We start from the raw sequence: 692615 nt of genomic DNA, 5'->3' as shown, positions 1-692615 counted from the left end.
CGGAATTTATCTGATTAAAAGGGACAGGGCAAAGTGCGGTTTGGGACGTAGTCAAATCCGACTTGACTACGTCCCAAACCGCACTTTGCCCTGTCCCTTTTTGCAACTTACCGGATAAGCCAGCTGTAATCTTTACGGCAGTCCAGAATATAATCTATATATACTGTGTCATCCTGGATCTGATAAAGGACAAGATACCATTTTTCAATGAACATCCTGTGATATTTATTGGGCGGAATATACAATTCTTCAAAAAAAGGGAATCGCTGAGGAAGTCTGGAAAGGGAGCGCAATGCCGTCATGATCTCTTTCTTTTTTGCCGCCGCTGCTTCTTTATTAACCTGTGCCATAAAGCGGATGTGCTCGCCTAACATCCGCTTTGCTCTGTCAGAAACAATGACTTTATATTTTCTGTTTTGGTTCATATGCTATACCTCTGCAATCATATCATCGAGATAAGTGTCCAGCTCTTCCAGAGTGCAGCCGCATCTTCCTGCAATCCTGTCTTCCTCAACTGCCAGAAGTTCTTCTCGGAGCTTCAGCATCTTTTCTCTGCGGTTAAAAGTTTCGATATCCATTACGACCAGATCACCTTCGCCGTTTTTGGTAAGAAAAACAGGCTCTGCGGTTTTTCTGCACATTTCGGCAATCTCATTGTAGTTCTGTCGGATCGCTGCGGACGGACGGATATTCATAATTACACCTCCTAGTATATGGTATGTATTTGATAGCAATATTCTAATAGTATTATATTTGAATTGTGCTATTCGGTCAAGGCTTCAGCAAACATATTTTTGATGAGATAGTTTGACATTCTTTTCATTTACTATCGCATAGTGAAGTATTGTATCAATCTGCGTGTGTCCGAGCAGTTTCTGGAGCTGTTCGATAGGCATTCCTTTTTCAATGGCCATAGTAGCCATCGTTCTGCGGAACTTATGGGGATGGACGTGATGGACATGTGATGCGTCGCCAAGTTTGGTAAGAAAACGTTCAACCCCGGCGATAGAAAGGCGATTCCACGGGGAATGAAGCCCCACAAAAAGCGCGCAGTTGGTATCGTTCCGCTCAGCCAGGTACTGCTGCAGATGAATCTTTGTTTTGGCATCAAAATATACCCGGCGTTCTTTGTCTCCTTTCCCGAGAACTACACATTCTCTGCTGTTAAAATTGATATCGGACCGATTCAAATTTACAAGTTCGCCCACACGTATTCCGGTAGATATGAGCAGATCGATAATTGCCAGATCTCTGGGATGGCGGCACTGATTTCTAAGACTTTCCAGATTTTCATCAGTCAGAGTCTCCTTGACAAACTGCGTTGCCTTGACTTTATGGATCCGGCGGATGGGACTTTTGGAAATATAATCTTCATCCTCGAGCCAGATAAAAAAGGAAGACATGATCCGGCGGATATTGTCTAAGGTTACTTTGCTGGAATTCCTTTTATCCTGATATCTATATAAGTAGAAGCGAATATCATCGGTTTCGATTTCACATACATTTTTTTGGATCGAGTTGATCATCTTCAACAGCGTCGAGGAGTAATAACTTAGTGTGCTTTCAGAGCAGCCTTCAATCTTTTTGGCGGCGATGAAAAGATTCAGCAGTTTCATGTTTGTCTGCTGCGCCTGCGGGGAAAGAGCCCCGGAGTCATCGGGAATATTGAACTGACGGAATACTTTCTGGAGATTTGACCGGAGCAGTTGATTCTGTTCGTCAGTAAGGTGTTCGCGCATCAGATCACAGATTTCGTTAATCAATGTTGTTTTCATGAGTAACCTCCTTTAGCTTTTAGAAAAATAGTGTTCGGCGGGCATAAGACCCTATATTATCAAAAATACTTCAAATATATAGAATCGGCACGGGAAACCGGTTAAAAAAGGTGAGATGTGTTAAAACGATGTAAAAATCATGAATATCGTGTGAAGAAAATGCGAAAAAACTAATAAAATATAATACTTTTGTATGAGGTATTGAAACGGTGTAGTGGTATAATAATTAAGATTCCAAAAGTATGCAGTAAATTGCAAAGTTCAGTCAGATAAATTGAAATTTATCTGACAAATAGTCTGACAAAAGGAAAGAAACAGTAATGAGTAATAAGAGAAGAAGAAAGCATATACCGGGGCGTAAGAGGAAGAAAGCCCTTTCTAAGATCTGGATCATATCTGTTATTGCGGCAGCGATTCTTATTGCCGTGATAGCTATAGCAGCTGCCTGTAATACGAAAAATAAATCCTCGTCGTCAGAAGAAAACAGCTATGCAGATGGACAGAAAGATCAAGGATTGATTTTCCCATATGAATTAGAAGACGGGCGGTTATCTATAGATTCCATCTTCCAGTTTACTGGCTTCAATCCGGACAATGGAAACGCGGAAGGAGAGAACATCGCAGCCCTTACCGTGGTCAACCAGTCGAAGCAGCATCTGGCTTCCGCGCAGTTCACCGTGAAGCTGGCGGACGGCGCGAAACTTGCCTTTGAGATCACGGATCTCCCGGCAGGGCAAAAAGCCATGATATTTGAGAAAGAGAATCAGGTCTATGAGCTGGACGATGTCTGCGAGGAGATCACCGACACGGCGGAGTTTGAGGACGTCTCCCCGGTGATGGCGGACAGGCTCTCTGCCGAGGTTCAGGAGACGACCGTGACTCTGACCAACAATTCGGAAGAAGATTTAAGCAATCTGCTTCTCCACTGCCATTGTGTGATCGACGACGCATACTTTGGTGGTCTCACATATACATATCCTATCGCAAGTATTCCGGCGGGACAGAGCGCATCTGTCGACGCAGTGGACTGCTATCTGGGACAGGCGACAGTTGTCCGGGTAAGCCGGGACAGCGGAGAAGAATAGTACAGACATAAAAGTCTGGGAAAAGGAGGAGGTAGAAAAAGGATGAAGGTTTATGAAAAGCCCCGCATCACCATCGAGCAGTTTACGCTGTCTCAGCATGTGGCTGACTGCGGCTGGGAACTGCAGGCCGGTAATGAGGACAGTTGCATTGCGAATCCAGATCCGGAATGGAACCTTGGAGTGCCGGACGGAACAAAAATGTTTTTAGGTGGTCCCTGTGAGTTTATTCCGGAGAGCTACTGCTATACAGATGCCGACGGGGCATTCGGACTGTTCCGCTCCTGAAAATGAGAAACAGGAAATTAGAAATTACTTTTTCAGATATTACATTTGAGATGCTGTTTGACGGAGAAGTCCGGATCACGGATTCCTTTCTGCCGTTTGTACATAACCGGGGTGAAGTCACTTATCAGTGTATGTTTCAATGTGTGGAACAGCTTCCCGAATTGAAGGGACAGATTGTCGAACAGAATATAGAATATCAGATCATACAGGATGAGAGCGGGGAATACAGACAGTTTATCGATCATTTTAACGGAGACAGGCCATATTCCGTCACATCTTATGATTGGGAAAACAGGCGGCTTTATGTCTTTTATCTGCCGGATGTGAGACAACGCTTCAGCGATACAAGGCTTGCATTTTTTCATCTCGGCTGGGAAAAAATCCTGCTGAGAGAGGGACGTATGCTCCTTCACGCATCCTGCATAGACACGCTTTACGGCGGACTTCTTTTTTCAGGCCCGTCGGGTATGGGCAAGTCCACGCAGGCGGATCTCTGGTGCAGGTATGCTAATGCTGTGCAGATCAACGGTGACCGACCGGTACTCAGAAAAGAACAGGACGGTTGGAACGCATGGGGATCTCCCTATGCCGGGTCCTCCGGGTATCATATAGATCAGAGCTGCAGGATCCGGGCAGTGTTTGTCCTGGAACAGAGCCGGGAAAACCGTGCAGAAAGGCTGAAATCATCCGAGGCTTTTGGTGCACTGTACAGAGAGATGATCGTAAATAGCTGGGATGCGGTGTACGTGTCGGACTTAAGCGCCCTGCTCAGTGAATTTGTGAAAGAAGTTCCGGTATACCGGCTGTGGTGCACGGCGGATGAGCACGCTGTGGATTATGTAAGGAAAATGCTGGAAGAGGGAGAGGAAGATGCGGGATTTTGAACGATATGTGGAACCAAAGATTACCGACCTGCTATTTTCAAAAGCGGCAAAAAAGAAGGTGCCCTTAAGCGGGACATTTGAACTGTCTCCTCTGTGCAATTTTTCCTGTCGGATGTGTTATGTCCGCAAAACGTCTGAAGAGGTGAGAAATCAGAAGAGGCGGATGGTGTCAGCCGGGAAATGGCTGGAAATCGCGGAAGCCGCCGGAAGAGAAGGGATGCTTTACCTGTTGCTGACCGGCGGGGAACCATTCCTCTATCCGGATTTCTGGAATCTGTACGAAGCGCTGAACCGGATGGGATTTGTGATTTCCATCAATACGAATGGCTCCATGATCGATAAGGCTGTTGTGGAACGGCTGCGAGAGCGCCCGCCTATGAAGATCAATCTTACGCTTTACGGGGCAAAGGACAGCACCTATGAATCGCTCTGCGGAGTGAAAGGCGTATTTTCCAGAGTGGACCACGCCATTACCATGCTGCGGGAAGCGGGGATTGCCGTGAAACTGAACGGCGCTCTGACGCCGGACAATATCTGTGATCTGAAAGAATGTGTCCGATATGCACAGGAACGCGGGCTGATCTATGAGGTCAATACCTATATGTTCCCGCCGGTGCGCAGGGATCCGTCCATGGCTGGGGTGAACCGCAGATTTACCCCCAAGGAGGCAGCCAGGTACAATCTGGAAAGTTACCGGCTCCTGTCCGGGGAAGAACTCTACTGGAAGAGACTGGAGGCTATTGAGAGCGGCAGCGTACCGCCGCCGGGGCTGGATGAGAACTGTATCGACCCGACAGACGGGAAGGTGCGGTGCCGGGCAGGCAAGGCGTCCTTCTGGATCACCTGGGACGGCTGGATGACCCCCTGTGGCATGATGCCGGAGCCAAAGGTGGATGTTACCCGGGGAACATTTGCGGAGCAGTGGAAGGAACTGACGAAAGTCAGTGAAAAACTTCGGGTCTCCGGGATCTGCAGTAAATGCCCGAACCAGCTGCTGTGCCATTCCTGCGCCGCCATGGCGGAAGCGGAGACAGGTTCAACAGAGAAGGTGCCGGTGTATCTGTGTGAAATGGTTAATGAAATGAAAAAGTATGCAAAACTTCAATTAGAACAAAGAAAATCATAAAGAGGAGGATTGAAGGAGATGAAACGACTTAAGAAAGTCCTGTCCCTGGTGCTTTCTGTCTGCATGATCCTGGGCATGACAATGACTGTCAGCGCAGAAGGTCCGGAGCAGCAGGCGGCCGGGGCAGGCAATGACTACCGCCGGATCGTCCATCTGGACGTGGGCAGGAAGTATTTCAGTGTGGATCAGATCAAGGGCATCATAGATACTATGGCTGAGTCCAACTACAATGCGCTGGAACTGGCTGTGGGAAATGACGGTCTGAGATTCCTGCTGAATGACATGTCAGTTACTGTAGGCGAGACGACCTATAGTAGTGAGCAGGTAACAGAGGGCATCAAGCAGGGAAACAGTGCTTACAGCCATGCCGGAGAGCTGTCTCAGACTGAGATGAATACCATTATCCAGTATGCCAACGAAAAGGGCATCGAGATCATCCCGCTGCTGAACACGCCGGGACATATGGATGCCATCGTTGATGCCATGGAGTACGTAGGCATTGAGGACGCGGCATATGGCGATAATTATCAGAACTCCGCGCGTACACTGAACATCATGAATGAGGCGGCGGTTGGATTTACCCAGCAGCTGGTAAAGAAATATGTTGAGTATTTCAACGACAAGGGCTGTTCTATCTTCAACATGGGCTGCGATGAGTTTGCCAATGATATTTATGCAGGCAGAGACGGCATGGGATTCGGCGCGCTGCAGGATAACGGGCAGTACGGTGCTTACATTACCTATGTCAACAGCCTCGCCCGGATTGTGAAGGACGGCGGCATGACGCCTATGGCGTTTAACGACGGCTTCTATTACAATGGTGTAACGGGTCAGGGTACCTTTGATTCCAGCATCATGATCGCTTACTGGACCACTGGCTGGGGTGGCAATTACCTGGGCGTTCAGCCTGCATCAACACTGGCAAACATGGGGCATTCGATCATCAATACCAACAGTGCGTGGTACTATGTGCTGGGCGCCACATCCGGAAGCTTTCCGCTGTCACACGCGCAGAGCGGTGTTGCCAATACGAAGTACAATGATGTGCCTGGCGACAACGATCCGGCGGCCACAGGTTCTATGATCTGCTTCTGGTGTGATGATCCGGGGGTTGATTATAATACCTATAGTGGCAATGTGGAAGAGCTGCTCCAGAGTTTTGCTGCAAATAATCCGGAAGTCTTCGGTTCTTCCGAGGTGGATACAGATGAACCGGGTACGGTTACACCGGATGCGGAAACGGTTGAGAAAACCATCACTGTGGCAGAGGGTGAAACTGTAGAAGACATCATCAGCGACAATGATTTCTCTAATGATGTAAACAAAGACGAGCTGAATACATCGATCGCAGATGTTTCCGCAGAGTATGTGGATGTTCCCGGAGAAATGACGGCGACTCAGTGGACACAGAGCAATCTTCCGGACGGGAAATATCTGATCGAGACGAACCGTGGAAAGACGTTGCTTACAGATTCAACGGCGACAGGAAATAAACTTCAGCTTTTCGGCACAGTGTCGGAAGCAGGCGAGTCTGATCTCTGGACCATTACTCACGTAAGCGGAAACAGCTATTATGTGCAGAATGCAGACGGGCAGTATCTGAATATCGGAGATGAGAGTGCATCCCTGTCCGGGAGTCAGAATACCGTGACCATTTCAAACAGTGGTGGAATGTGGAGATTTTCAGAGACAGAAACTACATGGCATTATCCGTGGAGCGTAACATATTATCTGAATCAGTTTGGCGGGAATACAGCTACGGTAGCAGGCGGCTATGACGGTTCTGCTTCCGATGCCGGCAGCCAGTGGAATCTCTACACCCTGTCCTCCTCCGAACCGGCAGCAGGAACGAAGGTGACCTTTACAGGAAAGCAGGCAGGCTCCACTTATGTAACAGTCGGTAATGTACATTACACCATCAACGTTACCCCGAAGGATCTCTCCAATGTGGAAGATCTGAACATCAACCTTTTTATCTCCACGTCACCGGTGTGGGATGTGGATGACAGCAGCCATAACAGCGATATCGCTTTGAGCGCGAAAGATGCTTATTCCGAGCAGGGCGTGGACATCGCGGACTTGGTACCGGAGGTCGGCTGGTGGGAGTGGGCCAGCAATGAGACACAGACTGTCTTCTGGAAGGGCACGGTTCTTCCCCAGGGACTGCATCAGACAGGAGACACAACGAATGACAGAAGTATGGCCGGAACAGATTATACCTATCTTCGTTACTGGAATGACCAGTGGGAGTACTCTGCTGACGGCAGTGACTGGACGGCGATTCGGAATAGTGATGAGGTGAATGCTTACTACCTGCAGAAGACAACGGTAACCGATGAGGTAGACACTTATGTAAAAGACTGGGCATTTACTACCAGCAATTCGCAGAACCAGAGTGGTGATGTATACCAGAAAGCCCTGTCCTTTGCGGTTGTATATCCCAACGGAAATATGAACCCAACTACCGAAGATGGGATTTATGCAGACTCCACCCTGATCTACTGGGAGAACCTGGCAAACCTTGGTTTCATCCGTGTGGGGGTAAACGAGGTCTACGAGGTGGAGAAGATTACCTATACGATGGGTGAAAGAGCAAATCATAACAGTCAGAGCAACTGGGGACCCAATGACTCCATTGATTGGGAGAAGAAACGGGTGGATTACCAGAACTACTGGTATGACGAGACTATCTGCTGGGATGAGTCTTATGGCACAGAGCCGGTGATCAACGGCCAGGATCTGCAGGATGAAATTTCTGCAGGAAATGCAAATTATCAAGGCAGATATAATGGAACCTGGGGTTTTAACGATGCGGTTCTGATCCTGATCTACTTAAAACCGGTACAGTCGGAAGATTCCCTGACCGTACAGTACTGGGACGACAGCGCGGACAGTCTGATCTATGATTATCCAATCAACGTGACAAACGTGTCTACGGAGGATCCGGGAACCTTCCTGAACAGACTGATGCCGGAGGATGCTCGTCCCGAAGGACCTGGAAAATTTGAACTGCGTGATGATGCATATATTGTAAACGCAAAAAATGAAGAAGAAACCTTCCAGAAGGATCTAACCAAGATCCCGTCGTTGTTCGGCAAGTACACCAGCGGATTGTATGAGTATACGGGAGCAGATATATCCGAGGACGGAAAGACACTGACTCTCCACTATAAACTGGATGAGTCCAAGCTGTCCGCTTCCTATGTGGTGGACTTTGGGCTGCCGGTGACCATCCCTATGGATGAGATCGTGGAGAATACAGAGAATATCCAGTCTGTAATGATCGGAGCTACCCGTTACGGCGCTGCGACAGTGAATGGAACGAAGAGCATTACCTACACTCCATCCACAGTGCTGAGCGGAAGTGAGACACTTGGTGTAACGGTTACGTATGGCGGAGACGAGATGATGACCCACAGTATCGCCATCATACCGGCTACCACTACATACTATGAAGAAGGGTTCGCAGAGTATACGGATGGCGACTGGTCCGGCAATATCAGCAAGGGCAGCGGTGAACAGGCTGCGGAGGCTGCCGGCCACAAGACCAATGTCTACGGTGCGGACGACAAGTACAAAGGAGAAGCAGCGGGACCGAGCAACAGCACCCAGGCGACCAGCACCGAATATAAAGGCAACGCTACCTTTACCTTCCGCGGTACAGGCGTGGACATCTATGCGAACTGTACACCGGAGACTGGAAAGCTGAGTATCAGCGTGACTAATGCGGCGGGAAGTCTTGTGAAGTTTATGCAGGTTGACACCGCTCTGAAGAACGGTACAACAGATGCCACCAGCGGACAGGAAGTAACCGGATACAATGTCCCGGTGGCAAGCCTGGATCTGGGAACCACAGGCACCTACACGGTGAAGATTTCACACATGAAGCCTAACGCAACTGCCACAGGCGACACGGTCAACCTTGACGGATTCCGTGTATACGGTACGTTGGACGGCGGCAATGAAGCTTATGTATCAGATGGAGAGGCAAACCCGTCCTTCATCGAACTCCGCGACCAGGTGCTGAAAGGGCTGAACGTGCAGTCTGAGACCAGCGCGCAGTATGCAGAGCAGATCGCAAAGACACTTTCACAGGTATATTCCACAGCAGGAGCCGGTGAGGGTGCGGCAGTGATCACAGACGCAAATCTGAATACAACGACAGCGAACGTGCAGGATCTTCTGGACAAGGGCCCGAAGAACGAGCTGTACCTGAAAGGAAATCAGGCGGTTACCTTCAAGGTAGATCGGGATGTCCAGATCGGTCTGAAAGCGCTGAACGGCGCGGTTACATACAGCATGAACAACGGAGAGGATCAGACTCTTAGCTCCAGCACGGATATGTTCTATGAAGCCGGAAGAGGAACCATCACCATCACCAACAAGAGCACAGGAGATGCGATCCTGTCTGTGACAAAGGTGAAAGCGGCCGGTGCGGCAGCAGATGAGTCAAACGGCATACAGATGTGCAGCCTGACAGAGTCTGACTTCATGCCGGCTCTCCTGAGCCTTGGCTTTGAGGCGGAGGCAGAGGAACCGGCATATGCCGATGCTACTGTCAACATCAACTTGATTAACGCTGACGGCAGCGAGCTTGCCTCCACCGCCCTGACGGCAAACGGAGCGGCAGGCGAAACACATACCTTTGCAGCAGCCGACATTCAGGAGGCAGCCGAGGGTGTTCTGCCGGAAGGCTATGAGCTGACCGGAGAAGCTTCCGATGTGGAAGTGGCCTACGGTGAGTCCGAGACCGTGGAACTCCAGGCGGAGGAAACGGCTGTGGAAGAGCCGGATGGCGGAGACTCTGAGGATGAAGAAGGATTCTTCGATAAAATCGGAAATGCAATTAAGGATGTTGTAGATACCGTAGTCGATGCAGTGACAGGATTCTTCGGCTCCCTGTTTGGGTGGTAGGATCATCTGAAGGGCAGTCGGAAAGTAACTGAATACTGACCTTGCGCCTCCCTTCCGGACGTAGTAAAATGAAACTACATCTGGAAGGGAGGCGTTTTATATGGGCTGGATACCGCTGCCGGTTGGCGTAGAGAATTTTGAGGATTTGATACAGACAGGATATTATTTTGTTGATAAAACCCTTTTTATCAGAGAACTGATCGATATGAAAGGAAAGGTAAATCTGTTTACCCGTCCCCGCCGTTTCGGGAAGACTCTGAACATGAGTATGCTCAGGTATTTCTTTGAAATGGGCAAGGCAGACAATGCGGAACTGTTTCAGGGGATGAAGATCATGGATGCAGGAGAAGAATATCTTGCTCATATGGGAAAGTATCCTGTGATCAGCATTTCATTGAAATCTATGAAACAGCTCACATATGATGACGCTTTCTACTGTCTGCAGGAGGAGCTGGCGAGGGAGTTCAAGCGTCATGATGAACTGCTGCCCAGACTTCTGTACGAGGAAGACAGGGAAAAATATCTCCGCTTTATCGGAAGAAAAGCGGAAACGAAAGAGTACCTGGACTCTCTGAAATTTTTATCGGAATGCCTGTTCCAATGTTATGGAAGAAAAGCAATTATCCTGATCGACGAGTACAACGTGCCTCTGGAGAATGCATATTTCAGCGGATTTTATGACAAAATGGTTTCCGTCATCCGGGCTCTGTTTGAATCAGCTTTGAAGACCAATGATAATCTGGAATTTGCTGTGATAACCGGCTGCCTGCGGATCAGCAAGGAATCGATCTTTACCGGGCTGAATAACTTGAAAATCATGTCCATAACATCAAGAACTTATGCAGAACATTTCGGTTTTACACCGGAGGAAGTGGAACAGATACTGAGAGATTATGGGCTTGAAGATAACCTGAAAATAGTAAAACAATGGTATGACGGCTATCGGTTCGGAGAGAGCGAGGTATATAATCCATGGAGTGTGATTAACTATGTAGATTCCTGCTATCATGATAAAAAAGCATTTGCGAAGCCTTATTGGTCCAATACCAGCTCCAACAGTATTGTAAAAAATCTGATCGAACAGGCAGATATTTCCTTAAAGCAGGAGATCGAGCGGCTGATTGAAGGCGGCACGATCGAGAAACCGATTCACGAGGATATCACCTACGACGATATGAATTCCACCCAGGATAATCTCTGGAATTTCCTGTTCTTCACCGGCTATCTGAAAAAGATCAGCGAGCGTCAGGAGGGAGAGACCATCTATATGGAAATGGCGATCCCCAACAGTGAAGTGCGGTATGTATATAAAAACGCGGTCCTGCGCTGGTTTGAGGAGAGAACCGAGAAGAAGGAACTGAAGCCGCTCTATGAAAGTCTGCTCAATGGAAAAGCAGATGAACTGGCAGAAATATTATCTGAGAATTTGATGGAAACCATCAGCTTTTATGATTATCAGGAGAGTTATTATCACGGATTCCTTGCAGGGATGTTAAAGAATATCGGGAACTATATCGTCCAGTCCAACCGGGAATCCGGGAACGGCAGGCCGGATATCCTGGTGAGATACCCGAGTGTGAGAGGGAAAGCCGTGATCATAGAGATTAAGGTATCAAAGACGTATCAAGGGATGGAAGAAAAGTGTGATGAAGCGCTGAATCAGATCGAGGAGCAGAAGTATGAGGAAGCGCTGCGGCAGGAAGGGTATCGGGATATCCTTAAATACGGGGTGGCGTTCTATCGGAAGGAATGCATGGTAAAACTGGCAGAATAGAGACGGGAACAGCCGGGAAAGCTTCAGGAAATGGGAAGCCCCGGTTGTTTTTTTTGAAGGAAGGCAGATGGAGGGGCCAGTCAGATAAATCGGAATTTTAATCAGATAATTTCTTGGAATAAAAGCCCGGAAATGCGTCGGAAACGGCGTGTTTCCGGGCTTTTATGTGTTTTCTGGACGAGATGGCTGCTAAGAGTAAATTGCCATTGAACAAAATCGCTGCGCGATGGCCTGCGGAGGATGTGGTGTAGCGATTTTTTGTTTCTTATGATAAAAACAGTGGAAAGCAAGTCCTAAAAGTAGTATTGTTAAGTCACCACAACGAAACAATCAAACAGGATCGACCTCTCCACTGCCTATGAAAAGAATACCATCCCTCCGCTTGGTTGGCAAGCGGTTTTATGATATAAATGCACCTCCATGTAATGCAGTGTTTTTGATCACTACTGATTTTATATGGAGGATTTATTATGTACGAAAAATATTTAGAAAAACTTGAGGAAGCCGGAAAAATCCGTAACCTCAAAGAGCGTTCTATCAACTGCTATAAAAACTATGTATCTTATTTCCTGAATTATGTAGATAAGGCTCCTGAAAAACTCACCTGTCAGGATGTCAGGGATTTTCTGCTTGCTAAAAAGGACGGAGGGCTGAAAGCTACCACTCTGAATCTTTACAATTCCGCCATCCGCTTTTTTACCGGAATGTCCTGAACATCCTTTGGGATGACATTATGGTTCCACGTATGATCCAGGAACACAAGCTTCCGATTGTACTGACTGCCGATGAAATCGACCATCTGCTGGACGCTGTCGATGACATCAAATACAAAGCCATGTTCGCAATCATGTATTCCTCTGGACTCCGGGTTTCCGAAGTGATCCATCTGCATTATGATGATATCTCGCGAACAAATATGCAGATCCATGTGCGGGATGCAAAGAACCGGATGGACCGTTATACGATCCTTTCCAAACGGTGCCTGGATATCCTTGCTCAATACTGGTTTGCAAAGGGCAGGCCTCGGGGAATCCTGTTTCCCAACAAATTTACCGGTAATTATCTGACGGTCAGTACACTGGAACAGGTGATGCGCCGGGCTGTATCAGATGCTGAACTTTCTGTAAAGGCAACTCCACACAGCCTGCGCCACAGCTTTGCAACACATTTGATGGAACAGGGAGTAGACCGGCAACATATCCAGACCCTTCTTGGACATCGCGATCCGAAATCCACGGAAATATATCTACATGTCAGCAACAAATCTCTGATGGGGATCCAGAGCCCATTTGACCGGAAAGAAGGTGCCGGCTATGAATAAACCAACCGTACAGGATATTTTTCATCGCTTTTATCCGGCATATCTTGAGAAATACACCCCTTCCCCTGAACAGGCAAAAGCCGCCCGGAACATTATAAACTGCAAAACAGGGGCATATGGCGCAAATGTCAGCATCTGTGAAGACTGCGGCGCTGTCCAGATCCATTATAATTCCTGCCGTAACCGCTGCTGTCCCATGTGTCAGGCAGTTCCGAAGGAAAAATGGATGGATGCCCGCAGGGAAGATATCCTGGATGCTCCCTATTTCCATCTGGTTTTTACTGTTCCGGATCTTTTGAATCCGATCATTTACAGTAATCAGAAGCTCCTTTATGATGCTTTCTATCATACGGCATCCGCAACAATCAGGGAATTGACGGAAGACCCCAGACATCTTGGCGCAAAAGTTGGCTATATCTTCATCCTCCACACATGGGGATCTGAGATGAACTTCCATCCCCATATCCATACCATTCTGCTTGGCGGAGGCCTGACCTCTGATAATCAGTGGAAAGATAAAGGAGAAGACTTCTTCCTTCCCGTTCAGATCATTTCCAAAGTGTTCCGTGGGAAATATCTGGAGGGGCTCAAAACCCTGTGGGAAGAGGATAAGCTGATTTTTCATGGTACTTCCGAGAAGTTCCGTAATCACTATGCCTTCAAGGAACTGCTGGATGCCTGTTATGGTACAGAATGGGTTACTTATTGCAAAAAAACATTTCATGGTGCCCAATCCGTGATCAAATATCTCGGGAAATATACCCACCGCATTGCAATCAGCAACCATCGGATCATCCGCATGGACGAAGAAACCGTAACGTTTTCCGTGAAAGATTACAGGAACAAAGGACGGTGGAAAGAGCTGACTCTTTCAGGATTTGAGTTTATCCGACGCTTTTTGATGCACGTTCCTCCTAAGGGATTTGTCCGGATCCGGCATTATGGGCTGCTCTGCTCCCGCAGCAAAAATAAAAAGCTTACTTTGTGCCGGAATCTCCTCGGCTGCAAAAAATATTTTTCCAGGCTGAAAAATAAAGAAATGCCCGAGGTATTAGAACTGCTTTATGGCATCAACATCTGCGTATGTAAAGCCTGTGGCGGACGTCTGGGGAAACCTCAGATTAAAGTTCCACAAAGGTGTTAAAGATTCTATTTTTTCATATTTTTTTAAATCTCAGTATCTGAGGTTTTATTGTTGTGCCGTTTTTTCTGCAATATCCGATTATTGTGGTTTACAGGAAAGAAATCTTGTATAATCAAGGTTAAGGACAAAGAATTGAAAATCCATAGGTACTGGCTACCCGGACGCTTACTTTGTTCAATTAGGTCAAATCGAAAATGGTGTAAACGAAGGGGCAGTTCACTGGAATGCCAAAACTGCTTTTTCGTTTACCCCATCATCGATTCTAACCTAATAAATTTGAAAGGGAGATATTTTTATTTATAAGCAAAAAATGAAAAAAATCTAAGACTTTGGTATGAGGCGGTGAAAAAGGCGACTGGGTATAATTACTTACGGACATTACTCATTTTTGAGCAGTATGGCAGAATCGTTCAGGTATAGAGTTCTGTTTCAGATACAGCAATGATTTTATAAAGAATGGAAGTAAGGGCAGACATATGAAAAAGATTAAGATTTTCAGCATTATCCTGTTTTTCTTTTCAGCCGCGGTTTATGCGGGATGCAGGGTATATGACGGCGCTGTGACCGATCATACGCCTCCGGTAATTACCGGAGAAGGACTGATTCAGGCGAGTGTGGCCGATCCCGAAGAAAAGCTGCTGGAAGGGATGCGTGCGGAAGACGACAGGGGCGGAGATGTGACGGAGTCTCTGGTAGTGCAGTCAATCTCAGGATTTGATGAAGAAGGAAGACGCACTGTGAATTATGCTGCGGCGGACAGCAGCGGAAATGTGGGATATTACAGCAGACAGCTGGAGTATACGGATTATCGGATGCCGACATTTTCTCTGAGTGCGCCGCTCCGTTTCCCTATGGGCACATCTTTTAATATTTGTTCCGGAATATCCGCAGAGAGCAGTCTGGACGGAAATCTTTCCAATAATATTAAATATACTCTGGACAGAACGGTATCGGCATCTGCTCCGGGAACGTATCAGATTGAATTCCGGGTGACAGACAGCGCGGGAAATACATCTTATCTTCCGACAGAACTGGAAGTGTATGATCCGAGAGACGAGCAGCTGGAAGTAACGCTGACTTCTTATCTTGTCTACCTGAATGTGAATGACTCTTTCCGTGCTTCCGACTATTTTCAGGAGTCTGAAGCAGGAGGGGAACCTGATATCGAATCAAATGTGGATACGTCCCAGGCGGGGACATACTATGTGGATTATACAGTAACGGAAGACGGTCTTATGGGGAAGAGCAGACTGATTGTGATTGTAAGATAACTGAGGAAGGAAAGTAATGAATGATGGAACAGCGGGGAGAAAGCGTGAAAGAGAATAACAGGACAGAAGAGAATGCCGGCAGAACTGTGACAGCTGATTTTTCTGCAATATTCCACGATATTCTGAAAAATATCTGGGTGGCGGTACTTGTGGGACTGTCTGTGTCATTTCTCGCGTATACAGCTGCCTGGATTACCTATAATCCGGAATATATGTCCCAGACAACATTTGTAGTTTCAGCCCGGGAGAGCAGCACAGGCGCCTATGCCAATCTGAGCCAGACCCAGCGGCTTGCCGAGTCGTTTAAGACGGTGCTGGACAGTCAGGTGCTGAAGAAAAGAGTGGCAGATCAGCTTGGTATGGATGCGTTCGCAGGCGTGGTATCCGTATCGATTGTGCCGGAGACCAATCTTCTGACGGTGTCTGTAACAGCAGGTTCCCCGACAGATGCTTTCCGGCTCCTGAACGGAATGCTGGAGCAGTATCCGGAAGTTACGGCGAACGTTCTGGGACAGGTTGTTCTGGAGGTTTTTGAAGAACCGAATTATCCGTCATATCCGACTGCCTCTTTTCAGGGAAACGATGTGATGAAGAAAGGATTCCTGGCAGGAACGGCAGTTATGCTTGTTCTTTTCGGTCTGCTTTCTTATTTCAAAGATACAGTAAAAAATGAAAAAGAAGTTGAGACGAAGCTGGATACCACACTTTTTGCGACAGTGCCCCATGAACGAAAGTATAAAAGCATAAAAGCAGTTATCAGGCGGGACAGAAAAAAACTGTGGGTAACAGAACCTTCAGTCAGCTTCGGCTTTGGAGAGACGATGAAAAAGATCCGTACAAAGCTGATTTATCAGCAGCGAAAAACAGGGGCAAAGGTACTGGTAATCAGCAGCGCGGCGCCGGGGGAGGGGAAAACAACCCTTGCGGTAAACCTTGCGCTTATGTTCGCGGAATACCCCCGGAAAGTACTTCTCATTGAAGGAAATTTAAGAGAAAGTTCTCTTGCGGCATATCTGGGCATCAATATGAAAGAAGTAAAGAGCTGGGGCGCATGCGCCGCCGCAAAAGGTGATCCGGAGGATACGGTTTATTACAGTGAGAAGCTGGGATTTCATATTATGCTGAACGGAGAATATACCCTGCGTTCCGCTGAGATTCTTTCCTCGTCACGTATTACCGGTTTTATTGAGAAAATGAAAGAAGAGATGGACCTGATCATTGTAGATGCGCCTCCGGTAAAGGGAAGGGCGGATACAGAGGCGTGGGTGCGCAGAGCAGATTTCTGTCTGCTTGTTACGAGACAGAACAGAGTCCTTTCCAAATATATCAATGACTCTGTCGATGTGCTGGAAGGACACAGCCATAAGCTGCTGGGCTGTGTATTCAATGACGTGCCGGGAAGGCTCGGCCTGCTGTCGTATGGTTATGGCTACGGTTACGGATACGGTTATGGATACGGCAGATACGGGAAGTACGGACGGTACGGAAAATATGGCAGATACGGGAAATACTATCCGCATAAACACAGGGAAGACCATGAAAAAGATTAAGAGGGCTATGAAACGGATATGAATACACAAAACGAGGAAAAGAACCGGGAAGAGGGATTAATTGATATTGTCGGTATACTGACAGATTATCTGAGGACGCTGCGCCGTATGTGGATATGGGTTCTGATTCTGGCAGCTGCCGGAGGCATATTCTCCTATGCCAGAAGCTGGATGGCATATACGCCGGTTTATACGGCTTCTGCCACTTTTACGATTACCGCAAGTCAGGACGGCATGTCACAGACAGAAGGGTCCTACAGCTTTTACGACAATTCAACGACTGAGCAGATGGTAAATACGTTCCCATATATTCTGACCAGCGGCGTGCTTTCGCGGCGCGCTGCCGAGACGATGGGGAGACCTGCAGTAAGCGGACAAATTGCGGCGTCTTCTGAAGAAAACACTAATCTGTTCACTTTGTCCGTGACAGATACGGACGCCGAGCTGGCCTACAGGACGCTCCAGGCGGTAATTGAATGTTACCCTGAAGTGTCAGAAGTGATTCTGGGGAGGACGAATATGGAACTGCTGGATGAGACCGGAATCCCGGCATATCCGGACAATCCGAGAAACAGTTCCCGGGATGCGGTAAAAGGCGCCGCGGCGGGCTGCGCGCTTGGCCTGATCTGGACGGGCGCAGTGATGCTGAGCAGAAATACTATAAAAAGAAAAGAAGATTTCCAGAAGCGGGCAAATATGAAATGCCTCGGGGAGATTCCCCAGATTGCCATGAAAAGGAGAAGCCGGGACAACGGGCATATTATTAACATTCTGAATGAAAAAACAGATCCCGGATTTGAGGAAGCGCTGCAGATGATTCGAAGTAAAGTTGAATACAGCGTATGGAGACATCATTCAAAGACCATACTGGTAACAAGCGCTCTTGCAGGAGAAGGGAAAAGTACGCTGGCAGTGAATCTGGCGCTCTCGTTTGCCCGGAACGGAAAGCGCGCCGCGTTAATTGACTGTGATCTGCGCAACCCTTCAAACCGCCGGATATTCGGCATGGAGGAAGGACCGGGATTGTATGAAGTTCTGTCGGGTGAGGCAAAGCTTCATGATGTACTGATAACGGGAAGGGCCCTGGGGATGGATGATGAATTCAGATTTTATTTTCTCCCCGGCGGCAGGGCGGTGGAAGACGGCTCCAGACTTCTCGGCAGAGAGAGAATGCGGAAGATCATTGAGGTACTTGAGAAAAAAGTGGACATTGTGATACTGGACAGCGCTCCGGCCGGCATGCTGACAGATGCCGGCGTACTCGCGCAGTATGCAGACAGTGCATTATTCGTTATCAAAAAGGATTATGCAGGCACATCTCATATTATGGACGGTCTGGAAGAACTGGCAGAGAGCCGTGTCCACCTGATCGGAGGAATTCTGAACGGAGTATAACAGGATATGAATCTTAGAAATGTGACCATCGACAAGACTGCGCGAATAGAAGAGCTGCTGAAAGAGCATCTTGCAGTCTGCCTGATCGGCCTGCCCGGAACGGGGAAAAAAACAGCGGTACGGATTCTGCTTGAAAAGCATCCGGAAATAAATCCGGTGTATTGTTCTGTAGAAGAGATAGAAAATCTGAGCGCTCTGGAAAAAAGAAAACAGGACAGTAAAAACTGGTATCTGATCCGGAAGCCGCAGGAGAACCGGTATCCCGATTCGGGCCAGGGCTTCTGGAGATTCATACAAAGGATGCCCGGAGAGGATCGGATTTTTCTCGCTGCAGATGGAATGATGCCTGAGAGTTTCCTGGAATTTGTCTGGAACGGCATCATGGCGGCGGTCCTGCCTGAGAGTTTCTGGTTCACGGAAGCAGAGACCTACCGGTATCTGAAAGAATGCCGGAGCAGCCTGCATTACCGGGAAGTACAGTATCTGACAGGGGGATGGGCCGGCTGTATCGCCATGCTGGTGCGTCTGGAGAAGCAGCTGGGAACCCATTGGACAGCGTGGGAGCTTTGCAGCAGATATGAGATCCGAAGGTATATACGGGAAAAGATTCTGAAGAGCATGCCGGCTGAGGAACTGCGTGTACTGAAGGAGCGGGCGGCATTCTCATATCTGAACAGAGAACTGTCTGAAGTACTCTGGGAAGATCCGGAGAGAGAGCTGGAAGAACGGCTGTTCGCGCGCGGGGCGATGGTTTATGTCCCCGGCAGGGAGTCCTGGCATGTACAGCCTGCGCTTCGCATAGCGGTTGACAGATATACATCTCAGGAACTGTGTGGGAAAGCAGTGGCGTGGTACGAGGAACACGGGCGTATTCAGGACGCGCTGGCGTGCTGCTGGTACCGCCAGGATAAAGAGGAATATCGGGACTGCCTGATAAGAAATTATGACAAAATATCATTTCTGAATTATGACGATCCGGGCAGGCCGGAAGAAGACAGAGAGATACCGGAACTGTTTTATATCAGGTGGATGGATGCAGTTCTGCGGCAGGATACTGTACAGATGAAACGGTTGAGACAGCGCCTGCCGGATATCATGGAACATCCGCCGCAGGATGAAGCCGCCGGGCGCAGAATGACGGAGATCTGCCTGAATATAGCATATACTGATCCGGAGATTACCGCAAAGGAGTGGATGGAACTGCTGCGGGAAAAGACCGATCCGGAGCATACTGTGCGGCTGTATTATATGCTGGGAGAATCAGTATCTTATCTGAGTGGAATAAGAGATCTCTCAGAATTGTTTGCCTGTGAAAAAAAGGAAAGGGAAAAATATCAGAGGCTGTGGGAGGAACGTCTGGATCAGGAAAATCATATTCCATACCGGCTGGCAAGGATGGAATATGATTATCAGACAGACGCGGCCCGTGTCCGCAGCGGGAAATGGCTGGAAGATATGCCGGAAACGGCAGAGGATACACTGTGGCAGATCCGGCTGGGCGTTATGTATCTCGCCTACCTGTTCGCGGACGGGGAGGCGCCCCAGGACCATGTGCGGAAATATATCCGTGAAATGGCGACCTCTCTGGCAAATGAAGAATCACAGATCTGCCGGTGGAACGCCAGGGCGCTTTACTATCTGGCGGAAGCAAGGTGGGGAGAAAAGGAAGATCTGATGAGGTGGATCCGGGAGACCGGAGGAGACATTGGAAATGACGCGGGAAAGACAAGGTTTTATCTGACTGCCGAAGTGAAGATCAATATGTATCTGGGAAATTACAGTCAGGCCGAAAGTATTCTCCAGACGCTGATCCCTTATTTTGAAAAAAACAAGAACAGGCGGTGGCTGGCAGAGACCCTTTTTCAGAGAGCAATTGCGGAGCGGGAGCGGGGAGAAAACGGACAGGCTCTGAAAACAACAGCCGAATCCCTGGCGGCAGCCAATCCGTGCCGCTATGTAAGACTCTATACGGGATACGGCAAGAGAGGCGCGGAGCTTTTGGAGGAGCACAGAAAATGGATAGAGAGTTCGGATGTTCTGTATCATCAGAAAAAGAAAAAATATAAATACGGAAGCGTCCTGAAAATGCCCCTGGAAGACTGGATTGACTATATTATCAGAAAGGCAGGGCGGCAGAAGAAACATTATCTGGATCTTACAGAGGATCAGCAGAATATATACCGGGTGGAAAAACTGACAGTGACAGAGCTGATGGTGCTGCGATATCTTGAAAAAGGATACAGCAACGCGGCAATCGGAAAAACAATGAACATCCGGCTTTCTACTGTGAAGAGTCACATTTATAATATTTATAAAAAACTGGGAGTTACTACCCGGATACAGGCAGTGCAGAAAGCGCGGGAAACAGGGATTCTTCAGGATTAAAAAACGACGAAAAAAGGGAGGATTATCTCATGCTCAGGTATGAGGTTTCCTCCTTTTTTTGGTGATAAAATAGTTCTACTTCGAAGATGAAATGAAAATCAGTGACTGTTCAAAAAAATATTCAGACAGTTACTCTGGAAATTTCTGGAAGAAAATACTGGAAAAATATAACAATACTAGTATAAAATACCATTGAGGGCAGCGATGCCCGGACTCATGCATGCATATTACCAGAATCAGTAAAAAACAGAACAAAGAAGGTACATATAAAGATGAGTGCGATTAGTAATAAAATGCTGGAAGCGTTTCGCTGCTTCCTGAATGGTGAAAAAGTATTGTGGGAGGACAGTATGTCTGAGGAAGACTGGTCAGATCTGTTCCGGCTCAGCCAGCATCATCAGATTCTCCCGATGATATATGAAACTGTATATACCTGTCCGTCGTTCGCGTCGTGTCCGCCGGAAATGGTGCCGATGCTCAAGGGGCAGGTGATCCGCCAGGTGATGACGCAGAGCAGAAAGACAGAAGAATTCCTGGAACTGTACAGCAGGCTGACAGAAAAAGGTCTTACTCCGCTGGTAGTCAAAGGGCTGGTCTGCCGGGAACTTTATCCGGAACCGGATTACCGCTGCTCCGGAGATGAAGACGTATTGATACCGGAAGAGCAGTTTAAGCTGTGTGATCAGGTGTTCCGGCAGAACGGCATGGATATGCTGGTGCCGGATCTGGACCCGGAGGCGGAAGGAGAAGTGCCCTATTACAAAGTGGGAGGCATGCTGCACATCGAACTGCACAAGGAACTGTTTTCTTCTGAGTCAGAGGCTTACGGCGGCCTGAACGCAATGTTCGCGGAGGTATTTGACAGGAAAATACAGACTGAAATCAAAGGCGTGCCGGTTTATACAATGTGCCATACGGATCATCTCCTCTACCTGATCCTTCATGCGTTTAAACATTTTCTGCACAGCGGCTTCGGTATCCGGCAGGTATGCGACATTGTGAGATATGCGGAGGCTCACGGCTCTGAGACCGACTGGCAGTATATCCTGGAAAAGTGCAGAGAGATCCATGCAGATGTATTTGCCGCGGCTCTTTTCGATATCGGGAAGAAAGAACTGCTGTTTGACGAGACAAAAGCATGTTATCCGGAAAGCTGGGCCGCATTGGAAGAGGACAGCGCGGATATGCTGGAAGATCTGATTGACGGAGGCGTATTCGGAGATTCCAGTATGAGCAGAAAGCACAGCAGCAATATTACCCTGCAGGCAGTCAGTGAAGACAGGAAGGGAAAGAAAGCGGGCGCGCATGTATTAAGCTCCATTTTCCCGGACAGAAAATATATGGAACGTACATATCCCCGGCTGAAGAAATATCCGTTTCTTCTTCCCGCGGCGTGGGTATCCCGGATCTGGAAATATCTGCGGGAGAGCGGCAAGCAGGGGAATAATGACGCCAGAGAAAGTATAGAGATCGGCAGTCACAGAGTTGATCTGATGAAAAAATATAAAATTATACAGTGAATAAATATGCAAAAATACACCCGATGTACAGTCAGATGTAACCTGAAATTCGGGATGGAAAGAAAAAGTTTATTGAAATACTTGAATTTCAGATTTTTTTGGCGTAAAATAATTCCGTGAAGGTTTTTTGAGTTCAGGCAATAAAGCGGATGTTGTTATGAGAATGCACCATTGATCTGACAGCTCGCAGGGATTAATAATGACGATGTACGTCGCTTTGTCATAGAATTATCAAATGGACAGTGAATCATAGTTGGGAGGTACATTGATTATGAAAAGATGGGTAAAACCGAGAACGGAAGTACAGGTATTTGAGGCGAATGAGTATGTAGCGGCTTGCTGGGCGATTGCGTGTACTTATGGTATTCAGGGAGGAGAAGCAGGAATAAATAATCCTAATATGGCGCGGTATGAAGGAACTGGGGCAACACATACTTTACGAAGCGATGGAACCGGCTGCGGACATGAGGATAACCAGTACATAACAAAAAATGACAATGGTTCCTTTTCCGTTATGGAAATAAATACATCGGGGCTTGGCAATCTTAATACACGTTTGACAAAAAACTCTAATTATCACTGGCTTTCATCAAGTATCAGCGATGTAGAGCCGGGGGACACTATTTACTGGACTACGTCATCCGGGAATAGAACATGGTATCATATGGGAACAGTATCTACAGCTGATTATGGCCATCCGAATCGCTCATAATTTTCAGTTACATAGAGAAAAATAAAAGAAAGACAAGGAGTGTCACATGCGGGGTTATGTCCTGCCAGGGCACTCTTTTTTTGGAGGAATAGCGAATATGGATCCGATGCCAATGGAAACGAATACAATGGAAAAGAGGATGCTGCGCCGGGCGTCGGCAGCGCAGCGGCCCATTAACGGAAGTCTGGAACTTCTGCCCCTCTGCAATATGAACTGTGATATGTGTTATGTGCGGCTTAGCGCCAGGGAGACAGAGGCAAAAGGCGGGCTGCGTACGGCAGACGAATGGATCAGCCTTGGTCGGGAGATGCAGAAGGCCGGAGTGCTGTTCCTTCTTCTGACCGGCGGGGAACCTCTGCTTTTTCCTGATTTTCGGAAACTGTATGTAGAGCTCAGGCAGATGGGAATGATCCTGACTGTCAATACCAACGGCACACTTCTGGATGAAGGATGGGCGGATTTTTTCGGCAGATACAAACCCCGGCGGATTAACATTACCCTTTACGGGGCGGACGACAGCTCCTATGAGAAACTCTGTCATTATCCCGGAGGATTTGAGAAGGCGAAAAAAGCGATCCGGCTGCTGAAAGATCGGGGCGTGGATGTGAAAATCAATGGCAGTGTAACCAGAACCAACCGTAATGATATGGAGAAAATATATGCCATTGGCCGGGAGCTTGAGGCGCCGGTCCATATGGATACCTATATGCTGCCCGGTATTCATGAGAGAAGGAGGCCCTTTGAAGAACAGGCCAGACTGATGCCGGAGGAAGCGGCCGCGGCAGAACTGGAGACAATACGGGCTGAGATGGATCCGGAGCTGTTCCCGGTGTATGTAAAACAGAAACTGGAACAGACAGAACAGACTGTAACCGGATATCCGTCCGGTATCACCTGTATGGCAGGAAACTGTTCTTTTGCAGTGAACTGGCAGGGAGAGATGCGTCCATGCGTTACGCTGGAAGAGCCGTCTGTACCTGTATTTAAAACCGGATTTGAGGCTGCCTGGCGGGAAATATCCGAAAAGGCGAAGAAATTCAGGATTAATGATAAATGCACAGAATGCCCGCTTCGCCCCATATGTAAAACATGTGCTGCCAGCGCCTGGCTGGAGACAGGCAACTACGACGGCCTGCCGGAATATCTGTGCAGATATGCGGGAGAGTATAAAAAACTGCTTTTGAAAGAAATGGAAAAGACGACTGAAATGTAATGATTTCCTGATTTGGATGCAAATGTAATAAAATGTCAATTATATGTAATAAAGTGTAAAAACATTCAAAAATGCCCATAAATTGTGAATTTTTTATAAAAAAACTGTGTTTTTCATCATTGACAATCAAATAAGTTGTGCTATAGTAATGAGATAGATATGATAGGTAAACAGGGGAGGAATATATTGGAGAGAAAAGAAAAGTCATCCGAGATGCTCTCCGGTTCCGATTCTCAGGAGCATCTTCCGGAAAATACAAAAGAGGAAGGCGTCAGGATGTTTAAAGCAAACCCCGATTTCCTGCTGAGAAATGTGGCAGGAGAAGCCGTACTGGTGCCTGTCGGCGAAGCGGGGATATTTGAGAACAGCGTAATATCGCTGAATGATACCTGCCGGTTTTTGTGGCAGGCGTTTCAGGAGCCAAGGACAGTGGAAGATGTGATCGCTGAGGCGAGAAAAGAGTATTCTGACCCCGATGGCGAACTGGAACAGGGCGTAAAAGATTTTGTCAGAGAATATTTAAGATATGGATTGTTGAAGGAGGAGTAAGATTATGGGAAGAAAAGTGTGGAGAAGACCGCTGACCAGAGTGCAGCAGTTTGAGGCGAATGAATATGTTGCGGCTTGTGGAGACAGTGGAGTGGAATATTATTTTGAATGTAATGCGCCTAGAGGAACACTTTACTATTATCCAAATAGGGACGGCGCTGTAGATGGAGTCCATGTGGATAGGGGCCGCGAACGGCTTGGTGGGTACAAACCGTGTGAAGATAAACATGTTACCTCAGCGATAAATGATTTTTATGATGGATTTGTAGATTATAATGGAAATGGAAGGCAGGATTCTGGAGAAGGCGTAATTGTTTGGCTTGAAATGGGGTGGTCCATTTTTGGCCCATATATAGATGATTATCATGCAACTAAAAACCTCGATATGGACTCTTGGGAGACAACTAGATCATAATATTTAACTACATAATCACGATAGACCGGAACAGCCCTCCGGTCTATTTTATTTACCCCGAAAGGAGACCATCCTATGGAACAATTAGAAGGCGCAACCACAGTTGAACGCATGATTCTCGATCAGGCAAAGCGCACCCGCACCCCGGCCAACGGGAGTATTGAACTACTCCCCCTCTGTAACATGAACTGTGATATGTGTTATGTCCGGCTCAGCAGAGAGGAGATGGAACGGCAGGGAAGGCTTCGCACCGCAGACGAGTGGCTGGAGATCGGCAGGCAAATGAAGGATGCCGGAGTCTTATTTCTTCTGTTGACAGGCGGAGAACCCTTCCTGTATCCTGATTTCAGAAAGCTTTACCTTGGCTTTCGGGATATGGGCATGATTTTGACTATTAATACCAACGGTACGCTGATTGATGAAGACCTGGCCGGGTTCCTGGGAAAATATAAACCCCGCAGGGTAAATATTACTCTTTACGGGACTGATGAAGAGACTTATGCGAATTTGTGTCATTATCCCGGCGGATTTGAGAAGACACTGCGGGGTATCCGTCTGCTCCGGGAGAACGGCGTGGACGTGAAGGTGGGCGGCAGCCTTACCCGGGCGAACAGGGATGATCTTGACAAATTACTGGATGTCCAGGAAGAACTGGAGATTCCGGTTCGGGTTGATACCTACATGATGCCGGCGACAAGAGAGCGCGACCTGCCTTACAACATGCAGTCCCGTTTAAATCCGGAGGAGGCGGCGCAGGCGAGAATCCATGCGTTGAAACGAGAGATGGGGCCGGAGCTGTTCCCTCAGTATGTACAGCAGTCAATTTACAGGGCGGATCACCCGGAACCGGCAGAAACAAAACCGGGACACATGTCCTGTATGGCGGGGCAGTGTTCGTTCACTATTAACTGGCAGGGTGAAATGCGCCCCTGTGTGATTTTGAGTGAACCGGCTGTTTCTGTATTTGAGGTCGGCTTTGAGAATGCGTGGAAGTATATTGTGGAGGAGACTGGCAAGATACTGTTGAATGCGAAATGCAGCACATGTCATATGAGACATCTCTGCCGGACCTGCGCGGCCAGCGCTCTGCTGGAGACGGGAAGCTACGATGGCGTGCCGGATTATATGTGCCGGTATGCGGAAGAGTCTTTGAGATTACTGAGAGAAGAATGGGAGAAGATACAGAATGGACAGGATATTTCAGATCGGTGACTTCGTGTTCAGACTATGCTGTCCGGAGGAAGTAATGCCGCCGGAAAATTTTATGAAGTTTGAATGCGAATCAGACAGCGCTGAATACACTTATCAGATAAATGTTTCAAACACACTTCCTGATCCGGAGGGAAAGCTTATCGCGCAGCGTCCGGATCTCGCTGTATTTCGATGTGAGACAGAAAAGAGGGAGAACTTTGAGTGCCGTCTGATCGGCGTAAAAGGGCGGCCGGAGCCATATGCCTGTTACCGGGAAGTGACAGAGGACAGGGCGGAGATTGCGCTTGTAAGAGATGAGATCAAAGAACTGCATATCGATCCGATGTTCACTTCACTTCTTGCTTTAGAGCGCCGTCTTGTGAAGAAGGATAGTATGATTCTTCATTGCGCATATGTGGAATATCAGGGAGAAGCCATCCTCTTCTCCGCGCCATCGGAGACAGGTAAGACGACACAGGCAAACCTGTGGGAGAAGTACCGGGGAAGCCGAACGGTAAACGGCGACCGTTCTCTTCTCGGAAAGATTGACGGCAGATGGACGGCGCAGGGATGGCCGGTATGCGGCACGTCGGAAGTGTGTTTTAATGAGACGGTCCCGATCCGGGCGGTAGTTATGCTGAGCCAGGCGGAGGAAAACCATGTGGAGAAACTGTCTCCCGGCCGGGCCTTTCCGCTGCTGTACAGCCAGATTACAGTAAATAAGTGGAATATGGAGGATCATATCCATACAATGGATCTGATTGAAGATTTCCTGAAAAAGGTACCGGTATATCACCTGGGATGTACGATTTCTGAGGAAGCGGTAGATTGTCTGGAGAGGGTTCTGTCAATTTGACAGATTGCTTTTTTAATCAAAAATAGTATAATTGTTCGCAGAACGGGCGCGGCGCGCCTGTACGGGCAGGATTCGCCGCGGCAGATCCTGCCGGGGAAGCGTGTTAAAGTCTGAAAAAGAGGTGAATTATGGACGAAGAGAATCAGCAGAATGAAAATAAAAATCCGGCCTTCGAATCTCTGGATATACTTATTTCCAGATGGAAGGACGGAACTTTCGCAGAGATTATAGACGACTGGAAGTGGATTTTCAGCTACAGTGTCAGATACAAAGGCGCCATTGCGTTTTATCTGATCCTGGGTATTTTCAGCACCTCCATGGGACTGGTCAGCAGTGTGGCGAGCAAATACATGATTGATATTATTACCGGGCATGATTCCAGCAGGCTGTGGGTCATGGTTTCTATCATGGTAGGAAGCACAGTGTTCAGTCTTGTGTTCAGCAGCATTATCAGCCGGATCACCGCAAAACTGAGCATTGATATTAACAATGATATTCAGGCGGATATTTTTGACAAGATTGTGGATGCGGACTGGCTCTCTCTGAATCAGTATTCCAATGGAGATATTCTGAACCGTTTTAACGGAGATATCGGTACGGTCAGCAGCAATGCCATCAGCTGGCTTCCTACTATCATAATAGCAATTTACAATTTTATAGCCACGTTTTTTGTGATTCTGCATTATGACTGGATCATGGCTGTGATCGCTCTGGGAAGCGCGCCGTTTATGCTGCTCATGTCCCGGTTTATGATTAAAAAACAGAGGGACTACAGCAAGAAAGTCCGTGAGATGAGTTCGGATCTGATGACATTTGAAGTAGAGGCCATCTATAATTTTGATACGATCAAGTCTTTTGGCATCGCGCCTCACTACAGTAAGAAAATGCGCTGGTGGCAGGGAAAGTTCCGGGATATCAGTCTGAAGTACAACATGTTCAGCATCAAGACCAGTATTCTCATGTCTGTCATGGGAACTCTGGTTCAGTTTCTGGCGTTCGGATACTGTCTGTTCCGTCTGTGGACCAATGATATTACATATGGAACAATGACATTGTTCCTTCAGCAGCGGAGCAAACTGTCGTCGGCATTCAGCAATGTGGTGTCCATTATTCCGTCATTTCTGAACAGTTCCGTATCTGCCCACAGAATCCGTGAACTGGTGCAGCTCCCAAGGGAAGTTCATATCCCTGAGAGCAGCGAGATGGACCGGTATGTGGAAGACGGATTCCGGGTTCGGATGAAAGATGTGAATTTCTCTTATGTAGAGGGAACCCGTGTGATTACAGAATCTGCATTTGAGGCCAACCCCGGTGAAATTGTTGCTCTGGTAGGCCCTTCCGGTGAAGGAAAGACTACAATGATCCGTCTGATTCTGGGACTGATCCGTCCCCAGGACGGCACAGTCAGTCTTAGTGCGTCGGATGGAAAAACGATAGAGATGAACGCGGAAACCAGGCATCTTTTTGCCTATGTTCCTCAGGGAAATACAATTATTTCCGGCACAATCGCGGAAAATATGCGCATGGTGAAAGAGGACGCTACAGACGAGGAGATTATCGAAGCCCTGAAAGTGTCCTGCGCCTGGGACTTTGTAGAGAAGCTGCCGGATACGATTAACAGCAATGTAGGAGAAAGAGGCCGCGGACTTTCAGAAGGACAGGCCCAGCGTATTGCCATTGCAAGAGCTGTTCTGAGAAATTCACCGGTGCTGCTTCTGGATGAGGCAACATCGGCTCTGGATGTGACGACAGAACGGACGGTACTGCGCAACATAGTAAAGCAGCATCCGAATAAAACATGTATTGTAACTACACATCGTCCCAGTGTACTGAATCTGTGCCAGAGAGTTTACCGTGTTATGGAAACAAAAGTAACGGAACTCAGCGAAGAAGAATCCAGCCGCATGGCTATGGATTTCTGACAGAATTTCAGGGGGGAATATTTCTGCCGGGGGAAGTGCAGAGGCGAAAGGAGAGTCCGGAATGGCCGGGAAAGTTGTAGATACAAGAGAATATGTATCCGTACTTCGGGAGATCGCCGAAGAAGGAAAGGTGGTTTCCATGCTGATCGCAGGGAGCAGTATGTCGCCATTTCTCTGTCACAACCGGGATTATATTTATTTCACCAGACCGGACAGAGAGCTGCGCAGAGGAGATATGGTTTTCTATCAGAGGGACGGCGGACAGTATGTGATGCACCGCATATACAAAAAAAGGGGAGACGCCTATTATATGGCGGGCGACGCGCAGGTTCAGGTTGAGGGGCCGCTAAGGCGGGATCAGATATTTGCGCGGGTTATTAAGGTGAAGCGGAAGGGCAGGATGCTGGAGCCGGGGGACTTCTGGTGGGAGTTTTTTGAACATGTGTGGATACGGATTCTTCCGGCCAGAAGGATTATTACAGGGCTGTATGCGATATGCACAAGGCGGAGGCATCCCGGCGACAATGAATCGGCAAAGGGCTGAAATATATGGAAACCTGACGGATTATGTTCTCAGCCATGAGGAAATATGCTATAATGTCAGGATGAAATCGTCAGTCTGTCAGACAGAATTGAATTTGCAGGAAAGAAGTCAGGCAGATACCGGTGAATTATTTTGTCGTATTTTGAAGGAAAGGATAAATGATAGATATACATACACATATACTTCCGGGAATGGATGACGGCGCTGCGGATATCTATGACAGTATTGAGATGGCGGCGCTGGCTTATGAAAACGGGACGAAAGTTATTGTCGCGACGCCCCACTGCAATATTCCCGGAGAGTATAACAATTATTTTGGAAAAGAATACTGCCGGGTCTTCCGGAAAACGAAGGAGATTATACAGAGAGAGCAGCCGGGCATTACGCTTCTGGCGGGAATGGAAGTCTTTACGACAGAAGATCTTCCGCGGCTTCTGACGGAGGGCCGGATATTTCCGATTAACCGGACCAGATATGTCCTTATGGAGTTTGATTTTCAGGAGGATCCGGATTTTGCCGGCGCGATGGTACGGCAGGTAATGGAAGTCCGGGCAATCCCTCTGATTGCCCATGCAGAGCGGTATGAATTTGTGCAGGATGATCCGGAGATTATCTCTGAATGGAAAAAGAAAGGGTGCGAGATACAGATCAATAAAGGCAGTTTTATGGGAAGGTTCGGAGCCGGGGCTCAGCAGACGGCATATGAACTTCTGAATCATAATCTTGTGACAGCTGTGGCTAGCGACGCCCACAGCCCGATCCGCAGAACCACATGTATGGCGGACGCGTATGATCATCTCAGCAGAGAGTATCCGAAAGAATATCTGGATGCGCTGTTTGAGATCAATCCGAGAAATATCTGCAATGGAGTGAAACCGGTTCAGTTCCGCAGAATTCCTTTTGAAAAGACATATGGCTGGAAGGAGCATGTACGATGAGAAAACTCAGAGCCGCGGTGGTGGCCGTTTTTATTCTGTCACTGATCGCATATATCGGATATAATATCATGACCAGAATGACGCAGGATAAAGTCCCTCCTGTAATTACTGCAGAGTCGGATACCGTTTCTGTCAGTGTGGAGGATGATGAGAGCAAAATGCTTGAAGGACTGCAGGCCACTGACAATAAGGACGGTGACCTGACAGAGTCAATTCGGGTATCATCGATGTCAAACTTTACGGAGCCGGGAAAACGGACAGTAAATTATGTTGTATTTGATGAGTCAAATAATGCGGCTACACTGACAAGAAATCTGGAGTATACAGACTACACTTCGCCTCAGATCAGACTGAGTGCGCCGCTCAGATTCAGTCTGGATGATATGGAAGAGGCTGATCTGACCGGCAGCATGAGCGTACAGGACTGCCTGGACGGTGATATCAGTCAGGAGATCCGCGCGACATATAATGACAATGCCTATGTTTCCCAGGCCGGTGATTATGGGGTTACTGTACAGGTAAGCAACAGCGCGGGCGATACCTGCTCCGTAAATCTTACCGTTACAGTGACAGATCCGGAAAATGAACGGGGCAAATATTATCCGGTTCTTTCGGATTATATTGTTTATACGGATGTGGGTAAATCGGTAAATCTTTCTGATCTGCTGATCGGTCTGGAAAGCAGCGGCACAGAGTATCTGTTTGATGACGATGATTCATTTGCCCCGGGTGACAAGTCAGATGTGGATATTTCAGAAGAAATCGATTATAACACGGCCGGTACTTATAATGTGGATTACACATATACGTCGGATGACGGCGAAACGGCGACAACGAAACTGGCAGTAGTAGTGAGGTAGTACCGATGGAGAAAACAACCGGACAAACACTGGAAAATTATAAGATAGAACCATTTACTCTGATACATGATATCCTTGTAAACTGGTGGGTAATCCTTCTGGCGGCGCTTTCTGCCGCGATGATTTCTTCTGTTGTGCTGAATATAAGATATGTTCCGCAGTACACAACTTCAGCTACATTTGTTGTTTCGTACCGGAACAGTTCCGCGTCCTACTCTTCTCTGGGTACGGCGAATACAATGGCCACCACATTTCAGAAGATAGTCGAGAGTTCAGCCATGCAGGATATCCTCTGCAAAAAACTGGGTGTGGACGCGGTTGAGGCGGATATTCAGGCAAGCGTCGCGGAAGGCACCAATCTCCTGGATCTGCGGGTGACCGCGGACAATCCCAGGGATTCCTTTGACATAATGGAGGGGATTCTGGAAAATTATTCGGATATTACCCTTTATACGGTAGGAGATATTACGCTGAATATTCTGCAGAATCCTTCCGTGCCGTTTTCACCTGTTAATCCGCTGAACACGGAAAGCACGATGAAAAAAGTATTTGTGCTGGCGGCAGCGGCAATGGTCGTTCTGTTCGGGATTCTTTCTGTATTGAAGGATACATTGAAGACGGAGGATGATCTGAAAGATAAGCTGGATGCCAGAAGCCTGGGCGCGCTGACTTATGAATTCAAATATAAATCTTTGCGGGAACTGTTCCGCCGGAAGAAAAAGGCGCTTCTGATCAATGATCCGCTGGCCGGTTTTGGGTTTGTAGAAAGCTACAGAAAGTTTTCTTCCCGGGTGGAATACCGGATGGAAAAGGAAGGATATAAAACGCTGGCGGTAACCAGTGTTTCAGAGAACGAGGGGAAATCTACGGTTGCAGCCAACCTGGCCATCAGCCTGGCGGAGAAGGATTACAGGGTAATTCTGATTGACGGAGATTTAAGACGCCCGTCCCAGTTCCTTATTTTCGGCCTTCATCCGAAAGAAGAAAATGAGCTGGGAGAATTTCTCAAGAGAGAAAAACAGGATTTTAATCTGCTGATGAACACGGAAGTGTCCAAACTGTATGTAATCGGCGGAAGAAACTGCTACTCATCGTCAACCGATATTCTGCAGACGGACATTACATGGAAATTCCTGAACCGGTGCAGGGAATCGGCGGATTTTGTAATTATAGACACACCTCCCGCAGGCGTGCTGGGAGACGCAGAACTGTGGGGCCAGTATGCAGACACAGTGCTTTTTGTGGAACGGCAGAATTTCGTTCTGGCGGAAGACGTTAACACAGTGCTTGACAAGTTCCGCGCGCAGAAGTCAAAAGTGCTGGGCGTTGTTCTGAACAGTGTTCAGTCCTTCGGTACGATTGCGGGCTCAACTGTAGGCAGATACTACGGCCGTTATGGTGATTACGGCAATTATGGTAAGAAACAGAAGGAAGTCAGTGATGAGTGAGATCAGAGAAAATTCAGAGAATAATAAAAACGAAGAAATACAGAAAATAGATATTATGAATCTTGTGGCGGCCTTCTGGAACGGTTTCCGGAGACTGTGGCTTCTCATGCTGGTAATTGTAATTGTATGTACCGCGCGCTCTTACTTTTCTACAACTTTTTCCTACACACCCCAGTATGTCGCTTCTGCCACGGTGTCGGTTACCACGCCGGGCGGCTCGTATACAAATATTACTTCCGCCCAGGAAATGGCGTCCATATTTCCGTATATACTGACAAGCGGCGTGCTCCGGGATGTGATTCAGAATGATCTGGGGCTTACGTACCTGCCGGGCTCTATCAGTGTAGACGCGGAAGAAGATATGAATATGCTGACCATCTCCGTATCTTCCGATGATCCGCAGATGGCATATAATATCCTTACATCTGTTATTGAAAATTACCCGGAAGTAGCGGAATATATATTCGGTGAGACACGTCTGCAGATCCTTGATGAGACCGGAATTCCTTCTGATACACAGAGGGAAGTTGTGATACGGGGCTCATACAGGCGGGGCGCAGTTCAGGGAATTCTGATCAGCGCCGTGATTCTCTGCCTTTATGTATTTCTGAAACGTACAGTACATACAAAGGAACAGCTGAAGAAACAGATCAATATTCACGATCTCGGAAGCCTGCCTTATGTAAAGCGCAAAAAAAGGAAAAATGCAGAGAATAATAATATTAATATTCTGGATGAAAGAGTATCTCCGGCATATGAAGAAGCAATCCGCCGTCTCAGAATCCGCATGATGCGTGAGATGGATATGAAGGACGCGCAGGTCCTGATGGTTACCAGTTCCGTGCCGGGTGAAGGAAAGACGACAGTTGCCGTAAATCTTGCCATTGCTCTGGCCAAACAGAAGAGATCCGTCATTCTGATCGACTGTGATCTGAGAAATCCCTCGGTTGCGCAGGTTATGCACAACGAGAAAAAGCACTGCGGTCTGGGGGCTGTTCTCAGAGATAAGATCGCATGGCAGCATGCATTTACAGATGCGGAGATCCCGGGAGGCTCACTGAAGATCATGTACGGAGGAACTCCAAACACTGAAGACGCGGCTTTGCTGGGAACGAAGCAGATGGGAGAGCTGCTGGAAAAACTCAGGAAACAGGCGGATTACATTATCCTTGATACAGCTCCGGCTGAGCTGCTTGTAGACGCATCCCTTCTTGCAAAGCATGTGGATGCAGCATTATATGTGATCCGTGCGGATTATACCAAGATGAATAAAATCCGGAGCGGCATAGAGACATTATCCATTCGGAAAGTAGATATTCTGGGCTTTGTGTTTAACGGAGATTCCGGGGTAAAAGACGGACGATACGGATATGGATACGGTTACGGCTACGGCCGCTATGGACGGTATGGCCGCTACAGCCATTATTCCCGTTACGGGAAACTGAAAAATACCGGAAAACGCGAGGACGCATCAGGCCGTGTGATTAAGGAGTAGGAGGCTTGCCAGATGAAAGAAAATGATATAAGAACAGAAGATGTTTCTGAAGAACAGGCCGTGGAAAAAACTGAAGAACAGGCTGCGGAGGCGGCTGAGAAGAAACAAAATGTCAGACGGCGCGGCCGGAAGAGAGCAGAAAAAGCCGAACGCGAAAAGCAGAAGAAGGATGACGGCGAAAAACAGGAAATAGAAACAGGAAAGAAAAAGGGGAAAAAGAAGAAAAAGAAAAACGGCCTGCGGAAATGGATGAAGAAGCATAAAGCGGCATCGGCTATCATCATTCTCTTTCTCATCTGTATCCTGACAGTGGCCGGCCTATTCGGATCAATTGTGTGGAGTCTGAATCATGACAGTGTAGGCATCGTGGATCCGGATGACGTGGATCCTACCGCGGATGAGGTCCAGATCGCCAGGGAGGACCAGAAAGATCAGGATGTAGTAAATATTCTTCTTGTAGGTTCCGACGCCCGTGACCCGGACGCGGAGCTGGGGCGTTCAGATACGATGATGCTCGTATCGTTCAATAAAGCAGAAGGCAAAGCCACCGTTATTTCTTTCCTGAGAGATACGCTGATTGATATCGACGGATACGGCATGAGTAAGCTGGGGCATACATTTGCTTACGGCGGTGTGGGCCTTACCATTAATACGCTGAATAAGCAGTTTGATCTGGATATCCAGGATTATATTATTATTAACTTCGAAAATCTGGTAGAGATCATAGATGAACTGGGAGGCATTCAGGTAAATCTTACTGAGGAAGAGGCCGAGTATTACAGACAGACCGGAATGCCGGATATTCAGTCCGGCTGGGTAACGCTGACCGGATCTCAGGCGCTGGCACATGCAAGAAACCGAAGCCTGGACAATGACTTCGGCCGTACCAGCAGACAGAGAAGCGTGCTTTACGGAATCTATAATAAAGTAATGGAGAATAAAAATCCGGCAGATATCCTGCCGCTGATTAAGTTCTGTATGACCCAGGTATCCACAAATATGGGAGTGACAGAACTGTACAGCCTTGCTACGGATGTTATGGGAGTGGAGCACCTGAAGACCCAGCAGGCTGCTGTGCCGCGGGACGGGACTTATGAGTTTGACACATATGACAGCATGTCAGTTCTCACTATTGATCTGGAAGCAAATAAGGAGTATATAAAAGAACTGCTGTACTGATATCCGTGCTCCGGACTGGAGATCTGAGACGGGTTTAAGAAAAAAGAATTTTATGCTGCTGCCGCCATGTAATGACGGCAGCAGTTCCTGTTTCGGGAAACTTTACATCCTTTTACATATTCTTTACACGGTGACCTTCGGACAATTTTCGGATTATTACAAAAAAATGGCAAATTATGACAAAATTCAAGGAATTAGCATATATTTCATCTTTACGGCCCCTGGTTTGTGTTATAATATAAGATACGTTGAATATCAGTCATAATTGTAATAATTTGAGAGCAACAGAGGGATTATTATGGGATTTAGTATTCAGAGATTTTACAGAAACAGAGAAGCCGTCATTAAAGGTGCGGCTCTTTTTTTGCTTGATATCATCCTGATTATAGCCAGCATGACAGGCGCCTTATGGATGCGGTTTGATTTCAGTTTTGCCAACATCGAACCGGTATTCTGGGAGTCTGTGCGGGATTATATGTGGATCAATGTAGTATGCACGGTTATTATAAATGCATTCTGCCGTCTGTATACAAGCTTGTGGCGTTTCGCAAGTCTGGAGGAGCTGAAAAATGCCATCATTGCGATTTTGCTGTCGTCTTTCTTACAGTACTGCGGTATGAAACTATTTAAATATCCGGTGCCGAGAAGTTACATATTTCTGTATATAATGCTGCTGTCATTCTGCATTATTGTGCCGCGGTTTTCCTATCGCTTTATCAGAATAGCATACCACAACAGGGAAGTAATCTGGCAGTCCAAGCCTGTTGTAACTATGGTTGTGGGAGCAGGAGCGGCAGGATATATGCTGGTCCGGGAAATGAAAAACAGCAAGCATCTCAACCGGAAGGTTCCGTGCATTATCGATGACGACAAGCAGAAGATCGGTACATATCTGCAGGGTATTCCCATTGTGGGCGGTCAGAAAGACATACCTGCCATGGCGAAAAAATATAATATTGAAGAAATTATCATAGCAATCCCCACCCTGAAAGAGGAAAAAAGAAGGGAACTGCTTGAAATCTGTCAGGAGACGGCCTGCAAAATCAAAATGCTTCCCGGTATTTACCAGATGGTGAATCAGGAAGTGGACGTGTCTATGCTGCGGGACGTAAGCATTGAAGATCTGCTGGGGCGAGAACCGGTGGACCTGCGGATGGAGTCTATCGGTAATTATATTACCGGCAAGGTAATCCTTGTTACCGGAGGAGGCGGCTCTATCGGATGCGAGATCTGCCGTCAGGTAGCGCTGCATGATCCGAAACAGCTGGTTATCGTCGATATTTATGAGAACAATGCCTATAATATACAGCTTGAACTGAAGAAAAAACATCCGGAACTGAATCTGGAAACGCTGATCGCATCTGTGCGGGATAAGAAGCGTATAGAGGATATATTTGAGACATATCACCCGGATATTGTATACCATGCGGCGGCGCATAAACATGTTCCGCTGATGGAAGACAGTCCGGATGAAGCAATAAAGAATAATGTGCTTGGTACATATAATGTGGCCAGCGCCGCGAATAAGTACCATGTGAAAAAGATGGTGCTGATCTCCACAGATAAGGCAGTGCGTCCGACAAATGTAATGGGGGCGTCCAAGAGGCTCTGTGAGATGATCATACAGATCTTTTCTCAGATATCCCCAACCGAATATGCGGCGGTGCGCTTCGGAAACGTACTGGGCAGCAACGGAAGTGTGATTCCTGTTTTCCGGCAGCAGATTAAAAACGGAGGACCGGTAACGGTTACCCATCCGGATATTATCCGTTATTTTATGACCATTCCGGAAGCTGTGAATCTGGTGCTTCAGTGCGGAGCCTACGCAAAGGGCGGGGAGATCTTTATTCTGGATATGGGAGAACCGGTGAAGATACTGGATCTGGCGAAAAAGATGATCCGCCTGTCGGGACATGTTCCGGGACAGGATATCAAGATCGAGTTTACAGGGCTGAGGCCCGGAGAAAAGTTGTATGAGGAGCTGCTGATCGATGAAGACAACCTGGTGGAGACAGAGAACGACAGAATCTTTGTGGCACAGATGGGTGAGATTGATGTGGCAGAGGTGAGCCGTAAGATCGATGGGCTGATCAGGCTGGCATATGATGAGTATAAGGATATCCGGACAGAGATAAAGAAGATTGTACCGGAGTATAAGAATAAAACAGAGTAGAGGGAAAAGGAAACTGAGAAATGAAGAGAAAAGTAAAAAAGAACAGCAGTCTGTATTATCCGGTATTTTCATCGTTTCAGAAAACATATATGAAAGAACAGCGAGCAGTAAGTTTTTTCTGCGCTCTGCTTGGCGTTATTATTCTTTCTCCGGTATTTTTGATTTTATGTATCTGGATTATTGCAGACAGCGGTTTCCCTGTGCTCTTCCGTCAGAAACGTGTTGCCAGGTCTGAGGCAGACGGAACATACAGATATTTTACAATTTATAAGTTCCGGACCATGTACACGGATACACCGAAAGATATGCCGACACATATGCTCGAAAATCCGGATGCTTTTATTACAAAGGCAGGACATTTTTTAAGGAAGACTTCGCTGGATGAGCTGCCTCAGCTGTTTAACGTTCTGAAAGGGGATATGAACCTTGTGGGACCGCGCCCTGCGCTGTATAATCAGGAAGACCTGATGGCAGAGCGTGATAAGTACGGCGCTAATTTTGTACGCCCGGGAATTACGGGGCTGGCCCAGGTTATGGGGCGGGATGAACTGCCGATTGATGTGAAAGCGAGATATGACGGGATCTATACGCAGTATGTAGGCCCGGTGGTGGATCTGTACAGTCTGATCAGAACGATTGCCGTGGTGGCAACCAGCGACGGGGTTGTAGAAGGCGGAACGGGAAGTCTGGAGAAAGAAGAAACAGACAAAAATCAGTGAAATTAAAGTATTATTTTCTGTATTGTCGAGCTGACAGACAGCAGACGGAGGAATTTCGATGAAAACGGTGATGATAACCGGAGTCGATGGCTACATCGGCACAAATCTGAAAAAATGGCTTCAGAAAAAGGAATATAACGTGCTTGGGATAAACACAAGACAGATATCTCCGGAAAATATTGATATGTCCGGATGCGATGTGGTTGTCCATGTGGCCGGTATTGCCCATCAGAAAGAGACAAAAGAGAATGCGCATCTATATTATGAGATAAACAGAGATTATGCAGTGAAAACTGCTGTTAACGCGAAAAAGTCCGGCGTCGGGCAGTTCATTGTTCTTAGTACGATGAGTGTCTATGGGAAAAACGAAGGCCGCATTACAAAGGAGACAAAACCGGCTCCGAACACACACTATGGAAAGTCCAAGTACCAGGCAGATCTGCGGTTTGAGAAATTGCGGTCAGATAAATTTAAAGTATGTATTCTTCGTCCGCCGATGGTATATGGAAACGGGTGTAAGGGAAACTATCAGACACTGCGAAAGCTGGCCCTTCTAACGCCGGTATTTCCTGCCTGGAAAAACAGAAGGAGCATGATATATATTGATAATCTTTGCGGCTTTATAGAAAAACTGATTCGGGAAGAAAACTCAGGACTCTTTTTCCCGCAGAATAAAGAATACGTATGTACCGCAGATATGGTTTGCCGTATTGCGCTGGAACATGGGAAAAAAGTCAGATTGATAAAGGGATTAAACCTCTTTGTCAGAATACCGTTCCTTCCGTATAGAGCAAAAGTGTTTGGAAGCCTGATTTATGACTGCAGTGAGGACCAGTGCAGTGTGGCAGGAGATTTTGCAGAGACAATCCGGAAGACGGAAAGATAGATCATGTCCGGGAGATGTTTGGAGGCTCAGATGAAAAAACGAAAAGTGCTTTTAGTGGCTACGGTAGTAAAAATTCATGTAAATGTATTCCATATTCCCTGTCTGAAAATGTTTCAGGAACAGGGGTGGGAGACATGGGTCTGTTCAAGGAACGATTTTGATAATCCAAAAGACTGCGTGATCCCACACTGTGATCACTATATTGATATCCCCTTCGAGAGAAATCCCTTAAAACCGGGAAATGTAAAAGCATATAGAATGCTCAGGAAGATTGTAGAAAAAGAACAGTTTGATTTGATATACTGTCATACGCCGGTAGGAGCGATGCTTGCCAGACTGGCCGGTATTTCCGCCAGAAAGAAGGGAACAAAGGTCATCTATATGGCACATGGTTTCCATTTTTACAATGGTGCTCCGCTTCTGAACTGGATGATTTATTATCCGGCAGAAAAGTTCCTTTCACGGTTCACAGACGGATTAATTACAATTAATCAGGAAGACTATCGAAGAGCACAGAAGTTCCATGCAGGGAAAACTATACTGATCCCGGGAGTCGGAATCGACCTTGACAAATTTCAGAAAAAAGAACCTACACGACAGGAGATCAGAAATAAGCTCGGTATTCCCGAGAGAAAAATTATTCTTATGTCTGTGGGAGAGTTAACGAAACGTAAAAACCACATGGCCGTGATAGAAGCATTGGCATGCCTTAAAGAATATGATATTCTTTATGTGGTATGCGGAGACGGACCGATGAAAGCCCGGCTCCGTGCAAGAGCAGAAGAACTTGGTGTCAGGGAAAGAGTGAAGCTGCTAGGATTTCGCAAGGATATTGCAGAACTTCATAAAATGGCAGATATATTTGTGTTTCCGTCGCTGCAGGAGGGGCTTCCTGTAGCATTAATGGAGGCGATGGCAAGCGGACTTCCGATTGTTGCATCCAGGATCCGGGGAAACGAGGATCTGATACAGAATAATCGTGGCGGATATCTTGTGAAAGCGCAGGATTCCAAACAACTGGCGGAAGCAATATCTAAGATGATAAAGAACCCTGAGCAGCGGGATAAAATGGAAAAGCGTAATCTTGAAATAATCAAGCATTACGGACAGAACGCTGTATTGCAGAAAATGAAGGAATTCTTCGATGAAATAGTGGGTGGAATATGTTAAACATTTGGACAATCTTGATCTGGATTGCAGTGGTATCGGCAGTATATGCAATGAACGGCCAGTATCAGTATGTAACTGTGAATGGATATAAAGAAAGAAGATATGGAAAGCTTGCGGCTGTTGTTATGGTGCTGCCGATTATATATTGGGCGGGAACACGAGGGGACGTAGCGGATACGACAGCGTATCGGCAGGGGTTTTTAAGCGTGTCCTCTTCATTATCTTCCATTCCTCAGATTATAGCTGGGGATGGACAGGATAAGGGTTTTGCTGTTCTCAATGTGTTCCTGAAAGCTTTTATCGGAAACAGGGATGTAATTTATTTTATAATTATTGCAGCGCTTTGTATGCTGTGTGTGACATTCGCTTACCAGAAGTATTCGTATAGTTTTGCGCTGAGTATTTTTCTTTTTGTGATATCCACAGATGTATATCAGTGGCTGTTCAATGGAATGAGGCAGTTTATTCCGGCAGCAATTTTGTTTGCATGTATGGGATTGATTCTGAAAAAGAAATATATTCCGTTGATTATTATTATATTGATTTTATCAACGGTACATTTGTCAGCGCTGCTCCTGATTCCCTGTGTTTTTATTGTTCAGGGGAAACCATGGAATAAGAAGACAATGTTTTTTCTTGCAGCGGTTATTGTAATTATCCTTTTTATAGATCGATTTACAGATGTATTGGAAACATTATTGGCGAATACGCAGTACGATGATGTGACGGAACAGTTTCAGTATGATGACGGAACCAATCTACTGAGAGTATTGGTATACAGCGTGCCGCCGGTGCTGGCTTTAATAGGACGTAAACAAATAGAGAAGATGGACAGCCCGATTATTAATCTGAGTATTAATATGTCGATAATCTCTATGGGTATATATATTGTTTCAATGTTTACCAGTGGTATATATATAGGCAGACTGCCTATTTATTTTTCGTTATACAATTATATTCTCCTTCCATGGGAATTGGATAACTTATTTACTAAGCGATCAGCTTTAATACTAAAGATAGCGATGATTGGTTTCTACGCAGTTTATTGTTATTATCAGATGGTGGTTTCCTGGGGATACACCTGGTAAGTTGCCGAGGTTAATATGAGTAATATGATTTCTATAATAGTGCCTGTATATAATTCTGAATTATATTTGAAAAAGTGTTTGGACAGTATTATATCTCAAACATATGAAAATATTGAAATTATATGTGTTGATGATAATTCATCTGATGATTCGTTGAGAATTTTACAGGAATATGAAAAAAAGGATCACAGAATAAAAGTAATACAAAAAGCAAATGAAGGCGTATCATTAGCGAGGAATGTTGGTCTAGATGTGGCTCACGGAGATTATATCCTCTTTGTAGACAGTGATGATTGGATAGATATATCTACTTGTGAAGTAGCATTGAAGAAGATCACTGAAGAAACCGCAGATTTAGTGATGTGGTCATATATACGAGAAAGAGAAACTGAGAGCTCTAAAAAGCAGATTTTTGATTGTGATATTATTTTTGAGGGTAAAAAAGTTCAGGAGAAACTCCATAGGAGAATGATCGGAATTGTGGAGGATGAATTGACTCATCCAGAAAATGCAGATGCACTCTGCACTGTATGGGGAAAGTTATATTGTAAATCTATAATTTCTGCTAATCATATCAGATTTTATGATATTCGTAAAATAGGTACTTACGAAGATGGACTTTTTAATCTGGAGTATTTGAAATACGTTCAGAAAGCCATTTTTTTGAATCAATATTTTTACCATTACCGCAGAACAAATGTGAACTCTATCACTGGAGCATATAATGCCAATTTAGGTCGACAATGGGATACTCTTTTTCATATTATGGATAAATACATTGAGCAAAATGAGCTGAATGAAAAATATCAGGAGGCTTTACGCAACCGTATTTCTTTAAGTCTGATACCACGAGGAATTAATGAAATGACCAATGATTGTTCAGTGGGAATGAAAATGGCAAAAATAAAAGAGATCATTTCTCAGAGGAGCTATATTGCCGCTATAAAGTCATTAAAAATTCAATATATGCCGATTCATTGGAAAGTATTTTTTAGAGCAGCAAAGTGGAAAAATACATTTATCATTTTGATTATGCTCATTGCCATACAAAAAATCAGAGGAAGATAAAATGGATACTTCAAAGAAAATTTCAATATTAATGGGAATATATAACTGTGCGTCTACCTTGAATGAAGCTATAGATTCTATCATAGAACAGACATATCCAAATTGGGAATTTATTATCTGCGATGATGGATCTCAGGATAATTCCTATGAGATTGCGAAAGAATATGAAAAAGCTGATCCGGAAAGGTTCATGGTTATAAAGAACAGCGAAAATAAGGGATTAAACGCTACATTAAACAGATGTCTTAAAATAGCAACCGGAGAATATGTGGCCAGAATGGATGGGGATGATTTATGCGATCCGACTCGTTTTCAAAAGGAAGCAGATTTCTTAAATCGTCATCCGGAATATGCCATTGTAAGTACACATATGACCACGTTTGATGAAGAGGGAGACTGGGGATGTATTAAGACTCTGGAATATCCACAGGTAAAAGACTTCCCGACTCATGTCCCGATGTTTTGCCATGCACCATGTATGATCCGACGGTCTGCTTTTTTAGACGTGAAAGGATATACAGAAGATAAACGACTTTTAAGAGTAGAAGATTATCATCTGTGGTATAAATTCTATGCTAAAGGATATAAAGGATATAATATTCAGGAAGCGTTATATAAAATGCGTGATGACAGAAATGCGCTACATAGAAGAACACCGCAGGCAAGACTTAATGGAATATATGCTACATTTGTCGGATTTAAAATGGTACATATTCCAAAGTGGATGTATATATACGCGGTAAAAAACGCAGTTGTTGAGATGATAAAAATAGTAATACCAGACGCATTATACGATGCTTTTCATAAAAAGAGACTGAGTAAGTAAGTAAATGAGGATAGCATAGATGATAAAGATTTTGTTTCTGATACCGAATTTAGGACATGGAGGAGCTGAAAAAGTTCTGGTGAATTTGGTTAATCATATGGACAAGAAGAAATTTCAAATTACCTTGATGACGTTGTATGATGAAGGGGTAAATAAAGAATTTCTTTCAGAACACATTACTTATAAAGCTTGTTTCAGCAAATCCGTCAAAGGGGTTTCGCAAATATTGAAATTATGTTCGCCATCGTTTCTTTATAAGTGGCTTATAAAAGGCTCATATGATGTGGCAGTTTCATATCTGGAAGGACAAACTGCCAGAATTATCAGCGGGTGTCCTGCTAATGGGACAAAATTGATTTCATGGATCCATGTAGAACAGCATACTCAGCAGAAAGCAGCACACTGTTTTAGAAGTATAGAGGAGATGAAAAAATGTTATTTCCGTTTTGATCAGACAGTATGTGTTTCAGAATATGTAAAAAATGATTTTTGTTCTATAGTGCCTGTGAAAAATGCTGTGGTTTTATATAATACAGTAGAAAGTGATAAAATCCGCTATCTATCCAATGAAGAGGTGAAAGATATTTTTTTCTCAAAAGATGAGATTAAACTTTGCGGTATTGGTACTCTAAAAAAATCAAAAGGATTTGATCGTCTTCTTCGTGTACATAAAAGATTATTAAGAGATGGGTATCCGGTCCACACATATATTCTTGGCGAGGGAGAGGAACAACCAATATTAAAGTCATATATTGAAAATGAAAACATCGCCTCAACTGTGACGTTTCTTGGCTATAAAAAAAATCCATATAAGTATGTCAAGCAGTGTGATGTATTCGTTTGCACTTCATATGCCGAAGGATTCAGTACAGCTGCTACAGAGGCCCTTATCATAGGTGTACCTGTATGTACTATGGAAGTGTCAGGGATGAAAGAAATGCTTGGCAGTAATAATGAGTATGGTATCGTTACGAAAAATGAAGAGAACGATTTCTATACTAAACTAAGAACGCTCATAGAAAACAAAGAATTACTTTATTATTATAAAGAGCAGGCAAAGAAGCGAGGAGAAATTTTTAATACACAAAGTACAGTTGAAGCAACAGAGTCTTTGTTTGAAAATTTAGTAAAGCAGCACGATTAAATATGATTGGATTCAGGAAAGGCTAAAGCGGCATACGATATTGCCGTTAGAAGAGAAATATGAAAATAATTGACTTAGCAAAAAAGTTATGGGGGAAATACAACTTATTCGCCTATGCAAGAAGATATTCCATGAGGAAAAAGTTGCATAATCAAGATGCAACTTTTTTGTGTCCTAATTGTATTGGTGGAATTTTGTATCATGATCTGGGATTGAAATTTATGTCGCCCACGGTAAACCTTATGATGACACAGCCGGACTTTGTAAAGTTTGTTCTAAATATAGACTATTATTTAAGACAGGAATTTGAGTTTTTTGATCATCCGGAATATGAGTGCCCGTGTGCATATTTAGGAGATATTATTATTCATTTTACTCATTATCATTCAAAGCAGGAGGCTGTTACAAAATGGAAAGAGCGGGCAAAAAGAATACAGAAAGATAATATATTTGTATTTCTGGAAGAACGCGATGGCTTGACACCGGATGAAATATTAAAGTTAAGATTATTGGATGTTAAAGGGCTTGTTGTGTTTACTGCTAATGAATATGTTGATATTCCGTATACCGTACAAATAGAAAAGTATAAGAATGAGGGTGAGGTCGGAAATATTCTTACGCGCTCGTTTTGGAATGATTCAAGAGAGTATGAACATTACTTTAATTTTGTGAAGTGGTTTAATGAGGCTGATGGGGGAAATTATGATGTTTCACCATATGTTCGATAAATGGCTAAGTAAAGGGGACAATAATGGAAATAATTGATTATTCTGTTGTGATTAGAACTACAGGTAATGCACATGAGAAGTATCAGAATTTATTAAATTCTGTATCTAATCTTATACCACCACCTAAAGAAATTATTGTGGTTTTACCAGAGGGATATGACTTGCCGGAAGAAAAGCTTGGGTGGGAGACATACTATTTTTCTCCTAAGGGAATGATAATTCAACGAACAACAGGTATTAATAAGTGTTTAACTAAGTATGCGCTTGTATGTGATGATGATGTGGAGTTTGATGTTGATTTTGTCCAGAAACTATACAATCCTATAAAAAAAGGAATATGCAAACTGTCGATCGGCCCCCTTTATTCATTTTTACCTAAAAGAGGAATAAACTCATTTTTATCATTAATTATGGCAAATGCTTCTCCAACTTTGTTCCATAGAGATAGATATATTTCTGTTTTGAGATCTTCTGGATATTCTTATAATCGTAATTTGAAAATGAAGTATGCGAAATATTATGAGACACAGTCGGGTCCGTGGACCTGTTTTTTTGGAGAAGTTGAGGCTCTAAAAAGTATAAATATAGATGAAGAAATCTGGCTAGATAAACATGGTTATTCTGCTATGGATGACCAGACTATGTTTTATAAAGGCTGTCTACGTGGAATTAAAACAATGACGGTTCCGAATGCAGAATATATTCATCTTGACGCGGGAACATCTAAAAAGAACAATCGTCTGCCGGTAATGTTTTCAACTGGATTTAATAGAGTGGTGTTTTGGCATAGATTCATATATTGTAAACAGAGAAATGTTTTCCAAAAAGGGTGGGCTAGAGTCTGTGTCCATTATTATTTGATGTGGCTGTTTATGTTTGATATATATGATTTACTTCGAAAGGGAATCACGTGGAATGAGTTTTTGGTAAAGAGAAATGGTTACAAAAGTGGTTGGAAGTATACAAAAAGTGATGAATATAAAAAATTACCACCAGTATAGAATTGAGAGATTAGATATAACGGGATTTGAAAGGTTTGGCTCTTAAAATGAAAGAATTAATAAGCGTTATAGTTCCAGTGTATAATTGTGAAAAGTATATAGAAATATGTATAAGAAGTGTCTTACAGCAAACCTATACTAATCTAGAACTGATTTTAGTTGATGATGGTTCTACAGATGGAAGCGGCAAAGTATGCGACCAGTATGCAAATCAAGATACAAGAGTTAAAGTGATTCATAAAGAGAACGGTGGAGTGTCATCTGCCAGAAACAGGGGGATTGAGAATGCAGTTGGAGATTGGTATTCTTTCGTAGATGCGGATGATTTTATAGATAAAGATATGTATTCTATATTGATGATGCTTCAGGAAAAAACAAAGGCAGAAATTGTCCAGTGCGGATATCGACGAATTGAAAACGGACAAGAAGCATATTCGGCAGATTCTGGACAAGAATATGTCCTAGAGACAGAAGAGGCATTAAAATATTTGATAGAGGGTAGTTTATTTGGTAATGCGCTATGGACAAAATTATTTAGTAAAAAAGTGATTGAAGGACTTTGGTTTGATGAAAATTTGAAAATCAATGAAGACGTACTTTTTAATTTTAATGCTTTTGTTCGGAGCGAGAAAATAGTATATATAGATAAAGCAAAGTATAATTATGTTGTTCACAGTAGTTCTACCTGTTTTACTATAGAAAATGAGAAAAAGTTAGTTGATGTTTGTACAGTAAGTAAATATATGCTTCAGCATTTAGAAAACAGTAAAATTGCTGGAACAGCAAGAACACGTTATGTTCAAATGATGATTTTGTATTTCCGGTTTTGTTACAAAAGATACGGGTATAAAAATCAGACAAGAGATATAGCAAAAGAGATATGGCAGCAGGTTTTAAATAGAAACATTGGAAGCCGGAGTGTTATTTTATCATCCAAATTGATACATTGGTGTCCCCACTTATATTGCCATTTGCATGATTTTTATGCTCATATTAAGAAACCTAAATGGTCATAGGCTTATACATAAGTAGAAAATTAATGGGAAGTATTTAGTGAGATGCGAATTACAGTTTTTACACCTACCTATAATAGAGCATATATAATAGGGCAACTATATCAATCGTTGCGAATTCAGTCATTTAATGATTTTGAATGGCTGGTTATTGATGATGGCTCTACAGACAATACGAAAAGATTATTTGAAAATTGGAAATTAGATAATAATGATTTTGAAATCCGCTATTATCGATTTGATAATGTCGGAAAACAAAAAGAAATTAATAGAGCATTAGATTTGGCTCGAGGTGAGTTGTTTTTTACAGTTGATTCAGATGATTTGCTTACGGAAGATGCATTAGAAAAAATTGACAAATGGGAAAATTCGCTACCCAGAGATGGAAGTTATTGTGGTTTCGCAGGGAGTGATGGTGATATGGAAGGGAATCCTACTAATCCTTTATTCGAAGGTCCATATATTGACGCTACATTTTTAAACCGTTATCCAGAAAGTGGAATGTTCATTGGGCATGATCGCCCGTGGGTATTTTATACAGACATACATAGAAAATTTAAATATCCTGAATTTGAAGGAGAAAAATTTATAACGGAAGCAGTGGTGTGGAATAGAATGGCCGCAGCTGGATATAAAATCAGATGTTACAATGATATTGTATATTTATGGGAGCATCAAGAAATAGGACTTACAAGCGGAATACAAAAGATATTGGTTTCAAATCCACAAGGATTCGGCTTGTGGAGAAAAGAAATGATGGAAATATTCGATTATGGTTTTTTTAAGAGATTAAAGGAATACTATTCCTTTTTTTGCGATGTTAACAATGTGTGCTGTTTACGACAAGTTGCTCAATATATTGGTGCACCGTTATGGTGTATGGTTATTTCAAAAATATTTTATCGCTTGAAGCATGGGAGAGAAAAAAAATGAGGGTTGCAATAGTTATACCTTATTTTGGAAAATTTCCTAACTATTTTCCTTTCTTTTTAAAGTCATGTTCATATAATCCAGAATTTGACTGGCTTATATTTACAGATAATGAGATTTCAGAGAATCCATATTTCATACCTGAGAATGTTCATGTGCGTCAAATCACATTTGAAAAACTTAAATTGATAATTCAAAATAAATTTGATTTTGATATTGCATTAAAGGCGCCATACAAATTATGTGACTATAAGCCAGCGTATGGTTATTTGTTTCAAGAATATTTAGAGGGATATGAATATTGGGGATACTGTGATGTTGATATGATTTTTGGAAATCTTAAAAGATTTCTTCCGGATAATGTAATTGGGGAATATGATAAAATTGGTCATTTAGGGCATTTGTCGTTATATAAAAATCAAACGGAAATTAATACTTTGTTTATGCGAACTCTTTATAACCGAGCCGATTACAAAGAAGTATTTTCTACAGATCGGATTTGGATTTTTGACGAGTGGGGAGAAGTGAATATTAACGCAATTTTTCAAGCGTATGATAAAAAAGTATTTTATTGGAATGAATTTTGTGACATATATCCGTATGATGATAACTTCTGTCAGGTTGTGAGTACAGTAGATCAAAAAGGTGAACCGAGTTGTAAGAGTAAAATTGTCAGGAGACCGTTGCTTATTCTTTGGAATGGGGGTAGGGTTTATATGCTGGCTTTGAAAAAAGGGGAGATTATACAACAAGAATGTGCATACGCTCACTTTCAGAAACGAACTATAAATTGTAATTTTGATATACTTGACAAGAGGATATTATGTACACCAAATCAATTCTTGAAATTTTCCAAAGAAGCATCAGAAAGGTATTTGAGAAAAAAGCGATTTATTAATAAAAAGCGAATTCAACATACATATGGTGCGGTAAGATATTTTATAATTGAAAAAACAGGACCTATCCGTCATATGTTTCGCAGAGGTGAAAAATGAAACAAAAGCTTATTAGTGTTATTGTGCCTGTATATAATGTCGAAAAATATTTAGAAAAATGTATATTTTCTATTACGCAGCAAACTTATAACAACTTGGAAATAATTTTAGTTGATGACGGATCTTATGACAGTAGTCCTCAAATCTGTGATTTATGGGCTGCCAAAGATTATAGAATTCAGGTCTTCCATATAAAGAATTCCGGTGGGGGTCAGGCAAGAAATTGGGGGCTCAATCATGCAAATGGTGAATATATAGCCTTTGTAGATAGTGATGACTATATTTCTGAATATATGTTTGAGTATTTGGAACAGCAATTAAAAGATGGCTATGATATAGCTGAGTGTGATTACTTAACGGTACAAAAAGATAATGCTGTATTTGATAAATTTGAGGCTGAGGATTCGTTCATTGAATGTACAGCAAAAGATGCTTTGGCTTTCAATGTTAAAGATCAGATTTTCAAACAGATTATCTGGAATAAATTGTATAGGAAAGAGGTTATTGGTGAAATAAGATTTCCGGTTGGAACACAGATAGATGATGAATTTTGGACATATAAAGTGATTGGAAATGCCAAAAAATTAATTCATTCAGATAAGAAATTGTATGCATATCGCCAACAGGCAGATTCCATTATGCATAAGATAAATGCGGCGAAAAAAATAGAGGCTTTAAAGGCGGCAGTTGAAAAACAGGAGTACATTGTAAAGTATTTTCCGGAGTTGGAAAGCGAAAGTCTTGTTCATCTTTGGATGAAATGCATTTATCAAGGGCAAATTGTATTGTTGGAAAACGATAAAGCGGAGATACAAAAAGAGTTTAAGTATATAAAAGATATTATTCAGAAATATCCGATTGAAAATAAATCAAAGATTACACCAAAACAGAGAATTTGGATTGCTGCATTTGGACTTAAGCAAAAAGCTGTCTGTAGGATAAGAAACTATATGAAAATAGGATTTTAATTATAGGAGAAAAAGAATGCTTAATATGTATTTGCATGGTGGGAGTGAAAACCACGGTTGCGAGGCGATTATTCGTTCTACAATAAAGATGTTAGAGGGAAAAACCAGAGTATATTCTAATAACATTGAACAAGATACTAAATATGGACTGGATCAAATATGTGAATTGAAAGCAGATATTCCCCAATCCATTTTACGAGGAAGTAAGGAATGGTTTTTCTCGTCTCTTCAAACTAAGTTGACCGGGAAAATTAATCTTGCTATAAAATACAGATATAAAAAATTCTATGATCAAATATCAAAAGGGGATATTTTCTTATCTGTTGGAGGAGATAATTATTGTTATGCGGGAACGGATGTTTTGGCAGCAAGAAATTATAATTTGCGTAAAAAGCAATGTCATACAGTGCTCTGGGGATGCAGTGTCGAACCAGATTTGTTGAATGATCGTGTAATAAGAGAAGATATTGCAGGATTTGATTTGATTACGGCGAGAGAATCTATTTCATACGAGGCCTTGAAGAAGATAAATAAGAATACATATTTGGTTTCAGATCCTGCCTTCGCTCTTGACAGAATAGATTTGCCACTTCCTGCAGGTTGGGTGAACGGAAATATGATTGGAATTAATGCGAGCCCGCTTATAATAAGCAGTTCAAGTAATGGCAGACTTATTTTAGAAGCATATGAGCGATTGATACTGAGAATATTTAAATCTACTGATTGTGCAGTTGCCTTAATTCCACATGTTGTTTGGAAACAAAACGATGATAGAGAAATTTTAAAGCTATTATATGATAAATTTAAAGATACGGGGCGGATTCTTTTTCTTAATGATCATAATTGCATGGAGTTAAAAGGGTTTATAGCAAGATGCAGAATGTTTATAGGGGCGAGAACTCATGCTACTATAGCTGCATATTCTAACTCAGTACCGACACTTGTTTTAGGGTATTCCGTAAAATCAAGAGGAATAGCCAGAGATATTTTCGGGACAGAAGAACACTATGTTATTCCGGTACAAAACATTTCTGATGCAAATGCATTGGCTAATGGATTTATATGGCTGTTAGAAAATGAAAAAAGCGTACGCGATCATCTTCAGAGAGTTATTCCTCAGCATATAACAAGAGCAGCCAAAGCAGGATTACTATTAGAATCTATAAGAAAAAAGTAGCAAGGAGGAATATCCGTTTTGAAAAGTCAGTTACGTGCTGGTGTAGTTATATCATACATTAATTTGGCAATCAGTTCCTTGATACCATTTATATATACTCCTATTATGTTGGATATGCTTGGACAAGCAGAGTATGGACTCTATTCTCTGGCCCATTCAGCAGTAGCATATCTATCCTTACTAAGCTTTGGCTTTGGAAGTACAATAATTCGATATATTGCTAAATACAATGCAGAGGGAAATAAGGAAGCAGAAGAAAAAGTATTTGGTTTTTTTATTCTGTTATACTGCGGTTTGGCAATCTTGGTGCTGGCTGGGGGAGTGATTTTATCTAACAATGTGGAAGCTATATTTCACCGAGGGCTGACGGATGCTGAACAATCAAAGATGAAAATACTAGTACTGATAATGACAGTAAATTCAGCGCTTTCTTTTCCTGTTAGTGTGTTTTCATCGGTGATAACGGCACATGAAAGATATATTTATCGTAAATTGGTGGATATGTTGTCAACTGTGGGTGTTCCTATTGCCAATATTATAGCCTTGTATCTTGGGTATGCTTCGGTAGGAATGTCTGTAGCAGCGACTATCGTTCAATGTATTATGCTGCCATTGTATGCGGGTTATTGCTTTAAAAGCTTGCATTTAAGACCTCGTTTTTCATTATTACCTAAAAAGCTAATAAAAGAATTAATAGGTTTTTCGGCATTTATTTTTATTGGCTCTATTGTAGATATGCTATTTTGGTCTACAGATAAGGTTATTTTAGGTATGCTTGCAAGTAGTTCAGCGGTTGCAGTATATAATGTGGGAAGTTCTTTTAATAGTATGATAATGAATTTTTCCACATCAATTTCTGGAGTATTAACACCTAAAATTACTGGAATGGTTGTTAAAGATGTTTCGAAGAAACAACTGACGGAACTGTTTATACGAGTTGGTAGAGTACAGTTTATTATAGTAGCTATTATTGCATCAGGATTTTGTGTGTTTGGTCAGGCATTTATTTCCCTGTGGGCTGGGCCAGATTATATAGAGGCATATTGGGTTACTATTTTAACGATGTTTCCCTTATGTATTCCTTTAATACAAAATACAGGATTAAGTATTGTCGTTGCTCAAAATAAACATCAATTCCGTTCGATTGTATACTTAATAATTGCTATTGTAAATGTTATCTCCACATATTTATCTGTTCCATATATGGGCATTATAGGTGCGGCACTCTGTTCCTGTATTTCTTACTTGGCAGGACAAGGAGTGATAATGAATATCTATTATTACAAAGTAACAGGGATTGATATCCCGTTGTTTTGGAAAAATATAGGAAAAATGTCTGTTATTCCTGCAGCTATGATGATATGTGGTTTAATAGTAAATCATTACGTTTTTATTACAAATTGGAGGACGTTTTTAGTCGCTATAATAATATATAGCTGTGTTTATGCATTGTTGATGTATAAATTTATATTGAATGAGTATGAGAAAGATATTTTCCGAAAACCAGTATTGCAATTACTAAGAAAATTAAAGAGGTAGATATTTGGACGGACATGGGGAGTACATCAGGCGTACTTTTTGATGTTTAGTGCGCCGAGCAAAAATTAATATATGTGCTAAGTATGGCATTGATATCTATTCCTGAAGCGTTTAAACGGGAGCTGAAAATGCCCTAGACCGAATATCCTACATAAATAGGATAGAGGATATACGCTATATGTATCCTAGTGGTGAGGAGATTTTGTGATATGAATGTGAATAGAAAATTAAAAAAAGGGTTGGTATCAGTTATTATACCTGTATATAATGTGTCAGAGTATCTATCACGGTGCTTGGACAGTATTATAAATCAGTCATATAAAAATCTTGAAATTATAATTGTAGATGATGGCAGTACAGATAATAGTTACAAAATATGTAAAAAATATGAAGAAATGGACAGTAGAATTCGAGTTATCCATAAAGAGAATGGTGGGGCGGCATCTGCACGTAAAGTAGGTTTATTGAGCTCTTGTGGAGAATATATTGCAATGATTGACGCAGATGATTGGATTCATCCTCAATATTTTAGTATTCTTGTGAATATACAAAAAAGGAGTGGATCACAAATTGTCATTTGTCAGTATCAAACATGTACTGATTTATCTATGGCTTGTATAGATGTTGTCGATAATCAAAATATAGAATATAAAGTATCAAATTCACTTCATGAATGTATGGAGGACTCTTATATTCGTAGTTATATATGGGGAAGATTATATACACGAGAGGTAATTGGAAATAACCTTCCGCAGGAAGGAATTGTTATGGGAGAAGATACATTATTTAATATTCTGGTAATGTGTACTTATCCAGATATTTCTGTATCAATAGTAGAATTAAAATTGTATTATTATTATATGCGTGATACATCCGTTATTCATACGGTTCCGTATGCAGATATGATTTATGTTAGCGGATGGCTTATAGATAATATTGTATTGTTTGATTCGATCGAAGCGAAAAAGGAAATAATAAAGAGGTGCATGAAAATTATCCTTTATTACGCTTATTATCAGTCTATTGGAAGAAATAAAGATGATAAAAAGAAATTATTGACTATTTCTAATAGACAATTCAAACAGATAAAACCGTATCTAAAAAAGTGTTTAGATATAAAGATGCTTGTATTTTATACTTTACTTTACAATATTCCGCTTCTTTATCGACTATTACGTATCATAGAAGACCCAAGTCTGCTTGTATGGGAAAAAGATATTAAAAGAAAGCGAAAAATGGGAGAAAAAGATATATGAAGATAGGAATTTTGACATTTTACTGTTCAGATAATTATGGAGCAATGCTTCAGGCATATGGATTAAAAAACTTTGTGAAAAAATTTAATACAGAGGTAGAAATTGTTCCATATTCACCTTTTTATTTAGTTGGGCGACACTGGTTTATACCATATTATCCCTTTAAATCAAAAAAGGAGCGATTTATATGGACACTGACGGGAATAAAGCATAACTTACAGATGAAGGGGGATTTCATCCGGCAAAAAAGTAATATGGATAGATTTCGAAAACAGTATCTCATTGAAGATAAAAGAAGAATCCGAAGTATAAAGAGATTGGAAACGCTAGATTTTGATGTATACATTGTTGGAAGCGATCAGATTTGGAATCCTGAAATTACTTTCGGACTCCGTAAAGCGTATTTTGGAGCATTTAATAATAGCTGTAAGCATAAGGTGATTTCATATGCGGCAAGTATGGGAGGAAGTAAATTATCTCAAACATATGATGCGGAAATGAGAAATTTGCTTCAATTTATAGATGCAATTTCAGTTCGAGAAAAGTCTGCAGTTGCATACATACAATCTTTGTGCAACAAAGAAGTATCTGTTACAGCAGATCCAGTTTTCCTATTGGATTCTGATCAATGGGAAAAAATTGAAATTAGGCCGAAAATAAGCCGATATATTTTGGTTTATGATACAGAACGAAACAGCAAATTAAATTTATTTGTTAAAAATTTATCCAAAAAGAAAAAACTTAAGGTGGTTGAAATAAAGCTTCGCAAGGCGCATGATGATCCAGACTTTTATATTGATGCTTCTGCGGGTCCGGCAGAATTTTTGGGTTATATTCATCATGCAGAATATGTGGTTACAAATTCCTTCCATGCAACTGCATTTAGTATTATTTTTCATAAGTCATTTTTAGTGTTTGGCCATAGCAATTATAATGCAAGATTAGAAAATGTTCTTTTGCAATGCGGGCTGGATAATCGCATTATCAGTGTTAAAAATAATATTGATGAATCAATAGATTGGGAATGTGTTGAACAAAAAAAAGAAAAGATGATACAATCATCAAAAGAGTTTCTAAGAAAGAATCTTTTCGACTAATTACTTAAAAAATATGTATATAAGAAAAATGAAAGATAAAGATATTACTGTTGAAAAAAAAGAAAAGAAAGAATGTTGTGGTTGTTCAGCCTGCGCTGATATTTGCCCAACTCACGCCATTGAAATGATCTCGGATGAAGAAGGTTTTTTATACCCTAAAGTGAATATAAATTTGTGTGTTTCCTGTGGCAAATGTATTCATAGTTGTGGTTTTAATCCTGTGGATAAATTATTAGCACCACCTAAAGCATTTGCCGTGAAACATATAGATGATAAGGTACGAATGAGTAGCAGGTCAGGAGCAGCTTTTATTGCTTTTTCGGATGTTATTTTAAGTCATTCTGGTGTTATATATGGTGCTGGTATGCAAACAGATTTCTCAGTGAGGCATTGCAGGGCTTTAAATGAAAAGCAAAGGGATTTAATGAAAAAGGCAAAGTATGTTCAGAGTAGTACGATTGATATTTTCCCTCAGGTTGCTCAAGATCTGAATGTAGGAAAAGAAGTTCTATTTTCTGGGACACCTTGTCAAGTCGCAGGATTACATTCTTATTTATCTACATTGCATATTGATGATTCAAAATTATATTGCTGTGATCTGGTCTGTCATGGTGTTCCAAGTCCAGCAATTTGGAAAGACTATGTGTCTTACATAAGCAATAAATATGGGAAGGAAATTTTAGAGGCAAATTTTAGAGATAAAGAATTTGGTTGGAATACTCATTTTGAGTCTTTTGTTCTAAAAGATAAAAAGAGAAAAATAGTCCGTAAGGATTATACGGATTTGTTTTGTCAACATATTATGTTCAGACCATCCTGCCATAATTGTTATTTTGCAAGCATATATCGACCGGGCGATTTGACTTTAGCTGATTTCTGGGGTATTGAAAAAAATGATGCTTCATTTAACGATAATAAAGGAGTTTCCCTTGTTCTTGTGAGTACAGAAAAAGGATTGAGATTATTTGATCAGGCACAAAAATATTTTCAATGGTTTGAGTGTGAAATTGAGAATTGCCTTCAACCAATGCTTATTGAACCGAGCAGTGTTTCCCCCAGAAGAGAGAAGTTCTGGGAAGATTACAAAAAAATGGATTTCTCCAAATTTCTAAAAAAGTATACAACTCCAGAGAATCTCAAGGCGGTTTTAAAGAAAAAAATCAAAGAAATATTATATTTTATTGGACTGAGGCAATATCCCTGAAAAATTAATAGATATCTACATTTCAGATTCAAAGAAAATTATAGAAAATCTAGAATCGAGTTTTACTGAAAGGTAAGTATAATATTTATAATAAAAATATAGTGATTACAGAAAATATAGTCTCTGAACATCCAGTTATATTCCAACTGAATTGAAAAAGAGGATAAAAAAAGTTATATATTTAAGAAGGTAGTGAAAAGTGAAAGTAAGTATTATCGTTACTGCTTATAATATAGGACAGTATTTGGAAAAATGTTTGCAGAGTTTATTGAAGACAAGTCCTTACATTGCTGAAATTATCTGTGTAGATGATGGGTCTACAGATAATAGTTATGCTATTTTTTGTAAATACAAAAAAATCGATTCACGTATTATTGCAATACATAAAGAAAATGGTGGCATATCAAGTGCAAGGAATAAAGGAATTCAGAGCGCTTCCGGAGATTTTTTGATTTTTGTTGATGGGGATGACTATATAGAAGCGGATATACTTAATTCATTATTAGATAAGTACAATTGCCTCTTAAACTCAGAAGCAATGACTACTATATGGTGTGGGTATACAAGAGAAGACTGGAATGGCGAATATGGAGTAAATCCTATATTTGCTGCTGGAAGTTATGATAGAAGGGAGATTGTAGAACGTATTCTTCCATCTTTTCTGGGCATTTCGTACCAAAAACTTTATAAATGGTTTGAAGGAGAAGGCTTGCAGAAAAATCAGGAATTTCCTTCGGTCTGGAGAGCTGTTTATTCAAAAAGAATAATCGATTCAAATAATATTAGGTTTAATGAAGATGTTCAAACGGGAGAAGACCTTCTGTTTAACTGGGAATATTTTGCATATGCAGATAATATACAAATTAGCGATACAAAATATTATCATTATATTTGGCGGAAGGGCTCGTTAACACAAAATACATCGGAACATTTTTATATGTCCAAAAAAGCTATGGAAGAAAATAGAGATATTCAGAATAAAAGATTAATTGAGGTAACAGGAGATCTTTCAAATGAGTATCAGGGATCGCTGATTTTGAGTAAAATCCAGATGGCGGTCATGCTTTCTAATTGTTCCTTGAAAAGTATTATAAAACATTACAAGATGTTTGTGGATTATGCGAAGACGCGTTCGATTGTAAATGCATATAAAAAGTTGAAGTTAAAGAATGCGCCATTAAAGTATAAAGTACCATTATGTATGGCTAAGAAACAGTGCAATCTTCTTTTGTTTCTGGGGTGTTTTATCTTATCAAAATTGAAAATTCAGATATATCCGGAAAATTAGATATCTCTGGAGTCATGGCGAAGTGTTTTATGAAGAAAAACTTATAATTTCGAGGAAGGAAAAGTAAATGTTTCAAATACCTTTGGACTGTACAGGATGTCACGCCTGTGCAAATATATGTCCTGCAAAATGTATAATGATGAAGAAATCAGAAGCAGGGTTTCTGATGCCGGAGATAGATCAGTCCTCATGCATTAACTGTGGGCAGTGCGAAAAAGTTTGTCCTGTTATACATATTCCTGAAATTAGTACACAGACAGTTGCTTATGCAATGAAGAATAGAAGTCAGAATGAACGGGTGAAGAGTACATCGGGAGGCATTTTTCCGCTTTTTGCAGAATATGTGCTGGACAGAGAAGGGGTTATCTTTGGGGCAGCGTATGATTCTGATTTTTCAGTTCGCCACATCAAAGTTTGTGAAAGAAAGGATCTTTCATTACTCCAAGGAGCGAAATATGCACAAAGTGTAATCAGCACATCTTATATCGAAGTGAAAAGAGAATTAGCGTGTGGGCGTATGGTTCTATTTTCCGGAACCCCATGCCAGTGTGCAGGATTAAAATCATTCCTTGGAAAGCCATATGAGAATCTGATTACTGTGGATATAATTTGTCATGGCGTACCATCCCCTAAAGTCTGGCACGCATATGTAGATTATCGCTCTCAAAAAGAAAATGAAGGAATACGCCCACTTAGAATTAATATGCGCTCCAAAGCAAGCGGCTGGAGTCATTATGGGTATTCTACAGAATTCGACTATGGTGATGGAAAGATCAGTCAAATAGGAAATGGTCACGATTTATTCATGAAGGCATTTGTTGGTAATATTTGTCTGTGCTCTTCCTGCAGTGACTGTAAGATGAAGGGAGTAGAACGTTGTACTGATTTTACTTTGGGGGATTATTGGGGAATATGGAATCAGCATCCAGAATTTGATGACAATAAGGGGACAAGCGTTGTATTTGTTCATACTCAAAAAGGACGGGAGATACTGGAACAGTTAAGTGACAAGGTGGACTGTTTAAAAGTAGACATTGAAGATGCATATAAAGAGAATGGAAGTTTGGTGAATTCATCCCCAGCTCATTCTGGCAGAGATGAATTTCTCGAGCAGATTACAGCAGATAATTTTGAGGATTTAGTGAAAAAATATTTCCCACAGGAAAGCGTACAGAAATCAGGATTACTACAAAGAATTAAGAGGAAGCTGGGGAGAATATTTTAAACGAGGATACTTATAATGAGAAGCATGATTAAGAACGCATTAAAGAAAGTTATATATGGTCCATTGTCTCCTATCGCTGTAAATGTATTTCGACTTGTTTCCAATGTGGAATATCGTCATTTTACTAAGAAATGGGAGCGACAGGGCTGGAAGAAACCTGATCAGTCTGAAATAGATTTAGTCCGTGAGAATGTAACAATAATTTTTAAATCATTCGAACGTCAGAAAATGGCAAAGCGACTGTACAGAAATATTCAATCCTATTATCCGGGAGTTCGTGTTATTATTGCCGATGACAGCTCAAAACCGCTTGATCTGCAGGATGATTCATTGCAGGTGATTCAGCTTCCCTTTAACAGCGGACTAAGTTTCGGCCTGAACCGTGCGCTTGAGAAAGTCGAGACGCCATATATAATGCGGATGGACGACGACGAACTTCTGACAGTGAAGACGTGTCTGGGGGCTCAGGTGAAATTTCTTGAAATGCATCCGGAAGTAGATCTGGTCGGCTTCTGTACACTGACAGCGATCCGCTGTATGAATCCGGATAAAGAGGTGAGCAGGTTTACATCATTCAGTATGAAAGGCGCTCCGCAACCACTTCGTATTCCTCATATGACACAGATTGACGGCAATCATTTTGTTATGGGGAAAGTTCCGAATCTGTATGTGGCAAGGACGGACAAGGTCAGAAGTATAGGTTGGGATGAGAACATCCGGATGATGGACCATCAGGATTTCTTCTGGCGGGCGGCAGGTAATCTGGTTTCTGTGATTGCACTGGGAACAGCGGTATTTCATTATCATAATCCGTTTCAGCGGCATTATCAGAAGTACAGGCAGGATGTAGATGGGGATAGGATCTATATTGCCGGAAAGAGAAAGCAAGGACTGTAAAAGAACTATGGGAAGAAAAATCAGTTGGTGCTCAGGGTGTTATGATGAGATAGAGCTTGTTTATAATAAGGTTATTCAGAATCCGGCAGCTGCCAGTCTTTTATCAGAATTTGAGAAAAGAGCTTTTCAGGAAGCCGAAGAAAATTGTATGATGATTAATCGGGGGAATGTTCCGATTACGCGTGAAGTATTTCTGGCAATGTCGGAAGCGGATAAAGAAAGAGTGATGTATATACTCGCGGATATCGGTTTAAATGAGTTTAACCCTTCTATGAGCAGCCCTGTGATTTCGGTAACTTTTTCACAGCATATACACAAGCTCCTGTTCTGTACAATGTTTTCGGTACTGAACAGATTAGAGAAGCTGGATGGATCTTATAATTTGATCCTGCCTTCTCCGGTGACCCTTGAATTCATTATACCGACAGGAAATATTGAGGGCCTGGAGAAGTGTGAGGCGTTGCTTACACAGCTTTATCCGTGGATTTATGTGAAAAAAACATTTTTGGCGCCGGAGGTAAAAAGCAACAGTACATCGGGGGACTTAGGGGAAACAAAGGAACTTTTTCCCGGACAGCTGCGCCCGAAGGCGGAGCCGAAACCGCAAAAGGATAGTTTTTTTGCAAGACTGTTTGGTCAAAAGAAAAAGACATCCGTTAGCCAGACAATAAATAATATTTATTCGAGTGTAAGTGCGGAATACAGAAACAGGATATTTTATGGCGATATAAAAAATGCCGGCAACATTTTGCAGATGATTTCGAAGTCGGTATTTGGCAGTCTTGAACCGGATAAAATTGAATTATGTTTTCAGATATATTTCCAGACATGGATACGTTGTCATACAAGCATGACGCCTCTGTTTTTGAAACCGGAAGTAATAAAAAATGAATTATACCGCAAATTTTTATCCGTGCAGCCGGAGATTGTTAACAAATGTGTGGATAATTCACTGGCTATCGTGTATTCATATGAACCGGAGCTGAAACAGATTGTTGATATGATGAATTTGTTTGAGAGCAATGTTGCGCAAAATGCAGAAAAAAATAAAAGTATTGAGAATTTATACATAAATGATCCCGATTATGGACTGGTTCCGGAAAAGCCGGTATTTGTGAATGGCTTCGGAAGCGATGAGGGATATTTATCACATCTTGCTGCAGCTGATGGGAGCAGAATAGAGTTTCAACGTATCGGTTCTTTGGAAATAGAAGGTATAGCAGGGCCTGTTGATATATATAGTCTTTTGAGTCCGGATAAAAAGGAATATATGAAAATCTATATGTCTGTTTATGGGACCGGGGCATACTGCCGCATCCCACGGGGCCTGATTTATAAGAAATAAATGTACAGCAGCATATCCGCTATATCAGAAGAAAGGTACATAGAAGGCGCAGCAGGAATAATTCGGAGCAGTATTCAGTTATGTCAAAAGTGATGTTTACAAACAATTTTTCCAAATCTCTGGCAGCGTTATTGAGGGAGTATAATAATGCGCCTATACATTTATCTGGTAAATCTATGGCGGAGTATTTGAATAACTTCATAGAAAATGGCTCTTATATCTGTGAGAACATACATAACGATTATACACGACTTAGTGATCAGGCGTTCTGGAAAGATGTTTTCCCGGAGAAAAATCCTTTTGATGATAACCTGCAGACATCAAAAAGCGTTCAATATTTATTAAGCATATTTATGCTTGTAAATAACGGTGAATTAGTACCATCTGTACGGTCTAACTGTACCACTCTGCCGAAACAAGAGTACCGCCTTGCCGGTTGGCTGTACCGGTCGGCAACTGCACTTTGCCAACGATGCGAACCACTTTTCCGGTGAAGTGAACCATCCTTTCGGATGGTTGATCCACTCGATATTCGATTACTTTGCCTAAAGACGGTATCTGGCGAGAATGGAGCTTGCAATGGCTGTTATCGCCTCGCTGACGCAACTACGACATTGACAAGTGCCATCCTGCCAGATGAATGACAGCTAAACAAAGCAAACGCATTCCGTGCTGATGGAGCGTTGACTCCACAGCCGATGACCTGATGTTTTCAGGACATCTTACATAGAGTCATTCCAGCACATACGCTGATGACTATAGATTATTACCTTGACAACTTAATACCGGTCGTCATCCTGACCCTGGGCAATCCTTATCATGGAATCCACATGCTCCTTAAATGACATTGGATCTCCGCCATCATAGTAGATCCTCATGTACTCCTGGTACGCCAGGTTATCGTAATGCGGGGTATCCAGATCAGAAAGAATATCAGCTCCAGTGGTCCACTGATGTTCCGGATCAAGCTTCTGGCTCAATTCATATCTGGCCTTTACGGTCTCAGCTTTCAGATGCTGGATGTCTTTCACCATGGAGTCTACGAGTTCCAGGAAGGATTGGATCAGTTCGCAGTTATCAATATCGGGGCATTCGTCCCATGCGGTGTAATCATCCCGGATCATTTGCCATCACCATCCTCTCCGGATGTCTGGATCCCATGGCGTTTTCGCATGGAGACGTGGCCATCAATAAAAACGTCATAGGCGTTGTGGATGATCCTGTCCATGATCGCTTCGGAAATCGGGCTCCCTTCCGCTGATGCGGGGTCGAGCCTGCCATACCATTCGTCCGTATGATACTGGGAACAGAAGATCATGGATCCCTTCTGGCTTTTGATCCGTGCTTCCACAACCTCAAGCAGGTTATAGGATTCCTGCTGTACCAACGGGCGGATGAGCCATTCATCAAGGATGAGAAGATCCACTTTCAGGTAAGAAGCAATGGTTTTCCGGAATTCACCGGTGCCCTTAGCGACATTCAGTTCTTCCAGAAGCTCAGGAAGGCGTACGTAACGTACTTTTTTAAATTTTCTGCAGGCAGCATTGCCAAGTGCACATGCAATGTACGTCTTGCCGCTGCCGCAGGCACCACTCAGGATGATATGCCGCCCGTCATCGATATACTTGCAGGTAGAGAAGCGTGTCAGCTGCGTCTTGTCCAGCTTACGGTCCGGATGGTATTCGATCTCTTCCATACAAGCATTTGGCGCTGAAAATCCGGCATCACGGATGCATTTGGCGAGCTTATTGGCCTGGCGGCGGTTCCACTCTGCATCGACCAGGAGAGCGATCCGCTCCTCGAAGCCGAGACTGCTGTAGGTATCAGGATCGCTCAGCTGGGACTCCAGTTCTTTGGCCATGGCTGAGAACCGCATCTGCTTGAGGGTATCAATCGTTGACTGGTTGATCATATGTTTGCACCCCCTTTCCGGAAAGCATCAGCGCCTCGTGTGATCCCGTGGCGGGTGCCATTTTTCGGCACAGGTGCTTCAGCGGCTTGATTGAGGGGAATCCTATCCTGTCCGTTTTTGAGAATGGTGAGGATGCTCCTCAGCGCAGGTGTCGATGAAAAGGCTAATGCACGTTCACAGGCGGCATCCACACGAGCAAGGCCATATCTGTCTGCAGCCTTCATAAGGCTTACACAGTATTTATAGCCCTGCTCCGGCTCCTTCCCGGCTTCTAGGAATTGACGGATCACTGCGGAAACAGAGGAGCCTGCCGACTCAGCCCATGAGAGGAAAGCGTCTTTGTTGTAAGAGAGGTATCTGCGGTGTGCTTCCGGCATATGTCCCGGCACCATAACAGCATCGCGCTGGGCCTTTTTTAAGCGCACATGGGAAGCAACGCGTCCGCCACGGAAGAACACTTCCACGGTATCTCTTGTAGTGCGGATGTCTACGGTCTCGCCGATCAGGTCAAAGGGCACCGAATAACGATTGAGGCCATCGGTGATCGTATAGTCGTTGTGGATCTTCGCTGTGCTCCATGTAGCCAGCTCGTACGGTGCGGGAGGAAGCGGATGCATAAAACTGCGTTCTTCCTCTTCATATGCCGTGTGGCGGTTCCCTTTCCGGGTCTTGAAAGACTTATTGTTCAGAGCCTCAAGCTTCTCTTTTACGGTGGCATAAGCCTCTTCAAAAGAGAGGAAGTGATAATTCCTGATGGCGGCAAGGATCCAGGTCGTGGCAAACTTCACGGAACCCTCTGCATTTGGTTTGTCGTCAGGAGCCTTTGGCCGGGCCGGGACAATCGCCGTATCGTAATGATCGGCCATTTCCTGGTAGGCTCTGGGAATGACGGTTTCATAACGGGTATTCTTGGTTACTCCGGTCTTGAGGTTATCCGGCACAACCAAACGGGTTACGCCACCAAAGTACTCATAGGCATGGACATGGCAGAGGATAAAGTTCTCCGACTTCATATCCCGGCAGAGTTCCGCATATACAAGGCTGCTGCAAGACAATACTCCCACGAAGAGATAAGCCGGAGTGATTTCGCCGGTAACACTGTCGTGAATGTCAACGGTTGTACCAGCCCAGTCAACCTCGAAGGTCTCTCCAGGCTTTCGGGAAATACGCATGGTTGCCTTGCTGACTCTTGCCCATTTGCGGTAGAGGTCACCAAACTGTGTACTCATGTACGGCTGCTTCCCTGCGGCATAAGCCTGCTCGCAGTACTCTGTCCAAAGAAGTGTCATCGTAACGCCTTTCTTTGCAAGTTCCCTGTGAATCCACGGGAAGTCAATGGGCATACGGTTGGAATTCTTCTCTGCCCGGGCAGGGTACAGGAGTAACTTCAGGTCTGAGTTAGTAACATTTGCATCCAGAGGCCACTCGATCTTCAGCGCATTGGCTAAGTCGATTACTTCTTTGACAGTACTGCGGGAACTATGAACAGATGATGTGATCACCCGCTGTGAATACCCGAGATTATGAAGCCTCAGGATTTCTCGATAATCTACCATGATTATCGCCCTCCTTATAATAGTAGTCACACATTAGGTGTGCCACAATCATTATAAGGAGAACTTTAGCGGCTGGTACAGCCAACCGGTAAGATGGTACAGAATTAGCGGCAGGGTGGTACAGTTAAACCGTGCAGTGTGTCACGAGCGACCGTTATTTACATATGCTTCTGTATATGATTCATGACACGTTGCAGAAGCCCTGCTTTTATGAAGTCGAACATTCATATTCACTGTGCCGCTATATCAGTTGTGCCAATGCATTTATTTCATCTCTGGTTATGGACTTTGATTTTGGAGATCACAAAGGTCTGGACTTCAGCAGCAAATATATACCAAACAGTATGATTGGGGAATATATATTTAACATATATAAAACAGAACAGAGCCAACTGCTGATTGTTGGAAATTCTGAGCTTGATATTGATCCGGAAGAAGATCTTTCCAAGTTAGTGCATAAATTGGATCACGATACAATTATGGCTGGGGTCGCATTTATGCAGGTGCAGGCAGTACTGCTGCTTTTGAACTATTCGGCAATTTATTCAAAAAATACACAGAAAATAGCAAAAACTCTGATTATGAGTTTTAAAGACCTGTTGGCAGATGTCCGAATTCAGAAAATTGAGATTGATACGGCTATTGCTTCCGGAATTATTCGGAAGGGAGTTAGGACAACAACCGGAATAAAAATATTTTTTGCTCTGGAAAATATGGACAGATACTGCCTCAGGATAGATTTTCCGCATAAAGGAGAAGCGTTTCTGCACTATAATCTGCACGAACCGGGAAGAGAAAATGCACTGCCGCTTAACGAGAAAAAGTACCGTTTACTGGCTGGTAAATATAAACATTTGGATGAGCTTTTTTTTCATTTTAATAATTTATATTGGTTTCGGAGTAACTTCGTTTCCAAATTGGAAAGAATAGCTCCTGAAAAAGATTCGGATGAATACGCAAACTATCTGAACTTCCGGGAAGAGCTTCTGGATTTATTTTATGAACAGGGACATTATCGGATATTCGGCGATGATAAAAGAGATGACACAAGCAATGCTATAAGCGAGTCTGATATGAGGACGTTTGTTGCGGAATTTGGAACTGCTTTATCCCAGATGCCGGAAGCTGGCGTATTTTATTCAGATACAGGAATTGATAATATATCAAGTGAACTGACCCGCATTAAAATAAAAGATATTCTATATTATTTTTTGACTTTGTATCAGGAATGCATATATAAAGAGCAGCTTCTGGAAAAATCCCTCCAGCGTGAAAAGGAGAAAATAAAAACAAAACTGTTGGATATTCTGTTTTGCTCTTATAAGAAAATTGTTATACAGTATGGAGAATACAAAGATTTGGCTGAGCTGAGTTTGAAAGAAATACTGGAGCTGGTGTGGGAAGCAGTCGAAGATTTTGATTGAATTATAGAGAAGAAGATGAAAGGCCAGAGTTGTAAAAACGGATGTGCAGTAGCAACAGAGCATCTGGTTAGTCGGTGCTGTTGTCTATAGGATCAGAACCTTTCGGCCATTATGAGAAACTGCCGAATCTGGTTTTAGGTTTTCGTGTATGTGACCTTAAAACTTTTGAAAAGGTGTTATTTATCAAAAAAGGGAACGGCAAATAACTGTAAATTGTATGAAGCAATAAAACTGAAAGAAGAAATTGAAAAAGCGGAAAATATAAGGAGGTCACCATGAGGTTCTGTACAAATTGCGGAGCCAGGCTCGCCGACGACTGGAAGTTCTGTATTAAATGCGGGTACCAGCTGCCGGAAATCAGGAAACCGGAGAAACAGAAAATAAATTTACCGAAGGACGGACGTTTATTTGAAATGGAAGAAATGAACTGGGGACAGATAGACGTTACTTCTGATGTGATGGTTTCGCAGACGTGGGTCATATACCAGATAGGACTTGTGATTTCCTATGTATCTTATAGCGCTAGTGGTGATTCTGATATCCAGTCGTCCTGTTTGAGCAAAGAGGAGGTCCAGACATTATGTGATATGTTGAGCAGTGCAGATTTAAAGATTATGCGTCAGCCGGCAGGGGAGCTGATGGTACCGGTTATAATATGGTTGTATATGATGTTGAGGGAAAAGAATCATCTAAGATTACAGGATACATTTACTACAATGCGTATTTGGAGGAACTCAGAGATTTCGTAAAGGATATTCCCGGCCTTTCCTTTTCCTGTTACGGATCGGCCGCACCCCAATTTTTCATGCCATAATATTTTGGCCGATTATCTGAACATATACAAAAATATATGCAGAATTCAAAAGTGTATGAGGGGAGAAAATAGCATGTTTGAACCAAAAGATGAGTATCTGATGCTGAGAGATGAAATATTACATCTGGATACAATCGTAAGTAACACAATTACTTTTTTCTATGCGTTTATAGCCAGCTTTCTTGCATTTGCACTTACTCAAACAGATAATGTGTTATTTATATTATCCTATATTGTTATTTTTCCGGCTTATCTGATTGTGTTAAGCAGGTTGGAAGGGATTTACAGAATTGGTGCATACTTAAAGGTCTTCCATGAAGGAGAGACTTTTATGTGGGAGACAAGAAATTCAAAATTTGTAAAAGCAAGAGGTAAAAAATATTTTTCCTATTTTGTCTTTTCAAGCTTCCCTTTTATAGTTGTTAATATTGCCGTGCTGCTGCTCTTTTTCTACAAAACTGATTTTAAGGCTCTGATGGATTTTGAATTCTATGAAATTATAAAAATAGTTTTGATGGTAATATTATTTGTGGCTTTCCTTTTCGTTTTTTTCAAAAACAGAAAGGTTTCAACAGAAGATTATTTCCAGGGATGGGAGGCATTGAAGTAGAGTGGGCCGCAAGCCTTGGCTGGACCGGCAGGATGAGCAGACCGGAGAAGTTATTGTAGAGCCGCAGATTTCAAAAGGTATAAATAAGACAAAATTTCGGGTAAATCCACCCCGCACTGGAAATACTGTTTCAATAGTACAGTTTATTTTGGAGGACAGAATATGAGCAACATCCTTTTTTTGATTATAGATATGCAGAATGGTTTTATGAACCAGTATACGGAACATCTTGTGGATAAAATGGCCCGGTTCCAGAGCCGGATCAGCGGAAATGTCATTACAGCGGGAACCCGCTATGTAAATCATGAGCATACGGCGTGTTATGTGTTTGAAGGCTGGAAGAGCTGCATGGAGGGATCGGCAGAAGCTGAGATCGTGCCGGAACTTCGCGGCAGTATGACAAGAGTGTTTGACAAGGACAAATACAGCTGCTGGAACGAAGAAATGAAGCGGTTTGTCCGGGAACATGAGATTAAAAAAATATATTTCGCGGGCGTCAATACAGGCTGCTGTGTTCTGCACAGTGTTCTTGACTGCTATAATGATCTCGTAGACTGTGCGGTGATAGAAGATCTGTGCGGCTCCACATCGGGACCGAAGGAGCATGAAGCCGCGCTGACTGTTCTTCGAAGCTGTATTACGGAAGAACGGGTGATTTCAAGCTCCCGGGCATATGATGAGATCTGCGGTTCCTGACCGGGCCTGTCAGGCCTCAGATATAATACAGAACTGCAAAAATCTTTCCTTTCCTATATGTCTTCCCCGCTATTCTTTCTCCTCTTCCGATACTCCCTGGGCGACATCCGATACCTCTCTCCAAACACCCGGTTAAATGTCCGCATACTTGTAAATCCTGCCTCCATTGCCAGTTCGGTTATGGATTCTTCTGAGTTTTCCAGCAGGTTCACTGCCTGATTCAGGCGCAGGTCGTTCAGATACCCGTTGAAATTTGTATGAAAGGTATGGGAAAAGACCCGGGACAGGGCAAAGGGGCTGTATCCCAGATCCTCCGCCATCTTTGTCAGAGAGATATCTTCTTGGGTGAAATGTCCGGCCATGTAAACGACGGTATCATAGACAATATCATGCCCCGGCTGTTCTGCTCTTTTCTGAAGCGTAAGACAAGGAAGCGCCCTTGCCAGGATAATCTGGGTAAATGCCCGGCAGAGGACAGATGCTGCCGGCTGTTTCTGTGAATCGGAGCGCTGACCGGCACATTCGTACAGTCGGCGCAGGGCGTAAGGAATATCCGGGTGAACGGATCCGGCAGGTATGACCGGATTTTCCGGCTGCCATGTCAGGAGCTGATCCGTGTATGCGCCCGTAAGGGTAGGCGGCGCCAGAAAGTAGAAGGCCCGGGACTCCTCCCGGCTGAATACCTGATAGTGGTGGATGACGTTCGGGAAAACAATGCCGAAGTCTCCCGTATCCATGTGGAGAAGGGTTTCGCCGACGCCCAGCTCCAGTGTTCCTCCGGTTACATAGATGCATTCGATGGATTTGTGAATATGGGGTGGGTAATGGACGGAAACTTTTTCGTAGATTTCCATCTGGTCTTCCTTCAGTTCATAGAAAAAATGCATGGGCACCTCCTGCAAGATCTGGCTGGTTTATCTTTCCTTTTGACAAGAATTATAGCCCGTGCAGAGCTATAATGCAATCGAAAAGAAAGAGGAGGTGCCGGATATGATTAGAAGATTCAGTGATTTTTTAAGAGATTCTTTTGAGACATATATGCAGCTTTATACAAGAGATCTCTTCTAAGCGGCGTGGCAGAACAGAAAAATGAAACAGAGAAAATACAGAAAAAGCAGGAAACTGTAACGGCTGTGATTTATTAGGAATCGCGCGTACGGCGGCCTGCTTTTTGTATGTCCGGGCCTGCCGGGATTTATATTTGTTTTGCATCTTTACGCTTTTTATTTTACAATGAGTAAAAGCTGATACAGGAAGGAGACAGAAGATATGGCTGATTTCGAAGTGCTCAACGTAGGTCAGGGTGACAGCATACTGCTGAATCCCTCTTCCGGATGCAGATACGGCGGGAAAACGGTTTTTATTGATCTTGGGCCCGGCAGATATGATATTACTGAAAATATAGACAGAAACGACCGTGTACATATATTTTTAACACATCATGACAATGATCACCTGGGCGGCATGCATTTTTTCGCGGGAAAGATAGATCAGATTGAGGAGATTATTGTACCTTTATATCAGAACGAGGTTACGCTGATCGCCAGAGCCATTCTGAATCTGAAAGGAATCAGGGAGGCTGAGGACTGCGGAGAATTTGTAAAAGCCCTGGAAGAAGTCGTAAATAATCAGGCGTTTCTGGTAAAAGTTACCGGGAGAGGAAACGCGGTGCCGCAGTTAACTTTTGCCTATGAGGGCAGGGATTTCTGTAAGCATATAAAATGCCTGAATCCTCCGTGCTGCCTGGAGAATTATGACTGGCTCGGGGAAGCGGACCGGCAGAATCTGACCGGTCTGATGCAGGAACTGTTTACCGGAGAGTTTGCTGAGGAAATGGAACGGTATATTCATTCTGCGGAGCATGGTTATGTGGGCGCGGATTCTCCGGAGTTTAGGAGATTCTGGCTGAGAGACTGGCAGTACGAGGATATGGAGTCGTATCGTGCCGGCTGCAATTATGTACTGGGCTTTTTTGCGGAAAATGTATCTCTGCTCTGGCAGTTCAATGCTACAGGCAGCAGAAAGTGCATGCGGAAAATTTATAAGAATTATGTAAAATGCACCCATGATATCTGCACAGTACTGTGGATGAAGTTTGGCAGTGAGCCGTCTGTACTCCTTGCCGGGGATGCAAGTAAAAAAGTATTTGAGCGGCTGATACGGGAAGGCAAGGCGATATCCGCCGATTATCTGAAAATGCCCCACCATGGAAGCCGGCATAATATGAACCGGAAAATCCTTCGGCAGATTAATCCGGAGACAGTGATTATATCCCATGATAACCGGCGGTTCGGCAGGGCGAAGGATTCTCATCCGAATCAGGAGGTGCTGGATCTGCTGCAAAGTGAACATGTGAATATCCTGATTACAAATGATGTCGTAAAAAACGGGATAATAGTTATGCAGAAGCAGCGGCACAGTCAGGATGACTATATTATGATCCGGTAAGCGGCAGAGAGGTACGGGAGGAGGGTATGCCGGCGCAGACGCCGGCATACTTGCAAATCCTGCCTTTCTAAACTATAATATACTATCATTGACATCCCGGAGGAAGACATGGTAAAGAGGAATGAGCTGAAGAAACAAGGTCGCATATTGGTCAGACAGAATTACCTGAGGGCAATTTCTGTCTGCTTTCTTATTGCCATGCTTACAACTGCGTATCCGGTGACAACTACATTTTTCGGATTCCACTCTGTATCCGGACTGCCGGACGGGAAAGCTGTCACACCGGATCTGTCAAATTCAGACGTGGCAGTTCAGGTTATTGAGCGGTTTTTTCCTGGCGGAAATATCAGTGATAAGCTTCCTCCCTTTGTGCTTGAGGCGGGCGGGCTTATTGTTGACATCTGCACATCAGCAAGTTCGATCTTTTTTTCTGTCCTGCGGGCTGTGAACGGCTTCCTTACGGAGAATCCGGAAACCTCGGTATTATTTCTTGCGGCAGGAGCCGTTCTGGCGGTCCTGGGTCAGATATTTATCAGCAATATTCTGGAAATCGGAGAAAAACGGTTTTTCATGGAAAGCAGGAAATACAGACAGACTCAGATTTCCAAGATATTTTTTCTGTATAAGCTTCGTTGTATCTTCAATCCGGCCTGGGTTATGCTCTGCCGCTCTGTGTGCCAGACGCTTTGGAATTTTACCATCGCGGGAGGCATCATTAAACACTATGAGTACAGCCTGATTCCCTATATTCTTGCTGAAAATCCGAAGATCGGAAGGAAACGGGCGTTTTATCTGTCCAGACAGATGATGAAGCATAACAAGCGGAAACTGTTCCTTATTGATCTGTCATTTCTGGGATGGAAAATTCTTTCTCTGTTTACGCTGGGACTTCTGGACTTTTTCTATGTTAATCCTTATGTGGCCGGCTGCAAAGCGGAATTTTATTTTACACTCCGCAGAAACTACGTTCTTTCTCGCTGCGCCGGGTATGAAAATCTGAATGACTCTTATCTGGAGCATGTGCCCTCGGAAGATGAACTTCTGATCAGCAAGGCGCTGTATGACGATTCCCAGGGGCCTTATACGAAAATATCCTATTTTGCTCCGGAACAGTACCCGGTATTTCTGTTTGCTGTACAGCCGCCTCTTCGTGCGGTAAAAACACCTGTAAAAGCGGACAGGAAATACGACTGGCTTTCTTACATATTTTTGTTTTTTGCTTTTTCCGTATTTGGATGGCTTCTGGAAATTGCGGCTTCTCTTGTAAGAAACGGAGTCGTTCCGGACCAGATCATGCTGGCGGGGCCGTGGCTTCCGTTGTATGGAATCTGCGGCGTGGTTCTGCTGTTTTTTGTAAGAAGGTTTCTGAAAAATCCGGCGCTGGTGTTTGCGCTGAACTTCAGCATTTATTCTGTGGCGGGATATCTGTCCAGCTGGCTGTTTGACAGCGGCCTGGGGCTTCGGGTAAGAGATTATGACAATTATTTCCTCAACCTGAACGGAAGAATATACATGGGAGGTTCCATTGCGTTCGCGCTGCTGGGGTGCGCTTTCCTGTATTATATGGCGCCCCGCTGGACGGACTGTTTCCTGAAGCTGTCCCGGGGCAAACGTGCAGTGATCTGTCTGGCGCTGACCTGTCTGGGAATAGCGGATGTTGTCTATACGATTCTGACGAAGATTTAGACGAGAGGAACAGTTGATTTTTTATGGAAATGATAGTACACTTCTAATAAAACGAAAAGACATACTGCCGCAGCAGGCAGAGGAATGGAGACGATTATGAAAAAACGAGTTGTATTGGCTCTGGGACACCGGGCCCTGGGAACGACACTCCCTGAGCAGAAGATTGCGGTAAAACATACTGCCAAATGTATTGCTGATTTAATAGAGGAGGGATACAAGGTTGCCATCACTCACAGCAATGCGCCTCAGATTGGGATGATTCATACAGCCATGAATGAGTTCGCGAAAAATCACACAGAGTATACGCCGGCGCCTATGTCTGTCTGCTCTGCCATGAGCCAGGGATATATCGGATATGACCTTCAGAACGGGATCCGCGAGGAACTTTTAAACCGCGGCATATACCGGACCGTAAGCACGGTTCTTACTCAGGTGGTGGTCGATCCTTATGACGAGGCATTCTATACCCCCACCAAGGTACTGGGCCGGTATATGAACGCAGAAGAGGCCAACGAGGAGCGCAAAAAGGGCAATTATGTAATAGAGGAGCCGGGAAAGGGCTTTCGCCGTGTGGTATCAGCGCCGAACCCGGTCAGAATCGTGGAGCTGGATGCGGTTAACGCACTGCTGGACGCGGATCAGATCGTGATCGCCGCAGGCGGCGGCGGTATTCCGGTACTGGAGCAGGACAATCATCTGAAGGGCGCCAGCGCGGTTATCGAGAAAGATCTGGCAGCAGGAAAGCTGGCAGAGGGCATTGACGCGGATATGCTTATTATTCTGACAAATGTGGAAAAAGTATGCATCAATATGGGGCAGCCGGACGAAGCGCCGCTTGGAGAGCTTACAGTAGAACAGGCAAAGGCTTATATGGATGAGGGACATTTCGGCATTTACAATATGCTGCCGAAGTTCAGGGCATCTGTTGAATTCGTAGAAAAACGTGAGGGCCGGAGCGCATATATTACTGCATTTGATAAAGTAAAAGAAGCGTTAAAAGGAAAAACCGGAACAGTGATTCGGTAATAATAAACTGTAAATGAAACTGATTTTTAAAATATGTACAGAGGCTGTTGCAATACGGCCTCTTTTTTGTTTATTTTTCAGGTTGATTTTTTGGAATATATGATGTAATATATGCATATGCTGGATATAGTTTTAAAAACTACTTGTTGCGATTCTGACATCATGGAGGTGTGTGGTTATGGAAAAAAAGAAACATATTAAAGATCCCGGCAGTGCAATTACACATTTTATCGGCATGCTGATGGCTATTTTTGCAGCGGTGCCGCTTCTGATAAAGGCTGCGAATGAACCGAGCCAGATTTATATTATTTCACTGACAATTTATGCGGCCAGTCTGATTTTACTGTATGCGGCAAGCACAACTTACCATACATTCGATGTTTCAGAGCGGGTAAATACGATTTTGAAAAAGATTGATCATATGATGATTTCCGTACTGATTGCAGGAAGCTATACGCCGGTATGTCTGATTGTGCTCAAGGGCAGAACCGGGCTGATACTTCTTGCTGTTGTGTGGTCCATCGCAATTGCGGGCATCATGATCAAAGCTTTCTGGGTGTACTGTCCGAAGTGGGTATCATCTGTTCTGTATATCGGAATGGGATGGACCTGCGTACTGGCATTTACCCAGATCCTCAATAATATGTCGCCGGCGGCTTTCGGATGGCTTCTGGCAGGAGGAATTATCTATACAGTGGGCGGCGTGATTTACGCGCTGAAGCTTCCGATTTTCAATAACAGACATAAGAATTTCGGCAGCCACGAGATTTTCCATCTTTTTGTGATGGGTGGAAGCGCCTGCCATTTTGTAGTAATGTATGCATTTCTTCTTCCGTAATCCGGCGGATGGGAACGGGAAGCCGGAAAATCCGTTATAAAGAAAAATACACGGGGCCGTGAGCTATTTGCTCATGGCCTCATGCTCTTTCCGGATTTCCTTGAAACAGTCCGGTGCTGTCCAGGAACTGTTTGTAGGTGTAAGGATTGCCTTGTAGGGGAAGGGACCTGCTCCGGTTTTGCGCAGGGCGGCGAGCGCCTGGTTTAACCGGCTGTCGTCAAGAAAGCAGAACACAAACATTGTGCCGGGCAGTTCTTCTCCTTCATAGGCGCCTTCCGCAGGAGCCATGTCCCTGATTCCTGCAAGTACGCCCAGAGGCTGGTTATAATTTTCACGGGCAACGCGCTTCAGGCGGATATGAAGAGGAAACAGCGCCATTTCGATTTTCAGGAGCGTGTCCTTCTCCGGCGGATTAAAAAGTAAAATTGTTTCTTTCATAAAAATTGAATTCTCCTGTTTTTCATAGTTTACGATTGTATTTTAGCGCAGGTACATGGAAAAGGAAAGAGTGATTTGAGGATTGGAACCTGTTTCCTGTTTTCCGCATATAGTATCAGTGAGAAACCGTATCCTGCGTGGAGGAAGGCATATGAGGATCTGTGAGCTCAGGGACAAAGAGGTTATTAATGTCTGCAGCGGCAGAAAGCTGGGCTGCGCAATGGATGTAGAGATCAATGTATGTACAGGAGAGGTGGAGACCCTTATTGTACCCGGCCCGGGAAAGATCTGCGGCTTTTTTGGAACAGACTGTGAATATGTCATTCCCTTTTGCTGTATCCGCAAGATCGGGCCGGATATTATACTTGTGGAGATACAGGAAGAAAAGTTTTTGCAAAAAATCTAGGGGTTGTGTATAATAGAGGAAACTTATGGGAAGAAACAAAAGGCAGGGAAAGCCGGCCAAAACAGAAAGGCGGAAGAGAATATGAGATGTCCATATTGTGGAAACCCGGATACAAAAGTAATAGACTCAAGACCAGCGGAAGATAAGTCCTCTATCCGCAGACGGCGTTCATGTGATGAGTGCGGAAGACGGTTTACAACATATGAGAAAGTGGAGACGATTCCTCTGATTGTAATTAAAAAGGACAATAACCGTGAACAGTATGAGCGGGCCAAGATCGAGCACGGTGTGTTAAGCGCCTGCTACAAGCGCCCGGTTTCGGCGCAGGCCATACAGAAGACGATTGACGCCATAGAGCTGGAGGTTTTTAACAGGGAAGAAAAGGAAATTCCAAGCAGCGTAATCGGCGAGATTGTCATGGAGAAGCTCAAAGATCTGGATCCGGTGGCTTACGTCAGATTTGCTTCCGTGTACAGAGAGTTCAAAGACGCCAATACATTTATGGACGAGCTGAAGAAGTTTCTTCAGTAGCAGAGGAGCGGACGGAAAATGCGTACGTATAAGCTGACAATCGCATATGACGGCACCCGCTATCAGGGCTGGCAGCGGCAGAGCAATACGGAGAATACCATTCAGGGGATTCTGGAAGACGCTGTGATGAAAGAAACGGGCCGCAGGACTGAAGTCAACGGATCCGGCCGGACAGACGCCGGTGTGCATGCCCGGGGACAGACAGCCAGCATTGTTCTTCCGGGAAAGATCATAAGCGAAGACTTTACCGCAGCTCTGAATGAGAGACTTCCGGCAGACATCCGCGTCCTGCAGACGGAACTTGTGAAAAACGGGTTCCATGCCAGAAAGAGCGCGGTGGGAAAAGTATATGAATATCACATCGATACAGGAGAAAGGCCGGATGTATTTACCCGGCGGTTCAGCTTTCATTTCCCGCGCCGTCTTGACCTGGAAGCCATGAGAGAGGCGGCAGGGTATCTGACCGGAACCCGTGAATATGCCGGTTATACAGATAAAAAGGACGAAAAGTCCACACGACGTACAATTTATGATATAATGATCAGCGGACAGGGCAGCAGCGTTGTCATCGAATATGACGGGACAGGCTTTCTCTATCATATGGTGCGGATTCTTACAGGAACACTCCTGGAGACCGGCGCCGGAGAGCGGAAGCCGGAAGACGCGGCGGCGGCTCTGCGGACAAAGAACAGGCAGCAGGCGGGGTTCCTGGCCCCGGCGCAGGGGCTGTTTCTGCGGGAGGTTCGCTATAACTGAAACAGAGACAGGTAGCAGAGTTATCTGTCTTTCGTTTTTTTATGCGGTTCGGCATGACGTACCATATGGCAGAAAGCTTCCGGTATGTGAAAAACCGCGGAGAAGACTGCCGGACAGGCCGGCAGTGTCGGAAAAAGGAGGTCCAAAACCGGACTTTCCCGTGCGAAGGAGGGAACAGATGAAATTAATATCATGGAATGTAAACGGAATCCGGGCATGTGTTCAGAAAGGGTTCCTTGATTTTTTCAAAGAAGCGGATGCAGATATTTTCTGTATTCAGGAAACGAAGATGCAGGAGGGACAGCTGAAGCTTGACCTGGACGGATACTGTCAGTACTGGAATTACGCGGTGAGGAAAGGGTATTCCGGAACAGCGGTATTTACAAGGAAGGAACCGCTGTCCGTATCATATGGCATCGGAATTGAAAAGCACGATCAGGAAGGCAGAGTCATTACCTGTGAGTTTGAGGATTTCTATTTTGTTACAGTATATACGCCAAACTCTCAGAATGAGCTGGCAAGGCTGGATTACCGTATGGAGTGGGAGGATGATTTCCGGGCTTATCTGAAAAAACTGGAAGAAAAAAAGCCCGTGATTGTTACGGGAGACATGAATGTGGCCCATAAAGAAATTGACCTGAAAAATCCCAAGACAAACCGGAAAAACGCCGGGTTTACCGATGAGGAGAGGCAGAAGTTTACAGAACTTCTGGATGCGGGATTTATCGATACGTTCCGCTATTTCTATCCGGACGCGGAAGGCATTTATTCCTGGTGGTCATACCGCTTCAGCGCCCGGGCCAAAAACGCGGGATGGCGCATTGACTATTTCTGTGTGTCTGAGTGCCTGAAAGACAGGCTGGCAGACGCAAAGATTCTTACAGATGTAATGGGCTCAGACCACTGTCCGGTGGAACTGGACCTGAAATGACAGATAGATCAGAATGATAGAAAGAGCAGGAGGATGAGAAACATGACAAAGATTGATATTATTTCCGGCTTCCTCGGAGCCGGAAAAACAACACTGATTAAAAAACTGCTTTCTGAAGCGTTTACAGGGGAGCAGGTTGTGCTGATTGAAAACGAGTTCGGTGAAATCGGCATTGACGGCGGCTTTCTGAAAGAGTCCGGCATAGAGATCCGGGAAATGAATTCCGGCTGTATCTGCTGCTCTCTTGTAGGCGATTTTGGAAAATCGCTCCGCGAAGTGGTAGACACCTATCATCCGGACCGGATTCTTATTGAGCCTTCCGGTGTGGGCAAGCTGTCTGACGTGATCAAGGCCGTTCAGGACGTACAGAACGAAATCGATGCGGAACTCAACAGCTTTACAACCGTTGTGGATGTAACAAAATGCAGAATATACCGGAAGAACTTCGGAGAATTCTTCAGTAATCAGATCGAATATGCGGGCGCGGTAATTCTGAGCCGTACAGATAAGGCAAAACCGGAGAAAATCGAGGAAAGCGTGGCTCTTCTGCGGGAGCTGAATGACAAAGCGCCTTTTGTTACCACTCCCATCGCGCAGCTGCCGGGAGAAAAAATCCTGGAAACCATGGAATCCGGAAAATCTCTGGAAGAAGAGCTTCTGGCGGAGGCAGCCTGCCCGGTATGCGGACATGTTCACGATCATGACCACGATCATCATCACGAAGATCACGAACATCATCATCACGATGACCATGATCATGACCACGACCATCACGGCCATGACGACCACGATCATCATGACCACGACCATGATCATGACGACCACGATTATGACCACCATGATCACGATCACGGAGAATGCGGCTGCGGCCATGACCATCACCATCACGATCATGAAGGCCATCATCACGCAGATGACGTGTTTACAAGCTGGGGCCGGGAGACAATCCGTACTTTTGACAAAGAAGGAATTGAAACAATTCTGAAGCGTCTTGAAACAGAAGAGGAGTTCGGCAATGTTCTGCGCGCCAAGGGCATGGTTGCAGGCGCTGACGGAAAATGGATCTATTTCGATATGGTGCCGGGCGAGCATGAAGTGCGGGAAGGCGCGCCGGAGTATACCGGAAGGATCTGTGTGATCGGAGCGGAACTGAACGAACAGAAGCTGGCGGAGCTTTTCGGGCTGGCTTAAATGATCTGCCGCCGGGGGGAGCTTAAGCGCCCCACAGCGGATGTGAAAAGACGGGAGAGAGAAAAAAATGGAACCAAATGTAATGGTATATCTGATGACAGGATTTCTGGACAGCGGAAAAACCCAGTTTCTGAAGTTTACACTGGAGCAGGATTATTTTCAGATTGACGGAAAGACGCTCCTGATTCTCTGCGAGGAAGGGGAGGAAGAGTATAATCCTGTGGAAATGCTCAGATATGGAGTAGTGATCGAAAAGGTGGAAGATCAGGAAGAACTGACGGAAGAATATCTGGAAGAGCTGAACCGGAAGCATGAGCCGGAACGTGTTGTAATTGAGTACAACGGTATGTGGAAGGTCAGTGATTTTGAGTCTATGAAACTGCCGGAGGGGTGGGCCATCGAGCAGAAGCTGACCACGGTGGACGCCAGTACATTTCAGATGTATCTGACAAATTTAAAACCTCTGTTTGTAGAAATGGTGCGGGGAGCGGAACTGGTGCTCTTTAACCGGTGCGAGGACCTGAAGCCTCTGCCGGGCTACAGGAGAAGCGTAAAAGTCGTAAGCCCCCAGGCGGAAGTGATATTTGAGGACGAGCAGGGAGAGATTGACAATATTTTTGAAGATGAAGTGCCTTATGACCTGAAGGCGCCGGTTATTCAGATTGCCAGAGAAGACTATGGCATCTGGTATGTGGATATGATGGAGCATCCGGAGCGGTATAAGGGAAAGACGGTGGAGTTCACCGCGAAAGTCTTAAAGCCCAGATCATTTCCTTCCAAAGTCTTTCTGCCCGGCCGTATGGCTATGACCTGCTGCGCGGATGACACCACATTTCTGGGATATGTATGCAGAAGCGCCTATGCGCCGAAGCTGAAAGCGGGACAGTGGATCACCGTCCGGGCGAAAGTCAGATATGCGAATGTATCAGTGTACCAGGGAGAAGGACCTGTGCTGGAAGCGGAAAATATCGAGCCTGCTGAGCCGATTGAAGAGCTGGTATATTTTAATTAACTGAGTTTCTGTGAAATGCGTATTCCAGAAGGAAGGAGATGCTGATATGACGAAGATGCGGTTTTCCTGTCCCCTGTGCGGCGCCGGACAGGAAGCGGATAATATGAATGAAGGCGTTTTTTGCCCTTATTGCGGCGCATATATAGATATAGCACGATATTTTGGCAGACCGGGTATGGATAAAGGAAATACCTCATCAGGCATAAGGATACGCGGGAGCGCGGAAGGAGAAAATGATCGCAGCAGAATGACCGTAGTGTATGCATCGCCGGATGTAATGATGCGCAGAAGCAGGGAAAGAGAATGTGAAAAAAATCCAGTAAAGGATGAAGGGGAAAGTAAGTACTTTAAACCGGCCAGCATGTTCCCGCTGGATGGTTCTCCTTCTTCTGCGCCGCAGTCATCGGAAAACCATGAAAACCCGGAAGAAAAAATTGCCGAGAATTCAGATACAAAAGGCAGCAGGCCATATCCATTTAATTACTCAGGAGCTTCATCGTACATTGGAAACTTCGGAACAGTGGAAAATTCCTGGAAGAATCCACCGGCAACGGCGGAAGTTTATGCATCTCCGAGGATACAGGAGGACAGGAAGCCCCGGAGGAAAGGCTTTTTCTCTTTAAGGCGGAGCAGGAATAAAGATGAAAAGTAGTATGGAAAGAACAAAGTGTTTGTTTCATTTAAGATCATGTGTGTGGGAGATTACCCTGGCGTGCTGCTTTTCCTGCCGGTATTGCGGATCGAAAGGCGGAAAAGCCAGGGAAAATGAACTGACCACGCAGGAGTGTCTGCGCGTAGCGGAACAGCTGTCCAACCTGGGCTGCCAGAGAGTGTCCCTGATCGGCGGGGAAGTTTTCATGCGGCCGGACTGGCCTGCAATTGTGCGCGCGTTAACGGAGAGGCAGATCCGGGTATCTGTGATTACCAACGGCTATCTGTTTTCCGGAGGTATGATCACCCGGCTGAAAGAGGCAGGGATCGAGTCGGTGGCGGTATCGCTGGACGGTCCGGAAGAGATTCATGACAGGTTCCGTCAGTCCGGCAGTTACCGCCGGGCAGACTCTGCCATTGATGTTTTAAGCGGCAGCGGTATACCGGTTTCTGTTATTACAACGTTACACAGCGGGAATGTGCCGTATTTGGAATCTTTTTATCAGTATCTGCTGACAAAGCATATCGCGGCATGGCAGCTGCAGGCGTGTTCGCCTATGGGGAATGCCGCAAATGGCGGAATGGATTACCGTTTTGACTGCAATACAGTGATTGATTTTGTGGAAAGTAAAATGTTTGAGGCGCCGTTTATGATGGGGGTTGCCGATAATATCGGGTATTTCACCGGAGCGGAAGGATATCTGAGGGGAAATTTGAGCGGAAACGCTTACTTTCGGGGCTGCAGCGCGGGACTGGATGCGATCGGGATTGACAGTGTGGGAAATGTCCGGGGCTGCGAGGCAATGTATGACTCCCGCTTTATTGAAGGCAATCTGAGAGAGAAAAGCCTCAGGGAGATCTGGGAATCTCCGGATGCATTTGCTTATAACAGGAAGTTCCGGGCGGAAATGCTGACCGGAGCATGCGGCAGCTGTCCGTATGGATCCCGGTGCGCCGGGGGCTGCCGGTCTTATAATTATTTTACACATGGAAAATTGTATGAATCATTCAATTGTGCGAGAAATAGCCGGGAGAATGATGTATAATCAATATCAGTATGAAGAGGAGGTATCTGTTTATGGAAAAGAAGTATGATGTAATTGCGCTGGGAGAGCTTCTGATTGATTTTACAATGAACGGACAGAGCGATCAGGGCAATAATATGTTTGAGGCATGTCCGGGCGGGGCGCCCTGTAATGTTCTGGCCCTGCTTAATAAAATGGGCAAGAAGACTGCTTTTGTAGGAAAGGTGGGAGAAGATCAGTTCGGCAGACTTTTAAAAGAGACAATTACAGAAGCAGGCATAGATGCCTCCAATCTGAAAATGGACAGCGAAGTCAACACCACGCTTGCCTTTGTGCATACCTTCCCGGACGGAGACAGAGAGTTTTCTTTTTACCGCAATCCGGGAGCTGATATGATGCTTGCAGAAGATGAAGTGGATCCGGCGTTTATCGGCCAGACCAGGATCTTTCACTTCGGCACATTGTCCATGACCCATGAAGGCGTAAAGGCGGCGACAAAGAAAGCGGTGCAGGCGGCAAAGGCGGCCGGATGTCTGGTTTCCTTTGATCCGAATCTCAGACCGCCGCTCTGGAGCTCCCTGGATCTGGCAAAAGAGCAGATGGAGTATGGCTTTGGCGTATGCGATATTCTGAAGATTTCGGATAATGAGATTCAGTTTGTATCTGGAAAAGAGGATTATGATGAAGGAATTGCGTACCTGCAGGAGAAGTATCAGATTCCGCTGATCCTTCTGACCATGGGAAAGGACGGAAGCCGTGCGTACTATAAGGGAATGCGGGTTGAAAGACCGGGATTTTCCGTAAAGACCATTGAGACGACCGGAGCCGGAGACACGTTCTGCGGAAGTTCGCTTAATTATATCCTTGAGCATGACTTTGACAGTCTGACCGAAGACGAACTGGGAGAAATGCTTACATTCGCAAACGCGGCGGCGGCTATCGTAACAACCAGAAAAGGAGCAATCCGCGCAATGCCCGCGAAAGAAGAAGTGCTGGAGATGATTCAGGACTGACGGATCTGAATTTATCGGGGACATGGGGCTGAAGTAAAGAAGATCCGAAAATGTCATAATACGAAGCGAGAGTGAATCGTATTCGGAGAGCAGCTGCGGAAAATTCCAGCTCCGTTCCGCGCAATAAATAAAACTACAAAACCCTGAGCACAGGCTAAAAACAGGATTTTCAATGGAAACTTACGTTACGTTCGGACAGCTCCATTGAAAATCCTAACGCCTGTACTCAGGGTTTTAAGTTTTATTAAATCACGCTTCAAGTCGCCGGAATTTCCCGCAGCCGCTCTCCGAAAGGCGCATCCTGTCGTCCGTATTCCGCCATTTTCTGCTCTCATCCCGCCGGCACTTAGAGCGCGTCCTTTGCGCTCTTATGTACCGCTGCGCCGCGTCCGAGCGAAAGCGCGCTCTCCGGCACAATCCCCGGCCTCCCCGGCGGACATTTCTCCCCTCACAAATTCAGATTCTTAAAGGCCTCCGCAAACGCGTTGTTCAGCGGCTGGTCTGCCTCTTTGGCCTGTTTTCTCATGTATGCGGCTACGTCCCGTTTGTTTCCGCCTTTCCCTTCTTTCTTTTTGCGCTCCTGGAAGGCAGAGAGCTTTTCTTTGTGTCCGCAGGAGCAGACAAATCGCTGGGCATCGCCTTTTCCTACCAGTTCCATTTTCTTGTGGCAGACCGGGCAGCGGGCGTTGGTACGGCGGGATATGGTTTCCCGGTAACCGCATTCCCTGTCCTGGCAGACAAGCATTTTCCCGTGCTTTCCGTTTACTTCCAGCATCAGTTTTCCGCACTGGGGGCACTTGTGCCGGGTCAGGTTGTCGTGCCGGAAGGCGCCGTCTGCGTCTTTGATCTGCTGAATCAGGCGCCGGGTGTAATCCTGGATTTCTCCCATGAACTTCCGGTCCGAGTCTTTCCCACGGGAGATGGCCTGCAGGCGGAGCTCCCACTGGGCGGTCAGTTCCGGACTTTTCAGATCCGGCGGCACCAGGGACAGCAGCTGTCTGCCCTTTGATGTAATATGGATTTCGTTCCCTTTCTTTTCCATGAGAAAGCTGTTGAACAGTTTTTCTATAATATCCGCGCGGGTGGCAACCGTTCCCAGGCCGCCGGTGTCTCCCAGAGTGCGGACAATGGTTTTGTCCTTGTTTTTCAGATATTTGACAGGGTTTTCCATTGCGGCGATCAGCGTGCCCTCTGTAAAGTATGCAGGCGGTTTTGTGGCGCCTTTTGTGATGGAAAGGGCAGTAACCGGAAGCGTGGCTCCGGGTCGGAGGGAGGCGGTGTCCAGATTGCCCGGGATGCCCCGGCCCTGGCCTGCCGTAAAGTCATCTGCACCGTCCCTGCCGGAAAATTCGATGTCATCCTCGTCTTCTATGTTCTGCCAGTCTGAGTCATATACCTGACGCCAGCCGGGATTCTTTATGACGCTTCCCTTTGCCGTGAATCTTTCGGTTCCGATCATGCCGGTGACGGAGAGCTCTTCCGACTCACAGGCCGGGGAGAGAACCGCCAGGAACCGGCGGACTACCATGTCATAGATTTTGCGCTCATCAGAGGACATATTTTCCAGGCGCACATATTCCTCGGTGGGAATGATGGCGTGATGATCCGATACTTTTGCGTTGTTTACAAAAGACTTTGACGGGCGGATGTCCTGTCTGGCCAGAAGGGCCGCGGTTTTCCGGTATGGCCCGACAGCGCAGGCTTCCAGGCGCTCTTTTAATGTCCCTACAATATCCGTTGTAAGATACCGGGAATCCGTCCGCGGGTAGGTAAGAACTTTGTGGCTCTCATACAGACGCTGCATAATATTCAGCGTTTCTTTTGCTGAAAAACCGAATCTCTGATTGGCCTCCCGCTGAAGGGCAGTCAGGTCGTAGAGGGCCGGGGACCAGCTTTTTTTCGGCTTTTTTGTCACTTCTGTAATCTTCAGCCGCTTTTCCGCATTTTTATAAATGGATTCGATCCGTTCTTTGTCAAATGTCCGGGAGGACCGGGAGGAAGCGTCTGTCCAGACAAAGGAAATGCCTCCTGCGGCGGCTTTCAGTCCGTAGTACGGCTTTGGCACAAAACTGCGGATTTCCTCTTCACGGGCAGCGATCATGGCCAGGGTGGGAGTCTGGACCCGCCCGCAGGAAAGCTGGGCGTTGTATTTACAGGTCAGAGCCCGGGTGGCGTTGATGCCGACCACCCAGTCGGCCTGAGCCCGGGCAACCGCTGCATGGTACAGATTTTCATAGTCTTTTCCGGGTCTTAAGTGGGCGAAGCCTTCCCGGATGGCCTTGTCAGTGACAGAGGAAATCCAGAGACGTTTTACCGGCTTTCTGCATCCGGATTTTTCCAGGATCCAGCGGGCTACCAGTTCCCCTTCCCGGCCGGCGTCTGTGGCGATTACCACATCGGCCACATCTTTGCGGGAAAGCAGATCTTTTACCGCGTTATACTGCCGGGACGTCTGGCGGATGACAACCAGCTTCCAGTTTTTGGGCAGCATGGGAAGTGTGTCCATGCTCCATGTTTTATACTGTTCGCCGTACTGCTCCGGGTCTGCAAGGGTTACCAGATGGCCCAGAGCCCAGGTGACAATGTAGTCTTTGCCCTCCATACAGCCGGCTGATTTCTGACCGCAGTGGAGCACGCGGGCAATGTCCCGGGCAACGGAAGGCTTTTCAGCGATTACAAGATGTTTCATAAATAAAAAAGCTCCTTTCGTAGAACGATATTTTATAATATATTGCTTTTTCAGAATAATTCCGCAGCAGATACTCTGTTCTGCTGCGGAAACTGTCAGATGCTGTGGAATCCTTTTCCGATAATTTCACTTGTATTTGAGATCAGAATAAATGCGTCCGGCTCCTCGTTTTTGATAAAATTCCTCAGTTTTACGGCCTGCACCCGGTTCAGAGCGGTCAGGATCAGATATTTGTCCTTCCCGGAATACGCGCCTTTTGCAAGACATACGCTGGCGCTTCGCCCCAGAGTGTGAACGATAAAATCACAGATCGGTTCCGGATGGTCGCATACTACATTGAAATATTTTGAAAGATTGAAACTTTCGATAAAGTTGTCAATCATAAAGGAGCGGATCGCAAGGCCCAGGAATGAATAAAGGCCTGTCTCAATGTCAAATACAAAGAAGCTGGCGGTTGTAATGACCGCGTCCGAGATCATCAGTGCCCGTCCGATGTCAAAGCTGGAATATTTCTTCAGGATCATGGCAATAATATCTGTCCCGCCGCTGGAAGAGCCGATATTAAAGAGCACCGCGCTGCCAAGAGCCGGAAGAGCAATAGCAAAACAAAGTTCCAGCATGGGCTGGCTGGTCAGAGGTTCTGACAAGGGCCACAGACGTTCCATGACGGAGAGGGCAATGGAAAGAAGGATGCTGCAATAGGCTGTTCTGGCAGCAAATTCCTTTCCGAGAATAATCAGCCCTGCGATCAGAAGAATCATACTTGCCACCAGGTTGAAATCTCCTGCCGACATCAGGCCTGTTTTGGCTACAAGCACAGCCAGACCGGTAATTCCGCCAAAGGTAAAATTATTGGTAAATTTGAAAAAATATGTTCCGAATGCCATGAGAAGGGTGCTGGCAGTCAGAAGAAAAAAGTGTTTCAGATTCCATTTCATCTTATGTCTCTCCCTCGCTTTAAAATTCTATTCGAATTGTAATCTCTGGAATATAAAAAGTCAACGCATTAAGCCAATCTGACAGGGAAATACTATGTGTTACAGCTGGTACATGTGCAGCGGCAGACGCGGGCTGACATGTACAGTCGATAATATTTATGTTTCTGAAAAGGAGGCACATATGGACCGACAATTACCGATTCGGGATATATTTGCAAGAGAAATTCTTGACTCCCGGGGCAATCCCACGCTGGAGGCAGAAGTTCTGGCAGGGGAGGATATTGTAGGCAGGGCCGCGGTCCCCTCGGGCGCTTCAACAGGCAGATACGAAGCCCTGGAACTGAGAGACAGAGAGAAAAGATACGGAGGCCGGGGCGTGGAGCGGGCGGTGGAAAATGTTAACAGTATTCTGGCCCCTGTAGTGATCGGAAGAGATGTATTTGATCAGGAAGGGCTGGACCGGGCTCTGATCGAGGCGGACGGTACAAGGGACAAAAGTAATCTGGGTGCAAATGCTATTCTGGGGGTGTCCATGGCAGCCGCGCATGCCGCGGCAGAAGCGATGAAAGTCCCGTTGTACAGATATCTGGGAGGCGTGAGGGCAAAACAGATGCCGGTTCCCATGATGAATATCATAAACGGAGGCGTACATGCAGACAATTCTCTTGATATTCAGGAATTTATGATCGTACCTGCGGAGAAGGAGGGGTTTCGGGAGCAGCTGAGGGTTTGCGCAGAAGTTTATCACTCTCTGAAGTCTTTGTTAAAAGACAGGGGGCTTCACACATCTGTAGGAGATGAGGGGGGCTTTGCGCCGGACTTTAAAGATACCAGGGAAGCGCTCCGCACCCTGCGGGACGCGGTGGAAAAGGCCGGATACAGAATGGGACGGGACATCCGCATAGCGCTGGATGTGGCCGCTTCGGAACTGTACGACCCGGACAGAAAAGTATACTGCTTCCCGGGAGAAGGGAGAGAGAAAGGGGAGAAAGTAATCCGGACTACAGAAGAAATGACGGACTATTATCTGGATCTGATTTCTGAATTTCCGATCTGTTCTATTGAAGATCCGCTGGATGAGGAGGACTGGGACGGCTGGAGCGCGCTGACGGGAAAAATCGGAGACAGAGTTCAGCTTGTGGGAGATGATCTTTTTACTACAAATGCAGAACGTCTGGAAAAAGGCATCCGCCTGGGAGCCGCCAATGCGGTTTTAATAAAGGTCAATCAGATCGGTACGCTTACCGAGGCTTTTGAGACGGTGAAGCTGGCTCAGGAAGCCGGGTATAATACTGTGATTTCCCATCGGTCCGGAGAAACGGAAGACACGACAATTGCGGATATTGCCGTAGCCTTTAATGCCGGGCAGATCAAGACAGGGGCGCCCTGCCGGTCTGAGCGGGTGGCCAAATATAACCGGCTGCTGCGGATTGAGGAAGGCCTTATAAAAGAAGGAATGAAAAAGACGGTAAATTGACTGCGGACTTAGGTTCTGTTATAGCAGAACGGGATTGACAAAGGAAGGAAGGTTCTGTAATATTGTACTAAATATATAGTACAATATTCGCTCCGTAATTTCCGGGGCGCGGCAGAGCCTTTTTTGCCGCGGGGAAGTCTTTCGGCTTTCCACGGATCAGACTGTCGGTCAGATCAGGAAAAAGGGCCTGCAAGGAGGAGGAGAACATGAATACGGAACAGATGAGTTCAGAAAAGTACGGTGCCGGGAACATTTCTTATGAGAAGCTTTCCAGAAAAGCGCTGTACTGCATGTATGCATCCGGGATTGTGACAGGAGCTGTGCTGCTGTTTATTATCGGAGCGGTTAACTGGTTCTGGCTTGTGCCGGAAAAGATTGCTGTGGGACAATGGATATCAGCCGGGCTGGCAGCGCTGATTCTGCTGGATGTTCTGGTAAGTCCCTATTTCCGGTATCACCGGTATCGGTACAGCATCAATGATGAGTGTATTGATATTGTGGAGGGGTATCTTTTTGTAAAGAGAAATATTGTGCCCATTGAGCGGCTTCATAAACTGCAGACGGCAAAAGGACCCTTTGACCAGTTCTTTAAAGTAGCGAAAGTTGTAGTAACGACAGGCGGCGGCGATGTGACTATTTCTTTTCTTGAGGAAGAGAAAGCGGAGCAGATCGCGGACAGCCTGCGCAGGAGAATTAATGAGATTGTGACGGAACAGAGGGCGGAAAATGGAAACAGGTAAAAAATTCAGAAATCATATATCCGTTGTAGCCGAGGAGGTATGGGGCAGCATTCTGGCGCTGTTTATTCTTGTGTTTGTCCAGGGACTTCCCGAACTGGCGGAGACGTCCGCGGATGATCTGTCTTTTCTGGCAGATAAAGGGCTGTGGATTGCGCTGGGACTGACCGTTATTCTGGCAGTTCTGATCGGAAACCGGCTTCTTGTCTGGGCAAGGACGTACATATACCTGGAAGACAACGCGATTGTTATTGAAAAAAATACTGTAAATAAAAAGAAAAATACTATCGGAATTAAAAGCATTTCCAATATTAATCTGGAGCGGAATCTTTTCGAAATGCTGGTGGGCACCTGTAAAGTGAAGCTGGACACAAACAGCCTGTCCACGGCAGATAAGACGGATGTGAAAATTGTTCTGAAAAAAGCAGATGCGGAAAGATTCCGCCGGGAGGTTACGGCACGGATGCATGCGTCTGGTTCCGTGGAACTGTCGGCGGGAGAGACGGACGGCATTTCCGGAACCGGGGACAGCCCGGAGGAATACCGGGCGGCCGGAGCGGTCAACGGGGCTTCTTTTCAGGAGGCTTATGATGTCCGTATGGACTTCGGCGATATCATCCGGCACGGCCTGTTTTCTATTAATATATTTTCCGTACTTCTTCTGCTGGCCGGCATCGGGGCGACTGTAGGGGCGGTTGTTCAGGTTGTACAGAATCCCGGTTTTATAAAATCTCTGCTGGGAGCCGCGGCAGGGATTCTGGTGGCTGCGTCGATTGTCCTTTCCGCCCTCTGGGATACGGTAAAGGATTTCGTTAAATACTATGATTTCCGCGCGAAGCGCAGAGGAAACCGGCTGTTTATCTGTTACGGACTTCTGAAAAAAATGGAGTATACGATTCCGACAGACAAGATACAGGCGCTGCGGATTCACCAGTCGCTGGTGGCACGGATATGCGGCCGCTATATGGCTGAGATTGTGAACGTGGGCATGGGAGATGAGAAGGAAGAGAAGAATTCTTTCCTTGTGCTTTATTGTACGAAGGAAAAAATGCGGCAGCAGCTGGAATTGCTTCTGCCGGAGATGGCTCCGGCATTGGATCAGGAAGTAAAAAAACAGCCTGGAACAGCAAGGATTGTATGGGCGATTCATCTTGCCGTATATGTACTGGCTGTGCTTCTGGCGGCGGCAGCAGGCGTGATGATGACAGCCGGTATGGCCTCTTCCGACAGACTGCCGGTGCAGACCGGTATCTGCGGAGGCGCTGCTCTGCTTATAATTTCTATGCTGACGGGGATGATACTGGGGTACAGAACTGCGGGCATGAGCGCGGGAGAAACAGTTCTCAAACTGCGCAGAGGGTATTTTGGCACGCATTATACAATGGTGAAATATTCTAATATTCAGTATGCTGATTTTTCACAGAGCTTCCTCGCCAGAAGGTGCGGCATCAGAAAAGGGCAGATTCATCTCCTGGCTGCTGCGGGAAAAGCCAGCTATGATATTCCTTATTTCGCAGATGGACTGGAAGAAATAATAAAAGCGGGAATGCTTGGAGAAAAGGAATAAGAGAGCTCTTCCGTCCGGAGAATCTGAATGAAAAGGGCAGTAAAAAAACAGAATAGAGCAGCGGAAATCGGCGGCTTACCCGGGGGACAGAAGAATATTCTGTCCCCTTTTAAACTGTCCGGATTAGTGATATACTAGGTAAAGCATACACATTTCCGAATGCCCGGCCGCATCGGCGGCTTCCGTCGGAACGGGGCATTCCGGAAACAGAAAGAACAACAAAAAATAAGGAGATTTGCATATGAGTATATATGATCTGGAAGCATATCAGGTGATACAGAAAGCTGATTTATCAGATATTAAATCCCGTGGAACTCTTCTGAAACACAAAAAAAGCGGAGCCCGGATTCTTCTGATGGAAAATGAAGACGAGAATAAGGTGTTTGCCATCGGATTCCGGACGCCTCCGTCAGACAGCACGGGAGTGCCGCATATTATGGAGCATTCTGTACTCTGCGGTTCCAGGGATTTCCCGGTGAAAGATCCTTTTGTGGAGCTGGTCAAGGGATCGCTGAACACATTTTTAAATGCTATGACTTATCCGGACAAAACAGTTTATCCGGTAGCCAGCTGCAATGACACGGACTTTCAGAATCTGATGCACGTCTATATGGACGCTGTATTCTATCCGAATATTTATCAGCACGATAAGACATTCCGCCAGGAAGGGTGGAGCTATAAACTGGAGGAGCCGGACGGAGAACTGACACTTTCCGGTGTGGTTTACAATGAGATGAAGGGAGCCTTCTCCTCACCGGAAGGTGTTCTGGACCGGGTGATTCTGAATTCTCTTTTCCCGGACACTTCTTATGCAAATGAGTCCGGCGGAGATCCGGAGGTGATTCCGGAGCTTACTTACGGGCAGTTTCTGGATTTCCACAGAAAATACTATCATCCCTCCAACAGTTATATTTATCTTTACGGAGATATGGATATGGAGGAGAAACTGAGATGGCTGGATGAGAATTACCTGTCGGATTTTGACAATGATCCGGTGGATTCTGCCATCCGTTTCCAGCAGCCTTTCGACCAGATGCGGGAAGTGGTGCAGGAGTATTCCATTGCCAGCGGGGAGAGTGAGAAGGAGAATACCTATCTTTCCTACAATAAGGTCATCGGCACTTCCCTGGATGAAAAGCTGTATCTGGCGTTCCAGATTCTGGATTATGCCCTTTTGTCCGCTCCCGGCGCGCCGCTGAAAAAGGCCCTTCTGGACGCGGGGATCGGAAAGGATATTCTGGGATCCTACGACAATGGAATTTATCAGCCGATTTTTTCTGTTATATCCAAGAATGCTGAGCTGGAGCAGAAGGATGAATTTATCCGTGTAATTGAGGATACCCTGAAGAAAATCGCAGATAAGGGTATGGACAGGAAAGCTTTGAGAGCCGGAATTAACTATCATGAATTCCGGTTCCGCGAGGCGGATTTCGGCAACTATCCCCGGGGACTGATGTACGGGCTTCAGCTGTTTGACAGCTGGCTGTATGACGAAGAAAAGCCCTTTATCCACATGCAGGCCATCCCTGTTTTTGAATTTCTGAAGGAAAATGTGGAAACCGGATATTTTGAGGATCTGATCCGGAAATATCTGTTGGATAATACTCACGGGTCCATTGTAATTATCCGTCCGGAAAAGGGACGCACGGCACGTATGGACCGGGAACTGGCAGAGCGCCTCAAAGCCTATAAAGAAGGCCTTTCCGGAGAAGAGATTGAAGCTCTGGTTCAGGCGACAAAGGAACTGGAAGAGTATCAGGAAGAGGAATCGTCCCAGGAAGATCTGGCAAAGATACCGGTTCTGAAAAGAGAAGACATTTCCAGAGAGATCGCTCCTGTTTTCAATGATGAGATGGATGCGGACGGGGTAAAAGTCGTTCATCATAATGTAGAGACGAATGGAATCGGGTATGTGACCCTGATGTTCGACCTGTCCGGTATCGAGGAGGAGCTCCTTCCTTATGTGGGAATTCTGCAGAGCGTTCTGGGCATTATTGATACTGCGAACTATGAGTACGGAGAACTGTTTAATGAGATAAATATGAACACCGGAGGCATCGGCACCTCTCTTGAGCTGTACACCGATGTGACCAAGGTGAAGGAAAAAGAATTCCGCGCTACATTTGAGATAAAAGGAAAGGCCCTCTATCCGAAAATGGATGTGCTTTTCGCCATGATGCGGGAAATTCTGATGGAGTCCCGGCTGGAAGATGAGAAACGGTTAAAGGAAATCCTGGCCATGCTGAAATCCCGGCTTCAGATGTCATTCCTTTCTTCCGGACATACTACCGCTGTGCTCCGCGCTCTTTCCTATACCTCTCCTGCCGCGAAATTTAAGGATGATACAGACGGCATAGGCTTCTATGAGAAAGTAAAAGAGATTGAGGAAGATTTCGAGGGCCGTAAAGAGGAGCTGATCCGGAACTTAAAAGAGATTTCCCGGCGGATTTTCCGGGCCGACAATATGATGATGAGCTACACTTCTTCGGAAGAAGGACTGGTGCCGGCGCTGGACGCCCTTGCGTCGGTCAGAGACCGGCTGAACAACGGCGAAGAGAAGATGGATACCGCCTGCGTTATTCACTGCAGAAAACGGAATGAAGGATTCAAAACTTCTTCAAAAGTGCAGTATGTAGCCCGCTGCGGAAACTTTATCGACGGCGGCCGGGAGTATACCGGAGCGCTGCAGATCCTGAAAGTCATCTTAAGCTATGACTATCTGTGGCAGAATATCCGTGTAAAAGGCGGGGCCTACGGATGTATGAGCAGCTTTAACCGGGCGGGAGAAGGATATCTTGTTTCTTACCGGGATCCGAACCTGGAAAAGACGGTTGAAGTATTTGAAGGTGTAGTGGACTATCTGAAGAACTTCACAGTGGACGACAGAGACATGAACAAATTCATCATCGGAACCATGAGCAATCTGGACCGGCCCATGAATCCCGCCGCAAAGGGAAGCCGTTCCATGAATCTGTATATGAATCATATTACAGAAGATATGCTTCGTCAGGAACGCGCCCAGATCCTGGAAGCCGACCAGGAGGATATCCGTGCATTGGCGGATATTGTACAGGCGGTGCTGGACGCAGGACTGATCTGCGTCATCGGAAGCGAAGAAAAAATCGAACAACAGAAACAATTATTTAAAGAAGTCAGAATACTTAGCTAAAAGGGGACGGAGCCTTTTGCAAAAGGCTCCGTCCCCAATGGAGGGAAAATGTGCGACAATTTTAAATCAGGATTTGTAACACTGATCGGCAGGCCGAATGTAGGAAAATCTACATTAATGAACCATCTGATCGGACAGAAAATTGCGATTACGTCCAATAAGCCCCAGACTACCAGGAACCGGATTCAGACGGTTCTGACCACTGAAGAGGGGCAGATTGTGTTTGTGGATACGCCCGGCATCCATAAGGCAAAGAATAAGCTGGGCGAGTATATGGTGAATATTGCGGAACGTTCTTTGAATGAGGTGGACGTGGTGCTGTGGCTTGTGGAGCCGTCTACGTTTATCGGCGCAGGCGAACGCCATATTCTTGACCAGCTTAAAAGGGTGAAGACTCCGGTAATACTTGTGATCAACAAGGTGGATATGGTGAAACGAGAGGAGATTCTTCCGGCTATTGATCTGTACCGGAAGGAGTATGAGTTCGCGGATATTGTGCCGGTGTCCGCACGCACGGGAGATAATACGGACGAGCTGGTGAAGGTGATTCTGAAATATCTTCCCTATGGACCGCAGTTTTACGATGAGGATACGATTACCGATCAGCCGGAGCGCCAGATTGTGGCGGAGCTGATCCGGGAAAAGGCGCTGCACTGTCTGAATGAGGAGATCCCTCATGGGATAGCAGTGGCCATTGACCGCATGAAGATGGAAAAGAAAGTAATGCATATTGACGCAACGATCATATGTGAGCGGGATTCTCATAAAGGAATTATAATCGGAAAACAGGGCAGTATGCTGAAAAAGATCGGAAGCACCGCCCGCTACGAAATCGAGAAGATGCTGGACTGCAGGGTTAATCTGAAGCTCTGGGTTAAAGTGCAGAAAAACTGGCGGGACAGCGACTATCTGATGAAGAATTTCGGATACCGTGAAGATGAATAGAAGAAGAAAAGAAAAATAGTGTCCGGACCGAGATATTTCTTCCGTGGCTGACGGCGGCCCTGTATGCTGCGACAGATGAGGTGCATCAGCTGTTTGTGCCGGACAGGAGCGGACAGATATCGGATGTAATTCTGGACAGCGCGGGAGCGCTGGCCGGCGTGCTTGTACTGGCGGTTGTGAGAAAGCTGATAAAAAGGAAACAGAATTTCAGAAAAGCAGTGTATGTACGCAAATAAAAACAGAGTTTGCTCTGATTTTTTGTTGACAATTGGAAAAACTGCGCTATAATGAAACAGGATTAAGAAAAAAGCCAATGCGAAGAACAGGACACGACTTTGCGGAAGTTCATGTTTTCAGAGAGTTGCCGGCAGGTGCGAGGGAACAGCATGACCGCGGAAGCTATCCCCTGCGAGCAGTCGGGGTGAAAAGCCGGCAGCAGATATGAATCGGATATCTGCCCCAGGCAAAGAAGTAACCCGGACCGGAATTCCACCGTTATAAGGAAACCTGTTAATCCCGGAGAGTGAAGGACGACAGGACAGAGAGACCGGAAAAATCCGGTAAAAGAAGTGGTAACGCGGAAAAAATATTTCGTCTTCTGACAGAGTAATCTGTCAGAAGGCTTTTTTATTTTACAGGAAAGTCCTCAGGACTGTCCTGTCTTCCGTATCTGGCACTAATCCGAAGCACCCTGGTGCAGGATGCTTCATGATGCAATGCAATTATACATAGTTAAAGGAGAGTGGAGAGTTATGAACACTTTAGTAATCGTACTGATCGCTGCTGTGTGTCTGATTGCCGCATATGCGCTGTACGGACGCTGGCTGGCGAAAAAATGGGGAATTGATCCGAAGGCAAAGACGCCTGCCGTCCTTCACAATGACGGACAGGATTATGTGCCGACTGACGGATGGACCGTATTTGCCCATCAGTTTTCTTCCATCGCAGGGGCCGGCCCGGTTACCGGAGCGATCCAGGCGGCGGCGTTCGGATGGCTGCCGGTTCTGTTATGGATTATCCTGGGCGGCATTTTCTTCGGAGCTGTTACAGATTTTGGCGCGCTGTATGCCAGTGTGAAAAACGACGGAAAATCCATGGGGCTTCTGATCGAGAAATATATCGGAAAAGCAGGACGTAAACTGTTCCTCGGTTTCTGCTGGCTGTTCTGCCTGATCGTTATCGCCGCCTTTGCGGATATGGTTGCAGGTACATTTGACGCATATGTTGTAACAGACGGGGTGAAAACACTTTCAGAGAATGCTCAGATAAACGGGGCGGCGGGAAGTATTTCCCTGTTCTTTATTCTGTTTGCGGTTATATTCGGCGTTGTGCAGCATAAAATGAAATTTACCGGATGGAAAGAGGTTGTATTCGGACTTGTATGTACAGTACTGGCATTTGTATGCGGTATGAATTTCCCGGTAATTCTTGGCAAAGACATGTGGGTATACATTGCATTTGCCTATATTTTTCTTGCGGCAGTGCTGCCGATGTGGTTTGTAATGCAGCCCAGAGATTACATGTCTACTTTCATGTTTGTAGGTATGATCGCGGGCGCGGTGCTGGGTCTGATCTTTGCCCATCCGGCAATGAATCTTCCGGTATTTACAGGATTTGAGAATGAGAGCCTGGGAACCTTGTTCCCGATTCTGTTTGTAACTGTTGCATGCGGCGCAGTTTCCGGATTCCACAGCCTGGTATCTTCCGGTACTTCATCCAAGACTATATCAAATGAGAAAGATATGCTGAAAGTCGGCTACGGAGCAATGGTTCTGGAAAGCCTTCTGGCTGTAATTGCTCTTTGCGTGGCAGGAGCAGCGGCAGGCGCGGACGGAACAGCGGCAGTGGGAACTCCGTTCCAGATCTTCTCATCCGGAGTGGCGGGATTCCTTGAGATGTTCGGCATTCCGGTTTATGTGGCGCAGAGCTTTATGACAATGTGCGTATCTGCTCTGGCATTTACAACACTGGATTCTGTGGCACGTATCGGACGTATGTCCTTCCAGGAGCTTTTCAGCGTAGATGACATGAAAAAGGCAGAAGGATGGAGAAAAGTTCTGTGCAATAAGTATTTTGCAACTATAATCACCCTTGTATTCGGCTATATTCTGACACAGGTAGGATATTCTAATATCTGGCCGCTGTTTGGAAGTGCTAACCAGCTGCTGAGCGCACTGGTACTGATCACACTGTGCGTATTCCTCAAAGTGACAGGAAGAACACTGAAGACACTCGTGCCGCCGTTCGTGATTATGCTGATCGTTACATTTACGGCGCTGGTACAGAGATTTGTTGCTCTTGTCAATGCATTCACAGCCGGCACCGGCGTGTTCATGGTTGAGGGACTGCAGCTGATTGTGGCAGTGCTGCTTATGATTCTGGGAGTGACGATCGTAGTTACTTCAGGCAGAGAGCTGATCCGGAAAAAAACAGAAAACTGATAGATGAAACGGATTAAACCTGACGGCAGGTTAAAATGAAATCTGTAACAGAGATGTTCATTCAGGAAAACAGCTCTGTTATAAATTTCAGGATCTGCCGCCGGGTTTTTTAATTTTTCCGGGATCTGTTCACAGTAATTAAAACAGTGGGACAGCCGGAAGAATCCGGTGAAATTGCGAATCAGATATAAGATACAGTTGCCAGAATCCGGCGGCTAGTCTATAATCGGACTGTAAACTCCGGCATTCGCTGCAGACGCCGGACAGAAAAGAGGGGATGACGGAAATGAAACGAAAAGAGCGGGGAAGCTGTGAGACATGTGCCTTCTATATCTATGACGAGGAGTACGGAGCATATCTCTGCGATATGAATATGGACGAAGACGACTATGTGCGGATCATGTCTGATCGGTATTATCAATGCCCCTATTACCGGAACGGAGATGATTATGCGGTAGTCAGAAAGCAGATGTAGGGCGCGGGATATAAGCGTACATGAGAACAGGCAAATGAGAAAAGAGAGGCCGGCGCCCGGAGGCTGACGCCGGTTTTTCACGGGAGGAAGAGGATATGACCGGAGAGAAAGAAAAAACGGCAGTTTTATTTGATGTGGACGATACATTATATGATCAGACAGTTCCGTTTATGGAGGCGTACGCGGAATTTTTCGGACCGGATCCGGATATTCCGGCAGAAGTGATTTATCCGGTTACCAGGAAATACAGCGACCAGATGTTTTCCAGAGCCATGTCAGGAGATATGTCAATGGATGAAATGTACATTTACCGGGTACAGAAAGCATTTGAAGAGTTCGGAATTCCGATTTCTGATGAAAAAGCACTGGATTTTCAGCGCCTGTACGCCCGCAGGCAGGATTACATCCGGATGTCGCCGCTTATGGAAGACATTCTTGCATACTGTTACGGGCGGGCGCGGCTGGGCATTATTACAAACGGTCCGGCAGAGCGCCAGTGGGATAAGGTGAAGAGCCTGCAGGCAGAGCGGTGGATCCCCCATGAAAATATCTTTGTATCAGCAGATGTGGGAGCCGAGAAACCGGACAGAAAGATCTTTGACTATGTAAAGCAGTCAATGAAGCTGGAAGACGGGGAAATCTGGTTTGTCGGAGACGCCTATCCGCTGGATATTGCGGGCGCTGTAAATGCCGGCTGGAACGCAGTGTGGATGAATCGCAGAAGGAAAACGGCTCCGGATGACAGGGCGGGGCAGGAAAATGTGGTTGCTGTGGAGACAGAGGAAGAGCTTTTCCGGTTTATAAAAAAGCTTCTCGGCAATGATATGTGATACGGTTTCTTATGAGAAAGATAGTTCTGTTCATGAGAATCTGCAGTATATTTCAGGCGGGGGAATTGTCGCTTGTCCGGCGACCATTTTCCCTTTCTGGCGGGTTATACTCCTTTCAGAAAGAGAAAGGAGATATGAGATATGAATCAGAATCTGACAGAAATGATATTTATTCTGGACCGAAGCGGCTCGATGGAGTCTCTTACGGAGGAAACGATCGGGGGCTTCAATTCCCTGATCGAAAAGCAGAAAGAGGAACCGGGAGAGGCGAGAATTACCACCATATTGTTTGATGACAAGTATGAGCTGCTCCACGATCATACTCCTGTACAGGAGATTCAAAGACTTACCAGAAAAGAGTATTATGCAAGGGGATGTACGGCGCTTCTGGATGCGGTGGGCCTTACCATTGACCGGGTGGGCGGCAGGCTTGCGGAAACGCCGGAAGAGGAAAGGCCGGGCCGGGTTGTGATGGTAATTACAACAGACGGTTATGAGAATGCCAGCCGCCGGTATTCCAGGTCTCAGATTCAGGACATGATCCGGAGGCAGACCGATGTATACAAGTGGAAATTTATGTTTCTCGGAGCAAATATGGATGCGGTGAGCGAAGCGGATTCAATGGGCATCAGACCGTGTATGGCGGCAACCTATTCTCCCAGCGCTGCAGGCGTCAGATCCGTATTCAGCGCTGTGGGCCGTATGCTGGATGTGATGAAGCTGAATGACTGTGATGAGGATGAGGAAGAATTCCGGGAACAGTGTGAGGCTATCATGTCATCGGTGAGATAGCCGCGGCAGGATCACTCGCCAAAACACGGTTCAGTAAAATGAAACAGGATTTCATTTACAGCGTCAATATTATAGATCTGGTTATCAAGAAGGAATTCGATAATCAGATCATATTTTTTGTGATGACTGAAGGTGTACCCGGCAAGGCTCAGAAATTCCCTGCTTTCTTCCAGATTCAGACGCAGCGCGATACAGAGTGCGAAGACAGTCTGTTTGGACGGATGGTAGTCTTCGGAAGAAAGGATTTTGGAAATCAGCTTCCGGTCTATAAAACTGCGCTGGTATATCATGGCTGTAGTAATGTCCCGTTCTCTCAGATACAGCTGTAAGCGCTGAGAGAAGCCAAGCCGGGTATAGTTGGAATCAACGTAGCTGCGTATGCGGTCCATCTTTTCCGGGCCGGAGAGAATATGCCTGCCTCTTTCCGCTTTTGCGGGAGCGGCCTGCTGATATTCCGGGGAAGACAGGGCGGCATCCGGCCGGGGGTGGTGAAGCGGACTTCCGGCGGAAATTTGTGCGGAAGCAGGAGCTTCATCACAGAATTCATCCTCCGGGATGTCCTCGTTCAGCTTCATAATATCCAGAAAATCCCGGGAAAACGAAGCGGCAGAATGGGACGGTTCTGCAGTCAGGTTTTTGCGGATGTATTTTGATATTCTGCGAAAGAGGAAATATTTTCGGAAAGATAACATAAGGCATTCTCCCTTCTGTGCCCGGCACAGATTCATTTGTACGGTTTTATCTGTACGGTTTCTGACGTGCTATTTTAATAGTATGCATTTTGGCCTCCGGGGTCAATAGCCGGAGGAAATGTCGGCAGCCGGTCCGGGATATTTTGATTGTCTGCCTTATCAATTAAATGTATAATATTTATCTGAAAGAGGATGTGCGGAAGGAGGGAGGAAAAACTGTTGTTTCACAGAAAAAAAGAAAAGAAAGGCTTTACCGGGTATGATCCTTCCATCTGCAGTCCGGTGCTGCGCTGCAGTATCTGTACCGGCGAACAGGTCGCCGGTTTCCGGGACAATGCTACAGGAAAATTCCGGCTGTCAAGGCTTTTCCCGGAAAAAGGCCTGGTATTTTTTACGGGGTATACTGTTTTTTTAATCGGACAACCTAAATATATCAGATAAATATATCCGACACTGAAGAAGAGGTGAGCCGATGAAGGAAACGTACTGGAACCAGTTTATGACGACGGGAAAGGTTGAAGATTATCTCAATTATAAAATGAATCAGCCCGGAGAGGAAAAGGAATCTTTTCCTCCGGACGGAAAGGAACAGCGTGAATCAGATTGTAGTGACAGGGATGGTGCTGTCAACAACACCGGTGGGCGAATATGACCGGCGGGTGGTGATACTGACAAAAGAACAGGGAAAAATATCTGCATTTGCCAGGGGGGCAAGGCGTCCCAACAGTCCGCTGGTGGGGGCGGTGAATCCGCTGTCATTCGGTGAATTTACATTGTATGAAGGGCGCTCTTCCTATACGATCCATTCGGCGAATATTACAAATTATTTTGCGGAGCTGAGGACAGATATTGAAGGCGCCTACTATGGTTTTTATTTTCTGGAGATTGCAGGATATTATACAAAAGAATTTAACGATGAGCGGGAAATGCTGGGACTTCTCTACCAGTCCATGAGGGCGCTTCTCAATCCTCATATACCGAATCTGCTCATCCGTTACATATTTGAACTGAAGGCCCTGTGCATCAACGGGCAGGGACCGCAGGTATTCCAGTGCGTTCTCTGCGGGGACAAAGAACGGCCTGCCGTATTCAGCGCCCGGAAAGGCGGACTTGTCTGCAGTGAATGCGCCGGGGATGTGAAAGACGGAATTGTACTGGACAGTTCCACCTTATTCTGCATGCAGTTTATTGAGAGCAGTAAAATTGAAAAACTGTATACATTCAATGTGACGGCCCAGGTGCTGAGACAGCTGGGAAATGTGATGAAGCGGCTGATGGATATTTATGTGGATAAAAAATTCAAGTCGCTGGAAATACTGGAGACGCTGCTTCCCTGATCGGAATACGCGTTTTTGTACACTCTGCCAGACGGCGGACAAGTCTGAGACCGTAAAACAGGAAGGGTACGCTGAACGGATATAAGCTGCCGGGGAAAATAGCAAAAAAATCTTGACATGAGTGGAAGAGAGGACTATAATATTACAGCATGACTAAAGGAGAAACAGTATGCGCCATAGCCCCGGAGTATGCTGATTTCAAATATATAAGCTAAACAAGCAACGTTATCTGATGATTTTATAGGAGGAATACCCATGAAAACTTATATGGCTAACCCTGACAAGATTGAAAGAAAATGGTATGTGGTTGACGCTGCCGGCTGCACATTAGGACGTCTTGCATCTGAGGTCGCTAAAGTGCTCAGAGGAAAGAACAAACCGGAGTACACACCGCACATTGATACAGGCGATTATGTAATCGTTGTAAATGCTGAGAAAGTAAAAGTAACAGGAAAGAAACTTCAGCAGAAGATCTACTACAACCACTCTGATTATGTTGGAGGAATGAGAGAGACAACACTTGCCGAGATGATGGCAAAGAAACCGGAAAAGGTTATCGAGCTGGCTGTTAAAGGAATGCTCCCGAAAGGACCTATGGGAAGAGACATGATCAAGAAACTTCACGTATATGCCGGCCCGGATCATGCACATCAGGCACAGAAACCGGAAGTTCTGACATTTTAGGTAGAGGTTGAAAGGAGGATATAACAGTGGCTAACGCAAAATACTACGGAACAGGAAGAAGAAAAAAATCAGTAGCAAGAGTTTATCTTGTACCTGGAACAGGAAAGATCACAATTAATAAAAGAGATATCGACGAGTATCTTGGCCTTGAGACACTGAAGGTTGTCGTACGCCAGCCGCTCGTAGCTACAGATACATTAGACAAGTTTGACGTAATCGTAAACGTAAAAGGCGGCGGTTACACAGGACAGGCAGGAGCAATCCGTCACGGTATTGCAAGAGCACTCCTTGAGGCAGACGCTGATTACAGACCGGTGCTCAAGAGCGCAGGATTCCTTACACGTGACCCGAGAATGAAAGAGCGTAAGAAATACGGCCTCAAGGCTGCTCGTCGCGCGCCTCAGTTCAGCAAGCGCTGATCAACGCCCCAAAAGCATCAAAAAAGCTCGGAAAACCGCGGTTTTCCGGGCTTTTTCTATTTCAAAAGTTCTGTCTCGTTTGACGAATTTTGGAGTAGTCTGACCCGTTTTGAACCAATTTTTATGGGTTAAATAAAGGACAACCGCCCCAAAAATGAGGGCTAATGGGTTAAATCATAGGACAACTTTTTTGCCCCTTGACCCACCCCGAAGGTCATTTTTGTCTTTTGGCCTCTCTGCATTTTTATGCAAAATCGGTTTGGCATAGTTTGACCAAATCTGAACAAATGAATATGATTTTATTGCGAAAGCGCTCAGTGTTCCTGCTGGGCGCTTTTTGCATTTCCGGGGACTAATGTTCCGGGATCAGAAAAAGCCGTCACTCTTTTTTCAAGAAAGTAGTGGCGGCTTTTTCTATTTCCAGAACCAAACACGACAAACAGAAACGAGGTGAAATACGATGAACCCACAAATCATCGCCGTCGCCAACCAGAAGGGCGGCGTCGGCAAGACGACCACTTGTGCCAACTTAGGGATCGGGCTGGCGCAGGCCGGGAAGAAGGTGCTGCTGGTGGACGCCGATCCCCAGGCCAGCCTCACCATCAGCCTGGGCAACCCGCAGCCGGACAAGCTGCCCTTTACTCTGTCCGACGCGATGGGCCGCATCCTCATGGACGAGCCGCTGCACCCCGGCGAGGGCATCCTGCACCACCCGGAGGGCGTGGACCTCATGCCCGCCGACATCCAGCTGTCTGGCATGGAGGTGTCGCTGGTGAACGCCATGAGCCGCGAGACCGTTCTGCGGCAGTATCTGGACACCGTAAAGGGGCAGTATTCCCATATCCTCATCGACTGCCAGCCTTCCCTGGGAATGCTCACGGTCAACGCGCTGGCCGCTGCGGGCAGGATTATAGTCCCCGTCCAGGCGGAGTATCTGCCTGCCAAGGGCCTGGAACAGCTGCTGTCCACCATCAGCAAGGTCAAACGGCAGCTGAACCCTAAACTCCAGATCGACGGCATCCTGCTGACGATGGTGGACAGCCGAACCAATTTTGCGAAAGAGATCGCCGCCCTGCTGCGGGAGACCTACGGCAGCAAAATCAAGGTGTTCGGCACCGAGATTCCACATTCAGTCCGGGCCAAGGAGATCAGCGCCGAGGGCAAGAGCATCTTCGCCCATGACCCCGGCGGCAAGGTGGCCGAGGGCTACCGCAATCTGACAAAGGAGGTGTTGAAACTTGAAAAGCAGCGCGAAAAAAGTAGAGCTGGCATCGGTCGATGACCTGTTTTCCACCGAGGAAAGCCGCGCCGACGCCCAGCGGGAGAAGGTTCTGGAAATTCCCCTGTCGGAGCTGCACCCGTTCAAGGACCACCCCTTCAAGGTCAAGGATGACGAAGCTATGATAGAGACCGCCGACAGCATCCGGCAGTATGGCGTATTGGTTCCGGCCATTGCCCGCCCGGACCCAAACGGCGGCTATGAACTGGTTGCCGGGCACCGGCGTCACCGGGCCAGTGAGCTGGCTGGCAAGGATACCATGCCGGTCATTGTCCGCGACCTGGACGACGACCAGGCCACCATTATCATGGTTGACAGCAATTTGCAGCGGGAAAGCCTGCTCCCCAGCGAGCGAGCTTTTGCTTATAAGATGAAGCTGGAGGCCATCAAGCACCAGGGGGCCAGAACAGACCTGACTTCTGTTCAAGTTGAACAGAAGTTAAGCGCCCGTGACCGCGTGGCGAAAGATGCAGGTGAGCGCAGCGGCATACAGGTTATGCGCTACATTCGCCTTACCGAGTTAATTCCCGAACTGCTGGACATGGTGGATGAGAAGAAAATTGCCTTCAACCCGGCCTATGAGCTGTCTTTCCTCAAAAAAGAGGAACAGACGCAGCTTCTGGACGCGATGGACAGCGAACAGGCTACGCCGTCGCTCTCCCAGGCCCAGCGGCTGAAAAAGTACAGCCAGGAGGGCCACCTGACCCTCGACATGATGCGCGTCATCATGGGGGAAGAAAAGAAAAGCGACCTGGACAAGATCACCTTCACCAGCGACACCCTGCGCAAATATTTCCCCCGGAGCTATACGCCCCAGCGGATGCAGGAGACCATCATCAAGCTGCTGGAACAGTGGCAGCGCAAGCGACAGCAACAGCATGAACGCTGAGAGAGGAGTTGCCTATGAGGGATATTTCAGCCCGCGAGCTGAAAGGACATAACATTTTGGCCGTGGAACGGTTTCGGGACAATACCCGCTGGATGATCGAATTTTCCGTCCTGCGTTCCGGCTCCTACGGCAGCCCCGGCGATGAAATGCGGCTGTTTCTCACCGAGGACGGCTATCAGGCCGCCTTACTCAGCCAGCAGCGCCGGGACATCAAAATCAAGCGCCATGCCCACGTTGTCGAGGGGCACATCATAGACTTCAAGCCGAAGAAAAAGCGCCGCCACCCGTAAACCCACCACTTGCCAAGAAAGGAATGAACTATGTGTACCGTTAGAGACATTGAAGAAGCCATCCGCGAACATTGCCAATCCCAGCATGACATGGAAAGCACCGAGATCGACCAGGTGATGCAGCGCCTGCCCTTCGGCACCGCGCAGGATGTTTTTACCCGGCCCCCTGTGCCGAAGCCGCCGTATTCCTGGCACAGCCGGAACTACCGCACCTGACCGCCGCAGTCTATTTGAAGATTGCGGCTTTTTTCATGCCATGAATGCCGAGAGGAGTGATGAAATGGCCGTTTTTCGTATTGAACGGACCCGTGATTATACCGTTATGAGCAACCACCACCTGCGCGACAAGGCGCTGTCGCTGAAATCCAAGGGGCTGCTTTCCATGATGCTGTCCTTGCCGGAGGACTGGAACTACACCACACGCGGCCTCGCCAAAATCTGCAAGGAGGGCGTGGACGCCATCGGCGGGGCGCTGCGGGAGCTGGAAGCCGCCGGGTACATCGTCCGCCACCAGATGCGGGACCGGCAGGGGCGCATCAGCGACACCGAGTATGTCATCTATGAGCAGCCCCAGCCCAAAGCGCCGGATACGCCCCAGCCGGATACGGCTTCACCAGATACGGAAAACCCGTATCTGGATAGCCCGGATACGGAAAAGCCCGCAGAATTAAATATAGAGAAATCAAAGACCCAAAAATCAAATACTCAGGGATCAAGTACCGATTCCATTCCCTTCCGGGAAACTGCGGCGGCCAGGCCGCCGGAACGGAAAGGACGGGATGCGATGTCGGTGGAAGAAATGCAGAGTTATCGGGATTTGGTGTTGGAGAACATCGAGTACGACCACCTGTGCCGGGAGTTTGCCACCTACCGGGAGGATTTGGACGAGATCGTGGAGCTGATCGTGGAAACGGTCTGCGCCAGGCGTAAGACCACCCGGATCGCCGGGGCGGACTTCCCCCATGAGGTGGTGCGGTCCCGGTTCTTGAAGCTGGACAGCTCCCACATCGAGTTCGTCATGGAGTGCCTGCACAACAACACCACCGAAATCCGCAACATGAAACAGTACCTGCTGACCGTGCTGTTCAACGCGCCCACCACCATGAACAACCACTACACGGCCCAGGTCAACCACGATATGCACGCAGGCGGCTGGTAATGGCCGCCTTTTCTGCTGCACCGCCCAAGGAGGCACGATATGAACCAGATGGAAATTTTCAAAAACCCGGAGTTTGGCAGCATCCGCGTCATTGAGGAGGACGGCAAGTACCTGTTCTGCGGAACGGACGTAGCAACTGCGTTGGGATATACCAATCCCCGCAAGGCTGTCCGCGACCATACCCGCTGTGGAACGAAACGTTCCATAGGGGTCCAGACTGGCAAAAAGGCAGACGGAACCCCCGCCGTACAGATGGTAGAGATGCTCTTTATCCCCGAAGGCGACGTTTACCGCCTCATCGTCCACAGCAAACTGCCCTCGGCGGAGCGGTTTGAACGCTGGGTGTTCGATGAAGTCCTGCCCACCATCCGCCAGCACGGGGCCTACCTCACCAGAGAAAAGCTGTGGGAGGTCGCCACTTCGCCGGAGGCGTTGCTGAAGCTCTGCTCCGACCTGCTGGCTGAGCGCGAGAAGAACGCGGCGCTGCAAGCAGACAACGCCCGGCTGCAAGGCAAGGCCGTCTACTACGACCTGTTTATTGACCTGCGGCACAGCACCAACCTGCGCACCACCGCCAAGGAGCTGGACGTGCCGGAGCGGCGCTTCGTCCGCTTTCTGCTGGAACGCCGGTACGTTTACCGCGCCCCCTCCGGCTGTGTGCTGCCCTACGCCAAGAGCGCCAACGATGGGCTGTTCTGCGTGAAGGATTTCTGCCGCAACGGCCACACTGGCTCTTACACGCTGGTGACGCCCAAGGGAAAGCTGCACTTTGCGGAACTGCGGTCGCTGATTCTGGTGACGGTATGATGGGCCGCCACCTGTTACGGCGGCTGGTGGTCCCGCCTTAGTATCAAGCGCCACCCCTGCAAAATCCGTGGAAAGGAGGCGATGACCTATGCAGGAGGAAGTAGAAAACAGAACCTTGACGCTGGTTGTCAGCGGCACCAAGTTCACCGGGCGGCTGTTCAAAGCCGCCATATCCAAGTACATGGCCCACCGCAGGGAGAAAAAGCTGGAAAAGCAGCGCAGCCGAGATTCCCCCGTCACCCCCAAGGGCAAGCAGACCGTGAAGCAGCTCATCGGGCAGAACCAGGGCGTCTCCAACATCGAGATCAACGACCCGTCTATCCGGGACTTTGAGCGCATCGCCCGCAAGTACGGCGTGGACTATGCGGTGAAAAAGGACCGCAGCGCCTCGCCGCCCAAGTACCTAATCTTCTTCAAAGCCCGTGACGCCGACGCCCTGACGGCGGCATTCTCGGAGTACACCCAGAAGAAGGTCAAGAAGGCCGATCGCAGCGAGCGCCCGTCTGTGCTGGCGAAGCTGGCCCAGTTCAAGGAGTTGCTCAAAAATACCGTGGTGGACCGCAGCCGCCGGAAGGAGCTGGAACGATGAAGCAGCTGAATTTGAAAAAGCTGGTGCTGCTGAACCTGCCCTATTTCCTGCTGGGCCTGTTTGCCACCAACCTGGGGGAAGCCTGGCGGCTGGCGACCGGGGCGGACGCTTCGGCCAAAATGCTCTCATTCTTCTCCACCCTGCCGGTGGCGCTGGGTAGCTGGTGGCCCAGCCTGCACCCGCTGGACCTGGCCGTGGGGATTTGCTGCGGCGCTGGCCTGCGGCTGGCGGTGTATCTGAAAGGCAAGAACGCCAAGAAGTACCGCCACAACGTGGAGTATGGTTCGGCCCGTTGGGGCACCCATGAGGATATTGCCCCCTACATCGACCCGGTGTTCCAGAATAACGTCATTCTGACCCAGACCGAGCGGCTCACCATGTCCAGCCGCCCCAAGAACCCCAAGTATGCCCGCAACAAGAACGTGCTGGTCATTGGCGGTTCCGGCTCCGGCAAGACCCGCTTCTGGCTCAAGCCGAATTTGATGCAGATGCACAGCTCCTATGTGGTCACGGACCCGAAGGGCACCATCCTGGTGGAGTGCGGCAAAATGCTTCAGCGGGGCGCGCCAAAGCTGGGCAAGGACGGCAAGCCGGTGAAGAATAAGAACGGCAAGGTCATCTATGAGCCGTACCAGATCAAGGTGCTGAATACCATCAACTTCAAGAAGTCCATGCACTATAACCCTTTCAGCTACATCCACAGCGAAAAGGATATTTTGAAGCTGGTCACGACCTTGATTGCGAATACGAAGGGCGAGGGGAAGGCCGGGGACGATTTCTGGGTCAAGGCCGAGACGCTGCTGTACTGTGCGCTCATCGGCTACATCCACTACGAGGCCCCGGTGGAGGAACAGAACTTTTCCACACTCATCGAAATGATAAACAGCATGGAGGTCCGGGAGGACGATGAGGAGTTCAAAAATGCCGTTGACCTGATGTTTGATGAGCTGAAAGAGCGGGAACCCAACCACTTTGCGGTGCGCCAATATGCCAAATATAAATTGGCCGCAGGCAAAACTGCGAAGTCGATTTTGGTGAGCTGCGGCGCACGGCTGGCGGTGTTCGACATTGCCGAGCTGCGGGAGGTCACAGCCTATGACGAGCTGGAGCTGGACACCCTGGGAGACCGACGAACGGCCTTGTTTCTTATCATGTCGGACACTGATGATAGCTTTAACTTCCTGATTTCCATGTGCTACACGCAGTTGTTTAACTTACTATGCGAAAAGGCTGACGATGTGTACGGCGGGCGGCTGCCGGTTCATGTGCGCTGCCTCATTGATGAGTGCGCCAACATTGGCCAGATCCCCAAGCTGGAGAAGTTGGTCGCCACCATCCGCAGTCGAGAAATCTCTGCCTGTCTGGTGTTGCAGGCGCAGAGCCAGCTCAAGGCCATCTACAAGGACAACGCTGATACCATCATCGGCAACATGGATACCTCCATCTTCCTGGGCGGCAAAGAGCCGACCACGTTGAAGGAGCTGGAAGCCGTGCTTGGGAAAGAGACCATCGACACCTACAACACCGGAGAGAGCCGGGGGCGGGAGACTTCCCACTCGCTCAACTATCAAAAATTGGGGAAGGCGCTGATGAGCCAAGACGAGCTGGCCGTCATGGACGGCAGCAAGTGCATTTTGCAGCTGCGCGGTGTGCGGCCGTTCCTCTCGGACAAGTACGACATCACCCAGCACCCCAACTACAAGTACACCGCCGACGCCGACCCGAAGAACACCTTTGATATTGAAGGCTATCTCAAGGCCCGGCTGAAGCTCAAACCCAACCAGGTCTGCGACGTGTATGAGATCGACGCCGCAGCCAACGAATGATGCTCCGCTGTGAAAGGAGGGGTCCTATCTATCCGCCACAACCGCCCCGCTGGGGCCATCGGCGTACAAAGCGGACGATCTCTATCAAAATAATGAAAAAGGAGGAAGGCCGGAATCAGCCAGCCCGAAAACCGGGCGGCAGATTGTCCGGCTTTTGTATGCCTATGAACCATGACTAAAAACCAATTTCAAAACAGATTCCGGCCAACTTTATTTATGGAATTTTTTAATCAGGCAATCACCGTTCTCCAGACCCTCGTTATCGCCCTCGGTGCCGGTCTCGGCGTATGGGGCGTCATCAACCTGCTGGAAGGTTACGGCAACGACAACCCCGGCGCGAAATCGCAGGGCATGAAACAGCTCATGGCCGGCGCGGGCGTCGCCATCGTGGGCATGGTCCTTGTACCGCTGCTGTCCGGCCTGTTCACCGTCTGATCGTACCCCGCTGAAATCCTCGCCCCCTCCCGCTGTGCGCGGGAGGGGCAGAAAGGAGGCTGACACCGTATGGATTTCTTATTGGATGCCCTGACCAACTGGCTGAAAGAAATGCTGGTGGGCGGTATCATGGGAAACTTAACGGGGATGTTCGACAGCGTGAACCAGCAGGTCGGAGACATCGCCACGCAGGTGGGCCAGACCCCGCAGGGGTGGAACGGCAGCATTTTCAGTATGATCCAGAACCTTTCCAACTCCATCATGGTGCCGATTGCTGGCGTGATCCTGGCCATCGTGATGACGCTGGAGCTGATCCAGATGATTACCGACCGCAACAACCTGCATGACGTGGACACCTGGATGATCTTCAAATGGGTGTTCAAGTCTGCCGCCGCGATTTTGCTCGTCACCAACACCTGGAACCTCGTCATGGCCGTGTTCGACATGGCCCAAAGCGTGGTGGCCCAGGCGTCTGGCATCATCGGTTCGGACGCTTCCATCGACATCTCCGCTGTTATGACCGATATGGAGTCCCGGCTGATGGATATGGACCTGGGGCCGTTGTTCGGCCTGTGGTTCCAGTCGCTCTTTATCGGCATTACCATGTGGGCGCTGTATATCTGCATTTTCATCGTCATTTATGGCCGTATGATCGAAATTTACCTTGTCACGTCGGTGGCCCCCATCCCGATGGCGACCATGATGGGCAAGGAATGGGGCGGCATGGGCCAGAACTACTTGCGCAGCCTGCTGGCTCTGGGCTTCCAGGCATTTTTGATTATCGTCTGTGTGGCGATCTACGCCGTGCTGGTGCAGAATATCGCCACCGAGGAGGACATCATCATGGCAATCTGGAGCTGCGTGGGCTACACCGTGCTGCTGTGCTTTACGCTGTTCAAGACCGGCAGTCTCGCCAAAGCAGTGTTTCAGGCGCACTGAGCCAGGAAGGAGGATGCTCAAAATGGCTTATGTACCCGTACCCAAAGACCTGACGAAAGTCAAAACCAAGGTCGCGTTCAACTTAACCAAGAGGCAGCTTGTCTGCTTCGGCTGCGGGGCGCTCATCGGCGTGCCGCTTTTCTTTTTGCTCCGGGGGCCTGCTGGCAACAGCGTGGCGGCCATGTGCATGATGCTCGTCATGCTGCCCTTCTTCATGCTGGCGATGTATGAAAAACACGGCCAGCCCCTGGAAAAGATCATCGGCAACATCCTCAAGGTAGCCGTCATCCGGCCCAAGCAGCGCCCCTACCGCACCAACAACTTCTATGCCGTGTTGGAGCGGCAGGCAAATCTCGACAAGGAGGTGTATGACATTGTTCACGGCAAAGACAAAGCGGCAGGCCGAACCGGCAGAGCCGCAGACCAAACCCCGGCGTAAGCTGTCCCGCGCCGAACGCAAACAGATCGAGGCAGCGATTGCCCGCGCCAACCGCACGGGCAAAAAGGAACAGTCCGCCCAGGACAGCATCCCCTATGAGCGGATGTGGCCGGACGGCATCTGCAAGGTGGCGGATGGCCGCTACACGAAAACCATCCAGTTCCAGGACATCAACTACCAGCTGAGCCAGAACGAGGACAAGACCGCCATCTTTGAAGGCTGGTGCGATTTCCTCAACTATTTTGACAGCTCCATCCGTTTCCAGCTGTCCTTTTTGAACCTGGCAGCGTCCCAGGAGACCTTCGCCAACAGCATCACCATCCCGGCTCAGGGAGATGACTTTGACCCCATCCGGGTGGAGTACACGCAGATGCTGCAAAACCAGCTGGCGCGGGGCAACAACGGCCTCATCAAGACCAAGTACCTGACCTTTTCCATCGAGGCCGACAGCATCCGCTCCGCCAAGCCCCGTCTGGAGCGTATCGAGACCGATGTGCTGAACAACTTCAAGCGGCTGGGCGTGGCCGCCGAGGTCCTGGACGGTAAAGCTCGGCTGGCCCAGCTCCACGCCATCTTCCACATGGACGAGCAGGCGCCCTTCCAGTTCGAGTGGGACTGGCTGGCTCCCAGCGGTCTTTCCACCAAAGACTTTATTGCGCCGTCCGGCTTTGAGTTCCGCACCGGCAAGCAGTTCCGCATGGGAAAGAAGTACGGGTCCGTCAGCTTCGTGCAGATTCTGGCCCCGGAACTGAATGACCGTATGCTGGCGGATTTTCTCGATATGGAAAGTTCCCTCATTGTGAATCTGCACATCCAGTCGGTGGATCAGGTGAAGGCCATCAAGACGGTGAAGCGCAAGATCACCGACCTGGACCGCAGCAAGATCGAGGAACAGAAAAAGGCCGTCCGCGCCGGGTATGACATGGACATCATCCCCTCCGACCTTGCCACCTACGGGGCCGAGGCTAAGAAGCTGTTGCAGGACCTGCAAAGCCGCAACGAGCGGATGTTCCTGGTGACGTTCCTGGTGCTGAACACGGCGGACAATCCCCGCCAGCTGGGCAACAACATCTTCCAGGCCAGTTCCATCGCGCAGAAGTACAACTGCCAGCTGACCCGGCTGGACTTTCAGCAGGAGGAAGGCTTGATGAGTAGCCTGCCGCTGGGGCTGAACCAGGTGGAGATCCAGCGGGGTCTGACCACCAGCTCTACGGCTATTTTTGTGCCGTTCACGACACAGGAGCTTTTTCAAAATGGCAAGGAAGCGCTGTACTACGGCATCAACGCCCTGTCCAACAACCTGATTATGGTGGACCGCAAGCTGCTGAAAAACCCCAATGGCCTGATTTTGGGCACGCCGGGCAGCGGCAAATCTTTCAGCGCCAAGCGCGAGATCGCCAACTGCTTCCTGCTGACTTCGGATGATGTCATCATCTGCGACCCGGAGGCCGAGTACGCGCCGCTGGTGGAGCGGCTACACGGGCAGGTCATCAAAATCTCGCCCACCTCCACCAACTATATCAACCCGATGGACCTGAACCTGGACTATTCGGACGAGGACAGCCCGTTGTCCCTCAAATCCGATTTTATCCTCAGTCTGTGCGAGCTGATCGTAGGCGGCAAGGACGGATTGCAGCCGGTGCAGAAAACCATCATTGACCGCTGTGTGCGGCTGGTGTATCAGGACTACCTCAACGATCCGTGCCCGGAGAATATGCCCATTCTGGAGGATTTGTACGACCTGCTGCGGGCGCAGGATGAGAAAGAAGCGCAGTACATCGCCACGGCGCTGGAAATCTACGTCACCGGCTCCCTCAACGTGTTCAACCACCGCAGCAACGTGGACATCAACAACCGCATTGTCTGCTATGACATCAAGGAGCTGGGCAAGCAGCTGAAAAAGATCGGTATGTTGGTGGTCCAGGACCAGGTGTGGAACCGCGTCACCATCAACCGCGCTGCCCACAAGTCTACCCGCTACTACATCGACGAGATGCACCTGCTCTTGAAAGAGGAACAGACTGCCGCCTACACGGTGGAGATTTGGAAGCGGTTCCGCAAGTGGGGCGGCATTCCCACGGGCATCACCCAGAACGTGAAGGACCTGCTTTCTTCCCGCGAGGTGGAGAACATCTTTGAAAACTCCGACTTCGTGTATATGCTCAACCAGGCGGGCGGTGACCGGCAGATTTTGGCCCGGCAGCTGGGCATTTCCCCGCACCAGCTGTCCTATGTGACCCACTCCGGCGAGGGCGAGGGGCTGCTGTTCTACGGCTCCACCATCCTGCCCTTTGTGGACCACTTCCCCAAGAATACCGAACTGTACCGCATTATGACGACCAAACCCCAGGAAATGAAGGAGGCTGATGGACGATGAAACCCGAAATTCTGCATAACGACCACATGATGTTTCTGGACCGGGCGCTGGAAACTCAGCGCACCGCGCTGCTGACGGCGATGGCGGACGCCGTTTCCGAGTGCCGCACGGCGGCGGACCAGGCCGCTGAACTGACTGAAACCGGCGAAATTGGCCTGCTGCGGCTGGTGGAGATTCTGTGCGCCGCCAAGGTCCAGCGCGGGCAGGCCGGAGGTGCCGTGCTGGAGGGCACCGAGGTCCAGATTTTGGCCGACGTGGTGGCCCAGCTCTATGCCTGCCTGACCGAGTGCCGCTTTGTGGGTCCGCTGGGGCTGGCGGCCTATGCGGAGCTTTCCAGCATGGCGGCCTCCCTCATGCTGGGGGAATGGTTTGATTAAGGAACCGCGCCTGCGCTTTACGGAGGAAGAACGGGCGGACCCGGCGCTGGAGAAGCCCATCCGCAAGGCGGAAAAGGCCGCCGCCAAAGCGGATAAGGCGCAGGCAAAAATCCCGAAAAAGCAGGTCAAGCGGGCCGAGGTGGACCCCAAGACCGGCAAGGTCACGACCAAGCTGGTGCTGGAGGATAAGCCCCGGCCGCCCTCCAAACTGTCCCATACGGTGCGGGACGCGCCGGGCAACGCGGTGGCGGGTAAGCTCCATCAGGAGATCCGCAAGACCGAGGACGATAACGTGGGCGTGGAGAGCGCCCACAAGTCCGAGGAAGCCGTAGAGACCGGCGTGCATCTGGTCCGGGAGGGCTACCGCAGCCACAAACTGAAACCTTACCGCAAGGCCGCCCAGGCCGAGCGGAAGCTGGAAAAGGCCAACATCGAGGCGCTGTTCCAGAAATCCGTCTATGAAAACCCTGCGGCAGCCAGTAATCCACTGTCCCGCTGGCAGCAGAAACAGCAAATCAAGAAACAGTACGCCGCCGCCAAACGGGCCGCACAGTCCGGCGGGAGCGCCGCCGGTGCCGCCCAAAAGACCGGCAAGGCGGCCAAGACGGTCAAGGAGAAAGCCCAGCAGGCCGGGGCCTATGTGATGCGCCACAAAAAGGGCTTTGGCATCGTGCTGGCGATTTTCCTGCTGGTCTGCCTGCTGCTCAACACCATGTCCTCCTGTTCCATGATGGCGCAGAGCATCGGTTCGGCGATCTCCGGCACCACCTACCCCTCCGATGACCCGGAGCTGGTGGCGGTGGAGGCCGACTACGCCGCCAAGGAGGCCGCGCTGCAAGCCGAGATCGACAACATCGAGAGCAGCCACCCCGGCTACGACGAGTACCGCTATGACCTGGACATGATCGGCCACGACCCGCATGAGCTGGCGGCCTATCTGTCCGCCGTCTTGCAGGGCTACACGCGGGCAAGCGCTCAGGCGGAGTTGGAACGCATCTTCGCAGCCCAATACCAGCTGACGCTGACCGAGGAAGTGGAGGTGCGCTACCGCACCGAGACCCGGACTGACAGCGAGGGCAACGAGTATGATGTGGAAGTGCCCTATAACTATTACATCTTAAATGTGACCCTCACCAGCAAGCCCATCTCCTCCGTGGCTTCGGAGCTGCTGACGCCTGACCAGCTGGAAATGTACCAGGTGTACCGGCAGACGCTGGGCAACAAGCCCCTGATCTTCGGCGGCGGGTCCGCCGACACCAGCGATTCCGAGAGTTTGGCCGGTGTGGAGTTTGTCAACGGCACCCGGCCTGGCAATCAGGCGGTGGTGGACATCGCCAAAAGCCAGGTAGGCAACGTGGGCGGCCAGCCCTATTGGAGCTGGTACGGCTTTAATTCCCGCGTGGAATGGTGCGCCTGCTTTGTGTCCTGGTGCTACGGCCAGATGGGCCTTTCCGAGCCGCGCTTTGCCGCCTGCCAGTCCCAGGGCATTCCCTGGTTCCAGTCGCATGGACAATGGGGCGGGCGGGATTACGCCAACATCGCCCCCGGCGACGCAATCTTCTTCGATTGGGACCTGGACGGCAGCGCCGACCATGTGGGCATTGTTGTCGGCACCGATGGCAGCCGGGTTTACACCGTGGAGGGCAATTCCGGCGACGCTTGCAAGATCAAGAGTTATTCCTTGACCTACGAGTGCATCAAGGGCTACGGCTTGATGAATTGGTGATTTTTTGCGGAGGTATAAAAACTGAATATTGTATCCTTTGGGGGCGGCACGAACAGTGCCGCTCTTTTAGTTGGGCTTCATCAGCACGGGATTCCCGTTGACCTTATCACCTTTGCGGATACCGGGGCGGAACATCCCCACACCTATCAGTTCCTTGAAACTATGAACGAATGGCTTCGCGCCCACGGTATGCCGCCCATCACGGTGGTGGAAAAGATGGACCGCAACGGCAACCGCCTGACATTGGAAACAGAGTGTCTGCGATCCGGCACGCTTCCCTCCATTGCTTACGGGTTTAAGCGGTGTTCTCAGAAGCACAAGGTCGGGCCGCAGGAAAAGTTCTGTAACCACCACCCGCTGTGCCGCGCTGTGTGGCAGGCCGGGAACCGGGTCACACGGTTTATCGGCTACGATGCCGGGGAGCGGAAACGGTATGAGCAAGCATTCCAGAAAATTCAATGAAGCGGACAAAAAATATGAGAACCGCTACCCGCTGATCGAGGATTGGCACTGGACGCGGGACGATTGTATTCGGGCGATCCAGGAGGCGGGTCTGCCTCTGCCCGGCAAATCGTCCTGCTTCTTCTGTCCCAGCATGAAGCGAGAGGAAATCGAAGCCCTGAAACGGCAGCACCCCGACCTGTACCGGCGGGCGCTTGCCATCGAAGAAAACGCGATGCCCCATCTCAAAACCGTCAAAGGTTTGGGGCGCAACTACGCTTGGAAAGAGCGATATGGAATGGAGTGATTTGACTATGGCTAAAAACAAAATCGAGCGCATCGACCAGGAGATCGCCAAAACTCGCGAGAAGATCGCGGAACAGCAGGAAAAGCTGAAAGACCTGGAAGCGCAGAAAACCGAGGCGGAGAACCTGGAGATCGTCCAGATGGTGCGCGCCCTGCGCATGACCCCGGCCCAGCTGTCCGCCATGCTGTCCGGCGGCATGGTGCCCGGCCGGGCGGCGGGTCCCGCTGATTCTGAACAGGAGGAAATGACCCATGAAGAATAAGAAGATTTTCAGAACCTTTGCCGCCCTTTGCACCTGCCTGATGCTGATGGGCGGCTTTTCTGTGACCGCCTTTGCCCAGGGCGCTGACCCTGCACCGATAGCCACACTGGCTGCGGACGCCACCAATGACAGCAACGTGGTGGTGGAGGAAACTGAGGACAGCCCCGCCCTGACCCCGGAGGGCAACGCGGCCCTGGTGGATGACTTTGGCGGCAACAAGCAGCTCATCACCGTCACCACCAAGGCAGGCAACTACTTTTATATCCTCATTGACCGCGCCAACAAGGACAAGGAGACTGCCGTCCACTTCTTGAACCAGGTGGATGAGGCCGATCTGGAGGCGCTGATGGAGGACGGTGAGACGGCGCAGGAAGCCCCCGCCGTCTGCAACTGCACCGAGAAGTGTGCCGCCGGTGCGGTGAACATGGCCTGCCCGGTGTGCGCCGTGAATATGGCGGAGTGTACGGGCCAGGAGCCGGAACCCACCCCTGACCCGGAGGCAGAAACCGAGCCGGAACAGGAACCGGCAGGGCTGAACCCGGCGATGCTGCTGGTGGTGCTGGCTGTGCTGGGCGGCATCGGTGCGCTGGTCTACTTCAAATTCATCAAGCAGAAGCCCAAGACCAAGGGCAGCGATGACCTGGATGATTACGACTACGGCGAGGACGATACCGAACAGGAGGATGCGGACCCCTGGGAGACCGAGGAATCCGACGAGCCGGAGGACGCCGACGGGGGCGGCGATGAGAAAAGCGAGACCCCGGCCAAATGACCCGGTTCACCGACAACCCCTTTGAACCCATGATGACGCGCAGGCCGGAGGGCGGGAAGGCGGCTTCCCGCCCTCCCTCTTTATCTCCCGGCCACCCCTGTTATGGCTGTGGAAACTACCGCCCCGGCCAGCCCTGCGTGGGCTTTTGCCACAAAGAGCTGACTGCGTGGCTGCGTGAAAGGAGGAAGCAAAAATGAAATTGGTAATTGCCGAGAAACCCTCGGTGGCAAACTCCCTGGCCGCCGTGCTGGGGGCCGCCACCCGCAAAGATGGCTATTTAGAAGGCAACGGCTGGCTGGTGAGCTGGTGCCTGGGGCACCTGGCCGGGCTGGCGGATGCCGCCGCCTACAACCCCGACTATGCCAAGTGGCGCTATGACGATCTGCCGATTTTGCCGGAGACCTGGCGCTTTACCATCGCCAAGGACAAGCGGGAACAGTTTGACGTGCTGCGCACCCTGCTGCGGCGGGAGGACGTGACCGAGGTAGTCAACGCCTGCGATGCCGGGCGCGAAGGTGAGCTGATCTTCCGCACGGTCTACTGCCTGGCGGGCTGTACCAAACCCATGAAACGGCTGTGGATCAGCAGCATGGAGGATTCCGCCATCCGGGAGGGCTTTGCACACCTGCGCCCCGGTACGGACTATGACGGGCTGCACCAGGCGGCCCTCTGCCGGGCCAAGGCCGACTGGCTGGTGGGTATCAACGCCACCCGGCTGTTTTCGGTGCTGTACCACCGCACCCTCAATATCGGGCGGGTCATGTCCCCGACGCTGGCCCTCATCGTCCAGCGGGAGGCCGAGATCGACGCCTTCAAGCCGGTGCCGTTCTATTCTGTGGCTCTGGACCTGCCCGGTTTTACTGCTGCCAGCGCCCGCATGGACAAGAAAGCCGATGCCGAACAGTTGAAAACTGTCTGTCAGGGTGCGGCCGCCACGGTGAAACAGGTGGAGCGCAGGGACAAATCCGAGAAGCCACCCGCCCTCTATGACCTGACCACCCTCCAACGGGACGCCAACCGCCTGTTGGGCTATACGGCGCAGCAGACGCTGGACTATCTGCAAAACCTCTATGAAAAGAAGCTCTGCACCTATCCCCGGACGGACAGCCGCTACTTGACTTCTGATATGGCCGAGGGCCTGCCGGTGCTGGTGAATTTGGTCGCCAACACCATGCCGTTCCGCAAGGGCATCGCCATTTCCTGCGATGCGGCGGCGGTCATCAACGACAAGAAAGTGACCGACCACCATGCCGTGATTCCCACCCGGAACATCCGGGAGGCGGATCTGATCGCGCTGCCGGTGGGCGAACGAGCGATTTTGGAGCTGGTGGCCCTGCGGCTGCTGTGCGCTGTGGCCCAGCCCTATATCTTTGCGGAAACTGCCGTTGTTGTGGAGTGCGATGGCGCGGAGTTCACCGCCAAAGGCCGCACGGTGAAGCAACCCGGCTGGCGGGCGCTGGATGCCGCCTACCGGGCCAGCATGAAAAGTGCGCCGGAACAGGACGGCAATTCCGAAGATAAGGCGCTGCCGGAACTGGCCGAAGGCCAGGAGCTGCCGGTCGCCGGTGCCGCCGTCAAGGAGGGCAAGACTACCCCGCCCAAGCATTTCACCGAGGACACCCTGCTCTCCGCGATGGAAACTGCCGGGAAGGACGATATGCCGGAGGACGCCGAGCGCAAAGGGCTGGGCACCCCCGCCACCCGCGCCGGGATTTTGGAGAAGCTGGTGTCCACCGGCTTTCTGGAACGCAAAAAGAACAAGAAAACCGTGCAGCTTTTGCCGTCCCACGATGCCATTTCCCTGATTACCGTCCTGCCGGAGCAGCTTCAATCCCCGCTGCTGACCGCCGAGTGGGAGTACCGGCTGGGTGAGATCGAGCGCGGCGAGCTGGCCCCGGAGGACTTCATGGCCGAGATCACCGCCATGCTGAAGGAGCTGGTGGGGACCTATCAGGTCATCAAGGGCAGCGAGTACCTGTTTGCCCCGCCCCGCGAGGTGGTGGGCAAATGCCCCCGCTGCGGCGGTGAGATTGCAGAAATGCAAAAAGGCTTCTTCTGCCAGGACAAATCTTGCAATTTTGCAATCTGGAAGAATAACAACTGGTGGGCAGCGAAGCGCAAGCAGCCCACCAAAGCCCTTGTGGCGGCGCTGCTAAAAGATGGCCGCGCCCATGTGGCGGGGCTGTACTCCGAGAAAAGCGGCAAGACTTACGACGCCACCGTGGTGCTGGAGGATACCGGCCAGTACGTCAACTTCAAGCTGGACTTTGACCGGCAGAAAGGCGGCGGCAAATGAAACTGAGTTTGTATGAACAGGAAACGATTATCCTCTACAACCAGGCCGAGGCCACCGCCGAGGTCTATTCCCACGACCCGCGCCTGCTGGAAAAGCTGCGGCGGCTGGCGGAGAAGTACCCGGACCAGATCGTGAAAAAGGACCGTCAGACCTTTACGGTGCCCAAACGCTGCGTGTCGGTGCGGGAGCCGTACAGCGCCGAGCGCCGCAAGGCCGCCAGCGAACGGGCCAAGGCCGCCGGGTACAAACCACCCATCCCGAAAGCGGGCGGCAAGTGAGCATGGGCGAGAGCGTCTTTGAAGTCGTAAAACAGTCCGTCACCGTCCGGGAGGCGGCGGAGCTTTACGGCATCGCGGTGGGGCGCGGCGGCATGGCCTGCTGCCCCTTCCACGATGACCGCCACCCCAGCATGAAGGTGGACACCCGTTTCCACTGTTTTGGCTGCGGCGCAGACGGCGACGTGATCGACTTCACCGCCCGGCTCTATGACCTGTCCCCCAAGGAGGCCGCCGAAAAGCTGGCCCAGGATTTTGGCCTTTCCTATGACAGCAAGGCCCCGCCCCGGCGAAGCTATGTCCGGCAAAAATCCGAGGCGCAGGTACGGAAAGAAAAACGGGAACACGGCTGGCGCGTCCTGACGGACTACTACCACCTGCTCCGAAAATGGGAGGCCGACTATCCCCCCAAGATGCCGGACGAGGACCCGCACCCGCGCTTTTTGGAGGCCATCCAGAAAAAAGACTACATGGGCTATCTGCTGGACACCTTTCTCGACAGCAGCACCGAGGAACAGGACCAGTGGATCGCAGAACACACCGCTGAAATTTCGGCCATAGAAGGGAGAGTGAACATCATGGCTGACAAACCCACCAACCGGGAACGGTTGCAGCAAATCACGGCGGGCATCGAGCAGGGTATCAAGGAGCTGTTCGAGAGCGAAAAGTATATGCGCTACCTGTCCGTGATGTCCCGGTTCCACCGCTACTCCGTCAACAACACCATGCTCATCTATATGCAGAAGCCGGACGCCACGCTGGTGGCCGGGTACAACAAGTGGAAAAATCAGTTTGAGCGTCATGTGAAGCGCGGCGAACACGGCATTACCATCATTGCGCCCACGCCATTCAAGAAAAAGATTGAGGAACAGAAGCTGGACCCGGACACCAAGGCCCCCATCCTGGACGCAGAGGGCAAGGCGGTCATGGAGGAACGGGAAGTTGAGATCCCCATGTTCCGCCCGGTGAAGGTGTTCGATGTAAGCCAGACGGACGGCAAACCCCTGCCGGAGCTGGCGTCCACCCTGTCCGGGAACGTCCAGAACTACGAGGCTTTCATGGAGGCGCTGCGCCGGTCCGCGCCGGTGCCGCTCTCTGTGGAGCCGATGGCAGCCAACATGGACGGATATTTCTCGCCGGACCGGCAGCGCATCGCCATCCGTGCTGGCATGAGCGAGGTACAGACCGTTTCCGCCGCCGTCCATGAGATCGCCCACAGCAAGCTGCACAACTACGCTAAGGCTCAGGAGGAAGCGGTCAGGGCCGGTGACAAGGAGCCGCCCAAGAAGAAAGACCGCAACACCGAGGAGGTGGAGGCCGAGAGCATTTCCTACGCGGTTTGCCAGTATTACGGTATCCAGACCGGCGAGAACAGCTTCGGCTACATCGCCAACTGGAGCCAGGGTAAGGAGCTGCCGGAGCTGCGGGCCAGTTTGGAAACTATCAATAAGACCGCCGGTGAGCTGATTAACGACATCGACCGGCACTATAAGGTTATCTGCAAGGAGCGCGGTATTGACCTGACTGCTGCCCCGGAACCGCAGCTGGACCCTATCGAGCAGCTGGCAGCCGACATCGACCAGTTTTCTTTTGACTACGATACCTATGAATATCGGGATCAGGTGGATAATCGTGAGGATGCGCTGCGGGAACTGACCGCTACGCTCCGCAGCGGGGATGCCAGCGGTGTTCGGGACTGGCTCCAGGAATTTGCCGATGAAAATGAACCTGGAGAAGCGGTCACAAAAGCTGCCGAGCTGTTGGATCGTCTGGACCAGCTGGTGCCGGAACCTGACCCCAACCTTGTGAAAATGGCGGATGAAGCGAGGGCGATGGGCGTAGATACTGCGTGGAACTCTGATAAGGAATTCCCGGTATCCTTCGATACTGAAAGGACCCAGCCCAGCGCCGAAGCCCAGGAGGCCCTGTTGCTGGTTGATGATGCCACTTATCTTCATGTTCAGTCCTGCGACACCGGCTGGGACTACACGCTCTACGATGCAGCGACCATGAAGCAGCTGGACGGCGGCCAGCTGGATGCGCCGGAGCTGTCGCTGTCCACCGCTGCGCTGAAAATCTGTGAGATGCGCGGCATGGGCGGCCAGTCCATTCGCTATGCACCGCTGTCCATGATCGAGACCTTGCAGGAGGCGGCAATCCAACAGATGCAGGCAGCGGCCCAAGCCGCTGTGCCGGAAGTCACCCAGCTGCCGGATGCCCCGGAGCAGGCGCTGGACGAATACCCCATGCCGGACCCGGCGCTGACCCAAGACGATTTGGAAAAGTGCGGCTACCTGGACAGCGACCTTCTGCCCCTTTCCAAAGAACGCGCCTATGAGCTGATGGCGCAGGACCTAACCGTTTACATGGTCCAGCAGGGCGAAAACCCCGCGATGGCCTTTGATACTGCCGACCTGGACGCTCACGATGGCATTTTTGCCGTCACCCGTGAGGAATGGGAGGATAGTCCCTCCTTTGATGCTCAGGTCAAGGAGCGTATGGACCACCAGCAGGAACGAGAGCAGGCGTTTCTCAACCACAAGGGCGATTGTTATGCCATCTATCAGGTGAAGCACACCGACGAACTGAGGGACATTCGCTACGAGGGGCTGGAATGGATCAAGTCCATCGGGCGGACTGTGCAGCGCGATAACTACGATCTGGTCTATACTGCGCCGCTCACACCCGGCGACCTGAAAGGCAGCGTGCTGGATAATCTTGAATACCGCTTCAACAACGAACACCCTGCCGACTACCGCCACCCGTCTATGAGCGTCAGTGACATCGTTGCCATCAAGCAGGACGGCAAGGTATCCTGTCATTACTGCGACAGTTTTGGCTTTCAGCAAATCCCCGGCTTCCTGCCGGACAATCCGCTGAAAAGTGCGGAGATGACGGTTGAGGACGACTATGGCATGATCGACGGCGTTATCAACAACGGCACCAAGGAGCCGACGGTGGCCCAGCTGGAACAGCAGGCCCGCAGCGGCCAGCCCATCTCTCTCATGGATTTGGCGGCCGCCGCCCACCGGGAAGATCGGGACAAGAAGAAGTCCGTCATGGATCAGCTGAAAAGTCAGCCTAAATCCGAACACAAAAAGACAGCGCCCAAAAAGAGCGCGGAAAGGGAGATCTGATATGAACGCTATGACCTTTGAGGAAACCAATTTGCTGTGTATCTACAACCCCGGCAGTCGCCTGGGAGCCATCGAGGCGTTGTCCGAGATGCGTGGCCATCTGGAGCCGGACGAGACCGAACTGCTGGCCCTGACCGACAGCACCCTCGCCAAGCTGCGTGCCATGACTGACGTCGAGTTTGACGAGCTGGAACTGTACCCGGATTTTGACGAGTAACACCCTGTTTTGACCAGCCGGGGCGGCCACCGTGCCGCCCCTTTTCGATTCCTGAATGGAAGGGAGGACAGATAACCATGCCAACCAAAGCAGAAATGTACGCGCAGATGGCGGAGAAGGTCGCGGTCCAGCTCACCGGCAGTTGGCAGGAGTGGGCGGGCTTTCTCACCACTGCTGCCAGGCTCTACAAGTATCCATTCCATGAGCAGCTGATGATCTACGCTCAGCGCCCGGACGCTACCGCCTGCGCCGAGTACGACCTGTGGAATGACCGCATGGGCCGGTATGTGCGGCGCGGTTCCAAGGGCATCGCCCTGGTGGACGATTCCGGGGACCGGCCCCGCCTGCGCTATGTGTTCGATATTTCCGACACCGGCACGCGGGAACATTCCCGCACCCCCTGGCTGTGGCAGCTGGAGGAACGGCACATTGGGCCTTTGTCGGCTATGCTGGAACGCAACTACGATGTGAGCAGCAACGACCTGGCCCAGCAACTGGCTGATGTGGCCGCCAAGCTGGCGGAGGAATACTGGGACGAACACAGGCAGGACATTCTCTATATCGTTGACGGTTCCTTTTTGGAGGAGTACGATGAGTACAACATCGAGGTGCAATTCAAATCCGCCGCCACCGTCAGCATCACCTATGCCCTCATGTCCCGCTGCGGGCTGGAACCGGAGCAGTATTTCGGCCATGAAGATTTCATGCCGATCTTCGACTTCAACACCCCTGCGGCCATCGGGGCGCTGGGCACGGCGGTCAGCCAGGTAAACCAGCAGGTGCTGCGGCAGATCGGCGTCACCATCCAGAACTATGAACGTGAACAACTCGCAGAAAGGAGCGTCACACATGGAGAACAACCTGACTTACACGAGGAACGGAGATTACCTGATTCCCGACCTGAACCTGACCGAGCAGCCGCAGAGGCCCCTGGGCAAGTACGGCAGGATGCGCAAAGCGTACCTGAAGGAGCATCGGCCCATCCTGTACAACCAGCTGCTGATGAGCGAGAAGCTGTACCCGCACCTTCAGGAGATCGACGAGACCGCGAACAGCCGTCTGGAGCAGATGATGCCCCGGTTGGCCGAGGCGGCGGGCGCGACGGAGGAACTGAAAGCCCGCGACCCGATGCAGTGGGTGGGCCTGATGAACACCTGCAAGGCCCAGGCCGAGGAGATTCTGATGGCGGAACTTATCAACAGCTGAGCTTAAACCTGTTCCTCTCCGAAGCGGAACAAATCCAGAAAATTGATGAAGCAGAGAGTGTGAAAACGCCCTCTGCTTCTTTTTTTGCCCAGGAGCAGCCGCAGCCAGAAGCTGGCGACTATGAGGCGGAGGCGGCAAGGCTCACTCTCCGGGAGCTGCATGAGCGATACAAACCCATTGTGTTGGAGGCCGTTACCAAAGACACCAGATACCAGAACACCTGCGGTCACAGTGATTATGAAAGCGCCGTGATCGAAGGAAGATCGGCTATCCAGCGCGCTGTTTTAGCGTCTGGCAATAAGGAGCTGCTTCACCTCTATTCCTACACCCCGGAGTTCCGGCAGCGCCTTCACCGTGAAGTCATCGCTGAGACTTATCCCAAGCTCCATGAGATGCTGCGCCCACTTTCGGACAATGACATTGACCGAGCTATCCAGGACTGGAACGGCAAGATCGAAAGCAAGCACGCCGTTGTCCGCTACATGAAAGACCATGCGCGGGAAAAAGATACCGCCGAATGGCTGGCCCATGAGTTTGACGGCGGCGACGGCAAAACCCCGTTTGCAGTACGCCCGGAAAGCCCCAATGGAACGATGCTGCCCTGGCCCAAGGTGCAGCGCCGGATCGCCCAGCTTATCAAGGAAGATCGGTTCTATGCCCAAGAAGAACAGGACCGTTTTGACAGCATCGACCCCATCGCCATTCGGGAGGCCCTGGCCGAGCGCGGCATCGTGAACGGCCAGGTGGTGGACCCGGAAAAGCTGGACAATGACCCGTTTATCCAGCAGGTCATGGCCGACGTGGAACGTGCCGCCGGAGGGGATGAGCCGGAAGCCTACACCAGCCCAGGTGGCCACACCTATCACCCAGGAGATGCCATAGACGCTTTCATTGATGATAAAAGCCCCGTGGTTCGGATGGTTCTTGACCATGTTGACGAGGATTACATTTGGTACACCATGCCCAGCGTCCCTGACCAGGAGCCAGTGGAGATGCGGCGCGAAATATTTGAGAAATATCTGGACAATGGTGAGTTCCTGCCTGTACCTGTGCCGGACTTATCCGGCCAGCCCATCACCCGCGAGGGCGACACCCTCACCATCGGCAGCGGTGAACCCACCCATGAGATGGATATTACCGTATCGGATGAGGAATATGAAGCCATCCGGCAGGCTATCCCGGAGAAAAAGGTCTATGACCCTGCTGCGCCGGTCTATCATGTGGGTGATACGGTTTATCTGGACAATCAGGAATACCAGATCACCGAGCTACGGGAGGACACGGTGCAGCTGCTGCCCTCTGGCATGAGCTACCCCATCTTCCGGGCCGAGAGCCGGGAGCGGTTCGAGACGCTGCTGCGTGCGGACACCCGCAACGAAGCCATCAACGAATTTTTGCCTGTAAACCCCGACACGGCTGACCAGGACCTGCGGGACGTGCTGGTCCACGGCCTGATCGGCGCGCCGGACAAGGCGGAGCTGTCCGAGCTGTTGCACACTGGCAAGCCCAACCGCGAGATCGCCCAATGGCTGGGCCGGGCCTTCCCCGGCATCATCGAAACGATGGAGCTGGAGACCGGCGATACCGCCGACTACCGCACCACGTCCGAAGGCATCGAGTTGGAAGTGCTGGATGCTGACGAAAAGCGGCTGGCCATGCTGTATTTTCGCTGGGATGAGGTCGCGCCCCTGCTGCGCGGGCTGTATGCCCGTCAGCTGGACGGCTTTGGGCAGGAGCAGGCCGAACCGTACATGGAAGCCCCTGCTGCCGTGGAAGAACCTGCCGAAGCTGCCAAGCCCGTCGAGGAACCCGCCGCCGAGGCCCCGGCGTTCCATTCCGAACCGGTGACCGTCTATCCTGGCGAACAGAACCATTTGCCCTATGACGTAGTGGTGGAACGGCTGCACGTTGACCAGCCGGAACCCACGCCGCCCGAACCGCGTCCGCCTGAGAATTTCCGCATTCTGGACGATGACCTGGGGAAAGGCGGGCCAAAGGAAAAATTCTGGTGCAATATCAAAGCAATCGCCACACTGAAGCAGATCGAGCAGGAAAATCGCTATGCCACCCCAGAAGAACAGCATATTCTCTCGCAATATGTAGGCTGGGGCGGGCTGGCGGATGCCTTCGACCCTGACAAACCCGCGTGGGCCGCTGAGTATGCGGAGCTGAAGGAACTGCTGACCCCGGAGGAATATGAGGCGGCCAGGGCCTCCACCCTCAACGCCCACTACACCAGCCCCACCGTCATCCGCGCCGTTTATGAAGCTGTGGAGCAGATGGGCTTCCGCACCGGCAACATTCTGGAGCCGTCGATGGGCGTGGGCAATTTCTTCGGCTTACTGCCGGAGAGCATGACCGGGAGCCGTTTGTACGGTGTGGAGCTGGACAGCATTTCCGGGCGCATCGCCAGGCAGCTTTACCCCAAAGCCGACATCACCGTGGCGGGCTTCGAGACCACCGACCGGCGGGACTTCTATGACCTTGCCATCGGCAACGTCCCTTTCGGACAGTATCAGGTGAACGACAAAGCCTACAACAAGCTGGGCTTCAACATTCACAACTACTTCTTTGCCAAGGCGCTGGATCAGGTGCGGCCGGGCGGCGTGGTGGCTTTCGTCACCAGCCGCTATACAATGGACGCCAAGGATTCCACTGTGCGCCGGTATCTGGCCCAGCGGGCCGAGCTACTGGGGGCCATCCGCCTGCCTAACAACGCTTTCCGCGCCAACGCCGGGACCGATGTGGTATCCGACATCCTGTTTCTGCAAAAGCGGGACCGTCCGCTGGACATCGCCCCGGACTGGACCCAAACCGGCCGGACCGAGGAAGGCTTCACGGTCAACCAATATTTTCTGGATCACCCGGAGATGGTGCTGGGCCGCCCTACCGCCGAAAGCACCCAATACGGCAAGCAGGACTACACCGTGGCCCCCATCGAGGGGTTGGAGCTGGCCGACCAGCTGCACGATGCCGTACAGCACATCCACGGCACCTACCAGGAGGCCGCACTGCCGGAGCTGGGCGATGGCGAGGACATCGACGAATCCCTCCCGGCTGACCCCAACGTGAAGAACTACTCCTATACGGTGGTGGACGGCGCGGTGTACTTCCGGGAAAACAGCCGCATGGTGCGCCCTGACCTGAACGCCACCGCCGAGGCCCGCGTCAAAGGGATGGTGGGGCTGCGGGATTGTGTGCAACGGCTCATCGACCTGGAGATGGACGCCGCCGCGCCGGATGCCGACATCCGGGCGCAGATGGCCGAGTTGAACCGCCGCTATGACGATTTCTCTGCCAAGTACGGCCTTATCAATGACCGGGCGAACCGGCTGGCTTTTGCCGATGACAGCAGCTATTACCTGCTCTGCGCGCTGGAGGTGCTGGACGAGGACGGCCAACTGAAGCGCAAGGCAGATATGTTCACCAAGCGCACGATCAAGCCCCATGAGGCCGTCACCGCCGTAGACACGGCCAGCGAGGCGCTGGCAGTCTCCATTTCTGAAAAAGCCTGCGTGGATATGGCCTACATGGAACAGCTCACCGGCAAAACCGGCGAGGAACTGGCCGCTGAACTGCGGGGTGTGATTTTCCGCCTGCCCGGCCCGGTGCCGGAGGGCGAACGGCCCCAATACGTCACGGCGGACGAGTACCTGTCCGGCAACGTGCGCCGGAAGCTCCGCCAGGCCCAGCGGGCTGCGGAACAGGACCCGGCCTTTGCGGTCAACGTGGAGGCCCTGACCGCCGCCCAACCCAAAGACCTGGACGCTTCCGAGATCGAGGTGCGGCTGGGGGCAACGTGGATCGACAAGGAGTACATCCAGCAATTCATGTACGAGACCTTCGACACGCCTTTTTACCTCCAGCGCAGCATTGAAGTCTACTACACCCCCTTTACGGCGGAGTGGCAGATCTCCGGCAAAAATGTCGTGGGACAAAACAACGTGGCCGCCTACTCGACCTACGGGACTGGCCGTGCCAACGCCTATAAAATCCTCGAAGATTCCCTGAACCTGCGGGACGTGCGTATCTACGACACCGTGGAGGACGCGGACGGCAAGGAACGCCGGGTGCTGAACGCCAAGGAGACCACCCTGGCCGCCCAAAAGCAGCAGGCCATCCGGGAGGCGTTCAAGGACTGGATTTGGCGCGACCCGGAGCGGCGGCAGGCATTGGTGCGCCAGTACAATGAGGAAATGAACAGCACCCGCCCCCGCGAGTATGACGGCAGCCACATTGTGTTCGGCGGTATGAACCCGGCCATCACCCTGCGGGAACACCAGAAAAATGCCATCGCCCATGTGCTGTACGGCGGCAACACGCTGCTGGCCCATGAAGTGGGCGCAGGCAAGACCTTTGAAATGGTGGGGGCCGCGATGGAGGCCAAACGGCTGGGTCTTTGCCAAAAGAGCTTATTCGTGGTGCCAAACCACCTGACCGAACAGTGGGCTTCGGAGTTCCTGCGGCTGTACCCGTCCGCCAACATCCTGGTGACAACCAAAAAGGACTTCGAGAAGCATAACCGCAAGAAGTTCTGCGCCCGCATCGCCACCGGCGACTACGATGCCATCATCATAGGCCACTCCCAGTTCGAGAAAATCCCCATCAGCAAGGAACGCCAGGAGCGGCTGCTGCATGAGCAGATTTGGGAAATCACCGAGGGCATCGCTGAGGTGGAGGCCAGCGGCGGCGAGCGGTTCACGGTCAAGCAGCTGGAGCGCACGAAAAAATCTCTGGAGGCACGGCTGGAAAAGCTGCAAGCGGAAGGCCGCAAGGACGATGTGGTGACCTTTGAGCAGCTGGGCGTGGACCGGCTGTTTGTGGATGAGGCACACAACTACAAGAACCTCTTTCTCTACACAAAAATGCGCAACGTGGCGGGCCTCTCCACCACGGATGCGCAGAAATCTTCGGATATGTTCGCCAAGTGCCGCTACATGGATGAGATCACCGGCAGCCGGGGCGTTATCTTTGCCACCGGCACGCCAGTTTCCAACAGTATGACCGAGCTTTACACCATGCAGCGGTATCTCCAATATGACCGGCTGCAAGAGCTGGGCATGGCACACTTTGACTGCTGGGCCTCCCGGTTTGGCGAGACCGTGACGGCGCTGGAGCTGGCCCCGGAGGGCACCGGCTACCGGGCACGCACCCGGTTCAGTAAATTTTTCAACCTGCCGGAGCTGATGAACCTATTCAAAGAGGTGGCGGACATCAAGACCGCCGACCAGCTGCACCTGCCCACCCCGCAGGTGGAGTACCACAACATCGTGGCCCAGCCCACCGACATCCAGAAAGAGATGGTGAAGGCCCTCTCCGAGCGTGCGTCCGAAGTACACCGGGGCAGTGTGGACCCATCGGTGGACAATATGCTCAAGATCACGTCGGATGGGCGCAAGCTGGGCCTGGACCAGCGGATCATCAACCAGATGCTGCCGGACGAACCGGGCACCAAGGTCAACCAGTGCGTGGACACCATCATGCAGATCTGGCGGGACGGCGAGGCCGGCAAGCTGACCCAGCTGGTGTTCTGCGACATTTCCACGCCCCAGGCCAAGCACGCCAAAAAGGTGGCGAAGGCGCTGGACAACCCGACCCTCCACGCTTTGGAGGACGCGGTGCCGCTGGACGAGCCGGAACCGGCTTTTACCGTGTACGAGGACATCCGGCAAAAGCTCATCGCCCAGGGTGTGCCCGCCGAGCAGATTGCCTTTATCCATGAGGCCAACACCGAGGTGCGCAAAAAGGAGCTGTTCTCCAAGGTCCGCACCGGCCAGGTGCGCGTCCTGCTGGGCAGCACGGCCAAAATGGGCGCGGGCACCAACGTGCAGGACCGCCTGGTGGCGCTGCATGACCTGGACTGCCCGTGGCGGCCCGGCGACCTGGCCCAGCGAAAGGGACGCATCGAGCGCCAGGGCAACCAGAACGAAACCGTCCATGTGTACCGCTATGTCACCGAGGGGACTTTCGACGCCTACCTCTGGCAGACGGTGGAAAACAAACAGAAATTCATCAGCCAGATCATGACCTCCAAATCGCCGGTGCGAAGCTGCGACGATGTGGATGAAACGGCGCTTTCCTTTGCTGAGATCAAGGCACTGTGCGCCGGGGACCCGCGCATCAAGGAGCGCATGGACCTGGATGTGGACGTGGCGCGGTTAAAGCTGATGAAGGCCGACCACCAGAGCAAGCAGTACCGCCTGGAGGACCAGCTGCTCAAAACCTTCCCGGAGGAGATCGAGAAAAACAAGGGCTTTATCGCCGGGCTGGAAACCGATATGAAAACGCTGGCGGAACACCCGCACCCGGAGGACGGTTTTGCCGGAATGGAAGTGCGGGGCGACACCCTCACCGACAAGGAGAACGCCGGGGCGGCGCTGCTGGACGCCTGCAAGGAGGTCAAAGGGGACGACCCGGTGCCGGTGGGCAGTTACCTGGGCTTCACCATGTCGGTGTCGTTTGACGCTTTCCGGCAGGAGTATATGCTCCTGCTGAAAGGCCAGATGACCCACCGGGCGACGCTGGGCACAGACCCCCGTGGAAACCTCACCCGTATCGACAATGCGCTCAGCCAGATGCCCCAGCGGCTGGAGGCGGTGAAGAACCAGCTGGACAATCTCTACCAGCAGCAGGCCGCCGCCAAGGCGGAGGTGGGCAAGCCATTCCCCTTTGAGGATGATTTGCGGGTAAAGTCCGCCCGGCTGGCCGAGCTGGACGTACTGCTGAACATGGACGGCCGGAGCCGCCCTGCGCCGGAGACGATGCTTGCCAAGAGCAGCCGCCCCTCGGTGCTGGAGGGTCTGAAACGCCCGGTGCCGCGCAATCCCGAAAAGAAACCCAAACACCACGAACAGGAGGTGCGATAAGATGAATACCGACAAAAACACGGTCCTCTATGAGAAGATGGCCGCCGAACAGGACAAGTTCCGGGACTGGCTGAAAAGCCAGCCCCCGGAGGAAATCCTAAAGCATACCTATGAGTACACGGTCCGGGAGGACATTCTGGTGGCAATGGAGGAGTTGGACCTGCCCCAAAGCAGGGCCGCCGCGCTGCTGGCGTCGCCGTCCCCACTGGCCGATGTCTACAAGGAGTTTTCTGACCGGGAGACTTCCTACATGGATGTGGTGCGGGACAGCATCGAGCAGCGGGCCGAGGCGGCGCTGGACGCCCAGCGGGAGATTCCGCTCTACCGGCACGACGCCGCCTATGCCCGCGAACAGGGCGATCTGGATTTGTACCGGGCGTCCCGCCGCGCCAACATCGCCTGCAAGGAGGCCATCGAGGCGTCCATTTCGGAACATTACCGGGACAACCGGCTGGACAAGGATGCGGTGCCCCAGGTGATTGAGCAGTTCGGCTATACCCGCACCCTCTATGTGCTGGCAAACACCGTGCAGCAGAAAGATTGGGATGAGCGTTTCAGCCCGGCCAACAAGGCGTGGGCCAGGACGGTGGACATCCCGCCCAACCCGGACGGCTTTGGCGGCGAACGCAACCTGGACTTTGTGGTGGACAGCCACTCCGGCCTGGTCGATCTGTTCTTGAGCCAGGCGCGGCAGGACTATCTGCGGCTCCAGCCGCTGACGCCAGAGGAAATCCGCGCCGAGGCCGCCCGGCTCTTGCAGGAGCTTCGTGCGCCGGATACGCCCAACAGCCCCCACGGCACCCACTACATGGCCCGCGTTTCGCCGGACTTTCTGGCCCGCGCAGGCACCCAGGCTCATGACCGGCTGATGGCGCTGCTGCCGTTCCGCAGTCTGGCGATCACCGGCATGAAGGACCTGCCCGGCACCTATGTTACCATCCTGGCCAGTGAGGACCGCTCCAAGGAGCTGCGTCCGCCTCGCCGCTCGGTCCGCCGCCAGCTGAAACAGGAGCCGCGCCCCGCTGAAAAGAAAGCTCACATCCATAAGAAAAAGGAGCCGGAGCGGTGAGCGGCCCCAAGCGCAAACGGGAGGTGCAGCTGAACTTCCGGGTCTCGCCGGAGGAACTGGCGCTGATCGAGCAGAAGATGGCCCAGCTGGGGACAAAGAACCGGGAAGCCTATCTGCGCAAGATGGCCCTGGACGGCTATGTGGTGCGTCTGGAACTGCCGGAGCTGAAGGAGCTGGTGTCCCTGATGCGCTATTCCAGCAACAACCTGAACCAGCTGACCCGCCGCGTGCATGAAACCGGGCGCATTTACGACGCCGACCTGGAGGATATAACCCGGAGGCAGGATGCTTTGTGGGATGGGGTGCATCGGATATTGACCCAGCTGGCAAAGCTGACGTGACAGGGGCATACGCCCCAGCTGTGAGGGAGGCACGGCGCGTGCGTGCGGCTGCGCCGGGCCTCCCTCTTTTTTCTTTGCCCGTATCGTTGCACTTTTGCGGGCCGCAGGCGATAATATCATCAGAAACGGAGGTGAAGGCTGATGTTGACATTTGAAAATATCTTGGAGTTGTTTCAAGAGTATCTGCTGCGTGACCCGGAGGAAGAAGTCCTCCCCTGCAAGCGCGGCTATGTCCGATTGACCTGGAACAAGGATTCCCGCTACTGCGTGGACGGCATCCTCTGCCGGACCCCGGAGGAACTGTTTGACCTGCTGCTCACGGATTACCAGGACTTTGAATTGCTCCGCCGGACGAAAGGCCGCCGAGAGGTTACAGAGGCCGATGAAAAAGCCGTGGGAAAATTGTGCCAGCCCTACCTGGACTGGCGGAAGGAGGCGCTGAAATGAGAGCGGTGCTGTTTGTTTTGAAATTGGGGCTGAAAATCCTGGCTGCGCCGGTAGTGCTGGCGCTGATGCTGTTCACCTGGGTATGCTTTGGACTGCTGTATGTGTCCAGCTTCATCTTCGGCCTGGCCTCCACGGTGGTGGCGCTGCTGGGGATCGCGGTGCTGGTAACCTACTCGCCGCAAAACGGCGTGATCCTGTTGGTGATCGCTTTCCTGGTCAGCCCGGTGGGCCTTCCGATGGCTGCCGCCTGGCTGGTGAGCAAGGTGCAGGACCTGCGGTTTGCGATCCAGGACGCGGTGTATGGCTGAACGGGAGACGAAGAATTGCCGGGAGAAAGCGCCCGGCATTTTTGACTTTACTTTTGTGCTAATTTTGTAGATAAGATTAGAACGAAAGGAAAGTTTGGCTCTATTGTGACGGAGCAAAGCAAGTAAGACGTTGCCTCGTGTTTTTGGCGTTTTACTTTCCGCGAGAAATAGGATATACTGATAAATAAGAGCAAACCGGCAGCATGGTATGCCGATGAAATCAAGGAGGGATTCTATGGCGAACCAACTGACGCCGAACAATCCGTTGGTCCAGGAAATCCGGGAGCTGGTGAAAAACGCAAGAACCACTGTGGCACAACAGGTCAACACCCAACTTTTGTCCACTTACTGGCAGATTGGCCGTGCGATTGTGGAATACGAGCAGCAAAGCCAGCTCCGGGCTGAATACGGCAAGCAGACATTGAAGGAGTTGGCAAAGGAGCTGACGAGAGAATTGGGAAAAGGATTCTCGCGGTCAAATCTCCAAAATGATATTGTCAAGATTAGTTGACACATTTATTTCAAGGATATCACTGACTATGCTACCAGTTCCAAAGCCTCATAATACTGCCTGCGTTTTATCATGGGAGGAAGGCCGCCATTGGCAGAGCAGATCCTCCGGTTGTTCCAGTAGCTGAGGAAGTATCTCCAGATAAGTACCTTTAGTTCTTCTACTTCCATCTGCTTTGTGTCATAACGGTCATAAAGAAGCTCCGTCTTCATTCTGGCCCACATACTCTCACAGCGTGCATTATCATGGCAGCGTCCTCCTGCACTGTTCATGCTTTGGTGGATATGGTGCTCCCGGATGGTCTGGCGGTAGGACTCACTGGTATACTGTGTTCCACGGTCACTATGGATGATCGCTCCTTCCAACGTGGGATATGCAGTCAGGGCATTTTCCAGTGTTTGGATACACAGATCTGCTTTCATGTTTGTTCCCATTGACAGACCGAGGACGCTAAGATCAAAGCAGTCGAATATCGCAGATACATACAGTTTCCCATTGCACGCCGGAATCTCCGTGATATCTGTAATACATTTTTCTAATGGGGCATCTGAATGGAAATCCCGTTTCAACAGATCATCCGATTTCATGGCTTCCCGGTCTGCCTTTGTAAGCCCATTCGGCTTTCTCTTTGGCCGATGGCTCAGGCCGATCTGATCCATAACCCGGTATACGGTCCGTTCACTGGGTATATGGACGCCCTCCGGCTGCTTCAGCAACAGCGCCTGATACATCCGGATCCGTCCATAAGTATCGTTACATTCATCCTCACTGATAATTTCTTTCATTGCATCCGCCAGATCCTGGTACTTCCATGGACGGTCTTTGTTCGCGAGATATTTATAGAAGCCTTGCCGGCTGATACCAAGCATCCGGCAATAAAATGAAATTTTTCCGGTAATCCTGCCGTCCTCTGTTTTCAAAGCGAGAAATATCATTCTCTGGTTTTTACTGACTTCCGACGGCTGGCGGCGAAAAAAGCGCTGGCTTCCTCCAGGAATTCGTTTTCTTCCTTCAGGCGGCGTATTTCCTTATCCTGTTCCTTCACCCGTTTGCGCAGCATGGTAATCTCTTCTGACAGGCTCATTGCGCTGGCGGGAGTATGGGAGCCTTCCCCGATATCCAGCTTACCTGCTCTAACAGCTTTCAGCCAGGTATGGATGGTTCCTTCTGGGATTCCTAATTCTTTAGCAGCCTTAGCGCCGCCGATTTCTTTGGCAAGTTTTACTGCCTGTACTTTGTATTCATGGTCATATTTACGTGCCACTTTGAATACCTCCTTATTCTCTTGGTTTTATTATGAAATCCTTGAGAATAAGCTGTCAACTTTTTTTATACCACACCAAAAATATGAGGGCCTTTTATCTGGCGTATGAAAAATGCCAGACAGTGTCTGGCAAATTGTCCTGGTCCCACTACTGCGAACTTTTAAGCATTTCTGATGCAAATAAACGCAGCTTTTACGAAAAGGAGGCTGTCAATTCCAACTGGTCCGTCCGCGAACTGAAGCGTCAGATCGACAGCTCCCTTTATGAGCGCCTGCTGCTGTCCAACGGAGACGCCAATAAAGAAAAGGTCCTTTCTCTGGCGCAGAAAGGAATTGAGATCAACCAGCCAGCCGATATTATCCGCGATCCGTATGTATTTGAATTTTTGGGTGTGCCGGAAAACAAGCCCATGTTGGAAAGCGACTTGGAGAAGGCTCTGGTAGCGCAGATCGAAAAGTTCCTGCTGGAGCTGGGGCGCGGTTTTATGTTTGTGGGAACACAGCAGCGGGTTACATTAAACAATACCCACTATTATGTGGACATGGTGTTCTACAACAAAATCTTGCGGGCGTATGTTTTGATTGAGCTGAAAACCACAAAACTGACGCCGGAAGCTGCCGGACAGCTCAATATGTATCTGAACTACTATGCCGCCGAAGTCAACGACCCCGATGACAACCCGCCTATCGGCATCATTCTCTGCACCGAGAAAGATAGTGTGGCGGCGGAATATGCGTTGGGCGGTCTTTCCAACAACATTTTTGCATCCCGCTATGTTCTCTATATGCCGGACAAGGAGCAGCTGATCGCCCAGGTGGAAGCTGTCTTGAAAAACTGGCATGAGAAAAATGATGGTTCTGCCCATGAATGAGAAAGAGCTGATTGGGAAAGTTCATTCGTCGGTCTACCACCAATGTCAGCGGCGAGGTTACGCCGCCCCGGTAGATGTGTTGATGGACATTGGCGTCCTGCCAAAGCAAAAGTATGAGGATTGGCGGTTCGGAAAGGTAGATTACCTGGAACGGGTCTGCACGGTCAATTTGCGAAAGCTGTCTTTCATCATGCACCAGATGCGGGTGTACGCGCAGAAAACTGGCTTAAAGCCTTCTTTCTGTTACTACAAGCGATGGGGCGTGAAGAAGAAAACCGGCCAGGGGCATAAGCCGGTTATCCCGCTGCGGTTCAGCAAAAGCGGTAACCCGGAAGTTGAAAAGTGGTATGCGACCCACTTTGTAGACAGCAAGCGGATTGCAGAACTGAAAACGCAGCAGCAATCGAATATAGACCAAGTTCAATGAAACAAGGACAGCTTTTACAGAGCCGTCCTTTTTCTTTTGCCTGTTGCTATCTTAATTTTTGAGGAAGGAGGGCACCCACATGGCCACCACCCGTATCATGCCGCTGCACGCCGGCAAGGGCCGCACGGTCGGCAAGGCCATCAGCGACATCATCGACTATGTAAAAAATCCAGAAAAGACCGACCACGGCAGGCTCATCACCAGCTACCAGTGTGACAGCCGCGTGGCCGACGCTCAGTTCCTGCTGGACAAGCAGACCTACGCCGCCCGCACCGGCCGGGTGCGCGGTGCGGACGACGTGATCGCCTACCATCTGCGGCAGTCCTTTGTGCCGGGCGAGATCACGCCGGAGGAAGCCAACCGGCTGGGCGTGGAGCTGGCCCGGCGATTCACCAAGGGTAAGCACGCTTTCATCGTCTGCACCCACATTGACAAGGCCCACGTTCACAACCATATTATCTGGAACTCCACCACGCTGGAGTGCGACCGCAAGTTCCGCAACTTTTGGGGCAGCACCCGCGCCGTCCACCGCCTGAGCGACACCATCTGCATCGAAAACGGCTACTCCATTGTGGAGGCTCCCAAGCGGCGCGGCCAGAGCTACAACAAATGGCTGGGCGATGCGGCCAAGCCCTCCCACAAGGAGCAGCTGCGCCAGGCTATTGACCGGGCACTGGCGCAGAAACCGGCCAGCCTGGAGGAGCTGCTGCGCCTGTTGGAGCAGGACGGCTTTACCGTTCACCGGCGCGGCAAGACCATCTCCATCAGCGCGGAGGGCTGGGGCAACAACGTCCGCTTTGACCGGCTGGGGGGCGGCTACACGCTGGACGATTTGTTGGCGGTTCTTTCCGGCCAGAAAGAGCATACGCCCCGCAAGCAATCTGCCTCACAGGCCGCCCCGCCCAGGGTCAATCTGCTGGTGGACATCCAGGCAAAATTGCAGGCCGGGAAAGGTGCCGGGTATGCCCGCTGGGCCAAGGTGTTCAACCTCAAACAGATGGCGCAGACCCTCAACTATCTGTCCGAACACGGGCTGCTGGATTATGCCGATCTGGAAACCAAAACGACAGAGGCGACGGCCCGCTACCACGCGCTGTCCGACCAGATCAAGGCCGCCGAAAAGCGCATGGCCGAGATTGCCGTACTGCGCACCCACATCGTCAACTATGCCAAGACCCGCGACACCTATGTGGCCTACCGCAAGGCCGGATATTCAAAGAAATTCCGGCAGGAGCATGAGGAAGAAATCTTACTGCACCAGGCCGCCAAGGAAGCCTTCAACGAGCTGAATGTGAAGAAGCTGCCCGCCATCAAGGAGCTTCAGACCGAGTATGCCAAGCTGCTGACAGATAAGAAAACGGCTTACGCCGAGTACCGGCAGACCCGCGCCGCCATGCGGGAGCTGCTGACGGTCAAGAACAACGTGGATCGGGTCCTGGGCTTTGAGGATGGAAAACAGATTGAGAAAGAACGTGATCAGAAGCAGAACCGTTGATAACCTTGGTAAAGCGAAGCGCCGGGCGCGGGGGCTGTATGGCCTCTGCGTCCGGCGCTGTTTTTTTGCCTTTATGCCTGCTCCATCGGGAAATTCGGCAGGGCTTCCAACAGCTTCATAATCAAGTGCTGTTTCATATCCTCGTCCACGGCCAGCTCGTCGATCATGGGGGCATAGTGTTCAATCACCTTTTCCGTAGCCCACTTCTCGCCTGCGACGGCGGCCTTGATCGTGGCGCTGTCCAGCAACATTTCCTGTTCGGCCATTCCTTAACTACTCCTGTCATAGTTTTACTATGAGCATACCACAGAAGCACCGGGAATACCACCATCAGAAGAATTTTCCTACGCATTTAGAAGCCCTCTCTGGTGGGGATTGGAAAATCTGTCCCGCCTGCCCACCGACCATGACGGGAAAGCCTTGAAATTGTGGGCTTTTTATCGTCCTAAATGCGTAGACAGGAGGCATATTCAACCGGGCTATATCCGGCTACCACAACAAAAATAAAATCTGAAAACACAGGCGGAAATGCCTTTTCCATATCTTCACGCTTCGTCACCCCTATTCCGGCCTGTATTTTGCGTACTTCTGCAACACCATTAGTGGTATTGACAATCATCCTGTATGCGGATATAATGTGCTTGTACAATAAATACAATTTTGAGAGAGGTGGTGAAGCATGGAAATCATAATCAGCAATAATGCGAATAAGCCGATCTATGAGCAGATAACAACACAAATTAAAGCCATGATAATGAGTGGGGAATTGCAAGCGGGCGATGCTATTCCGTCAATGCGTTCATTGGCTAAATCCATCCATGTCAGTGTTATTACTGTTCAAAAAGCATACGAAGATTTACAACGGGATGGTTTTATTGAAACAACCGTCGGTAGAGGTAGCTTTGTATCGGCACGAAACAAAGAATTTTATCAAGAAGAACAACAGCGTATTGCAGAAGAACATTTGCAGGCAGCCGCTGATATTGGACGTGTAAGTAATATTCCTTTATCTAAACTAACGGAATTGCTCACGATGTTTTATATGGAGGACGAATAACATGAATTACGCATTAAAACTCGACAACGTATGTAAGACCTATGAAATGTCAGATTTTGTTTTAGAAAATGTGTCATTTGCAGTCCCTATGGGGTCTGTTATGGGGTTTGTTGGTGAAAACGGTGCTGGTAAAACTACAACCATAGGGTGTATATTAAACACGCTATCCCGAAATTCTGGTTCAATTCAGCTATTCGGCAAGGAAATGCAGGATAAAGATACGGAGTTACGAAATGAAATTGGTGTTGTCTATGATGGCGATAACTTTCCCAACTACTTGACTGCCAGACAACTTTCAAACATTATGAAAGGTATTTTTTCAAAATGGGATGATGCTCTGTTCCAAAAGTATTTACATACATTCCATTTGAACGAGAAACAAAAAATCGGCAAATACTCAAAAGGCATGACAATGAAATTAGCAATCGCAGTCGCGCTATCACATCACCCGAAATTGCTTATTTTGGATGAAGCAACCAGCGGCCTTGATCCCGTTATGAGAGATGAAATGTTAGATGTTTTTCTGGAATTTGTTGGTTCAGACGACCATTCAATTCTCCTTTCATCTCATATTACAAGTGATTTGGAAAAAATTGCAGACTACATTACTTTCATCCATCAAGGGCGTATTATTCTAACCGAGTCAAAAGATAATCTGATCTATAAATATGCTATACTGCGTTGCAAAGAGAAACAATTTGAAGGCTTAGACAAAAACGACATCCTTGCATATCGCAGACAAGATTATCAGATTGACGTGTTGGTTGATAACAAAGAAGCTGCCAAACGAAAGTATGCGGATATTGCTATTGACTGTGCCACGATTGATGAAATAATGCTGATATTGGTAAAAGGAGAACAGAAATGAAAGGTCTTTTAAGAAATAACTTCTATGGAATTGTTGAAAATGTAAAAATTGTCATTGCTGTTGTGATGATTTTTGGAATTGTACTGCTTATAACAGGAGAAGCCACATTACTTCCTGCTTTTTCTCTTATCGCTCCCCCGATTATTGCAGTTTTAATGATTTCTTGTTTGCGTAAAGAAAGTGCATCGAAATGGGAAAAATATAAACTCACCTTGCCAATTAGACGTAAAAGCATTATTGAAAGTCAATATATTAGTCATACAATATGGAGTATAGCCGGTGTTGTTGTTGTAGCCGTTTTTATGGCATTTACGGTAATTATTCATGGCGACCAGTATTTTTACTATGGTTTCCGTGATGCTATTACATTAGTGTTAGGCGGGGGAATACTGGCAATTTTGATTGGAGCAATTTCTTATCCCCTTTATTATTTATGGGGTGCGGAAAAAACAGAAGTTATTTTAGTTATTGGTGTTATCGGCTCGATAGGAATTGTATTTATCCTTACTATGCTGGTTAATACTTTTTCGGATGGAAATGTTTCAGATACATTGTATTATATTAGTTTAGTGATTGTTACGGCAGTTACAATAATTGCTTATGTGAGTTCCTATTTCATATCAAAATTTATTTTCCAGAAAAGGGAGTATTAAATCTACTCTTAAAATGCAGAAGCATCGGCGTATATAGTGCAACGAGCCGTTTTTCTGGGCTTGCAAAGATATAGCAGCAAAGTTTGTTTACACGTTTCCAGATGGACGGGAGGAAACACTGGTAATTGAATATTAAGAAAACGCCGGATGTAGGGCCAGCAGGCCGCCGCGTCCGGCGCTTTCTTATGGGTTGTTTTCTACGCATTTCAAAGCCTGTTTCGGCGGGGATTGGGTAATCTGCCCCACCTGCCTGCCGACCATGCCGGAAAAGCCTTAAAAGTTCCTCTGAAATCCATTTTCAAGTAGCTTTAATGGTGAAAGCCTTTATTTTTCAAGCAGTTGCGTTATTGTTAATCTACGTTGCTTGCCGTACGATGGCTAATGTGTTACTTTAGATTTATCAAAGCAAAGGAGTGTAACGAACAATGTTTGGAGAAAACTTAAAAACTCTCAGAAAGCAGAAAGGTTTTTCGCAGGAAGAATTGGCAACAAGGCTCCATGTAGTCCGACAGACCATTTCTAAGTGGGAGAAAAATTTATCTGTTCCTGACGCTGATACTCTTATTCGGTTGGCTGAAATATTGGAAGTGTCTGTCAGCGAATTGCTGGGGGCAAAAATTGAAAATGAAAATACCGCCAGCGATGTCGCAGAGCAGTTGTCAAGGATAAATGAGCAACTTGCAATCAAAAATCGCCGCTCACGCCGTATCTGGAAAATTGTTGCCATTATATTGGCGGCTATAATTTTAATAAACATTTTCATTGCCGTGTTTTTCAGCGTTCCAACCCTCAATGAAGGCATTCAGAGTAATCAGCCAGAGATAATCGACCAAACACAAATCATAGAGGAATGAATAGCATAGCCAGCCGAACTATTCAATGATAAAATAAACACCGCTTGCAAAATAAGCTGATCCGGGCCATCCTAAAGGACAGCCTGTGAGAAAACGCCGGGCGTGGGGCCAGCAGGCCGCGTCCGGCGCTTTCTTATGGGTTTTCCTCTACGCATTTAGAAGCCCTCTCTGGTGGGGATTGGATAATCTGTCCCGCCAGCCCGCCGACCATGCTGGGAAAGCCTTGAAATTGTGGGCTTTTTATCGCCCTAAATGCGTAGACAGGAAGGCTTATTCCGATGTCCGCAGGCGTTCCACAACAGTACCCTTGTTGAAGAAGCGCAGGACAATGACCGGGATCACCGCAGCCAAAAGCAGATACACCAGCGCGATAATCAATGCCGGAACCAAAGTGAAATGCAGCGTGAAGTACCACATCGCGGACGAGTTCAAAACGCTTTTCAGGACGGTCAAGCCAACAATGGCTGCAAAAATAGCGCCGACTATATCCGCAGCCCCCGCGTAATAAATCCCCTCATAGATCATCATACGACGGAGCTGGCGGTTTGTCATGCCAATGCTCTGCATGGTAGCAAATTCATGGCGGCGGGTGATAATGTTGGTAATCATCATATTGGTAAAGTTGATTAACCCGGCAAAAGCCATAATCACACCAATCATACCACCTACAAGCAATACGATATTCCCGATAGAGGCAAGCTGCTGTTTCATTAGTGCCGTAGAAGTATAGGAAACAGAAGAATTGTTGCTTGTAAAATCGTTCAGAAAACCGTCAATCTGCTGATCGTAACCGTCAGTAGCATCAAATCCATAGCTGAATAGAGTGGCATTGTCATAAAACTGCCCGAACATTTCATCTGTCATGTAGATAAATGGTGCGTCCCCACCTATGCGTGATGCAGCTAATGCACCAGAAGATGTTTCATATTCATAAGGAGTCATATTTGCGATTGCAAGCACAGTACAGGTTTTTACTAATTCACCATTCTTATAAAATGATATACTATCCCCCATTTGAAATTGTTCGCCAAATACCCCAAAGTCCGGCTCGCCAGTCAGCTTATCCATGTAATAGCCAATAATCACATATTCCCCGGTGTGCATCTTCTGTTTGAGCGTGTCAATATTTTTTTCTCCGTCATAAACCGTTATATCATCCCAAAATGCATCAGACACACCAAAAACATTTCCATACCATTGATTTCCCGCATCTGGCGCAATAGCTACGCGTGCATTACTACCATAAGCAAAAGTACGTCCATTCCACTCGTCAGTACCTTCAATCGTAAAGATTTCAATACCGTAATCTACGGTTACATCTGTATCATCCAAGGTATTCCGATACAAGTATCTTCCATTTTCTACACCGGCTTGTTGGTTTATCAATTCCGGCACAGCCAAAGGCAGTCCATCCTCGTGATACATAAACGGAGCAGTTTGATTGACGGCAGTGGAATTGTAGACAGTATAATCTGTTTTTGTTTGTCGGCTGATCCATTTGTTTTCATCCATACTTTGAGTAATTACAAAAGCAGAATTAAGCAAGACAATACACAAGAGCATGGAAATCACAATGAAAATTGTACGCCGCTTACTCCGGCCTAAGTTTGCAAGAGCCATACGGGGCAGCTTTGCTCCCTGTGTCCGTTTTGTTACTTTCTTCTTGATATTTTCCTGCCCGGTATAGCGGATCGCCTCTAATGGGGATACCTTTGCTGCCTTTTTTGCGGGTTTCCGGGTACTGATAAATACAGTCAGGATAGTAAACAAAGCAGCTATTACAAAAATCAACGGAGATAGCGATACTTCGGTTGCGTTCAAAGCGTTATATCTTAAAAACTCCATGACAACGGGGAGAAGCGCCCAACTCACAAGAAATCCCGCAACCAAGCCGATGGGCAGACCAATCACCGTCAGCCAAACGGCCTGACGGTTTACCAGCTTTTTGATCTGCCGGGTAGAACATCCGATTGTCCGAAGAAGCCCGTACTGCTGAACATCCTGCATGACAGAAATATCAAAAATATTATAAATCAGCAAGTACCCGCAAGCCATAAAGAGAAGCACAAACCCTACAACGGCAACCGCCATAAGCGGATCTATGGATTGTACGGTTACATCATTCTCTGCACAGAGAATATAATTGCTTGCATTCATATCATCGGTGTTCCCGCCAACGGAACGGGCAAATTCCTGTAACTGGCCCTTTACATCCGTCTTATTTTTCAAAACCACATCGGACAGATAGGTGCCAGCCATTTCTCTATCTTCCGCAAAGGTATTACGGAATAAATCGGGGTTTTCCTCAACAAACTTTTCAGACACAATCATTAGGCTGCTAACATCGTTCGCTGCTTCCCACCAGCCAGAAAGTACCATGTCAAAATGATAGGTCTGGCCCCGCAACTCAAACTCAACGGGAACCTGTGCGCCAATTTCGGCTTCAATTCCCAGGGCTTCCAAAGCAAGATCGCTGGTGGAAATCTCATTCGCTGCTTGCGGAGCCTCCCCGTGTGTCGGCATACAGAAAGTCAATTCCTGCTGAATGGCGTCAGCATAATCAATTTCAATGCTGTGTCCGGGCGAATTTGTTGCAAAACCAATAACCCGCCTGCATCCGGCCTGCTCAACAAAATCGCTGTTGATAAGCTGCTCATATTGAGCTTCGGTCATATAGCGAATATCGCCGTCTGCTTTACTGCCTTTTTGCATCTGCATGGAGAGTTGAAGCGAAGATACCATACTGAAAGCAAGGGATGTAATAGAGGTAAACAGGAACGCCGTTAAAAAGATGGCTAAAATTGCGGCGATATTCCGCACTTTGTTTTTCTTAAAATATCTCTTTGAAAGGCGTTTGATAACGGCCATGTTATTGTTGCCAAACAAAATATCATTCATCTATGGCACCCCCTCACTCCATGATTTTCCCGTCCTCAATACGGATAATCCGATCTGCAAGCTGGGCGATCTCGCTGTTATGGGTAATCGTGACAAGCGTCTGATGGAATTTCTGGCTGGTGACTTTCAACAGGCCCAGAACATCGCTGCTCGTCCGGCTGTCAAGATTGCCCGTCGGTTCGTCTGCCAGCACGATAGCCGGTTTTGAAATAAGAGCGCGGGCAATGGCGACACGCTGCTGCTGGCCGCCGGAAAGATTGTTCGGCATATTGTTCAGCTTATCTTCCAAGGCCAGCATCCGAACGACTTCCTGCATGAATTTCTTATCTACTTTGTCGCCGTCCAGTTCCACGGGCAAGGCAATATTCTCATAGACGTTGAGGACAGGGACAAGGTTGTAGTTTTGGAATATAAAGCCGATTTTCCGTCTGCGGAAAATGGTAAGCTGCTCGTCATTCAGAGTAGATAAATCTCTGCCATCCACAATGACCTTGCCGGAAGTGGGAACATCCAGACCGCCAATCATATTCAGCAGTGTGGATTTGCCGCTGCCGGATGTGCCGACAATGGCGACAAATTCTCCGAGTTCCACCGAGAGAGAAACGCCGTCCAGAGCCTTTGTAATGTTCGGCTCGTCTCCATAGTATTTTTTCAAATCTGTTGTCTGTAAAATAGTCATAAGTTCTACCACCTTTCTTTTTGATGGTTCCATTGTAAAGGTAAATCCTCGCAGAAATGTCACGATGGTTCTTGAATTTCCTATTAAAACGCCTTGAAATGTCACAATCCTGTGACATTTCAAGAATAGAGTTTGCACACTTAATTTGCAGCAATTAGTTGTCCTTCCTCCATACGATAGATGTGATTACATATTGCATCTATATCCTCTCTGTGGTGAGAAGTAATAACAATCAATTTTCCGTCTTTGCGGTATTGAAGCAATAAATTACGCACAAGTAAAACCGTATCCTCGTCCAAAGCATTAAACGGCTCGTCCAAGATCAAAATATCGGGGTTCTCCATAATCGCTTGAATAATCCCTATTTTCTGCTTCATACCAAGAGAGTATTTTTTGACAGTCTGTTTAGAATTTGGTTCCAGCGAAAACTTTGTCATCAGAGTTTTAATTTTATCATCGGCAACACGATGTCTAATTTCTGCCAACATCTTCAAGTTTTCAAAGCCCGTCAAATAATTCAGAAAATCCGGCTTTTCAATTATCAGCCCTAAGTTCGGAGGAAAAGAAATATCGTGATGCAGTGTCTTTCCGTCCACTGAAATACTGCCCTTTGTAGGGCGGATCAGCCCGGCAATTTCACGCAGCAGCATGGTTTTGCCGCTACCGTTTTTACCGACAATACCATAAATATTCCCGCTTACAAATTCACAGGAAATATCTTTAAGAACCATAGCCCCATTTATCTTTTTCGATAGTGCTTCGACCTTTATATTCATTTAGCTTCCTCCTACCTCGATACTAAAAAATATCCTCATTCTGAGTTACGACCAATAAAGTGCCTGTCAGGATAATCAGAATGACCGGCATGGCAATAACCCACATTGTTCCATTGCAGAACATCCATGAAAACACAAGGTTTATTTCAATTCCAAATTGCTGATCCAGCTCCGGGATAATCGTAAGCACTTCTAATACGAAAATCAGATATACCATAATGTAAGAAGCGGACTTCATCAGCTTATTGTTACTCTTTTTCAAGATTACAGAGCCATTTACCATAATTAGAAACCCAAGCAGGAAGCGGACATACCACGATAAAAGATAGATCGCATCCGCGCCGGAAAATACGCCCCCAAACTTAAACAGGGAAAAGAATATTATCAGGATAAACCAGACCGTTAAATATACAAATCCCAAAAAGTATTGCTGGAGCAGTTGTAAAATCAGCGCAGGTATTCTTCCCTTAGTGCGAATGATTGTGACCGGCATCATGCTTCTGTCAATTAACAGTGCCCCAAACAGAAACGGCGGCGTCAAAAGGAATACAACTAATTTGTCGAAGAAAAGGTTCGAAAACCATGTGCTTTGCCCATCAGTAAACATAGTCAGGCAGAAAAGCATTGCCGAAAATAGCGACAAGCACCCACCCGCATAAATTAAGAATTTCCGATGTAGTACAATCATAAGGCATCCCTATTCCTGCGGCATCCAATGAACGCCACTATGACATCAACAGCAAAAAGAGAAGCAAAGACCAGCACTACATCAGCCGTAGTAATACAGGTGGAAAGGGCGCTGGCTGCTCTGGGCTGGATAATGATGGACAGATTATATTGCATATAATTTGCAAGCAACAATCCCTCTGCATAGTTGACTACATAAAGGATAAGAAACGGTGCCAGAAAAGCAATTAAGCGATTTTGAAATCTGAAAATCATGTGTATTCCAAGAACTAAAACAGACATCAACGCAATCGCCAAGGCATTGAGAAAACTATATGCCAGTTCCATCATTATCGGGCTAATTTGATATAGATTTCTTGCAAGTGATCCTTCTTTGGGAACAAGGAAGTTATATTGTTCCGTCAGAGGTGCATCTGCGGAAAAACATAAGTTCGTCACAATTAAATTCACAATGAAGATCAGCAGAAAATTAAAAAGGGTCACAATAAAAACAGAGGCGATTTTTGAAATCAAATACTGTGTTCTGCTTTTTCGGACAATCAGCAGTTCATATATTGATGTTTTCCTCTCGTTAATGAAAATCAAACCTGTTGATAAAACAGGAAACACAAACAGCAAAGTCCGATATACGGTATGTCCCCAGCCGGACGAGTTCATCAGCAACCAAAATTGAAAAGGATTTGCGCCCACTTGTTCAGAAAAGCCCGGCTGCCCTCCATATACGAAACGCACAAACAGAGAATCAGATATAGCAACAATTCCCATAAGCAACAAAGTAATCTGTACTAATCGGTTTTTATATATCTTTTTTACATCTGAAACAAAGTATGACATCAAGAACTCCTTTCAGTTAATATAGGGGCAAAGAAGTATCAACTACCTTTGCCCCTACACGATAAACAATCACTTAGTTTATTAGTTTGGCGTCCAAGAGCCAGATACTTTAACCGATGTGGCTAAATCAACGGGGTTGTCTAAATTCAAGACAACATTTTCGCCAATTTGAGGCTGCTTCGTATAAGTCACACTGCTCGTCCCAATGCCAACCTGATTGTAAGGGCTGGAATAGTTGGTTCCTGTCGAATCGCCCTCTGTCCATGCACAGACCTGATCTGTACCTGAACCAATGGAATCAATCGTAATCGAAAAGTTTTTGGCATCCGTTGCTTTTCTTACCGTACTAACCTCTGTGTCGCCCTGATGAGCTGGTAGGGTTGCCGAAAAACTTGCCGATGCCGCAAAAGCAGTAATAGAAAGCCCCAGTGTAAGTACACATCCCAAAGCGATTGCCGTGATCTTTTTCCTCATAGTACCCCTCCTTTCTTTTTTATTTACATCATTATAAATGGTAATCCTCGCAGAAATGTCACAGCCGTTCGATAATTTTGCTATAAATCGCCCCGAAATGTCACAATTCTGTGACATTTCAAGAATGGGGCAGGAACACCGAAAAGGTAGAGCCAGAGCCAACTTCCGAGGCAACGCGGATAAAGCCCCCTTGCCGGGTGATAATCTCACGGGTAAGATATAGGCCGATCCCGATGCCGGGTGCGTCATGTACCCTGTCCTCACGATAGAACCGCTTGAAAATCGTTCCTTGATGTTGTTCTGGAATACCAATGCCCGTATCGGAAATATCAATCTTCACATACATTTCCCAGCACACCACAGCCACATGGATTTTCCCGCCCTCTGGCGTGTACTTCACCGCATTATCCAGAATGTTGAACATGGCTTCGGTTGTCCATTTTCGATCATGGGCTACCGTTACCGTTTCCGGGCAATCTACCGTGACCGCAATCTTTTTCTGTTCTGCGTTCAGCAGAATACCACCCAGCGCCGCAGCAAGGGTATCATAGATGGCCTGTGGCTTCGGCTCCAAAGCAATTACACCGGCTTCAAGCCGCGATGTTTTAATCATTGCCTGCATGAGAAAATCCAGCTTGTCTAACTGGCTGTCCATAGCCAGAAGAAATTCTCTCTGCTTTTCCGGCGTTACAGTTTGTTCCAACAAAGTGGCATCCAGCATTTTCAGGTTTGCAATCGGCGTTTTGACCTGATGGGAGATATCCGAAATCAATTCCTGCAAGTCGGCTCGTTCCTTTGCAATACTGCTTTTGCTTTCCCGCAGCACTTCATAGAGCCGGGAAAGCCGGTGCTGGATTTTATAAAACAGGTTTTCTTCCTCTGTGTACTGCGGCGGGGCCTGATCTGCTGACATCATATCGTCCAGCAGCTTGCACAGAGCGTCCGAAAACAGCGTCAATTTCCGACGCAAAAAGGCCAGAAAAGCAACCATGCACCCGGCGACGAAAACCGCATAAAGCAATCCACAGCATAGCGCCAATATGTTCCTTGTTAAAAAGTATATGGTACATGACATAGCGACCGAAAGCAGGAAAAGTGCTGCACACACGACCATACACACTTTGTTGACCGAGAGTTTATCCGTCCTCATTTGTTACCGCCCCCAATCCACATATAGCCCATGCCGTAGACGGTTTTGATATAGGCATGATCTGGATTTTCAATTTTGCTTCGTACCCGGCTGATTGTGGAAGTCAGCGCGTGTTCATCCACAAAATTTCCGTCAATATCCCACAGCTTTTCCAATAGCACCTGCCGGGTCAAAACAATCTGCGGATTTTTCGTCAGCACTTTCAAAAGCCGGTATTCCATCGGGGTAAAAGAGATGCTTTCCCCGCCCCGCGTTGCGGTCATTTCCGTAAAGTTGATAAACAGGTTGCCGTCATTGTAAAAGTCGCCGCCAGATTGCTTTCTGATCCGGGCCAGCAGCGCAGCCACCTTTTTCTGAAATACGCTCATGGGGAAAGGCTTTGTCACATAATCATCGGCCCCCAGCTCGTAGCCTTTGAGCATATCACTTTCCATATCATTTGCCGTCAGGAAGATTACAGCAGTGTCCGGGCGGCTTTCCTTAATATCCCGGCAAAAATCAAACCCATTGCCGTCCGGCAGGTTGATGTCAAGGACAATCAAATCATACTCTTGTTTTCTGCAAAACCGTTCGGCAACGCTTTTCGTCAGGGCAGCATCGACTTCATAACCAGCGGCAGACAGGTTATAGCAAAGGGTATTATTCAAAAGGCGGTCATCTTCAACCACTAAAATTCTCATTCGCTCACATCCTTTTCTTTATAGTGTACCAATCAAATGTCACAGAAACCTCACGATGAAGTGCTTTTTTGGAATTTCTTTTATCTTATCTTTTGTGGACAGGAACGACAAGCTATCATTCTGAAATTTTGAAATGTCACAAACTTGTGAGATTTCAAGGGGGGAATTTTGTCAAAACCTGTTTCCCTGCGAGATTTCTGCGAGAATTGGGCCTTAAAATAATATCAAAATAAAGATACCCCAATTTCTGCCGGACGACGGCAAAGAAAAAAAGCCGTCGTACAGCAGCCCTTTTCCTGCGCCTAACTAAAGCATGGCGGCTTTGAATAAATCAAGGCCGCCGTATTCTGTGCCATTACAAAGAACAACACCCTGACGTTGGCAGGATCGGCGGCCCACGGAGGGAGCCGCCATGAAGCAAAGAGCGTTTCGACAGAATACAACGGGGTATGCGCTATCAAAAAAAATCCGTCCCCATCTACGGGGAAAAGCGCCTGCCAATATGTATTATACCATGTAAATCAACTGCATATCGCTTCCGTTTTCGCCCGGTGGGTCTGCAACCTACCGGGCGAAATTTGTTGTTTCCTGCGGTTATTCGGTGCGGGCCGGGGCCGCCACATTGCTGCCAGTGAAAGGAGTGGTATCAGCAGCTTTTACTTCTCACTCTCCCGCAGATCGGGGGTGAGAAGATGAAAGAATACACTCCTAATTATGTGGAACGCTGTCAACTCGACCATTACTGCAAGCTGGTTCTGTACCATGAAGCCGTTGATTATTTGCGGGAAATGCAGCGATACCGTAACCGACAAACATCCTTAGAAGATATTTCCCCGGCGCAATGGGACAAGCTCTGTACACTGGATGAATACCCCAGCGATAGTTTTATGTTCTCGGCCTTTGGCTATGACCTGCATATCCGGGACGAGCTGGTGGCCGGAGCCTTTGCCAGCCTGCCGGAGCAGGAGCAGCAGATTTTAATTCTGCGCTTTGTCGCGGCTATGGCGGACGGCGAGATCGGCGGCCTTGTGGGGATGTCCCGCAGCGCCGTCCAGCGCCACCGCACAAAGACTTTGAACGAACTGCGGCACAGATTGGGGGACAGCGGAGGGAGGAACGCGAAATGAAGCAGCCCACATTCCACGGCAGGGTGCTTCTGCCCCTGTCAGTCTTTGCAGAGGCCCGCGCTGGTGATCCGCTGGCAATGGAGCGCATCTTGCGGTACTACGACGGCTACATAAACAAGCTGTGTACCCGGACGCTCTACGAGCTGGACGGGACGCCTCATGTGCGGTTGGACGAGTACATGAAACACCGCTTGCAAAACAAGCTGATCCGGGCCATCCTAAAGGACAGCCTATGAGAAAACGCCGGGCGCAGGGCCAGCAGGCCGCCGCGTCCGGCGCTTTCTTATGGGTTGTTTTCTACGCATTTAGAAGTCTGTTTCGGCGGGGATTGGATAAATCCTATTGCCGCCCCGTCAATCGTTCGCCAGAAGCCCGCTGCGGCGGGACTTTTAGCGGCCTAAATGCGTAGAATGCAGGCGTTATTCATCCTTGTTGTCGTCTTTTTCCTCTGTTTGCTCTGGCATGGCGGCGGCGTCCTCTACAATATCCGTTATAAGCTGCCGGAAGTCTTTGGCGTTTTGGGAAGTAATCACCGGCTTTCCTGTTGTATCTTCAATCTCTTTCCGGGTATTTCCCGCAATCGAACCGCCTTTTTGCGCCACTTTCTGATTTTCAGAAAAAGTAGCAGGCTTTACAGTTTTAGAAATCTCCGTTGTAGTAGCTTCGGCAAGCATTGTCAGAACCAGTTCCAGATCGCTCATGTTGTCCCGGAGGTTTTCTTTTTTCAAGCCTTTCAGTTTTTTGTACTGCCGGGTTGTCATGCCCGACCATGCGCGGGAAATCTCGTCAGTCAGGATTGCATATTCCTTTCCCTTTTCCACGCCGCGCTTTTGCCACTCGTCTGTCAGCTCATTGCGGATGCGGATTGCCAAAAGGCGCTGATGTACCCATTCCTCGGAATAACCTTTTTTCAGATAGGTTTCTAACGCCCGGTCAATGGCCTGTTCCGGGTCAATGGTTTCTTCAATCCGTTCCCGGCCCACCCTTGCCAGCCACGCCTTAAACGGCTCGGCTTTCGGGGAGGGGACAGACTGGATAATCCGCAATAGCTGTTCTGTATTGGCAACGTCAGTTTTATACCTTTTCCCATCGGAGGACAGCATTTTCAGTTGTACGATTTTCTCGTACAACTCAACCGCGCCCTCTTTTTTCAGCTTTCGCTTTAAGTCACTCCAATACCGGCGGGGATTTTCTGTGCCGGTCAAAACGGAAATAACGTCCACAATGGAAAAGTACCATTCTTCTTGTTCTTCGTCCCATGCAGTACGGATTTTTTTATCTTCAAATAGCTGGATCGCGTCAGTATTTATCAATTCGCCCATTGCTATGTACCTCTCTTTCGCGGGGATAATTATAGTCTATCGTATCTTTTTGAAAAAATCTACCTTTGGCGCAGCTCATTTCCCGGAAAGCTGCCAGTATTTTTGCCGCTGCCGTTCGGCCTCTTTCTTCCGACGCACCCGCGCCGCGCAATCCGGGCAGTATTTGGCCCGGTTGGACTTCGGCGTGAACACGGCCCCGCACTCGACGCAGCGTTTCACCTCGTCCCGGCTCCTGCTGATCTCGGCGCACAGGGCCGCATCCAGCGGTGAGCTGGTCGCGGTCAAAAGCGTTCGCCAGAACGCGCAGCCACAGATTGAAAATCTGTGTTCAAAGGGGGCTTGGGGGCGTGGCCCTCAACAAGCGCGTGGGGCTATCTGGATAGCCACAAGCATCGCTTGCCAGTCACTCCGCAAATCTAAATCTGTGATGCTCAGCACGAAGTTACAGCCTTGCTTTGTTCGAGCAAAAGAACTATAATGTTGTATGTGGAGGGCTGAATATGGACTATATGACTTTGAAAGAGGCAAGCGAAAAATGGGGTGTGACCCCTCGACGGGTAAACTACTATTGCGCTGCGGATCGTATTCCCGGCGCTGTGAAAATGGCCGGTGTCTGGCTAATTCCAAAGGGTGCAACTAAACCCATCGACAGACGCATTAAGAACAATAATCCCCCAAAGGAGGGTATAGTATGAGCGAGTATAAAATAATGATCGTTGACGATGAGCCAGACATCTTGGATCTGCTGGAAAAAGCATTGACGATAGAAGGCTTTCACAACATCCTAAAAGTGGACAACGGAAATAATGCCGTAAGTACCTGCAAAGAAGTAAATCCAGATGCCATCATCTTGGATGTAATGCTGCCCGATATTGATGGGTATGAGGTATGCAAACGTATTCGGCAATTTTCACATTGCCCGATCCTGTTCCTTTCATCGAAAAATGATGAAGTGGATAAAATTCTTGGGCTTGCCGTAGGAGGCGATGACTATGTGACGAAGCCATTTAGTCCCAAAGAGGTTGCTTTCCGAGTGAAAGCCCAACTGCGGCGGGCAGAATACAGGCAGAGTGCAGAACAACCCCACGCAATTACCATTGGAGAGCTAACGATTGATCCTGATGGCTGCCGCGCTTCTAAAAACGGAAAAGACTTAGAGTTGACCGCAAAGGAATTTGAGATTTTGTATGATCTGGCGCAGAACAGAGGCCGTGTTATTAGCCGGGAACGCTTATATGAAAGAATTTGGGGCGAGGACAGCTTTGGATGTGATAACACCATGATGGTACATATCCGACATCTGCGTGAAAAGATTGAAGATAATCCGGCAACCCCAAAATACATTATCACGATGAAAGGCTTAGGCTATAAGCTGGTGAACCCCTATGAAAGATAAATGGAAGTTGAATCCGCTGCTTCGGATAGTTGCATTGTTTTTTGTTTTGATAATTCTGTTTATTGGAGCTGGGATAGGACTATTCTATATCTTATTTTCTATCCCGGAGCCGGAGGGATTGAGTTTGGCTACCTGGCCGAATCGCTTTACTGACAATTTTTCGATATGGATGAAAAATGATAAAGGAACACTCCAGATAGAGGATATTGGATTGGAACGGTTGGACGAGTATGGCCTGTGGCTACAGGTTATTGATGAAACCGGGCAGGAGGTGATTTCCCATAACAAGCCAGAGAACTTTCCTACAAAATATACTGCGTCTGAATTAATGGCCTTCAGTACAAGCGATTATGAGGACGGATATACGGTTTTTGTCAGCAGTTTTGAAGAAGATGAACAGACATGGAATTATCTGATTGGCTTTCCCTATGATGTCGGCAAATATATGTTGTACTACAACGGTGAAGTTGTCGGTCGCCTTAAACCTGTATTTACCCTATCTTTGTTCGGCGTGATCTTTGCCGGGAGTGCGTTGCTTCTAATCTATGGCATTTGGCTTACACATCAAACAGGAAAAATAGCCAAGGGAATTGGAAATATTTCACGCCGAGTTTATACAACCATCCCGGAAAAAGGCACTTTCGGCAGTGTCTATATGGCGCTGAACAAGATGAATGAAGAAATCCGACATAGCGATCAGATTAAAGAAGAAACAGACCGTGTACGCCGGGAGTGGATCACGAACATCACTCATGATTTGAAAACCCCGCTTTCTCCTGTTAAGGGCTATGCGGAACTGCTTGCAGACGGAACCGATGTTGATACCAAAACGGCGCAGGAATATGGTACTATCATTTTGAAAAATGTAGATTACGCTGAAAAACTGATGAATGACTTGAAGCTGACCTATCAACTGGAATCTGGTGCTTTCCCATTTCGTCCGCAGCCGGTACGACTGGTGCGCTATCTGAAAGAATTGGTAATTGACATTGCAAATGATCCGGCATTTTCTGATAGGAACATAGAGTTTGCGTGCGACCTTCCTGAGTTTACAGTTTCGATTGATCCCGATTTGTTCCATCGGGCGATAAGCAATCTTGTTATCAATGCACTTGTTCACAATCCGCCGACCACAAAAGTGATTGTATCTGTGCTGAAAGAAAAAGAGAATATTTATATTTCTGTCCGTGATAACGGCATCGGCATAAGCGAAGCCGAGCAGGCCGAACTTTTTACCCGGTACTATCGGGGGACAAATACAAAGGAAAAAACAGAGGGCAGCGGATTGGGCCTTGCGATTGCGAAGCAGATCATTGTCCTTCATGGAGGCGAGATTGCCGTTAAGAGCAAAATTGGCGAGGGGACTGAATTTTCAATTCGTCTCCCAGTGAATTAAGGTTAAATTAAGATACAGAAAAGTCAGACCTAAGATGGGTGAGCTATGCTATAACCATAGTTCACCCATTTCTTATTGGACTAAATTCAAAACGAACAGGAGGTTTGTTATGAAGCTACAATTACAGCATTTGCGTAAGCAATACGGAGCCAAAACTGCTGTTGATGATGTGAGCGTCAATTTAGAACCTGGTGTGTACGGATTGCTTGGCGCAAATGGGGCTGGCAAAACCACATTGATGCGGATGATTTGCGGCGTTCTGAAACCTACTTCCGGCAGTATCCGTCTGGACGGAAAAACAATTCAGACATTGGGCGAGCAGTATTACACACATCTGGGCTATATGCCACAGGACTTTGGCTTCTATCCTGATTTTACGGCCCGCGAGTTTATGCTCTATATGGCCGCAGTAAAAGGGATGGATAAAAAAGCGGCAAAAGCCCGTACAGAGGAATTGTTAGAACTGGTAAACCTGCATGATGTAGCAGGCAAGAAAATTCGTTCGTATTCCGGCGGCATGAAACAGCGGTTGGGAATCGCGCAAGCAGAACTGAATGACCCCGACATCCTGATTTTGGATGAACCGACTGCGGGCCTTGACCCTAAAGAAAGGGTTCGCTTCCGCAATATTATCTCCGACTTTGCCAAAGACAAGATTGTGATCCTGTCTACCCACATCGTTTCGGATGTCTCGTATATCGCAGATACCATTCTGATAATGAAGCAGGGGGAAATTTTGCTCCAAGGGCCGATGGAAACTGTTACGGAAAGTATGCGGGGCAAAGTGTGGGAGGTCATGGTGACTGAACGGGACGCTGCAAAATACAGCAGAAATCTTCGCGTTGTCAACCTGCATCACGAGGGCAATCAAGTTCGACTGCGTATTGTAGAGGATGAGGCTCCTACGCCAGATGCCCACAACGTCGAACCGAGCCTTGAAGATTTGTTCCTGTACCATTTTAGTGAAGATATGCAGAATGAAGGGAGTGAAAGCGATGAAATCCTTGGTTAAGTTTGAATTTCTGAAAATCCTGCGAAAAAAATCCACTCTGATCGTGATGGCTGTCAGCTTGCTCATAACGGCGGTTTTCTTCGTTATGCCGATCTTGCAGTTTCAGATTTACAATCAAGATGGAGTCCTGCGGGGGCTTGAAGGGATTGCATACGAAAAAGAGCAGTACGCCGAAATCTCTGTCCCTCTGACAAATGAGTACGTTACTGAACAAATTCGGGAAGTGCAGGAGCTTTTTGCTGATCCTGATAATATAGGCTATGACGGAAATGAGGTATTTTTGATTGAAGATGCCTACTGGAACGGCATTGCCCCACGAGAAGATTTGCTCGCCTTGATTGCAAAAAATTATGCGGAGCCAAACGTAAGCGTGGGCTATAATGCGCTCCCGGACTTGGATATTTCTAACGGGACGGATTTCTATCAGGCAAGACAGGATAAAATTGAAACGATCCTGAACGATACGTCCAAAGATTTATCTGCCGAAGAAAAGGCGTATTGGCAGAATATGAACAGCCAAGTGAAAGAACCTTTTCAGTATGGCTATTTTGGAGGCTGGGAAGTCATTATTTCTGCCTTTGAGTTACTGATGTTTGCGATTTTGGCAATTTGCATTGTGATTGCACCTGTTTTCTCCGGCGAATATCAGTCTGGAACAGATGCGGTCATCCTATCCGGGAAATACGGAAAGACCAAATTAACTACCGCAAAAATTTGGGCTGCTCTTTTGTTTGGTGTGCTGGCGTTTACACTCCACGTTCTTGTCGCCCTTGCAATTCCCCTTACGGCATTTGGAGTTGACGGGTGGAACCTTCTTTTGCAGATCAATGGAACCACTGTTCCGTATCCGCTGACGTTTTTGGAAGGAACACTCATCAATTTGGGTATCATCTATCTGGTACTGATTGCAATGATCGCCCTGACGCTTTTCCTGTCGGCCAGAATGAGAAGCCCCTATCAGGTACTGATTGTAATTATGCCGGTTTTGTTTATCCCCATGTTCCTCACCCCGAATGGAACCAGCGGCCTTTACAATCTGCTTGTTTTTCTGACCCCCTACCAGTCACTGAAACCGAACTTTGGATCGTATATATCTTATCAACTCGGTTCGGTCGTTCTGGACGCCTTTACAATGAGAGCTGTTTTGTATGTTGCTTTGGCGCTGATCCTGCTCCCCTTTGCCCGGATCGGATTTAAGAAACATCAAGTTTCGTAAGGAGGCGAAAGATGAAAAGTAAAAAACATATCGCAATAGCTGTTGCTGCGGTTGCAATTATTGTTGTTGCTGCGGTTATGATAGCCAACCCCTCTGGATGGTCTAAAAAGTCATTTGAGGCGGTTGTGCAAGAAACGGTAACGCAGGCAGACGGAGAAATCCGGCTGATTGTGGAGCGGACAACGGAAATTTATAGTAACCCCATGAACTCTCTCGGCATCAGCGAGGATACCAAGCTGTTAAATGCCAGTGGAGAAGAAATTGCAATTACTGATTTCAAACCAGGGGATGCTGTCAGCGTAACGCTGAAAGACTCTTTTACCGAAGAAACTCCCTTTTATTATCCAATAGTGTACGAGATCAAACTCATCGACCAGTAAATAATTGCACCACTGCCGGACGACGGCAAAAGAAAAAAAGCCGTCGTACAGCAGGCAATCGCTATGCCCTAAACACACTTGCGGCGGCTTTGAGAAAATCAAGGCCGCCGTTCCTTATGCCCTCGACAAAGGAGTGACGCCTACACGCTGACACGGCGGCTTTAGGAGGGAGCCGCCGTGAAGCAAAGACTGCTTCGACATAATTCGGCAGGAATTTACCTGCCAAAAAAAGCCTGACCGTCAATCGGCCTCCATCTGCTTATGAACAGGCACTATCGTGGCTGGTCCATAAGCGTCATAAGTCCTCTTTTAGCAGCGCCAGCCGCCGTTCTTCGGATGCTGGCGCTTTTCCTTGTCGTTTTTTTGGGAATTTCCCCGAAAGGTGTCGCCCACCGCCTTCATTTCGGTTCACCCGTCAACCCGTGAATCGAAATGGAGGTACATAATGCAGAAGATCAATCTTCGGGAACTGTATCCCGATGTGTATAAAACCGATGTCTTTGTGGACGTGGCCGAGGAAGTCGTGGCCGCGATCCGGGGCCAGGAGCAGGACGATGCCGCCTACGAACGCCGGAAGTTCCGGCACAAGGCCCACTACTCTCTGAACCGGGAGGATGGCATTGAAAACGATGCCCTCAACCGGCCGCTCACCCCGGAGGAAATCCTGGAGCAGAAGCAGCTGCGGGAGGAAGTGTACGCCGCGCTGATGCAGCTGACCGCCGTCCAGGCCCGGCGTATCTACGCCCGGTTTTACCTGGGCATGACGGTGGCCGAGATCGCCCAGATCGAGGGCACCGACCGCCGCCGCGTGTGGGCGAGCATCCGTCGCGGACTGAAGAAGTTGGCGCGTCTGCTGGACGCGGCCCAATAACATGACCGCCGAATAGCGGCAAAAAAAGAGCCGGTGGGGGATTTTTATTCCTCCACCGGCTTATTTCTCCTCTGCTTTTTTATCTTGGTCACATTCGTCTGCCTGCGTCATCTCTTTTAGTTCATCAGCCAGCGCACGGGCCGAGTTTAACAGCGCCTTTCTGGCCGCCGGAGGGCACGAAAGGTAGAGCTGCCGCATATCGTTGGCGGATTGTTCATCTTCGGGCAGATCAAGATTCATCAGGGAGTCCAAGGACAAATTCAAAACTTTACCAAAAGCACGCAGAACCTCAAAAGAAGGGTTCTTTTCCCCTCGTTCACAACTTTGAACGTGCTTCAGCGAAACATGGCTCAAATCAGCGAGTTCCTGTTGTGTAAGTTTTTTCACCTTACGGGCTTTTTGAATACGCCGTCCCAGCTCTTTTAACATCTCCATATCCTGGTAGTAGCGTTTATCGCGGTTGCTTTTCTTGCCACGCAGAAAAGCGCCGATTACTACACGCAAATTGACAACGACTGTGTAACCGAGATCGCACCACACGGAGCGATGAATTATCGCTACACATTAAGCGCCTACGATGAAACCGGGGCCGAAAAAGAACTGAACTTTGAAACGAGCCGGATTCTCACTGACGATGCCTACTTATGCCTGAAGGTAGCCCCATTCCGTGGTGTTGTTACCTGGGCAGAAGTGCAATTTGATGAAATGCCCGCCGCCGTGCAGGAACAATACGGCGGCAATTCGTAAGCCGAAGCCTATGTAGGCGCTACTTCAAACGGAAAGGCAGGTGCAGCATGAAAAGAATAAGAAAGTTCCTAATTCGCTCCTTCGCGCTTGTGATGCTTGCGATGCTCGTTGTTGGCGGTGTTTTGGGCGGATTTGGTTATAAAATGTACCGTGATGCACTTGCCGAGCAACCTCTTGAGGAAAAAGTTGCCGAGATTCAAGCTGATCCCGATTATACGACCCTTGCTGAAATCCCAGAGATTTATTTGGACGCCGTTGTGGCAGTGGAAGATCACCGTTTTGAACAGCATTTTGGAATTGACCTGATTGCCATAGGACGAGCTGCCTGGAACAATCTGACCTCTTGGAGCCTGCGTGAGGGTGGCAGCACCATAACACAGCAACTTGCCAAAAATCTGTATTTTACGCAGGAAAAAAGTTTCATCCGCAAGATCGCTGAGATGTTTATGGCATTCCGCTTGGAAAATACCTATACAAAAGATGAGATTTTAGAGTTGTATGTCAATTCTATCTATTTTGGAGACGGCTACTACTGTATTTACGATGCAAGCCAAGGATATTTTGGGAAAGCCCCTATTGATATGACGGATTATGAATGTACTCTCTTGGCGGGGATTCCCAATGCGCCCTCAGTTTATTCGCTGACAGCCAACCCAGAGCTGGCGGAACAGCGTCAAGAGTATGTCGTACAGAGAATGGTTCAATACGGCTACATAAGCGAGGATGAGGCACGAAGCATCTTGCAAGACCAATCATAACTGATAGATATATGCGATCTATCTGCCGGACGACGGCAAAAGAAAAAAAGCCGTCGTTCAGCAGGCAATCGCCATGCCCTAAACACACTTACGGCGGCTTTGACAAAATCAAGGCCGCCGTTCCTTATGCCCAAAGAGTGACGACCCTGTTTCAATGGTGACGGCGGCTTTAGGAGGGAGCCGCCGTGAAGCAAAGACTGCTTCGACATAATTCGGCAGGAATTTACCTGTCAAAAAAAGCTTGGCCGCCAACCGGCCCATCTGCTTATCTAAACACGCTGGATTCACAAACCGGCTGTGTCGCATAGCCAGCCATTCTTATATACTGCTGACGGCGGTGTCAGTTCATACAATGCGCAGCATTACAAAAACACAGATCTGCAAAATGGCTTCGTTTGCAGGTCCATTTGTCATGCCTGCTTTTGAGCGCAAAGTGTAAAGTACGATTTTTCTCGGTTTAACTCTTGACATCTATTTGCAGGTTTGCCAGTCTTATCCCGAATCTGGACTCGTTAAAACATGAACGGGCTATTTTCTTGAATTTCGTCCAGGCGTGTGTTATTATAAAATCAGTAAGTTATGACTAACTGATTGGAGTGAGTATAATGGGAAATGCCAGTTTCAATCAAGACTGGTACGGTATGCAGGCCAAAGTTCTGACGCAAAGTGATGATTGTGTAGTCGTAGATTATGGCTGCAAAGGCCGGGGAATTGTAAAAAACTATAATCTGTTTGAGGGAATACAGCTTTGCTTCCTCGATTTTGAATCGGATGAGTCCATGAAAACACAAAAGTTTAATCCAGATATTATTCAGATTACGCACTGCCAGGCCGGTCGGTATGAATGCGAATTTGCCAATCATACTGTGTCGTATTTACCAGAGGGCTATTTTAGTGTTGCAGCAACAGAGCATTTGCCGGTTTCTTTTTCTTTTCCGCTGGGAAAATATTATGGCGTCAGTCTTGTCATAGACCGGCAGGCACTTTCGGTCGGAACGCGTCGGATGATGCAGACAATTCCCATTGATCTTGATAAGATCGGAACTACACTGGGAATAGAAACAAGATGGTATGTCAGTGAGACCCCGCCACAATTAAAGCATCTTTTTTCAGAATTGTATACTGCGGCAGAAATGGAGCCCATCGGCTATTTCAAAATTAAGGCCATCGAGCTTCTGTATCACATGGATCAGCTGACACAAGTCAACGGGTGCGATCTAAAATATTTTGATAAGAAGCAGATACAGACTACAAAAGCTATTCGAGAATACCTTATTTCTCACTTGGATGAGAAAGTTTCCCTGGAGCAGTTGGCAAAAGAGGCACACTTGAACCTCTCCGTTTTTCATCTGGTGTTTTCCCATATCTATGGGGACACACCGTATGCCTATCTCAAAAAATACAAAATGAATTTAGCAGCCCAGTGGCTTTCGGAAAATAAAATGAAAATCGGGGATATAGCTTTAGAACTTGGATACAGCAATGCCAGCAAATTTGCTAAAGCGTTTCAATCTGTGTATGGGATGCTCCCAAAAGACTACCGGAAAAAATAGATAGGAAGAACGGGCTGTTTTTCAGGTCTTTCCAGAGGAATGGAGCAGAAAAAATTTACGCAAAAAGATATAATGAGCCGGCGCGGTTAGTTTATGCTAACGCATCGGCTTTTATTTAGGAGGTGGTATCCCTGCTGACCATAGATACTCGAATCAAGTTGCTTTTATTTTTACTTATCAACTTCATGGTATTTGGCTTGAAAGATTTTGTCCTTGGCAGCGTGTGTTTTTCCTTTATCTGCATTCTTTCGTGCCTGATGGGGCAGAAAAAGATTGTATTGAAATACATCATCTTTTATGTGGTAATTGCGGCAATACAGCAGCTTTGCGCCTTCCTTCCCCAGGCCATCGAAACTATTTTGTCGATCTTCACATTGTTCATCCGGGTGATGATACCCGTGGTACTCTTTGCTTCAACTTTTATTGCTACAACGAAAGTCAGCGAATTGATTGCGGCTATGTACTCGCTAAAAATTCCTCGGAGCATTACCATTACATTCGCTATGGTATTGCGCTTTTTTCCTACTTTCAGTGAGGAGATCCACAATATTTATGACGCGATGAAGTTAAGAGGCATCGCCCTTTCGTGGAAAAATGTATTCACACGTCCCATGCTCATTCTGGAGGCAATCGCTATCCCCATCGTGATGCGCTCTGCTTCGATTGCAGAAGAATTATCTGCTTCTGCGGTGACGAGAGGCATTGATAATCCGGCGCAACGGACTTCGTTCATTCAGCTAAAAGTTCATGCTAAAGATTGGATGGTACTGTTCTTCTTTCTCGTTGCTTTTGTGGTGCTGTTTTTCTGCAAATATCAGATATATGGGAGGATATGATGATGATTGATATTGACCATGTATCTTTTCAATATTCCGGTGCTGAACGGGAGAATCTGCAAGATTTTAATTTGCAGATTGAAAAAGGGGAGTGTGTTGTTCTTACTGGCGAATCTGGATGTGGAAAGACTTGTGTGACCAGGTTGATAAATACACTTATTCCCCACTTTTACGAAGGGGAAATGTCCGGGACGGTTCTCATTGACGGAGTTGATACCCGCACGATCCAACCGCACGATTTGTCGGACAAGATAGGCTCTGTTTTCCAAAATCCACGCAGTCAGTTTTTTAGCCTGGATACGGACAGCGAGATTGTGTTTGGTATGGAAAATAAAGGGATGCCCTATCAAGTGATGCTGGACCGTTACCAACAGACTATCCGGGAATTGCATATTGAAAAATTAAAGGATCGCAACCTGTTTGACTTGTCCGGCGGACAAAAGCAGACCATAGCATTTGCCAGTGTTTACGCATTAAACCCTGATATTTTTGTTCTGGACGAGCCTTCCTCAAACCTGGACCCGGAGGCCATTCAAGAACTACGACGGCTACTTTTGCTGATTAAGGCGCAGGGAAAAACGATTATTGTATCCGAACACCGCCTTTACTTCTTGAATGGGATTGCCGACCGCATTGTCCTTATGGAGCATGGTAAGCTGAAACAATCTTGGTCCGCCAGTGATTTTGCTTTACTCAGTACCGAGCAAATCAAGGCGCTGGGACTTAGAAGCTATACGCCTACAAGGTTAGAGCTTCCCGAAACAACACCCTCTCGAAACGATTCCCCGGCTGTCGAAGTCAGAGATCTCGCGATTGGATATGAAAAGGGAGAACCCGTGGCGCAGCACCTGAACTTTTGTGTCTACCCTGGAGAAATTGTCGGCGTGGTAGGGAAAAATGGTTGTGGCAAATCAACTTTGGCCAGAACCCTATGTGGTTTGCAAAAGGAACTGCATGGAGAAGTTCTATACAAAAACAGTACGGTTCCAAGTAAACGGCGGATTAAGAAAGCGTATCTTGTCATGCAGGACCCGGACTATCAACTGTTTACTGATAGCGTTTACCAGGAACTACTGCTGGCATTGTCCGACCAAAAGGATAAAGATGAAAAACGAATAGATGATATTCTGGACGAGCTGAATTTGACAATTTATAAAGAGCGGCATCCAATGTCCCTCTCTGGCGGTCAGAAGCAGCGCACCGCTATTGGCGTTGCGGCACTCCGGGATGCAGAGGTACTTATTTTTGATGAGCCTACAAGCGGCTTGGATTACAAAAACATGGAGAGCGTTGCAGGAATTTTAAGTGCGCTGTCCAAAAGAGGGAAAGCCATCCTGGTGATTTCCCATGACAATGAACTACTGATGAAGATTTGTTCCCGTGTCATTCGCGTGGATGAAAGGACTTCATCTTAGTTATATACAAATAATAGAAAGGGGCTATCTGTATGAGTGAACAAGCAAAACCTGTCGGGGCATCCGACAAAATGAAAGCAAAGGACTTTATCACGCTGGGCATTTTTACGGTGTTATTCTTTGCTGTGGTAATGGTGTGCATCTTTGCCTCCGCAGCTACCGTGGTGACTTTCGCTTTTGGGAGCGCCATTGCTGCAATTCCCGGAGGCATTATCTATATGCTGATGCGCGCTAAAGTGCCAAAGGCTGGGAGCGTTCTCTTGAGCGGTGTGGTGATCGGCCTGATCGAGTTTCTAATTGGCGCAGGATGGGCGGTTGCCGTTGGCTTTATTGCCGGTGCCGTAATTGCGGAGCTGCTGGCCCGCGCCGGCCACTACAAGAGCTTCTGGCTGAATACCATTGGCTATTCCGTCTATATGATGTTCTTTGCACTGGGCACCTATCTTCCTATGGTCATCATGACCGGCTATGTGGATGATATGTCCACCTCTAACGGCGTGAGTGCCGAGTATCTGACGGAGCTACATAGCTTTATGAATGGAACAATGGTAGTCATCATTGCTGTTGTGACCTTCGTTGCAGGCATTGTCGGCGCTTTGATTGCAAAAGGCGTGTTCAAAAAGCACTTCCAGAAGGCGGGTATTGTCTAAGGACGATATAGTTACGGCTAACTCTCTGGTATCTTTGGGCTATTTTAGCCATCGGAACAGAGGTATGGAGTAGCAAGCAATTTCAAAGGTTGATAAAATGAATGGCGAGGTTAGAAGTTGCTAACCTCGCCATTTTCACTTTTAAGGAGGGTTCATGCTATGTCAAACGCAAAGTCGAAACAGGCAAAACCAAAGACGGGTTTGGCACGATGCATGGAATTGGCTTCTGACAGAAAGGGCCTTGTATTCTTAGCTGCGGTTCTTTCGTCACTGGCGGCCATTGCTTCGTTCATCCCGTACATAGCGGTCTATTTTATGATCCGCTCAATTATCGGTGTTTTCCCGAACCTTGACCAACTGGATATGGGAATGGTCATGAATTATGGCTGGCTGGCGCTCGCCGGGATTGTGGCGAATATCCTGTTGTATTTTCTGGCTATTTTCAGTTCCCACATGGCGGCGTTCGGTACACTGTACGAGCTGAAGGTCTTGTTCGCTGACCATATCACCAAAATTCCGTTGGGCTATCATTTGACCATCGGCAGCGGGCGTCTGCGTAAAATCATGGATGAGAATATTGAGAGCGTGGAAGGGTTCATTGCCCATCAGTTCCCGGATTTTGTGGCGTCCGTCACGGCTCCCATCGTTATGGTCATCATCTTGCTGGCTGTTGACTGGCGGTTCGGTCTTGCCTCTCTGGTCGGTATCGTTCTGGCGTTTGTTGCGGAGTTTATTGGCTTTGGCAGCGGCGAGATGAAGGAGAATATGGGCAAGTATCAAAAAGCCCTGGAGGAAATGAACAACGCTTCTGTGGAGTATGTTCGTGGAATGTCGGTTGTGAAGGCATTTAACCAGACGGCATCCTCTTTCAAAAAGCTCAAAGAAGCGATTACCGGATATACAGAGTGGGTCCTGAAATTTTCCCTGGGCTGGCAGAACTGTATGCCCGCCTTCACCACAATCATCAATAATGTTTATCTGATCCTTGTACCTGTCGGAATTTTAATCGGCTCCAGGTCGGATGATTTTGCTGGGTTTGCCATGACCTTCATTTTCTATCTGCTCTTTGTACCCGCAATTTCCGGCGTGCTGAACAAGATCATGTATATCTCCGAGTCGTTCATGCAGATTGATGGGAATGTGGCTCGGATGGATGAAATTCTGAACATCCCCGAAATGCCGGAAACGAACCATCCCAAGAAGCCCGCCAATGATGATGTTGCTTTCAAGAATGTCAGTTTTTCCTACACGGGAGATACACACGAAAAGGCGCTGGATGATGTTTCCTTTGTTTCGAAGCAGGGACAAATCACGGCTATTGTTGGGCCGTCCGGCGGTGGCAAGAGTACGATTGCCAATCTGATTTCTCGTTTTTGGGATGTATCTTCCGGCAGCATTACCATCGGCGGCGTAGATGTGCGCGATATGGCGGAGGATGACCTGATGCACCATGTCAGCTTTGTGTTCCAGGATATTTTCCTGTTCAAGCAGAGCATTTTGGATAATATCCGTATGGGCAACCCTTCGGCCAGTGAGGAACAAGTAATTGCGGCGGCGAAAGCGGCTCAATGCCACGAGTTTATCTCCAAACTTCCCAACGGGTATCACACGGTGGTCGGCTCCAAAGGCATCCATCTCTCTGGCGGCGAGCGCCAGCGGATTGCCATTGCGCGGGCTATTATCAAAGACTCGCCTATCATCGTGCTGGATGAGGCAACGGCGTTCAGCGACCCGGAGAATGAATATCTGATCCAGAAAGCCTTTGAAAAGCTGATGCAGGGTAAGACAGTTATCATCATTGCACACCGCCTCTCCACGATCCGCAATGCCGATAAGATCATTGTCATGGAGAAAGGACACTTGGTCGAAGAAGGAAAACATGACGAGTTGGTGGCCGCAGGCGGACGCTATGCACAGATGTGGAACCACTATACAGAAGCGATTGGCTGGAAAATCAGCGGAAAGGCGGTGTAACTATGAGCAGATTACAAAAAGCTCTCTTTTTATCAGACAAGGGTTACGCAGATCTGAAAAAAGCAATCTTCGCCTGCACATTGACGAACCTCGCTATGCTTCTGCCGTTCTGTGTAACTGTTATGATCTTCAGTGAAATTCTGACGCCCTTTGTCAGTGGCGGCTCCATCCAGTGGAACCATATCTGGATGCTGTGGGGCGCAGGTATTGTTTCGGCCATCCTGGTATTTCTGGCCGCCAAAAATGATTACCGCAAAACCTATATTGCCTCGTATAAGGAGTCGAACACAACCCGGCTGCGGATTGCGGAGCATCTTCGGAAACTCCCTATGAATTTCTTTAACACCAAGGACCTTTCCGAACTGACCACGAATATGATGGCAGATTGTAGCAGCATGGAGTCCCTGCTCAGCAGCACGATCCCTCCGCTGATTGCAAACGGCATCACGGTGACCCTGACCTGCATCCTGTTGGCCTTCTTTGACTGGCGGCTTGCTCTGTGCGTATTCATCACGGTTCCGATTGCCTTCCTCATTATCTGGCTCAGCCGGAACCATCAAAAGAAACTGTTTGAAAAGCAGGTTGACGCAAAACTGGCTGCCTCTGACCAGGTACAGGAATACCTGGAAGGCATGAAGATCATCAAGTCCTGCGGGCTGTCCGGCTCTCATTTCAGTGCGTTGGATAAAGCTCTGCTTGCCATGAAAAAGATCGCCATCAAGGTAGAAATGGCTGTTGGCGTGTTTATGTCCAGCGCCAGCATGATTTTGCAGGCAGGTATTGGCATTACAATCTTTGTCGGTGCTATCCTCCTGACCAGTGGACAAATTGAACTGTTGCCTTTGCTCATGTTCCTGCTGATGGTCACGCGGATTTATGGCCCTATTTTGGCAATACTGGCGAATTTGTCCTCGCTGCTGAATTTGAATGTAGTTACAAGTCGTATGCGTACCCTGCTCACCACTCCTGCAATGGACGGTGACGGGAAAACGGTCCCGAACTGTGATATTGAGCTTTCCCATGTGACTTTTGCCTACAATCAGGAAGATGTCATCAAAGATGTTTCCTGCAAAATCCCCCAAGGGAGCGTGACTGCCCTCGTTGGGCCGTCCGGTTCCGGTAAAAGCACGATTTCCAAACTGATTGCCCGCTTTTGGGATGTTCAGAAGGGCAAGATCACCGTGGGCGGCAAAGACATCAAGAGTATGGAGCCGGAAAGCCTCATGTCTTATATGTCTTTCGTATTCCAGGATGTGACCCTGTTCAATGATACAGTTATGAACAATATCCGGCTGGGCAATCCAAACGCAACGGACGATCAGGTAATTGCTGCTGCCAAAGCAGCCTATTGTGATGAATTTGTCCGGGAAATGCCGGACGGGTATCAGACGGTCCTCGGTGAAAACGGTAGCACCCTTTCCGGCGGTGAGCGCCAGCGTATTTCCATCGCCCGCGCCTTGCTGAAAAACGCTCCCATTATTCTGCTGGACGAGGCCACAGCATCCCTCGACCCGGAGAATGAAGTTCTGGTTCAAAAGGCGATTGCCAAACTGGTGGAAGGTAAGACAGTTATTATGATCGCCCACCGCCTCCGTACAGTTGTGGATGCGGACCAGATCCTCGTTCTTGACAATGGACGGTTGGTAGAGCATGGAACCCACGATGAGCTGATGAAGAAGAACGGTCTGTATCATAAACTGTTCCATATTCAGCAGGAGAGCCTTGGCTGGGCTGTGTAAATCGGAGCTGAAGGAGGGGCATAGTTGAACGGAGTAGAAATGCTTTTAGTTGCAGTTGGTCTTGCGATGGATGCTTTTGCCGTTTCTGTGGGCAAAGGATTAACTATTCAAGGACAATGTAAAAAAGCGTGTATTGTAACCGGCCTGTATTTTGGCGGCTTTCAGTTGATTATGCCTCTCCTTGGCTTTTTGTGTGGAGAAAGTTTCATTCACTATATTGCACCTATCTCTCGCGCATTATCTTTTATCCTTCTTGTATTGATTGGACTGAATATGTTGAGAGAGACTCTGAAAGAAAATTCAGAAACGAACTCAGCATCAATCGCTCCTACAGTAATGATCCCGGCTGCCATTGCAACGAGTATTGACGCATTTGCAGTAGGTGTTACTTTTGCTGCATTGCAAGTGAATATGATTGTTGCCGTTTCATTAATTGGTAGTACAGCATTTTTGCTTTCAAGCGTCGGAGTTAAGATTGGAAACATCTTTGGCAACCGCATGGAAAAGTGGGCCGGAATTTTGGGCGGATTTATTCTTATTGCAATCGGTGTAAAGATACTTGTTGCTGGATGAGGGAAAGGTTCATAAAAATGTCAAAAGAAGAAGTGACCGCAAAGATTATAGGGTGTGCAAAGGACAGCTTTCTGCACAATGGATACCACGGGACTTCTCTAAAAACGATATGTAAACAGGCAGGCATGACAACAGGAGCGTTATACCATCGTTTCCCTGGCAAAGATGCTTTATATCGTGCTGTTGTTGAACCCGCTACAAAGAAGCTATTAGAAACTCTGAATAACTGCCCTACTAATGCTGCTTGTTCTATCATGCCTGAACAGGGCCTGATATTGGTTTACCTTTACTGGGATGTGTTCAGAATAGTTGTCCAATGTAGATGTACTTCATATTACAATGAATTTTACAGCGCCATAGAAAAAAGTGTCTATCACCGCCTGTCGAAACTAAATAACAACTATGCAGAGGATATTTGCTGGTTGCTATCCAGAGCATATCTGGCAAGTTTTTTCGAGATTATTCGCTGTGATTATGATTTTGAAACGGCAAAAAAATGTATTGGCGCATTGGAAAATTTTTTTGCACCACAAGAAATCCACTGATAGGAGGTAAAGATGAAACTTCATGCGTCCGGGGAGGACTATCTGGAAAGCGTCCTAGTTCTCCAAAAGAAACTCGGTATGGTGCGCTCTGTAGATGTTGCCCGGCACATGGGTGTGTCAAAGCCAAGTGTATGCGTGGCAGTCAATACTCTGAAAGATGGCGGCTTTCTCACAATGGACGAAGATCATTTTCTTCATTTGACCGATATTGGCAGAGAGGTTGCTGAACAGATTTATGAAAAGCACTGCTTCTTTACTGAACAGCTTATCGCCGCAGGGGTTGACCCGAAAGTGGCGGAGGAAGATGCCTGCCGAATTGAACACATCATCAGTAACGAGAGCTTTATGCGGCTAAAAGAAACAGCCGCACAAGAACAGGACTAAATAAATACGCACAACTGTCCTACTCTGTCAAAAAGTGTTGTGGTACAGATGATTTTATACGCGCAATATTTTTTCACCAAAAAAGATAGAGAAAGGCACGAAAATGAATGTAGTAAACGCAATGAAAACTGCTGCTTTTAGTGCAGCGGTTACAACAGCACTTAATTATTTGGAAAAGGACCCGGAAACGAACATTCCTAAAGTTCTTGAACTAATTGACCGCGCTGCTCCCGATGGATGGTATGAAGGCCAAAGGGCAGCTTTCCGTAAGGCGATTGCAGAAAAAAGCAACTGGTATCAGTTGATTCTTAAAGCCTATGAACTGGATGCAGGTGTTCGTAAGACCTTTTTCCAGAACTTTATTATTAACGCTTCTCTCAAGGGAGGGGCAATTCAGGAAGAACTTAAGGAAAGAGAGGGATGTAATATTCCCTGGGCCATTTTGCTTGATCCTACTTCAGCCTGCAATCTTCATTGCACTGGCTGCTGGGCGGCAGAATATGGGAACCGGCTAAATCTAACCCTTGAAACGATTGACAGCATTATCCAGCAGGGTAAAAGGCTGGGAACTTATATGTATATCTACACCGGCGGAGAGCCAATGGTTCGCATGGCTGATCTTATTAAAATCTGCGAGATGCACCCGGATTGCGAGTTCCTATCTTTTACAAACGGAACTTTGATTGATGCGGCATTTTGTAAAGAAATGTTGCGTGTTAAGAACTTTGTCCCTGCTATTAGTGTAGAAGGGTTTGAAACTGCTACCGATGGACGGCGCGGCAGCGGTGTATTTCAAAAGGTGGTCAATGCCATGAAGCTTTTGAAGGAACACAAACTGCCCTTTGGTATATCTACTTGTTACACCAGTGCTAACTATGCGGATGTAAGCAGTGACGCCTACTTTGACCAGATGATTGAATGGGGAGCAATGTTTGTGTGGTTTTTCCACTATATGCCGGTAGGCAATGGAGCTGTGTCAGAACTCTTGCCGACACCAGAACAGCGTACCGAAATGTATCATCGAATTAGGCGTTATCGGGACACCAAGCCCATTTTTAGCATGGACTTCCAGAATGATGCCGAGTATGTAGGAGGCTGTATTGCCGGTGGTCGGAATTATTTACATATCAATGCAAAGGGTGATGTAGAGCCGTGTGTTTTCATTCATTACTCCAATGTAAACATTCACGACTGTTCTCTGCTGGATGCACTGAAAAGTCCTTTGTTTATGGCATATCATGACGGTCAACCGTTCAATAAAAATATGCTTCGGCCCTGTCCAATGCTGGAAAATCCAGAGTGTTTGCGAGAAATGGTAAAAAGAACAGGCGCTAAATCCACAGATTACGAAGCGCCAGAAGATGTAGATACCCTCTGTGATCGAACTACTCCCTATGCTGTAAATTGGGCACCAGTATCGGAAGCTCTTTGGGAGAAAAGCCATTAAGTAAAATACAATATTTTTAGTCTATCCTGCCCCGCTAAACGGGAAAAGAAAAAAACCGTTGCAGGGCAGATAGCTTCGTGCGCCCAAAATGGATTTTCAAGGACTGCGGCGGTTTTGAGTACATCAAGGCCGCCGTTCCTTATGCCCTCGACAAAGGAGTGACGCCTACACGCTGACACGGCGGCTTTAGGAGGGAGCCGCCGTGAAGCAAAGACTGCTTCGACATAATTCGGCAGGAATTTACCTGTCAAAAAAAGCCTGACCGTCAATCGGCCTCCATCTGCTTATGAACAGGCACTATCGTGGCTGGTCCATAAGCGTCATAAGTCCTCTTTTTACAGCGCCAGCCGCCGTTCTTCGGATGCTGGCGCTTTTGCTTGTCGTTTTTTCGGGAATTTCCCCGAAAGGTGTCGCCCACCGCCTTCATTTCGGTTCACCCGTCAATCCGTGAATCGAAATGGAGGTACATAATGCAGAAGATCAATCTTCGGGAACTGTATCCCGATGTGTATAAAACCGATGTCTTTGTGGACGTGGCCGAGGAAGTCGTGGCCGCGATCCGGGGCCAGGAGCAGGATGATGCCGCCTACGAACGCCGGAAGTTCCGGCACAAGGCCCACTACTCTCTGAACCGGGAGGATGGCATTGAAAACGATGCCCTCAACCGGCCACTCACCCCGGAGGAAATCCTGGAGCAGAAGCAGCTACGGGAGGAAGTGTACGCTGCGCTGATGCAGCTGACCGCCATCCAGGCCCGGCGTATCTACGCCCGGTTCTACCTGGGCATGACGGTGGCGGAGATTGCCCGGATCGAGGGTGCTGACCGCCGCCGTGTGTGGGAGAGCATCCGGCGCGGGCTGAAGAAGCTGGCGCGGTTGCTGGATACGGCCCGATAACCTGACCGCCGCATAGCGGCAAAAAAGTAGCCGGTGGGGGATTTTTATTCCTCCACCGGCTTACTTATCCTCTAAATGTTCATCGGGGTCAACCCCAGCCGTCTGCACCATCTCTTTCAGCTCATCAGCCAACGCACGGGTCGAGTTTAACAGCACTTTTCTGGCAGCCGGAGGGCACGAAAGGTAAAGCTGCCGCATATCGTTGGCGGCTTGCTCATCTTCTGGCAGGTCGAGATTCATCAGGGAATCTAAAGATAAATTCAAGACTTTGCAAAAAGCGCGCAGAACCTCAAAGGAAGGATTCTTCACCCCTCTTTCGCAGCCTTGAACGTGCTTTAGAGAAACGTGGCTCAGATCTGCGAGTTCCTGCTGCGTCAGTCCTTTTTCCTTACGCGCTTTTTGTATCCTTCGTCCCAGCTCTTTTATCAGTTCCATAGGCACTATCGTCTCCTTAATCATATTTTATCGTGCCCATTTCCTTGCAGGAAGAACCTTATAAAAGGCGTTTTTGAGTACGATAGTACCTATTTTATTGTGCTTGCTGTATGCTTGCCTCGCCCGCAGCTCTTATGAAGCGGCAAGGCAAAAATATTTTTCAAAAAAATCGCATTACAGGCAGGACAAATCGCCTGTTTTTGTCATGGTTATCAAGAAGGGGATTTTTCCTTCGCTGATCTTTGACAACTGAATACACGGCAGAACAGGTACATAACCCGCGTATGAGCGAGTGCAGGACGCCGCGAAGATGGAGCAGCCAGGAGGTGATGGACAAGCTGTTTCGGAGCGATCAACGGCCCTGTGACCCGGATGGTGGCATATCCGGCGCGATGACTGCGCGGGGGCTTAAAGATACTTCCTCACGGCCCGCCAAAGACTTGGGGGGAACCCTGCGGCGCACGCTATGAACGACGCTGCGGAGTTATGACAGCCGCGCCAGCGGAGACCTGTCCTGTCCCCTGCGTCAGGGGTGCGTGGCAAATGTGGCGTAACACAAAAAAGAATTTCAAAATTAGATACCATGCGCTGGCAGGCAAAACCGCCAGCGCATTCATGTGATTTTGAAAGCCACAACCATATCCTTGACAAAGAAGGGAGAGATTATATGGAAAAGTTATTTACAAGGAAAGAAGCGGCCAAAATCCTGGGAATCAGTATTGCAACACTGGACACGGCCCGCAACAATGGCCTGATTTCCTATGTTCAGTATGTGCAGAACGGCTGCGTCTATTTCACAGACGCAAGCCTTCAGGAGTACATCGCAAAATTCACGCATCGGGCGAAGCCGGTGGAAAAGTGCGCCACATACCGCAAAGTGCGAAGTGCCGAGGCGTGAGCTAATCCGTATCCTTGCTGAAATAAGTGGTGTCTGGTAAAACAAAGATACAGCGCTGAATATGATTCTTGAGAGGTAACGGTATTGGCAAAAAGAAAACGACTAATTCCAGATTATAGCACGGTCACGCTGAGTGGCTTAGAGTATTACAGGACCCGGATCGAAGATGCTGATGGCAAGCGGGTCGCCCTTTATGCAAGAACCCCCGAAGAACTGTATGACAAAGAAATGGAGGCATTGGAGCAGGTCGGCCATGCCCGGTTTCATCGAAAATCGCCAACAGTAGCAGAATACTGTGAGAAATGGCTGCTGATGCAGTCGGTCCATGTGCGGCAGACCACCTTGACAGATTACACCTCCAAGGTGAGGCGGCATATCATTAAGGAATTGGGAGAGATGCGGATGGCAGATGTAACTCTGGATGACATCCAGCTGGCTCTTGTCCCGGTTTCCAAGAAATCGGCATCGGTCTACAAGTCCGTGGTGATCCTTTATAAATCCATCTTTCGGGCAGCAAAGGAAAGCCATGTGATTGAAGTGAATCCGACGCTCCATCTAAACGCAAAAGGCGGCGGTATCCCGCAGGAGGACCGCCAGGCGTTGACGGATGAACAGGTCGAGCAACTTTTAGACGCAATCCGGGACTTGCCACCCTATGTGTTTGTAATGATTGGTTTGTATGCCGGTTTGCGGAGAGAAGAAATCCTCGCGCTCCAATGGGATTCAGTGTATTTGGACGCAGAGGCCCCTTATCTGACAGTCCGGCGGGCATGGCATACGGAGCATAATCGGCCAGTCATTCTCACCGAACTAAAGACCAAGGCGGCAGAGCGGAATATCCCGCTTCCGACCTGCCTGGCAGAGTGCTTGAGGGAGGCGAAGAAAACATCTTCATCTGATTATGTGGTGGCGAATCGGGATGGCGGCCCGCTGTCCTACACACAGTTTAAGCGGCTGTGGCAATACATTGTGACAAGGACCGCCAGACCAAGAGTGGCAAAGAAGCTGGTAGATGGGAAATATGTGAAGTATATCCTCTACCCGCAGCTGGGCGAGAAGGCCCGGAACAACGGTCACTGTGTTTACAGCCTGGATTTCGAAGTCACTCCCCACCAACTCAGACACACCTACATAACCAACCTGATCCATTCCTCGGTGGACCCCAAAACGGTGCAGTACCTGGCGGGCCATGAGAGCAGCAAAATCACGATGGATATTTACGCCAAAGTCAAATACAACCAGCCGGATCAGGTCGTAAAAGCGATGGACGGCGCATTTGCCCAATGGGATGCCATGTGGGCATAGAACAGGAAATACAGTAAGAGCGAGGCAGGAACGCCTCGCTCTTTGCTTTTCCCAATCCGTATCTTTGATTTAATCCGATCTTTCTGATAAAAAAGGAGTGAAGGAACCAATTTGATTTGCGCATAAGAAAGGAAATTATCTATGGCTAAGAAAAAAACAATTCCCCAGTACACCAGTGTAGAACGAAAAGGAATCCAGTATTACCGTACACGGATTCTGGATGCTGATGGCAAGCAGGTCAGCCTGTACGCGACAACCTGCGAGGAACTTTACGAGAAGCAATTAGCGGCGAGACGCCAAGTGCAGGAGATACTTTTTCACCGCCAGCACCCGACCGTTGCGGAGTATTGTGAGAAATGGCTGGTGATGCAGTCTGCAAAAGTTTCGGCAGCCACTTTGAAAGGATACGCCTCCAACATGAGGAACTACGTCATCAAGCCGATGGGCGATATGTATATGGAGGAAGTGACGGCGGATGACATCCGGCTGGCGCTGGTGCCGCTGTCCAAGAAGTCAGAGGGCCTGTATAACAAAGTGAATATGCTCATCAAGTGTGTTTTCTATTCGGCGGAGCGCAGCCAGCTTCTTGAAGATAACCCCTGCGCGGGAATATCGGGTAAGGGCGGGAAGCCGGCACAGAAGAAGGAGGCACTGAGCGACCAGCAGGTGACGGTACTTCTGGAGACAATCAAAGGATTACCGCCATATCTCTTTGTGATGATCGGCTTATACGCTGGCCTGCGTCGGGAAGAAGCCCTTGCCCTCCAATGGGACTGTGTGTTTCTGGATGTTCCCACCCCGTACATTTCGGTACGGCGGGCTTGGCGGGCAGAACACAACCGGCCGGTGATCTCTACGGTTCTAAAGACCAAAGCGGCCCGGAGAGACATTCCCATCCCCAAGTGTCTGGCTGACTGTCTGCGGGAAGCGAAAGCAACCTCTACGTCTGACTATGTGATTGCTGACAGCGAGGGCCAGCCCCTGTCTTACTCACAGTTCAAGCGAGTGTGGCAGTACATTGTTGTCCGTTCCACCAAGGAGCGCACCTATTATAAATATGTGAACGGACAGAGCATCAAATACACGGTAAAGCCGACGCTGGGAACCAGCCAGAAAAACAACCCCAGGATCGTCTATACCCTGGATTTTGAAGTGACGCCCCATCAGCTCCGGCATACCTATATTACAAATTTGCTTTATGCAGGCGTTGACCCCAAGACGGTCCAGTACCTTGCAGGACATGAAAACAGCAAAACAACTATGGACATTTATGCAAAGGTCAAGTACAATAAGCCCGAAGAACTTTTTGATGTAGTGAATCAGGCGCTTCACCCGTCCGGCACCGCAGATAATGCCGCCGGTTGATTGGGTTAAGGGGTAGGACAACCGGGAGCCGCCACCTCAAAAAAGCCCGTAAAATCAAGGAAAAACGGCGCTAAAACGAGAGCAGTACGGACTCAAAGCAGCGAGAAGAGCTCCGCAGTTCTCCAAACGTTAATCTCGGTTACCCAAGAGATAATCAAAAGAGAATATCGAAATGCTTACAAACCCTGGAAACTCCTTATGTTTCCGGGGTTTTTCGCTTTTCCGGAAACATTGTGGAATGTCGTGAAACGGGGTGAAAAAGAATCCAGAGAATATATTATTCAGGCGGGGCGAAGGCCATGGAGAACTATCGCAGCGGGAAATTCCCCCTGACATTTTCCGGTTATGGAAGAATATATGAAATTCCTGCAGAAGATGAAGAAAACGGAGCAGAAAATCTATGCCATGGAGCAGACAAAAATTCATGAGCGCATAGAAGAAAAGAACCGAGAAGCGACACAGCAACATTCATTGCAGTTATCAAGGAATAGCAGATATTTTGCTTGATATCGAATGCTTGTTCTGGTAAAATACAATCAGGCACTGCCAGAGAACGGTAGGCGGTTAGTCCTTCGACAGAGGGACTGAACCCTCTGATTACATAGAAATCTCTGTGAAGGGAAATCTGGGAAAGGAGGGCGAACTTATGAGTGATTATGAAATGCTCTCCATCGTTTTGATGATACTTGGTATTGTCGTTACGATCTTAATAGCATATATCAATCATACGAAAAAGTAACCGCCCCTCGACCAAAGGATTGCGGTTACTTTTCGTAACTAATATGAATTTGGACTAACCGCTTATCGGTAGTGTCTATTTCTATAATTATATTAGCAAAGATAGTAAGGATTGTCAAATTGAACTTAAAATAGAATAGTAGATAACTGTTCTAAAATTCTTTGTTGGAGATGTCAGGACATTGAGAAACATTGAATTCCCACATTGCTTCTTCAATAGCTTGAATATATTCATCCGTGTGATAAATGATGTCTTGTCCCCAAGTCAGGAAGTTTTTACAGCTTATACTGACAAAATAGGATATAACATATTTTGTCAGACTATAACGATTTATATTATGAATAGCATATTCAATGCTATTGTTAGTGAAATCGACGATGTGGAAGATAAGTCAAAAAAGGTATATTTTCCCGATACGGATGCCAAGCCTATGTATAGGGTCTATTCAGGCTTCCTTCCTCAAGAGGCTGCAATTGAAGAGCAAAATAATATTAGGATTAAAATTCAGGAGTATAAACAGGCAAAGAAAATTGATGAATATTTAAAAATGTTAATTGATGATAGTATAGGAGAGGGCGAGGTAAAATGTTAGAAAAGCAACTTGAGGCACTGACAACGATTTTGAAGGATAAAGACATTCATGAATATGCAGGGGATGCATTTTTGGGCATTATTAAAGCTGTTTCTCTAGGAGATGTAGGCGCATTGATTGACTCTGGCGGAGATATAAAGAATCTACTTTTTCATACACCAACAATTTTGTTTTGGGACAAAATGCAGAGATATATGTTTGGTACCTTTAGGGATTATGCTGAACAGGTAAAGATGGCGGGAAAATTCAGTGAGGATAACAAGGATTATGAGCGATTTGTAAAAAGACAGATTCATCTCATTAATGAAATTGATGATGATAAAAAAGTTGATTATTTTGCTCAACTTACAAGGTGTTATTTGTTGACTGAAATGGATAATGCTTTGTATTATAAACTCGCAAAGTTTCTAATAATGTGTACGCCTGAAGAATTAGATTATATCGCTTCTTTTGACTATGAAGGTACAACGCAACTAACTGCTATGGTTTCATCATTGTATCAATATGGCTTGTTTGAACAGCAAGAAAAGCAGCATGGCGGTGTGAGTTATGCGCTTTCTGGATTTGCAAAAGCATTAAAATATAATGGATTGAATTTCAATGAAAGAACTAGTGGAGAAAAGCGGATAGTCTCATATTCTCAAATAGCTCCGCTTAGCATTTCGGAACCAATGACATGGGAAGATATTAATAATATAGTTAGTGAAAATGAAACTGTAATTAATGGAAATAGATTCCCGAAATAAGCTAAAAGCTAAGGCGGGAAAGTTGATGCTTGATGAGTAAATTTTTGTGGATTAACAGAAAAAGAATAAACTCAGAAATTCGAGATGTATCGAGGAGATGTAAAGATAAAAAGATGGAAAATTTGGAAAAGATGATTACTGTTCGTATTATGCAAGAAGATGCGGAATCTATTTTTTCTCTTATGAAGACCGAAAGGGATCCTGTATTTGCAATGGAGATTATCCCGTATTATGCATTGTTTATTCAATCTTGCCAAGAATATGTGGGAGAAATTTTTATCGAGGGAACTTCTGCGGAAAAAGTAAAAGATATACGTAATTTTATTAAAGTATACGGAGAAAGCTTTGGAAAATCAAAGAAAAGAATAGAATTGGTAGATATCGAGCAAGATGAACAGTATAGAGCACAATTAAGATTTGATTTTATGAAAAGTTGGAATATCCATTTGAATCTTGGTACCTATTGGACAGAAGATTATCATGTTGTAGGAAACACTCAGATGCTTGCTGATTTTTTAGGAATTGATGATATATTTAATCCGAAAACAGGAAAATTGCAATTTGAATTGGGGCGGCAAATGGGGGCATTTGTGGCATCGATAAAAGAAGGATTTTCGCAAGCTATTGATCCACCAGAGGTAAAAAGATTGCATACAGGGGTATCAATAGATTATTTTTATGACTTGAATACAAATAAGAATGATGAGTTGTTCGTTGATAATTCATCGAAGGTCTTAAATTTGTTTTTTCTTGATTTAGTTTGTAATATGAATTTTGTGAAACATATTTTGAGACCGTTATTTGATGATAGCAATATGTGGGTTTTTCGAGTGGAATATATTGTAACATATTATACTTATCGAGCAATTCAACGGTTAAAAAATTATTGTGACAATAATATTGATCTGTGTATTGATTTGGGAGGGTTTACAGAGATGTTTAGTTCAGCAAAAAATTTATTCCAGTCTAAGTTTCGTAATTGTATGATGCATTATGGGATTGAAAATCAGGGAGTAATTTCTATAGAAAATATTGAAAAGCCGTTTTATGGTATTGTTGAAACTTGTTATAATGGAATGGATTATTATTCTTTTTTGGGCACATTAAGAAGATTATCAGATGAGATGATTGACTTGTTAGAAAAGCGTTTTAATATAGAAAAAATTACATTACAACGCTTATAAAGGATGCGGTAATGTCAACATTTTTCTTATAAAAGTAGAGGCGTAATCAATCGTGTTAAGCCGTCCAGAGTTTGTAACGCATTTGCAACAAATTTCCATATAACCCTTTGATTTTCCGTCATTTCCGGTTACCCAAGCGTTAATCGGATACAAGTATATACGATTCAAACGCCTCGAGGCGCCGCATGTTCTCTCAGGACATTTGTTCTGGGAGGCTTTTGATTTTGGTATCTTTCCGGGAAAAGATGTGATACTATAATAGAAATCGATAAAACAGATTTGGTTTTTATTAATCATGGTTGTTGTGGAGCGGATTATATGAATGAACTTATATCTCGGGCTCTTAACGGAAGATGGAAAATATAATCTGATGGCACAGTTGCTTTCTGATAATAGTCATATTCCAGTTCGTTTTTCCTTGTTTTCAGGAGAGTCAAAATCAACAACAATGTATTCTGTCAGAGAGTTTGGAAATACTTGTCTGTTGTATTCTTTGGATGATGTGCTTCGTTATGGGGAAGTACTGAATATTCCACAGGCAGATGAAAGAAACCGTATTGTTGAACGTAAGGAAGTGCCGCTGTTCCATGCTGAGGCGTATAGAGAGGCGGTAATCAATGCATTTGTGCATAATTTATGGATAGATGGTAATGCGCCGATGATTATGGGATTCCGGGACAGAATTGAAATATTGTCTCGAGGACACCTGCCGCCGAAACAGACAGTTGAAGGTTTTTTTGCCGGGGAATCAGTTCCGGTCAACCAGAAATTGTCGGATATTTTTCTTCAGCTTCATATAAGTGAACGTTCTGGACGTGGTGTACCTAAAATAACGGAACTTTATGGTGAAGACTGTATTGAACTTAGGGAGAATAGTATTGTGGTGACGATTCCTTTTGAACGGTTAGAGACAAAGGTATACGCACCAGTTAATGATGAAAATGTACCAGATGAAATAGAAATTCCCCCAGTTGGAACAGAAATTCCCCCAGTTGACACAAAAATTCCCCCAGATAGAAATGAGAATTTCATGGTTAAAGAACCAGATATGGGGGAACGCATATTAAGATTTTGTGTAGAGGCGAAAAATATACAAGAAATTATGGAACATCTTGGATATCGCGACAAAAAACTGTGCGTAAATATTTATCTCCGCTTCTTCAACAAGGCCGGATATCTATGACGATACCAGATAAGCCAAACAGCAAAAATCAGAAATATATTACGATTAAATAAAAGATTTTAGGGCATGGAAGAGCCAGATTAAAGGAGGAGACACGAAAACTTCCAAGGTAAAATGAGAAAATCCGTTGAAAATATCAGTTTACTGCAGAAGCAGATCAATGATCTGCAGCTGGAAAATCAAATACTGAAAAACATTCTGGAACGTTCTGGTATTTCATATACACATGAAATTTCCCATATCAGTGAACCCGAAAACACAGAGGAGTATGATCCGAATCAGGGGGCGCGGATTATCCATCCGGGACAGATTACGGATGAAATGGCAAATTTATTTTATGCCAGATTCTGGGGGCGGCAGGATGTCTATGCGAAGAGAAGTGAAAAGACAAGCACAGGGGAAGCAGGATACTATACACAGTGTCATAATCGCTGGGAGAATATCTGCCCTAAAATGCGCCATGAGAAAATGAACTGCAAAGACTGCCCTCATCAGGCATATAAACAGTTGACGATAAAAGATATACGGGCTCATTTACAGGGAAGATCTTATAATGGCTCAGATGTGATTGGTGTTTATCCGCTGCTAAAAAATGGAACATGCCGTTTTCTTGTATTTGATTTTGATAATCATGAAAAGGGTGCTGAAAAGAAAGATTTTGCAAATACGAATGAGGCATGGATGGAAGAAGTAGAAGCTATGCGGACCATTTGCAGTTTAAACGGGATTGATCCTCTTGTCGAACGCTCCAGATCCGGAAGAGGGGCACATTTGTGGATCTTCTTTGATAAACCGATTCCGGCAGCGCTGGCGAGAAGGTTTGGCTTTACTTTGCTGGAAAAAGGGGCGGAGCAGGTTAATTTGAAATCATTTAAATATTATGACAGAATGCTTCCGGCTCAGGATACTCTTCCGGAAGGCGGTCTGGGCAATTTGATTGCTCTTCCGTTGCAGGGACAGGCTTTACAAAAAGGAAACAGCGCTTTTATTGACAGTAACTGGAATGCTTATCCGAATCAGTGGGATGTGCTCTGGAGCAAGCCGCGTCTTTCTATTGAGTTTATAGAAGCTAAAATAAAGGAGTGGGCGGCATCGGATATCACAGAAGCGGCGGATGACAATGGAAATGCAGAAGAGCGGGAACAACCGTGGAAAAAAGAAAAGCCGTTTCGCCGTGAGGATGTGAAGGGAAAATTCAGTCTCGTTTTATCAAATGGTATTTATATAGACAGCCTGAATCTGAAAGCGGCGCTCCAAAATCAGATCAGGCGGCTGGCAGCGATAAGAAATCCGATTTTTTATAAAAATGCGGCAATCGGTATGTCGAACTTTGCTACCGCTCAGTGGATATATCTGGGAAAGGATCATCTGAGCGGGTATATTGAAATCCCGAGGGGCCTGTATGACAGACTGATTGAGAAGATAAAAGAAGCAGACATTCTCTTCGAGATAAGTGATGAACGTCAGTGTGGCAGACATATTAATGTTACATTCGCAGGAGAACTAAGGCAGGAACAAAAGCCGGCGCTGGAAGAGATGATGAAATACGATAACGGAATTCTTCAGGCGGCCACAGCCTTTGGAAAAACAGTTGTATGCAGCGCAATGATCGCAGAGAAGAAAGTGAATACTCTGATAATCCTTGAATCTTCTGCTCTGCTGGAACAGTGGAAAGATGCATTGGAGAAATTCCTTGATATAGATGAAAAACTTCCAGAGTATAAAACAAAAACCGGACGGATCAGAGTGAGGAAAAGTCTGATTGGAAAACTGCAGGGAGCACATGATTCCATGACAGGGATTGTAGATATTGCTATGGCAGGCTCATTATGTAAAAAAGGCGAATGGCATCCGCTGCTTGATCAATATGGAATGGTCATTGTTGATGAATGCCACCATGCGGCTTCAGATACGATCGCAGAAGTACTGCAAAAAGTCACTGCGAAATATGTATATGGTGTTACAGCCACACCAAAACGATCGGATGGACTGGAAAAGATCAATTATATGCTGCTTGGCCCGATCCGATACAGTTATTCTGCAAAAGAAAAAGTAAAAGCGCAGGGAATCCCTCATCTGGTGTACCCAAGATTTACAAGGACAGTACTTCCCAGAGGTGTTACAGCAGAAAAGATGCATCCCAATGAAGCCTATGAAATGCTCCGGCATAATGAAGCGAGAGATGAACAGATCCTTTCGGATGTAAAAAATTGCATTGCGGCAGGAAGAACGCCGGTAATATTATCTAAATATAAGGATCACTCAGAAAGACTGTATGACCAGATGAAAGAGTATGCGGACAATGTCTTTTTGATGACGGGAAACAATTCAAAGAAAGAACATAAGCAAATCCGTGAACAGTTACAGCAAACCGCTCCGGAGGAAACGCTGGCGCTGGTTGCCACAGGCAGTCTGATCGGAGAAGGTTTTGACTTCCCGCGCCTGGATACATTGATTATGGCGACACCGGTTTCGTTCCGAAGTGTAGTTGAACAGTATGCCGGACGTCTGAACCGGAACTATGCAGGCAAGAAAGATGTAATCGTATTTGATTACGTTGACAGTCATATTCCAATGTTTGAAAGAATGTATGGAAAAAGGCTAAAAGCATACAAGCAGATCGGATACGAAATATGTTCTGGATTGGATTATGAAAAGCAGGAAGCGAATGCTATTTTTGACGGAGAAAATTACGGAGAAGTATTCGAAAGGGATCTCCTTGAGGCAGAACACAGGATCGTGATATCCAGTAATGTCATCAGTGCGAAAAAGGTCTACGAAATTATAAATGTGTTGAAAGAAAAGCAGGCACTGGGTGTAGAAGTGACAATCGTCACTTGGGCTCCCGATGACTATGGATTTGGCGATGCTGCATTTTGGATGCAATTGCATGAGGATATGCGTCAGGCTGGGTTCTTTATTAAAACAGTGGAAGATTCCTGTGAAAATTTTGCGGTTATAGATCAGGAAATTATCTGGTATGGAAATATTCATTTGCTGGGTAAAGAAAAAGTCGAAGACAATATTATGCGGGTGAAGGATAAAAAAATTGCAGATGAGTTATTGGAACTGGCGTTTAAATAATAAGAGAGATGTCCTCAATCGCTGTGAAAAGCCATGGGTTTGTAACGTATTTGCAACAACTTTTTGTGTAACCCCTTGATTTTCCAGTATTTTCAGTTATCCAAACGTTAATCAAATCGTATACGTACGATCACAAAGAATTCTTATCCCGGAAGCTTCGGCTTCCGGGATTTTTCAAACAAATCTAAAATCATTTCAAACATATGCAAGCAGTTTCGCAGACAGATGAACTGCCGGCACGGTTCTTTAATCAGAAAAACAATTCCTAATGATAAGGTGACAAAAGAAGATTATGAACGGAGTCTGAAGGAAAATGCGATTGCACAGATACTGGAGCAGATTTTTTATAATGAGAGCATTGGGTTTCGACCAAACAGAAACTGCCATCAAGCAGTAAGGGAAATCATAGAGAAGATACAGTATCGGAAGACGAATTATGTGGTGGAAGCAGGTCACACAAATTTGAATGCCCCTTGTATTTAAAACATTTTGGCACAGTTCATCCGGATTTCACTTTTCTTTCCAGAAAGACAAAACAGGAAATCTACTGGGAACATGACGGCAGAATGGATGACCCGGTATATGTACCATAATAAACCACATTATGAATGAAACAGATAGCAAACTATGGTGCAAGTAGTGTAAATTTATAGGGGAATGAAACGCGCACAAAAACAGAAGATTATAAAAGGCAGTCCCGAGCCGCAACACTCCTTTCAGCCCGGAAACCGCCTTGTTCTGATTCTGATATTGATTTATCTGGAACAGCGGAAGAGAAGTTCTTCCCATCTTCTGTCCACTTCTTTCTGGAATGCTTCCAGAAGATACTCATTTCCCTTCTTGAACAGGTGTTTGAATCTGCCCTGTGGTCTTAAAAATTCTTCAATAGGTTTCTTGTGCTTCGGCTCATAGTTCAGGATCCATTTGCCTTCCACTACTTCAAACAGCGGCCAGTAGCAGGTTTCTACGCCGAGTTTGCAGATTTCCATAATATCGGGAGTGTTATATCTCCATCCCCTCGGACAGGGAGCCATAATGTTCAGGAAAGCTGCTCCGGGTGTGTAGATCGCTTTTTCTGCTTTGATATGCAGGTCTTTAAAGTTCTGTACAAAGGTAGTCTGAGCCACATAGGGAATGTCATGGGCTGCTATAACGGACGCCAGATCCTTCCGGTTCTGGGGCTTGCCGTTGCTCTGGGATCCTACCGGTGTGGTTGTTGTATCCGCATACATGGGAGTGGCGGATGAACGCTGGATTCCGGTGTTCATATAAGCTCCGTTGTCGTAACATACATAGACCATGTCATGGTTCCGTTCCATGGCGCCGGAAAGGGACTGGAGACCGATATCGTAGGTTCCGCCGTCGCCGCCGAAGGTGATGAATTTGTATGTCGCGTCCAGTTTGCCTTTCCGTTTCAGCGCCTTGTATGCGCCTTCCACGCCGCTTAAGGTTGAGCCTGCGTTTTCAAAGGCATTGTGTATGTAGCTGTCCTGCCAGGAAGTATAAGGATAGGTAAATGTAGACACCTCCAGACATCCGGTGGCATTTCCGATCACTGCCTTATCTCCTTCGTGAAGTCCGCGGAGCACGTTGCGCACTGCAATGGTTCCGCCGCATCCTGCACACATTCTGTGGCCCGGAGCCAGACGCTCCGGTTTATTCATTGTTTCTTTAAAATTATAAGCCATCTTCTGCGTCCCTCCTTACTCTCTGAGTCCCATGTAGCGATAAGTCTCGCCGGCGTCATTCTGATCAATCATTGTCTGCAGATCCTCAAATACCTGCTCCATATCTTCCACGCGCACATCCCGTCCGCCAAGACCGTATATGATATTGGTTGCCAGAGCTGTGCTTCTTGCACGGAAAAGGGCTGCCATCACATCGGCTCCCAGCGGGCCGCCGTGGTTGGAGTAGCCTTCCGCGCGATCCATAACAGCCACCGCTTTTACATTTTTGAGAGCTTCAGCGATTGCATCTGCCGGGAATGGACGGTAGAGACGGATTTTCAGAAGTCCGACTTTTTCTCCCTTTTCCCGCAGACGGTCAATAGCGTCCTTTGTAGTTCCCGCCGCCGAACCGATCATTACAACAGCCCGTTCCGCGTCCTCCAGCCGGTATGCCTCAAAAAGGCCGTATTCCCTGCCGGATAATTCTGCAAATTCTTTTGCTGTATCCAGGACCACCTGCTCTACATGCCGCATGCCTTCGGCCTGATTTCTTTTTGCCTCCATATAATAATCAGTTACGGAGTAGGGGCCTACTGCCATGGGGCAGTCCGGATTCAGCAGATAGTTTTCAGGCTCATATTCACCGACGAAAGACCGGACTTCCTCGTCTTCCAGAAGTTCGATATTTTCTACTGCGTGGCTGGTAATAAATCCGTCCTGGCAGATCATGATGGGCAGTTTTACATCCTTATGCTCAGAGATCCGGAATGCCTGGACCATATTGTCGTAGGCTTCCTGATTATTTTCTGCGTATATCTGAATCCAGCCGGAATCTCTGGCTCCCATACTGTCGGAGTGATCACAGTTGATATTGATCGGTCCGGACAGGGCCCGGTTTACCAGAGCCAGCGCCAAGGGCAGCCGGTTGGAAGCGGCAATGTAAAGCTCCTCCCACATAAATGCAAGTCCGCAGGATGATGTGGCGGTCAGCGCCCGGGCGCCTGCGGCCGATGCGCCGATGGCCGCGCTCATGGAACTGTGCTCGCTTTCTACGGGAATAAACTCTGTATCTACCTTCCCATTTGCCACGAAGGAGGCAAAATACTGCGGAATCTCTGTGGACGGGGTAATGGGAAACGCCGGAAATACATCCGGGTTAATCTGACGAAGCGCTTCCGCTACGGCTTCATTTCCTGATAAACGATCTCTTCTTGCCATATTAATTCACCCCTTCCATTGTAATTGCCCCGAAGGGACATGCTTTTACACAGATGCCGCATCCCTTGCAGTGGTCATAGTCAAATTCTGCTCTTTTCTTGTCCTGAACAGGAACGCAGCTGTCCGGACAAACCGGCACGCAGAGCAGACATTGTTTACAGTTTTCTTCAATAAATACCGGTTTGATACTGCTCCATTCCCCGGTCTTAAATTCCGCGGAAGTTCCCGCTCCGGCAACGATCATGCCTTCCGTCAGGTCCTGCCATTTTGCCTTTAATCCCAGTTTACTGATATCTGTCGCCATTAGTGCACCTCCTCAAACGCCATTTCAAGGGCTTTCATATTCCCTTCGATTACTTCCGGCTTATTTGCAAATTTGTGGTGAAAAGAAGCTCTCATTTCCCGGAGAAATGTATCCTTGTCCATAATCTGAGCTACCTTTACGATTGCCGCAAGAAGCGGTGTGTTCGGGAAATATTTCCCCAGAGCCGCCATGGAAATTTTCCTTGCGTCGATGGTATACACAGCACCTTTGTAGCCCTTCAGGTGCGGGATGATTTCTTCCTTCGGGCGTTCTGTATTGATCAGAATCGCTCCGTCTTCTTTCAGACCGCTGGTTACGTCTACTGTTTCCAGCAGAGACTCATCTACAACGACAACATACCGGGGATCATAGATATTGGAATGGGCGCGGATCACCGTATCGCTGATCCGGTTATAGGCGGTAATCGGCGCTCCCATACGCTCCGGACCATATTCCGGAAATCCCTGTACATATTTGCCTGTCTGAAATGCTACGTCCGCAAGGAGCAGAGCAGCAGTTTTGGCGCCCTGGCCGCCCCGGCCATGCCATCTGATTTCTGTGTGGTTACTCATGTTCCTTCATCCTTTCTTCGTTGATTCATATACCGGCTTTTTGTATTTCCCTGCGAAAAGAAAAAAGGCCTGTCCCCGAATAGGGACGGACCTTGAAAATTCCGCAACCACCCTGTTTCACAAAACAAGTATGAATACTGCGCACCAGCATACGCGGTTTCTGTAACGGGAAACGCCCGTGGAAACTTACAAATCAGTCTTCAGTTTCCATCCTCAGAGATGATTTTCAGAATCGGTCTTCCGCTGTCTCGCACCGCCGGCAGCTCTCTGCAGGTAAGATTCCGTCTCTTACTCCTTCTCATCATAGAATTTAACTTACAGAGTGCAATCTGTTTTCTGATTATAGAAATTTTATCTTATAAATTCTCAAATGTCAACACAGTAAATTTACGGATATTTACTACAGTAAAAAATAATTAACTGATTTGAGGCATGTATTTTATTATGGCGCCGGAAGAAAGTGTTGCGCGATACAGAAAAATATGGAATAATTTTCTGAAGGAAAGGGGAAACGCCAATGCAGATCATGAATTTATTATTGAAAAACTCTGCATATGTATCACATATGATGTTCAGAGCAGGGGAGCCGTTCAGTATTAGCAGTATTAATCTTATAATGGAAGCATTTCAGCTGTCTGAAATGAAAGTAGAGGAAATTGTATTCACATACGGAATTGAATGCGCCAGGCCGGAAAAACAAAGGTTTTCCGATTATGAAGAATATAACCGACAGAATGATGCAGTGATTTCTCTGGATAAAGTGAGTGTAATCGGTTTTAGCCTGTATATGCCGGAGTCGGTCAAATGTAATGTCAGGATAGAACCGGAGAAAGATTCTGTCAGCTTTATTTTTATGGGAAAAAACAGAGAAAAAATAAAATCCGGAATGCAGCAGTATACAGAAAAGTTCAGAAAGATTCTTGAGAATGCGGAAGGAATCGTATTTGACGGCAAAGCCGGAGCGGACGGAAGACGACAGGCTGATTTTATATAGCGCTTTTTGGTAAGTCTATTACTGAGAAGCGTTTTTTATTTCAGTGAATTATGAACCTGTTTTCCGGTTATTACAATATATTGATGAAGGGATAAAACAATCCCTGCTCCAAAAGACGTCTTACAGGAGAAAGTTTATGACAGATATTGAGCTGGAACAGTTTATAACAGAATATGGTGGGGATATATATTCTTTCTGCTGCTGTCTGACCGGCAGCAGGCAGGAAGCGGACGATCTGTACCAGGAAACGTTTCTGAGGGCGATTGAGAAGAAACAGATTCTTGACGCAGAGGGAAATCCAAAGAGTTATCTGCTGTCCGTGGCAATCCGGCTGTGGAAAAATCAGCGGCGGAAAAGAGCCTGGCGGAAACGGATTGCCGGTATGGATGAGACTGGAAATGAAATGGCCGGGACTGATCTGCAGGCCGGCTCAGAAACTTCACCGGAACATCAGGCGGTCAGAAAAGAAATGCAGACTGCGGTCAGAAATGCAGTGGACAGACTTCCGGATAAAATGAAAGTGACGGTGCTGCTTTATTACATGGAAGAAAGAAGCGTGGAACAGATTGCGGATATACTGCGTATTCCCTGTGGAACAGTAAAGAGCAGGCTGCATCAGGCCAGAAAGATTTTGGAAAAAGAATTGGAGTATGTGTTAAATGAGTGACGGATTTGATCAGATTTTAAAACAGGCTCTCGCTCCGGACCAGACACCAGATCTGCGGCTGAACCAGAAGATTCTGAATCAGGTAAAGGAGAGGGAAGAAATGAAGAAAAGAAGAAAATGGGTTCCCGGAATTGTGTTTTCTTTTGTACTAGTGCTGGCGGCGGGATCCGGAGTGGCCTATGCGGCTTACAGACTGCTGACGCCGGAACAGACGGCGGAAAAAATCGGGGATAAGAAGCTTGCGGAAGCATTTTCAGGGGAAGATGCCGTTGATATTAATGAAACACAGCATTTTGAAAAATTCGATGTTACACTAATGGGAATTGCATCGGGCAGGGATATTGCGGAATATGTGACGGAGAAGAACGGGGAAATTCTGAATGACCGGACGTATATTGTAACTGCTGTCAGCAGAACAGATGGAACTCCCATGCCGGAGAATACATCAGATGAAGCTTACGGGGATTTGCAGTTTTTTGTATCTCCACTGATTCAGGGCTGCAATCCGGCACTGGTCAATGTGATATCAATGGACGGTGTGTATACGGAATTCATACAGGATGATGTTCTGTACCGTCTGACGGAGTGCAGCAATATTGAAATCTTTGCGGACAGGACGGTTTACCTCTGTGTGTCTGACGGGAGCTTCTATAATGAGGAGGCATATAATTATGATGAGACGACAGGAGAGATCAGCCGGGCAGAAGACTATAAAGGCGTGAATGCGCTTTTTGAACTTCCGCTGGATTCGGCTCTGGCCGATCCGGAAGCGGCAGAAGAATATCTGGCGCCGCTGACCGGAGAAGGGGAAGATACTTCGGAAGAGGAGACTTATATTCTGGGAAGCAAAGAGGCGGATGAATTTATGGAAAAAGTGACACCGGAAAACATTGACCAGTATGCGGAGAGAATAGAAGATTCTGTTCAGACGTTCGGAGCAGATGAAGACAATCTGATGTATGAATATACAATGGAGGATGGGGAACATATCGCCAGATACATTGAGCGGGCAAGAGAGTTCCCGGATGGAAAGCCGGGTATGTCTGAACGGATTGCATATTTCCATGATGAAGGCGGCGTTGAATCACTGAAAATGACGACTCTTACGCTGAATGCAGACGGCACGGTTACCGCCGCAGTGTACATTCCGAAATAGGAGAGGGGCAGGATCACGGAAAAATTATACAGAAACAGAATGGCAAAAAAGTCCTGGAAGAAGGGGGCGCGGCAGACGCTGCGTCCCCTTCTTCTTGTCGGCCAGAGAGCTGTTTTCAAAGGAGTGACTGCTCCATAGAGGAATTCCCATCTATTTTGCAGCAGTCTTCCTGGTTTTCCTGAAAATCTTTAGAATATCTTTTGATTCTTATCAAACATCCCTTTAGATTTCCGTTTTATCATGATAACAGTTGAGGAGGTACGAAAGATGGATATACAGGAACTGACAGAATATTTCTTGAAATACGGAGCTTTTTTTATTTATCTGATCGTATTTCTTGAATATCTCAATCTGCCGGGATTCCCGGCGGGGCTAATCATGCCCCTGTCCGGAATCTGGGCGGCGAGAGGAGAGATCAGTTTTCCGCTGGTTATGCTTCTTACACTGGCAGCGGGGCTGACAGGCAGCTGGCTGCTTTACTTCCTGGGCCGGCTGGGCGGTCCGAAGGTGATGGAATTTTATTTCAGAAAATTTCCGAAGCACCAGGCGGCCGTAGAAGAAAAGATGGAATATTTAAGAAAAAAGGGGAGCATCGGAGTTTTTATAAGCAAACTCATTCCGGTAGCAAGAACACTCATTTCCATCCCTGCAGGAATGATAAAAATGGACTTCAGGAAATATACCATCAGTTCCGCCGGAGGAGTATTCTTGTGGAACCTGGCCTTTGTAGGCGCCGGATATTTCTTTGGTGAACCGGCAATCATATTTTTTACCCGGGGAATTTAGATTGAAAACAACAGCCTGAACGGGCAGGCTTGCGCAGACAGAGAAAATGCTCTACAATCGTGGAGGAAAGACAATAAAATGAATTGTCAGAAAAATCAGCGAAAAGGGGACGTAGCCTTTTCCAAAGGGGTCTGTCCCCTTTGGGGGAAATTGTCTGAAAAAGGAGAAGTTATGGAAACGAATCACGTTTTAATTGTAGAAGACGACAAGGAGATCAGAGAGGGAGTTCAGATCTACCTGCAGAGTCAGGGATATAAGGTGTTTCAGGCCGCTGACGGCGTGGAGGGACTGGAGATTATTGAAAGAGAGGAGATCCACCTGGCGATTGTGGATATTATGATGCCCCGGATGGACGGCATAAGGATGACGATGAAACTGAGAGAAACGTATGATTTCCCGGTAATTATGCTTTCTGCAAAATCAGAGGAGGTGGATAAGATTACGGGACTGAATATCGGGGCGGACGACTATGTAACCAAGCCGTTTACGCCTATGGAGCTGATGGCGCGGGTGAATTCCCAGCTGAGGCGTTACCGCAAGTTTCTGGAAAAGCTGACGCCGAAGGAAAATGTGCATGTAATCGGCGGGCTGGAAATTAATGAAGATACAGTAGAGGTCAGTGTGGACGGAGTCCCGGTGAAGATGACGCCGATTGAATATAAGATTCTTCTGCTGCTGGCAAAGAATCCCGGCCGGGTGTTCTCTTCCGAGGAGATTTACGAGAGAGTATGGCAGGAAAAGGCGATTAATACAGACACAATTATGGTTCACGTGAGAAATATCCGTGAGAAAATTGAAATTGATCCGAAAAATCCAAAATATTTGAAGGTGGTGTGGGGAGTTGGCTATAAAATTGAAAAACAGCCGTAATATCGGCAGACTGATTATTGTTCTGGTACTCGCGCTTTGTTCAGTGGGGATGATGCTGACCTACAGATGGACCAGTGATGAGCTGGATTCCTACGTGCCTGAGCGGGCGGATACAGAGGATGTGCTCTCTTCCATAAGCGATAATCTGAGCGCGGGAAATTACATTATGGATAAAGACGTATACGGAGACATTGATGTACTGGATATGCAGGAAGAATACTATGCGTTTGGGCTGCTCAGAAAGTACATGGACTGTGCGGTGTTCGATGAGGACGGAGAGCTTTTAACCAACGGCGTTGATTCTAAAAGAGTGGAACGGCTCAAGGATGAGGAGACAGAATACTATGCGTTCCGTGCGAAGTACACATTCTCGGGAGGCGGGGATATTTCCGGTATCCAGGTTTCCGGTTCAGCGCTGACGCCGGAGCAGGAGTATGATCTGGAAACCCGGTTTCTGGAAAATGCAGGCTATTATACGTATATGGATGAAAAGATACAAAACAGAATAATTATTTATGGAATGACCCAGGAATCTCTGACGGAATATATGTCCACAATCGATTATCCTGATCCGGGTTCCTGGGATATTGTATACACGAATTTTTATTCCAGATTTATGACCTTCTTTCTGATTATAGCTGCTCTGGCGCTTCTGCTTCCTTTTGTTAAAGCGGTAGGCGAGCAGAAGGGGAAAATCTTCCGGATGCCTTTTGAAGCGGCGGTCTTTGAAGTCTTTATCGCGTTTGGATGTGTGGATGCATGTGGAAACATGGTCTATCACACGATAAAAGGCGGTCTGATCCGCACCCGGATCCATGCGCTGAACACGATTGCGGATATTGCCGTGAATTTCCTGGTGTGGATGGTGGTGGCGGCGCTGATTTTCTGGGGATTTACATGTCTGCGGTGCATTTTTACAATGGGACGTTCCTACTGGCGTGAAAGAACACTTACGGTACGGGTGATCCGCTGGATCAAGGGAGACAGCAGTTTTGTCAAAGAGATGAGAGGTTTTTTTCAGAAACAGTATGACGCGCTGCTTCATCTGGACTTCCGCAGCAGAACAAACCGGAAGCTTCTGAAACTGGTAATTGTCAATTTTGTGATCCTGGTTATTATAAGCTGCTTCTGGTTCTATGGCATATTTGCCCTGATCCTGTACTCGGCGCTTCTGTTTTTATTCCTGCGGAAATATATGGGCGACCTGCAGAAAAAGTACAGCCTGCTTCTGCAGTCCACCAACCGGCTGGCAGACGGAAGGCTGGATATTCCGATCGAAGGAGATATGGGGCTGTTTAATCCGGTAAAAGAAGAACTGAAAAAGATTCAGGCCGGATTTAAAAAGGCAGTAGAAGAAGAAGTAAAAAACGAGCGCATGAAAACGGAGCTTGTAACCAATGTCTCCCACGATCTGCGCACGCCGCTTACAGCTATTATTACTTATATTGATCTGCTGAAAAATGAGAAAGATGAAGAAAGGAGAAAAGAATATATCGGGGTTCTGGAGCGAAAATCTCTCAGATTGAAAGTTCTGATAGAGGATTTGTTTGAAATCAGCAAGGCGGCCAGCAAAAGCGTGGTTATGCACTTTATGAAAGTGGATATTGTGGATCTGCTGAAACAGGTGGGGCTGGAAAACGACAGCAAGATAAAAAGCGCGAATCTGGAATTCCGCTGGAAACTGCCGGAACACAAGCTTGTCATGTGGCTGGACAGCGAGAAGACATACAGGATCTTTGAAAATCTGATTGTTAATATTACAAAATATGCAATGCCGCACACCAGAGTTTATATCGAGATGAAAGATCTGGAAAATCAGGTTCACATTTCCATGAAAAATGTATCGTCACAGGAACTGAACTTTAATGTTGATGAAATTACAGACCGTTTTGTGCGGGGAGACTCTTCAAGAAATACGGAAGGTTCCGGACTGGGCCTGGCCATTGCCAAAAGTTTTACGGAGCTGCAGCACGGTACTCTGAAAATTTCAACAGAAGCGGATCTGTTTAAAGCGGATATTATGCTTCCGAAAACAGAGCCGCCGGAAGAAGAGACAAAGCACCCGGAAGAACCCGGAAAAAAAGATGAGGGAATAACGGGTGGAATGATAGAGGCGGAAGGATAAAGGACAGCGTCCGGAAGTCCGGAGGAAAACAGCCGGAAATCAGGCTATATATGAGAAGAGGCACAAAATTACAGTTATCAGACGTCGGCGGGGAGTTTCCCTGCCGATGTTTGTATGTTATGATGAAAAAAGGAAAATTCACAGTACAGATACTGAGAATAAACAATTTGTGAGGAGGAAGAATCATGAAGTATGAGATTAAAGGTGAAACACTTCCGGTAGTGATCTGCTATCTGGAAAACGGGGAAGCGATGATTACAGAGAGGGGATCTATGAGCTGGATGTCCCCGAATATGAAGATGGAGACAACGTCAAACGGAGGAATCGGAAAAGCTTTCGGCAGGATGTTCGCGGGAGAGGCGATTTTTCAGAACCGCTATACCGCGATGGGAGGAAATGGAATGATCGCCTTTGCATCCAGTTTTCCCGGTTCCATTCTGGATTACCAGATCGCGCCGGGCCGGGAGCTGATTGTCCAGAAATCAGGCTTTCTGGCGGCGGAGGCTGGTGTAGAACTGTCTGTATTCTTTCAGAAAAAGCTGGGCGCCGGCTTCTTCGGAGGCGAGGGCTTTATTATGCAGAGACTGTCCGGCTGCGGAACCGCCTTTCTGGAGTTTGACGGTCATGTAATAGAGTACGATCTTCAGCCGGGACAGCAGATCGTAGTGGATACCGGTTATCTGGCGGCAATGGAAAATACATGCGGTATAGAAATACAGTCTGTGCCCGGCATTAAGAATATGGTGTTTGGCGGAGAAGGCTTATTCAATACTGTTATAACCGGACCGGGCCGTATATGGCTTCAGACCATGCCTATGTCAAATGTTGCGGCGGAAATTCTTAAATTCATGCCGTCCAAATAGTACCGCGGACGAAGTTGTTCTGGCAAAGCGTTTGTGTTGGTGCTATAATAGGGAAAGATCAGCGCTTGCACATGGGAAATGGAACAAAAATTTTCCGTGTGCCGCGCCCGGAGAAATAAAGCAGGAGGAACAGGAAGAATATGAGAAAAGTAATGCTTACCGGAGACCGCCCTACGGGAAAACTGCATGTGGGACATTATGTGGGTTCCCTGAGAAGGCGGGTTGAGCTTCAGAATACAGGAGATTTTGACGATATATTTATCATGATTGCGGATGCGCAGGCATTGACAGACAATGCGGATAATCCGGAAAAGGTGCGGCAGAATATTATTGAGGTGGCCCTTGATTATCTGGCCTGCGGTCTTGATCCTAAGAAATCAACTTTGTTTATTCAGTCTCAGATTCCCCAGCTGTGCGAGTTATCTTTTTACTATATGAATCTTGTTACTGTGTCCAGGCTGCAGAGGAATCCCACTGTAAAAGCGGAGATTCAGATGCGCAATTTTGAAGCCAGCATTCCGGTGGGATTTTTTACCTATCCGATCAGTCAGGCTGCGGATATCACAGCCTTTAAGGCGACTACGGTGCCGGTAGGCGAGGATCAGATGCCTATGCTGGAACAGACGAGGGAAATCGTACACAAATTTAATTCTGTCTATGGAGAGACTCTGGTTGATCCCAAGATTCTTCTTCCGGAAAACCAGGCATGCATGCGTCTGCCCGGAATAGACGGAAAGGCAAAGATGAGCAAATCTCTGAACAATTGCATTTATCTTTCCGAGGAGCCCGAAGAGATCAAAAAGAAAGTGTTCAGTATGTTTACGGATCCCACTCATATCCGTATCGAAGATCCGGGTAAACTGGAAGGCAACACGGTGTTTACTTATCTGGATGCATTCTGCAGACCGGAGTACTTCCCGGAATTTCTGCCCGAGTATAATAATCTGGATGAACTCAAAGAACATTACCAGAGAGGCGGGCTGGGCGACATGAAAGTAAAGCGTTTCCTGAACAATGTGCTCCAGGCTGAACTGGAACCGATCCGGAACCGGAGAAAAGAGTTCCAGAAAGATATTCCGGCAGTTTATGAGATGCTCAAAGAAGGAAGCGAAAAGGCTGAGGCTGTAGCGGCAGAGACACTGAAAGATGTGAAAGCAGCCATGAAAATCAATTATTTCGACGATGAAGAGCTGATTCAAGGTCAGAGCGAAAAGTTTTCTGATTAAAAGCACATTGTTGTTAAGATTATATCTTAAAATAATACCCTTCTGGCAGAAGGAATATTTCCTTGCTGCAGGAGGGTATTTTTTGAACTTTTAATTTTTTCTGGAAGGACGTGCCCGGAAGTATAGAAGGGAAGAGTTAAAAGAATAAAAAAAGATGCCGCTTTATCGGCATCTTTTTTATACTGACGTGCGATAGAAGATTCGAACTCCCGACCTTCTGGTCCGTAGCCAGACGCTCTATCCAGCTGAGCTAATCGCACATATAAGAGCTGTTTCGTTTACAGCAAAAACAAGTATAATGTATTTCTGTCGGAATGTCAACAGAAAAATAATTTTTTTGCAAAAAAACTGCAGTTGAATTTTGCCGGCTGTTCATGCTTCTGTAAATATAAATATCAGGAGGTTTATCTTAAAGAAAGGCAGGGCATCGGTAACAGCTTTGACAGGTAAAAATAATTCGCACTAAATCTATTGAAAATACACAGCTTCACTGCGAAAATAGAATTATTACAAAAAATTTTTTCGCGGTGAGGCTGAAATGGGAAGAAAAGAACAGAGAATACAAAAGAAACTTGAAAAAAATCCAATTAGAGAACTTAATAAAATCCAAAACAGATATTATAGTCAGCTGTTTTGGAAGTTTGCCCAAACAAAGGATCCCCGACATCCGAGCTATATCACATATACAAACCGGATGATGCTGGGGACTTTATATTATAAGGGAATCGCGGGGATTGACAGTATGCAGGAGATGACAGAACAGTTTAATGAAGAGACGGTTTCTAAAAATCTGTCTGCATTTATAGGGGAAAAAGCCGGGGAATACGTTCCCCATCATGTAACAGAGAATGAGTATCTGGAAAGGCTTGCTCCTATGGAGTTGGAAGAAATCAAGCAGGACCTGGTGTATCATCTGATCCGGAGACGATGCTTTGAGGATGCAAGATATAAGAAAAAATGGCTGATCATAGTGGATGGGACACAGCTATACTGCGGACAGAGAAAACTGAATGAGCATTGTCTGGAACGGTGCTGTAATAAGGGAACAGACAAAGAGATCACACTGTATCACCGGGATGTGCTGGAGGCGAAGATCTTCTTTGGAGAAAAGCTGGTAGCCAGTATAGGGAGTGAATTCATCGAGAATAACGGGGAAGACCGGAAACGCCAGGAAAAAATGAGTGCGGAGGAGATCAAACAGGATTGTGAGACCAAAGCATTTACCCGATTGGCAGGACGGATCAAGAAAAGATTTCCCCGGCTGCCGATCCTGCTGCTGGCAGACAGTCTGTATGCATCAAAACCGGTTATGGATCTGTGCAGGGAATATAAGTGGGAATTCCTGATCCGGTATAAAAAGGGAAGTATTCCGAGCATAGCGGAAGAATACGAAAAGATACCGGAAAAAGGGAAAACAGAGAAAGCCGAATTCGTGAATGATATTGATTATGATGGCAAACCGGTACACGTATTAAGATATCGGGAAGAAAAGGCTGGAGAAACAACAGAATTCCAATGGCTGAGCAGCATAAGGATTACCAAAGGGAATGCGGAAAAGATGGCGGAAACGGGAAGAAAGCGCTGGAAGATAGAGAATGAAGGATTTAACCGGCAGAAGAACTGGCAGGGAAGCATTACCCATACATGCAGCTGGGATGACCAGGCGCAGAAGAACCATTATCTAATGGCACAGATCTCGGATTTTGTGAAACAGTTGTATGAGTATTATTATCTGGAGAAGAATGGGATCAAAAAGAAGCAAAAAAATATATCTTCTGATTTGTTAGCCAGCTTTGGACGGCAACTAACAAAAGAAGATATATTCCCAGTTGATGAAAATACACAGTCATTCAACTGAGATAAGTATAGCAAAGGAAGTGGTGCCTGCCAAGAGGAAAATGAACTGAATTATCTACAAAAAGAGGAAATTCGGTCATCAGGGCCTTAAAAGTGAATAAGTTCGGAAGAAAAACCAGTGTTGTGGATAACTTATTTTTTCTTAGAAATTCATTGGCATATGGCAGGCAAATATATTTTTACCGTTTAAAACTGCATCGGTAAGAGTCTGCTTTACAAATGGAAATCCACCCGTTATAATAAGTAGCGTCAGTTTAAAAGAATGTGAGGAATTGAAACATGGTTGAAAAAACAATGGATAAAATTGTGGCACTTGCCAAATCAAGAGGATTTGTCTACCCGGGTTCCGAGATTTACGGAGGACTCGCCAACACATGGGATTATGGCAATCTGGGTGTTGAATTAAAAAATAATGTAAAAAAGGCATGGTGGAAAAAATTTGTGCAGGAGAATCCCTATAATGTGGGAGTAGACTGCGCGATTTTAATGAATCCCCAGACATGGGTTGCTTCCGGACATCTCGGCGGCTTCAGTGACCCGCTGATGGACTGTAAAGAATGCCATGAGCGTTTCCGTGCGGATAAGCTGATCGAAGATTTCTGTGAGGAGAAAGGCATTAAGCTGGAAGGCTCTGTGGACGGCTGGTCCCAGGAGCAGATGAAGGCATTCATTGATGAACACGAGATTCCCTGCCCGTCCTGCGGAAAACACAATTTTACTGATATTCGTCAGTTCAACCTGATGTTCAAGACTTTCCAGGGAGTAACAGAGGACGCGAAGAATACCGTATATCTTCGCCCGGAGACTGCCCAGGGTATATTTGTAAACTTTAAAAATGTGCAGCGTACCTCCAGAAAGAAACTGCCGTTCGGTATTGCTCAGATCGGTAAATCCTTCAGAAATGAGATTACGCCGGGTAACTTTACATTCCGTACAAGGGAGTTCGAGCAGATGGAGCTGGAGTTCTTCTGCAAACCGGATACAGATCTGGAGTGGTTTGACTACTGGAAGAGTTTCTGCCTGAACTGGCTGTCTTCTCTCGGACTGAAAGAAGATGAAGTGCGTTACCGCGACCATGATAAAGAAGAGCTGTCCTTCTACAGTAAAGCTACCACAGACGTAGAATTCCTCTTCCCGTTCGGCTGGGGCGAACTGTGGGGCATCGCTGACCGTACAGATTATGATCTGACACAGCATCAGAACGTATCCGGACAGGATCTGACTTACTTTGACGATGAGACAAAGGAGAAATACATTCCTTACGTAATTGAGCCGTCCCTTGGCGCGGACCGTATGGTTCTGGCATTTCTCTGCAGCGCTTACGACGAGGAAAATATCGGAACAGAAGAAAAACCGGATATGCGTACAGTCCTGCACTTCCATCCGGCGCTTGCACCGGTGAAAATCGGTGTGCTTCCGCTTTCCAAGAAGCTGAATGAAGGAGCAGAGAAGATATATACAGAACTCTGCAAATATTATAACTGCGAGTACGATGACCGCGGAAATATCGGAAAGCGCTACCGCCGTCAGGATGAAATCGGAACACCGTTTTGTGTGACATATGATTTCGAGTCCGAGGAAGACGGAGCAGTAACAGTCCGCGACCGTGATACAATGGAGCAGGAAAGAGTTAAGATTGAAGATCTGAAAGCATATTTTGAGAAAAAGTTTGAGTGGTAATATATTTACGGATCTGGAAGCGGTTCCGTACAGTTTCCTGCATACGGGACTGAAAAATGGGGCACAGTAATCATGCGTATTACTGTGCCCTATTTGAATACATGCAGCAGTCTGATCAGCCTGCATGGGTTCATAAGCTGCAAGCAGCGTCTTACCTCGGTTAATCTGGTGTTGCCGTCCCACCGTTCGTAATAGTCTGCATCCTGTATAACTGCATCGTATTTACTGTTTAGGTCATAGAATGCCGGAACAGGAAAAGCCAGGGTGAATTGTTGTAACATAATGTGAAAAGATGTATAATTGAAAACGGTCGGGAAAGGCCGAAAAGAAAGGTGATTTCAACATGGAAAGAAAAAATATATGGAGTACTTACACTCCGGAAGAGATTACGGAACTTGATAATATCAGTACAAGATACAAAGCATGCCTGAATGAGGGCAAGACAGAGCGGGAATGTGTGGAACTTGGCGTCCGACTGGCACAGGAGGCCGGATACCGCGACCTGAACGATGTAATGGCAGAAGGCGGGACACTGAAAACGGGAGATAAAGTTTATGCTGTGTGTATGTCCAAGATGCTGGCGCTTTTCCGTATCGGTGAAGAACCGGTTTCTGCGGGTATGAATATCCTGGGAGCGCATATCGACTCCCCGCGAATAGACGTGAAGCAGAATCCGCTTTATGAGAATGAAGGCCTGGCGTATCTGGATACGCACTATTACGGCGGCATTAAAAAATATCAGTGGGTGGCACAGCCGCTGGCTCTTCACGGCGTGGTTGTGAAAAAGGACGGCACTGTTACAAAAATAAATATCGGAGAAGAAGAAGGGGATCCGGTATTTGTAATCACAGATCTTCTCGTCCATCTGGCGCAGGAGCAGATGGAGAAAAAAGCTTCTAAAGTAATTGATGGAGAAAAACTGGATCTCCTGATCGGAAACCGTCCGGCAGAGCAAGCACTGGAGGAGCTTCAGAGCGCAGATCAGACGGACGCAAAAGAAAATGCGGCGGAAAAGAGCGGACAGATCAAAGCAAACGTGCTGCGCCTTCTGAAAGAAAAATATGATATGGATGAGGAGGACTTTACGTCTGCCGAACTGGAGATTGTGCCTGCGGGCAAGGCAAGAGACTGCGGACTGGACAGAAGCATGATTCTCTCTTACGGACAGGATGACAGGGTGTGCGCGTTCACCTCACTTTTCGCAATGCTGGATGTGACGGAGGCGAAGAAGACGGGCTGCTGTCTTCTGGTAGATAAAGAAGAGATCGGAAGCGTGGGCGCTACCGGAATGCACTCCCGGTTCTTCGAAAATACCGTGGCAGAGCTGATTGCCCTGACAGAAGGCGAATCAGAGATCAAGGTCCGCCGGGCGCTGGCAAATTCCAGAATGCTTTCTTCCGATGTAAGCGCAGCCTATGATCCCATGTATGCGGAAGCATTTGAAAAACGCAGTTCTGCATTTTTCGCAAACGGCATTACTTTTAATAAATTTACCGGAAGCCGGGGAAAATCCGGTTCCAATGATGCAAACGCGGAATATATCGCAGCGCTTCGAAAGACAATGGATGATGCAGGTGTGGCATATCAGTTCGCAGAACTTGGCCGCGTAGATCTGGGCGGCGGCGGAACCATCGCTTACATTATGGCAAATTACGGAATGGAAGTGATTGACAGCGGCGTGGCAGTACTGAATATGCATGCTCCCTACGAGGTGTCCAGCAAGGCAGATGTGTATGAGGCGGTGAAAGGATACCGGGCATTTCTGAAGATGTAATCCGCCGGCTGTTTCGGAATGGTTGTTCCATACAGCTGGATGAATAAGAAAACAGGTCATCAGTACCTGAAAACGGCCTCCTGTGCTGCAGGAGGCCGTTTTTGTGATCAAATGATCCATTATTATCTGTCAGTGAAAATAATATTTCCACTTTCATCTTCGGAAATATACTGGAATACCGGATGGCTGTTCTCATTCGGCGCATGATAAGCCACAATCTGATTCCCGTCAAAATCTTCAAAAAGCATGCAGTTAAACCGGCTGCCAGCAAAAACGCCAGGAAAAGTGACATGGCTTTTGCAGTAATTTTCTGTTTTTTCATTTCTTATTTCCTCCTGTTCTTTCAAGATTATCCGGATAATTTTTTGTTGTATTAAGTATAGCAGAAGCGGGTTCCGGAAAAATTGATTTATTCTGCAGAAAGTGTGATTTATTTTGCTGATTTGACAAATACAGGATACTGCCCGGACAAATTTGTAATATGATAAAAGAAGATAACAGAAATGCCGCGGATTATGTAAATATACGGGCGGAGAGCGCTTTTTGAGGAGGAAAAGATGGGGAAAGACAAACAACAGCCAAGAATCGGAGATATCAGAAAGATCGCAGAAGAATATTTTATCAGGCATGGCAGGAGACTGACGTTCCGACAGGCTCTTTTATATTACCGGAACAATGGGGGACAATATGTGCCTTCCGGAAGTTTCGTTAAGCCGGATGATTTTCTGCCGGATAATGCTTTTGTGAAATATATTGATAACGGAATTATTTTTCAGGCGGATCAGATTGTTCAAAGCGGATATACCGGAAAAATCTATGGGAAGGAACCTGTTCCGCTCCGCATCCGGGAAAATGATTTTATAAATAAGGAAGAGGATATCGCAGTTTATATTCATGTACCTTATATAAACGACGGACTCCATTCTCATGATCATTTTGAAATTAATTATGTATATAAAGGGACCGGATATTTTTCTTTTTCCCGGAACGGGAAAGAAAGAATGGCGGCGAAAGAGCTGCTGGAATCCACCAATATTCCCATTAGCCGGATCTGCGAGATTATCGGCTACTCTTCACCGGAACATTTTAGCCGGATCTTTAAAAGGGAGTATCAGGTATCTCCTTCGGATTATCGCAAAAGTATTGACTTTTCCGGCGGAAATGAGAAAGGTTTTGAAGAAGCGCAGAACAAAAGGCATAAAGATTGCGTATCTTTCCCTACATAACGCTTGACGCATAGCCGCAAAACCATTAAAATATTATATGCGAATTATTGCATAAATATTTGCAAATTTTTTTAGGAGGTCATTGGAACATGGCAACAAAATGGGTTTATATGTTCACAGAAGGTAACGCAACAATGAGAAACCTTCTTGGTGGAAAAGGTGCCAACCTTGCAGAGATGACAGGCCTTGGACTCCCGGTTCCGCAGGGATTCACAGTTACAACAGAGGCTTGTACTCAGTACTATGAGGATGGAAGACAGATCAACGATGAGATCATGGCGCAGATCATGGAAGCTATGACAAAACTCGAGGAGATTACAGGAAAGAAATTCGGAGACAAAGAAAATCCGCTTCTTGTTTCCGTACGTTCCGGAGCAAGAGCTTCCATGCCGGGTATGATGGACACAATCCTGAACCTTGGTCTGAACGAGGAAGTTGTTGAAGCTCTGGCTGAGGCATCAGGCAATCCGCGCTGGGCCTGGGATTGCTACAGAAGATTCATCCAGATGTACTCTGACGTAGTTATGGAAGTAGGAAAGAAATACTTCGAAGAGCTCATCGACAAGATGAAAGAAGAAAAAGGTGTTACACAGGACGTTGAACTTACAGCAGAGGATCTTAAGACTCTGGCAGGACAGTTCAAGGCTGAGTACAAAGAGAAAATCGGCTCAGACTTCCCGGCTGACGCAAAAGAGCAGCTGGTAGGCGCTGTTAAGGCTGTATTCCGTTCATGGGACAACCCGAGAGCGAACGTTTACCGCCGTGATAACGATATCCCGTATTCATGGGGAACAGCTGTCAACGTACAGATGATGGCTTTCGGTAATATGGGAGATGACTGTGGTACAGGTGTTGCATTTACACGTGACCCGGCTACAGGAGCAAAAGGACTGTTTGGTGAGTTCCTTACAAACGCACAGGGCGAGGACGTTGTTGCCGGCGTTCGTACACCGATGCACATCTCCGAGATGGAAGAGAAATTCCCGGAAGCATTCAAGCAGTTCAACGAAGTGTGCCACACACTGGAGACACACTACAGAGATATGCAGGATATGGAGTTTACTGTAGAGCACGGTAAACTGTACATGCTTCAGACACGTAACGGTAAGAGAACTGCTCAGGCTGCTCTGAAGATCGCATGCGACCTTGTTGACGAGGGCATGAGATCTGAGGAAGAAGCTGTAGCTATGATCGATCCGCGTAACCTTGACACACTGCTTCATCCGCAGTTCGACGCTGCTGCTCTGAAAGCTGCTACACCGATGGGCAAAGGTCTCGGCGCTTCACCGGGAGCTGCCTGCGGTAAAGTTGTCTTCACAGCTGATGATGCTGTGGAGTGGGCAGAGAGAGGCGAGAAAGTTATCCTTGTCCGTCTTGAGACATCACCGGAAGATATCACAGGTATGAAATCTGCTCAGGGTATCCTGACAGTCCGCGGTGGTATGACATCCCACGCAGCCGTTGTTGCACGTGGTATGGGCGAGTGCTGCGTATCCGGATGCGGCGACATCGTTATGGACGAGGCCAACAAGAAATTTACACTTGGCGGAAAAGAGTTCCATGAGGGAGATGCAATCTCTATCGATGGTACAACAGGTAACATCTACGACGGAATCATCCCGACAGTAGACGCTACGATCGCCGGTGAGTTCGGACGCATCATGGACTGGGCTGACAAGTACAGAACAATGAAAGTCCGCACAAACGCTGATACACCGGAAGACGCTAAGAAAGCTGTTGAGCTTGGCGCTGAGGGTATCGGACTCTGCCGTACAGAGCATATGTTCTTCGGCGAGGGAAGAATCGATGCATTCCGTGAGATGATCTGTGCTGAGACAGAGGAAGAGAGAGAGACAGCTCTTGAGAAAGTCCTTCCGTATCAGCAGGGAGACTTCGAGGCTCTGTACGAGGCTCTCGAGGGCAACCCGGTAACGATCCGTTTCCTTGATCCGCCGCTTCATGAGTTCGTTCCGACAGAGGAAGAGGACATCAAGAAACTGGCTGATGCTCAGGGCAAGACAGTTGAGCAGATCAAAGCGATCATCGACAGCCTGCATGAGTTCAACCCGATGATGGGTCACCGTGGATGCCGTCTGGCAGTGACATATCCGGAGATCGCCAAGATGCAGACTAAGGCTGTTATCCGTGCGGCTATCAATGTGAAGAAGGCTCATCCGGACTGGAATATCGTTCCGGAGATCATGATCCCGCTTGTAGGCGACGTGAAAGAGCTTAAATATGTTAAGAGGTTTGTTGTTGAGACAGCTGACGCTGAGATCGCAGCAGCAGGCAGCGACCTGAAGTATGAGGTTGGTACAATGATCGAGATCCCGAGAGCTGCTCTTACAGCTGACGAGATTGCAAAAGAAGCTGACTTCTTCTGCTTCGGTACAAACGACCTTACACAGATGACATACGGATTCTCCCGTGATGACGCTGGTAAGTTCCTCAACGCTTACTATGACGCTAAGATCTTTGAGAACGATCCGTTCGCAAAACTGGATCAGACAGGCGTTGGCAAGCTGATGAAGATGGCAATCGAGTTAGGAAAACCGGTTAATCCGAACCTGCATGTCGGCATCTGCGGCGAGCACGGCGGAGATCCGAGCTCTGTAGAGTTCTGCAACAGCATCGGACTTAACTATGTATCCTGCTCACCGTTCCGTGTACCGGTTGCAAGACTGGCAGCAGCACAGGCAGCAATCGCTCAGAAGAACGCTTAATTCGACAGAATAGAAGCTGGAATTAAACAGCAGTATAAAAATCCCGTCTCTGGAATAAGAGGCGGGATTTTTTGCAGCTCTGTTGAAAGAAAGAATTGCCGCAACCGCAATCGGTATAAAATTCCCGCCTCCAGGTTATGAAACAGTTAACTCGTGTTAAAGCTGTGTAAAAAATAAAAAACGGTTTTGCAGGGGTGCTATAATTTTTTACGGATCTTCAGGATCCTGTACAATTTTGATTGGAGGAGAATTAGAGATGAAGTGGAAAAAAGCAGCAATGCTGGTTTTAGCGGCAGCTTTAGTCTGTCAGCCTATGAGCGCATTTGCAGATGCGGCTCCGGACGGCATGACAGATGCGAGTCAGACTGCGGCAGCACAGGGAGGAGCCTGGGAAGCATGGACGCAGGAATGGGAAACACTGAAAGATGACTGGACACAGGTATCCATATCACCGGGAGCAGACGAGACACAGATGAACTTTGCCTGGTACAGCAAAGACGGTGAGCAGACGGGATTTGTATACGGGACAAGCAGTGACTTGAGCGACGGACAGAGCGCCCAGATTACACAGACTGCTTCTCAGGAGGGATATCTGAGCAACAAGGTTACATTGAAAAATCTGCAGCCCGGTACGACTTATTATTACCAGGTGGCGGGTAAAGAGATTGAGTCATTTACAACAGACGATGATACAAGTGATTTCAGCTTTATCTTTGTAGGAGACCCGCAGATCGGTTCTTCCAATGAAGAAAAAGCAAAGACCCCGGAAGATATCCAGAAACCTACATTTCTGACTGCGCAGTCTGAAGCAGTGCGCAACGATACATTCAACTGGAGCTATACTCTTGACAGAGCATATGCAAAGACGGGAAATAGTGCAGGTTTTATTCTTTCTTCAGGCGACCAGATCCAGACAAATGCAGAGAAAGTTGCGGATGGAACTGTCAGCGAAATGGAATATGCCGGCTATCTGAGCCCGGATGTAATGAAAAGTGTTCCGGTGGCTACCACGGTGGGAAATCATGACGCAGACAATGCAAATTATACGTATCATTTTAATACCCCGAACTTAAGCGACCTGGGCGACAACGGCTATGTAGGCGGCGACTATTACTTTACATATGGCGATGCGCTGTTCATGATCCTGAATACACAGGATACAAATGTAAGCGAGCATAAGCAGTTTATTGAGGAAACAGTAGCGGCTAACCAGGACTGTAAGTGGAGAATCGTTACTCTGCACCAGGATATCTACGGTTCGGCAGAGCACTCCAATGAGCCGGAGATTACCAACCTTCGCTACAGCCTTGTGCCGATCTTTGAGGAAAATGATGTGGACATCGTTCTGACCGGACATGACCATGCATATTCCAGAACAAAAATGCTCAAAGGCGGACAGAGCACAACAGGATTTGAATACACAGATGATGAGTTCGATGAGCAGCTGGATAAAGATATTGATGTAGGCGACAGCACAGAGACGATATATGAGGCTCCGGCGAATATCTCTGATGATACAACTGATCCGGCCGAGCAGAGATATCTGGAGTATCTGTATTCTGTAATGGATGAGAATGCGGTTCTTGAACTTACAGATAACCAGGATGTGGCAATTGATTCAGAAGGCATTATGTATCTTACTGCAGGATCTTCATCAGGAAGTAAGTATTACGACCTGGTTCCGAGACAGCAGAGCTATATTGCGAACAGATGGCAGCAGGATGTTCCGACTTATTCCGTTATCGATGTGACAGAGACAACTCTGACACTGAATACATACCGCACCGATACAGATGAGAAGATTGACTCCCAGTTCATGCTTGTGAAATCAGCAGACCACAGTCAGCTGTCAGCCCTGATTTCAGAGGCTGAGGCTCTTGCTTCGGATGATTATACAGCAGAAAGCTACGGCGTAATGCAGCAGGCTCTGGAAGCGGCAAAGACAGTAAATGACAATGCGGAGGCAACAACGGAAGAGCTGACCAATGCATATACAGCTCTTAAGAGCGCAATGGACGCGCTGGTTGAAGTTCCCGTTCAGGCTCCGTCTGATGAGAAGCCGGACGGAAATACAGATGATCCGTCTCAGAACGATAACGATTCTTTTGTGACAGATACATCGGCAGCCGGCGTAAATGCGAAACCATCCACAGTAAAACCGGTTAAAACGGGAGATTACACAAATGTGGTACTTCCGGCGGCAGTACTGGTGCTGGCAGCGGCTGCAGGCGGAACAACAATTTATATCCGGAGAAAGAGAAGCTGAGATGCAGCAGATCAGAAAGCATAAAAGACATATTATTATCCTGCTGATTACGATCGTATTTGCAGTATTTCTGTATCAATATAATCAGATTGAACGGGTCGGTCTTTATGACACCGAAGGAAAGACATTTGAGAAGGCCAGGGTCGTGGAAATCCTGCAGGATAATGAGACAGAGTCCGGCAATCAGATCGGCAATCAGGTCGTTACTCTGGAGCTTTTAAGCGGAGATTATAAAGGAAATACAGTGGAAGCAGTGAGCTCGTCAAGTTATCTTTACGGGGCGCACTGTGAACCGGGAATGAGAGTCATTGCTGAGGTAAACGAAAGTGATGACTCTCTCTATGTTACAGTCTACAGCTACGACCGTACCTGGATGCTGTATGCCATCGTACTTCTGTTCTTGATTACACTGTGCATAATCGGAGGCAAACAGGGCTTTAATTCCGCCGTGGCCCTTGTCTTTACGTTTGTATGTATTGTATTTCTGTTTCTTCCTATGATTTATCGTGGAATTTCCCCCATTTTCGCGGCTGTTCTGGTCGCGGTGCTGACTACTTTCGTGACCATGTATCTGATCGGGGGAATATCCAGCAAAAGCGTTACCGCTATGGTGGGCACAGTGGCAGGAGTGGGAATTTCCGGCATCCTTGCGGTGCTGTTCGGAAGGCTGACACAGATTTCGGGGTATAATGTTTCGGATATCGAACAGCTGGAATATGTAGGACAGATGACCAATGTAAGGATCGGAGAACTGCTCTATGCCGGTATCCTGATTTCAACGCTGGGAGCAGTAATGGATGTAGCAATGTCGGTGGCGTCTACCATCAATGAGATTCATTACCGGAATCCGGATCTGAGCAGGAAAGAACTGTTTACCTCGGGAATCCGGGTGGGCAAGGATATGATGGGAACCATGTCCAATACACTGATCCTTGCATTTACCGGAAGCTCCATAAATACACTGGTATTTATGTATGTATATAATTATTCGGCAAGACAGATTGCCAATATGTATTCCATCGGAATCGAAGTGATCCAGGGCATTGCGTCTACAATGGGGGTAATACTCACTGTGCCGCTGGTATCTGTGATCTGCGCATGGCATCTGAAACTGAAAAAAGGGAAATAAAAACGACAGAAAAGAATCACATTTTCTTTGACTTTTCTTCATAATTCCGCCACAATTCAAATCTATTTTGAGAACTGAAAAAGGAAATAAAAACCGAAAAGGTTTTGAAAGGAAAAGAGGTACAGAGTTATGGGTGAACAGTTCAATGAAAATGGAGAAAACAGATTTGAGAATGAAACGCGGTTTGAATATGAGCCGCTTAATCAGAAAGAGGAAAAGAAATCCAGGGAGAAGAAACCTGTTACTGCAGGAAAGAAATGGGCGGGCGTTGTGGCTATGGCCCTTGTGTTCGGACTGGTTGCCGGGGGCACCATGGTCGGAGTAAATGCTGCAGGAAGTTATCTGGAAGAAAGAGCAGATGCAGCAGATAAGATCAGCCAGACGCAGACAACAGGCAGTGATTCGAATACCGGCTCATCTGCCGGCAGTCAGACGGGTACGGTGGCAGAAGTGGCGAAAAACGCCATGCCGTCTGTAGTGACAATTTCCACAATGTCTGTTGAAGAGATGAGAAGTTTCTTCGGAGGAACCCAGCAGTACAAGGTTGAAGGAGCGGGAACAGGAGTTATTGTAGGAAAGAATGACTCAGAGCTTCTGATCGCTACCAACAATCATGTGGTGGAGGGCGCCACCAGTCTTTCAGTAGGCTTTATTGACGAGGAAAGCGTGGCCGGCGAGATCAAAGGTACGGATGTCGAAAATGATCTTGCCGTTGTAGCAGTAAAACTTTCCGATATTCCGGAGGATACGATGAATCAGATAAAAATTGCTACTGTAGGAGATTCCGATGAGCTTCAGCTGGGCGATCAGGTCGTGGCAATCGGAAATGCCCTGGGTTACGGACAGTCTGTGACAAGCGGATATGTCAGCGCCCTTGACCGTGATCTGACCCTGACTGACCAGAACGGTACAACAATCAATTCCACCGGACTGATCCAGACAGACGCGGCGATTAATGAAGGCAACAGCGGCGGCGCTCTTCTGAACATGAACGGGGAACTGATCGGTATAAATGAAGCCAAAACAGCTTCCAGTTCAACAGGTACATCGGTAGATAATATCGGATTTGCAATTCCGATTGATAAGGCGGAGACAAGCCTGAAGCAGCTGATGAATCTGACTACAAGAGAAAAGGTGGATGCAAGTCAGGCGTCCTATCTTGGAATCGCAGGCCAGGATGTTTCATCGGAAGTTACAGAACTGTACGGAATACCGTCGGGAGTTGTAGTTTCAGAAGTAGTGGAAAACGGACCGGCCGATGAGGCAGGCGTGAAAAAGGGTGATATTCTGACAGAGCTGGACGGACGCAGCATCAGCAATATGGAGCAGCTGCAGGATGTGCTGGAGTACTACGCGGCAGGCGAAACAGTAGATCTGACAGTTCAGCGTGCAGATAATGGAGAGTATCAGGAGCAGACCCTGAGTATAACACTCGGCTCCGCGGCAGATGCGCAGAATGAGTAAAGGCGTGAAAACAGGAAATATCCTGATGACGCAGATAATATGCGGCGGCTGTACATATGTACGGCCGCCGTATGCAGTTTCTGTGTTCTGAGAATAGAATTCCGGAAAGCTACGGACGTTTTCCGTCAATCAGTTCATCGTAAGTGACATTCAGAACTTCACAGAATGCCTTCAGTTCAATGTCGGTGACATATCTTTTATTCGTTTCAATTCTTGTGATGACATTTTTATCCATATCATAGCCCCTTAACTGAAGCTGATATGCAAGAAGCCGCTGGGAATAATTGCGCTTTTTCCTCAGCTCGATCAGGTTTGCGCTGATCAGATTTTTCTCCCCTGTATTTTTGCGTGGCTTGGGCATTTTTAATCGTCCTTTCCTTTGGTTTGTCTCAATTTCTGCACTGTTCTATAGATTTTACATAATCCGGTTATTCTGATCGGTTGTAAAAATGAGACACAATGGAAAGCTATTGACATTTTTACATCATAAATAGATAATAAGCGTATCACGGAAATTGACAGGGCATATTTGATACAGGAGGTTTTCCTGATGTTTTACAGGATGATAACAGAGGCCAGAGACAGATGGTTCGCTTCCCCGGACTGCACGGCAGGGCCTGTAATAGAGTACATTATTCAGAAGGGACAGCTGAGGGGTCCCCAGGTTGAAGCAATAAAGACATATTTATTTCTCAAAACCGGCTGTGAGAACAGATCTCTGGCCGCTCTTTTTTGCTGCGGAGCATTTAATAATCTGAATCTGGAAGAGCTTCCCCTTCCTTCGGATGTACGGAAATATATGGAATCCGATCCTGCGGCGGCGGCGCTTTATGAATATGCGTCTCTGGAAAATGACAGCGGAGAGCAGGTGTCTCCTGCTCTGAAAGAACAGTTGTCCCGCGCGCCGGAACAGGTGAACTGCCGGCAGTTTTTCCGGGATGCCTTTTACGGAGTGACTTATACAGAGTATCTTTTCAGTCTTCCCATGGGGGCGGGAAAAACCTGGCTGATGGCGGCCTTTATTTATCTGGAACTTTATTTTGCATGCAATGAACCGGAAAATCCTGCATTTGCCCATAATTTCATTATTTTTGCGCCGTCGGGTCTGAAATCGTCCGTAGTTCCCAGTCTGAAGACAATACAGAAATTCGATCCGGCCTGGGTGCTGCCGGAACCGTCGGCGGGAGAAATAAAGCGGAAGCTTATTTTTGAAGTGCTGGATCAGAGCAGGACGGGCAGAAAGTCGAATAAGACGAGAAATCCAAATGTGCAGAAAATAGCCGCCCATCAGCCTTTGTCTGATCTGTTCGGACTTGTGGCCGTGACGAATGCGGAGAAGGTGATTCTGGACCGCATACAGGAGAAGACAGGGCAGTTGTCTATTTTAGATGCGGATATGGATGAAAGAGACCGGCAGGCCAATGAACTGAGGAATCTGATCGGCAAACTCCCGGCGCTTTCTGTTTTTGTAGATGAAGTCCATCATGCTGTGAAAGAGGAAATTAAGCTGAGAGCGGTGATTAACCGCTGGGCGGACAATTGTACGTTGAACTCTGTGGTGGGTTTTTCCGGTACGCCTTATCTGGAAAAGGCGGAGAAGATACCGGCAGGGCAAGGGCTTTTTGTAGCATCCCCGGAAATTACAAATGTGGTATACTACTATCCTCTGGCTCAGGCTGTGGGGAGTTTCCTGAAAAAGCCGGCAGTAAAAATATCTGATTCTCCGGACAGTGAAGTAATTATAGAAGAAGGCGTGCGGGAGTTTTTTGACGCATATAAAGATACGGTTTATGAAAACGGCCTGACCGCGAAGCTGGGAATATACTGCGGTTCCATTGAAAAATGCGAGGAGCTGGTATATCCTCTGGTTCTGCGGATTCTGGCAGAGTATGATATCTCTGCGGACGCGGTTCTGAAATTCCATAAAGGAAACAGAAAATATCCACGGGGAACGGACAGTCAGATGAATTTTGATACACTGGATCAGACCGATTCCCGCATTCGGGTGGTACTTCTGGTACAGATCGGAAAAGAGGGATGGGACTGCCGGAGTCTGACCGGAATTATTTTGTCCCAGGAGGGAGACTGCCCGCGAAATATGGTTCTTCAGACGTCCTGCCGCTGCCTGAGACAGGTCATAAAAGACAGCCGGGAGACGGCGCTGATCTACCTCAATGAAGGAAATGCCAGAAAACTTAATGCCCAGCTTTTGCGGGAACAGCATATTTCTCTGAAGGAATTCAGCAATCTGGATAATTTCCGTCCGGAGCTGAAGCGGTACGACCGTACGGAGTACCTGAAACTGCCAGAGTTGGATTATTATCAGATGCAGGTGCATTTTAAAGAGTATACCAGAGAAAAAACTGTGGATATCGGAGAAAAAATCAGGGCGTGCGCTGTTCGGGAAAAGTACGGCAATGTGGTAAAAACCGCAGAGCTGGCAGATATGGAGTCCGTAAAGACAGAAGTTATTTATCGGGAAAGAGGGACAGAACCTGCTGTTTTTCTGCCGTGGCTTTCCTGGATTGTCAAGTCTTCGTTCGGTTTTGTGTCCATGGAGCAGCTGAGGGAGCAGGATGAGGCTTTAAAGCAGGTGTTTGAACGGATTACTTATACAGATGAGAAGGGAGTGCGGCGATTCAGTTCACTTTACGGCCGGGCAGAGGCGGAGGCGGAGATTAGGAAAGCCTTCTGCGAGGAAAAGGATTTTACTGTAGAAGAAGAGCTTGTCTATACGCAGGCGCGTCTGCTGAAGAAAGAAAAATGTACAGAAATTATCCGGACAGACAGACCGGGAAAATATTATCCCTCTCAGGAGACAGCAGAAAAGATTGTGCAGGATGATATGGGAAAGCTGGCGCTTACAGCGAAGGAACAGGAGATGCTTGAACTTGCCAGGGAGACGGGAAATACGGCTATTGAGGAGATGATTCTGAAAAAAGCGATTTCCCATCCGGGAAAAGACCGGAGCTTTCATTACCTTCCGTACCGGATGGACAGCGGGTTTGAGATTACCTTTCTGAAAGAGGCGCTGACATTTCCGGAGATGGAGAAAATGGGACTGGAAATCTATTATAACGGCGACCGTTCCATGACGGAATTTCAGATCCGGTGTTACAGAAAAGAGGAAGGCAGACAGGTATATGTGGGGATTTATACGCCGGATTTTGTGATTCTGAAGAGAAAAACCGGAAGAATATATAAAGTGCTTCTTGTAGAGACAAAAGGACAGCTGTATGCCGGCGTCCGGGACTTTCAGGACAGGAAACGGTTTATGGAAACGGAGTTTACCAGAAAGAATAATGAAAAATTCGGGTATGAGCGTTTTGCGTATCTGTACCTGGAAGACACACTGTCTGAGTCGGCAAGAATCAGGCTGACACAGGAAACAATATACGGATTTTTCGGAGAGGAGGAGACTACATGCCGGTAAAATATGTGCCTTTTGTGCCGGAACCGGTGAAGGGGCAGGCCGTTCTGCAGAACTTTAACCGGGTGCTCAGATATAAAGGAGCAGATGATACAGCCGGAATTCTGGAGAGGGGGATGCCGCTGTACGAAGTGGAAAAACAGGAAACAGCAGGAAAGGATGAGAGCGGCAATCTTATTATTCGCGGCGAGTGTGTTTCAGCCTGCGCATACCTGCAGGAACAAGGTATACAGGCTGATCTGGTCTATATAGATCCTCCTTTTGCCAGCGGCGCTGATTATGCGAAAAAAGTGTATATCCGGAGAAATGTGAAGGATACCCTGGGCAAAACAAAGCCGGGCCGGGAGCTGGATGCAGAGGATCTGCGTTCCTTTGAGGAGAAAATGTACGGGGATGTGTGGGAAAAAGAGAAGTATCTCAACTGGATGTATGAGAATCTTATGGCTGTCAAATCGATTATGAGCGAGACTGCGTCTATCTATGTGCATCTGGATTATCATATCGGCCATTATGTCAAAATCCTTCTGGATGAAATTTTCGGCGAAGAGAACTTCCGCAATGAGATTATCTGGTGCTATTCCACTCTGGGGCGTCCGGATGACCGGTTCGCGCCGAAGCATGATACAATTTTCTGTTACGGGAAAAGTAAAGACGCTTACTTTAATACAGAAGGAGCCCGGGTTCCATATACAGAGGAATATATAAAAAGCCATTTCCGGGATCGGGATGATCAGGGCAGAGTGTGCAGGAAAAGATTTGACGCCGGAAAATGGCGCACTTATTATCCGGACGCAGGCATGATCGACAATGATTACTGGCTGATTCCCTATGAGAATTCCATGGCGAAAACAAGGGTGGATTACGCCACGCAGAAACCTGAGGCTCTGCTTGAGAAAATTATAAAAGCATCTTCTGATAAAGGAATGGTTGTGGCGGACTTTTTCGGAGGAAGCGGAGTTACGGCAGCGGCGGCTTCGAAGCTTGGACGCAGGTTCATTCATTGTGATATCGGGGTAAATTCCATTCAGACGGCCCGTGACCGGCTGAAAGCGAACGGCGCATGCTTTGATGTGCTGGAGATTCAGGATGGTGTTCGCCTTTACCGTAATCCGGTTCAGACGATGGAGAAGCTCAGGTCCCTGATCCCGGGTCTGAAGACTGACCGATCCGCCGAGAAAGTTCCGGAGGAGACAGAGGATGATTCCGGTGTTGATCCCGGGAAATTCTGGGCCGGCTATATTTCAGACAGTAAACTGGGGACGGTGCCGGTTTATCTTCCGAATCTGCTGGACAGCAGCGACCGCTTTTTAAGCCGTGCATTTTTAAATCGGCTTATTTACCAGATTCTCCCGGATCTGGACAGCAGGATTAAAAAAGTAATTGTGTATTACATAGATATCATCGATGAAGGGGAAGTAAAGAAACGGATCGCAGAAAATGACAGAACTGTAGTGGAGATTGAGCTGCGGGATTTAAAAGAAGTGCTGGATGATGTAATTGTGGAGGACTATGCGGAGTTCCACATGGAGCATACAGAGGCATCGGAAGAGAACGGAGCGGCAGAGCGTTTCAGTGTGACAGTTGACCGTTTCGCAAGTGACAGAGTACAGGGAAAAATTGACATGTTTAACCGGAAGGGAGAACAGACAAAAATAAAAGCAGGGAAAAAATTTATTCCGATTCTGATCAGTGACGAAGGTCTGGAAATGATAGATTTTCTCTCTCTGGACTGCAGCGCATCCGAAGGCGTATGGCATTCTGACGCAGAAGTCAAAATAGATAAAGTGGGCCGCGTTGTCCGGGACGGCAAGATGACCGGAGTATTCTGGAATGGAAAAATTGATTCGGAACAGCGGCCGCTAAGGCTGAAGATCCGCAATATCTGCGGGGATGAGACGATCTGGAATCTTTAGAAGTCCGGCCGGGCTTCCCGTATCACGGAAAACCGGGACGGAATATCCGCCATGTCTCATTTTTTCAACCGGATATATTGATTTTGAAAGTGAAAAAATATATAATCGGTTGTAAAAATGAGACAAAATGGAGCGGATATGACGGAAGGCAATAAAATGTTTACAAAAATAGTTTTTATTACAGCCGTTATTTTGACGGCGTTTTTTATTTTTACCCGGCTGCCTGCAATCGGGGACGGGAAAGCGCAGGACAATTCCGGAGTCCCGGATGTGGTCAGCAGCAGAACTCAGAATGACGACTGTTACCTGACAGTGGTGGCAAATTCTGAAAGTATAAACGAACAGAAGGCATTTGCAGAGAGAGTAATTCATATGTACCGGGAAAATGCGTTTCATACAACAAAATTTTCAACGGACAGAGATGAGATGCCGAAGAAACTGCATATTACAATTTATCTCAATAAAAGTGATGTGAGGCGGGGAAGGGAGATCTTTGGTTTTGTATATAATGTGGACACGGACAGATATTTGTTTGAATGAAAATAATCATACAATTTCACCAAAAGAAATCTGCTCTTCTTATAAAACACTGGACGTAATGCACGGAAAGGGGTAAAATTATCCTATACGGTCAGGAAGCGGGAGAAGGTCTCCTGATCAGGATAGTATCGAGAAAAGACAGAAAGGAGATAACATTATGAAATCATTTACTTATGTTATCGCTGACAGGGCGGGCATCCACGCGAGGCCGGCCGGGATCGTAGTGAAAGAAGCGAAAAAGTATGAATCTTCCGTGCTGTTCAGAAGCGGAGACAGGGAAGCGGACGGGAAGAAGCTGGCTCCTCTGATGGCGCTGGGAATTAAGTGCGGAGATGAAGTTATTGTTGAAGTAGACGGACCGGATGAAGTTGCGGCATGTGCTGCGCTGGAGACGGTTCTGAAAGAGCATTTATAGAGCGAAAGGGGGATAAATATGGGAAGCATATGGCATGATATCAGTGAAGAGCGCATTTTTCCTACGGATTTTATTGCAGTAATTGAGATATCCAAGGGAAGCAAAAAAAAGTATGAGCTGGATAAGGAAACCGGGCTGATTATACTGGACCGGGTTCTCTATACGTCAACCCATTATCCTATGAATTATGGTTTCATACCGCGTACGCTGGGGGATGACGGAGATCCGCTTGACGTGCTGGTTATGTGTTCCGAGCCTCTTGAACCTCTGACCCTTGTCCGCTGCTATCCCATCGGAGTGATGCGGATGACAGACGGAGGCGCGGGGGATGAAAAGATTATCGCGATTCCCTGGGCAGATCCTACATATGAGATGTATACAGATATCTCGGAGCTGCCCAAGCATATTTTTGATGAAATAAAACATTTCTTCTCCGTATACAAGGATCTGGAGGGCAAGAAAACAGCGGTAAATGAGTTCGACAATGCCCTTGGCGCCGTAGAAGTAATCGAGGAGTGCATTGACCGGTATAAACAGAAATTCGGAGGCGGACAGGCCAGGGAGCAGTAAGGCTTCGGTCTGAACGACAGAGATACAGCATGTACTTGCAGCGCATGCGGATACATACAGAAGGGAGACATGACTTATGGACAGCTTTGGTGAAAATGTAAAAAAACTTCTGCTTGCAGGGATCGGAGCAGTTGCGGTGACAGCAGAGAAATCAAAAGATCTGCTGGATGAGATGGTGGAAAAAGGCGAGCTTACTGTTGAACAGGGCAAGGTGCTCAATGAGGAGCTGAAGCACAATATTAAAAAGACTGTGAAGGAGAAAACCGGTGCCGGCAAAAAAGAGACTGCGGCTGAGGACCTTTCCGATCTGCTGGATAAGATGACTCCGGAACAGCTTGCCGCATTAAAGGAGCAGATTCAGAAAAAGGAAGCAGAAGACAAGGCAGATGAGCAGTAGTATCGAACCGATAGAATACAATTCAAGACTGCGGGAGATTACTGCTGTACTCCGCAGACATAATATTACAAAAGGCGTCACGCCGGAAAAGCTGAGGCTGATTCTGGAAGATCTGGGCCCAACCTTTATTAAGCTGGGGCAGATTATGTCCATGCATTCGGATATCCTTCCAAAGCGGTACTGCGATGAGCTGATGCGGCTTCGGTCGGAAGTGACGCCTATGCCGTTTCAGGAAGTGCTGGATGTAATTGAAGAGTCCTACGGCCGCTCATGGAAGAGAGTGTTTTCGTCCATTGAAGAGAAGCCGCAGGGCTCTGCTTCCATTGCCCAGGTGCACGCAGCGGTTCTGAGAACCGGGGAGAAGGTTGTGGTAAAAGTTCAGAGAAAGGGCATTTATGAAAAGATGGCCCGGGATATTGCCCTTCTTCATAAAGCAGTAAAACTTCTTCCGCCGGTCAGTATCAAGGGAATGGCAGATCTGGATCTTGTTCTGGACGAGATGTGGTCTGTCACTAGAGACGAGATGAACTTTCTGACAGAGGCATCCAATATGGAGGAGTTTGCCCGAAGGAATAAGGATGTGGCTTTTGTGGGGACTCCGGTTCTGTACCAGCAGTACACCACCGTCCATGTACTTGTAATGGAATATATCGACGGCTGCGGGATTGACGACAAGGAGGCGCTGCTGGCTCAGGGCTATGATCTGAAGGAGATCGGAAGCAAGCTGGTAGACAACTATATTAAGCAGGTTATGGACGATGGGTTTTTCCATGCAGATCCTCATTCCGGCAACGTGAAGATCCGGGACGGGAAGATTATCTGGATCGATATGGGAATGATGGGCCGCCTGACAGAGCATGACCGGGAAATGATCGGGAAAGCCGTGCAGGGCGTGGCTCTCAGCGATGTGGGGCTCATACAGCAGGCCGTAATGGCGCTGGGTGAGTTCAAGACCCGGCCGGATCAGAGGAAGCTTTATGAGGATATCGACGGACTTCTGATGAAGTACGGCAATGTACAGATGGGTCAGATCAATGTAGCGGAAGTGATGACAGACCTGATGGAGGTTATGAAGAACAATAAAATCAAGATGCCTCACGGTCTGACCATGCTTGCCCGGGGACTTACCCACATGGAGGGAGTGCTGGCGGATATCGCGCCGGATATTAATATGGTGGAGATCGCCACAGCCCATGTGTCGGGAGAGTTTTTCCGGAATTTTGATCTGAAGAAGGAACTCAAAAGCAGCGGAAAGAGCATTGCGAAGTCCTTCCGGAAGGCGCTGGATATTCCGTCCCTTGTATCGGATATGATGCACGGCTATCTGAAGGGGCAGGCCAAAGTAAACCTGGATCTCCAGGTTACCGACGATCTGGCGCAGCTGCTGAGAAGGCTGGTGCGCAATATTGTCATGGGTCTGTGGGTCATGGCTCTGCTGATCAGCTCCAGTATCATCTGTACTACGGACATGACGCCGAAAGTGCTGGGCATTCCGGCGCTTGGCGCGTTTGGATATCTTCTTGCTTTTGTAATAGTACTGTATGTGTTTATAAAACATATGATTTCGCGGAAATAAACCTGCGGATGCCGGAACGGGCACCGTGCGGACAAAAGAGCGGAGAACCGGAGGCAGGACGGAAATTTGTGAAAAAACTGTATCCGTCCTGTAAAACTGCTTGACATCAGAAAAGTGAAGTGATAAAATCCCATCCATAAAACAGAACAGCGCATTAAACCGTTGAAGCGGAGATCAAAGCAGTCATGCGCGCACAGAGAGTCCGGGAAGGTGAGAGCCGGGTCGAGATGCAGTCTGCCAAATGGACCGCGGAGGGCACAGTCAAAGGATTTTTTATCCGAGTACTCTGTGACGTGAGGGCATACGTCAGTTGCCGGGGATATGCTGGTATCTCGCAAAGTGCACGGGCAGACCGTGAATCAAGGTGGCACCGCGGAAATAATTTTAGATTACCGTCCTTGACAGAATAGTTATATTCTGTCAGGGATTTTTTATTTTGTCAGAAAATTTTACGGAAAAGTTTTCCGGCTTCTGCGGATCGGACTCTTTGCAGGATCATCTGTTTTACAGCCGCAGTCAGAAAAGGAGGAACACAACATGGACAGGGATAAGATGCTGGATATGCTGCAGTCATATGCCGGGACAGGAGTCTACAGAAGAGTGCCTGTCAGCCGGGAGATCTATGCGGACGCATTTACTCCGATTGAAGTAATGCGCACCCTGCGGGCGGCCAGCAGGCACTGCTATCTGCTGGAAAGCGCGGAGGACCGGCAGCAGTGGGGCAGATATTCATTTCTCGGCTATGCGCCGGTCATGGAGATTACATGCACAGACGGCCATATGACGATTGCAGAAGGCAAAGAGGACGAAGAAAAGACAATACGGGAATTTGATACAGAAGATCCCGGGCAGGTGATCCGGGAAATTCTCGCCCGTTATAAAAGCCCGGTGATCGAAGGGATGCCTTCCTTTACCGGCGGACTGGTAGGGTATTTTTCTTATGACTATATGAAATATCAGGAGCCGTCTCTGAAGCCGGCGCTGGAGCAGAATGAACAGAAAGAATTCCGGGATGTGGATCTGATGCTTTTTGACCGGGTGATTGTATTTGACAACTACCGGCAGAAACTGATCCTGATTGCGGGAGTCAGTCTGGAAGGAGATCTGGAAGAAAATCTGAAATCTGCGGAGACGGAGCTTACGGAGATGGAGAAGCTGATCCGCAGCAGAGCCAAAGCGGTGTTCCCGCCCCTTTCTCTGGAAGAAGAGTTCTCATTCGGGGCGGATCAGGAAGCATACGGCGCAATGGTGGAGAAGGCAAAGGAGTATGTCCGGGAAGGGGATATTTTCCAGGTCGTACTGTCCAATCCAATGACCGCCAGAGCCAGAGGAAGCCTGTTTGATACTTACCGGGTGCTCCGTACAGCCAATCCGTCCCCATATATGTTTTATTTTTCCAGTGATGATATTGAAGTGGCAGGGGCTTCCCCGGAGACTCTGGCAAAGCTGGAAACCGGGAAAATATACACCTTTCCGCTGGCTGGAACCCGGCCCAGGGGAAAGACCAAGGAAGAAGATCTGGGCCTTGAGAAGGAACTTCTGGCTGATGAAAAAGAACTGGCGGAGCATAATATGCTGGTAGACCTGGGAAGAAATGATCTGGGAAGGATCAGTACCCCGGGAACCGTCCATGTGGAAAAGTATATGGAGATTGAACGGTTCTCTCATGTCATGCATATCGGTTCCACGGTTTCAGGAGAACTGAAGCCTGAGATGGACGCAGTGGACGCGATCAATGCAATCCTTCCGGCAGGGACGCTTTCCGGAGCGCCGAAAATCCGGGCCTGTGAAATTATCTCTCAGCTGGAAAAACGCAAGCGGGGAATTTACGGAGGAGCTGTGGGGTATCTGGATTTCGGAGGAAATATGGATACCTGCATCTCCATCCGTCTGGCATATAAAAAGAACGGAGTTGTGTGCGTACAGTCCGGGGCAGGCATTGTGGCGGACAGCGTGCCGGAGAGGGAATACGAAGAGTGCCGGAATAAGGCGGGCGCGGTGCGCAGAGCTCTTGAACTGGCGGAAGGAGGACTGGAATGATACTATTGATTGATAATTACGATAGTTTTGTGTATAACCTGTACCAGTTCATGGCCCAGACTGATCCGGATGTGCGGATTGTCAGGAATGACCGGATTACTTTGCGGGAGATTTCAGAGATGAATCCTGACCTGATCGTACTCTCGCCCGGGCCGGGCAGGCCGGAGGACGCGGGGATCTGCATCTCCCTTGTGCAGAATCTGAAGGGAAAGATCCCGATTTTCGGCGTGTGTCTGGGACATCAGGCAATCGCCGCCGCATTCGGAGGTGAGGTGACTTATGCGGAACAGCTGATGCACGGGAAGACGTCGTTCCTGACAGACACAGAGGATTCCATTTTGTTCCGCGGGATTGAGAGGCCCATCCAGGTGGCCCGGTATCATTCGCTGGCAGTCAGGGAATCTTCTCTGCCGGAGGAGCTTCGGGTTACGGCAAGGACAGACAGCGGGGAAGTGATGGCGCTGGAACACAGAGAATATCCCATCTGGGGCGTACAGTTCCATCCGGAATCGGTAATGACGCCGGAAAGCTTCCGTATGATCCGGAACCTGCTGGAAGCAGGAAAGGACAGAGCGGGCGGAAGAAAGAAACAGGAAGAGGAACGGTAGTTACAGAATAAAATCTTTTACATACAGCAGATGACAGAATATATGAAAACCAACAGGAGGTATGAATGATGATCAAAGAGGCAATTATCAGACTTTCACAGAAACAGGATCTGTCCTATGATGAGGCAGAGCAGGTAATGAATGAAATTATGGAGGGAAAAGCCACGGATGTGCAGATGTCGGCATATCTGACCGCTCTTTCCCTGAAAGGAGAAACCATTGACGAGATTACCGCTTCGGCGGCGGGGATGCGTGCCCACTGCATCAAGCTTCTCCACAATATGGATGTGCTGGAGATCGTGGGAACCGGAGGAGACGGCGCCAATTCCTTTAATATATCCACTACGGCTTCCATGGTGATCGCCGCGGCGGGAGTTCCGGTGGCAAAACACGGCAACCGGGCTGCCTCATCCAGATCCGGAGCGGCAGACGTGCTGGAGGCTCTGGGCGTTAAGATCGATCTTCCGCCGGAGCGCAGCGCACAGCTGTTAAAGAAAATTCAGATCTGCTTTCTGTTTGCCCAGAACTATCATATCGCGATGAAATATGTAGCGCCCATCCGGAAGGAGCTGGGAATCCGGACGGTATTTAATATTCTGGGTCCCTTATCCAATCCGGCAGGAGCCAATATGGAGCTGATGGGAGTTTACGAGGAGGAACTGGTGGAGCCGCTGGCCCAGGTTATGGCAAAACTGGGAGTTGTACGGGGCATGGTTGTGCACGGACAGGATAAGCTGGATGAGATATCCATGAGCGCGCCTACTTCTGTCTGCGAGATCCGGGACGGATGGTTTCAGTCCTATGAGATTACACCGGAGCAGTTCGACTACACCCGATGCACGAAAGAAGAACTGACAGGGGGCACACCGGAGGAAAATGCGGAAATAACACGGAAAATCCTTTCAGGAGAGGACCGGGGCGCAAAGCGCTGCGCTGTGTGTCTCAATGCCGGAGCAGCCATTTATATTGCGGGAAAAGCAGCGACAATGGAAGAAGGCGTCCGGATGGCGGAACGTCTCATTGACGAAGGAGCGGCAGCCGGAAAACTGGAGCAGTTTATTGAGGAGAGCAGAAAATGAATATATTGGAGACGATTACCCTGCGGACGAAGGAACGGATTGCGGAAGAAAAACAGCATCTGCCGCTGAGCGAAGTACGCAGGCAGGCAGAGGAAAAACAGAAACAGGCAGATGTTCCGGATTTTGAGGCGGCGCTGCGGGCGCCCGGACTGTCCTTTATCTGTGAGGTGAAAAAGGCGTCCCCATCAAAAGGGGTGATTGCCGAAGACTTCCCTTATCTGGAGATTGCCGGGGACTATGAAGCCGGCGGAGCTTCCGCCATCTCCTGCCTGACAGAACCCTTCTGGTTCCAGGGACAGGACCGGTATCTGGAGGAGATTGCGGCTCAGGTATCCATTCCTGTGCTGCGGAAAGATTTTACCTGTGATGAATACATGATATACCAGGCCAGAGCCATGGGAGCGTCCGCGGTACTTCTGATCTGTTCCGTTCTTGATGAAAAAGAGCTGGGGGCATATATAAGTCTGGCAGAAGAGCTGGGCCTGTCGGCTCTGGTGGAAGCCCACGGCCCGGAGGAGATTGAGCAGGCCGCGAAAGCCGGTGCCCGGATCATTGGAGTAAATAACCGGAATCTGAAAGACTTTACCGTAGATATCGGGAACAGCGCGAAGCTGCGCGGCCTGGTGGGCGGCGGTAAAGTATTTGTATCCGAGAGCGGCATCCGGGGACCGGAAGATCTGAAGGTATTGTATGAAAACGGCACGGACGCTGTTCTGATCGGAGAGATGCTGATGCGCAGCCCGGACAGAAAAGCTGCCCTGCGCGGCCTCAGGAGGGAGCTGGGGCATGACTGAGAGAGCAGAAACAAAAATAAAAATCTGCGGTCTGAGCCGGGCGGAGGATATCTGTTATGTGAACGAGGCCCGGCCGGATTACTGCGGGTTTGTGATTGGGGTTCCGAAAAGCCGGAGAAATGTAACAGAAGAACAGCTGCGCAGGCTGCGGAGAGGACTGCGGGAGGGGATCACCCCTGTGGGCGTTTTTGTCAATGCAGATCCCCGGCTGGTGGCGAAGCTTCTGGAGGAGGGGCTCATTGATGCGGCCCAGCTTCACGGCGGGGAGGATGAGGAATATATCCGGAAACTCAGGGAAATGACGGACCGGCCGCTGATTCAGGCCTTTTCCGTATCAGAGGAGAGGGATCTTGACCGGGCTTTCTCAGGAAGCGCGGACTGGATCCTTCTGGATCAGGGGAAAGGCGGAACGGGAAAACCGTTTGACTGGGAAATCCTGGAACGGTGGCTTTTCAAACACGACCCTTCAAAACCTTATTTTCTGGCAGGAGGGCTCAGCTGCGATAACATACCGGAGGTGGTGCGGAGATGCCGGCCCTGGGCGGTGGACCTGAGCAGTTCAGTGGAAACGGATGGAAAAAAAGACAGAGAGAGAATATTGGCAGCAGTAGCTGCAGTAAGGAGCAGAAGAATATGAAAAAAGGAAGATATGGCGTTCACGGCGGGCAGTATATACCGGAGACGCTGATGAATGCGGTAAATGAACTGGAGGAAGCGTATCTTTACTACCGGGAAGATGAAGCGTTCAACCGGGAGCTGAACCAGCTTCTCAATGAATATGCGGGAAGACCTTCCCGGCTGTACTATGCGGCCCGGATGACGGAAGATCTGGGCGGTGCAAAGATCTATCTGAAGCGGGAGGACTTAAATCACACCGGGGCTCATAAGATCAATAATGTGCTGGGGCAGATCCTCCTGGCAAAGAAGATGGGAAAGACCAGGGTGATCGCGGAAACCGGAGCAGGACAGCACGGCGTGGCAACGGCTACGGCGGCGGCTTTCATGGGTATGGAGTGCGAAGTATTTATGGGCGAGGAGGACACCCGGCGTCAGGCGCTGAATGTATACCGGATGCGGCTTCTGGGAGCAAAGGTGCACCCGGTCTCCATAGGTACAGCCACCCTGAAGGACTCGGTTTCCGAGACTATGCGGGAGTGGACCAGGAGAATATCGGATACCCACTATGTGCTGGGTTCCTGCATGGGACCTCATCCGTTCCCCATGATTGTCCGTGATTTTCAGGCTGTAATATCAAAAGAGATGAAAGCGCAGATTCTGGAAAAGGAAGGCAGACTGCCGGACGCGGTGCTGGCGTGCGTGGGCGGCGGCTCCAATGCCATCGGCGCATTCTATCATTTTATTCAGGACGAAGGCGTGCGGTTGATCGGATGCGAGGCGGCGGGCCGGGGAATCGATACAGCGGAGACGGCAGCCACCATTGCCACTGGAAAACCGGGAATTTTCCACGGCATGAAGTCTTATTTCTGCCAGGATGAGTACGGGCAGATCGCGCCGGTGTACTCTATCTCGGCAGGCCTGGATTATCCGGGCGTGGGCCCGGAACATGCGGATCTGTACGACAGGGGCCGGGCAGAATATGTGGCAGTGACAGACGATCAGGCGGTAGACGCTTTTGAATATCTGGCGCGCACCGAAGGAATCATTCCCGCTATTGAAAGCGCCCATGCTGTGGCATACGCCAGAGAGCTGGCGCCGAAAATGGGAAAAGATCAGATTATGATTATCAATATTTCCGGCAGAGGTGACAAAGACTGTGCCGCAATTGCAAGATACAGAGGGGAGGATATCTATGAGTAGAATACAGGAGGCATTTCAGAAAGAAAAAGCATTTATCCCGTTTATCACCTGCGGGGATCCGGATCTGGAGACGACAGAACAGCTGGTGTACGCAATGGAGCAGGCCGGCGCTTCGATCATCGAACTGGGGATCCCCTTTTCGGATCCTACGGCAGAGGGACCGGTGATCCAGGCGGCAAACATCCGGGCACTTTCCGGCGGCGTGACGACTGACCGGATTTTTGAGATGGTGGAACGAATCCGGAAAAAATCCCGGATTCCCCTCGTCTTTATGACCTATGCGAATGTGGTGTTTTCCTACGGCACAGAGCGTTTTACCAGACGCGCGGCACAGGCCGGGCTGGACGGACTGATCCTTCCGGACGTTCCCTTTGAGGAAAAAGAAGAATTTGACGTTCCCTGCAAAAAGGCAGGGCTGGATCTGATCTCCCTGATCGCCCCCACATCCCATGAGCGCATCCGCATGATCGCGCGGTCGGCTTCCGGGTTTGTCTACTGCGTATCCTCTCTGGGCGTTACCGGCACAAGAGAGACCATTTCCTCTGATGTAAAAGAAATGGTCCGGCTTGTAAAAGAAGAAAAAGATATCCCCTGCGCAGTCGGCTTCGGCATATCCACGCCGGAACAGGCAGAACAGATGAGCCGCTTCTCCGACGGAGTAATCGTAGGAAGCGCCATTGTAAAACTCTGCGCTCAGCACAAAAGAGAAGGCGTGCCATATGTGGCGGAATATACAGAAAAAATGGCAGAGGCAGTCAGAAAGTAAAAATCAGCTCGATGAAAACTATCAGAAAATTCACACAACTTGCGAAAAAGGGGACGGACCCTTTTGCAAAGGGGTCCGTCCCCTTTTCCCGGAGTTGTGTGAATTTTCTTTTGCTGAGCAGGATATTGTGATATAATAGTCCCCGGGGATGTGGTTGGAATCCAGATCCCGTGAAATGGATTTACAGGAGTAAATAATTATGAAGAAGGAAAGAAAAAATCCGCTGACAAAGAGTTTCGGATATGCTTTTGAAGGTATTCTTACCGGGATCCGGCAGGAACGGAATATGAAAATTCATTGTGTGGCAATTATCCTGGTGACTGCGGCGGGGACGCTTTTTCAGATTACAGCCGTGGAGTGGTGCATCTGTCTTCTGCTTTTTGCTCTGGTGGCCGGTTTGGAACTGGTTAATACAGCAGTGGAAGCTGTTGTTGATCTGGTGACGGAAGAGAAGAAACCGCTGGCCAAAAAAGCGAAAGATACGGCAGCAGGAGCGGTATTGTTTGCGGCGGTTATTTCTGTGTTTATCGGCTGTATTATTTTCCTTCCTTATGTATTTGAACTGGCAGAAAAAATATTCTGACCATCAGAAAAGAAATGTTTAATCAGAAAGGGACAGAACGAACATGAAAGAAAACCAGACAACAGTTACAAAACAGGAGACGCTGGCTGCGCTCCGCCATCCGGGGGAGTTATATGTTATTATGTCTGCTGCAACAAAAATGCCTTTTGTTTTCTGCGACGAAGAGACTTACGATGATGAGGTGTTTCTGTACTACAGGCTGGAAGATGCGAAGAACAAGGCGAAAGAGCTGGACGACAGAAAATATAAGACAGGAGTAGCCAAGCTGAGCGAAAACGTTCTTCTGGGATTTTATACCAGCCTGTATACAATGGGTGTAAACTGTCTGGCAGTGAACGCAGGCACAGATACAGCGATTAATATCCAGCTGCCGGATCTTGTTGTCAGAAAGAATCAGACGGAAGACGGGAAAAAGCTTCTGGAGAACCCGGAACTTCATCTGACCGCACTGTATTTTATGCAGGAGTTGAGAAGAATGCCGTCTCCGGAAATGACAGATGAATTGAAAGAGATGCAGGAAGAGCTTCTGGCTCATTATCAGAAAGGAACATATATCCTTGCGATGGAAGAGAACGGGCAGCTTCCGGTGCTTAAACAGAAAGACGGAAGTATGTTCCTGCCCATTTTTACAGACATACTGGAACTCAATAAATTTGCAAAGGGGAAAAAAATGAAAGTGACGGCGGTCCCGGCGGAGAAGATCCCCCAGGTTCTTTTCCCTGAGGCTAAAGGAGTGGTCATCAATCCTGTGGGAGCAAATGTCCAGCTCAGAGTAGCCAGGGCAAAGAAACCGACAGAACAGTAGCGGCCGCACAGGGAGGAGGCGCAGAAATGTCAATCCCATTATACATAAGAAAAGATTATTTCCGGGCAGTGATTTTATCGGATAAAAGTGCTCATATTCTTCAGTTTATATACAGCGGAGAAAATGTAGATGTATTTGAACAGGATACGCAGGTGTTTCATCTGCAGTATATACTTGAAAGCAGGACAAAGGCGGAAATTCTGGAATTCTACGTCACGGATTTCTCTCTCAGAGGGAAAGGCTACGGAAGTGTATGTCTTAATGAGATTACCGATCAGCTTGCAAAGAAGAATGTAACTTTTATTAAAGCGCCGGTAGGGTACAGACTTGCTCCTTTGGGGTATGAAGGCCCGGAACAGTATCAGAGGCTTATGGCCGGCTTTTATGAGAAGACCGGGTTCTCTATCAGCGGTGATGGAGATCTGGCAATGAAAATACTGGATCAGTACGAATAATATCTGTCAAAACTGCACAGTTTTCATCCCTGAAATTAGTTTAAAATTCTGGGTTGACGGCTGTGCGTTTTTCCGTATATACTTAGACAAGAAAAAGCGAATACATCAGGTAGTGTGTTACTGTAAGGCAGGCATAAACTATCCTTCATTCCCGCCCGGGAACCAAAGGATCAGTTTATGCTATTTTTTTGCGCGAAAGCACCAAGCCGTGCACCTTCCTGAAAATGACTGCGGAAAGCGCGCTTTCCGGCAGGCGTTTCCAGGAAGGTATAAGGCGGGAGCCCGCGACCGAGATGGAGCGAAGCGGAATCGAGGTGCGCAGCACGGCGTCCGTCAGGGAAGCGGGAGCCCGCGACCGAGATGGAGCGAAGCGGAATCGAGGTGCGCAGCCGTCGATGTATTCGCGGGGAAAAAAGTTCCTGAGAACAAGAAGGAGGAAAAACAATGAAAGACAAGATTTTCGGAGTATTGCAGAGAGTCGGCCGAAGTTTCATGCTTCCCATCGCAATTCTTCCCGTAGCGGGACTGCTGCTGGGAATCGGAAGTTCCTTTACCAATGCGGCCATGATTGAGACTTACGGACTGCAGAACATTCTGGGAGAAGGAACGATTCTGAACGGACTTCTCACAATTATGAGCAAGGCGGGAAGTGTAATATTTGATAATCTTCCCCTGATTTTTGCAGTAGGAGTTGCCATTGGAATGGCAAAGAAAGAAAAGGAGGTCGCAGCTCTGGCTGCAATGATTTCATTCTTTGTCATGCATGTCTGTATTAATGCCATGCTGGTGCTCAATGGAGATATTTTGGCAGACGGCACCCTGGCGGAACACATGCTGGACGGTACGGTTTCTACGGTCTGTGGCATCCAGTCGCTTCAGATGGGAGTATTCGGCGGTATTATCGTAGGACTGGGCGTCGCGGCGCTGCACAACAGGTTTTATAAAATCCAGCTCCCCAGCACGCTGTCCTTTTTCGGAGGTTCAAGATTTGTGCCCATCATTTCCACAGTTGTATATGTAGGAGTGGGAATTCTCATGTATTTTGTGTGGCCGGTTGTTCAGGAAGGCATCTACGCGCTGGGCGGCGTGGTTCTTGCATCGGGATACGCAGGCACATGGATTTACGGAATTATCGAAAGAGCGCTGATACCATTCGGGCTTCATCACGTATTTTATATGCCTTTCTGGCAGACAGGAGTAGGCGGAGAAATGCTTGTAGACGGCACTCTGATTCAGGGAGCTCAGAATATTTTCTTCGCGCAGCTGGCTTCCCCGAATACGACGGCATTTTCAGTTGAGGCCACCAGATTTATGGCAGGAAAGTTCCCGTTTATGATTTTCGGACTTCCGGGAGCGGCGCTTGCCATGTACAAATGTGCAAAACCGGAAAAGAAAAAGATCGTAGGCGGTCTGCTTCTCTCGGCAGCGCTTACATCCATGCTCACAGGAATTACAGAGCCGCTGGAGTTTACTTTCCTGTTTGTAGCTCCGCTTATGTATGCGGTCCACTGCGTGCTGGCAGGCCTTTCCTATATGCTGATGCATATTCTAAATGTAGGCGTGGGCATGACATTTTCCGGAGGAATTATCGACATGACTCTTTTTGGCATCCTGCAGGGAAATGAGAAGACTCACTGGATCTGGATCATAGTAGTCGGTGTTGTGTATTTTGCTCTTTACTATTTTGTATTCCGTTTTATGATTACAAAAATGAACCTGAAGACACCGGGACGGGAGGATGACAGTGAGGAGACAAAACTGTTTACAAAAGCAGACTACCAGGCAAAACAGGGCTCAGATGCTTCCGCAAAGGGAAAAGGAACAGAAGATGGAGATGAAAAAAGTATTTTGATTACCCGCGGACTTGGAGGTAAGAAAAATATTTCAGATGTAGACTGCTGCGCCACCCGGCTGCGCTGTACGGTGCATAAACCAGAGCTGGTAAATGAAAATCTGCTTAAAGCCACATCTCCATCCGGAATTATCCGTAAAGGCCAGGGGATTCAGATTATATACGGCCCCGTTGTGGCAGTAATCAAATCTAATCTGGAGGATTATCTTGAAAAAGCTCCGGATGAAGAATATATTCCGGCGGAGCAGAAAGAAGAAAACACAGCGGACACAGGCAGTGCAGAAAGTTCCGGGGCAGAAAATTCATCCGAAGCGTCTTCCGGAACTGTGAAAAAGGTGCTCTGCTCTCCTTTTACTGGAGAGGCCGCTCCTATTACAGAGGCATCTGATGAGGCGTTTGCCGGAAAGATGATGGGGGACGGGTATATTATAAGACCGGAAGAGGGTATGGCATATGCGCCGGAGGACGCGGAAGTATCTTTTGTGTTCCCGTCAAAACACGCGGTCGGGCTGAGAAGCGATGACGGCACAGAGTATCTTCTGCATATCGGCGTGGATACAGTAAATCTGAACGGAGAAGGATTTGAGACATTTGTAAAAGACGGAGACCGTGTAAAAAAGGGTGACAAACTGATTGGCTTTGATATAAAATATATAAGAGAGCATGCAAAATCCGACGAGTGCATTATTGTATTTACAAGTCTTCAGGAGGGTGAAGAAGTCCGTCTCACAAAGCCGGGCAGGGTTGCCGGACTGGATGAAACGGCGGAGATTGTATCCTTTAATTAACTCAATCGGATCGTGAATATCCGCTTGATACAGAAGGGACATTCAGATATGTATCGAATTATTAAGGTGCTGAATAATAACGGTATTCTTGTTTATCACAATGAGACCGGGCGGGAGCTGATTCTTCTGGGAAACGGGGTCGGTTTCGGAAAGCGGCCTACACAGCAGATAGAGCAGATACAGGGCGCCAGGGTATACTCCCTTGTTACCAGACAGAAGCAGCAGTCTGTGCTTAAGGTTGTTAACGGTATCCGTCCGGAATTTATAGAGGCTGCAGGCCGGATTATCGATGAAGCGGAAAAAGTATTTCCCAAGATGAACCGGGACATTCTGCTTCCCATGGCAGATCACATTGCCCTGGCTGCAAAGAGGGCGAAGGAAAACCGGCAGATGCCAAACCCTTTTACGCCGGATATCCGTGTCCTGTTTGCAAAAGAATTTTCCGTGGCGCAGAAAGGCCGGGAAATTATCCGGGAGATGACAGGCAATGAGATTACAGATGACGAGGTGGGATTTATTACCCTTCATATTCACGCCGGCCTTTCGGATGAACAGGTGTCGGTGACTCTCAATACGACACGGATTATTAATGAAGGTATCTCCATGATCGAGAAGGCCTTCGGTCAGCACTTTGATACGGATTCCCTTGCATATACCCGTCTTATGAGCCACCTGTATTATATGGTGGCAAGGACCAGAAACGAAGAGTCCACCAATGCGGATTTTAACGATTTTATATTCAGCAATTATCCCAGAACAGGCCAGGTGGCGCAGGAAGTGTGCGGTTATATGGGCAGGGAACTGAAGAAGCCGGTGGCGAAGGAGGAAATCGGATTCCTGGCCATTCATATCCAGCGGGTGATATCACCGGAGACTGTATAAAGGAAAAAGATACAGATATCAATGAGAAAATACCTGTAAAACCGAAAATAATACAGGACATAAGAAAAGGCGGGCAGCCGGGAAAATGTACCCGGCCACCCGCCTTTTTCAGAGAAATATCCGCTTCAGAAGAGAGGCATCTGACGGCAAAAATCCGTTTGCCGATTGATATATCCGGATGAAGTTGCTATGATTTACAGTATGGACATAATAATGCCGCTGATATCTGAAAATGAATGACTGATAAAGGAGGATGGCATGTACAAAATACTGATTGTTGAGGACGATCTGCTTATGGCTCAGGCCATACAGCAGGAGATGACAATGTGGGGGCATGAAGCGGAGTATGTAAAAGACTTCCGCAATGTACTGCAGGAATTTGCCGGGTATGATCCCCATCTGGTGCTTATGGATATTACGCTTCCGTTTTTCAACGGATACCACTGGTGCAGCGAGATCCGGAAGATCTCGGATGTGCCGATTATATTTATCTCTTCCGCCGCCGATAATATGAATATTATTATGGCAGTAAATATGGGCGGAGACGACTTTGTGGCGAAACCCTTTGACTTAAGCGTGCTGACGGCCAAAGTGCAGGCTGTGCTGAGACGCACATATGATCTGGCGGGAAAAGTTCCGGTGCTGGAGCACAGGGGCGCGATTCTGAATCTGTATGACACATCTCTGACCTATGACGGACAGAAGATAAGTCTGACAAAAAATGAGTTCCGGATTCTGCAGACTCTGATGGAAAATAAAGGGCGGCTTGTGAGCAGGGATACGCTGATAACAAAACTGTGGGAGACGGACAACTATATTGAAGAAAATACACTGACTGTCAATATTGCCAGGCTTCGGCGCAAGCTGGAACATGCCGGGCTGAAGGATTTTATAACGACCAAGGTGGGCGAAGGATATCTGCTGGAAAATGTTACCGCGGCAGGAGGGACAGAATCTTCCGCCCGGGGAAAAGGAGGAGAGAAATGAAACTGTTTGCTCAGTATCTGTACAGCAGAAGACATGTGTTTTTCTGCGCTCTTCTCTGCGCGGCTGCCTATGGGGTTATCTTTTTTCTGTATGGCATCGACATGCAGGCGGTCTGGTATCCGCTTCTGATCTGTCTGTTTTTTGCGGCGGTTTTTATGATGGCCGGATATTTCCGCATGAAAAAGCGGCATCTGGAACTGCAGCAGATTTCCAGGTATGACGGCGCGGCCGAGGAATGCCTGCCGCCTGCTTCCAGTCTTATTGAGAAAGACTATCAGGCAATTATTATCCGGCAGGAAGAAAAGGGCAGAAAAGAAAAGGAAAAACAGGAACTGGCAAAAAAGGACATGCAGGATTATTATGCCCGGTGGGTTCATCAGATCAAGGCGCCTATTGCAGTGATGCAGGTGCTTCTTCAGCAGGAAGATACTCAGGAAAATCAGGAGCTGCGCTCCGAATTGTTCCGGGTAGAGCAGTATGTGGATATGGCGCTCTGCTATACCCGTCTGGGGGAAGGCGGTTCTGATCTCCTTTTTCAGGAATACAATCTGGATGAGATTGTCAGAAAGGCAATCCGGAAATATGCGGGCCAGTTTGTACGAAAAAAGATCCGGCTGGTTTATAAAGGGACAGAAGAAAAGGTGGTTACGGATGAAAAGTGGCTTTCTTTTATCATTGAACAGCTTCTCTCGAATGCGGTGAAATATACGGCTCAGGGAACGGTGACCATAGAGGTGGACAAAAAGAAACGGCTTACTGTGTCCGATACGGGAATCGGCATTGCGCCGGAAGATCTGCCCCGTATCTTTGAAAAAGGATATACAGGATACAATGGAAGGCAGGATAAAAAGTCCACGGGAATCGGTCTGTACCTGTGCAGATCTGCCGCGGATAAATTAGGACATGCCATAACGGCACAGTCCGAGCCGGGGAAGGGCAGCAGGTTTACCATAGATCTGGCCTCCTATCCCTTTCAGGCAGAATGACTGACTTACGAAAATGTCACACAGGGCGCCCGGAATGTCACAAAAACAGATGTCGGCATTCCGGGCACCCTGTTATACTTTTATCGAAACATATGACAGGAGTGTCTGTCAGGCGGAAAATCTGCCGGATGTATTCGGAATAATAAAGAGGAGGTCATTGCACATGGCTGTTTTGGAAGTGAGAAATCTGAAGAAAATATACAGAACCCGTTTCGGAGGAAATCAGGTGCAGGCATTGTCCTGCGTGAATTTCTCTGTGGAAGAAGGGGAGTATGTAGCGATTATGGGAGAGAGCGGCTCCGGAAAGACAACACTGATTAATATTATGGCGGCTTTGGATCGCCCCACAGAAGGGGACGTCTATATGGACGGGAAGCCTCTGTCTGCCATAAAGGACAAAAATATTTCTGAATTCCGGAGAGATAATCTGGGATTCGTATTTCAGGACTTTAATCTGCTGGATACATTTAACCTGAAGGATAATATTCTGCTGCCCCTCGTTCTGAAAGGCGTACCTTACAGAAAGATGGAAAAGAAGCTTTATTCCACGGCAGAAGAGCTGGGCATCCGGGATCTTCTGGAAAAATATCCTTACGAAGTATCAGGCGGACAGAAGCAGAGGGCGGCTGTGGCCCGCGCCATTATAACGGATCCCCGGCTGATCTTTGCGGATGAGCCGACCGGAGCACTGGATTCCCGCTCCACAGATGAGCTGCTGTCTCTTTTTGCCAGAATCAACCGCAGGGGACAGACCATACTGATGGTAACTCATTCGGTTAAGGCTGCCAGCCGCGCCGGAAGGGTACTGTTTATCCGGGACGGTGAGGTATATCACCAGCTCTACAGAGGGGAGATGACGGACGAACAGTTCTATCAGAAAATTTCCGACACACTTACCATATTGGCGACAGGCGGTGAGAGAAGATGAGAGGAACATTTTATTTCAGACTGGCTGCCACAGGCATATCAAAGAACCGGAAAATGTATTTCCCATACCTGCTGACCTGTATCTGCATGGTCATGATGTACTATATTGTCGCGTTTCTGTGCAGAAGCAGCACGCTTCAGAGTATGCACGGCGGGGACGCCGTGCAGCAGATGCTTAATCTGGGAGTCGGAGTGATTGGAGTATTTTCAGTAATCTTTTTATATTATACAAATTCTTTCCTGATCCGCAGACGGCAGAAAGAATTCGGCCTGTATCATATTCTGGGAATGGGCAAACGGAATCTTGCAAAGATTATGATCTGCGAAACGCTGCTGACCGCAGTTATCTCAATTGCAGGCGGGCTTGTGCTGGGGGTGCTTTTTTCAAAACTGGGAGAGCTTGTGATTACAAAACTTCTGGGAGAAAATATCAGTTTTGACATGCAGATTGATCCTCAGGCAATTATGTCGACAATTGTACTTTTTGTCGTTATCTTTGCTCTGATTATGCTGCGTATGCTTGTATTTCTGTGGCGCTCCCGGCCGGTGGAGATGCTCAGAAGCGATAAGGTGGGAGAGAAACCGCCGAAAGGAAACTGGTTCTTCGCACTTGCCGGAATTATCCTTCTGGGAGGCGCATATTATCTGGCGGTAACCATTGAAGATCCGATTACCGCTCTGGTGTGGTTTTTTGTTGCGGTGATCATGGTAATTGCAGCGACTTACCTTCTATTTATTGCAGGATCTGTTACCTTCGGAAGAATGCTGCAGAAAAATAAGAGGTACTATTACCGGACGAATCATTTCGTGTCTCTGTCTTCCATGATCTACCGTATGAAGCGGAACGGAGCCGGACTTGCCTCGATCTGTATCCTTTCGACTATGGTGCTTGTTATGGTGTCGGGTGTAATGTGCCTGTGGCTTGGCATGGAAGATATGCTGCATGCCCGCTACCCGCGGGAGATTACAGCGGATATTTACACAGAGGATGATGAAGAAGCGGCGCAGGCAAAGACTATTATGGATCAGGTAGTGGAAGAGCATGGAGCCAGACAGGAGAATGTGATCGAATATACGATGCTTGACACTTCGGGCTTTCAGCGGGAAGACAGAATTTTATTTGACACATCGTCTATGAGTGACTTCTCGATAGAAGATACAAGCAGTCTTCGTGAGATATATGTGATTACGATTGATGACTATAACAGACTGAAGGGGACGAATGAGACGCTGGCAGAAGATGAAGTGATGATCTGTATGCCAAAAAATGAAAAAACGTACAGTTTCGATACGATTACGGTAGAAGGCGGATCTACATGGAAGGTTAAGCGTGTCATCGGTGAGTTTAATCTCTACGGAACAGATGCGGCTTCACTGGTTCCGTCCATGTATATATTTGTGCCGGACAATGATACACTGAAGGAAATATATGAGGCCCAGGCGAAATATTATCAGGATGCTTCCTCTGAGATTTTTCAGTATTACGGATTTGATCTGGACTGCTCCAGTGAAGAACAGGTTGAGATTACAAATGAAATATTTGACCGTTTTTCCCAGACTCAGAATGATAATGCGGATTTTTCCCAGAGAATCAGTCTGGAAGGACGGGAGCTGGAGCGGTCCTGGTTTCTGGGCATGTACGGAGGCCTTTTCTTCCTGGGAATTGTTCTTGGAATTGTATTTATCGCCGGCATGGTAATTATTATCTACTATAAGCAGATATCGGAAGGATATGAAGATCAGGACCGGTTTGATATACTGATGAAGATAGGTATGACCGGAAAGGAAGTGCGCAGAAGCGTGAATTCGCAGGTGCTGACTGTTTTCTTCCTGCCCCTTATAGCGGCAGGGCTGCACACGGGATTTGCCTTTCCGATTATACGGAGAATCCTCAACCTTCTGGGTTTTTCCAATACAACCCTGCTTATTGAAGTAACTGCGGTGTGCTATATTGTATTTGCGCTTTTCTATATTATTATTTATCTGCTTACATCGAAAAGTTATCTGACGATTATTGGCGGAAGAGGAGAAGTGAGATGACAATACATCTGCAATACAAAGAAAAGAAACAATATACAGAAAAGTGAAAGAATTGTCTGTCCGAATCCGGCCTTTGATGGTATACTGTTCCTAGAGGCAAAACAGCAGTCCGCGCTGTACTTTTCAGACAGCGCGGAAGATAAGACGCATGTTTGCAGAGAGGAGTGACAGATATGATGGAGCACACAATTATTACGATAGGCAGACAATTCGGAAGCGGAGGCCATGAGGTGGGAAACCGCCTGGCAGAAAGGCTGGATATTCCCCTCTATGATCATAATCTGCTTCACATGGCGGCACAGGAGCTGCGCATCAGCAATGAAGACGCTACAAAGGTAGACGAGACGGTACTGGGGAGATTTCTGTCCGCGTATGCGGCCAGCAGTATAGAATACCGGGCGTTTGTGACCAGTGATGAGTCCGGAAAACCTTTAAGCGACAAAGTTTTTGAAAAACAGTCCGCGATTATCCGCAAACTTGCGGAGCAGGGACCGGGCATTTTTGTCGGACGCTGCGCAGACTATGTGCTGGGTGATTACTCCAACTGCATTAATACATTTATTTACGCGTATAAAGAAGACCGTATCAGAAGAATCATGAAACTGTATGATCTGGATGAAAGACAGGCCCGGGACAAGATCAAAAAAACAGACCGGGAAAGACGGGTTTATTATGAGACGAGGACCGGCAGAGAGTGGGGCAGTATTGAGGCAAACGCTATGATGTTCAATGTCAGTCTGCTGGGAATAGACGGAACGGTGGATGCTCTGGAGGCTATTTACAGAAAGTGGAAGTCAAGAGATAAATAACAGAGTATAATGTGAAAAAGAAGTGGTTCTCCATGGCAGAAGAAACGGTTGTGGAGAACCACCGTTATTTTTAATGAGAAATGGTAAAAGACCGATGGGGGAGCCATCGGTCTTTTGAGGGGAGTATAAATAATTAATAAGGGGTTGTAGAAAGTAACCTTTCTACAAAACATAGTATAATATATCAAATTGGAAAAAGCAAGAAAAAAATAAAAAAACAGAAAAAATAAAAACATGTAAAAAAGTGAATAAAAAATGCCTGAGTAAGAGACAATAACAATGTACCAAATAAACAGGAGGGAATACTCATGGCAAAGAACTACACAAATACAAACAATTCAAACAAAAACATGAACAAAAACACAACTACAAACAGTAATTCCTATTCATCCTATGCTGACGGGCAGAGCAAGAATAAGAATACAAACAAAAATACTGTTCAGGGCAATAAGAATTGTGGGAAAACCAGAGATGCCTATGACGAAAGCGACCGTTACTAGTTTTCCGGGATATTTTATCTGCTGAAAATCAGGACGGAACATGCAGGGGCAGAGTAAAGTTAAACTTTACTCTGCCCCTGATTTATAGTAATATGAAAGAAGACGAATTGTGAGGATGGAAAAGTTTTATGGAGAAAATGGAGTGGATTGCTCCCTGTCATTTCGGACTGGAATCTGTTCTGAAAAGAGAAATTCAGAATCTGGGATATGAGATTACTCAGGTAGAAGACGGAAGGGTTACATTCCGGGGCGGAATGGATGCCGCCTGCAGGGCCAATATATTTCTGCGCACTGCGGAACGGATTCTTTTAAAAGCGGGCTGCTTTACCGCGGTTACTTTTGAAGAACTCTTTCAGAAGACGAAAGAAATTCCGTGGGAGAGATATATTCCTGAAAACGGAAAGTTCTGGGTTACGAAAGCCGCGTCTGTCAAAAGCAGGCTGTTCAGTCCCTCGGATATTCAGTCTATAATGAAAAAAGCTATGGTAGAGAGGATGAAATTCCGTTATTATACACAGTGGTTTACAGAAGACGGGGCTTCCTATCCTGTCCGTGTATTTCTGATGAAGGATGTGGTCACGGTAGGGATTGATACCACCGGAGTATCTCTTCATAAAAGAGGATACCGTCCTGCTGCCGGAAAGGCTCCTATTGCAGAAAATCTTGCCGCGGCACTGATTATGCTTACCCCATGGAAGAAGGAACGGATCCTTGTGGATCCTTTCTGCGGCAGCGGAACCATTCCCATCGAAGCGGCTATGATGGCGGCGAATATAGCTCCCGGCATGAACCGGGAGTTTACGGCAGAACAGTGGACCAACCTGATTGACAGAAAATACTGGTATGAGGCCATAGATGAGGCGCATGACCAGATGGATACAAATATTGAAACAGACATCCAGGGGTATGACATAGACAGCGATGTCCTGAAAACCGCAAGGAGAAATGCGGCAGATGCGGGAGTTGACCATCTCATTCATTTTCAGCGCCGGGAAGTCAGTCAGCTGAGCCATCCGGGGAAATATGGATTTATCATTACGAATCCTCCTTATGGCGAAAGGCTGGAAGAAAAGGCAGCGCTTCCGAAACTGTACAGAGAATTCGGAGAGAGTTTCCGAAAGCTGGATACGTGGTCTGCCTATATGATTACCAGTTATGAAGATGCAGAACGATATTTCGGAAGAAAAGCAGACAAAAACAGAAAGCTATATAATGGAATGCTGAGAACGTATTTTTACCAGTTTACCGGCCCCAGGCCGCCGAAACAGAAAAGATAGAAGGTACATAAAATGAAAAGAAGAATAGTATTTGCCACTGGTAATGAAAATAAAATGAAAGAAATCCGTATGATTCTGGCCGATCTCGGAATGGAAATCGTATCCATGAAGGAAGCCGGCGTTGATGAAGAAATTATAGAAGACGGCATGACTTTTGAGGAAAATGCGGAGATTAAGGCAAGAACCGTATCGAGAGTGCTGACAAACGATATTGTTCTCGCGGACGATTCCGGACTGGAAATTGATTACCTGGATAAAGCGCCGGGTATTTATTCTGCAAGATTTGCAGGAGAGGACACTTCTTACGATATAAAGAACCGGATTTTACTTGACCGGCTGGAGGGGGTGCCTGACGATGAGAGAACTGCCCGGTTTGTGTGTGCTGTGGCAGCAGTTTTCCCGGACGGGACATCGTGTACGGTCCGGGAAACGATTGAAGGTCAGATTGCCCATGAAATTGCCGGGGATAATGGATTCGGCTATGATCCGATTTTCTATGTCCCTGAATACGGGAGCACAACAGCGCAGATGGATCCGGAGCAGAAAAATCTGCTCAGCCATCGGGGAAAAGCACTTCGGGCAATGAAAAGAATTCTGGAGGAAAAACTGAGAGAGGAAGCGTTATGAGAGTGTTGATTGTCAGTGATACACACGGCAGACATAATGGCCTGGACCGTGCACTGCAGGAGGCCGGAGATATCGATATGCTGATTCACCTGGGGGATGTCGAGGGCGGAGAAGAGTATATTGACACAGTTGTGGACTGTGAGAAGCATATAGTCAGGGGAAATAATGACTTTTTTTCAGATCTGCCCAGAGAAGAGGAGTTTTACATCGGAAAGTATAAGATTTTTATTACACATGGACACTCCTATTATGTATCTCTGGATCCTGAATATATCCGGGAAGAAGGAAAGGCGCGGAAGGCCGATATCGTAATGTTCGGTCATACGCACAGACCTTTTTTCGAAGAGATGGACGAGATTATTGTACTGAATCCAGGAAGTCTTTCTTTCCCGAGGCAGGAGGGCAGAAAGGGCAGTTATATGATTATGGAAACAGATGGAGAGGGTCGTCCTTATTTTAAGCAGTGTTACCTGGAGTGACAGGCGGGAATGGTGAAAATATAGTTTTTAAATGAACTGAAAAAAAGGTTAAAAAAAATTAAAAAAAATGTTGACAAGATAAGGACGCTATAATATAATAATCAATGCGCTACGGGTTAGACAGGAAAACGTAGAAGGAATACCGGGGTGTGGCTCAGCTTGGCTAGAGCGCCTGGTTTGGGACCAGGAGGTCGCAGGTTCGAATCCTGTCACCCCGATCTGTGCGGGTGTAGTTCAATGGTAGAACACCAGCCTTCCAAGCTGGATACGTGGGTTCGATTCCCATCACCCGCTTTCTCATATCAGAACGAAAGGAAAGCTTTTGCTGGTATGAGGGGCCTTTGAAAAAGGGGATATTGATATGAGTCTGTAGCTCAGCTGGATAGAGCAACGGCCTTCTAAGCCGTAGGTCGAGGGTTCGAATCCCCCCAGGCTCGTTATGGTGGGTATGGTGCAGTTGGTTAGCGCGCCAGATTGTGGTTCTGGATATCGTGGGTTCGAGTCCCACTACCCACCCTTTTCTTTTATATTCGCACTGGCAGGCAGTGTCAGGTTAAGTCTTTAATGGGCTATCGCCAAGCGGTAAGGCACAGGACTTTGACTCCTGCATTCGCTGGTTCGAATCCAGCTAGCCCAGTTTTATTTACATGGGAAAGCCGGTAAAAAAAATATGGGCGTGTAGCTCAGGTGGTAGAGCACTTGACTTTTAATCAAGTTGTCCGGGGTTCGAATCCCCGCACGCTCACTGGATTTAAGATAACCGGAGAATATAATCTCCGGTTATTTTTTATTCTGAAGAAAGATTTTCCGGATTGTTCCGGAAAATAAAAAGCCTTCGGGCAGCGTGAGCGGATATGGCGGAATTGGCAGACGCGCCAGACTTAGGATCTGGTGTCTACGACGTGCAGGTTCAAGTCCTGTTATCCGCACCAGAATGTCCATACTTAAACCTGCACTAAAAAAATTAGTGGTTTGAGTAGTTTTTATAGGGTGAGCAGTTCGATTTTGCGGGTCGGACTGCTCACTTCTTTTTTGTCCGATTGCAATAAATTGTCCATACTTAAACCCTCGTCAAAAAAATTATTGTTTTGTGAAGCTATACCAAAATGAGCAGCATCATCGTGCTGCTCATTTTGCTTGACAATTTCCACTTCGCGTTCTTGTTGAGGGCTACAAATATTTTGGCAGAAGGAACGAAAACATCTTCTCAACGGTAAGCAGAAAAGGTATAATGGTGGGAACAGATTGGATTTTCGTAGGAGGTGCCATAGTGAAAATAGAAATTGGAAAAGATTTTCCGCAATATTTCAAACCTTCATATCCAGAAGAATTCGAGTTGTTTTCTCATTTTGAAGTAACATCAGGAATACCGACCGTTCTGTTTGCAATTACCACTTGGAAAGAAAACGGCAAACCGAATGTGTGCTTTCATTCTTGGAGCTGCTTTCATGGGGACAAAACTGCTTTCTTTGCTGTGATGGGAAATCTATATCAGCACACCCATACCTACACCAATATTAAAAGAGACAAGTGTTTTTGTATTAATTTTCTTCCGATCAGCTATTATGACAATTTGGTAAACACAATTCACCACAACGAAATTGACGATGATGAGTTTGTGGCCGGAGGCTTTACAATCTCTAAGGCAAAAACTATCCACGCACCCGTGATCAATGAGGCGTTTCTTAGCATGGAATGCACATTGAAAGACATGCAGGACTTGAGTGGTGCGGGAATAACAGCTATGGTGATCGGGCAGGTGCAGCATATTTCCGTGGAAGAATCCTATGCACAAGGATATAATCAGCGATATGGTAAAGATGGCTTTATGATGTTGATTCCTGCGCCACAAGACCTTGTTACTGGGGAACCGAACCAGTCTGCAATTGCAACGGTACATATTGAGAAATACGATTGATTTTGGAAAAGGGAGTGTGCAGATGGCGACCTCAAATATAAAAGCGCTGATTCCAAGTGACCTTCGCAAAGTGTGGGATTTTGTTTTGGATATCGAGAATTATGGCACCTGGAGAAGCGACCTGAGTAAAACGGAGACCATAAATGAAAAGCAATTTATCGAATACACCAATGATGGCTATCCTACAACCTTTACCGTAACACTTGTTGAACCATACAGACGCTGGGAATTCAATATGGAAAACAGCAATATGAAAGGACATTGGATCGGTGTTTTTACTGATAAAGGCAACGAAACCGAGATAGATTTTACAGAGTGCGTAGAAGCCAAGAAATTGTTGATGAAGCCCTTTGTGAAGTCATATCTGAAAAAGCAGCAGGCACAGTTTGTTGCGGACATGAGAAAAACCCTGGGAGGGATATAACTAATGAAAGAAATGATTGGATACTGCGGACTGGATTGCGAAAAGTGCGATGCATACCTTGCGACCGTCAATGACGATCAGGCATTGCGTGAGAAAACAGCGAAAATGTGGGCAGAGTTAAATAATGCTCCGATTCTGCCGGAACATATTAACTGCGAGGGCTGTCGCGCGGACGGAGCAAAAACGGTATTTTGTGAGCATATGTGCGAAACCCGGAAATGTGCTTTGAAAAAAGGCGTATCCACCTGCGGTGACTGTTCTGAAATAGAAACCTGCCCCACTGTTGGGGCAATCTTAGAAAATAATCCGTCTGCCTTAGAGAATTTGAAGGGATAGAATACATATAGTAACTGATGCAAAATACGACATGGAAAGGTTGTGGAATACCGGCGGCAAGAATTGGACGTATGAGTATAAATACCGCAGAGGGGGTAAAACGCTTTGCAGTCTATACGCGAAAAAGACCTGCGTTGGTTTTATGATTATTTTTGGGAAGGACGAAAGGGCAAAGTTTGAAGAGATACGGGATACGCTTTCCGATTCTGTTTGTAGCCAATATGACCAAGCAAAAACCTATCGTGACGGAAAATGGGTAATGTTTGAGCCGACCGACACTTCTGAATTTGAAGATTATATAAAGCTATTGGCTATTAAAAGAAAGCCCAACCGGAAATAGTGATATTTTTCTCAGGAGGCACTTGGTATGGAAATTACAAAAATTGAGAGAGCTCAAACCCACGAAGCTATTGATCTTATTTGGACAACATTTTTGCAATTTGAAGCACCTGATTATTCTGAGAAAGGTGTGCAATCGTTTAAGGATTTTATTGAAGATAAAGAGATAATCAGCACATTGGAGTTTTGGGGAGCGTATGACAATCGGGAGTTAAAAGGTGTTATTGCCACAAACAAGAACCGCAGGCATATTTGCTGCTTTTTTGTTAAAGCCCAATATCATCGGCAAGGTATCGGCAGAAAATTATGGGAGTATCTTCTGGCAAATAGCAGTAGTGAAGTTATTACTGTTAATTCTTCTCCATATGCTGTTCCAGTTTACCGCAAGCTGGGCTTTGTAGATACGGATGCCGAGCAGCTATCTGATGGTATGAGATATACACCTATGAAATACAAGAGACAATTCTGAATTACGGAGATGCAGAAAATGGATGTACGAAAAGCCATACTCTCAGAAGCGTAGACTGTCTGCTTGAAAGATTTTTAAAACCGTCTCATTGCATGAAATGTTTGACTTCTTTATAATTGCGGCAGGAGGTGTTAAAACATGGCGAACGAAGATAAAAAAGATTTTAATGCTATGCTGCATGATAGTAAAGACATGCCAAAATTTCAGATTATTACTGACCAGAAAAGCATTAAGAAATATGGGGGAAGCAGAATGTATTTTGCTCCGCCAATCGACTATGACAAAGTAATGAAACAAATTCCCTATGGGAAGGTTATTACTGTCGGGAAAATCCGTGAGTATTTTGCTATACAGAAGGGGGCTGATTTTACAGAGCCTATTACAGCCGGAATATTTGTATCTATCGCGGCATGGGCAAGTTTCCAGCGTTCTGAAGATGAAACTCCATACTGGCGAACTTTAAAAGCAAATGGCGAGCTGAACGCCAAGTACCCCGGTGGCATAGAGGCTCAAAAAGAGAAATTGGAAGCAGAAGGACACACAATTATTCAAAAAGGGCGCAAGAATATTAGATACTACGTGCAGGATTATGAGAAAGCATTGTTTTATTTAGGGTAAGCCTATGTGTTAGACAGGGCTTTCCTGTCTGATACCTACCTGTCATTAAGGCGGTTTTATTCAAGAATTGAAATCTTTATCAGCAAATACAAAAAGTAAAATTACATTTTCACAGAAACGAAGAGCCGGGGACATTATAGCGGATGCCCCGGCTTTATAGGTCTTCCGTATAATTATATCCTTCGATCTCTTCCACCCCACGATCAACCAGCCTCTGGTAATCTGCTCCGTCATATGTCACAGTGCATCCCACCGTATGATCGTCCAGCTCTTTTTCTATTTGTTCCGCACATTGCTGCGCCAGATCCGGGCATTCCATTATATCTCCGGCATTACTGAAAAACAATATTGTACGCATTCGGTATATGTGATAGTATATGGACAGGGATAACCGTGTTGCAGGGTGGTCTGGCCTCGATTCTTACATAGAATGGGGGTGGTGCTGATGGACAGAAAACCATTTGACTTTAAAGACCTGATGGCTTTTGGAATGTTCATTCTGGCATTGCTGACATTCGTATTCTCGAATTTGAAGTAATGTTTTAAGCATAGAAAAACCACCCCGAAACTTTGGCTGAGTGATGAGGTGGTAATTCTATTTTATTCCTTGTTATGAGGTCAACCCCTTGTGGGCGGTTGTTCCTTTTCTATTCACAATATAGCATATCGCCTGCAGGGATTCAAGATTTTGATGCTGAAAACTTATGTGGCTTTGCTGCACTGCAGACTGGAAATAGTATTGGAAGTCGTCCGTCTGCAGTGCAGCAGCGGGAATCCGCCTGTGGCTTCTTCCCGCTGTATGGCGTCCGCCATATATTAAAAAACACAGCAAGAAGCCATTTATAAGTTGGCTTATATGTCTTCTTGCTGTGTTTTTTACTGCACTGCAGACTGGTTAGCATATCCTCGGCAGTTGGAGGCCGGTTAGTTTGGGGAGGATGCGGCGGCCGCCGATGGATGTTTTCAGGAGGACTTTTCCGGGAAGTTCTTCTGTGACGGTGCCGATGCGGGCGGCGTCTTCTCCGCCGGGAATCTGGCGTATGGCTTCCAGGATGGCGTCTGCGCTGTCGGGGGCACAGACAACCAGCATTCTTCCTTCGCAGGCGCAGTAAAGGGGATCCAGTCCCAGCATATCGCAGGCAGCTTCCACTGCCGGATCTACTGGGATGGCCGTTTCGTCCAGTTCTATAGAAAAGGGCATGTTTTCTGTGAATTCATTCAGTGTGGTTGCAATGCCGCCTCTTGTGGGATCCCGCAGGATACGGAGGGAAGAGGAGTCTGCGGCTGCGTCTATTGCGGCTGCGGAGACCCGGTGTAAGGGCCGGCAGTCCGAGCGGAGAGGGCTGTCTTCTTTCAGGAGGCCGGAGCGGGCCATCATTACCGCGGCGCCGTGACATCCGATACTGCCGCTGACCAGTACGGCGTCACCGGGGCGGATGCCCTCTTTTCCCGGAAGATCAGCGCGCTGAAATCCGATTCCTGCCGTGTTGATATAGATACCGTCTCCTTTTCCGGCCTCCACCACTTTCGTATCTCCGGTTACAATGGACACGCCGGCGGTTTTCGCCTCTTCTGCAATAGAGGACACAATGCAGCGGAAATCTGAGAAAAGGAATCCTTCTTCTAATATAAAAGACAGACTTAAATATTGAGGAGTTCCGCCTGCCATACACAGGTCGTTGACTGTTCCGCAGACAGATAGTTTTCCAATGTCCCCTCCGGGAAATTCCCAGGGAGATACGACAAAACTGTCTGTGGAAAATATCAGTTTCCGGCTGCCGTCCAGAAGGGCGCCGTCCCCCAGCCGGGAAAGAGCCTGATTGTTAAATGCAGGCAGCAGAACGGACTCAATCAGTTCTGAGGTCTTTGCGCCTCCGCTGCCGTAATCAAGAGTGATTCTGTCATCCATGATTTTTACCTCTGTTTTTGTTTATTTATGTTATTTATTCGTACTGATACGCCGCAGCGCAGGCGCCTTCTCCGGATACCATGCAGGGACCTGCCGGATTTTCCGGGGAGCAGACTTTCCGGAAGAGGGAGCATTCCGCCGGACGCAGAACACCGCGGATTACGTCGGCACACCGGCATCCAGGGATATTTTTCTCCTTCTCCGGACTCAGGGAGAACTTTTTCACAGCATCCCATTGTGCATATTCCGGTTTTATGGCGTATCCGCTTCCTTCAATATGTCCCAGTCCTCTCCAGTCCGACGGAGCGGGACAGAATACTTTTTCTGTCAGGGCCAGGGCGGCAGGGTTGCCCTGCGGACGGACAAGACGGGTATATTCATTTTTCAGCGCAGGCTGCTTTCTGGCGATCATTTCTGTTAATTCCAGCACCGAGCAGAGCAGATCCGCCGGCTCAAACCCGCTGACGACGCCGGGAAGCCCATAGTCTTCCGGAAGAAATGCGAAACCGTCAGCGCCGATAACGGCAGCTACATGTCCCGGACAGAGAAAGCCGTTCACTGCAAAATCATCTGACTCGATCAGGGAACGGACTGCCGGTTCTGTCCGTTTGAGAAGGCATAAAACAGAAAAGTTTTTCAGCCCTCTGGACGCTGCTTCCAGGATGCAGGCGGCAGTGCCGGGGGCTGTGGTTTCAAAGCCTACGCCAAGGAAAATAACTTCTGTTTCCGGCTGCTTTCCGGCGATCTCGACGGCGTCTATGGGAGAATATACAGATTCGATTTTTCCTCCGAGCGCACGGCGTGCCAGGAGGCTGTCCCCCTGCGTGGAACCGGGAACACGGAGAAGATCGCCGTAGCTGGCGATCAGCGTGCCGGGTTTCTGAGAAAGGTCAAGGACCAGATCAATCATACTGGAAGGGGTGACACAGACCGGGCAGCCAGGGCCGGAGAGCAGTTGTACATTATCCGGAAGGATGCTCTTAAGCCCGCTGCGGGCGATAGCCATTGTGTGGGTGCCGCAGATTTCCATCAGACGGATGGGACCGGTCTGGTCGGCATATTTCCGGATTTTCTCAAGGAAGAGAGCTGCGTCTTCCGGTTTTCTGAAATAACTGTCATAAAGCATTTTTTATTTCCTCCAGAAGTTCCATATTTTCCAGAGCTTCTTTTTCTGACATCCGTTCGATGGCAAATCCGGCATGGACCATAACATAGTCGCCGGGTTTTGCGTCCGTGATAAAGTCGATGCGGATGTTCTGGGTCAGGCCTCCCGCTTCGCACTGGGCGGAAGTACCGTCGATTTTATTGATTTTCATGGGCATTGCAAGACACATGATTCATACTCCTTTTCTTTCGGGCAATTGCAAGCTGGCCGAGGCAGATGCCTTCGTCATTTGCGGATACCTGATGATGTGTGTATACAGTGAATCCATTTTCTTCCAGCAGCGCTGTGACGCCATGCAGAAGAAAACGATTCTGAAAGACGCCGCCGGAGAGAACTACCGGGAGATGGTCCGGATTCAGAGCAGTACACTGATCCAGCGCCATGCAGGCGAGTGTCGCCATAAAGCGCAGGGCGATTGTGCCCCGGTCTGTCTGCCGGCGCAGGTCTTCAATGATGCAGGATATTACAGGGCGGGTATCAAAAATTCGCAGGGAATCCTGCTCATAAAATGTCAGGGGATAAGCCAGCTCCTGAAGAGAACAATCTGCCTGGTCAGGTGTTTCCACGGGAGAAAGGGCCTCTACAAGGGCTGCGCCTTCTCCTTCATAATCTGCATGGGAGCGGCCGAGAAGCAGTGCGCCTGCTCCGTCAAAGAGCCGTCCGATACTGCTGGCAGAAGGTGAAAATCCGGAAGACAGAAGACTGGTAAGCATCCTGCATTTTTCTTCCGGCAGAGGAACCCATGAGAGATCGCTGATGCCTGCGTCATGAACAAGGGAAAGGGCAATCCTGCCGATCTCCTGAATGGCGCGGTCGCCGCCGGGCAGCAGAACCGGCCGGATGGATCCGGCTCTTGTAAAGGAGGAAAGATCTCCGGTGAAAAATTCTCCGCCCCAGATCTTTCCGTCTGTTCCCAGTCCGGTGCCGTCCCAGATAATGCCGAAACAGGGCGTATCCAGCCCGTTGTCCGCCATACAGGACGCCATGTGAGCCCAGTGGTGCTGAACTTTCAGAAGGGGAACCTGCCTTTCTCCGGCGGCACGGACCGCTTCCCGGCCTGACAGATAATCCGGATGAAGATCGCAGACATAGAGGGAAGGCTTCAGGCGAAACAGCTGCTCATAAGTCTGCAGTGTTTTTGTATAATGTTCAAAAGTTTCCGCGTTTTTCAGATCTCCGATATACGGACTGAGAAATACATGAGACCCTTTGCCCAGGGCAAAGGATGCCTTCTGCTCTGCCCCCAGGGCGAAAATACCTTCTGCATCCTGCCTGATATCCAGAGGGCGGGGGGCGTATCCCCGGCTTCTGCGCAGAAAGTAGGGCATTCCTTTCCATTCGGAGACAAGGGAATCGTCACAGCGGTTCCGGATCCGGCGGTTGTGAAGAAGAAAGCCGTCAGCCGTGTCTTTCAGGGCGCGGAGGGCTTCTTCATTTTCTGTCAGAACCGGACATCCGGGAACATTTCCGCTTGTCATGACAAGAATATCGGGGCCGCCGTACACGCCGTCAAGCAGAAGTGTATGAAGCGGAGAGTAGGGAAGCATGACGCCCAGACGGCGGCTGAAACTCAGCTCTTTCAGCGAATCCGGATCCTTTTTGGCAAGCAGTACAATGGGCCGTGCCGGGCTTGTAAGGAGCTGTTCTTCTTCCGGTGTGATCCGGCAGATCCGGCGGGCCGCATCAAGAGAACGGCACATAAGGGCAAGAGGTTTTTCGGCCCGGTGCTTTCGCTCCCGCAGCCGTCTGACTGCATCGGCATCCAGGGCGCTGCAGGCCAGGTGGATGCCCCCGATTCCTTTTACCGCCAGGATACCGCCGCCTGCCAGAAGTTTCTGGGAAGAGCGCAAAGCCTCTTCCCCTTCTTTGGCAAGCCGGTTCTGCTCCAGGCAGAAAACCTGGGGACCGCATTCGGGGCAGCAATCCGGCTGCGCGTGATAACGGCGGTCGCGGATATCGTGGTATTCGTGGCTGCAGTCTTCACACATCCGGAATTCGTTCATGACTGTCCTGTTCCTGTCATAGGGAAGAGATTCTATGATCGTGTAACGGGGGCCGCAGTTTGTACAGTTGATAAAAGGATACCGGTATCTGCGGTCTGTTTTTGTATAAAGTTCTGCCTCGCATTCCGGACACATGGCAATGTCAGGGGATATGAGAGTCGCCCCTGCGTCAGTCCGGCTTTCCAGGATTTTGAATCCGGAGAAGTCCGCAGAGCCCGGATCCTCCGGAATAGCTTCCGTTCTGACAGCTTCTACAGACGCCATGGGCGGAGGAGACGTTTTAATCTCTGAGAGAAAATCCTCCAGAGACGTAGGTGTCCCTTTCAGGACTCCTTCCAGGCCGGAAGAAGTGTTGCGGACCCAGCCGGAGACAGAATGACGGTCGGCCAGGCGATGAAGGAAGGGGCGGAAGCCTACTCCCTGAACAATCCCTTCTATTATAAGGCGGACAGTTTTTCTGCCGCCGCCGGGGCTGTTGTCTGTGCCTGCGTTATTGTAATTTGTTTTTGTTTTGTCGCTGCTGCTTTTCATGCTTTTGCTTTTCTGATATTTCCGGAAATAAAGTCTGCCAGTTCTGCAAGGCCGCCGCCGGTGCGGCTGCTGACGCGGAAGAGAGGCGCTCCGGGATTGACGGTTTCATAATTCGCGCAAACTCTTTTCTCATTAAAGTCAAAGTAAGGCAGCATATCATATTTATTCAGTACAAGGCAGTCCGTATCTGTAAACATAAGAGGATACTTTTCTACTTTGTCATCGCCTTCCGGTATACTCAGGATGGTGATGCGCAGTGATTCGCCGATCCGGAACTCCGCCGGGCATACCAGGTTTCCGATATTTTCCACAAAAATAACGTCCAGCTGATCCAGAGGCAACTCGGGAAGGATGTGCTGAATACTCATAGCTTCAATATGGCATGCGCCGTCCGTGTTGAGCTGAACAGTGGGAATGCCCAGGCCGGCGATACGCTCGGCATCTACCTGGCCGGCAATGTCTCCTTCGATTACGCCTATGCGGAAGTCCTCTTTAAGCCGGTCAATCAGAGAAGTAATCAGGCTGGTCTTTCCTGCTCCCGGACTTCCCATTATATTAATCATGCAGATCTGATGAGAGGCGAGGGACTCTTTTACCTCTTCGCTTACGTCTTCATTCCAGTCCATTACCTGATGCAGTATTTTGATCTCCATTGATATCTACCTCCATACTTTTAATATAAAATTCCTTTCCTGACAGCAGCTTAAGTCTCAGACTGCCGCAGTGGGGGCATGCAAGATGATGGGGCGTGATTTCCCCCTCCTTCCGGCAGTCTCTGCAGCGTACCCTTACGGGAGGAAACTCCGCTTCAATACGGGCTCCTTCGGCGATGGTTCCTTCAGAAAGCATATCCAGATAAATCTGAATGCAGTCCGGAACAATGCCCCGGAGCTGGCCGATACACAGGCGGATGACCCGGATTTTTGATGCGTTCTGCGCTTCCGCGTTTCTGATACAGTCTGCAAGCAGATGCTCAGTGATACTCAGTTCGTGCATATTAGACACCTCCATGTCGTAATGTCTGCCATTTTCTGTCAGAAATGATGGACAGTCATATTGCAACAACCTACATTTTAGCACATTTTTTGTGAAATAAAACAAAAAAGTCGCATTCTGATCTTGTAAAATCTGCAAATCAGGATTATAACAAATATTATAGGTTCTTTACCCTCCAGCAGAAAGCTGTTTACATAAAAAGGAGAGAGTGAAAGGAGGATTACAACATGATACCATTACTGATCGGAATACCGGCAGTGCTGGCGGTGCTATTTCAATTCGTGCGGAACGAAAAGGCAAGAGGTTACATCGTCTATGCAGGTGCCGGTATTATTATGTTTACAACAGTAATGTTTGTAGTTCAGTGGATTACCGCGGGAGCGCAGAAACAGATGTTTTACCCGGAGACAGAGCTGATCGACCATCTGATGACTGTGGGGGACATTTTCCTGATGTGCCTGATTATCTGGCTGAGTGTGAAATACGGAAAAATACTGCCGATTATTCTTTCGGTTGTTCAGACAGCTGTTGTACTGTATACAGAATTTACGTCAGAAGTAGCGGAAGCTCCTCATATGATGGTGGACTGGCTGACGATTCTGATGTGCATTATCATCGCGTTTATCGGAGGATTTATCTGTATTTACACAGTAGGATATATGAAGGGATACCATAAACATCATACAGAGGTGAAGGACAGACAGCCGTTTTTCTTCTCCATGCTGTTTCTGTTTCTGGCGGCTATGTTCGGACTGGTTCTGTCCCAGAACCTGATCTGGATCTATTTCTTCTGGGAGATTACCAGTGTGATTTCGTTCCTGATGATTGGCTATACCCGGACGGAAGAGGCGGTAAACAACAGTTTCTGTGCTTTGTGGATGAATCTGCTGGGCGGTCTGGGCTTCGCTGTGGCAATTGCCATTATGGCTCAGATAAGCGGAAGCCTTCAGCTGATACATGTAGTTGAAGTAGGAGCTCCTCTGCCGCTGATGTGTCTGGCTCTTGCAGGCATGACGAAATCAGCGCAGCTTCCGTTTTCCACATGGCTTCTGGGAGCCATGGTGGCGCCTACGCCTTCCAGCGCGCTGCTGCACAGCGCGACGATGGTCAAGGCAGGCGTATATCTGTTGATCCGTATCTCGCCTGCGCTGGAAGGAAATCTGGTAGGAATTATTGTATCCAGTATCGGCGGATTTACATTTATTATGGCAAGTATGATGGCGATTGCACAGAATGATGCCAAGAAAGTACTGGCATTTTCGACAATATCAAATCTGGGCCTGATTGTGGGATGTACCGGAATCGGTGCGGAAGAGACGGTCTGGGCGGCTGTTTTCCTGATGATCTTCCACTCAGTCAGCAAATCCATGCTGTTCCAGTCCGTAGGAGCGGCGGAAAACACACTGGGTTCCAGGGATATTGAGGATATGCACGGCCTGATCATCCGTGTGCCGAAGCTTGCATATATCATGGGCATCGGTATCGCCGGCATGTACCTGGCGCCGTTTGGAATGCTGATATCAAAGTGGGTGGCCCTGAAAGCATTTGTGGATTCGGGAAATGTTATTCTTGTGCTCTGCATCGCGTACGGAAGCGCCACAACGATGTTCTACTGGACAAAATGGCTCGCGAAGCTGATCTGTTATCATATTCCGAGAGATAAAGTAAAAGATGTGACGCGGAAAGATGAATACATATCCATGTTTTTCCATGCAGCTACAATGCTTCTGCTCTGTCTGCTGCTTCCTGCGACTGCGGAGACTGTGATCAACCCGATCGTCAGAAATCTGTTCGGAAATACGCATGACGTAATTTCCATGAGCGTCCTTACGACAATGGCGATTATGCTGGTATCTATTTTTATCGTTCCGGCGGTTATGTTTTTCGTGAGCCGCAGATCGCACAAGGAGCTTGTGCCGATCTATATGAACGGCGTAAACAATGGAGACAATCGGTTCTTTATCAACAGCTTCGGCGGGCAGGATCATCTTTATTTAAGCAACTGGTACCTGCGGTTTGAATTCGGACGCCGGCATCTGCGTATCCCGTCTATTATTGTGGCAGCGGCAGTGCTTGTAGTCGGATTCTGTCTGGTAATAGGAGGTGTGACATGGCTGTAAAAGTAGTTATTGTGCTGGCGTATCTGATTCTGGCGCCTCTTATCGGCGGTCTGCTGGACGGTCTGGACCGCATTATCAGCGCAAGGATGCAGCGCAGAAAGGGCCCCAGTATTCTGCAGCCGTTTTATGATCTGGGGAAATTGTTTTCAAAGCAGCTTATCGCGGTAAATAACGTGCAGCTTCTTCTGAATCTGAGTTATCTGGTGATTCTGATGATTGCGGGAGCCATGCTTTTTTCAGGAGCAGATCTGCTGATGGTGCTTTTCATCCTCAGTACGGCAGACATGTTTCTTATTATGGCAGCTTCGTCTGATTCATCACCTTATGCCAATATGGGAGCCAGCAGGGAGATGATGCAGATGATGGCATATGAACCGCTGACGCTGCTTGTAGCGGTTGGCTTTTATCTGACTACAGGCTCGTTTCATGTAGGAGATATTATTCAGCAGCCGGTCAGCGCGGTTCTGTGGATGCCAGGTCTTCTTGTAGGATTTATGTTTACGGCGGCAATTAAATTCCGGAAATCTCCTTTCGACCTTTCCACCAGCCATCACGCGCATCAGGAAATGGTAAAGGGAATTACCACGGAAATGTCAGGATCGGCACTGGCTATTATGAACATTGCGGAATATTATGAGATGATCGTACTTCTGGGCATCTTTTTTCTGTTCTTTGTGAACAGCACATGGTGGAGCTGGATTGTGTCGCTTGTGATCTGTCTTGTTCTCTTCTTTATGGAGACGCTGTGGGACAACATCAGCGCGCGCCTGAAATGGAAAACAGTTCTCTATGGCTGCTGGGTTATTACACTGGTGGCCGGAGGCGTAAATATACTGATTTTAATGCTGGATAAGTAGGAGGAAGACGATTATGGCAAAAGTATCAAAATCACCATGGCTGCTCCATTATGACGCCAGCAGCTGCAATGGATGTGATATTGAGGTGCTGGACTGTCTTACACCGAAATATGATATCGAAAGATTTGGAATTATTAATACGGGAGACCCGTTCCAGGCGGATATTTTCCTGATTACAGGCGGCGTAAACAGCCAGACTGAAAGTGTGGTAAAGCAGATATACAGTCAGATGCCGGAGCCGAAAGTTGTAGTTGCAGTGGGAATCTGTGCCTGTACAGGAGGTGTGTTTAAAGAGTGCTATAACATCAAGGGGGGAATAGATACAGTTATTCCCGTGGATGTCTATGTACCCGGATGCGCGGCCCGTCCTGAGGCGATTATTGACGGAGTTGTGAAAGCTCTGAAGGTGCTGGACGCAAAACAGGCGGCGCTGGAAGCGAAAGGAAGGTAACTGAAAATGGATGATTATAAGAGCGAGATCAGAAAGATATCTATGTCGGAATTCTTTCCGGCCATTGTTCATATGAAGACGGACAAATGGAGGCTGGTGCAGATATGCGCGACTACGGTAGCGGGAGGATATGAGATGAGTTATTCCTTCTGCAGAGGATATGATATGGTTACACTGCGTCTGGAACCGAAAGATGACGAAGAAGTGGCGAGTATCACGCAGATCTATCCGTGCGCGTATATACAGGAAAATGAAGCGGCCGAGCTGTTCGGCGTTAAGATCGGAAGAATCAAGCCGGACTATCAGGACAGACTGTACCGGATTGACCAGACAGCGCCGTTTAAGAATAAGGAGTAAGAAGATATGGCAAAGAGAAGTATTATACCTTTCGGCCCACAGCATCCGGTCCTGCCGGAACCGGTGCACCTGGATCTGGTGCTGGAGGATGAAACTGTTGTCGGTGTTATCCCCAGTATCGGATATATCCACAGAGGGCTGGAAAAACTGGTAGATAAAAGAGATTTCAAACAGTATACTTATGTGGCTGAGCGTATCTGCGGGATATGCAGCTGCGGACATGGTCTGGGGTACTGTCTCGCGGTTGAACAGGTTATGAATATCGAAGTGCCCGACCGGGCCAAATATCTGCGTACAATCTGGGTGGAGATGAGCCGTGTACACAGTCATCTGTTGTGGCTTGGTCTTCTGGCGGACGCAATGGGATTTGAAAGTCTGCATATGGAAAGCTGGCGGCTGCGGGAGAAGATTCTGGATATGTTCGATGAAACCACAGGCGGCCGTATTATTCATTCTGTCAATCAGGTGGGCGGTGTGCAGAGGGATATGGACAGCACAATGCTTAATGATATTCTTCACGCTATTGATGATATAGAGAAGCAGATGAAACCGATTGTAAAGACGTTTCTCCATGATTATACAGTGCAGAGCCGCCTCAAAGGCGTGGGTGTTCTGTCAAAGGATGACGCCATAGCCCAGGGTGCGGTAGGCCCCATGCTCCGTGCCAGTGGTGTGGAATATGACGCACGTCTTTTGGGATACGGAGCGTATAAAGATCTGACGGTCGAGCCGATTATCTCAAAAGACGGGGATTCTTACGGAAGATGCGAGGTGCGCCTGAAAGAATTGTTCCAGAGTTTTGATCTGATCCGTGAAGCGATTGGAAAGATCCCCCAGGGAGATATCAGCGTGCCGGTGAAAGGCAATCCGGACGGCGAGTATTTTGTACGCATTGAGCAGCCCAGAGGCGAGGCGATCTATTACGTAAAAGGCAGCGGCAAAAAGTATCTGGACCGTTTCCGTCTGCGCACGCCGACGACCAGCAATATTCCGCCCATGGTCGAGATGCTCAAAGGATGCCAGCTGGCGGATGTGCCGCTTCTGATTCTCACGATCGATCCGTGTGTAAGCTGTACGGAACGTTAATGAAGTCAGGGAAAGGAGAAGCGGTATGGAAAAAACAAAGTATTTTACATTTGCCGGAAGAATATTAAAAAATCTTTTTAAGAAACCGGCAACGACACAGTATCCGTTTGAACCTGCCGACTACCCGGCCAGGATGCGCGGACATGTGGAAATAAAAATCGAGGACTGCATTACCTGTGGCCTTTGCGCCAGGGCATGCCCTTCACTGGCTATTCAGGTGGACAGAAAAGCAGGTACATGGACCATCAGCCGGTTTGACTGCGTGCAGTGCGGCAGCTGTGTGATCGCCTGCCCGAAGAACTGTCTGACTATGGAAAAGGGATATACGGAGCCGGATATCCTGAAAAAGAGTGAGACGTTTACAAAACCGCAGGAAGAAAAGAAGGAAGACGGAGAAAACGGCGCGGGCGCGTCAGCAGGCGGAAAGCCGGTAATGGATGCGGAAAAATGTGTTTACTGTACTCTGTGCGCGAAGAAGTGTCCCCAGGAGGCTATTCAGGTGGAACGGAAAGAGAAGATCTGGAAGCTGGATGAAGAAAAATGCGTAGAGTGTGGAATCTGCGCCGGGGCATGTCCGAAGAAAGCCATAGAGATGAAAGGGTGACTTCGGATTTGTCGAAGGGAACTTAAATTAGGAAATGCTGGAAAATATTCAGGATATTCTGGATAGAACGGGACGGAGATACGGGATGTGGGATCCTTGTTCCACTCCGGAATCTGAGAAAAATAAAGGATCTGAAATCTGATTAAAAGCAAGGCCTGAGATGAAAACTCACTATGTTCGAACAGCTTCATTTCAGGCCTTAACATCAGATATCAGCTCCTTTGTTTTTCTTACAGATTCCTTCGAGTCACAAGGATCCCACATCCCGTATCTCCTGTGTATTCTGTCCGTAAGAAGTTCCTGAATGTTTGCAGATTTTTCAAATGCGGAAGTTTCTTTCGCAATTCCTCATAAAAGAAAACTCAAAGAGAGGTTTAACAGCAAAGATGGCGGTTGGACAGGAGTGAGGGCAGCCAGGGGGGAGGTCCGGCTTGGTTCTGACGGAATCCGGAATTGTGTGAGGGAGAAGTCAGCCGGGAGGGACTGGTGTGGGGATGGAGGACCGTAAAGCAGCGCCGGTTCTTAGAGCGCGTTTTTTGCGCTCTTACGTACCGCTGCGTCTGCGATCCGAACGCAAGTGTGTCCTCCGGCACCACACCAGTCTCTCCCGGCGTCCCTTCTCAATTATACAAATCCGAAGGGTACATTTGTGAGTAATTTCAGGAAAGAGTGTTTCTTCCGCTGTCCGGGATGTGTTATGATAGAGGCTCAGGAGGAAACGTATATGAACAGTATGAAAAAACTTGCAGTTATTTTTCCGGGAGTCGGCTACCATACAGACAAACCGCTCCTTTATTACAGTAAAAAAATCGCGGCTCAGAATGGATATGAGATCCGGGAAGTGCCTTACGGAAATTTCCCGAAAGGAGTAAAAGGATCAAAAGAGAAGATGGAGGAAGTCTTTTTCAGCGCGGTAAGACAGTCGGAAGAAATTCTGAAAGATGTGGATTTTTCTCTGTATGATGACATTCTGTTCCTTTCAAAAAGCGTGGGGACAGCGGTGGCGTCTGCATATGGAGGCAAGCATGGTCTGAACACAAGAAATATTTATTATACGCCGGTGGAAGCTTCCTTTCAGTTTATGACACAGCCGGGAATCGCATTTACCGGAACCGCGGATTCCTGGGTTGACTGGCATGTGGTTCAGGAGGGCTGTGAGAAAGGCGGTTTCCCGCTGTATGTGATTGACGGAGCCGACCATTCCCTGGAGACAGGAAATGTGGCGGAAGATCTGGAAAATCTGCAGGATATCATGAAAAAGACCGAGGATTATATAAAAGACTGCCGGTAAAGAATAGTCTGTGCAGAAAATTTTAAGGACAGGATAAAATGAGTTACGATTTCTATAAACGCGCGGCTATTGTCTGCCGCGCGATTCCATATGGAAAAGCCGCCACATACGGACAGATAGCCATGCTCTGCGGCCGGCCCCGGAATGCCCGCCAGGTGGGTTATGCCCTGAACCGGGGAAGAATGGGCGAGAATATTCCTGCTCACCGGGTTGTGAATTCCCGGGGGATCTTAAGCGGAGCGGCAGCATTTGAGACCCACGATCTTCAGAAACGGCTTCTGGAATCAGAAGGGGTGAAAGTGGAATATACAGAGGACGGCTGGCGGGTCGATCTGAAACGCGACGGCTGGCATAACACAATGGAGGAAGCCCTCCGGTTCCGGGAGATATTTGAGGCACAGAATATTTAGACAGAAAAGCAAGGAGATCATGCATGTGTAATCCGATGGCTGACAGGTGCCGGATTACGGGGAGGACAGATAATGGCATTATATGCGATGGGAGATTTTCATCTTTCTTTTGCGGTAAATAAACCGATGGATGTATTCGGACGCGAGTGGAAAAATCATGTCAGGAAGATTGAAAAGTACTGGAAGAAATATGTAAAAGAGACGGACACTGCTGTGATCACAGGAGACCATTCCTGGGGCAGAAACCTGGAGGAGTGCAGGGAGGATCTGGAGTTTATTGCTGCTCTTCCCGGGAGAAAGATTCTGCTGCGGGGCAATCACGACATGTTCTGGGACGCGAAAAAGACCCGGAAGCTTAACAGTCTGTATGAGGGACGGCTTTCCTTTCTGCAGAACAATTTTTATACCTATGAGGACTATGCGCTTGTGGGGACAAAAGGATACTGTTACGAAGGAAAAGATACCTATGAACATTTTGAAAAGATCAGAGACCGGGAGCTGGCAAGGCTGCAGGAGTCTTTTGAGGCCGCGGCGTCAGCAGGGTGCCGGAAGTTTCTCATGTTTCTACATTATCCCCCGACCAGTATCGGAGAGACAGAGAGCGGCTTTACAAGAATGGCCCGGAAGTACAGGGCGGAGCAGGTGGTTTACTCCCACTGCCATGGGAAAGCAAGATATGACGATAGTTTCCACGGCGAAGTGGGCGGCATTATCTATCATCTTGTGTCTTCTGATTATTTAAGATTCAGACCGGAGAGAATATTATGAAGATTATTATTTCACCAGCGAAGAAAATGAATGTTGATACGGATACCCTTGCATGCAGAAGCACGCCGGTGTTTCTTGAACAGACAGAGGAGCTTCTTGCGTGGATGCGGCAGCTTACATTTGAACAGGCAAAGGAATTGTGGAAATGCAATGACAGAATTGCAGAGCAGAACTACAGGCGTTTTCAGGAAATGAACCTGAACAGAAATCTTACGCCCGCTGTAATCGCTTACGAGGGAATTCAGTATCAGTATATGGCGCCTGCCGTGTTCGGAGGATCTGAAACGGATTATATTCAGGAACATCTGCGGATTCTTTCCGGCTTTTACGGTGTGCTGAAGCCCTTTGACGGCGTGGTTCCCTATCGTCTGGAGATGCAGGCAAAGGCATCTGAGGAGGGAGATCTGTATAAATTCTGGGGCGACAGACTGTACCGGGAAGTTGTATACGGGGGAGAACGCGCACAGGAGGGGGCCCTGAACCGGAAAGCCGGGAAAAAAGGAAGCTTTATTCTCAATCTGGCTTCCAAGGAGTATTCCAGGTGTGTGGAAAAATATCTGACTCCGGAGGACACCTTTCTGACGGTTGTATTCGGCGGACTGGCGGATGGAAAAGTGAAGCAGAAAGGAACCCTTGCAAAAATGGCAAGGGGTGAGATGGTACGGTATCTGGCGGAAAATGCAGTGGAGAATCCGGAGAAAATCAAGGAATTTGACCGGCTGGGATACCGGTTTGACCAGGGAATGTCTACAGAGACGGAATATATATTTTTAAAGCAGGAGGTTTAAAATATGGGATGTCTCGGAAATCTGCTGTGGTTTCTCTGCGGAGGACTGATCAGCGGGCTGAGCTGGTGTCTTGCCGGCTGTCTGTGGTGCATTACGATTATCGGAATACCGGTGGGGATGCAGTGCTTCAAGTTCGCGTCACTGAGTTTCTTTCCGTTTGGAAAGGAAGTTGTATATGGCGGAGGAGCAGGCTCTCTTCTGCTGAATGTGATCTGGATTATTGTTTCAGGACTGCCTCTGGCGATTGAGCATCTGGCGTTTGGCGCTGTTCTGTGTATTACGGTGATCGGGATTCCATTTGGCATGCAGCACTTCAAACTTGCAAAACTGGCGCTGATGCCTTTTGGAGCGGCAGTAGGATAGCAGGACTGTCCTTTTCAGAAAGAACCGTTATATTTTTTTCGGTTTTCATCTTGACCTTGACGCTGCGTCAACTGTTATCATTGATTCCAGAACGAGATCTGCCGTATCCGGCGCGGAAGTTTCTGCCGGGCGGCACGGAATCAGAACAGATCAGGAGGGCAGAAAAATGTACAGTATCAGAGAACTGGCGGACATGGCGGGAGTCAGTACCCGAACCCTGCGGTATTATGATCAGATCGGTCTTCTGAAGCCGGCCTTTATCAGTGACGCAGGATATCGGTTTTATGGGAAACAGGAGGTCGACATGCTGCAGCAGATCCTGTTTTACCGGGAGAGAGGATTTGATCTGAAAAGCATCCGCCGGATACTGATGGAAGAAGATTTTGACCTTATGGGCGCTCTTGAAGAGCATTTGAGGGAACTGAAGACGCAGAGAGCGCATATGGATGCTCTGATCAGTCTGGTACATCGTTCTATTATGGCAATGAAAGGAGAAGAGCGGATGGATGATACGGAGAAATTTCAGGTATTTAAGGAAGGTATAGTCAGACAGCACGAAGAAATGTACGGGGCAGAAGCCCGTGCAAAATACGGGGACGGCGAGGTGGACGAGGCACAGGGGAAAATTCTGAATATGACAGAAGAAGAGTATGAACGGTTTCAGAATCTGGGCGAAGAGATCCGTACACGTCTGGAAGAAGCAGTCAGAAACGGTATCAGTCCGGAGAGCAAAGAAGCAGGACGGATCGTGCTGCTTCACAAGGAATGGCTCGGCATGACATGGAAGAAGTATACAGAAGAAGCGCATAAGGCGGTTGCAGAGATGTATATCAGCGACGAGCGCTTTCAGGCTTATTATGACCGGGAAGTGCCTGGGTGCGCCGGATTCCTTGAGAAGGCCATAAAATATAAAATCGGGGAATGATAAAACAGACAGGGCAGACAAAGGAAGGCGTGTCTGCCCTGTCTGTTTTATGATCTGCAGAGAAAGCAAAAAATATTTTATCTGCACCTGCAGTCCGGATGTACGGAGGCAAATCGCTCGCCGGCTTTCTCCCAGTTTACTACCCGGAACCAGTCGTCAATATATGCGGCGCGCAGGTTGTAATGTTTCAGATAGTATGCGTGTTCCCAGACGTCAATGTTCAGAATATGTGCGCCGGAGCGGAATACGGGCGTATTCTGGTTGGCCGAAGTTATAATTTTAAGACGTCCGCCGTCAGATACCAGCCAGGCATAGCCGGAACCGAAGACGGACAGAGCGGCCTCTTTAAAACGGGTCTTAAAATTTTCAGGACTACCGAACTGGCGGGACATCTCCTGGAAGAGACGGAATGAGAATACAGTTTCTTCTTCAGAAAAGCAGGAGCCGGTCTCCGGGACGGCAGCATTTCCCCGGGAACAGGCTGTGCTGCGGCAGGGCTTCATGCTTTCAAAATAAAAACGATGATTATATACCCCGCCTGCATTGTTCCGGAGAGGTGCCTGGAGATGGCAGGGAAGCCGGCGCCATATGGTCAGCAGCTCTTCCAGAGAATATTTCTGCAGAGCAGGGTTTTCTGTAAGAAAATGATTCAGATTATCAATGTATGTCTGAAGATGGCGGTCATGGTGAAGGTGCATGGTTTCCTCATCAATATAAGGCTCCAGCGCGTCATAGGCGTAGGGCAGAGGTGTGTTGACAAATGGATAATAGTCGTTCATATAGGTTCCTTAAGTGGCTTTCCTGATAGTATATGAGAGTGTGCAGGCATATGTTTCCTGTCCTGCAAAAGAAATTTGCGGATATTCCAAATGAATTTGCTGGTAAACAGGGGTACTTTCTGCTATTCTGAGGAAAACAAATATGAGGAAGGAGCAGGACTTATGCTGGGAGAGAAACTTGCGATGCTCAGAAAGAAACACGGCTACAGTCAGAAGGACATCGCAGATATGCTTTCTGTGACGAGACAGACCATATCAAACTGGGAGTGCGGACAGGGCGCTCCGTCCCTCGACAAGGCTGCAGAGCTTGCCGGAATTTATCATATCAGCCTGGATGATCTTGCAGGAAATAATGTTGAGATAGCAGTCAGAGAAAAGGAACATAAAGATCTGCATGTATTGAAAAAACTTATTGGCAGGAAATGCAGCCTGGAAAGCGAGGATCTGGATATGATTCTGGAAACGCCGGCTGAAGCGAACCGTATAACGATTCTAGATGTGAACGAAGAATGGATCCGGATCCGGTATGAGCGCAGCAAGGAGGGGGCAATCTTCAGAAAAGAGACGGTAACGAAACTGGCAGATCTGTCTCTTATATCAGGCATACAGGTGGAGGTGACAGAAGAATGACAAAGACCGTCATATTTTTTTTGTTTGTCATTACAGGGCTGCTTATCTATCTGGTATACGAACACAGGCAGGATAAAAAGAAGGACAGCCCGCAGCTTCCGTGGAAGAAGCTGCTCCCCGGATATATCGGAAAAAATTGTGAGATTATTGTAAAAGAACCGATGATAAACCTTGATGTAATGTTCAGTGTCAGCGGAATTCTCAGAGATGTGGATGATGAATGGCTGGAGCTGGAGTGTACTGTGAAGAAGAAAAAAGTGCTGAAAATATTCAGAATCGACAATGTCAGCAGTGTGAACGAACTCGGTGAATTATAGAGAAAAAATTCGGATTGAACAAAATCGCTACGCGATGGCCTGTGCAAGCTGTCGCATAGCGTTTTTTGTTTTCTATACCAAAAACAGTGGAAAGTAAGTCCTGATAGTAGTATTGTTAAGTTACCACACCAAACAATCAAACAGGAGCCTCCCCACTGCCTATGAAAAGAATACCATTCCTCCGCCTGGTTGGCAAGCGGTTTTATGACACAAATGCACCTCCATATAAAGCAGCGTACCTGATTTACTACTGATTTTATATGGAGGATTCATTATGTATAAAAAATATATAGAACAGCTTGAAGAAGCCGGAAAAATCCGCAACCTCAAAGATCGTTCCATTCACTGTTATAAAAACTACGTTTCCTATTTCCTGAATTATACCAGCAAATGCCCGAAAGAACTTACCTGCCAGGACGTCAGGGATTTCCTGCTTGCCAAAAAAGACAGCGGACTCAAATCGACAACTCTGAATCTTTACAATTCTGCACTCCACTTTTTTTACCGGAATGTCCTGCACATCCTTTGGGATGATACTATTGTCCCGCGTATGATTATAGAGCGGAAACTCCCTGCTGTACTTACATCTGATGAGATTGACCGTCTGCTGGAAGCTGTTGATGACATTAAATACAGAGCAATGTTTGCAACCATGTACGCTTCCGGAATGCGGGTTTCCGAAGTGATCCATCTGCATTATAATGACATTTCCCGTACAAATATGCAGATCCATGTGAGGGATACGAAGAACCGGATGGACCGTTATACGATCCTTTCCCAACGGTGTCTGGATCTCCTCACAGAATACTGGTTTGCAAAGGGCAGGCCACGCGGCATCCTGTTCCCGAATCAGTTTACCGGCAGCTATCTGTCCGTGGGTACCCTGGAAAAGGTGATGCGCCGGGCTGTATCGGACGCCAAGATTCCTGTAAAAGCTACACCTCACAGCCTGCGTCACAGCTTTGCCACCCATCTGATGGAACAGGGAGTAGAACGTCAGTACATCCAGGCGCTGCTCGGACATCGTGACCCCAAATCCACAGAAATATACCTTCATGTCAGCAATAAATCTCTGCTGGGGATCCAGAGCCCCTTTGACCGGAAAGAAGGTGCCGGTCATGAATAAACCGACAGTACAGGATATTTTTCAGCGCTTTTATCCTGCATATCTTGAGAAATATACCCCTTCTCCCGAACAGGCAAAAGTGGCCCGGAACATCATAAACTGCAAAACAGGGGCATATGGCGCAAATGTCAGCATCTGTGAAGACTGCGGTACTGTTCATATCCATTATAATTCCTGCCGCAACCGCTGCTGTCCCATGTGTCAGGCGGTTCCGAAGGAAAAATGGATGGATGCCCGCAGGGAGGATGTCCTGGATGCTCCCTATTTCCATCTGGTTTTTACTGTCCCTGATCTTCTGAATCCGGTCATTTACAGTAACCAGAAGCTCCTTTATGACGCCTTATACTATGCAGCGTCTGCAACGCTCCGCGATCTGACGGCAGATCCGAAACATCTTGGTGCAAAGGCTGGATACATTTTCATTCTCCATACATGGGGATCTGAGATGAACTTTCATCCTCATATCCATGCCATTCTGCTTGGTGGCGGCCTGACTTCTGACAATCAGTGGAAAGACAACGGAGAAAGCTTCTTCCTTCCTGTCCAGATCATTTCCAAAGTATTTCGTGGAAAATATCTGGAAGAACTAAAAAAGCTATGGGAAGCGAGCAAGCTGGTTTTTCATGGTACTGCCGAAAAATTCCGTAACCATTATGCCTTCAGGGAACTGCTGGATGCCTGTTATGGTACAGAATGGGTTCCTTATTGTAAAAAGACATTTCATGGCGCCCAATCCGTAATCAAATATCTCGGGAAATATACCCACCGCATTGCGGTCAGCAACCATCGGATCATCCGCGTGGATGAAGAAACCGTAACTTTTTCCGTGAAGGATTACCGGAATGAAGGGAAGTGGAAAGATCTGACTCTGTCAGGAGTTGAGTTTATCCGGCGTTTTTTGATGCATGTTCCTCCAAAGGGATTTGTCCGGATCCGGCATTATGGACTGCTCTGCTCCCGCAGCAAAGGTAAAAAGCTTACTTTATGCCGAAATCTCCTCGGATGCAAGAAATATCTTTCCAGACTAAAGAATAAAGAGATGCCAGAGGTATTGGAGCTGCTTTATGGCATAAATATCTGCGTATGTAAAGTCTGCGGTGGACGCATGGGGAAACCACAGCTTAAAATTCCTCAAAGGTGTTAAGTATATCATTCTTTCATATTTTTTCAGCCTCAACGTTTGAGGTTTTGTTGTTGTGCCCATTAATCAGAAAATGGCTAATTACTGTAGATTCAGAAAAGGAATCTTTTCTAGCGCCCTGGTATAATCAGCGTCAGAAGCAAAAGATTAAAAATCCATAGAGACTGGTTGCCCGGCCGCTTACTTTGTTCAATTAGGTCAAATCGAAAATGGTGCAAACGAAGGGGCAGTTTACTGTAAAGTTTATAAACTGCTTTTTCGTTTACACCATCATCGATTCTAACCTAACGAATTTGTCGAAGGGAACTTGAATTAAGAAATACCGAAAAAAATTCAGAATTTCCTGGATAGAACGGGACGGAGATACGGGATGCGGGATCCTTGTTCCACTCCGGAATCTGAGAAAAATAAAGGATCTGAAATCTGATTAAAAGCAAGGCCTGAGATGAAAACTCACTGCGTTCGGGCAGATTCATCTCAGGCCTTAACATCAGACATCAGATCCTTTGTTTTTCTGACAGATTCCTCCGAGTCACAAGGATCCCGCATCCCGTATCTCCTGTGTATTCTATCCGCAAGAAGTTCCTGAATATTTCTGCTTTTTCCCAATGCAGAAGTACCTTTCGCAATTCCTCATAAAGGGAAGAATCAGGGGAACTTTACTGGTAAATATTGCACTGTGCTGATATTCGGAAGTGATGGCTGTTCCGACTGCAGTTGCCCGGATCTAAAGCATCACTACTGCCTGGATCACCTGCCGTCTCCGCCGTTAAAGCACCCCTTTCTTTTTTGGTTTATGAGGATTTGCGAAGGAAAATTCCGGACTGAGTAAGAGAAAAACGGAAGTCCGGAGAGTTTTTGGATGCGCCTTTCAGAAGAGGGGGACAGGAAATTCTGATGACTCTGAAATGAGTTTAGATAAATAGAAGACCGGGAATCAGCGTCAGGATCTGCGGCGGGCTTTGTCCGAGCGCATGCGAGTTAGCCCGCCGTAAATCCTGCTTTTAGCTGATTCCCGGTCTTCTATTTATCTTAACTCATGGAACGGAATCAGAATTTCCTGTCCCCCTCTTCTGAATCCGTCTTATAAAAACTTCCTTCCCTTCCGGTTTGTGTCTGCTGTCCGGAAATTCCCTTCGACAAATCCGAATCTATCTTAAGTTCACAGGATTGACATACTTTCCTGCTAGGATATAGGATAGAATAAGAATGAATGGAACAGCCGGAAAAGACTGAATATACAGCAGAAACAGAAAGTGAGGATCCGTGATGGAAAAGGTGAAAATTCTTGTTGTGGATGATGAGAGCAGGATGCGCAAGCTGGTAAAGGACTTTCTGAGCAGAGAAGGATATACTGTTCTGGAAGCGGCAGACGGCGTGGAAGCGATGGATATTTTTTACGAAGACAAAGATATTGCAATGATTATTCTGGACGTAATGATGCCCAGGATGGACGGCTGGCAGGTGTGCCGGGAGATCCGGGAATCATCAAAAGTTCCGGTAATCATGTTGACGGCCCGGTCTGAGGAACGGGATGAACTTCAGGGGTTTGAACTGGGGGTAGACGAATATATTTCAAAGCCGTTCAGTCCGAAAATCCTTGTGGCCAGAGTGAATGCGATCCTGAGAAGAACGCTTGGAACAGAGGGAGAAGACGTGATGTCTGCAGGCGGGATTGTTATTGACAAAGCAGCCCATATCGTAAAAATAGACGGGAAATCTGTTGATCTCAGCTATAAGGAATTTGAGCTTCTGGCGTATTTTATAGAGAACCAGGGAATTGCGCTGTCCAGAGAAAAAATATTGAATAATGTATGGAATTATGATTACTTCGGAGATGCACGTACCATTGATACTCATGTAAAGAAACTGAGAAGCAAACTGGGAGATAAGGGCGAGTATATAAAGACAATCTGGGGCATGGGCTATAAATTTGAGGTGGAAGAATGAAACATTCAATCCGGAGACAGATAACAGTTATTTTTATCTGTGTGCTCGTTTTTATCCTGGGAACTCTGTTTGTAGTGAATATGGGATTTCTTGAGCGGTATTATTTTTCCTATAAAACAAAAGACCTTCTGGACACTTACAAAGATGTGGATCAGGCTCTTCAAAAAGATACCTTCAGGGATGATGATGTCCAGCATAAAATTCTGTATCAGGTAGAAAAAATGAATATTGATTTAATCGTAATAGACAGCAGGGGGGAAAGCGCGTTTTCTACCATCAGTGATCAGGATCCCCGTCTTCTGCAGATGCTGGCCGATTTTCAGAATATTGTGGAAAATGATTCTGTTCCGGGATATGTAATGCAGCAGACAGATGACTATATTCTATACCGTACATCTGACTGGCAGGGCAGCACAGAATATCTGAAGATGTACGGATATTTTTCAGACAGCTCTTTCTTTATGATGCAGAGCCCTCTCGAGAGTATTCGGGAGAGCGCGGCTCTTGCAAACCGTTTTCTGATTTATCTTGGAGTGATCGGCATTATCTTTGGCGGGGCGCTTGTCTGGTTTTTCTCAAGGAAGATAACGAAGCCGATTATGGAGCTGGCAGATTTGTCAAAGGAAATGGCAAATCTGAATTTTGATGCCAGATATACCCGGGGCGGCAGTGACGAAATAGGCATTCTTGGCGAAAACTTCAATAAAATGTCCGCACAGCTTGAAAAAACGGTTTCCGAACTGAAGGGAGCCAACAATGAGCTGAAGAAGGATATTGAACAGAAGGAAAAAATGGAAGATATGAGGAATGAATTCCTCGGCAACGTTTCTCATGAACTGAAGACGCCGATTGCGCTGATTCAGGGATATGCGGAAGGCCTGAAGGAAGATGTCAATGACGATGCCGAAAGCCGGGAATTCTACTGTGATGTTATTATGGATGAGGCCGGCAAGATGAATCAGATGGTCAAAAATCTGCTGACGCTGAATCAGCTGGAATTTGGCTCGGATGAAGTGGTGTTTGAGCGGTTTGACATCGTGCGGCTTGTCCGGGGCGTAGTGGCCAGCTGCGAAATCCTGATCCAGCAGGCGGAAGCGGAAGTGAATTTTGTGTCTGATGATCTGATTCATGTATGGGCAGATGAGTTTAAAACGGAGCAGGTTGTGAGAAATTATCTGACCAACGCCATCCATCATGTGGAAAATGAAAAACGCATCGAAGTAAAAATATGCAAAGACAACGGTAAAGTAAGGGTGTCAGTGTTTAACAGCGGGAAGCCGATACCGGAAGAGGACCTGCCGAAACTCTGGGATAAGTTCTATAAGGTTGATAAAGCGCATACAAGAGAATACGGAGGAAACGGAATCGGACTTTCTATTGTAAAGGCGATCATGGAGTCTTTCCACCAGCGCTATGGTGTGAAAAATTTTGATAATGGCGTGGAATTCTGGTTTGAACTGGATGCGCAGAACATACAGGAAGACAGCGGAGAAACAAAGTTGCTTGCCGGACCCGGCACGTTGACAGAGTAAAGCGGCAAAATTATGCCAAGGTAAAGTGATGAAATTACGGCTTTACATCACACTAAAAATGCGGTAAAATAACTTTTGTTAATATAAAATATTTTGAGGCATACGGTATGCCAACTGGCAACAGTCGGTATTGCGTATGCCTCATCTGTTATAACAGTTTGCTGTGCGGAAGGCATAATAATTGCAGCAGTGGGGAAACAGTACAGCCGGCCTGCCGCGGGCTGTTATCAATGAGAGAAACAGGAGGGAAACTTAATGTATGAGCAGATTTATAATGCAGTTGCATCTGTAGACGATTTTGTCTGGGGGTGGGGAATGATTGCGCTCCTTCTGGGAACGCATGTGTTTCTTACAATCCGCACAGGTTTTATTCAACGCAAGACAATTACAAAAGGAATTCCGTTTTCCGTTTCAAAGGAAGAAGGAGCAGACGGTGAGGTCAGCCAGTTCGGCGCTCTTGCAACTGCTCTGGCATCTACAATCGGAACCGGAAATATTATTGGCGTAGGAACTGCTGTTGCGCTTGGCGGACCGGGAGCAGTTCTGTGGTGCTGGCTGACCGGTGTGTTTGGTATTGCCACAAAGTATGCGGAGTCCCTGATTGCCGTAAAATACCGTGTAAAAACTGCGGACGGCCGTATGCAGGGCGGCGCGATGTATGCGCTTGAGCGCGGCCTGAATATGAAATGGCTGGGCATGATTTTTGCAGTGTTTGCGGGATGCGCGTCTTTCGGTATCGGCTGTGCCACACAGGTAAACGCTATTGCCGAGGTGTGCAATAATAATCTGGGAATTGAACCGTGGATAGTGGGCGTAGTAATTGCCGTTCTGACGGCATTTGTTATCTTCGGCGGTATTAAGAGTATCGCAAGCGTATGTGAGAAACTGGTTCCCTTTATGGCGGCATTTTATGTGCTGGGCTGTATTATCATTCTTGCGATCAATCATGACTTTGTATTTCCGGCTATTGTCAAGATCTGTCAGTCAGCATTTTCTAATGAACAGGCGGTTATAGGCGGATTTGTAGGCGGCGGTATTCGCTATGCTATTCAGTACGGAGTAGCAAGAGGCCTGTTCTCCAATGAATCAGGGATGGGATCTGCGCCTATTGCGGCTGCAGCGGCCAAGACAAGAAACCCGGTGCGCCAGGCACTTGTATCTTCAACGGGAACTTTCTGGGACACAGTAGTGGTCTGCCTGATGACCGGTCTGGTACTTGTGTCTACTATGATGAAGAACACAGAAATTACAATGAATATGACATCAGACGGCGGAGATCTGACAACGGCAGCATTTGGGCAGATTCCCTATTTAGGACCGTTTATCCTTGTTGTCGGCATCATAACTTTTGCTTATTCTACCATCCTTGGCTGGGCTTATTACGGAGAGCGCTGTGTAGAGTATTTTTCCGGAAAAAAGGGCCTGATTCCGTACAGAGTTCTTTATATTGCGGTTGCGCTGATTGCTCCTGTGCTTGCTCTTGATCTTGTATGGAAGATTGCGGATATTCTGAATGCTCTGATGGCAATACCGAACCTGATCGCAGTGCTGCTGCTATCCCCGGTTATTGTAAAAGAGACAAGAAAATATATACATAATCTGGATGCGGTAGACGACGCTCAGGTTCCTGTTGTAGAGACCGGCGTAGGGAAGAAATAGAGGACAGATTCACATATCCGGAAAGGAGTAAAAAAATGATAGCGATCGTTGACTATGATGCAGGCAATATAAAAAGTGTGGAGAAAGCACTCCATTTTCTGGGCCGGGAAGCTCTTGTGACCGGAGACAGCGAAGAAATTCTGAGAGCGGATAAAGTCATCCTTCCCGGAGTGGGAGCATTCGGCGATGCCATGGATACAATCCGTGGCAGAGGACTGGATAAAGTGCTGCGCAAGGTGGCAGAAAACGGTACACCATTTCTGGGAATCTGTCTTGGACTTCAGCTACTTTTTGAACGGAGCGACGAGGCACCCGGCGCGGAAGGCCTTGGCATACTGAAAGGAGAAATTCTGCGTATACCGGAAAAGGAAGGACTGAAGATCCCGCATATGGGATGGAATTCACTTCATCTTGAAAATAATGGAAGACTGTTCCGGGGAATAGAAGAAAATGCATATGTGTATTTCGTACACTCCTATTACCTGAAGGCCGGAGATGAATCCATTGTAAAAGCGTCCACAGAGTACGGGGTCCATATTCATGCTTCGGTAGAGAAGGATAATGTATTTGCCTGTCAGTTCCATCCGGAAAAGAGCAGCGATGTAGGACTTCATATTCTGAAAAATTTTGTGGAACTGTAAGAGCAGCCGTGAAAGGAGACGGACAGTTATGTTTACCAAAAGAATTATCCCTTGTCTGGATGTCAATGCGGGAAGGGTTGTAAAAGGAGTAAATTTTGTTGATTTACAGGATGCCGGCGACCCGGTGGAGATAGCAAAGGCGTATGATAAGGCAGGCGCAGACGAGCTGGTTTTCCTGGATATTACTGCTTCGTCAGATAACAGGGAAACCGTGACGGATATGGTAAGAAAAGTGGCCGAATGTGTATTTATTCCATTTACTGTAGGCGGAGGAATACGAACAGTAGATGATTTCCGCGCAATATTAAGAGAAGGCGCAGATAAAGTATCTGTAAATTCTTCGGCCATAAATAATCCGCGTCTTATAAGCGATGCGGCAGATAAATTCGGCAGTCAGTGTGTAGTCGTAGCTATTGACGCAAAGCGCAGGGAGGACGGCTCGGGCTGGAACATCTACAAAAACGGCGGCCGGATTGACGTGGGGATTGACGCGGTAGAGTGGGCTGTAAAGGCAGAGGCTCTGGGAGCCGGGGAGATCCTTCTGACCAGTATGGACGGGGACGGTACAAAGGCAGGGTATGATCTGGAGCTGACCCGGGCTATTGCCGGAAGTGTTTCCATTCCGGTTATTGCTTCCGGCGGTGCCGGAACACTGGAGCATTTTAAAGAGGCGCTGACTGTGGGGAAAGCAGACGCGGCTCTGGCCGCGTCTCTGTTCCACTATAAAGAGCTGGAAATCCGGGAGGTAAAAGAATACCTTCTTCGGGAAGGCGTAAGTGTCCGTCTGTAAGTACAGCTCTGTTTAGAAAAAATATTCACACAATTTTTCCCAAAGGGGTCTGTCCCCTTTGGGGATATTATTCAGATAATTTGCGGAGGAGTAGGGATATGGCCGGCTTAAATGGCGACTGGTATGAAGCGTTAAAAGGAGAGTTCTCAAAACCATATTACAGGAAACTGTTTGAAACTGTGAAACAGGAATATAGTACACATTTGATTTTTCCACCTGCAGATGATATTTTTAATGCATTTCATCTTACGCCACTCAAGGAAGTTAAGGTGGTGATCCTGGGGCAGGATCCCTATCACAATCACAGACAGGCCCATGGTCTGTGTTTTTCTGTACAGAAAGGCGTAGAGATTCCGCCGTCACTTGTGAACATTTATCAGGAGCTGCACGATGATCTGGGCTGTACGATCCCGAATCACGGCTGCCTGACGAAATGGGCTCAGCAGGGCGTGCTTCTGCTTAATACGGTGCTTACTGTCAGGGCGCATCAGGCGAATTCCCACAGAGGAATCGGCTGGGAGGAATTTACGGATGCGGCGATTATGGCGCTGAACAGTCAGGACCGTCCGATTGTATTTATCCTCTGGGGAAGCCCGGCACAGAGAAAGCAGGCGATGTTGACTAATCCGAATCATCTGATTCTCACTGCGCCTCATCCGAGTCCCCTGTCTGCATACAGAGGATTTTTCGGGAGCAGACCTTTCAGCCGGACAAACCAGTTTTTACAGAGCCACGGCGTGGAGCCGATTGACTGGCAGATTGACTGAAAACAGTTGCATTTTTGCCGGATCAGCGTTATAATTCATACCATGGCAAGCGCAGATGTAGTTCATCGGTAGAACACCAGCTTCCCAAGCTGGGAAGGCGGGTTCGATTCCCGTCATCTGCTTAAAATCAAACCGGGAGTACTGCAGGAACAGTGTTTCCGGTTTTTTCTTTTACCGTACAGAATACGTGGAGGGAAAGATATGTTTCGTTTATGGGCAAAAGAGTTTAAGGACAACAGAATGCTCCGGGATATGGTGGTCTGCGAAGAGGCAGAGGATACCCGGACACATAAAATATTCCGCGCGCTGGATGAAGTCTGCTATGCATTTGATCTGAGCAAGCCGATCTGGCTTGACGCTACAATTGACGAATTCAAACGACATGCAAAAGCAAGATTTTATCAGGATAATTTTGTGGATATGATTGACTTTGATTATCTGGAAATACAGGTTATAGAAGAGGACTGACCGGAATTGTGATTGTTTTCAAAAATTAAAAACCTCTAAAAAAAGAGTGAACTCTGTGACAGGAGACACAAAATATGGTATACTATGGACTAACATAACAACCAATGGGGGATGTCCGCGATGAAAGGAGAACAGCAGGTTGAGGCCGCATTGAAAAGTTACGAGGATGTCGACAGCTGGAAGACTGTGATATTTCTTTATAATGCAGCCTTAAAAGAAGTAGGCACAAAGCTGGAGATTCTCAATGAAGAGTTTCAACATGTGCACAAGTATAATCCTATCGAGCATATCAAGACCAGGATTAAGACGCCGGAGAGCATTGTAAAAAAGCTGAAGCGGTATGGATATGAGACCTCGATTGAAAATATGGTCAGATATGTGAACGATATTGCAGGCGTAAGAGTGATTTGTTCTTTCACATCCGACATTTACCGGCTGGCTGAAATGATAGGAAATCAGAGCGACCTGAAAGTGCTTTCCATTAAGGATTATATCAGAAATCCGAAGGAGAGCGGCTATAAAAGTTACCATATGCTGGTGTCCGTACCGATTTTTCTGTCGGACAGCGTGGTAGATACAAAGGTTGAAATCCAGATTCGTACCATTGCAATGGATTTCTGGGCAAGCCTGGAGCATAAGATTTATTATAAATTTGAGGGAAATGCTCCGGAATATATCAGCCGTGATTTGAGAGATTGTGCAAAAATGGTATCTGAACTGGATGAAAAGATGCTTTCTCTGAATGAGGCGATACAGGAATGTATAGAGCATCAGGCCAATCGGGATAATATGAATGATGTGCTGAACAATGTGATCGGTTCAGGGCCGGAACAGAAATCTCTGAATTATGCCGGAGAAGAAAAGTGAATACGAACAAAAAGAGGCGAAAGATATTGATGCTTTCGTCTCTTTTCGTTATACTAGATATTTGAAGGGAGAAATGATACATGGAGAGAATAGAAGTCGAACATTGCGATTATATCCATGTTCACAAAGATACAGTGGATAAGGTGAAAAGCTGTCTCCCGGCAGAGGAAGAACTGACCGAGCTCGCAGGATTTTTCAAAGTGTTCGGGGATGTTACAAGAATTAAAATACTCTGCGTCCTGCTCCAGTCAGAGATGTGTGTCTGTGATCTCGCGCAGACGCTGAATATGACGCAGTCAGCCATTTCCCATCAGCTCAGAATGCTTAAGCAGATGAAGCTGGTAACAAACAGGCGGGAGGGAAAAACAGTATTTTATTCACTGGCAGACGGTCATATTAAGACCATCGTAAACCAGGGGATGGAGCACATCCGGGAATAAAAATGTGCGGGAAATAGTACGGAAGATAAAATCAGGGCGAAAAGCTCAAAAGGAAAAGCTGGGAAAAAGTTATGACGGAAAGAGCAAAGCGGAAGGGCATTGAAATCGGCTTGGGTCTGCTTACATATATTATTGTCTGGGCAGTATCTTTTTACGGGAATACGGGAAAGGCATCAACAACAGTACTGTTTCTGGTGCCGTATATTATCTTGTCCGCGACAACATATCTGGATGAAATAAAGAGATTAACAAGTTTAAAATTTTTTGACGAGAATTTATTAATTATTGTGGCTACCTGCGGAGCTTTTGCCGTGGAAAGGCCGAAAGAGGCGGGTGGGGCTATGCTGCTTTATCAGGCTGGAAAACTGGTGGAGGAGCTGTCTTTAAGTCAGACCAAAAAGTCTATAGCCAGATTTATAGATATCAGACCGGAATACGCCAACCTGAAAGAAGCCGGCAGGGAGAGAGTGGTAGAACCTCAGGATCTTAAGCCTAAACAGATTATTGTGCTGAAACCGGGGGAAAAGATTCCGGTAGACGCGGTTGTGACAATGGGAACGGGAACGATCGATATGAAGGCGCTGACCGGCGAATCTACCCCCAGAACGGTGAAAGTGGGAGACCGGATATACAGCGGAGCTATCAATTTAAATGGCGTGCTGGAAGCCAGAGTTGTAAAAGTATATAATGATTCTGTTGCTTCCAAAATAATGAGACTGGTAGAAAACGCGAATGAAAAGAAAGCGGAGAGTGTGCGGCTTGCAGACAAATTTGCCAGATATTATACGCCTGTCGCTATTCTCATTGCGCTGCTCACCTGCATTCTGCCGCCTATGATATTTATGGAGGCAAAAGAAGAATGGATATTCCGGGGAATGATTATTCTGGTGGCAGCCTGTCCTTCCGGTCTGCTTGTGTCTATTCCGATGGCATTTCTCGGCGGAATTGGAGCAGCCGCCGGACAAGGAGTCCTGATCAAAGGCAGCAGCTGTATTGAAACTCTGACCCGGGTCGATACATTTGTTTTTGATAAAACGGGAACACTGACAGAAGGTGTTTTCCATGTGCAGGAGATTGTCCCTTATAAGATGACAGAGAAAGAACTGCTGGAGCTTGCCGCACTGGCGGAAACTTACTCTTCGCATCCGATTGCGGTATCTCTTCGGAAAACATACGGAAGAGAACCGGATAAGTCCCGGGTGGGAGAAGTGACAGAGTATCCGGGGCTGGGGCTTTGCGCCGTAGTGGACGGACGGCGGATTTTTATCGGAAACAGCAGACTGATGAATCGGCAGGGCGTATTCTGCCATCTGGTTCCGGAACCGGGCGCGGCAGTCCATGTGGCTGTAGAGAAAGAATATGCCGGACACATCCTTATTTCCGATACAATAAGAAAGGATGCGGGAAGGCTGATCCGCTGGCTTCACAGAAGGCAGCTGGCGGTCGTTATGCTGACAGGAGACAATGAGGCGGTGGCCGAAAACGTGGCGGCAAAGCTGAAAATAGAAAGTGTTTATGCAGAGCTTATGCCGGAGGATAAAGTAGAGCAGCTGGAAGAGTTCCGGGAAAGTGAGATGGAGGGCGAGAAACTGGCTTTTGTTGGAGACGGGATCAATGACGCGCCGGTGCTTGCGCTCTCGGATGTGGGGATCGCCATGGGCGGCCTGGGCGCAGACGCTGCGCTGGAGGCGGCTGATATCATATTAATGGAAGACGAGCCATCCAGGATTATCAATGCGATACGGATTTCAAGGGCAACGATGCGTGCTGTAAAGCAGAATATGTTTTTGGCTGCGGCCATGAAGGTGCTTCTGATCGGGCTTGCGTTTTTTGGACTGATAACAATGCAGAATGCGATTATCGCAGAGATCTGTGTTATGCTGATTAGTATTTTGAATTCTTTCTGGATGATGAAATATCCGGAGTAGAGGAGTGATGTAATATGATGAAAAAGGGAAAAACAGCCGGTATCGGAGCGGTGATTCTGGCGGCCTGTCTGCTGGGCGGGTGCTCGAATGCGCTGAGCGACGGGATCAGAGCTCTGGAAGACGGAGAGTATGAGGAAGCGCGGGACTATTTCCAGTCCGCCGTGGAGGAAGACGGGGATAAAATCGCGGAAGCCTACAGAGGACTTGGCATGGCTTATTATGAAATGGAAGATTACAGCCCGGCTCTGGAGGCATTTCAGACCGCGCTGGACCAGGGCGGAGAACAGACGGTGCAGATTTATAACCTGATGGGAATCTGTGCGATGAATGTATCGGATTATGAAAGCGCGTTGGAATATTTTCAGTCCGGCCTTGCCCTGGCAGACACTGCATCCGGCAGTGAGACAGATACTGACCTGATCAGGGAGATGCGGTATAATGAGATTATCTGTTATGAGCGGACTGCCGACTGGGAAAGCGCAAAACAGAAAGCGGCCCAGTATCTGGAGGAGTATCCGGGGGATGAGGCTGTCGAAAAAGAGGCGGAATTTTTAGAAACACGGTAGTGTGCTCTGCACTGCCGTGTTTCATTATCTCTTTCAAGGAGGAATTATGCAGAATACAGATCAAACAGTACAGAATGAAGCGGGAAAAGAAACCGAGAAGGTGATTCTGGTAGGAGTTGCAACAGGAGGAGAGAAAACGGCGGAGCAGTCTCTGAATGAACTTGCAGATCTGGCCAGGACTGCCGGGGCCGCAGTGGCCGGAAAAATGATCCAGGTACGGGAGTCTGCTCATCCGGGCACATATATAGGAAAAGGGAAAATACTGGAATTAAAGGAACTTCTCTGGGAGACAGAGGCTTCGGGAATTATCTGTGATGATGAGCTGACCAGCGCACAGCTGGGAAATCTGGAGGAGGAACTGGACTGTAAAGTGCTGGACCGGACACTTCTGATTCTTGATATATTTGCCGGCCGGGCTGTGACCGGGGAAGGAAAACTCCAGGTAGAACTGGCACAGCTGAGGTATCGGGCGTCCCGCCTGTCAGGCCTGGGAAAAACGCTGTCCCGTCTGGGTGGCGGAATCGGCACAAGAGGACCCGGCGAAAAGAAACTGGAGGTGGACAGGAGAAGAATCCGGGAAAGGATCAGCAGGCTGAAACAGGAACTGAAGGATGTGGAAAAGCACAGAGAGCTGATCCGGAATCAGAGGATCCGATCCGGATTAAAGACAGCTGCCCTGGTCGGCTATACTTCCGCCGGAAAAAGCAGTATTGAAAATGCCCTTACCCATGCGGGAATCGCCGAGGACGCTATGCTTTTTTCTACTCTGGATACAACTACCCGGTCTCTGATACTTGACAAAACCCAGGAGATTCTGCTTACAGATACTGTGGGCTTTATCCGCAAGCTTCCCCATCACCTTGTGGAGGCATTTAAAAGCACCCTGGAAGAAGCAAAATATGCAGACATTCTTATTCATGTGGTAGATGCATCCAATCCGGATATGGACACACAGATGCATGTAGTGTATGAGACTCTGCGCGAACTGGGCGCCGAAGGCAAGCCGGTGATAACCCTTTTCAACAAGCAGGATCTTCTTGACGATCCGGCGCCCCAGAGAGATTTCAGGGCGGATTATTCCATTGGCACATCTGCCAGAACCGGGCAGGGGCTGGCAGAACTGAAAGCAGCTCTTCTGGAAATCCTGCGCAGAGATCAGATCTATATTGAACGGCTGTATTCTTTTGAAGAAGCATGGAAGCTGCAGTTGATCCGCAGCCGGGGACAGCTGATCTCAGAAGAATATCTTCCGGAAGGAGTCAGTATTAAAGCATATGTTCCCGGAGAAATTTACGGGAAACTGTGACAGATTCAAAGAAATCCGCCATCGATTCTGATAATCTGGCCGGTCATATAGGAGGGAGCTTCCGCCAGCATAAGGACGAGACGGGCTGTCTCTTCCGGAGTCCCGAATCTTCCGGCTGGAATTTCATCGGCCAGATCTCTGGCTTCTTCAGGAGAAAGGCGGGCATTCATTGCCGTGTCGATAACTCCGCAGGCCAGAGCATTGACCTGGATATTGCTGGGAGCCAGCTCTTTTGCCAGGGCTTTTGTAAGACCGTTCAGTCCGGCTTTGGAAGCGGAGTAGGCGGCTTCGCAGGAAGCCCCGGAGACGCCCCATATGGAAGAAATATTGATGATCCGCCCGGACTTTTCAGATACCATGGCCGGTATGGCGGCGCGGCAGCAGTAAAAAGCCGAAGAAAGATTGGTATTCAGAATCTTTTGCCATTCTTCATCACTCATATCGCTTAAAAGCCCGAAATGTGAAATGCCGGCGTTATTTACCAGTACATCCAGAGCCGGACAGTGAGTGCGGATTATTTCAAAAATCTGTGAGACTTGTGCGGCGCTGCTTACATCGCCGGGAACGCAGGTGCAGGATCCGCCTTGTTTCAGGATTTCTTCCCGGAGCAGGGAAAGCGCTTCGGCCGGCCGGCGGGAATTAAGAAATACATGATATCCGGCGCCGGCAAAAGCAAGGGCGCATGCCCGTCCGATGCCGCGGGAAGCTCCGGTGATCAGAACATATTTTTTTTGCATAATTACCTCTCTGTTATAATAAATGATACTGTGTCATGCTCTGCGGCTGTTTCCGGACCGCTGGCAGCGGTTCTGCCGATTAGTGCGGAGGAGACACATTTTATGTCTAATATATCATGGATTCCCGTTGGAAGGAATGAAAAAATAGGCAAAGGTTACATTGTTTTTCCATGAATTGATTGCTATAATTACAGTATCTTAATGGAAATTTTACATATTTTATACATAACCCGTACAAATTACGTGTCTCAGAGACACGGCGCAGTTGAACGGAGGTAAAACTATGCTGGATGATGCAATAGAATTTGCAACAAAGGCTCATGAAGGACAGTTCCGCAAAGGAACACGCCGTCCCTATATCGTCCATCCGATCGAGGTGGCGGATATTGTATCAACGATGACAAAAGATGAGGAAGTAATCTGTGCGGCAGTGCTTCATGATACGATTGAGGACTGCCGGGGCATTACAAAAGATGTGCTTAAGCTCAGATTCGGAGACCGGGTGGCCGATATGGTTATGCAGGAAAGCGAGGATAAGTCTCAGTCCTGGGAGGAACGGAAAGGGGCTACGATTCAGAGGCTGAAGAGTGCGTCTCTTCCGGTTCAGATGATTGGTCTGGCAGACAAGCTTTCCAATATGCGTGACATTGACCGGGACTATCCGGCGGCAGGGGAACAGCTCTGGACCAGATTCCGTATGCAGAGCAAAGAAGCGCTGGCCTGGTATTATAAGGAGATCCGTGATGTACTTGCGGAGAATTTCTCCGGTGTGCCGGCTTACGAAGAGTACTGTCGTCTTGTTGATAAGAATTTCGGCTCCGGGCCTGCTCACAGAGACTGGATGTAAACGTGACGGCCATTTGTTTCATGCATGGAACAGAGGAAGACCCGGTACGCGAAAAGTGAAGATGAAGAACAAAAGGCACATAAGGACAGCCAGACTGCGGAGAAGAATGCGGCAGCGGAAGACTTTTGCGGAGTCCCGCAGTTTCCATGCAGCGCCCCATGCAGTAAGAACTGCTGTGAAGAAAACGGCAAGATCGGCAATGAAGAAATTCTGTCCGGTTATGCCCGTGTATGTGTAAAATAGTATCGGAATGCTCAGAGTTCCCAGAAGATTTCCGAGAATGAGCGCGCCGGTCAGCGAGGGCGCGGCTTCTTTCAGACGCGTGGACGCAAAAAGCGAGAATAGCAGCATGGGGAAGAATATCAGTTTCATGTGTTCCCATGTGGATTCGTTAACCGGGGAAATAAGTGCAAGAAGAGGATTTTTCCCGGACCATTGATACAAAAAATGGGACAGTATTCCCGCAGCTGATGTAAATACAATTCCTGAAATCATATATTTCTTTATTCTTATCTCCATAAAACCCCCGATATAACTTTGATAGATTTTTCTTGTATATTGATGTATTATATGTGAATATACTGTAAATATACCCGCTGTACGTACTGTGGGAGGGAAGAACAGCACCATTTTTCTGAAAGCTCTTCCGGGAGGTGATGTGATTGGATATAAAGAAAAAACTGAAAAATAAAAAACGGACCAGACTGTATATGGAGGCGGGACTTGCCATGCTTCTCGTCCTTACCCTTACCCTGGCAGGCAGAGCCGGTCTTCTGGAATCCGGGGCGGCAGGGAGTGATCCTTCGGCGGAGAGAGTACAGACAGAAGAAAAGGACAGCCTGGAAGATGTGAGCGAAAAGGCGGCCGAGGAGAACCGTCTGGCAGAAAAAGCAGCGTCTGAAGCAGAGGAAACCTCGGCAGAAGGGCAGTATCCCATTCTGGGCGAGAGTGATGTGACTGTACAGCAGATGGTAGATTATTTTCAGTCCTCCGGGGAAACTTATCCGGAAAAAGAACTTTCCGAGGGAGGGGCAGATACCATAGAGACATTCTGCCAGATGTATTATGAGGAAGCAGAAGCCGAGGGGGTACGTGCGGAAGTGGCGTTTGCCCAGACCATGAAGGAGACGGGGTTTCTCCAGTATGGAGGCGATGCTTCAATTGAACAGTTTAATTTCGCGGGGATCGGCACAACGGGAAACGGAGTGCCGGGAAATTCCTATCCGGATGTGCGTACCGGGATTCGCGCTCAGATTCAGCATCTGAAAGCATATGCCACTGCAGACGCACTGGAGCATGAGTGTGTGGACGACAGGTATTCCTATGTAAAAAAAGGTTCGGCTCCATATGTGGAATGGCTGGGCCAGCAGGAAAATCCGGAAGGTCTGGGATGGGCTACCGGAGATAATTACGGTTATGATATTGTAGGAATGATTCAGGATATGACAGGATAAATTATTTCCGGCTTAAAATTGTAAATTTATTGAAAAGCAGAGAGTTATCAGGCTTCTCTGCTTTTTTTGCGCGATACATCCGGCAAGCAGCTGTCACGGCTGTATGAGCGGGCATTTGCCGGGCGTATCGCTCAATTCAGACAGGGGGAGCTATGTCCGTCCGATTGAACAGGACCGGAAAATAACAGAGTTTTAACATGAGCTTTATTAAAAGCTTACAAATCCTGTTTTATACTTCTACAAAGAAAGAGAGGTTCGGATCTTGAAGAAAAAATATCTGATTACAGGAATTATTATATTGATGGTTCTCTGCGCCGGAGTTGGTATAGGGACCATACTGAGCAGGAAAGGAGACCGCATTGATGATTCGCAGGGAGTAACTCTTGATAAAAGTGCGGAAGGATATGAGGAAGAGGGGGATACTCCGGAAGAACAGGAGTCCATTCGCTTCCCGGGATATCCGGAGATTACGATAGATGCAGGTCGGGAGGATATACCGATTGTACTGACAAATCCTGAAACGAATCCCTGCTATTTTCAGTTCAGCATCAGTCTGGACGGCGGCGATCCGATTTATGAAAGTGAATGGGTGAAGCCCGGAGACGCGATCAGGGGATTTGATCTGACAACGGCGATTGAACCCGGAGATTATGAGATGAGTATTGCAATTGCGACAAAATCACTTGATACTCAGGAAAACATGAATGGTGGAAATGTCAAAACGACACTTCACGTGACAGAGTAAAAGGGTATCTGTATCCAACGGGATATTGATATAAAGTAATTCGCAGAAAGGAGAAAAAAGTTATGAAACTTAGAAAAGTGATGTCACTGGCAGCAGTGGCAGTATTAGGAACTCTGATGGCAGGCCAGACAGTTATGGCGGCAACAGTAAGTGAGATAACTCCGGATCAGGAAGTTCAGCAGGAAATTGTACTTGAAAAAGAGGAAGAAGTTGTTCCGACATATACCGTAGACGTTCCGGCAACAGTAATACTTTCAAAAGACGCGCAGAATCTGTCATTTTCAATGAACCTTGAAAATCATGAAAACTTTATTCCTGACGGAAAGAAAGTATCTGTTGTAATCGAAAGCGCAGGATATCCGACAGAACTGAATAAGTTTGCTGTATGGGACAGCAGAAATCTTCAGGAGGCATCTTATGAGATTTATTATTCAGATGCCATGGCGGGTGGAAGATATGAGATCGGCGATGAGATCGTATCCTGGGAAGGCAGTAACTGGGGAACCCAGAACAGAAGAATCCGGGCTTTAAATTATGAAAGCATTGAACCGGGTAATTATTCGGGTGTGATTAATTATTCCATTTCTCTGACAGATAAATAGTTATGAAGAAATACCGGGGTATGAGAATAGCAGCCGTGTCGCTGGCTCTGATTCTTGCAGGCACCGTATCCTCCCTTCGGACAGTCCGGGCATCTGAGACGGATGCTCAGACTGCCGTTTATCTGGTTGTCGGAGAAGAAGAGCAGAATGAACATTCCGGGACAGATGCAGGAGAAGACCGAACTTCAGAACAGAAAAATGTTCAGACCGGAGATACAGGGAATGTTCTGATCTGGACCGCGGCAGCAGGGGGCTCCCTGGCTGTATGTATTGCGGCTGCAAGGAAGAAACAGCGTATCTGATTCAGGAACGGCTATTCTTAAGATTCTTTAAATTGCTTGACAAATCGGCATCTTCCGACTATAGTATTCATAGTTAATTTTTAGTTAATACTATTGTAACAATGTAAAAGGTGTCGAGAAAGAGGAGTACACTGTTACTTCCGGCAGAGAGAACTGCCCGGACGGTTTTTCGTATATGTCCGGCTGAGAGGCGGTTTCGAAAAAGGACAGTGGAAGGTAGCTTTTAAACCGGATGGCTGAAAGGTATTCTGGAAGGATGCAGATAGGCTGTCCCGTAGTGGTTCGCGTTACAGAACCAAAGGAGATATATTTTCTGCGGGAGGCATGTCCTGCCGGACCGGAAAATGTATGAAATAAGGTGGTACCGCGGAGTTTTCGCCCTTTACATTTTGTAAAGGGCGTTTCTTTTTTGTGAAAATTCCGTGAACGCCGGATCTGAGCCAGACAGGGAATGCCGGGGAAAAGTCCGCGGCAGACATGAGAGAAAAGTAAAATGAGACAATGAGGGAGACGCAAGGAGAGAAGGAAATGAGCAAAGAATTAGCAAAGACTTATGATCCGAAAGCGATCGAAGAAAAACTGTATGACAAATGGTGCGAGAATAAGTATTTCCATGCAGAAGTGGACCGCAGCAGAAAACCGTTTACCACGGTTATGCCTCCTCCGAATATTACAGGAAAGCTTCATATGGGGCATGCGCTTGATAATACGCTGCAGGATATTCTGATCCGTTACAAGAGAATGGAAGGATACAACGCCCTCTGGGTTCCGGGAACAGACCATGCGGCGATTTCTACAGAAGTTAAGGTGACAAACCAGCTGAAAGAGGAAGGCATTGACAAGAAGGAGCTGGGGCGGGAAGGATTCCTTAAGAGAACCTGGCAGTGGAAGGAAGAGTATGCAGGAACGATTGAGGGACAGCTGAAGAAGCTGGGCGTATCCTGCGACTGGGACAGAGAGCGCTTTACAATGGATGAAGGCTGCTCGAAAGCGGTTGAAGAGGTCTTTATTAACCTTTATAAGAAAGGATATATTTACAAGGGATCCAGAATTATTAACTGGTGTCCGAAATGTAATACATCTCTTTCGGATGCCGAGGTAGAGCATGAAGAACAGGAAGGACATTTCTGGCACATCAAATATCCCATCGTGGGAACAGACCGGTTCCTTGAGATTGCCACTACACGTCCGGAAACCATGCTGGGAGATACGGCGATTGCGGTGCATCCGGATGATGAGAGATACAAAGATATTGTAGGGAAAAATGTAATCCTGCCTCTGGCAGGCCGGGAAATTCCGATTGTAGCGGATTATTATGTGGATAAGGAATTCGGAACCGGAGCTGTAAAGATTACGCCGGCTCACGACCCGAATGACTTTGAAGTAGGCAAGCGCCACAATCTGGAAGAAATCAATATTATGAATGATGACGCCACAATCAATGAAAAAGGCGGAAAATACGCGGGAATGGACCGTTATGAGGCGAGAAGAGCGATTGTAAAAGATCTGGAAGAGCAGGGATATCTTGTAAAGGTTGTTCCTCACACTCATGCGGTGGGAACCCATGACCGCTGCGGCACAACAGTAGAACCGCTGATCAAACAGCAGTGGTTTGTAAAGATGGATGAACTGGCAAAGCCGGCGATCAACGCCCTGAAAACAGGAGAGCTGAAGTTTGTGCCGGACCGGTTTGACAAGATTTATCTTCACTGGCTGGAAAATATTAAAGACTGGTGTATTTCCCGTCAGATCTGGTGGGGACACAGAATTCCGGCATACTACTGCGATGAGTGCGGCGAGATTGTTGTTGACCGCCATGCGCCGGAGAAGTGCCCGAAGTGTGGCTACACGCATTTTACACAGGATGAGGATACACTGGACACATGGTTTTCATCGGCGCTGTGGCCGTTCTCTACACTGGGATGGCCGGATAAGACAGAAGATCTGGATTATTTCTATCCTACAGACGTGCTTGTGACAGGATATGATATCATTTTCTTCTGGGTTATCCGCATGGTATTCTCCGGATATGAGCACACCGGAAAATCACCGTTCCATACGGTTCTGATTCACGGTCTGGTAAGAGATTCCCAGGGACGGAAGATGAGCAAATCTCTTGGAAACGGTATTGATCCGCTGGAGATTATTGACAAGTACGGCGCGGACGCACTGCGGCTTACTCTTGTTACCGGAAACGCGCCGGGCAATGATATGCGCTTCTACAATGAGAGAGTAGAGGCAAGCAGAAATTTTGCCAATAAAGTATGGAACGCGTCCCGTTTCATTCTGATGAATATGAAAGACGATACCATAGAGGAGCCGGAAGACTCTCTGTTGCAGCCGGCTGACCGCTGGATTTTGTCCGGGGTGAACACGCTTGCAAAAGACGTGACCGAGAATATGGACAAATACGAGCTGGGCATTGCGGTACAGAAAGTATATGACTTTATATGGGATGAGTTCTGCGACTGGTATGTGGAACTGGCGAAATACCGGATTTACCATGCAGAGGAAAATCCGGAAGCGGCAAACTGCGCGCTCTGGACATTGAAGACTGTACTGGCTCAGGCCTTAAAACTTCTTCATCCCTTTATGCCGTTTATTACGGAAGAGATCTACAGCGCTCTTGTGCCGGACGAAGAGTCTCTGATGATGTCCGGCTGGCCGGTATTCCGGGAAGACAGGGTATTCCCTGCCGCGGAGAAGATTATGGAACGCGTAAAAGCGATGACAAAGGGAATCCGCAATATTCGTGCCGAAATGAATGTGCCGAATAACAGAAAAACAAAAGTATACATTGTAAGTGAGGATAATGATATCTGTACCGGCATTGAGACGTTCAAAGAATCCATCATGCCGTTGATGTCGGCAGGAGAGATCATTGTTCAGCGGACAAAACAGGATGTGGATGATAACGCAGTCTCTGTTGTAGTGCCGGACGCGGTAGTTTATCTGCCGCTTGAAGATCTGGTGGATTTTGAGCAGGAAAGAAACAGACTGGAACAGGAAGAAAAGAGACTGAACAGCGAAATCAAACGTGCTCAGGGAATGCTGGCAAACGAAAGGTTTGTAAGCCGCGCGCCTGAAGCAAAGGTTCAGGAAGAACGGGACAAACTGGAAAAATATACGCAGATGCTTGCGCAGGTGAAAGAAAGAATGGCAGGACTCAGAAAGTAGACCGTTGAACCACTGCCTGCCGTGTAGAAAGAAAAGGGGATGTAAATGAAACGCATTCAGATCAGAAAACCCGATATAAAGGGATTCTTTGTTAAGGTCAGAAATCTGAAAAAAGAAGATATAAAACGGCATTTTGAACAAAAAAGGGAACGGCGAAAGAAAATCCTGGAAGAACGGCAGAACAGTGCGTTTTCCAGGAAGATGAGGCCGGTTTACAAGTGGATGAACCGGCTGTCTCTTCCGCTTCATTTTCTGCTTGCCTGTGTGATCAATTTCTTAATTGAATTGATTTCCAGACATTCCCTTTTTCAGGCATGGGACTATCTGGCAGAGACACCGCTTGTATTTTTGTATAATTCGTTCCTTATATTTGCTACATTTACACTTGTGTATCTGGTGCGGCGCAGGGTTTTTGCGAGAATCCTTATCAGTGTGTTCTGGATCTTCCTGGGCACATGCAACGGATACCTTCTGCTAAAGAGAGTAACGCCTTTTAATGCTCAGGATCTGAAAGTGCTTTCGGACGCGCTGGAGCTGACAGGCAATTACTTCAGCCCGGTAGAACTGGTACTGCTGATTATCGGAATTGTGGCTGTTGTTCTGTGGGTTGTTTCCATGTGGAGAAGAGGCGGACAGTACACGGGAAAGATGCATCGGATTATTGCTCTTGCGGGAAGCGTGCTGTCATTTGCGCTCTGCATATTCCTGACCAACGAGGCGATTGATAAGCGAGTGATTTCCAATTATTTCGGAAATATTGCATTTGCATATGAAGATTATGGGTTTCCCTACTGTTTCTCGGCCAGTCTGTTTAATACAGGAATTAATAAGCCGGCAGGCTACAGTGAGGAAACGATGGCAGAGATCAGCAACAACGGGACAATTACTCAGAGCAGTTCCGGCAGAACGGAAGAAGAGATGCCTAATATCATCATTGTGCAGCTGGAGTCTTTCTTCGATCCTACGGAAGTAGAGTGGCTGAAATTCTCCGAAGATCCGATTCCGAACCTGCGGAAACTGTTTTCCGGATATTCATCGGGATATTTTAAGGTGCCATCTGTAGGGGCAGGAACCGCCAATACAGAATTTGAAGTGCTTACAGGAATGAGTATGCGCTTTTTCGGGCCGGGAGAATATCCGTATAAAACATATGTGAAAAATAATGTGCTGGAAAGCGCGGCTACAGCTCTGGAAGAATTCGGTTACGGAGCGGAAGCCCTTCATAATAACGGCGGAAATTTCTACAGCCGGGCACAGGTATTCAACAATATGGGATTTGACCACTATACCAGCAAGGAATTTATGAATATTCTTCAGACAACTCCGAAAGGCTGGGCGACAGATGACATTCTTGTACCGAATATTATGGAATCTATGGACACAACAGAAGGGCAGGATTTTGTATTTACCATCAGCGTGGAAGGACACGGAGAATACCCTACAGAAAAGGTACTGGATAATCCGAAGATCAAAGTCAGCGGTGTTGAAGATGAAGGTGAGCGCAATGCATGGGAATACTATGTTAATCTTGTCTATGAAATGGATCAGTTTGCCGGTGATCTGATTGAGGCTGTGGAAGAAAGAGATGAGCCTACAGTAGTTGTTTTCTACGGAGATCATCTGCCCACGATGAATCTTGAGGCAAAGGATCTTAAGAGCAGATATCTTTATAATACAAATTATGTAATCTGGGATAATATAGGTCTTGAAAAAGAAGATGGAAATATTGCCGCATATCAGCTGGTGGCAGATGTGTTTGACCGTCTGGATATTCATTCGGGAACTGTCTTTAATTATCATCAGCAGCGGCAGGAAACAAAGAATTATCTTTCAGATCTGGAACTGCTTCAGTATGACATTATGTATGGAAAGCAGTATGTATATGAGGAAAGCGGAAGCCCCATTACAGAAGGTCACATGGTAATGGGAGTGAAAGACGCAGAGATCTCGGAGGTGCTGGAGCAGCTGGACGGCACCTGCAGCATTTACGGGGAGAACTTTACGAAACAGAGTAAAGTATATATTAACGGAGAAAAACAGGACACTACGTTTATGAACAATACCAGACTGGATCTGACGGAGACGGATCTGGAAGACGGCGATACGATAATGGTGGCGCAGGTAGGGTCAAGTAATACTATATTCCGGACTTCAAAGACGTATGAATACCAGGCCGGAACTCTGACTGAGCTGCCGGAAGATGAAAACGCCGTGGAAAACGGAAGACAGGCGTTTGTGAGTGAGGACGATCAGGAAGAATGACATATGAAGAAGCAGTAACATATATTCTGGATATTCCGAAGTTTACCAGAAAAAATGACGCCGTACACACAAAAACTCTTCTTCGCCTTCTGGGTGATCCTCAGGAGGCGGTTAAAGTTATCCATGTGGCCGGTACAAACGGTAAGGGCTCCGTGTGCGCTTACCTGGATGCTATGCTCCGTTCAGAAGGAAAACGGACCGGGCTTTTTACTTCGCCCCATCTTGTGAAGATGAATGAACGCATTGTCATTGACGGCCGTTCCATCAGCGATGATGCGTTTGCCTTTATTTTTGAGAAGACACTTTCCTGTGTAAGGCGCATGGAAGAGGCGGGACTCCCTCATCCGACTTTTTTTGAGTTCCTGTTTGCTATGGCGGCAGCTGCATTTGCGGAAGCCGGGGTGGAATATGCTGTGCTGGAAACAGGAATGGGAGGCCGGCTTGACGCCACAAATACAGTAGAGCGGCCGCTGGCCTCAGTGATCACTTCTATCGGCATGGATCACATGGAATATCTGGGGCGCACGCCGGAGCAGATCGCGGGGGAGAAGGCCGGAATTATTAAGCCGGGAGTTCCTGTCCTTTTTGCGGAGACATCTCCTGATAGTGATGGTGTTATTGAAAGAACCGCGGAAAAACGCGGAAGTTTGTGTAAAAAAATCGGGAAAGATGCGTACGAAATTCTCAGAATTGAGGACAAACATATTGCATTTTCCTGTTCAAATGCTTATTATGGAAATACCACGTGGAAATTGAATAATATCGGGACTTATCAGCCGGCCAATGCCATGCTTGCCCTGGAAGTCATGCGGATTCTCTTTGGAGATTCGGGACATCCGGATATATGGAGAGAGGCGCTGTCCGGCGTAAAGTGGGCAGGCCGGATGGAAGAAGTCCTTCCGGATGTCTATGTGGACGGGGCCCATAATGTAAGCGCTGTGGAAGCGTTTGCGGCCAGTGTGCTGCCGGACGTCAGGGGCAGAGTGATTCTGTTTTCCGCGGTGAAGGACAAGGATTATGAGGATATGATATCCTGTCTGTGCCGGAACGTTCAGGCTGATTTTTATGTGGTAACGCTGATTGCGGACAGAAGGGCCGCTCAGGCAGAAGAGCTGGGCCGGCTGTTTGAAAGATACACGGATAAACCCGTTATTGTTACAGAGAATGTAAAAGACGCGCTTCATTATATACTGGCGCACCGGGGAGAACGCAGAGTTTACTGCCTTGGTTCTCTGTATCTGGCGGGGATGATAAAGGAACTGATTCAGGAGGAATACAGATGCTCAACTATGAGGAAGAACTGAAAAAATTCAAACCCAGCCTCGAAGTGGAAGAGATAGAGGAAGCTGTTTACCAGGAGGATCTGTCGGATATGACAGATCTTCTGAAACAAGTCATGGATCAGAAGAAATGACTTTTGTCAGAAAGATTGTGGTGAGTATAAATGGATTACGCGAAGAAGATCGTATACCAGTCCAATTACTGGTATAATGATGGACTGAGAAAGGCGCAGATCCGCGATATGTCAGGGGCAGCAAAGTCACTCAGGATAAGCCTGCAGTTTAACAGGGAAAATATCGCGGCGAGAAATCTTCTGGGACTTGTATATTATGGAACAGGAGAAGTCGCGGAAGCTCTGGTAGAGTGGATTATCAGTAAAAATCTGCGTCCGAGAGACAACATAGCCAATTATTTTATTAAAGAAGTACAGGCCTCCGCAAATGAGCTTGAGACGATTAATCAGGCTGTAAAAAAATATAACCAGTGCATCGGATACTGCCGCCAGAACGGAGAAGACCTGGCAATTATTCAGCTGAAACAGGTGATTACTTCTCATCCTTCATTTTTGAAGGCTCATCAGCTGCTGGCTCTGCTTTATCTTCGTACGGAGCAGTATTCCCGCGCAAGGCAGGTGCTGCGCGCGGCGCGGAGAATTGATACGGCAAACGAGACTACGTTAAGGTATATGCATGAAATGACGGCCAGAAGAGGCAGAGGCCGCAGAATTGAGAAAAAGAAAAAAGATGATGCTGTGGAATATAGTCTGGGCAATGAGACAATTATTCAGCCGAAACATTCTACGGTCAAATCAATGGCATCGCATCTTGCTGTCGCAAATATTTTTATCGGTGCGGCCATCGGCGCGGCAATTATCTGGTTCCTGGTAGCTCCGGCGGTTAATCAGTCCCGGTCAGAGCGTCTGAATAATCAGATAAGGGAATACAGTCAGCAGATTGATTCCCTGGAAGCTCAGATCAGCGCCCAGACCAGAACTCTGGATAACTATCGCGCGGAAAGTGAAAGCGCCGAGGCGGACGCCCAGAAGGCGGCCAATACTATTGACAGTTATGAGAATCTTATGGCAGTTATGGAAGAATACAGATCGGGCGCGTATGAATCCAACACTCTGGCCGATTCCCTGCTCAGTATTTCAAGAGATAATCTTGGAGATAACGGGAAAGCCCAGTATGATGACCTGACAGATACAATTTATCCCAGAGCCTGTGAAAACAGGATGTCGGAAGGCAGGAATGCTTTGGATGCCGAAAACTATGAAGATGCGATTACTGCTCTTTCCAAGGTCGTGAGAATGGATGCCGGCTATAATAACGGCGAAGCGCTCTTCCGGCTGGGAGAAGCCTATATGGGCAGCGGAGACAATGAAAATGCGGCAACCTATTTCCAGAGAGTAGTGGATGAATACGGGAATTCGCAGTATGCGGACGAAGCTTCTGACAACCTGCAGACCACTAAGGGCTCATCCGACAGCGGAGACACCGGAGACGGCAGCAGCGGACAATAAAATACTCAAATAGATCAGACAATATTAAAAAAGAGAAAAATAAAGAATAAAGACAGAAAATTACTAAAGAAGAGGATGTGCAGAATGGCACATCCTTTATTTTTGCACAATTCTGTGCGAAGGGGGCAGACCCTTATCAGATTTCATGAGGAGGAGTATGATGAAATATCAGGTTCAGGAGAACTGTCTGACAATTTATCTGCCGCGTGAAGTGGATCATCATAACGCGGAAGAGATGAAGCGGGAAGCGGATGCGGTTATCGACAGAAATCATATTAAATATATTATTTTTGATTTTGAGAAGACGGATTTTATGGACAGTTCCGGAATAGGGGTAATTATGGGAAGATATAAAACGATCTGCCTGATCGGAGGAGAGGTCTGGGCAGTGCATGCAAATGCGAGAATCAAAAAAATACTGACATTGTCAGGTGTGACGAAAATTATGCAGATATATGAGGAGGATGAGGTATGAAAAATACGAATGAAATGGAGATCAGATTTGACAGCAGATCGGAGAATGAAGGGTTTGCCCGGGTGACAGTTGCCGCATTTATGACACAGCTCAATCCTACGGTAGAGGAGGTGGCTGATGTGAAGACGGCTGTTTCGGAAGCTGTGACGAATGCCATTATTCACGGATATGACCAGGAGGTAAAGAAGATACATATCCGCTGCCGGATACGGGAAAATATTTTTTTCGTTGAGGTCAGTGATACAGGCAGGGGCATTGAAAACATAGAGGAGGCGATGCGTCCCATGTTTACTACCAGACCGGAACAGGAACGCTCCGGTATGGGGTTTGCCTTTATGGAAGCTTTTATGGATCAGGTAGAAGTGGAGTCCGAACCGGGGAAAGGAACGACAGTAAAAATGCAGAAGGCCATTGGAAAAGGAAGGGAGATATGGACCACACAATCGCTTTAATCAGGAGATCGCACGATGGAGATAAAGAAGCGAGAGAACAGCTTGTGGAAGAAAATATCGGTCTGATCTGGTGCGTTGTCAGAAGGTTCTGCGGCAGGGGAACAGAGACTGAAGATCTCTTTCAGATCGGATGTATCGGTCTTCTGAAAGCCATTGACAAGTTTGATCTGTCTTATGATGTGAAGTTTTCTACCTACGCGGTGCCCATGATATCCGGAGAGATCAAGCGTTTTTTGAGAGACGACGGTATGATCAAGGTCAGCCGGTCTCTGAAGGAACTTTCCTACAGAAGCCTTCAGGCAAGGGAAAAACTGACGGACAGACTTGGAAGAGAGCCTACGCTGGAAGAGCTGTCCTGTGAGCTGGGAATTGAGAAAGAGGAAATTGTGCAGGCAATGGAGGCCGGAAGCGAGGTGGAATCTATTTACCGGCCCATTCATCAGAAAGAGGGCAGTGAGATACAGCTTCTGGACAAAATTGAAGAAAAAGATAAAAAGGAGGACAAAATTCTTGACCGAATGCTGCTGGGACAGCTGCTTGAGACGCTGAATCCGGAAGAACGCCGGCTGATTTATCTGAGATATTTCGCAGATAAAACCCAGACTGACGTGGGAAAACTTATGGGAATCTCACAGGTGCAGGTGTCAAGGCTTGAGAAAAAAATACTTGAAAATATGCGGAAAATGAGCATCTGAGCACATATTTCCGCCGAAAATCCAGATACTATTTCCGAAATAGTATACAGCGCCCGGATGTGCCTGTGCTCTTCCGGGACGCACGGAAAGGTCGGTGAAAATATGGATGACGGACACAGAAAAATATGGTATTCCATTCTTACTGTCGTGGCAGTAGCGGCAGCCCTGGGGATTTTCTACTGGCTGACAAATCCGCAGCAGGAAAATTCCGAAGGATTTTTAATTCAGAATACGGAGGTGGAAAGCTGTGTCATCTGATACGGTTACTCTTTATATCAAAGGAAACCGGGATGTTGAAGTGACGAAAGAAGAAGTCACGCTGGGAGATATTTTATCCATGGAATGTGCGGATAAAAAGATAATTCCGAAAGTGAAATCTCTCAGAATTCTGAAGATACAGCAGCCCGGACGTCAGAGATATGTGATTTCCATTCTCCGGATTATTTCCTGTATTCATAAAAACTGCCCCGGCATAGAAGTGCAGAATCTGGGAGAAACAGATATTATCGTTACCTGTGAAAACCAGAGTACGCCGGGGAAGTGGTGGCATATGGTAAAGACAGTATTTGTGGCGGCAGTTACTTTTTTCGGAGCCGCATTTACCATTATGGCATTTAACAATGATGTAGATGTGACCCGGTTGTTCGGACAGATTCATGAGCTTGCCACCGGCGAGGAAACATCCGGTTTTACAATACTGGAGGTCACATATTCGGTGGGGCTTACGGTGGGTATTCTTCTTTTCTTTAATCATTTCGGGAAGAAGCGGTTTACTGTGGATCCTACGCCGATGGAAATTCAGATGAGGCTGTATGAAAACGATATCCAGACCACACTGGTAGAAAACGCCTCCAGGAGAGGGGATGAGATTGATGTGGACAGCTCAGATTCTTCTGGCTCTGGCCGGACTTAGCGCCGGGATTGCGGTGGCAGGCGGTCTGTTCGCGTTTATTGTAGAATTGGGTGTGGTTGCAGACTTCGCGGACAGAACGCACACAGGAGACAAAATGTTTTTTTATGAAAGCTGTGCCGCTCTGGGCGGCATAGCGGGCAATTTTGTTTATGTATTCCAGATTGATCTGCCGGCGGGGGGCTGGTTCCTTGCGGCATATGGAATACTGGCAGGAATTTTTGCCGGATGCTGGGCGATGGCGCTGGCAGAAATTTTAAATGTATTTCCCGTGTTTCTTAGGAGAGCAAGAGTAGTCCGCTATCTGACTGCTTTCATTTTAAGTATTGCGCTGGGCAAAGGGCTGGGCGCATGTCTGTTCTTTTTTAAGGGATGGTGACTATGCCACCATCCCCCATATCCAGTAAATCAGTCCAAGCACCCAGCTTGTAAAGATTCCGTACAATATGACCGGGCCGGCAATGGTAAAGATTTTACATCCTATGCCGAATACCTGGCCTTCTTTTTTATACTCGATAGCCGGAGCGGCAACAGAGTTTGCAAATCCGGTGATGGGAACCAGAGCGCCTGCGCCGCCCCATTTGGCCAGTTTCGGGTAGATGCCGGTTCCTGTCAGCAGCACGCTGATCAGTACCAGAGTCAGAGAAGTCCATCCGCTGCAGTCGTCCCGGGAAAGTTCCCGGAACTCACAGTAATGATAGATTACCTGTCCCAGAAAGCAGATTGTGCCGCCTGAGAGGAATGCTTTGAACATATTGGCCCATACGTTGTGTTTCGGTGTTTTCTGTTTGACATATTTCTCATATTGCTGTTCCTGCTTCATTTGCTGTACTCTATCCATAGAAGCGCCTCCTTTATTTCCGCAGAGACAGACCGGGATGTTTCCGTGAAAATCCGGCCTCTGCCGCGGAGTAATTGACTTTTCCGCAGCCGGCATGCCTGCAGATAATGCTGCTTTTCCGGCCGTCTCTTCTTATTATCTGGCTCCCCCTCAAAAATATACTCTGAAAAAGCGTGGAGTTTCCGGAATGTATGGGAATACAGAAGAATTCCGGATAACAGAAAAGTTACTACGATATGTATATTCCGGAAATGCCGGCAGATAATAACTGCATAAGCAGACTTAAAAACAAGCAGAGAAATGAGGAAAAACAATGAATCAGACCAAGGGAGGCCAGAGTCTTCTATTTAAAGAGCCGCCGGTAATTGTAAGCGCGGCGTCCGTAGTTGGCAGCAAGGAAGCGGAAGGACCGCTGGCGAAAATGTTCGATATGGCAAATCAGGATGATCTGTTCGGGGCTCAGACCTGGGAAGAAGCGGAGAGCAACATGCAGAAAGAAGCCTGTGTTCTGGCGCTGGGAAAGGCCCATGTAGAGCCGAAGGAGGTCCGCTGTCTGTTCGGCGGAGATCTGCTCCGTCAGGGGATTGCAACGTCGATGGGAGTGGAAGCGCTGCAGATCCCCATGTTCGGACTTTACGGGGCATGTTCCACATCAGGAGAGGCCCTTGCCCTTGCGGCCATGAGTACGGCGGCAGGGTATGGGACGTATATGCTGGCGGTAACATCCAGTCATTTCGGAAGCGCGGAAAAAGAATTCCGGTTCCCGCTGGGATACGCCAGTCAGCGCCCCCTGTCCGCCCACTGGACGGTTACGGGAAGCGGCGCTTTTCTTGTGGCCCCGAAAGATACGGACATGCAGGGGGCGGAAGAGACATGGAGTCATGTGCGGATCGCGGGAGTCACCGTAGGAAAGATCGTGGATTATGGCCTGAAAGATTCCCAGAATATGGGCGCCTGTATGGCGCCGGCGGCTATGGATACGATTGTACAGAATTTCAGGGACATGAACCGGACGGAAGAGGATTATGACAAAATTATTACGGGAGACCTGGGGTATGTGGGACAGTCCATCCTCTTTGATCTGGTCAGGGGGAAGGGCTATGACATCCGGAAAAAACATATCGACTGCGGTATGATTATTTTTGATCAGGAAACCCAGGACACTCACGCCGGGGGGAGCGGCTGCGGCTGCGCGGCGGTAACTCTTGCTTCCTTTGTACTGCCGAAAATTGAGACAGGAGAGTGGAAGCGGGTGCTTTTTGTGCCCACAGGAGCGCTGATGTCAACCGTCAGCTTCAATGAGGGGGCCAGCGTGCCGGGGATTGCCCACGGGATTGTTCTGGAGCATTTTTAAAGAAAAGAACCGGAGCAGAAAAAAAGAACAGGAAAGGCGGAAAAGGTATGGAATATTTATATTCATTTTTGATTGGAGGTCTGGTCTGCGCAGCGGTTCAGATCCTGCTGGACCGGACAAAACTGATGCCCGGGCGTGTTATGGTGCTTCTTGTGTGCGGAGGCGCGCTTCTGGGATTCTGCGGCGTATATGAACCTTTTCAGGAATTCGCGAAGTCGGGAGCCGGCGTCCCGCTTCTTGGATTTGGAAATGTACTCTGGCAGGGAGTAAAAGAGGCGGTGGATCAGCACGGTTTTATCGGTATTTTTATGGGAGGATTTACAGCCAGCGCGATCGGAATCTCCGCGGCGCTTATTTTCGGATATCTGGCGGCGCTTATTTTTGACCCGAAAATGAAAAAATAGGGCGGCTTAACCAGGTTTTAACATGAGGAGCATCAAAATGAAAGGCGGCAATATTGACAAAAACTGTTTTACAATGGTATTATAGACGACAGAGTTGGCAAAGAGGATGAAATGATGTGTCGGGTAATAGAACTTTCAATGTGGAAGGAAGATTTTATTACCTTTTTTTATTTGACAGGCAGATATTTTGAGCGCTTTGTGTGCCGGGCCGGAGATCCGGATGTACTGCTGTCTCCTTTGCCGGCTGAGAAGAGTAATAAAAGGAGTATAATGCCATGTGTGGAATTGTAGGATATGTGGGAGAGGAGCAGGCCGCTCCGATTCTGCTGTCAGGACTGGAGAAACTGGAGTACAGAGGCTATGATTCGGCGGGAATTGCAGTCCGCAATGAGGCAGACGGAAATATTGAGATTGTTAAGGCAAAGGGGCGTTTGAGAATTCTGTCTGAGAAGACAGACGGCGGCATGGCGGTTCCGGGAACCTGCGGAATCGGCCACACCCGGTGGGCGACACATGGGGAGCCTTCTGAAAATAATGCGCATCCCCATTGTTCTGCGGACCGGTCTGTCGTACTGGTACACAATGGAATCATCGAAAATTACCAGGAGCTGAAAGACAAACTTCTGAAATCCGGATATACTTTTTACTCCCAGACAGATACTGAGATTGCGGTAAAACTGGTAGATTACTATTATAAGAAGACCGGCACGCCGCTGGAGGCGCTTACCAGGACAATGCTGAGAATCCGCGGTTCTTACGCTTTTGGCGTGATGTTTCACGACTGCCCGGGGCGGATATTTGCAGCAAGAAAGGACAGTCCTCTGATTATCGGAATGAGCGGCACGGGTACGCTGATTGCTTCTGATGTACCTGCGATTCTGGATAAAACAAGAAATGTATATTATATCGGCAACCTGGAGATCGCAGAGCTGTCAAAGGATGAAGTCCACTTCTATAATATTGACCGGGAAGAGATCCGGAAAGATGTGGTGGAGATCAAATGGGACGCGGAATCCGCGGAAAAAGGCGGATATGAGCATTTCATGCTCAAAGAGATCCACGAACAGCCGAAAGCGGTTCAGGACACTGTGGGCGCATATGTGAAAGACGGACGGATTGATTTTTCCGAGGTGGGACTTGCAGAAGACTTTCTGAAAGATCTGGACCGGGTCTACATCGTGGCCTGCGGTTCCGCTTATCACGTGGGAATGGCAGGAAAATATGTAATGGAAGATCTGGCGGATACGCCGGTGGAAGTGGATCTGGCTTCCGAGTTCCGTTACAGAAATCCGAAACTTATGAAGAATTCTCTTGTAATTGTTGTTTCTCAGTCCGGAGAGACGGCAGACAGCCTGGCGGCTCTGCGTCTGGCGAAGGAGAAAGGCGTTCCGGTGCTGGGCGTGGTAAATGTGGTGGGATCCAGCATTGCCCGCGAGAGCGATTATATTCTCTATACCTATGCAGGACCGGAGATTTCGGTGGCAACGACAAAAGCATACAGTACACAGCTGATCGCAATGTATCTGCTTGCCATTGAAATGGCATATGTAAAAGGTCTGATCAGCGAGGAAAGATACAGAGAGCTGATTGAAGAACTGGGAAGACTGCCGGAGAAAATCCAGAAAACCCTGGATGACAAAGAGAGGATCCAGTGGTTCGCCAGCAAGTATGCAAATGCCCGGGATATCTTTTTTATCGGAAGAGGTCTGGACTATGCCATCAGCATGGAAGGCAGTCTGAAGATGAAGGAGATCAGCTACATTCATTCCGAGGCCTACGCAGCGGGAGAATTAAAGCACGGCACCATCAGTCTGATTGAGGACGGGACGCTGGTCGTCGGCGTAGTAACACAGAAAGCGCTGTTCGAGAAAACCCTCAGCAATATGGTGGAGGTTAAGAGCCGCGGCGCTTATCTGATGGGGCTTACCCTCTACGGCAATTACAGTATAGAGGATAATGCGGATTTCTCCGTTTACGTGCCGAAGACAGAACAGTACTTTACAACCAGTCTGGCAATTGTGCCTCTGCAGCTGATGGGATACTATGTCAGCGTGGCAAAGGGACTGGATGTGGATAAACCGAGGAATCTGGCAAAATCTGTTACAGTGGAATAAAGCACATATTATAATTGAATAAAGGAAATGCATTCAGGCGGCTGTTTCCCGGGTGAGGGAGACAGCCCCTTTTTTTGGCGCGTGATACGCCCGGCATGACTGCATGAGTGGACATTTGCCGGAAAAACAGCCTGCTTTACAAACATTTAACACTTTTTCTTTCAGGCGGAATTTTGGAGTCTGTTATAATGAAAAGCAGAAGCAGACAGAAAAAAAGAAAGGAAAATCTGTAGAAATCCTACAGTTCAGATTATGAAAAATAATATTAAAAAACAGATAGAAGCCGGCTACGGTGATCTGCGGAAGTCAGAAAAACAGGCGGCGGATTATATCCTGTCCCATATGGAGGAAGCAGCGGAGCTGCCTCTGGACCGGCTGGCTCACTGCGCCGGACGTATGGTTCAGCCCTGATTCTACCGGACAGAAAGGCCGGCCGTATCCGTATATGATCTTCCGCAATATGGAAGCGCTGGGTCTTATGGATGTGCGCCGTGTGATTAAGGTGGGAGATACAGTTTCGGATATCAGAGAGGGGAAAAATGCAGGCGTGCTGTCTGCGGGGATCGTGACAGGAAGTTCTGAGATGGGGCTTTCTCTGGAAGAATTTGAGGTCCTTTCTCCGGAAGAAAGAGAAGAACAATGCCGCAGAACGGAAGAAAAATTCCTGGCTGCGGGAGCGGACCGGGTATACCGCACACTGAATGAACTGGCGGAATCTTTATAGACCCGCCGCGGCTGTCCGGTTATGAGCGGGCAGCGGAGCGGACTGCGAAGATCCGACTGACCCGGATGAAACCGGAAAACTTAAGAAGCCTGCCGGAGGAACAGAGATATATTTTCTCTTCCTTCCGACAGGCTTTTCTGAGGTTTATTCGTCCCATCCTTCATAGAACCGGATATTTACGCAGATATTTCTTATAATATCTCCTTCTTCTGTCTCGATATCGCTGATATCTGAAACATAGGGAAGAGCCGGTTCGTCTTCTTCCAGCTCTATGCTGATCCAGTTTCTGGCTGCTTCGTTTGCGTTGTCAATGGCCTCGTCCAGTGTATCGCCGGCAGCTTCGCAGCATTCCAGATCCGGAAAAAAGGCGTTGTATCCGCCGGACTCTGATCTGCGGAAAACTGCAGGATAAATAAATTTCATTTACAGATGTCCCCTTTCTGTTATGAAGTGCGGCGGCAGTCCGGAAAAGAACCGGACAAACCGTACTCCATTAAGATATAACAGAATGACGGAGAAAACAAGGGGAATTCGCCGCCGTCTGCCGGTTATGCCGGATTCTCCGCATTTTCCGGCAAATCTTTTTTGCGTACCCCGGACAGAAGAACGCCAAGCAGCAGAACGGCCGGGAATACAATCGCGCAGAGAATTCCGAAATGAAGTCCTCTGCCTGCAGAGTCAGAGATCAGTCCGACAAAAGAGGGGCCGCCGGAGCATCCCAGGTCGCCGGCCAGGGCAAAGAAGGCGAACATCACGGTTCCGCCGCCTTTCAGGGAAGCTGCCGCCAGGCTGAAGGTGCCCGGCCACATAATTCCCACAGAAAAACCGCATATGCCGCAGCCCACAAGGCTGAGGGCGGGCACAGGGGATATGGATATAATAAGATAGGAGACAATGCAGAGAACCGCGCTGCCGCTCATGGCTTTGGGCAGGGAGAGTTTATCCCCGTAAAGGCCGTACAGGAACCGGGATGTCCCCATGCATATGGCAAACAGCATGGGGCCGGCCAGATCTCCCACCGTTTTGCTTACGCCAAGGCCCTGCTCCGCAAAGGTGGAAGCCCACTGGCTCACCGCCTGCTCGCTTGCTCCGGCGCAGGTCATGACTACAAGGAAGATCCAGAACGCGGGTCTTTTTACAAGTCCGGTAAAAGGAAGCCCTTCCTCGTCTTCAGCCACAAGCGGATAGAGCGGTACTTTTGTGAACGCAATCAGATTTACCGCCGGCACAACCGCCCACAGAAGAGCCAGGATCTTCCAGTTTTCGATTCCGAAGACAAGGAAGAACAGCGTGGATAAAAGTACCACTGCCACATGGCCCCAGCAGTAGAAGGAATGCAGCATGCTCATGGATTTTTCTTTATTTTCTGTAGGAAGCGCCTCCACAATGGGGCTGATCAGCACTTCCAGCAGTCCGCCGCCCACCGCATAGATCATGACGGAAATCAGCAGTCCGGCAAAAGGATCCGGAGTCAGATCCGGCAGAAAAGCAAGTCCCGCAAGCCCCGCAAGAGCAAAAACATGAGCCGCTATGGCAGAGGCACGGTAGCCCGCCCGGTCCACAAAGCCTGCAGAAAGCATATCCACAGTCAGCTGCGTGAGAAAATTGACGGTAATCAGTATGGTGATCCGGGATAAAGAGATCCCGTAAGTACTCTGAAAAGTCAGAAAAAGCAGAGGGACAAAATTGTTTACAACAGCCTGGACAACATATCCGGTATAACAGGCCGTAAGGGTGGATCTGTAAGAAAGTTTCATAATTTAATCTCCTGTATCTATATAATGCTGATTATACATTAGAATTTCTGAAAAAACTTGCACCATATTTGCAGAAGAGTTGTATTATACTGCTTTTTTAGCCGAATCAGAAAAGGCTCCGCCTTTATACTGCGCCAGGCAGCAGGCAGGGGAAAACCTGCCGCTGAAAAAGGACGGAAGATTTTTTTTAAAAAAAGCAAAAAAAGTGTTGACATTATTTTGGCAGTGTAGTATAGTATCAATTGTTCCGGTCAGCGGAACAGCAAAAATGCGACAGTGGCTCAGTTGGTAGAGTACGACCTTGCCAAGGTCGGGGTCGCGGGTTCGAACCCCGTCTGTCGCTCTTAACAGAAGCATCTGGATCTGGAAGATTCAGATGCTTTTTTCATATGACAGCAGGAAGAGAACCGGGCAGTAAGAAAGAATGCCTGTCAGTTTATGGATAGAAATTCTTGGTTACAGGACTTTTACGATCCGGGGATTCTGTGGTATACTGGGAACACTGAGCAGGCGGGATACGACAGGGAGGTTTTGCAATGGAAAGACGCGGACAGCCCATAGGGTTTCTGATCAAGCAGATTAATAATGTATATGAAAAGGATTTGAATGAAAAACTGAAAGGACTGGGGATTACGTCCTCCCAGTGCGCGGTGCTTGACTATCTGTTTCACACCAGCAAGGATGAAGTAAGCCAGCGGGACGTGGAACGTCATCTGTCTCTGAAAAATCCTACAGTAACCGGGATCCTGAAGCGGCTGGATGAAAAAGGTTTTATTTTCTGTGTTCCGAATGAAAATGACAGAAGAAAAAAGAAAATATATCTGACAGAAAAAGCATATGATATCCGCCGTAAAATGGAAAGCGACCGCCGCAGGATGGACCGGGAGCTGACCCGGGGGATGACCAGAAGAGAGGTGGACGCTCTCACCAAGTATCTGGAGAAACTGTTGTATAATATAGCGGAACCGTAAAACAGACGGACTGCTTGGGTGAAGTTGCCTGAAAAATTGAGAGAAAGGGGTCTGTCCCCTTCTAAGGAGGAAGAATATGAGCTATGCGGACAGAGTTTTTATAGATATGTGCCGGGATATTATGGAAAACGGCACGAGCACGGAAGGGGAAAAAGTACGCCCGGTGTGGGAGGACGGCGCTCCGGCCTACACGATCAAGAAGTTTGGTGTTGTGAACCGCTATGATCTGTCAAAGGAGTTTCCGGCCCTTACTCTCCGGCGGACGGCCATTAAGAGCTGTGTGGATGAGCTTCTGTGGATCTGGCAGAAGAAATCCAATAACGTCCATGAACTGAAAAGCCACATCTGGGACAGCTGGGCGGACGAAAGCGGTTCCATCGGCAAAGCCTATGGTTACCAGATGAGTGTAAAGCATCAATATAAGGAAGGAATGATGGATCAGGTGGACCGGGTGATTTATGACCTGAAAAACAATCCTTACAGCCGCCGGATTATGACCAATCTCTATGTACATCAGGATCTCCATGAGATGAATCTGTATCCCTGCGCTTATAGCATGACGTTTAATGTGACAAAAGAAAAGGACAGCGATGTGCTGACTCTGAACGGTATTCTCAATCAGCGCTCTCAGGATGTACTGACAGCCAATAACTGGAATGTGTGCCAGTATGCGGTTCTGATCCATATGCTGGCTCAGGTGTGCGGCATGAAAGCAGGCGAATTCGTGCATGTAATCGCGGACGCCCACATTTATGACCGGCATATTCCTATGGTAGAAGAACTGATTTCACGCGAGCCTCTTCCGGCACCGGTATTCCGGCTCAATCCGGATGTGAAAGACTTTTACGAATTTACGCCGGATGACGTACAGCTTGAGAATTATGAAACGCATCCGCAGATCCGGAATATTCCGGTTGCGGTATAGCGCGTATAAATAAATGTTAACCGGCAGGAGCACGGAATTAATTGAAAATGGAGGGATAGATTAATGAAAGCAATTCTTTCGGCAGACAGAAACTGGGGAATCGGAAACGGCAACAAACTTCTCGTAAGCATTCCCTCGGATATGAAATTTTTCCGGCAGACAACAACAGGAAAAGTTGTGGTGATGGGAAGAAAGACTCTGGAAAGTTTTCCCAACGGACAGCCTCTGAAAAACCGGACGAACATAGTACTTACATCGAATCCGGATTATAAGGTCAAAGATGCGGTGATTGTGCATTCAAAAGAGGAGCTGCTGAAGACACTGGAACAGTATGACTCAGAGAATATCTATATTATCGGAGGAGAAAGCATTTATCGTATGATGCTTCCCTACTGTGACACAGTATTTGTAACCAAAATTGACCGGGCTTTCCAGGCAGACACATTTTTCCCGAATCTGGACGAAATGGAAGAATGGCAAATGACAGAAGAAGGGGAGGAGCAGACCTGTTTTGACCTGGAGTTCCGTTTTACGAAATATGAGCGCAGACAGGAGAAGGCATGACGGGAAAAACAGGAAATAGAAGAAAGAGGACAGTGGTTCTTGCGGCCGGGCTTCTTGCGGTCTGCATTCTGGTATCAGGATGCGCCGCCCGGAGCGGGGAGAGCGCCGGCGGCAGTGCCCGGGGAGATGACGCCCGGGACAGAATCAGCGTAGTGACTACCATTTTTCCCCAGTATGATTTTGTCCGGCAGATCGCCGGAGATAAAGTGGATCTGAAAATGCTTCTGAAACCCGGGGAGGAGACCCATTCTTATGAGCCTACCCCGCAGGATATTATTGCAATACAGAACTGTGACATTTTCATTTATGTAGGCGGAGAAAATGACGCCTGGGTAGAAGATATTCTGGAATCCATGCCGGATACCGGGATGCGGACGCTCAGACTTGTTGACTGTGTGGAGACAGTAGAAGAGGAACATGTCCAGGGGATGGAAGAACAGCCGGGACACAGTCATGAGGAAGAAGAGGAAGGCCACGAAGAAGAGCATTCCGTTCATGAAATGGATGAGCATGTGTGGACTTCTCCGGAAAATGCCTCGCTTATTGTAGAGCAGATTGCCGCTCTGCTGGCTGAGACGGATCCGGATAACGGCGGTGCTTATGAAGAGAATGCATCTGCATATCAGGAGGAGCTGGATCGTCTGGATCAGGAATTCCGGGAGATTGTGGATCATGCGCAGAGAAAAGTTCTGATCTTTGGCGATCGTTTTCCCTTCCGGTATTTCGCGGACGCCTATGGACTGGAATATTACGCGGCTTTTCCCGGATGTGCTTCTGATACGGAACCCAGCGCGGCTACGATGGCATTTCTGATTAAAAAGACGAAGGAAGAAAATGTACCGGCTGTTCTGAAGATGGAGTTAAGCAACGACAATATAGCCAATGCGGTCGCGGAAGCAGCGGGAACGGATGTGAAAGTTTTTTACAGCTGCCATAATCTGTCGGCAGAACAGTTTGAAGAAGGAGAGACGTATCTGAGCATGATGGAGAAAAATGCGCAGACATTGAAGGAGGTGCTGAACTGATGGCTCTGATCAGATGTGAGAATGTGTCAATCGGCTATGAGGGCCAGATTGTGGTAAAAGACCTGAACTTTCAGATCGCTTCCGGAGACTATCTGTGTATTGTGGGGGAAAACGGTTCCGGAAAAAGTACGCTGGTAAAAAGCCTCCTGGGACTCAAATCTGTGGAAAAAGGACAGATAATTTTCGGGGACGGCCTGCGGCAGACGGAAATCGGCTATCTGCCCCAGCAGACGGATGTTCAGAAAGATTTTCCTGCCAGCGTGTATGAGGTGGTTGTCTCCGGCAGGCTGAACAGCAGAGGGATTCGTCCTTTTTACACGTCTGCGGACAAAAAGACCGCATTTGAAAAAATAAAAATGCTTGGAATCGAAGATCTGTCCGGACAATGCTTCCGGGATCTTTCCGGCGGACAAAAGCAGAGAGCGCTCCTTGCAAGAGCTCTCTGCGCTACAAAAACACTGCTTCTGCTGGACGAACCTGTGACCGGTCTGGATCCCATTGTGACTGCTGAATTTTATGAGCTGATTCAGCGGATTAATAAAGAATCCGGCATTGCGGTTGTTATGGTATCCCATGATATTGAAAGCGCAGTGAAATACGCCACACATATCCTGCATCTTCAGGAAAAAGTGTTGTTTTTCGGAACCGCTGAAGATTATCAGAAGAGCCGTGTAGGGCGAACATTTCTGGGAGGTGGCGCAGATGACTGAGACATTATTTGAAATGCTTTCTTATCCCTTTATGGTCCGCGCCTTTGTCGTAGGCATCCTTGTGGCGCTGTGCTCTGCTCTTCTGGGCGTGAGCCTGGTTCTGAAGCGCTATTCCATGATCGGCGATGGACTTTCCCATGTGGGATTCGGCGCGATGGCCGTAGCGGCTGCCGCAAACGCGGCGCCGCTGGCAGTTGCCATTCCCGTGGTGATTGTGGCGGCGGTACTTCTGCTGAGGATCAGCGGCAGCAGCCGGATCAAGGGAGACGCGGCCATTGCTTTGATTTCCACCAGTTCTCTGGCTATAGGCGTGATGGTGATTTCCATGACCACGGGAATGAATACGGATGTGTACAATTATATGTTCGGCAGCATCCTGGCAATGAGCCAGGAAGATGTTGCTCTGAGCGTGACTCTGGCGGTGGTGGTGCTGGTTCTCTATATTTTCTTTTACCAGAAAATATTTGCCATTACATTTGATGAGACTTTTGCAAGGGCTACAGGAGTAAAGTCAGGACTTTATAATACGCTCATTGCGGTGCTGACTGCGGTAACCATTGTCCTGGGCATGCGGATGATGGGCGCGCTGCTGATCTCCAGCCTGATTATCTTTCCTGCGCTTACCGCCATGCGGGCGTGCAGAACGTTCCGCAGCGTAACCATTCATGCGGCTGTTATCTCTGTCGTGTGTCTGGCGGCAGGTCTTCTGATGTCCTATCTGGGAGGCACTCCTGCGGGAGCCAGCGTGGTTATGGCAAATATAGCAGCTCTTATCCTGTATTCTCTGGCCGGTGTGCTCAGAGGAAGGATGAACCGGTAGAAAACGATGAATAGAAAAATAAGAAAAGGATGTTATGGACAGCGGCAGTATTACTGCCGCTTTTTCTGCCACCGAAGGTCGGCGGGTAAGTATTGTGATGAATAGGATAAAATAGATCAAGGAATTGACGTTGACAAAGATAAAAACACACACTATAATAAATATAAATTTTTCCTGCCGACAGTTCCCGGATTCCGGAGATGACAGAATGGCAGGCACGTAAATGCAGTGACAGGGAGGAGTACATAGTTTCCAAAGCAAAGAGAGAAGATGGCAGGTGTAAATCTTCGGGAGGGGACTATGGAAGGTAGCCTTCGAGCAGTGGACCGAATGGTATCTGCAGCGGCAGAGATCTTAGTAGGCTTCAACGTTTTCCCACGTTACAGGGATTCGGTATCGGAATCATCTCAGCTGCCTTAATGGGGACGGCGGCAGAAGACAGACTCCCGTACCGGCAGAGTGCAGAGAATTTCTCTGAAGTTAGGTGGTACCACGGATTTTAATTCGCCCTGAGCATACAGATGCTCAGGGCTTTTTTATGAAAGGGAGGTATTGAATTGAGACAGATTACAGGGAACAAATTACTTGTAAGAGCGTTAAAGGAAGAGGGTGTGGATACTGTTTTCGGTTATCCGGGAGCATGTACGATTGATATCAGCGACGAGCTTTATAAACAGGATGATATCAAGGTGATTCTGCCCCGCCATGAACAGGCTCTTGTGCATGAGGCTGATGCCTACGCCAGAACTACGGGGAAGGTCGGCGTATGTCTTGTGACAAGCGGACCGGGAGCTACAAATCTGGTCACAGGACTTGCCACGGCAAACTATGACAGTGTGCCACTGGTGTGTTTTACGGGACAGGTGGCGAAGCACCTGATCGGAAACGACGCGTTCCAGGAAGTGGATATTGTGGGAATCACCCGCAGCATTACCAAGTACGGTGTGACGGTGCGCAACAGAGAGGATCTGGGCAGAATTATTAAAGAAGCCTTTTATATTGCCCGTACGGGCCGTCCGGGTCCGGTGCTTATCGACCTCCCTAAAGATGTGATGGGAGAACTGGGAAGCGCGGAGTATCCTTCTTCTGTCAATATCCGGGGATATAAACCGAATACAAGCGTACACATGGGCCAGCTCAAGAAAGCCCTGAAGATGCTGAAAAAAGCGAAGAAACCTCTCTTTCTCGCCGGCGGAGGAGTCAATATCGCCCGTGCCAATGATGTGTTTACTGAAGTGGTAAATAAGACCGGCGTCCCTGTTGTAACCACAATTATGGGACGGGGATCCGTTCCGACCAACCATCCGCTGTTTATCGGAAATCTGGGAATGCACGGCTGTTATGCGGCAAATATGGCGGTGGGAGAATGCGATCTGCTCTTTTCCATCGGCACCCGTTTCAATGACCGTATTACCGGAAAGCTGCATTCATTCGCGCCAAATGCCCAGATCGTCCATATAGATATAGATACTTCATCCATTTCCAGAAATATTCACGTAGATATACCGATTGTGGCAGACGCTCTGGAAGCGGTTCAGAAGATGAATGAATATGTGGAGCCCTGCGATACAGAGAAATGGGTTGAGCAGATCAGAAAGTGGGATGAAGAGCATCCTCTGAAAATGAAGAGTAAACCGCAGATGACGCCGCAGGACATTATCGAAGAAATGAACCGGCAGTTTGACGATGCGATTATTGTCTCCGATGTAGGACAGCATCAGATGTTCGTATCTCAGTATACGGAAATTACAGAGAAGAAACGAATGATCATGTCCGGCGGACTGGGTACAATGGGATACGGATTTCCGGGAGCAATCGGCGCGCAGATCGGCAATCCGGACAAACGGGTAATTGCCGTGTCGGGAGACGGCGGCATGCAGATGAATATACAGGAATTTGCGACTGCTGTGCTTGAAGAACTTCCGCTGATTCTCTGTGTATTCAACAATGAATATCTGGGGATGGTGCGGCAGTGGCAGAAGCTGTTCTATGGAAAACGCTACAGTATGACAAACCTTCGTTCCGGCGCTCTTTTCCGGAGAACGAACGGCCAGGAGATGCCGGAGTATACGCCGGATTTTGTGAAGCTTGCAGAAAGCTACGGGGCAAAAGGACTCCGGGTTTCCAGGAAAGAAGAGATTGCGGCAGCGTTTGAAGAGGCGAAGAAAAATACAAAGACCCCTACGCTGATCGAGTTCCTTATAGACCCGGAAGAGATTGTCTACCCGATGGTACAGCCGGGCGGCAGTCTGGATGAAATGATTTTGGATTGTTAAGAAGGAGGCAGGATAATGGATAATAGTATAAAGAAGAGATGGATTTCCCTGTATGTTGAGAATCAGGTCGGCGTTCTTTCAAAAATATCCGGCCTGTTTTCCGCAAAATCATATAATATGGACAGCCTGACCGTAGGAACCACAGAAGATCCCACCGTGTCCAGAATGACAATTGCAACGGTAAGCGACGATGAAACATTTGAACAGATCAAAAAACAGCTCAATCGGACAATTGAAGTAATCAAGGTAATTGATTTTACGGATATATTCGTAAGGATGAAAGAAATCCTCTATGTAAAAGTATTCAAATGCACTCCGGAGGACAAAGTAGAAGTTTTCCAGATCGCGGAAACATTCAAGGCAAAAGTAATCGACTACGGCAGAGACAGTGTTCTTGTAGAATTCGTTCAGACCGCAACCAAAAACGATGCTGTTGTTAAACTGATGAAAGAAGAATTCAAAACAATCGAAGTAGTCCGCGGCGGCAGCGTAGGCATTGAATCCATCAGCATGATGGAACGCTAGTCAGCTCATGCGGAGAAAAGGCCGGAACCGAGCTGGCATGAACAGACGGCCGACCGGGGAAAGCTGGCATGAGCAGACGGACGCGGACATTATATAAAAAAGCTAACTTGAAATTTTAAATTCCAGTGCAGAGTTAAATTCCACCACACTTTGTTTTTTGCCGATTTTGCAGAAGATTTTTGAGCAAAATATCCTCTTTTCTGCTATAATTAGCTCAACTCATCGAAAAATACTTGATTTCTGGGCATAGGAAACGGACCGCTGAAAAATAGTGTGCGAGACTGAATTCCACCGGTCACATCTAAAAAATGTGAAATGTTTACTTCCAGTCTGACAGCAGATTTCGATCAGTTGATTAGTGATTAAAGCGGATCAGCTTAGGTGTCAGATTTACCTCATCCGGGGCAATCGGCCTAAGCTGAAATGCGTTTAAGACCTCTCCTCCCAGCGTTTCCAATGCAACGCTGTATGGCGTTCTTCCATCCAGGCTTTCCCTGGGAGTAGAGTTGATATGGTTCACGATCAGATTGACATCCCATTGTGTGAGAAACTCAAAGCTGGTGCCTTTCGGCAGAACCATCCGGAGCATCGTGTGTGTCTGCTCCAGTCCGCCCTTCTGCCCGCTCTGCATCGGGTCACAGTAATAAATGCTGGAACGCTGTATTCCGTTTACACCGGTCTCCAAAGCATCCGGGTCACCAAATTCAGAGCCCCGGTCCGTCAGGATATATTCAAACACGGAAGCGAATTCAAAAGTTCCCATACGCTTTTCCAGACGGTCAAAAACAAGACGGACAGCGCCTTTCGTGCATCGGTTCATCAGAAAGGCGAGGAAGAGCTTCTCTTTGGTGAAAAACATAGTCAGCAAGGTCTTTTTTGATTCCCTGGACGAATGTACGGTATCCATTTGAACATAGTCTGTTAGACCGAGGGAACAAAAGTCGCGATATAACCGGTTGGTGAAGACGGCTCTGTCCGTGATCTGTGTTTTATGGCACTTCCTTGGCTTGAAATGGACCTTCCGCTTCAGATCTATGTTACGTGCCGTAAAGAGTCCCTGATCAAGATAGGAATACATCGTACGGACGGACATATCCAGTTCTGGATGGTTTGTCAGGATATGATAAGGGGACTGTCCCTGTTCGATCAGAGGGGAAACGATCAGATCCTTTTCGTGAAGTTCCCGTTTCGTCATGTTGATCCCTGTTCTGGAATCCCGAAGTGTTTCCCGATACTTCCTGTCAGCAAACCTGGCGTTATAAGAGTATTTGTGGGCGATCGTGCAGTGACTGATTTTTTTCGTACAGCCGTTGCAGACATAGGGAGCCCGGTCAAGCCTTGAGCAGCGTTCTTTTTCGAAGTCTTTGCAGGTCTGGTTACAGGTAGGACAGGATGCGCATTTGATGCCGCACAGGACAATCTTTCCGCAGGCATTTGTCTTCCTGCAGTGATAGCGGTGGGTACAGAAGTTTTTGGCATTATAGAAAGTCCCTTTATGATACCAATCCGAGAGCCGGTGAGCCCTGACTTCTTTTGAGATTGTGGTAGGGTCCTTGCACAGGAACCTGGCAATATCTTTAAAGGATGTGCCTTTGTTCAGTTCATTTTCGATATAGATACGGTCTTCGAGGGTAAGATGTTTCTGGTTACCAGGAATATATTTACTCATCATGTGCCTCCTTCTACTGCTGTCAGAAGGAGAGATAACCATACCATGAATATATGAAAGAGTAAATATCAACTGTGCAGAAGTAAACTCTACTGTCCCTTAGAGGGGTGGAATTTAAAATTTCATTTTAGGATTATATAAAAAAACAGAGCGCACTCTTGATTTTTTTTAAGGGCAGTATTATAATGGTCACCGTAAAGAGTTGTTGACCTGCGTAATGCAGAGGAATGGAGGAGACGTAATGGAGAAAAAAAATCTTGACTGGAATAATCTTGGATTTAGCTATGTTCAGACAGATAAGCGTTATGTGTCGAATTATAAAGACGGAAAATGGGATGACGGCGCTTTGATCGATGATCCGAATATTGTAATGAATGAATGTGCAGGTGTTCTCCAGTACGCTCAGACTGTATTTGAGGGAATGAAAGCCTACACGACAGAAGACGGACATATCGTAACTTTCCGTCCGGATCTTAACGCTTCCCGTATGGTGGACTCGGCAAAACGTCTGGAGATGCCGGTATTCCCGGAGGAGCGTTTTGTGGACGCGGTGGTTCAGACTGTAAAGGCGAACGCGGCATATGTTCCTCCCTACGGATCAGGCGCTACATTATATATCAGGCCTTATATGTTCGGCATCAACCCTGTAATCGGAGTAAAGCCGGCAGATGAATATCAGTTCCGTGTATTTACAACACCGGTCGGCCCCTATTTCAAAGGCGGCGTAAAACCGATTACAATCTGCGTATCGGATTTTGACCGCGCGGCGCCCCACGGAACAGGCCATATTAAAGCCGGACTGAATTATGCGATGAGCCTTCATGCAATAGTGACTGCTCACGCAAACGGATTTGATGAAAATATGTATCTGGATTCTGCTACAAGAACAAAGGTAGAAGAGACCGGAGGAGCAAACTTCCTCTTCGTTACAAAGGATAATAAGATTGTAACGCCTCATTCTTCTACAATTCTTCCTTCTATTACAAGAAGATCACTGATGTATGTGGCAGAGCATTACCTTGGTCTGGAAGTAGAAGAGAGAGATGTATACTTTGATGAAGTAAAGGATTTCGCAGAGTGCGGTCTCTGTGGAACAGCAGCTGTAATCTCTCCGGTAGGAAAGGTTGTAAATCACGGCGAGGAGATCTGCTTCCCGAGCGGAATGGAAAAGATGGGACCGACCATTCAGAAACTGTATGATACACTGACCGGTATCCAGATGGGGCATATAGAGGCTCCGGAAGGATGGATCAAAGTAATCGAGTAAAAAATATAAAAAGAATACCGGAAATAGCCATTCCGGAAAAACGGCTGCATGAGCGCACAGAATTATTTGTGAAGGTTCATGCAGCCGTTTCTGATAATGAGAAGCGTGAAGCACTGAGAGACCGCCTCTTCTGCTATAATTGAAACAATTCGGTTGCTATACTAAAGTAAATCAGAATTGAAAAGGTATCTACAAGTGTTGTGATCAGCGGAGATGCCATCAGCGCCGGGTCCAGGCGGCATTTTTCCGCGAACAGAGGAAGCATGCAGCCGATCAGCTTGGAAATAATGACCGTAGCAATCAGAGACAGCGCAATAACCAGAGCCAGTCGGGGATCCTGATAGGTAATCAGAATACGGATCCCATTGGTAACGGCGAGAACGCTTCCGCAGATCACAGAAACACGGAATTCTTTAAATATAACCCGGAACAGATCCCGGAAATGAATCTCATCCAGGGCAAGTCCGCGGATAATCAGTGTAGCGCTCTGGGAACCGCAGTTTCCGCCGGTATCCATCAGCATGGGAATAAAGGACACAAGAAGCGGAATTGCCGCGAAGGCATTCTCATATTTTGTGATAATCGTTCCTGTAATAATTGATGTAAACATGAGCACAAGCAGCCATGGAATTCTGCTTTTGGCATGGGCCAGTACGGAGGTGGCAAAATACGGCTTCTCGCTGGGATTAATGGCCGCCATCTTCGTGATATCTTCTGTGGCTTCCTCTACCATGACGTCCATTGCGTCATCGAAGGTAACAATACCTACCATATGATCGTCTTCATCCAGAACAGGAAGGGCAATCAGATCATATTTGGTAAACAGACGGGCAACCTCTTCTTTATCCGTATGTGTTTTTACGGAAATAATCTCGGTTTCCATCAGGGTTTCAATCAGCATGTTGTCATCTTCCGTCATCAGTTCTTTGGCGGATACTGTACCAATCAGTTTTTTGCGTTCTGTCACATAACAGGTGTAAATTGTTTCCTTATGGATGCCGGTTTCCTTAATATGTGCCATGGACTGTTTTACTGTCATGCTTTTCCTCAGATCTACATATTCAGTTGTCATTATGCTGCCTGCGCTGTCGTCGGGATAGTTCAGCAGCTCATTGATTTTCATACGGTCTTCTGCAGATACGGTATCCAGTATCCGGGTAACCAGATTGGCCGGAAGTTCTTCCAGCATATCTACAGTATCATCCATATACAGATCATCCACCAGCTCCTTCAGCTCTTTTTCCGTAAAAATCTGTACAAGATATGTCTGCATGGACGCATCCATATTGGAAAATACTTCTGCCGCCTTATCCTTTGGAATCAGACGGAACGCAAGAGCCAGGGATTTGTCATCCAGTTCGGAGAGCAGCAAGGCTATGTCCACTTCGTTCATTACGTCCAGAATACTTCTTACTGCTTTGAACTGCCGCTGCTCCAGAAGTTTTGTAAAAATATCTCTGTTCATAAGTATTACCTCTCTTTATAAAATTTTTGATTGTTAGGCTGCACAAGTGACAACCGGCACCAGAGTCCATAACCTCACCTCCTTTTTGAGGGATATTTCCCTGTAAGCTTTTTGCATTTGATTATTTCGGCACAGTGTTTCCGAGACATTTACGCCGGAGAAACTTTTTGTTCCGCGCATAATAAAAGGCCCCGTCACTGCCTGAACAATGACGGAACCGCATAGAAATCTGCTGACATTTTGTGGGCTTTACATCGTCCAAGCTTTAGTATCACAGGGCATATCAACTGCATTAGGATGCGCCTTCACGACGCTTCCTGCTGACCAGCGCATTGTGTCTCCACAATCTTGCGGCAGCAGTCTTCGGGAAATTCCCAATCCCTGTGGTAACCTCACCTACCGAAATTATCTCATTTTCTTTGTCTATTGTAGCTTTTGTACGGGAAACTGTCAAGGAAAATATGACCTATATCTGTTATGCATTTAATGAAGACAGACACAAAAGCCCAGAGCGCAGGAAAAGGTGAAATTTCCAGCAGAATCTGCTATAATTATAGAAGCCTTTTCTGGCGGGATTTTCAGCATGGCCTGAATGCTTTCCGGACAGAATAAAGGAAAATGCATATAGAAAAGAGGAAGAAAAATGGAATATAAGATTACAGGCTACAAGCCGCAAAAATTATTTCAATTTTTTGAGGAGATCAGCGCAATTCCAAGAGGTTCCGGAAATGAGAAGGGAATCAGTGATTATCTTGTAAAATTTGCCGGTGACAGAGGTCTTTGGGTACATCAGGATGATGCATATAATGTAATAATAAAAAAGGGCGGCAGCAAAGGCGCGGAAGATAAACCTGCAGTTATGCTTCAGGGCCATATCGACATGGTATGCGAAAAGGTTGCCGGAGTGGAACATGATTTCGAGAAAGATGGTATTGATCTGATCGTAAAAGACGGGGTTCTTACGGCAGACGGAACAACACTTGGCGCGGACAATGGAGTTGCAGTGGCTCTGATGCTGATGGTTCTGGATGATGAGGATATTAAGCATCCGCCGGTAGAGTGCGTATTTACAACAGAAGAGGAAGTGGGATTAAACGGAGCGAAAGCTCTCGACAAGTCTCTGATCAGCGCAAGGACTATGATTAATATGGATTCGGAGGATGAAGGCATTGCTACAGTGAGCTGCGCCGGAGGCCTGAGAGTGGAGTGTGTGCGTCCGATCAGAAGAGAGACTGCGGAAGGAACCCTGATTCAGATTGAGATATCCGGTCTGCTGGGCGGACATTCCGGAATGGATATCAATAAAGAGCGGCAGAATGCAAATATTCTGATGGGCAGAATGCTTCACAGCCTGATGAAAGAGACGGATGGAAAACTGGTCAATGTGGCAGGCGGAAGCAAGGATAATGCCATCCCGAGAGAGTGTATGGCTTCTTTGCTTTATACAGAGGCTTCTGAAGCTGAAAAGGCAGAAGAGCTTTCCTGCAGACTTGCGGAAACATTTGCGGAGGAGCTTTCCTCAGACGAGCCGGATTTCTCCTGCGAGACGTCAGTGGAAGAAGGCGCATCAGCAGATGTCCTTTCTGACGAAGACGCAAAGGCTGTTGTCAGAGCATTGTATCTGGCGCCGAACGGAGTGCAGAAGAGAAACCTTAAAATGGACGGTTTTGTGGTAACCTCTATGAATATGGGAGTGATCCGCACAGAAGAAAATGAGGCGAAGCTTGTATTTGCTCCGCGTTCTTCAGTTGCCACCCTGCAGGAAGAGATGAAGGAACGTCTGCGTCTGTTTGGAGAAGTGTTCGGATTTGAAACTTCATTCAGCGGAGAATATCCGGGATGGAGCTATAAAGAAGAATCTCCGGTACGCCAGGTGCTTCAGGAGAGCTACAGAGAATTGTTCGGAGAAGAACTGAAGGTTGAGGCAATCCATGCAGGACTGGAATGCGGACTGTTTTCTGACGCACTGCCGGGACTGGATGCCATCGCCGTGGGCCCCACACTGAAAGATGTGCATACGCCGGATGAGAGCCTGCCGCTGGATTCCTTTGAGCGGTTTTACCGCTTCCTGAAAGATGCACTGAGACGACTGGCAGAACAATAATCAGGTCTGGCGGGGCAGAAGACGGGGAATGCAGATCAGAGGCAGATATGTCGCTGCAATGAAAATAAATGTGAAAAAAGAAAGAGACAGTTCCACGGAATTCCAGAATTTTAAAAGTCGGGATTTTTATGGGAATGTCTCTTTCTTATATTTTAGGGATAAATCAGTGCCGGCAGATGTTTCCGGCTATTTCAGCCGGTACACCGTACGGTTCCCCTCTTTATTTTCTGTAATCATTTTTTGCCGTACCATATAGGGCAGGATGGAATTCAGAAATTCTTTCGGGTCTGTTACGGCAATCTGCTGCCGGCTGAAGGGCTGCTTCGCGGTCAGATCTTTTACGAAAGGCTCCAGCTCTTTTAAGGTCAGTCCGCTTTTTTTGCGGAGTGCTTTTTTGACTTTTGAGACTCCTTTTGCTGCAAGCAGGTTGGAAAGGTCCTGATTCTGACGGACTGAACGCCACAATCCCCAGGCATAAATGATCATAGTGGCAAGTGCAAAAAGAAGAATATAAGGAATGTATTTCAGCATTATTTCTGCTTCTCCCCCTTCCAGTGAATCATATGATTGTCGTGCATAATCTCGAGAAATTTAATCAGGCGGGACAGCGCCTTTTCCATTTTCGGAAAATGTGCCTCCATTTCTTTGGAGATCTGGTGTACATCTTTTGCTCCGTCGATTGCCGTCCAAACAAATGTGCCGGTTTCGTCCAGAGTAATATCGCTGACCCTGGGGCGGTGGAAGAACCGTTGGGCGATTCTGTGGTAAAAGCCGTTCCATTCGATAAGGAGAACTGCTTTTCCATCTTCGTTTATGTGAGATTCAATATCCGGATTTTTTACCGGAATATAATCCAAATAATTCTGCCGGTTGTTCTTTTTCATTTTCTGATTTCTCCTTTTTACATCAATGCCAAAATACAGCGCCGGATATGGCGGAGGGACTGCGGTGTACAGCAGCTTTTCCGCGCACTCCGGCGCTGCGGAATATTATTTATTCTTCTTCATGCACAGTTTGAACAGGCCGAAGAGAAGTACAACAAAGATAATAAGGCTTCCGATCTGCGGAAGGGCGAATGGAAGCTGGATTTTTCCATCCACACCGGCAACAGCCAGAACAGCCAGAAGGATACCCATGATACCTTCTCCGGCGATCAGTCCGGAAGTAAAGAGTACGCCACGGTCCGCGCGCTCTTTCTTTTCTTCGTCAGATCCTTTGACGCGCTCTACGATCCAGCGGACAGCGCCGCCGGCCATAATGCCCGCGCTTAAGCTGAATGGCAGATACATACCTACAGCAAAAGGCATAACCGGAACCTGAAGAATCTCAACAACAATGGCGATACATACTCCGATCAGGATAAGTGCCCACGGAAGGTTTGCATCCATAATACCTTCGACGAGCATCTTCATCATTGTTGCCTGCGCAGCCGGGATCTGGTCTGTGCCGTATCCCCATGCTTCATTCAGCAGGTAGAGCACACCGCCGATAGCAGCAGCTGAGACAACAACGCCGATCATTTCACCGATCTGCTGTTTCTTCGGTGTAGCGCCTACGATAAATCCGGTCTTTAAGTCCTGTGAAGTATCGCCTGCAATTGCGGCAATGATACAGATTACACCGCCGATAGCGATGGCTCCGATCATACCTGTTGTGCCGTCTGTACCTGTAACTTTCAGAAGTACTGTGGCAATAATGATAGTTGCAATTGCCATACCGGATACCGGGTTGTTTGAAGATCCGATCAGACCTACCATTCGTGAGGATACTGACGCAAAGAAGAATCCGAAGATTACAATGATCAGTGATCCGATGGGGTTAACCGGGAAAGTAGGAATCAGCCAGATCAGGATAACAATAGCTGCGATCAGGATCAGCAGCACTGACATGGGAAGGTCCTGCTGTGTACGCAGAACACTCTTGTTCTGGTGCTTTTTTCCCATGCTGGACATGGCCTGCTTGAAGGTACGGACAATCAGAGGAAATGTCTTGATCAGGCTGATTACACCGCCGGCCGCCACTGCTCCGGCTCCGATGTATTTGATATAATTTGTCCACAGACCGCCCGGTCCCTGCTCAGGATCTGCCAGGATTGCGGAGATTGTCTCTGTACCCGGATAGATCGTTGCATCAGCTCCAAACAGAGCAATAGCAGGCATGAGGACAAACCAGCTCAGAGCGCCTCCGGCCAGCATATAGCTGGAGATTTTCGGTCCGCAGATAAATCCGACACCGGCCAGTGAAGGCAGTACCTGGATACCGATCTGGGAACCGGCATAACCTTTGAATGCGTATCCGATTTCACTGGGGAACAGTTTCAGTCCGTCTGCAACAAGCTTATAAAATGCGGCAATACCCAGACCGGAGAATACGGCGCCGGCTTTGCTGCCGCCTTCTTCTCCTGCCAGAAGAACTTCCGCGCAGGCAGTTCCTTCCGGGAACGGAAGTGTTCCGTGTTCCTCCACGATCAGCGCCTGACGGAGAGGTACCATAAAGCATACGCCAAGGATACCACCGAACAGCGCGATCAGGAAGATTGTTAAAATGCTGGGGTAGGCCATTTTCCCCTCTTTGGCCCACAGAAACAGCGCGGGCAGCGTAAAGATGGCTCCCGCTGCGAGAGACTCACCGGCGGAACCGATGGTCTGTACCAGGTTGTTCTCAAGGATGGAATCCCTGCGGAGAATGATACGGATGATTCCCATCGAAATAACAGCTGCAGGAATCGAAGCAGATACCGTCATGCCGACCAGAAGCCCCAGATATGCGTTGGCAGCGCCGAACACAACCGCAAGGATTATACCAATGAGAACAGAAGTTACCGTAAATTCCGGAACAATTTTATTTGCCGGAATATACGGTTTGAACTCATTTTTGTTGTCCATGATGTTCATTCCTTTCTACATTTTTAACGACTTCTTAACATAGTCCAGACTATTATAGCACTATGGCGTGCTAAAGGGAAGAAGAAATTTATGGCGAAAGGTTACGGACATTCCGATATGTCCGCTGCAGGACGCATTTTTGCGATACCGGCATTGCCAACAGGGGGGCTTTCAATGACAGATGCCTGCTGCCTGGCGGGAGAGGGAATAAAAATGGTTTATTATGCAGTTTTTACAGTTTATATTCCATAATATAATCGTCCATAATAAAGCCTCCGCCGATATCCGCTTCCTGGGTGTCTGTTGTCTCAAACCCAAGGTGGCGGTACACAGCCAGACTGCCGTCATTATGTTTATTGCATGTCAGCCAGATGGCGGAATAGCCTCTTTCTTTGCAGAGTACTTTTAAAAATTCAAATACTCTGGTTGCCAGATGGCGGCCCCTGAATTCTTTCCTTATATAAAGTTTGCTCAGAAACAGTTTCCCGCCTTCCGGATGGATGCCACAGTAGCCGCAAAATTCTCCGTCATCGAAAAACTGATAATATTCATATCCGTCCTGAATCTGCTGAGTCAGAGCCGGATAGGACTGGAATTTATCTACCATATAGGCAACCTGTTTTTCTCCGATAATCGGAGTGAAATGTTCTGCCCATATCACTGCGGCCAGATCGGCTATGGCCTGTACCTGGCTGTCCTCAGCTGCTTTCTGTATCTGTAATTGAGTTTCCATAATCTGTTACTTCCTTTCTCTGAATTTTTCTGTACACCCTTTATTTTATGATAAAACCACGCCCGCAAGAAAGCGTCTCTAAGGATACAGGCGGTGTCCGCAGAAATATTATACATCTTTTTCAAGTGAAAGTGTGGGAAAATCAAGGCTTGAAGCAGACGCAGAATATAAGATATTATATAGAAAAAGAAAGCGCGTCAGATCAGATGACGGCGGACAGGAGAGAAATATGTTAGAAAAATTAAAACAGGATGTTTGTAACGTAGCAAAACGTGCGCAGCAGGATGGACTTTGTAAACATAAATCAGGCAATTTCAGTACAAGAGATCCTGAAAGCGGCTGTGTGGTGATTACTCCCACCGGTGTCGACCGTGATCTGCTGACGCCGGATGATATGATCGTTATGGATATGAATGCAGATGTAATCGAAAATCTTTCGGGCCTCAGACCGACCAGTGAAGCGCTGATGCACCTGATGATTTACCGTCAGAGACCGGACGCTGCGGCTGTTGTCCACACTCATTCGCTTTATGCGACAGCATGCGCGGTTCTGAATAAACCTATTCCGGCTATTGTATATGAGATAGAACATCTGGGCGTTACAAAGGCAAGGATTCCGGTTGCCCCGTACGGACGTCCGGGGACGGCAGAGCTGGCAGACAGTGTAGTCGACAGCTGCAGAGAGGCAGACTGTTTCCTCCTTGAAAAACACGGCGCAGTAGCTTTGGACAGCCGGAATATCTATGAAGCTTTTCTGAAGGCAGCGTATGTGGAAGAGCTGGCAGAACTTTATCATCATGTTCTGACTATGAACGACTGGCGGGAGCCGGCATCCTTTACCCAGGACGAGCTTCAGAAATGGAAATATCCGTCTGAAATTAAGCTTTAAAATAGGTATTCCGGGAAATTATCAGCACTCACACCGCAAGAGTGCTGATTTTTTATTGACTTTTGGAAATTGCTGTATTAGAATATAGACTGGATGCAGAAAACAGCCTCTTTCGGACAGATAAAGTGCTTTCAGACAGCACAGTGTGTTTACGGAGGAGACTGATATGGATATTTAATTCAAAGGAGTGTTGGATATGGAAGCAAAAAAAGGCAACTTATCTATTGACAGCGAGAATATATTTCCGATTATAAAGAAATGGGTATATTCCGATCACGATATTTTCGTCCGGGAATTGATTTCCAACGGATGTGACGCAATTACAAAGCTGAAAAAGCTGGATATGATGGGTGAATATGAACTTCCGGAAGGATATAAACCAAAGATCGAAGTTATAGTAAATCCGGAAGAGAAGACCATGAAGTTTATCGATAACGGTCTTGGAATGACAGCGGATGAAGTAGAGGAGTATATTACACAGATCGCTTTTTCCGGCGCAACCCAGTTCCTGGAAAAATATAAAGACAAGACAACAGAGGACGATATGATCGGTCATTTCGGCCTGGGATTTTATTCCGCATTTATGGTTGCAGATGAGGTGCATATTGATACTCTTTCCTATAAAGAAGGCATGGCTCCGGTGCACTGGGCAAGCCAGGGCGGAACAGAATATGAGATGCAGGACGGAAACAAGACAACTGTCGGTACAGAGATTACACTTTTCCTGAATGAAGACAGTCTTGCTTTCGCAAATGAATACCGCGCAAGAGAAGTCCTTGAGAAATACTGTTCCTTTATGCCGGTAGAAATTTTCCTTTCAAAAGCCAACGCAGAGAAAGAATATGAGACCATTGATGAATCCGAGCTCCTGGATACAGATGAAGTAGTTGAGCATATTACGGAGGAGCCGAAAGAAGGTGAAGAAGGGGAACCGAAAAAGAAAGTTAAAATTGTAAAACGTCCGGTTTCCATCAGTGACACACATCCGCTCTGGGCAAAGAATCCCAGTGAATGCACGAAAGACGAATACATTGCCTTCTACCGCAAGGTATTTATGGACTACAAAGAGCCACTGTTCTGGATCCACCTGAATATGGACTATCCGTTTAATCTGAAAGGGATCCTTTATTTCCCGAAGATTAACACGGAGTATGATTCCATTGAGGGAACGATCAAACTGTACAATAACCAGGTGTTTATTGCGGACAATATTAAAGAAGTAATTCCGGAGTTCCTTATGGTATTAAAAGGTGTGATCGATTGCCCGGATCTGCCGCTGAATGTATCAAGAAGCGCACTTCAGAACGACGGATTTGTAAATAAAGTAGCAGATTATATTTCCAAAAAAGTAGCGGATAAGCTGACCGGAATGTTCAAAACAGACCGGGAGAATTATGAAAAATACTGGGACGATATCAGTCCGTTTATCAAATTCGGCTGCCTGAAGGATGAAAAATTCGGCGAGAAGATGAAAGACTCCATGCTCTATAAGAATCTGGAACACAAATATCTGACCCTCGAAGATGTTATTAATGAAAATGCTCCGGCAAAAGAAGAAAAGGCTCAGGACGGAGAATCAGAAGCAGCTGACAGCCAGGATACAGAAAACCTGAATACAGATACCGCGGATACGGACACAGCCGATTCTTCCTCTGCAGATACACAGACAGACGAGGAAAAGAAAGAAGAAGAAAAGACAAGGATCTACTATGTGACAGACGAAATTCAGCAGAGCCAGTATATCAATATGTTCAAGGCTCAGGGCCAGGATGCGATTATTCTGTCACACAACATTGACGCTGCATTTGTCACATATCTGGAAGAGAAACATTCGGATATCCAGTTCCTGCGAATTGATGCGGATGTGCATGATTCTCTGAAGGATGAGGTGGCAGAGGATGAAAAAGAATCCTTCCAGAAAACGGCAGACAGCCTTGTTGAGATATTCAGAAAAGAGCTCAATGATGACAAGCTGGATGTAAAAGTTGAGAAGCTGAAAGACGATAAAGTAGCTTCTATGGCTGTATTGTCCGAGCACAGCAGGCGTATGAGCGAAATGATGAAAATGTATGGCATGACCGGCATGGATCCGTCAATGTACGGCGGCCAGGTAACTCTGGTGCTCAATGCGAACCATCCGCTGGTTCAGTTTGTGACAGAGCACAAACGCAGCAAAAATGTGCCGATCATCTGTAAACAGCTCTATGATCTCGCCATGCTGGCGCATAAGCCGCTCAATCCGGACGAAATGACAGCATTTGTACAGAGAAGCAATGAGATCATGATGCTTCTGACAAAATAAAACCGGAAATCCCGGAAAATATTCAGGATATTCTGGATAGAATGGGACGGAGACGCAGGGTGCGGGAACCTGTCTCCGTTCCGGAATTGAAGAAAAAATAAAGGCCTCAGGATCTGATTAAAAGCAGAGCCAGAGATGAAAAAATCGCTTCGCTCAGACAATTTCATCTCTGACTCTAACATCAGCTTCTGAGGCCTTTGTTTTTTCTAACAATTCCTCCAAGTCACCAGGTTCCCGCACCCTGCGTCTGCGATCCGAACGCAAGTGTGTCCTCCGGCACCACACCGGTCTCTCCCGGCGTCCCTCCTCGAGCACACAAATCCGAATTTTAATGTTATTTTGCGGAAAATGTGTTACACTTTTGTGTACGGGGATTTACAGGAGGAGATATAAGTGGAAGCGTATACGAGTTTTGCATCAGTTTATGATACGTTTATGGATAATGTACCCTACAGCGAATGGGCACAATATATACGGGGCCTGCTTCTGGAATCCGGCACAGAGGACGGGATTGTTCTGGACCTGGGGTGCGGGACAGGCTCGCTTACGGAGCTTCTGGCCGGTTATGGATATGATATGATCGGCGTAGACAATTCAGAGGATATGCTGGAGCTGGCAATGGAAAAGCGGCTGAAGTCCGGGCATGATATTCTGTATCTTCTTCAGGATATGCGGGAATTTGAATTGTACGGCACCGTCCGGGCAGTGGTGAGCGTCTGTGATTCTTTAAATTACATTACGGATCCGGAAGATCTTGTACAGGTATTCCGCCTGGTCAATAATTATCTTGATCCCGGCGGGGTGTTTATTTTTGATTTTAATACAGACTATAAATACAGGAAGATTCTCGGGGACTGCACGATTGCGGAAGACAGAGGAACATGCAGTTTTATCTGGGACAACTATTATTATGAAGAAGAACACATCAATGAATATGATCTGACGCTCTATATACAGGACGAGGAGTATTCATCGGAAGGGAGGGAACTTTTCCGGAAGTATCAGGAAACCCATTATCAAAGAGGGTATACTCTTGAAGAGATCCGGGAACTGCTTGCCCGTTCCGGACTGGTTTTCGAACAGGCCTATGACGCCTTTACCCGCGAGCCGCCCACAGAAAAAAGCGAAAGAATCTGTGTAATCGCGGCAGAATCCGGAAAAAGCAGAAAAGAGGATAAATAAAAAGGACATATAAGGAGAATAAAAATGAATGATTCAATCATAAGAGCCACGGCAGCCGGCGCGCAGATCCGCGCATTTGCCGCAGTAACCACAAATCTGGTGGAGGAAGCACGCCAGCGACATAATACCAGCCCTGTAGCAACAGCTGCGCTGGGCCGTCTTATGACCGGAGCTGTAATGATGGGAAGCATGATGAAAAACCCGGAGGATATACTGACGGTTCAGATCAAGTGCTCCGGACCCATCGGCGGCCTGACTGTTACGGCAGACAGCCAGGGCGGCGTAAAAGGATATGCATACAATCCGGACGTTATGCTGCCGCCGAAGAACGGTAAGCTGGATGTGGGCGGAGCTCTGGGACAGGGTGTGCTGACCGTAATCCGGGATATGGGCATGAAAGAACCTTATTCCGGGCAGACCATTCTTCAGACCGGAGAAATTGCGGAAGACCTGACCTATTATTTTGCTACGTCAGAGCAGATCCCTTCTTCGGTAGGACTGGGTGTTCTGATGGAAGGGGACAATACAGTCCGCTGTGCAGGAGGATTCATTGTACAGGTGATGCCTTTTGTGGAAGATAAAGTGCTGGATAAGCTGGAAGAAAATATCGGTAAGATCCGCCCTGTAACAGCGATGCTGGATAACGGGCATACGCCGGAAGAAATGCTGCGGGAAGTGCTGGAAGGCCTGGATGTGGAGATTACCGACACTCTTCCGGCCGGATTCACCTGCAATTGTTCAAAACAGAGAATAGAAAAAGCCATTATCAGCATCGGGAAGAAAGAAATTCAGTCTTTGATCGACGAAGGAAAAGACATTGAGGTAAAATGTCATTTCTGTAACACAGCATACAGCTACAGTGTTGATGAGCTGAAAGAACTGTTGAAAAAGAGCAGATAAAGTCAGGGAGGCGGAAGAAAATGAAACATGGATTTGTAAAAGTGGCGGCGGCCACCCCGGATATCCGGGTGGCGGATGTAAAGTATAATACGGAGAAGATCTGTCAGGCCATTGAGGAGGCATCAGATAACTGTGCTAAAATTCTTGTATTTCCGGAACTCTGTGTGACCGGTTATACATGCGGGGATCTGTTTACCCAGGATATTCTTCTGAAGTCTGCGAAAGAGGCTCTTTTTGAAATTGCAAAATTTACGGCAGGGAAAGATATCCTTGTCTTCGCAGGCCTTCCACTTGAAATGGACGGCAAGCTGTATAATGTGGCTGCGGCTCTGAATGAGGGAAAGGTCATCGGACTGACAACAAAAACATTCCTTCCGAATTACGGGGAATTTTATGAAATGCGTCAGTTTACGCCGGGACCGGAAGAAGCAAGGTATATTTCTTTCGGGGGAGAAAAGGTGCCCTTCGGGCCCCGGATTCTGTTTGAGGCGAATGAAATGGATAATCTCATTGTCGCTGCAGAGATCTGTGAGGATGTATGGTCTCCGATTCCGCCCAGTATCCGGGCTGCGCTTGAGGGGGCGACGGTGATTGTAAACTGTTCGGCCAGCGACGAGACCATCGGAAAGGATACTTACCGCAGAGAACTGATTTCCGGACAGTCTGCCCGCCTGATTTCCGGATATGTGTATGCAAATGCCGGAGAAGGAGAATCGACAACGGACCTGGTTTTCGGCGGCCATAATATTATTGCGGAAAACGGAGCCATCTTAAAACAGGCCCGCCGGTATCACAATGAGATCATATATTCAGAGCTGGATATTCAGAGGATTATCAGCGAGCGCCGCAGAAACACCACATTTAAGACAGAGGGACACCGTACACTGATCAAAGTTCCTTTCCATGTCAGAAATGAGGTCACTTCTCTTACCAGACATTTCCCGAAGATGCCTTTTGTTCCGGCAGATGAGCGGGCCCGGTCAAAGCGGTGTGAGGAAATTCTTACCATACAGGCTATGGGACTGAAAAAACGGCTGGCTCATACAAAATCAAAAACGGCAGTAGTGGGAATCTCCGGAGGACTGGACTCTACGCTGGCGCTGCTTGTAACCGCCCGTGCGTTTGACATGCTGGGACGGGACAAAAAAGATATTATCGCAGTGACCATGCCCTGCTTCGGGACAACAGACCGGACCTATCAGAACGCCTGCGAGATGGCACGGAAAGTGGGCGCAACGCTGATGGAAGTGCCCATCGGGGAAGCGGTGAATATCCATTTCCGGGATATCGGCCAGGATCCGGAATGTCATGATGTAACTTATGAAAATTCACAGGCAAGAGAGAGAACGCAGGTGCTGATGGATATTGCCAACCGGACCTGGGGCATGGTGATCGGCACCGGAGATATGTCAGAACTGGCGCTGGGCTGGGCTACCTACAACGGAGATCATATGTCTATGTACGGGGTAAACGCCTCGGTTCCAAAGACGCTGGTGCGCCATCTTGTAAAATACGCGGCAGATGAGACTGCTGATCCGGAGCTTAAGAAAGTTCTTTACGATGTGCTGGACACACCGGTCAGCCCGGAGCTCCTTCCGCCGAAAGACGGAGAGATTGCCCAGCGTACGGAAGATCTTGTGGGTCCTTATGAGCTTCATGATTTCTTCCTGTATTATATGCTTCGTTTCGGGTATGAGCCGAGTAAGATATTCCGTCTTGCAGAAAGGGAATTTGAGGATGATTATGACAATGTAACCATACTGAAATGGCTGGAAACTTTCTGCCGGAGATTTTTCTCCCAGCAGTTTAAGCGTTCCTGTCTGCCGGACGGACCGAAGGTGGGTACTGTGGCGCTTTCACCCAGAGGAGACTGGAGAATGCCAAGCGACGCCTGTGTGGATGTATGGATGAAAGATCTGGGAAATATATCCCTGACCGACCGCTTCTGACAGAAAAAGGCTTCCGCCGGAAGATCAGAGAAAGTTTTTATATTAAAAGTACAAGTTAACCGAGTCAGCGAAGCGGATTGTGAATATGCGCCTGACTTCATCAGAAAAGAGAGGAGAAAGCCGTGAAACTGATTAAAACTGAAGATGCCGTAGGCAGCATACTCTGCCATGATATTACCCAGATCATTCCGGGAGTGGTAAAGGATGCGGTATTCCGGAAAGGCCATGTGGTGACAGAAGAGGATATCCCGGTGCTCCTCTCTGTAGGAAAGGAACACCTGTATGTGTGGGAACAGCAGGAGGGAATGCTCCATGAAAATGACGCGGCGGAGGTGCTGCGTCAGGTCTGTCAGGGAGAACACATGAAGGCGTCCGAACCGAAAGAGGGGAAGATTGAACTGACGGCAGAATGTGACGGTCTGTTAAAAATTGACAGAGACAAACTGAATAAAGTAAATGCCATGGGACAGATGGTTCTGGCTTCCCGGCACGGAAATTTCCCCGTGAAAAAAGGAGATAAGATTGCGGGCATGCGTGTGGTGCCTCTTGTGATTGAAGAAGAGAAGATGAATCAGGTAAAGGAAATCTGCGGGGAAGAGCCCATATTCCGTCTTCTGCCCTACCGGAAAATGAAAGTGGGAATTGTGACTACCGGAAACGAGGTCCTTTCCGGAAGAATCAACGACCAGTTTACACCTGTTGTTGGAAAGAAACTGGAAGAGGCCGGTATGGAGGTTATGGGGAATGTCCTCTCCGGAGATGACTCGGAAAGAGTTACCGAAGCCATCCGCCAGTGGCTGGACAAAGGAGCGGAGATGGTTGTGTGTACCGGCGGCATGAGTGTGGATCCGGATGACCGGACGCCCCTTGCCATACGAAACGCGGCGGACACCGTGATTACCTATGGCGCTCCGGTGCTCCCGGGAGCCATGTTTATGCTGGCTTATGCGGGAGAAGTGCCGGTTGTGGGACTTCCGGGATGTGTGATGTATGCCAGAAGAACGATTTTCGATCTTGTTCTGCCCCGGATCGCGGCCGGAGAAAGACTGACGGCAGAAGACTTTACTCTGCTGGGAGAGGGCGGCCTGTGCCTGAATTGTGATGTGTGTACGTTCCCGAACTGCGGATTCGGAAAATGAGAAAGAGGAATAAAAATGGATGATTTTTATACCAGACTTGCCAGAGAACTGAAAAAATCCGAGAAGGATATCTGGGTGGAAACGGTTCTGACCGGAGAACACGCGGGAGAGAAGCGGATACTTGCCGGCGAAGAAGCGGATGCCGGGGATGTAGCGGAAGGCGGGCCGGCCGTGCCGGCAGGACAGGCCGGGAAAGAAAAAGAACGGGTTTTCCGGGAGAGGGCGGGCCATACGCCGAAACTGATTGTCTGCGGCGCCGGCCATGTGTCCATGCCCATCATCCGGATCGGAAAGATGCTGGGATTTTCTGTTACTGTGCTGGAAGACCGGCCGAAATTTGCGGATAATGCCAGAACGGCCGGGGCGGATGAAGTGATCTGCCTGCCTTTTTCCGAAGGACTTGCCCGGATCAAAGGGGACGGGGACTCCTGGTTCGTGATCGTTACCCGGGGACATCGCTACGATACAGAATGTCTGGAAACCATTCTGAATAAGCCCAGGGCTTATGTGGGGATGATGGGCAGCAGGCGCAGAACAGCTCTGGTGAAGGAACAGCTGGAGCAGAAAGGCTGTGACCGGACGGCGCTGGAACAGGTACACACGCCCATCGGACTTAAGATTCACGCGGAGACGCCGGAGGAGATCGCGGTTTCTGTTATGGCAGAGATCATTCAGATGAAAAATACAAGGACAAGAACGGAAGGCTATCCCGAAGAGCTGTTTCAGGAGCTGACCCGGGAGGATGGAAGAGAGAAAGTGCTGGCCGTGATTGTTTCGAAGAAAGGCTCTGCTCCCCGGGGCGTGGGAACGAAAATGCTGATCCGGGAGGACGGCTCCTGTATCGGCACCATCGGAGGCGGCTGCATGGAAAGTGAAATCATACAGAAAGCTCTGCTCATGATGCGCGCAGGACAGCCGGAATTTCAGGTCTGCAAGGTGGACATGACAGCCGGTGAAGCGGAGGATGCAGGCATGGTCTGCGGAGGAACCGCAGAGGTTATGCTGGAGAGAACCGGCAGATAGCCGGAAAGTCGGGAGATGGATTTATGTCAAAATCAATATTTATACTGCAGGGAAATATCGTTTACAGCAAAAGTCCGCAGGAACTTGAAATCTGCAGAAGAGGTTATGCTGTCTGCCAGGACGGATATGTCAAAGGCGTTTATCAGACCCTTCCCTTCCGGCTTGGAGGCAATCCCATCACGGATTACGGGGATTGTCTGATTATACCGGGGCTTGTGGATCTCCATGTCCACGCCTCACAGTATGCCGTCCGCGGCACGGGTATGGACCGGGAGCTGCTGGAGTGGCTGGAGACGACTCCGTTTCCGGAAGAAGCGAAATTTACAGACCCGGAATATGCACAGAAAGCATATCAGATATTTGTGGAAGATCTGAAAAAAAGTCCGGTGACGAGAGCCTGCATTTTCGCGACCGTACACAGGAAAACGGTGCTTCTGCTTATGGATCTGCTGGAAAAGAGCGGTCTGGATACTTTCGTCGGGAAGGTAAATATGGACCGGAACTGTCCGGATTATCTGCGGGAGGACACAGAGCAGTCTGTAGCTGAGACGGAGAAATGGATCAGGGAAGCAGCAGAGAGGAATTATAAAAATACCCGCCCCATACTGACGCCCCGTTTTATCCCGTCCTGTACAAATGAGCTGCTGGATGGATTAAAACAGCTGCAGCGCGCGTATGGACTCCCGGTGCAGTCCCATCTGTCCGAAAATCCGGAAGAGATCGGCCGGGTAAAAGAGCTGCGTCCGGAGGCGGAGTTTTACGGCGACGCCTATGACCGGTCTGGTCTGTTCGGCGGAGACTGCAGAACCATCATGGCGCACTGTGTATACAGCACGGAGAAAGAGATAAAACGGATGCGGGAAAAGGGCGTATTTCTGGCCCACTGTCCGGAGTCCAATATGAATCTGGCATCAGGAATCGCGCCGGTTCGGTCGTTTCTGGACCGGGGAATGCATGTGGGACTGGGAAGTGATGTGGCTGCCGGTTCTTCGTTAAATATGTTCGCAGCTATGAGACAGGCTCTTCAGGCTTCAAAGATGAGATGGAGGATACAGGATAAAACGCAGAAACCGCTGACTTTAGAGGAGGTCTTTTATATGGCGACCCGGGGCGGCGGAGAATTCTTCGGAAAAGTGGGAAGCTTTGAGCCGGGATATGAGTTTGACGCTGTTGTTCTGGATGACAGCAGACTGCAGAGTCCGGAACCTCTGGATATAAGAAGCCGTCTGGAAAGACTGATCTGGCTGGGAGACGAAAGAGAAGTCCGGGCCAAGTACGTAAAGGGCGTCAGGCCGGAACTGTAAAAACGGGCTGAAATTTCAAGCAACCTGTCATTTTTTTCTATATCAATTCAAAAAATTCCCCTGCTATAATCGTGGTATATTCCACAACAGACCCCCGCAGCGCTTTACTGCGGGGGTCTCTTATTTAGGAGTCTTGTTTTTGTCTTTTTTGTCTGCAGCAGCCGGAAAATACGGCGCGCTGCTGAATTATATGTTTACAGAATTCATTTCAATTATTGTTTTACAGATGAATCCTCGTTCCGGTCTTTCCCAGGATACCGTCTCTGGCCTTCTCCAGAAGTGTAATCAGCGCCTGTCTGCCCGGCTTGGATTCAGCAAACTCTACCGCTGCCTGTACTTTCGGCAGCATGCTTCCCGGCGCGAAATGTCCTTCTTCTATATACTGTTTCGCTTCTTCCACAGTAATATCATCCAGCCATTTCTCGCCCGGTTTCCCGTAATTTATGGCCGCCTTTTCCACAGCGGTCAGAATAATCAGGAAATCTGCGTCCAGTTCTTTGGCCAGCAGGCAGCTTGCGAAATCTTTGTCTATTACGGCGCTGGCGCCTTTTAAGTGATTGCCCTGGCGGGTAACGGGAATACCGCCGCCTCCGCAGGCGATGACCAGGTCTCCGGAATTCACCATTGTGCGGATCGTCCCGATCTCAATGATTTCCTGAGGTTTCGGGGAAGCCACAACACGTCGGTAGCCCCGTCCGGCATCCTCTTTCATAATATAATCATACTTTTCTGCCATCAGATCGGCCTGTTCCTTTGTAAGAAAACGGCCGATAGGTTTGGATGGAGTCTGAAAAGCCGGATCATCCGGATCCACGCGGACCTGGGTGATCATGGTAGCCACAGGGATATCTTCGATTCCCCGGTTCAGCAGTTCTTCCCGGAGCGCGTTCTGCAGGTCATAGCCGATGTATGCCTGGCTCATGGCCACGCAGACGGAAAGAGGCGTGTTGGGCTGCTGGGGATCTTCGTGGGTCAGGGCGATCATGGCGTTATTGACCATGCCTACCTGGGGGCCGTTGCCGTGGGCCACAACCACCTCACAGCCTTCTTCAATCAGATCCACAATAGCCCTGGAAGTAATTTTTACGGCCTTCATCTGTTCCGGAAGGGTGTTGCCCAGGGCGTTTCCGCCCAGAGCAATGACAATACGTTTTTTCTTTTCCATAGCGGGCCTCCTGTATCAGTCCTCTTTTACAGCGGCGATTGTCTCTACCTCGCAGAGAACTCCCTTCGGAAGATCTTTTACGGCAACGCAGGAGCGGGCCGGTTTTCCGGTGAAATATTTTGCGTAAATTTCATTAAATGCGGCAAAATCACCCATATCCGCGAGGAAGCACGTTGTTTTCACAACATCAGTAAAGGAAGCACCCTGGCTTTCCAGAAGGGCTTTCACATTCTGCATAACCTGCTCGGTCTGCTCCTCAATTGTGGTGCCCACCACTTCTCCGGTTTCCGGAGAAAGGGGAATCTGTCCGGAAAAGAATGCGATTCCGTTGAGAATAATTCCCTGAGAGTAGGGACCGATAGCTGCAGGCGCGTTTTTTGTGTCTACGTATTTTAACATGTCTGTATACCTCCTGTAATTGTGTACGATAAAGCGGATTGATATAAATTATAATTATTCGAAAATTCTCGGCGTTCCTTTTTCTTCCAGTTTTTTCAGGATGTCTGCCGGATCAGCGAATTTTGCAAGGAAGATCATAGCCGCAATAATGTACGGTTTGTAGCTTGCTTCTTTGTACAGCGGATCTCTGTAGCGGTCAAATACGCTTGCGTCAACCTCGCCTTCCTCACAGCTAACGCCTGTAATGTCCGCCGGCAGGCAGTGCATATAGAGCGCCTTGCCGTCTTTGGTTGTCTTCATCAGTTCTTCTGTGCATGCCCAGTCCTTGTGCTGCGCGTTCTGTGCCAGAAGCTCTTTTTCCAGTTCCTTGATGCCCTCAAAGTCGCCGTTTCCGTACAGCTCTGTACGTTTCTCCATTGCCGCGAATGGCGCCCAGCTCTTCGGATATACGATGTCCGCGTCCTTGAATGCATCTGCCATGCTGTTTGTCTTTGTGAAGGAACCGCCGGATTTCTTCGCGTTTTCTTCTGCGACCGCCTCAACTTCCGGGAATACCTCATATCCTTCCGGATGAGCCAGCACAACATCCATGCCGAAACGTGTCATCAGCCCGATGATACCCTGGGGAACGGAGAGAGGCTTGCCGTAGGACGGAGAGTAAGCCCATGACATGGCGATCTTCTTGCCTTTCAGATTCTCCACACCGCCGAATTCGTGGATGATGTGAAGCATATCTGCCATTGCCTGTGTGGGGTGGTCAATATCACACTGCAGGTTTACAAGAGTCGGTTTCTGCTCAAGAATGCCGTCTTTATTTCCCTGTGTCACAGCGTCAACAACTTCGTGCATGTAAGCGTTTCCTTTTCCGATATACATATCGTCGCGGATTCCGATTACGTCAGCCATAAAGGAAATCATATTCGCTGTCTCACGGACTGTCTCGCCGTGAGCTACCTGGGATTTTCCTTCATCCAGATCCTGAACCTCAAGACCTAACAGATTGCAGGCAGACGCGAAAGAGAAGCGGGTACGGGTGGAGTTGTCGCGGAACAGTGAAATGCCCAGACCGCTTTCAAATACCTTTGTGGAAATGTTGTTCTCTCTCATGTAGCGGAGCGCGTCGGCAACGGTAAAGACAGCCTCCAGCTCATCGTCCGTCTTCTCCCATGTCAGGAAAAAGTCTCCGTTGTACATGTCTTTGAAGTTCAGCTTGTTCAGCTTATCAATGTAATCCTGTAAAGTTTTCATTTTTGTTTATCCTCCTTGATATTGAAATCTTATTAACGTTTACTCACAGTAGCAGTTCGGCAGTGCCGCGTACACAGCCGCGCATGTTACAAGATCCTGTTTCCATGTTTTTTCGTTCGGCGCGTGTGCCTGTGCTTCTGCGCCCGGTCCGAATCCGATGCACGGGATTCCGTTTCTTCCCATAATAGATACGCCGTTTGTGGAGAAGGTCCATTTGTCTGTCAGCGGACGGCTCTGGCGCATCTCCAGTGTTTCCTCGGCGCCGATTCTCTTGTCCCCGTAGAGGGAAGTATAGGCTTTCTCCAGGGCTTTTGTTACCTTGTGGTCCTTCGGAATTGCCCATGTGGGGAAGTAGCACTCGATTTCATATACACAGCCTGTGTAGGACGGACGGTCGTAGTTGTACATGGATACGACTACGTCGTCGCCGTATTTCTTTACGTTCGGAAGGGAACGGATCTCTTCCAGACAGCTCTCCCATGTCTCGCCGAAGGTCATGCGGCGGTCAAGAGATACTGCGCAGGAATCGGCAACCGCGCAGCGGCTGGGTGATGTATAGAAGATCTGGGATACGGTAACCGTGCCCCTGCCCAGGAACCGTGCCTCTTCCCAGTCCGGATTGTATTTCGGATTGAGCATTTTTACAAGGCCTTTGATTTCGGTATCGTCCGCATCGTCATTTTCATTAAGAGCCCGTACATCCTGGAGAATGTCGGCCATCTTGTAGATCGCGTTGTCGCCGCGCTCCGGTGCGGAACCGTGGCAGGAAACGCCTTTTACGTCGATACGGATTTCCATACGTCCCCGCTGTCCCCGATAGATACCTCCGTCAGTAGGCTCTGTGGAGACAACAAATTCCGGACGGATTTTATCTTCATTAATAATGTACTGCCAGCAGAGACCGTCGCAGTCTTCTTCCTGAACAGTTCCTACAACCATAATCTTACAGCCTTCCGGAATCAGATCCAGATCCTTCATGATTCTTGCGCCGTAAACAGCAGATACAAGACCGCCGCACTGGTCGGACACACCGCGGCCGCCGATCTCTGTCTCGTTCTCATAGCCCTCATAGGGATCGAATGTCCAGTTGTCAATATTTCCGATTCCTACGGTGTCGATATGTGCGTCATATGCGATAATTCTTTCGCCGGTTCCCATGTAGCCGATTACATTTCCCTGAGGGTCAATTACAACCTCATCAAAATTCAGCTTTTTCATCTCGGCGGCGATTGTGTCAATGTGCGCTTTTTCGTCGCAGCTCTCTCCCGGGTTTTTTACAATGGCCCGCAGAAATGCGGTCATATCTTTCTGATAACCCTGTGCAGCCTCTTTGATTTTGTTGAAATCCATAATTTTTCTCTCCTTTAATAAATGATAAATAAAAAAGTGATAAATGGTACCGATCTGATCTTGTCAGGCTTTCCGGGCGGCGGAGGGTGCCGCGCCGGAAAAGCCCGGCCAAAAAAGGTTGAAAGGTTGCTTTATGGTAAGGAAATGAGCAGATTATCTGTTATTTCCGTCCCAGACAATTGATTTGTAGCGGTCCGGATCCGTGTCTCCTTCTGTGGAGAAGAGGAGAACTCTTGAAGTTTCGTCCAGTCCCAGATGTTCTTTCAGCGGCCTGTATTCTTCCATTGTCATAATGCAGGCCAGCGCGCCGAAGGGCGCGGCTCCGGATTCGCCGGAAGTTACGGGATGATCGCCCTTGATGGGAGCGGCCAGCATGCGCATTCCTTTTGCGGCCACCCAGTCGGGAGCAGCTGTAAAGGTATCCACATGATTTTTCAGGATATCCCAGGAAATGGTATTCGGCTCGCCGCAGGCAAGGCCGGCCATGATCGTTTCCATATCTCCGTCCACAATCCGGATGTCTCCGTCTGCGGCGCAGGCTCCTTTATAAAGGCAGGCAGCAGCGTCCGCTTCTACGACGACTACCTTGGGCGGATTGTCAGGATAACGGTTAGCGAAATATCCCTGAACCGCTCCGGCAAGAGAGCCGACTCCGGCTTGGATAAATACATGAGTGGGACGCTCGCATCCGTTTTCATGAAGCTGTTCGTCCGCTTCCATTGCCATTGTTCCGTAACCCTGCATGATCCAGGAGGGGATTTCCTCATATCCGTCCCATGCGGTATCCTGCACCATAACGCCGTTTTCCGTTTTTTCTGCCATGGCGTTTGCCATGCGGACGCATTCGTCATAGTTATATTCTTCAATGGTTGCCTGAGCGCCTTCGGCAAGGATATTGTTCAGTCTTGTCTGTGTGCTTCCCTTCGGCATGAGCACGACAGCTTTCTGTCCGAGTTTATTTGCCGCCCACGCGACGCCCCGGCCGTGATTGCCGTCCGTTGCCGTGAAGAAAGTAGCCTGTCCGAACTCTTTGCGGAGTTCTTCCGAAGTGAGCACATTGTAGGGCAGCTCGGAGACGTCTTTTCCAGTCTGTTTTGCTATGTAGCGGGCCATTGCGAAGGAACCGCCCAGTACTTTAAAGGCATTCAGGCCGAAGCGGTAGGATTCGTCCTTTACATAAACTTCCTTCAGTCCAAGATATTCTGCCATTTTCTTAAGATCAGCAAGAGGGGTTACACTGTACTGAGGAAAGCTTTCGTGAAATGCTCTCGCTTTTTTGACATTTTCCAGATCCATGACCTTAAGCTGCGCGTCATCGGTTCTGGGCATTTTGTTGACAGCCCATTTTATTCCTTCCATGAAGAAACCTCCTTAATATAATAATATTGTTTTTGATTACTGATTTTTGTATTGGTTTGTTTATGCTGTTTCCGGCTTGCACGGCAGATACTGCCTCATTGGAACATGCGCCAGCTCGACTCCGCCGCGATGCGGCTCCATCTCGCTGAATGGCGTCCGCCATATGCCGGTATCGCCACCATCTGCCGTCTGCAAGCCTGCTTGCACGGCAGATACTGCCGATCCCGGGCGCATGTTCATTCTTAGTGCATGTTCATCCTTTGTCCATATAGCTGTATAATGTAAATTTTGATATTCCCAGCAGGGAAGAGACTTTATCGCCGGACTTTGTGATGAGAAATGCCCCGGCATTATTCAGGTACTGCACGACAGCGACTTTGTCATCCTTGTTCATCATTGCCACCGGCTTTCCTATTTTGGCAATTGCCTGTTCAATAAGAAGGTCCAGAAGTTCAGTAACATTATGGGTAATTTTCTGAGGCGCGTCTGAACGGTCTGCTTCCGGATTCTCTTCCGGTTCTGTACGGATCAGGCTCTGGATGCTGCTTTCCGCTGCAAGCACGGCGGTGATATCGTAATTCATTGAAAAGATATAAGCGATTCTGCCTTTCTCATTGCGGATATAGAGTGTGCTGGATTTTAAGATCCTGCCATCGTCGGTTCTTGTAAGATAAGCGAGTTTGTCTTTGATCTTTCCCGGATCCGATCTGAGAGTTTCAAGCACAATGCCTGAGGGGCCATCGCCTGTGCGGCGGTTGGAAACCTGCCCGTTTTCAATATATACGATAGATTTATCCAGATCATTCTTTGTAAGATCGTGGATAACAACCTCGCAGGAAGTTCCGAACTGAACCGCCAGTCCGTGTGCAAGCTGCTTTAGAAAATCAAGTTTCTCATCCATTGTTTCACCTGCCTTTTTCCAAACTTATATCACAGAAGAAAGTGTTTGTCTGCTGTACGTTTCTAAATCCATCATAGCATAAAAAAATATGGAGTCAATACTTTTTCTAAAAAATTTTTAGGTAATCTAAAAAATATTTAGGAATGAAGAACGGCAAGGCTCTAAAAAAAATTTAGGGCGTCTAAAAAATAGTTAGAATCCATGTTGCATTTATACAATATTGATGGTATTCTATAAGAAGTGACAGGGCTTAGTGTGCGAATTGCACAGTGGTTTGCAGGGGCGCGCTAAGAACAGTATGTGGAAAATAAATAAAAAGGAGAAGACAACATGCTGGTTTTAGGGAATGGAAAAGTTATCACAAGAGATGCCTCATGTCCCCTGATTGAGAATGGCGCGGTAGCGATTGACGGATCCGTAATCTGCAGAGTAGGGAATGAGGAAGACATCAGAAACGCATATCCGGACGCAGAGTTTATTGACGCCCGGGGCGGTCTGATCATGCCGGCCTTTATTAATGTACATGAACATATTTACAGTTCATTTGCGAGAGGACTTTCCATCAACGGTTATGATCCGAAAGGCTTTCTGGACATTCTGGACGGGATGTGGTGGACCATTGACCGGAATCTTACGCTGCATGATACATACTTAAGTGCCATGGCTACTTATATTGACTGTATCCGGAACGGCGTAACCACAATTTTTGACCATCACGCAAGTTTTGGTTCCATCGGAGGTTCTCTTTTCGAGATTGAGAAGGCGGCAAAGGAAACCGGGGTGAGGTCCTGCCTCTGCTATGAGATTTCGGACAGAGACGGGATGGATAAGGCGAAAGCCTCCGTGACGGAGAACGCTGAGTTTATCCGCCACGCGTTAAAAGACGATTCCGGAATGATCGCCGGTATGATGGGAATGCACGCGCAGTTTACGATTTCCGATGAAACGTTTGAACTGGCCGCTGCGAACAAACCGGATGAAGCAGGGTATCATATCCATGTGGCAGAGGGGATCGAAGATCTGCATCACTGCCTGAAACATTACGGAAAACGGATTGTTGACCGGCTGATGGATCACGGCATTCTGGGAGAAAAGACACTGCTGGGACACTGCATCTATATCAATCCCCATGAAATGGATCTGATTAAGGAAACGGATACAATGGTTGTCCATAATCCGGAGTCCAATATGGGCAATGCCTGCGGATGCCCGCCGACGATGGAGCTGGTGCACCGGGGAATTCTCACAGGGCTTGGCACAGACGGATATACCCATGATATGATGGAATCCTACAAAGTGGCAAATGTTCTGCACAAGCATCACCTGTGCAATCCCAATGCAGCCTGGGGAGAAGTGCCTCAGATGCTTTTTGAAAATAATGCGGAGATTGCCGGCAGATATTTCAGTCAGGAACTTGGTGTGCTCAGAGAAGGCGCGGCGGGAGATGTGATTATTGTGGATTATGATCCGCTCACTCCGCTGAACGAAAACAATATCAACAGTCACCTTGTATTCGGTGTAACCGGTCATGATGTGGTGACCACCGTGGCAAACGGCCGGGTTCTGATGAAAGACAGAATCCTGACAAAGATTGACACGGAAAAAGTTATGGCTGACTGCAGACAGGCCGCGAAAGAGCTGGCAGACCGGATTAACAGCCGATAGACAACAGCAGATGCTTCTGACACAGAAGGAATGGAGGGCAAAACAAAATGAGTGACATAAAAATGAAAAAAGACAACAGTGAACTGTTTAAATGGGACGGAAAGCCGTCATTCGGGCAGGTTCTGCCTCTGGCGGCCCAGCATGTACTGGCTGCGGTTGTAGGATGTGTAACGCCGGCAATTCTTGTGGCAAACGCCGCCAACAATGCCGGCGGAAATGTGGATATGGGGCTTCTGATCCAGGTATCCCTTGTATTCGCCGCATTGTCCACACTGCTGCAGTTATACGCGCAGAAAATCAAACTGGGAAGCGGCCTTCCTGTTATTATCGGAGTAAGCTTCGCGTACGTTCCCACAATGACGGCGATCGCTGCCCAGGCAAAGGATGTAAATACGATTTTCGGCGCCATGATTATCGGCGGTGTTGTAGCGATCCTTGTAGGACTGTTTATCCGTCAGATCCGGAAAGTATTTCCGCCGCTTGTTATCGGGACGGTTATTCTGGCGATCGGTCTTTCCCTTTACAGCACAGCTGTAAATTATATGGCAGGAAACTCTTCCAATACTTATGAAGTGATCGTAGAGCAGCAGGGGAAAACAGAGGCGCTGGTATTCGGCTCCTGGCAGAACTGGCTGGTTGCGTTCATTACACTGGCAATTGTAGTCCTTCTGAATCATTATGGTAAAGGACTGTTCAAACTGGCGTCAATCCTGATCGGTCTGCTCTGCGGCTACGTAGTGGCTCTCTGCTTCGGAATGGTGGATTTTTCCGCTCTTTCGTCTGCAGGCTGGTTTGAAGTGCCGATGCCGCTGGCTTTCGGCATAAAGTTTGATATTTCGGCGATTCTGCCCCTTGCGATCCTGTTCCTTGTAAATTCCATTCAGGCTATGGGAGACTTCTCCGCCACAACCACAGGCGGCATGGACAGACTTCCCACAGATGACGAGCTGAACGGCGGTATTATCGGATACGGCGTCAGCAACATGGTGGGCGCGCTGTTCGGATGCCCTCCCACGGCAACATACAGCCAGAATGTAGGTATTGTCGGTTCTACAAGAGTTATAGCAAGACGGGTATTTTCTGCTTCAGCGGTTATCCTGCTTATTGCCGGACTGATTCCGAAGTTTTCCGCGCTTCTGCGTACCATTCCGCAGTGTGTGCTGGGCGGCGCGGTCGCGTCTGTATTTGCTTCCATCGCGATGACCGGCATCAAGCTGCTTGTAACAGAAAAACTGACTTACAGGAATACGACAGTTGCAGGACTTTCCATTGCCATCGGCATGGGCGTATCCTTAAGCGACGGCTGTCTGAACCAGATGACGGCAAGTATCCACAACGCTCTGAATATGAGCATGAGCCTGGAAAGCTTCCAGTCAATCATCAACAATACATTCGCGTCTTCACCGGTGGTGCTGGCCACGATCTTCGCAGTAATCCTGAACTTGATACTGCCGAAAGACAAGCCGGACGCACAGTAAGAAGGCTCCGGCAAGAAGACTTTAGATCCGGAACTGGCCCGGCTGCCGGAAAATAAAACAGAAGACCGGACAGCCCGGGGAAATGGCTGCCCGGCCGGAAGGCGGGACCGGAACAACAGGAGGAGAGAATCATGAGTGATATTATGAGACCAATGTCATTTGAACAGCTGATAAACTGGACATTGACAGAACAGAAAAAGCAGGGAACCGTGTTCGGCGAGCACCATCCCTATTATGCGGACAGCCGGTTTAACAGAACGATTTTCCGGCGGACGCTGGAGACGCCGGTGGGTCCGGCGGCCGGCCCCCATACGCAGCTGGCCCAGAATATTGCCGCGGCGTACTACACAGGCAGCCGCTTCTTTGAGCTGAAGACCGTACAGATTATGGACGGGGCAGAGCTTTCCGCCTGTGTCAACAAGCCCTGTATCAAAGCGGACGACGAGTGCTATAACTGCGAGTGGTCCACGGAACTTTATGTGCCCCAGGCAATGGAAGAGTATATCAAAGCCTGGTTCCTGTGCAAGGTAATGGCAAAAGAATTCGGCCTGGGCAGCATGGACGGATTCCAGTTCAATATCAGCGTGGGATACGATCTGAAAGGGATCCAGTCGGAGAAAATTGATACCTTCTTAAATACAATGAAGCATGCCCAGGATTCTGATATTTTCAGATCCTGCAGAGATTATCTTCTGGCGCACGCGGATCTGTTTGAAAAAGTGACAAAAGAAGATATCGAGAGCATCTCCGGAGATATATGCAATTCCGTGACCATCTCAACCCTTCACGGATGTCCTCCGGAGGAGATTGAAAAAATCGCCATGTACCTGATTACCGAGAAGGGATTCCACACGTTTATCAAGTGCAATCCGACCCTGCTTGGCTATGAGTTCGCAAGAGAGATCATGGACGATATGGGATATGACTATGTCGCTTTCGGCGATTTTCATTTTAAAGATGATCTGCAGTATGAAGACGCGGTGCCCATGCTGACCAGGCTGATGAAAGTCTGTCAGGACAGAAATCTGGAATTCGGCGTAAAGATTACCAATACATTCCCTGTGGATGTGAAGCAGAATGAACTGCCCAGCGAAGAGATGTACATGTCAGGAAAATCCCTGTATCCGCTGTCGATTTCGCTGGCGGCGAAGCTGACGGAAGAGTTTGACGGAAGGCTTCGCATCTCCTATTCCGGCGGGGCGGATTATCACAATATTAAGGAGATCGTAGATGCGGGCATCTGGCCTGTGACCGTTGCCACTACGCTCCTGAAACCCGGCGGATATGACAGAATGACCCAGATGGCGTCCCTTCTGGAAAAGGAAAATGTTGTATTTATCCGTGTAAATCCTGAGGCTGTGCGAAAACTGGCGGACGACGCCAGGACAAATCCCCATCATGTGAAGGCGGTGAAACCCCTGCCCTCCAGAAAGATGAAAAAACAGGTGCCTCTTCTGGATTGTTTTGTGGCGCCGTGTAAGGAAGGATGTCCCATTCATCAGGATATTCCGGCTTACCTTAAGCTTGTAAAAGAAGAAAAGTACAGGGAAGCAATGCAGGTTATTACGGAGAAGAACCCGCTTCCGTTTATTACGGGAACGATCTGCGCGCATCCGTGTATGAACAAATGTACCCGTAATTTCTATGAGGAATCCGTCTATATCCGGGGCATGAAGCTGATTGCCGCGGAGAAAGGCTATGACGCGCTGATGGATCAGATCGCGGCTCCGCCTGTGACAAAGAGCGGGAAAGCTGCTGTAATCGGCGGCGGTCCGTCAGGAATGGCGGCGGCATATTTCCTGCGCCGGGCAGGCATGGAGACGACCCTGTTTGAAAAGACGGATTCTCTTGGCGGCGTAGTGCGCCATGTAATTCCGGAGTTCCGCATATCCGGCAGTTCTATTGATAAAGACGCCGCTCTGCTTGAAAAGATGGGCGTGAATATTTATCTGAACTCGGAAATCACGGATCTGGATATGCTTAAAAATGCCGGATACACAGCAGTTGTCCTTGCCGTAGGCGCTTCTGAGCCGGGTGTGCTCCGTCTGGAAAAAGGGGAACCGGTCAATGCTCTGCAGTTCCTTGAAGAGTTTAAAGTAAAAGACGGGGATCTTGATATCGGAAAAAACGTGGTTGTAATCGGCGGAGGCAATACGGCCATGGACACGGCAAGAGCGGCGAAACGCACAAAGGGCGTGGAGCATGTGTATCTTGTATACAGAAGAACGAAGCGCTATATGCCGGCGGACGAGGAAGAACTTGTCATGGCAGTGGACGACGGCGTGGAGTTTATGGAACTTCTTTCCCCGGTGAAGCTGGAGGACGGCAGACTTCTCTGCAAAGTGATGAAGCTGGGCGATTATGACGCTTCCGGAAGAAGAGGAGTAGTGGAAACCGGCGAAGAAAAAGAGATTCCGGCGGATACGGTTATCGCGGCAGTAGGAGAGCGGGTGCCCACGGCATTCTACCAGGCCTGCGGCATCAACGTAAACGACAGAGGCCGGGCAATCGTCAATGAAGAGACCTGTGAGACCAGCCGTCCGGGCGTATATCTTGCAGGTGACGGTCTGGGCGGACCGGCTACGGTTGTGGAAGGCATCCGCGACGGTCTCAAAGCCGCACAGGCAATAACCGGAGAAACTCTGGTAAAAGACTTTGAACCGGAGACAGTGGAGGAGACGATCTACAGCAGGAAAGGAAATCTTTCTGATCAGAAAGACGACAGCGAGGAAAGCGGAAGATGTCTTGGCTGCTCCGGTATCTGTGAGAACTGCGTGGAAGTATGTCCGAACAGAGCCAATATTTCCATCCGGGTGCCCGGCATGGAGAAGCACCAGATTATCCATGTGGACTATCTGTGCAATGAGTGCGGCAACTGCAGGAGTTTCTGCCCCTATGACAGTGCGCCGTATCTTGATAAATTTACACTGTTCGCAGATGAGAAAGATATGGAAGACAGCCGGAATCAGGGCTTTACTGTGCTGGATGCCGCATCTGTGAAGTGTAAAGTCCGTTTCTTCGGAGAAACTTATGTATGGACCAAAGGAGAGGAGACAAGAATTCCCGAGGGTCTGTTAAAGCTTATGGAAACCGTAATCCGTGATTATTCTTATCTTCTGAGATAGGGATACAAAAGCAGCATGATATATATTTACAGAGACCATAAATTATGTGAAACAGATTCCCTGCTTTCGGCTGCGGGGCTGGCCGGTTGGAAACACCCGGTAGTCTCCGCGGCCGGAGCCGGGGGAAAGTCAACCCTGCTCCGGCATCTGGCCCGGGAATACGCGGACCGGGGACCGGGAGCGGTTGTCACGACAACAACTCATATTTTAAAGGAAGACCTGCCCTGGTTTCTCACAGAGCCGTCGGAAGATGGTCTGAAAGAGAGGCTGCAGCAGTGGGGGCAGGCATGGATCGGGATTCCGGCAGCCGGAGGAAGGCTTGGAAGCGTACCGGAATCCTTTTTTTCAAAAATATACAGTCTGGGTGTGCCGGTACTGATCGAAGCGGACGGAGCCAGAATGCTCCCTCTGAAATGTCCCGGATCGGAAGAACCGGTGATTCCCGGAAAAACAACCCATGTGCTTTCCGTTTATGGACTGGACGCGGTCGGACGGCCCATCGGGGAAACCTGCTTCCGGCCGGAGCGGGCGGCACAGTTACTGAATAAGAAAATAACAGAACCGGTTGCTGCAGAAGATATCGGCAGGCTGGCCGCTTCTGCTGAAGCAGGCAGAAAAGGCTGTCCGGCACATGCAGTGTACACGGTTGTTTTAAATAAAGCGGATGACCCGCAGAGAAAAGAAATGGCAGCTTGTATCGGCGCCTTTCTGGAACATCAGGGCGTCACCCGCGTCATTGTGACATCTTTCAGGAGGCCGGAAGAACGAATATGAAAATACTGATAAAAGGGGCAGGCGATCTGGCCACGGGAATCGCGGCCCGGCTTTTCCGGGCAGGCCACCGGATTCTGATGACAGAAATCCCGGTGCCTCTGACCGTAAGACGTACCGTGGCATTTTCCCGTGCTGTGTATGAAGGAAGCGCGCTGGTGGAAGAGACTGAGGCGCGGTTTGCAGGTACAGAGAAAGAAGCAAAAGAGATTTTATCCCGGGGAGACATTGCTGTAATGGTCGATCCGGAAGCCTCCTGCAGAAACTGGTTCCGCCCGGATGTGATTGTGGATGCCATTCTTGCGAAAAAGAATCTGGGAACCCGGATATCGGACGCCCCGCTGGTAATCGGAGTGGGGCCGGGATTTACCGCCGGCGCGGACTGCAGCTGTGTAGTAGAGACAAAGAGAGGACATTTTCTTGGCCGGGTGATCTGGCGGGGAAGTGCCATTCCCAACACCGGTGTACCCGGCGACGTGGGCGGGTATACGACAGAGCGTCTGCTGCGGGCGTCGGCAGACGGGATTATGGAACCGAAGGTTCAGATCGGAGACAAAGTAGAAAAAGGTCAGATTACCGCGTTGACAGGAGGTGTGCCGGTCTATGCGCAGATGCCGGGAATTGTCCGGGGGCTGCTGCAGGAAGGCACAGAAGTGAAAAAAGGGCTGAAAATCGGTGATATAGACGCCAGAGCCCACAGCTCTTACTGCCATACCATATCCGATAAGGCCAGGGCAGTAGGGGGAGCAGTTCTGGAAGCAGTGTCCCTTTACGAAAAAATGGCAGGCCGGTATGCGTTTGTGACGCTGGCGGCAGGACTTGGAAGCCGGTTCGGCGGCAGTAAACTGGAGACAGAGATTGACGGGTTCCCTCTTTATATCCGGGCGCTGAGGCGGATGCAGGCATTTGCCGGTTTCCCCTCCTATCTGGTCGCAGGACCGGGGCATATGGCAGAAGCAGCGCCGGAATACGGGGTTACTCCGGTAGAAAACCGGGATCCCCGGAAGGGAATCTCCCATTCCCTTAAGCTGGGACTTCACAGGGCTCTGGAAGACAACCCGGATCTGAAAGGCGTGCTTTTTTCAGTCTGTGACCAGCCCTGGCTGGATTCTGCCACAATTCAGCAGATCTTTAATACGGCAGCTCTTCATCCGGGATGTATTGTCTGTGCGGGCAGAGGCGAAGAACGGGGGAATCCGGTTCTGTGGGACAGAAAATATTTTCCTGAGCTGATGAACCTGGAGGGAGACCGGGGCGGAAAACAGATTATGGAAAAATACAAAGAGAAAGTCCGTGTCGTTCAGGCCGGAGAGAAGGAGTTAAGAGATATCGACGTCAGAGAAGACCTGCCGGAGGCAGGCGGGATAAAAAAGCGGCGAGGAGATGAGAACTATGGCTCAGAAACGTAAGAAAAAAACAGCGGTTGTTCAGTGTGCCGGAGGGTGCCGTTTGGGCTCCGCTGTGCAGGAAGGGAAGGAAACGGACAGTAAAAAACTGCAGTACAGGGACTGCGCGGACGCGGCTCTGAAGCTTTCAGAAGATCTTTCGCTGTGCCGATGGGGCTGTCTGGGGCTTGGAAGCTGCGTAGAGGCATGCCGGCTGAACGCTGTTTTTATAAACAGCAGCGGGACAGCCGAGGTGGACAGAAGCAGATGCGTGGGATGCGGTCTGTGTGTGAAGGCCTGTCCCCGGCATCTGATTCGCCTGACCGGACCGGAATATCATATATACCCGGCCTGTGTCAGTGAAGCTTCCGGTCCTGAGACAAGAAAGGAATGCGCTGCCGGATGCATTGCCTGCGGAATCTGTGTGAAAAACTGTCCGGTGAATGCGATACGGCTGGAAGAGAACCATGCGGTAATCGATGAAGAAAAATGTATTTCCTGCGGTATGTGCGCGGTAAAATGTCCCAGAGGAGTGATCCGGGATTATGACGGTATCTTTGCGGCGGGCAGTTCTCTGGGAAAAAAGTGACAGGAGGCGGCGATGAAAGAGAAGTATTGTTTTAAGGTAAATGGCGTTGTATGCAGCACGGAAGAGAATAAGCCCCTGCTGCGCTACCTGAGAGACGATCTGCATCTGCATTCAGTAAAGGACGGATGCAGTGAGGGCGCCTGCGGGACCTGTACGATTGTGGTGGACGGAAAAGCGGTAAAATCCTGTGTATTGACTACAAAATTAGCCGTGGGCCGCAGCATTATTACGACAGAAGGCCTGAGTGAGGAAGAAAAGGAGGCCTTTGTATATGCCTTCGGATCCAAAGGCTCCGTCCAGTGCGGATTCTGTATTCCGGGCATGGTGATGGCAGGAAAGGCCCTGATTGACCGGGTGCCGGATCCTACGGAAGAAGAGATCAAAACGGCTCTGAAAGGAAATATCTGCCGCTGCACCGGCTATAAGAAGATTTTCGAAGGCATTCAGCTGGCCGCGGCCATACTCCGGGGCGACGCTTCCATAGAAGAAGATCTGGAAAAGGGAGAAGACTACGGCGTCGGGAAAAAGGCGTTCCGCCTGGATGTGCGGGAGAAAGTTCTGGGGTACGGCGAATACCCGGATGATGTAGAGATGGAAGGCATGGTGTATGCATCGGCAGTACGCTCCCGTTATCCACGGGCCCGGGTTCTGGATATTAATTATGAAAAGGCTCTTGCCCTTCCGGGCGTGCTGGCAGTGCTGACAGCGGAGGACGTGCCGAATAATAAAGTGGGACATCTGCAGCAGGACTGGGATGTGATGATTGCAAAGGGCAGCATTACCCGCTGTGTGGGAGACGCCATCTGTCTGGTGGTGGCCGAGACAAGAAACACACTGGAAAAGGCAAAAAAACTGGTGAAAATCGAATACGAAGAGCTGAAGCCTGTGACAAACGTTCACGAGGCAATGGCCCCGGATGCGCCGAAAGTGCATTCCGGCGGAAATCTCTGCCAGAGCCGTCATGTGACAAGAGGAGACGCGAAAAAGGCGCTTGCAGAGTCGAAATATGTGGTGACGCAGAAATATACCACGCCTTTTACCGAGCATGCGTTTCTGGAGCCCGAGTGCGCGGTGGCCTTCCCGTATAAGGATGGAGTAAAAGTGTATTCCACCGATCAGGGCGTCTACGATACCCGGCATGAGATTTCCATTATGCTGGGATGGGATCCGGAGCGGATCGTAGTGGAGAACAAGCTGGTGGGCGGCGGATTCGGAGGAAAAGAAGACGTATCTGCCCAGCATATCGCGGCGCTGGCGGCCATTAAAGTACAGCGTCCGGTAAAAGTTGTGTTTTCCCGGCAGGAGTCCATCAATTTCCATCCCAAGCGCCACGCCATGGAAGGGACATTTACCCTGGGCTGTGATGAAAACGGTATATTTACAGGGATGGACTGCGAGATTTATTTTGATACAGGGGCTTACGCCTCCCTGTGCGGACCGGTTCTGGAGCGGGCCTGCACCCATTCGGTAGGGCCCTACTGTTATCAGAATACAGATATCCGGGGCTACGGATATTATACAAATAACCCGCCGGCCGGGGCGTTCCGGGGATTCGGCGTATGCCAGAGCGAGTTCGCCCTGGAATCCAACATCAATCTTCTGGCAGAGAAGGTAGGCATCTCGCCGTGGGAAATCCGCTACCGCAATGCCATTGAACCCGGGAAAGTGCTTCCCAACGGACAGATCGCGGACTGTTCTACTGCTTTAAAGGAAGCGCTCCTGGCGGTAAAAGATGCATATGAGAGCAATCCGGGACGGGCGGGAATTGCCTGTGCCATGAAAAATGCCGGCGTGGGCGTGGGCCTTCCGGATAAAGGAAGGGCGAAACTGATCGTCCATGACGGAAAGGTGGAAGTGTACAGCGCCGCTTCCGATATCGGACAGGGCTGCGCAACTGTATTTGTTCAGATGGTGGCCGAGACCACAGGGCTTGGCAGAGCATATATTAAAAATATGGGTTCCAATTCGGAAGTGGCTCCGGATTCCGGAACAACATCCGGTTCCCGTCAGACGCTGATTACCGGAGAAGCGGTGCGGATGGCGGCGGCAGAGCTGAACGATGCCCTGAAGAAAGCTGACGGGGATCTGGAAAAACTGGAAGGAAGGGAGTTCTTTGCAGAGTTTTTCGATCCCACGGATAAGCTGGGAGCTGACGTGCCTTATCCCAAGAGTCATGTGGCATACGGATTTGCCGCCCATGTAGTGGTTCTGGATGATGAAGGGCGGGTCAGAGAAGTCTATGCGGCCCACGATTCCGGCAAAGTGGTCAACCCTATTGCCATACAGGGGCAGATTGAAGGCGGGGTGCTTATGGGGCTGGGCTATGCGCTGACAGAAGATTTTCCGCTGAAAGACGGCGTGCCCCAGGCGAAATACGGTACTCTGGGACTGATGCGCGCGCCTCAGATTCCGGACATTCATGCCATTTATGTGGAGAAGGAAAAACTGCTTCCCTTCGCCTATGGCGCTAAGGGGATCGGAGAGATCGCGACCATTCCCACAGCTCCGGCAGCGCAGGGGGCGTATTACGCAATGGATCACGTGCTTCGGACCAGCCTGCCTATGAAGGATACCTATTATTCGAAGAAACAGAAGGCGGTGAAGTAGGCGGTGAGAGTCGGCGCGGTAATTGCGGCGGCCGGTGTTCCCGGCGGTTTTGCCGCATACGAAAAAACGGACTATACGGACGGCCCGGACATGGTGAAACGGATGATACAGGTGTTTCACCAGGCCGGGGTGGAAGATATAGCTGTTGTAACTGGATATAAGGCCAGGGAGACGGAGAAAAGCCTGTCAAAGCTGGGAGCCGTATTTCTGCGGAGCCCGGATTATGCCGGAGAACAGATGCTGGATTATGCGGTCAGAGGTCTGGATTATTTCAGGAAAAGCTGTGAGCGGATCTTTTTCTGTCCTGCAGATGTACCGCTGTTTTCCGCAGAGACAGTGAAAGCCATGACAGAGGCAGAAGGTCCGGTGGTCATTCCGGTGTATGAGGGGCGGAAAGGTCATCCCATCCTTATTCATGCGGATCTGGTGCCCGGGATCTGCGCATACCGGGGAGAGAGAGGACTCAAAGGCGCGGTTGACGCCTTGGGAGCAGCGGTCTGTCTGCTTCCGGTGGATGATGCGGGAGTTGCGCTGAGGGCAGGAACAGACCATGCGTTTGAGGAGATGGCGTCCAGCAGAGAGATCCGTCAGATCTATCCCCGGGTAAAAGTACAGCTGGTCAGAAACGAGCCCTTTTTCGGGCCGGGTATGGTAACGCTTTTAAAGCAGATACAGGCGCTGGGGTCTGTCCGGGAGGCATGTGAAAAGACGGGAATGTCCTACAGTAAGGGATGGAGCCTGATCCGCACGGCGGAGCGGGAGACAGGATATACCATTGTAGACCGCAGTCCGGGCGGAAAAGGCGGCGGCGCGGCGAGGGTAAGTGAACGGGGACTGAAGCTTCTGGAACAATATGAGCGGTTTGAAAAAGAGATTGCCCGGATTGCCGGGGAAAAGTACCGGGAGATTTTTTGAATAGGATGCAGTGAATAACTGCCGGTGTTTCCGGCAGATAAAAAGGCAGAGAAAGGATGCTGCCTTTTTATCATCTCACCGATTGTTTTTTAAAAAACAATCGAATATAATATACATATTACAGCAACAGCATGTGGAGAGGAAGACGGACCCGAAACCGGCAGACGGGGGGACCATCCGGTCCCGGCAGTGAAAGATCCGGAACTGCGTAAAGCAGTTTAGAATAAAAAAGAAGAAAGAGAAACAGGATTATGAAGAAAAGAGTATTGGCGGTAATGCTTGCGGCGGCTATGGTATTTTCAACAGCGGCATGCGGCAGCGGCACGGAGGATTCCGGTGAAAAAGGAAGTCAGGGAGAGAGTTCGGGAGAAGAGGAAACAGAGATCCAGGTATTTATTGCGGCCAGCCTGAATACGGTTATGACGGAACTGGCGGAAAAGTATAATGAGGACCATCCGAATGTCAAAATAACATTTAATGCCGACAGCTCAGGAACACTTCTGACCCAGATTCAGGAAGGATATGAGTGCGATATTTTCTTCTCTGCCGCGCAGAAACAGATGGATGATCTGGAAGCGGACGGTCTTATGGTGGAAGGCACCCGCGCGGATGTAGTAAACAATCAGGTTGTTGTAGTTACACTGAAGGAGAGCGGCACAAAAGTAACAGGTCTTGAGAATCTGGGAGACGCGGAGAGCATCGCCCTGGCAGGCGGCAGCGTTCCGGTAGGCAGATATACAAGACAGGCTCTGATTAATCTTGGCGTTCTCCCCGGGACGGATGACCCGGCGGCTGTTACGACAGAGGAAGTGTCAGAGGCTCTCGGCGGTGTGGAGATCAGTGAGCAGGACAATGTAAGCAAGGTGCTGACTGCGGTTGTGGAAGGATCCTGTGAAGTCGGAACGACCTACTATTCTGATACATATGGATATGAGGATGATCTTGAAATTCTTGAGACAGTCAGCTATGATCTGACCGGAAATGTAATTTATCCTATTACGAGAGTAGTAAATGAGGAAGCTGACGATGCTCAGACTGCGGCTGCAGAGGATTTTCTTGAGTATGTGCTCTCTGATGAGGCGAAAGAAGTATTTGAAGCCTACTACTTTGACACAAATGTATAAATAAATGAAAACAGCGCTGTGGAAGCGCTCAGACTGTGCAGGGGACAGCGGTTTTGTCCCCTGTACATTAACGTAAGGAAGAAAATCAGGCAGAAAACCGGACAGACAGAAACAGTGAGCCGGCATTTTTCAGGAGGGAATACATGGAAGAGATAATGGATATTTTAAAGGAACTGGACTGGAGTCCGCTGTTTATTTCGCTGAAGACCGGAGTGGTAGCTACGGTAATCTCCTTTTTTCTGGGTATATTCGCGGCCAGAAAAGTAGTAAAGGCGTCTCCGGGGAAAAAGGCGGTGATTGACGGAATTCTGACGCTGCCCATGGTGCTTCCTCCCACGGTTGCGGGATTCTTCCTGCTGCTTCTGTTCAGCCGCAGGCGCCCGCTGGGAGAATTCCTGTTCAATGAATTCGGTTTTAAAGTGGTACAGACATGGCTGGGCTGTATTATCGCGGCTACGGTGATCGCCTTCCCTCTGATGTACCGCAATGCCAGGGCGGCCATGGAGCAGATCGATGTGAATCTGATTTATGCCGGACGTACGCTTGGCATGTCTGATATTCAGATTTTCTGGAAGGTTGTGATTCCGGCAGCCGGTCCGGGCATTGCATCAGGAACCATTCTGACGTTTGCCAGAGCACTGGGAGAATACGGCGCCACATCCATGTTGGCAGGCAATATACCGGGAAAGACCGGAACCATATCCCAGAAGATCGCAATGGTTATTCAGGACGGAGATTATCTGACTGCCGGAATCTGGGTGGCGGTAGTTATGCTCATCGCTTTTGTGGTGATCTTTCTGATGAATCTTATCTCCGGGAAAAAGATGAAGAATGTAGGGAGGTGGTAGGCTGTGGGCGTATCCGTACATATAAAGAAACAACTGGACAGCTTCCTTCTGGACATCAGTTTTGAGAGCGAGGCAAAGCGGATCGGTATTCTGGGAGCTTCCGGGTGCGGAAAGAGCATGACGCTTAAGAGTATTGCCGGAATTGTGGTCCCGGACGAAGGGAAAATCGAGGCCGGCGGAAGAGTTTTTTTTGACAGCAGTGCCCGGATTAATCTGAAGCCCCAGAAGCGCAATGCAGGATATCTGTTTCAGAATTACGCCCTGTTCCCTACTATGACAGTAGAGAAGAATATCGCGGCGGGGCTGCGGGGAAACCGGGCGGAAACAGCGGCCCGGGTGAAACAGATGGCAGAAAAGTTCCAGCTTCAGGGGCTGGAAAAGAGGCTGCCGTCAGAGCTGTCCGGAGGGCAGCAGCAGAGAGTCGCTCTTGCCCGTATTATGGCATATGAGCCGGATATCATCCTTCTGGACGAGCCATTTTCCGCGCTGGATATGTATCTGAAAGATCAGCTTCAGAGAGAATTGTCAGAAATGCTGAAAGACTATGAGGGAACCGTAATACTGGTGTCCCATAACCGGGATGAAGTGTACCGCTTCAGCGAAGAGCTGCTGGTAATAGACCAGGGAAAGATTGCTGTCAGCGGAAAGACGAAAGAGATATTTGAAAATCCGGTGAGCAAAGAGGCGGCCCGGCTGACCGGCTGCAAAAACTTTTCCCGCGCCTGCAGGCTGGACGCGCATACGGCGGAGGCTCTGGACTGGGGGATTACACTGCATACCTCCGGCGAGATCCCGGAAGACACACTGTGGATCGGATACCGTGCCCATGATTTTGTCCCTGTCTGGGGAGAGGGCGGAGAGAATATGCTGAAGTTCGACCTGGAGAGCAGCGCGGAACTTCCTTTTGAACATAATTATTACATAAAGGCCGGAGAAACAGTATGCTGGTTTATCCAGCGGGAGAAAATGAGCGTGATCGAAGAAAGGGGACTGCCGGATTATCTCAGGCTGGAAGAGGAGAAAATGCTGTTCCTGAAGTAAGAAATTCCGCTTTCAGATACCGGCCGGATGAGAGACGGATGCCGGTTCAGATGATCTGTGCAAAATTTTGAAAAAGTATATTTACATGGTGCCGCTTCTGTTATATAATCTGCATTTGGATTTTAGTAACGGGGGAAGATACTATGAAAGCAGTTCAATCTGATATGACAACAGGAAGTCCGATGAAAATTATCTTTAATTTTACTCTGCCGATTTTCATCGGAAATGTGTTTCAGCAGTTTTATAATATGGCCGATGCGGTAATTGTAGGAAAATTTGTGGGAAATAAAGCCCTGGCTGCCGTGGGAAGCACAGGGACGATTATGTTTCTGATCTATGGATTCGTGGTTGGAATGACAGCAGGATTTACCGTGCTTACCGCTCAGAAATTCGGCGCCGGAGATATGCCGGCCATGCGCAGAACCGTGGTGGGAGCTTCGTTCTTGTCGCTGGTTGTGGGACTGGTGCTTACCGCGGCATTTATGGTGTTTATGAAGCCATGGCTTGTTCTGATGCATACACCGGAAGATATTTTTGCAGACGCCTATGCGTATATTATGATTATCAGCGCCGGTATACTGGCCCAGATGCTCTATAATCTTCTGGCAAGCATCCTGCGGGCATTGGGAAACAGCAAGGTGCCTCTGTATTTTCTGATTCTGGCGGCTCTGCTGAATATTGTGCTGGATCTGGTACTCATCATTGTATTTCATATGGGAGCGGCAGGAGCAGCTGTCGCGACGGTGATTTCCCAGGGAATTTCCGGAGTACTGTGTCTGTTCTACATAATCAGAAAAGTCCCTCTTCTGCGTCTGACCCGGGATGACAGGCATCTGTCCGGAGATCTTCTGCGGACGCAGATCCGGATCGGAATTCCTATGGCTCTGCAGTATTCGATTACTGCTGTGGGAACCATGATGGTGCAGTCTGCCCTGAATATTCTGGGCTCTACTCTGGTAGCGGCATATACGGCAGCAGGCAAGATTGAACAGATCGTTACGCAGGCATACGTGGCAATGGGCACGACGATGGCGACCTATGGCGCCCAGAATATGGGAGCGGGAGATGTGTCCCGGATACGGCAGGGGTTCAAGGCGTCTACAATTATCGGAGTCATATATGCCATTGTCTCAGCGGCGCTTGTCATGACAGTAGGAAAATATATGACTTACCTGTTCGTATCAGAAGATGTGGCGTTGATTATGGATTCGGTAAATACATATCTTATCTGTGTTGGAATCTTTTTTATTCCTCTGGCGATTGTAAATATTTACCGGAACGGAATTCAGGGGCTTGGATACGGCCTGCTTCCCATGATGGCCGGTGTGGCCGAGCTGGTGGGAAGAGGCGTAGTTGCCGTGATTGCGGCCGGTCAGAAAAGTTATCTGGGCGTATGCCTTGCAAGTCCTGCGGCCTGGGTGCTGGCTTCTCTGCTTCTGATCGGAATGTACTACTATGTAGTCAAAATTGATCTGAAAAAAATATTCCCGGACAAATATGCCGGAAACAAAAAAAAGAGCGGTTTACGCTCTCGGTGATTCTATATTTAGTCGAAGTCCAATGGCCGTGCACACAAGCTGTATGAACAGCCATTGTCTTCTGTTTTCATGGTTTCAGAATAACAGGAAAATGTGAATCCGGTGTGACAATATACAGAAGAAATTTTAAAAATTATAAAAAGAAACTAAACTTTTCCGGCGATGGTATGCATAGAGTCCAGAGAGGCCTGCGTCCATCGCTTTTTCTCTGTCTCAAACCGTTCATGCAGCCAGGCCATTGCCTGATCCATGCCCTCCTCAGAGAGCGGGAAGGAAGCGCTTTCTTTCTGATCGTCCGGCGTCTCTTCAAAGCACCAGGGCTCCGGATATACGTATGCGGTAAAGGTAGTGCTGTTTTTGCCGTCATCGCCTGCAAGGTAATACCGCATTCCCTGATGGCTTCCGGAGAAAGGCTCCTTCTTCAGTCCGCTGAAGGGTACAAGTCTTTTATCAATCATGAGATATACATCCGTCCTTTCCAGAGTTATAGAAATGTACCGCCTGTCCGCTGTACACAGTGTCAGCCCGAAATTCTCTGCCGGGAGTTGTTTCGGGCTGCTGTTTTAAATCTGCTGTATCTTTATTATATCACTGGGCGGCTATGGCTGCAAATTTTGTTGTAACCAGATCATCATATGGAGCGCGCTTTTCCAGTTCCCCGGCGCTTTCCAGAATATCCTGGAGAAGATCAAAGCTGCTTTCTTCAAAGATCAGATTGCTTTTCCATGTATCCTGATCGTAATAGCGGGTTACGATGGTTGTGATGGTTTCCAGATCTGTCTCCGGGAACTGCGGTTCAATAACAACGGCAATTTCTTCCGGCGAATGAGCCTGCACATAGTCCATTCCTTTCTGAAGAGCATTTGTGAAACCCTGGATAACATCAGGATTTTCATCGATATAGCTCTGCTTTGCGCTGAAAGCGGTGTAGGGAACATAGCCGCTGTCCTCGCCCAGGGAGGCTACCACATAGCCTTTTCCCTCGGATTCAAGAGTTGTGGCGCCCGGTTCGAACTCAACCGTGAAATCCCCCTGGCCCTCTGAAAATGCGGCGGCGGTGGAGCCGAAGTCGATACTCTGATTGATTTCCAGATCTGTCTCCGGGTCAATGCCGTTTTCTTTCAGAATATATTCAAATACCATTTCAGGCATACCGCCTTTGCGTCCCCCAAGTACCAGATGGCCTTTCAGGTCTTCCCAGGAGAAATCATCCATTTCTTCCCTTGCCACAAGGAAATTGCCTGCCCGCTGCGTGAGCTGGGCAAAGTTAACGACATAGTCGGTTGCTCCCTCGTTGTAGGTATAGATGGAAGCTTCAGAGCCCATGAAGCCAATATCGGCCTCACCGGAAATTACAGCGGTCATTGTCTTGTCTGCTCCGAAACCGCAGACCAGATCCAGGTTGATCCCTTCGTCCTCAAAATATCCTTCCTCGATTGCCACATACATTGGCGCATAAAAGATGGAGTGGGCCACCTCATTTAAGGTTACTTTTGTAAGTTCTTTCTCTTCTTCCTGAACAGCAGAGCTGTTATCGTCCGGCGCAGATTTGCCGGCGTCTCCGGAGTCACCAGAGCAGGCGGTAAGAAGTCCGGCGGTCAGAACAGCGGAAAGAAGAGAGGCCAGTATACGCTTTTTCATATAATCCTCCGTGAAACTGCTTTCATTCTTTTTTACTATATGATATGTATGGAAAAATGTGATTGAGAGAGACAAGCAGGGTATTAAAAAGTAAATGCCGTTATCTCTGTATCAGAGATAACGGCACAGATTTTCAGTTATATATTTTATTGATTTTTCAGATGTCAGATTTGTGCAGTTAATTGTCGTGTTCATCTTCAAACGGATCATCATAGTCGTCATCTTCCATGCCTGAACCTCTTGAAGCAATGGCCAGAATTAATGAAATTACGGCCAGTACTCCGCCTGCGGCTGCGGAAACCAGGAGAAGTGTATCATTTCCTCTCATAAGAAATGCTGCGATGGCACCGCCAAGGTAGAACAACATAGGAAGCAGGAAAGCAAAGACAGTGTTTTTTCTCATCATGATGAAGTACAGCATAGCAGCTACAAGGAAACAGAGGGCCAGAATAATATACGTCGTACCGGAAGAACCGCTTCCGGAAGAAACACCCTGAAGGCCGTCTATAAATCCATTATATATAAAGAATGCGAAACCGAGAAGAGAGAGTACGCCCATTACAATACGCATTGCGCGGAATCTCGGCACAACGTCATCATAATCAAAATCGTCGTCGTCATAACTGTCATCAAATTCCGGCTCCGGAGCTTTGCGCGCGGCTTTTACATCGTCGCGGCGTTTGCCGGAAGAAGCTTTTAAGGTTTCTTTTTCATCATCTTTATCATCTGCCGCCTTTTTGCGCACGGCTTTATGTTTCGGGTCAGTAGAAAGCATATCTTCATAGCCTTTTCGTACTGCCTTTTCACGTTTCGCCCGGACTTTCTCAGAGGGGATGTTCGCATAACGCTTATCTTCCGCAGTTTCCGAAGAGGATGATTCTTCTGTACGTTTCTTTGCGGGACGGCTTTTGACAGAGCCTGTCCCCCCGGATTTCCCGGTACGGTCCGTGCCGTCAGAACTCTTTCTGGCGGCGGCTTTCGTCTTGTCCGTTCCTGCTTTTCTGGTTCCGGATCCTGAAGATGCCGATTCGGAATGTCTTTCCTCTTCCGATCCGGCAGCTTTTTTGCGCGGCGCGGTTCTTTTTACAGGCCTGTTTTTTTCAGAAGCTTCCTGTTCCGCAGCTTTTTTTTCAGCAGACGCCTTTTCAGCCGGGGTATTTTTTTCGGCAGCTTTCCGGAGGGCTGCTTCTTTTTCCGGAGCAGGCGCTTTTACTTTTACGGCTTCCGAAACTGGACTTTTCCTTTCTGATCCGGCCACAGGCGCTGCAGCCGCTTTGGCGGCCATTTTTTTCGCACGCTGTTTGTCAAGGTTCCACTGCTTTTTGCAATCCCGGCAGATTGCGTATTCGTTAAAGACCGGCTCCCCGTTTTCATCGGTGCCAACCTGTCTGTTCTTCAGTTCAACATCTTTCCCGCATATTGGACACTTCATATGTATACTCCTCTCTTTTGTACGCCTCTCGTTTTAATCAACAAAATTTGCAACAATAGTATTATAGCATTTAAGAAACGCGGCGACAATGGAAAAATGCAGGAAAATGTGCTATACTTTGGACGCAGAACAGAGATTTAAAGGAGGAAGGCAATTATGGAAATTCTTGTCGATACACATTCTCATACAATCGCCAGCGGTCATGCCTACAGCACACTGTCGGAGATGGCCCGGGCAGCCGCTGCAAAAGGACTGCAGGCGCTGGCAATTACAGAACATGCGCCTCAGCTGGAAAAGACATGCGGCCTGTTTTATTTTATGAATTATGATGTGATTCCAAGGCAGATGAACGGGGTGCAGCTGCTGATGGGCGCGGAGCTGAATATTATGGATTCTGACGGAACGGTGGATCTTCCGGAGGATGTCTGCAAAGGACTGGACATTGCCATTGCCAGTATTCATCCGCCGTGCTATCAGAGTGAGGCTACTGTGGAGAACAATACCCGTGCTTATGTGGAAGTAATGAAAAAGCCATATATTAATATTATCGGGCATCCGGACGACAGCAGAGTCCCTGTAGACTATGAGGTGCTGGTAAAAACGGCGAAGGAAACCGGAACGCTTCTGGAACTGAACAATTCATCCCTCCGTCCCCAGAGCAGCAGGGTAAACGCAAGGGAAAATATGCTTGTTATGTTGGATCTCTGCCGTCAGTACGGGGTTCCCATTACGACAGGAAGCGATGCGCATATAGATGTGGACGCAGGCAATTTTGAACGGGCAAAGGAACTCCTGGAGTATTGCAATTTCCCGGAAGAATTGGTGGTAACAACAGATTTTGAGAAGGTCAGACCATTTCTGAACATAGGCAGAACGCTGTAAAACGGACCGGCTGAGAACGGCCGGCCGGAAAAGTAAATGAAAATCGGCAGAAACATTATAAAAAGGTGGACTTTAAGAATTTAGTGTGCTAAAATGTAACGGTAGCTTTCCAGGCTGCCGTTTTTTATTAATCTGAATCTGAAAAGGAGATTAGATAAATATGAGCAAAAAAATACGGACAGAGGCGGTAGACTATCTGTTTAGTGCCATTCTCAGTTTGAAAAATAAAGAAGAATGTTATACCTTTTTTGAAGATATCTGTACAATTAATGAGCTTCTTTCTCTTTCCCAGAGATTTGAGGTCGCGAAAATGCTTCGTGATCAGAAAACGTATCTTGAGATTGCGGAGAAAACCGGCGCGTCAACCGCTACGATCAGCAGGGTGAACCGTTCCCTGAATTATGGAAACGACGGGTATGACATGGTATTTGAAAGAATTGATAAAGAGAAATAAAAAGTGAGGCGCTGGTTCCGATCTGGAATCAGCGCCCGGTTCTACTCATCCTTTTTGTCTTTTACAGCCAGACCATCGATAATTTTTTCAATCATTGTTTTCTTAAGATAGACGTCAAAGCTCAGATTGCAGATAAATGCAAAGAGCTGAAGCTCTTCCCGGTTCTCTTTGTCTGAAACATCAGAAAATGTTTCCATAGACCGGTCATAAGCAGCTTTGACCGCTTCCTGCAGAGGTTCGATCCGGTTTTTTTCCATACTGCAGATTTCTTCATAGAGATCTGAGAGATCTACCTCTTCTTCCCCGGAAAAATACTTTTCTTTCAAAGGTTTTAATACCGTTTCAATATCCTTTATAGACAGGATGTTTTTAAAATAATAGATAAAAATCAGCAGAAGCACATGCTCCTTGGAGTATTTTTTTTTCAGCGGCGGCGGAAGCAGATTGTTCTTCGTGTAATTGTTGATCATTGTCTTGGTCAGGATTTTGTCTTCGTCATATCTTTTTGTGGCCGCCAGCTGTGTGTCCATGAATGTCGTGACCTGATCCATGTACAGATCTATATTCGGAATCTCTTCCGGACGGATATAATCAATGCGGGAGAGACTTTCCAGAATGCTGTTCAGTATATCATTTGTATCAATTGTCATATTATCACCTCAGTACATTTATTATATAGTAATCAAAACCAGATGGCAAGTAAAATCCGGTTGACAATCGGGAAGGGGTGTTCAATAATGGTAATACTGAAGAAAAGGAGAATTCTATGAGCATATATGATAATTTGAATGAACCGCAGCGGGAAGCGGTATTTCACACAGACGGACCGCTGCTGATTCTGGCCGGCGCCGGTTCGGGAAAGACAAGAGTGCTGACGCACCGTATTGCATATCTGATTGAGGAAAGAGGAGTCAATCCCTGGAATATTCTTGCCATTACATTTACCAACAAGGCGGCCGGGGAGATGAGACAGAGAGTGGACGATCTGGTAGGATTCGGTTCAGAGAGTATCTGGGTAAGTACTTTCCATTCCGCCTGCGTCAGAATTCTGAGACGTTTTATTGACAGGCTGGGGTATGATAACCGTTTTACTATTTACGATACAGACGATCAGAAGACCCTTATGAAAGAAGTCTGCAGAAAGGCTGACATTGATACGAAAAAGTTTAAGGAGCGGATGCTCCTGTCTGTGATTTCTTCTGCAAAAAATGAAATGATACTTCCTGATGAATTTGAACTGAATGCGGGAGGCGATTTCGCGCAGCAGAAAATTGCCAGGGCCTACCGGGAGTATGAAGCCCAGCTGAAAGCAAATAATGCCCTTGATTTTGACGATCTTCTTGTAAAGACTGTCCAGCTTCTGGATACGCAGCCGGATGTAAGGGAAAACTATCAGGAACGGTTCCGCTATATTATGGTGGATGAGTATCAGGATACCAATACGGTTCAGTTTAAGCTTGTAAGCCTGCTTGCAGGGAAATACCGGAATCTCTGTGTGGTCGGCGATGACGATCAGTCTATTTATAAATTCCGGGGCGCGAACATCAGAAATATTCTGGATTTTGAGAAAGAGTTTCCGGACGCCCGGGTGATTAAGCTGGAGCAGAACTACCGCTCAACGGGGAATATATTAAGCGCGGCGAATCATGTGATCCGGAACAATAAGGGAAGGAAGGAAAAAACGCTCTGGACGGCCAATGGGGAGGGCGATAAGATTCAGCTGCGCCAGTTTGATACAGCTTATGACGAAGCGGATTATATTGCGGAGGACGTGAAAGAAGAAGTAAGGGAGGGCACGTCTTATAAGGATCATGCCGTGCTTTACCGGACAAATGCCCAGTCCCGTCTGCTGGAAGAAAAATTTGTGGCAATGAGTATTCCCTATAAAATCGTTGGCGGCATTAATTTCTATGCCCGCAGGGAAATTAAAGATATTCTTGCATATTTGAAAACCATTGACAATGGAATGGACGATCTGGCAGTGCGGAGAATTATTAATGTGCCGAAGAGAGGGATCGGGCTTACCACGATTAACCGGATCCAGGAGTCGGCGGCTCATAGAGGGATCGGATTTTACGAGGCGCTGCTGGCGCCGGATCTGATTCCGGGAGTGGGCCGGAGCGCATCCAAACTGGATTCATTTGCCGCCCTGATTGAATATTTCAAGGGACAGGCAGAGCGGGAAAGCCTGACGGATCTGCTGGGAGAAATTATTGAAAAGACAGCATATATAGAGAATCTGGACGCAGATGATCCGGAGGACGCACAGGCCCGGATTGAAAATATTGACGAACTGGTGAGCAAAGCCGCGGCATATGAAGAAGACTGCCAGGACCGGGGGGAGAAGGCCACGCTCAGCGGTTTCCTGGAAGAAGTGGCTCTGGTGGCGGACATTGACAGTCTGGATGAGAATCAGGATTATGTGGTGCTGATGACGCTCCACAGCGCCAAAGGCCTGGAATTCCCCCATGTTTATCTTGCGGGAATGGAAGACGGCCTTTTCCCCAGTTATATGACGATTACAGCAGATGATAAGGAAGAACTGGAGGAGGAGCGCAGGCTCTGTTATGTGGGAATTACACGGGCCGAAGAGAAGCTGACGCTGACCTGCGCGCGGCGGAGAATGATCCGGGGCGAGACCCAGTTTAACAAGATGTCGCGCTTTATCAGAGAAATTCCGTTTGAAATCCTGGACACAGGGGCAGTGAAGATGGAGAAGGATGAGGAGATCCCTGTTCAGAATACATACCGCAATGCAAGAGAAGCATTCCGGGCAAAACCATTTGCAGCCGGCTATGCCCGTGAACAGAAACAGAGAGCAGAGAAACAGTCGTTTTCTTCCCTGCAGAAAGGAAGCCAGCTTGCCGCAAAGGCATCGGACGGACTTCCCTACGGTGTAGGAGACAGGGTGCGGCACGTGAAATTCGGAGAAGGCACGGTGCTGGACATAAAAGAAGGCGGCAGAGACTATGAGGTAACTGTGGAATTTGACGGAGCCGGAACAAGAAAAATGTTCGCCATGTTTGCAAAACTGGTTAAACTATAAGCGGATCAGTGAAGTTTCCCATCAATTTGTAATAAATTAGTAGTAAATTGAAAATGTTAGTGTTATAATAACAGAAAGTAAACCGCTGTCGGCAGACGGGGAAAGGACGTGTATTATGAGCAAGGTAGAAGAGTTTATTGCTGAATCAAAATTAAGTGATTTGCTGAAAAGAAATGAAGATGAGAAACAGAAAAATACAGTGATCTGGGTACTGGCTATTATCGGCGCAGTGGCGGCAGTTGCGGGAATTGCATATGCAGTATACCGTTTCTTCACACCGGATTATCTGGAAGATTTCGAAGATGATTTTGACGATGACTTCGATGATTACTTCAGTGAAGAAGATCAGGTATAAAATATCAGCAGCAGAATTAATAAAGAAACGAACAGAATACAGGCGGGATGCACAACGCACCCTGCCTCTTTTATTGCGAAAACAAGAAAATTTTCTGAAAATTTGAGGAAAAGGGGACGGACCCCTTCTGTGGGAATCGTCTGACAATTTGGAGAAAAGAATGAAAAAAGGACAGATTTTTGAAGGAGTAATAGAACGAGTGGACTTTCCGAATAAAGGGATTGTCTATATCCGGGAAGAGGACAGGTATGTTACAGTGAAAAACGGAATTCCGGGACAGAAAGTCCGCTTTATAATCAACAAATTTAAGCGGGGAAATGCGGAAGGTAGACTTCTGGAAGTGCTGGAGAAATCTCCTCTTGAAACGAGAGAGCCGGTCTGCAGCATCTTTCCGGCCTGCGGGGGATGTATGTATCAGACCATGCCCTATGAAGAGCAGATGAAGATGAAGGAAGGACAGATCCGCAGACTGATGGATGAGGCGGTCAGAGGCGACTATATTTTTGAGGGCGTCAAGGCCAGTCCGAAAGAATTCGGATACCGCAATAAGATGGAGTTCTCTTTCGGGGACGAATATAAGGACGGTCCCCTTTCCCTCGGACTGCACAAAAAGGGCAGTACCTATGATGTGCTGACAGCGGGAGACTGCAGGCTGGTACATGAAGATATGAATAAGATCCTCCTCTGTGTATTGGAGTATTTCCGAGAGAGAAATGTCAGTTATTATAAAAAAATGCAGCATACAGGATATCTGCGCCATCTCCTTCTTAGAAGAGGAGATACAACAGGGGAGATTCTGGTCAATCTGGTGACCACAACCCAGGAAGAGCACGCTCTCACTTTGCTTGTAAGCAGACTGCTGGAACTGAAGCTGGAAGGAAAGATCGTGGGCATCCTCCATATCCTGAATGATTCTCTCTCAGATGTTGTAAAAAGCGATGAGACGAAGATTCTGTACGGGCAGGACTTCTTCTATGAAAAACTTCTCGGACTGGAATTCAAGATCACGCCATTTTCCTTTTTCCAGCCCAATACAAAGGGAGCGGAAGTGCTGTATGAGACAGTGCGGGAATACATTGGGGACATCCGGGATCTGACGGTATTTGATCTGTTCAGCGGTACCGGGACCATCAGCCAGGTGCTTGCTCCCGTGGCAAAAAAAGTGGTCGGTGTGGAAATTGTCGAAGAAGCGGTAGAAGCTGCTCGGGAAAATGCTGCCCGCAACGGTATTTCCAACTGTAAATTCATAGCAGGCGACGTATTTCAGGTGCTGGATGAGATCGAGGAAAAGCCGGATGTTATCGTTCTGGATCCGCCCAGGGACGGCATACACCCGAAGGCGCTGCCGAAGATACTGAATTACGGCGTGGAGCGGATTGTGTATATCTCCTGCAAAATGACAAGCCTGGCACGGGATCTGGAGATGATGCAGATCGCGGGATACAGGGTGGAGAAGATGACGGCGGTGGATCAGTTCTGTGAGACGGTGCATGTGGAGACGGTCGCTCTGCTGACACGAACTGTTGTATAAATATAATGGAAAATTAGATAAATGCCACAGGATGTAGTTGGCCGCGGAAATATATCTTTTGGCAAAAATAAGGACGAAATGTCCGGAAATAAGGGAAAACAGCGAAGATGGGGTGTGGATAAGCATCCCGTTTTTGCTGTTCAAAAGACGGATATTTTGACCGGAATAAAGGTGCGCTTAGAGATTTTCAGAATGGACATTTTGAAAATGTGGTATGTTTCTTTATTTCACGGAATGTATATTAGCTTCTACAGAGTGAAACAGAACATTTCCCAACTTATAGTGTAGTGGATTGACCTGTGGGTGCTGTTGCGGTACTTGCAGTTCTTTTTTTGTGTGCATTCTTTTGTACATGGATTTTTGTAGTCTATGAGCAGGAGGTGCAATTCAATGAGTATAAAAAGAATAAAGACAAAACAGGACGCAATCGATTTAGTAAATGAACAACATAGACTTCACCGAGGAAAGTGGTTGACGTTTGAAGGCGCAGAGCAATATCGAAAGAGAGCTTTTGCATTAAGAAATCCAACATATGAAATAAAAGGGAAAATGTATGAACTAATGTCGGAACTTATGGAAGAATATGGGGTTACCCAAGTGGAAGCTATCAATATTCTTAATGGGTATCATATTGCGGATTATGTAAATAAATATCAGCGTATTCAGAACCTGATTCCGCTTGACGTTAAGGAGAAAACTGCAAATAAGAAGAATGAGGAAGGGGAATGATTCTCAAGTAAAAAGTTGAATATGGTGAAAGAAATAAATATAATGAAACATATGAGTCAAAGGAGGCTGACTGATATGAGAAAATTAGAATCCATATATAAGGCTATGAAATGGGACAGTGTAGATTATATAAATACAACCGTGCTTACTTCAAAGAATAATAAGGATTCTCGAGCGTTTTGTTTGCTTCCGGAAGAAGATACATTAACAGCATTGAAACGTGTATTTTCTATTAAAGATTGCAATTTTGATGAAAAATTCGGGCAGGCGTGCAGCGGGTCCGGGCAAGAAGAAAGACGGATTTCCACATTGCATTCCTCTTCTCTTTGTGCGTTATTGTTCTTTTACAATGTTACTGAAAAACATCCATTAAAGATTGAAATAAAGAATGTGGGTGAAGTCGCTTTTTTTGATGTCATCTTTGAATATCAGAATTGTGTCATTGAGGATTCAAATCCTTCAAACATGGATGTCACTCTTTTGGGAAAATGTCAGAATAAGAATGTGATTTTGTTTTTAGAATCCAAATTCTCAGAATATATCACTGGTATGCAGAAATGTTTACATATCAATAGTGCCTACCTCAAAGAAGAAATAAGCAGACCTATTTACGAGAACTGGCCGTGGGACAAGAAGGATGATGAAAGTGGACAAGAATTTTCCGTCTCGGTTTCAGAGTCTCCTGCATATTTAGGAGGATTGAAGCAGATGATTTCTCATTATGTGGGGGTTCGTAAATTTGAGAGAGGAATTCAAAAACTGAAACAAGGTCGGTGTGCCGGCAAAGATTTATATAATGTAGTAAATAATGCTAAGAAGCAATTGATACAAGAGAAATTGAGAAAATTTGCATTAGAAAGAGAAACAGTAATTGTCCTTGGATCTATTTTATTTGATGTTTATGCTAACGATGTAACGCACACAGAACTACAGGAATATGAGATGTTATATAAAAAATTAATGAAACAAATATCCGAGGCTGCGGTACAAAGTGGTTCTGATTTACATATTCTTGATAATTTTTTTACCTATCAGCAACTTTTTAAGAATAAAAAAGAATGGATGACAAAACAAATTTGTGACTTCTATTACAGTGAATAAAGAGGATTGTCTTTGTATGATGAGGGATTCATGGTATTCATGGGTCTCTTTTTTTATGTACAAATGAATGTACATCAGATGAGGCATAATCAGTATAAAAGTAAGAAACGTAAGCGAAAAACATAAGGTATGAGAGCTTTCGGGGAGCGATATGTACAAACAAATGTACATATAGTAAAATAGGAGTGGATAGAGAATGGAGATAAAAAAATATCAAATATTTGCAGTTGATTTTGACGGGACTCTGAGTTTTGGACAATGGCCAGGCGTAGGTCCGGCAAATGAAGAATTATTCTGTTTTTTAAAACAGATCAAGAAACGGGGAGATAAGATTATTCTATGGACGTGCAGGGAAAATGATTGTCTTGAAGAGGCAGTCAGGTGGTGCAGGTATCTGGGACTGGAGTTTGATGCTGTAAACAGAAATCTGCCAGAGAAGATTGCAGAATATGGTGCAGACAGCCGAAAAATAAGCTGTGATTATTATATTGACGACAGAGCTGTTTCTGTGGGGAATTTCCGTGAATGGAGAGAAGCATATGTACGACAGGGAATTAGCAAAAAGAATGTTGAATTTTCTCATTCTTGATATTTTGAAAGAATATTCAGATGAAGACCACCGTTTGACACAACAGGAAATTTTGAGATTGCTGAAGTTGAATTATGATGTTGAATGTGACCGCAGATCAGTAAAGAGTAATGTGGAAGCTCTGAAAGCTTTTGGCTATGAGATTGATATGGAAGATGGATATTGCCTGCTTGAGAGGGATTTTGAAGAATCAGAATTACGTATGTTGATTGATTCTGTTTTGTTTTCTAAGAATATTAGCCAGTCAGTAGCACAGACATTGATTAACCGGCTAAAAGAACAGGGAAATCGTTATTTCCGCGCAAAAGTTCCCTATATTTATAGCTTGCCTGAAATGCGTTATGCGGATAATACACAGGTTATGTATAATTTGGACGTGCTGAATACTGCAATTGCTGAAAAGAAAAAGGTAAGTTTTGTATATAACAGCTATGGTACAGATTTTAAGCTGCATCCGAAAAGAAAAGAACGGTATGTTGTAAATCCGTATCAGCTGGTAGCAAATAATGGATGGTATTATTTGGTAGCTAACTACGATAAATATAATGATGTATCTCATTATCGAATAGATAAGATCACAAAGATTGAAATTATGCATGAGAAATGTAAGCCGACCACTATGGTAAAAGAAATGGAGAAAGGCTTCTCGCTGCCACGACATATGGCTGAGCATATTTATATGTATAGCGGGGATAGCATAGCAATAAAACTCTTGGTAGATAAAAACATCATAAATGAATTGATAGATTGGTTTGGTAAGGGTTTTCGCATTTTGGAACAGTACGATGACGCCATGAAAATTTTTGTGAAATGTAGTGAAGCGGCTATGAGATATTGGGCGTTACAATATGGTCCATATGTTGAAGTATTGGAACCAGAGCATCTAAGAGAGCGAGTAAAGGAAGATGTAAACAGTATGGCAGAAAAATACAATAAAAAGTAGAAAGGGGTTCCGGGTCCGGAACAGAGGTGGAATATATGAAAGAGGAATGTCTGATATGTAAAGCGCCCCTGGAATATCTGAATGAAGATATTGAAATGGAGTGCGAACTGTGCCATAAAAAAGAAAAGAGCAAAACCAGGTGTGTAAACGGGCATTATGTATGCAATGAATGTCATATGCAGGGAATTGACAGCCTTGTCGGAATGTGCATGGAGGAAACATCCCGGAATCCGGTTATAATTCTCAACCGGATGATGTCTCAGCCTTTCTGTCATATGCATGGACCGGAGCATCATGTCATGGCAGGAATGGCCCTCCTGACAGCTTACAAAAATTCCGGAGGAAACCTGGATCTTAGAAAAGCTCTGATTGAGATGAACAGCAGGGGAAGATCGGTGCCGGGAGGAGCATGCGGTTTCTGGGGCGCCTGCGGCGCCGGGATCAGTACGGGAATGTTTATTTCTATTGTTACCGGTTCTACGCCTTTGGGGGAAGATAATTTTGGCCTTTCCCACAAAATGACAGCCCGCGCACTGGAGGCGATCGGGGAAATCGGAGGTCCCCGGTGCTGCAAGAGAGACTCTTATCTCTCGATTCTTCAGGCCGTTGATTTTGTAAGAGAAAACCTGGGAGTCCATATGGAACAGCCAAAGATCCTCTGCTCCTACAGCAGCCGGAACAATCAGTGCATTGGAAAACGCTGCCCGTTTTGCGGAAAGAAAAAGAAAATCGCTTTTATCTGCGTCCATAATTCCTGCAGAAGCCAGATCGCCGAAGCGCTGGGCAGGAAATATTTATCTGATTTTTACGACTGTTATTCTGCAGGGACGGAGACCAGACCGCAGATCAATCAGGACGCAGTAAGGCTGATGAAGCAGGAATATAGGATTGATATGGAGATGGATCAGTATTCAAAGCTGCTCGGGGAGATACCGGAAGCAGATATTTATGTGTCTATGGGGTGCAATGTGGCCTGTCCGGTTATTCCCGGCAAAAAGATAATCAACTGGGGGCTGGAGGATCCGACAGGAAAGGATGACAACGCCTTCCTGGATGTAATCCGTCAGATAGAGAAAAATGTACAGGCTTTCAGAGAACAGGAGCAGTAACCTCAGAGTACATTTCATCACTTCGGGGCTGTGTCCGGATCTGTCCGGGACAGCCCTGAATGAAAGCCGGGGGATTTTTCACCAGTTATTTTATAATTCATGTCTGCCTTCCGGTTTCCTGTAAGTTGATTTTCTGAAATGAAAGTTAAATACAGCTCTATTGTAATCTATGCGAAAATTTCCTACAATATTTCCAGATAAAACTTCACACAATGTTACAGGCAGGTGAATTGTATGAGAGAAATACACCTTGGACGGATTCTGGCGGAACAGCGCCGCAGCCGGGGGATAACCCAGGATGAACTGGCAGAGTTTCTGGGCGTTTCCAAAGCGGCAGTTTCAAAATGGGAGACAGAAAGCACCTATCCGGATATTCTTCTCCTGCCCAGGCTTGCTTCGTATTTTGACATCAGTATAGATGAACTGATGGGATATGAACCGCAGATGGACAGCAGAGAAATCCGGAAAACATACCGGCGGCTGGCAGGAGAATTTGCGGCTCTTCCTTTCGGGCAGGCGCTGGATCACTGCAGAGAGTATGTGAGGAAATATTATTCCTGTTATCCCCTTCTGTTTCAGATCGCCTCCCTGATGATCAATCATTCCATGCTGGCCGGAGACGCTCATGCCGCAGAACAGATCCTTGAGGAAGCGGCGGAACTGTGCCGCCGTGTAAAAACGGGAAGTGATGATCCGAATCTGGGAAGAAGTGCGCTTCATCTGGAAGCATACTGTCAGCTTGTATTAAACCGGCCGGAGGAAGTGCTGGCACTTCTGGAACCAGAGGCGCCGGTGACAGGAATGCCGGAATCTCTTCTGGCAGCGGCATGGAAAATGACGGGAAACAGAAAAGAAGCGAAAAAGATTCTGCAGGCCGCAATCTATAAAAATGTTATTACTCTTCTGAATCTTCTGCCGTCTTATATGGAAATCTGTACCGATGATCCGGAGAGATTTGAAGAAAGCTGCCGGCGGTTTCAGGCAGTTACAGACGTATTTCAGGCAGACGGGCTGCATCCCGGTATCGTTCTGAACTGTTATATTACCATGGCGCAGGGCTGGATGTGCCTGGGACAAACAGAAAAAGCCCTGACGGTACTGGAAGCGTATGCAGAGCTGGCTGATGGGGATATTTATCCGCTGAGGCTTAAGGGAGACTGGTATTTTGACCTTCTGGATGACTGGTTTGAGCAGGAACTTGCTCTTGGCGACTATCCGCCCCGGAGTGAGACGGTCATCCGGCACAGTATGACGCAGGCAGTTGCAGAGAATCCGGTATTTCAATCCCTGGCAGATGAACCGCGGTTCCGCAATATCGTGGAACGGCTGAAGCGGAACGAGACAGAAACATGATAAAAATCCATAACAAGGAACCGGGGCTGATAAAGAACGAATATATCGGATATAACAAAAGGATCATGCAGGTATCAGGGAGGAGGAAACAGAAGATGCAGACAGTTACACTGCAGGATTTAAGCAAAACATATTCCGGAGGAAAGGAGGCTGTAAAGGGAATCAGTCTTTCTCTTGAGCAGGGAGAAGTATTCGGATTCCTGGGGCCGAACGGAGCGGGAAAAACGACTACGGTCAAGCTTCTGAACGGAATGCTTGCTCCGACATCAGGAAAATGCAGCGTGATGGGTTCTGACCCGGCACGGGAGCCGGAGAAAGTACATGCCGTCTCCGGTGTTCTCACGGAACATGCCCGGATGTATGATAATATGACAGGCCTTCAGAATCTTGTTTTCTATGCAGCCATATTCGGCATTCCGGAACAGGAAGGAAAAAAGCGGGCGCTGTCTTTTCTGGAGAAGCTGGAACTGAAAGATGCGGCACATCAGAGGCTGGCGGCATATTCTACGGGAATGCGGCAGAGACTGTCTCTGGCCCGGGCCCTGATTCATCACCCGGGAGTGCTGTTTCTGGACGAGCCTACTTCCGGTCTTGATCCGGAGAGCGCTCAGAATGTGAACCGGCTGATTCAGAAACTGGCGGAGGAAGAGAAGACGACGGTCTTTCTGTGTACGCATCAGCTTCGTTACGCGCAGGAAATCTGTACCAGGTACGGTCTGATTGATGAGGGGAGACTGCTGGCAGCGGGAACCCTGGGAGAACTCCGGGAAAAAGCTGGACCAGGGGCCGAACTGCGGATCCGGGCCGGAAATATACCAGAGGGGATGAAACTGCCGGGAGCTGCGGCCGGACGTATCCGGCAGAAGGAAAGAAAATACGGGAAGGAGACCGGTACAGGAGCGTCAGAACTGGAATATCCGGGAAATATACTGCGTATAAAAATCCGGTCAGAGGAAGAGATCCCCGGAATTGTGAAAAGCATCGTCGGAGCGGGCGGGGATATTTATGAAGTGGAAGTCAGACGACCTTCCCTTGAAGATATTTATTTTACGCTTACAGGAAAAGAAAAGGAGGGAGGATTATGAATCAGGCCATGGCTGCCATAATAAAAAAAGATTTCAGGGGAATCGTATCAAACAGGAGATTCTTTACCGAACTGCTGATTGTTCCTTTAATCCTTACGATTGTCCTTCCATCCATTTCGCTGGCTGCAGTCCATTTCGCGCCGGATGATCCGGATATCCTGAAACTGCTGCAGCTGCTTCCCGGGGGAATCCGCGGGAACAGTCTGGAAATGACGGTTGCCGGCCTGATATTCAACTATATTCTTCCGGTATTCTTCCTTATGATACCGGTTATGACGGCCTCCATCATGTCAGCCAGCTCCTTTGTGGGGGAAAAAGAAAAACATACGCTGGAGACTCTGTTCTACTGCCCGCTTAGTGTGAAACAGATTTTTCAGGCAAAAGTGCTTGCGTCATTTCTGCTCAGCATGATGGTTTCGCTGATTTCATTTGCGGCTATGGTGATTGTACTCGAAGTGGAAGCGATTTTCCTTATGGGAAATCTGCTGGCGCCCGCGGTGAACTGGCTTGTTATCCTTCTTCTGCTTTCTCCCGCTGTTTCGCTGATCGCAGTGACTCTGATTGTGAGAGGATCAGCCAGGGCCCGGAGCGTGGAGGAATCCCAGCAGAGCGCTGTCTTTCTCATTATTCCGATAATTCTGCTGGCGGCGGGGCAGTTCACGGGAATCATGCTGCTGAATGTGTGGATCCTGCTGGGAATAAGCCTGATCTGTGTACTGCTGGCATGGATTCTGCTGAAGAGGGCAGCAGGCAGATTTACGTATGAGATGCTTCTGAAATGAGCGCATAATAACAAAAAGAATAAAATATAATCAACAGGACAATGAACGGCATTGTGCCGCGGCGATAAATAAGCATTGAAGCGGATTGTGAATATCCGCCTGACTCTGCCGCGGCTGCCGGTTCATTGTCTTTTTTTGTCCGGTAAAATTAATTTTTTTTGGAAAATTTAAAACTTTTTCTTTCATTCCCCTGTCTAAGGAGGGAAGGAGGAAAGAAAAATCAAAAAAAATTATTTGTCAACGATTTACAATCGGCAGGCTGGAAACAGAGGATCAATAAGCGGGACGGATAATCCATATAGCCGGTCCCGCTGTATAAAATATCATTTTTTGACAGAAAGAAAGGGGAATGAAAGATGGAAAAAATAAGAGAATTTATAGGCAGCCATAAAAAAATTGTTGTTCCGGTTATAGCAGCAGCTGTTCTGCTGCTTGCGGGCGGCTTCGTTCTGGCTGCGGCAGCCCTTACAGGCGTGGACGACGGCAGTTCAGAGCAGACGGCTCAGTTCGTCAAAACAGAGGACGGGGAAACATCAGCACGCGCGGATCAGTCAGAAAAAAATACAACGTCTGCCGATCAGTCAGAGAAGAAAGAGAAAGATATGCGGCAGGCAGAAGAGGAAAATGCTGATGTGCCTGACGGGAATACTGCTGATAAAAATGATCAGGAACAGACCGACAGGGAAACAGAGCAAAGTTCCGAAACTGCCAATGTTTCCGGCTCAACGGCAAAAAGCAGCACCGACAGTAAAAGTTCAGGCGGATCACAGAACACGAATAAATCCGGCAGCGCCAGCCAGTCAGATAACGCCCATACCCACAAATGGGCAGATCATACGGCGAAAAAGCAGGTCTGGGTATCTAAGATGGTGACTGTGGATGACTATGAGACAAAGACGATTTCCGGGGCCCGCTTTTATACAATGAGCGGTGACAATACTTATGTGGCAAATGGCCCCACCTACTGGTTTGAAAACGGTTTTACCCAGGCAGATCTGAAAGCAATTCTATCTACAGGGCTGAAAAACGCGGATTCCAATGGCTTATATAATGGTGTTTATTACGGAAACTATCAGAATGTAACAAAGACCGAACAGGTAAAAGTGGGATCCCATCAGGAAGATCAGGGCCATTATGAGACACAGACTTATGTAGATTATCAATATTGTACTGTCTGCGGACAGAAAAAATAATTCTGCTGTCAGCCGGCGCCGGACTGTGGTATGATATTTCAGAGTAGAATAGATGTTATGCAAGGAGGAACAATATGTCTGATGCAATCGTAACGCTCCGAAAAGGCGCCGGACGTACTCTGAAACAGGGCGGTCCCTGGATTTATGACAATGAAATAGAAAGCATTATAGGAAGTTTTGAAGACGGCGATATCGTTATCGTCCATGATTTTGACGGTTATCCTCTTGGAAGGGGATTTATCAACCGGAAGTCAAAACTGACTGTCCGTATGATGACGAGAAACCGTGACACGGAAGTTAACGAGGATTTTATCCGTATGCGTGTACAGAATGCATGGGAGTACCGGAAAAAGGTGATGGATGATATCTCAAGCTGCCGCGTGATCTTCGGCGAGGCGGATTTCCTGCCGGGTATTGTGGTGGACAAGTTCGCGGACGTGCTTGTAGTGGAATCTCTCGCTCTGGGCATCGACCGCTTTAAAGTGATGATCGTGGATATTTTAAAAGAGCTGATGGAGAAAGACGGGATCCATATCCGGGGCGTCTATGAGCGCAGTGACGCGAAAGTCCGCGAGCAGGAAGGAATGGAACGCCGCAAGGGATTTATTGGCGCTCCTTTTGACACAAAGGTTGAGATCGTCGAAAACGGCGTGCGCTATTATGTGGACGTAAAGGACGGGCAGAAGACAGGCTTCTTCCTTGACCAGAAATACAACAGGCGGGCAGTGGCAAAACTCTGCAAAGGAGCCCGGGTACTGGACTGCTTTACCCATACCGGTTCCTTTGCCCTGAATGCGGGAATTGCAGGAGCAGAGCACGTGACCGGAGTGGACGCTTCTGAGCTGGGCATTGCCCAGGCACGGGAGAATGCCGCTCTGAACGGACTGGAAGACCGGGTGGAGTTTATCTGCGAAGACGTCTTTGATCTGCTTCCCCGGTTGGAGAAACAAGGAGAGAAATACGACGTGGTCATCCTCGATCCGCCGGCATTCACGAAATCGAGAAGCTCGATCAAAAAAGCGGTGAAGGGTTACCGGGAGATTAATCTGCGGGGAATGAAGCTGGTGAAGGACGGCGGATATCTGGCAACCTGCTCGTGTTCCCATTTTATGGATTACGAACTGTTTACCAAGACGATCGGACAGGCGGCGCAGAATGTGCATAAGAGACTGCGGCAGGTGGAATTCAGGACGCAGGCGCCGGATCATCCGATATTGTGGGGAGCGGGGGACTCTTATTATCTGAAGTTTTATGTTTTTCAGGTGTGTGAGGAGAAGTAGAGTGGAATATTTGGCACATATTGATGGTGAACGCAAGCAGTCTATAAAAAGTCATTTATATGGAACTGCGAGATTTGCAGAAAAATTTGCAGACAGTTTTGGGAAAAAGGACTGGGGATATTGCTGCGGTATACTTCATGATATTGGAAAATATTCTCTTGCATTTCAGGAGAAAATTAAGAATAACAGTGACAAGCGGGTGGATCATTCTACAGCGGGAGCAAAGGTGTGTTTTGAAAAAGGCGGTATGTACGAATTTATGAGCTACTGTGTTGCCGGACATCATTCGGGACTGCCGGATTACGGGAGTTCTTCCGATTCGGGAAATGCACCTACATTGGAGGGCAGAAAACAAAAACGGATCGAGGATTACAGTGCCTTTAAAAGTGAAATAAAGATTCCGGAAATAAATACGATCCCATTTGATCCATTAAAAGAGCCTGATCCGGATTTCTCTTTAAGTGCGTTTATCAGGATGTTGTATTCTTGTCTGGTTGATGCGGACTTCTTGGATACTGAAAGCTTCATGAAGAATGGACGGACGCTGAGAGAGGCAGGGGAGGCTATAAGTGTTCTTCTGGAAAGACTAAAGGATTATGTGGCAGACTGGCTGCAGAATGAAGATACAGACACTGTAAACGGAAGAAGGACAGAAATACTCAGGCACTGTTTCGAAAAAGGAATCAGCGAAAGAGGTATATTCCAGCTTACTGTACCGACAGGCGGCGGGAAAACAATCGCGTCTCTGGCGTTTGCGCTGCAGCACGCTGTGGAGAATCGTATGGATCGTGTAATTTATGTGATACCATATACAAGTATCATTGAACAGAATGCAGAAGTGTTCAGGAAGATACTAGGAGATCAGAATGTGCTGGAAAATCATTATAATGTGGATTATGAAAGCACGGAAGAATTAAAACCTATGCAGCTTGCAGCGGAAAATTGGGATAAGCCGGTGGTGGTGACGACGAATGTGCAGTTTTTTGAATCCTTGTTTGCAAATAAGTCCTCCAGATGCAGAAAGTTACATAATATAGCCAACAGCGTTATCATATTTGACGAAGCGCAGATGCTTCCAACAGATTATCTGAAGCCTTGCATTGCCATGATGGAGGAACTTGTGGGGAATTTCTGTTCCAGTATCGTGCTCTGCACAGCGACGCAGCCTGCTCTGACTTCACTTTTTCGGAGAAAAATGCCGGTCACTGAACTATGCCCGAGAGTGGCAGAACAATTCCGTTTTTTTGAGAGGGTCACCTTCAAAAGCATTGGAGTGGTTTCAGAAGATGAATTGATTGAAAAACTGGAGCAGGAAGATCAGGCGCTCTGCATTGTCAACACGAAGAAACGGGCACAGAGAATCTATCAGAAAATGAAAGGTGAAGGCGTGTTCCACTTGTCTACGACGATGTATCCGAAACACAGACGGCGGATTCTGGGAAAAATCAGACGGCTGGTGAAAGATGGGGAGAAATGTATCCTGATTTCGACCAGCCTTGTGGAAGCAGGGGTTGATCTGGACTTTCGCGGTGTCTATAGACAGCTGGCAGGAGTTGATTCTATGATCCAGGCAGCTGGCAGATGCAATAGGGAAGGAAAGCGGGGTGCGGATGAAAGCTTTGCTTATATTTTCCAGTTTGAGGAAAAAGAAAATGTTCCCGGGCAGCAGTTGCAGATTGATGTATCAAAGATGCTGATCTCGGAAGGTGAGGATCTCTTATCGCTTCGCGGGATTGAAAAATATTTTGAAGCGCTGTACCATTTCCGTGGTGAGAGCCTGGATAAAAAGAAGATTCTTGAAGAGTTTAAGGGAAAAAGATATAATTTTGCCAAGGTGGCAAAGAAGTTTAAGTTGATTGAGGACGATACATTGACTGTCTTTGTCGGCAGGGAGGAAGAGGCCGAAGAACTTCTTAGACAGATTAAATGTCAGGGCTATACAAAGTCAAATATGCGCAAAGCCGGACAGTATTGTGTACAGCTATATGAGGGGGATATTGAAAAACTTCAGGGCGCGGGAATGCTCCGGCCGATTTCAGAAGATATTGAGGGGTTCTTTGAGCTTGTCGACAAGGGACAATATACAGAAGAAATGGGACTGGATCTTGGCATAGAGTCAGGAATGGCGGTACTTATGTGAGAAAAGCAGGGAAGACACAAAAGAAAATGAAACTTTTGTGCCTTCCTGCTTTTTGCATTATCGCAAATTTTACTATTTCAATCCACAGGTTCCTGTCCTGACCACAGAAAAAGTATATCAGATAGATTACATTAAATCAATAATCTTTAAAAATAAATTTCAGTAAAATTTGATATAATATATTGCATTTACTGATGGAAAGTAGTATATTAACGATATGTAATTACAGATGTTCTGAAAGTGAATATGAAAGCAAGCAGTTTGCAGAGTATTCAAAAAAGAAGGAAAACTATATGGCAGAAAGAAATGAAATTGTATTGTTTACAGATAATGGTATAAAACTCGAAGTGCCTATAACGCCTGAGCAGGAAACTGTATGGCTGACCCAGGAACAAATGTCAGTGTTGTTTGAGACTGCGCGTTCTTCTATAGCTTATCATATCGGAAATATTTTTAAAGAAGGCGAATTGGATAAAAAGACTTCTGTCGAAATTTTCGACAGAAGAGAAAATAAAGCCTCGAGACCTCCAAAGTATTATAATTTGGATGTAATTATCTCAGTGGGATATCGGGTAAAATCTAAACGCGGAGTTGCTTTTAGAAAATGGGCAAACTCAGTATTGAAACAATACATAATCAAGGGGTATGCCGTGAACCATAATCGTATGAATCAGCTAAACGAGGTAATACGAGTTATGAAAAGAGTGGAGAACAGCCTTGATACAAAACAGGTATTGACAGTAGTAGAGCGGTACAGTCAGGCACTGGAACTGCTGGATGCCTATGACCATCAGAATATGGGACGACCGCCTGGGAAGAAAGCATCATATATTTTAACCTATGAAGAATGCTGCGAAGTAATCGAAGAAATGAAGTTTGGTGACAGTAGTTCCTTATTTGGAAATGAAAAAGATGACTCCTTTAAGGGAAGTATCGGCGCTATTTACCAAAGTTTTGGCGGTGTGGATTTATATCCTACTATGGAAGAAAAAGCAGCTAACTTGTTATATTTTGTTACCAAAAATCACAGCTTTTCTGATGGGAATAAGCGGATCGCGGCAACAATCTTTCTTTATTTTCTTAATAAGAATGAGGCATTGTTTAGAGATGGAGTAAAAACAATCGATGACCATACGCTGGTGGCTTTGACAATTATGATTGCAGAATCAAAACCGGAAGAAAAAGAAATGATGATAAGCGTTATTATGAACTGTATGGGTTGATTAAAGTAAGAAATAACAATATGTTATTTGATATATGGGGAGAAAGGAGTGATTTTACAAATGAAACGAAGGAAGGAGGTCGAGCGATGGGAGTAGGTGTTAAGGTCAGAGTGTGGGGAGATTACGCACTCTTCTCACGCCCGGAGATGAAAGTTGAAAGGTGCTCCTATGACGTCATGACCCCGTCGGCGGCGAGAGGAATCCTGGAGGCAGTCTACTGGCATCCGGGCATGCGTTGGGTGATCGATAAGATCCATGTGGTCAATCCGGTTCAGTTTACAAGTGTGCGCCGGAATGAAGTCAAGAGTAAAATACTTGCCAGTAATGTACTTCAGGTCTATAACGGAGCAAAGAAACCGTTGTACATAAGTACGAAAAATGATATTGTGCAAAGGGCGTCTCTTTTGCTGCGGGATGTGGAATATGTGATCGAAGCACATTTTGTGATGACAGAGCAGGCAAATGAGACAGATAATCCGGGAAAATTCAAGGATATTATCATACGGCGGTTAAGAAGAGGAGAATGCTTCCATATGCCATATTTCGGATGCAGGGAATTTCCAGCGAATTTCTGCCTGTGCGAAGAGGAAGATATCAGGACTGCGTATGATGACGTGGAAGAAAATGATCTGGGATTTATGCTTTTTGACATGGATTACTCAGACAGGAATAATATCCAGCCGCTGTTTTTCCGTGCTGTTATGAAGCGGGGCGTTCTGGATCTAAGAGACTGTGAGGTGATAAGATGATCTTACAGGCACTGGTAAATCATTATGAAAACCTGGCAGAACAGGAAAAGGTGGATCAGGAAGGATGGTGTAAAGCAAAGGTTTCCTATGCAGTCAACCTGTTAAAAGATGGGAAAATATCAGGGGTTTTTTCCTTAAAGACAGAAGAAGAAAGAGGAAAAAAGACTGTATGGATTCCTCAGCAGATCAAGGTTCCGGAGATGGTAACACGTTCATCAGGCATTTCGGCAAATTTCCTGTGTGACAACTCAAAATATATTTTGGGGATTGATGCGGATGGCACGAATCAGAGAGTTCTTGACTGCTTTGAAGCGGCGAAGGAAAAGCATCTGTCGCTGCTCCGTGAAACAGAAGGTGAGATGGCGGAGGCAGTCAGGAACTTTTTCGAAACGTGGGATCCGGAGAAGGCATCCGAATGTGCTGAGATTAAAGAAAGATGGGAAGCGCTCACAAATGGAGGAAATCTGATTTTCTGCATGGGCATAAATTATGCACAGGATGATCCATTTATACAAGAGGCATGGGAAAATGTAAGAAATAAATCTTCAGAAGACGGACAGACAGGAATCTGTCTTGTGACGGGAAAAGAAGCAGAGATTTCCAGAATCCACAAAACCATCAAAGGGGTTCCGGGAGCCCAGTCCAGCGGTGCGGCGCTGGTTTCGTTTAACGCACCGGCATTTGAATCTTACGGAAAAGAGCAGAGCTATAATGCACCTGTTGGAAAATATGCAGAATTTGCTTATACCACAGCATTAAATTATTTGCTGAATCAGAGAGAATATACATTTCAGCTTGGGGACTCCATGATCGTATTCTGGGCGGAAAGTGCGGAAGAAGAGTATCAGGCGGCATTTTTCGGAGCGGCTGATCCGAAACCCGACAATCAGGAAGAAATAAAAGGAATCTTTGACAATCTGAAAAAAGGTATGCCGGTTTCTATCGGAAATTTTACTTTAAATCCGGATCAGAGGTTTTATATTCTTTCGCTGGCCCCGAATGCGGCGAGACTTTCTGTACGGTTTTTCTATCAGGATTCTTTTGGAAACATCCTGAAGAATCTGTCTGTGCATTATACGCGGATGTCAATTGTAAAACCATCCTGGGAGAGCAGAGAATATATGGGAGTCAGGGACATGCTTTCGGAGACAGTCAACCAGAATTCAAAAGACAAATCTCCTGTTCCCAATATGGCGGCATTTGTACTTCAGGCAATCCTGTCAGACGCCAGGTATCCGGCAAGCCTTTATACAGATGTTCTTATCCGGATCCGCGCAGAGCAGGGCAATGTTACCTGGGGGAGAGCAGGGATCATCAAAGCATATCTGATACGAAATGGAAACTGGAAGGAAGGAGAGAACTATATGGGACTGAATGAAGAGAGCAGAGAGACAGCTTATGTACTTGGAAGGCTGTTTTCTGTATTAGAATCAATTCAGATGGATGCAAATCCGGGAATCAAGGCGACGATCCGTGACCGTTATTTTAATTCCGCGTGCGCGACGCCGGCATCGATCTTCCCGGTGCTTATAAAATTGAAAAACAGCCATATGAAAAAACTGGAGAGAGATAAGGGCAGTGCAAAAATATATTATGAAAAGCTGCTGACAGAACTTATGGGAAAGCTGGATGAATATCCAAAACGTCTGTCATTGGAAGAACAGGGGAAATTCATTCTCGGATATTATCATCAGGTACAGAAAAAGTACGAAAAAAGGGAGGAAAAGTAGATGAGCGAAGTGATCAAAAACAGATATGAATTTGTAGTGCTGTTTGATGTGGAAAACGGAAATCCCAATGGGGACCCAGACGCCGGCAACATGCCAAGGATCGATCCGGAGAGCGGGCTGGGGCTTGTGACGGATGTATGCCTGAAGAGGAAAATCAGAAATTATGTTGAGACAGTCAAGGAAGACGCAGCAGGATTTAAGATTTATATTAAGGAAGATGTACCTCTTAACAGAAGTGACAGAGAGGCATGTAAAAGTCTGGGGATCGCTGAGACAGAAGATAAAAAAGTGACAGAAGCGCTGAAAAAATTAAAGAAAAGCGATCCGGATGCAGATATCAAATTAAGAGATTACATGTGCAGAAATTTTTATGATATTCGTACATTTGGTGCTGTTATGACGACTTTTGTGAAGGCTTCATTAAACTGCGGGCAGGTCAGAGGTCCGGTACAGATTGGATTTGCAAGGAGTATTGATCCGGTCATCAGCCAGGAGGTCACGATTACAAGAGTAGCGATCACCACTGAGAAAGATGCGGAAAACAAAAGTACCGAGATGGGGAGAAAGAGTATTGTACCCTATGGATTGTATCGTGCAGAGGGATATGTATCTGCGAACCTTGCCAGAAGAGTGACAGGATTTTCAGAAGAGGATCTGGAGCTGCTGTGGGAAGCAATCATCAATATGTTTGAAAATGATCATTCAGCTGCAAGAGGAAAAATGGCGGTCCGTGAATTGATCGTATTCAAACATAGTAAAGAACTGGGAGACTGCCCGGCATATAAATTGTTTGATGCAGTGGAAGTTAAGAAAAAGGAAGATGTGGAATATCCGAGAAAGTACCAGGACTATACAGTGGAAGTACATGAAGAGAAGATACCGGATTCAGTTGAAGTGAAAAGGATGGTATGATGAAATATTCGGAAGATGATTATCTGATGATTTCAGGAATCCAGCACTTTAAATTCTGCCGGAGGCAGTGGGCATTAATCCATATTGAACAGCAGTGGGCGGAAAACGTTCATACTGTCACAGGAGAGCTGATGCATAAAAAGGTGCATGATCCTACTCTTAGGGAAAAGAGAAAGGACGTCATTATTGCCAGAGCTCTTCCGGTCTCTTCCAGAGAACTAGGAATCAGCGGCGAGTGCGATCTGGTGGAGTTTCATAAATGTGAGGATGGGATAAAGCTGCATGGTCACAGGGGACTTTACTCGATTTATCCGGTGGAATATAAGAAAGGAAAACCTAAACTGTCAGAGGAAGATAAGCTTCAGTTGGCGGCACAGGCGATGTGTCTGGAAGAAATGTTTTCTGCACAGGTGCCGGAAGGAGCGATTTTTTACGGCGAGACAAGAAGGCGCGAAGCTGTGGAGATTACAGAACAACTGCGTAGTGAAGTGAAAAATATGTTTCACGAGATGCATGAGTACTATGCAAGAAAGTATACGCCAAAAGTGAAATACAGCAAGTCCTGTAACGCGTGTTCTCTCAAGGATATCTGTCTGCCCAGACTCGGAAAGTCGGTTTCGGTGAAAACATATATTGCTCAGATGCTGAAGGAGGAAGAAGAATGAGGAAATTGTTGAATACATTGTATGTTACTTCTGAAAACAGCTATCTGTCTCTGGACGGGGAAAATATAGTTGTTCTTGAGGAACAGAAAGAGTTGGGCAGGATACCGCTGCACAATCTGGAAGGAATCGTTTCCTTTGGCTATCGGGGGACAAGTCCGGCATTAATGGGGGCTTGTGCGGAACGGAATATTTCTTTGTGCTACCTTTCTCCACAGGGAAAATTCCTGGCGCGGGTCTCTGGAAAAATCAAAGGAAATGTGATATTAAGAGAGCAGCAGTATGCAAGTAAAAATAATGAGAAAATCAGTCTGGAGATCGCAAAAAACTGCATATTGGGAAAGGTATATAATGCCAGATGGGTTCTGGAACGAGCCTTGAGAGACCATGCGATGCAGATTGACACGGAACGTGTAAAAGAAGCATCTATCTTTCTGAAAAATGCTTTGGAAAGGATTCGGAACGCGGAATCGAAAGAACAGCTCAGAGGATATGAAGGAGAAGCCGCAAGCATTTATTTCGGGGTGTTTGATGAACTGATTCTTCAGCAGAAAAAGGATTTTGTATTCAGAGGGAGAAATAAGCGTCCACCCCTTGATAATGTGAATGCACTGTTGTCCTTTGTATACACATTACTGACAAACAGCATTACTTCGGCTCTGGAAAGTACAGGGCTGGACCCCTATGTAGGATATCTTCATACGGATCGGCCGGGCAGAGTTTCTCTGTCTTTGGATATGGTAGAGGAATTTAGGGCAATTCTTGCTGACCGCTTTATTCTGACATTAATCAATAAGAAGGTTATCAGCGGGAAGAATTTTACAGTGAAAGAAAATGGCGCGGTGCTTATGGATGATGATCTGCGGAAAAAGGTGCTGACAGAATGGCAGAACAAGAAGAAGGAAACTATTACGCATCCTTACCTGAAAGAAAAAGTAGAATGGGGGATGGTTCCTTATGTTCAGGCGATGCTCCTTGCACGATATTTAAGAGGCGACTTGGATGGGTATCCTGTATTTCTGTGGAAGTGAGGTGGGAAAATGCTCGTGCTGATCACATATGATGTGAATACTGAGACTGCCTCAGGAAGGAAGAGACTGCGGAAAGTTGCGAAGCAATGCACTAATTATGGCAGACGAGTGCAGAATTCTGTTTTTGAATGCATTCTGGATAATGCTCAGTGTGTTACCCTGAAGGCAATATTGTCAGATATTATTGATGAGAACGTTGACAGCCTGAGATTCTATTATCTGGGAAATAAGTATCAGACAAAAGTAGAGCACATAGGTGTCGACCGAGGAATTGCAGTAGACGAGGCTTTGATTTTGTGATAATACGAAAGTGCGAATGGAAAGCGGACATGAAATCATGGAGGGATTCGCACTCTGAAATATGCACAAATAACGCAATCTTTTGGAAAAAGAGCAAATAAGAAAGGAAATATTTAGCTACAAAAAAGATAAGTTTGTGATTTTTGCTTAAAATGAAAATGGATTTTTAGCTAAAATTGCTGTCGCTCCCCTTGCGGGAGCGTGGATTGAAATACAATGACAAGAGACAACTCTATCATCTTCGATGGTCGCTCCCCTTGCGGGAGCGTGGATTGAAATAAGTCAACCGGAATCGCAAACACGTTCGGAGCGGTCGCTCCCCTTGCGGGAGCGTGGATTGAAATTGCTTTCAGATCATCCGGGATCCATTTATAGCACTCGTCGCTCCCCTTGCGGGAGCGTGGATTGAAATACCTTTTGGAATCCCCAGATTCAACAGCGGATTCTGTCGCTCCCCTTGCGGGAGCGTGGATTGAAATCTGTTGGTCCCTGCGGGCCCTGTGGGCCTGTTGGTGTCGCTCCCCTTGCGGGAGCGTGGATTGAAATCAGATCAACGCCTAATGCCTCATACTGTACTGTGTCGCTCCCCTTGCGGGAGCGTGGATTGAAATCAGATCAACGCCTAATGCCTCATACTGTACTGTGTCGCTCCCCTTGCGGGAGCGTGGATTGAAATTACTCCAAGGAGCTGATATTCCGGCGGGACAGTAGTCGCTCCCCTTGCGGGAGCGTGGATTGAAATTGAAGAAGATGCAGGGATTGATGTTACAATTCCAGTCGCTCCCCTTGCGGGAGCGTGGATTGAAATCAGAATAGACCTGATCTCATTAATAATAAGGGATGGTCGCTCCCCTTGCGGGAGCGTGGATTGAAATTCCGCTCTGTTCAACAACGTGATATACAGACTCGTCGCTCCCCTTGCGGGAGCGTGGATTGAAATGACGTGTCAGCAATCGTCTGCGCCACGTCCGCCGTCGCTCCCCTTGCGGGAGCGTGGATTGAAATCGTTTAGGTCATACGACAAATGAGCAGCATAGATGTCGCTCCCCTTGCGGGAGCGTGGATTGAAATTGAATTGTACTTGTTGCCGCATCTGCCAGTTCCGTCGCTCCCCTTGCGGGAGCGTGGATTGAAATATCCGTGTCCATCTGAGCAAGTGCATTTGATACCGTCGCTCCCCTTGCGGGAGCGTGGATTGAAATAAGTGTTGCCTTTGCTTCATCATGGGCAGTTTTTTGTCGCTCCCCTTGCGGGAGCGTGGATTGAAATAGTGTATTTACTTGCTTCGTGGCCAGTTCTACAGCCGTCGCTCCCCTTGCGGGAGCGTGGATTGAAATCCCGATGCTCCGCCGCCAGCTTTCAGCTCATCGATGTCGCTCCCCTTGCGGGAGCGTGGATTGAAATCTCCGTTCATACCGCAACCTTCACAGTCCTTTTCCGTCGCTCCCCTTGCGGGAGCGTGGATTGAAATGGCCCCGATGTTTCGGAAAAACATGTACAAAAAGTCGCTCCCCTTGCGGGAGCGTGGATTGAAATGGAAATTCAAAATATCTGTTTGCGATTGCTGCATTGTCGCTCCCCTTGCGGGAGCGTGGATTGAAATTCCGGCGGGGAACATAACGAAAACATCTTCTGGTCGCTCCCCTTGCGGGAGCGTGGATTGAAATTGCCTGATCTCTCAAACTGTGAATGAACTGAACCGTCGCTCCCCTTGCGGGAGCGTGGATTGAAATAACTGAGTTATGTTTTATTTTTGCTTTGTGCTCTGTCGCTCCCCTTGCGGGAGCGTGGATTGAAATTGATATTAGAATAACACCATTGTTATGTTATGTCGTCGCTCCCCTTGCGGGAGCGTGGATTGAAATCATTTGTAATATTTACCAATCACGTATGTAAATGGTCGCTCCCCTTGCGGGAGCGTGGATTGAAATCCTTAACTTGATTATATTATATAACATAACATTCGTCGCTCCCCTTGCGGGAGCGTGGATTGAAATTTCTGTTTCGCTCTGAATATCCCTAGCGTCAACCGTCGCTCCCCTTGCGGGAGCGTGGATTGAAATAACAAATCTCTCGAAAAGTTGCATTTCTGTAACACCGTCGCTCCCCTTGCGGGAGCGTGGATTGAAATATCTGTCTGGCATACTCATAAGGGGTAGGCTGAGGTCGCTCCCCTTGCGGGAGCGTGGATTGAAATCATTTTCTATCTGCACAAGCAGTATTCCAAGGCTGTCGCTCCCCTTGCGGGAGCGTGGATTGAAATAAATTTAACTATTGAATCCGCACTTTCCGATTTGGTCGCTCCCCTTGCGGGAGCGTGGATTGAAATCAACATCCAGCTGTTCTCCCTGCAACTGTTTGTAAAGTCGCTCCCCTTGCGGGAGCGTGGATTGAAATCTCCATTTGCATTATACTTGACTGTGTATGTAGGGTCGCTCCCCTTGCGGGAGCGTGGATTGAAATAGCTGAAGATCAAGGCCATGATTCGGGTTATCATGGTCGCTCCCCTTGCGGGAGCGTGGATTGAAATACAAAGTCAAAATCGTCCTATACTGCCCGGGTTGGTCGTCGCTCCCCTTGCGGGAGCGTGGATTGAAATACCGCAATAAAGATAAGCGTGTGATCAATGCGTTGTCGCTCCCCTTGCGGGAGCGTGGATTGAAATTATCCAACATGGGAAAGCCTGTGTGCATACGATAAGTCGCTCCCCTTGCGGGAGCGTGGATTGAAATAGTTATAACAAAAAACAGTGTATCTATTCCAAAAAGGTCGCTCCCCTTGCGGGAGCGTGGATTGAAATCGTCCGGCCTGTAATCAGTAATGTCTGCACTTGTGTCGCTCCCCTTGCGGGAGCGTGGATTGAAATCCGTCATGCTCGCTGTCGCCTGCTGTCCGGGATCAAGTCGCTCCCCTTGCGGGAGCGTGGATTGAAATTTTCTTCTGGCCCGTGTTACATGCAACTTTTTCGGTCGCTCCCCTTGCGGGAGCGTGGATTGAAATGCTTGAAAATAGCTACGAACAAATTATTGCTAATGTCGCTCCCCTTGCGGGAGCGTGGATTGAAATATGGAAAGAACCGTATTTAGCTGAGGATGGTATCGGTCGCTCCCCTTGCGGGAGCGTGGATTGAAATTTGTGTGTGCGGCTGCAGGTGCAACGCTCTCCGGGGTCGCTCCCCTTGCGGGAGCGTGGATTGAAATATTGTACCCATTCCAACTGTTGTTCCCAGCAGAGAGTCGCTCCCCTTGCGGGAGCGTGGATTGAAATACACGAAACACCAAAAGCTGGTTATGGAATATGAGTCGCTCCCCTTGCGGGAGCGTGGATTGAAATAAAAGATAATGGCTCTTTTTGTTACTCGTTATGAATGTCGCTCCCCTTGCGGGAGCGTGGATTGAAATAAGCGAAAATGCAACCATTACGCACAGCATAAGGGTCGCTCCCCTTGCGGGAGCGTGGATTGAAATTATACAATGGTTGAAATGATTTCGCCGTCCCCGTGTCGCTCCCCTTGCGGGAGCGTGGATTGAAATTCTTAAATCATCTGGAAAGACCTACCTGTTCACTGTCGCTCCCCTTGCGGGAGCGTGGATTGAAATTGAATCTCAATTTCGCGTCCATCTTTCCCGGGTGTCGCTCCCCTTGCGGGAGCGTGGATTGAAATAGGTTGAGATAATCAATAACATCCTTGTACGGGGTCGCTCCCCTTGCGGGAGCGTGGATTGAAATACTACGCAGAAGGGAGATCCAGCCTCTCTGAGCTGTCGCTCCCCTTGCGGGAGCGTGGATTGAAATCCTCCACAATAGTAAAAGACTTAAACATTAGAGCAGTCGCTCCCCTTGCGGGAGCGTGGATTGAAATCATCTCTCACCGTGAACGACGACTCCCACCATCGTCGCTCCCCTTGCGGGAGCGTGGATTGAAATCCTTATTTTCCGATTAATCTCTTCCGCCTGCCTTGTCGCTCCCCTTGCGGGAGCGTGGATTGAAATCCCGTCCCCTGATCTACTCTGTTTTCTGAACCTGGTCGCTCCCCTTGCGGGAGTGTGGATTGAAATATCTCTTTACAAATCCCTCTTTTCCGTCTAAAATGTCGCTCCCCTTGCGGGAGCGTGGATTGAAATTCCCGGTCAAGCTCACATCTTCAACCCTTGATACGGTCGCTCCCCTTGCGGGAGCGTGGATTGAAATCCCTCTCCGAAACTCTGATATATTTCCTGCTCCTCGTCGCTCCCCTTGCGGGAGCGTGGATTGAAATCAGATTATAACGCCGAATATCTGCAATAACGAAGGTCGCTCCCCTTGCGGGAGCGTGGATTGAAATATACGCAATCTGCCCGTACAAATTTGTCTGCACCGTCGCTCCCCTTGCGGGAGCGTGGATTGAAATAAAACAATACCGCTGTCTGCTGTAGATACCGAAAAGTCGCTCCCCTTGCGGGAGCGTAGATTGAAATATAGAAGAATTTCTTCTCATACCAGCACCCATCTATTCCCTCTCCCCAATATACTCTGCCATATAATTAACAAATCTCCCACGCGGCTTTTTTCCGAACAATTCTTCATCATATTGATTTGCTCCTCCGATACGGCTAACAAAAAGTAACATTTTTTTAATTACGAAAGGAATGAATGCCAGTGCCAGATTGACAGCCAGGATGAAGACGTCGCCTTTTAGTATAGCTGTATATACTCCTGCGCTGGCACAGAAAATCATCCATATAGCCATATACGGACGATATTTTACGCAATATGAAAGTATGCCTTTAATTACAGACCATATTTTTTTCAGTTTCATAATATTTCTATTTCCTCCCTGATAAATATCATACTCCTGAAGCTTCGGGAAATCTACAGGAAAGACCGGAATGCATGTGAACAGGTGTATATAACGCATTGAAAATTTATTTTAAAATTCCTGATTTCTATAAAACTTTTTTAAAGAACGCTTGTCTCGGCTAATGAATAAAGGTTTTGCAGGCATCCTTTAAAAACCTGAATTGTTATTACAAGAGGAGACCAGCTATGAACAAACAGGATGTTTTAAACTATTTAGCCGAAAAGAAAAGAGTAACAGTGCCGGTCGCAGCCGCGGAGGACTGGGCAGGGAAAGCCAGGATGTCTGAATCAGGAGATTGCAGCTGCATCAAAGGTAAATGCGGCAGCTTCTGTGATAACAGCATATAACACAGCAAAAAGAAAATAAAAGCAGCAGGAGATTTTCAGTCAGAATGTGAGCCGGATCCCGAATTGAGAACCGGCTCTTACTTTACAATCGTATTTGTCCGCAGAAATACATGAAACCGTGGTTTGGATGATTTAATTACAATGCCGGAATGACTTATCCGTTATGATTCTTGCGAAGATCAGTCCAAGCGGAAGGGCCATAATAATCAGCAGCGCAGAGGCCAGCCAGGATGCGGAAGGACTCAGGGAAAGTTCGCCCAGATTATAAACCGCGCGGTACAGATACATTCCCGGAACCATGATTACAATAGAAGGAACGGTAACCGAGATCCGGGGATAGCCCAGGCGGCGGTAAAAGAGTGATGCCAGTAGTCCTGCCGTCAGAGCTCCGATAAATGCCGCTCCTGCCGCCGGACATGAGGTGAGATCCACCAGTTCCAGGCGCAGAGTATTTGCGATGGCTCCGATGACCGCAGCGGTGGCAGCCAGGGGAATGGGGCTGTTAAACATGATCGAGAATCCGAACACTCCGCAGAAGCTGGCGATCAGCCGCAGGACAAAAAGCAGTACAGGCGGGATGCCCAGCGCCGGAAAGTCTGCCGGCTCCAGATTTAAAATCAGGGACATAACCCAGGCTGTGGCTGTGGCTACGGCTACGATCATTACTGCGTAGGCAAGCCTCTCCAGGCCGGAACGCATATCCAGTTTTGCCAGGTCGATGCCGCTTGTAATAAACGGAAATCCCGGAATGATAAAGAGCATGGCGCATATATATCCTGCCTCATGACTTACCGGGAAAGAAAAGAGCATTTCCGCCGCTCGCAGTGAAGCTACATAGGCAAGACAGGCCAGAGCAACTGAAGAAGAGATACACAGGAAGAGTGTAAAGCGCTTCTGAATCAGTTTGCATCTGAGATAATTTCCCACGCCTGCGCCGATGAAAGCACAGATCATTTCTACCAGCCCGCCGCCCAGAAGAAAGGTAAAAGCCCCGCATGCCAGAGCAGAGGCAAGACCAAGCATGGCCGGCGTATACAGGCCCTGGATCTTGTCAATTTCATCCAGGCGGGAATGAACTTCCTCAAGAGTCATATGGACGCCTTCATTAGAAAAGTTTTTAACAAAACGTTCCAGCTGATTCAGTTTGGATGTATTTACTCCCGTGTTTCCCAGCGACAATGACTGAGAGTTGGACTTTTTTCCGTCATAACTTGTATAGTCCAGAGACATCAGTCCGACCGTAATCGTACAGGTGAGTCCCAGCTGCCCGGCCACGGAATTCATGGCGCTTCTGACCCGCCAGGCTCCCGTTCCGCAGGATAAGAGCATCAGACCGATTCTGCCCACCAGAATGGATTTTTCTGTCAGTCCGGCCTCCAGAAGCGGAAGATCTTTTGACCCTCCTGTATAGTCGTGCCAGTAAACATGCATATGATTCGGACGAATCGTATTTTTTACCATAGTTAATTTCCCTCTCTTACATACATAAAATCTCTCAATATTTACATATACCTTACCCTTATTTTGCAGAATGAGAAGGGAGATGTCAAGGAAAATATGGAACCGGATTCTTAGCATAATTGTGCAAAAAACAGGAAATCATTGTACAAGATTTATGGCGGCTTCAGTAATATAATAACAGTACAGGCGGGAGGGACCTGCCGCTGTAATCATTTCAGAACGGAGGGGACGAGCCGTGAATAATATTGAGAGACGGGACAGAGAAATGGCATATATTTCAGATGATGCAGTAATGGAAGAACAGAGAAAGACGAGGAAAATTCTCAGAGAGCTTAATACGGTGGATCCGTCGGATTTTGACAGGATCGGGGAAATTGTGGAGAAGCTTCTCGGGAAGTCCCATAAGGCTTTTATCAATCCTCCGTTTTACTGTGACTATGGTTTCCATATTGAGGTGGGAGAGAACTTTTTTGCAAACTATAATTGTACGATTATTGACGTGGCAAAAGTAAAAATCGGCGACAACTGCCAGCTGGCTCCGAATGTATCTATTTATACGGCAGGCCATCCGGTTCATCCGGATTCCAGGAATTCTCTTTATGAGTACGGAATCGGCGTGACGATCGGAGATAATGTCTGGATCGGAGGGAATACGGTAATTCTTCCGGGCGTGCATATCGGCAGCAATACCGTAATCGGCGCGGGCAGTGTGGTTACAAAAGATATTCCCGACTGGGTGATTGCCGCAGGCAATCCATGTAGAGTAATTCGTAAGATTACCGAAGATGACCGGAAATACTATTATAAAGACCGGGAATTTGACGAAGAGGCGTGGGAACATATTCAGAATTATTAGAAGAGGAGCTGAATTTGCAATAGTAAAAATTTTATTAAAAGTATGAATTTTATGTCAATTCTGAAAACTATGCTTGCGGCGTGATTTTTCCCATATTATAATTTTAAGATAGTATAATGTTTCCCTGCCGCAGACGGCAAAATGGTCTGCGGCTGCTGGAAGCAGGAAGAGCGGATTCCCGGAATCCGCTTTATATATTCTGAAAACAGACGGTAAGGAGAGCGGTTTACAATGGGAAAAGTAATCGGAATAGATCTGGGAACCACAAACAGCTGTGTTTCTGTGGTGGAAAATGAAACGCCGGTGATTATTCCATGCAGTACAGGAGGACAGACAACGCCCAGCGTAGTGGCATTTACGAAAAAAGGCGAACGGCTTGTAGGGGCGGCGGCCAGAAGGCAGGCCGTAACAAATCCGGATCGAACGATCAGTTCTGTAAAACGTCACATGGGAACGGACTGGTCTGTACGTATTGATGGAAAATCCTACAACGCCCAGACTATCAGTGCCATGATTCTTATGCAGCTGAAGAAAGATGCGGAAGAATTTTTAGGAGAGCCGGTGACCGATGCGGTGATCACGGTTCCGGCTTATTTTAATGATATTCAGCGTCAGTCTACAAAAGACGCAGGCAGAATTGCGGGATTGAGTGTAAAGAGAATCATTAATGAACCGACCAGTGCGGCTATGTCTTACGGACTGGATCACGGAGAACCGCAGAAGGTCATGGTGTATGACCTGGGCGGAGGTACTTTTGACGTTTCTATTATTGAGATCGGAGAAGGAGTGATCGAAGTACTGTCTACAGCGGGAGACAATCATCTGGGCGGCGATGATTTTGACGGCCGGATTGTGGACTGGATTGTACGCAATTTCAAGGCTCAGAAAAGGGTGGACGTGTCGAAGGATTTCGCCGCTATGCAGCGGATCCGGGAAGCGGCGGAACAGACGAAGAAAGAATTATCTACGGCTTCCACTTCTAATATTAACCTTCCATATCTGACTCAGGTGAAAGGAGAACCGGTACATCTGGAAATGACGCTTACCCGGGCGGTGTTCAATGAGCTGGTGCAGGATCTGATTGAGCGTACGCAGACTCCGGTACAGAACGCGTTAAGTGATGCGGGCATTACGCCTTCTCAGCTGGGCCGGGTTCTGCTTGTAGGAGGTTCCACCCGTATCCCGGCCGTGCAGGATAAAGTGCGGGCGCTTACGGGAAAAGAACCATCCAGAAATATTAATCCGGATGAATGCGTTGCCAAAGGAGCGGCGATACTGGGCAGCGCACTTCAGGGAAATGCCCTTACGGCAGCGGGGACAGGCCAGAGTCTGCTTCTGATGGATGTGACGCCTTTAAGTCTTTCCATAGAGACAGTGGGGGGAGTGTCCACCTGCCTGATCAAGAGAAATTCTACAATTCCTACACGTTATTCCAGAGTATTTACTACAGCCGCGCCCTATCAGAGCAGTGTGGATATCCATGTTCTTCAGGGGGAACGTCCTATGGCAAGGGATAACAAAACTATCGGAAGATTCCGGCTGAAAGGAATACGCAAGGCAATGGCAGGCGTGCCTCAGATTGAGGTAACCTTCGACATTGACGTTAACGGTATTCTGAAAGTTTCAGCCAAAGATCTGGATACGGGAAAGGCCCAGTCTATTACGATCACCGCGGATGACAGAATGTCCGACATGGAAATTCAGCAGGCCATCCATGACGCTCAGGAATACGCCGGCCAGGATCAGCTGAGGCGGGATGCGCTGGAGCTGATCGGCGAAGCACAGAAAAAAGCCGCCGAAGCCCGTCAGATCCTGAAAGTTCAGGATAAACAGATGGAGAAAGGCCGGAAGAAGCAGATGAAAAAAGATGTGGCCGCACTGGAAAAAGTGCTGGCAAAAACAAGAGTTGACAAAGTTTCAGAAAACGACATGAATACTATCAGACAGACAATGGGTGTTCTGGAGGAGGACATGAATGCTGCAAATTAGACATATCCGTAAGGAGTACAGAACAGGCAGCCTGGTCCAGAAAGCGCTGGACGATGTCAGCCTGAACCTCAGAGACAATGAATTCGTGGCTATCCTGGGCCCCAGCGGCTCAGGAAAGACCACGCTTCTTAATATTATCGGAGGACTGGACCGATATGACAGCGGTGATCTGATCATTAACGGAATTTCCACGAAAAAGTATAAAGACCGGGACTGGGATTCTTACCGGAACCATACTATTGGTTTTGTATTTCAGAGTTATAATCTGATTCCTCATCAGACGGTGCTGGCCAATGTAGAGCTGGCCCTGACCATATCGGGAATCGGAAAGACCGAGCGCCGCAGACGGGCAAAAGAGGCTCTCGATAAAGTAGGGCTTGGCAATCAGATACACAAGAAGCCGAATCAGATGTCCGGCGGACAGATGCAGAGAGTGGCGATTGCCCGTGCCCTGGTTAATGATCCGGATATTCTGCTGGCAGATGAGCCTACCGGCGCCCTGGACAGCGATACAAGCATACAGGTAATGGATCTGCTGCGGGAAGTGGCGAGAGACCGGCTGGTCGTTATGGTAACCCATAATCCGGAACTGGCAGAAAAGTATGCAACCAGGATTGTGAATTTAAGAGACGGCAGAATTCGCTCAGACACAGATCCTTTCGAAATCGATGAAGACAGGATGGAAGAGCCGGAACACAGGAACATGGGAAAATCATCCATGTCCTTTCTTACGGCTCTTTCTCTGAGCTTTAATAATCTGAAAACCAAAAAAGCCAGGACCCTTCTGACTTCTTTTGCCGGGTCTATCGGAATTATCGGTATTGCGCTGATTCTGTCTCTGTCCACAGGAGTAAATGACTATATCAAGTCAATTGAGGAAGAGACAATGGCCGAATATCCCCTGCAGATTCAGAGCACGGGGCTGGATCTGAGTTCTATGATAACAGACGGAGCAGGCGGAACAGAGGAAGGCGGCGCAGCCGGAGAAGTGGAAGTGCTACAGATGCTGACCAGTATGTTTTCCACAATGGATTCCAATGACCTTGCTTCTCTGAAAAAATATCTGGACAGTCCGGACAGCGGAATCGAAAAATATACGAATGCAGTGGAGTATTCCTATAATACATCGCCGCAGATATACCGGCAGGATGCAGACGATGTACGGCAGGTTCATCCGGACGCTTCTTTTGAAGCACTGGGACTGGGTTCATCGACCTCGTCAAACAGTATTATGTCTATGATGATGAGTACAGATGTGTTTTATGAGATGCCGGAAAATGAAAATCTGTACCAGGGACAATATGATGTGAAGGCAGGCCGCTGGCCGGAAAATTATAATGAATGCGTTCTTGTCCTCACCGCCGGAGGCGGGGTCAGTGATTTTATGCTGTATACACTTGGACTTAGAGATTCTGCGGAGCTGGATAAGATGATACAGCAGTTTGCTGACGAAGAAAATGTGGATGTGCCGGAAAATATGGGTGCCTATGATTATGAAGATTTTCTCGGTATTACATTCAAACTGGTAAACAGTTCAGACTGTTATGAATATGACAGTCAGTATCAGGTCTGGAGAGATAAAACCCAGGATGATGCCTATATGAAGAATGTGGTTGAAGCGGGCGAAGATCTTAAGATCGTAGGTGTTGTACAGCCTTCCGAGGATGCAAACGGACTGGTGCTTTCTTCAGGAATCGGGTATCCGGCATCCCTGACCACATATGTGGCGCAGAAGGCGGCAGAGAGTGAGATCGTCAGACAGCAGCTTGCCAGTCCGGATATTAACGTATTTACCGGGGAACCTTTCGGAGAAGAGCACAGTGAAAATGATTTCGATATGGATTCTCTCATTACAGTGGATGAAGAGGCTCTGGCGGAAGCTTTCGGCTTTGATGAAAGTGCTTTGTCAGAAAATATGGCAGGGGCATTTGACTTTTCTTCTGCTTTCAGCCAGGCCGGAAACTCCATAGATCTTTCCGGCGTGGTGGATTTGAGCGGAATCCGGCTGACAATGCCGGATATGGGTACAGTGAATCTGGGAGATATTATGGATAATCTGGATATTTCCATATCTTCAGAAACATTCGGTGATATAGCGACCGGCCTGCTTGCAGGATATCAGGAATATGCAAAAGAACATCCGGAGGCAGACTATTCCGGTTTAGGCGACGCTTTCGCGGCCTTTCTGCGGACTCCGGAAGGGCAGGAAATTCTTTCGGAGAATATCAGAGAGCTTATTCAGTCCGGAGGGGGCGTTCAGATTACCACAGACCAGATCCGGCAGCTGTTCCGGGATATTCTGACAGGTTATGCAGAGTATGTCCAGAATATGGGATATGAGGACGCCTATCAGGATCCGGAGCAGTTTAGCAGGTATCTGGCGGAATATCTGGAAACCGATGAAGCCCGGGCAATTCTGGAACAGTGGGGATCGGATATTCTGGCAGACGTGGACTTCAGCGTTTCAGCGTCACAGCTGGAGACTCTGGCGTCAGAGCTGGCAGCAGGTTATCAGGCGTATGCCCGGAGTACAGGAGCGCCCGACCCCGGTAAAATGGGCCAGTATTTTATGGCTTATCTGAATACAGATCAGGCCCGGCAGCTGCTGGCTGAGGGCCTGGAATCCTCTGTAGATACCAGTCAGCTGGAGAGCCAGATAGCGAAAGCTCTGGAGGACTATATGGGAGGCGCAGCGTCATCTTTCGGCACACAGGTGACGGATGCTCTGGAAGAACAGATTTCTTCTGCCATGCAGCAGGCCATGAATCAGCTTTCGTCAGGCATGGAGGGAGCGATGCGGCAGGCTATGGGACAGGTGGGAGACAGTCTTCAGAATGCCGTGAATATCGATGCGGATGCTTTCGCCGGAGCATTTCAGATGAATATGAGCGGAGAAGAGCTGGCAGAGCTTATGATGTCCATGAACTCCGGACAGAATGCCACATATGAAAATAATCTTAGAACACTGGGCTATATTGACTTTTCCGAGCCCGGCGGCATTGATATTTATCCAAAGGATTTTGAAAGCAAGGAAGAAGTTGTACGGATTCTGGATGAATATAACAGCCGGATGGAAAGCGAAGGAAAAGAAGAGCAGGTGATTACTTATACAGATATAGTGGGGTCTCTGATGTCTTCTGTGACAGAGATTATAGATACGATCAGTTATGTGCTGATTGCGTTTGTGGCGATTTCGCTGATTGTATCCTCAATTATGATCGGGGTCATTACTTATATCAGTGTTCTGGAGCGGAAAAAGGAGATCGGTATTCTGCGGGCGATCGGAGCGTCGAGGCATAATATATCCCAGGTGTTTAACGCGGAGACGTTTATTATCGGCCTCTGTGCCGGCCTGATCGGTATAGGGCTGACTTTGCTGATCCTGATCCCGGGAAATATGCTGATTCATCATCTGGCGGGAACCACGGATATCAGCGCCGTACTTCCTGTTGTACCGGCCGTTGTCCTGATTCTTCTCAGTGTATTGCTGACCCTGATCGGAGGGCTGATTCCATCCAGAAAGGCAGCAAAAAGCGATCCGGTAACAGCGCTTCGGACAGAGTAGGAAAAAGCGACGTCCGGTGCATACATGAAAACAGACAGTTATAAAAAAGTCCGGGTATCCGGACTTTTTTTATGGATATTTCCGCGAATCTGTCTTGCCGTCGCGAGGGTTTTCCTGTCTGCCTGAATGTAGGTTCTGCCGTGCCCGGCACTGCTTCCGGTAACAGCTGGGAGTCATCTGTACGCAGTCCTTAAACGCATTTGTAAATTTCCCCTGTGTTTCATATCCCACTTTTGAGGCAATTGCGGAAATGCTTTCCGCTGTCTGCTCCAGCAGTTCCATTGCTTTTTGTATGCGGAATTCCTTCATATAGGCGGCAATGGGCAGGCCGTATACTTCTTTGAAAACTTTTTTTAAAGAAGCTGTGTTAATCAGATACTGCCGGGACAACTCTTCGATTGTATAGCGTCTGTCCAGATGGCTGGTGAGCTGATCGTGGATGGTGCAGATCAGTTCTTCCTGGCGGGACATGCCGGAGGAACCGGGGGGTTCTTCCTCGGCTGACGGGCAGGTGATCCGGATCATCTGCTCAATTATATGATGCAGCAATTGCGCCTGCTCTGTTTCCGCCGCTTTGTAGTAAACCTCTTTTCCGTGACGCCGGCTGACAATCAGGCCGGCAATTTTCAGCTGCCTCAGATGATGGGATACAGCGGGGCTGCTCATGTCCACCAGAGAAGAGAGATTGATGACACACTCTTCGCAGTGGCAGAGAAGCCAGAAAATGCGGATGCGACTTCCGTCTCCCAGCTGTTTAAAGATATCTGCCACTGTCTGGAAATCTTTGGTTTTTGGAATCGCTTCGGATTTATTTTCAAATATCTGATGATGGTTGTGGGGTAAATTGTCTTTTTTCATTACAAAGGCCCTCCTTTGTCCTCTATTGTATCATAAGAAGAGGAAAAAGAAGGGCCTTTTTCAGTGTGCTGGTCTATGCAGCTGACAGGGAGCTGTTTTATTTCTCCTGCCGGAAACGATTCCGCTTAACAGTCAGCCATACAACTGCGGCTGATGAAGCAAACATAAATACAATTGGTATGATCACGCTGGTGTTGTCACCGGTCTGTACGGCACTGTCAGATGAAGCGGTGACAGTATCCGCTGTGTCCGGCCCCGATGTATCTGCGGGCTCAGAGGAGTCTGTCGGTTCAGAAGGATCTGAGGGATCGGAAGGATCCGCCGGTTCAGAAGGATCTGAGGGATCGGAAGGATCCGCCGGTTCAGAAGGATCTGAGGGATCGGAAGGATCCGAGGGTTCAGAAGGATCTGAAGGGTCGGAGGGATCCGAGGGCTCAGAAGGATCTGAAGGGTCGGAGGGATCCGTAGGCTCAGAAGGATCTGAAGGGTCGGAGGGATCCGTAGGCTCAGAAGGATCTGAAGGGTCGGAGGGATCCGTAGGCTCAGAAGGATCTGAAGGGTCGGAGGGATCCGTGGGCTCAGAAGGATCCGAGGGTTCAGAAGGTTCTTCGATTGGCCCTGCATAGTTGGGAATATCCGGCTGCTCCAATGTGGCAGAGGTACTTTTATTGATTACATTCCACAGCTGGTAAATGCTGCTGTCGGATTTTTCTGTCAGAACCAGGTTGTTGCCGCTGGTCATATCATCATTTGCGATGCCAATAGCCAGTCCGGAGGCTTTGTTGATAAAGCGTGCGGATCCGTCTGCATCTTCCAGAGACCAGAGCTGCGTCTGATCCTCTTCGTTCCCGGTTACAAGCATAACTCTTGTTCCTGCGGACGTGCCGCTGTTCTGAGGAGCCAGAACCATATCCGGGTTTTCCAGGGGTGAGATACGGAAGTATCCCTCTCCGGCCGGGGTGATCTTCCAGCTGTTCCGATCACTGTCTACTGTATTCCAGATTACACCGTTATCCCAGTTTTCCCATACGCTGGCGCCGTCTGCAATGCTGATCACACGGAAGTATGTATTGGCAAAGTCATGGCCGGCTTTGGGAATCAGGGCTGTATTCCGTGTAAGATTATTGATCCGCCAGGCCGGTGCGTCCTCTTCGTCTACCAGCTGAAGCGGAGTGCCGCTTGTAACGGAGGAGGAAAATCCAAGCGCCTGACCTGTAGCAGCCTGAACCAGTTTGCCGGTAGTACTTTCAACCGGTACAAAGGCCCACAGCTGTTCCGGATCAGTGATATCTGCCTCTGTCAGAGCTACTGTGCTGCCGTTTACAGGCGCCAGAGCCTGAGCGCCGTCCAGGGTAGTAATATGGAAGCCTTCTTCTGTAAGTGTCAGCTTCCAGCTGTTAATGGTTTCATCGCCGTAATTCCACCATAACACTACTCCGTTATACTGCTCCAGATGGTATTCTGTGCCGTCTTCACCATCGTAGAGAATTTTAAAGGTGTCGGTTTCATAGTTGTGGGTACTGTCTCCGGTTTCAGAGGGAACAAATACATCATCATAATTATCCGGAATAGTGGAAGGATCCCACGGATCGTCCAGAAAATCTTCCGGGAAAATCTTATCAAAGAAAGCATAGGTCTCGGGATCATACTTTAACAGGTCTTCCCGGGTATTGACCGGACCGCGTACGCCGTCTGTCCAGTCCGGACTTTCTTCCATTACACTGAACCAGATCGTACACATGGTAGCAAAGAATTCATCTGCGTTTGAGATGGCATAGGTGTTTGGCCACATGCCAAGAGCTCTGCGGCTGTTGTACAGAGCCATAAATTCATCGTGGAGGGACTGATCTTCCAGCAGATCCATGCCCAGCGATTTTACAGAGTGACCGAACTCGTGAACAAGAATGTTTTCGTTGCGGTAGCCTGTCTGATTCTCGCCTCCCAGCACTCTAATTACGTTTTTCTCTGCAATAGAGGAAACTCCGCCGTTGTATTCATTTCCGCCGTAGCCTTCTACCTCATACATATCCGGATCCCAGGCGCTTCGATGTTCCGGAATGAAGTAGGCGTTTTCATCCGGCCCGTAGAGCGCCATAGACGCGCCGTATTCTGCCATCCGGGCCGCGATGCCGTTTTCCGTTTTGCCAAGCATGTGATCAATCTGATCTGCTGCCGCGGCCAGACTGTCCGGCTGCACATTGTCGCTGGCCTTGACAACGATGCCTGTTTCGGATGTATAGAACTGCGTGTAATAGTTCTCATAGTCTACATCATAGGTGACAGGTTCAGCGCTGTTGCCGTCGGTATCCTCGATGGTATTTCCTTCAACTATTTCCAGGGTAATCGGCTGGGATTCATCTACTGTACCATCGAAGCCGATACTGCTGAGAGCATAGCCGTCAAAATACATCGTGTTCCAGTTCCCGGTAAGAAGCTGAAATTCATTTTCCCCGTTCTTTAAGATGTAGTTGTCCGTCTCAATGGAATTCTGAACCTCCTGATCCCAGCGGATCTCCAGATAGTTGCGTTCTTTCAGAATACGCACATCTGTAATCCGGGGAGCGGTTCCGTCCGTATCGGAAGTCTCTGCATAAGCGACACCGGGCGGAACAGTGGTGATTACAAGAGAACATGCTGCAATCAGCGCAAAATGTTTTCGTCTTCTGCGCATTTTTATTGCACCTCCTTATTTGGCTTCTTATTATGAAAATCCTCTCGCATAACAGCCCTGCAGAGGATATTTCATACATAATGAATAGTGAAGATTCATAAAAAATTCACAAATATACATATATATACAATAATTTATTTGGAGAATATTGTCAAGAAAACGTTATACGTTTTACATGATCCGGGAAAAGAAGAAGAATTTACCCAAATGGAAATACTTTTTATCTGTTCGGCAGAAGAAGAGAAAAATTGCTTGACCGTACAATAAAGGAAGTATATTATATGGTCAACGGTTAAACATATGTTTAATTAATAAAAAGTAAAAGAAAGGGAAAGGATGGGAACACCGTGAAAAAATCTTATAAGATTGAAGTGGACTGTGCAAACTGTGCAAATAAAATGGAGGACGCGGCAAAGCGTACCGCAGGAGTGAAAGATGCAAGCGTTAATTTTATGATGCTGAAGATGAACGTAGAATTTGAAGAAGGACAGAATCCGAAAGAAGTAATGAAGGAGGTTCTCAGAAACTGTAAAAAAGTTGAGGATGACTGCGAGATTTATATCTGACAGAAACAGAAAAGCTTCCTGCTTCACAATGTGCGAAGCGGCTGTTCGGTCATGTGCAGGCAGCGAAGCGGATAGGGAATGTGAGGTGAATCTGCTGTGAATAAAAAACAGAAAAAAATGTTAATCCGTATTCTTATTTCCGCGGTTCTTCTGATCGGGCTGAATTTTGTCCCGGTTACGGGAATTGTAAGATTCCTTCTGTATCTGGTACCATATCTGGTGATTGGCTATGATATTCTGCTGAAGGCGCTGAAGGGAATTAAGAACAGACAGGTTTTTGATGAGAATTTTTTAATGGCCGTAGCTACGGTCGGCGCAATCGCCCTTGCTGTCTATGATCAGAGCGGGGATTATACAGAAGCGGTTGCAGTTATGCTGTTTTATCAGATCGGCGAGCTGTTCCAGAGCTATGCCGTCGGAAAAAGCCGACGCAATATCAGCGAACTGATGGATATCCGCCCGGATTACGCAAATATAGAAAAAGACGGGAAACTGGAGAAGGCAGATCCGGATGAAGTGGAGATCGGAAGTATCATTGTCGTTCAGCCGGGAGAAAAGGTGCCCATTGACGGCGTGATCACCGAGGGGCGTTCCAGTCTGAATACCAGCGCTCTGACCGGCGAGAGCCTGCCCAGGGACGCCGGGACAGGAGACGAGATTATCAGCGGCTGCATCAATATGACAGGTGTGCTGAAGATCCGGACAACGAAGGAATTCGGAGAATCTACAGTTTCAAAGATCCTGGATCTTGTGGAAAACGCAAGCTCCCGAAAGTCCCGTTCCGAGGCGTTTATATCCAGATTCGCAAGAGTCTATACGCCGGCTGTATGCTGCGCCGCGCTGGCGCTGGCATTTCTTCCGCCTCTGGTGCGGATGCTGGGCCTGGGTCTGGCGCCGGAGTGGGGGACCTGGATTTACCGGGCTCTTACTTTCCTTGTAATCAGCTGTCCGTGTGCCCTTGTGATCAGTATTCCGCTGAGTTTCTTTGCAGGGATCGGAGGAGCCAGCAAGGCAGGAGTTCTGGTAAAAGGTTCCAATTATCTGGAGACTCTGTCTCAGACAAAGATTGTCGTATTCGATAAGACCGGCACACTGACCCAGGGCGTTTTCGAAGTCAACGGAATCCATCACAATGAACTGGAAGACGAAAAACTGGTGGAATATGCGGCGCTTGCCGAGAGCGCGTCCTCCCATCCTATCAGCAGGAGTCTTCAGAAGGCATACGGCAAAGAGATTGACCGGGCCCGGGTATCTGATATCAGAGAGATCAGCGGAAACGGCGTGATCGCGAAAGTAGACGGGACAGAGGTCGCTGCGGGAAATGATAAACTGATGCGTTATCTTGGCATTCCGTATATCGGCTGCCATTCCGTGGGAACGATTATCCATATGGCGATTGATGGAAAATATGCGGGGCATATTGTGATCTCAGATGTAATCAAGCCGCATTCCGGAGAGGCTGTCCGTCAGCTGAAAAAGGCCGGGGTCCGCAGAACGGTCATGCTTACCGGCGATGCGGCGAAGGTGGCTGATCAGGTGGCAGAGACTCTGGGACTGGACGAAGTGTACAGCGAACTTCTCCCGGCAGATAAGGTGGAAAAGGTGGAGGAGCTGATCCGCAGGAAACCGGAGAATGCGAAGCTTGCCTTTGTAGGCGACGGCATCAATGACGCGCCTGTTCTGGGCCGTGCGGATATCGGAATCGCCATGGGAGCTATGGGTTCCGATGCGGCGATTGAAGCGGCTGATGTAGTCCTTATGGATGACGATCCTCTGCAGATTGCAAAAGCGATCAAGATTTCCAGAAAATGTCTGCGGATCGTTTATCAGAACATTGTTTTCGCAATCGGTATCAAACTGATCTGTCTTGCTCTGGGGGCGCTGGGATTTGCGGACATGTGGCTGGCCATCTTTGCCGATGTAGGCGTTATGATTCTGGCCGTTCTGAACGCGATCCGGGCATTGTTTGTAAAGAAGCTCTGAGAGAAAGAATTCAGAGAGCCGTTAAAAAGATAAAAGGCTCCGACAGAAGATCTGCCGGAGCGGAAGAATCATGTTCAGCGGAATATTTTTCCGCAGATCCAGTGTGTAAAAGGAGCTGCGGCAAACATATTCCAGAAGAACGCCATGGGGAAGTTTTTCAGAACTGTCCCTGCCCAGATGGCAGGCAGCCGGCTTACCGGCATGCCTGCCATTATTATATTGAATAAAATCGTCGCTACCATACTCATGGTCGGACACATAACAGCAATGGTTCCTGCCTGACGCAGAAGACGGCATATGTAAGGATTGTCTTTTTCCGGATCACAGTGCTTTGCAGCGAAAGCGGCTCCAAGGCGGTTGCCCCAGAGAGTGGAAAAAAGAATGACAAACAGTCCCATAAAAGTCATTTCTTTCAGCGCGTCCAGAAAAACAACGTTTGTCATGCTGCTGAAGCCGCCCCCGGCAAGATGATATCCGTGGTTAATTGCGGTATTATAGATTTCCATGCCGAACGCCATGGCGTAGGACATGATAATTCCAAAAATAATTCCCTGTGTTTTGTTTTTTGGCATTGATTTTCTCCTTTCAGACAATATAAAAAACGTGCAGCGTTCAACTGGATTTACGCAGTGAATGCTACACGTTACAGAATATAATCATAGACAGATCTGCAGAATTTTTCAAAGGTAATATTGCACAAAAAAGAGAGGATGAAATTATTATTTATGATGAAAAACAAATTTACAGTAGACAAATGAAATATGAACTGGTAGTATGTATACGTAGATCAAGTTTGTTATTACGTAAGGGTAAGCAAGACTGTTTATAATACTGAATGGAGGGTATTGTAGACAGTTTTTTATTTTGCAGAAAAGCCGTACTGAATTCCATTGCTTACCGGGGAGGCAGGAGCAGGTGAAAATTCTCAGAGTTCTGAATACAAATGCAGTGGTATCGACGGATCCGCATGGGCAGGAATCGGATTTAAAAAGAAAAAGGGAGAGGAACTTGATAAATCCCTTGTGGAAAAAATATACTGTCTGAAAAGCAGGGAAGATAATTACCGGCTGCAGGAAGTGGTAAGAGAAATTTCGGAAAAATATCTGGAAATTGCCGGAAAAGTTGTGGCATCTGCCCGGGAAGCCGGTCTGAAGATCCGGGATGCGCTTTATGTAACCCTGACCGACCATATTAATTCTGCTGTGGAACGATACCAGAGCGGAATCAGTCTGAAAAACATGATGCGTCATGAGATCAGAAAGTTTTACCCCCAGGAATATAAACTGGGACAGAAGGCGATCGGATGGATAGAAAATATGACAGGGATTGATCTCGGAGATGATGAAGCCGCGTTTATTGCCATGCATATTATTTCTTCCGAGTTTGAGACAAATGAAGTGTCGGATGTGCAGAAGATTACCGGGCTGATGAATGCTATCATCAAGATTGTCAAAATGCATTTTAAGATAGAATTTAATGAGGATTCGGTATCATACCAGAGATTTCTGACGCATTTGAAATTTTTCTCCGCCAGGGTTATGGACGGGGAAGTTTATCAGGACAGCATGGAAGAGATTTACCGGGCAATGGTGGCCCAGAACAGGCGGGCATACACCGGTGTGGAAAAAGTTGATCAGTTTATCAGGAAGCAGTACGGATATAAATTAAGTATTGATGAAGAACTGTATCTGTTAATACACATAAAAAGAATACTGGACGAACAGCAGAGCTAGTCCGCAGGTTTGTTATTATTCAGTTAAGCAAGACCTGATCGCGGAGGGCGCATATCCCGGGAAGATGCGCTCTCTGTGATCAGGTCTTTGTATTTCCGGGAAAATCCGGGGAAAAATATATAAATATATAAAAAATATTTTGAGAGGTGAAATCATGGATTACGAGAGTGTTGCAAAGAAAATCCTGCAGCGTGTAGGAGGCAAAGAAAATGTAGTAAGTCTGGTGCACTGTATGACGAGACTGAGATTTACACTGAAAGATGAGTCAATCGTAGATGATGAGGCGGTCAAAAAGACAAAAGGCGTTATGGGCGTTATGAAAAAGGCCGGACAGTATCAGATCATTATTGGAAATGATGTGGCCAATGTTTTTGCAGAGCTGAACAAACTGGGAAATTTCTCAAATGAGGCTCCGAAGAAACTGCCGGAAAAGAAAGAAAAGAAAAATATTCTTTCTATGCTGATGGATACGATTTCCGGTATTATGGCGCCGGTTATTCCGGCGATTATCGGGGCAGCCATGATCAAAGTGCTGCTGACACTGCTTCCGATGATCGGCGTGCTGGATACAGAGGGGTATACATACAGCCTCCTCAGTGTCATGGGCGACGGAGCCTTTTTCTTCATGCCTGTGCTGATTGCCATATCCGCATCGAAGAAATTCGGGACAAATATGTACTATGCGGCAAGTATTGCTTTGATCATGCTTCATCCGAATTTTATTTCTCTTATGGACGGGGCTCATGAAGCGGAAGAAGTGGTGAAATTCCTGGGATATATTCCGGTTACCTATGCCTCATATGCTTATTCGGTTATACCGATCATTCTGGCTGTATGGTCCCTGCAGTATGTAGAAAAGCTGGTGGATAAAATTACGCCGGTAGTGACAAAAAACTTTTTAAAGCCAATGCTCGTTGTGCTGATTGAAGCGCCGATTGCCCTGATTGTATTAGGACCTCTTGGAGCGATCTGCGGAAATGTTCTTTCAGATGTGGTTTATTTTGTTCATGATAAACTCGGGTTCCTGGCAATCGGAATTGTGGCAGGTATTTATCCCTTTGTTGTTATGGCCGGCATGCATCACGCATTTACGCCGATTAAGCTTGGCATGATCGCCACAACAGGATATGAGAATTTTATCTGTATCGGAGAGCTGTGTTCCAATATGGCACAGGGCGCGGCGGCGCTGGCAGTATCTATTAAAAGTAAAAACAAAGATTTCAAACAGGTAGCCGGTTCATCTGCATTTTCCGCATTATTCGCGGGCATTACCGAGCCTGCTCTGTATGGTGTTACACTCCGCCTGAAGCGCCCCATGCTTGGCGCCTGCATCGGAGCGGCTGTGGGAGGTCTTTTCGGAGGATTTTTCCAGATGAAATGTTTTGGAATTGCCACCCCGGCTATTGTTACTATCGTGCAGTATGTAGAAGAAGACAGAGCTGTCAGCCTGCTGATTGCGGCGCTTACGATTCTTCTTACAGTTGTAGTTACGTTTATTGCCACAATGCTGATCGGATTTGAAGATATTGTGGATGAAGACGAAGAGGAAGAACTTATCTCTGAAGCGGAGGAGACACCTGCCGCAGAACTGCTTCCGGAAGGACAGGAAATCCATATTTTCAGTCCTGTGCAGGGAGAGTGCATCCCGCTGGAACAGGTTAAAGACGCTACATTTTCACAGGGAATTCTGGGAAAAGGAACAGCAGTCATCCCGGAAAAAGGAGAAGTAGTAGCGCCGTTTGACGGGAAAATCGATGTAATGTTTGAAACCGGACATGCAGCAGGACTGACAGGTGAAAACGGAGTAGAACTTCTGATCCATGTAGGAATGGATACGGTTAATCTGGAAGGAAAATATTTCCATCCGAAAAAGGCCTCAGGAGACAAAGTGAAAAAAGGAGAAGTAATTCTGGAATTTGATAAAGATGAAATTGTAAAAGCCGGTTACGATATTACAACTCCGATTATTGTTTCCAATACGGATGCTTTTGCTGATGTCGCGGCCGCTGCGTCGGGACCGGTAAAAGAGCTGGATGAGATTTTAGTGATCAGATAACACAGAAAGAAAATGGAGGAACAGGATGGAACAGATGAAAGCAAAGGGATTTCCGGAAGGATTTCTCTGGGGAAGCGCGTCGGCAGCGTATCAGATTGAAGGCGGCTGGCAGGAAGGCGGAAAAGGTATGACCAACTGGGACGCATTTGTGCGCATCCCGGGGAAAACCTATAAAGGAACAACAGGAGACGTAGCTGTGGATCATTACCACAGATATAAAGAAGACATTGCCCTGATGGCGGAAATGGGACTGAAAACCTATCGTTTTTCCGTTTCATGGGCCAGAATTTATCCGGAAGGCACAGGAAAAGTAAATGAAGAGGGTATTGCATTTTATGAGAATATCATTGATGAGTGTCTGAAATACGGAATTGAGCCCATGGTGACGATTTATCACTGGGACCTGCCGCAGGCTCTTGTCGACGAATATCAGGGCTGGGAAAGCCGGAAGATTATTGACGATTATGTAAATTACGCAAAGACTCTGTTTGCAAGATTCGGGAGTAAGGTGAAATACTGGATTACGCTGAACGAGCAGAATATTTTTACCTCCCTGGGCTGGCTGACCGCGCAGCACCCGCCGGGGAAATTTGATGATCAGAAGACCTTTTATCAGGTGAATCATCACGCTTTTATGGCACATGCAAAAGCAGTTCTCGCCTACCGGGAAATGGGCGGTACGGGAAATATAGGGGCAAGCTTTGCCTATACACCTTCCTATGCGCTTGACTGCAGACCCATTAACGCAATGGCGAAAGCGAATTATGATGATCTGAAGAACTACTGGTGGATGGACATCTATGCATACGGCCGCTATCCTGTGGCGGCAATGACTTATTTAAAGAAAAAAGGAATTGCGCCGGAAATCGCAGAAGGAGATGAAGAAATTTTAAGAAAGGCTGCGGCTCAGATTACATTTATGGGAGTAAATTACTATCAGAGCTGCGTGTGCGAGTACAATCCTATGGACGGTGTGACGCCCTACGGCACAATGAATACAAGCGGAGTCAAAGGCTCTGCCCAGGAAGTCGGCATCCAGGGAATCTATAAGAATCCTGCAAATCCATATCTGATGACAACCGACTGGGACTGGAGCATCGATCCCTCCGGTCTTCAGTTCTGCTGCCGGGAGATTACCAGCCGTTATGCGCTTCCTGTTATTATCTCGGAAAACGGACTGGGTGCTTTTGATAAGAAGACGGATGAGAACCGTATCCATGATGAATACAGGATCTGCTATCTGAAAGAACATCTGAAAGCGCTGGGCGATGCGGTCGAAGAGGGATGCCGTGTGCTTGCCTACTGTACCTGGTCTTTTACAGATCTGCTGAGCTGGCTGAACGGATATCAGAAGAGATACGGTTTCGTTTATGTGGATCGGGATGAAGAGGAAGGCGGCACCCTGAACCGCTATAAAAAGGACAGTTTTTATTGGTACCGGAATGTGATTGAGACAAACGGAAAATCGCTTTTTGAAGAGGAAGATACAGAACAGTCCTGACAGAACGCTGGCGTCAGTTCGGATCCTGCTGTATAATGAGCTGGTAAACGAGGAGAAATCCAGACAGAAAACGATGACAGACAGGAGTATCCGGATATGACATTAACCCAGCTGAATTATATTATTACAATTGCAGAGACTAAATCAATCAACAAGGCCGCCGGGCAGCTGTATGTATCTCAGCCGTCCCTGACCAGCGCCGTCCGGGAGCTGGAAAAAGAGCTGGGGATTACGCTGTTTCACCGCAGCGGCAGAGGCGTGACTCTGACCAATGACGGCGCGGAATTCCTTCTCTATGCCAGAGCGCTTTACGGACAGTATGAGACGATTCTGGAGAAATACGGGAAAAACGGCTCGCTGAAGAAAAAGTTCGGTGTATCCACCCAGCATTACTCCTTTGCGGTGAAAGCGTTTGTGGATATGGCGAAGCAGTTTGATATGTCAAAATACGAGTTCGCTCTGAGGGAGACGAAGACTGCGGAGGTGATTCAGGATGTGAGCACAATGAAAAGTGAGATCGGCATCCTTTACCTCAGTGAATTTAACAGAAAGAGTCTGGAAAGGCTGCTGCGTCCGGCAGGGCTGGAATTTCACCATCTGATTGACTGCAAGGCATATGTATATCTGTGGAAAAACCATCCTCTGGCTGCCGAACCGTCCATCTGCTTCCGGCAGCTGGAGGAATATCCGTGCCTGGCGTTTGAACAGGGAGACAACAGCTCTTTTTATCTTGCGGAGGAGATCCTCGCCACAAATGAGTATCCGAGGATTATCCGCACAAATGACAGGGCGACCATGCTGAATCTGATGGTGGGCCTGAACGGATATACGCTCTGCTCCGGCATTATCTGCGAAGAACTGAACGGCAATGAGTTTGCGGCGGTTCCCTTTCAGGACGACGAGGAAAACCACAACAGCGTTATGGAGATCGGCTACATTGTCAGGAAAAATACGATCCTCAGCAAAATGGGAGAGATGTATCTGGATGCGCTGAAGCGGTATCTGGATATCCGGGAATAATTCTCAATTATAAAAGATCTGATTGACAGATTCTGTAAATTATTCATATTATTATTAAGCCGTGTGATCACGGCTTCTTTTTTGATCGAAGGTTAGCAAAGGATAACTCCAGACCTTAAGAGCCAGGATTCCCGTTCCGAAAAGGAATTGCTGGAGGAATATATCCGTTTTGGCGGGTTCCCCATCATTGCTTTGGGCAGGTATGACGAGCAGAGCGCCTATCAGATTGTCAATGGCATCTACCATGGAGTTCCGGTGACCGCTGTCCTCCAGGCATACAGTATCTGTCAGATCCAGCCGAATCCCGGCTTCTCAGATGACAATAACTATTTGAAAAATACATTCGCCGAAGAATCACATCTGGATCTGTTCAGGGATCTGCCGGAAACTGTCTACATTAACACATTGCGGTTATGGTGCAAAAACAGTTTTAATTTTTACTTATAATCAAGAGGAGGACTGGAAAAATCCGTTGGAAAAGGGTGTGCGTTCTGGAATAGAAGATGTCAGCATTGTGGCAACATATATCATGTTGCAGGCGATTGAACTGGGAGTATACAGTACGTGGTGCAATTATTTTTCAAATACAGAATTAGAAAAAACGTTCGCTATCCCTCAAAATGAAAAAGTGGTGTTAATCATGCCGGTTGGCTATAAGGCGGAAAATGTTCAGCCTTCGCCTGCTCACGAAAGTTCAAAAGAACAAAATGCCTTAGTGACGTACTTATAATGTGTTCCGTTGTATTTCGTGATACTGTTAATCATTGAGAAAGAAAGTGACAGTGTGAAGACATCAGACTTTAAGAGAACTTCTGGACTGGTTTGACCGGTTCGACCGCAAAGATACGCTGAAAGTACAGAGGGATCCGGACTGTGTATTCTCTACATTTACAAATGGAACTCTGATCGATGAGGCATTTGCGGATGAGATGCTGCGGGTAAAGAATTTTATGCCGGCCATCAGTATCGAGGGATTTGAAGAGGCGACAGACTCCCGCAGAGGAAACGGAACCTATCAGAAGATCATCCATGCCATGAACATTTTACAAGAAAGAAAGCTGCCCTTTGGCATTTCCTGCTGCTACACTTCCGCAAATGCCGAGGTGATCGGAAGCGAAGAATATTTTGACCAGATGATCGGCATGGGCGCGAAATTTGCCTGGTTCTTTACTTACATGCCGGTGGGAAAAGGCGCGGTGAAGGAGCTGATGGCGACGGCAGAGCAGCGTGAGATGATGTACCACAGGATCCGGGAGTACCGCCGGACAAAGCCGATTTTTACGGTGGATTTCTGGAATGACGGAGAGTATGTGGGCGGATGCATTGCCGGAGGACGCTGCTACTGCCATATCAACGCCAACGGAGACATTGAGCCCTGCGCGTTTATCCACTATTCGGATTCGAATATCCGGGAAAAAACTCTGCTGGAAGCGTATCAGTCGCCGCTGTTCATGGGATACCATGACAACCAGCCATGGAACGACAATATGCTCCGTCCATGTCCGGCCCTGGACAATCCGGGAAGGCTGACCGAGATTGTAGAAAAGAGTCATGCGAAGAGCACAGATTATCAGAATCTGGAGAGTGCAAAGGAGTTTTCTGATAAATGTGTGGAGACTGCGGGAAAATGGGCTCCGGCAGCGGGCCGGCTCTGGGAAGAATCCCGGGGCTGAATGGATGAAGGAAGAAGGAGTTTACCAGCCGGACCAGCGACTTGTTCTTTCCGATCAGCTGTGTATGGGGATTTGGCGGAGTGCTTCTGCATCTCCTTACGGTGAATAACAGATGGAACCATCCGGCCTGGATTTTCGTGAAGTGTACAGCCGCAGGCGCCGCGCTTTTGCGGATGCATGAACGGCAGCAGCAGAAACCGGCAGAGAACCATATAGAGTATATACTGGACAGGTGTTTTACAGACCAGACCCTGCAGCAGTTCTTTCCAAAAATGAAGAGTACGGTTACAGGCGAGAAAATATATATCAACAGCAATTAAAAAGAGACAGTTAATATTTTTTTAGAGTAATTTAATTGAGCCTTCCGGTTTCATGAGCTAAAATAGTACCAGAGTACAGAATCAGACAGACAGCAGATATGCTGCCGGAACGGAGGAAACAATGGAAAAAAAGAACTGGCTTCAGCTTGCCGAAGGAGCCGGAACAAATCTTATCATGGGGCAGGCAATGGATCTTCTGGACGGTGTTCTCGATTATAAAGAACTTATGATGGGATATGCCTGCGCGATCAAGGAGATCAATACAAAATTTGAGGTCCTGGATACGGAATTTGAGGTCAGATACAAGAGAAACCCGATCAGCTCGATTGAGACGCGGCTGAAGAGTCAGACAAGCATTCTTGAGAAGATGGCGAGGATGGGAATACCTCCTACAAGAGAGAACATTGAGAACAACCTGAACGACATTGCCGGGATCCGGGTGATATGTTCCTATATTGATGATATTTATCTCCTGGCAGATGCGCTGACAAAGCAGGACGATATCAGGCTGATCAGGAGAAAAGACTATATCAGCAGCCCGAAACCGAACGGCTACCGCAGCCTTCATCTGATCGTCAGTGTCCCGATCTTCTTTGCGGAGTCCATGAAAGAAGTAAAGGCGGAGGTACAGATCCGGACCATTGCCATGGATTTCTGGGCGAGTCTGGAGCATCAGATCAAATACAAGAAAAAAGTGGAACATGCGGAGAAGGTGATCGCCCGTCTGAAAGAGTGCGCAGATGAGATCGCGCACATAGATGAGACGATGCAGGAAATCCGGATAGAGATGGACAATATCAAAGAAGAAACTACGGATGCGGAAGCGCTGTATGAAAAGCTCAAGAAAATAGATATCAATTTTATGTAAGAAGAGCCCGGTTATAGGATGAACCTATAACCGGATATTTTTTTTGCGTATTAGCAGGAATACATATACTGTGATAGGATGAATCCAGCAGCAAAAAGAACTATAATACATCGATAATCGTTTTAATATACGATTGAACGAAAATGGAGGAGACTGGCATGACAGACATCAGAAATTCACAGAACTGGAGCTTTGAGACAAAACAGGTACATATCGGGCAGGAGCAGCCGGATCCGGCAACAGGGGCAAGAGCAGTTCCGATCTATGCATCAGCATCTTTCGTGTTTGATGACTGTCAGCATGCGGCGGACCGCTTCGCTCTGAAGGATTCGGGAAACATATACGGGAGACTGACGAATCCGACGGAGGATGCATTTGAGCAGAGAATTGCGGCTCTGGAGGGCGGCACGGCAGCTCTTGCAACAGCTTCGGGAGCCGCGGCCATTACCTATACATTTCAGGCACTGGCAAAGGCCGGCGAGCACATTGTTGCTTCTAAGACGATATATGGAGGATCCTACAATCTTCTGGCTCATACGCTGCCTCTTACAGGCGGGATCACGGCAACATTTGTGAATCCGGAAGAAGAGGGCGCATTTGAAAGGGCAATTCAGGAAAATACGAAAGCAATCTTTGTAGAAACGCTGGGAAATCCGAATTCCAATGTGGCGGATCTGGAAAATCTTGCAGAGCTAGCCCATAAACACAAGATTCCGCTTGTCGTGGACTCTACATTTGCCACACCGTATCTGGTGAGGCCGATTGAGCACGGAGCGGATATCGTGGTGCACTCAGCAACAAAGTTTATCGGCGGGCATGGCACGGCTCTGGGTGGTGTGATCATTGACAGCGGCAGGTTTGACTGGAAAGGTTCAGGAAAATATCCGTGGATCTCAGAGCCGAATCCCAGTTATCACGGTGTTTCATTTACAGATGCGGCTCCGGCAGCGGCATTTGTCACCTATGTACGCGCCGTGCTTCTCCGCGATACAGGAGCCACCCTTTCCCCGTTCCACGCTTTTCTTCTGCTGCAGGGACTGGAGACTCTCTCTCTTCGGGTGGAGCGCCATGTGGAAAATGCTCTGAAGGTCGTAAAATATCTGGCCAATCATCCGCAGGTGGAGGCAGTGCATCACCCGTCCCTGGAAAGCGAATCAACCCATGCACTGTATGAAAAGTATTTTCCGCAGGGCGGCGGCTCCATCTTTACCTTTGAGATCAAGGGAGACGCAGGGACTGCACAGAAATTTATTGATAACCTGCCGATCTTTTCTCTGCTGGCAAATGTGGCGGATGTAAAATCACTTGTGATCCATCCGGCCACAACAACTCACAGCCAGTGCACGGCACAGGAACTGGAAGAGCAGGGGATCAGGCCGAATACGATCCGGCTGTCTGTCGGAATCGAGAAGGCGGACGACCTGATCGCGGCGCTTGATACAGCGTTTGAAGCAGCGGAGTGATGCTGCAGACTCTCAGAAAGCAATATGTACAGGCAGAATATAAATTCAGGCTAAAAATCTGCAAGTGAATTTATATTTAGAAGGAGATAAAAACATGACTAATTACTATAAAAGCACACTTGATCTTATCGGGAATACCCCTCTGGTGGAAGTGACAAATATTGAGAATGAACAGAACCTGGAGGCTTCAGTCCTTGTCAAACTTGAATACTTCAATCCGGGCGGAAGTGTAAAGGATCGTATTGCGAAAGCGATGATCGAAGACGCGGAAAGCCGGGAAGCGTTAAAAGAAGGTTCCGTTATCATTGAGCCTACATCCGGAAATACAGGAATCGGGCTTGCGGCAATCGCTGCGGCAAAAGGCTACAGGATCATTCTGACCATGCCGGAGACTATGAGCGTGGAGCGCAGAAATATTTTAAAGGCATACGGTGCAGAGCTGGTGCTGACGGACGGGGCAAAGGGGATGAAAGGAGCCATTGCCAGGGCGCAGGAGCTGGCGGCAGAGATCCCGGACAGCTTTATCCCCGGACAGTTTGAAAATCCTGCGAATCCGGCGGCGCACAGATCAGGTACCGGTCCGGAGATCTGGCGTGATACGGACGGAAAAATCGATATTTTTGTGGCAGGAGTGGGAACCGGCGGAACGATCACAGGAGTCGGAGAATACTTAAAAGAACAGAACCCGGATATAAGCATCGTGGCTGTAGAACCGGAAGGCTCTCCGGTTCTCTCTGAAGGAAAGGCAGGAAAGCATAAGATTCAGGGAATCGGCGCAGGCTTTGTGCCGGAGACTTTGAACACGTCTGTATATGATGAGGTGATCCGGGTGACCGACGAAGATGCATTTGCCGCCGCAAGACATCTGGCGCGAAAGGAAGGAATCCTGACGGGAATATCCTCCGGAGCGGCACTGCACGCCGCTGTTGAACTGGCACAGAGATCGGAGAATAAAGGAAAAACGATCGTGGCGCTGCTGCCGGATTCGGGGGACCGGTATTACTCCACGCCGCTGTTTACGGAAGTCGATTAAGAGGTGTTGACAAAAATGCAGGGAATATGATCATAAGCGAAGAAAAACTGGATATTCCGGAAAATATAGTAGAGAGCGAAAGTAGAAAATCTGATCTTGAAGAGCAGGTTGATACGATCATTGACCAGACCGTATCTGGAGCTTAAGAGCTGTATTATGGCCGCAGTCCTGACAGCAGGCAGCTATCGATTATAATGATGCCAATCGGACATATTTCAGACTTGAAAAATAAATTTCCGGAGACAGGAAAGCCTGTTGATAATGTGGAGATGAAATTGGATGAAGCAGACAGAATCTCAGAAACCACCGAAGAAAGATTAAGCCATGATGATGTATTCCGAAATGTAAGGAGTGCGATTCATGACAAATGTAAATATTCAGAGTGTGACTCACAAAACGATCTGATATAAAATGCCGCCAGCAGTTCAAGCCGGTCCTGCACATTATCAAGGGGCAGCCCCAGTGTTTCTCTGAGAATCCGGACGCGGTAGTTGACGGTGTTTCTATGGCAGAACATTGCCCCGGCAATCTTCTGGATGCTTCCGTTGCAGATCAGGTATTGATACAGTGTTTCCAGGCAGCAGCTTTTATGTGCCTTGTCATATGCAAGAACAGGTCCCAGTTTTTCCCGCCAGTAGTTGTCCAGAACACGCTGATCGGTGACAGAGAAAAGTATTTTATAAAATCCCAGATCATCAAAAGCGCGGAAAATCTCTCCGGCGGCAGCGCATGCGGCCAGAGCAAACCGGGCCTGTGAAAAACTCCGCGGGAAATCGCTGAGCCCTGAAACAGAGCCCAGTCCGGAGCGGATATCCCAGTGAGAAAACGACCGGCTGATACGGCAGGCAAGCTCCCGGACAGCATCTTTGAGCCCGGCAGGAGCCACGGCTTCTGAGACAGTATGTTCCGGCTTGCCCGTACAGGGAAGAACGACAAGGATATCCTCCCGGAAACGGCACATATGACTGCCGGGAAAATGAATTTTCAGTTCCAGCTTTACAGCGGTTTCAAACCGCTGTTTTTCCTGCTCCGGGCCGTCAGCGCCTATACAGTATGCCAGATAACCGGAGTCTGGTGAGAAGCCGCTGCGCGTGAGGACACTTACAGCATGTTCCGGGTCGGAACCGCTGACCAGATCCAGAAATGCTTCTGTAACGGCGTCAGAGGACTGTGTATCCCGGAAAATCCGGTTATAGTAGCTGCGTGTAATATCGTAGATATGGATCTCCCACGGCATGGTAAAGAGCGGGTATGAGTGTTCCTCGCAGAAGTTCCGGATTTCCGGAGTGATGTCATCTTCAGAGAGATACATCCCCGTGTTAAGGATAAGACCGCAGGTGCCCTGGCGGAACAGTTCGCGGATAAAGTCAGAGAGCCATCCGGAGGAAGCCTGCTTTCCCATTCCGGTGGTGATGATCAGCTCGCCCCCGTGAAGAAAGTCAGTCGTAGCAATGTCTTCCGCCACATAGACCCAGTTCATGAGACGGTTCAGACCTTTTGCTCCGCAGACCAGTTCCAGCTGGAATCTGTTTTTTGTTTCAGAATAGATATCCTGCAGTAATAATGACATTATGAAACCTCCGCATAATTTTACTGCAAGAATAGCACGGAAATAGTGCGTGAGTCAATAGATTTTGTGCCAACAGCACAAATAGAGGAATGATATTCGTGCACTCAGGCTATTGGCACAGATGGCTCATTGTGCAATACTTATAGGCAAAAGAACGAGGAAGTGCTTTTGGAAGAAGGCCTTTCTCGTTCTTTTGTTTACAGAAAATTCTGAGGGATAAGAACGATACAGTGACAGGAGGATGATATTATGCTTAGAACAGATTTGCCTGAGATTATAACAGAGACGCTTCCGGGGCCGAAAGCGAAAGAGGTGATTGAGAGAAGGAAAAATGCGGTGCCTTCCGCAATCGGCTGCGTTTATCCGGTAGTGATCAGGCGCGGCGAGGGAGCCATGGTGGAAGACGTGGACGGCAACAAATTTCTTGACTGTGTCGGAGGCGTAGGCGTCCTGAATATCGGATACTCACAGCCGGAGATCATCGAGGCGGTGAAAGAACAGTCCGAACGCTATTTTCACGGGATGTTCAATATTGTAACCCATGAGGGCTATGTGGCGCTTGCGGAAAAGCTGGCGCACATCACGCCGGTAAAAGGAAAAAAGAAAAAAGTATTCTTCGCAAACAGCGGCGCAGAGGCAGATGAGAATGCGGTCAAGGTGGCGAAGGCCTATACGGGAAGACCGAACATTATCGTGTTCTCAGGAGCTTTCCACGGAAGAACACTGCTGACAATGACCATGACGTCCAAGAAGGCTTATACAACCGGACTGGGACCGCTGGCCACGGGAGTGTTCCGGGCAAGATTCCCGTACTATTACCGTAATCCGGAAGGCATGCCTCAGGAAAAAGCACTGGACTATTACATGCAGTCCATCGAGGATGTTTTCGAAGAATGCGGCGCGCCGGATACCGTTGCGGCAATCGTAGTGGAACCGCTGCAGGGTGAGGGCGGATTTATTCCGGCACCCATTGAGTGGGTAAAAGCAGTAAGAAATGTCTGTGATAAGTACGGCATTCTTCTGATCGCGGATGAAGTACAGAGCGGATTCTGCAGGACCGGACGGATGTTCGCATCGGAATACTGGAAAGAAGCAGGTGTAATGCCGGATATTCTGGCAACGGCAAAATCAATCGCGGCAGGAATTCCGCTCTCTGCAATCATTGCCGGGGAAGAAATCATGGAATCCGCCGCCCCCGGAACCATCGGCGGAACATTCTGCGGCAATCCTCTGGCATGCGCCGCGGCGCTGAAGGTCATTGAGATCATGGAACGGGATCACCTTGCTGAGAGATCCTGTCAGATCGGAGAAAAGGTTATGGCACGTTATCGTGAGATGATGGGAAAATATCCGGTGATCGGGGATGTCCGCGGACTTGGAGCTATGGTGGGTATTGAGTTTGTAAAAGATAAGACGACAAAAGAGCCGGCTCCGGAGCTGACTTCTGCCGTCGTACAGGCATGCGCGTCCATGGGACTGATCGTGGAGAGCGCCGGCACGTACCACAATGTCATCCGTTTCCTTGCGCCGCTGGTCATTACCGACGAGCAGCTGGAGGCAGGTCTTGATATCTTTGAAAAAGCCGTTGAAATGTCGATTTAGCCGATTTATAATAATCCCGGAATCTCTCGTACAGAAAGGGTTACGGCATATGGAATGTAACCGGAAAGGAGAGCAGGGATGGATTATTTATCGCACAATGTTGCCGTTAATTTAAAGAGAATACGCAGGTCGAGGGGGATGAGCCTGGATCTGGTCGCAGAGCAGACCGGTGTGAGCAAGAGTATGCTCGCGCAGATTGAAAAAGACAGAGCCAATCCCTCTCTTGGCGTGCTGGGGAAGATTTCCAGCGGACTGCGGGTAAAAGTAGAAGAACTGCTGGGACCGCCGCCGCTTAGCAGCAGCCGGGTCCGGGTTACAGATATGGTTCCCACAAAAGAGGTGGAGGGAAGGTATAAAGTCTGGACCTGTTTCCCCTATGAGGATAATCAGATCCTTGAGATCTACCGGATTGAGATCGAACCGGGACATACATATGAGAGCGGCGGGCACGGCGAGAAAACCATGGAATATATCTCTGTATCTGAAGGGGAGCTGGTCATACAGTGCGGAGACGAAAGACACTGTCTGACAAAGGAGGATATTCTGCGATTTGAGACAGACCAGATGCACAGCTATATCAACGAAGGAAACGAAAGAGTGAGTTTTCTGTGTGTGTTTGTGGATCAGCACTGAAATGTACAATATAATACACAGAAAAACTCTGAACAGCATTTTTAAATATTCGGAAATCGTTAATTAGCAACAAAAAATATCTGATGATATATTTAAAAATGTGAGTTTTCATAAAAATATAATAACTGAACAAAATCTGTTGACATAAATCAACTTCCGTGATAATGTTACAAATGTACAATATATTGAATGAAATCTGAAAGGCGAAGACGCTGCTGTTATGAGCGTCTTCGCCTTTTCTGTTTTTCAGGAAGGGAGATTGCTATGAGATTAAAAGACACAGGTTTAACAGTACAGGATATCAGGGACAAGGTAGATAAATATATGATCGAGACATATGAGCGTTTCGATTTTCTGGCGGAGACAGCAAAAGGAATGTACATCTATGATGAAAATGGAACGCCTTATCTTGATTTCTATGCAGGAATCGCTGTGAACTCGGCCGGAAACTGCAATGAGAAAGTTGTGGAGGCCGTGAAAGATCAGGTCGGCGATATCATGCATACATTCAATTATCCATACACGATTCCCCAGGCTCTTCTGGCGGAAAAAATATGCACCACGCTGGATATGGACAAGATCTTCTTCCAGAACTCAGGAACCGAGGCAAACGAGGCCATGATCAAAATGGCGAGGAAGTACGGAGTAGAGAAATACGGCCCACACAAATACAACATCGTAACAGCGAAAGAATCTTTCCATGGACGTACCTTCGGGTCCATGAGCGCTACAGGACAGCCGGACAATGCATGCCAGGCGGGATTCGGTGATATGACACCGGGATTCAGCTACGCGCCGTTCAATGATCTGAAAGCGTTTGAGGAAGCATGCACAGAAAATACCATCGCGATCATGGTAGAGCCGGTACAGGGAGAAGGCGGCGTGCACCCGGCGACACAGGAATTCCTGCAGGGACTCCGGAAACTGTGCGATGAGAGAGGCATGCTGCTGCTTCTTGACGAAGTGCAGACCGGATGGTGCAGGACCGGAGCGGTCATGTCCTACATGAATTACGGAATCAAGCCGGATATCGTATCCATGGCAAAGGCTATGGGCGGCGGAATGCCCATCGGAGCGATCTGTGCCACAGCAGAAGTGGCGGCGGCATTTACTCCGGGATCCCACGGATCCACATTCGGCGGCAGCCCGGTAAGCTGTGCGGCGTCTCTTGCAGAGATCGACGAGCTTCTGAGCAGAGATCTGGCCGGAAATGCAAAAGAGATGGGCGCTTATTTTATGGATGAGTTGAGAAATCTTCCACATGTAAAAGAGGTCAGAGGACAGGGACTTCTGGTAGGAGTTGAATTTGACGATACAGTCAATGCAGTGGACATCAAGCACGGATGCTTCGACAGAAAGCTTCTTGTAACCGCCATAGGAAGCAGCATTATCCGCATGGTGCCGCCGCTTATCCTGACCAGGGAGGACTGCGACAAGGCGTTTGCCATTCTGAAAGAAACTGTGGAAGCGCAGTAAGCAGATCCGTGAACACAGACAAGTACGTACAAGGAAGGAGAATGACAGATGAGCCATTTTGTAATAACGCTGGGCTGCGAGTACGGCAGCGGGGGACCGGACATCGGCCGGATGATCGCCGATTCTCTGGGAATTGAGTTCTATGACAGAGATCTGATCGATAAAGTGGTGGACGATCTCGGTGTAGACCGGGAGCTGGTGGAAAAAGCCGACACCGGAGACAAGGTCAGATATGAGTTTGACACAAATCTGGGGCCCAGATACGCCAACCTGACCAACCGGGTCATTGCGGCACAGTTTGATGTAATACGGAAATTCGCGGAAAAATCATCCTGCCTGATCATCGGACGATGCAGCGATTATATTCTGAGAGACCGTGATGACTGCCTGAACATTTTTGTTTATGCGCCGGAGGAGTACAGGATCCGGCACATCATGGAGCAGAAACATATAAATGAGAAAGAGGCCCGTGAGCTTGTGAAATACAATGACGACATGCTCCATGCCAGATATAAGTATCTCACCGGAACATACCGGGGCGACAGACACAGCCGTCATCTGCTGGTTGACAGCAGTGTTCTCGGACTGGAAAAGACAGCAAAGTACATCATGCAGTTTATTGATCTCAGATTTGAGGACATGTAGGCAGAAAGGGGTGGACACAGATGGAAAACAAGAAAAAGTCAGAATTTAACAAAGTGTTCAGTGCCTGGGACATCCTTGTAATCGCGTTTGGCGCTATGATCGGATGGGGCTGGGTCGTATCGACCGGCGACTGGATCAATACCGGCGGCGTGATCGGCGCGATGCTTGGATTTGTGATTGGCGGCGTTATGATTTTCTTCGTGGGACTTACCTATGCGGAGCTTACGGCTGCTCTCCCGCAGTGCGGCGGGGAACATGTCTTCAGCTTCCGTGCCATGGGGCCCATTGGTTCTTATATCTGTACCTGGGCCATTGTCCTGGGGTATGTCAGCGTTGTATGTTTTGAGGCGTGCGCGCTTCCTACGATCATTACATATATTTATCCGGATTTCCTGCAGGGGTATCTGTATACAGTGGCAGGATTTGACATTTACGCGTCATGGGTTGCCGTTGCGGTGATCGTGGCAGTATTCATTACTTATATCAATATAAGAGGCGCGAAGACTGCCGCTTTTCTGCAGACCGTTCTGACGGTCATTATCGGAGTGGTGGGAATCCTTCTGGTCGTGGCTTCCCTGTTCAGCGGCGATATGTCCAATATAGAGAGCCAGCTGTTCGTCGGAGACTCTACAGCGTCAATGGCGCGGAATGTGTTCGGGGTCGCGGCCCTGACGCCGTTCTTCTTTATCGGTTTTGACGTAATTCCCCAGGCGGCGGAAGAAATCAGCGTTCCGCTGAAAAAGATCGGCGGAATTATGATCCTTTCCATCCTTCTGGCGGTTGCCTTTTACGCCCTTGTGATTTTCGGCGTAGGCTATGTAATGAACCCGTCAGATATCGCGGCTTCACAGGCGGGGACAGGTCTGGTAACGGCCGACGCCATGGCGAAAGCCTTTGGCAGCGAGATGATGTCAAGGGTGCTGATCATCGGAGGAATGTGCGGAATCATCACAAGCTGGAACTCTTTCCTGATCGGAGGAAGCCGTGCCATGTACTCCATGGCGGAATCCTACATGATCCCGAAGGTATTTGCCACTCTTCATTCAAAGTATAAAACACCTACCGTTGCTCTTTACCTGATCGGAGCATTATCCGTACTTGCGCCTTTCTTCGGAAGACAGATGCTTGTATGGGTAGTGGATGCGGGAAACTTCGGATGCTGTCTTGCGTACTGCATGGTAGCGCTTTCCTTCATCATTCTGCGGTCAAAAGAGCCGGATCTGAAAAGACCGTACAAGGTAAAACATTATAAACTCGTCGGTACTCTTGCAGTGCTTATGTCAGGTTTTATGGTGGCTATGTATATCATCCCGAATTCCGGGTGCTCCCTGGTGCCTCAGGAATGGGTGATGGTCGGCGGATGGTCTCTCCTGGGAGTTGTGTTCTTCATTATATGTAAACTGACATATAAAGAAAAGTTTGCTATTCTTGTAAATGTTGTTGATGAGGATGAAGCAGAAGAAAAGAAAGAAGAAGAGAGCGCTGTGGCATCGGCTGTTTCTACCGCAAAAGGCAGAGAAGGGGCAGCCGAAGCGCAGGCGGATACGGCATTTTCCTATTATCTTCCGGTAAATATTGAGTTCGGATGCGGAAAAGTGGATCAGGCGGGCAGTCTGGCAAAGCCGTACGGAAAGAATGCTCTGATCGTTACAGGACGAAGCAGCGCGAAGAAGTCCGGACTTTATGACCGGGTATCTGCCAGCCTGGAGGCGGCAGGCATGACCCATCTGCTCTTTGACAAAGTAACCCAGAATCCGCTGACTACTACGGCAGAGGAAGGTGCGGCATATGCAAAGGAACATAGATGTGACGTGATCCTTGCCATCGGCGGCGGAAGCGTTATGGACTGCGCGAAAGCAATCGCCTTTCTGGCCGTAAACTCAGGAAACATCAATGATTATATTTTCAGCCGGCTGTCCAGCAATAAAGCCCTGCCGATTGTACTGATCCCCACTACATGCGGAACCGGATCGGAAGGAAACGGCTTTGCGGTTCTCACCAATCCGGAGAACGGAGACAAAAAATCCCTTCGATGCAATGCAATTGTTCCGAAGGTATCTATTGTAGATCCGGAGTGTATGATGACCATGCCGAAAAAAGTGCTGGCGTCTGTGGGATTCGACGCGCTGTGCCATTGTATGGAAGCATATACTTCAAAGGTTGCCCAGCCGTTTACAGACGCGCTCTGTGAATATGCAATGAATCTGATCGCCCATAATCTTGTAAAGGTTTACCGGGGCGAGGGCGGCAAAAGAGCGTGGGAGAAACTTACGCTTGCAAGCACCATCGGCGGTATGGTGATCAATACGGCGGGAGTTACGCTGGCTCACGGGATGGAGCATCCGGCAAGCGGACTCAAAGACATTGTTCACGGACAGGGACTGGCAGCGCTTACTCCGGCAGTGATCGAGGCTTCGCAGAAAGGAAATCATTTTAAATTTGCGAAGATTGCGAGAATCTTCGGAGGAATTACTGCAGATGACTGCGCGCCTGCCATCCGTATGCTCCTTAAAGATCTGGATCTTACCTGCACCCTGTCTGATCTGGGTCTGGAAGAGAAAGACATTCCGTGGATGGCTGAGAACTGCATGAAAGTCTCCGCGGCAGGCGTGGCGAATAACCCGGAGGTGTTCACTGAGGAAGAGATCGCAGAGATCTACCGCGCCGCAATGTAAAAGAAAATAAAAAAGAAGTAAGATCGGCGGGCCGTTATATTATATGACGGCCCGCGTTATTGCTTGAAAAACAGAATGGGAAAAGGAGAAAAAATGAAGTTCAAAACAGCAGCAATGGAAGATTTTGAAACAGTGTTCCACTATATACAGGCTCTTTGGACGTATAATACTTACGATAAGGAAGAAATTCGGACGGTTTATGAGCGGGTGATCCGGGATGAGAATTCTTTCGCGTTTTTTGTTCTGGATGAGGGAGAGTATAAAGGCTTCTGCCACGGAGATTATTTTGATACGTTCTGGATGTCCGGCAGGACATGCTATATATCCAGTCTCATAACAAATGAAAAGGATCGTGGCAAAGGATACGGCAGAGCGCTTATGGATCATGCGCTGCAGCTTGCACGCCGGGAAAGCTGTAAGGCTGTGATACTGGATTCCGGATTTCCGAGAGAGCGGGCACACAGATTTTATGAGAAATACGGTTTTGAAAAGAGCTGTTACGGATTTGAGATTGCTTTATAAAGAAAAACAGATATGATGGCGGCCCTTGCTGTGCTGATGCCGGCACAAAAAGGAAAAAGCACCTGTCCGGGGAGAAAGTATCCCCGGATTTTTTTGTTTCAGAGGAGGAAAGAACATTTGAAATAAAACCCTGGGGTATATACAGAAAAACTATCTGGCTATTCTGAATACATTGCAAATATTCTAAAATAATTCATGGAATAAGAAGAGAAACAGAGAGGAGAAAATACAATGGGAAAGTACAGAAAACTGGCAGAAGACATTATGAACAATGTGGGAGGAAATTGGTATTACAACAGGGATCCTTTTATTCAGACAAAAAAGATTCAGATATAAACTGGTGGATACCTTCTGTTTTCGGATCAGATCTCACATAAGTAAAACTAATTCATAATACCGGAAATTGAAATTGATAAACCCGGAAAAAAGATTATCCCGTTCTGTACCAATGAAGGAAGCGGCATGGGCAGCAGTGAGCGGGATCTGAAGAAGATCTGTAAAGGGGTTGAAGTGAAAAGCGGTCTGTCCATTCACGGGGCAGAAGCAGCTCAGTCACGTACAAAAGTAGAAGCATGGATAAGAAAGATGGTGTAATGATGGATATATTTGAAAATGTAAAGAAAAAATTCGGTTTCGGATGTATGAGACTGCCCATGAAAGGCAGTGAAGTAGACAAAGAAGAGTTCTCAGAAATGGTGGACACTTTTCTGGAAAACGGCTTCAACTACTTTGATACGGCACACGGATATCTGGGAGGACTCAGCGAGACGGCTCTCCGCGAATGCCTGACAAGCCGTTATCCCCGCGACAGATACATACTCACAGATAAACTGACGAATTTCTTTTTTAAAACGGAAGAGGACATCCGTCCGTTTTTTGAGAGTCAGCTGGAGGCGTGCGGCGTGGATTATTTTGACTTCTATCTGATGCACGCGCAGAGCGCGGACAATTTTGCTTTCTTTAAAAAATGCCGTGCTTATGAAACTGCGCTGGAGCTGAAAAAGGAAGGGAAGATCCGTCACTTCGGAATCTCTTTCCATGACAGGGCAGATGTGCTGGAGCAGATCCTGACCGAGTACCCCCAGATCGAAGTGGTGCAGATCCAGTTTAATTATCTGGATTATGAGGATCCGGCAGTGGAGAGCAGAAAATGCTATGAAGTCTGCTGTAAATACGGCAAGCCGGTGATCGTAATGGAGCCGGTCAAAGGAGGCAATCTTGTTAACCTTCCGGAGGACGCCGCAGCGGTACTGGATGAACTTCACGGAGGCAGCCCGGCAAGCTACGCGATCCGGTTCGCGGCAGGATTTGACGGGATCCGGATGGTACTTTCCGGTATGAGCAGCATGGAGCAGATGGAAGATAATATAAGCTATATGAAAGATTTCACGCCGCTGTCTGAGACAGAGAAAAAAGCGATCGACAGAGTCAGAGAGATCTTTCAGTCCAAGAATCTGATCCAGTGTACGGCCTGCCGCTACTGTACGGCAGGGTGTCCGAAACAGATCTCCATTCCGGATCTGTTCGCCTGCATGAATGCAAAGAAGATCTTCCATGACTGGAACACGGATTATTACTATAATAATGTACATACAGTAAATAATGGGAAGGCGTCAGACTGCATCAAATGCGGCAAGTGTGAGAAAGCCTGTCCCCAGCATCTGCCGATCAGACAGCAGCTTCAGAGAAATTACTGTGTGTTCTGGCTGAAAGACAAGACGAACTATTACATCGAAGAATTTGCGGGAATTCTCCGGAAACTTCTTTTATAACCAAAGCTGAAAGGGGACTGACATATGATTGAAGTTGAAGTAAAGCTTCCCATCCCGGATCCGGAAGGGGTAAAAAACAGGATTCTGGAGGCGGGTTTTAAAGAGCAGAGGTTTATTGAGGAGCGAGATACATATTTTGACAATGCCCGTGGAGACATTAGAGCGAACGGAGAAGCTCTCAGAGTCCGTGAGACGAAAGACTGCCGTACAGGTAAAAAACAGGCACAGATCAATTATAAAGGAAAGAAGCTGGATACGCAGACGATGACCCGGAGAGAATTAGAAACCGGGGTAGAGGACGGGGCGGTCTGCCGGGAGATTCTGCAGGCCATCGGGTACTCTCCCGCGGAACCGGAAGTAATCAAGATCCGGACAATGCTGCAGAAAGATTTCATCACAGCCTGTCTGGATAATGTGCGGGGACTGGGCGATTTTCTGGAACTGGAGATTCTGGTGGAAAGTGAAGAGAAAAAAGATGCCGCCCTGGGTCAGATCAAAGACATCCTGAACAGTCTGGGGTATCAGGTCTCCGACACAGTTCAGACCTCTTATTTATCTATGCTTCAGAGAAAGGCAGATAAAGAAGGATATCAGAATGAATGAAAGTTCTGGTATCCTTTTTTGCTGCTGTGCGGTCGCATCAGTTTTACTTATCAGAACTATTCGGAATTAAAATTGTTGATTTCGGCAGAAAGTTTACAATAAAGTTATCAGAAAGAAAGAGGTGGATGCATTATGAAAAAAGATGTAATGATTTTAACAGGCGCGGGGCAGATCGGCATGGCGATTGCCCGCCGTATGGGATATGGAAAGAAAATTGTGATCGGAGATAAGAATCCGGATAATGCGCAGGCTGTCGCAAAGATCATGAATGACGCCGGATACGATGCAGACGCCGTGGAGATGGATCTCTCTTCCCGGGAGTCCATTAAAAATCTGATCGCAAAAGCGCAGGAGTACGGGGATATTACTATGCTGGTAAATGCGGCAGGCGTTTCTCCCAGCCAGGCGCCCGTTGAGGCAATTCTGAAAGTAGATCTGTACGGCACGGCGGTACTTCTGGAGGAAGTGGGCAAGGTGATCAGAGAAGGCGGCGTGGGAGTGACAATCTCAAGCCAGTCCGGACACCGTATGCCGGCCCTTACGCCGGAGGAAGACGAACAGCTTGCCTGCACGCCTGCAGAGGACCTGCTGAAGCTGGACATTCTTCAGCCGGAGAATATAAGAGATACGCTGCACGCTTACCAGATGGCGAAACGCTGCAATGAGAAGCGGGTCATGGCAGAGTCCGTAAAGTGGGGAGAGAAGGGAGCGCGGATCAATTCCATTTCTCCGGGAATTATCGTAACGCCGCTGGCCATTGACGAATTTAACGGTTCCCGGGGAGACTTCTATAAAAACATGTTCGCGAAGTGCCCGGCAGGACGCCCGGGAACAGCGGACGAAGTTGCCAACGTGGCTTTTCAACCCTTTTTCAAATAATGAGAGCCCATACTTCAATAATGAGAACATGAGGTCTGTTTATGAGTAGCGGGGATGCAAAAGGGAGTGATCCGCTGGATGCCAGTGAAAAATTCTTATAATCCAAACCGGAAACAAGGAGAAAATGTGGAGGAAGGTCAGCGCTTGAAAAAATGAAAAAGTTCATGATACATTTGCTTGTTTATATAAGCACGGCGGCAGCGGCTGTTTTATCCATTATACAGGCAGGAAAACAGATACTGCCGTGGATTGCCGGAATAGTGGTGTATGTCCTGGCAGCTGTTCTGCTGACGCTTTCATGCGTGTTTTTTTATCACGATCTGAGGGAGAATGTTATAAAGAAAATCCTTGAAGTTATAAAAAAGAATCCTCTTGGAGAACGTTTTCTTGCCGACTATACGTTTCGTACCATCCTTACCACTCTGCCTGCATTTTTGATCAATGTGGCATATACGGTGTATAACGGTGTGATCACGATCCGCAATATAGGCGCTGCGGATGCGCTGGTATCCATGGTTACCCTGCAGGCGGCGATGTTTGCCTCATTTCAAGATAAAAATAGCTTGAATACCAATCAGATGAACGCCATTACCGGACTGGCTGTCTGTATCCTCATATCAATATTGGGAATAAGCATGATCTGGTATGCCTGGAAGAAAAAGAAAGAATCCTGAGCGCATCAGGATTCTTTCTGATATTATTCAGACAGAAGTCAGGCGCGTTTTCCATTGCGTAGCTGTAACCGCAGTAGTTCAGCATTTCGATATCGTTTCCGCCGTCCCCGAAGGCAGCGCACTGCTCCGGAGAAATTCCCCAGCGCTCTGCAAGCCGCTTCAGGCCGGACGCCTTGTGACAGCCCGGAACGATCAGATCAATGGAGCCGTGACCGCTGGTTGTGGGCTCAGCTTTCCCGCCGAGCCGCTCACGGAACATTCAGGATTTCCGGATATTCCCTGCACAGATCAATAACAGCATAAATGTTAATGCTGGTTCTGCAGCGGGTTCTGTGTTATTATCTATATAAAAATCACCTGTTTTTCATAATTTCTATACAGAAGGTATCATACAGATAATAAGGAAAGCCTGCAGATTTCTGTTCTGCCGGATGAGAAGGCTTCCCGGAAAGGACGGTCTGAATATGGAAAAATATAGGAGAATATTTGTTGTGGTTATAGACTCTCTTGGTGTGGGAGCAATGGAGGATTCCTCTGAGTTCGGAGATGTGGATGTGAATACTCTGGGGCATATCTCCCGGTCTGTGGACAGTTTTGTCATCCCGAATCTTCAGAAGATGGGCATGGCAAATCTTACACCGCTGAAGCAGGTGGAACCGGTGGAGAACAGCCTGGGATATTACGGAAAGCTCCGGGAGAAAAGCAAAGGGAAAGACACCATGACCGGACACTGGGAGATGATGGGGCTTGAGGTAAAGAAGCCCTTTAAGACATTTACGGAGCACGGATTTCCGCCGGAACTGATCCGGGAGCTGGAAGAAAAGACCGGACATAAGGTAATCGGCAACAAAAGCGCCAGCGGAACAGAGATCCTGGATGAGCTGGGAGAGGAAGAAATTGCCACAGGACATATGATCGTATATACGTCCGCGGATTCTGTCCTGCAGATCTGCGGCAACGAAGAGACTTTCGGCCTGGATGAATTGTACCGCTGCTGTGAGATCGCCCGGCAGATTACCATGAAGGATGAGTGGCGCGTGGGAAGGGTTATTGCCCGCCCCTATGTGGGAAAGAAAAAAGGAGAATTCCGGCGCACCAGCAATCGCCATGATTACGCGCTGAAGCCTTTCGGAAAAAACGCGCTGGACGCGCTGAAAAGCGCCGGTCTGGACGTGATTTCTGTGGGGAAGATCCGGGATATTTTCGACGGGGAAGGAATCACCCGGAGTTATAAATCCAAAAGCTCGGTTCACGGTATGGAGCAGACCATCGCCCTTGCGCAGGAAGATTTTCACGGGCTGTGCTTTGTCAATCTGGTGGACTTTGACGCACTGTGGGGCCACAGAAGAGACCCGGAAGGATATGCGGCTGAGATTGAGCGCTTTGATGTGAATCTTGGCAGGCTTCTGCCGCTTCTCAGGGAGGAAGACCTGCTGATAATCACCGCGGACCATGGAAATGATCCCACCTACACAGGTACAGACCACACACGGGAAAAAGTGCCGTTTCTCGCATGGTCCCCGTCCATGAAAGGAAGGGGAGAACTGCCGGAGGCGGATACATTCGCCGTCATCGGCGCTACAGCAGCGGATAATTTCGGCGTTTCCATGCCTGAGGGAACCATCGGAACATCCCTGCTGGAAAAATTACAATAGATAGACAAAAAGAAAAGGAGACCGGTCAGATGGACTTTCATACAATACTCAGATCCCGGTGTCTGATTACAGACGGAGCAATGGGAACATACTACAGGGAGAAATACGAAAACAGCCCGGGAGCCCCGGAACTTGACAACCAGACAGAGCCTCAGAAAATTGAGGCGGTTCACAGAGAATATATTGAAGCAGGGGCCGACATTATCAGAACCAACAGTTTTGCCTCAAATGTAAAGACGCTCTGCGCGGATCTCTCCGGAGAGACAACCAGAGAAGAGCAGCTGAAGCGGGTTTATGATAATGTGCAGGCGTCCTGCCGGATCGCCCGGTCCGCGGTGAGAAAAGAGCAGGAAAAAGCAGAAAAAACGGGAAAAATCCAAAAAGAGGTATATATAGCCGGAGATATCGGCCCTATACCGGAGCAGGACGACGGCAAAGAGGCGGAGGATATTCTTGAAGAATACAGAACCATGGCAAAGGCCCACCTGGATTCCGGAGTCAGGCTGATCTGGTTTGAAACCTTTTCGGATTTTGAACAGATACTGCCGGCGGCAGAGTGGATCCGGTCAGTCAGTGACGCATTTATCATGGCAAGCTTTTCTGTGAATATGTATGGCTATACAAAAACAGGAATCAGCATGAGAGAACTTCTCAGGACTGCTGAAGAAAGCAGTCTGATTGACGGAATCGGGTTTAACTGCGGTATCGGGCCATCCCATTTATGCAGGCTTCTGAGAAGGCAGAATCTGGGAAAAATGATTGTATCTGCCGTGCCGAATGCCGGTTACGCGGAACGGATTGAGAACAGAATGGTCTATCGGGACAATGCCGCATACTTCTGTGAAGCGATGGAAGAGATTGCGGATCTGGGCGTAAATATGATCGGCGGATGCTGCGGAACCAATCCGTCCTATACGAAGAAACTGGCCCAGACTGTAGGAAACCGGCCTGCCGCAAAAAGACTGGAAGACCGGCCGGAAGAGAGGGCGGAGTCGGAGATCCGCTATGACAACAACCCCTTTATCCGAAAGATTTATTCCGGAGAAAAGGCGGTTATCGCAGAGCTGGATCCGCCTTTTGACGGAAATGACAGGAAGATGACAGAAGCGGCGGCGGTTCTGAAACAGGCGGGAGTGGAGATGATTACCTTTTCCGATTCCCCTATGGGCAAAATGAGGGCGTCAGGCGTCATGTCCGCGGTCAAGATCGCCAATCAGCTGGAAGCAGAGACCATGCCCCATATTGCGTGCCGGGACAGAAACGCAATCGGAACCGGCTCTGAAATACTGGGCGCATATATGAACGGCATCCGGAACTTCCTGATTGTTACCGGGGATCCGGTTCCGTCGGGAGACCGGGGCAGCATCAAGTCTGTCTACGATTACAACTCGGTTACCCTGATGAATTATATCCGGCAGCTGAACAAAGAATATTTCTCGGAAGATCCCATTGCCTATGGCGGAGCCCTGAATTATGGGAGAGCCAATATTGACGCCGAGATCAGAAGGATGGAGAAAAAATGCCGGGCCGGAGCGTCCTTTTTCCTGACCCAGCCGATCTATTCGGATGAGGACGTAGAAAGAATCGGCTACATAAAAAGCAGAATCGATACAAAGATCATCTGCGGCATTATGCCTCTGGTCAGCTACCGCAACGCAGTATTCATGAAAAATGAAATCACGGGTATTCACGTTCCGGATGAGATTATCGCACAGTACCGTAAAGATATGAGCCGGGAAGAAGCACAGGCCGCGGGGGTCCGCATTGCAGTGGAGATCGCGGAGAAACTCCGGGATACCGCCGACGGATACTATTTCATGGTGCCCTTCAACCGGGCCCGGATGATTGCGGAAATTATGGAAGAGATTCGGATCTGACGGAGAGAATTTCCGGCAGCAAAAAAAGGAAAGCAGAGGACGAAGGAGTTTTTCGAAGACGGATTCAGAAGAAGGGGACAGGGCATCCGGATTCCGTTCCATGAGTTAAGATAAATAACGAAGACTGGGAATCAGCTAAAAGCGGGATTTACGGCGGGCTAACTCGCTGCGCTCGGACAGAGCCCGCCGCCAATCCTGACGCTGATTCTCAGTCTTCTATTTATCTAAACTCATTCCAGAGTCATCCGGATGCCCTGTCCCCTTCTTCTGAAAGGTGCATCAGAAAACTCCCCGGCCTCCCGTTTTTCCATTTCCCAGTCCGGAAAATCCCCTCGCAGTTCCTCATAAGGCAAAAAAGGCAGAGAGCTTTAGCGGCGAGGGCGGCGGATGTTCCGGGCAGGGAGTTCGGATGCTCTGAATCTTTGGAATTACCGGGGGATACTGCTGAGTGGATTTAGAGATACAAACAGTCGGCGAAGTACAGTCTTCGTTTTTCTGCCTGAATCCGGAATTGTGTGAAGGAGAAGTCAGCCGGGAGAGACTGCAACAAGCCACTGGGGGAAGTACTGCGTACTGCATAGAACGAGCAGGAAGAAGCTGAAAATGAAGCGTGAAGCCATAAAGAAATGGATATGGGAGCATATGCATGAAAGCATAGCAGAGACCAGACTTGCTGTCGGGAAATTCTGGATCAGCTGGATAAGAGAAAGATCCGGAAACTTTCCCCGTCTTTTACAGATCGTCTGCTTTTTGAACTGCTTCCTCTGCAGACAAGACCTGCCAGAGAGCTTGCAATGCGTGTGCTGGAATACGGCAGATGCGATTGGAATGAACCGGATGACAGGGGCGTGCCGCTTTATAAAGTGATAATCCAGAGCGGCAGGGCAGAGTTGGCGGCAAAGGCGGCAGCCGGACTGAGAAAAAAGGACGCGGAAAATCCGGAACTTGCTCCGGCATGGGCTGAACCGCTATACAAAGTATATTGAAATAAAGGACAATGAAAAAAATCTGTGGAATCTTTCTCTCATCTGCGAAGCGGAAGGCATGGCGGAACAGCTTTTGAAAAAGACAAAGGATTATCAGTATCTTCCCGGGCTGGCGGAGGGCAGTGATAAAATGTTCAGGCAGCTCCTTCATATCCGCTGCAGGAATATACTTGATGAAGTGAAAAAGGAAGTGCTTTACGGCGCGCTGAAAAGCGACGCCTGGAAGGAACGGTTCGAACTTCTGGCCGGAAAAGGATGGAAGAAGAGCAGTCAGAACAGGAAAGAAGAGATCTGTCTGGGCGATGAATATCTGAAAAGACTGGAGATAAAGAAATATACGTCAGGAAGGAAAGGACATCTGGAACAGATCAATGACAGGGCAAGATTAAGATTTATAAAAAATTATGAGGAATGTGCGAAAGTTCAGAAAAAACAGACCGGTGCTAGCGGTAGTGTTCGCACAGATACTCCAGTATAGTATCAATCCCCATAAGAGTAAAATTTTTATACAGATTATTCATTTCTTCCTCACTCAGCAGATTAAGGCGGCGGGCGATTCGTTCCCGCTCCTGTTTTGTTGGGGTAAATGTGGCTTCAATCCGGTTCATTATTTCTTTGTAACATATATCTTTTTCCATACTGCCACCCATTCATAAAATGTACTTTTTATTATTTCGTTTTCCGATTATACTGAAATAAATATAAAAAAGAACTGTGTCTGAAAAGTGACGGATTTATGGAAAATACAGGAAGAAACTGTGAAATGATCCGGAGAATCCGGTATACGGGTCCGGAAGACACTGAAGAAAGGAATAGAACAACGATGGAGAACACACAAAATCTGCTGCTTGATTTTTCACATGTTTATCCGGAAGGAGTCGAAAAACGGGCGAAGAATCTGAAAAGAATCGATATGAGCGATATCAGCGGAACCGATATGTACTGTTCGAAAGAAGCAGAACAGAAGATCCGGAAACGACTGAAACCATACGGTCCACAGGGAATACACTTCCTTGATAACGGAAATTATCATTATATGACAAAATTTTTTACAGAGAAAATCGGAGAACCTTTTTCGCTGGTCTTATTTGACCATCACAACGACATGCAGCAGCCGCTTATTCACGAACTGACAAGCTACGGAAGCTGGGCAGGCGAGCTGCTCAGGGAAAATTCCCGCCTGAAGCAGATGATTCTGATCGTCCCTGATCCGGAAAGTATCAGACCGGTTCCCGCGCGGCTGCGGGAAAAAATAATCTGTATCAGTGTGGAAGAGAGCGAAGAACATACGGCGGAAGCGGAAATAAAGAAAATCAATCTGAAACTTCCGGCCTATATATCTATCGACAAAGACGTATTGAACCGATATAATGCCAGAACAAACTGGAATCAGGGAAATATGTCTGTCACTACGCTGAAAAAGCTTCTCCGGGAGGTGTTCCGGCATCAGAAGGTTATCGGGGTTGATATCTGCGGAGAGTGCAGCCTGCAGGAACCGTTTCCGGAGTTCCTGGAAGACGAACGGATCAATGATGTGACAAATCAGATTCTGTATCATTTCCTTTCCGAACGCCGGTTTCTGGCGTGATAATTCCGAGAAGCGCTGATTTCCCGGGGCAGCAGACCGGGGAGCGGAAAGCGGAAGCTTTCAGTGTCAGAGCAGGCCGCGGATAAAAAGTCACCTGCGGTCCGGGTCGGAAGGCACAGGCCTTTTATTATGGCGGGGACCGCAGCATCCGGAGCAGTATCTCTGTTCCGGGTTTTTCTGTGTAATGAGCGGGGATTTATGGCTGCGAATCTGCTGTCGGGTCTTGCCTCTGCCATGTGGATCTCTTTTATGGTATTTTACACGGGAAAATTCGGAAAAGAGGATCAGCAGAGAGCCACAAGCCGGATTGTGATGTTTAATAATCTGGGCATTCTGCCTTTCTCTTCTTCTGAAAGAAGAGAAAAGAAGCGGGGTCTCAGCGGCCGGAATGGAGGCAGGGTATCTGGTTCTGGCAGGAATCGCGGCTGCGGGGATTATAATCGCGAAAGTATATTACTGCGGAAAGAGAAGTGCTGACATATAAGCAGGAATACAGAAACAGAACGATATTTTTCTTGTGTTCAGAGAAACAATCTGCTATACTACATGAAGTTTCATAAACTGGTTCGAAATCCTCCCAGTATAAAAAACTAGGCTTAAACAGACATCTTCTGAAGAAGTATGCCTTTTTGTGGAGGATTTTACCATAAAAAGCATATTTCATCAGGAGGTTTTTTTATGCCGAAAGTGATTATTGACTGTGATCCGGGAATTGACGACGCGCTTGCCCTGCTGCTTGCGCTTGCCTCGCCGGAACTGGACATTTCGGGAATAACGACTGTGTCCGGAAATGTGCCGGCAGATATGGGGGCCCGGAATGCGAAAAAGGTATTCCGCCAGGCGGACAGAGAGGGGGTTCCCATTTATATCGGAGAGATGGTTCCCCTTGTAGGAACCTATGTGGACGCCATGGATACCCATGGAAGCGACGGACTGGGCGAGAGCTTCCTGCCGGATGTCCCCGGAAAATTCCCGGAGAAGCCGGCCGTGGAGTTCCTGGAAGAGACGCTGGAAAAGGAAGAGACTGACATCCTTGCCCTGGGACCGCTGACCAACCTGGCCCGGCTCTTTCAGAAACGACCGGAGCTGATCCGAAGGGTTCCCAGGCTTGTCTCAATGGGAGGCAGCTTCAGAAGCCACGGAAACTGTTCCCCGGTGGCAGAGTATAATTACTGGTGTGATCCTGAGGCGGCAAAGATCTGCTATGAGCTGTTTGCAGAAGCAGGAAAGAAGATTGAGATGGTGGGACTGGACGTTACCAGGAAGATTGTGCTGACGCCGAATCTTATATCCTATATGGAGCGTCTGGATAAGAAGACCGGCGGATTTGTCCGGAAGATTACCGGATTTTACATGGATTTCCACTGGGAATACGAGGGAATTATCGGCTGCGTGATCAATGATCCGCTGGCCGTTGCCTATCTGATTGATCCGTCCATGTGCAGCGGATTTGACAGCTTCCTTGAAGTGGAGACAGAGGGGATCTGCCGGGGACAGACGGTGGTGGATTCCATGAATTTCTGGAAGAAAAAGCCAAACAGCCATGTGCTGACTGAGACGGACGCAAAAAGGTTCATGTCCTTTTTCCTGTCACGAATATTGAAAAAAGAGGATGGAACAGGGTGGAAACCGGAAGAGCTTACCTGTCTGGAAGAATTATAGAGCAGGTGTGCTGTGAGACAGGATACTTTTGAGAGCGAGGATGAAGATGAAGACAAAAGGAACAGGAAGAATCAATACATATCAGATCTGCCTTGTGGCAATGGCAGTTGTAATCAATATAGTGGGCGGGCAGATCGCGCTTATGCTGCGCCTGCCGGTTTATCTGGACAGTATCGGGACGATTCTGACAGGCGCCGTGCTGGGCCCCTGGTTCGGAATGCTTCCCAATCTGCTCAGCGGCATTTTTATGGGAATGACAGTGGATATTTACTCGCTTTATTTTGCTCCGGTGGGTATGATCACGGGAATAATGAGCGGAATTCTGCTGCACGGAGAGACTGCGGGAAAGTCTGTGAAAGGGAGATGGATCTTCCTCAAGGGACTGGGTGTATCCGTGCCGGGTACGATCATGAGCGCGGTAATCAACGCAGTGCTGTTCGGCGGTGTGACCTCGTCCGGATCAACGGTGATCGTACAGCTGCTTGCCCGGACGCCTCTGGGGCTTACCGGGAGCATTTTCGCCGTGCAGTTCCTGACAGACTATATCGACCGCTGTGTTTCAATTTTCGCTGTGAGCATGGTTCTTCCGATGGTATCCGGAGAACTGCGCCGCAGAATATCAGGAGGCAGGTAGAGAGATGGAACGCTACAGTGTAATTACGGAGAAAAACAGAAGGGAGATTGTGCTTCTGCGGGCGTTCCCGTGCGCCTGGGGCAAGTGTTCCTTCTGCGATTATATTGAAGACAACGGCAGAGATGAGGAAGAGATGGTACAGCAGAACCGTCAGGTGCTTTCATGCGTTACCGGAGAAACGGGCGTGCTGGAAGCGATCAATTCAGGAAGCTGTTTTGAACTCCCCCGCACCACGCTGGAAGATATACGGAAAATTGTGCGGGAGAAAAAGATCCGCAGACTGATTTTTGAAAGCCACTGGATATATCGGAAACGTCTGAATGAGATGAGAGAGTTTTTCGGAATTCCCGTTACTTACAAAATCGGCGTGGAGACATTTGACAACGATTTCCGGGAAAAGGTTCTCAATAAGCACGCGGATTTCCGGACTCCTCAGGAGGTGGCGGAGCTGTTTGACTCGATCTGTCTGATGGTGGGAATCCAGGGTCAGACCAGGGAGATGATCCGGAATGACATATCCGCCATGAAGAAATATTTTAAACATGGGACAGTCAATGTATTTAACAACAATTCCACTCCGATCCGGCGGGATGAAGAGCTGGTCAGGTGGTTTATGGAAGAATACCGCTGGCTTCTGGATGATCCGGATGTTGAAGTCCTGTATGAGATTACGGATTTTGGGGTGGGCTGATCAGATAATCATACCTCCCAGGTATACCCCACCATGTAAACTAAGCATTTGCCTATAGACTCCTCCGGTTATACAATATATACAGACAAAAAGATAATAATTGTATTTCAAACGGGAGGCGTTACACATGGATACAGAAAAAATGAAACAGGATTTAGGCGGTGGAAATGTATTTGAGATCGGCGAGCCCAACACAGCATTCGCGCAGTACTTCATCGGACAGAGCTATCTGAAAATGCTCACTACAGAGAGAGTAGGAGTCGGCAACGTGACTTTTGAGCCGGGATGCCGGAACAACTGGCATATCCATCACAAAGGCGGCCAGATCCTCCTTGTAACAGGCGGACGGGGCTATTATCAGGAATGGGGCAAAGAGGCACAGGAACTTAAGGCAGGAGACGTTGTGAATATTCCGCCGGAAGTAAAACACTGGCACGGCGCGGCTCCGGATTCCTGGTTCCAGCATCTCGCCATCGAAGTGCCGGCTGAAGGAGCGTCCAATGAGTGGCTTGAGGCGGTTTCTGATGAGGAATACGGGAAATTGAAATAGCATGCTATATATTACCGGAGAGGGCATTCCCCTCTCCGCATCCGTTTATATGGACGAAAAACTATGTGAAACAACAGAGAGCGGAAAGCGGCGGCAGACGCTGCCCTGTGTCCGGACTCGGAATCAGAAAAGGAAAGGAAGATCAGTTATGACAGAAGCAGCAGAAAAATATTTCAACAGATTATACCCGGACGGTGAATTCGGACTTGCGTTCACAGATCCGGAATTTACAGAGTTCTTTGCAAACTTTTCCTGCGATGAAACAGTGAATCAGGATGACCTGGATGACCGTACAAGAATGATGGCGATTCTTGCCGCCCTGCTTGGGTGTCAGGGGATTGATGAATTCAGAGAAGTGCTTCCGGGCGCGCTGAACCTTGGAGTAACACCTGTGGAGATAAAGGAAATCGTCTATCAGGCATGCGCTTATCTGGGAATTGGAAGAGTACGTCCGTTTTTTGACGCGGTCAATGAAGTCCTGACGGAAAAAGGCGTCGCGCTTCCGCTGGAAGGCCAGGCTACAACAACCATTGAGGACCGCGTGGAGAAGGGAGAACAGGCGCAGGTGGATATTTTCGGCGACGGCATGAAAGGATTTGCGTCTTCCGGTCCGGAGGAGAGCCGTCATATCAACCGCTGGCTGTCCGGCAACTGCTTCGGGGATTACTATACCCGCACAGGTCTGGATTACAGACAGCGTGAGATGATTACTTTTTGCTTTATCGCGGCTCAGGGAGGCTGCGAACCTCAGCTTACATCCCACGCGGCCGGCAATATGAAGGTGGGCAATGACAAAGCATTTCTTATTAAGATTATTTCTCAGTGCCTTCCCTATATCGGCTATCCGAGAAGCCTGAATGCGCTCAGATGCGTCAACGATGCGGCCGCGCAGCAGGGATAGTAACGCAGTAGGCGGGACAACAGAGCAGACAGAATAATAGAGTGATACTGCGGACATGCTTCAGAGCCCCGTCTGTACGGGAAAACAGAAATGCTTTCCCGTACAGACGGGGGTTCTGTTATATTTGCGTAAAGAACCTGTTCTTCTTAGGATTTCTCTCTGGATATTGAACCTGTAATGATGCTATAATAACTTTATCGGTTCACACAGATAAAGCAGTGGGCCGTTCGATTAAAGCAAGGATTCATCCGGAAAGGAAAGATTATGAGAAAAACAAAGATTATTTGTACACTGGGGCCGGCAACCGATAAAGAAGGGATAATGGAAGCCCTGATCCGGGAAGGCATGGATGTGGCGCGGTTCAATTTTTCCCATGGAAACCATGAGGAACAGAAGGTCCGTCTGGAAAAACTGAAAACCCTGCGCAGACAGTTTGATCGTCCCATTGCGGCGCTGCTTGATACAAAAGGACCGGAGATCCGCATCGGATGTTTTAAAGATCACAGGATTTCACTGGAAGAGGGACAGAAATTCACCCTTGTCAATGATGAGACAGAAGGAACGCAGGAACAGGTGACCATTTCCTATAAAGATCTTTATAAAGATGTTAAACCGGGAGACTCCATTCTGATTGACGACGGTCTGGTGGGGATGGAAGTTGTTGAGATTGCGGATAAGGACATTATCTGCATTGTGAAAAACGGCGGAGATATTTCAGACCACAAGGGCGTTAACGTACCGGGCGTGGAGCTGAAGATGCCTTTTATCAGTCCGAAAGACCGGGAAGACCTGCTGTTTGGCATCCAGGAAGATTTTGATTTTGTGGCGGCGTCATTTACAAGAACGGCAGAGGATGTGAAAGAGATGCGGACCCTGCTCAATGAAAATGGCGGACAGTCGATTAATATTATCGCGAAGATTGAGAACCAGCAGGGGGTGGATAATATTGACGCAATCATCGAAGAAGCCGACGGCATTATGATCGCCAGAGGCGATATGGGGGTGGAGATTCCGCTTGAACATGTGCCGATTATCCAGCAGAGGATTATCGAGAAAGTATATGAGGCGGGTAAAGTAGTCATTACGGCGACTCAGATGCTGGATTCCATGATGATTCATCCGAGACCTACCCGTGCCGAGACTACAGATGTGGCTAATGCCATTTATCAGGGGACAAGCGCGATTATGCTTTCAGGAGAGACTGCTGCGGGAAAATATCCGGTGGAAGCCCTTAAGATGATGGTGAAAATTGCGGTACATATGGAGCGGAACATTGATTATAACGGGATTTTCCGTCGGAGAGAGCGCAGCGAAGAACCGGACATTACAAATGCCATTTCCCATGCGACATGTATGACTGCCATTGACCTGAAGGCAAATGCAATTCTGGCGGTAAGCAAGACTGGAAATACGGCACGTATGATCTCCAAATTCCGACCGGAGTGTCTGATCGTAGGCTGCTCCAGCTCTGAAAAAGTATACAGACAGATCAATCTGTCCTGGGGCATTCTGCCTCTGAAAATCAGAGAGGAGTACAGTTCTGAAATTCTCTGCCTTCGCGCCATTGAAGCGGCGCAGGTTCACGGAGTCGTGGAAGAGGGAGACAAGATTGTGTTTACAGGCGGTATCCCTCTGGGAATTCCGGGCCGTACAAATCTGATTCGTGTGTGCATTGTAGGAGAATAAACTGGCAGTATTATGGAGAATCTGATTTTCAGCCTGAACGCGACTGTCCCCATATTCCTTTTGATGGTGCTGGGATTTGCGCTCAGGAGACTTGGAGTGATCGACGATATTTTTGCGTCGAAAATGAATAAATTTGTATTTCTGGTGCCGCTGCCTGTGCTGTTGTTTGAAGATCTGTCAACGGTAGATTTTTCTCAGGTATGGAATATGAAGTTTGTGCTGTTCTGCTTTTCGGTAACTCTGATCAGTATCGCACTGGCGGCAGCGGTATCATTTCTGTGGCGTGACAGGAGCATCCGGGGAGAATTTATCCAGGCTGCCTACCGGAGCAGCGCGGCGCTTCTGGGAATTGCGTTTATACAGAATATATACGGGGATGCGGGGATGGCGCCGCTGATGATTATCGGAAGCGTGCCTCTTTACAATGTTATGGCGGTTGTAGTTCTGTCCTTTTTCCGGCCGGAGCGGAAAAAGCTGGATAAGGAAGTGTGGCTTGCAACCCTGAAAGGAATCGTTACAAATCCGATTATACTGGGAATCGCAGCGGGACTCCTCTGGTCCGCCCTTCGGCTTCCCATGCCATCCATTCTGGAAAAGACCGTGTCGGATATCGGAGCAACGGCAACCCCTCTCGGGCTGATGGCAATGGGGGCAAGCTTTGACCTGAAAAAAGCCTTTGGAAAGGCAAAGCCGGCTGCTGCTGCCGCAGTGATGAAGCTGGTAGTGTTTGCGGCGCTTTTTCTCCCCCTTGCAGTCTGGCTCGGGTTCCGGAGAGAAGAACTGGTAGCAATTCTTGTCATGCTCAGCTCGGCAACGACGGTGAGCTGTTATGTGATGGCGCGGAATATGGGGCATGAAGGAGTGCTTACGTCCAGTGTTGTTATGCTGACCACACTGTTCAGCGCATTTACACTGACAGGCTGGCTGTACATACTGCGGACCACGGGAATGGTATAAAATTTCCATTTTTACCTGTGTTTCCCTGTACAATTTTGCGCTGATTATGTTGACTTTTTCCTGTGACGGTTAGTATACTCTTGCCGTGAATTGATTCTGCAAACAGGCGCCTGAGAATCTTTTCAAATTATAACCAAAACAGGAGAATATATATGAAAAGAAAATTTTTAGCTGTAGTGATAACTGCAGCTATGGTGGCAGGTGCTTTGCCGGGTGTTGCTTTTGCGGCGGCCGGGGAAGAAAATGAAGCGGAACTGCAGGTGATATCTGACATTCAGGAAACAGAGAGTCATGAAATGAGCGTACATGAAATGGCTGTACAGACAGCAGAGATGGATCAACTGCCGGAGATATCGGGAACAGAGAAAATTGCGGATGTTGAGGCGGCAGGAAATACAGAGCGCGCGGATGTAATCGATACCCAGGAAGAACTTGAGGCGGCTATTGCGCAGGGCGGGGAAATTGATCTGACCGGTCAGAGAATTGAGCTTACGAGACGGCTTTCGATAGCGAATGATGTTGTGATCAGAGGCGGAACTCTTGTGGGAACAGACAGTGTGACAGGGAATCTTGTGACATTGATGGGAAACAGTATTACGCTGGATCATGTAACGATTCAGACGTCGGCAGGCAACAAATCAGCGCTCCATGTTTATGGAACAAAACTTACAGTCAACGGGCTGTCTATTGATCACAGCAGTGCGGCGGGCGGTGCGCCGATCATTATCAATAACGGCGCGGACGCTGTGTTTACCGGGGATATCAGTCTGACTCCGGGCGGCAGTTCCTGGTATGGAATAAATGTGGACAGCGCCAGGGCGGATTTTTCCGGGGCGTCATTAAATGTAACTCCGGTTACGGATACCCAGTCTGTAATCTGCCGGGAAGGAAATAATGCGGCTGTATCCGGAGTCGGACTTACAATTGTAGTGACCGAGAGAGACGGCGGCGGAAACAATCAGCAGACTGCTTATGTGGCAGATTCTAATCTTGCACAGTTTGTTGCGGCAAAAACAGCGGCAGGAGCAGATATATCACGTATAGAACTGCAGAAAGACGTCACATTGACGGCGCCTCTTGTTCTTAGTGAAGCAATGACGGTAAGCGGTGTATCGGATGGTTTTGCGATTAATGGTTCTGACGTGCTGGGCAGAGAAAATGTGGTAACCGTAACAGCTGACGGAGTTGAACTGAGAGGGGTTGCCATCAGGACTGCGCCGGCCAACAAGTCGGCCCTTCATATCTATAAAGTAGAGACGGCTCTTAATAATATTACGCTGGATAACACACGGACAGCCGGCGGCGCCGCAATGCTTGTCAACGGAGGAACTGTAAGAATATCCGGTGACCTCAATCTGCTGCTGAGTGAAAATTCCTGGGGCGGAATTAACGTAGATACGACAAATGGCGATGCGGGTGTTGTTTTTGAAGATGGTTCGCAGGTGAGCCTGACAGGTAACGGACAGAATGCGATCTATGTGGATGAAGAGGACAGAAACAACGGGAATACCGTAACCATTACAGGTGCAGAAGAAGCAGGTCTTGTACCGGATGAAGAGGGAAATTATGTTGCATCTGATTCAGTGACAGATCCGGATCCGGAGCAGCCGGAAGATCCGGAGGGAGACAGCAGTCCGGAAGAAAATGACGGCTCCGCGGATGATGAAAACCAGCCTGAAAATGAAAATCCGGCAGAGGATGACTTTACAGAAGACAAAAAACAGGAAAACAGCGCGGATGAGAAGCTGACCAAAGCTCCGAAGACCGGAGATACGGCCGGACTGCCATATGCCGCTCTGGCTGCGCTGACCGGTTCGGCAGCGGCAGCAGGAATTGTGCTGAAAAAGAAAATCAGATTGGGTTGACTGGAAAGACTGACAGGAAGCCGATATATTAAAAAGATATATTAGAAACAAAAAAATGATATAAGAAGTAAAAACAAAGTGGAAAAGCCTGCTGATTAATGCTTTTCCACTTTGTTTGCTGTAAAAATGCTTTTTAACAATCCGGTTTCGGATTCCGGGGATTTATTCTTTAGTATTTCAGAATCCGGCAGTTCTTTTTCATGTTAAAATCCTTGTGTATGCCATCGTCATCGTAGAGGATGTATTCCGCGCCTCTGAAACCGATTAATCTGAGATCTTCTGTGTCTACCGCATCCGTATATTCGGCGGCTTCAGCAACCGGAATGCATCTGCCCGACCGGATAAAGAGAGGAACCTCGTTGAGGGCGATTTCCACGTAGTGGATTCCCTTTTCCAGTATTTCTTCCGAGACTGTGCCGTCCGGAAGGAATTTTACGAACTTCATTGTCTCCGGAAGATAGACATAACGGCCTTTTGCATTCTGTTCATATACAGGCGCGATCATTATTTCGTTTCCGATTATCAGCTGATCTTCAATGCGGACAGCCATTTTGTCATCCGGATAAACAAATGCCAGAGGTTTGAAGTACATATCGTCTGTAAGTGCTGCTTTCATATATTCGCTGTACAGGTAGGGCAGGAGGCGGTATCTTACGCCCAGTATATGTCGGAAATCCTCCATGTGTTCGAATTGATAGCACTCCTGTTCCCTTGTTCCCAGTGCAGCGTGGTTACGCATCAGTGGGGTGAACACCCCGAGGGCCGTGTGGCGCAGAACCAGATCTCTCGTTGTATCTGCTCCAAATCCGCCCAGGTCCGCGCCGATATAGAGGAAGCCGCACATGTTAAGGGATGGCATCATCTTAAGATTTAAAAGAATGTGCTGCCACCAGGAGCGGTTGTCCCCGGTCCATATGCCTCCATACCGGTGCATTCCAATGTAGGAAGAACGGGAGAACATCAGAAAACGCCTGTCAGGATCAATCCTTTCAAATGCCTCCCCCGCGGCCCGCGTCATGTTAAATCCGAACAGATTGTGGACTTTGTCATGCCGGATCATCTGTCCGTTTATATTGTGATAAAACCTGGAATAATCTGCCGGGCTGTTTGCCAGGCTCTGAAGTTTATCCCGGAGCTGCCATACGCCGATATCTTCTTTGCCGTATTCTCCGGTTTCACTTCCGTCCCAGTTGCCTGTTCCGGTTTCCGCGAACTGCCGCGCCATATCTTTTGCCTCTTCCAGACCTTCGCCGGAGTAGAAGATGGCAGGCTCGTTCATGTCATTCCAGAAGCCCTCAATTCCCTGATCTGTGAGAAAACGGTATTTGTCTCCGAACCATTTTCTGGCGTCGGGATTGAGTACATCCGGAAAGTGGGTATCTCCCGGCCACACTGCGGCAACAAAATCACTGCCGTCTTTTCTCTGGCAGAAATAACGGTTTTTTACGCCCTCCTCATAGACGTCATATCCTTTTTCAATTTTTACCCCCGCGTCAATAATCGGAACAAGGCGGATATGCTGGTCTTTCATTTCCTTTACAAAAGAAGAAAAGTCTTCAAAATCACTGTTCACGGTGAAATCTTTGTAAGAGTCCATATAGTCGATATCCATATAGATCATATCCAGAGGAAGGTGGCTGCTGCGGTAGCCCTCCGCGACTTTTTCGAAATCCTTCCGGGTTTTATAGCCCCAGCGGCTCTGTCCGAAGCCGAACGCGAATTTTGGCGGAATATAGCTTCTGCCGATGATGTGACGGAACTGTTTTACAATATCATAAGGGGAATCCCCATCGATCACATACAGGTTCAGATTAGCGTCCTGGCAGGAGATATATATCATATCCTGCTTTGTATATCCGACGTCGAATGTAAGCGCAGCCGGATAATCAATAAACAGTCCGAAGGTTTCTCTGCCGGATACAATAAGAAAATTATGGGCGCCGTACAGAGATACTTTTTCTTCTGTATGTTCCGGATCATCTGTGCAGAAACTGGTATACTTCCAGCCTCTCTTATTTATCCCTCTGTTTGCCTCACCCAGGCCAAAAACAATATCATCATCATCCATGCAGTATGAAAAGCAGAATCCCTGTTCTGTACTGATGGAACCATAAGCCGGGGTTCCTCCGGAAGCCGGAAAAGAAACCACTAAAGCCTCGGTGTCAAAAGGTGTCCCATAAACAAATTTTTGAATCATATGAAAACCTCCTTTATCCGGATTGCTGTCCGGGATTCATTATAAAGCAATTATACGGCAGAAGATGGGAAAAAGCTTGCACCATGCTTGCAGAATAATTGTACAATTCTGCTGTGTAAAGTCCCTTTAAAAAAGACTGTTCTGTTAATTCGGGGAGTCGCTGTTATTTTTTGCCGGAGGACAGGGAGCTTTTAAAAATACATTGTAACCTTTCTTATTCAATGCTATACTAATAGATAACTTGCGATTAAGAGAAAGAACGGGTGTTTGGAAATGCGGAAGAGCCGTTTTGGTGGAAAAATGAAGAACAGCAGAACAGGATTTTCCATCCGGAAAAAGATTCTGCTGCTGGCGGCAATAGTTGCGCTGCCATTTGTAGTTATGCTGGCCTACCTTCTTGCTTCTATGGCCAATTACAGCCAGGTTTACGATAAAATTGTAAGAGATATTACCGTGGCCAATAATTACAATCTTAATTTTAAAGACGATATGGATGAAAGTATGTATAAGATTGTCGTAGGCTATGTAACTTTCGATAATATTTCAGAGGATGAAAAGCTGGAAGATCCTTATATATTGATTAATGATCTGCGCAGTGAATTTACACAGCTGGTTGATGTCACTACGGACAGCGAGAGCAGAGTCTGGCTGGAAAGTCTTCTGAGAAATCTTGATACGCTGGAAAAAAGAGTGGACGATGTTATGGAGAGCACCCGGTCCGGCGGTACATATGACGACAATATTGAATATCTGGAAAATAATATTTACGTCCTTACAGAGCTGATCCAGGATGACATTCAGTATTATATCTACTATCAGACACAGAATATGGAGAAAGTAACAGATGAGCTGAATATACAGATCCGGAGTTTTATGGTTGCGTGCGTACTGGTATTTGCAGTGCTGCTTATAGGAGTCGCGATTGCGGCGCTTTTCATTACATCGGGAATTGTTCGGCCGCTGAAGGAACTGAACCGTGCGACCAAGAAACTGGCAGAAGGTGATTTCAGCGCCCGGGCGGAAGTGGACTCAAAGGACGAAATTGCCGCGCTGGCAGAGGGTTTTAATGACATGGCGGGGAATATGCAGGACATGATCAGCAAGATCAAAGATGATGAGCAGAAGATAAGGAAAGCCGATCTTCGTCTCCTGCAGGAACAGATCAACCCCCACTTCCTGTACAATACACTGGATACGATTGTCTGGCTGATTGAGGGAAATGAGCCTGAGCAGGCGGTAACCATGGTGATTACGCTTTCCAACTTTTTCCGTCAGGTGCTGAGCAAAGGAAAAGAATTTATATCGATCCGTGAGGAAGAGCAGCATATCAGCAGTTACCTTGAAATTCAGGAAATGAGATATCATGATATACTGGAATACAGTATTCAGATAGACCCGTCAATTTATAATTATCAGATTTTGAAGCTCACTCTTCAGCCTGTTGTGGAAAATGCACTTTACCACGGTATAAAAAGGAAACGGGGGAAAGGATGCATTCACATCAGGGGAGAAAAGGACGGAGACGCCCTGCGGTTCCTGATCGGAGATGACGGGGCCGGCATGGAGGCGGAGGAGCTGAAGGAGCTGAGGAGAGAAATCGGGCGGCCGTGTCAGGAAACAGAGAAAGGATTTGGCCTGGCAAATGTAAATGAAAGGATTCGGATGTACTTTGGCGAAGAATACGGTCTGTCCATTGTATCGAAGAAAGGAAAGGGGACGATTGTGGAAATCAGAATTCCGGCCCTGTTTTCTGCAGGAGAAAAATTAAAAGATGAAGAGGCCCCCCGGGAAAACAAAAATGAGCCGGAAAAAGAGGATAATCAGTAAGTATTGATATACAGAAATAAGCAGAATAGGGAGGAAAAAATGAGACGCATGAAAAAAAGATATATCAGCGCGATAGCAGTGTCGGTACTTTTTCTGTTTCTGCTTGGCGGCTGCGGCAAACAGTTCGTTGTTGACGAAGGGGACGGCGGCAGTACAGAAGATGAGCAGCTGATTGTAGTGGGCGTATCCCAGCTGGGCAGCGAATCCGTTTGGAGAACCGCTAATACCGCATCGATACAGGAAACGTTTACCAGAGAAAACGGTTATCTCCTGATTTTTGATAATGCCAGACAGAAGCAGGAAAATCAGATCAAAGCAATCCGAAGTTTTATATCCCAGCAGGTTGACTATATTGTATTTTCTCCTATCGCCGAAAGCGGATGGGATGTGGTGCTTGAAGAAGCAAAAGAAGCGGGTATCCCGGTAATTCTTATGGACCGGGAAGCGGAGATTGCGGATGAGTCCCTTTATGTAACCCGGGTTGGTTCTGACTTCAGAGCGGAAGGAGAAAATGCGGGACTCTGGCTTGCGGAACATCTGGAGCAACAGGGCCGGGCTGATGAAGAAATCAATATTGTTGTTCTTACAGGAACGGAAGGAGCTACATCCACAATCGGCCGGACTGAGGGATTTGAAGAAATTGCCCGGCAGCACAGCAACTGGAATATTCTGGAGCAGACAGGCGCTGATTATACTACATCAAAGGCGAAGGAAGAGATGCGGAGTATTCTGGAAGAACATGATGACATAGATGTGCTGGTGTCTCAGAATGATGATATGACTTTCGGGGCCCTGGATGTATTTAAAGAGGCCGGTATTACCACCGGAGTAGACGGAGATGTAACGGTTATTTCATTTGACGCGGTAAGGACGGCTCTTGAGCTGGTCCGGTCGGGTGAAATTAATGTGGATATTGAGTGTAATCCGGAGCAGGGACCATATATAGAAAATGTAATCCGGATGCTGGAAAACGGTGAAAATATAGACAAAAACTACTATGTTCCTGAGAAAATATTTACGCAGGAAAATGTAGGGATGTATATAAACGACAGAAGCTATTAAGGGACAGGTGATGAAGGTATGTTAAAGGTATTTCTTGTGGAAGATGAAGCGGTGATCCGCGATGGATTGAGAGATAAAATTCCATGGGAGCAGTACGGCTTCCGTTTTGTCGGAGAAGCGGCAGACGGAGAGATGGCTCTTCCCATGATCCGGAAGACGAGACCCGATGTGCTTATTACAGATATTAAGATGCCCTTTATGGACGGGCTGTCTTTGAGCAAAATTGTAAGCGAGGAGTTCCCGAAAACAAAAATCGTGATAATCAGCGGTTATGATGATTTCGAATACGCCAGAAAGGCAATTGAGGTCGGAGTTGATCAGTATCTTTTAAAGCCGATTACAAGACTGACGTTAAAAAAGACTTTGCTGGAACTGAAGGAAAAAATTGAACAGGATATGGTTCAGAATGACTATCAGGCTCAGTTTCAGAGCGAAATGCATGTATACGAACAATTTTCGCGCCGCCGTTTTATGGAGAGACTGCTTTCGGGAGATATGCCGGTAAATGAGATTTATGAAGAGGCATCCCGTCTGTCTCTTGAGATAACCGCGCCCTGCTATAATCTGCTGTTCTTTTATCTGCAGGAAAAGGGAGGCGTGGTCTCGGAGGAGAGAACGGAAGATTTTATGCGGAAGCAGGATGAAGTATTTCACTTTTTTCTTCGCCATCCTCAGTATATACTTTTCCGCTGGAATGCCAACTGTAATGGCGTGCTTGTAAAAGCGGAAGGAGATCAGATTGAAGAATGGACGAGAAAGGGAGTGGAACATATCCGCAGTGTATGCGATTCAGAAGAAGAACATCTGGACTGGTATGTTGCTATCGGAAGCCCGGTGGAACGTCTGAGCATGCTTCCGTCATGTTATCAGGACGTAAATCACTATCTGGCTTATCGTTTTATGATCCCGAGTCTTCACGTTCTTTCGAAGACTACATTGAGCGATTATCTGACCACCAGAGATGAAAACAGAATTGACGGCGTGGAATCTTCCGCCATGTCTCAGGAAATTATAAGAGATTTTCTGGTAAAAGGGAACAGCAGTGAAATACATGATTTTGTGGAATCCTATCTGGACAGAATAAAAGAACCGTTAAAGTCCAGAATGTTCCGCGCATATGTTGTGCTTAATATCCGGTTTACCATTCTGGCCTATATTGAATCTATCGGTGTTTCGAAAGAAGAATTTATGGAACAGGTCGGCAATCATGACCAGGATATAAATATGGAAGCATCCGAGGTGCCGGAATATTTTCTGGACATGCTCCAGACGGCGATCAATATCCGGGAGAACGAAAGCAGTAATCAGAACAGGAAAATCCTGAGAAAAGCCCTGGAATATATTGACAAGAATTATGATAAAGAATCTATGTCGCTGAATCAGGCGGCAGCCAAATTGTATGTAAGCGCAAATTATCTCAGCACAGTGTTCAGTCAGAACATGAAAAAGACATTTGTGGAATATGTTACCGGGAAGCGGATGGAGAAGGCAAAAAAACTTCTGAAGAATACAACAAAATCTGCCGGAGAGATTGCCCAGGAAGTCGGTTATAAGGATTCACATTATTTTAGTTTTGTGTTCAAAAAGACCCAGGGATGCAGCCCGAGAGAATACCGTTCCGGGAAAAAAGGACAGGCCGACCGGCAGGCGGACGGCCAGTAATGTAATTATGTCTGGAGTTTTTCTGTACTTTGCTTTTCCCTGAGCTCCCACGGAAGCTCAACCGACTGGACTGGAAGTCCTTTCAGTTTTCTGATCATCATCCGTGCGGCTTCTGTTCCGGTCTCATGGAGCCGGTGAGAGAGACTGGTGATTGTAAGCCGTTCGGAACTGCTGAGATATGTATTGTCGAAAGAAGCAACGGACATGTCTTCCGGAAGTTTCTGCCCGGCCAGGCGCAGCTCCTGAATCAGATAATATGCGATCATATCGTTATAACAGATTACGGCTGTACAGTCTCCAAGTGATTCGCGAATAATCCGGCGGAGAAAATCTGTGTTTCTTCTGTTTGCCAGTGCGTCTGCATCCCGGGAAAGGAACCAACCGATGTGCTCATCGGGAACAGACAGTCCACAGTCTCTCATGGCTTCGGTAAATCCCTGGTAACGTTCAATGCCCTGCAGTTCGTCTGCGGGAAATATGCCTCCGATAGCAGTGTGCCCCAGATCGGTCAGATGCCTGACAAGCTGCGAACTTCCGGCGAGATTATCGTCTTTAATATAAGGACAGTCGTTCAGTGCCGCATAGTAACTGTTAAGAAACAGAATCGCGGCGCCTTTTTCCTGGAGTCTGCGGTAGAGGTCTGTGTTCGGATTTGGAAGAGCGCTTCTGCATCCTTCTACGATCAGTCCCCGGACCGGTTTGTTGAGCAGCTCGGTGAGAATCCGCCGTTCTGTACGGGTGCGGCGGCCTGTTACATATATTTTTGAATGAAAGCCGTTTCTTAAAAGTTCGGTTTGTATATCGTTAATCAGACCGGGATAGATATAGTCCTGGTCATCAGAAACCAATATGCCGATGACATTGTTTTCAGGTTCGCTGAGAAGTCCTGTGATAAAGGAGCCGCTTCCCCGCTTTTTAACAATCAGTCCCTCATCCTCCAGAAGAGAGAGGGAGAGACGGACGGTCTGACGGCTTACCCGAAAACGTTCGCACAGTTCCTGCTCTGTGGGAAGCTTTTCTATCCCTTTTTCAATATTCAAGCGGATCATTTCTCTGAGGTGGCCGGCCAGCCATTTATATTTGATTGCCATACACTTCTCTCCTTCAACTGTAATAATTTATTAAAAAAATATACGTAATTTGTAATATTTGCGATACAGAGGACTTATAAAATCAAATTCAGTTAAAAAACCAACTTTTAACAGGGAAATTTTAAATTTTCACAAATACAAAATTTCTTTCCGAAAGCAGTTCATAACCGAAAAACCATAAAAATCAAACAAATTCTTCGAAAATAAAAAAGAAAATCCCCTTTATAAAGTGATTTGTAATTAATTTGTATAATAACATATAAAATTTGTATTGTAAATAACTTACAAACCTATAAATTATGAACCTTTTGTGATTGTCCGGACTGGTATAAAAAGGTTATTATATATAGGTAAAATAGCGTCGGTGTGCAGAGGGGCACGGACAGTCATCGCAGTAAAAATAGCCTGAGATGTAGCTCGGAAAGTTCCACACACGGACGCTTGTGTCGGTTACGGAAAGAGAAAAGTATCCTTCTGAACCGGCTGTACCAAATAAAATGGGAGGAGGAACTATGAATAGCAAGTTCAAAAAACCAATGGCAGCGGTTCTGGCAGGAGCCCTTGTATTTACGATGATGCCCGAGCTGGGACCGGAAACTGCGAAAGCGGCGGAACTGCCGGAAGTAACTGCCCACTATGATATGTCCCATAGCGGCGAAGCGCTTCTGGATGTATCGGGCAACGGCAGAAACGCCAAATTGTATTCCACAGAGGACAGCGACTTTAAGTCCAGCGGGGATACCAATATCCTGCAGTTTACAAAAAGACAGTATGCGGAACTGCCGCAGGGTCTGGTGACAGGTGACGACAACGATTTCACGGTTGAGATTACACTGTCCACAACAACAGGAGCAGCACAGTGGGCCTGGTGCATCGGTCAGGGAATCGGTACCTGGGCGGGCAACGACGTAGGTAATTACGTGTTCGTGAATCCGAAAGGAGCCCCGGGCGACAGAGGAGGCGAAATCCTTGCAGGCATTAAGGTTGGCTCCCCGCAGACGGATGAAGTGAGATTGCCGTCTCCTTCAAAAAATCTGGGCGCTGATTATGCCACTATTACCATGGTAGGAGAAGACAATACGCTTACACTGTATCTGGACGGCGAAGAAGTGGCGTCTGTAGAACACTCCTATTCCATGTCAGATGTTGTGCCTAAGGGAAATGTGCTGGGCTATATCGGAAAATCTCTCTGGGAGCCGGATGCTCTTCTTACAGCTAATGTAGGCGACATCAAATTTTATGATGAAGCGCTGACAGAGGATCAGGTAAAAGAAAGCATGCCTACCGATGCAGAGAAAGATGCAATGTATGCCGCAGAGACAGGAACAGAGGTGCCTGGCGGCGACAGCGGCAGCGAACTGATCGCTTCCTATGATATGTCACATACGGGAAACGTGCTTAAAGATGTATCAGGCAACGGAAACGACGCTGCTCTTTCCGGAGCGGAGGATACAGATTTCCGTTCAAACGGAGAGGGAAAAGTATGGCAGCTGGACGGTGAAAGTTATGCGGCACTTCCGTTTTCTATTGCGGAAGACCTGGGAGACAGCGAAGACTTTACTATACAGGCAACCCTGACCACACAGAAATCAGCGGCACACTGGCTGTTCGCTATCGGTGACGGAATGGGAACCTGGGGAGAGAAAAATGTTGGCGACTACATTTTCGTTAACCCCAGCGCAAGTGAAAAGAGCGGCAACTTCCTGGCAGCAATTAAGACTGGAACGGGAAGTAACTGGAAAGAGACCCGTTTCTCTGATAGCAGCACGGGTATGGGTGATGTAAACGGATATGGAACAGTTACTCTGACCGGAGAGGGAGGTAACTTAAAACTGTATCTGGACGGACAGCTGATCAGCACGGCATCCCAGGATAAAACAATCCAGGATGTGATTCCAACCGGAGAAGACGCTGTTTTCGGCTATATCGGAAAATCCCTTTATGAACCGGACGCGCTTCTGACTGCAAACCTGGCTGACTTTAAGATCTACTCCGGCGCTCTGACAGAGACGGAGATTAAAGAAGGACTTCCGACAGCAGATGAGAAGAGCGATATGCTCATGGCAGACATTCTTGAAACTGTAAAAGGCGAGAACGCGAGCCTGGATGCAGTAACGGATGATCTGAATCTTGCAGACAGCATTGATAACGTAGAAATTACCTGGGGCAGTTGGGATGAAACAGATGTGATCGCTGAAGATGGTACTGTTAATGCACCGGCTGAGGGACAGGTTGATGTAACAATTCCATTCAGCTATGAAATTGACGGTACTTCATATGAGAAAGAAATTGACGTAACGGTTCTTCCGATTGATACTGATGCGGAACTTCAGGAAGCTCTTGCTTCCCTCGATATTCCGAATAAGGACGATGTAAGAGGAAACATCACACTTCCCGAAACAAGCGAAAACGGTATTCCGATCGAGTGGAGTACGAACCATGCCGAAATCGTAAATGTAAATGTGATTCCGGGCGAGGACGGATACGATGACACTCCGGCCGGAACAGTTACCCGCCCGGAAAAAGATACAACTGTTACGATGACTGCGACTTTGACTCTGAACGATAAGACAGTAACAAAAGACATTGAAATCAATGTCAAAGCCGCTCCGGAACCGATTGAAGAATCTGATTACACAGATTACTTCTTCGCATACTTCGCAGGAGAAGGTTACTCAGACGGAGAGCAGATCTACTTCGCATCCAGCCAGGACGGCTTAAACTGGGATGACCTGAATAACAATAAACCGGTCCTTACATCAACCCTTGGCGAAAAGGGTGTGCGTGATCCGTTTATTATCCGTTCTCCGGAAGGAGATAAGTTCTATCTGATTGCTACAGATCTGAAGATCAACGGCGGCAACGGATGGGATGCGGCACAGAATAATGGAAGCCAGTCCCTGATGGTATGGGAGTCCACAGACCTGGTAAACTGGTCTGACCAGAGAATGGTAGAAGTATCAGCAGAGATCGGGGCCGGATGTACATGGGCGCCGGAAGCAACTTACGATCCGACGACAGGTGAGTACGTCGTATACTGGGCGTCAAGAACTCCGGCTGTAGATCAGAAACAGCGTTTGTATTACGCAAAGACAAGAGACTTCTACACATTTACAGAACCGCAGGTTTTCATTGATACAGAGCAGTCCAGCATAGATACAACAATTATCTATGAGGACGGCGTGTATTACAGATACACGAAGAATGAGGGCGGAAGCACAAATGAGTTTGGCGCGCCGAGCAAGACCATTTACGCACAGAAGTCAGACAGGCTTCTCGGAGGAGAATGGGAAAATATTACAACAGCATCTCTGAACAGAGAAGCTCATGTGGAAGGCCCGACGATCTTTAAACTGAACGAAGACGACCAGACAGATACGCAGAAGTACTGCCTGCTGGTAGATAACTTCGGCGGCATCGGATACTATCCGCTTGTAACAGATGATCTTTCTGACGGAGAATTCAGCAGACCGGACACGACATATAAGATGCCTACAAGAGCGCGTCACGGCACACCGATCCGCGTGACAAGCGAAGAGTATCAGGCAATTATGGCAGCATATTCTTCACCGGAAGAAGTAAATGCAGTTACTTATGAAGGCGAGACGCCGGATCTTCCGGATACCGTAACATTTAAAGCAGGAGAAAAAGTAACCGAGAAAGCTGTAACATGGAATCTTGAAGGTGTATCCTTTGCGGGAGATCCGTTTAGTGCTGTGACGGTTACCGGTACGGTAGAAGGCAGCACTATGGAAGCAACCGCAAATGTGCGGATCATTCCGAAGAACATCGAGTACATGATCGACTGCAACAATCCGGAGTCAGCTACATGGGCAGGCGCGAAAGAACTGAACAGCGGACTCCTGAACGGAGAAGCAGCAGATCAGGCAAAGACGGAAGACAATACATGGGGCTATACAAGTACAGTCGGTTCCAGTGATCCGGCGGATATCACAGGATACAGCCAGAATGATATCAACAATCCATATGCCGGCGGCTGGTGGGCACGCGGCGGCAAGGACATTACCTACCAGGTAACACTTCCTGCAGGCGAGCACACAGTGATGCTTGGATGCACCGGCTGGTGGAGCATGGGACGTCAGATGGATGTCTTCTATTCCGTAAACGGCGCAGAAGAGACAAAACTCTGCGACCTGGATGCAGTAAACAGCCAGGCGAGATACGCTTCCGGAACAATCACACTGGATGAGGAGTCCGTTGTTACACTTACGGTAAAGAAAGCTGACAATAACGATCCGATCCTGAGCTGGATCGCGGTAAGCGGAACAGCGGCAGAAGAGCCGGAACCGGAGATTGACACTACAGCGCTTCAGTCAGCAGTTGACAGTGCAAAAGCGCTTGACGCAGGCGACTATACAGAAGGAAGCTACGCAGATGTCAAAGAAGCTCTTGACGCGGCAGAAGCTATGCTTGCTGATCCGACTTCTCAGGAAGAGGTAAACGCGGCAGCGGCAGCGCTTCAGTCAGCTGTAGAGAACCTTGTTTCCATAGCTGAACTGAGAGAGTACTGTGCAGGACATGCGGATTATACAGAGGACGCATACACAGCGGAAAGCTATGCGGCATATGCAGAAGCTTTTGAGGCGGCACAGGCAGTTCTTGGAAAAGCAGATGCTTCTCAGGATGAAGTAGACGCAGCGCTTGCGGCGCTTACAGAAGCAGTAAATGGTCTGGAAGAGAAACCGGATGTGGAAGTTTCCAAAGACGCACTGCAGAACTTGTATGATCAGTACAAAGATACAGAGCAGGGAAGCTACACAGATGAAAGTTATGCAGCATTTACAGAAGCTCTGGAAAACGCGGCGGCAGTTCTCGCAGATGAAAATGCGACACAGGCAGATGTGGATCATGCATTTAACGCACTGAACAGCGCGGCAGAAGCACTGACTGAGAAAACAGAAAATCCGGATGACCAGAATCCGGATAAGCCGAATCCGGATGATCCTTCCGGCGGTGACGTTACACCGGGCGGAGACGACGGACAGACCGGAGATAACGGTAACGGAGCAAATGGGAATAATAATTCCGGCTCTAATACAAAAGATCCTGCACAGGGAGGCAGCGGTTCAGTAAATGCGCCGAAGACCGGCGACAATACAAACCCGGTAATTCCTGCGGCAGCAGCGGTACTTGCCCTTGCAGCAGCGGTAATTGTTATAGAAAGAAAACGCAGAGCATAGAGCAAAGGCAGTGAGGAGAAAGATCGGAACGGATTCTGCCCGCAAAAAGGCGGAATCCGCGGCCGGTCTTGACTCATATCTGGAACATTGCAGTTTTGGAACTGTATTTTTCCCACAGCAGGGTTATCCTTTTTCCTTCTGTGGTGAAAAGATATATAATAATGAAGAAATAGGAAAACAGCAGATATAAACTGCTGGAAAAGAGGAGAATAGTATGAAAAGCAAGAAGACAGCCGCACTGATGCTGAGCGGCGCTATGGTTATAACTATGTGCGCTCCGGCAGCAGTACAGGCAGAAGGGGTGGAAGGAATTAATAACACACTCCTTGCAGAATTCGATTTTAATACACCAGCATCAGACGGTGTTATTACCGGAACGGGAGCAGAAGCCAAGGTTAATGGCAACATTCAGCTCCAGGATAGAATTGACGGTGATACAGCGCTTTATCTTGACGGCAGCAGCGGAACTTATCTGAATGTAACAGCGGAAAACGGTTCCAGCCTGCTGACAGGAAAAGATGAGATTACAATTTCATTTGACACGAAGCGCGCACGCTCAAACACAAGCTGGATTTTTTTCGCGGCGCCGGATGCAAGTGAGCAGACATATAACAGTGAACATTATCTTGCCTGCTATTCCGCAGCAGACCCGGGAATCCGCGTAGAGCGCTACAATAACTCAGGAGAAAGATCCGAGGCAATTATCGGATCAGCAGGAGAAAACTGGGTTCACGTAGATATTCTTGTCTCAGCTGAAAATACACAGCTTTATATCGACGGAAAATCGGTAAGTACGGTTGGAAGTGAATATACACTTTCTGACATCCTCGGAGAAGAAAGCATTTTCTACATCGGAAAAGCGAACTGGACGGCAAGCGGCGAGTATGCAAACTGCTGGGTTGATAACTTCCGCATTTATGACGGCCTGCTTGATGAAAACGAGATTACCGCTCAGTATAATGTATTCGCAGACGAGATGCTCTGGGACGGCGTAAGCCTTCCTAAAGATCCGATCGCGGAAGATCTGGAACTTCCGGAAACAAACGCAGCCGGAGCTGATGTAACATGGACATCAGGCAACAAAGAGATTATCAGCGATAAAGGCGAGCTGATCTCCCAGCCTGAGAACGATACAGAAGTTACAATGACAGCCTCTATCGGAGAACAGAAAAAAGAGTTTACCGTAACAGTCGCAGGTTTAAATTCTCTCCTTCAGGAGGCGGCAGACGCTCTGACAATCGAGAATGCAGATGATGTAAGAGGCAACCTGTCCCTGGTAAAAGAAGGAAAGAACGGTGCAGACATCGACTGGACATCCCACAATACAGACGTTATTACAGACGAGCCGATGAACGAAGACAGCCTTTACGACGGAGGTGAAGTAACCCGTCCGGCAGCAGGAGAGGATGCGGTTGAGGTGAAACTGACTGCGGAGCTTTCTTTGAACGGTCAGACAACAACGAAAGACTTTACCGTAACCGTACAGCCCATGCCGGAAGACCTGGATACAGATTATACGGCAGGCTATCTGTGGACAAACTTCGATGCTTCCGGCGGTTATGAGAAAATTTTCTTCGGATACAGCGAAGACGGACTGACCTGGAGCAAACTGAACAAAGATGAATACGGCAATGCTCAGCCGGTACTGGTAAATGACGCGGAAGGAAGTGACCTTGGAGTCCGCGACCCGCACATTATCCGTTCCGCGGAGGGAGATAAGTACTGGATCCTGGGAACCGACCTTCACGCGGAAGGCGGCGGAGCAGGCGGAAGCGGCTGGGATCAGCTGAACGCCAGCCAGAATATCGTTGTATGGGAATCCAACGATCTGGTGAACTGGAGCGAGCCGAGACTGGTATACTCCGGTTTTGAGAATGCAGGCTGCGTATGGGCTCCGGAAGCTTATTACGACAATACCACAGGAGACTATCTGGTATACTGGTCGGCAAGAGACAAGTCTCTGAGCGGTACAAACGACAACGCGCTTCGCGTATACGTATGCCGCACAAGAGATTTCGTGACATTCTCCGAGCCGAAGGTATGGCTCAGCGAAGATCCGGAAAGCAGTGAGATTAATATCATTGATTCCACGATTGTACAGGGGGACGACGGCAGATACTACCGCTTCTCCACATCCGACTGGAATACAATCGTAGACGTCAGCGATACGCTTGACGCGGACGACGTATTTGACGTAAGAGTGGACGCGGACAAGAGTACGCCGGACGGCAGCTGGACCCGTCTGGTAAAACGTGACGGCCAGGCTGCTGCAGGATTTTCAAGAGGTGAAGGCCTTACCGTATACCAGCTTCCGGACGGAACCTGGTGCGCGATGGCTGATAACAGTGGATACACCGCTTATCTGACGGACGATCTGGCATCCGGTACATTTGAGAAATCAAGCGAGGCGTCTTTCGTAGACGGAAGATTCCGCCACGGTACAGTTATGAGACTGTCAGAGGCAGAGGAAGCGCGCCTCCTTGAGAAATACGGCGAGGATACACCCGATGAGCCGGACGAGCCGGAGGCAGAGGCAGAAGAGCCGGTACTGGAGTATACATTTGAAGAGGTTGCCGACAATGTAATTAAAGATACGGCGACCGGAAACGACACAGCGGATGACGGTACAATGTTCGGAAGCGCAAAAGTTGTATATGATGAAGAACGTGAAAGCAATGTGCTGCAGCTGGACGGCAGTAACGGAGGATATGCTCAGCTCCCGACAGGATTTTTTGACGGCCGGGATACAATGACAATTTCCATGGATGTAAAATCAAATCTGAGCTCCGGAAACTTCTTTACATTTACATATGGAAAAAACAGTACGTCTTATGATTTCCTTCGTGTCAGAGGAACAGAGGTACGGAACGCGATCAGTACTTCCGGATGGCAGAATGAACAGGAGGTAAAAGGAAGCGGAGCTGCTACTGGTACATGGCAGAAGATCGACATTGTAATCGATGGTACAAATATGAAGCTGTATATAGACGGCCTGCTTGTATCTGAGAACGAAAATACAGGTATTACAACATCCAATTTCGGATCAGGCGTGATCTCCTATCTTGGAAAATCATTCTATGATGATCCGTATTTCAACGGAAGTTTTGATAACGTCAAAGTTTACAACCGTGCATTGAGCGAGGAAGAGATCGTAGAAGATGCTCTGGCGGATGAAAATGTAACACTGTTAAAAGATGCTGTGATCGGAACTGTTCCGGAAGATCCGTCCACTACAATGGGTACGGATTATCACACAGCAGTAACATCCAGACTGGATGCCGACAGCAAAGTAATTACTTCTTATATAAGAAAGAACGCGGATCTGACAGCAGTTCCGGTTGAATTCAACGCTCTTGGTTCTTCCACGGAAATCAAGGTAAACGGCGAGACATTTGAGAACGGATCCAACCTGGATCTGAGCAAGGACGCGGAAGTAACGCTGACATTTGGCGACAGGACAGAAACATGGACACTGAAAACACCGGAGATCGCATACAACCCGGTACTTCCGGGACAGTACTCGGATCCGGACATTGATTTTATGGACGGCAAGTACTGGATGTACACAACAACAGACGGATATTCCGGATGGAGCGGAACCGTATTCCACGCATGGTCATCCGAGGATATGAGAAACTGGACAGATGAAGGCGTTATTCTGGATCTGGCTAATGATGATCCGGGACTCAACGACAATGATGTACAGATCGAGGCGTCCGACTGGGCGGTTGGAAGCGCCTGGGCTCCGACCATTGAGGAAAAGGATGGAAAATATTATTTCTATTACTGCGGTAAATTCTCAAATGGTGAATCAGCTATCGGTGTTGCAGTAGCAGATAATCCGGCGGGCCCGTATACCGATAAGGGTGAAGCTCTTATGACAGTTTCCATGTGCCGCGATGCAGGAGTGAACATGGGACAGGCCATCGATCCGTCCATCTTTACAGACGATGACGGCACATCCTATATCCTGTTCGGAAACGGCTCAGCGGCTATCGCAGAGCTTAACGACGATATGATGAGCATCAAGGAGGGAACGATCCGCCAGATCAACGGCGTGACAGACTTCCGTGAGTCGCCGGTCGTAATAAAGAGAGACGGAGTCTACCACTTCACATGGTCCTGCGATGATACAGGAAGCCCGAACTATCATGTAAATTACGGAACAGCTGAGAGCCTGGATGGCAGCAGCGTCAATGTGGATTACAAATATACACTGCTCCAGAAAGACGAAAGCAATGATATGCTGGGAACAGCACATCAGTCTCTCCTGTACTTCCCGGAAACAGATGAGTGCTATATCGCTTATCATAGATTCTATACACCGATCGGCGTTTATACAGATGGTCTCGGCTACCACAGAGAGACATGTATAGATGAAGTGACATTCGGAGACGACGGCCTGATGCAGCCGCTGTCACCCACAATGGAAGGTGTATACAGACCGCTGAATGAAGAACCGGAGCCGATTGATACTGCGGCGCTTCAGTCAGCAGTTGACAGTGCAAAGGCGCTTGACACAAACGACTATACAGAAGGAAGCTACGCAGATGTCAAAGAAGCTCTTGACGCGGCAGAAGCTATGCTTGCTGATCCGACTTCTCAGGAAGAGGTAAACGCGGCAGCGGCAGCGCTTCAGTCAGCTGTACAGAATCTTGTTTCCATTGCTGAACTGAGAGATTACTGTGCGGAACATGCTGAATATACAGAAGATGCATATACAGAAGAAAGCTATGCGGCATACGAGGAAGCTTTCGCGGCAGCCCAGGAAGTTCTTGGAAAAGCAGATGCTTCCCAGGATGAAGTAGACGCGGCGCTTGCGGCGCTTACAGAAGCAGTAAATGGCCTGGAAGAGAAACCGGATGTGGAAGTTTCCAAAGACGCACTGCAGAATTTGTATGATCAGTACAAAGATACAGAGCAGGGAAGTTACACAGATGAAAGTTATGCAGCATTTACAGAAGCTCTGGAAAACGCGGCGGCAGTTCTTGCCGACGAGAATGCGTCCCAGACAGATGTGGATGATGCGTTTAACACACTGAATAGTGCGGCGGAAGCGCTGACTGAGAAAACAGAAGATCCCGGAACGGAAGAACCGGGAACAGAAGATCCCGGAACAGACAAACCGGGAACAGACAGACCGTCAACAGACAAACCGTCATCCGGCAAACCGGAGGCAGAGGGCGGAAAAGATACCGCTTCAGCGGTACAGACCGGTGATACCACCAATCTGCTGGTGCCGGCAATTGTGGCAGTAATTGCTCTGGCAGCAGTAGCAGCGGTGATTATCATAAGAAAAAAAAGAAAGTAACATTTCTTTGAGAGGAGAGGATCAAAAAGCATGAAAAAGAGAATTCTTTCCCTGCTGCTTGCAGGCGGAATGATCTTGACATCGCTTACCTTACCCGGACAGGCGGCTTCCACTGCGGAAGCCGCGGCCGGGGACAGCCTTGTAGCACACTACGGGTTTGACGGCGATTTCAAGGATTCGGTCAATGGCAGTGAGGGAAAAGCAGTCAACAGTAACGCGCCTACGCTTGTTACTGATGACGAACGCGGACAGGTTATGAAGTCCGGCAGCGGCACAGGCCGTATCCAGACAGATAATCCGCTTTACGGCAAGGATCTGTCTGAAAGCGGATTCACCGTAAGCGCGTGGATTGACGCCAATGCGGTAGATCAGTGGCTTGGAGTATGGAGCTTTGCGTCCGGCGCAGGCAATTCAGACGGATTTTATGGATTATCCACCAACGGATCCGTATTTTTTAACGACAATCCGGGAGCAGCAACCTATCAAGATATGACTCAGTTTAGCGGAAACATTACAAAAGACGGTGGCTGGGAGTATATTACGGTTGTTATGGATACCGAGCAGATCCATATGTATAAGGACGGAGCGCTTGTATATGAGCTGACTCCTTCCACACAGGGAGTACATGCAGGAGAGGGAACTCCTTATATGCTTGATTTTATCGAAGGAGCACAGTATATGTGGTTCGGGACTGCCAGCCCCCACTACTGGAACTCGGGAGACTTCTATATGGATGATCTCAAGGTATACAGTAAAGCTCTGAGCACAGATGAAGTGGCTGATGAGTATCTGTCAGACAGCATCGCAGCTAAGGAAGTAATTGAGAAAGATGCGGCAGCGCTTTCCGTACCGGAGTCAACTATGGTTGATCTGCAGCTTCCCGCGACGGGAAACAGCGGATTTACAACCATCGCATGGTCATCCAACAATAAGGATGTAATTGCTGATGACGGTACAGTAACCCGTCCGGAAGATGAAGCAGCAGTAGTAACGCTGACTGCTACAATTACAGCGGGAACGGAATCCAAAGACGTGACATTTACAGTATCTGTTCCGGCTGCAGATCCGTCCGGAGATATTGAGTTCTATAAAGATCAGCTGACTCTGGACGCGGGATTTGTGGGAGAGGATCTCACGCTTCCTACAGCATCAGGGGCTGCAGCGGTTAAATGGACATCCAGCAATGAATCTGTAATCGAAAATGATGGTACAGTACACCGTCCGGATGACAACACAGACGTAACACTTACTGCTACATTAATGCTGGATGGTACAGATAATGTAACGAAAGAATTTAAGGTAACTGTTATTGCCAAAGGCGGCAATGTTGCTACATATGTAAGCAATGATCCGGGACTGAATACAGATGCACTGAGAGGCCAGAAAGGCGGTATGATGATCGCTGCCGAAGATGAAAACGGCACATATAATGTCCTTCATAAAGAACAGCCGATTATGTACACCGCACAGGGCGCGAAAGCTTATGTATCACCCCAGATTTTCCGTAAGGCTGACGGATCATTTGGTATGATTGCAGCCGACGGCGGAAACAATGGCCGGGTATTTCTGTACAATTCAGAAGATCTGATTACGTACACAGGTGAGACAGCTGTTACACTGGACGGCATCAGCAATATTTCCAAACTGCATATCCTTTATAATATGACAGAAGGAAAATATAAACTGTATGTTGAGAATAACGCGGGTACGGTTTATCTGCTGACATCAGAAGATCTGACAGAATTTTCTGCAGCTGAGCGGACAGAGTATGATTTTCCGGCTGTAGAGAACGCGCCGGAATATGCCGCATGGGCATCAGAAATTGCGCTGACCCAGGCAGAATATGACAAGGTAACAAAAAAATTCACCAATCCGTATAACACATCTCTTAATTACAATAAAGTAGAAGAGATTACGGTAGAGCCGGGTACTGATATCGAGGCTGCACTGGACGATGCTGTCGGTGAAGTTACAGCCGGCTATTCAAACGGTGAGGAGAAGACGTACTCCATCCGCTGGAACAGTGATGATCTGGCAAAGGCCGACTCTACAAGAGAAGGTATGGAGTATACCATCAGAGGGACTATCGGAGGTTCTGCATATTTTACAGAGGCTGAAGAGCCGCTGATTGAGGAACGTGCGGATCCGAGCATTACTTATGATGAAGAAAGAGACAGATATTATTTCACGGCTTCTTATCCGGTAAACGGTAAGGACGGAGCAGATGGCTATGACAGACTGGTAATCCGTGTGGCGGATACAATCGAAGGTCTGGCTGATGCCGAAGAACATGTAGTATGGGATGAAAGTGAAGTCGAGGGTTACGGACAGTTTATCTGGGCTCCGGAACTTCACAAGATCGGCGATTACTGGTATTTCATCAGTACGGCGGCTGTAGGTGAAGGCGGATACAGCTTTGACATCCGGCCGTTTATGATGAGATGCAACGATGCTGATAACATTACAGATCCGGATTCCTGGGGAGAGCCGGAGCGTGTAAAACCGGCAGCGGGAGATACATCTTGTCTGCAGGTAATGTCTCTGGATATGACTTACTTTGAAGCAGGCGGAAAATGCTATGTTTCATGGGCGGACAAGACACAGGAAAACCTGAGTAAAGTATTTATCGCAACCGTTGATCCGGAAGATCCGACACAGCTGACCAGCAAGGCGACTGTAATTACAACACCAGAATACAGCTGGGAATGTGTAAATATTGCAGTAAATGAAGGATCGGCGGCATTTGTAAAAGACGGAACCGTTTATCTTGCATTCTCAGCTGCGGCTACCGGCGCGGAATACTGCGTGGGCCTGATGACAGCAGATGCGGATGCGGATCTGACAGATGCATCCAACTGGACAAAGGTACCTTATCCGGTGCTGACCAGCGGCGACTTTAACGACGAGCTCTGCGGACCGGGACACAATTCATTTACAACAGATGAGTATGGCAATCTTGTAATCGTATATCATGCGCGTCCGGCAGAGGAACATGCGGGACACAGCGGCGATCCGCTGTATGACGCATGCCGCCACGCTTATGTAAAACCGGTACTCTTTGATTCTGAGGGAGCTCCGGTACTGAACCTTTCTGATGAAGAGTTTGCTATGGGCGGTTCTGAGATTACAGTAAAGGTGAAAGTAAGCGGCGAGTACACACAGGCAGAGCCGGTACTTGAGTACAATTTTGATGAAGACTTGACACAGGGAACTGCAGCAGATAGCGCAGGTGAAAATGACGCGTACCTGACAGACGGAGCAGCTTATGTGCAGGATGATTCCTACGGACAGGTACTTTACCTGGACGGTGACAGCAGAGACGGAATGGGAGGACATGACAGCTATCTGTCATTCCCAGAAGGTTTCTTCGACGGAAGAGACAATGTGACGATTTCTATGGACGTCAACGAAGTGTCCAGAACAGGCAACTATTTCACATTTGCCATCGGACAGGACAGAGATAAATATCTGTTCCTTAAGATAGATCCGACGAACCTGAAACTTGCCATTACAACAGGAAGCTACAGCACAGAACAGGTTGCTTCCAAGAGCGGAGCTTACCCGAACAACAGCCGTACATGGATGAATATTAAGATTGTCCTTACACCGGATAAAATGTCCCTGTACCGCGACGGAGAGCTGGTTGCTGAAGAAAATGTAACAGTCAGCATGTCTGATCTGGGCAAGAATCTGAAAGCATATCTCGGCAGATCATTCTATGAGCCGGATGACCTGTATTTCCGCGGCTTCTTTGATAATGTAAAGGTTTATGACTTCGCGATGGGAAGCGACGAGGTAGCAAGAGTTTACCAGCAGGAAGAGGCAGACCGCATCGCGATGCTGGAAGACGTACAGCGCGTGGCTGATACCTTTGAGATTCCGAATATGGACAATGTCAAAGGAAATATTACCCTTCCTTCTGAGAAGGACGGAGTAAGTATTGCATGGACATCTTCTGACGATAATATCATTACTTCAACTGAAGTAGACGGCAAACCGGCAGGAGTTGTCACAAGAGGAGAATCCGATCAGAAAGTAACACTGACGGCAGTATTCTCAAAAGACGGACAGGATTCTGTAACAAAGACATATGAAGTAACAGTAAAAGCGAAAGCCCAGGAAGTATCCGAAGACGACTATGTGGGATATCTGTTCGTACACTTTATCGGCAACGAGGCGGCAGCTTCTCATGAGCAGACATACTTCTCCATCAGTGAGGACGGACTGAACTGGTCTGAACTCAACGGGGGCAACGCAGTGCTGACAAGCGATATCGGCGAAAGCGGACTGCGTGACCACTTTATCGCGCGCGCGCCGGAAGGTGACAAATACTATATGATCGCGACAGATCTGAGTATTTATCATAATGCAGGCAACTGGGCAGGCGCAGGCGGAAGCGGAAGCCACGGCATCGTGGTTTGGGAGTCTGATGATCTTGTAAACTGGAGCGAACCGTGGATCGCGGAGATCGCGCCGGAGAATGCGGGATGTACATGGGCTCCGGAATTCATCTATGATGAATCCACAGGCGAATATGTTGTATACTGGTCTGCTACATCCATCGAGCTGGATGAAAACGGCAACGTAGCACAGGAGTATGAGAACCATACGATCTACTATGCGAAGACAAGAGATTTCCGTACATTTACGGACGCTGAGGTTTATCATTCCGGCGGTAAGATGGAAGACGGCACACCGATCAAGGTAATTGATTCTACAATGATCGAGAATGACGGCACATATTACCGTTACACAAAGAACGAGATGAACGGAACTATTATGGTTGACAAGTCAGATGCAATTCTCGGTACATTTACAGAGATTGATTCTGATACACTTTCTTCTGATGTACCTGCCACTGTGGGCGCAGTAGAAGGTCCGATCATCTTCAAGATGAACGAGAAGACGGAAGACGGAAAAGATCAGTGGTGCCTGATGGTTGACCGCTTCGCAAGAGGACAGGGATACTATCCGCTGATTACTACAGACCTTGATTCCGGCGAGTTCACAATGCTCAGTGACGATGAGTTCAGCATGCCGACAGACGTGCACAAGTACCGTCACGGTTATGTAATGCCGGTAACCGCGGCAGAATATGACGCACTGCAGAGAACATACGGCGAAGACAGCTATGTGAGCACTTACAAACTGGAGCAGACCATTGCATCTGCCGAAGAGATTGATATGAACGCGCTGACAGAGGCAAGCAAGGCAGAGCTTCAGGCAGCGATCGAAACTGCAAAGGCAGCGCTTGAAAGTGCGAAATCCACAGAAGAAGCAGATGCAGCTGCAGCAGAGCTTCAGGCAGTAATTGACGGTCTGGAGTACGCCGGAGGCGAGACAGTTACATTGACAGGAATCAGCGTAACACCTCCGACAACAACAACCTACACAGTAGGAGATAAACTGAATCTTGACGGCCTGAAAGTAACAGCATCCTATTCTGATAACAGCACAAAGGATGTAACAGAGGCAGCAAAAGTCGATACATCCGCATGTGATATGGATGCAGCCGGAACCTACACGGTAACTGTAACTTACACAGAAAACGGTGTTACAAAGACAGATGCGTTTGATATCACAGTAAAAGATGCGACTGTAGAACCGGGTGAAGCTGTTCTGACAGGAATCAGCGTAACACCTCCGACAACAACAACCTACACAGTAGGAGATGAACTGAATCTTGACGGCCTGAAAGTAACAGCATCCTATTCTGATAACAGCACAAAAGATGTAACAGAGGCAGCAAAAGTTGATACATCCGCATGTGATATGAAGACAGCCGGAACATATACGGTAACGGTAAGCTACACAGAAAATGATGTTACAAAGGCAGATGCGTTTGAGATTATAGTAAAAGACGCGGCTGTAGAGCCGGGAGACGTTACTCTGACAGGAATTGAAGTAACAGTACCGGACAACACGACGTATACAGTCGGCGATAAGCTTGATTTGACAGGACTGAAGGTTACAGCTTCCTACTCAGACAGCAGTACCAAAGATGTAACGGATTCAGAAAATCTGACAGTAGATACAGCAGAGTGCAATATGGATGCGGCTGGAACATATACAGTAAAAGTATCCTACACAGAAGATGGCATTACCATGTCAGATACGTTCCAGATCAAAGTAAATGTTAAGGATGAGCCGACTCAGCCGACAGATCCTGACGAAGAAGCTCCGGCTCCGTCCGACAGACCTGGAAATCCGGAAAATCCGGGAACATCTGATCCGTCAGCAAACGCAGGCAGCACGGCAGTACAGACAGGTGATACAACAAATGTAATGCCTGTTGCAGCTGCATGTGTACTGGCGCTTGGATGCGGCGCGGCGGTAGTTATTGCAAAGCGCAGAAAGAGATACTAAAAAGTATCGTTTAGAATCATTATAAAAGATTTCAGCGGGCGTACATGGAAGCATTTATGGCTCGGCCATGTACGCCCTTCCCACAAAGAGGAAGCGGTACACGTTTTGCGTTGTATAGCAGATGCGGAAATCTTTTTGATGAAGAAAGGGACAAAGTAAATGAAAAGTAAAAAGTTTATATCCGGCCTGCTGGCAGGCGCAATGGTGCTGACATCGGTATTTACGACCGGATGGACTGAGGCGGAGGCCGCGGAGGAAGACAGCCTGGTAGCGTCGTTTTCCTTTGAGGACGCACTGACAGACTCACAGGGCGGCGACGGCGCGGCAATGATCGTGTCCGGACTTGGCGCCTACAGAGACGGCAATCCTACATTTGAGGAAGGCTTTGAGGGAAAAGCGGTTCGTCTCGGCGACTACGGTCTGAAGCTGAATAAGACAAATATCGGCGATAATTTCACCCTGTCCATGTGGGTAAAACCGGATGGAATATTTAAAGAAAATCAGGTTGTGGCATTTCTCGGATTCCACAATCCGGAACAGTGGGCAGGCCTTTCCGGAGGAGCACTTTATGGAGGAAGTTCGGAAGAGTGCAAGTTCTGGGCCCATGATGAGTCTGTCTATACAAGCCATACCACTCTTGGAACGGTGAATATAGATACACAATGGCATAAAGTAACGATTACCGCTGACGAGGAAAACATGACGGCTTACGTAGACGGCGTCGAGATCGGAAGCGGCGCGACAAATCATCCGCTGGCACAGGAAAACGGCGACATTTACATCGGCGTAAACTACTGGGATTCTATCTTCAGCGGTCTGGTAGACGAAGTGAAGGTCTACAGTACTACATCAACGGCAGACGAGGTTCGGAAGGATTACCTGAGAGATATCGGCGATCCCGAAGGATCCAGGGTGGCTTCTTATTCATTTGAAGAAGGACTTTCCAATAGCGAAGGCGCGGACGCGGCGGATGTCATTGTGACAGGACTGGGTGCTTATGAAGGAGAAGTTGTCTATGAAGATGGTTTCAAGGGGAGCGCGGTCCGTCTGGGAGACTACGGACTGCGGCTGAACCAGGCAGACCTGGGAGAAAACTTCAGCGTATCCATGTGGCTGAAAGCAGACGGGACTTTCCCGGAAAACCAGGTGCTGATGTTCTTAGGCTACCATAGCCCGGAACAATGGCTTGCGGTATCCGGAAATAAAAGCGGTACATCGAACTGCAAATTCTGGGCACACGATGGAAGTGAGTATACAAGTCATACAACCATCAGCACCATGAATATTGCGTCCGGCGGCTGGCATCAGCTGACGCTGACCGGTTCCGCATCTGAAGTGACAGCATATCTGGACGGCCAGGCAGTGGCATATTCAGACGGTCAGGATGGTGCATCCAATCACCCGCTTGTGGGTGAGAACCAGGAGATCTATATCGGCGTCAATTACTGGGACACCGAGTTTGAAGGTCTGGTAGATGAGATAGAAGTATACAGCTGCACTCTGTCCGCTGAGGATATAGCCGCAGCTTATGCGGAGGCGACAGGAGATCCGAAGGAAGGAAAGATTGCGGAGTATACTTTTGAAGAGAGTATCGCGGACAATAACGGTGAAGAAGCGTCAGCTGTTGTCAGCGGACTTGACGATTACAGCGGCGACGTGAAATATGAGGCGGGCTTCCGCGGTGAAGCGGTTCGTCTCGGCGATTACGGCCTGCAGCTGAACAAGACAAATCTTGGCGAGGACTTCACTGTATCCATGTGGGTAAAACCGGATGGAACATTTGCGGAGAACCAGGTGCTCGCTTTACTGGGCTACCATGATCCGGAGCAGTGGCTTGCAGTATCCGGAAACAGAAGCGGCACGTCCGTATGTAAATTCTGGGCAAACGGCGGCGAATATGGCACATGGACCACGCTTGGCACTCCGTCGGTTAATGCGGACGGCTGGCATCAGCTCGTTATCACAGGTACAGAATCCACAGTTGCCATTTATCTGGACGGCGTTCAGTCGGGAAGCGGAGTGTCCAACCACCCGCTGGCTCAGGAAAACGGCGATATTTATCTTGGGGTGAATAACTGGGACGCAGAATTCTCAGGCCTTATGGATGATGTTGAGATTTACGGAGAGGCTCTTACAGCCGGAGAAATCAGCCGGATCTATACAGAGGATCTGCTTGCGGCCGATCTGGAGAATCTTACGGTTCCGGCAGAGGTGAGCTGGGATATCAGCCTGCCGGCAGCTGGAAATAGCGGACAGACGACGGTGTCATGGACTTCCGATAAACCGGAGTTCATTGACGCTGAAACCGGAAAAGTAAACCGCCCGGCGCAGGGAGAGGAACCGCAGACAGTTGTTCTGACAGCTGTAATTACGGATGGAAACGATACAGCTTCAAAGACATTTACCGTTTCCGTACTTCCGAAAAACCCGGATGAAGACATCCTAGTATATACAGATCAGCTGACGCTGAACGCGGGTTTTGTATCCGCGGACATCAGTCTGCCGGAGACAGTCGGAGAGGCGACAGTTGAATGGTCGTCCAATGACACAGAGGCAATTGCCATTGAAGGCAGTACCGCGAAGATTACAAGATTTGACAGAGAAAACAGAGAAGTGATTCTGACAGCCACTGTATCTCTGGAAGGCGCGTCAGAGCCTCAGACAAAAGAATTCCCGCTGACCGTTCTCGCGGCCGGACAGGATCTGCTGACATATATCAGCAATGCGCCGGCAACCGGACAGAACGGCGGTATGAAGATCGCGGGTGAGGGCGACGACGGGTTCTCCGTACTGCACAGCAATCAGCCGGTGCTTTACGCGTCAAAAGGAACAAAGTCCTTCGGCGCGGCACAGATCTTCCGTAAAGCAGACGGAAGCTTCGGAGTTGTAGCTACAGACGGCGGCAGCAACGGTAACCTGATCTTCTTTGCGTCAGAAGATCTGATCACATATTCAGACGAGACGCTTGTTGCCATACCGGGAGTAACCGGCATAAGCGACGCCAACTGTGTATATGACAGCGCGAATGAGGTCTACAAGATCTTCGTTAAGGACGCGGACGGCAATGTATGGACCGCAGAAAGCAGGGATCTTGTTACAGTTGGCAGTGTGTCTGCCAGCGATTACACATTCCCGTCTGTGGAAGGAACGCCCGGAGACGCGGTTCATCCATATGTAACAGCTCTGACACAGGCAGAGTACGACGCAGTGTTTACCAAATTTGCTTCAATTTCCAACACAGGAGTACAGGCCCCGGCGGATATTGAGATCAGCCAGGGCGAAGAGTATACTCTTCCGGAAATGGTTACGGCAGAGTACTCCGACGGTTCCAGCAAACAGCTGGGAGTTGAGTGGAATGCGGATGATCTGGCAAAAGTGGATACATCCGTACCCGGTGAGTATACGGTAAAAGGTACAGTACAGCGCACCATTTCCTACACCGATCCGGAGGAGCCGCTGATCGAAGAGAGGGCGGATCCGTTTATGACATATGACGATGAACGCGGTATGTATTACTTTACCGGTTCTTATCCGACAAACGGAGTTGGCGGACCGGATGGATATGACCGTCTGGTTATCCGTGAGTCATCTACGATTGAGGGCCTGGCAGATGCGCCGGAGACTGTGATCTGGGATGAATCCTGGGACGACGGATCCGGCAACAGCTACAGCCAGTGGATCTGGGCTCCGGAACTCCATAAGATTGGAGATTACTGGTATATCATCAGTACAGCGGGAACAAACGGAGGCGACCGGTTCGGGACACTTCGTCCGTTTATGATGAGATGTACAGATCCAGACAATATTACAGATCCGGCTTCCTGGGAAGCTCCTGTGAGAGTGAAACCAATGGCCGGAGATGAGAGAAACTGCCTGAATGCTATGTCTCTTGATATGACATATTTTGAGGCAAATGGCCATAGTTATCTGGCATGGGCAGATTTTACTCAGACCGGTATCTCCAGCATCTATATTGCGGAAACAGATCCGGCTAATCCGACACAGCTGATCAGTCCCTGCGCTGTGATTTCCAGACCGGAGTACAGCTGGGAGTATGTAAGAGCTACAGTAAATGAAGGACCGGCAGTATTTAAGAACAACGGAAAAATTTATCTGGCATTTTCTGCTTCAGGGACAGGTTCCGAATACTGTGTAGGCATGCTTACTGCAGATGAAGGAGCAGATCTGCTTGATCCGGCTTCCTGGGTGAAATCAAATTATCCGTTGCTGACAAGCACCGACTTTAACGATGAGGTATCCGGACCGGGACACAATTCATTTACCGTAGATAAATACGGCAATGTAATCATTGTTTACCATGCACGTCCGGCGGCACTTCATTCAAGCGGCGGCATTCATAACGGTGATCCGCTTCAGGATCCGTGCCGTTACGCATACCTGCAGCCGGTCAACATCGCAGCCGACGGTTCGCCGGTGCTCAATATGACGCCGGAGCAGGAGCTGGCAGAAGAGTACAGGAATGTATCCGTCACAATCAAGGTCAGCGGGTCCGAAGTGGAGAAAACACTGACAGGTATTACCGTGACAGGTCAGCCGTCCAGGACGGAATATGAAGTCGGCGACAAGTTTGACCCGACAGGCATCGAAGTAACCGCGGCATACAGCAACGGCGACACAGAGGTGCTGAAAGCGGATGCGGAAGGACTTGTTTTCTCGCCGGAAGAATTTACAGAAGCGGGACCGCAGACGGTAACAGTTCTTTACACCGCAGGCAACGTCACACAGACAGCCAGCGTCAATGTAACGGTCAGCGAGAAGGTGGAAGAACCGGCGGCGCTGACAGGCATTGAGATAACAACAGAGCCGGCAAAGACAGAATACGAAGTCGGCGATGCATTTGATCCGTCGGGTATGGTTGTAACAGCGTCATATGACAAGAAAGATTCTCAGCAAATCGATCTGGACAAGCTGACGTTTACACCCGATGTATTCAACGAAGCAGGAAACCAGACGGTAACTGTTTCCTACACGGAAAACGGCGTGACAAAAGAAGCGGAACTTCCGGTTACAGTAACTGAGAAAACAGTAGTGCCTGAAGTGACGCTGGAGTCCATCAAAGTAACGCCGCCTCAGAAGCTGGAGTACACAGCAGGCGAGGAACTGGATACGACAGGAATGACCGTTACAGCGGTATACAGCAACGGCGATGAGAAAGATGTAACGGCAGAGGCAGAGATTTCCGGATACAATAAAGATCTGGAAGGCGCGCAGAAGATCGAAGTATCTTACACAGAAGGTGATGTAACTGTGAAAGAGTACTTTGATGTAACTGTAACGGCAGCCGGAACGGACAAGCCGGGAACAGACGAACCCGGAACGGACAAGCCGGGAACAGACAAGCCCGGATCAGACGACCCGGGACAGAAGCCGGCAGATCCGGATCAGCAGGCTCCGGACGCTTCACAGCCGTCCTCAGACAATGACGCCGCGGTACAGACAGGCGATACGACAAATGTTGTGCCGGCGGCAGCAGCAGCGATTCTCGCGCTGTCAGCAGCAACAGCAGTTGTACTGAAAAAAAGAAAGAGAGGGTAAGAAGCGGCTTATGAAAATACATAAACGACTTCTTGCGGGCGCACTGGTAATGCTTACGGGCATTACCATGTGCGGATCTCCCGCACAGGCGGATCCGAGCGATTCGGAACCGGTAGAAAAAGTTCTGGCAAAAAGCAGCAACGGCAACCCGTTATTCGGGTTCGGACCGGACGAAATTGCCGTAAACGGCCAGAACGGATTTATATACGGCGGCGACCCGTCCATTATGGTAGATGGCGACACTGTATATGCTTATGTAGGACAGGATGTGTCTACAGGTGAATATTACACAATGCCAAGATGGCTGTGCTATTCTACCAAAGATCTGAAAGAGTGGAAATATGAAAGTACGATTATGTCCATGCAGGACGTCAGCTGGAGAAACGACGATGTATCCGCATGGGCAAGCCAGGTGGCAAAAGTAGGGGATAAATATTACTTCTTCTACTGCGCGGAAGGAAATGGAAGCGTCGGTGGCGGCAAATGTATCGGCGCGGCGGTTTCCGACTCTCCGACAGGTCCGTTTACAGATATCGGACATCCCCTTGTCAGAAATATTGACACGCCGAACGGCCCGCATACGTGGGAAGATATCGACCCCACTGTGTGGGTGGAAGGCGACGATGTATATGTAGGATGGGGAAACAACCGTTTCTTCGTATGCCAGGTGGAGTGCGGCGAGACTGTTACGATCAAGGATCAGGACGGCAATCCCAATAATCTGTCTGTAGGCTATGAGAAGGGCAACGACATCGTGGTCGGCAAGATGAACGGCATTGAGATCTTTAATGACCAGGATAAGTTTGAAGGCCACAGTTTTACAGAGGCTCCGTTCTATTACCGTCAGAAGGATGAGAACGGAAATTATTACGGACCGTATTATATGTTCTTCGCGGCAGACTGGAGAGAGCAAATGGCATATGCTACAACAGACGATCTGATGAGCAATGACTGGACATTCGGCGGTATCATTATGGAACCTTCTGCTACAGCAAATACAAACCACATGGCAGTATTTGATTTCGAGGGACAGACATATTTCGTATACCATGACGGAAGCCTGCCTCACGGAAGCGGTTACCGGAGGGTTGCATGTATCGAGAAGTTTGATATCAATGAAGACGGAAGCATTGATCCCATTGCCAAGACGGCAGTCGGCCTGAACGGCACAGTCAGCACGATCAAAGACAGCACCGGTTCCTATGTGGCCAACGTTCCTTTTGTAAATACAACAAATGACGCCGACTATCCGATGACAGACTGGAGTACGTCCAGCCTTACAGCCCGGGGAAGCAAGGAGATCATCGTTGATTTCTTCCAGCCCGGCACTGAGAAAGAGTGGGAGATCAATCCGGCCAAGATTGAAAACTTTGACAGCCTGTCAGCAGGCGTAAATACGGACGCCTATGTTTCTATTGAGTCCAACAACAAGCCGGGACTTTACATGGCGGCCGGCGATCAGGCGGCCGACGGCACGATCCGCATCGTACTTGCACAGGATGCAGGCGGCACGGAGAATGAAGCAAAACGCATGTCGTTCCGCACCCTGGAAGGATTTGCGGGAGAAGGCGTGACCTTCGAGAGCGTACAGTATCCGGGATACTATATGGTAAGCCGTGACGGCGCCCTGTATCTGGAGCAGGATCCGGACGCGGAGGCAGCGACATTCTACGTATCCACAGACAATGCCGCAGAAGCGACGTCCGTTCAGAAGACGACGAGACTGTACACTGCCGGTGAGACCCTTGATACAGACGACATCCGCGTCGTAGTTGAGACGGCAAACGGCGGTACAGAGATTATTACGGAATGTACAGTTACGAATGCCGGCGAGATCGACATGAGCACGGCAGGAGATAAGGAACTTACCGTTTCTTATGAGTACAACGGGCAGCAGATGGAAGATACCGTTACAATTCATGTTGTTGACGGCGACTACCGTTAGGATCAGGTTTGGTGAAGAAAGGAGATTAAACAATGAAAAGAAAGAATCTTTTATCCGGACTTCTCGCAGGTGCCCTGGTTCTGACATCTGTATTTGTACCCGGAGTAAAAAATGTAGTTAATGCGGAAGAGTATGATCTGAGCGAAGGCCTGGTGGCTTCCTTTTCCTTTGACGATGAGAATCTGACAGACAGCCAGGGCGGGGAAGACGCTTCGGCAATTGTTACCGGTCTTAATCCATATTCCGGCAGAATGGAGTATGTTGACGGATATGACGGCGGAAAGGGAATTCAGCTCGGTGATTACGGTCTGAAGCTCAACCGGGAGAATCTTGGAGAAAACTTTACAGTTTCGCTCTGGATTAAACCGGATAATACGATCCAGGCGGATCAGGCAACCCTGTTTCTCGGATATCACAGCCCGGAAAAATGGCTTGCAGTTGCAGGCGAGGCTGACAATAGTACCGAGTATAGGTTCTGGGGAAATGGAAACGGTTTCTCCTGGACAGGCCTTGGAACGACGGATATCAGCGCTGACTGGCATCAGCTTACACTGACCGGATCCGCTTCCGGTGTAAAAGCATACCTGGACGGCGAACAGTGGGGAGCGGGAGATACAAATTCTCCGCTGGTCGGCAGCAATCAGGATATTTATGTCGGCGTTACATTCTGGGATGTGGAGTTTACCGGAGCAGCAGATGAAGTTAAGGTATATAACCGTACGTTAAGCGAGGGTGAAGTATATCGTCTTTATGACGGCGAGACAACAGCGGAAGAACTGCTTGCAGAGGGGATTACAGTAACAGAATCCATGAGCATGGTGCTTGGCAGAACAGAGCAGATCGACGTATCTCTGCATCCGGTTGTAGCTGACTCCAATCCGGAGATCACCTACAGGAGCAGCAATGAAGAAGTAGCCACAGTATCTGAGGATGGTACAGTGACAGCAGTCGGACCGGGAGAAGCGGAGATTACGACAACGGTAACGATCGGAGAGACTTCACAGACAGGAACGACGGCAGTATCGGTCAGCGGCGCTCTGGACGACAGACTTGTAGCGTCCTATGACTTTGAAGACAGCCTGGAAAATGGAGTGGAAGGAACTCCTGAAGCGACGGCTCTTGTGACAGCCCTGAATGCTTATGCGGGCAATCCGGTCTATGACGAAGGCAGAACAGGAAATGCAGTCCGCCTTGGCGATTACGGCCTTAAGCTGAATCTGAACGATCTCGGGACTGAGTACACGGTATCCATGTGGGTGAAGTCAGATGAACCCCTTGCCGGAAACCAGGTTATGCTGTTTATGGGATATCACAATCCGGAAAAATGGATTGCCATATCCGGAGATTCCGGCGACAGGCTGAAATTCTGGGCGAACGGTGTAATCGGACAGTGGGTGACTCTTGCAAATCCGGTTGTTCCGAGCGAACAGTGGCATCAGATCACAGTAACCGGTACGGCAGGAGAAACTACCTTATATCTGGATGGAATCACCATGGGAACATCCGACAGCAACGATCCGCTGGAGGGAGAGAACGCAGATATCTATCTTGGCGTTAACTTCTGGGATCCGGAGTATGAAGGCCTGATTGATGATGTGAAGGTATATAATATCGCTATGTCCGAAGCCGAAGTACAGGCTCAGGCAGAAGATGAATTTGCGGAGTCTCTTCAGACAAAACTAGATGCCGCGGTTGAGAGAGACGATTTGATCGGCGCAAATGAAAGCGCGGATGAGATCAAGTATGATCTGGAACTTCCGGAATCTGTAGATGGACTGAATATTACCTGGTCCAGCAGCAATCCGGATGTGATTGCAGACGACGGAACAGTTGTAAGCCCGGCTGAAGAGACAGATGTAACTCTGACGGGAAATGTCGCGTACGGCGTACTTTCAGCAGAAGTTTCCTTTACTTACACAGTGATTCCTCTTGACCGGGAGGCGCTTGACGCACTGATCGAGGAAGCGGAAGCTATTGACACGGCTTATCTGTCCGATCTGTCCAAAACAAGGCTTGAGACGGCGATCGAAGCGGCGAAAGATGCAGATTCTTATACAAAAGCAGAAAAAGCTGAATCAGATCTCCGTTTTATAATGGACAATCTTGAGTACAAAGATGAAGCCGTTAATCCATTCGCGCATATTGCGGAACCGGTATATCAGGCGACGCTGGAAGCCGGAGAGACTCAGGAACTGCTCCAGATTCCGGAGGAGATCGCAGAATATGTGACAGTAGAATATACTTCGGAAAATTCAGATGTCGCTGTCTACGAAGACGGAACAGTTACTGCGGCAGCAGCCGGCAAAACTATCGTAACTGCAAAGGTAACGGCAAATTATGACGGTTTTGTAATGGAATACTCTACCGCAGTGGAAGTAGAAGGAGAGAGCGTTCAAACACCGACTCTTGAAAAAATTCAGCTCAGCGGCAATGTAAAGAAAGACTATACGCTGGGAGAGGAGCTTGATCTGAGTGACCTGGTTGTAACTGCTGTGTACAGTGACGGAACAGAAACAACAGTTCCGGCAGGTGATTACACAGTAGAAGGATATGATGCAAATACACCGGGCGAACAGACAATTATTGTAAGATACGGCGGACAGACAGCTGAATTTACGGTAGCGGTAACAGAGAAAGAAGATCCGGAACAGCCGGGAACCGACGAACCTGGAACAGAACAGCCGGGAACTGACAAACCTGGAACGGACGTGCCAGGCGGTGAGGATCAGAAGCCGTCCGGTACCAATGATCCGTCATCAAGTACACAGGGCGGAAACAATCAGAGCCAGACAGGTGATGATCCGGATAAAGCTGTTCAGACGGGAGATACGACAAACGTACTTCCGATAGCAGCGGCATGCATACTTGCATTCGCGGCTGCAGGAAAAATTACAGCAGTCAAAGTAAAACGCAGAAAAAAATAATCTGAGAAACTGACGGAAGAGTACAGCTCCTGAAAATGGGGCTGTATTCTTTTTCAAAATGATTTTTGTACTGAGAAATATCTGCATTTAATAAAAAGATAGATTTTTTTACCTGTCTGTGTTTAAAATTGCATAAAATACAGACGCCTGAAAAGCAAAAAACAGGTGAAAAAATAAAAAAAATCAACTTTCTATACATATCACTCTATTTTGCACAAATGGAAAAACAAGATAAAATACATATACAAAAAATGTAAAAAATGAAAAAAATCAACATGCACATAAATATATAGTAAAAAAATATACAAAATATACAGGTTGTAATATATATTATATGTCAACAGCAAAATTTGTATTATGAATAATTAACAAACCCGAAAATAATAAAAGAATCAGATTGAACAAAAGGCAATAAAAGTGATATTATGTAAGCACAGGAAAAAATATGTTTTCCGAAAAGATCCAACATTAGAAAAGGGAGGAACGAAAATGAAGAAAAAGAAAATTTTAGCTTTACTTGTTTCAGCCGTAATGGCAGTAGGAGTAATCGGATGCGGAAACGGCGGAAACAGCAGCAGTGGTGACAGCAATGAAGGCGGCGGCAGCGACGGCGATCTGATCAAAGTTGGTATCATCAACAATGACCCGAACGAGTCCGGATACCGTACAGCTAACGACGCTGACATGAAGGAAAAGTTTACAAAGGAAAATGGTTATGACGCTTCCTTCGCATACAGCCTGAAAAACGATGAGCAGATTTCTGCAGCACAGCAGTTCATTCAGGACGGTGTTGACTACCTTCTTATCTCTGCAGCAGATACAGCAGGATGGGATACAGTTCTTCAGGATGCACAGAATGCAGGAACACAGGTTATCCTGTTTGACCGTACAATTGACGCAGATGAGAGCCTTTATGTAGCTTCTATCGTATCAGATATGAGAGCTGAGGGTGACACAGCTGTTAACTGGCTGAAAGAGCAGAATCTTGGTGAGTACAATATTATCCACATCCAGGGTGTTATGGGTTCGGCTGCACAGGTTGGACGTACAGCAGCTATGGACGAAATGGCAAAGGCTGAAGGCTGGACAATTGTAAAACAGCAGGCAGCTGACTGGAACGCAGAGACAGCACAGCAGATTACTCAGTCCGTAATCGATTCAGGACAGGACTTCAACGTAATCTATGCTGAAAACGATGATATGGCAAGAGGAGCTGTTGCAGCACTTGACGCAGCTAACATTTCACACGGTGTTGACGGCGATGTTGTAATCATGGGATTTGATACAAACAAATGGGCACTTGAAGAAGTACTTGCAGGCAGATGGAACTATGACGGACAGTGTAATCCGTACCAGGCTTCCTACATTGACGAGATTATCCAGAAACTGGAGAACGGTGAGGAAATCACAGAGAAGACAATCGTTATGGAAGAAAAAGGCTTTGACGCAGAAACAATTACACAGGAAGATGTTGATACATACGGTATCTAATCAAAAGCCGATTGTGAGTGAATAAAAAGTACGCGGCGCAGCGGAAAAAGGTTCTTGTACGCTGCACCGCGCTTTTTAAATAAAAGGTTGAGAGGTGAATATACTGGTGAAAGAAAAATCTGTACTCGAAATGAGAGGCATTTATAAAAGCTTTCCCGGAGTGCGTGCCCTGCAGAATGTTGATTTTACATTGGAAGAAGGCGAGATTCACGCGCTGATGGGAGAAAACGGTGCCGGAAAATCTACCTTGATTAAAGTACTTACAGGCGTATATGAAAAAGACGAAGGTCAGATCTTCCTTAAAGGTCTGAATAAACCGGCAGTAATTCATTCCCCCCAGGACGCACAGAACCTGGGCATTAGTACTGTTTATCAGGAAATTACACTCTGCCCGAATCTGACGGTAGCTGAGAATATGTACATAGGTCGTACCAAAGGTTTTGGCACAAGCTGGAGAAAGATGAATGCGGGAGCAACCAAGATCCTGAAAGAACTGGACATCCCGGCTGAGGCGACACAGCAGCTGTCAAGCTATTCCATCGCGATTCAGCAGATGGTTGCCATTGCCCGTGCTGTTGATATGGACTGTAAAGTCCTGATTCTCGATGAACCTACATCTTCTTTGGATGACAGTGAAGTTGAGAAGCTGTTCAAAATGATGCGTGACCTGAAAGCAAAAGGCGTTGGAATTATCTTTGTAACCCACTTCCTTGAGCAGGTATACGCAGTCTGCGACAAGATTACAGTTCTCAGAGACGGACAGCTTGTAGGTCAGTATGAAATCGAAAATCTCCCGAGAATTCAGCTCGTTGCCAAGATGCTTGGAAAAGAGCTGGATGACGAGGAAGAAATCAAAGACGACAGCCTTGTATATCAGGGAGCAGACGCAGACCAGAATGTATTTGAGGCTGAAGGTCTTCAGAGCAACGCCGGAATCAAACCGTTTAATTTCCATATTAAGAAAGGTGAAGTTAACGGATTCGCCGGACTGCTTGGTTCCGGACGAAGCGAATGCGTACGTGCTATTTTCGGCGCTGATAAAGTAATTGCCGGAAAAGTAAAGGTTAAAGGAAAAGATGTGAAAATTTCCAAGCCGATCGATGCTATGAAACTTGGCATTGCATATCTTTCTGAAAGCCGTAAAGATGACGGCCTTGTCGGAGATCTTTCCGTACGCGACAATATTATCCTTGCACAGCAGGTACTGAGAGGATTTTTCCGTCCGTACTCAAAGAGCGAGGCATATAAGATTGCAGATGAATATATCAAGCTTCTTGAAATCAAGACAGCTTCTGCAGATACACCGATCAAATCACTTTCCGGTGGTAATCAGCAGAAATGTATCATTGCGCGGTGGCTGCTGACACATCCGGATTATCTGATTCTGGATGAGCCGACACGTGGTATCGACATTGGTACAAAAGTTGAAATTCAGAAACTGGTACTCAAGCTTGCTTCAGAAGGAATGAGCGTTACATTTATTTCTTCGGAAACAGACGAGATGCTCCGTACATGCTCACGTCTTGTCGTTATGAGAGACCGTAAGGTTGTCGGCGAGATTTCAGGCAGCGAGCTGACCCAGAGCAATATCATGGGTACTATTGCCGGAGGTGACAAGAAATAATGCAAAAGAGTGGAACAAAAAGTAAAAGCAGTGTAGGTCAGTTCTTTGTAGAGCTGACAAGAAAACCGATATTTATTCCGATTGTAGCCCTTCTTCTGCTGGCTATTTTCAATCTGATTATGGATCCCGGATTTTATGCAATTGCCCTGAATCATAACAGTGAAGGTTATCCGGTTCTTTCCGGTTCTCTTATTACGATTCTTGACAATGGATCCGAGCTGGCGATTCTGGCGATCGGTATGACTCTGGTAACAGCGGCAACCGGTGGACAGGATATCAGTGTTGGCGCGGCAGTTGCTATTGCCGGCAGTGTGATCCTTCGTGTGCTCTGCGGTACAGAGACACAGCCGGAATCACTTCAGGCTCCTGTTATTGTGGCATTCCTTCTTGCATGCGTAGTAGCTATGCTGTTCGGTGCTTTTAACGGTGTCCTGGTTGCGTTCTTCAAGATACAGCCTATGGTTGCGACCCTGATTCTTTATACAGCCGGACGTAATATTGCTGCATGGATCAACCAGAACCGTCTGCCGATCGTAAGTGAGCCGTCATTCGGTTATTTCGGAGGAACAATTCCGGGAATTCCGGTTCCGACACCGTTCTTTATTGCGGTAATCTGTGTTGTTATTATTGCGCTTGTACTTAAGTTCACAACACTGGGGCTTTATGTACAGTCTGTAGGTATTAATGAGAATTCAGCGAGACTGAATGGTCTGAATCCGAAACTGATTAAGATTCTTACTTTTGTTATTCTCGGACTCTGTGTTGCAGTTGTAGGATTAATCAAAGTAAGCCGTATTTCTACGATTAACTATTCTGTAGTTGCAAAAGACATTGAGATGGATGCCATCCTGGCTGTTGCTCTCGGCGGCAATTCACTTGCCGGTGGTAAATTTAACATGGCTGGTTCCATCATGGGTGCGTATACAATTCAGTTCCTGACAACAACATTGTATAAATACAATGTGCCTTCAGAAGCTCTTCCGGCTTATAAGGCTGTTGTCGTAATCGTGCTTGTTGTATTAAGTGCGCCTGTTGTAAAAGAGCGTCTTGGTGCCCTTGGCAAAAAGCTGAGCTCAAAGAAGAATACTGCAAAGGAGGTCGGCTAATATGGCAACATCTAGTAAAACAGCTGCAGCTGGAAAGCAGGCGAAGAAAAAAGTAAATATTTCCGATCAGAATCTGCTGTTAATCATAACAATTGTAATTTTCCTTGTTATGTATCTCGGTGCCATCATTTTCCTTGGAGGCGGTTTCCGAAACGCTCAGAACTTATTTAACATTCTGATGCAGCAGTCAGCTCTGATCATCACGGCATGCGGTATGAGCCTTGTTATGATTACCGGCGGAATCGATATTTCTGTCGGCGGTGTAGTTGCTCTGGTCTGCATGAGCTGTGCGGTATGCCTGGATTACATGGGCGGAAATGTTCCGCTGTCTATCCTGGTAGCTCTTGGCATTGGTCTTGCATATGGTGTTGTACAGGGATTCCTTGTAGCTTACCTTGAAATCCAGCCCTTTATTATTTCACTGGCTGGTATGTTCTTTGCAAGAGGTATGACCACAATTGTACATTCACAGCCGTTTAACGTAGAGAATGAAGCATTCCAGGCGCTGAAGAGTACACGTATCATCGTTCCGGGAATGGGAAATGTAAACCGTCTCGGAAATTATGTTGATGCATATATCAACATCGGTGTTATTATTGCTCTGCTTGTAGTAGTTCTTTTATTTGTAATGCTTCGCTGGACAAAACTCGGACGCGCGTTCTACGCAGTCGGCGGAAACAGCCAGAGCGCGTTGATGCTCGGTATTAACGTTAAGAGAACAAAATTTATTGCACATCTTATGTGCAGTATTCTGGCAGGTATTGCAGGATATGCATTCTTCCTGTATGTTGGTTCCGGTTCACCGTCACATGCGCAAGGTATGGAAATGGATGCGATTGCATCATCCATTATCGGAGGTACATTGCTGACAGGTGGTGTTGGTAATATTATCGGAACATTCGTTGGTGTTCTTTCACTGAGCACAATTCAGAACATTGTTTCTTCAATCGGTCTGGACGATGCATGGTGGACAGGAATTACAGTAGCGGCTATGCTGTGTCTGTTCCTTATTATCCAGAGTATAGTTACATCACGTAAAAAAGATTGATCATATCGGAAGAATATCTGATAAAATTCACCCCGTACAGCTGGGCTGTACGGGGTGAATTTTTGGGAAAAATCTTTTGCAGCAATATAGGAACAGTTCTCATAATATGGAAGTGAAAAGTTTAAAATGAATGAAATGAAGATGTAGATTTCAAAAAAATGATATTCTGAGTGAATTAGCCAAGAAAAAAACGATAAAAATGCAAGAAACCATTGACGAACTATCAAAAATTATATACAATATCAAACAGTGAAAAAAAGAGTGTATCAATGTTTAAGAAAGAGTGGAGGATTTCTGTAATGACTGCGTACAAAGATTTAACGAAAGAAGAACTGCTGGAACTGAAAAGCGGACTGGAAGCCAGGTATGAAGAAGTAAAGGCCAAGGGACTGAAGCTGGATATGTCCAGAGGAAAGCCGTCAACAGAGCAGCTTAATCTGTCAATGGGGATGATGGATGTGCTGAACAGCAGTGCGGATCTGACTTGTGCTGATGGCGTTGACTGCCGCAACTATGGCGGTCTGGATGGTATCGCCGAGGCAAAACAGCTTCTTGCCGATATGATGGAAGTTCCGAAGGATAATGTGATTATCTTTGGAAATTCCAGCCTGAACGTTATGTACGATACAGTAGCACGCGCTGTGACGCACGGTATTCTTGGAAGTACACCGTGGTGCAAGCTGGATAAAGTGAAGTTTCTCTGTCCGGTGCCGGGCTATGACAGACATTTTGGTATTACGGAACATTTCGGCATCGAGATGATAAACGTGCCTATGACGTCTACAGGACCGGATATGGATATAGTAGAAAAGCTTGTAAGTGAAGATCCTGCTGTTAAAGGAATCTGGTGTGTGCCGAAATATTCAAATCCACAGGGAATTACATACTCAGACGAAACGGTTTTCCGTTTTGCGAATCTGAAACCTGCGGCAGAAGATTTCCGTATCTACTGGGATAATGCATATTGTGTACATCATCTGTATGAAGACAAACAGGACTATCTGATCGAAATTCTCTCAGAGTGTAAGAAAGCCGGTAACCCGGATATGGTTTACAAGTTTTCTTCTACATCCAAGATCAGCTTCCCGGGCTCGGGTATCGCTGCACTTGCCGCATCTGAAGCGAACCTGAATGACATCAGAAACATGATGAAGATGCAGACAATCGGACATGATAAGGTGAATCAGCTTCGGCATGTACGTTTCTTCAAGGACGTACACGGAATTGTGGAACATATGAAGAAACATGCGGACATTATGCGCCCGAAATTTGAAGCTGTAATCGATGTACTCGAAAGAGAGCTGGGCGGTCTGGAGATTGGTTCCTGGATCAAGCCGCTGGGAGGATACTTCATCTCCTTTGATGCCATGGAAGGCTGTGCAAAGGCAATCGTTGCAAAAGCAAAAGAGGCAGGACTTGTGATGACGGGCGCAGGCGCGACTTATCCGTATGGAAAGGATCCGCATGACAGTAATATTCGTATTGCGCCGTCATATCCGACTCCGGAAGAACTGGCAGTAGCAACAGATATTTTTGTGCTCAGCGTAAAACTTGTCAGCATCGACAAATTGCTGGAGAATATGTAGATTCGGATTTGTCGGAGAGCTGTGAGTGGAGAGGCGTCCGAAAACACCTGGATACCAGGAGATTGGATAATCGGATCTGGAAATGAGGGATGTGTGCTTTTGTTTCCGTTCCGCAGATAAAGAAAAACTAAAAAACCTGACGACAGGCTAAGAGCAAAATTTACAGCAGAAAACTCGCATTCGCTCAGACAATTCTGCTGTAAATTTTAACGCCTGCCGCCAGGTTTTCTGTTTTTCTAATATCTGCTCCAAAGTCACCAAAAGCACACATCCCTCATTTCCAAAAGTCGAATCCAATCGGCGGTATCCCGCTGTTTTCTGCGCACATCCAGTCAGCAGTATCCCCGACAATTCCGAATTTCAGAAAACAGGAAAAAACCGGAGCTGTTCCGACTGCAGTTGCCCGGATCTAAAGCATCACTACTGCCTGGATCACCTGCCGTCTCCGCCGTTAAAGCTCCCCGCTGTTTTTGTCTTATGAGGATCTGCGAAGGGAATTTCCGGACTGAGGAACAGAAAAACTTCTTCGTCCTCTGTTTTCCTTTTTCAATACCGGAAGTTCACTTCGACAAATCCGAAGTTATACTTATTTCACTTCCGTCCGGCGAATGATGGCATAGGCACCCAGATAAAAGACGGCTGCCAGCAGCAATAGGGTCAGAAGGGGTAACAGGTAGTTGACTGTTCCGCCGTTCATAAAGCCCATTGCCCGGGAGGCCAGTTTCCTGATACTATCCACAAGATTTTGCGGCAGAACATATCGGAACAGTGCCACCGCCAGCAGTATTATGCCGGCGAGGATCGCAACCAGGCAGAGGGACAGAGTTTTCTCCAGTTTGTGTATCACAAGGACGGCCAGATAGGACAGGCTGCTGATTAGCATATAGAGAAGAAACAGCCAGATCCAGTTTGGAAGAATATCGCCATATCCGTAAATAACGCCGAACAGAGAGTTATAATTTGGAACAAAATAGTGCAGCAGATTACCCATAACAGTATCTACAAACGACATAATCCCTCCGATAAATGCAAACATGGAGAGTGTGGCAGCAAAAATATATTTCCGTGTAAATCCGTTCTGGATCATCATTTTAAAGTCTTCACTGTACCCTAATGCACCGAGAATACCCACATAAATAAAGGTGTTCATCTCCAGACAGCTGGTGCCTGCGGTCTCCGGATCTCCTGTTATGGCGGAGACCATAATATAGATCAGCAGAACAATCGCATACATGATTGCATAAAACAGCCAGATATACTTAAATGAAGTCATACATTCATACTGAATAAGGATACGTAATTTTTTCATCATTCATCCCCGCCTTTCTCTGTCAGTTTTATAAACAGCTTCTGCAGATTCATTCGGGTAATCTGTAAATGGCTTCCCGGTGGAAGTTTCGTCTTTTCGCCGATTATATAGGAGAGTTTCAGGCCACCCAGTTCATCGTTCCCGATCACATTTTTATCCTTACAGTAACTGTCAACTTCTTCTGCCAGACCAGAGACACAGTATCCTCTTTCCAGCAGCGTGTCCACGTTTTCCTGGAGAAGCAGTTTTCCTTTATCAATTAAAACAACTTCCTCAATAATATTGGCGACTTCTTCAATCAGATGGGTAGCGATAATAATTGTCTGGTCGTTGTCTTCAAAGTTTTTCAGCAGAAGATTATAAAATAATTCTCTGTGATTGGCGTCAAGCCCCAGCACCGGTTCGTCAAAGATCACATAGGGGACGTTCAGCGCCAGAGCCGCCGTCAGTTTGACAATGGACTGATATCCTTTTGAAAGGGCCTTGAAACGTTTGGTTACATCAAGATCAAATTTTTCTGCGGTTTGGAATGCCTTTTTCAGATCAAAGCTGTCGTAAAAGCGGTCTATCCATTTAAAGAGGTCCTTAATTTTAAGGCTTGAGGCATAAAGATCGGCTTCGCTCATACAGAAAATCTTTTCATGCACGTCCATATTTTCTCCTGCAGGAAGACCATCGATAAAAACAGTTCCTTCATCAGCAAAAATGCGGTTGGCGATAATGTTGATAAGAGTGGATTTTCCGGCGCCGTTTCTCCCGAGAAAACCATAGATCTTTCCATGTCTAAAAGAAAATGAGACATGGTCAAGAGCGGTAACGTTTTTATAGCGTTTGGTAACATTATTAATCTGAATTGCACTCATCTTCATAACCCCTTTCTAATAAAGCAATAATCTCGTCCTTTGTCATTTTAAGTTTTGATGCTTCGGCGATCATTGCGGCAATATACTGGTCATAAAACAGTCCCTGCCGTTTCCTTCGTATCTTTTCAACAGCCCCTTCTTTTACAAACATACCCAGACCTCTTTTTTTATAAATAATTCCTTCATCCACAAGCAGATTCATTCCTTTTAGAACTGTGTGGGGATTAATATTCAACAGGGCAGAGATTTCGTTGGTTGAAGGAATTTTGTTTTCCTCCGGGAATATCCCTGTGAAGATAGAGTCCTCAAGCTGTTCTGCAATCTGAATGAAAATCGGTTTTTCTGTATCCGGATTAATGTGCAAATAATTCACCACCCTTTGCTTGCTAGTTTGTTAGTTGAGTAACTAACTAGCTTTGATATCAGTATATGTGTTTTTTAGTGTCGCGTCAATATGTTTTCTGAAAAAATAAAATACCGCAGAAGATTCCGGCTTTAATTTCCCGAGATCTTTTGCGGTATCTTTGTTTTCTGGGAACTTTTTTTTACAGAATCCCCAGATGTTCCAGCAGGATTTTCAGACCCAGCAGAATCAGTATGATCCCGCCGGCCAGTTCTGCTTTTGATTTATACTTTGTGCCGAAGATATTGCCGATTTTCACTCCGGCGGCAGAAATGATAAATGTTGTAATTCCGATAAAGGAGACAGCGGCAGCAATATTGACTTTCAGAAATGCAAATGTAATGCCCACGGCCAGGGCATCAATGCTGGTGGCAACTGCCAGAAGAAACATGGTCTTTATATCCAGAGAATCGCTTTCATTTTCGCATTCGCCTGAACAGGCTTCCCGTATCATATTTCCTCCGATAATGCCAAGCAGAATAAAAGCAATCCAGTGATCAATGGCTGTGATGCTGTCTTTGAACTGAGAACCGAGCAGATATCCCAGCGCCGGCATCAGTGCCTGAAATCCTCCGAACCATATGCCTACGACAGCTGCTTTCTTAACCGTGATTTTCGGCATGGCAAGGCCCTTACAGACAGAAACAGCAAAGGCATCCATGGACAGTCCTACTGCTAAAATAAAAAGTTCCAGTAATCCCATAAAATTTCCTCCTGATATGTAAAATGTATTGTGATACGTTTCCTGCCTGAAATATCCATGTCTCTGAAGAGGTATGAATATATTTTCCGCGAAAAAAAACAGGCGCGTCTGCTGCACCTGCCGGAACAAACATGTACAGCACACAAAGAAACTGTACATGAGTCTCATTATTTAAGATAAGCCAGGCCGAATGGCCAGTATGTTGACTTACCACGTAGAAGTACGCCAATTACTCCCTCACGAACTGAGAATATATTATCAGTTCGGAGAGAAAATTGCAAGAAAAAATCCGGATTTGTCAAAGTGAACTTCCGGTATCGAAAAAGGAAAACAGAGGACAAAGAAGTTTTTATAAGACGGATTCAGAAGAGGGGGATAGGGAATTCTGTTTCCGTTCCATGAGTTAAGAAAAATAACGGAACCTGGGAATCAGCTAAAAACAGGATTTACAGCGGGCTAACTCGCATGCGCTCGGACAGAGCCCGCTGTAAATCCTGACGCTGATTCTCAGGTTCCTATTTTTCTAAACTCATTCCAAAGTCATCAGAATTCCCTGTCCCCCTCTTCTGAAAGGCGCATCCCGTATCTCCGTCCCGTTCTATCCAGGAAATTCTGAATTTTTTCCGGTATTTCTTAATTCAAGTTCATTTCGACAAATTTATTTACCAGATCCCAAGGATATGCTGGAGCCCCAGGCTTACCAGGGTGATTCCCGCCCAGCAGCAGAATCCGGTAAAGATTGGTTTGCCTCCGGTCTTTATCAGTTTAATGACGTTTGTGTTCAGACCAATGGCAGCCATTGCCATAACAATAAGAAACTTACTCAGGCCTTTCAGCGGGGCGGTTACTGCGGCGGGAAGCTGAAAGAAAGTTGTTATAACTGAAGCCAGTATAAAAAACAATACAAAGTAAGGGAATGATTTCTTAAGACTGAACGAAGAGCCTTTTGAAGATTTTTCTTTTTTCCCTCTGTAAATGGCAAGAACCAGCGTGATCGGAATGATTGCGAGGGTTCTTGTCATTTTTACGATTGCAGCTGCATCCAGTGTATTGCTGCCGTGGATGCCGTCCCAGGCAGTAGCTGCCGCGGTAACAGACGATGTATCATTGATTGCGGTTCCGGCAAAAAGTCCGAAGCCTTCATTGCTTAACCCCAGCATTCCGCCCAGTGTTGGAAAGATCAAAGCGGCCAGTACATTGAAGAGAAAAATGACAGAAATAGACTGTGCTACTTCTTCGTCAGATGCGCCGATTACCGGTGCGGTCGCCGCAATTGCGCTTCCACCGCAGATAGAGGAACCCACTCCCACAAGAACAGCATTATTCGCACGGAGTTTCAGGGCCTTGTAAAGAATAAATGCAATAACAAGGGAAGTCGTGATTGTGGAAATAATAATAGGAAGAGACTGCTTCCCTTTTGCCAGGATCTCCGTCAGATTCATGCCGAATCCAAGAAATACTACGGCAGCCTGAAGAATTTTCTTTGAAGTATAATTGATACCTTCCGCAAATATTTCCTTCCTGGTAAGAATAAGTGTCAGTATCATACCGATCAGGATTGCGAATACCGGGCCTCCGATAACAGGAAGCGCCTGACCGAGAAACCAGGACGGCACTGCTATAACCAGGCAGAGCAGAAGTCCCGGGACGTTTTTCTTTAGTAAATTCATATGTATTTTCCTCTCTTTCTCTCATCATTCCGAAAAGAAAACAGTTTTTTATGTCCGTTTTTCTTTCTACGAAACTGTAATTTTTTTCCTGCAGATACAATATCATAATCAAATCATAAAATAAAATTATATATCTTTATTTTATCATAAAAATATGTTATAGTAGATACAGGGAGTAGTTCAGTATAAAGAGGGGCGGGGACTCTGTGCAGGAGTGCTCCGCTCCTTATCTCTTTATATAAGGGGGATATTATGCTTGATTTCAGAATGGAAACGTTTCTTACGGTGTGCCGGTATATGAATTTTACCAGAGCATCAGAAAAACTGAATATTACGCAGCCGGCAGTTTCTCAGCATATCCGTTTCCTGGAAAAGCATTATAATACTAAGCTTTTCCGGTATGAAGGGAAGAAGCTCAGACTGACAGGCGCCGGGGAGATTTTGCGGAATGCGTCTCTTGCAATGATGCACGATGAACAGTCCATGCAGAATGAAATGCAGAAAACGGAGCAGGAGGCGGAGATCCGGTTCGGAGCTACCCGCACTATCGGAGACGCAGTGATGGGGCAGGTGCTGGAAAAGTATCTTGCCCGATATCCCCAGGCCAGAATTCATATGGAAGTGGAAAATACCCACGATCTTCTTGTGCGCCTGGATGAAGGCCGGATTGATTTTGCCCTTGTGGAGGGCTTTTTCAAGAAAACCGAGTATGATTTTCAGATTTTTTCCCGGGAAAAATATATAGCTGTCTGCAGTCCGGATTATACTTTTCGTGACACGCCGGACTGTATCGAGAAACTTTTTCAGGAAAGGCTTCTTCTGCGTGAAGAGGGATCCGGCACAAGAGAGGTGCTGGAGCGCTGTCTGGAGGCTCATAATCTGAGTATCCAGGATTTTGCAAAAAGGATGGAAGTGGGCAGCATGCAGACGATTAAAGAGTTGACAAAAGCCGGATGTGGTATTACATTTTTATATGAAGCCGCAGTCCGCAGAGAACTGGAAGACGGCTCTCTGCGGCAGATTCCGCTTCGGGATTTTCCTGTTGTTCATGAATTTGCATTTATCTGGAGACGGGGGAGTATTTATGCTGAATGGTACAGAGAACTGTTTCGCAGGTTCTCGGCGTAATCTGCAGGCAGATATACGGAACTGCGGGTATCTAAGGAAAAAGGAAGTGACAGATTAAAAATGTTGCAGGTAGAACATTTATCATATGATGTTTTAGAAGAAGGGAAGCAGTCGGAGATTTTAAATGACGTCAGCTTCACTGTAAATGACGGTGAGATGCTTGTAATCACCGGTCCGAACGGAGGTGGAAAATCTACTCTTGCCAAGCTCCTGATGGGAATAAACAAGCCTTCGTCCGGAAAGATTCTGCTCAACGGCGAAGATATTACGGAATATACTATAGATGAGAGGGCAAAGGCGGGGATCGGCTTTGCTTTTCAGCAGCCGCCTCGTTTTAAAGGTATGACGGTGCGCAGGCTTCTGTCGTTGGCGGCAGGTCATTCTCTGGATGAAAAAACATGCTGCAATTTGCTGAGCAGCGTAGGTCTCTGTGCCATGGAGTATATCGACAGGGAGGCGGACGCTACACTTTCCGGCGGAGAAATCAAAAGAATCGAGATCGCTACAGTGCTTGCAAAACAGCATAAACTTTGCATTTTTGACGAACCGGAGGCGGGAATTGACCTGTGGAGCTTTTCCATGCTGATCAAACGGTTTGAGCAGATTCATAAGGAAAAGCAGGAGAGTATGATCCTGATTTCTCATCAGGAGAGGATTATCCGCATGGCGGACCGGATTATGGTGATTTCTGACGGAAAAGTAGAGTCTATCGGTGCTGCAGAAGAGATCATGCCGAAACTGTTTAATCAGGAAGCGGATTCCTGTGAGTGCAGGCGACAAAAGGGAGGTGAGCTCTATGGAGCTTAATAAAGTGACAGAAGATGTGCTTAAGGTAATAGACTCTTACGGCTTCAGGCAGGAGGGCGCGTACAATCTGCGGCTGAACGGTATGGCAGTATGCCATGGAGACAGCAGACACATCAAAATTGTGCCAAAAGAAGATAAACCGGGAATTGATATTCATATCAGCGGAGAGACAAAAGAAGAGCAGGTTCATATTCCTGTGGTAATGTCTCAGGAAGGCGTGGATATTGTATATAATGATTTCTATATCGAGGACGGCGCGGATGTAACGATCGTGGCCGGATGCGGTATACACGGCGAAGGATGCAGCGAGACCCGCCATGACGGAATTCATACGTTTCATGTAGGAAAAAACGCAAATGTAAAATATGTGGAAAATCACTATGCAGAAGGAAACGGTACCGGAAGCAAGGTTCTCAATCCGGTGACAAAGATTTATGTGGGAGAAAATTCAGTATTTACTCTGGAGACTACTCAGATCAAGGGCGTGGATTCCACAGAGAGAGAGAACTATATTGAGCTTGCGGAGAACGCGAAACTGTTTGTTACAGAGAAGCTTATGACAGATGAGGAACAGACTGCAGTGTCAAATATGGAGGTGGAGCTGAATGGTGAAAACAGCTCTGCGCGGATTGTATCCCGTTCTGTTGGAAAGGGCACATCCAGACAGGTATTCCATCCCAGGGCTATCGGGAACAATCTCTGTCATGCCCATATTCAGTGTGATTCCATTATCATGGATCATGCAGAGATCAGCTCCATACCTGAAATTGACGCCAAGCATGTGGATGCTCAGATTATCCACGAGGCGGCAATTGGAAGAATCAATGACGAACAGCTTGTAAAGCTTCGGACATTCGGTCTTACAGAAGAAGAAGCAGAGTCTGTTATCATTGAAAGCTTTTTGAAATAAAACAGGCAGAGATTCGATATTGGCTGAAAAAACGACGTAAAATGGAAGCAGCAGGATACGGCTGAAAAGTCTTTCCTGCTGCTTTTGCTTTACTTTAGTTTTCTTTTGCCCATCCGAAGGAATATTTTACTGCTTTATTCCACCCTCTGATCCGGCTGTCTCTGTCTTCCGGGCAGATGGAGGGCTCAAAGGTTTGTTCAATAATCTGGTTTTTAATCACATCATTTTTATCGGCCCAGTAACCGACTGCCAGACCGGCCAGATATGCTGCGCCTGCAGCGGTTGTCTCCACACAGGCAGGGCGTCTGACCGGCGCGTTGATGATATCTGCCTGAACCTGCATCAGAAAATCATTTGCACTGGCTCCGCCGTCTGCCCTGAGCGCTGCCAGTTCAATACCGGAGTCGGCTTTCATGGCAGTCAGTACGTCGTTTACCTGGTAGGCCAGAGATTCCAGTGTTGCCCGGATAATATGATATTTGTTTACGCCCCGGGTAATTCCAACAATGGTTCCTCTTGCGTACTGATCCCAGTGGGGCGCGCCTAGTCCGGTAAACGCAGGAACTACATAGCAGCCGTTTGTGTCGGGAACTTTCTGCGCCATATAGGCGGAGTCGGCAGCGGAATCAATCAGGCGCATCTCGTCCCTCAGCCACTGGATCGCAGCTCCGGCTACAAAGATAGAACCTTCCAGCGCATAGGTTACCTTCCCGTCCAGTCCCCAGGCTATGGTAGTAACAAGCCCGTTTTTGGAAAACACAGGAGTTTCTCCGGTATTCATCAACAGGAAACAGCCTGTGCCGTATGTATTTTTTGCTTCTCCGGGAGCAAAGCAGGTCTGCCCGAACAGAGCTGCCTGCTGGTCGCCTGCGGCTCCCGCAATCGGAATGGCGCCTCCGAAAAATGAGGGATCCGTCTCTCCGTAAATGCAGCTGGACGGCCGGACTTCCGGCAGCATGCTTCCGGGAATATCAAGTTCTTTCAGAATCTCTTCGTCCCATTCCAGGGAGTTGATATTAAACAGCATCGTGCGGGACGCATTGGAGTAATCCGTTACATGAACTTTGCCTTTTGTCAGTTTCCAGATCAGCCAGGTTTCCACAGTGCCAAAGAGCAGTTCTCCTTTTTCAGCTTTTTCCCGGGCGTCGGGAACGTTATCCAGAATCCATTTTATTTTTGTGCCGGAAAAATAAGCATCAATGACAAGTCCGGTTTTATCCCGGAACTTTTCTGTCAATCCCTTCGCTTTCAGAGAGTCGCAGTAGCCGGAAGTTCTCCGGCACTGCCATACAATGGCGCGGCAGACCGGTTCGCCCGTTGCCTTGTCCCATACAATAACTGTTTCCCGCTGATTTGTAATACCGATTGCCGCAATATCTTCAGCAGATGCGCCGATTTTGTTCATAGCTTCGACTGCTACTCCAAGCTGGCTGGCCCAGATTTCATCCGCGTCATGTTCCACCCATCCCGGACGGGGAAAATACTGCGTAAATTCCCGCTGGGCCGAGCTGCATACTCTGCCCTTTTTATCAAAAAGAATACAGCGGTTGCTGGTAGTCCCGGCATCAAGTGCCATAACATATTTTGCCAAAATCAGTCCTCCTTTCGTAAAGGGTTATCCCTTCTGAGCTGAATATTTTATTTACATACATCAATCCATTCGAGTGACCGTGCGGCTTTTTCCAGTTCTTCACAGGTCATTTCCACTGCAGAGTTTCCGCTGCCGGCAGCAGGGAAAACGGTATCGAATCGTTTCATAGAAACGTCAAGATATACTTTTACAGTATCCGGATTTCCAAAGGGACATACACCGCCGATGGCGTGTCCGGTCAGGGATTCCACATCTTCCGGCGCAAGCATTTTTGCCTTCATTCCGAAGAAATGTTTGAACTTGCTGTTGTCGATTTTCATATCTCCGGCAGTGACAATCAGGATGGCCGCATCTTTTTCTTTCGTATAAAACGACAGAGTTTTTGCAATCCGTGCGGGCTCAACGCCCGCTGCCTGTGCGGCCAGTTCAACAGTTGCGCTGGAAACGGGAAATTCCAGAATTTCTTTGTTAATGTGATTCGCGTCAAAATAATTTTTTACAATTTCTACAGACATGTATTCATCTTCCTTTATCTAGTATTTGAATAAATTATAACAAGAATCAGAGGCTTATGGAATGACTTTTGTGCTTATTTGACAGTAAAGGCAAGTATATTGCATTTCTTATGCGGACGTGGTAACATTATTTTCGGATTAAAATACAGGATATTTTTCCGGGCGCCGGAGTCTGTATCCGGCGTATTAGGAGGTATAAAAATGAAAAATGTAAATGTGAGAAAGCTTGCCCTTGCAGGTATTCTTGTAGCGGTGGGAATTGTATGTTCTCCGCTGTCTGTTCCCGTTGGGGCATCCAGGTGCGCTCCGGTTCAGCATCTTATCAACATACTCGGCGGAGTATTTTTAGGGCCCGGATATGCGGTTGGCATGGCCTTTGTGACAAGTCTCCTCAGAAATATTATGGGTACAGGAACATTGCTGGCATTTCCGGGATCTATGTGCGGAGCATTTCTGTGCGGTATTTTATATAAGTACGGAAAGCGTCTTCCCCTGGCATATGCGGGAGAGTTGTTTGGTACGTCTGTGATCGGCGGATTCCTCAGCTATCCTGTCGCGGCGCTTCTTATGGGAAGTGAAAGTGCGGTATACGGGTTTGTACTCCCGTTTTTTGTGTCAAGCTTCGGCGGAACAATTATTGCGGCAGTACTGGTGACGGCTATGAAGAAGATGAAAGTATTTGATATTTATCTGGGAAATCTGGAACCGAAAGTGCAGGCGGCAGGCGCGGGAAAGAAGCAGGACTGATGCATTTGAACAAAGCCGGGGCGCGCCCTGACTTGAGGTGTTTGACTTGCTGGCAGCACATGAAAAAGGAGTATAAGAAACAAAAATGTTTAAAAATTGTCTTGAAAATGTAAGGGGCCGCATCCCGTTGATACATAATATAACCAATTATGTTACAGTAAATGACGTGGCAAATGTGATCCTCGCATGTGGGGGAAGCCCGATTATGTCTGATGAGGCGGAGGATGTGGAAGATATAACTTCTCTCTGCGGAGGACTGAATATTAATATAGGTACGCTGCACAAAACCAGTATTGAGGGTATATTCCGTGCCGGACGCCGTGCCAATGAACTGGGACATCCGATTGTACTGGATCCGGTAGGCGCAGGCGCAAGTGAATTTCGGACAGACACTGCCCTTTCCCTTATGAAGAATCTGAGGCTGAGCGCAGTCCGGGGAAATATTTCCGAGATCAGGACGCTGGCCGGGGACAGAGGAAATACCAAGGGTGTGGATGCAGATATAGCGGATGCAGTGACAGAGGATACGCTGGATGAGGCTGTGGCATTTGTGAAAGCATTTTCGCGGAAGGCCGGTTGTATCATTGCAGTTACCGGGGCGGTTGATCTGGTATCAGACGGAATCTCCTGTTTTGTAATCAGAAACGGACGTCCGGAGATGGGGAAAATTACAGGAACCGGATGTCAGCTGTCAGGAATTATGACGGCTTATCTGACAGCCAATCCTGACAGCCCTCTGGAGGCGGCTGCGGCTTCGGTGTGTATGATGGGGCTTGCCGGTGAGATCGGGTGGAGCCGGATGCAGAAAGGTGATGGCAATGCCACCTATCGGAACCGGATTATTGACGCTGTTTATAACATGACAGGAGAAGAACTTGAGAAAGGAGCAAAATATGAACTGCGATAAAAAAGATCTGCTTCTCTATGCAGTAACAGACAGAAGCTGGCTGAATGGACAGACACTCTGTGAACAGGTGGAACAGGCTTTGAAGGGGGGCGTAACATTTCTTCAGCTCAGAGAGAAAGAACTGGATGACCAGGAATTTTTCGAGGAGGCTCAGGTAATTCAGAAGTTGTGTAAAAAGCATCAGGTGCCTTTCTTAATTAACGATAATGTTGCTTTAGCTGCAAAGATCGGAGCAGACGGTGTACATGTGGGGCAAAGTGACATGGCGGCAGGCGAGGCCCGCGCAAAACTGGGACCGGACCGGATTATCGGTGTATCCGCCCGTACAGTGGAAGAAGCTCTTGAGGCGCAGAGGCAGGGAGCAGATTATCTGGGAGTGGGAGCAGTATTTCATACCGGATCCAAAGCCGACGCGGCAGAGGTGGATCATCAGGTTCTCAGAGACATCTGCAGAGCTGTTGATATTCCGGTTATTGCCATAGGCGGTATAACCCGGGATAATGTTGCGCAGCTCAAACACAGCGGGATCTGCGGAATTGCTGTTATAAGTGCGATTTTTGCCCAGAAAAATATTGAAGCCGCAGCCAGGGAACTGAGAATGCTTACTGAAGAGATGGTGAAAGAATGAGATGATTCGCGGTATTATTTTTGATGTAGACGGAGTACTTCTGAATTCTATGCCGGTATGGGAAAACCTGGGTGAGCTGTATCTGAAAAGCCGGGGAATCCCGGCGGAAAAGGGACTGGGAGAGACTCTTTTCTCCATGAGTCTGGAAGAGGGCGCCCGGTATCTGATTTCCCATTATGGTCTGGAGCTGACCTGCGAGCAGGTTGTAAAAGGCCTTGCAAGGGAAGTGCGGGATTTTTATGCAGAAAGAGTTCCCCTTAAGGAAGGGGCGCGTCAGTTTCTGGACGAGTTCCGTGAAAGAAAAATTCCAATGGTAATTGCAACTTCCGGTGACCGGAATAATACGGAGGCTGCGCTGAAACGGCTGAAAGTATTTTCTTATTTTCAGGGAATATTTACCTGTTCTGAGATCGGAAGCGGGAAAAATCAGCCGGATATTTATTACGCGGCGGCTCTGCATCTGGATACAGATGCAGAAGAAACGCTGGTGTTTGAAGACGCATATCACGCACTTCGGACAGCGGGAAAAGCAGGTTTTAAAACGGTTGCCGTCTATGACAGATCGAATGACAAACAGCTGGCTCAGATCTGGAATACAGCAGATATTTATCTGCCCGAATTTGCGGATTTTGATCTGTTCTGGAAAAGAGTCAGCCGACTTTGACAAAAATAATAATTTGCTATAGAAAGGAAAAGGTTTCTATGAAAACAGCATTGACGATTGCGGGAAGTGATTCCAGCGGCGGCGCCGGAATCCAGGCGGACATTAAAACAATGATGGCCAACGGTGTTTACGCCATGAGCGCGGTTACTGCGCTGACTGCGCAGAATACTACCGGTGTGGCGGGAATTATGGAAGCGGCGCCGGAATTTCTGGCCCGGCAGCTTGACTGCATTTTTACAGATATCCGGCCGGATGCGGTAAAGATCGGGATGGTATCCTCTCCGGATCTGATTGCAGTAATTGCAGAAAAGCTGGGGCAGTACAGTGCCGGAAATATTGTACTGGATCCGGTTATGGTTGCAACCAGCGGCGCCCGGCTTATTTGCGAGGATGCCGTGGAAGAACTTAAAGTGAAGCTTCTGCCGGCAGCGGATGTACTTACACCGAATATTCCCGAGGCAGAGGTGCTTTCCGGCAGAAAGATTACTTCAACGGAAGAAATGGAGAAGGCGGCCGAGGAGATTGGCGAATCTTACGGATGTGCAGTTCTGCTGAAAGGAGGGCATGCCCTTAATGATGCCAATGATTATCTGTTTCAGAACGGCCGGGGAAAATGGTTTTCCGGTCAGCGCATTCATAATCCGAATACGCATGGTACCGGTTGTACGCTGTCCAGCGCCATTGCGTCGAATCTGGCTAAAGGCTTCGAACTGGAGGAGGCTGTACAAAGAGCAAAAGAGTACATATCCGGCGCCCTTGCCGCAATGCTTGATCTGGGAAAGGGCAGCGGACCAATGAATCATGGCTTTGATATAAAAAGCAGATTTTTCTGAGACCTTGCATCATGCAAAATAATGGATGTTTTACTGATACCGGTACGGAGCCTGAAAGGCTCCGGAAGGTATGCTTTCTATAAACTTTCTCGGAGTCATCCCGTATTTCTTTTTGAATTCCCTGTAAAAATAAGATAAATTTGAAAATCCTGCAGACAGTGCGGTATCCAGGACAGACTGGGCTCCCTGTGCAAATTGTTCCGCGGCCTTTTCCAGGCGCAGATTTTTAATATATTCCAGGCAGGAAGTGCCTGTATATTTTTTGAAAAAGCGCATAAAATGATATTCGCTGAAATAGCAGATCCGGGCAAGCTGGGGGATTGTAAGTTCCTCGGCGTAGTGTTCTCCGATATATTCCAGTACAAGTTTCAATTTAAAGGTGTGTTCTGTTTCAAGCGGTGAATGAACAACCTGCTCATCGCTGTAAGGAAGGAGCGCGACTATGGCCTGAAGCAGGAGAGAACGCAGAAGCAGCTCATAGCCTGCTGGCGTATTGTCATAAGCCTGGTTTATTTTCAGGAAAATATCAAAAACATTTTTATATGCCGGATGTTTCTTTCTAATCAGACAGGGCAGAATCAGAGTCTGGTTTATTACAGGCGTCAGGTATTTAACCGCGCAGATATCTGCAGAATTTGCTCCTAAAAAATTCATATGAAATACATAAGTTTCCGAACGCATTCCATCCCGGGTTGAAGCAGTAATTGAGTGGAGAACGGCGGGAGGTACAAAAAGAAGATCTCCCTCTCTGACTTCATATGTATCAAGCTGTACCTGATAGGTGCAGCTTCCTTCGGTAATCAGAGTCAGCTCCGCTTCGTCATGCCAGTGGGGAGAAACGGAAGGATACAGCTCAGTCAGCGTCGTTATATATTTTTTCAGAGGAAACATGTGCTCGCCGTGGCGTGCCTGTTCCTTCTGTTCCGGAGAAAGAGAAGAATTGTGCGCCATTTTAACTCCTTTCGGACAATTTTACCCAAAGGGGACGGAGCCTTTTGCAAAGGGGTCTGACCCCTGGCAGAATTGTACAATAAATATGAAAATATTGTACAAGAATTTTCTTTGTTACAGCTATATAATAACAGTATCATACAAAAATGACAATAAGGAGCAGATGGAAATGAAAAGAAAATGGTGGCATGACAAGGTTGCGTATCAGATTTATCCGAAGAGTTTTCTGGATTCGGATGGGGACGGGATTGGCGATCTGCGGGGAATTATATCCAAACTGGACTATCTGAAAGATCTGGGAATTGATATTATATGGCTTTCACCGATTTATCAGTCGCCTTTTGTAGATCAGGGATATGATATTTCGGATTATTATAAAATTGCAGAAGAATTCGGGACAATGGAGGAATTTGACGAACTTCTTGCCGAGGCGAAAAAGCGGGGGATGTTTATTCTTATGGATCTGGTCGTAAATCACTGCTCTGATAAGCATGAATGGTTTCAGAAGGCGCTGGAAGATCCGGAGGGAGAATATGCGCAATATTTTCATTTTGTACAGGGAAAGGATGGAAAAGAGCCGAGTAATTATCGTTCATATTTTGGAGGAAGTGCCTGGGAGAAGGTGCCGGGGACGGAGAAATATTATCTTCATATGTTTGCAAAGGAACAGCCGGATCTGAACTGGGAAAACCCGAAGCTTCGTGATGAAATCTATAAAATGATGAACTGGTGGCTTGATAAAGGGCTGGCGGGATTTCGAATAGATGCAATTATCAATATTAAGAAAGATCTGAGTTTCCCGTCGTTTGAACCTGACGGAACGGACGGACTTGCTTCCTGCGTGAAAATGGTTGAGGAAGTACAAGGTGTAGGGGAATATTTTGAAGATATGAAAGCGCATACATATGGGAAATATGATGCCTTTACTGTGGCAGAAGTATTCAATATGAAGCAAGATGAGCTGCCTGAGTTTATCGGTGATAACGGACATTTTTCAACGATATTTGATTTCAGCGCACATGAACTTGTTCAGGGAAGCCATGGCTGGTATGATTCCAGACCTTTTGTTTTTACAGACTGGAGAGATGTGATTTTTGCATCGCAGAAAGAAGCGCAGGGGATAGGATTTAAAGCAAATATTATTGAAAATCACGATGAACCAAGAGGCGCAAGTCGTTTTCTTCCGGAATATGCACAGAATGAGACAGGGGTAAAGATGCTTGCGACAACTTTCATGTTTTTGTATGGGATTCCCTTTATTTATCAGGGACAGGAGATCGGTATGACCAACTGCAGGCGCAGCGACATTTCCCAGTACGATGATATCAGCACAAAAGATCAGTATCGCGAAGCTCTGCAGGCAGGTTGTACCAGAGAAAAGGCTCTGGAATGCTGCTATGAGAACAGTCGTGATAATGCCCGTACTCCTATGCAGTGGAATGGCGGTAAAAATGCAGGATTTACATCGGGAACCCCATGGCTTGCATTAAATCCCGACTATAGAAAGATTAATGTGGAAGAACAGGAAAAGAGAGATGATTCTGTTCTTTCCTATTACAGAAAACTGATTGCGTTAAAAAAGTCATCGGAATTCAAGGAAGTTCTGACTTATGGAAGATTCGTTCCTGAATACGAAGATTCTGACAGCATTTTTGCCTATCATCGGATCAGGGAAGACGGAGGACAGAATATTCTGGTTGCCGCCAATTATGGAAAAGAGACATGTGAAATTCCGCTTAAGAGAGAGTTGATTAAGGTTCTTATATCTAATATTGGTGAGGAGGATGTAATTGAAAGGGAGGCAAAAAAAAGCGGGAAAATAAAGCTGAATAGCTGTCAGGCTGTGGCCCTGGAAATAAAAGAATGAGGACTGCGGGACAACGACAGGGGAAAGATAAAATGAATAAAATTTCAAAAAACCAGGGAGGATTTCTTGCGCTTATCAGAAATCAGACCCTGGTTTTTGAATATTCAGATTAGTAAAAGCTATATAAACTGAAAAAGTTTGCAGCAGCCGAAGCATGTAGGTGGAACTAAAGAAGATGGATGCCATTTGCCAGTGCATTTTCCACTACATCGTCCGGCCAAAGGGAGGACTGTACCTCGCCGATATGAGCTTTTCTGAGATAATACATACAGATACGGGACTGTCCAATGCCTCCGCCTACCGTATAGGGCAGTTCGCCGTTCAGCAGAGATTTCTGGAAGGGCAGGTCGGCCCGTTCTTCGCATCCGGCCTCCTTCAGTTGGCTCCTGAGCGAATTTTCATCAACGCGGATACCCATGGAAGAAATTTCGAAAGCCATATCCAGAACCGGATAATATACAATGATATCACCATTTAATTCCCAGTCGTCATAATCCGGAGCCCGGCCGTCATGTCTCTGGCCGGATGCAAGTGTTTTTCCGATCTGTGAAATAAATACAGCGCCTTTTTCCCGGGCAATCCGGTTTTCCCGTTCTTTCGGAGTACAATCGGGAAACATGTCTTCCAGCTCCTGAGAGGAAATAAAGAAAATATCATCAGGCAGGAGCGGTTCGATATAATTGTATCTGCGGGAAATGAAATCTTCTGTGTCTTTTAGAGCGCTGTATACTTTTCTTACAGTATACTGCAGAGTTTCCATATTACGCTCTTCTTTTGATATGATTTTTTCCCAGTCCCACTGGTCAACGTACAGAGAATGCACATTGTCAGTATCTTCATCTCTGCGGATTGCGCTCATATCTGTATACAGGCCTTCTCCTGAGTGAAACCCGTATTTTTTCAAAGCGTATCTTTTCCATTTGGCAAGAGAGTGAACAATCTCGGCTGCGGCATCCTCCTGTTCCTTGATGCCGAAAGAAACCGGGCGTTCCACACCGTTCAGATTGTCATTCATTCCGGATTCCGGGCGGACAAAAAGCGGAGCGGATACACGTGTCAGATGCAGCGCTTTGGCCAGAGCGCGCTCGAAATGATCTTTTACTTCTTTGATGGCAACTTCGGTTTCACGGATTGTAAGGGGAGAGGAGTAGCCATCAGGTATTTTTAACTGTTCCATATCAAGACTCCTTTGCAAAATTTAGACATATCTATTTTATTTTACTGATGGATTCGGCAGAAGTCAATAGGCACAGGGTACCTCTGATTTCGGGAGAAAATAAGTCGTCGGAAACAAAATTAACAGAAAATACAGAAAAAATATTTAAAAAAACAAAATACTTATTGACAAATAAGAAATTGAATGCTAATATATAACCAAGAAATAAAACTGAATGAACAATCTGACAAGAGAGAATGACAGAGATCATAATCAAATGGATGATCGTTACAGGAAGTTTTATAGAACCTGCCGGATGTCGTGATTGGAAAAGTAACAGTCAGATATAGAGAAATATCATAATGACGAGAAAGTTATGAGAGAAGTAAAATCTATATCGGGAAGAGGGACAGTTACAAGTACCAAAGTCCAGCAGGAATTTATGAAAAGGAGGTACGGACCACCGGGAACATAAGTTAAATCTATCAATCAGAAAGATAGAAAAGAAAGAGGTAAAAAGAATGATAGAAATATCGAAATGAAAGTGGATGTTGATCAGGTAAAATGATTAGCATCCACTTTCTTTTTATTTCTGTGATATATTTTTTCTATTGTATTATAGAGAAAATATTGGTAGAATGAATGAGGGGATTGGCGCGCTCTGAATAAGACGGAAGGGAATTATACAGGCGCGCATTGTTTATTATTAAACTGAGGTGGAGTATATGAATGAATTATTTGATAATGTACATAACATAAATATTGAAGATCTGTTTTTTCTCTGGGAAGCTAAGATCGGGATACTTTCCAGGGAGGAGATTATCTGTTTTGCGGTTCTTACGGCAGCAGGGCTTCTTCTGTGTCTGCTGGGACTGAAGATTGTACGGGTATGGTCGGCAGTTCTTGGATTTTCGACTGGTTTCATCTGTGCAGCGGCCGTATTGTCTCTGACCGGGGCCGGCAGTACGACAGTCCTGATTGCAGGTGGAGCCGCCGGAATTATTCTGGGATTTCTCGGCGCATTTTTCTTCCGGTTTGGAATATTTCTGACAGTGTTTATTTCCGTAAGCGGTATTTATATGCAGGTTGTTCAGCCAAGAGAGTATCTTCCGGCAGGAATCGGCCTGGCGGCTGCGCTGCTGCTGGCAGCGCTGGCAGTACGTTTTGTAGTGGCTCTTACTATTTTTACTACTTCTGTCTGGGGCGGGATCGTAGCAGGAACATCCTTTTATCAGTTTGTGCCTGTCAGAGGCAGACTGATAAGTATACTTTTCTGTACAGTGTTTGCAGTGTTTGGCATTCTGGTACAGCTTTTGCTGGAGTCCAAAAAAAGAAAACGCAAAAGCCTTGAAAAGGCAGCAGAGATCCGTGAGACACATTCGACTGAAAATGAAATAGAAAAGGCGAGAACACTGATTGATGATCTTGATACAATGCCGGAAGGGGATACCGGTAAAAATGAAGAACAGGAAATTGAAATTATCGATCTGAGTGAGGACGATGAGGAAGAAGAATAATTATTCCGAAATGTAAGATTGAGTCCGTTTTATGACACACCTTGTCTGATAGGATACTACTGAAAGTAAAAAACTATCAGAGAAAGGTGTGTTTTTATGTATATTAGAAAATCTGTTTTGAATGGTCTTATTATTCTGACGGGTCTGTGTATTCTTATTGCAATGGCATTTATCTTCTGTTTTACCGAGACACAGATACCGCCTGCAGTATTCTGCGCGGCCTGGATTACCTGTCTGCTGTCCGTATCTTCTTTAGTGGGTAAAAACTGCCGTAATTGATAATACTTTCCGACAGATGAAAAAAGGATGTCCCCATGTTGTCAGTTTTGGGACAAAGCGGTATAATAAAGAAGAGAAAAGACTACAGATCCGGCTCTGTATCGGATGAAAAGGAGGCGTGTTTATGAAAATTGATATGCACTGCCACGTAAAAGAGGGTTCCATTGACAGTAAGGTGGGGCTTGAGGAATATATTACAATTCTAAAGAGGCATGGTTTCCAGGGGATGGTTATTACAGATCATGATACGTATAACGGATACCGCTACTGGAAAAACAATATCAAAGGGAAAAAACATACAGACTTTGTAGTTCTTAAAGGGATAGAATATGACACAAGGGATGCGGGACATATCATTGTAATTATGCCCGAAGGCGTTAAGATGAAGCTGCTGGAAATGCGAGGCATGCCGCTGGCGCTTCTGATTGATCTGGTGCACCGGAATGGCGGTGTGCTGGGGCCGGCACATCCGTGCGGTGAAAAATATATGAGCTTTACCAATGCCAGAAGATATTATCTTTCGCCGGAAATTGTAAAAAGATTTGATTTTATAGAAGGATTTAACAGCTGCGAGTCCGCGGAGTCAAACGCCGGGGCCATGAAGCTGGCAAAAAAATACGGCAAAATTACAACCGGAGGAAGTGATTCTCATAAGCCCGACTGTGTGGGAAGGGGATATACAATATTACCGGAGCCGGTAACATGTGAGACTGAATTGATTTCCATGATTCATAAGAAGACCCCGTTTAAGGCCGGAGGAGTTCTTTATGAAAAAACTACCAAGGAGAAGATAGGAAAGGTAAATAAACTGCTGGTATATTCTTTCTGGGTATATAACAAGAGCGGTGAGCTTCTGAAACGAAGAGGAAGAAATAAAAAGATGGAAGTTGAGCATCCTTTCGATCCAATTGATCCAATTGAATTGTATTATCATTCTTAATGTGCATTTATTATGCGGGCAGCTTTGCCCGGAAGCAGCAGAAGACTCTGATGTCAGTCCGAAGAGGAGAAGAGTTTTCGCTGTTTTCCGGGTGACTGCCCGTATTTTCGTTTGAACATACGGTTGAAATAGGAGAGGTTATCAAAACCGCTTTTTTCAGCAATTTCCAGAACTGTGGCGTCTGAAGTACGTAGAAGGCGTTCGGCAATAGTAAGCCGGTAATCATTCAGATATTCAATAAATCCGGTTCCCATATGAGCTTTAAAAAATTTCATAAAATGTGACTTGCTGTAAAATGTTATGGCTGCCATATCATCAATTGTAATGTGGTCGGCGTAGTGTTCTTCTACATATTTCAGGATGGTCTTGATCTTTTCCAGTGACTTTGTCTGAAGTGCCGGTGAGGTGCTTTTTTTCTGCCGATGCGACAGAAGAAGAAAGACAAGCTGGAAAAGGAAACCCTTTACCGCAAGCTGATATCCGTCCGGGCGCTTTTCGCAGAGATGGTCAATTCGACTGATACAGTCAGATATTTCCGGATATCCGGGAACAGCCGGGGTGAGAAAGGTAACGCAGCGAAGCTCTCCCTTCATCAGTGGTGTGATAAACTGTCTTGCGCACAGGTCTGCTTCACCGGAAATAAGGAGTTCCGGCTTTAGGATGATATTTTCGTACTCCATTTTCCGGGCTCCATTCTGTTCAATCGAGTGAAGCTGGCCCGGGCGGATAAATACAATATCACCGGATGAGACGGTACGTTTTTCAAAATCTACGGAAATAAGGCCGGTTCCTTTTTTGATCACCACAATTTCCAGTTCCGCATGCCAGTGAAGCGGAACAAGGGTGAAGTCCAGTGGAATAGAGCAGAGATAGGTATTATAAGGAAATTCGGAAGCTGTATGAGATTTGGTTTCGTGATAGTTCTGATATTCGCTGAGATTCATGAGGCATCCTCCTGAAAATACGGTTTACTGCTGTTTCAAAAACGGAATATAGTCTGTCCTCTGGCTGTCTTATAACAATGAAAGATTTAAGAGACAGGATAGTTGATTAATGATAGTATTGTACAATAAAATGAAAGTATTTTGCAAGAAATTCCGGGAAAAGAGTATTAGAATGCAGTATATAGAGATAAGATACAGTATCGGCTGCAAAGTTCCTCCGGCACAGTTATTGACCGTAGGGGCATATGCCGGAGATTTTTGAAAGGAGTTATACCATGAACATTCAGGAAAAAATGGAAAAGTATCTTGGAAAGACGGTATCACAGGCAGAAAATGAGGAAATTTATCACGCTCTTCTGAATATTGTTCAGGAGATGGCGGCTGAGAAGGAACGCACAGACAGCAAGAAAAAAGTTTATTATATCTCGGCAGAATTTCTTATTGGAAAGCTTCTTTCCAATAATATGATCAATCTCGGAATTTACGGAGAAGTAAAGGATATCCTGGAGAAGAACGGAAAGGATATCTGTGAAATTGAGGAAGTCGAGCCGGAGCCGTCTCTCGGAAACGGAGGACTGGGACGTCTGGCTGCATGTTTCCTTGATTCTATCGCTACACTGGGACTGGCCGGCGACGGAATCGGTCTGAACTATCATCTGGGACTGTTTAAACAGGTATTTGAGAACAATCTGCAGAAAGAGACGCCGAATCCATGGATTGAAAAGGCTTCCTGGCTGAAAAAGACGGATGTTATATATCCGGTTGAGTTTAAAGGGCTGAAAGTCAATGCAAGAATGTATGATGTTGAGGTTACAGGCTACAACAACAAGACCAACAAGCTCCATCTGTTTGATCTGGATTCTGTGGATGATACAATCGTAAAAGACGGAATTGAATTCAATAAAGAAGATATTGAAAAGAATCTGACATTGTTCCTTTATCCGGACGACAGCGATGAGCAGGGCAGACTGCTCCGGATCTATCAGCAGTACTTTATGGTAAGCAGCGGCGCTCAGCTTATTCTGGATGAGTGTACGGCCAAAGGCTGCAGCCTTTATGACCTGCCGGATTACGCAGTGATTCAGATCAATGATACTCATCCTACAATGGTAATTCCGGAGCTGATCCGCCTGCTGACAGAACGGGGCCTGGATATGGATGATGCCATTGATGTTGTATCCAGAACCTGCGCATATACGAATCATACCATTCTGGCAGAGGCTCTGGAGAAATGGCCGGTATATTATCTGAAGAAAGTTGTTCCCCAGCTTGTGCCGATTATCGAGGTGCTGGATGACAAGGTAAGAAGAAAATTTGAGGATGAGAGCGTTGCCATCATTGACAGAAATGACACGGTTCACATGGCTCACATTGATATTCATTACGGCTTCAGTGTAAACGGCGTGGCGGCTCTGCACACAGAGATTCTGAAGAATTCTGAACTGAATAATTTCTATAAGATTTATCCGGAGAAGTTCAATAATAAGACAAACGGCATTACATTCCGCCGCTGGCTTCTTCACTGCAATCCGCTTCTGGCAGAGTTTCTGGATGAGACGATCGGACAGGGATATAAAAAAGATGCTTCTGAGCTTGAAAAGTTGCTTGAATTCAAAGACGATGAGAAGGTACTTGAAAAGCTTCTGGAGATCAAACACAAAAACAAAGAAGCACTGTGCGCATATCTGAAAGAAACTCAGAATATTGAGATCAGTCCGGATACGATTTTTGATATTCAGGTAAAACGTCTCCATGAGTATAAGCGTCAGCAGCTGAACGCGCTCTACATTATTGACAAATATCTGGAGATCAAATCAGGAAAGATTCCGGCGGCTCCGGTTACGGCCATTTTCGGCGCAAAGGCGGCTCCGGCTTATGTGATCGCCAAGGATATCATTCATCTGATCCTCTGCCTGCAGGAGATCATCAACAATGATCCGGAAGTAAGTCCGTATCTGAAAGTTGTTATGGTAGAAAACTATAATGTTACAAAAGCAGGAAAATTAATTCCGGCATGCGATATTTCCGAGCAGATTTCTCTCGCATCCAAAGAGGCCAGCGGAACCGGAAACATGAAGTTCATGCTGAACGGAGCTGTAACTCTTGGCACCGAGGACGGAGCAAATGTGGAAATTCATGAGTGCGTGGGCGACGACAATATTTTCGTATTCGGGGCATCCAGCGACGAGGTTATTGAGCACTACGCAAAAGCGGATTATGTGGCAGAAGACTACTATGAGAAGAATCCGGCGATCAAAGCGGCAATTGATTTTATAACAAGCGAAGAGATGCTGGAAGTGGGATGTAAAGAAAATCTGGAGAGACTGCAGAAAGAACTGATCAATAAAGACTGGTTTATGACCCTTCTTGATTTTGATTCTTACAAGGAGACAAAGGAAAAGGCACTGGAAGCTTACGCGGACAGAAAAGAGTGGGCGAAGAAGACTCTGGTTAATATTGCAAAAGCAGGCTTCTTCTCTTCGGACAGAACCATTGAAGAGTACAACAGAGATATCTGGCACTTATAAAATGTGCGGATAAGGAGGAAGATATGAAAAGAGCAAGCGGAATCTTACTGCCGGTATTTTCACTGCCGTCAAAATACGGGATCGGATGCTTCTCAAAAGAAGCTTACAGATTTATAGACCTGCTGAAAAAAGCGGGACAGAGCTACTGGCAGATTCTGCCTCTTGGGCCGACTGGTTATGGGGATTCCCCATACCAGTCTTTCTCCACATATGCCGGCAATCCTTATTACATTGACCTGAAAACACTGGTCAAAGAGGGGCTTCTGACAAAAAAGGAGTGCAAGGCATATGATTTCGGAGATCAGGAGGAGTGTATCGATTATGAAAAAATCTACAAATCCCGTTTCAAAGCGCTGAAAAAAGCGTTTGAACGGTTCCGGGAAAATGAGGATTATGAGGCATTTGCAGAGGAAAATGCGGACTGGCTGGACGATTACAGTCTGTACATGGCGATAAAGGACAGAAACGGCGGCGTCAGCTGGAAAGAGTGGGAAACACCTCTCAGAACCAGAGATGAGGCTGCGCTGGCGGCGGCGAAAGAAGAGCTGGCAGAGGAGATTGCTTTTTATAAGTTCCAGCAGTATGAGTTTGACCGACAGTGGAAAAAACTTCATGCATACGCCAATAAACAGGGAATTAAGATCATCGGAGATATTCCGATTTATGTGGCTTTTGACAGTGCGGATACGTGGGCGTCTCCGGAACTGTTCCAGTTTGATGAAGACAACAATCCCCTCGGAGTTGCCGGGTGTCCGCCGGATGCATTTTCCGCAACGGGACAGCTCTGGGGCAATCCTCTTTATGACTGGGAATACCACAAAAAGACGGGTTATGAGTGGTGGATCAGGAGAATTGCGTACTGCCTGAAACTGTATGATGTTGTGCGGATTGATCATTTCCGGGGATTCGATGAGTATTATTCCATTCCTTACGGAGAAGATACAGCGGTAAACGGAAAATGGATGCCGGGGCCGGGAATGGATCTGTTCCGTGCCATCGAAGAGAAACTGGGCAGACCGGAAATTATCGCCGAGGATCTGGGATTTTTAACGCCAAGCGTGCTGAAACTGCTTAAGGACAGCGGCTTCCCGGGGATGAAGGTGCTTCAGTTTGCGTTTGACGCAAGAGAGTCTTCCAATTATCTGCCTCATACCTACCCCACAAACTGTGTGGTTTATACAGGAACTCACGACAACGATACAACCAGAGGCTGGTATCATACAGTGGGAAAAGAGGCAAGGGATTTTGCAAAAGAATACATGTGCAAACCAAGACTGGATGAGGATACCCTTACATCAGACTTCATTGCAATGGCCATGAGCAGTGTGGCGGATCTGTGCGTTATCCCGATGCAGGATTATCTGGGACTGGATGGCAGAGCAAGAATCAATACACCGTCCACTCTGGGAGACAACTGGGTATGGAGACTGAAAAAAGGACAGTTTAACGAAAATGTGGCAAAAGAAATAAAAAGAGTTACACGCCTGTATGGAAGACTGCCGGAGAAAGAACCGGATCTGGGGAAATAAATTCAAAAGGCCTGAGATGAAAATTTACTGTGACCAGACAGTTTCATCTCAGGCCTTGATATTTTTCCGGAATTCTCAGTTTTTTCTGTCGGATTTCAGACGGACAGACAGAAAGCAGAGATACTTAACGGAAAACTTACATTGGTTTCTGTTATTCATAAAAGGACGGGGCGGGCTCCAGTTCGTCGCCGTTGGTGGAAACTTTTGTCGCAATATTTTTCCCGTTTTCCGTATAATATTCAATTGAAACATTTATGCCGGAACGGATAATATTTTTCCTTTCGGGATTAAATTCAGAAACATTTGTCTGAATCTGCTCTGCACCGGATATGTCAAATGCCACTTTGCGGTCTTCCCCTTCTCCGGGATATGTTCTTGAACCGGGATTTTCCAGATCCACATACATGATATCATTCTCTGCAGAAAGAACAAAGCCCTCTGTTGTCTGCTCCATAGGCTGGTCGGCTGCTCCCGGCGTCAGATCTGATCCGTTGTTATTATCGGAGGCGTCCGGGGCATCTGCTGATTCGTCCGGATCTTCGGTTTCGTCTTTGGAATCTTTATTTTTCTGCTCTGGCTGTGTGACTTCTGTGCCGGATTCTGAACCGTTATTATTGTCTGCTGAAGAAGCGGCGGCTGATGAACAGCCGGTGAAAAAAGCCAGAATAAAACAGACACTGAAAAGCAGAGCTGCAGAATGTTTCTTCATAAATACTCCTCCTTTGATTATATTCTGATAATAATATAAAACTTTTGATATGTGAAAACAATAGACCGCATTGATTTAACATAAATTATTACAAAGTTTATATATAATTTAACAATACTTTTTTATAATTTCTTCCGGCAATAATTAACAATAGTTATTCAGGAGGAGTTATTTATGAAAAAAATGTGGTACAGAACTGCTGCGGCCGCGCTGGCAGCAACGATGCTCTGCACACAGGGAATGAGCGTATCAGCGCAGCCTGATACTCAGGAGGCAGGGGACGTTTCTGTTGAGTATCTGACAATCCAGCCGGGTGCGACAACAGCATCCGTTAATCTGAACTGGTATGCGCCGGACGGTACAGAGCAGGCAATGGTGAAATTTGGTGATATTACCGCGGAGGCAGTTGTCAGCGAACTGACAGCGCCTACCAAACTGGATACAGGGAAGTACACGGATACAGGAAAGATGGTATGCAAGGCGACAGTGAGCGGACTGACACCGGATACGTCCTATTCATACCAGATTTCTTATGACGGAGGCCAGACATGGTCAGAGGCATATACGTATACAACTGCAAAGGCAGATGAATTTTCCTTTGGATTTACAAGTGACCCGCAGATCAAAGAAAGCGGAGAGACAAATAACGGAGGCTGGAATCCCTCGGACGGCACAAACCAGACCGGCTGGGCTGCCATGATGGAAAAGCTTGCGGCAGAGGGCGTCAGCCTTGTAGTATCCGCAGGAGATCAGGTGGAAGACCAGAGCTGGGGAAAATCCAGTGAGTACGAGGCATTTTTTGCTCCGGAGGAGATGACATCCATCGCATATGCTCCGGCAGTGGGCAACCATGACAGACACTATATGTTCGCGGATCACTTCAATCTGCCGAATGAAATGTCTGTTGACGGCGTGGATGAGAACGGACAGCTTGAGCAGGTACAGACAACATTCCGGGGACAGAATAACGGCACAAGCCAGAGTCATGGCAACTACATTCAGGCAACAGCGGATGAGATTGCGAACAATTCCGAGTCCAACGGCGTGACTCCGAATGCGGAAGGCCAGTATGATTTTACGGAGCGCCGGGAGATGGAAACAAAAGGAAATTACTATTACCTCTATAATAATGTACTTTTTGTTACATTAAATACCGGAGCATATCCGGGAGGAAACGATGAGGAAAACGCAGACAATCCGAATGTGCCCAGCGCTTCCAAGGACAACTCCGAGGCAGAGGCAATCGTGGAAAATTTCAGAACTACGCTGAATGCGGCGACTTCTGAATATGCAGGTCAGTATCAGTGGCTGATTGTCACCCATCATAAATCCACCCAGACTGTAGCAAAGCATGCGGCAGACTCCGATATTGAGAACTATGTGGATGCAGGATTCGAAAAAGTGATGGACGAGTTTGACGTAGATTTCGTCCTGGGCGGACATGATCACGTATATTCCAGAAGTTACGTGCTCAAAGACGGACAGAGAAATGCTGAACGGCTGGATACTTTCCATGATCCGGACGGAACGATTTATCTGACCGGAAACTGCTGCTCTGATATGCAGTACTATACTCCGTTTGAAACGGTTGATAAAACGAATAATGCGGATTACCCGGTTCTTGCAAACGGCGAGACGGGATCACAGGCTTATCTTGCAGGAAATCTTCCTTACGGCAATCAGGAGTGGAATCAGGAATACAGCCCGAGCTATGCGGTCTTCGATGTGACCGGGGACAAGATTTCTGTCAATGTATATAATCTTTCCGGCGACAGTACGGCACCGGACAGTGAGCTGATTGATTCCTTCAGCGTAACGAAGAATACAGACGGCGGCACAAAGACAACAGGTGCCGAGAACGGAAATTCTTCTCTGGATCTTGTGCAGGACGCACGATATGACGCGGGCATGACAAATGCAGACGGCGGTGTTATGGAGATTGTGGATTACAATACGGTAACCGGATGGGCCTATGCGGTAAACGGACAGACAGGAAATCTGACAGCGATTGCCATAAAAGACATGGAAAATAAAGAAAATGTTGACGTGCTGGACGGCAATGATATTGATGTAAAGTCAATTATTGAAGAGAACTGTGAAGGATTTACATACGGTGATATGACTTCGGTGGCAGTCTCTGCAGATGGCACGAAACTTGCAGCGGCAATTCAGGCAGAAGGATACGCGGACAACGGACGTGTGGCGGTGTTCACCTGCAATGAGGACGGAACGCTGACATTTGAGCAGGCATATGAGACAGGAGTGCAGCCGGATATGGTAACATTTACCCCGGATGACAGCAGAATACTGACGGCAAATGAAGGCGAACCGAGAGAAGGATACGGAGAAGGTGTGACAGATCCTGCAGGAACAGTAACCGTTATCTCTCTGGCAGACGGTACAGCGGCAAATGTGGGATTTGAGGCGTATGACAGCGCAGAGGCAAGACAGACTCTTACAGACGCGGGAATTGTGCTGAAAAAGGATACGGCTCCGTCGGCAGACCTGGAACCGGAGTACATTGCGGCAGGAAACAATACGGCATATGTAACGCTGCAGGAAGCAAACGCCATTGCGGTAATTGATCTGGCCAGCCTTCAGGTTACAGGAATTTACTCCGCTGGCTATGAAGACTACAGTACAACAACGGTTGATATTGATAAAAAAGATGAAGCGTACAATCCGAAGACGTATGAGTCTCTGAAAGGAATCCGCATGCCGGACGGTATCGCTCTTTACTCTGTAGACGGCACAGATTACCTTGTGACTGCAAATGAGGGAGATTCCAGAGAATGGGGAGATTATCTCAATGAAGACGAACGGGACTTCAAGGACGGAGAGACTTCCCCGACAGGAAAGATTACAGCAGAAAACAGCGGCCTGAGCGGGAAAGTAGTATTCTTTGACAGCAGCGATTATGACGGCCTGGATGAGGGTACGGATTACCTCTTTGGCGGACGTTCCTTTACCGTGTACAAGGCAGATGAAAACGGTCTGACCGAAGTGTACGGAAGCGGCAGCGATTTTGAGGAAAAGACAGCGGAATACGTTCCGGACAATTTCAACTGTTCCAATGACGATAAAACGATCGACGACCGTTCCGGAAAGAAAGGTCCGGAGTCTGAAAGCGTGACAGTCGGAACCGTGGGTGAGAAAACTTACGCGTTTGTAGGACTTGAAAGAGTCGGCGGCGTGATGGTTTATGATATTACCGATCCGGAGAACAGTACCTTTGTAAATTATATTAACTCCAGAGATTTCAGTGAAGACATCGCAGGAGATGATTCTCCGGAGGGTCTGTGCTTTATTCCGGCTGAGGACAGCGCGGACGGCAATGCCTATCTGCTGGCTGCATGTGAAGTATCGGGAACTGTTGCGGCATACAGACTGACAGAAAATGACGTGCAGAATCCGGACGACGGACAGAATCCGGATGACGGGCAGAACCCAGATGACGGACAGAACCCGGACAACGGACAGAATCCGGACGATGGACAGAACCCGGATGACGGAAAAGATCCTGCCGGCGGAAACGGCGGAGATACGGACGGCGGAAATCAGTCCGGTTCTGGAAGCAAAGCGCCGAAAACAGGGGACAACAGTCCGGTAGGACTCTATGTGGCAGTTCTTCTGGCAGCAGCGGGTACGGCAGGCGTAACGGCTGTGCGAAGGAAAACACAGAGATAATCACTGAAGTACAGGAAAAACAGGTTTTTTCAACTTCTTCCAAATTTATATAGTGCAGCAGATGCCGGAATCGCAGCAGTATGATGTCTTATACAGCTGCAGTTCCGGCATCTGCATTTGGGAAACATTATTTCGTATAACCGGTTTTCTTTTGGGGAAAATGACAAATAGACTGCCGGAGTTATGCCGGTAATCCGCAGATGAAAAGGAAATGCCGGTTCCTGACCTGTAATTGACTTCTGGCATGTAAACATATATAATGCTTATAGATAATTATTATCAATATCATTTTGCCCGGGGTTCCCGGGCGTTCTATGTGCGCTGGCCGGAGTCAGACATGACACAGTGCTTTCCGGCAGACGCATGAAATACAGACGGAATATACGAAGGATGATGAGCTGATGAGACTGAAAGAAGGAAAAAACAACAAGGTGTATATTGTCGAGCAAATTGAACTTGAACAGAATCTGGAACGGAGGCTGGAGGCTCTCGGACTGACGGAGGGCTCCCGCATAGAAGTGCTGAACAACGATAAAAAAGGAGCGCTGACCGTCCGGTTCCGTGGGACGAGATTTGCTCTTGGAAAGCGCATTGCCGACCATATTATTGTTAGGGAGGCAGCAGCATGACAGGAAGAGTGATTAATGTCGGATTCGCGGGAAATCCGAATTGCGGAAAGACTACTTTATTTAACGCCTATACGGGAGCCAATTTGAAAGTGGCCAACTGGCCCGGCGTTACGGTAGAGAAAAAAGAAGGAAAAACAATTTATAAAGGGCAGGAATTCAAGCTGATTGACCTGCCTGGTACATACAGTCTGACTTCTTATACAATGGAAGAAAAGGTGACAAGAGAGTGCCTGATGAGCGATGAGGTAGATGTAATTGTGGATGTGGTGGATGCCTCCTGTCTGGAACGCAATCTGTATCTGACCCTGCAGCTGATCGAACTGGGGAAACCGGTTGTGCTGGCGCTTAATATGATGGACGTGGTGGAAGAAAGAGGAATGGAAATCGATCTTCACCGTCTTCCTGAGATGCTGGGAATTCCGGCAATTCCGGTTTCGGCGAGAAAGCGGAGCGGCCTTGGAATCCTGATGCACGCGGTTGCGCATCACAATGAATATGCAAAACAGGGGCCGTTTATTCATCATCATTCTGACAAGACCGGCCATCAGCATGATCATCACAGTGAATATGCCATGGTTTACAGTGATGAGATTGAAGATAAGATTGACCTGATTATTGCGGAATTCCGGCAAAAATATCCGGATATGAATAATATGCGCTGGCATGCCATCAAAATGCTGGAACAGGATGAGACAGTGCTGAAAAAATATCCGGTTGATCTGAAATGGCCGGACGGTCAGAGCTATGAAAAGGAAATTATAAATCAGAAATATGATTTTATAGAGGAAGTAATAGAGGAAACGCTTGCCAATAAGAGTGAGAAAGAGCAGCGGACAGACCGGATCGACCGGGTTATGACAGGAAAATGGACGGGGCTTCCGGTCTTCCTGGCAATTATGGCGCTTGTGTTTTTCCTTACCTTTACAATCGGCGACTGGCTGAAAGGATATTTTGAGACAGGACTTGAACTCCTTACCGGAGCCGCAGGTTCTGCCCTGGAGGCATGGGGTGTGGCGCCCGCGCTTCAGTCCCTGCTTGTGGATGGAATTATTTCCGGTGTGGGCGGTATTCTTACTTTCCTGCCGAATATTTTTATCCTGTTCCTTGCCCTGGCATTTCTGGAGGACAGCGGCTATATGTCGAGAGTCGCTTTTGTCATGGACGGAATCATGGGCAAACTGGGACTTTCCGGCAGGGCATTTCTGCCGATGCTTCTGGGATTTGGCTGTTCGGTTCCGGCAGTTATGGCGTCCCGGGCACTTGAGGATAACCGTGACAGGCTGAAAACAATCCTCATAACGCCCTTTATGTCCTGCAGCGCCAGACTCCCGATATATGTGCTGTTTTCCTCTATGTTTTTCGGAAAATATGCCATGATTGCATGCTATTCCATGTATCTTCTCGGAATCGTGGTAGCGATAGCGACAGCTTATATTCTGTCAAAAATTGACGGCAGCAGGGCGGAACATTCTCTTCTGATTGAGCTGCCGGAATATAAGACGCCGAATGCCCGGACAATTGCGGTGTATGTGTGGGAAAAGGTGAAGGATTATCTGACAAAAGCCGGAACCGTGATTTTCCTTGCTTCGATTGTTATGTGGCTGCTGCTGAACTTCGGACCGTCAGGATATGTAACGGACATTTCCGAGAGCTTCGGTTCTATAATCGGAAAGGCGGTTGTACCTGTTTTCCGGCCGCTGGGACTTGGCTACTGGCAGATTATTGTAGCGCTGATTTCCGGAATTGCGGCAAAAGAAGTAGTTGTTTCAAGCTGCAGCGTGCTTTTCGGCGTGAATAATATTACCGGCGGGGCAGGCATGGAACAGCTGGCGGCGCTGCTTGGCACCATGGGATTCGGCGCGGCAAACGCCTATGCGCTGATGGTGTTCTGTCTGCTGTATGTGCCCTGTACGGCTACCATTGCTACCATTAACCGTGAGGTGGGAAGCAAAAAAATAACATTCGGCATTATCATGTTCCAGCTTGTGACTGCATGGGTGGTAAGCTTTATTGCTTATCATATCGCAGGGCTGGTGTTATAGAAACAACGGAAAAAGATGTTCAGTATTGAATATCCTGAAGCAGGAGTCCTTTTGCATCCAGAGGGGCGCCTGCTTTTTCTGTACCTGTGAAAATATCCTGTATGCTTTCCGGTGCGCGCAGACCGCGGCCTGTTTCCAGAAGAGTACCGGCGATTACCGCAGGCATCTGACAGAGAAAATCATCTGCCGTGATGCGGATGGTTAGCAGCTCCTTTGTCTGACGGAAGGAAATGGCACAGAGATTTCTTACAGTTCCTTTTTTCTTCTTTACAGGAGTAAATGCCCGGAAGTCATGTTTCCCGGTAAGGAAATCTGCAGCCTGTTTCATAGCTTCCACGTCCGGCGCCGGAAAAATGTGGGTCTGATATCCGGCAGTGAATATATCATAAACCGGCGCTGTGCAGATGCGGCACTCATAAGTACGGCTGACTGCGTTTAAATCCGCGCGGAAGCGCTCCGGCATGGATACAGCGGCCAGAATGGCAATGTCCCGGGGGAGATATTCGTTGAGGACTTCGCGAAAGTGCCCGGGAGAATGGCCGGAGGCTGTGCGGAAGCTGGCGGTCTGTGCCAGGGCATGCACTCCGGGATCCGTTTTTGCTCCTCCGAAGAGAACAATATCTTCTCCGGTAAGTTTCTTTAAAATTTCTGTTATTTTATAGGAAACACTTTTATGCTGTCCGTTCTTTTCCGGACGGCTCCATCCCAGATACCGTGTTCCGTCGTACTGGAGAGTGAGGCGAATGTTCTGCATGCTGTTTGTTCTCCTGTTCTGCATTTTATTATTTTTTATGATACAGGATGTTTTTTGCAAAGTACAGAGTTGTTTTTGCATAGAAGACTGACTATAATACAAACTGTCAGAGAAAATATAACGGAAATTTACAGAAAATAGTTAAAGAAAAAGATTGGAGAGATATAGATTATGGAAGAAAAACATGTGCAGGATTCATTGGTTGAAACAGTCCATATGGTCAGACCGAATCATTTAAACGCGGCAGGCCGGCTGTTCGGCGGGATTCTGATGCAGTGGCTGGATGAAGTGGCGGGGCTGGTCGCGAAGCGTCATACAAAATCAAATGTGATAACCGCCTCAGTGGATAATCTGAAATTTATTCACGGCGCGTATAAAGGGGAGATGGTTGTAATCGTAGGAAAAGTCACCTATGTGGGCAATACATCTCTGGAAGTACGCACAGATACCTATGTAGAGAATCTGGAAGACGGTACCCGTCATCCCATAAACAGGGCATATTTTACAATGGTAGCGCTGGATGAAAATGACAGGCCGAAGAGAGTGCCCAGACTTGCCGTGGAAACCGAGTCCGAAAAAGCAGAATGGGAAGCGGCCGGGAAAAGAAGAGAGATGCGGATGAGAAGAAAAACAGAAGGGTTCTGAATTTGAATTTATCCGGGACATGGGGGATGAAAAGAGTCCGAAAACACCGGGATATAATGAAATGAAAAACGTATTCCGGAAAAAGTGGAGTGGGAATCCAGCTCCGTTCCATAGCCTAGTAAAACTAAAAAACCGGAAATCCGGCTAAAAACAAGATTTACAATGGAAACTTGCGTTCCGCGCGGACAGTTCCATTGTGAATCTTAACGCCGGGTTTCCGGTTTTAAGTTTTACTACGGCCATTCCAAAGTCGCCGGATTCCCACCCCACTTTTCCCGGAAAGGTGCATCCATCCGTTCGTATCCCGCTGTTTTCTGCTCTCATCCAGCCAGCACTGTCACCGAAAATCTCAAATTCGACAAAAAAGAGAAGCCAGAACTTTTTTGGCTGTGATCAACTCATTTCCAGCTGTCCGTTGTGAAAACCGGAATATATATCTGTTTCAGAGCAGCACCGGAAACTTTCTCCACCCACAAATTCAATTTTTATTATGCTTCTGGAAGATGGTGCTGGTCATTTTTACGGTTTTGTCTATCTGTTCCTGTTCTTCTCTGCTTTTCCCTTCTTTCATTATTTCAAGAATAAGGTTAACCTCATCTGGTGAAAAGCGGATTCCCTGTTTGTTTGCGTTTGTGATAAGAGCCAGCATAATGGGAGCCAGCTCACGGCCGGTTTTTCCGGAGGTTCTGGACGCGGCCATTTTAATCAGCTCCAGTTTTGCCGGATCCATCCCTTGTATCTGAGGATTGTTCATCCATTCGTTCATCCGTATCATCTCCTTTCCTGATATCGCCCGGTGGCTGAGAGAACATAGTGTTATACATGCGGAAAGTTTCCTGCTGTTCGGGAGTAAGCATTCCCGTGATCAGATCCAGAGGGGAAAAGCTTTCTTCTCCATCTGACATAGAGGCGGTCTCTTTTATTACTTCTGCTGTTTCCATGATTTCTTTCAGATTTATAATCATATCCAGCATGTCGGCGTCTCTCCGGGAAAGATAAGGTTTCAGACTGATCAGAATGTCAAAAGGTGAGGCCGGCTCTCTGTCCAGAGCCTGTGCGCAGACGTCCTGCTGTTTTTTGCTGAAAAGCTGAATGGCCTGGCGCAGTTCCTGCATTTTGACAAAAGCGGCAAGCATCTGCCGTCCGGACGCAGGAGTGTACGGAATGAGAAGTTTTACTGCCTGAAGGGCAGGGGAAGTTATAAGTTCATCAAAAGGTGTCATTGGTTCCGGCGGTTTCTTTTCCATAGCCACTCCTGAATATCACGTTGTAAATATATATGTGGCGAAGAATAGAAATATACGTTTGAGGACATAATAAGATTGCATAAAGGTGATACTGGGGAAAGGTAAAAGTTCCTTTTTGCACGGGAAATCATACTATAAAGATATAGAAAATAAAACCGGAAAGGACAGAGCAGACAATGGGAAGAAAATTAATTATTGACGGAAATGCCGTATATGAAATTGACGAAGAGTGTATGCTGAAGCGGCGTATTGATAAGGACAAAGACAACGGGAAAAAGTGTGAGAATACGCCGGAGACGAAAAACAGCAGCAATCAAAAGTAAAATGAACGGGGTGTGCGCAGAGGCACGCCCCGTTCTGTCATAATAAACTGTCAGATCAGCATCCGCATCCATTGCTGCCGAATCCGCCGCAGCAGAAGAGCAGGAGAATGATCCACAGACAGCTGTCATTGCCGCATCCGTTTCCGCTGAATGTGTTGCCGCCGCATCCGCCGCAGCAGCAAAGCAGAAGGATAATCCACAGGCAGGAAGACATTCCGTTTCCGTTGTCACATCCACATCCGCAGTTTGTAGCAGTTAAATCACTCATGTTAAATCCTCCATTTAGGTTTATTTACAGTTTATAGTATGCTGTGAAAAGGAAAGTGTGATTTGAGGAAAGGGAAATTTTTCCTTTCAGCAATATTATACAGTTATAGTCCTTATCACCTGTTGTCAGGCGGGTCAGGCTTTCATCAGCTTTTCCACATTCAGTAGGCCCCACCCGGATTCGGTTCCGGGAACTTTTGTACAGGACTCCCTGAGTTTAAGTTTTACTTCCACGTTTGTCATATCGGGATATTTTGACAGGAGACAGGCGAGAGCACCAGACACAACAGGCGTGGCCATGGAAGTTCCGGTCTTCATTATATAAGGCGGCTCACCGGGAAAAGAAAAGCGGGAGTTGCAGCTTAAAATTCCGGTTCCGGGGGCGAAAACATCCGGTTTGATGATGCATTCACTTGTAGGACCTCTGCCGGAATAGTTGACCCGCTCTTTCCGCGATCCGGGGAAGCGGGAGGAAGAGTCCGGAACGCCGACGGTGATTACTTTCCTGCTGTTTCCGGGAACAACGACAGTGCCTGAACGGGGACCGTAATTTCCCGCAGAGACAACTACAATCAGTCCCATATCCCACAGCTCTTCTACAGCTTTCTGCAGCCGGTCTTTTTGTGGCTGAGCCAGATCGGGCTGAGTGCCGACGGATATATTGACGATCCGGATTTTATAGGAAGCAGCGGATTCCATAACCCACTGTATGCCGCTGATTACATTGTCTACATTACCGTTTCCTTCCCGATCCAGCACTTTCCCGATGAGAAGTTTTGCCCGGGGAGCCATGCCGGCATATATTCCGTCGGAGGATTTTCCGTTCCCGGCCAGGATTCCGGCTACATGTGTGCCATGTCCGCTGTCATCCCGGCATTTTACACTTTTTTCAGTAAAATCCCGGAAACCGGCAATCCGATCTTTCAGGTCCGGGTGCAGGGAAATTCCGGTATCCAGAATAGCGGCACCAATACCGTTCCCCAGATGTGCGCTGTCTGTAGTATCTTTACACCAGTAATGAACGGTTTGTTTTACCCATTTCATAAAATAATCCTTTTTAATTTAAGAATATTCTTCTTTTCAGAAATTGTCCGCCGGGGTTCAGACATACAGAGTGGGAATTGCAAAAAAGGGACAGGAAAAACTGGAACAAAAATTCAGATGCTGCTGAATTATCTGCGTCTCTGTGTCTGCATTGATCTGTTCCTGAACGGGTGTAAAGAAAAAATACTTGACACACAAAAACCTTTCGTGTATGATAGCAAAGGTGACTGTGATGAATAAAATTTTAGAACAGGCGTTATTATACGATTTTTACGGTGAGCTTCTTACTCCGCACCAGAAGGATATTTATGAAAAGTTTGTTCTGGAGGATCTTTCGCTGGGAGAGATCGCGGAAGACGCCGGAATCAGCCGGCAGGGAGTCCATGATCTGGTTCGACGGTGTCAGAAATCTCTGGAGGGCTATGAAGCCAGGCTTCATCTGGTGGAACGCTTTCTTTCCGTAAAGGAAAAAGTAAGCCAGATCAATGAACTGCTAAGCGAATGGGAGAGCGGAAAGGAAGTTTCCGGAGAGATTGCAGGTCGCATCAGAAAGATTTCAGATGCGATCATTGAAGAACTGTAAAAAGAAAATATCGGAAAGAATGCAGACGAATCACGAAATAGATTGGAATTAAGAAAAATCAGAGGGATATCAGAATGGCATTTGACAGCTTAACTGAAAAACTACAGAATGTATTCCGGAATCTGCGCAGCAAGGGAAGACTTACGGAAGATGACGTGAAAACGGCATTGAAGGAAGTTAAGATGGCTCTTCTGGAGGCAGATGTTAATTTTAAGGTAGTCAAAGGATTTATCAAAGATGTCCAGGAACGCGCGGTCGGACAGGATGTTATGAACGGGCTGAATCCCGGACAGATGGTGATCAAGATCGTAAATGAAGAGCTGATAAAACTTATGGGCTCCGAGACGACGGAGATCAGACTTCAGCCCGGAAGCGCCATGACGGTTATTATGATGGCCGGTCTTCAGGGCGCGGGTAAGACAACCACTACCGCGAAGCTGGCGGGCAAGTTTAAATTAAAAGGAAAGAAACCGCTCCTTGTGGCCTGCGATGTATACCGTCCCGCGGCGATAAAACAGCTGCAGATTAACGGGGAAAAGCAGGGCGTGGAAGTGTTCTCCATGGGAGATAAGAACCGTCCGGCGGATATTGCAAAGGCCGCTGTACAGCACGCGGCGAAAAATGGAAATAACATTGTAATTCTCGATACAGCGGGCCGCCTGCATATTGACGAAGATATGATGGCAGAGCTCCAGGAGATTAAAGAGACGGTGGAGGTACACCAGACAATTCTTGTTGTGGACGCTATGACAGGACAGGACGCGGTGAACGTAGCCGGAACATTTAATGAAAAAATCGGAATAGACGGTGTAATCGTCACGAAGTTGGACGGCGATACACGAGGCGGCGCCGCGCTGTCGATCAAGGCGGTAACAGGAAGGCCGATTTTATATGTAGGTATGGGCGAGAAGCTGTCCGATCTGGAACAGTTTTATCCGGACAGAATGGCTTCCCGTATTCTCGGTATGGGCGATGTCCTGACCCTGATTGAAAAAGCAGGGGCAGAGATGGATGAAGAAAAAGCCATAAAAATGGCTGATAAGATGAAGAAAGCCCAGTTTGATTTTGATGATTATCTGGAAAGTATGGCTCAGATGCGCAAGATGGGCGGACTGTCCAGCATTATGAGCATGATGCCGGGGCTGGGCGGTTTTGGCGGAAAAGGAAAGATGCCGGATCTGGATTCGGAGGAAAATGAAAAGAGGATGGCGAGAATGGAAGCCATGATTTACTCTATGACTCCGGAAGAAAGAAGAAACCCTGATCTGCTCAATCCTTCCAGAAAACACCGGATTGCCAGAGGCGCCGGCGTGGATATCGCGGAAGTTAACCGCATGGTAAAACAGTTCAATGAGTCCAGGAAAATGATGAAAAAACTCCCAGGGATGATGGGCGGCAAAGGTGGTAAGAGGGGCAGATTCAGACTTCCCTTTTGACACATAGATCATGCCGGAGGCAGTCGGCTGCAGACGCGGCGGGGCTGACGGCAGAAGAAACAAAGAAAAAGAAAATAAATTTAAGAGGTGAAAGAAATGGCAGTAAAGATCAGATTAAGAAGAATGGGACAGAAGAAGGCTCCTTTTTATAGAATCGTAGTAGCTGATTCCAGGTCCCCGAGAGACGGCAGATTTATCGAGGAGATCGGAACATACGATCCGAACTGTGATCCGAGCGCGATCAAGGTAGACGAGGAAGCTGCTAAAAAATGGTTAAGCAACGGAGCTCAGCCGACAGAGGTTGTTGGAAAAATCTTCAAGGCAGCAGGTATTGAGAAATAAGATGACTTCGCGGAGGTGCGCGTAAGATGAAAGAATTAGTTGAAGTAATTGCAAAAGCGCTTGTTGACCATCCGGAGGAAGTCTCTGTAAACGAGAAGAAGGAAGGCCGTACAACCGTGCTGGAACTTCATGTTGCAGACGGTGACATGGGAAAGGTAATCGGCAAACAGGGCCGTATTGCAAAAGCGATCCGCTCCGTTGTAAAGGCGGCTGCGGCAAAAGAAGACAAAAGAGTCGTTGTCGATATCGTATAGCAGCGTCTGACTGCGCGGCAGGCATGGCGGCTTAGCGGATATGAGAAAGAGGGACAGTTTTCCGTTTCGGGGAGTCTGCCCCTTTCTTTTTCACATACCGGCGTATTTCAGAGAATTGAATAAATACTGAATCTGATTTCGCGGGAGAAAAAGAACAGAAAGGAAACGGGAGAAATGGAACAGTTTCTTCAGGTGGGGGTAATTTCCTCTACACATGGAATCCGGGGTGAGGTTAAAGTCTTTCCGACAACGGATGATCCGGCCCGGTTTAAAAAACTGAAAAAAGTGCTCCTGGACACAGGTAAGGAACGGCTTGAACTTGAGCTTCAGTCTGTGAAATTTTTCAAACAGTTTGTAATCCTGAAATTCAGGGGCATTGATAATATAAATGACATAGAAAAATATAAAGGAAGAAGTCTTCTGGTTCCGAGAGAAGATGCGGTAAAACTGGAGAAAGATGAATATTTTATTGCTGATCTGATTGGTATGGATGTATATACGGATGAGGAGAATGCAGACGGGCGCCGGTTCGGGGTTGTCAAAGATGTTATGGAGACGGGAGCCAATGAGGTCTATATTATTGACTCGGATAAACACGGTGAAGTACTTGTTCCTGCAATCCGGCAGTGTATTCTGGATGTGGACGTGGAAAAGCGCGTTATGAGAATTCATCTGATGAGCGGTCTTATATAAAGAAGTCAGAAGGCTCGAAACGGCCAGTTATAAGGAGAAAAAAATGAACTTTCATATACTTACATTATTTCCGGAGATGGTTATGGACGGCCTCAATACAAGTATTATCGGCCGGGCGGTCAGTGCGGGCCGTCTGTCCATTGAGGCAGTAAACATCCGGGATTATGCCTTTAACAAACATCAGAGCGTAGATGACTATCCCTATGGCGGCGGAGCCGGCATGCTTATGCAGGCAGAACCGGTGTATCTTGCATATAAGGCTGTCGCAGAGAAAATCTGCGCCGGTGGAGAAGCAGTGCTGGACGGTCAGGACGCATACGGGGAAAGAGAGCAGTTCGCCGGCCGGGAGCCGGATGACCGGCCGGCTTCCGGAAAAAAGCGCCCGCGCGTAGTTTATCTTTCGCCCCAGGGAGAAGTGTTCAATCAGAAGATGGCGGAGGAAATGGCCCGGGAAGAGGATCTGATTCTGCTCTGCGGCCATTATGAAGGAATCGATGAGCGCGTTCTGGAAGAAATCGTCACGGATTATGTTTCCATTGGAGATTATGTGCTCACGGGAGGAGAACTGCCGGCAATGGTAATGGTTGACGCGATTTCCAGACTTGTGCCCGGCGTACTCCACAATGATGTGTCTGCCGAATTTGAATCCTTTCAGGATAATCTGCTGGAATATCCTCAGTATTCCAGACCGGAAGAATGGCACGGCAAAAAAGTGCCTCCGGTGCTTATGTCCGGGCATCATGCAAATATTGAAAAGTGGAGGCGGGAGCAGTCGATTATCCGGACCTATGAGAGAAGACCGGATCTTCTGGAAAAGTGCGAGCTGACAGAGAAGGAAAAACAGTGGTTCCGGGAATGGCTTGCCGAGAAAAAACTTTGATTGGGGCTTGAAAAACCTGTAGAAATATGGTAAGCTGTAACAGTTGTGAAAAGAAGAGCGATGGTCCTCTGGCACGGAAGAGTGTTAAGAACGTCAAATATGAAGGAGGTCACACAAAATGAACGAGATCATTAAGAAGATCGAAGCAGAGCAGTTAAAAGAGAATGTACCGGAGTTTCATGTAGGTGATACTGTAAGAGTGCATGCGAAGATTAAAGAGGGAAACCGCGAAAGAATCCAGGTTTTCGAAGGAACTGTCCTTAAGAAACAGGGCGGCGGCGCAAGAGCTACTTTTACAGTAAGAAAAACATCCAATGGAATCGGCGTTGAGAAAACATGGCCGATCCACTCACCGCATGTTGAAAAAGTAGAAGTTGTTCGCAGAGGTAAAGTAAGAAGAGCGAAACTGAACTACTTAAGAAGCCGTGTAGGAAAAGCTGCAAAAGTGAAAGAATTAGTAAAATAGTAACTATGAGAGGGACAATTACAGATTTGTAGTTTGTCCCTTTTCTTATAAGAAATACTCATAAAATTCGGGGAGGAGTCATGCGGGAACTGAAGTTTAGCAGAAAGCGAAAAGGGACATCCGGAACATCGGGCAGAAGATCTTCCAGGCGTTCTGATCTTCGGTTTGAGAGTGAAAAAAGGGGAAGGCGTCATACCGGCGGATACGGACAGCCCAGACGTGTAAATATTGCCGGATTACTGTGCTGGATCGGAGAGATCATACTGGTCTGTGCCGCAGCTGTTTTTCTTGTTCTTGCCTTTGGACACAGAGTAAGCAATACAGGAGAATCAATGGAACCGGCGCTTGACAATGGGGAAGTTGTACTTGTGAACCGGCTGAGTTACCGGCTGTTTTCTCCGGCGAGAGGAGATATTGTGGCGTACAGCCAGAATGGCAGCGAACAGTATTCAATTAAAAGAATCGCAGGACTGCCGGGGGAAACAATACAAATTATAGATGGCAGTATATTTATTGACGGAGAAGAACTGACGGAAGACATTTATGCGGAAGACATTTCATATGCAGGACTCGCTTCCGCACCTGTAGAGCTGGGTGACGGAGAGTATTTTGTAATAGGCGATAATGCAGCGGCCAGTGATGACAGCAGAAGTCCGGACGCAGGCCCGGTCAGTGAAGATGAGATTTACGGAAAAGTGTGGTTTGTGGCAAGTTTCGGAGACCACTTTGGATTTATATAGGAGGGGAAGATATGCATTTTCAGTGGTATCCGGGACATATGACAAAAGCCCGGCGGATGATGCAGGAAAATATAAAGCTGATTGATCTGATTATTGAACTGGTGGATGCCCGGATTCCTTTAAGCAGCAGGAATCCGGATATCGACGACATGGGAAAAAACAAGGCCAGACTGATCGTGCTGAATAAGGCGGACCTGGCTGAAGAAAAAAGAAATGATGAGTGGGTTGAATATTTCAAAGAAAAGGGATATTCTGCTGTTAAGGTGAATTCAAAAAAGGGCGGCGGCATTAAGTCCATACAGTCTGTGATTCAGGAGGCCTGCCGGGAGAAGACAGAGAGGGACAGGCGCCGGGGAATTCTGAACCGTCCGGTACGGGCTATGGTTGCGGGAATTCCGAACGTCGGAAAGTCTACGTTTATTAATACTCTGGCCGGCAAAGCATGTACAAAAACGGGAAATAAGCCCGGAGTGACCAAAGGAAAACAGTGGATCCGCCTGAATAAAAGCGTGGAACTTCTTGATACGCCGGGAATTCTGTGGCCAAAATTTGAGGATCAGAAAGCCGCACTCAAGCTGGCCTTTATTGGTTCAATTAAGGATGAGATCCTTCAGACGGAAGAACTGGCGTCAGAGCTTATAAAATATATGGAAGAGGAATACGCGGGCGCAATCGGAGAAAAGTATTCTGTGGAAACTACGGAAGATTCCTATGAGTGCCTCAGAAGGATTGCGGAAAGCCGGCACTGCCTTGTACGGGGAAACGAACTCGACACAGAAAAAGCGGCAGCGCTTTTTCTGGATGATTTCCGCAATGGCCGGCTGGGACGGATTACACTTGAAAATCCGGAAAATGCAGCCGTAAAATGACAGAACATACAGAGCTGGCAAAAGAAAGGAAATGACCGATGAAAAGTATTGCAAAAGAGCTGGGCGCATGGTTATTATACATTCTGATAATTATAGGCATATCATATCTTGTGATCACATTTGTGGGGCAGAGAACGCAGGTGAGCGGTTCTTCCATGGAGACGACCCTTTCAGACGGGGATCAGCTTATTGTGGATAAGATATCATACCGTTTCCGTGATCCGAGCCGCTATGATATTGTTGTATTTCCATATAAATATGAGAAGAATACATATTATATAAAACGAATTATCGGACTTCCCGGAGAGACGGTTCAGATTGTAGACGGCTACGTGTACATTGACGGACAGAAGCTGGATGAGCATTACGGAAATGAGGTTATGGAAAACCCCGGAATTGCTGAGGAACCTCTGGTTCTCGGCGATGATGAATATTTTGTGCTGGGCGATAACCGGAACAACAGCCAGGACAGCAGGGCGGCCAATGTGGGAGTCATACATAAAGATGATCTGCTTGGAAGAGCCTGGGTGCGCATCTGGCCTTTGAATAAATTTGGAGTGATTAAACATGAGTAAAAGCATTTCTCAGATCAGGCAGGAATTTGACGAAGCGGATGAAGAAAGAGGAGAAGTACTCTGCCGGCTTTATGCCGGGGACGCCAGGACGGGTGTGCAGAACCTGATTGAACGGTACAGACGAAGAAAAGAAGCGCTGAAAAAAGAGCGGACGCGTCTTGCCGGGATGATGATTTATGAGAAAAAATACAGAGAATACGGGCGGCTCTGCGGCATTGATGAGGCGGGCAGAGGTCCCCTTGCAGGTCCGGTAGTTGCAGGAGCGGTTATACTTTCGGAGAATTGTGAAATACTGGGCATAAATGACTCCAAGAAGTTGACGGCGAAGAAAAGAGAAGTTTTATATGATGAAATTATGGAGAAAGCGGTTGCAGTCTCGACAGGCATTGTATCTCCGCAGAGAATTGATGAGATCAATATTCTGCAGGCCACTTATGAAGCCATGCGGGAAGCGGTTGCCGGTCTCGGAACAGAGCCGGATCTCCTGCTGAATGATGCAGTTACCATACCGGAGGTTATTATTCCTCAGGTTCCTATTGTAAAGGGAGATGCAAAAAGCGTGTCTATTGCAGCTGCCAGCATTATTGCAAAAGTTACAAGGGATCGTATTATGCTGAAATATGAAAACAGGTTTCCGGGATATGGATTTGCTTCGAATAAGGGTTATGGTTCGGCAGAGCATATTGAAGCGCTTCGCCGTCTGGGGCCTACTCCGATTCACAGGAACAGCTTTATCGGTAATTTTATCTGAGGCAGCAAAGCGTTTCGGAGGAGCCGTTTCTCTGTTCTGCGTAATTGTTGGATATGGAAACAAATAAGATAGAAAATAATAAAAGACAAACAGGAATAAAATATGAGCAGGCAGCGGGCTTTTTCCTGGAACAGATGGGATATGAGATTCTGGAGTATAATTACCGCTGCCGGTTTGGTGAAATTGATATTATTGCAAAGGACGGCGCCTGTCTGGTATTCTGTGAAGTGAAGTACCGTTCCGGCAGAGGAAAAGGCAGTCCACTGGAAGCGGTAGACTATCGGAAGCAGCAGACGATTTTCCGGTGTGCCTCTCATTATCTGGCAGGACAGGGATTCGGCGATATCCCGTGCCGGTTTGATGTGATCGGTATTGAGGGGACGGCGATTACTCATATAGAAAATGCATTTACAGGATAAAGATATCTGAAAGATCTGCTCCGGGGCAGGAAAATCAACCGGATGTTTCAGGTACGGCGGAAGTATACGGATTATTTGAGCAGAAAGGCGGTGTGTCAGTGGGACTGGGACTGAAATATAAAGATAGCCGGCATATATTCGATGAGCGTGGAGCAACTGTCCCCTATCTGGAGTTTCCTCTCCTGAGAAATTCCGGGATTGTGAATCACGGATTTTCCACCAGGCTGGGCGGAGTAAGTGAAGGCTGCTTTTCTTCTATGAATCTGAGCTTTGACCGGGGCGACCGCCCGGAGGCAGTACAGGAAAATTTCCGAAGAATGGGAAGTGCGATTGGAGTGGAATGCGGGGATATGGTGCTTTCACAGCAGACCCATACCACAAATGTGCGTCTTGTGACAGAAAAGGACAGAGGCAAAGGGATCGTTCGGGAACGGGACTATACAGATGTGGACGGTCTGATTACAGATGTACCGGCAATCTGTCTGGTTACATCCTTTGCAGACTGTGTGCCGCTGTATTTTGTGGATCCGGTAAAAAAGGCCATTGGCCTGAGCCATTCCGGATGGCGCGGAACGGTGGGACGGATTGGTCAGAAAACCATTGAAAAAATGCAGCAGTGTTTCGGATCTGAACCAGCTGATATACTGGCGGCGGTAGGCCCTTCGGTATGTATGGACTGTTATGAGGTCAGTGAAGATGTGATTCTCCGTTTCCGGGAAGCTTTTGATAAACGGGTCTGGGGAGATCTTTTTTATGAAAAATCCGGAGGAAAATATCAGTTGAATCTGTGGAAAGCAAATGAGATTATATTCCGTGAGGCGGGAATTCTTCCGGAGCATATGGCAGTTACCAATCTGTGCACGCACTGCAACAGCAGCATTCTGTATTCTCACAGGGCACAGGGGAACAGAAGGGGCAACCTGTGTGCGTTTCTTGCCCTGAAGAAAGATTAAGAAAGGAGGAGACCCTATGTTACTGGCAACAGCAAATACAACAGACGAATCAGTCACAGATATTCTGGATTCCGCAACGGAAGTTACTGCGGAAGCAACAAAAGAGGTGAATGGATTCTTTCAGTTTATAGAAGATAATATTCCTAATATTGTTTCTTTTGGAATTAAGGTCGTCCTTGCCCTTGTATTCTTTTTTATAGGCGGCAAAGTAATTAAATGGATACGTAAGATTGTACGTCGGTCTTTTGAACGCACCGGCGCTGATACAGGTGTGACGCAGTTTGTGGATTCCATGCTCAAATTCGGACTGTACGCCCTTCTTATTTTTATGATTGCCACAAATTTCGGAGTGGAATCTTCGTCTGTGGCGGCATTAATCGCGTCGGCCGGCGTGGCTGTGGGTCTTGCGCTGCAGGGGAGCCTCTCAAATTTTGCGGGCGGTATTCTGATCCTGCTTCTGAAGCCTTTTGTGGTCGGAGACTATATTGCGGTGCCTCAGGAAGGAATTGAAGGAACGGTAAAAGAGATTCAGATTTTTTATACAAAAATGGCTACGGTAGATAATCAGACAGTAGTTGTTCCGAACAGTATTCTGACCAGCAACAGTCTGACTAATGTTACGGCAAGGCCGGAGAGAAAACTGGATCTGAAGGTGGGCATCTCCTATGATGCGGATATGAAGCAGGCAAAGCATATTATAGAGGAGATCCTCCACAGAGATCTGTCTGTGATTCAGGATGAAGAAATTGTAGTATTTGTATCCGATCTGGCTGACAGCGCGGTTATGATCGGCCTCCGGGCATGGGTGAAGACAGAGGAATACTGGGCTGCCAGATGGCGTATTCTGGAACAGATCAAAACCGAATTCGATCAGGCCGGAATTGAGATTCCCTACAACCAGCTTACGGTTCATCTGTCCGGTGACGGAGACCGTCAGGAGCCACGCTGATAAAGGCGGCCGGAGGCAGAGAAGAGAAAAGCAGAGAAAAGGGAAGAAAGAGTAAAAAACAGTTGAAATTTGCCTGAAAACAGGATATAATAACAAAGTCCGCTAAAAGCGGACAATATGCCGGAATAGCTCAGTCGGTAGAGCACTTCACTCGTAATGAAGGGGTCGTCAGTTCAAGTCTGATTTCCGGCTTATAAGCAGAGCGCAATCCCAGGAACGTTGAGGGGTTGCGTTTTTCTATGTCACAGGATAAAAATATATGCTATACTGATGAAGTCGGTGTACAGGCGGGGGGTATGTATTTTATTCCGGCAGAAACGTATAAAATTCAGTCAGGAGGAATCAGATATGAAGCCATCAGAAGAAGTGAAGAAGATGTTTGAACAGGACCGTTTCGCTACGGATAACGGCGCTTATATAGAAGAAGTAGACGACCATTACGCAAAGTGCAGTCTGAATATTGAAGACAGACATAAAAATGCCATGGGCGCGGTTATGGGCGGCGTGTATTTTACGCTGGCGGATTTTGCTCTGGCTGTGGCCACAAACTGGCAGGAAATGGGCTCCGTTTCTCTGGATTCTCAGATTACCTACCTGAGCCGGGCCAAAGGAACAAAACTGACAGCAGAGGCTGTCTGTGTAAAAAACGGCAGAACCACCAGCTATTACAGGATTGACGTAAAAGACGATCTGGGCAATCTGACTGCGGCAGTGACGGCGACCAGCTTCCGCGTGGCAAAATAATATTATTTCTCAATCAGTTTTTCAGGAGGAAAAAGATGGAAAAGTCAAAAGTATATTTCTGTGATTTCAGGGCAAAACCGGGAACTAATTTACCGGAAAAGCTTCAGAGACTTATAAAAAAGGCGGGGATCGGAAACATTAATTTTGACAGAAAGATGACGGCGATAAAAATTCATTTTGGCGAGCCGGGAAACCTGTCCTATCTTCGGCCAAATTATGCAAAGGCAGTGGCAGATGTGGTAAAAGAGCTGGGCGGACGTCCGTTCCTTACAGACTGCAACACACTTTATGTGGGGCGGAGGAAGGATGCTCTTGAACATTTGAGCGCTGCATACGAAAATGGATTTAACCTGCTGTCCACCGGCTGTCATATTATTATCGGCGACGGCCTGAAGGGAACAGATGACGTGAGCGTTCCGGTGAAGGGCGGAGAACTTGTAAAAGAAGCAAAAATCGGAAAAGCGATTATGGATGCAGATATATTTATCAGTCTCAGTCACTTTAAGGGACATGAAATGGCCGGGTTCGGCGGCTGCCTGAAAAATATCGGCATGGGCTGCGGCAGCCGTGCCGGCAAGATGGAACAGCACAACAGCGGAAAGCCTTCTGTTGATCCGGATGTCTGTGTGGGATGCAGAGTCTGTTCCAGAAATTGCGCACACGGCGCGATTTCATTCCCGGACAAAAAGGCAGTGATCGACCATGAGAAATGCGCAGGCTGCGGGAGATGTCTTGGAGCATGCAATTTTGACGCGATTTACAATGAGAATTCATCGGCAGTGAAGGAACTGAATATGAAGATCGCAGAGTATTCAAAGGCAGTAGTGGACGGCCGGCCGAATTTTCACATTAATCTGGTCCTGGATGTATCTCCTTACTGCGACTGCCATGGGGAAAATGATGTTCCGATTATACCGGATGTGGGAATGTTCGCGAGCTTCGATCCGGTCGCTCTGGATCAGGCATGCGCAGATGCCTGCAACGCGCAGAAACCCATACCCGGAAGTCTTCTGGATGAGCGGATGCATGAGAAGGGATTTTGTGATCACCACGATCATTTTGTAAACACAACGCCTCAGAGCGAATGGAAGACATGTCTTGCACATGCGGAAAAGATCGGGCTTGGCAGCAGGGATTATGAACTGATTCAGGTTTGAGCAGCTTCAGTCTGAATACAGCGATGTCTGATCAAGGAAAACAGGGAAGAGAGGAAATATTTATGAAAAGGGAAAAATTCGGTTCCCGTCTGGGATTTATTCTGATCTCGGCCGGGTGCGCAATCGGACTGGGAAATGTATGGCGGTTCCCATATATTACCGGACAGTACGGCGGAGCGGCGTTTGTGCTGATCTATCTGCTGTGTCTGGTGCTTCTGGGACTGCCGATTATGGTAATGGAATTTTCTGTAGGCCGGGGCGCCGGCTGCAGTATTGCAATGGCTTTTGACAAACTGGAGCCTCTGGGAACAAAGTGGCACTGGTATAAGTGGCTCGGCATGGCAGGAAATTATCTGCTTATGATGTTTTATACTACAATCGGCGGCTGGCTTCTGATTTATCTGTATAAAATGGCCGCAGGAAGTTTTGAAGGAATGGATGCAGCGCAGATTGAAGGCGAATTCGGAAATCTGATGGGACAGCCGGTCCTTATGACAGTGTTTATGGCTGTTGTTGTAATTATGTGCTTTGGAATCGTGAGACTGGGACTTCAGAAAGGAGTCGAAGGCATTACAAAAATCATGATGGTTCTTCTTCTTATCCTTCTGATTATACTTGCCATCCGTGCCATTATGCTTCCGGGTGCAGGCGCAGGGCTGGAATTTTATCTTCTTCCGGATTTTGGCAAAATGAAAGAAGCGGGAATTCTGGAAGTTGTATCAGCGGCCATGAACCAGTCCTTCTTTACATTAAGCCTGGGAATCGGCGCAATGGCGATCTTTGGAAGCTATATCGATAAAAAGAGAAGACTGGCAGGAGAGGCTATAGCGATCACTGTGCTTGATACAAGCGTAGCTCTGATTTCCGGTCTGATTATTTTCCCGGCAAGCTTTGCTTTCGGTGTAAATCCGGACAGTGGTCCGAATCTGATCTTTATTACCCTGCCGAATATTTTTAATTCCATGGCAGGCGGCAGACTGTGGGGAGCGATCTTTTTCCTGTGCATGTTCTTTGCATCGGCATCCACAATTATTGCCGTATTTGAGAACATCATTGCATTTGCAATGGATCTGACCGGTTGCTCCAGAGGAAAGGCAGTAGCAGTAAATCTTGTGGCGATTCTTCTGCTTTCCATGCCGTGCGTGCTGGGCTACAATGTACTGAGCGGTTTCGCTCCGTTCGGGGAAGGAACGGCGATCCTGGATCTGGAAGACTTCATCGTCAGCAATAACATTCTGCCTATCGGCAGTCTGGTTTACGTACTGTTCTGTACAACCCGCTACGGCTGGGGCTGGAAAAACTTCCTCTCCGAAGCCAACGCCGGAGAAGGCCCCAAATTCCCCAAATGGGTAAGACCATACGTAACCTTCATCATACCATTAATCATAATCTTCCTTTTCATCCAAGGCTACTGGAGCAAATTTGCAGGCTAGGCTTAAGCCATGCGTCATAAAAAAGAGTGTTCACATCATGCTTGCATGAATGTGGATACTCTTTTTGTATGACATAGGGCGCAGCCCGTGAGCGAGATGGAGCGCAAAGCGCGGAATCGAGCTGCATGGCTAAAGCCGGACGGTATGGAGGCGCAGCCCGTGAGCGAGATGGAGCGCAAAGCGCGGAATCGAGCTGCATGGCTAAAGCCGGACGGTATGGAGGCGCAGCCCTCATATTCGTTTCTGATATATTTTCTCCACCACCCCGATTACCGCATACAGTACTATCGCCATAATGCACAGCAGCACAATGGACATAAGGAGCCAATCCATCTTAAAGACCTGACTTGAATAAATAATCAGATACCCCAGTCCGCTTCTGGCAGCCAGAAATTCCCCGATTACGACCCCTACCAGACAGAGTCCGATGTTTACTTTCATGTTGCTGATTACGGCGGGCACCGAACCGGGCAGAACAACCTTTGTCAGGGCGTGCCGGCGTTTTCCGTGAAGTGTATAAATGAGTTTGATTTTTTCATCATCGACAGTTGTGAAACTTGTATACAGATTCATGATGCTTCCGAATATGGCAACTGACATGCCGGCCACAATAATTGTTTTTGGCGTAGCGCCCAGCCAGACAATCAGCAGCGGGGCCAGCGCTGATTTCGGCAGACTGTTCAGGACTACAAGATAGGGTTCCAGAATATCCGAGAGTCTTTTGCTGCACCAGAGCAGTATGGCCGCCAGCAGACTGAACAGGGTAACCAGCAGAAAACTGGCAAGAGTTTCATACAGTGTAATGCTGATATGCCGGAAAATGGAACGATCCCGCACCATTTCCCGAAAACATGCGGCGATTTTCGAAGGGCTGCTGAAAATAAAAGAGTCAATGACTCCGGTATCAGCACAGAATTCCCAGAGAAAGAGAAAACCCGCCAGAATCAGAATGCGGGCGGCGTAAACAGTAATACGCCGGATCTTCAGACGTCTGATAAAAAGTTCCTGAGCCCGGGACGGTTTATTCATTGTGATTCAGCTCCTTCCAGATTTGATTGAAATATGTTTTGAATTCCGGCGCATTTCTCCGGTTCAGCGGAGTATCATTTTCCAGATCAAAAGAGACAGGTACAATACAGAGTACGGTGGCAGGTCTTTTGGAAAGTACGATAACCCGGTCTGCCAGGCTTACGGCTTCCGACAGGTCGTGAGTTACAAGCAGAGCGGTCTTTCCGGATCTGCGGATGATCTGGCCGATATCGTCGCTTACCGTCAGCCGGGTCTGGTAATCCAGCGCGGAAAAAGGTTCATCCAGAAGTAAAAGTTCCGGATCCAGAAGGAGGGTCCGGATCAGAGCGGCCCTCTGGCGCATTCCGCCGGAGAGCTGGGAAGGTTTTGCCCGGGCAAATGGTTTCAGCCCGTACTGTTCCAGGAGAGCGTCGGCTTTTTTCTTTGTTCCGGCATCCAGAGAGCGGTTGATTTCAGTGCCCAGCAGAATATTGCGGTATACGGTCCGCCATTCAAACAGATGATCATGCTGCAGCATATAGCCGATATTGGAAGCATTTTCCGTAAGAGGCTTTCCGTTCAGGCGGATGTCCCCTGATTCGGGGATCATAAGCCCCGCGATCAGAGAAAGCAGAGTGGATTTGCCGCAGCCGGACGGGCCGACTACAGCGGTAAACCCGCCGGGAGCAAGAGAGAAGGAAATGTCCGAAAGCGCAGGAGTCTCCCCTTCAGGCGTATGGTAGGAATAATTTATATTTTTCAGTTCAAGTATTGGTTTCATAGAGTCACTCCCATCTGACAGTATCTATAATTAATGTATGAAAAATCCACTTCTTTGTGCGCAAAATCAATGGCTCTTTCTTGTCCCGGCAGAGGAATGGGAGTATAATAAATACAAAGAAATGTACGGAAAACCAGCGTTCCTGGAAATGAAACGGAGAGATACATGCCGGACAAAAGTACAGGAATGTACAGGAAGGGAGGAGAAAATATGTCGGAGTATAAAATCATTACTATCGGACGCCAGTTCGGCAGCGGCGGACATGAAATCGGACAGATGCTTGCGGACAGGCTGGAAATTCCCCTTTATGACCACAGACTTGTGAGTATGGCGGCAGAGGCGCTGAATCTGAAAGAGGATACAGTAAGAAAAGTAGATGAGTCCGGACTGAAAATGTTTCTGACCAGCTATTCGGTGAGCCCGGCCTGCTATGTGGACTTTGTAAATGCCACGTCCTATATGCAGTCCCTGAACGAAAATGTATATCGGCAGCAGGCAGAGATTATCCGGACGCTGGCAGGAGAAGGCCCCTGTGTGATTATCGGCCGGTGTGCAGATTATGTGTTGCGTGATTTCCCGGGGTGTATCAATGTGTTTATCTGTGCGGATAAGAAGGAGCGGATTGCGAGAATTGCAGAGCGGTACGGTCTGTCAGAACGCAAGGCGGCAGAAAAGGTAAAGAAGACAGACCGGGAGAGAAGATATTATTATGAAATTCATACAGGTCTTGAGTGGGGAAGCATTGAGTCTCATCAGGCACTGTTAAATGTGAGCCTTCTGGGCAGAGAGAGGACAGTACGACTTCTGGAAATGATGTACAGGGCGTAAATGCCACGGTCACGGAGACCTGTTTTGAAGCGGAAAAAAGCAAAATAGAAAACGGCATCCTTTCCGGGATGCCGTTTTCTATGAGGGGGGGATAGTTGTTTTATCAACTATCTTAAAACAGTATAGAGGAAAAATGTGTAGAAATTATGTATTTTTTGTGAAATGTAAAATTCAAATTTTGTCCCTCCATGTCGCACTGGTACATATGGGAATTTATATTAGTATATAAATTCCGGAGAATGTGCTATACTGTTTCAGAATAAAGCAGGCGGTATTAAAACGGCCGGTGAAACAGTGAAATAAAATCTGCAGGAGAGATAAAAATGAACCAGCCAAAAATAAATTATCAAAAAGAACTTGACAAAATTCTGGAAAAACTGGAAAGAGAACGGCAGGTACCGGCTCTGTTTCTTCACAGTTGCTGCGCTCCCTGCAGCAGTTACGTGCTGGAATACCTTTCCCGGTATTTCCGGATTACAGTGTTTTATTATAACCCGAATATTTATCCGGAAAGCGAATATGCAATGCGCACGGCTGAGCAGCAGAAGCTGATCCGGGAAATGCATCTTAAGCACCCGGTTTCATTCCAGGAAGGACGGTACGACAGAACAGAGTTTTTCAGGGCGGCGGAAGGACTGGAAGATGAAAAAGAAGGAGGCCCCAGATGCATGAAATGTTATGCGCTCCGCCTGGAAGAAACGGCCAGAATGGCCAGAGAAGGCGGCTTTGATTATTTTACTACCACTCTTAGTATCAGCCCTATGAAAAATGCGAAGAAACTGAATGAGATCGGACAGAAGACCGGAGAAAAATATGGTGTAAAGTATCTGGTATCTGATTTTAAAAAGAAAGACGGATACAAACGCTCCATAGAACTCTCCCGGGAATTCGGTCTGTACAGACAGGATTACTGCGGGTGCGAATTCTCGCTGGCTGAAAGACAGAAAAGGGAAAATAACCAGATGCTTTTGAATAAAAAAGAGGATACTGTTTAAAGTTGGGAGTAGACACAGAACGCTTTACTGTGTTAAACTTAGTGGAAAATGCAGAACAGGGCTGCATCCCTGAAAGATAAAAGAGAAAAGAGGAAAGAGAAATGGCACAGTTATGGGGCGGCCGTTTTACAAAAGAGACGGACAAACTGGTATATGATTTCAATGCTTCGATTTCTTTTGACAAGAGGTTTTACGGGCAGGATATCCGGGGCAGTATCGCTCATGTGACGATGCTGGCTAAACAGGGAATCCTGACAGATGAAGAGAAAGGGCAGATCATAAAAGGTCTTGAGAGTATCCGCACAGACGTGGAGAACGGAACTCTTGAGATTACAGAAGAATATGAAGATATCCACAGCTTTGTGGAAGCCAATCTGATTGACCGGATCGGGGACGCCGGCAAAAAGCTCCACACCGGACGAAGCAGAAACGATCAGGTGGCGCTGGATATGAAGCTTTATACAAGAGATGAGGTTCTTGAGCTGGACAGCCTTATAAAAGAGATACTGGAAGTGCTCTTAAAGCTGATGAAGGAGAATCTCGAGACATACATGCCGGGATTTACACATCTGCAGAAAGCGCAGCCGATCACGCTGGCACATCACATGGGAGCGTATTTCGAGATGTTCAAACGCGACCGTTCCCGTATGAAAGATATTTATAAAAGGATGAATCTCTGCCCGCTGGGTTCCGGCGCGCTGGCGGGAACTACATATCCCCTTGACCGCGAATATACGGCAGAGCTTCTGGACTTTGACGGACCGACGCTTAACAGTATGGATTCCGTGTCAGACCGGGATTATCTGATCGAACTCCTGTCGGCCATGTCCACGGTGATGATGCATCTGAGCAGATTTTCCGAGGAAGTGATTATCTGGAACACCAATGAATACAAATTCGTGGAGATTGACGACGCTTACAGTACAGGCAGCAGCATTATGCCCCAGAAGAAGAATCCGGATATCGCAGAGCTGGTACGGGGTAAGACGGGAAGAGTGTACGGTGCTCTGATGTCCATGCTGACTACGATGAAAGGCCTTCCGCTGGCATATAATAAGGATATGCAGGAGGATAAGGAACTGGTCTTTGACGCCATTGATACGACGAAGGGATGCCTGGCGCTCTTTACGGGAATGTTAAAGACTATGAAGTTTAACTCAGCCCGCATGGAGGAGAGTGCAAAGCACGGATTCACCAATGCGACAGACGCGGCAGATTATCTGGTAAATCACGGGGTTCCTTTCCGCGACGCACATGGAATCGTGGGACGGCTCGTCCTCTATTGTATCGATAAAGGGATCGCGCTGGATGATATGAGCATGGAAGAGTTTAAGGCGATCTCGCCGGTATTTGAAGAGGATATTTATAACGCCATCAGTATGAAGACTTGCGTGGAGATGCGAAATACCATTGGAGCGCCGGGAAAAGCTGCGATGGAGAAAGTAATCAAGGCGGAGGAAGAATATCTGTCCGCTGAATAAGCATGGTATATAACTGAACAGGTACAATTTATAATAGAAAGGATGTAGAGAAGAAAATGGATCAGAAATTACGAGTAGGAATTTTGGGCGCAACAGGAATGGTGGGACAGAGATTTATCTCTCTGCTGGAGGATCATCCGTGGTTTGAGGTAGTGACAGTTGCTGCCAGCCCGCGTTCAGCAGGTAAGACATATGAAGAAGCAGTAGGTGACCGCTGGAAAATGGATACTCCGATGCCTGAGGCAGTGAAAAAGCTTGTAGTGCTCAATGTAAACGATGTGGAGCATGTGGCATCTACAGTTGATTTTGTGTTCAGCGCAGTGGACATGAGCAAGGAAGAAATCAAGGCGATTGAGGAAGAATATGCAAAGACAGAGACTCCGGTCGTATCAAACAACAGCGCGCACCGCTGGACGCCGGATGTTCCGATGGTAGTGCCGGAGATCAATGCCGCTCATTTTGATGTGATTCCGGATCAGAAGAAACGTCTCGGCACAACGCGCGGATTTATTGCCGTAAAACCGAACTGCTCTATCCAGAGCTATGCTCCGTGCCTTGCAGCATGGAAGGAATTCGGACCGAAGGAGCTTGTTGTTACGACATACCAGGCAATCTCCGGCGCTGGAAAAACATTTAAAGACTGGCCGGAAATGGTTGGAAACATCATCCCGTTCATTGGCGGAGAGGAAGAGAAGAGCGAGCAGGAGCCGCTCCGTGTCCTTGGAAAAGTGGAGAACGGCCAGATCGTAAAAGCAGAACTTCCGAAGATCACATGCCAGTGCGTACGTGTTCCGGTACTGAACGGTCATACTGCGGCTGTGTTCATCAATTTTGAGAAAAAACCGACGAAAGAACAGCTTATTGAGAAACTTGTAAACTTCAAAGGGTTCCCGCAGGAAGCAGAGCTTCCGAGCGCTCCGAAGCAGTTTATCCAGTATCTGGAAGAGGACAACCGTCCGCAGGTAACCTTGGATGTAGATTATGAGAACGGTATGGGAGTATCCATTGGCCGTCTGAGAGAGGATACAATGTACGACTATAAGTTCATCGGCCTTTCCCACAATACAGTAAGAGGCGCGGCAGGCGGAGCGGTTCTGTGTGCGGAGGCTCTTACAGCGAAAGGGTATATTGCAAAAAAGTAATACGTGATAAGGAGGAAGAACATTAATTTCTTCCTCTTTTTTTTCTGACTTTCCTGTGGTAAAATGTCAAAATAGACGTTTAAAGAAAGAGGAGGCTGTCATTATGGGAATGACAATGACGCAGAAAATTCTGGCAGCTCATGCAGGGCTTGACTCTGTAGAGGCGGGCCAGCTGATCGAAGCAAAGCTTGATGTGGTCATGGCAAATGACATCACGGGCCCGATGGCTCTGCCGATCATTAAGCAGATGTCAGATCACGTGTTTGACAAGGATAAAGTAGTATTTGTTCCGGATCATTTTACACCGAACAAGGATATCAAATCAGCGGAGAACTCGAAGGCAATCCGTGAATATGCAAAAGAGCAGGGGCTGACCTGGTATTTTGAACAGGGCAAATCCGGCGTGGAGCATGCGATTCTTCCGGAAGCTGGAGTTGTGACAGCGGGTGAGTGCATTATAGGAGCAGATTCCCACACCTGTACATACGGTGCTCTCGGAGCGTTTTCCACAGGAATGGGAACGACAGATGTGGCAACCGGCATGGCAACCGGGGAGATCTGGTTTAAGGTGCCCAGCGCCATCAAGTTTGTACTGACAGGAAAACCGGGAAAATATGTCAGCGGTAAAGATATTATCATTCATATTATAGGAAAGATCGGTGTTGATGGAGCGCTTTACAAATCTATGGAGTTCACCGGAGACGGCATAGCTAATCTGTCCATGGACGACCGTTTTACAATGGCAAATATGGCAATCGAGGCAGGCGCAAAGAATGGAATCTTCCCTGTGGATGATCAGGCACTTGCATATATCGAAGAGCATTCAAAGAAACCATACACGATCTATGAGGCAGACGAGGACGCCCAATATGACGAAGTGATCACGATCGATTTGTCTGAGGTCCGTCCGACAGTGGCGTTCCCGCATCTTCCGGGAAATGCAAAGACCATTGATGAGATCGAGGTAATGGAGCCGGTCAAGATCGATCAGGTTGTGATCGGATCATGTACAAACGGACGTATGGAAGATATGAGAAAAGCCGCGGCGATACTGAAAGGTCATACGGTACATCCTGATGTGCGCGTGATGATCGTACCGGCGACACAGAAGATCTATAAACAATGTATCGAAGAGGGGCTTCTGGAAATTTTCGTAGATGCCGGATGCGCGGTAAATACACCGAGCTGCGGCCCGTGTATGGGCGGTCACATGGGTGTTATGGCGGCAGGAGAGAAATGCGTTTCTACTACGAACCGAAACTTTGTCGGACGTATGGGACATGTGGATTCTTTGATCTACCTGGCATCGCCTGAGGTGGCGGCTGCAAGTGCGATCGCAGGCTGCATCGCAAATCCTGAGAAAGTGGGTGACATGTAATGAAGGCGAAAGGACATGTTTTTAAATACGGGGACAATGTGGACACGGACGTGATCATCCCGGCAAGATATCTGAATTCCTTTGACGCGCAGGAACTGGCAAGCCATGCCATGGCAGATATCGATCCGGATTTTGTGAAGAAAGTACAGCCGGGCGACCTGATCGTTGCCAACAAGAACTTCGGCTGCGGCTCTTCAAGGGAGCATGCGCCGCTCTGCTTAAAGACAGCCGGCGTGAGCTGCATAATTGCAGAGACATTCGCACGTATTTTTTACCGCAACGCAATCAATATCGGCCTTCCGATCATTGAGTGTCCGGAGGCTGCAAAAGGCATTGAGGCAGGAGATGAGGTGGAAGTAGATTTTGACAGCGGTAAGATCTACAATCTGACAAAAGGCACCGAGTTCCAGGGGCAGGCGTTCCCGGAATTTATGCAGAAACTGATCGCGGCAGGCGGGCTTGTCAACTATACAAATAATAAAAAGAATAAATAAGACAGATAAAAGGGATGCTGTGTAAGGCGAAAACGGATTCCGCCTGCGCGGCACCCCTTTTGTGGCATATCTGTGAAAGGAAAAGTTATGGAAAAGGATAAACAGGAAAACTGTGTGCTTACAGCGCCGGAAGGCGGAAAAGGAAAAGCGTCGGCCCTTCTTCCGATCGGTGTGTTCCTCGTTATTTTTCTGGGAGCGGGAATTGTATTCCGGGATTTCTATGCGATGCCGGCAATCGTCGCATTCCTGATCGCGCTGTTTGTGGCGTTTCTGCAGAACAGGAAAATAAGTTTTGATGATAAGATGAGGCTTATTGCAAAAGGCGTGGGCGAAGAGAATATCATCACAATGAGTCTTATTTTTCTCTGCGCGGGAGGCTTTTCCGGAGCTGTGAGCGCGGCGGGCGGTGTGGACAGCACAGTCAACCTCGGTCTGTCCCTGATACCGGCTCATTTTATTGTGGCAGGACTTTTTATTATCAGCTGCTTCATTTCGGTTTCCATGGGGACTTCGATGGGAACGATAGCTGCGCTTGCTCCGATAGCTGTAGGAGTCAGCGAAGGGGCAGGGTTCCCGCTGGCGGTATGCATTGCAGCTGTAGTCTGCGGGGCAATGTTTGGGGATAATCTTTCTATGATATCAGATACAACGATCGCGGCAGTTAAGACACAGGGGTGTGAGATGAAAGACAAGTTTAAAGCTAACTTTCTGATCGTACTGCCGGCAGCTGTTATTACGGTTATTTTCTTCTGGTTCATAACAAGAAATATGAGTTATGACATTGCCAGCGCTGATTATAACCTGCTTCAGGTGATACCGTATCTGGTGGTTTTGATCGGGGCTTTAATTGGGATCAATGTATTTGTTGTGCTGATCGCAGGAACCGTACTTTCGCTTGTTGTCGGCGTAGGAACAGGCACGATCGCTCTGTCGGAAATGTTTACTGTTGTCGGCGACGGTGTTGTTTCAATGTACGATATTACGGTTATTTCCATTATCGTGGCATGTATCGTATCTCTTGTCCGCGCAAATGGAGGTATCCATTTTGTCCTGAATCTGATCAAGAGCAGGATACACGGAAAGAAAGGAGCTCAGGCCGGCATAGCTGCTCTGGCACTTCTGGTAGACCTGTGTACTGCAAATAATACAGTAGCGATCGTAATGTCAGGGCCTATTGCAAAGGAGATCAGTGATGAATTCGGCGTGGATCCGAAAAGATCCGCATCGCTTCTGGATATGTTTACGTCAGTAGGGCAGGGACTGATCCCGTACGGAGCGCAGCTCCTCTCGGCAGCAACGCTTACCGGCCTGACGCCGTTTGATATGATTCCTTATCTGATCTATCCGGTGCTGATGGCAGTGTGCGGTATTGCGGCTATTATAATTTCCCGGAACTGATCCGGTCGGGCCATGTGGGGAAGCGGCGTTGCCTATGGACACGGCCCAGTTACCTGTGCTATAATTCATGGCAGTAACAAGAGGTGTTTCCGGAAATGTACATATCCGGAAGGACTTAAAAAAGAAAAAAGAGGTTGAAAGAATGAATCTACTATATAAGAGTACAAGAAGTGCAGATAAGACGGTTACCGCCTCAGAGGCTATTCTCAAAGGCCTGGCAGATGACGGCGGCCTGTTTGTTCCGGAATATATCCCGAAGCTGGATGTGACGATGGATGAGCTGAAGGCTATGTCCTATCAGGAGACAGCATATGCTGTAATGAAACAGTTCCTGACAGATTTTACAGAGGAAGAATTAAAACATTGTATTAGCAGCGCTTACGACTCCAAGTTTGATACGGAAGTAATCGCGCCTCTTGTAAAAGTAGGAGATACGTACCATCTGGAGTTGTTCCACGGCGCGACGATCGCGTTTAAGGATATGGCTCTTTCCATTCTGCCTCATCTGCTGACAACAGCAGCAAGGAAAAATCATGTGACTAATGAGATCGTGATTCTTACAGCGACTTCAGGAGATACGGGGAAAGCTGCACTGGCGGGATTTGCAGACGTGCCGGGGACGAAGATTATCGTGTTTTATCCCAAGGGAGGCGTAAGCCGTGTGCAGGAGCTGCAGATGGTGACTCAGAAAGGCGATAATACATCTGTTGTTGCAATCCACGGGAATTTTGATAACGCCCAGAGTGGTGTAAAAGCAATTTTTGAAGATAAAGAGCTGGAAAAGGAACTGGCAGATGCGGGGTATCAGTTTTCGTCCGCCAACTCAATCAATATCGGCCGTCTGGTTCCTCAGGTTGTGTATTATGTTTATGCATATGCAAAACTTCTGGAAAACGGAGAAATCAGTTCCGGTGAAGAAATCAATATAACAGTTCCTACGGGCAACTTTGGCAATATTCTTGCCGCATACTATGCGAAGCAGATGGGTGTGCCGGTCGGGAAGCTGATTTGTGCATCCAATGAGAACAAAGTACTGTTCGATTTCTTTCAGACAGGTGTATATGATAAGAATCGTGAGTTCATCCTGACATCATCTCCCTCCATGGATATTCTGATTTCCAGTAATCTGGAGAGACTGATTTATACTATCGCAGGACAGGATTCAGAGAAAAATTCCCGGCTGATGACCCGGCTTAAGGAGACAGGGGCTTATGAAATTACACCGGAAATGCGGGAGAGGCTGGCGGATTTTGCAGGAGGATTTGCAACAGAAAAGGAAACGGCAGAAACCATCCGTACAACGTATGAGCGTACAGGATATGTGATGGATACACACACGGCTGTGGCGGCAAGTGTTTGCGCGCGCTATCGTGCGGATCACAGTGACGGCAGGAAATATCTGGTGGCATCCACTGCCAGTCCATACAAATTTATTCACAGCGTTATGACGGCAATTGATAATAAATATGCCGACACAGATGAGTTTGAACTGGTTGATGAACTGAGCCGGATCTCAAATACGGAGATTCCGAAAGCTATCGAAGAGATCAGGAACGCAGATATTCGTCACAGGAAAGAATGCGATGCGGATCAGATGAAAGAAACCGTGAAAGAGATTCTCGGAGTGTAAGGAGCAGACTATGGATAGTAGTATATGGGGAATTATAAGTATTGTTGTACTCGCATGCGGGCTGTACGGCCTTCATGGATTCACTGTATTGAAGAAAGGCGGAATGCCGAATCTCTCCATGCTTATGGGGCAGGAGTATGAGAAGGCGAAACCGGAGGTGAGAGAGGAGTTTCTTCAGAAATCGGCGCCGATTCTGCTGCTCTTTTCTCTTTCATGTACAGTTTACGGAGTAGTGGACTTTGTGCACTGTTATGTATACAGCATGCCTTTGGCGGATACAGCTGCAAGTATGTTGTTTATTGTAGTGCTCATTGTGTTTGCGATATACACATCAAAAATGCGGAGGAAATATTTTTGAAAAAGCTTAATTGCTGTAAAACAGCTGCTCCGGTTCTGGATGAAGCGGGAGAGTGGGATAAACTTATTGAGGCTGCGTTTCACGCCAGGGAGAATTCCTACAGTCCATATTCGAAGTTTCGCGTAGGCGCGGCGCTTCTCTGTGAAAGTGGTGAAATATATACCGGGTGTAATATAGAAAACCGGGCTTATGGTCCGACTAACTGCGCGGAGCGGACTGCGTTTTTTAAAGCAGTATCCGAAGGAAAACGGATATTTACTGCGATTGCCATAGTGGGCGGAGAAGCAGAACCGGTGTGGTGTTATCCCTGTGGTGTATGCCGGCAGGTGATGGCAGAGTTCTGTTCGCCGGACACATTTCAGGTTATATGCGCGAAAGCAACGGATGAGTACCGCGTTTTTACACTCGGGCAGCTTCTTCCGGAAATGTTTTGACAGATGTGGAATGTGAAGCAATTAACAAGCAAATTGCATAAAACATCCTCTGATAGTGTAAAAATATATAAAATCAATAGTTAAAATTAATAAAAATGCAGGATTCAAGAAAGAATCCTGCATTTTTCCCTTGTTCATCCCGCATTTTAGAAGGAGTAGCCCGGCATAAATGAATGTGAAATATTTACAACTTTCAAGTAATGGAAAAATTTTTGTTGATTTTTTGTCAGTTATTCTGTATAATGAGGGCATATTGGAGATTGCGGCATAAATTTCCATGATACATTTTAGAAAGAGAGAGGTAGAAGAGGTATGGCAAATATTGATTTGACTCAGTATGGCATTACAGGAACTACGGAAATCGTTCACAATCCTTCCTATGAGATGTTATTCGAGGAAGAGACAAACCCGAATCTGGAAGGGTATGACAAAGGTCAGGTAAGCGAACTCGGCGCAGTTAACGTTATGACCGGTATCTACACAGGACGTTCCCCGAAAGACAAATATATCGTTATGGATGAAAATTCCAAAGACACAGTTTGGTGGACATCCGATGAGTATCCGAATGACAACCATCCGGCAACTCAGGAAGCATGGGATTCAGTAAAAGACCTTGCAATTAAGACACTCTCCAACAAGAGACTTTTCGTTGTAGATGCGTTCTGCGGAGCAAACAAAGATACACGTATGGCAATTCGTTTTATCGTGGAAGTTGCATGGCAGGCTCACTTTGTAACAAATATGTTTATCCGTCCGACTGCTGAAGAGCTGGAGAACTTTGAGCCTGATTTCGTAGTATACAACGCTTCTAAAGCAAAAGTTGAGAATTACAAGGAACTGGGACTCAGATCTGAGACAGCGGTTATGTTCAATATTACAAGCCGCGAGCAGGTGATCGCGAACACATGGTACGGCGGAGAAATGAAGAAAGGTATGTTCTCTATGATGAATTACTACCTGCCGCTTAAAGGCATCGCTTCCATGCACTGCTCTGCAAACACAGACATGAACGGCGAGAACACAGCAATTTTCTTCGGGCTTTCCGGAACAGGTAAGACAACACTTTCCACCGATCCGAAGAGACTTCTGATCGGTGATGACGAGCATGGCTGGGATGACAACGGAGTATTCAACTTCGAAGGCGGATGCTATGCAAAAGTTATCGACCTGGACAAAGAGTCTGAGCCGGACATCTACAATGCAATTAAGAGAAATGCCCTTCTTGAAAACGTTACACTTGACGCTGACGGAAAGATCGACTTTACAGACAAGAGCGTGACAGAGAATACGCGTGTATCCTACCCGATCGATCACATTGAGAAGATTGTTCGCCCGGTATCTGCAGCTCCGGCGGCAAAAGATGTAATCTTCCTTTCAGCTGACGCGTTCGGAGTACTTCCGCCGGTATCTGTACTTACACCGGAGCAGACAGAGTACTACTTCCTGTCAGGTTTCACAGCTAAGCTTGCAGGTACAGAGCGCGGTATCACAGAGCCGACACCGACATTCTCCGCATGCTTCGGACAGGCATTCCTTGAGCTGCATCCGACAAAATATGCAGAAGAACTCGTTAAGAGAATGAAAGAGAGCGGAGCGAAAGCTTACCTTGTAAATACAGGATGGAACGGAACCGGAAAACGTATCTCCATCAAAGATACACGTGGTATCATCGATGCAATCTTAAGCGGAGCTATCCTTGATGCGCCGACAAAGACAATCCCGCACTTCAACTTCGAAGTTCCGACAGAGCTTCCGGGAGTTGATCCGGCTATCCTTGATCCCCGCGACACATATGCTGACGCTTCCGAATGGGAGACAAAAGCAAAAGATCTTGCTGCAAGATTCGTTAAGAACTTCAAGAAATATGAGAGCAACGAACTTGGAAAAGCGCTTGTTGCAGCAGGCCCGCAGGAGTAAATTTCAGATTGAAATGACGGAGTTGAAAACCCGCCGCACTGTGAGAAGAGTGCGGCGGGTTTTTGGCATAAGGACTTTGCAAATTGAAATTGTCTGATATTATAATATATATTGAAACTATGTGATATTAAAAGAAAGATTACAGACAGTGCTTTATTTGAGGAAGAGAAACATGAGATTAAAAAACGTACTTATTACTGTGAAAGATATGGAAAAATCGAAAGCATTTTACAAGGAACTTTTCGGTCTGGATGTGATACTGGACAATGACGGTAAGGCGATTCTGACAGAAGGTCTGGTTCTCCAGGATGAGAATATCTGGAAAGAGGTTGTGGGCGCTGATGTTATTTTGCGGAACAATGCGTCGGAGTTGTATTTTGAAGAGACAGATATTGAGGGCTTTACGGAGAAACTGGATGCGTACCCGGAGCCGGTTCAGTATGTAAACCGGCTGATGCAGCATTCGTGGGGACAGAAAGTGATACGCTTTTATGATCCGGACGGAAATCTTATTGAAGTAGGTACGCCTCTGCACAATTAATGCGGCTCTTTGGTAAAGTGTTCTCTCAGCTTTTCTACCGCGCTTTTTTCAATCCGGGAGACGTAAGAGCGGGAAATTCCAAGTTGTCTGGCAATTTCCCGCTGTGTGTATTCTTCTCCGTTATAAAGACCATACCGCATTTTTAAAACGAGCTTTTCCCGGGAAGAAAGCTCGTTTTCCACTTTTTCATAAAGTATTTGAATATTTTCTTTGAGATGGATTTTATCCGGGATATCGTCTTCTTCGGTTTCTATTATATCGTACAGTCTGATTTCATTTCCCTCCCGGTCAGTACCGATTGGTTCATAGAGGGAAATTTCTTTGCCGGTTTTCTTCTTTGAACGCAGATACATCAGGATTTCATTCTCCACACAGCGGGATGCATATGCGGCAAGTCTGTTGCCTTTGTCGGGATTAAAGGTGACAACTGCTTTAATCAGGCCGATTGTACCTATCGAAATCAGATCTTCCGGATCTTCTTCCAGGTTCTGATATTTTTTTATCACATGCGCGACAAGACGCAGATTGCGTTCAATCAGGATATGTTTTGCCTCGAGGTCTCCTTCTGTATATTTCTGGATATAGTATTTTTCTTCCGAGGGAGATAGCGGAGCGGGAAATGATTTCAAGACGGCACCTCTTAGCGCATTTGATATAATGTATGACAGAATACCGGAAATTGTGCTTTTCCAACGTCCGGTAGGGACTGGCCGCATGGGTTCTTTACTCAGAAAATAAGTGAAATGAAGAAAGAAAAGGTTGACAGAAAAAGCATGTCAGGTATATGATGGTTTTACATTTCCGGGGCGTTCTGCCCTGGCAATCATTTCCGGCTGATTCAGCCAAAATTTTCAGATGCCGTGCTATTTTGTCTGTACGACTGGTTATTTCGCGTCCGGACAGATATACAGAAAAGGTTACTGAGAATCATTGTGGTGTTTAAAGAATGACAGGAAGCTCATGGAAAGGAGTGGACAATGAGCTTCAGTACAGTGTTGTCTGCAGCTATCGAGGGACTGTCGGCAGAGTTTGTCCATGTGGAGGCAGACGTGTCTAACGGCCTTCCGGTTTTTCATATGGTAGGCTATCTTTCATCAGAGGTAAAGGAGGCGGGAGAGCGGGTACGGACTGCTATCCGAAATGCAGGCTTTGATTATCCGCCGAAAAGAACTGTGATTAATCTTTCCCCGGCAGCTCTTCGGAAGAGAGGGGCATCTTTTGATCTCCCTATAGCGGTGTCTATTTTAATTTCCCTGGGAATTGTGAATCCCGGAAGGACCAGGGATTGTCTACTGGTAGGAGAGCTGGGCCTGGACGGGAAGGTGAGAAAAGTACCAGGTGTTTTACCTATTGTTATGGAAGCAGGCAGGAGAGGGGTACGCTGCTGTATTGTTCCCCGGGAAAATGCAGCGGAGGGAGCACTGATTCATAATGTGGAAATTATAGGTGTAACGGATTTGAGAGAAGCGGTAGAGTTTTTAAACGGAAGAAAAAAGATATTGCCTGCCGCGTCAGAAAGTACATTTAAAGAACAGCGGCCGGAGGTGGATTTTGGAGATATACAGGGGCAGGAAACAGTAAAACGGGCGGCTGAGATTGCTGTGGCAGGCGGTCATAATCTATTGCTTATCGGTCCGCCGGGAAGCGGAAAATCAATGACAGCCAGAGCAATCGCCGGAATTCTTCCGCCTCTGGAACGTGAGGAAAGTCTGGAGATTACGAAGATCTATAGTGTGATGGACATGCTGAGGTCGGATTCTCCTATGATTATGCAGCGGCCTTACCGGGAGGTACATCATACGGTTACAAGAGCAGCACTGATCGGAGGAGGCGCTGTGCCCCGTCCGGGTGAGATCAGTCTGGCTCATGGAGGTGTACTTTTTCTGGACGAACTGACAGAATACCGGAAGGAGATCCTGGAGCTGCTTCGCCAGCCTCTGGAGAGCAGAAGAATAGAAATATCAAGAACATATGGAAAATATCAGTTTCCGGCAAACTTTATACTGGTTGCTGCAATGAATCCCTGCCCGTGCGGGTGTTATCCGGATATGGAGCGGTGTAAGTGTACGCAGGCACAGATTCGTGCTTATCTGGGAAAGGTGAGTATGCCTTTCCTTGACAGGATAGATCTGTGTACAGAGGCTCCGAGAGTCAGTTACAGGGATCTGACAGGACAGCAGAAGACGGAATCTTCTGCAGAAATCAGAAAACGGGTATATCTGGCAAGGGATCGACAGAAAGAACGATACCGGGGGACGGGTATAAGAACAAATGCGATGCTGGATATAAATGATATAAAAAGCTATTGCAGACTTGGTCAGAAAGAGCAAAAGCTGATGGAACAGGCGTTTTCTGCAATGAAACTTACTGCCAGAGCATATCATAAAATTATCAGGACAGCACGGACAATTGCAGATCTTGAAGGAGAAGAACAGATTAAAGCAGTTCATTTAAAAGAAGCGCTCGGATATAGAACAGTGGACAGAAAATACTGGGGGAGGTGACAGAAGTGAAACGGATAAACGTATCCAGAAATACAGTCCCGGAGAGAATTTTACTGACAGATGAGGAAATGGAATATGAATACTGGTTTGCGGGAATTCAGGAAATTCCTTCGAAAAAGAAATATTTACTCAGAGAGCGCATGAAGACAGGCAGGGCGGTTTATTATATAGAAGAAACACAGCTGGCCAGACTGGAATTCCTTTCGGAAAAGGAGCGGCAGGTTCTTAAGGCGGCAGCAAAACAAACGATTGGAAATGCATGTTCAGAGGCGGCAAAAAAAGGAATCCGGTTTATTCCGTGGTTTTCCGGTGATTATCCGCAGCGGCTTCTGGAGCTGGCAGATTTCCCGTATGCAATTTATGCAAAAGGGAAGCTGCCTGATCTGGTATCCAGAAAAGCGGCAATTGTAGGATCCCGAAGATGTACGCCTTATGGAGAAAAATATGCAGTAGAATTTGGAAAAGTTCTGGCCGAGTACGGGATAGAGATTATCAGCGGCCTGGCCAGAGGAGTTGACGGTATGGGGCAGAGGGGTGCCCTGATGGGAGGTGGAAAGACATTTGCAGTACTGGGATCAGGACCGGATGTCTGTTATCCCAGAGAACATATCGGTCTTTATATGGATATACTGGAACAGGGCGGAGGCATTTTATCAGAATATCCACCAGGTACGCCGCCCCTTTCCTGGCATTTTCCTGCCCGCAATCGTATCATCAGCGGCCTTTCAGATGTTGTGCTTGTAATGGAGGCCGGAGAAAAAAGCGGATCGCTGATTACAGTGGATATGGCGCTGGAACAGGGACGGGACATTTATGCGCTCCCGGGACCGGTTAACAGCAGCCTGAGCAGAGGATGCAACTATCTGATCCAGCAGGGAGCAGGACTTCTGACAAGTCCGGAAATGCTGCTGAAAGAGTGGGGAATAGGGGCTTTCGACGTTTCTGAGCGTAAAGGGAAAAATAAAAAAGTTCTTGAAACTACAGAAAAATTGGTGTATAGTTGTCTCGGCTTGTATCCGAAGAACATTGAGCAGATTGCAGAAGAAACAAAATTAAGTCCCAGGGAACTTGTAGGGCTTCTTGTTTCACTGGAACTGCAGGGATACGCAAGAGAAATAACGAAAAATAATTACGTGGCGGCGGAAACGTGATCCCGTTGCTGATAAAAATATACGGCAGTAAAAGAGCCGGATGGAGGAGTATGGTTATGGCACACTATCTTGTCATTGTGGAGTCACCTGCAAAAGTAAAGACGATCAAAAAGTTTCTGGGCAGCAGTTACACGGTTGCAGCGTCTCAGGGACATGTGCGTGATCTGCCGAAAAGTACATTTGGAATTGATATAGAAAATGATTATGAACCAAAGTACATTACAATTCGCGGGAAAGGGGATATTCTGGCCGGCCTGAGAAAAGAAGTAAAAAAAGCAGACAAAGTATATCTTGCAACTGACCCGGACCGGGAAGGAGAGGCAATATCCTGGCATCTTGCGGCGGCATTGAAGCTGGACGAGAAGAAGATGCGCAGAATTACATTTAATGAGATTACGAAAAATGCTGTAAAGGCATCTTTGAAAAATCCCCGTGATATTGATATGGGGCTTGTAGATGCCCAGCAGGCTCGACGTGTCCTTGACCGTATGGTAGGATACCTGATCAGTCCCCTTTTGTGGGCAAAAGTGAAAAGAGGTCTGAGCGCCGGCAGAGTTCAGTCGGTTGCCCTTCGTCTTGTAGCAGACCGGGAGGATGAAATCAATGCATTTATTCCGGAAGAATACTGGACTCTGGATGCGGTTCTGAACGTAAAAGGGGAAAAAAGGCCTCTTACAGCCAGATTTTACGGAACAGGCAGCACAAAGATGACTATACATTCCAGGGAAGAGCTGGATGAAATTCTACGGACAGTGGAAAAAGCGGAGTTTAAAATTACTGATATCAGAACAACAGAAAGAATCCGTAAAGCGCCTCTTCCTTTTACTACAAGTACTATGCAGCAGGAGGCGGCAAAAGCGCTGAACTTCGGAACGCAGAAAACAATGCGGATTGCGCAGCAGCTTTATGAAGGAATCGATATAAAAGGAAATGGAACTGTGGGTGTTATTACCTATCTCCGTACCGATTCCACGCGAGTGGCTGAAGAGGCAGATCAGTCGGCCAGAGAGTATATTTCTTCAGTATATGGAGAAGCGTATGCTGCACCGAGGAAGGCAGCAAAGGAAAACGGGAAAAATATCCAGGATGCCCATGAAGCAATCCGGCCTACCGATATTACCAGAACGCCGGCGTCACTGAAGGATTCTCTTACAAGGGATCAGTTCCGGCTGTATCAGCTGATCTGGAGAAGATTTGCTGCCAGCCGTATGCAGCCGGCCCGCTATGAGACTACGGCTGTGAAAATAGGAGCGGATCAGTATGCTTTTTCAGTATCCACGTCCAGACAGCTTTTTGACGGATTCCGCAACGTATATACGGAGGCGGATGAAGAAAAAGAAGAGAGTAATGTGCTCGTTGGACATCTGAGTATGGATTCAGTTCTTTCAAAAGAGTCGTTTGATACAAAACAGCACTTTACACAGCCGCCTGCCCATTATACAGAGGCAACACTTGTAAAGACAATGGAAGAACTGGGGATCGGACGCCCCAGTACCTATGCGCCGACCATAGCTATTATTCTGGGCCGCAGATATGTGACAAAAGAAGGCAGAAATCTCTATATGACAGAGATCGGCGAAGTGGTAAATAACATGATGAAGCATTCTTTCCCGAGTATTGTGGATGTTCATTTTACAGCAAATATGGAAGGTCTGCTGGACATGGTTGAAGAAGGCAAAGTGCCCTGGAAGGAAGTAATCCGCAATTTCTATCCGGATCTGAAAGAAGCAGTGGATAAGGCAGAGCAGGAACTGGAAAGTGTTACCATAGAAGATGAAGTGACGGATGTAATCTGTGAGGAATGCGGACGGAATATGGTCGTTAAATACGGACCTCACGGAAAGTTCCTCGCATGTCCGGGATTCCCTGAATGTAGAAATACGAAACCGTATCTTGAGAAGATTGGCGTACCCTGTCCGAAGTGCGGAAAGGATGTGGTTATCCGCATGACAAAGAAAGGCAGACGTTTTTATGGATGTGAGAATAATCCAGAGTGTGATTTTATGTCCTGGCAGAAACCGTCCAGAGAAAAATGCCCGGAGTGCGGAGGCTATATGCTTGAAAAAGGAAGCAAGCTGGTGTGTGCTGATGAAAAATGCGGATACGTTACCAGGCTGAATAAAGAAACGAGTGAAAAAGAATGACTGAATTGCATTGATATTTTCTAAATTGTATGATAACATAGATTCATCTATTAATTTATCTGAATTTGTGTATACAATTGTCAATGTAAAAAAATGAGATGCGGAGGAAATAATGAGCGTACAACTATTGGATAAAACCAGAAAAATTAATAAACTGCTGCACAACAACAATTCCAGCAAAGTCGTTTTTAACGATATCTGTGCTGTCCTTACGGAGATTCTGGATTCAAATGTTCTGGTGGTCAGCAAAAAGGGAAAGATTCTTGGGGTGAGTAAGTGCAGTGATGTGAGAGAGATAAATGAGCTTATTACAGAATCGGTCGGCTCTCATATCGATAAGATGCTCAATGAACGTCTTTTAAGCATCCTTTCTACAAAAGAGAATGTTAATCTTGAGACACTTGGATTTTCACCGGAAGCCGTGGAAGGATGCGAGGCGATTATTACTCCCATAGATATTGCCGGAGAGAGGCTGGGAACTCTGTTTATCTATAAGCAGAATTCTTCTTACTCTATCGATGATATTATTCTCAGTGAGTACGGAACAGCGGTGGTAGGTCTGGAGATGCTCCGGTCTGTAAATGAGGAGAGCGCAGAGGAGACAAGAAAGGAACATATTGTCCAGTCGGCTATCAGTACACTTTCTTTCTCCGAACTGGAGGCAATCATACATATTTTTGATGAACTGGGCGGAACAGAAGGAATTCTGGTTGCCAGCAAGGTCGCTGACCGGGTGGGAATTACCCGTTCTGTTATCGTAAATGCTCTCAGGAAATTTGAGAGCGCGGGTGTAATTGAATCCAGATCTTCCGGAATGAAAGGAACCTATATCAAAGTATTGAATGATTATGTATTTACAGAGCTTGAAAAAATAAAAAAAGAACGGAATTAGCTGGAGGGATTTGCGATGTATGAAGGAAATCCTGTTGATTTGCAGATGGAAAAGATTATATCGGCAGATGGTATTTTTGATGACACTACCCGAAAATGCAGAGTATATAAATATGATCTGGAGGAAGATTATATTTATCTCGAATTAAAGGAAGATGATCTGACGGCTATTTCTCTGGATGCAAAATACAGGTGTTATATTTCCACCAGGACGGAACTGCTTTACTGTACAGGTGTGGTAAAAGAGAGATACTGCTGTGAAGATACGAATCTTTTGAAATTCAGAATCGAAAATGGCTTTTACAATGTATATGAAGGAAGTAAACAGATGAAGCGTGCCTGAAAAGGCGCGCTTTATTTTATCTGCTACGGCTTGAAAATTCAGAAAAAAGACAGGAAAAGGCTCCGGATCCTTTTCCTGTCTTCTTTTGAATTTATAAAAACCTTGTAAACTATGTTGACAAATCATCGGCAGAGTGCTATTTTATATTCATGGGGTTAGCACTCAAGTGAAATGAGTGCTAATAAACAAAAATCAAGGAGGAATTACAATGAAGTTAGTACCATTAGGTGACAAAATTGTTTTAAAACAGTTAGAAGCAGAAGAGACGACAAAATCCGGTATTGTTCTTACAGGACAGGCAAAAGAGAAACCCCAGGAGGCGGAAGTTATCGCTGTGGGACCGGGCGGAAATATAGATGGAAAAGAAGTTGTAATGCAGGTTAAGGCCGGCGACAAGGTAATCTACTCCAAATATGCAGGAACAGATGTTAATCTGGACGGAGAAGAGTACATTATTGTAAAGCAGAATGACATTCTGGCAATTGTAGAAGAATAAGAATGAGATACCGGGCAGGCTTTTGCCGGGGCTGGTGTACAAAATGTGCAGAGTACAGACGATGTATTTGACTGAGTTAAATTAAAATAGATTATAAGGAGATGTATTGACATGGCAAAGGAAATTAAATATGGCGCTGAAGCCAGAGCGGCACTGGAAAAAGGCGTGAATCAGCTGGCAGATACAGTAAAAGTTACACTTGGACCAAAAGGAAGAAACGTTGTTCTTGACAAATCTTTCGGCGCGCCGCTGATCACAAATGATGGTGTTACAATCGCGAAAGAGATTGAGCTGGAAGACGGATTTGAGAACATGGGAGCCCAGCTGATCAGAGAAGTTGCATCCAAGACAAATGATGTTGCCGGAGACGGTACAACAACAGCTACAGTTCTTGCGCAGGCTATGGTTCACGAAGGAATGAAGAATCTGGAAGCCGGAGCAAATCCGATTGTTCTGAGAAAAGGCATGAAGAAAGCAACAGACAAAGCTGTTGAAGCAATTCAGTCTATGAGCAGCAAAGTAAAAGGCAAAGAGCAGATCGCAAGAGTAGCTGCTGTTTCTTCAGGAGATGAGGCAGTAGGTGAGATGGTTGCCGATGCAATGGAGAAAGTCTCCAATGATGGTGTTATCACTATTGAGGAGTCAAAGACGATGCAGACAGAGCTGGACCTGGTAGAAGGTATGCAGTTCGACCGCGGATATATTTCTGCTTACATGGCAACAGATATGGAGAAAATGGAAGCTGTGCTTGATGATCCGTACATTCTGATCACAGACAAGAAGATTTCCAATATCCAGGATATCCTGCCGCTTCTTGAGCAGATCGTACAGTCTGGCGCAAGACTGCTTATCATTGCTGAGGATATTGAGGGTGAAGCTCTTACAACTCTGATCGTAAACAAACTGCGTGGTACATTTAACGTTGTCGCGGTGAAAGCACCGGGATATGGTGACAGAAGAAAAGAGATGCTGCAGGATATCGCAATTCTGACAGGCGGTCAGGTAATCTCTGAGGAACTCGGATATGATCTGAAAGAGACAACAATGGAGCAGCTTGGACGTGCGAAATCTGTTAAAGTACAGAAAGAGACCACAGTTATTGTTGACGGATGCGGCGAAAAAGAGGCAATCAACGACAGAATTGCACAGATCAAGCAGGCAATGCAGGAGACAACATCTGATTTTGATATGGAAAAACTTCAGGAGAGACTTGCAAAACTGGCTGGCGGCGTAGCAGTTATCCGTGTAGGTGCAGCTACAGAGACAGAGATGAAAGAAGCAAAACTCCGTATGGAAGATGCCCTGAACGCTACAAGAGCAGCGGTAGAGGAAGGAATCATTGCAGGCGGCGGTTCTGCATATATTCATGCGGCGAAAGAAGTTGCCAAGATGACAGAAGAGCTTGAGGGAGACGAGAAGACAGGAGCAAGAATTATTCTGAAAGCTCTTGAAGCTCCGCTGTATCAGATTGCTGCAAATGCAGGTCTGGAAGGCGCAGTTATTGTAAATAAAGTAAGAGAGTCCGAGCCGGGAATCGGTTTCGATGCTTACAAAGAAGAGTATGTAGACATGGTAGAGAACGGAATTCTTGATCCTGCAAAGGTTACAAGAAGCGCTCTGCAGAATGCAACAAGCGTTGCGTCTACACTGCTTACAACAGAATCTGTAGTATCCACAATTAAAGAGCCGCAGCCGGCTGCACCGGCAGGCGGCGCCGGAATGGGTATGATGTAATTCGGATTTGTCGGAGAGCTGTGAGTGGAGAGACGTCCGAAAACACCTGGATACCAGGAGATTGGATAATCGGATCTGGAAATGAGGGATGTGTGCTTTTGTTTCCATTCCGCAGATAAAGAAAAACTAAAAAACCTGACGACAGGCTAAGAGCAAAATTTACAGCAGAAAACTCGCATTCGCTCAGACAATTCTGCTGTAAATTTTAACGCCTGCCGCCAGGTTTTCTGTTTTTCTAATATCTGCTCCAAAGTCACCAAAAGCACACATCCCTCATTTCCAAAAGTCGCATCCAATCGGCGGTATCCCGCTGTTTTCTGCGCACATCCAGTCAGCAGCATCCCCGACAATTCCGAATTTTTATACATAAGGTGTACTTATAAGTGAGCTTTAAAATAAATCAAGTTAAATTTGGAGTGACTGCACCGGAAAACGGTTGACATATGTTCGGAATTTTTGTAGTATATCAGTTAAATATTTACATTTGCTTATAGTTGGATTCAAAAGAAAGAGAGGTCATTGTACATGGGAAAGATTATTGGCGAGGGGATTACATTTGATGACGTTCTGCTTGTTCCGGCATATTCAGAGGTAATTCCAAATGAGGTAGATCTGTCAACTTATCTGACGAAGAAGATTAGGCTTAATATTCCGATGATGAGCGCAGGCATGGATACAGTTACTGAACATCGGATGGCGATTGCCATGGCTCGTCAGGGTGGGATTGGAATTATCCATAAAAATATGACAATAGAACAGCAGGCAGAAGAAGTTGACAAGGTAAAGAGATCTGAAAACGGAGTTATTACAGATCCGTTTTTCCTTTCACCGGAAAATACACTTGAAGATGCCAACAATCTGATGGCCAAGTTCAGAATATCAGGTGTGCCTATTACAGAAGGACGCAAGCTGGTCGGTATTATTACAAACCGTGATCTGAAATTTGAGGAAGACTTCTCCAAGAAAATAAAAGAATCCATGACGTCCGAAGGTCTGATCACGGCAAAAGAGGGAATTACCCTTGAGGAAGCGAAGAAGATTCTTGCAAAAGCAAGAAAAGAAAAACTTCCGATCGTGGATGATGAAGGAAATCTGAAAGGTCTTATCACAATCAAGGATATTGAAAAACAGATTAAATACCCGTTGTCTGCGAAGGACTCCCAGGGCCGGCTGCTCTGCGGCGCGGCAATCGGTATTACTGCAAACTGCCTGGAACGCGTGGAAGAGCTTGTAAAGGCAAAAGTGGACGTTGTTGTGATGGATTCCGCTCACGGACATTCTGCAAACGTCCTCAGGACGGTCAGAATGGTAAAAGAAAAATACCCGGATCTGCAGGTGATTGCGGGCAATGTGGCTACAGGCGCGGGAACAAAGGCTCTGATTGAGGCCGGTGTGGATGCTGTAAAGGTTGGAATCGGACCGGGATCCATTTGTACGACACGTGTAGTTGCAGGTATTGGTGTTCCCCAGATTACGGCAGTTATGGACTGCTATGAGGCGGCAAAGGAATATGGTATTCCGATTATCGCCGACGGCGGTATCAAATATTCCGGCGATATGACAAAAGCGATTGCAGCCGGAGCGAATGTGTGTATGATGGGAAGTATTTTCGCGGGATGTGACGAAAGCCCGGGAACATTCGAACTGTACCAGGGAAGAAAGTACAAAGTATACCGCGGCATGGGCTCTATCGCGGCCATGGAGAACGGAAGTAAAGACCGTTACTTCCAGGAGAATGCGAAGAAGCTTGTTCCGGAAGGAGTAGAAGGCCGTGTGGCATATAAAGGAACCGTAGAGGATACAGTGTTCCAGCTTATGGGTGGTCTCCGTTCAGGTATGGGTTACTGCGGTACGCATACAGTTGAAGAACTGAAAGCCAACGGACGCTTTATCAAGATTTCCGCTGCGTCTCTGAGAGAGAGCCATCCGCATGATATTCATATTACAAAAGAAGCGCCTAACTACAGTGTAGATGAATAAAGAGAAAAGGAGCTGAATAAGCAGCTTCAGCAAAGAGGCCGCCTGCCGGAAGGAATTTTCCGGCAGGCGGCCTCTTTGCTGGAATTGCTTCTGGAAATAAGGAAATCGTCATCTGCTTCAGTGATCAGAAGAAAAATTCAGCTTTTTTGTCACTCTGACAGACTTTTTTCAGCTTGTTTTCTGTCATGCGCAGTTTCAGAGAATTAACGCTGCGGGCATTCTGCCTGCAGATACGGACACATTTCATGCAGGAGATGCACTTTTTGGAATCTGTTTTCTTCGGGTCTTTCAGAGAGATTGCACCTGCGGGACAGACCCTGGCGCAGGAGCCGCATTCTGTACACAGATTTGCGTCTGTTTTGGGAGTAAGCGGTATTGTGGCACATTTACGGTATGGCGAATTACCCGGGATTTTCACCTGGATATGATCAAAATTATCCTCGTTTTTAATTCTTCGGTTTATTTCTATGCCAAATTCTCCAATTGTTTTCAAATCAGCTTTATTTGGTCTGCGGGAACCGATAGTCGGTACAATCGAATGCTCCGTGGGGAATGCGGCAGCGCCAATCACTTTAAAGCCGTGAGATTCCACTTCTGTTTTCAGCTCCAGAAGAGCATCCTCATATTCCCTGCAGCCATATGTAACAATAAGAGCGGCGGGAGTGTTTTTCCCTGTAATACTCTGCAGATATTCTGTGAAAAGTGCAGGAACGCGGCCGCCGTATACAGGTGCGGCAAAAAGCGCAAAATCATTTTCGGCAAATTTTAATACAGGTTTTTTCGCCTTATAGACGGAAAAATCAAAAGAAACGGATTTAAGCCCTATCTGACGGGCTGTCTCCATAACAGTTTTCCGGGTAGTTCCCGTAGGGCTGAAATATACAAGTTTAAGCTCATTCATCTTCATAATACAGGCCTCCTTTATACGTAATCATATCATATCAGATGGAAAATTACTACAGCCAGGGGAAAAGGAGACTGCCCCCTTGTTTCGTTTTGCGAAAGTATTTATAATATAATAGATACTTAAAAACAACTCGGCAGGGCGGCGGATCGGCGGTTCAGCAGATTGATTTTATTTAGAGAGGAAAGAATGATATGGCTGAATATGATGTAATTATAATAGGTGCAGGTCCGGGAGGAATTTTTGCGGCATATGAACTGGCGCGGCTTGCGCCGGAGATGAAAGTCGCAGTAATGGAGGCAGGCTCTCCTCTCGAAGAACGGAAATGTCCTATTGACGGAAAAAAAGTAAAAAGCTGCATCAAATGTAAAACCTGTGCGATTATGAGCGGATTCGGAGGCGCAGGCGCTTTTTCAGACGGAAAGTATAATATTACAAATGATTTCGGCGGTACACTGTATGAGTATATCGGCCGGGAGAGAGCAGTAGAGCTGATGGAGTACGTGGATAAGATCAATGTGGAGAACGGCGGACAGGATACAAAGATGTATTCTACAGCCGGAACCCGTTTTAAAAAACTGTGTATGCAGAATAAACTGAAGCTTCTGAACGCTTCTGTGCGCCATCTGGGAACAGATATTAATTATATCGTTCTGAGAAATCTTTATCACAAAATGAAAGACAAGGTAGAATTCCGTTTCCGCTGCCGTGTGGACCGGCTGGAAAAGACCGGAGAAGGATATAAGGTATGGCAGGGGGACAACTGTGATACATGCAGAGAGTGCATTGTTTCTGTGGGAAGAAGCGGAAGTAAATGGATGGAAGAGATCTGCCGCGAAATGGATATTCCTACCCGTTCCAACCGGGTTGATATCGGAGTCAGAGTAGAACTCCCTGCCGAGATCTTTTCCCATCTTACTGATGAACTTTATGAAAGTAAAATTGTATACCGCACAGAAAAATTTGAAGACCGGGTGCGCACGTTCTGTATGAATCCGAACGGAATTGTTGTAAATGAAAATACAAACGGAATCGTAACAGTGAACGGACACAGTTATGAGGATGAGGAAAAGCAGACGGCAAACACCAATTTTGCCCTTCTGGTGGCAAAACATTTTTCTGAGCCATTTAAAGACAGTAACGGGTATGGGGAAAGTATTGCCCGCCTGTCCAATATGCTGGGCGGCGGGGTAATCGTTCAGCGGTTCGGCGATCTGATCCGGGGCAGACGAAGTACGCATAACAGGATAGAGGATGGCTTTGTTATCCCAACCCTTTCTGCCGAACCCGGAGATCTGAGTCTTGTTCTGCCAAAGCGGATACTGGACGGCATTATTGAGATGATATACGCGCTGGATAAAATTGCCCCAGGCACGGCAAATGACGACACACTGCTCTATGGAGTAGAGGTAAAATTTTACAACATGGAAGTGGAGCTGAACAGCCGTCTTGAGACAAAATATGAGGGCTTGTATGTAATCGGAGACGGAAGCGGAGTTACTCATTCTCTTTCACATGCTTCTGCCAGCGGAGTCTTTGTAGCCAGAGAGATTGCGCAGAGGTAATATGCAGCTGCCGAATCCGGCACGGCATGGGTGAACGGTTATGTGTCTTTTGAAACGGAAAAAACTATCAGTTGTAAAACAGGTATAAATGGAGTATAATACTTCTAGAAAAGTAAAGAGAGTTAACCTGAAATGTGCGACAACCCTGTAATTTTGAACCTACATTACTTTAAAAGGGATTCTTATATTTCTGTAATATGTCAGGCCTCCGACTTGCAGTGGAAGACAAAAAAGCAGATGCGGTTGCCCACCTAGCTGCGGCTAGGAGTCAAAATACAGGACCGGCATTTTGGGGGAAATACTAATGATAAAGGCGGTCGTCCTGTACGGCCGCTTTTTCCATAAGAATTTATCTCAGAAGAAAAAGCTTCCGCCGTCTTCAGGCGGCGCTGTCATTTATAAGTATGCAGGAGTGTTTTCAGAATGGGAAAAGGGAAAAAGATCCGGACACAGATATTGAGAATTATTGTCACTGTTAATTCGCATCATACCGGGGCGTATGCGGCACAGGCAGCGTATTTTTTTGTGCTTTCTCTGATTCCGATTTTTCTTCTCCTCCTTACTATGGTACAGTTTACGCCGGTTACTATGAATGATGTAATGGAGGCAGTGCTGCAGGTGTTTCCGGAATCTGTGACACCGATGATACGGTCAATTGTGATTCAGGTATACACTCAGTCGGGAACAGTAATTCCGGTTACCGTTATCGTGGCGCTCTGGTCGGCGGGAAAGGGCGTACTTTCTGTAACATCGGGACTGAACTGCATTTATGCGAAAACAGAAACGAGAAATTATTTTTACCTAAGAATCCGGGCCTCATTTTATACGGTTCTCTTTCTTCTGGCTATTATGCTATCCCTGGTTCTGTCGGTATTTGGAAACAGTATCAGTGTGATGTTGTATGAATATGTGCCTTTTTTGAGCAAAGTGGTAGACTTTATTATCCGGATCCGGACCTTCGTGACACTTATTGTGCTGACAATATTCTGGGATCTTGTGTATAAATTCCTTCCAAACAGAAAAAACCGGGCAAAGACTACTTTGCGCAGACAGCTTCCGGGAGCAGTTTTTACCGCCTGCGGATGGCTGTTTGTATCTTTTATTTTTTCTGTTTATCTGGATATTTTTACGGGATTTACAAACATGTATGGAAGTCTCACGACGATTATTCTGATTCTGCTCTGGCTTTATGTGTGTATGTATATTATCCTTCTGGGCGGAGAAGTGAATGCTCTGCTTGAAAGATTTCATGTGGGCCGGAGGGAAAGGACAGAAGAAAAAGCGGAAAAAAAGCCGGCGGAAAAAGAATGAGAAAATCTTGACAAACAGAAAAGCTGTGTTAGAATGTATAAAGAAATTTGACTATTTATCAGAGACATAAAAAGGCTATGACCGTGCAAAGTAGAGTGCTGTTTTCCGTCAGAGAGAGAAGATCACCGGCTGAAAGTCTTCTTCAGTTCAGACAGCAGTTGAATTTCCCACGTGAGCTGTATTTCTGAAATTGAGTAGGAAATGCCGTAGACTGTACGTTACACAGATTTGAGTGTCCGCATATCATATGCGGGAAACAGGGTGGTACCGCGAGTATTATGGCCTCGTCCCTTTCAGGGACGGGGCTTCTTTTTTCGCGTAAACAAGTCCTGCTTATATGAAGCATACCGAAAGGAGTAAGAGAAAATGAAAGAAAAACTGGAACAGATCAAAGCTGAGGCAGTGGCACAGATCCAGGCAGCAGATGCCCCGGAAAAATTAAATGACGTGCGTGTGAAATACCTCGGCAAAAAAGGTGAGCTCACAGCTGTGTTAAAGGGAATGAAAGATGTGGCTCCGGAAGATCGTCCGAAGGTAGGGCAGATGGTAAATGATACAAGAGCTGCCATTGAGGCACTGCTGGATGAGTCAAAGACAAAAATGGAGCGCGCCATCCGCGAGCAGAAGATGAAAGAGGAAGTGATCGATGTAACGCTTCCATCCAGGAAAAATATCATAGGTCACCGTCATCCGAACACAATTGCGCTGGAAGAAGTTGAGCGTATTTTTGTTGGGATGGGATATGAAGTCGTAGAAGGACCGGAAGTGGAGTATGACGAGTACAACTTCGAGAAACTGAATATTCCGGCGGACCACCCGGCGAAGGATGAGCAGGATACGTTCTATATTAATAAAGAAATCGTGCTGAGAACCCAGACATCACCGGTTCAGGCGCGCGTTATGGAGCAGGGCAAACTTCCGATCCGTATGATCGCACCGGGAAGAGTGTTCCGTTCTGACGAAGTGGACGCAACACATTCACCGTCCTTTCATCAGATCGAAGGTCTGGTTATCGACAAGAATATTTCTTTCGCAGATCTGAAAGGAACGCTGGAAGTATTCGCGAAAGAGCTGTTCGGGCCGGAGACAAAGACGAAGTTCCGTCCCCACCACTTCCCGTTCACGGAGCCAAGCGCAGAGGTGGACGTAAGCTGCTTTAAATGCGGCGGCAAGGGATGCCGTTTCTGCAAAGGATCCGGCTGGATCGAGATCCTCGGCTGCGGTATGGTACACCCCCATGTGCTTGAGATGTGCGGCATTGATCCGGAGGAGTACGGCGGATTCGCGTTCGGAGTAGGACTTGAGCGTATCGCGCTGCTCAAATATGAGATCGACGATATGAGACTTCTGTATGAGAACGATATCCGTTTCTTAAAGCAGTTCTAGTAAAAGGCAATGACTGGATTGTTATGAATTTGACAATATTGAGGAAGGAAAGGTTATAGAGATGAATACTTCATTATCATGGATTAAGGCATATGTTCCGGATCTTGATGTGACAGCGCAGGAGTACACCGATGCGATGACGCTCTCCGGAACGAAGGTAGAGGGATATGAGAAGATGGATGCGGATCTGGACAAGATCGTGATCGGACAGATCGAGAAAATCGAGAAGCACCCGGACGCAGACAAACTGATCATCTGTCAGGTGAACATCGGAACAGAGACGATTCAGATCGTCACAGGCGCACCGAATGTAAAAGAGGGAGACAAGATCCCGGTTGTGCTGGACGGAGGACGCGTTGCAGGCGGACATGAGCCGGGCCAAAAAGTCGAAGGCGGAGTGAAAATCAAGAAAGGAAAACTGCGCGGTGTGGAGAGCTGCGGTATGATGTGTTCCATCGAAGAGCTGGGGTCTACCCGCGAAATGTATCCGGAAGCTCCGGAGTATGGAATCTACATTTTCCCGGAGGATGCTGTTGTGGGTGAGAGCGCTGTCAAAGCACTTGGACTGGATGATGCGATCTTCGAGTATGAGATTACATCCAACCGCGTTGACTGCTTCAGTGTCATTGGCATTGCCAGAGAGGCTGCCGCTACGTTCCGCAAGGAATTCAGGCCGCCGGTTGTTACACCGACAGGAAATGATGAGGATGTTAATGATTATGTGAAGGTTACGGTAGAAAATACAGACCTCTGTCCGCGCTACTGTGCGAGAGTTGTGAAAAACATTAAGATCGGACCGTCACCGAAGTGGATGCAGAGAAGACTGGCATCCGTCGGAATCCGCCCGATCAATAATCTGGTTGATATTACAAACTATGTGATGGAGGAGTACGGACAGCCCATGCACGCATATGATCTGGACACCATCGCAGATCATCATATTGTGGTAAAGACTGCAAAAGACGGGGACAAGTTTACGACGCTGGATGGTCAGGAGAGGACAATGGATGAAAATGTCCTTATGATCTGCGACGGAGAGAAGGAGATTGGTATCGCGGGAATTATGGGAGGAGAGAACTCCATGATTACTGACGATGTAAAAACCATGCTTTTCGAGGCGGCCTGCTTTGACGGCGTGAACATCCGTAAATCCAGCAAGAGAATCGGACTTCGTACAGATGCCTCTGCAAAATTTGAGAAAGGACTTGACCCGAATAATGCGCAGGCGGCAATCGACCGCGCCTGCCAGCTTGTAGAAGAAATGGGCGCAGGAGAAGTAGTCGGCGGCATGGTTGACGTATACGGCAGGAAGAAAGAGCCTGTGAGAGTTCCTTTTGATGCGGACAAGATCAACGACCTTCTCGGAACAGACATTTCTGAAGAAGAAATGCTTGCATATTTTAAAAAGATTGATCTCGAATATGATCCGGCAACAAAAGAAATCATCGCTCCGACATTCCGTCAGGATCTCTTCCGTCTTGCCGATCTTGCGGAGGAAGTGGCGAGATTTTACGGATATGACAATATTCCAACCACACTGCCGGCCGGAGAGTCTACGACAGGAAAGCTCTCTTTCAAGCTGAGAATCGAGCAGGTAGCAAGAGATATCGCGGAGTTCTGCGGCTTCAGCCAGGGTATGACATACTCTTTCGAGAGCCCGAAAGTATTTGATAAGCTTCTGCTTCCGGCAGATTCCGGACTCAGAAACGCGATTGAGATCATGAACCCGCTGGGTGAAGATTACAGTATCATGAGAACGACTTCCTTAAACGGTATGCTTGTTTCTCTTGCTACAAACTATAACAGAAGAAATAAAGACGTCCGTCTGTATGAGCTGGGCAACATTTACATCCCGAAAGCACTTCCGCTTAACGAGCTGCCGGATGAGAGAATGCAGTTTACTCTTGGTATGTACGGCGAGGGAGATTTCTTTACAATGAAAGGCGTTGTGGAAGAATTCTTCGAGAAGATCGGCATGAGAGGAAGAGAAAAATATGATCCGAATGCAGGTAAGACATTCCTTCATCCGGGACGTCAGGCAAATATTATCTATGACGGAGAGGTTGTAGGATATCTGGGAGAGGTACATCCGGAAGTTGCCGATACTTATGGAATAGGGACAAGAGCATACATTGCCGTAATTGATATGCCGGAGATACTGCCGTATGCTACATTTGACAGAAAGTATACAGGAATCGCGAAGTATCCGTCTGTGACAAGAGATATCAGCATGGTTGTTCCGAAAGAAATTCTTGTGGGACAGATTGAAGAGATTGTTGAGAAAAAAGGCGGTGCTTATCTGGAAAGTTATCATCTGTTTGACCTGTATGAGGGCGAGCAGATCAGGGACGGATTTAAGTCGGTGGCTTATTCCATCGTATTCCGTGCAAAAGATAAAACGCTGTCTGACGCAGAAGTTACAGAGGCAATGGACCGGATCCTGAAAGGGCTTGAAGCACTGGGGATCGAACTCCGCAAATAAGCGGTTCTGTCTGTGGATTTGGAAATATAGACAGACAGACAGGTAACTGTAAAAGGAGAGACAGATGAAAAAGAAACAGATTATCGGCATTGTGGTGGCAGCCGTGATGTTTATCATAACCTGTGCGGCCAGTATGCTGACGAATGGTCTGATGGACCGGATTTTCGGCAGTGTATCTTCTGAAATTCTGACCGGAGGAGTTGAATTTTCTGCTCCTCTGGAGGATTATATTGCAATTGTTTCTGTAACCGGGACAATACAGGAACAGACAGAAACCGGGTTGTTTGATGTTGCAGAAGGATATCAGCATACTACTACAATGGAGTATATTAATGAGCTGATAGATGACAGAAGCAATAAGGGCATTCTTCTGTATGTAGATTCGCCGGGAGGAACGGTATATGAATCAGAAGAGCTCTATGACAAGCTGATCGAGTATAAAGAGGTTACTGGAAATCCGATCTGGTGTTATATGGCGCATTATGCTGCTTCAGGAGGCTATATGGCCTCCGTGGCTGCAGATGAAATCTATGCAAACCGTAATACGACTACAGGCTCCATTGGAGTAATTATGTCAGGATATGATCTGTCGGGGCTCTATGAGAAACTGGGAATTGAATATTTCAGTATAACAAGCGGGGCAAATAAGGACAGCAGCCAGATGACGCCGGATCAGATGGAAATCTATCAGAGCCAGGTGGACGAATGTTATGAACGGTTTGTACAGAAGGTTGCCGATGGCAGAAATATGTCGGAAGAAGAAGTGATCAGCCTGGCGGACGGACGCACTTACACTGCACAGCAGGCGCTGGAAAACGGTCTTATAGATCAGATCAGCTCCTATGAAGGAATGCGCGGGCAGATGGCGGAAGAGCTGGGAGTAAGCACATTTTATGAGCCTTCCGCGGAGGAAGGTCTGCTTGCATCGCTTTTTTTGAAAGCAGAGAGTATTCTTCCGAAATCGGAAGCTCAGATACTGAAAGAAACCGCAGAAGAAACGGAAAGCGGGGTGCTGATGTACTATGCAGAACAGTTGCATTGAAAAGACAGTTGTTTATGCAGGATTCTGGGTACGTTTTGCGGCTTTTCTTATTGACAGCCTGATTGTGGGCGTTCTGACATTGACGGCACGACTTGTACTGGCGGCGGGGTCTTCGTTTTTTGAATTGTTTGAAATAAATCTGCTGGACATGAAAGTCCTTTTTACCTACACGTGGAGAGACATCATTTTATATCTTCTGGGCGCGTCTTATTATATTATCTGTACCTATTGTACGGGTACAACGGCGGGAAAACGTCTGCTTAATCTCAGGGTTGTACCTTCCGGAACAGGAGAGAAGCTTCGGCTGTTCGATGTTGTGTACCGGGAAACAATCGGTAAATTTCTCAGCGGCGTGATTCTGAATATCGGATATATTATTGCCGGCATTGACAGCGAAAAAAGAGCTGTACACGATATTCTCTGCGATACCCGGGTTATCTATGCAAAACGTGTGAAGGTTATTCCTGTACAGACCGGACAGCGGCCGTATACGGCGTTCGGCGGTCCGGCATCTCAGAATCCGGTCGGCCCGCAGAATCTGCACAATATGCCGGTGCCGCCGGATAATACGCAAAACGGAACTGGGGATCAGAATACCAGCAATATAAAAGATAGAGGTTGACAGATATGAAACGTCAGGATTTTTATTATGACCTTCCGGAGGAACTGATAGCACAGGATCCTCTGGAAGACCGGTCATCTTCCAGGCTCCTTGTTCTTGATAAAAAGACAGGTGAGACACAGCATCATACATTTCGGGAAATTGTAAATTACCTGAACCCGGGAGACTGCCTTGTGATTAATGACACCAAAGTAATTCCGGCCCGTCTGATCGGAGCGAAGGAAGAAACCGGAGCAAAAATTGAAGTTCTGCTTCTGAAGCGGAAACAGAACGATGTGTGGGAAACTCTCGTCAAGCCGGGAAGAAAGGCAAAACCGGGGACGAGAATCAGTTTTGGCGACGGACTTCTGAAAGGAGAAGTCATTGACGTGGTAGATGAAGGAAACCGTCTGATCCGGTTTGAATATGACGGGATCTTTGAAGAAATTCTGGACCAGCTGGGACAGATGCCGCTTCCGCCGTATATCACCCATCAGCTGAAAGATAAAGACAGATATAATACAGTGTATGCTGCTCACGAAGGTTCTGCCGCGGCCCCTACAGCAGGACTTCATTTTACGCCGGAGCTTCTGGAGGAGATAGGCAGAAAAGGCGTGGACATTGCCAGAGTAACGCTTCATGTAGGCCTAGGCACATTCCGACCGGTGAAAGTGGAAGATGTGGAAAATCACCACATGCACTCGGAATTCTACATGATTGATGAAGAGGCGGCAGAGAAGATTAACGGGGCGAAAGCCCGGGGAGGCAGGATTATCTGTGTAGGTACGACCAGCTGCCGAACTATTGAATCAGCGGCGGATGAAAACGGACATCTGAAGGCCTGCAGTGGCTGGACGGAGATATTTATTTATCCGGGCTACACATTCAAGGCGCTGGACGGCCTGATTACAAATTTCCATCTCCCTGAATCGACATTAATTATGCTGGTGTCTGCACTGGCCGGGCGGGATCATGTGCTGGCCGCATATGAAGAGGCCGTCAGAGAAAGGTACAGATTCTTCAGTTTCGGTGATGCGATGCTGATCATATAGATTCGGATTTGTCAAAGTGAACTTCCGGTATCGAAAAAGGAAAACAGAGGACAAAGAAGTTTTTATAAGACGGATTCAGAAGAGGGGGACAGGGAATTCTGTTTCCGTTCCATGAGTTAAGAAAAATAACGGAACCTGGGAATCAGCTAAAAACAGGATTTACAGCGGGCTAACTCGCATGCGCTCGGACAGAGCCCGCTGCAAATCCTGATGCTGATTCTCAGGTTCCTATTTTTCTAAACTCATTCCAGAGTCATCAGAATTCCCTGTCCCCCTCTTCTGAAAGGCGCATCCAAAAACTCTCCGGACTTCCGTTTTTCTGTTCCTCAGTCCGGAAATTCCCTTCGCAGATCCTCATAAACCAAAAAAGAAAGGGGTGCTTTAACGGCGAAGACGGCAGGTGATCCAGACAGTAGTGATGCTTTAGATCCAACCAGCTGCAGTCGGAACAGCTCCGGTTTTTTCCTGTTTTCTGAAATTCGGAATTGTCGGGGATACTGCTGACTGGATGTGCGCAGAAAACAGCGGGATACCGCCGATTGGATGCGACTTTTGGAAATGAGGGATGTGTGCTTTTGGTGACTTTGGAGCAGATGTTAGAAAAACAGAAAACCTGGCGGCAGGCGTTAAAATTTACAGCAGAATTGTCTGAGCGAATGCGAGTTTTCTGCTGTAAATTTTGCTCTTAGCCTGTCGTCAGGTTTTTTAGTTTTTCTTTATCTGCGGAACGGAAACAAAAGCACACATCCCTCATTTCCAGATCCGATTATCCAATCTCCTGGTATCCAGGTGTTTTCGGACGCCTCTCCACTCGCAGCTCTCCGACAAATCCGAATTCATAAACCTCCGCACAGATGCATATGATTTCTGTGCGGGGGTGATTTTTTGATTTATGTAGTGGAAAAAGGCGACACGCTGGAATATATTTCGGAAGAAAACGGTGTTCCGGTGTGGAAGATTATATATGATAACCAGCTGGATCTGCCGGACCGGCTCGTTCCCGGGCAGGCTCTTCTTTTATTAAAGGAGGGTGAAAAGGGATATGAGGGGGAAGGGCTGAGAATCGGAGGCTATGCGTATCCGTTTATTGAACCGGAAATTCTGACGCAGGCCTTTCCGGCTCTTCAGGAACTTCTTGTTTTTTCTTATGGGTTTACATTTGAAGGAGATCTGGTCGCGCCTCTTCAGGATGATCTGTGGCTTGTGGAAGAGTCCTGGAAAAGAGGTGCAGAGCCGCTTCTGGTATTGACGCCGTTTTCTGGCGGCGCATTTAACAATCAGCTTATAAAAGTGCTGACAGAGAATGATGAGATTCAGAAAAAAGTAATTGACCAGCTGTACCGGACAGTGGAGGACAAAGGGTATGCAGGCGTAAATATTGATTTTGAATATATACTTCCGGAAAACAGGGTCAGATTTGCACAGTTTGTGGGCCGGGTGAGAAAAAGAATGAGCGCAGGCGGATATCGAACTTCTGTAGCCCTTGCTCCGAAAGTATCCGATACACAGAAAGGGCTTCTGGTAGAGGGACTGGATTATTATCTTTTGGGAGAAAGCGCGGACTTTGTCTTTCTGATGACCTATGAGTGGGGATATACATATGGCCCGCCCATGGCTGTGGCTCCGGCGGATAAGGTCAGACAGGTTCTGGAATATGCTGTGACAAGGATCCCGGAAGAAAAGCTGGTTATGGGAATCCCAAATTATGGATATGACTGGACGCTGCCCTACGAAAGAGGTCTGACGCGGGCCAGAACAATAGGAAATGTAGAAGCGGTGCGGATTGCGGCAGAAAATGGCGCGGAAATCCGTTATGCCCGGATTGCACAGAGCCCCTGGTTTACTTATATGGCGGCAGGCCAGAGCCATGAAGTGTGGTTTGAAGATCCCAGAAGTATTAAGGTCAAGCTTGACCTGGCAAGAGAATATGGGCTGTCGGGAATTGGTTATTGGAATCTGATGAGGCCGTTCCGGGCCAACTGGCTGCTGCTCGGCAGCGGTACGGAAAAATAAAGTCAGGCCGGTTTATGCGACCAGCTTATTCTGTTTTGCAAGATAGCAGCCGATTCCCAGAAGATCTGCGAGAAACCAGCCTATGGGTACGGACCACCATATACCCGTTACTCCGAAAAAAGGCAGGGCGGAGAGCGCATAAGCCAGCGCCACCCGGGTGCCCAGGGACATGATTGTAAGTACAACAGACATTCCGGGTTTTCCCAGGGCGCGGTACAGACCGTAGAGGAGAAATAGAATGCCGATCAGTGCATAGAATGTTCCTTCGATTCGCAGATAGCGGACACCCTCGGAAATTACGGCAGTTTCTCCGGCGTCTATGAACAGTGACATCAGCGGTTCGGCAAAAACAAAAACAGCCAGGGAGATGATCAGACTGAAGCTGACAGAAGTCAGGACAGCGGAGCGGATCCCCTTTTTGATCCGGTCTGTTTTTCCTGCGCCGAAATTCTGGGCAATGAAGATAGAAAAAGCATTGCCGAAGTCCTGGACAGGCAGATAAGCAAAGGCATCGATTTTTACTGCCGCGGCAAAAGAAGCCATGATTGTAGTGCCGAAGCTGTTGACCAGGCCCTGAACGGCAAGGATGCCCAGATTCATAATGGACTGCTGCATGCAGGTCAGTCCGGAAAAGCTTGTGATTTCTTTTATGCGGGATATGCGAAGCCGTACATTTTTGTCCCTGCGCAGCAGATGAGGGAATTTGAACCGTGTGTAAACCGCAATCCCGATACCGGAGATATACTGCGAGATGACAGTGGCTTCAGCGGCTCCGGCTACGCCACGGTTCAGCCCTGCGACGAACCACAGGTCAAGCAGGATGTTCAATCCTGCGGAAACGGCCAGAAAAGCAAGGGGAATTACAGAATTCCCCAGAGAGCGAAGCAGTGAAGCAAAGAAGTTATAGAGAAAAACACCGATCAGCCCGGCAAATATAACCAGCAGATAATCCTTCATCATGTTCACAAGCTGGTCCGGAGTGCGTAAAAACCAGATAATCCAGTCAATACCGGCAAAGATCAGGAGATTAAGAAAAATCGTAATGACACCAAGAAGAGTAAAGGAGGCGAGGATTCCTTCTTTCAGTCCCTTTTCATCCTTCTGACCGAAACGGATAGAAAAGACCGTTCCGCTTCCCATCGCAAGTCCAAGAATGATAGAAGTCAGAAACGTCATCAGAGAAAAAGCGGATCCCACGGCGGCAAGTGCGTTTTCTCCGAGAAACCGGCCGACAATCAGTGTATCCGCAATATTATAACACTGCTGTAGGAGATCTCCCAGAATCATGGGGATTGCAAAGCGGAGCATTGTTTTCATAACAGGACCGTGTGTCAGTTCTTGTTCCATTTTATTTACCACAGCTTTCTTTTCGTAAAATTATAATTAACATTCGAAATATATAATAGTTTATACGATGCAAAATGTCAATTAGCAACAGGCAAAAAGAAGAGTGCGTCTGCTTGACTACTTTTCCGGGACCATTGTATAATGGCAGGAGAGCAGCGGCAGTGTACAGCAGGAATTATTCCCGGGTACAGATATGGGAGAGGAGGTATATTCTTATGTTTTTGGATGGACTTGACGATGTGGATCAGAAAATTGTAAGTCTGCTGATTCAGAATGCCAGAATGTCCTATTCAGAGATCGGACAGCAGATCGGGCTTTCCCGTGTGGCGGTGAAGATGAGAGTACAGGCTCTGGAACAGAAAGGCATTATAGAAGAATATACAACGGTCATTAACCCTCAGAAGATCAGCGGCGCGGTTTCCTGTTATTTTGAGATTGAGACAAAACCGGATATGCTTATGGAGGTGGCCGGGATTCTGGAGAAAAATGATACTGTTACACAGATTTACCGTGTTACCGGGAAGTGCAGACTTCATGTACATGCAGTGGCTTCTTCTAATGAGGAGATGGAGGATTTGATCTGTCATACGATTGACAAGCTTCCCGGAGTTCTTGAGTGCAGCTGCCGCACGATACTTTCCAGAATTAAAGACATAAAGGGACTTCGGCTCTGAGAAAAGAGGACGGTTATGGACAACAGAATTATTATTTTCAGTTTTACCCGCACGGGAATGGAACTGAGCCGGAAATTGTGCAGAATAATGGGCAGCACGGGCAGAGAGTGCAGGGGATATACGGTGGAGAAGTATGCGGGGAAGGAGATTTCCCCGTTTCCCGAAGATAAACAGAAACTGATCGCTGATAACTGGGGCCATGCGGCTTTTATTTTTATAGGCGCCGCCGGTATTGCCGTGCGGTATATCGCTCCGTGGGTAAAGGATAAATTTGCAGACTCTCCGGTACTTGTAATGGATGAAAAAGGGCAGTACGCGATTCCTCTGCTTTCCGGACACATTGGCGGGGCAGTGTCTCTTGCTGATGAAATCGGGGAAAGAACCGGAGCGGTTCCGGTTCATACAACCGCAACGGATGTGCAGGGAAAATTTGCGGCAGATGTGTTTGCGGAGAAAAACAGCCTGCTGATTACGGACAGGAAGACGGCCAAAGAGATTTCCGCGGCTGTACTGGCGGAAGAAAAAATCGCATGCTATATAAATTTTCCTCAATATCATATAAGCGGGAAGATACCGGAAAACCTTATTATATGCAGTACCCTTTCTGAGACAGATGCATACAGATACCGTATTATAATATCGGATAATACAGGACTGGCAGAAAAGGGAAAAGCGAGCCTTCGGCCGTATGTCGAAGGAGCACGGAAGGAAGGTACCCTTCTGTTGAAACCGAAAAATATAACGGCGGGAATCGGATGCAGGAAGGGAATCAGCGAAGAAATTCTTGAAGAGGGGGTTGATCAGATTCTGAAGATCCATGGGCTTGAGATCGGACAGGTCGAGCGGATTGCAAGTATTGATCTGAAAAAAGAGGAACAGGCTCTTCTGGATTTTTCTGAAAAATATCGGATTCCATTATATATATATACAGCAGATGAACTTGGAAAGATTCAGGGTGTTACCGCGGGTTCTGAATTTGTAAAGAAAACAACAGGGGTGGACAATGTATGTGAGAGAGCCGCCCTTTTGTGCTGTGAAAACGGAAAGCTGGTGCAGGGAAAATATATCTGGAATGGAATGACTGCGGCACTGGCAAGGCGGCCGCTGGAAATCAGGTTCTGACTTCTTTTCATCCAAAATAATCTGCATTTTCCGCAGACAGAAAAAACGGAAGCTCTCTTTCTGAGAGGCTTCCGTTTTGAGTTTTGTGTCAGAATTCTGACTGAAGCGCGTCATATCCGGTTTCTTTTGTGCGGATCTTCATGGCGCTTCTGATCTCATAGCTGAAGATCTTGCCGTCTCCGACTTCGTTTGTAAATGCCGCCTCCTGAATCGCGGTAATGACTTTTTTCTCCCATTCTTCAGAAGATACAACAATTTCGAATTTGATCTTCGGCTGAAGGAAAATATCTACTTCAGATCCGCGGACAATTTCTTTGTATCCGCGCTGTGCTCCGCAGCCCATTACCTGGGATACTGTGATACCATTAACCTGTATTTTATTGAGAGCATCCTTTACTTCCTCGAATTTCTCTTCTCTGACGATTGCTTCTACTTTGATTAACATATTTCGTTCCTCCTATCCTTTCATATTATATAAATGTTACGGTTTAGTCGAAACCATTGAAGGACGGGTAAGCGTTCTCGCCATGCTGTGTGACGTCAAGTCCGATCATTTCATCCTTCTCATCAACACGAAGTTTTGTAAAGATGCGGATGATGCCGATACAGATCAGAGAACCGACAACTGCGACAGCAATCGTTACAAGAATACTTATGAGCTGTGCAGTGAAAAGTTTTGTCTCGCCAAATATAAGTCCATCCCACCGGGCAACAGAATTAATGGAGCTCTGTCCGAACAGGCCGGTTGCAATACCGCCCCAGATACCGCCGATGCCGTGGCATCCGAATGCGTCCAGCGCGTCATCGATTTTCAGTTTGTGTTTGATGAAATTCATCATAAAATAACAGATCGGACTGACCAGAGCACCGATAATAAAGGATGACCAGATCGGTACGAAACCTGCTCCTGGAGTGATTGCCACAAGTCCGACAACCAGACCGGTGGATGCGCCTACAAGTGTGGGTTTGCCGTCCTTGATTGTGTCAATCAGCATCCAGGAGAGCAGTGCTGTTGCAGCAGATATGGAGGTTGTCATAAATGCATGTGCTGCAAGTCCGTCTGCCGCAAGGGCGCTTCCTGCGTTGAATCCGTACCATCCAAACCACAGAAGAGCGGCGCCGAGAACCACGAAAGGAATATTGTGAATGCGGTAAGAAGTCTTCTCATAGCCGCGTCTTCTGCCAAGATAAATAGCAAGTACAAGTGCGCTCACACCGGAACTGATATGTACAACGTTTCCTCCGGCAAAGTCAACTGAACCGATAGAAGCGAGAAATCCGTCCTGTCCCCATACCATGTGAGCCATCGGATAATAAACAATAATTGACCAGAGAGCGATAAACGCAAACAGTGCTTTAAATTTCATTCTTCCTACAACAGCGCCTGTGATAAGGGCCGGTGTAATCATTGCAAACATCATCTGGAATGCGGCATATACAAGATGCGGAATACTGTCCGAGTAAGGACCTGCATCCCAGCCCACGCCGTTTAAGCCGAGCCATTCAAGACTTCCGATTACACCGCCGTGATCAGTGCCGAAAGCAAGTGAATAGCCGAACAGAGCCCACATAAATATGGAAAGTCCCATAATAGCCGCACAAGCCATCATTGTGTTAACTACATTTTTCCTTCTGACAAGTCCCCCGTAGAAGAAGGCAAGTCCGGGCGTCATAATAAATACAAGCGCCGCGCAGATCATTATAAATCCTGTGTTACCTGTGTCCATAAAAATACCTCCCGTTTCCTGTAGAGCTAACAAATTTTCATGATTCCCCGGGTGCTTATCACAAAAAAGAGTTAAACTGCTTTGTGATAAAAGAAAAGGACGCCTGACTGGTGAATGCGGTATTTCCGCTTCATCATCAGACGTCCTTGTCTTGTGGCTAAGTCTAGCAGATGAAAAATTAAAAATCAAGAAAAAATCCGGAAAAAATAAATTTTTGGTAAAATATAAACAAAATTAATAAAATAATTTGAAATAATCAGTTAAATTTACAGATTGTACACTTCATGATACAATACTGAAGTATTTTACGCCGAAAATACGAAAAACAGAGCGCTGGACTGGGAGGACATAATGAAAATAGACGGAAGAATTCCCGGCATTCTGATATTTGCCGGGACAACGGAAGGAAGAATGCTGGCGGAATATGTTTCCGGAATTAATCAGAAGAATAAAGGATGCACGGGAAACGCTGTGGAACATCCTGTGCGATGTTTTGTGTGCATAGCCACCGGATACGGAAAGCGTATTCTGGATAATCTGCCGGGAGTTGCGATCTGTGCCGGACGAATGGACAGTGCCGGAATACAGCATTTTATAGAAAAAAACAATATAGATCTGGTAATTGACGCCACACATCCCTTTGCAGGGGAGGTCACAGCTAATATAAAGTCTGCCTGTGCTGCAGCTAATATGAAGATTGAGGCCAATAATATACTGCAAAAGTCTGCGGTGCGTTATGTGAGGTGTTTAAGAGAACGGGGGGAGCATATATCCGGAGAGAATATCCGGGCGACAGCCGGAGGCGCGATGCAGAATGCAGGAGATTCAGCCGTATGGACGGACTCTGTCAGTCAGGCGGTTTCCTATCTGAAAAAGACCACGGGGAATATTCTGATTGCGACAGGGAGTAAAGAACTTCATCTATATACAGAGATAGAAAACTACAGGCAGCGCTGCTTTGCCCGTGTGCTTTCCACACGGGAGGCGGTAGAAAAAAGTGTGGATCTGGGATTTGAGGGCCGGCATCTTATTGCCATGCAGGGCCCCTTTTCGGTGGAGATGAATCTGGCTCTTTTAAAACAGACAGAAGCGGCCTGGTTCGTGACAAAAGAATCCGGCGCAACCGGCGGATTTGAAGAAAAACTGAAAGCCGCACGGCTGGCGCAGGCGGTTCCGGTTATAGTCGGAAGACCGTATGAGACCGGGGAAAGCCTGGAGACGGTAAAAGAGATGATAAAGCAGATCGCGGTGTGGTGAAGCAGTGGACAGGAGCAGACAGGAAAATATATACCATTCTCTCGAAGAAACTCCGCGGAAGATTCCTGAGAAAAATCCTTGCAACTCATATTTTTCTGTGATATACTACGAATGTTGCCAAAAAACACGTATGCGGATTTTTCTGACGGTGCCCAAGCCGGAAGTACCGGACGGTTTCAGAAAAGAAAACATACGGAAGAACAAAAACCAAATGGAGGAAAGAAACATGAGTGTTATTTCAATGAAACAGCTTTTAGAAGCAGGTGTTCACTTTGGACATCAGACAAGAAGATGGAACCCGAAAATGGCTCCGTATATCTACACAGAGAGAAATGGTATTTACATCATTGACCTGCAGAAATCTGTAGGAATGGTTGACGATGCATATAAAGCCGTTTCTGACATCGCTGCAGAGGGCGGCACAATTCTTTTCGTAGGAACAAAGAAACAGGCTCAGGATGCTATCAGAACAGAGGCAGAGCGCTGCGGAATGTTCTATGTAAACGAGAGATGGCTGGGCGGTATGCTTACAAACTTCAAGACGATCCAGAGCCGTGTGAAACGTCTTAAAGAGATCGAGGCTATGTCAGAGGACGGAACATTTGACGTGCTTCCGAAAAAGGAAGTTATCGCACTGAAAAAAGAGTGGGCAAAACTTGAGAAGAACCTGGGCGGAATCAAAGAAATGAAGAGACTGCCGGACGCAATCTTCATTGTAGATCCGAAGAAAGAAAGAATCTGTGTTCAGGAAGCTCACACACTGGGAATTCCGCTGATCGGTATCTGTGATACAAACTGTGATCCGGAAGAACTGGATTATGTAATTCCGGGCAACGATGATGCGATCAGAGCAGTCAAACTGATCGTTTCCAAGATGGCAGATGCTGTTATCGAAGTAAACCAGGGCGCAGCGGCTGACGAGGAATACTATGAAGAGGATGCTGCTTATGATGAAGCAGAAGCGGCAGAAGTTGAAGAGGCAGTAGAAGAGTAATATCTTGATTTAATGGAGGAATTTATCATGGCAATCACAGCAGGAATGGTAAAAGAATTAAGAGAAATGACAGGCGCAGGCATGATGGACTGCAAAAAAGCTCTTACAGAGACAAACGGCGATATGGATGCAGCTGTTGAGTTCCTGAGAAAGAACGGACAGGCAAAGGCTGAGAAGAAAGCCGGAAGAATCGCTGCAGAGGGTATTGTTAAGACTGTTGTCAGAGACGACAAAGTAGCGGCAATCGTTGAGGTTAACTCAGAGACAGACTTCGTCGCAAAGAACGAAGAGTTCCAGGGATTTGTTGATGCTGTTGTAAATCAGGTTGCTGATAATGATCCGGCTGACATGGATGCATTCATGGCAGAGGCATGGGCTGTGGATTCGTCCAAGACGGTAAAGGACGCTCTTGTTGAGAAGATCGCAGTTATCGGAGAAAACCTGAATATCAGAAGATTTGAGAGAGTAAATGCTGAGAACGGATGCGTGGTATCCTACATTCATGGCGGCGGACGTATCGGTGTTCTTGTAGTTGCTGATACAGATGTTGTAAATGATGAAATCAAGACATGCCTGAAGAACGTGGCTATGCAGGTTGCAGCTATGTCTCCGAAGTATGTATCCCGAGATGAAGTATCTCAGGAATACATGGATCATGAGAAAGAGATCCTGCTTGCTCAGGCGAAGAAAGAGAATCCGGAGAAGCCGGATAATATCATTGAGAAGATGATTATCGGACGTCTCAACAAAGAGCTGAAGGAGATCTGCCTGCTTGATCAGGTATATGTTCAGGACAGCGACCTGACAGTCGCAAAATATGTTGACAAGGTAGCGAAAGAAAACAATGCAAACCTTGCAGTTAAGAAATTTATTCGTTTTGAGACAGGCGAAGGAATCGAGAAGAAAGAAGAGAACTTTGCTGAGGAAGTTGCAAAACAGATGAACATGTAATGCAGATTTTGCATTGAAATTCTGAAAGAAAAACCCTTATGGGTGGTGATTTTGCACCGCTTGTAAGGGTTTTTTATTTTTGCAGTCCCTGATAGAATAATAAAATTGTTTTCGCACGAATGGTCAAAAATTCTTCGCCATGATTTGCTATACTATTTTGTGTAAGGAGGAGGTAAAGCCATTGGAATACAGAGAAGAGATAAAGGCGGCAATCGATTATATCGAACAGCATCTGGATCAGGAGATCAGGGTGGATAACGTGGCCGCGGCCGCCGGGTTTTCAAAATATCATTTCCAGAGGATTTTTAAAAACAAGACCGGGCTTGCGGTGTATGAATATATTCAGAAAAGAAGGCTTGCCCAGGCTGCCGCACTTCTCCTTAACAGCAGCATGCAGGTGCTTGACATTGCTGTGTGTCTGCATTTCGAATCTCAGGAGGTATTTACCCGCGCATTTAAAAAATGTTACGGACTGCCTCCGGGGCAATATCGAAAAGCGCTGTATCATGTGATTCATGGAGGTATAGATATGGAAGAGAAAAGAAGTGCAAAAATCAGACATTGGATTATAACGGGAACTGCGCCGGATAAATATGAAACAGGGATTGATCAAAAGGTTTTTCATGTGGGGACAAGATCAGCATTCATCTGCTCACTGGCTGAAGAGTATGAGGAAGATGAATACGCTACGGTCATGCAGCAGTTCAGTGCGGATCGGTTTCTGGGAAAACGGGTTCGTTTCGCGGCTTTTGTAAAGGCACAGGATGTAGAGGGCTGGGCGGGACTCTGGATGAGACTTGATGGAAGGTTCAGCGTCACACTCAAACTGGATAATATGCAAAACCGTCCGATCAGAGGTACATCGGAGTGGAATCTGTATTCCTGCGTGCTGGATGTGCCGCCTGAGACAGAGGTGATAAATATCGGCATTCTCTTATCAGGGAAAGGGAATGTCTGGATGGATAATACGTCATTTCAGGAAGTGGATCATAGTGTTCCTGTGACAGAATTTGAAATCAGAAAAGAATATCCGGAGTACCCGGAAAATATGTCATTCGAAGAGTAGAAGGGGAATGCGTTATGAGAAAATTATTATCATCAGAAACGTAATGTGTATGCGATATGTTCTGGTGAGAAGCAGCTGTTCCGGCTGCTTCTTACTGTGTTATACTGATGCAAAAGGATGGCTTGAACAGCCTGTGCAGGGCAGAAAGGAGAAAACGATGTCAGTAAAAGGTGCAGTTATGGTTCCTCATCCGCCGCTGATCGTACCTGCGGTGGGGCGAGGGGAAGAGAAAAAGATTCAGGCCACAGTGGATGCCTATCATCAGGCGGCCCGGCAGATTGCGGCATGGAAGCCGGATACTGTGGTTATTACATCTCCCCATTCCGTTATGTACGCGGATTATTTTCATATTTCGCCGGGAAAGGGCGCCAGGGGAAACTTCGCCCGGTTCCGTGCGCCGCAGGAAGAGTTTCAGGCAGAGTATGACACAGAATTTGTCCGGGTGCTGTCTCAGGAAGCAGAGGCAAGAGACATCCCGGCGGGCACGCTGGGGGAGCGGGATAAAAGTCTGGATCACGGAACTATGGTGCCTCTGTATTTTCTGAATCAGTATGATACCGATTACCGGCTGGTGCGGATCGGCCTGTCAGGACTCTCGCTTACAAAACATTATGAGCTGGGAGCGTGTATAAAAAAGACGGCAGAACTTTTGGGACGGAATACTGTAATTATCGGAAGCGGCGACCTGTCCCATAAGTTAAAGGAAGACGGACCCTATGGATTTCAGAAAGAAGGACCGGAGTACGATGCCCGCATTATGGATGTGATGGGACGGGCCGCGTTCGGAGAACTTTTTGATTTTTCCGAGGAGTTCTGCGACAGGGCGGCAGAGTGCGGCCATCGGTCCTTTACGATTATGGCCGGGGCGCTGGACGGGCTTTCGGTAAAAGCAGAGCGCCTGTCCCATGAGGGGACATTTGGCGTTGGATACGGCATCTGCACTTATGAAGTGACGGGCCGGGATCCAGAGCGGCATTTTCTGGAACAGTATTTTCAGGAGCAGAGAGAGAAGATCAGAAAGAGAAAGATGGCAGAAGATCCGTATGTTTCTCTTGCCAGACAGACGATAGAGACATATGTGAAGACGGGAGAGAAGATCAGAGTTCCGCAGAATCTGCCGGAAGAGATGTACTCCGGGCGTGCCGGCGTATTTGTATCCCTGAAAGAGGACGGCCGCCTCAGAGGCTGTATCGGAACCATTGCTCCGGTACGGGAGAATATTGCCCGGGAGATTATCGAAAATGCCATAAGCGCGGCTGTAAGGGATCCACGGTTTCATGCAGTGGAGCCGGAGGAACTGGACCGTCTGGTATACAGTGTGGATGTGCTGGGAGATACAGAAGAAATTGATTCTGCGGAAGAACTGGAAGTGAAGCGGTACGGCGTTGTTGTGAGCAGGGGACGCAGAAGAGGCCTGCTTCTTCCGAATCTGGAGGGCGTGGATACGGTGGAGGAACAGATCCGTATTGCAAAGCAGAAAGCCGGAATTCCGGATGAGGCTGAGGACGTCCGTCTGGAGCGGTTTGAGGTGGTGAGACACTTTTGACAGAATATGAGAAAAGAGCAGTATGTCCCGTCTGCCCTCATCACTGCAGCTTAAAAGAAGGCCAGTACGGCAGATGCAGGGCAAGGAAAAATGAAAAAGGAAAGATTATCTGCAGCAATTACGGGAAAATAACAGCGCTGGCGCTGGATCCTGTTGAAAAGAAGCCCCTCCGGCATTTCTTCCCGGGAAGCATGATTCTGTCAGCAGGCAGTTATGGCTGCAACCTCGCCTGTCCTTTCTGCCAGAATTATCAGATCTCCATGGCGGGATCCGAGGAGAAAGAGACGGCCCATTATGTGACAGATGAAGCAGCTGCGGGAGTTCCGGATTTCCGGGAAATAACCCCGGAGGAACTGGCAGAGCTGGCGAAGGATCTTCGCGGCAGAGGAAATATCGGTGTGGCCTTTACCTATAATGAACCTCTGGTCGGATACGAATTTGTCCGTGATACAGCGCGCCTGGTGCAGGAGCGGGGAATGAAAAATGTGCTGGTTACAAACGGAACAGCAGAGCTGCCTGTGCTGGAAGAAATTCTGCCTTATATAGACGCCATGAACATTGATTTAAAAGGATATACCCGGGATTACTACCGGAAACTGGGCGGAGATCTTGATACAGTGAAGGCTTTTATAAAGCGTGCGGCGCAGGTCTGCCATGTGGAACTTACTACTCTGATTATTCCGGGAGAAAATGATTCCATGGAGGAGATGGAGCGGCAGGCCGGATGGATTGCCGGAGTGGATCCGGATATTGTCCTTCATGTGACCCGGTTCTTCCCCAGATACCGGATGACGGACAGGAAAGCCACTGATGTGGAACTTATATACCGTCTGCGGGACGTGGCGGGGAAATATCTGAAGCATGTATATACCGGGAACTGCTGAAAGCAGATCCTGAAGCAGGAAAATTATGATTTCTGATGAAGCTGTGAGGACGATTTGTTGTCAGCACAGCTTCTTATGTTTTACAGAACTGCATTTTTACGCTATACTATACAGGCAATATCAGAAAAAGCTGCACAGGATACCGGATCGTCTGATCCGTATGGCGGGGAATCTGTGCAGAACAAAGAAATGAGAGGATAAAAGATTATGGCAGTTTTTCGTGCGGTTTACAATATACTCTGGGGAGATATTATTACGATCCCCCTGCCCGGCGGCAGTTCCCTGGGGCTTTCCCTTCTGGTGATTATTCTTGTCCCGGCAGGACTTTATTTTACAATACGGACGAGGTTTCTCCCGTTCCGGCTTTTCCCGGAGATGCTCAGAGTAACCCTTGAGAGCAATAAAAAGACAGACAAAGAAGGAATTTCCGGCCTGCAGGCCCTGATTGTCTCTACGGCCTGCCGGGTAGGCATGGGAAATCTGGTAGGCGTGGTGGCGGCCATCTCGGCCGGAGGAGCAGGAGCGGTATTCTGGATGTGGGTAATCGCGCTTCTGGGGTCTTCCACCGCATTTATTGAAGCCACACTGGCACAGATCTATAAGGAAAAAGATCCCCTTTACGGCGGATACCGGGGCGGCCCGGCATACTATATTCATCGGCTTTTTGTTAAAAAGGACAGTCTGAGGAAACATTCGGTGATAGCGGTGCTGTTTGCTCTTTCCGGACTGATCTGCTGGTGCGGCATCAGTCAGGTAATCGGCAATTCCATCTCATCTTCCTTTGAGAATGCCTTTCACGTGCCGCCGCTTTATTCTACCATTGTTCTGGTAGTAATTGCAGCGGTGATTGTGCTCCGGAAAAATGCGACCGTGAAGGTCCTGGATATTATGGTCCCCATTATGGCGGCGTGCTATTTCTTTATCACGCTTTTCATTATTGTAAAAAACGCGGGACAGCTGCCGGCTGTTTTTGAACGGATTTTTGCAGAGGCATTCGGCTTCCGTCAGGTTGTGGGCGGCGGCATCGGCGCGGTGATTATGAACGGCGCCAAGAGAGGGCTGTTTTCCAATGAAGCAGGCTCCGGTTCCGCACCCTGCGCGGCAGCGGCGGCGGACATCAGTCATCCGGCAAAGGAAGGACTTCTGCAGGCCCTGGGCGTGTTCATTGATACCCTTGTAATCTGCAGCTGCTCTGCCATGATTATGCTTCTGACGCCTGTGGGAATGACAGAGGGCCTGGAAGGCATGGATCTGCTGCAGACGGCAATGCAGTACCATTTAGGAGAGTTCGGGGTAATCTTTATCGCGGTGATTCTGTGGCTGTTCAGCTTTTCCACATTTCTCGGAATTCTGTTTTATGCAAGGCCCAATGTGGCATATCTTTTCGGAGATAACTGGCTGTCTCAGACCCTGTACAAGGTGCTGGCTCTTGTTATGCTCTTTGTAGGCGGCCTGGCTGCCTACCAGTTTGTCTGGGATCTGGGAGACGTGGGGGTAGGTCTGATGACCGTGTTTAATATGATCGCTCTTATTCCCCTTGCTCCGAAAGCTCTTGCGTCGCTGAGAGATTATGAGAAAAATGAGATGAGGAAATAAACAGTGAGGTGACTGCCGGTGAAAAAGATACTGATTATTGAGGATGACGCCACATTGCGGGAGGAACTGCGTCTTCTGCTGGAAAACGGCGGATATGCGCCCTGCGTAACCACAGATTTTGAGAATGCGGCTGACGAGGCGGCGCGGATCCGGCCGGATCTTGTTCTGCTGGATATCCTTCTGCCGGATGCCAATGGCCAGTCCATTCTCCGGGACATCCGTTCCGGATCGGATGTCCCTGTGATTATGCTGACAAGCCGCAGTACGGATGCAGATGAGATTATCAGCCGCAGCAGCGGGGCAGACGACTACGTGACGAAACCCTATAATCCCGCACTTCTTCTCCTGCGGATTGAGACTGTCCTCAGAAGGACGGGCGGGCGCGGCAGCGAGGAGGAACTTACCTACCGGGGGATGCGGCTGAATCTTCTGAGAAGTTCTGTCACATATAAGGGAGCTGAGACGGTTCTGTCCCGGAATGAAATGAATATTCTGCACTGTCTTCTGAAAAAGAGGGGAACGATTGTATCCCGGGATGAGCTGATGGATTATCTGTGGGACCGCAGTGACTTTGTAGATGACAATACGCTGACAGTCAATATCAACCGTCTGAGAAAGAGACTGGAAGGGCTGGGCTTTCCGGATGTGATCGAGACAAGACGGAAGCAGGGGTATATGCTTATATGAGACCGGGAATATATATAAAAGATCATATTTACCATATTCTGCTGTGGGCGGCAGGGATTCTTCTGGCAGACGGAACCGTATATCTGTTTGGCGGAAGCTCTGCGCTTCTTGTTTTTCTGACCGTGATTCTGGCAGGCACATGCGGGGCTGTCTTTTATTACGATTTTTCACGGAAACGGCGGTTTTATGATGATCTTCTGGGAAAACTGGAACGTCTTGAGGAAAAATATCTTGTGGCGGAGATGATGAAGGAGCCGGGATTTCTGGAAGGGAAGATTCTCTACCATTCCTATGTGGACATTCTGAAATCCATGAACGACGCCATCGGACGGCATGAACGGGTCAGCGGAGAGTTCCGCCGGTATGTGGAAACATGGATCCATCAGGTCAAGCTTCCCATTGCAAGCGCAAAGCTTATTCTTCATAATAATCCCGGTGAAACCGGGAGACGTCTGAAGGAACAGCTTTCAAGAATTGAAAATGACGTGGAGCAGGTGCTGTACTACATCCGCAGTGAAGTGCCCCAGAATGATTACAGTATCTCTTCCTGTTCGCTCCGGGAAATCGTGGAGGATACGGTGAGGGAAAATAAGGACAGTCTGATACTGAATCAGTTTTCTGTTTCCGTGGACGTGGGAGAGCAGTACGTGTATACGGACCGGAAATGGCTTGCTTTTATGCTGGGGCAGATCATCAGCAACAGCGTAAAATACTGCCGGGAGGAACAGCGGAAGATCCGGTTTTTTACAGAGGAAGATGCAGAAGGAAATGTAATTCTGTGGACAGAGGATAACGGATGGGGAATTGACAGCGCGGATCTGCCCCGGATATTTGAAAAATCCTTTACCGGGAAAAACGGCAGACGGCTCTCTTCTACCGGAATGGGACTTTATATCTGCAGCAGGCTGTGCGGGGAGCTGGGACACCGGATAACGGCCCGCTCCGAAGCAGGAGAGTATACCAGAATCGGAATTACCTTTGGAACAGGGAAAGCCGGGGAAAGCGGCTAGGAGACTGGTAGAAAATAAAGAAAATGCATGGGCATACAGAAGAGCGGAAAGGTCTTTTGTATGCTCTTTTGTTCTATAAGAAAAGCTTCCGGGCTGTCCTGCAGAAAAATGCTGCCCGGGGTGTTGCGGAAGAGGGAAACTTACGGATCTGTAAGTTTATGAAATCCATTTCAATGGCGCAGAAATGCAGGAGAAGGTATGCTGTATATAAAGAAAAACGTGTGTATGCGCGGACAGAAAGGATGGATTGTATGAGCGGACTGCTGCGAGTAGAGAATCTTGTAAAATATTACGGGAACAGGTCAAGTCTTACGAAGGCGCTGAATGATATATCCCTGAATGTGGAGGAAGGGGAATTTACGGCAATTATGGGGGCCTCCGGTTCCGGCAAAACTACGCTTCTGAACTGCATCTCCACCATTGACCGGCCTACGGCCGGGCATATCTATATTGACGGGGTGTGTACCTCAAAGCTGAAGCGCAATGCACTGGCGGACTTCCGCAGAGATCAGCTGGGATTTATCTTTCAGGAGTTTAATCTGCTGGATACACTGACAGTTTGTGACAACATTGCCATTGCCCTGCAGATTCAGAAATGCGCGCCGAGAGAAGTGCGGGGAAGGGTGCGGGAAGCGGCAGAAAAGCTGGGAATTGAAGATGTACTGGACAAATATCCCTATCAGATATCCGGCGGGCAGAAGCAGAGGACGGCGGCGGCCCGGGCAATTGTTACACACCCTTCTCTGATTCTTGCCGACGAGCCTACCGGAGCGCTGGATTCCAGAAACGCGCGGCAGCTTCTGGACAGTCTGGAAAAGCTGAACCGGGAGGAAAACGCAGCCATTCTGATGGTAACCCACGACGCATATACAGCCAGTTATTCATCAAGAGTTCTGTTTATCAAAGACGGCAGACTTTTCCATGAGCTGAGGCGGGGAAAAGAGGACAGAAAAGCATTTTTTGAACAGATTATGAATGTGACAGCCCTTATGGGAGGTGATCTGAATTATGCTGTTTAGCCTTTCATTAAAAAATATCAGAAAGAGCATAAAAGATTATTCGATTTACTTTTTTACCCTGCTTCTGGGCGTCTGCATTTTTTATGTGTTCAATGCCATCGGCGACCAGACGGCCATGATGGAATTGTCTGGAACCAAATCCCGTATTGTAAATACTATGAATACCGCGCTTTCCGGCATGAGCGTGGTTGTTTCCCTTATTCTGGGCTTCCTGATCGTCTATGCCAGCCGTTTTCTGATACGCAGGAGAAAGAAGGAACTGGGAATTTATCTCACGCTGGGTATGAGAAGAAGCGCGGTTATCCGGATCCTGCTGACAGAGACGATCCTGATCGGGCTGCTTTCTCTGGGCGCCGGCCTTCTGATCGGCATCGGGCTGTCTCAGTTTATGTCGCTGTTTGTGGCGAATATGTTCGAGGCGGATATGAGCAGGTTTGTGTTTACCATCTCTCTGGCAGCTGTCGGAAAAACGATCTGCTATTTTGTGATTATCTACCTTGTTGTGATTGTTATGAATATTGTGGTTGTGGCCAGATCCCGGCTGATCCGTCTGCTGGTGGCGGAGCGGGTGCAGGAAAAGGTACATCTGAAAAATCCGGCGGTCAGTTTTTTTCTGTTTCTGGCAGCCTGCGGCATGCTTGCTTTCGCGTACTACAATGTGACGGCCAATCAGGAGGCGATGGAGACCCAGGGCGATGTGATGCTTCAGCTTATCCTGGGAATCGCCGGGACCTTTCTGATCTTCTGGTCTGTATCCGGATTTGTCCTGGCAATTGTCAAAAAGATTCCGGGCATATACAACAGACGGCTGAATTCCTTTGTGCTGGGTGAGGTAAGCGCCCGGATCAATACCTCGGCAGCCGCAGGCTCGATTATCTGTCTGCTGCTTTTCGCGACCATCTGTATCCTGTCCGCGGCATTTACTCTGAAAGCGGACAGGGAAAGTCGGATGGAAAATCAGGTTCCTGTGGATGTGTGCATGTGGCGGTCTGTGCCGGAGGGGACAGAGTATGATACAGATGAAAGTGTAAGAGCGGTTCTTGAAGAAAAGGGATTTGATATGGAAGCGCTGGATGTGAGGGGAGAGTTCGTCATATATAAGAGAGCCGAGGCGACCAAGGGTGTGGTAATGGGAAGCTTTATGGAACGTCTGCTGGAACGGGATCCTACATTTCAGGCCATGGCGGAAAATCCGGTGGAGATCATCCGGGCAGGTGATTACAACAGAGCGGCCGGCATCTACGGCTTTGAGCCGGTAAAACTTGGCCCGGATCAGTATGCCGTAAGCTGTGACTATCCTTCCATGCAGGAATTTTTCAATCAGGGACTGATGGAAAACGATACGGTTGAAATATGCGGAAGGACACTGAAAGCGGCTTATCCGGAGTGTGTGGAAGGGTATATACAGATGAGTTATTCCGAGTCCAACATGGGACTTCTTGTAGTGCCGGACGACCTTCCTCTGACGGAACAGGACGTATTTCAGAGCTGTCTGATTTCAGACTATACGCCGGAATATGATAACCGGGATTTTTATTCCTGGATGGATGACGGCGGATTTGAAAAACAGATAAATGCCGGTCTGACAGATACAGAGTCCGGCAGCGGACAGGAAGATCAGGGCGTGGTTCAGATCAGTACCAGATCCCGCATTTATGACGACAGCATCGGCTCCAGCGCAATGGCAGTGTTTATTGCCCTGTATCTGGGATTTGTGTTTATTGTCAGCGGGGCGGCGATTCTTGCCCTGAAGGAAATGTCCGATGCCATAGACAGCAGGGGAAAATACCGGATTCTCAGGCAGCTGGGAGCGGAAGAGAAGGAAGTGAACCGGGCGCTGGTGATCCAGATGGGTATCTTTTTCGGCTTTCCGCTTCTTCTGGCAGCGGTGCATTCTATTTTCGGCATTCAGGTCAGCTATACCATGCTGGGAATCTATGCCTCTGTGGACTCCCTGCCGCCTCTGATTATTGCGGCAGTGCTGATCGGGATCCTGTATGGAGGATATTTTGCAGTATCGTATCTGTGCTGCAGGCGGGTGATCGGAGAGTAGTTTACTGCCTGCTGTTATTCTGGCAGTAGAGAAGAAGTATTCAGAAAAAGAGAAAACAGAGCTCTTTTTATAAAGTTGTATTGCTTTTTGCGGACAAAAGCAATACAACTTTTTATTTTTCTCCAAAAACTTAAAAAAAATTTTATAAATACTGCGAATTGTATTGAAAGTTGTTTTGTTATATAGTGTAATAGTAGACAGAATATCTTCTTTAATCAGAGGGGAGTGGAAAGCCGGATATGCAGAAAAAATATGAGACAGTTGTATTCTGGGTGCTTGATGAAATTGAAAGCGGAAATTTAAGCTACGGCGACCGGCTTCCTTCTGAAAAGGATCTGATGGAAAAGTTTCAGGTAAGCCGACAGACGATCCGCAGAGCGTTGGAAGTTCTGGCGGAAAAGGGAACCGTTGAGGGACGAAGGGGGAGCGGCACTTATGTAGCGGTCAACCGGAGACGGCGCGTACGGAGAGAAATCCGGATCGCGGTAATGCCTACTTATGTGGACACCTATATATTCCCGTCCATTATAAGAGGGATTGAGTCTGTGTTTTCCAGAGAGGGATGCACGCTTCAGCTTTCAGTGACCAACAATACAGTGGAGCGGGAGCGGATGTTTTTAAAAGAATTCCTTAATACTCAGTCTGTTGACGGCGTTATAGCGGAAACAGTAAAAAGCGGACTCCCAAGTCCGAATCTGGAACTATATGACAATCTTGAGAAGTCCGGAATTCCGGTTCTGTTTATTAACAGCTTTTACAGTGAGCTTAATATCCCGCATATCAGTCTGAACGACAGAAAAGCCGGATATGCTGCCACAAAACACCTTCTGGACTGCGGACATACACGGGTGGGAGGCATCTTCAAGGCGGATGACGGTCAGGGACATCTTCGTTATGCAGGGTATACAGACGCTCTGATGGAACGGGACATAAAGGTCCGGGGCGGCAAGATCATATGGATGGATTCCGAGGAAATCCGTGATATGGAAGAAGACGGAAGCCGGATTCTGAAACGGCTGAAAGGCTGCACAGCCTGCGTCTGCTACAATGACGAGATCGCAAACCATCTGGTAGATATTCTTACAAAAGCAGGACTGCGGGTTCCGAGAGATATCTCTATCGTAGGAATTGATAATTCCAGCCTGGCACAGTTCTGCAGCGTACCGCTTACTTCGGTACGCAACCCGGTGGAAGAGCTGGGGCGCGCGGCGGCGGAATGCATGGTCGCGAAGATCTGCAGGAATCAGGAGATGAAAACCGAAGAATTCGAGCCGGAACTTGTGATGCGCAATTCTGTCCGGGTGATCAGCGAGGTATCCTGACAGAGATAATCAGTTCTGATAAAAACACCGGAAAAGAAACGGTGTTTAAAAATAGAAAGGAGACAAAAATTATGCTGGAACAATTAAAAAAAGAAGTGTATGAGGCAAACATGCTGCTTCCCAGGTACAACCTGGTAACATTTACCTGGGGAAATGTCAGCGGAATCGACAGGGAGTCAGGACTCTTTGTTATCAAGCCGAGCGGTGTGGAGTACGATCTTCTCAAACCGGAGGACATGGTTGTTATGGATCTTCAGGGAAATAAGGTAGAGGGAAGATACAATCCGTCTTCTGACACACCGACTCATCTGGTGCTGTACAATCGTTTCAAAGATATCGGCGGTGTGGTTCATACACATTCAGCATGGGCTACAAGCTGGGCTCAGGCAGGCCGGGATATCCCATGCTACGGAACAACACACGCAGATTATATTTACGGCGAGATCCCCTGTGTGCGCAATCTGACAAAAGACGAGATCGAGGAAGCTTATGAGAAAAACACAGGTGTTCTGATCGCGGATGAATTTGAGGCAAGGAAGAAAGATCCCATAGCCGTACCGGCAGTACTGTGCAAAAATCACGGTGTATTTACATGGGGCAAAGACGCTCATGAAGCAGTTCACAACGCAGTTGTGGCAGAAGAAGTAGCAAAGATGGCTGCAAGATGCGAGATGATCAATCCGAATGTAACGCCGGCTCCCCAGGAGCTTCAGGATAAGCACTATTACAGAAAACACGGAGCAAATGCTTACTACGGACAGAACAACAACTAGTGCTGCGCCGCAGGTAACAGGGACAGTTTATTTGTTCCGGATTATAAAGAAGTCAAAACAGGAGGAAAACAAACATGCTGAAACAAAAAGAGTACAAATTCTGGTTCTGCACAGGTTCTCAGGACTTATACGGAGATGAGTGCCTTGCACACGTTGCCGAACATTCAAAAATTATTGTTGAAAAGCTCAATGAGTCCGGTCTGCTTCCCTATGAAGTAGTCTGGAAGCCGACACTGATTACAAATGAGCTGATCAGAAAGACATTCAACGAGGCAAATATGGATGAGAACTGCGCAGGCGTTATTACATGGATGCACACATTCTCACCGGCAAAATCCTGGATCCTCGGCCTCCAGGAATACAGAAAACCGCTGCTTCATCTGCACACTCAGTTCAATCAGGAGATTCCGTATGACACTATTGATATGGACTTTATGAACGAGAACCAGTCCGCTCACGGCGATCGTGAGTACGGCCATATCTTCAGCCGTCTTGGAATTGAGCGCAAGATTGTTGTGGGGCACTGGACAGATGAAAATGTACAGAAGAAAATTGCATCCTGGATGCGCACTGCTGTAGGTATTATCGAGAGCAGTCATGTGCGTGTCATGAGAATTGCAGACAATATGAGAAATGTTGCTGTAACAGAAGGCGACAAGGTAGAAGCTCAGATCAAATTCGGATGGGAGATCGACGCATATCCGGTTAACGAGATCGCAGAGGCAGTTGAGGCAGTCAGTGAAAGCGATGTGAAAGCGCTGGTTGACGAGTATTATGACAGCTATGAAATTCTTCTTGAAGGAAGAGATGCAGACGAGTTTAGAAAACATGTGGCAGTTCAGGCACAGATCGAGATCGGATTCGAGCGTTTCCTGGAGGAGAAAGACTACCAGGCAATCGTAACACACTTCGGTGATCTGGGCAGCTTAAAGCAGCTTCCGGGACTTGCAATCCAGAGACTGATGCAGAAAGGCTACGGCTTCGGCGGTGAGGGCGACTGGAAGACAGCAGCTATGGTCCGCATTATGAAGATCATGACACAGGGCATGAAGGATGCAAAAGGAACCTCCTTTATGGAAGATTATACATACAATCTGGTCCCGGGCAAGGAAGGAATCCTTCAGGCTCACATGCTTGAGGTGTGCCCGACAATTTCCGACGGCCCTATCAGCATTAAAGTGAATCCGCTTTCCATGGGAGACAGAGAAGACCCGGCAAGACTGGTATTTACAGCAAAAGAAGGTCCGGCAGTTGCTACATCTCTCATTGACCTTGGAGACAGATTCCGCCTGATCATCAATGACGTAAACTGCAAGAAGACAGAAAAACCGATGCCGAAGCTTCCGGTCGCGACAGCATTCTGGACACCTGAGCCGAACCTGCAGACAGGCGCAGAGGCATGGATCCTCTGCGGCGGAGCTCATCACACAGCGTTCTCCTATGACCTGACATCTGAGCAGATGGGAGACTGGGCAGCAGCTATGGGTATCGAAGCTGTTTACATTGATAAAGACACAACTATCCGCAACCTGAAGAATGAGCTGAGGTGGAACAGCATTGCATTCAGAAAATAGTTAGCGGTTTACAACCCGCCTGTCCGACTGTATAATAACAAAAGAGGCGGTGCCGGATTTTGTGGCACCGCCATACAAAACAGTCGGAAAAGGAGCAGAAATCATGAGTATAAAAATTGGTATTGCAGGCTATGGAAATCTTGGAAGAGGCGTGGAGTGCGCCATAAAGCAGAATCCGGATATGGAGCTTGCGGCAGTATTTACCCGCAGAAATCCGGAGAGTGTGCAGATTCTCACGGAGGGTGTTCCGGTGTGCCGGATAGAGGATGCAGGAGAATGGAAAGACAGGATTGATGTTATGATCCTCTGCGGGGGAAGCGCTACAGACCTTCCGGAACAGACCCCTGCCTTCGCAAAGATGTTTAACGTGATTGACAGTTTTGATACCCATGCAAAAATACCGGAGCACTATGCAAATGTTGACGCGGCGGCAAAAGAGGGCGGAAAAGTGAGCATCATTTCCGTGGGCTGGGATCCGGGAATGTTTTCCCTGAACAGACTTTATGCCAACGCGATTCTTCCGGATGGAAAAGATTACACATTCTGGGGCAAAGGAGTCAGCCAGGGACACTCTGACGCCGTGCGCCGGGTGGAAGGCGTAAAGGATGCCAGACAGTATACGATTCCTGTAGAGTCATCGCTTGAGGCGGTCCGCGAGGGAAAGAATCCGGAGCTTACCACAAGAGAAAAGCACACAAGGGAGTGCTTTGTCGTGCTGGAAGAAGGCGCAGATGCGGCAAAAGTAGAGGAAGAGATCAAGAACATGCCGAATTATTTCTCGGATTATGACACTACCGTACATTTTATCAGTGAAGAAGAACTGCAGAAAAATCACAGCGGAATTCCTCACGGCGGCTTTGTCTTAAGAAGCGGAAAAACCGGCTGGAACGGAGAAAACAGTCATCTGATCGAGTACAGCCTGAAGCTGGATTCCAATCCGGAGTTTACCTCTTCTGTTCTTGCGGCATATGCCAGAGCAGCCTACAGACTCTCCTGTGAGGGTGTATCCGGATGCAGGACAGTGTTCGACATTGCACCGGCTTATCTGAGCGAAAAGAGCGGGGAAGAATTAAGAAAGATGATGCTGTAACAGCGGCATCTCTCCCTTGCGGAACAGTCGCGGCTGTTCCGGAGGAAATAAAAGCTGTTTTTAACAGAGCGAAATAAAAGGAGGAAACAAAGATGCGCAGTATTGAAGAAATCAAAGAAGCCATCAGCACAGGAAAGGCATGTCTTGGAATCGAGTTCGGCTCAACAAGAATCAAAGCGGTGCTGATTGATGTGGACAAGGCTCCCATTGCTTCCGGAACCTATGACTGGGAAAACAGATATGAAAACCATATCTGGACATACAGCGAGGAGGATATCTGGAACGGTCTGCAGGGATGCTACCAGGATCTGACGAAAGATGTGGAAGAAAAATACGGCGAGAAGATTACAAAGCTTGCAGGTATCGGATTCAGTGCAATGATGCACGGATATCTGGCATTTGATGAGAAGGGAGATATGCTTGTGCCCTTCCGTACATGGAGAAACACAATTACAGGAGAGGCGTCTGAAAAACTTTCAGAGCTGTTCCAGTATCACATTCCGCAGCGCTGGAGCATCGCGCATCTTTATCAGGCAATCCTGAACGGCGAAGATCATGTGAAAGATGTCCGCTTCATTACGACACTGGCAGGATACATTCACTGGAAACTGACGGGCGAGAAAGTACTTGGAAACGGCGACGCTTCCGGTATATTCCCGATGGATGTGAAAGCAAAAGACTATGACAGCGCTATGATCGAGAAGTTTGACAATCTTGTGGCTGACAAGGGATATCCGTGGAAACTGAAAGACATTCTGCCGAAATCTCTTCTCGCGGGAGAAAATGCAGGATACCTGACGGAAGAAGGAGCAAAACTTCTTGATATATCAGGAGCACTGGAGGCAGGCGTTCCGCTGTGCCCGCCGGAAGGTGACGCGGGAACCGGTATGACGGCTACAAACAGTGTTGCTGTAAGAACCGGAAACGTATCTGCGGGAACCAGTGTATTTGCAATGGCAGTTCTTGAAAAAGATCTGACAAAACCGTACGAGGAAATCGACCTTGTTACAACTCCGTCAGGCGATCTGGTAGCAATGGTTCACTGCAATAACTGTACATCAGACCTGAACGCGTGGGTTGGTCTTTTCAAAGAATATACAGAGTGCCTGGGAATCGAGCCGGACATGAACAAGATCTTTTCAACCCTGTACAACAAGGCGCTTGAAGGAGACGCTGACTGCGGCGGCCTTCTGGCATACAACTACTTCTCAGGAGAGCATATTACAGGCTTTGAGGAAGGACGTCCGCTCTTCGTGCGCTCACCTGAGAGCAAATTTAACCTGGCAAACTTTATGAGAGTACATCTGTATACATCTCTCGGCGCTCTTAAGACAGGTATGGATATCCTTCTTAAGAAAGAACATATAAAACTGGACAAGATGCTGGGACATGGCGGTCTGTTCAAGACAAAAGGTGTCGGACAGAGAATCCTTGCAGGCGCTATTGACACTCCGGTTTACGTTATGGAAACAGCCGGCGAGGGCGGCGCATGGGGAATCGCTTTGCTGGCGGATTACATGGTAAATAAGGCAGACGGCGAGAGCCTGACAGACTACCTTGACAATAAGGTATTCCACGATGCAGTCGGCTCCGGTATGGATCCGGTACCGGAAGATGTGGAAGGATATGAGAAGTTCATGGAAAACTACAGAAAAGGTCTTGCAATTGAAAGAGCTGCTGTAGATGTACAGATTTAGTTTCAGAAATTTCAGGAACAGAATGCGGAGCAGAATATCATACGCTCTGTATGCTGACTGATTCAAAACAGTTGAAGGCAATGCCTGCCGGAATGATCGAACGATCCGGCGGGCATTGTTTTTGGGAAAATACTTGTACAGTAAAAGGTTTAGTGCTATGATAGTTTTGTTCAGCAGAACAGAAAAGTGAAAATCTGAAAGGAAACAAAAACGTGACCTACAAAGAAGCAAGGGTATATTTGGACGAAATGTCGAAATACGGAAGTGTACTTGGCTTGGAGGCAATTCGAGGTCTGTTGCGTGAACTTGGGAATCCCCAGGATGATCTGAAGTTCATACATATTGCAGGGACGAATGGCAAGGGATCTGTGCTTGCATACACTTCAACAATATTAAGTGAGGCAGGCTACAGGATCGGGCGATATGTTTCACCAACAGTAGTTTCCTATCTGGAGCGGATTCAGGTTGACGGAGAATGGATCTCCGAGACGGAATTCGCTGAAGTGACAGAGAACGTAAGAGATGCTGTTGCCCGACTTGAGGCGGCCGGAGAACCGGTCCCCACTGTCTTTGAGACAGAGACGGCAATGGCATTTTTATATTTCAGGAAGAAAAAATGTGATCTGGCTGTAATCGAGGCGGGCCTCGGCGGCGCTCTGGACGCCACCAATATTATACAGAACACGGTCTGCGCAGTATTTGCAAGCATCAGCAGGGATCATCTTGGCGTGATTGGAAACAGCCTGGAAGAGATTGCAGAGAACAAGGCCGGAATTATAAAGCCAGGATGCGCAGTCGTTTCCGCATTTCAGAGGGAGAATGTGGAAGCAATACTGAAAGAACAGGCGCAGAGTCTGGGATGCCCCTATATCCGGGCTGAGCAGGAAGAAACAGAGATTATCCGGGAAGATTACCGGGGAATTACTTTTTCCTATAAAGAATTCAGAAATATACATACATCCATGGCAGGACGGAATCAGACCGGAAACGCGGCGACCGCTCTGGAGACAATCCGGACACTGCGGCGGCTGGGGTATGAAATCCCGGAAGGAGCCGTAAAGACGGGCATGGATCGGACCGTCTGGCCCGGGAGATTCAGCTGTATTGGCGAGGATCCCCTTTTTATTGTGGACGGCGCACACAATGAGGATGCGGCGCTGCGGCTTCGGGAATCTGTGGAAATGTATTTCCCGGGGCGCAGACTCCTTTGTATTATGGGCGTTTTTAAAGATAAAGAATATGATAAAATAGCGCGGATTATGGGGCCGCTGGCGTCTGTGATTTACCCGGTGGCGCTGCCGGATCATCAGCGGGGACTGCCGCCGGAGAAACTGGCGGAGACACTGAAAATGTATTGCCCCTGTGTGAAGGCGCCGGACAAAACATGCACGGGAAAAGCAGGAAAATTTTTGCTTCGGACTGCACGGCCGGTCAAAGAGAAAATCAGGATTCAGACGGCACCGGCAGCACAGGAAGATATGGTGGCGCAGGCCGTGCAGGCGGCGCTGAGAGAAGCAGAAAAAGAAGATGTAATTCTTGCGTTCGGTTCTCTGTCCTATCTGCATCAGATCAAAGAGGCGTATGACAGGGCAGTATGTAAAAAGAGGGATGAGAGATGATAGATCAGAAAAAAATCGAAGAGGCGGTAAAGCTTTTCCTTGAGGGAATCGGGGAAGATGTTTCCAGAGAAGGATTAAAAGATACGCCGGGCAGAATAGCCAGAATGTGTGAGGAACTCTACGGAGGAATGGAAGAGGATGCGTCTGTGCATCTTTCAAAAACATTTTCTGTGGACAGCAGCGAGATGGTGATTGAGAAAGATATTACGTTTTATTCTACCTGTGAGCATCATATTCTGCCGTTTTACGGGAAAGCGCATATTGCTTATATTCCCGACGGGAAGGTAGTGGGCCTGAGCAAACTGGCCAGAACAGTGGAGGTATTCGCCAGAAGACTTCAGCTTCAGGAACAGCTTACCGGGCAGATTGCGGACGCGCTGATGGAATCTATGCAGCCAAAAGGCGCCCTTGTTATGATCGAGGCGGAGCATATGTGTATGACTATGCGTGGAATAAAGAAACCGGGCAGCAGAACTATAACGCTGGCAAGGCGAGGCGTCTTTGAATCGGATCCGGCGCTGGAGGAGCGGTTTTTCCGGATGTTGTCGGCAGAACGCTGAGGTAACCGAATCAGGTAAGTCCCCTGCTCCCACATTGTAAAGAGTAATAAGCGGGGGAGGAATGTACTGACAGTCTGCAGAGCGGACCTCAGGAGAGAAGGAGACAGAGAACAGTGAAAAGAGTAAACGCCATACTGGTCCATCCTTTATTTCAGAAATGTTACCAACGGCTCGAAATACTGGAGCAGGACAGAAAATTCTGCCGTCATCAGATGTCTCATCTGATGGACGTGGCCAGAATCGCATACATTACCTGTCTGGAGCAGAATCTGGGAATAGAAAAGGACGTAATTTACGGTGCGGCCATCCTTCACGATATAGGAAAGTATGCCCAGTATGAAGAGGGAATACCCCATGAGATTTCCGGTGAAAAAATCGCTTCGGAGATTCTGAATAGTCTTCCCGGAGACTGCGTATATTCTGAAGAGGAAAAAAGGATGATCCTGACAGGAATCCGCGGGCACCGGAGACTGAGAGATCATGCGGAGCCTTTGGAGCGGCTGCTCTATACAAGCGATAAAGCCTCACGGATGTGTTTTGCGTGTCCGGAACAGAGTAAGTGTGACTGGAGTGCTGAGAAAAAGAATATGGAGATCTCGGTTTAAAACGACAGGTGCGGTAATAAATAAATACAGAACATGGAGATTAGAGTATGATCATAGGCGGAAAAGAATTTGACACAGAAAATCAGACATACATAATGGGAATCTTAAACGTGACGCCGGATTCCTTTTCGGACGGCGGAAAGTACAACCGGATTGATGCTGCGCTTGCCCATGCCAGACAGATGGCAGAAGAAGGGGCGGACATGATTGATGTGGGCGGGGAATCGACACGTCCGGGACATGTGCAGATTTCCGACGAGGAGGAGATCGAAAGGGTAGTTCCGGTTATAGAGGCTCTGAAAAGTGAGCTGGATATCCCGGTATCCGTGGATACTTACAAAAGCCGGGTTGCCCGGGCCGCACTCGCTGCCGGAGCAGATCTGGTAAACGATATCTGGGGGCTGAAATATGACCCGGAGATGGCTGCGGTTATCGCGGAAAGCGGTGCGGCGTGCTGTCTGATGCATAACCGGAATAATACGGATTATGTCCGGTTCATCCCTGAATTTCTGGAGGATATGCGGGAATGTATAAGCCTGGCGGATAAGGCAGGCATTTCACGGGATAAGATTATACTGGATCCGGGCGTAGGGTTCGGAAAGACATATGAGATGAATCTTGAGATTATCAGCCGCCTGGAAGTTATGCACGAACTGGGTTTTCCGGTTCTCCTGGGAACTTCGAGGAAATCTGTAATTGGTCTCACACTGAATCTCCCGGCAGAAGAAAGGGAAGAGGGAACGCTGGTTACAACAGTTTACGGCGTCCAGAAAAGATGCGCATTTGTGAGAGTGCATGATGTCAGAAAGAACAAAAGAGCAGTACAGATGACGCGGGCGCTGATGCAGTACGATTTTTAAACCGGAAAATGACGCAAAGCCAGTGAAAGAGTTTATGGGACGGCGGGCTGTCCATTTAGCGGGAAAAGTATAATAATAGAAAGCAGAGCGGGAGTTTGATGTGATGACTACAGACAGAAATGAAAAAAACAGAGACAGAATCCGTATTGTAGATCTTGAAGTATTTGCAAATCATGGAGTATTTCCCGAGGAAAATGCTCTCGGACAAAAGTTTGTCATATCTGCGGATCTGTATACAGATACAAGGAAAGCGGGGAAAACAGATGATCTGACAGATTCTGTTCATTACGGGGAGGCCAGCGCTTTTATCAGCCTGTATCTGAAGAAGCATACGTTTAAACTGCTGGAGAGCGCGGCAGAGAATCTTGCAGAAGAACTGCTGATAAAATATCCGCTCCTTCAGGAAATAAGGCTGGAAATCAAAAAACCATGGGCTCCGATCCGGCAGTCATTAAAGACAGTAAGCGTAGAGATCAGACGAGGCAGGCATACGGCTTATATTGCCCTGGGCTCTAACCTGGGCAACCGGGAAGCGTACATAAAGGACGCGGTAAAAGCATTAAACGATATCAGAGGATGTCAGGTAAAGCAGATTTCGGATCTGATTGAAACCGAGCCTTACGGAGTGACAGATCAGGATAATTTTCTGAACGGCTGTCTGGAACTTGAGACGCTTCTGCCACCGGAGGAACTGTTAGAAGAGCTGAACCGGATTGAGAGTGAGGCGGGCCGCGAGCGAAAGGTTCACTGGGGACCGCGGACACTGGATCTGGATATTATTTTTTATGATGATCTGATTGTACAGGAGACGGAGCTTTGCATTCCGCATGTGGACATGCAAAGAAGAAGCTTTGTACTGGAACCCCTGGCACAGATCGCGCCTTATAAAAGACATCCGGTATATGGGAAAACAGTAAAAGAAATGCTGGAAGAGATGGGGGTATAAGAAAAGACAGTGTTTTGATTCTGTATTGTTGAAAAAAGGAATGAGTATCAGTGAAAAATGAAAAGTGGAAATATAAAGTCGGCGGCAGAGCCCGGGGAATTATTCCGTCTCTGTTTCTGGCGGTTCTTTTCGGTGGTGTCAGTATTTATCTTTATCTTGACAAACAGGGGATTTTTCTTTTTTCCCTGCTCTTAACAGCCATTGCTCTTGTACTTGTATTTGTCTGTATTTTTCAGGCGAAATTCGTCAAAGTCCTTATTGGAGAAAGGGGCATTTTTTATCAGACGAAACCGGGAAACGGAAGATTCGCAGCATATCGGGAAATCAGCGAGGCCTGGGAAAGCTCCGGAGAAAGTCTGAACGGGATGGAACAGCATTTCGTTAATTATCGGACGGCGGATGGCCGGGTGGTGAGATTTCCTTTTTACCCCTATGAATCGGAAGGAGTTCACTATCTGATAAAATGTGTCCGGGAGGGCGGCGCCGGTATACTTCCGCCGGATACAGACGAGGGCTGTAAAGCGTATATAATTGACGGAAAAATATATGGAAAAACAAGTATTGTAGTCTGCATTGCGCTATTGGCTCTGATGCTCGCCATAACGGTTCCTTTGATATCCGGTGTGAGGGGCAGAGGTCTTGGCGGGATTATGCTTTTGGGCGGAATCGGAACCGCGCTTATTATACTGGCGGCAGTTATTATTCGTTACCTGTGTTTTAAAGTGTGGATTGGCAAATCAGGGTTTTATTTCCGTTCCGGTCCGTTTAACGGAAGATTTTATCAGTATCGGGATATAGCAGGATGCAAAATTGAAAAGAAAGTATACAAGCACTATTCTCGTTCTTACAGCGGGCCGGGCAGGCAGCTGTACTATTACTATTTTATTTTTACTGACAAAAGCGGCAGAATACGGAAATTCCAGTTCCAGCAGCCGATTTATGGCCATGAGGTTGAGACATTGAAAAAAAGGATTGACCAGGCGGCCGGAATATCCCGGAAGAGGCGGAAAACACGGAAAAGCAGCGTATAAGAATATATTTTATTGATAATGGAGATTAAAAATATGGATGAACAGATATTACAGTTTTTTGACAGGTATCCGGATGCAATCCCATTATATGAAAAATTCGAAAAATGTGTCGAGGATCTTGTTCCGGAGGTAAGAATCAAGGTTCAGAAGACGCAGATTTCTTTTTACAACAGACATATGTTTGCCTGTGTTTCTTTTGCGAGAGTAAGGAGGAAAAAAGACTGTCCGGACTGCTACATTGTTGTGACTTTCGGGCTGGAACACAAAGCAGAGTCCCCGTGCATCGATATTGCGACCGAACCTTATCCGAACCGGTGGACCCATCATGTACTGATCTCTGAACTTGAAGAGATTGATGATGAACTTATGGGGTGGATCAGGGAGGCGGCGGAATTCTCTGACAGAAAGTAACAGAAATAAGAAGTTCAAATTCGGATTTTTGTCGGAGAGCTGTGAGTGGAGAGGCGTCCGAAAACACCTGGATACCGGGAGATTGGATAATCGGATCTGGAAATGAGGGATGTGTGCTTTTGTTTCCGTTCCGCAGATAAAGAAAAACTAAAAAACCTGACGACAGGCTAAGAGCAAAATTTACAGCAGAAAACTCGCATTCGCTCAGACAATTCTGCTGTAAATTTTAACGCCTGCCGCCAGGTTTTCTGTTTTTCTAATATCTGCTCCAAAGTCACCAAAAGCACACATCCCTCATTTCCAAAAGTCGCATCCAATCGGCGGTAACCCGCTGTTTTCTGCGCACATCCAGTCAGCAGTATCCCCAACAATTCCGAATTTCAGAAAACAGGAAAAAACCGGAGCTGTTCCGACTGCAGCTGGCTGGATCTAAAGCATCACTACTGCCTGGATCACCTGCCGTCTCCGCCGTTAAAGCTCCCCGCTGTTTTTGTCTTATGAGGATCTGCGAAGGGAATTTCCGGACTGAGGAACAGAAAAACGGAAGTCCGGAGAGTTTTTGGATGCGCCTTTCAGAAGAGGGGGACAGGGAATTCTGATGACTCTGGAATGAGTTTAGAAAAATAGGAGCCTGAGAATCAGCGTCAGGATTTACAGCGGGCTCTGTCCGAGCGCATGCGAGTTAGCCCGCTGTAAATCCTGTTTTTAGCTGATTCCCAGGTTCCGTTATTTTTCTTAACTCATGGAACGGAATCAGAATTCCCTGTCCCCCTCTTCTGAATCCGTCTTATAAAAACTTCTTCGTCCTCTGTTTTCCTTTTTCAATACCGGAAGTTCACTTCGACAAATCCGGATCTGTCTACAGCAGTTCTGTCAGCGACCGGATTGTATAACCCATTTCCTCCCACTTCTGAATCAGTTCATCCAGTATAAGGGCATTGGTATCTGATGTGCTGTGGAGAAGTACGATAGCTCCGGGGTGTATCCGTCCCAGGAGTTTTTCGAAAGCTTCTTCTCTGGAAGGCTGATTATCATCGTACCAGTCTACATATGCCAGGCTCCAGAAGAATGTCTTATATTCCAGTTCCTGCGCCATTTTGAGATTTGCTTCACTGTATTTACCCTGGGGCGGCCGATAGAATTTTGTCATTTCTTCCCCGGTCACTTCCAGATATGCATTTTCCACATCTTCCAGTTCTTTTTTAAAGGCATCCATCGCAGCAATCTGGGACATGTCCGGGTGGTGCCAGGTATGATTTCCTACAATATGCCCTTCTTCAGCCATCCGTTTTACAAGTTCCGGATCGGATTCTATGTAGGTGCCGACAACGAAAAATGTGGCAGATACATTATGCTTTTTCAGAGTATCTAAAATAGACGCAGTGTTTCCGTTTTCGTAGCCGACATCAAATGTGAGATAGATATGCTTCTCTTCTGTCTGTTCTGCATAGAAGGCATCATATTTTGCCAGCTCTTCAAATGTTGCATTGCCTACAGGTGTTTTCCCTTCTTCCTGAAAGCTAAGTCCCCAGTTCCCTTCCGCAGAGGCAGGAACAGCCGCGGCAGAGGCAGGATCCGCCTTATTATCCTGTGACAGCTTTTCGGCAGCAATTCCGGCAGAAGTTCCAAGCAGATAGGCGGCTGCCAGGATCAGGAGAATCATTCCTGCTTTTCCGGAGGAAACGGATTCTTTTAAAAGTTTTATGACTTTACGGAATAACAGTTGTTTCATAAAACACGCTCTCTTTTTGATTTTTTATCAGTATATGAACCGATCAGAGTTTATCATGCAGAAAAACGGAGAAAAGAACCGGGTGTGGAGTAGGCATTTTGACGGAATGAAAGGCATATAAAGGACACGTTCTGGCTGTACTGCCGGAAAGTAAGCCGGATTATGGACATTTATAAAAAAGGATGATACAGTGAGAAAGGACAGCGCTGAGAAAAGATTTTGCGCTGTCCTGATTTTCAGAAGAAATTGGAGTGTACATATGGAGAGATCAGTTTTATTTTTCGATATTGACGGAACCGTATTAAGTGAAATAACCAGACAGGTGCCGGAAAGCGCTGTCAGGGCATTTAAAGCAGCACAGGAGGAAGGACATCTGCTTTTTATTAATACAGGAAGAACTGCGTGCTGTGTTCCTCCAACAATTCGTAAATACAGATTTGACGGATATCTGTGCGGATGCGGAACCAATATTTCCTACAAAGAAGAAGAACTGTTTTACAGTTCCATTGACAGGAAAAGAGGAAAAGCGATTATTGATAAGCTGCTGGAATGCAGGATGACAGGCATTGCGGAAGCAAGAGATGACGTGTATTTTCCGGAAAGAGTGACACAGTATGACGGGCTGGAGGGCTTTCGCCGTTCCTTGCGGGAACGTGGAATTGGAGTGGAACAGCCTCTGGAGCGGGGAAATTTTACTTATGACAAAATGTTTATTTACGAAAATGAGAAGAGCGATCTGAAATCTTTTCTGGCATTTATAGAAGGGGATATGAATGCCATTGACCGGGGAGACGGAGCTTATGAAGTTATCCAGAAGAGATATTCCAAGGGAACTGCCTGTGAACAGGTTTTGAAACTGCTGGGGATTCCGAAGGAGAGAGCATATGTTTTTGGCGACAGCAGCAATGATCTGGATATGTTCCGGTTTGCGGACCACGCAGTCGCGATGGGAAAACACGCAGATGTGCTGGAGCCGTATACAGAGTTTGTGACAAAAACCGTAGAAGAAGACGGGCTTGCGTATGCAATGAAACACTATGGACTGATACATTAGATCTGAATTTGAATATCAGTAAATTATGACATCTCAACAGAGTGTGGCAATCGGAGAACTATGATGTAGGTGTAAATATATTATAGCAGACGGAACACTTACCTTGCTGATATAGATAAACGAGCACAGGAGCGTATAGAAAGGCGGCAGAGAAAAATCTTTGCCGCCTGAAAATTTTTAGAAAAGTCTTGCTTGTGACGTTACGTAATGATTTATAATAGGTGTCAGGAGGTAAATAATTATGGCAAAATACAGAGCAATTCCGCAAGGGTTTATGACAGTTGGAGAAGTAGCAAAGAAAATGGGGGTTACCGTCCGTACTCTGCAATACTACGATAAAAAAGGGCTGCTTTCCCCATCGGCAGAAAGCGAAGGCGGACGCAGGCTGTATACCGATAAAGATTTGATTAGACTTCATCAGATTATATCTTTGAAATCACTGGGTTTTTCTTTGGACGATATAAAAGAGCGGCTGATCTCTTTGGAAACACCGGCTGATGTTGCGAATGCTCTTACAGAGCAGGCAGATGATATACGCCAAAAAATAGAACAGCTTCAGGCTTCGTTGTCAGCAATAGAACAGTTAAAGGCAGAAGTTTTACAAATGCAGACGGTCAACTTTAAGAAGTATGCAGATATTATTGTCAATCTGCAAATGAAGAATGACTCTTATTATCTTATTAAGCGTTTCGATGATGATACGCTCGACCATATACGCAGTCAATTTGATAAGGAAAGCGGCTTAGATTTTATGGACAGATTTAACCGCTTAAGTGATGAAATCGTACAGCTTCAAAAAGAAAATGTACCGCCCGAAAGCGAAAAATGCCAACAGGTTGTAAAAGAATATTGGGGCTTGATTATGGAGTTTACAAATGGCGATATGAGTATGCTTCCGAAATTGATGGAAGTCGGTAACATCGATACTGCCACAAACGCCTGGGAAGAAAGGCAGAAAATTGTTAACGATTATTTAGAACCAGCTTTGCAGGTCTATTTTTCAGGACTTGGAATAAATCCCTTTGAGGAGGTGAAACCGTGAAAGACGCAATACAAGTTCGTGAATTAAAGAAAAACTACGGCAGCCATATGGTTCTTAAGGGTCTCGATTTTCAAATTGAAAAAGGAGAAATTTTCGCTCTGCTCGGCGTAAACGGAGCAGGAAAAACAACAACGCTTGAATGTATCGAAGGTTTGAGACAATATGACAGTGGTGCGATTACTGTAAACGGGAAGATGGGTATTCAGCTACAATCCTCTTCTTTACCAGCCCATATCAAGCCAATGGAGGCTGTAAAGCTGTTTGCAAAATGGAATAAAACAAAAATTGATGATGCCATGCTTGACGGTCTTGCTATCAAAGAAATTGAGAAGAAGCAGTATATACAATTATCCGCAGGGCAGAAAAGGCGGTTGCATCTTGCTCTTGCGCTTATCGGCAATCCCGATATTATTTTTCTCGATGAGCCGACTGCGGGACTTGATGTCGAGGGAAGACTATCGCTCCACGAACAAATCCGAAAGCTCAAATCATACGGAAAAACAATCGTCTTGGCAAGCCACGATATGGCAGAGGTAGAAACCTTATGTGACCGCATTGCTATTCTGAATAACGGAAATATTGCCTTTTGCGGTACAGCTTCGGAACTGACCGATAGGATTGGGAGAAAATATTTTATCCATATCAAGACGCAGCAAGGAGAAAACACTTTTGAAACGGACAATATCGAAGACACTTTGATTTCTTTACTGGGCGAATTAAAACAGAAAAAAGTCCATGTAGCAGATATTAAAGTTGACCGTGGCACGCTGGAACAGCATTTTATCGAAATGGCAAGGAGGGAAGCTTAAATGAACGGTTTTTTATATGGCGTGGAATTACAGTGGAAACTGGATATACGCAGTAAATCTTTGTTGGTAACCTGCTATGTCGTTCCGCTTGTTTTCTTTCTGTTTATGGGTGGTATTTTTACTTCTGTTATGCCTGAAATGAGAAGTACATTGATACAATCTATGATTGTGATGAGCGTTTCAATGGGAGCGTTTATCGGGCTGCCGCCATCGTTGATTGAAACTTATGGAAGTGATGTAAAAAAGGTTTATAAAGCAAATGGAGTACCTTTATATTTAGGGCTTGTTACAATGTCCCTTTCTGCATTTGTGCATTTGATGATCAGCTGTATTATTATATTACTCCTCGCTCCGATATTGTTTGAGGCGGCTTTGCCGGTACAGCTTCCGCTTTTCTTTCCTGCGCTTGCCATATACATTATTGTGTCGCTGAGTATTGGGAGTATATTAGGTTTGGCTGTAAAAAGTCAGGCAAAGCTGACAATGATCGCGCAGCTTGTGTTTTTACCCTCGATTATGCTTTCAGGGATTATGTTCCCTATCGATTTGCTGCCCGATTTTCTTGAAGCCATAGGGCGCATCTTTCCCGCTTCATGGGGATACCGATTGATGTTAGAGAATGGCTTTTGCCTTGAAAATCTATGGTATTTAATTTTGATATTCTGTGCAGCAGTAATTATATGTGCATTACTTTTGAACAAGCAAAAATTCGGATTTGTATAATTTGAGAAGGGACGCCGGAAGAGACTGGTGTGGTGCCGGAGGACACACTTTCGTTCGGACCGCAGACGCAGCGGTACGTAAGAGCGCAAAAAACGCGCTCTAAGTGCCGGCGCTGCTTTACGGTCCTCCATCGCCACACCAGTCTCTTCCGGCTGACTTCTCCCTTACACAATTCCGAATTCCGACAGACAAAACGAAGACAGAATTTCCCCGGCTATATTCATATCCTGAATCCAGGCAGCAGTATCCCTCACAATTCCAAATTGCAAGAAGAAAGCAGGAGCTGTTCCGACTGCAGCTGGTTGGATCTAAAGCATCACTACTGCCTGGATCACCTGCATAAAAACTTCTTTGTCCTCTGTTTTCCCTTTTCGATACCGGAAGTTCACTTCAACAAATCCAAATTGAATTCTGCCCTTCAAAGAATGTGACATCAGAAGCGCAGATATAACTGTCTCCGATGTCGTGAAGGAGAATCAGGTTCAGGTTTCCGTTCAGATTTTTTTTATCCAGGCGGATCGCTTCAGTCAGTTTGGAGACTGAAAGACCGCAGGAGGAAGGCAGTCCGTAAATATCAAGCGCTTTTTTGATTTTTTCTGCACAGCCCTTTGCGGTCAGGCCTTTGTCTTCCGCCATTTTTGTGATCTGATACATACCGATGCCGACCGCCTCGCCGTGGCTTTCTCTTTCATAGTGGTAATACTGCTCAATGGTATGGGCCAGCGTATGGCCGAAATTCAGAAGCATCCTCTCGCCGGTATCAAACTGATCTGCCTCCACTACAATCCGCTTGATGTCCACGCAGCGGGCAATGACAGAAGGCAGTTCATCCTTCAGGCCGGCAAACGAACTGTGACTGCAGAGTGTTTCAAAAAGAGAGGCGTCTTTGATGCATCCGTACTTAATTACTTCGCCCATGCCGTCATTGATGAAGCGAGGCGGAAGAGTGTCCAGAACCGATGGATCGATCAGAACCATTTTCGGCTGGAAAAAGGCGCCCACCAGATTTTTTCCCTGGGGCAGATCAACAGCGACTTTCCCACCTACGGAAGAGTCTACCTGAGCCAGGAGAGAAGTGGGAATCTGTACCAGAGAGATACCGCGCAGATAGCTTGCCGCTGCGAATCCTGCCAGATCTCCGATTACGCCTCCGCCGAGAGCGATAACCAGATCACTCCGGGAAAGTTTTGCTTCGAGAAGCGCTGAGTAGATCCGGGGCAGCGACTGAAAGTTTTTGGTAGGCTCCCCGTGAGGCAGGACAAGTGTATGGCATTCATATTCTTTCAGAGAAGAGAGAAGAGTCTCTCCGTAAATAGGAAATACATTGTCATCTGATACGATCATAATCCGTCTGCCCCGGAAAACCTGAGGAAGATAGTTTCCACATTTTGACAGAATTCCATTTTCAATATAAATGGGATAAGAGTTTTTGTCTAAATTAACTGATAATTTCATAAATCATTTCTCCTTTTAGAGGAAAGGGGAAGGCTCTTTTGAGAAGTCGCTTCCTCTTTTACAGAATTTTCCCTACAACCTGAGCAATTTCCTTTACCTGTTTCAGCAGAGTGTCGTACTTTTCCGGTTTTAGTGACTGCGCTCCGTCGCACAGCGCGCATTCCGGATTATTGTGTACTTCGATCATCAGTCCGTCAGCACCGGCTGCTACGGCCGCCTTTGCCATTGGTTCGGCCAACCACCATTTTCCGCCGGCATGGCTGGGATCTACGATGACCGGGAGATGAGTTTTCCTGTGAAGGACAGGAATGCTCTGCAGATCAAGGGTGTTCCTTGTAAATGATTCGAAGGTGCGGATGCCGCGTTCGCAGAGGATGACGTTCTCATTTCCGGATGCCATGATGTACTCGGCGGACATGATCCATTCTTCGTAAGTTGCATTCAGTCCTCGTTTTAAGAGAATGGGACGGTCCACCTGTCCCAGCTGTTTCAGCAGATCAAAGTTCTGCATATTGCGGGCTCCGATCTGGATCAGGTCTACTTTTTCGTTGAAAATATCCAGATACTGAGGGGACATAAGTTCTGTGACAATGGGAAGTCCGGTTTCTTTTTTTACCGCACGGAGAATCTCGAGGCCTTCCAATCCAAGCCCCTGGAAAGAATAGGGACTTGTTCTGGGCTTAAACGCGCCGCCCCGCAGCAGGTTTGCTCCGGATGTTTTTACAGATTTCGCGATTTCAAGAACCTGTTCAAAAGATTCTACAGAACAGGGGCCGGCGATCAGCCCCATATGGCCGTCTCCGATCTTTACGCCGGAAACATCCACGACAGAATTTTCCGGGTGAAATGCCCGGTTTGCCAGTTTGTAAGGCTCCTGTACGTGCATAACCTTATCTACCGAACTGTCGACTTCGAACAGACGGGGGTCAATGAGAGTCGTATCACCGATGCATCCGATGATTGTCATCTCTGTGCCCCTTACGATATGAGTATCCAGACCTCTGCTCTTGACAAGATTTTCTACGCGAGTTATATTTTCTTCTGTTGTATGTGGCTTTAATACAATAATCATTTCTCTTCCTCCGGGTGTCCAGACTTTATGTGTGAATGATACAAATTGATGCACTTCAACTTCACACTGTAAAATTTTATCTGTTTAAAGTGCGAAAACAATATGTATCATAAATCATTGGCAGAGGAATGTCAATATTTTAGGAAGGAATAAACAGATTTATGAAGATTATCAGACAGATTGGAATTATATTTGCTATCTGCTGGTTCAGCGAGGTAATTGAGAGCGTTCTTCCTTTTTCGTTTCCGGCAAGTGTAACGGGAATGATCCTCCTTTTTATCTGCCTGGCAGCAGGAATTCTGAAAATTGAGCATGTGCAGGAAAAAGCCGGTTTTCTTTTGGAAAACATGGCGTTTTTCTTCATTCCGGCAGGCGTCAGCATTATTAACTATTTTGGAATACTGAAGCATTCGGCCGTGCAGATTGTGATTATCTGCATCATTTCTACAATTATTACTTTTACAGTTACAGCATACAGTGTGATGCTGACTGTCAGGTGGATGAACAGGAGGAAACAGCATGAGTGAACTGACATCATCTCCTTATTTCGGAGTCGCATTGAGTGTAATTGCCTTTGCAATCGGGGTAAAACTTCAGCAGAAATTGAAAACGCCGGTGTGTAATCCGCTGATTATTGCCATCCTCCTTGTGGTTGGAGTTCTTCTTATATTTAAAATTCCCTATGAATCTTACTATGAAGGCGGCAAGGTGATCGATATGTTTCTGGCGCCGGCTACGGCCTGTCTTGCAGTGGCGATATACAGTAAATTAAAAATACTGAAGGAATACTGGTTCCCTATTCTGGTTGGCTGTACGGCCGGCTCTGCCGCGTCTATGGCGAGTGTTTACGGGCTGTGCCGCCTGTTCGGACTTGATGAGAGCCTGACCATATCACTGATTCCGAAGTCCGTAACTACACCCATTGCAGTAAGTGTGGCAGAACCGAACGGGGGCGTTGTGCCGGTAACTGTTGTGGCGGTGATCTTTACCGGGATTCTGGGCGGCATATTTGCTCCGCTTCTGATCCGACTGCTTCGGATAAAAGATCCTGTGGCGGCGGGTCTGGCCATTGGCGCGTCAAGTCATGCCGTAGGTACATCGAAGGCGGTGGAGCTGGGAGAAACGGAAGGAGCCATGAGCGGTCTCGCCATTGGAATCTGCGGAATTATTACCGTGATCTTTTCGATGTTTATATACTGATTTTTTATTCTGACGGGTTTCCGCTGCGGGAATATAGGTATATACTTGTAAATGAATACGCAGAATAGAAAAAATGCCGGACCGGGGGGAGGAAATAATGTGAAAAAGGACACAGGATATACATTAAAACGGGCGCACAGACTGCCGGTTATTCTTATAGCAGAAGGACTTCTGACAGGTGCCGCAGCCGGCCTTATTGTGCTGTTGTACCGGGTTGCTCTTACATATGCCGGCCAATGGCTGAATGATATTGTACAATTCATTGAAGGCAGCGTGTTAAAGACAGCCGGCTGGTTTCTGGTGCTTTTCCTGCTTGCCCTTCTTACGGGAAAACTGGTAAAGTGGGAACCTATGATTTCGGGAAGCGGCATTCCCCAGGTGGAAGGAGAGATCCTGGGGAAACTGAGTCAGAACTGGAAAAAGGTGCTTCCGGCCAAATTTGCAGGAGGGTTTTTGTGTCTGCTGGGCGGTCTGTCTCTGGGAAGGGAAGGCCCTTCTATTCAGCTGGGGGCCATGACTGGGCAGGGAATTTCCCGTCTGATGAACCGGGGGAAAACTGAGGAAAACTATATTATGACATGCGGAGCCAGCGCTGGCCTGGCAGCGGCCTTTCATGCGCCTCTGGCGGGAATGATGTTTGCCCTGGAGGAAATTCACAAAGGATTTTCCGTGACGCTTCTTGTATCGGTTATGACCGCATCTGTGACTGCCGACTATATTTCGTCTTATATTATCGGGCTGGATCCGGTGTTCCAGTTCCGCCTGGAACATGTGCTGCCTCAGAATTATTACTGGCTGCTGATTGTGCTGGGAATTGTGCTTGGCGTTTTCGGAGCTTTGTATAACAAAGGAATGTTAAAGGCGCAGGAACTGTATAAGAAGTGGAAATGGCTGAATGAAACAAAGCGTCTGGTAATCGCATTTATGGCAGCAGGCGTAATGGCGGTTCTGATGCCTTCGGTTCTGGGCAGCGGCGGAGATCTTATCGTATCGCTGACAAATGGCGAAATGGTATTGTCTGTGGTCATCGTTACCTTTGCGGTGAAATTCCTGTTTTCTGCGGTAAGCTTCGGCTCCGGCGCGCCGGGAGGCATTTTCTTTCCCCTTCTTATTCTGGGAGCTCTTCTTGGCGGGGCGTTTTCTATGGCATGTGTGGAATTTCTTGGGCTGGATCCGGTGTACATAAACAATTTTGTCCTTCTTGCCATGGCAGGATATTTTACAGCGATTGTGAGAGCGCCGATTACCGGAATTATCCTCTTATTTGAAATGTCCGGATCTGTCAGCCAGATGCTTTCTCTGGCTATTGTATCTGTGGCTGCCTACATTACTGCCACACTGCTGAGATCCGAGCCGATTTACGACAGTCTTCTTGCAGGAATTCTGGAAGGAAAAGAGAAAAGCAACGGGCAGGCCGCTCCGGGACGGCAGAAAGTTCTGAACGAATTTGTTATTATGAGCGGGTCTGTTCTGGAAGGGCGTACAGTGATGGAGATACACTGGCCCGGGAACTGCCTGCTGGTCGCTCTGGAACGGGGCGGAAAAGAGTTGATTCCAAAAGGCAAAACCCGGCTTGAGGCCGGCGACCGGCTGACGGTAATGACAGATGAAAGGGATGCCGGATATGTACATGACAAATTAGAAAACTTATGTTATACTTCAATTTAGAATTGACAGAAACCAAAGGAGTCAAACAATTATGAAAAGAGTATTGTTAAAGCTGAGCGGGGAGGCGCTGGCAGGAGATAAGAAAACCGGATTTGACGAGGCTACCTGTATTGGTGTCGCAAAGCAGGTAAAACAGCTGACGGATGCCGGAATCCAGGTTGCAATTGTAACCGGCGGAGGGAACTTCTGGCGGGGACGCACCAGCGAGACGATTGACCGGACGAAGGCAGATCAGATCGGGATGCTGGCGACAGTGATGAACTGTATTTATGTCTCCGACATTTTCCGGTATGAAGGAATGAAGACAGAAGTATTTACTCCCTTTGTATGCGGGTCATTTACCTCTCTGTTTTCCAAGGACGCTGCTGTAGAGGCACTGGAAGCGGGAAAGGTGATTTTCTTTGCCGGAGGAACCGGACATCCGTATTTTTCCACAGATACAGGAGCTGTTCTGCGCGCTATAGAGATTGAGGCTGATGCCATGCTTCTGGCAAAAGCCATTGACGGAATATATGACAGCGATCCGAAGGTAAATCCGGAAGCAGTCAAGTATGATGAAGTGTCTATTCAGGAAGTGATCGATAAGAAACTCGCGGCAGTGGATCTGACAGCGTCAATTCTCTGTCTTGAGAATAAAATGCCCATGCTTGTGTTCGGACTGAATGAAGAAAACAGCATTGTGGAGACAATGAGCGGAAATTTCACGGGAACAAAAGTAACAGTGTAGGAGGATTTTACCATGAATGAAAGACTGACAACATATGACAGTAAAATGACAAAGACACTCAATAATCTGGATGCCGAACTGGCGACAATCCGTGCGGGACGCGCGAATCCCCATGTGCTGGACAAGCTGGCAGTGGATTACTATGGGGTTCCAACACCAATTCAGCAGGCGGCAAATATATCGGTGCCGGAGGCACGTATGATTCAGATACAGCCCTGGGAGAAGAGTATGTTAAAGGCTATAGAAAAAGCAATTCTTACTTCAGACATCGGCATCAATCCTACCAATGACGGCTCCTGCATCCGTCTTGTATTTCCGGAACTTACAGAAGAGCGAAGAAAAGAACTGGCAAAAGATGTAAAGAAAAAAGGTGAAGGAGCAAAAGTTGCGGTGCGCAATATCCGCAGAGATGGAAACGTGGCATTCAAAAAACTGAAAGGAACAGAGGTTTCCGAGGATGAGATTAAAGACCTGGAGGATGAACTTCAGAAGCTGACAGATAAATATGTAGAAAAAATTGATAAGATGGTCGAGACAAAATCAAAAGAGATCATGACGGTGTAAAACGGAACTTATACAGAAGGGGGCTTTCAGATCAAGGCTCCCTTTTGTATGAATGTTTTATGGAAATAGTTTGAATGCAAAATGCGGATGCATATTCTGGGGATTTCCGGCATCCGATTTATGAATAGGGGAAAGAAACATGAAAGTACCGCAGCATATTGCGATTATTTTAGATGGCAACGGGCGCTGGGCCAAGGCAAAGGGAATGCCGAGAAATTACGGCCACGCTCAGGGAAGTAAAAATGTAGAGAGGATCTGTGAGGAAGCGTGGAGAATGGGCATCAAGTATCTGACAGTATACGCTTTTTCTACCGAGAACTGGAGCCGGCCGGAAAGTGAAGTTACCGCTCTGATGAAGCTGCTGCGCAATTATATGAAGACTTGTCTGAAAACAGCGGCAAAAAATGACATGAAGATCCGTGTCATCGGCGATATTGAGCCTCTGGATGACGATATAAAAAGTCGGATAAGGGAACTGGAAAGTGCAACTGTAAATAACGGCGGCCTGAATTTTACTATTGCGCTGAATTATGGAAGCAGGGATGAGATTGTCCGTGCATCCAGGCGAATGGCAAAGGACTGCGCGGAAGGAAGACTGGATCCGGACAGTATTGATGAGACGGTATTTGAATCTTATCTTGATACCCATGGTATTCCGGATCCTGATCTGATGATCCGCACAAGCGGAGAACAGAGACTTTCCAATTATCTGCTCTGGCAGCTGGCCTACTCGGAGTTTTATTTTACAGACGTTCCCTGGCCTGACTTTACAAAAGCAGAACTGGTAAAAGCAGTGGAAGAGTTTAACCACCGGCACAGACGCTTCGGCGGTGTAGAGGAGGGAAAATCAGATGTTTAAAACACGGTTGTTAAGTGGCATCCTTCTGGTAATTATTGCTCTGATTACAGTGATTACAGGAGGAAATCTTCTGTTTCTTGTTCTGCTTGCCGTAAGTCTTATCGGCATGACAGAACTTTATAAAGTGTTTGGTATAGAGAAGAAGCCCCCGGGCATAATCGGGTATTTGTTTGCTCTTCTTTATTACGGACTTCTGTATTTTGAACCTCTTCTTCCGGGAGAGAGCCTGAACTGGTTTATGATGTCATTTATGGCATTTCTGATCTGTCAGATGGCGGTTCTTGTATTTGCCTACCCCAGATATAATACGCAGCAGATTATGGCAGCGTTTTTCGGTATGTTTTATGTGGCAGTAATGCTGTCCTATATTTATCAGATAAGAATTCTTCCCGGCGGCATTTTTACAGTTTGGCTTGTGTTTGTCTGTTCCTGGGGCTGTGATACATGTGCCTACTGTGTAGGTATGCTGATCGGAAAACATAAGATGGCGCCTATATTAAGTCCGAAAAAATCTGTAGAAGGCGGCATTGGAGGAATTCTCGGAGCAGCTCTGATCGGCGTGCTTTACGGACTGGCAATTAATTACTGGGGCGATGCAGGAGCAGACGTGCTGTCCTATGCCGTGATCGGGGCGGCAGGCGGCGCGATTTCCCAGATTGGAGATCTGGCTGCGTCGGCAATTAAGCGGTATCATAATATTAAAGATTACGGAAAGCTGATTCCCGGACATGGCGGAATTCTGGATCGTTTTGACAGTGTGATTTTTACGGCTCCGATTATCTATTATCTTGCTATCATGCTCTGATGGATTTTATACAAAAAGAAGGACATATTTTATGAAAAAAATAGGAATTCTGGGGTCTACGGGATCTATCGGAACCCAGACTCTGGAAATTGTAAGAACAAATAAAGATATTGAGGTGACAGCGCTGGCTGCCGGAAGCAATATCAGCCTTCTGGAACAGCAGATCCGGGAGTTCCGGCCGTCCCTGGCAGCTGTATGGGACCCGGACAGAGCGGCGCAGTTAAAAGAAAATGTGCGTGATCTGGATGTGAAGATACTTTCCGGCATGGACGGACTTCTTGCAGCGGCGTCGGATCCCTGCTCAGAGATTCTTGTGACTGCAGTAGTGGGAATGATTGGCGTACTTCCCACTATCGAGGCAATTAAGGCCGGAAAGGATATTGCCCTGGCAAACAAGGAAACTCTGGTTACGGCAGGACATATTATTATGCCTCTTGCGCGGGAAAAACAGGTGAAAATTCTCCCTGTGGACAGTGAACACAGCGCGATTTTTCAGTCTCTTCAGGGCGGTCAGCGGAAGAGTCTTCATAAAATTCTTCTGACTGCATCAGGTGGTCCGTTCCGCGGGAAAAAGAAAGAGGAGCTGGAGAATATTCAGGTGGAAGATGCGCTGAAACATCCGAACTGGGAAATGGGGAAAAAGATTACCATAGATTCTTCTACTATGGTAAATAAGGGGCTGGAAGTTATTGAGGCAAAATGGCTTTTTGGTGTCACTGCAGATCAGATTCAGGTTGTCGTTCAGCCTCAGAGTATTATTCATTCGATGGTGGAGTATGAGGACGGCGCGGTGATCGCCCAGCTGGGTACGCCTGATATGAAGCTCCCCATACAGTATGCACTGTATTATCCGGAGCGCAGATATCTTCCGGGAGACAGGCTGGATTTTGGCGCTCTTTCGGAGATTACGTTTGAACGTCCGGATATGGAAACTTTTTATGGCCTGAAACTGGCTTATGAGGCGGGCCGCAGAGGCGGCAGCCTTCCGACGGTTTTTAATGCGGCAAATGAGCGCGCGGTAGCCATGTTCCTGGACAGAAAGATCCGGTATCTGCAGATCCCGGAGATCATTCAGGCATGTATGGAACAGCACAGGAATATTTCAGAACCGACAGTGGAAGAGATACTAAAGACTGAGCAGGAAACATATGAATTTATAAAAAGCAGGTGGTAGCGTATGGGCATAGTTATTGCGATTATAATATTCAGCCTGACTATTATATTCCATGAACTGGGACATTTTATTCTGGCTAAAATAAACAAAATCCGTGTGGATGAATTCTCTCTGGGTCTGGGACCGACTCTGATCGGAAAAAATATCGGCGGTACATTTTTCTGCCTTAAATTGCTTCCGTTTGGCGGCGCATGTATGATGGGGGAAGATGATGCGGATGATATGTCGGAGGGCAGTTTTAACAGTAAATCTGTGTGGGCAAGAATGTCTGTTATTGCGGCAGGCCCTGTTTTTAATCTGATTCTGGCGTGGATTCTGTGTTCTATTATGGTCGGATGGATCGGATACAGTTCTGCTACGGTCACAGATGTATCCGAAGGATACTCGGCGGCAGAAGAAGGTGTCCGGGCCGGAGATGTAATCAAGGAAATTAATGGAAGAAATATACACATCTGGAATGATATCAGCCTGTATAATCTGACTCATCCAAATGAAACTTCTCTGGAAGTGGTGCTGGAACGCAATGGAGAAGAGTATACGGCAGAGATTGAACCCAGACAGCTGGAAGGGGACGCATATGCAAAATTGGGAGTTGTCGGCGGAGAATATGTAAAGCCGGGATTTTTCGGTACTATGCAGTATGGAGCCTATACGGTAAAATACTGGATTAATTATTCCATTGACAGTCTGAGAATGCTTGTTACCGGTCAGCTGGGCCTTCAGGATCTGTCCGGACCGGTAGGAATTGTAAATGCAGTGGATGATGTATATGAAACATCTTCATCGGCCGGAATGGATGTGCTTGTACTGAATCTGATGAATTTTGCGGTTCTTCTGACTGCAAATCTCGGAGTACTCAATCTCCTTCCGTTGCCGGCCCTGGATGGAGGACGTCTTGTCTTTCTGATTATTGAGGCTGTACGGAGAAAGAGAATACCTCCGGAAAAGGAAGGAATAGTACATTTTGCCGGTTTTGCCGCACTGATGGTACTGATGGTTGTGGTTATGTACAATGATATAGTGAGACTGTTTTAAAATGAAAAGCTGCCGTATTCAAAAGAATGCGGCAGCTTTTACACATAAAATTATTCTTCTGCTGATATAATGAAAAAGATCATTATATGCAGGAGAAAAAAATGGGTTATATAAGAGCAATGCAGAATGAACTATCGGAGAAAGGAAAGCTTCAGATCAACGTGACTTCGTCGGTTAATTCCCGTCCGATTGGCGAAGCGGAGATATCCATATCTTATACCGGTGTTCCGGAAAATATTCTTGAGAGACTGACGACAGATTCGTCCGGACAGACGGAAGTGATTGACCTGGATGCTCCGCCGGAAGAGTGGAGCCTGAATCCGGAGAATGAACGGCAACCCTATTCGGAGTATACGTTTGATATCAGCGCTCCCGGCTTTGAGCCGGTGAGTATCGCCGGAGCGGAGATTCTTGCGAATGTAAAGGCAATTCAGAATGTCAGGATGCGGCCCAGCGACGCGTCCCGGGAAGAGGAAGAAGTATTTGTGATTCCCGCCCATACCCTGTATGGAGAATACCCGCCGAAAATCGCGGAAGACGAGATAAAGCCCGTCAATGAGTCAGGTGAGATTGTACTGAGCAGAGTGGTAATTCCGGAATATATTGTCGTTCATGACGGTTCGCCACGGGACAGTACCGCGAAAAATTATTATGTGAAATATAAGGATTATATTAAAAATGTGGCTTCCAGCGAAATCTACGCCACATGGCCGTCGAATACGATCCGCGCGAATGTACTTGCGATTATGTCATTCACCCTGAATCGGGTGTATACGGAATGGTATCGGAACAAGGGGTATGATTTTACAATCACTTCATCCACAGCTTTTGATCATAAATGGATTCCGGAGCGGAATGTCTATGATACAATCTCGGTAATTGTGGATGAACTGTTTTCCAATTATCTGTCCCGTCCGAATATACGTCAGCCGATCTTGACTCAGTATTGTGACGGAAGGCGGGTTACATGTCCGAACTGGATGACCTTTTTGCAACAACCTACAAACACCCGCAACCCCTTGATTTTACTGGGGTTGCGGCTTATAGTAATAATACACTTTCAGCTCGTCAGTGTCCCGGTTGTATACAATTTTCTCAATGACACTTTTCAGAATCTCATTCTTGGCTGTATTATCTACAGCGTCTGATCGGATGATCTCATACACATTTTTCACCTGTTCCAGAAGATTATTTTCCAGCGATTCCGGCTCCGGGCTGTCCGTAGCGGCTTCTTCCAGCTGCTTTTCAATAATTTCTTTTTCTTCCTGGACAAGCCGTTTATTCTCCCGGTATTCCTCCAGGGTGTCCACTCCGTTCCGGTATGCCTCTTTGATCCGGTCGAACTTTTCAGCGTTGCGTTTCAGCTGTTCTTTCAGGATGGCGCTCAGATCTGTCGGCGTTTCCTGCTCCGGCGGCATATACCGGAATACAATCTGGCCGGTGTCAAGAACTTCCTGGATGGAAGAGAGTACGGCCGGCTCCAGCTTCAGTGAGCTGACCGAATTCTTTGCCAGGCATTTTCCTTTTGAATACCCGTAGCATGTGAAATAGCAGTATGTCCGTTTCCCGGATTTTACGGTCTTCGCTATCATGGTTCTGCCGCATACCGGACATTTTACCAGGCCGGACAGCCAGTGTCTGTATGTAGAGGAAGGCCGGGTACCCTTTGGCCGGTATTCCTGCTCATAGCGGGCCTGAGCCTTCTCAAACAGCTCCCTGGAGATAATCGCCGGCTGCTGGCCGTCAGCTATAATCCATTCCTCTCTGGGCCGGATTTCATTGGTCTCATTGACGGTCCGGTTCCAGCGGATCATGCCGCAGTAAGTCGGATTCTGAAGGATGTATTCCACAGAACGGCGTTCAAAGGAACTGCCTCCGGATGTCTTAAATCCGCACAAATTTAGATAGCGTGCTATGTCAAATATACCATAGTGTTCGTTGACATATTTTTGGAAAATAATCCGGATCACTTCTGCCTCCTCCGGGACAATGACCGGCGGCTGGCCCCGCTCTGCAATCCGGTACCCCAGCGGCGGCCGGGCCTGATAGCCTCCCCGCTGGGCCTTCTCCCGCATTCCCCGGGCAACTTCCCCGGAGAGCCGGACGGAATAGTATTCGTCCATCCATTCAATGATGCGCTCGATCAGGCTGCCGAAGGGGCCTTCCACAAGGGGCTCGGAGACACTGATCACGTCCACATTATGCTTCTTCTTCAGCAGCGACTTGTAGACAATGCTTTCTTCCTGGTTCCGGGCAAACCGGCTGAACTTCCAGACAAGGATGCTGTCTACCGGATGTTTCGGAGACTTGGCCTGGGCGATCATCTTCTGGAACTCCGGCCGCTTCTCAGCCTTCCGGCCGGAAACCCCGATCTCATAGAAGACCTTCAGGATAATGATGCCGTTCTTGTGCGCATACTCTTTGAGGAGTTTTGCCTGGGAATCCGGTGAGAGTTCATCCTGTTTCTCCGTCGAAACTCTGACGTAGCCATAACCATATGTAGTTTCCATGACATCACCTCGGTTGATTTTATTCCGGGCACGGCCCGAAAATGAGTACAAAAATAACAGCCAGACCATGAACTGATGTTCTGGATTGTGCGGCTGTACCGAAGATGATACAATATTCCGTGGATAAGGTATCGTATATCTTCGGATATACACAGCTGCTCCGGTGCGCCAACACTGGAGCAGTTGACTTTTTCTAAGCTACGAAATAGCCGTTCCTAAACTTTGACGAGAGCAGGACGGCTATTTTTATGTGTATAATTGAACTCGTTCCTGGATATCCGGTTAAATGCATTATCTGATTGTAGATATTTCGGCAACTCTCCAAGCATCAGAAAGAGTTTTTTATTCAGCTTCAGTTTTTGGCTTAAAACAATTATCACATGTTCGTAGTCCATCAATATGTTCAAAAAGATTTGGTTTAATATTTGTATGTAATGCATCAAGGATAAAATCAATTCCTTCACGGCGTGCTAACTTTGCTGCGGAAACAAAATCACTATCACCAGAAATGAGTACAATTTGGTCTACTTGTCTTTTATATGCAAGAGATGCTATATCAAGACCTATACGCATGTCTACTCCCTTTTGCTCTACACTGAACAAGAAATCCTTTTCTGTTAAATCAGAAATGGATATTTGGCCGCGAATTAATTGATTAAGTTTATTATTTTTTAACACATAGTGTGCTTGCTGTTCTGAAAGTTCACCCATACGTAAAGCTACTTTTCGCTTCTTTTTTAATTCGTCAAAAAAGCTCATTGCCCAAGTATAAGTAGCAGATTTCGCAAAATTTACGTTTTTCTGTGTTAGTGGATGATATACTTGTCTGGTCATAGGAGGACAGTCATAATAGAATATTCTATATAATTCACTATTTTCGCCATGCGTTTTTAAATGTCTTTTACAATATGTATATAATTCATCTGCGCGTTCAGCAGGGGTCTTATCTCCATATGCCACAAAAGCTCGTCTTCGATAAAATCCCCCATCCACTAAAATTGCTGTTTTCATGTGTATTCTCCTTTATAACAAAAAATCCTAGGTTTCAGCCTTACCCTTATAATGGGGACTTACTACCTAGGACACGTTTACTTAGTAACTCTCGTTACACCTATATAATATGCCCATGGCAGTAAAAAATCAATACTTTTTTTCAAAAAATGTTTGCATTCTGTTGCGCAGAGTGATATACTACCACGCCGGACTTTATACAAAATAACAATAGTGTCGGGGCAAATATTTACAGTATAAATGCGCTGATAGTCTGCCCGATCTGTACAATATTGCTCTTTCCGGTAAACTCAAATGTCACCTTTCCCAGGCCGCTGAAATATATCTCCAGCTCGCTGTCCATATCAAGAACTCCGGCAGTTTCAATAGAGTAAGCGATGACCTTTGAGTAGGGCAGGGAAGTGAAGTCTTTCTTCTTTCCAGTCATTCCCTGGACGTTCACTGAGATCACGCGTTTATTTGTAAATATGCAGTAATCACGAATTGCCTTGTAGGCTCCGATCACCTGTTCACCGTTGATCAGAAGAGGCTGAATGTCTCTCATGAGAGATTCCGGGTCTATCTGTTTCATTTTTACGAATGAGCTGTTGTTAAAGTCAATCATGACTTTCACCTTTCTTTGTATGGCTATTCTTTTTAATTATCTTCAATGCAATCCCAAAAGTCTATTTCATTAACAATTGTGAGAAGCTGTCCGGATTTTCTCCGATTAACAGCATCCTCAATTTTCCTGCCATAACATGAGAATGCCCAGCAGGGATTACCGTCATTTCCAACAATTAAATAACGTGTTTTGTTGGTCAGATTATTATTAAACTTACCACCAAGAGAAACGATAAGATCAGCAATATCCTTCCTTTTCGCTTTCAGTGATTGACCAGTAAAGCAAAACAGGTTATCTTTAAAATCTATCTCCTGACATGCAGCGCATATACCTGAAATACTGTAATGTTCTTTTAAAGAGTTCAGTTCTGCATCGTTCAGATTATAAGATGATTTCAAATCTATAAAATTACTCAAAAAGCCTTTAAGCATGTCACGTTCATCTTCCGTTATGACACCATCATTTAAAATTGAGAGCAACAGACTCTCAATTTCATCGAAAGGATATGACCCTGCAAGAAAATCATTTGCGGTAGTCCATTTTTTGAGCATATGTATTTCTTCGTCGGTAATTTCATTATCCGCAAGTATACCGTGGATCATACCACTAAGAAACTGTAGTGAAGATGTGACGAGATTGTAGTAGTCAGCATCGGAGACGAAGTTATTACAAAGCCATACAATATCTTTCGCTTCATCCTCAGTAACAACACCATCTTCATAAATAGACTGGATCAAAGGAATGAGTTCATTAAAAGGATGCCTATCAATTAAATTGGCATGACATAAACACCAGTGACTCAGTTCGTTCACCTCATCTTCACTTATTTTACGGTCTGTAGTAATTCCTGCAACGATACCTTTTAAAGTGTTTACTGCTTTGTGAAGCTCGGCAGGAGTAGTGAATTTCCTATATTCTTCAATCTCTTTTATTTCGCTCATAAACTTTTCCTCATTTCTCTTGTACTTCCGAGAAAACACCACATATATAATCGCCAGTGCGGTTATATCTTTTCCATGACTGCCAGATTCGGGATGAAGTAAATCACATAATTATCTACTTCTGTATATATCCCGTATTTATCCCGGTAGCAATCAATGCATTCCTGTAAATACTCTTCTGTTACATCTAATAGTTCTGCAATTTCATGTCTGCTCTGGCATCCGGCACGGAATGCTGTTATAATGCCGGTCAGTCCGATCTTCTTGTTATATCCCCACAAGCGAGCCTGTCGTTCTTGTTTCCGATTACCCGCATCAGACATATCAATTATATTACCTACAGATGTGTAATGATGTCCAAGCTCTTCTGCAAGGACGCAGGATTTTTCCGTTGTTGTAGTAATAGATCTATTTATCCCGATTGTGCCGTCACAATACAGTCCCCGAATATTGTGATTTCGAAATTGATGAGAAATCACCTCTATACCGTCCCTGCAGGCTTCGTCTTCCAGACGCTCAAAAGAGTTCATAGTAAACACCTCCCGCTCAAGTATATCAAAATAGGTGTCCAATATTTAGGACTCCTTCCTTCTATTTTTTACAAATTCAGCGAACTGCCGGATTTCATTCAGTTCATCCTCAGTATATTCATCACCTTCAAAGTGGGCAGCAAGAGTAGTGGGTTCGGAATCAATTCCCAGTAATTCATCGGCAGATACATTTAATACATCAGCAATTTTTTTAATTGTCTGCACGTTTGGCTCTCGATTCCCACTTTCATATAGTGAATATGTTGATTTTGCTACCCCGATTTTTTCAGCGACATCCTTTTGGGATAGCCCTTTCTGTTCTCTTGCCCATCTTAAATTTTCATTAAAGTTTTCTCCCATAATGATGTCCTCCTTATATGTATGATTATAGGATTGATATGCAAACATGTCAACAAATAAGTTTGCAAAATGCAAAGAAAACTATTGACAAGTTTGCGTAATGCAATTATATTATAATCATAGTTTGCGAAACGCAAACATTCAAGAAAGGAGGAAGACGATTGTTCAGAAATTTAGAAGCAGAACAGGCGAGATTTGGATTGTCCAATTCGGACGTGGCAAAAAAGCTTGGCATCTCACGGAACTCATATGAAAGCAAGAAAAAAACAGGGAAATTTACCACGTTTGAAATAAAAACACTCTGCAGAATGTTTAAATGCAAATTTGATTATTTGTTTCAGACGGACGAGAAGGAGGTGGTGTAAAGATGGAATGGATAGATGTAACTTTGATTCTTGTGATATTAGCTTATGTAATAACTATTGCATGGTTCATATGGCGGCGTAAGAAAGAAAAAAATCCACAAGACTATATCGGCAAACACATACTGACGATAGAATTATGGATTATTTCAATTTTTCTTATGATTGTAATGCGAAAAGTTACTGTTCTGATTGCGTGGTAGTTGAAGTGGGTTTCTGGGGTAAGGAATTAGGTGCGGTATTCTCTTCGATTTGCTGTAATTCCTGCATGATATCTTCATGCTGTTGTTGGTCTTGATGTAGGTTCTCTTCGTGTTGTCGTTGATCCTGTTCAAGAGATTCTGTGTGTTGTTGATCAGAAATTTTAGCATTTGATTTATCTGATTGAAAAGTATATAGGGCCATGAGCAAAGAAATAATGATACTCAACACAGAGAGGATAGTATTTCGGTCTACCTTGGAAACTCGGACTACATTATTTTTATCAGCATCAGGTAATTGTACGGAAGCATCAACGTGTTTGACCATATCAGCAAGAGGTTTTGAAAGCTCCATATATTCATCTGAATTCTCGATACTATCAAATGAGTCAGAAGATTCTAATGCAGATTTAGTTGCAACTGCAACTGTTTTGACAACAGATAAAGGCTGCTCGGATAGAGACAAATGGGAAAGAGAACAATTTGCAGTTTTTGCCGCCTCAATAACGGGCGAATATGTGGACAGAACTTGACTGCATTCAGAAAGCAGAGTGGCAGAAGCGATTCCTAAGCTAGATAAAACAGATCTATATGCAACTGTGATTGATTGAACAGATGCGTTCAATGCGACAGAAGAGTAGCTTTGACTAATGCTAAGTAGCGCATCTTTCAATTGGGGTGTAAGCATGGAATCTACGGTAACAGAACTCATTTTAGGAAGAGAAGACATAAGTGAATCAAAATAGGAAGAATTATTATTCATTGTAAAACCTCTTTTTATATTTTATAAAAAGATTTTATCACTATGAGAAAAAGAAGACAAGGGAATAGGAGATATGGCTAGATCGATTCACGACAGAGCATAAAATACTGGAAACCGGGACAATCAGGGGCGCATAGATATTTAGAGAGGTGGTGCATGTGACAGTAAAAAACATTGTAGTGATTGATGGAGAAGAAGTAGAGATCAAGGATCTCGAAGACCGGGAGGCCTTTGCGGCAAGCGTGAATGCAAGGGTACTTCTGGAAAGAAATTACGTTATTGAGAAAACCGCGTAAGCGGGAACAGTTGGACAAGTAGAAAAGCAATGAATCATTGCGAAAGGAGGGAAGAACGTGCAGGAGATAACATTGAAACCACAGGAGATCAAGCTGATCGATCCCAGAAGGACAAGCCTGGTTCCAGCGGATGTACCAAAGTCGGTTGATCCGGCGCCGATCCGTCAGAAGAGAAACAAAGCGGAGAAAGGTCTAATCGGAGTCACCGCAGCGTCGTTGCTGCTGAATGCGGTCCAGGCGGTGATCATATATGTGCTGCAGGCGGGACCAATATAAAAAAGAGCGCCCATATGAGCCGGCAAGCTCGGGCACTCTGGTGATTCATACCAATTTTAACAGATTGGAGAGAAAAATGGAAGCGGAAAAAGACGGCGTATGGCAAATATGGATCATACGTTGGGATCCATACAGGTTGGAATGTAAATCTGGAACGAGAAAAGAAGTAGAAGAGTATGCAAGAAAAAAGGCAGAAGAGACGGGTCATACCTATGTGATTAACTAAATAAAAAAGGAGCATCCGCTCGAAAAGATGCTCCTTTTTACTCGACGTTTCCGTCTAAATTTAGGACATATATATTGTACTTCATACGGGCGGAAAAGTCAAGGAAATGCGGGATTTTCGCCCGTTTTACATACTCGATAAAGATATTAAATTTAGGACAAGGATATGGCAACAAGGAGAAAAACAACAAAGTTAAGAGGCGGCGATATTCTGGATGTGGCAGAGTATCATGACGGCCGATATGGAGCTCCGGGGATTCCCCGGCAGAAGAAAAAGAAACCCACGAAAGAGGATATGCAGAAAGTCAATGCCATAAATAAGGCGCGGCTCTGCCAGCATCGATTGATTCAGTACTTCACCGAGGGGGACTACTTCGCTACGCTGACATACAAGGTGAGCGAACGGCCGCCAGACATGAAGACGGCAAAGAAACACTGGGAGAAGCTGATCCGGTATATACGGAAAGAATACAAAAAGCGCGGGAGCCCTCTCTATTGGATTAGGAATATTGAGTGCGGCACAAAGGGGGCATGGCATATCCACATCGTGATCAACCGGATCCCTGATTCCGCCTGTATCGTTGAAGAGGCGTGGCCATACGGCGGAACCTATTTCACCCAGCTCAAAAAAAGTAAGTACTACAGCGAGGACTTTGCAGAGCTGGCCAGTTATATTACGAAAGGCGAGCACACACGGGAAAAGAAATCGGGCGGATCAGAAGCTGCGCCGCGGATCAGAGAGGCCAGTTACAGCACATCCCGTAATATGCCACTACCAGAGCCGCACAAGGACAAGTTGAAACGTTGGCCAAAAGAGGTAAAGCCGAAGAAAGGCTATTACATTGCACGGATCTACGAAGGCATCAATCCGAAAACAGGATACAAATATAGACGCTATACGCTGATCCGATTGAACAGGAGGATTTGATACATGGAAACAGTGAGAATCTACATAGAAACATCTTTCAGAGGTCCTGCTGTAAAGGATGGAAAATATGCGGCAGCTTTAGTAATTACTAAGCACGGCCGGGATTCTTCCAGGATTGTATCCGGAGAAGAAAGCGAGACGACATTTAATCGCTGCACACTGATGGCAATTATCAAGGCGCTGCAGAGAATGACGAGAAAATGTCACATCATCATATATACGGACAATAGTTATGTGAAAAACATGATTGAGCAGGGAAACCCGGAGAAGTGGCGCCGGTCTGAATGGAAGAAGGCAGCAGGCACGGAAGTACAGAATAAAGAGCTTTGGAAACTTTTTCTGGAAGAAAAGGACAAGCAGGAACTGGAAGTGCGATTTTGCCAGACAAATGAATATAAAGAAACTCTGCAGGCGGTGATACACGGGGAGGAGTTTGAAGGTGTTTGAGAAATTTGGAGAGATGAACAGTTACAAGGAAATTAATGAACTGGCTGAAAATCTGTTCAACGAAGGCGACACAGAAAGCCTGAAGGCTATGGCCAGGGAAAACGGGATCCAGAATGAGTTCGTGGAGATGTATCTGCAGGGAGACATCCCGGTACTCTGCGATCCGCTGACCGCAGCAATGGGAAAGATTGACGTGGAAGTGGCGGAACTGAAGCCGAAGGAAATCATGGAGGACTGGGTGGAATATCTGAGAGGCCAGTGTATGGAAAATGAGATGATCGCCCATCAGGTGCGGAAGCAGGGAAAAAACCTGAAAGGATGCATTGCGGCGCTGCTTACATGGGGATTTAATCACCAGGAACCGGTGGACAAAGACATTATGAAGGCAGCAGGCGTAAAAGCCGGCCGAGTGACGCTGGGGATGCCGGGCATGGCCAGGGCAAAACAGATTATTACGGATTACTACATGGGAAAGTAGGCGGGACAGATGAAGCAGAAAGCGATTGAAAAAATTCCATATCTGGGTCTGAAAAGAATAAGCAGAAAGAGCGGGGTGAAGTATATTGGCGTAGCTGCGGTAAAGATCGTAGGACATGAAAAACATTTGTTTGTAGAGGTATACAAAAACCATAAGGAATCGAAAGATATTCCGATGGTAAGAATTGTGCTCACCCAGAAAGATTTTGGAACATATTTTCCGAAAACCGAAGAATGGACCAGAAAGAAATGTGATGACGGATACAGCTACAGCCAGAGGCTTATATGGAGAATTGATGAAAACAGGATAGATGATTGGGAACAGCTTGAGCAGGAGAACATTCTTCAAAGCAGCGAGGACCTGGAACGAATCAAGAGATACTGCGGTACAGAAATCTGGAAAAAAGAGCGCTGGTGGGAATATATCGGAAGGAAACAGGACGATATTGCATACAAAGCACGCCGGAAAGCGCAGGAGAGAAAATATGAGAGACGGCAGCAGGCACTTAAGGACAGGGCTAAAAATACCAAAATACTTCCGGAAGGAAAAATACTGGAAATGGCAGACCGAATGTATTTCCACGAGGAGCATTATCTGTATTACAAAAAGCATGGAAACTGGGTTCAGATTGCGTGCAGCGCATGTGGCGGCGTAACGGATGCAAGATGGAAGGCAGGGGAGTTCTATGAGAGTCAGTTTGAACGCTGGACGGATGAGCCGAGGGAAAATCGGGCAGGAATCTGTCCTTTATGCGGAGCAACAGGTACGTATAAGTGCAAGGGAAAGGCGAAAAGGGAACATTCAAAAAGTATTCATGTGTTTTTAGGGCAGAAGTATAAGGAAACCGGAATGGTGCTGAGGTATATAGAAGTTACGAAATCGTGGAATCTTGGACTGATATGTACGGAAAAGGGAGATGAAATGTATAACGCAAGCGAGAAACTCTCTGGAGTGGAAATTGCAAGAGCGTATTTTGAGCCTGGAAAAAAGGAACAGATTGATTATCAGAAATATAACCCTTATAGCGGAGAGAACTTCTGGGATGACTGCAATCTGTATGGAATGAATAGTATATCGATCAAAAGCGGTCCGATTATGAATGAAACCTATGAGGAAATGAAAGGGACGATTTTTCAGTACAGTGCTTTACAGGAATATGCCCGGGAAGAAGAGGTTAATCCGATTGATTATTTCGAACGATATGAGCGGACCCCACAGATCGAAATGCTTGTCAAGTTGGGATTAACAAAGGTTGTGAGTCAGCTGGTGAACTGCAGATACGGAATTGTGGCCAATGTGGACGCACGCAGGCCGGATGAATTCCTGGGAATCCGCAAGGAGAGAGTAAAGCAGCTGATTGCCTGGAAAGGAGATATTGAATTACTGGAAGTAATGCAGATGGAAAGACGTATGCAGAAAACCTGGACATCTGAACAGATAGAACAGCTGGCGGAGGCTGGGCTGAAAAGGGGGCAGATAGAACAGGCGACGGAATATATGAGTGTACAGCAGCTTCTGAACAGGATCAGCAAATACGCAGGATGTGAGTTCGGGACAGGATGCAGCTATGCTACGGAGCGGATCCGCAGGACTGCGACGACTTACACAGACTACCTGAGCATGAGAATTGAACTGGGATATGATCTGAAAAACACAGTATATCAGCAGCCCAGGAACCTGAGAGACGCTCATACAAAAATGGTCATGGAAATGGATAAAGAGAAGGCGGACGAACGTCTGCGGGAAGTGAAAGTAAAATATTCCAATATCCACCATAATTACAGGAAGCTTAGAAAGAAATATTTTTATGAGGATGAGGATTATTTAATCAGGCCGGCGAGATCTGCAGATGAAATTGTGATGGAGGGAAGAATCCTGCATCATTGCGTAGGTGGTGATAACTACCTGAGAAAGCATAGTGACGGGACGTCATACATTCTGATGTTGAGGAAAAAAACGGAACAGGAAACACCGTATATTACCGTGGAGATCAATGGAGAACGTCCGAAGATCATGCAGTGGTATGGATTACATGACGGAAAGCCGGATCAAAAGAACATACAGAACTGGTTGGATGCATACATAGACCGGATAAAAGAAAGTACAGCAAGAACAGCACCGGTGATTGTAGCAACAATAGCATGATGGAGGCAAACAAGATGGAATATGTACAGATGACACTTGACGAGTGGATAAATATTAAACAGAAGCTCCGGCAGGAGCTGATCGGAGTTAAACGGAGCTTTGTAAGGATCGGATATATGCTCAGAAAGATCGACGATCAGAGAGGATATGAACAGGATGGGTACAGGAGCATTGCAGAATTTGCCCAGAAAGAACTGGGATTACATCCATCCACTACAACACGCTTCATGGAGATCAACAGGGAATATTCGATTGATGGATATTCAGAAAGACTCAGGGAGGAATACGAGGATCTGAGCAGGTCACAGTTAGAGGAAATGCTGAAACTTCCGGAAAATGACCGTCAGATGATCCAGCCGGAGACATCCAGAGAAGACATACGGGATCTGAAGCGTTTCAATAAGACAGAGCCGGCAGCAGGAGAAGCAGATGACCTTTCGCAGCTTATTGAACAGTTTTTCCATGATAACAGAGAAACGCTGAACATTTTGTTTCAGCGCCTGGACGCGCAAAAATCGGTAATAGAGCAGCTGCAGGCGGCGAAGGAAATCGTAAATCCATCTGGAAACCGATCGTATAGAAAAGGAATGTTCTTTCTGATGATGTACGATAATCGGATATCTGTAAAGAAATTCGGAGATACGCCCAGAGATCTGACCTGGGAACAATTCCTTCAGATGGCCTGGGAAAGGTTCCTGCCGTATGAGGCAGGAGAAAAGACATGGGAAAACTATTTTGGAGAGGAAATAGAAGAAAAAATAGAGGATGAACCGGATTTTTTGAAAGATGAAAGTGCGGAAAACCGCGAAAATACAGAAAGGGCCGAGGAAAATAAGAAAGCTGATGACCTGGAGCGAAGAGATGTAGAAAAAGGCAGCGAAAGTGGGGAAAAATACAGCAGTGCCGATAATAGAAACGCGGCAGCAGGCAATGAAAGTTCAGAGAAAGAATCAAAAAAACAGGAAGAGGCGAAACTGAATCCGGAACACGCAATTGCGCCGGCGCAAAAAAACGCGGAAACCCAGAAAATACAGAACGCAGAACCAATTTCGGAAGGCGTGAAATTAGACATGAATCCACCGGAAGAACAAACCGAAATTGTAGAAAAAAGCATAACCAGGAAAGAATATTTTGACAGCCTTACGGCCTGGGGAGTTGCTGTTGAACTGGCAAAAGCAGTTCGTACAACCTTGAAAACAGCAGATCTGGCTGTAGAAGAAAATTGGGGAGAGTGGCTGAAGCGAAAAGTGGATTATCAGGGAAGAGACCTGGAAGAGGAAATTGAGCAGGAAGGATAACTGCAAGAAGAGGAGAGAAAAGGATGTTTATTACAAGTCAGGGATTTAAAAAGCTGATCAATGAAGCGTACAAAGGAGCAATGCTTCATATCGGAAATGACGGAGAAGGATATTTTATATCCGGGGGATACTGGGTGATCTGGGTTAAAAACAAGATGATACCAAAAAAAGAGCTGGCCTCCATTATTGAACTAACAGGAGAGCTTCCGGGACCAGGAGAGGCGTTTGAGGCATCGAAGTCGGGAAATCAGTATGAATTGCCGTGGCGGGAACAATATGCAGCAATGAAAAACGCCCAGGAATGCGACGAAGAGATGGAGGTTACGCCGTTGACACTGAAATATTATTCGGGGCAGCAGGCGCGAATTTTACAGAACCGGAATAACGGAACAATCGTACTCATTAACGAGCGATTTATTGACATGATTGATAACACAGCTGTGGAATACAGCAAAGGGGAAAGTCAGTCGGAGGGCCCCATGATTTCAGGGAGAGTCCAGGGTGTATTCTGGAGAAATAATATCATGGTATTGAATGTATATCCCCGGACAGATGATGAAAACAAGGAACTGATCGGATTCCTGGAGACATTTGACATTATGGACAGGACGGAGGGAATGAACAGTGAGTATCGACTATTCGGACATGGCATTTCCGAAGCTGGGGAGAAAAAAGAAGAGGAAGAAGCATAAAAGGAGTATTTTATACACCCAGAAAGGAATCTGCTATCTCTGTGCACACTTAAATGGCGATTACCGGCAGCAGTACACAGAAGAACATCATATCCTTTATGGATCCGGCCGGAGAGAAATTTCAGAAGCTGAAGGACTGAAAGTGAATCTTTGCCCGGATCATCACAGAAACGGGCAGCAGGCGGTCCATAACAGCCGAGAAACCCGGGAACTGCTCTGCAGGATCGCACAGGAAGAGTACGAACAGACCCATACCCGCGCGCAGTGGATGCGAATTGCAGGGAAGAATTATTTATAGGCACCTCTGCCGAATGGCAATGGTACATACAGTATGTCACATGTAACCAGTAAATACAGGGCGTCCCGCCGTTTTCGGACGGCGGGAGAAAGGAGAGAAAATGGAATATCCGGAAATCTATGCAGTTGATTTTGATAAAACATTAAATTTGGCAGAAAAATATCCGGATCTCGGGCAGCCAAATATTGAACTGATAGATATATTAAAGGAACGGAGGGCAGCAGGAGACAAGATTATCCTCTGGACTTGCCGGGAAGGAGAACTTCTGAACCAGGCAGTGGAATACTGCAAAAAGCATGGCTTGGAATTTGACGCTGTTAATGATAATCTTCCGGAAAATATAGAGTTTTTCGGGAATAATTGCCGGAAAGTATGGGCGCATCATTATATAGACGATAGAAACTGGAAGCCTGAAGGGTTCTGCTATGCGGAAAGAACAAGAAGGGGAGTGGAAAAGATAATTCGCGGTATTGACTTGACCACAGGAAAGGACATGACTGGATTTGTCAGAAACGACAGAATGAAAGAGGCTGGTCCAGATGAATAAAGTCCTGGAGAAACAAACATATAATCAGGAATTAACAGAATTAACAGACAAATTTTTATCTATATCTACACCAAAAAAGCAGTGAAACAGAAAAAAAGCAGACCTTGCGGATCCAGAAAAGACAGCCAGAGAGTTGAGAAGCCTATATTCTGATATGCCACCGTACTGCGTATATCCTGATTGTTTTCATTGCCCATACGGAGATTGCGGATGGACGAAAGCGGGAAATGAGAAATCGATTCAGGAGTTAATCAGAGTATTCGCGAGGAAAGGGGAATAGATGCCATTACAGAGATAAACCGGAGATACAGAAATGGAATGGCAGCAGGCCGGAAAAAGATGTACCGGAAATGGACTAACTATTCGTAATTATGACTGTAAATCAAAAATATAGACTGAATTAGCTATAAAGAGATGAACCTTGACAATTGAATATTGATGGTTGGAATGGTATAATTATCCTGTTTTAGTTGTTATGAAATTAGGGGGGATAAACGAGTCCTATGGATATTGATATTAATAAATTGATAAGTTTTTTCGGATCAATGGGAGATGAATTAAAGGGTGCCATAATTACTGCAATGGTAACGGGTATCATATCAATAATTGGTTTCATCATTACTAATCATTCGATGAAGAAAAATTTTAAGAATGAATTGCTAAAAGAAAAAACTACAGTACATATTGAAAAAATGTCTGAGATGCCATTGTATATTTTGGAACTTATGGAAAAAATGATAAACGAACCTTCTAATCAGGAGGTATTGGAGGATTTTAAAAACATACTAAATAATGTATGCGCATATGGTTCTGTCCAAGCTATCAAAATTGCATCTACAATGCAAAGTGAAAATTATCAATATGCCAATACAGACCAATTTAATATATATAGAGCACTATCTTTTTACGCGCTATTAATTACCCAAATTAAATACGATGTAACGGGAATAATCAACAGCCCGGACATGTGGTATGAAATGAAACTAACAGATTACCTCAAAATGAAGGAAGAGATTAAAAAAGAAAACAATAAGATTGTAAGGGAATTAAACTTGAACAAGGGATTTTTGATTTAAATTATTAATATTGAGGTTACCAATCATCGATATCGGTGGTTGGTTTTTTATTGCCTAAAAACAGAACAAACGAAAGGAGAGCGGAGATGTCAAAATATATAAGAGTTCCTCTTACTGAGGTAATGGAGAATGATTATAGAGAGTGTGCAGAGATGATGGACAACGGCCAGGAAAAGGACTGCGAAGGGTGCAGCATGAACGGAGGAAGCCGATTTGAATGCATGGGAGAATATCCCTGGCGCAAGGATGAGGAGGACAGCCAATGACAAAGAAAGAAAAAGCGGACCGGAAGCGTGAGCGGAGGGAGATGGCCGAGCACACGCCGGATCAGAAGGCCCGGGACTGGTTCCGTCGTCCTGCCGGTGTGCAGGTGATGATCCAGGCCCAGGCAAAGAAGATCCATGAGACGCCGGCGGAATACCTGGCCAGAAAATACAACATAAGGGGTGATGCGGATGGACAAGAGCATACTGAGTGAATATGCTGACATGAAAGAAGAAATCAAAGATTTGCGCCGGCGCATATCCGAAGATCAGAAGCGGATTGATCAGCTGAAGCGGACAATAGTTTCTGATTCGGTGACCTGCGGGAAGAAAGGAAAGAAGCCCATCCGCACGGTGAAGATTAAGGGATTTCCGCAGGTGGAGATTAACCGACGGGTAGCGCTGATGGAAAGAAGACAGGCAAAGCTTCAGATGCTGGAGACGGATCTGATCGAGAAACAGCTGCAGGTGGAAGAGTACATACAGACGATTCAGAAGAGTGAGCTGCGGATAATGTTCCGGCTGTACTTCATTGATGATCTCTCATATCCTAAAGTGGCAATGAGAATGAATCAGATATACCCGAAGAGAAAAGTTAAGTACACAGATGAGAATGTGAAGAAAAGAATCCAGAGATATTTTGAAAATGTCCCACAATGTCCCGACCGAAAATGTTAATATGCTATAAAAGCCGAAAGGTGGAATGCTGGACGGCTTTGTTTTCCCCCGTAACAAACCATAGATGGAAGACGCTCTGCACAAATGTGTGGGGCGTTTTTCTATGTGATTTTGTAGTAATTTCCATATTGAAAATATAGAACAAATGTTCTATTATATTTTTACCACCACACAGAGCCAAAACAACAGAGATTTGTTGAATATTGTCATAATTTGGTATATTATTTAGACAAATGCGGTGTGTTTGGGAAGGTTTGTGTGGAGGAAAAAGATGGATATTCAACAAATTATTACAGCTTTACAAGCGGAGAACATAAGTGAAGGGTGTAGATTATATTTTACAAGGAAAAAGAGCAATAATTCCTATGTAAGTTTCTCTCCTATCGTTGAAGAAGATGTGGTACAAAAATTGGTGAACCTAATCATTCAATATTTAAATACTCGGAAAGATTTAACTGTGTCTATTTTTAGTCCAGTTGGATGCTATGATGAAACCATAGAATCTTGTAATATAAATGAAATTCAAAACTTCAATGAAGTTATTGAGAGTTTGTCTGAAGATAAAGTAGAGAGGGATGAAATAGATAAGAATAGTATTAATAAGTTAAATTTCTATTGTTTTTCAGTTGATTGTATATTCAATGGAAAGGAAGAGAATATTAAATTTTTTAGACGGATAACAAAATTTAAGAAATTATCTTCCAAGGGTATGTTTGGACAAATAAAAAATAATCGTTTTAATAAATTAGAAACTAATATGCTTGGTATAGACGGTGATGTAGATGCAATTATTTTAGGAGAAGAAGTTGCTGTTTTTAATCATGTAGCATTAGAACGAATTTTTTCTATGAGAGACCAATATATCGAAAAAGCTGAGGAAGCTATTGAAAAAATAAAAGCAGCACAAAGGATTGAAAATTTTGATCAATTTGAAGAAGATTGTAAAAGTGATGGAAGAATAACAAGAATATTAACAAAGTTGCTTAATGAGGATGATAAACTGGAACATTGTTTTGAAAACTTTGAAAACGTTAAAAAAGCAATTAATATTTTTGAGCTAGATATTAAGGTGAAGAGACATGGAAATAAAGAGATAATTGTATATGAAGGAAAAGATCAATTAATGAATATGGTAAGACTTGTAAGAGATTCATATTATAGAAGTATTATTGGCGAGCGACCAGGGATAGATGATTCGATATAATTTGAGGTGATGTAATGAATAAGTTTAATTTACTTATTATGAAAATTAGAATGTTTATTACATCTTATTTTCCATTGTACATTATTTTGCTGTTATTGCAAATTAGCAAATACCCAGTGAATTTACATAAGGATGAAATATATGTTCCAGCAACGGTATTAGCAATAGTATTGGTTGGATTTATGATTATCTCAATATTGACAACAATAGATTTATTTAGAACGAAAGGAAACGAACAGTATAAATATAAATCAATTAATCGGACCGGAGATGCAGTTATCTCATATTTAATGACTTATATAGTTCCATTATTATCCGGTACGATTTTAACATACGAAGTTTTTGTGGTAAATATTTCATTATTTATTATAATTGGAATAGTGTATGTCAAAATGGATTTAGTTTATTTTAATCCGATATGGATTTTGTTAGGATATGCTGTGTATACTGTGGAATGTGGAGACTTTGTTATAAGCAATATTCCGTATGGCATATTGAAACAAAATACTGGAAATTCATTAAAAAGCAGTTATTTGGTAAAAGGGGTTTATCTTATCCGTAAAAAAGATAATGTAAGCAAGTTATAGCAAATGTGATTCATGTATATATGTGTTTCTTTTGCATAAGCTATCTCCGAGGTGATAGCATGAACAAAAAACAGCAGGAGCAACAGAACAGGCAGAAGAACCTGAACAAGTTCAACAGCGTAACTGAGAAGGTAAAGCCGGAGAATCAGAACCAGGGCCACAACGTCCGATCTGAAGCGGTGGAACCGAAGAACAGGCAAGTATGAGAAGGGACAAGGAAATATGACAGAAGAAATGATTTATGAAAAAGTATCTGCATTTGTTGAAGAGAATTTAAAAGGAATTCCGTTTAATGAGGGCCTTCCTAAATTTCAGGAATATGTATGGCATTTAGGAAATGAAGTTGGAAAATCAGGAACTGAAATTGTAAAGATTTACTTCGATTACAAGGCAAAAGAAAAATAGACAGAGCATAAGAGGCACTTCGGTGTCTCTTTTCTTATACCCAGATACATAGTTCAGGGGTTCAAGGTAAGCGCCAAATAATAGTGCGGTAAAATATAAAATTACTCCATCCCTTTGCGAGTTGGAGTAATTCACTATAATTCACATGCGATTTTTGATAGATTGGAGTTTTTCATTCCAAGGTGCACTCTGCAAGCTGTTCATCGGTCATATCTTTACCAGGCCGGCCTCCGGACGTTTGGTGTGCGGCCGCGGGACATGCAGAAAACAATTGCCTATCTGCAGGAAGTATCAAAGCGGTTGAATAAAGTAGTAATTGAGAATGTCGATTTCGGGCGTCTTATAAAAACATATGACCGGGAATCGGCATTATTTTATTGTGATCCGCCGTACTATGAGGCAGAGAAATATTATCACGACAGGTTTCAGCCGGAAGATCATGTGAGGCTGAGGGATGCGCTTTCCTGGATTAAAGGGAAGTTTATCCTATCTTACAATGACTGCCCGGAGATTCGGGAACTGTATGCAGGATATCATTTGCTCGAAGTAGAACGGCAGGACAACCTTACAGCGAAAACTAACCCACGTCGTTATAAGGAACTGATTATCAAGAATTATTAGAAATATCGTGGGTATTATTTTGAGTGAGTAAAGATGAAGCATCTGGCGAGAGTTAGGTGCTTTTCTTATGCCGGAACGTAGCTCAGTAGGCAGAGCACCTGTCTTATACACAGCAAGTCGAAGGTTCGATTCCTTCCGTTCCGATTGGCCACCGGGCCATTGTGTACACATAAAGGAGGGCAGATAGCATAAACGGAAGTGCGCGAGGTGAGAGCCTTGGTGTTGTCGGGTTCGATTCCCGGCCTGCCCGCTGAACAGAAAGGAAAAGTAAAGATGCCAATCTATAAAAGATGTAGCAGGTGCGGAAAGAGAATACCATCTGGAAGCATATGCCCATGTGTCAAGCAGCGCCATAAAGAGTACGACAGGTATAGCAGGGATCAGAAGAGCAGGAACTTCTACAACAGCAAAGAGTGGGAACTGGGAAGGGCTGCTGCATTAGATGCTGATGGCGGGATTGATGTGTATCTGTTTATGACGGAAGGCACCATAGTAATAGCTGATACAGTGCATCATATCATACCGCTTAAGGATGATTGGAACAAAAGGATAGACATAGATAACATGATGAGTCTGAGTAGTGATACGCACAGCATGATCGAGCAGATGTACAGGAAAAATAAAGCTCAAATGATAAGAAAGCTGCAGGGAATGATCAAGGAATACCGAGGACGGCGTGAACCATGGGGTATCTGAAAAAGTTTTGAAAAATCCGGCCTGACCGCACGTCCTCCTCTCTTTACATAAATTTCCGAATTGAAATAAAAAGTTGGCAGCGTGAAAGGAGGGATCCGGATGGCAAGGCAGAGAAAAGTCGTTGATATGCAGACGGCACATCTGACACAGAAAGAAAAACAGAAGAAAAAAGCTGAAGAACGCGAGATTATTACAGGAAATGAAGCTCTGGACAAGCCTCCGGCCTGGCTTTTGAACGCGGATGCAAAAAAGGAATGGAAACGAATTATCGGAGAACTGAAAAAGATAGAAGTTGTAGGAAATCTGGATTATGCGAATCTGGCATGCTATTGCAATGCATATGCGAATTACATAAAGGTCACACGTCAGTTAAAAAAGGAGCCATACTGTATAGAACGAGAGACCAGGACCGGAGTGATTGTGGTGAAAAATCCTCTGATCGATATACAAACTAATTATGCTGCAGAGATGCGGAAGTTTGCGGGACTATGTGGAATGACAATTGATTCAAGGCTTAAGGCAGCTGTTCAGAAAGTGGACGAAAAAGAAGAAAAACTTGAGCAAAAATTCGGGGCGATATGATGAAACAGTATGAAGACATAAAAGCATATACGAAGAAATGCATATCAGGTGAAATAATAAGCTGCAAGAAACATAAATGGGCATGCATGCGGTTCTTGAGAGATGCGGAAAAGGCAGAATCAGATCCGGATTATCCATATTACTGGAGTGAGGAATCAGCACAGAACATTGTGGACTGGTTTTCTCTCCTCAGACATTCGAAAGGAACTTTGGCCGGAGAACCAATCATATTGACAGAGTGGCAGCGGTTCAGAATATGTCAGATTTATGGGTGGCGCAGAAAGAAGGATGGCCGGAGACGATTCAAGAAGAGCTTTACGGAAGTAGCAAGAAAGAATGCGAAGTCGCAGGAAGAGGCGGGAATTGCGCTATACGAAGCATCCGTAACAGCGGTAAAAAATAATGAAGTATGTGAAATTTATACCGCTGGGGTAAAAAGGGATCAGTCCAAGATTGTATTTAATGAGGCCGGTCTAATGTTGAGGGGGTCGCCGCTCAGAGAGAAGTTTGACGTAAGACGGGATGCAATTACACACCGGAAGAGCGGAAGCTTCATAAAGGCATTGAGCAAAGAAGATGGAAAATCTGGAGATGGAACGAATCCGGCAAATCTGATTATAGATGAGTACCACCAGCATCCGACAACAGAGTTTTATGATCTGGGCCTTGGATCAAACACGAAAGAGCCTCTACTGATGATCATTACAACGGCAGGAGTGGATCTTACCAGTCCGTGCTATACCATTGAATATGCGTATTGCTCAAAGATATTAGACCCTGATGTAGATGTGGAAGATGAGGAATACCTCGTTGATATCTGCGAACTGGATGAAGAGGATTACGCCGATCTTGAGAGGCTGGATGATGAGAACCTATGGTATAAAGCAAATCCGATTCGAATGACATATGAGGAAGGACGAGAGAAAATACGGGGAGATTATAAAATTGCCCGTGAACAGCCGGAGCATATGAACTCTTTCCTTACAAAATGCCTGGATATCTGGGTACAGGCTCGGGAAAACGGATACATGAATATGGCCAAATGGAAAGCCTGCCAGGTAGACAAGCTTCCGATCAACACAAAGGGAATGAGTGTATATGTTGGATTTGATATGTCTGCTAAAATCGATCTGACTTCGGTTGCGTTCATTATTCCATTTTTATCTGGGGAATATGATTCAACAGGGAAAGAAATTGTGAAATATATTGTGTTTTCGCATTCTTTCATCCCGAATCGGGAGAAACTGATCGAGAGAAAAAGAAAAGACAAAGTGGATTATGACGCATGGGAGAGAATGGGATGCCTTACTGTAACTGACACACCGATTGTGGATCAGAATGCTGTGATGGAATATGTAAAAAATACATGTGACAAAAATAACTGGAAGATCGAATGCCTCTGTTTTGATCCGGCAAATGCCGCAAAGCTGATGATGGATCTGGCAGAGGAAGGGTATATCGTAGAAGAGGTATTCCAAAGCCACAAATCTCTGAATGAATCCACACAGGGGTTTCGGGAGCAGGTATATAGCGGGAATATAGTATATACATACAATCCGCTTCTGAATTTCGCAATGAGTAACGCAGTGATCCGGACGAACCAGGGACTGATAAAGATTGATAAAGATGCTACGACAAAGCGCATCGACCCGGTAGATGCTGTGCTGTGTGCATTTAAACTTGCAATGTATCACGAATTCACACCAAGTTTTCTTGATGCAATTGATAAATATCTGGAGAGTGATTGGTAAATGGGAATTGGAAAAAGGATCAGAAACGCAGTAAGTGAGCTTGTACGGCCTGCAGCAGATCTGAATGATGAAAAACTCCTGGACTGGCTGGGAATAACCACAAGGGATAAAAAGCTGACAGGAGAAGTGACATATTATACGTGCTTGAAGATGCTGAGTGAAACAATCGGGAAGATGCCGCTCAAATATTTTCAGCAGACAGAGAAAGGAAGAATCAGAGCTGACCCAGACGACATTACCCAGCTGCTTACGATTCGTCCAAATAAGATCATGACTCCTACCACGTTGTGGACGGCGGTTGAGATGAATTGTCAGCACTATGGAAATGGGTATATCTGGATGCGCGGGGAGTTCGCACGGGACGGTACCTATGGCGGCTCATATAAGATCTACGATATATGGTTGATGCAGAGCTGCTATGTGACAGTTTTGATAGATGATGTGGGAGTGTTTGGCGGAAAAGGTGAGATTTATTACCAGTATTCAGATCCAATGACCGGGCAGCAGTACCTTTTTAAGAGTGATGAAGTTATGCATTTTAAGACGTGGTACAGTCTGGACGGGATTATGGGTCAGCCTGTTAGGAAAATACTTCAGGATACGGTGGGAGGAGCCCTTGAAAGCCAGCATTACATGAATAATCTCTATGAGAACGGACTAAGTGCGAGCATGGCTATGCAGTATATCGGAGATCTGGATGAAAAGAGACGAAAGCTGTTGGAGAAAAAATTTGCGAATGCTCTTAGTGGTCCGGAGAATGCCGGAAAGGTAATTCCGGTTCCGATTGGCTTGCAGCTTACTCCGTTGAATATGTCCATGGCGGATGCTCAGTTCTTTGAACTGAAGAAATATTCTGCTCTTCAGATTGCCGGCGCATTCGGAATCAAACCGAATCAGATTAACAATTATGAAAAGTCCAGCTATGCAAACAGTGAAACGCAGCAGCTGGCTTTTTTAGTTGATACAATGGCGTATCGCCTGAAAATGTATGAAGAAGAGATCAATGCGAAAGTGCTGACTCCGAAGAAACAGAGAAAAGGATATTTTTACAAGTTCAATGAAAAAGCTATTCTGAGAACGGACAGTAAGACTCAGATGCAGGTTTTAAAGGATGCGGTGGGCAATGGCCTCTATATGATAAATGAAGCAAGAGAATATCTCGATAAACCTGCGGTAGAAGGTGGAGATGTTCCTATGGTAAATGGAACTTTTATACCGCTTACGATGGTGGGACAACAGTACAAAAAAGTAGAGGGAGGTGAGAATAATGCCGGAACTACAGTTCAAAGCACAGAACCGACAGCGGGGGAAGATGGAGATCCGAAACCAGACGGAGACGAAAGCTCAGCTTAATATCTACGGAGATATTGTATCCGATGAATGGGGAAAGTGGAGTGATGATGATACTTGCCCGACGGATATTTCAAACTTTCTCAAGGATCTGGACGGGGTATCGGAGATTGAAATGCATATTAACAGCGGCGGAGGATCTGTATTCGCCGGGATTGCGATCTACAATATGCTGAAGCGGTCAAAAGCAACCGTTACAACATATATCGATGGGATTGCAGCGAGTATCGCATCTGTGATTGCCTGTGCGGGAGACCGGATCATCATTCCGAAAAACGGGACGTTTATGATTCATAAGCCGACAACCGGTTATTTTCTGGAGTCACTTAATGCGGATGATCTGAGAAAAGATGCTGAAACGCTTGATCATTGCCAGAAATCTATTGTCCAGACATATATGGAGCGGGTGAAAGACGGTGTAACAGAAGAAGAGATTAACGATCTTGTAAATGCGGAGACATGGATGAATGGCTCTGAGGCGGCAGAATACTTTGATTTTGAAGTAGAAGAGGAAGTAACCGCCGCTGCTTGCACAAGCGATTTCTTCTGCTCTTACAAAAATACCCCGGAGAATATAAAAAATCAGGAAGATTCGGTTATATCTGTGGATAAGATCGCGGATATGGTCGTGGAGAGACTCGATAGTAAAAAACGGGCCGAAGAACAGAAGAGAATGGAAGACATGAAAAAAGAGATTCTGGAAGATCTGGATATGTATGGTATCTAGGTCTTTTTATTTTGAAAGGAGAACAAGGATGAATAAAGAACTGTTAGAACTGCTTGATTCGATTAACGATAAAAAAGCAGAGGTCAAAAAGCTGGTAGCAGAGAATAAGCTGGATGAAGCAAAGAAAGCCAAGGATGAGCTGAAAGAAATGCAGGACAAATTCGATCTGCTTAAAGACCTGGATGATGAGAAAGTGGTTGATATGAAAGGCAAAGCGTCAGCGGGAACAGTGAAAAAAGTGGGCGGAGATGTGGCTACGAAAGAGTTTGCGGATGCGGCACGCCGTGGATTTCACGTAGAAAATGCGTTGTCAAGTGGTATAAGGGAAGGATCAGATCCGGATGGAGGATACATTGTGCCCGAAGATATCCAGACAAAAATCAATGATTGGAAACAGAGTGAATTTTCCCTGGAATCTTTAATTTCTGTAGAACCGGTAACAACAAACAAAGGGGGAAGAACATATGAAAAGAAATCAGATTCCCAGCCGTTTCAGGATATAGATGAAGGAGAAGCCCTGGAAGAAATGGATACTCCGGAGTTTGAACGCGTATCGTATACAATCGGAGACCGGGGAGGGTGGCTGCCACTTACGAATGATCTTTTAAACGATACAGATCAGAATATCACAAACAGAATTACGAAATGGATCGCAAGAAAAAGTAATGCTACATCGAACGCTAAGGTTATCACATTAATCAATCAGAAAGCAGCAACAGAGATTGAAATGCTGGACGATGTAAAGAAAGCGCTTATTGTCACACTGGGATCGGCGTATATGAATGCTGCGCAGATTTTGACGAACGACGATGGCCTGCTTTTCCTGTCTACATTGAAAGACAATAATGGGCGGGAACTTCTGCAGCCGAATCCGTTGGAGCCGATGAAAATGTATCTGTCTGTTGGTCCGATTAAAGTACCGCTTGTATGGGTGCCGAATAAGGTTATTCCTTCGGATGTGGCTACAAAAGGAAAAAGAAAAATACCGATTATTCCGGCAGATTTTAAAGAGGCATTTAAAAAATATGATCGTCAGAAAGTCAGCCTTTTAGCTTCGAATATTGCTGTGGCAGGAAGCTTGAATGCATTTACACAGAATCTGACACTGATTCGCGCAATCGAAAGAAATGATTTTAAGGTTCTTGATAAAGATGCGTATACAAATTTGAAGATGGTAATAGATGATGCTTCCGTAACGGGGGAATCATAAGTCCTGACATTATTACGATACCAGCCGGAAGTCAGGACTTTTACGGGAAAACGGCAGGAGAAATGGTGACAAATGTCTGGGTTGGAGAAAACGGCTATGTAACAGGTACATTTCATTACATAACCGGGTATACAGGATTCAACGAAGCAGTGCCGGCAGAGCAGGAGGGATATTACTTCCCGTTCACTCTTGCAAAGTCCGGCACGACCATGACATTTAAGAAAAATGGAGAGATATCAAAAGATTCAATTCCGTGGGAAGCAAATAATGTGTTCCGGGTGACCCAGGGCGATACATTCGAAGTGCTGGTCGATGGGAATCACATTGTGACATTTAACTTCTCTGGAGCTGTATTTGAACCGAATACTACAGTAAAATCCGCCACAAAACAGCGGGCAAAAAGTAGCGCAACGGCATCATAACCGGAGGTGAGCAAATGTTACGTTTGATTAAGAAAAGACTTGGAATCGCGGAAAATGTTACCGTATATGATGACGACATTAAAAGTTATCTGGCAGACTGCGAACAGGATATGCTCGACTCCGGAGTGCCGAAAAGGACAATTGAATCGGAGAATGACAGGGTGGTGACAGCAGCCACCCTGTATGTAAAAGCTAATCTGGGAAATGACCGGTCGGACACAGAGAAATATATGAATCTATACAGACAGAAAGTGTTCAGGCTTACATTAGATCCGGAGGAGGATGAGACATGTGGAACGGAAGCATTGTCCTGATGAAGACAATACAGACAGGGCAGAATACGAATGGATTCCCGCAGAGCAAATATGAGTGTTCAGAAGAAATACCGGCAGATATATCCGATACTACACGAACGGAGGAGGTTGTTGGAGAACAACTCGGGTACAGCGCGGATATTACAGCGGAGATTGCTGCATGCAATTATGCAGGCGAATCAACGTTCAAAGATGTGGGTACCGGAATCGTGTATGATGTGAAACGGACATATAAACCGCCGAAATCCATGAATATTATTCTGACCGGAGAGGCGAGAGAGCATGGCAAAGTTTGATATTTACGGCATTGACGATCTTATGAAAGGTCTCAGTCAGATTGATGTTGACCGGATCGCACCGAAAATGCTGGAAGAATCTGTTCCGATTCTTGAAAAAGCGGTAAAGGCGGAAGCGGCGAAACACAAAGATACCGGTGCTATGGAAGAATCCATTAAGGCTACGGGTGCGGATATAAATGCTAAAGGGCACTATATCTGCGTGCGCCCCACCGGGAGAGATGAAAAAGGCGTCCGAAACATGGAAAAGATGATTTATATGGAATACGGAACCTCAAAACAGAAGGAAACACCGGTATTATCTCCGGCTGTGAGAAAAGCAGAGGGGCCGGTTCTTGACAAAATGCAGGAGGTATTCAATAGAGAGGCTGAACATTTATGACAACTTTTGAAAGAATTATATGCGCGATAAAATCGTTCGGGTATCCATATACTCCTGGAGTGTACAAAGGGAAGGAAAAACACTGGTTTACATACAGTTATGCGGATGATTATGGTGATAATTACGCTGATGATGAGCCGCAAAGTATAATTAACCAGGTACGAGTTAATTTTTTTCTGCCGGCGGACGAAGATTATACGGAAATAAAGAACCGGATTCGGTATGCATTGTTCCGTCAGGGGTTCACATTCCCGGAAATTACTCTTTTAGATGATCCGGATCCCGCTTTGAGGCATATTGTGTTTGAATGCGAGATTGAGGAAGAAACGGAGGGGTAAGACATGGCGTATATGGGACTTGCGCATATTGTGATAGCGGCATATCGCGAAGCCGATGGAAAAGCATCATATTCTGGCGGAATTCGATTCGGGAAGGCAATTAAGCTGGAGATTGATCCGCAGTATGAGGATATGAGCGACTATGAAGACATCAATGAAACAGACGAAGCGCAGGAAATATCCTATGCAGATGTATCGCTGAATACGGATGAAATACCGGAAGAAGCTGAATATATGATGTTCGGGCATGAGACAACGTCCGGAGAGGTAATATCCGGCGAGAAAGACAGATCGGGATATGTTGGAGTAGGTGCCAGGATTCGCGGTGTAAAAGGAGGACATAGAAAATATGTGGCAATATGGATACATAAAGCGAAGTTTACGGATGGGAGTCAGGCGCACGAAACAAAAGGAGAGTCAATTTCTTATCAGACCCCTACTGTAACAGGGAAAGCAATACCTGATATTGTAGGAAACTGGAGAACAAAGAAAACATTTGATACAGCAAAGGAAGCAGATTCCTGGATTAATGAGATCGCAGGAATAGAAAGTGAGGAATAACATGGCATATGTAGGATTAAGAAAACCGATTATTGCACAACTGAAAAATGATGGAAGTTATGACGATCCCTTCGCATTCGGAAAAGCGATCGGGCTGCAGGTGACACCAAACTATGCGGAAGGATCATTGTATGCGGATGATGGACAGGCGGAATATGATAAGGAATTTTCATATGCAGAAGTCACATTGAATACAAGCACCATTCCGATCACCGCACATGAAAAGATGTTCGGTCACAAAGTAACCGAGAAGAATGTCAAGTTTAATGGAGACGACCAGAACAACGATGTAGGCGTCGGCTGGATTTCGGTGGAAAAGGTAAACGGAATAAGGTCCTTTATCGGAAACTTCCTGAATAAAGTAAAATTCTCTGAGCCGTCCGAAGACTATGCAACAAGGGGAGAATCCATTGAATACAAAACACCGTCGATCACAGGACGCGCCAGCACGGTAGACGGCGGAGACTGGAAAGAGACCGAAACTTTTGCTACAGAAGCGGAAGCAAAGAACTGGGTATATGAAAAGTTTGGCAAAACAATGGGAACGTTAAGTGTACAGAGCGCCGCCGGTACTGAAACGGGAAAGACAAAACTTACCGTAACACCGAATAAAGGAGAAAGCTCATCTTATATGTACAAAACAGGGGTGAATGTATCGCTCCCGGGATATAACGACGTATGCAATGTAAATTCAGGCTGGACCCCGTGGGATGGAACAGCGGAAATCGCGGCAAAGACCGGAGACAAAATCGTAGTGGTTGAAATCCTGACGGAAGACAGCACAGCAATAAAGGCAGGAGAAGCTACAGTAGCAGCAAACGAAGCAGAGTAAGGAGGATGAATCATGTTTGACAAACTGAATTACATAGAACTTTCCGGCGAATTATATCCGATCAAGTGCGATATGCTTGTCCTGGAACGGATCCAGGACAAGTACAAGGATATCTCAGAATTTGAAAACGGTATTACCGGATTTCAGCCGAAAATCGGGGAAGACGGACTTCCCGAAAGGACTGAAGAAGGGCTTATTATTGGAATGTCGGGTGTGCCGAATATAAAGATGTTAAAGGACGGACTGATCTGGATGATCCGGGAGGGAATGGACATTGAAAAAGAGGAAGGAAAAGAGAAACGGCCTGAACTGACAGACGAACAGATTATGAGAAAAGTGGACATTCCTCCTAAAAGACTTGGAAAAATTCTGCATGATGAATTTAACTGCTGCTTTGCAAGAAAAAACGGAGAGACCACGCAGAGTCCGACGACGGAGAATCCGAGCGAATAAACTTTGCGTGGATCGTATTTGTAGGAATGGAAATCGGATATCGGGAAAAGGAGATTGCACATATGTATTTTGGAAAATGGTGCGATCTTTTTGAAGAATGGCGAAAAATGCACAATATCCGCATGAAAAGAATGGTATTCGAAGAGAAAAAAACACAGTCTCTTATGGATTTGTAGCAGCCTCTGTGGTAAGATATAGCCAAAGGAGGGAACACGGATGAAAGCGGCCAGAGCTTGGATTGTATTAAAAGCAATTTTTTCATATTGCATGAAATATCGCCCATATATGACGGCATGGACAATTGTATGGCTGTTTGCGGGAATATGGACCAGTATCAGCAAACAATCCATAGCTGGAATAGTAATCGCCTTGATCTGTATTGCGATTCCGATCGCTTTAAAAAAGGGGTTATGGTTGCTGAACCATGCATTGACTCCATGGAATTCCCGTGATGCGAAAGCTTTTGGAAGAGCTCCGCGTGGGAGATTTACAGATTTCCTCGACGAATATCTGAATAACTATAAAGAATAAGAGCCGCCCGGAAGGGCGGTTTTTCTATGCGTATTTTGCGTCGGTGCAATGAAGCGGCGCAGGAAAGAATGCGATGCGAAAAGGAGAGTCTGGCAGCAGGCTCTCTTTTTATGTAAATGGAAAGGCGAGCGAACATGGCGACAAAAAAGATAGGGGCATATATTACCCTTGACGGCGAAAAAGAATTCCGAGCAGCTACTTCCGCCTGCAACAAAAGCCTGTCCACAATGAAGTCGGAAATGAAACTGGTAGAGGCTCAGACTACCGGAACTGCAAACACGCTTGAGACATTGCAGAAGAAGCATGATGTACTGTCCCGGACTCTGGACGAACAGGTGAAGAAAGAGGAAGCTGTCCGTACCGGATTAAAACATGCGGAAGAACAGTATGCGAAAGTCGGAAGTGAGCTGGATGCATATAAAAGTAAACTGGAACAGGCCCGAAGCAATCTGGAAGAGATGAAACAGTCCTCGGAAACGACAGAAGAGGCGTTGAACAAGCAGAGCGAACAGGTCGAGCAGCTGGAAAAGATTGTAAGCAAAGGCGAGGAAACCTATCAGCGGGCCGGAAACCGTGTAAATGACTGGAAGAAGCAGCTGAACAATGCGGAAGCGCAGACAATCAAAGCGACAAAAGCTTTGAATGAAAATGCTGCCTATATGCGGGAAGCTGAAGATGCAACGGATAATTGCGCAAAAAGTATTGATGGTTTCGGAAATAAGGTTGATGACACGGTTAAAAAGCTGACCGGTTTTGGGACTACCCTTAAAATGAACGTGCAGAACACACTCATAGAGACCGGGAAGGAACTGGGGAAAGATCTGTTCCAAAACGCAGTGCAAGGAACTCTTGAGCTTCAGGACGCACAGAATCAGCTCCGGGCAAGTACCGGGGCAACTGCGGAAGCGACAAAAGAGTACAGCACAGAAATGCAGGCCGCGTACAAAAGCGGCTATGCAGATTCTGTAAATGATGTAGCTCAGGCAATGGCATTGGTAAAACAGTATACGGATGAGACGGATCCGTCAAAAATCCGGGAGATGGCTGAGAGTGGAATGGCGCTGGAGGATACGTTCGGGATGGATCTGAGCGAATCCATTCGCGGAGTGGATGCGCTCATGGAAAACATGGGACTGACTTCAGAGGAAGCATTCGATTATATGGCCAGGGGAGCCCAGAACGGATTAGATAAATCTGGGGAGCTGGCGGATAATCTTGCTGAGTACAGCCAGATCTGGGCGCAGGCGGGATTTTCGGCAGGAGAAATGTTCACGATCCTGGAAAACGGATTGGACTCCGGAGCTTACAACTTGGACAAAGTCAATGATTATGTAAAAGAGTTTGGAAACAGTCTGGCAGACGGCCGTATTGAACAGAATCTGTCCAGCTTTTCAGATAATACGCAGAATCTCTTTTATCAGTGGAAAGCCGGAGAGGCTACGACGAAACAGGTTTTCCAGTCTGTAATATCTGATCTGGCCAGTATGGAAAATCAGCAACAGGCGCTTACAATCGCAAGTAATACCTGGAGTTCCCTGGGCGAAGACAACGCCATGAAAGTGATTACGTCCTTGAACAACGTAAATAACACTTATAAAAACGTTCAGGGAACAATGGAAGAGATAAAAAATATCAAGTATGACAGTGTATCGAATCAATGGAAGGTTCTTGGAAGAACTTTTCAGACGGATATCATGCAGCCGATTCTTGTAAAATTTCTTCCGGTCGCTCAGAAAGGCATGGAAGTCCTGGCTGACAATATTGACACAATTGTACCGGCTGCGACAGCAGCAGGAGCAGCTGTAGGGACGATATGGGCAGTTAATAAGAGTAAAAAGTTCATTGAAGATACAAAATCAGCAATCAGCATAATTGGAAAAGCAAAAGATAGTGTTTTGAAGTTTGTTGGAGTACGTACAACAGAGACGGTAGCGGATACTGCGTCTACCGCAGCGAAAGGAGCAAATACTGCCGCTACGGTAGCACAGACTACGGCTACAACGGCTCAGGCGGCAGCTACGACGGCCGCCACCGCTGCACAGTCGGCATTTACCACGGTGCTGATGGCAAATCCGATGGTGCTGGCGGCAGCAGGAATCGTAGCCCTTACAGCTGCTGTCGTTGCATTCGGAGGAGAAGTAGATAACACAAAGAGTAAATCAGAGGAACTGAAAGAAGAAGCGGAAGACCTGAAAAATAAAGTGGTAGAGGCTACCAGTGGGCTTTCAGAATCCATCGCCGAAACAGAATCCTCTCTTTCTGAGGTTATGGCCAGTGGCGATGTGGCCAATGGGCTTGTGGAAGAACTGCAGAGTCTGGCCAGCCAGTCCAGACTGACAGCAGATGAGCAGAGTCGGATGAAGATCATTGTTCAGGAATTAAATACGATGTTTCCGGAAATGGGGCTGGCAATTGACGACACGACCGGAAAACTGAACATGAGTGCTGCGGAGATGGAGAACTATATCAATACTGCAATTGAGATGCAGAAAGTGAAAGTTGTCCAGGATAAACTCGGCGAAAGTGTTGAAAAGCTTGTAGATGCGGAAATTGCGAGAGAAGAAGCAAGTCGCAAATACGAAGAGGTTGGAGAAGAGCTGGCAAACATTGAACAGAAGAGACTAGAAGCAAATGAAGCGGCTGAGAGACAAATGGAAGATGCTCAGAAAGCTCAGGAAGCTTACAATGAAGCCATGCGGACGGGATCGGAAAATGCCAACGAACTTTATGCGGAAACCCTGAATCAGTCGGAGGCGATGATTGAGTACAATGGTGAAATGATGACGGTCTCGGAAGCTCTTCGGCAGATGGAAGAAGACGAAAAGAACCTCACAGCGGCTCAAGGCGAATATAAAGAAAGCCTTGATGCAGCCAATGATTCGATTGATGCTGCTAATGAAAGCATGGCGCCGTATACGGATTACTTAAACGGGATGACGGATGCGACAAAAAACAATACGGATGCAACGAATGCGAATACGGAGGCAAAACAGACTGCAGCCGGACAGTCGCAGATAAGTATTGAAACAGCCGGACAGGAGCTGCAGGCTTACAATAATCTCTCACAGGGGCAGCAGGATCTGGCTGTTAATGTAACAAATGCAGTGCTGACTATGCAGGAAAACGTACAGAGTGCTCTCGAATCTCAGATGAATATGTTTGAAGAATTCGATGGAGGTGTGCAGCTGTCAACAGAAAAGATGCTGTCAAATATGCAGAGCCAAATCGATGGCGTAACGACCTGGGAACAGAATCTGTCTACATTGGCCGATCGGGGAATTAGAGATGGATTGCTTCAGAAACTGGCCGAAATGGGGCCGCAGGGGGCCGGTTATGTACAAACATTTGCGAATATGACGGATGAAGAGCTGAAAAAAGCAAATGAATTGTGGGATCAGAGCGTTGATATTAAAGGTATGACAAATGACTGGGGGCAGCAGCTCCTGGAATCTGGCGCGGCAAATGTAGCGGGAGGAATGGATAAATTAACTCCTCTTATAAAGCAGAGTGGAGCAAATACGGTGATGGGGCTTGTTACCGGAATGCAACAGGCTCAGAAAACCGCAGAAGCGGCTGGTAATGATCTGGGTGTTAAAACAATTGAGAGCGTTAACGATGGCCTCGGGGTTCACTCTCCTTCAACAAAAACCCTGCAGTCTGGATTGAACACAACACAGGGCCTGGCTAATGGCCTTGCGCTTGGAAAGGTTACGCTGGTGATTGCAGTAATGGGAGTAGCCACGTCTGTAATAACGCAGATGAACAGTCTGCTGAATAAAAACACACTGGTTTCAACCGGTTTAAATACATCATATGGACTTGCGGCGGGAATCAGAGATGGTAAGGCCAGTGTGGTATCGGCAATCAAAGAAGTAGCATCCGCAGCGGTTAAGGCGGCAAATGATGAACTCGAAATTCACTCTCCTTCACATGTATTCCGGGGAATGGGAAACAACTCTATGGATTCTTATGCACTGGGCGTAAGAGAACGAAAAACTGCTGTGAAAGATACTGTAGCATCTGCGGTTAATTTCCGGGATGTTAATGGTCAGATCAAAGGAAGTACAAGCGCTGGAGCGGCCGAGAACTATCAGCTGGCGTCTGTTATCAGGGAAGCATTAAAAAATGTAACAATAAAAGCGTATCTGGGAGACCGGGAGGTTACAAGAGCGCTGGCAGGTCTGGGGGTGCAGTTCAGTGCTGGTATATAAGAGCGGAAGTACCGGAGAGGAAATCAATCTTTCAGAAGAGCATATAAAAGCCCATATTAAAACAGCGGGATTATATGATTATGACTGGAATGTAAACGAGATCGAGCTCAAAACCGGAATTGAAGTAGATGGATTTCAGCGAAATTCAAAACAGTATGAGCTGACTCTGGACTTCAGAGGATCCAAAGAGGAGCGAGCGGAAGCCGCAGAAAAATTTTTCAGAATTACGGAACGGGATGTATTAGAAAGAATCAGTGGGCAACTGTATTTCAAAAATCATTATCTTAAGTGTTATGTTATTGGATCGAAATATGAGAACGCCGGACGTGCGAGACTTGTCAGAAAAACAGCCAGCATATATGCGCCGCGGCCTGTATGGATCACGGAGATGCATAGATCGTTTCAGAAGATTTCTGGATCAGAGGAGAGCTCAGAGCACCTCGATTACGACTATGACTACAATTACGATTATACAATGCCCTATGGCGGTGATGCGATTTGGTCCGTAGATCATTATGCGCCCTGTGAATTTCTAATGACGATATTCGGCCCATGCGTGGATCCGAGAGTTGTAATTAACGGGCATCCCTATCAGGTATATGTGACGTTAGATGAAAACGAATATCTACAGATCGACAGCCGGCCGAATGCAAACACAGTTGTGAAATATGCTGCAAATGGAATTCAGCAGGACATGTACGACATGCGCGCGAAAGAGGAAAGTGTATTTGAACCGATTGTACCGGGAAATATTCGGGTGGTGTGGCCAGGAAATTTCGGATTTGATCTGACATTATTTTGTGAGAGGAGTGAACCGAGATGGAAAACACAAGACAGCTGATTCTTGCCGATCAGAATCTGCGCGATATCAGACCAGTAATAGATGCGGATATCGACATTGCAATCGGATCAGACGAAAATGATTATGAGATTATGATTCGGCGGGATCAGTGGGACGAACGCTATGCTTACGGGAACATCTTCTACATTAAGAATACAGAGTTTGGTGGAATTATAGGCAGGAAGAAAATCAATACCGCGGAAGACACAATATCCCTGTACGGCCGGACATGGCGCGGGAAGATGGATAAGAAAATTATCCGCCCGCCGGATGGACAGGATTATCGGAAGGTATCCGGGGAATTGAATACAGTATTGAATACGCTTATCACTGAGCAATTTAATGATTATTTTGTTGTTTCTCAGAATGATACCGGAGTGAGCGTTACCAACTATCAGTTTGACAGGTACTGCACCCTGCTGACCGGAATCGTTAAGATGCTGAAAAGTGTCGGCTATAAGCTACACATCGAATACATTCAACAGGAGCGCGGGCAGCCCGGATACGTGGAACTGTCTGCCGTTCCGATCATGGACTATTCCGAACAGATTGAGCTGTCTCAGGACAGCCGGCTGAATTTTACGTTTGATGAGACAAAAAACGGTGTGAATCATCTGATCTGCCTCGGGAAAGGAGAGCTTCAGGATCGGCAGGTCGTTGACCTGTACGTTGACCAAAATGGCAATATTGGGAAAACGCAGTATTATACCGGGATACAGGAAGTTACAGAGATATACGAGAACACTTCCTCGGAAAGTGACGAACTGGAAGAAAAAGGCCGGGAGAAGCTGCAGGAACTGATGAACTTTACCTCTTTCTCGATGGATGTCGAGGCGTTGAAACTGGAGATTGAGATCGGTGACATTATCGGTGGAAGAGATTATGTGACGGGTATGTATGCGGCAAAGCCGATCGCAAAGAAGATATACAAGATGTCAGGCGGGACAGCTTCACTTGAATATGAAATAGAAGGAGATGAAAGTTAATGGAACTTGCAACAGGACGGGCGGGAAAACCGCATATCACATCACAGCAGGATCGGCAGAAGCATCAGGGAATCTGGGGTGATGGAGCATATATTCTGAATACGGGAAATATGCTCGAACCGGTAGTTCAGAGCTCAAACAAAATATTGATCAAAGACGGCGCGCTGATGTATCAGGGCGCATTATTTACGGTTAAAGTCGGGACTACAGATGAGATCACAATAGACAATGGAAACCAGGGAATGCAGAGAAAAGATCTGGTGGTTGCCCGGTATACATATGATTCTGCACAGAATATTGAATCGGCATCCTGGCTGGTATACAAAGGGACAGCCGTAGGAAGTAATCCGGTCTTGCCCTCAGGAATAAGTGGAGATATACAGGCGGGAGACAATGTCGTTGACGTGCCATATCTTGCGGTAACTTTGAATGGAATCAATATAGTTTCGGTGGATGTTTTGCCTGAAGTAGCGCCAGATATCCCTACGCTAAATGCGTCTTTATCCGAGCTATCAGAAGAAAAAGAGCCATTACAAAAACGGGCCTATTCTGGATGTTATTACAAAGACGGGTATGATTGCTTTTTGCATGCAGCCGATGAAAATGCGGAAGATATTATAAAAAATCTGCCTGCTGCATATCGCCCGAAAAAAGCAGTAACACTGTCAGGGTGGTGCTACAACGAAAATTCAACTGGGTGGTATCCGTGCATTGCGGGACTACGTGCAGACGGAACGTGGGCATATGTATCCGCTATTAATGAACTCGGAGCGGCTGTACCGTATTATATCTACAATACTGACCAAGGCGTCGATAGACGAGCATATTTTCGGCTATGGCTGACGGGCGCATGGGCGACAAACGTAAATGGCGCATAAAACAATTGTTTTCAGCAGCAATCATAGAAGCTGAATTGTACCTGCTGTAAAATGTATTGACATTACATCGTTATTCGATATTTCTGATGGAGCCCCAGAAAAATCATACTGATATCGAATTATCCCTAGATCTTTCATCAAAAGAAAGGTTCCCTGGTCTTGCGCAAATCCATGAGAGTCGCTAGCTGATCCAACGATGTAATTTCCGTTTTGCCGTACAACGCCGGTGGCAAGACTTGTTCGGGCACCTGTAATTTTGTCAAGGCGTTTTCCAACCGGAATACTCATGAGAAGCCTTGTACCGGCTTGCGTTACATAGCCGTCTAAGGTAAGGCCACTAAGTGATATTTCGTCGCCAGGTTCAAAAAATGAATCTGCCAAAGACGCATTTAACATATAGATTATAAAAGAAAGGATGATTCTATGAAACTTGTTTACAATGATGCAACAGAAATCAACGTCCAGCAGGTAGAGCCTTGCGGTGATTACCTGCGGATTCTCGTTGCGGGGACTACCCCGGATCAGTTGAAAGTGCTATTCACTGATACGAGCCGCACTGCCCGGATGATCGTGCAGGAGCGCGGACAGACGATTGCTACATATGAGGGATACACGGCGTTCTATCGGACGGAAATCTACACAGGCAAGATATACGGCGTTGTCATGTATAAGCCGGAGAAGACGCCGGAAGTACAATCGTCTATGGTACAGGCAGCGGTCACCGTTGCACAGATTCAGGCGCAAAGTTTGACGGACGAGCAGGCCCTTATCGTGAAAGATATCTATCCTGTATGGGATGGGAACGGTGTGTCATATCCGAAGGACTATTATCTGACGCATAACGGAAAGCTATACAAGGTTCTGCAGGCACATACTTCACAGGAAGACTGGACACCGGATTCGGCACCGTCTCTCTTTGCGGAAGTGTTGCCAGGACAGAGCGGCACCGGAACTGGAGAGTGGGTGCAGCCCGATAGCACAAATCCGTATATGACAGGAGATCAGGTGACACACAATGGAGAAACGTGGGAATCGTTGATCGACAATAACGTCTGGGAGCCGGGAGCGCAGGGGACAGAGGCCTTGTGGCAGAAAGTAACAGAGTAAGAAAGGCGGGTAGCATATGGCAGAGATCAAAGAAGTGAAAGCGGAGAAGACCACGGTGAATGCCGGAGAACGCATCCATATATCATTTGAGTTCTGGTATGATCAGGACTTCCCATATGATTACCCGCATGACTACCCGATCGCTAGTGAAAGAAAGTGAGGAAGTAATTATATGAGTGAAATTACAAGAGCATATGCCGTCTACAAAGGCGAGCAGTACAATGCGTCATACAGCTCAGGCACAGGAGAGTGGAGCGTGGACATCCCGTCCGGATCAGAATCGTCTTACAGTCAGTCTAACCATACATATCCGATTGAGTTACACGCATTTGATGCGGCTGGAAATGAGACGATTATGTATGCCACTGATTCCACGTATGGGGATCAGCTGAATATCCGCGTCCTTGAAAAGACGAAACCGACGGCGACAATCGTATCCCCGACACAGGGATCAGTTCTGGGATCTGCGACTCAGGATATCAAAATGGAACTGCAGGATGCCGGTGGATCTGGGCTTAATATGGCATCCGTTATTTTCAAGGTTAATAATATTCAGGTTTCAACAGGGCTTACCTGGCAGGATGGCTCCGGGGGCAAGAAGGTCTGCACTTATCATGCCACGAACCTGTCAGATGGAGCCAACAGTGTCAGCCTGCAGGTAACAGACAATGATGGCAATGTTTCTGACGTTGCTGAAGTATCGTTTGTTATCTCCACATCTGCACCGACTTTGAATGTGACGTCCCCGACAGAGGGATTACTGACCAACAGCAACCAGGTAACAGTAGCCGGTACCGCTGCGGCAGGATCGGATGCAGTGACGCTGACCGAGGTGACAATCAATGGCGAACAGGCAGATATCGGAGAAGGCGGAGCCTTTAGCGAAGTAATCACTCTTACTGAGGGAGCGAATACAATTACCATTATCGCCAAGGACAGCCTGGGCAAGACTACAACCGTCACAAGACATATCACCGTAGACACCAAGGCACCGATTATCAGTGATGTAGAGGCAGAGGCAACTACCGTAGACGCCAACAGTACGATCCACCTGACCTTCAAAATCGTGGATCCGGCGGACTGATATGATTATCAGAGTATGGGGTATAGTGAATTCTACTGAGGTAGAGTTCACACCCATCCCGGACCGCCCGGGGTACTGGGAAGGATACGCCCCACGTTTACCGGGACTGCAGGATATTGAAATCTGGGCAGAGTCAGACAGCGGACTGCGGGGACACCTGCAATGCACTGTAATGCTGGACTATCATGCGCATACCGATGCACAACTGCTCTGGGATCGTACCAATGCAGATCTGGTCGGGCCGGAGCGGACAGTGCGACTGCTGTTACTGCCGTGGGTAGCAAACCTGATCACGCTACGCGAAGAGAGCGTTCTGCAGGAACACTATAATGCGCGGCTGAAATGCTGCAGAAAGGCGGTGAGGTGATGGGATACACGGAAACTGCAGAATTCAAAATGGGCGAAAAAAAGTATGTATGTATCAGTGTGCGCAGCACCTGCACGAACCGGCCATTTGATGTGACGTCCGCAAAATACGTCCTGCGCAATGGGGATCAGGAGGAAACGAAAGGGGATTGCATCATCGAGAAAAAGAGCGATGCAGAAACAATCCTGTCCGCGCTGATCCAGCCGATGATAAAGGGAACCACATACAAGCTCGAGTACACGTATGAGATACCGCCGGAGATTCTCAAATATGAGGTAAAGGTACAAGTATCATAAGGCAGGTGAGAATATGAGCATCAGAGACAGACCGTAACAGGTCTTATTTTTATGCATATTTTTATAGAAGGGAGACAAAAATGCCGGACACAGTTATAGTTGCTGTTCTTTCCCTGATCGGTACACTGATCGGAAGCTTCGGCGGTACCCAGCTTATAAAGTACCGGATAGAACAGCTTGAGAAGAAAGTCGAAAAGCATAATTCTGTGGTGGAAAGGACGTATCTTCTTGAAGAAAAAGTAAAAGTGGCCAATCACAGGATTGAAGATCTGGAAAGAAAGGTGGAAGAATAATATGTTTAAAAATTGTGTGTTTAAAGTATCCGTAAATACAAAGAAGTGGCTGAAGGCCGCAGGCATAAGGGCGGTAAAGACAGTGGCTCAGGCTGCCATTGCGGGAATCGGCACGGCGGCAGTGCTTGGCCAGGTGGACTGGAAGTATGTAGTATCTGCGTCGGTACTGGCCGGAGCGATCAGCATACTGACGTCGATTGCCGGTATTCCGGAAGCAGGTACAGAAGATTCAGAAGAGGCTTAACAGTTTTAGATGAGTGTTGCGACGTCGCAACAGAAAGGAGATTGGATATGGCAGACGAAAAAGTAATAGAAAAAGAAGGTATTGAATTGGATATGGGAATCAAACCTACTGCGGAAGAAATTGCAGAAGCAAAGAGGATTGCTGATGAATGGGAGGATGAACAGGATGGCTAAATACAATGTGCATGGTGGACATAACAGTATCGTTCCGGGTGCAGCAAGCATACTGAACGAGGTGACAGAAGATAGAAAGGTGAAAAATAAGCTGATTTCATTACTTAAGAGTGCAGGGCATACTGTGTACGACTGCACAGATGATTCCGGCCGGACATCAGGGGCGAATCTGGCAAACATTGTCGCTAAGTGTAATAAGCATTCTGTAGACCTTGACATATCTATTCATCTTAACGCCGGCCGCAACGACAAAAAGGGAGACGGCAGCACAGGCGGCGTTGAAGTGTTCTGCTATGACAGCAAAACAAGAGACGTGGCAAGACGGATCGCAAATGCAATCGCGGAAGAATTTGGATACAACAAGCGATCCGACAGTACCACACCGAGCGGATACGCCGGGGTAAAATACAGCACAGGTTTGTATGTGCTGAGAAATACGAAGTCAAAAGCGATTCTTATTGAGTGCTGCTTTGTTGATGACAAAGACGATGCTAAAGTGTGGAATGCTGAAAAATGCGCGGCAGCAATATATAAGGGCATTACAGGAAAATCGGTATCTTCTGTGAAAGACGGTCTTTCTGACACCAAAGCCTCAGACGGGAACTGGTACTACTACAAAGACGGAAAAGTTGCCAAAAACGTTACAACCGTAGCAAAGAATAAGAATGGCTGGTTTTATGTTAAAAACGGAAAAGTTGATTTCAGTTATACCGGGGTCGCGAAAAATGACAAAGGATGGTGGAGAATCGAAAAGGGTAAGGTCAACTTTGATTTTACCGGTTTCGGTGAAAACCAGAACGGTTGGTGGTATCTGAAAAACGGTAAGGTAGACTTCAGTGTGACGGACATCATCAAGGGTACGGTCAAAGGAACTACAGGCTGGTGGTATGTAGTCGGAGGCAAAGTTACCTTTACAACTACAGTTGCTAAAAACAAAAATGGCTGGTGGTATGTAAAGAATGGTATGGTTGATTTCGAATATGACGGCGTGGCCGAGAATAAGAACGGCGTGTGGTACATTGATAACGGAAAAGTTGACTTCGACTATACCGGGGAAATGAATGTCACACTGACAGTCAGGGACGGGAAAGTGGTCCTGTAATAATTACCCCGGGGCTATTGCTCCGGGGGATCTGGAATATTGTATCATCTTTTTACATAGTGTATAATGTGCCTTATTAAATAAGTAGAAATATTTGTACGTTATTGCAATAAGGATACCTTTTTGCAACAACAAGAAAATATTGCACGTTGTTACGAAAAGGTTGACCCAGTGGGGCTCCAAAGCCCTTGGTGACGAGGGCTTGACCCCTATTGAAATTCTGCGGTATTATTACGGAGACGATATGTACATCAATACAGCCCAGGAGATTTCCGGGATTCCGGCGTCCTGGCCCGGATATAATCTGCAAGAAGGCTCAAGAGGCGATAAAGTGCGGCAGATGCAGGAACAGCTGGATGTGATCGCAGGAGCGTATCCGGCAATTCCGTCTGTCCGGGCCGATGGCATATATGGACCCTCAACAGAAGAGGCCGTGAGAAAATTTCAGTCGGTGTTCGGACTTCCGGCAACAGGAGTTGTAGATTATCCGACATGGTATAAAATTTCTGAAATTTATGTAGGGGTATCGAGAATAGCGGAACTGACATAGGAGCGAAAACAGAGAGGAGAAGCATGGCGAGAAGGAGAAAGCGGAAAAAACATATCTTTCCGAGATTGTTATTATTCATTTGCATTATTGCTGTATCAGCCGGAGCAGTGACTGCGGCAGGCTGGTCCCTGCCCCGGTTGGTCCGGTCTGTAGGAGAAACGGTAAATACGGTTGCACAGCCGCAGGCAGAGTTCCCTGAGCTTACCGTGGATGTGGAAGAGGTTGACGGCAGCTTTTATTATCAGCAGCTGAATGAAAAGGAGCAGCAGATCTACAGAGAGATTCTTCAGGCAGTACAGGCAATGGAAGAAGAAACATATATTCATGCCGGCCGGGATGATGATGTGGCAAAAGTATATGAGTATCTTTTGTATGACCGTCCGGAACTGTTCTGGTGTGACGGCAGTTCGCAGATGACTGTATATGAAGAATATACAGAGCTGTATCCCGGATATACCTGTACTGAATCCGAGAAAGAACAGAGACAGCAGCAGATTGAACAGGCAGAGAGAGAATGCCTGTCCGGAGCAGATGCAGGCATGTCAGAGTATGAAAAAATAAAATACATTTATGAATATCTGGTGCAGACGATAGACTATGACGAAAGCGCTCCGGATAATCAGAATATATACAGTTCCCTGGTCGGGAAAAGGTCTGTATGTGCCGGATATTCAAGAGCCGCCCAGTATCTTCTGGAACAGATGGGGATTGAATGCATTTATGTGACCGGAACAATCCGGGGCCAGGGCTCTCATGCATGGAACATTGTAAAATGTAATGATACGTATTATCAGATGGATGTAACATTCGGAGATCCGGTTTTTCTTGAGGCAGAATCCGGAGAAAGCATTCCTCATACCAGTATTAATTATGACTATTTATGTTGTACGGATGAAGTCCTTTTCACAGATCATATACAGAATGATTTTGTACCTTATCCGCCATGCGATGCCGATGACCTGGATTATTACCGGCTAAATGGCATGTACTATGACAATTTTGATCCGGATTTATTGCTCAGAGATATGAATCAGAGTATTTATAACGGGGAAGAATCTTTTGTGTGTAAGTTTTCAGATGAAAATGTATACAGCCAGGCAAGAGATGAGATTATTGATAATCTGATTCCAAGAGCGGCAAAAAATCTGGCAGATACTTATGGGCTTTCCCGGGTAAGATATACCTATGTGGATGACGGAACCCACAGGAGAATTTCAGTATTCTGGGATTACGGAGAAAGTAAAAGCTGACGAAGAATCCGGAGAGGAAAAGAATATTTATGCATATATTTAATATATTTAGAAGTGTATTTACTGAATATTTAGAAGTATTTATTAGTTGAATTATGACCTCAGTTGTAGTATAATTTTTACAATTTGAGAACGAGGGCGCTCTGGAATCAAAAGACTCCAAGAGTGCCTTTGCTATGCAACGGCAGACATTCTCAGATCAGCTGCTATTGATTTATACAAAGGGAAAGGGTGAACAGATGAAGGCGTTTCTAATATTGGAAGATGGTACCGTATTTACGGGAACAAGCATTGGTTCTACGCGGGACTGTATCAGTGAGATTGTTTTTAATACTTCTATGACAGGTTATCTCGAGGTGCTCACAGACCCCTCTTATGCAGGTCAGGCTGTTGTAATGACCTATCCCCTGATCGGAAATTATGGTATTACACCGGACATGGAGTCAGGAAAAGCATGGCCGGATGGATATATTGTAAGAGAATTATCAAGAATGCCCAGCAATTTCAGATGTGAGGGCACGATTCAGGATTTCTTAAAAGAACAGGACATTCCCGGAATTGCAGGAATTGATACCCGTGCATTGACTAAGATTCTGAGAGAAAAAGGCACAATGAACGGTATGATAACAACAAAAGAAGATTACGATCTGAATGAGATCCTTCCGAAACTTAAGGAATATACGGTGGGAGATGTTGTATCCAAAGTGACATGTTCCGAAAAATATGTGCTGGAGGGAGACGGACCTAAAGTTGCTCTTTTAGATCTTGGCGCCAAGAATAATATTGCCGCATCTTTAAATAGACGCGGCTGTGAAGTGACAGTATATCCGGCTCATACTACTGCGGAAGAGATTATTTCTTCCAATCCTGATGGAATTATGCTTTCAAATGGCCCCGGGGACCCGGCAGACTGTACTTCCATTATCAAAGAGATTGAAAAACTGTACAATACAGATATTCCCATATTTGCGATCTGTCTTGGACATCAGCTTATGGCGCTCGCGACAGGCGCGTCTACACACAAATTAAAATACGGACACAGAGGCGGCAATCATCCGGTGAAAGATCTGGAGACCGGAAGAGTTTATATTTCTTCTCAGAACCATGGTTATGTGGTAGATGAGGAGTCAGTAGATCCTCTTGTGGCGGTTCCGGCATTTAAAAATGTAAATGACGGGACAAATGAGGGCCTGGTTTATGTGGGCAAGAACATCTTTACCGTGCAGTTCCATCCGGAAGCATGCCCCGGGCCGCAGGATTCCGGATATTTATTTGACAGATTCATTGAGATGATGAAAGGAGCGAAATAATGCCAAGAGATTTAAGTATTAAGAAAGTACTGGTTATCGGTTCCGGTCCGATCGTCATCGGGCAGGCGGCAGAGTTTGATTATGCGGGAACTCAGGCATGCCGTTCCCTGAAAGAAGAGGGCATTGAGGTCGTTCTGTTAAACTCCAACCCGGCGACTATCATGACAGATAAAGATATTGCGGACCGCGTATATATTGAACCTCTGACTGTAGAGGTTGTGGAACAGCTTATTAAGAAAGAAAGACCGGACAGTGTCCTTCCTACGCTTGGAGGACAGGCCGGGCTGAATCTGGCGATGGAGCTGGAAGAGGCCGGTTTCCTTCGGGAAAACGGTGTGCGTCTGATCGGAACAACTTCTGAGACAATCAGGAAGGCAGAAGACCGTCTGGAATTCAAGGCGACAATGGAGAAGATCGGCGAGCCTGTGGCGGCTTCTCTTGTAGTAGAAAATGTAGATGACGGTCTTGCGTTTGCTAATAAAATCGGCTATCCGGTAGTACTGCGCCCGGCTTACACCCTGGGCGGCAGCGGCGGCGGTATTGCCCACGATTCTCACCAGCTTGTAGAGATTCTGGAGAATGGTCTGCGTCTTTCCCGTGTGGGACAGGTACTTGTAGAGCGCTGCATTGCAGGCTGGAAAGAAATTGAGTATGAAGTGATGCGGGACAGCAAAGGAAACTGCATTACAGTATGTAATATGGAAAATATTGATCCGGTGGGCGTTCATACCGGAGACAGTATTGTTGTAGCTCCGTCCCAGACTCTGGGAGATAAGGAATACCAGATGCTGCGTACCTCTGCCCTGAATATTATCAGTGAGCTGAATATTACAGGCGGATGTAACGTACAGTATGCCTTGAATCCGGATTCCTTTGAGTACTGCGTTATTGAGGTGAATCCCCGTGTAAGCCGTTCTTCCGCTCTGGCATCCAAAGCAACCGGTTATCCGATTGCGAAGGTTGCGGCAAAGATCGCTCTCGGGTATACACTGGATGAGATCAAAAATGCCATTACGAAGAAGACTTACGCAAGCTTTGAACCTATGCTGGACTATGTGGTTGTAAAGCTTCCGCGTCTGCCTTTTGACAAATTTATCAGCGCAAAGAGAACGCTGACAACTCAGATGAAGGCAACCGGTGAGGTTATGAGTATCTGCAATAATTTCGAAGGCGCGCTGATGAAAGCGATTCGTTCTCTGGAGCAGCATGTGGACAGTCTGATGTCCTATGATTTCACAGGCCTTTCGAAAGAAGATCTGCTGGAGCAGCTTGCAGTTGTGGATGATATGCGTATGTGGAAGATCGCAGAGGCAATCCGCAGAGGCATTGACTATGATACGATTTACAGTATTACAAAAGTTGACAGATGGTTTATTGATAAATTTGCCATTATTGTGGAGATGGAGAATGCTCTGAAGACGCAGGAGCTTACCGTAGACCTGTTAAGAGAGGCAAAGCGGATCGAGTTCCCTGATAATGTGATTTCCCGTCTGACAGGAAAGACTGAGCAGGAAATTCACGATATGCGCCATGCGAATGGTATTGTAGCAGCCTATAAGATTGTCGATACCTGCGCGGCAGAGTTTGCCGCAGAGACGCCGTATTACTATTCTGTATACGGCAGCGAGAATGAGGTGGAAGAGACAAGAGACAGGAAGAAAGTTCTTGTCCTCGGTTCCGGCCCGATCCGTATCGGACAGGGAATTGAGTTTGATTTCTGTTCTGTACACTGTACCTGGGCCTTTTCCAAAGAAGGGTATGAGACGATTATCGTCAATAACAACCCGGAAACAGTAAGTACAGACTTTGATATTGCGGATAAACTGTATTTCGAACCGCTCACACCGGAGGATGTGGAGAGCATTGTAGACATTGAAAAACCGGACGGCGCAGTCGTTCAGTTTGGCGGTCAGACCGCCATCAAGCTGACAGAGGCGCTTATGAAGATGGGAGTGCCTATTCTGGGAACCTCCGCGGAAAATGTGGATAAGGCGGAAGACAGAGAACTGTTCGACGAGATCCTGGAAGAATGCCAGATACCGCGTCCCACAGGAGGAACCGTATTTACGGCAGAAGAGGCGAAAGAAGTGGCAAACCGTCTGGGATATCCGGTTCTGGTGCGTCCGTCCTACGTACTTGGCGGCCAGGGCATGCAGATTGCCATCAATGACAATGATATTGACCAGTTTATCGGTATTATTAACCGGATCGCGCAGGATCATCCGATTCTGGTGGATAAATACCTGCAGGGCAAGGAGATTGAAGTTGACGCCGTGTGCGACGGCACAGACATTCTGATTCCCGGCATTATGGAACATATTGAGCGCGCGGGAATCCATTCCGGCGACAGTATTTCCGTTTATCCGGCCCAGAGTCTGACAGAGGGCGCAAAGGCCAAGATCGCAGAGTACACAAGAAGACTTGCGAAATCCCTGCATGTTATCGGTATGATTAACATTCAGTTTATCGTCTGCGGAGAAGAGGACGTATATGTAATAGAGGTAAATCCGCGTTCCAGCCGTACGGTGCCTTATATCAGCAAAGTTACAGGCATTCCGATTGTGCCCCTTGCCACACAGGTTATTATCGGAAAGAAGATAAAAGAGCTGGGCTATACCCCGGGACTGCAGCCGGAGGCAGATTATGTGGCAGTTAAGATGCCGGTATTCTCCTTTGAGAAGATCAGAGGCGCGGATATCAGCCTTGGACCGGAGATGAAGTCTACCGGCGAATGTCTTGGTATCGCGAAAACGTTTGACGAGGCGCTTTATAAAGCATTCCTGGGCGCCGGAATCAAGCTGCCGAAATTCAAGAACATGATTATGACCGTCCGGGATGAAGATCAGCCGGAAGCTGTGGAGATCGGACGGAGATTTGCCAATATCGGCTACCATATCTTTGCCACCAGCGGAACAGCGCGGGCGCTGAACGAAGCGGGTGTAAAAGCAACACCGGTGCGCAAGATCGAGCAGGAGTCACCGAACCTTCTCGACCTGATTCTGGGACATAAGATCGACCTTGTTATCGATATCCCGGCGCAGGGAGCAGAACATTCCAGAGATGGATTTGTCATCCGCAGAAATGCCATTGAGACAGGCGTGAATGTACTGACGGCGATTGATACCGCACGGGCCCTGATCACCAGTCTTGAAAATACAGACATAAAGAAACTGACACTTATAGATATTGCGACTGTGTAGATCTGAAATTATCGGTGACATGAGACTGGAGAAGATCCGAAAATGTCAGAATACAAAGCGAGAATAAATCGTATTCGGGGAGCGGCTGCGGGAAATTTCAGCTCCGTTCCGCGTAATAAATAAAACTACAAAACCCTGGGCACAGGCTAAAAACAGGATTTTCAATGGAAACTCACGTTCCGTTCGGACAGTTCCATTGAAAATCCCAACGCCTGCACCCAGGGTTTTAAGTTTTACTAAATTACGCTCCAAGTCGCTGAAATTTCCCGCAGCCGCTCCCCGAAAGGCGCATCCAGTCGTTTGTATTCCTCCGTTTTCTGCTTTCATCCAGTCGGCACTGTCCACAATAATTTCAAATCCAACAGACAAAAACAAAGACAGAACCTTTATCGACTGACACGGCGCTGTAGCCTGTACTGCTGTTCTGAAACGGATATATATTCCTGTTTTCAAAAGGACAGCTGGAAAGGAGTTGATTGTAGCCGAGAAAGTGCTATCTTCACTTTTTGTGTCGAATTTGAAATTATCGGGGACAGTGCTTGCTGGAAGAGAGCAGAAAACAGCAGGATACAGACGGATGGATGTGCCTTTCCGGGGAAAGTGTGGTGGGAATCCGGCGACTTTGGAATGGCCGTAGTAAAACTTAAAACCGGAAATCCGGCGTTAAGATTCACAATGGAGCTGTCCGCGCGGAACGCAAGTTTCCATTGTGAATTTTGTTTTTAGCCGGATTTCCGGTTTTTTAGTTTTACTAGGTTATGGAACGGAGCTGGATTCCCACCACACTTTTTCCGGAATACGATTTTCATTCCATTGTATCCGGATGTTTTCGGACCTTTTCTTCAGCCCCACATCCCCGACAAATTCAAATCCGCCCGCGGATGGATTTTTGTGGATGTGTATAGTATAATTATTGCAGTCAGTTGTTGGTTTTATATGGAAAACTGTGAGGCATATGGAGAGAAATATTTCAAGTGAAATACTGCATCAGATTTTGAATATGGGAGAGATGCTGCTGAATTCGGGCGCTGAAATCAAGCGTGTGGAACAGACGATTAACCGGCTGGGAAAGGCGTATGGAGCGGAAAGGATGGATGTGTTTGCCATTACGTCCAGTATTGTTGTGACTATGTCATTTCCGGACGGTACTGAGGTTACGCAGACACGCAGGATTGAACAGCCGGCGGGGACAGATCTGTCAAGGCTGGAACGGCTGAATGCGTTAAGCCGCCGCTGCTGTGAGGACGGTATGCTCATACAGGAACTGGCAGAGGAGATGGACAGAATCCAAAATGAGACGGTGAGCATCTGGTATGTATATGTGGGTTCCGTGATCGGGGCGGCAGCTTTTTCTGTCTTTTTCGGAGGAGCCGTGCAGGACGGAATCGCGGCAGGCGTGTTTGCTCTCTTTATCTGTCTTTGTCAGAACGTACTGTCTACCTTCTGTCCCAATCGTGTCATTTTCAATCTGCTCTGTTCCCTGGCCGCGGGAATCGGAATATATGGGGTGACGGCAGTAATCCCTGTACTTCATGCGGATAAGATTATTATCGGTGATATTATGCTTCTGATTCCGGGAATTGCCATGACCAATGCAGTCAAAGATATGCTGGTAGGAGATACCATAGCGGGCACCATGCGTCTGCTGGAGTCTCTTCTTTGGGCAGGCGCTCTGGCAGGCGGGTTTATGGCTTCCATGTGGCTTATGGGAGGTGTATTATGAGCAGTGATGTGTGGACAGCAGGAATACAGCTTGCCATGGCATTTGTGGGAAGTCTCGGATTCTGTATGATGTTCCGGTTAAGAGCCGGCCTCCTTGTACCGGCGTCTCTGGGAGGCCTTTTCTGCTGGGCGGTCTATCTGACCGGCGCTCAGTATGTGGAGGGGATTTTTCTCCCGTCTTTTATTGCCAGCGCGTTTGCGGCAACGTACGCGGAAGTTCTGGCAAGAAAACTGAAAGCCCCGGCAACCCTTTTTCTCATTCCGGCGGTGGTTCCGCTGGTGCCGGGAAGCGGTCTGTACTATACCATCAGCTACGCGGTGCAGGGCGATCTGGAAGTGTCTGCGGGATACGGAACACAGACACTGCAGTTTGTACTGGGCATTGCGTGCGGCATGTGTATTATCTGGGCCCTTTTTACTACTGTAAGACCGAGAAAAAATTAAGAAAAATCCGGATAAACAGAACAGGAGAACAAAGATAAATTATGGATGTGAAACTCTATTATAAAGAAGCAGGGAAAGGATTTCCGCTGATACTGCTTCACGGAAATGGAGAAAATGGCGGTTATTTTGAGCATCAGATCGGGTATTTTCAGGATAAGTACCGGGTAATTGCTCTGGATACCCGGGGACACGGGAAGTCGCCCCGGGGCGAGAAGCCATTTACGATCCGGCAGTTTGCGGAAGATCTGCATGATTTTATGGATGAGCAGGAAATTGAAAAGGCACATATTCTGGGATTTTCAGACGGAGGAAATACAGCCCTTATATTTGCTCTTAAATATCCCCGGCGGGTCGGCCGGCTGATTTTAAACGGCGCCAATCTGGATGCATCGGGGGTGAAGCCGTCTACCCAGATTCCCATTGTGCTTGGCTATCGGGCAGCTTCTTTTCTGGCAGGGCTGAAAAAGCTGGGACTGAGGGGGGAATTTACAGATAAGGCACAGTACAACGCGCAGATGCTGGGACTTATGGTCAATGATCCGGATATTCTTCCGGAGGAGCTGGCGGAAAATACAGATCCTGATTTTATAAATATGAAAAAACTGGTAATTGCCGGAGATAAAGATATGATCAAAGACGCGCATACCAGACTGATCTATGCAAATCTTCCGAATGCTGAAATCAGAGTGCTTCATGGCACCCATTTTATTGCCAGAGAGAAGTACAGAGAGTTCAACCGTGCGGTGGAAAGTTTCCTGGAAAAATAAGATTTAAGAAGGAGGAGCGGATATGTATTATACCTGTCATTATCAATCGCCTCTGGGAGGCATCACAATGGCGTGTGATGAGGAGGGGCTTACAGGTCTGTGGTTTGACGGACAGAAATATTTCGGAAGCGGATTCCTGAAAGAGGCGGATCCGGAAAACCGGGAAGAGAAGGAGACGGTGCCGGGAAATGAACAGAAAAAACCGCCGGTGCTGGCACAGGCGGAAAAATGGCTTGATCTTTACTTCGCAGGGCGAAGGCCGGATTTTACTCCTCCGCTGCATCTTACGGGCAGTGATTTCCGTCTGGCCGTATGGAAACTTCTGCTGGAGATTCCCTATGGACAGACAACCACTTACAAAGAGCTTGCCCGCAGGATTTCGGAACAGAACGGAGGAAGATTCATGTCAGCTCAGGCGGCAGGCGGCGCGGTGGGACATAATCCGGTGTCCATAATCGTACCCTGCCACCGGGTTCTGGGGACAGACGGCAGCCTGACCGGCTATGCAGGCGGTATTGAGAAAAAACGCCGCCTGCTGGAGCTGGAGGGAATTACATTTTCCCGGTAAACAGCGTACCGGCTTTCCCGCCCCGGACAATATCATACAGCGCTTCCGGCCGCTTTCCATTGGTGACAATTGTGTCGATGCCCTGGGAGGTGGCCAGCTGGGCGGCCTGCAGCTTGGTGCGCATGCCGCCGGTTCCCCGGCGGGATCCGGCGCCTCCGGCCAGAGAGTAGACACTCTCGTCGATGGTGTCGATCTGTTCGATCAGCTTTGCGTTCGGATAGAGCCGGGGATCGCTGTCATAGAATCCGTCAATATCGGACAGAATAACCAGCCGTTTTGCCCGGCAGAGAACGGCTACCACGGAGGAGAGCATATCATTGTCTCCGAACAGCCTGTCCTCGGATTCGATCTCTGTGTAGCTGACAGAGTCGTTTTCATTTACAATCGGAATAACGCCCATTTCCAGCAGTGCGTTAAATGTATTTGTAAGGTTTTCTTTTTTCTCCTCCTGTTCAATATCCTCTGCGTTGAGCAGAATCTGAGCAACTGTCTTGTCATAATCTCCGAAAAATTTGTCATAAAGATACATGAGGCTGCACTGGCCTACAGCAGCCGCGGCCTGTTTCATACGCATGCTGTCCGGTCTGGTGTGCATGTTCAGCTTATTTTTTCCTACAGCAATTGCGCCGGAAGAAACAAGGATTACTTCATATCCCATATTATGGATGTCCGCCAGTGTGCAGACCAGCCGGTCTGTGGCGCGCAGATCACTTTTCCCTGCGTCATTTGTCAGAGTGGATGTTCCGACTTTAACTACAATTCTATTATTATAAAGTCCCATTGATTTACTCCTTTTTCTTGCATAATCGACTCCACTATCGTATCATAGGCTTATAGATTACAAAAGCGAATGTTTGTCATAGAAAGTATGAGGAAATGTAATGGATTCCAATTTGCAGAAATATCACGCGTTTGCCGCGGCAGTGGAGCAGGGAAGTTTTACAAAAGCGGCACAGGTGCTGAATTACACCCAGTCCGGAGTCAGCCGGATGATTTCCGATCTGGAAAGAGAGTGGGGACTGGTGCTTCTGGAGCGGGGAAAATCCGGGGTCAGGCTTACCGGGGACGGAAGGAAACTTCTTCCTCTTGTAAAAAATATATGCGGGGAGCATGAAAAGCTTCTGTCCCGTGTAAATGAAATGAAAGGGCTGAAGTCAGGACTGATCCGCATCGGCTCTTTTTCCAGCGCGGCTGCCCACTGGCTTCCGAATATTATCCGGGAATTTCAGAAAGATTATCCGGATATTGAATATGAACTGCTTCTGGGGGATTATGATGAGATAGAGCAGTGGATCCGGGAAGGAAAAGTTGACTGTGGTTTTCTGCGGCTTCCGGCGAAAGGAGAGATGGAAACAATATTTCTTGAGCAGGACAGGCTGCTGGTTGTACTTCCTGAAGGACATCCCCTTGCCGAACTGGAAAAGATTCCCGTTTCTGCTATTACAGAAGAGCCTTTTCTGCTTCTGAAAAACGGAGAGAATGCAGACGCGCTCGAAATTTTCGGGCGCAGTATGTCCGCTCCGAAAGTCCGGTTTACCTCAGAAGATGGTTTTGCCGTACTGGCTATGGTAGAAAACGGACTGGGAATCAGTATTCTTCCGGAGCTGATTCTGAAGCGGGGCTCCCGCAGAATCGTGTCCCGGGAGCTGGAGATCCCGGTTTACCGCAATCTCGGGATCGGATGGCAGGAGAAGCAAAGCGCGTCCCTGGCGGTAAAGCGCTTTATGGAATATCTGAAATACCGCTGATCTGGTAATTTTTTGTAAGTCTTGCCCCGGACTGTATACATTGCTTATAATAGGCACATATTTTCGGAAAGAAAGGGTTTGATTTATGAAAAAAATAATTACAAGTCTTCCGTTTCAGCTTGTTCTTGGAGTGGCGGCGGCTTGGACAAAAGCAGAGCAGATCACCGGGATTCTGGAAGAATTTCAGAAGGTTGTCCTTGCAATTGTTTCCAGGGTTGTGATTCCGATTCTGCCGGTTTTCATCGGGGCAACATTCTGGACCCTGTCCTATGAGGGAACCATTACAAAGCAGCTGCCTGTTTTTATATGGATTGTGCTGATTGTTATTGCAGGACAGTTTCGGCACAGCCTGCAACATTACCGGGGACGGCGCGCTGGCCATGATCCTGTCCGGGTATGCCCGGCGGCATAACATTGAAATGCATATGGCAGAGAAAATTTCTTAAGAAATCTTTTGAACAGGACGGAGGACCGCCGCACGGAAAAACCGGTGCGGCGGTCCCTTTGTGCTTTACGCAGATTTAACAATTCTCTAATGCGGAAATCTTTCTGAATGTTATACAATAGATAAAGCAGTACGGCGTGCGGAATGTGACAGCATCCCGGCTGATAAAACCGAAAATCGGAAAGGAATTTTATATGGTAAAAATTTACGTGGTGGATACCAATGTCCTGATTCAGGCGCCCTATGCCATTGAAAGTTTTGAGGACAATGAGGTTGTCCTGCCTATGGTGGTGATCGAGGAACTGGATCATCTCAAGAAAGCGGAGGGAGAAGTGGGAATGAACGCCCGCAGGAGTATCCGCTGTCTTGAACAGCTCCGGCAGAAGGCGGATCTTCTCACGGGCGTGCAGATGGAAAACGGCGGGCGGCTCCGGGTAGAGAAGAACTATGTGGATGTAGAGCTTTCAGAAGATCTGTCTTCGGAGAAGGCGGATAACCGGATTCTGAAAGTATGCGCCGGACTCTCCCGGGAACATGAGGAGCAGGTAATTCTGGTGACAAAAGATATTCTGCTCCGGATTAAAGCACAGATCCTGGGGATCTGCGCAGAAGATTTTACGACAGATCAGGTGCTGGAACATGAGAATCAGTACAGCGGAAGACGTGAGGTCTATGTGCCGGAAGAGAGGTTTAAAGAACTTAAGAAAAAAGGAGTCCCCCTCGATTCTGTGTATGCAGTGGATGAACAGGGGGAAAAATATACTCCGGAGCTTACGGAAAATCAGTTTGTTATTTTAAAGGCGGACCAGTCAGTGAAAAAGACTCAGCTGGGACGCGTGGAAAAAGGAGTGATCCGGAAACTGGAGTACAGGAAAAGCCAGCCTTACGGCATTTCTCCCAGAAATGCCGGACAGTATTTTCTCCAGGAAGCGCTGATGCAGCCGGCTTCCAAAGCCCCTCTTGTAATTGTAAAGGGGATGGCAGGGACAAGTAAGACATTCTATTCTCTTGCTGTCGGGCTGGAGAAGCTGCTCAATCATCCCACGGGGGAATACCGGCGCATTCTGATCTGCCGGCCAAACGCACAGTTTGATGATGATATTGGTTTTCTTCCGGGGGATGAGCAGGAGAAGATTTCTCCCCTTATGCGTCCGATTATTGACAATCTGGAGCAGCTCATCGATTCCAGTGAGGAAGACCGGTACGCGGATGAAGAGGAACTGCAGGGAAAAGTGGAAGAAATTTTCGCAAGAGGCCTGATTCAGGCGGAAGCTCTTAATTATATCCGGGGCCGCTCTATTGTCAAAACATATCTTATTATAGACGAGGCGCAGAATACGACGCCGGATCAGATCAAGGGAATTATCACAAGAGCAGGAAAGGATACGAAAATTATCCTGCTGGGTGATCCGAATCAGATCGACCGTCCGTTCCTTGACGAGCGGACAAACGGCCTGAGCTATGCGTCAGAACATATGAAAGGAAGTCCGCTTTGCTGGCAGATCACTATGACCGCGGAAGAGTGTGAACGGTCAGGCCTTGCAATGGAAGCGGCGAAGAGACTATAGAAATGAAACCAGATTACAGTCAGATCAGAAAAAACGAGGAGATTAACGCTCTGATCGAAAAAGGAAATGAAACGCTCCGGGAACTGGGATATACCGAGCATTCCCGGAAGCATGCGGCGAAAACAGCCGAGACCGCAGGAAGGATACTCAAAGAGCTGGGCTATGGAAAGCACAAGGTGGAGCTGGCAAAGATTGCCGGATATATGCATGATATCGGGAACAGTATTAACCGGCACGACCACGCCCACAGCGGCGCGATTCTGGCCTATCAGATTCTGAAGGAAACAGATATGCCCTGCCGGGATATTCTGGCGGTTACAACGGCCATCGGCCATCATGACGAGGAGACAGGAACCGCTGTGGATGAAGTATCCGCCGCGCTGATTCTCGCGGATAAGACGGATGTAAGGAGAAACCGGGTGCAGAATACAAACGCGGCGTCTTTTGATATTCATGACCGGGTAAATTATGCGGCTTTATCTTCGAAGTTGATTATTCACAAAGAAAAGGGTATGATACAGATGGAGCTGGAATTAGATGACAGCATTTGTACAGTGATGGATTATTTTGAAATATTCCTGAAGCGGATGATCATGTGCAGAAGAGCCGCGGAACGGTTAAAATGTAAATTCAAGCTTGTGGCAAACGGAAGCAAGCTCTGCTGAGAGCCGGAGAGGCAGCAGGCATAATACAAAGGAGGAGAAAAATGGAAAACATTTATATGAACAGGGAATTGTCCTGGCTGAAGTTTAATGAACGTGTACTTGAGGAGGCGGAAAACAAGTCGGTTCCTCTGTGTGAGAGAATGACGTTTGTATCGATTTATCAGAGCAATCTGGACGAGTTCTTCCGGGTCAGAGTAGGATCACTTCAGGATCAGATGCTGATTAATACAAAGATCCGGGACAACAAGACCAATATGACTTCAGAAGAGCAGATCAAAGCCATATTAAAAGAGGTGAAACGGCTGAACAAGAGAAAAGACGCTGCCTATGAGGATCTGATGGAGCAGATCGCAGGATATGGAATCAGACTGATTGATTTTACGACTGCAAAATCGGATGAGAAAAAGTATCTGGAACAGTATTTTAATAATGAAATTCTGCCTTTGAGTTCTCCTACGATTGTTGGAAAACGGCAGCCTTTCCCGTTCCTCAGAAATCAGGAAATCTACGCGGTTGTAGTTCTGGAGACGAGAAGCAAAAAAGAGAGAATCGGCATTATTCCCTGTACCAACAATATGGTTCAGAGACTGATCGAGCTGCCGGGAGGAAAGGGCAGGTACATGCTCTCTGAAAATGTTGTTCTCCACTACATCGGAAAGGCGTTTAAAGGTTATAAAGTAAAAGGAAAATCTCTTATCCGCGTGATAAGAAATGCGGATATTGACGCAGACGCGCTTTATGATGAGGACCTGGATTACCGGGATTTTATGGAAGAACTGATGAAACAGAGAAAGAAACTTTCTCCTGTCCGTCTTGATATGTCAAGAGAAATGGATCCTGCCGTAATCGAAGTGCTGTGCCGTTATCTGGATGTGCTTCCGGAACGGGTGTTTAAAAGTGAAGCGCCGCTGGATGTATCTTTTATTTCTCACATCCAGGATCTGCTTCGCATGAATCCGGAACTGTTCTATGAGAGAAGAGTTCCTCAGAAGTCCGCGGATTTCCGGGACGGCCAAAGCATTCTTGACCAGATCAGAAAAGAAGATAAAATGCTGTCCTATCCATATGAGGCAATTCGTCCTTTCCTCAATATGCTTACGGAAGCGGCAGAAGACGACCGGGTTATCTCCATCAAGATGACGCTCTATCGTCTGGCAAGGCAGAGTAAAGTAATTGAGGCGCTGTGTGAGGCGGCGGAAAACGGGAAAGAGGTTGTTGTCCTTGTAGAACTCCGGGCGCGGTTTGACGAGGAAAACAATATTCGCTGGTCCCGTATGCTGGAGAAGGCGGGCTGTCAGATTATTTATGGTCTGGAAGGGTATAAAGTGCATTCCAAACTCTGCCTGATTACCAGAAGAGGAGAAGAAGGCATTGAGTATATTACCCAGATCGGCACCGGAAACTATAATGAAAAGACAGCCAGACTTTACACGGACCTGTCTCTGATGACTGCCGATGAGCAGATCGGCATGGAGGCCGCCCGTGTCTTCCAGGCTCTGACAAAGGGGGAAGTTGTGGAAGAATCCGAGCATCTGCTGGTGGCTCCGAAGTGCCTTCAGTCCAGAATCCTTGATATGATTGATGAGGAGATAGAGCATAAGAGAAACGGGGAAGAGGCATATATCGGCCTGAAACTGAATTCTCTTACGGACAAGCGCATTATTGATAAACTGGTGGAGGCATCCTGCGCCGGCGTGCACATTGATATGATTGTCAGAGGAATCTGCTGTCTGATTCCGGGCATTCCCGGAAAAACAGAAAATATCCGTATAATCAGCATTGTAGGAAGATTCCTTGAACACTCCAGAATTTATATTTTCGGCTGCGGAGAGAGAACAAAGTATTATATCGGCTCTGCGGATTTCATGACAAGAAATACGGTGAAGAGAGTAGAGGTGGCTGCTCCGGTTTATTCCGAAGCTCTTAAAAAACGTGTCAGAGGTATTTTTGATCTGATGCTCAGTGATAACAAAAAAGCGAGAATTGAGGATAACACAGGAACCTATTCTATGGTAGAATGTAAGGGAAAGCCCGTTAACTCACAGGAACTTCTGTACCAGGAGGCCTATGACAGGGCTGCAAACAGGACGGAGAACCGGGAAAATACACCCGCTCCGGAAAACAGACAGTAAGGTGATAGGATGATTTTCAAATTCGGTGAGCAGCTTCTCCCGGTTGAGATGGAAGAATGGGAAGCTGATCAGGTTCCGGCAGTTTTTATTACAGACTCAAAACATGCGGATGAAGTGCTGGGAAAAGCAGGTATTATTTATGAAAATGAGATTCAGGTTTCGAAAATCGGATTCTGCAAGCTGGAGAATCAGCAGGAGTGTATTGTAGGAACTCTGTGTATTCCCAAATTGTTGGATGTGCTGGGAAGCAGGTACAGAATGTACTTTTTCGTAAACCGAAGCAATGTAGTTATAGTGGATGACGATAATTTTTCTCTCCGTCTGATTCATCGGATTCAGCGCAAGAGAACCCATCAGGGAGAGACGAAGGAGCGGTTCCTTTATAATTATATTGCGGAATTTATGAGCCGGGATCTGGAAATGCTTGCAGCATATGAAAAACGCCTGCTTCGCATGGAAGAAGATGTAACGCAGCAGAAGATCTCTGATTTTCAGACAAAGCTGATGCCGATTCGAAGGGAGCTTCTGAATCTGCGCAGTTATTATGATGAGATTATGGATCTGAGCCGGGATCTGGAAGAAAACGAAAATGGCTTCTTCCTGAAAAAGCATCTGAAGTATTTCGGAATCCTGACTGACCGTGCAGACCGGCTTATGAGCCGGACCAGCCATCTGCTGGAATACGCGCAGCAGGTAAAGGATGCCTATCAGGCTCAGGTGGACGCAAGACAGAACAGCAATATGCAGTTCCTGACCGTGATATCTACCATTTTCTTCCCGCTGACATTGATCACCGGATGGTTCGGAATGAACTTCAAGGACATGCCGGGTCTGGAAAACGGATATCCTATGATTGTAGCATTGAGTATTGTGGTCATCATAGGATGTCTCATCATCTTCAAAAAGAAACATATTATTTGAATTTACCGGGGACGTGGGGCTGGAGAAAAGGTCCGAAAACATCCGGATACAATGGAATGAAAATCGTATTCCGGAAAAAGTGGAGTGGGAATCCGGCTCCGTTCCATGACCTGGTAAAACTAAAAAACCGGAAATCCGGCTAAAAACAAGACTCACAATGGAAACTTGCGTTCCGCGCGGACAGCTCCATTGTGAATCTTAACGCCGGATTTCCGGTTTTAAGTTTTACTACGGCCATTCCAAAGTCGCCGGATTCCCACTCCACTTTCCCCGGAAAGGCGCATCCATCCGTCTGTATCCCGCTGTTTTCTGCTCTCATCCAGCAAGCACTGTCCCCGATAATTTCAAATTCGTCTCTCGGTCAGATTGTATACATCTGTCCGCCGTCCGCTGAGCGCGGGAATCTGTTCTCTTGCCCGTCTGATTTCTTCCAGATCTATTTCTGTTATTCTGAAATCTTCTTCTGCATCCATCTGGTTGATTACATTTCCCCATGGGCCGGCAACAATGCTGTGGCCCCATGAGACATAGGAGGCGGAAGGGTTCCGGGCGGGAGCGGTTCCTATGGTGAAAAGCTGATTGTTCAGTGCCTGGGAGCGGAAAAGCAATTCCCAGTGTCCGGGACCGGTTGTCATATTAAAGGCAGCCGGAACAAAGACGGCCCGGGCGCCTTTGAGCGCCATAAGGCGGAAGAGTTCCGGGAAGCGGATATCGAAACAGACTGCCAGCCCGAAGGTGCCGAAGATTGTGTCAAAGACAGTAACAGAATCTCCGGCAGAGAGTACATCTGATTCCCGGAAATGCTGGCCGCCCTGTATCTGTATATCAAAGAGATGCATTTTTCTGTGTTTTGCGATCTGCCGTCCTTTGGGATTAAATACATAGGCAGTGTTATAGATTCTGCCCCGGCTGTCTCTTTCCGGTATGGTTCCGGCAGAAAGGTAAATGCCGTATTTCCGGGCTGTTTCTGAACAGAGAGTGTATACCGGTCCGCCTTCTTCTTCTGCATATTCCGGAAAAGAGGCTGTATCATAAGGGCAGCAGAACATTTCCGGCAGGAGGAGAAACTGCGTTTTCTGCCCAGCTGCTTTTGCAGCAGCCTCCTCCAGATAATCCCGGCAGGCGATCGGGTCGGTGATGACAGGCATCTGTGCCTGGGCGATTCGAAGCGGCCCGGCTTTTATAAGTTCAGTTTTTCTGTCAGCCATTTAAATCCATCCTTTATTGAAATAATACACTTAAATCTTTATCAGTCTCATCCGTATGCTGTCCCGGTGCCGGCCCGGAAGAATCTCTTTTAATCAGCTGAGCGTGCAGGAGAATTGTTCCGATGGACACCTGATTCATCAGACTGCTTAATGCATAGTAGCCGCTTTTTCCCAACTCAGTCCGATCCTGCCGGATTGTGGTGAGAGGAGGAGAAGTATAGGGACAGATTGGCAGATCATCAAATCCTATAATACTGATGTCCTGAGGAATGCGGTATCCCAGCTGTTGACACTGGGTCAGCGCGGCGCTTGCAAATGTGTCCTGACAGCAGATTACAGCAGTCATTCCCATATCCAGAAAGCGGGGAAGATGTTTTTCCATACATTCTGACAGATAATAGGAGCATCCGGCATAGCTGGAATCTGTTTTCAGACCGTGGTGATGCATTGCCTGAAAAAATGCGCGGTGTCTGACCTGCATAATGTGAGAACCGAGAGCACTGCTTAAATACGCAATTTTCTGGTGTCCCAGAGCCTTCAGATGAGCTACTGCCAGATCCATGCCTTCATTATTGTCGATTCCCACGTATGCGGTGTGAGGATTGCCGATGATATGATTGTCGTACAGTACTGCCGGGGTCCGGCTTGTCTGGAAATCTTTCATCCATGGCTCTCCCAGAGAAAAACCGATGACAAAGGCTCCGGCATAATCATTCTGAAGCATAAAAACGTCGTAGGAAAACTGGCGCTGGGTATGAATATCGACAGGCACAACGTCTACTTCAAAACCGGCGGGCTCTGCCATCTGACGGAATCCGATCAGGATGTCATAGGCAAACTGGTGGGATTCTTTATATTGAATATTATCTTTCTGGACAATGATGCAGAGCTTCCGCTGTGCATTTTTATAGCGCCTGAGCTTTGTGTAGCCCAGTTCCACAGCAGTTTCAAGAATCTGTTTCTGCAGAGTCTCGCTGATGTCAGGCGCATTGTTCAGAGCCTTTGATACAGTGCCCTTTGATATATTCAGTTTGTCCGCAATATCCTGGATTGTTGTCATTTCCCATTCGCCTTCCTTTACAAAAATAACCAATTTCATTATAAATAATACAGGACAGAAAATCAATCAGACATATGTGTAGTTTAGAAAAGTTTCGGAAATGTAAATGCCGCATTTCGAAAAATGCACAAAATTCAACAGCAAAAACTGTGAATAGTATATAAATATTGTGCGATCTCAATAAATTGCTTGACGCTTCTGAGCAAAAAGACTAAGATAAGAATTACCGAAACAATACGAAACTTTTGTACAAAGGAGGATGAAAAAAGAATGAGAAGAAGAGCATTGTCAGTGCTGCTGGCAGGCGTGCTGACCACCGGGCTTGCTGTCACAGGACTTACGGGCTGCGGCAGCGGACAAGAGGGAAAAGAAAGCGTCCGGCTTATGGTTTGGTCTCCTCAGGGAGACCAGTCGAAGGATCAGGGCGAATGGCTTCAGACCTGTTGTAATGCATTTGCGGACGAGCATCCGGAGTGGGATATCACATTTGTCTACGGCGTAGCGGACGAAGCCAGCGCCGCCGGTCAGGTTTCCCAGGATCCGGAAGCCAGCGCAGATGTTTTTATGTACGCGAATGACACATTGACGACAATGACAGACGCAGACGCACTGGTGAAATTCGGGGGAAAATACAGGGAGGAGATTGAAAGCACCAATTCCCAGGCATCCCTGGATTCTGTAACAAAGGACGGAGAGATTTACGGGGTACCTTTTGCGATCAATACATGGTTTATGTTCTATGACAAAAGCGTATTTTCCGAGGAAGATGTGAAAAATCTGGATACCATGCTGGAAAAAGGCGTTGTATCCTTCCCGTTTACCAATTCCTGGTATCTGGCTTCTTTCTATATCGGCAATGGATGCACCCTGTTCGGAGACGGAACAGATGCTTCTGCCGGCGTTGACTTTGGAGGAGAGAAAGCGGCTGAGGTGACAGATTATCTGATTGACCTGGAATCTAATCCGAATTTCAGAATTGATGATCTCGGTTCAGGTATTGCAGGCCTGAGAGATGGAAGCATCAATGCGATTTTCAGCGGTTCATGGGATGCCGGAGCAGTGAAAGAAGCCCTGGGAGACAATATGGGGGTGGCAGCTCTTCCGACTTATACACTGAACGGCGAAGAAAAGCAGATGTATTCTTATGCGGGAACAAAAGCAGTCGGCGTGAACACTCAGAGCAAGTATATGGTTCAGGCCGTGGAGCTTGCCATTTATCTTGGAAACGCTGCCTCCCAGCGCCTGCACTATGAACTGGAAAGCGTGGTTCCCTGTAATACAGAGCTGCTTGCGGATCAGTCTATTATATCGGACGAAGTAGTGGCGGCAGTAAACGACACGTTCAATCGCACCTCGATTCTGCAGCCGAATCTGGCAGAAATGAGCAACTGCTGGACTCCGGTAGAGAATATGGGCAAGGGTATCCGTAATGGAACGATCACTCACGACAATGCGGCGGAGCAGACCGAGATGATGAACGAAGCGATGAACAGTGACGGAATCAAATGAGGTGATGAGGATGGGAATATTTAAAAAGAGAGTAAATGATTTTCCGACTCCCTACACAGCCACAAAGGCAATTCGTGAGGGCGGTCTTGAGACAAAACTTTCCATGCTGCTTATGGGATTTGGAAATATTGTGCACGGCCAGGTTATAAAAGGTCTTATTTATCTGGCCATCGAAGTTGCATACATAGTATTTATGGTTGTAAACGGAGCCGGATTTTTAAGCATGCTGCCTTCTCTGGGTACAGTGGAACAGAAAGAGGTATGGGATGAGGCACAGCAGATTTATGTGTATACAGGAGGTGATCAGTCGATACTGATTCTCCTTTACGGAGTAGCTACCGTATTTCTGACTGTACTTATGTTTCTGGCATGGCGGGGCGCCCTTCGGAGTGCCTATAAGGCGGAATGCCTGGCAAAGGCAAAGAAACATGTGAACAATTTCAGGGAAGATCTGAAATCCCTGCTTCACGAGAACCTGCACAGACTTCTTATGACGCCGCCGGTATTTTTCATTTTTGCGTTTACTGTACTGCCTCTGATCTTTATGATCTGTATGGCATTTACAAACTACAGTAAGATCGGCAGTCATCTGATGCTGTTTGACTGGGTGGGTCTGGATAACTTTAAAGCGCTGTTTGATTCCAGCAGTATTCTGGGAAGCACGTTCTGGTCGGTGCTGGGATGGACTCTGATCTGGGCCTTCTTTGCCACTTTCAGCAACTATATATTCGGAATGATCGTATCTCTTCTGATTAACCGGAAGGGGACAAGGGCGAAAGGATTCTGGAGATTCTGTTTTGTGCTTTCATGTGCGGTGCCCATGTTCGTATCTCTTCTGATTATGCGTACCATGCTTCAGCCGGAAGGCGCAATAAATGTACTTCTCCGTAATCTGGGACTGATTGCTTCGGATGCCAGTCTTCCGTTCTTTACGGATCCCACCTGGGCGAGAGTGACGGTTATTATAGTCAATATCTGGGTAGGTGTACCCTATACGCTGCTGCAGCTTACCGGCGTGCTTCAGAATATTCCGGCAGAGCTTTATGAGGCGGCAAAGGTTGACGGAGCTAATTCCATTCAGATATTTACGAAAATTACGCTGCCCTATATGCTGTATGTAACAACCCCGTATCTGATCGTAACCTTTACGGGAAATGTCAACAACTTCAACGTCATATACCTGCTGTCGGGAGGAGATCCGGTCACCGATCTGTCGTCCACCGCGGGCAAGACGGATCTGCTTGTCACCTGGCTGTATAAGCTGACCATAGATAAGCAGTACTACAACATCGGCGCGGTAATCGGTATTCTTACATTTATCATACTTGCGGCAGCGGCGCTGCTTACATACAGAAATACGAAATCATATAAAGAAGAAGGAGGATTTTAAGCATGGCCGGAAAGAAATTTCAATCTGCAAAAAGAAAACGGTTTATCAATAACTCAATCGTCCATGTGATTCTGGCGGTTCTGGCAGCAATCTGGGTATTTCCGATTCTCTGGGTTGTCCTGACCAGTTTCCGAGCGGAGAAAGGGTCCTATGTATCTACCTTCTTCCCGAAAGCTTTTACACTGGACAATTATACGAAGCTGTTTACGGATACAACCATACTGAACTTCCCGCAGATGTTTATGAACACGCTGTTTATCGCTGTGTGCTCCTGCATCCTTGCGACTTTTTATGTACTTGCAGTTTCCTACTGTCTGTCCAGACTGAAGTTTAAACTTCGCAAGCCGTACATGAATATGGCGATGATTCTGGGACTTTTCCCCGGATTCATGTCCATGATTGCCGTATATTTTATTTTAAAAGCTTTGGGCATGACAGAGGGCAACCTGATTAAACTTGCGCTGATTCTTGTCTATTCCGGAGGCGCGGGATTAAGTTTCCAGATTGCCAAAGGATTTTTCGATACAGTACCGGTAGCTGTAGATGAGGCGGCTCTTCTGGACGGATGTACCAGATGGCAGATCTTTACAAAGATTACACTTCCTTTGAGTAAACCGATTGTTATCTATACTGTACTGACATCGTTTATGTCACCCTGGCTCGATTTTATTTTTGCGAAAGTTATCTGCCGGGCAAATTCGGATCAGTATACAATCGCGATCGGGCTCTGGAAGATGCTGGAGAAAGAATATATTGACAGCTGGTATACCTGCTTCGCCGCAGGCGCGGTTCTGATCTCAATTCCGATTGCTGCGCTGTTCCTGTATATGCAGAGGTACTATGTGGATGGCTTATCCGGTGCTGTCAAAGGTTAAGCAGACGTTATCCTATCACCAGATATATCACCATCAACCCGGCAGGCGGGCAAAAGATGCGGTCCCGGAAGGACAGGATTCCTTCCGGGATAAAGCCTCCGGCAGATAAGAAAAATCTACGACAACTATATATGAATACAGAGAGGGACAGAATATATGAAGACAGCCTTGGAATGGAAAAAGTATTATTCGACCGCAGAATTTAAGGAAAATTATATATACCGCGGAAATGATCTTGGGGCGGACTGTACAGATGCCGGTGCTTATTTCAAATTGTGGAGCCCGGCGGCGGACAGTGTCACCCTGAATTTGTATTCAGAGGGAGACGGAGGGAAAGCTATTGCCTGTATTCCTATGAAAAAAGAGGAAAAAGGTGTATGGAGCTGGCATACAGGAGAAGATATGCACGGGATCTATTACGATTACGTGCTGGAAATTGAAGGGGAACAGATACGTTCCGCTGATCCCTGGGCAAGGGCCTGCGGAATTAATGGCAGACGCAGTATGGCGGTAGACCTGAGACGTACAGATCCGGAAGGATGGGAGAAAGACCGGGCGCCCGCTGAAGGGCCGGAACGGATTATCTACGAACTTCATGTAAAAGAATTTTCCTGGGATGAATCCGGCGGTTTTCCGGAAGAATACCGGGGAAAATACAGGGCGTTTACCTGTAAAGATACAACGCTCTGCAACGACGGGGTCCATCCGACCGGTCTGAGCTATCTGAAAGATCTGGGTGTGACTCATGTAGAAATTATGCCTGCCTATGACTATGGGTCTGTGGATGAGTCAGGAGATGCTGCTCAGTTTAACTGGGGGTATGATCCGGTAAACTATAATGTCCCGGAAGGTTCCTATGCTACAGACGCCCGGCATGGAGAAGTCCGTATCCGGGAAATGAAGGAAATGATACAGGCGCTGCACGCCGGCGGTTTTGGAGTGATCCTGGATGTTGTATATAATCATACGTATTCTCTGGATTCCTGGTTTCAGAGAACTGCACCCTGGTATTTTTACAGGGTGTTTGACGACGGAAGAATCTCCAACGGTTCTGCATGCGGCAATGATGTTGCCAGCGAAAGAGAGATGTGCGCAAAATACATTCTTGAATCAGTTCTTTACTGGGCGGAAGAATACCATATTGACGGATTCCGGTTTGATCTGATGGGACTTCTGGACGTAGATCTGCTGAATCAGATCCGCCGGGAGCTGGACAACAGATATGGAAAAGGGGTAAAAATTCTTTTTGGAGAACCCTGGGCGGCCGGAGATACTGCCATTGAAGATGACGCGCCCCGCGCCCTCCGGGAAAATATAAATCTTCTGGATGAGAATATAGGCATGTTCTGTGATCTGACCAGAGATGCAGTGAAAGGATCCTCACTGAAGATAAAACGGCCGGGATTTATAACGGGAGCTTCGGGCTATGAGAATGACATTGCGGAAAGCGCCGCCGCCTGGGGGAAAACCGGTGTTTCCAGCATAAAAGGAGAGCGGGCTCCGGCCAAAGCGCCGTCCCAGATCATTACCTATGTCTCATGTCACGATAACCAGACTCTGTGGGATAAACTGGGAGAGACGGCAGCGGACGAGGACCGGATGCGGCTGAACCGAATGGCAGCGGCCGTCTATATGACATGCCAGGGCACATTGTTCTTTTTGTCCGGAGAAGAATTTGCCCGTACAAAAGGCGGTATGGAAGACTCTTTTGACGCTCCGGTATCCCTGAACCGGCTGGACTGGTCCCTTGCCTGGAAAAATCATGACCTTGTGGAATATTACAAAGGACTGATCGGTCTTAGAAGACAGCTTCCCGGACTGTGCGACAAATCTGCGAAAGCTCCGGAAAGAATTGACAATATCTGCAAATCACACGGTGTTGTAAGTTTTACTGTAGACAACAGAAGCAAAAACAGCTGTTCCAGGTGGGACAGGCTGTGGATTGTCTATAACAGTACGAAACAGAGTGTGATATCTGAACCGGAAGGAAAGGGATGGGAGATCCTCTGCGATGCTTCCGACAGCGGCAGGTGGAAATCGCCGTCTCCCGTGGGAAAAAGAGTGACAGCAGAACCTCAGAGCGTTCTGATTCTGGGGCACAGAGCAGATTGCCCGGCATCCCGGAACGGAATCGTACATATCCGGGACGGCGAGGAAGAGGAAAAGCGGAAAAAAGGCGGACAGCGGCAGAGAAAAGAGTGGCAGGAGGAAAAGGACGCAGTATGAAATGGGTGTACGGAAAACAGGACTGGAAGACATTTGAGCGTGGGCTGGAAAACTGTTATCTTATAACAAACGGACTGGGCGGATATTCCTCCCTGACCATGACCGGCGCTGCCGCCCGGGGAGATCATGCATTTTTTATGGCCTGTACGGAGGCACCGAATCACAGGTATAACATGATTCAGAGGCTGGAAGAACAGATCACGGTTAACGGAAAATCATACATTTTTTCCACACAGGAATATGCGGACGGCAGCAGGCAGGAGGGATACCGTTACCTGTCCGAATTTTCTTTTGAAGACACTCCTGTGTGGCGGTTTCATATAAACGGAGTGGAGATTGAAAAAGAAGCAGTCATGAGGCAGGGAGAAAATACCATAGCCGTATGCTGGCGTGTAATGAACCGGACCCGGAGTTATGCCTGCCTGGCAGTTACGCCTTATTTCCGCTTCGCTGAAAAGGGACAGGATATCTGTGCGGGCCAGACATATAAACGATATGAAGCAGAAGAATGTTCCGGTTATAGCGCGGGAAGGATAGAGAGCGGAGGACTTAGCCTGGAGTTTTATACAAACGGAAAAATTCAGGGTATGCCGGAGACGGCGGAGCAGTATTATTATGCCTATGACGCCTGTGACGGAAGAACAGAAACAGGAGCCGCAAAGACAGATCACCGGATCGTATGGCGCGTGGGACCGGGAGAAAAAGGCACGTTCGAACTTCTTTATATACTGGATCCTGCAAACCAGGAATCTGTGAAAAATAGAAGGAAAAAACCGTATACTGTGTCTTCTGTGCAGAATATCATAGAAGAGGAAAAACAACGGCGCACGGATCTGACCCAAAAGGCCGGTTTTCTTTCGGAAACCGCTTCTTTTCTGACAAGGAGCGCAGACCAGTTCCTCTCCCGGCGAGAATCTACCGGGGGAAAAACCATTCTTGCGGGTTTTCCTTTTTTTGAAGACTGGGGAAGAGACACTATGATTGCCCTGCCCGGCATCTGCCTTTCCACCGGCCGGTGTGAGGAGGCAAAATCGATTCTCAGAACGTTTGCCGCATATGAAAAAGAAGGACTCATGCCGAATCTGTTTCCGGAGGGAGAAAAGGAACCGATGTATAATACGGCTGACGCTTCCCTTCTTTTTATAAACTGTGTCTTTCTGTATTTTGAAAGAACCAGAGACAAAGATTTTGTTCGGGAAATGTATCCGGTTATGAGGCGAATTGTGGAGTGTTATCAGAAAGGGACAAAGTACGGAATTCATGTGGATTCGGACGGCCTTCTGATGGCCGGGAAGGATCTGGATCAGGTAACATGGATGGATGTGCGGGCGGGTGATATCCTGCCCACACCCCGGCACGGCAAGCCGGTGGAAATAAATGCCTACTGGTATAATGCTCTCAGGATCATGGAAAAACTGGCAGCTTTTTCCGGAGACAACGGCAGTGTATATGCAGAACAGGCAGAAAAGGTGAAGACGTCCTTTAACAGTGCTTTCTGGATGGAGGACAGACACTGCCTGAAGGATGTGATTTCCGGTACTGACGCGGACTGTCAGATCAGGTGCAATCAGATCTGGGCACTGTCTCTGCCTTTTACCATGCTGGAGGAAGAAAAAGAACGACAGGTTGTAGATACAGTATTTGAAAAACTGTATACCCCTTATGGCCTGCGAACACTGGATCCGGAAGATCCTCAGTTTCATCCGGTATATGAAGGAGAAATGCTGAACCGGGATATGGCCTATCACCAGGGGACGGTATGGACCTATCCTCTGGGCGGCTATTATCTTGCATATCTGAAAATCAACCATTTCAGCAGAGAAGCAAAGGAACTGGTAAAAATACAGCTGGAGGTGCTGGAGAGTGCCATACGGGAAGGATGTATCGGACAGCTTCCTGAGATTTATGACGGAGGTAATCCGGTCTCGTCGAAAGGCTGTTTTGCCCAGGCGTGGAGCGTAGGGGAACTGCTCAGAGTGTATGAAGCTCTGGAATACAAAGGAGGAAACTATGAATTTCACAGGTGTTTACCATAAAACATCAGAACAGATGAGCTATGCCCGGAATGAAAATGAACTTGTTATAAACCTGAAGACCGGATATGACGTAAAACAGGTGTTTATTCATTACGGCGATCCCTTTGAGGCCGGCATTCTGGGCGGAAATGAAAAATGGACGGGCAGAAGGGAGGAGATTGTGTACAAAAAACGTCTCCCCCATCAGATCTGGTGGACTACCACTCTTGTACCGTCCTATAAAAGATGTAAATATTACTTTGAACTGCATACGGAAGACCAGGTCTGGTATTATCTGGAAGACGGATTTCTGACGGAGGAGCAGATCAATCTGGAAGGAAGGATGCTTCAGTGCTTTGTTGTGCCCTGGATGAATCCCGCGGATGTAAACCGGACGCCTGAGTGGGTTAATGATACGGTCTGGTACCAGATCTTTCCGGACCGGTTCTGCAACGGGACGCCGGAGAAAAACGATCCGGGCATTACCCCCTGGCAGACCGGAAAAGTAACAAATAAAGAGAGGTATGGAGGCAATCTGGAAGGCATCCGGCAGAAACTCCCCTATCTTCAGGATCTGGGGATTACCGGGATTTATCTGAATCCGATTATGGAGGCAGAGTCGAATCACAAGTATGACACTACCGATTATACCCGCATTGATCCCGCGTTCGGAGACGATCAGGTTATGCGCAGTCTCTGCCGTCAGGCCCACGAAAGAGGCATCCGGATCATGGTGGACGCTGTGTTCAATCACTGCGGCAGAAAGTTCGGCCCCTGGCTGGATGTTCAGGAAAAAGGCCGGGATTCTGCTTATGCGGACTGGTTTATGATCCATGACTGGGAGAATCTGAACCGGCATGGCGATACAAGGGACGGGAGATTTTTCTCCTTTGCCTTTGCAGACTGGATGCCGAAGCTTAACACCAACAATGATGAAGTGATCGCCTATTTCTGCAAAGTATGTGAGGACTGGGTGAAAAAGTATGATATTGACGGCATTCGCTTTGATGTGGGAAATGAAGTGTCCCACCGGTTTTTAAAACGGATCCGGGAACATCTGAAAAAACTGAAACCGGATATTTATCTGCTGGGTGAGATCTGGCATGACGCCAGCCAGTGGCTTCAGGGAGATGAATACGATTCGGTAATGAATTATCCTCTTCTGAGCGGAATTCACGACTTTTTCCTGGACGAATCTCTGGGAAAGGAAGAGTTTGAATATATGGTAAACCGCTGTTATACTATGTATATGCAGCAGAATAATAATGTGATGTTCAATTTGCTGGATTCCCACGATACAGAGAGGCTGATGAACCGTTTCCATGATCTGGATCTGTTTTACCAGCAGCTGGCCGTACTCTTTACCCTGCCGGGAAGCCCCTGCATTTACTATGGAACGGAAATTGCCATGGAGGGCGGATTCGACCCGGACTGCAGGCGGTGTATGCCGTGGGAGGACATAGATTCAGCGGAAAACAAAGAGCGGATTGATCAGATGAAAACCCTGATAAAAATCCGCCGTACCGAGGAAGCATGCAGAAGCCTGTATTTTCATTTCCTCAATCAGTATGAGAACAGACGCTGCGTGGAATACATCAAGCTGGATGGTGAGAACAGAAAACTGGAAGTGCTGTTGAACTGTTCCGGGGAAAAGGTGGAAATAAAACCCGGCGGCGAGATTTTATTTGCCAGAAATTATCATGACGGCATACTGGAACCAAAAGGAACTCTGATACGGAGAGAACATTGAATAAAAATAAGTTCTGTTTCCGATGTACAGAGCAGTTCCGGTCTGTGAAAGAAGGGAGAACAGTTATGGGAGAAAACACGAACAAGTGGTGGGAAAATGCAGTTGTATATCAGATTTATCCGAAAAGTTTTCAGGATTCCAACGGGGATGGCTATGGGGATATCCGGGGGATTATCAGCCGTCTGGATTACCTGAAAGATCTGGGGATTGACGCGGTATGGATTTCGCCGATGTACTGCTCCCCTCAGGATGACAATGGATACGACATCTCAGATTATCAGGATATTGACCCCATGTTCGGTACAATGGACGATATGGAGGAACTGATCCGGGAAGCAGGAAAGCGGGGAATAAAGATTATTATGGACCTGGTGCTCAATCACACTTCCGATGAGCACAGATGGTTCCTTGAAGCGGTAAAAGGAAAGGAGAATCCTTATCACGATTATTATGTATGGCGGGATGGAGAAGAGGGTGTTTATCCGAATGATATGAAGTCAACCTTCGGCGGCCCTGCGTGGGAGTGGGTTCCGGAACTGAAGCAATACTATTTTCACCAGTTTTCCGTAAAACAGCCGGATCTGAACTGGGAAAATCCGAAAGTCCGCCGGGAAATCTATGACATGATACTCTGGTGGATGGATAAAGGTGTGGGCGGCTTCCGCCTGGACGTAATTGATCAGATCGCAAAGGAACCGGATCTTGGCATTACCAATAACGGTCCCAGACTTCATGAATTCCTGCGGGAGCTGAGCCGGGAGACCTTTCAGAAAGGGAATCTGATTACTGTGGGAGAGGCCTGGGGAGCCACCCCGGAGATTGCGAAAAAATACAGCAATCCGGACGGCAGCGAATTTTCCATGGTTTTTCAGTTCGAACATATGGTGATGGATCAGGAGGAAGGAAAAGAAAAATGGGATCTTGCGCCGCTTCCTTTTGTGAAATTGAAAAAGTGTATGGAAAAATGGCAGACGGAACTGTATGAAAAAGGGTGGAACAGCCTGTTCTGGGATAACCATGACCTGCCCAGAATTGTTTCCCGCTGGGGAGATGACGGGGCATACCGGGTCCCCTCCGCAAAGATGCTGGCTGCTGTCCTTCACGGAATGCAGGGTACGCCCTATATCTATCAGGGAGAGGAGCTGGGCATGACCAATGTCCGGTTTGACAGCATTGAGGAGTACAGGGACATCGAGACTCTCAATATGTACTATGAACGTCTGGATGCCGGATATGACAAAAAAGATATTATGGAATCCATTTATGCAAAAAGCAGAGACAACGCTCGTACTCCCATGCAGTGGAGCGCACAGAGGAATGCAGGATTTACAACAGGAACGCCCTGGCTCGGCCTGAATCCGAATTACAGCGAGATCAATGCGGAAAAAGAGATAAACGATCCGGATTCTGTCTATCAGTTTTACCGCAGACTCATAGAGCTGAGGAAAACCTGCCCTGTTTTTACAGACGGAAAATTTGAGCTTCTTCTGCCGGAGGATGAGCAGATTTTTGCTTATACCAGGACAGATCAGGAGACGGAAATGCTTGTCTGTGCAAATTTTAAGAGAGAACCGTCAGCATGTCCCCTTCTGGCACAGTGGAAAGATGCTGAAGTGCTGATCCACAATTATGAAGAAAAAATCGGGAAAGACCTGAGGCCCTATGAGGCGGTTATACTGTTCAGAAAAGTGCGGAAAAAATAATCAGTGCAGACAGAAAAACGGAGGCGGGCGACTATGACAGGAAAGAAACCGGAAGCGGCGGATTCAGCGAATATTGTAAAAGATTCGGTTGTGATCGGAGATGTGACAGTAGGAGAAAATTCCTGTGTTCTCTTCTATGCCGTGCTTCGCGGCGATGTGGAGAAGATTACAGTAGGAAAATGCAGCAATATCCAGGATAACTGTACCGTTCATGCAGATGCCGGATATCCGGCTCGGATCGGAGATTATGTGACTGTGGGGCATAACGCTGTTCTGCACGGCTGTACTGTCGGCAGAGGGAGTCTGATCGGCATGGGTTCTGTGATACTGAACGGAGCCTTCATTGGAGAAGAGTGTCTGATCGGCGCGGGAAGTCTGGTTCTGGAAAACCAGGTGATTCCGGACGGCAGCCTGGTTGTGGGCAGTCCGGCAAAAGTGAAACGCCGGCTGACAGAAGAAGAGAGGAAAAACCTGTATGAAAGCAGCCGGCATTATGTGGAAATGGGCAAAAAGCTGCGGAATGAAGGCATGTGCAGGCTGCTGTCTGCAAAACAGCATGAGGCGTAACATACGGGGCGGGTTTCTCTGTTCCTGAGCCGCCGTATGAACCGGAATATTCCGGGGAAAATGACGGCCCCGGTGAATTTATGATTCCGGCGAATTTACGGCTTGACACAGGAGATTCTTCTGGAGTAGAATATCCCATGTAGAAGAAAAAGCGTTGAAGAGGACAGTAGGCTCCCGGTCATCTCAGAGAGAAGTCCGTATGGTGGAAGGATTTTGTTGAACCGGCTGACTGAAAACCACCTCGGAGCGGCCCTAATAAGGCACGGTGATTCCGTTATCATCAAACGAATTAAGAAGGTTTTCTAACCATCTGTACGGAAGAAGGGCGAAAGGTCCGGAACCGGACTCAGACGGATCAGTCATGGAAAACAAGCAGGGTGGAACCGCGGGACATATCTCCCGTCCCTGCAGGGAGTGTTTCCGTGCATATAGATTCTTATTTCAGATAACAGGAGGCATTCCAGAGGGATGCCTTTTTTATTTGCAAAAAGGCGGCCCGGAAAGAGAAAACAAAAACAGGAAAGGAAAAATGAGATGAAGATTACACTGAAAGACGGCTCATGTAAAGAGTACCAGCAGCCCATGAGCGTGTATGACATTGCTGCGGATTTAAGTGAGGGACTTGCCAGAGTGGCTACAGCCGGCGAGGCAGACGGCGAGATTGTGGATCTGAGAACCGTTATAGACCATGACTGTGCGCTGAATATCCTGACTTTTAATGACGAGAAAGGAAAAGGCGCTTTCCGTCATACGGCATCCCATATTATGGCGCAGGCCATCAAACGCCTCTACCCGGAGACAAAGCTTGCCATCGGTCCTTCTATTGCCGACGGATTTTATTATGACGTGGACAGAGAGACTCCGTTTACCGCAGAAGATCTGGAAAAGATTGAGGCGGAGATGAAGAAGATCGTCAAGGAAAATCTGGCAATCAAACAGTACACAATGCCGAGAAATGAGGCTATTGCGTATTTTAAAGAAAAAAATGAACCTTATAAAGTTGAGCTGATCGAAGATCTTCCGGAGGATGAAACCATCAGTTTTTATTCTCAGGGTGAATTTACCGATCTGTGCGCAGGCCCCCATTTGATGACAACAAAACCGGTAAAGGCATTCAGGCTGACCAGCCTTGCAGGTGCATACTGGAGAGGCGATGAGCACAACAAAATGCTTCAGAGAATTTATGGAACTGCATTCCCGAAAAAGGCCGAACTGGAAGAATACCTGACTATGATTGAAGAGGCTAAGAAGCGGGATCACAGAAAACTGGGCCGGGAGCTGGGTCTGTTTATGATGCGTGAGGAAGGTCCCGGATTCCCGTTCTTCCTGCCCAACGGAATGGTGCTTAAGAACACCCTTCTTGACTACTGGAGAGAGATCCACAATGCGGCGGGATATGTGGAAATTTCCACACCGATTATGCTCAGCCGTCATCTCTGGGAGACATCCGGCCACTGGGACCACTATAAAGAAAATATGTATACAACTGTGATTGACGATGAAGACTTTGCCATTAAGCCGATGAACTGCCCGGGCGGTATTCTTGTATACCAGTCTGAGCCCCGTTCCTACCGGGATCTTCCCATCCGCATGGGCGAGCTTGGCCTTGTACACCGCCATGAAAAATCCGGTCAGCTTCACGGCCTTATGCGTGTGCGCTGCTTTACCCAGGATGATGCGCACATCTTTATGACGCCGGAGCAGATCAAAGATGAGATCAAAGGTGTTGTAAAACTGATCGATCAGGTATACAGCCTGTTCGGTTTTAAATATCATGTAGAGCTTTCCACCCGTCCGGATGACAGCATGGGAAGCGATGAAGACTGGGAAATGGCAACAGACGCTCTTCGCAGCGCGCTGGACGATATCGGTCTTCCCTATGTTGTAAATGAAGGAGACGGCGCATTCTACGGTCCGAAGATTGATTTCCACCTGGAAGACTCCATAGGAAGAACCTGGCAGTGCGGAACGATTCAGCTTGACTTCCAGCTTCCGCTGAGGTTTGATCTGGAGTATACAGGCGCAGACGGAGAGAAGCACAGACCGATTATGATCCACAGAGTTGTATTCGGCTCCATTGAAAGATTTATCGGTATTCTGATTGAGCACTTTGCGGGCGCTTTCCCGACCTGGCTAGCACCGGTACAGGTAAAAGTGCTTCCTATTTCTGATAAGCACATGGAATACGGAACAAAGGTGCTTGACGCGCTCAAAGCAGCCGGAATCCGCGCGGAGATTGACACCCGTGCAGAAAAAATCGGCTATAAGATCCGCGAGGCACAGATGAAGAAGATTCCGTATATGCTTGTAGTAGGAGCAAAAGAAGAGGAAGAAGAAAAAGTTTCCGTCAGAAGCCGCTTCGCCGGAGATGAAGGCCAGAGAGGACTGGAAGAATTCATAGAACAGATTAAAGAAGAGATCAGCAGCAGAACAGAAAGAAAAGTGGAGAAGTAAAAAAGGAATTTATCTGCGGCATGCGATTGAAAGGAGTCCGAAAATGTCAGAATACGAAGTGAGAATAAAACGTTTTCGGATAGCGGCTGCGGGAAATTTCAGCTCCGTTCCGCGTAATAATTAAAACTACAAAACCCTGAGCACAGGCTAAAAGCAGGATTTTCAATGGAAACTCACGTTCCGTTCGGACAGATCTATTGAAAATCCTAACGCCTGTACTCAGGGTTTTAAGTTTTACTAAATTACGCTCCAAGTCGCCGAAATTTCCCGCAGCCGCTATCCGAAAGGCGCATCCCATCGTCCGTATTCCGCCATTTTCTGTCCTTTTCCAATCGGCATTGCCACTGATAATTTCAACTACATATTATAGTAGTGGGCGTATATGCCTCCTTTTTCCAGCAGTGTTTCGTGTGTTCCCCGTTCTGCGATTCCGTCTTCTGTGATGACGATTATTTCATCTGCATTCCGTATCGTGGACAGACGGTGAGCGATGGTGATGGTGGTGCGGTTTTTGGACAGTTCTTCCAGACTCTGCTGAATCCAGCGTTCGCTTTCGTTGTCCAGTGCGCTTGTGGCCTCGTCCAGGATCAGGATAGGCGGATTTTTCAGGAATACTCTGGCAATGGAGATTCTCTGTTTCTGGCCGCCGGAGAGGCGGGTTCCCCGCTCCCCTACAAAGGTGTCATATCCCTCAGGAAGACTGACGATGAAGTCGTGTATGTTGGCCCGTTTTGCCGCTTCTTCGATTTCTTCCTGGGAAGCGCCGGGTTTGCCGTAGGCAATATTATCCCGGATGGTGCCGCAGAACAGGTAAACGTCCTGCTGAACCATACCGATCTGACTTCGCAGGCTTTTCAGGGTCAGTGTCCGCACATCTTTTCCGTCTACAGTGATTCTTCCGCCGGTTACATCGTAAAACCGGGGGAGAAGAGAGCAGATGGTGGTTTTACCACTGCCGGAGGGGCCAACAAGGGCGATGGATTTCCCGGCAGGAATTTCAAAAGATACGTGAGAGAGTACCGGGGTGTCGTCGTCGCTGTAGTGGAAGGACACATCCTCATAGCAGACACGTCCTTTTACATTTTCCAGGGGAACGGCATCAGGCGCGTCCTCAATATCCGGTTCTGTTTCGATTACATCCAGGTAGCGGCGGAAACCGGCAAGTCCTTTCTGCATCATTTCAATCAGTTCTACAAGGATCTGGATGGGGCTGATGAAAATTCCGATATACAGGGCATACATGGCCAGATCTGCCACATCCATCAGATTGTGGGCAATAAGGTATCCGCCGAATACGAGAGTTACCAGGTACATCATACCCTGAAAAAACAGATTCCACCCCATAAAACTTCCCATACAGTTGTAATTATCCCGTTTTGACAGAAGAAAGGCATGGTTGCTTTTTCTGAATTTTTCCCGTTCGATTTCTTCATTTGTAAAGGACTGAACTACACGGATGCCGGAAAGCGTATCCTGAAGACTGGCATTTACATCCCCGATTTTCCGCCGGTTTTCCATAAATGTTTCCTGCATGCGGCTGTTCTGTCTGAAAGAAAAGAAAAACATACAGATAACAAGTATGATCAGCGGCAGGGCGAGCCTCCAGTTGATCAGGAAGAGAAAGACAAAGGAACCGATAATTTTAACTACGGAGATAAACAGATTCTCCGGTCCGTGATGGGCAAATTCTGCTATGTCGAACAGATCGGAGACGAGCTTGCTCATCATCTGGCC

At 47.2% G+C, this 692615-nt stretch carries 633 protein-coding genes, 13 tRNA genes, 1 other RNA gene, 11 pseudogenes, 1 CRISPR repeat array, 2 riboswitches and 4 other annotated features (1 of these 665 cut by a window edge); of the genes and pseudogenes, 544 read left to right on the top strand and 114 right to left on the bottom strand.

Features of this window, described 5'->3' with window-relative positions:
* Positions 1-107: 107 nt before the first annotated feature.
* The 3 genes from AC0QUU_RS14880 to xerA form a co-directional block, all read right to left on the bottom strand.
* Positions 108-425, bottom strand: coding sequence for a type II toxin-antitoxin system RelE/ParE family toxin (locus tag AC0QUU_RS14880; protein WP_301946885.1), 318 nt, complete (start codon positions 423-425; stop codon positions 108-110).
* Between the two features lie 3 nt (positions 426-428).
* Positions 429-695, bottom strand: a complete 267-nt coding sequence (locus AC0QUU_RS14875) for a type II toxin-antitoxin system prevent-host-death family antitoxin (RefSeq protein ID WP_474543713.1) — start codon at positions 693-695, stop codon at positions 429-431.
* An 84-nt stretch (positions 696-779) separates the two neighbouring features.
* A complete protein-coding gene (gene xerA / locus AC0QUU_RS14870; protein ID WP_474543711.1) occupies positions 780-1775 on the bottom strand; it encodes a site-specific tyrosine recombinase/integron integrase in 996 nt (331 codons plus the stop codon).
* A 320-nt stretch (positions 1776-2095) separates the two neighbouring features.
* Here xerA and AC0QUU_RS14865 point away from each other — a divergent pair, with 320 nt between their 5' ends.
* The 50 genes and pseudogenes from AC0QUU_RS14865 (at position 2096) to AC0QUU_RS14620 (ending at position 61982) form a co-directional block, all read left to right on the top strand.
* The gene (locus AC0QUU_RS14865; RefSeq protein ID WP_474543709.1) at positions 2096-2860 is read left to right on the top strand and encodes a hypothetical protein; all 765 of its coding nucleotides are present in this window, start codon (positions 2096-2098) and stop codon (positions 2858-2860) included.
* Between the two features lie 42 nt (positions 2861-2902).
* Positions 2903-3145 (top strand): hypothetical protein, encoded by a 243-nt coding sequence (locus AC0QUU_RS14860; protein WP_301946881.1) that lies wholly within the window; start codon positions 2903-2905, stop codon positions 3143-3145.
* Between the two features lie 2 nt (positions 3146-3147).
* Complete coding sequence (locus tag AC0QUU_RS14855; protein WP_474543707.1) at positions 3148-4029, top strand: hypothetical protein; 882 nt, start codon at positions 3148-3150, stop codon at positions 4027-4029.
* Entirely contained in the window at positions 4016-5155 is a 1140-nt protein-coding gene (locus AC0QUU_RS14850) for a radical SAM protein (protein WP_474543705.1), read from the top strand. Before AC0QUU_RS14855 ends, AC0QUU_RS14850 begins: the two co-directional genes overlap by 14 nt.
* A gap of 18 nt (positions 5156-5173) precedes the next feature.
* On the top strand, positions 5174-10069 hold the full coding sequence (locus AC0QUU_RS14845; RefSeq protein WP_474543703.1) for a family 20 glycosylhydrolase: 4896 nt from the start codon (positions 5174-5176) through the stop codon (positions 10067-10069).
* Between the two features lie 100 nt (positions 10070-10169).
* Positions 10170-11843, top strand: a complete 1674-nt coding sequence (locus AC0QUU_RS14840) for an AAA family ATPase (RefSeq protein ID WP_474543701.1) — start codon at positions 10170-10172, stop codon at positions 11841-11843.
* Between the two features lie 470 nt (positions 11844-12313).
* Positions 12314-13164 (top strand): annotated as a pseudogene (locus AC0QUU_RS14835) (tyrosine-type recombinase/integrase).
* Positions 13157-14308: an IS91 family transposase gene (locus AC0QUU_RS14830; protein ID WP_474543699.1), complete on the top strand. Its 1152-nt coding sequence runs from the start codon at positions 13157-13159 to the stop codon at positions 14306-14308. The pseudogene AC0QUU_RS14835 and the gene AC0QUU_RS14830 overlap by 8 nt, the downstream one beginning before the upstream one ends.
* A 476-nt stretch (positions 14309-14784) precedes the next feature.
* Entirely contained in the window at positions 14785-15579 is a 795-nt protein-coding gene (locus AC0QUU_RS14825) for an immunoglobulin-like domain-containing protein (RefSeq protein ID WP_474543697.1), read from the top strand.
* Between the two features lie 20 nt (positions 15580-15599).
* The gene (locus tag AC0QUU_RS14820) at positions 15600-17129 is read left to right on the top strand and encodes a tyrosine-protein kinase domain-containing protein (RefSeq protein WP_474543695.1); all 1530 of its coding nucleotides are present in this window, start codon (positions 15600-15602) and stop codon (positions 17127-17129) included.
* An 18-nt stretch (positions 17130-17147) separates the two neighbouring features.
* Positions 17148-18524, top strand: coding sequence for a polysaccharide biosynthesis tyrosine autokinase (locus AC0QUU_RS14815; RefSeq protein ID WP_474543693.1), 1377 nt, complete (start codon positions 17148-17150; stop codon positions 18522-18524).
* A 6-nt stretch (positions 18525-18530) separates the two neighbouring features.
* Positions 18531-20909, top strand: a complete 2379-nt coding sequence (locus AC0QUU_RS14810; protein WP_474543691.1) for a LuxR C-terminal-related transcriptional regulator — start codon at positions 18531-18533, stop codon at positions 20907-20909.
* Positions 20910-21181: 272 nt separating this feature from the next.
* Positions 21182-22429, top strand: coding sequence for a nucleotidyltransferase domain-containing protein (locus AC0QUU_RS14805; RefSeq protein WP_474543689.1), 1248 nt, complete (start codon positions 21182-21184; stop codon positions 22427-22429).
* A 271-nt stretch (positions 22430-22700) separates the two neighbouring features.
* Positions 22701-23141, top strand: a complete 441-nt coding sequence (locus tag AC0QUU_RS14800) for a hypothetical protein (protein WP_474543687.1) — start codon at positions 22701-22703, stop codon at positions 23139-23141.
* 97 nt (positions 23142-23238) lie between these two features.
* The gene (locus AC0QUU_RS14795) at positions 23239-24354 is read left to right on the top strand and encodes a radical SAM protein (protein WP_474543685.1); all 1116 of its coding nucleotides are present in this window, start codon (positions 23239-23241) and stop codon (positions 24352-24354) included.
* Positions 24355-24540: 186 nt separating this feature from the next.
* Positions 24541-24903 carry a PqqD family protein gene (locus tag AC0QUU_RS14790; RefSeq protein WP_474543684.1) on the top strand — a complete coding sequence of 121 codons (363 nt, stop codon included), beginning with the start codon at positions 24541-24543 and terminating at the stop codon, positions 24901-24903.
* Between the two features lie 4 nt (positions 24904-24907).
* Complete coding sequence (locus AC0QUU_RS14785) at positions 24908-25318, top strand: hypothetical protein (RefSeq protein ID WP_474543682.1); 411 nt, start codon at positions 24908-24910, stop codon at positions 25316-25318.
* A 75-nt stretch (positions 25319-25393) separates the two neighbouring features.
* Positions 25394-26530: a radical SAM protein gene (locus AC0QUU_RS14780; RefSeq protein WP_474543680.1), complete on the top strand. Its 1137-nt coding sequence runs from the start codon at positions 25394-25396 to the stop codon at positions 26528-26530.
* Positions 26505-27365 carry a hypothetical protein gene (locus AC0QUU_RS14775; protein ID WP_474543678.1) on the top strand — a complete coding sequence of 287 codons (861 nt, stop codon included), beginning with the start codon at positions 26505-26507 and terminating at the stop codon, positions 27363-27365. Before AC0QUU_RS14780 ends, AC0QUU_RS14775 begins: the two co-directional genes overlap by 26 nt.
* 128 nt (positions 27366-27493) lie before the next feature.
* Positions 27494-29287 (top strand): ABC transporter ATP-binding protein, encoded by a 1794-nt coding sequence (locus AC0QUU_RS14770; RefSeq protein WP_474543676.1) that lies wholly within the window; start codon positions 27494-27496, stop codon positions 29285-29287.
* A gap of 61 nt (positions 29288-29348) precedes the next feature.
* A complete protein-coding gene (locus AC0QUU_RS14765; protein ID WP_474543675.1) occupies positions 29349-29831 on the top strand; it encodes a S24/S26 family peptidase in 483 nt (160 codons plus the stop codon).
* Between the two features lie 158 nt (positions 29832-29989).
* Complete coding sequence (locus AC0QUU_RS14760; RefSeq protein WP_474543673.1) at positions 29990-30769, top strand: tyrosine-protein phosphatase; 780 nt, start codon at positions 29990-29992, stop codon at positions 30767-30769.
* The gene (locus tag AC0QUU_RS14755; protein WP_474543671.1) at positions 30766-31629 is read left to right on the top strand and encodes an immunoglobulin-like domain-containing protein; all 864 of its coding nucleotides are present in this window, start codon (positions 30766-30768) and stop codon (positions 31627-31629) included. The genes AC0QUU_RS14760 and AC0QUU_RS14755 overlap by 4 nt, the downstream gene beginning before the upstream one ends.
* A gap of 5 nt (positions 31630-31634) precedes the next feature.
* A complete protein-coding gene (locus tag AC0QUU_RS14750; RefSeq protein ID WP_474543669.1) occupies positions 31635-33077 on the top strand; it encodes a polysaccharide biosynthesis tyrosine autokinase in 1443 nt (480 codons plus the stop codon).
* Positions 33070-34572: a polysaccharide biosynthesis tyrosine autokinase gene (locus AC0QUU_RS14745; RefSeq protein WP_474543667.1), complete on the top strand. Its 1503-nt coding sequence runs from the start codon at positions 33070-33072 to the stop codon at positions 34570-34572. The genes AC0QUU_RS14750 and AC0QUU_RS14745 overlap by 8 nt, the downstream gene beginning before the upstream one ends.
* Positions 34573-34584: 12 nt before the next feature.
* On the top strand, positions 34585-35751 hold the full coding sequence (locus AC0QUU_RS14740; protein ID WP_474543665.1) for an LCP family protein: 1167 nt from the start codon (positions 34585-34587) through the stop codon (positions 35749-35751).
* A gap of 298 nt (positions 35752-36049) precedes the next feature.
* Positions 36050-37924, top strand: coding sequence for a polysaccharide biosynthesis protein (locus AC0QUU_RS14735; protein WP_474543663.1), 1875 nt, complete (start codon positions 36050-36052; stop codon positions 37922-37924).
* Between the two features lie 20 nt (positions 37925-37944).
* Positions 37945-38643, top strand: coding sequence for a sugar transferase (locus AC0QUU_RS14730; protein ID WP_474543661.1), 699 nt, complete (start codon positions 37945-37947; stop codon positions 38641-38643).
* Positions 38644-38701: 58 nt separating this feature from the next.
* Positions 38702-39529, top strand: a complete 828-nt coding sequence (locus AC0QUU_RS14725) for an NAD-dependent epimerase/dehydratase family protein (RefSeq protein ID WP_474543659.1) — start codon at positions 38702-38704, stop codon at positions 39527-39529.
* A 30-nt stretch (positions 39530-39559) separates the two neighbouring features.
* Positions 39560-40699: a glycosyltransferase family 4 protein gene (locus tag AC0QUU_RS14720; RefSeq protein ID WP_474543657.1), complete on the top strand. Its 1140-nt coding sequence runs from the start codon at positions 39560-39562 to the stop codon at positions 40697-40699.
* Complete coding sequence (locus AC0QUU_RS14715) at positions 40693-41787, top strand: EpsG family protein (RefSeq protein ID WP_474543655.1); 1095 nt, start codon at positions 40693-40695, stop codon at positions 41785-41787. Before AC0QUU_RS14720 ends, AC0QUU_RS14715 begins: the two co-directional genes overlap by 7 nt.
* A gap of 15 nt (positions 41788-41802) precedes the next feature.
* Complete coding sequence (locus tag AC0QUU_RS14710) at positions 41803-42855, top strand: glycosyltransferase (protein WP_474543653.1); 1053 nt, start codon at positions 41803-41805, stop codon at positions 42853-42855.
* Position 42856: 1 nt separating this feature from the next.
* Entirely contained in the window at positions 42857-43681 is an 825-nt protein-coding gene (locus tag AC0QUU_RS14705; protein ID WP_474543651.1) for a glycosyltransferase, read from the top strand.
* Between the two features lie 19 nt (positions 43682-43700).
* Positions 43701-44825: a glycosyltransferase gene (locus tag AC0QUU_RS14700; protein WP_474543649.1), complete on the top strand. Its 1125-nt coding sequence runs from the start codon at positions 43701-43703 to the stop codon at positions 44823-44825.
* A 59-nt stretch (positions 44826-44884) separates the two neighbouring features.
* A complete protein-coding gene (locus AC0QUU_RS14695) occupies positions 44885-45553 on the top strand; it encodes a DUF1919 domain-containing protein (protein WP_474543647.1) in 669 nt (222 codons plus the stop codon).
* 23 nt (positions 45554-45576) lie between these two features.
* Positions 45577-46554 (top strand): glycosyltransferase, encoded by a 978-nt coding sequence (locus AC0QUU_RS14690; protein ID WP_474543645.1) that lies wholly within the window; start codon positions 45577-45579, stop codon positions 46552-46554.
* A 47-nt stretch (positions 46555-46601) separates the two neighbouring features.
* A complete protein-coding gene (locus AC0QUU_RS14685; protein ID WP_474543643.1) occupies positions 46602-47570 on the top strand; it encodes a glycosyltransferase family 2 protein in 969 nt (322 codons plus the stop codon).
* 42 nt (positions 47571-47612) lie between these two features.
* Complete coding sequence (locus tag AC0QUU_RS14680; RefSeq protein WP_474543642.1) at positions 47613-48500, top strand: glycosyltransferase family 2 protein; 888 nt, start codon at positions 47613-47615, stop codon at positions 48498-48500.
* A complete protein-coding gene (locus AC0QUU_RS14675; RefSeq protein WP_474543640.1) occupies positions 48497-49492 on the top strand; it encodes a DUF6625 family protein in 996 nt (331 codons plus the stop codon). Before AC0QUU_RS14680 ends, AC0QUU_RS14675 begins: the two co-directional genes overlap by 4 nt.
* On the top strand, positions 49489-50460 hold the full coding sequence (locus AC0QUU_RS14670) for a glycosyltransferase (protein ID WP_474543638.1): 972 nt from the start codon (positions 49489-49491) through the stop codon (positions 50458-50460). The genes AC0QUU_RS14675 and AC0QUU_RS14670 overlap by 4 nt, the downstream gene beginning before the upstream one ends.
* A gap of 16 nt (positions 50461-50476) precedes the next feature.
* Positions 50477-51637: a polysaccharide pyruvyl transferase family protein gene (locus AC0QUU_RS14665; protein ID WP_474543636.1), complete on the top strand. Its 1161-nt coding sequence runs from the start codon at positions 50477-50479 to the stop codon at positions 51635-51637.
* 18 nt (positions 51638-51655) lie between these two features.
* Positions 51656-53176, top strand: a complete 1521-nt coding sequence (locus tag AC0QUU_RS14660; protein ID WP_474543634.1) for an oligosaccharide flippase family protein — start codon at positions 51656-51658, stop codon at positions 53174-53176.
* A 209-nt stretch (positions 53177-53385) separates the two neighbouring features.
* Positions 53386-54432, top strand: coding sequence for a glycosyltransferase family 2 protein (locus AC0QUU_RS14655; protein WP_474543632.1), 1047 nt, complete (start codon positions 53386-53388; stop codon positions 54430-54432).
* On the top strand, positions 54429-55529 hold the full coding sequence (locus AC0QUU_RS14650; protein WP_474543630.1) for a polysaccharide pyruvyl transferase family protein: 1101 nt from the start codon (positions 54429-54431) through the stop codon (positions 55527-55529). Before AC0QUU_RS14655 ends, AC0QUU_RS14650 begins: the two co-directional genes overlap by 4 nt.
* Before the next feature lie 28 nt (positions 55530-55557).
* Positions 55558-56733, top strand: a complete 1176-nt coding sequence (locus AC0QUU_RS14645; protein WP_474543628.1) for a Coenzyme F420 hydrogenase/dehydrogenase, beta subunit C-terminal domain — start codon at positions 55558-55560, stop codon at positions 56731-56733.
* A gap of 199 nt (positions 56734-56932) precedes the next feature.
* Positions 56933-58021, top strand: coding sequence for a glycosyltransferase (locus AC0QUU_RS14640; protein WP_474543627.1), 1089 nt, complete (start codon positions 56933-56935; stop codon positions 58019-58021).
* Between the two features lie 67 nt (positions 58022-58088).
* Positions 58089-59246: a Coenzyme F420 hydrogenase/dehydrogenase, beta subunit C-terminal domain gene (locus AC0QUU_RS14635; RefSeq protein WP_474543625.1), complete on the top strand. Its 1158-nt coding sequence runs from the start codon at positions 58089-58091 to the stop codon at positions 59244-59246.
* A gap of 15 nt (positions 59247-59261) precedes the next feature.
* Positions 59262-60143 carry a glycosyltransferase gene (locus tag AC0QUU_RS14630; protein ID WP_474543624.1) on the top strand — a complete coding sequence of 294 codons (882 nt, stop codon included), beginning with the start codon at positions 59262-59264 and terminating at the stop codon, positions 60141-60143.
* A gap of 7 nt (positions 60144-60150) precedes the next feature.
* A complete protein-coding gene (locus AC0QUU_RS14625) occupies positions 60151-61488 on the top strand; it encodes a hypothetical protein (protein WP_474543622.1) in 1338 nt (445 codons plus the stop codon).
* Positions 61489-61568: 80 nt separating this feature from the next.
* Complete coding sequence (locus tag AC0QUU_RS14620) at positions 61569-61982, top strand: hypothetical protein (protein ID WP_474543620.1); 414 nt, start codon at positions 61569-61571, stop codon at positions 61980-61982.
* A gap of 285 nt (positions 61983-62267) precedes the next feature.
* Here the strand turns inward: AC0QUU_RS14620 and AC0QUU_RS14615 are convergent, their stop codons facing one another.
* Genes AC0QUU_RS14615 through istA form a run of 3 tightly spaced genes read right to left on the bottom strand, consistent with a single transcriptional unit; the run spans position 62268 to position 64956 of the window.
* A complete protein-coding gene (locus AC0QUU_RS14615) occupies positions 62268-62612 on the bottom strand; it encodes a hypothetical protein (RefSeq protein ID WP_474542313.1) in 345 nt (114 codons plus the stop codon).
* Positions 62609-63400 carry an ATP-binding protein gene (locus AC0QUU_RS14610; RefSeq protein WP_033125733.1) on the bottom strand — a complete coding sequence of 264 codons (792 nt, stop codon included), beginning with the start codon at positions 63398-63400 and terminating at the stop codon, positions 62609-62611. The genes AC0QUU_RS14615 and AC0QUU_RS14610 overlap by 4 nt, the downstream gene beginning before the upstream one ends.
* Positions 63397-64956 (bottom strand): IS21 family transposase, encoded by a 1560-nt coding sequence (istA, locus tag AC0QUU_RS14605; RefSeq protein WP_474542316.1) that lies wholly within the window; start codon positions 64954-64956, stop codon positions 63397-63399. The genes AC0QUU_RS14610 and istA overlap by 4 nt, the downstream gene beginning before the upstream one ends.
* 164 nt (positions 64957-65120) lie before the next feature.
* Here istA and AC0QUU_RS14600 point away from each other — a divergent pair, with 164 nt between their 5' ends.
* From AC0QUU_RS14600 to AC0QUU_RS14585, 4 genes are all read left to right on the top strand, one after another.
* Positions 65121-66380, top strand: coding sequence for a hypothetical protein (locus AC0QUU_RS14600; protein WP_474543618.1), 1260 nt, complete (start codon positions 65121-65123; stop codon positions 66378-66380).
* A gap of 275 nt (positions 66381-66655) precedes the next feature.
* Positions 66656-67129 carry a zinc ribbon domain-containing protein gene (locus tag AC0QUU_RS14595; RefSeq protein ID WP_474543616.1) on the top strand — a complete coding sequence of 158 codons (474 nt, stop codon included), beginning with the start codon at positions 66656-66658 and terminating at the stop codon, positions 67127-67129.
* Positions 67130-67267: 138 nt separating this feature from the next.
* On the top strand, positions 67268-67804 hold the full coding sequence (locus tag AC0QUU_RS14590) for a hypothetical protein (protein WP_474543614.1): 537 nt from the start codon (positions 67268-67270) through the stop codon (positions 67802-67804).
* A gap of 162 nt (positions 67805-67966) precedes the next feature.
* Entirely contained in the window at positions 67967-68500 is a 534-nt protein-coding gene (locus AC0QUU_RS14585) for a cysteine hydrolase family protein (protein WP_474543612.1), read from the top strand.
* 53 nt (positions 68501-68553) lie between these two features.
* On the opposite strand, the gene AC0QUU_RS14580 is transcribed toward AC0QUU_RS14585, so the two are convergent.
* A complete protein-coding gene (locus AC0QUU_RS14580) occupies positions 68554-69387 on the bottom strand; it encodes an AraC family transcriptional regulator (protein WP_474543610.1) in 834 nt (277 codons plus the stop codon).
* A gap of 382 nt (positions 69388-69769) precedes the next feature.
* Between AC0QUU_RS14580 and AC0QUU_RS14575 the strand changes: the two genes are divergently transcribed.
* From AC0QUU_RS14575 to trhA, 4 genes are all read left to right on the top strand, one after another.
* The gene (locus AC0QUU_RS14575; RefSeq protein WP_474543608.1) at positions 69770-70948 is read left to right on the top strand and encodes a ComEC/Rec2 family competence protein; all 1179 of its coding nucleotides are present in this window, start codon (positions 69770-69772) and stop codon (positions 70946-70948) included.
* Between the two features lie 108 nt (positions 70949-71056).
* Entirely contained in the window at positions 71057-72634 is a 1578-nt protein-coding gene (locus AC0QUU_RS14570) for a DUF975 family protein (protein ID WP_474543606.1), read from the top strand.
* Positions 72635-72730: 96 nt separating this feature from the next.
* On the top strand, positions 72731-73660 hold the full coding sequence (gene arcC, locus AC0QUU_RS14565) for a carbamate kinase (RefSeq protein WP_474543604.1): 930 nt from the start codon (positions 72731-72733) through the stop codon (positions 73658-73660).
* Positions 73661-73838: 178 nt separating this feature from the next.
* Positions 73839-74498, top strand: a complete 660-nt coding sequence (gene trhA / locus AC0QUU_RS14560) for a PAQR family membrane homeostasis protein TrhA (protein ID WP_474543602.1) — start codon at positions 73839-73841, stop codon at positions 74496-74498.
* 63 nt (positions 74499-74561) lie between these two features.
* On the opposite strand, the gene AC0QUU_RS14555 is transcribed toward trhA, so the two are convergent.
* Entirely contained in the window at positions 74562-74936 is a 375-nt protein-coding gene (locus AC0QUU_RS14555; RefSeq protein ID WP_474543600.1) for a DUF3783 domain-containing protein, read from the bottom strand.
* Positions 74937-75087: 151 nt separating this feature from the next.
* On the opposite strand from AC0QUU_RS14555, the gene AC0QUU_RS14550 reads away from it, so the two are divergent.
* The 9 genes from AC0QUU_RS14550 to AC0QUU_RS14510 all read left to right on the top strand — a co-directional run bounded on the left by AC0QUU_RS14550 (position 75088) and on the right by AC0QUU_RS14510 (position 82452).
* Positions 75088-75342: a YlmC/YmxH family sporulation protein gene (locus AC0QUU_RS14550; RefSeq protein WP_474543599.1), complete on the top strand. Its 255-nt coding sequence runs from the start codon at positions 75088-75090 to the stop codon at positions 75340-75342.
* 81 nt (positions 75343-75423) lie between these two features.
* Complete coding sequence (gene nrdR / locus AC0QUU_RS14545) at positions 75424-75873, top strand: transcriptional regulator NrdR (protein WP_474543597.1); 450 nt, start codon at positions 75424-75426, stop codon at positions 75871-75873.
* A gap of 18 nt (positions 75874-75891) precedes the next feature.
* On the top strand, positions 75892-76629 hold the full coding sequence (truA, locus tag AC0QUU_RS14540; protein WP_474543595.1) for a tRNA pseudouridine(38-40) synthase TruA: 738 nt from the start codon (positions 75892-75894) through the stop codon (positions 76627-76629).
* A gap of 178 nt (positions 76630-76807) precedes the next feature.
* Positions 76808-77560, top strand: coding sequence for an exodeoxyribonuclease III (locus tag AC0QUU_RS14535; protein WP_474543594.1), 753 nt, complete (start codon positions 76808-76810; stop codon positions 77558-77560).
* A gap of 42 nt (positions 77561-77602) precedes the next feature.
* Positions 77603-78751, top strand: a complete 1149-nt coding sequence (locus tag AC0QUU_RS14530; RefSeq protein WP_474543592.1) for a CobW family GTP-binding protein — start codon at positions 77603-77605, stop codon at positions 78749-78751.
* Positions 78752-78818: 67 nt separating this feature from the next.
* On the top strand, positions 78819-79763 hold the full coding sequence (locus tag AC0QUU_RS14525; protein ID WP_474543590.1) for a TIGR03943 family putative permease subunit: 945 nt from the start codon (positions 78819-78821) through the stop codon (positions 79761-79763).
* A 46-nt stretch (positions 79764-79809) separates the two neighbouring features.
* Positions 79810-80415, top strand: a complete 606-nt coding sequence (locus AC0QUU_RS14520) for a hypothetical protein (RefSeq protein ID WP_474543588.1) — start codon at positions 79810-79812, stop codon at positions 80413-80415.
* Between the two features lies 1 nt (position 80416).
* A complete protein-coding gene (locus AC0QUU_RS14515) occupies positions 80417-81460 on the top strand; it encodes a radical SAM/SPASM domain-containing protein (protein WP_474543586.1) in 1044 nt (347 codons plus the stop codon).
* A gap of 32 nt (positions 81461-81492) precedes the next feature.
* Positions 81493-82452 carry a carbohydrate kinase family protein gene (locus AC0QUU_RS14510; protein ID WP_474543584.1) on the top strand — a complete coding sequence of 320 codons (960 nt, stop codon included), beginning with the start codon at positions 81493-81495 and terminating at the stop codon, positions 82450-82452.
* Positions 82453-82900: 448 nt separating this feature from the next.
* Here AC0QUU_RS14510 and AC0QUU_RS14505 read toward each other — a convergent pair whose 3' ends face one another.
* Both AC0QUU_RS14505 and AC0QUU_RS14500 read right to left on the bottom strand, forming a co-directional pair.
* On the bottom strand, positions 82901-85141 hold the full coding sequence (locus tag AC0QUU_RS14505) for a DNA topoisomerase III (RefSeq protein ID WP_474543582.1): 2241 nt from the start codon (positions 85139-85141) through the stop codon (positions 82901-82903).
* Between the two features lie 95 nt (positions 85142-85236).
* On the bottom strand, positions 85237-86079 hold the full coding sequence (locus AC0QUU_RS14500; RefSeq protein ID WP_474543580.1) for a YitT family protein: 843 nt from the start codon (positions 86077-86079) through the stop codon (positions 85237-85239).
* Between the two features lie 181 nt (positions 86080-86260).
* On the opposite strand from AC0QUU_RS14500, the gene eno reads away from it, so the two are divergent.
* From eno to AC0QUU_RS14450, 10 genes are all read left to right on the top strand, one after another.
* Positions 86261-87556, top strand: a complete 1296-nt coding sequence (eno, locus tag AC0QUU_RS14495; protein ID WP_474543578.1) for a phosphopyruvate hydratase — start codon at positions 86261-86263, stop codon at positions 87554-87556.
* A gap of 206 nt (positions 87557-87762) precedes the next feature.
* Positions 87763-88296, top strand: a complete 534-nt coding sequence (locus tag AC0QUU_RS14490) for a PH domain-containing protein (protein ID WP_474543576.1) — start codon at positions 87763-87765, stop codon at positions 88294-88296.
* Positions 88283-89860 (top strand): PH domain-containing protein, encoded by a 1578-nt coding sequence (locus AC0QUU_RS14485; RefSeq protein ID WP_474543574.1) that lies wholly within the window; start codon positions 88283-88285, stop codon positions 89858-89860. Before AC0QUU_RS14490 ends, AC0QUU_RS14485 begins: the two co-directional genes overlap by 14 nt.
* Before the next feature lie 241 nt (positions 89861-90101).
* Positions 90102-93029, top strand: coding sequence for an insulinase family protein (locus AC0QUU_RS14480; RefSeq protein ID WP_474543572.1), 2928 nt, complete (start codon positions 90102-90104; stop codon positions 93027-93029).
* Between the two features lie 48 nt (positions 93030-93077).
* Positions 93078-93974, top strand: a complete 897-nt coding sequence (gene era / locus AC0QUU_RS14475) for a GTPase Era (protein ID WP_474543570.1) — start codon at positions 93078-93080, stop codon at positions 93972-93974.
* Complete coding sequence (locus tag AC0QUU_RS14470) at positions 93971-94210, top strand: VanZ family protein (protein ID WP_474545598.1); 240 nt, start codon at positions 93971-93973, stop codon at positions 94208-94210. The genes era and AC0QUU_RS14470 overlap by 4 nt, the downstream gene beginning before the upstream one ends.
* 73 nt (positions 94211-94283) lie before the next feature.
* Positions 94284-94576: a binding site (T-box leader), on the top strand.
* Between the two features lie 150 nt (positions 94577-94726).
* Entirely contained in the window at positions 94727-96415 is a 1689-nt protein-coding gene (locus tag AC0QUU_RS14465) for a carbon starvation CstA family protein (RefSeq protein ID WP_474543569.1), read from the top strand.
* A gap of 286 nt (positions 96416-96701) precedes the next feature.
* Positions 96702-96890: a DUF6472 family protein gene (locus tag AC0QUU_RS14460; protein ID WP_474543567.1), complete on the top strand. Its 189-nt coding sequence runs from the start codon at positions 96702-96704 to the stop codon at positions 96888-96890.
* Positions 96891-96985: 95 nt separating this feature from the next.
* The gene (locus AC0QUU_RS14455; protein WP_474543566.1) at positions 96986-97720 is read left to right on the top strand and encodes an HAD family hydrolase; all 735 of its coding nucleotides are present in this window, start codon (positions 96986-96988) and stop codon (positions 97718-97720) included.
* 141 nt (positions 97721-97861) lie between these two features.
* Positions 97862-98512 carry a vWA domain-containing protein gene (locus AC0QUU_RS14450; RefSeq protein ID WP_474543564.1) on the top strand — a complete coding sequence of 217 codons (651 nt, stop codon included), beginning with the start codon at positions 97862-97864 and terminating at the stop codon, positions 98510-98512.
* Positions 98513-98523: 11 nt separating this feature from the next.
* On the opposite strand, the gene AC0QUU_RS14445 is transcribed toward AC0QUU_RS14450, so the two are convergent.
* Positions 98524-99204: a hypothetical protein gene (locus tag AC0QUU_RS14445; protein WP_474543562.1), complete on the bottom strand. Its 681-nt coding sequence runs from the start codon at positions 99202-99204 to the stop codon at positions 98524-98526.
* Positions 99205-99423: 219 nt separating this feature from the next.
* Here AC0QUU_RS14445 and AC0QUU_RS14440 point away from each other — a divergent pair, with 219 nt between their 5' ends.
* The 33 genes and pseudogenes from AC0QUU_RS14440 (at position 99424) to AC0QUU_RS14280 (ending at position 133231) form a co-directional block, all read left to right on the top strand.
* A complete protein-coding gene (locus tag AC0QUU_RS14440; protein WP_474543561.1) occupies positions 99424-99645 on the top strand; it encodes an aspartate dehydrogenase in 222 nt (73 codons plus the stop codon).
* Between the two features lie 176 nt (positions 99646-99821).
* The gene (gene recO, locus AC0QUU_RS14435; RefSeq protein ID WP_474545597.1) at positions 99822-100541 is read left to right on the top strand and encodes a DNA repair protein RecO; all 720 of its coding nucleotides are present in this window, start codon (positions 99822-99824) and stop codon (positions 100539-100541) included.
* A 255-nt stretch (positions 100542-100796) separates the two neighbouring features.
* Complete coding sequence (gene rplM / locus AC0QUU_RS14430; protein ID WP_474543559.1) at positions 100797-101225, top strand: 50S ribosomal protein L13; 429 nt, start codon at positions 100797-100799, stop codon at positions 101223-101225.
* Between the two features lie 26 nt (positions 101226-101251).
* Entirely contained in the window at positions 101252-101644 is a 393-nt protein-coding gene (rpsI, locus tag AC0QUU_RS14425) for a 30S ribosomal protein S9 (protein WP_474543557.1), read from the top strand.
* Between the two features lie 460 nt (positions 101645-102104).
* Entirely contained in the window at positions 102105-102926 is an 822-nt protein-coding gene (locus AC0QUU_RS14420; RefSeq protein WP_474543555.1) for a ParA family protein, read from the top strand.
* On the top strand, positions 102883-103812 hold the full coding sequence (locus tag AC0QUU_RS14415) for a ParB/RepB/Spo0J family partition protein (protein ID WP_474543554.1): 930 nt from the start codon (positions 102883-102885) through the stop codon (positions 103810-103812). The genes AC0QUU_RS14420 and AC0QUU_RS14415 overlap by 44 nt, the downstream gene beginning before the upstream one ends.
* Positions 103813-103826: 14 nt before the next feature.
* Positions 103827-104102, top strand: coding sequence for a DUF5720 family protein (locus AC0QUU_RS14410; RefSeq protein ID WP_418732837.1), 276 nt, complete (start codon positions 103827-103829; stop codon positions 104100-104102).
* A gap of 30 nt (positions 104103-104132) precedes the next feature.
* Complete coding sequence (locus tag AC0QUU_RS14405; protein WP_007045876.1) at positions 104133-104318, top strand: hypothetical protein; 186 nt, start codon at positions 104133-104135, stop codon at positions 104316-104318.
* Between the two features lie 64 nt (positions 104319-104382).
* Positions 104383-105261, top strand: coding sequence for a DUF6017 domain-containing protein (locus tag AC0QUU_RS14400; protein ID WP_474543551.1), 879 nt, complete (start codon positions 104383-104385; stop codon positions 105259-105261).
* A gap of 39 nt (positions 105262-105300) precedes the next feature.
* Positions 105301-106068 carry a BRO family protein gene (locus AC0QUU_RS14395; RefSeq protein WP_474543549.1) on the top strand — a complete coding sequence of 256 codons (768 nt, stop codon included), beginning with the start codon at positions 105301-105303 and terminating at the stop codon, positions 106066-106068.
* Positions 106069-106156: 88 nt separating this feature from the next.
* Positions 106157-106657: a PcfB family protein gene (locus AC0QUU_RS14390; protein ID WP_193500421.1), complete on the top strand. Its 501-nt coding sequence runs from the start codon at positions 106157-106159 to the stop codon at positions 106655-106657.
* Entirely contained in the window at positions 106654-108483 is a 1830-nt protein-coding gene (locus tag AC0QUU_RS14385) for a VirD4-like conjugal transfer protein, CD1115 family (protein WP_474543547.1), read from the top strand. Before AC0QUU_RS14390 ends, AC0QUU_RS14385 begins: the two co-directional genes overlap by 4 nt.
* 216 nt (positions 108484-108699) lie before the next feature.
* Positions 108700-108918 carry a Maff2 family mobile element protein gene (locus AC0QUU_RS14380; protein ID WP_007045882.1) on the top strand — a complete coding sequence of 73 codons (219 nt, stop codon included), beginning with the start codon at positions 108700-108702 and terminating at the stop codon, positions 108916-108918.
* Between the two features lie 69 nt (positions 108919-108987).
* On the top strand, positions 108988-109857 hold the full coding sequence (locus AC0QUU_RS14375) for a VirB6/TrbL-like conjugal transfer protein, CD1112 family (RefSeq protein ID WP_474543546.1): 870 nt from the start codon (positions 108988-108990) through the stop codon (positions 109855-109857).
* Between the two features lie 22 nt (positions 109858-109879).
* On the top strand, positions 109880-110296 hold the full coding sequence (locus AC0QUU_RS14370) for a PrgI family protein (RefSeq protein ID WP_474543545.1): 417 nt from the start codon (positions 109880-109882) through the stop codon (positions 110294-110296).
* Complete coding sequence (locus AC0QUU_RS14365) at positions 110232-112673, top strand: VirB4-like conjugal transfer ATPase, CD1110 family (RefSeq protein WP_474543544.1); 2442 nt, start codon at positions 110232-110234, stop codon at positions 112671-112673. The genes AC0QUU_RS14370 and AC0QUU_RS14365 overlap by 65 nt, the downstream gene beginning before the upstream one ends.
* Positions 112670-113050 carry a DUF3851 family protein gene (locus AC0QUU_RS14360; protein ID WP_054334883.1) on the top strand — a complete coding sequence of 127 codons (381 nt, stop codon included), beginning with the start codon at positions 112670-112672 and terminating at the stop codon, positions 113048-113050. The genes AC0QUU_RS14365 and AC0QUU_RS14360 overlap by 4 nt, the downstream gene beginning before the upstream one ends.
* Complete coding sequence (locus AC0QUU_RS14355; protein ID WP_443985833.1) at positions 113043-114776, top strand: CHAP domain-containing protein; 1734 nt, start codon at positions 113043-113045, stop codon at positions 114774-114776. The genes AC0QUU_RS14360 and AC0QUU_RS14355 overlap by 8 nt, the downstream gene beginning before the upstream one ends.
* Positions 114777-114797: 21 nt before the next feature.
* Positions 114798-115238: a phosphoadenosine phosphosulfate reductase domain-containing protein gene (locus AC0QUU_RS14350; RefSeq protein WP_474545596.1), complete on the top strand. Its 441-nt coding sequence runs from the start codon at positions 114798-114800 to the stop codon at positions 115236-115238.
* Positions 115210-115524 (top strand): hypothetical protein, encoded by a 315-nt coding sequence (locus AC0QUU_RS14345; protein ID WP_474543543.1) that lies wholly within the window; start codon positions 115210-115212, stop codon positions 115522-115524. The genes AC0QUU_RS14350 and AC0QUU_RS14345 overlap by 29 nt, the downstream gene beginning before the upstream one ends.
* A 7-nt stretch (positions 115525-115531) precedes the next feature.
* Positions 115532-115786 (top strand): DUF4315 family protein, encoded by a 255-nt coding sequence (locus AC0QUU_RS14340; protein ID WP_193500444.1) that lies wholly within the window; start codon positions 115532-115534, stop codon positions 115784-115786.
* Positions 115776-116558 (top strand): DUF4366 domain-containing protein, encoded by a 783-nt coding sequence (locus AC0QUU_RS14335; protein WP_474543542.1) that lies wholly within the window; start codon positions 115776-115778, stop codon positions 116556-116558. Before AC0QUU_RS14340 ends, AC0QUU_RS14335 begins: the two co-directional genes overlap by 11 nt.
* 193 nt (positions 116559-116751) lie before the next feature.
* Positions 116752-118854: a DNA topoisomerase 3 gene (locus tag AC0QUU_RS14330; protein ID WP_474543541.1), complete on the top strand. Its 2103-nt coding sequence runs from the start codon at positions 116752-116754 to the stop codon at positions 118852-118854.
* Positions 118851-119132 (top strand): immunoglobulin, encoded by a 282-nt coding sequence (locus tag AC0QUU_RS14325; RefSeq protein ID WP_072849832.1) that lies wholly within the window; start codon positions 118851-118853, stop codon positions 119130-119132. Before AC0QUU_RS14330 ends, AC0QUU_RS14325 begins: the two co-directional genes overlap by 4 nt.
* 2 nt (positions 119133-119134) lie before the next feature.
* Positions 119135-122266, top strand: coding sequence for an LPD16 domain-containing protein (locus AC0QUU_RS14320; protein ID WP_474543540.1), 3132 nt, complete (start codon positions 119135-119137; stop codon positions 122264-122266).
* Position 122267: 1 nt separating this feature from the next.
* The gene (locus tag AC0QUU_RS14315) at positions 122268-122483 is read left to right on the top strand and encodes a transposon-transfer assisting family protein (RefSeq protein ID WP_007045895.1); all 216 of its coding nucleotides are present in this window, start codon (positions 122268-122270) and stop codon (positions 122481-122483) included.
* Positions 122484-123332: 849 nt separating this feature from the next.
* Entirely contained in the window at positions 123333-123689 is a 357-nt protein-coding gene (locus AC0QUU_RS14310; RefSeq protein WP_072849828.1) for a TnpV protein, read from the top strand.
* A 377-nt stretch (positions 123690-124066) separates the two neighbouring features.
* Positions 124067-130555, top strand: a pseudogene (locus AC0QUU_RS14305) (SNF2-related protein); the annotation flags it as partial.
* A 1-nt stretch (position 130556) separates the two neighbouring features.
* Positions 130557-131624 (top strand): DUF3849 domain-containing protein, encoded by a 1068-nt coding sequence (locus AC0QUU_RS14300; RefSeq protein WP_474543539.1) that lies wholly within the window; start codon positions 130557-130559, stop codon positions 131622-131624.
* Positions 131621-131965, top strand: coding sequence for a plasmid mobilization protein (locus AC0QUU_RS14295; RefSeq protein ID WP_007045898.1), 345 nt, complete (start codon positions 131621-131623; stop codon positions 131963-131965). The genes AC0QUU_RS14300 and AC0QUU_RS14295 overlap by 4 nt, the downstream gene beginning before the upstream one ends.
* A gap of 141 nt (positions 131966-132106) precedes the next feature.
* The gene (locus AC0QUU_RS14290; protein ID WP_474543538.1) at positions 132107-132412 is read left to right on the top strand and encodes a hypothetical protein; all 306 of its coding nucleotides are present in this window, start codon (positions 132107-132109) and stop codon (positions 132410-132412) included.
* A complete protein-coding gene (locus AC0QUU_RS14285) occupies positions 132409-132720 on the top strand; it encodes a CD1845 family protein (RefSeq protein WP_474543537.1) in 312 nt (103 codons plus the stop codon). The genes AC0QUU_RS14290 and AC0QUU_RS14285 overlap by 4 nt, the downstream gene beginning before the upstream one ends.
* Positions 132721-132955: 235 nt before the next feature.
* A complete protein-coding gene (locus tag AC0QUU_RS14280) occupies positions 132956-133231 on the top strand; it encodes a DUF1016 N-terminal domain-containing protein (RefSeq protein ID WP_474543536.1) in 276 nt (91 codons plus the stop codon).
* A 26-nt stretch (positions 133232-133257) separates the two neighbouring features.
* On the opposite strand, the gene AC0QUU_RS14275 is transcribed toward AC0QUU_RS14280, so the two are convergent.
* Both AC0QUU_RS14275 and AC0QUU_RS14270 read right to left on the bottom strand, forming a co-directional pair.
* Complete coding sequence (locus AC0QUU_RS14275; protein WP_474543535.1) at positions 133258-134166, bottom strand: IS3 family transposase; 909 nt, start codon at positions 134164-134166, stop codon at positions 133258-133260.
* Complete coding sequence (locus tag AC0QUU_RS14270; protein WP_055159092.1) at positions 134163-134495, bottom strand: transposase; 333 nt, start codon at positions 134493-134495, stop codon at positions 134163-134165. The genes AC0QUU_RS14275 and AC0QUU_RS14270 overlap by 4 nt, the downstream gene beginning before the upstream one ends.
* 83 nt (positions 134496-134578) lie before the next feature.
* Here AC0QUU_RS14270 and AC0QUU_RS14265 point away from each other — a divergent pair, with 83 nt between their 5' ends.
* From AC0QUU_RS14265 to AC0QUU_RS14255, 3 genes are all read left to right on the top strand, one after another.
* On the top strand, positions 134579-135367 hold the full coding sequence (locus AC0QUU_RS14265; protein ID WP_474543534.1) for a PDDEXK nuclease domain-containing protein: 789 nt from the start codon (positions 134579-134581) through the stop codon (positions 135365-135367).
* Entirely contained in the window at positions 135360-135794 is a 435-nt protein-coding gene (locus AC0QUU_RS14260) for a hypothetical protein (protein ID WP_183776480.1), read from the top strand. Before AC0QUU_RS14265 ends, AC0QUU_RS14260 begins: the two co-directional genes overlap by 8 nt.
* Positions 135795-135873: 79 nt before the next feature.
* Positions 135874-137289 (top strand): relaxase/mobilization nuclease domain-containing protein, encoded by a 1416-nt coding sequence (locus AC0QUU_RS14255; RefSeq protein WP_474543533.1) that lies wholly within the window; start codon positions 135874-135876, stop codon positions 137287-137289.
* A gap of 71 nt (positions 137290-137360) precedes the next feature.
* Here AC0QUU_RS14255 and AC0QUU_RS14250 read toward each other — a convergent pair whose 3' ends face one another.
* The gene (locus tag AC0QUU_RS14250) at positions 137361-137555 is read right to left on the bottom strand and encodes a helix-turn-helix domain-containing protein (protein ID WP_177310995.1); all 195 of its coding nucleotides are present in this window, start codon (positions 137553-137555) and stop codon (positions 137361-137363) included.
* A gap of 413 nt (positions 137556-137968) precedes the next feature.
* Between AC0QUU_RS14250 and AC0QUU_RS14245 the strand changes: the two genes are divergently transcribed.
* The 4 genes from AC0QUU_RS14245 (at position 137969) to AC0QUU_RS14230 (ending at position 140721) form a co-directional block, all read left to right on the top strand.
* Complete coding sequence (locus tag AC0QUU_RS14245; protein ID WP_472837857.1) at positions 137969-138346, top strand: GntR family transcriptional regulator; 378 nt, start codon at positions 137969-137971, stop codon at positions 138344-138346.
* A gap of 1 nt (position 138347) precedes the next feature.
* A complete protein-coding gene (locus AC0QUU_RS14240; protein WP_474543532.1) occupies positions 138348-139214 on the top strand; it encodes an ABC transporter ATP-binding protein in 867 nt (288 codons plus the stop codon).
* Positions 139211-139867, top strand: coding sequence for an ABC-2 transporter permease (locus AC0QUU_RS14235; protein WP_474543531.1), 657 nt, complete (start codon positions 139211-139213; stop codon positions 139865-139867). Before AC0QUU_RS14240 ends, AC0QUU_RS14235 begins: the two co-directional genes overlap by 4 nt.
* Positions 139868-140292: 425 nt before the next feature.
* Positions 140293-140721, top strand: a complete 429-nt coding sequence (locus tag AC0QUU_RS14230) for a helix-turn-helix domain-containing protein (RefSeq protein WP_474543530.1) — start codon at positions 140293-140295, stop codon at positions 140719-140721.
* A gap of 270 nt (positions 140722-140991) precedes the next feature.
* Here the strand turns inward: AC0QUU_RS14230 and AC0QUU_RS14225 are convergent, their stop codons facing one another.
* The 8 genes from AC0QUU_RS14225 to AC0QUU_RS14190 all read right to left on the bottom strand — a co-directional run bounded on the left by AC0QUU_RS14225 (position 140992) and on the right by AC0QUU_RS14190 (position 148899).
* Complete coding sequence (locus AC0QUU_RS14225; RefSeq protein ID WP_474543529.1) at positions 140992-143619, bottom strand: ABC transporter permease; 2628 nt, start codon at positions 143617-143619, stop codon at positions 140992-140994.
* A gap of 13 nt (positions 143620-143632) precedes the next feature.
* Complete coding sequence (locus tag AC0QUU_RS14220; RefSeq protein ID WP_474543528.1) at positions 143633-144298, bottom strand: ABC transporter ATP-binding protein; 666 nt, start codon at positions 144296-144298, stop codon at positions 143633-143635.
* Between the two features lie 140 nt (positions 144299-144438).
* Positions 144439-145074 (bottom strand): ABC transporter ATP-binding protein, encoded by a 636-nt coding sequence (locus tag AC0QUU_RS14215; RefSeq protein ID WP_204750606.1) that lies wholly within the window; start codon positions 145072-145074, stop codon positions 144439-144441.
* 22 nt (positions 145075-145096) lie between these two features.
* Positions 145097-145291, bottom strand: coding sequence for a hypothetical protein (locus tag AC0QUU_RS14210; protein ID WP_474543527.1), 195 nt, complete (start codon positions 145289-145291; stop codon positions 145097-145099).
* Between the two features lie 467 nt (positions 145292-145758).
* Positions 145759-146595, bottom strand: a complete 837-nt coding sequence (locus tag AC0QUU_RS14205) for a hypothetical protein (protein WP_204750608.1) — start codon at positions 146593-146595, stop codon at positions 145759-145761.
* Between the two features lie 81 nt (positions 146596-146676).
* A complete protein-coding gene (locus tag AC0QUU_RS14200) occupies positions 146677-147069 on the bottom strand; it encodes a hypothetical protein (RefSeq protein ID WP_204750609.1) in 393 nt (130 codons plus the stop codon).
* A 118-nt stretch (positions 147070-147187) separates the two neighbouring features.
* Positions 147188-148219, bottom strand: coding sequence for a sensor histidine kinase (locus AC0QUU_RS14195; protein WP_474543526.1), 1032 nt, complete (start codon positions 148217-148219; stop codon positions 147188-147190).
* Positions 148216-148899: a response regulator transcription factor gene (locus tag AC0QUU_RS14190; protein ID WP_193500463.1), complete on the bottom strand. Its 684-nt coding sequence runs from the start codon at positions 148897-148899 to the stop codon at positions 148216-148218. The genes AC0QUU_RS14195 and AC0QUU_RS14190 overlap by 4 nt, the downstream gene beginning before the upstream one ends.
* Positions 148900-149615: 716 nt before the next feature.
* On the opposite strand from AC0QUU_RS14190, the gene AC0QUU_RS14185 reads away from it, so the two are divergent.
* Together AC0QUU_RS14185 and AC0QUU_RS14180 are read left to right on the top strand one after the other, a co-directional pair.
* Positions 149616-150026 carry an RNA polymerase sigma factor gene (locus AC0QUU_RS14185; RefSeq protein ID WP_474543525.1) on the top strand — a complete coding sequence of 137 codons (411 nt, stop codon included), beginning with the start codon at positions 149616-149618 and terminating at the stop codon, positions 150024-150026.
* Positions 150023-150262, top strand: coding sequence for a helix-turn-helix domain-containing protein (locus tag AC0QUU_RS14180; protein WP_087341445.1), 240 nt, complete (start codon positions 150023-150025; stop codon positions 150260-150262). The genes AC0QUU_RS14185 and AC0QUU_RS14180 overlap by 4 nt, the downstream gene beginning before the upstream one ends.
* A 183-nt stretch (positions 150263-150445) precedes the next feature.
* Here the strand turns inward: AC0QUU_RS14180 and AC0QUU_RS14175 are convergent, their stop codons facing one another.
* Together AC0QUU_RS14175 and AC0QUU_RS14170 are read right to left on the bottom strand one after the other, a co-directional pair.
* On the bottom strand, positions 150446-151348 hold the full coding sequence (locus tag AC0QUU_RS14175; protein ID WP_301946757.1) for a BRO-N domain-containing protein: 903 nt from the start codon (positions 151346-151348) through the stop codon (positions 150446-150448).
* Positions 151349-151423: 75 nt separating this feature from the next.
* Positions 151424-151615: pseudogene (locus tag AC0QUU_RS14170) on the bottom strand (hypothetical protein); the annotation flags it as partial.
* A 233-nt stretch (positions 151616-151848) separates the two neighbouring features.
* Here AC0QUU_RS14170 and AC0QUU_RS14165 point away from each other — a divergent pair.
* The 7 genes from AC0QUU_RS14165 (at position 151849) to AC0QUU_RS14135 (ending at position 157619) form a co-directional block, all read left to right on the top strand.
* Positions 151849-152043 (top strand): helix-turn-helix domain-containing protein, encoded by a 195-nt coding sequence (locus tag AC0QUU_RS14165; protein ID WP_474543524.1) that lies wholly within the window; start codon positions 151849-151851, stop codon positions 152041-152043.
* Complete coding sequence (locus AC0QUU_RS14160) at positions 152040-152744, top strand: response regulator transcription factor (RefSeq protein ID WP_474543523.1); 705 nt, start codon at positions 152040-152042, stop codon at positions 152742-152744. The genes AC0QUU_RS14165 and AC0QUU_RS14160 overlap by 4 nt, the downstream gene beginning before the upstream one ends.
* The gene (locus AC0QUU_RS14155) at positions 152734-154140 is read left to right on the top strand and encodes a sensor histidine kinase (protein WP_474543522.1); all 1407 of its coding nucleotides are present in this window, start codon (positions 152734-152736) and stop codon (positions 154138-154140) included. The genes AC0QUU_RS14160 and AC0QUU_RS14155 overlap by 11 nt, the downstream gene beginning before the upstream one ends.
* Before the next feature lie 109 nt (positions 154141-154249).
* Positions 154250-155152, top strand: a complete 903-nt coding sequence (locus AC0QUU_RS14150) for an ABC transporter ATP-binding protein (RefSeq protein ID WP_474543521.1) — start codon at positions 154250-154252, stop codon at positions 155150-155152.
* Entirely contained in the window at positions 155136-156368 is a 1233-nt protein-coding gene (locus AC0QUU_RS14145) for an ABC transporter permease subunit (protein ID WP_474545595.1), read from the top strand. The genes AC0QUU_RS14150 and AC0QUU_RS14145 overlap by 17 nt, the downstream gene beginning before the upstream one ends.
* Positions 156369-156379: 11 nt before the next feature.
* Positions 156380-156748 carry a hypothetical protein gene (locus tag AC0QUU_RS14140; RefSeq protein ID WP_474543520.1) on the top strand — a complete coding sequence of 123 codons (369 nt, stop codon included), beginning with the start codon at positions 156380-156382 and terminating at the stop codon, positions 156746-156748.
* Between the two features lie 445 nt (positions 156749-157193).
* Positions 157194-157619: an RNA polymerase sigma factor gene (locus AC0QUU_RS14135; protein WP_474543519.1), complete on the top strand. Its 426-nt coding sequence runs from the start codon at positions 157194-157196 to the stop codon at positions 157617-157619.
* Positions 157620-157679: 60 nt separating this feature from the next.
* Here the strand turns inward: AC0QUU_RS14135 and AC0QUU_RS14130 are convergent, their stop codons facing one another.
* On the bottom strand, positions 157680-158123 hold the full coding sequence (locus tag AC0QUU_RS14130) for a helix-turn-helix domain-containing protein (RefSeq protein ID WP_474543518.1): 444 nt from the start codon (positions 158121-158123) through the stop codon (positions 157680-157682).
* Here AC0QUU_RS14130 and AC0QUU_RS14125 point away from each other — a divergent pair.
* Positions 158055-158366 (top strand): YxeA family protein, encoded by a 312-nt coding sequence (locus tag AC0QUU_RS14125; protein WP_474545594.1) that lies wholly within the window; start codon positions 158055-158057, stop codon positions 158364-158366. The genes AC0QUU_RS14130 and AC0QUU_RS14125 overlap by 69 nt on opposite strands.
* A 47-nt stretch (positions 158367-158413) precedes the next feature.
* Positions 158414-159124, top strand: a complete 711-nt coding sequence (locus AC0QUU_RS14120) for a transglycosylase domain-containing protein (protein ID WP_474543517.1) — start codon at positions 158414-158416, stop codon at positions 159122-159124.
* Positions 159125-159469: 345 nt separating this feature from the next.
* Here AC0QUU_RS14120 and AC0QUU_RS14115 read toward each other — a convergent pair whose 3' ends face one another.
* The gene (locus AC0QUU_RS14115) at positions 159470-159595 is read right to left on the bottom strand and encodes a hypothetical protein (protein WP_474543516.1); all 126 of its coding nucleotides are present in this window, start codon (positions 159593-159595) and stop codon (positions 159470-159472) included.
* Positions 159596-159729: 134 nt separating this feature from the next.
* Here AC0QUU_RS14115 and AC0QUU_RS14110 point away from each other — a divergent pair, with 134 nt between their 5' ends.
* From AC0QUU_RS14110 to AC0QUU_RS14065, 10 genes are all read left to right on the top strand, one after another.
* Positions 159730-160677 (top strand): helix-turn-helix domain-containing protein, encoded by a 948-nt coding sequence (locus tag AC0QUU_RS14110; RefSeq protein WP_474543515.1) that lies wholly within the window; start codon positions 159730-159732, stop codon positions 160675-160677.
* Positions 160678-160799: 122 nt separating this feature from the next.
* Positions 160800-161513 carry an energy-coupling factor transporter transmembrane component T gene (locus tag AC0QUU_RS14105; protein WP_087325443.1) on the top strand — a complete coding sequence of 238 codons (714 nt, stop codon included), beginning with the start codon at positions 160800-160802 and terminating at the stop codon, positions 161511-161513.
* The gene (locus AC0QUU_RS14100) at positions 161510-162928 is read left to right on the top strand and encodes an ABC transporter ATP-binding protein (RefSeq protein ID WP_474543514.1); all 1419 of its coding nucleotides are present in this window, start codon (positions 161510-161512) and stop codon (positions 162926-162928) included. Before AC0QUU_RS14105 ends, AC0QUU_RS14100 begins: the two co-directional genes overlap by 4 nt.
* A 32-nt stretch (positions 162929-162960) precedes the next feature.
* Entirely contained in the window at positions 162961-163578 is a 618-nt protein-coding gene (locus AC0QUU_RS14095; protein ID WP_474543513.1) for an MptD family putative ECF transporter S component, read from the top strand.
* A gap of 159 nt (positions 163579-163737) precedes the next feature.
* Positions 163738-165552, top strand: coding sequence for an ABC transporter ATP-binding protein (locus tag AC0QUU_RS14090; RefSeq protein WP_474543512.1), 1815 nt, complete (start codon positions 163738-163740; stop codon positions 165550-165552).
* 2 nt (positions 165553-165554) lie between these two features.
* Positions 165555-167291, top strand: a complete 1737-nt coding sequence (locus tag AC0QUU_RS14085; protein WP_474543511.1) for an ABC transporter ATP-binding protein — start codon at positions 165555-165557, stop codon at positions 167289-167291.
* Positions 167292-167315: 24 nt separating this feature from the next.
* Positions 167316-167864, top strand: a complete 549-nt coding sequence (locus AC0QUU_RS14080) for a manganese efflux pump MntP (RefSeq protein WP_412572683.1) — start codon at positions 167316-167318, stop codon at positions 167862-167864.
* 17 nt (positions 167865-167881) lie between these two features.
* Complete coding sequence (locus AC0QUU_RS14075; RefSeq protein WP_474543510.1) at positions 167882-168409, top strand: TetR/AcrR family transcriptional regulator; 528 nt, start codon at positions 167882-167884, stop codon at positions 168407-168409.
* A gap of 12 nt (positions 168410-168421) precedes the next feature.
* A complete protein-coding gene (locus AC0QUU_RS14070) occupies positions 168422-168793 on the top strand; it encodes a metal-dependent transcriptional regulator (RefSeq protein WP_474543509.1) in 372 nt (123 codons plus the stop codon).
* Positions 168794-168896: 103 nt separating this feature from the next.
* Positions 168897-170240, top strand: a complete 1344-nt coding sequence (locus tag AC0QUU_RS14065) for a radical SAM protein (RefSeq protein WP_474543508.1) — start codon at positions 168897-168899, stop codon at positions 170238-170240.
* On the opposite strand, the gene AC0QUU_RS14060 is transcribed toward AC0QUU_RS14065, so the two are convergent.
* Positions 170237-170509: a hypothetical protein gene (locus tag AC0QUU_RS14060; protein ID WP_474543507.1), complete on the bottom strand. Its 273-nt coding sequence runs from the start codon at positions 170507-170509 to the stop codon at positions 170237-170239. The genes AC0QUU_RS14065 and AC0QUU_RS14060 overlap by 4 nt on opposite strands.
* A gap of 201 nt (positions 170510-170710) precedes the next feature.
* Here AC0QUU_RS14060 and AC0QUU_RS14055 point away from each other — a divergent pair, with 201 nt between their 5' ends.
* Positions 170711-171136 carry an RNA polymerase sigma factor gene (locus AC0QUU_RS14055; RefSeq protein WP_147566005.1) on the top strand — a complete coding sequence of 142 codons (426 nt, stop codon included), beginning with the start codon at positions 170711-170713 and terminating at the stop codon, positions 171134-171136.
* Positions 171137-171196: 60 nt separating this feature from the next.
* Here AC0QUU_RS14055 and AC0QUU_RS14050 read toward each other — a convergent pair whose 3' ends face one another.
* Entirely contained in the window at positions 171197-171571 is a 375-nt protein-coding gene (locus AC0QUU_RS14050; RefSeq protein WP_474543506.1) for a helix-turn-helix domain-containing protein, read from the bottom strand.
* 667 nt (positions 171572-172238) lie between these two features.
* Between AC0QUU_RS14050 and AC0QUU_RS14045 the strand changes: the two genes are divergently transcribed.
* From AC0QUU_RS14045 to AC0QUU_RS14000, 10 genes and pseudogenes are all read left to right on the top strand, one after another.
* Entirely contained in the window at positions 172239-172469 is a 231-nt protein-coding gene (locus tag AC0QUU_RS14045) for a helix-turn-helix domain-containing protein (RefSeq protein ID WP_193500474.1), read from the top strand.
* 84 nt (positions 172470-172553) lie between these two features.
* Positions 172554-173774 (top strand): tyrosine-type recombinase/integrase, encoded by a 1221-nt coding sequence (locus AC0QUU_RS14040; protein ID WP_474543505.1) that lies wholly within the window; start codon positions 172554-172556, stop codon positions 173772-173774.
* Between the two features lie 141 nt (positions 173775-173915).
* Positions 173916-175139, top strand: a complete 1224-nt coding sequence (locus tag AC0QUU_RS14035; RefSeq protein ID WP_474543504.1) for a tyrosine-type recombinase/integrase — start codon at positions 173916-173918, stop codon at positions 175137-175139.
* Positions 175140-175752: 613 nt separating this feature from the next.
* Entirely contained in the window at positions 175753-175878 is a 126-nt protein-coding gene (locus AC0QUU_RS14030) for a hypothetical protein (RefSeq protein ID WP_268874759.1), read from the top strand.
* Positions 175879-176059: 181 nt separating this feature from the next.
* Complete coding sequence (locus tag AC0QUU_RS14025) at positions 176060-176470, top strand: hypothetical protein (protein ID WP_474543503.1); 411 nt, start codon at positions 176060-176062, stop codon at positions 176468-176470.
* Positions 176464-177216: a hypothetical protein gene (locus tag AC0QUU_RS14020; RefSeq protein WP_474543502.1), complete on the top strand. Its 753-nt coding sequence runs from the start codon at positions 176464-176466 to the stop codon at positions 177214-177216. The genes AC0QUU_RS14025 and AC0QUU_RS14020 overlap by 7 nt, the downstream gene beginning before the upstream one ends.
* Before the next feature lie 113 nt (positions 177217-177329).
* On the top strand, positions 177330-178400 hold the full coding sequence (locus AC0QUU_RS14015; RefSeq protein WP_474543501.1) for a hypothetical protein: 1071 nt from the start codon (positions 177330-177332) through the stop codon (positions 178398-178400).
* A gap of 322 nt (positions 178401-178722) precedes the next feature.
* Positions 178723-179232, top strand: a pseudogene (locus AC0QUU_RS14010) (ATP-binding protein); the annotation flags it as partial.
* Positions 179233-179534: 302 nt separating this feature from the next.
* Positions 179535-179636, top strand: a complete 102-nt coding sequence (locus AC0QUU_RS14005) for a Fic family protein (protein ID WP_474543500.1) — start codon at positions 179535-179537, stop codon at positions 179634-179636.
* A gap of 61 nt (positions 179637-179697) precedes the next feature.
* Positions 179698-182667, top strand: a complete 2970-nt coding sequence (locus AC0QUU_RS14000) for a TOTE conflict system archaeo-eukaryotic primase domain-containing protein (protein WP_474543499.1) — start codon at positions 179698-179700, stop codon at positions 182665-182667.
* Positions 182668-183422: 755 nt separating this feature from the next.
* Here the strand turns inward: AC0QUU_RS14000 and AC0QUU_RS13995 are convergent.
* From AC0QUU_RS13995 to AC0QUU_RS13980, 4 genes are read right to left on the bottom strand one after another with little or no spacing between them, the layout of a single operon-like run.
* Positions 183423-184355 carry a thiamine pyrophosphate-dependent enzyme gene (locus AC0QUU_RS13995; protein WP_474543498.1) on the bottom strand — a complete coding sequence of 311 codons (933 nt, stop codon included), beginning with the start codon at positions 184353-184355 and terminating at the stop codon, positions 183423-183425.
* Between the two features lie 15 nt (positions 184356-184370).
* Positions 184371-185552 (bottom strand): pyruvate ferredoxin oxidoreductase, encoded by a 1182-nt coding sequence (porA, locus tag AC0QUU_RS13990; RefSeq protein WP_474543497.1) that lies wholly within the window; start codon positions 185550-185552, stop codon positions 184371-184373.
* Between the two features lies 1 nt (position 185553).
* Positions 185554-185856, bottom strand: a complete 303-nt coding sequence (locus tag AC0QUU_RS13985; RefSeq protein ID WP_474543496.1) for a 4Fe-4S binding protein — start codon at positions 185854-185856, stop codon at positions 185554-185556.
* Positions 185856-186428 (bottom strand): 2-oxoacid:acceptor oxidoreductase family protein, encoded by a 573-nt coding sequence (locus tag AC0QUU_RS13980; RefSeq protein ID WP_474543495.1) that lies wholly within the window; start codon positions 186426-186428, stop codon positions 185856-185858. Before AC0QUU_RS13980 ends, AC0QUU_RS13985 begins: the two co-directional genes overlap by 1 nt.
* Before the next feature lie 78 nt (positions 186429-186506).
* Positions 186507-186742 (bottom strand) — a binding site (T-box leader).
* A 302-nt stretch (positions 186743-187044) separates the two neighbouring features.
* Here AC0QUU_RS13980 and AC0QUU_RS13975 point away from each other — a divergent pair.
* The 8 genes from AC0QUU_RS13975 (at position 187045) to trpS (ending at position 195115) form a co-directional block, all read left to right on the top strand.
* Positions 187045-187422: a hypothetical protein gene (locus AC0QUU_RS13975; protein ID WP_474543494.1), complete on the top strand. Its 378-nt coding sequence runs from the start codon at positions 187045-187047 to the stop codon at positions 187420-187422.
* A 136-nt stretch (positions 187423-187558) separates the two neighbouring features.
* Positions 187559-188089: an RNA polymerase sigma factor gene (locus tag AC0QUU_RS13970; RefSeq protein ID WP_474543493.1), complete on the top strand. Its 531-nt coding sequence runs from the start codon at positions 187559-187561 to the stop codon at positions 188087-188089.
* Positions 188082-189245 carry a hypothetical protein gene (locus tag AC0QUU_RS13965; RefSeq protein ID WP_474543492.1) on the top strand — a complete coding sequence of 388 codons (1164 nt, stop codon included), beginning with the start codon at positions 188082-188084 and terminating at the stop codon, positions 189243-189245. The genes AC0QUU_RS13970 and AC0QUU_RS13965 overlap by 8 nt, the downstream gene beginning before the upstream one ends.
* Before the next feature lie 267 nt (positions 189246-189512).
* Positions 189513-190031, top strand: coding sequence for a DedA family protein (locus AC0QUU_RS13960; RefSeq protein ID WP_474543491.1), 519 nt, complete (start codon positions 189513-189515; stop codon positions 190029-190031).
* Between the two features lie 171 nt (positions 190032-190202).
* Entirely contained in the window at positions 190203-190901 is a 699-nt protein-coding gene (locus AC0QUU_RS13955) for a response regulator transcription factor (RefSeq protein ID WP_474545593.1), read from the top strand.
* Positions 190873-193026 (top strand): sensor histidine kinase, encoded by a 2154-nt coding sequence (locus tag AC0QUU_RS13950; protein ID WP_474543490.1) that lies wholly within the window; start codon positions 190873-190875, stop codon positions 193024-193026. Before AC0QUU_RS13955 ends, AC0QUU_RS13950 begins: the two co-directional genes overlap by 29 nt.
* Before the next feature lie 185 nt (positions 193027-193211).
* On the top strand, positions 193212-193889 hold the full coding sequence (locus tag AC0QUU_RS13945; RefSeq protein WP_474543489.1) for a TIGR00266 family protein: 678 nt from the start codon (positions 193212-193214) through the stop codon (positions 193887-193889).
* A 140-nt stretch (positions 193890-194029) separates the two neighbouring features.
* A complete protein-coding gene (trpS, locus tag AC0QUU_RS13940; RefSeq protein WP_474543488.1) occupies positions 194030-195115 on the top strand; it encodes a tryptophan--tRNA ligase in 1086 nt (361 codons plus the stop codon).
* 186 nt (positions 195116-195301) lie between these two features.
* On the opposite strand, the gene AC0QUU_RS13935 is transcribed toward trpS, so the two are convergent.
* Positions 195302-195375: transfer RNA gene (locus AC0QUU_RS13935), tRNA-Arg, on the bottom strand.
* Positions 195376-195653: 278 nt separating this feature from the next.
* Between AC0QUU_RS13935 and AC0QUU_RS13930 the strand changes: the two genes are divergently transcribed.
* The 3 genes from AC0QUU_RS13930 (at position 195654) to AC0QUU_RS13920 (ending at position 200426) form a co-directional block, all read left to right on the top strand.
* Positions 195654-196973, top strand: a complete 1320-nt coding sequence (locus AC0QUU_RS13930; protein WP_474541810.1) for a transposase — start codon at positions 195654-195656, stop codon at positions 196971-196973.
* Between the two features lie 278 nt (positions 196974-197251).
* Positions 197252-198652: a glycine--tRNA ligase gene (locus tag AC0QUU_RS13925; protein ID WP_474543487.1), complete on the top strand. Its 1401-nt coding sequence runs from the start codon at positions 197252-197254 to the stop codon at positions 198650-198652.
* Positions 198653-198995: 343 nt separating this feature from the next.
* The gene (locus tag AC0QUU_RS13920; RefSeq protein WP_474543486.1) at positions 198996-200426 is read left to right on the top strand and encodes an aminopeptidase; all 1431 of its coding nucleotides are present in this window, start codon (positions 198996-198998) and stop codon (positions 200424-200426) included.
* 122 nt (positions 200427-200548) lie between these two features.
* Here the strand turns inward: AC0QUU_RS13920 and AC0QUU_RS13915 are convergent, their stop codons facing one another.
* Positions 200549-200674 (bottom strand): hypothetical protein, encoded by a 126-nt coding sequence (locus AC0QUU_RS13915; protein ID WP_474543485.1) that lies wholly within the window; start codon positions 200672-200674, stop codon positions 200549-200551.
* Positions 200675-200983: 309 nt separating this feature from the next.
* Between AC0QUU_RS13915 and AC0QUU_RS13910 the strand changes: the two genes are divergently transcribed.
* From AC0QUU_RS13910 to AC0QUU_RS13890, 5 genes are all read left to right on the top strand, one after another.
* Entirely contained in the window at positions 200984-201652 is a 669-nt protein-coding gene (locus tag AC0QUU_RS13910) for an AraC family transcriptional regulator (RefSeq protein WP_474543484.1), read from the top strand.
* Positions 201653-201741: 89 nt separating this feature from the next.
* On the top strand, positions 201742-204375 hold the full coding sequence (ppdK, locus tag AC0QUU_RS13905; protein WP_474543483.1) for a pyruvate, phosphate dikinase: 2634 nt from the start codon (positions 201742-201744) through the stop codon (positions 204373-204375).
* 256 nt (positions 204376-204631) lie between these two features.
* Complete coding sequence (locus tag AC0QUU_RS13900) at positions 204632-206641, top strand: purple acid phosphatase family protein (RefSeq protein ID WP_474543482.1); 2010 nt, start codon at positions 204632-204634, stop codon at positions 206639-206641.
* A gap of 1 nt (position 206642) precedes the next feature.
* The gene (locus AC0QUU_RS13895) at positions 206643-207770 is read left to right on the top strand and encodes a YibE/F family protein (protein WP_474543481.1); all 1128 of its coding nucleotides are present in this window, start codon (positions 206643-206645) and stop codon (positions 207768-207770) included.
* Positions 207771-207899: 129 nt separating this feature from the next.
* On the top strand, positions 207900-209234 hold the full coding sequence (locus AC0QUU_RS13890; protein ID WP_474543480.1) for a S1C family serine protease: 1335 nt from the start codon (positions 207900-207902) through the stop codon (positions 209232-209234).
* A 109-nt stretch (positions 209235-209343) separates the two neighbouring features.
* On the opposite strand, the gene AC0QUU_RS13885 is transcribed toward AC0QUU_RS13890, so the two are convergent.
* Positions 209344-209595, bottom strand: coding sequence for a helix-turn-helix domain-containing protein (locus AC0QUU_RS13885; protein WP_474543479.1), 252 nt, complete (start codon positions 209593-209595; stop codon positions 209344-209346).
* Positions 209596-209784: 189 nt separating this feature from the next.
* On the opposite strand from AC0QUU_RS13885, the gene AC0QUU_RS13880 reads away from it, so the two are divergent.
* The 35 genes from AC0QUU_RS13880 (at position 209785) to AC0QUU_RS13710 (ending at position 240109) form a co-directional block, all read left to right on the top strand.
* Complete coding sequence (locus AC0QUU_RS13880) at positions 209785-212667, top strand: DEAD/DEAH box helicase (protein ID WP_474543478.1); 2883 nt, start codon at positions 209785-209787, stop codon at positions 212665-212667.
* A complete protein-coding gene (locus AC0QUU_RS13875; protein ID WP_474543477.1) occupies positions 212658-214577 on the top strand; it encodes a DNA methyltransferase in 1920 nt (639 codons plus the stop codon). Before AC0QUU_RS13880 ends, AC0QUU_RS13875 begins: the two co-directional genes overlap by 10 nt.
* A 156-nt stretch (positions 214578-214733) precedes the next feature.
* Positions 214734-215117, top strand: a complete 384-nt coding sequence (locus tag AC0QUU_RS13870) for a hypothetical protein (protein WP_474543476.1) — start codon at positions 214734-214736, stop codon at positions 215115-215117.
* A gap of 157 nt (positions 215118-215274) precedes the next feature.
* Positions 215275-215532, top strand: a complete 258-nt coding sequence (locus AC0QUU_RS13865) for an HPr family phosphocarrier protein (RefSeq protein WP_474543475.1) — start codon at positions 215275-215277, stop codon at positions 215530-215532.
* Positions 215533-215550: 18 nt separating this feature from the next.
* Complete coding sequence (locus AC0QUU_RS13860) at positions 215551-216102, top strand: inorganic diphosphatase (RefSeq protein ID WP_474543474.1); 552 nt, start codon at positions 215551-215553, stop codon at positions 216100-216102.
* A 76-nt stretch (positions 216103-216178) separates the two neighbouring features.
* Positions 216179-216499, top strand: a complete 321-nt coding sequence (locus tag AC0QUU_RS13855) for a hypothetical protein (RefSeq protein WP_474543473.1) — start codon at positions 216179-216181, stop codon at positions 216497-216499.
* Positions 216489-218075, top strand: coding sequence for an ABC1 kinase family protein (locus AC0QUU_RS13850; RefSeq protein ID WP_474543472.1), 1587 nt, complete (start codon positions 216489-216491; stop codon positions 218073-218075). Before AC0QUU_RS13855 ends, AC0QUU_RS13850 begins: the two co-directional genes overlap by 11 nt.
* A 537-nt stretch (positions 218076-218612) precedes the next feature.
* Positions 218613-220115 (top strand): anthranilate synthase component I, encoded by a 1503-nt coding sequence (gene trpE / locus AC0QUU_RS13845; RefSeq protein WP_474543471.1) that lies wholly within the window; start codon positions 218613-218615, stop codon positions 220113-220115.
* A complete protein-coding gene (locus tag AC0QUU_RS13840) occupies positions 220112-220723 on the top strand; it encodes an anthranilate synthase component II (protein WP_474543470.1) in 612 nt (203 codons plus the stop codon). Before trpE ends, AC0QUU_RS13840 begins: the two co-directional genes overlap by 4 nt.
* Positions 220724-220791: 68 nt before the next feature.
* Positions 220792-221802, top strand: a complete 1011-nt coding sequence (trpD, locus tag AC0QUU_RS13835) for an anthranilate phosphoribosyltransferase (RefSeq protein ID WP_474545592.1) — start codon at positions 220792-220794, stop codon at positions 221800-221802.
* On the top strand, positions 221799-222596 hold the full coding sequence (gene trpC, locus AC0QUU_RS13830; RefSeq protein ID WP_474543469.1) for an indole-3-glycerol phosphate synthase TrpC: 798 nt from the start codon (positions 221799-221801) through the stop codon (positions 222594-222596). Before trpD ends, trpC begins: the two co-directional genes overlap by 4 nt.
* Complete coding sequence (locus AC0QUU_RS13825; protein WP_474543468.1) at positions 222589-223233, top strand: phosphoribosylanthranilate isomerase; 645 nt, start codon at positions 222589-222591, stop codon at positions 223231-223233. Before trpC ends, AC0QUU_RS13825 begins: the two co-directional genes overlap by 8 nt.
* Positions 223230-224414 carry a tryptophan synthase subunit beta gene (trpB, locus tag AC0QUU_RS13820; protein ID WP_474543467.1) on the top strand — a complete coding sequence of 395 codons (1185 nt, stop codon included), beginning with the start codon at positions 223230-223232 and terminating at the stop codon, positions 224412-224414. Before AC0QUU_RS13825 ends, trpB begins: the two co-directional genes overlap by 4 nt.
* On the top strand, positions 224407-225180 hold the full coding sequence (gene trpA / locus AC0QUU_RS13815) for a tryptophan synthase subunit alpha (protein ID WP_474543466.1): 774 nt from the start codon (positions 224407-224409) through the stop codon (positions 225178-225180). Before trpB ends, trpA begins: the two co-directional genes overlap by 8 nt.
* Before the next feature lie 199 nt (positions 225181-225379).
* Positions 225380-225763 (top strand): diacylglycerol kinase family protein, encoded by a 384-nt coding sequence (locus AC0QUU_RS13810; protein ID WP_474543465.1) that lies wholly within the window; start codon positions 225380-225382, stop codon positions 225761-225763.
* Between the two features lie 43 nt (positions 225764-225806).
* Positions 225807-226568 carry an SseB family protein gene (locus tag AC0QUU_RS13805; RefSeq protein WP_474543464.1) on the top strand — a complete coding sequence of 254 codons (762 nt, stop codon included), beginning with the start codon at positions 225807-225809 and terminating at the stop codon, positions 226566-226568.
* A gap of 26 nt (positions 226569-226594) precedes the next feature.
* Positions 226595-227023: a GNAT family N-acetyltransferase gene (locus AC0QUU_RS13800; protein ID WP_474543463.1), complete on the top strand. Its 429-nt coding sequence runs from the start codon at positions 226595-226597 to the stop codon at positions 227021-227023.
* 444 nt (positions 227024-227467) lie between these two features.
* Positions 227468-229663 (top strand): PTS sugar transporter subunit IIABC, encoded by a 2196-nt coding sequence (locus tag AC0QUU_RS13795; RefSeq protein ID WP_474543462.1) that lies wholly within the window; start codon positions 227468-227470, stop codon positions 229661-229663.
* Between the two features lie 48 nt (positions 229664-229711).
* Complete coding sequence (locus tag AC0QUU_RS13790) at positions 229712-230545, top strand: PRD domain-containing protein (protein ID WP_474543461.1); 834 nt, start codon at positions 229712-229714, stop codon at positions 230543-230545.
* 258 nt (positions 230546-230803) lie between these two features.
* Positions 230804-231532: a response regulator transcription factor gene (locus tag AC0QUU_RS13785; RefSeq protein WP_474543460.1), complete on the top strand. Its 729-nt coding sequence runs from the start codon at positions 230804-230806 to the stop codon at positions 231530-231532.
* Positions 231529-232518: a sensor histidine kinase gene (locus tag AC0QUU_RS13780; RefSeq protein ID WP_474543459.1), complete on the top strand. Its 990-nt coding sequence runs from the start codon at positions 231529-231531 to the stop codon at positions 232516-232518. Before AC0QUU_RS13785 ends, AC0QUU_RS13780 begins: the two co-directional genes overlap by 4 nt.
* A 163-nt stretch (positions 232519-232681) precedes the next feature.
* Positions 232682-233446, top strand: coding sequence for an ABC transporter ATP-binding protein (locus tag AC0QUU_RS13775; RefSeq protein ID WP_474543458.1), 765 nt, complete (start codon positions 232682-232684; stop codon positions 233444-233446).
* Complete coding sequence (locus AC0QUU_RS13770) at positions 233443-235485, top strand: ABC transporter permease (protein WP_474543457.1); 2043 nt, start codon at positions 233443-233445, stop codon at positions 235483-235485. The genes AC0QUU_RS13775 and AC0QUU_RS13770 overlap by 4 nt, the downstream gene beginning before the upstream one ends.
* A gap of 173 nt (positions 235486-235658) precedes the next feature.
* Positions 235659-236294 (top strand): cytidylate kinase-like family protein, encoded by a 636-nt coding sequence (locus AC0QUU_RS13765; protein WP_474543456.1) that lies wholly within the window; start codon positions 235659-235661, stop codon positions 236292-236294.
* 308 nt (positions 236295-236602) lie between these two features.
* Positions 236603-236794, top strand: a complete 192-nt coding sequence (locus AC0QUU_RS13760; protein ID WP_474543455.1) for a hypothetical protein — start codon at positions 236603-236605, stop codon at positions 236792-236794.
* 128 nt (positions 236795-236922) lie between these two features.
* Positions 236923-238071, top strand: a complete 1149-nt coding sequence (locus AC0QUU_RS13755) for a THUMP domain-containing class I SAM-dependent RNA methyltransferase (RefSeq protein ID WP_474543454.1) — start codon at positions 236923-236925, stop codon at positions 238069-238071.
* A gap of 12 nt (positions 238072-238083) precedes the next feature.
* Positions 238084-238698 (top strand): XTP/dITP diphosphatase, encoded by a 615-nt coding sequence (locus AC0QUU_RS13750; RefSeq protein WP_474543453.1) that lies wholly within the window; start codon positions 238084-238086, stop codon positions 238696-238698.
* Positions 238695-239177, top strand: coding sequence for a metallophosphoesterase family protein (locus tag AC0QUU_RS13745; protein WP_474543452.1), 483 nt, complete (start codon positions 238695-238697; stop codon positions 239175-239177). Before AC0QUU_RS13750 ends, AC0QUU_RS13745 begins: the two co-directional genes overlap by 4 nt.
* A 143-nt stretch (positions 239178-239320) precedes the next feature.
* Positions 239321-239395 (top strand) — tRNA-Pro (locus AC0QUU_RS13740).
* A gap of 5 nt (positions 239396-239400) precedes the next feature.
* Positions 239401-239471 (top strand) — tRNA-Gly (locus AC0QUU_RS13735).
* A gap of 69 nt (positions 239472-239540) precedes the next feature.
* Positions 239541-239614: transfer RNA gene (locus AC0QUU_RS13730), tRNA-Arg, on the top strand.
* A 5-nt stretch (positions 239615-239619) separates the two neighbouring features.
* A tRNA-His gene (locus tag AC0QUU_RS13725) sits at positions 239620-239693 on the top strand.
* A gap of 49 nt (positions 239694-239742) precedes the next feature.
* Positions 239743-239814: transfer RNA gene (locus tag AC0QUU_RS13720), tRNA-Gln, on the top strand.
* A 35-nt stretch (positions 239815-239849) separates the two neighbouring features.
* Positions 239850-239922, top strand: a tRNA-Lys gene (locus AC0QUU_RS13715).
* A 103-nt stretch (positions 239923-240025) separates the two neighbouring features.
* Positions 240026-240109 (top strand) — tRNA-Leu (locus AC0QUU_RS13710).
* A 51-nt stretch (positions 240110-240160) separates the two neighbouring features.
* Here the strand turns inward: AC0QUU_RS13710 and AC0QUU_RS13705 are convergent.
* Positions 240161-240328 carry a hypothetical protein gene (locus tag AC0QUU_RS13705; RefSeq protein ID WP_474543451.1) on the bottom strand — a complete coding sequence of 56 codons (168 nt, stop codon included), beginning with the start codon at positions 240326-240328 and terminating at the stop codon, positions 240161-240163.
* A gap of 119 nt (positions 240329-240447) precedes the next feature.
* On the opposite strand from AC0QUU_RS13705, the gene AC0QUU_RS13700 reads away from it, so the two are divergent.
* From AC0QUU_RS13700 to AC0QUU_RS13675, 6 genes are all read left to right on the top strand, one after another.
* A complete protein-coding gene (locus AC0QUU_RS13700; RefSeq protein WP_474543450.1) occupies positions 240448-241095 on the top strand; it encodes a flavin reductase family protein in 648 nt (215 codons plus the stop codon).
* Between the two features lie 22 nt (positions 241096-241117).
* Positions 241118-241519 (top strand): SRPBCC family protein, encoded by a 402-nt coding sequence (locus tag AC0QUU_RS13695; RefSeq protein ID WP_474543449.1) that lies wholly within the window; start codon positions 241118-241120, stop codon positions 241517-241519.
* A gap of 3 nt (positions 241520-241522) precedes the next feature.
* Entirely contained in the window at positions 241523-241855 is a 333-nt protein-coding gene (locus AC0QUU_RS13690; protein ID WP_474543448.1) for a DUF3795 domain-containing protein, read from the top strand.
* Between the two features lies 1 nt (position 241856).
* A complete protein-coding gene (locus AC0QUU_RS13685) occupies positions 241857-242195 on the top strand; it encodes a DUF3788 domain-containing protein (protein ID WP_474545591.1) in 339 nt (112 codons plus the stop codon).
* 27 nt (positions 242196-242222) lie between these two features.
* On the top strand, positions 242223-242663 hold the full coding sequence (locus tag AC0QUU_RS13680) for a GNAT family N-acetyltransferase (RefSeq protein WP_474543447.1): 441 nt from the start codon (positions 242223-242225) through the stop codon (positions 242661-242663).
* 138 nt (positions 242664-242801) lie between these two features.
* On the top strand, positions 242802-243281 hold the full coding sequence (locus tag AC0QUU_RS13675; RefSeq protein ID WP_474543446.1) for an MGMT family protein: 480 nt from the start codon (positions 242802-242804) through the stop codon (positions 243279-243281).
* A gap of 154 nt (positions 243282-243435) precedes the next feature.
* Here the strand turns inward: AC0QUU_RS13675 and AC0QUU_RS13670 are convergent, their stop codons facing one another.
* The 7 genes from AC0QUU_RS13670 to hypA form a co-directional block, all read right to left on the bottom strand.
* Complete coding sequence (locus AC0QUU_RS13670; RefSeq protein ID WP_474543445.1) at positions 243436-243600, bottom strand: hypothetical protein; 165 nt, start codon at positions 243598-243600, stop codon at positions 243436-243438.
* A 576-nt stretch (positions 243601-244176) separates the two neighbouring features.
* Positions 244177-245190 (bottom strand): hydrogenase expression/formation protein HypE, encoded by a 1014-nt coding sequence (hypE, locus tag AC0QUU_RS13665; protein ID WP_474543444.1) that lies wholly within the window; start codon positions 245188-245190, stop codon positions 244177-244179.
* 34 nt (positions 245191-245224) lie between these two features.
* A complete protein-coding gene (gene hypD, locus AC0QUU_RS13660) occupies positions 245225-246316 on the bottom strand; it encodes a hydrogenase formation protein HypD (RefSeq protein ID WP_474543443.1) in 1092 nt (363 codons plus the stop codon).
* On the bottom strand, positions 246306-246506 hold the full coding sequence (locus AC0QUU_RS13655) for a HypC/HybG/HupF family hydrogenase formation chaperone (RefSeq protein ID WP_474543442.1): 201 nt from the start codon (positions 246504-246506) through the stop codon (positions 246306-246308). Before AC0QUU_RS13655 ends, hypD begins: the two co-directional genes overlap by 11 nt.
* Entirely contained in the window at positions 246493-248889 is a 2397-nt protein-coding gene (gene hypF, locus AC0QUU_RS13650; RefSeq protein ID WP_474543441.1) for a carbamoyltransferase HypF, read from the bottom strand. Before hypF ends, AC0QUU_RS13655 begins: the two co-directional genes overlap by 14 nt.
* Positions 248886-249542, bottom strand: coding sequence for a hydrogenase nickel incorporation protein HypB (hypB, locus tag AC0QUU_RS13645; RefSeq protein WP_474543440.1), 657 nt, complete (start codon positions 249540-249542; stop codon positions 248886-248888). Before hypB ends, hypF begins: the two co-directional genes overlap by 4 nt.
* Positions 249502-249885, bottom strand: a complete 384-nt coding sequence (gene hypA / locus AC0QUU_RS13640; protein ID WP_474543439.1) for a hydrogenase maturation nickel metallochaperone HypA — start codon at positions 249883-249885, stop codon at positions 249502-249504. Before hypA ends, hypB begins: the two co-directional genes overlap by 41 nt.
* A gap of 227 nt (positions 249886-250112) precedes the next feature.
* Here hypA and AC0QUU_RS13635 point away from each other — a divergent pair, with 227 nt between their 5' ends.
* The 12 genes from AC0QUU_RS13635 (at position 250113) to AC0QUU_RS13580 (ending at position 259905) form a co-directional block, all read left to right on the top strand.
* Positions 250113-252005, top strand: a complete 1893-nt coding sequence (locus AC0QUU_RS13635; protein ID WP_474543438.1) for an NADH-quinone oxidoreductase subunit 5 family protein — start codon at positions 250113-250115, stop codon at positions 252003-252005.
* Entirely contained in the window at positions 251996-252862 is an 867-nt protein-coding gene (locus AC0QUU_RS13630) for a respiratory chain complex I subunit 1 family protein (protein WP_474543437.1), read from the top strand. Before AC0QUU_RS13635 ends, AC0QUU_RS13630 begins: the two co-directional genes overlap by 10 nt.
* A gap of 13 nt (positions 252863-252875) precedes the next feature.
* Positions 252876-253313 (top strand): NADH-quinone oxidoreductase subunit B family protein, encoded by a 438-nt coding sequence (locus tag AC0QUU_RS13625; RefSeq protein ID WP_474543436.1) that lies wholly within the window; start codon positions 252876-252878, stop codon positions 253311-253313.
* 6 nt (positions 253314-253319) lie between these two features.
* Positions 253320-253670, top strand: a complete 351-nt coding sequence (locus AC0QUU_RS13620) for an NADH-quinone oxidoreductase subunit C (protein ID WP_474543435.1) — start codon at positions 253320-253322, stop codon at positions 253668-253670.
* A 6-nt stretch (positions 253671-253676) separates the two neighbouring features.
* Complete coding sequence (locus AC0QUU_RS13615; RefSeq protein WP_474543434.1) at positions 253677-254756, top strand: hydrogenase large subunit; 1080 nt, start codon at positions 253677-253679, stop codon at positions 254754-254756.
* A gap of 25 nt (positions 254757-254781) precedes the next feature.
* Complete coding sequence (locus tag AC0QUU_RS13610; protein WP_474543433.1) at positions 254782-255360, top strand: 4Fe-4S dicluster domain-containing protein; 579 nt, start codon at positions 254782-254784, stop codon at positions 255358-255360.
* A 724-nt stretch (positions 255361-256084) separates the two neighbouring features.
* Entirely contained in the window at positions 256085-256651 is a 567-nt protein-coding gene (locus AC0QUU_RS13605) for an alpha/beta hydrolase (protein WP_474543432.1), read from the top strand.
* Positions 256652-256689: 38 nt separating this feature from the next.
* Positions 256690-257061 (top strand): MGMT family protein, encoded by a 372-nt coding sequence (locus tag AC0QUU_RS13600; protein ID WP_474543431.1) that lies wholly within the window; start codon positions 256690-256692, stop codon positions 257059-257061.
* Positions 257062-257133: 72 nt separating this feature from the next.
* Complete coding sequence (locus tag AC0QUU_RS13595; RefSeq protein ID WP_474543430.1) at positions 257134-257829, top strand: metallophosphoesterase; 696 nt, start codon at positions 257134-257136, stop codon at positions 257827-257829.
* On the top strand, positions 257826-258617 hold the full coding sequence (gene yaaA / locus AC0QUU_RS13590; protein WP_474543429.1) for a peroxide stress protein YaaA: 792 nt from the start codon (positions 257826-257828) through the stop codon (positions 258615-258617). The genes AC0QUU_RS13595 and yaaA overlap by 4 nt, the downstream gene beginning before the upstream one ends.
* 3 nt (positions 258618-258620) lie before the next feature.
* Entirely contained in the window at positions 258621-258980 is a 360-nt protein-coding gene (locus AC0QUU_RS13585; RefSeq protein ID WP_474543428.1) for a YccF domain-containing protein, read from the top strand.
* Positions 258981-259146: 166 nt separating this feature from the next.
* Entirely contained in the window at positions 259147-259905 is a 759-nt protein-coding gene (locus tag AC0QUU_RS13580) for a MerR family transcriptional regulator (RefSeq protein WP_474543427.1), read from the top strand.
* 77 nt (positions 259906-259982) lie between these two features.
* Here AC0QUU_RS13580 and AC0QUU_RS13575 read toward each other — a convergent pair whose 3' ends face one another.
* Positions 259983-260684, bottom strand: coding sequence for a superoxide dismutase (locus tag AC0QUU_RS13575; RefSeq protein WP_474543426.1), 702 nt, complete (start codon positions 260682-260684; stop codon positions 259983-259985).
* 90 nt (positions 260685-260774) lie between these two features.
* Between AC0QUU_RS13575 and AC0QUU_RS13570 the strand changes: the two genes are divergently transcribed.
* The 17 genes from AC0QUU_RS13570 to hflX all read left to right on the top strand — a co-directional run bounded on the left by AC0QUU_RS13570 (position 260775) and on the right by hflX (position 276812).
* The gene (locus tag AC0QUU_RS13570) at positions 260775-261314 is read left to right on the top strand and encodes a helix-turn-helix transcriptional regulator (protein WP_474543425.1); all 540 of its coding nucleotides are present in this window, start codon (positions 260775-260777) and stop codon (positions 261312-261314) included.
* A gap of 20 nt (positions 261315-261334) precedes the next feature.
* Entirely contained in the window at positions 261335-261631 is a 297-nt protein-coding gene (locus AC0QUU_RS13565; RefSeq protein WP_474543424.1) for a hypothetical protein, read from the top strand.
* A 274-nt stretch (positions 261632-261905) separates the two neighbouring features.
* Positions 261906-262757 carry a tyrosine-type recombinase/integrase gene (locus AC0QUU_RS13560; protein WP_195196773.1) on the top strand — a complete coding sequence of 284 codons (852 nt, stop codon included), beginning with the start codon at positions 261906-261908 and terminating at the stop codon, positions 262755-262757.
* Positions 262750-263901 (top strand): IS91 family transposase, encoded by a 1152-nt coding sequence (locus tag AC0QUU_RS13555; protein ID WP_474543423.1) that lies wholly within the window; start codon positions 262750-262752, stop codon positions 263899-263901. The genes AC0QUU_RS13560 and AC0QUU_RS13555 overlap by 8 nt, the downstream gene beginning before the upstream one ends.
* A gap of 1266 nt (positions 263902-265167) precedes the next feature.
* Positions 265168-265848: a response regulator transcription factor gene (locus AC0QUU_RS13550; protein ID WP_474543422.1), complete on the top strand. Its 681-nt coding sequence runs from the start codon at positions 265168-265170 to the stop codon at positions 265846-265848.
* The gene (locus AC0QUU_RS13545; RefSeq protein WP_474543421.1) at positions 265845-267380 is read left to right on the top strand and encodes a sensor histidine kinase; all 1536 of its coding nucleotides are present in this window, start codon (positions 265845-265847) and stop codon (positions 267378-267380) included. Before AC0QUU_RS13550 ends, AC0QUU_RS13545 begins: the two co-directional genes overlap by 4 nt.
* 255 nt (positions 267381-267635) lie before the next feature.
* On the top strand, positions 267636-269039 hold the full coding sequence (locus AC0QUU_RS13540; protein WP_474543420.1) for an alanine/glycine:cation symporter family protein: 1404 nt from the start codon (positions 267636-267638) through the stop codon (positions 269037-269039).
* A 35-nt stretch (positions 269040-269074) separates the two neighbouring features.
* Positions 269075-269680 (top strand): imidazole glycerol phosphate synthase subunit HisH, encoded by a 606-nt coding sequence (hisH, locus tag AC0QUU_RS13535; RefSeq protein WP_474543419.1) that lies wholly within the window; start codon positions 269075-269077, stop codon positions 269678-269680.
* Between the two features lie 28 nt (positions 269681-269708).
* Complete coding sequence (hisF, locus tag AC0QUU_RS13530) at positions 269709-270470, top strand: imidazole glycerol phosphate synthase subunit HisF (RefSeq protein ID WP_474543418.1); 762 nt, start codon at positions 269709-269711, stop codon at positions 270468-270470.
* Between the two features lie 98 nt (positions 270471-270568).
* Entirely contained in the window at positions 270569-271237 is a 669-nt protein-coding gene (locus AC0QUU_RS13525) for a uracil-DNA glycosylase (RefSeq protein WP_474543417.1), read from the top strand.
* Between the two features lie 51 nt (positions 271238-271288).
* Positions 271289-271359, top strand: a tRNA-Gly gene (locus AC0QUU_RS13520).
* A 79-nt stretch (positions 271360-271438) separates the two neighbouring features.
* A complete protein-coding gene (locus AC0QUU_RS13515; protein WP_474543416.1) occupies positions 271439-271705 on the top strand; it encodes a hypothetical protein in 267 nt (88 codons plus the stop codon).
* Between the two features lie 120 nt (positions 271706-271825).
* Positions 271826-272572: a GTP pyrophosphokinase gene (locus tag AC0QUU_RS13510; RefSeq protein WP_474543415.1), complete on the top strand. Its 747-nt coding sequence runs from the start codon at positions 271826-271828 to the stop codon at positions 272570-272572.
* 80 nt (positions 272573-272652) lie between these two features.
* On the top strand, positions 272653-273012 hold the full coding sequence (locus AC0QUU_RS13505; protein WP_474543414.1) for an ArsR/SmtB family transcription factor: 360 nt from the start codon (positions 272653-272655) through the stop codon (positions 273010-273012).
* Positions 273013-273083: 71 nt separating this feature from the next.
* The gene (locus tag AC0QUU_RS13500) at positions 273084-274940 is read left to right on the top strand and encodes a heavy metal translocating P-type ATPase (RefSeq protein WP_474543413.1); all 1857 of its coding nucleotides are present in this window, start codon (positions 273084-273086) and stop codon (positions 274938-274940) included.
* Between the two features lie 14 nt (positions 274941-274954).
* Entirely contained in the window at positions 274955-275506 is a 552-nt protein-coding gene (locus tag AC0QUU_RS13495) for a tetratricopeptide repeat protein (protein ID WP_474543412.1), read from the top strand.
* Positions 275507-275552: 46 nt separating this feature from the next.
* Positions 275553-276812 carry a GTPase HflX gene (hflX, locus tag AC0QUU_RS13490; protein WP_474543411.1) on the top strand — a complete coding sequence of 420 codons (1260 nt, stop codon included), beginning with the start codon at positions 275553-275555 and terminating at the stop codon, positions 276810-276812.
* 5 nt (positions 276813-276817) lie between these two features.
* Here the strand turns inward: hflX and ymfI are convergent, their stop codons facing one another.
* The gene (gene ymfI, locus AC0QUU_RS13485; protein WP_474543410.1) at positions 276818-277549 is read right to left on the bottom strand and encodes an elongation factor P 5-aminopentanone reductase; all 732 of its coding nucleotides are present in this window, start codon (positions 277547-277549) and stop codon (positions 276818-276820) included.
* Positions 277550-277832: 283 nt separating this feature from the next.
* Between ymfI and AC0QUU_RS13480 the strand changes: the two genes are divergently transcribed.
* Entirely contained in the window at positions 277833-278396 is a 564-nt protein-coding gene (locus AC0QUU_RS13480; RefSeq protein WP_474543409.1) for an HD domain-containing protein, read from the top strand.
* Positions 278397-278414: 18 nt separating this feature from the next.
* Here the strand turns inward: AC0QUU_RS13480 and AC0QUU_RS13475 are convergent, their stop codons facing one another.
* Positions 278415-278891, bottom strand: coding sequence for a DUF6512 family protein (locus AC0QUU_RS13475; protein ID WP_474545590.1), 477 nt, complete (start codon positions 278889-278891; stop codon positions 278415-278417).
* Between the two features lie 167 nt (positions 278892-279058).
* On the opposite strand from AC0QUU_RS13475, the gene AC0QUU_RS13470 reads away from it, so the two are divergent.
* The 15 genes from AC0QUU_RS13470 (at position 279059) to AC0QUU_RS13400 (ending at position 292652) form a co-directional block, all read left to right on the top strand.
* Positions 279059-279850, top strand: a complete 792-nt coding sequence (locus AC0QUU_RS13470) for a glucosaminidase domain-containing protein (protein ID WP_474543408.1) — start codon at positions 279059-279061, stop codon at positions 279848-279850.
* A 262-nt stretch (positions 279851-280112) separates the two neighbouring features.
* Positions 280113-280595, top strand: coding sequence for a hypothetical protein (locus AC0QUU_RS13465; protein ID WP_474543407.1), 483 nt, complete (start codon positions 280113-280115; stop codon positions 280593-280595).
* Positions 280596-280657: 62 nt separating this feature from the next.
* A complete protein-coding gene (locus AC0QUU_RS13460; protein WP_474543406.1) occupies positions 280658-281197 on the top strand; it encodes a hypothetical protein in 540 nt (179 codons plus the stop codon).
* Positions 281198-281217: 20 nt separating this feature from the next.
* A complete protein-coding gene (locus AC0QUU_RS13455; RefSeq protein ID WP_474543405.1) occupies positions 281218-281499 on the top strand; it encodes a hypothetical protein in 282 nt (93 codons plus the stop codon).
* A gap of 528 nt (positions 281500-282027) precedes the next feature.
* Entirely contained in the window at positions 282028-284676 is a 2649-nt protein-coding gene (locus AC0QUU_RS13450) for a valine--tRNA ligase (protein WP_474543404.1), read from the top strand.
* 45 nt (positions 284677-284721) lie between these two features.
* Positions 284722-286938 (top strand): LTA synthase family protein, encoded by a 2217-nt coding sequence (locus AC0QUU_RS13445; RefSeq protein ID WP_474543403.1) that lies wholly within the window; start codon positions 284722-284724, stop codon positions 286936-286938.
* The gene (locus tag AC0QUU_RS13440) at positions 286935-288242 is read left to right on the top strand and encodes a bifunctional folylpolyglutamate synthase/dihydrofolate synthase (protein ID WP_474543402.1); all 1308 of its coding nucleotides are present in this window, start codon (positions 286935-286937) and stop codon (positions 288240-288242) included. Before AC0QUU_RS13445 ends, AC0QUU_RS13440 begins: the two co-directional genes overlap by 4 nt.
* Positions 288218-288352: a hypothetical protein gene (locus tag AC0QUU_RS13435; protein ID WP_474543401.1), complete on the top strand. Its 135-nt coding sequence runs from the start codon at positions 288218-288220 to the stop codon at positions 288350-288352. Before AC0QUU_RS13440 ends, AC0QUU_RS13435 begins: the two co-directional genes overlap by 25 nt.
* Positions 288353-288382: 30 nt before the next feature.
* Positions 288383-289741, top strand: coding sequence for a tetratricopeptide repeat protein (locus tag AC0QUU_RS13430; RefSeq protein ID WP_474543400.1), 1359 nt, complete (start codon positions 288383-288385; stop codon positions 289739-289741).
* A 160-nt stretch (positions 289742-289901) separates the two neighbouring features.
* Positions 289902-290216 carry an STAS domain-containing protein gene (locus tag AC0QUU_RS13425; protein WP_474545589.1) on the top strand — a complete coding sequence of 105 codons (315 nt, stop codon included), beginning with the start codon at positions 289902-289904 and terminating at the stop codon, positions 290214-290216.
* Positions 290213-290668: an anti-sigma F factor gene (spoIIAB, locus tag AC0QUU_RS13420; RefSeq protein ID WP_474543399.1), complete on the top strand. Its 456-nt coding sequence runs from the start codon at positions 290213-290215 to the stop codon at positions 290666-290668. The genes AC0QUU_RS13425 and spoIIAB overlap by 4 nt, the downstream gene beginning before the upstream one ends.
* On the top strand, positions 290647-291363 hold the full coding sequence (sigF, locus tag AC0QUU_RS13415) for an RNA polymerase sporulation sigma factor SigF (RefSeq protein ID WP_474543398.1): 717 nt from the start codon (positions 290647-290649) through the stop codon (positions 291361-291363). Before spoIIAB ends, sigF begins: the two co-directional genes overlap by 22 nt.
* Positions 291364-291465: 102 nt before the next feature.
* Positions 291466-291621 (top strand): hypothetical protein, encoded by a 156-nt coding sequence (locus AC0QUU_RS13410; RefSeq protein ID WP_474543397.1) that lies wholly within the window; start codon positions 291466-291468, stop codon positions 291619-291621.
* Entirely contained in the window at positions 291611-292276 is a 666-nt protein-coding gene (locus AC0QUU_RS13405) for a stage V sporulation protein AA (protein ID WP_474543396.1), read from the top strand. Before AC0QUU_RS13410 ends, AC0QUU_RS13405 begins: the two co-directional genes overlap by 11 nt.
* Complete coding sequence (locus AC0QUU_RS13400) at positions 292236-292652, top strand: stage V sporulation protein AB (protein WP_474545588.1); 417 nt, start codon at positions 292236-292238, stop codon at positions 292650-292652. Before AC0QUU_RS13405 ends, AC0QUU_RS13400 begins: the two co-directional genes overlap by 41 nt.
* On the opposite strand, the gene spoVAC is transcribed toward AC0QUU_RS13400, so the two are convergent.
* Positions 292653-293114 (bottom strand): stage V sporulation protein AC, encoded by a 462-nt coding sequence (spoVAC, locus tag AC0QUU_RS13395; protein ID WP_474543395.1) that lies wholly within the window; start codon positions 293112-293114, stop codon positions 292653-292655.
* Between the two features lie 313 nt (positions 293115-293427).
* On the opposite strand from spoVAC, the gene AC0QUU_RS13390 reads away from it, so the two are divergent.
* The 5 genes from AC0QUU_RS13390 to AC0QUU_RS13370 all read left to right on the top strand — a co-directional run bounded on the left by AC0QUU_RS13390 (position 293428) and on the right by AC0QUU_RS13370 (position 297710).
* On the top strand, positions 293428-294468 hold the full coding sequence (locus tag AC0QUU_RS13390) for a stage V sporulation protein AD (RefSeq protein WP_474543394.1): 1041 nt from the start codon (positions 293428-293430) through the stop codon (positions 294466-294468).
* 47 nt (positions 294469-294515) lie between these two features.
* On the top strand, positions 294516-294872 hold the full coding sequence (locus tag AC0QUU_RS13385; RefSeq protein ID WP_474543393.1) for a SpoVA/SpoVAEb family sporulation membrane protein: 357 nt from the start codon (positions 294516-294518) through the stop codon (positions 294870-294872).
* Between the two features lie 275 nt (positions 294873-295147).
* Positions 295148-296986 carry a glutamine--fructose-6-phosphate transaminase (isomerizing) gene (gene glmS / locus AC0QUU_RS13380; protein ID WP_474543392.1) on the top strand — a complete coding sequence of 613 codons (1839 nt, stop codon included), beginning with the start codon at positions 295148-295150 and terminating at the stop codon, positions 296984-296986.
* A gap of 252 nt (positions 296987-297238) precedes the next feature.
* Positions 297239-297397 (top strand): hypothetical protein, encoded by a 159-nt coding sequence (locus tag AC0QUU_RS13375; protein ID WP_474543391.1) that lies wholly within the window; start codon positions 297239-297241, stop codon positions 297395-297397.
* A gap of 34 nt (positions 297398-297431) precedes the next feature.
* Positions 297432-297710 (top strand): hypothetical protein, encoded by a 279-nt coding sequence (locus tag AC0QUU_RS13370; protein ID WP_474543390.1) that lies wholly within the window; start codon positions 297432-297434, stop codon positions 297708-297710.
* A gap of 144 nt (positions 297711-297854) precedes the next feature.
* Here the strand turns inward: AC0QUU_RS13370 and AC0QUU_RS13365 are convergent, their stop codons facing one another.
* Both AC0QUU_RS13365 and AC0QUU_RS13360 read right to left on the bottom strand, forming a co-directional pair.
* Positions 297855-298133: a type II toxin-antitoxin system HicB family antitoxin gene (locus tag AC0QUU_RS13365; protein ID WP_474543389.1), complete on the bottom strand. Its 279-nt coding sequence runs from the start codon at positions 298131-298133 to the stop codon at positions 297855-297857.
* 125 nt (positions 298134-298258) lie between these two features.
* Entirely contained in the window at positions 298259-299467 is a 1209-nt protein-coding gene (locus tag AC0QUU_RS13360; protein WP_474543388.1) for an MFS transporter, read from the bottom strand.
* A gap of 270 nt (positions 299468-299737) precedes the next feature.
* On the opposite strand from AC0QUU_RS13360, the gene AC0QUU_RS13355 reads away from it, so the two are divergent.
* The 9 genes from AC0QUU_RS13355 to ilvN all read left to right on the top strand — a co-directional run bounded on the left by AC0QUU_RS13355 (position 299738) and on the right by ilvN (position 307283).
* Positions 299738-299810, top strand: a tRNA-Gly gene (locus tag AC0QUU_RS13355).
* Positions 299811-300003: 193 nt separating this feature from the next.
* A complete protein-coding gene (locus tag AC0QUU_RS13350; RefSeq protein WP_474543387.1) occupies positions 300004-300438 on the top strand; it encodes a MarR family winged helix-turn-helix transcriptional regulator in 435 nt (144 codons plus the stop codon).
* A gap of 76 nt (positions 300439-300514) precedes the next feature.
* The gene (gene thyA / locus AC0QUU_RS13345) at positions 300515-301363 is read left to right on the top strand and encodes a thymidylate synthase (protein WP_474543386.1); all 849 of its coding nucleotides are present in this window, start codon (positions 300515-300517) and stop codon (positions 301361-301363) included.
* A 63-nt stretch (positions 301364-301426) separates the two neighbouring features.
* Positions 301427-301927, top strand: coding sequence for a dihydrofolate reductase (locus AC0QUU_RS13340; RefSeq protein WP_474543385.1), 501 nt, complete (start codon positions 301427-301429; stop codon positions 301925-301927).
* Positions 301924-302952 carry a metal ABC transporter substrate-binding protein gene (locus tag AC0QUU_RS13335; RefSeq protein WP_474543384.1) on the top strand — a complete coding sequence of 343 codons (1029 nt, stop codon included), beginning with the start codon at positions 301924-301926 and terminating at the stop codon, positions 302950-302952. Before AC0QUU_RS13340 ends, AC0QUU_RS13335 begins: the two co-directional genes overlap by 4 nt.
* A complete protein-coding gene (locus AC0QUU_RS13330) occupies positions 302952-303662 on the top strand; it encodes a metal ABC transporter ATP-binding protein (protein ID WP_474543383.1) in 711 nt (236 codons plus the stop codon). Before AC0QUU_RS13335 ends, AC0QUU_RS13330 begins: the two co-directional genes overlap by 1 nt.
* Positions 303655-304482, top strand: a complete 828-nt coding sequence (locus AC0QUU_RS13325; RefSeq protein ID WP_474543382.1) for a metal ABC transporter permease — start codon at positions 303655-303657, stop codon at positions 304480-304482. The genes AC0QUU_RS13330 and AC0QUU_RS13325 overlap by 8 nt, the downstream gene beginning before the upstream one ends.
* A gap of 219 nt (positions 304483-304701) precedes the next feature.
* Positions 304702-304997: a binding site (T-box leader), on the top strand.
* Positions 304998-305039: 42 nt separating this feature from the next.
* Positions 305040-306758, top strand: coding sequence for a biosynthetic-type acetolactate synthase large subunit (gene ilvB / locus AC0QUU_RS13320; protein WP_474543381.1), 1719 nt, complete (start codon positions 305040-305042; stop codon positions 306756-306758).
* A gap of 15 nt (positions 306759-306773) precedes the next feature.
* A complete protein-coding gene (gene ilvN / locus AC0QUU_RS13315) occupies positions 306774-307283 on the top strand; it encodes an acetolactate synthase small subunit (RefSeq protein WP_474543380.1) in 510 nt (169 codons plus the stop codon).
* Positions 307284-307638: 355 nt separating this feature from the next.
* Here the strand turns inward: ilvN and AC0QUU_RS13310 are convergent, their stop codons facing one another.
* Positions 307639-308952, bottom strand: coding sequence for an IS30 family transposase (locus AC0QUU_RS13310; RefSeq protein WP_087210550.1), 1314 nt, complete (start codon positions 308950-308952; stop codon positions 307639-307641).
* Positions 308953-309193: 241 nt separating this feature from the next.
* On the opposite strand from AC0QUU_RS13310, the gene AC0QUU_RS13305 reads away from it, so the two are divergent.
* A complete protein-coding gene (locus AC0QUU_RS13305; protein WP_474543379.1) occupies positions 309194-310219 on the top strand; it encodes a branched-chain amino acid aminotransferase in 1026 nt (341 codons plus the stop codon).
* A 133-nt stretch (positions 310220-310352) separates the two neighbouring features.
* Here AC0QUU_RS13305 and mgtE read toward each other — a convergent pair whose 3' ends face one another.
* Complete coding sequence (mgtE, locus tag AC0QUU_RS13300) at positions 310353-311684, bottom strand: magnesium transporter (RefSeq protein ID WP_474543378.1); 1332 nt, start codon at positions 311682-311684, stop codon at positions 310353-310355.
* Between the two features lie 243 nt (positions 311685-311927).
* Positions 311928-312095, bottom strand: a riboswitch (M-box (ykoK) riboswitch).
* 232 nt (positions 312096-312327) lie between these two features.
* On the opposite strand from mgtE, the gene AC0QUU_RS13295 reads away from it, so the two are divergent.
* The gene (locus tag AC0QUU_RS13295) at positions 312328-313788 is read left to right on the top strand and encodes an aminoacyl-histidine dipeptidase (RefSeq protein WP_474543377.1); all 1461 of its coding nucleotides are present in this window, start codon (positions 312328-312330) and stop codon (positions 313786-313788) included.
* Positions 313789-313974: 186 nt separating this feature from the next.
* Here AC0QUU_RS13295 and AC0QUU_RS13290 read toward each other — a convergent pair whose 3' ends face one another.
* From AC0QUU_RS13290 to AC0QUU_RS13275, 4 genes are all read right to left on the bottom strand, one after another.
* Entirely contained in the window at positions 313975-314319 is a 345-nt protein-coding gene (locus AC0QUU_RS13290) for a hypothetical protein (RefSeq protein WP_474543376.1), read from the bottom strand.
* Positions 314319-314672: a PqqD family protein gene (locus AC0QUU_RS13285; protein WP_474543375.1), complete on the bottom strand. Its 354-nt coding sequence runs from the start codon at positions 314670-314672 to the stop codon at positions 314319-314321. Before AC0QUU_RS13285 ends, AC0QUU_RS13290 begins: the two co-directional genes overlap by 1 nt.
* A 105-nt stretch (positions 314673-314777) precedes the next feature.
* Positions 314778-316673 carry an OPT family oligopeptide transporter gene (locus tag AC0QUU_RS13280; RefSeq protein WP_474543374.1) on the bottom strand — a complete coding sequence of 632 codons (1896 nt, stop codon included), beginning with the start codon at positions 316671-316673 and terminating at the stop codon, positions 314778-314780.
* Between the two features lie 232 nt (positions 316674-316905).
* Entirely contained in the window at positions 316906-317406 is a 501-nt protein-coding gene (locus AC0QUU_RS13275; RefSeq protein ID WP_474543373.1) for a GNAT family N-acetyltransferase, read from the bottom strand.
* A 229-nt stretch (positions 317407-317635) separates the two neighbouring features.
* Between AC0QUU_RS13275 and AC0QUU_RS13270 the strand changes: the two genes are divergently transcribed.
* From AC0QUU_RS13270 to AC0QUU_RS13235, 8 genes are all read left to right on the top strand, one after another.
* Complete coding sequence (locus AC0QUU_RS13270; RefSeq protein WP_474543372.1) at positions 317636-318295, top strand: class II aldolase/adducin family protein; 660 nt, start codon at positions 317636-317638, stop codon at positions 318293-318295.
* A 196-nt stretch (positions 318296-318491) separates the two neighbouring features.
* On the top strand, positions 318492-320597 hold the full coding sequence (htpG, locus tag AC0QUU_RS13265; protein ID WP_474543371.1) for a molecular chaperone HtpG: 2106 nt from the start codon (positions 318492-318494) through the stop codon (positions 320595-320597).
* 393 nt (positions 320598-320990) lie between these two features.
* Positions 320991-321779, top strand: coding sequence for a class I SAM-dependent DNA methyltransferase (locus tag AC0QUU_RS13260; protein ID WP_474543370.1), 789 nt, complete (start codon positions 320991-320993; stop codon positions 321777-321779).
* 24 nt (positions 321780-321803) lie between these two features.
* Complete coding sequence (gene hslO, locus AC0QUU_RS13255) at positions 321804-322679, top strand: Hsp33 family molecular chaperone HslO (protein WP_474543369.1); 876 nt, start codon at positions 321804-321806, stop codon at positions 322677-322679.
* 20 nt (positions 322680-322699) lie between these two features.
* On the top strand, positions 322700-324628 hold the full coding sequence (locus tag AC0QUU_RS13250) for an NAD(+) synthase (protein WP_474543368.1): 1929 nt from the start codon (positions 322700-322702) through the stop codon (positions 324626-324628).
* 122 nt (positions 324629-324750) lie between these two features.
* Positions 324751-325767, top strand: coding sequence for a molybdopterin-binding protein (locus AC0QUU_RS13245; protein WP_474543367.1), 1017 nt, complete (start codon positions 324751-324753; stop codon positions 325765-325767).
* Positions 325768-325782: 15 nt separating this feature from the next.
* On the top strand, positions 325783-326790 hold the full coding sequence (locus AC0QUU_RS13240) for an XdhC family protein (protein ID WP_474543366.1): 1008 nt from the start codon (positions 325783-325785) through the stop codon (positions 326788-326790).
* Between the two features lie 23 nt (positions 326791-326813).
* Positions 326814-328094, top strand: a complete 1281-nt coding sequence (locus AC0QUU_RS13235) for an amidohydrolase family protein (RefSeq protein WP_474543365.1) — start codon at positions 326814-326816, stop codon at positions 328092-328094.
* 220 nt (positions 328095-328314) lie between these two features.
* Here the strand turns inward: AC0QUU_RS13235 and arcC (AC0QUU_RS13230) are convergent, their stop codons facing one another.
* The 6 genes from arcC (AC0QUU_RS13230) to AC0QUU_RS13205 all read right to left on the bottom strand — a co-directional run bounded on the left by arcC (AC0QUU_RS13230) (position 328315) and on the right by AC0QUU_RS13205 (position 334516).
* Positions 328315-329259: a carbamate kinase gene (gene arcC, locus AC0QUU_RS13230; RefSeq protein WP_474543364.1), complete on the bottom strand. Its 945-nt coding sequence runs from the start codon at positions 329257-329259 to the stop codon at positions 328315-328317.
* 15 nt (positions 329260-329274) lie between these two features.
* Positions 329275-329658 carry a RidA family protein gene (locus AC0QUU_RS13225; RefSeq protein ID WP_474543363.1) on the bottom strand — a complete coding sequence of 128 codons (384 nt, stop codon included), beginning with the start codon at positions 329656-329658 and terminating at the stop codon, positions 329275-329277.
* Positions 329659-329712: 54 nt separating this feature from the next.
* Entirely contained in the window at positions 329713-330906 is a 1194-nt protein-coding gene (gene ygeW / locus AC0QUU_RS13220; protein ID WP_474543362.1) for a knotted carbamoyltransferase YgeW, read from the bottom strand.
* Positions 330907-330945: 39 nt separating this feature from the next.
* Positions 330946-332256 carry a YgeY family selenium metabolism-linked hydrolase gene (locus AC0QUU_RS13215; protein ID WP_474543361.1) on the bottom strand — a complete coding sequence of 437 codons (1311 nt, stop codon included), beginning with the start codon at positions 332254-332256 and terminating at the stop codon, positions 330946-330948.
* A 153-nt stretch (positions 332257-332409) separates the two neighbouring features.
* Positions 332410-333615, bottom strand: coding sequence for a diaminopropionate ammonia-lyase (dpaL, locus tag AC0QUU_RS13210; protein WP_474543360.1), 1206 nt, complete (start codon positions 333613-333615; stop codon positions 332410-332412).
* 253 nt (positions 333616-333868) lie between these two features.
* Positions 333869-334516, bottom strand: coding sequence for a helix-turn-helix transcriptional regulator (locus AC0QUU_RS13205; RefSeq protein WP_474543359.1), 648 nt, complete (start codon positions 334514-334516; stop codon positions 333869-333871).
* A gap of 330 nt (positions 334517-334846) precedes the next feature.
* Between AC0QUU_RS13205 and ssnA the strand changes: the two genes are divergently transcribed.
* From ssnA to AC0QUU_RS13145, 12 genes are all read left to right on the top strand, one after another.
* Entirely contained in the window at positions 334847-336181 is a 1335-nt protein-coding gene (gene ssnA, locus AC0QUU_RS13200) for a putative aminohydrolase SsnA (RefSeq protein WP_474543358.1), read from the top strand.
* Between the two features lie 47 nt (positions 336182-336228).
* Complete coding sequence (locus AC0QUU_RS13195) at positions 336229-337659, top strand: uracil-xanthine permease family protein (RefSeq protein ID WP_474543357.1); 1431 nt, start codon at positions 336229-336231, stop codon at positions 337657-337659.
* Positions 337660-337790: 131 nt separating this feature from the next.
* The gene (gene ygfK / locus AC0QUU_RS13190) at positions 337791-340784 is read left to right on the top strand and encodes a putative selenate reductase subunit YgfK (protein WP_474543356.1); all 2994 of its coding nucleotides are present in this window, start codon (positions 337791-337793) and stop codon (positions 340782-340784) included.
* Between the two features lie 15 nt (positions 340785-340799).
* A complete protein-coding gene (yqeC, locus tag AC0QUU_RS13185) occupies positions 340800-341558 on the top strand; it encodes a selenium cofactor biosynthesis protein YqeC (protein WP_474543355.1) in 759 nt (252 codons plus the stop codon).
* Positions 341555-342964, top strand: coding sequence for a selenium-dependent molybdenum cofactor biosynthesis protein YqeB (gene yqeB, locus AC0QUU_RS13180; RefSeq protein ID WP_474543354.1), 1410 nt, complete (start codon positions 341555-341557; stop codon positions 342962-342964). The genes yqeC and yqeB overlap by 4 nt, the downstream gene beginning before the upstream one ends.
* Positions 342948-343529: a 4Fe-4S binding protein gene (locus AC0QUU_RS13175; RefSeq protein ID WP_474543353.1), complete on the top strand. Its 582-nt coding sequence runs from the start codon at positions 342948-342950 to the stop codon at positions 343527-343529. Before yqeB ends, AC0QUU_RS13175 begins: the two co-directional genes overlap by 17 nt.
* A 12-nt stretch (positions 343530-343541) precedes the next feature.
* Entirely contained in the window at positions 343542-346136 is a 2595-nt protein-coding gene (gene xdh / locus AC0QUU_RS13170) for a selenium-dependent xanthine dehydrogenase (protein ID WP_474543352.1), read from the top strand.
* A 3-nt stretch (positions 346137-346139) separates the two neighbouring features.
* Positions 346140-347051 carry an NTP transferase domain-containing protein gene (locus tag AC0QUU_RS13165; RefSeq protein WP_474543351.1) on the top strand — a complete coding sequence of 304 codons (912 nt, stop codon included), beginning with the start codon at positions 346140-346142 and terminating at the stop codon, positions 347049-347051.
* Positions 347052-347302: 251 nt separating this feature from the next.
* Entirely contained in the window at positions 347303-348175 is an 873-nt protein-coding gene (modA, locus tag AC0QUU_RS13160; RefSeq protein ID WP_474543350.1) for a molybdate ABC transporter substrate-binding protein, read from the top strand.
* A gap of 143 nt (positions 348176-348318) precedes the next feature.
* Complete coding sequence (modB, locus tag AC0QUU_RS13155) at positions 348319-349023, top strand: molybdate ABC transporter permease subunit (RefSeq protein WP_474543349.1); 705 nt, start codon at positions 348319-348321, stop codon at positions 349021-349023.
* A gap of 3 nt (positions 349024-349026) precedes the next feature.
* The gene (locus AC0QUU_RS13150) at positions 349027-350064 is read left to right on the top strand and encodes a sulfate/molybdate ABC transporter ATP-binding protein (RefSeq protein ID WP_474543348.1); all 1038 of its coding nucleotides are present in this window, start codon (positions 349027-349029) and stop codon (positions 350062-350064) included.
* Between the two features lie 143 nt (positions 350065-350207).
* Positions 350208-351602: an MATE family efflux transporter gene (locus AC0QUU_RS13145; RefSeq protein ID WP_474543347.1), complete on the top strand. Its 1395-nt coding sequence runs from the start codon at positions 350208-350210 to the stop codon at positions 351600-351602.
* Between the two features lie 146 nt (positions 351603-351748).
* Here the strand turns inward: AC0QUU_RS13145 and AC0QUU_RS13140 are convergent, their stop codons facing one another.
* From AC0QUU_RS13140 to AC0QUU_RS13130, 3 genes are all read right to left on the bottom strand, one after another.
* On the bottom strand, positions 351749-352060 hold the full coding sequence (locus AC0QUU_RS13140; protein ID WP_474543346.1) for a hypothetical protein: 312 nt from the start codon (positions 352058-352060) through the stop codon (positions 351749-351751).
* Positions 352061-352190: 130 nt separating this feature from the next.
* A complete protein-coding gene (locus AC0QUU_RS13135; protein WP_474543345.1) occupies positions 352191-353243 on the bottom strand; it encodes an ABC transporter substrate-binding protein in 1053 nt (350 codons plus the stop codon).
* Positions 353244-353421: 178 nt separating this feature from the next.
* Complete coding sequence (locus AC0QUU_RS13130) at positions 353422-354675, bottom strand: tripartite tricarboxylate transporter TctB family protein (RefSeq protein WP_474543344.1); 1254 nt, start codon at positions 354673-354675, stop codon at positions 353422-353424.
* Between the two features lie 156 nt (positions 354676-354831).
* Here AC0QUU_RS13130 and AC0QUU_RS13125 point away from each other — a divergent pair, with 156 nt between their 5' ends.
* The gene (locus AC0QUU_RS13125) at positions 354832-355557 is read left to right on the top strand and encodes a phosphatase (protein ID WP_474543343.1); all 726 of its coding nucleotides are present in this window, start codon (positions 354832-354834) and stop codon (positions 355555-355557) included.
* A 160-nt stretch (positions 355558-355717) separates the two neighbouring features.
* Positions 355718-356011 (top strand): YerC/YecD family TrpR-related protein, encoded by a 294-nt coding sequence (locus AC0QUU_RS13120; protein ID WP_474543342.1) that lies wholly within the window; start codon positions 355718-355720, stop codon positions 356009-356011.
* A gap of 41 nt (positions 356012-356052) precedes the next feature.
* Here AC0QUU_RS13120 and AC0QUU_RS13115 read toward each other — a convergent pair whose 3' ends face one another.
* Positions 356053-356661 (bottom strand): DUF1836 domain-containing protein, encoded by a 609-nt coding sequence (locus tag AC0QUU_RS13115; RefSeq protein ID WP_474543341.1) that lies wholly within the window; start codon positions 356659-356661, stop codon positions 356053-356055.
* Positions 356662-356777: 116 nt separating this feature from the next.
* On the opposite strand from AC0QUU_RS13115, the gene pcrA reads away from it, so the two are divergent.
* From pcrA to cas2, 22 genes and pseudogenes are all read left to right on the top strand, one after another.
* Positions 356778-359057 carry a DNA helicase PcrA gene (pcrA, locus tag AC0QUU_RS13110; RefSeq protein WP_474543340.1) on the top strand — a complete coding sequence of 760 codons (2280 nt, stop codon included), beginning with the start codon at positions 356778-356780 and terminating at the stop codon, positions 359055-359057.
* A 115-nt stretch (positions 359058-359172) separates the two neighbouring features.
* The gene (locus AC0QUU_RS13105) at positions 359173-359412 is read left to right on the top strand and encodes a hypothetical protein (protein ID WP_474543339.1); all 240 of its coding nucleotides are present in this window, start codon (positions 359173-359175) and stop codon (positions 359410-359412) included.
* Between the two features lie 160 nt (positions 359413-359572).
* Positions 359573-360943, top strand: coding sequence for a 23S rRNA (uracil(1939)-C(5))-methyltransferase RlmD (rlmD, locus tag AC0QUU_RS13100; protein WP_474543338.1), 1371 nt, complete (start codon positions 359573-359575; stop codon positions 360941-360943).
* 390 nt (positions 360944-361333) lie between these two features.
* Positions 361334-361672, top strand: a complete 339-nt coding sequence (locus AC0QUU_RS13095) for a hypothetical protein (RefSeq protein WP_474543337.1) — start codon at positions 361334-361336, stop codon at positions 361670-361672.
* 75 nt (positions 361673-361747) lie between these two features.
* Positions 361748-362773 (top strand): hypothetical protein, encoded by a 1026-nt coding sequence (locus tag AC0QUU_RS13090; RefSeq protein WP_474543336.1) that lies wholly within the window; start codon positions 361748-361750, stop codon positions 362771-362773.
* A 196-nt stretch (positions 362774-362969) separates the two neighbouring features.
* Complete coding sequence (locus AC0QUU_RS13085; protein ID WP_474543335.1) at positions 362970-363362, top strand: hypothetical protein; 393 nt, start codon at positions 362970-362972, stop codon at positions 363360-363362.
* A complete protein-coding gene (locus AC0QUU_RS13080; protein WP_474543334.1) occupies positions 363313-364305 on the top strand; it encodes a helix-turn-helix transcriptional regulator in 993 nt (330 codons plus the stop codon). Before AC0QUU_RS13085 ends, AC0QUU_RS13080 begins: the two co-directional genes overlap by 50 nt.
* A 35-nt stretch (positions 364306-364340) precedes the next feature.
* A pseudogene (locus AC0QUU_RS13075) lies at positions 364341-365015 on the top strand (DUF5714 domain-containing protein); the annotation flags it as partial.
* The gene (locus tag AC0QUU_RS13070) at positions 364995-365414 is read left to right on the top strand and encodes an arsenate reductase ArsC (protein WP_474545587.1); all 420 of its coding nucleotides are present in this window, start codon (positions 364995-364997) and stop codon (positions 365412-365414) included. The pseudogene AC0QUU_RS13075 and the gene AC0QUU_RS13070, both read left to right, overlap by 21 nt.
* A gap of 234 nt (positions 365415-365648) precedes the next feature.
* The gene (locus AC0QUU_RS13065; RefSeq protein WP_474543333.1) at positions 365649-366767 is read left to right on the top strand and encodes a helix-turn-helix domain-containing protein; all 1119 of its coding nucleotides are present in this window, start codon (positions 365649-365651) and stop codon (positions 366765-366767) included.
* A gap of 95 nt (positions 366768-366862) precedes the next feature.
* Complete coding sequence (locus AC0QUU_RS13060) at positions 366863-367852, top strand: ABC transporter ATP-binding protein (protein ID WP_474543332.1); 990 nt, start codon at positions 366863-366865, stop codon at positions 367850-367852.
* On the top strand, positions 367849-368634 hold the full coding sequence (locus AC0QUU_RS13055) for an ABC transporter permease (protein ID WP_474543331.1): 786 nt from the start codon (positions 367849-367851) through the stop codon (positions 368632-368634). The genes AC0QUU_RS13060 and AC0QUU_RS13055 overlap by 4 nt, the downstream gene beginning before the upstream one ends.
* Before the next feature lie 356 nt (positions 368635-368990).
* A complete protein-coding gene (locus AC0QUU_RS13050) occupies positions 368991-369827 on the top strand; it encodes a hypothetical protein (RefSeq protein ID WP_474543330.1) in 837 nt (278 codons plus the stop codon).
* Between the two features lie 74 nt (positions 369828-369901).
* The gene (locus AC0QUU_RS13045) at positions 369902-371107 is read left to right on the top strand and encodes a class I SAM-dependent rRNA methyltransferase (RefSeq protein ID WP_474543329.1); all 1206 of its coding nucleotides are present in this window, start codon (positions 369902-369904) and stop codon (positions 371105-371107) included.
* A 1-nt stretch (position 371108) separates the two neighbouring features.
* Positions 371109-373247, top strand: coding sequence for a CRISPR-associated helicase Cas3' (gene cas3, locus AC0QUU_RS13040; RefSeq protein WP_474543328.1), 2139 nt, complete (start codon positions 371109-371111; stop codon positions 373245-373247).
* A gap of 293 nt (positions 373248-373540) precedes the next feature.
* On the top strand, positions 373541-374470 hold the full coding sequence (locus AC0QUU_RS13035; protein ID WP_474543327.1) for a virulence RhuM family protein/type II toxin-antitoxin system death-on-curing family toxin: 930 nt from the start codon (positions 373541-373543) through the stop codon (positions 374468-374470).
* A gap of 86 nt (positions 374471-374556) precedes the next feature.
* Entirely contained in the window at positions 374557-375219 is a 663-nt protein-coding gene (gene cas5c / locus AC0QUU_RS13030) for a type I-C CRISPR-associated protein Cas5c (RefSeq protein WP_474543326.1), read from the top strand.
* Entirely contained in the window at positions 375216-376949 is a 1734-nt protein-coding gene (gene cas8c, locus AC0QUU_RS13025) for a type I-C CRISPR-associated protein Cas8c/Csd1 (RefSeq protein WP_474543325.1), read from the top strand. The genes cas5c and cas8c overlap by 4 nt, the downstream gene beginning before the upstream one ends.
* Positions 376950-377861: a type I-C CRISPR-associated protein Cas7/Csd2 gene (gene cas7c, locus AC0QUU_RS13020; protein ID WP_474543324.1), complete on the top strand. Its 912-nt coding sequence runs from the start codon at positions 376950-376952 to the stop codon at positions 377859-377861.
* On the top strand, positions 377861-378526 hold the full coding sequence (cas4, locus tag AC0QUU_RS13015) for a CRISPR-associated protein Cas4 (protein ID WP_474545586.1): 666 nt from the start codon (positions 377861-377863) through the stop codon (positions 378524-378526). Before cas7c ends, cas4 begins: the two co-directional genes overlap by 1 nt.
* Positions 378523-379554 carry a type I-C CRISPR-associated endonuclease Cas1c gene (gene cas1c / locus AC0QUU_RS13010; protein WP_474543323.1) on the top strand — a complete coding sequence of 344 codons (1032 nt, stop codon included), beginning with the start codon at positions 378523-378525 and terminating at the stop codon, positions 379552-379554. The genes cas4 and cas1c overlap by 4 nt, the downstream gene beginning before the upstream one ends.
* A gap of 9 nt (positions 379555-379563) precedes the next feature.
* Positions 379564-379854 carry a CRISPR-associated endonuclease Cas2 gene (gene cas2 / locus AC0QUU_RS13005; protein WP_474543322.1) on the top strand — a complete coding sequence of 97 codons (291 nt, stop codon included), beginning with the start codon at positions 379564-379566 and terminating at the stop codon, positions 379852-379854.
* Positions 379855-380035: 181 nt separating this feature from the next.
* A CRISPR array of direct repeats spans positions 380036-384312; the repeat unit is 32 nt; unit sequence GTCGCTCCCCTTGCGGGAGCGTGGATTGAAAT.
* 32 nt (positions 384313-384344) lie between these two features.
* Here cas2 and AC0QUU_RS13000 read toward each other — a convergent pair.
* Entirely contained in the window at positions 384345-384653 is a 309-nt protein-coding gene (locus tag AC0QUU_RS13000; RefSeq protein WP_474543321.1) for a hypothetical protein, read from the bottom strand.
* A 227-nt stretch (positions 384654-384880) separates the two neighbouring features.
* Between AC0QUU_RS13000 and AC0QUU_RS12995 the strand changes: the two genes are divergently transcribed.
* A complete protein-coding gene (locus tag AC0QUU_RS12995; protein WP_474543320.1) occupies positions 384881-385042 on the top strand; it encodes a hypothetical protein in 162 nt (53 codons plus the stop codon).
* Positions 385043-385174: 132 nt separating this feature from the next.
* Here AC0QUU_RS12995 and AC0QUU_RS12990 read toward each other — a convergent pair whose 3' ends face one another.
* On the bottom strand, positions 385175-386503 hold the full coding sequence (locus AC0QUU_RS12990; RefSeq protein WP_474543319.1) for a threonine/serine exporter family protein: 1329 nt from the start codon (positions 386501-386503) through the stop codon (positions 385175-385177).
* A gap of 235 nt (positions 386504-386738) precedes the next feature.
* On the opposite strand from AC0QUU_RS12990, the gene AC0QUU_RS12985 reads away from it, so the two are divergent.
* The 3 genes from AC0QUU_RS12985 to AC0QUU_RS12975 all read left to right on the top strand — a co-directional run bounded on the left by AC0QUU_RS12985 (position 386739) and on the right by AC0QUU_RS12975 (position 392913).
* A complete protein-coding gene (locus AC0QUU_RS12985; RefSeq protein WP_474543318.1) occupies positions 386739-387359 on the top strand; it encodes a sugar O-acetyltransferase in 621 nt (206 codons plus the stop codon).
* A gap of 231 nt (positions 387360-387590) precedes the next feature.
* Positions 387591-389348, top strand: a complete 1758-nt coding sequence (dnaK, locus tag AC0QUU_RS12980) for a molecular chaperone DnaK (protein ID WP_474543317.1) — start codon at positions 387591-387593, stop codon at positions 389346-389348.
* Positions 389335-392913: an ATP-binding cassette domain-containing protein gene (locus tag AC0QUU_RS12975; RefSeq protein WP_474543316.1), complete on the top strand. Its 3579-nt coding sequence runs from the start codon at positions 389335-389337 to the stop codon at positions 392911-392913. Before dnaK ends, AC0QUU_RS12975 begins: the two co-directional genes overlap by 14 nt.
* A 69-nt stretch (positions 392914-392982) precedes the next feature.
* Here AC0QUU_RS12975 and AC0QUU_RS12970 read toward each other — a convergent pair.
* The 3 genes and pseudogenes from AC0QUU_RS12970 to AC0QUU_RS12960 all read right to left on the bottom strand — a co-directional run.
* A pseudogene (locus AC0QUU_RS12970) lies at positions 392983-393285 on the bottom strand (helix-turn-helix domain-containing protein); the annotation flags it as partial.
* A 129-nt stretch (positions 393286-393414) separates the two neighbouring features.
* Positions 393415-393771: pseudogene (locus tag AC0QUU_RS12965) on the bottom strand (ArsR/SmtB family transcription factor); the annotation flags it as partial.
* Positions 393772-393868: 97 nt separating this feature from the next.
* Positions 393869-396442 carry a hypothetical protein gene (locus AC0QUU_RS12960; protein ID WP_474543315.1) on the bottom strand — a complete coding sequence of 858 codons (2574 nt, stop codon included), beginning with the start codon at positions 396440-396442 and terminating at the stop codon, positions 393869-393871.
* Positions 396443-396789: 347 nt separating this feature from the next.
* Here AC0QUU_RS12960 and AC0QUU_RS12955 point away from each other — a divergent pair, with 347 nt between their 5' ends.
* Together AC0QUU_RS12955 and AC0QUU_RS12950 are read left to right on the top strand one after the other, a co-directional pair.
* Positions 396790-397008: a cation transporter gene (locus AC0QUU_RS12955; protein WP_474543314.1), complete on the top strand. Its 219-nt coding sequence runs from the start codon at positions 396790-396792 to the stop codon at positions 397006-397008.
* Positions 397009-397104: 96 nt separating this feature from the next.
* Positions 397105-398991, top strand: a complete 1887-nt coding sequence (locus AC0QUU_RS12950; RefSeq protein WP_474543313.1) for a heavy metal translocating P-type ATPase — start codon at positions 397105-397107, stop codon at positions 398989-398991.
* A gap of 74 nt (positions 398992-399065) precedes the next feature.
* On the opposite strand, the gene AC0QUU_RS12945 is transcribed toward AC0QUU_RS12950, so the two are convergent.
* Entirely contained in the window at positions 399066-399563 is a 498-nt protein-coding gene (locus tag AC0QUU_RS12945) for a DUF2798 domain-containing protein (protein ID WP_474543312.1), read from the bottom strand.
* 318 nt (positions 399564-399881) lie between these two features.
* Between AC0QUU_RS12945 and AC0QUU_RS12940 the strand changes: the two genes are divergently transcribed.
* The 11 genes and pseudogenes from AC0QUU_RS12940 to cysK all read left to right on the top strand — a co-directional run bounded on the left by AC0QUU_RS12940 (position 399882) and on the right by cysK (position 410658).
* Positions 399882-400724: a PRD domain-containing protein gene (locus AC0QUU_RS12940; RefSeq protein WP_474543311.1), complete on the top strand. Its 843-nt coding sequence runs from the start codon at positions 399882-399884 to the stop codon at positions 400722-400724.
* Between the two features lie 154 nt (positions 400725-400878).
* Complete coding sequence (locus AC0QUU_RS12935) at positions 400879-402780, top strand: beta-glucoside-specific PTS transporter subunit IIABC (protein ID WP_474543310.1); 1902 nt, start codon at positions 400879-400881, stop codon at positions 402778-402780.
* 25 nt (positions 402781-402805) lie between these two features.
* Entirely contained in the window at positions 402806-404281 is a 1476-nt protein-coding gene (locus tag AC0QUU_RS12930; RefSeq protein ID WP_474543309.1) for a glycoside hydrolase family 1 protein, read from the top strand.
* A 96-nt stretch (positions 404282-404377) separates the two neighbouring features.
* Entirely contained in the window at positions 404378-405301 is a 924-nt protein-coding gene (locus AC0QUU_RS12925) for a LysR family transcriptional regulator (protein WP_474543308.1), read from the top strand.
* Positions 405302-405448: 147 nt separating this feature from the next.
* Positions 405449-405748 (top strand): hypothetical protein, encoded by a 300-nt coding sequence (locus AC0QUU_RS12920; protein WP_474543307.1) that lies wholly within the window; start codon positions 405449-405451, stop codon positions 405746-405748.
* A 25-nt stretch (positions 405749-405773) separates the two neighbouring features.
* Positions 405774-406031 (top strand): nitroreductase family protein, encoded by a 258-nt coding sequence (locus AC0QUU_RS12915; protein WP_474543306.1) that lies wholly within the window; start codon positions 405774-405776, stop codon positions 406029-406031.
* Between the two features lie 133 nt (positions 406032-406164).
* Positions 406165-406974 (top strand): annotated as a pseudogene (locus tag AC0QUU_RS12910) (radical SAM protein); the annotation flags it as partial.
* A 41-nt stretch (positions 406975-407015) separates the two neighbouring features.
* Positions 407016-407294, top strand: a complete 279-nt coding sequence (locus AC0QUU_RS12905) for a hypothetical protein (RefSeq protein WP_474543305.1) — start codon at positions 407016-407018, stop codon at positions 407292-407294.
* A gap of 121 nt (positions 407295-407415) precedes the next feature.
* On the top strand, positions 407416-408162 hold the full coding sequence (locus AC0QUU_RS12900) for a GTP pyrophosphokinase (RefSeq protein ID WP_474543304.1): 747 nt from the start codon (positions 407416-407418) through the stop codon (positions 408160-408162).
* 158 nt (positions 408163-408320) lie between these two features.
* Complete coding sequence (locus AC0QUU_RS12895; protein WP_474543303.1) at positions 408321-409625, top strand: O-acetylhomoserine aminocarboxypropyltransferase/cysteine synthase family protein; 1305 nt, start codon at positions 408321-408323, stop codon at positions 409623-409625.
* 94 nt (positions 409626-409719) lie between these two features.
* Positions 409720-410658, top strand: coding sequence for a cysteine synthase A (gene cysK, locus AC0QUU_RS12890; RefSeq protein ID WP_474543302.1), 939 nt, complete (start codon positions 409720-409722; stop codon positions 410656-410658).
* Between the two features lie 358 nt (positions 410659-411016).
* Here cysK and AC0QUU_RS12885 read toward each other — a convergent pair whose 3' ends face one another.
* On the bottom strand, positions 411017-412228 hold the full coding sequence (locus tag AC0QUU_RS12885; protein ID WP_474543301.1) for a PucR family transcriptional regulator: 1212 nt from the start codon (positions 412226-412228) through the stop codon (positions 411017-411019).
* A gap of 249 nt (positions 412229-412477) precedes the next feature.
* On the opposite strand from AC0QUU_RS12885, the gene AC0QUU_RS12880 reads away from it, so the two are divergent.
* From AC0QUU_RS12880 to AC0QUU_RS12830, 11 genes are all read left to right on the top strand, one after another.
* A complete protein-coding gene (locus tag AC0QUU_RS12880; protein ID WP_474543300.1) occupies positions 412478-413830 on the top strand; it encodes an aspartate aminotransferase family protein in 1353 nt (450 codons plus the stop codon).
* Between the two features lie 78 nt (positions 413831-413908).
* Complete coding sequence (locus AC0QUU_RS12875; protein ID WP_474543299.1) at positions 413909-414463, top strand: helix-turn-helix domain-containing protein; 555 nt, start codon at positions 413909-413911, stop codon at positions 414461-414463.
* A 264-nt stretch (positions 414464-414727) separates the two neighbouring features.
* On the top strand, positions 414728-415939 hold the full coding sequence (locus AC0QUU_RS12870) for an aspartate aminotransferase family protein (protein ID WP_474543298.1): 1212 nt from the start codon (positions 414728-414730) through the stop codon (positions 415937-415939).
* A gap of 48 nt (positions 415940-415987) precedes the next feature.
* Complete coding sequence (locus AC0QUU_RS12865; protein WP_474543297.1) at positions 415988-416584, top strand: cytidylate kinase-like family protein; 597 nt, start codon at positions 415988-415990, stop codon at positions 416582-416584.
* A gap of 20 nt (positions 416585-416604) precedes the next feature.
* A complete protein-coding gene (locus tag AC0QUU_RS12860) occupies positions 416605-419259 on the top strand; it encodes a bifunctional amino acid transporter/iron-containing alcohol dehydrogenase (RefSeq protein ID WP_474543296.1) in 2655 nt (884 codons plus the stop codon).
* A gap of 93 nt (positions 419260-419352) precedes the next feature.
* Positions 419353-419781 (top strand): GNAT family N-acetyltransferase, encoded by a 429-nt coding sequence (locus AC0QUU_RS12855; protein WP_474543295.1) that lies wholly within the window; start codon positions 419353-419355, stop codon positions 419779-419781.
* Positions 419782-420243: 462 nt separating this feature from the next.
* Complete coding sequence (locus tag AC0QUU_RS12850; protein WP_474543294.1) at positions 420244-420375, top strand: hypothetical protein; 132 nt, start codon at positions 420244-420246, stop codon at positions 420373-420375.
* Positions 420354-421553 carry an aldo/keto reductase gene (locus tag AC0QUU_RS12845; RefSeq protein WP_474543293.1) on the top strand — a complete coding sequence of 400 codons (1200 nt, stop codon included), beginning with the start codon at positions 420354-420356 and terminating at the stop codon, positions 421551-421553. The genes AC0QUU_RS12850 and AC0QUU_RS12845 overlap by 22 nt, the downstream gene beginning before the upstream one ends.
* 24 nt (positions 421554-421577) lie before the next feature.
* Positions 421578-422156, top strand: coding sequence for a class IV adenylate cyclase (gene cyaB / locus AC0QUU_RS12840; RefSeq protein ID WP_474543292.1), 579 nt, complete (start codon positions 421578-421580; stop codon positions 422154-422156).
* 132 nt (positions 422157-422288) lie between these two features.
* The gene (locus AC0QUU_RS12835; RefSeq protein WP_474543291.1) at positions 422289-423035 is read left to right on the top strand and encodes an SDR family oxidoreductase; all 747 of its coding nucleotides are present in this window, start codon (positions 422289-422291) and stop codon (positions 423033-423035) included.
* Between the two features lie 152 nt (positions 423036-423187).
* Positions 423188-423709 carry a hypothetical protein gene (locus tag AC0QUU_RS12830; protein ID WP_474543290.1) on the top strand — a complete coding sequence of 174 codons (522 nt, stop codon included), beginning with the start codon at positions 423188-423190 and terminating at the stop codon, positions 423707-423709.
* Here the strand turns inward: AC0QUU_RS12830 and AC0QUU_RS12825 are convergent.
* Positions 423648-423968 (bottom strand): HAD-IIB family hydrolase, encoded by a 321-nt coding sequence (locus tag AC0QUU_RS12825; protein ID WP_474543289.1) that lies wholly within the window; start codon positions 423966-423968, stop codon positions 423648-423650. The two genes, AC0QUU_RS12830 and AC0QUU_RS12825, sit on opposite strands and share 62 nt — an antisense overlap.
* 205 nt (positions 423969-424173) lie before the next feature.
* Between AC0QUU_RS12825 and AC0QUU_RS12820 the strand changes: the two genes are divergently transcribed.
* The 4 genes from AC0QUU_RS12820 (at position 424174) to AC0QUU_RS12805 (ending at position 428705) form a co-directional block, all read left to right on the top strand.
* Entirely contained in the window at positions 424174-425364 is a 1191-nt protein-coding gene (locus AC0QUU_RS12820) for a phosphopentomutase (RefSeq protein WP_474545585.1), read from the top strand.
* A 29-nt stretch (positions 425365-425393) separates the two neighbouring features.
* On the top strand, positions 425394-427241 hold the full coding sequence (locus AC0QUU_RS12815) for a bifunctional homocysteine S-methyltransferase/methylenetetrahydrofolate reductase (protein ID WP_474543288.1): 1848 nt from the start codon (positions 425394-425396) through the stop codon (positions 427239-427241).
* 794 nt (positions 427242-428035) lie between these two features.
* On the top strand, positions 428036-428227 hold the full coding sequence (locus AC0QUU_RS12810) for a hypothetical protein (RefSeq protein ID WP_474543287.1): 192 nt from the start codon (positions 428036-428038) through the stop codon (positions 428225-428227).
* Positions 428187-428705, top strand: a complete 519-nt coding sequence (locus AC0QUU_RS12805; protein ID WP_474543286.1) for a hypothetical protein — start codon at positions 428187-428189, stop codon at positions 428703-428705. The genes AC0QUU_RS12810 and AC0QUU_RS12805 overlap by 41 nt, the downstream gene beginning before the upstream one ends.
* Here AC0QUU_RS12805 and AC0QUU_RS12800 read toward each other — a convergent pair.
* Positions 428671-428865 (bottom strand): hypothetical protein, encoded by a 195-nt coding sequence (locus AC0QUU_RS12800; RefSeq protein WP_474543285.1) that lies wholly within the window; start codon positions 428863-428865, stop codon positions 428671-428673. The two genes, AC0QUU_RS12805 and AC0QUU_RS12800, sit on opposite strands and share 35 nt — an antisense overlap.
* A 98-nt stretch (positions 428866-428963) precedes the next feature.
* Between AC0QUU_RS12800 and AC0QUU_RS12795 the strand changes: the two genes are divergently transcribed.
* The 9 genes from AC0QUU_RS12795 (at position 428964) to AC0QUU_RS12755 (ending at position 438761) form a co-directional block, all read left to right on the top strand.
* Positions 428964-429815, top strand: a complete 852-nt coding sequence (locus AC0QUU_RS12795; RefSeq protein WP_474543284.1) for an arginase — start codon at positions 428964-428966, stop codon at positions 429813-429815.
* A 555-nt stretch (positions 429816-430370) separates the two neighbouring features.
* Positions 430371-430415, top strand: a riboswitch (PreQ1 riboswitch).
* A gap of 78 nt (positions 430416-430493) precedes the next feature.
* A complete protein-coding gene (locus AC0QUU_RS12790) occupies positions 430494-431477 on the top strand; it encodes a nucleoside hydrolase (RefSeq protein ID WP_474543283.1) in 984 nt (327 codons plus the stop codon).
* Between the two features lie 40 nt (positions 431478-431517).
* The gene (locus AC0QUU_RS12785; protein WP_474543282.1) at positions 431518-432111 is read left to right on the top strand and encodes an ECF transporter S component; all 594 of its coding nucleotides are present in this window, start codon (positions 431518-431520) and stop codon (positions 432109-432111) included.
* A 4-nt stretch (positions 432112-432115) separates the two neighbouring features.
* Positions 432116-432802, top strand: coding sequence for a radical SAM protein (locus AC0QUU_RS12780; protein ID WP_474543281.1), 687 nt, complete (start codon positions 432116-432118; stop codon positions 432800-432802).
* Positions 432803-432929: 127 nt separating this feature from the next.
* Positions 432930-433352, top strand: a complete 423-nt coding sequence (locus tag AC0QUU_RS12775; protein WP_474543280.1) for a cupin domain-containing protein — start codon at positions 432930-432932, stop codon at positions 433350-433352.
* 148 nt (positions 433353-433500) lie between these two features.
* Positions 433501-434253 (top strand): carboxymuconolactone decarboxylase family protein, encoded by a 753-nt coding sequence (locus AC0QUU_RS12770; protein WP_474543279.1) that lies wholly within the window; start codon positions 433501-433503, stop codon positions 434251-434253.
* A 264-nt stretch (positions 434254-434517) separates the two neighbouring features.
* Positions 434518-435939, top strand: a complete 1422-nt coding sequence (pyk, locus tag AC0QUU_RS12765; protein ID WP_474543278.1) for a pyruvate kinase — start codon at positions 434518-434520, stop codon at positions 435937-435939.
* A 12-nt stretch (positions 435940-435951) separates the two neighbouring features.
* On the top strand, positions 435952-436896 hold the full coding sequence (locus AC0QUU_RS12760) for an AEC family transporter (protein WP_474543277.1): 945 nt from the start codon (positions 435952-435954) through the stop codon (positions 436894-436896).
* A gap of 152 nt (positions 436897-437048) precedes the next feature.
* Positions 437049-438761 (top strand): autotransporter outer membrane beta-barrel domain-containing protein, encoded by a 1713-nt coding sequence (locus AC0QUU_RS12755; RefSeq protein WP_474543276.1) that lies wholly within the window; start codon positions 437049-437051, stop codon positions 438759-438761.
* Positions 438762-438930: 169 nt separating this feature from the next.
* Here the strand turns inward: AC0QUU_RS12755 and AC0QUU_RS12750 are convergent, their stop codons facing one another.
* The gene (locus tag AC0QUU_RS12750; RefSeq protein WP_474543275.1) at positions 438931-440958 is read right to left on the bottom strand and encodes a glycoside hydrolase family 31 protein; all 2028 of its coding nucleotides are present in this window, start codon (positions 440956-440958) and stop codon (positions 438931-438933) included.
* A gap of 300 nt (positions 440959-441258) precedes the next feature.
* Here AC0QUU_RS12750 and AC0QUU_RS12745 point away from each other — a divergent pair, with 300 nt between their 5' ends.
* From AC0QUU_RS12745 to AC0QUU_RS12735, 3 genes are read left to right on the top strand one after another with little or no spacing between them, the layout of a single operon-like run.
* Complete coding sequence (locus tag AC0QUU_RS12745; protein ID WP_474543274.1) at positions 441259-442785, top strand: sensor histidine kinase; 1527 nt, start codon at positions 441259-441261, stop codon at positions 442783-442785.
* 48 nt (positions 442786-442833) lie between these two features.
* Entirely contained in the window at positions 442834-443847 is a 1014-nt protein-coding gene (locus tag AC0QUU_RS12740) for an ABC transporter substrate-binding protein (protein ID WP_474545584.1), read from the top strand.
* An 18-nt stretch (positions 443848-443865) separates the two neighbouring features.
* Positions 443866-445509 (top strand): response regulator, encoded by a 1644-nt coding sequence (locus AC0QUU_RS12735; RefSeq protein WP_474543273.1) that lies wholly within the window; start codon positions 443866-443868, stop codon positions 445507-445509.
* A 5-nt stretch (positions 445510-445514) separates the two neighbouring features.
* Here the strand turns inward: AC0QUU_RS12735 and AC0QUU_RS12730 are convergent, their stop codons facing one another.
* The gene (locus tag AC0QUU_RS12730; protein WP_474543272.1) at positions 445515-446600 is read right to left on the bottom strand and encodes a GntR family transcriptional regulator; all 1086 of its coding nucleotides are present in this window, start codon (positions 446598-446600) and stop codon (positions 445515-445517) included.
* 512 nt (positions 446601-447112) lie between these two features.
* Between AC0QUU_RS12730 and AC0QUU_RS12725 the strand changes: the two genes are divergently transcribed.
* The 11 genes from AC0QUU_RS12725 (at position 447113) to AC0QUU_RS12675 (ending at position 480758) form a co-directional block, all read left to right on the top strand.
* Positions 447113-451801 carry an immunoglobulin-like domain-containing protein gene (locus tag AC0QUU_RS12725; RefSeq protein WP_474543271.1) on the top strand — a complete coding sequence of 1563 codons (4689 nt, stop codon included), beginning with the start codon at positions 447113-447115 and terminating at the stop codon, positions 451799-451801.
* A 214-nt stretch (positions 451802-452015) separates the two neighbouring features.
* Entirely contained in the window at positions 452016-457112 is a 5097-nt protein-coding gene (locus tag AC0QUU_RS12720; RefSeq protein WP_474543270.1) for a family 43 glycosylhydrolase, read from the top strand.
* Between the two features lie 30 nt (positions 457113-457142).
* Positions 457143-463478: a family 43 glycosylhydrolase gene (locus AC0QUU_RS12715; RefSeq protein WP_474543269.1), complete on the top strand. Its 6336-nt coding sequence runs from the start codon at positions 457143-457145 to the stop codon at positions 463476-463478.
* Between the two features lie 159 nt (positions 463479-463637).
* Positions 463638-469034 carry a LamG-like jellyroll fold domain-containing protein gene (locus AC0QUU_RS12710; protein WP_474543268.1) on the top strand — a complete coding sequence of 1799 codons (5397 nt, stop codon included), beginning with the start codon at positions 463638-463640 and terminating at the stop codon, positions 469032-469034.
* Positions 469035-469044: 10 nt separating this feature from the next.
* Positions 469045-470979: a family 43 glycosylhydrolase gene (locus AC0QUU_RS12705; RefSeq protein WP_474543267.1), complete on the top strand. Its 1935-nt coding sequence runs from the start codon at positions 469045-469047 to the stop codon at positions 470977-470979.
* A 32-nt stretch (positions 470980-471011) separates the two neighbouring features.
* Complete coding sequence (locus AC0QUU_RS12700) at positions 471012-473903, top strand: LamG-like jellyroll fold domain-containing protein (protein WP_474543266.1); 2892 nt, start codon at positions 471012-471014, stop codon at positions 473901-473903.
* 489 nt (positions 473904-474392) lie between these two features.
* Positions 474393-475394 (top strand): ABC transporter substrate-binding protein, encoded by a 1002-nt coding sequence (locus AC0QUU_RS12695; RefSeq protein WP_474543265.1) that lies wholly within the window; start codon positions 474393-474395, stop codon positions 475392-475394.
* A 130-nt stretch (positions 475395-475524) separates the two neighbouring features.
* Positions 475525-477018: a sugar ABC transporter ATP-binding protein gene (locus AC0QUU_RS12690; protein WP_474545583.1), complete on the top strand. Its 1494-nt coding sequence runs from the start codon at positions 475525-475527 to the stop codon at positions 477016-477018.
* The gene (locus AC0QUU_RS12685) at positions 477018-478124 is read left to right on the top strand and encodes an ABC transporter permease (protein ID WP_474543264.1); all 1107 of its coding nucleotides are present in this window, start codon (positions 477018-477020) and stop codon (positions 478122-478124) included. Before AC0QUU_RS12690 ends, AC0QUU_RS12685 begins: the two co-directional genes overlap by 1 nt.
* Before the next feature lies 1 nt (position 478125).
* On the top strand, positions 478126-479172 hold the full coding sequence (locus AC0QUU_RS12680; protein ID WP_474543263.1) for an ABC transporter permease: 1047 nt from the start codon (positions 478126-478128) through the stop codon (positions 479170-479172).
* Between the two features lie 299 nt (positions 479173-479471).
* Complete coding sequence (locus AC0QUU_RS12675; protein WP_474543262.1) at positions 479472-480758, top strand: aspartate aminotransferase type Ic; 1287 nt, start codon at positions 479472-479474, stop codon at positions 480756-480758.
* Positions 480759-481344: 586 nt separating this feature from the next.
* Here the strand turns inward: AC0QUU_RS12675 and AC0QUU_RS12670 are convergent.
* The 5 genes from AC0QUU_RS12670 to AC0QUU_RS12650 all read right to left on the bottom strand — a co-directional run bounded on the left by AC0QUU_RS12670 (position 481345) and on the right by AC0QUU_RS12650 (position 485706).
* The gene (locus AC0QUU_RS12670) at positions 481345-482070 is read right to left on the bottom strand and encodes a hypothetical protein (protein WP_474543261.1); all 726 of its coding nucleotides are present in this window, start codon (positions 482068-482070) and stop codon (positions 481345-481347) included.
* Positions 482067-482930 (bottom strand): ABC transporter ATP-binding protein, encoded by an 864-nt coding sequence (locus AC0QUU_RS12665; RefSeq protein WP_474543260.1) that lies wholly within the window; start codon positions 482928-482930, stop codon positions 482067-482069. The genes AC0QUU_RS12670 and AC0QUU_RS12665 overlap by 4 nt, the downstream gene beginning before the upstream one ends.
* Complete coding sequence (locus tag AC0QUU_RS12660) at positions 482911-483294, bottom strand: GntR family transcriptional regulator (RefSeq protein WP_474545582.1); 384 nt, start codon at positions 483292-483294, stop codon at positions 482911-482913. The genes AC0QUU_RS12665 and AC0QUU_RS12660 overlap by 20 nt, the downstream gene beginning before the upstream one ends.
* 181 nt (positions 483295-483475) lie before the next feature.
* Complete coding sequence (locus AC0QUU_RS12655; RefSeq protein ID WP_474543259.1) at positions 483476-484036, bottom strand: manganese efflux pump MntP; 561 nt, start codon at positions 484034-484036, stop codon at positions 483476-483478.
* A gap of 662 nt (positions 484037-484698) precedes the next feature.
* Positions 484699-485706, bottom strand: coding sequence for a YeiH family protein (locus tag AC0QUU_RS12650; protein ID WP_474543258.1), 1008 nt, complete (start codon positions 485704-485706; stop codon positions 484699-484701).
* A gap of 252 nt (positions 485707-485958) precedes the next feature.
* Here AC0QUU_RS12650 and AC0QUU_RS12645 point away from each other — a divergent pair, with 252 nt between their 5' ends.
* From AC0QUU_RS12645 to AC0QUU_RS12635, 3 genes are read left to right on the top strand one after another with little or no spacing between them, the layout of a single operon-like run.
* Positions 485959-486834, top strand: coding sequence for a LysR family transcriptional regulator (locus AC0QUU_RS12645; RefSeq protein WP_474543257.1), 876 nt, complete (start codon positions 485959-485961; stop codon positions 486832-486834).
* Between the two features lie 60 nt (positions 486835-486894).
* Entirely contained in the window at positions 486895-487641 is a 747-nt protein-coding gene (locus AC0QUU_RS12640; RefSeq protein ID WP_474543256.1) for an ATP-binding cassette domain-containing protein, read from the top strand.
* A complete protein-coding gene (locus AC0QUU_RS12635; protein WP_474543255.1) occupies positions 487631-488551 on the top strand; it encodes a SufB/SufD family protein in 921 nt (306 codons plus the stop codon). The genes AC0QUU_RS12640 and AC0QUU_RS12635 overlap by 11 nt, the downstream gene beginning before the upstream one ends.
* 94 nt (positions 488552-488645) lie before the next feature.
* Here the strand turns inward: AC0QUU_RS12635 and glpK are convergent, their stop codons facing one another.
* Positions 488646-490142: a glycerol kinase GlpK gene (gene glpK / locus AC0QUU_RS12630; protein WP_474543254.1), complete on the bottom strand. Its 1497-nt coding sequence runs from the start codon at positions 490140-490142 to the stop codon at positions 488646-488648.
* Positions 490143-490189: 47 nt separating this feature from the next.
* The gene (locus AC0QUU_RS12625; protein ID WP_474543253.1) at positions 490190-490657 is read right to left on the bottom strand and encodes a YbaK/EbsC family protein; all 468 of its coding nucleotides are present in this window, start codon (positions 490655-490657) and stop codon (positions 490190-490192) included.
* Between the two features lie 201 nt (positions 490658-490858).
* On the opposite strand from AC0QUU_RS12625, the gene thiW reads away from it, so the two are divergent.
* The 5 genes from thiW (at position 490859) to thiD (ending at position 494436) form a co-directional block, all read left to right on the top strand.
* Positions 490859-491404, top strand: coding sequence for an energy coupling factor transporter S component ThiW (thiW, locus tag AC0QUU_RS12620; RefSeq protein ID WP_474543252.1), 546 nt, complete (start codon positions 490859-490861; stop codon positions 491402-491404).
* An 85-nt stretch (positions 491405-491489) separates the two neighbouring features.
* Positions 491490-492311 (top strand): hydroxyethylthiazole kinase, encoded by an 822-nt coding sequence (thiM, locus tag AC0QUU_RS12615; protein WP_474543251.1) that lies wholly within the window; start codon positions 491490-491492, stop codon positions 492309-492311.
* Entirely contained in the window at positions 492298-492939 is a 642-nt protein-coding gene (thiE, locus tag AC0QUU_RS12610) for a thiamine phosphate synthase (RefSeq protein ID WP_474543250.1), read from the top strand. Before thiM ends, thiE begins: the two co-directional genes overlap by 14 nt.
* Before the next feature lies 1 nt (position 492940).
* Positions 492941-493603 (top strand): HAD family hydrolase, encoded by a 663-nt coding sequence (locus AC0QUU_RS12605; RefSeq protein ID WP_474543249.1) that lies wholly within the window; start codon positions 492941-492943, stop codon positions 493601-493603.
* A gap of 38 nt (positions 493604-493641) precedes the next feature.
* Complete coding sequence (thiD, locus tag AC0QUU_RS12600; RefSeq protein ID WP_474543248.1) at positions 493642-494436, top strand: bifunctional hydroxymethylpyrimidine kinase/phosphomethylpyrimidine kinase; 795 nt, start codon at positions 493642-493644, stop codon at positions 494434-494436.
* A 30-nt stretch (positions 494437-494466) separates the two neighbouring features.
* Here thiD and AC0QUU_RS12595 read toward each other — a convergent pair whose 3' ends face one another.
* A complete protein-coding gene (locus AC0QUU_RS12595; RefSeq protein ID WP_474543247.1) occupies positions 494467-495387 on the bottom strand; it encodes an AraC family transcriptional regulator in 921 nt (306 codons plus the stop codon).
* Positions 495388-495556: 169 nt separating this feature from the next.
* Here AC0QUU_RS12595 and AC0QUU_RS12590 point away from each other — a divergent pair, with 169 nt between their 5' ends.
* A complete protein-coding gene (locus AC0QUU_RS12590; RefSeq protein WP_474543246.1) occupies positions 495557-497254 on the top strand; it encodes a glycoside hydrolase family 13 protein in 1698 nt (565 codons plus the stop codon).
* A 166-nt stretch (positions 497255-497420) separates the two neighbouring features.
* Here the strand turns inward: AC0QUU_RS12590 and asnA are convergent, their stop codons facing one another.
* Complete coding sequence (asnA, locus tag AC0QUU_RS12585) at positions 497421-498431, bottom strand: aspartate--ammonia ligase (RefSeq protein WP_474543244.1); 1011 nt, start codon at positions 498429-498431, stop codon at positions 497421-497423.
* A gap of 704 nt (positions 498432-499135) precedes the next feature.
* Here asnA and AC0QUU_RS12580 point away from each other — a divergent pair.
* Together AC0QUU_RS12580 and AC0QUU_RS12575 are read left to right on the top strand one after the other, a co-directional pair.
* Positions 499136-499927: a hypothetical protein gene (locus tag AC0QUU_RS12580; protein WP_474543242.1), complete on the top strand. Its 792-nt coding sequence runs from the start codon at positions 499136-499138 to the stop codon at positions 499925-499927.
* 403 nt (positions 499928-500330) lie between these two features.
* Positions 500331-501146: a PHP domain-containing protein gene (locus AC0QUU_RS12575; protein WP_474543241.1), complete on the top strand. Its 816-nt coding sequence runs from the start codon at positions 500331-500333 to the stop codon at positions 501144-501146.
* A gap of 53 nt (positions 501147-501199) precedes the next feature.
* Here AC0QUU_RS12575 and AC0QUU_RS12570 read toward each other — a convergent pair whose 3' ends face one another.
* A complete protein-coding gene (locus AC0QUU_RS12570) occupies positions 501200-502090 on the bottom strand; it encodes an AraC family transcriptional regulator (protein ID WP_474543239.1) in 891 nt (296 codons plus the stop codon).
* Positions 502091-502365: 275 nt separating this feature from the next.
* Between AC0QUU_RS12570 and AC0QUU_RS12565 the strand changes: the two genes are divergently transcribed.
* Together AC0QUU_RS12565 and malQ are read left to right on the top strand one after the other, a co-directional pair.
* Positions 502366-504618, top strand: a complete 2253-nt coding sequence (locus AC0QUU_RS12565) for a glycogen/starch/alpha-glucan phosphorylase (RefSeq protein ID WP_474543237.1) — start codon at positions 502366-502368, stop codon at positions 504616-504618.
* Positions 504619-504641: 23 nt separating this feature from the next.
* Complete coding sequence (malQ, locus tag AC0QUU_RS12560) at positions 504642-506147, top strand: 4-alpha-glucanotransferase (RefSeq protein WP_474543235.1); 1506 nt, start codon at positions 504642-504644, stop codon at positions 506145-506147.
* 151 nt (positions 506148-506298) lie between these two features.
* Here malQ and AC0QUU_RS12555 read toward each other — a convergent pair whose 3' ends face one another.
* Complete coding sequence (locus AC0QUU_RS12555; protein ID WP_474543234.1) at positions 506299-506856, bottom strand: hypothetical protein; 558 nt, start codon at positions 506854-506856, stop codon at positions 506299-506301.
* Between the two features lie 174 nt (positions 506857-507030).
* On the opposite strand from AC0QUU_RS12555, the gene AC0QUU_RS12550 reads away from it, so the two are divergent.
* From AC0QUU_RS12550 to feoB, 3 genes are all read left to right on the top strand, one after another.
* On the top strand, positions 507031-510543 hold the full coding sequence (locus AC0QUU_RS12550; protein ID WP_474543232.1) for a choice-of-anchor I family protein: 3513 nt from the start codon (positions 507031-507033) through the stop codon (positions 510541-510543).
* 401 nt (positions 510544-510944) lie between these two features.
* The gene (locus AC0QUU_RS12545) at positions 510945-511172 is read left to right on the top strand and encodes a FeoA family protein (RefSeq protein ID WP_474543230.1); all 228 of its coding nucleotides are present in this window, start codon (positions 510945-510947) and stop codon (positions 511170-511172) included.
* Entirely contained in the window at positions 511169-513214 is a 2046-nt protein-coding gene (feoB, locus tag AC0QUU_RS12540) for a ferrous iron transport protein B (protein ID WP_474543228.1), read from the top strand. The genes AC0QUU_RS12545 and feoB overlap by 4 nt, the downstream gene beginning before the upstream one ends.
* Before the next feature lie 19 nt (positions 513215-513233).
* Here feoB and AC0QUU_RS12535 read toward each other — a convergent pair whose 3' ends face one another.
* Positions 513234-513968: a tRNA pseudouridine synthase A gene (locus AC0QUU_RS12535; RefSeq protein ID WP_474543227.1), complete on the bottom strand. Its 735-nt coding sequence runs from the start codon at positions 513966-513968 to the stop codon at positions 513234-513236.
* Positions 513969-514139: 171 nt separating this feature from the next.
* Here AC0QUU_RS12535 and AC0QUU_RS12530 point away from each other — a divergent pair, with 171 nt between their 5' ends.
* Positions 514140-514613, top strand: a complete 474-nt coding sequence (locus AC0QUU_RS12530; RefSeq protein ID WP_474543226.1) for an acyl-CoA thioesterase — start codon at positions 514140-514142, stop codon at positions 514611-514613.
* A gap of 478 nt (positions 514614-515091) precedes the next feature.
* Here AC0QUU_RS12530 and AC0QUU_RS12525 read toward each other — a convergent pair whose 3' ends face one another.
* Together AC0QUU_RS12525 and AC0QUU_RS12520 are read right to left on the bottom strand one after the other, a co-directional pair.
* Positions 515092-515379 carry a hypothetical protein gene (locus tag AC0QUU_RS12525; RefSeq protein WP_474543224.1) on the bottom strand — a complete coding sequence of 96 codons (288 nt, stop codon included), beginning with the start codon at positions 515377-515379 and terminating at the stop codon, positions 515092-515094.
* On the bottom strand, positions 515315-515860 hold the full coding sequence (locus AC0QUU_RS12520) for a hypothetical protein (RefSeq protein WP_474543222.1): 546 nt from the start codon (positions 515858-515860) through the stop codon (positions 515315-515317). The genes AC0QUU_RS12525 and AC0QUU_RS12520 overlap by 65 nt, the downstream gene beginning before the upstream one ends.
* Before the next feature lie 176 nt (positions 515861-516036).
* Between AC0QUU_RS12520 and AC0QUU_RS12515 the strand changes: the two genes are divergently transcribed.
* Complete coding sequence (locus tag AC0QUU_RS12515; RefSeq protein WP_474543220.1) at positions 516037-516183, top strand: hypothetical protein; 147 nt, start codon at positions 516037-516039, stop codon at positions 516181-516183.
* 55 nt (positions 516184-516238) lie between these two features.
* On the opposite strand, the gene AC0QUU_RS12510 is transcribed toward AC0QUU_RS12515, so the two are convergent.
* Positions 516239-516451: a chorion class high-cysteine HCB protein 13 gene (locus AC0QUU_RS12510; protein WP_474543219.1), complete on the bottom strand. Its 213-nt coding sequence runs from the start codon at positions 516449-516451 to the stop codon at positions 516239-516241.
* A gap of 134 nt (positions 516452-516585) precedes the next feature.
* Positions 516586-517494 (bottom strand): S8 family peptidase, encoded by a 909-nt coding sequence (locus AC0QUU_RS12505; protein WP_474543217.1) that lies wholly within the window; start codon positions 517492-517494, stop codon positions 516586-516588.
* 232 nt (positions 517495-517726) lie between these two features.
* On the opposite strand from AC0QUU_RS12505, the gene ylxM reads away from it, so the two are divergent.
* The 18 genes from ylxM (at position 517727) to AC0QUU_RS12415 (ending at position 530738) form a co-directional block, all read left to right on the top strand.
* On the top strand, positions 517727-518077 hold the full coding sequence (gene ylxM, locus AC0QUU_RS12500; RefSeq protein WP_474543215.1) for a YlxM family DNA-binding protein: 351 nt from the start codon (positions 517727-517729) through the stop codon (positions 518075-518077).
* A gap of 74 nt (positions 518078-518151) precedes the next feature.
* A complete protein-coding gene (ffh, locus tag AC0QUU_RS12495; RefSeq protein ID WP_474543214.1) occupies positions 518152-519513 on the top strand; it encodes a signal recognition particle protein in 1362 nt (453 codons plus the stop codon).
* A gap of 96 nt (positions 519514-519609) precedes the next feature.
* Entirely contained in the window at positions 519610-519855 is a 246-nt protein-coding gene (rpsP, locus tag AC0QUU_RS12490) for a 30S ribosomal protein S16 (protein ID WP_474543212.1), read from the top strand.
* A gap of 26 nt (positions 519856-519881) precedes the next feature.
* The gene (locus AC0QUU_RS12485) at positions 519882-520109 is read left to right on the top strand and encodes a KH domain-containing protein (protein ID WP_227708049.1); all 228 of its coding nucleotides are present in this window, start codon (positions 519882-519884) and stop codon (positions 520107-520109) included.
* 174 nt (positions 520110-520283) lie between these two features.
* Complete coding sequence (gene rimM / locus AC0QUU_RS12480) at positions 520284-520802, top strand: ribosome maturation factor RimM (RefSeq protein ID WP_474543209.1); 519 nt, start codon at positions 520284-520286, stop codon at positions 520800-520802.
* Between the two features lie 43 nt (positions 520803-520845).
* Entirely contained in the window at positions 520846-521682 is an 837-nt protein-coding gene (trmD, locus tag AC0QUU_RS12475) for a tRNA (guanosine(37)-N1)-methyltransferase TrmD (RefSeq protein ID WP_474543208.1), read from the top strand.
* Between the two features lie 118 nt (positions 521683-521800).
* The gene (rplS, locus tag AC0QUU_RS12470) at positions 521801-522148 is read left to right on the top strand and encodes a 50S ribosomal protein L19 (protein WP_474543206.1); all 348 of its coding nucleotides are present in this window, start codon (positions 521801-521803) and stop codon (positions 522146-522148) included.
* Between the two features lie 80 nt (positions 522149-522228).
* Positions 522229-522888 (top strand): signal peptidase I, encoded by a 660-nt coding sequence (lepB, locus tag AC0QUU_RS12465; RefSeq protein ID WP_474543205.1) that lies wholly within the window; start codon positions 522229-522231, stop codon positions 522886-522888.
* An 11-nt stretch (positions 522889-522899) separates the two neighbouring features.
* Positions 522900-523757, top strand: coding sequence for a ribosome biogenesis GTPase YlqF (gene ylqF / locus AC0QUU_RS12460; RefSeq protein WP_474543203.1), 858 nt, complete (start codon positions 522900-522902; stop codon positions 523755-523757).
* 38 nt (positions 523758-523795) lie between these two features.
* Positions 523796-524332 (top strand): signal peptidase I, encoded by a 537-nt coding sequence (gene lepB, locus AC0QUU_RS12455; protein WP_474543201.1) that lies wholly within the window; start codon positions 523796-523798, stop codon positions 524330-524332.
* The gene (locus AC0QUU_RS12450; protein WP_474543200.1) at positions 524325-525083 is read left to right on the top strand and encodes a ribonuclease HII; all 759 of its coding nucleotides are present in this window, start codon (positions 524325-524327) and stop codon (positions 525081-525083) included. The genes lepB (AC0QUU_RS12455) and AC0QUU_RS12450 overlap by 8 nt, the downstream gene beginning before the upstream one ends.
* Before the next feature lie 53 nt (positions 525084-525136).
* On the top strand, positions 525137-525502 hold the full coding sequence (locus AC0QUU_RS12445; protein ID WP_474543199.1) for a YraN family protein: 366 nt from the start codon (positions 525137-525139) through the stop codon (positions 525500-525502).
* Between the two features lie 98 nt (positions 525503-525600).
* Positions 525601-526455 (top strand): peptidoglycan editing factor PgeF, encoded by an 855-nt coding sequence (gene pgeF / locus AC0QUU_RS12440; RefSeq protein ID WP_474545581.1) that lies wholly within the window; start codon positions 525601-525603, stop codon positions 526453-526455.
* 16 nt (positions 526456-526471) lie between these two features.
* Complete coding sequence (locus AC0QUU_RS12435) at positions 526472-527404, top strand: mechanosensitive ion channel family protein (protein WP_474543197.1); 933 nt, start codon at positions 526472-526474, stop codon at positions 527402-527404.
* A 119-nt stretch (positions 527405-527523) separates the two neighbouring features.
* Positions 527524-527596 (top strand) — tRNA-Thr (locus AC0QUU_RS12430).
* A gap of 156 nt (positions 527597-527752) precedes the next feature.
* Positions 527753-528148, top strand: a complete 396-nt coding sequence (locus tag AC0QUU_RS12425; RefSeq protein ID WP_474543195.1) for a PaaI family thioesterase — start codon at positions 527753-527755, stop codon at positions 528146-528148.
* 35 nt (positions 528149-528183) lie between these two features.
* Positions 528184-529305: a DUF362 domain-containing protein gene (locus AC0QUU_RS12420; protein WP_474543193.1), complete on the top strand. Its 1122-nt coding sequence runs from the start codon at positions 528184-528186 to the stop codon at positions 529303-529305.
* 62 nt (positions 529306-529367) lie between these two features.
* Complete coding sequence (locus AC0QUU_RS12415) at positions 529368-530738, top strand: sodium-dependent transporter (RefSeq protein ID WP_474543191.1); 1371 nt, start codon at positions 529368-529370, stop codon at positions 530736-530738.
* Positions 530739-530969: 231 nt separating this feature from the next.
* On the opposite strand, the gene AC0QUU_RS12410 is transcribed toward AC0QUU_RS12415, so the two are convergent.
* Together AC0QUU_RS12410 and AC0QUU_RS12405 are read right to left on the bottom strand one after the other, a co-directional pair.
* On the bottom strand, positions 530970-531767 hold the full coding sequence (locus AC0QUU_RS12410) for an ABC transporter permease (protein WP_474543190.1): 798 nt from the start codon (positions 531765-531767) through the stop codon (positions 530970-530972).
* Entirely contained in the window at positions 531760-532527 is a 768-nt protein-coding gene (locus tag AC0QUU_RS12405; protein WP_474543189.1) for an ABC transporter ATP-binding protein, read from the bottom strand. The genes AC0QUU_RS12410 and AC0QUU_RS12405 overlap by 8 nt, the downstream gene beginning before the upstream one ends.
* Positions 532528-532737: 210 nt before the next feature.
* On the opposite strand from AC0QUU_RS12405, the gene AC0QUU_RS12400 reads away from it, so the two are divergent.
* The 12 genes from AC0QUU_RS12400 to AC0QUU_RS12345 all read left to right on the top strand — a co-directional run bounded on the left by AC0QUU_RS12400 (position 532738) and on the right by AC0QUU_RS12345 (position 545123).
* Positions 532738-533355, top strand: coding sequence for a cytidylate kinase-like family protein (locus tag AC0QUU_RS12400; RefSeq protein ID WP_474543187.1), 618 nt, complete (start codon positions 532738-532740; stop codon positions 533353-533355).
* 323 nt (positions 533356-533678) lie between these two features.
* On the top strand, positions 533679-534350 hold the full coding sequence (locus AC0QUU_RS12395) for an epoxyqueuosine reductase QueH (protein ID WP_474543185.1): 672 nt from the start codon (positions 533679-533681) through the stop codon (positions 534348-534350).
* 101 nt (positions 534351-534451) lie between these two features.
* On the top strand, positions 534452-535831 hold the full coding sequence (argH, locus tag AC0QUU_RS12390; protein ID WP_474543183.1) for an argininosuccinate lyase: 1380 nt from the start codon (positions 534452-534454) through the stop codon (positions 535829-535831).
* Positions 535832-535887: 56 nt separating this feature from the next.
* Positions 535888-536973 carry an aspartate-semialdehyde dehydrogenase gene (asd, locus tag AC0QUU_RS12385; protein WP_474543182.1) on the top strand — a complete coding sequence of 362 codons (1086 nt, stop codon included), beginning with the start codon at positions 535888-535890 and terminating at the stop codon, positions 536971-536973.
* Positions 536974-537076: 103 nt separating this feature from the next.
* Positions 537077-538351: a 3-isopropylmalate dehydratase large subunit gene (gene leuC, locus AC0QUU_RS12380; RefSeq protein WP_474543181.1), complete on the top strand. Its 1275-nt coding sequence runs from the start codon at positions 537077-537079 to the stop codon at positions 538349-538351.
* A complete protein-coding gene (gene leuD, locus AC0QUU_RS12375; RefSeq protein ID WP_205129922.1) occupies positions 538351-538845 on the top strand; it encodes a 3-isopropylmalate dehydratase small subunit in 495 nt (164 codons plus the stop codon). The genes leuC and leuD overlap by 1 nt, the downstream gene beginning before the upstream one ends.
* A gap of 87 nt (positions 538846-538932) precedes the next feature.
* Positions 538933-540243 (top strand): Na+/H+ antiporter NhaC family protein, encoded by a 1311-nt coding sequence (locus tag AC0QUU_RS12370; protein ID WP_474543179.1) that lies wholly within the window; start codon positions 538933-538935, stop codon positions 540241-540243.
* A gap of 142 nt (positions 540244-540385) precedes the next feature.
* On the top strand, positions 540386-541873 hold the full coding sequence (gene thrC / locus AC0QUU_RS12365; RefSeq protein WP_474545580.1) for a threonine synthase: 1488 nt from the start codon (positions 540386-540388) through the stop codon (positions 541871-541873).
* Between the two features lie 10 nt (positions 541874-541883).
* Positions 541884-542231, top strand: a complete 348-nt coding sequence (locus AC0QUU_RS12360) for a hypothetical protein (protein WP_474543178.1) — start codon at positions 541884-541886, stop codon at positions 542229-542231.
* A complete protein-coding gene (locus tag AC0QUU_RS12355; RefSeq protein ID WP_474543177.1) occupies positions 542228-542665 on the top strand; it encodes a cytidine deaminase in 438 nt (145 codons plus the stop codon). The genes AC0QUU_RS12360 and AC0QUU_RS12355 overlap by 4 nt, the downstream gene beginning before the upstream one ends.
* Before the next feature lie 312 nt (positions 542666-542977).
* The gene (pckA, locus tag AC0QUU_RS12350) at positions 542978-544582 is read left to right on the top strand and encodes a phosphoenolpyruvate carboxykinase (ATP) (RefSeq protein WP_474543175.1); all 1605 of its coding nucleotides are present in this window, start codon (positions 542978-542980) and stop codon (positions 544580-544582) included.
* A 172-nt stretch (positions 544583-544754) separates the two neighbouring features.
* Positions 544755-545123: a VOC family protein gene (locus tag AC0QUU_RS12345; RefSeq protein WP_474543174.1), complete on the top strand. Its 369-nt coding sequence runs from the start codon at positions 544755-544757 to the stop codon at positions 545121-545123.
* Here AC0QUU_RS12345 and sigK read toward each other — a convergent pair.
* Complete coding sequence (gene sigK, locus AC0QUU_RS12340; protein WP_474543173.1) at positions 545120-545752, bottom strand: RNA polymerase sporulation sigma factor SigK; 633 nt, start codon at positions 545750-545752, stop codon at positions 545120-545122. The genes AC0QUU_RS12345 and sigK overlap by 4 nt on opposite strands.
* Positions 545753-546100: 348 nt before the next feature.
* On the opposite strand from sigK, the gene AC0QUU_RS12335 reads away from it, so the two are divergent.
* From AC0QUU_RS12335 to guaB, 8 genes are all read left to right on the top strand, one after another.
* On the top strand, positions 546101-547627 hold the full coding sequence (locus tag AC0QUU_RS12335) for a YifB family Mg chelatase-like AAA ATPase (RefSeq protein ID WP_474543172.1): 1527 nt from the start codon (positions 546101-546103) through the stop codon (positions 547625-547627).
* A gap of 68 nt (positions 547628-547695) precedes the next feature.
* Complete coding sequence (gene dprA, locus AC0QUU_RS12330) at positions 547696-548778, top strand: DNA-processing protein DprA (RefSeq protein ID WP_474545579.1); 1083 nt, start codon at positions 547696-547698, stop codon at positions 548776-548778.
* 56 nt (positions 548779-548834) lie between these two features.
* On the top strand, positions 548835-550922 hold the full coding sequence (gene topA / locus AC0QUU_RS12325) for a type I DNA topoisomerase (RefSeq protein ID WP_474543171.1): 2088 nt from the start codon (positions 548835-548837) through the stop codon (positions 550920-550922).
* Positions 550923-551034: 112 nt separating this feature from the next.
* The gene (codY, locus tag AC0QUU_RS12320; RefSeq protein WP_474543170.1) at positions 551035-551814 is read left to right on the top strand and encodes a GTP-sensing pleiotropic transcriptional regulator CodY; all 780 of its coding nucleotides are present in this window, start codon (positions 551035-551037) and stop codon (positions 551812-551814) included.
* Between the two features lie 15 nt (positions 551815-551829).
* Complete coding sequence (locus tag AC0QUU_RS12315) at positions 551830-552156, top strand: hypothetical protein (RefSeq protein WP_474543169.1); 327 nt, start codon at positions 551830-551832, stop codon at positions 552154-552156.
* Positions 552157-552364: 208 nt separating this feature from the next.
* Positions 552365-552652, top strand: a complete 288-nt coding sequence (locus AC0QUU_RS12310; RefSeq protein ID WP_474543167.1) for a co-chaperone GroES — start codon at positions 552365-552367, stop codon at positions 552650-552652.
* Positions 552653-552763: 111 nt separating this feature from the next.
* On the top strand, positions 552764-554386 hold the full coding sequence (groL, locus tag AC0QUU_RS12305) for a chaperonin GroEL (RefSeq protein WP_474543165.1): 1623 nt from the start codon (positions 552764-552766) through the stop codon (positions 554384-554386).
* 525 nt (positions 554387-554911) lie between these two features.
* Positions 554912-556366: an IMP dehydrogenase gene (gene guaB, locus AC0QUU_RS12300; protein ID WP_474543164.1), complete on the top strand. Its 1455-nt coding sequence runs from the start codon at positions 554912-554914 to the stop codon at positions 556364-556366.
* Positions 556367-556490: 124 nt separating this feature from the next.
* On the opposite strand, the gene AC0QUU_RS12295 is transcribed toward guaB, so the two are convergent.
* The gene (locus AC0QUU_RS12295) at positions 556491-557273 is read right to left on the bottom strand and encodes an EFR1 family ferrodoxin (protein ID WP_474543162.1); all 783 of its coding nucleotides are present in this window, start codon (positions 557271-557273) and stop codon (positions 556491-556493) included.
* A 191-nt stretch (positions 557274-557464) separates the two neighbouring features.
* On the opposite strand from AC0QUU_RS12295, the gene AC0QUU_RS12290 reads away from it, so the two are divergent.
* The 9 genes from AC0QUU_RS12290 to AC0QUU_RS12250 all read left to right on the top strand — a co-directional run bounded on the left by AC0QUU_RS12290 (position 557465) and on the right by AC0QUU_RS12250 (position 568722).
* Positions 557465-558835, top strand: a complete 1371-nt coding sequence (locus AC0QUU_RS12290; RefSeq protein ID WP_474543161.1) for an NAD(P)/FAD-dependent oxidoreductase — start codon at positions 557465-557467, stop codon at positions 558833-558835.
* A 121-nt stretch (positions 558836-558956) separates the two neighbouring features.
* Positions 558957-559135: non-coding RNA, 6S RNA (gene ssrS, locus AC0QUU_RS12285), on the top strand.
* Between the two features lie 123 nt (positions 559136-559258).
* A complete protein-coding gene (locus tag AC0QUU_RS12280) occupies positions 559259-560146 on the top strand; it encodes a YihY/virulence factor BrkB family protein (protein ID WP_474543160.1) in 888 nt (295 codons plus the stop codon).
* A 68-nt stretch (positions 560147-560214) separates the two neighbouring features.
* Positions 560215-560441: a binding site (T-box leader), on the top strand.
* 71 nt (positions 560442-560512) lie between these two features.
* Positions 560513-561532 (top strand): phenylalanine--tRNA ligase subunit alpha, encoded by a 1020-nt coding sequence (pheS, locus tag AC0QUU_RS12275; RefSeq protein WP_474543159.1) that lies wholly within the window; start codon positions 560513-560515, stop codon positions 561530-561532.
* Between the two features lie 61 nt (positions 561533-561593).
* Positions 561594-564014, top strand: a complete 2421-nt coding sequence (gene pheT, locus AC0QUU_RS12270; RefSeq protein WP_474543158.1) for a phenylalanine--tRNA ligase subunit beta — start codon at positions 561594-561596, stop codon at positions 564012-564014.
* Between the two features lie 64 nt (positions 564015-564078).
* Positions 564079-565056: a signal peptide peptidase SppA gene (gene sppA / locus AC0QUU_RS12265; RefSeq protein WP_474543156.1), complete on the top strand. Its 978-nt coding sequence runs from the start codon at positions 564079-564081 to the stop codon at positions 565054-565056.
* A complete protein-coding gene (locus tag AC0QUU_RS12260) occupies positions 565037-565678 on the top strand; it encodes an RDD family protein (RefSeq protein WP_474543154.1) in 642 nt (213 codons plus the stop codon). The genes sppA and AC0QUU_RS12260 overlap by 20 nt, the downstream gene beginning before the upstream one ends.
* A gap of 5 nt (positions 565679-565683) precedes the next feature.
* Complete coding sequence (gene queA / locus AC0QUU_RS12255; protein WP_474543152.1) at positions 565684-566709, top strand: tRNA preQ1(34) S-adenosylmethionine ribosyltransferase-isomerase QueA; 1026 nt, start codon at positions 565684-565686, stop codon at positions 566707-566709.
* 885 nt (positions 566710-567594) lie between these two features.
* On the top strand, positions 567595-568722 hold the full coding sequence (locus AC0QUU_RS12250) for a glycosyl hydrolase family 18 protein (protein ID WP_474543150.1): 1128 nt from the start codon (positions 567595-567597) through the stop codon (positions 568720-568722).
* Positions 568723-568734: 12 nt separating this feature from the next.
* Here the strand turns inward: AC0QUU_RS12250 and AC0QUU_RS12245 are convergent, their stop codons facing one another.
* Positions 568735-570069, bottom strand: coding sequence for an MATE family efflux transporter (locus AC0QUU_RS12245; RefSeq protein ID WP_474543147.1), 1335 nt, complete (start codon positions 570067-570069; stop codon positions 568735-568737).
* A gap of 215 nt (positions 570070-570284) precedes the next feature.
* Here AC0QUU_RS12245 and AC0QUU_RS12240 point away from each other — a divergent pair, with 215 nt between their 5' ends.
* Both AC0QUU_RS12240 and AC0QUU_RS12235 read left to right on the top strand, forming a co-directional pair.
* Positions 570285-570743, top strand: a complete 459-nt coding sequence (locus tag AC0QUU_RS12240; protein WP_474543145.1) for an Lrp/AsnC family transcriptional regulator — start codon at positions 570285-570287, stop codon at positions 570741-570743.
* 15 nt (positions 570744-570758) lie between these two features.
* The gene (locus tag AC0QUU_RS12235) at positions 570759-571865 is read left to right on the top strand and encodes a cobalt-precorrin 5A hydrolase (RefSeq protein ID WP_474543144.1); all 1107 of its coding nucleotides are present in this window, start codon (positions 570759-570761) and stop codon (positions 571863-571865) included.
* An 88-nt stretch (positions 571866-571953) separates the two neighbouring features.
* Here the strand turns inward: AC0QUU_RS12235 and AC0QUU_RS12230 are convergent, their stop codons facing one another.
* Together AC0QUU_RS12230 and AC0QUU_RS12225 are read right to left on the bottom strand one after the other, a co-directional pair.
* A complete protein-coding gene (locus AC0QUU_RS12230; RefSeq protein ID WP_474543142.1) occupies positions 571954-572310 on the bottom strand; it encodes a P-II family nitrogen regulator in 357 nt (118 codons plus the stop codon).
* A gap of 43 nt (positions 572311-572353) precedes the next feature.
* Positions 572354-573592 carry an ammonium transporter gene (locus tag AC0QUU_RS12225; protein ID WP_474543140.1) on the bottom strand — a complete coding sequence of 413 codons (1239 nt, stop codon included), beginning with the start codon at positions 573590-573592 and terminating at the stop codon, positions 572354-572356.
* Between the two features lie 351 nt (positions 573593-573943).
* On the opposite strand from AC0QUU_RS12225, the gene AC0QUU_RS12220 reads away from it, so the two are divergent.
* The 23 genes from AC0QUU_RS12220 to AC0QUU_RS12110 all read left to right on the top strand — a co-directional run bounded on the left by AC0QUU_RS12220 (position 573944) and on the right by AC0QUU_RS12110 (position 599143).
* Positions 573944-574849, top strand: coding sequence for a precorrin-6A/cobalt-precorrin-6A reductase (locus AC0QUU_RS12220; protein ID WP_474543138.1), 906 nt, complete (start codon positions 573944-573946; stop codon positions 574847-574849).
* Between the two features lie 226 nt (positions 574850-575075).
* Positions 575076-575843 (top strand): 30S ribosomal protein S2, encoded by a 768-nt coding sequence (gene rpsB / locus AC0QUU_RS12215; RefSeq protein WP_474543137.1) that lies wholly within the window; start codon positions 575076-575078, stop codon positions 575841-575843.
* Between the two features lie 27 nt (positions 575844-575870).
* Positions 575871-576794: a translation elongation factor Ts gene (gene tsf, locus AC0QUU_RS12210; RefSeq protein ID WP_474543136.1), complete on the top strand. Its 924-nt coding sequence runs from the start codon at positions 575871-575873 to the stop codon at positions 576792-576794.
* A gap of 181 nt (positions 576795-576975) precedes the next feature.
* Positions 576976-577860, top strand: coding sequence for a helix-turn-helix domain-containing protein (locus AC0QUU_RS12205; RefSeq protein WP_474543135.1), 885 nt, complete (start codon positions 576976-576978; stop codon positions 577858-577860).
* Positions 577861-578017: 157 nt separating this feature from the next.
* The gene (gene amrA, locus AC0QUU_RS12200) at positions 578018-579406 is read left to right on the top strand and encodes an AmmeMemoRadiSam system protein A (RefSeq protein WP_474543134.1); all 1389 of its coding nucleotides are present in this window, start codon (positions 578018-578020) and stop codon (positions 579404-579406) included.
* Positions 579403-580290 carry an AmmeMemoRadiSam system radical SAM enzyme gene (gene amrS / locus AC0QUU_RS12195; protein WP_474543132.1) on the top strand — a complete coding sequence of 296 codons (888 nt, stop codon included), beginning with the start codon at positions 579403-579405 and terminating at the stop codon, positions 580288-580290. The genes amrA and amrS overlap by 4 nt, the downstream gene beginning before the upstream one ends.
* Before the next feature lie 207 nt (positions 580291-580497).
* Positions 580498-581886 carry an alanine/glycine:cation symporter family protein gene (locus tag AC0QUU_RS12190; protein ID WP_474543129.1) on the top strand — a complete coding sequence of 463 codons (1389 nt, stop codon included), beginning with the start codon at positions 580498-580500 and terminating at the stop codon, positions 581884-581886.
* 18 nt (positions 581887-581904) lie between these two features.
* A complete protein-coding gene (locus tag AC0QUU_RS12185; protein ID WP_474543127.1) occupies positions 581905-582573 on the top strand; it encodes a response regulator transcription factor in 669 nt (222 codons plus the stop codon).
* Positions 582570-583583, top strand: a complete 1014-nt coding sequence (locus tag AC0QUU_RS12180; RefSeq protein WP_474543125.1) for an ATP-binding protein — start codon at positions 582570-582572, stop codon at positions 583581-583583. The genes AC0QUU_RS12185 and AC0QUU_RS12180 overlap by 4 nt, the downstream gene beginning before the upstream one ends.
* Positions 583584-583834: 251 nt before the next feature.
* Positions 583835-584602, top strand: a complete 768-nt coding sequence (locus AC0QUU_RS12175; RefSeq protein ID WP_474545578.1) for an ABC transporter ATP-binding protein — start codon at positions 583835-583837, stop codon at positions 584600-584602.
* On the top strand, positions 584592-586655 hold the full coding sequence (locus tag AC0QUU_RS12170) for an ABC transporter permease (protein WP_474543124.1): 2064 nt from the start codon (positions 584592-584594) through the stop codon (positions 586653-586655). The genes AC0QUU_RS12175 and AC0QUU_RS12170 overlap by 11 nt, the downstream gene beginning before the upstream one ends.
* A 239-nt stretch (positions 586656-586894) precedes the next feature.
* The gene (locus AC0QUU_RS12165; protein ID WP_474543122.1) at positions 586895-587977 is read left to right on the top strand and encodes a GntR family transcriptional regulator; all 1083 of its coding nucleotides are present in this window, start codon (positions 586895-586897) and stop codon (positions 587975-587977) included.
* A gap of 71 nt (positions 587978-588048) precedes the next feature.
* Entirely contained in the window at positions 588049-588750 is a 702-nt protein-coding gene (locus AC0QUU_RS12160) for an L-ribulose-5-phosphate 4-epimerase (protein WP_474543120.1), read from the top strand.
* Between the two features lie 74 nt (positions 588751-588824).
* Positions 588825-590324: an L-arabinose isomerase gene (araA, locus tag AC0QUU_RS12155; RefSeq protein WP_474543119.1), complete on the top strand. Its 1500-nt coding sequence runs from the start codon at positions 588825-588827 to the stop codon at positions 590322-590324.
* 103 nt (positions 590325-590427) lie between these two features.
* A complete protein-coding gene (locus AC0QUU_RS12150; protein ID WP_474543117.1) occupies positions 590428-591414 on the top strand; it encodes a diaminopimelate dehydrogenase in 987 nt (328 codons plus the stop codon).
* A 92-nt stretch (positions 591415-591506) separates the two neighbouring features.
* Positions 591507-593111, top strand: coding sequence for a xylulokinase (locus AC0QUU_RS12145; protein WP_474543115.1), 1605 nt, complete (start codon positions 591507-591509; stop codon positions 593109-593111).
* Between the two features lie 212 nt (positions 593112-593323).
* Complete coding sequence (locus AC0QUU_RS12140; protein WP_474543113.1) at positions 593324-594730, top strand: bifunctional folylpolyglutamate synthase/dihydrofolate synthase; 1407 nt, start codon at positions 593324-593326, stop codon at positions 594728-594730.
* Positions 594727-595290, top strand: coding sequence for a GTP cyclohydrolase I FolE (gene folE, locus AC0QUU_RS12135; protein ID WP_474543111.1), 564 nt, complete (start codon positions 594727-594729; stop codon positions 595288-595290). Before AC0QUU_RS12140 ends, folE begins: the two co-directional genes overlap by 4 nt.
* Before the next feature lie 113 nt (positions 595291-595403).
* Complete coding sequence (locus AC0QUU_RS12130) at positions 595404-595895, top strand: HD domain-containing protein (protein WP_474543109.1); 492 nt, start codon at positions 595404-595406, stop codon at positions 595893-595895.
* 47 nt (positions 595896-595942) lie between these two features.
* Positions 595943-596755 (top strand): dihydropteroate synthase, encoded by an 813-nt coding sequence (gene folP, locus AC0QUU_RS12125; RefSeq protein ID WP_474543107.1) that lies wholly within the window; start codon positions 595943-595945, stop codon positions 596753-596755.
* A gap of 103 nt (positions 596756-596858) precedes the next feature.
* The gene (folK, locus tag AC0QUU_RS12120) at positions 596859-597701 is read left to right on the top strand and encodes a 2-amino-4-hydroxy-6-hydroxymethyldihydropteridine diphosphokinase (protein ID WP_474543105.1); all 843 of its coding nucleotides are present in this window, start codon (positions 596859-596861) and stop codon (positions 597699-597701) included.
* Positions 597702-597751: 50 nt separating this feature from the next.
* Positions 597752-598732 (top strand): hypothetical protein, encoded by a 981-nt coding sequence (locus AC0QUU_RS12115; RefSeq protein WP_474543103.1) that lies wholly within the window; start codon positions 597752-597754, stop codon positions 598730-598732.
* 33 nt (positions 598733-598765) lie between these two features.
* On the top strand, positions 598766-599143 hold the full coding sequence (locus tag AC0QUU_RS12110) for a DUF5655 domain-containing protein (protein ID WP_474543101.1): 378 nt from the start codon (positions 598766-598768) through the stop codon (positions 599141-599143).
* A gap of 859 nt (positions 599144-600002) precedes the next feature.
* Here AC0QUU_RS12110 and AC0QUU_RS12105 read toward each other — a convergent pair.
* Positions 600003-600806, bottom strand: coding sequence for a delta-lactam-biosynthetic de-N-acetylase (locus AC0QUU_RS12105; RefSeq protein ID WP_474545577.1), 804 nt, complete (start codon positions 600804-600806; stop codon positions 600003-600005).
* Between the two features lie 328 nt (positions 600807-601134).
* Here AC0QUU_RS12105 and AC0QUU_RS12100 point away from each other — a divergent pair, with 328 nt between their 5' ends.
* The 4 genes from AC0QUU_RS12100 (at position 601135) to AC0QUU_RS12085 (ending at position 604503) form a co-directional block, all read left to right on the top strand.
* Positions 601135-601929 (top strand): HAD-IIB family hydrolase, encoded by a 795-nt coding sequence (locus tag AC0QUU_RS12100; protein WP_474543099.1) that lies wholly within the window; start codon positions 601135-601137, stop codon positions 601927-601929.
* Positions 601930-602170: 241 nt separating this feature from the next.
* Positions 602171-602971: a MerR family transcriptional regulator gene (locus AC0QUU_RS12095; protein WP_474543098.1), complete on the top strand. Its 801-nt coding sequence runs from the start codon at positions 602171-602173 to the stop codon at positions 602969-602971.
* Positions 602968-603780, top strand: a complete 813-nt coding sequence (locus AC0QUU_RS12090; RefSeq protein ID WP_474543097.1) for an ABC transporter ATP-binding protein — start codon at positions 602968-602970, stop codon at positions 603778-603780. The genes AC0QUU_RS12095 and AC0QUU_RS12090 overlap by 4 nt, the downstream gene beginning before the upstream one ends.
* Complete coding sequence (locus AC0QUU_RS12085) at positions 603781-604503, top strand: ABC transporter permease (protein ID WP_474543096.1); 723 nt, start codon at positions 603781-603783, stop codon at positions 604501-604503.
* A gap of 390 nt (positions 604504-604893) precedes the next feature.
* Here the strand turns inward: AC0QUU_RS12085 and aroB are convergent, their stop codons facing one another.
* Positions 604894-605958, bottom strand: coding sequence for a 3-dehydroquinate synthase (aroB, locus tag AC0QUU_RS12080; protein WP_474543095.1), 1065 nt, complete (start codon positions 605956-605958; stop codon positions 604894-604896).
* A 58-nt stretch (positions 605959-606016) separates the two neighbouring features.
* Positions 606017-607030, bottom strand: coding sequence for a 3-deoxy-7-phosphoheptulonate synthase (gene aroF / locus AC0QUU_RS12075; RefSeq protein ID WP_474543094.1), 1014 nt, complete (start codon positions 607028-607030; stop codon positions 606017-606019).
* Between the two features lie 161 nt (positions 607031-607191).
* On the opposite strand from aroF, the gene AC0QUU_RS12070 reads away from it, so the two are divergent.
* The 10 genes from AC0QUU_RS12070 (at position 607192) to AC0QUU_RS12025 (ending at position 616210) form a co-directional block, all read left to right on the top strand.
* Positions 607192-607557 (top strand): CidA/LrgA family protein, encoded by a 366-nt coding sequence (locus AC0QUU_RS12070; RefSeq protein WP_474543093.1) that lies wholly within the window; start codon positions 607192-607194, stop codon positions 607555-607557.
* The gene (locus tag AC0QUU_RS12065; protein ID WP_474543092.1) at positions 607550-608230 is read left to right on the top strand and encodes an LrgB family protein; all 681 of its coding nucleotides are present in this window, start codon (positions 607550-607552) and stop codon (positions 608228-608230) included. The genes AC0QUU_RS12070 and AC0QUU_RS12065 overlap by 8 nt, the downstream gene beginning before the upstream one ends.
* Positions 608231-608329: 99 nt before the next feature.
* Complete coding sequence (locus AC0QUU_RS12060; protein ID WP_474543090.1) at positions 608330-609898, top strand: ClC family H(+)/Cl(-) exchange transporter; 1569 nt, start codon at positions 608330-608332, stop codon at positions 609896-609898.
* 31 nt (positions 609899-609929) lie between these two features.
* The gene (gene pyrH, locus AC0QUU_RS12055) at positions 609930-610625 is read left to right on the top strand and encodes a UMP kinase (RefSeq protein ID WP_474543088.1); all 696 of its coding nucleotides are present in this window, start codon (positions 609930-609932) and stop codon (positions 610623-610625) included.
* Between the two features lie 12 nt (positions 610626-610637).
* Positions 610638-611189: a ribosome recycling factor gene (gene frr, locus AC0QUU_RS12050; protein ID WP_474543087.1), complete on the top strand. Its 552-nt coding sequence runs from the start codon at positions 610638-610640 to the stop codon at positions 611187-611189.
* 139 nt (positions 611190-611328) lie between these two features.
* Positions 611329-612048 (top strand): isoprenyl transferase, encoded by a 720-nt coding sequence (locus AC0QUU_RS12045; RefSeq protein ID WP_474543085.1) that lies wholly within the window; start codon positions 611329-611331, stop codon positions 612046-612048.
* Positions 612041-612853, top strand: coding sequence for a phosphatidate cytidylyltransferase (locus tag AC0QUU_RS12040; RefSeq protein WP_474543083.1), 813 nt, complete (start codon positions 612041-612043; stop codon positions 612851-612853). Before AC0QUU_RS12045 ends, AC0QUU_RS12040 begins: the two co-directional genes overlap by 8 nt.
* A 31-nt stretch (positions 612854-612884) precedes the next feature.
* A complete protein-coding gene (dxr, locus tag AC0QUU_RS12035) occupies positions 612885-614027 on the top strand; it encodes a 1-deoxy-D-xylulose-5-phosphate reductoisomerase (RefSeq protein ID WP_474543080.1) in 1143 nt (380 codons plus the stop codon).
* Between the two features lie 3 nt (positions 614028-614030).
* Positions 614031-615062 carry an RIP metalloprotease RseP gene (rseP, locus tag AC0QUU_RS12030; RefSeq protein WP_474543077.1) on the top strand — a complete coding sequence of 344 codons (1032 nt, stop codon included), beginning with the start codon at positions 614031-614033 and terminating at the stop codon, positions 615060-615062.
* 101 nt (positions 615063-615163) lie between these two features.
* Positions 615164-616210: a carboxypeptidase-like regulatory domain-containing protein gene (locus tag AC0QUU_RS12025; protein WP_474543075.1), complete on the top strand. Its 1047-nt coding sequence runs from the start codon at positions 615164-615166 to the stop codon at positions 616208-616210.
* Here the strand turns inward: AC0QUU_RS12025 and AC0QUU_RS12020 are convergent.
* The 6 genes and pseudogenes from AC0QUU_RS12020 to AC0QUU_RS11995 form a co-directional block, all read right to left on the bottom strand.
* Positions 616109-617572 (bottom strand): annotated as a pseudogene (locus AC0QUU_RS12020) (recombinase family protein); the annotation flags it as partial. The gene AC0QUU_RS12025 and the pseudogene AC0QUU_RS12020 sit on opposite strands and share 102 nt — an antisense overlap.
* A gap of 342 nt (positions 617573-617914) precedes the next feature.
* The gene (locus AC0QUU_RS12015; protein WP_474543074.1) at positions 617915-618583 is read right to left on the bottom strand and encodes an NYN domain-containing protein; all 669 of its coding nucleotides are present in this window, start codon (positions 618581-618583) and stop codon (positions 617915-617917) included.
* A gap of 229 nt (positions 618584-618812) precedes the next feature.
* Positions 618813-619187, bottom strand: coding sequence for a PH domain-containing protein (locus AC0QUU_RS12010; RefSeq protein WP_474543072.1), 375 nt, complete (start codon positions 619185-619187; stop codon positions 618813-618815).
* 32 nt (positions 619188-619219) lie between these two features.
* A complete protein-coding gene (locus AC0QUU_RS12005; RefSeq protein WP_474543071.1) occupies positions 619220-620128 on the bottom strand; it encodes a BRCT domain-containing protein in 909 nt (302 codons plus the stop codon).
* A gap of 62 nt (positions 620129-620190) precedes the next feature.
* Entirely contained in the window at positions 620191-620658 is a 468-nt protein-coding gene (locus AC0QUU_RS12000; protein WP_474543069.1) for an ImmA/IrrE family metallo-endopeptidase, read from the bottom strand.
* Positions 620659-620703: 45 nt separating this feature from the next.
* Positions 620704-621018, bottom strand: coding sequence for a helix-turn-helix domain-containing protein (locus tag AC0QUU_RS11995; protein ID WP_474543067.1), 315 nt, complete (start codon positions 621016-621018; stop codon positions 620704-620706).
* Positions 621019-621179: 161 nt separating this feature from the next.
* Here AC0QUU_RS11995 and AC0QUU_RS11990 point away from each other — a divergent pair, with 161 nt between their 5' ends.
* Both AC0QUU_RS11990 and AC0QUU_RS11985 read left to right on the top strand, forming a co-directional pair.
* Positions 621180-621383 carry a helix-turn-helix domain-containing protein gene (locus tag AC0QUU_RS11990; RefSeq protein WP_474543065.1) on the top strand — a complete coding sequence of 68 codons (204 nt, stop codon included), beginning with the start codon at positions 621180-621182 and terminating at the stop codon, positions 621381-621383.
* 2 nt (positions 621384-621385) lie between these two features.
* A complete protein-coding gene (locus AC0QUU_RS11985) occupies positions 621386-621583 on the top strand; it encodes a hypothetical protein (RefSeq protein WP_474543063.1) in 198 nt (65 codons plus the stop codon).
* Here AC0QUU_RS11985 and AC0QUU_RS11980 read toward each other — a convergent pair.
* A complete protein-coding gene (locus AC0QUU_RS11980; RefSeq protein WP_474543062.1) occupies positions 621561-622343 on the bottom strand; it encodes a hypothetical protein in 783 nt (260 codons plus the stop codon). The genes AC0QUU_RS11985 and AC0QUU_RS11980 overlap by 23 nt on opposite strands.
* A 158-nt stretch (positions 622344-622501) precedes the next feature.
* On the opposite strand from AC0QUU_RS11980, the gene AC0QUU_RS11975 reads away from it, so the two are divergent.
* From AC0QUU_RS11975 to carB, 53 genes and pseudogenes are all read left to right on the top strand, one after another.
* On the top strand, positions 622502-622639 hold the full coding sequence (locus AC0QUU_RS11975; protein ID WP_474543060.1) for a hypothetical protein: 138 nt from the start codon (positions 622502-622504) through the stop codon (positions 622637-622639).
* Positions 622640-622696: 57 nt separating this feature from the next.
* Entirely contained in the window at positions 622697-622915 is a 219-nt protein-coding gene (locus tag AC0QUU_RS11970) for a hypothetical protein (protein WP_474543059.1), read from the top strand.
* 64 nt (positions 622916-622979) lie between these two features.
* A complete protein-coding gene (locus AC0QUU_RS11965; protein WP_474543057.1) occupies positions 622980-623141 on the top strand; it encodes a hypothetical protein in 162 nt (53 codons plus the stop codon).
* A 165-nt stretch (positions 623142-623306) separates the two neighbouring features.
* Entirely contained in the window at positions 623307-624068 is a 762-nt protein-coding gene (locus AC0QUU_RS11960; RefSeq protein ID WP_474543056.1) for a rolling circle replication-associated protein, read from the top strand.
* A 3-nt stretch (positions 624069-624071) separates the two neighbouring features.
* A complete protein-coding gene (locus AC0QUU_RS11955) occupies positions 624072-624515 on the top strand; it encodes an RNase H family protein (protein WP_474543054.1) in 444 nt (147 codons plus the stop codon).
* Positions 624508-624993, top strand: a complete 486-nt coding sequence (locus AC0QUU_RS11950) for a hypothetical protein (protein ID WP_474543053.1) — start codon at positions 624508-624510, stop codon at positions 624991-624993. The genes AC0QUU_RS11955 and AC0QUU_RS11950 overlap by 8 nt, the downstream gene beginning before the upstream one ends.
* Positions 624994-625002: 9 nt before the next feature.
* Positions 625003-627138, top strand: a complete 2136-nt coding sequence (locus AC0QUU_RS11945; RefSeq protein ID WP_474543052.1) for a PcfJ domain-containing protein — start codon at positions 625003-625005, stop codon at positions 627136-627138.
* 14 nt (positions 627139-627152) lie between these two features.
* Positions 627153-628436, top strand: coding sequence for a hypothetical protein (locus tag AC0QUU_RS11940; RefSeq protein WP_474543050.1), 1284 nt, complete (start codon positions 627153-627155; stop codon positions 628434-628436).
* A gap of 23 nt (positions 628437-628459) precedes the next feature.
* On the top strand, positions 628460-629128 hold the full coding sequence (locus AC0QUU_RS11935) for a hypothetical protein (RefSeq protein ID WP_474543048.1): 669 nt from the start codon (positions 628460-628462) through the stop codon (positions 629126-629128).
* Entirely contained in the window at positions 629061-629426 is a 366-nt protein-coding gene (locus AC0QUU_RS11930) for a hypothetical protein (protein WP_474543047.1), read from the top strand. The genes AC0QUU_RS11935 and AC0QUU_RS11930 overlap by 68 nt, the downstream gene beginning before the upstream one ends.
* Before the next feature lie 100 nt (positions 629427-629526).
* Complete coding sequence (locus AC0QUU_RS11925; protein WP_474543046.1) at positions 629527-629973, top strand: hypothetical protein; 447 nt, start codon at positions 629527-629529, stop codon at positions 629971-629973.
* A 503-nt stretch (positions 629974-630476) separates the two neighbouring features.
* Positions 630477-631049, top strand: coding sequence for a hypothetical protein (locus AC0QUU_RS11920; RefSeq protein ID WP_474543044.1), 573 nt, complete (start codon positions 630477-630479; stop codon positions 631047-631049).
* Between the two features lie 86 nt (positions 631050-631135).
* A complete protein-coding gene (locus tag AC0QUU_RS11915; RefSeq protein ID WP_474543042.1) occupies positions 631136-631315 on the top strand; it encodes a hypothetical protein in 180 nt (59 codons plus the stop codon).
* Entirely contained in the window at positions 631312-631527 is a 216-nt protein-coding gene (locus AC0QUU_RS11910) for a hypothetical protein (protein WP_474543041.1), read from the top strand. Before AC0QUU_RS11915 ends, AC0QUU_RS11910 begins: the two co-directional genes overlap by 4 nt.
* The gene (locus AC0QUU_RS11905; RefSeq protein WP_474543039.1) at positions 631505-631990 is read left to right on the top strand and encodes a hypothetical protein; all 486 of its coding nucleotides are present in this window, start codon (positions 631505-631507) and stop codon (positions 631988-631990) included. Before AC0QUU_RS11910 ends, AC0QUU_RS11905 begins: the two co-directional genes overlap by 23 nt.
* Before the next feature lie 271 nt (positions 631991-632261).
* Positions 632262-633194, top strand: coding sequence for a Kiwa anti-phage protein KwaB-like domain-containing protein (locus tag AC0QUU_RS11900; RefSeq protein WP_474543037.1), 933 nt, complete (start codon positions 632262-632264; stop codon positions 633192-633194).
* 38 nt (positions 633195-633232) lie between these two features.
* On the top strand, positions 633233-633781 hold the full coding sequence (locus AC0QUU_RS11895) for a hypothetical protein (protein ID WP_474543035.1): 549 nt from the start codon (positions 633233-633235) through the stop codon (positions 633779-633781).
* Between the two features lie 59 nt (positions 633782-633840).
* Entirely contained in the window at positions 633841-633987 is a 147-nt protein-coding gene (locus tag AC0QUU_RS11890) for a hypothetical protein (RefSeq protein ID WP_474543033.1), read from the top strand.
* Positions 633988-634003: 16 nt separating this feature from the next.
* Complete coding sequence (locus AC0QUU_RS11885) at positions 634004-634186, top strand: hypothetical protein (RefSeq protein ID WP_474543031.1); 183 nt, start codon at positions 634004-634006, stop codon at positions 634184-634186.
* A 114-nt stretch (positions 634187-634300) separates the two neighbouring features.
* Positions 634301-634807 (top strand): DNA adenine methylase, encoded by a 507-nt coding sequence (locus AC0QUU_RS11880; protein ID WP_474543029.1) that lies wholly within the window; start codon positions 634301-634303, stop codon positions 634805-634807.
* A gap of 71 nt (positions 634808-634878) precedes the next feature.
* Positions 634879-634951 (top strand) — tRNA-Ile (locus tag AC0QUU_RS11875).
* 33 nt (positions 634952-634984) lie between these two features.
* Positions 634985-635057, top strand: a tRNA-Ser gene (locus AC0QUU_RS11870).
* A 23-nt stretch (positions 635058-635080) separates the two neighbouring features.
* Positions 635081-635503, top strand: coding sequence for an HNH endonuclease family protein (locus tag AC0QUU_RS11865; RefSeq protein WP_474543028.1), 423 nt, complete (start codon positions 635081-635083; stop codon positions 635501-635503).
* A 99-nt stretch (positions 635504-635602) separates the two neighbouring features.
* Positions 635603-636085 (top strand): phage terminase small subunit P27 family, encoded by a 483-nt coding sequence (locus tag AC0QUU_RS11860; RefSeq protein WP_474543026.1) that lies wholly within the window; start codon positions 635603-635605, stop codon positions 636083-636085.
* Positions 636085-637836, top strand: coding sequence for a terminase large subunit (locus tag AC0QUU_RS11855; protein WP_474545576.1), 1752 nt, complete (start codon positions 636085-636087; stop codon positions 637834-637836). Before AC0QUU_RS11860 ends, AC0QUU_RS11855 begins: the two co-directional genes overlap by 1 nt.
* Positions 637837-639189, top strand: coding sequence for a phage portal protein (locus tag AC0QUU_RS11850; RefSeq protein ID WP_474543024.1), 1353 nt, complete (start codon positions 637837-637839; stop codon positions 639187-639189).
* Positions 639149-639913 (top strand): head maturation protease, ClpP-related, encoded by a 765-nt coding sequence (locus AC0QUU_RS11845; RefSeq protein ID WP_474543022.1) that lies wholly within the window; start codon positions 639149-639151, stop codon positions 639911-639913. The genes AC0QUU_RS11850 and AC0QUU_RS11845 overlap by 41 nt, the downstream gene beginning before the upstream one ends.
* A 28-nt stretch (positions 639914-639941) precedes the next feature.
* A complete protein-coding gene (locus AC0QUU_RS11840; RefSeq protein WP_474543021.1) occupies positions 639942-641123 on the top strand; it encodes a phage major capsid protein in 1182 nt (393 codons plus the stop codon).
* A gap of 62 nt (positions 641124-641185) precedes the next feature.
* Positions 641186-641545, top strand: a complete 360-nt coding sequence (locus AC0QUU_RS11835) for a hypothetical protein (RefSeq protein WP_474543019.1) — start codon at positions 641186-641188, stop codon at positions 641543-641545.
* 14 nt (positions 641546-641559) lie between these two features.
* The gene (locus AC0QUU_RS11830) at positions 641560-641859 is read left to right on the top strand and encodes a phage head-tail connector protein (protein ID WP_474543017.1); all 300 of its coding nucleotides are present in this window, start codon (positions 641560-641562) and stop codon (positions 641857-641859) included.
* The gene (locus tag AC0QUU_RS11825) at positions 641835-642155 is read left to right on the top strand and encodes a hypothetical protein (RefSeq protein WP_474543016.1); all 321 of its coding nucleotides are present in this window, start codon (positions 641835-641837) and stop codon (positions 642153-642155) included. The genes AC0QUU_RS11830 and AC0QUU_RS11825 overlap by 25 nt, the downstream gene beginning before the upstream one ends.
* Positions 642142-642537, top strand: a complete 396-nt coding sequence (locus AC0QUU_RS11820; protein ID WP_474543015.1) for an HK97-gp10 family putative phage morphogenesis protein — start codon at positions 642142-642144, stop codon at positions 642535-642537. The genes AC0QUU_RS11825 and AC0QUU_RS11820 overlap by 14 nt, the downstream gene beginning before the upstream one ends.
* A complete protein-coding gene (locus AC0QUU_RS11815) occupies positions 642534-642875 on the top strand; it encodes a phage tail protein (protein ID WP_474543013.1) in 342 nt (113 codons plus the stop codon). The genes AC0QUU_RS11820 and AC0QUU_RS11815 overlap by 4 nt, the downstream gene beginning before the upstream one ends.
* Before the next feature lie 3 nt (positions 642876-642878).
* The gene (locus AC0QUU_RS11810) at positions 642879-643436 is read left to right on the top strand and encodes a major tail protein (protein WP_474543011.1); all 558 of its coding nucleotides are present in this window, start codon (positions 642879-642881) and stop codon (positions 643434-643436) included.
* 1 nt (position 643437) lies between these two features.
* Positions 643438-644268, top strand: a complete 831-nt coding sequence (locus AC0QUU_RS11805) for a major tail protein (protein ID WP_474543009.1) — start codon at positions 643438-643440, stop codon at positions 644266-644268.
* Positions 644269-644280: 12 nt separating this feature from the next.
* Positions 644281-644721 (top strand): hypothetical protein, encoded by a 441-nt coding sequence (locus AC0QUU_RS11800; RefSeq protein ID WP_474543008.1) that lies wholly within the window; start codon positions 644281-644283, stop codon positions 644719-644721.
* Positions 644722-644937: 216 nt separating this feature from the next.
* Positions 644938-645252: a hypothetical protein gene (locus AC0QUU_RS11795; RefSeq protein ID WP_474543006.1), complete on the top strand. Its 315-nt coding sequence runs from the start codon at positions 644938-644940 to the stop codon at positions 645250-645252.
* A gap of 116 nt (positions 645253-645368) precedes the next feature.
* A complete protein-coding gene (locus AC0QUU_RS11790; RefSeq protein ID WP_474543005.1) occupies positions 645369-649463 on the top strand; it encodes a phage tail tape measure protein in 4095 nt (1364 codons plus the stop codon).
* Positions 649450-650304 (top strand): hypothetical protein, encoded by an 855-nt coding sequence (locus tag AC0QUU_RS11785; protein WP_474543004.1) that lies wholly within the window; start codon positions 649450-649452, stop codon positions 650302-650304. The genes AC0QUU_RS11790 and AC0QUU_RS11785 overlap by 14 nt, the downstream gene beginning before the upstream one ends.
* On the top strand, positions 650283-651290 hold the full coding sequence (locus tag AC0QUU_RS11780; protein ID WP_474543002.1) for a hypothetical protein: 1008 nt from the start codon (positions 650283-650285) through the stop codon (positions 651288-651290). Before AC0QUU_RS11785 ends, AC0QUU_RS11780 begins: the two co-directional genes overlap by 22 nt.
* Complete coding sequence (locus tag AC0QUU_RS11775) at positions 651290-652168, top strand: hypothetical protein (RefSeq protein ID WP_474543001.1); 879 nt, start codon at positions 651290-651292, stop codon at positions 652166-652168. The genes AC0QUU_RS11780 and AC0QUU_RS11775 overlap by 1 nt, the downstream gene beginning before the upstream one ends.
* Positions 652169-652591: 423 nt before the next feature.
* Positions 652592-653275 carry a carbohydrate-binding protein gene (locus AC0QUU_RS11770; RefSeq protein WP_474542998.1) on the top strand — a complete coding sequence of 228 codons (684 nt, stop codon included), beginning with the start codon at positions 652592-652594 and terminating at the stop codon, positions 653273-653275.
* Between the two features lie 16 nt (positions 653276-653291).
* Positions 653292-653435, top strand: coding sequence for a hypothetical protein (locus AC0QUU_RS11765; protein ID WP_474542997.1), 144 nt, complete (start codon positions 653292-653294; stop codon positions 653433-653435).
* 12 nt (positions 653436-653447) lie between these two features.
* Positions 653448-654359, top strand: a complete 912-nt coding sequence (locus AC0QUU_RS11760; protein WP_474542996.1) for a hypothetical protein — start codon at positions 653448-653450, stop codon at positions 654357-654359.
* Positions 654360-654701: 342 nt separating this feature from the next.
* Positions 654702-655022 carry a hypothetical protein gene (locus tag AC0QUU_RS11755; RefSeq protein WP_474542994.1) on the top strand — a complete coding sequence of 107 codons (321 nt, stop codon included), beginning with the start codon at positions 654702-654704 and terminating at the stop codon, positions 655020-655022.
* 80 nt (positions 655023-655102) lie between these two features.
* Positions 655103-655315: a hypothetical protein gene (locus AC0QUU_RS11750; protein ID WP_474542992.1), complete on the top strand. Its 213-nt coding sequence runs from the start codon at positions 655103-655105 to the stop codon at positions 655313-655315.
* Between the two features lies 1 nt (position 655316).
* Positions 655317-655559 (top strand): holin, encoded by a 243-nt coding sequence (locus AC0QUU_RS11745; RefSeq protein ID WP_474542991.1) that lies wholly within the window; start codon positions 655317-655319, stop codon positions 655557-655559.
* A gap of 47 nt (positions 655560-655606) precedes the next feature.
* Positions 655607-655732, top strand: a complete 126-nt coding sequence (locus AC0QUU_RS11740; RefSeq protein WP_474542989.1) for a hypothetical protein — start codon at positions 655607-655609, stop codon at positions 655730-655732.
* Entirely contained in the window at positions 655725-656834 is a 1110-nt protein-coding gene (locus tag AC0QUU_RS11735; RefSeq protein ID WP_474542987.1) for an N-acetylmuramoyl-L-alanine amidase, read from the top strand. Before AC0QUU_RS11740 ends, AC0QUU_RS11735 begins: the two co-directional genes overlap by 8 nt.
* A gap of 163 nt (positions 656835-656997) precedes the next feature.
* Positions 656998-657384: pseudogene (locus tag AC0QUU_RS11730) on the top strand (peptidoglycan-binding domain-containing protein); the annotation flags it as partial.
* A gap of 65 nt (positions 657385-657449) precedes the next feature.
* A complete protein-coding gene (locus tag AC0QUU_RS11725; protein ID WP_474542985.1) occupies positions 657450-658634 on the top strand; it encodes a transglutaminase domain-containing protein in 1185 nt (394 codons plus the stop codon).
* 239 nt (positions 658635-658873) lie between these two features.
* Positions 658874-659944, top strand: a complete 1071-nt coding sequence (locus AC0QUU_RS11720) for a carbamoyl phosphate synthase small subunit (RefSeq protein WP_474545575.1) — start codon at positions 658874-658876, stop codon at positions 659942-659944.
* On the top strand, positions 659944-663144 hold the full coding sequence (carB, locus tag AC0QUU_RS11715; protein ID WP_474542984.1) for a carbamoyl-phosphate synthase large subunit: 3201 nt from the start codon (positions 659944-659946) through the stop codon (positions 663142-663144). The genes AC0QUU_RS11720 and carB overlap by 1 nt, the downstream gene beginning before the upstream one ends.
* Positions 663145-663189: 45 nt before the next feature.
* Here the strand turns inward: carB and AC0QUU_RS11710 are convergent, their stop codons facing one another.
* Positions 663190-663597, bottom strand: a complete 408-nt coding sequence (locus AC0QUU_RS11710; RefSeq protein WP_474542982.1) for a hypothetical protein — start codon at positions 663595-663597, stop codon at positions 663190-663192.
* Between the two features lie 502 nt (positions 663598-664099).
* Here AC0QUU_RS11710 and AC0QUU_RS11705 point away from each other — a divergent pair.
* The 4 genes from AC0QUU_RS11705 to AC0QUU_RS11690 are packed head-to-tail and all read left to right on the top strand — an operon-like array spanning position 664100 to position 666645.
* The gene (locus AC0QUU_RS11705) at positions 664100-664867 is read left to right on the top strand and encodes a threonine/serine exporter family protein (RefSeq protein ID WP_474542980.1); all 768 of its coding nucleotides are present in this window, start codon (positions 664100-664102) and stop codon (positions 664865-664867) included.
* A complete protein-coding gene (locus AC0QUU_RS11700; RefSeq protein ID WP_474542978.1) occupies positions 664864-665310 on the top strand; it encodes a threonine/serine exporter family protein in 447 nt (148 codons plus the stop codon). Before AC0QUU_RS11705 ends, AC0QUU_RS11700 begins: the two co-directional genes overlap by 4 nt.
* 41 nt (positions 665311-665351) lie before the next feature.
* Positions 665352-666077, top strand: a complete 726-nt coding sequence (locus AC0QUU_RS11695; RefSeq protein ID WP_474542977.1) for an alpha/beta fold hydrolase — start codon at positions 665352-665354, stop codon at positions 666075-666077.
* Positions 666078-666099: 22 nt separating this feature from the next.
* Positions 666100-666645 carry a methylated-DNA--[protein]-cysteine S-methyltransferase gene (locus AC0QUU_RS11690; RefSeq protein ID WP_474542976.1) on the top strand — a complete coding sequence of 182 codons (546 nt, stop codon included), beginning with the start codon at positions 666100-666102 and terminating at the stop codon, positions 666643-666645.
* On the opposite strand, the gene proB is transcribed toward AC0QUU_RS11690, so the two are convergent.
* On the bottom strand, positions 666629-667426 hold the full coding sequence (proB, locus tag AC0QUU_RS11685; RefSeq protein ID WP_474542975.1) for a glutamate 5-kinase: 798 nt from the start codon (positions 667424-667426) through the stop codon (positions 666629-666631). The genes AC0QUU_RS11690 and proB overlap by 17 nt on opposite strands.
* Positions 667427-667526: 100 nt before the next feature.
* On the opposite strand from proB, the gene AC0QUU_RS11680 reads away from it, so the two are divergent.
* The 6 genes and pseudogenes from AC0QUU_RS11680 (at position 667527) to AC0QUU_RS11655 (ending at position 674124) form a co-directional block, all read left to right on the top strand.
* On the top strand, positions 667527-668393 hold the full coding sequence (locus tag AC0QUU_RS11680; protein WP_474542974.1) for a LysR family transcriptional regulator: 867 nt from the start codon (positions 667527-667529) through the stop codon (positions 668391-668393).
* Between the two features lie 106 nt (positions 668394-668499).
* Positions 668500-668733: pseudogene (locus tag AC0QUU_RS11675) on the top strand (cation:dicarboxylate symporter family transporter); the annotation flags it as partial.
* A 299-nt stretch (positions 668734-669032) separates the two neighbouring features.
* On the top strand, positions 669033-670406 hold the full coding sequence (locus tag AC0QUU_RS11670) for a PhoH family protein (RefSeq protein ID WP_474542972.1): 1374 nt from the start codon (positions 669033-669035) through the stop codon (positions 670404-670406).
* A gap of 2 nt (positions 670407-670408) precedes the next feature.
* On the top strand, positions 670409-671071 hold the full coding sequence (locus tag AC0QUU_RS11665; protein WP_474542971.1) for an HD domain-containing protein: 663 nt from the start codon (positions 670409-670411) through the stop codon (positions 671069-671071).
* 41 nt (positions 671072-671112) lie between these two features.
* Positions 671113-673203: a polyphosphate kinase 1 gene (gene ppk1, locus AC0QUU_RS11660; RefSeq protein ID WP_474542969.1), complete on the top strand. Its 2091-nt coding sequence runs from the start codon at positions 671113-671115 to the stop codon at positions 673201-673203.
* Between the two features lie 9 nt (positions 673204-673212).
* Positions 673213-674124: a magnesium transporter CorA family protein gene (locus AC0QUU_RS11655; protein ID WP_474542967.1), complete on the top strand. Its 912-nt coding sequence runs from the start codon at positions 673213-673215 to the stop codon at positions 674122-674124.
* Between the two features lie 344 nt (positions 674125-674468).
* Here AC0QUU_RS11655 and AC0QUU_RS11650 read toward each other — a convergent pair whose 3' ends face one another.
* Together AC0QUU_RS11650 and AC0QUU_RS11645 are read right to left on the bottom strand one after the other, a co-directional pair.
* Positions 674469-675332 carry a carbon-nitrogen hydrolase family protein gene (locus tag AC0QUU_RS11650; RefSeq protein WP_474542966.1) on the bottom strand — a complete coding sequence of 288 codons (864 nt, stop codon included), beginning with the start codon at positions 675330-675332 and terminating at the stop codon, positions 674469-674471.
* Positions 675333-675345: 13 nt separating this feature from the next.
* A complete protein-coding gene (locus tag AC0QUU_RS11645) occupies positions 675346-676392 on the bottom strand; it encodes a LacI family DNA-binding transcriptional regulator (RefSeq protein WP_474545574.1) in 1047 nt (348 codons plus the stop codon).
* Between the two features lie 270 nt (positions 676393-676662).
* On the opposite strand from AC0QUU_RS11645, the gene AC0QUU_RS11640 reads away from it, so the two are divergent.
* The 9 genes from AC0QUU_RS11640 (at position 676663) to thrS (ending at position 690881) form a co-directional block, all read left to right on the top strand.
* Entirely contained in the window at positions 676663-677901 is a 1239-nt protein-coding gene (locus AC0QUU_RS11640) for an extracellular solute-binding protein (protein WP_474542965.1), read from the top strand.
* Between the two features lie 10 nt (positions 677902-677911).
* A complete protein-coding gene (locus AC0QUU_RS11635) occupies positions 677912-679291 on the top strand; it encodes a carbohydrate ABC transporter permease (RefSeq protein WP_474542964.1) in 1380 nt (459 codons plus the stop codon).
* A 2-nt stretch (positions 679292-679293) separates the two neighbouring features.
* On the top strand, positions 679294-680166 hold the full coding sequence (locus AC0QUU_RS11630; RefSeq protein WP_474542962.1) for a sugar ABC transporter permease: 873 nt from the start codon (positions 679294-679296) through the stop codon (positions 680164-680166).
* Between the two features lie 156 nt (positions 680167-680322).
* A complete protein-coding gene (gene pulA, locus AC0QUU_RS11625; protein ID WP_474542961.1) occupies positions 680323-682392 on the top strand; it encodes a type I pullulanase in 2070 nt (689 codons plus the stop codon).
* Entirely contained in the window at positions 682389-684428 is a 2040-nt protein-coding gene (locus tag AC0QUU_RS11620) for an amylo-alpha-1,6-glucosidase (RefSeq protein ID WP_474542960.1), read from the top strand. The genes pulA and AC0QUU_RS11620 overlap by 4 nt, the downstream gene beginning before the upstream one ends.
* Positions 684403-686157, top strand: coding sequence for a glycoside hydrolase family 13 protein (locus tag AC0QUU_RS11615; protein ID WP_474542958.1), 1755 nt, complete (start codon positions 684403-684405; stop codon positions 686155-686157). Before AC0QUU_RS11620 ends, AC0QUU_RS11615 begins: the two co-directional genes overlap by 26 nt.
* Positions 686158-686222: 65 nt before the next feature.
* Entirely contained in the window at positions 686223-687860 is a 1638-nt protein-coding gene (locus tag AC0QUU_RS11610) for a glycoside hydrolase family 13 protein (protein ID WP_474542956.1), read from the top strand.
* Positions 687861-687893: 33 nt separating this feature from the next.
* On the top strand, positions 687894-688427 hold the full coding sequence (locus AC0QUU_RS11605) for a gamma carbonic anhydrase family protein (RefSeq protein ID WP_474542954.1): 534 nt from the start codon (positions 687894-687896) through the stop codon (positions 688425-688427).
* A gap of 534 nt (positions 688428-688961) precedes the next feature.
* The gene (gene thrS / locus AC0QUU_RS11600) at positions 688962-690881 is read left to right on the top strand and encodes a threonine--tRNA ligase (protein WP_474542952.1); all 1920 of its coding nucleotides are present in this window, start codon (positions 688962-688964) and stop codon (positions 690879-690881) included.
* A gap of 357 nt (positions 690882-691238) precedes the next feature.
* Here the strand turns inward: thrS and AC0QUU_RS11595 are convergent, their stop codons facing one another.
* On the bottom strand, positions 691239-692615 hold the 3' portion of the coding sequence (locus tag AC0QUU_RS11595) for an ABC transporter ATP-binding protein (protein ID WP_474542951.1). It continues 345 nt past the right edge of the window; the window shows 1377 of its 1722 coding nt (coding positions 346-1722); its start codon lies beyond the right edge, outside the window — the gene reads right to left on this strand; it ends in the stop codon at positions 691239-691241.

The organism is Mediterraneibacter sp. HA8405 (genome assembly GCF_056148955.1).
The sequence above is the reverse complement of the archived record's forward strand: the minus strand, read 5'-3'. Positions and strand labels throughout refer to the sequence as shown.

Bases quoted from the DNA above. Each gene is read 5' to 3' on its own strand.
- AC0QUU_RS11680 (WP_474542974.1), top strand. From the start codon at position 667,527: ATGGATTCCAATTTGCAGAAATATCACGCGTTTGCCGCGGCAGTGGAG.
- AC0QUU_RS11900 (WP_474543037.1), top strand. From the start codon at position 632,262: ATGGATATTCAACAAATTATTACAGCTTTACAAGCGGAGAACATAAGT.
- AC0QUU_RS13390 (WP_474543394.1), top strand. From the start codon at position 293,428: ATGAATCAGACCAAGGGAGGCCAGAGTCTTCTATTTAAAGAGCCGCCG.
- AC0QUU_RS14285 (WP_474543537.1), top strand. From the start codon at position 132,409: ATGAGAGCGGTGCTGTTTGTTTTGAAATTGGGGCTGAAAATCCTGGCT.
- AC0QUU_RS14265 (WP_474543534.1), top strand. From the start codon at position 134,579: ATGAGGGCCTTTTATCTGGCGTATGAAAAATGCCAGACAGTGTCTGGC.
- AC0QUU_RS11670 (WP_474542972.1), top strand. From the start codon at position 669,033: ATGGTAAAAATTTACGTGGTGGATACCAATGTCCTGATTCAGGCGCCC.
- AC0QUU_RS12755 (WP_474543276.1), top strand. From the start codon at position 437,049: ATGAAAAGAAAATTTTTAGCTGTAGTGATAACTGCAGCTATGGTGGCA.
- AC0QUU_RS12360 (WP_474543178.1), top strand. From the start codon at position 541,884: ATGGATAGTAGTATATGGGGAATTATAAGTATTGTTGTACTCGCATGC.
- AC0QUU_RS14190 (WP_193500463.1), bottom strand. From the start codon at position 148,899: ATGAGAATTTTAGTGGTTGAAGATGACCGCCTTTTGAATAATACCCTT.
- AC0QUU_RS14225 (WP_474543529.1), bottom strand. From the start codon at position 143,619: ATGAATGATATTTTGTTTGGCAACAATAACATGGCCGTTATCAAACGC.
- AC0QUU_RS14150 (WP_474543521.1), top strand. From the start codon at position 154,250: ATGAAGCTACAATTACAGCATTTGCGTAAGCAATACGGAGCCAAAACT.
- AC0QUU_RS12880 (WP_474543300.1), top strand. From the start codon at position 412,478: ATGCTTAGAACAGATTTGCCTGAGATTATAACAGAGACGCTTCCGGGG.
- AC0QUU_RS14200 (WP_204750609.1), bottom strand. From the start codon at position 147,069: ATGAGGAAAAAGATCACGGCAATCGCTTTGGGATGTGTACTTACACTG.
- AC0QUU_RS13045 (WP_474543329.1), top strand. From the start codon at position 369,902: ATGTCTGATGCAATCGTAACGCTCCGAAAAGGCGCCGGACGTACTCTG.
- AC0QUU_RS14635 (WP_474543625.1), top strand. From the start codon at position 58,089: ATGTTTCAAATACCTTTGGACTGTACAGGATGTCACGCCTGTGCAAAT.
- AC0QUU_RS13205 (WP_474543359.1), bottom strand. From the start codon at position 334,516: ATGGATGAGAAACTTGATTTTCTAAAGCAGCTTGCACACGGACTGGCG.
- AC0QUU_RS14455 (WP_474543566.1), top strand. From the start codon at position 96,986: ATGACCGGAGAGAAAGAAAAAACGGCAGTTTTATTTGATGTGGACGAT.
- AC0QUU_RS11760 (WP_474542996.1), top strand. From the start codon at position 653,448: ATGAGTGAAATTACAAGAGCATATGCCGTCTACAAAGGCGAGCAGTAC.
- AC0QUU_RS14410 (WP_418732837.1), top strand. From the start codon at position 103,827: ATGAGGGATATTTCAGCCCGCGAGCTGAAAGGACATAACATTTTGGCC.
- AC0QUU_RS13385 (WP_474543393.1), top strand. From the start codon at position 294,516: ATGGAATATTTATATTCATTTTTGATTGGAGGTCTGGTCTGCGCAGCG.
- AC0QUU_RS12235 (WP_474543144.1), top strand. From the start codon at position 570,759: ATGGACAACAGAATTATTATTTTCAGTTTTACCCGCACGGGAATGGAA.
- AC0QUU_RS13885 (WP_474543479.1), bottom strand. From the start codon at position 209,595: ATGCCCAAGCCACGCAAAAATACAGGGGAGAAAAATCTGATCAGCGCA.
- frr (WP_474543087.1), top strand. From the start codon at position 610,638: ATGAATGAAAGACTGACAACATATGACAGTAAAATGACAAAGACACTC.
- AC0QUU_RS13840 (WP_474543470.1), top strand. From the start codon at position 220,112: ATGATACTATTGATTGATAATTACGATAGTTTTGTGTATAACCTGTAC.
- AC0QUU_RS11705 (WP_474542980.1), top strand. From the start codon at position 664,100: ATGGAGAGAAATATTTCAAGTGAAATACTGCATCAGATTTTGAATATG.
- AC0QUU_RS12855 (WP_474543295.1), top strand. From the start codon at position 419,353: ATGAAGTTCAAAACAGCAGCAATGGAAGATTTTGAAACAGTGTTCCAC.
- AC0QUU_RS14115 (WP_474543516.1), bottom strand. From the start codon at position 159,595: ATGTCAAGAGTTAAACCGAGAAAAATCGTACTTTACACTTTGCGCTCA.
- AC0QUU_RS13945 (WP_474543489.1), top strand. From the start codon at position 193,212: ATGAAGTATGAGATTAAAGGTGAAACACTTCCGGTAGTGATCTGCTAT.
- AC0QUU_RS12760 (WP_474543277.1), top strand. From the start codon at position 435,952: ATGGAGAATCTGATTTTCAGCCTGAACGCGACTGTCCCCATATTCCTT.
- AC0QUU_RS11960 (WP_474543056.1), top strand. From the start codon at position 623,307: ATGGCAACAAGGAGAAAAACAACAAAGTTAAGAGGCGGCGATATTCTG.
- nrdR (WP_474543597.1), top strand. From the start codon at position 75,424: ATGAGATGTCCATATTGTGGAAACCCGGATACAAAAGTAATAGACTCA.
- pheT (WP_474543158.1), top strand. From the start codon at position 561,594: ATGAATACTTCATTATCATGGATTAAGGCATATGTTCCGGATCTTGAT.
- AC0QUU_RS14045 (WP_193500474.1), top strand. From the start codon at position 172,239: ATGGAAAAGTTATTTACAAGGAAAGAAGCGGCCAAAATCCTGGGAATC.
- AC0QUU_RS13800 (WP_474543463.1), top strand. From the start codon at position 226,595: ATGTCAATCCCATTATACATAAGAAAAGATTATTTCCGGGCAGTGATT.
- AC0QUU_RS12405 (WP_474543189.1), bottom strand. From the start codon at position 532,527: ATGAAACCAATACTTGAACTGAAAAATATAAATTATTCCTACCATACG.
- AC0QUU_RS12685 (WP_474543264.1), top strand. From the start codon at position 477,018: ATGCAAAAGAGTGGAACAAAAAGTAAAAGCAGTGTAGGTCAGTTCTTT.
- AC0QUU_RS13480 (WP_474543409.1), top strand. From the start codon at position 277,833: ATGCTGGATGATGCAATAGAATTTGCAACAAAGGCTCATGAAGGACAG.
- AC0QUU_RS14715 (WP_474543655.1), top strand. From the start codon at position 40,693: ATGTTAAACATTTGGACAATCTTGATCTGGATTGCAGTGGTATCGGCA.
- AC0QUU_RS14770 (WP_474543676.1), top strand. From the start codon at position 27,494: ATGGACGAAGAGAATCAGCAGAATGAAAATAAAAATCCGGCCTTCGAA.
- AC0QUU_RS13335 (WP_474543384.1), top strand. From the start codon at position 301,924: ATGACGGGAAAAACAGGAAATAGAAGAAAGAGGACAGTGGTTCTTGCG.
- ygeW (WP_474543362.1), bottom strand. From the start codon at position 330,906: ATGAAAACTTTACAGGATTACATTGATAAGCTGAACAAGCTGAACTTC.
- AC0QUU_RS12785 (WP_474543282.1), top strand. From the start codon at position 431,518: ATGAAGATGAAGACAAAAGGAACAGGAAGAATCAATACATATCAGATC.
- AC0QUU_RS14255 (WP_474543533.1), top strand. From the start codon at position 135,874: ATGGCCACCACCCGTATCATGCCGCTGCACGCCGGCAAGGGCCGCACG.
- AC0QUU_RS12315 (WP_474543169.1), top strand. From the start codon at position 551,830: ATGTATGAAGGAAATCCTGTTGATTTGCAGATGGAAAAGATTATATCG.
- AC0QUU_RS14460 (WP_474543567.1), top strand. From the start codon at position 96,702: ATGAAACGAAAAGAGCGGGGAAGCTGTGAGACATGTGCCTTCTATATC.
- AC0QUU_RS12505 (WP_474543217.1), bottom strand. From the start codon at position 517,494: ATGAAATGGGTAAAACAAACCGTTCATTACTGGTGTAAAGATACTACA.
- AC0QUU_RS14160 (WP_474543523.1), top strand. From the start codon at position 152,040: ATGAGCGAGTATAAAATAATGATCGTTGACGATGAGCCAGACATCTTG.
- xerA (WP_474543711.1), bottom strand. From the start codon at position 1,775: ATGAAAACAACATTGATTAACGAAATCTGTGATCTGATGCGCGAACAC.
- AC0QUU_RS13760 (WP_474543455.1), top strand. From the start codon at position 236,603: ATGGCAAAGAACTACACAAATACAAACAATTCAAACAAAAACATGAAC.
- AC0QUU_RS13970 (WP_474543493.1), top strand. From the start codon at position 187,559: ATGACAGATATTGAGCTGGAACAGTTTATAACAGAATATGGTGGGGAT.
- AC0QUU_RS13695 (WP_474543449.1), top strand. From the start codon at position 241,118: ATGGCGACCTCAAATATAAAAGCGCTGATTCCAAGTGACCTTCGCAAA.
- rlmD (WP_474543338.1), top strand. From the start codon at position 359,573: ATGAAAAAAGGACAGATTTTTGAAGGAGTAATAGAACGAGTGGACTTT.
- AC0QUU_RS14215 (WP_204750606.1), bottom strand. From the start codon at position 145,074: ATGAATATAAAGGTCGAAGCACTATCGAAAAAGATAAATGGGGCTATG.
- rseP (WP_474543077.1), top strand. From the start codon at position 614,031: ATGGGCATAGTTATTGCGATTATAATATTCAGCCTGACTATTATATTC.
- AC0QUU_RS11850 (WP_474543024.1), top strand. From the start codon at position 637,837: ATGGGAATTGGAAAAAGGATCAGAAACGCAGTAAGTGAGCTTGTACGG.
- ylqF (WP_474543203.1), top strand. From the start codon at position 522,900: ATGCATTTTCAGTGGTATCCGGGACATATGACAAAAGCCCGGCGGATG.
- AC0QUU_RS14320 (WP_474543540.1), top strand. From the start codon at position 119,135: ATGGGCGAGAGCGTCTTTGAAGTCGTAAAACAGTCCGTCACCGTCCGG.
- AC0QUU_RS14480 (WP_474543572.1), top strand. From the start codon at position 90,102: ATGAGTATATATGATCTGGAAGCATATCAGGTGATACAGAAAGCTGAT.
- pyk (WP_474543278.1), top strand. From the start codon at position 434,518: ATGAGAAAAACAAAGATTATTTGTACACTGGGGCCGGCAACCGATAAA.
- AC0QUU_RS11865 (WP_474543028.1), top strand. From the start codon at position 635,081: ATGCCAATCTATAAAAGATGTAGCAGGTGCGGAAAGAGAATACCATCT.
- AC0QUU_RS11745 (WP_474542991.1), top strand. From the start codon at position 655,317: ATGTTTAAAAATTGTGTGTTTAAAGTATCCGTAAATACAAAGAAGTGG.
- mgtE (WP_474543378.1), bottom strand. From the start codon at position 311,684: ATGAACAGAGATATTTTTACAAAACTTCTGGAGCAGCGGCAGTTCAAA.
- AC0QUU_RS14555 (WP_474543600.1), bottom strand. From the start codon at position 74,936: ATGAAAGAAACAATTTTACTTTTTAATCCGCCGGAGAAGGACACGCTC.
- AC0QUU_RS13440 (WP_474543402.1), top strand. From the start codon at position 286,935: ATGACATATGAAGAAGCAGTAACATATATTCTGGATATTCCGAAGTTT.
- AC0QUU_RS12820 (WP_474545585.1), top strand. From the start codon at position 424,174: ATGGAAAAATATAGGAGAATATTTGTTGTGGTTATAGACTCTCTTGGT.
- cas8c (WP_474543325.1), top strand. From the start codon at position 375,216: ATGATCTTACAGGCACTGGTAAATCATTATGAAAACCTGGCAGAACAG.
- AC0QUU_RS14760 (WP_474543673.1), top strand. From the start codon at position 29,990: ATGATAGATATACATACACATATACTTCCGGGAATGGATGACGGCGCT.
- AC0QUU_RS11765 (WP_474542997.1), top strand. From the start codon at position 653,292: ATGGCAGAGATCAAAGAAGTGAAAGCGGAGAAGACCACGGTGAATGCC.
- AC0QUU_RS11610 (WP_474542956.1), top strand. From the start codon at position 686,223: ATGGGAGAAAACACGAACAAGTGGTGGGAAAATGCAGTTGTATATCAG.
- AC0QUU_RS12280 (WP_474543160.1), top strand. From the start codon at position 559,259: ATGGGAAAAGGGAAAAAGATCCGGACACAGATATTGAGAATTATTGTC.
- AC0QUU_RS14550 (WP_474543599.1), top strand. From the start codon at position 75,088: ATGAGGATCTGTGAGCTCAGGGACAAAGAGGTTATTAATGTCTGCAGC.
- AC0QUU_RS11855 (WP_474545576.1), top strand. From the start codon at position 636,085: ATGAAACAGTATGAAGACATAAAAGCATATACGAAGAAATGCATATCA.
- AC0QUU_RS13510 (WP_474543415.1), top strand. From the start codon at position 271,826: ATGAAAGGAGAACAGCAGGTTGAGGCCGCATTGAAAAGTTACGAGGAT.
- AC0QUU_RS14400 (WP_474543551.1), top strand. From the start codon at position 104,383: ATGGCCGTTTTTCGTATTGAACGGACCCGTGATTATACCGTTATGAGC.
- AC0QUU_RS12750 (WP_474543275.1), bottom strand. From the start codon at position 440,958: ATGATTCAAAAATTTGTTTATGGGACACCTTTTGACACCGAGGCTTTA.
- AC0QUU_RS14385 (WP_474543547.1), top strand. From the start codon at position 106,654: ATGAAGCAGCTGAATTTGAAAAAGCTGGTGCTGCTGAACCTGCCCTAT.
- AC0QUU_RS12645 (WP_474543257.1), top strand. From the start codon at position 485,959: ATGCTTGATTTCAGAATGGAAACGTTTCTTACGGTGTGCCGGTATATG.
- AC0QUU_RS14095 (WP_474543513.1), top strand. From the start codon at position 162,961: ATGAGTGAACAAGCAAAACCTGTCGGGGCATCCGACAAAATGAAAGCA.
- AC0QUU_RS12895 (WP_474543303.1), top strand. From the start codon at position 408,321: ATGACAGACATCAGAAATTCACAGAACTGGAGCTTTGAGACAAAACAG.
- AC0QUU_RS11775 (WP_474543001.1), top strand. From the start codon at position 651,290: ATGGAACTTGCAACAGGACGGGCGGGAAAACCGCATATCACATCACAG.
- AC0QUU_RS13625 (WP_474543436.1), top strand. From the start codon at position 252,876: ATGGCAAAAGTATCAAAATCACCATGGCTGCTCCATTATGACGCCAGC.
- AC0QUU_RS12045 (WP_474543085.1), top strand. From the start codon at position 611,329: ATGAAAGTACCGCAGCATATTGCGATTATTTTAGATGGCAACGGGCGC.
- AC0QUU_RS13870 (WP_474543476.1), top strand. From the start codon at position 214,734: ATGTTTACAAAAATAGTTTTTATTACAGCCGTTATTTTGACGGCGTTT.
- AC0QUU_RS12005 (WP_474543071.1), bottom strand. From the start codon at position 620,128: ATGAGCGAAATAAAAGAGATTGAAGAATATAGGAAATTCACTACTCCT.
- AC0QUU_RS14145 (WP_474545595.1), top strand. From the start codon at position 155,136: ATGAAATCCTTGGTTAAGTTTGAATTTCTGAAAATCCTGCGAAAAAAA.
- AC0QUU_RS14260 (WP_183776480.1), top strand. From the start codon at position 135,360: ATGAATGAGAAAGAGCTGATTGGGAAAGTTCATTCGTCGGTCTACCAC.
- AC0QUU_RS14860 (WP_301946881.1), top strand. From the start codon at position 2,903: ATGAAGGTTTATGAAAAGCCCCGCATCACCATCGAGCAGTTTACGCTG.
- AC0QUU_RS13240 (WP_474543366.1), top strand. From the start codon at position 325,783: ATGGATGATTTTTATACCAGACTTGCCAGAGAACTGAAAAAATCCGAG.
- AC0QUU_RS14665 (WP_474543636.1), top strand. From the start codon at position 50,477: ATGCTTAATATGTATTTGCATGGTGGGAGTGAAAACCACGGTTGCGAG.
- AC0QUU_RS14710 (WP_474543653.1), top strand. From the start codon at position 41,803: ATGAGTAATATGATTTCTATAATAGTGCCTGTATATAATTCTGAATTA.
- AC0QUU_RS13610 (WP_474543433.1), top strand. From the start codon at position 254,782: ATGGAAAAAACAAAGTATTTTACATTTGCCGGAAGAATATTAAAAAAT.
- AC0QUU_RS14685 (WP_474543643.1), top strand. From the start codon at position 46,602: ATGAAAGAATTAATAAGCGTTATAGTTCCAGTGTATAATTGTGAAAAG.
- folP (WP_474543107.1), top strand. From the start codon at position 595,943: ATGATCATAGGCGGAAAAGAATTTGACACAGAAAATCAGACATACATA.
- AC0QUU_RS14610 (WP_033125733.1), bottom strand. From the start codon at position 63,400: ATGATCAACCAGTCAACGATTGATACCCTCAAGCAGATGCGGTTCTCA.
- hypF (WP_474543441.1), bottom strand. From the start codon at position 248,889: ATGAAAAGCAGCAGCGACAAAACAAAAACAAATTACAATAACGCAGGC.
- AC0QUU_RS13435 (WP_474543401.1), top strand. From the start codon at position 288,218: ATGCTCAACTATGAGGAAGAACTGAAAAAATTCAAACCCAGCCTCGAA.
- lepB (WP_474543205.1), top strand. From the start codon at position 522,229: ATGCGGGAACTGAAGTTTAGCAGAAAGCGAAAAGGGACATCCGGAACA.
- AC0QUU_RS12675 (WP_474543262.1), top strand. From the start codon at position 479,472: ATGACTGCGTACAAAGATTTAACGAAAGAAGAACTGCTGGAACTGAAA.
- AC0QUU_RS13860 (WP_474543474.1), top strand. From the start codon at position 215,551: ATGGGAAGCATATGGCATGATATCAGTGAAGAGCGCATTTTTCCTACG.
- AC0QUU_RS13555 (WP_474543423.1), top strand. From the start codon at position 262,750: ATGAATAAACCGACAGTACAGGATATTTTTCAGCGCTTTTATCCTGCA.
- rpsB (WP_474543137.1), top strand. From the start codon at position 575,076: ATGAGTGTTATTTCAATGAAACAGCTTTTAGAAGCAGGTGTTCACTTT.
- AC0QUU_RS12165 (WP_474543122.1), top strand. From the start codon at position 586,895: ATGCAGAAAAAATATGAGACAGTTGTATTCTGGGTGCTTGATGAAATT.
- AC0QUU_RS14875 (WP_474543713.1), bottom strand. From the start codon at position 695: ATGAATATCCGTCCGTCCGCAGCGATCCGACAGAACTACAATGAGATT.
- AC0QUU_RS12310 (WP_474543167.1), top strand. From the start codon at position 552,365: ATGAAGTTAGTACCATTAGGTGACAAAATTGTTTTAAAACAGTTAGAA.
- AC0QUU_RS13430 (WP_474543400.1), top strand. From the start codon at position 288,383: ATGGATTACGCGAAGAAGATCGTATACCAGTCCAATTACTGGTATAAT.
- AC0QUU_RS12000 (WP_474543069.1), bottom strand. From the start codon at position 620,658: ATGAACTCTTTTGAGCGTCTGGAAGACGAAGCCTGCAGGGACGGTATA.
- trpD (WP_474545592.1), top strand. From the start codon at position 220,792: ATGATCAAAGAGGCAATTATCAGACTTTCACAGAAACAGGATCTGTCC.
- AC0QUU_RS12175 (WP_474545578.1), top strand. From the start codon at position 583,835: ATGAGCGGACTGCTGCGAGTAGAGAATCTTGTAAAATATTACGGGAAC.
- AC0QUU_RS11985 (WP_474543063.1), top strand. From the start codon at position 621,386: ATGGAATGGATAGATGTAACTTTGATTCTTGTGATATTAGCTTATGTA.
- recO (WP_474545597.1), top strand. From the start codon at position 99,822: ATGGTGCTGTCAACAACACCGGTGGGCGAATATGACCGGCGGGTGGTG.
- AC0QUU_RS11905 (WP_474543039.1), top strand. From the start codon at position 631,505: ATGGACAAGAGCATACTGAGTGAATATGCTGACATGAAAGAAGAAATC.
- AC0QUU_RS13605 (WP_474543432.1), top strand. From the start codon at position 256,085: ATGAACAGTATGAAAAAACTTGCAGTTATTTTTCCGGGAGTCGGCTAC.
- AC0QUU_RS12180 (WP_474543125.1), top strand. From the start codon at position 582,570: ATGAGACCGGGAATATATATAAAAGATCATATTTACCATATTCTGCTG.
- AC0QUU_RS14620 (WP_474543620.1), top strand. From the start codon at position 61,569: ATGTCAAAAGTGATGTTTACAAACAATTTTTCCAAATCTCTGGCAGCG.
- AC0QUU_RS12770 (WP_474543279.1), top strand. From the start codon at position 433,501: ATGACAGAAGCAGCAGAAAAATATTTCAACAGATTATACCCGGACGGT.
- AC0QUU_RS12960 (WP_474543315.1), bottom strand. From the start codon at position 396,442: ATGCGCAGAAGACGAAAACATTTTGCGCTGATTGCAGCATGTTCTCTT.
- AC0QUU_RS11920 (WP_474543044.1), top strand. From the start codon at position 630,477: ATGGATATTGATATTAATAAATTGATAAGTTTTTTCGGATCAATGGGA.
- AC0QUU_RS12795 (WP_474543284.1), top strand. From the start codon at position 428,964: ATGGAAAATACAGGAAGAAACTGTGAAATGATCCGGAGAATCCGGTAT.
- AC0QUU_RS14485 (WP_474543574.1), top strand. From the start codon at position 88,283: ATGGAAACAGGTAAAAAATTCAGAAATCATATATCCGTTGTAGCCGAG.
- pcrA (WP_474543340.1), top strand. From the start codon at position 356,778: ATGAGCATATATGATAATTTGAATGAACCGCAGCGGGAAGCGGTATTT.
- AC0QUU_RS14705 (WP_474543651.1), top strand. From the start codon at position 42,857: ATGGATACTTCAAAGAAAATTTCAATATTAATGGGAATATATAACTGT.
- AC0QUU_RS13805 (WP_474543464.1), top strand. From the start codon at position 225,807: ATGAAAGAAAACCAGACAACAGTTACAAAACAGGAGACGCTGGCTGCG.
- AC0QUU_RS13810 (WP_474543465.1), top strand. From the start codon at position 225,380: ATGAAGAAGGAAAGAAAAAATCCGCTGACAAAGAGTTTCGGATATGCT.
- thrS (WP_474542952.1), top strand. From the start codon at position 688,962: ATGAAGATTACACTGAAAGACGGCTCATGTAAAGAGTACCAGCAGCCC.
- AC0QUU_RS12550 (WP_474543232.1), top strand. From the start codon at position 507,031: ATGAAAAAAATGTGGTACAGAACTGCTGCGGCCGCGCTGGCAGCAACG.
- AC0QUU_RS12705 (WP_474543267.1), top strand. From the start codon at position 469,045: ATGAAAATACATAAACGACTTCTTGCGGGCGCACTGGTAATGCTTACG.
- AC0QUU_RS12240 (WP_474543145.1), top strand. From the start codon at position 570,285: ATGTTTTTGGATGGACTTGACGATGTGGATCAGAAAATTGTAAGTCTG.
- AC0QUU_RS14280 (WP_474543536.1), top strand. From the start codon at position 132,956: ATGGCGAACCAACTGACGCCGAACAATCCGTTGGTCCAGGAAATCCGG.
- AC0QUU_RS14805 (WP_474543689.1), top strand. From the start codon at position 21,182: ATGAGTGCGATTAGTAATAAAATGCTGGAAGCGTTTCGCTGCTTCCTG.
- AC0QUU_RS13585 (WP_474543428.1), top strand. From the start codon at position 258,621: ATGGGATGTCTCGGAAATCTGCTGTGGTTTCTCTGCGGAGGACTGATC.
- AC0QUU_RS13195 (WP_474543357.1), top strand. From the start codon at position 336,229: ATGAGTGACATAAAAATGAAAAAAGACAACAGTGAACTGTTTAAATGG.
- AC0QUU_RS13325 (WP_474543382.1), top strand. From the start codon at position 303,655: ATGACTGAGACATTATTTGAAATGCTTTCTTATCCCTTTATGGTCCGC.
- AC0QUU_RS12690 (WP_474545583.1), top strand. From the start codon at position 475,525: ATGAGAGGCATTTATAAAAGCTTTCCCGGAGTGCGTGCCCTGCAGAAT.
- AC0QUU_RS13400 (WP_474545588.1), top strand. From the start codon at position 292,236: ATGTGGACAGCTCAGATTCTTCTGGCTCTGGCCGGACTTAGCGCCGGG.
- AC0QUU_RS14000 (WP_474543499.1), top strand. From the start codon at position 179,698: ATGAGAAAATCCGTTGAAAATATCAGTTTACTGCAGAAGCAGATCAAT.
- dnaK (WP_474543317.1), top strand. From the start codon at position 387,591: ATGGGAAAAGTAATCGGAATAGATCTGGGAACCACAAACAGCTGTGTT.
- AC0QUU_RS13930 (WP_474541810.1), top strand. From the start codon at position 195,654: ATGGGAAGAAAAGAACAGAGAATACAAAAGAAACTTGAAAAAAATCCA.
- AC0QUU_RS14055 (WP_147566005.1), top strand. From the start codon at position 170,711: ATGCAGAAGATCAATCTTCGGGAACTGTATCCCGATGTGTATAAAACC.
- AC0QUU_RS11605 (WP_474542954.1), top strand. From the start codon at position 687,894: ATGACAGGAAAGAAACCGGAAGCGGCGGATTCAGCGAATATTGTAAAA.
- AC0QUU_RS14810 (WP_474543691.1), top strand. From the start codon at position 18,531: ATGAATCTTAGAAATGTGACCATCGACAAGACTGCGCGAATAGAAGAG.
- AC0QUU_RS14600 (WP_474543618.1), top strand. From the start codon at position 65,121: ATGCTTCTGTATATGATTCATGACACGTTGCAGAAGCCCTGCTTTTAT.
- AC0QUU_RS14755 (WP_474543671.1), top strand. From the start codon at position 30,766: ATGAGAAAACTCAGAGCCGCGGTGGTGGCCGTTTTTATTCTGTCACTG.
- AC0QUU_RS12860 (WP_474543296.1), top strand. From the start codon at position 416,605: ATGGAAAACAAGAAAAAGTCAGAATTTAACAAAGTGTTCAGTGCCTGG.
- AC0QUU_RS13995 (WP_474543498.1), bottom strand. From the start codon at position 184,355: ATGGCTTATAATTTTAAAGAAACAATGAATAAACCGGAGCGTCTGGCT.
- ylxM (WP_474543215.1), top strand. From the start codon at position 517,727: ATGAATAAAATTTTAGAACAGGCGTTATTATACGATTTTTACGGTGAG.
- AC0QUU_RS13225 (WP_474543363.1), bottom strand. From the start codon at position 329,658: ATGTTAAAATACGTAGACACAAAAAACGCGCCTGCAGCTATCGGTCCC.
- spoVAC (WP_474543395.1), bottom strand. From the start codon at position 293,114: ATGGATAGAGTACAGCAAATGAAGCAGGAACAGCAATATGAGAAATAT.
- thrC (WP_474545580.1), top strand. From the start codon at position 540,386: ATGAATCTACTATATAAGAGTACAAGAAGTGCAGATAAGACGGTTACC.
- AC0QUU_RS14275 (WP_474543535.1), bottom strand. From the start codon at position 134,166: ATGATATTTCTCGCTTTGAAAACAGAGGACGGCAGGATTACCGGAAAA.
- araA (WP_474543119.1), top strand. From the start codon at position 588,825: ATGCTGAAACAAAAAGAGTACAAATTCTGGTTCTGCACAGGTTCTCAG.
- AC0QUU_RS13215 (WP_474543361.1), bottom strand. From the start codon at position 332,256: ATGGATTTCAACAAAATCAAAGAGGCTGCACAGGGTTATCAGAAAGAT.
- AC0QUU_RS12830 (WP_474543290.1), top strand. From the start codon at position 423,188: ATGAAAAAGTTCATGATACATTTGCTTGTTTATATAAGCACGGCGGCA.
- AC0QUU_RS14570 (WP_474543606.1), top strand. From the start codon at position 71,057: ATGGTAAAGAGGAATGAGCTGAAGAAACAAGGTCGCATATTGGTCAGA.
- AC0QUU_RS14725 (WP_474543659.1), top strand. From the start codon at position 38,702: ATGAAAACGGTGATGATAACCGGAGTCGATGGCTACATCGGCACAAAT.
- AC0QUU_RS12990 (WP_474543319.1), bottom strand. From the start codon at position 386,503: ATGGTAAAAAATACGATTCGTCCGAATCATATGCATGTTTACTGGCAC.
- AC0QUU_RS14695 (WP_474543647.1), top strand. From the start codon at position 44,885: ATGAAAATAATTGACTTAGCAAAAAAGTTATGGGGGAAATACAACTTA.
- hflX (WP_474543411.1), top strand. From the start codon at position 275,553: ATGCAGAATACAGATCAAACAGTACAGAATGAAGCGGGAAAAGAAACC.
- AC0QUU_RS14405 (WP_007045876.1), top strand. From the start codon at position 104,133: ATGTGTACCGTTAGAGACATTGAAGAAGCCATCCGCGAACATTGCCAA.
- AC0QUU_RS12225 (WP_474543140.1), bottom strand. From the start codon at position 573,592: ATGGACACAGGTAACACAGGATTTATAATGATCTGCGCGGCGCTTGTA.
- yqeB (WP_474543354.1), top strand. From the start codon at position 341,555: ATGAAAATACTGATAAAAGGGGCAGGCGATCTGGCCACGGGAATCGCG.
- AC0QUU_RS12515 (WP_474543220.1), top strand. From the start codon at position 516,037: ATGGGAAGAAAATTAATTATTGACGGAAATGCCGTATATGAAATTGAC.
- AC0QUU_RS12845 (WP_474543293.1), top strand. From the start codon at position 420,354: ATGGATAAGAAAGATGGTGTAATGATGGATATATTTGAAAATGTAAAG.
- AC0QUU_RS12230 (WP_474543142.1), bottom strand. From the start codon at position 572,310: ATGTTAATCAAAGTAGAAGCAATCGTCAGAGAAGAGAAATTCGAGGAA.
- AC0QUU_RS12290 (WP_474543161.1), top strand. From the start codon at position 557,465: ATGGCTGAATATGATGTAATTATAATAGGTGCAGGTCCGGGAGGAATT.
- AC0QUU_RS14015 (WP_474543501.1), top strand. From the start codon at position 177,330: ATGGAAAATTTGGAAAAGATGATTACTGTTCGTATTATGCAAGAAGAT.
- AC0QUU_RS13975 (WP_474543494.1), top strand. From the start codon at position 187,045: ATGGAAGCATTTCAGCTGTCTGAAATGAAAGTAGAGGAAATTGTATTC.
- dprA (WP_474545579.1), top strand. From the start codon at position 547,696: ATGGAATATGAATACTGGTTTGCGGGAATTCAGGAAATTCCTTCGAAA.
- thyA (WP_474543386.1), top strand. From the start codon at position 300,515: ATGAGCTATGCGGACAGAGTTTTTATAGATATGTGCCGGGATATTATG.
- AC0QUU_RS11945 (WP_474543052.1), top strand. From the start codon at position 625,003: ATGAAGCAGAAAGCGATTGAAAAAATTCCATATCTGGGTCTGAAAAGA.
- modB (WP_474543349.1), top strand. From the start codon at position 348,319: ATGGAAGAGATAATGGATATTTTAAAGGAACTGGACTGGAGTCCGCTG.
- AC0QUU_RS13630 (WP_474543437.1), top strand. From the start codon at position 251,996: ATGGCTGTAAAAGTAGTTATTGTGCTGGCGTATCTGATTCTGGCGCCT.
- AC0QUU_RS12400 (WP_474543187.1), top strand. From the start codon at position 532,738: ATGTCGGAGTATAAAATCATTACTATCGGACGCCAGTTCGGCAGCGGC.
- AC0QUU_RS14140 (WP_474543520.1), top strand. From the start codon at position 156,380: ATGAAAAGTAAAAAACATATCGCAATAGCTGTTGCTGCGGTTGCAATT.
- AC0QUU_RS13770 (WP_474543457.1), top strand. From the start codon at position 233,443: ATGAGAGGAACATTTTATTTCAGACTGGCTGCCACAGGCATATCAAAG.
- AC0QUU_RS13855 (WP_474543473.1), top strand. From the start codon at position 216,179: ATGGACAGCTTTGGTGAAAATGTAAAAAAACTTCTGCTTGCAGGGATC.
- AC0QUU_RS14230 (WP_474543530.1), top strand. From the start codon at position 140,293: ATGTTTGGAGAAAACTTAAAAACTCTCAGAAAGCAGAAAGGTTTTTCG.
- AC0QUU_RS11925 (WP_474543046.1), top strand. From the start codon at position 629,527: ATGGAATATCCGGAAATCTATGCAGTTGATTTTGATAAAACATTAAAT.
- spoIIAB (WP_474543399.1), top strand. From the start codon at position 290,213: ATGAAAAATACGAATGAAATGGAGATCAGATTTGACAGCAGATCGGAG.
- AC0QUU_RS14165 (WP_474543524.1), top strand. From the start codon at position 151,849: ATGGACTATATGACTTTGAAAGAGGCAAGCGAAAAATGGGGTGTGACC.
- AC0QUU_RS13370 (WP_474543390.1), top strand. From the start codon at position 297,432: ATGATCTTCCGCAATATGGAAGCGCTGGGTCTTATGGATGTGCGCCGT.
- hisH (WP_474543419.1), top strand. From the start codon at position 269,075: ATGATAGCGATCGTTGACTATGATGCAGGCAATATAAAAAGTGTGGAG.
- AC0QUU_RS14735 (WP_474543663.1), top strand. From the start codon at position 36,050: ATGGGATTTAGTATTCAGAGATTTTACAGAAACAGAGAAGCCGTCATT.
- AC0QUU_RS14085 (WP_474543511.1), top strand. From the start codon at position 165,555: ATGAGCAGATTACAAAAAGCTCTCTTTTTATCAGACAAGGGTTACGCA.
- trpA (WP_474543466.1), top strand. From the start codon at position 224,407: ATGAGTAGAATACAGGAGGCATTTCAGAAAGAAAAAGCATTTATCCCG.
- AC0QUU_RS12640 (WP_474543256.1), top strand. From the start codon at position 486,895: ATGTTGCAGGTAGAACATTTATCATATGATGTTTTAGAAGAAGGGAAG.
- AC0QUU_RS14210 (WP_474543527.1), bottom strand. From the start codon at position 145,291: ATGGTATATCTGATTTTCGTATTAGAAGTGCTTACGATTATCCCGGAG.
- AC0QUU_RS13275 (WP_474543373.1), bottom strand. From the start codon at position 317,406: ATGGAAACTCAATTACAGATACAGAAAGCAGCTGAGGACAGCCAGGTA.
- AC0QUU_RS14180 (WP_087341445.1), top strand. From the start codon at position 150,023: ATGAAGCAGCCCACATTCCACGGCAGGGTGCTTCTGCCCCTGTCAGTC.
- AC0QUU_RS14050 (WP_474543506.1), bottom strand. From the start codon at position 171,571: ATGGAACTGATAAAAGAGCTGGGACGAAGGATACAAAAAGCGCGTAAG.
- proB (WP_474542975.1), bottom strand. From the start codon at position 667,426: ATGGGACTTTATAATAATAGAATTGTAGTTAAAGTCGGAACATCCACT.
- AC0QUU_RS13360 (WP_474543388.1), bottom strand. From the start codon at position 299,467: ATGAAACTTTCTTACAGATCCACCCTTACGGCCTGTTATACCGGATAT.
- AC0QUU_RS11800 (WP_474543008.1), top strand. From the start codon at position 644,281: ATGTTTGACAAACTGAATTACATAGAACTTTCCGGCGAATTATATCCG.
- AC0QUU_RS11620 (WP_474542960.1), top strand. From the start codon at position 682,389: ATGAAATGGGTGTACGGAAAACAGGACTGGAAGACATTTGAGCGTGGG.
- rimM (WP_474543209.1), top strand. From the start codon at position 520,284: ATGGAACAGTTTCTTCAGGTGGGGGTAATTTCCTCTACACATGGAATC.
- AC0QUU_RS14510 (WP_474543584.1), top strand. From the start codon at position 81,493: ATGGAAAAGAAGTATGATGTAATTGCGCTGGGAGAGCTTCTGATTGAT.
- cas2 (WP_474543322.1), top strand. From the start codon at position 379,564: ATGCTCGTGCTGATCACATATGATGTGAATACTGAGACTGCCTCAGGA.
- AC0QUU_RS13135 (WP_474543345.1), bottom strand. From the start codon at position 353,243: ATGAAAAAGCGTATACTGGCCTCTCTTCTTTCCGCTGTTCTGACCGCC.
- modA (WP_474543350.1), top strand. From the start codon at position 347,303: ATGAAGAAAAGAGTATTGGCGGTAATGCTTGCGGCGGCTATGGTATTT.
- AC0QUU_RS11695 (WP_474542977.1), top strand. From the start codon at position 665,352: ATGGATGTGAAACTCTATTATAAAGAAGCAGGGAAAGGATTTCCGCTG.
- AC0QUU_RS13595 (WP_474543430.1), top strand. From the start codon at position 257,134: ATGGCATTATATGCGATGGGAGATTTTCATCTTTCTTTTGCGGTAAAT.
- AC0QUU_RS13680 (WP_474543447.1), top strand. From the start codon at position 242,223: ATGGAAATTACAAAAATTGAGAGAGCTCAAACCCACGAAGCTATTGAT.
- istA (WP_474542316.1), bottom strand. From the start codon at position 64,956: ATGGTAGATTATCGAGAAATCCTGAGGCTTCATAATCTCGGGTATTCA.
- AC0QUU_RS14315 (WP_007045895.1), top strand. From the start codon at position 122,268: ATGAACGCTATGACCTTTGAGGAAACCAATTTGCTGTGTATCTACAAC.
- AC0QUU_RS14535 (WP_474543594.1), top strand. From the start codon at position 76,808: ATGAAATTAATATCATGGAATGTAAACGGAATCCGGGCATGTGTTCAG.
- AC0QUU_RS14240 (WP_474543532.1), top strand. From the start codon at position 138,348: ATGAATTACGCATTAAAACTCGACAACGTATGTAAGACCTATGAAATG.
- AC0QUU_RS12105 (WP_474545577.1), bottom strand. From the start codon at position 600,806: ATGATTCTCCTGATCCTGGCAGCCGCCTATCTGCTTGGAACTTCTGCC.
- AC0QUU_RS13615 (WP_474543434.1), top strand. From the start codon at position 253,677: ATGGCAAAGAGAAGTATTATACCTTTCGGCCCACAGCATCCGGTCCTG.
- AC0QUU_RS12900 (WP_474543304.1), top strand. From the start codon at position 407,416: ATGGAAAAAAAGAACTGGCTTCAGCTTGCCGAAGGAGCCGGAACAAAT.
- AC0QUU_RS12720 (WP_474543270.1), top strand. From the start codon at position 452,016: ATGAAAAGCAAGAAGACAGCCGCACTGATGCTGAGCGGCGCTATGGTT.
- ilvN (WP_474543380.1), top strand. From the start codon at position 306,774: ATGGATAATAGTATAAAGAAGAGATGGATTTCCCTGTATGTTGAGAAT.
- AC0QUU_RS12925 (WP_474543308.1), top strand. From the start codon at position 404,378: ATGACATTAACCCAGCTGAATTATATTATTACAATTGCAGAGACTAAA.
- AC0QUU_RS14655 (WP_474543632.1), top strand. From the start codon at position 53,386: ATGAATGTGAATAGAAAATTAAAAAAAGGGTTGGTATCAGTTATTATA.
- AC0QUU_RS12835 (WP_474543291.1), top strand. From the start codon at position 422,289: ATGAAAAAAGATGTAATGATTTTAACAGGCGCGGGGCAGATCGGCATG.
- AC0QUU_RS12850 (WP_474543294.1), top strand. From the start codon at position 420,244: ATGGGCAGCAGTGAGCGGGATCTGAAGAAGATCTGTAAAGGGGTTGAA.
- AC0QUU_RS14595 (WP_474543616.1), top strand. From the start codon at position 66,656: ATGAGGTTCTGTACAAATTGCGGAGCCAGGCTCGCCGACGACTGGAAG.
- AC0QUU_RS11810 (WP_474543011.1), top strand. From the start codon at position 642,879: ATGGCGTATATGGGACTTGCGCATATTGTGATAGCGGCATATCGCGAA.
- AC0QUU_RS13985 (WP_474543496.1), bottom strand. From the start codon at position 185,856: ATGGCGACAGATATCAGTAAACTGGGATTAAAGGCAAAATGGCAGGAC.
- AC0QUU_RS13790 (WP_474543461.1), top strand. From the start codon at position 229,712: ATGTATCGAATTATTAAGGTGCTGAATAATAACGGTATTCTTGTTTAT.
- AC0QUU_RS11740 (WP_474542989.1), top strand. From the start codon at position 655,607: ATGGCAGACGAAAAAGTAATAGAAAAAGAAGGTATTGAATTGGATATG.
- AC0QUU_RS13780 (WP_474543459.1), top strand. From the start codon at position 231,529: ATGAAACTGTTTGCTCAGTATCTGTACAGCAGAAGACATGTGTTTTTC.
- AC0QUU_RS11635 (WP_474542964.1), top strand. From the start codon at position 677,912: ATGGGAATATTTAAAAAGAGAGTAAATGATTTTCCGACTCCCTACACA.
- AC0QUU_RS14780 (WP_474543680.1), top strand. From the start codon at position 25,394: ATGGAACAATTAGAAGGCGCAACCACAGTTGAACGCATGATTCTCGAT.
- AC0QUU_RS12695 (WP_474543265.1), top strand. From the start codon at position 474,393: ATGAAGAAAAAGAAAATTTTAGCTTTACTTGTTTCAGCCGTAATGGCA.
- AC0QUU_RS12345 (WP_474543174.1), top strand. From the start codon at position 544,755: ATGAGATTAAAAAACGTACTTATTACTGTGAAAGATATGGAAAAATCG.
- AC0QUU_RS14580 (WP_474543610.1), bottom strand. From the start codon at position 69,387: ATGCATTTTTTCTATGAACTGAAGGAAGACCAGATGGAAATCTACGAA.
- AC0QUU_RS11995 (WP_474543067.1), bottom strand. From the start codon at position 621,018: ATGGGAGAAAACTTTAATGAAAATTTAAGATGGGCAAGAGAACAGAAA.
- AC0QUU_RS12730 (WP_474543272.1), bottom strand. From the start codon at position 446,600: ATGGCAATCAAATATAAATGGCTGGCCGGCCACCTCAGAGAAATGATC.
- AC0QUU_RS11910 (WP_474543041.1), top strand. From the start codon at position 631,312: ATGACAAAGAAAGAAAAAGCGGACCGGAAGCGTGAGCGGAGGGAGATG.
- ppk1 (WP_474542969.1), top strand. From the start codon at position 671,113: ATGGAAAACATTTATATGAACAGGGAATTGTCCTGGCTGAAGTTTAAT.
- AC0QUU_RS12040 (WP_474543083.1), top strand. From the start codon at position 612,041: ATGTTTAAAACACGGTTGTTAAGTGGCATCCTTCTGGTAATTATTGCT.
- feoB (WP_474543228.1), top strand. From the start codon at position 511,169: ATGACAGGAAGAGTGATTAATGTCGGATTCGCGGGAAATCCGAATTGC.
- AC0QUU_RS13955 (WP_474545593.1), top strand. From the start codon at position 190,203: ATGGAAACGAATCACGTTTTAATTGTAGAAGACGACAAGGAGATCAGA.
- AC0QUU_RS13915 (WP_474543485.1), bottom strand. From the start codon at position 200,674: ATGCTTTTTGAAGATTTTGACGGGAATCAGATTGTGGCTTATCATGCG.
- AC0QUU_RS13475 (WP_474545590.1), bottom strand. From the start codon at position 278,891: ATGATTTCAGGAATTGTATTTACATCAGCTGCGGGAATACTGTCCCAT.
- AC0QUU_RS12680 (WP_474543263.1), top strand. From the start codon at position 478,126: ATGGCAACATCTAGTAAAACAGCTGCAGCTGGAAAGCAGGCGAAGAAA.
- AC0QUU_RS11735 (WP_474542987.1), top strand. From the start codon at position 655,725: ATGGCTAAATACAATGTGCATGGTGGACATAACAGTATCGTTCCGGGT.
- AC0QUU_RS14075 (WP_474543510.1), top strand. From the start codon at position 167,882: ATGTCAAAAGAAGAAGTGACCGCAAAGATTATAGGGTGTGCAAAGGAC.
- asd (WP_474543182.1), top strand. From the start codon at position 535,888: ATGGATCAGAAATTACGAGTAGGAATTTTGGGCGCAACAGGAATGGTG.
- AC0QUU_RS13750 (WP_474543453.1), top strand. From the start codon at position 238,084: ATGAAAAGAAGAATAGTATTTGCCACTGGTAATGAAAATAAAATGAAA.
- AC0QUU_RS12425 (WP_474543195.1), top strand. From the start codon at position 527,753: ATGAAGCCATCAGAAGAAGTGAAGAAGATGTTTGAACAGGACCGTTTC.
- AC0QUU_RS12590 (WP_474543246.1), top strand. From the start codon at position 495,557: ATGAAAAGAAAATGGTGGCATGACAAGGTTGCGTATCAGATTTATCCG.
- AC0QUU_RS12870 (WP_474543298.1), top strand. From the start codon at position 414,728: ATGAGATTAAAAGACACAGGTTTAACAGTACAGGATATCAGGGACAAG.
- AC0QUU_RS11840 (WP_474543021.1), top strand. From the start codon at position 639,942: ATGAATAAAGAACTGTTAGAACTGCTTGATTCGATTAACGATAAAAAA.
- AC0QUU_RS14520 (WP_474543588.1), top strand. From the start codon at position 79,810: ATGACGAAGATGCGGTTTTCCTGTCCCCTGTGCGGCGCCGGACAGGAA.
- AC0QUU_RS14120 (WP_474543517.1), top strand. From the start codon at position 158,414: ATGAAAAGAATAAGAAAGTTCCTAATTCGCTCCTTCGCGCTTGTGATG.
- AC0QUU_RS12170 (WP_474543124.1), top strand. From the start codon at position 584,592: ATGCTGTTTAGCCTTTCATTAAAAAATATCAGAAAGAGCATAAAAGAT.
- AC0QUU_RS13060 (WP_474543332.1), top strand. From the start codon at position 366,863: ATGCAGACAGTTACACTGCAGGATTTAAGCAAAACATATTCCGGAGGA.
- AC0QUU_RS14345 (WP_474543543.1), top strand. From the start codon at position 115,210: ATGAGCAAGCATTCCAGAAAATTCAATGAAGCGGACAAAAAATATGAG.
- AC0QUU_RS14680 (WP_474543642.1), top strand. From the start codon at position 47,613: ATGCGAATTACAGTTTTTACACCTACCTATAATAGAGCATATATAATA.
- AC0QUU_RS14070 (WP_474543509.1), top strand. From the start codon at position 168,422: ATGAAACTTCATGCGTCCGGGGAGGACTATCTGGAAAGCGTCCTAGTT.
- AC0QUU_RS13635 (WP_474543438.1), top strand. From the start codon at position 250,113: ATGATACCATTACTGATCGGAATACCGGCAGTGCTGGCGGTGCTATTT.
- AC0QUU_RS13450 (WP_474543404.1), top strand. From the start codon at position 282,028: ATGAGCAAAGAATTAGCAAAGACTTATGATCCGAAAGCGATCGAAGAA.
- AC0QUU_RS11615 (WP_474542958.1), top strand. From the start codon at position 684,403: ATGAATTTCACAGGTGTTTACCATAAAACATCAGAACAGATGAGCTAT.
- hypA (WP_474543439.1), bottom strand. From the start codon at position 249,885: ATGCACGAACTGAGTATCACTGAGCATCTGCTTGCAGACTGTATCAGA.
- AC0QUU_RS13550 (WP_474543422.1), top strand. From the start codon at position 265,168: ATGGAAAAGGTGAAAATTCTTGTTGTGGATGATGAGAGCAGGATGCGC.
- cas7c (WP_474543324.1), top strand. From the start codon at position 376,950: ATGAGCGAAGTGATCAAAAACAGATATGAATTTGTAGTGCTGTTTGAT.
- AC0QUU_RS12825 (WP_474543289.1), bottom strand. From the start codon at position 423,968: ATGTTCCGTGAGCGGCTCGGCGGGAAAGCTGAGCCCACAACCAGCGGT.
- AC0QUU_RS14530 (WP_474543592.1), top strand. From the start codon at position 77,603: ATGACAAAGATTGATATTATTTCCGGCTTCCTCGGAGCCGGAAAAACA.
- AC0QUU_RS13365 (WP_474543389.1), bottom strand. From the start codon at position 298,133: ATGAAATTTATTTATCCTGCAGTTTTCCGCAGATCAGAGTCCGGCGGA.
- AC0QUU_RS13755 (WP_474543454.1), top strand. From the start codon at position 236,923: ATGGAGAAAATGGAGTGGATTGCTCCCTGTCATTTCGGACTGGAATCT.
- AC0QUU_RS13775 (WP_474543458.1), top strand. From the start codon at position 232,682: ATGGCTGTTTTGGAAGTGAGAAATCTGAAGAAAATATACAGAACCCGT.
- AC0QUU_RS12790 (WP_474543283.1), top strand. From the start codon at position 430,494: ATGCCGAAAGTGATTATTGACTGTGATCCGGGAATTGACGACGCGCTT.
- AC0QUU_RS13515 (WP_474543416.1), top strand. From the start codon at position 271,439: ATGTTTCGTTTATGGGCAAAAGAGTTTAAGGACAACAGAATGCTCCGG.
- folK (WP_474543105.1), top strand. From the start codon at position 596,859: ATGACTACAGACAGAAATGAAAAAAACAGAGACAGAATCCGTATTGTA.
- thiW (WP_474543252.1), top strand. From the start codon at position 490,859: ATGAAAAATGTAAATGTGAGAAAGCTTGCCCTTGCAGGTATTCTTGTA.
- AC0QUU_RS12775 (WP_474543280.1), top strand. From the start codon at position 432,930: ATGGATACAGAAAAAATGAAACAGGATTTAGGCGGTGGAAATGTATTT.
- AC0QUU_RS13095 (WP_474543337.1), top strand. From the start codon at position 361,334: ATGAGTATAAAAAGAATAAAGACAAAACAGGACGCAATCGATTTAGTA.
- hslO (WP_474543369.1), top strand. From the start codon at position 321,804: ATGAATGATTCAATCATAAGAGCCACGGCAGCCGGCGCGCAGATCCGC.
- argH (WP_474543183.1), top strand. From the start codon at position 534,452: ATGGCACAGTTATGGGGCGGCCGTTTTACAAAAGAGACGGACAAACTG.
- AC0QUU_RS12445 (WP_474543199.1), top strand. From the start codon at position 525,137: ATGGAAACAAATAAGATAGAAAATAATAAAAGACAAACAGGAATAAAA.
- AC0QUU_RS14690 (WP_474543645.1), top strand. From the start codon at position 45,577: ATGGAAATAATTGATTATTCTGTTGTGATTAGAACTACAGGTAATGCA.
- AC0QUU_RS12800 (WP_474543285.1), bottom strand. From the start codon at position 428,865: ATGGAAAAAGATATATGTTACAAAGAAATAATGAACCGGATTGAAGCC.
- pheS (WP_474543159.1), top strand. From the start codon at position 560,513: ATGAAAGAAAAACTGGAACAGATCAAAGCTGAGGCAGTGGCACAGATC.
- cas1c (WP_474543323.1), top strand. From the start codon at position 378,523: ATGAGGAAATTGTTGAATACATTGTATGTTACTTCTGAAAACAGCTAT.
- AC0QUU_RS11935 (WP_474543048.1), top strand. From the start codon at position 628,460: ATGTTTATTACAAGTCAGGGATTTAAAAAGCTGATCAATGAAGCGTAC.
- AC0QUU_RS12875 (WP_474543299.1), top strand. From the start codon at position 413,909: ATGGATTATTTATCGCACAATGTTGCCGTTAATTTAAAGAGAATACGC.
- AC0QUU_RS13050 (WP_474543330.1), top strand. From the start codon at position 368,991: ATGGAAAAAATAAGAGAATTTATAGGCAGCCATAAAAAAATTGTTGTT.
- AC0QUU_RS13620 (WP_474543435.1), top strand. From the start codon at position 253,320: ATGGATGATTATAAGAGCGAGATCAGAAAGATATCTATGTCGGAATTC.
- AC0QUU_RS13130 (WP_474543344.1), bottom strand. From the start codon at position 354,675: ATGAAGTGTCCAATATGCGGGAAAGATGTTGAACTGAAGAACAGACAG.
- AC0QUU_RS12595 (WP_474543247.1), bottom strand. From the start codon at position 495,387: ATGGCGCACAATTCTTCTCTTTCTCCGGAACAGAAGGAACAGGCACGC.
- AC0QUU_RS13910 (WP_474543484.1), top strand. From the start codon at position 200,984: ATGGGGAAAGACAAACAACAGCCAAGAATCGGAGATATCAGAAAGATC.
- AC0QUU_RS13065 (WP_474543333.1), top strand. From the start codon at position 365,649: ATGAGAGAAATACACCTTGGACGGATTCTGGCGGAACAGCGCCGCAGC.
- AC0QUU_RS14360 (WP_054334883.1), top strand. From the start codon at position 112,670: ATGAAACCCGAAATTCTGCATAACGACCACATGATGTTTCTGGACCGG.
- AC0QUU_RS12545 (WP_474543230.1), top strand. From the start codon at position 510,945: ATGAGACTGAAAGAAGGAAAAAACAACAAGGTGTATATTGTCGAGCAA.
- AC0QUU_RS13880 (WP_474543478.1), top strand. From the start codon at position 209,785: ATGTTTTACAGGATGATAACAGAGGCCAGAGACAGATGGTTCGCTTCC.
- AC0QUU_RS13795 (WP_474543462.1), top strand. From the start codon at position 227,468: ATGAAAGACAAGATTTTCGGAGTATTGCAGAGAGTCGGCCGAAGTTTC.
- AC0QUU_RS14490 (WP_474543576.1), top strand. From the start codon at position 87,763: ATGAATACGGAACAGATGAGTTCAGAAAAGTACGGTGCCGGGAACATT.
- AC0QUU_RS14450 (WP_474543564.1), top strand. From the start codon at position 97,862: ATGAATCAGAATCTGACAGAAATGATATTTATTCTGGACCGAAGCGGC.
- AC0QUU_RS14340 (WP_193500444.1), top strand. From the start codon at position 115,532: ATGGCTAAAAACAAAATCGAGCGCATCGACCAGGAGATCGCCAAAACT.
- AC0QUU_RS14700 (WP_474543649.1), top strand. From the start codon at position 43,701: ATGATAAAGATTTTGTTTCTGATACCGAATTTAGGACATGGAGGAGCT.
- AC0QUU_RS12580 (WP_474543242.1), top strand. From the start codon at position 499,136: ATGAATGAATTATTTGATAATGTACATAACATAAATATTGAAGATCTG.
- AC0QUU_RS11665 (WP_474542971.1), top strand. From the start codon at position 670,409: ATGAAACCAGATTACAGTCAGATCAGAAAAAACGAGGAGATTAACGCT.
- AC0QUU_RS14505 (WP_474543582.1), bottom strand. From the start codon at position 85,141: ATGAAACATCTTGTAATCGCTGAAAAGCCTTCCGTTGCCCGGGACATT.
- trpS (WP_474543488.1), top strand. From the start codon at position 194,030: ATGAGAAAAGTAATGCTTACCGGAGACCGCCCTACGGGAAAACTGCAT.
- AC0QUU_RS14800 (WP_474543687.1), top strand. From the start codon at position 22,701: ATGAAAAGATGGGTAAAACCGAGAACGGAAGTACAGGTATTTGAGGCG.
- AC0QUU_RS14335 (WP_474543542.1), top strand. From the start codon at position 115,776: ATGAAGAATAAGAAGATTTTCAGAACCTTTGCCGCCCTTTGCACCTGC.
- cas4 (WP_474545586.1), top strand. From the start codon at position 377,861: ATGAAATATTCGGAAGATGATTATCTGATGATTTCAGGAATCCAGCAC.
- AC0QUU_RS14465 (WP_474543569.1), top strand. From the start codon at position 94,727: ATGAACACTTTAGTAATCGTACTGATCGCTGCTGTGTGTCTGATTGCC.
- malQ (WP_474543235.1), top strand. From the start codon at position 504,642: ATGAAAAGAGCAAGCGGAATCTTACTGCCGGTATTTTCACTGCCGTCA.
- AC0QUU_RS14325 (WP_072849832.1), top strand. From the start codon at position 118,851: ATGAAACTGAGTTTGTATGAACAGGAAACGATTATCCTCTACAACCAG.
- AC0QUU_RS13425 (WP_474545589.1), top strand. From the start codon at position 289,902: ATGAAATATCAGGTTCAGGAGAACTGTCTGACAATTTATCTGCCGCGT.
- ssnA (WP_474543358.1), top strand. From the start codon at position 334,847: ATGCTGGTTTTAGGGAATGGAAAAGTTATCACAAGAGATGCCTCATGT.
- AC0QUU_RS13560 (WP_195196773.1), top strand. From the start codon at position 261,906: ATGTATAAAAAATATATAGAACAGCTTGAAGAAGCCGGAAAAATCCGC.
- AC0QUU_RS14135 (WP_474543519.1), top strand. From the start codon at position 157,194: ATGCAGAAGATCAATCTTCGGGAACTGTATCCCGATGTGTATAAAACC.
- AC0QUU_RS13960 (WP_474543491.1), top strand. From the start codon at position 189,513: ATGGATATACAGGAACTGACAGAATATTTCTTGAAATACGGAGCTTTT.
- AC0QUU_RS12700 (WP_474543266.1), top strand. From the start codon at position 471,012: ATGAAAAGAAAGAATCTTTTATCCGGACTTCTCGCAGGTGCCCTGGTT.
- dxr (WP_474543080.1), top strand. From the start codon at position 612,885: ATGAAAAAAATAGGAATTCTGGGGTCTACGGGATCTATCGGAACCCAG.
- AC0QUU_RS14675 (WP_474543640.1), top strand. From the start codon at position 48,497: ATGAGGGTTGCAATAGTTATACCTTATTTTGGAAAATTTCCTAACTAT.
- carB (WP_474542984.1), top strand. From the start codon at position 659,944: ATGCCAAGAGATTTAAGTATTAAGAAAGTACTGGTTATCGGTTCCGGT.
- queA (WP_474543152.1), top strand. From the start codon at position 565,684: ATGAAACGTCAGGATTTTTATTATGACCTTCCGGAGGAACTGATAGCA.
- AC0QUU_RS12535 (WP_474543227.1), bottom strand. From the start codon at position 513,968: ATGCAGAACATTCGCCTCACTCTCCAGTACGACGGAACACGGTATCTG.
- AC0QUU_RS14110 (WP_474543515.1), top strand. From the start codon at position 159,730: ATGGGAAATGCCAGTTTCAATCAAGACTGGTACGGTATGCAGGCCAAA.
- AC0QUU_RS13895 (WP_474543481.1), top strand. From the start codon at position 206,643: ATGCAGCAGATCAGAAAGCATAAAAGACATATTATTATCCTGCTGATT.
- AC0QUU_RS13270 (WP_474543372.1), top strand. From the start codon at position 317,636: ATGTTAGAAAAATTAAAACAGGATGTTTGTAACGTAGCAAAACGTGCG.
- AC0QUU_RS12975 (WP_474543316.1), top strand. From the start codon at position 389,335: ATGCTGCAAATTAGACATATCCGTAAGGAGTACAGAACAGGCAGCCTG.
- AC0QUU_RS13290 (WP_474543376.1), bottom strand. From the start codon at position 314,319: ATGCTGAAATACATTCCTTATATTCTTCTTTTTGCACTTGCCACTATG.
- AC0QUU_RS11640 (WP_474542965.1), top strand. From the start codon at position 676,663: ATGAGAAGAAGAGCATTGTCAGTGCTGCTGGCAGGCGTGCTGACCACC.
- AC0QUU_RS14720 (WP_474543657.1), top strand. From the start codon at position 39,560: ATGAAAAAACGAAAAGTGCTTTTAGTGGCTACGGTAGTAAAAATTCAT.
- trpC (WP_474543469.1), top strand. From the start codon at position 221,799: ATGAATATATTGGAGACGATTACCCTGCGGACGAAGGAACGGATTGCG.
- AC0QUU_RS11650 (WP_474542966.1), bottom strand. From the start codon at position 675,332: ATGGCTGACAGAAAAACTGAACTTATAAAAGCCGGGCCGCTTCGAATC.
- pyrH (WP_474543088.1), top strand. From the start codon at position 609,930: ATGAAAAGAGTATTGTTAAAGCTGAGCGGGGAGGCGCTGGCAGGAGAT.
- AC0QUU_RS13570 (WP_474543425.1), top strand. From the start codon at position 260,775: ATGAATTTGCTGGTAAACAGGGGTACTTTCTGCTATTCTGAGGAAAAC.
- AC0QUU_RS13460 (WP_474543406.1), top strand. From the start codon at position 280,658: ATGAAACTTAGAAAAGTGATGTCACTGGCAGCAGTGGCAGTATTAGGA.
- AC0QUU_RS12710 (WP_474543268.1), top strand. From the start codon at position 463,638: ATGAAAAGTAAAAAGTTTATATCCGGCCTGCTGGCAGGCGCAATGGTG.
- AC0QUU_RS13980 (WP_474543495.1), bottom strand. From the start codon at position 186,428: ATGAGTAACCACACAGAAATCAGATGGCATGGCCGGGGCGGCCAGGGC.
- AC0QUU_RS13525 (WP_474543417.1), top strand. From the start codon at position 270,569: ATGGCCGGCTTAAATGGCGACTGGTATGAAGCGTTAAAAGGAGAGTTC.
- AC0QUU_RS14615 (WP_474542313.1), bottom strand. From the start codon at position 62,612: ATGATCCGGGATGATTACACCGCATGGGACGAATGCCCCGATATTGAT.
- AC0QUU_RS14220 (WP_474543528.1), bottom strand. From the start codon at position 144,298: ATGACTATTTTACAGACAACAGATTTGAAAAAATACTATGGAGACGAG.
- AC0QUU_RS13115 (WP_474543341.1), bottom strand. From the start codon at position 356,661: ATGACAATTGATACAAATGATATACTGAACAGCATTCTGGAAAGTCTC.
- trhA (WP_474543602.1), top strand. From the start codon at position 73,839: ATGGAAAAAAAGAAACATATTAAAGATCCCGGCAGTGCAATTACACAT.
- AC0QUU_RS12670 (WP_474543261.1), bottom strand. From the start codon at position 482,070: ATGATGAAAAAATTACGTATCCTTATTCAGTATGAATGTATGACTTCA.
- AC0QUU_RS12015 (WP_474543074.1), bottom strand. From the start codon at position 618,583: ATGAAAACAGCAATTTTAGTGGATGGGGGATTTTATCGAAGACGAGCT.
- AC0QUU_RS12335 (WP_474543172.1), top strand. From the start codon at position 546,101: ATGAGCTTCAGTACAGTGTTGTCTGCAGCTATCGAGGGACTGTCGGCA.
- dpaL (WP_474543360.1), bottom strand. From the start codon at position 333,615: ATGGAAGGAATAAAATGGGCTGTCAACAAAATGCCCAGAACCGATGAC.
- AC0QUU_RS14880 (WP_301946885.1), bottom strand. From the start codon at position 425: ATGAACCAAAACAGAAAATATAAAGTCATTGTTTCTGACAGAGCAAAG.
- AC0QUU_RS11655 (WP_474542967.1), top strand. From the start codon at position 673,213: ATGATTTTCAAATTCGGTGAGCAGCTTCTCCCGGTTGAGATGGAAGAA.
- AC0QUU_RS13250 (WP_474543368.1), top strand. From the start codon at position 322,700: ATGAAACATGGATTTGTAAAAGTGGCGGCGGCCACCCCGGATATCCGG.
- AC0QUU_RS13540 (WP_474543420.1), top strand. From the start codon at position 267,636: ATGTATGAGCAGATTTATAATGCAGTTGCATCTGTAGACGATTTTGTC.
- truA (WP_474543595.1), top strand. From the start codon at position 75,892: ATGCGTACGTATAAGCTGACAATCGCATATGACGGCACCCGCTATCAG.
- AC0QUU_RS12995 (WP_474543320.1), top strand. From the start codon at position 384,881: ATGAACAAACAGGATGTTTTAAACTATTTAGCCGAAAAGAAAAGAGTA.
- AC0QUU_RS12525 (WP_474543224.1), bottom strand. From the start codon at position 515,379: ATGAACGAATGGATGAACAATCCTCAGATACAAGGGATGGATCCGGCA.
- AC0QUU_RS14585 (WP_474543612.1), top strand. From the start codon at position 67,967: ATGAGCAACATCCTTTTTTTGATTATAGATATGCAGAATGGTTTTATG.
- AC0QUU_RS13765 (WP_474543456.1), top strand. From the start codon at position 235,659: ATGATGGAGCACACAATTATTACGATAGGCAGACAATTCGGAAGCGGA.
- AC0QUU_RS14740 (WP_474543665.1), top strand. From the start codon at position 34,585: ATGAAAGAAAATGATATAAGAACAGAAGATGTTTCTGAAGAACAGGCC.
- AC0QUU_RS14235 (WP_474543531.1), top strand. From the start codon at position 139,211: ATGAAAGGTCTTTTAAGAAATAACTTCTATGGAATTGTTGAAAATGTA.
- asnA (WP_474543244.1), bottom strand. From the start codon at position 498,431: ATGGAACAGTTAAAAATACCTGATGGCTACTCCTCTCCCCTTACAATC.
- AC0QUU_RS12395 (WP_474543185.1), top strand. From the start codon at position 533,679: ATGAACCAGCCAAAAATAAATTATCAAAAAGAACTTGACAAAATTCTG.
- AC0QUU_RS14730 (WP_474543661.1), top strand. From the start codon at position 37,945: ATGAAGAGAAAAGTAAAAAAGAACAGCAGTCTGTATTATCCGGTATTT.
- AC0QUU_RS14250 (WP_177310995.1), bottom strand. From the start codon at position 137,555: ATGGCCGAACAGGAAATGTTGCTGGACAGCGCCACGATCAAGGCCGCC.
- AC0QUU_RS11845 (WP_474543022.1), top strand. From the start codon at position 639,149: ATGGAGATCCGAAACCAGACGGAGACGAAAGCTCAGCTTAATATCTAC.
- leuD (WP_205129922.1), top strand. From the start codon at position 538,351: ATGAAGGCGAAAGGACATGTTTTTAAATACGGGGACAATGTGGACACG.
- AC0QUU_RS14390 (WP_193500421.1), top strand. From the start codon at position 106,157: ATGCAGGAGGAAGTAGAAAACAGAACCTTGACGCTGGTTGTCAGCGGC.
- AC0QUU_RS14395 (WP_474543549.1), top strand. From the start codon at position 105,301: ATGAACCAGATGGAAATTTTCAAAAACCCGGAGTTTGGCAGCATCCGC.
- AC0QUU_RS12715 (WP_474543269.1), top strand. From the start codon at position 457,143: ATGAAAAAGAGAATTCTTTCCCTGCTGCTTGCAGGCGGAATGATCTTG.
- AC0QUU_RS12650 (WP_474543258.1), bottom strand. From the start codon at position 485,706: ATGAATTTACTAAAGAAAAACGTCCCGGGACTTCTGCTCTGCCTGGTT.
- AC0QUU_RS11860 (WP_474543026.1), top strand. From the start codon at position 635,603: ATGGCAAGGCAGAGAAAAGTCGTTGATATGCAGACGGCACATCTGACA.
- AC0QUU_RS12745 (WP_474543274.1), top strand. From the start codon at position 441,259: ATGAAGAACAGCAGAACAGGATTTTCCATCCGGAAAAAGATTCTGCTG.
- AC0QUU_RS14630 (WP_474543624.1), top strand. From the start codon at position 59,262: ATGAGAAGCATGATTAAGAACGCATTAAAGAAAGTTATATATGGTCCA.
- AC0QUU_RS13875 (WP_474543477.1), top strand. From the start codon at position 212,658: ATGCCGGTAAAATATGTGCCTTTTGTGCCGGAACCGGTGAAGGGGCAG.
- AC0QUU_RS12935 (WP_474543310.1), top strand. From the start codon at position 400,879: ATGGATTACGAGAGTGTTGCAAAGAAAATCCTGCAGCGTGTAGGAGGC.
- AC0QUU_RS13675 (WP_474543446.1), top strand. From the start codon at position 242,802: ATGGCGAACGAAGATAAAAAAGATTTTAATGCTATGCTGCATGATAGT.
- hypE (WP_474543444.1), bottom strand. From the start codon at position 245,190: ATGGATGACAGAATCACTCTTGATTACGGCAGCGGAGGCGCAAAGACC.
- ppdK (WP_474543483.1), top strand. From the start codon at position 201,742: ATGGCAACAAAATGGGTTTATATGTTCACAGAAGGTAACGCAACAATG.
- AC0QUU_RS11815 (WP_474543013.1), top strand. From the start codon at position 642,534: ATGACAACTTTTGAAAGAATTATATGCGCGATAAAATCGTTCGGGTAT.
- AC0QUU_RS11690 (WP_474542976.1), top strand. From the start codon at position 666,100: ATGTATTATACCTGTCATTATCAATCGCCTCTGGGAGGCATCACAATG.
- trpB (WP_474543467.1), top strand. From the start codon at position 223,230: ATGAAAAAAGGAAGATATGGCGTTCACGGCGGGCAGTATATACCGGAG.
- cysK (WP_474543302.1), top strand. From the start codon at position 409,720: ATGACTAATTACTATAAAAGCACACTTGATCTTATCGGGAATACCCCT.
- AC0QUU_RS11830 (WP_474543017.1), top strand. From the start codon at position 641,560: ATGTTACGTTTGATTAAGAAAAGACTTGGAATCGCGGAAAATGTTACC.
- AC0QUU_RS14310 (WP_072849828.1), top strand. From the start codon at position 123,333: ATGGAGAACAACCTGACTTACACGAGGAACGGAGATTACCTGATTCCC.
- guaB (WP_474543164.1), top strand. From the start codon at position 554,912: ATGGGAAAGATTATTGGCGAGGGGATTACATTTGATGACGTTCTGCTT.
- codY (WP_474543170.1), top strand. From the start codon at position 551,035: ATGAGCGTACAACTATTGGATAAAACCAGAAAAATTAATAAACTGCTG.
- AC0QUU_RS12095 (WP_474543098.1), top strand. From the start codon at position 602,171: ATGGCAAAATACAGAGCAATTCCGCAAGGGTTTATGACAGTTGGAGAA.
- AC0QUU_RS14645 (WP_474543628.1), top strand. From the start codon at position 55,558: ATGAAAGATAAAGATATTACTGTTGAAAAAAAAGAAAAGAAAGAATGT.
- AC0QUU_RS14745 (WP_474543667.1), top strand. From the start codon at position 33,070: ATGAGTGAGATCAGAGAAAATTCAGAGAATAATAAAAACGAAGAAATA.
- folE (WP_474543111.1), top strand. From the start codon at position 594,727: ATGATAGATCAGAAAAAAATCGAAGAGGCGGTAAAGCTTTTCCTTGAG.
- AC0QUU_RS13850 (WP_474543472.1), top strand. From the start codon at position 216,489: ATGAGCAGTAGTATCGAACCGATAGAATACAATTCAAGACTGCGGGAG.
- thiD (WP_474543248.1), top strand. From the start codon at position 493,642: ATGAAAACAGCATTGACGATTGCGGGAAGTGATTCCAGCGGCGGCGCC.
- AC0QUU_RS13890 (WP_474543480.1), top strand. From the start codon at position 207,900: ATGGGTGAACAGTTCAATGAAAATGGAGAAAACAGATTTGAGAATGAA.
- AC0QUU_RS12435 (WP_474543197.1), top strand. From the start codon at position 526,472: ATGTTACTGGCAACAGCAAATACAACAGACGAATCAGTCACAGATATT.
- topA (WP_474543171.1), top strand. From the start codon at position 548,835: ATGGCACACTATCTTGTCATTGTGGAGTCACCTGCAAAAGTAAAGACG.
- AC0QUU_RS14775 (WP_474543678.1), top strand. From the start codon at position 26,505: ATGGACAGGATATTTCAGATCGGTGACTTCGTGTTCAGACTATGCTGT.
- AC0QUU_RS13545 (WP_474543421.1), top strand. From the start codon at position 265,845: ATGAAACATTCAATCCGGAGACAGATAACAGTTATTTTTATCTGTGTG.
- AC0QUU_RS12245 (WP_474543147.1), bottom strand. From the start codon at position 570,069: ATGGAACAAGAACTGACACACGGTCCTGTTATGAAAACAATGCTCCGC.
- tsf (WP_474543136.1), top strand. From the start codon at position 575,871: ATGGCAATCACAGCAGGAATGGTAAAAGAATTAAGAGAAATGACAGGC.
- AC0QUU_RS13280 (WP_474543374.1), bottom strand. From the start codon at position 316,673: ATGGACAACAAAAATGAGTTCAAACCGTATATTCCGGCAAATAAAATT.
- AC0QUU_RS13340 (WP_474543385.1), top strand. From the start codon at position 301,427: ATGAAAGCAATTCTTTCGGCAGACAGAAACTGGGGAATCGGAAACGGC.
- AC0QUU_RS13235 (WP_474543365.1), top strand. From the start codon at position 326,814: ATGTCAAAATCAATATTTATACTGCAGGGAAATATCGTTTACAGCAAA.
- AC0QUU_RS14590 (WP_474543614.1), top strand. From the start codon at position 67,268: ATGTTTGAACCAAAAGATGAGTATCTGATGCTGAGAGATGAAATATTA.
- AC0QUU_RS11895 (WP_474543035.1), top strand. From the start codon at position 633,233: ATGAAAATTAGAATGTTTATTACATCTTATTTTCCATTGTACATTATT.
- AC0QUU_RS12735 (WP_474543273.1), top strand. From the start codon at position 443,866: ATGTTAAAGGTATTTCTTGTGGAAGATGAAGCGGTGATCCGCGATGGA.
- AC0QUU_RS14420 (WP_474543555.1), top strand. From the start codon at position 102,105: ATGAACCCACAAATCATCGCCGTCGCCAACCAGAAGGGCGGCGTCGGC.
- AC0QUU_RS13125 (WP_474543343.1), top strand. From the start codon at position 354,832: ATGGAAATTCTTGTCGATACACATTCTCATACAATCGCCAGCGGTCAT.
- cyaB (WP_474543292.1), top strand. From the start codon at position 421,578: ATGATTGAAGTTGAAGTAAAGCTTCCCATCCCGGATCCGGAAGGGGTA.
- AC0QUU_RS14205 (WP_204750608.1), bottom strand. From the start codon at position 146,595: ATGTCATACTTTGTTTCAGATGTAAAAAAGATATATAAAAACCGATTA.
- AC0QUU_RS12150 (WP_474543117.1), top strand. From the start codon at position 590,428: ATGAGTATAAAAATTGGTATTGCAGGCTATGGAAATCTTGGAAGAGGC.
- AC0QUU_RS14525 (WP_474543590.1), top strand. From the start codon at position 78,819: ATGGAACCAAATGTAATGGTATATCTGATGACAGGATTTCTGGACAGC.
- AC0QUU_RS11700 (WP_474542978.1), top strand. From the start codon at position 664,864: ATGAGCAGTGATGTGTGGACAGCAGGAATACAGCTTGCCATGGCATTT.
- AC0QUU_RS14300 (WP_474543539.1), top strand. From the start codon at position 130,557: ATGAATACCGACAAAAACACGGTCCTCTATGAGAAGATGGCCGCCGAA.
- AC0QUU_RS12415 (WP_474543191.1), top strand. From the start codon at position 529,368: ATGAAAAGGGAAAAATTCGGTTCCCGTCTGGGATTTATTCTGATCTCG.
- AC0QUU_RS13310 (WP_087210550.1), bottom strand. From the start codon at position 308,952: ATGAGTAAATATATTCCTGGTAACCAGAAACATCTTACCCTCGAAGAC.
- AC0QUU_RS13350 (WP_474543387.1), top strand. From the start codon at position 300,004: ATGGAAAGACGCGGACAGCCCATAGGGTTTCTGATCAAGCAGATTAAT.
- trpE (WP_474543471.1), top strand. From the start codon at position 218,613: ATGGACAGGGATAAGATGCTGGATATGCTGCAGTCATATGCCGGGACA.
- AC0QUU_RS12260 (WP_474543154.1), top strand. From the start codon at position 565,037: ATGCAGAACAGTTGCATTGAAAAGACAGTTGTTTATGCAGGATTCTGG.
- AC0QUU_RS12160 (WP_474543120.1), top strand. From the start codon at position 588,049: ATGCTGGAACAATTAAAAAAAGAAGTGTATGAGGCAAACATGCTGCTT.
- AC0QUU_RS11770 (WP_474542998.1), top strand. From the start codon at position 652,592: ATGAAACTTGTTTACAATGATGCAACAGAAATCAACGTCCAGCAGGTA.
- amrA (WP_474543134.1), top strand. From the start codon at position 578,018: ATGTCAGTAAAAGGTGCAGTTATGGTTCCTCATCCGCCGCTGATCGTA.
- AC0QUU_RS13900 (WP_474543482.1), top strand. From the start codon at position 204,632: ATGAAGTGGAAAAAAGCAGCAATGCTGGTTTTAGCGGCAGCTTTAGTC.
- AC0QUU_RS14445 (WP_474543562.1), bottom strand. From the start codon at position 99,204: ATGTTATCTTTCCGAAAATATTTCCTCTTTCGCAGAATATCAAAATAC.
- AC0QUU_RS14815 (WP_474543693.1), top strand. From the start codon at position 17,148: ATGAATACACAAAACGAGGAAAAGAACCGGGAAGAGGGATTAATTGAT.
- ffh (WP_474543214.1), top strand. From the start codon at position 518,152: ATGGCATTTGACAGCTTAACTGAAAAACTACAGAATGTATTCCGGAAT.
- xdh (WP_474543352.1), top strand. From the start codon at position 343,542: ATGAAAGAGAAGTATTGTTTTAAGGTAAATGGCGTTGTATGCAGCACG.
- AC0QUU_RS14855 (WP_474543707.1), top strand. From the start codon at position 3,148: ATGAGAAACAGGAAATTAGAAATTACTTTTTCAGATATTACATTTGAG.
- AC0QUU_RS12190 (WP_474543129.1), top strand. From the start codon at position 580,498: ATGGCAGTTTTTCGTGCGGTTTACAATATACTCTGGGGAGATATTATT.
- AC0QUU_RS14175 (WP_301946757.1), bottom strand. From the start codon at position 151,348: ATGGGCGAATTGATAAATACTGACGCGATCCAGCTATTTGAAGATAAA.
- AC0QUU_RS13330 (WP_474543383.1), top strand. From the start codon at position 302,952: ATGGCTCTGATCAGATGTGAGAATGTGTCAATCGGCTATGAGGGCCAG.
- AC0QUU_RS12555 (WP_474543234.1), bottom strand. From the start codon at position 506,856: ATGAAGAAACATTCTGCAGCTCTGCTTTTCAGTGTCTGTTTTATTCTG.
- AC0QUU_RS13140 (WP_474543346.1), bottom strand. From the start codon at position 352,060: ATGATTGATAAAAGACTTGTACCCTTCAGCGGACTGAAGAAGGAGCCT.
- AC0QUU_RS11980 (WP_474543062.1), bottom strand. From the start codon at position 622,343: ATGAATAATAATTCTTCCTATTTTGATTCACTTATGTCTTCTCTTCCT.
- AC0QUU_RS14850 (WP_474543705.1), top strand. From the start codon at position 4,016: ATGCGGGATTTTGAACGATATGTGGAACCAAAGATTACCGACCTGCTA.
- AC0QUU_RS14090 (WP_474543512.1), top strand. From the start codon at position 163,738: ATGTCAAACGCAAAGTCGAAACAGGCAAAACCAAAGACGGGTTTGGCA.
- AC0QUU_RS14100 (WP_474543514.1), top strand. From the start codon at position 161,510: ATGATGATGATTGATATTGACCATGTATCTTTTCAATATTCCGGTGCT.
- porA (WP_474543497.1), bottom strand. From the start codon at position 185,552: ATGGCAAGAAGAGATCGTTTATCAGGAAATGAAGCCGTAGCGGAAGCG.
- AC0QUU_RS11750 (WP_474542992.1), top strand. From the start codon at position 655,103: ATGCCGGACACAGTTATAGTTGCTGTTCTTTCCCTGATCGGTACACTG.
- aroF (WP_474543094.1), bottom strand. From the start codon at position 607,030: ATGATTATTGTATTAAAGCCACATACAACAGAAGAAAATATAACTCGC.
- AC0QUU_RS12810 (WP_474543287.1), top strand. From the start codon at position 428,036: ATGCGTGTGCTGGAATACGGCAGATGCGATTGGAATGAACCGGATGAC.
- AC0QUU_RS13035 (WP_474543327.1), top strand. From the start codon at position 373,541: ATGGCAGAAAGAAATGAAATTGTATTGTTTACAGATAATGGTATAAAA.
- AC0QUU_RS13175 (WP_474543353.1), top strand. From the start codon at position 342,948: ATGGCTCAGAAACGTAAGAAAAAAACAGCGGTTGTTCAGTGTGCCGGA.
- AC0QUU_RS12085 (WP_474543096.1), top strand. From the start codon at position 603,781: ATGAACGGTTTTTTATATGGCGTGGAATTACAGTGGAAACTGGATATA.
- AC0QUU_RS14195 (WP_474543526.1), bottom strand. From the start codon at position 148,219: ATGAGGACGGATAAACTCTCGGTCAACAAAGTGTGTATGGTCGTGTGT.
- AC0QUU_RS12655 (WP_474543259.1), bottom strand. From the start codon at position 484,036: ATGGGATTACTGGAACTTTTTATTTTAGCAGTAGGACTGTCCATGGAT.
- groL (WP_474543165.1), top strand. From the start codon at position 552,764: ATGGCAAAGGAAATTAAATATGGCGCTGAAGCCAGAGCGGCACTGGAA.
- AC0QUU_RS12865 (WP_474543297.1), top strand. From the start codon at position 415,988: ATGAGCCATTTTGTAATAACGCTGGGCTGCGAGTACGGCAGCGGGGGA.
- AC0QUU_RS13080 (WP_474543334.1), top strand. From the start codon at position 363,313: ATGTACGACAGGGAATTAGCAAAAAGAATGTTGAATTTTCTCATTCTT.
- AC0QUU_RS13305 (WP_474543379.1), top strand. From the start codon at position 309,194: ATGGAGAAAAAAAATCTTGACTGGAATAATCTTGGATTTAGCTATGTT.
- AC0QUU_RS14330 (WP_474543541.1), top strand. From the start codon at position 116,752: ATGAAATTGGTAATTGCCGAGAAACCCTCGGTGGCAAACTCCCTGGCC.
- AC0QUU_RS13575 (WP_474543426.1), bottom strand. From the start codon at position 260,684: ATGAACGACTATTATCCATTTGTCAACACACCTCTGCCCTACGCCTAT.
- AC0QUU_RS12520 (WP_474543222.1), bottom strand. From the start codon at position 515,860: ATGGAAAAGAAACCGCCGGAACCAATGACACCTTTTGATGAACTTATA.
- ymfI (WP_474543410.1), bottom strand. From the start codon at position 277,549: ATGCAAAAAAAATATGTTCTGATCACCGGAGCTTCCCGCGGCATCGGA.
- AC0QUU_RS11795 (WP_474543006.1), top strand. From the start codon at position 644,938: ATGAAAGCGGCCAGAGCTTGGATTGTATTAAAAGCAATTTTTTCATAT.
- AC0QUU_RS13120 (WP_474543342.1), top strand. From the start codon at position 355,718: ATGAGCAAAAAAATACGGACAGAGGCGGTAGACTATCTGTTTAGTGCC.
- AC0QUU_RS12530 (WP_474543226.1), top strand. From the start codon at position 514,140: ATGGAAGAAAAACATGTGCAGGATTCATTGGTTGAAACAGTCCATATG.
- AC0QUU_RS14820 (WP_474543695.1), top strand. From the start codon at position 15,600: ATGATGGAACAGCGGGGAGAAAGCGTGAAAGAGAATAACAGGACAGAA.
- rplM (WP_474543559.1), top strand. From the start codon at position 100,797: ATGAAAACTTATATGGCTAACCCTGACAAGATTGAAAGAAAATGGTAT.
- AC0QUU_RS14375 (WP_474543546.1), top strand. From the start codon at position 108,988: ATGGATTTCTTATTGGATGCCCTGACCAACTGGCTGAAAGAAATGCTG.
- AC0QUU_RS12740 (WP_474545584.1), top strand. From the start codon at position 442,834: ATGAAAAAAAGATATATCAGCGCGATAGCAGTGTCGGTACTTTTTCTG.
- hypD (WP_474543443.1), bottom strand. From the start codon at position 246,316: ATGCTTTATGACAGTTATTTCAGAAAACCGGAAGACGCAGCTCTCTTC.
- sppA (WP_474543156.1), top strand. From the start codon at position 564,079: ATGAAAAAGAAACAGATTATCGGCATTGTGGTGGCAGCCGTGATGTTT.
- AC0QUU_RS13580 (WP_474543427.1), top strand. From the start codon at position 259,147: ATGTACAGTATCAGAGAACTGGCGGACATGGCGGGAGTCAGTACCCGA.
- AC0QUU_RS12450 (WP_474543200.1), top strand. From the start codon at position 524,325: ATGAGTAAAAGCATTTCTCAGATCAGGCAGGAATTTGACGAAGCGGAT.
- AC0QUU_RS13055 (WP_474543331.1), top strand. From the start codon at position 367,849: ATGAATCAGGCCATGGCTGCCATAATAAAAAAAGATTTCAGGGGAATC.
- AC0QUU_RS12930 (WP_474543309.1), top strand. From the start codon at position 402,806: ATGGAACAGATGAAAGCAAAGGGATTTCCGGAAGGATTTCTCTGGGGA.
- AC0QUU_RS12410 (WP_474543190.1), bottom strand. From the start codon at position 531,767: ATGAATAAACCGTCCCGGGCTCAGGAACTTTTTATCAGACGTCTGAAG.
- AC0QUU_RS13410 (WP_474543397.1), top strand. From the start codon at position 291,466: ATGGATGACGGACACAGAAAAATATGGTATTCCATTCTTACTGTCGTG.
- AC0QUU_RS13825 (WP_474543468.1), top strand. From the start codon at position 222,589: ATGACTGAGAGAGCAGAAACAAAAATAAAAATCTGCGGTCTGAGCCGG.
- AC0QUU_RS13145 (WP_474543347.1), top strand. From the start codon at position 350,208: ATGAAAGCAGTTCAATCTGATATGACAACAGGAAGTCCGATGAAAATT.
- AC0QUU_RS13655 (WP_474543442.1), bottom strand. From the start codon at position 246,506: ATGAAAATCAATAAAATCGACGGTACTTCCGCCCAGTGCGAAGCGGGA.
- AC0QUU_RS13090 (WP_474543336.1), top strand. From the start codon at position 361,748: ATGAGAAAATTAGAATCCATATATAAGGCTATGAAATGGGACAGTGTA.
- arcC (WP_474543604.1), top strand. From the start codon at position 72,731: ATGAAAAAACGAGTTGTATTGGCTCTGGGACACCGGGCCCTGGGAACG.
- ygfK (WP_474543356.1), top strand. From the start codon at position 337,791: ATGAGTGATATTATGAGACCAATGTCATTTGAACAGCTGATAAACTGG.
- AC0QUU_RS12220 (WP_474543138.1), top strand. From the start codon at position 573,944: ATGAAAATAGACGGAAGAATTCCCGGCATTCTGATATTTGCCGGGACA.
- AC0QUU_RS12145 (WP_474543115.1), top strand. From the start codon at position 591,507: ATGCGCAGTATTGAAGAAATCAAAGAAGCCATCAGCACAGGAAAGGCA.
- AC0QUU_RS14035 (WP_474543504.1), top strand. From the start codon at position 173,916: ATGGCTAAGAAAAAAACAATTCCCCAGTACACCAGTGTAGAACGAAAA.
- thiM (WP_474543251.1), top strand. From the start codon at position 491,490: ATGTTTAAAAATTGTCTTGAAAATGTAAGGGGCCGCATCCCGTTGATA.
- AC0QUU_RS11955 (WP_474543054.1), top strand. From the start codon at position 624,072: ATGGAAACAGTGAGAATCTACATAGAAACATCTTTCAGAGGTCCTGCT.
- AC0QUU_RS11940 (WP_474543050.1), top strand. From the start codon at position 627,153: ATGGAATATGTACAGATGACACTTGACGAGTGGATAAATATTAAACAG.
- AC0QUU_RS13925 (WP_474543487.1), top strand. From the start codon at position 197,252: ATGGTTGAAAAAACAATGGATAAAATTGTGGCACTTGCCAAATCAAGA.
- AC0QUU_RS11755 (WP_474542994.1), top strand. From the start codon at position 654,702: ATGCTGCAGAAAGGCGGTGAGGTGATGGGATACACGGAAACTGCAGAA.
- AC0QUU_RS13375 (WP_474543391.1), top strand. From the start codon at position 297,239: ATGAAAAATAATATTAAAAAACAGATAGAAGCCGGCTACGGTGATCTG.
- arcC (WP_474543364.1), bottom strand. From the start codon at position 329,259: ATGGAAAAGAAAAAACGTATTGTCATTGCTCTGGGCGGAAACGCCCTG.
- AC0QUU_RS11630 (WP_474542962.1), top strand. From the start codon at position 679,294: ATGGCCGGAAAGAAATTTCAATCTGCAAAAAGAAAACGGTTTATCAAT.
- AC0QUU_RS14785 (WP_474543682.1), top strand. From the start codon at position 24,908: ATGGGAAGAAAAGTGTGGAGAAGACCGCTGACCAGAGTGCAGCAGTTT.
- AC0QUU_RS14670 (WP_474543638.1), top strand. From the start codon at position 49,489: ATGAAACAAAAGCTTATTAGTGTTATTGTGCCTGTATATAATGTCGAA.
- AC0QUU_RS11780 (WP_474543002.1), top strand. From the start codon at position 650,283: ATGGAAAACACAAGACAGCTGATTCTTGCCGATCAGAATCTGCGCGAT.
- AC0QUU_RS14750 (WP_474543669.1), top strand. From the start codon at position 31,635: ATGGAGAAAACAACCGGACAAACACTGGAAAATTATAAGATAGAACCA.
- AC0QUU_RS13600 (WP_474543431.1), top strand. From the start codon at position 256,690: ATGAGTTACGATTTCTATAAACGCGCGGCTATTGTCTGCCGCGCGATT.
- yqeC (WP_474543355.1), top strand. From the start codon at position 340,800: ATGATATATATTTACAGAGACCATAAATTATGTGAAACAGATTCCCTG.
- AC0QUU_RS13505 (WP_474543414.1), top strand. From the start codon at position 272,653: ATGGAGAGAATAGAAGTCGAACATTGCGATTATATCCATGTTCACAAA.
- AC0QUU_RS13965 (WP_474543492.1), top strand. From the start codon at position 188,082: ATGAGTGACGGATTTGATCAGATTTTAAAACAGGCTCTCGCTCCGGAC.
- AC0QUU_RS11890 (WP_474543033.1), top strand. From the start codon at position 633,841: ATGAACAAAAAACAGCAGGAGCAACAGAACAGGCAGAAGAACCTGAAC.
- AC0QUU_RS14830 (WP_474543699.1), top strand. From the start codon at position 13,157: ATGAATAAACCAACCGTACAGGATATTTTTCATCGCTTTTATCCGGCA.
- AC0QUU_RS11720 (WP_474545575.1), top strand. From the start codon at position 658,874: ATGAAGGCGTTTCTAATATTGGAAGATGGTACCGTATTTACGGGAACA.
- AC0QUU_RS12815 (WP_474543288.1), top strand. From the start codon at position 425,394: ATGGACTTTCATACAATACTCAGATCCCGGTGTCTGATTACAGACGGA.
- AC0QUU_RS14650 (WP_474543630.1), top strand. From the start codon at position 54,429: ATGAAGATAGGAATTTTGACATTTTACTGTTCAGATAATTATGGAGCA.
- pulA (WP_474542961.1), top strand. From the start codon at position 680,323: ATGAAGACAGCCTTGGAATGGAAAAAGTATTATTCGACCGCAGAATTT.
- AC0QUU_RS13785 (WP_474543460.1), top strand. From the start codon at position 230,804: ATGTACAAAATACTGATTGTTGAGGACGATCTGCTTATGGCTCAGGCC.
- AC0QUU_RS12575 (WP_474543241.1), top strand. From the start codon at position 500,331: ATGAAAATTGATATGCACTGCCACGTAAAAGAGGGTTCCATTGACAGT.
- sigF (WP_474543398.1), top strand. From the start codon at position 290,647: ATGGACCACACAATCGCTTTAATCAGGAGATCGCACGATGGAGATAAA.
- AC0QUU_RS14065 (WP_474543508.1), top strand. From the start codon at position 168,897: ATGAATGTAGTAAACGCAATGAAAACTGCTGCTTTTAGTGCAGCGGTT.
- hypB (WP_474543440.1), bottom strand. From the start codon at position 249,542: ATGGAGATCAAAATACTGCATCAGGTAATGGACTGGAATGAAGACGTA.
- AC0QUU_RS11835 (WP_474543019.1), top strand. From the start codon at position 641,186: ATGGTGACAAATGTCTGGGTTGGAGAAAACGGCTATGTAACAGGTACA.
- AC0QUU_RS11805 (WP_474543009.1), top strand. From the start codon at position 643,438: ATGGCATATGTAGGATTAAGAAAACCGATTATTGCACAACTGAAAAAT.
- AC0QUU_RS13455 (WP_474543405.1), top strand. From the start codon at position 281,218: ATGAGAATAGCAGCCGTGTCGCTGGCTCTGATTCTTGCAGGCACCGTA.
- AC0QUU_RS12565 (WP_474543237.1), top strand. From the start codon at position 502,366: ATGAACATTCAGGAAAAAATGGAAAAGTATCTTGGAAAGACGGTATCA.
- AC0QUU_RS11885 (WP_474543031.1), top strand. From the start codon at position 634,004: ATGACAGAAGAAATGATTTATGAAAAAGTATCTGCATTTGTTGAAGAG.
- AC0QUU_RS13445 (WP_474543403.1), top strand. From the start codon at position 284,722: ATGAAACGCATTCAGATCAGAAAACCCGATATAAAGGGATTCTTTGTT.
- AC0QUU_RS12295 (WP_474543162.1), bottom strand. From the start codon at position 557,273: ATGAAGATGAATGAGCTTAAACTTGTATATTTCAGCCCTACGGGAACT.
- AC0QUU_RS11915 (WP_474543042.1), top strand. From the start codon at position 631,136: ATGTCAAAATATATAAGAGTTCCTCTTACTGAGGTAATGGAGAATGAT.
- AC0QUU_RS12485 (WP_227708049.1), top strand. From the start codon at position 519,882: ATGAAAGAATTAGTTGAAGTAATTGCAAAAGCGCTTGTTGACCATCCG.
- yaaA (WP_474543429.1), top strand. From the start codon at position 257,826: ATGAAGATTATTATTTCACCAGCGAAGAAAATGAATGTTGATACGGAT.
- rplS (WP_474543206.1), top strand. From the start codon at position 521,801: ATGAACGAGATCATTAAGAAGATCGAAGCAGAGCAGTTAAAAGAGAAT.
- AC0QUU_RS12945 (WP_474543312.1), bottom strand. From the start codon at position 399,563: ATGCCAAAAAACAAAACACAGGGAATTATTTTTGGAATTATCATGTCC.
- AC0QUU_RS14845 (WP_474543703.1), top strand. From the start codon at position 5,174: ATGAAACGACTTAAGAAAGTCCTGTCCCTGGTGCTTTCTGTCTGCATG.
- AC0QUU_RS12100 (WP_474543099.1), top strand. From the start codon at position 601,135: ATGGAGAGATCAGTTTTATTTTTCGATATTGACGGAACCGTATTAAGT.
- AC0QUU_RS11825 (WP_474543016.1), top strand. From the start codon at position 641,835: ATGTGGAACGGAAGCATTGTCCTGATGAAGACAATACAGACAGGGCAG.
- AC0QUU_RS13500 (WP_474543413.1), top strand. From the start codon at position 273,084: ATGACGGAAAGAGCAAAGCGGAAGGGCATTGAAATCGGCTTGGGTCTG.
- htpG (WP_474543371.1), top strand. From the start codon at position 318,492: ATGGAAGCAAAAAAAGGCAACTTATCTATTGACAGCGAGAATATATTT.
- AC0QUU_RS12780 (WP_474543281.1), top strand. From the start codon at position 432,116: ATGGAACGCTACAGTGTAATTACGGAGAAAAACAGAAGGGAGATTGTG.
- AC0QUU_RS12010 (WP_474543072.1), bottom strand. From the start codon at position 619,187: ATGATTGACTTTAACAACAGCTCATTCGTAAAAATGAAACAGATAGAC.
- AC0QUU_RS13690 (WP_474543448.1), top strand. From the start codon at position 241,523: ATGAAAGAAATGATTGGATACTGCGGACTGGATTGCGAAAAGTGCGAT.
- AC0QUU_RS12635 (WP_474543255.1), top strand. From the start codon at position 487,631: ATGGAGCTTAATAAAGTGACAGAAGATGTGCTTAAGGTAATAGACTCT.
- AC0QUU_RS12885 (WP_474543301.1), bottom strand. From the start codon at position 412,228: ATGTCATTATTACTGCAGGATATCTATTCTGAAACAAAAAACAGATTC.
- AC0QUU_RS14290 (WP_474543538.1), top strand. From the start codon at position 132,107: ATGTTGACATTTGAAAATATCTTGGAGTTGTTTCAAGAGTATCTGCTG.
- AC0QUU_RS13085 (WP_474543335.1), top strand. From the start codon at position 362,970: ATGGAGATAAAAAAATATCAAATATTTGCAGTTGATTTTGACGGGACT.
- AC0QUU_RS11790 (WP_474543005.1), top strand. From the start codon at position 645,369: ATGGAAAGGCGAGCGAACATGGCGACAAAAAAGATAGGGGCATATATT.
- AC0QUU_RS12510 (WP_474543219.1), bottom strand. From the start codon at position 516,451: ATGAGTGATTTAACTGCTACAAACTGCGGATGTGGATGTGACAACGGA.
- AC0QUU_RS14370 (WP_474543545.1), top strand. From the start codon at position 109,880: ATGGCTTATGTACCCGTACCCAAAGACCTGACGAAAGTCAAAACCAAG.
- AC0QUU_RS13295 (WP_474543377.1), top strand. From the start codon at position 312,328: ATGGAATATAAGATTACAGGCTACAAGCCGCAAAAATTATTTCAATTT.
- AC0QUU_RS14825 (WP_474543697.1), top strand. From the start codon at position 14,785: ATGAAAAAGATTAAGATTTTCAGCATTATCCTGTTTTTCTTTTCAGCC.
- AC0QUU_RS12025 (WP_474543075.1), top strand. From the start codon at position 615,164: ATGGGTTATATAAGAGCAATGCAGAATGAACTATCGGAGAAAGGAAAG.
- AC0QUU_RS13745 (WP_474543452.1), top strand. From the start codon at position 238,695: ATGAGAGTGTTGATTGTCAGTGATACACACGGCAGACATAATGGCCTG.
- leuC (WP_474543181.1), top strand. From the start codon at position 537,077: ATGGGAATGACAATGACGCAGAAAATTCTGGCAGCTCATGCAGGGCTT.
- AC0QUU_RS13495 (WP_474543412.1), top strand. From the start codon at position 274,955: ATGATGAAAAAGGGAAAAACAGCCGGTATCGGAGCGGTGATTCTGGCG.
- thiE (WP_474543250.1), top strand. From the start codon at position 492,298: ATGAACTGCGATAAAAAAGATCTGCTTCTCTATGCAGTAACAGACAGA.
- hisF (WP_474543418.1), top strand. From the start codon at position 269,709: ATGTTTACCAAAAGAATTATCCCTTGTCTGGATGTCAATGCGGGAAGG.
- AC0QUU_RS14020 (WP_474543502.1), top strand. From the start codon at position 176,464: ATGTTAGAAAAGCAACTTGAGGCACTGACAACGATTTTGAAGGATAAA.
- AC0QUU_RS14840 (WP_474543701.1), top strand. From the start codon at position 10,170: ATGGGCTGGATACCGCTGCCGGTTGGCGTAGAGAATTTTGAGGATTTG.
- AC0QUU_RS14155 (WP_474543522.1), top strand. From the start codon at position 152,734: ATGAAAGATAAATGGAAGTTGAATCCGCTGCTTCGGATAGTTGCATTG.
- AC0QUU_RS12570 (WP_474543239.1), bottom strand. From the start codon at position 502,090: ATGAATCTCAGCGAATATCAGAACTATCACGAAACCAAATCTCATACA.
- AC0QUU_RS14765 (WP_474543675.1), top strand. From the start codon at position 29,349: ATGGCCGGGAAAGTTGTAGATACAAGAGAATATGTATCCGTACTTCGG.
- AC0QUU_RS14500 (WP_474543580.1), bottom strand. From the start codon at position 86,079: ATGAAATGGAATCTGAAACACTTTTTTCTTCTGACTGCCAGCACCCTT.
- AC0QUU_RS12665 (WP_474543260.1), bottom strand. From the start codon at position 482,930: ATGAGTGCAATTCAGATTAATAATGTTACCAAACGCTATAAAAACGTT.
- AC0QUU_RS12370 (WP_474543179.1), top strand. From the start codon at position 538,933: ATGGAAAAGGATAAACAGGAAAACTGTGTGCTTACAGCGCCGGAAGGC.
- AC0QUU_RS12065 (WP_474543092.1), top strand. From the start codon at position 607,550: ATGAGTGAACTGACATCATCTCCTTATTTCGGAGTCGCATTGAGTGTA.
- aroB (WP_474543095.1), bottom strand. From the start codon at position 605,958: ATGAAATTATCAGTTAATTTAGACAAAAACTCTTATCCCATTTATATT.
- era (WP_474543570.1), top strand. From the start codon at position 93,078: ATGTGCGACAATTTTAAATCAGGATTTGTAACACTGATCGGCAGGCCG.
- AC0QUU_RS14245 (WP_472837857.1), top strand. From the start codon at position 137,969: ATGGAAATCATAATCAGCAATAATGCGAATAAGCCGATCTATGAGCAG.
- AC0QUU_RS11820 (WP_474543015.1), top strand. From the start codon at position 642,142: ATGGCAAAGTTTGATATTTACGGCATTGACGATCTTATGAAAGGTCTC.
- AC0QUU_RS13285 (WP_474543375.1), bottom strand. From the start codon at position 314,672: ATGAAAAAGAACAACCGGCAGAATTATTTGGATTATATTCCGGTAAAA.
- AC0QUU_RS13670 (WP_474543445.1), bottom strand. From the start codon at position 243,600: ATGGAATGCCCGGATCTGGCGCAGCAATGTGCGGAACAAATAGAAAAA.
- cas5c (WP_474543326.1), top strand. From the start codon at position 374,557: ATGGGAGTAGGTGTTAAGGTCAGAGTGTGGGGAGATTACGCACTCTTC.
- AC0QUU_RS14865 (WP_474543709.1), top strand. From the start codon at position 2,096: ATGAGTAATAAGAGAAGAAGAAAGCATATACCGGGGCGTAAGAGGAAG.
- AC0QUU_RS14515 (WP_474543586.1), top strand. From the start codon at position 80,417: ATGGAAAGAACAAAGTGTTTGTTTCATTTAAGATCATGTGTGTGGGAG.
- AC0QUU_RS12110 (WP_474543101.1), top strand. From the start codon at position 598,766: ATGGATGAACAGATATTACAGTTTTTTGACAGGTATCCGGATGCAATC.
- pckA (WP_474543175.1), top strand. From the start codon at position 542,978: ATGGCAAATATTGATTTGACTCAGTATGGCATTACAGGAACTACGGAA.
- AC0QUU_RS11645 (WP_474545574.1), bottom strand. From the start codon at position 676,392: ATGACAACAATCCAGGATATTGCGGACAAACTGAATATATCAAAGGGC.
- AC0QUU_RS12420 (WP_474543193.1), top strand. From the start codon at position 528,184: ATGGAAAAGTCAAAAGTATATTTCTGTGATTTCAGGGCAAAACCGGGA.
- AC0QUU_RS12605 (WP_474543249.1), top strand. From the start codon at position 492,941: ATGATTCGCGGTATTATTTTTGATGTAGACGGAGTACTTCTGAATTCT.
- AC0QUU_RS13920 (WP_474543486.1), top strand. From the start codon at position 198,996: ATGGAAAGAAAAAATATATGGAGTACTTACACTCCGGAAGAGATTACG.
- rpsP (WP_474543212.1), top strand. From the start codon at position 519,610: ATGGCAGTAAAGATCAGATTAAGAAGAATGGGACAGAAGAAGGCTCCT.
- trmD (WP_474543208.1), top strand. From the start codon at position 520,846: ATGAACTTTCATATACTTACATTATTTCCGGAGATGGTTATGGACGGC.
- glmS (WP_474543392.1), top strand. From the start codon at position 295,148: ATGTGTGGAATTGTAGGATATGTGGGAGAGGAGCAGGCCGCTCCGATT.
- AC0QUU_RS13865 (WP_474543475.1), top strand. From the start codon at position 215,275: ATGAAATCATTTACTTATGTTATCGCTGACAGGGCGGGCATCCACGCG.
- AC0QUU_RS14380 (WP_007045882.1), top strand. From the start codon at position 108,700: ATGGAATTTTTTAATCAGGCAATCACCGTTCTCCAGACCCTCGTTATC.
- AC0QUU_RS14625 (WP_474543622.1), top strand. From the start codon at position 60,151: ATGGGAAGAAAAATCAGTTGGTGCTCAGGGTGTTATGATGAGATAGAG.
- AC0QUU_RS12625 (WP_474543253.1), bottom strand. From the start codon at position 490,657: ATGTCTGTAGAAATTGTAAAAAATTATTTTGACGCGAATCACATTAAC.
- AC0QUU_RS14575 (WP_474543608.1), top strand. From the start codon at position 69,770: ATGGCTGATTTCGAAGTGCTCAACGTAGGTCAGGGTGACAGCATACTG.
- lepB (WP_474543201.1), top strand. From the start codon at position 523,796: ATGAAAAGTATTGCAAAAGAGCTGGGCGCATGGTTATTATACATTCTG.
- AC0QUU_RS12725 (WP_474543271.1), top strand. From the start codon at position 447,113: ATGAATAGCAAGTTCAAAAAACCAATGGCAGCGGTTCTGGCAGGAGCC.
- AC0QUU_RS14795 (WP_474543685.1), top strand. From the start codon at position 23,239: ATGGATCCGATGCCAATGGAAACGAATACAATGGAAAAGAGGATGCTG.
- AC0QUU_RS13105 (WP_474543339.1), top strand. From the start codon at position 359,173: ATGAGCAAGGTAGAAGAGTTTATTGCTGAATCAAAATTAAGTGATTTG.
- AC0QUU_RS13000 (WP_474543321.1), bottom strand. From the start codon at position 384,653: ATGAAACTGAAAAAAATATGGTCTGTAATTAAAGGCATACTTTCATAT.
- eno (WP_474543578.1), top strand. From the start codon at position 86,261: ATGGACCGACAATTACCGATTCGGGATATATTTGCAAGAGAAATTCTT.
- AC0QUU_RS12070 (WP_474543093.1), top strand. From the start codon at position 607,192: ATGAAGATTATCAGACAGATTGGAATTATATTTGCTATCTGCTGGTTC.